This window comes from Paraniabella ginsengisoli (assembly GCF_022513635.1).
Lineage (GTDB): Bacteria > Bacteroidota > Bacteroidia > Chitinophagales > Chitinophagaceae > Niabella > Niabella ginsengisoli.
The window spans coordinates 112,667-1,035,412 of record NZ_JAKWBL010000004.1 but is presented as its reverse complement, the minus strand read 5'-3'; the positions used below and the strand labels follow the sequence as shown (position 1 = coordinate 1,035,412).

Annotated in this window: 1032 protein-coding genes, 3 tRNA genes, 69 pseudogenes, 1 CRISPR repeat array and 1 riboswitch (1 of these 1106 running past the window's edge); of the genes and pseudogenes, 635 read left to right on the top strand and 469 right to left on the bottom strand. The window is 38.8% G+C overall.

The window, feature by feature from the left end; translation table 11 throughout:
- The 3 genes from MKP09_RS22945 to MKP09_RS22925 all read right to left on the bottom strand — a co-directional run.
- Positions 1-646: the 5' portion of an HmuY family protein gene (locus MKP09_RS22945; RefSeq protein WP_240832845.1), read on the bottom strand. 428 nt of this gene lie to the left of the window's left edge; 646 of the gene's 1,074 nt are visible here — the first part of the coding sequence; it begins with the start codon at positions 644-646; its stop codon lies off the left edge, out of view.
- Between the two features lie 70 nt (positions 647-716).
- Positions 717-2,453: a TonB-dependent receptor plug domain-containing protein gene (locus tag MKP09_RS22940; protein WP_317235420.1), complete on the bottom strand. Its 1,737-nt coding sequence runs from the start codon at positions 2,451-2,453 to the stop codon at positions 717-719.
- Positions 2,425-2,766: a Plug domain-containing protein gene (locus MKP09_RS22925; RefSeq protein WP_240832843.1), complete on the bottom strand. Its 342-nt coding sequence runs from the start codon at positions 2,764-2,766 to the stop codon at positions 2,425-2,427. Before MKP09_RS22925 ends, MKP09_RS22940 begins: the two co-directional genes overlap by 29 nt.
- A gap of 236 nt (positions 2,767-3,002) precedes the next feature.
- Here MKP09_RS22925 and MKP09_RS22920 point away from each other — a divergent pair, with 236 nt between their 5' ends.
- Positions 3,003-3,449, top strand: a complete 447-nt coding sequence (locus MKP09_RS22920) for a hypothetical protein (protein ID WP_240832841.1) — start codon at positions 3,003-3,005, stop codon at positions 3,447-3,449.
- Between the two features lie 98 nt (positions 3,450-3,547).
- Here the strand turns inward: MKP09_RS22920 and flxY are convergent, their stop codons facing one another.
- Entirely contained in the window at positions 3,548-4,840 is a 1,293-nt protein-coding gene (gene flxY, locus MKP09_RS22915) for a flexirubin biosynthesis putative acyl-CoA ligase FlxY (protein WP_240832839.1), read from the bottom strand.
- A 239-nt stretch (positions 4,841-5,079) separates the two neighbouring features.
- Here flxY and MKP09_RS22910 point away from each other — a divergent pair.
- The 14 genes and pseudogenes from MKP09_RS22910 (at position 5,080) to MKP09_RS22845 (ending at position 16,342) form a co-directional block, all read left to right on the top strand.
- Positions 5,080-6,531, top strand: a pseudogene (locus tag MKP09_RS22910) (circularly permuted type 2 ATP-grasp protein).
- A gap of 203 nt (positions 6,532-6,734) precedes the next feature.
- Positions 6,735-7,729 (top strand): annotated as a pseudogene (locus tag MKP09_RS22905) (alpha-E domain-containing protein).
- A gap of 85 nt (positions 7,730-7,814) precedes the next feature.
- Positions 7,815-8,777, top strand: a complete 963-nt coding sequence (locus MKP09_RS22900; protein WP_240832835.1) for a transglutaminase family protein — start codon at positions 7,815-7,817, stop codon at positions 8,775-8,777.
- A gap of 844 nt (positions 8,778-9,621) precedes the next feature.
- Positions 9,622-10,977 (top strand): hypothetical protein, encoded by a 1,356-nt coding sequence (locus MKP09_RS22895; protein WP_240832833.1) that lies wholly within the window; start codon positions 9,622-9,624, stop codon positions 10,975-10,977.
- A 29-nt stretch (positions 10,978-11,006) separates the two neighbouring features.
- The gene (locus MKP09_RS22890; RefSeq protein WP_240832831.1) at positions 11,007-11,618 is read left to right on the top strand and encodes a hypothetical protein; all 612 of its coding nucleotides are present in this window, start codon (positions 11,007-11,009) and stop codon (positions 11,616-11,618) included.
- 343 nt (positions 11,619-11,961) lie between these two features.
- A complete protein-coding gene (locus tag MKP09_RS22885) occupies positions 11,962-12,150 on the top strand; it encodes a hypothetical protein (RefSeq protein WP_240832829.1) in 189 nt (62 codons plus the stop codon).
- A gap of 6 nt (positions 12,151-12,156) precedes the next feature.
- Positions 12,157-12,378 (top strand): OmpA family protein, encoded by a 222-nt coding sequence (locus tag MKP09_RS22880; protein WP_240832828.1) that lies wholly within the window; start codon positions 12,157-12,159, stop codon positions 12,376-12,378.
- A 137-nt stretch (positions 12,379-12,515) separates the two neighbouring features.
- Entirely contained in the window at positions 12,516-13,130 is a 615-nt protein-coding gene (locus MKP09_RS22875; protein WP_240832827.1) for a two-component regulator propeller domain-containing protein, read from the top strand.
- 11 nt (positions 13,131-13,141) lie between these two features.
- Entirely contained in the window at positions 13,142-13,531 is a 390-nt protein-coding gene (locus MKP09_RS22870; RefSeq protein WP_240832826.1) for a hypothetical protein, read from the top strand.
- A gap of 5 nt (positions 13,532-13,536) precedes the next feature.
- Positions 13,537-13,872, top strand: a complete 336-nt coding sequence (locus tag MKP09_RS22865) for a hypothetical protein (protein ID WP_240832825.1) — start codon at positions 13,537-13,539, stop codon at positions 13,870-13,872.
- Positions 13,873-13,939: 67 nt separating this feature from the next.
- Positions 13,940-14,569 carry a hypothetical protein gene (locus tag MKP09_RS22860; protein WP_240832824.1) on the top strand — a complete coding sequence of 210 codons (630 nt, stop codon included), beginning with the start codon at positions 13,940-13,942 and terminating at the stop codon, positions 14,567-14,569.
- Positions 14,557-15,408 (top strand): sensor histidine kinase, encoded by an 852-nt coding sequence (locus tag MKP09_RS22855; protein WP_240832823.1) that lies wholly within the window; start codon positions 14,557-14,559, stop codon positions 15,406-15,408. Before MKP09_RS22860 ends, MKP09_RS22855 begins: the two co-directional genes overlap by 13 nt.
- A 177-nt stretch (positions 15,409-15,585) precedes the next feature.
- On the top strand, positions 15,586-15,993 hold the full coding sequence (locus tag MKP09_RS22850) for a LytR/AlgR family response regulator transcription factor (protein ID WP_240832819.1): 408 nt from the start codon (positions 15,586-15,588) through the stop codon (positions 15,991-15,993).
- A gap of 37 nt (positions 15,994-16,030) precedes the next feature.
- The gene (locus MKP09_RS22845) at positions 16,031-16,342 is read left to right on the top strand and encodes a LytR/AlgR family response regulator transcription factor (protein WP_240832817.1); all 312 of its coding nucleotides are present in this window, start codon (positions 16,031-16,033) and stop codon (positions 16,340-16,342) included.
- Between the two features lie 131 nt (positions 16,343-16,473).
- On the opposite strand, the gene MKP09_RS22840 is transcribed toward MKP09_RS22845, so the two are convergent.
- Together MKP09_RS22840 and MKP09_RS22835 are read right to left on the bottom strand one after the other, a co-directional pair.
- Positions 16,474-17,025: a hypothetical protein gene (locus tag MKP09_RS22840; RefSeq protein WP_240832815.1), complete on the bottom strand. Its 552-nt coding sequence runs from the start codon at positions 17,023-17,025 to the stop codon at positions 16,474-16,476.
- A 2-nt stretch (positions 17,026-17,027) separates the two neighbouring features.
- The gene (locus tag MKP09_RS22835) at positions 17,028-18,608 is read right to left on the bottom strand and encodes a hypothetical protein (RefSeq protein ID WP_240832813.1); all 1,581 of its coding nucleotides are present in this window, start codon (positions 18,606-18,608) and stop codon (positions 17,028-17,030) included.
- Between the two features lie 349 nt (positions 18,609-18,957).
- On the opposite strand from MKP09_RS22835, the gene MKP09_RS22830 reads away from it, so the two are divergent.
- From MKP09_RS22830 to MKP09_RS22815, 4 genes and pseudogenes are all read left to right on the top strand, one after another.
- Positions 18,958-19,485 (top strand): response regulator transcription factor, encoded by a 528-nt coding sequence (locus MKP09_RS22830; protein WP_240832811.1) that lies wholly within the window; start codon positions 18,958-18,960, stop codon positions 19,483-19,485.
- Positions 19,482-19,631: a winged helix-turn-helix domain-containing protein gene (locus tag MKP09_RS22825; RefSeq protein ID WP_240832809.1), complete on the top strand. Its 150-nt coding sequence runs from the start codon at positions 19,482-19,484 to the stop codon at positions 19,629-19,631. The genes MKP09_RS22830 and MKP09_RS22825 overlap by 4 nt, the downstream gene beginning before the upstream one ends.
- Positions 19,632-19,850: 219 nt before the next feature.
- A complete protein-coding gene (locus MKP09_RS22820) occupies positions 19,851-20,129 on the top strand; it encodes a hypothetical protein (RefSeq protein ID WP_240832807.1) in 279 nt (92 codons plus the stop codon).
- 50 nt (positions 20,130-20,179) lie between these two features.
- Positions 20,180-20,894, top strand: a pseudogene (locus tag MKP09_RS22815) (sensor histidine kinase).
- Positions 20,895-20,934: 40 nt separating this feature from the next.
- Here the strand turns inward: MKP09_RS22815 and rlmN are convergent.
- Positions 20,935-21,903 carry a dual-specificity RNA methyltransferase RlmN gene (gene rlmN, locus MKP09_RS22805; RefSeq protein ID WP_240832796.1) on the bottom strand — a complete coding sequence of 323 codons (969 nt, stop codon included), beginning with the start codon at positions 21,901-21,903 and terminating at the stop codon, positions 20,935-20,937.
- Positions 21,904-22,231: 328 nt separating this feature from the next.
- On the opposite strand from rlmN, the pseudogene MKP09_RS28465 reads away from it, so the two are divergent.
- The 6 genes and pseudogenes from MKP09_RS28465 to MKP09_RS22775 all read left to right on the top strand — a co-directional run bounded on the left by MKP09_RS28465 (position 22,232) and on the right by MKP09_RS22775 (position 25,467).
- A pseudogene (locus tag MKP09_RS28465) lies at positions 22,232-22,686 on the top strand (low molecular weight protein-tyrosine-phosphatase).
- A 73-nt stretch (positions 22,687-22,759) separates the two neighbouring features.
- Positions 22,760-23,488 carry a histidine--tRNA ligase gene (locus MKP09_RS26945; protein WP_262915583.1) on the top strand — a complete coding sequence of 243 codons (729 nt, stop codon included), beginning with the start codon at positions 22,760-22,762 and terminating at the stop codon, positions 23,486-23,488.
- Positions 23,489-23,508: 20 nt separating this feature from the next.
- Positions 23,509-23,790, top strand: a complete 282-nt coding sequence (locus MKP09_RS26940; protein WP_262915582.1) for an ATP phosphoribosyltransferase regulatory subunit — start codon at positions 23,509-23,511, stop codon at positions 23,788-23,790.
- Positions 23,751-24,131 carry a His/Gly/Thr/Pro-type tRNA ligase C-terminal domain-containing protein gene (locus MKP09_RS22785; protein ID WP_240832790.1) on the top strand — a complete coding sequence of 127 codons (381 nt, stop codon included), beginning with the start codon at positions 23,751-23,753 and terminating at the stop codon, positions 24,129-24,131. The genes MKP09_RS26940 and MKP09_RS22785 overlap by 40 nt, the downstream gene beginning before the upstream one ends.
- Before the next feature lie 429 nt (positions 24,132-24,560).
- On the top strand, positions 24,561-25,133 hold the full coding sequence (locus MKP09_RS22780; protein WP_240832788.1) for an RNA polymerase sigma factor: 573 nt from the start codon (positions 24,561-24,563) through the stop codon (positions 25,131-25,133).
- Positions 25,134-25,143: 10 nt separating this feature from the next.
- Positions 25,144-25,467: a hypothetical protein gene (locus MKP09_RS22775; protein ID WP_240832786.1), complete on the top strand. Its 324-nt coding sequence runs from the start codon at positions 25,144-25,146 to the stop codon at positions 25,465-25,467.
- Positions 25,468-25,550: 83 nt separating this feature from the next.
- Here MKP09_RS22775 and rpiA read toward each other — a convergent pair whose 3' ends face one another.
- From rpiA to MKP09_RS28460, 4 genes are all read right to left on the bottom strand, one after another.
- Positions 25,551-26,045 carry a ribose-5-phosphate isomerase RpiA gene (rpiA, locus tag MKP09_RS22770; protein WP_240832784.1) on the bottom strand — a complete coding sequence of 165 codons (495 nt, stop codon included), beginning with the start codon at positions 26,043-26,045 and terminating at the stop codon, positions 25,551-25,553.
- Complete coding sequence (locus tag MKP09_RS22765) at positions 25,985-26,218, bottom strand: hypothetical protein (protein WP_240832782.1); 234 nt, start codon at positions 26,216-26,218, stop codon at positions 25,985-25,987. The genes rpiA and MKP09_RS22765 overlap by 61 nt, the downstream gene beginning before the upstream one ends.
- A gap of 109 nt (positions 26,219-26,327) precedes the next feature.
- On the bottom strand, positions 26,328-26,807 hold the full coding sequence (locus MKP09_RS22760) for an RNA methyltransferase (RefSeq protein WP_240832780.1): 480 nt from the start codon (positions 26,805-26,807) through the stop codon (positions 26,328-26,330).
- Positions 26,808-26,869: 62 nt separating this feature from the next.
- Positions 26,870-26,983 carry a hypothetical protein gene (locus MKP09_RS28460; protein ID WP_490355060.1) on the bottom strand — a complete coding sequence of 38 codons (114 nt, stop codon included), beginning with the start codon at positions 26,981-26,983 and terminating at the stop codon, positions 26,870-26,872.
- 95 nt (positions 26,984-27,078) lie between these two features.
- Between MKP09_RS28460 and MKP09_RS22755 the strand changes: the two genes are divergently transcribed.
- From MKP09_RS22755 to MKP09_RS22745, 3 genes are read left to right on the top strand one after another with little or no spacing between them, the layout of a single operon-like run.
- Positions 27,079-27,753 carry a POTRA domain-containing protein gene (locus MKP09_RS22755; protein ID WP_240832778.1) on the top strand — a complete coding sequence of 225 codons (675 nt, stop codon included), beginning with the start codon at positions 27,079-27,081 and terminating at the stop codon, positions 27,751-27,753.
- Positions 27,738-28,643, top strand: coding sequence for a BamA/TamA family outer membrane protein (locus MKP09_RS22750; RefSeq protein ID WP_240832776.1), 906 nt, complete (start codon positions 27,738-27,740; stop codon positions 28,641-28,643). Before MKP09_RS22755 ends, MKP09_RS22750 begins: the two co-directional genes overlap by 16 nt.
- Entirely contained in the window at positions 28,640-29,446 is an 807-nt protein-coding gene (locus tag MKP09_RS22745; RefSeq protein WP_240832773.1) for a BamA/TamA family outer membrane protein, read from the top strand. The genes MKP09_RS22750 and MKP09_RS22745 overlap by 4 nt, the downstream gene beginning before the upstream one ends.
- A 122-nt stretch (positions 29,447-29,568) precedes the next feature.
- Here the strand turns inward: MKP09_RS22745 and MKP09_RS22740 are convergent, their stop codons facing one another.
- Entirely contained in the window at positions 29,569-30,327 is a 759-nt protein-coding gene (locus tag MKP09_RS22740) for an LOG family protein (protein ID WP_240832771.1), read from the bottom strand.
- A gap of 354 nt (positions 30,328-30,681) precedes the next feature.
- Between MKP09_RS22740 and MKP09_RS22735 the strand changes: the two genes are divergently transcribed.
- The 4 genes from MKP09_RS22735 (at position 30,682) to MKP09_RS22720 (ending at position 32,396) form a co-directional block, all read left to right on the top strand.
- Positions 30,682-31,284, top strand: a complete 603-nt coding sequence (locus MKP09_RS22735) for an exodeoxyribonuclease III (RefSeq protein ID WP_240832769.1) — start codon at positions 30,682-30,684, stop codon at positions 31,282-31,284.
- On the top strand, positions 31,284-31,604 hold the full coding sequence (locus MKP09_RS22730; RefSeq protein WP_240832767.1) for a DUF4286 family protein: 321 nt from the start codon (positions 31,284-31,286) through the stop codon (positions 31,602-31,604). The genes MKP09_RS22735 and MKP09_RS22730 overlap by 1 nt, the downstream gene beginning before the upstream one ends.
- A gap of 257 nt (positions 31,605-31,861) precedes the next feature.
- Positions 31,862-32,167 (top strand): HU family DNA-binding protein, encoded by a 306-nt coding sequence (locus tag MKP09_RS22725; protein ID WP_449587080.1) that lies wholly within the window; start codon positions 31,862-31,864, stop codon positions 32,165-32,167.
- 100 nt (positions 32,168-32,267) lie between these two features.
- Positions 32,268-32,396: a 30S ribosomal protein THX gene (locus tag MKP09_RS22720; RefSeq protein WP_240832763.1), complete on the top strand. Its 129-nt coding sequence runs from the start codon at positions 32,268-32,270 to the stop codon at positions 32,394-32,396.
- Between the two features lie 54 nt (positions 32,397-32,450).
- Here the strand turns inward: MKP09_RS22720 and MKP09_RS22715 are convergent, their stop codons facing one another.
- The 3 genes and pseudogenes from MKP09_RS22715 to pyrH all read right to left on the bottom strand — a co-directional run bounded on the left by MKP09_RS22715 (position 32,451) and on the right by pyrH (position 34,366).
- Positions 32,451-32,783: a DUF6686 family protein gene (locus MKP09_RS22715; RefSeq protein ID WP_240832761.1), complete on the bottom strand. Its 333-nt coding sequence runs from the start codon at positions 32,781-32,783 to the stop codon at positions 32,451-32,453.
- 179 nt (positions 32,784-32,962) lie between these two features.
- Positions 32,963-33,468 (bottom strand): annotated as a pseudogene (gene pdxH, locus MKP09_RS22710) (pyridoxamine 5'-phosphate oxidase).
- A 187-nt stretch (positions 33,469-33,655) separates the two neighbouring features.
- Positions 33,656-34,366: a UMP kinase gene (pyrH, locus tag MKP09_RS22700; RefSeq protein ID WP_240832757.1), complete on the bottom strand. Its 711-nt coding sequence runs from the start codon at positions 34,364-34,366 to the stop codon at positions 33,656-33,658.
- A 363-nt stretch (positions 34,367-34,729) separates the two neighbouring features.
- On the opposite strand from pyrH, the pseudogene MKP09_RS22695 reads away from it, so the two are divergent.
- The 5 genes and pseudogenes from MKP09_RS22695 to MKP09_RS22675 all read left to right on the top strand — a co-directional run bounded on the left by MKP09_RS22695 (position 34,730) and on the right by MKP09_RS22675 (position 38,027).
- A pseudogene (locus MKP09_RS22695) lies at positions 34,730-35,715 on the top strand (aldo/keto reductase).
- Between the two features lie 128 nt (positions 35,716-35,843).
- Entirely contained in the window at positions 35,844-36,710 is an 867-nt protein-coding gene (locus MKP09_RS22690) for a carbohydrate kinase family protein (RefSeq protein ID WP_240832755.1), read from the top strand.
- 72 nt (positions 36,711-36,782) lie between these two features.
- Positions 36,783-37,067, top strand: a complete 285-nt coding sequence (locus MKP09_RS22685) for a hypothetical protein (RefSeq protein WP_240832753.1) — start codon at positions 36,783-36,785, stop codon at positions 37,065-37,067.
- A gap of 154 nt (positions 37,068-37,221) precedes the next feature.
- Positions 37,222-37,455 carry a hypothetical protein gene (locus tag MKP09_RS22680; RefSeq protein ID WP_240832751.1) on the top strand — a complete coding sequence of 78 codons (234 nt, stop codon included), beginning with the start codon at positions 37,222-37,224 and terminating at the stop codon, positions 37,453-37,455.
- Entirely contained in the window at positions 37,434-38,027 is a 594-nt protein-coding gene (locus MKP09_RS22675; RefSeq protein ID WP_240832749.1) for a sugar phosphate isomerase/epimerase family protein, read from the top strand. The genes MKP09_RS22680 and MKP09_RS22675 overlap by 22 nt, the downstream gene beginning before the upstream one ends.
- 63 nt (positions 38,028-38,090) lie before the next feature.
- Here MKP09_RS22675 and tsf read toward each other — a convergent pair.
- The 4 genes and pseudogenes from tsf to rplM form a co-directional block, all read right to left on the bottom strand.
- A pseudogene (tsf, locus tag MKP09_RS22670) lies at positions 38,091-38,859 on the bottom strand (translation elongation factor Ts).
- A gap of 428 nt (positions 38,860-39,287) precedes the next feature.
- Positions 39,288-40,102: pseudogene (gene rpsB, locus MKP09_RS22665) on the bottom strand (30S ribosomal protein S2).
- Between the two features lie 179 nt (positions 40,103-40,281).
- Positions 40,282-40,671, bottom strand: coding sequence for a 30S ribosomal protein S9 (gene rpsI / locus MKP09_RS22660; protein WP_240832747.1), 390 nt, complete (start codon positions 40,669-40,671; stop codon positions 40,282-40,284).
- Between the two features lie 88 nt (positions 40,672-40,759).
- Complete coding sequence (rplM, locus tag MKP09_RS22655; protein ID WP_240832745.1) at positions 40,760-41,203, bottom strand: 50S ribosomal protein L13; 444 nt, start codon at positions 41,201-41,203, stop codon at positions 40,760-40,762.
- Positions 41,204-41,487: 284 nt separating this feature from the next.
- On the opposite strand from rplM, the gene MKP09_RS26935 reads away from it, so the two are divergent.
- The gene (locus MKP09_RS26935; protein WP_262915581.1) at positions 41,488-41,697 is read left to right on the top strand and encodes a Uma2 family endonuclease; all 210 of its coding nucleotides are present in this window, start codon (positions 41,488-41,490) and stop codon (positions 41,695-41,697) included.
- 49 nt (positions 41,698-41,746) lie between these two features.
- Positions 41,747-42,025, top strand: coding sequence for a Uma2 family endonuclease (locus MKP09_RS22650; protein ID WP_262915580.1), 279 nt, complete (start codon positions 41,747-41,749; stop codon positions 42,023-42,025).
- 11 nt (positions 42,026-42,036) lie between these two features.
- On the opposite strand, the gene MKP09_RS22645 is transcribed toward MKP09_RS22650, so the two are convergent.
- On the bottom strand, positions 42,037-42,774 hold the full coding sequence (locus MKP09_RS22645) for an NUDIX hydrolase (RefSeq protein WP_240832743.1): 738 nt from the start codon (positions 42,772-42,774) through the stop codon (positions 42,037-42,039).
- Positions 42,775-43,258: 484 nt separating this feature from the next.
- Here MKP09_RS22645 and MKP09_RS22640 point away from each other — a divergent pair, with 484 nt between their 5' ends.
- The 8 genes from MKP09_RS22640 (at position 43,259) to MKP09_RS22605 (ending at position 49,293) form a co-directional block, all read left to right on the top strand.
- Positions 43,259-43,954, top strand: a complete 696-nt coding sequence (locus MKP09_RS22640; protein WP_240832741.1) for a hypothetical protein — start codon at positions 43,259-43,261, stop codon at positions 43,952-43,954.
- 249 nt (positions 43,955-44,203) lie between these two features.
- Complete coding sequence (locus MKP09_RS22635) at positions 44,204-44,548, top strand: hypothetical protein (RefSeq protein WP_240832739.1); 345 nt, start codon at positions 44,204-44,206, stop codon at positions 44,546-44,548.
- The gene (locus MKP09_RS22630; protein WP_240832737.1) at positions 44,548-44,874 is read left to right on the top strand and encodes a hypothetical protein; all 327 of its coding nucleotides are present in this window, start codon (positions 44,548-44,550) and stop codon (positions 44,872-44,874) included. The genes MKP09_RS22635 and MKP09_RS22630 overlap by 1 nt, the downstream gene beginning before the upstream one ends.
- Positions 44,775-46,529, top strand: a complete 1,755-nt coding sequence (locus tag MKP09_RS22625; protein ID WP_240832735.1) for a hypothetical protein — start codon at positions 44,775-44,777, stop codon at positions 46,527-46,529. Before MKP09_RS22630 ends, MKP09_RS22625 begins: the two co-directional genes overlap by 100 nt.
- Positions 46,490-47,059 carry an outer membrane beta-barrel family protein gene (locus MKP09_RS22620; RefSeq protein ID WP_262915679.1) on the top strand — a complete coding sequence of 190 codons (570 nt, stop codon included), beginning with the start codon at positions 46,490-46,492 and terminating at the stop codon, positions 47,057-47,059. Before MKP09_RS22625 ends, MKP09_RS22620 begins: the two co-directional genes overlap by 40 nt.
- Positions 47,060-47,196: 137 nt before the next feature.
- Entirely contained in the window at positions 47,197-47,511 is a 315-nt protein-coding gene (locus MKP09_RS22615) for a DNA ligase LigA-related protein (RefSeq protein WP_240832733.1), read from the top strand.
- Positions 47,498-48,991, top strand: coding sequence for an NAD-dependent DNA ligase LigA (gene ligA / locus MKP09_RS22610; RefSeq protein WP_240832731.1), 1,494 nt, complete (start codon positions 47,498-47,500; stop codon positions 48,989-48,991). Before MKP09_RS22615 ends, ligA begins: the two co-directional genes overlap by 14 nt.
- A gap of 2 nt (positions 48,992-48,993) precedes the next feature.
- Positions 48,994-49,293: a BRCT domain-containing protein gene (locus MKP09_RS22605; RefSeq protein WP_240832729.1), complete on the top strand. Its 300-nt coding sequence runs from the start codon at positions 48,994-48,996 to the stop codon at positions 49,291-49,293.
- Between the two features lie 22 nt (positions 49,294-49,315).
- Here MKP09_RS22605 and MKP09_RS22600 read toward each other — a convergent pair whose 3' ends face one another.
- Positions 49,316-49,783, bottom strand: a complete 468-nt coding sequence (locus MKP09_RS22600; RefSeq protein WP_240832727.1) for an Lrp/AsnC ligand binding domain-containing protein — start codon at positions 49,781-49,783, stop codon at positions 49,316-49,318.
- 1,016 nt (positions 49,784-50,799) lie between these two features.
- On the opposite strand from MKP09_RS22600, the gene MKP09_RS22595 reads away from it, so the two are divergent.
- A complete protein-coding gene (locus MKP09_RS22595; protein ID WP_317235476.1) occupies positions 50,800-51,063 on the top strand; it encodes a DUF3078 domain-containing protein in 264 nt (87 codons plus the stop codon).
- Positions 51,064-51,182: 119 nt separating this feature from the next.
- Positions 51,183-51,485: a hypothetical protein gene (locus MKP09_RS22590; protein ID WP_240832725.1), complete on the top strand. Its 303-nt coding sequence runs from the start codon at positions 51,183-51,185 to the stop codon at positions 51,483-51,485.
- 140 nt (positions 51,486-51,625) lie between these two features.
- Here the strand turns inward: MKP09_RS22590 and MKP09_RS22585 are convergent, their stop codons facing one another.
- Entirely contained in the window at positions 51,626-52,126 is a 501-nt protein-coding gene (locus tag MKP09_RS22585; RefSeq protein WP_240832723.1) for a glycosyltransferase, read from the bottom strand.
- 137 nt (positions 52,127-52,263) lie between these two features.
- Positions 52,264-52,725 carry a hypothetical protein gene (locus MKP09_RS22580; protein ID WP_240832722.1) on the bottom strand — a complete coding sequence of 154 codons (462 nt, stop codon included), beginning with the start codon at positions 52,723-52,725 and terminating at the stop codon, positions 52,264-52,266.
- A 104-nt stretch (positions 52,726-52,829) separates the two neighbouring features.
- Here MKP09_RS22580 and MKP09_RS22575 point away from each other — a divergent pair, with 104 nt between their 5' ends.
- Complete coding sequence (locus MKP09_RS22575) at positions 52,830-53,072, top strand: hypothetical protein (protein WP_240832720.1); 243 nt, start codon at positions 52,830-52,832, stop codon at positions 53,070-53,072.
- A gap of 35 nt (positions 53,073-53,107) precedes the next feature.
- Here the strand turns inward: MKP09_RS22575 and MKP09_RS22570 are convergent, their stop codons facing one another.
- The 5 genes and pseudogenes from MKP09_RS22570 to MKP09_RS22545 form a co-directional block, all read right to left on the bottom strand.
- Positions 53,108-54,124 carry a ribonuclease E/G gene (locus tag MKP09_RS22570; RefSeq protein ID WP_240833362.1) on the bottom strand — a complete coding sequence of 339 codons (1,017 nt, stop codon included), beginning with the start codon at positions 54,122-54,124 and terminating at the stop codon, positions 53,108-53,110.
- A complete protein-coding gene (locus MKP09_RS22565; protein ID WP_240832718.1) occupies positions 54,091-54,507 on the bottom strand; it encodes a hypothetical protein in 417 nt (138 codons plus the stop codon). The genes MKP09_RS22570 and MKP09_RS22565 overlap by 34 nt, the downstream gene beginning before the upstream one ends.
- An 8-nt stretch (positions 54,508-54,515) precedes the next feature.
- A complete protein-coding gene (locus MKP09_RS22560) occupies positions 54,516-54,653 on the bottom strand; it encodes a hypothetical protein (protein WP_240832716.1) in 138 nt (45 codons plus the stop codon).
- A gap of 340 nt (positions 54,654-54,993) precedes the next feature.
- The gene (locus tag MKP09_RS27640) at positions 54,994-55,863 is read right to left on the bottom strand and encodes a tetratricopeptide repeat protein (protein ID WP_240832714.1); all 870 of its coding nucleotides are present in this window, start codon (positions 55,861-55,863) and stop codon (positions 54,994-54,996) included.
- A gap of 104 nt (positions 55,864-55,967) precedes the next feature.
- A pseudogene (locus MKP09_RS22545) lies at positions 55,968-56,287 on the bottom strand (HU family DNA-binding protein).
- Between the two features lie 360 nt (positions 56,288-56,647).
- Between MKP09_RS22545 and MKP09_RS27635 the strand changes: the two are divergent.
- The 8 genes from MKP09_RS27635 (at position 56,648) to MKP09_RS22505 (ending at position 62,924) form a co-directional block, all read left to right on the top strand.
- Entirely contained in the window at positions 56,648-57,499 is an 852-nt protein-coding gene (locus MKP09_RS27635) for an A/G-specific adenine glycosylase (protein WP_240832712.1), read from the top strand.
- 161 nt (positions 57,500-57,660) lie between these two features.
- The gene (locus MKP09_RS22535; RefSeq protein ID WP_240832710.1) at positions 57,661-57,957 is read left to right on the top strand and encodes a single-stranded DNA-binding protein; all 297 of its coding nucleotides are present in this window, start codon (positions 57,661-57,663) and stop codon (positions 57,955-57,957) included.
- Positions 57,958-58,140: 183 nt separating this feature from the next.
- Complete coding sequence (locus MKP09_RS22530) at positions 58,141-59,061, top strand: CNNM domain-containing protein (RefSeq protein ID WP_240832708.1); 921 nt, start codon at positions 58,141-58,143, stop codon at positions 59,059-59,061.
- Position 59,062: 1 nt separating this feature from the next.
- Positions 59,063-59,485: a transporter associated domain-containing protein gene (locus MKP09_RS22525; RefSeq protein WP_394801118.1), complete on the top strand. Its 423-nt coding sequence runs from the start codon at positions 59,063-59,065 to the stop codon at positions 59,483-59,485.
- A 35-nt stretch (positions 59,486-59,520) separates the two neighbouring features.
- Positions 59,521-60,111 carry a DUF3109 family protein gene (locus MKP09_RS22520; protein WP_240832704.1) on the top strand — a complete coding sequence of 197 codons (591 nt, stop codon included), beginning with the start codon at positions 59,521-59,523 and terminating at the stop codon, positions 60,109-60,111.
- Between the two features lie 170 nt (positions 60,112-60,281).
- Positions 60,282-61,622: a LutB/LldF family L-lactate oxidation iron-sulfur protein gene (locus MKP09_RS22515; protein WP_240832702.1), complete on the top strand. Its 1,341-nt coding sequence runs from the start codon at positions 60,282-60,284 to the stop codon at positions 61,620-61,622.
- Positions 61,623-61,635: 13 nt separating this feature from the next.
- The gene (locus tag MKP09_RS22510; RefSeq protein WP_240832700.1) at positions 61,636-62,211 is read left to right on the top strand and encodes a DUF7033 domain-containing protein; all 576 of its coding nucleotides are present in this window, start codon (positions 61,636-61,638) and stop codon (positions 62,209-62,211) included.
- Positions 62,208-62,924: a polysaccharide deacetylase family protein gene (locus MKP09_RS22505; RefSeq protein ID WP_240832698.1), complete on the top strand. Its 717-nt coding sequence runs from the start codon at positions 62,208-62,210 to the stop codon at positions 62,922-62,924. The genes MKP09_RS22510 and MKP09_RS22505 overlap by 4 nt, the downstream gene beginning before the upstream one ends.
- A 34-nt stretch (positions 62,925-62,958) precedes the next feature.
- Here the strand turns inward: MKP09_RS22505 and MKP09_RS22500 are convergent, their stop codons facing one another.
- Positions 62,959-63,690 carry an alpha/beta hydrolase family protein gene (locus tag MKP09_RS22500; RefSeq protein WP_240833361.1) on the bottom strand — a complete coding sequence of 244 codons (732 nt, stop codon included), beginning with the start codon at positions 63,688-63,690 and terminating at the stop codon, positions 62,959-62,961.
- A gap of 219 nt (positions 63,691-63,909) precedes the next feature.
- Positions 63,910-65,087, bottom strand: a pseudogene (locus MKP09_RS22495) (DPP IV N-terminal domain-containing protein); the annotation flags it as partial.
- A 331-nt stretch (positions 65,088-65,418) separates the two neighbouring features.
- Here MKP09_RS22495 and MKP09_RS22490 point away from each other — a divergent pair.
- Both MKP09_RS22490 and MKP09_RS22485 read left to right on the top strand, forming a co-directional pair.
- Positions 65,419-65,907 carry a LacI family DNA-binding transcriptional regulator gene (locus MKP09_RS22490; protein WP_240832696.1) on the top strand — a complete coding sequence of 163 codons (489 nt, stop codon included), beginning with the start codon at positions 65,419-65,421 and terminating at the stop codon, positions 65,905-65,907.
- A gap of 63 nt (positions 65,908-65,970) precedes the next feature.
- Positions 65,971-66,477 (top strand): substrate-binding domain-containing protein, encoded by a 507-nt coding sequence (locus tag MKP09_RS22485; protein WP_317235475.1) that lies wholly within the window; start codon positions 65,971-65,973, stop codon positions 66,475-66,477.
- Positions 66,478-66,482: 5 nt separating this feature from the next.
- Here MKP09_RS22485 and MKP09_RS22480 read toward each other — a convergent pair whose 3' ends face one another.
- Positions 66,483-67,067, bottom strand: coding sequence for a 5' nucleotidase, NT5C type (locus MKP09_RS22480; protein ID WP_240832693.1), 585 nt, complete (start codon positions 67,065-67,067; stop codon positions 66,483-66,485).
- Positions 67,068-67,268: 201 nt separating this feature from the next.
- Between MKP09_RS22480 and MKP09_RS22475 the strand changes: the two genes are divergently transcribed.
- Together MKP09_RS22475 and MKP09_RS22470 are read left to right on the top strand one after the other, a co-directional pair.
- A complete protein-coding gene (locus MKP09_RS22475) occupies positions 67,269-68,138 on the top strand; it encodes an MFS transporter (RefSeq protein WP_240832691.1) in 870 nt (289 codons plus the stop codon).
- A gap of 68 nt (positions 68,139-68,206) precedes the next feature.
- The gene (locus tag MKP09_RS22470; RefSeq protein ID WP_240832689.1) at positions 68,207-68,446 is read left to right on the top strand and encodes a hypothetical protein; all 240 of its coding nucleotides are present in this window, start codon (positions 68,207-68,209) and stop codon (positions 68,444-68,446) included.
- Positions 68,447-68,504: 58 nt separating this feature from the next.
- Here MKP09_RS22470 and MKP09_RS22465 read toward each other — a convergent pair whose 3' ends face one another.
- The 6 genes from MKP09_RS22465 to MKP09_RS26915 form a co-directional block, all read right to left on the bottom strand.
- Positions 68,505-68,894, bottom strand: coding sequence for an HIT family protein (locus MKP09_RS22465; protein WP_240832687.1), 390 nt, complete (start codon positions 68,892-68,894; stop codon positions 68,505-68,507).
- A gap of 80 nt (positions 68,895-68,974) precedes the next feature.
- Positions 68,975-69,448, bottom strand: coding sequence for a transcription elongation factor GreA (greA, locus tag MKP09_RS22460; RefSeq protein WP_240832686.1), 474 nt, complete (start codon positions 69,446-69,448; stop codon positions 68,975-68,977).
- 132 nt (positions 69,449-69,580) lie between these two features.
- On the bottom strand, positions 69,581-70,078 hold the full coding sequence (locus MKP09_RS22455; RefSeq protein ID WP_240832684.1) for an NAD(P)-dependent oxidoreductase: 498 nt from the start codon (positions 70,076-70,078) through the stop codon (positions 69,581-69,583).
- Positions 70,012-70,461 (bottom strand): Rossmann-fold NAD(P)-binding domain-containing protein, encoded by a 450-nt coding sequence (locus MKP09_RS22450; RefSeq protein ID WP_240832682.1) that lies wholly within the window; start codon positions 70,459-70,461, stop codon positions 70,012-70,014. Before MKP09_RS22450 ends, MKP09_RS22455 begins: the two co-directional genes overlap by 67 nt.
- Positions 70,462-70,779: 318 nt before the next feature.
- Positions 70,780-71,082, bottom strand: coding sequence for an rRNA adenine N-6-methyltransferase family protein (locus MKP09_RS26920; protein ID WP_262915578.1), 303 nt, complete (start codon positions 71,080-71,082; stop codon positions 70,780-70,782).
- A 25-nt stretch (positions 71,083-71,107) separates the two neighbouring features.
- On the bottom strand, positions 71,108-71,530 hold the full coding sequence (locus MKP09_RS26915) for a ribosomal RNA small subunit methyltransferase A (RefSeq protein ID WP_262915577.1): 423 nt from the start codon (positions 71,528-71,530) through the stop codon (positions 71,108-71,110).
- A 246-nt stretch (positions 71,531-71,776) separates the two neighbouring features.
- On the opposite strand from MKP09_RS26915, the pseudogene pdxA reads away from it, so the two are divergent.
- Positions 71,777-72,798: pseudogene (pdxA, locus tag MKP09_RS22440) on the top strand (4-hydroxythreonine-4-phosphate dehydrogenase PdxA).
- A gap of 66 nt (positions 72,799-72,864) precedes the next feature.
- On the opposite strand, the gene MKP09_RS22430 reads toward pdxA, so the two are convergent.
- The 9 genes from MKP09_RS22430 to MKP09_RS22390 all read right to left on the bottom strand — a co-directional run bounded on the left by MKP09_RS22430 (position 72,865) and on the right by MKP09_RS22390 (position 80,203).
- On the bottom strand, positions 72,865-73,401 hold the full coding sequence (locus MKP09_RS22430) for a hypothetical protein (protein WP_240832676.1): 537 nt from the start codon (positions 73,399-73,401) through the stop codon (positions 72,865-72,867).
- Positions 73,402-73,596: 195 nt separating this feature from the next.
- A complete protein-coding gene (locus MKP09_RS22425; protein ID WP_240832674.1) occupies positions 73,597-74,190 on the bottom strand; it encodes a hypothetical protein in 594 nt (197 codons plus the stop codon).
- On the bottom strand, positions 74,166-74,510 hold the full coding sequence (locus MKP09_RS22420; RefSeq protein ID WP_240832673.1) for a hypothetical protein: 345 nt from the start codon (positions 74,508-74,510) through the stop codon (positions 74,166-74,168). The genes MKP09_RS22425 and MKP09_RS22420 overlap by 25 nt, the downstream gene beginning before the upstream one ends.
- Positions 74,511-74,524: 14 nt before the next feature.
- Positions 74,525-74,707, bottom strand: a complete 183-nt coding sequence (locus MKP09_RS22415; protein ID WP_240832672.1) for a hypothetical protein — start codon at positions 74,705-74,707, stop codon at positions 74,525-74,527.
- A 174-nt stretch (positions 74,708-74,881) separates the two neighbouring features.
- Positions 74,882-76,417 (bottom strand): ATP-binding protein, encoded by a 1,536-nt coding sequence (locus MKP09_RS22410; RefSeq protein WP_240832671.1) that lies wholly within the window; start codon positions 76,415-76,417, stop codon positions 74,882-74,884.
- A 53-nt stretch (positions 76,418-76,470) separates the two neighbouring features.
- Positions 76,471-77,001 (bottom strand): hypothetical protein, encoded by a 531-nt coding sequence (locus MKP09_RS22405; RefSeq protein ID WP_240832669.1) that lies wholly within the window; start codon positions 76,999-77,001, stop codon positions 76,471-76,473.
- A gap of 67 nt (positions 77,002-77,068) precedes the next feature.
- The gene (locus MKP09_RS22400) at positions 77,069-77,776 is read right to left on the bottom strand and encodes a LytR/AlgR family response regulator transcription factor (protein ID WP_240832667.1); all 708 of its coding nucleotides are present in this window, start codon (positions 77,774-77,776) and stop codon (positions 77,069-77,071) included.
- A 150-nt stretch (positions 77,777-77,926) separates the two neighbouring features.
- Positions 77,927-79,510, bottom strand: a complete 1,584-nt coding sequence (gene atpA / locus MKP09_RS22395; protein WP_240832665.1) for a F0F1 ATP synthase subunit alpha — start codon at positions 79,508-79,510, stop codon at positions 77,927-77,929.
- Between the two features lie 219 nt (positions 79,511-79,729).
- Positions 79,730-80,203: a DUF4920 domain-containing protein gene (locus MKP09_RS22390; protein ID WP_240832663.1), complete on the bottom strand. Its 474-nt coding sequence runs from the start codon at positions 80,201-80,203 to the stop codon at positions 79,730-79,732.
- A gap of 49 nt (positions 80,204-80,252) precedes the next feature.
- Between MKP09_RS22390 and MKP09_RS22385 the strand changes: the two genes are divergently transcribed.
- From MKP09_RS22385 to MKP09_RS22360, 6 genes are all read left to right on the top strand, one after another.
- Entirely contained in the window at positions 80,253-80,909 is a 657-nt protein-coding gene (locus MKP09_RS22385) for a DUF6580 family putative transport protein (RefSeq protein WP_240832661.1), read from the top strand.
- A 297-nt stretch (positions 80,910-81,206) separates the two neighbouring features.
- A complete protein-coding gene (locus tag MKP09_RS22380; protein ID WP_240832659.1) occupies positions 81,207-82,037 on the top strand; it encodes a hypothetical protein in 831 nt (276 codons plus the stop codon).
- Between the two features lie 14 nt (positions 82,038-82,051).
- Entirely contained in the window at positions 82,052-82,681 is a 630-nt protein-coding gene (locus MKP09_RS22375; protein ID WP_240832656.1) for a hypothetical protein, read from the top strand.
- The gene (locus MKP09_RS22370) at positions 82,678-83,259 is read left to right on the top strand and encodes an MBL fold metallo-hydrolase (RefSeq protein ID WP_240832655.1); all 582 of its coding nucleotides are present in this window, start codon (positions 82,678-82,680) and stop codon (positions 83,257-83,259) included. Before MKP09_RS22375 ends, MKP09_RS22370 begins: the two co-directional genes overlap by 4 nt.
- A 103-nt stretch (positions 83,260-83,362) precedes the next feature.
- The gene (locus tag MKP09_RS22365) at positions 83,363-85,144 is read left to right on the top strand and encodes an ABC transporter ATP-binding protein (protein ID WP_240832654.1); all 1,782 of its coding nucleotides are present in this window, start codon (positions 83,363-83,365) and stop codon (positions 85,142-85,144) included.
- Positions 85,145-85,431: 287 nt separating this feature from the next.
- On the top strand, positions 85,432-86,940 hold the full coding sequence (locus MKP09_RS22360) for a carbon-nitrogen hydrolase family protein (protein WP_240832652.1): 1,509 nt from the start codon (positions 85,432-85,434) through the stop codon (positions 86,938-86,940).
- A gap of 11 nt (positions 86,941-86,951) precedes the next feature.
- Here the strand turns inward: MKP09_RS22360 and MKP09_RS22355 are convergent, their stop codons facing one another.
- Positions 86,952-87,257: a DUF4199 domain-containing protein gene (locus tag MKP09_RS22355; protein ID WP_240832650.1), complete on the bottom strand. Its 306-nt coding sequence runs from the start codon at positions 87,255-87,257 to the stop codon at positions 86,952-86,954.
- Complete coding sequence (locus MKP09_RS22350) at positions 87,254-87,457, bottom strand: hypothetical protein (protein ID WP_240832648.1); 204 nt, start codon at positions 87,455-87,457, stop codon at positions 87,254-87,256. Before MKP09_RS22350 ends, MKP09_RS22355 begins: the two co-directional genes overlap by 4 nt.
- A gap of 265 nt (positions 87,458-87,722) precedes the next feature.
- Here MKP09_RS22350 and MKP09_RS22345 point away from each other — a divergent pair, with 265 nt between their 5' ends.
- Both MKP09_RS22345 and MKP09_RS22340 read left to right on the top strand, forming a co-directional pair.
- Positions 87,723-88,172 (top strand): hypothetical protein, encoded by a 450-nt coding sequence (locus MKP09_RS22345; RefSeq protein ID WP_240832646.1) that lies wholly within the window; start codon positions 87,723-87,725, stop codon positions 88,170-88,172.
- Entirely contained in the window at positions 88,160-88,540 is a 381-nt protein-coding gene (locus tag MKP09_RS22340) for a hypothetical protein (RefSeq protein ID WP_240832644.1), read from the top strand. Before MKP09_RS22345 ends, MKP09_RS22340 begins: the two co-directional genes overlap by 13 nt.
- Before the next feature lie 28 nt (positions 88,541-88,568).
- On the opposite strand, the gene MKP09_RS22335 is transcribed toward MKP09_RS22340, so the two are convergent.
- The 20 genes and pseudogenes from MKP09_RS22335 to MKP09_RS22255 form a co-directional block, all read right to left on the bottom strand.
- Positions 88,569-89,210, bottom strand: coding sequence for an alpha/beta hydrolase (locus tag MKP09_RS22335; RefSeq protein WP_240832643.1), 642 nt, complete (start codon positions 89,208-89,210; stop codon positions 88,569-88,571).
- A 56-nt stretch (positions 89,211-89,266) separates the two neighbouring features.
- Positions 89,267-89,545 carry a CFI-box-CTERM domain-containing protein gene (locus MKP09_RS22330; protein ID WP_240832641.1) on the bottom strand — a complete coding sequence of 93 codons (279 nt, stop codon included), beginning with the start codon at positions 89,543-89,545 and terminating at the stop codon, positions 89,267-89,269.
- Between the two features lie 44 nt (positions 89,546-89,589).
- Entirely contained in the window at positions 89,590-90,066 is a 477-nt protein-coding gene (locus MKP09_RS22325; protein WP_240832639.1) for a hypothetical protein, read from the bottom strand.
- Positions 90,067-90,179: 113 nt separating this feature from the next.
- The gene (gene dinD / locus MKP09_RS22320; protein ID WP_240832637.1) at positions 90,180-90,998 is read right to left on the bottom strand and encodes a DNA damage-inducible protein D; all 819 of its coding nucleotides are present in this window, start codon (positions 90,996-90,998) and stop codon (positions 90,180-90,182) included.
- Between the two features lie 210 nt (positions 90,999-91,208).
- Positions 91,209-92,845 (bottom strand): annotated as a pseudogene (locus MKP09_RS22315) (ribonucleoside-diphosphate reductase subunit alpha).
- Positions 92,846-93,222: 377 nt separating this feature from the next.
- Positions 93,223-94,197, bottom strand: a complete 975-nt coding sequence (locus MKP09_RS22310; protein ID WP_240832635.1) for a ribonucleotide-diphosphate reductase subunit beta — start codon at positions 94,195-94,197, stop codon at positions 93,223-93,225.
- A 485-nt stretch (positions 94,198-94,682) separates the two neighbouring features.
- Complete coding sequence (gene purH, locus MKP09_RS22305; protein WP_240832633.1) at positions 94,683-96,239, bottom strand: bifunctional phosphoribosylaminoimidazolecarboxamide formyltransferase/IMP cyclohydrolase; 1,557 nt, start codon at positions 96,237-96,239, stop codon at positions 94,683-94,685.
- Positions 96,240-96,263: 24 nt separating this feature from the next.
- Positions 96,264-96,569, bottom strand: coding sequence for an aspartate/glutamate racemase family protein (locus MKP09_RS22300; protein WP_262915576.1), 306 nt, complete (start codon positions 96,567-96,569; stop codon positions 96,264-96,266).
- 23 nt (positions 96,570-96,592) lie between these two features.
- Positions 96,593-96,697: a hypothetical protein gene (locus tag MKP09_RS28455; protein ID WP_394801117.1), complete on the bottom strand. Its 105-nt coding sequence runs from the start codon at positions 96,695-96,697 to the stop codon at positions 96,593-96,595.
- A complete protein-coding gene (locus MKP09_RS22295; protein ID WP_240832631.1) occupies positions 96,673-96,951 on the bottom strand; it encodes a hypothetical protein in 279 nt (92 codons plus the stop codon). The genes MKP09_RS28455 and MKP09_RS22295 overlap by 25 nt, the downstream gene beginning before the upstream one ends.
- Positions 96,952-97,000: 49 nt before the next feature.
- The gene (locus MKP09_RS28950; RefSeq protein ID WP_490355059.1) at positions 97,001-97,150 is read right to left on the bottom strand and encodes a hypothetical protein; all 150 of its coding nucleotides are present in this window, start codon (positions 97,148-97,150) and stop codon (positions 97,001-97,003) included.
- Positions 97,129-97,560: a hypothetical protein gene (locus tag MKP09_RS28945; protein WP_490355058.1), complete on the bottom strand. Its 432-nt coding sequence runs from the start codon at positions 97,558-97,560 to the stop codon at positions 97,129-97,131. Before MKP09_RS28945 ends, MKP09_RS28950 begins: the two co-directional genes overlap by 22 nt.
- A gap of 57 nt (positions 97,561-97,617) precedes the next feature.
- A pseudogene (locus MKP09_RS28940) lies at positions 97,618-98,365 on the bottom strand (ComEC/Rec2 family competence protein); the annotation flags it as partial.
- Positions 98,359-99,039: a DUF4131 domain-containing protein gene (locus tag MKP09_RS22285; RefSeq protein ID WP_240832629.1), complete on the bottom strand. Its 681-nt coding sequence runs from the start codon at positions 99,037-99,039 to the stop codon at positions 98,359-98,361. The pseudogene MKP09_RS28940 and the gene MKP09_RS22285, both read right to left, overlap by 7 nt.
- A gap of 73 nt (positions 99,040-99,112) precedes the next feature.
- On the bottom strand, positions 99,113-99,487 hold the full coding sequence (locus tag MKP09_RS22280) for an RNA polymerase alpha subunit C-terminal domain-containing protein (protein WP_240832623.1): 375 nt from the start codon (positions 99,485-99,487) through the stop codon (positions 99,113-99,115).
- A 2-nt stretch (positions 99,488-99,489) separates the two neighbouring features.
- A complete protein-coding gene (locus tag MKP09_RS22275) occupies positions 99,490-99,861 on the bottom strand; it encodes a DoxX family protein (RefSeq protein ID WP_240832621.1) in 372 nt (123 codons plus the stop codon).
- Between the two features lie 148 nt (positions 99,862-100,009).
- Complete coding sequence (locus tag MKP09_RS22270; protein ID WP_240832619.1) at positions 100,010-100,432, bottom strand: SRPBCC domain-containing protein; 423 nt, start codon at positions 100,430-100,432, stop codon at positions 100,010-100,012.
- Positions 100,433-100,533: 101 nt separating this feature from the next.
- Positions 100,534-101,178 carry an MBL fold metallo-hydrolase gene (locus MKP09_RS22265; protein ID WP_240832617.1) on the bottom strand — a complete coding sequence of 215 codons (645 nt, stop codon included), beginning with the start codon at positions 101,176-101,178 and terminating at the stop codon, positions 100,534-100,536.
- A gap of 37 nt (positions 101,179-101,215) precedes the next feature.
- The gene (locus tag MKP09_RS22260) at positions 101,216-101,611 is read right to left on the bottom strand and encodes a putative toxin-antitoxin system toxin component, PIN family (RefSeq protein WP_240832615.1); all 396 of its coding nucleotides are present in this window, start codon (positions 101,609-101,611) and stop codon (positions 101,216-101,218) included.
- Complete coding sequence (locus MKP09_RS22255) at positions 101,604-101,813, bottom strand: hypothetical protein (RefSeq protein WP_240832613.1); 210 nt, start codon at positions 101,811-101,813, stop codon at positions 101,604-101,606. The genes MKP09_RS22260 and MKP09_RS22255 overlap by 8 nt, the downstream gene beginning before the upstream one ends.
- A gap of 89 nt (positions 101,814-101,902) precedes the next feature.
- Here MKP09_RS22255 and MKP09_RS22250 point away from each other — a divergent pair, with 89 nt between their 5' ends.
- Together MKP09_RS22250 and MKP09_RS22245 are read left to right on the top strand one after the other, a co-directional pair.
- Complete coding sequence (locus MKP09_RS22250; protein WP_240832611.1) at positions 101,903-103,594, top strand: DUF5686 and carboxypeptidase-like regulatory domain-containing protein; 1,692 nt, start codon at positions 101,903-101,905, stop codon at positions 103,592-103,594.
- Positions 103,591-104,409 carry a DUF5686 family C-terminal domain-containing protein gene (locus MKP09_RS22245; RefSeq protein WP_240832609.1) on the top strand — a complete coding sequence of 273 codons (819 nt, stop codon included), beginning with the start codon at positions 103,591-103,593 and terminating at the stop codon, positions 104,407-104,409. Before MKP09_RS22250 ends, MKP09_RS22245 begins: the two co-directional genes overlap by 4 nt.
- Positions 104,410-104,417: 8 nt before the next feature.
- Here the strand turns inward: MKP09_RS22245 and MKP09_RS22240 are convergent, their stop codons facing one another.
- Positions 104,418-104,684: a SemiSWEET family sugar transporter gene (locus MKP09_RS22240; RefSeq protein WP_240832607.1), complete on the bottom strand. Its 267-nt coding sequence runs from the start codon at positions 104,682-104,684 to the stop codon at positions 104,418-104,420.
- Positions 104,685-104,865: 181 nt separating this feature from the next.
- On the opposite strand from MKP09_RS22240, the gene MKP09_RS22235 reads away from it, so the two are divergent.
- Together MKP09_RS22235 and MKP09_RS22230 are read left to right on the top strand one after the other, a co-directional pair.
- Positions 104,866-105,228 carry a septal ring lytic transglycosylase RlpA family protein gene (locus tag MKP09_RS22235; RefSeq protein ID WP_240832605.1) on the top strand — a complete coding sequence of 121 codons (363 nt, stop codon included), beginning with the start codon at positions 104,866-104,868 and terminating at the stop codon, positions 105,226-105,228.
- A 5-nt stretch (positions 105,229-105,233) separates the two neighbouring features.
- Positions 105,234-105,686: a YqgE/AlgH family protein gene (locus tag MKP09_RS22230; protein WP_240832603.1), complete on the top strand. Its 453-nt coding sequence runs from the start codon at positions 105,234-105,236 to the stop codon at positions 105,684-105,686.
- A gap of 335 nt (positions 105,687-106,021) precedes the next feature.
- On the opposite strand, the gene MKP09_RS22225 is transcribed toward MKP09_RS22230, so the two are convergent.
- From MKP09_RS22225 to MKP09_RS22045, 37 genes and pseudogenes are all read right to left on the bottom strand, one after another.
- Positions 106,022-106,825, bottom strand: a complete 804-nt coding sequence (locus MKP09_RS22225; protein ID WP_240832601.1) for a hypothetical protein — start codon at positions 106,823-106,825, stop codon at positions 106,022-106,024.
- Complete coding sequence (locus tag MKP09_RS22220) at positions 106,822-107,262, bottom strand: DUF4302 domain-containing protein (protein ID WP_240832599.1); 441 nt, start codon at positions 107,260-107,262, stop codon at positions 106,822-106,824. Before MKP09_RS22220 ends, MKP09_RS22225 begins: the two co-directional genes overlap by 4 nt.
- A gap of 191 nt (positions 107,263-107,453) precedes the next feature.
- A pseudogene (locus tag MKP09_RS22215) lies at positions 107,454-108,310 on the bottom strand (zinc-binding metallopeptidase).
- A gap of 69 nt (positions 108,311-108,379) precedes the next feature.
- Complete coding sequence (locus MKP09_RS22210) at positions 108,380-109,969, bottom strand: RagB/SusD family nutrient uptake outer membrane protein (RefSeq protein WP_240832597.1); 1,590 nt, start codon at positions 109,967-109,969, stop codon at positions 108,380-108,382.
- Positions 109,970-109,997: 28 nt separating this feature from the next.
- Entirely contained in the window at positions 109,998-110,378 is a 381-nt protein-coding gene (locus MKP09_RS22205) for a hypothetical protein (protein ID WP_240832595.1), read from the bottom strand.
- A gap of 155 nt (positions 110,379-110,533) precedes the next feature.
- Positions 110,534-111,340 carry a TonB-dependent receptor domain-containing protein gene (locus MKP09_RS22200; protein WP_240832593.1) on the bottom strand — a complete coding sequence of 269 codons (807 nt, stop codon included), beginning with the start codon at positions 111,338-111,340 and terminating at the stop codon, positions 110,534-110,536.
- Positions 111,334-113,298, bottom strand: a complete 1,965-nt coding sequence (locus MKP09_RS22195; protein WP_240832591.1) for a carboxypeptidase-like regulatory domain-containing protein — start codon at positions 113,296-113,298, stop codon at positions 111,334-111,336. Before MKP09_RS22195 ends, MKP09_RS22200 begins: the two co-directional genes overlap by 7 nt.
- Positions 113,299-113,742: 444 nt before the next feature.
- Positions 113,743-116,430 carry a methionine synthase gene (gene metH, locus MKP09_RS22190; protein WP_240832589.1) on the bottom strand — a complete coding sequence of 896 codons (2,688 nt, stop codon included), beginning with the start codon at positions 116,428-116,430 and terminating at the stop codon, positions 113,743-113,745.
- A gap of 91 nt (positions 116,431-116,521) precedes the next feature.
- Positions 116,522-117,547, bottom strand: a complete 1,026-nt coding sequence (locus tag MKP09_RS22185) for a homocysteine S-methyltransferase family protein (protein WP_240832587.1) — start codon at positions 117,545-117,547, stop codon at positions 116,522-116,524.
- Between the two features lie 301 nt (positions 117,548-117,848).
- Entirely contained in the window at positions 117,849-120,176 is a 2,328-nt protein-coding gene (locus MKP09_RS22180) for an outer membrane beta-barrel protein (RefSeq protein WP_240832585.1), read from the bottom strand.
- Positions 120,107-120,925 carry a peptidase associated/transthyretin-like domain-containing protein gene (locus tag MKP09_RS22175; RefSeq protein ID WP_240832583.1) on the bottom strand — a complete coding sequence of 273 codons (819 nt, stop codon included), beginning with the start codon at positions 120,923-120,925 and terminating at the stop codon, positions 120,107-120,109. Before MKP09_RS22175 ends, MKP09_RS22180 begins: the two co-directional genes overlap by 70 nt.
- Positions 120,926-121,005: 80 nt before the next feature.
- Positions 121,006-121,464, bottom strand: a complete 459-nt coding sequence (locus MKP09_RS22170) for a hypothetical protein (protein WP_240832581.1) — start codon at positions 121,462-121,464, stop codon at positions 121,006-121,008.
- An 89-nt stretch (positions 121,465-121,553) separates the two neighbouring features.
- A complete protein-coding gene (locus tag MKP09_RS22165) occupies positions 121,554-122,321 on the bottom strand; it encodes a 6-bladed beta-propeller (protein WP_240832579.1) in 768 nt (255 codons plus the stop codon).
- A gap of 198 nt (positions 122,322-122,519) precedes the next feature.
- Positions 122,520-125,090 (bottom strand): TonB-dependent receptor, encoded by a 2,571-nt coding sequence (locus MKP09_RS22160; protein WP_240832577.1) that lies wholly within the window; start codon positions 125,088-125,090, stop codon positions 122,520-122,522.
- A gap of 314 nt (positions 125,091-125,404) precedes the next feature.
- Complete coding sequence (locus tag MKP09_RS22155) at positions 125,405-126,931, bottom strand: TSUP family transporter (protein ID WP_262915673.1); 1,527 nt, start codon at positions 126,929-126,931, stop codon at positions 125,405-125,407.
- 381 nt (positions 126,932-127,312) lie between these two features.
- On the bottom strand, positions 127,313-127,510 hold the full coding sequence (locus tag MKP09_RS22150) for a hypothetical protein (RefSeq protein WP_240832575.1): 198 nt from the start codon (positions 127,508-127,510) through the stop codon (positions 127,313-127,315).
- A 140-nt stretch (positions 127,511-127,650) separates the two neighbouring features.
- Complete coding sequence (locus MKP09_RS22140; protein WP_240832573.1) at positions 127,651-128,157, bottom strand: serine O-acetyltransferase; 507 nt, start codon at positions 128,155-128,157, stop codon at positions 127,651-127,653.
- Positions 128,158-128,238: 81 nt separating this feature from the next.
- Positions 128,239-129,897: an assimilatory sulfite reductase (NADPH) hemoprotein subunit gene (gene cysI / locus MKP09_RS22135; RefSeq protein WP_240832571.1), complete on the bottom strand. Its 1,659-nt coding sequence runs from the start codon at positions 129,895-129,897 to the stop codon at positions 128,239-128,241.
- 106 nt (positions 129,898-130,003) lie between these two features.
- Entirely contained in the window at positions 130,004-130,915 is a 912-nt protein-coding gene (locus MKP09_RS27630; RefSeq protein ID WP_240832569.1) for a flavodoxin domain-containing protein, read from the bottom strand.
- Positions 130,916-131,027: 112 nt separating this feature from the next.
- Positions 131,028-131,171 (bottom strand): hypothetical protein, encoded by a 144-nt coding sequence (locus MKP09_RS22125; RefSeq protein WP_240832567.1) that lies wholly within the window; start codon positions 131,169-131,171, stop codon positions 131,028-131,030.
- Positions 131,172-131,188: 17 nt separating this feature from the next.
- Positions 131,189-131,407 carry a flavodoxin domain-containing protein gene (locus MKP09_RS28450; RefSeq protein ID WP_394801116.1) on the bottom strand — a complete coding sequence of 73 codons (219 nt, stop codon included), beginning with the start codon at positions 131,405-131,407 and terminating at the stop codon, positions 131,189-131,191.
- Complete coding sequence (locus tag MKP09_RS28445) at positions 131,407-131,712, bottom strand: hypothetical protein (RefSeq protein ID WP_394801115.1); 306 nt, start codon at positions 131,710-131,712, stop codon at positions 131,407-131,409. The genes MKP09_RS28450 and MKP09_RS28445 overlap by 1 nt, the downstream gene beginning before the upstream one ends.
- Positions 131,702-132,519: pseudogene (gene cobA, locus MKP09_RS22115) on the bottom strand (uroporphyrinogen-III C-methyltransferase). Before cobA ends, MKP09_RS28445 begins: the two are co-directional and overlap by 11 nt.
- A gap of 165 nt (positions 132,520-132,684) precedes the next feature.
- The gene (locus tag MKP09_RS22110) at positions 132,685-133,926 is read right to left on the bottom strand and encodes a sulfate adenylyltransferase subunit 1 (RefSeq protein ID WP_240832565.1); all 1,242 of its coding nucleotides are present in this window, start codon (positions 133,924-133,926) and stop codon (positions 132,685-132,687) included.
- A 216-nt stretch (positions 133,927-134,142) separates the two neighbouring features.
- Entirely contained in the window at positions 134,143-134,559 is a 417-nt protein-coding gene (locus MKP09_RS22105) for a type II toxin-antitoxin system VapC family toxin (protein ID WP_240832563.1), read from the bottom strand.
- Between the two features lies 1 nt (position 134,560).
- Positions 134,561-134,809 carry a DUF6364 family protein gene (locus MKP09_RS22100; protein WP_240832561.1) on the bottom strand — a complete coding sequence of 83 codons (249 nt, stop codon included), beginning with the start codon at positions 134,807-134,809 and terminating at the stop codon, positions 134,561-134,563.
- Between the two features lie 42 nt (positions 134,810-134,851).
- On the bottom strand, positions 134,852-135,526 hold the full coding sequence (gene cysD / locus MKP09_RS22095) for a sulfate adenylyltransferase subunit CysD (RefSeq protein WP_240832559.1): 675 nt from the start codon (positions 135,524-135,526) through the stop codon (positions 134,852-134,854).
- A gap of 52 nt (positions 135,527-135,578) precedes the next feature.
- Positions 135,579-135,758, bottom strand: a complete 180-nt coding sequence (locus MKP09_RS22090; protein ID WP_240832557.1) for a hypothetical protein — start codon at positions 135,756-135,758, stop codon at positions 135,579-135,581.
- Positions 135,759-135,945: 187 nt separating this feature from the next.
- Positions 135,946-136,518 carry a phosphoadenylyl-sulfate reductase gene (locus MKP09_RS22085; protein WP_240832555.1) on the bottom strand — a complete coding sequence of 191 codons (573 nt, stop codon included), beginning with the start codon at positions 136,516-136,518 and terminating at the stop codon, positions 135,946-135,948.
- Positions 136,442-136,639, bottom strand: a complete 198-nt coding sequence (locus MKP09_RS27625; protein WP_240833387.1) for a hypothetical protein — start codon at positions 136,637-136,639, stop codon at positions 136,442-136,444. The genes MKP09_RS22085 and MKP09_RS27625 overlap by 77 nt, the downstream gene beginning before the upstream one ends.
- A 99-nt stretch (positions 136,640-136,738) precedes the next feature.
- Entirely contained in the window at positions 136,739-137,374 is a 636-nt protein-coding gene (locus MKP09_RS22075; protein ID WP_240832553.1) for a peroxiredoxin, read from the bottom strand.
- A gap of 220 nt (positions 137,375-137,594) precedes the next feature.
- Positions 137,595-139,162: pseudogene (locus tag MKP09_RS22070) on the bottom strand (SusD/RagB family nutrient-binding outer membrane lipoprotein).
- A 110-nt stretch (positions 139,163-139,272) separates the two neighbouring features.
- A complete protein-coding gene (locus MKP09_RS22065; RefSeq protein ID WP_240832551.1) occupies positions 139,273-142,251 on the bottom strand; it encodes a SusC/RagA family TonB-linked outer membrane protein in 2,979 nt (992 codons plus the stop codon).
- Between the two features lie 415 nt (positions 142,252-142,666).
- Positions 142,667-142,918: an RrF2 family transcriptional regulator gene (locus MKP09_RS22060; protein ID WP_240833359.1), complete on the bottom strand. Its 252-nt coding sequence runs from the start codon at positions 142,916-142,918 to the stop codon at positions 142,667-142,669.
- 163 nt (positions 142,919-143,081) lie between these two features.
- The gene (locus tag MKP09_RS22055; RefSeq protein WP_240832549.1) at positions 143,082-144,098 is read right to left on the bottom strand and encodes a cation diffusion facilitator family transporter; all 1,017 of its coding nucleotides are present in this window, start codon (positions 144,096-144,098) and stop codon (positions 143,082-143,084) included.
- 249 nt (positions 144,099-144,347) lie between these two features.
- Entirely contained in the window at positions 144,348-144,755 is a 408-nt protein-coding gene (locus MKP09_RS22050; RefSeq protein WP_240832547.1) for an LptF/LptG family permease, read from the bottom strand.
- Positions 144,756-145,086: 331 nt separating this feature from the next.
- Positions 145,087-146,088 carry an LptF/LptG family permease gene (locus MKP09_RS22045; RefSeq protein ID WP_240832546.1) on the bottom strand — a complete coding sequence of 334 codons (1,002 nt, stop codon included), beginning with the start codon at positions 146,086-146,088 and terminating at the stop codon, positions 145,087-145,089.
- Between the two features lie 25 nt (positions 146,089-146,113).
- On the opposite strand from MKP09_RS22045, the gene MKP09_RS22040 reads away from it, so the two are divergent.
- Entirely contained in the window at positions 146,114-146,719 is a 606-nt protein-coding gene (locus MKP09_RS22040) for a hypothetical protein (RefSeq protein ID WP_240832544.1), read from the top strand.
- Between the two features lie 67 nt (positions 146,720-146,786).
- Here MKP09_RS22040 and MKP09_RS22035 read toward each other — a convergent pair.
- A pseudogene (locus MKP09_RS22035) lies at positions 146,787-147,163 on the bottom strand (START-like domain-containing protein).
- 288 nt (positions 147,164-147,451) lie between these two features.
- Here MKP09_RS22035 and ffh point away from each other — a divergent pair.
- The 5 genes from ffh to MKP09_RS22015 all read left to right on the top strand — a co-directional run bounded on the left by ffh (position 147,452) and on the right by MKP09_RS22015 (position 150,582).
- Positions 147,452-148,795, top strand: a complete 1,344-nt coding sequence (ffh, locus tag MKP09_RS22030; protein ID WP_240832541.1) for a signal recognition particle protein — start codon at positions 147,452-147,454, stop codon at positions 148,793-148,795.
- Between the two features lie 239 nt (positions 148,796-149,034).
- Positions 149,035-149,457, top strand: a complete 423-nt coding sequence (rpsP, locus tag MKP09_RS27620) for a 30S ribosomal protein S16 (RefSeq protein ID WP_317235474.1) — start codon at positions 149,035-149,037, stop codon at positions 149,455-149,457.
- An 81-nt stretch (positions 149,458-149,538) separates the two neighbouring features.
- Positions 149,539-149,673 (top strand): ribosome maturation factor RimM, encoded by a 135-nt coding sequence (locus MKP09_RS26905; RefSeq protein ID WP_262915574.1) that lies wholly within the window; start codon positions 149,539-149,541, stop codon positions 149,671-149,673.
- 20 nt (positions 149,674-149,693) lie between these two features.
- On the top strand, positions 149,694-150,071 hold the full coding sequence (locus MKP09_RS22020) for a ribosome maturation factor RimM (RefSeq protein ID WP_240832539.1): 378 nt from the start codon (positions 149,694-149,696) through the stop codon (positions 150,069-150,071).
- A gap of 40 nt (positions 150,072-150,111) precedes the next feature.
- Positions 150,112-150,582: a DinB family protein gene (locus MKP09_RS22015; protein WP_240832537.1), complete on the top strand. Its 471-nt coding sequence runs from the start codon at positions 150,112-150,114 to the stop codon at positions 150,580-150,582.
- Between the two features lie 17 nt (positions 150,583-150,599).
- Here MKP09_RS22015 and MKP09_RS22010 read toward each other — a convergent pair whose 3' ends face one another.
- A complete protein-coding gene (locus MKP09_RS22010) occupies positions 150,600-150,935 on the bottom strand; it encodes a hypothetical protein (RefSeq protein ID WP_240832535.1) in 336 nt (111 codons plus the stop codon).
- Between the two features lie 78 nt (positions 150,936-151,013).
- Here MKP09_RS22010 and MKP09_RS22005 point away from each other — a divergent pair, with 78 nt between their 5' ends.
- From MKP09_RS22005 to acpS, 20 genes are all read left to right on the top strand, one after another.
- The gene (locus MKP09_RS22005) at positions 151,014-151,664 is read left to right on the top strand and encodes a DNA polymerase Y family protein (protein ID WP_240832533.1); all 651 of its coding nucleotides are present in this window, start codon (positions 151,014-151,016) and stop codon (positions 151,662-151,664) included.
- 80 nt (positions 151,665-151,744) lie between these two features.
- Positions 151,745-152,281 (top strand): DinB/UmuC family translesion DNA polymerase, encoded by a 537-nt coding sequence (locus tag MKP09_RS22000; protein WP_240832531.1) that lies wholly within the window; start codon positions 151,745-151,747, stop codon positions 152,279-152,281.
- Between the two features lie 14 nt (positions 152,282-152,295).
- Positions 152,296-152,931 carry an ATP-binding protein gene (locus MKP09_RS21995; RefSeq protein WP_240832529.1) on the top strand — a complete coding sequence of 212 codons (636 nt, stop codon included), beginning with the start codon at positions 152,296-152,298 and terminating at the stop codon, positions 152,929-152,931.
- A complete protein-coding gene (locus tag MKP09_RS21990) occupies positions 152,904-153,212 on the top strand; it encodes a DUF4143 domain-containing protein (RefSeq protein WP_240832527.1) in 309 nt (102 codons plus the stop codon). The genes MKP09_RS21995 and MKP09_RS21990 overlap by 28 nt, the downstream gene beginning before the upstream one ends.
- Entirely contained in the window at positions 153,209-153,406 is a 198-nt protein-coding gene (locus MKP09_RS21985) for a DUF4143 domain-containing protein (RefSeq protein ID WP_240832525.1), read from the top strand. Before MKP09_RS21990 ends, MKP09_RS21985 begins: the two co-directional genes overlap by 4 nt.
- Positions 153,407-153,598: 192 nt before the next feature.
- The gene (kbl, locus tag MKP09_RS21980; RefSeq protein WP_240832523.1) at positions 153,599-154,786 is read left to right on the top strand and encodes a glycine C-acetyltransferase; all 1,188 of its coding nucleotides are present in this window, start codon (positions 153,599-153,601) and stop codon (positions 154,784-154,786) included.
- A gap of 269 nt (positions 154,787-155,055) precedes the next feature.
- Entirely contained in the window at positions 155,056-156,606 is a 1,551-nt protein-coding gene (locus tag MKP09_RS21975; protein WP_240832521.1) for a S10 family peptidase, read from the top strand.
- A 561-nt stretch (positions 156,607-157,167) separates the two neighbouring features.
- The gene (uppS, locus tag MKP09_RS26900; RefSeq protein WP_262915573.1) at positions 157,168-157,611 is read left to right on the top strand and encodes a polyprenyl diphosphate synthase; all 444 of its coding nucleotides are present in this window, start codon (positions 157,168-157,170) and stop codon (positions 157,609-157,611) included.
- 5 nt (positions 157,612-157,616) lie between these two features.
- A complete protein-coding gene (locus MKP09_RS26895) occupies positions 157,617-157,919 on the top strand; it encodes an undecaprenyl diphosphate synthase family protein (RefSeq protein ID WP_317235419.1) in 303 nt (100 codons plus the stop codon).
- A gap of 286 nt (positions 157,920-158,205) precedes the next feature.
- The gene (locus MKP09_RS21965; RefSeq protein ID WP_240832519.1) at positions 158,206-159,960 is read left to right on the top strand and encodes a BamA/OMP85 family outer membrane protein; all 1,755 of its coding nucleotides are present in this window, start codon (positions 158,206-158,208) and stop codon (positions 159,958-159,960) included.
- Positions 159,957-160,796 carry a BamA/TamA family outer membrane protein gene (locus MKP09_RS21960; protein ID WP_240832517.1) on the top strand — a complete coding sequence of 280 codons (840 nt, stop codon included), beginning with the start codon at positions 159,957-159,959 and terminating at the stop codon, positions 160,794-160,796. The genes MKP09_RS21965 and MKP09_RS21960 overlap by 4 nt, the downstream gene beginning before the upstream one ends.
- Before the next feature lie 248 nt (positions 160,797-161,044).
- The gene (locus tag MKP09_RS21950) at positions 161,045-161,557 is read left to right on the top strand and encodes an OmpH/Skp family outer membrane protein (RefSeq protein WP_240832515.1); all 513 of its coding nucleotides are present in this window, start codon (positions 161,045-161,047) and stop codon (positions 161,555-161,557) included.
- A 104-nt stretch (positions 161,558-161,661) separates the two neighbouring features.
- Positions 161,662-162,213 carry an OmpH/Skp family outer membrane protein gene (locus MKP09_RS21945; protein WP_240832513.1) on the top strand — a complete coding sequence of 184 codons (552 nt, stop codon included), beginning with the start codon at positions 161,662-161,664 and terminating at the stop codon, positions 162,211-162,213.
- 74 nt (positions 162,214-162,287) lie between these two features.
- Positions 162,288-162,881, top strand: coding sequence for a glutamate racemase (locus tag MKP09_RS21940; RefSeq protein ID WP_240832511.1), 594 nt, complete (start codon positions 162,288-162,290; stop codon positions 162,879-162,881).
- A complete protein-coding gene (locus MKP09_RS21935; protein WP_240832510.1) occupies positions 162,881-163,111 on the top strand; it encodes an aspartate/glutamate racemase family protein in 231 nt (76 codons plus the stop codon). Before MKP09_RS21940 ends, MKP09_RS21935 begins: the two co-directional genes overlap by 1 nt.
- Positions 163,112-163,473: 362 nt before the next feature.
- The gene (locus MKP09_RS21930; protein ID WP_240832508.1) at positions 163,474-163,719 is read left to right on the top strand and encodes a PIN domain-containing protein; all 246 of its coding nucleotides are present in this window, start codon (positions 163,474-163,476) and stop codon (positions 163,717-163,719) included.
- A gap of 170 nt (positions 163,720-163,889) precedes the next feature.
- A complete protein-coding gene (gene rpmH, locus MKP09_RS21925; protein ID WP_214448476.1) occupies positions 163,890-164,045 on the top strand; it encodes a 50S ribosomal protein L34 in 156 nt (51 codons plus the stop codon).
- A 58-nt stretch (positions 164,046-164,103) separates the two neighbouring features.
- The gene (rnpA, locus tag MKP09_RS21920) at positions 164,104-164,505 is read left to right on the top strand and encodes a ribonuclease P protein component (protein WP_240832505.1); all 402 of its coding nucleotides are present in this window, start codon (positions 164,104-164,106) and stop codon (positions 164,503-164,505) included.
- A complete protein-coding gene (yidD, locus tag MKP09_RS21915; protein ID WP_240832502.1) occupies positions 164,480-164,710 on the top strand; it encodes a membrane protein insertion efficiency factor YidD in 231 nt (76 codons plus the stop codon). Before rnpA ends, yidD begins: the two co-directional genes overlap by 26 nt.
- Before the next feature lie 37 nt (positions 164,711-164,747).
- The gene (acpS, locus tag MKP09_RS21910; RefSeq protein WP_240832500.1) at positions 164,748-165,122 is read left to right on the top strand and encodes a holo-ACP synthase; all 375 of its coding nucleotides are present in this window, start codon (positions 164,748-164,750) and stop codon (positions 165,120-165,122) included.
- Between the two features lie 13 nt (positions 165,123-165,135).
- Here the strand turns inward: acpS and MKP09_RS21905 are convergent, their stop codons facing one another.
- A complete protein-coding gene (locus tag MKP09_RS21905) occupies positions 165,136-165,741 on the bottom strand; it encodes an L-threonylcarbamoyladenylate synthase (protein ID WP_240832498.1) in 606 nt (201 codons plus the stop codon).
- Between the two features lie 111 nt (positions 165,742-165,852).
- Positions 165,853-166,878, bottom strand: coding sequence for a 2-oxoacid:ferredoxin oxidoreductase subunit beta (locus tag MKP09_RS21900; RefSeq protein WP_240832496.1), 1,026 nt, complete (start codon positions 166,876-166,878; stop codon positions 165,853-165,855).
- Positions 166,879-166,985: 107 nt separating this feature from the next.
- On the opposite strand from MKP09_RS21900, the gene MKP09_RS21895 reads away from it, so the two are divergent.
- Both MKP09_RS21895 and MKP09_RS21890 read left to right on the top strand, forming a co-directional pair.
- Entirely contained in the window at positions 166,986-167,363 is a 378-nt protein-coding gene (locus tag MKP09_RS21895) for a c-type cytochrome (protein WP_240832494.1), read from the top strand.
- Between the two features lie 84 nt (positions 167,364-167,447).
- Positions 167,448-167,867, top strand: coding sequence for a putative quinol monooxygenase (locus MKP09_RS21890; RefSeq protein ID WP_240832492.1), 420 nt, complete (start codon positions 167,448-167,450; stop codon positions 167,865-167,867).
- A gap of 16 nt (positions 167,868-167,883) precedes the next feature.
- On the opposite strand, the gene MKP09_RS21885 is transcribed toward MKP09_RS21890, so the two are convergent.
- The 7 genes from MKP09_RS21885 to MKP09_RS21855 all read right to left on the bottom strand — a co-directional run bounded on the left by MKP09_RS21885 (position 167,884) and on the right by MKP09_RS21855 (position 174,463).
- Entirely contained in the window at positions 167,884-168,792 is a 909-nt protein-coding gene (locus MKP09_RS21885) for a DUF3858 domain-containing protein (RefSeq protein ID WP_240832490.1), read from the bottom strand.
- Positions 168,789-169,784, bottom strand: a complete 996-nt coding sequence (locus MKP09_RS21880; RefSeq protein WP_240832488.1) for a DUF3857 domain-containing protein — start codon at positions 169,782-169,784, stop codon at positions 168,789-168,791. The genes MKP09_RS21885 and MKP09_RS21880 overlap by 4 nt, the downstream gene beginning before the upstream one ends.
- 193 nt (positions 169,785-169,977) lie before the next feature.
- Positions 169,978-170,478 carry a DUF3858 domain-containing protein gene (locus tag MKP09_RS21875; RefSeq protein WP_240832486.1) on the bottom strand — a complete coding sequence of 167 codons (501 nt, stop codon included), beginning with the start codon at positions 170,476-170,478 and terminating at the stop codon, positions 169,978-169,980.
- 11 nt (positions 170,479-170,489) lie between these two features.
- Positions 170,490-171,995, bottom strand: a complete 1,506-nt coding sequence (locus MKP09_RS21870; protein ID WP_240832484.1) for a DUF3857 domain-containing protein — start codon at positions 171,993-171,995, stop codon at positions 170,490-170,492.
- Between the two features lie 255 nt (positions 171,996-172,250).
- Positions 172,251-173,366 carry an acyl-CoA dehydrogenase family protein gene (locus MKP09_RS21865; protein ID WP_240832482.1) on the bottom strand — a complete coding sequence of 372 codons (1,116 nt, stop codon included), beginning with the start codon at positions 173,364-173,366 and terminating at the stop codon, positions 172,251-172,253.
- Positions 173,252-174,043 carry an acyl-CoA dehydrogenase family protein gene (locus MKP09_RS21860; protein ID WP_240832480.1) on the bottom strand — a complete coding sequence of 264 codons (792 nt, stop codon included), beginning with the start codon at positions 174,041-174,043 and terminating at the stop codon, positions 173,252-173,254. The genes MKP09_RS21865 and MKP09_RS21860 overlap by 115 nt, the downstream gene beginning before the upstream one ends.
- 57 nt (positions 174,044-174,100) lie before the next feature.
- Positions 174,101-174,463 (bottom strand): MarR family winged helix-turn-helix transcriptional regulator, encoded by a 363-nt coding sequence (locus tag MKP09_RS21855; RefSeq protein WP_240832471.1) that lies wholly within the window; start codon positions 174,461-174,463, stop codon positions 174,101-174,103.
- A 414-nt stretch (positions 174,464-174,877) separates the two neighbouring features.
- Between MKP09_RS21855 and MKP09_RS21850 the strand changes: the two genes are divergently transcribed.
- The 6 genes from MKP09_RS21850 to MKP09_RS21825 all read left to right on the top strand — a co-directional run bounded on the left by MKP09_RS21850 (position 174,878) and on the right by MKP09_RS21825 (position 178,893).
- A complete protein-coding gene (locus tag MKP09_RS21850; protein ID WP_240832469.1) occupies positions 174,878-175,903 on the top strand; it encodes a glycosyltransferase in 1,026 nt (341 codons plus the stop codon).
- Positions 175,904-176,056: 153 nt separating this feature from the next.
- The gene (locus tag MKP09_RS21845) at positions 176,057-176,248 is read left to right on the top strand and encodes a type II toxin-antitoxin system VapB family antitoxin (RefSeq protein ID WP_240832467.1); all 192 of its coding nucleotides are present in this window, start codon (positions 176,057-176,059) and stop codon (positions 176,246-176,248) included.
- On the top strand, positions 176,245-176,613 hold the full coding sequence (gene vapC, locus MKP09_RS21840) for a type II toxin-antitoxin system VapC family toxin (protein WP_240832465.1): 369 nt from the start codon (positions 176,245-176,247) through the stop codon (positions 176,611-176,613). Before MKP09_RS21845 ends, vapC begins: the two co-directional genes overlap by 4 nt.
- A gap of 97 nt (positions 176,614-176,710) precedes the next feature.
- Positions 176,711-177,703: a PDDEXK nuclease domain-containing protein gene (locus MKP09_RS21835; protein WP_240832463.1), complete on the top strand. Its 993-nt coding sequence runs from the start codon at positions 176,711-176,713 to the stop codon at positions 177,701-177,703.
- A 112-nt stretch (positions 177,704-177,815) separates the two neighbouring features.
- Positions 177,816-178,046 carry a hypothetical protein gene (locus tag MKP09_RS21830; protein ID WP_240832461.1) on the top strand — a complete coding sequence of 77 codons (231 nt, stop codon included), beginning with the start codon at positions 177,816-177,818 and terminating at the stop codon, positions 178,044-178,046.
- Between the two features lie 145 nt (positions 178,047-178,191).
- Positions 178,192-178,893, top strand: coding sequence for an ABC transporter permease (locus MKP09_RS21825; protein WP_240832460.1), 702 nt, complete (start codon positions 178,192-178,194; stop codon positions 178,891-178,893).
- Positions 178,894-179,036: 143 nt separating this feature from the next.
- Here the strand turns inward: MKP09_RS21825 and MKP09_RS26890 are convergent, their stop codons facing one another.
- From MKP09_RS26890 to epsC, 4 genes are all read right to left on the bottom strand, one after another.
- Entirely contained in the window at positions 179,037-179,945 is a 909-nt protein-coding gene (locus MKP09_RS26890) for a DUF2254 domain-containing protein (protein WP_262915571.1), read from the bottom strand.
- Positions 179,946-179,953: 8 nt separating this feature from the next.
- Positions 179,954-180,385: a DUF2254 domain-containing protein gene (locus MKP09_RS26885; protein ID WP_262915570.1), complete on the bottom strand. Its 432-nt coding sequence runs from the start codon at positions 180,383-180,385 to the stop codon at positions 179,954-179,956.
- Between the two features lie 86 nt (positions 180,386-180,471).
- Positions 180,472-181,383, bottom strand: coding sequence for a cysteine synthase A (gene cysK / locus MKP09_RS21815; RefSeq protein ID WP_240832458.1), 912 nt, complete (start codon positions 181,381-181,383; stop codon positions 180,472-180,474).
- 75 nt (positions 181,384-181,458) lie between these two features.
- Positions 181,459-182,292, bottom strand: coding sequence for a serine O-acetyltransferase EpsC (gene epsC / locus MKP09_RS21810; RefSeq protein ID WP_240832456.1), 834 nt, complete (start codon positions 182,290-182,292; stop codon positions 181,459-181,461).
- A 299-nt stretch (positions 182,293-182,591) separates the two neighbouring features.
- On the opposite strand from epsC, the gene MKP09_RS21805 reads away from it, so the two are divergent.
- The 11 genes from MKP09_RS21805 to MKP09_RS21755 all read left to right on the top strand — a co-directional run bounded on the left by MKP09_RS21805 (position 182,592) and on the right by MKP09_RS21755 (position 192,164).
- Complete coding sequence (locus MKP09_RS21805) at positions 182,592-183,029, top strand: ATP-binding cassette domain-containing protein (protein WP_317235473.1); 438 nt, start codon at positions 182,592-182,594, stop codon at positions 183,027-183,029.
- Entirely contained in the window at positions 183,023-183,460 is a 438-nt protein-coding gene (locus MKP09_RS21800) for an ATP-binding cassette domain-containing protein (RefSeq protein ID WP_240832454.1), read from the top strand. Before MKP09_RS21805 ends, MKP09_RS21800 begins: the two co-directional genes overlap by 7 nt.
- Before the next feature lie 12 nt (positions 183,461-183,472).
- Positions 183,473-183,835 (top strand): hypothetical protein, encoded by a 363-nt coding sequence (locus tag MKP09_RS21795; protein ID WP_240832452.1) that lies wholly within the window; start codon positions 183,473-183,475, stop codon positions 183,833-183,835.
- Positions 183,836-184,320: 485 nt separating this feature from the next.
- Positions 184,321-184,692, top strand: coding sequence for a GntR family transcriptional regulator (locus MKP09_RS21790; protein ID WP_240832450.1), 372 nt, complete (start codon positions 184,321-184,323; stop codon positions 184,690-184,692).
- A 21-nt stretch (positions 184,693-184,713) separates the two neighbouring features.
- The gene (locus tag MKP09_RS21785; protein ID WP_240832448.1) at positions 184,714-185,493 is read left to right on the top strand and encodes a hypothetical protein; all 780 of its coding nucleotides are present in this window, start codon (positions 184,714-184,716) and stop codon (positions 185,491-185,493) included.
- Positions 185,494-185,542: 49 nt separating this feature from the next.
- Positions 185,543-186,208 carry a DUF2461 domain-containing protein gene (locus MKP09_RS21780; protein ID WP_240832446.1) on the top strand — a complete coding sequence of 222 codons (666 nt, stop codon included), beginning with the start codon at positions 185,543-185,545 and terminating at the stop codon, positions 186,206-186,208.
- Between the two features lie 175 nt (positions 186,209-186,383).
- Positions 186,384-186,908: a YceI family protein gene (locus tag MKP09_RS21775; RefSeq protein WP_240832444.1), complete on the top strand. Its 525-nt coding sequence runs from the start codon at positions 186,384-186,386 to the stop codon at positions 186,906-186,908.
- 309 nt (positions 186,909-187,217) lie between these two features.
- Positions 187,218-190,301, top strand: coding sequence for a DUF5107 domain-containing protein (locus tag MKP09_RS21770; RefSeq protein ID WP_240832442.1), 3,084 nt, complete (start codon positions 187,218-187,220; stop codon positions 190,299-190,301).
- A 201-nt stretch (positions 190,302-190,502) separates the two neighbouring features.
- Complete coding sequence (locus MKP09_RS21765) at positions 190,503-190,826, top strand: DUF4157 domain-containing protein (RefSeq protein WP_240832440.1); 324 nt, start codon at positions 190,503-190,505, stop codon at positions 190,824-190,826.
- Between the two features lie 186 nt (positions 190,827-191,012).
- A complete protein-coding gene (locus MKP09_RS21760) occupies positions 191,013-191,720 on the top strand; it encodes a glycerophosphodiester phosphodiesterase (RefSeq protein WP_240832438.1) in 708 nt (235 codons plus the stop codon).
- Between the two features lie 99 nt (positions 191,721-191,819).
- Positions 191,820-192,164 (top strand): outer membrane protein assembly factor BamB family protein, encoded by a 345-nt coding sequence (locus tag MKP09_RS21755; protein ID WP_240832436.1) that lies wholly within the window; start codon positions 191,820-191,822, stop codon positions 192,162-192,164.
- 168 nt (positions 192,165-192,332) lie between these two features.
- Here the strand turns inward: MKP09_RS21755 and MKP09_RS21750 are convergent, their stop codons facing one another.
- The 5 genes and pseudogenes from MKP09_RS21750 to MKP09_RS21730 all read right to left on the bottom strand — a co-directional run bounded on the left by MKP09_RS21750 (position 192,333) and on the right by MKP09_RS21730 (position 198,360).
- Positions 192,333-193,991 carry a RagB/SusD family nutrient uptake outer membrane protein gene (locus MKP09_RS21750; RefSeq protein ID WP_240832433.1) on the bottom strand — a complete coding sequence of 553 codons (1,659 nt, stop codon included), beginning with the start codon at positions 193,989-193,991 and terminating at the stop codon, positions 192,333-192,335.
- 108 nt (positions 193,992-194,099) lie between these two features.
- Positions 194,100-195,542, bottom strand: a complete 1,443-nt coding sequence (locus MKP09_RS21745) for a SusC/RagA family TonB-linked outer membrane protein (protein WP_240833356.1) — start codon at positions 195,540-195,542, stop codon at positions 194,100-194,102.
- A gap of 950 nt (positions 195,543-196,492) precedes the next feature.
- Positions 196,493-196,738, bottom strand: a pseudogene (locus tag MKP09_RS21740) (TonB-dependent receptor plug domain-containing protein); the annotation flags it as partial.
- 110 nt (positions 196,739-196,848) lie between these two features.
- Positions 196,849-197,178, bottom strand: a complete 330-nt coding sequence (locus MKP09_RS21735; RefSeq protein ID WP_240832431.1) for a carboxypeptidase-like regulatory domain-containing protein — start codon at positions 197,176-197,178, stop codon at positions 196,849-196,851.
- 432 nt (positions 197,179-197,610) lie between these two features.
- Positions 197,611-198,360 (bottom strand): biotin--[acetyl-CoA-carboxylase] ligase, encoded by a 750-nt coding sequence (locus MKP09_RS21730; RefSeq protein ID WP_240832429.1) that lies wholly within the window; start codon positions 198,358-198,360, stop codon positions 197,611-197,613.
- A gap of 177 nt (positions 198,361-198,537) precedes the next feature.
- Between MKP09_RS21730 and rsfS the strand changes: the two genes are divergently transcribed.
- From rsfS to MKP09_RS21710, 4 genes are all read left to right on the top strand, one after another.
- Positions 198,538-198,939, top strand: coding sequence for a ribosome silencing factor (gene rsfS / locus MKP09_RS21725; RefSeq protein WP_240832427.1), 402 nt, complete (start codon positions 198,538-198,540; stop codon positions 198,937-198,939).
- A 61-nt stretch (positions 198,940-199,000) separates the two neighbouring features.
- The gene (gene ftsH, locus MKP09_RS21720) at positions 199,001-200,971 is read left to right on the top strand and encodes an ATP-dependent zinc metalloprotease FtsH (RefSeq protein ID WP_240832425.1); all 1,971 of its coding nucleotides are present in this window, start codon (positions 199,001-199,003) and stop codon (positions 200,969-200,971) included.
- A gap of 94 nt (positions 200,972-201,065) precedes the next feature.
- The gene (locus MKP09_RS21715) at positions 201,066-201,701 is read left to right on the top strand and encodes a LutC/YkgG family protein (RefSeq protein ID WP_240832423.1); all 636 of its coding nucleotides are present in this window, start codon (positions 201,066-201,068) and stop codon (positions 201,699-201,701) included.
- A 20-nt stretch (positions 201,702-201,721) separates the two neighbouring features.
- Complete coding sequence (locus MKP09_RS21710; protein WP_240832421.1) at positions 201,722-202,153, top strand: gamma-glutamylcyclotransferase family protein; 432 nt, start codon at positions 201,722-201,724, stop codon at positions 202,151-202,153.
- On the opposite strand, the gene MKP09_RS27615 is transcribed toward MKP09_RS21710, so the two are convergent.
- Positions 202,150-202,419: a rhodanese-like domain-containing protein gene (locus MKP09_RS27615; RefSeq protein ID WP_317235472.1), complete on the bottom strand. Its 270-nt coding sequence runs from the start codon at positions 202,417-202,419 to the stop codon at positions 202,150-202,152. The genes MKP09_RS21710 and MKP09_RS27615 overlap by 4 nt on opposite strands.
- Positions 202,410-203,555 carry an MBL fold metallo-hydrolase gene (locus tag MKP09_RS21705; RefSeq protein ID WP_317235418.1) on the bottom strand — a complete coding sequence of 382 codons (1,146 nt, stop codon included), beginning with the start codon at positions 203,553-203,555 and terminating at the stop codon, positions 202,410-202,412. Before MKP09_RS21705 ends, MKP09_RS27615 begins: the two co-directional genes overlap by 10 nt.
- Positions 203,556-203,703: 148 nt before the next feature.
- Between MKP09_RS21705 and MKP09_RS21700 the strand changes: the two genes are divergently transcribed.
- The 5 genes and pseudogenes from MKP09_RS21700 (at position 203,704) to MKP09_RS21680 (ending at position 207,459) form a co-directional block, all read left to right on the top strand.
- A complete protein-coding gene (locus MKP09_RS21700; RefSeq protein ID WP_240832420.1) occupies positions 203,704-203,988 on the top strand; it encodes a DNA polymerase III delta subunit-related protein in 285 nt (94 codons plus the stop codon).
- A 162-nt stretch (positions 203,989-204,150) separates the two neighbouring features.
- Entirely contained in the window at positions 204,151-204,948 is a 798-nt protein-coding gene (locus MKP09_RS21695) for a DNA polymerase III subunit (protein ID WP_240832419.1), read from the top strand.
- A 223-nt stretch (positions 204,949-205,171) separates the two neighbouring features.
- Positions 205,172-205,995 (top strand): annotated as a pseudogene (locus tag MKP09_RS21690) (PSP1 domain-containing protein); the annotation flags it as partial.
- 72 nt (positions 205,996-206,067) lie between these two features.
- Positions 206,068-206,487 carry a hypothetical protein gene (locus MKP09_RS28935; RefSeq protein WP_490355057.1) on the top strand — a complete coding sequence of 140 codons (420 nt, stop codon included), beginning with the start codon at positions 206,068-206,070 and terminating at the stop codon, positions 206,485-206,487.
- Between the two features lie 66 nt (positions 206,488-206,553).
- Positions 206,554-207,459, top strand: coding sequence for a hypothetical protein (locus MKP09_RS21680; RefSeq protein ID WP_240832413.1), 906 nt, complete (start codon positions 206,554-206,556; stop codon positions 207,457-207,459).
- Between the two features lie 77 nt (positions 207,460-207,536).
- Here the strand turns inward: MKP09_RS21680 and MKP09_RS21675 are convergent, their stop codons facing one another.
- The 5 genes from MKP09_RS21675 to MKP09_RS21655 all read right to left on the bottom strand — a co-directional run bounded on the left by MKP09_RS21675 (position 207,537) and on the right by MKP09_RS21655 (position 209,812).
- The gene (locus MKP09_RS21675; protein WP_240832411.1) at positions 207,537-208,004 is read right to left on the bottom strand and encodes a GH25 family lysozyme; all 468 of its coding nucleotides are present in this window, start codon (positions 208,002-208,004) and stop codon (positions 207,537-207,539) included.
- Positions 208,001-208,225, bottom strand: a complete 225-nt coding sequence (locus tag MKP09_RS21670) for a hypothetical protein (RefSeq protein ID WP_240832409.1) — start codon at positions 208,223-208,225, stop codon at positions 208,001-208,003. Before MKP09_RS21670 ends, MKP09_RS21675 begins: the two co-directional genes overlap by 4 nt.
- A gap of 90 nt (positions 208,226-208,315) precedes the next feature.
- Entirely contained in the window at positions 208,316-208,543 is a 228-nt protein-coding gene (locus tag MKP09_RS21665) for a hypothetical protein (protein WP_240832407.1), read from the bottom strand.
- A gap of 20 nt (positions 208,544-208,563) precedes the next feature.
- A complete protein-coding gene (locus MKP09_RS21660; RefSeq protein WP_240832405.1) occupies positions 208,564-208,926 on the bottom strand; it encodes a hypothetical protein in 363 nt (120 codons plus the stop codon).
- Between the two features lie 106 nt (positions 208,927-209,032).
- The gene (locus MKP09_RS21655; protein WP_240832403.1) at positions 209,033-209,812 is read right to left on the bottom strand and encodes an enoyl-CoA hydratase/isomerase family protein; all 780 of its coding nucleotides are present in this window, start codon (positions 209,810-209,812) and stop codon (positions 209,033-209,035) included.
- 62 nt (positions 209,813-209,874) lie between these two features.
- Here MKP09_RS21655 and MKP09_RS27610 point away from each other — a divergent pair, with 62 nt between their 5' ends.
- Complete coding sequence (locus MKP09_RS27610; RefSeq protein WP_240832401.1) at positions 209,875-210,405, top strand: trimeric intracellular cation channel family protein; 531 nt, start codon at positions 209,875-209,877, stop codon at positions 210,403-210,405.
- Between the two features lie 251 nt (positions 210,406-210,656).
- Here the strand turns inward: MKP09_RS27610 and MKP09_RS21645 are convergent, their stop codons facing one another.
- Positions 210,657-211,274, bottom strand: a complete 618-nt coding sequence (locus MKP09_RS21645; RefSeq protein ID WP_240832399.1) for an ABC transporter ATP-binding protein — start codon at positions 211,272-211,274, stop codon at positions 210,657-210,659.
- A complete protein-coding gene (gene lpxA, locus MKP09_RS21640) occupies positions 211,255-212,064 on the bottom strand; it encodes an acyl-ACP--UDP-N-acetylglucosamine O-acyltransferase (protein WP_240832397.1) in 810 nt (269 codons plus the stop codon). The genes MKP09_RS21645 and lpxA overlap by 20 nt, the downstream gene beginning before the upstream one ends.
- A gap of 193 nt (positions 212,065-212,257) precedes the next feature.
- On the opposite strand from lpxA, the gene MKP09_RS21635 reads away from it, so the two are divergent.
- A complete protein-coding gene (locus MKP09_RS21635) occupies positions 212,258-212,725 on the top strand; it encodes a hypothetical protein (RefSeq protein ID WP_240832395.1) in 468 nt (155 codons plus the stop codon).
- Entirely contained in the window at positions 212,718-213,182 is a 465-nt protein-coding gene (locus MKP09_RS27605; RefSeq protein ID WP_240832393.1) for a helix-turn-helix domain-containing protein, read from the top strand. The genes MKP09_RS21635 and MKP09_RS27605 overlap by 8 nt, the downstream gene beginning before the upstream one ends.
- A gap of 18 nt (positions 213,183-213,200) precedes the next feature.
- Here MKP09_RS27605 and MKP09_RS21625 read toward each other — a convergent pair whose 3' ends face one another.
- The 3 genes from MKP09_RS21625 to MKP09_RS21615 form a co-directional block, all read right to left on the bottom strand.
- Positions 213,201-214,556, bottom strand: a complete 1,356-nt coding sequence (locus MKP09_RS21625) for a sugar MFS transporter (protein WP_240832391.1) — start codon at positions 214,554-214,556, stop codon at positions 213,201-213,203.
- Positions 214,557-214,712: 156 nt separating this feature from the next.
- Complete coding sequence (locus MKP09_RS21620) at positions 214,713-217,334, bottom strand: MGH1-like glycoside hydrolase domain-containing protein (protein ID WP_240832389.1); 2,622 nt, start codon at positions 217,332-217,334, stop codon at positions 214,713-214,715.
- Positions 217,335-217,531: 197 nt separating this feature from the next.
- Complete coding sequence (locus tag MKP09_RS21615) at positions 217,532-218,323, bottom strand: N-acetylmuramoyl-L-alanine amidase (RefSeq protein ID WP_240832387.1); 792 nt, start codon at positions 218,321-218,323, stop codon at positions 217,532-217,534.
- Positions 218,324-218,774: 451 nt separating this feature from the next.
- Here MKP09_RS21615 and gndA point away from each other — a divergent pair, with 451 nt between their 5' ends.
- From gndA to pgl, 4 genes and pseudogenes are all read left to right on the top strand, one after another.
- The gene (gndA, locus tag MKP09_RS21610; RefSeq protein WP_262915569.1) at positions 218,775-219,758 is read left to right on the top strand and encodes an NADP-dependent phosphogluconate dehydrogenase; all 984 of its coding nucleotides are present in this window, start codon (positions 218,775-218,777) and stop codon (positions 219,756-219,758) included.
- A pseudogene (locus MKP09_RS28440) lies at positions 219,755-220,185 on the top strand (hypothetical protein). The gene gndA and the pseudogene MKP09_RS28440 overlap by 4 nt, the downstream one beginning before the upstream one ends.
- Before the next feature lie 66 nt (positions 220,186-220,251).
- On the top strand, positions 220,252-221,718 hold the full coding sequence (zwf, locus tag MKP09_RS21600; RefSeq protein WP_240832383.1) for a glucose-6-phosphate dehydrogenase: 1,467 nt from the start codon (positions 220,252-220,254) through the stop codon (positions 221,716-221,718).
- 50 nt (positions 221,719-221,768) lie between these two features.
- A complete protein-coding gene (pgl, locus tag MKP09_RS21595; protein ID WP_240832381.1) occupies positions 221,769-222,461 on the top strand; it encodes a 6-phosphogluconolactonase in 693 nt (230 codons plus the stop codon).
- An 86-nt stretch (positions 222,462-222,547) separates the two neighbouring features.
- Here pgl and MKP09_RS21590 read toward each other — a convergent pair whose 3' ends face one another.
- The 16 genes and pseudogenes from MKP09_RS21590 to tsaB all read right to left on the bottom strand — a co-directional run bounded on the left by MKP09_RS21590 (position 222,548) and on the right by tsaB (position 233,894).
- Positions 222,548-223,870 carry a family 43 glycosylhydrolase gene (locus tag MKP09_RS21590; RefSeq protein WP_240832379.1) on the bottom strand — a complete coding sequence of 441 codons (1,323 nt, stop codon included), beginning with the start codon at positions 223,868-223,870 and terminating at the stop codon, positions 222,548-222,550.
- A 173-nt stretch (positions 223,871-224,043) separates the two neighbouring features.
- The gene (locus tag MKP09_RS21585; protein ID WP_240832377.1) at positions 224,044-225,276 is read right to left on the bottom strand and encodes a hypothetical protein; all 1,233 of its coding nucleotides are present in this window, start codon (positions 225,274-225,276) and stop codon (positions 224,044-224,046) included.
- A complete protein-coding gene (locus MKP09_RS21580; protein WP_240832375.1) occupies positions 225,273-225,950 on the bottom strand; it encodes a hypothetical protein in 678 nt (225 codons plus the stop codon). The genes MKP09_RS21585 and MKP09_RS21580 overlap by 4 nt, the downstream gene beginning before the upstream one ends.
- Before the next feature lie 48 nt (positions 225,951-225,998).
- The gene (locus tag MKP09_RS21575) at positions 225,999-226,466 is read right to left on the bottom strand and encodes a hypothetical protein (protein WP_240832373.1); all 468 of its coding nucleotides are present in this window, start codon (positions 226,464-226,466) and stop codon (positions 225,999-226,001) included.
- Positions 226,463-226,995, bottom strand: a pseudogene (locus MKP09_RS21570) (lyase family protein). The gene MKP09_RS21575 and the pseudogene MKP09_RS21570 overlap by 4 nt, the downstream one beginning before the upstream one ends.
- Positions 226,986-227,333 (bottom strand): hypothetical protein, encoded by a 348-nt coding sequence (locus MKP09_RS21565; RefSeq protein ID WP_240832371.1) that lies wholly within the window; start codon positions 227,331-227,333, stop codon positions 226,986-226,988. The pseudogene MKP09_RS21570 and the gene MKP09_RS21565 overlap by 10 nt, the downstream one beginning before the upstream one ends.
- Positions 227,334-227,371: 38 nt before the next feature.
- Complete coding sequence (locus MKP09_RS26860) at positions 227,372-228,061, bottom strand: M20/M25/M40 family metallo-hydrolase (RefSeq protein ID WP_262915567.1); 690 nt, start codon at positions 228,059-228,061, stop codon at positions 227,372-227,374.
- Positions 228,062-228,072: 11 nt separating this feature from the next.
- The gene (locus MKP09_RS26855; RefSeq protein WP_262915566.1) at positions 228,073-228,444 is read right to left on the bottom strand and encodes a M20/M25/M40 family metallo-hydrolase; all 372 of its coding nucleotides are present in this window, start codon (positions 228,442-228,444) and stop codon (positions 228,073-228,075) included.
- Positions 228,444-229,249: pseudogene (gene argB / locus MKP09_RS21555) on the bottom strand (acetylglutamate kinase). Before argB ends, MKP09_RS26855 begins: the two are co-directional and overlap by 1 nt.
- 1 nt (position 229,250) lies before the next feature.
- Positions 229,251-230,216: a Rossmann-fold NAD(P)-binding domain-containing protein gene (locus MKP09_RS21550; RefSeq protein ID WP_240832368.1), complete on the bottom strand. Its 966-nt coding sequence runs from the start codon at positions 230,214-230,216 to the stop codon at positions 229,251-229,253.
- A gap of 219 nt (positions 230,217-230,435) precedes the next feature.
- Positions 230,436-230,747, bottom strand: a complete 312-nt coding sequence (locus MKP09_RS21545; protein WP_240832366.1) for a BRO family protein — start codon at positions 230,745-230,747, stop codon at positions 230,436-230,438.
- 138 nt (positions 230,748-230,885) lie between these two features.
- Positions 230,886-231,689, bottom strand: a complete 804-nt coding sequence (locus tag MKP09_RS21540; protein WP_317235417.1) for an aspartate aminotransferase family protein — start codon at positions 231,687-231,689, stop codon at positions 230,886-230,888.
- Positions 231,689-232,036, bottom strand: coding sequence for an aminotransferase class III-fold pyridoxal phosphate-dependent enzyme (locus MKP09_RS26850; RefSeq protein WP_262915564.1), 348 nt, complete (start codon positions 232,034-232,036; stop codon positions 231,689-231,691). Before MKP09_RS26850 ends, MKP09_RS21540 begins: the two co-directional genes overlap by 1 nt.
- A gap of 206 nt (positions 232,037-232,242) precedes the next feature.
- Positions 232,243-232,809, bottom strand: coding sequence for a rhodanese-like domain-containing protein (locus MKP09_RS21535; RefSeq protein ID WP_240832364.1), 567 nt, complete (start codon positions 232,807-232,809; stop codon positions 232,243-232,245).
- Positions 232,810-232,821: 12 nt separating this feature from the next.
- Entirely contained in the window at positions 232,822-233,160 is a 339-nt protein-coding gene (locus MKP09_RS21530; RefSeq protein WP_240832362.1) for an ArsR/SmtB family transcription factor, read from the bottom strand.
- A 293-nt stretch (positions 233,161-233,453) separates the two neighbouring features.
- Positions 233,454-233,894, bottom strand: coding sequence for a tRNA (adenosine(37)-N6)-threonylcarbamoyltransferase complex dimerization subunit type 1 TsaB (gene tsaB / locus MKP09_RS21525; RefSeq protein ID WP_240832352.1), 441 nt, complete (start codon positions 233,892-233,894; stop codon positions 233,454-233,456).
- A gap of 78 nt (positions 233,895-233,972) precedes the next feature.
- On the opposite strand from tsaB, the gene MKP09_RS21520 reads away from it, so the two are divergent.
- Together MKP09_RS21520 and MKP09_RS21515 are read left to right on the top strand one after the other, a co-directional pair.
- Positions 233,973-234,404 carry a RidA family protein gene (locus MKP09_RS21520; RefSeq protein WP_317235470.1) on the top strand — a complete coding sequence of 144 codons (432 nt, stop codon included), beginning with the start codon at positions 233,973-233,975 and terminating at the stop codon, positions 234,402-234,404.
- Between the two features lie 137 nt (positions 234,405-234,541).
- Positions 234,542-236,404: a 2-oxoacid:acceptor oxidoreductase subunit alpha gene (locus MKP09_RS21515; protein ID WP_240832342.1), complete on the top strand. Its 1,863-nt coding sequence runs from the start codon at positions 234,542-234,544 to the stop codon at positions 236,402-236,404.
- 312 nt (positions 236,405-236,716) lie between these two features.
- Here MKP09_RS21515 and MKP09_RS21510 read toward each other — a convergent pair whose 3' ends face one another.
- Positions 236,717-238,921, bottom strand: coding sequence for a S9 family peptidase (locus MKP09_RS21510; protein ID WP_240832340.1), 2,205 nt, complete (start codon positions 238,919-238,921; stop codon positions 236,717-236,719).
- Positions 238,922-239,117: 196 nt separating this feature from the next.
- Between MKP09_RS21510 and MKP09_RS21505 the strand changes: the two genes are divergently transcribed.
- Entirely contained in the window at positions 239,118-240,296 is a 1,179-nt protein-coding gene (locus MKP09_RS21505; protein WP_240832332.1) for a patatin-like phospholipase family protein, read from the top strand.
- Positions 240,293-240,565, top strand: coding sequence for a hypothetical protein (locus MKP09_RS21500; protein ID WP_240832330.1), 273 nt, complete (start codon positions 240,293-240,295; stop codon positions 240,563-240,565). The genes MKP09_RS21505 and MKP09_RS21500 overlap by 4 nt, the downstream gene beginning before the upstream one ends.
- Before the next feature lie 234 nt (positions 240,566-240,799).
- On the opposite strand, the gene MKP09_RS21495 is transcribed toward MKP09_RS21500, so the two are convergent.
- The 7 genes from MKP09_RS21495 to MKP09_RS21470 all read right to left on the bottom strand — a co-directional run bounded on the left by MKP09_RS21495 (position 240,800) and on the right by MKP09_RS21470 (position 244,624).
- Entirely contained in the window at positions 240,800-241,240 is a 441-nt protein-coding gene (locus tag MKP09_RS21495; RefSeq protein ID WP_240832328.1) for a carboxymuconolactone decarboxylase family protein, read from the bottom strand.
- A gap of 86 nt (positions 241,241-241,326) precedes the next feature.
- Positions 241,327-241,791 (bottom strand): Crp/Fnr family transcriptional regulator, encoded by a 465-nt coding sequence (locus MKP09_RS21490; RefSeq protein ID WP_240833354.1) that lies wholly within the window; start codon positions 241,789-241,791, stop codon positions 241,327-241,329.
- A 133-nt stretch (positions 241,792-241,924) separates the two neighbouring features.
- Positions 241,925-242,572: a tRNA pseudouridine(55) synthase TruB gene (gene truB, locus MKP09_RS21485; protein WP_240832326.1), complete on the bottom strand. Its 648-nt coding sequence runs from the start codon at positions 242,570-242,572 to the stop codon at positions 241,925-241,927.
- The gene (locus MKP09_RS26845) at positions 242,515-242,643 is read right to left on the bottom strand and encodes a hypothetical protein (protein WP_262915710.1); all 129 of its coding nucleotides are present in this window, start codon (positions 242,641-242,643) and stop codon (positions 242,515-242,517) included. The genes truB and MKP09_RS26845 overlap by 58 nt, the downstream gene beginning before the upstream one ends.
- An 80-nt stretch (positions 242,644-242,723) precedes the next feature.
- Positions 242,724-243,371, bottom strand: a complete 648-nt coding sequence (locus MKP09_RS21480) for a DsbA family protein (RefSeq protein ID WP_240832318.1) — start codon at positions 243,369-243,371, stop codon at positions 242,724-242,726.
- A 61-nt stretch (positions 243,372-243,432) separates the two neighbouring features.
- Entirely contained in the window at positions 243,433-244,101 is a 669-nt protein-coding gene (locus MKP09_RS21475; RefSeq protein ID WP_240832316.1) for a hypothetical protein, read from the bottom strand.
- 19 nt (positions 244,102-244,120) lie between these two features.
- Positions 244,121-244,624, bottom strand: coding sequence for a TlpA family protein disulfide reductase (locus MKP09_RS21470; RefSeq protein WP_240832314.1), 504 nt, complete (start codon positions 244,622-244,624; stop codon positions 244,121-244,123).
- Positions 244,625-244,857: 233 nt separating this feature from the next.
- On the opposite strand from MKP09_RS21470, the gene MKP09_RS26840 reads away from it, so the two are divergent.
- The 3 genes from MKP09_RS26840 to MKP09_RS21460 all read left to right on the top strand — a co-directional run bounded on the left by MKP09_RS26840 (position 244,858) and on the right by MKP09_RS21460 (position 248,816).
- The gene (locus tag MKP09_RS26840) at positions 244,858-245,079 is read left to right on the top strand and encodes a hypothetical protein (protein WP_262915563.1); all 222 of its coding nucleotides are present in this window, start codon (positions 244,858-244,860) and stop codon (positions 245,077-245,079) included.
- Positions 245,080-245,095: 16 nt separating this feature from the next.
- A complete protein-coding gene (gene mnmE / locus MKP09_RS21465; RefSeq protein WP_317235468.1) occupies positions 245,096-246,241 on the top strand; it encodes a tRNA uridine-5-carboxymethylaminomethyl(34) synthesis GTPase MnmE in 1,146 nt (381 codons plus the stop codon).
- 91 nt (positions 246,242-246,332) lie between these two features.
- Positions 246,333-248,816: a carboxylesterase family protein gene (locus MKP09_RS21460; RefSeq protein ID WP_240832312.1), complete on the top strand. Its 2,484-nt coding sequence runs from the start codon at positions 246,333-246,335 to the stop codon at positions 248,814-248,816.
- Between the two features lie 151 nt (positions 248,817-248,967).
- On the opposite strand, the gene MKP09_RS21455 is transcribed toward MKP09_RS21460, so the two are convergent.
- From MKP09_RS21455 to MKP09_RS26830, 6 genes are all read right to left on the bottom strand, one after another.
- Positions 248,968-249,288: a lipoprotein gene (locus MKP09_RS21455; RefSeq protein WP_240832303.1), complete on the bottom strand. Its 321-nt coding sequence runs from the start codon at positions 249,286-249,288 to the stop codon at positions 248,968-248,970.
- Positions 249,289-249,444: 156 nt separating this feature from the next.
- Complete coding sequence (locus tag MKP09_RS21450; protein WP_240832302.1) at positions 249,445-249,843, bottom strand: GNAT family N-acetyltransferase; 399 nt, start codon at positions 249,841-249,843, stop codon at positions 249,445-249,447.
- A 182-nt stretch (positions 249,844-250,025) separates the two neighbouring features.
- The gene (locus MKP09_RS21445) at positions 250,026-250,442 is read right to left on the bottom strand and encodes a DUF1801 domain-containing protein (protein ID WP_240832301.1); all 417 of its coding nucleotides are present in this window, start codon (positions 250,440-250,442) and stop codon (positions 250,026-250,028) included.
- A 215-nt stretch (positions 250,443-250,657) separates the two neighbouring features.
- Entirely contained in the window at positions 250,658-251,203 is a 546-nt protein-coding gene (locus MKP09_RS21440) for an AAA family ATPase (RefSeq protein WP_240832300.1), read from the bottom strand.
- A gap of 237 nt (positions 251,204-251,440) precedes the next feature.
- On the bottom strand, positions 251,441-251,656 hold the full coding sequence (locus tag MKP09_RS26835) for an ATP-binding protein (RefSeq protein WP_317235467.1): 216 nt from the start codon (positions 251,654-251,656) through the stop codon (positions 251,441-251,443).
- Entirely contained in the window at positions 251,653-252,768 is a 1,116-nt protein-coding gene (locus tag MKP09_RS26830) for a sensor histidine kinase (RefSeq protein ID WP_262915562.1), read from the bottom strand. The genes MKP09_RS26835 and MKP09_RS26830 overlap by 4 nt, the downstream gene beginning before the upstream one ends.
- A 367-nt stretch (positions 252,769-253,135) precedes the next feature.
- Between MKP09_RS26830 and MKP09_RS21430 the strand changes: the two genes are divergently transcribed.
- From MKP09_RS21430 to MKP09_RS21405, 6 genes are all read left to right on the top strand, one after another.
- Positions 253,136-253,492, top strand: coding sequence for a hypothetical protein (locus MKP09_RS21430; RefSeq protein WP_240832299.1), 357 nt, complete (start codon positions 253,136-253,138; stop codon positions 253,490-253,492).
- Between the two features lie 31 nt (positions 253,493-253,523).
- Positions 253,524-253,844, top strand: a complete 321-nt coding sequence (locus tag MKP09_RS21425) for a GNAT family N-acetyltransferase (protein WP_240832297.1) — start codon at positions 253,524-253,526, stop codon at positions 253,842-253,844.
- A 17-nt stretch (positions 253,845-253,861) separates the two neighbouring features.
- Positions 253,862-254,755, top strand: a complete 894-nt coding sequence (locus MKP09_RS21420) for a pirin family protein (RefSeq protein WP_240832296.1) — start codon at positions 253,862-253,864, stop codon at positions 254,753-254,755.
- A 38-nt stretch (positions 254,756-254,793) separates the two neighbouring features.
- A complete protein-coding gene (locus tag MKP09_RS21415; RefSeq protein WP_240832295.1) occupies positions 254,794-255,054 on the top strand; it encodes a YidH family protein in 261 nt (86 codons plus the stop codon).
- Between the two features lie 138 nt (positions 255,055-255,192).
- Complete coding sequence (locus MKP09_RS21410) at positions 255,193-255,609, top strand: rhodanese-like domain-containing protein (protein WP_240832294.1); 417 nt, start codon at positions 255,193-255,195, stop codon at positions 255,607-255,609.
- 20 nt (positions 255,610-255,629) lie between these two features.
- Positions 255,630-255,914 carry a thioredoxin family protein gene (locus MKP09_RS21405; protein WP_240832293.1) on the top strand — a complete coding sequence of 95 codons (285 nt, stop codon included), beginning with the start codon at positions 255,630-255,632 and terminating at the stop codon, positions 255,912-255,914.
- Positions 255,915-255,968: 54 nt separating this feature from the next.
- Here the strand turns inward: MKP09_RS21405 and MKP09_RS21400 are convergent, their stop codons facing one another.
- The 5 genes and pseudogenes from MKP09_RS21400 to MKP09_RS21380 all read right to left on the bottom strand — a co-directional run bounded on the left by MKP09_RS21400 (position 255,969) and on the right by MKP09_RS21380 (position 258,053).
- A complete protein-coding gene (locus MKP09_RS21400) occupies positions 255,969-256,580 on the bottom strand; it encodes an NAD(P)H-binding protein (protein WP_240832292.1) in 612 nt (203 codons plus the stop codon).
- 17 nt (positions 256,581-256,597) lie between these two features.
- Positions 256,598-256,780, bottom strand: coding sequence for a hypothetical protein (locus tag MKP09_RS21395; RefSeq protein ID WP_240832291.1), 183 nt, complete (start codon positions 256,778-256,780; stop codon positions 256,598-256,600).
- Between the two features lie 137 nt (positions 256,781-256,917).
- Positions 256,918-257,187, bottom strand: coding sequence for a Gfo/Idh/MocA family protein (locus MKP09_RS21390; protein WP_240833353.1), 270 nt, complete (start codon positions 257,185-257,187; stop codon positions 256,918-256,920).
- Between the two features lie 78 nt (positions 257,188-257,265).
- A pseudogene (locus MKP09_RS21385) lies at positions 257,266-257,576 on the bottom strand (Gfo/Idh/MocA family protein); the annotation flags it as partial.
- Between the two features lie 24 nt (positions 257,577-257,600).
- Positions 257,601-258,053: a DUF1801 domain-containing protein gene (locus tag MKP09_RS21380; protein WP_240832290.1), complete on the bottom strand. Its 453-nt coding sequence runs from the start codon at positions 258,051-258,053 to the stop codon at positions 257,601-257,603.
- Between the two features lie 166 nt (positions 258,054-258,219).
- Here MKP09_RS21380 and MKP09_RS21375 point away from each other — a divergent pair, with 166 nt between their 5' ends.
- Complete coding sequence (locus tag MKP09_RS21375) at positions 258,220-261,081, top strand: outer membrane beta-barrel protein (RefSeq protein WP_240832289.1); 2,862 nt, start codon at positions 258,220-258,222, stop codon at positions 261,079-261,081.
- Positions 261,082-261,417: 336 nt separating this feature from the next.
- The gene (locus tag MKP09_RS21370) at positions 261,418-262,446 is read left to right on the top strand and encodes a M23 family metallopeptidase (RefSeq protein WP_240832288.1); all 1,029 of its coding nucleotides are present in this window, start codon (positions 261,418-261,420) and stop codon (positions 262,444-262,446) included.
- 33 nt (positions 262,447-262,479) lie between these two features.
- Here the strand turns inward: MKP09_RS21370 and MKP09_RS21365 are convergent, their stop codons facing one another.
- The 3 genes from MKP09_RS21365 to MKP09_RS21355 form a co-directional block, all read right to left on the bottom strand.
- Entirely contained in the window at positions 262,480-262,884 is a 405-nt protein-coding gene (locus MKP09_RS21365) for a type II toxin-antitoxin system VapC family toxin (protein WP_240832287.1), read from the bottom strand.
- Positions 262,881-263,126 carry a hypothetical protein gene (locus MKP09_RS21360; protein WP_240832286.1) on the bottom strand — a complete coding sequence of 82 codons (246 nt, stop codon included), beginning with the start codon at positions 263,124-263,126 and terminating at the stop codon, positions 262,881-262,883. The genes MKP09_RS21365 and MKP09_RS21360 overlap by 4 nt, the downstream gene beginning before the upstream one ends.
- A gap of 172 nt (positions 263,127-263,298) precedes the next feature.
- On the bottom strand, positions 263,299-263,712 hold the full coding sequence (locus tag MKP09_RS21355) for a type 1 glutamine amidotransferase domain-containing protein (protein WP_240833352.1): 414 nt from the start codon (positions 263,710-263,712) through the stop codon (positions 263,299-263,301).
- A gap of 301 nt (positions 263,713-264,013) precedes the next feature.
- On the opposite strand from MKP09_RS21355, the gene rmuC reads away from it, so the two are divergent.
- The 3 genes from rmuC (at position 264,014) to MKP09_RS21345 (ending at position 265,920) form a co-directional block, all read left to right on the top strand.
- Complete coding sequence (rmuC, locus tag MKP09_RS26825; RefSeq protein WP_262915561.1) at positions 264,014-264,916, top strand: DNA recombination protein RmuC; 903 nt, start codon at positions 264,014-264,016, stop codon at positions 264,914-264,916.
- A complete protein-coding gene (locus MKP09_RS21350; RefSeq protein ID WP_262915560.1) occupies positions 264,913-265,557 on the top strand; it encodes a DNA recombination protein RmuC in 645 nt (214 codons plus the stop codon). Before rmuC ends, MKP09_RS21350 begins: the two co-directional genes overlap by 4 nt.
- A gap of 96 nt (positions 265,558-265,653) precedes the next feature.
- Entirely contained in the window at positions 265,654-265,920 is a 267-nt protein-coding gene (locus tag MKP09_RS21345) for a hypothetical protein (RefSeq protein ID WP_240832285.1), read from the top strand.
- An 89-nt stretch (positions 265,921-266,009) separates the two neighbouring features.
- Here MKP09_RS21345 and MKP09_RS21340 read toward each other — a convergent pair whose 3' ends face one another.
- Positions 266,010-267,557: a helicase HerA-like domain-containing protein gene (locus MKP09_RS21340; RefSeq protein ID WP_240832284.1), complete on the bottom strand. Its 1,548-nt coding sequence runs from the start codon at positions 267,555-267,557 to the stop codon at positions 266,010-266,012.
- A 376-nt stretch (positions 267,558-267,933) separates the two neighbouring features.
- On the opposite strand from MKP09_RS21340, the gene MKP09_RS21335 reads away from it, so the two are divergent.
- Positions 267,934-268,632, top strand: coding sequence for a response regulator transcription factor (locus MKP09_RS21335; RefSeq protein WP_240832283.1), 699 nt, complete (start codon positions 267,934-267,936; stop codon positions 268,630-268,632).
- A gap of 124 nt (positions 268,633-268,756) precedes the next feature.
- Here the strand turns inward: MKP09_RS21335 and ruvB are convergent, their stop codons facing one another.
- Positions 268,757-269,794, bottom strand: coding sequence for a Holliday junction branch migration DNA helicase RuvB (gene ruvB / locus MKP09_RS21330; RefSeq protein WP_240832282.1), 1,038 nt, complete (start codon positions 269,792-269,794; stop codon positions 268,757-268,759).
- Between the two features lie 191 nt (positions 269,795-269,985).
- Between ruvB and MKP09_RS21325 the strand changes: the two genes are divergently transcribed.
- Positions 269,986-270,564 carry a DUF4082 domain-containing protein gene (locus tag MKP09_RS21325; RefSeq protein WP_240832281.1) on the top strand — a complete coding sequence of 193 codons (579 nt, stop codon included), beginning with the start codon at positions 269,986-269,988 and terminating at the stop codon, positions 270,562-270,564.
- A 59-nt stretch (positions 270,565-270,623) separates the two neighbouring features.
- On the opposite strand, the gene MKP09_RS21320 is transcribed toward MKP09_RS21325, so the two are convergent.
- The gene (locus MKP09_RS21320) at positions 270,624-271,940 is read right to left on the bottom strand and encodes an OmpA family protein (protein ID WP_240832280.1); all 1,317 of its coding nucleotides are present in this window, start codon (positions 271,938-271,940) and stop codon (positions 270,624-270,626) included.
- 470 nt (positions 271,941-272,410) lie between these two features.
- Between MKP09_RS21320 and MKP09_RS28930 the strand changes: the two genes are divergently transcribed.
- Complete coding sequence (locus MKP09_RS28930) at positions 272,411-272,524, top strand: hypothetical protein (RefSeq protein WP_490355056.1); 114 nt, start codon at positions 272,411-272,413, stop codon at positions 272,522-272,524.
- 154 nt (positions 272,525-272,678) lie between these two features.
- Here MKP09_RS28930 and MKP09_RS28435 read toward each other — a convergent pair whose 3' ends face one another.
- Both MKP09_RS28435 and MKP09_RS28720 read right to left on the bottom strand, forming a co-directional pair.
- A complete protein-coding gene (locus MKP09_RS28435; RefSeq protein WP_394801133.1) occupies positions 272,679-274,337 on the bottom strand; it encodes a class I tRNA ligase family protein in 1,659 nt (552 codons plus the stop codon).
- A 26-nt stretch (positions 274,338-274,363) separates the two neighbouring features.
- Positions 274,364-275,875, bottom strand: coding sequence for an endonuclease domain-containing protein (locus tag MKP09_RS28720; RefSeq protein WP_449587074.1), 1,512 nt, complete (start codon positions 275,873-275,875; stop codon positions 274,364-274,366).
- Positions 275,876-276,178: 303 nt separating this feature from the next.
- Between MKP09_RS28720 and MKP09_RS21300 the strand changes: the two genes are divergently transcribed.
- The 5 genes from MKP09_RS21300 (at position 276,179) to MKP09_RS21280 (ending at position 278,976) form a co-directional block, all read left to right on the top strand.
- The gene (locus MKP09_RS21300; RefSeq protein ID WP_240832279.1) at positions 276,179-277,066 is read left to right on the top strand and encodes a cell division protein FtsX; all 888 of its coding nucleotides are present in this window, start codon (positions 276,179-276,181) and stop codon (positions 277,064-277,066) included.
- Positions 277,067-277,216: 150 nt separating this feature from the next.
- On the top strand, positions 277,217-277,462 hold the full coding sequence (locus tag MKP09_RS21295; protein WP_240832278.1) for a DUF3098 domain-containing protein: 246 nt from the start codon (positions 277,217-277,219) through the stop codon (positions 277,460-277,462).
- Positions 277,463-277,528: 66 nt separating this feature from the next.
- On the top strand, positions 277,529-278,179 hold the full coding sequence (locus tag MKP09_RS21290) for an undecaprenyl-diphosphate phosphatase (RefSeq protein ID WP_240832277.1): 651 nt from the start codon (positions 277,529-277,531) through the stop codon (positions 278,177-278,179).
- A gap of 226 nt (positions 278,180-278,405) precedes the next feature.
- A complete protein-coding gene (locus tag MKP09_RS21285; protein ID WP_240832276.1) occupies positions 278,406-278,663 on the top strand; it encodes a hypothetical protein in 258 nt (85 codons plus the stop codon).
- A complete protein-coding gene (locus tag MKP09_RS21280) occupies positions 278,641-278,976 on the top strand; it encodes a hypothetical protein (RefSeq protein WP_240832275.1) in 336 nt (111 codons plus the stop codon). Before MKP09_RS21285 ends, MKP09_RS21280 begins: the two co-directional genes overlap by 23 nt.
- Before the next feature lie 29 nt (positions 278,977-279,005).
- On the opposite strand, the gene MKP09_RS21275 is transcribed toward MKP09_RS21280, so the two are convergent.
- From MKP09_RS21275 to MKP09_RS28430, 4 genes and pseudogenes are all read right to left on the bottom strand, one after another.
- The gene (locus tag MKP09_RS21275) at positions 279,006-279,329 is read right to left on the bottom strand and encodes a hypothetical protein (protein WP_240832274.1); all 324 of its coding nucleotides are present in this window, start codon (positions 279,327-279,329) and stop codon (positions 279,006-279,008) included.
- Positions 279,330-279,657: 328 nt separating this feature from the next.
- Positions 279,658-279,879, bottom strand: a complete 222-nt coding sequence (locus tag MKP09_RS21270) for a hypothetical protein (RefSeq protein ID WP_240832273.1) — start codon at positions 279,877-279,879, stop codon at positions 279,658-279,660.
- A gap of 2 nt (positions 279,880-279,881) precedes the next feature.
- Positions 279,882-280,253 carry a tetratricopeptide repeat protein gene (locus MKP09_RS21265; protein WP_240832272.1) on the bottom strand — a complete coding sequence of 124 codons (372 nt, stop codon included), beginning with the start codon at positions 280,251-280,253 and terminating at the stop codon, positions 279,882-279,884.
- Between the two features lies 1 nt (position 280,254).
- Positions 280,255-281,555, bottom strand: a pseudogene (locus tag MKP09_RS28430) (AAA family ATPase).
- Between the two features lie 296 nt (positions 281,556-281,851).
- Between MKP09_RS28430 and MKP09_RS26815 the strand changes: the two are divergent.
- From MKP09_RS26815 to MKP09_RS21235, 5 genes and pseudogenes are all read left to right on the top strand, one after another.
- Positions 281,852-282,393, top strand: a pseudogene (locus MKP09_RS26815) (MFS transporter).
- Positions 282,394-282,463: 70 nt separating this feature from the next.
- Positions 282,464-283,006, top strand: a complete 543-nt coding sequence (locus tag MKP09_RS21250) for an MFS transporter (RefSeq protein ID WP_262915558.1) — start codon at positions 282,464-282,466, stop codon at positions 283,004-283,006.
- Positions 283,007-283,134: 128 nt separating this feature from the next.
- Positions 283,135-283,362: a hypothetical protein gene (locus MKP09_RS21245; protein WP_240832271.1), complete on the top strand. Its 228-nt coding sequence runs from the start codon at positions 283,135-283,137 to the stop codon at positions 283,360-283,362.
- A gap of 10 nt (positions 283,363-283,372) precedes the next feature.
- The gene (locus MKP09_RS21240; protein ID WP_240832270.1) at positions 283,373-283,708 is read left to right on the top strand and encodes a type II toxin-antitoxin system RelE/ParE family toxin; all 336 of its coding nucleotides are present in this window, start codon (positions 283,373-283,375) and stop codon (positions 283,706-283,708) included.
- Positions 283,705-284,562 carry an MBL fold metallo-hydrolase gene (locus MKP09_RS21235; RefSeq protein WP_240832269.1) on the top strand — a complete coding sequence of 286 codons (858 nt, stop codon included), beginning with the start codon at positions 283,705-283,707 and terminating at the stop codon, positions 284,560-284,562. Before MKP09_RS21240 ends, MKP09_RS21235 begins: the two co-directional genes overlap by 4 nt.
- Positions 284,563-284,607: 45 nt before the next feature.
- Here the strand turns inward: MKP09_RS21235 and MKP09_RS21230 are convergent, their stop codons facing one another.
- From MKP09_RS21230 to MKP09_RS21205, 6 genes are all read right to left on the bottom strand, one after another.
- Positions 284,608-285,120 carry a DUF2911 domain-containing protein gene (locus tag MKP09_RS21230; RefSeq protein ID WP_240832268.1) on the bottom strand — a complete coding sequence of 171 codons (513 nt, stop codon included), beginning with the start codon at positions 285,118-285,120 and terminating at the stop codon, positions 284,608-284,610.
- 110 nt (positions 285,121-285,230) lie between these two features.
- Complete coding sequence (locus MKP09_RS21225; protein ID WP_240833349.1) at positions 285,231-285,557, bottom strand: YceI family protein; 327 nt, start codon at positions 285,555-285,557, stop codon at positions 285,231-285,233.
- A complete protein-coding gene (locus MKP09_RS21220) occupies positions 285,464-285,889 on the bottom strand; it encodes a hypothetical protein (RefSeq protein ID WP_240832267.1) in 426 nt (141 codons plus the stop codon). Before MKP09_RS21220 ends, MKP09_RS21225 begins: the two co-directional genes overlap by 94 nt.
- Before the next feature lie 411 nt (positions 285,890-286,300).
- Positions 286,301-286,627: a CHY zinc finger protein gene (locus tag MKP09_RS21215; RefSeq protein ID WP_240832266.1), complete on the bottom strand. Its 327-nt coding sequence runs from the start codon at positions 286,625-286,627 to the stop codon at positions 286,301-286,303.
- 9 nt (positions 286,628-286,636) lie between these two features.
- The gene (locus MKP09_RS21210; protein WP_240832265.1) at positions 286,637-288,349 is read right to left on the bottom strand and encodes a M3 family oligoendopeptidase; all 1,713 of its coding nucleotides are present in this window, start codon (positions 288,347-288,349) and stop codon (positions 286,637-286,639) included.
- Between the two features lie 106 nt (positions 288,350-288,455).
- Entirely contained in the window at positions 288,456-289,067 is a 612-nt protein-coding gene (locus tag MKP09_RS21205) for a DUF5606 family protein (RefSeq protein ID WP_240832264.1), read from the bottom strand.
- Positions 289,068-289,340: 273 nt separating this feature from the next.
- Here MKP09_RS21205 and MKP09_RS21200 point away from each other — a divergent pair, with 273 nt between their 5' ends.
- The 8 genes from MKP09_RS21200 to MKP09_RS21170 all read left to right on the top strand — a co-directional run bounded on the left by MKP09_RS21200 (position 289,341) and on the right by MKP09_RS21170 (position 294,253).
- Positions 289,341-289,679, top strand: a complete 339-nt coding sequence (locus MKP09_RS21200; RefSeq protein ID WP_240832263.1) for a carboxypeptidase regulatory-like domain-containing protein — start codon at positions 289,341-289,343, stop codon at positions 289,677-289,679.
- A 35-nt stretch (positions 289,680-289,714) separates the two neighbouring features.
- Positions 289,715-291,154, top strand: coding sequence for an outer membrane beta-barrel protein (locus MKP09_RS21195; protein ID WP_240832262.1), 1,440 nt, complete (start codon positions 289,715-289,717; stop codon positions 291,152-291,154).
- A complete protein-coding gene (locus tag MKP09_RS21190) occupies positions 291,151-292,200 on the top strand; it encodes an outer membrane beta-barrel protein (protein WP_240832261.1) in 1,050 nt (349 codons plus the stop codon). Before MKP09_RS21195 ends, MKP09_RS21190 begins: the two co-directional genes overlap by 4 nt.
- 73 nt (positions 292,201-292,273) lie before the next feature.
- Positions 292,274-292,597 carry an RNA polymerase sigma factor gene (locus MKP09_RS26810; protein WP_262915557.1) on the top strand — a complete coding sequence of 108 codons (324 nt, stop codon included), beginning with the start codon at positions 292,274-292,276 and terminating at the stop codon, positions 292,595-292,597.
- Positions 292,598-292,629: 32 nt separating this feature from the next.
- Positions 292,630-292,830 carry an RNA polymerase sigma factor gene (locus MKP09_RS26805; protein ID WP_262915556.1) on the top strand — a complete coding sequence of 67 codons (201 nt, stop codon included), beginning with the start codon at positions 292,630-292,632 and terminating at the stop codon, positions 292,828-292,830.
- 151 nt (positions 292,831-292,981) lie between these two features.
- A complete protein-coding gene (locus tag MKP09_RS21180; protein ID WP_240832260.1) occupies positions 292,982-293,302 on the top strand; it encodes a hypothetical protein in 321 nt (106 codons plus the stop codon).
- Positions 293,303-293,539: 237 nt separating this feature from the next.
- The gene (locus tag MKP09_RS21175) at positions 293,540-293,800 is read left to right on the top strand and encodes a hypothetical protein (protein WP_240832259.1); all 261 of its coding nucleotides are present in this window, start codon (positions 293,540-293,542) and stop codon (positions 293,798-293,800) included.
- A 57-nt stretch (positions 293,801-293,857) separates the two neighbouring features.
- A complete protein-coding gene (locus MKP09_RS21170) occupies positions 293,858-294,253 on the top strand; it encodes a hypothetical protein (RefSeq protein ID WP_240832258.1) in 396 nt (131 codons plus the stop codon).
- Between the two features lie 42 nt (positions 294,254-294,295).
- Here the strand turns inward: MKP09_RS21170 and MKP09_RS21165 are convergent, their stop codons facing one another.
- Together MKP09_RS21165 and MKP09_RS21160 are read right to left on the bottom strand one after the other, a co-directional pair.
- Positions 294,296-294,811 (bottom strand): hypothetical protein, encoded by a 516-nt coding sequence (locus tag MKP09_RS21165; protein WP_240832257.1) that lies wholly within the window; start codon positions 294,809-294,811, stop codon positions 294,296-294,298.
- A gap of 38 nt (positions 294,812-294,849) precedes the next feature.
- Complete coding sequence (locus tag MKP09_RS21160) at positions 294,850-295,167, bottom strand: hypothetical protein (RefSeq protein ID WP_240832256.1); 318 nt, start codon at positions 295,165-295,167, stop codon at positions 294,850-294,852.
- A 467-nt stretch (positions 295,168-295,634) separates the two neighbouring features.
- On the opposite strand from MKP09_RS21160, the gene MKP09_RS21155 reads away from it, so the two are divergent.
- Positions 295,635-296,831: a hypothetical protein gene (locus MKP09_RS21155; protein WP_240832255.1), complete on the top strand. Its 1,197-nt coding sequence runs from the start codon at positions 295,635-295,637 to the stop codon at positions 296,829-296,831.
- Positions 296,832-296,947: 116 nt separating this feature from the next.
- On the opposite strand, the gene MKP09_RS21150 is transcribed toward MKP09_RS21155, so the two are convergent.
- The 4 genes from MKP09_RS21150 to MKP09_RS21135 form a co-directional block, all read right to left on the bottom strand.
- Positions 296,948-298,111 carry a beta-helix domain-containing protein gene (locus MKP09_RS21150; protein ID WP_240832254.1) on the bottom strand — a complete coding sequence of 388 codons (1,164 nt, stop codon included), beginning with the start codon at positions 298,109-298,111 and terminating at the stop codon, positions 296,948-296,950.
- Positions 298,112-298,261: 150 nt separating this feature from the next.
- A complete protein-coding gene (locus tag MKP09_RS21145; RefSeq protein WP_240832253.1) occupies positions 298,262-298,861 on the bottom strand; it encodes a TonB-dependent receptor in 600 nt (199 codons plus the stop codon).
- Positions 298,858-299,994 carry a TonB-dependent receptor domain-containing protein gene (locus tag MKP09_RS21140; protein ID WP_240832252.1) on the bottom strand — a complete coding sequence of 379 codons (1,137 nt, stop codon included), beginning with the start codon at positions 299,992-299,994 and terminating at the stop codon, positions 298,858-298,860. Before MKP09_RS21140 ends, MKP09_RS21145 begins: the two co-directional genes overlap by 4 nt.
- A gap of 56 nt (positions 299,995-300,050) precedes the next feature.
- Positions 300,051-300,926, bottom strand: coding sequence for a carboxypeptidase-like regulatory domain-containing protein (locus tag MKP09_RS21135; protein WP_240832251.1), 876 nt, complete (start codon positions 300,924-300,926; stop codon positions 300,051-300,053).
- A gap of 446 nt (positions 300,927-301,372) precedes the next feature.
- On the opposite strand from MKP09_RS21135, the gene MKP09_RS26800 reads away from it, so the two are divergent.
- The 11 genes from MKP09_RS26800 (at position 301,373) to MKP09_RS27600 (ending at position 311,526) form a co-directional block, all read left to right on the top strand.
- Positions 301,373-301,744, top strand: coding sequence for a DUF47 domain-containing protein (locus tag MKP09_RS26800; protein ID WP_262915555.1), 372 nt, complete (start codon positions 301,373-301,375; stop codon positions 301,742-301,744).
- The gene (locus MKP09_RS26795; protein ID WP_262915554.1) at positions 301,732-302,019 is read left to right on the top strand and encodes a DUF47 domain-containing protein; all 288 of its coding nucleotides are present in this window, start codon (positions 301,732-301,734) and stop codon (positions 302,017-302,019) included. Before MKP09_RS26800 ends, MKP09_RS26795 begins: the two co-directional genes overlap by 13 nt.
- Positions 302,020-302,127: 108 nt before the next feature.
- Positions 302,128-303,519, top strand: a complete 1,392-nt coding sequence (locus MKP09_RS21125; protein WP_240832250.1) for an inorganic phosphate transporter — start codon at positions 302,128-302,130, stop codon at positions 303,517-303,519.
- Between the two features lie 186 nt (positions 303,520-303,705).
- Positions 303,706-304,740 carry a UDP-glucose 4-epimerase GalE gene (galE, locus tag MKP09_RS21120; RefSeq protein ID WP_240832249.1) on the top strand — a complete coding sequence of 345 codons (1,035 nt, stop codon included), beginning with the start codon at positions 303,706-303,708 and terminating at the stop codon, positions 304,738-304,740.
- Between the two features lie 100 nt (positions 304,741-304,840).
- Entirely contained in the window at positions 304,841-305,521 is a 681-nt protein-coding gene (locus MKP09_RS21115; protein ID WP_240832248.1) for an ankyrin repeat domain-containing protein, read from the top strand.
- A 290-nt stretch (positions 305,522-305,811) separates the two neighbouring features.
- Positions 305,812-306,420, top strand: coding sequence for a response regulator transcription factor (locus MKP09_RS21110; RefSeq protein ID WP_240832247.1), 609 nt, complete (start codon positions 305,812-305,814; stop codon positions 306,418-306,420).
- 84 nt (positions 306,421-306,504) lie between these two features.
- Positions 306,505-307,875 carry a HAMP domain-containing sensor histidine kinase gene (locus MKP09_RS21105; protein ID WP_240832246.1) on the top strand — a complete coding sequence of 457 codons (1,371 nt, stop codon included), beginning with the start codon at positions 306,505-306,507 and terminating at the stop codon, positions 307,873-307,875.
- 141 nt (positions 307,876-308,016) lie between these two features.
- Positions 308,017-308,418 carry an adenine nucleotide alpha hydrolase family protein gene (locus MKP09_RS21100; RefSeq protein WP_240832245.1) on the top strand — a complete coding sequence of 134 codons (402 nt, stop codon included), beginning with the start codon at positions 308,017-308,019 and terminating at the stop codon, positions 308,416-308,418.
- Between the two features lie 1,068 nt (positions 308,419-309,486).
- Positions 309,487-310,005 (top strand): M13 family metallopeptidase, encoded by a 519-nt coding sequence (locus MKP09_RS21095; RefSeq protein WP_240832244.1) that lies wholly within the window; start codon positions 309,487-309,489, stop codon positions 310,003-310,005.
- A complete protein-coding gene (locus tag MKP09_RS26790; RefSeq protein ID WP_262915553.1) occupies positions 310,002-310,367 on the top strand; it encodes a M13 family metallopeptidase N-terminal domain-containing protein in 366 nt (121 codons plus the stop codon). Before MKP09_RS21095 ends, MKP09_RS26790 begins: the two co-directional genes overlap by 4 nt.
- Positions 310,351-311,526, top strand: a complete 1,176-nt coding sequence (locus MKP09_RS27600) for a M13 family metallopeptidase (RefSeq protein ID WP_317235466.1) — start codon at positions 310,351-310,353, stop codon at positions 311,524-311,526. The genes MKP09_RS26790 and MKP09_RS27600 overlap by 17 nt, the downstream gene beginning before the upstream one ends.
- A 66-nt stretch (positions 311,527-311,592) precedes the next feature.
- On the opposite strand, the gene MKP09_RS21080 is transcribed toward MKP09_RS27600, so the two are convergent.
- The 3 genes from MKP09_RS21080 to MKP09_RS21070 form a co-directional block, all read right to left on the bottom strand.
- Positions 311,593-312,780 (bottom strand): PQQ-dependent sugar dehydrogenase family protein, encoded by a 1,188-nt coding sequence (locus MKP09_RS21080; protein WP_240832243.1) that lies wholly within the window; start codon positions 312,778-312,780, stop codon positions 311,593-311,595.
- Positions 312,781-312,983: 203 nt separating this feature from the next.
- Positions 312,984-313,754, bottom strand: coding sequence for a DUF418 domain-containing protein (locus MKP09_RS27595; RefSeq protein WP_240832242.1), 771 nt, complete (start codon positions 313,752-313,754; stop codon positions 312,984-312,986).
- 28 nt (positions 313,755-313,782) lie between these two features.
- Positions 313,783-314,163: a heparan-alpha-glucosaminide N-acetyltransferase domain-containing protein gene (locus tag MKP09_RS21070; RefSeq protein ID WP_240832241.1), complete on the bottom strand. Its 381-nt coding sequence runs from the start codon at positions 314,161-314,163 to the stop codon at positions 313,783-313,785.
- Between the two features lie 142 nt (positions 314,164-314,305).
- On the opposite strand from MKP09_RS21070, the gene MKP09_RS21065 reads away from it, so the two are divergent.
- Positions 314,306-315,100: an HAD family hydrolase gene (locus MKP09_RS21065; protein WP_240832240.1), complete on the top strand. Its 795-nt coding sequence runs from the start codon at positions 314,306-314,308 to the stop codon at positions 315,098-315,100.
- 293 nt (positions 315,101-315,393) lie between these two features.
- On the opposite strand, the gene MKP09_RS21060 is transcribed toward MKP09_RS21065, so the two are convergent.
- From MKP09_RS21060 to MKP09_RS20970, 21 genes and pseudogenes are all read right to left on the bottom strand, one after another.
- Complete coding sequence (locus tag MKP09_RS21060) at positions 315,394-315,954, bottom strand: glycosyltransferase family protein (protein WP_240832239.1); 561 nt, start codon at positions 315,952-315,954, stop codon at positions 315,394-315,396.
- A gap of 76 nt (positions 315,955-316,030) precedes the next feature.
- Positions 316,031-316,372, bottom strand: a complete 342-nt coding sequence (locus MKP09_RS21055) for a glycosyltransferase family protein (RefSeq protein WP_240832238.1) — start codon at positions 316,370-316,372, stop codon at positions 316,031-316,033.
- A gap of 42 nt (positions 316,373-316,414) precedes the next feature.
- Positions 316,415-316,564 carry a hypothetical protein gene (locus tag MKP09_RS21050; protein WP_240832237.1) on the bottom strand — a complete coding sequence of 50 codons (150 nt, stop codon included), beginning with the start codon at positions 316,562-316,564 and terminating at the stop codon, positions 316,415-316,417.
- Positions 316,565-316,569: 5 nt separating this feature from the next.
- Positions 316,570-317,250 (bottom strand): UDP-2,3-diacylglucosamine diphosphatase, encoded by a 681-nt coding sequence (locus MKP09_RS21045; protein WP_240832236.1) that lies wholly within the window; start codon positions 317,248-317,250, stop codon positions 316,570-316,572.
- Positions 317,251-317,389: 139 nt separating this feature from the next.
- Entirely contained in the window at positions 317,390-317,563 is a 174-nt protein-coding gene (locus tag MKP09_RS21040) for a hypothetical protein (protein ID WP_240832235.1), read from the bottom strand.
- On the bottom strand, positions 317,560-318,531 hold the full coding sequence (locus tag MKP09_RS21035; RefSeq protein ID WP_317235465.1) for a sulfatase-like hydrolase/transferase: 972 nt from the start codon (positions 318,529-318,531) through the stop codon (positions 317,560-317,562). The genes MKP09_RS21040 and MKP09_RS21035 overlap by 4 nt, the downstream gene beginning before the upstream one ends.
- Positions 318,532-318,566: 35 nt before the next feature.
- Positions 318,567-318,920: a sulfatase-like hydrolase/transferase gene (locus MKP09_RS26775; RefSeq protein ID WP_262915552.1), complete on the bottom strand. Its 354-nt coding sequence runs from the start codon at positions 318,918-318,920 to the stop codon at positions 318,567-318,569.
- A gap of 86 nt (positions 318,921-319,006) precedes the next feature.
- Entirely contained in the window at positions 319,007-320,626 is a 1,620-nt protein-coding gene (locus tag MKP09_RS21030) for a glycoside hydrolase family 43 protein (RefSeq protein WP_240832234.1), read from the bottom strand.
- 56 nt (positions 320,627-320,682) lie between these two features.
- Positions 320,683-321,609 (bottom strand): pectinesterase family protein, encoded by a 927-nt coding sequence (locus MKP09_RS21025; protein ID WP_240832233.1) that lies wholly within the window; start codon positions 321,607-321,609, stop codon positions 320,683-320,685.
- 55 nt (positions 321,610-321,664) lie between these two features.
- Entirely contained in the window at positions 321,665-322,774 is a 1,110-nt protein-coding gene (locus tag MKP09_RS21020; RefSeq protein WP_240832232.1) for a pectinesterase family protein, read from the bottom strand.
- Positions 322,775-322,792: 18 nt separating this feature from the next.
- Entirely contained in the window at positions 322,793-323,263 is a 471-nt protein-coding gene (locus MKP09_RS21015) for a DUF5060 domain-containing protein (protein WP_240833347.1), read from the bottom strand.
- 66 nt (positions 323,264-323,329) lie between these two features.
- Positions 323,330-324,087, bottom strand: a pseudogene (locus MKP09_RS21010) (DUF1593 domain-containing protein); the annotation flags it as partial.
- 3 nt (positions 324,088-324,090) lie between these two features.
- On the bottom strand, positions 324,091-324,438 hold the full coding sequence (locus MKP09_RS21005) for an SGNH/GDSL hydrolase family protein (protein ID WP_240832231.1): 348 nt from the start codon (positions 324,436-324,438) through the stop codon (positions 324,091-324,093).
- A 44-nt stretch (positions 324,439-324,482) separates the two neighbouring features.
- A complete protein-coding gene (locus tag MKP09_RS21000) occupies positions 324,483-324,866 on the bottom strand; it encodes an SGNH/GDSL hydrolase family protein (RefSeq protein ID WP_240832230.1) in 384 nt (127 codons plus the stop codon).
- A complete protein-coding gene (gene pelA, locus MKP09_RS20995; RefSeq protein WP_240832229.1) occupies positions 324,842-326,002 on the bottom strand; it encodes a pectate lyase in 1,161 nt (386 codons plus the stop codon). Before pelA ends, MKP09_RS21000 begins: the two co-directional genes overlap by 25 nt.
- A 40-nt stretch (positions 326,003-326,042) precedes the next feature.
- Complete coding sequence (locus MKP09_RS20990; RefSeq protein ID WP_240832228.1) at positions 326,043-327,428, bottom strand: pectate lyase family protein; 1,386 nt, start codon at positions 327,426-327,428, stop codon at positions 326,043-326,045.
- 204 nt (positions 327,429-327,632) lie between these two features.
- Positions 327,633-329,342 (bottom strand): pectate lyase, encoded by a 1,710-nt coding sequence (locus MKP09_RS20985; RefSeq protein WP_240832227.1) that lies wholly within the window; start codon positions 329,340-329,342, stop codon positions 327,633-327,635.
- 128 nt (positions 329,343-329,470) lie between these two features.
- Positions 329,471-330,919, bottom strand: a complete 1,449-nt coding sequence (locus MKP09_RS27590) for a DUF4957 domain-containing protein (RefSeq protein ID WP_240832226.1) — start codon at positions 330,917-330,919, stop codon at positions 329,471-329,473.
- Between the two features lie 191 nt (positions 330,920-331,110).
- On the bottom strand, positions 331,111-331,548 hold the full coding sequence (locus tag MKP09_RS26765; protein ID WP_317235464.1) for a hypothetical protein: 438 nt from the start codon (positions 331,546-331,548) through the stop codon (positions 331,111-331,113).
- A 143-nt stretch (positions 331,549-331,691) separates the two neighbouring features.
- Positions 331,692-332,945, bottom strand: a pseudogene (locus MKP09_RS20975) (RagB/SusD family nutrient uptake outer membrane protein); the annotation flags it as partial.
- Positions 332,946-332,952: 7 nt separating this feature from the next.
- Positions 332,953-336,186: a SusC/RagA family TonB-linked outer membrane protein gene (locus tag MKP09_RS20970; protein ID WP_240832224.1), complete on the bottom strand. Its 3,234-nt coding sequence runs from the start codon at positions 336,184-336,186 to the stop codon at positions 332,953-332,955.
- Between the two features lie 202 nt (positions 336,187-336,388).
- On the opposite strand from MKP09_RS20970, the gene MKP09_RS20965 reads away from it, so the two are divergent.
- From MKP09_RS20965 to MKP09_RS28425, 11 genes and pseudogenes are all read left to right on the top strand, one after another.
- A complete protein-coding gene (locus MKP09_RS20965; RefSeq protein ID WP_240832223.1) occupies positions 336,389-337,426 on the top strand; it encodes a LacI family DNA-binding transcriptional regulator in 1,038 nt (345 codons plus the stop codon).
- A gap of 51 nt (positions 337,427-337,477) precedes the next feature.
- A tRNA-Arg gene (locus MKP09_RS20960) sits at positions 337,478-337,549 on the top strand.
- A gap of 260 nt (positions 337,550-337,809) precedes the next feature.
- On the top strand, positions 337,810-340,398 hold the full coding sequence (locus tag MKP09_RS20955) for a PAS domain-containing protein (RefSeq protein WP_240832222.1): 2,589 nt from the start codon (positions 337,810-337,812) through the stop codon (positions 340,396-340,398).
- A 100-nt stretch (positions 340,399-340,498) separates the two neighbouring features.
- Positions 340,499-340,918 carry a response regulator transcription factor gene (locus tag MKP09_RS20950; RefSeq protein ID WP_240832221.1) on the top strand — a complete coding sequence of 140 codons (420 nt, stop codon included), beginning with the start codon at positions 340,499-340,501 and terminating at the stop codon, positions 340,916-340,918.
- A 92-nt stretch (positions 340,919-341,010) separates the two neighbouring features.
- The gene (locus MKP09_RS20945; RefSeq protein ID WP_240832220.1) at positions 341,011-341,637 is read left to right on the top strand and encodes a hypothetical protein; all 627 of its coding nucleotides are present in this window, start codon (positions 341,011-341,013) and stop codon (positions 341,635-341,637) included.
- Between the two features lie 87 nt (positions 341,638-341,724).
- Positions 341,725-342,024, top strand: a complete 300-nt coding sequence (locus MKP09_RS20940; protein ID WP_240832219.1) for a winged helix-turn-helix domain-containing protein — start codon at positions 341,725-341,727, stop codon at positions 342,022-342,024.
- Between the two features lie 56 nt (positions 342,025-342,080).
- Positions 342,081-342,419: a hypothetical protein gene (locus tag MKP09_RS20935; RefSeq protein ID WP_240832218.1), complete on the top strand. Its 339-nt coding sequence runs from the start codon at positions 342,081-342,083 to the stop codon at positions 342,417-342,419.
- A 35-nt stretch (positions 342,420-342,454) separates the two neighbouring features.
- Positions 342,455-343,387, top strand: a complete 933-nt coding sequence (locus tag MKP09_RS20930; RefSeq protein ID WP_240832217.1) for a hypothetical protein — start codon at positions 342,455-342,457, stop codon at positions 343,385-343,387.
- 8 nt (positions 343,388-343,395) lie between these two features.
- Positions 343,396-343,698 carry a hypothetical protein gene (locus MKP09_RS20925; RefSeq protein ID WP_240832216.1) on the top strand — a complete coding sequence of 101 codons (303 nt, stop codon included), beginning with the start codon at positions 343,396-343,398 and terminating at the stop codon, positions 343,696-343,698.
- A gap of 187 nt (positions 343,699-343,885) precedes the next feature.
- Entirely contained in the window at positions 343,886-344,200 is a 315-nt protein-coding gene (locus tag MKP09_RS20920; RefSeq protein ID WP_240832215.1) for an HPF/RaiA family ribosome-associated protein, read from the top strand.
- A gap of 31 nt (positions 344,201-344,231) precedes the next feature.
- Positions 344,232-346,602, top strand: a pseudogene (locus MKP09_RS28425) (phosphoketolase family protein); the annotation flags it as partial.
- 6 nt (positions 346,603-346,608) lie between these two features.
- Here the strand turns inward: MKP09_RS28425 and MKP09_RS20900 are convergent.
- Positions 346,609-347,331, bottom strand: a complete 723-nt coding sequence (locus tag MKP09_RS20900) for a ThuA domain-containing protein (RefSeq protein ID WP_240832211.1) — start codon at positions 347,329-347,331, stop codon at positions 346,609-346,611.
- A 312-nt stretch (positions 347,332-347,643) separates the two neighbouring features.
- Here MKP09_RS20900 and MKP09_RS20895 point away from each other — a divergent pair, with 312 nt between their 5' ends.
- A complete protein-coding gene (locus MKP09_RS20895; protein ID WP_240832210.1) occupies positions 347,644-348,282 on the top strand; it encodes a helix-hairpin-helix domain-containing protein in 639 nt (212 codons plus the stop codon).
- Positions 348,283-348,390: 108 nt separating this feature from the next.
- Here MKP09_RS20895 and MKP09_RS20890 read toward each other — a convergent pair whose 3' ends face one another.
- A complete protein-coding gene (locus MKP09_RS20890) occupies positions 348,391-349,410 on the bottom strand; it encodes a COX15/CtaA family protein (RefSeq protein ID WP_240832209.1) in 1,020 nt (339 codons plus the stop codon).
- A 229-nt stretch (positions 349,411-349,639) separates the two neighbouring features.
- On the opposite strand from MKP09_RS20890, the gene MKP09_RS20885 reads away from it, so the two are divergent.
- From MKP09_RS20885 to MKP09_RS20875, 3 genes are all read left to right on the top strand, one after another.
- The gene (locus MKP09_RS20885) at positions 349,640-350,452 is read left to right on the top strand and encodes a M23 family metallopeptidase (protein WP_240832208.1); all 813 of its coding nucleotides are present in this window, start codon (positions 349,640-349,642) and stop codon (positions 350,450-350,452) included.
- A 15-nt stretch (positions 350,453-350,467) separates the two neighbouring features.
- Positions 350,468-350,887: a bactofilin family protein gene (locus MKP09_RS20880; RefSeq protein ID WP_240832207.1), complete on the top strand. Its 420-nt coding sequence runs from the start codon at positions 350,468-350,470 to the stop codon at positions 350,885-350,887.
- Positions 350,888-351,023: 136 nt separating this feature from the next.
- Positions 351,024-351,674: a tetratricopeptide repeat protein gene (locus MKP09_RS20875; RefSeq protein WP_240832206.1), complete on the top strand. Its 651-nt coding sequence runs from the start codon at positions 351,024-351,026 to the stop codon at positions 351,672-351,674.
- Positions 351,675-351,754: 80 nt separating this feature from the next.
- Here MKP09_RS20875 and MKP09_RS20870 read toward each other — a convergent pair whose 3' ends face one another.
- Positions 351,755-353,206 (bottom strand): Ig-like domain-containing domain, encoded by a 1,452-nt coding sequence (locus tag MKP09_RS20870; RefSeq protein ID WP_240832205.1) that lies wholly within the window; start codon positions 353,204-353,206, stop codon positions 351,755-351,757.
- 77 nt (positions 353,207-353,283) lie between these two features.
- Here MKP09_RS20870 and recR point away from each other — a divergent pair, with 77 nt between their 5' ends.
- From recR to MKP09_RS20835, 7 genes are all read left to right on the top strand, one after another.
- Positions 353,284-353,901 (top strand): recombination mediator RecR, encoded by a 618-nt coding sequence (recR, locus tag MKP09_RS20865; RefSeq protein ID WP_240832204.1) that lies wholly within the window; start codon positions 353,284-353,286, stop codon positions 353,899-353,901.
- A 53-nt stretch (positions 353,902-353,954) separates the two neighbouring features.
- Positions 353,955-354,839 (top strand): lipid A-modifier LpxR family protein, encoded by an 885-nt coding sequence (locus MKP09_RS20860; RefSeq protein WP_317235463.1) that lies wholly within the window; start codon positions 353,955-353,957, stop codon positions 354,837-354,839.
- 189 nt (positions 354,840-355,028) lie between these two features.
- Positions 355,029-355,319 (top strand): hypothetical protein, encoded by a 291-nt coding sequence (locus tag MKP09_RS20855; protein WP_240832203.1) that lies wholly within the window; start codon positions 355,029-355,031, stop codon positions 355,317-355,319.
- Between the two features lie 508 nt (positions 355,320-355,827).
- A complete protein-coding gene (locus MKP09_RS20850) occupies positions 355,828-356,268 on the top strand; it encodes a hypothetical protein (protein WP_240832202.1) in 441 nt (146 codons plus the stop codon).
- On the top strand, positions 356,265-356,498 hold the full coding sequence (locus MKP09_RS20845) for a carboxypeptidase-like regulatory domain-containing protein (RefSeq protein WP_240832201.1): 234 nt from the start codon (positions 356,265-356,267) through the stop codon (positions 356,496-356,498). The genes MKP09_RS20850 and MKP09_RS20845 overlap by 4 nt, the downstream gene beginning before the upstream one ends.
- A 59-nt stretch (positions 356,499-356,557) precedes the next feature.
- Positions 356,558-358,573 (top strand): TonB-dependent receptor, encoded by a 2,016-nt coding sequence (locus MKP09_RS20840; RefSeq protein WP_240832200.1) that lies wholly within the window; start codon positions 356,558-356,560, stop codon positions 358,571-358,573.
- On the top strand, positions 358,543-359,103 hold the full coding sequence (locus tag MKP09_RS20835) for a hypothetical protein (protein WP_240832199.1): 561 nt from the start codon (positions 358,543-358,545) through the stop codon (positions 359,101-359,103). Before MKP09_RS20840 ends, MKP09_RS20835 begins: the two co-directional genes overlap by 31 nt.
- On the opposite strand, the gene prfA is transcribed toward MKP09_RS20835, so the two are convergent.
- From prfA to MKP09_RS28420, 3 genes are all read right to left on the bottom strand, one after another.
- Positions 359,086-360,150, bottom strand: a complete 1,065-nt coding sequence (gene prfA / locus MKP09_RS20830; protein ID WP_240832198.1) for a peptide chain release factor 1 — start codon at positions 360,148-360,150, stop codon at positions 359,086-359,088. The two genes, MKP09_RS20835 and prfA, sit on opposite strands and share 18 nt — an antisense overlap.
- A 413-nt stretch (positions 360,151-360,563) precedes the next feature.
- A complete protein-coding gene (locus tag MKP09_RS26760; protein WP_262915551.1) occupies positions 360,564-360,767 on the bottom strand; it encodes a transposase in 204 nt (67 codons plus the stop codon).
- Between the two features lie 37 nt (positions 360,768-360,804).
- Positions 360,805-361,008 (bottom strand): transposase, encoded by a 204-nt coding sequence (locus MKP09_RS28420; RefSeq protein ID WP_394801111.1) that lies wholly within the window; start codon positions 361,006-361,008, stop codon positions 360,805-360,807.
- Positions 361,009-361,205: 197 nt separating this feature from the next.
- On the opposite strand from MKP09_RS28420, the gene MKP09_RS20820 reads away from it, so the two are divergent.
- The 4 genes from MKP09_RS20820 (at position 361,206) to MKP09_RS20805 (ending at position 363,090) form a co-directional block, all read left to right on the top strand.
- On the top strand, positions 361,206-361,526 hold the full coding sequence (locus MKP09_RS20820; protein ID WP_240832197.1) for a hypothetical protein: 321 nt from the start codon (positions 361,206-361,208) through the stop codon (positions 361,524-361,526).
- A gap of 148 nt (positions 361,527-361,674) precedes the next feature.
- The gene (locus MKP09_RS20815) at positions 361,675-362,355 is read left to right on the top strand and encodes an amidohydrolase family protein (protein WP_317235462.1); all 681 of its coding nucleotides are present in this window, start codon (positions 361,675-361,677) and stop codon (positions 362,353-362,355) included.
- A gap of 106 nt (positions 362,356-362,461) precedes the next feature.
- Complete coding sequence (locus MKP09_RS20810; protein WP_240832196.1) at positions 362,462-362,632, top strand: hypothetical protein; 171 nt, start codon at positions 362,462-362,464, stop codon at positions 362,630-362,632.
- On the top strand, positions 362,575-363,090 hold the full coding sequence (locus MKP09_RS20805) for an HPP family protein (protein ID WP_449587079.1): 516 nt from the start codon (positions 362,575-362,577) through the stop codon (positions 363,088-363,090). Before MKP09_RS20810 ends, MKP09_RS20805 begins: the two co-directional genes overlap by 58 nt.
- Positions 363,091-363,104: 14 nt before the next feature.
- Here the strand turns inward: MKP09_RS20805 and MKP09_RS20800 are convergent, their stop codons facing one another.
- Together MKP09_RS20800 and recO are read right to left on the bottom strand one after the other, a co-directional pair.
- On the bottom strand, positions 363,105-363,272 hold the full coding sequence (locus MKP09_RS20800) for a hypothetical protein (RefSeq protein WP_240832194.1): 168 nt from the start codon (positions 363,270-363,272) through the stop codon (positions 363,105-363,107).
- A complete protein-coding gene (gene recO / locus MKP09_RS20795) occupies positions 363,251-363,862 on the bottom strand; it encodes a DNA repair protein RecO (RefSeq protein WP_240832193.1) in 612 nt (203 codons plus the stop codon). The genes MKP09_RS20800 and recO overlap by 22 nt, the downstream gene beginning before the upstream one ends.
- Before the next feature lie 278 nt (positions 363,863-364,140).
- Here recO and MKP09_RS20790 point away from each other — a divergent pair, with 278 nt between their 5' ends.
- From MKP09_RS20790 to MKP09_RS20775, 4 genes are all read left to right on the top strand, one after another.
- The gene (locus MKP09_RS20790) at positions 364,141-364,467 is read left to right on the top strand and encodes a hypothetical protein (protein ID WP_240832192.1); all 327 of its coding nucleotides are present in this window, start codon (positions 364,141-364,143) and stop codon (positions 364,465-364,467) included.
- A gap of 398 nt (positions 364,468-364,865) precedes the next feature.
- Complete coding sequence (locus tag MKP09_RS20785; RefSeq protein WP_240832191.1) at positions 364,866-365,096, top strand: hypothetical protein; 231 nt, start codon at positions 364,866-364,868, stop codon at positions 365,094-365,096.
- Between the two features lie 2 nt (positions 365,097-365,098).
- Entirely contained in the window at positions 365,099-366,019 is a 921-nt protein-coding gene (locus MKP09_RS20780) for an efflux RND transporter permease subunit (RefSeq protein WP_240832190.1), read from the top strand.
- Positions 366,020-366,060: 41 nt separating this feature from the next.
- The gene (locus MKP09_RS20775) at positions 366,061-366,504 is read left to right on the top strand and encodes an MMPL family transporter (RefSeq protein ID WP_240832189.1); all 444 of its coding nucleotides are present in this window, start codon (positions 366,061-366,063) and stop codon (positions 366,502-366,504) included.
- Positions 366,505-366,559: 55 nt separating this feature from the next.
- On the opposite strand, the gene MKP09_RS20770 is transcribed toward MKP09_RS20775, so the two are convergent.
- The 7 genes from MKP09_RS20770 to rimP all read right to left on the bottom strand — a co-directional run bounded on the left by MKP09_RS20770 (position 366,560) and on the right by rimP (position 373,199).
- Positions 366,560-366,742 (bottom strand): hypothetical protein, encoded by a 183-nt coding sequence (locus MKP09_RS20770; RefSeq protein ID WP_240832188.1) that lies wholly within the window; start codon positions 366,740-366,742, stop codon positions 366,560-366,562.
- A gap of 23 nt (positions 366,743-366,765) precedes the next feature.
- Positions 366,766-368,040, bottom strand: a complete 1,275-nt coding sequence (locus MKP09_RS20765; RefSeq protein WP_240832187.1) for a peptidylprolyl isomerase — start codon at positions 368,038-368,040, stop codon at positions 366,766-366,768.
- A gap of 211 nt (positions 368,041-368,251) precedes the next feature.
- Entirely contained in the window at positions 368,252-370,519 is a 2,268-nt protein-coding gene (gene infB, locus MKP09_RS20760) for a translation initiation factor IF-2 (protein ID WP_240832186.1), read from the bottom strand.
- Positions 370,507-371,160, bottom strand: coding sequence for a hypothetical protein (locus MKP09_RS20755; protein WP_240832185.1), 654 nt, complete (start codon positions 371,158-371,160; stop codon positions 370,507-370,509). The genes infB and MKP09_RS20755 overlap by 13 nt, the downstream gene beginning before the upstream one ends.
- 184 nt (positions 371,161-371,344) lie before the next feature.
- A complete protein-coding gene (nusA, locus tag MKP09_RS20750) occupies positions 371,345-372,223 on the bottom strand; it encodes a transcription termination factor NusA (RefSeq protein ID WP_240832184.1) in 879 nt (292 codons plus the stop codon).
- 5 nt (positions 372,224-372,228) lie between these two features.
- A complete protein-coding gene (locus MKP09_RS20745; RefSeq protein ID WP_240832183.1) occupies positions 372,229-372,591 on the bottom strand; it encodes a NusA N-terminal domain-containing protein in 363 nt (120 codons plus the stop codon).
- A 143-nt stretch (positions 372,592-372,734) separates the two neighbouring features.
- A complete protein-coding gene (rimP, locus tag MKP09_RS20740) occupies positions 372,735-373,199 on the bottom strand; it encodes a ribosome assembly cofactor RimP (RefSeq protein ID WP_240832182.1) in 465 nt (154 codons plus the stop codon).
- Between the two features lie 241 nt (positions 373,200-373,440).
- Between rimP and MKP09_RS20735 the strand changes: the two genes are divergently transcribed.
- Positions 373,441-373,611 carry a DUF4834 family protein gene (locus MKP09_RS20735; protein WP_240832181.1) on the top strand — a complete coding sequence of 57 codons (171 nt, stop codon included), beginning with the start codon at positions 373,441-373,443 and terminating at the stop codon, positions 373,609-373,611.
- A 214-nt stretch (positions 373,612-373,825) separates the two neighbouring features.
- Here MKP09_RS20735 and MKP09_RS20730 read toward each other — a convergent pair whose 3' ends face one another.
- Positions 373,826-374,140, bottom strand: a complete 315-nt coding sequence (locus MKP09_RS20730) for a Cif family virulence factor (RefSeq protein ID WP_240832180.1) — start codon at positions 374,138-374,140, stop codon at positions 373,826-373,828.
- Positions 374,141-374,174: 34 nt separating this feature from the next.
- Between MKP09_RS20730 and MKP09_RS20725 the strand changes: the two genes are divergently transcribed.
- The gene (locus tag MKP09_RS20725) at positions 374,175-374,405 is read left to right on the top strand and encodes a hypothetical protein (protein ID WP_240832179.1); all 231 of its coding nucleotides are present in this window, start codon (positions 374,175-374,177) and stop codon (positions 374,403-374,405) included.
- Positions 374,406-374,477: 72 nt separating this feature from the next.
- Here MKP09_RS20725 and MKP09_RS20720 read toward each other — a convergent pair whose 3' ends face one another.
- The 10 genes and pseudogenes from MKP09_RS20720 to MKP09_RS20670 form a co-directional block, all read right to left on the bottom strand.
- Entirely contained in the window at positions 374,478-374,582 is a 105-nt protein-coding gene (locus MKP09_RS20720) for a MerC family mercury resistance protein (protein ID WP_240832178.1), read from the bottom strand.
- A gap of 39 nt (positions 374,583-374,621) precedes the next feature.
- Positions 374,622-375,841: pseudogene (locus MKP09_RS28415) on the bottom strand (DUF3472 domain-containing protein).
- A 68-nt stretch (positions 375,842-375,909) separates the two neighbouring features.
- Positions 375,910-376,374: a response regulator gene (locus MKP09_RS20705; RefSeq protein ID WP_240832175.1), complete on the bottom strand. Its 465-nt coding sequence runs from the start codon at positions 376,372-376,374 to the stop codon at positions 375,910-375,912.
- Between the two features lie 35 nt (positions 376,375-376,409).
- On the bottom strand, positions 376,410-376,832 hold the full coding sequence (locus tag MKP09_RS20700) for a response regulator (RefSeq protein WP_240832174.1): 423 nt from the start codon (positions 376,830-376,832) through the stop codon (positions 376,410-376,412).
- Positions 376,833-376,863: 31 nt separating this feature from the next.
- Positions 376,864-377,955 carry a hybrid sensor histidine kinase/response regulator gene (locus MKP09_RS20695; protein ID WP_240832173.1) on the bottom strand — a complete coding sequence of 364 codons (1,092 nt, stop codon included), beginning with the start codon at positions 377,953-377,955 and terminating at the stop codon, positions 376,864-376,866.
- Between the two features lie 19 nt (positions 377,956-377,974).
- On the bottom strand, positions 377,975-378,916 hold the full coding sequence (locus tag MKP09_RS20690; RefSeq protein ID WP_240832172.1) for a sensor histidine kinase: 942 nt from the start codon (positions 378,914-378,916) through the stop codon (positions 377,975-377,977).
- 8 nt (positions 378,917-378,924) lie between these two features.
- A complete protein-coding gene (locus MKP09_RS20685; RefSeq protein WP_240832171.1) occupies positions 378,925-379,662 on the bottom strand; it encodes a 7TM-DISM domain-containing protein in 738 nt (245 codons plus the stop codon).
- A complete protein-coding gene (locus MKP09_RS20680) occupies positions 379,659-380,120 on the bottom strand; it encodes a 7TMR-DISMED2 domain-containing protein (RefSeq protein ID WP_240832170.1) in 462 nt (153 codons plus the stop codon). The genes MKP09_RS20685 and MKP09_RS20680 overlap by 4 nt, the downstream gene beginning before the upstream one ends.
- Before the next feature lie 156 nt (positions 380,121-380,276).
- Positions 380,277-380,681, bottom strand: coding sequence for a hypothetical protein (locus MKP09_RS20675; RefSeq protein ID WP_240832169.1), 405 nt, complete (start codon positions 380,679-380,681; stop codon positions 380,277-380,279).
- 140 nt (positions 380,682-380,821) lie between these two features.
- Entirely contained in the window at positions 380,822-381,925 is a 1,104-nt protein-coding gene (locus MKP09_RS20670) for a ThiF family adenylyltransferase (protein ID WP_240832168.1), read from the bottom strand.
- A gap of 74 nt (positions 381,926-381,999) precedes the next feature.
- Between MKP09_RS20670 and MKP09_RS20665 the strand changes: the two genes are divergently transcribed.
- Positions 382,000-382,470 (top strand): response regulator, encoded by a 471-nt coding sequence (locus MKP09_RS20665; RefSeq protein WP_240832167.1) that lies wholly within the window; start codon positions 382,000-382,002, stop codon positions 382,468-382,470.
- Between the two features lie 196 nt (positions 382,471-382,666).
- On the opposite strand, the gene MKP09_RS20660 is transcribed toward MKP09_RS20665, so the two are convergent.
- From MKP09_RS20660 to MKP09_RS20630, 7 genes and pseudogenes are all read right to left on the bottom strand, one after another.
- Positions 382,667-383,329, bottom strand: a complete 663-nt coding sequence (locus MKP09_RS20660) for a DNA topoisomerase IB (RefSeq protein WP_240832166.1) — start codon at positions 383,327-383,329, stop codon at positions 382,667-382,669.
- A gap of 59 nt (positions 383,330-383,388) precedes the next feature.
- Positions 383,389-383,571, bottom strand: coding sequence for a hypothetical protein (locus tag MKP09_RS20655; RefSeq protein WP_240832165.1), 183 nt, complete (start codon positions 383,569-383,571; stop codon positions 383,389-383,391).
- Positions 383,572-383,622: 51 nt separating this feature from the next.
- Positions 383,623-383,817: pseudogene (locus MKP09_RS20650) on the bottom strand (helix-turn-helix domain-containing protein); the annotation flags it as partial.
- A gap of 79 nt (positions 383,818-383,896) precedes the next feature.
- Positions 383,897-384,448, bottom strand: a complete 552-nt coding sequence (locus tag MKP09_RS20645) for a GlxA family transcriptional regulator (RefSeq protein WP_240832164.1) — start codon at positions 384,446-384,448, stop codon at positions 383,897-383,899.
- On the bottom strand, positions 384,418-384,597 hold the full coding sequence (locus MKP09_RS20640; protein WP_240832163.1) for a hypothetical protein: 180 nt from the start codon (positions 384,595-384,597) through the stop codon (positions 384,418-384,420). Before MKP09_RS20640 ends, MKP09_RS20645 begins: the two co-directional genes overlap by 31 nt.
- A 163-nt stretch (positions 384,598-384,760) precedes the next feature.
- On the bottom strand, positions 384,761-385,606 hold the full coding sequence (locus tag MKP09_RS20635; RefSeq protein ID WP_240832162.1) for a polysaccharide biosynthesis C-terminal domain-containing protein: 846 nt from the start codon (positions 385,604-385,606) through the stop codon (positions 384,761-384,763).
- Positions 385,549-386,274 (bottom strand): lipopolysaccharide biosynthesis protein, encoded by a 726-nt coding sequence (locus MKP09_RS20630; RefSeq protein ID WP_240832161.1) that lies wholly within the window; start codon positions 386,272-386,274, stop codon positions 385,549-385,551. Before MKP09_RS20630 ends, MKP09_RS20635 begins: the two co-directional genes overlap by 58 nt.
- Before the next feature lie 99 nt (positions 386,275-386,373).
- Between MKP09_RS20630 and MKP09_RS20625 the strand changes: the two genes are divergently transcribed.
- Positions 386,374-386,976: a hypothetical protein gene (locus MKP09_RS20625; protein ID WP_240832160.1), complete on the top strand. Its 603-nt coding sequence runs from the start codon at positions 386,374-386,376 to the stop codon at positions 386,974-386,976.
- A gap of 1 nt (position 386,977) precedes the next feature.
- On the opposite strand, the gene MKP09_RS20620 is transcribed toward MKP09_RS20625, so the two are convergent.
- A complete protein-coding gene (locus MKP09_RS20620; protein WP_240832159.1) occupies positions 386,978-388,165 on the bottom strand; it encodes an ABC transporter substrate-binding protein in 1,188 nt (395 codons plus the stop codon).
- 77 nt (positions 388,166-388,242) lie between these two features.
- Positions 388,243-389,777 (bottom strand): annotated as a pseudogene (gene guaA / locus MKP09_RS20615) (glutamine-hydrolyzing GMP synthase).
- A gap of 254 nt (positions 389,778-390,031) precedes the next feature.
- On the opposite strand from guaA, the gene MKP09_RS20610 reads away from it, so the two are divergent.
- Entirely contained in the window at positions 390,032-390,754 is a 723-nt protein-coding gene (locus tag MKP09_RS20610; protein ID WP_240832158.1) for a head GIN domain-containing protein, read from the top strand.
- A gap of 25 nt (positions 390,755-390,779) precedes the next feature.
- On the opposite strand, the gene MKP09_RS20605 is transcribed toward MKP09_RS20610, so the two are convergent.
- Positions 390,780-391,061 (bottom strand): Rdx family protein, encoded by a 282-nt coding sequence (locus MKP09_RS20605; protein ID WP_240832157.1) that lies wholly within the window; start codon positions 391,059-391,061, stop codon positions 390,780-390,782.
- 152 nt (positions 391,062-391,213) lie between these two features.
- Between MKP09_RS20605 and MKP09_RS20600 the strand changes: the two genes are divergently transcribed.
- The 3 genes from MKP09_RS20600 to MKP09_RS20590 are packed head-to-tail and all read left to right on the top strand — an operon-like array spanning position 391,214 to position 393,838.
- Positions 391,214-392,095, top strand: a complete 882-nt coding sequence (locus MKP09_RS20600) for a hypothetical protein (RefSeq protein WP_240832156.1) — start codon at positions 391,214-391,216, stop codon at positions 392,093-392,095.
- Positions 391,981-393,051, top strand: a complete 1,071-nt coding sequence (locus MKP09_RS20595; RefSeq protein WP_240832155.1) for a sensor histidine kinase — start codon at positions 391,981-391,983, stop codon at positions 393,049-393,051. Before MKP09_RS20600 ends, MKP09_RS20595 begins: the two co-directional genes overlap by 115 nt.
- A 37-nt stretch (positions 393,052-393,088) precedes the next feature.
- Positions 393,089-393,838, top strand: a complete 750-nt coding sequence (locus MKP09_RS20590; RefSeq protein ID WP_240832154.1) for a LytR/AlgR family response regulator transcription factor — start codon at positions 393,089-393,091, stop codon at positions 393,836-393,838.
- 113 nt (positions 393,839-393,951) lie between these two features.
- On the opposite strand, the gene guaB is transcribed toward MKP09_RS20590, so the two are convergent.
- Positions 393,952-395,301, bottom strand: coding sequence for an IMP dehydrogenase (guaB, locus tag MKP09_RS20585; RefSeq protein WP_317235461.1), 1,350 nt, complete (start codon positions 395,299-395,301; stop codon positions 393,952-393,954).
- A gap of 339 nt (positions 395,302-395,640) precedes the next feature.
- On the opposite strand from guaB, the gene MKP09_RS20580 reads away from it, so the two are divergent.
- The 8 genes from MKP09_RS20580 to MKP09_RS28410 all read left to right on the top strand — a co-directional run bounded on the left by MKP09_RS20580 (position 395,641) and on the right by MKP09_RS28410 (position 405,150).
- Positions 395,641-396,789, top strand: coding sequence for a beta-ketoacyl-[acyl-carrier-protein] synthase family protein (locus MKP09_RS20580; protein ID WP_240832153.1), 1,149 nt, complete (start codon positions 395,641-395,643; stop codon positions 396,787-396,789).
- A gap of 147 nt (positions 396,790-396,936) precedes the next feature.
- Positions 396,937-397,188, top strand: a complete 252-nt coding sequence (locus MKP09_RS20575; RefSeq protein WP_240832152.1) for a phosphopantetheine-binding protein — start codon at positions 396,937-396,939, stop codon at positions 397,186-397,188.
- A gap of 83 nt (positions 397,189-397,271) precedes the next feature.
- Positions 397,272-399,290 carry a hypothetical protein gene (locus MKP09_RS20570; protein ID WP_240832151.1) on the top strand — a complete coding sequence of 673 codons (2,019 nt, stop codon included), beginning with the start codon at positions 397,272-397,274 and terminating at the stop codon, positions 399,288-399,290.
- An 820-nt stretch (positions 399,291-400,110) separates the two neighbouring features.
- Entirely contained in the window at positions 400,111-402,027 is a 1,917-nt protein-coding gene (locus MKP09_RS20565) for an autotransporter outer membrane beta-barrel domain-containing protein (protein ID WP_240832150.1), read from the top strand.
- 270 nt (positions 402,028-402,297) lie between these two features.
- Positions 402,298-402,528 (top strand): hypothetical protein, encoded by a 231-nt coding sequence (locus MKP09_RS27585; RefSeq protein ID WP_317235415.1) that lies wholly within the window; start codon positions 402,298-402,300, stop codon positions 402,526-402,528.
- Entirely contained in the window at positions 402,528-404,576 is a 2,049-nt protein-coding gene (gene katG, locus MKP09_RS20560) for a catalase/peroxidase HPI (RefSeq protein WP_317235414.1), read from the top strand. The genes MKP09_RS27585 and katG overlap by 1 nt, the downstream gene beginning before the upstream one ends.
- A 125-nt stretch (positions 404,577-404,701) precedes the next feature.
- Complete coding sequence (locus MKP09_RS20555; protein ID WP_240832149.1) at positions 404,702-404,881, top strand: hypothetical protein; 180 nt, start codon at positions 404,702-404,704, stop codon at positions 404,879-404,881.
- On the top strand, positions 404,854-405,150 hold the full coding sequence (locus MKP09_RS28410) for a type II toxin-antitoxin system RelE/ParE family toxin (RefSeq protein WP_394801110.1): 297 nt from the start codon (positions 404,854-404,856) through the stop codon (positions 405,148-405,150). Before MKP09_RS20555 ends, MKP09_RS28410 begins: the two co-directional genes overlap by 28 nt.
- On the opposite strand, the gene MKP09_RS20550 is transcribed toward MKP09_RS28410, so the two are convergent.
- Both MKP09_RS20550 and MKP09_RS20545 read right to left on the bottom strand, forming a co-directional pair.
- Positions 405,096-405,965 carry a hypothetical protein gene (locus MKP09_RS20550; RefSeq protein WP_240832148.1) on the bottom strand — a complete coding sequence of 290 codons (870 nt, stop codon included), beginning with the start codon at positions 405,963-405,965 and terminating at the stop codon, positions 405,096-405,098. The genes MKP09_RS28410 and MKP09_RS20550 overlap by 55 nt on opposite strands.
- Positions 405,962-406,741, bottom strand: a complete 780-nt coding sequence (locus MKP09_RS20545) for a UDP-2,3-diacylglucosamine diphosphatase (RefSeq protein WP_240832147.1) — start codon at positions 406,739-406,741, stop codon at positions 405,962-405,964. The genes MKP09_RS20550 and MKP09_RS20545 overlap by 4 nt, the downstream gene beginning before the upstream one ends.
- A gap of 637 nt (positions 406,742-407,378) precedes the next feature.
- On the opposite strand from MKP09_RS20545, the gene MKP09_RS20540 reads away from it, so the two are divergent.
- Complete coding sequence (locus tag MKP09_RS20540) at positions 407,379-408,431, top strand: IS110 family RNA-guided transposase (RefSeq protein WP_240831630.1); 1,053 nt, start codon at positions 407,379-407,381, stop codon at positions 408,429-408,431.
- 152 nt (positions 408,432-408,583) lie between these two features.
- Here MKP09_RS20540 and MKP09_RS20535 read toward each other — a convergent pair whose 3' ends face one another.
- The 4 genes from MKP09_RS20535 to MKP09_RS20520 form a co-directional block, all read right to left on the bottom strand.
- Positions 408,584-409,495, bottom strand: a complete 912-nt coding sequence (locus MKP09_RS20535) for a DMT family transporter (RefSeq protein ID WP_240832146.1) — start codon at positions 409,493-409,495, stop codon at positions 408,584-408,586.
- 188 nt (positions 409,496-409,683) lie between these two features.
- Positions 409,684-411,708 (bottom strand): DUF5689 domain-containing protein, encoded by a 2,025-nt coding sequence (locus tag MKP09_RS20530; RefSeq protein ID WP_240832145.1) that lies wholly within the window; start codon positions 411,706-411,708, stop codon positions 409,684-409,686.
- A gap of 273 nt (positions 411,709-411,981) precedes the next feature.
- Positions 411,982-412,350 carry a PX domain-containing protein gene (locus MKP09_RS20525; RefSeq protein ID WP_240832144.1) on the bottom strand — a complete coding sequence of 123 codons (369 nt, stop codon included), beginning with the start codon at positions 412,348-412,350 and terminating at the stop codon, positions 411,982-411,984.
- A 40-nt stretch (positions 412,351-412,390) separates the two neighbouring features.
- On the bottom strand, positions 412,391-414,571 hold the full coding sequence (locus MKP09_RS20520; protein ID WP_240832143.1) for a TonB-dependent receptor: 2,181 nt from the start codon (positions 414,569-414,571) through the stop codon (positions 412,391-412,393).
- 97 nt (positions 414,572-414,668) lie between these two features.
- Between MKP09_RS20520 and MKP09_RS20515 the strand changes: the two genes are divergently transcribed.
- Genes MKP09_RS20515 through MKP09_RS20505 form a run of 3 tightly spaced genes read left to right on the top strand, consistent with a single transcriptional unit; the run spans position 414,669 to position 417,859 of the window.
- Complete coding sequence (locus MKP09_RS20515) at positions 414,669-415,706, top strand: endonuclease/exonuclease/phosphatase family protein (RefSeq protein ID WP_240832142.1); 1,038 nt, start codon at positions 414,669-414,671, stop codon at positions 415,704-415,706.
- Between the two features lie 60 nt (positions 415,707-415,766).
- The gene (locus MKP09_RS20510) at positions 415,767-416,435 is read left to right on the top strand and encodes a hypothetical protein (protein ID WP_240832141.1); all 669 of its coding nucleotides are present in this window, start codon (positions 415,767-415,769) and stop codon (positions 416,433-416,435) included.
- Entirely contained in the window at positions 416,393-417,859 is a 1,467-nt protein-coding gene (locus tag MKP09_RS20505; protein ID WP_240832140.1) for a hypothetical protein, read from the top strand. The genes MKP09_RS20510 and MKP09_RS20505 overlap by 43 nt, the downstream gene beginning before the upstream one ends.
- Positions 417,860-418,044: 185 nt before the next feature.
- Here MKP09_RS20505 and MKP09_RS20500 read toward each other — a convergent pair whose 3' ends face one another.
- Positions 418,045-419,268 (bottom strand): carboxypeptidase-like regulatory domain-containing protein, encoded by a 1,224-nt coding sequence (locus MKP09_RS20500; protein WP_240832139.1) that lies wholly within the window; start codon positions 419,266-419,268, stop codon positions 418,045-418,047.
- 172 nt (positions 419,269-419,440) lie between these two features.
- On the opposite strand from MKP09_RS20500, the gene gnd reads away from it, so the two are divergent.
- Positions 419,441-420,895: a decarboxylating NADP(+)-dependent phosphogluconate dehydrogenase gene (gene gnd / locus MKP09_RS20495; RefSeq protein WP_240832138.1), complete on the top strand. Its 1,455-nt coding sequence runs from the start codon at positions 419,441-419,443 to the stop codon at positions 420,893-420,895.
- Positions 420,896-421,075: 180 nt separating this feature from the next.
- Here gnd and MKP09_RS20490 read toward each other — a convergent pair whose 3' ends face one another.
- The 3 genes from MKP09_RS20490 to radA all read right to left on the bottom strand — a co-directional run bounded on the left by MKP09_RS20490 (position 421,076) and on the right by radA (position 423,889).
- The gene (locus MKP09_RS20490; RefSeq protein ID WP_240832137.1) at positions 421,076-421,597 is read right to left on the bottom strand and encodes a glutathione peroxidase; all 522 of its coding nucleotides are present in this window, start codon (positions 421,595-421,597) and stop codon (positions 421,076-421,078) included.
- A 167-nt stretch (positions 421,598-421,764) separates the two neighbouring features.
- Positions 421,765-422,418, bottom strand: a complete 654-nt coding sequence (locus MKP09_RS20485; RefSeq protein WP_240832136.1) for a ComF family protein — start codon at positions 422,416-422,418, stop codon at positions 421,765-421,767.
- Between the two features lie 145 nt (positions 422,419-422,563).
- The gene (gene radA / locus MKP09_RS20480; RefSeq protein WP_240832135.1) at positions 422,564-423,889 is read right to left on the bottom strand and encodes a DNA repair protein RadA; all 1,326 of its coding nucleotides are present in this window, start codon (positions 423,887-423,889) and stop codon (positions 422,564-422,566) included.
- Positions 423,890-424,532: 643 nt separating this feature from the next.
- On the opposite strand from radA, the gene MKP09_RS20475 reads away from it, so the two are divergent.
- Positions 424,533-425,219, top strand: a complete 687-nt coding sequence (locus MKP09_RS20475) for a zinc metallopeptidase (RefSeq protein WP_240832134.1) — start codon at positions 424,533-424,535, stop codon at positions 425,217-425,219.
- A gap of 35 nt (positions 425,220-425,254) precedes the next feature.
- Here the strand turns inward: MKP09_RS20475 and MKP09_RS20470 are convergent, their stop codons facing one another.
- The 4 genes and pseudogenes from MKP09_RS20470 to MKP09_RS26755 all read right to left on the bottom strand — a co-directional run bounded on the left by MKP09_RS20470 (position 425,255) and on the right by MKP09_RS26755 (position 428,217).
- Positions 425,255-425,914: a DinB/UmuC family translesion DNA polymerase gene (locus MKP09_RS20470; protein WP_240832133.1), complete on the bottom strand. Its 660-nt coding sequence runs from the start codon at positions 425,912-425,914 to the stop codon at positions 425,255-425,257.
- 50 nt (positions 425,915-425,964) lie between these two features.
- The gene (locus tag MKP09_RS20465; protein WP_240832132.1) at positions 425,965-426,591 is read right to left on the bottom strand and encodes a DNA polymerase Y family protein; all 627 of its coding nucleotides are present in this window, start codon (positions 426,589-426,591) and stop codon (positions 425,965-425,967) included.
- 102 nt (positions 426,592-426,693) lie between these two features.
- Positions 426,694-427,936 (bottom strand): annotated as a pseudogene (zwf, locus tag MKP09_RS20460) (glucose-6-phosphate dehydrogenase).
- 2 nt (positions 427,937-427,938) lie between these two features.
- Positions 427,939-428,217, bottom strand: a complete 279-nt coding sequence (locus MKP09_RS26755; protein WP_262915549.1) for a hypothetical protein — start codon at positions 428,215-428,217, stop codon at positions 427,939-427,941.
- A 387-nt stretch (positions 428,218-428,604) separates the two neighbouring features.
- On the opposite strand from MKP09_RS26755, the gene MKP09_RS20455 reads away from it, so the two are divergent.
- Positions 428,605-429,291 (top strand): SIMPL domain-containing protein, encoded by a 687-nt coding sequence (locus MKP09_RS20455; RefSeq protein ID WP_240832131.1) that lies wholly within the window; start codon positions 428,605-428,607, stop codon positions 429,289-429,291.
- Positions 429,292-429,472: 181 nt separating this feature from the next.
- Here the strand turns inward: MKP09_RS20455 and MKP09_RS28715 are convergent, their stop codons facing one another.
- From MKP09_RS28715 to MKP09_RS20445, 3 genes are all read right to left on the bottom strand, one after another.
- Complete coding sequence (locus tag MKP09_RS28715) at positions 429,473-429,856, bottom strand: superoxide dismutase (RefSeq protein ID WP_449587073.1); 384 nt, start codon at positions 429,854-429,856, stop codon at positions 429,473-429,475.
- Complete coding sequence (locus tag MKP09_RS28710) at positions 429,826-430,077, bottom strand: superoxide dismutase (protein WP_449587072.1); 252 nt, start codon at positions 430,075-430,077, stop codon at positions 429,826-429,828. The genes MKP09_RS28715 and MKP09_RS28710 overlap by 31 nt, the downstream gene beginning before the upstream one ends.
- 130 nt (positions 430,078-430,207) lie before the next feature.
- A complete protein-coding gene (locus MKP09_RS20445) occupies positions 430,208-430,648 on the bottom strand; it encodes a nucleoside deaminase (RefSeq protein ID WP_240832130.1) in 441 nt (146 codons plus the stop codon).
- 139 nt (positions 430,649-430,787) lie between these two features.
- Here MKP09_RS20445 and MKP09_RS20440 point away from each other — a divergent pair, with 139 nt between their 5' ends.
- Positions 430,788-431,009 carry a hypothetical protein gene (locus MKP09_RS20440; RefSeq protein WP_240832129.1) on the top strand — a complete coding sequence of 74 codons (222 nt, stop codon included), beginning with the start codon at positions 430,788-430,790 and terminating at the stop codon, positions 431,007-431,009.
- Positions 430,979-432,076, top strand: a complete 1,098-nt coding sequence (locus MKP09_RS20435; protein ID WP_240832128.1) for an aldehyde dehydrogenase family protein — start codon at positions 430,979-430,981, stop codon at positions 432,074-432,076. The genes MKP09_RS20440 and MKP09_RS20435 overlap by 31 nt, the downstream gene beginning before the upstream one ends.
- Positions 432,077-432,257: 181 nt before the next feature.
- On the opposite strand, the gene MKP09_RS20430 is transcribed toward MKP09_RS20435, so the two are convergent.
- From MKP09_RS20430 to MKP09_RS27580, 10 genes and pseudogenes are all read right to left on the bottom strand, one after another.
- Positions 432,258-433,385: an MBL fold metallo-hydrolase gene (locus MKP09_RS20430; protein WP_240832127.1), complete on the bottom strand. Its 1,128-nt coding sequence runs from the start codon at positions 433,383-433,385 to the stop codon at positions 432,258-432,260.
- 229 nt (positions 433,386-433,614) lie between these two features.
- Positions 433,615-434,325: a DUF4198 domain-containing protein gene (locus MKP09_RS20425; protein WP_240832126.1), complete on the bottom strand. Its 711-nt coding sequence runs from the start codon at positions 434,323-434,325 to the stop codon at positions 433,615-433,617.
- A gap of 186 nt (positions 434,326-434,511) precedes the next feature.
- Positions 434,512-434,859, bottom strand: coding sequence for a pentapeptide repeat-containing protein (locus MKP09_RS20420; protein WP_240832125.1), 348 nt, complete (start codon positions 434,857-434,859; stop codon positions 434,512-434,514).
- A gap of 9 nt (positions 434,860-434,868) precedes the next feature.
- Positions 434,869-434,946 (bottom strand): annotated as a pseudogene (locus tag MKP09_RS26750) (hypothetical protein); the annotation flags it as partial.
- Positions 434,947-435,343: 397 nt separating this feature from the next.
- Positions 435,344-435,682, bottom strand: coding sequence for a hypothetical protein (locus MKP09_RS20415; RefSeq protein WP_240832124.1), 339 nt, complete (start codon positions 435,680-435,682; stop codon positions 435,344-435,346).
- A gap of 223 nt (positions 435,683-435,905) precedes the next feature.
- Positions 435,906-436,894: pseudogene (locus tag MKP09_RS20410) on the bottom strand (cation:proton antiporter).
- Positions 436,895-437,006: 112 nt separating this feature from the next.
- Entirely contained in the window at positions 437,007-437,921 is a 915-nt protein-coding gene (locus MKP09_RS20405; RefSeq protein ID WP_262915548.1) for an NAD(P)/FAD-dependent oxidoreductase, read from the bottom strand.
- Positions 437,845-438,294: an FAD-dependent oxidoreductase gene (locus MKP09_RS26745; protein ID WP_262915547.1), complete on the bottom strand. Its 450-nt coding sequence runs from the start codon at positions 438,292-438,294 to the stop codon at positions 437,845-437,847. Before MKP09_RS26745 ends, MKP09_RS20405 begins: the two co-directional genes overlap by 77 nt.
- Positions 438,295-438,577: 283 nt before the next feature.
- Entirely contained in the window at positions 438,578-439,411 is an 834-nt protein-coding gene (locus tag MKP09_RS20400) for a CofH family radical SAM protein (RefSeq protein ID WP_240833343.1), read from the bottom strand.
- Entirely contained in the window at positions 439,357-439,758 is a 402-nt protein-coding gene (locus MKP09_RS27580; protein ID WP_240832123.1) for a hypothetical protein, read from the bottom strand. The genes MKP09_RS20400 and MKP09_RS27580 overlap by 55 nt, the downstream gene beginning before the upstream one ends.
- Positions 439,759-440,056: 298 nt before the next feature.
- On the opposite strand from MKP09_RS27580, the gene MKP09_RS20390 reads away from it, so the two are divergent.
- The 5 genes and pseudogenes from MKP09_RS20390 (at position 440,057) to MKP09_RS20370 (ending at position 445,251) form a co-directional block, all read left to right on the top strand.
- Entirely contained in the window at positions 440,057-441,343 is a 1,287-nt protein-coding gene (locus MKP09_RS20390; protein WP_240832122.1) for an aspartyl protease family protein, read from the top strand.
- Between the two features lie 93 nt (positions 441,344-441,436).
- The gene (locus MKP09_RS20385; RefSeq protein WP_240832121.1) at positions 441,437-441,637 is read left to right on the top strand and encodes a hypothetical protein; all 201 of its coding nucleotides are present in this window, start codon (positions 441,437-441,439) and stop codon (positions 441,635-441,637) included.
- A 19-nt stretch (positions 441,638-441,656) separates the two neighbouring features.
- Positions 441,657-441,749, top strand: a pseudogene (locus MKP09_RS20380) (PEGA domain-containing protein); the annotation flags it as partial.
- 21 nt (positions 441,750-441,770) lie between these two features.
- The gene (locus MKP09_RS20375) at positions 441,771-443,756 is read left to right on the top strand and encodes a TonB-dependent siderophore receptor (RefSeq protein WP_240832120.1); all 1,986 of its coding nucleotides are present in this window, start codon (positions 441,771-441,773) and stop codon (positions 443,754-443,756) included.
- A 199-nt stretch (positions 443,757-443,955) separates the two neighbouring features.
- Positions 443,956-445,251 carry a M16 family metallopeptidase gene (locus MKP09_RS20370; protein WP_262915546.1) on the top strand — a complete coding sequence of 432 codons (1,296 nt, stop codon included), beginning with the start codon at positions 443,956-443,958 and terminating at the stop codon, positions 445,249-445,251.
- Positions 445,252-445,299: 48 nt separating this feature from the next.
- Here the strand turns inward: MKP09_RS20370 and MKP09_RS27575 are convergent, their stop codons facing one another.
- From MKP09_RS27575 to MKP09_RS20350, 4 genes are read right to left on the bottom strand one after another with little or no spacing between them, the layout of a single operon-like run.
- Positions 445,300-445,971 (bottom strand): LytR/AlgR family response regulator transcription factor, encoded by a 672-nt coding sequence (locus tag MKP09_RS27575; protein WP_240832119.1) that lies wholly within the window; start codon positions 445,969-445,971, stop codon positions 445,300-445,302.
- A 38-nt stretch (positions 445,972-446,009) separates the two neighbouring features.
- Positions 446,010-446,315, bottom strand: coding sequence for a hypothetical protein (locus tag MKP09_RS20360; RefSeq protein ID WP_240832118.1), 306 nt, complete (start codon positions 446,313-446,315; stop codon positions 446,010-446,012).
- A 4-nt stretch (positions 446,316-446,319) separates the two neighbouring features.
- Positions 446,320-447,471 carry a sensor histidine kinase gene (locus MKP09_RS20355; protein WP_240832117.1) on the bottom strand — a complete coding sequence of 384 codons (1,152 nt, stop codon included), beginning with the start codon at positions 447,469-447,471 and terminating at the stop codon, positions 446,320-446,322.
- 29 nt (positions 447,472-447,500) lie between these two features.
- A complete protein-coding gene (locus MKP09_RS20350) occupies positions 447,501-447,788 on the bottom strand; it encodes a hypothetical protein (RefSeq protein ID WP_240832116.1) in 288 nt (95 codons plus the stop codon).
- 169 nt (positions 447,789-447,957) lie between these two features.
- Between MKP09_RS20350 and MKP09_RS20345 the strand changes: the two genes are divergently transcribed.
- Positions 447,958-449,232, top strand: a complete 1,275-nt coding sequence (locus MKP09_RS20345; protein ID WP_240832115.1) for a M16 family metallopeptidase — start codon at positions 447,958-447,960, stop codon at positions 449,230-449,232.
- A gap of 183 nt (positions 449,233-449,415) precedes the next feature.
- Here MKP09_RS20345 and MKP09_RS20340 read toward each other — a convergent pair whose 3' ends face one another.
- The 4 genes from MKP09_RS20340 to MKP09_RS20325 all read right to left on the bottom strand — a co-directional run bounded on the left by MKP09_RS20340 (position 449,416) and on the right by MKP09_RS20325 (position 451,357).
- Positions 449,416-450,051, bottom strand: coding sequence for a helicase-related protein (locus MKP09_RS20340; RefSeq protein WP_240832114.1), 636 nt, complete (start codon positions 450,049-450,051; stop codon positions 449,416-449,418).
- Positions 450,021-450,638, bottom strand: a complete 618-nt coding sequence (locus tag MKP09_RS20335; protein WP_240832113.1) for a DEAD/DEAH box helicase — start codon at positions 450,636-450,638, stop codon at positions 450,021-450,023. Before MKP09_RS20335 ends, MKP09_RS20340 begins: the two co-directional genes overlap by 31 nt.
- Positions 450,639-450,722: 84 nt before the next feature.
- Positions 450,723-451,064 (bottom strand): HepT-like ribonuclease domain-containing protein, encoded by a 342-nt coding sequence (locus MKP09_RS20330; protein ID WP_240832112.1) that lies wholly within the window; start codon positions 451,062-451,064, stop codon positions 450,723-450,725.
- Positions 451,061-451,357: a nucleotidyltransferase family protein gene (locus MKP09_RS20325; RefSeq protein WP_240832111.1), complete on the bottom strand. Its 297-nt coding sequence runs from the start codon at positions 451,355-451,357 to the stop codon at positions 451,061-451,063. Before MKP09_RS20325 ends, MKP09_RS20330 begins: the two co-directional genes overlap by 4 nt.
- A gap of 30 nt (positions 451,358-451,387) precedes the next feature.
- Here MKP09_RS20325 and MKP09_RS20320 point away from each other — a divergent pair, with 30 nt between their 5' ends.
- From MKP09_RS20320 to MKP09_RS20295, 7 genes are all read left to right on the top strand, one after another.
- Positions 451,388-452,032: a serine--tRNA ligase gene (locus MKP09_RS20320; protein WP_240832110.1), complete on the top strand. Its 645-nt coding sequence runs from the start codon at positions 451,388-451,390 to the stop codon at positions 452,030-452,032.
- Complete coding sequence (locus MKP09_RS20315) at positions 452,026-452,700, top strand: aminoacyl--tRNA ligase-related protein (protein WP_240832109.1); 675 nt, start codon at positions 452,026-452,028, stop codon at positions 452,698-452,700. The genes MKP09_RS20320 and MKP09_RS20315 overlap by 7 nt, the downstream gene beginning before the upstream one ends.
- 8 nt (positions 452,701-452,708) lie before the next feature.
- On the top strand, positions 452,709-452,972 hold the full coding sequence (locus MKP09_RS20310) for a hypothetical protein (RefSeq protein WP_240832108.1): 264 nt from the start codon (positions 452,709-452,711) through the stop codon (positions 452,970-452,972).
- Positions 452,973-453,244: 272 nt separating this feature from the next.
- On the top strand, positions 453,245-454,327 hold the full coding sequence (locus MKP09_RS20305; protein WP_262915545.1) for a DUF1800 domain-containing protein: 1,083 nt from the start codon (positions 453,245-453,247) through the stop codon (positions 454,325-454,327).
- The gene (locus MKP09_RS26730) at positions 454,276-454,713 is read left to right on the top strand and encodes a DUF1800 family protein (protein WP_262915544.1); all 438 of its coding nucleotides are present in this window, start codon (positions 454,276-454,278) and stop codon (positions 454,711-454,713) included. Before MKP09_RS20305 ends, MKP09_RS26730 begins: the two co-directional genes overlap by 52 nt.
- A gap of 42 nt (positions 454,714-454,755) precedes the next feature.
- A complete protein-coding gene (locus MKP09_RS20300; protein WP_240832107.1) occupies positions 454,756-456,066 on the top strand; it encodes a DUF1501 domain-containing protein in 1,311 nt (436 codons plus the stop codon).
- Positions 456,067-456,156: 90 nt separating this feature from the next.
- On the top strand, positions 456,157-456,471 hold the full coding sequence (locus MKP09_RS20295; RefSeq protein WP_240832106.1) for a DUF3817 domain-containing protein: 315 nt from the start codon (positions 456,157-456,159) through the stop codon (positions 456,469-456,471).
- 177 nt (positions 456,472-456,648) lie between these two features.
- Here MKP09_RS20295 and MKP09_RS20290 read toward each other — a convergent pair whose 3' ends face one another.
- Entirely contained in the window at positions 456,649-457,908 is a 1,260-nt protein-coding gene (locus tag MKP09_RS20290; RefSeq protein WP_240832105.1) for a BatD family protein, read from the bottom strand.
- A gap of 303 nt (positions 457,909-458,211) precedes the next feature.
- A pseudogene (locus MKP09_RS20285) lies at positions 458,212-458,912 on the bottom strand (SDR family oxidoreductase).
- A gap of 223 nt (positions 458,913-459,135) precedes the next feature.
- Here MKP09_RS20285 and MKP09_RS20280 point away from each other — a divergent pair.
- Positions 459,136-459,831, top strand: a complete 696-nt coding sequence (locus MKP09_RS20280; RefSeq protein WP_240832104.1) for a YjjG family noncanonical pyrimidine nucleotidase — start codon at positions 459,136-459,138, stop codon at positions 459,829-459,831.
- Here MKP09_RS20280 and MKP09_RS20275 read toward each other — a convergent pair.
- From MKP09_RS20275 to MKP09_RS20265, 3 genes are read right to left on the bottom strand one after another with little or no spacing between them, the layout of a single operon-like run.
- Positions 459,828-460,736, bottom strand: a complete 909-nt coding sequence (locus MKP09_RS20275) for a DUF72 domain-containing protein (protein ID WP_240832103.1) — start codon at positions 460,734-460,736, stop codon at positions 459,828-459,830. The two genes, MKP09_RS20280 and MKP09_RS20275, sit on opposite strands and share 4 nt — an antisense overlap.
- Positions 460,737-460,742: 6 nt before the next feature.
- Positions 460,743-461,153 carry a hypothetical protein gene (locus tag MKP09_RS20270; protein ID WP_240832102.1) on the bottom strand — a complete coding sequence of 137 codons (411 nt, stop codon included), beginning with the start codon at positions 461,151-461,153 and terminating at the stop codon, positions 460,743-460,745.
- Positions 461,138-461,689, bottom strand: a complete 552-nt coding sequence (locus tag MKP09_RS20265; protein ID WP_240832101.1) for an LpxD N-terminal domain-containing protein — start codon at positions 461,687-461,689, stop codon at positions 461,138-461,140. The genes MKP09_RS20270 and MKP09_RS20265 overlap by 16 nt, the downstream gene beginning before the upstream one ends.
- Positions 461,690-462,361: 672 nt before the next feature.
- Between MKP09_RS20265 and MKP09_RS20260 the strand changes: the two genes are divergently transcribed.
- The 6 genes from MKP09_RS20260 to MKP09_RS20235 all read left to right on the top strand — a co-directional run bounded on the left by MKP09_RS20260 (position 462,362) and on the right by MKP09_RS20235 (position 466,376).
- Positions 462,362-463,237 carry a YicC/YloC family endoribonuclease gene (locus tag MKP09_RS20260; RefSeq protein WP_240832100.1) on the top strand — a complete coding sequence of 292 codons (876 nt, stop codon included), beginning with the start codon at positions 462,362-462,364 and terminating at the stop codon, positions 463,235-463,237.
- A gap of 45 nt (positions 463,238-463,282) precedes the next feature.
- The gene (locus MKP09_RS20255) at positions 463,283-463,732 is read left to right on the top strand and encodes a gliding motility lipoprotein GldH (RefSeq protein WP_240832099.1); all 450 of its coding nucleotides are present in this window, start codon (positions 463,283-463,285) and stop codon (positions 463,730-463,732) included.
- Positions 463,733-463,955: 223 nt separating this feature from the next.
- On the top strand, positions 463,956-464,951 hold the full coding sequence (locus tag MKP09_RS20250) for a sensor histidine kinase (protein ID WP_240832098.1): 996 nt from the start codon (positions 463,956-463,958) through the stop codon (positions 464,949-464,951).
- A 32-nt stretch (positions 464,952-464,983) separates the two neighbouring features.
- Entirely contained in the window at positions 464,984-465,325 is a 342-nt protein-coding gene (locus tag MKP09_RS20245; protein ID WP_240832097.1) for a response regulator, read from the top strand.
- A gap of 14 nt (positions 465,326-465,339) precedes the next feature.
- The gene (locus MKP09_RS20240; RefSeq protein WP_240832096.1) at positions 465,340-465,687 is read left to right on the top strand and encodes a winged helix-turn-helix domain-containing protein; all 348 of its coding nucleotides are present in this window, start codon (positions 465,340-465,342) and stop codon (positions 465,685-465,687) included.
- Positions 465,688-465,794: 107 nt separating this feature from the next.
- Positions 465,795-466,376: an NUMOD4 domain-containing protein gene (locus MKP09_RS20235; RefSeq protein ID WP_240832095.1), complete on the top strand. Its 582-nt coding sequence runs from the start codon at positions 465,795-465,797 to the stop codon at positions 466,374-466,376.
- 136 nt (positions 466,377-466,512) lie between these two features.
- Here MKP09_RS20235 and MKP09_RS20230 read toward each other — a convergent pair whose 3' ends face one another.
- The 4 genes from MKP09_RS20230 to MKP09_RS20215 all read right to left on the bottom strand — a co-directional run bounded on the left by MKP09_RS20230 (position 466,513) and on the right by MKP09_RS20215 (position 470,368).
- Positions 466,513-467,100 carry a nitroreductase family protein gene (locus MKP09_RS20230; protein WP_240832094.1) on the bottom strand — a complete coding sequence of 196 codons (588 nt, stop codon included), beginning with the start codon at positions 467,098-467,100 and terminating at the stop codon, positions 466,513-466,515.
- 2 nt (positions 467,101-467,102) lie between these two features.
- Complete coding sequence (locus tag MKP09_RS20225; RefSeq protein WP_240832093.1) at positions 467,103-468,758, bottom strand: C45 family autoproteolytic acyltransferase/hydrolase; 1,656 nt, start codon at positions 468,756-468,758, stop codon at positions 467,103-467,105.
- Between the two features lie 100 nt (positions 468,759-468,858).
- Positions 468,859-469,446, bottom strand: coding sequence for a phytoene desaturase family protein (locus MKP09_RS20220; RefSeq protein WP_240832092.1), 588 nt, complete (start codon positions 469,444-469,446; stop codon positions 468,859-468,861).
- Between the two features lie 70 nt (positions 469,447-469,516).
- Positions 469,517-470,368 carry a phytoene desaturase family protein gene (locus MKP09_RS20215; RefSeq protein ID WP_240832091.1) on the bottom strand — a complete coding sequence of 284 codons (852 nt, stop codon included), beginning with the start codon at positions 470,366-470,368 and terminating at the stop codon, positions 469,517-469,519.
- A gap of 111 nt (positions 470,369-470,479) precedes the next feature.
- Between MKP09_RS20215 and MKP09_RS28705 the strand changes: the two genes are divergently transcribed.
- Entirely contained in the window at positions 470,480-470,833 is a 354-nt protein-coding gene (locus MKP09_RS28705; RefSeq protein WP_449587071.1) for an HYC_CC_PP family protein, read from the top strand.
- A 149-nt stretch (positions 470,834-470,982) separates the two neighbouring features.
- On the top strand, positions 470,983-471,366 hold the full coding sequence (locus MKP09_RS20205) for a heavy-metal-associated domain-containing protein (RefSeq protein WP_240832089.1): 384 nt from the start codon (positions 470,983-470,985) through the stop codon (positions 471,364-471,366).
- A 135-nt stretch (positions 471,367-471,501) separates the two neighbouring features.
- Here MKP09_RS20205 and MKP09_RS20200 read toward each other — a convergent pair whose 3' ends face one another.
- The 5 genes from MKP09_RS20200 to MKP09_RS20180 all read right to left on the bottom strand — a co-directional run bounded on the left by MKP09_RS20200 (position 471,502) and on the right by MKP09_RS20180 (position 477,037).
- Positions 471,502-472,482, bottom strand: a complete 981-nt coding sequence (locus tag MKP09_RS20200) for a methyltransferase domain-containing protein (protein ID WP_240832088.1) — start codon at positions 472,480-472,482, stop codon at positions 471,502-471,504.
- Between the two features lie 142 nt (positions 472,483-472,624).
- On the bottom strand, positions 472,625-473,656 hold the full coding sequence (locus MKP09_RS20195) for an MMPL family transporter (protein WP_240832087.1): 1,032 nt from the start codon (positions 473,654-473,656) through the stop codon (positions 472,625-472,627).
- A gap of 8 nt (positions 473,657-473,664) precedes the next feature.
- The gene (locus tag MKP09_RS20190; RefSeq protein WP_240832086.1) at positions 473,665-474,909 is read right to left on the bottom strand and encodes an MMPL family transporter; all 1,245 of its coding nucleotides are present in this window, start codon (positions 474,907-474,909) and stop codon (positions 473,665-473,667) included.
- Positions 474,910-475,349: 440 nt separating this feature from the next.
- The gene (locus MKP09_RS20185) at positions 475,350-476,558 is read right to left on the bottom strand and encodes a DUF2062 domain-containing protein (protein WP_240832085.1); all 1,209 of its coding nucleotides are present in this window, start codon (positions 476,556-476,558) and stop codon (positions 475,350-475,352) included.
- 71 nt (positions 476,559-476,629) lie between these two features.
- Positions 476,630-477,037 (bottom strand): hypothetical protein, encoded by a 408-nt coding sequence (locus tag MKP09_RS20180; protein WP_240832084.1) that lies wholly within the window; start codon positions 477,035-477,037, stop codon positions 476,630-476,632.
- A 296-nt stretch (positions 477,038-477,333) separates the two neighbouring features.
- On the opposite strand from MKP09_RS20180, the gene MKP09_RS20175 reads away from it, so the two are divergent.
- The 9 genes from MKP09_RS20175 to MKP09_RS20135 all read left to right on the top strand — a co-directional run bounded on the left by MKP09_RS20175 (position 477,334) and on the right by MKP09_RS20135 (position 483,666).
- Positions 477,334-477,822 (top strand): hypothetical protein, encoded by a 489-nt coding sequence (locus tag MKP09_RS20175; protein WP_240832083.1) that lies wholly within the window; start codon positions 477,334-477,336, stop codon positions 477,820-477,822.
- A 112-nt stretch (positions 477,823-477,934) separates the two neighbouring features.
- Positions 477,935-478,852, top strand: a complete 918-nt coding sequence (locus MKP09_RS20170; protein WP_240832082.1) for a hypothetical protein — start codon at positions 477,935-477,937, stop codon at positions 478,850-478,852.
- Positions 478,853-479,026: 174 nt separating this feature from the next.
- On the top strand, positions 479,027-479,431 hold the full coding sequence (locus MKP09_RS20165) for a hypothetical protein (protein WP_240832081.1): 405 nt from the start codon (positions 479,027-479,029) through the stop codon (positions 479,429-479,431).
- 11 nt (positions 479,432-479,442) lie between these two features.
- Complete coding sequence (locus MKP09_RS20160; RefSeq protein ID WP_240832080.1) at positions 479,443-480,174, top strand: 3-oxoacyl-[acyl-carrier-protein] synthase III C-terminal domain-containing protein; 732 nt, start codon at positions 479,443-479,445, stop codon at positions 480,172-480,174.
- Between the two features lie 170 nt (positions 480,175-480,344).
- A complete protein-coding gene (locus tag MKP09_RS20155; RefSeq protein ID WP_240832079.1) occupies positions 480,345-480,512 on the top strand; it encodes a hypothetical protein in 168 nt (55 codons plus the stop codon).
- A gap of 298 nt (positions 480,513-480,810) precedes the next feature.
- Positions 480,811-481,857, top strand: a complete 1,047-nt coding sequence (gene darH / locus MKP09_RS20150) for a BtrH-related acyltransferase DarH (protein ID WP_240832078.1) — start codon at positions 480,811-480,813, stop codon at positions 481,855-481,857.
- Between the two features lie 114 nt (positions 481,858-481,971).
- On the top strand, positions 481,972-482,478 hold the full coding sequence (locus MKP09_RS20145) for a phytoene desaturase family protein (protein ID WP_240832077.1): 507 nt from the start codon (positions 481,972-481,974) through the stop codon (positions 482,476-482,478).
- Positions 482,479-482,539: 61 nt separating this feature from the next.
- The gene (locus MKP09_RS20140; protein WP_240832076.1) at positions 482,540-483,070 is read left to right on the top strand and encodes a phytoene desaturase family protein; all 531 of its coding nucleotides are present in this window, start codon (positions 482,540-482,542) and stop codon (positions 483,068-483,070) included.
- 59 nt (positions 483,071-483,129) lie between these two features.
- The gene (locus MKP09_RS20135; protein ID WP_240832075.1) at positions 483,130-483,666 is read left to right on the top strand and encodes a phytoene desaturase family protein; all 537 of its coding nucleotides are present in this window, start codon (positions 483,130-483,132) and stop codon (positions 483,664-483,666) included.
- A gap of 112 nt (positions 483,667-483,778) precedes the next feature.
- On the opposite strand, the gene MKP09_RS20130 is transcribed toward MKP09_RS20135, so the two are convergent.
- Positions 483,779-484,432, bottom strand: a complete 654-nt coding sequence (locus MKP09_RS20130) for a hypothetical protein (RefSeq protein WP_240832074.1) — start codon at positions 484,430-484,432, stop codon at positions 483,779-483,781.
- Between the two features lie 46 nt (positions 484,433-484,478).
- Positions 484,479-485,117 carry a TPM domain-containing protein gene (locus MKP09_RS20125; protein WP_240832073.1) on the bottom strand — a complete coding sequence of 213 codons (639 nt, stop codon included), beginning with the start codon at positions 485,115-485,117 and terminating at the stop codon, positions 484,479-484,481.
- Between the two features lie 43 nt (positions 485,118-485,160).
- Between MKP09_RS20125 and MKP09_RS20120 the strand changes: the two genes are divergently transcribed.
- The 4 genes from MKP09_RS20120 to MKP09_RS20105 all read left to right on the top strand — a co-directional run bounded on the left by MKP09_RS20120 (position 485,161) and on the right by MKP09_RS20105 (position 487,515).
- A complete protein-coding gene (locus MKP09_RS20120) occupies positions 485,161-486,225 on the top strand; it encodes a DUF2891 domain-containing protein (protein ID WP_240832072.1) in 1,065 nt (354 codons plus the stop codon).
- Positions 486,226-486,456: 231 nt separating this feature from the next.
- A complete protein-coding gene (locus MKP09_RS20115) occupies positions 486,457-486,876 on the top strand; it encodes an ATP-binding cassette domain-containing protein (protein ID WP_240832071.1) in 420 nt (139 codons plus the stop codon).
- A gap of 79 nt (positions 486,877-486,955) precedes the next feature.
- Entirely contained in the window at positions 486,956-487,162 is a 207-nt protein-coding gene (locus MKP09_RS20110) for an ATP-binding cassette domain-containing protein (RefSeq protein ID WP_240832070.1), read from the top strand.
- 125 nt (positions 487,163-487,287) lie between these two features.
- Positions 487,288-487,515, top strand: coding sequence for a YtxH domain-containing protein (locus MKP09_RS20105; RefSeq protein ID WP_240832069.1), 228 nt, complete (start codon positions 487,288-487,290; stop codon positions 487,513-487,515).
- A gap of 56 nt (positions 487,516-487,571) precedes the next feature.
- Here MKP09_RS20105 and dprA read toward each other — a convergent pair whose 3' ends face one another.
- The 6 genes and pseudogenes from dprA to MKP09_RS20075 all read right to left on the bottom strand — a co-directional run bounded on the left by dprA (position 487,572) and on the right by MKP09_RS20075 (position 493,032).
- The gene (gene dprA / locus MKP09_RS20100; protein WP_240832068.1) at positions 487,572-488,669 is read right to left on the bottom strand and encodes a DNA-processing protein DprA; all 1,098 of its coding nucleotides are present in this window, start codon (positions 488,667-488,669) and stop codon (positions 487,572-487,574) included.
- Positions 488,670-488,901: 232 nt separating this feature from the next.
- A complete protein-coding gene (locus MKP09_RS20095; RefSeq protein WP_240832067.1) occupies positions 488,902-489,795 on the bottom strand; it encodes a DNA adenine methylase in 894 nt (297 codons plus the stop codon).
- Positions 489,792-490,670 (bottom strand): NotI family restriction endonuclease, encoded by an 879-nt coding sequence (locus MKP09_RS20090; protein ID WP_240832066.1) that lies wholly within the window; start codon positions 490,668-490,670, stop codon positions 489,792-489,794. The genes MKP09_RS20095 and MKP09_RS20090 overlap by 4 nt, the downstream gene beginning before the upstream one ends.
- A gap of 50 nt (positions 490,671-490,720) precedes the next feature.
- Complete coding sequence (locus tag MKP09_RS20085) at positions 490,721-491,137, bottom strand: hypothetical protein (RefSeq protein WP_240832065.1); 417 nt, start codon at positions 491,135-491,137, stop codon at positions 490,721-490,723.
- 89 nt (positions 491,138-491,226) lie between these two features.
- Positions 491,227-492,050, bottom strand: a pseudogene (locus MKP09_RS20080) (phosphatidate cytidylyltransferase).
- 55 nt (positions 492,051-492,105) lie between these two features.
- Complete coding sequence (locus tag MKP09_RS20075; protein ID WP_240832064.1) at positions 492,106-493,032, bottom strand: CPBP family intramembrane glutamic endopeptidase; 927 nt, start codon at positions 493,030-493,032, stop codon at positions 492,106-492,108.
- A 238-nt stretch (positions 493,033-493,270) separates the two neighbouring features.
- Here MKP09_RS20075 and dusB point away from each other — a divergent pair, with 238 nt between their 5' ends.
- The 3 genes from dusB to MKP09_RS20060 all read left to right on the top strand — a co-directional run bounded on the left by dusB (position 493,271) and on the right by MKP09_RS20060 (position 494,974).
- Complete coding sequence (gene dusB, locus MKP09_RS20070) at positions 493,271-494,251, top strand: tRNA dihydrouridine synthase DusB (RefSeq protein WP_240833341.1); 981 nt, start codon at positions 493,271-493,273, stop codon at positions 494,249-494,251.
- Between the two features lie 68 nt (positions 494,252-494,319).
- Complete coding sequence (locus tag MKP09_RS20065) at positions 494,320-494,637, top strand: type II toxin-antitoxin system HigB family toxin (RefSeq protein WP_240832063.1); 318 nt, start codon at positions 494,320-494,322, stop codon at positions 494,635-494,637.
- Positions 494,615-494,974: a helix-turn-helix domain-containing protein gene (locus tag MKP09_RS20060; protein WP_240832062.1), complete on the top strand. Its 360-nt coding sequence runs from the start codon at positions 494,615-494,617 to the stop codon at positions 494,972-494,974. The genes MKP09_RS20065 and MKP09_RS20060 overlap by 23 nt, the downstream gene beginning before the upstream one ends.
- Positions 494,975-495,007: 33 nt before the next feature.
- On the opposite strand, the gene MKP09_RS20055 is transcribed toward MKP09_RS20060, so the two are convergent.
- A complete protein-coding gene (locus MKP09_RS20055; protein WP_240832061.1) occupies positions 495,008-495,736 on the bottom strand; it encodes an acyl-CoA desaturase in 729 nt (242 codons plus the stop codon).
- Positions 495,737-495,981: 245 nt separating this feature from the next.
- Between MKP09_RS20055 and MKP09_RS20050 the strand changes: the two genes are divergently transcribed.
- The 15 genes from MKP09_RS20050 (at position 495,982) to MKP09_RS19980 (ending at position 508,344) form a co-directional block, all read left to right on the top strand.
- A complete protein-coding gene (locus MKP09_RS20050; protein ID WP_240832060.1) occupies positions 495,982-497,760 on the top strand; it encodes a MutS-related protein in 1,779 nt (592 codons plus the stop codon).
- Between the two features lie 145 nt (positions 497,761-497,905).
- Positions 497,906-498,676: a DUF3575 domain-containing protein gene (locus tag MKP09_RS20045; RefSeq protein ID WP_240832059.1), complete on the top strand. Its 771-nt coding sequence runs from the start codon at positions 497,906-497,908 to the stop codon at positions 498,674-498,676.
- Between the two features lie 174 nt (positions 498,677-498,850).
- Entirely contained in the window at positions 498,851-499,909 is a 1,059-nt protein-coding gene (locus tag MKP09_RS20040) for an NAD(P)-dependent alcohol dehydrogenase (protein WP_240832058.1), read from the top strand.
- A 104-nt stretch (positions 499,910-500,013) separates the two neighbouring features.
- Positions 500,014-500,607, top strand: a complete 594-nt coding sequence (locus MKP09_RS20035) for a (2Fe-2S)-binding protein (RefSeq protein WP_240832057.1) — start codon at positions 500,014-500,016, stop codon at positions 500,605-500,607.
- On the top strand, positions 500,594-501,232 hold the full coding sequence (locus MKP09_RS20030; RefSeq protein ID WP_240832056.1) for an FAD binding domain-containing protein: 639 nt from the start codon (positions 500,594-500,596) through the stop codon (positions 501,230-501,232). The genes MKP09_RS20035 and MKP09_RS20030 overlap by 14 nt, the downstream gene beginning before the upstream one ends.
- The gene (locus MKP09_RS20025) at positions 501,193-501,573 is read left to right on the top strand and encodes an FAD binding domain-containing protein (RefSeq protein ID WP_240832055.1); all 381 of its coding nucleotides are present in this window, start codon (positions 501,193-501,195) and stop codon (positions 501,571-501,573) included. Before MKP09_RS20030 ends, MKP09_RS20025 begins: the two co-directional genes overlap by 40 nt.
- Positions 501,574-501,701: 128 nt before the next feature.
- Positions 501,702-503,918 carry a xanthine dehydrogenase family protein molybdopterin-binding subunit gene (locus MKP09_RS20020; protein WP_240832054.1) on the top strand — a complete coding sequence of 739 codons (2,217 nt, stop codon included), beginning with the start codon at positions 501,702-501,704 and terminating at the stop codon, positions 503,916-503,918.
- Positions 503,919-503,938: 20 nt separating this feature from the next.
- Entirely contained in the window at positions 503,939-504,295 is a 357-nt protein-coding gene (locus MKP09_RS20015) for a bleomycin resistance protein (RefSeq protein ID WP_240832053.1), read from the top strand.
- Between the two features lie 96 nt (positions 504,296-504,391).
- Positions 504,392-504,712: an ArsR/SmtB family transcription factor gene (locus MKP09_RS20010; protein ID WP_240832052.1), complete on the top strand. Its 321-nt coding sequence runs from the start codon at positions 504,392-504,394 to the stop codon at positions 504,710-504,712.
- Positions 504,678-505,208: an SRPBCC family protein gene (locus MKP09_RS20005; RefSeq protein ID WP_317235460.1), complete on the top strand. Its 531-nt coding sequence runs from the start codon at positions 504,678-504,680 to the stop codon at positions 505,206-505,208. The genes MKP09_RS20010 and MKP09_RS20005 overlap by 35 nt, the downstream gene beginning before the upstream one ends.
- A gap of 15 nt (positions 505,209-505,223) precedes the next feature.
- Positions 505,224-505,718, top strand: coding sequence for an SRPBCC family protein (locus MKP09_RS20000; protein ID WP_240832051.1), 495 nt, complete (start codon positions 505,224-505,226; stop codon positions 505,716-505,718).
- Between the two features lie 57 nt (positions 505,719-505,775).
- Complete coding sequence (locus MKP09_RS19995; RefSeq protein ID WP_240832050.1) at positions 505,776-506,147, top strand: MauE/DoxX family redox-associated membrane protein; 372 nt, start codon at positions 505,776-505,778, stop codon at positions 506,145-506,147.
- Between the two features lie 322 nt (positions 506,148-506,469).
- Positions 506,470-506,958 (top strand): asparaginase domain-containing protein, encoded by a 489-nt coding sequence (locus MKP09_RS19990; protein ID WP_240832049.1) that lies wholly within the window; start codon positions 506,470-506,472, stop codon positions 506,956-506,958.
- A gap of 160 nt (positions 506,959-507,118) precedes the next feature.
- Positions 507,119-507,877, top strand: a complete 759-nt coding sequence (locus MKP09_RS19985) for an MFS transporter (protein WP_240832048.1) — start codon at positions 507,119-507,121, stop codon at positions 507,875-507,877.
- Positions 507,802-508,344: an MFS transporter gene (locus tag MKP09_RS19980; protein ID WP_240832047.1), complete on the top strand. Its 543-nt coding sequence runs from the start codon at positions 507,802-507,804 to the stop codon at positions 508,342-508,344. The genes MKP09_RS19985 and MKP09_RS19980 overlap by 76 nt, the downstream gene beginning before the upstream one ends.
- 62 nt (positions 508,345-508,406) lie before the next feature.
- On the opposite strand, the gene MKP09_RS19975 is transcribed toward MKP09_RS19980, so the two are convergent.
- A complete protein-coding gene (locus tag MKP09_RS19975) occupies positions 508,407-508,766 on the bottom strand; it encodes an arsenate reductase family protein (RefSeq protein ID WP_240832046.1) in 360 nt (119 codons plus the stop codon).
- A gap of 110 nt (positions 508,767-508,876) precedes the next feature.
- On the opposite strand from MKP09_RS19975, the gene MKP09_RS19970 reads away from it, so the two are divergent.
- The 5 genes from MKP09_RS19970 to MKP09_RS19950 all read left to right on the top strand — a co-directional run bounded on the left by MKP09_RS19970 (position 508,877) and on the right by MKP09_RS19950 (position 511,327).
- Complete coding sequence (locus MKP09_RS19970; protein WP_240832045.1) at positions 508,877-509,473, top strand: NifU family protein; 597 nt, start codon at positions 508,877-508,879, stop codon at positions 509,471-509,473.
- Between the two features lie 113 nt (positions 509,474-509,586).
- Positions 509,587-509,727 (top strand): hypothetical protein, encoded by a 141-nt coding sequence (locus MKP09_RS19965; protein ID WP_240833386.1) that lies wholly within the window; start codon positions 509,587-509,589, stop codon positions 509,725-509,727.
- Positions 509,682-510,230 (top strand): nicotinamide riboside transporter PnuC, encoded by a 549-nt coding sequence (gene pnuC / locus MKP09_RS19960; protein WP_240832044.1) that lies wholly within the window; start codon positions 509,682-509,684, stop codon positions 510,228-510,230. The genes MKP09_RS19965 and pnuC overlap by 46 nt, the downstream gene beginning before the upstream one ends.
- Positions 510,223-510,858 carry an AAA family ATPase gene (locus MKP09_RS19955; RefSeq protein ID WP_240832043.1) on the top strand — a complete coding sequence of 212 codons (636 nt, stop codon included), beginning with the start codon at positions 510,223-510,225 and terminating at the stop codon, positions 510,856-510,858. The genes pnuC and MKP09_RS19955 overlap by 8 nt, the downstream gene beginning before the upstream one ends.
- Positions 510,848-511,327: an SRPBCC family protein gene (locus MKP09_RS19950; protein ID WP_240832042.1), complete on the top strand. Its 480-nt coding sequence runs from the start codon at positions 510,848-510,850 to the stop codon at positions 511,325-511,327. The genes MKP09_RS19955 and MKP09_RS19950 overlap by 11 nt, the downstream gene beginning before the upstream one ends.
- Before the next feature lie 99 nt (positions 511,328-511,426).
- On the opposite strand, the gene trxA is transcribed toward MKP09_RS19950, so the two are convergent.
- The 7 genes from trxA to MKP09_RS19915 form a co-directional block, all read right to left on the bottom strand.
- Entirely contained in the window at positions 511,427-511,723 is a 297-nt protein-coding gene (gene trxA, locus MKP09_RS19945; RefSeq protein WP_240832041.1) for a thioredoxin, read from the bottom strand.
- Positions 511,692-511,898 carry a DUF6132 family protein gene (locus MKP09_RS19940; protein ID WP_240832040.1) on the bottom strand — a complete coding sequence of 69 codons (207 nt, stop codon included), beginning with the start codon at positions 511,896-511,898 and terminating at the stop codon, positions 511,692-511,694. Before MKP09_RS19940 ends, trxA begins: the two co-directional genes overlap by 32 nt.
- Before the next feature lie 30 nt (positions 511,899-511,928).
- Entirely contained in the window at positions 511,929-512,447 is a 519-nt protein-coding gene (gene mtgA / locus MKP09_RS19935) for a monofunctional biosynthetic peptidoglycan transglycosylase (protein ID WP_240832039.1), read from the bottom strand.
- A 398-nt stretch (positions 512,448-512,845) separates the two neighbouring features.
- Positions 512,846-513,478: a LysE family translocator gene (locus tag MKP09_RS19930; RefSeq protein WP_240832038.1), complete on the bottom strand. Its 633-nt coding sequence runs from the start codon at positions 513,476-513,478 to the stop codon at positions 512,846-512,848.
- 40 nt (positions 513,479-513,518) lie between these two features.
- Positions 513,519-514,469, bottom strand: coding sequence for a GH3 domain-containing protein (locus tag MKP09_RS19925; RefSeq protein ID WP_240832037.1), 951 nt, complete (start codon positions 514,467-514,469; stop codon positions 513,519-513,521).
- On the bottom strand, positions 514,441-515,052 hold the full coding sequence (locus MKP09_RS19920) for a GH3 family acyl-acid amido synthetase (RefSeq protein ID WP_240832036.1): 612 nt from the start codon (positions 515,050-515,052) through the stop codon (positions 514,441-514,443). Before MKP09_RS19920 ends, MKP09_RS19925 begins: the two co-directional genes overlap by 29 nt.
- A 238-nt stretch (positions 515,053-515,290) precedes the next feature.
- The gene (locus MKP09_RS19915; RefSeq protein ID WP_317235459.1) at positions 515,291-515,980 is read right to left on the bottom strand and encodes a glycosyltransferase; all 690 of its coding nucleotides are present in this window, start codon (positions 515,978-515,980) and stop codon (positions 515,291-515,293) included.
- A 201-nt stretch (positions 515,981-516,181) separates the two neighbouring features.
- On the opposite strand from MKP09_RS19915, the gene MKP09_RS19910 reads away from it, so the two are divergent.
- The 5 genes from MKP09_RS19910 to MKP09_RS19890 all read left to right on the top strand — a co-directional run bounded on the left by MKP09_RS19910 (position 516,182) and on the right by MKP09_RS19890 (position 520,145).
- Positions 516,182-517,189 carry an inositol monophosphatase family protein gene (locus MKP09_RS19910; protein ID WP_240833339.1) on the top strand — a complete coding sequence of 336 codons (1,008 nt, stop codon included), beginning with the start codon at positions 516,182-516,184 and terminating at the stop codon, positions 517,187-517,189.
- 54 nt (positions 517,190-517,243) lie between these two features.
- On the top strand, positions 517,244-517,459 hold the full coding sequence (locus MKP09_RS19905) for a hypothetical protein (RefSeq protein WP_240832034.1): 216 nt from the start codon (positions 517,244-517,246) through the stop codon (positions 517,457-517,459).
- Positions 517,460-517,580: 121 nt separating this feature from the next.
- A complete protein-coding gene (gene thiL, locus MKP09_RS19900; RefSeq protein WP_240832033.1) occupies positions 517,581-518,174 on the top strand; it encodes a thiamine-phosphate kinase in 594 nt (197 codons plus the stop codon).
- Positions 518,144-518,608: a thiamine-phosphate kinase gene (locus MKP09_RS19895; protein WP_240832032.1), complete on the top strand. Its 465-nt coding sequence runs from the start codon at positions 518,144-518,146 to the stop codon at positions 518,606-518,608. Before thiL ends, MKP09_RS19895 begins: the two co-directional genes overlap by 31 nt.
- A gap of 166 nt (positions 518,609-518,774) precedes the next feature.
- A complete protein-coding gene (locus tag MKP09_RS19890) occupies positions 518,775-520,145 on the top strand; it encodes a S41 family peptidase (RefSeq protein WP_240832031.1) in 1,371 nt (456 codons plus the stop codon).
- Positions 520,146-520,192: 47 nt separating this feature from the next.
- Here the strand turns inward: MKP09_RS19890 and MKP09_RS19885 are convergent, their stop codons facing one another.
- Complete coding sequence (locus MKP09_RS19885) at positions 520,193-522,739, bottom strand: glycoside hydrolase family 2 protein (protein ID WP_240832030.1); 2,547 nt, start codon at positions 522,737-522,739, stop codon at positions 520,193-520,195.
- 228 nt (positions 522,740-522,967) lie between these two features.
- On the opposite strand from MKP09_RS19885, the gene MKP09_RS19880 reads away from it, so the two are divergent.
- Positions 522,968-523,108, top strand: coding sequence for a hypothetical protein (locus MKP09_RS19880; RefSeq protein ID WP_240832029.1), 141 nt, complete (start codon positions 522,968-522,970; stop codon positions 523,106-523,108).
- Positions 523,109-523,151: 43 nt separating this feature from the next.
- Here the strand turns inward: MKP09_RS19880 and MKP09_RS19875 are convergent, their stop codons facing one another.
- The 7 genes from MKP09_RS19875 to MKP09_RS19850 all read right to left on the bottom strand — a co-directional run bounded on the left by MKP09_RS19875 (position 523,152) and on the right by MKP09_RS19850 (position 528,663).
- Complete coding sequence (locus MKP09_RS19875; RefSeq protein ID WP_240832028.1) at positions 523,152-523,841, bottom strand: hypothetical protein; 690 nt, start codon at positions 523,839-523,841, stop codon at positions 523,152-523,154.
- Between the two features lies 1 nt (position 523,842).
- Positions 523,843-524,175 carry a PadR family transcriptional regulator gene (locus tag MKP09_RS19870; protein WP_240832027.1) on the bottom strand — a complete coding sequence of 111 codons (333 nt, stop codon included), beginning with the start codon at positions 524,173-524,175 and terminating at the stop codon, positions 523,843-523,845.
- A gap of 179 nt (positions 524,176-524,354) precedes the next feature.
- Positions 524,355-524,864: a nitrilase-related carbon-nitrogen hydrolase gene (locus tag MKP09_RS26725; protein WP_262915541.1), complete on the bottom strand. Its 510-nt coding sequence runs from the start codon at positions 524,862-524,864 to the stop codon at positions 524,355-524,357.
- Positions 524,865-524,976: 112 nt separating this feature from the next.
- Positions 524,977-525,216, bottom strand: a complete 240-nt coding sequence (locus MKP09_RS26720; RefSeq protein ID WP_262915540.1) for a nitrilase-related carbon-nitrogen hydrolase — start codon at positions 525,214-525,216, stop codon at positions 524,977-524,979.
- A gap of 1 nt (position 525,217) precedes the next feature.
- The gene (locus MKP09_RS19860) at positions 525,218-525,700 is read right to left on the bottom strand and encodes a regulatory protein RecX (RefSeq protein ID WP_240832026.1); all 483 of its coding nucleotides are present in this window, start codon (positions 525,698-525,700) and stop codon (positions 525,218-525,220) included.
- 456 nt (positions 525,701-526,156) lie between these two features.
- Positions 526,157-527,260, bottom strand: coding sequence for a trypsin-like peptidase domain-containing protein (locus MKP09_RS19855; RefSeq protein WP_240832025.1), 1,104 nt, complete (start codon positions 527,258-527,260; stop codon positions 526,157-526,159).
- Between the two features lie 77 nt (positions 527,261-527,337).
- Complete coding sequence (locus MKP09_RS19850; RefSeq protein WP_240832024.1) at positions 527,338-528,663, bottom strand: YbjN domain-containing protein; 1,326 nt, start codon at positions 528,661-528,663, stop codon at positions 527,338-527,340.
- Positions 528,664-529,533: 870 nt separating this feature from the next.
- Between MKP09_RS19850 and MKP09_RS19845 the strand changes: the two genes are divergently transcribed.
- The 6 genes from MKP09_RS19845 (at position 529,534) to MKP09_RS19820 (ending at position 534,050) form a co-directional block, all read left to right on the top strand.
- On the top strand, positions 529,534-530,703 hold the full coding sequence (locus tag MKP09_RS19845; RefSeq protein ID WP_240832023.1) for an ImmA/IrrE family metallo-endopeptidase: 1,170 nt from the start codon (positions 529,534-529,536) through the stop codon (positions 530,701-530,703).
- A 205-nt stretch (positions 530,704-530,908) separates the two neighbouring features.
- The gene (locus MKP09_RS19840; RefSeq protein WP_240832022.1) at positions 530,909-531,193 is read left to right on the top strand and encodes a hypothetical protein; all 285 of its coding nucleotides are present in this window, start codon (positions 530,909-530,911) and stop codon (positions 531,191-531,193) included.
- Positions 531,194-531,643: 450 nt separating this feature from the next.
- Positions 531,644-532,060: an NAD(+)--rifampin ADP-ribosyltransferase gene (gene arr / locus MKP09_RS19835; RefSeq protein WP_240832021.1), complete on the top strand. Its 417-nt coding sequence runs from the start codon at positions 531,644-531,646 to the stop codon at positions 532,058-532,060.
- 195 nt (positions 532,061-532,255) lie between these two features.
- Positions 532,256-533,371 (top strand): DNA polymerase III subunit beta, encoded by a 1,116-nt coding sequence (gene dnaN, locus MKP09_RS19830; RefSeq protein ID WP_240832020.1) that lies wholly within the window; start codon positions 532,256-532,258, stop codon positions 533,369-533,371.
- Positions 533,372-533,457: 86 nt separating this feature from the next.
- Positions 533,458-533,703 carry a hypothetical protein gene (locus tag MKP09_RS19825; protein ID WP_240832019.1) on the top strand — a complete coding sequence of 82 codons (246 nt, stop codon included), beginning with the start codon at positions 533,458-533,460 and terminating at the stop codon, positions 533,701-533,703.
- The gene (locus tag MKP09_RS19820) at positions 533,691-534,050 is read left to right on the top strand and encodes a TPM domain-containing protein (protein WP_240832018.1); all 360 of its coding nucleotides are present in this window, start codon (positions 533,691-533,693) and stop codon (positions 534,048-534,050) included. Before MKP09_RS19825 ends, MKP09_RS19820 begins: the two co-directional genes overlap by 13 nt.
- Positions 534,051-534,109: 59 nt before the next feature.
- Here the strand turns inward: MKP09_RS19820 and MKP09_RS19815 are convergent, their stop codons facing one another.
- The gene (locus MKP09_RS19815; RefSeq protein ID WP_240832017.1) at positions 534,110-534,556 is read right to left on the bottom strand and encodes a hypothetical protein; all 447 of its coding nucleotides are present in this window, start codon (positions 534,554-534,556) and stop codon (positions 534,110-534,112) included.
- 166 nt (positions 534,557-534,722) lie between these two features.
- Between MKP09_RS19815 and MKP09_RS19810 the strand changes: the two genes are divergently transcribed.
- The 14 genes and pseudogenes from MKP09_RS19810 to MKP09_RS19740 all read left to right on the top strand — a co-directional run bounded on the left by MKP09_RS19810 (position 534,723) and on the right by MKP09_RS19740 (position 548,689).
- Positions 534,723-536,348 (top strand): PQQ-dependent sugar dehydrogenase, encoded by a 1,626-nt coding sequence (locus MKP09_RS19810; RefSeq protein WP_240832016.1) that lies wholly within the window; start codon positions 534,723-534,725, stop codon positions 536,346-536,348.
- Positions 536,349-536,573: 225 nt separating this feature from the next.
- A riboswitch (cobalamin riboswitch) is annotated at positions 536,574-536,784 on the top strand.
- 250 nt (positions 536,785-537,034) lie between these two features.
- Positions 537,035-537,808, top strand: a complete 774-nt coding sequence (locus tag MKP09_RS19805; RefSeq protein WP_240832015.1) for a TonB-dependent receptor — start codon at positions 537,035-537,037, stop codon at positions 537,806-537,808.
- Entirely contained in the window at positions 537,742-538,899 is a 1,158-nt protein-coding gene (locus tag MKP09_RS19800) for a TonB-dependent receptor domain-containing protein (RefSeq protein ID WP_240832014.1), read from the top strand. The genes MKP09_RS19805 and MKP09_RS19800 overlap by 67 nt, the downstream gene beginning before the upstream one ends.
- Before the next feature lies 1 nt (position 538,900).
- Positions 538,901-540,040 carry a YncE family protein gene (locus MKP09_RS19795; protein WP_240832013.1) on the top strand — a complete coding sequence of 380 codons (1,140 nt, stop codon included), beginning with the start codon at positions 538,901-538,903 and terminating at the stop codon, positions 540,038-540,040.
- Between the two features lie 9 nt (positions 540,041-540,049).
- Positions 540,050-541,171 (top strand): PKD-like domain-containing protein, encoded by a 1,122-nt coding sequence (locus tag MKP09_RS19790; RefSeq protein WP_240832012.1) that lies wholly within the window; start codon positions 540,050-540,052, stop codon positions 541,169-541,171.
- Between the two features lie 26 nt (positions 541,172-541,197).
- Positions 541,198-542,306, top strand: a pseudogene (locus tag MKP09_RS19785) (DUF5074 domain-containing protein).
- Positions 542,307-542,396: 90 nt separating this feature from the next.
- The gene (locus tag MKP09_RS19775; RefSeq protein WP_240832009.1) at positions 542,397-542,618 is read left to right on the top strand and encodes a putative signal transducing protein; all 222 of its coding nucleotides are present in this window, start codon (positions 542,397-542,399) and stop codon (positions 542,616-542,618) included.
- A 98-nt stretch (positions 542,619-542,716) separates the two neighbouring features.
- Positions 542,717-543,547: a sterol desaturase family protein gene (locus MKP09_RS19770; protein ID WP_240832008.1), complete on the top strand. Its 831-nt coding sequence runs from the start codon at positions 542,717-542,719 to the stop codon at positions 543,545-543,547.
- A 39-nt stretch (positions 543,548-543,586) separates the two neighbouring features.
- Positions 543,587-544,315 carry a 3-deoxy-manno-octulosonate cytidylyltransferase gene (gene kdsB, locus MKP09_RS19765; RefSeq protein ID WP_240832007.1) on the top strand — a complete coding sequence of 243 codons (729 nt, stop codon included), beginning with the start codon at positions 543,587-543,589 and terminating at the stop codon, positions 544,313-544,315.
- Positions 544,316-544,405: 90 nt separating this feature from the next.
- Positions 544,406-545,518 carry a magnesium/cobalt transporter CorA gene (corA, locus tag MKP09_RS19760; RefSeq protein WP_240832006.1) on the top strand — a complete coding sequence of 371 codons (1,113 nt, stop codon included), beginning with the start codon at positions 544,406-544,408 and terminating at the stop codon, positions 545,516-545,518.
- 130 nt (positions 545,519-545,648) lie between these two features.
- On the top strand, positions 545,649-546,812 hold the full coding sequence (locus tag MKP09_RS19755) for a DPP IV N-terminal domain-containing protein (protein ID WP_240832005.1): 1,164 nt from the start codon (positions 545,649-545,651) through the stop codon (positions 546,810-546,812).
- A gap of 1 nt (position 546,813) precedes the next feature.
- Positions 546,814-547,758, top strand: coding sequence for an alpha/beta hydrolase family protein (locus tag MKP09_RS19750; RefSeq protein ID WP_240832004.1), 945 nt, complete (start codon positions 546,814-546,816; stop codon positions 547,756-547,758).
- A gap of 104 nt (positions 547,759-547,862) precedes the next feature.
- Positions 547,863-548,408, top strand: a complete 546-nt coding sequence (locus tag MKP09_RS19745) for an alpha/beta fold hydrolase (RefSeq protein ID WP_240832003.1) — start codon at positions 547,863-547,865, stop codon at positions 548,406-548,408.
- Positions 548,387-548,689 carry an alpha/beta hydrolase gene (locus MKP09_RS19740; protein WP_240832002.1) on the top strand — a complete coding sequence of 101 codons (303 nt, stop codon included), beginning with the start codon at positions 548,387-548,389 and terminating at the stop codon, positions 548,687-548,689. Before MKP09_RS19745 ends, MKP09_RS19740 begins: the two co-directional genes overlap by 22 nt.
- A 5-nt stretch (positions 548,690-548,694) precedes the next feature.
- On the opposite strand, the gene MKP09_RS19735 is transcribed toward MKP09_RS19740, so the two are convergent.
- The 3 genes from MKP09_RS19735 to MKP09_RS19725 form a co-directional block, all read right to left on the bottom strand.
- The gene (locus MKP09_RS19735; protein WP_240832001.1) at positions 548,695-549,297 is read right to left on the bottom strand and encodes a DUF2480 family protein; all 603 of its coding nucleotides are present in this window, start codon (positions 549,295-549,297) and stop codon (positions 548,695-548,697) included.
- A gap of 93 nt (positions 549,298-549,390) precedes the next feature.
- The gene (locus MKP09_RS19730) at positions 549,391-551,019 is read right to left on the bottom strand and encodes a peptidylprolyl isomerase (protein ID WP_240832000.1); all 1,629 of its coding nucleotides are present in this window, start codon (positions 551,017-551,019) and stop codon (positions 549,391-549,393) included.
- A gap of 164 nt (positions 551,020-551,183) precedes the next feature.
- Entirely contained in the window at positions 551,184-551,531 is a 348-nt protein-coding gene (locus MKP09_RS19725) for a SurA N-terminal domain-containing protein (protein WP_240831999.1), read from the bottom strand.
- A gap of 106 nt (positions 551,532-551,637) precedes the next feature.
- On the opposite strand from MKP09_RS19725, the gene MKP09_RS19720 reads away from it, so the two are divergent.
- Positions 551,638-552,519: a mechanosensitive ion channel family protein gene (locus tag MKP09_RS19720; RefSeq protein ID WP_240831998.1), complete on the top strand. Its 882-nt coding sequence runs from the start codon at positions 551,638-551,640 to the stop codon at positions 552,517-552,519.
- A 12-nt stretch (positions 552,520-552,531) separates the two neighbouring features.
- Here the strand turns inward: MKP09_RS19720 and MKP09_RS19715 are convergent, their stop codons facing one another.
- Positions 552,532-552,768 (bottom strand): 4a-hydroxytetrahydrobiopterin dehydratase, encoded by a 237-nt coding sequence (locus tag MKP09_RS19715; RefSeq protein WP_240831997.1) that lies wholly within the window; start codon positions 552,766-552,768, stop codon positions 552,532-552,534.
- 10 nt (positions 552,769-552,778) lie between these two features.
- Entirely contained in the window at positions 552,779-553,219 is a 441-nt protein-coding gene (locus MKP09_RS19710) for an IPExxxVDY family protein (protein WP_240831996.1), read from the bottom strand.
- Positions 553,220-553,561: 342 nt separating this feature from the next.
- Here MKP09_RS19710 and feoB point away from each other — a divergent pair, with 342 nt between their 5' ends.
- Entirely contained in the window at positions 553,562-555,667 is a 2,106-nt protein-coding gene (feoB, locus tag MKP09_RS19705) for a ferrous iron transport protein B (RefSeq protein WP_240831995.1), read from the top strand.
- Positions 555,668-555,720: 53 nt separating this feature from the next.
- Positions 555,721-556,158, top strand: coding sequence for a viral A-type inclusion protein (locus MKP09_RS19700; protein WP_240831994.1), 438 nt, complete (start codon positions 555,721-555,723; stop codon positions 556,156-556,158).
- A gap of 66 nt (positions 556,159-556,224) precedes the next feature.
- Here the strand turns inward: MKP09_RS19700 and MKP09_RS19695 are convergent.
- Positions 556,225-556,808: pseudogene (locus tag MKP09_RS19695) on the bottom strand (adenylate kinase).
- 312 nt (positions 556,809-557,120) lie between these two features.
- Here MKP09_RS19695 and msrB point away from each other — a divergent pair.
- From msrB to lysS, 8 genes are all read left to right on the top strand, one after another.
- Positions 557,121-557,519, top strand: a complete 399-nt coding sequence (gene msrB, locus MKP09_RS19690; RefSeq protein WP_240831993.1) for a peptide-methionine (R)-S-oxide reductase MsrB — start codon at positions 557,121-557,123, stop codon at positions 557,517-557,519.
- Positions 557,520-557,627: 108 nt separating this feature from the next.
- A complete protein-coding gene (locus tag MKP09_RS19685) occupies positions 557,628-557,996 on the top strand; it encodes a hypothetical protein (protein WP_240831992.1) in 369 nt (122 codons plus the stop codon).
- Positions 557,933-558,505: a Gfo/Idh/MocA family protein gene (locus MKP09_RS19680; RefSeq protein ID WP_240831991.1), complete on the top strand. Its 573-nt coding sequence runs from the start codon at positions 557,933-557,935 to the stop codon at positions 558,503-558,505. The genes MKP09_RS19685 and MKP09_RS19680 overlap by 64 nt, the downstream gene beginning before the upstream one ends.
- 5 nt (positions 558,506-558,510) lie before the next feature.
- Entirely contained in the window at positions 558,511-558,951 is a 441-nt protein-coding gene (locus MKP09_RS19675) for a hypothetical protein (RefSeq protein WP_240831990.1), read from the top strand.
- Positions 558,952-559,058: 107 nt separating this feature from the next.
- Positions 559,059-559,418 (top strand): hypothetical protein, encoded by a 360-nt coding sequence (locus MKP09_RS19670; protein WP_240831989.1) that lies wholly within the window; start codon positions 559,059-559,061, stop codon positions 559,416-559,418.
- Positions 559,402-559,641 carry a hypothetical protein gene (locus MKP09_RS19665; RefSeq protein WP_240831988.1) on the top strand — a complete coding sequence of 80 codons (240 nt, stop codon included), beginning with the start codon at positions 559,402-559,404 and terminating at the stop codon, positions 559,639-559,641. The genes MKP09_RS19670 and MKP09_RS19665 overlap by 17 nt, the downstream gene beginning before the upstream one ends.
- A gap of 246 nt (positions 559,642-559,887) precedes the next feature.
- Positions 559,888-560,625 (top strand): OB-fold nucleic acid binding domain-containing protein, encoded by a 738-nt coding sequence (locus tag MKP09_RS19660; protein ID WP_240831987.1) that lies wholly within the window; start codon positions 559,888-559,890, stop codon positions 560,623-560,625.
- The gene (lysS, locus tag MKP09_RS19655; protein WP_240831986.1) at positions 560,520-561,410 is read left to right on the top strand and encodes a lysine--tRNA ligase; all 891 of its coding nucleotides are present in this window, start codon (positions 560,520-560,522) and stop codon (positions 561,408-561,410) included. Before MKP09_RS19660 ends, lysS begins: the two co-directional genes overlap by 106 nt.
- A gap of 127 nt (positions 561,411-561,537) precedes the next feature.
- Here the strand turns inward: lysS and MKP09_RS19650 are convergent, their stop codons facing one another.
- The 3 genes from MKP09_RS19650 to MKP09_RS19640 all read right to left on the bottom strand — a co-directional run bounded on the left by MKP09_RS19650 (position 561,538) and on the right by MKP09_RS19640 (position 563,467).
- Entirely contained in the window at positions 561,538-562,014 is a 477-nt protein-coding gene (locus tag MKP09_RS19650) for a heparinase II/III family protein (RefSeq protein ID WP_394801108.1), read from the bottom strand.
- A 62-nt stretch (positions 562,015-562,076) separates the two neighbouring features.
- Entirely contained in the window at positions 562,077-563,183 is a 1,107-nt protein-coding gene (locus tag MKP09_RS19645; RefSeq protein ID WP_240831985.1) for a hypothetical protein, read from the bottom strand.
- A 35-nt stretch (positions 563,184-563,218) separates the two neighbouring features.
- Positions 563,219-563,467 (bottom strand): hypothetical protein, encoded by a 249-nt coding sequence (locus MKP09_RS19640; protein WP_240831984.1) that lies wholly within the window; start codon positions 563,465-563,467, stop codon positions 563,219-563,221.
- A 169-nt stretch (positions 563,468-563,636) separates the two neighbouring features.
- Here MKP09_RS19640 and MKP09_RS19635 point away from each other — a divergent pair, with 169 nt between their 5' ends.
- Genes MKP09_RS19635 through MKP09_RS19625 form a run of 3 tightly spaced genes read left to right on the top strand, consistent with a single transcriptional unit; the run spans position 563,637 to position 565,874 of the window.
- Entirely contained in the window at positions 563,637-564,743 is a 1,107-nt protein-coding gene (locus tag MKP09_RS19635) for an alpha-L-fucosidase (RefSeq protein ID WP_240831983.1), read from the top strand.
- Complete coding sequence (locus MKP09_RS19630; RefSeq protein WP_240833337.1) at positions 564,632-565,693, top strand: FN3 associated domain-containing protein; 1,062 nt, start codon at positions 564,632-564,634, stop codon at positions 565,691-565,693. Before MKP09_RS19635 ends, MKP09_RS19630 begins: the two co-directional genes overlap by 112 nt.
- Positions 565,617-565,874, top strand: a complete 258-nt coding sequence (locus tag MKP09_RS19625; protein ID WP_317235458.1) for a discoidin domain-containing protein — start codon at positions 565,617-565,619, stop codon at positions 565,872-565,874. Before MKP09_RS19630 ends, MKP09_RS19625 begins: the two co-directional genes overlap by 77 nt.
- Before the next feature lie 128 nt (positions 565,875-566,002).
- Here MKP09_RS19625 and MKP09_RS19620 read toward each other — a convergent pair whose 3' ends face one another.
- The gene (locus MKP09_RS19620) at positions 566,003-567,232 is read right to left on the bottom strand and encodes a glycoside hydrolase family 88 protein (RefSeq protein WP_240831981.1); all 1,230 of its coding nucleotides are present in this window, start codon (positions 567,230-567,232) and stop codon (positions 566,003-566,005) included.
- Between the two features lie 413 nt (positions 567,233-567,645).
- On the opposite strand from MKP09_RS19620, the pseudogene MKP09_RS19615 reads away from it, so the two are divergent.
- A pseudogene (locus tag MKP09_RS19615) lies at positions 567,646-568,529 on the top strand (dienelactone hydrolase family protein).
- Between the two features lie 61 nt (positions 568,530-568,590).
- Here the strand turns inward: MKP09_RS19615 and asnS are convergent.
- The 4 genes and pseudogenes from asnS to MKP09_RS19595 all read right to left on the bottom strand — a co-directional run.
- Positions 568,591-569,388, bottom strand: a pseudogene (gene asnS / locus MKP09_RS28700) (asparagine--tRNA ligase); the annotation flags it as partial.
- 32 nt (positions 569,389-569,420) lie between these two features.
- A complete protein-coding gene (locus tag MKP09_RS28695) occupies positions 569,421-570,029 on the bottom strand; it encodes an amino acid--tRNA ligase-related protein (RefSeq protein ID WP_449587070.1) in 609 nt (202 codons plus the stop codon).
- 135 nt (positions 570,030-570,164) lie between these two features.
- Positions 570,165-570,692 (bottom strand): VOC family protein, encoded by a 528-nt coding sequence (locus MKP09_RS19600; protein WP_240831979.1) that lies wholly within the window; start codon positions 570,690-570,692, stop codon positions 570,165-570,167.
- Positions 570,693-570,724: 32 nt separating this feature from the next.
- Positions 570,725-570,961, bottom strand: coding sequence for a hypothetical protein (locus MKP09_RS19595; RefSeq protein WP_240831978.1), 237 nt, complete (start codon positions 570,959-570,961; stop codon positions 570,725-570,727).
- Positions 570,962-571,216: 255 nt separating this feature from the next.
- Between MKP09_RS19595 and rho the strand changes: the two are divergent.
- Both rho and MKP09_RS19580 read left to right on the top strand, forming a co-directional pair.
- A pseudogene (gene rho, locus MKP09_RS19585) lies at positions 571,217-572,900 on the top strand (transcription termination factor Rho).
- 167 nt (positions 572,901-573,067) lie between these two features.
- A complete protein-coding gene (locus MKP09_RS19580; RefSeq protein ID WP_240831976.1) occupies positions 573,068-574,330 on the top strand; it encodes an MFS transporter in 1,263 nt (420 codons plus the stop codon).
- Between the two features lie 386 nt (positions 574,331-574,716).
- Here MKP09_RS19580 and MKP09_RS19575 read toward each other — a convergent pair whose 3' ends face one another.
- Together MKP09_RS19575 and MKP09_RS19570 are read right to left on the bottom strand one after the other, a co-directional pair.
- The gene (locus tag MKP09_RS19575) at positions 574,717-575,490 is read right to left on the bottom strand and encodes an alpha-L-arabinofuranosidase C-terminal domain-containing protein (protein ID WP_240831975.1); all 774 of its coding nucleotides are present in this window, start codon (positions 575,488-575,490) and stop codon (positions 574,717-574,719) included.
- Positions 575,436-576,689 carry a hypothetical protein gene (locus MKP09_RS19570; RefSeq protein ID WP_240831974.1) on the bottom strand — a complete coding sequence of 418 codons (1,254 nt, stop codon included), beginning with the start codon at positions 576,687-576,689 and terminating at the stop codon, positions 575,436-575,438. The genes MKP09_RS19575 and MKP09_RS19570 overlap by 55 nt, the downstream gene beginning before the upstream one ends.
- Before the next feature lie 207 nt (positions 576,690-576,896).
- On the opposite strand from MKP09_RS19570, the gene MKP09_RS19565 reads away from it, so the two are divergent.
- Positions 576,897-577,610 (top strand): NUDIX hydrolase, encoded by a 714-nt coding sequence (locus MKP09_RS19565; protein ID WP_240831973.1) that lies wholly within the window; start codon positions 576,897-576,899, stop codon positions 577,608-577,610.
- A 32-nt stretch (positions 577,611-577,642) separates the two neighbouring features.
- Here the strand turns inward: MKP09_RS19565 and MKP09_RS19560 are convergent, their stop codons facing one another.
- The 4 genes from MKP09_RS19560 to MKP09_RS26705 are packed head-to-tail and all read right to left on the bottom strand — an operon-like array spanning position 577,643 to position 580,144.
- The gene (locus MKP09_RS19560; protein WP_240831972.1) at positions 577,643-577,954 is read right to left on the bottom strand and encodes a hypothetical protein; all 312 of its coding nucleotides are present in this window, start codon (positions 577,952-577,954) and stop codon (positions 577,643-577,645) included.
- A gap of 45 nt (positions 577,955-577,999) precedes the next feature.
- The gene (locus MKP09_RS26715) at positions 578,000-578,989 is read right to left on the bottom strand and encodes a S46 family peptidase (RefSeq protein WP_262915538.1); all 990 of its coding nucleotides are present in this window, start codon (positions 578,987-578,989) and stop codon (positions 578,000-578,002) included.
- The gene (locus tag MKP09_RS26710) at positions 578,968-579,294 is read right to left on the bottom strand and encodes a S46 family peptidase (RefSeq protein ID WP_262915537.1); all 327 of its coding nucleotides are present in this window, start codon (positions 579,292-579,294) and stop codon (positions 578,968-578,970) included. Before MKP09_RS26710 ends, MKP09_RS26715 begins: the two co-directional genes overlap by 22 nt.
- A 31-nt stretch (positions 579,295-579,325) precedes the next feature.
- On the bottom strand, positions 579,326-580,144 hold the full coding sequence (locus MKP09_RS26705) for a S46 family peptidase (RefSeq protein ID WP_262915536.1): 819 nt from the start codon (positions 580,142-580,144) through the stop codon (positions 579,326-579,328).
- Between the two features lie 714 nt (positions 580,145-580,858).
- Here MKP09_RS26705 and nadA point away from each other — a divergent pair.
- Positions 580,859-581,740, top strand: coding sequence for a quinolinate synthase NadA (gene nadA, locus MKP09_RS19550; RefSeq protein ID WP_317235457.1), 882 nt, complete (start codon positions 580,859-580,861; stop codon positions 581,738-581,740).
- A gap of 9 nt (positions 581,741-581,749) precedes the next feature.
- Here the strand turns inward: nadA and MKP09_RS19545 are convergent, their stop codons facing one another.
- The 4 genes from MKP09_RS19545 to MKP09_RS19530 form a co-directional block, all read right to left on the bottom strand.
- Entirely contained in the window at positions 581,750-582,526 is a 777-nt protein-coding gene (locus MKP09_RS19545; protein ID WP_240831971.1) for a CehA/McbA family metallohydrolase domain-containing protein, read from the bottom strand.
- A complete protein-coding gene (locus MKP09_RS19540; protein WP_240831970.1) occupies positions 582,460-583,827 on the bottom strand; it encodes a hypothetical protein in 1,368 nt (455 codons plus the stop codon). The genes MKP09_RS19545 and MKP09_RS19540 overlap by 67 nt, the downstream gene beginning before the upstream one ends.
- Positions 583,828-583,936: 109 nt before the next feature.
- Positions 583,937-585,004 (bottom strand): Gfo/Idh/MocA family oxidoreductase, encoded by a 1,068-nt coding sequence (locus MKP09_RS19535; protein WP_240831969.1) that lies wholly within the window; start codon positions 585,002-585,004, stop codon positions 583,937-583,939.
- Positions 585,005-585,118: 114 nt separating this feature from the next.
- Complete coding sequence (locus MKP09_RS19530; protein WP_240831968.1) at positions 585,119-586,240, bottom strand: formimidoylglutamase; 1,122 nt, start codon at positions 586,238-586,240, stop codon at positions 585,119-585,121.
- A 236-nt stretch (positions 586,241-586,476) separates the two neighbouring features.
- Between MKP09_RS19530 and fabG the strand changes: the two genes are divergently transcribed.
- The 4 genes from fabG to MKP09_RS27570 all read left to right on the top strand — a co-directional run bounded on the left by fabG (position 586,477) and on the right by MKP09_RS27570 (position 589,112).
- Complete coding sequence (gene fabG, locus MKP09_RS19525) at positions 586,477-587,154, top strand: 3-oxoacyl-ACP reductase FabG (protein ID WP_240831967.1); 678 nt, start codon at positions 586,477-586,479, stop codon at positions 587,152-587,154.
- Between the two features lie 92 nt (positions 587,155-587,246).
- Positions 587,247-587,804: a DUF5715 family protein gene (locus MKP09_RS19520; protein ID WP_240831966.1), complete on the top strand. Its 558-nt coding sequence runs from the start codon at positions 587,247-587,249 to the stop codon at positions 587,802-587,804.
- Positions 587,805-588,012: 208 nt separating this feature from the next.
- Complete coding sequence (locus MKP09_RS19515) at positions 588,013-588,282, top strand: chromate transporter (protein ID WP_240831965.1); 270 nt, start codon at positions 588,013-588,015, stop codon at positions 588,280-588,282.
- Positions 588,228-589,112 (top strand): chromate transporter, encoded by an 885-nt coding sequence (locus MKP09_RS27570; RefSeq protein WP_317235411.1) that lies wholly within the window; start codon positions 588,228-588,230, stop codon positions 589,110-589,112. Before MKP09_RS19515 ends, MKP09_RS27570 begins: the two co-directional genes overlap by 55 nt.
- Here the strand turns inward: MKP09_RS27570 and nadD are convergent.
- Together nadD and MKP09_RS19500 are read right to left on the bottom strand one after the other, a co-directional pair.
- A complete protein-coding gene (nadD, locus tag MKP09_RS19505) occupies positions 589,100-589,672 on the bottom strand; it encodes a nicotinate (nicotinamide) nucleotide adenylyltransferase (RefSeq protein WP_240831964.1) in 573 nt (190 codons plus the stop codon). The genes MKP09_RS27570 and nadD overlap by 13 nt on opposite strands.
- Before the next feature lie 10 nt (positions 589,673-589,682).
- On the bottom strand, positions 589,683-589,913 hold the full coding sequence (locus MKP09_RS19500) for a FeoA family protein (RefSeq protein WP_240831963.1): 231 nt from the start codon (positions 589,911-589,913) through the stop codon (positions 589,683-589,685).
- A gap of 100 nt (positions 589,914-590,013) precedes the next feature.
- On the opposite strand from MKP09_RS19500, the gene ybeY reads away from it, so the two are divergent.
- The 4 genes from ybeY (at position 590,014) to MKP09_RS26690 (ending at position 592,383) form a co-directional block, all read left to right on the top strand.
- A complete protein-coding gene (gene ybeY, locus MKP09_RS19495; protein WP_240831962.1) occupies positions 590,014-590,361 on the top strand; it encodes an rRNA maturation RNase YbeY in 348 nt (115 codons plus the stop codon).
- A gap of 155 nt (positions 590,362-590,516) precedes the next feature.
- On the top strand, positions 590,517-591,245 hold the full coding sequence (locus MKP09_RS19490) for an FAD-dependent oxidoreductase (protein ID WP_240831961.1): 729 nt from the start codon (positions 590,517-590,519) through the stop codon (positions 591,243-591,245).
- Entirely contained in the window at positions 591,212-592,003 is a 792-nt protein-coding gene (locus MKP09_RS27565; protein WP_317235456.1) for an FAD-dependent oxidoreductase, read from the top strand. The genes MKP09_RS19490 and MKP09_RS27565 overlap by 34 nt, the downstream gene beginning before the upstream one ends.
- Complete coding sequence (locus tag MKP09_RS26690; protein WP_394801131.1) at positions 592,000-592,383, top strand: hypothetical protein; 384 nt, start codon at positions 592,000-592,002, stop codon at positions 592,381-592,383. Before MKP09_RS27565 ends, MKP09_RS26690 begins: the two co-directional genes overlap by 4 nt.
- Positions 592,384-592,538: 155 nt before the next feature.
- Here the strand turns inward: MKP09_RS26690 and MKP09_RS19480 are convergent.
- From MKP09_RS19480 to MKP09_RS28400, 4 genes and pseudogenes are all read right to left on the bottom strand, one after another.
- Positions 592,539-592,611 (bottom strand) — tRNA-Phe (locus tag MKP09_RS19480).
- Between the two features lie 75 nt (positions 592,612-592,686).
- Positions 592,687-592,911, bottom strand: coding sequence for a hypothetical protein (locus tag MKP09_RS19475; RefSeq protein WP_240831960.1), 225 nt, complete (start codon positions 592,909-592,911; stop codon positions 592,687-592,689).
- Positions 592,869-593,258 (bottom strand): HRDC domain-containing protein, encoded by a 390-nt coding sequence (locus tag MKP09_RS28405; RefSeq protein ID WP_394801130.1) that lies wholly within the window; start codon positions 593,256-593,258, stop codon positions 592,869-592,871. Before MKP09_RS28405 ends, MKP09_RS19475 begins: the two co-directional genes overlap by 43 nt.
- 141 nt (positions 593,259-593,399) lie before the next feature.
- Positions 593,400-594,765, bottom strand: a pseudogene (locus tag MKP09_RS28400) (RecQ family ATP-dependent DNA helicase); the annotation flags it as partial.
- Positions 594,766-595,235: 470 nt separating this feature from the next.
- Between MKP09_RS28400 and MKP09_RS19460 the strand changes: the two are divergent.
- The 7 genes from MKP09_RS19460 (at position 595,236) to MKP09_RS19430 (ending at position 600,017) form a co-directional block, all read left to right on the top strand.
- Positions 595,236-596,198 (top strand): KpsF/GutQ family sugar-phosphate isomerase, encoded by a 963-nt coding sequence (locus MKP09_RS19460; protein ID WP_240831957.1) that lies wholly within the window; start codon positions 595,236-595,238, stop codon positions 596,196-596,198.
- A 20-nt stretch (positions 596,199-596,218) separates the two neighbouring features.
- Positions 596,219-597,250, top strand: coding sequence for a mannose-1-phosphate guanylyltransferase (locus MKP09_RS19455; protein ID WP_240831956.1), 1,032 nt, complete (start codon positions 596,219-596,221; stop codon positions 597,248-597,250).
- Positions 597,251-597,347: 97 nt separating this feature from the next.
- On the top strand, positions 597,348-598,040 hold the full coding sequence (locus MKP09_RS19450) for a 3'-5' exonuclease (protein ID WP_240831955.1): 693 nt from the start codon (positions 597,348-597,350) through the stop codon (positions 598,038-598,040).
- Positions 598,041-598,171: 131 nt separating this feature from the next.
- Positions 598,172-598,588, top strand: coding sequence for a hypothetical protein (locus tag MKP09_RS19445; protein ID WP_240831954.1), 417 nt, complete (start codon positions 598,172-598,174; stop codon positions 598,586-598,588).
- A gap of 23 nt (positions 598,589-598,611) precedes the next feature.
- Entirely contained in the window at positions 598,612-598,923 is a 312-nt protein-coding gene (locus MKP09_RS19440) for a hypothetical protein (protein ID WP_240831953.1), read from the top strand.
- A 141-nt stretch (positions 598,924-599,064) separates the two neighbouring features.
- A complete protein-coding gene (locus MKP09_RS19435) occupies positions 599,065-599,628 on the top strand; it encodes a Crp/Fnr family transcriptional regulator (protein WP_240831952.1) in 564 nt (187 codons plus the stop codon).
- A gap of 62 nt (positions 599,629-599,690) precedes the next feature.
- Positions 599,691-600,017 (top strand): DMT family transporter, encoded by a 327-nt coding sequence (locus MKP09_RS19430; protein WP_240831951.1) that lies wholly within the window; start codon positions 599,691-599,693, stop codon positions 600,015-600,017.
- 157 nt (positions 600,018-600,174) lie between these two features.
- On the opposite strand, the gene MKP09_RS19425 is transcribed toward MKP09_RS19430, so the two are convergent.
- Together MKP09_RS19425 and MKP09_RS19420 are read right to left on the bottom strand one after the other, a co-directional pair.
- Positions 600,175-601,116, bottom strand: coding sequence for an NAD-dependent epimerase/dehydratase family protein (locus tag MKP09_RS19425; RefSeq protein WP_449587078.1), 942 nt, complete (start codon positions 601,114-601,116; stop codon positions 600,175-600,177).
- Positions 601,117-601,290: 174 nt separating this feature from the next.
- A complete protein-coding gene (locus MKP09_RS19420; protein ID WP_240831949.1) occupies positions 601,291-602,535 on the bottom strand; it encodes a PQQ-dependent sugar dehydrogenase in 1,245 nt (414 codons plus the stop codon).
- Between the two features lie 284 nt (positions 602,536-602,819).
- On the opposite strand from MKP09_RS19420, the gene MKP09_RS19415 reads away from it, so the two are divergent.
- From MKP09_RS19415 to MKP09_RS19335, 20 genes are all read left to right on the top strand, one after another.
- A complete protein-coding gene (locus MKP09_RS19415) occupies positions 602,820-603,542 on the top strand; it encodes an SCO family protein (RefSeq protein ID WP_240831948.1) in 723 nt (240 codons plus the stop codon).
- Between the two features lie 66 nt (positions 603,543-603,608).
- Complete coding sequence (locus MKP09_RS19410; RefSeq protein ID WP_240831947.1) at positions 603,609-603,848, top strand: hypothetical protein; 240 nt, start codon at positions 603,609-603,611, stop codon at positions 603,846-603,848.
- Positions 603,848-604,147 carry a DUF420 domain-containing protein gene (locus MKP09_RS19405; RefSeq protein ID WP_240831946.1) on the top strand — a complete coding sequence of 100 codons (300 nt, stop codon included), beginning with the start codon at positions 603,848-603,850 and terminating at the stop codon, positions 604,145-604,147. The genes MKP09_RS19410 and MKP09_RS19405 overlap by 1 nt, the downstream gene beginning before the upstream one ends.
- A 31-nt stretch (positions 604,148-604,178) precedes the next feature.
- Positions 604,179-604,379 (top strand): hypothetical protein, encoded by a 201-nt coding sequence (locus MKP09_RS19400; protein WP_240831945.1) that lies wholly within the window; start codon positions 604,179-604,181, stop codon positions 604,377-604,379.
- Positions 604,380-604,383: 4 nt separating this feature from the next.
- Positions 604,384-604,593 carry a type II toxin-antitoxin system RelE/ParE family toxin gene (locus MKP09_RS28395; protein ID WP_394801106.1) on the top strand — a complete coding sequence of 70 codons (210 nt, stop codon included), beginning with the start codon at positions 604,384-604,386 and terminating at the stop codon, positions 604,591-604,593.
- 252 nt (positions 604,594-604,845) lie between these two features.
- Positions 604,846-605,070: a hypothetical protein gene (locus MKP09_RS26685; RefSeq protein WP_262915531.1), complete on the top strand. Its 225-nt coding sequence runs from the start codon at positions 604,846-604,848 to the stop codon at positions 605,068-605,070.
- Between the two features lie 37 nt (positions 605,071-605,107).
- Complete coding sequence (locus MKP09_RS19395; protein ID WP_317235454.1) at positions 605,108-606,073, top strand: UDP-N-acetylglucosamine 1-carboxyvinyltransferase; 966 nt, start codon at positions 605,108-605,110, stop codon at positions 606,071-606,073.
- A 91-nt stretch (positions 606,074-606,164) separates the two neighbouring features.
- Complete coding sequence (locus tag MKP09_RS19390; RefSeq protein WP_240831944.1) at positions 606,165-606,551, top strand: bestrophin family protein; 387 nt, start codon at positions 606,165-606,167, stop codon at positions 606,549-606,551.
- A 186-nt stretch (positions 606,552-606,737) separates the two neighbouring features.
- Positions 606,738-607,049 carry a bestrophin family protein gene (locus tag MKP09_RS19385; protein ID WP_240831943.1) on the top strand — a complete coding sequence of 104 codons (312 nt, stop codon included), beginning with the start codon at positions 606,738-606,740 and terminating at the stop codon, positions 607,047-607,049.
- 65 nt (positions 607,050-607,114) lie between these two features.
- A complete protein-coding gene (locus tag MKP09_RS26680) occupies positions 607,115-607,372 on the top strand; it encodes a nucleoside/nucleotide kinase family protein (RefSeq protein WP_262915530.1) in 258 nt (85 codons plus the stop codon).
- A 19-nt stretch (positions 607,373-607,391) separates the two neighbouring features.
- Positions 607,392-607,688, top strand: a complete 297-nt coding sequence (locus MKP09_RS26675; RefSeq protein ID WP_262915528.1) for a guanylate kinase — start codon at positions 607,392-607,394, stop codon at positions 607,686-607,688.
- A gap of 142 nt (positions 607,689-607,830) precedes the next feature.
- Positions 607,831-608,265, top strand: a complete 435-nt coding sequence (locus MKP09_RS19375; RefSeq protein WP_240831942.1) for a CNNM domain-containing protein — start codon at positions 607,831-607,833, stop codon at positions 608,263-608,265.
- Positions 608,266-608,276: 11 nt separating this feature from the next.
- The gene (locus tag MKP09_RS19370) at positions 608,277-609,077 is read left to right on the top strand and encodes a hemolysin family protein (protein ID WP_240831941.1); all 801 of its coding nucleotides are present in this window, start codon (positions 608,277-608,279) and stop codon (positions 609,075-609,077) included.
- Positions 609,078-609,255: 178 nt separating this feature from the next.
- Positions 609,256-610,134: a twin-arginine translocase subunit TatC gene (gene tatC, locus MKP09_RS19365; protein WP_240831940.1), complete on the top strand. Its 879-nt coding sequence runs from the start codon at positions 609,256-609,258 to the stop codon at positions 610,132-610,134.
- A gap of 49 nt (positions 610,135-610,183) precedes the next feature.
- Entirely contained in the window at positions 610,184-610,636 is a 453-nt protein-coding gene (rpiB, locus tag MKP09_RS19360) for a ribose 5-phosphate isomerase B (RefSeq protein ID WP_240831939.1), read from the top strand.
- Between the two features lie 247 nt (positions 610,637-610,883).
- Positions 610,884-611,567, top strand: coding sequence for a PA domain-containing protein (locus tag MKP09_RS19355; RefSeq protein ID WP_240831938.1), 684 nt, complete (start codon positions 610,884-610,886; stop codon positions 611,565-611,567).
- Complete coding sequence (locus tag MKP09_RS19350; RefSeq protein WP_240831937.1) at positions 611,525-611,923, top strand: M28 family peptidase; 399 nt, start codon at positions 611,525-611,527, stop codon at positions 611,921-611,923. The genes MKP09_RS19355 and MKP09_RS19350 overlap by 43 nt, the downstream gene beginning before the upstream one ends.
- On the top strand, positions 611,920-612,078 hold the full coding sequence (locus MKP09_RS19345; protein ID WP_240831936.1) for a M28 family peptidase: 159 nt from the start codon (positions 611,920-611,922) through the stop codon (positions 612,076-612,078). The genes MKP09_RS19350 and MKP09_RS19345 overlap by 4 nt, the downstream gene beginning before the upstream one ends.
- The gene (locus tag MKP09_RS19340; RefSeq protein ID WP_240831935.1) at positions 612,045-612,266 is read left to right on the top strand and encodes a hypothetical protein; all 222 of its coding nucleotides are present in this window, start codon (positions 612,045-612,047) and stop codon (positions 612,264-612,266) included. The genes MKP09_RS19345 and MKP09_RS19340 overlap by 34 nt, the downstream gene beginning before the upstream one ends.
- The gene (locus MKP09_RS19335; RefSeq protein WP_240831934.1) at positions 612,260-612,412 is read left to right on the top strand and encodes a hypothetical protein; all 153 of its coding nucleotides are present in this window, start codon (positions 612,260-612,262) and stop codon (positions 612,410-612,412) included. The genes MKP09_RS19340 and MKP09_RS19335 overlap by 7 nt, the downstream gene beginning before the upstream one ends.
- 125 nt (positions 612,413-612,537) lie before the next feature.
- On the opposite strand, the pseudogene MKP09_RS19330 reads toward MKP09_RS19335, so the two are convergent.
- Positions 612,538-613,445: pseudogene (locus MKP09_RS19330) on the bottom strand (deoxyhypusine synthase family protein).
- Positions 613,446-613,612: 167 nt separating this feature from the next.
- Between MKP09_RS19330 and MKP09_RS19325 the strand changes: the two are divergent.
- The 7 genes and pseudogenes from MKP09_RS19325 to MKP09_RS19300 all read left to right on the top strand — a co-directional run bounded on the left by MKP09_RS19325 (position 613,613) and on the right by MKP09_RS19300 (position 617,201).
- Positions 613,613-614,548, top strand: coding sequence for an alpha/beta hydrolase (locus MKP09_RS19325; protein ID WP_240831933.1), 936 nt, complete (start codon positions 613,613-613,615; stop codon positions 614,546-614,548).
- Between the two features lie 34 nt (positions 614,549-614,582).
- Positions 614,583-614,999, top strand: a complete 417-nt coding sequence (locus MKP09_RS26670) for a Uma2 family endonuclease (RefSeq protein ID WP_262915527.1) — start codon at positions 614,583-614,585, stop codon at positions 614,997-614,999.
- A 37-nt stretch (positions 615,000-615,036) separates the two neighbouring features.
- Positions 615,037-615,174: a hypothetical protein gene (locus tag MKP09_RS26665; protein ID WP_317235410.1), complete on the top strand. Its 138-nt coding sequence runs from the start codon at positions 615,037-615,039 to the stop codon at positions 615,172-615,174.
- A gap of 165 nt (positions 615,175-615,339) precedes the next feature.
- Complete coding sequence (locus MKP09_RS19315) at positions 615,340-615,786, top strand: acyl carrier protein phosphodiesterase (protein WP_317235409.1); 447 nt, start codon at positions 615,340-615,342, stop codon at positions 615,784-615,786.
- Positions 615,759-615,827: pseudogene (locus tag MKP09_RS26660) on the top strand (hypothetical protein); the annotation flags it as partial. The gene MKP09_RS19315 and the pseudogene MKP09_RS26660, both read left to right, overlap by 28 nt.
- 356 nt (positions 615,828-616,183) lie before the next feature.
- A pseudogene (locus MKP09_RS19305) lies at positions 616,184-616,524 on the top strand (DUF2911 domain-containing protein).
- Positions 616,525-616,541: 17 nt separating this feature from the next.
- Entirely contained in the window at positions 616,542-617,201 is a 660-nt protein-coding gene (locus MKP09_RS19300) for a DUF2911 domain-containing protein (RefSeq protein WP_240831931.1), read from the top strand.
- A gap of 122 nt (positions 617,202-617,323) precedes the next feature.
- Here the strand turns inward: MKP09_RS19300 and MKP09_RS19295 are convergent, their stop codons facing one another.
- Positions 617,324-617,773 carry a hypothetical protein gene (locus MKP09_RS19295; protein WP_240831930.1) on the bottom strand — a complete coding sequence of 150 codons (450 nt, stop codon included), beginning with the start codon at positions 617,771-617,773 and terminating at the stop codon, positions 617,324-617,326.
- Between the two features lie 517 nt (positions 617,774-618,290).
- On the opposite strand from MKP09_RS19295, the pseudogene MKP09_RS19290 reads away from it, so the two are divergent.
- From MKP09_RS19290 to MKP09_RS19280, 3 genes and pseudogenes are all read left to right on the top strand, one after another.
- A pseudogene (locus MKP09_RS19290) lies at positions 618,291-619,498 on the top strand (cystathionine gamma-synthase).
- A 390-nt stretch (positions 619,499-619,888) separates the two neighbouring features.
- Positions 619,889-621,163 (top strand): Fic family protein, encoded by a 1,275-nt coding sequence (locus MKP09_RS19285; RefSeq protein WP_240831929.1) that lies wholly within the window; start codon positions 619,889-619,891, stop codon positions 621,161-621,163.
- Entirely contained in the window at positions 621,153-621,938 is a 786-nt protein-coding gene (locus tag MKP09_RS19280; RefSeq protein WP_240831928.1) for a TIGR02757 family protein, read from the top strand. Before MKP09_RS19285 ends, MKP09_RS19280 begins: the two co-directional genes overlap by 11 nt.
- Positions 621,939-622,071: 133 nt before the next feature.
- Here MKP09_RS19280 and MKP09_RS19275 read toward each other — a convergent pair whose 3' ends face one another.
- From MKP09_RS19275 to MKP09_RS19265, 3 genes are all read right to left on the bottom strand, one after another.
- Positions 622,072-622,734, bottom strand: coding sequence for a sterol desaturase family protein (locus MKP09_RS19275; protein ID WP_240831927.1), 663 nt, complete (start codon positions 622,732-622,734; stop codon positions 622,072-622,074).
- 116 nt (positions 622,735-622,850) lie between these two features.
- The gene (locus MKP09_RS19270) at positions 622,851-623,627 is read right to left on the bottom strand and encodes a hypothetical protein (protein ID WP_240831926.1); all 777 of its coding nucleotides are present in this window, start codon (positions 623,625-623,627) and stop codon (positions 622,851-622,853) included.
- 26 nt (positions 623,628-623,653) lie between these two features.
- Entirely contained in the window at positions 623,654-623,983 is a 330-nt protein-coding gene (locus MKP09_RS19265) for a hypothetical protein (RefSeq protein WP_240831925.1), read from the bottom strand.
- 327 nt (positions 623,984-624,310) lie between these two features.
- Between MKP09_RS19265 and MKP09_RS26655 the strand changes: the two genes are divergently transcribed.
- The 11 genes from MKP09_RS26655 (at position 624,311) to MKP09_RS19215 (ending at position 633,461) form a co-directional block, all read left to right on the top strand.
- Positions 624,311-624,823 (top strand): aminomethyltransferase family protein, encoded by a 513-nt coding sequence (locus tag MKP09_RS26655; protein WP_262915525.1) that lies wholly within the window; start codon positions 624,311-624,313, stop codon positions 624,821-624,823.
- Entirely contained in the window at positions 624,730-624,996 is a 267-nt protein-coding gene (locus tag MKP09_RS26650) for a hypothetical protein (protein WP_262915524.1), read from the top strand. Before MKP09_RS26655 ends, MKP09_RS26650 begins: the two co-directional genes overlap by 94 nt.
- Positions 624,918-625,394, top strand: a complete 477-nt coding sequence (locus tag MKP09_RS19255; protein WP_317235452.1) for a glycine cleavage T C-terminal barrel domain-containing protein — start codon at positions 624,918-624,920, stop codon at positions 625,392-625,394. The genes MKP09_RS26650 and MKP09_RS19255 overlap by 79 nt, the downstream gene beginning before the upstream one ends.
- 125 nt (positions 625,395-625,519) lie before the next feature.
- Complete coding sequence (locus tag MKP09_RS19250) at positions 625,520-626,245, top strand: 2-phosphosulfolactate phosphatase (protein ID WP_240831924.1); 726 nt, start codon at positions 625,520-625,522, stop codon at positions 626,243-626,245.
- A gap of 229 nt (positions 626,246-626,474) precedes the next feature.
- Complete coding sequence (locus tag MKP09_RS19245; RefSeq protein ID WP_240831923.1) at positions 626,475-627,362, top strand: hypothetical protein; 888 nt, start codon at positions 626,475-626,477, stop codon at positions 627,360-627,362.
- Complete coding sequence (locus MKP09_RS19240; protein WP_240831922.1) at positions 627,320-627,670, top strand: hypothetical protein; 351 nt, start codon at positions 627,320-627,322, stop codon at positions 627,668-627,670. Before MKP09_RS19245 ends, MKP09_RS19240 begins: the two co-directional genes overlap by 43 nt.
- Before the next feature lie 23 nt (positions 627,671-627,693).
- Positions 627,694-630,240 carry a DEAD/DEAH box helicase gene (locus MKP09_RS19235; RefSeq protein WP_240831921.1) on the top strand — a complete coding sequence of 849 codons (2,547 nt, stop codon included), beginning with the start codon at positions 627,694-627,696 and terminating at the stop codon, positions 630,238-630,240.
- A gap of 123 nt (positions 630,241-630,363) precedes the next feature.
- Positions 630,364-630,648 (top strand): hypothetical protein, encoded by a 285-nt coding sequence (locus MKP09_RS19230; protein WP_240831920.1) that lies wholly within the window; start codon positions 630,364-630,366, stop codon positions 630,646-630,648.
- Between the two features lie 1,501 nt (positions 630,649-632,149).
- Positions 632,150-632,464, top strand: a complete 315-nt coding sequence (locus MKP09_RS19225) for a hypothetical protein (protein WP_240831919.1) — start codon at positions 632,150-632,152, stop codon at positions 632,462-632,464.
- Between the two features lie 23 nt (positions 632,465-632,487).
- A complete protein-coding gene (locus MKP09_RS19220) occupies positions 632,488-632,829 on the top strand; it encodes a MerR family transcriptional regulator (RefSeq protein WP_240831918.1) in 342 nt (113 codons plus the stop codon).
- A 116-nt stretch (positions 632,830-632,945) separates the two neighbouring features.
- Complete coding sequence (locus MKP09_RS19215; protein ID WP_240831917.1) at positions 632,946-633,461, top strand: thioredoxin family protein; 516 nt, start codon at positions 632,946-632,948, stop codon at positions 633,459-633,461.
- On the opposite strand, the gene MKP09_RS19210 is transcribed toward MKP09_RS19215, so the two are convergent.
- Positions 633,458-634,549 carry a mechanosensitive ion channel family protein gene (locus MKP09_RS19210; protein ID WP_240831916.1) on the bottom strand — a complete coding sequence of 364 codons (1,092 nt, stop codon included), beginning with the start codon at positions 634,547-634,549 and terminating at the stop codon, positions 633,458-633,460. The genes MKP09_RS19215 and MKP09_RS19210 overlap by 4 nt on opposite strands.
- A gap of 101 nt (positions 634,550-634,650) precedes the next feature.
- Between MKP09_RS19210 and MKP09_RS19205 the strand changes: the two genes are divergently transcribed.
- The 14 genes from MKP09_RS19205 to MKP09_RS19140 all read left to right on the top strand — a co-directional run bounded on the left by MKP09_RS19205 (position 634,651) and on the right by MKP09_RS19140 (position 643,873).
- Positions 634,651-635,007, top strand: coding sequence for a hypothetical protein (locus MKP09_RS19205; protein WP_240831915.1), 357 nt, complete (start codon positions 634,651-634,653; stop codon positions 635,005-635,007).
- Positions 635,004-635,525: a lysophospholipid acyltransferase family protein gene (locus MKP09_RS19200; protein WP_240831914.1), complete on the top strand. Its 522-nt coding sequence runs from the start codon at positions 635,004-635,006 to the stop codon at positions 635,523-635,525. The genes MKP09_RS19205 and MKP09_RS19200 overlap by 4 nt, the downstream gene beginning before the upstream one ends.
- A 56-nt stretch (positions 635,526-635,581) precedes the next feature.
- Positions 635,582-635,995 (top strand): hotdog family protein, encoded by a 414-nt coding sequence (locus MKP09_RS19195; RefSeq protein WP_240831913.1) that lies wholly within the window; start codon positions 635,582-635,584, stop codon positions 635,993-635,995.
- Positions 635,996-636,040: 45 nt separating this feature from the next.
- Positions 636,041-636,538, top strand: coding sequence for a hypothetical protein (locus tag MKP09_RS19190; RefSeq protein ID WP_240831912.1), 498 nt, complete (start codon positions 636,041-636,043; stop codon positions 636,536-636,538).
- 166 nt (positions 636,539-636,704) lie between these two features.
- Entirely contained in the window at positions 636,705-637,265 is a 561-nt protein-coding gene (locus MKP09_RS19185; protein ID WP_240831911.1) for an acyl-CoA thioesterase, read from the top strand.
- A complete protein-coding gene (locus tag MKP09_RS19180) occupies positions 637,262-638,419 on the top strand; it encodes a beta-ketoacyl synthase N-terminal-like domain-containing protein (RefSeq protein ID WP_240831910.1) in 1,158 nt (385 codons plus the stop codon). Before MKP09_RS19185 ends, MKP09_RS19180 begins: the two co-directional genes overlap by 4 nt.
- A gap of 142 nt (positions 638,420-638,561) precedes the next feature.
- Positions 638,562-639,104: an ORF6N domain-containing protein gene (locus tag MKP09_RS19175; RefSeq protein ID WP_240831909.1), complete on the top strand. Its 543-nt coding sequence runs from the start codon at positions 638,562-638,564 to the stop codon at positions 639,102-639,104.
- A 33-nt stretch (positions 639,105-639,137) separates the two neighbouring features.
- A complete protein-coding gene (locus MKP09_RS19170) occupies positions 639,138-639,659 on the top strand; it encodes a hypothetical protein (protein WP_240831908.1) in 522 nt (173 codons plus the stop codon).
- On the top strand, positions 639,638-640,216 hold the full coding sequence (locus MKP09_RS19165) for a methyltransferase (protein ID WP_317235451.1): 579 nt from the start codon (positions 639,638-639,640) through the stop codon (positions 640,214-640,216). The genes MKP09_RS19170 and MKP09_RS19165 overlap by 22 nt, the downstream gene beginning before the upstream one ends.
- 129 nt (positions 640,217-640,345) lie before the next feature.
- Positions 640,346-641,623 (top strand): NAD(P)/FAD-dependent oxidoreductase, encoded by a 1,278-nt coding sequence (locus tag MKP09_RS19160; RefSeq protein ID WP_240831907.1) that lies wholly within the window; start codon positions 640,346-640,348, stop codon positions 641,621-641,623.
- Positions 641,623-642,165 carry a beta-ketoacyl-[acyl-carrier-protein] synthase family protein gene (locus tag MKP09_RS19155; protein ID WP_240831906.1) on the top strand — a complete coding sequence of 181 codons (543 nt, stop codon included), beginning with the start codon at positions 641,623-641,625 and terminating at the stop codon, positions 642,163-642,165. The genes MKP09_RS19160 and MKP09_RS19155 overlap by 1 nt, the downstream gene beginning before the upstream one ends.
- Positions 642,166-642,324: 159 nt before the next feature.
- On the top strand, positions 642,325-642,597 hold the full coding sequence (locus MKP09_RS19150; RefSeq protein ID WP_240831905.1) for a phosphopantetheine-binding protein: 273 nt from the start codon (positions 642,325-642,327) through the stop codon (positions 642,595-642,597).
- A gap of 101 nt (positions 642,598-642,698) precedes the next feature.
- Positions 642,699-643,184, top strand: a complete 486-nt coding sequence (locus MKP09_RS19145; protein WP_317235450.1) for a beta-ketoacyl synthase N-terminal-like domain-containing protein — start codon at positions 642,699-642,701, stop codon at positions 643,182-643,184.
- Positions 643,185-643,210: 26 nt separating this feature from the next.
- Complete coding sequence (locus MKP09_RS19140; RefSeq protein WP_262915522.1) at positions 643,211-643,873, top strand: beta-ketoacyl synthase N-terminal-like domain-containing protein; 663 nt, start codon at positions 643,211-643,213, stop codon at positions 643,871-643,873.
- 91 nt (positions 643,874-643,964) lie between these two features.
- Here the strand turns inward: MKP09_RS19140 and MKP09_RS26640 are convergent, their stop codons facing one another.
- The 3 genes from MKP09_RS26640 to MKP09_RS19130 are packed head-to-tail and all read right to left on the bottom strand — an operon-like array spanning position 643,965 to position 645,329.
- A complete protein-coding gene (locus tag MKP09_RS26640; protein WP_394801105.1) occupies positions 643,965-644,420 on the bottom strand; it encodes a hypothetical protein in 456 nt (151 codons plus the stop codon).
- An 8-nt stretch (positions 644,421-644,428) separates the two neighbouring features.
- Entirely contained in the window at positions 644,429-644,959 is a 531-nt protein-coding gene (locus MKP09_RS26635; protein ID WP_262915521.1) for a pyridoxal-phosphate dependent enzyme, read from the bottom strand.
- A complete protein-coding gene (locus tag MKP09_RS19130; protein ID WP_240831904.1) occupies positions 644,874-645,329 on the bottom strand; it encodes a hypothetical protein in 456 nt (151 codons plus the stop codon). The genes MKP09_RS26635 and MKP09_RS19130 overlap by 86 nt, the downstream gene beginning before the upstream one ends.
- A 249-nt stretch (positions 645,330-645,578) precedes the next feature.
- Between MKP09_RS19130 and MKP09_RS19125 the strand changes: the two genes are divergently transcribed.
- Genes MKP09_RS19125 through MKP09_RS19110 form a run of 4 tightly spaced genes read left to right on the top strand, consistent with a single transcriptional unit; the run spans position 645,579 to position 647,626 of the window.
- Complete coding sequence (locus MKP09_RS19125; protein WP_240831903.1) at positions 645,579-646,217, top strand: beta-ketoacyl synthase chain length factor; 639 nt, start codon at positions 645,579-645,581, stop codon at positions 646,215-646,217.
- A gap of 23 nt (positions 646,218-646,240) precedes the next feature.
- A complete protein-coding gene (locus MKP09_RS19120) occupies positions 646,241-646,609 on the top strand; it encodes a hypothetical protein (RefSeq protein WP_240831902.1) in 369 nt (122 codons plus the stop codon).
- Entirely contained in the window at positions 646,603-647,382 is a 780-nt protein-coding gene (locus tag MKP09_RS19115) for a polysaccharide deacetylase family protein (RefSeq protein ID WP_240831901.1), read from the top strand. Before MKP09_RS19120 ends, MKP09_RS19115 begins: the two co-directional genes overlap by 7 nt.
- Positions 647,369-647,626, top strand: coding sequence for an ApeI family dehydratase (locus tag MKP09_RS19110; protein WP_240831900.1), 258 nt, complete (start codon positions 647,369-647,371; stop codon positions 647,624-647,626). Before MKP09_RS19115 ends, MKP09_RS19110 begins: the two co-directional genes overlap by 14 nt.
- 249 nt (positions 647,627-647,875) lie before the next feature.
- Here MKP09_RS19110 and MKP09_RS19105 read toward each other — a convergent pair whose 3' ends face one another.
- The 4 genes from MKP09_RS19105 to MKP09_RS19090 are packed head-to-tail and all read right to left on the bottom strand — an operon-like array spanning position 647,876 to position 650,546.
- The gene (locus MKP09_RS19105; RefSeq protein ID WP_240831899.1) at positions 647,876-648,463 is read right to left on the bottom strand and encodes a TetR/AcrR family transcriptional regulator; all 588 of its coding nucleotides are present in this window, start codon (positions 648,461-648,463) and stop codon (positions 647,876-647,878) included.
- A gap of 44 nt (positions 648,464-648,507) precedes the next feature.
- A complete protein-coding gene (locus MKP09_RS19100; protein WP_240831898.1) occupies positions 648,508-649,176 on the bottom strand; it encodes a zinc-binding dehydrogenase in 669 nt (222 codons plus the stop codon).
- The gene (locus tag MKP09_RS19095) at positions 649,173-649,520 is read right to left on the bottom strand and encodes an alcohol dehydrogenase catalytic domain-containing protein (RefSeq protein ID WP_240831897.1); all 348 of its coding nucleotides are present in this window, start codon (positions 649,518-649,520) and stop codon (positions 649,173-649,175) included. Before MKP09_RS19095 ends, MKP09_RS19100 begins: the two co-directional genes overlap by 4 nt.
- A gap of 12 nt (positions 649,521-649,532) precedes the next feature.
- Positions 649,533-650,546 (bottom strand): aldo/keto reductase, encoded by a 1,014-nt coding sequence (locus MKP09_RS19090; protein ID WP_240831896.1) that lies wholly within the window; start codon positions 650,544-650,546, stop codon positions 649,533-649,535.
- Positions 650,547-650,907: 361 nt separating this feature from the next.
- Here MKP09_RS19090 and MKP09_RS19085 point away from each other — a divergent pair, with 361 nt between their 5' ends.
- From MKP09_RS19085 to MKP09_RS19075, 3 genes are all read left to right on the top strand, one after another.
- Positions 650,908-651,531, top strand: a complete 624-nt coding sequence (locus tag MKP09_RS19085; protein ID WP_240833326.1) for a carboxylesterase family protein — start codon at positions 650,908-650,910, stop codon at positions 651,529-651,531.
- 209 nt (positions 651,532-651,740) lie between these two features.
- On the top strand, positions 651,741-651,944 hold the full coding sequence (locus MKP09_RS19080) for a hypothetical protein (RefSeq protein WP_240831895.1): 204 nt from the start codon (positions 651,741-651,743) through the stop codon (positions 651,942-651,944).
- Between the two features lie 121 nt (positions 651,945-652,065).
- The gene (locus tag MKP09_RS19075) at positions 652,066-653,151 is read left to right on the top strand and encodes a metallophosphoesterase (RefSeq protein WP_240831894.1); all 1,086 of its coding nucleotides are present in this window, start codon (positions 652,066-652,068) and stop codon (positions 653,149-653,151) included.
- A gap of 4 nt (positions 653,152-653,155) precedes the next feature.
- Here the strand turns inward: MKP09_RS19075 and MKP09_RS19070 are convergent, their stop codons facing one another.
- From MKP09_RS19070 to MKP09_RS19055, 5 genes are all read right to left on the bottom strand, one after another.
- Positions 653,156-653,740: a hypothetical protein gene (locus tag MKP09_RS19070; RefSeq protein WP_240831893.1), complete on the bottom strand. Its 585-nt coding sequence runs from the start codon at positions 653,738-653,740 to the stop codon at positions 653,156-653,158.
- A gap of 22 nt (positions 653,741-653,762) precedes the next feature.
- Positions 653,763-654,791 carry a beta-ketoacyl synthase chain length factor gene (locus MKP09_RS19065; protein ID WP_240831892.1) on the bottom strand — a complete coding sequence of 343 codons (1,029 nt, stop codon included), beginning with the start codon at positions 654,789-654,791 and terminating at the stop codon, positions 653,763-653,765.
- Positions 654,792-654,932: 141 nt separating this feature from the next.
- Entirely contained in the window at positions 654,933-655,787 is an 855-nt protein-coding gene (locus MKP09_RS19060; RefSeq protein WP_240833324.1) for a beta-ketoacyl-[acyl-carrier-protein] synthase family protein, read from the bottom strand.
- Between the two features lie 143 nt (positions 655,788-655,930).
- Positions 655,931-656,062, bottom strand: a complete 132-nt coding sequence (locus MKP09_RS26630) for a hypothetical protein (RefSeq protein WP_262915520.1) — start codon at positions 656,060-656,062, stop codon at positions 655,931-655,933.
- A gap of 9 nt (positions 656,063-656,071) precedes the next feature.
- Positions 656,072-656,335, bottom strand: coding sequence for a phosphopantetheine-binding protein (locus MKP09_RS19055; protein WP_240831891.1), 264 nt, complete (start codon positions 656,333-656,335; stop codon positions 656,072-656,074).
- 219 nt (positions 656,336-656,554) lie between these two features.
- Here MKP09_RS19055 and MKP09_RS19050 point away from each other — a divergent pair, with 219 nt between their 5' ends.
- Together MKP09_RS19050 and MKP09_RS19045 are read left to right on the top strand one after the other, a co-directional pair.
- Positions 656,555-657,127: an SCO family protein gene (locus MKP09_RS19050; RefSeq protein ID WP_240831890.1), complete on the top strand. Its 573-nt coding sequence runs from the start codon at positions 656,555-656,557 to the stop codon at positions 657,125-657,127.
- Positions 657,128-657,129: 2 nt separating this feature from the next.
- Positions 657,130-657,609: a Fur family transcriptional regulator gene (locus tag MKP09_RS19045; protein ID WP_240831889.1), complete on the top strand. Its 480-nt coding sequence runs from the start codon at positions 657,130-657,132 to the stop codon at positions 657,607-657,609.
- Between the two features lie 59 nt (positions 657,610-657,668).
- Here the strand turns inward: MKP09_RS19045 and MKP09_RS19040 are convergent, their stop codons facing one another.
- Positions 657,669-658,016 carry a phage holin family protein gene (locus tag MKP09_RS19040; RefSeq protein WP_240831888.1) on the bottom strand — a complete coding sequence of 116 codons (348 nt, stop codon included), beginning with the start codon at positions 658,014-658,016 and terminating at the stop codon, positions 657,669-657,671.
- 129 nt (positions 658,017-658,145) lie between these two features.
- Between MKP09_RS19040 and MKP09_RS19035 the strand changes: the two genes are divergently transcribed.
- From MKP09_RS19035 to MKP09_RS19010, 6 genes are all read left to right on the top strand, one after another.
- Complete coding sequence (locus tag MKP09_RS19035) at positions 658,146-659,012, top strand: diacylglycerol/lipid kinase family protein (protein ID WP_240831887.1); 867 nt, start codon at positions 658,146-658,148, stop codon at positions 659,010-659,012.
- A 44-nt stretch (positions 659,013-659,056) separates the two neighbouring features.
- Positions 659,057-659,707, top strand: coding sequence for a ribonuclease HII (gene rnhB, locus MKP09_RS19030; protein ID WP_240831886.1), 651 nt, complete (start codon positions 659,057-659,059; stop codon positions 659,705-659,707).
- Positions 659,708-659,769: 62 nt separating this feature from the next.
- Positions 659,770-660,006 (top strand): hypothetical protein, encoded by a 237-nt coding sequence (locus MKP09_RS19025; RefSeq protein WP_240831885.1) that lies wholly within the window; start codon positions 659,770-659,772, stop codon positions 660,004-660,006.
- On the top strand, positions 659,975-660,202 hold the full coding sequence (locus tag MKP09_RS19020; RefSeq protein WP_240831884.1) for a hypothetical protein: 228 nt from the start codon (positions 659,975-659,977) through the stop codon (positions 660,200-660,202). The genes MKP09_RS19025 and MKP09_RS19020 overlap by 32 nt, the downstream gene beginning before the upstream one ends.
- 175 nt (positions 660,203-660,377) lie before the next feature.
- The gene (locus MKP09_RS19015; protein ID WP_240831883.1) at positions 660,378-660,638 is read left to right on the top strand and encodes a hypothetical protein; all 261 of its coding nucleotides are present in this window, start codon (positions 660,378-660,380) and stop codon (positions 660,636-660,638) included.
- A gap of 58 nt (positions 660,639-660,696) precedes the next feature.
- Complete coding sequence (locus tag MKP09_RS19010) at positions 660,697-662,310, top strand: sulfatase family protein (RefSeq protein WP_240831882.1); 1,614 nt, start codon at positions 660,697-660,699, stop codon at positions 662,308-662,310.
- 3 nt (positions 662,311-662,313) lie between these two features.
- Here the strand turns inward: MKP09_RS19010 and MKP09_RS19005 are convergent, their stop codons facing one another.
- The 7 genes from MKP09_RS19005 to MKP09_RS18975 form a co-directional block, all read right to left on the bottom strand.
- On the bottom strand, positions 662,314-663,195 hold the full coding sequence (locus MKP09_RS19005; protein ID WP_240831881.1) for an NAD kinase: 882 nt from the start codon (positions 663,193-663,195) through the stop codon (positions 662,314-662,316).
- A gap of 288 nt (positions 663,196-663,483) precedes the next feature.
- On the bottom strand, positions 663,484-664,011 hold the full coding sequence (locus MKP09_RS19000) for a hypothetical protein (protein ID WP_240831880.1): 528 nt from the start codon (positions 664,009-664,011) through the stop codon (positions 663,484-663,486).
- A gap of 65 nt (positions 664,012-664,076) precedes the next feature.
- A complete protein-coding gene (locus tag MKP09_RS18995) occupies positions 664,077-664,841 on the bottom strand; it encodes a POTRA domain-containing protein (RefSeq protein ID WP_240831879.1) in 765 nt (254 codons plus the stop codon).
- Between the two features lie 45 nt (positions 664,842-664,886).
- Positions 664,887-665,546 carry a CBS domain-containing protein gene (locus tag MKP09_RS18990; protein WP_240831878.1) on the bottom strand — a complete coding sequence of 220 codons (660 nt, stop codon included), beginning with the start codon at positions 665,544-665,546 and terminating at the stop codon, positions 664,887-664,889.
- Positions 665,540-666,355 (bottom strand): alpha/beta fold hydrolase, encoded by an 816-nt coding sequence (locus MKP09_RS18985; RefSeq protein ID WP_240831877.1) that lies wholly within the window; start codon positions 666,353-666,355, stop codon positions 665,540-665,542. The genes MKP09_RS18990 and MKP09_RS18985 overlap by 7 nt, the downstream gene beginning before the upstream one ends.
- A 194-nt stretch (positions 666,356-666,549) precedes the next feature.
- A complete protein-coding gene (gene mutL / locus MKP09_RS18980; RefSeq protein ID WP_240831876.1) occupies positions 666,550-668,115 on the bottom strand; it encodes a DNA mismatch repair endonuclease MutL in 1,566 nt (521 codons plus the stop codon).
- Positions 668,013-668,393, bottom strand: coding sequence for an ATP-binding protein (locus MKP09_RS18975; protein WP_240831875.1), 381 nt, complete (start codon positions 668,391-668,393; stop codon positions 668,013-668,015). The genes mutL and MKP09_RS18975 overlap by 103 nt, the downstream gene beginning before the upstream one ends.
- Positions 668,394-668,718: 325 nt before the next feature.
- On the opposite strand from MKP09_RS18975, the gene MKP09_RS18970 reads away from it, so the two are divergent.
- The 41 genes and pseudogenes from MKP09_RS18970 to MKP09_RS18785 all read left to right on the top strand — a co-directional run bounded on the left by MKP09_RS18970 (position 668,719) and on the right by MKP09_RS18785 (position 706,273).
- The gene (locus MKP09_RS18970; RefSeq protein WP_240831874.1) at positions 668,719-669,960 is read left to right on the top strand and encodes a glycoside hydrolase family 3 protein; all 1,242 of its coding nucleotides are present in this window, start codon (positions 668,719-668,721) and stop codon (positions 669,958-669,960) included.
- Positions 669,961-669,995: 35 nt separating this feature from the next.
- Complete coding sequence (locus tag MKP09_RS18965) at positions 669,996-670,367, top strand: hypothetical protein (protein WP_240831873.1); 372 nt, start codon at positions 669,996-669,998, stop codon at positions 670,365-670,367.
- Positions 670,325-670,519 (top strand): hypothetical protein, encoded by a 195-nt coding sequence (locus MKP09_RS18960; protein ID WP_240831872.1) that lies wholly within the window; start codon positions 670,325-670,327, stop codon positions 670,517-670,519. The genes MKP09_RS18965 and MKP09_RS18960 overlap by 43 nt, the downstream gene beginning before the upstream one ends.
- Positions 670,513-671,274: pseudogene (locus tag MKP09_RS26625) on the top strand (serine hydrolase domain-containing protein). The gene MKP09_RS18960 and the pseudogene MKP09_RS26625 overlap by 7 nt, the downstream one beginning before the upstream one ends.
- Entirely contained in the window at positions 671,265-671,618 is a 354-nt protein-coding gene (locus MKP09_RS26620) for a serine hydrolase (protein ID WP_262915519.1), read from the top strand. Before MKP09_RS26625 ends, MKP09_RS26620 begins: the two are co-directional and overlap by 10 nt.
- 14 nt (positions 671,619-671,632) lie before the next feature.
- Positions 671,633-671,842, top strand: coding sequence for a hypothetical protein (locus tag MKP09_RS18950; protein ID WP_240831871.1), 210 nt, complete (start codon positions 671,633-671,635; stop codon positions 671,840-671,842).
- A gap of 130 nt (positions 671,843-671,972) precedes the next feature.
- Entirely contained in the window at positions 671,973-672,518 is a 546-nt protein-coding gene (locus MKP09_RS18945) for a hypothetical protein (protein WP_240831870.1), read from the top strand.
- 89 nt (positions 672,519-672,607) lie between these two features.
- The gene (locus MKP09_RS18940) at positions 672,608-673,000 is read left to right on the top strand and encodes a hypothetical protein (RefSeq protein ID WP_240831869.1); all 393 of its coding nucleotides are present in this window, start codon (positions 672,608-672,610) and stop codon (positions 672,998-673,000) included.
- Complete coding sequence (locus tag MKP09_RS18935; RefSeq protein ID WP_240831868.1) at positions 672,982-673,425, top strand: tetratricopeptide repeat protein; 444 nt, start codon at positions 672,982-672,984, stop codon at positions 673,423-673,425. Before MKP09_RS18940 ends, MKP09_RS18935 begins: the two co-directional genes overlap by 19 nt.
- Before the next feature lie 59 nt (positions 673,426-673,484).
- Entirely contained in the window at positions 673,485-674,792 is a 1,308-nt protein-coding gene (locus MKP09_RS18930) for a hypothetical protein (protein ID WP_240831867.1), read from the top strand.
- Entirely contained in the window at positions 674,789-675,007 is a 219-nt protein-coding gene (locus MKP09_RS18925; RefSeq protein WP_240831866.1) for a hypothetical protein, read from the top strand. The genes MKP09_RS18930 and MKP09_RS18925 overlap by 4 nt, the downstream gene beginning before the upstream one ends.
- A 110-nt stretch (positions 675,008-675,117) precedes the next feature.
- Positions 675,118-675,191, top strand: a tRNA-Ile gene (locus MKP09_RS18920).
- A 316-nt stretch (positions 675,192-675,507) separates the two neighbouring features.
- Positions 675,508-676,338, top strand: coding sequence for an alpha/beta hydrolase (locus MKP09_RS18915; protein ID WP_240831865.1), 831 nt, complete (start codon positions 675,508-675,510; stop codon positions 676,336-676,338).
- A 114-nt stretch (positions 676,339-676,452) separates the two neighbouring features.
- Positions 676,453-677,532: a galactose oxidase gene (locus MKP09_RS18910; RefSeq protein ID WP_240831864.1), complete on the top strand. Its 1,080-nt coding sequence runs from the start codon at positions 676,453-676,455 to the stop codon at positions 677,530-677,532.
- Between the two features lie 67 nt (positions 677,533-677,599).
- On the top strand, positions 677,600-678,541 hold the full coding sequence (locus MKP09_RS18905) for a dihydrodipicolinate synthase family protein (protein WP_240831863.1): 942 nt from the start codon (positions 677,600-677,602) through the stop codon (positions 678,539-678,541).
- A gap of 285 nt (positions 678,542-678,826) precedes the next feature.
- Positions 678,827-679,903: a sialidase family protein gene (locus tag MKP09_RS18900; RefSeq protein ID WP_262915518.1), complete on the top strand. Its 1,077-nt coding sequence runs from the start codon at positions 678,827-678,829 to the stop codon at positions 679,901-679,903.
- Positions 679,867-680,277, top strand: a complete 411-nt coding sequence (locus MKP09_RS26615) for an exo-alpha-sialidase (RefSeq protein WP_262915517.1) — start codon at positions 679,867-679,869, stop codon at positions 680,275-680,277. The genes MKP09_RS18900 and MKP09_RS26615 overlap by 37 nt, the downstream gene beginning before the upstream one ends.
- Positions 680,268-680,498, top strand: a complete 231-nt coding sequence (locus tag MKP09_RS18895) for a glycoside hydrolase (RefSeq protein ID WP_240831862.1) — start codon at positions 680,268-680,270, stop codon at positions 680,496-680,498. Before MKP09_RS26615 ends, MKP09_RS18895 begins: the two co-directional genes overlap by 10 nt.
- A 1-nt stretch (position 680,499) precedes the next feature.
- On the top strand, positions 680,500-681,426 hold the full coding sequence (locus tag MKP09_RS18890) for a dihydrodipicolinate synthase family protein (RefSeq protein ID WP_240831861.1): 927 nt from the start codon (positions 680,500-680,502) through the stop codon (positions 681,424-681,426).
- 66 nt (positions 681,427-681,492) lie between these two features.
- Positions 681,493-682,092: an MFS transporter gene (locus tag MKP09_RS18885; protein WP_240831860.1), complete on the top strand. Its 600-nt coding sequence runs from the start codon at positions 681,493-681,495 to the stop codon at positions 682,090-682,092.
- A gap of 196 nt (positions 682,093-682,288) precedes the next feature.
- Positions 682,289-682,726 (top strand): MFS transporter, encoded by a 438-nt coding sequence (locus tag MKP09_RS18880; RefSeq protein WP_240831859.1) that lies wholly within the window; start codon positions 682,289-682,291, stop codon positions 682,724-682,726.
- Positions 682,727-682,920: 194 nt separating this feature from the next.
- Positions 682,921-683,526, top strand: coding sequence for a fasciclin domain-containing protein (locus MKP09_RS18875; protein ID WP_240831858.1), 606 nt, complete (start codon positions 682,921-682,923; stop codon positions 683,524-683,526).
- Between the two features lie 290 nt (positions 683,527-683,816).
- A complete protein-coding gene (locus MKP09_RS18870; protein ID WP_317235448.1) occupies positions 683,817-684,854 on the top strand; it encodes a fasciclin domain-containing protein in 1,038 nt (345 codons plus the stop codon).
- 20 nt (positions 684,855-684,874) lie between these two features.
- Positions 684,875-685,189 (top strand): carboxypeptidase-like regulatory domain-containing protein, encoded by a 315-nt coding sequence (locus MKP09_RS18865; RefSeq protein WP_240831857.1) that lies wholly within the window; start codon positions 684,875-684,877, stop codon positions 685,187-685,189.
- A 14-nt stretch (positions 685,190-685,203) separates the two neighbouring features.
- Positions 685,204-688,041: a SusC/RagA family TonB-linked outer membrane protein gene (locus tag MKP09_RS18860; protein ID WP_240831856.1), complete on the top strand. Its 2,838-nt coding sequence runs from the start codon at positions 685,204-685,206 to the stop codon at positions 688,039-688,041.
- 85 nt (positions 688,042-688,126) lie between these two features.
- Positions 688,127-689,671, top strand: coding sequence for a RagB/SusD family nutrient uptake outer membrane protein (locus MKP09_RS18855; RefSeq protein WP_240831855.1), 1,545 nt, complete (start codon positions 688,127-688,129; stop codon positions 689,669-689,671).
- A gap of 130 nt (positions 689,672-689,801) precedes the next feature.
- Complete coding sequence (locus MKP09_RS18850) at positions 689,802-691,238, top strand: fasciclin domain-containing protein (RefSeq protein ID WP_240831854.1); 1,437 nt, start codon at positions 689,802-689,804, stop codon at positions 691,236-691,238.
- 25 nt (positions 691,239-691,263) lie between these two features.
- Positions 691,264-691,515, top strand: coding sequence for a hypothetical protein (locus tag MKP09_RS18845; protein ID WP_240831853.1), 252 nt, complete (start codon positions 691,264-691,266; stop codon positions 691,513-691,515).
- On the top strand, positions 691,508-693,040 hold the full coding sequence (locus tag MKP09_RS18840; protein ID WP_240831852.1) for a SusC/RagA family TonB-linked outer membrane protein: 1,533 nt from the start codon (positions 691,508-691,510) through the stop codon (positions 693,038-693,040). Before MKP09_RS18845 ends, MKP09_RS18840 begins: the two co-directional genes overlap by 8 nt.
- Entirely contained in the window at positions 693,022-694,092 is a 1,071-nt protein-coding gene (locus tag MKP09_RS18835; RefSeq protein ID WP_240831851.1) for a TonB-dependent receptor domain-containing protein, read from the top strand. Before MKP09_RS18840 ends, MKP09_RS18835 begins: the two co-directional genes overlap by 19 nt.
- Positions 694,070-695,644: a RagB/SusD family nutrient uptake outer membrane protein gene (locus MKP09_RS18830; protein ID WP_240831850.1), complete on the top strand. Its 1,575-nt coding sequence runs from the start codon at positions 694,070-694,072 to the stop codon at positions 695,642-695,644. Before MKP09_RS18835 ends, MKP09_RS18830 begins: the two co-directional genes overlap by 23 nt.
- A 75-nt stretch (positions 695,645-695,719) precedes the next feature.
- Positions 695,720-697,282, top strand: coding sequence for an exo-alpha-sialidase (locus MKP09_RS18825; protein ID WP_240831849.1), 1,563 nt, complete (start codon positions 695,720-695,722; stop codon positions 697,280-697,282).
- 35 nt (positions 697,283-697,317) lie between these two features.
- The gene (locus tag MKP09_RS18820; RefSeq protein ID WP_240831848.1) at positions 697,318-697,626 is read left to right on the top strand and encodes a hypothetical protein; all 309 of its coding nucleotides are present in this window, start codon (positions 697,318-697,320) and stop codon (positions 697,624-697,626) included.
- Positions 697,627-697,639: 13 nt separating this feature from the next.
- Positions 697,640-698,917 (top strand): sialidase family protein, encoded by a 1,278-nt coding sequence (locus MKP09_RS18815; RefSeq protein WP_240831847.1) that lies wholly within the window; start codon positions 697,640-697,642, stop codon positions 698,915-698,917.
- A gap of 31 nt (positions 698,918-698,948) precedes the next feature.
- A complete protein-coding gene (locus tag MKP09_RS18810; protein ID WP_240831846.1) occupies positions 698,949-700,391 on the top strand; it encodes a sulfatase in 1,443 nt (480 codons plus the stop codon).
- A 51-nt stretch (positions 700,392-700,442) separates the two neighbouring features.
- Positions 700,443-701,279 (top strand): sialidase family protein, encoded by an 837-nt coding sequence (locus tag MKP09_RS18805; RefSeq protein WP_240831845.1) that lies wholly within the window; start codon positions 700,443-700,445, stop codon positions 701,277-701,279.
- A gap of 372 nt (positions 701,280-701,651) precedes the next feature.
- Positions 701,652-702,374, top strand: a pseudogene (locus MKP09_RS18800) (exo-alpha-sialidase); the annotation flags it as partial.
- Between the two features lie 38 nt (positions 702,375-702,412).
- Positions 702,413-702,757: an exo-alpha-sialidase gene (locus MKP09_RS28390; RefSeq protein ID WP_394801129.1), complete on the top strand. Its 345-nt coding sequence runs from the start codon at positions 702,413-702,415 to the stop codon at positions 702,755-702,757.
- Positions 702,758-702,869: 112 nt separating this feature from the next.
- On the top strand, positions 702,870-703,583 hold the full coding sequence (locus tag MKP09_RS18795; RefSeq protein WP_240831843.1) for a FadR/GntR family transcriptional regulator: 714 nt from the start codon (positions 702,870-702,872) through the stop codon (positions 703,581-703,583).
- Between the two features lie 335 nt (positions 703,584-703,918).
- Positions 703,919-705,274, top strand: coding sequence for a Gfo/Idh/MocA family protein (locus MKP09_RS18790; RefSeq protein WP_240831842.1), 1,356 nt, complete (start codon positions 703,919-703,921; stop codon positions 705,272-705,274).
- Between the two features lie 249 nt (positions 705,275-705,523).
- Positions 705,524-706,273 carry a 3-keto-disaccharide hydrolase gene (locus tag MKP09_RS18785; protein ID WP_240831841.1) on the top strand — a complete coding sequence of 250 codons (750 nt, stop codon included), beginning with the start codon at positions 705,524-705,526 and terminating at the stop codon, positions 706,271-706,273.
- A gap of 88 nt (positions 706,274-706,361) precedes the next feature.
- On the opposite strand, the gene MKP09_RS18780 is transcribed toward MKP09_RS18785, so the two are convergent.
- Both MKP09_RS18780 and MKP09_RS26610 read right to left on the bottom strand, forming a co-directional pair.
- Entirely contained in the window at positions 706,362-707,636 is a 1,275-nt protein-coding gene (locus MKP09_RS18780; RefSeq protein WP_490355055.1) for a gamma-glutamyltransferase family protein, read from the bottom strand.
- Positions 707,630-708,259, bottom strand: a complete 630-nt coding sequence (locus MKP09_RS26610) for a gamma-glutamyltransferase (protein ID WP_262915514.1) — start codon at positions 708,257-708,259, stop codon at positions 707,630-707,632. The genes MKP09_RS18780 and MKP09_RS26610 overlap by 7 nt, the downstream gene beginning before the upstream one ends.
- Before the next feature lie 433 nt (positions 708,260-708,692).
- On the opposite strand from MKP09_RS26610, the gene MKP09_RS18775 reads away from it, so the two are divergent.
- The 9 genes from MKP09_RS18775 to MKP09_RS18735 all read left to right on the top strand — a co-directional run bounded on the left by MKP09_RS18775 (position 708,693) and on the right by MKP09_RS18735 (position 714,996).
- Entirely contained in the window at positions 708,693-710,405 is a 1,713-nt protein-coding gene (locus tag MKP09_RS18775; RefSeq protein WP_240831840.1) for a TonB-dependent receptor, read from the top strand.
- Positions 710,402-710,869 carry a hypothetical protein gene (locus MKP09_RS18770; RefSeq protein WP_240831839.1) on the top strand — a complete coding sequence of 156 codons (468 nt, stop codon included), beginning with the start codon at positions 710,402-710,404 and terminating at the stop codon, positions 710,867-710,869. The genes MKP09_RS18775 and MKP09_RS18770 overlap by 4 nt, the downstream gene beginning before the upstream one ends.
- 23 nt (positions 710,870-710,892) lie before the next feature.
- Complete coding sequence (locus tag MKP09_RS18765; protein WP_240831838.1) at positions 710,893-711,420, top strand: porin family protein; 528 nt, start codon at positions 710,893-710,895, stop codon at positions 711,418-711,420.
- A 33-nt stretch (positions 711,421-711,453) separates the two neighbouring features.
- Entirely contained in the window at positions 711,454-711,591 is a 138-nt protein-coding gene (locus MKP09_RS18760; RefSeq protein WP_240831837.1) for a hypothetical protein, read from the top strand.
- Positions 711,592-711,632: 41 nt separating this feature from the next.
- Complete coding sequence (locus tag MKP09_RS18755; protein ID WP_240831836.1) at positions 711,633-711,869, top strand: hypothetical protein; 237 nt, start codon at positions 711,633-711,635, stop codon at positions 711,867-711,869.
- On the top strand, positions 711,866-712,231 hold the full coding sequence (locus MKP09_RS18750; protein ID WP_317235447.1) for a GLPGLI family protein: 366 nt from the start codon (positions 711,866-711,868) through the stop codon (positions 712,229-712,231). Before MKP09_RS18755 ends, MKP09_RS18750 begins: the two co-directional genes overlap by 4 nt.
- A 198-nt stretch (positions 712,232-712,429) precedes the next feature.
- Positions 712,430-712,732 carry a hypothetical protein gene (locus MKP09_RS18745; protein ID WP_240831835.1) on the top strand — a complete coding sequence of 101 codons (303 nt, stop codon included), beginning with the start codon at positions 712,430-712,432 and terminating at the stop codon, positions 712,730-712,732.
- Positions 712,733-713,106: 374 nt separating this feature from the next.
- The gene (locus MKP09_RS18740; RefSeq protein WP_240831834.1) at positions 713,107-713,451 is read left to right on the top strand and encodes a hypothetical protein; all 345 of its coding nucleotides are present in this window, start codon (positions 713,107-713,109) and stop codon (positions 713,449-713,451) included.
- A gap of 165 nt (positions 713,452-713,616) precedes the next feature.
- Positions 713,617-714,996, top strand: coding sequence for a deoxyguanosinetriphosphate triphosphohydrolase (locus MKP09_RS18735; RefSeq protein ID WP_240831833.1), 1,380 nt, complete (start codon positions 713,617-713,619; stop codon positions 714,994-714,996).
- 11 nt (positions 714,997-715,007) lie between these two features.
- On the opposite strand, the pseudogene MKP09_RS27555 reads toward MKP09_RS18735, so the two are convergent.
- From MKP09_RS27555 to MKP09_RS27545, 3 genes and pseudogenes are all read right to left on the bottom strand, one after another.
- Positions 715,008-715,396 (bottom strand): annotated as a pseudogene (locus MKP09_RS27555) (DeoR/GlpR family DNA-binding transcription regulator).
- Positions 715,363-715,626 carry a DeoR/GlpR family DNA-binding transcription regulator gene (locus MKP09_RS27550; protein ID WP_317235406.1) on the bottom strand — a complete coding sequence of 88 codons (264 nt, stop codon included), beginning with the start codon at positions 715,624-715,626 and terminating at the stop codon, positions 715,363-715,365. Before MKP09_RS27550 ends, MKP09_RS27555 begins: the two are co-directional and overlap by 34 nt.
- A complete protein-coding gene (locus MKP09_RS27545; protein WP_317235405.1) occupies positions 715,548-715,772 on the bottom strand; it encodes a DeoR family transcriptional regulator in 225 nt (74 codons plus the stop codon). Before MKP09_RS27545 ends, MKP09_RS27550 begins: the two co-directional genes overlap by 79 nt.
- 616 nt (positions 715,773-716,388) lie before the next feature.
- Between MKP09_RS27545 and MKP09_RS18725 the strand changes: the two genes are divergently transcribed.
- The 16 genes and pseudogenes from MKP09_RS18725 to MKP09_RS18645 all read left to right on the top strand — a co-directional run bounded on the left by MKP09_RS18725 (position 716,389) and on the right by MKP09_RS18645 (position 733,467).
- A complete protein-coding gene (locus MKP09_RS18725; protein ID WP_240833385.1) occupies positions 716,389-716,613 on the top strand; it encodes a hypothetical protein in 225 nt (74 codons plus the stop codon).
- Complete coding sequence (locus MKP09_RS18720) at positions 716,547-719,441, top strand: SusC/RagA family TonB-linked outer membrane protein (RefSeq protein ID WP_240831832.1); 2,895 nt, start codon at positions 716,547-716,549, stop codon at positions 719,439-719,441. Before MKP09_RS18725 ends, MKP09_RS18720 begins: the two co-directional genes overlap by 67 nt.
- Before the next feature lie 39 nt (positions 719,442-719,480).
- Complete coding sequence (locus tag MKP09_RS18715; protein WP_240831831.1) at positions 719,481-720,167, top strand: RagB/SusD family nutrient uptake outer membrane protein; 687 nt, start codon at positions 719,481-719,483, stop codon at positions 720,165-720,167.
- The gene (locus MKP09_RS18710; RefSeq protein WP_317235446.1) at positions 720,119-721,246 is read left to right on the top strand and encodes a RagB/SusD family nutrient uptake outer membrane protein; all 1,128 of its coding nucleotides are present in this window, start codon (positions 720,119-720,121) and stop codon (positions 721,244-721,246) included. Before MKP09_RS18715 ends, MKP09_RS18710 begins: the two co-directional genes overlap by 49 nt.
- Before the next feature lie 88 nt (positions 721,247-721,334).
- Positions 721,335-722,590, top strand: a pseudogene (locus MKP09_RS18700) (MFS transporter).
- A gap of 18 nt (positions 722,591-722,608) precedes the next feature.
- Positions 722,609-722,806, top strand: coding sequence for an FAD-dependent oxidoreductase (locus MKP09_RS26605; protein WP_317235404.1), 198 nt, complete (start codon positions 722,609-722,611; stop codon positions 722,804-722,806).
- Positions 722,794-724,005 carry an FAD-dependent oxidoreductase gene (locus MKP09_RS18695; protein ID WP_317235445.1) on the top strand — a complete coding sequence of 404 codons (1,212 nt, stop codon included), beginning with the start codon at positions 722,794-722,796 and terminating at the stop codon, positions 724,003-724,005. Before MKP09_RS26605 ends, MKP09_RS18695 begins: the two co-directional genes overlap by 13 nt.
- A gap of 12 nt (positions 724,006-724,017) precedes the next feature.
- Positions 724,018-724,455 (top strand): endonuclease/exonuclease/phosphatase family protein, encoded by a 438-nt coding sequence (locus MKP09_RS18690; RefSeq protein ID WP_240831828.1) that lies wholly within the window; start codon positions 724,018-724,020, stop codon positions 724,453-724,455.
- A complete protein-coding gene (locus tag MKP09_RS18685) occupies positions 724,410-724,925 on the top strand; it encodes an endonuclease/exonuclease/phosphatase family protein (RefSeq protein WP_240831827.1) in 516 nt (171 codons plus the stop codon). The genes MKP09_RS18690 and MKP09_RS18685 overlap by 46 nt, the downstream gene beginning before the upstream one ends.
- Before the next feature lie 18 nt (positions 724,926-724,943).
- Complete coding sequence (locus tag MKP09_RS18680; RefSeq protein ID WP_240831826.1) at positions 724,944-725,948, top strand: metallophosphoesterase; 1,005 nt, start codon at positions 724,944-724,946, stop codon at positions 725,946-725,948.
- Positions 725,949-726,231: 283 nt separating this feature from the next.
- Positions 726,232-727,476: an MFS transporter gene (locus MKP09_RS18675; RefSeq protein ID WP_240831825.1), complete on the top strand. Its 1,245-nt coding sequence runs from the start codon at positions 726,232-726,234 to the stop codon at positions 727,474-727,476.
- A 313-nt stretch (positions 727,477-727,789) separates the two neighbouring features.
- On the top strand, positions 727,790-728,800 hold the full coding sequence (locus MKP09_RS18670) for a 2-hydroxyacid dehydrogenase (RefSeq protein ID WP_240831824.1): 1,011 nt from the start codon (positions 727,790-727,792) through the stop codon (positions 728,798-728,800).
- Positions 728,801-729,027: 227 nt separating this feature from the next.
- On the top strand, positions 729,028-730,494 hold the full coding sequence (locus MKP09_RS18665; protein ID WP_240831823.1) for an FGGY-family carbohydrate kinase: 1,467 nt from the start codon (positions 729,028-729,030) through the stop codon (positions 730,492-730,494).
- Positions 730,491-731,939 (top strand): FGGY-family carbohydrate kinase, encoded by a 1,449-nt coding sequence (locus MKP09_RS18660; RefSeq protein WP_240831822.1) that lies wholly within the window; start codon positions 730,491-730,493, stop codon positions 731,937-731,939. The genes MKP09_RS18665 and MKP09_RS18660 overlap by 4 nt, the downstream gene beginning before the upstream one ends.
- Positions 731,932-732,542: pseudogene (locus MKP09_RS28385) on the top strand (histidine phosphatase family protein). Before MKP09_RS18660 ends, MKP09_RS28385 begins: the two are co-directional and overlap by 8 nt.
- A gap of 1 nt (position 732,543) precedes the next feature.
- Positions 732,544-733,467, top strand: coding sequence for a glycerophosphodiester phosphodiesterase family protein (locus MKP09_RS18645; protein ID WP_240831819.1), 924 nt, complete (start codon positions 732,544-732,546; stop codon positions 733,465-733,467).
- A 15-nt stretch (positions 733,468-733,482) separates the two neighbouring features.
- Here the strand turns inward: MKP09_RS18645 and MKP09_RS18640 are convergent, their stop codons facing one another.
- Both MKP09_RS18640 and MKP09_RS18635 read right to left on the bottom strand, forming a co-directional pair.
- Positions 733,483-735,090 carry a sulfatase family protein gene (locus MKP09_RS18640; RefSeq protein ID WP_240831818.1) on the bottom strand — a complete coding sequence of 536 codons (1,608 nt, stop codon included), beginning with the start codon at positions 735,088-735,090 and terminating at the stop codon, positions 733,483-733,485.
- A gap of 203 nt (positions 735,091-735,293) precedes the next feature.
- Positions 735,294-735,473: a hypothetical protein gene (locus tag MKP09_RS18635; RefSeq protein ID WP_240831817.1), complete on the bottom strand. Its 180-nt coding sequence runs from the start codon at positions 735,471-735,473 to the stop codon at positions 735,294-735,296.
- A 604-nt stretch (positions 735,474-736,077) separates the two neighbouring features.
- On the opposite strand from MKP09_RS18635, the gene MKP09_RS18630 reads away from it, so the two are divergent.
- Positions 736,078-736,701: an HD domain-containing protein gene (locus tag MKP09_RS18630; RefSeq protein WP_240831816.1), complete on the top strand. Its 624-nt coding sequence runs from the start codon at positions 736,078-736,080 to the stop codon at positions 736,699-736,701.
- A gap of 59 nt (positions 736,702-736,760) precedes the next feature.
- Here MKP09_RS18630 and MKP09_RS18625 read toward each other — a convergent pair whose 3' ends face one another.
- From MKP09_RS18625 to MKP09_RS18610, 4 genes are all read right to left on the bottom strand, one after another.
- Positions 736,761-737,222, bottom strand: coding sequence for a ferritin-like domain-containing protein (locus MKP09_RS18625; RefSeq protein ID WP_240831815.1), 462 nt, complete (start codon positions 737,220-737,222; stop codon positions 736,761-736,763).
- 455 nt (positions 737,223-737,677) lie between these two features.
- A complete protein-coding gene (locus MKP09_RS18620) occupies positions 737,678-737,995 on the bottom strand; it encodes a cold-shock protein (protein WP_240831814.1) in 318 nt (105 codons plus the stop codon).
- 233 nt (positions 737,996-738,228) lie between these two features.
- A complete protein-coding gene (locus MKP09_RS18615; RefSeq protein ID WP_240831813.1) occupies positions 738,229-738,426 on the bottom strand; it encodes a short-chain dehydrogenase in 198 nt (65 codons plus the stop codon).
- Between the two features lie 100 nt (positions 738,427-738,526).
- Positions 738,527-738,751, bottom strand: coding sequence for an RNA recognition motif domain-containing protein (locus MKP09_RS18610; protein ID WP_240831812.1), 225 nt, complete (start codon positions 738,749-738,751; stop codon positions 738,527-738,529).
- Positions 738,752-739,095: 344 nt separating this feature from the next.
- On the opposite strand from MKP09_RS18610, the gene MKP09_RS18605 reads away from it, so the two are divergent.
- Positions 739,096-740,064, top strand: a complete 969-nt coding sequence (locus MKP09_RS18605) for a fatty acid desaturase family protein (protein ID WP_240831811.1) — start codon at positions 739,096-739,098, stop codon at positions 740,062-740,064.
- Here the strand turns inward: MKP09_RS18605 and MKP09_RS18600 are convergent.
- The 5 genes from MKP09_RS18600 to MKP09_RS18580 form a co-directional block, all read right to left on the bottom strand.
- On the bottom strand, positions 740,061-740,459 hold the full coding sequence (locus MKP09_RS18600; protein WP_240831810.1) for a group III truncated hemoglobin: 399 nt from the start codon (positions 740,457-740,459) through the stop codon (positions 740,061-740,063). The two genes, MKP09_RS18605 and MKP09_RS18600, sit on opposite strands and share 4 nt — an antisense overlap.
- A gap of 50 nt (positions 740,460-740,509) precedes the next feature.
- A complete protein-coding gene (locus MKP09_RS18595) occupies positions 740,510-741,562 on the bottom strand; it encodes a hypothetical protein (protein ID WP_240831809.1) in 1,053 nt (350 codons plus the stop codon).
- 827 nt (positions 741,563-742,389) lie between these two features.
- Entirely contained in the window at positions 742,390-742,632 is a 243-nt protein-coding gene (locus MKP09_RS18590) for a DUF5053 domain-containing protein (protein WP_240831808.1), read from the bottom strand.
- 342 nt (positions 742,633-742,974) lie between these two features.
- Positions 742,975-744,276, bottom strand: a complete 1,302-nt coding sequence (locus MKP09_RS18585) for a zinc-dependent metalloprotease (RefSeq protein ID WP_240831807.1) — start codon at positions 744,274-744,276, stop codon at positions 742,975-742,977.
- 200 nt (positions 744,277-744,476) lie between these two features.
- Positions 744,477-745,307: a DUF5117 domain-containing protein gene (locus MKP09_RS18580; protein WP_240831806.1), complete on the bottom strand. Its 831-nt coding sequence runs from the start codon at positions 745,305-745,307 to the stop codon at positions 744,477-744,479.
- Between the two features lie 389 nt (positions 745,308-745,696).
- Here MKP09_RS18580 and alaS point away from each other — a divergent pair.
- The 7 genes and pseudogenes from alaS (at position 745,697) to MKP09_RS18545 (ending at position 750,196) form a co-directional block, all read left to right on the top strand.
- Positions 745,697-746,996: pseudogene (alaS, locus tag MKP09_RS28380) on the top strand (alanine--tRNA ligase).
- 64 nt (positions 746,997-747,060) lie between these two features.
- Positions 747,061-747,402, top strand: coding sequence for an alanine--tRNA ligase-related protein (locus MKP09_RS26595; RefSeq protein ID WP_262915634.1), 342 nt, complete (start codon positions 747,061-747,063; stop codon positions 747,400-747,402).
- 47 nt (positions 747,403-747,449) lie between these two features.
- On the top strand, positions 747,450-748,136 hold the full coding sequence (locus tag MKP09_RS18565) for an alanine--tRNA ligase (RefSeq protein WP_240831805.1): 687 nt from the start codon (positions 747,450-747,452) through the stop codon (positions 748,134-748,136).
- The gene (locus tag MKP09_RS18560; protein ID WP_240831804.1) at positions 748,130-748,456 is read left to right on the top strand and encodes a DHHA1 domain-containing protein; all 327 of its coding nucleotides are present in this window, start codon (positions 748,130-748,132) and stop codon (positions 748,454-748,456) included. The genes MKP09_RS18565 and MKP09_RS18560 overlap by 7 nt, the downstream gene beginning before the upstream one ends.
- A gap of 94 nt (positions 748,457-748,550) precedes the next feature.
- Positions 748,551-748,853 (top strand): DNA-formamidopyrimidine glycosylase family protein, encoded by a 303-nt coding sequence (locus tag MKP09_RS18555; protein WP_240831803.1) that lies wholly within the window; start codon positions 748,551-748,553, stop codon positions 748,851-748,853.
- Positions 748,805-749,206: an Fpg/Nei family DNA glycosylase gene (locus MKP09_RS18550; protein WP_317235443.1), complete on the top strand. Its 402-nt coding sequence runs from the start codon at positions 748,805-748,807 to the stop codon at positions 749,204-749,206. The genes MKP09_RS18555 and MKP09_RS18550 overlap by 49 nt, the downstream gene beginning before the upstream one ends.
- A gap of 132 nt (positions 749,207-749,338) precedes the next feature.
- Positions 749,339-750,196: an ion transporter gene (locus tag MKP09_RS18545; protein ID WP_240831801.1), complete on the top strand. Its 858-nt coding sequence runs from the start codon at positions 749,339-749,341 to the stop codon at positions 750,194-750,196.
- A 121-nt stretch (positions 750,197-750,317) separates the two neighbouring features.
- Here the strand turns inward: MKP09_RS18545 and MKP09_RS18540 are convergent, their stop codons facing one another.
- The 5 genes and pseudogenes from MKP09_RS18540 to MKP09_RS28375 all read right to left on the bottom strand — a co-directional run bounded on the left by MKP09_RS18540 (position 750,318) and on the right by MKP09_RS28375 (position 755,723).
- Positions 750,318-750,917: a peptide deformylase gene (locus tag MKP09_RS18540; protein ID WP_240831800.1), complete on the bottom strand. Its 600-nt coding sequence runs from the start codon at positions 750,915-750,917 to the stop codon at positions 750,318-750,320.
- Between the two features lie 40 nt (positions 750,918-750,957).
- Positions 750,958-751,854, bottom strand: coding sequence for a hypothetical protein (locus MKP09_RS18535; protein ID WP_240831799.1), 897 nt, complete (start codon positions 751,852-751,854; stop codon positions 750,958-750,960).
- 24 nt (positions 751,855-751,878) lie between these two features.
- Positions 751,879-754,727, bottom strand: a pseudogene (gene polA / locus MKP09_RS18530) (DNA polymerase I).
- A gap of 66 nt (positions 754,728-754,793) precedes the next feature.
- Positions 754,794-755,015 (bottom strand): hypothetical protein, encoded by a 222-nt coding sequence (locus MKP09_RS18525; protein WP_240831798.1) that lies wholly within the window; start codon positions 755,013-755,015, stop codon positions 754,794-754,796.
- Positions 754,963-755,723: pseudogene (locus MKP09_RS28375) on the bottom strand (DUF4421 family protein). The gene MKP09_RS18525 and the pseudogene MKP09_RS28375 overlap by 53 nt, the downstream one beginning before the upstream one ends.
- A gap of 452 nt (positions 755,724-756,175) precedes the next feature.
- Here MKP09_RS28375 and MKP09_RS18515 point away from each other — a divergent pair.
- The 6 genes and pseudogenes from MKP09_RS18515 to MKP09_RS18490 form a co-directional block, all read left to right on the top strand.
- Complete coding sequence (locus MKP09_RS18515) at positions 756,176-758,164, top strand: alpha-ketoacid dehydrogenase subunit alpha/beta (protein WP_240831796.1); 1,989 nt, start codon at positions 756,176-756,178, stop codon at positions 758,162-758,164.
- Positions 758,165-758,194: 30 nt separating this feature from the next.
- Positions 758,195-758,779 (top strand): Crp/Fnr family transcriptional regulator, encoded by a 585-nt coding sequence (locus MKP09_RS18510; RefSeq protein WP_240831795.1) that lies wholly within the window; start codon positions 758,195-758,197, stop codon positions 758,777-758,779.
- A 143-nt stretch (positions 758,780-758,922) separates the two neighbouring features.
- Positions 758,923-759,360, top strand: coding sequence for a pirin family protein (locus MKP09_RS18505; protein ID WP_240831794.1), 438 nt, complete (start codon positions 758,923-758,925; stop codon positions 759,358-759,360).
- A gap of 20 nt (positions 759,361-759,380) precedes the next feature.
- On the top strand, positions 759,381-759,791 hold the full coding sequence (locus tag MKP09_RS18500; protein ID WP_240831793.1) for a pirin family protein: 411 nt from the start codon (positions 759,381-759,383) through the stop codon (positions 759,789-759,791).
- Between the two features lie 266 nt (positions 759,792-760,057).
- A complete protein-coding gene (locus MKP09_RS18495; RefSeq protein ID WP_240831792.1) occupies positions 760,058-760,426 on the top strand; it encodes a hypothetical protein in 369 nt (122 codons plus the stop codon).
- Positions 760,321-761,199 (top strand): annotated as a pseudogene (locus MKP09_RS18490) (histidine decarboxylase); the annotation flags it as partial. The gene MKP09_RS18495 and the pseudogene MKP09_RS18490, both read left to right, overlap by 106 nt.
- Here MKP09_RS18490 and MKP09_RS18485 read toward each other — a convergent pair.
- From MKP09_RS18485 to MKP09_RS18460, 6 genes are all read right to left on the bottom strand, one after another.
- The gene (locus MKP09_RS18485) at positions 761,189-761,479 is read right to left on the bottom strand and encodes an amidohydrolase family protein (RefSeq protein ID WP_240831791.1); all 291 of its coding nucleotides are present in this window, start codon (positions 761,477-761,479) and stop codon (positions 761,189-761,191) included. The pseudogene MKP09_RS18490 and the gene MKP09_RS18485 sit on opposite strands and share 11 nt — an antisense overlap.
- Positions 761,451-761,804: a hypothetical protein gene (locus tag MKP09_RS18480; protein ID WP_240831790.1), complete on the bottom strand. Its 354-nt coding sequence runs from the start codon at positions 761,802-761,804 to the stop codon at positions 761,451-761,453. Before MKP09_RS18480 ends, MKP09_RS18485 begins: the two co-directional genes overlap by 29 nt.
- A 20-nt stretch (positions 761,805-761,824) precedes the next feature.
- Positions 761,825-762,742 carry an N-acyl-D-amino-acid deacylase family protein gene (locus MKP09_RS18475; RefSeq protein WP_240831789.1) on the bottom strand — a complete coding sequence of 306 codons (918 nt, stop codon included), beginning with the start codon at positions 762,740-762,742 and terminating at the stop codon, positions 761,825-761,827.
- A 58-nt stretch (positions 762,743-762,800) separates the two neighbouring features.
- Positions 762,801-763,586, bottom strand: coding sequence for a carboxypeptidase-like regulatory domain-containing protein (locus MKP09_RS18470; RefSeq protein WP_240831788.1), 786 nt, complete (start codon positions 763,584-763,586; stop codon positions 762,801-762,803).
- A gap of 125 nt (positions 763,587-763,711) precedes the next feature.
- Positions 763,712-764,287 carry a phosphoribosylglycinamide formyltransferase gene (purN, locus tag MKP09_RS18465; protein ID WP_240831787.1) on the bottom strand — a complete coding sequence of 192 codons (576 nt, stop codon included), beginning with the start codon at positions 764,285-764,287 and terminating at the stop codon, positions 763,712-763,714.
- A gap of 82 nt (positions 764,288-764,369) precedes the next feature.
- Positions 764,370-764,690: a DUF6787 family protein gene (locus tag MKP09_RS18460; protein WP_240831786.1), complete on the bottom strand. Its 321-nt coding sequence runs from the start codon at positions 764,688-764,690 to the stop codon at positions 764,370-764,372.
- A gap of 279 nt (positions 764,691-764,969) precedes the next feature.
- Here MKP09_RS18460 and MKP09_RS18455 point away from each other — a divergent pair, with 279 nt between their 5' ends.
- From MKP09_RS18455 to MKP09_RS18375, 17 genes and pseudogenes are all read left to right on the top strand, one after another.
- Positions 764,970-766,256 carry a c-type cytochrome gene (locus MKP09_RS18455; RefSeq protein ID WP_240831785.1) on the top strand — a complete coding sequence of 429 codons (1,287 nt, stop codon included), beginning with the start codon at positions 764,970-764,972 and terminating at the stop codon, positions 766,254-766,256.
- A gap of 110 nt (positions 766,257-766,366) precedes the next feature.
- Positions 766,367-767,767 (top strand): TAT-variant-translocated molybdopterin oxidoreductase, encoded by a 1,401-nt coding sequence (locus MKP09_RS18450; RefSeq protein WP_240831784.1) that lies wholly within the window; start codon positions 766,367-766,369, stop codon positions 767,765-767,767.
- Positions 767,674-769,524: a 4Fe-4S dicluster domain-containing protein gene (locus tag MKP09_RS18445; RefSeq protein WP_240831783.1), complete on the top strand. Its 1,851-nt coding sequence runs from the start codon at positions 767,674-767,676 to the stop codon at positions 769,522-769,524. Before MKP09_RS18450 ends, MKP09_RS18445 begins: the two co-directional genes overlap by 94 nt.
- A 189-nt stretch (positions 769,525-769,713) precedes the next feature.
- Positions 769,714-770,004 carry a hypothetical protein gene (locus MKP09_RS18440; protein ID WP_240831782.1) on the top strand — a complete coding sequence of 97 codons (291 nt, stop codon included), beginning with the start codon at positions 769,714-769,716 and terminating at the stop codon, positions 770,002-770,004.
- Positions 769,968-770,558 carry a hypothetical protein gene (locus MKP09_RS18435; protein ID WP_240831781.1) on the top strand — a complete coding sequence of 197 codons (591 nt, stop codon included), beginning with the start codon at positions 769,968-769,970 and terminating at the stop codon, positions 770,556-770,558. The genes MKP09_RS18440 and MKP09_RS18435 overlap by 37 nt, the downstream gene beginning before the upstream one ends.
- On the top strand, positions 770,537-771,163 hold the full coding sequence (locus MKP09_RS18430; RefSeq protein ID WP_240831780.1) for a hypothetical protein: 627 nt from the start codon (positions 770,537-770,539) through the stop codon (positions 771,161-771,163). Before MKP09_RS18435 ends, MKP09_RS18430 begins: the two co-directional genes overlap by 22 nt.
- A gap of 153 nt (positions 771,164-771,316) precedes the next feature.
- Positions 771,317-771,904, top strand: coding sequence for a DUF3341 domain-containing protein (locus tag MKP09_RS18425; protein WP_240831779.1), 588 nt, complete (start codon positions 771,317-771,319; stop codon positions 771,902-771,904).
- Positions 771,905-772,086: 182 nt separating this feature from the next.
- Entirely contained in the window at positions 772,087-772,659 is a 573-nt protein-coding gene (locus tag MKP09_RS18420) for a c-type cytochrome (protein WP_240833316.1), read from the top strand.
- A 56-nt stretch (positions 772,660-772,715) separates the two neighbouring features.
- The gene (locus tag MKP09_RS18415; RefSeq protein WP_240831778.1) at positions 772,716-773,252 is read left to right on the top strand and encodes a hypothetical protein; all 537 of its coding nucleotides are present in this window, start codon (positions 772,716-772,718) and stop codon (positions 773,250-773,252) included.
- Complete coding sequence (locus tag MKP09_RS18410; protein ID WP_240831777.1) at positions 773,249-773,974, top strand: hypothetical protein; 726 nt, start codon at positions 773,249-773,251, stop codon at positions 773,972-773,974. Before MKP09_RS18415 ends, MKP09_RS18410 begins: the two co-directional genes overlap by 4 nt.
- Positions 773,975-774,121: 147 nt before the next feature.
- Positions 774,122-775,201 carry a cytochrome c oxidase subunit II gene (locus tag MKP09_RS18405; RefSeq protein WP_240831776.1) on the top strand — a complete coding sequence of 360 codons (1,080 nt, stop codon included), beginning with the start codon at positions 774,122-774,124 and terminating at the stop codon, positions 775,199-775,201.
- A gap of 35 nt (positions 775,202-775,236) precedes the next feature.
- Positions 775,237-777,049 (top strand): annotated as a pseudogene (locus tag MKP09_RS18400) (cytochrome c oxidase subunit I).
- A gap of 168 nt (positions 777,050-777,217) precedes the next feature.
- A complete protein-coding gene (cyoE, locus tag MKP09_RS18395) occupies positions 777,218-778,093 on the top strand; it encodes a heme o synthase (RefSeq protein WP_240831775.1) in 876 nt (291 codons plus the stop codon).
- Between the two features lie 27 nt (positions 778,094-778,120).
- The gene (locus MKP09_RS18390) at positions 778,121-778,849 is read left to right on the top strand and encodes a cytochrome c oxidase subunit 3 (RefSeq protein WP_240831774.1); all 729 of its coding nucleotides are present in this window, start codon (positions 778,121-778,123) and stop codon (positions 778,847-778,849) included.
- Positions 778,850-778,864: 15 nt separating this feature from the next.
- A complete protein-coding gene (locus tag MKP09_RS18385; protein WP_240831773.1) occupies positions 778,865-779,746 on the top strand; it encodes a cytochrome c oxidase subunit 3 in 882 nt (293 codons plus the stop codon).
- A gap of 94 nt (positions 779,747-779,840) precedes the next feature.
- Positions 779,841-780,323, top strand: coding sequence for a cytochrome C oxidase subunit IV family protein (locus MKP09_RS18380; protein WP_240831772.1), 483 nt, complete (start codon positions 779,841-779,843; stop codon positions 780,321-780,323).
- A gap of 118 nt (positions 780,324-780,441) precedes the next feature.
- Positions 780,442-780,687 (top strand): hypothetical protein, encoded by a 246-nt coding sequence (locus MKP09_RS18375; RefSeq protein ID WP_240831771.1) that lies wholly within the window; start codon positions 780,442-780,444, stop codon positions 780,685-780,687.
- 112 nt (positions 780,688-780,799) lie between these two features.
- Here MKP09_RS18375 and MKP09_RS18370 read toward each other — a convergent pair whose 3' ends face one another.
- A complete protein-coding gene (locus MKP09_RS18370; RefSeq protein WP_240831770.1) occupies positions 780,800-781,498 on the bottom strand; it encodes a TerC family protein in 699 nt (232 codons plus the stop codon).
- A gap of 33 nt (positions 781,499-781,531) precedes the next feature.
- Complete coding sequence (locus MKP09_RS18365) at positions 781,532-782,152, bottom strand: HAD family hydrolase (RefSeq protein WP_240831769.1); 621 nt, start codon at positions 782,150-782,152, stop codon at positions 781,532-781,534.
- Positions 782,153-782,249: 97 nt separating this feature from the next.
- Between MKP09_RS18365 and MKP09_RS18360 the strand changes: the two genes are divergently transcribed.
- From MKP09_RS18360 to MKP09_RS18310, 12 genes and pseudogenes are all read left to right on the top strand, one after another.
- Positions 782,250-783,026, top strand: coding sequence for a glycoside hydrolase family 16 protein (locus MKP09_RS18360; protein ID WP_240831768.1), 777 nt, complete (start codon positions 782,250-782,252; stop codon positions 783,024-783,026).
- A gap of 344 nt (positions 783,027-783,370) precedes the next feature.
- Positions 783,371-783,811 (top strand): hypothetical protein, encoded by a 441-nt coding sequence (locus tag MKP09_RS18355; protein ID WP_240831767.1) that lies wholly within the window; start codon positions 783,371-783,373, stop codon positions 783,809-783,811.
- Between the two features lie 273 nt (positions 783,812-784,084).
- Entirely contained in the window at positions 784,085-784,372 is a 288-nt protein-coding gene (locus tag MKP09_RS18350; protein WP_240831766.1) for a PDZ domain-containing protein, read from the top strand.
- 258 nt (positions 784,373-784,630) lie between these two features.
- A pseudogene (gene gatB / locus MKP09_RS18345) lies at positions 784,631-785,682 on the top strand (Asp-tRNA(Asn)/Glu-tRNA(Gln) amidotransferase subunit GatB).
- A gap of 94 nt (positions 785,683-785,776) precedes the next feature.
- A complete protein-coding gene (locus MKP09_RS18340; RefSeq protein ID WP_240831765.1) occupies positions 785,777-785,959 on the top strand; it encodes a hypothetical protein in 183 nt (60 codons plus the stop codon).
- Positions 785,923-786,158: pseudogene (locus MKP09_RS18335) on the top strand (hypothetical protein). The gene MKP09_RS18340 and the pseudogene MKP09_RS18335 overlap by 37 nt, the downstream one beginning before the upstream one ends.
- A gap of 53 nt (positions 786,159-786,211) precedes the next feature.
- Positions 786,212-786,946: a DUF4369 domain-containing protein gene (locus MKP09_RS18330; RefSeq protein WP_240831764.1), complete on the top strand. Its 735-nt coding sequence runs from the start codon at positions 786,212-786,214 to the stop codon at positions 786,944-786,946.
- The gene (locus MKP09_RS18325; RefSeq protein WP_240831763.1) at positions 786,910-787,377 is read left to right on the top strand and encodes a peroxiredoxin family protein; all 468 of its coding nucleotides are present in this window, start codon (positions 786,910-786,912) and stop codon (positions 787,375-787,377) included. Before MKP09_RS18330 ends, MKP09_RS18325 begins: the two co-directional genes overlap by 37 nt.
- Before the next feature lie 21 nt (positions 787,378-787,398).
- Complete coding sequence (gene vap15, locus MKP09_RS28370; protein ID WP_394801104.1) at positions 787,399-787,674, top strand: type II toxin-antitoxin system VapB15 family antitoxin; 276 nt, start codon at positions 787,399-787,401, stop codon at positions 787,672-787,674.
- A pseudogene (locus MKP09_RS18320) lies at positions 787,655-788,068 on the top strand (putative toxin-antitoxin system toxin component, PIN family). Before vap15 ends, MKP09_RS18320 begins: the two are co-directional and overlap by 20 nt.
- 98 nt (positions 788,069-788,166) lie before the next feature.
- A complete protein-coding gene (locus tag MKP09_RS18315; RefSeq protein WP_240831762.1) occupies positions 788,167-789,573 on the top strand; it encodes an amidophosphoribosyltransferase in 1,407 nt (468 codons plus the stop codon).
- Positions 789,570-790,013, top strand: coding sequence for a hypothetical protein (locus tag MKP09_RS18310; RefSeq protein ID WP_240831761.1), 444 nt, complete (start codon positions 789,570-789,572; stop codon positions 790,011-790,013). The genes MKP09_RS18315 and MKP09_RS18310 overlap by 4 nt, the downstream gene beginning before the upstream one ends.
- A 71-nt stretch (positions 790,014-790,084) precedes the next feature.
- Here the strand turns inward: MKP09_RS18310 and MKP09_RS18305 are convergent, their stop codons facing one another.
- The 3 genes from MKP09_RS18305 to MKP09_RS18295 all read right to left on the bottom strand — a co-directional run bounded on the left by MKP09_RS18305 (position 790,085) and on the right by MKP09_RS18295 (position 795,175).
- The gene (locus MKP09_RS18305) at positions 790,085-791,806 is read right to left on the bottom strand and encodes a RagB/SusD family nutrient uptake outer membrane protein (protein WP_240831760.1); all 1,722 of its coding nucleotides are present in this window, start codon (positions 791,804-791,806) and stop codon (positions 790,085-790,087) included.
- Between the two features lie 136 nt (positions 791,807-791,942).
- Complete coding sequence (locus tag MKP09_RS18300) at positions 791,943-793,964, bottom strand: SusC/RagA family TonB-linked outer membrane protein (RefSeq protein ID WP_240831759.1); 2,022 nt, start codon at positions 793,962-793,964, stop codon at positions 791,943-791,945.
- Complete coding sequence (locus MKP09_RS18295) at positions 793,880-795,175, bottom strand: TonB-dependent receptor plug domain-containing protein (RefSeq protein ID WP_240831758.1); 1,296 nt, start codon at positions 795,173-795,175, stop codon at positions 793,880-793,882. The genes MKP09_RS18300 and MKP09_RS18295 overlap by 85 nt, the downstream gene beginning before the upstream one ends.
- A gap of 348 nt (positions 795,176-795,523) precedes the next feature.
- On the opposite strand from MKP09_RS18295, the gene MKP09_RS18290 reads away from it, so the two are divergent.
- From MKP09_RS18290 to MKP09_RS18240, 10 genes and pseudogenes are all read left to right on the top strand, one after another.
- On the top strand, positions 795,524-796,009 hold the full coding sequence (locus MKP09_RS18290; RefSeq protein ID WP_240831757.1) for a SixA phosphatase family protein: 486 nt from the start codon (positions 795,524-795,526) through the stop codon (positions 796,007-796,009).
- Between the two features lie 126 nt (positions 796,010-796,135).
- Complete coding sequence (locus MKP09_RS18285) at positions 796,136-796,324, top strand: class I SAM-dependent methyltransferase (protein ID WP_240831756.1); 189 nt, start codon at positions 796,136-796,138, stop codon at positions 796,322-796,324.
- Positions 796,325-796,341: 17 nt separating this feature from the next.
- Positions 796,342-796,829, top strand: a pseudogene (gene trmB, locus MKP09_RS28365) (tRNA (guanosine(46)-N7)-methyltransferase TrmB).
- Positions 796,810-797,010: a C1orf53 family protein gene (locus tag MKP09_RS18270; protein WP_240831753.1), complete on the top strand. Its 201-nt coding sequence runs from the start codon at positions 796,810-796,812 to the stop codon at positions 797,008-797,010. Before trmB ends, MKP09_RS18270 begins: the two are co-directional and overlap by 20 nt.
- Complete coding sequence (locus tag MKP09_RS18265; RefSeq protein WP_240831752.1) at positions 796,973-797,365, top strand: MGMT family protein; 393 nt, start codon at positions 796,973-796,975, stop codon at positions 797,363-797,365. Before MKP09_RS18270 ends, MKP09_RS18265 begins: the two co-directional genes overlap by 38 nt.
- Positions 797,366-797,381: 16 nt before the next feature.
- Entirely contained in the window at positions 797,382-797,750 is a 369-nt protein-coding gene (locus tag MKP09_RS18260) for a hypothetical protein (protein WP_240831751.1), read from the top strand.
- Positions 797,751-797,767: 17 nt separating this feature from the next.
- The gene (locus tag MKP09_RS18255; protein ID WP_240831750.1) at positions 797,768-798,034 is read left to right on the top strand and encodes a hypothetical protein; all 267 of its coding nucleotides are present in this window, start codon (positions 797,768-797,770) and stop codon (positions 798,032-798,034) included.
- Positions 797,995-798,612 (top strand): TonB-dependent receptor, encoded by a 618-nt coding sequence (locus tag MKP09_RS18250; RefSeq protein ID WP_240831749.1) that lies wholly within the window; start codon positions 797,995-797,997, stop codon positions 798,610-798,612. The genes MKP09_RS18255 and MKP09_RS18250 overlap by 40 nt, the downstream gene beginning before the upstream one ends.
- 2 nt (positions 798,613-798,614) lie before the next feature.
- Positions 798,615-799,172 (top strand): TonB-dependent receptor domain-containing protein, encoded by a 558-nt coding sequence (locus MKP09_RS18245; protein WP_240831748.1) that lies wholly within the window; start codon positions 798,615-798,617, stop codon positions 799,170-799,172.
- A gap of 29 nt (positions 799,173-799,201) precedes the next feature.
- On the top strand, positions 799,202-799,708 hold the full coding sequence (locus tag MKP09_RS18240; RefSeq protein WP_240831747.1) for a porin family protein: 507 nt from the start codon (positions 799,202-799,204) through the stop codon (positions 799,706-799,708).
- Positions 799,709-799,826: 118 nt separating this feature from the next.
- Here the strand turns inward: MKP09_RS18240 and MKP09_RS18235 are convergent, their stop codons facing one another.
- The gene (locus MKP09_RS18235; protein WP_240831746.1) at positions 799,827-800,516 is read right to left on the bottom strand and encodes a DUF4290 domain-containing protein; all 690 of its coding nucleotides are present in this window, start codon (positions 800,514-800,516) and stop codon (positions 799,827-799,829) included.
- A gap of 105 nt (positions 800,517-800,621) precedes the next feature.
- Here MKP09_RS18235 and MKP09_RS18230 point away from each other — a divergent pair, with 105 nt between their 5' ends.
- The 11 genes and pseudogenes from MKP09_RS18230 (at position 800,622) to MKP09_RS18175 (ending at position 807,012) form a co-directional block, all read left to right on the top strand.
- Positions 800,622-800,933, top strand: a complete 312-nt coding sequence (locus tag MKP09_RS18230; RefSeq protein WP_240831745.1) for a hypothetical protein — start codon at positions 800,622-800,624, stop codon at positions 800,931-800,933.
- Between the two features lie 123 nt (positions 800,934-801,056).
- On the top strand, positions 801,057-801,644 hold the full coding sequence (locus MKP09_RS18225; RefSeq protein ID WP_240831744.1) for a glycosyltransferase: 588 nt from the start codon (positions 801,057-801,059) through the stop codon (positions 801,642-801,644).
- Between the two features lie 52 nt (positions 801,645-801,696).
- A complete protein-coding gene (gene gldC, locus MKP09_RS18220) occupies positions 801,697-802,047 on the top strand; it encodes a gliding motility protein GldC (protein ID WP_240831743.1) in 351 nt (116 codons plus the stop codon).
- A gap of 71 nt (positions 802,048-802,118) precedes the next feature.
- Entirely contained in the window at positions 802,119-802,337 is a 219-nt protein-coding gene (locus MKP09_RS18215) for a hypothetical protein (protein ID WP_240831742.1), read from the top strand.
- Entirely contained in the window at positions 802,322-802,708 is a 387-nt protein-coding gene (locus MKP09_RS18210) for a type II toxin-antitoxin system VapC family toxin (RefSeq protein WP_240831741.1), read from the top strand. Before MKP09_RS18215 ends, MKP09_RS18210 begins: the two co-directional genes overlap by 16 nt.
- Before the next feature lie 31 nt (positions 802,709-802,739).
- Positions 802,740-803,465 carry an RluA family pseudouridine synthase gene (locus MKP09_RS18205; RefSeq protein ID WP_240831740.1) on the top strand — a complete coding sequence of 242 codons (726 nt, stop codon included), beginning with the start codon at positions 802,740-802,742 and terminating at the stop codon, positions 803,463-803,465.
- 54 nt (positions 803,466-803,519) lie between these two features.
- Positions 803,520-804,409, top strand: a pseudogene (locus tag MKP09_RS28925) (WaaS/CpsH family glycosyltransferase).
- 508 nt (positions 804,410-804,917) lie between these two features.
- The gene (locus MKP09_RS18190) at positions 804,918-805,535 is read left to right on the top strand and encodes a DUF5672 family protein (protein WP_240831737.1); all 618 of its coding nucleotides are present in this window, start codon (positions 804,918-804,920) and stop codon (positions 805,533-805,535) included.
- 23 nt (positions 805,536-805,558) lie between these two features.
- The gene (locus MKP09_RS18185) at positions 805,559-805,714 is read left to right on the top strand and encodes a DUF5672 family protein (RefSeq protein WP_240831736.1); all 156 of its coding nucleotides are present in this window, start codon (positions 805,559-805,561) and stop codon (positions 805,712-805,714) included.
- A gap of 26 nt (positions 805,715-805,740) precedes the next feature.
- Complete coding sequence (locus tag MKP09_RS18180) at positions 805,741-806,160, top strand: hypothetical protein (RefSeq protein WP_240831735.1); 420 nt, start codon at positions 805,741-805,743, stop codon at positions 806,158-806,160.
- A gap of 117 nt (positions 806,161-806,277) precedes the next feature.
- Complete coding sequence (locus tag MKP09_RS18175) at positions 806,278-807,012, top strand: glycosyltransferase family 4 protein (RefSeq protein ID WP_240831734.1); 735 nt, start codon at positions 806,278-806,280, stop codon at positions 807,010-807,012.
- Here MKP09_RS18175 and MKP09_RS18170 read toward each other — a convergent pair.
- From MKP09_RS18170 to MKP09_RS28360, 4 genes are all read right to left on the bottom strand, one after another.
- Positions 806,935-807,879 (bottom strand): glycosyltransferase family 17 protein, encoded by a 945-nt coding sequence (locus tag MKP09_RS18170; protein ID WP_240831733.1) that lies wholly within the window; start codon positions 807,877-807,879, stop codon positions 806,935-806,937. The genes MKP09_RS18175 and MKP09_RS18170 overlap by 78 nt on opposite strands.
- A gap of 71 nt (positions 807,880-807,950) precedes the next feature.
- A complete protein-coding gene (locus tag MKP09_RS18165) occupies positions 807,951-809,003 on the bottom strand; it encodes a glycosyltransferase family 4 protein (RefSeq protein ID WP_240831732.1) in 1,053 nt (350 codons plus the stop codon).
- 124 nt (positions 809,004-809,127) lie between these two features.
- Positions 809,128-809,775, bottom strand: a complete 648-nt coding sequence (locus MKP09_RS26585) for a galactosyltransferase-related protein (RefSeq protein ID WP_317235442.1) — start codon at positions 809,773-809,775, stop codon at positions 809,128-809,130.
- On the bottom strand, positions 809,712-809,951 hold the full coding sequence (locus MKP09_RS28360; protein WP_394801100.1) for a glycosyltransferase: 240 nt from the start codon (positions 809,949-809,951) through the stop codon (positions 809,712-809,714). The genes MKP09_RS26585 and MKP09_RS28360 overlap by 64 nt, the downstream gene beginning before the upstream one ends.
- A 247-nt stretch (positions 809,952-810,198) precedes the next feature.
- Here MKP09_RS28360 and MKP09_RS18150 point away from each other — a divergent pair, with 247 nt between their 5' ends.
- From MKP09_RS18150 to MKP09_RS18125, 6 genes are all read left to right on the top strand, one after another.
- On the top strand, positions 810,199-810,837 hold the full coding sequence (locus tag MKP09_RS18150) for an LON peptidase substrate-binding domain-containing protein (RefSeq protein WP_240831731.1): 639 nt from the start codon (positions 810,199-810,201) through the stop codon (positions 810,835-810,837).
- Positions 810,838-810,940: 103 nt separating this feature from the next.
- Positions 810,941-811,669: a type III pantothenate kinase gene (locus MKP09_RS18145; protein WP_240831730.1), complete on the top strand. Its 729-nt coding sequence runs from the start codon at positions 810,941-810,943 to the stop codon at positions 811,667-811,669.
- On the top strand, positions 811,662-813,143 hold the full coding sequence (locus tag MKP09_RS18140; protein ID WP_240831729.1) for a hypothetical protein: 1,482 nt from the start codon (positions 811,662-811,664) through the stop codon (positions 813,141-813,143). The genes MKP09_RS18145 and MKP09_RS18140 overlap by 8 nt, the downstream gene beginning before the upstream one ends.
- A 94-nt stretch (positions 813,144-813,237) precedes the next feature.
- Positions 813,238-813,831: an LPS export ABC transporter periplasmic protein LptC gene (gene lptC, locus MKP09_RS18135; RefSeq protein ID WP_240831728.1), complete on the top strand. Its 594-nt coding sequence runs from the start codon at positions 813,238-813,240 to the stop codon at positions 813,829-813,831.
- A gap of 270 nt (positions 813,832-814,101) precedes the next feature.
- The gene (locus MKP09_RS18130) at positions 814,102-814,923 is read left to right on the top strand and encodes an SDR family oxidoreductase (RefSeq protein ID WP_240831727.1); all 822 of its coding nucleotides are present in this window, start codon (positions 814,102-814,104) and stop codon (positions 814,921-814,923) included.
- 162 nt (positions 814,924-815,085) lie between these two features.
- Positions 815,086-815,367 (top strand): hypothetical protein, encoded by a 282-nt coding sequence (locus MKP09_RS18125; RefSeq protein WP_240831726.1) that lies wholly within the window; start codon positions 815,086-815,088, stop codon positions 815,365-815,367.
- 56 nt (positions 815,368-815,423) lie between these two features.
- On the opposite strand, the gene lptB is transcribed toward MKP09_RS18125, so the two are convergent.
- Positions 815,424-816,218, bottom strand: a complete 795-nt coding sequence (lptB, locus tag MKP09_RS18120) for an LPS export ABC transporter ATP-binding protein (protein ID WP_240831725.1) — start codon at positions 816,216-816,218, stop codon at positions 815,424-815,426.
- A 208-nt stretch (positions 816,219-816,426) separates the two neighbouring features.
- The gene (locus tag MKP09_RS18115) at positions 816,427-817,944 is read right to left on the bottom strand and encodes a GH3 auxin-responsive promoter family protein (protein WP_240831724.1); all 1,518 of its coding nucleotides are present in this window, start codon (positions 817,942-817,944) and stop codon (positions 816,427-816,429) included.
- A gap of 234 nt (positions 817,945-818,178) precedes the next feature.
- On the opposite strand from MKP09_RS18115, the gene MKP09_RS18110 reads away from it, so the two are divergent.
- The 14 genes and pseudogenes from MKP09_RS18110 to MKP09_RS18045 all read left to right on the top strand — a co-directional run bounded on the left by MKP09_RS18110 (position 818,179) and on the right by MKP09_RS18045 (position 829,511).
- Entirely contained in the window at positions 818,179-818,340 is a 162-nt protein-coding gene (locus tag MKP09_RS18110) for a hypothetical protein (protein ID WP_240831723.1), read from the top strand.
- Positions 818,265-819,488, top strand: a complete 1,224-nt coding sequence (locus MKP09_RS18105) for a glycerol-3-phosphate dehydrogenase/oxidase (RefSeq protein WP_240833312.1) — start codon at positions 818,265-818,267, stop codon at positions 819,486-819,488. Before MKP09_RS18110 ends, MKP09_RS18105 begins: the two co-directional genes overlap by 76 nt.
- On the top strand, positions 819,416-819,766 hold the full coding sequence (locus MKP09_RS18100; protein ID WP_317235441.1) for a glycerol-3-phosphate dehydrogenase C-terminal domain-containing protein: 351 nt from the start codon (positions 819,416-819,418) through the stop codon (positions 819,764-819,766). The genes MKP09_RS18105 and MKP09_RS18100 overlap by 73 nt, the downstream gene beginning before the upstream one ends.
- A gap of 148 nt (positions 819,767-819,914) precedes the next feature.
- Positions 819,915-820,688, top strand: a complete 774-nt coding sequence (locus MKP09_RS18095; RefSeq protein ID WP_240831722.1) for a TonB-dependent receptor plug domain-containing protein — start codon at positions 819,915-819,917, stop codon at positions 820,686-820,688.
- Between the two features lie 106 nt (positions 820,689-820,794).
- A complete protein-coding gene (locus tag MKP09_RS18090) occupies positions 820,795-821,628 on the top strand; it encodes a TonB-dependent receptor (protein ID WP_240831721.1) in 834 nt (277 codons plus the stop codon).
- Positions 821,607-823,145: a TonB-dependent receptor domain-containing protein gene (locus MKP09_RS18085; protein WP_317235440.1), complete on the top strand. Its 1,539-nt coding sequence runs from the start codon at positions 821,607-821,609 to the stop codon at positions 823,143-823,145. Before MKP09_RS18090 ends, MKP09_RS18085 begins: the two co-directional genes overlap by 22 nt.
- Positions 823,146-823,163: 18 nt before the next feature.
- Positions 823,164-824,276, top strand: a complete 1,113-nt coding sequence (locus MKP09_RS18080) for a SusD/RagB family nutrient-binding outer membrane lipoprotein (RefSeq protein ID WP_240831720.1) — start codon at positions 823,164-823,166, stop codon at positions 824,274-824,276.
- Positions 824,270-824,449 (top strand): SusD/RagB family nutrient-binding outer membrane lipoprotein, encoded by a 180-nt coding sequence (locus MKP09_RS26580; RefSeq protein ID WP_394801096.1) that lies wholly within the window; start codon positions 824,270-824,272, stop codon positions 824,447-824,449. The genes MKP09_RS18080 and MKP09_RS26580 overlap by 7 nt, the downstream gene beginning before the upstream one ends.
- A 47-nt stretch (positions 824,450-824,496) precedes the next feature.
- On the top strand, positions 824,497-824,745 hold the full coding sequence (locus MKP09_RS26575; protein WP_262915505.1) for a SusD/RagB family nutrient-binding outer membrane lipoprotein: 249 nt from the start codon (positions 824,497-824,499) through the stop codon (positions 824,743-824,745).
- A 148-nt stretch (positions 824,746-824,893) separates the two neighbouring features.
- Complete coding sequence (locus MKP09_RS18070) at positions 824,894-826,519, top strand: DUF5689 domain-containing protein (RefSeq protein ID WP_240831719.1); 1,626 nt, start codon at positions 824,894-824,896, stop codon at positions 826,517-826,519.
- Between the two features lie 192 nt (positions 826,520-826,711).
- Positions 826,712-827,035 carry a hypothetical protein gene (locus tag MKP09_RS18065; protein WP_240831718.1) on the top strand — a complete coding sequence of 108 codons (324 nt, stop codon included), beginning with the start codon at positions 826,712-826,714 and terminating at the stop codon, positions 827,033-827,035.
- A gap of 251 nt (positions 827,036-827,286) precedes the next feature.
- Positions 827,287-827,903 (top strand): annotated as a pseudogene (locus MKP09_RS18060) (FGGY family carbohydrate kinase).
- Positions 827,900-828,778 (top strand): FGGY family carbohydrate kinase, encoded by an 879-nt coding sequence (locus MKP09_RS18050; protein WP_240831716.1) that lies wholly within the window; start codon positions 827,900-827,902, stop codon positions 828,776-828,778. Before MKP09_RS18060 ends, MKP09_RS18050 begins: the two are co-directional and overlap by 4 nt.
- A 40-nt stretch (positions 828,779-828,818) precedes the next feature.
- Complete coding sequence (locus MKP09_RS18045; RefSeq protein WP_240831715.1) at positions 828,819-829,511, top strand: MIP/aquaporin family protein; 693 nt, start codon at positions 828,819-828,821, stop codon at positions 829,509-829,511.
- 23 nt (positions 829,512-829,534) lie between these two features.
- Here MKP09_RS18045 and idi read toward each other — a convergent pair whose 3' ends face one another.
- The 3 genes and pseudogenes from idi to carB all read right to left on the bottom strand — a co-directional run bounded on the left by idi (position 829,535) and on the right by carB (position 832,970).
- A complete protein-coding gene (gene idi / locus MKP09_RS18040; RefSeq protein WP_240831714.1) occupies positions 829,535-830,041 on the bottom strand; it encodes an isopentenyl-diphosphate Delta-isomerase in 507 nt (168 codons plus the stop codon).
- Between the two features lie 81 nt (positions 830,042-830,122).
- Positions 830,123-831,223, bottom strand: coding sequence for a carbamoyl phosphate synthase preATP-grasp domain-containing protein (locus tag MKP09_RS18035; RefSeq protein ID WP_449587077.1), 1,101 nt, complete (start codon positions 831,221-831,223; stop codon positions 830,123-830,125).
- Between the two features lie 38 nt (positions 831,224-831,261).
- Positions 831,262-832,970 (bottom strand): annotated as a pseudogene (carB, locus tag MKP09_RS18025) (carbamoyl-phosphate synthase large subunit).
- A 223-nt stretch (positions 832,971-833,193) separates the two neighbouring features.
- Between carB and MKP09_RS18020 the strand changes: the two are divergent.
- The 3 genes from MKP09_RS18020 to bcp all read left to right on the top strand — a co-directional run bounded on the left by MKP09_RS18020 (position 833,194) and on the right by bcp (position 835,639).
- The gene (locus MKP09_RS18020; RefSeq protein WP_240831710.1) at positions 833,194-833,619 is read left to right on the top strand and encodes a M23 family metallopeptidase; all 426 of its coding nucleotides are present in this window, start codon (positions 833,194-833,196) and stop codon (positions 833,617-833,619) included.
- 67 nt (positions 833,620-833,686) lie between these two features.
- Positions 833,687-835,087, top strand: coding sequence for an Ig-like domain-containing protein (locus MKP09_RS27535; protein WP_240831709.1), 1,401 nt, complete (start codon positions 833,687-833,689; stop codon positions 835,085-835,087).
- A gap of 90 nt (positions 835,088-835,177) precedes the next feature.
- Positions 835,178-835,639 (top strand): thioredoxin-dependent thiol peroxidase, encoded by a 462-nt coding sequence (gene bcp, locus MKP09_RS18010; protein WP_240831708.1) that lies wholly within the window; start codon positions 835,178-835,180, stop codon positions 835,637-835,639.
- Here the strand turns inward: bcp and MKP09_RS18005 are convergent.
- The 8 genes and pseudogenes from MKP09_RS18005 to rpoN all read right to left on the bottom strand — a co-directional run bounded on the left by MKP09_RS18005 (position 835,636) and on the right by rpoN (position 841,245).
- Complete coding sequence (locus MKP09_RS18005; protein WP_240831707.1) at positions 835,636-836,235, bottom strand: Uma2 family endonuclease; 600 nt, start codon at positions 836,233-836,235, stop codon at positions 835,636-835,638. The genes bcp and MKP09_RS18005 overlap by 4 nt on opposite strands.
- Positions 836,236-836,333: 98 nt before the next feature.
- Entirely contained in the window at positions 836,334-837,326 is a 993-nt protein-coding gene (locus tag MKP09_RS18000) for an aspartate-semialdehyde dehydrogenase (RefSeq protein ID WP_240831706.1), read from the bottom strand.
- Positions 837,327-837,617: 291 nt separating this feature from the next.
- A complete protein-coding gene (locus MKP09_RS17995) occupies positions 837,618-837,869 on the bottom strand; it encodes a hypothetical protein (RefSeq protein WP_240831705.1) in 252 nt (83 codons plus the stop codon).
- Entirely contained in the window at positions 837,860-838,150 is a 291-nt protein-coding gene (locus MKP09_RS17990) for a hypothetical protein (protein ID WP_240831704.1), read from the bottom strand. Before MKP09_RS17990 ends, MKP09_RS17995 begins: the two co-directional genes overlap by 10 nt.
- A gap of 63 nt (positions 838,151-838,213) precedes the next feature.
- A complete protein-coding gene (locus MKP09_RS17985) occupies positions 838,214-838,522 on the bottom strand; it encodes a hypothetical protein (RefSeq protein WP_240831703.1) in 309 nt (102 codons plus the stop codon).
- 148 nt (positions 838,523-838,670) lie between these two features.
- Positions 838,671-839,006 carry a PfkB family carbohydrate kinase gene (locus MKP09_RS17980; RefSeq protein ID WP_240831702.1) on the bottom strand — a complete coding sequence of 112 codons (336 nt, stop codon included), beginning with the start codon at positions 839,004-839,006 and terminating at the stop codon, positions 838,671-838,673.
- A 2-nt stretch (positions 839,007-839,008) separates the two neighbouring features.
- Positions 839,009-839,323 carry a carbohydrate kinase family protein gene (locus MKP09_RS17975; protein WP_240831701.1) on the bottom strand — a complete coding sequence of 105 codons (315 nt, stop codon included), beginning with the start codon at positions 839,321-839,323 and terminating at the stop codon, positions 839,009-839,011.
- A gap of 501 nt (positions 839,324-839,824) precedes the next feature.
- Positions 839,825-841,245, bottom strand: a pseudogene (rpoN, locus tag MKP09_RS17970) (RNA polymerase factor sigma-54).
- A 585-nt stretch (positions 841,246-841,830) separates the two neighbouring features.
- Between rpoN and MKP09_RS17965 the strand changes: the two are divergent.
- The 24 genes from MKP09_RS17965 (at position 841,831) to MKP09_RS17855 (ending at position 863,942) form a co-directional block, all read left to right on the top strand.
- Complete coding sequence (locus MKP09_RS17965) at positions 841,831-844,917, top strand: SusC/RagA family TonB-linked outer membrane protein (protein ID WP_262915504.1); 3,087 nt, start codon at positions 841,831-841,833, stop codon at positions 844,915-844,917.
- A gap of 18 nt (positions 844,918-844,935) precedes the next feature.
- Positions 844,936-846,492 (top strand): RagB/SusD family nutrient uptake outer membrane protein, encoded by a 1,557-nt coding sequence (locus MKP09_RS17960; RefSeq protein WP_240831699.1) that lies wholly within the window; start codon positions 844,936-844,938, stop codon positions 846,490-846,492.
- Positions 846,493-846,506: 14 nt separating this feature from the next.
- Positions 846,507-847,367 (top strand): LamG domain-containing protein, encoded by an 861-nt coding sequence (locus MKP09_RS17955; RefSeq protein ID WP_240831698.1) that lies wholly within the window; start codon positions 846,507-846,509, stop codon positions 847,365-847,367.
- A gap of 69 nt (positions 847,368-847,436) precedes the next feature.
- The gene (locus MKP09_RS17950; RefSeq protein ID WP_240831697.1) at positions 847,437-848,522 is read left to right on the top strand and encodes an Ig-like domain-containing protein; all 1,086 of its coding nucleotides are present in this window, start codon (positions 847,437-847,439) and stop codon (positions 848,520-848,522) included.
- Positions 848,489-849,115 carry a glucoamylase family protein gene (locus tag MKP09_RS17945; protein ID WP_317235438.1) on the top strand — a complete coding sequence of 209 codons (627 nt, stop codon included), beginning with the start codon at positions 848,489-848,491 and terminating at the stop codon, positions 849,113-849,115. The genes MKP09_RS17950 and MKP09_RS17945 overlap by 34 nt, the downstream gene beginning before the upstream one ends.
- 17 nt (positions 849,116-849,132) lie before the next feature.
- Entirely contained in the window at positions 849,133-850,479 is a 1,347-nt protein-coding gene (locus tag MKP09_RS17940) for a glucoamylase family protein (RefSeq protein ID WP_240831696.1), read from the top strand.
- A 27-nt stretch (positions 850,480-850,506) separates the two neighbouring features.
- On the top strand, positions 850,507-850,782 hold the full coding sequence (locus MKP09_RS17935) for a hypothetical protein (RefSeq protein ID WP_240831695.1): 276 nt from the start codon (positions 850,507-850,509) through the stop codon (positions 850,780-850,782).
- Positions 850,686-851,726, top strand: a complete 1,041-nt coding sequence (locus tag MKP09_RS17930; RefSeq protein ID WP_240831694.1) for a glucoamylase family protein — start codon at positions 850,686-850,688, stop codon at positions 851,724-851,726. The genes MKP09_RS17935 and MKP09_RS17930 overlap by 97 nt, the downstream gene beginning before the upstream one ends.
- Before the next feature lie 5 nt (positions 851,727-851,731).
- A complete protein-coding gene (locus MKP09_RS17925) occupies positions 851,732-853,564 on the top strand; it encodes a family 43 glycosylhydrolase (protein WP_240831693.1) in 1,833 nt (610 codons plus the stop codon).
- A gap of 158 nt (positions 853,565-853,722) precedes the next feature.
- Positions 853,723-854,001, top strand: a complete 279-nt coding sequence (locus tag MKP09_RS28355) for a GxxExxY protein (RefSeq protein ID WP_394801095.1) — start codon at positions 853,723-853,725, stop codon at positions 853,999-854,001.
- A 269-nt stretch (positions 854,002-854,270) separates the two neighbouring features.
- Positions 854,271-854,522, top strand: coding sequence for an SGNH/GDSL hydrolase family protein (locus MKP09_RS17920; RefSeq protein ID WP_240831692.1), 252 nt, complete (start codon positions 854,271-854,273; stop codon positions 854,520-854,522).
- The gene (locus MKP09_RS17915; protein ID WP_240831691.1) at positions 854,519-854,752 is read left to right on the top strand and encodes an SGNH/GDSL hydrolase family protein; all 234 of its coding nucleotides are present in this window, start codon (positions 854,519-854,521) and stop codon (positions 854,750-854,752) included. Before MKP09_RS17920 ends, MKP09_RS17915 begins: the two co-directional genes overlap by 4 nt.
- 114 nt (positions 854,753-854,866) lie before the next feature.
- A complete protein-coding gene (locus MKP09_RS17910; RefSeq protein ID WP_240831690.1) occupies positions 854,867-855,031 on the top strand; it encodes a hypothetical protein in 165 nt (54 codons plus the stop codon).
- The gene (locus MKP09_RS17905; RefSeq protein WP_240831689.1) at positions 855,009-855,866 is read left to right on the top strand and encodes a glycoside hydrolase family 3 N-terminal domain-containing protein; all 858 of its coding nucleotides are present in this window, start codon (positions 855,009-855,011) and stop codon (positions 855,864-855,866) included. The genes MKP09_RS17910 and MKP09_RS17905 overlap by 23 nt, the downstream gene beginning before the upstream one ends.
- Positions 855,867-855,898: 32 nt before the next feature.
- Positions 855,899-857,149, top strand: coding sequence for a glycoside hydrolase family 3 C-terminal domain-containing protein (locus tag MKP09_RS17900; RefSeq protein WP_240831688.1), 1,251 nt, complete (start codon positions 855,899-855,901; stop codon positions 857,147-857,149).
- Positions 857,150-857,490: 341 nt separating this feature from the next.
- Positions 857,491-857,949 (top strand): RNA polymerase sigma factor, encoded by a 459-nt coding sequence (locus tag MKP09_RS17895; RefSeq protein WP_240831687.1) that lies wholly within the window; start codon positions 857,491-857,493, stop codon positions 857,947-857,949.
- A gap of 55 nt (positions 857,950-858,004) precedes the next feature.
- The gene (locus tag MKP09_RS17890) at positions 858,005-858,547 is read left to right on the top strand and encodes a FecR family protein (protein WP_240831686.1); all 543 of its coding nucleotides are present in this window, start codon (positions 858,005-858,007) and stop codon (positions 858,545-858,547) included.
- 11 nt (positions 858,548-858,558) lie between these two features.
- Complete coding sequence (locus MKP09_RS17885) at positions 858,559-858,693, top strand: hypothetical protein (protein ID WP_240833302.1); 135 nt, start codon at positions 858,559-858,561, stop codon at positions 858,691-858,693.
- Complete coding sequence (locus MKP09_RS17880; protein WP_240831685.1) at positions 858,693-859,100, top strand: DUF4974 domain-containing protein; 408 nt, start codon at positions 858,693-858,695, stop codon at positions 859,098-859,100. The genes MKP09_RS17885 and MKP09_RS17880 overlap by 1 nt, the downstream gene beginning before the upstream one ends.
- Before the next feature lie 146 nt (positions 859,101-859,246).
- A complete protein-coding gene (locus MKP09_RS17875) occupies positions 859,247-860,512 on the top strand; it encodes a SusC/RagA family TonB-linked outer membrane protein (protein ID WP_240831684.1) in 1,266 nt (421 codons plus the stop codon).
- 1 nt (position 860,513) lies between these two features.
- The gene (locus tag MKP09_RS17870) at positions 860,514-861,077 is read left to right on the top strand and encodes a TonB-dependent receptor (protein WP_240831683.1); all 564 of its coding nucleotides are present in this window, start codon (positions 860,514-860,516) and stop codon (positions 861,075-861,077) included.
- Positions 861,002-862,258: a SusC/RagA family TonB-linked outer membrane protein gene (locus MKP09_RS17865; RefSeq protein WP_240831682.1), complete on the top strand. Its 1,257-nt coding sequence runs from the start codon at positions 861,002-861,004 to the stop codon at positions 862,256-862,258. Before MKP09_RS17870 ends, MKP09_RS17865 begins: the two co-directional genes overlap by 76 nt.
- 17 nt (positions 862,259-862,275) lie before the next feature.
- Positions 862,276-863,112: a RagB/SusD family nutrient uptake outer membrane protein gene (locus MKP09_RS17860; protein ID WP_240831681.1), complete on the top strand. Its 837-nt coding sequence runs from the start codon at positions 862,276-862,278 to the stop codon at positions 863,110-863,112.
- Positions 863,034-863,942, top strand: coding sequence for a RagB/SusD family nutrient uptake outer membrane protein (locus MKP09_RS17855; RefSeq protein WP_240831680.1), 909 nt, complete (start codon positions 863,034-863,036; stop codon positions 863,940-863,942). Before MKP09_RS17860 ends, MKP09_RS17855 begins: the two co-directional genes overlap by 79 nt.
- Before the next feature lie 74 nt (positions 863,943-864,016).
- On the opposite strand, the gene pheS is transcribed toward MKP09_RS17855, so the two are convergent.
- From pheS to MKP09_RS17840, 3 genes are read right to left on the bottom strand one after another with little or no spacing between them, the layout of a single operon-like run.
- The gene (gene pheS / locus MKP09_RS17850) at positions 864,017-865,057 is read right to left on the bottom strand and encodes a phenylalanine--tRNA ligase subunit alpha (protein WP_240831679.1); all 1,041 of its coding nucleotides are present in this window, start codon (positions 865,055-865,057) and stop codon (positions 864,017-864,019) included.
- Between the two features lie 15 nt (positions 865,058-865,072).
- Positions 865,073-865,363 carry a type II toxin-antitoxin system HicA family toxin gene (locus tag MKP09_RS17845; RefSeq protein ID WP_240831678.1) on the bottom strand — a complete coding sequence of 97 codons (291 nt, stop codon included), beginning with the start codon at positions 865,361-865,363 and terminating at the stop codon, positions 865,073-865,075.
- Positions 865,360-865,563, bottom strand: a complete 204-nt coding sequence (locus MKP09_RS17840) for a hypothetical protein (protein WP_240831677.1) — start codon at positions 865,561-865,563, stop codon at positions 865,360-865,362. The genes MKP09_RS17845 and MKP09_RS17840 overlap by 4 nt, the downstream gene beginning before the upstream one ends.
- Before the next feature lie 171 nt (positions 865,564-865,734).
- Here MKP09_RS17840 and MKP09_RS17835 point away from each other — a divergent pair, with 171 nt between their 5' ends.
- The 11 genes from MKP09_RS17835 (at position 865,735) to cysS (ending at position 874,995) form a co-directional block, all read left to right on the top strand.
- Positions 865,735-866,673, top strand: a complete 939-nt coding sequence (locus MKP09_RS17835; protein WP_240831676.1) for a methylenetetrahydrofolate reductase — start codon at positions 865,735-865,737, stop codon at positions 866,671-866,673.
- 285 nt (positions 866,674-866,958) lie between these two features.
- Positions 866,959-867,327 (top strand): class I SAM-dependent RNA methyltransferase, encoded by a 369-nt coding sequence (locus tag MKP09_RS17830; protein WP_240831675.1) that lies wholly within the window; start codon positions 866,959-866,961, stop codon positions 867,325-867,327.
- Positions 867,324-868,085 carry a methyltransferase domain-containing protein gene (locus tag MKP09_RS27530; protein WP_317235402.1) on the top strand — a complete coding sequence of 254 codons (762 nt, stop codon included), beginning with the start codon at positions 867,324-867,326 and terminating at the stop codon, positions 868,083-868,085. The genes MKP09_RS17830 and MKP09_RS27530 overlap by 4 nt, the downstream gene beginning before the upstream one ends.
- A gap of 41 nt (positions 868,086-868,126) precedes the next feature.
- The gene (locus tag MKP09_RS26565) at positions 868,127-868,306 is read left to right on the top strand and encodes a hypothetical protein (protein ID WP_317235401.1); all 180 of its coding nucleotides are present in this window, start codon (positions 868,127-868,129) and stop codon (positions 868,304-868,306) included.
- Between the two features lie 333 nt (positions 868,307-868,639).
- Complete coding sequence (locus MKP09_RS17820; protein WP_240831674.1) at positions 868,640-870,109, top strand: BspA family leucine-rich repeat surface protein; 1,470 nt, start codon at positions 868,640-868,642, stop codon at positions 870,107-870,109.
- A gap of 136 nt (positions 870,110-870,245) precedes the next feature.
- On the top strand, positions 870,246-870,881 hold the full coding sequence (locus MKP09_RS17815) for a rhomboid family intramembrane serine protease (protein WP_240831673.1): 636 nt from the start codon (positions 870,246-870,248) through the stop codon (positions 870,879-870,881).
- A gap of 62 nt (positions 870,882-870,943) precedes the next feature.
- Positions 870,944-871,075 (top strand): hypothetical protein, encoded by a 132-nt coding sequence (locus tag MKP09_RS26560; RefSeq protein ID WP_262915501.1) that lies wholly within the window; start codon positions 870,944-870,946, stop codon positions 871,073-871,075.
- The gene (locus tag MKP09_RS17810; protein WP_240831672.1) at positions 871,072-871,875 is read left to right on the top strand and encodes a rhomboid family intramembrane serine protease; all 804 of its coding nucleotides are present in this window, start codon (positions 871,072-871,074) and stop codon (positions 871,873-871,875) included. Before MKP09_RS26560 ends, MKP09_RS17810 begins: the two co-directional genes overlap by 4 nt.
- 142 nt (positions 871,876-872,017) lie before the next feature.
- Entirely contained in the window at positions 872,018-872,335 is a 318-nt protein-coding gene (locus tag MKP09_RS17805; protein ID WP_240831671.1) for a hypothetical protein, read from the top strand.
- 29 nt (positions 872,336-872,364) lie between these two features.
- A complete protein-coding gene (locus MKP09_RS17800; protein WP_240831670.1) occupies positions 872,365-873,129 on the top strand; it encodes an endonuclease/exonuclease/phosphatase family protein in 765 nt (254 codons plus the stop codon).
- A 363-nt stretch (positions 873,130-873,492) separates the two neighbouring features.
- Entirely contained in the window at positions 873,493-874,995 is a 1,503-nt protein-coding gene (gene cysS / locus MKP09_RS17795) for a cysteine--tRNA ligase (RefSeq protein WP_240831669.1), read from the top strand.
- A gap of 93 nt (positions 874,996-875,088) precedes the next feature.
- Here the strand turns inward: cysS and MKP09_RS17790 are convergent, their stop codons facing one another.
- The gene (locus MKP09_RS17790; protein ID WP_240831668.1) at positions 875,089-875,508 is read right to left on the bottom strand and encodes a clan AA aspartic protease; all 420 of its coding nucleotides are present in this window, start codon (positions 875,506-875,508) and stop codon (positions 875,089-875,091) included.
- Between the two features lie 76 nt (positions 875,509-875,584).
- On the opposite strand from MKP09_RS17790, the gene MKP09_RS17785 reads away from it, so the two are divergent.
- On the top strand, positions 875,585-876,871 hold the full coding sequence (locus MKP09_RS17785; protein ID WP_240831667.1) for an ABC transporter permease: 1,287 nt from the start codon (positions 875,585-875,587) through the stop codon (positions 876,869-876,871).
- Positions 876,872-877,043: 172 nt separating this feature from the next.
- Here MKP09_RS17785 and MKP09_RS17780 read toward each other — a convergent pair whose 3' ends face one another.
- The 9 genes from MKP09_RS17780 to MKP09_RS17740 all read right to left on the bottom strand — a co-directional run bounded on the left by MKP09_RS17780 (position 877,044) and on the right by MKP09_RS17740 (position 884,448).
- Positions 877,044-877,727: a hypothetical protein gene (locus MKP09_RS17780; RefSeq protein ID WP_240831666.1), complete on the bottom strand. Its 684-nt coding sequence runs from the start codon at positions 877,725-877,727 to the stop codon at positions 877,044-877,046.
- Positions 877,728-877,797: 70 nt separating this feature from the next.
- The gene (locus MKP09_RS17775) at positions 877,798-878,148 is read right to left on the bottom strand and encodes a DUF3127 domain-containing protein (protein ID WP_240831665.1); all 351 of its coding nucleotides are present in this window, start codon (positions 878,146-878,148) and stop codon (positions 877,798-877,800) included.
- A gap of 141 nt (positions 878,149-878,289) precedes the next feature.
- A complete protein-coding gene (locus tag MKP09_RS17770; protein ID WP_240831664.1) occupies positions 878,290-879,213 on the bottom strand; it encodes a DUF5123 domain-containing protein in 924 nt (307 codons plus the stop codon).
- Positions 879,201-880,190 carry a hypothetical protein gene (locus MKP09_RS17765; protein ID WP_240831663.1) on the bottom strand — a complete coding sequence of 330 codons (990 nt, stop codon included), beginning with the start codon at positions 880,188-880,190 and terminating at the stop codon, positions 879,201-879,203. The genes MKP09_RS17770 and MKP09_RS17765 overlap by 13 nt, the downstream gene beginning before the upstream one ends.
- Positions 880,191-880,698: 508 nt before the next feature.
- Positions 880,699-881,082, bottom strand: coding sequence for a hypothetical protein (locus MKP09_RS17760; RefSeq protein WP_240831662.1), 384 nt, complete (start codon positions 881,080-881,082; stop codon positions 880,699-880,701).
- Positions 881,083-881,150: 68 nt separating this feature from the next.
- Positions 881,151-881,597, bottom strand: coding sequence for a hypothetical protein (locus MKP09_RS17755; RefSeq protein ID WP_240831661.1), 447 nt, complete (start codon positions 881,595-881,597; stop codon positions 881,151-881,153).
- On the bottom strand, positions 881,573-881,977 hold the full coding sequence (locus MKP09_RS17750; protein WP_240831660.1) for a hypothetical protein: 405 nt from the start codon (positions 881,975-881,977) through the stop codon (positions 881,573-881,575). The genes MKP09_RS17755 and MKP09_RS17750 overlap by 25 nt, the downstream gene beginning before the upstream one ends.
- A gap of 489 nt (positions 881,978-882,466) precedes the next feature.
- Complete coding sequence (locus tag MKP09_RS17745) at positions 882,467-882,751, bottom strand: hypothetical protein (protein ID WP_240831659.1); 285 nt, start codon at positions 882,749-882,751, stop codon at positions 882,467-882,469.
- The gene (locus tag MKP09_RS17740) at positions 882,748-884,448 is read right to left on the bottom strand and encodes a peptidoglycan DD-metalloendopeptidase family protein (protein WP_240831658.1); all 1,701 of its coding nucleotides are present in this window, start codon (positions 884,446-884,448) and stop codon (positions 882,748-882,750) included. Before MKP09_RS17740 ends, MKP09_RS17745 begins: the two co-directional genes overlap by 4 nt.
- A 280-nt stretch (positions 884,449-884,728) precedes the next feature.
- On the opposite strand from MKP09_RS17740, the gene MKP09_RS17735 reads away from it, so the two are divergent.
- The 10 genes and pseudogenes from MKP09_RS17735 (at position 884,729) to MKP09_RS17690 (ending at position 899,407) form a co-directional block, all read left to right on the top strand.
- Complete coding sequence (locus MKP09_RS17735; RefSeq protein ID WP_240831657.1) at positions 884,729-885,421, top strand: hypothetical protein; 693 nt, start codon at positions 884,729-884,731, stop codon at positions 885,419-885,421.
- A 289-nt stretch (positions 885,422-885,710) separates the two neighbouring features.
- A pseudogene (locus MKP09_RS28350) lies at positions 885,711-886,339 on the top strand (M16 family metallopeptidase).
- Positions 886,330-886,971 carry a M16 family metallopeptidase gene (locus MKP09_RS17720; protein ID WP_240831654.1) on the top strand — a complete coding sequence of 214 codons (642 nt, stop codon included), beginning with the start codon at positions 886,330-886,332 and terminating at the stop codon, positions 886,969-886,971. The pseudogene MKP09_RS28350 and the gene MKP09_RS17720 overlap by 10 nt, the downstream one beginning before the upstream one ends.
- 184 nt (positions 886,972-887,155) lie before the next feature.
- Positions 887,156-888,754, top strand: coding sequence for a M16 family metallopeptidase (locus MKP09_RS17715; RefSeq protein ID WP_240831653.1), 1,599 nt, complete (start codon positions 887,156-887,158; stop codon positions 888,752-888,754).
- Positions 888,754-889,230, top strand: a complete 477-nt coding sequence (locus MKP09_RS17710; RefSeq protein WP_240831652.1) for a hypothetical protein — start codon at positions 888,754-888,756, stop codon at positions 889,228-889,230. The genes MKP09_RS17715 and MKP09_RS17710 overlap by 1 nt, the downstream gene beginning before the upstream one ends.
- A gap of 227 nt (positions 889,231-889,457) precedes the next feature.
- The gene (locus MKP09_RS28690; protein ID WP_317235400.1) at positions 889,458-889,811 is read left to right on the top strand and encodes an ATPase domain-containing protein; all 354 of its coding nucleotides are present in this window, start codon (positions 889,458-889,460) and stop codon (positions 889,809-889,811) included.
- Between the two features lie 20 nt (positions 889,812-889,831).
- Positions 889,832-890,491 carry a recombinase RecA gene (gene recA, locus MKP09_RS28685; protein ID WP_317235399.1) on the top strand — a complete coding sequence of 220 codons (660 nt, stop codon included), beginning with the start codon at positions 889,832-889,834 and terminating at the stop codon, positions 890,489-890,491.
- A 320-nt stretch (positions 890,492-890,811) separates the two neighbouring features.
- Positions 890,812-891,033 (top strand): hypothetical protein, encoded by a 222-nt coding sequence (locus MKP09_RS17700; RefSeq protein ID WP_240831651.1) that lies wholly within the window; start codon positions 890,812-890,814, stop codon positions 891,031-891,033.
- An 8-nt stretch (positions 891,034-891,041) separates the two neighbouring features.
- A complete protein-coding gene (locus MKP09_RS17695; RefSeq protein WP_240831650.1) occupies positions 891,042-893,408 on the top strand; it encodes a hypothetical protein in 2,367 nt (788 codons plus the stop codon).
- 200 nt (positions 893,409-893,608) lie between these two features.
- Positions 893,609-899,407 carry a glycoside hydrolase family 94 protein gene (locus tag MKP09_RS17690; protein ID WP_240831649.1) on the top strand — a complete coding sequence of 1,933 codons (5,799 nt, stop codon included), beginning with the start codon at positions 893,609-893,611 and terminating at the stop codon, positions 899,405-899,407.
- Positions 899,408-899,569: 162 nt separating this feature from the next.
- Here MKP09_RS17690 and MKP09_RS17685 read toward each other — a convergent pair whose 3' ends face one another.
- The 9 genes and pseudogenes from MKP09_RS17685 to MKP09_RS26550 form a co-directional block, all read right to left on the bottom strand.
- Complete coding sequence (locus MKP09_RS17685; RefSeq protein WP_240831648.1) at positions 899,570-901,981, bottom strand: TonB-dependent receptor; 2,412 nt, start codon at positions 901,979-901,981, stop codon at positions 899,570-899,572.
- Positions 901,982-902,155: 174 nt separating this feature from the next.
- On the bottom strand, positions 902,156-903,412 hold the full coding sequence (locus tag MKP09_RS17680; protein WP_240831647.1) for a PepSY-associated TM helix domain-containing protein: 1,257 nt from the start codon (positions 903,410-903,412) through the stop codon (positions 902,156-902,158).
- 168 nt (positions 903,413-903,580) lie between these two features.
- Complete coding sequence (locus MKP09_RS17675; RefSeq protein WP_240831646.1) at positions 903,581-903,823, bottom strand: hypothetical protein; 243 nt, start codon at positions 903,821-903,823, stop codon at positions 903,581-903,583.
- Complete coding sequence (locus MKP09_RS17670) at positions 903,781-904,089, bottom strand: hypothetical protein (protein WP_240831645.1); 309 nt, start codon at positions 904,087-904,089, stop codon at positions 903,781-903,783. The genes MKP09_RS17675 and MKP09_RS17670 overlap by 43 nt, the downstream gene beginning before the upstream one ends.
- A 336-nt stretch (positions 904,090-904,425) precedes the next feature.
- Positions 904,426-905,520: pseudogene (locus MKP09_RS17665) on the bottom strand (beta-N-acetylhexosaminidase); the annotation flags it as partial.
- A gap of 79 nt (positions 905,521-905,599) precedes the next feature.
- Positions 905,600-905,983 carry a glycoside hydrolase family 20 zincin-like fold domain-containing protein gene (locus MKP09_RS17660; RefSeq protein ID WP_240831644.1) on the bottom strand — a complete coding sequence of 128 codons (384 nt, stop codon included), beginning with the start codon at positions 905,981-905,983 and terminating at the stop codon, positions 905,600-905,602.
- A 156-nt stretch (positions 905,984-906,139) separates the two neighbouring features.
- A complete protein-coding gene (locus tag MKP09_RS17655; protein WP_240831643.1) occupies positions 906,140-907,546 on the bottom strand; it encodes an alpha-L-fucosidase in 1,407 nt (468 codons plus the stop codon).
- Between the two features lie 164 nt (positions 907,547-907,710).
- Positions 907,711-908,259 carry a helix-turn-helix domain-containing protein gene (locus MKP09_RS28340; protein ID WP_394801128.1) on the bottom strand — a complete coding sequence of 183 codons (549 nt, stop codon included), beginning with the start codon at positions 908,257-908,259 and terminating at the stop codon, positions 907,711-907,713.
- 84 nt (positions 908,260-908,343) lie between these two features.
- A pseudogene (locus MKP09_RS26550) lies at positions 908,344-908,493 on the bottom strand (cupin domain-containing protein); the annotation flags it as partial.
- Between the two features lie 206 nt (positions 908,494-908,699).
- Between MKP09_RS26550 and MKP09_RS17645 the strand changes: the two are divergent.
- From MKP09_RS17645 to MKP09_RS17630, 4 genes are all read left to right on the top strand, one after another.
- Positions 908,700-909,515: a phytanoyl-CoA dioxygenase family protein gene (locus MKP09_RS17645; protein ID WP_240831642.1), complete on the top strand. Its 816-nt coding sequence runs from the start codon at positions 908,700-908,702 to the stop codon at positions 909,513-909,515.
- A gap of 240 nt (positions 909,516-909,755) precedes the next feature.
- The gene (locus tag MKP09_RS17640) at positions 909,756-910,808 is read left to right on the top strand and encodes a cellulase family glycosylhydrolase (protein ID WP_240831641.1); all 1,053 of its coding nucleotides are present in this window, start codon (positions 909,756-909,758) and stop codon (positions 910,806-910,808) included.
- A 191-nt stretch (positions 910,809-910,999) separates the two neighbouring features.
- Positions 911,000-913,351, top strand: coding sequence for a glycoside hydrolase family 127 protein (locus MKP09_RS17635; RefSeq protein WP_240831640.1), 2,352 nt, complete (start codon positions 911,000-911,002; stop codon positions 913,349-913,351).
- Positions 913,352-913,602: 251 nt separating this feature from the next.
- On the top strand, positions 913,603-914,565 hold the full coding sequence (locus MKP09_RS17630) for a family 43 glycosylhydrolase (protein ID WP_240831639.1): 963 nt from the start codon (positions 913,603-913,605) through the stop codon (positions 914,563-914,565).
- A 159-nt stretch (positions 914,566-914,724) separates the two neighbouring features.
- Here MKP09_RS17630 and nhaA read toward each other — a convergent pair.
- The 6 genes and pseudogenes from nhaA to MKP09_RS17600 all read right to left on the bottom strand — a co-directional run bounded on the left by nhaA (position 914,725) and on the right by MKP09_RS17600 (position 922,720).
- Positions 914,725-916,067 (bottom strand): annotated as a pseudogene (nhaA, locus tag MKP09_RS17625) (Na+/H+ antiporter NhaA).
- A 56-nt stretch (positions 916,068-916,123) separates the two neighbouring features.
- Positions 916,124-916,783: a CRISPR direct-repeat array (repeat unit 47 nt; unit sequence GTTGTGAATTGCTTTCAACTTTCGAATTAACTTTGGTCTTTGACAAC).
- 112 nt (positions 916,784-916,895) lie between these two features.
- A complete protein-coding gene (gene cas2 / locus MKP09_RS17620) occupies positions 916,896-917,234 on the bottom strand; it encodes a CRISPR-associated endonuclease Cas2 (RefSeq protein ID WP_240831638.1) in 339 nt (112 codons plus the stop codon).
- Between the two features lie 99 nt (positions 917,235-917,333).
- On the bottom strand, positions 917,334-918,143 hold the full coding sequence (gene cas1, locus MKP09_RS17615) for a type II CRISPR-associated endonuclease Cas1 (RefSeq protein ID WP_240831637.1): 810 nt from the start codon (positions 918,141-918,143) through the stop codon (positions 917,334-917,336).
- A gap of 3 nt (positions 918,144-918,146) precedes the next feature.
- Complete coding sequence (locus MKP09_RS17610; RefSeq protein ID WP_240831636.1) at positions 918,147-919,127, bottom strand: hypothetical protein; 981 nt, start codon at positions 919,125-919,127, stop codon at positions 918,147-918,149.
- Positions 919,115-921,532, bottom strand: a complete 2,418-nt coding sequence (gene cas9 / locus MKP09_RS17605) for a type II CRISPR RNA-guided endonuclease Cas9 (RefSeq protein WP_240831635.1) — start codon at positions 921,530-921,532, stop codon at positions 919,115-919,117. Before cas9 ends, MKP09_RS17610 begins: the two co-directional genes overlap by 13 nt.
- 312 nt (positions 921,533-921,844) lie before the next feature.
- Positions 921,845-922,720: a hypothetical protein gene (locus MKP09_RS17600; protein WP_240831634.1), complete on the bottom strand. Its 876-nt coding sequence runs from the start codon at positions 922,718-922,720 to the stop codon at positions 921,845-921,847.
- Positions 922,721-922,746 lie beyond the last annotated feature (26 nt).

The following is a 922,746-nucleotide window of genomic DNA, read 5'->3' as shown; positions in this document are numbered from 1 at the left end:
TATTGCCATTGTCAAGCGATATGTACACGAAATCTCCGTCTCCATTTTTGGAAATTTGTGCAGTCTTAAAACTTGTTGCTGCTAAAGCCGCATATTGTAATGTATAAGTGTTTCCATTTCGCAACACTCTAATTTTCATATAATCGCGAGTGCCTATTCCGCCACGTGTGCCACGGTTTAGTATAAATACTTTATTTTCGCTTTCATTGGCAGATGCGGTAAGACGTATTCCAGAAATACTACCATTGAAATCATCCATTTTTGTAAGATCTTCAGAACTCGGTTCGTTTTGATTGAATTCAAGTTTCACCCCTACGGTGTCCGCACTCCCTACTATATTAATATCGGTCTTATTAGTAACAGAAGCATAGGCTCCAGTAGTATTATTAATTTTTATTTTAAATTCACTCCCAGTATAAAATCCCAAATCCCAGTTACTACGTAATATAGAAGTTTGTTTATCTGCACTAAAGTCAACGAATACGGAATTTCTTGCACTTGATCCTGTTTCTCCTGTTTCTCCCGACAATCCGTTCAACTGCATCGTACTTCCGCTTGATGGCGGTGGCAGCGGTATGTCAATGTCTTTGTCCCCGCAAGATGCGATGACAGCTATAATACTTAAAGCGATAAATGTTTGTTTCATATTTATTGTTTTAGACCTCACCCCTAGCCCCTCTCCCAAGGGAGAGGGTGGAGTTTCGGTATTTAAATAATTATTTTTTGAAATGGTTATAATTGAAGTTTAATGTTAAAAAATAAGAGCGGCCGTAGTTATATACATAATCGCCGCCGGTAGAGTGCGCGCCGCCGCTTTGCTGGGTACTTGCCACATCAGTAATGTTAAACACATTTCGTATGCCTGCAGTAAGCGTCAGAAATTTATTGATGTACTGGCCTGCACTAAAATCTCCATAATGAAAGGCGTCTCTATTACCAAGTGTAATGTTTTCGCCATCAACGGTCTGGTATATTTGACGCTTACCGTTGAATCTATAAAAGAAGTTAAGCGATGTGTGTGTTGGCTCAATGGTGTACATTATTTCAGCGTTCAGCTCGGGTGTCCAGTTAAATTGTGGAATTTCTTTGCCATTATAATCTTCACCCTTAAAACGATTATACCTGCCCAGCATTACACCGCCAATACCAGCCTGCCAGTTTTGGGTTTGCAGCCTTGCCTTTGCTGAAAACCCGGCGGTTTTATTTTCAGCGATGTTGATATAAATATTTTTTCCACTATTGTTAGGATCTACTCCAATTGAAATCAGATTATTGAAATAATTATGAAAACCTCCCGCTTCGGCGGTAAACCGTTGGTTGTTATGCAACAATTTGCTATACACCAACGATGCATTAAAGCTTCTTGATTTTTCGGCCTCAAGGTTCGGGTTTCCATAAATGGCGTGATTAGCATCTACAAAGTCAAAATACAATTCGCGCAGTGCCGGAGCCCGGAAGCCAAATGCATAAGCAGCTCGCAATGCCCATTCATTATTGATTGTAAAAAGTGTATTTAAAGAAGGTATGATAGGAGGCGCATTATAAATACTATTTTTAACGAATCTCAACCCCGGCCTGACATTCAGCCATGATGCAGGCTTGTATTCTGTAGAAGCAAAAAATGAAAAATCATTAATTTTAGGTTCGCCCGCAATGCGCCTGCCGGTTGAAGTTTCGTGATTCAACTCCAGCCCTGGTTGAATGCTTACTTTAGGCGAAATGGTGTATTGAAGGCTGCTGCGCCAAAAGAAATTACTAAATTGAGCAGTATCCTGCGTACCCGCGTCGGTGGTCAATTCTTCGGTTTTGTTTTGCAGGTCTTTTCTAATAGTTCTGGTAAAGCGTTTGTAATGAGTATAGCTTAACGAATTGGTAAACGACGCTTTTTCGTTGAAACGCCAGTTGCCTTGCAATTGGTGCATCATACGCCGGGTGTTATAAAATTGATCAACCGTTTTGTAAGTGTCCAGGTTTATCGGTCCGTTGGCTGTTATTCTTTCCCACAAATAATCATTGCGGTAATAAAGATTGACCCTGTCATTTTTGTAGCCCAACCGTAAAGACGGCAGCCATTGTTCTTTTGGCTTCCAGCTATGCGCGCGTCCGTAGTTGTCAGCGTCAAATCCTTTAAAATTGGTATGTCCCAACGATAGCAGGCCGTTCCACCCGTTTTTATCCCAAGCAGTATTTATGTTTTGTACATGAAGGCCTTTATTACCAAATGGCTTATACTCGCCTCCAACCGTTTCTTCCTGTATTTTTACATTTGCCCGAAACGAATTGTGCGAAGCGGTTTTTGTGATGATATTTATAACGCCAGCCAAAGCATCTGTTCCATAAACGGTACTCATTGGGCCTTCTACAATTTCAATTCTTTCAATTTGCGAAACATCAAACTGGTTAAGGCTTTCGCGGGTGTCACCCCTATCTAACATAGGTAATCCATCGAGCAAAATTTTTTACATTCCGGCCAGACACACCCATGAAAGAAATATCGGTTGTTCCCAAAGTGTTATCGTTGGACAATCCCATTCCCAGTTCTGTATTTAATAGTTGGGTAAGATTGGTTGCTCCTTTAAGCCTAATTTTTTCGGCAGTAATTACCTGTACTTTGTATACCGATTTATTTAAAGATTGTGGCTTGTACTGGCCTGTGGTTACTTGCACTTCTTCAAGCGTGCGCACTGTGTCTTTCTGTGCATAGGCTGTAACGATAGTGATTAACGCAATTATTGTTAGCAGTGATGTTTTTATAACTATTCTCATGAGCCTCTCTTAAACGAAATGCAAAATTCCGTTTAAGGCGGGGCAATCACTTCCGAAATCAGGAAAAACAATTTACGAGATCCGGAATTTTTTAGCCCATTCCCAATACGCTTCTATTTATTAAAACCCAACTAAAGCCCTTGCCGAAGAAATGAACAGAGCCTCATTCAACCTCTTTTTGTATGGGGCTGTTACGTTTTTGTGTTAACTTTCGTTTTAAGTAAAAAACGCTAATTATGAGAAATCTACTTTTTATTTTATTGCCAGTTTTTGTGTTAGGATGTAGCCGCAACGGCGATGATGTTTCAAAGACGCGAACAGGCGAGCCTTGTGGCGAGGCCGTGCAGGTAACTGCAAAATCTTTTTCAACGGCTGAAAGCGATCCGTTTAGCATTACAAGTGCATCCATAAAGGGCGATTGTTTAACTGTTACAGTTGGCGCTAGTGGTTGTAGCAGCGATTGGGAAAAAGTAGAAGTGCTGCATGGTATATCTCTTACTGCCGATGGGCTACCGCAGAATCGACTGAAAATTGTGTTAAGTAATAAAACTGGAGACTGTGCTACATCTTTCTCAAAAACGCTTCAATTTGATCTTTACCCTTTAAGACAGAAAGGGACTAACAAGCTTACTATTCTGTTATACGGATATGATAAAACGTTGGAGTATGCTTACGGTAATTAAACACGTGTTGACAGGCTTAAAGGTTAGTGAGGACAGAAACCACCCATTGCACATCTTCCTACAATTCCGCAAATCATATAAATTAAGGCCCAGACTCATTACCGCTTATCTACAAACTTTACCGGTTTTCTTACACCATCCGGAAACTGCTTTTGCTGCATTGTATCGGCATCAATATATTTAATATGCGGCGTTACGCGCAGCCGGGCCTGTAGATAGGCTTTTATTTTATTATGCGTTTCTTCCAAATTATTTTCAGCAACAATGTAAAGTAACACTTCATCGGTACCTATTTCGTTACTATATACTTCTACAACATATTCTTTAATCGCATCTATTTTATAAATAATTTCAAACAGCGCGGGCGCAAACAACGTAGTTCCCTTGTATTTGATCATTTGCTTTTTTCTGCCAATTACCGGCGACAAACGCAATGTTTGCCTGCCGCAGCTGCAAGGCTCGGTATAAGCTTTACATATATCTCCGGTTTTGTAACGCAGCAAGGGCATACCTTCCACGCCAAGTGTAGTTATCGTTACTTCTCCCGGCTGGCCATTTGTTACAACATTTCCGTCTTCATCGAGTAATTCCACAATAAGTAATTCTGGATTTAAGTGTCCTCCTTTACCTGCTTCACATTCTGTAAAAGCGGTTTGCATTTCAGTAGAAGCGTAAGTAGAGAACAATTGTATATTCCATTTATCAGTAATTCTTTTACCAAGTATATTTAGTTCCAGATCTTCGCTTCTGATATTTTCTCCAATACATATTGCTTTTCTCACCGACGATTGATTGATGTCAATGCCATTATCTTCTGCGTATTGAATCAGCTTAACAATAAAAGAAGGTACCGCAACAATTGCAGTTGGCTTAAGGCGTTCAATAGTTTCCCATTGCAAAGATGGAACACCGGGACCAACACGTACCACGCCGGCGCCCAATTTCCGTATGCCGCTGTAGTAAGCCATTCCCGCCATAAATTGCCTATCCAGCGTAAGCATCAATTGATAAATATCTTCAGAAGTACCGCTGGCGCAAACAAAAGAACTGTATTCGTTATATGAAAGTCTTTGCAGATCGTTTTCGGTTAAAGCAATAGTCACCGGGCTACCAACGGTGCCCGATGTGGCTGTATATTCTATTATTTTATTTTTTGCAACGCAAAGAAATTCATCATTTTTCTGTTGGAGATGTTCCTTTTCTGTTGGCGGTATTTTTTGCAGGTCGTCAATGCTACTTATTTCACTGATATTAATGTTATGATCAGCAAACAATTTTTTGTAATAAACAGAATGAGTTTGTAGATAGCCAAGCAAGTCGGATAATTTCTTTTCCTGGTATTCGCGAATGCTCGCTGCCTTTTGAAAGGAAATGGATGGTAATTCATTCATGCCTCAAACGTACATAAAAACCTGATTGTTGAAAGCAAGTTTTTTAAATAAAAAATGTTACGACATACTTACCAAACGCGTAATTATCGGATTGGTTAGGGATTATATTTTTTGTGCATCATAAATATATTTAATTAAATAATTTGTTTTAGCCGCCCATTTTGGGGCTAATAAACGGTTTGGCAATTATATCTATTTTATATATATTCCATTTTTAAAGCAAAAATTGATATGCGCTTATGATGTCACCAAAGATTTTAGAATCTTATAATATACAATCCGATGTTTGGGATGAATTGATGGGCGACAATGGAGTGCGTGAGAACTATCGCCATCTGGTAAACATCATTGATGGGTTGCCACCTGAAGAAATGGGAATAAAAGATGAGCTGGCAAAAAAGCTTTTCATGACCCAGGGAATAACATTTACGGTATACAGCGACAATGAAGGAGTAGAAAAGATTTTTCCGTTTGACATTATTCCGCGCATCATCGAAGCAAAAGAATGGAGTGTTATCGAAGCTGGCGTGAAGCAGCGCCTCAAAGCCCTTAATATATTTTTAAAAGATGTATATCACCAGCAGTTCATTATTAAAGATGGTATTGTTCCGGCAAAACTCATTTACTCATGTCCTCTTTTTTTGAGGGAGATGATGAACGTTGATGTCCCTTTCGATATTTACTCGCATATTGCCGGCATTGACCTGATCCGCGATGCAGATGGAAGTTTTTATGTTTTGGAAGATAATTTGCGAACACCTTCAGGTGTATCATATATGCTTGAAAACCGAAGCATTACTTTCCGAATATTTCCTGATCTTATTCCACGCAATAACGTAAGGCGTGTAATTGAATACCCATCTTTATTACTTAAAAACCTGCTGGGCCTTGCCAACAGACAAGTTAGTAATCCTACAGTTGTGTTGTTAACCCCGGGCGTTTATAATTCTGCTTATTTCGAGCATACAACACTTGCACGCCTAATGGGAATTGAATTGGTGGAAGGAAGAGATTTGGTTGTTGAAAACCATCATGTGTATATGAAAACAACCAGCGGCCTTCAAAAGGTGGATGTTATTTACCGAAGAGTAGATGATGAGTTTATTGATTGATCCTCTACTTTCCGTCCGGATAGTATTTTAGGTGTGCCTGGTATTTATTGGGCATACAGGAAAGGAAATGTGGCCATTGTGAATGCGATGGGAAATGGTGTGGCCGATGATAAAGCTGTATATTCTTATGTGCCGGAGATGATCAGATATTATTTGAATGAAGAACCGATTTTAAAAAACGTTCCCACTTACGAGCTGGATGTTCCGGAAAACCGATCGATTGTTTTTTCGAATATGGACCAAATGGTAATCAAAAAGACAAACGAATCGGGCGGTTATGGTATGCTAATGGGAAACAAAGCTACTGAAGAGGAAATGGAAGCATACAAAAAGGCAATTCTTGAAGATCCTAGAAATTTTATAGCCCAGCCGATCATTAACCTTTCATCGTCGCCGTGTTATATCGATGGTAAATTACAACCACGTCGCGTAGATCTTCGACCCTTCGCACTTTATGGCCCGGATGGTATTAATATTGTGCCTGGCGGATTAACAAGAGTGGCTTTGAGAGAAGGTTCGCTGGTGGTAAACTCATCGCAAGGCGGAGGAAGTAAGGATACATGGGTGCTGGGGGAGTAAGTTTAGTTTACGGTTGATAGATGACAGTTGATAGACTTGTTAGCAATGAGTAATATGCAAAAGGCAATGAGCAATAGTTTAAAAGTTGATAGGTTGATAAGTATAATTCTTGTTAACATTTAAACCTGTAAACTTGTCAACTTATCGCTGAGAATAGGTAGGCTGAGTTTTGTACAGCAGTACAAGCGAGCGTGGCAAGACAGATGATGGTTGTTTATTGCTGGCTCAAAAGAAATTTAAAATTTAGTATTCAATATTATTATATGTTAAGTCGTGTTGCAGAATCTGTGTTTTGGCTGGCCCGTTATATGGAGCGAACGAATGGGTTGCTTAGGTATTGCGGACTAATTATGTGGCGTCTCAGGATGAGATAAAAGAATATAACTGGAAACCCGTGTTGCAAACTTACGGCTACCTCGATGCAGGACAAATTGAAGCCATTCAATTTAATTCGCGTGCGGTGCTGGAATATGTAATGCTTGACAGGGATAATGACGCGTCGCTTATCAATAACATTACGCGCGCCCGGGAAAATGCAAAGGCTGTGCAGGATCATATTACTAAAGAAATGTGGCATAACCTGAATGCTTATTATTTGCTTATTCGTGAACCGGGTATTGGACAGAATATTAAGTACGGCGATCCTTTAACAGCTTTTGACGCCTTGATAAAACATGGATTGTTTTTGTATGGCACCATTAATATAACCATGTCGCGGGGTGAGGCTTACAATTTTTTAAATGCAGGTCGTTATATTGAGCGTGCTATTATTTCAACAGATGTTACTGATATTAAGCTAAAAGAAGTGGATTATGACCTAAAGCATGAAACGGCAATACCCTCTTTAAGATATTTGCTTTATTCACTTTCTGGTTACGAAGCTTATTTAAAATCTTCAAGAGGTATAGTGGAGCCCGATACGATTATGAAACAGATTTTGTATGATGAAGACTTTGTGCATTCAGTTTTATATTGCATGGCACACATCAGCCGTTATTTTAAAAGATTACAGCCGCAAAGCATTCCGGAAAGTTATGAGCATGTAGATTTTTTAATTGGTAAAGGATTGAATAACTTAAAGTATAGCACCTGCAATCTGAAAGACGGACAAAGTATCAAAGGCTTATTAAGCCAAATCCGTACAGATCTGCAACAGATTTCACGAGCATTTAATACGCATTATTTTGGTTATACCTGAGTGTCGAGTTGATAGATCACAGTTGACGGATGACAGAAAAGCGTACATCGTACATCATACATTAAACATTGTATAATACTACAAAATGCCATCATTTAAAATTAAACATATTACCCGTTATACATACAGCAGTGCAGCTGTAGAATGTACTAACCAGATCATGTTATATCCTATACAGGATGCGCATCAAAGTCTGGAAAGCCACAAGATAACGATCACAAAAAACCCGAACGTTGAAATATTTACTGATTATTTTGGCAATAAATTAGGCATGTTTTCTATTATAGAAAGGCACAGCGAATTGCTGATCTCTTCGGAGGCAGAAGTAATAACACATGAAGTAATAAGTCCGGTTAACGAAGCACCTGCGGAAGACCAATGGGCGCGCTTAGTCGCTGTATGCGGACAATTTCCCTATATTGATTTTATACAGCAGGAATCTTTTGAAAAAATTGATGAGCTAAAAGTTTTTATGGATGAGCTTTTCGACAAGAATAAAACGCCTTTTGAAAATGCACAACTTTTTTCAGAATACATTTTTAAAAACTTTGAATATAAGCAAGGCATTACAAGCGTGGAAACAAATGTCGATGAAATATGGAGATTGAAAGCGGGCGTTTGCCAGGATTTTGCCCATATTTTATTATTGATGTTAAGACGGATCGGCATTCCTGCACGTTATGTAAGCGGATACATTTGTCCAAAAAATAACGAGTTCAGAGGCGAAGGAGCCACTCATGCGTGGGTTGAAGCTTACCTGCCTGATTATGGCTGGATCGGCCTTGACCCTACCAATAACTGCATCGCCAGCGACCGGCATATAAGGCTTGCTGTTGGAAGAAATTTTTCTGATGTAACGCCAGTTAAGGGAACTTATAAAGGCTCATCCCATCATGTTTTAGAGGTATTAGTATCTATTGATAATAAAGCGGCAACGCCTATCGAAGAAAAACAAGGGCCACCTGCTTTTAGCTATAAGGCTGATAATCCTGCTAAATCAACCAGCGCTAATTCGTATAGATTTTATATGGAGCAAATGCAGCAGTAGTAGTTTTTATAATTATGATTGATAGCCTACGGAATAGGCTATCTTTTCTTTTTTTACCGATCATCAAACGAATTTGACCGATCGTCGATTATACATTGCATTTCCTCTCTTACCTATTAACTTTTTCTTGTATTTAGATACATTTGTATTGAAAATTATTAGAAATCAACTGCACTTTCTAAAATACGCAATTGGAACATTATGCTATTTTCTATTGCTTTTTCTCTCACTAATTAGGCTTTTTTGATAAGACATATTTACGGGGAGTAAGTCGTACGCATTTTTCATTTAGAAGAACTTAATGCATAGAAAGATTTGGAAATAATTATCACACCTAAACACTGAGATTAAAAATCAAAACACGATTGACATACCCTGCGAAATAATTTTATACACCTTATGCTTCTCAGGGCTATTTATTCAAAATAAAAGTTCGTCCAACGAATGTTTAATAAATGAACTAAAGTATTAAAACGAGTTAAGAACTCTTGTTGCTTGCATCATTTTGGCTTAGTTCGTATAAAAAAGATAAAGATGAAAAAATATCAAACCAAACTAATTATTATAAGCGCCTTATTAGTATTAATAGCCTCTTGTAAAAAAATAATCACAGCCCCCAGCCTCCAGTCGTGCCTGGCGTTGATTTGGGTTCGAAGATAACTTCCAACTTTGTAATAAGTGTAGTAGATAATAAAAAAGACCCTGTAAAAGATGTTGCTGTTAGTATTGGTAACAAAACCGTTACAAGCAATGCACTAGGTACCGCATTATTTTACGATGCTGAAGTAAGTGAAAAAAAGCTTACATCAAAGCCATTAAAAAAGGGTTTCATAAAAGTTTTCGGGTGTTTACCCCTCTCAAGGATGACGCTAATTATATGCAAATACAACTAATAGAACAAAAAATAGCGGGCACAGTCTCTAATGCTTCCGGAGGTTCAGTTACTTCCTCCGAAGGAGTAAAAATTACTCTTCCGGCAAATGCAGTAAACGGGTATTCTGGCAATATTAATTTGGCCGTAAAATATATAGATGCTACCGACGCTGCAAATTCAGGTCGGGTTCCGGGAGACTTGGTTGCGCAAAATAATAATACGCTGGGCATGTTAGAAAGCTATGGCATGGCAGGAATTGACCTGTTAGACGATGCGGGCAACTATCTACAATTGGCTGCAGGCAAAGAAGCCACCATTAACCTACCTGTACCAGCATCTAAAGTATCAACTGCTCCAAACACCATTCCTTTTTGGTATTTTGATGAAGAAGAAGGAGCATGGAAAGAAGAAGGGGTTGGCGTTTTAACAGGTAATAAATATGAGGGTAAAGTAAAACATTTTAGCTGGTGGAACGCTGATAAATTTATGTCTACACAAACATTTTGTTTAACAGCAACTGTTAATGGTATGCCGGCACCAAACATAAATATAGAAATTTTAGATAAACAAAGTGGCATGAGAGCCACTACTACGCTCTCTGCGTCAGCAAATAACTGCCTGATTTTTCCGGTTAATAGCGATGGGTCTGTAAGGAATGTTGAAGTATCGGCGAAGCTTGGCGATAACCCATGTTTATCACCCATTCAAACTACGCTCACCTCTTCCCGCAGCACCTTAACGCTCAATTTCTCTACAGCAGGTTCTATACTACTACCATTAAAAATAGCAGGTAGTGCCGTTAATTGCAACACTGGTCAACTAATTACAAATGGCATTGCAAGAGTAGAGAAAGAGAGCCAAGTATTTACAACAATAATTAAAAACGGGAAGTTTGATTTTGGAGGCCGTCTTATATGCCTGCCCAATAATGCTACTAACGATGCTGAGTTAATAATATACGACACAGAAACGTTTAAGCAATCTGCTCCCAAAACTATTACTATTTCTAATCAACAATATGATGCTGGTACAATCAGCACCTGCGAAACCATTACGGTAAAAAAAACATATGTAGGTAATCTTGATTTATCAACCCAACAGGAAGTCGATAACTTTTTAACTGAAAACTATACTGATATCGATGGTACGCTTACCATTTCCGGCAACAATATTACATCCCTATCCCCATTGATTTTCTTAAAAAACATTACGGGTGATTTTTTTATTGACAATATGGATCACATTACCAGTTCAGATGGCCTTCAAAATTTAAGAACTATAGGAAAGAGGCTTATAATTAAATTTGTTCCAATATTTCTGAAATAGTATTAGACAAACTAACCTCCTGCGCATCTGTGTACATTTTAACAAGAGTTGACAACCAACCAAGTAAATTAACAGACATAAGCTTTGCTAACCTTACAAGTATTTATGATAAAGTAGCAGGCCAATCTGGATCTATTGACATAATACAGCCTTTTCAACTTCCATCCAGCAGCATCAGTATTCCTAAACTAAAATTAATAGGCAATTTAAGTATTCGACATGGGCGACCAATGTCCAACTCTTCGCTTAGTCTTTACTTAAATGAATTAGAGAAGATAGAAGGCGATGCAGGAATTGATGCTTACCTCAACGCATCTGTTATTATAAATAAATTAAACCGTATAGAAGGCAACTTTTTGTATAAGCCAATTGGTGACCTTACCCCAGCGGACTTTCCAGCGCTTAACTACATAGGGGGTAATTTTGATATGCAAGTAGACGCAGTTACTAGTATTTCGGGAATAGGAAACTTAAACTATATTGGAGGCAACATGTATATTTCTGGCTCAAATAACCTTAGGGATTATTGTATTTTAAGACCATTATTAAGTAATGGTGGGCTAAAAGGAACTTTTACCGCAACTAACGCCGCATATAACCCTACAGCCCAGCAAATTATTGCAGGCAACTGTAGTCAGTAAACTGTTCAAGAAAGAGTCTTGTCAAATAAAATTTGGTGCATCCTTTTTATTTGATAAGACTGCTCTAGCAATTATTTTTTTGGCAAACCTCCTATGGGTTTCCTAACAGGCAAAACATTAGCTGCCGCCATGCTGTAAAGGTTGTGATATTGTGTTAAGTAAACACTGTCATGTCGATTGTCACGCCAAGCCTTCCTAAGGTTTTTGTTTCAGGCAAACTCGGTAGCTTTGTCAGCAAACTGGCGGCATACAAAAAGAAATTTTATACACCGATGAGAATTTTATACTGAAAGGAAGTGCGGTTATATGTAATACGCCTAATCCAATACCGAGTGTATCGGTAGTGATGAAGGACAACGCCAATGCCTCTGAAAAAACAACAGGTACCGATGATAAGGGCGAATTTATTTTTCATCTGACGCAAAGAGCTGCCGCAACCTTGTACGGTAAAAAAGATAAATATTTATCTCAGGTAGTGGAAGTATCCTCTGCCAATTATGATCGTCATAAAACGTTATTTATAAAACTATAAATGTGTATGGAGGAAACCGATTGCGGCAAAGCCATTCGCCTACAAAATATCCATTACAATTTAGATATATACTTTATCCGCGATGATGCCAAACCCGAGTTGAACAGATTAGTACAGTTTCTGAAAGATAATCCGGGTGTAAGCGTAGAGCTTTCATCACATACCGACTCCAGAGCTTCCGACAGTTATAACATGACGCTTTCGCAAAACCGAGCCATGCAGCGGTAGATTATATTGTTTCTCAAGGTAAGTTCTGTTTCAAACAATGTTGCTCACAAAAGGCAACCCATTAGCGGTAATTTTATAAGGAGACATGTTTCGGCGTTGCTAATCTTTTCCAAAAACAAAAAAATTATCTTTAACATGTGAGCTTCAAAACAACTGTCATAACCATACTAATCTATTTTTATGCTGCCTGTGGCGCAACGGCACAGGAACCCACCAACTATTCCGCAAAAAATGGGTTGCCTACCAATCATGTGTATGATGTGCAGGAAGATAAGGACGGCGTGATGTGGTTTGCTACCAATAGGGGTTTGGTGAAGTTTGATGGCAAAAATTTTAAAGCCTTTACCATAAAAGAAGGCTTGCCCAATAACGATGTTTGGGAATTGTATTTAGATGGTAAAAAGCGGTTATGGGTGTTTTCTAAAAGCAGATATCAAAGTTATGTTTTAAACGATAGTATTTACAACTTTGCTACAAGCGATGGCAAAACGATTAGCCCCGCACCCATTTACGAAGTTGACAATGCGCTGTGGTTGCGTGCAGGCTATTATAAATTTGATGGAGCGGAATTTAAAGTTCAAAATGATTATGCAACATTTTATCACGGAGGATCGCAACAGGTTTTTCAAAAGCATGGATTAAATGCAGAAGCGGCGGCCGTTTCGTACGATTTTATTTTCAACCAATATTTTCTAATCAAAGACGGCGAGCTTTGGTTTTTAAATGCCGATGGAACTGTTTTAAAAAAATAAAAAATGAGCAATTGTCTCGTCGGGATAGTCAAAGCGCATATCGTTTTGGTAATCTATTTATTTTAATAAACGATAAAGGCATTATTGTCATCAACACCATTGCGCACACTTTAAAACATATCGCCTTTAAAGATTTGAATATTTTTATACAACCATTTGACACTAACCAAAAATGTGTTTTTGTAAATAATACTTATCAAATAAGTGTGCCTAATTATTTGCTCATTTTCAATGCCGGTTTTGAGCTTATCGAAAAGCATCCCTTTCCAGAAGCGTTAGAAATTCATCATGCGTTTAAAGATAGCCGCGGCCATATTTGGGCTTGCAGTTTTAAGAAAGGCATCTTTTTGTATACTGCTGCGCAGCTTCGCACTTTGTATTATTTGAAAGGAAAAAAATAAGCGTTTTGGGGCAGGCCAAAGATTTATTTTTAACAGCTTCTGAAACCGATAATGAACATCGGTACATTGCCAATACCGGAACGTTTGTACCCATTACCATCGCTCCAAAAAATTCCACGCCCTATAAAATATTTACGCAGCAAAATAAAGGCTATGTTGTTTTTCAGAACGGTGTTTATCAATATGATGGCAATAGCTTTATAGCGATACCGAACATTAACCGGGGTGGTACTTATAGGAAGGTGAACGGAGGCAAGGACTTTTTGATGAAGCAGGACACTTCTTTTTTGTTAAGTGCGGGTGCTATTTATATTACTGCTTCTGGTTACAAAAAAGAATAGAGCGTCAGGGTTTGCTTGAAATAGAAGACTTCAACAACCATGTTTACACGGGGGTGCCGAAGGTTTATTGCTGCTGAAAAATGAAACATTAACAACGCCAGCTTTTAAAGACACATTGCTTGGTACATCGGTAACGGAATTAAAAGCTACACCAAAAAACCTGTGGGTGGGTACCGACGGGCGTGGCGTGTATAGCTACAGCAACAGCGGCGTACAGCACTTAAAAGCTACCGACGATTTAAGTGTGCAAACCATCATCGACGAAGGCAATGTACTTTGGCTGGCAACTAATAAAGGTGTTAAAAAAGTGGTATTGAAAACACCTCTTTCAGAATCGGTTATTACCAACTCGTTTTACGAAAGTGATGGTCTGCTTCAAAATAACATCAATGATATTTTTTTAAAAGATGGTTTTGTGTATGCAGCCACCGATGCAGGTCTTTCTAAAATTGATCCAAACGACGCTGTTTATAAAAAATCGCTACAAATCTATTTTGAAAATAGATCAGATACATTGACGATAAAACAAAATGAGAATAGAAATATTACCGTTTCTTTTTACGTGACGAATTACGGCAGCCAGCAACACCTTGTATATAAATACCGCCTTTTGCCACAACAGGAAGAATGGATTGAAACGCAAACACAGCTGCTTAATTTTTCAAGCCTGCCCCCGGAAATTATATGCTTGAAGTAGCTGTAACTGATCAGCACAGCAACTTTACTCAAAAAGCATTGACCATAAAAATACTTGCTAAATGGTGGGAAACAACTGCTGCAAAAATATTGTTTGGTATTGCTGCCGCTGGCTTGTTAGTACTATTGGTGCTATACGTGGTGCGGTATTATAAAAGCAAAGAACTGAAGCGGCAGGAAGCCGTTCAGAAAATTAAGAGATTAGAATTGCAAGCGCTGCGCTCGCAAATGAATCCGCATTTTGTGCATAATTCTTTAAACGCTATTCAATATTATATTCAACGTCACGAAGTAGAGTTATCAGAAAATTATCTTTCTAATTTTTCAAAATTGATTCGATTGTTTTTTGAGTATTCCCGAAGGCAATCCATTTCGATTAAAGAAGAAATTGGCTTGTTAGATCATTATCTTAAAATTGAAAAATTGCGTTTTGAAGATAAAATCTCTTATCAAATTAAAGTAGATGAAAAGCTGGACATTGAAGAGCAACTTATTCCCACCATGATTTTACAACCTATTGTTGAAAACGCCGTAAACCATGGAATATTTCATAAAAAAGAAAATGGAAGCATTGTGTTAGATTTCAGATTTCTTTCAAAAAACAGTTATCGAATTATTATTGAAGATGATGGAATCGGCATTAAAAAATCGAAAGAGATGTATAAAAAGTCTGCAAAAAATTATCAATCACGTTCCAGCGCCGTGCTTGAAGAACGGTTAAAGCTTTTGAAGGAAAGCGGAGCATGGGAAATAGATTTCAGCATAAAAGACAGAGCCGACATTGACGCGTTACAAACCGGCACCTTGATAAACTTGGTGATAACAAAACCTTGTTCGTGAAACAGCCACGAATACAGGAATAAGATATTTTATACTGTTTGTAATTTTCTTATCGTCCAATAATTTCTCACTAAGTCACAGCGGCGCGATGTTGTAGAAAAACGCTTCGTACAACTTATTAATACATTTGATATTATTATTCGTGCATCCCTGGCAATCGTCATAAAAAGTTTACACATGAAAACAACAGCCATTTTAATAGATGATGAACGAAAAGCGCTGGTAACGCTGCGAAATAAATTGCAACGGTTTTGGCCGGAAGTAACCATTATTGCTGAAACCCAATTGCCGGAAGAGGCCATTGATTTGCTGACAAATAAAAAAATAGAATTGGTTTTTTTAGATATTGCCATGCCACAACTGAGCGGCTTTGATGTGCTTTCAAAAATTGATACTCCTGATTTTGAAATTATTTTTGTAACCGCTTTTGATAATTATGCGCTTGAAGCCATTAATCATTGCGCAATAGGATATTTAGTAAAACCCGTGGATAATGCTGACCTGAAAGCCACTGTGGAAAAGGCTTTATACAACATCAGCCAAAAAATGCATTGCAAAAAAACAAAACCCTTGTTGAAAATTTAAAGACCGATCATTTTCAAAAAGAAAAATTGTAATTCCGGTGCAGGAAGGCTTAGAGTTTGTAGCCATAAACACCATTGTACGCTGCGAAGGCGTGAACGGTTATACCAAAATATATTTAACAGAAGGCAATACTATTTTAAGCTCTAACAGCATCGGGTATTTTAATAAGCTTTTAGATATCGACGGTTTTTATCTGGTACATAAATCGCATTTAATTAATCTGGATTATGTGCTTAAATATTTAAACGAAGGTAGCTTAATAATGGAGGATCAGGAACATGTGCCTGTTGCAAGAAACAAGCGTTCCGAGTTTTTAGAATTTATCAATAATCGTGGTAACAAGGTCTGACGGTCTCCGTCTGACCAATTATGGGAGACTATTTAGCAGCTACCGAATATGCCGATGAGTTTAAAGCAGCAATCAGTAACCTCACTCGCCTTCCTTTTCAGCCTGCCAAATCCCCTTCAGGAGTTGGGGCTTCACACATCCGTTTCGCCGGTTTCCTTTTTATACGCTTTTATAAAAATAGCACCGAGGTTTTTATAAGGAGGTATATAATCTTCAAAACCCGCTACGTTAGCACGGCCTTTAAATTCTTTCCAAAAAGGGATCCAGTCAATATCTGTTCCGGTACGTAGCTTTTCAGTCAATAAATAAAAGAATGGTTTATTGATAGATGTTCTTCCTATTTGTTTGGATGCAATGATATGTGCATCTTCCGACTTTCTAAGTATAGAATCTATGAGGTTAAACCCACCGCACGAACCCATAAAAACAATTTTTGATGTAGGCGCCATATAGCCGATCGTTGCCTCTGCATAATAACTGTGGCCACGATGTATGGTAACTGTTGGATGCAGATTGTTCTCGTCGAGATAACCATTCAGCGCTCGTTGAGCTTTATCATCCAATCCTTTGTTTTCATCAAGCGGTCGATTAGCATAAATGGAAACCGGTTTTCCTTTTACAGATTTGATCACTACCCATTCCTTATTACTACCATCAATTTTCCAATTGCCGCCCCCAAACATGTTTAGAAATCCGTTAAAGATATTACGGCCATCCTGATCTCCGTAAAAAATACTTGCGAAATAACTTCCCCCTTTTCGTTTGTAAGAGAAGAGAAAGGTACATTATAAACCGGCGGTATTTCCAGCTGGCTTGTTAAATCAATATGGTTAGATGAGTCGGCAGAAAGGAACAGATTATAAAGAATATCGTAAATGGCAATTCCTTTTTTGTTGTTTTCATTTTTGTTCCGCTCCAAGTTGTCTTTCACATTAGCCAACATATCTTTAGCCAAGTCAGGTAATGTTTCCGAAACGCTTGCGTATGAGTCTGCTACGTCAACCCCATCTTCAAGTCCGTTAGTTTTTTCAAGGCCGGTCACAAAAGATTTCATTAGGTCATGCGCATCAGACGCAGTGGAAAAACTACCTAAAAAATCCTTCAACGTATTATAAGCTGCCGCCTGACTGAGGAATTTTCTATAGTGATCAAAATTTAATTTCTTCAATAGCTCATCTCCTTTGCGATCTGCTTTACGCATCATCAAAGGATAAACACCGTTTGTATAACTGCTGGTATATATAAGCCCATTGGTTAAAACTGCCACATAATATAATTCTTCAGCAGTTAGCGGTTGAAGGCAACGAAAACGAATGGCATCGGGCCTTTCATGTAAACCATTGATCTTCGCCACAAAGTCGTCCTTTGCTTTTTGTTCTAATTTTTTAAGTAGGCTGGTATGTCCCATCGCCGTATCGCCATTCATGGCTCTTTGGGTGTAATCCATTTGGGTTTGCACCAACAAGCGGAAATATAATACCGGATCGTTTTTCGCTTTGTCAATATCTTCCATCGTTATTTTCCCTTTCACGATGTTATCCAAAAAAGGAAAATAGAACTGGCCGCTTTTGTTAGGATTACGAGCCATAGCCACTACGCTAACGATCAACGGATCATCCTGGATATTTTGAATACGATAACTAAATTTATTATTGGCTTGTGCGTAATCGTACACCAAATAAGGATATTTATGGCCTATCGACCTGATAAGGCTATCCGTTACTGTAGCTTCCGGATATGCTTTTAAAGCTGCAAAGGTTTTTTCAGGATACCTGTCTGCCAGTTTTAATAGCATTATATCACGCACTTCATTATTCCCTTTATTATCTTTAAAGAACTCCGGCTGCAAGGCCGCGTTTGCAATATCATAAGGAAGTGGCCGTACAATATTGGCAATTGATATTTTTTGGGTATTAGCTTCCATCAATCGCTTGTAGGTCGCAATGATCTGAGGTAAAAAATGTATAGACGACTGGCTGCTACGGCCATATGTTTTTACATAACGAAGTATTTGGGCAAGCCCATCCAGGTAATTGGCCTTTAAGCGTTGATCAATCGAATCGCTTGTTTCAATTTCATATTGAAGCCAATCCACTCGCTTTGTTGCAGCGTCCGTAACAGCATCATTCAACTGTTTATCATTTGAAATAGTCAGCATTTTATCAGCCTTACCGTCCATCGAAAGTAACGCCACCTGATCCTTATCAACCTTTTCCTGCAACATTTGCCTGTTTATAGCAACTGTGTAAGCAGGGACTGTGTCCACCACCACTACTTTCTCGGGTTCTTCTTTTTTCTTCCTTTTTTCCTGAATAATTGTGCATTAGCATCAGCAGTAAGGAAAAGCAGTATAGCTAAAAAGGGAGCGACTCTTTTTAGATGAATGTTCGATAAAATTTTCATAGCATGTCTGGGTAAAGCCAAAAAATGTCAGATTAATAAAAAGTATGATAAAGTAAGCAATAATTAAGCCGATTTTGCAATATTTCCCAAATGTAAAGTCAGCATAATATGGCCTCACAATATTAAATTTACATTAAGTATAGCTACCGGTAAAGCCACTCATGTCGATATAAAACAAATTACCGTTACGTTTGCTTTAAATTATTATTAAAATGGAAAAGGGCTATAAAGTTTTAATTGCTGACGATGAGCCGGACATATTAGAAATACTATCCTATAATCTTGAAAAAGAAGGATATATAGTAATCACGGCAAAAGACGGAGACGAAGCGATTGAAAAAGCTTATCAAAGTAAACCCAATTTGATAATATTGGACATGATGATGCCGAAGAAAACAGGCGTGCAGGTATGCCAGGTTTTAAGAGGGCAGACCGCATTTAAAGATACCCTAATCATGTTTCTGACGGCATTAAACGATGAAATCACCCAGGTTCGTGGTCTTGAGACAGGCGCTGATGATTATGTTAGCAAACCTGTAAGCCCGAAAGTACTATTAAGCAGGGTGGCCGCACTTTTAAGGCGTGTACAAAAAGACAATTCTAAAGCGGTTAAAGTGGGCAATATTAATATCGACCCCGAGAAGTTTTTGGTTCAGGTAGAAGATAAAGAAATTGTGCTGGCCAAAAAGGAATTTGAATTATTGTACCTGCTGGCACTTAAGCCAGGACGTGTTTTTTGAGGAATGAAATATTAAATGCTATTTGGGGCAACGATGTGATCGTGGGTGACCGAACGATTGATGTGCATATCAGAAAAATCAGACAAAAGCTGGATATGGATTGTATTACAACCGTGAAAGGTGTTGGCTATAAATTTGAAGTATAGCGGAGTCCGAAGGACTCAATTAAAATTGCCGCCAATCCAATTGGCGGTTCAAGAAATCCGTAGGATGCCAATCAAAATCGCCGCCAATCCAATTGGTAACTGAAAAGGTTTCAATTCCCATCACAATCAATCCAAATGATTATCCATGGATCTGAAATCCGGAGTCCGAGGACTCCAATCAAAATCGCCGCCAATCTAATTGACGGTTCATAAAATGAAATGAACTCTAAGAATCTTTCTCCTAAACAATTATCTTTTTATACCGCATTGGCACTGGCAATACCGGTGAGCCTGCTTTTGTACATTGTTGACCATAGATGGTTGTTTAGTCTCGTAGCATTTATCGTGCTTTTGGCAGGAGGTTATGTGCTGATCTCTTTTGTATTGGACAATTTTATCTATCGAAAAATAAAGCTGATCTATAAGTTTATCTACCAAACCAAAGCTACCAAAAGAGAAGAAACGTATTACAAATACATCTTACCTAAAAAAGTATAGGTGAGGTTACAGAAGATGTGGAAGCCTGGGCGCAGGAAAACCAAAAGCAGATGGATCAGCTAAGAGCTAACGAGCAATTTAGAAGAGAGTTTTTGCAGAACCTGTCGCATGAATTTAAAACACCCATTTTTACCATCCAAAGCTATGTGGACACTTTGCTGCAAGATGAGCCGGATGATCCGTTGCTCCGCAGAAAATTCCTTGAAAAAACATCCAGAAATGTAGAAAGGCTCACAGCATTATTAAGCGATCTTGATGAAATATCAAGCCTCGAACGCGGTGAACTGGTACTTGTAAAAACCAACTTTATTATTCAGGATTTGCTGAAAGATACTTTTGAAAGCATCTCTATAAAAGCCGAGCCTAAAAACATCAGCTTCAGTATCAAAAAAGGTTACGAAGCTTCCATTGGTGTAAATGCTGATAAAGAAAAAGTGCGGCAGGTAATATTGAATCTTTTTGAAAACGCGATCAAATATGGTAAAAGCAACGGCACTATAAAAGCCGGTATTTATCGTACAGATGACAAAAGAATTTTAATTGAGATAAGCGACGATGGCGTAGGCATTGCAGAAAAAATCTCCCCGCATTTTTGAGCGTTTTTACAGAACTGACGTTGGGCGTAGTATGGATGCAACCGGCAGCGGACTTGGCCTCGCCATTTCTAAGCACATTATAGAAGCTCACGGCCAAACCATACATATAAGAAGTACACAAGATGTGGGAACCACAGTTGGATTTACACTAAGAGCTAAGAAGGATTGACTATAAAATGAAAAATGTTGAATTTAAAATTTAAAATTCTTCATTTTATATTTAATATTCTACACCCTTTATTCGCCAATTGTCCGCAAGCGGCATCAATATCTTTACCGCGGCTGCGGCGCAGGCGCACATTCACTTTGTTCTTCTCAAGATGTTTCATAAACGCTTCTACTTTTTCTTCAGAAGGTTTAGTGAATTTGGCAAATTCGATGGGATTATATTCAATCAAATTGATCAGATCGGCAGGCACCTGGCGATACACTTTGATCAGATCATCAGCATCTTCTATGCTATCATTAAAATTATTAAACAAAATATACTCCAGCGTAATTTCGTTCTTGGTTTGTTTATAAAAGTAATTCAAGGCTTCCACCAGCGACTTAATGTTATTACTATCGTTGATGGGCATGATTTCGTGCCGTTTCCTATCCGTTGCCGCATGCAGCGATAAAGCCAATTTAAACCTTACTTTATCATCGCCCAATTGTTTAATTTGTTTAGCAACACCAGCCGTTGAAACCGTTATCCGGCGCGGGCTCATGCCCAATCCTTCAGGCGAAGTAATTCTTTCAATCGCTCTCAACACGTTCTTATAATTCAACAGCGGCTCACCCATGCCCATAAACACAATATTAGTCAGTTTCTTATCATACACTTCCAGCGACTGCTGATTGATCAGCGCCACTTCATCAAATATTTCATCAAAATTCAAGTTGCGCTTTCTTTCAATATAACCTGTAGCGCAAAACTTACAACTCAGGCTACAGCCAATTTGCGAACTTACACAAGCTGTTTTTCGTTCTTCAGTAGGTATCAAAACACCTTCGGTTAAATGTCCTTCCGTTGTTCTAAACCTTGTTTTTAATGTGCCGTCTTCAGAGTGTTGCGTAGTATCCACAGAAATCGAAGGAAATGAAAAATTGCTGCTCAGCTTTTCGCGCAAATCCTTGCTAATGTTTGTCATGTCATCAAAACGCTGCACCGGTTTCAGCCAAAGCCAGTCATACACTTGCTTTGTCCTGAATTTTTTTCACCAATAGACAAAAATTTTTCCAGCTGATCCAATGTCAGATCCCTGATGTTCTGTTTTCCTGAAGCCATTTTGCAAAGATACCTTCTCCATTTCGGATTTCAGATGTATGATTTCAGATTTTATGGTACCAGCTGTAGAATATATGGCATCGGGATTGCGACGCTCCATTCAACTGTAGCATATAAATGAGCAGACCATAGTCTATCGCCGTCGCTATGTGAAGCATCCTCGCTTCACATTTCCATGTTGTCGCCTCTTGGCGACTCATCAATCTTAAATCTCAAATGAACTTATCTTTGCGCCCATGAAAATTTTGATGGTATGTTTGGGAAATATCTGCCGCAGCCCGTTGGCTGAAGGTATTTTGCAGCATAAGGTAAAAGAGGCCGGTTTGAAATGGCAAATAGATAGTGCGGGAACTAATGGTTACCACATAGGCGAGGCGCCTCATCAACTTTCACAAAAAGTTGCAAAAGCGAAGGGTTGGATATCAGCAAGCAGTGCTCGCGCCGGTTTATTGCGGCAGATTTTGACAAGTATGATAAAATCTACGCCATGGCGGATGATGTAATCGACGAAATGAAATGGATCGCCAAAGACAGGTATGATGATGCTAAAGTGGATTTATTAATGAATGAATTATATCCCGGAAAAAATATGGACGTGCCAGACCCCTGGTATGGCCCTGAACCAGGCTACCATGATGTATATGAAATGATTGATAAAGCCTGCGAAGCGATAGTTAGTAAGTATAAATAAGATGACAGTTCACCGTTGACAGTTCACAATAAAATCTGTCAACTGTCATCTCTCAACCGTCAACTCCAAAAAAATGAAACCAACAATACCACAAGGAACCCGTGATTTTGGCGCAGATACCGTGCGTAAGCGCCAGTTTATTTTCGATACAATAAGATCTGTTTTTGAACTATATGGCTTTCACCCACTGGAAACGCCGGCAATGGAAAACCTGGAAACGCTGATGGGAAAGTATGGCGAAGAAGGTGATAAACTCATTTTCAAAATATTGAACAACGGCCTCGATAACGAAGCAAAACTGGAAAAAACAAAAGCAGGATTTGATAAAATTATTGAAGGCAAAAGCAGTAAAGATATTACCGAACGTGCGCTGCGTTACGACCTCACGATTCCTTTTGCGCGTTACGTAGCCATGAATCATCAGCAATTGCCGATGCCTTTTAAACGCTACCAAATGCAGCCCGTGTGGCGCGCCGATCGCCCGCAAAAAGGACGTTACCGCGAGTTTTATCAATGTGATGCAGATGTTGTTGGTAGTAAATCATTACTGAACGAGTTGGAGCTTATTAATATTTACGCCACCGTTTTTCAAAAGCTGAATATTGATATTGAGTTAAGAATTAACAACCGCAAAGTGCTGGCGGCTTTGGCTGATGTTTGCGGCGGTGCGGAAAAATTGATAGATATTACCATTGCCATTGATAAGCTGGATAAAATAGGTATTGAAAAAGTAAAGGAAGAATTATTAAGCCGCGGATTGAATGAGGAACAGAAAAAACCATCGAATCATTTCTTTCCATAACCGGAAGCAACGAAGAAAAATTGCAGCAACTCAAAAACATTTTTGCCAGCAACGAAACAGGCTTAAAAGGAATTGAAGAACTGCAATACCTTACAACAAACGGTCATCCGTCAACTGTCAACTCTCAACTATACATCGATCTCACACTCGCCCGCGGACTCAACTATTACACCGGAACTATTTTAGAAATAAAAGCAAAAAATGTACAAATAGGCAGCATTGGCGGTGGCGGCGCTATGATGATCTTACGGGTTTATTTGGTGTGCCTAATATTCCGGGCGTTGGTATTTCTTTTGGTGTAGATAGAATTTATGATGTGATGAGCGAGCTGGATCTTTTTCCAAAAGAAGTTGCGGCTGGTACTAAGCTTTTATTCTTCAATTTGGGCGAAGCAGAAGCCGCCAAAGCGTTGGAGTTGGCCGGGGAATTGCGCTCGAATAATATTGCCTGCGAAGTATATCACGAAAACAGCAAATTCGACAAACAATTCAAATACGCTGAAAAGAAAGCAATTCCTTATGTGGCTATTTTAGGTAGTAAAGAATTGGAACAGGGTGTTGTAAATATTAAAAACCTTGGAACCGGAGAGCAGGAACAGGTAAGTTTTCTGAACCTGGTTAAACCGGGATTTAAAGGATTATAAGAATTTGGAAGATTATTCAAACGCTTTGTCGTCGTTCCGACCGAGCGACTGAAAGTCGCGAGTGGAGGAATCTTCAATTATGCTTTTTTCGTTTAAGATTGCTCGGCTTTACTGCGTTACGCTCGCAACAACGAGTGTGTATGCTTTCGTCATTCCGACCGAAGTTTTGCATCAAGCAAAACGAGTGGAGGAATCTCCTGCACAACAAGAAGATTGCTCGGCTTCAGTGCGTTACGCTCGCAATGACGTGTAGGGTGTGTCGTCGTTCCGCCAGTTTTCGTTTATATAGGCTGCCACAAATTCCACAATTGAACAGTGCGACGCAACACCGATGCCACCTATTCTACTGCTGATTCCATAAAAAACACCTCAAAGTATCCCGTTAAAAATTTTTAAAGTAATTTCCTCCATCGTTCGTTTACTAATTCAATGGCGGACGGAATTGCAATAATGGCTGATGACAAGAAGCAAAATATTGTTGACACTGTAACAAGTTACAGTAAGCGGCTTTTTGGTTTCATTCGTGGCAAAGTGAATACTGATGCGGATGCAGAAGATATTTTGCAAGACGTTTGGTATCAATTTGCCAATACCTCTGCCACGCAAACTATTGAAGAAGTGAGCGGATGGCTTTTCGCAGTAGCCCGCAATAAAATAACCGACCGCTACCGGAAAAAGAAGCCCGACCTGATTGATGATTATCAATATGAAGGGGAAGATGGTGAGTTTCATTTTAAAGATATTCTGCTCGCTATAAATGATAATCCAGAACTGGAAGATTTTAAAGAATTATTTTGGGAATCGTTATTTGATGCGCTGGAAGAATTGCCGGTAGCACAACGTGAAGCTTTTATTTTAAACGAGCTGGAAGATATGACGCTGCAGGAAATTGCAGATAAAAGTGGCGAAAGCATTAAAACAGTCATCAGCCGCAAACGCTACGCAGTACAGCATTTGCGCAAGCGCCTCCAGTTTTTGTACAATGAATTAAGTAATTTTTAAAAATATTTTTATGAACAGAAGAAAGTGCGGACGTCCGCCAAAATTTGTGATTGCATTTTGTATAATCGCCGCAGTGTTTTTATTCAGCGCTATTGTGATGTTGCTTTGGAATGCAACGCTTCCGGACGTAATGCCGGTAGGCAAACTAAGCTATTGGCAGGCGATGGGTATTTTGATTTTAAGTAAGATTTTATTTAGTGGGCTTGGCGGGCCGAAAGGCCGCGGCAGGTTCAGATCGGCTCAAGACCTGCGCGATAAATTTCGCAGCATGAGCGATGAAGAAAGAGCTCGTTTAAAACAAGAGTGGAAGGAAAGATGTAGAGCGAGGTTTTAAAAGCCTCTCCCCAACCCTCTCCGGAGGAGAGGGAGTTAGACTTAAAACAGGTCGTATTCGTAGTGTTCTTTGTGTGAAAAAAGCTATTTTGTAAACGTAATTGTTTCTCCATTCTTCACCATAATCACTTTATGAGCCAGCCCGATAAATAATCCGTGTTCCACTACACCAACTATCTGATTAAGCTGTTCATCAAGCGCCGCCGGATTTTCGATCAGCCCAAAATCAGCATCAATAATAATATTTCCCTGATCGGTAATATATTCTTTACCATCTTTTATTCTTACAAGTCCGATGCCGCCAATTGCCTGTAACTTCCTCATTACATAAGCTCTTGCAAAAGGAATCACTTCAACAGGAACTTTAAACTTTCCCAGTTCATGCACCAGCTTTGAACTGTCGGTAACAATAATTTGTTTTTGAGTGAGCGATGCTACGATCTTTTCCCGCAGTAACGCACCGCCGCCGCCTTTGATCAATTCAAGGTTTTGTGTGAATTCATCAGCGCCATCAATCGTTATATCAATCGAGTCGATTGTATTAATATCAACCATTGGTATGCCCAATTCCACAGACATTTGCCGGGTTTGTTCAGACGTGGGTACAGTTTGAAGTTGCATGCCTTTTTTACCATTTCACCAACGGCATGTATAGCGTAATACGCTGTAGAACCAGTTCCCAGGCCAATGGTCATGCCATCCTTAATTTCTTTCACTGCTTCCAGCGCGGCTATTTTCTTTTCGTTATCCATAATTTATTTCCTAAAAACCTCAAAGATTATGATTTGATTATTGTTCATCCAAATTATTCACTATTCATCATTCACTATTCATCATTCACTATTGACTATTTCTTATTCACTATTTCAAATGTGAAAGAATAATACCTGCGGCAACAGCGGCATTTAAAGATTCAGCGGCACCAAATTTTTCAATTGTTATTTTTTGTGTGATGCGGCTCATTACATGCTCCCTGATACCTTTTGATTCATTACCAATCACAATAACACCTTTTTCTAATCCTGTTATTTTTTTCAGAGGAGTACCGTTTAAAGCGGCACCGTAGAACATGGTAGTTTTTTGTTCACCCATCCAGCTGTCAAGGTCAGTATAATATATTGAAACCCTGAAAATACTTCCCATTGAGGCCTGTACAACTTTAGCATTATACACATCAGCACAATCCCTGCTACAAATAATTTGATCGATACCAAACCAATCGGCAATGCGAATAATGGTTCCTAAATTTCCGGGGTCTTGTATGCCATCAAGCGCTAAGCTTAATGCATTTTCATTGTGTTGGAGCTTTTCAAACGATGGAATTTGAACAATAGCTAACACCTGATTAGGCGTTTTTTGCTGAGATATTTTGGCAAGTTCAAAATCTGAAACTGCTATTATGCTTACACTTTCATATTTTTTTCATGTTGCGCTACCCAATCGTCCAATCCATATATCTTCTTAATTTTCAAATATTGCGACGCCAGCGCTTCCTCAACTATTTTAGGGCCTTCTATTATATAAACGCCTTCTTCATCCCTAAATTTTTTTGGCTTAAACTTTGAATATATTTGACCTCAGATTTAGTAAGCATCCTATTAAGATAATTCAATTGCAGAAACAACTCCCATCATACAAAAATAAACATCTTCTGTTCTTACCGCTTATAATGGTGTTTGTTTTTTCATCGTGTACACTTTTTACCATTGTAAGAAATGAGCCTAAAGGCAGGCCTTATATTTTCGAAACTAAAATCAATGTAAAAGAAAAAGAGGTCAGGAAAGACGAAAAAGCAAGGCTTGAAGGCGGTTTATCTGAACAGCTTGATGATAGCATTGCTGCGAGAAAGTTAGATAAGGTTTTTTGGGAAGTATTAAAAAACCCTCAACCGCTTGATACAGCGCTTATAAATAAATCAGTGGAATATATGAATAATTACCTGGCAGCAGAAGGTTATTTTCATGATTCTATCGACTATACAACACAGGTCAAAAAAGTAGGCGATCAACAGCGGGCATTTATCAATTTCAATGTGTGGCCCGGAGAAGTTACGCGCATCGATTCACTTTCCTATACCTTTCAGAATGATAGCTTGCAACATTTGGCAGACAGTAATTTAAGCGATGCCGTACTTCATAAAGGAGACCCATTTGCGCAAGCCGCAATTTCCGCAGAACTCGACCGTCTGGTAGAAGTCTACCGCAACAACGGTTACCTGCTTTTTCCCGCAATAATTTATATGGGCTTTGGGACACGCTTGATTTTGATTTATTGGAACCAACCTTAGATCCGTTGGAGCAATTAGATCAACTACAAAAACTGCAACAAAGAAAAGAAAACCCCACCGCTGATTTAGATTTGCGCCAGAAGAATATCGATGATTCAATCAGCCTCCAAAAATTCTATGTTGGTAACGTTACCGTTTATCCCGACACCAGAATGGATACAACGAACCGGAAAGAATTATCTACCACTATTCGCAATATCACCGTAATTCAACATGCTAACAAATTCAAGCCTAAACTTTTCCCCCAATATATATACCTGAACCGCGGAGAATTATATAGGCAAAGCAGGTATATGCGAACTCTCAACCGATTTAATAATTTAGGAACCTGGCGCCTGGTTGATATATCACAAATACCCAGAGAAAAGTCTGACACGGTCGATTTTATAATGCGTTTAACGCCTGCTCCAAAATATAATTTTACTACAAATTTTGAGGGAAGTTTTAGCCAAAGCATTATTAGCGGAAACTTTGTGGGACTTGGCATGAATGTCGGTTTGCAAAACAGGAATTTTTTGCGAAACGCTAATCTACTCAATACTAATGTGCGATATGGTGTAGAGTTAGGCGGAATTAATTCAGGAGAGTTTATACAAACTCAACAACTCAGCCTCAGCAATTCGCTTATCTTTCCACGTTATGTATTTCCTGGCATGAAGAATTTCAAGGAGTCTTTCCGTGGAAACATACAATCCATTTTAAGCCTCAATGCTGCCAATACCGAGAGGAGATACCTTTTCAACCTTACAAGTTTCAATACTTCCTGGGGTTACGAATTTGTATGGCGTGCTAAAGAATATGCGCTTACTAACCGAACTTTTAATTTGGGAGTTAAAATCCCGAACATTGAATATTCTTATATCAAAAAAGAGATAGCCTGCTTACATTGATAGATAATAATCCATCCATTCAGAATCTTTTTTCCGACGGTTTGATTACTTCCGTGATCACCAATTTTTCTATGCCGTGGAATAGTCCAAACAAAAGAAGTGTCAATGTAATAAGGATGAACTTTGAATCTTCCGGACTTCTTACCGGTTTAGTACGTAACAGCTTTATTGACGAGCAGCTTTATCGTTTTATAAAATTAGATGCAGAATATGCCAAGCTGATCAAACTAAGCAGTAAAACAGGTTTGGTACTTAGGGGATTTGGTGGTGTTGGATATGAGTTTGATGCAACAGCCAATCCGTTAAAGCGGTCGCAATTACCCTTCTTTAAACAATATTATAGCGGAGGACCCAATAGTATGCGCGCCTGGCAATTACGCAGGCTGGGGCCGGGATCTGCTATCAAAGACTTTGAAGGCTCAGGTAGTGTACCTGATAGATTTGGTGATGTACAGCTTGAAGCTAATATTGAATATAGAATGCCACTTTTTAGTATCGGAAGCCTGCCTATTAATGGAGCAATATTTACAGATGTCGGAAATGTTTGGTTTCTTAAAAAGGATGCAGGCAATCCAGAAGAACGATTTAATTTATCACGGCTGGGCACCGATCTTGCTATTGGCTCGGGAGCCGGTGTCAGAGCCGACTTTGGCTTTTTTGTAATAAGGCTGGATTACGCCTACAAAGTGAAAGACCCAAGTCCTGACATTAATAACGCTGCTTATCAAAATAAATTCTTTGCATACCCATTTTTTAAAGGCAGCCAATTACAGGTAGGTATTGGTTATCCTTTTATATTCTAAATAGAGTTATGTTAAAGTAAAACCTGTCGTGTCGGTTGTCACCCTGAGCCTGCCGAAGGGTCGTCGAAGCGGGCTTCGGCAAGCTCAGCCTGACAGTCCTATTATGCTTAAGCCACAATAGTTTATTTCTTTTCAAAAAACCAGGGCATACGCCTGCGTCTTTTTATTTTATAATTTGTTGTGATGTATTTGCTGATATGATCCATTGCTTCATCAATATCGTCTGTAAGCAGCACCAGGTCTAAATCTTCCGGCGATATAGTGCCTTTTTCAGCCATGTCTTCAATGGCTACCATAAGGTCTGCATAAAACTCCTTTCCAAAAATTACAATAGGAAATTGAGTGATCGTTTTGGTTTGTATTAACGTTAGTGTTTCAAAAAACTCGTCCATTGTACCAAAACCACCCGGCATGATTATGAAAGCATAACTATATTTAATTAGAAGCGTTTTCCTGATAAAGAAATGATCAAACGTTACAGCTTTGGTAAGGTATTTATTATAATGTTGCTCAAATGGTAATCTGATATTACAACCCACCGATTTTCCACCTGCTTCAAAAGCGCCGCGGTTAGCGGCTTCCATAATACCCGGGCCGCCGCCCGTCATGGTTGTAAAACCCGTACCAGCAATGCGTTTGCCAAACTCCATTGCTTTTTGATAATAAATATGATCATCCTTAAACCTTGCAGATCCAAACACGGTTACGCAAGGGCCCACAAAATGCAGGTTTCTTAATCCTTTAAAAAACTCCCAAACCACTTTAAATAAAAACACGAACTCATACCCCCTGCTCTTAGGGCCTTCAAGGTACACATGTTCTTTAGCTGGTATGATAGGTTCAGCAATCTTTTTAGCTTTTTTCTTTTTTTCTTCTTGCATACTTTTTTATTTACCCAACAGCAGAATATAGGGCATCTTCGTTGCCACGCTCGTTTTATCATTCCGAATATATGGCATCAAAATTATAAGTCGCTCCAATAAATTCGATCGCTCAGCGAATATATAAATTTAAAAACGATAACAAATCAACATCCTATTTTTGTTGCTCATACTCAATTTAAACGACCATGCGAATAATCAGCTATAACGTAAACGGCATACGCGCCGCCATAAAAAAGGTTTTTTAGACTGGCTTAAAACCGACCCCGCCGATATCATTTGTGTACAGGAAACCAAAGCAGAAAAAGAGAATGTAGACTGCGCAGCTATCAATGATTTAGGTTATCATGACTATTGGTTTTCCGCCCAAAAAAAGGATATAGTGGCGTTGCTGTTTTTACCAAAACAAAACCCGATAATGTTGTTTATGGAACAGGTCATCAGGTAAGTGACGATGAGGGCCGCGTTATTCAGTTAGACTTTGGCGATCTACGATTGATCAATGCTTACTTTCCTTCGGGTACCAGTGGCGACTTGCGACAAGCCTTCAAATACATGTGGCTGGATGAATTCTTTATTTACCTGAATGAATTAAAAAAGAAACACCAAAAGCTGGTGATTTGCGGTGATTATAATATTGCGCATAAAGAAATAGACATTCATGATCCGAAAGGAAATAAAAAATCATCCGGTTTCTTACCAGAAGAAAGAGCCTGGATGGATAAGTTTGTTACAGACGGATACAATGATACCTTTCGTATCATTCATCCGGAAGCTGCTCACAGGTATAGCTGGTGGAGCCAGCGTTTCCCGACTGTGCGGCTCAATAATAAAGGTTGGCGTATTGACTATATTACTGTTACCGATCCATTGAAGAACAAGGTGGCTGATGCCGAAATATATCCCGATGTAAAACACAGCGACCACTGCCCTATTTATCTTAAACTTGAGTTATAATGGAACAACAAACATTTTTGATCTACAACGTCACCAATAAAGTTTCCAATAACATCCATGAAGACTGGTTAAAATGGATGCGCGACTACCATATTCCAGCCGTGTTGGCAACAGGTTGCTATTTTAAAGCAGTTATATTAAGGCTAAAAGGCGTAGATGATGAGGAAGGACCAACCTATGCGATCCAGTATCATGCGGCAAGTGAAGCTCAATATGAACGCTATTTGGCCAACTTTTCAACAAGCCTGCGTAAGGAAACAATTGATAAATGGGGCAACCAATTCATCGCTTTTAGAACCATTATGGAGGTTGTGAATTGAATGTGCAAAACATTTTTTTATAGCTTGTAGTTTCCAAAAAAATGCTATATTACTCTAAAAGCCTTTACTGTCCTGCATTTCAGAAAAAAACGCTGAAATCCTTTACAGTAAAGAATTTCAGCGAATTAACGTTCTAAAATTCGTAGTCCGCAAAATCTTGAAATTTTCGCAAACGCTTACCACATCAGCGTTTTAGAAGATTTGTAAAACATAGATTATAACAAAATATTTTGTTAGTATGAAGGAAAACCTTCTAAATTTGTTTTCGAAATAAACTCATTAAAAATTTAACTATGAACAAAGCAGAATTAATTGAAAAGCTTGCCAAAGATGCCGGTATTACTAAAACACAGGCTAACGCTACTTTAGACTCTTTTGTAGAAGCTGTAACTAAAACTTTGAAAAAAGGCGACAAAGTAACTTTGGTTGGCTTTGGTACTTTTTCTGTTACTAAAAGGGCTGCGCGCAATGGCCGTAACCCACAAACAGGTGCTGTTATTAAAATTAAAGCGAAAAAAGTTGCCAAATTTAAAGCGGGCAAAGAGCTTTCTTCTAAAATCTAACAGTAAGAAATCAGATTTAATAATGCCCTGCAGCACTTGTGGGGCATTTTTGTGTCCGATATCCCCATTTTTTCTGTACTTTTGCATAAATTTTTTAATTATGGGAAGAGGCGATAAAAAAACCGCAAAGGGAAAACGTTTTAAAGGGTCTTTTGGCAAAAGCCGCCCTGCAATTTCTCCTGAGGTAAAGAAAAAATTAGCAGCCAAGAAAGAAGAAGCAGCTAAATAATTTGATACTTTAGGGCAAAAATTATATAACAGGAGCTTTCAGGTTCCTGTTTTTTTATCCCTCTTTAAAAAGGCATAGCAATTCCTGAGCCTTTATTTCATTATCTGCGGCCTCTAATGTTTTCTGAAGACGGCTCAGTTCAGAAGGGGTAAGTATTAAATGTACATCCTGTGAAGGTGTAGCAATCATAATGATTTTAGAATCATGATTCACATTTGAATAAGATTGCGCTGCTTTGTAATTTACTTGTTTGCAAAAAACATAGAAATCGGCTTCGCTAAGCGTTAGCATTGTAGAGACGAAAGCCACCTGGTAATGGCCGCACTGTTTGCAGCGTACTACATAACCGTCTTCTCCATAATAAAGGGATTGAAAATCACAGGCCATAAAAAATAAATTTTACAGCAAAAATTGGATTTACTGAAAACTATTTTATGCCGGATCGGGAAAAAGTTTTTACGAAATCGGGAAAAAGTCGAGAAGACCGAAAGTTGGAAAGTCCACAAGTCTGTGAATTTCGTCCTGTCTTCCCGACTTGCGGACTTACTGACTCTCCGACTTCTCCCTCACGGCTCCAGCCTTTCAATCTTCCAATTTTCATCCGCCTGTAAAGTATAACGGAGTCTGTCGTGCAACCGGTTAGGACGTCCCTGCCAAAATTCAATTGTTATAGGCTTTACAAGATAACCACCCCAATAATCTGGTTTTTCTATTTTTAAGCCCTCACTTGTTTGGGTCTGTATTGTTTTTACTTTTGTTTCGAGGTTATCCCGACTTTGTATAACCCTGCTTTGATTGGATGCAATGGCGCCAATCTGGCTTCCTAAGGGACGCGAGAAAAAATAGGCCTCGCTTTCTTCCTTAGTTATTTTTGAAACAGCCCCATTTATCCGCACTTGTCTTTCTAACTCTTTCCAAAAAACACTAAGCACGCTTTGGGGTTTTGCGACAACTCCTGGCCTTTACGACTGTCGTAGTTTGTGAAAAAGGTAAAGCCTGATTTGGAAAAATCTTTTAGCAAAACAATTCTTGCATCAGGCGTTCCATCAGCAAAAGCCGTTGCCAGCGTCATGGCATTCACTTCAGTCAATTCGGCTTTTAATGCTTCACTCCACCAAAGTTCAAACTGATTAATAGCATTGGACAATGCTTCAGTTTCAAGTAAATTTTTCTGTGAATATTGAGTTCGTATATCGGATATTGAACTTTGCTTGCTCATTATTCATTATTCATTATTCATAGTAATTATCCATGAACTATTAACTAATCAGCGTTCCTACATCTTCACCCAATGCTACCCTTGCCAGATTTCCTTGTTTGTTCATATCAAAAACTATAATCGGTAAGTGATTTTCCATACAAAGTGTAAAGGCTGTCATGTCCATAATGCGCAGGTTGTTGGTAAGGCACTCTTGATAGGAAACCGTTTTATAGCGTGTTGCTGTTTTGTCCTTTTCGGGATCGGCAGTGTACACACCATCTACGCGGGTGCCTTTTAAAATCACATCGGCTTGTATTTCTATAGCACGTAAAGAACCAGCTGTATCTGTAGTGAAATAAGGGTTTCCGGTGCCTGCGCCAAAAATCACCACGCGTTCTTTTTCTAAATGCCTGATAGCGCGGCGGCGGATATATGGTTCTGCAATTTGCTCCATATTGATGGCGCTTTGCAAGCGTGTGAATATTCCAGCTTTTTCCAATCCGGCCTGTAAAGCCATTCCGTTGATTACGGTAGCCAACATGCCCATATAATCTCCATGAGCGCGTTCTATACCGGTTTGCGCTTCGTTCATGCCGCGATAAATATTCCCGCCTCCAATTACAATGGCCACTTGCACGCCTAAATCAACAACAGTCTTAATTTCGCTGGCATATTGGGTAATTACATCCGCGTCCATACCAAAATTCTTATTCCCCATCAATGACTCACCCGAAAGTTTTAACAAAATCCTTTTGTATTTAGGCTGCATTCTGTTTATTTTATGGTTAATTGTTACAATTGTGTGGCGAAGATAGGGAACAGTTGAAAAGTTTACAGGTTTATAAGTTGAAAAGTTTACCAGGTCTGACCGTCTCCGTCTGACTAAAAATGGTAAAGATAGAAGAGGACTCAAAAGTTGATATATAATGGTTTGAAGTTTGATGGTTTAAAGTTTAATCTTGTTGAAAGGCATGTGTTTCCTTATCTACCGTTCAACTTGTTAACTTATCAGCTTATTAATTGTAATAATCGTTTATGTAGGTTGAGTTATAATCGGGACGATAAAACGAGCGTGGCAATAGCGATCCTATTTGTTCAATTGCCAGGACAATAAAAAAATATAATACAAATTATGAAAAGAAAATTAGGTGATAGTAATGTAGCGATAACACCGATCACAATGGGCGCATGGGCTATTGGTGGCTTTATGTGGGGCGGAAATGAAGAGAAGGATTCCATTGAAGCGATTCAGGCGTACATCGACAATGGCGTAACATCGATTGATACCGCGCCGATTTATGGCTTTGGATACAGTGAAGAGCTGGTGGGCAAAGCCATAAAAAATACGATAGAAGCAGGGTTCAGATACTTACTAAGTTTGGAATGGTTTGGGATATGGAAAAAGGTGACTTTGCTTTTGATGGGAAAGACAATGCTGGAAACCCTAAAAAAGTTTACAGGTATGGCGGATACGAAACAGCGTTAAGAGATGTAGAAGCCAGTTTAAAAAGATTGCAAACAGATTATATCGACCTGATACAATTGCATTGGCCTGATACAACAACACCGATTGACGAAACAATGCGTGCCATGGAAAAAATGTTGCAAGACGGAAAAGTAAAAGCCATTGGCGTATGCAATTATAACGCGGCACAACTGAAAGAAGCGGAACAAACCGCGAAGCTGCAAAGCAACCAGGTGCCTTACAGTATGTTGAAGCGCGATATTGAAACCGAAACGGTGCCTTATGCGCTGGAAAATAATTTATCCATCATTGCTTACAGTCCAATGGAGCGTGGATTGCTGACGGGTAAGTATGAAAACATGTCGGCACTGGCGGCAGACGATCATCGCAATCAATATTTCAAAAAATTTGATTTTGAAAAAGTAAAAAAGCTGACCGATAACTTGTCCGACTTAGCTCAAAAATATGACGCAACAACCGCACAGTTAGTATTGGCCTGGACCTTTCATCAGCCTGCTGTGGCGGCGGCATTGGCCGGAGCGCGTAATGCACAGCAGGCTGATGAAAACTCGAAAGCGATGCATATAAAGATTAGTGAGGATGATTTAAAGTTAATTGATTTGGAAAGTCAGAAAGTCGGGAAGACGGTATAAGTCAGGAAGTCCGCATAAGTCCGGAAGACGGGAAGTCTGTGTAGGTCGGAAAGATTTAGCAAAGTATTTTTAATAACTTTCGGTCTTTCTGACCTCCCGACTTTCGGTCTTCTCTAAAAACAAAAACTATGAATACGATTTGCTTTGGTGAAATACTTTGGGATGTGTTGCCGAATGAAAAAGTTCCGGGTGGTGCGCCCATGAATGTCTGTTATCATTTAAACCGATTAGGACAAAGCGCAGCTATTATTTCTAAGATAGGGAATGATGAAAATGGAAGCGACCTGATGAAATTTTTAGACAGCAGCCAAGTAAACACAAAGCTTGTTCAGGTTGATGAAGAACATCAGACGGGCATTGTTATAGCCACGCAAAAAGGCAACGAAATGGAATATGATATTGTTCAGCCGGTTGCCTGGGACTTTATTGACAGCCCGAAAGCCTTACTGGACGAGGTTTCGCGAGCAGACTATTTTGTTTGCGGCAGTCTTGCAGCGCGCCATGGGCATTCCAGAAAAAGTCTGTATGCCCTGCTTGAAGCTGCTAAAACAAAAGTGGTGGATATTAATTTACGCCCACCGCATTATGAACGCTCCACCCTAGAATATTTATTACAACAAGCCGATATTTTAAAGTTGAACAATCATGAGTTGGCGATGATATCGGCATCGTACAGCACAGAAAATGATTTTGCAAAACAGGTGCAGTTACTAAGTGAGAAGTTTGCCATTTCAACTATCATCGTTACGAAAGGAGAAGCAGGTGCAGCATTATTATTCCAAAATAAATTTTATTATCACGATGGATTTAAGGTAAAGGTTGCAGATACCATTGGCAGCGGAGATGCTTTCCTGGCTGGCTTTTTATCAAAACATATTCATAATGAAAGTCCGGAAACCGCTTTGGAGTTTGCCTGCAAAATAGGTGCATTTGTTGCTTCGCAAAAAGGGGCATGCCCCAAATATGAGATAGAGCAGGTTGAAAAAGCCCCCTAACCCCCGCAGGGGGAATTGGCAAGCTCTTGAAAATTGATCATTTTCCTGATAATCCAAAAAATCCTACAAATCATGGTTCAGGCTTTTAAACAATCTTTACAAGAAAACAAACCGCCCGAAACATTATCAGAATTACAAACAGGCTTGTGGCATGCCGCAAAAGGCAATTGGGTCGCGGCTCACAACATAGCACAGGCGCATGAAGGCGAAAAAGAATTTGATCATTTGCATGCGTATCTTCATCGCGTGGAAGGCGACGAATGGAATGCCAATTATTGGTATCGGCGAGCCGGAGTGGCAATGCCCAATCATTCTTATGATGAAGAGATAGAATCCCTCCTAACTTCATACCTCTAAAAATAAAACTCAAAATGTCAAAAAATAGTAACGATTGTTCCCGCCGCTCTTTTTTAGCAAAAATGTCTTTCGCATCTGCAGGTTTCATTCTTGCAAATCCAAATGGCTGGACAAAAAACTTTATTCAAAAAAGCCAAATTCAAAATTTGCCGGCGTGCAGATCGGCGCGATCACTTATTCATTTCGTAGTATGCCTGGAGGCATTGAGCAAATCTTAAAATATATTGTAAACAGCGGTGTGAGTGCAGTTGAGCTGATGGGAGATGCGGTAGAAACATACGCAGGGAAACCTGCTAAAGCCGACAAAAATCAATTGGCTGAATGGCGCGCATCAGTTGGTATGGATAAATTCCGCGAAGTAAAAAAATGTTCGATAAAGCCGGAGTAAGTATTTATGCATTTAAACAACCGGATGCGCTTACCATGAAAAGCACGGATGCTGAAATCGATTATGTAATGAAAGCAGCAAAAACACTCGGCGCAAAATCTGTTACATTAGAGTTACCAAAAGACGCTGAACACACTAAACGCCTGGGCCAATTCGCTTCCAAACATAAAATATACGTAGGCTACCACACGCACACGCAAGCTACAGATACCAGTTGGGATGTGGCTTTGAGGCAATCTCCATACAACTCTATCAACCTTGATTGCGGACATTATATTGCTGCAGGCGGTGCTAATACAAAAGAATCTCTACTTGCGTTGATCGAAGCAAAACACAACAGGATCACTTCTTTTCATATGAAAGACCGCAAAACAAAAGAAAATGGCGGCGATAATATACCTTGGGGAGAAGGTGATACGCCTATTAAAGAAATCCTGCTTCTTTTAAAGAAAAAGAAATATGATATCCCTGTATCTGTCGAATTGGAATATAAGATCCCGGAAGGATCGGACGCAGTAAAAGAAGTAAGCAAATGTGTTGCTTATGCAAAACAAATACTAATTACAAAATAAGACTAAAATAAAAAGCGCTCCATTACTGAAGCGCTTTTTTAAACTTATCATCGAAAGGTTTAATTAACCTAACGCTACTCTTTTAAACTCAGTAACCTTCACGCCATTTTCTTTTAAGAAATCTCCAACTGATTTAGCACCATCTTTTACAAAAGCCTGTGCTGTTAAAGTTTGCTCTTTAAAGAATGCACCTAACTTACCTTCAGCAATTTTAGATAACATTTCTTCAGGTTTGCCAGCCATTTTAGGATCTTCTTTCATGATGTCCATAATCACCCCTTTTTCGCGAGCTACTACATCAGCAGGAACGCTGTCCGCATCTACCGCTACAGGGCTTAATGCTGCAATTTGCATCGCTACGTCTTTACCAGCTTCGGCAGCTTCTTTGTCTAAACCAACCAAAACACCGATGCGATAAGCACCGTGAATATAAGACGCAACATAAGGAGCGCTGATTTTTTCAAACTTGGTGATACCGATTTTTTCACCGATAGCAGCCAACTTATCATTGATCAATTCAGAGATCTTAACACCATTAACCGAAGCCTCATTCAATTCTTCAGCAGAGTTTACGTTATTTTCGATTGCTGCATCAGCAATGCTTTTTAAATGCAACAAAGTCTTCGTTTTTAGATACGAAATCAGTTTCGCAACTAACACATACCACAATACCTGTTTTGTTATCAGCTGTTGTTTGCGCTATTACAACGCCTTCTTTTGCTTCACGGTCGCTACGTTTAGCAGCTACTTTCTGGCCTTGTTTGCGTAACCAATCGATGGCCGCTTCAAAGTCACCATTCGTTTCCGTAAGTGCTTTGCGGCAATCTAACATACCTGCACCAGTAGCCTGGCGCAGCTTATTAATATCCTGTGCTGTAATTGTTACTGTAGACATAATTAAAAATTTATGATTTATGATTTATGGTTTGAGATTCGTCTCAATACATATATCATAATGTTTTATGCTAAATATTATTTTGAAGTGATCTGAGAATATAAATCAGCTTCGTTGTGTCACTCACTTCATCGTCCCGATTATTGACCATCCTACATATTCGATTGTTTTTATCAGACCTCCGAGGTTTTTAAAACCTCGGAGGTCTTCACCGTTTCCGTTTATATAGGTTCAGTTATATTGTGCAGTACAAGTGTGCGACGCAAGGAAGATGCTATATGTTCATCAGCCGGGACAATAAAAAAAGTTCACAGTTCATGGTTCATAGTAATGAACGATCAACCATGAACTATCAACTATATTAATTATCTTCTTGGTGCTCCGCTTCTTGCTCCGCCACCACCGCCAGTGCTTCTTCTACGCTGACCACCTTGGCCTTGGCCCTGTCCTTGACCTGCGCCACGTCCGCGTCCGCCACGTCCTGCTTCAGCTTCAGCTTCAGCCTGAATTTTGGCAGCCTGCTTTTCGTTTTCGTCAGCAAAGTTATCCTCTACATCTTCGTCTTTAGCCGCTTGTCTTTCAGCAAGGCCTTCTTCAATTGCAGCGGTAATGTAGTTTACAATAATAGCGATAGACTTTGTTGCATCGTCGTTTGCAGGAATTGCAAAGTCAACTTTGTTAGGATCGCCATTTGTATCTACAACACCAAAGGTGCTGATGCCAAGGCGTTTTGATTCTGCTAATGCAATATGCTCGTGTCCAATATCAACAATGAATAAAGCAGCAGGTACGCGGCCCAGTTGAGCGATACCACCTAATACTTTTTCCATTTTGTCTTTATCGCGAGTTAAAGTAAGACGCTCTTTTTTAGTGATGCTGTCGAAAGAACCGTCAGTCAGCATTTTTTCAATGCTCTGCATTTTCTTTACGCTTTTACGAACGGTATTGAAGTTGGTAAGCATACCACCTAACCAACGCTCGGTAACGTAAGGCATACCTACTTTTTGAGCACTTTCGGTTACGATATCTTTTGCTTGTTTTTTAGTACCAACAAACAATATTTTTTTACCGCTGCGCGCTATTTGTTTCATAGCTGCTGCAGTTTCCTGCAGGCATTCAACAGTTTTGTTAAGATCAATAATGTGGATACCTTTTTTTCAGCAAAAATGTAAGGCAACATTTTAGGGTTCCATTTCTTCTTCAGGTGACCGAAATGTACGCCTGCTTCCAGAAGCTGCTGTTGTAATGATGTATTGTTATTTTCCATTATGAGGATTTGAAATTTGATATTTATAATTTGATATTAAGATCTGGCAAAAGATAATTTCAAATATCAAATGCCAAATCCCAAATTTCTTTTTAACGTTTAGAGAACTGGTAGCTTTTTCTAGCTTTTTTGTGACCAAATTTCTTACGCTCTACCGAACGTGGATCACGCTTCAATAAACCAGCAGCTTTTAAAGCTGGGCGAAATTCAGGATTAATATCTATCAAAGCACGGGCAATACCCAGCATGGCAGCTTCTGCCTGGCCTTTAACACCGCCGCCAACAGCGTTGATCTTTACATCATATTTGTCTGCAACTTCTACAGTTTTTAAAGGCCGATCTACCTGATTTTGAAGATAAACCAATGAAAAGTAGTTTTTATAATCTTTATCGTTTACAGTAATGGCACCGGTACCCTTTGTGATGAAAATTCGGGTAACTGCTTCTTTACGGCGGCCAACTGCTTTTGTTTGTTTTTCCATTTATTGAAGATTTTAGTACTTAGAAATTAGTATGAAGACAGGAAAAAAAATGTCTGAATACTTAATACTGCATACTTTATACTAAATTTTAAAATTTTAATTCCTTTGCTTGTTGTGCAGTGTGTGGGTGATTACTACCTACATATACAAAAAGTTTTTTGTACATTTTACGGCCTAAACGGTTTTTAGGTAACATACCTTTTACCGCTCTTTCAATAATCACTTCCGGGCGGCGCTTTTGTAAATCGGTTGCCAGTTCTTCTTTACGTCCACCGGGATATCCGCTAAATGTGTCGTAAACTTTCTGATCCATTTTGTTACCGCTCAATTTTACTTTTTCGCAATTGATAACGATGATGTAATCTCCTGTGTCCACGTGTGGCGTATAATACGCTTTGTTTTTTCCGCGTAAAATAGCGGCAATACGGGAACACATACGACCAACGGTTTGATTAGTACCGTCCACAACGTACCAGTTACGCTGCACGGTAGCCTCGTTCGCATGTTTCGTGGTGAAATGTAGTTTGCTCATTTTTATAAATTCAATTTATTATTAAAAAACCGGGCTATCCCCCGGCCCCGAATTCTGATGCTGTATCAGAAGGGGGTGCAAAAGTAAGCAGGTAATTTCAAGAAAAGTATAAAAATGGCGGATATTTTTTACTACACCTTTGTAATAAATTGATTTTCAGTAAAAATTTTGACCAGAAAATTAATACAAAGGCAGCAAAACTGTTTTTTAGATTGATAAATAATTGAAGTATTGGTCGATAATTCAGGAAAGCGGAGTATAAAAATGTATCTTTAACTACAATTATGAGCAGCGTTAATAAACTATTACCGCATTACACTTACGAAGACTGGGTTCTTTGGGAAGGCAAATGGGAGCTGATTGATGGCATTCCTTATGCTATGAGCCCTTCACCCATGCCCAGACATCAAAGAATTGCGGCAGAGTTGAGATATGAATTTACTTCAGCTTTAAAGGAAAAAAATGCACCACATGTATCGCTTATGATCCGATAGATTATAAAACAAGCGAAGACACTATTTTGATACCCGATATATTAGTGGTATGTGGAGAGATCAAAAAAAGTTTCTGGATTTTGCGCCCTCAATAGTTGTAGAAATTTTGTCACCATCTACTGCCTTAAAAGATCGCAATACAAAATACCAAATTTATGAGCAGGAAAAAGTAAAGTATTATGTCATTGTTGACATAGATACAGAAAGCATAGAAATCTATCAGCTTACAGATGAAAAATATGGTTTACTAAATTTCAATTCTAACTTCACTTTTGAATTACCGGATGATTGCAGCATTAATGTACAATTAGCTAATATTTTTCGATAATATTTAAATGCTCATTTACTAATTCCTTTTAGAAGATTGAGCGGTTTTGTTTTAAACTTATGAAGTTTCCCAGGTCGATGCGTAACACCTTCCTCTAATTCGTCTAATTCTGATAGCCAGTTTTTCAATGCAATTTTCTTTCTGAAATTTCTCCTGTCTAACGAGGTCCCCAAAATAGCCTCGTATAATTCCTGCAAAGCACGTAAGGAAAATTTTTCGGGTAAAAGATTGTGAACAACCGGATGATCCATAATTTGCTCCTGCAACATTTGTACGCAAGTATCAAGGATCTTTTTATGATCAAAAGCCAGTTTCTTGATGCTTTTAATGGAATGCCAATGAAGATCGTTGGTATTGATATTTAATTTATGGCTGTTAATATTTACAAGCGAATAATATGCAGTACTTACTACCCGTCCCGATGGGTGCCGGTCAACAGCTCCAAATGTATGGACCTGTTGCAAAAAAACATCGTCAAGGCCGGTACGCTCTCTCAATACACGATAAGAAGCTGCATCAAGATCTTCATCGGGTTTAACCAGATCTCCTAATAAAGAATATAAATCTGAAAATTCTTCAAAATCAGATTTGATTAGCAACACCTTTAACTCTTTTCCTTCGTAACCAAAAATCACGCAATCTACCGACACCGCAATATTAAAATATTCCGGATGACTGCTTTTTTCGGCTGCTGCACTTTTTAAATTCAAATGATTCGTCATAGTCATTACACTGTGTTCGATATACACAAACGTAATGTAATTTTTTTAAAGCTACAACTCCAAAAAGGGCTTTAAATTAAGCCTTATTCCCAGTCGTGATTTTACAACAGTTTTTCTTATTTCCTAAATATAAGTTAAAGAAATACGAAACTTTCGTAGAAGTAAAAAGATAGTTTATTTTGTTTCCAAAATAGCTTATGAGATTATTGAACTGGTTCAGTTGTCTTTTACTACTGTCCCCTCTATTGATAAAGGCTCAGGATAATGCACTCTATCTCAATCCAGACAATGCCCCCGGTGCTAAAGCATCCGTTCTTTTTGCGGATGCAGAACTTATACCGTTAGAAACAACAAAAGCCAGTTATTTTAATAATATCCAGGATTTCGTTGTTACACCTTATCATTTTATTTTCTGGACAATGCATCAAATGCATTATTCATTTTTGATAAGCAGGGCAACTTTTTGCACAAGTACAAAAAGAAAAAGTACCGGATTAATAGTATACAATATGTGTCTTCCAAAAATGCGCTATTTGTAGTAGGTAGAAATAAAAACTACACTATTCCGCCAGCTAAGGCGCAGCAATTAATTCAGCAATCTTCAAAGCAAGATTTTTCAAAATATGTCAGTCTCGAATTAATTCATTTAGAAAAGAACTATTCGGTTGAACAACTTCCCGTGCCACGTTATGCTCTTAATGAAATTTATTATTTTAATGATAAATATATTACAGTTAACAACCGGTACAATAAATACATAACAGATACAATCGCTTACTATTTGAACGTAGTTGAGGATGATAAGATCGTCCGTTCCTATTTTCCTTTTATAAACCTTCCCAAACTCTGGCCATTTTATGAATCAGTTGATATTGCTATAGACAATACACAAAGCGACACAACTTTATATATCACCAGGCAATTTGACAATACAGTTTATGCTTTGAATCCCGACTCTTTGTACACCCGCTATCCATTTGTATTTCCAGCCGACAAAACAATGCCTGCCAGTTTTCAATCTACTTTATTTAAAAACAATATCGATTTTAACACTGCGAAAAATAAAAACAACAAAGTCATTTCCTCCTTTTATAATGTGCTTAAACATCAACATATACTTTTTTCTCCACCAATTCGCTTTCTTATGAAAGGAAAAATTTTCTTTTCAACACTATCAATAAAAAACTTTATGATCTTGGTAAGATAACATCGGACAGTACAATTCATTTTCTGCCTTCAAAGATTTTTACGACTGTAAGTGAACAGGATGCAGATTACGTTTATACAAGAATATCAAGTGCAGATTTATTGAAAGAAAAAGACAAATTGCTTTCCAAAAGTGAATCGATTCCAGAAAAAATAAAAGAGCTGTTAAGCAAGCTGGACAAATTTGACAACGCTATCATCATCAAACTAAAATTACAACCTTCAACTGCCGACCAATGAGAATACTTTTTTGCTAAGTCTTATTATGACGCTTTCCATTGCCGTATTCGCTCAAAAAAGTAATGGCAACGTTAAAGGCGTTATTTATGACTCGATAAATGACTACGCACTTCAGTCGGCTTCTATTTCTGTATTTAAGGAAAAAGACTCAAGTGTTGTGGAGTTCCAGCTAAGTAATACATCCGGAGAATTCGATATCAAAAACCTGCCGATCAGCGTGCCTCTTTATATGATAATAACACATACAGGATACAGATCACTTGTGAAAAACCTGATGTTAGATAGCTCCCAAATGGTGAAGGATTATAAAAAATATCGCTTTTTCAAAAAGCCGAAAATGAACTGGATGAAGTAGTGGTAAAAGCGGTGCAACCTATTCGTATGAATGGAGACACACTTGAAATAAATCCTGATGCATTTAAACTGGACTCCAACGCAGTTGTCGAAGATATGTTGCTTCGCGTGCCGGGTTTAACAGTGTGGGGTGATGGTACTATTACAATGAATGGCAGAAAATTAGAAAAAGTTTATGTAGATGGAAAACCTTTTTTGGTGGAGCGGCTCAAACAGCTACACAGAATTTGCCAAAGAATGCTATTGAAAAAATACAGGTTTACCAGGAAAAGGATTATTCTAAAGTGCAGCAAACAGATGAAAAGACGGATTCGCTTTATGCCATGAACATTAAACTTAAAGAAGATAAAAAGAAGGGAATGTTTGGCAAAGTAGGCGCAGGCTATGGCACGGAAGACCGTTATACAGGTGATGGGGTGTTGCAAGTGTACAATAAAAGAACACAAGCCGGTATTGCTGCCGGCATAAATAATATCAATAAAGAGGAAGGCACAGGCGAAAATGCATTTTTAGAAAATACATTCAAATCCAATTTCAGAATATTTTATGGCGGACGGGGCGGACCGGAAGGTGGCATTACCAGAAGAACTTACGTTAATGGAAAAATACAGCACAGTTTTTCTGAGTCTGACAACTCGCAGTTTTATAACCGCATGTCCAGCGATTTTGGCTATCTTAATACTGCTACTAACCTCTTATCAACCACAACCAATATTCAAAATATAGAAGGTTACAAACTTTCCAATCTGGGTCAGAGCAGAAGTTTAAATAATAATACTTCTAACAACCTGAAGTTTATGTATGAGAACCGAAAACAGTATGGCAACTTCGTCAATATGACGGCAGATTATAGCAATCGCTTTAGCACTAATAATAATTTTTCGGAAACAAGTGTTTTTAAAAATGACTCAACCGCAATAAGTAAATCAACCAATACCAGTCAATCAACAACCAGCAGCGACAACCTTAATATATTCGGCTTTATCCGCTCCAATGACGCCGGGCAGCTAAAGGACCCACGCAAAAATTATATGTTATTTTTTAACGGTGGAATTAATAATTCCAATACGAAAAGTAAAACGGTTAGCGATTTTCAATCCTATATCGACACTATACCATCCGATCTTATAGACAGGCGCTATAACACAACCAATAAGAATTATAATGCAAGCATCAACCTGAATTATGACGGATTCAAACCTCTCTTGTTTGGCATTTACAATTTTTTCAATATTGATGTATCTCTCACTAACGAGGTCAGCCTCAACAGAAGTGAAACAAATGCCATGGTTACCGACTTTGATACTGTTACTCGCCAATATCGGCAAAACGAATTACTCACCAACCAAAATATGGTGACTAATTTGCAATACAGGCCAGGATTAAGACTGGGAAAATCGATTAGTAAGTCGGTTTGGGAAAAATATAATTACTGGCTATATGTTGGGGCAGAAATAAAATACCAGTTTTTAAACCAGAAAAACGAATCCAGTTTTTTATTCAGAAACCTGGACAGAAACTTCACTGCCTTTACTCCGTCTCTCAATATGAATTTCAACTATAATAAAAACAACGCTTACAGAATACAGTCTTACCTATGGAGTAATGTGTACCAACGCGCTCCCTCTATCGACGAGCTTTATCCATTGGTAGATAGTACCAACAGATATAACATTATAGCCGGTAATCCTAATTTAAAAGCAGGTATTGTAAAATATGGAAACTGGAACTTTGAAATTAGCCGGGCCAAAATGAATACAAAAAGTAACTATAGTGCAGGCTTAGGCATTAATGTTAACAATACATCGAACGCAGTTAGCGATAATACGGTGTACGACAGCTCTGGACGCAGTATTCGCTACCTGGTTAATGTAGATAACCAGAATACCTTCAGCGGAAATGCAAATGCCCGCTTCTCTACCAATCTGGATAAAAAAATACACTGTCGTTTTCTTACCGGCTATCCTTATCGTCTAATGTAAGGCCAGGATTTATCAACTACATTAGTTCAACTTCAAAAAACAATACAGTTTCCAATAACCTATCCATAACATATAATCTTTTAGACAAATTCAATATTACACTTGGCGAAACAATAGCCAACAACCGAAGCGAGCAAAAAAGCAGAAATACTATTACTTCTCTGATACGCAATTATGCTACAAACGCCAATGCAAATTATTTTCTTACAAAAAGCCTCACACTCAACACGTCGTTAAATTACCAGGATAATATTGCAGCAAATGGCAATTCCGTAAAAGCAAGTATCTGGAACGCCAATGCGGTTTACAGGTTTATGCAGCAAAAAGCAGAAGTGAAGCTATCAGCATTCGACCTTTTGCGTCAAAATAAAAACATAACAAACTTTGTTAGGGAAAACTCGGCCACTACCACCATTAGCAATGGCCTTCAACAATATTTCATGATAACTTTCTCCTATTATCCAAGGAAGTTTGGAGGTAATAATGGCCCGTCCCGCGGAGCTTCGGGAGGTATAATGATCGTAAAATAAAGGAAAGTTTGCCGATTGTTATAATTTGTAAAAGGCCGCCTGGAGCGACTTTTTAATGTTTGCACTTTATCATTTATGAATAAATTTTTATGATGACGTTTGTGTATTTTTGATAGCAATTTTATCTGTTTAAAAATATGTATAGCAAAGAAAGTACAATAGCATTGCAGAATGATACCCAGACTTTTTTAAAGGAAAACTCCGACACACTTTCATCTAAGGAAGACACCGACGCATTAGGGCAGGCTTTGCGCTTTCATGAATACAGATATTATGTTTTAAGCGACCCATTTATAGCTGATGGGGAGTACGATCAGTTATTCAAGCTTCTGGAGCGCACCGAAAAAGCCCACCCAGATTGGATTACAAAAGATTCGCCCACCCAGCGCGTAGCTAAAGCTTACCGGCAATTTCGTTACCGTCTCGCATCTGGTGCCCATGCTATCTCTTGATAATTCATATAACGAAGTTGATTTAAAAGACTTTGACAGGAAGGCAAGACAACTTTCCAAACTCGAAAGCATCACTTACTGTGTTGAACCTAAGTTTGACGGCGGTAGTATATCCCTAATTTATGAAAATGATTTTTTAACACGTGGCGCAACACGTGGTAATGGTGTGGCAGGAGATGATGTAACAACCAATGTAAGGCAAATTCGTTCTTTACCACTTTCTGCCCGCTTTAGTGATTACGGACTACAGCAGGTGGAAATCAGGGGTGAAGTATTGATGAACAAAAACAGTTTTAAAAAGTACAACGATGCTTTAATTGAAAAAGGATTAGCGCCCTTGGCCAACCCTCGCAATGCAGCCGCAGGCACACTTCGCATTAAAGATCCGCAGGAAGTAAGAAGAAGAAATCTTGAAGCTTTTGTTTATCACATAAGCGATTACACGTTGCTTCCGGGTAAAGAAATTCCCGAAGCATTAAAAACTCATGCCGGGTCTCTAAAACTATTATGGGAACTGGGTTTTAAAAGCCCGGTAAATGAAATGCGGGTTTTTGATGGTATTGACTTGGTGATAAAATACTGCCTGGAATTTGAAGAGGAAAGAGATAATTTACCTTACGAGATAGACGGAATGGTAGTAAAAGTTAATGACTTCGATTTGCAGGATCAATTAGGTATGACATCTCATCATCCACGATGGGCGATGGCGTTTAAATTTAAAGCCAGACAAGGAACCAGCAAATTATTGAATGTGGAGTATCAGGTAGGGCGAACCGGATCTATCACTCCTGTTGCCAAAATTGAACCGGTTTTTATCGGTGGCGTTACGGTAAGTTCCATCTCTCTTTTTAACGAAGATGTGATACGGGAAAAAGACTTAATGGTTGGCGATACAGTATTGGTGGAACGTGCGGGCGATGTAATCCCATATATTGTAAAACCTTTAGCAGAACTGCGTTCAGGTGATGAAAAGAAAATTAAATTTCCTCATCATTGCCCTGTTTGCGAAAGCAAATTATTTAAAGAAGAAGGTGAAGCGGCCTGGCGTTGTGTAAACATCGAATGTCCCGCACAAGTTGCCGAAAGGATGATTCATTATGTTAGTAAAGATGCGTTGGATATTAAGGGATTTGGAGAAGCCAATATTAAAAAGTTTTTTGAACTGGGGCTTTTAAAAGACATTCCCGGAATTTACAAACTCGACTTTGATGCTATTGGCAAGCTTGAAGGTTTTGGTGCAAAATCAATTGAAAAACTTAAAGATGCTATTGAGCAAAGTAAAAATCAGCCTTTGCATCGGTTAATATTTGCTTTGGGAATACGCTTTGTAGGCGAAACAACCGCCAAGGTTTTGGCACAAAAAGTGAATCATTTACTCGATCTGAAACAGTTAACACAAGAAGAATTGCAAACGCTTGAAGACATCGGCCCCAAAGTAGCTGGCAGCATTGTTCATTTTTTAGCAATGCTGATAATATGAATATGCTGAAAGAACTTGAAAGCTTGGGTGTTGAAATGAATAATAGTAAGAAACAAATGCATGGTGGCGGCGAGCTTGCAGGTGTTACTTTCTTATTTACAGGCAGTTTGCCCACTTTAAAAAGAAGTGATGCCGAAGCCATGGCAGAAGCGAAGGGTGGTAAGATATTAAGTGGCGTTAGCGCCAAATTAAATTACCTGATAGTAGGAGAAGATGCGGGTAGTAAACTTGATAAAGCAAAAAAACTCAACACAGTAAAAATCATTACTGAAGCTGAATTCCTGAAGATGCTGGATGCGTAAACGCGAAAGAAAAATTAAAGTATCACTCTAAAATTCTCACACTTCTGGAAAAACTTTCTTCAAGTGATATTAGAGTTTCAGTACGTTCAATACCTTTTATTTTCTGTAGTTTTTCGTGCAGCACTACTCTCAACTCTGAAATGTCCTTGCAAACAATTTCAGCAAACATGCTGTAGTTACCTGTAGTATAATTTAATCGTACAATTTCTTTGATTTTATGCAATTCTTTTGCAACAGAATCATACAAAGAACTTTCCTTTAAGTAAATACCAATAAAAGCAATCACATCATACCCCAGCAGTTTGAGATCGGGGTTGAGACGTGTGCCCTTCACCACACCATCTTTCTGTAGCTTTTTGATGCGCACATGAATAGTACCGCCAGAAACAAAAAGCTTCTTGCCTAAGTCAGCATATGATATCTCAGCATCATCCATCATATGCTCGATAATTTGTAAGTCTAAGCGGTCAAGATTTAATTTAGAATTCATATATAAGCAGCTTAAATTTGATATAATCTAACAATAATTGCAATTTATTGAAAAAATACTATATTTTGAAAAAATTTATTAAAATATTTGGAACGAATAGGCATGAATATTTATTTTTGTCTTAACAAAGTTCCGTACTGCGGAATCAAAGTTCTTAAAAATTGTGGGGTGATGAAATTTTTGGCAGACATGCCCTCTTGTCTCGGGGGTGAGGATCACGGAATAAACACAGCATAGAGCCGACCGTCAGGCCGACCAGGATTGACCACTAACTTTGTGTTGCGGCTAACCGCCTCGTGGAGGTTCGACCCCTCCCCTACAGCATTTACTAAAACCTTTTCGTTTCCGCGGAAAGGTTTTTTTGTTGCCGTAAGATGGTACGCTACGCTTTGTGTTGCGGATAACCGTCCGCCGCGGCGGATTCGACCCCTCCCCTACAGCATTTATTAAAACCTTTTCGTTTCCGCGGAAAGGTTTTTTTGTTGCCCGAAAGTTCCTGATTATGCTCTTTTCCCCTTGTGTTACCCTTCCACTTTACTTTTTCCTCTGGTTATTATCCCCTGTCACCCCAGCCTATTTCATTTGTGATATAGAACTGAATATGAAACCCACATGTAGCCAAATATAATTTTTATTTTATAAAATATTCTTCTTTACATACCTATTTTTGCGCAAAACTCTAACATTATGAAATGAGCCATAGCATTCTGCATATCTGGCAGCAATGATTATGTGGCGAATTCCATCTGACCTAAAATCATAAAAAACAAAACAGATGAAAAGAATATTCTCTGCACTCCTCATTTTAGTGAGTCTACATGCAACTTCTCAAGATGAGACCGTAAAAAGTTTAAAAAAGATGCTGAAAGAACCATTAAAAAAGATCCTAACGATACCACAGACAAAGTTTGGAAAAAAGGAGGCTTTGTAGGATTAAATGTTGCGCAAGGATCTTTAAGCAACTGGGCTGCAGGTGGCGATAAGTTTTCGCTCGCGGTTAATGGCAACATTAGCGTATATGCGTTTTACAAAAAAATAAACATAGCTGGGATAATACACTTGATATAAACCTCGGATATATAAATACTACATCCTTAGGAAGCAGAAAGAATGATGACCGCATTGATCTGGTTTCTAAATACGGATACGCAATCGGTAAAAAATGGAATGTTGGAGCGTTGTTTAACTTCCGCTCTCAAATGTTTAAAGGTTATACCTACGACGACGATGGCAACCGCACACTTAGCTCCAATTTTCTTTCCCCGCTTATGTTTTATTAAGTCCCGGTTTTGAGTGGAAACCTAATAAAGAGTTTTCAGCGTTTCTGTCACCCGCTACTATTCGGTGGACCATTGTTACTAATGATTCCTTATCGGCTGCAGGATCTTATGGTGTAGATATGGGTAAACATGTAAAAACAGAGTTTGGCGCTTTTGCCTCGCTTAATTATTTAAAAGAGATCAATAAAATGTTCTCTTATAAAAGCAAGTTAGATCTTTATTCTAATTATTTGGAGCGCCCTAAGAACATCGACTTGTATTGGACGAACCTTATTAATATGAAACTCACAAAATACCTTACTGTTACCTACAGCCTGGATATGATATACGATGATGATGCTCGATTATTTGGTCCCAACAATACTTCACCAGCTACGCAAATTAAATCTATGTTAGGACTGGGTTTTTTGGTTAAATTTTAATACAGTACAATATTGAATTTATTTACCGGCAATGAACAAATGGCATCGGTATTGCCACGCTCGCTTGTACAGCAAAATATATATCAGCCTACATATTCTTCTGCAATTTATTGGTCAGACCGAGACGGTCAGGCCAGGTGCTAATTCAGTTTGCACAAAACTTGCAAAAAATCATCAATTGCAGTTGATAATAAGTGTTCGTCAGTTTTTATAAACCCATCGTAGTTAAATTGTAAAGCCTTGCTCAAGAGATCGCGTACACGAAATTCCTTTTGCTCGCCACTAACGGCAAAACCTTTTTCCATAAGATATTTGCCGAGATACTCCTGTTCAGTTTGTCCCGGTGTTGGTATCAAAATAGATTTTAGCATCATTGCATTAATATCCATAACCGAGCTGTAGCCGCTTCTGCAAAAAATAAATCTAGCGCGCTGCATCAGGTTCTCTAATTTCTCTTTTGACAAATGATTATTAATAATCGCGTTTTTAATAACAGGTGTTTCTGAATTTAGCGGTAGTCCACGCACTATCACGGCTGAGTATTCTTCTTTTTCAACCTGGGCAAAAATCATTTGTTCGAAAATGGTCCGCTGTGGCTCAGGGCCAGAAAGTACGAAAAGCAAGAATTCATCCTTTGTCACGCTTGGATAACTCTTCACCCTGGACAAAGGTCCAATATAATAGGTACTGATTTTAGGTTTGACGGAAGGATGAGATAACGTACCAGCAAGGTTAGGTGTTCCTTCAAAATCGGGAACCCAACATGTCGTAAATCGATTTATTTTTTATAGTTCAGGTTCCGTAAAATGATGTCGGCTAATCGTCCCATGCCCGTTTTTATTTGTAACTGATGTGTTATGAAAATACACGGAAGATCAGATTGATACAATCCAAACCGATTATCACTAATGATGCCGTTAATACCATGAATAGCTATTATTTCCCTTAACCATTTGTGCTCCGCTCTGATGGCTGAAAGAATATTGGGAAATTGACGCATCATTTTCGAGATAAACCCTCTACCTCTGTTACTATATTTTATATTATAACCCTTGAGCGGCAAAAAGAGACATTCCGGAAAAAACTCAGACAAAATTTTCTTTTGGGTATCATTTCCTGCCAGTATAACAGTAACGCCCCTTTTTAATAATTCAGTAATTATAGGGATGCACCTGGTGGTGTGACCGAGGCCCCAGTCTAGCGGAGCCACCAAAACCTTCATTTTCCTGGTAGGCGACATGTAGTGCTAATCAAAAAATTAATATAAAAATGAACTTTTAAGAACAATTAATTGTAAAATAAAGTAAATTTACTACTACACAAATTACGATTAGCCCATAAACAATGAGTAAGTATCGCAGAGATATCATTTTGGTTATAAAAGATGACGCTATTCATCCGGATGCTATAGACATCCGGGTTGAATGCCTCAATGATATAATTGCCTATGTTGATAATATTGATGGTTTCTGTAAAGCTCATGAATTAGTAACCAGGTATCGAATCACTTCAAATAAAAACAAAATATTGGATGCTGTTCGTTATGAGCAGCTCAAACCATTCAGATTTTTGATCAATAAAAATTAAATAAAAAAACCTTGCTAATACAAGGTTTTTTTATTTTAAAATTTTATCTCGTCATCATTTGCATCAAAGAAATGATACTCTGTAAGTTGGTAGGAAGTATCCTTTTCGAGTCTTGTTTTCTGGCCAAATTTCTTATTCCATTTAGCTAGCTTACTGCTAAACCATAATCCTTTCGTAAGATAGGCTTGCATAATAGGATGTACAACTAACTTCAGGTTTTTGTGTTTGTGTGTAATCAGGTAGCTCAAGTTCTTTTCTATCTCATCTTCGAGCACCAGTGTGGAAGATATTTTACCGCTTCCATTACAACTCGGACATACTTCCTGGGTATTAATGTTTACTTCAGGGCGCATGCGTTGGCGTGTGATTTGCATTAAACCAAATTTCGATATGGGTAATACAGAATGCTTTGCCCGGTCAGCCGTCATCACCTCTTCCATTTTGTCGAAAAGCTTCTTTTTGTTGTCAGCAAGCTTCATGTCAATAAAGTCAACAACAATGATTCCGCCAATATCTCTGAGCCTTAATTGTCTCGCAATTTCCGCAGCGGCTTCAAGGTTTGTTTCCAGTGCATTTTGCTCCTGATTATTACCTACGCTTTTATATCCGCTGTTTACATCAATAACATGCAAAGCCTCTGTATGCTCAATAATGAGATAAGCGCCACTGTTAAGTGTCACGGTTTTTCCAAACGAGCCTTTAACCTGTTTAGTGATGCCTAAAGTGTCAAATACATTTCCTTGCGCCTGGTTTACAATTTCAGCTTTTTCGGGCGCAATTCGTTGAATATAATTTTTGGTTTCGGTAAAAATATTCTTATCGTTTGTTACAATACGATTATAGTCTGCACTTAACAAATCGCGCAAAATACTGTTGGTTTTATTTTGCTCGCTGAAAATTTTTGAAGGAGCTACAGCGCCTCTTAAATTTTGTTGTACTGTCTTCCAAATATTTACCAGGTTGTCGAGGTCTTCGTAAAGTTCGGCTGTATTTTTTCCTTCAGCCGCCGTTCTTACAATTACTCCGAAGTTTTTGGGTTTAACCGCATCAATAATTTTCTGTAGCCTCTTCCTTTCTTCAGAAGAATGGATTTTTTTGAAACAGCTACAATATTATTGAATGGGGTTATTACTACAAACCTGCCGGGTAAAGACAGCTCGCAACTTAAACGTGGGCCTTTCGCAGCAATGGGTTCCTTTAAAATCTGGACCAACACATGTGGCTTTCCGCTTAAAACTTCACTTATTTTTCCCGTTTTGACGATTTCAGGTTCAACTTCAAATTTGGAAAAATCAACAGGATTCGCATCCGTGGCTGACATCGCTAAATTGGTAAATTTCAATAACGATTTAGCATAGGGGCTTAAATCGGTATAATGCAGGAATGCATCTTTTTCAAAACCTACATCAATAAAAGCTGCATTCAAACCAGGCATAAGCCTTTTTACTTTACCCAGGTATAAATCACCCACAGCAAAGCGGCCATCGCTTTTTCGCTATGCAACTCTACCAGCTTTTTGTCTTCTAACAAAGCAATTTCCACACCGGTAGGAGCGGCATTAATTACAATTTCTTTATTCATTACATACTGAACATAGGCTATGCCTTAAAAGTAAACCTCACCAACTTTATGCGTTATAAATGCAGGCAAAAAGGTATATGGCATTAAAGGCTGGAAAAATGCATATAACGATAAAGTATTTAGAAAACGAATAAATTACATAAAACCCCGCAAAAGAATCTACGGGGTTTTATGTAGAATATTTTTCTATAAAAAGAAATGCTTATTTCTTTTTATGACGGTTTTTTCTCAGTCTTTTTTTTTGCGTTTGTGAGTTGCAATTTTATGACGTTTTCTTTTTTTACCGCAAGGCATAGTTGATAATTTAAATCTTGTTAATATAATAGTTAATTCTGCTTTTTTAAAGCATTAATTCTTTTTCAAGCTCAGTCTTCATTTCCGCATGAGCGTTTACAAGCGGTAATGCTTTCTGATAATATTTTATTGCATCCTGTTTTTTGTCCTGCTTCTCGTAAATGTCTGCAAGAAGCAACATAGCCTGCAAATTTTTTGGATCAAGACGCGTAATTGTTTCAAGTCGCTCCCTGGCCTTTTCTGTTTGTCCGCTCATTAGCGAACCCATTGCTAAAGTCATTTGTGCATAAAGGTTAGTACTGTCTTTCGCAACAACCTCCCTTATTTTGCTAATGCCCTCCATTGGCGCGTTAGAAATACCACCAAACATGTAAGTAGCTCCTAAACCAACTTTCGCTGAATCGTTATCTGAATTCAACTTTAAAGACCTTTCAAACAAATCCTTCGCCTGTAGCCCCATCCACCTTACCAACTCTTCGTTTTCTACATTCTGAAGATTGTTCAAAAACAAATGGCCTGCAAAATTGAGGTTTTTTTCTGAATTTTCCAACCTTGCTCCTTCAGCCACATACCAGGCGTATGGAATAAAGGCCTTTCCCTGCTCCTTCCAAAATTGAGAAAGTTGATGATATGCATGTAATTTCTGTTCGCTGCCGTTTGATTTTTCAACAGAAGATTCGATTTGCCCTAATGTAGAAATATTTTGCGGAGCAAGTTTTCCTTTTTCAATTGAAAGCACGCTGTCTATTGAAAAAGAAGATGTTAGCGTGGTAGAATTTGAGTGAGAAGTATTCTGTTCGTGCTGATGACCATCATGAGAAGCTTGAGTAACATCAGGTTTTGTTTTACCAAAAGCCCACAAAATGCACAGAACTCCGAGAGATATAAAAATAGTTAAATATTGAGGTTTCTTCACAATCAAAAAAATTTTGAACTGCAAAGGTAACCCCAATATTATATAAATTGTTTAAAAACAAATGTAGAAAAACTCAAAAGCTGGTTAGCATAAGGGGAAAATGTTTAATCTTCCGCCTCACCCGGTCCATTATCTGGTTTGGGTTCTTTTAATTTTTTCACTTCAATACTAAACTCCTTCGCGGGTTTAAAAGCCGGAATATAATGTTCCGGAATATGAACCGCAACATTTTTCTTAATATTGCGACCAATCTTTGCAGCTCTTTTTTTGTTATGAAGCTGCCAAAACCTCGAATGTAGATGTTTTCTCCAGAAGCCAGTGTATCCTTAACTTCTTTGAACATTGTTTCAAGAGTAACCAGTACATCAACTTTGGGAATGCCGGTTTTGTCTGAAATCTTATTTACCAAGTCTGCCTTTCGCATAGATTTAATGTTATTTTAACTAATAGAGTGAACTGTAAAACAGCTTATTATGCATCTTTCAATCAAGATATACACAATTATTAATCCAAATTTTAATTGGCCGGCGAAATAACAAAAAACTTTTGAGCAATTTAACACATAAATATTTGGCTTTCAATAATTTTTCGAAATTGTTATTAAAATGGCATAATTCCGATAACGACCGGAAAATGCCCTGAAAGAGGAAAAAGATCCTTATAAGATCTGGTTAAGCGAAATTATTTTACAACAAACAAGAGTGGAACAGGGAATGGATTATTACAACAAATTTGTAACGCATTTTCCTACTGTACAGCAACTGGCCACCGCTGATGAAAAAAAGTGTTCAAGTTATGGGAGGGTCTGGGATATTATTCAAGATGCCGCAATCTGATCACGACTGCTAAATATATTCATGGCCATTTGCAAAATGCTTTTCCCAGTAACTACGAAGATATACTTCAACTGAAGGGTGTTGGTCCATACACAGCTGCTGCTATAGCCTCTTTTGCTTTTAATCTCCCACACGCCGTAATCGACGGCAATGTGTTTCGCATCCTTTCCAGAGTTTTTGGTGTGGCCGACGCTATTGACAGTACACAAGGGAAAAATAAGTTCAAAGAGCTGGCAGCACAGCTTCTGGATAAGAATAAGCCGGGAACATATAACCAGGCAATTATGGATTTTGGTGCTACGGTTTGTAAACCAGTTGCTCCTCTTTGCGAAGATTGTATTTTTAAAAGCCATTGCGTTGCATTTACAGAAAATAAGGTGCTTCTCTTGCCAGTAAAAGAAAAAAAGGTAAAGCAACGAACCAGGTTTTTCTACTTTTTTGTGATAAAATTCAATAATAAAATAGCCGTTCGAGAAAGAACGGAAAAAGATATATGGCGGCATTTACATGAGTTTCCTTTAGTTGAAATGGCTGCCACTGATTTACAGAAAAACGCCATAGCTTCAGCTTTTAAATTAGGTTGGATCCATAAAAATGAGGTAACTAATATTGTTAAGAAAACATATACTCAAAAACTAACGCATCAGCACATTACTGCCTTTTTTATTGAAAGTGAGATTAAATGTAAATCTTCAACTTTAACCGCTTTTGAATGGATAAAACCTGAAGATTTGAAACAAATATCTTTCCCTCGTATTCTAAATGATTATTTATCCGATGATTATATATTTCAGAGTTAAAAACTTCAGTCGCAACAAGAACACAAACAGAGTTTTAGCTTTTATTTGAAAAAACTTAAGGGTGATCTATTTGCATTAATTTTCTTTAAGTGATCAAAAAAATTAATTTTAGATTACCAATAGCTTAATACTTACTTACATAAGAAAAATATATATTTAATATGAGAGGAGTTAACCGCGTTATGTTGATCGGCAACCTGGGAAAAGACCCCGAAGTGCAACAACTTGAAGGAAACATAGCAGTTGCTAAATTTCCTTTGGCAACTACAGAAACTTTTAAAGACAGATCAGGCAAACTGGTTTCTCAAACCGAATGGCATACCGTTGTGTTATGGCGCGGCCTTGCCGATCTTGCTCAAAAATTTCTTCATAAATCTAGCCTGGTATATATAGAAGGCAGGTTACGTACGCGAAGTTGGGAAGATAGGGATGGCATAAAAAATATATCACAGAAGTAGTTGGCGAAAACCTTATTATGCTTGATAAAAAAGTAGAAGGCTTAACGCATGAGCATGACGATCAAACCCCGGGCGTACGCCCCTCGACTGGAGACGGAGAACCTGATGCAGTTAATTTTTAAACCAACACGAAATGCTGTTTGATCTTGAATGTAGCATAAAAAACCACTAATCATTTTTGTTTTGTACACTTCAGTAATTACGACTTTATTATTTAAGCCCCTTCTGCAAATAGAGGTGCAGGCGAATGCCCAAAGCAGCACGGTGCTGGTGGTTCTCTTATTATTGCTGGTATTCCTTTCTTTCTCGATCTCAGGTTCGCAGGCCGCAATATTTTCTCTTAATGAAAAAGACATCGATGTTTTAAAAACCAAGCAACAGCCTGCCGCCAGAAGAATTATCGACCTATTGGATGAACCAAAAGAGGTATACGCCTCCATGATCATTTCGAAAACAATTTTGAACATCTGTCTGATCATTCTGACAAATTATCTCATCAATCAATATACACCACCCGAATATTTACATAGCACGCTTTCGATAGCTTTAAAATGGTTGCTGATAGCCTTCCTCATCGTATTTCCATTAGAAATATTTCCGCGTGTTTGGGCCAGGCAAAATAGTTTGCGGTTCGCTTATGAATGGCCAGTATTATTGTTTACTGTCGAAATGATTCATTTTGTATTCAGAAGAATAAGTAACAGCATTGTAGCTGTGGCCGATAGTCTTGGCAAAACATTAGGAACAGATAATGCTGAGGCTAATAGTTTACAGGAATTTGATGAAGCAATTGATGTACAAACAGATGATGAAGTATCTCCTGAAGAGAAGAACATCATGAAAAGCATTGTTAAGTTTGGAAAAATATCTGTAAAGAAAGTGATGCGTAGCCGCCTTTATGTGAACGGCATAGAATATAATACATCCTTTTCTGAACTCATTGGAAAAATAAAAGATCTGCAATACTCGCGGCTTCCAGTTTATAAAGGAGATTTGGATGAGATTGAAGGCATACTGAATACTAAAGATCTTATTCCACATTTATACGAAGAAGATTTTGATTGGCATTCAGTAATACGCCCCCTATTTTGTTCCCGATTCTAAATTGATTGAAGACCTGCTGCTTGAGTTTCAAAAAAAACGCATGCATTTTGCAATCGTTGTTGACGAGTTTGGCGGCACGAGCGGTATTATTACTATGGAAGATATTCAGGAAGAAGTAATTGGAGATATTAAAGATGAGTTTGATGAAGATGAAATCAATAATAAAAAAGTAGACGATAATACTTATATTTTTGAAGGAAGCACCATGCTGCGCGACGTATGTAAAGCTATGCAACTTTCAGTAAACACTTTTGACGAAGTACGCGGCGAAAACGAATCTCTTGGTGGGCTGATCAATGAAATTTCCGGAGAACTTCCAAACGAAGGAAGTGTAGTAAGCAGTGGCGACTTTGAGTTTACCGTTCTTGAAGTAGAACGAAACAGGGTAAAAAAGGCCCAAATAGTAATTAAGACAAAGCAATAAGAAAAACCTTCGCGCCGCTGCATTACTTTTGCAAAATGATCATAATCGAAAACAAGATAATTAGTGATGATATAGCCGAAGCCCAATTTGTATGTGATCTTACCAAATGCAAAGGCGGGTGTTGTGAAGAAGGAGATGCTGGCGCACCGTTGACTGAAGAAGAGCTAGACGAAGTGAACAGGTACTATGAAATTATTAAACCTTACATGACCAAAGATGCCATTGAAGAAGTAGAAAAAAATGGCAAATATCATTATGACGAAGAATTTGGATGGGTAACACCAACCCTGGCCAGCGATAATGAGATTTGTGTTTATGCTTATCGTGAAAATAACGGTCTTATTAAATGTGCTTTTGAACAAGCCTATAACGATGGAAAAATAAAATGGAAGAAACCTATTAGTTGTCACCTTTATCCTATTATCGCCTACCAGGGCAAACATGGCGATTACGAACGCCTTAATTACGAACCCCGCAAAAAATTATGCGGTCCCGCATGTAAATTGGGAGAAAAATTAAAAGTTCCTGTTTATCAATTTTTGAAAGAACCTTTGGTCAGAAAATATGGAGAAGAGTTTTACGAAGTGTTGGAACAAGCTGTAGCAGCACATCAACACCAACCGTAATTTTAATTTTAAGTTTATCTGTCATTATCTATGTCAAATACAGCAACAGCATTTAATAAAAAAGTAAACAAAAAGCCGCGGACAGAGATCATCGCCAGGTAATTAACTTTAATATTGGCAGATACAACGCCACGGTTCCACTTGGGAAAAAACAATTTACAGATGTTTCTTTGGCACGGGAACGTGCTAAAAATCTGAAGTGGAAAGCCATTGAAACTTTAGATCAGCATCTTGAAAATTTTGAATCCTTAATAACTGCGCGAGGCGCGAAGGTAATTTGGTGCGAAGATGCTAAGCAAGCAACAGACGCCGTGATAGCTATTTGCAAGGAAAAAAATTGCACCACGCTTGTAAAAAGTAAAAGCATGGTTACTGAAGAAATTCATCTCAATAAACACCTCGAAGAACAGGGCATTGAAAGTATTGAAACAGATTTAGGAGAATACATTCAACAACTTGACGGAGAAACGCCTTATCATATTGTGACGCCGGCAATGCATAAAAGCAAAGATGATATTGCCCGGCTTTTTGCTGATAAGTTGGGAACTGATCCATCGCTTAGCGCAGAACAACTGACTTTGATTGCAAGAGATAAGTTACGCCAGAAATATGTCGAAGCAGAAGTAGGAGTTACGGGTGCTAATTTTATTATTTCCGATATAGGTGGCATTGCCATTACCGAAAACGAAGGCAATGCAAGGCTCAGTTGCTCTATGCCGAAAACACATATTGTGATTGCCGGAATAGAAAAAGTGATCCCTTCAATGACAGACCTGGCGCTGTTTTGGCCGCTTCTGGCAACGTTTGGTACTGGCCAGCGTATTACTTCTTACAGCACAATTGTTACAGGCCCGCGCCAACCAGGAGAAATTGATGGACCTGAAGAAATGTATGTGATCTTACTTGATAACGGGCGCACCAATATGCTTGCTAACGAAAAAGCGCGCGAAGCTTTATACTGCATCCGCTGCGGCGCCTGCTTAAATGCATGCCCTGTTTATAAAAATATCGGAGGCCATACATACAACACAACTTACAGCGGCCCGATCGGTTCTGTAATTACACCGCATTTAAAACCCATGAAGGAATGGAAGCATTTAAGCCATGCCTCTTCGCTTTGTGGTAATTGCACAGAGGTTTGTGCCGTAAAAATCAACCTGCATGAGTTGCTTTTAGAAAACCGCCACGAAGCGCAGGAAAAAGGCCATGCACCTTTCGCCGAAAAGATAGCCTGGAAAATGTGGAAGACCGCTATGTTAAAACGCAATTGGATGAATGCAAGCAATGGAGCCATGAAAACAAAAGTCATTAATGCTGTTGCAGGCTCATGGACCAACGGCGCAGCAGGCTTGAGTTTCCTAAAAAAACGTTTAACGAACTTTGGGCAGAGAGAAGAAAATAATACTGACAAAAATATTGAGTTTGTTAAATCATCTGTAAATACGTGGCATCCATATTGCGTCGCTCCGTTCAACTGTAGTTCACAACTCATCCTACATAAACGACGATAATAGTCCAATAATCTTGCTCATCTTTTCAACACATACAACTCCAAGGCTGCAATACATTGTAGATTTTATATCCAAACAAATAAGCAATGAAGAATGGTTCATAACAAATGATGAGGTTCAATTTGCAAGTGTTAAAGAAGCTAAAATCAATTATAGCAATAAGGCTTTTGATGATTGTCTTTTACAAATACAACCACATAATTTATTGTTTGAAGAAGATATAAAACCTCAATCGATAATTTGTATTGAAAAAGAAGGCGTAACGATATTTTTCCGAAATGAAAGTGAGACTGGCTTTGACATTTTTGCAGCAAGCTTCTACTTAATCAGTCGTTATGAAGAATACCTTCCTCATAAAAAAGATAAACATGGCAGGTACAGCCATGAAAACGCTTTAGCCTTTCAACAAAATTTTTTACAACAGCCGCTCGTCAATATTTGGTTGCAAAACTTCAGGCAAATCATACTCAAATATTATCCATCGCTTTCTGTATCTAAAAAAAAATTAGCTTTTTACCAACTTATGATATTGACATCGCCTGGAGCTATCGCTATAAAGGCATTTGGAGAAATACCGGAGGTTTTTTGAGAGATATTATAAAATTCGATTTTAAAGCCTGTAAAGAAAGAATAAGAGTTTTATTGGGTCAGCAACACGACCCATATCACAACTTTGGTTGGCTACATCAGCTTCATTTGCAATATAACCTGAAACCGAAATATTTCTTTTTGGTAGCTGAAAAAAAATCTAAAAAGGATAAAAATATTTCGCCGCGAAATATTGAAATGCAAAAGTTGATAACTACTATTTCTAAGCAATACTCAATTGGCCTGCATCCTTCCTGGCAAAGCGGCGACAACTTTTCAATGCTTAAAAAAGAAAAAAGTATGCTGTCATCAATAACCAAAACACAAATCACAGCATCTCGCCAACATTATTTGCGATTTACTTTACCTACTACATACCAACGATTAACAGAGGTAGGCATTGAAGAAGATTATTCAATGGGATACGCTGCTGTAAATGGTTTCAGGGCATCTGTTGCTGCTCCTTTTTATTGGTTTGATCTTTCAAAAAATAAATCAACAAACATGCGCATTTACCCTTTCTGTTTTATGGATGCCACATCTGTTCATTATAAAAAACATAACCATAATCAGGCATTTGCTGAAATGCTGCAATTGTATAAAACAGTGCAAAATGTTGGAGGGCTTTATTGCACTTTATGGCACAATGATACATTCTCAAACACTGACTGGGCAAGTATTTATGAAGAGCTAATAAGCATTGCTACAAAATAAAAAAGGTACCATGCTGTTTTTTTATTTTGAAAACTCATCTTGCTCCTGGCGGACAATGCAGTCTGAGATAATTAGTGTACAAAGTTTGTAAATGTTGAGAAGTGCCTTCCCCTTCTGATATGCTATGCGAGCGGTTGGGATAACTCATCAATTGAAATTGCTTGTTGTATTTTATCAATTCATTGATCAACATGTCAGCGTTGTTATAGTGAACATTATCATCACCAGTGCCGTGTATATACAAAAGATTGCCATTTAAATTTTTTGCGTGCGTAACTGGCGAACCATTAATATAAGGTGCTTCATCCTGTTGCGGAATGCCCGAATAACGTTCCTGGTAAATATTATCATAAGTACGCTGGTTGCCAACAGCGGCAACTGCAATACCCGTTTTATAAATTTCGGGAAACTGGAACATCAGGTTCAACGTAGTAGAGCCACCGCCACTCCATCCCCATACTGCAACACGCTCTGCATCTATATAAGAACGCTTTAAAAGTTCTTTAGCAGCCATCGCCTGATCGTGAATATTTAGAATACCAATGTTTTTATACAATGCCTTGCGCCAGGCTCTGCCTTTAGGCACAGGCGTTCCTCGGCTGTCAATTGATACATAGACATAGCCATCCTTTGCCATGTCACCGGTATATAAAAAGTTTCGGCCAGCACCATAAGTATCTTTTACCGTTTGGCCCCAGGGCTCTGTGTATACATAAAAAACAACAGGATATTTTTTTGTGCTGTCAAAATTATAAGGCTTAGCCATCCATGCATCCATCTCTACACCATCCTCTGTTGTTATTTTTATAAACTCCACATTTGATTTTGGTTTATCTGATGCGGCAATGGCTTCATCAATTTTATTAGTATTGCTTATTGATTTATGATCTGCAACCTGAATCCATTCAGTTTCGGGACGGGTGTAATAATTTGAGAAACTATGAACGGCGAATTTACCTCCAGGTGAAAGATTATAGCTATTGGTTCCGTCATATTTTTCTGGTGTCAAAGGCTCCAAATTACCGTCTCCATTGAGTTTGGTACGGTACAAATATTTTTGTGTTGCATTTTCCGGAGAGGCATGAAAGTAAACATAGCCGCCCTTTTCATCAATAGCAGCAATGTCCATCACGTCATATTTTCCTTTTGTAATGAGCACTTCCTTTTTCCATCCCGGCTTATTCTGTACAAATGCCGCCAGCCATCTTTTTCGGAAGGCCATAAAAATTCTTTTCCATTATTTAACCAATCCCAACCACCGTTTGCATAATCCTCATCCCATAAAGGTAGAATGTCAAGCCAGGCGCTATCTTTTTCATTGTATATCGGCTTTGAGCTTCCACTTTGTATATTGCATAGCAGGAGATTGCTTTCATTCTGTCTTCTGTTCAAATGTTGAACAATCAATTCCTCATTATTACTAGCCCACTCCATGCGCGGCGCATACGAACCCCATGTAGCATCATCAGGAATGTTCATCCATTTTGTTTTAACATCCTGCAGGTTAACAACACCAATTTTAAAAATAGATGGTTTTTCTCCGGCAACCGGATATTCGATTGGTATTAACGTTGGGTAAATAGAATCAGTATTATTTACCATATTATAAACTTTTGTGTCGCCGGTAATTATTTTCCAGTAAGCAATTTTTTTGCTGTCGGGCGACCATCTAAACCCATCGCGACAAAAAAACTCTTCTTCATAAGCCCAGTCAAAAGTGCCGTTTATATTTTTACGATCGCCATCTTTAGTTAGTGGCGTGATCTTTCCGGTGGCCAGGTCTTCTACGTATAAATTGTATTCACTTACATACGCTGCTTTTGAATTATCGGGCGATAGCTTGGCAAACATTAAAGATGAAACAGGTTTTCCTTTTCCAAGTTGTTGTAATTTACCTGATGTTGCATCATATACCCAATAATCGCCGCGTGTGTCCTGCCTCCATACCTTTTTTGTGTTATTGTATATAAGGAGTTTCGACTCATCAGAACTTACAATAAAACTTCTTATTTCAATTGGCTTAGTTGCGTTAGCAGGAGTCAATTTTTCTTTTGCTACCAAAATGGTTTTTTCGTTTTGTGGTAACGTGTATTTTACTATTGCGCCGTCTTCCGATTTGTAATAAGCGTTGCCATCGGCAGACCAGTTAACGGACTGTGCCATGATTGGCGTAAAAGCGATGAACAATAAGCAGAAGCAATAAAATTTTTTTAACATGTAAAAATGTTTTGATGATGGTGATAAGCGAATGTACATATTGATGAATAAATGGTAGTGCGTAAATTGATGAGCGGCAGTTTTAAAGAGGATAGTTGACGGTTGACAGTTTGTGCGAGTTAAGACTTCCGAGGTTTTAAAAACCTCGGAAGTCTGTGGTGCTGTTGACAATCGTTTATATAGGATGCCATATATACAACAGCACAAGCGAGCGTGGCAAGATCGACCAGTTATATTTACCGATGACACAATAAAAATCTGTGTTACATTTGTTTTCATGCAAAAGCCAGGAAAAGTTTCGATGAAAGATATTGCCCGTGAAGTGGGCGTGTCTGTGGCGCTGGTATCTTATGTGCTGAATAACCGTTTTGAAAACAGGATTAATAAAGACGTAGCGGAGAAAATAAGGAAGACCGCCAAGAAACTGCAATACCGGCCTAACCAAATTGCTAAAAGCCTGAAGACAAATAAAACTTTTACAATTGGCTTAATTGTGGCTGACATTTCAAACCCCTTTTCTTCAACATTGGCCAGAATTATTGAGGACGAGGGCGCTAAATACGGGTACACAGTGATTTTTGGAAGTTCTGACGAAGACCTTACCAAATTTGAAAATCTTACTAACGCTTTCTTAAATCGGCAGGTGGATGGGTTGATTATGTTGCCGCCAGAAGGTGCTGAAGATTTTATTATCGGACTAAAAAATCCAATTTCCCTTTTGTTATTGTGGATCGCTACTTTCCGAAAATTGATGCACATTGTGTGAACGTAGATAATTTCAAAGCATCGTATGACGCCGTAAAACTATTTATAAAATGGTAAAAAGAGAATCGGTTTGATCAGTTACAAAACCAAACTGAACCATTTAAATGACAGAACAAAAGGATATACTCAGGCACTTACGGATCACAAAATTGCTGCTGATAAAACCCTGATAAAAAAGGTAAGTCTGAACCATGACGCCACAGAAATTACAGCGGCAGTAAAGTCTTTGTTATCGACACCTTCTGTTGATGCTATTTTATTTGCTTCAAACAGAATTGCATTACATGCTTTAAAATATATTCAGCAAACCGGTATAAAAATTCCAGATCAGGTAGAATTGATCGGTTTTGATGAAAGCGAGGTTTTTGATTTTTTTCAGCCTCAGCTTTCGTATGTAAAGCAGCCCATGCATCAACTGGGACAAACGGCTACTGAATTATTGATGGACATTATTACACAAAATAAAAAGGAACAACTTGTGTTTGTTCCTTCGGAGCTTATTAAGCGCGGTTCTACCTCATCCGCCAGTGGGCGGACAAGCTCCCAACCCTCTCCAAAGGAGAGGGAGTAAAGCGGCTAGGCATATTTACTTATTGCCGGCGAAAAATCAGCTGGCGCATCATGATTAATATACAATTGAGGGTTCAATAAAAGATGTTCGATTTCAAGCCAGTTGTGTACTCTTTTATGTTTGCCAGCATTAGCCAGTTCATTATGTGGCTGTGTAAATAAAATGGTTCTGCCTTTAAATGAATCCAGGTTTTTAAAATGGTCATCTATCATTACATCAGCGTCAATAATGGCTTTTGAACCACAAAACATCATTTGCTGCCATTTGATAAAAGGAAAATGCTCATTTAACCAAGCCTGCTTTTCGGGCAATGACTGTGGAAATTCAGTTGCCGCCGAGACAATGAATATTTCAAATCGCTCGTTTAATTTATATAATACTTCCTGGCTGTTTGCTATTACAGGCATGCCCCTAAAAAAGCCTGGCTGATATAAATAGGTTCTTGCATTTTCAAAAGTTTCATCTTCAGTTTTACCTGATCCTTCTTCAACAGTTTTTCTAATACCTGTTTCGGCATATTCATAGTTTACAAATTGTTCAAAACAATCTGCTAATACGCCGTCCATATCTACTGCTATTCTTTTTTTCATAAAATTTCTATTTAATAAAAATATTCCATCGGAATGAAAAATTCAATTGCAAAAATAACACATTTGTTTAAACGATTAAACAATTTTACGTACTTTTGTGTCTCAATAACACAATCTTAACGTGTTAATTGATCACAGTCAATGGAATATAGGTGAAACCTTGCTATTCTATCTGACAATAAGAATAACAATGATATAAAGATGAATAAAAAATTATTTTCATTAGCATTAGGCGGACTGGCAATTGGAACCACAGAGTTCATTATTATGGGCTTAATGCAGGATGTAGCAACTTCTTTACAGATCAGCATTCCCAAAGCAGGTTATCTTATTTCTGCTTATGCAATTGGTGTTATTGTTGGCGCGCCTTTGCTCGTTGCTGCATCTGTAAAATACAACCCCAAAAAAGTATTAATAGCGCTGATGGGTTTGTTTACTTTGTTTAACGGTCTTTCAGCATTTGCGCCGGATTATAATACGCTTTTAATAGCAAGATTTTTTTCCGGGTTACCGCATGGTGCGTTTTTTGGTATCGGCGCTGTAGTAGCGTCTAAACTTGCCAAAGAAGGAAAGCAAGCACAAGCTATATCGATGATGTTTGCCGGATTAACCATTGCCAATTTACTGATGGTTCCTTTGGTAACTTATCTGGGACATGAGTTTGGGTGGCGCCTGGCATTTATCATTGTAGCTTTAATTGGGCTTGTAACCATTCTTTTTATCAAGATGTGGTTGCCACCGATAAATCTAAATACGCAAAGTAGCATTAAAGATGAATTGAAGTTTTTTAAAACGCCCAAAGCCTGGCTGATTATTTTTATTACAGCGATCGGATTTGGGGGCTTATTTGCATGGTTTAGTTATATTTCTCCTTTAATGACGCATGTATCAGGGTTCTCAACTAAATCAGTTTCTTACATTATGCTGGTTGCTGGGGCAGGTATGGTTGTTGGCAATTTTATTGGCGGTATCATGGCCGATAAAATGAAACCGGAGAAAGCAAGTGCCATTCTTTTTATTTCGTTAGTTGTTGCCTTAATTGGCGTTTTCTTTTTTCTGACAATCAGGTAATATCTATTTCCCTAACATTTATTTGCGGCCTTTTAGCAATGGCGGTTGGTTCCCCGATAAATATCCTGATGATAAGATCAGCTGAAAAATCAGCGATGATGGGCGCAGCATTTATGCAAGCTGCTTTTAACATGGCCAATTCTATCGGTGCCTACTTTGGCGGTCTTCCTATTTCATTCGGGTTGGGTTATAATTACCCGTCTTTTGTAGGAGCTATAATGGCATTTGCCGGTTTTTTACTCAGCATCACATTTATGATAAAATATGGCAGTGCAAAATCCAAACCTGGAAATTTAGCATTAAACTAATTTCTCAGCGAACCTCACCCCAGCACTCTCCAAAGGAGAGGGAGCAGGATAACACGTATTACAAATTGCTAATGATTAGCTCCTGCACTTCTTTCAGTTCTTCATTGCTGAGCTTTAATTTGGGCTGAACAAAATTCAGGTCATTCGCATCATTTATTGGAATAAGATGTACATGCGCATGCGGTACTTCAATACCCACAACACTTACGCCGCAGCGATTACAGTCAAATGATTTCTCGATGGCCTTAGCAATGGGTTTTGCGAAAACCAGTAATTCTGAAAGATAGTCGTCAGGAACATCAAACAGTTTATCAATCTCTGTTTTGGGTACTACAAGCACATGGCCTTTTCGCAGCGGCATAATATCCAAAAAAGCGATGAACTTATCATTTTCCGCAATTTTATAAGACGGTATTTCACCTGCGATTATTTTTGAAAAAATGGTCATAAATAGTAAGATTAGACAGCACTGAAATTACAATAAAAAACCGGCCGAAGCCGGTTTAACATTAGCTATTTAAAGATTTGCTACAAACTTATTTCTTCTACCCTGAACTGAATAAGGCCTGCAGGCGCCTGTACATCGGCAACCTCGCCTGGCTCTTTGCCAAGTATGCCCTGCCCTATAGGAGAGCTTATAGATATTTTACCAGCTTTAAGATCTGCTTCCTGTTCACTTACCAATTGGTAGGTTACTTCCTTTTTTGTTTTCAGGTTGGTGAGCTTTACTTTGGTTAATATAGAAACCTTACTGGTATCGATAGTGCTTTCGTCAAGCACACGGGCATTAGCCAATGCACCTTCTAATGCAGCAATTTTGGCCTCCAGGAGGCCTTGAGCCTCTTTAGCCGCATCATATTCTGCGTTTTCTTTTAAATCGCCTTTTTCACGGGCTTCGCCAATAGCCCTACTGGCGGCAGGACGCTCCACGCCTTTCATGTGCTGCAATTCTTCTTTCATTTGCTCCAGCGTCTCGCTCGTTACATACTGAATAGCACTCATAACTCTTCTTTTTATGTTTAAACAAAAAAAATAACAACGCCCTGAAACTACCCTGAGCGTTGCTATCAATTGTTACAAATATAATGAAAAGATTATTCTAACAAGAAAACGAATTGTTAAAGAAAACAGGCCTTAAAATCCAAGTTTTCCTAATAAAACAGTAGCCATTTTTAAGAACGCTTCATGGCTGTAACCAGCAATATGCGGGGTAACTATTACATTCGAAAAAGAAAGTAATTCATCCAGCTGCTGCCGCTCATCAATTGTATAAGAACCGAGCTTTTCGTTTTCAAGCACATCCAGGCAAACGCCCGAAATTTTTTCTTCTTTTAAGCCGATTATCAGATCGGCAGTATGGATCACCTTTCCACGGCAGGCGCTAAGGATAATTGGTTGCTGTCTCAACTTGTTTAAAAAATCGAGGTTAAGCATGTGGTGCGTTTCGGCGGTAAGCGGAACATTAAAACTGATCACTTCAGCTTCTTCCAACACTTGCTCTAAAGTCACTTCTTTAACGTAGCTATTTCCAAAATCCTTTTTAAATTTATCATGCGCCAATACCGTTACCTCAAATGGCTGCAACAACTTTGCAAAACTGCTGCCCGTGTTACCATATCCAATGATGCCCACTTTTTTCCATAAAGCTCGGTTCCGCGGTTTTCATCTCGAAGCCAGATTCCTTGTTTTACTTCAGGAATTGCAATATTCATTTTATTCAGCAACAACAAAAGCATGCCTAATGAATGTTCGGCCACCGCATTTCTATTCCCTTCCGGGCTGCTGGCACATAAAATATTTTTGCTTTTGGCATATTCCACATCCACAAGTTCCATTCCGCTTCCCAGCCTTCCAATCCACTCCAGTTGCGGCATTGCATCAATCAAAGCTTTGTCAACTTTTATTCGTGTTGTTAAAACTAAGCCCGCAATATCCTTTCCTCTTTCTTTTATTTCTTCATAAGATATCTGCGGTTCATAAGAAACATCAAACCCTTTTTCCGTAAGTGTTTGCATTAAAATGGGATGCGCATTTCCCGTGATAATTACTTTTTCATTTTTTCTAAATACGATTTTTTATTTTTTGTCCAGGCTGATGAACAGAACCCATCTGTCTTGCGTCGCACATTTCATTTGTGGTACTTATGGCATCATATATATTCTTCGCCAATTCAGTCCGGATGTTTCACATCCGGCTATAGTAGTTCAACTCCTTCGGAGTATATCCGTTTCAACTTCCTCATTTGTTAACAATTCTGGTCAGACCGGGACGGTCAGACCAAGTCGCTCCATGTCATTATCACATCATCACATTGGCTAATTGGCTCATTTCTCTCACCTCATCCTAAACGTAAGTGCAGCAAAATCTTTTACCGTAAGTTGCTCCGCTCTTTGATTAAAAATCGGATCTTCCAAAACTTCACTGTCAAATAAAGAGCGAACCGCATTACGCAACATTTTTCGCCTTTGGTTGAACGCTGTTTTTACCACCGTAACGAAATATCTCTGGCTCTTCATGGGTTCCACATTTGCTTTTCGATACATTTTTATTACACCGCTTTTAACTTTAGGTGGCGGATTAAAACAATTTTCATGTACATCAAACAAGTAATGTACATCGTAAAACGCCTGAATCAATACGCTAATTACCCCATAAGTTTTATTACCGGCGGGGCGGCAACCCGCTGCGCCACTTCCTTTGAAACATGCCCACCATAACCGGCACCAGCTCTTTCCAATCTACTATTTTAAAAAGAATTTGCGTTGATATATTATATGGGAAATTACCAACCACCGTAAAATCGCCTTCAAACGGCGGCTCTGTATCCAGGAAACTTTGGTGAACGATTTTGTCTTTAAGTTCGGGATAGGTAGCGGATAAATACGTCACCTTTTCTTCGTCTATTTCAATAGCTTTGAAATTGACATCTTTAATATCTTTTAAGTATTTAGTAAGTGCACCTCCGCCGGGACCCACTTCAAGCAGTTGATGCAAGGGATCTTCCTGAAGCGCTTCAACAATCTTTCGGCAAATATTTTCATCTTTCAAAAAGTGCTGGCCTAAAGATTTTTTTAGTACGTACATGGCGCAAAGTTAATTGTCTGAACCATGATTTATACGATTAATAGATTTTTTGGATTATGATAAAGACTTCCGAGGCGTTGAAAACCTCGGAAGTCTTTGTCTGTCGTCGTTTATGTAGGATGCCATAAGCACCACAATTGAAGTGTGCGACGCAACACAGATGAGTTATGTTCTTCTGCCTGGACAATAAACATCACGGTTCACTAAAAAATAAATTCTTTACTTTTACCAATTACGTTTATTGATATGAATACAAACAAACCTGTAATTGGCATTTCGTGTGGAGATATTAATGGCATTGGCATTGAGCTGATTGTTAAGGCTTTTTCTGATGCCAGAATTTCTGAAATATGTACGCCTGTTATTTTTGCAAATAACAAAGTGGTGAACTTTTACCGCAAACTGGCTACTGATACCAATTTCAACTTTAACCCAATAAAAGATTTTTCAAGGATCAATACCAAGCAGGTTAACATTTTTAATTGCTGGGAGGAAGATATAGCCATCACGCCAGGAGTACTAAACGAAACCGGAGGTAAGTATGCTGTTATTTCACTTCGCTCAGCTATTAAGGCTTTGCAGGACGGTTCTGTAGCGGGATTGGTTACCGCGCCTATTCATAAAAGTAATGTGCAAAGCGAAGACTTTACTTACACAGGCCACACGCCTTACCTGAAAGATGCATTTGAAGCTAAAGATGTAGTAATGATGATGTGTGCGGAAAATATGCGCGTGGCGCTGGCTACAGAGCATGTACCTGTTAAAGACGTTGCCAGCCATTTAAATGTAGAGTTGATACTAAGTAAACTAAACCTTATTCAACAATCACTCATAACCGACTTTGGAATAACTAAACCGCGTATTGCAGTGTTGGGTTTAAACCCGCATGCGGGCGACGATGGCTTGGTGGGAGACGAAGAAGAGATCATTAAGCCAGCAATTAAAGAGGCTAAGAATCGTAACCAGCTTGTGTTTGGACCATTTAGCGCCGATGCTTTTTTGCGCGTGGGCAACACGAAAAATTTGATGCTGTATTATCCATGTATCATGATCAGGGATTGATTCCTTTTAAATCTCTTGCAATTGGAGAAGGCATCAATTATACAGCCGGCTTAAACATTGTACGTACATCTCCGGATCACGGTGTGGCATTTGATATTGCGGGCAAAGGAGTTGCGGATCAATCTTCCTTTCTGGAAGCTGTTTACAAATGTGTAGATATTATAAATTACAGAGAAGAGTATAAAAATAACCGAGCCAACCAATAAAAAAGTGATGCCGGAAGTGACAGCTAAACTTGTGGATGAGAAAATAGATGAGTAATTAACACCAAATTATTTGGTTCTCTTTAATAACCCTTTTGTGTACCTGGTCAGGGTTTTTGCGTATTTTTTCGCTTTCTTTGTCGCCAGATCTTTCGCTTTTAGCTGATTAAAAAGATCAATCGGGTTAAATTTCTTTTCCTCGTTTAATTTGTGAAGCAGACTTAATATAGCCGGCGTTGTTGACGCCATCAGAAAATTAATGGTTTTGTTTCTTACGTTGGCCTCCTTTGCTATTTCGTCGATGGTGTGAACCAGTTTTACTCCAAATATTTCAGAATTAATGCCCCTTCCTTTTTGAACGATATATAGATCAGGACCAAAAAAATCTTTAAATCTCAAAACAGAACATTCTTTCCCGATCTTGAACATTTCATCCGTTTTTTCTAAATTCTCGAATTGTCCGGTTAGCGCATTGAGCGTTGCATCAGTGATCAGGTCAACAGCTTTTTCAATATAAGTAAGGGGTTCTTTAAAATAATTACTTGCCGACAGGCAAAGATCGCCTTCAAGTTGTAATTGTGATATAATTCGGCTTTTGAAATCCATAACTAATTTTAAAGTAGTGCGAGGACATGGGGCAAAAAAAGAAGAGGGGCGAACGTCCAGCCTGGAAAGGCACCGCAGCCCACTCTAAGCCCTCTAAACCACTGTAAAAGTAAACAGATGGTTTTAATGTTTTAAGCGATATTCGATGAATGGGCTAATTTATTAGATGAATGCCATTTTTTTAGATAAAAAAGATTACGGTTTGTCCAGCTCGGGTAAGATGGCCCAGTAAAACACAACAACTCTCCTACGTTCGTCATTATCAGTGTAATTTGTAACATTTTTAAAAGGCAATGCTTCTCCACGACCGTAGCTTGTTGATCCAACGGCAAGCTGGTTAAAACTCGTGAACTTTGATGCATTATCCCTCATAATCATTTTTAGATTTTTCAACAGCTCGGCTGCTCTAAGATCAGAAAGAGCCAGGTTTAGTTGTTCTTTAGAGGGATCATCAACGTTTAAATAATTTTTGAGTTCTTTATAAAGAGCTGTTTCTGTACTAAAAGGCAACGCATCTGCATAGCCAACTATAACCAGGTGAATACTTCTCTTAACATCGGTATAACGGTTAGAAAGCGCAGCCATCGAGTCTATTGCAGGTAGAAATGAACGGGACAGAAGGTTAAATCCGGAAGGAGCTATTTTGTAAACGCCAGGGTCAAAAAAAGCGCCTAAGCCATATTTTTCAAAAGCTTTTACTTTTACTGCTTCATTAAGTAATTCATAGATTCGGTCGCGCTTAATGCGGTTTTGATTAAAAGAATCTAATTGGCTAATATATAATCCCACTTGAGAATTATAATTAGAACGGCTGAAATTGGATTTTTTTCAAGAAAAAAATCGACTGCATGCACAGTTTTTTCCGTTTCCTCCAGGTCTTTTTTAAGCTTTCTGATTATTTCATTGAACCGGTTGTTAATTGAACTGTCAACGCCTTCTTTTTCAACCTTCTCAATAACAGCGGTAATAATTTTGTTCAATTCTGCAGTATCTGTATTAATTATTTGTTTTGTTTCAACGGCTTTTGCCCTGGCCGAAAAGAACCTTTGCTGAATTCCACATGAGCAAATGAAAACGCTTAATATCACCGTTGCAATTAAATTCTTCATAAGTGCGCCAATTTTTATTGGGGTAGCGGTTTAATGATAAAACCATCGTTATCCTTAGTTGGAGCTGTAGATATTTCTTTGATCTTCTTCTTCAATATTTTAGAATATAGCAATTTTCGCTCTGGAGAAGTATTTACTATTGAATCTTGATCAGGTGCCTTTACAGTAGCGTCTCTTTTAAGCGAGATATTAATCAAATTAACGCTCTCTCTAATTTAAGGTCCTGCGAAGATAATAAAAGCTGATCCACAAAAATCCCTTTGATCTTTGGGTTAGCGCTTTTCCAGTTATAGAACATCGCCAACAACAATAGCAGCGCCCCAACCCATAATATCCATAACGAGGAGTTGGTTAATCTGGTATATAAGGCTTTATTCCTTAACGGCATGTTCCAAAGTATTATTTATAAGCAAATCAATCTCTTTAATTAAAACGTTGCTGTTCCTGGAAATATTATCCATATCGTCAGTTAATTCGCTTCCTTTTTCTGATAAAATTTTGTAGATAAAATGGTTTGGGCCTAACGAAAGAAATGTGGACTTCATTCTGTGTAAAACACGATGTACGCCTTCCTTATTTTTTTCTTCAGACAATAAGAGCAGATCCTTTTTATCCTGATTCCATTGCAGGCCCATCTCCTTAATAATTTCCATCAGCATGTCACGGTTATCTCCAACTATGGTTCTTAAAAAGTCGAGTCCTTCATCCTTTTTGCTGCCGTTTACTATTGGCTGCTCTATCTCAACATTATGAAGATAGGAAGTCATTTTTTGAACCAACAACTCTTCATCAAGCGGTTTCGCCATGTAATCTGAGAAACCTGCTTCCATACATTTTTTCACTTCTCCTTCAGAGACATAAGCAGTCATAGCAATAACCGGTGTTTTAAGATAAAGTTCGTTTCTTAAAACTGATATTGCTGTATAACCATCCATAACCGGCATTTGAATATCCATAAAGATTAGATCGAAAGATTCACTCTGTAAAAGATCTACTGCAATTTGTCCGTTATCAATGATTTTGGGAGAAAGTTGATGTTTATTAAAAATATGCTTGATTAATACCTGGTTTGCCCTGTTATCTTCTACAACCAGTACTTTAAAACCTTTGAAAGAAAATTTCTCAGTAGTAGCTTCGTTAGGTATCTCTTCAATAACTGTCGATTTTTCAAGTATACATGTAAAATTAAATTCTGAACCTTCATTTACATGACTATAAACTGATATAGAGCCGCCCATCCTTTCAACAAGATTTTTTACAATGGTCAGGCCAAGTCCTGTACCCCCGTGCTGTCTTTGGGCCCCGTGTTCCAACTGTTCGAATCTTTCAAAAATAGTAGCCACTTTATCTTTGGGAATTCCGATCCCGCTGTCTCTAATTGTAAAACTTAATTTATAATATTTTTGCTCCTCATCAATCCAAACTATGCCAGCGCTAACATCTATCCCACCTTGAACCGTAAACTTAATAGCATTGCTTATCAGATTGATAAATACCTGTTGCAGACGATCAGGATCTCCAATTACATATTGAGGTATTTGTTCGTCGATGAAGTATTGATACCAAAGTCCTTTTTCTTTAATTGTAGCTGAAAACATTTTCTCAATCCTTGTGAAAAGATCATACAGATTAAAAGGCCGATGTGCAACAGTAAGTTTTCCTGCCTCTATTTTAGATAAATCCAACACATCATTCACGATATGCAATAAATTATATCCGCTTGATTTGATTATTTCAACATACTCCTTTTGCTGGTTATCCAATTCTGTTGTATCAAGCAATTTCCCAAAACCGATTAAAGCATTGAGAGGTGTTCTAAGTTCATGACTCATGTTTGCCAGAAACTCATCTTTGGCGTTTTTACTTTTTAAAGCAGCTAACTCTGCAGCTTTCAACTCTACGATCAACTTAAATTGCTGCGATTGTCTGCGTATAATTATTGTGGCCAGTACAAGAATGGCTATGATGGAAAAAATCGCCAGTACCCGGTTGAAAAAGACAGTTTGCCAGCCTGGTCTGAATTCTTGTCTAATGTTTGTTGAAGATTACTTTTAAGCTCTTCCTGAAGTTTCAGGCAATTCTCATATACTTTTTCTCCGGGTTTTAGCATTCTTAACGAATCAGTCATAAGCTGTAACTGACTGCTGTTAGAACTCTTTGCCGCTTTTATGATCCTTTCAGAAATATAAACCTGCGAATCGACAATATTATTGATTGTTTCAGCAATATCCTGTCCTTCCGGAAGACCATTATTTACTATCACATAGGCATGGTAGCCAAGCCTTGTTAACGAATCTGCAAGCGGCCTTAAGTTGTTTTTATCTGATATAATGCTGCTATTCTTGAACTTTCCTTCAAGATCGAAAGAGGTATTTACAAGATCCTGAATACTATTGTTAAGCAGGAAGGTCTTTACTGCCTGGCGGTTCCCAATAGTTAATGCCGTTGTTGATTTATTCGTAAAAAACTGTGTTACTACTATAAGCACCATTAGTGCCAGCGCTAAAATCACAACTGAAAAAAAGGGGTCCCTTTTTGGTTCATGGTAGTTTAACCTGTTAAAGTAATTGTAGGCTCTTCAAAAGGCCATCCTTGTTAGATTCGGAAATAGGAATAGGCTGACCATGTACGTAAACGATCCTGTCTTCTATATAGTCGATTTTATCTAACGCAATTGTATAACTTCTGTGTATGCGCATAAATTTTTGTGAGGGCAACTTATCTTCAATGGCTTTTAAGCTGCCGTGAATTACATAGCTTTTTTGCGGAACATACACTTTGATATAATCGCCCTTCGCTTCAATCCACAAAATGTCATTCATATTCAATTTGCGAATGACCCTATTATCTTTTACAAAAACAAAATCACTTGATTCGTCTTTTCCTATTTTTACGTTTTCGCTAACCAAAAGCTCTTTAGCGCGTTCTACAGATTGCATTACTCTGGCCAGGGAGAATGGCTTTACTATATAATCTACCACATTTAGTTCAAAAGCTTCCACCGCATAAGCCGGTTTGCCTGTTGTTAAAATGGTCAATGGCCTTTGAGGCAGCATTCTTAACAGCTCAAGCCCGGTTAAACCAGGCATTTCTATATCAAGAAATAAGATATCAATAGCATTGTTCTCAATGTAGGTTTTCGCTTTCAGCGGATCATCAAATTCTCCAAGTATATTAATACCTTCGATTTTAATGAGGATCTGTTGAAGCAACATCCTTGCTACTTTATTATCATCTACGATCAGGCAATTTATAGGGCGGTCCATATCAAATTTTATATAGCTAATATACGCATTCCAAACTAATTAAAAACACATAAGCCCTGCTCCGTAGAACAAGGCTTATTCTAAAAATATGAGAAAAATCTGATCTCATTTCACTAATTGCCACAGCCAAGCTGGATGGCAAAGATCAGTTTATGCTTTTTTGTACTGAGGAATAAGGCTGTTAGCCAATTCTACCATTTGCTTTAAACCTTCCTCGGGCAAATTGCCTTTTTTGAATTCGGCCATTACTTCAGGCAGCTGGTTGTCCATTTCCAACAGGAAATGATCTTCAAACTCTCTTACCCTGTTCACCGGTACTTCCCTAATTAGGCCGTTGGTACCTAAATATATAATAGCCACTTGCTTCTCAACAGCGAAAGGAGAATACTGAGGTTGTTTCAGTATTTCTACGTTGCGGGCTCCCTTATCAATTACGTTCTTAGTAGCCGCATCCAGATCGCCACCAAATTTGGAGAAAGCTTCAAGTTCACGATAAAGTGCCTGATCAAGTTTTAAAGTACCGGCTACTTTTTTCATGGATTTAATCTGCGCGTTACCGCCTACACGGCTAACCGAAATACCTACGTTAATGGCAGGACGAATACCTGAAAGGAATAAATTCGACTCAAGGAATATCTGCCCGTCGGTAATCGAAATTACGTTGGTAGGAATATATGCCGATACGTCACCAGCCTGGGTTTCAATAATGGGAAGCGCTGTTAAAGAGCCACCGCCTTTTACCAAATGCTTAATAGAATCTGGTAAATCGTTCATGTTTTTAACGATCTCATCATTATTGATCACCTTAGCAGCTCTTTCTAATAAACGGCTATGCAAATAGAATACATCACCTGGATAAGCTTCACGTCCTGGAGGACGACGTAATAACAATGATACCTCGCGATAAGCTACAGCCTGTTTAGAAAGGTCATCATAAATAATTAAAGCCGGGCGTCCGGTATCGCGGAAATATTCACCAATTGCAGCCCCCGCAAATGGAGCATAGAACTGCAAAGGAGCCGGATCAGAAGCAGAAGCTGCTACGATTGTAGTGTATTCCATCGCACCATTGTCCTGTAAAGTTTTCATTACACCGGCAATAGTTGATGCTTTCTGGCCAATTGCCACATAAATACAGTAAACTGGTTTACCTGCTGCAAAAAATTCTTTTTGATTGATAATGGTATCAACTGCGATAGCTGTTTTACCAGTCTGGCGGTCACCAATAATCAATTCTCTTTGTCCACGACCAATAGGAATCATCGCATCAATAGCTTTGATACCAGTTTGCAAAGGTTCTTTTACCGGTTCGCGGAAAATTACCCCCGGAGCTTTACGCTCTAAAGGCATTTCATATAATTCACCAGAAATAGGGCCTTTACCGTCAATTGGATTTCCTAATGTATTTACCACGCGGCCCGTCATGCCTTCGCCTACTTTAATAGATGCGATCTGACCGGTACGACGCACTTTTGATCCTTCCTTAATACTTTTACCTTCACCCATCAATACCACACCCACGTTATCTTCTTCGAGGTTAAGCGCAATGGCGCGAACACCATCTTCAAACTCAACCAGTTCTCCGTAACGAACATTTCCTAACCCGTAAACACGGGCAATACCATCACCCACTTGCAGCACAGTACCTATTTCCTCTAAATCAGCGTGAGCATTGAAGTTGCTTAATTGTTCCCGCAGTATGGCGCTTATTTCGTCGGGTTTAATGTCTGGCATATACTATATTTAAATATTGGTTTTTTTATGGCTGGATTTTACAGCTTTTATTTTTCAGGCTGCAAAAGTAAGTTATCGGCAATTTATAACAAAAAATAGAAGCGGATACTTGAGAAATGACTAAATTCTAATTTCTAATGACTAATAAGAGCCTGCCTCAAACAGTACGTCTGGCAATTTTAGATATTAGAAATTAAAATATTAGAAAATTGAGCCTTCCTATTTTACCACTAAAACACCATCAGCCAAAAAGCGAAGTTGCTTTTGAGGCTTTTTAATAGCTTCGATTTCTTCCTTACTTTTCTTAGCATCCTTTGCATAATGCTGCAATTCGGCAACCGATGTTGTTTTGGTAAATGCAAGGCCATCTAATACCACCGTTTTTCCCACAATATCTGTAGGAACGAAAAATGCGTAATCTTTAAATTTTACAAACATTTTACTTTTATCGGCCAGCTCCACATCCATCCAACAGCCCATTTTAGGGCAGGATGCCAATACTTTGCCTGTGATTTTGGTTTGAATGGTGTCAATTTTTGAAAGACTTTTGGTTACATCAGTCAAGGGAACAACATCTTCCGCAGTTGTCTTTTCGCCGTAGATGTTTCCAGGCGTAGCAGGACCTACAGGTGGTTGCGCATGGGTAAATGTTGCAACTGTTATAATCAATAAAGCGAAAAATATTTTTTTCATTTTTAGATGATTAAGAATGCAAATTTATAAAACTAACTACTTTTGCAGTATGAGTAAATTAAATGTAAGAGCAGGTTTAATAATTATCATGATTTTACTGGCAGCTTTAAGCCGTTTGTTGCCGCATCCTTATAATTTTTCTCCCTTGGTTGCAATGGCGCTTTTTGGCGGTGCGCAATTTAAAAATAAATGGCAGGCTTACCTGATACCGCTTCTTGCCTATTTTATCTCAGATGTGGTTCTTCAAATGACTGGCGCAATGGGTATTTATAGCTTTTCGCAACCCTTTGTTATTATCTCTCAGGCATTTGTATATGGCGGTATGATTTTGGTAACTTTGCTCGGTACAAATTTACATCAACCCAAAGCTGTAAAAATTTTAGGCTATTCCTTAACCGGATCTGCTATTTTTTGGATCCTCTCCAATTTCGGCGTTTGGGTGGGCAATTCCTTTGCCGCAGGTACGGTTACTTATGAGCCGGGACTAACATTGGGAATGACTTACTTGCGTGCATTACCTTTTTATAATAGTATGAGTACAGAAATGTTTATGAATGCATTTCTGGGTGATATTTTTATTGTGCCGTATTATTTGGAGTGTTTGCGCTGGCGCAAAAGCGCAATGCGGCTTTACGTTATTCAAACCTGTAAGCACTTGCTGTTGATTTATATTGTACAGCACAAGAGTGCGACGCAATTTCGCTGATAGTAGTACCAAAGCTGACATCATAAAAATATTATAAAGAAACAGCGCTATATAGTGCTGTTTCTTTAGTTGCAACCATTGTGATGATGAGAACATCTTTTAACTTTTTACGTTTATATATCAAATTAACTTTGCAGACAAGATCAATTTATAGTTTATGACAGGAAGGGCTTTACTTTCAGCGATTTTCTCTATTGTATTTACATCTACTTTATGGAGCCAGGGCGACGGGAATGGCGTTAATATTCCCATTAACCGGCAACTTTTTCATGACAATATCAATAAAGAAAAAAGTTATTGCTGGGTAGCGATGGCAAACAGGATGATGAGTTTTCGCTTGAAAGCAATCCTGATATAGGTAGAATGGCTACTTCTGCCATTAATAATCAGGTGGATGCTATAAGATACCTGATAGAAACTGACACGAAAATTGAGCAGCGGCTTAAAACCGGTTACCTGGTAGGTCTTGATGCTATATTAAGGCACATGCGCACAGGCTGGAAGAGAAAAGAAGTTGTTCCCAGCCATTTTCCGCAGATTTTTTCTTTGTATAAAAAACTTATTGAAGTAAATACTGCTAAAGAATCAATCATTCCCTATCTACAGCATTTTTCTTATGATATTGTGTACACCGCCACACTGCCACGTATTTTTGAGGAAAATCCGGATTATAAGGAGTTGAAAGATGTGTTGATTTTAAAATATGCTGCACAATATCCCAGTAAAACATTTTATGCATTAACCAAATACACAGACTCCAAGCATGCAGATAGCCTTATTAAAACCATTGGCCGCCAGTACCCGGAACAGCTATACTCGTATGCACAGGACAATAGCAAACTTTCTTATAAAATAAAAAATATTTCTGATGACAGCTTTGTGAAAACCGTTGTGGATCTTTCCAAGATGAAAAGCGGGCAGATCTATTTTCCGTTTTTAGATAATCTGGTAAAAGGAAAAACAACTATTGCGGAACTTGATGCTGCTAAAAACGATCGCCTTAAATATTACCGTTTATTGGTTCAAACACAAATGGATTACAGCCGCCGCGCATTGAGTGGCGACACGGCTATCGGTTTTGCTGAACTTACTGCCAGGCTCCAAAAAAGGCCAGCGACGAATTTGTAAATGAAATAAATGCGTTGCATGAATCGCCGAATGCAGTTAGATTTAGATGTTTACAAGACCTTACTGCACCTGAACTCTATTATTTGGCTGTGCTTACAGATGGGTTGATTTATACGAGTAGTTATACCAGCGGTGTTTTCCCTTTGATGATGAGTAAGATCAACAACCGCGGAGACTCGCTTCTGCAGGTTTTGGCATTTGACCATTATCGGAAATTTATACGCCAGGCTGCCGGTTATAATACTTTAAAAACTTTTCTGACGACGTTCTCAAACCAACAAGATGCTTTTAACTTGATGGCGGCATTTGTAAATGGCCTGGAAAAATCAAAAGGCTTAGAAGACGGCGTGGATGTAGCCGACTCTTACGCAAGCTTATATGAAACACTGCCTGACCTTGCGAAGCAAATGTTGGTTAACATTAAATCGAACTACCAGAGGAATGTGAGAACTAATAACAAGCGCGGCATTGCCATATACAATATTCTTGATAAATTATTTTTATCAGCCGATGCTACAAAGAATATTGATCTAACCAAAGAGCTTGGTATTCCTCCTGTGTACAATATTCCGTTTAATAGTTTTACCAATGAAAAAGGCGAGATCATCACCCAAATGTTTTTTATGGTGATGAGGATGGCATGATAGACTTTGACATTTTTGTACGCACATTTGCCAACGATCCTAAATGGCGAGTAGATCAAAGCAACAGTAAATATGTAGTTGCCAAATCCACTGTTGGTGTACCTGTTTATGTATATGCTAACAGACCGCTGCCGAATACAGAAGATGAAGATTTTGTTGCGCAAAATGCGATGCAGGAATATTTTGAAAAAAATAATCTTTCGCCAACCGTCACTTTTCACCGTGGGCATAGTTACCATGCGCCAACCAGTGTAAGCTACATTACACCAACATCACGGGTAGTATTTATGGGATCTTGTGGAGGGTTTTTCCTAATCGATTCTATTCTAAAGAAATCAAGCGATGCGCACATTATATCTTCCAAACAAACAGGATATCGCGATATTAATCTGCCCTTTATCCGCATATTTTTAGAAAATCTGCGCCAACATAAAGATGTTGACTGGCTGCCATTCTGGAAAGAATTCAGATCAGCTGCTAATGTTACCGGTATGGAAGATTATATTCCTCCCTATAAGAACCTGGGCGCATTGTTTATTAAAGCTTATAAAAGAGAAACGGGAGAAGAGGAGATTTAGAGGACAGTTGTTAGATGACTGTTGACAGTATCTGTCATTTACCAACCGTCAACTGTCAACTTGCTGATCATTCAACCAATTTTATTTTTATATCTTGCGATTAATGCAGCAGGAAAAGAAGAAGGTATTTTTCGATGTTTCTAAATTGCGGCGTATATTTCAATATGCCGCGCCTTACAAATCTAAATTTTACTGGTCGATTTTTTTGGCCTTGTTTCTTGCCGCACTGACGCCGGTACGCCCGCTGCTAATTCAGCTTACGGTGGATAAATACATTGCTCACTCCATTCCCAAAATGGTGGTGTATATCACTATTATTCAAATGGGTATTATTTTACTGGAAACCGCTATGAGGTTTGTATTTTCTTTTATCACGGCGTGGCTGGGCCAAGCGGTTGTGAAAGATATGCGCGTAGCTGTATATAAAAAAGTACTGGGACTTAATCTACGTCAGTTTGACCGAACGCCTATTGGAACTTTAACAACACGCACCATCAATGATATTGAATCGATCAACGAAATTTTTTCTGACGGATTGATTCCCATTCTTGCCGATCTTCTTTCTATTATTTGTGTACTGGCTTATATGTTTTGGGTAGATTGGCAGCTTACTTTTATTGCGCTTATTCCTTTTCCAATAATGATGGTTGCTACTTATTATTTTAAAGAAAGTATCAACAAATCTTTCTTTAAAGTAAGAAATGCAGTGGCCTCTTTAAATGCTTACGCACAGGAACATTTGTCGGGAATGAGCGTGGTGCAGGCATTTGCGGCAGAACGCAATGAATTCAACAAGTTTAAAGCCATCAACAAGCAACATCGCAATGCTAATATCAGCGCCATATTTGCTTATTCTATTTTCTTTCCGGTGATAGAAATTGTGCTGGCATTATCAATTGGCTTAGTAGTTTGGTTTACTGCCAAAGAAGCGCTTGATCTGCAACAAAGCCAGCAAGGTGTGATCGTCTCTTTTATTCTTTGCCTTAACCTGTTGTTCAGGCCGCTAAGAATGATTGCGGACAAATTCAACACCGTACAAATGGGCGTTATTGCCAGCGACAGAGTATTTACCGTTTTGGATAATGATGACGAAGAAAAAATTCCGGAAGGCGGATATTTTCAGCCTGATGAAAGAGTAAAAGGTAAAATTGATTTTAAAGAAGTTCACTTTGCTTATACTGATGAGCAGTGGGTGTTGAAAAATGTAAGCTTTGAAATTGAACCCGGACAAACCGTTGCTATTGTGGGCCATACGGGAAGTGGAAAAACGACTATTATCAGCTTGCTTAATCGTTTCTATAATATACAAAAAGGCGGAATTGAAATAGATGGTACTGATATCAGAAAATTATCGCCGGAATATCTGCGCGAAAATATTGGCGTAGTGTTGCAGGATGTTTTTCTTTTTTCAGGTTCTATCATGGACAACATTACATTACGCAATCCTCATATTACAAAAGACCAGGTTGTAGCAGCAGCTAAGATGATCGACATGCATGAATTTATTATGCGCCTGCCTGGTGGATACGATTATAATGTGAAGGAACGCGGTGCTACTTTGTCTTTGGGTCAGCGACAATTATTATCTTTTATACGAGCCCTGCTTTACGATCCCTCTATTTTGGTATTGGATGAAGCTACTTCTTCTATTGATACAGAAAGCGAATTACTGATTCAAAAAGCAACTGATAAATTGATACAAAACAGAACCTCCATAGTAATTGCACACCGATTGAGTACCATTCGCAAGGCCGACAAAATATTGGTGCTGGATAAAGGCCAATTAATGGAAGCTGGAACACATAATGAATTGCTTGCTAAAGGCGGTTTTTATGCTAAGCTTCATCAGATGCAGTTTGAGAAAGAGATGGCGGTTAATAGTTGACAAATTGAAAGGATGACAAGAATCGCGTATTGTAACGGTTCCCCTCTTCTTTGAAGAGGGGTTAGGGGTGAGGTCTGACAGCGCGAATAGGTAGGATGCCATAAGTACCATAAATAACGCTGTGCGACGCAATTTTGATGAGCTATATTCATTTGTTGGGTCGAAAAAATAACTGCGTAGAAAAAGAAAAAAACTGCATTCGTCATCACCTTTTTATTGATAAAATTTTTGTATATTGATTCATCCCGCAACTCAATAAAGTGTTGCAATTAACCTAAAATGAAATAATGGAAGTAGATGTAAGAAAATTGAAGATCGAAGATTATGAACAGTTAAAGGCCAGCATGATTGAAGCATATGATGGCATAGGGAGTATTTGGCGCGAAAGCACTATTGCTCGCCTATTGAAACTCTTTCCGGAAGGACAGGTTTGTGTGGCAGTAGATGGCAAGGTTGTAGCCTGCGCCTTATCGATTATTGTAAATTACGCGCTGTATGGTGATGAGCATACTTATGAAGAAATAACAGATAATTATAGCTTTGATACTCACGATGACAATGGTGATGTGCTGTATGGCATAGAAGTATTTGTACACCCTGACTTCAGGGAATTAAGATTAGGCAGAAGATTGTATGATGCGCGTAAAGAACTTTGCGAAACCATTAACCTTAAAGAAATAAAGGTAGGTGGAAGAATACCCAATTATCATAAACATAGCGAAGAGCTTAGTCCCAAGGAATACATCGTGAAGGTAAAAAACAAAGAAATTTACGATCCTGTATTAAGCTTCCAGCTGGCAAATGATTTTCATGTAGTAAGAGTTCTTACTAATTACCTTACCGGAGATAAAGAATCAAAAGAATATGCGGTTTTGCTTGAATGGAATAATATTTATTATTCTGCCAAGAAAAATTCCATGCGCGACAGCATCATCAGGCTGGGCCTTGTACAGTGGCAAATGAGACAGTTTTCGAGCCTTGATGCCTTTTACGGACAGGTTGAATTTTTTGTTGATACATTGAGCGCATATCAGGCTGATTTTGCGTTGTTTCCGGAATTTTTTAATTCTCCACTTCTGGCAGAGTTTAATCACTTAGATACCCGCGAAGCTATGCATGAGCTGGCCAAAAAAACAGAGGAAATACGGACCAAAATAGCCGAGCTGGCGATTGCATACAATGTAAATATAATAGCCGGTAGCATGCCCGTTGTAGAAGACGGCCAGCTATATAATATTGCTTACCTATGCCACCGCGACGGGAAATTAAGCGAATACCGAAAAATTCACATTACGCCCAATGAAAACAAGTATTACGGCATAACTGGTGGCGACAAAATAGCTGCTATTAACACGGATTGCGGAAAGATAGGCATTCTTGTTTGTTATGATGTTGAGTTTCCCGAATTGTCGCGGTTAATGGCGTTGGACGGCATGAAAATATTATTTGTACCATATCTAACCGATACACAAAACGCCTATACAAGAGTAAGGCATTGCGCCATGGCGCGCGCTATCGAAAACGAATGTTATGTGGCTATTGCCGGATGCGTTGGAAACCTGCCGGGCGTTAATAACATGGATATACAATTTGGACAGGCTGCGGTATTTACACCGTCCGACTTTGCTTTTCCAACCAATGCCGTAAAAGCAGAAGCAACGCCTAATACAGAAATGACGCTGATTGTAGATGTGGATTTGACACTACTAAAAGAGCTGCATAATTATGGGTCCGTTAAAACAATGAAGGACAGAAGAACTGATTTGTATGAAGTGAGGAAAGTGAATGGTGAGTAGTGAATTGTGAATCACTGACTAATGACTATTGACTTCTCCTGCTTCCTTGTTCTGATAAAAATCATGGCGATCACCACGGTTACAATTCCCATGATCAGCGACCACAGCATACCTTGAATAGCGTAGTTTTTATAATTAAAATCAGCCTGCGCTTCTACGGTTGTTTTATAATACCCTAACTCAACTGATCGCTTGATAACATTTGGAAAATATTCTGTAGTGATTACATAAGAAGTGATCCATTGTGTAAGCGGACTTATCAGCGCAATGATAACCGAAAGTATGACTCCCGATATAAGTCCTTGCTTATAAGTCATCTGCCCATTATAAAAGTTTTTTTCTTGTCTTTGAGTGCTAGTACCATTATCCAGATAGCTGGAATAGCAAAAAGATTAGTTAAGTACAAATGATAATCGATGTATTTATCATGCAGGCCGCTCCATTTTTCGAGTAACATCCAAACCAAAACCATTACAGAAAAAATAAGCGCCCATTTAGCTTCAATTTTGATATTCATATGCAAGTTTTTGATGGTTAGATAAGCAATTACCCTTACAATTTACTGTATATCTTATTTTTTTCAAAATAAACAAACGATGCGTTGGCTAATCTTTTCAATTGCTCCTTTTCCTTCAAAAAAACAAAAACAAAAAACTTTCATCGAATAAACAAAAGCAGTGACCGTTAAAAACAGCAGGCTCATCGATTAAATATAAACCGGGTTTCTTTATTTAATAATCTTGCTTTTTATTAATTCTGAACCACATCTAAAACCAATTATAATGAAATCAAGATTATTACTATTTGCTACCATCTTTTTAAGTATAGCAGTTTATGCTCAAGACGTCAAAGTAAAAAAGGGGTACATAACCGTAGACGGAAAATCCGTTGCGAAAATTGAACGAAAAGACAACGTTTGTACTATTAGCGACCTCAATGCCAAGCCGCTATTTACAGCAATGATCACCAATCAAACTCCTTTAAATAACCAATCTTCAAAAAAATGGTTACAACTCGTTGGCAATAACGGCAATGTTAAAGAGATCGCCTTGGATAAAGCTGGCGAATTTACGTTTAGTTATAAACAACATGTAGCCGAATGCCTGGTTCTTAATAATCCTTCTTTGTTTTTGGCCGCCATTAGCGAGCCTGCTGTAAACAGCTTTTTCAAAACGAAGACCGTAGTATTTCTACTGCCGAAGACCTTGCCAAAAACCAGGTGCTGCAAGTAAATGACAGGGAAGATTCGATTGCAAAATCCAATCAATTAGCTTTAGAAAGCAACGGCGTTATTACTGCAAACAATAAAAATGTAGGCTATATTGTCAGCACATCAAAATTGGGAGAAAACAATCAAACCTATAATGTACTCGACATCAATAAGAAGCAAATTGCAACATTAACCTTCAACAGGTTTGATGCAAGCGTAGATAAAACAGGAAGTAATTCTATGAAAACATTTGACAATAATAACTTTCAACTTCAAGAAAAATACACCTCCAAAAACATACAATCCGACAAACTGGCTAACAGAATGGTTAAAAAACTATTTGCAAACGGATATATGCAGAACGATGCGAAACATGTTGCAATAAAATAATAACTAAAGCATTGTACATTAGCGGTGCTTATGTACAATGCTTTTTAATGATCAGCTCTATTTCTTTGGCTTTATTTACCGTCATGAAATGGCCGCCATTATTAATAACGTAATCGGCTTTTACATTTTCAATAGGAATGATCCGGTCTTTATTTCCATGGATATGGATACAACTGGGCGGCGTAATTTCATTCGTCCAGTTTATGATTTCCTGCATGGCCCAATTAAAGAAACCGGGATCTGTATCTCTCAAAATCTCTTTTAGTAATTGCTTTTCAGGTGGTTGTTTAACGCCGAAATACCGGTAAGCAATAAAGTTAGGTTTTGTTAGAAATGCAGACGGAAGGAATCTCATCAGCTTCACCATCCAGCCGATAAAATAATTTTTAGGCAATTCATTTTTATTCTTTGCTGATGCGATCAGGATGATCTTTTTTGTATTGATGATCTTTGATATTTCAACAGCTAACATACCGCCGAAAGATAGTCCTATCAGGATCGGATCTTTAGTGTTGATATTTGAAGAAATACGTCTTGCATAGTTTTGAAGAGGCTCGTCCTTAATAGGTTTGATCCATTCTACATGTTCAATATCCAACTCACCGAAGTCAATGTTTTGAAACACACGCCGGTCAACACCCAACCCGCTGAATATATAAATTTTACTCACAGATTTTACAATTGCCTTAACTGAATTTGATTTGCCAAATATGGAACATATTTATTTTATCTTTGTAATTCCTTTACCAAAGGCCGCAAGATATAGTTCCTGATGTTGGTTTTTAAAAAAGCAGATCGTTCAATAACGCTTGCCAAAGCAGGGGAAACAGCATAATACAATCGTACAAAAGCCTTGCCCATAGCTGTCTTCAACATTACTTCATCCCGATACCTGCGCAGCGCCAACACCTCTGCAGCATTATAATCGCCGTAGCAGACAGTAGCAATAAAGCAGCCTTCCCGTTTTTTAAAAGCTTCGGGCGGCACCACTTTTTCTACATACATTACAGAATCTCTTAACCCCCAACCTTTTTGATCCTTACAAAATTTTACTGCTTGCAGCTTTCCTTCATTTTTTGCAACTTCGATAAGCTGCTGATCAAACCTATTGGTTGGTGTGCTGTTTCTTCCTGATCTCCTTTAACCTGTGGATTTGCGGGAGCTATAACCGTTCCGCCTGATACCAACAATTTCTCTATATAATCCTTTGTTTCCTTTAAGCTCCAGCCGGTATTGTCTTTCCAGTATTTAATAGCGTTGATCACGCCGTCGGTTTGAGCAATTTGCAATGCACGTTGCTTAAGCGCTTCTTCATTTGGTAAATAACGATCATTGCTATTCTGCGCTGTACTTATATTTCTTTCCGTTTGCTGAACAAAGGATTTTTCATTTTCTACATTGTCAGAAGCTTTAAAGCTACGGCCGCAAGCCACACAGGTAAGCGTAACCCTGCTCCCACTACTCTCACTAGTGATTAGCTGCTTTGAGTTGCAGGATGGACATTTGGTATTGAACAGGTTGCTCATTGAGGTTTTTTAAACGGGATTGTTTGAGGTTTTGCCGCATTAATCACATCTACAATGCGACTTCCAACTAATAGAAGGTTACTTCTTCTTGTTTTGAATTTTCTTTACATCCTTCAAAACTTTCTTTTCTTCGCTCTCAAGACGTCTTTGTACTTTTTTACATCTTCAGCAATGGGTAATCTTTCCGGACTTACACCTCTATCTTTCAGCATAGCTCTAACCGCTTTGTTATTTTCTATATGCTCTTTTGAAATTTGTGAATCACCATTCAGGTCTTTATCTATAACGTTGTGGCTTGTCAATTCTGTAGCGAAGTCTTTCGCTTTTATCGTAAGTGTGGGAAGAAAGTCCGCTAGTGGTCTGCTTTGCGGAATTTTCAACATCCGCTTCATATCGTTAGTGGATTTTCCGCCGAATAATGCCTGATCTCCTTTTGAACGAATAAGCGCAAAGCTTTTTTCATCTACGCCCCTTTCATATATTATCCCAGATAACTTCTTTTCCGACTTTGACAGCTTTTCCCTTGCTGTTATTCTGGCTAAATCAAGTAATCGTCGTTCTATTATTTCTTGTTTTCTGGTTTGAACTGCAAAATAAGTTTGAGCAAAAGCAATTTCAATCTTGGTTGTCGCGTCACCATTTTGTGCAATTAAATAACAGGCGTAACGAGTTAATGCAAAATCTTGGATTTCCTTTTCCACACCGCTTCCAATTTCGACCATTTTCCCGATATCGGCAAAATGGTTTTTGATCGCTTCGCCTGCTTGCTCGCATGATTTTCTGGCCTTATCAATTACATTTTTGAAATTATCCCATTTGCTATATCCTAATATAATTTGCAACTCTCGCGCACTCCAACACTCAACTCCTTCAAAGTTATAACAAGAAGATTCAAATTTTTCAAAAAGCTCTTTGATATATTCTTTCTTCATAGATTCAAAATTAAAAATCCTTCTTTTCTATGCTCCCGCTTTCCCCTTTTAAAGTTATATAAAGATTGTTGGATTGAACGCTTAGCCTTACAGCGTAAAATTAAAGAATAAACAGAGGATACAAAATCAAAAAACCCGGCCTCCTCTTTAAAAAGATAAAACCGGGCTTTAATATTCGTAAATCTAAATTCTTAATTCGTCATTTCTCACTTACGCTTCGCAACTACTACACGTAACCAAGCTTGTTACCAACTCCTTGCTTACGCTTTGGCTGCGTTGGTAGTACAAAGTTTTTACACCTAACTGCCAGGCTTCTATCATCAGTTTGTTTACATCCTTCACCGGCAGGTTGCTGGGTATGTTCAGGTTCAGGCTTTGGCTTTGGTCAACATATTGCTGGCGAATGGCCGCCTGTTGTATAATTTCAAGCTGGCTGATTTCTTTAAAAGTTTTAAACACATCTTTCTCTTCTTTGGTCAGCTGGCTTAGTTGCTGCACGCTACCATGGCTCAACATAATGCTGCGCCAGGTATCTTCGTTGTCAATACCTTTATGTTCTAATAATTGTTTCAGGTATTTGTTCTGGCGCATAAAGTTTCCTTTCGCCAAACCAGCTTTAAAATAGTTACTGCTAAGCGGCTCAATGCCCGGAGAGCTTTGTCCTAAAATTGCAGAAGAAGAAGTAGTAGGCGCAATGGCTAATAAAGTAGTATTTCTTTTGCCATAGCCTTTCAATACAGGTGCTTCGCCGTAAATGCGCGCCAGGTCTGCCGTTGCTTTTTCTGCACGGTCTTTAATATTGCTGAAAATAATATTGGTCAGTTGTTTGGCACGCAACCCTTCAAAAGGAATCATATTTCTTTGCAAATAAGAGTGCCACCCCAATACACCCAAACCTAAAGCGCGGTGCCTTTTTGCAAAGCGGTTGGCGCTGGCCAGGTAATGGTTGTCTTCGGTTTTCGCAATAAACTCCTGCAATACCGCATCAAGGAAGAAGATGGCCAAACGCACCGCGTCTGTATCTTTCCACTCATCATACAACTCAAGGTTCATCGATGATAAGCAGCAGATAAACGATTCATCAGGCGTGGACGGCAACATAATTTCCGAGCAAAGATTGCTGGCGTTAATGGCGTAGTTTAAATCTTTGTACACCTGCGGTTTGTTGCGGTTTACATTATCCGTAAAGAAAATATAAGGCAATCCTTTCTGCTGGCGGCTTTCCAAAAGCTTCGCCCATATTTCACGCTTTTCTTTATCGCCGTCAATCATGTCCTGCATCCAGTAATCGGGTACGCACACGCCGGTAAATAAGTTTTGAATAGGGTGTCCAATACTTTTTATCTGTAAAAACTCGCTGATATCCGGATGGTCAATATCTAAATAAGCTGCAAAAGCCCCCGACGCACGCCACCCTGAGAAATGGTATCCATTGCTGTATCAAACAAACGCATAAAACTTACCGCACCGCTACTTTTTCCGTTGTCGGTAACGGCGCTGCCGCGGCCACGCAAACCACCAAAGTAGCCGGAAGTACCGCCACCAATTTTAGTTTGCATAATCACTTCGCCCAGCTTATGTGTAATGCCTTCAATATGATCAGGAATATGTACATTAAAACATGAAATAGGCAAGCCGCGTTCTGTACCCATGTTGGCCCAAATCGGTGAGCTAAGGCTCATCCAGCCGCGCTCCACCATCTCCATAAATGCTTCTTTCAACTCCGGCTTATACAAACGCTGTGCAGCTGCACCGCACACACGCTCTATTGCGCCTTCTACCGATTCCCCTTTCAGCAAATAACCCCTGTTCAGGATTTGTTCGCTTTCAGAGTTTTTCCACCACATTTTTTCCGTTACCGGTTCTTTTTGTATCATTGGGTCCATTACTTCCATTTGTATAAGTTTTTAACAGGTTTGTAAGTATATTGTTTAACGGGCTTCTGTACTACTATCATCTTTGTTGCGTCGCACACTTTATTTGTGGTGCAGCCTTCTGCGGGTGTAACCCGCAGCTATTGTAGTTGGAGTCCTTCGGACTCCGTCGTTTACCGACTTTTAACATTCTATTTCCATCTCTCCCAAATTCCCGGCAGAGCTGCTGTGTTCTCTTTTGCGAAACATTTGCCGAAGGCAAACTTTGCGAACTTAATTAAAGAAGAACAGGCCACTCCCTTTGCGATCTTTGCGTTATAACTTTCGAAGAACAGGAGCTTCATTTTTCTTTAAAATAAATCATCCGCCGTGATGCTCTTGTCGTGCTTGGTATAATCAACCGGGCGTTTTGCAAAAAAGTCATCCATGCTATTGGCAAACACTTCTTCTTCAAACCAACGCATCGGGCGATATTGTTCGCTGCTGATAAAGTATTGAGAAGGCAGGCCAATTTTGTTCAGGCTTTCATCTACACGGAACTTGATAAAATTTACCAAATCGCTTTTCTTGATAATATCTATTTCGCCCTCTTCAAAAATCCAGTTTAAAATTTGTTCTTCAATCTCTATCGATTCTTTTACCATATCCGTAATGCGCGACAACACTTCTTCGCTCAATACTTCAGGATATTCTTCTTTTATTTTATTGATCAGATAAATACCGGCATTAGCATGAATTTGTTCATCCACCGAAGTCCAGGCAATAATATTACTTACATTTTTCATCCACCCTTTGAAACGGGTGAAAGAAAGAATGATAGCGAACTGGCTGAACAACGAAACGTTTTCGATTAAAATCGTAAATAAAATAAGCGCAATGCTATATTCCTGTTTGTCGTTGGATTTGATATTGCTTAAAACGCCCGACAAATATTTAATACGTTCTTTAATAATAGGCACTTCGATCAGTTTTCCAAACTCATCATTATATCCTAATACTTCCACCAATCTGGAGTAAGCTTCGCTGTGACGAAATTCGCACTCGGCAAATGTGGCGCCCAAGCCATTCAATTCGGGCTTTGGCAAATGGTTGTATAAATTCCCCCAGAAAGATTTTACCGACACTTCAATTTGAGCAATTGCCAGCAGCGCGCGCTTTACCGCATTGCGTTCTGAAGGGGTAAGATGCGAGTGAAAATCTTGTGTGTCGGCAGTAAAATCCACTTCAGAATGTACCCAGAAAGAATTGTTAATAGCCGAAGTAAATTTCAATACTTCCGGATATTCAAAAGGCTTATAATTAACACGTTTGTCGAATAATCCCATAATAAAAATACTTTTATAAAATTGAAGAGAGACAAAGGGCCTTTATCGCTACTCATCAAGTAACTGACTATCAGGCATTTGCCTTTTCTCCTATTAAAAAATTAATTGTTTAAAAAATTGAATTCAGGGCCTTTCCCATTGGCCGTCACTATCGCTGCCGCAGTTCACTTATCCCCTCGTCACGTTTAAGTAATTGTTAACGGCTGTCACAAAAACCTTTTACAAATTAAAAATATAAACGAGAGAATTTCTAAAGTTGTTATTCACACAATGTGCGAAACTTGGGTTGGTATTTTTGAGGTGCTGATTGTACGGGGCTTACGGATTAAACGTGAAAAAGTATGAGCGAAAATTCGGCTATTATTCACACAATGTGCGAAACTTAAGGTGCAGCATATGATGGTTTGATAATATGTTTTTTAATTATCAATCACCTATAAATGAAGTAAAAAAATGCGGCTTCTAAGCCGCATTTCTCTAATTAATTAATGTTTAAAATGCCGCATTCCCGTAAGAACCATTGCCAGGTTATTTTCCTTGCAATATTCAATAGAATCTTTATCTCTTATTGACCCTCCAGGTTGTATGAAAGCCGCTACACCAGCGCTATACGCAATTTGTACACTGTCGTTAAAAGGGAAAAAAGCATCGCTCGCTAATACCGCACCGGTCAAATCGAAACCAAATTGCTTGGCCTTTTCAATGGCGTGGCGTACGGCGTCTACGCGACTCGTTTGTCCTGCACCTTTACCTACCAATTGTTTATTTTTTACTAAAGCAATAGCATTGGATTTAAGATGTTTACAAATAATATTGGCAAATTCAAGGTCAGCCTTTTCTGCTGCGGTAGCCGGGCGGCCGCCTTCTTCTTTCCAATCAGTATAAGAACCTTCGTCAATAGCCTGTTGCAATACACCGTTCAAAACAGATTTGAATTGTGTTTTTACCTGCGGTAACTCTTTAAGTTGTAATAAAATCCTGTTCTTTTTAGACTTCAATATGCTTAAAGCCGCCTCATCAAAGGCAGGTGCAATCAACACTTCAAAGAAAATTTCATTAATGGCATTGGCCGTGGCTTCATCCACTTTTCCATTGGTTACCAACACTCCGCCAAATGCACTTTCAGGATCACCGGCTAAAGCAACTGTCCAAGCGTCTGCAATAGTTTTCCGTGAAGCAACGCCGCACACATTGGTATGTTTAATGATGGCAAAAACGGCCTCGTCGGACATTTCTCCCCTCTCCTTTGGAGAGGGGCTGGGGGTGAGGTCTGCAATGAGTTGTACCGCTGCATCTACATCAACCAGGTTGTTATATGAAAGTTCTTTGCCATTCAGCTTTTCGAATAATTTGTCATAGTCGCCATAGAAAACGCCCTGCTGATGCGGATTTTCGCCATAGCGCATAATTTTCGGATGCGTTTCAGAATGGAAAAAATATTCCACGTCTTCGTTAGTTGAATTGAAATAGCTGGCAATTGCAACGTCATAATGTGCCACTGTTTCAAAAGCCTTTGCAGCAAAGGATTTGCGTTGCTCAATGGTTGTCTCTCCATTTTGAGATTGCAACAATCCGGTAATGGCGGCATAATCTTTTTTAGCTGCCACCACTAACACATCTTTGAAATTTTTTGCTGCTGCGCGAATCATGGAAGGCCCGCCGATATCGATCTTTTCAATAATTGCTTTTTCTTCAGATGTTGACGCAACAGTTTCTTCAAACGGATACAGATCGACAATCACCAAATCAAGTTCCGGAATTTTATATTGCTGCATTTCCTGCACATCAGTTTCCAGATCTCTTCTACCTAAAATGCCTCCAAATACCGATGGATGCAGGGTTTTAACACGTCCTCCCAGGATGGAAGGATAAGTCGTCAGGTTTTCAACCGGCACTACTTGTACACCCAAATCTTCAATAAATTTTTGTGTACCACCTGTAGAATAAATGGTAATACCCAGCTGGGCTAATTCTTTTACAATGGGTTCCAGTCCGTCTTTATAAAAAACTGAAATGAGTGCTGATTGGATTTTTTTGTTCATGATAGATATGTGATAAATATTGATTTAACTTAAAGCAAATGCTACTGCAGCTTCTGAATGTATTTTGGTAGTATCAAAAGCTGGTATATTTAAATGTTCCTGCTTGATGAGCAGCGGTATTTCCGTACAACCCAGTATAACGCCTTCGGCTCCCTGCGCTACTAACTGGTTAATTATTTTAAGAAAGTCTGCCCTGGTTTCTTCATTAATAATGCCTTTGTAAAGTTCGGTTTCGAGCTTTTCTGCAATGTAAATCCGGCCTGCTTCGTCGGGCACAATGGCTTCAATTCCTTTGTCAGCCAATTTATTTTTGAAAAAATCCCGTTCCATCGTAAACTGGGTACCTAATAAAGCTACTTTTTTAACTCTTGTGCTTCAATTGCATTGGCAGTTGCAACCGCTACATGAATGAGTGGTATTTGAATATGCTCAGCTACTTTGTCTGCCAGCAAATGCATCGTATTGGCGCAAAGTAAAATGGCTTCCGCTCCTGCTTTTTCAAGCTATCGCAGGCATTGCGGAGAATCTCGAACGTAGCATCCCAGTCGTCAGCAAGGTTATTATTATGAATATTCTGGAAATTTACTGAGTAGATCAGGCACTCAGCGTAATTAAGGCCGCCAAGTTTTTTATTGACGCCTTCGTTAATATACCTGTAATAATCTGTTGTGGAAACCCAGCTAATGCCGCCCACTAATCCCAGTTTTTTCATTCTTGTTGATGCAAAAATTTATGGATTTGAACGAGTGCGCAAATGTACGCTAATGCAGGCTCATTACAAAAGCCCCGTCGGTGGCTATATTATGGCAGGGAATATTTAAAGAATCGCAGTCTTTTATCCAAAACCTTGCTTTCCAGGCTGGCACGGAACCATCAATTACTATTTGTTTTATTTCGATATGATTGTACAGGTCCGAAATATATAATTTAGGGTTGCCGGATAATATAACAAGGTCTGCTTTCTTTTTTCCTGTGATAAAGATTTCTGAAAGGGTTTATCGATCAGGATAATTTTTTTTGAATTAAAAAGAATAAAGTTTCCTTGTTTATAAAAATTGTTGAGTTGCGCTGTTTGACTTATTCTGTGTACAACTCGCGAAGGCGTTAGTACAAAATTAGAAAGAGAAGCATTTTGCAATAGTGCGGAGTCTCCGATAAATTTATATTGACGGCCAGCAATAAAATCTATTGCGGCAAAACGATTGGCATTGTACACAACAATTTTTTGCTGATTGTTTGCTTCATAAAACGAATAGCTTCTTATAGAAAAAAACAAGGTAAGACTACCAGTTGTCAGCCATAACCCAGTTTTATATTTCATCATTAGCCAAAAACTTATCGCCGCAATAAAAATAAACAGTAAAATTACTTGTGTAGCATTGATCGAAAGTCCCGTCCATAATGCAAACGGGAAAGATTCCATTCGCTCAATAAATGTATTCAGCCACCAGATTACGGATTCCATCATACGGCCAATGAAGGCAGCAACTCCACTTAAAGGAGCAATAACAACCAGCGCTAAAGTGCCGAATAGCACAGCTGTTGAAACCGGCACCACGACAAGGTTACTTAGTAAAAAGTAAACAGGAAACTGATGGAAATAATACATCGATAGCGGTGTGGTTAGAATTTGAGCGGCAACACTTACAGCGGCTAATCGCCATATCCAATTAAGGATTTTATTTTTTACATATAACAGATCATAAATCGGCTTAAAAAAATAACAATACTTAATACAGCAACATAAGATAGCTGAAAGCCTACATCCCACAGCCAATAAGGGTTGTAACAAAGCTGGCAAAATGCTGCGGCGCTAATATGTTATAAATAGAAGCGTTTCGATTGATCTGTTTACCTATAGTAATAAACGAAAACATAACGGCGGCTCTTACGATAGAAGCAGCGCCACCAGCGAGAAATGCAAAACCCCAAAGCAGTAACAATATTAAAAGTGCATGAAACCATTTGGTAGATTTCTGTCTAAGCAAGGGCTTGAAAAGCAAATTTAAGATCCAATAGAGCAGCGCCAAATGCATTCCGGATACAGCAATAACATGTACAACGCCTGTATTGGTGTATGATTGCAATAAATTTTTATCAAGATCGTCTTTATAACCTATCAACATAGCTTCGGCAAGGCCCTGTTCTTTTTCCCATGAATATTGGACTTTATAGCATTCAAAACATACACCCTTACATTCAGCAATAGCTTTTTAAATCCGGGTAAATAATTACCCGGCAAGGCTACATAATCATTAGCAGTAAGATATACCTGATGTGTAATGCCATTGAACAAAGCATAACGTTTGTAATCAAATCCGCCAGGGTTGTCGGTATTACGTATTTCCTGTAAATTTTTGTTGAAAATGATACGGCTTCCTGCTGCCAAATGTTTGGTAAGGCTGTCCTTCTTAAAATAAATAATAATGTTGCCGCTAACGCTTTTCCTTGTATGGCTACCAATAAACCAATTCAGTTCTGCTTCTGCTTTGTAAGATTTCTCTTTGCTAATGAGTGATTCTTTTATTGTAACAATTACTGCCTTATCAGAAAGATTATTCTTTGCAAACAAAAGCCTGTCATTCCTTACATCATTCAACCATGTAACAATCATTCCTATCGCTACTATTGAAATTGTAATGGCGCAGCCCAGCAATACAGCATATTTGAGCCTGAGAAAATCGCTAAGCAATTGTATGGAAATAACAACTACCGAAGTCAGTAAAAGTATAAGAACGCTTGTTAATAATGCTGCTTGCCAATACCATTGAATGATAATGCCTGCAGTTAGCGGTAGCAATAGTCTTATAATAGGGTTATGTTTTAAAAACATAGCTTACCTATACCTGAGTTTAAGTCTGGTTTTTCTTAGGTTATAGTATTACTAAATTAAAATAAAAAAGAAATTTCTGTACAGATATTTTTGCCCCAAATGCACGAATGAGAAGACGTATTATTTCAGGATTTAAAACTGAGATTTTCTTTTTCAATGCTTCTCTCAATACAGGCAATGAGCTTTTCCCGATGCCATGCAATGCAAGTATCTGTTTTTCGGAATATTGGGCGAGTTCATTCAATGTTGAGACTCCTTCGGTTTGCAATGCCCGGCGTGCAGGTGCGCTCAATACAGACAGGAAGCCCTTTTCCGGCTTTTGTTCTTTCTCACATTCAGGGCAAACAGGACAATCGCTGCTTTTATAGTAGCGATGTCCATTTGCGCAAGTTCTTAATGTTTTAGCGGCTGGCATAATTAAGGAGCAGTTTTATATATCTTTTTGTAACAATAATAGGATACAAATAATATCGCTAAAAATATAAATGGCATTATCGTTTGTGCATTAGTAGCTCCGTCAATAACGCCGTGAGAAACCGCTGCTGAAATAAAGACAAAAGCAAAACCGGCGTAGGCCCAATCCTTTATCCAGTGGCGAAAAGGAATGATCAGGATGAGTGAACCCACTATTTTGAAAGCAAGGAGCAACCCTCCAAAATAGGCAGGATATTGTAAATGGCTTAAACCTTGTTTAGCCAGATCGCTTTGCGAATACAAGGCCGGCATTACACCTTCCCAAAGAAATATGATGATCGTAGTGATCCAATAAGTAATTTTAGTAGCTTTCATGTGTTAATTTTTTATTTTTTGGCCACATGCAATTCCGCATAAAAATTATCTCGTTTTGAATAAAAATTTACTCGATAATTTTTATGTTTCATTTCATGATTTGAGTTTTTAAACGAATAAGTGTGATTACGTTTCTAAGATTTTCCGGCTATGCAGCTTCTGCATAATTTTTAAAATTATCCAGGATGGCTTGCCAACCTTGTTGTTGCAACTCCAGAGTGTTCTGATTTTCGGCTTCAAAATGTTCATCTATTTGTGTGCCGCCATCAACTTCTATAAAATGTATTTTCACTTTCCGGCCATCACCAAGTGTATACTCCAAATATTTAGCTTCGGTTACTTCATCAAATGTGCCTGCATAGTCAAAGCCAAAACTGCCATCTTTTGCTTCCATCCTGTAAGAAAATGATCCGCCGTTTTTTAAATCATGAGTAGCGGTAGGTGTGTGCCAATCAGGTGAAGGGCTGTTCCAGTTTTGAATGTCTGAAGGTGTTGTCCAAAGCTTCCACACTTTGTTGATGGGTGCATTAACAATTGTTGTTACTTTAAGTACTGTAGATTTTGTTTCCATAATAATTTGATTTTATAATGCAAACATACTTTCAGTCTCATTCATTTAAAATACACAATGACGACTATTTACAGGCGATTTGCGACAAGCACTTAAGTTGGCTAATCTTCTCTCACAAAAGGATTGCTCTTCTTCTCAAAACCAATACTGGTGCCGCCGCCATGCCCTGAATATACTTTAGTTTCATCCGGCAAAACATATAATTGTGTTTTGATCGATTGCTCCAGTTGATCATAATCTCCGCCCGGCAAATCAGTTCGGCCAATGCTGCCACTAAATAATACATCGCCACTAATTACATACCCATCTTTCTCATTATAAAAACTTACACTGCCCGGCGAATGTCCCGGTGTGAACAAAATGTTGAGCTCATCATCCCCTATTTGGATAACATTACCAGGAGCAAGCAGTTTCATTTCACCATTATAATTTTCAAAAGGCAAGCCATACATTTCGGCAGACTTCGGTGCAAAACTTAATACCATCTTTTCTGCTTCATGTAAATGTAATGGCAGGTTCCAGGTTTCGCTAACGAATTTGTTTCCGAAAACATGATCCAAATGACAATGGGTGTTCAACAACAAAACAGGATTGAGTTGTTTGGACATGATAAACCGAACTAATTCCTGGCGCTCTTCTTCAAAATAACATCCCGGATCAATAATGCAGCAATCTCCGTTATCATTATAAAGAACATAAGTGTTTTCCTGAATAGGATTAAAAGTAAATTTATGTACAGATAACATTTTGTTGTTAGTTTAATCAGCTAGGTATGTAAATTTTTTAAAGAGGAAATTTCTTTAAAAACCATGACGTCGAATGTATATAAAACTGTGGAAATTTTTGACAAAGTAATTTCGAATCGTCGGTTATTATGAAAAGACAATTGTTTTGAATAGCAAGGTCAAATAAGTAATTATCCTTGGGATCTAAACATAGCTGATACATAGCGGTTTCGGTTTTTGTTATTGATATTTTTGAAATGTATGCCAGTAGTTTATAAGCATCCGAAGCGTGCAGCCATTTGTTATTTACCAATGCTTCAAATATTTCTGATAACAGATAATTATTTACAATCGGAACAAGATGATAATCAATAAACCTTTTTAGTAGTGGCGCGATATTTTTAGCACGGGCATATTTAATCCATACGTTAGCGTCTATTATAATCTTATACATGATCTTTATATCGGTTCGAGAGAATTGTAGATATGATCAACTCTTCTGAAACATTATCCATGTTATTCTCGCTCGTAATGTCCGCCCACTCAGCTTCGAGCTCTTTCTGAAAAAACATCATGTATAAATACTTTAATTCCTCATCGCTTTTATACCGAAGCTTATCTACCATTTCTGCAAAGGCAGATGCTTGCTGTAACATTGCCATAAAAATCAATTTTAGATTAGTGTGTTGTCACCAAAATTACTTAAAATTAATTACTCGAAGCATAATTGTTGCGGCCAACATCGTTGAATATTGCAAACCAAAACAACCGTAAATTTGCGTTTGATGAACCTTACCCTAAAGATTTTAATACTGCTTGGTTTTTGCTAGGCTGCTTAACCGGCTTTTCGCAAAAAACTATCCGTGGCCTTGTTAAAGATGCGCATACCGATGAGGTTATTCCATTTGCTTCTATAACTTTTACGAATACAAGTATTGGCGCGATCACCGATTCGGCTGGCAGATTTTCATTTTCAATAAACGATTGGCCCTCCGATACATTACTTATAACTTATGTTGGCTACGAGGCATTCTATTTAACGATAGATCACAATAAAGACGAGTTTGACGTTACCATTCCCATGGAACGCGCTACAGGAGAGGTGGTTATCGTCAAATCAAAAATCGATAAAGGCCTGTGGCTTTGGAAAAAAGTGGTAGAGCACAAACCCGAAAACAACCGGTATAAGTTTAATAATTTTTCATACGAATTATATAATAAACTTGAAGTAGATCTTAAGAATTTTAATAGCCTGCAAAAAATAACAAGGTTTAAGCCGCTACGCCCCATCAACGAACTCATCAATCAAAACGTAGATAGCTCTGAGGGGATAAAGATATTACCCGCTTATCTTACCGAAGCCATAAGCAATTATTATTATCAGAAAAAACCGCTTAAACGACGCGAAGAGATTATTGCCGCTAACACCAATGGTATCAAAAATGAAAGCATGGTGAAATTTCTTGGAGGTATGGATCAGGTTATAAACGTTTACAATAATTTCATAAATGTTTTTAATAAAGAGTTTGTAAGTCCCGCAAGCGACAATGGTGACTTTTATTATAAATACACGGTTGCCGATACACAATACATTGCCGGTGAAAGATATTACCATCTTCTTTTTCGTGCGAGAAGGAAAGGCATGAACACTTTTGAAGGTGATTGCTGGATACATTTTGGAAGCTATGCGATACAGAAAATGAACCTTTCTCTGGATAAGAGCGCAGACATTAACTTTATGGAGAAGTTCAGCTATATACAGGAATTTAAACGCCTTGCTGATAGCAATTGGTTTGTAAGCCGGGAAAAACTTGTTGTTGATGTGGCTCCTGTCGGTAATAAAACACCCGGCGTGATAGGACGAAAAACAAGTACTTATAGAAATGTTGTAGTTAATGATAGCTCCGTAGTTAAAAAATTAGAACTCAACAAAGAGCTTGAAGAAATCATTACACTTCCGGATGCGCAGAAAAAAGACCCGGCATACTGGGAAATTGCCAGACATGAAGAGTTGAGCAAAACTGAAAAGAACATCATTAAAATGATGGATACTATCATAAACGCGCCTGTGTACCAAAAACTCACGAAGCAATTGGAATTCGTAGGCACGGGATATTTCAATGTGGGCAATGTACAGTTTGGCTCGGCCTATAACTGGTTTTCCGGCAATGCCTGGGAAGGATTCAGGATGAGATTTGATGTGGGGAGCAATAAACATTTCAATAAAAAATTCCTTTATCACACATACCTGGCATATGGTTTTAACGATAAGAAGCTAAAGGGTATGGGCGAACTTTTCTATCTGCCTAAAAAGATCCGCGTCAATACTGGTCTCTGGCTTATAAAAACGACCTGGATTTTGGGCAGCGTTATTATGGAGAAATTTCTTCTGATAATATTTTTTCGTTTGCCGTTCGCAAACCCAACATTCCAATGAAGTTTATAAACCTGGAAGAGGGTAGTTTTGAATTTTTTAATGAGCTTCGTAATGGCTTTTCCATTAAAGCTACCGCAACTAATAAAACGTATACTCCCTTAGCCAATTTGTTACCCGCGGACTCTTTTGGAACAGGGCTAAAAAGATTGACCACAACTGAATTTTCTGTTCGATTGAGATTTGCTTTCCTGGAGAAATTTTTGGAATCAACCTTTTACAGAGCAAGTCTTGGTAGTCCTTATCCAATTGTGGAAGCCACATATACAAAAGCAGTTCCAGGCATTTTAAATAGTAAGTATAATTATTCAAAGGTTTTGTTTGCTGTTTCTGATTATATCAAAACACCTCCATTTGGTATTATTAATTATCAGGTATATGCCGGCCAGACTTTTGGAGCAGCTCCTTACACTTTTTTAGACGTGGCACCGGGCAATGAACTATACTATTACAACAAATATGCATTTAATACTATGATCCGCTATCAGTATATACATGATCGTTTTGCGGGTCTTAATTATGAACATAATATTGGGAACGGCATATTTAAGATTTTACCTAAACTAAAGTTCAGGCAGTTTTATACCGTAAAAGCTTTATGGGGCTCGCTTTCCGATGCCAACAAATCACTAAATTACAAGCAGGGCAGCAATTTCTTATCGCTTGATGGGAAAACTTATCTTGAGTTAGGAACTGGCGTTGATAATATTTTACGCGTGTTTAGAGTTGATTTCATCTGGCGGGTGTTACCTGAAAAACAACCCGTTTCTTCCATCAAAAACTTTGGCATTTTTGGTAGTCTCCGGTTCAATTTTTAAATATCCAATCAGACTGAAGATCGACCGAACTTCAATTTCAAAAAGATCATTGTTAATGACAGGCCTAATATCAAAACATTAGTAAGTATAATAACCAGATCGTTTTTAAGCACGCCATAAATGATCCATAATATCTGATTGGCTGCCGCAATTAAAAACATATTTAAGGCAACATCTTTCGCCGACTTTTCTTTTACAGTTTTAATAACCTGAGGTAAAAAAGTCAGCGTGGTTAAAAGGCCGGCTGTATAACCTAAAGCATCTACAAATTCCATTATTGACAGATTTGATTTTTAGAGGGCTTCGTTATCCTCTGAGCAAAATTAGCTTACACAATGCAGTTAACAGCAGTTAATCCAAGTTGTTTCAATCTGCATGATTAGTAAATAAAACCGAATACGATACAGACTGTGATAACTATACTTTATTTTTGGTCGTTAACAAAATTAAAAAAAGATGACGAGAACAGCTCTGATAATATTAATCTTTTCTACTCTTTTGCTCTTTAGTTGTAGCAGAAAAATAACGGAAACAGGCAAAGCCTCTTTCTATGCAGATAAGTTTGTGGGTCGGAAAACAGCCAGCGGTGCCGTTTTTAAACAATCTAAAATGACGGCTGCTCATAAAACATTGCCATTTGGTACTAAAGTGAAAGTAACCAACCTCAATAATGGAAAAAAGATAAAAGTTCTTATTAACGACAGAGGGCCTTTTGTTGAAGGAAGAATTATTGATCTTACAAAAAAAGCAGCAAAACGTTTAGACATGGTAAATGCCGGCGTTGCAAATGTTGCCATAAAATATAAGAAGAGGAAATAGTAGCTATGGATATCGCGCCAGGAAAAATACTAATCAGTTCATCAAATATGGATGATCCCAATTTTGATGATTCCATTGTTTTGATTGCAGCATATAATGATCAAGGCGCTTTAGGCTTTGTTGTGAATAAAATTTTTGACCGTCCTATAAATGAATTGGTAGAATTCAGCAACAGTCCTGCTTTTCCTTTATACGACGGTGGTCCGGTGGATAAAGAACATCTTTATTTTATTCATCGTCGCAACGATCTTATAACCGGCGGTACGCAGGTTACAGACAATATCTATTTTGGTGGTGATTTTAAAGAAGCTATTCAACACATCAACAATAAAACACTAACAATATCAGATATTAAAATATTTGTTGGTTATTGCGGATGGGATACCGGCGAATTGGAATCAGAAATTGCGGAAGGTAGTTGGGTGGTAAAGGAACAGGATGAGGAAATAATATTTTAATATCTTGTATATACGAACTAACTATTGAAACTTGAATTACTCCATATGCATTATTTTACTATATTTTTTTCTTCAATAGCTGCCATTAGTTATTCGCTAAAACTTATTTATTTAGTTTTTAGACCTACATTTTTTGAAAAGAATAAACAATTTAAGTTCGTAACAGAACCTCCTTCTAAACAAGGGCTTATTCTTTTATACCTTTTAGTAGTTCTGGCCTGTATTTGGGCAATAACTGATAGATTGAAATAGATAGTATATTCATATAAAAAAACCTTCGTCCTAAAGATTATTAATCTCAAAGACGAGGGTTTTTCTTTTGAATGAATTAATTTTTACTTATTAAACGGATCTGATATTGTTCCTATCACAAGCTTAAATGTATTAGCCGCATTTGCTTTATCGGTTAATAAAATTTCATTAGGCTTATTTGTAGTACTTGCGGTTATTCTAAATGTTTTACCAGAAAGAGGAGCACTTAGCTGGTTTAAACCCGCCGACCAATGGGTGACACCGAAACCACCAGTTAGATTAAGTATTCCCCCTGCTAAGCTTAAAGAAACCTCATCTCTTGTACCAGCCACAGGTGTTATATTATATGTGACACCACCCTGTATGGCTCCGTTATTTAGTACAAAGGTTATAGCCTTGTAACTATAATAATTTCCGTTAATATTAAAGTTGTTTAGTGTATATCCGTTAGCTGTTAAATTTGCTTTAGAAGTATTCCAATAAGTTTTCCCAAACACTCCAACACCGCTATAAGCAAAAGCCCAATTATTGGCAACAAACCATGCATTTACAGGTGGTACAACCGGAACAATTTTAAAGGTTTTAGCAGCGTCTTCATAATATCCAAAAGGATATGAAGTAGCTGGAGCTACCAATGATAAAGCTTTAAATTTTACACCTGCCAGTTCATATTCTTTATAGAAATCAAGTCCTCCTGGTACTACACGAAAAGACATGATATCGCTATTCGCATCAGATGCATCTTGAAACGTATGATAGTAAAGTGTAAGATCACTGGTATCTGCTACAGTTTCTAATTTGAAATTAGTAAATTCTCCAAACGCGCCGGTAGCATCATAATAGCTGTCTGCAGTGGCTTCGTAACCTGTTGATGGCATTTTTGTCATGATGATGGTATTTCCCGTTTTTTACCTTTCAAAACAATACGCCCCTCTTCTACTACCAGCACTAAAAACTCAAAATCTCCCTTCAACCCGCTATCTACAGCACCTTCGCCATTGTCTCCACCAGGTTCAGAAAAATAATGAATCACTTTATTGTAGGTATCAAATGTAAGTATGGGGCCGCCTTCGCCAATAACGGCGTAAGAACTGGTAATACGTTCATCGTTTATATCCGATGTAAGCGTCACTTCGTTATCTGAAGTAAATTTGGCAAAAAGGGTGTATCCGCCAAATTCGAGATCTGAGCTTGGAAAATAACGAATCTCCCAACCCTCTTTGCTTGCCTGTAATACAGAGCGGGCATTTTTCACAAATTCATCAACTCTTGTTGCACTGTCTTTATCGAATAACGCATCAGGACTTTTAACACAGCCTGCCAAAAACAAGATGAGCAGGAAAGTGCAAAGTTTAAAAAATATTTTTTCATGTGTTTTTGTATTTTATGTTTTAGCCTCAAGGAAATTGACATACATATCTATCTTTTCTCAAAGATTATAGTATACCCCATTTCTTTTTTGAACTATTTAAATTAATTTTTTTATACTCAATAGTCGGTATGCAATAATTCGTATTACTCAATATCCAATTGGTCAAAATTTGCCAGATTGCTTTGTCTGCTAAGAATTTCTGCTCTTAAATCATCCAGATCTATATTCCAGGAATCCTCATAATATTTTTTAACGATGTCCAACTTTTGGTTGATGATAGCTTTTCCTTCATCCCCTCCGGCGCTGATGTGCGCTTCCCAATCTTCTGCCGATAGTGTAATATAATAAGACATCACCTCCACAAAATCTTCCCTGTCTTCTTTACTGGCGTAAGGAGAAACGAAGCCATCCGCTGCTGCTGCTTCGTCAGTATCATAAATATCACTCCAGGAATCTTGAATATAATCAGGCCCGGAAATTTCTTTAAAACCCGGAGAGTACGGCTTTATTTGGTTATGGATGTGGGCGAACTCATGGTGAATGGTATGAAAATAATAGAAATTTAAGTATTCAACATTAGACGCAGTTGATGCTGTAAGCTCATTGAGCAGGTACATTGTTATTTTACGCCCCCTTCAGCAGTACCCAAAACTATAGTTCCGTTGTTTCTATATGCGGGAGAACCAATATAATTTAGAATTTTTGGGAAATAGGTTTTAATATGCTCTTTACTACCTGTAACCACATCATAAGGCTCAATACAGAAATGTTGAATCAGCCTTGTCATGCGTATAGAGCTTTCAAAATTAGCCGGACTTAAGTTATAGTTTTGATCCGATTCGACATCAACAAATTTATAGATAATGTCAATATTATAAGGAAGCGTGTACTGATTTAAAATATACTTATCTAGTGCATTAGGGTTACCAACAGCCTGGTCTATCACTACACTATTGGGGTCTAACTTCTCCTCTTTTCTGCAAGAAGCTAAAAGCAGCATTGTGCAGCAAAATATAAAAGGAATTATTGTTTTCATTAGTCAATATTTTATTGGGTGTTACAATGTTTGTTATCTGGGGTTCGGTTCAAGCCCTGCGGCAATTACATCCTGAGGTAATTGTATCGCCATTCTATTATCTCTAATTTTAAGCGCATTTGCATCGTCAACAGAACCTACTGCAGCCGCAGAAGTAATTACCCGCCTTGGCACTTCGATATTGTAACGCTTTACATCGAACCAACGCAAACCTGTATGCATGGTTTCCAACCTTCTGATAAATAATACACAATGCAACAAATTTTCTTGAGTAGCATCAGCAATGGTAAACTCCGGGTTTAGCTTTTTCTTTGGCGTTGGTGCCTGTGGCGTATAATATTGCAAGCTATTGGCCCAAGTGTTGATAGAAGCTACTGTAAATGTTGTGGGTGGCGTCACTAAGTTATTATTTACCCAGTAACGCATATCCTGCACTGCTTTATCATATTGATTAGTCATGATATAAGCCTCAGCACGAGTAAGCAATGCCTCCTCGGTTGTTAAAGGTGCATATACTGCTCTTCTATACCCTATTTGTGCAACAGGATCTGTAAATTCAAATAAGTAGGCAACCCTGGCTACTAAGTGTTTATCAATGTTGGTTCCGCTATATCTAAAAACTTGAGGAATGTAGCCTGATGACGTTCTGGTACCCCATGGAGTATTAGAAAGAAAAGTTTCCTTTTCTGAAACAATTTTACCATGGCTGTATCTTGAACCCGTATAGTAATTACCAAAAATCAACCCGGCGTCAGAATAAGCAGTTTGTAAAAGCAGGTTGGCCTTTTCGCTACTGGAAGCATAAAAAGCCGCCAACGGTGTAACTTCACCCACACCTTTACCTGCTAAAGCTACATTGTCGCGCATATTTCCTGTGGGGTTTATACCAATTGCAGCATCGGCGTACGAAACCGCCTTGCCCCAATCCTGTGTGTACAATGCAACACGGGCGGCAAAGGCATTTGCAGCAGCTTTATTAAAATGAAACTTAGGGGTATTTCCATATACTCCATCTTGTATTAATGGTATTCCGGTTTCAAGGTCTTTCTTTATATTTTCGTAAACTTCGGCAACGGTATTACGTTTGTAAGATGGATTCAAAGTTTGCTCAGGGGCAGTCATGTATGTGATACCTAAATCGGCGGCACTGTGTTGCTTAGAGTAATGTTGCGCAAATATATTTACCAATATAAAGTGGTTATAGGCCCGGGCTACCAGAGCCTCTCCTCTTTGCGCATCCAAAGAAGTGGGATTGCCCAATTCCTGAATAGCATTTAAAGCCTCATTAGCACTTGCAATTGCCTTGTAGCAAGCCTCCCATAATAGTTTTGGAGAATCTGTATCTACCTCAGTTACATCTTTCCAGTAAAATAATTCATCTAACAACCTCTCTGTATTAGGATTACCAACCCCGTAATCATCTACGTTATCAGATGAAATTTCGGCTGATAAAATATAGGCCTGCTGGGGATATGCAGAAACCAATATTTTAGCAATCTTTTCTTCCGTATTTAGTTCCGCTCTGTTATCGGGCAATACATCAAGATACTTATTGCACGATACTGTTCCATAAGCTACAATAGCCGCAAGCACTATAGTTCTTATTGTTTTTATCTTGTTCATAAATTGAATAATAATAAAGTTGATTGAATTAAAAACCTACATTTAAGCTGAATGTGTACTGCCTTGGAATAGGAGCCGCAACACCACCCACATTCACAAATTCAGGATCCTGACCGTACAAGCCCTTGTCTGCATATATCAGGAACAGGTTTGTAGCATTAAACCTCAATCCCAGTGAATTCATATTCCATTTTGATATAATTGATTTTGGAAGGTTATAAGTAAGCGAAACATCTTTCATCCTTACAAAATCTCCTGCGACTGTACGGGCTGTAGAGTTGTTATACGCGTTGTAAGCATAGTCGAGATTGGGGTCTACCCTTGTTTGCCACAAGGCTGGTAGTGCCGGTATATTTGTTATATTTTCATCGCCAGGCACCACCCATCTGTTCTCTAATTCTTTAGGCAAAGCCGAAAGTTCGCTGTATTCACTTTTGAAAACAGGGGCTAATCTTATTACGTTGCCAGCAGAATAGGTTATATAAGCATTTAGCCTCCAGTTACCATAAGTAAAAATATTACCGAATCCGCCAAAATCTGTAGGGTCAATAGGACCTTCATATATTAAAAAATCCTTTTTTCACGTTCTTGAAAATAGATACCAGATGTAGTTTCTTCATTATCTTCATTAATAAATACAGGCAAACCTTCATTATTAAGTCTTACAAAAGGTATTGAAAAAAGCGATCTGGCAGGACTGCCTTCTTGCGCAAATCCTGTCCCAGTAATCAAATCTATCACTCTTGCCTGCGTTTCAAGCTTAGTTATCTTAGTAGTTAGATGTGTGTAATTAAAATTGGATGTCCATGAAAAATTATCCTTTTTAATAATGTCGGCACTAATGGCTAACTCAATACCGGATGATTTCATTTCCGCCACATTACCTTTTTTAGAAATTTCGCCACCAAGTCCCTGCGTATTTACAATACCAATTAAATCGAAATTGTTTCTTGTAAACCAGTCTGCACTAAAATTGATGCGGTTGTTTAGAAATCCTGCATCTAAACCCAGGTTCAGTTCATTTTTCTTTTCGTAGGTAAGATCTCTGTTTTGAAGCGTTTCAATTTCTAGTCCAGATTCATAGTCTCCGGCAGTTGGTCTCCAAGGGGTATAACTTTTGATAACAATTTCGGAATTGGTTACGTCAGAGGGGCCTCTGTCGGCAGTAAGGCTGTAAGAAGCCCGGAAAGCCAAATTGGAGAAAGCAGGCTCAAGCGATTGGAAAAATTTTTCTTCATGTACGTTCCACCGGCCCGAAATGTTCCAGGTGGGTAACCACCTTGCAGACCTGGTTTTACCAAGCCTGTTGGTGCCTTCGTATCTTAAAGTTCCGTTTATGGTATATCTTCTATCGAAAGTATAATTTAACATACCAAAAATGCAGCTTCGCGCGAGCGTGTATTTTTCATAGAATAATAGGGGCTATTCTCTTCTACCCCTCTTTTAAATACGCGGTAATCAATAAAGGGTATCTCACCCAGATCATATTGCAAACCCCAGCCTCTGAACCAAGTGTTAGATCTTTCAAGAGAATTTATAGCAGACCCTGCGAAAGCATTAACAGCGTGTATTCCATTAAATGTTTTATCATAATTTACAGTAAACCTAAAGTCCTTTGTAAAAAACCTATAGTCAAATCGGTTATAAATACCTCCCTGGGGCAGCACAGAAACCGGAACAGCGTAAGGATCAGTCGGGTCTTTATATAAGAAAGGGTTGGCGTCTCTTATAGCTGCTGTTGGCATCCACCTATAAGCCAATGCCTGGTTGGCTTGTTCTAAAACGTGGTGCTGCTGAGCAGTAGCCTGATAACGAACGGCAGCCAAAGCAGCAAACTCTAAACCCGGCATTGCCTTCCATTTTAGCTCTCCCTGAAACTTTGCATCACCAAAATTTAAATTCATGTAGTTATTATCCAATTCATTAAGGATATTAAAAGGCGCATAATTGCGGGTATAAAAAGTGTTTTTATCTAAGGCTCTCGAACTGTACATTGCGTATAGATAAGGGTTGATGTCAAAATCTCTTTTCTGTTCGCCTGATACAGGATCCAAAGCCTGGCCTAAAGTACCTGGCGCATGTTGATCACGGTACGAACCTGTTCCGAGGATATTCAGTTTTAAATTCTTTAAAATATTATAGTTGGCATTTACGTTAAGCGTGTATCTGGCAACTTTGCTTTGTGCTGTCCATCCCGGATCAAACATGGCACTCATAGAAGTATAGTATTGCGATTTATCGGTACCCGACGACATGCTAACCGAGTGGTTCTGCATAATATTATTATTAAACAATACGTCAAACCAATCAGTGTTTCTATATTCCGCTTCGCGGAGATAAGCATTTCTGGATTGCTCAGTATTCAGAAGTTGGCCCGTATTAATCAACTCGTACATCTTTCCATATACCCCGCTTGAAGCAGCAGTAGATGTTTCGGCCAGGCGCAGCCATCCTCTTCTATTCATCTCTCCGTAAAAAGCCATTTGCTCCTGCGAATTCATAATATTGAAATTATTGTAAGAGGGCTTGGCTCTGTAAGTATATTCACTGGTATAATTAAAAGAACTTCTGCCGCTCCTTCCTTTTTTAGTAGTTATTACTATCACGCCAGACATAGCCCTTGCTCCATAAATAGAAGTAGCAGAGCCATCTTTCAATATTTGAAAGCTCTCTATATCGTTAACGTTAAGTCCGGCAACAGCAGAGCTGATCAGTGTGAGGGCATCTCCAGAAGATAAGGCATCTGAAGAAACATCGGCCACATCTTCAACTATCACACCATCAATAACCCAAAGTGGTTTTGAACTACCATAAATAGAAGTAGCTCCGCGCACCTTTATTCTTGGTGCTGTACCAAAAGTACCTGTCACATTTTGAACAGTAACCCCGGCAACGCGTCCTTCCAAACCCCGGCTGGGATCTGCAAGCCCACCTATATGTGCGGCATCTCCCGAAATTTGAGCAGTAGCACCGGTGTACATCCGCTTGTCGAGCTTTATACCAATACCGGTTACCACTACTTCATCCAGGGCATTGTCGCCTAATAGCATTTTTACAAGCAAAGTATCCTTATTGCCTACTGCAACTTCTTTTGCTAAATATCCTGTGTAGGTAAAGATGAGCGTAGCATTTGGTGAAACATTAATTGCAAAGTGGCCCGCTTCGTTAGAAATAGCAGCAGTAGCCTGACCTTCTACTATTACTGAAACACCGGAAAGAGGGACGTCGTTTTCGGAAACTACAAGGCCCGTAACCTGACGGGTTTGCCCAAGAACAGAAAGGGTTGCACTCATAATTAATAGTGCCAAGCATAGAAACTTTCGCATCATAAAAGTTTGTTTTGTGTTAATTATTCTATAAGCCGCCGTCCATCTCACAGTAAACGGCGTGTTGGTATCAAAAAGATATTTTATTATATTTTCTAATTTAATTCAAGTGAATGATTATTTTAAAACATGGCAACATAGAAGCATAACCCCTTAGTTAACCATCCACCAAGATGTTTGAATCATCACTTTTATTTGCAGACTATAGAATAGATTTCCGTATAGGTTTTTTTAGGAAATCCAAATTAGGCTTAGCTTTTAGCATTCATAAAACAGTTTTCATAGCCACGTATTCTCAGTTCTGTTCAGCAATAGTAAATATTATTTTAACAAAACATTCGCCTTATAATAAAACTTGATTTAAATCAATATTAATAATATCAAAAAAATGGGCTTAAAAAAGCCCTTCCATAACGATTTTTCTATTCGAAGAATTTGCTAATACTATCAAGATTCCAACACCGGGCTTAACCATTTTTCCGCTTCCTCAATATTCATTCCTTTCCGCCTTGCATAATCTTCTAGTTGATCTCTTCCAATTTTTCCTAAACCAAAATAATGACTTTTAGGATGTGCAAAATACCATCCGCAAACTGACGCCGGTGGATCCATTGCAAGGCTTTCGGTAAGCGAAATGCCGATATTATTCGTAACATTAAGCATGTCAAAAAGCTTTATTTTTTCTGTATGATCTGGACATGCGGGATATCCTGGGGCTGGGCGAATACCATCATATTCTTCCCAAATCAAATCTTTGTTCGAAAGGGCCTCGTCCTTTGCATAGCCCCAATATTCCTTTCTCGATTTTTCATGTAAGCATTCTCCAAAGGCTTCTACAAATCTGTCGGCTAACACCTGAACCATTATTTTATTATAGTCATCCAACTCCGCCGCAAATTGATCAATATGTTGTCTTGCTCCGTGTATGGTAACTGCAAATGCACCCATATAGTCAGACCCGATCTGGCTTGGTTTTACAAAATCCGCAAGCGAAAAGCTCGGATGACCTGCGGCTTTTTTAGATTGTTGTCTTAATGATTCTAATTTCACTTCACCATCAGAAGTTGTAACAGTTATTGTATCCGCATTATTACTGCTGGCTGACCAAAAACCGATGACACCATCTGCTGTAAACCACTTTTCTGTAACAATACTTTCTACCATTTTTTCTGCTTCAGCTAAAAGCTTTTTAGCCTCTGCTCCGAACTTATCATCACTTAATACTTCAGGATAACGGCCCGGCATTTCCCATGCAATAAAGAATGGGCTCCAGTCAATATATTTCGCTATTTCGCCAAGGTCAAAATCTTTAAAAACTTTTACTCCATCAACAGCTGGTTTAACTGGTGTATAATTTTCCCAATCAAACTGCTCTTTTGCTGCAACTGCATCTTTATAAGATATTAATTCCTTCTTATTTTTATTGGCAAACTGCTTTCTAAGACCGTCATATTCATCTTTTGTTTTTTGTAATAACACGAGCTTTTCTTTACCCAACAACGTGCTTACTGCGGTTACACTTCTGGATGCATCCAAAATATGCATTACACCATTATCATACTGAGGAGCAATTTTAACAGCAGTATGCATTCTTGAAGTAGTAGCGCCGCCAATTAAAAGCGGCTGCTTCATATTGCGGCGTTTCATTTCATGCGCTACATGCACCATTTCATCAAGCGACGGTGTAATAAGACCGCTAAGACCTATAATATCTGCGCCTTCTCTTTCAGCAGTATCTAATATTTTATCTACAGGAACCATTACACCCATATCAATCACATCATACCCATTACAACCTAATACAACTCCTACAATATTTTTACCTATATCATGTACATCTCCTTTTACTGTTGCAAGCAAAACTTTTGCCGCTCCACCAGCAGATGCCGCAGGGTTTGACAGCTTTTCTTCTTCAATGAATGGCGTTAACCAGGCAACTGATTTTTTCATAACCCTTGCGCTTTTTACCACCTGTGGCAAAAACATTTTTCCTGCACCAAACAGATCACCTACTACATCCATTCCAGCCATTAACGGGCCTTCAATTACTTCAAGCGGGCGTGGATATTTTTGTCTTGCTTCTTCTGTATCTGTATCAATATATTCCGTAATACCGTTTACCAGCGCGTGTTTCAGCCGCTCTTCAACTGATGCTTCCCGCCATGCATCATTTTTCTTTTCTACTTTTCCTTCAGACTTTACTGTTTCAGCAAAAGCCAGTAATTTTTCCGTTGCTTCGTTGTTGTCATTGTTCCGATTAAGAATAACATCTTCACATAATTCTTTTAATTGCGGTTCAATTACGTCGTAAACCACCAACTGACCTGCATTTACGATGCCCATGTTCATACCTGCTTTAATAGCATAATATAAAAACACAGAATGCATCGCTTCACGTACAGGCTCATTTCCTCTAAATGAAAAAGATAAATTACTTACACCACCACTAACGCCAGTTAAAGGCATTAGTTCTTTAATACGTTTTGTAGCTTTAATAAAATCAACTCCGTAATTATTATGTTCTTCCAATCCGGTAGCGATGGCAAAAACGTTGGGATCGAAAATAATATCTTGGCCTTTGAATCCCAATTGCTCCGTTAATATTTTATAGGCACGATGACATATTTCTACTTTCCTGTCCTCAGTATCCGCTTGCCCTTTTTCATCGAAAGCCATTACAATAACGGCTGCGCCATAGTTTTGGCAGGTTATGGCTTGCTCAATAAACTTTTCTTCCCCTTCTTTTAAAGAGATGGAGTTTACGATACACTTACCTTGTACACATTTCAGGCCCGCCTCAATAATTTCAAACTTAGAGGAATCAATCATCAATGGCACTTTGCAAATATCTGGTTCGCTTTGCAGCAGGTTGACAAATGTTGTCATTGCCTGTACACCGTCGAGCAAGGCATCATCCATGTTGATATCAATAACCTGCGCGCCATTTTCAACCTGCTGGCGCGCTACACTTAACGCTTCTTCGTATTTATTTTCGCGAATTAATCGCGCAAACTTTTTAGAACCTGTTACATTCGTTCGCTCTCCAATGTTGATGAAATTGGTTTCGGGGCGAACGACTAATGGTTCTAAACCGGAAAGACGCAAATAAGGTTTTATATTAACTTGTTCGGACATTATTGATGATTAATAATCGGGACGATAAAATGATTGCGATCAGCCTGCGGCGGACACGCGCTACAAGGAAGATGCCATGAGCACTGGTATTCTAATTTAAAACTTCTTCTACAATAGGTAAGACACGCGGTTTTATACTTTTTACTGCTCTAGATATTTCTCGAATATGGTCGGGTGTTGTGCCGCAACAGCCTCCCACAATATTTACAAATCCTTGCTTCGCCCAGTCGTCAAGAAAAGCTGCGGTTTCTGTTGGTTCTTCATCATACTCGCCCATTGCATTAGGCAAACCTGCATTAGGATAAGCCGATACATAGCAGGAAGATATTTGAGAAAGTTCTTCAACATGCGCACGCATATCTTTTGCACCTAATGCGCAGTTTAAGCCAATGCTTAGCGGATTAGCATGTGCTACAGAAATGTAGAAAGCTTCTAAGGTTTGTCCGCTTAACGTACGACCCGAAGCATCGGTAATGGTACCGCTGATCATTATATCTTTTTCTGTTCCCGGATGATCGCGAAAATATTTTTTTGCAGCGAATATGGCTGCCTTTGCATTGAGTGTATCGAAGATGGTTTCGATTAAAAGAATATCTGTGCCGGCTTCTATTAAAGCATGTATTTGTTCGGTATAAGCAGCAACTACTTCATCGAATGTTACGGCGCGATAACCGGGATTGTTTACATCCGGCGAAAGGCTTAATGTTTTATTAAGCGGACCAATGGCGCCTGCAACAAAAGCCATTTCACGGCCTTCTCCGGCTGGCGATGCGAGAAATTCGTCGATTGCTTCCCGTGCGCATTTTACCGATGCAACATTTAACTCATGTGCGAGAGATTGCATATCATAATCTGCCTGAGCAATGGAGGTGCTGCTGAACGTGTTGGTTTCGATGATATCGGAACCGGCCTGCAAGTATTCTTTATGAATGGCTTTAATAATATCGGGCTGCGTGATACTCAACAAATCATTATTGCCTTTAACATCACTGTGCCAGTCTTTAAACCGATCGCCCCGATAATCTGCCTCGGTAAGTTTGTAGCGCTGTATCATGGTGCCCATTGCCCCATCGAGTACAAGTATGCGCTTGTTCAATAAGTCTCTTATTGCGCTCATTGTAATAAATTTCAGGTTCAATAATAATGAACTCAGTGTATAAACGTGGGAACTTGGGGGAGGTTCGTAACGTTTTATTAGTTCAAATTTTTTATGCAGGGTGAACAATAAACAAATCCGCCTGCGCATGCAAATGTACGGAAAATTGTAGAATAGATGGAAAGTTGGAAAGACCGGTAGTCGGAGAGATGGTATTGCGTCGTTAATGCAGGATGCCATTTGCACAACAGTACAAGCGAGCGTGGCAATACCGATGATTTATATTTATTGTTGATCAACAAAAAAATTCGCAATGCCATTTTTACCGTCCTCTCATACCGCCGCCACGAGAACCACTGCTTTGTGAGCGCCTTTCAGATCTTCGCTCTCCTCCGTTATCACTGCGGCGCTCGCTGCGCGACTCACTACGGGATTCGCTGCTACGTATTCTACTGCTACCACCAAACTTTCTGGGATAGTAAGATAACGTAACCATAAAGAATTGCTGCAATCCATTAGATACCGTTGTGCTTAAATTGTTAAGAGAAGCGTTGGTTACAATATTTTTATTCTGCTTTAAAATATCCATTGCCGACAGTTTAACCTCGGCCTGCTTGCTATCCAGAAATCTATAGCTTGCAAATGCATTCCATAAGGTTGATGCTTGTCCGGTTGTGTTGTTGGTAACGTAATTTACGGTATTGCTGATGGTAAGATTTTTAAGAGGATTGATATTTAAATTTCCCTGAGTTATGTAGTTCACCGCGCGAAACGATCCAAGATTTTCACTGGTCTGTTTAGTAACACCAGACTGAATGCCTTGTGAAACCTGCACTGTACCAATATCACCGAGCGTGTAAAACACATTCAGGTTATTATTAATGTTGTTGGCGCGCGCTACTGAGTATAAACCATCGATGAAGTTGGGGGAGGTTGTGTTAGAATAACTGAGTCCATAGTTGAACTGCAACACTTTATTATTCTTCATTTTAAAAGAAGTTCCCAGCCTGAAATTAGCGCTGTAAACGCGCCTGCCATCCATATTAATAAGGTAAATAGTCCTTCGGGCATTTTCTTTATCAAAAATACTACTATCTACAATCGCATCGTTAATGTCACTGACGCTACCCGAAAGGTTTACATTATAATCTGTTTTCTTTGACGATTCTTCACGTCTGTAATTAAAGTTGAAACTCAGCGCGTTTGTAACATAAGGCTGAAGGTTTGGGTTACCTAAACTAATATTATAAACGTTTGCGCTGGTATCTACAATAGGTCTTATTTGATCAATTGTTGGTATTGAGGGAGAAGAATTTCCTGACAAGCTCATCTCTATAGTGTACTTATTGTATCGCTGGTAGTTATAGCTGACAGAAGCAGATGGAGTAAAGAAAGTATATGACCGATCAAGGTTACGGTAAGAAAAGTTTGACTCATTCTTTTCATTTAAAAACTGTCCTTGTACATTGGCGTTAATATTGATATACCGGTTAAACCTGTCTGATAAGCGCCGGGAGAAATTTTTAGAAAGGCGAAGTGAAGGCCTGTCAACTATTCTTGTAACACGATGCGTATTTGTTAAAGAATCATTTATCATATACGCACCAGTCAAAGAATCATAATCGCTTACCCGATTATCTGCGTCAGAATTGGAAAAGCTCACGTTATTAGTTGCAACAAGATTAACATCCCAAAGGTTAAAGTTCCCAAACAACAAGCGCTTTAGTGCATTATAATTAACATTAAGGCTGTTATTAAAATTGTTTGAATTTGTATTGTTTTGCCTGTTGAAATATTTGTTCTGGCTGGCATCCCGGAGGGAAATAAAATCAGTTATACTTCTGCTCTCGCTTTCATTTTCGCCATAGGAAAGATTATAGCTAAGACTAAAACTCTTCAGGTTCCGGTCATCGTCATCTTTATTTCTAAAAGAAGTAGAAAAAACTAAACCGTTGCTATTCCCTTTAGATTCCGTGGATTTAGAACTTGTGCTTAACAAATTGCCGCCTTCATCCGCAGTATTGGTAACGTTGTTTGAAATTCTATTATTATCAGACGCATTAAAATTAGCGTTAATGGAAAAATCCTTGTCCTGATCTCTCTTATTATAATTTATCCCGGCGCTGTGCGCATTAGTGGTGGCCCTGCTCTCGCGATCCGCATTCTCTAAATATACCTCGCCATCACCGCTCCTCCTGGAATCTGTTGCCGAAGTCAGAAAATTATTTGTATTTCTAAACTCATAATTCGCTCTTATCTGGTTATTCAACCTGCTGTTATCGGTTTCTGAAAAATCATACTGCATAAAACCACCTCCAAATAAAATACGATTGATGCCTTCAGTTCCTAAATCAGCTACATACCGGTTATTAGGATTATAGTTTCGATAAGAACTTTGCCGAAGCATTTCCTGTAAACTGGCAGATTTATTTATATTATTTGTACTAAAGGCGACACCGGTTCTCATCTTTTTATTGTAAGTTAAGCCGGCGCCATCAACTTCATAACGATCGTCTGTTCCAATACCAGCCCCTACTTTACCAAAGTATCCAAACTTCTTATCCTCTTTCAATTTAATGTTCATCGTAAGCAGTGAATCAGCAGGATTATCATCCAAATTCTCTTTTGAATAATCTTCTTCACGATACACCTGGATCTTATCAATAGCGTTTTTAGGTAGGTTTTGCGTTGCCAGTGCAGGATCACTACCAAAAAAGGTTTGCCATCTACAAATACATTGTTAACAGTTTTACCATTCACGGTAATAGTTCCATCACCCCACATAGTCACCCCTGGCACGCGCCGCAACATATCTTCTACAACCGCATTCGAATCTAATTTAAATGCCCCCGGATTAATTTCTAAAGTGTCGCCATTCATCGTTATTGGAACCACGGCTTTTACCACAACTTCATCCAATAAGCCTTGGCTTTTGGGTAGCATTACATTCTTAAAATTATAAAAACGGTTAGCAGTATCAAGTGTTATGTTTTTAGAAAAAGGACTATAGCCAGTAAAAGAAAAATTAATATAAACGGGGGTAAAAAATGGGATATCCGTTAAGTTAAAAGATCCGTCTTCTCCTGTTATCTGGTAAGCAAGCAGAGATGAATCAGCCTTTTTATACAACGTAATAGTGACAGATTGCAGCGTATAATCATCAGCAGAATCTTTTACAATACCGGTAATGGAACCCGCGCGAGATGTATCCTGTTGAGCAAATAATAGAGAAGGTATGAGAGCTATAAAAACAATTAGTAAGATACGCATTATCCTAACTAAAGAAATATTTATTGACCCGGCAGATGAATATGTGGCATCGATATTGCGTCGCACAGCGTCATCTGTAGTACTACTATCAACTTCCATAAACGGAGCAGCGCGTAAGGTTAATGACATTGATTATCCGATTTTATTTTTAAGTTTTAGCTGAATGATAACCGGATTGTCTGTACGGGTACCTGTTTCGAAATATTGTTTTATAGCGGGTGCGTATTGAGGTTCTTTTTTTGATTATAATCTTTGCTTTGAAACATTGATGAAGAAGATGTGCTTGTATACAGGTATTCTTCATCGTTATACTGAATACCGCCTGGAAGCACGGGTAGAAAACCGTTGGTACTGTCAGCGCTTATTTTACTGGTATTGTAAAATCTTCCGGTACTTTCATCATACATAAAGTTCTTTTCACGCCAACTCTTATAATAATCAAGTGTAAAGAATAAGTACTGTTTCGTCTTCCAAACATCGTCTAACTCCCAAACTAAACTTCCATTTTGGGAACGATACTGATCGATATCATTTTGAGAACGGAAAGAAAATGAGAAAAACGCTTTGGGCAATGAAATGGACAAAGGCATGATCAATTTATAAAGCGCAGTAACACTATCGGGTGTTAGTTGATAAAAGGTATAATCGTAAGGGCGGGTAAATAACAATTTGTCTTTTTCGTCAGTTGGAAAAAAGGAAATTTGGTCTGGCTTATAATGAAATGAATCAGTCTTTTTATTGTAAGGAAAATATGTTTTTATATTTTTTTGCCGTCATATACCTTCAACTCATAATCTTTAGTGTCAGCAAATTTTCTGTTCGAATAAATATAACTATAGGCCCACCAATTATTGACATAAATGGTAGGTGAAACCAATGAAAGACTAAAATCTTTCACTCGCTGTACCTTTTCATTTTGAATATCTGCTAAATCATAATAGGCAGACCAAGTAAACCGCGCGAAAGACGCATTGGTAGGGTCTTCCATCATCTTTTCGATTTCTGCTGGTGAAAAATCAAAATTCTTATTGCTCCCCGAAATGAAAATGGCATTTCTGCGTTTATCGAGTTGTATTGTTTTGATCGTACAGTTAGGAGGTCTGTATTTCTTAATAAACTTCCCGGTCTTGTCAAAAAAATAGATAAAATTTGTGTCAGCATCCCAGATGATAAAGTATTGATCCGATACGATCAGTTTTCTAATCCTACCAAAAATGCTCTTCTTGGTGGTCTGCAATGGAATATAATTAACCTCCGCAAAAACTTTTGATACACCGGCACCAGCAGCAAAACCAGGTTCAAAATATAGCTCTTTAGCAACGCCCTGTGTGAACGCACTATGATATACTATAAAGCAAAAAATCGTCATCCATTTTTTCATCCGTATATTTTTTGTTTGTCCGCCGCGGCGGACGATTCTTTTGGTCGGATGCCCGCCCGGATGAATGCCGTTCGGACGAGGACTTCCACATAAAAAATGTTCATTAATTTCAAATATGAAAATGATTATTTTTTGATGCTCCATTTCATACATGCTTTGACGCTTTAAAAACTGTTTTCCTGCAAGAATTTTAATTAAAGTTTTTATTCCTTATTTATTTAAACTTTTCTCTTTTCCAACGGTCATAAAGGGTTCGGTCACTTTAATTCATTAAAAAAGCCCCCTGTAAAAACGCGCGGGCCATTATCGATTGCCAAAATAAAAATTCTATATTAAAAGGGATTAGTTGCGTCCGTTAAATGTATAGCTTAAAGTAAGTCCATAAGTTCGTGGATCGCCCAGCACACCTGCGTAATGACCGGCATTGCCACCAGCCGGAAGCAATTGTTCATAATAATCTTTATCAAAAATATTACGTGACCAAATAAATGCAGAGAAACCTTTAATAGCTCTGAACCCAAGCCTGGCGTTAAACAGGCCGTACCCGGCTACGTTTAAGTAAGCTGAAGGTGATGGACTTGAAGAAAAGGAAGACCTTGCAAAAGCATCAAGGCCGATAAAAAACCTGTTTGCCCTGCCAAACAAAGATGATGGCGTTGAGTATTCCCCACCGGCAGAACCTCCCCATTTTGAAATGCCTGGTAATGCACCGCCTGAAATATCTTTAAATGCAACCTGCACGCCCTCCGAATTTGTGGCACCGGTTTCTTCCAACGGTAATGGAGCGTTAGTAAATTTCACATATTTACCTTCTGTATAGCTTAGTGCACCATAAAAGTTGAAATGATGGTTTAACCGATATGTGGCATCAACTTCAACACCTCTTACTCTTACCTTGTCGGCATTAGCAATATATCCTCTGTTAACACCAAGTTCTGCAGACTGTACATTGGTCTGATAATCTTCAATGTCGGAATTATGTGCTGTTATATTGAAAGTAATATCGTCAGTTGGTGTTGTTTTGATACCAACTTCATAATGCTTGGTATATTCAGGCCTGATCACAGCAAGATCAATTGCAGGTTCATTATTCACTGTTGGTAATCCTGCTACATTAACACCAACAGGCTTATAGCTTGTAGAATAAGTTCCAAAAGTGTTAATCCTCCTTGAGGGGCGATATGCTAATGTTACCTGGTAAGTAGCATTTCTTTCATAAGCGTCTGCTTCATAAAACTGGTCGCTGTAAACACCGCGTTTCAAAGCCAGTAGTGCAGGATCAGTAGTTTCAAGGCCACCATAAATAGCACGATTGTAAGAAACTGTCTTTTCATCATAGTTCAATCTTACACCAGGTAATAAATGCAAATTTTTTACTACTTCCCAATCAACGTTTGCAAACACCGCAGCACTTAATGAATTAATAGACGAGTTTGTTTTGATGCCATATCCTTCAAACAATCCCGGGGTTTTCCATAACTCGCTGGTTGAGCTTTGAGAAAACCGCCATTGGTCACGGCCAGATTCTTCTGTACCTGTTGTCTTTACTTCCTGACCAATATAATACACTCCAATTACACCGCTTAAGCGTTCACTAATTTCACCTGCATATCTTATTTCCTGCGAAATGCTTTTGTGCTTTGAAGGGTTTTGCGATTTAGCCAATGCTTGCAAACCTGTAAAGTCTCTATCGTTTGAAGGTTCCCAAATCCAGTAACGGTAAGCGGTTGTAGCGGTTAAAGTTCCGGGGCCAATTTTAGAATCTATATTCAAAGAACCTCCACCGATCTCATTACCCGAATTCCATGGCGTATCGTGATCTATTACACGATCGAACGCATTGGTGCTTGGCAATGTATAATTTAAATCGGCAATAATTGCAGGAAATTGGCGATAAGCTGGTCTTTGTGTTTGAACCACTCCTGCCACTACCTGTGCGTAACCATCGGGATTTTGTTTATTATAATCACCAGCCAACGTTACTTGCGTGTTATCTGAAACATTGTAGAGGAACTGCGCTCTTAAACCAAGATTGTTAATATCATTGGTGTATTTATCTGTACGCACATTTTTAACAACGCCATCACGCTGCGTTCCGGAGAACGACACACGAGCTGCTAATCTTTTTGTAAGAGGACCGGTTACCGATGCTTTGGCTTGTATATAGCCAAAGTTTCCATAACTCACTTCAAGGTTTCCACCAGGAACAAAACTTGGTTTCTTCGTAGTAATATTGATAGCTCCTGAAGTAGTATTCTTTCCAAATAACGTTCCCTGAGGACCCCTTAAAACTTCGAACCGTTCGATATCAATAAAATCAAGTGTTGCAACAGCAGGCCTTGCATAATATACTCCATCTACATAATAACCAACACCCGGATCTAAACCATCATTAGTTAATCCAAATGGAGAACCTAAGCCTCGTATGTTAATACCCGTATTTCTTGGGTTTGACGTATATAATTGTAGTGAAGGTACCAGTTCCTTAACACGGTTTACATTAAACGCACCTGTCTGTGCAATTTGATTGGCACCTACAACGGATACCGCAATAGGAACATCTTGCGAAAGTTCCCTTCTTCTTCTGGATGTAATAACAACCGTATCGGTTTGATATATTACCTGAAGCCTGATCAGTAGCGTGTCTTCAACAGACCTTACCACAATATTTCGTGGAGAATAATTAACAGAAGAAACTGAAATAGTGAAAGGTGTTTTGGGTACAGGTGATAAAGTAAAAATACCCGAGGTATCCGTAGTTACTCCTTGTGATGTGCCTTTAATTAATACGCTCGCACCAGGCAATGCATCATTATTCTCATTTACGACACGACCGGCCAGTTGAGCTTTAAGTATAAAAGGGAAAGAGAAAAAAATCAGTGTGAGCCTTAGTTTGGTTGAAATAGTTTTCATGTATATGTGTTTTCTTATTTGAGACTTCATTGTTCTTTGCGTTATTATTTTTTTTGGAATGATTTAGATGATTATATAGAAAGGCCGAAGGACAATTCGATCGAGGGTAAATAGATAGTCTATAAAAACAATAGACTAATAAATCAAAAAAAGCACTATTTAATTCTCTAATTAAAATAATACCACGCCTTTCGACATGAACTACAACAACACGAAAAAATAACTTCCTTGTACATAAACATTGAATGAGGCAGCAAATATAATTGGGATTTATTAGTCTACAAAATAAGTAGAGTAATTTTTAAAAAAATATTTTACATAAATAGCGCTTTACTGATGGTTATCAGGCTCATCACAATTACAAGCACACCTACAACAAAGAACATTTTTTTAACAGGAAGCCTGGATGTAAGCATAGCCGAAAATGGCGCCGTTATAATACCGCCTATTAAAAGGCCAGCTACAATATTCCAATGAGAAATACCAATAGTAAATATAAAAGTAACTGCGCTTGTTACAGTAAGAATAAATTTCGCCACTGTGGAACTTCCAACAACATAACGGGGCGTTCTTCCGTTTTTAATAAAGGTTCCGGTAACCAATGGACCCCAACCACCACCCCCGAACGAATCAATAAAGCCACCAGCTAAGCCTAAAAGAGGAATATTGGTTTTCTTACGGTTTATTTTTAGCTGGGCAGTGTCTTTGCTTTTAAAAACATTCATTAATATCCTAACACCAAGATATAATGTGTAGGCCGCAATAAAAGGCTTTACTATGGCTGCATATTTTTCACCAACATAGCTAAGAAGCAAAGCTCCGATAACGGCTCCGATAATAGCCGGCAAAGCCAAGGCCTTTATGAGTTTCTTGTTTACATTGCCTAACTTGAAATGACTTATACTGCCTGCTGCTGTTGTAAAGGATTCTGCGGAATGAATGCTGGCGCTAACAACAGGAGGTGGCACGTTCAGCATCAATAAAATAGTGGTACAAATAACACCATAACCCATACCCATTGAACCTGCTACTATTTCAGCAACAAAACCCGCAAGCAACATCCAATAAAATAAATGATGATCTTTATTTAAAGTTTGCAGGATCGGATCAACCAGGTCAAAAGCATACAAAGCGTAAACACTTAACCCTACTAATAAAATAATACCTAAACCTATTAAATACCAATTGGTACTTTTCTGTGCCTTCGCTACCACATCAGCAGAATCAACTATTTCAGCCGCAGCTGCATCTGTTTCATATTCCTGCAATGCTTCATCGGGATTTTCGACTAAAGACCTCGTTACGTTATTTAACACTTTAAGCTTATGATCGAAATCACCGGAAAGCTTATTGCGTAAGGCCTGCATATTATCGAGTACTTCGTCAATTTCATCAGGTATAACTTCGTTCAAAGTTTCTTTTAGCCGTTTGGCAATGGTTGGAGATTTGCCATTTGTTGAAATAGCAATTTTTAAATTGCCTTTTTTAACAACCGAGCCTAAATAAAAATCGCACAGTTCGGGCTTATCGGCAACATTCACCAGCTTCTCACATTCGTCCGCATCGGCTTTAATTTGAGTAGCCACTTGTAAATCATTAACTGCTGCTATTACAAGGTCTGCATCTTTGATGTCGGATTTAGCATACCCTCTTTCTTCCAATACTATATTTGGATAAGGTGCAACAAAATTTCTAACCTCATTACTAATCTCAATTGCAACCAACTTTACAGCTGTGGCCGGAGCATTTTTAATTACGGCCTGTAGCTTTTCCAAACCAATATTACCTCCGCCGATCACCAATAATTTCAACTCCTCCAGCTTGATAAAAACCGGGAACAGATTATTGCCAGCCCCATCAGATCCGGAATGCGGCGAGGAAGAATTATCAGTATGTTGAGAATTATGAATGTTTGATAACTATTTGTGTGTAATTAAAAGCCGCTCAAGCAAACCAAATCAGAAATCTTCTATATTGAAAAAGATTGCTTGGCTTCACTACGTTATACAGCAACGGCGAGCCTGTGTTCATTAGTCGTTCCGACCGAGTGGCTGAAAGCCGTGAGTGGAGGAATCTCTTATACAACATGGAGATTGTTCAACTCCACTACATTTCGCTCACAATGACGACCTCTACTAAATTGTTCAGATATATTCCACAATTGAAGAGTGCGACGCAACACCGATGCCATAAGCACTGCAGCCGGGAACATAAAATTATTTTTATTTCTTAGAAGACTGCAATATTTTACTTACCGAATCCTTATGCGAAAAACTTTCTTTATCAGCTACTTCACTTTGGTTATACACCAATGAATTTGCGGGAACGCTAAATGTGATCCAGGCATTACCGCCAATCACGCTATCGTGGCCCACTACAGTGTCGCCGCCTAAAATAGTAGCGCCTGAATAAATGATCACATTGTCTTCGATAGTTGGATGACGCTTGGTTTTCTTTTTGCCCTTGGCAGAATTGAACGCACCAATCGTTACGCCCTGGTAAATTCTTACATTATTTCCAATAACAGATGTTTCTCCAATAACAACACCAGTGCCATGATCTATAAAAAGTTTTTACCAATGGTAGCATAAGGATGGATGTCAATTCCGGTTTTACTATGAGCGTATTCGGCAAAAATTCTTGGCAGGCCACGTATGTCTTGTTTGCGCAACTGGTTTGAAATGCGGTAAACAGCAATAGCATAGAAACCGGGATAGGCTTGCAATATCTGACTCACATTGTATGCTGCCGGATCGTTTGCCACAAATGCAGCAGCATCTTCCTGCAAAGTTGCATAAATATCCGGCAAAGCCTCAAAGAAAGACTCTGCCTGCGTTTGCGACTTTGCACCATCATTAACAACATCATATATTAATGTTGCCAAATGGCTTTTTAGCGCATACATACCTTTTTCAAGATCTGCTTCTTTTTGGTTTATGCCTGTTTTTGGTATAAACAAAAACTGAAAAATATCGTCGATAAACTGATGTGCTAAATCCTTATCAGGAAGGTTACCTATTTTGGCATTGTTTTGCAACAACAGTTTAATAAAGTTTTTATTGTTCATGTTTGTTGAGTTAATGGTTCATAGATCATGGTTAATGGTTTGTTCTTCGCTATGAACTATGAACCATCAACTATTTGCCAATTAAAGAATCCATTTACGATAAGAGAAATCACCAAAGGTTTCATTCTCCTTTTTCTCTTTTTGATAAACTCCGAATAACCCATCTAAAGTATCCAATATTTGTTCTTCGTTAAGGCTTTCTTTATATTTTGTGTTTAAACGCTGGCCCAGCCTGTCACCACCAATATGCAGATTGTATTTACCATAAGCTGTTCCTACAAAACCTATCTCAGCATTTGGAGAACGGCCACAACCATTGGGGCAACCAGTCATGCGCAATATAATATCATCATTAATCATGCTATGCTTTTCCAGTATGGGTTCTATCTTCGAAATAAGCGTAGGCAAATAACGCTGCGCTTCTGCTAACGCTAATGGACAAGTGTTAAATGCCACACAAGCGATAGCGTTTTTCCTTAATGCTCCCGCCTTGTCGGTATGTTCAATAAGACCATATTCATTCAACAGCGTTTCAATTGCCGCTTTATCTTTATCCTTAATATCAGTTAAGATAACATTTTGATTGGCGGTAAAACGGAAATTACACTTGCCAGCTTCCGCAATTTTATACAGGCAACTTTTCAGGTCAATCCCTTCGCCATCCAAAACACGACCGTTTTCGATAAACGCTGTGTAATGCCAATTGCCTTTATGATCTTCCACCCAGCCGTATCTGTCCTGCCTTTCAGTAAATTCAAATGGCTTTGCTGGCTCCAATTTAAAGCCACAACGCTTTTCAATTTCTTCCCGGTATTTATCAACGCCTAATTTATCAATGGTGTATTTTAAACGAGATAATTTTCTGTCGCTGCGGTTGCCATAATCGCGTTGCACCGTAATGGTTTCGTAAACCGCTTTCAATATTTTTTCCTCATCATTCTCTACAAAACCCAAAACGGTAGCCAGCCTTGCGTAAGTATTGGGATTGCCATGTGTGGCGCCCAAACCACCGCCAGCAGCGAGATTGAAACCAATCAATTTATTATTTTCGATGATGGCGATCAGTGCAATATCGTTAATAAAAATATCAACGTCATTATTAGGCGGTACAGCAATGCCAACTTTTAATTTGCGCGGCAGGTAGCGATCTTTATACAATGGATCTTCTTCTACCTTCTCACCAATTTTTTCTTCACCAATCCAAATCTCGTACCAGGCGCGGGTTTTAGGCTTCGCCATCTCGCTGATCTTTGAAGCAAACTGAAACACTTCATCATGCACCGGCGATTCGCCAGGATTGGAAGTGCAGCATACATTACGATTCACATCGCCACAAGTGGCAATAGAATCCAAGCCCGCTAAATTAAACGACTGCATGGTTGGCTTAATGTGCGACTTTAAAATACCATGCAATTGTACCGTTTGCCTTGTTGTAATTTTTATCGTTCCGGTAGAATGCTCGCCCGCTACATGGTGCATCGCTATCCATTGCTCCGGCGTTAAAAAACCACCCGGAAGCCGCAGCCTTAACATAAAGGAATACAACCATTCCAATTTTTTCATACTTCTTTCTTCGCGCCTGTCGCGGTCATCTTGTTGATACATGCCGTGAAACTTCATTAACTGTGTATCATCTTCACGCACAGCGCCTGTGTAATTATCCTGCAGGCTTTCTTTTAACGTGCCGCGCAGCCCCTTACTGGCTATTTTAATTTTCTCTACTGGTGATTGTTCGCTCATGAATCTATTTGTTTTCCGTGGATTTCATCCACAGCTATTATTGTTCCGCCGCTTCGCAGCGTTCCTGTTAATCTATTAATCCCACAAATCATGGTTCCAACGTCTCTCAATATACATCCTTCTCCCACCTTCCTTCTTCCACTAACTGATGTAAATATTTCTCCGCCTCTTCTTCGCTTTTATTGCCGTGTTCTTTAAAAATATCAACCAGCATTTTTTCTACATCTTTACTAGTTGGTTCACGCTTTCCGCTGATGTACATATATGCACCATTTTGCAACCATTCATATAATTCTGCACCTTTCTCTTTCATGCGATGTTGCACATATACTTTTTCTTTCTGATCTCGCGAGAAAGCTACATCCAAATTGGCTAATGCGCCAGTTTGTAAATAATCCTGCAATTCGGTTTGATACAAAAAGTCGGTTACGAAATGTTGTTCACCAAAGAATAACCAGTTGCGACCACTCGCCGCCTGCGCGTCTCTTTCCGCAATAAAGGAGCGGAACGGAGCAATGCCGGTTCCGGGGCCAATCATGATCACATCTTTATCTTCAGTTGGTAAGCGGAAATGTTTTTGCTTTTGAATGAAAAACTCAAACTCAGTACCAACGGGCTTTGTAGAAAAATATTCACTGCTTACGCCCGTGCGTTTTTCATCTTCAACATAAAACTCATCTTTACTTACTGTAATATGAATTTCATTCACACCATGGCTTCCTGGTGCGGAAGAAACGGAATAAAGTCTGGGTGCCTGTGCAGTTAATATCTTAATCACTTCTTCAAACATCTTAGCATCCTTTACAGGAAATTGTTTCAACAGATCGGGAAGGCTTAACCTTGTTTGCTCAGCTATTTCATGTCCTGTAATAATAGTAGCGTATTGTTTAATAGTTGACTTTAACGGATATAAAATGTTCAAATGCTTTTGTAGTAGTTCCCGTACTGATGAAGTTACTTTTGAGGTTTGTATTTCAAGCTCTGGATCGATGCCTGTAAGAGTAATAATCTCCTGCACCGCAGCATCACAATTGGGTGGAATAATACCAGCGCATCGCCTGGCAAATAATCTAAATCCTCATCGGTGCTGATTTCTACATGATAGGTTTCTTTATTACTTCCGCGATCATTCAAATTAACGTTTGTAACAATTGTTCCTTTATAATGCTTTTTTCCGGTAGGCTTTTTTCTTCAACAACAGATGTTGCTGCAACAGCCGGCACACTGCCAACGCTTGTTTGCAAAGCGGTTACTACATTATCTATCCAATGCAAAGAATCCTCTTCGTAATCTACATCACATTTTTTAAAGGCAACATGCGATGCGCGCCTAAGGCTTCCAACCTTGCATCAACATCTTCACCTGTTTTACAAAATTGCGCATATGAAGTATCCCCAAGCGCCAGCACACCGAAATTCATTTTCTTCAACTCCATTTGCGTTTCGTGAAGTTGGTCGTAAAATTTCTGCGCTAAAAGCGGCGGTTCGCCTTCGCCTTGCGTACTGATCACTACAAAAAATATTCTTCTTTTGTCAGGTCGGTAAACCGATATTGATCCAATCCTGCAAGTTTAACACCAATGCCTTTCTTCTTTGCAATGCCAGCTAATTGCGTAGCCAGCTTTTTGGAATTCCCCGTTTCGGTACCATACGCCAGCGTTATCTTTTTCGCAATACCAGCCGGGGCTGCGCTGCCTGATGTGGTCTGCAAGCCACCAGCCTTTCCGGCGATATAGCCATTCAGCCAAATCAGTTCTTCACGCGACAGCGTGGACGTAAAATCTTTAATCTTCTGCAGTTTATCTTCAGATAACATGCTTTATTGGTTTATTAAGTTCGTTTATATCTTGAATTCCTTCTCCTACCGACACAAAATATTGTTGATCGTGTTCACTGTTTTTTAACCACTTGAATTGCTGGTGCAAGGCAACTACCTTACCAATAATTACAAGCGAAGGAGATGCGAATTTTTTGCCTTCAAGTTTTGTTTTGTAATCATAAATATTACATTCATGAATACGCTGATAACAAGTGGTGGCCTGCTCTGCAACAGCAACGTGTACATCTTTATGAACACCAAATTGAATGAGTTTGTCAACTACATTTTTTAATGTTCCTGACGACATATAAAAAACCAGCGTATCATTGGTTTGCGCCAAATCCTGCCAATGCTTGTCTGTTACAATATCAGATTTATAATAAGTGAGAAACCTTACCGAAGTAGCATAGCCGCGTGCCGTGAGCGGAATGCCCGCATAAGCAGCCGCGCCGAGAGATGCGGTAACGCCCGGAATAATCTCGTAAGGAATTTTGTTGGCGACCAATACCTGCAATTCATCCAACACATTTGAGAAAATGGAAACGTCGCCACCTTTTAAGCGCACTACTTTTTTCCTTGTAATGCATATTTAACCAAAAGCTGATTGATAACTTCCTGGGGCGTTGAAATATTATTGCGGCATTCTTTTCCCACACGAACAATTTCTGCGTTGGCTGAAACATATCGATGCAAAATCACTTCGCTTACCAATCTGTCTATTAATACCACTTCTGCTTCTTTTAAAGCATTAGCGGCCTTTACTGTAATCAGATCGGGATCGCCAGGACCAGCAGCAGCCAACACCACAGAACCAGCCTCCCCCTGCCCCCTCCAGAGGAGGAGGAGAAGTCCAAGACAATTCTTTTATGTTTTTCTCTGTTCATTTTTAATCGGAACGATGACACGCCGCTATTGACCTCACCCCCAGCCCCTCTCCCAAGGGAGAGGGGAGTAAAACGCATCATCTTTTTAACTCAATAATACAGCAGCTACCGTGCTGTTACTGGTTTCATCAACTAATATCGCATTGCCATAATCGCTGATTTTATCAAACGGATCGTAAACAAGTGGCTGGGCTGTTTTAATTTTTGCTTTCACAACTTCGTTTAGTTTTACATTGTCGGTAACTTCTGTATGCTCTAATGTATTTACATCTAACTTGTATTCTATTTCCCTGATAATTGCTCTTACTAATTTCCCTTTATGTTGAAGAAAATATTTATTTCCTTGTACTAAAGGTTTATTATCTAACCAGCAAAGAATCACTTCAATTTCACTTTCAACTTTAGGTTGATTATCGGTATGCACAAATGTGTCGCCGCGACTGGTATCAATGTCATCAGCCAGATGCAATACAACCGCTTGCGGCGCAAATGCTTCTTCCACTTCTTCGCCTGCAATTTCAATTTTTGAAAGTGTGGTTTCTATACCGGCGGGTAATACTGTTATCTTATCGCCTTTTTTGTAAACTCCGCTTACGATTTCACCGGCATAGCCGCGATAATCGTGCAGTTCCTGCGTTTGCGGGCGAATAACATATTGCACCTGAAAACGAGGATCGGCATGATTAATATCTTCCGACACTTCTACTTCTTCCAAAAACTGTAATAAAGGCTGATCTTTATACCAGGGCATTTTTTCGGAAGGCGTTACGATGTTATCTCCATTTAAAGCCGAAATAGGAATGTAAGTAATATTGCTTAAACCTAGTTGCGTTGCTACTTTTTGATAATCCTTCTTAATTTCATTATAACGGGATTCTGAAAAATCTACCAAATCCATTTTATTAATTGCAACAACAACGTGCGGCATTTTTAATAAAGATGCGATGATTGAGTGACGACGAGTTTGTTCGATAACTCCGGCACGCGCATCAATCAAAATAATGATCAGGCTTGAGTTGGAAGCTCCGGTAATCATGTTGCGGGTGTACTGCACATGGCCGGGCGCATCAGCAATTATAAATTTTCTTTTGGGTGTATTGAAATAACGATAGGCCACATCAATAGTGATGCCCTGTTCGCGTTCAGCACGTAAACCGTCTGTAAGCAGCGCCAGATCAATGCCATCGGCATTTTTATTTTTAGATTGTTTTTCCAAAGCCTCTAATTGATCTACCAGAATGCTTTTGCTGTCATACAACAAACGGCCAATCAATGTGCTTTTTCCATCATCTACACTACCTGCTGTTATAAATCTTAGAATGTCCATTTTCCGTTGAAAAGTTTACAAGTTGATAAGTTTACAAGGTTATCGCTCTTTCGACTTTCTTTCAAGCCAGGCGATATAACCATTCAGTATTTTTTCAACTTCTGTTGTTTTATGTCTGAAATATTTTAATTGTTCTTCTGTTATAAAATTTTCGTCAAAAGCATCATCAAATGATTTAATGTTTCGCTTAAAGAACCTTTTAAAGTATAAATATTTCTATTTAATTAATTCTAACACTTCATCAGGCGTATAAACTGGAATACCGGCTTTCGTGAAATCAGCTACATTTCTTGTTGCAATTGCAAATACATTTTTTATTGTAACTGCACATAAAATCTGAACTGCATCTTCAAAATCTTTGTGCTGAGAACGTGCCGCTTTCCTCAATATGTCAACCGTAACCGGAATGATTTCGAGATAATCCATCACCTGATCAAGCAGCTTTCGCAGCTCACTCTCCCTATAAACCTTTTTTAAAATATAATGAGCCGTAGCAATTGCATGCGAAGAAGCGTAAAGTTTTATTTTCTTTTTATCCGCCAAATTAAAGAGCAATAAAGCTGCAAGTCCAAAAGGTTTTCTTTGTGAAACGAAGTCGATGATAATATTGGTATCAATAAAAATATGCTTCACTTTACAGCTTGTATTTCTTTGAATAATAGTCATCCAGCGCCTGCTTATCGTCAAATTCTTCAGGAAGAGGTAAGCTGCCTGCTATTTTTTTAAGCCTGGGCGAAATATCCTCATCCGGCAAACGCTGATCCGTAACACGTTCCAAATATTTTTCTACCATTTCAGAAAGGCTACGCTGTGTACCTTTCGCATAAACCTTAGCGCGCTCTATTATCGATTTTTCTATTGTTAAAGTAAGCTTTGTCGTCATAACACGTGCATTTTACACAAATATACGTATTTTAACTGCGCACTAAAAGTAGCCTCCCTTCTTCCTGTCTTCCATAGCCGCTTCGGTTACGCGATCATCGATGCGGGTTTCGCCGCGCTCTGAAATACGCGTTGCCATAATTTCGTTTACCACTTCATCTAAAGTTTCGGCGTTTGACTCCACTGCGGCAGTGCAGGTCATATCACCAACCGTGCGATAACGTACTCTTTTGTTTACGATTGTATCTGTTTCATCTATTGTAATAAAATCTGAAACAGCGATCAATTGTCCTTCATGCACCAACACTTCGCGATCGTGCGCAAAGTATATAGAAGGCAATTGTACTTTTTCGCTTTTGATATAACTCCAAACGTCTAATTCCGTCCAGTTGCTGATGGGAAATACGCGAACGTTCTCACCTTTATGAATGCGGCCATTGTAAATATTCCATAATTCAGGGCGTTGTAGTTTCGGATCCCATTGTCCAAACTCATCGCGTACTGAAAAGATTCTTTCTTTCGCGCGTGCTTTTTCTTCATCGCGCCGGGCACCGCCAATGCAGGCATCAAACTTAAATTCTTCAATCGTGTCTAAAAGTGTATGTGTTTGTAACCAGTTGCGGCTCGCAAATTTACCTTTTGGCTCGGTAAGATTTTTTGCTTTGATCGTATCTTCCACATTACGCACAATAAGTTCCGCACCTAATTCTTTTGCCAATGCATCGCGGTATCTAAGCGCTTCGGGAAGTTATGACCCGTATCAATATGTACTAACGGGAAAGGGATTTTGCCGGGAGCGAACGCCTTTTTGCAAGCTGCACCAAAGTGATAGAATCTTTACCCCCGCTAAAAAGCAAAGCTGGTCTTTCGAACTGTGCAGCTACTTCGCGCATAATAAAAATGCTTTCAGCTTCGAGCTGCTCTAAATAGTCTAATTCGTACTTGTTCATTTTTTATGACCTCACCCCAGCCCCTCTCCAAAAGGAGAGGGGAGTTGGTTCTTTTTATTTTGTTAGCCCCAATCTCCTTACAGAAATAGAGGACAATCGATATATTGTTGTTGGGCTTTATTCCGGAAGATGAAGAGTGCGACGCAATTACGCTGATAGTAGCACTGCAGCCGGGCCCAAAATTATTTTAGCTATTAACGTGAAGCCCGCATTCTTTATGCGAAACCTCCCACCACCAACGACCAGCACGTGCATCTTCACCAGGCTCGATAGCGCGGGTGCAGGGTGCACAACCAATGCTAACAAAACCTTTGTCGTGTAGCGGATTATAAGGAATATTATTTTCCTTAATAAAATCGATCATTTGATCGTAAGACCAATGAATTAAAGGATTGAACTTGTATAACTGGCGGCCTTCATCCCACTCCAGCATTTTCATGTCTTGCCTGTTTTCGGACTGCTCGGCGCGAAGGCCGGTGATCCAAACCTTTGCTCCTTCCAACGCGCGATTCAATGGTTTTACCTTGCGTATAAAGCAGCATTCCTTGCGGTTTTCAACCGATTCGTAAAAAGCATTTACGCCTTTTTCGTTGACAAATTTTTCGACATCGGGACCTTGAGGAAAATATACCTGAATATTGGTTTTGTATCGGGCATTTGTTTTTTCGAGCAGGTCGTAATGTTCATAAAACAACCGGCCTGTATCGAGTGTGAAAATTTTTACCGGTAAATTGTTTCGGGCAATTACGTGCGTAAGCACCTGATCTTCCTGACCTAAAGAAGTGGAAAACAGTTTCTGTAGGAAACTGATTTAATACCATTTCGATCGCTTCTGCAAGAGAAGCGTTTTCGATATCGCTTATTTGAGATTCTGTAAACATTTTCGAGATAGCTATTTTAATAATTAATAGTTCATAGCGATGGCTTTATCTAAAATATACAGTTCCATCAGCAATGAACTATCAATTATTAACAACCAATTAAATATTTGGTTGTGGAGTGTAGCGAAGGTAAGGTTTTACCTCTTTTACACCTTTAGGGAATTTTTTAATAGCGTCTTCTGTGCTGATAGCAGGTACCACAATTACATCTTCACCATGCTTCCAGTCTGCAGGAGTTGCTACGCTGTGATTTGCTGTAAGTTGCAGCGAATCTAACACACGAAGTACTTCTGTGAAATTTCTACCAGTAGAAGCAGGATAAGTGATAATTAGTTTAACTTTTTTATCTGGCCCGATGATGAATAAGGAACGCACTGTTGCTTTTTCAGAAGCATTTGGGTGGATCATATCATACAAAGTAGCAATATTTTTATCGGGATCAGCAAGAATAGGAAATTCAACTGATACGTTTTGCGTTTCGTTGATATCGTCTTTCCAGCCAATGTGGCTATCCAGCGGATCAACACTTACTGCCAAAACTTTGGTATTGCGTTTTGCAAATTCTTCTTTCAGCAACGCAGTTTTACCAAGCTCTGTAGTACAAACAGGTGTGTAATCTGCAGGGTGAGAAAACAATATACCCCAACCATCACCTAAAAACTCGTGAAATTTTATTTCACCCTCTGTTGATTGCGCCGTAAAATCTGGTGCGATATCGCCTAATCTTAATGACATAATAGTATAATTTTAAATGTGGAATGCAAATATAGGCCATTTTTCAAAACCTACAAAGTTGGTAGGGTAATATTAAAAAAATGCTGGTTTGAGGCAGGGATTATTCAGTTTTAGGGGGTTATGAGAAGGACGCATTTTACTTGAACAATATCTCTCTAAAAAAGGCCGGATCAAAAATTTAACCCGGCCTGCTTCTATTTTCTAACCTAAAAAATCCAACTTAAAAATTAGCGCCGCCCGTATCCCACCATAAACGGGTGGCAATATCGTCTTTAGCGCCAGCACCCAATTTAGTGGTTGCATCAGCTACGCCATTGGGGTTTCCTGTTCTTTCCGCATCGAGAAAAGGTAATCTTTTTATCCATTGATCGGCTGCAATTACACCCCAGTCGGGGCTGCTGTCGTTTCTGGCTACATGTGGAATTTTGGGATAGCCTGTTCTTCTGAAATCGACCCATGATTCGAGTGTGTTGGTAAAATTATTAATCCATTTCTGGGTCATAATTTTTTCCAGTTTTAGCTCGTTGTTATCAGCATTGTTCCAAGCCACGGTAACAGTAGATGCAGATGTAAAATTATTTCGCGCATCTATCGGGTCAACATAATCCCAAGGCTTACTTGTGTTATCTGCCAAGTAAGCATCAACACCGCCAGCACCCCAATCAGCAAAGGAAAGCCTAACCCCGTCTTCATAATTGGTTTTGGGATCGCCGGCACCCGCCCAGCCTCTAAGGCCTGCTTCAGCTTTAAGAAACTTTACTTCGGCGGCAGTAAAGGCCCTTCTTGTTTGTATGGTTTGAAAATCTTCAGACACTCTGGAAAAATCTACCCGTTGATCTTTAACATCAACATAAGCTCCATTGCGAATGCCTTTGTAAGGAAAAGAAGAGTGATCGGCGTAAAGATTGGCTTTAGAAGTTGTTGAAAAAAACTTTGAAACCCTTCCATCCTTTAGTCCGCCAAGATAAGATTCTATTACCGCGCCCATTCTTGTATCATTCCATTCGAATGAGATTACTGCTACCGGCATTTTATTTCCGATAAGCGATACGTTAAAATTATCCTGATTGTTTTCTATAAGACCGGATCGTCCATTGCCTTTTCGCCTTGTATTTTAGCAATTGCAGGCGCTACTTTTGATATGCGCATAGCCAATCTTAGCCTGAGAGAATTAACTACTTTCATCCAACTGTTGATATCTCCGCCATAAGAGGGGTCAAATTTCTTAAAGCTTCCGTAACTTGTATTAGCCGCAAAGTCGGATTGAATAGAGTCTAACTGTTTAAAAAACAAATTGTATAAATCAGATTCGCTGTCGTAAAGAATGAGATTCTCTCTAGATCCGTAATTAGAGTAAATAACGGGTCCGTGAAGAGCCGTCAATTTAGACATCGACAATATTCTGACAAGTTTGGCCCATGTGGCGAAGAGCGGTAAATTATCTGCCTGAGCCAATTCAATTACCTGCTTGGAAGGGGACATCACGTTATTGTAAACCCTGTTCCAATAAGAATTCCATCGTATGTAATACGTTGTATTATTTACATTACTTACGAAAGGCGTAGGCGTGCCCATATACCCCATCCAGTTATCATAACATAAATCTTCCTCAATCTGGTGTCCAAAAAGATTGAACATTAAACCGGAAAAAGGCGACCCCAGCAGGTTGAAATCCTGTCGAAGCGATTCGTCAGATATTTCGTGTGGATTTTGGTTAAATGATTCAAAGTTTTTTGTGCAGGAGCCCAATGCTACTAAAAGGGTTGCTGCTATAATTAGCTTTTTCATTCGTATATTTTTATTAACACATAAAATTTGCCGCAAAAGCCTAATCGCTTTTTGAAGGCTCATTTCATTTGTGTTCATTAATAATCTTTTAAAATTCATCACTCAATGATTTAAAATGTAAGTTTGAAGCTTACCCCGTAAGACTTGGTTGGAGGAACAGCAAATACATCATTTCCTTGTGTGAAGATATTGGTACTCATCGCCTGTTCTGGATCGTAAGGAGCTTTTTTGTAAAGGAAAAACAGGTTTCTACCTATAAGCGAAACTGAAGCGTCTTTAATGAAGCCTTCGGTATTTTTCATCACAAAACTATACCCCAAAACCAACTGGGCTAAACGCACATTGGTTCTGGAAAACACATAAGGCTCCATGATACCGTTCCTGTCGCCAATGGTAGAATAGTAAAGCGCTGGCTCTATCGAGGTAACAGGAGCTGTACCTTTTATTGCATTAATTGGGATGGTGCCTGCATCTCTTGCATCAGCTGTTCTTTCGCTTACGCCATAAGAGTCGAGGAATGCTTCTGTTTTAGAAAATGCTTTTCCACCAAACTTGCCATTTATCAGGGCGCTTAAAGAAAAGTTTTTATAGTTAACCGTATTATTCCACCCCAACAGAAAATCAGGGTTTAGATTGCCCACTTTTTCCTGTTTAGCCGCCTTTGTTGGCTTTCCATTAGCGTCCAAAATAATCTGCCCGGCATCGTTCCTCGCAAATTTGAAGATGTACAAATCATTGAAAGAACCACCTGCCTTGATAATGGAGGCAAACCCTTCGCTGTTTCCTCCTACTTGATAATCGGGATTAGATGGAATCAATTCAACTATTTTATTGATGTTGCGCGACATGTTTACCGTGGAACTCCATAATAAGCGGTCGTTTCTGATGATATCTCCATTTACCGAAATCTCAAATCCTTTGTTGGTAATTTTACCGGCGTTCACAAAATAAACGGTAAATCCTGAGCCGGAAGGAGCCGGTAAGCGTAGAAACTGATTAGTGCTTGCGCCCGAATAGTAAGTAACGTCCAGTCCCAGCCTGCTTTTGAATAACCTCATTTCAAGACCGTACTCATTACTGGTAATTTGCTCTGGCTGTAGGTTGGTAAAAGGCACTTGCGTGTTTCTGGTAATACCACCAATACCTGTTGGTCCACCCGCACCGCCTATAGTATTATAAGGATTTACCGAATTAAACGGAACTTCATTCGCTGTTTTTGTAGTGGATGCTCTTACTTTTAAAAAGGAAATGCTTTGGGGCATGTCAAACATCTCGCTTATAATAGCCGAAATACCAACTGCCGGATAAAAATAAGACTGATTGCCGGTAAGTGCCAGCGTAGAAGCCCAGTCGTTACGGCCTGCTAAATCCAGATATACCATATCCTTAAACCCAATGGTGGCGTTAGCAAAAAGCCCCTGCTTAATAACCCTATTGATGGTTTGATTAAAAACTATATTATATGGGATATTAGCAAAGGTAAAAACGTTGGGATATTGTAAGGCAACTGTGCCGGTTGATACATTCATTCCATCATTAAAAACCATTCGTTGATAACTGGCTCCAGCAAGCGCAGACAAGCTAAAATTTCCAAAAACTTTATTATAACTCAAAATTCCATCTGTGTAAATCGACTGATCATTATATTTTGCATAATTCCAACTTCCGTTAGGGCTTACACTTACTGCGTTTCCTGCCGCCGCATAACGGTTGTCAAAGAGTTTATTTGCATAGTCAATATTGCCACGTGTTTCAAATTTAAAATGATCGTCAATTTCGTACGCTACTTTTACGCTGGCAATTAAGCGGCTGGTTTTAAAAAGCTTGGAGTTCTTATTAATTTCCCAATATGGATTGTTCTGTTTTTCTTCGGAAGAATACCAATTCATTTTGTATAAATTCCTTGTACTGTCAAATACCTGATAATTGTTTTTGAAATAATCAAAATCTCTTTCCCGGGCAAATAAATATAATCCGGTAAGCGGATTATTATAATATCCGGCACCAGGGCGGTTTCGAGACAATTCCGAACTAAGCATTACATTAGAGCTGATAGTAATTTTGTCGTCGAATAATTTCGTAGATTGATTGAAAGTGAAGTTATTTCTGTTGTAAGTATTTGTTGGCATTACTCCCGTTGCATAAGTGTTGCCATACGAAAAGAAAGCAGTAGTTTTATCATTGCCACCAGCTACAGAAATACCATTGGTTGTGTTTATGCCGGTTTTGAAAAAATCCTCTATATAACCACTTTGATAATTTCCTGCATCTGTATCCCAGCTATAGTCTTTCCCACTTGCTCCGTATTTATATTGAAACTCCGGCAAACTGGTAACCTTGTCAAAAACGGTGTTCGAGTTAAAATTTACAACGGCTTTTCCATTCTTACCTTTTTTGGTAGTTATGATAACGACGCCGTTAGCGCCCTGGCTTCCGTACAAAATAGAAGCATTAGCCCCTCTTAAAACAGTCATGGTTTCAATATCGCCAGGATTAATAGCCGAAAGCCCGTCACCCTGATCGGTACCTCCGTATGAACCCGGTTGTCCGCCTTTATTGTTTACCATTGGAATACCGTCAATTACATACAAAGGCTCGCTAAGCCCGGTAAGGGATTTGCTACCACGTAAAACAGCTCTCGTAGAGCCTCCAGCACCCGAACTACTGGTAGCGATGTCTATACCAGCAGCTTTGCCGCTCAATGCGTCCATAAAGTTGATGTTTGCGGCTTTTCTCATTTCCTCACCGCCAACTGATTGCGAAGCATAAGTAAGCGCTTTTTTCTCACGCTTTATACCCAGCGCTGTAACCACTACTTCTTCCATACCACCATCTTTCCTGATCAATTCGACATTAATATAGGGTTGGCTATTAACGCCAACCTCTTTGGTTTCATATTCCACAGATGAAAACACTAAAGTGGCATTGCCAGAAGAAATTGTAATATTAAAATTACCCTCCTCTCCAGTTACCGTCGCTACACGGGTCCCCTTTTCAACAACGCTAACACCAATAGCCGGTTGTCCTGTGTTATTGACGACTTTACCTGATACAGAAAACTTGTTTTGAGCAAATGCACTGAGCGACATAAAAAAAGAAAAACTGTAAAAGCTGTTCGTTTTGCATGTGTTATTTTTATCCAAAACACAGATTGGAGTGATGTGAAATAATACTTCATATAGCTGTTGTTTAAGTTTCTCATGATGGCATAAGCATTCAATAATCCATAGGATTTTTTGGAATTACATACGAACTTTAATTACTTAGTTCTACGCAAAAACCAGTAAAGCAGTTAACAAAAAAGCAGACGGGCGACAGTCATGAATACAGTTCCGTTCAAGCATGCCACCTGTAATTAGAATACGGGGAGTTATCTCTTCATATAACTTTAGATTTGTAATTTACATAAGTTGCAATTCTTCAAGGTTATAACACAGCTAAGCAGTAATAGGTTTTTAAAGCAATAAGTTAGCACCTGTCCAAATCTTTCCGCAATATAAGAAATTAATCTCTCAAATCAGCCAGTGTTCGGTTTTCTAAAATACTTAATGTGGCATCGCGTACCTGCACCATTACATCATGCAAACCACAATGCTTTTCATTACAGTTTTTACATCGCTCGTAAAAATAAAGGCTTACACAGGGTAGCATGGCAATCGGCCCATCTATTAAACGAATTATTTTAGCCATTTTAATAGAAGAAGGATCTACTTTAAAAAAATAGCCGCCGCCTTTTCCTTTTTTACTGTCGAGTATCTCTGCTTTTTTAGTTCAAGCAAGATGTTCTCCAAAAACTTAAGTGGTATTTTTTTGTTGAGATATTTCTGATATCAACACAGGACCATCCTTTTGCTTATCAGCCAGATAAGTCAGTGCTTTAAAGGCGTATTGCGATTTTTTGGTAAGCATATATACAAGTCTACAAAATTAATGATGTAGTTTGAGTATTATGTCTTTTATTTTTTAAAACATTTTCGAGTGTCCACTCTATTTTCTTTGTAAAAACTTGTTTACGTACCGGGCAGTCTGCATTGATACAAATAGGGCATTGAGGCCCTTCGATGCAACCGTCAGAATGAATAAATAATTCCAAAGAAGCACCATAATTTTTTCGGATCAGGTCAGAAAAAATATCTACTTCATGATGCGCCTGCTTTACTGTAAAATACCAGGGCACAGTAAGATGTGCATCAATATGCAAAATGCTGCCATATTTAATCACGCGCAGGTTATGCATATCTACCCAGTTATTGCTTCGGTTGCGGTTAATTAAATCGACCATATCTGTAAGCAGGCTTGTATCTGCTTCATCCATTATTCCGGCTATCGATCTTCTGGTTATATGATAAGATGTATAGATAATAAAAAGCGACAGCAAAATAGCAACAACAGCATCAACCCATATTAATTGCGTAAAATGCATAATGATCAATCCAATAATTACAGCGATGGTTGAATAGGTATCTGTTTGTAAATGTTTTCCACTGGCTTCAAGCGCCAAAGAATTATTTTTCCTGCCAAGGCGAACACAAAAAACACCCAATGCATAATTGATCACAGCCGTTGCTCCTATCAAAATAATTCCTATATCTGTTTTTTTTATGGCTTCTGGAAAGACAAGTTTATATATGGCCTCATATAAAATAAAAATTCCTGCAATGCCGATTAAAATACCTTCGATTGCAGCAGACAAAAATTCAGCTTTGCCGTGTCCGTAAGGATGATTCTGATCTCTTGGTTGTGCTGCAACATATAAGCTATAAAGACCTATCAGACCAGCTATTACGTTTACAATACTTTCCATGGCGTCTGTCAAAACAGCCACAGATGATGTATAATAATAAGCAACAAATTTTACTGCCAATAAAACAACCGAAACCACTGCCACCCATCTTTGCATTCTGAAATTCTGCCGCTGTGGAGCCGTTTGCTTCATATAGTTGAGAGTTGAAAAGTTGAAAGATGTAATACCGATTGGACATTTGTAATAGACCAATCTCATCGGTCTAAACAACTGTCACATCGGCATTATACGAAGAAAATTTGGTCTAAAATAAACATCCGTTTCGTATAAGTTGACAGAAAGGGTGAATAGGGAATAGTAAGTAGCAAGTAGGATTCATCATTCACTATTCATTATTCACTATTCATTATTCATTATTCACTATTCATTATTCATTACTCCCTACTCCTTCCCCAATCGTTTTAATAGTTTACGCTTAAGCCTTGTATAGAATTCTTTATTGAATAAGTTAGAGTCGTGCATGGCTTTGTAAATAAGGAAAATACTTATGGGTGTTAATACAAATATAGCCAGCCACATGCCGGTAAAGGCGCTCATTTCCATTTCGCGGGCAAGCTTCTGCCCCCGCGTTCTTACAAAATAAAAAACCATGAAAAAGATAATAGCAAATATCATCGGCATTCCCAGCCCGCCTTTTCGTATAATAGACCCAAGCGGCGCACCTATCATAAATAACACTAAGCAAGCCAGCGCCAATGTTATTTTATCATGCCACTCAATTTTATACTTCTGTAATGTTTTTTCCTGTTCAACAATATTGCTTCCATTCATCTCAAGATTGCTTTTCAAACTCTCCAAATTGTTTATTGCCCTATCCCGTATTTGCTCACGAGCACTGTCTGGAATAAGTGCATCAAAGCTGTTTGGATCTTTTTTGATTTTTTTAGGGGTGCAATAATTTTAGCAGTGCTATCTTTTTTAGTGCTGTCTGCTTTGGCTTTCTTAGTTGTATCAATACCCGCTTTTTTTGCGGTATCTGTTTGCGGATTTTTAGTAAGGGCAGAATCAGTGGAAGGTTTACCTGTGGCTCTTGATTTCCGTTTCGCTTTTCTTAATCTTTCATTTTTTGCAGCAAGCTTTGTTGAATCTTTTCTGGCTTTAACTGTAGCTAAAGAATCTTTTACTTTTTTACAGAATCCTTTTTAGGGTTCATATAAATCTCAATATTTTTCTTAAAGTTCAATATTGAGTCGGGCAGTTTTACACCTTTAACTACGCTGTCTTTATAGTTTAAAATGATAAGGTTTGAAAACATATTGTTTTCAAAATTGCTGGAAATGTCTTCAGTAAATTTAGACAGGGAGTCTATCGCAACGTCCAGCTGCCGCATATTGTACATCTTCTCATTGTTAACATTGGCACTGTCGTCAGACTTCTTAAAGTTGAATGCGCTAATGTCCATTTGCATTTTATACTCCTTAAAACCAAGCCTTACATATTCGGTGGAGGAATCTCCCCGGTTACCACGTTCTTCGTACCGCCAACCATTTTTAAATACAATATCCAGATAGCGCTTATCTGCAGAAGGTTTCATCACGCCGTCTTTAGCCACAAGAAAATTATCCTGAAGGCCATTTCTACCTTCGCTTTGATAAACGATCACATCTCTTATAATACTGTCGTTCGCTTCTTTTTTACCAATCTTGATGGCGAACTTATCAATGCCATCAAAAAAAACGCCTTCCTTAATAGCAAAAGCCGGTTTTGCTAATACAATATCGGCTAGCAATGTGCGCGATTTTAAGTTTGCTATTGGGATTACATAATTTGAAAACAGGAATGCGCCAAAAGCAATACAGCTTGCCACAATAAAAAGCGGACGCATAAACCTCAATAAAGAAATCCCTGCTGATTTAATGGCCACCAATTCAAAACTTTCTCCCAGGTTTCCAAAGGTCATAAGTGACGACAGCAATACAGAAAGCGGAAGCGCTAACGGAATAAGCGCAGCACTTTGGTACCAAATAAATTTAAAAATGGTACCAGCATCCAATCCCTTACCCACAAAGTCGTCTATCCACAGCCAAAAAAACTGCATGATAAGCACAAAAAGGGTAATGAAAAAAGTGGCCACAAACGGACCAATAAAAGCTTTTATGATTAGTTTATCTAACTTCTTCACCTTCCTAATAGTATATCTTTACCGAATGCAATCAGCAAAATTACAGCTTTCGCCCCAGCATATTGCGCTTGTTACCAACGCCGAATGGATTTTAACAAAGAATGAAATACTTAAGCACATAAAAAATGTATTTGAAGAGCTTTGCGCCTGGCAACAAACTGTTGTAAAAACTTCCTCACTACCTGGCGAAGTATTAAAACCTGGTGGTAAAATTTCGCGCGGCGAAAATTATCTGGGGCTTCCATGGATCGTTCTGGACAACCCACGCTGTTTTACCAAAGAAAATATTTTTGCCATCCGAACCCTGTTTTGGTGGGGCCGCTCATTCAGCACTACGCTTCACGTATCAGGGAAATGGAAGCAACACTTCTCTCAAAAATTGATACAATCATTTCACCTGTTCCAAAGCAATCAATTTGCCATCAGTTACAACGGCGATGAATGGGTACACGATGTTTCCAGCGCATCATATATTTCATTAAAAAATATGGATAATAAAGAATTTGAAGAAATAATAAAGCAAGCACACTTTATTAAAATGGCTGTCAGCACAAGCATAGAAAATATTGAGACTTCGATAGAAATCCTGATGCAGCAATTTCAATTGCTGATCAATATCGTTAAAGAATAGTCAATAATGAGTAATGAGTGTTGAGGATTATCCCTCTTTCAGTCATCTGTCAGCTATCAACTAACAGCTAATTTCCCAAACGGTGAAATAAATCCTTTACCTGATAATCCCAAAGCTGGGTCTGGTCTTTAATTTCTCTTTTTTCAGCAAAATCAGTAATGATCAAAATAGTTTGATTAGTAATTTCTGATTTATCTATCCTGAATTCAAAAAACTCGTCTTTAGGCGCTCCCGTCCAATGAAATCGGATAAAACTTTCTGTTTCCTGCTCCTGAACATCAGCCTCTTCGTAGGTTCCGTTCCAGCCAAAATAAAATTTACCGTCACGATCTTCCACGTGCTCGGCAAACCATTCCCCAACCCGTTTGAAGTTGCTAAAAACTCGTACAATATAGTTGGGGAGCAGCGAACGGGATACTCCAATGTGAACTTCTGTTTACTCATCTTCACGTAATTATTAATGCTCAATAAGTCGCAATTATATAAAATTTATCAAACAAACAAAATTTATTTTTTAAAACCCTCATGAAACAGGGATAATATGATGCTCCAATCTGTCAATATATGGCATCGGTATTGCGTCGCAATTACTTCATCTGTGGAATAAATGGCATCCTGCATAAACGACGATTATCTTTCCAACTTTCTCACTTCCCACCTTCCTGACTTTCTCACTTCCCGCCTTCCCGACTATTATCTATCTTCGCACTCCGTTTTTAATAAAATAGACACATGTTTAACAACTTACAGGATAAATTAGACAGCGCCTTTAAAAACCTAAAAGGCCAGGGAAGAATTACAGAACTTAATATTGCAACCACTGTAAAAGAAATACGCCGCGCTTTGGTAGATGCCGACGTAAACTATAAAATAGCCAAAGAATTTACCGATAAAATAAAAGATAAAGCCGTTGGCGAAAAGGTAATTAACGCGGTTAGTCCCGGCCAGTTAATGGTAAAAATCGTAAAGGACGAACTGGCAGAATTAATGGGCGGAGAAGAAGCGCCTTTTAATGCTAAAGGCAACCCCGCAATTATTTTGATAGCAGGTTTGCAGGGTAGTGGTAAAACCACTTTCAGCGGGAAATTGGCCAATTATCTTAAATCCCAAAAAAGCCTTAACCCCTTGTTAGTAGCTGCAGATATTTACCGGCCTGCGGCGATGGAACAGCTCCGCGTACTTGGCGAGCAGATTGGTGTTGAAGTGCATTTGGAGCCGGAAAATAAAGACGCGGTTAGCATTGCAAAAGCAGCAGTTGCCAGCGCAAAAAGCAAAAACAAAAACGTTGTCATTATAGATACAGCCGGACGCCTTGCGGTAGATGAGGAAATGATGAACGAGGTAGCCAACATTAAAAATGCAGTAAACCCACAGGAAATTCTTTTTGTGGTAGATAGCATGACCGGCCAGGATGCAGTAAATACAGCGAAAACATTTAACGAAAGGCTCGACTTTAGCGGCGTAGTGCTTACCAAACTCGATGGCGATACACGTGGTGGTGCAGCTATTTCAATTAAATATACCGTTAACAAACCCATTAAATTCGTTAGCAACGGCGAAAAAATGGATGCGCTAGATGTTTTTTATCCGGAAAGAATGGCGCAACGTATTTTGGGCATGGGCGATATCACATCGCTTGTAGAACGCGCCCAGCAACAGTTTGACGAAGAACAAGCAAAGAAGATTGAAAGCAAGATCCGTAAAAATAAATTTGATTTTGCCGACTTTAAAGCCCAGCTTGAAATGATCAAAAAAATGGGTAATATGAAAGACCTGTTGGGTATGATCCCCGGTGTGGGTAAACAGATTAAAGATCTTGACATTAGTGACGACAGCTTTAAAGGCATCGAAGCCATCATCGACTCAATGACGCTTGAAGAGCGTTCTAATCCAGACCTTATCAATGGTAGCCGTCGTAAACGCATTGCACAAGGTTGCGGTAAAGACATTGCTGAAGTGAATGCTTTTATGAAACAATTTGAGCAAATGCGCGATATGATGAAAAATATGAATAAGATGGGCGCCTTTGGAAAAATGATGCCAGGTGGATTGGGTGGGATGAAAAAACCCTTCTGAGTATTTCATTAAAAAACATAAATCATAATGAATTGTAAAAACTGCAATTATTATTTTTTTGAGCATTTTATGTTTGCAGTTACATAAAAGTTTACATACCTTTGACCCCCAAATCAACTGGACAAAAACCTTGTTGGTCTGGATTTAATAATTATTTTTTAACGCCTTAAATTTCTATTTAAAATGGCAGCTAAAATTAGATTGCAAAGACACGGCTCTAAAAAAGACCTTTTTACTTCATTGTTATTGCTGATGCAAGAAGTCCTCGTGACGGAAAATTCATTCAAAAATTAGGTACTTACAACCCATTGACAATTCCTGCTACTATTGAGTTGGATCGTCAAAAAGCGTTGGAGTGGTTGAACAAAGGTGCTACACCTACTGATACTGTTCGCCGCATACTTAGCTTTAAAGGTGTATTATACCTGAAGCATTTACTACGTGGTGTGAAATTGGGTCTGTTTGATGAAACTGCAGCAATGCAGAAATTCACAACATGGAGCGCAGAGCATGAAGAGCACATTAAAAGACGCCAGCAGAAAGCTATGGACGAAAGAAAAGCTAGACGCAGAGTTGGAAGTGCTGCTCCCCGCAAAGTAGCTGAACCAAAGGCTGAAACTTCTGCACCTGAAGCTAATAACGCTGAAGGTAGTGAAGCATAATTAGCTTACGGAACAAAAAATTAAAGCGATCCTGATGAGAATCCGGGTCGCTTTTTTATTTTCCTTTATTTTGTATCCATTATGTCACAATCAACTATTTCAGAATACATAAGCATTGGCAAAATTGCAGGTACGCACGGCCTTAAAGGAGACGTGGTGCTAAAACATGCCCTGGGCAAAAAAACGGCGCTTAAAGATCTGAAAGCTTTTTTATAAAAGACAAAACAGGTAGCTATTTGCCATGGTTTCTAGAAACCGCAAAAATAAAAACAGATACTGAAACTTTTATTAAGCTAGAAGGTGTTGATAGCATAGAAGTGGCAAAGCCTTTAATTCAAAAAGAAGTGTGGTTAAAAGCCGCAGATTTTGAGAAACATGTTGCTAAAAATGCCGTTATTAGTTTTATTGGTTACACAATTAATGATAATGGAAAAGAACTTGGAACCATCGAAGAAATTATAGAACAACCGCACCAGATTTTGTGTCGCTTACATATTCAGGAAAAAGAAGTGTTGATCCCCCTGCATGAAGAAACACTAGTAAAAGCTGATACTAAAACTAAAACGCTGCATGTAACACTGCCTGACGGATTGCTGGATATTTATTTAGCTTAAAATTATAAATACTGCTTGAAGTTACATTGTACATTTGAGTATGCGCTTTAAACATCACATAGCACAACACCTTTTAGACGTACATCGCGGCGGCAATTGGACCGATGTAAATATCACAGATACTATAAAAGATATTAGTTGGCAACAAGCAATAGCTAAAACTTCTTTTTCACCAAATAGCATAGCTATGTTGTTACATCATATTAGCTATTGGAACAGGGTTGTAGCACAACGCGGACGAGGTATTGTTTCAACGATCAATAAAGAAAATGGAATGAACGTTCCACCCATAACTAATGAAAACGAATGGCTTCTTTTGAAGAAAGACAATCTTCATTCCGCAGGAGAATTGGAAACCGTTATTGAGGGTTATGACGAGGGTAACTTATTTAGCCCCATATTAACTGGCCACACAAGCGCTTATAAAAACTTTCAGGGACAGGTAGAGCATGTACACTACCATTTAGGGCAAATAGTAATGATTAAAAAATACCTTGAAATAAGGAAATAAAACTCAGGTTTTTATTGCTAAGGTTGGTACACAAAATACCCAAGTGGTTGAATGGTTTTAATTGCTGATGCATCAACATCTACTTGCGCTCCATCGCAATTAAAAAACCTGGGTACCACTTCGCAGGCTAAACCGCAATAACCATTTTGAACATATACTACCTGCTGTTTATAATACCCCTTAGAGAGATCAGAATAATTATTCGGCGAATCTTCCCTACCTTTTATTTTTACATAACCTTCCGATTCCATTTTTTGAATAGCATAGGCATCACAATTATCTAAATTAGAAGATTCCTTATTACAGGAAATAGATAGAACTGAAATGCAGAATATAAATGTAGTTAATTTCATCTTTGTAGCAGTTTATAAAAACTATAACGGAGTTATGATTTCAATAGCAACACCAAATTAAAAAATTAATTTTGACAAGTGAATGAGCAAAAATCATACATCGCCCATTTTGATTTAGATTCTTTTTTTGTTTCGGTAGAACTATTATTAAAACCCGAACTAAAAGGCAAACCTGTAATTGTTGGCGGAACCGCCAGCCGCGGCGTGGTATCCACCTGCAGTTACGAAGCCCGGAAGTTTGGCGTTCATTCTGCAATGCCAATGGCTACAGCAATGAAGCTTTGTCCGCAGGCGATTGTCTTAAAAGGAACTTATCAGCAGTATGGTTTCTATTCAAAAATGGTAACGGATATAATTGCGGCTAAAGTCCCTTTATTTCAAAAAGCCTCCATAGATGAATTCTATTGCGACCTTACCGGCATGGATAAGTTTTTTAATGTAAGTAAATACACACAAGGCCTAAGAGAATATATCATTAAAGAAACCGGATTACCTATAAGTTGCGGGCTCTCATCTGCCAAATTTATCAGCAAAATGGCTACTAACGAAGCCAAACCAAACGGCTTCCTGGAAATACCGCATGGTAAAGAGAAAGATTTTTTATGGCCCTTAGGCATTGAAAAAATAAATGGCATAGGTAAACAAACTGAACCTCGTCTAAGGGCAATTGGTTTGCATACCATCAAAGACATTGCCCACACTCCTGTTGAAATTTTAGAAAAAAATTAGGTAAATGGGGCCGTGATCTCTGGCGCAAGGCACATGGCATTGGCAGCGCTGAGCTTGAAACGGAATGGATCCAGAAAAGTATGAGCCATGAAACTACTTTTCATGAAAACCAAACTAGTGTTGACTTTTTACACAGCCAATTGGTGAGGCTTACTGAAAAGAATGCTTTCGACCTTAGACAAGATGAGAAGCTTACAGGATGTCTTACTGTAAAACTCAGATATGCCGATTTTGAAACCACCAATAAGCAGGAAACCATTCCTTATACATCATTAGATGATGAATTGATTGAGAAAGCCAAAGAAATATTTGACAGGGTTTATCAACATGGACGGCCGGTTCGGCTTATTGGCGTGCGTTTCAGCCAATTGGTAGATAGTGGTATGCAAATGAATCTTTTCAACGACCAGCACAATAAACTGAATCTATACAAAGCGGTTGATGATATCAAAACCCGGTTTGGAGACAAACTTGTGTCTAAAGCAGTCGTTCCCACAACGAAAAAAAGTAAATCCCAAATTCTCTATTCACCAAATATTAGTATTTTCAGGGATCGTATTCACCAAATATTGTGCTTTTTGGTGAATATATTCACCAAATATTCGTATTTTTGGTGAATAGAAGAAGAGTTATGATTATTCGTTTCATACAAAAAGAAATAGAAGCAAAATTTGGGAAGAAAAAAGCCATTGTACTTATCGGTCACCGGCAAGTGGGTAAAACCACGTTGATAGAAAATATGCTTTCGGAAAAGAAGCACTTGTTTTTGAATTGCGACGACCCTACTGTAAAAAATCAACTCACCAATGCCAATACAGAACAATTAAGAAATTTGATCGGCAATTATAAAATTGTATTTATTGACGAGGCGCAGCGCATAGAAAATGTGGGCATCACTTTAAAAATAATTACCGACACGTTTAAAGATGTACAATTAATTGTAAGCGGCTCATCAGCTTTGGAACTTTCTGATCATATAAAAGAACCGCTAACCGGGCGCAAATGGGAATATGAATTATGGCCGGTTTCGTGGAAAGAGTTTGAAGGCGATGCGGGGTTCTTAAAAGCACAGCAGCAGTTAGAATTGCGAGTAATTTATGGAATGTACCCTGATGTAATTAACCGAACCGGAGAAGAAGAAGACACGCTAAAGGAAATTACGAACAGCTATTTGTATAAAGACCTTTTGGCTTACGGGGAATACGTAAACCTGAAATACTTGAAAAGTTGCTTCAGGCATTGGCATTACAATTGGGTAATGAGGTAAGCTACAATGAGCTGGCAAAGCTAATTGGTGTGGATAAGAATACAATAGCCACATATATTGATTTATTGCAAAAAGCATACGTAATCTTTAGGCTGGGCAGCTTTAGCCGAAACCTTAGAAACGAAATCAAAACCAATCAAAAAATATATTTTTTAGATACTGGTATACGCAATACCGTATTGAACAATTTTACGCCGCTTGATCTGCGTCAGGATAAAGGTGCGCTTTGGGAAAATTTTTTAATCGCCGAAAGGCAGAAAAAATACGTTATGAAAAAATGAATGCCCGCGGCTATTTTTGGAGAACCGTACAACAACAGGAAGTAGATTATATTGAAGATGCAGACGGGATAATAAAAGGCTACGAAATAAAATGGAATCCTAAATTAAAGCTCAAGGCACCTAAAAGCTTTAAAGAAGCCTACAATACCGATGTTGCGTTAATCAATAAGGACAATTTTAGGGAGTTCTTGTAATACACCACAGATAGGCACAGATTTTAACCGCAAATCCATGCAGAAAAAATCAGCGAAAATCTGCGGGGACAAACGATTTGAATTTATAAGAGAAATCCCCTCTGCGCAATCGTTTGTTATAATGTCGTTATCAAAAAAGCGTTTTATTTGCATAAGTGTCAGCTTTGTATTCATTCCAATAATAAAAACATTATGAACGAAACATTTACCCAACGAATAGCAGGTGAAGTTGAAGAAATCAAGACCTCCGGTTTATATAAAAACGAACGGGTGATCAACAGTCCGCAAGGGGCAGAAATTGAAGTGAACGGCAAAATAGTATTGAACTTTTGTGCCAACAATTATCTCGGCCTTTCTTCTCATCCTGATGTGATCAAAGCAGCTCATGCTGCCATTGAAACACACGGATACGGTATGAGTAGTGTACGTTTTATTTGCGGCACACAGGATATTCATAAAGAACTTGAAAGAAAAATATCTGAATTTTTAGGAACAGAAGATACCATATTGTATGCAGCAGCTTTCGATGCAAACGGTGGAGTTTTTGAACCGTTGTTTAACGATCAGGATGCTATTATATCTGATGCATTAAACCATGCCAGCATTATTGATGGCGTAAGGCTTTGTAAGGCGCAGCGTTTTCGCTACGAACATAATAACATGCAGGATCTGGAAGTTAAATTGCAGGAAGCTGCCGGTTGTCGCAGCCGGATCATCGTAACCGATGGTTCTTTCAGCATGGACGGCACGATTGCGCAATTAGATAAAATTGTTGAACTGGCAGAAAAATATGATGCCGTTATAATGATTGACGAATGTCATTCATCTGGCTTTTTAGGAAAGACGGGACGCGGTACACACGAATATCGCGGCGTAATGGGCAAGATTGATATTATTACCGGAACACTGGGCAAAGCTTTAGGCGGTGCATCAGGTGGATTTACTTCCGGCAGAAAAGAAATTATTGATATGCTGCGCCAGAAGTCGCGCCCCTACTTATTTAGCAACACGGTAGCTCCTTCCATTGTAGGTGCTTCCATTGCAGTATTGGATATGCTTTCGGCTTCTACCCATTTGCGCGATAAGCTGGAATACAATACCAAATACTTCCGGGAAAAAATGACAGCGGCAGGTTTTGACATCAAGCCCGGCGATCATCCTATTGTTCCCATTATGCTATGCGATGCAGTGTTGGCGGCAGACTTCGCCGCTAAACTACTGGAAGAAGGCGTGTATGTTATCGGCTTTTTCTTCCCGGTTGTTCCAAAAGGACAGGCTCGAATTCGTGTGCAACTTAGTGCTGCGCATGAGCAGGAACATTTGGATAAGGCGATAGCTGCGTTTACTAAAATTGGTAAAGAATTGGGTGTGTTGAAATAGGAGAAATAATTAGCTAATTAGCCAATGTGATAATGTGAAAGAAGTTTGACTGGTTAATAAGTTTCGGGTTCAATGTTTCAGACAGCTCCGAAGGAGCTGAACTACAATAGCCAGATGCGTAGCTTCCGGTTGCGGAAAATAAATAGGATGACATATAATCGGAACGATAAAACGAGCGTGGCAAGATCGATGCCATCTATTCTGTAGCTGGTAACAAAATAAATATTATTGAAATTGCGTTTTGGTACAACAATTTTAATTGAACCCTCATGCTAAAAAATATTACTACGCTTCTGCTTTGTGCAGTAACAATGTGTGCTGCGGCGCAATCACAGGATGGCAAATCAAAATCTGTTGTAAAGACAGTAGATAATGTGCAGCCAAACACATCATCTGTTTCACCCGATTTAAAGTTTAATCCTGATGCAGTAGTAGTCACCAATCATACCGTTACTATCAACGGTAAATCCATTCCCTATAAAGCAACAACAGGAACGATGCCTGTTTGGGATGCAGATGGCAAAGCTATTGCGGGTGTGTTTTTTGTATATTATGAGAGAACGGATATAAAAGATAAAAGTACCAGGCCGCTCACTATTTCTTTTAATGGCGGACCGGGTTCCGCTTCGGTGTGGATGCATATTGGTTATACGGGTCCGGCATTTTTAAATATTGATGAAGAAGGTTATCCGGTACAGCCTTATGGTTATTCCGAAAACCCATATTCCATTTTAGATGCTACAGATATTGTATATGTAGATCCGGTTAATACGGGCTATTCCCGAATCGTTGGCAAGGATGTTAGTAAGGACAAATTTTTTGGAGTAAATGCTGATATCAAATATTTAGGTGATTGGGTTAACTCTTTTGTAAACCGATACGACAGATGGGCTTCTCCCAAATTTTTGATCGGCGAAAGTTATGGAACCACGCGGGTTTCGGGACTTGCATTAGAACTGCAACAATCGCATTGGATGTATTTAAACGGTGTTGTATTGGTATCGCCAACCGATCTGGGAATAGAAAGAGGAACCGCAACGGACGCTGCATTGTTATTACCTTATTATGCAGCCGCAGCCTGGTATCATAAAAAACAACCGGCTGATCTGCAACAAAAAGATTTGACAGCCATGTTGCCGGAAGTAGAAAACTTCACCATGAATGAGCTGCTTCCTGCGCTTAATAAAGGAAGCCTTTTAGACGATGCGGCCAAGCAAACCCTGGCCTCTAAAATGGCGCGCTATTCTGGTATTTCAGAAAAAGTCATCTTACAAAATAATCTTTCGATCAGCACCAATCTTTTTTGGAAAGAGTTGTTGCGCAATGAAGGGTTCACCATCGGCCGGCTCGATTCAAGGTATAAAGGCATCGACAAACAGAATGCTGGTGAAAGTCCTGATTTTAACGCCGAACTTACTTCTTGGCTACATTCATTTACACCGCCGATCAACATGTATTTGAAAAATGAGTTGAACTATAAAACCGACTTTCCGTATATGATGTTTGGCAATGTCCATCCGTGGGATAATAAAAACAATCAGACCGGAGAGAACCTGCGCCAGGCCATGGCGATCAATCCTTATCTGCATTTGCTGGTGCAATCGGGTTATTACGATGGCGCTTGCGACTATTTCAATGCAAAATATAATTTATGGCAAATGGATCCTGCCGGGAAATTAAAAGGAAGGATCAGTTGGGAAGGTTACAGAAGTGGCCACATGATGTACTTAAGAAAACAGGATTTAAAAACAAGCACCGATCATTTACGGGAGTTTATCAGAAAGGCAATTCCAAAAGCTGGTACCCCGGCTAAATATTAAATAACGCGAGTTTTGGGTCTTTGTATTTGATACTCCATGTTAAACGTCGCGTAGTCGAGGCGTCTTTACCATTTTAGAAGATTCCTCCACTTCGCTTCGCTACGGTCGGAATGACTGTTGTCGATGGTTCTATAGCATTTCATAAAGAAATAAAGACTCACATTAAATACTTCTTCAATCGCCTCATTCTTTTCCTAATAAATGGTAAATACCCGCCGCCCACTTTTTGGGCAGTACGCGGATTACGTTAGAAACAAATCTTGCTGTAGTTCCGTAAAGGCTTTCGGTAATTAAGCCGTTGAACTAATGAAGTAATAGCAGGGCTTTTTACAAAAATGGGTTTTAAAATAATGCGTTATTCCGACCGAAGTTTTGCCATAAGCAAAAAATAGTGGGCAGTCTCCTAAATAACAAGGAGTTCTCGGCTTCGTTTCACTCCGCACGAGATGACGACGCTAATAGGTTTTCCCATATGCAAATACTTACGGCTCACTTCGTCCGTATATATTTTTATGGGGCGTTTCGTGATATTAGTTACTTTTGTCGCCGCTTTCAAATGGTATGGATACATTAATAGATCATATTGATAAAGAAAAACTGCCACGGCACATTGCCATCATTATGGATGGAAATGGGCGCTGGGCACAGGAGCAGGGAGAGGATCGTCTTTTTGGTCATTATCACGGCGTTGAAAGCGTACGCGATATTGTGGAAGGCTGCGCAGAGATCGGCATTAAATATTTAACGCTCTACGCTTTTAGTACCGAAAACTGGGACAGGCCTGAATATGAAGTTGTTGGCCTGATGGAATTGCTGGTTTCTACCATTAGAAAAGAGGTGGAAACTTTGCATAAAAATAATATACGATTGCGTGTAATTGGCGATATGAGCATGTTGCCCGCTTATGCGCAACAGGAATTGAACGAAGCATTGGAAATTACTGCTGGCAATAGTGGATTGAATTTGGTTATGGCACTTAGTTACAGCGGTGGTGGGAGCTGTTGAATGCAGTGAAAAGTATTGCCAATGAAGTAAAAAATGATCGTCTACAGATCGAGGCCATTGATCAGGATATATTACAAAAATATCTTTGTACGAGTGATTTTCCAGATCCTGAACTTATGATACGTACCAGTGGGGAGTATCGCATCAGCAATTTTTTACTATACCAGCTGGCTTATGCAGAACTCTATTTTACTAATGTAAGGTGGCCTGAATTTAGAAAAAATAATTTGTATGAAGCCCTAATCGACTATCAGGGGCGGGAGCGTCGGTTCGGAAAGACTTCCAAACAAATAAATGAAGTAAGTTAAAATGTGAAATAAAGCCTAAAAATATACATTTCTTCTCCGTTTAAAATATATATTTTTTGCTTTGAAATGCTACCGGACTATGAAAAATTAAAAATATACCGATAAATTTTTACAATAAACCAAAGTGCTTTAAGGCTACCATCGTGTGGTTGTCTATTTTAACATGAGTTTTCCAATTTTTACCTTTAATTTGCCGCCGCAATAGGAATAGTGTAATAGTGTGGTGATAAATAATAACTTCCTGCTTTTGCAAAAACAAAATTGATTACCGATATTTAAATCCCTTATGCGTTTTCTTCTTAACAGGTTTTGTGCTACAATCATATCATTAACAACGGTAAACTGTGTTTTTGCTCAAACCGATACCCTTCCAAATCAGGCACTTTCGCCCGAAATGCAGGAATGGCAAAACCCCCGACAGCCCAAAGAATATACAATAGCCGACCTGAAAGTTACAGGAGCTAACTACCTGGACTCTACAATTATATTGTCTGTAGCCGGTTTACAAAAGGGGCAAAAGTTTGTTTATCCGGGCTCTGATGTTTTTTCTCGTGCGATACAAAATCTGTGGAGACAAAAATTAGTTGCCGATATTCAGATTTATGTTACAAATATTATTGCTGACAATATAAGTATTGAAGTTGCTGTAAAAGAAATGCCAAGGCTGGGCGACTTTAAATTTGAAGGCGTTAAAAAAACAGAACAGGAAGAATTGGTAAAAAAAACAGCTATTGCCAAACAAACAACAATTCTTTCAGAAAATACAAGACGTAATATTATAGATGTTGTCAGATCCTTTTATGAAGAAAAAGGTTTTCATGGCATAGAAGTAGATCTGATCGAAAAACCAGATCCTGTATTTAAAAACTCTAACTCTCTTCTTATCAAGGTAAATAAAGGTAAAAGAGTAAAGATTGATGCCATCAACTTCTTTGGGAACGAAAACGTAAGAAGCGTTAAGCTGAAGAAACAAATGAAAGGAACGAAGGAGATGACTAAAATGACCCTGTTCCCTTCTAACTATGTTAGCACTTATGGCCCTATTAACCATTACAACTTTGGAGAATATATGAGCGACTGGGGATTTCTTTCCGGTACTAAGTCGCTGGAAGCATTAGACCCCTACTTTAGGTTCAAATTCTTCTCTTCATCTAAATTCAATCAGAAAAAATATGTTGAGGATAAAGAGAAAGTGCTCGGCTATTTTAACGAAAAAGGCTACCGAGATGCACAAATATTAGCTGATACACAGTCGATAAAAGACGACAAAATGTACATCGACATCAAAGTGAAAGAAGGTCGCAGATATTATTTTGGAACTACTACCTGGAAAGGAAACTCTGTTGTTAGTGATACTTTATTAAATCAGATATTAAATATTAACAGAGGCGATATTTATAATGCCAGCACTTTGAACAAGGCTTTGGGTATTGAACAAAGCCAGGACGCTGCAGATATTCAAACTTTTTACAGAGATAAAGGCTATTTATTTATTCAGGTTACCCCTGTAGAAATGGGTATTCGTAACGACACCATTGATCATGAAATAAGGATCATTGAAGGGCCACAGGCGCGTATTAAAAATATAAATCTCCGCGGTAACGAACGCACCAAGGAACATGTTATAAGAAGAGAAATGCGTACCTATCCAGGGGCGCTGTATAGCCAAAGTGCGTTAATGCGTACTGTTCGTGAGTTGAACGCTTTAAACTATTTTGAGCAGGAATCGATCAGTCCTCAGCCAGTACCTAATCAAAATGATGGTACTGTAGACATTAACTGGAATCTTAAGGAAAAATCTTCTGACCAGTTAGAGCTTTCTGCGGGTTGGGGTGGTGGTATTGGACTTACCGGAACACTGGGTGTTACTTTCAACAATTTTTCCATCAAGAATATCTGGAAAAAACAAGCCTGGGATCCACTACCTGTTGGTGACGGACAAAAGTTAAGTTTACGTGTACAATCTAACGGACGCGCATTCCGCTCCTATAACTTCTCATTTACAGAGCCTTGGTTAGGTGGTAAAAAAGAAATTCTTTGATACTTTCTTATAATAACAGTAAGTATTATAACCCGAATTTTGGTAGCTTCTACAGCACCGGGCGATATCAGTATTCCCGGGATACATCTTTAACGGTGAATGGATTTTCTATCGGTTTAGGAAAACAGTTAAACTGGCCTGATGACTATTTTTACATGACTTATACGGCAGCTTTAACACGTTATAATGTAAAGAATATGGGTAGGTCCTATAATCTGCCTTTTAATACGGGTATTTCCAATAACCTAAGCTTAAAAATTGCAATCCAGCGTAACTCAGTGTCCGATCCTATCTTCCCACGTAGTGGTAGCGACCTGATGTTTAGCGTGCAGGCAACTCCTCCCTACTCTTTATTAGGTGGGGCAGGAGATCAGTATAAAAACGTAGAATATCACAAATGGCGTTTTAACTCCACCTGGTATGTGCCATTGGGCAGAGGCAAGGGTGAAAACAAAGACAGGCAGTTTGTATTGAAGCTTGCTGCTAAATATGGTTTCATGGGTAAATACAATCCGGAACTGAATTATTCTCCGTTTGAACGGTTTCAGCTAGGTGATGCGGGTTTGAACAATACCTTCTCACTTACAGGTTTCGACATCATAGCGCATAGAGGCTATCCTATTTATAATACCTCTGATCCTACTATTAACCCGGACAACACAAACTCACAGGATTTTAACAACTTCTTTATTATTTTCAATAAATACCAGGCAGAACTTCGTTACCCATTGGTAACCAACCAAGCAGTACTATTTTTGGTCTGGCCTTTTTTGAAGCAGCCAATGGTTGGAAGGATTACAAAGATTACAATCCTTTTAAATTACGCCGCAGTGTAGGTTTAGGTATGAGGTTTTATCTGCCTATGTTTGGCCTCTTAGGTTTTGACTACGGTATTGGTTTAGATAGATTAACACCGGGCGGTGGAATAAAAGGAGCTGGTAAATTCACGTTCATGTTAGGATTTGAACCGGAATAATGGCCTCGCTCTACCCATCTCTAAAGAAGAGGGAGTTAAAGCAACGGATTGTAGATTTAAAACGTCAACCACATAATCTCGAATTTAAAAATCCATCAAATTTTAGTTATGCGAAAAATATTTGTTCTTACGCTGATGTTATGCTTGGCCGCTACCTTTTCTTACGCACAGAAATATGCGGTTATAGACACCAGGTATATTTTTGATAAAATGCCAGAGTTTAAGCAGGTTCAAAAGCAAGTGGATGCACAGGCGGCTACATGGCAAAAAGACATTGATACCAAACAAGCAGTGTTAGATAAATTATATAGCGATTACGAGGCGGAAGAAACCATGATGAGTGAAGATTTAAAAAAACAAAAGGAAGACGAACTTTTTAACAAAGAGAAAGAATTACGCGATCTGCAAAAGAAACGCTTTGGTTTTGAAGGAGATCTGTTTAAGAAAAGACAGGAACTAATGGAGCCTTTACAGAAAAAAGTTGCTGATGCTGTTAACAAGTTGTCAAAGGCAAATGGGTACGATTTGGTTTTCGATAAAAGTGAGGGCAAATCTATTATCTTTGCCGACCCTAAGTTGGACAAGAGTGAAGATGTTCTCAGGGAATTACGACTTAAGTAAATTTTTAAAAAAATAAACACAAAACTCAAAAATGAAATAATGCTGTCGTTTTCAGTTTGAAAGTGAAGCGTAATTACATCTGAGCAAAAAGAAAAAACAAACAGATGAAACAGGTAAAATTTCTAGCAATTGCATTAGGCCTGGTTATGGTTAGCATGTTCTCAGCCAATGCACAGAAAATCGGATATGTGAATGTCGAAGCTTTAGTATATAATCTTCCTGAAGCTCAAAAAGTACAGCAAGACCTTGAAAAATGGCAACAGGATTCCATTGGTGGTACTTATACAAGATTATACCAGGAATACCAAGAAAAGGATAGTATTTTAAAGAAAACTACAGTGGCTTCTGTAAAGCAAGTATTACAAAAAGACTTAGCTCAACTTGGTGAAACGCTTGGCAACTGGCAGCAAATTGCTGGTCAGGCATCTCAAGGTAAACAAGCGCAATTATTCAACCCACTTTACAAAAAAGTAATGGATGCAGTAAACGCTTACGCAAAAGAAAAAGGATACACTTACGTGCTAACTCAAGAGGCCTTTGTTGTTGCTCCTGATAGCGATAATTTAAGCCTTCCTATTGCTACTAAATTAGGCATAAAGGTTAATCCAGAAGGTAGTGCACCATCAGGCGGCGCAGCCCCAGTTCCTAAAAATTAATACATAACATTATAATAAATAAAAAACCGTCCAAATCAGGACGGTTTTTTATTTTTGGTATATAACTACAATGCATGCAACAAGCAGCCCCAATTGGCGTATTTGATTCTGGTTACGGCGGGTTAACGGTTTTAAAAGAACTGGTAGCGCATCTGCCGGAATATGATTTCATGTATCTTGGTGATAATGCCCGCGCACCCTATGGTACAAGGTCTTACGATACTGTTTATCAATACACCTTAGACGCGGTTAAGTGGTTTTTTGCTCAAGGTTGCCATTTAGTGATCCTTGCCTGCAACACCGCTTCGGCTAAGGCGCTGCGTACTATTCAACAAAACGATTTACCAGTAATAGCTCCTGAAAAAAGAGTATTGGGTGTTATCAGGCCAACAACTGAGGTCATTGGCAAATACTCCGAAACCAAAGAGGTTGGAATATTAGCAACCAAAGGTACAGTCGGCTCCGAATCTTATCCTATCGAAATTGCTAAGTTTTTTCCTGAGGTTACCGTTTATCAGGAAGCCTGTCCCATGTGGGTTCCTATCATCGAAAACAATGAAATGGATAATTCAGGTACACATCATTTTATAAAAAAAATCTGCATAATCTTTTCCATAAAGGAGATAACATCGATGTGGTTTTGCTGGCGTGTACTCATTATCCAATAATGCGAAAGCAGATACAGGAATATCTGCCAGTACAGGTAAAGCTATTATCACAAGGCGAAATTGTTGCAAAAAGCCTCGCCGATTACCTGCTTCGCCACCCGAAAATCAATGAAAAGTGTAGTAAAAATAATAGTTTGCAATTTTTTACTACTGATTCGATTGAAGATTTTGACAGCCACGCTTCTCTATTTTTTGGAGCATCGGTACAAAGCGAGCATGTCGGTTTATAATGAATAATCAATTGGCCGAGGCTTCCTGAATTGACAAAGTCGGCAATTAATTAATTATAAATTCGATTTAAGTAAAACAAAGAACATGACAGTAGTCATTGATAAAAATAATTCCAAGGATATATCTAAAATTCTTACAAAGAAGCTGAAAAAAGCAACAAAAAAGGAAATTTAGCTGAACATTTTGGTAAGCTAAAGCGGAAAATTGACGGCCTAAAATATCAAATCGCTGTAAGAGAAAATGAAGATTGATTCTATTGCGGATACCAATTTTTTAATTTATTTACATGAGGGGAATAAGATAATTGAAGACTTCCTTCAGTATGATTTTGGCATTTCCTTTATTTCCGAAATTGAACTTTTTGGGTTTTAGTGGAATAACTACCTCCCAAGAGACTAAGTTGAGGTTGCTTCTTGATGACTGTTTTGAAATAGACTGGAACAAAAAAATTAAAGAACAGACAATTCAGCTGAAAAGAAAGTACAATATAAAACTACCTGACTCAATTATTGCTTCAACTTCTTTGGTTTACGGTATTCCTTTAGTTACCGCCGATAAGGGGTTTTCAAAAATATCAGAGCTGGATTTAATTCTAATTAAGGCCTAATATCGCCTCAGTTTCTAAATTTTCTGTAATTTACCTTTGAACTTTTCAACTTTTCCTTACCTTTGCCGTCCCTTTCACAAACAGGAGATGTGGTGATCTTCTGTGAAGAAAATTGAACCTGCATGTTCTCCCATGCTATTAATTCAAAAAAAGTGAAAAATTAAGATATTATGAAACGTACTTTTCAACCGCATCGCCGTCGCCGTAAAACTGTTCATGGTTTTCGCAAACGTATGCAAACTGCTAATGGCCGCAAAGTATTAGCGAGCCGCCGTGCAAAAGGCCGTAAAAAACTTACTGTATCTGACGAAAGCAGATTGAAGTAAGCTTTATACAGCACACAAAATTATTAGTAGCTCCGTTTTTCGGGGCTATTTTTGTAGTATGTCACAGTATTCTTTTCCAAAATCACAACGGCTAAAAAGCCGAAAGAAACTTCAGCAAATATTTGCTGAAGGGAAAAACGTACGCGCCGAAAATATAAGAATCGTATATCTCAACGAAGAAGCCGTTCTTTCTGAAGTAAAATGTGGCGTGGGATTAACAACTAAATATTTTAAAAAAGCAGTAGACCGCAACCGTATAAAGCGCCTGTTAAGAGAGGCTTACCGCTTGCAACAGCATCCGCTTAATGACTATATATTACAAATGCAAAACTCTTTATCGGTGTTTATTTTATATACCGGAAAAGAACTTCCCACTTATGCCACATTATATGAAAATGTGGGAGTAGCTTTACGGAAATTACTGAAAAGCTTACATGCAAAAAGTGTTGAGGATACTTAGCTGGCCCTTTATCGCCTTAATAAAAATCTACCAGTGGGTTATTTCTCCCTGGTTGGGGCCTAAGTGCCGGTACACACCCACTTGTTCACATTACGCATTGCAAGCTTTCAAAAAGCATGGTATTTTTAAAGGTTTCTGGCTTTCTGTCAAAAGAATATCCCGTTGTCATCCCTGGGGAGGAAGCGGATATGATCCGGTACCGTAAAAAATATAAAATATTCAATTTTAAATAAAATGTCAAAATGATTTCGGGTATTGGACTTGATGTAATTGAAGTAGAAAGAGTACAGCAAAAGATCGAGAAAGAACAAGGTTTTCGGGAACTTGTTTTTGCTGAAAAGGAAATTGAATACTGCGAACCTAAAACCCATAAATATGAACATTATGCTGCGAGGTTCGCCGCCAAAGAAGCATTCTTTAAAGCATTGGGAACCGGTTGGGCGCAAGGCACCGCTTATAAAGAAATCATAATTTTAGGAGACGATGCAGGAAAGCCAGAACTTCATTTAGCTGGCGAAACCGCTAAAACATTAAATCATCTTGATCTTACAAAAGTCAAAATCTCTGTAAGTCATTTGAAAAATATCGCCGCTGCTGTCGTAATTATTGAAGTGTGAGACCATAAATTCCCTACTCCCATTTTCCAGCGCCCTGTCTTATCACTTCATAATCATCGTTAACACAATTGATAATAGTTGAAGGAACACTTCCTCCCGGACCTCCGTCGATTACAATATCTACAAGATTCTTATATTTTTCGTAAATGATTTCAGGGTCGGTATAATCTTCAACAAAGTCGCCAGGTAATGTTGTACTTAAAATAGGGTGATCCAGCTCTTTTACCAAAGACAGCGCTATTTTATTATCGGGGATACGCAAACCAATCGTGTCTTTTTTACTTTGTAAAATCTTTGGTACTTGTTTACTGGCGGGTAAAATAAAAGTGTAGGGCCCAGGGAGATGATCTTTTAAAACCCTGTAAGTAGTGTTCGATATTTGCCGTGCAAAGTCGCTTAGATGGCTTAAATCGCAGCAAACGAAAGATAGCTGCGCCTTTTTCGGATCTATTTGTTTGATGCGGCAAATTTGCTCTACAGCTTTGGTTTGATAAATATCACAACCAAATCCATAAATAGTATCTGTTGGATAAACAATGATGCCTCCATTCCTTAATGTTTCAGCAACCTGTTTTATTAAACGATCTTGTGGATCTTTGGGATGGATTTGAAGAAGCATACAATGCAAAGTTAAAAACTTTGCAGGTTGACAAGTTGAAAAGTTTATAAGTTAAAAAGGATTAGTTAATCCATTGTCAACTTGTCAACCTCTTAACTTATCAACTATCCTTTACTGTACCGTCCAGGTTTCTTTACCTCTCAACAAAGCGTTCAGATCAGGAGCTTTACGTGCTATAGCATCTTCCAGTTGCAGCTTCATCATTTCCTCGTAACAAGGACGATCCGTTTCATAAAACACACCGAACGGCCTTGGTAAATGCCCTTCTATTGATGGGTCATCAAAAATGCGCGTAAGAATCTGCGCTTTGTATATATCACGTTCGTCGTGCACCCAAAGATCATCAACGCTATAACCTTCGCCAATAGTTACAACCTGTGGTTTAAACCCATCAAGCCTCAATCCTTTGTTATTTTCTGCTCCAAATATCAATGGCTTACCCTGTTCTAAAAACAAGGTTTCATTTGGCTTTGAAGATTTTTCCGTAAAAACTTCGAAAGCACCATCATTGAATATATTACAGTTCTGGTATATTTCAAGGAAAGAGGCTCCCTTATGCGCATTTGTTCTTAACAACATCGCCTGCATATGTTTAGGGTCGCGATCCATCGTTCTTGCTACAAAAGTAGCATCAGCGCCTAATGCCAAAGCTGCCGGGTTGAAAGGATGATCGATACTGCCAAATGGCGTAGACTTGGTTATTTTATTTTCTTCTGAAGTAGGAGAATATTGACCTTTGGTAAGCCCGTAGATTTGATTATTAAATACTAATAGATTAACATCCAAATTACGCCTCAACAAATGTATGGTATGATTGCCTCCTATACTCAAACTGTCGCCGTCACCGCTTACGATCCAAACACTTAGCTCTGGCCTTGCCGCTTTCAAACCGCTGGCAATGGCAGTAGCACGCCCATGAATGGAGTGCATGCCGTAAGTATTCATGTAATACGGGAAACGGCTACTACAACCAATACCGGAAATGAATACAATGTTTTCTTTTGGTATACCAAGGCCGGGCATAATTCTTTGCACCTGGGCCAATATAGAATAGTCACCGCAGCCGGGGCACCAACGTACTTCCTGGTCTGTAGCGAAATCTTTTGCTGTTAATGTGGGCGTTAAAACTTCTGACATCTTTAAATTAAAATCGAGTGCAAAGGTAAGATTTTAGCGGGGTATTGTAATTGCGAATGACAATTGCATGACTGTTTTTGTGTAAATTGCTATATGCTTCGAAAAAATTGCCCTTTGTTATGGTGTTGATCGCCTGTTTGCTACTGGTTGGATTTATAAATACAAATCCTGCTAAACAACGAAATTTAAAAGTACTGCCTGCCAATATAAGTGACGAAAAGCTGGACAGCCTGATGGAAACTTACAACAAAGGGTTGGGTGTAACCTGCGATTTTTGCCACACTCAGGAAATTAAAAACGGCGATACCACATTGAATTTTGCTTCGGATGATAACCCTGTTAAAGAAGAAGGCCGTAGGATGATGCGCCTGACAATTGATCTGAACAAAAATTATTTTAATTACGATACCAAAATTCATCCTGCATACTTAACTAGAATAAGTTGCAACACTTGTCATAAAGGGAATGCGTATCCCGAAGAATAGTAGCAATGACTTTATGATTGCATTCCCAATCGAAAACCAAGCTTATCAAAATAAAAATTACTTAAAAAGTATTAAAATATAAGAATGATAAGAATAGCTCTAATGGCATTTTTGACACCGCTCATTGTTTGTTCTTGCAATAATTCTCATGATGCAAAAGCTGACGAATTAAATAGCATGATGATTCGAATAGCCGAAATAGAAGTTGATTCTAACTATCTTGATGAGTATAAAAAAATACTGAAAGAGGAAGCTGAGGCATCAATAAGATTGGAACCAGGAGTTATTTCAATTTACCCAATGCAACAAAAGGAGAATCCAGCTCAAATTAGAATTTTAGAAATTTATGCTAACAAGAATGCATATGAATCTCATTTAAAAACACCCCATTTTCAGAAATACAAAACAACAACACTCGACATGGTGAAAGCATTACGGCTTATAGATATAGAAGCAATGGATACCAAAACGATGCCGTCAATTTTTCGTAAGCTTGAAGAATAAAACTATAAATTTTCTTTTATTCCTTCTTCACAAACACCATCTTCGCCTGATCTGCTTTATATATCTGGTTATAAAAATCTACAAAACCTTTATAATCACTTGCTGGAAATAAGCCGCTATTCCTTTCGTAAACTCTTTGTAGTAAAATGTTATTGCCATCTATTTTATAGTCCATTGAATAGTTGCCAAACTTGTTGGTGATCTTCATTGGCTTAGGTGCCGCTTCTACAGTATATCCTTCAGGAATAGCAATCATTACCGAATCCTTATCAATAAATGGGTAAGAATATAAGATGTCGTTCTCGCGGGTTTCGGATTCACTCAATTTAGAGGTATAGGTGGCCAGTATATTCGGACGTATAAAAAGCCGCTTTCCCGTAATGTTAGCATAATCATTGGATTCGATCTGCAATGTTTCATTTATGGCTGGCACAGTCTGATTTTTATCTTCAAAGTATGTGAAAGCTGGCACATCATAATTAGGTATAGAGAAAATTCGTTGCAGCCGTTTTTTTTGCTCTTCCCTTGACGTTTCATTAATCAAAGAATGAAGATCATCCTGCTGTAAACCGGTACTTTTAGTAACAACTTTCGCCGATAATTTTCCCTCTTCATCTATTGTAGCTGTGATATGACGCGTTTGAAGGTTTTGCTCTTTTGTATATTTCGGAGTGCGAACAACAGTGCTTGTAAGATCGTCTACAAGCAGCGCCTGACGATTGCCAGTAAAAGAACCCATATAACCAGGAGATACTGTCTGGCTGGTACATTCAAGCCATGTAGTATCCTTTCCGCCAGGCACACAAACAATGACATGATTAAATTGCTGGGATGGAAAATCGTTTAGAATTGCAGTTGCATCATCGCCAGCTTTGATAAGTACATTGTTCGCTTTTATACCAGCCTCTTTAAGTAGCGCAATCATGTAATTAGACAATGCCTTACAATCTCCATATTTTTTTCAGCAACATACGTAGCATCTAACGGTTGCCAGCCTCCTATTCCCAATTGAATACTGATGTAATGTGTATTGTCCTGCATAAATTTATACAACGCATTTATTTTTTCCTTATTGGTCTTAAGGTTATCTGTAATTTCATGCACTTTAGATTTGACATCTGCAGGTAAAACATCACGGCCATTGTATAAAGCTTGCATAAACTTCCCAAATCCCTGCCAGTTACTCATATCACCTTTATATCCGCCAAACTCAAATACAGATGGCGCAATTAATACACGCGTGGAAATATCATCCCAGTCTGGTGAAAATATTTCTGTAGGCGTTGCAGTTTGATGGGTTACCTGCCACTGGTAAGCCTTTATTGATTTTTCTTCTTTTATAAGTGGCGCTCCTTTATATCTCAGTTCTTTATAACGAAGGGCATAATCCTTCGGCGTATATACGGTTAGTGATGATTTTTCCACTGCAACTTCGGGAGCGGGAACAGGCTGCCATTCAGGCAAATAAAAAATGCCCTTCATCTCCACTTCCACTTCGTATTCTATTGTGTAGGGATAATTTTTGTGATAAAAGTTGTGTGTTTTATATCGCGCATCGTCAGCTAAAGTATTGCCACTGGTACCGCTTTCGTCTAAAATATCTTTCTTTTTTACATTTTTGATTTTATTGCCCGATGCATCGTACAAGGTACCGGATATACTTATAATGTCCTGAAACTTGTCGTAATGATCATAAAAGAAAGCATATTTGTCTGCCTCTTCGTTCAGGATAGTATATACATAGTGTCTGTAATAATAAGCCTTACCTGGGTTTTTAATATCGACTCTTAAATCGTCCAGCCTTTTTACAAGGTTTGCATTTTTAAGTAAAGTTTCCGGAATGTCTTTAACAGCATACTGCGCGTAACTGTTGTGCAGCAAGATCATCAGCATCATTAAAAGCGATATTTTTTTCATCGTATAATTTTTTTGTTTGCAGCCTCTCTTCGAAGTTTTTGGCCGGGCTTGCCTACTTAATAAAGAATATTAATGAAGACTTTTTATTGACCCGGCAGTAGAACATATCTCATCGAAATTGCCACGCTCGCTTGTACATCTGTGCATTTATCATCTTCCATAAACAACGCAAACACTTACGTTATGGCATGCCTTACTTTATCTTTTTTAATACAATTTGTTCGCTTTGCTTTTTGATAACATACCCAAAAAATTCACGTAGCGACTGATAATCCTCTGCCGGGAAAGTGGCTTTGTTGAGATTGATTTTACAATTAAGCATTATTTTCTTATCATCAGCAGATATCAGGTATTCAAACATACCATCGCTTTCGTTCAATCGTACCCTTGCTGATTTTGGCAATTCATCTACCTTGTATCCTTTTGGTATATCCATGTTAAGAACATAGTTCTCGCTTATTTTAAACGGCATCTCAACAGGATACCGCCTTTCAGCCGCACTAAAGGGATTCTTTGTTGTTGCTTCGGCGAACATTGGATTGAGGTAGACAATATCCTGATCATCAAAGTCAAAAGCAATATCATATCCTATTGACACAGGGTTTTCCAACTTATTTAAAGAGTCTAAAAATTCATTTTTAATATTGATCGGAAATGAATAGCGTTTCTTAGTTTCCTTTATCAGGTCTTCCAAACTTTCTTTTACTAATTTTTTCTCAACTCAGTAGACTCATAATAACCAGGCGTTGTTTTAAAGAATCCCTTCAGTCCATTTTTATCATCCTGTGTAAGAAATATCATCGTGAATTTGCTTTCACTAACTGAATCAGATTCTAATACGATGTTTGCTGGCTGCGGCTTCACAACAAACCCCGTACCGTTATAGCATAATGGAGAAAGCTTCCCAAATCCCATTTTTGGTTGTGATGCATCAAGATATACGAGCTTGCCATTCATTATTGTTTGACATAAAACATAATTGTATTTATTCATGAGCGGATAGAATGCATGCGCCCAACCATTGTCTTTAGTGCTGATGATAACAGGATCTGCAGTTAGACCAACTTGACGAAGCATGGCAATTAGCAATAAATTGATCTCAGCTACGTTTCCACTTCTTTTTCTGAAAATATCTTTTAGCGTTGTATTATCGTTGATATACATTCCCGCATGGTATGTTGCGGTAAAGTTGTCCCTTACAAAATCATAAATCTTCGATTTCTTTTCATCATCCGAAGAAGTGCCGTTCACAATCTTTTTAACATCATCAGTAAGCCAATTATTTGGACGGGTTATTTCATAGCCAAAATCTTCTCTTTTAAGCAGATTTTCTGCTGCCTTTGCCCAACTACCAATATGCTCTCGGGGAGATTGTTGCGGGAATTGTACCTGCTTCAATTGAAAATCTATTTTCGACAAATGGTTTTCGATTGTAGAAGTATACGTTTCTTCGCGAAGTGCGGGTATATCAGTTGCTATCCATCGGTTGGTGTTTTCATAACCGGTCAGTGCATAGCGGTCAGAAGCACCGGTACCATTGCTTTCTGTAACACTATATGATTGTATTTTGCTGTTCGCTTCGTTTTTTAACTGTACATAACCTTGAGAAAAAAAAACGAAATTAAAATACTCGGGTATTTTAACCGTATATTCCGAATAAACACGAGGTAATGAAGTTCCCTGAAATTCCCAGGAGCGTAGATAATCATAGAATGGAGAAACAATTGTATAAGTGTATTCTAATATTGAACCCTCCTTTACATTCGGAAAAGTAAATTTCCTTACCGTGGCATATTTGCTAGCTTTTTCCTTAAAAATATTACTATTTTCAAGCTTGGTTTGTTTTACTTCTCCGTTTTCAAGGTTATAAGTAATAGCCTTACAGTCCTCGAACTTTTCCTCTGTGCTACCTGATACATGTAACAAAATCGAAACATCTGCTGCGTCTATACCATTCTTATTAAGAATTTTTATACGGCGCAAATGTGTATACTTTATTGAAAAAAAACCATTATTGTTTCCGTCCATCGTGGAGCTCCCAATGTCAGCTAGTATAACGGCATTACTCGCCGAATCAACAGCCGGCGATGTTACTTTGAAATCGGAGCTTGTAATTTTCCCAAATTTAATGGCGCTTTTATTTTGGGCGAAAGACAGGTTGGCAATCAAACAGCATGCGGTTAGCACTGCCATGCAGATTTTATTCGTCATAAGTTTTCAGTTAGTTGCTATATCAAATACAATGCAATATAAAAAAACCTGTTAAATTTTTTACATTACAAAATATTTTAGCTCTGCATCTCGCACAAATCGCATAATACTTTAAGCTATAAATATATCATATTCATTATACTTATAAAGCATATTTGTTTGAAACATAGTTAGCTCTATAAAAAGACTAAAATAGTATATGATCAAAAACTAAATAATAATGAAAAAATATTTTTTGTTTTATAAGATAATAGCTCACAAATTATACTTTCCTGAATTCAATACATTATCTGCAATTCTTCGACGCGCTTCTTTTGAGTTAAAAGCATCCGCTTTGGTAAAGCGTTTCAAACCCATTAAAATCATTCGTTGTTCATCGCCTTCGGCAAATGCGTTAATGGCATCTTTACCACTTTTATTTATTTTATCTGCGGCATCATATAAGTAAGTCCGCATCAAATCAATGTGTAATGATGATTTTTCTGCTCCTTTTTCTTGGGCAATTTTCATAACACGAAGCAGCGTGCTTTCTGCGTGAAAAGCTTCGATGGCCATATCAGCAATATTCATTAGCACTTCCTGTTCGCTTTCTATCTGCATCATTAATTTCTGAACAGCGGCACCGGAAACCATTAAAATAGCTTTTTTAAAATTCCCGATCAATTTCTGTTCGCTTGCAAAAGGTGTTTCATCATCGCTTCCAAAATCGGGAATGCTCATTAACTCCTTTTGCACTTCCATGGCCGGGCCCATTAAATTAAGCCTCCCCTGCATGGCGCGTTTAAGTGTCATATCTAAAGTAAGCAGGCGATTGATTTCGTTAGTACCCTCGTATATTCTATTGATACGACTGTCGCGATAAGCGCGCGAAATATTATACTCTGCGCTAAACCCGTTACCACCGTGAATTTGAACGCCTTCATCAACTACAAAATCCAAAAGTTCACTTCCATATACTTTCAGGATGGCGCATTCAATAGCATATTCTTCTGCAGCACCCAACAATGCTTCATTAAAAGGTTTGTCTTCGGCGATAAGTTGTTTTTCCAAATCATCGATCCATTTTGCCGTACGATATAAAGCAGACTCGGTAGCAAAGATGCGGATCGCCATTTCTGCTATTTTATGTTTGATAGCGCCAAAGTTCGCAATAGGTTGTTTAAACTGTTCACGCGTCTTTGCATATTCAACACTAGTGTTAAAAGCCATTTTAGCGCCACCTAAAGCTGCTGCGCATAGTTTTAACCTTCCAATATTTAATATATTGAAAGCAATCTTATGTCCCTTGCCAATTTCGCCCAACACATTTTCAACCGGGATTTTCGCATCCTGAAAATATAGCTGAACAGTTGATGATCCTTTAATCCCCATTTTCTGTTCTTCAGGTCCGTTGGTAAACCCTTCCATTCCCCGCTCAACAATAAAGCCTGTAAACTTATCGCCGTCAACTTTTGCAAATACCGTGTACACCTGTGCAAATCCCCGTTGGTGATCCAGCATTTCTGGCCATTCAAAATGTAATGCTTTCCGTCTTCACTTAATTTGGCAGTTGTTTTAGCGCTTAGCGCATCGCTACCGGCATTAGGTTCGGTAAGGCCGTAAGCACCAGCCCATTCGCCGCTAACTAATTTGGGAATATATTTTTGCTTTTGCGCTTCCGTTCCAAAATATAAAATAGGTAAAGTTCCAATACCTGTATGCGCAGCCACGGCGACGGAAAACGAGTGTGCACCACCCAGGTATTCATTGATGATGGTTGATGTAATAAAATCTTTGCCCAGTCCGCCATATTCTTCCGGAAAAGCGGCGGCCAGCAAACCCTGCTCGCCTGCTTTTTGAACCAGCGATTTCATCAAACCTTCTTCAAGACTGTCGATACGATCGAGCTTTGGCCATACTTCGGCATTTACAAATTGCGTACACATATCACGAATCATCAATTCTTCTTCTCCAAACCCTTCACTGGTAAAGGTTTCGGATGATTGAGATTCTTTAATAAGCCATTCGGCTCCTTTTATTGTTTTATTTGTTTCGGCAGCGGTGTTCATTGTTTTAAAGTTTAGTTTTTATTAAAAATCCATGGACAATGGACCATAGACAATCGATTATTTTAAATTTTCGTAAACCTGCTTTAGCACTACTTTACATACTTCAATATCGGCATCTCTAACGCCAGCCAATGCTTCATCAACGGTTTCCGAAGCAAAACCATGGCAGGTATCCTGTATCGCTTTAGCTTTTTCTGTAAGCGTAATCAGGTTTTTACGCCGGTCTGTTTTTGATGCACTTCTTTTTACCAAGCCGGCTTTCTCAAGGTTGTCGACCAACCTCGTCATGCTGGGTTTATCTCTAAACGTAGCCTGACAAAGATCTTGTTGGCTAATGCCATCTTCCTTCCACAAATGGTACAATACGCTCCATTGCTCAATTGTAAGATTCAGATCGGCCGTATTGAACTTCTTTTGCAAACGTCTTGCTATGGCCGTACTTGCAATCCCGGTTATGAAACTATAGAGTTCGCTTTTTTAAATTGGTTGTTTGGCATATAGTTGTTTTGACAACCAATTAAAGTTATGAAGATTTTTCAATTACAAAAACTTAACGCTTATTTATTGATCTGGCTTAAGAATATCTGCACCCTGTTTTTTTGAAGAGGCGGATTATGAGGAAATATTTATGGGCCGGCTGAAGAATAGAGGGCGTCGGTTTTGCCACGCTCGCTTGTACTGTAGAATATAACTCATCCTATATAAACGACGAAAATGTATAACGCTGACTTTGTGAACCTGAAAGCAACAAGTAATGTTTCCAGTTAAGAGTGATCAACAAAATCTTAATTATAATAAATCAACGTTCAGGTTCAGACTCATTACTTTTGCCACATGGCATTTTTATTTATTGCGGTATTATTATTATTAGTGTTTTATGCAATAATAATTGCTTATTACCGTAATAGCTGGCGCGCGATTCCTGATTACCAGCCAAAGAATATGCTGATACCAGGGATTAAATTTTCTGTAATTATTCCTGCAAGAAATGAAGAACAAAATATTGGCCGGTTGCTAGACAGCTTGCAGGCGCAAAGCTATTCCCGGGAATTATTTGAAATAATAGTTGTAGATGACCACTCAACCGACGCGACTGCAAATATTGTAAGGCAATATAACGATGTTAAGCTATTGCAGTTGAAAGAAGATGGTATTAATTCCTATAAAAAGAAAGCTATTGAGAAAGCCATTGCCGAAGCACAACACGAATGGATTGTTTGCACCGATGCTGATTGCATTGCGCCACCAGACTGGCTTTTAGCTTTTTCGTCTTTTATTACAGACCATGAACCTGTGTTTGTTGCAGCGCCGGTATCTCTCATTCCTTTTAAAAAGAAAAATAGCATTCTTTATATTTTTCAGGCGCTCGATTTTTTAACATTACAAGGTATCACGGGCGCTTCTGTTTATAAACGAAGGCATAACATGTGTAATGGCGCCAACCTCGCCTACAAGCGCGAAGTCTTTTATGAAGTGGATGGATTTAAAGGTATTGACAAGATAGCATCGGGAGACGATATGTTGTTAATGCATAAAATTTGGAAGCGTTATCCAGACAGGATAGCGTATATCAAATCTAAAGAAGCGATTATTGAAACGGAGGCCGCACCTATCTGGAAAGCTTTTTTTAACCAACGTATAAGGTGGGCCAGCAAGGCCACAAGTTATGATGACAAAAGAATCTTTGTGGTGTTACTGTTAGTATATCTGTTTAATGTCTCCTTTTTGGTATTGGCTGTTGCTTCCTTTTTCGAAATAGTTTATTTCTTTGGATTAATAATATTTGTTGTACTTAAAACGATTATTGAAGTGCCTTTTGTTTTAGGCGTTAGTCGTTTTTTTCAAAGCAAAATCTTATAAAATATTTTTTCTTTTTCCAACCGTTACATATTGTTTATACAATTGTTTCCGGGTTTTTAGGCAGCTTTGGAAAATATGAATGGAAGGGAAGAAAAGTGAAGTAACTTATGTGTATAAATTTTGGTATTTTTACACCAAATAAAAATATCACATATGCGCACAAATATTGAGTTAGATGATATTTTGGTGAAGCAGGCACTTCAGATGAGTGCATTCAGAACTAAGAAAGATGTGGTGCATGAAGCTTTAAAACAATATGTGGCTTCGCTTAAGCGAAAGGAATTGTTACTGATTCGCGGTAAAAATACCTGGCAGGGCAATCTGAAGCAAATGCGAAGTTTATGATGGAACCATTGATTTTTGACACTTCTGTGTGGATAGCATTTCTCAATAATAAAAATACAAATGGCGCGGCATTGCTTGAGGAGTATATTCTTGATGACGGGGAAGTATTGCTAACTCCCACCATTCTTCAGGAAATTTTGCAGGGCATAAAAGAAGATGCGGTGTATAAAAAAATTAAGGAAACCCTTGCTTACTTTACGGTGCTTGAGTTACCGCAGGTTGAAGCGGCAACAGGTGCTGCAGACTTATATCGTATGTTAAGAAAAAGAGAATTACAATTCGCAAAAGCAATGACTGCCTTATTGCTTATTACGCTATCAAGCATTCCGTTGCTTTGGTTTATAATGATGCTGATTTTGATCTGATCAGCGAGCATTCTAAAATGAAAGTCCGGCGCATCTGATTGTCCGACGTTCTATATAATATGGCATTGATTTATCTTACAAAGTTTTCAGAATAATTATGAATATTGAAAACGTTCAATATAAAGAGTGGCTGTACGATCTGAAGCATAAAATCCGCTCTGCGCAAATTAAAGCGTCGATTGCTGTAAATACTGCATTGATAGAGTTTTACTGGGAGCTGGGTAAAATGATATCGGAAAAAGAACATATCTGGGGCAACAAGCTTATTGAGCAGGTTGCAAAGGATTTAAAGAAAGAGTTTCCGAGCATGAAAGGGTTATCCCGGAGTAATCTTTTTTATTGCAGGCAATTCTATTCCTTTTACAATGACAATGCTGTCCAACAAGTTGTTGGACAATTTGAGAAGGATTCTGAAAGCCTGAAAAAAGCCAAAAAGTCAACATCTGAAATAATCCAACAACCTGTTGGACAATTTTTGCAGCAGCTTGTTGCAAAAGTCCCCTGGGGGCATAATATCATTATTTTTTCCAAATCGAAAGATGTAACTGAAGCATCATTCTATATCCGGCAAACCATCAGCAATAATTGGAGCAGAGACACGCTTGCGCTTCAAATAAAAACAAATTTGTATGAACGAAGTGGGAAAGCAATAACAAACTTCGATAGAACATTGCCCCAGCCTCAATCCGACTTGGCGCAACAAACACTAAAGGATCCGTATGTATTCGACTTTATGACGTTTTCTCAAAGCGCTAAAGAGCGAGATATTGAAAACCAGCTAACAGATCATATCGTCAGATTTTTATTGGAATTAGGAAAAGGATTTGCATTTATCGGAAGGCAACAACATATCGAAGTTGCGGGAAATGATTATTATCTGGATTTATTATTTTATCATACGAAACTAAAATGCTATGTGGTAATAGAGCTAAAAAATAAAAAATTTATTCCGGAATATGCTGGTAAATTAAACTTTTACTTATCTGCTGTTGATGAATTGATCAAACAGAATGATGATAAGCCAACAATAGGCATTATGCTTTGCAGAGAAAAAATAATATTGAAGTTGAATTTGCTTTACGTAACATAAACAAGCCCGTGGGCGTGAGCGAGTTCATAATTACTGAAAACCTTCCCGAAACTTTAAAAAGCAATTTTCCTACTATTAAAGAAATAGAAGACGAGTTAAGCAGTTTATAAGAATGAGTAACATTTTCAATAACCCCGCATGGCTAAGACTAAAAAAGAATAAAGGCGCAATGGCCGGATTGCTGGTTATTATTATTGCTATTTTTGTCGCCATCTTTTGTTATTTTATTGCGCCTGATACATCTCCATATTCCAACAGGATTATATTGGAAACAGGCGGCGGAAAACCTGGCTTTCAAAAACAGTTTTTACTGGTAAAAAAGAACGAAAAGCCCAAGCGGTAACCTTTTTGCCCGGCTTATAAACGGGAATCCAGATGTCTACAATTATGTACCAATCAATAATTATAAAATAACTCAGGATAGTGTTATTGCTGATAAGTACATTGATGAAGAGGTAAGCGAGCGCATCAGCTTTGCTAAAGATCAGTTGGCAGATAAGCCAATTGTAACAAATAAGTATTTGCTTGGCACGGATAGTTATGGGCGTGATATTTTAAGCAGACTGATTGTTGGAACCCGTGTCAGTCTTAGTGTTGGGCTGATTACTGTTATTATCTCCATTAGCATTGGATTGATACTTGGATCGTTGGCAGGTTTTTACCGGGGTAAAACCGATGATATAATTATGTGGTTCATTAACGTGATATGGAGTATCCCCACTTTATTGTTGGTATTTGCGATTACACTTGCGTTGGGCAAGGGTTTTTGGCAGGTGTTCATTGCCGTGGGTTTAACCATGTGGGTTAATGTAGCGAGGCTGGTGCGCGGACAGGTTTTGGCCGTGCGTGAGTTGGAGTATATTGAGGCGGGGCGGGCTTTGGGCTATAAAAATATCCGTATAATCATTGTTCATATATGGCCCAATATTGTTGGTCCCGTATTGGTCATTGCTGCTGCTAACTTTGCATCGGCTATTGTAATTGAAGCCGGCTTAAGCTTTCTGGGTGTAGGCGTTCAACCACCAATGCCAAGCTGGGGATTAATGATAAAAGAGAATTATAATTTTATCATCACCCAGAATCCAATGCTGGCGCTGGCTCCGGGCTTTGCCATTATGATTTTGGTTTTAGCCTTTAATCTTTTAGGCAATGGCTTAAGGGATGCGCTGAACGTAAAAGGGAAGTTGTGATTTTAGTTCAGATTACAAGTTTGGGATTGTGGCATACAATCGAATATATAGGTTGATGCATATTCCTACTGTACAAGCGAGCGTGGCAAGAAAGATGATTTGTATCTAATGCTGACCTAATAAAAATCACTAATTTCTGTCAGCTACTTTTGTTGTTCCGACTGATTTACTAATGCATTAAAGCGTTTTTTCATATCGGCTACATCATTGGCTTCCTCAAAATTATTTTCAGCTGAACGCATCACCATTTCAGCATGTTTAACTACAAAGATGTTATTGTCGGTGCCTTTTGTGAACGTGCTTATAAGTTGGAAGGCATCCATCAGCCTGATTAAAACGGATGGGCTTCCTGCAGCAAACTGTCTGATCTGGTTAAACGCGGTATCTATAATTCCGCTAAAAGTAACGGGGTTGTTAATGATACGCAAGGTTTCCGTGTCGTCAAAAAGATACTTTGAAGGGAAATCTGCTTCAGCTAAATAACACAAAACAGCAGTTAAATTATCTATGCAAGCGATGGCTGTATAAGGGTCATTAACGCCTGGCGAAAGCGCCCGGGACGCAATTTCAACCATTTGATGAATAGCGTATTTAGAATCTTGAAACGGTGTTCTTACACCGCCAATAATAATGCTTTCAGAAATACGGGCTTTTATTTTTTCGGAACATGGCTCGAAAGAATAGATCTCAATCATATTCAAATGTTCAACCGCGAAGTCGCCTGGTTTATAGTGAATTTTTAAAAATAAGTTTTCCTCTTTTGCGTAGCGTAGTAAAGAGTCTATGTCAATGCTCTGCAAGTAGCCGCTTTTTTTACTTCTTACAGAATTTGTAAAATTATAAGTGCTTTCATAATCTTTAAAACTTAATGAAGCAGGCATCGTATTTACATTGTCTTCCTTTTTATTTTTCCTGAATTTGTCTTTTATATGTATGGTAAGTGTTGACGTTATATTATATACAATTTTGTCAGATTGTATGCTTATGGCAACATGATGTATAAACACAATTAATAAAAACATATTGATGATCACCAAAACAATAGCAACCAATACTGATATTATTGGTAAAAAATTTGGTGGTTATTATCTTCTACTGCGTTTAATACTAATAAACAATAAATGAATGTAGAAATGTACGAGCCAAGCACAACCTGGTTAAGCCGGTCGTACATAAAGTTTCTTAACAAGCGTGATCCAAATTGAGACGATGCTAAAGTAAGTACAACCAGCGTTATTGAGAAGATGGTTCCTGCCACACCGATCATGGCGCCGGCTATAGTAGATAAAACACTTCTGGCGGAATCTGCGCTGCCGGGAAAGACATAACTTATAAGTCCTTTAGGTGTATAGGATATTTTACTGTCTGCATAAACAACCAATATGCTACCAACAATGCCTGCAGTAATAATGCACACAGGAACAAACCAGAAGCTGGATTGCAGCTTATCCCATAAGTAAAGTAGTTTTGCTTTCAAAGGTTTTGAAAGCAAGATAGTTTTTTTTAGTAAGATGACAGTTGACGGTTGACAGATGATGTACATAAAATTTAAACCCTGTCAACTATCAGCTGTCATCTTTAATAAAGCCCATCAATACTTAAATATCTTTCGCCAGTATCGTAATTAAAAGTAAGCACCGTAGCACCTTCCGCAATTTCAGGTAATTTTTTTGCAACAGCGGCAAGGGCTGAACCAGTTGAAATGCCGGCAAAAATGCCTTCTTCTTTTGCTAACCTTTTTGCATATTCAAACGACTCATCTTTACCAACAGTGAGCGCTCCATCTAAAGTTGCTGTGTTGAGTATGCCGGGAATAAATCCGGCACCCAAACCTTGCAATGGATGTGGCCCAGGCGCGCCACCACTTATAACTGGCGACTGTTCAGGTTCTACAGCAAACACTTTCAGGTTAGGGAATTTTTCTTTTAATATTTCAGCAACACCGGTAATATGACCGCCTGTACCAACACCGGTAATTAAGTAATCAATGCCTTCCGGAAAATCATTTAGTATTTCCGCTGCAGTTGTTTTACGGTGTATCTCGGTATTGGCTTCGTTGTTAAACTGCTGAGGTATCCAGGCATTGGGAGTTTCCGCTGCCAGTTCTTTTGCTTTTTCGATAGCTCCTGTCATGCCTCTTTCACGCGGCGTTAAAACAAATTCAGCACCGTAAACACTCATTAGTTTCCTGCGCTCTACGCTCATGCTTTCGGGCATTACCAATATCAATTTGTATCCTTTTACTGCTGCTACTAAAGCCAGACCAATACCAGTATTACCGCTGGTAGGTTCTATAATAACTGAATCTTTATTCAGCAATCCTTTTTGTTCCGCATCTTCTATCATCGATAGTGCAATCCTGTCTTTAATACTACCGCCCGGATTAGCTTTCTCCAGTTTTATCCAAACATTGTGTGTAGACCCGAAGAGGCGATTGATTTTTACATGAGGTGTATTACCAATTGTTTGCAAAATGTTTTCAGCTTTCATTTTTTAAGTTGACAGATGATAGTTGACTGTTGACAGATTTCTTCATCTGCCATCTTTCAACTGTCATCTTATTTTTTATATAACAAAATTTAATATAGAATCGTCCGGCGGTAAAAGATCTTTTACACTTATTTCGCTTTTATGATATACAACTGAATTATGTGGAACGCTGTTGGTAAGCCACACATTACCGCCAATAATACTGTCCTTACCAATTACAGTATTTCCACCAAGAATGGTTGCACCAGAATATATAACAACATTATCTTCTATCGTTGGATGACGTTTGGTTGTGGCTAATTCTTTTACCACGCTTAATGCGCCCAGTGTTACACCCTGATAGATTTTTACATGGTTACCAATAAGTGAGGTTTCGCCGATTACCACACCCGTTCCATGATCGATACTGAAAGAATGTCCAATGGTTGCGCCCGGATGAATATCAATACCTGTTTTACTATGTGCATACTCGCTGAAGAGCCTCGCTAATACAGGAATATTATAACGGTGAATTAAATGAGACAACCGATATACCGCCGTTGCATAAAAGCCGGGATAAGCAGCCATTACTTCTTCCAGCGATTTTGCCGCCGGATCGGATTGTAATAATGCCTCCGCATCTTTAAGTAGCATGTGATAAATACCAGGCAGGGCTTCAAAGTAATGCTCGCTGATATTTTTGATACGCTCTTCCTCCTGTATAACGTCTCGCAAAAGTGTTGAGAACTTATCTTTTAATGATACAAATTGTTCTCTCAATTGCGCCTCACATTTATGATCAATATCGTTGGGTAAAAACAGAACCGTGTACAGCTCATCGATAAAACTTTCCACAGCACCTTTATCAGGAAAGCCGGAAAAGCACCTGGAATTTCTTTCAAACAGGGATTTTATAAAATCTTCGCTCATTATTTATCCTATTAACACAGTAGACAAAAATAACTGATAAATAGGAAAGTTTAAAATCGGGGCAATAGAATAATGCCAAGAATGCACAGATAATGATAATTGGTTTAGAAAATAGTTTAGAAATACACTATTTAGTGATACAAAATAATTTTCCATCGTCGTAGTCTACTCCCCTCTCCACTTGGAGAGGGGCTGGAGGTGAGGTTTGACAGGAAAACAAAATTATTCGTGCATTCGTGACATTTTCTTTTTCAAAAAAATATTTGGTGAATTAAAGAACAGCGTTATCTTTATAGTGTATTAATACAATAGTACACCAAATCACTAATTATGATAACGATTCAAAACCTGCATTTTTCTTACAAAAAAAGAAAGTATTTAACGGTCTCTCTCTTTCCTTCTCGCCGGGCCATATTTACGGTCTTTTAGGTAAAAACGGAACCGGTAAATCTACACTGCTAAAGAATATTGTAGGGTCGCTTTTTCCGACACAGGGAAATATAGAAGCGTTGGGTTACAATCCTGGTAAAAGGCAACCAGCTTTCCTACAGGATGCTTTTATTGTACCCGAAGAGTTTTATCTGCCCGATGTTTCTATTCAAAAATTCATTGCTAGCAACGCACTTTTTTACCCGAAGTTTAATGCGGAACAATTTAACCGCTATTTGCAGGAGTTTGATATTCCGGCAGACAATAGTTTGCAGCAAATGAGTTACGGACAAAAAAGAAAGTGTTGATAAGCTTTGCGCTTGCTTGCAATACGGCCATTTTGTTAATGGACGAACCCTCAAACGGGTTAGACATTATGAGCAAAAGCCAATTTAGGAAAGTGATTGCGGGCGCCATTGATGAAAACAAATGCATCATTATTAGTACACACCAGGTAAAGGATCTGGAAAGCCTGATAGATCGGATTACGATAATTGATGAAGGAAAGATTTTGTTTGATCAGACCATTGAAACCATCAGTTCAAAATTATCTTTTAAAGTATCCTTTGACGATGAAGAAACCAAAGCTGCTTTTTATAAAGAAGAGGCATTGAAGGGCAATGTAATTGTTGGTAAAAACGATACTGGTGAAGATTCAAAAATAGACCTTGAGCTATTATATAAAGCCATTGTAACTAATGGCGACGATGTGAATACTGTATTTAAAAACCAACCTTAAACCTTATTTTTTATGACTGCAAATTTCAGCTTTAGCAGGCTTGGAAAACTCATTGTGAAACAATGGGTAGAAAACAGGAGACTTTATTTGATGTCGACATTGGCCTTGCTGGGCTTGTTGGGTATTGTCTTTTTAATTTGGGTAGCTACGAACGGACGCCGTTACGATGAAGACAGCCTATTAATCACTGGCATGTTCGGTCTATTTATTACCGGAGCCGTTTTTGCCAGTACTACATTTAGCATGTTGGGTTCAAAGGATAAAGGGATTTATTGGATCAGTTTCCCTGCGAGCCATGCTGAAAAACTTTTGGCCAATTTGTTTTTTAATGTAATTGTTTTTACGCTGGTTTATGTCTGTTGCTTTTTTTATTGAAAACATTAGTAGAAGCGTATATCAATTTTTTGATACAAAGTGAGCCTAGTTCTTATTCTTATAAAAGGACAGACCGGCCAAATACTAACGAGGCATTAGCGTTTTGTGCGAGCGCGTTCTTTGCGGTGCAGGCGGCTTTTATGCTAGGGTCCGCTTCTTTTAAAAGATTTTCTTTCATTTTGACGTTGATTGTTATAGCGGCATTAATCTTCGTGTTTGCTTTTTATATAGGGAAGTTATACAGAAACAATCTTTCGGGCTATTCCTTCGATCTTTTTCTTTGCACACTTATACAAATGATGGCACTTCCTATAAAGAATATGTTATTTCACCTGTTCTAAAAAACAGTGTCCTCTTTTTCACGAAATATTTAATAGCTCCATTTCTATGGCTGATAACATGGTTCAAATTGAAAGAGAAACAAATTTAGACCTCACCCCAACCCTCTCCAAAAGAGAGGGAGTAAAATTTTAAAGAAAATATTTATGCAATTCAATAATAATGCACAGGCTATTTACATACAGATAGCAGATTATGTGTGCGAAAAAATACTGCTGAAAGAGTGGCCGCCAGACGAGAAGATACCGAGCGTGCGTGAGCTTGCTATGCAAATGGAGGTTAATCCCAACACTGTGGCGCGTGCCTACGAATTTTTAAAACAGCAAGAAATTATTTACGACAAAAGAGGCATTGGCTATTTTATAACAGCAGATGGAAATAAAAATGCAGCCGCTTATCGTAAACTAGAATTTTTGGAAAAGGAGATGCCTTTATTTTTTAGGAATATGTATTTACTAGGTATTGAGCCCGAAGACCTGAAAACTAAATACGAAAAATTCAAAAAACAATACTCCTAATCATTATTTAAAAAGACAAAAATGAAGAACAGTAATAAATTGCTTATTCTTTTAATAGTGTTGGTATTTTCCATTCCGCTTATAATGGTAATGGGTTTTAAAACCGCTATAAAGGAGAATAGATATGTAGTGAAGAATAGGTTTGGAGTAGAGGATATTGCATTTAAAAGTCTTAAGCCTTTTAAAGTGGTGAAGCTATACGGAGGTCCGGTAATCAACCAACTAAGATGCAATATTAAAAATGGAAAAGAATATGCATACAAATTTGTTAATTATAATTCAAATCAGTATGAAGATGGGCGTTCGGATAGTTGCAGCATACATTTTATTAAAGATACTTTAGTCATCATGTATAAAGTGAAAACCGATGAAGCGTACAAAGCCGAAAATTATTATAACGGAGTAGAACTGGATTTAATCATCCCCGAAGGTGTACCTGTTATTGCAGAAGGAGCAAAGGTTGTTATCAATACAATTAAGGATGACAGTCCCAAAAATATAATGATAGATATGTCGAAAAAAGCTGAGCTAGAGATAATGAGCAGTCTTGATAGGCGTCCGGAGTTGAGTGATTCTCTTTCGGAACAAAACAGAGTTTTATTATCAAATTATAATATCAAAAGCACTGAATCAAAAGTGATGATTACTGCGCATGCTCGAATAACCAATTTAAAAATCGATGCCAGTAATAACTCTCAGGTTACAATCAATCAAAACGTAATTATTGACTCTTTGTTTGGCAGCCTATCGCCCGAAACGATTATTAATGCGCCGTACAAGTTTGTTAAAAATCTACAATAAGAAGGGTGAATTTTTATTTCAGTATTACCTTAGCATGAAACAATTTTTCATGCTACAACTATCTACTATAAAGTTTCTCAAAGCCCTTAAACTAAATAACAATAAACCCTGGTTCGATGAAAACCGTAAAGCTTACGAAGCGGCTCGTCAGGATTTTGCTGATTTTATTGATCAGGTAATTCAAACTTTCGCGAAGAAAGACCCGTCCATTGCGCATTTGAAAGCAAAGGATTGTATGTTTCGCATTAACCGGGACATCCGTTTTTCAAAGGATAAAACACCTTATAAAACAAATTTCGGAGCTTCTATTAATAGCGAAGGAAAAAAATCGATGACGGCGGGTTATTATTTTCATTTGGAACCCGGCGCCAGCTTTACCGGCGGCGGTATGTGGCAACCTCCGGCCGATATGCTGGCTAAAGTGCGCCAGGAAATTGATTACGGCTTAAAAGATTTTGAAAAAATTATTAGTTCCAAAAAATTCAAAGCCACTTACGGCAGCCTTACTATTGAAGACGGGCAAGTACTGATGCGCGTACCCAAAGGTTATGAATCCGATAACCCGGCAGCCGAATATCTAAAACACAAAAGTTTTATTGCGACTATGAACATTGCAGATAGTGACCTGACTAATAAAACACTTGTAACCACGGTATATAATGCTTTTGAAACGTTGCAACCCTTAAATGGTTTTTTGAACAGGGCTTTGGAATAAGGAGTTCTCGCAAAAAACACAGAATATCGCAGATATTTTTTACAATCTATCTAAAAATATTTCCGTGTACTTCCGTCTTTCTGTGAGAAAATTTTTCAAACTTAACCTACATTAATTGGTGTTGCAACAATGATTATTAGTTTTGTGTTATCAATCACAAAAAAATAAAAAATTTATGGCAACTTGGAAAATAGATGCAATGCATTCCGAAGTCGGATTTAAAGTGAAACACCTGGTTATATCAACGGTTTCAGGCAAATTCAAAACATTTGAAGGCACAATAGAAGCAGAGAACGAAGATTTCTCTGACGCGAAAATTTCTTTCAGTGCAGATATCGATAGCATTGATACAGGTGTAACAGATAGGGACGGACACTTAAAAGGTGCTGACTTTTTTGAAGCAGAAAAATATCCTAAACTAACATTTCAATCAACCAATATTGTAAAGAACGGAGACGATTACAAGGTTACCGGAGATCTTACATTAAAAGGAGTTACGAAGCCCGTTACACTAAATGTAGAGCACGGTGGAATTGGACCAAATATGTATGGCCAAACAGTAGCAGGCTTTGAAGTAACAGGTAAAATTAATCGGAAAGAGTTTGGCCTTAATTGGAGCGCAGTTACTGAAGCTGGCGGCATTGTAGTGGGTGATGATGTGAAATTAGTAGCCAATGTAGAGTTGGTAAAAGAAGCATAAAAAATAAGAGTAAACTATAAGTAAAACGGTCTTCATTTTTGAAGGCCGTTTTTTAGTGTATGTAAGTTTCGGTCTGACCATACTTCTTTCTCATTAAGTGTTGCTGAAGATCCGATCTTTATCGGTTATATAGGATGCCATATATTCTACAGTTGAACTGTGCGACGCAAAACCGATGCCACCAATATATAGATGACATAATAAAAATCCTCTTTTTTCTAAGGTGTTTGCATATGCGGTTTTGACTTACCTTCGGACAAGAACTTCTGAACTTATTTTCAGCTAAACACTTAGAGCTTTGCATATATTATGAGGAAATTTATTTTGTCCACTTGCTTATTTGTTATAACGATATCGTTATCTGCACAGCAACCCGCTTCTGTAAAGGAATACCAGCAAGCTTTCCCAACTTATCCTTTTTCAGATCCTAATCCTATCGCACTCTTATCGCCTGTATATCCTTATTTCAGGTATGATGGTTTTACCGATAAACCTGTAAGCAAGCAGTGGAAAGTAGTTGAGCTGCAAAATGATTATATCAAAATGATAATACTTCCAGAAATTGGCGGTAAAATTTGGGCTGCTATTGAAAAGAAAACTGATAAGTCTTTTATTTATTATAACCACAGTGTAAAATTTCGAGATGTGGCCATGCGCGGCCCCTGGACGAGCGGCGGACTGGAAGCTAATTACGGGATTATCGGCCATACACCAAACTGCGCAACGCCGGTGGATTATACAACACGCAATAATCCGGATGGTAGCGTAAGTTGTTTTATTGGAGTGCTCGATTTACTTACCCGCAGCAACTGGCGTGTGGAAATTAATTTGCCTAAAGACAAAGCCTATTTTACAACCCGCTCTTTCTGGTACAACAGCACACCTGAAGCACAGCCTTATTATCACTGGATGAACCTTGGCGTAAAAGCAAAAGGTAATCTGGAATTTATATTTCCGGGTACAAAATATATTGGTCACGATGGCGAAGCTTCTGATTGGCCGGTAAACAAAGACAATGGCAAGAAAATAAATTTTTACGAAGAGAATAATTTTGGTGGATATAAATCGTATCATGTTTTCGGAAAGCCTGCCCATTTCTTTGGAACTTATTATCATGAAGATGATAATGGAATGGTGCGGTATGGAACATATGATGATAAAGCAGGAAGGAAAATATGGATATGGGGTTTATCCCGACAGGGAATGATTTGGGAAAAAATGCTTACGGACACAGATGGGCAATATGTGGAAATTCAATCGGGCAGAATGTTTAACCAAAACGCTGTTAAAAGCACCTTCACGCCATTTAAGCACATCAGCTTTGCGCCTTATGCTACAGATACCTGGACAGAATATTGGTATCCTGTTTCTCAAACAAAAGGAATGGTGGATGCAAATGCAAATGGTGCATTGAATGTTAAATATGAAAACGGTTGGCTGAAAATTTATTTTTCCGCGGCTCAACATATCAACGACTCTTTATTAGTTAAATGGAATGATAAAACTATTTATACTAAAAAATTACAGTTAGATCCGTTGCAGATTTTCAGCGACTCATTGAAAACAGATATTAAAGAAAATGAATTGAATGTTACGCTGGGCGCAAACAAACTGAAGTATCATTCCGCTCCTGATGAAGAAATACTGAACAGGCCAGTAACAACTCCTGTTGATTTTGATTGGAACAGCGCTTATGGTTTGTACCTGCAGGGTGAGGAATTCATGGATCAGAAAATGTATCCCGAAGCAGAACTCAAATTAACCGAATCGTTAAAAAAAGACCCTAACTTTTTACCGGCACTTGTAAAAATGGCAGCGTTGCAATATAGAAACATGTTGTATAGCGATGCATTAAAAACAATTATGCGCGCGTTGCAAATTGATACACACGCTGGCGATGCCAATTATTACTACGGACTTATTAACGCGCAACTTGGAAAGATTGCTGATGCAAAAGATGGCTTTAGTCTTGCTGCGCTTACGCAGGAATATAGAAGCGCCGCTTTTACCGGCCTGGCAAAATTATACATCAAAGAAAAAAATTATACTGCAACTATTGATTACTGCCAAAAAGCAATCGACTATAACCGATATAATATGGAAGCATTGATGCTACAGGCAGCGGCGCTTCGGCAAATGAATAATAATATTACATTTAATGAGACGCTAAATACAATTCTTTCTTATGATCCGCTAAATCATTTTGCACGGTTTGAAAAATATCTGGCGCAGCCAAATGAAACGACAAAGTCGGCATTTTCAGATCTTATCAAAAATGAATTGCCGCATGAAACTCATACCGAATTAGCAACCTGGTATTATAACAATGGCCTTACGACCGAAGCGGAAATGATTTTCAAAATGAGTCCTGCTTCGGCTGAAACCAGCTACTGGCTGGCTTTCTTGAATAATAAGAAAGTTGATTGCGAGAAGATCAATCCCGAACTGGCTTTCCCTTTCCGATCAGAAACAGCTGCTGTATTGGAACAATTACTGAAACAGCAATCTGATTGGTTATTGAAATATCAACTGGCTTTAATTTATAAAGACAGAAATCGCTTGCAGGAATGTAAACAACTGTTGAAAGACTGCGACAACGAACCCGCATTTGCACCGTTTTATGTAGAGCGTGCGGAGATTTTCAAAGATGAAACCACGGAGCTGCCTGACTTACAGAGGGCGTTAGCATTGGATAAAAAGCAATGGCGTTATCATAAGTTGCTGGCTGAATATTATATTCGTCATAAACAGCCTTCAAAAGCATTGACTATTGCAGAGCCTTTTTATAAAGCTCATCCGGAACGCTATATTATGGGCATGTTATATGCAAAGACATTGTTGCTTAACCAAAAATATGAACAGGCTGATAAAATATTATCAACACTTAATATTATTCCTTTTGAAGGAGCAACAGAAGGACGCGCTTTATATCGCGAAGCGAAGTTAATGCAGGCAGTCGCTTCCCTTAATAGTGGCAATGCTGATAAATCAAAAAAGCTAATTGCTGAAGCAAGATTATGGCCGGAAACGTTGGGTGTAGGCAAACCTTATGAAGCAGATATTGATGCCCGCCTGGAAGACTGGATGGAATATTTGGCTGGTAATAAAAAGCAGGAACAATTGTTGACAAGGATTAAGATTTTTACACCAAAGGTTGACAACACCGTTCGGAACTTTGTAACATCCAACGCTTTGATTAGCGCATGGGCCATTGAAAAAACAGAAGGAAAAGAAAAAGCAATAGAATGGCTTGATGCACAGATAAACCAACATAGTGATCAGAAAAAGATTTTAACGTGGTGTAAAGCGGTTTTCAATGGCGATAAACTGGAAAGCATCCCTGAAGATGAAAAGGACGCAAGCATGAGGATTATAGAAGCGCTGATAAAATAGGTTGACGCGATTTCAAAATATAACGTCATTCCGACCTAGCGGATGAAAGCCGTGAATCTGCTACACACAGGAAGATCCCTCGACTACGTTTCACTCCGCTCGGGATGACGATGCAGGTAACCCTGGTCATTTTAAAGAACTCACTATCCGGCTAGGAGACAACATTATATTAAAAAATATCATTGACATAACATCAGGTTAATGAAATATTTCTCAATCAAAGAAAACTCCTTCATCGCAAAAGTTGCCGCAAGAAAGTTGCGCAGCAGAAATGTTGCCATTGTTTTTGGAAATCGTATTCATCTTTATGGAGTTTCAAAAGAAAAATTCTTATCTAACCAGAAATGGCTTCGGCATGAACTAAAGCATGTTGAACAATATCATCGTTTAGGATTTTTAGGATTTATTTTTAGATATATTTGGCAAACGATGCGTGTCGGATATTACCGTTGTAGATTAGAGTGTGAAGCAAGAGAAGCTGAAAATGATAAGCAAATCATTGATCTATTTCAACTCAAAAAATGAATCAGCGTGTTATAAAATTATCAATTGTTCTATGGTGTATCATTTTCAAAGCCCTTGTACTCTAAATTCGCATTTGATACATTTCTAAATTTAAATATATATACAGTGAAAAAAATAATGATTCTCCTTGCCCTTCCTATCTTATTGGCCAGTTGCTCTGTTGCAAAAAAATCAACAAGCACATCTATGAGATTTGACAACAAAGTAATTGCTCATCGTGGCGCCTGGAAAAATACGGGAGCTCCCGAGAATTCGATTGCATCGCTGAAAGCGGCGATAGATATGGGTTGCGGTGGAACAGAGTTTGATATTCACATGACAAGCGATGAAGTATTGGTTGTTAATCATAATGCAGATTTCTTAGGAACACCTATCGAAACAAGCACTTATAAGCAGCTGCTGGATAAGAAGCTTGAAAATGGGGAAACGATACCAACGTTGGAAAATTATTTGAAAACCGGATTAAATCAGAAAAGGACAAAGCTGGTTGCAGAAATAAAAACTTCAAAGATCAGCAAAGAACGTTCTTTAAAATTGACACAAAAAGTGGTGGATATGGTTAAGAAGCTACACGGCCAGTCGCAGGTAGTTTATATTGCTTTTGATTATGATGTTTGTAAAAAAGTAAGATCGTTACAACCTAAAGCGCCCGTTCAATACTTAAATGGCGACGTTTCTGCAGAAAAATTAAAAGCTGATCTTTTGGATGCCGATTATCATTACAGCGTTTTTCAAAAAGATAATAACTGGATTAAAAATGCTAAGCAGCTTGGTGTTAAAACCAATGCCTGGACAGTAAATGATGAAAAAATAATGGATGAGTTTTTAGCTGAAGGCATTGATTTTATTACAACCAATGAGCCTGAATTGTTGCTGAAAAAGCTTTCTAAGTAAGTCTTGTTTCGGATATGTAGGATGCTATATATCCAATAGTTGAACTGAGCGTAGCAAGACCGATGACATATGTTTGTTGCTGATACAAAAATAAATCTTATGAGAATAGACAATAAATTTTTTATCTTAAGTAATGGCCGTGTTGCGGCGATCGATAAAAAGACCGGCGACATTGTTTGGGAAATAAAGCTGAAGGAATATGTAAAAACAACCACCAGCTATGCGGTGGGGCAAATCGTACTTGAAGATTCAAAATTGTATGTAAGCGTTTCTGGTGTTATCGTTTGCTTAAACGCCAAGGATGGATCATTGATATGGAAGAACGAACTGAAAGGTTGGGGCTATTCCTTTGTAAGCATGACAGGTAATGACCAGGCTGTTGCAGGCGCGGAAGCCGCATCAGTACAGGCGAGTAATGCGGCTACTACCGGGAGTTCTATGTGATGATATCTTAATTTTAAATTAATGGAATTTTCGCAAATTCACCGATTTCATAGTCCTTTTCTCATAAAAAAGAGTTTACAGAAATTAGTTTCTGTAAACTCTTTAAAACATGCGTCACTACTAATTCTTAGATAAATCTTTCGCTTTTTTCCTTAAATCGGAATCCTATTAATATCCATCATTTTGAGGAAAGGCTCCGGGATCAGATCTATCTATTTGAGTTTGGGGAATCGGCCTAAGTAAATGTCTGGTAGCAATATTACCAGCGGCTTGCGGATTATATTCTTTTACCCTTGCCAAAAGGTTTCCCCAACGTTTTAAATCCAGCCATCTGGTTTGCTCGCCCGCCAATTCTCGTGCACGTTCTTCCATCAGCATGTCGAAATTCATTTCGGCCGATGTAATCAACATGGCATCTTTTTTACCTGGCCAGCCAGCTCTGTAACGCACTTCATTAATAGCATCTGTGGCTTTTTGAATATTTCCAGGCTGTTGCAAATATGCTTCGGCAAGCATTAAATACACTTCGGCCAGGCGAAATACAAAATAATCCCTGCTTCCGGGTTCATAAGTTAAGTCAGGCCTTTTTGTGTCAAAAAACTTTTGATTGGTTGGAAAAAGTGCTTCAGAATATTTACTTGGCACTAATACCTGATAAGGCCTTTTTGCACGCTCTTCTTTGCTCATTTCGTAACCCGGAATAAAAATGCATGTATCCCCTGCAGCAAAAGTTACCTGACTTTTGGAATCGTCAAAAGCCGTGTTGTAAGTGCCTGGCTTATTGCTTAACCAAGTATCTTTAAAGGTTTTTTTGTAGCGCGAGTCATTAACACGTTCGCCAAATACGTCTGTTAAACAATAGTTTGTCGGCTTCAATCTTTTAAAGGGTCTTCCGTTAGCAATATCGCGTTTCATGCCTGCCTGTACGTCATATTGCATTCCAAAATAAAGATGCAAACGGTTGCCGGTACCATTATCCAGCGGATTTGAAGTGTATTGTACTGCAAAAACGATCTCATCATTTTCCTGGTTATTTTCATCAAATACACTTGCAAAATCATCTAATAATGTAAAACCATAATTGTTTATTACATTTTCGCACAGGGCGGATGCTTTACTAAAATCATCTGAAGCTTTATCAGCAGAATAAGCCTTTGTTAAATATACTTTGGCCAAAAGGGTTTCGGCTGCAGGGCGTGTAGCTCTACCATAATTTGCAGACCGGGCTTTGTTTTCAAGGACGGGGATAGCTTCGTCAAGGTCTTTAATGATAGAATTGTAAATCTCGCCTGTAGTCGCTTTTGATGTTGCTTTTGTAGGCAGGATGGTTTCCTGAAGTCTTAATTCTACGGGACCATATTGCTGCATTAAAATGAAATAATATAATCCTCTTAAAAATTTGGCTTCGCCGATTCGCTGCGCTTTTATTTCTTCTGAAACACCCTGTGCTTCAGGCCCGCGTTCTATAACAGCATTGCAGGTGTTGATGCCGCGATACAACTCATCCCAAACTGTGGCGAGAGCATCTACATTAGGATTTAATTGCGCGTCATAAAAATGAAATCCTTTATAACTACCGTCTGCTCCCACCGAGTAGATATCTGTACCGTATTCGGTAAATGTAAGTCCGGCTTCACTTCCATAAAAAATTCTCAGGCTGGAATATGCAGCGTTCACAGCGTCTTCAAATCCTTTAGGTGTATTGATGTAATCATTACCAATTTGCGAAACCAACTCTTCTTCGAGCAGGTTTTTGCATGATGGCCCGGCAAAAAGTAAGACCATCCCTAAAACGAGTAATGGCTTAAATATATTTTTTGTATTCATCTGAATATTTTTTATTTATGTTAGTGGACACATGTAACGCTATTAATTGCTCCCTCTATTTGTCAATATTTTACACACGCGTTCATTGTCTTAAATTTTTACTGTTGATCAGAATTTTGCATTGATACCAAAAGTGAACACTGTTGTGGCCGGAGTGATACCAGAATCTACCTCGGTTCCCGAAGTCTCAGGATCAACGCCATTATACTTGGTGCGGTATTCTGACCAGATTTTTGGTTGCTGCACGCTGGCATAAATGCGTAAAGATTCCATTCCTAATTTATCAGCCCATCCCGATTTCAGCGTATAGCCTAAATTGACATTTCTAAGTTTTATGAAAGTTCCGTCGTAATAGATAAGCGTCGTATTATACACCGGAAACTCCTGTGTGCTTTTTGGCTGTGGAAATTCATTGGTCGGATTTTGTGGTGTCCAATAATCTACTTTGATCTGCTGATAACGGCCAGCCAGCGCATTATTATCCTGATGAAAACCGGAAACAATGGTATGTCCAAAACGACCAAAGAAGAAGAAGGATAAGTCAATATTTTTAAAGCTGATCCTGTTTGTTAACCCTGCGCTGAAGTCCGGAACATCAGACCCGATCAATACTCTGTCATCTCCTGTTATCACTCCATCCCCATTCTTATCGTGTACTTTAATCTGCCCAACTCTGGAGTTATAAGATTGTGCAGCTTCTTCTTCTCCCAGCTGCCATATGCCATCCTTTTTATAATCGTAAAAACTATTCAATGGTTGCCCTATAAACCACCTGTTTCCTATATCATCTACAGCTCCGTTATATAAACTTACAATGGCTTCTTTATTCTTTGTAAACTGTACGTCAGTTGTCCATCTAAAACTTGAGGCTGCATTAATATTCACAGTAGTAAAGCCCAGTTCAATACCTCTGTTTCTGGTATGCCCAACATTTCGGGTAACAGCGCTAAACCCGATGGAGCCCGGCAACTGATCTGATAATAAAAGATTAGTTGTATTGGTTTCATACAACTCCAGAGAGCCTTGTAAACGGCCTTTCCAAAAGCTGAAGTCTAATCCAATGTTAGCTGTTGCAGAAGACTCCCATCGCAAATCAGGATTACCGATGGCAGTTGGCCTGTATCCAAAAGCAGATGCATCGCCAAAGGCATATGAAGTTCTGGCTAAAATTCCCTGTGTTTGATACGGTGCAACGCCCTGGTTTCCTACCTTTCCCCATCCTGCCCGTAGTTTTAATTGGTCTATCCACCGTATATTACTAAGAAATGGTTCATTGCTTAAATTCCAACCAGCAGCTACGCCAGGAAAATTACCATATTTAGAATTTACCCCGAACCGGCTTGAACCATCCCTTCTTAACGTAAGTGTAAGCAAATATTTATTATTGAAATCATAATTGATCCTTCCTAAATATGAATTAATAGTCCATTGTGAATAATTGCTGCCAATTGCCAAAATGGAATTAGCATCGCCCAGATTATAAAATTGCTGTGTTTCCGACGGAACTCCCTGCACCTGGTTATTATATAATTCAGTTTTATCTCTTTGAATAGAATGAACCAGTGTCGCATTAAAATTGTGCTTGTCTGCAAATGTTTTTTGTAATTCACCACGTTTTCCAACGTCCAGTTAAAACCAAAATAGGTATCTGTATAAGCCTGGGCTTCACCTCCCTTTCTTGCATTTGTCATAGAACCCACATACCTTCCACGCCGGCCAGCGTTAATGTCTGGGCCGAAATTGATCCGATAAGTAAGGCCTTCGGTAATGGTGGCCTGGGCATAAATGCTGTTAAATATTCTGTACCTTTTGATTTCGTCCACCTGGTTGCCGGGCATAATTTCAAATAATGGATTGGTCAAAAGCGCGTCGTTGGTTGGCGAAAAAATTAATTCGCCATTTTCATCATAAGGCGAGCCTAAAGGATTTTGAGAAATAGTAAAACTATAAGAATTAAGGCCTTCGCCGTTCCTCACACTACTCATCAGGTAAGAAGAAATGCCGGCTTTTAGCCATTTATTAATATTATGGTCGATATTAATACGAAGAGATGATCGGGTAAAATCTAGGCCTTTCACAACGCCAATATCTTTAAAAAATCCACCTGCGAAATAAAATTGTGTACGGTCATTTCCTCCTTGCACACCAATTGTATGATTTTGGATCAGCCCTTTTCTCAACAACAGAGATTGATAATCTGTACTTCTATTTTCAGCAATCCCTTTGGCTACTGCAGGATCTCCTCCCAACACAGCAATTTTTTTATCTGCTTCCGGATCGGATTGGCCGGTTGGGACAATATTTCCATTGGCATCAGTATAAATTCCTGTGGCACGATAAGCTTCACGTACATATTCTGCGAACTCTGGGCCGCTGAACAGTTGAATTTTATCCAACGCCTTACTATAGCCAACATACGAATCAAGCGTTACTACTGTTTTTCCGCTTTTAGAGCCTCTTTTCGTGCTGATCAAAACAACTCCGTTGGCTCCTCTCGCTCCGTAAATGGCTGTAGCAGTTGCATCTTTTAATACTTCCATCGATTGTACATCATTTGGGTTAAAATCTTCATATCCACCCTGTATCGGAATTCCATCAACAACATAAAGCGGGTCATTACCTGCATTAAACGACCGTCTTCCACGAATTAAAATCTTGGGTGATGTACCGGGTTTGCTACCTGATTGAGAAACATCCACGCCCGCAGCGCGGCCTTGTAAAGCCTGGCCTAAATTAGTAATAGGCATTTCCTGAATTTGTTTAGCGCTTACCTGCGAAATAGCTCCAGTTGTTTGGCTTTTCTTTTGAGTACCATAACCTACAACTACTACATCCTGCAGACTTGTAGCCTCTTGCGTTAATGAGACATTAATTTCAGATTGCGTACCAACTTTTTTTCAAAAGGAAGATAACCAATCATCGAAAATACAAGCACAGCGGAAGAGTCGCTTACCAAAATACGATAGGACCCATTTTCTCCGGATGTGGTTCCATTAGTTTTGCCCTTCTCGGTTATGTTAACACTGACAAGGCTCTTGCCCCCATCGTCAGTTACCACGCCGGTTACAGAAACATTTTGTGCCAAAACATGTTGGTGCGACAAAGCGCAAATCATAATAAAAAAATCATTAAAAAACGGTGGTTGGCAGCACCTGCCAATAAGGATAACACCATTTTCCGGTTGCATTGAATCGGATTTGTCATAACTAAGCTTGGTTTATGTTAGGAATTAAAAAATACACTATTTATCAGGGCTTAGAGTTATTTCGAACCAGCAATCTTTCATATGTATAGGGAATATCAACTGCTAGAATAACTACAGAACAAATTGTAAGGCGTAAATACAACCAACGCAATGGTTAATTATCAGGTTAGCATTTGATTTAGGCAAACAATTCGAGCAGCTAATATAGGATTACTTTTCAAACCATCCCAAAAAGAAAAATCCTTTTTCAAGGCAGCTCCATACTTCTGTTTACTATTTAAAAATAGATAACAGCGATATCATTATACTTAATGATGATTAAAATTATTAAAACTAAAAACGGGTAAACCTCCTGAAACTAGCAGTGGGTATGGCATAGCGCCCTTAGTAAATTTTTACAAGAATGATAACTTCTTAACGCTTCAACCATTTCACTTCACCAAAATCAAAATTCATTTCAACATCTGTTTGTACAATCAACTGCCCGGTTGGCAACACTTCTTTAACTAGAGCTTCAAATGTTTTTCCCTCTTTTTCAAAATAAACTTTTTCATTTTTCTTAAATAGATAGTGATTGTATTCTTCAATTATCGCATCAACACTTTGGCTCATCATCACATATTCATATCGGTTCATTATCTCATTTCTCAGTTCTTTAGCCAGTTCAAAACAATCAAAACTTTTACCCGTTATTTGTTTGAGTGATACAGGAATGCGTTCTTTTACTTTTTGAAAATCAATTTGATTTATATTAAGTCCTATACCAGCAACCGCCCATTTCCATTCTTTACCACTAATTACGTTTTCAATTAAAATACCACCGGCCTTTCTTTCTTTAAAATAAATATCGTTGGGCCATTTTATAGATATATCACTTTGTGCATAATGATCAAAAAAATCTCTTACAGCTAATGCAATGATTGCTATTAACAAGAATTGCCGTTGCAGCCCTATTTTTTCGGGGTTGATAATAACGCTTAAATGCACATTTTCACCGCTATGCGAAAGCCAGGTTTTACCGCGCTGCCCCTTACCGGCAAACTGTTCATGAGCAAAAACCGCTGATCCGTGTCCTACGTTTTCCTGCCGCTCCGTCAGGTTAGGCCCCTTTAACAGGCTTAGGGCATAATTATTGGTGCTATCGATTGACGAAAGTTCAATCATAGTCGGAAAAGGGCAATTATGTGAAGGTTGTTGAGCCAATATTCGTTATTTTTGAGCAAATTAAATAAGGAATAGGAAACTTTGAGAATAAAGTGAACATTACTACACCTGTCATCACGTCTTAAGTTTCTTATTTTATGTATAAATGTCTTCTTATAATTAAAATCACATCTTCTATTGGAACCATTGGCTTCGCTGGCAAAACGCAGAAACTCCGGATCTGTAAAACTTACTAAGAACTCCAAATTATTTAAAACTATCATTGCCGCTATACAGGAAAAGAAAGGCGAGAAGATAGTGTCGCTTGATCTGCGTAAAATACCTGAGGCAGTTGCAGACTTTTTTATCGTGTGCGAGGCGCCCAGCCAACCGCAGGTTAAAGCTATTGCAGATAATATTGAAGCAAGCGTAAAGGAAAATTGCGGAGAGAACGTCTTTCATAAAGAAGGTTTTCAAGGACTTCAGTGGGTATTGATCGATTATGTAAATGTTGTGATACATGTAATGCATCCTGAAAGCCGGAAATTTTATAATCTCGAAGAAATGTGGAGTGATGCGGCTGTTGCGGAGCACGGTTGAATTTTAAAATAACTTAATAAACAATTCACAAGGGTTTTACCTTATACAACAAACAGAAAAAATGGCGAAGCAGGAAAAGAGAAATAATCCGTTTTCTACAAATAATAAAAATACCACCCCGGGAGAACCTAAAAAAGGTCCGAAATTTGGCAGCTACTGGGCGTTTATAATCATTCTGGCCATTATGCTGGCCTTTCAGTTTTTGAATCCATTAGGATCGGCATCAAACAAGATATCCGAGAATGATTTCAAAACAATGATCCTCCAGGGAAAGCTGGAGAAATATATTATTGTAGACAATAGAAACAGAGTAGATGTTTGGGTTAAAAAAGATTCTTTAGCAAAAAATCCGAATACCGATAAATCTGTTCTAAAATCTGGCGATGAAGCTGCCCAATTTTATTTTAAGGTTACCGACCCTAAAACTTTTCCAGCACAAATGGAAGATTTTTACAAGGCTCATCCTGAATTGCAAAGGGTAAATTGGGATGTAGAACCCGAAAGTGATTTTTTCGGAAAAGCTATCGGTTATCTGTTGCCTTTTATTTTACTGCTTGGCGTGTGGATTTTATTAATGCGCAAAATGAGCGGCGGTGCAGGCGGCGCTGGTGGGCCTGGCGGTATTTTCAGCATTGGTAAATCGAAAGCTACCTTGTTCGACAAAGGAACTAAAGTAAACATCACTTTTGCAGACGTAGCAGGTTTGGATGAAGCTAAAGGCGAAGTGATGGAAATAGTTGACTTCTTAAAAAATCCTAAAAAATACACCAGTCTTGGTGGTAAAATACCTAAAGGTGCATTATTAGTTGGCCCTCCCGGAACTGGTAAAACTTTGTTAGCAAAAGCAATGGCAGGAGAAGCGCAGGTTCCTTTCTTTAGCCTTAGCGGATCTGACTTTGTGGAAATGTTTGTAGGTGTGGGAGCCAGCCGTGTTCGCGACTTATTTAAACAAGCTCGTGAAAAAGCGCCTTGCGTAATTTTTATAGATGAGATTGATGCAATAGGCCGCGCACGTGGAAAAAATGCGATGATGAGCAACGATGAGCGTGAAAGTACGCTGAATCAAATGCTGGTAGAAATGGATGGGTTTGGAACTGATTCGGGTATCATTATACTGGCGGCAACCAACAGGCCCGATGTGTTAGACACTGCGTTGTTAAGACCGGGAAGGTTTGACAGACAAATTTCTATTGATAAGCCAGACCTTGCAGGACGCGAAGCTATCTTCAAAGTACATTTAAAAGAAATTAAAACTTCTCAAAACTTAGATGTACATAAAATAGCGGCTCAAACTCCTGGCTTTGCAGGAGCTGATATTGCAAATGTTTGTAACGAAGCAGCTTTAATAGCTGCCCGGAAAGGCAAGGCTGATGTAGAAATGCAGGATTTTAATGATGCTATCGACCGTATCATTGGTGGACTGGAAAAGAAAAACAAGATCATTTTACCTGATGAAAAGCGCGTCATTGCTTATCACGAAGCGGGACATGCTGTTACAGGATGGTATTTAGAACATGCGCATCCTTTACTAAAAGTAACCATAGTACCAAGAGGTACGGCTGCATTAGGTTTTGCGCAATATTTACCAAAAGAAAAATACCTGACACTTACTGAAGAACTGGAAGATGATATGTGCATGACGCTTGGCGGACGAGCAAGTGAAGAAGTTTTCTTCGGAAAAATATCTACAGGCGCATTAAGCGATTTGCAACAAATAACGCGCACCGCTTATGCAATGGTAAGTGTATATGGAATGAACGAACGTATTGGTAATATATCTTTTTATGATCCTCAAAATGACAATGGTTTTCACAAACCTTATAGTGACGAAACCGGAAAAATGATTGATGAAGAGGTGAAAAAACTTTCGGATAAAGCCTATGCAAGAGCCAAAGCTTTGATAGAAGAAAAGAAAGAACAGGTAAAAATAATTGCAGAAGAATTATTACAAAAAGAAGTGTTGTTTAAAGATGATCTTGAACGCCTGATTGGTAAAAGACCTTTTGAAGAAAAAAGGCGCTTCCTGAAGTAGTGCTTCCCACAACAAGTGGTGATGTGGATCCAAATGCAATTCTTCCCATTAATAATACAGACGCGCCACAAGCAACAAACGAAGGATAAATAAAGTGCAATCGGGGAAAGGAAATATTTTGAAAAAGATACGGGAGGCATTAACGCAACCCACGCCTATTCCATTTCCAAAAAGCGAAGGGCAATCTTCAGTTTTCGAACCATTAAATCAGGAAATTGAAGTAGAATTCGCTGAAAGATTTACAGCTTTACAAGGCAGGTTTGCTTTTTGTTTTGATGAAAAACATCTCGTAAAACAATTTAATGAATTAGCCGTATCACAGGGCTGGAAAGCCATTTACTGTATCGATCATAATATCAGTGAACTCTTAAAAGGAGGCCTCGGATTTTTGAATGACTTTGAAAACCTGGCGGGTTGTGATGTAGCCATCACAGGTTGCGAATACCTGGTAGCCAGAACAGGCAGTATTGTAATGAGTGCCGCAGAAAAAAGCGGCCGGAACACTAGTGTTTACGCACCCGTACACGTTTGTATTGCGTACACCAACCAGCTTGTTTATGATATTAAAGATGCGTTGGAGGCCACGAAGGAAAAATATGGTTCACAACTGCCGTCGCTAATTACTTTTGCCACGGGACCCAGCCGCACTGCAGATATAGAAAAAACTTTAGTTGTTGGTGTGCATGGTCCAAAAGAGGTGTACGTATTTTTGGTAGATGATAAGGGTTAACTTCGTTTATTAGTTAGTTTATGCAAACACATAGCCATTTTCTTTTTGTTTACGGATCTCTGTTAAGCGGCTTTAAAAGTCCTGCTTACGAATATATTTCAAAATACTTTAAGCTAAAAGGCGAAGCCCTCGTAAAAGGTACTATTTACGATATGGGTACTTTTCCTGTAGGCACACCTGTTGATACAGGGCGTTTCATAAAAGGTGAATTGTACGAGATAAAAAATCCAAAAGAACTTTCTTTTATACTGGCGCAGCTTGACGATTATGAAGGCTTATATCCTGATGATGGAGAAGACATTTATTATAAAAGAGACTTAGTAGAAACAAACTTAGAAAGTGGAGAAAATATTATAGCATGGATATATTGGTATAATAAAGATGTAGAAGGGAAGCCGATTGTTGAGTCGGATAATATGATGGACTATTTAGCAGGTAAACAAGAAAACTAATCTTTTTTATCAATGCCTGTTATAATATCGAATTGATTACTTTCCTTAATTGATTTAAAGCCTCCTCTTATATTCACTACATTTTCAAAACCTCTTGCTTTTAAAATAGAAGCAAAGGCCATTGAACGGTAACCCGCAGCACAATGAACATATTGTGTAGCATTTTTATCTATTTCAGTAAGATGATCGTTTATATAATCTAACGGAAAATTTTGCGCTCCGGCAATATGCGCCTCTTCAAATTCTGTTTCCTTCCTTACATCGATAATAGATGCATTTTCTTTTTTGATAAGTTTTCTGCATCAATATTTTTGATCTCATCTAATTCTTTACCAACAGCCTTCCAGGCTGCAACACCGCCTTTGAGATAACCAATACAAAAATCATAACCAACTCGTGCAAGGCGCGTTACTACTTCTTCTTCCCGTCCTTCTTCAGCCACAATCAATATTTCTTGTTTTACATCTGGAATCAATGTGCCTACCCAAACAGCAAAACTGCCGTCAATACCAATATTAATAGAATTAGGTATAAATGATTGTGAAAAATCTTCCGCGGTTCGTGTATCTAAAATCACTGCTCCGGTATGGTTTGCTGCAACTTCGAAAGCCTCTGGGTCAAGCGCCTGTGTACCTCGTTGCAGCACTTTGTTGATATCATCATAACCTTCAATATTCATTTGCACATTTTGAGGAAAGTATTGCGGCGGGGGCATCAACCCGTCTGTCACCTGTTCAATAAAATCCTGCTGGCTTAAAGCCATATTTAAAGCATAATTTGTTTTCTTTTGATTGCCCAATGTGTCGCTGGTTTCCTTACTCATGTTTTTGCCACAAGCGCTGCCTGCACCATGTGCCGGGTAAACAATAATATCATCAGGCAATGGAAGGATTTTATTTCGAAGAGATTCAAATAAAATTCCCGCTAGTTTTTCCTTTGTTAAATCATCAGCAACTTTTTGGGCCAGATCTGGCCGCCCCACATCGCCGATAAATAAAGTATCTCCTGTAAAAAGTGCTTGCTCTTTTCCTTGCTCATCATATAAAAGATAGCAACTGCTTTCGAGCGTATGCCCCGGTGTATGGATCAGCTTTATTTTAATGTCGCCAATTTCAAAAACTTGTCCGTCTGTAGCTATTAAAGCATCATAACCAATATGCGCATTAGTGGGCCCAAATACAATACTAGCAGCTGTTTTAGCGGCAAGGTCGACATGGCCACTTACAAAATCAGCATGAAAATGCGTTTCAAAAATATATTTAATAGATACACCGTCCTTCTTTGCCCTGTTAATATATGGTTCAATCTCCCGCAGCGGATCGATAATCGCGGCTTCATTTCCAGAAGTAATATAATAGGCTCCCTGTGCCAGGCATCCGGTGTAAATCTGTTCGATTTTCATATTTCAAGATAAACATAAAAGTCAACAAAATTGTTGAGATCGCATCGTTTATGCAGGATCATATATGTACTGCTGTTGAACGGAGCGACGCAAGACCGATGCCATATATTAACTGATGACTTAAAAAATGTTATGCAACTGCTTTTAGGTGTTTACTTTTCTAACCTTATCTCTTGTTACATTTGCATCCATGCAGTTTACAGATGTTATTGGTCAATTACATTTAAAGCAAGAGCTTACAGAGTTGATGCAGGAAAACCGGCTTGCACATGCGTTACTATTTTTGGGTAAAGAGGGAAGCGGTGCTCTTCCACTTGCATTAGCTTTTGCGCAATATATTATCTGCGAAAAAGTAAATGGCCCTGCACAAAACGCAGGCCCATCATTATTTGGTGATGAACCTGTTTCTATTTCTCCGAGTGGCTATTGCTGAGCCTTGTGGCATTTGCTCCTCCTGTCAAAAAGCGGCAGCCTTTGCGCACCCTGATATACATTTTAGTTATCCTGTTGTTACAAAAAAGCAGGTACACCACCAATTAGTACCGATTATATTACCGAATGGCGCGAGTTTATTAAAAGCTATCCGTATGGAAATGTGTATGACTGGCTGCAATTTATTGGCGCTGAAAATAAACAAGGAAATATAACCGCCAACGAATGCAATGAGATTATCAAAAAATTGAATCTCAAAAGCTTTGAAGGCGGCTACAAGGTTTTAATAATGTGGCTGCCAGAATATTTGGGCAACGAAGGCAACAAGTTGTTGAAATTAATTGAAGAACCGCCGGAGCGCACCGTATTTTTACTGGTTGCGGAAAATGAAGGGCAAATATTACAGACCATTTTGAGCCGCTGTCAGCTTATTAAAGTGCCGCAGCCTCATGATAACGAAATCAAAGAAGCTTTAATCAGCCGCAATAAATCTGAAGAACAAACAGCAACACGAGTGGCAGCCATCAGCGAAGGCAACTATCGGGAAGCTTTGCAGATTATGCAACATTCTGACGAGGATTGGCAAAATCTGCTACGCGACTGGCTCAACAGCATTATGAAAACCGGGCCGGTGGCGCAATCCAAATGGGTAGATGAAATAGGACAGCTGGGCCGTGAAGGACAGAAGCAATTTTTGCGATACTTTAATCATTTATTGCAATTGGCACTACGCATACATGTAATGCCACAAATGGCAGAAAATTATCCTGATAAGGAGCGTGATTTTGCTTCAAAGTTGAATCGCATTACAAGCATAGAGAAGCAGCAGGCAATAATTGAAGAGCTTGACAAAGCAGCATATTATATTGAAAGGAACGCAAATGGCAAGATGCTCTTCATGGCACTTACCATTAAAATTTATCATATCATTCAGGACAATGTTGTATTTTTGAATGATTGAGGTGTTTGATTTTTAGTGGAGAAGATTAAATTTTAGCGGGAAAGCGAATAGTGTTGACAGGGAAATAGCGAATAATTCTGATCCTTCATTGTTAGAAGGATATTTCATAATAAACTGAATTTCAGTTTTTTATATTTATTGATACAGCAGCGCTTTTACTGCTGCTATTTTTATACGCCATATTTCCACCTGCGCTTTTCTGCATTAAAGAATATTACAAACAATGGGTTGTACAAGTTGTGGTACTGCTAATGGTAGCAAACCAGGCGGTTGCAAAAGCAACGGCGGCTGTAGTACGGGTGGCTGCAATCGTATGAACACATATGACTGGTTGCGCAATTTACCAATTGCGGATATGGACAGTTATTGCAATGTGGTAGAAGTTAGCTTTAATAAAGGGACGCGTAAAGATTTTTTCAGAAATACAACCGTTCACTTTTTTGAAAAGGGCGATTTGGTTACAGTAGAAGGAATAAGCGGATTTGATGTTGGTGAAATTTCATTAACAGGCGAGATCGTTAGGTTACAAATGAAAAAGTATGGCGTTAAGGAAGCAAATCCTGACATGAAAAAAGTGTTGAGGATTGCTACGGATCGTGATCTCGACCAAAGAAATACCAACAAACAACGTGAACCCGAAGCTGTAATAAGAAGCCGTGCTATTGCACGTCAGCTTAAACTGGATATGAAAATAAGCCAGGTGGAAATGCAGGCAGATGGCAGAAAAGCTACCTTTTTTATATTGCTGATGGCCGCGTAGACTTTAGGGAGCTTATTAAAATATATGCTACCGAGTTTAAGGTGAAAGTAGAAATGCGGCAAATTGGCGCTCGCCAGGAAGCTGGGAAGGTAGGCGGTATTGGAAGTTGTGGAAGGGAACTTTGTTGTGCTACATGGCTAACAGAATTTAAATCAGTTAATACATCTATAGCCAGATATCAGAATTTATCGATCAATCAAACCAAGTTAAGCGGTCAGTGTGGCCGTTTGAAATGTTGTTTGAATTATGAACTTGATACTTATCTGGATGCGTTGCAAGGCTTTCCAAACGATTGCGACCAGCTTGAAGTAGCTAAAGGCCGGGCCTATTTGATTAAGAAAGATATCTTTAAAAATCTGATGTGGTATTCCTTACCCGACAGCAATAAACAATATCCACTTACAATAGAACGTGTTAGAAAAATAAGATCGCTTAACAGACAAAATATTACTCCTGAAGAACTGGAAGCAGTGGAAGTTGTTTCTACAAAACCAAAAGAGGTAGAACCTGAATTTGTGGATGTAGTTGGACAAACATCGCTTAGGGCTTTAGAAAGAGCAGATAAAAAGCGCAAACAGCAGAGACGGAGTGGACCACCGCAGCAGCAAACAAAAGCGGACACTAATCAAGGTGTATCTCAACAAGGCCAGTCTGGGCGACAGGGAGGAAACCACGGACAACATAAAAGCGGAAACAGGCCGCAGGCGCAGCGTAATGGCGGCAACAGGCCACAACAGCAAAATGCACAAAGAAAAAATGAGAATGGTAATAATAAGTAAATTATGACTTGAAGTCACTAATTTTATTTACGTAAGAATTACCATTTGCCATCAAAAACCTGTTGTATGAAAAGTCATGCCCTTAACCTAACAAAACCTTGTAACTACCTTATTGGGGTCGTTATATTTTTGGTTGCTTGCGCTAACCCGCGTTATATCAATTCTCCTTCTGTACATAACGCAGCTTTTTTAAGAGAACAAGGCGATTTTAAATTTTCTGTTGCCGGAGCAGGTAACCCAGCTAAGATTTTTTCAAGCATTTCGGATGACGATGAATCTCTCGATCATTCAGCCGGATTTGACGGACAGGCCGCTATTGCTATCACCAATCATTTTATGTTAACCGCAAGTGGCATGTATCGCAGTGAAAAGGATAGATATAAAGATGATGACCTTTCGGGTGTAGATAGAAGAACAGATGTGGGATACAATCGCCACATGTTTGACATAGGAGCTGGCTTTTATACACGCATGGGACAAAGTAAAGGATATTTTAACGGCGTTGCAGGCGTAGGTTTTGGTAAGATGTCGTCTACCGACAATGTCGATCCAGCTGATGCAGCGAGAAGCCGCAGGTATGAGGCTAATACTTTGAAATATTTTTTGCATCCTTCTTTTAATTTTTTCTTTAACGATTATCTCAGAATGTCGGTTGCGCCCCGGTTTTCATTATTAAAACTCAATAACATCAGAACTAGCTATACTGCTGAAGAAGAAGCAATTTTAGGTTATAATGAAGCGCGCAATAACACATTCGGGTTATTTGAGCCTTCCATACTTTTACAGACTGGATTCAAAAATAATGATTGGTTGAAGCTGGACCTTGGCTTCAATTTCGCCGCAGATCCTTTTACTACAAAGTCAAACGGGAACGATGATAACCCAACGCCAGATGTCGATACTTATAATGTACAATCAAGGAATTTTTTGTTGTCGGTAGGAGTGTCAGTTTATCCTATGCGTAAAAAATAATTATTTGACCAGCAGTTCGTTAAATGCAATAATATCGCCATTGAAAACATTAAAGTCAACTTTGGCGTCTATTCCGTTTACATTGCCTCTGTCATTGTGTTGCCAAAAGGTCCATTCCCGGTTGATGCGGGGTTTTCTTTTTCGTAGTAATGAGCAACCCATAGCGGATATGTATTAAACTCTGGTCCCAAATATTTTTTATAAAAGTCGGCATTGGTATAAATAATGGGTTTTACCTTATAATGAGTTTCGACAATGGTCAGCCATGTTCTTATTTTTTGGCGAAATGCATTTACTGGCAAAATGCTGGCCTGCTCTGCATCCAGCACCGGTGGCAGATCTCCCGGCGATAACTTGACCTTAGAAATAAAATGTTGCGCCTGCTTAGCAGGATCCTGACTGGCAATAAAAAAATGATAGGCACCGCGTGCTATGCCTTGCTTTTTAGCATTGCGCCAATTGTATTTAAAATTTTTGTCTGTAAGACCTAATCCTTCCGTAGCCTTCATAAATGCAAAATTCAATTGAATGTTTTCTACATTCATTTCTTTAACTCCTTGCCAGGCAATCTTTTTTGATAACGGGAAACATCAATGCCATGAATTGAATACGCTATAGGCATATCTATTCCAAATGCATCGTAATGAACAAATTTTACCTTTCGTGAATTTACCCATTGCAATAACAAGAGTATCAGAACGCCAATCAAAAGCGCAGAAGCAATAAGTTTCAGATTATTATAATTATATCTCTTTTTACGAGGCATTCAGACGATACAGATATTTTACTTTTTGCAAAGATATCACTTGCTAAAAAGTATGTCCTGTCTCTGGTCAAATTTAACAGGTTATAAAAGTCAGGATTGCTGATTATAATTAGTTCGGAATCCGTTTTTACGACTTTCTATTTCGTATAATTCATGCTCAACCCTTGCTGGTTTGCTTATTTTCACCAGTCCTGGCATTCCGGCATAATCCCGGGCGGAGCTATATATATAATCAGAGGAATATTGAACTACTCTTTCTTTTACAGGCAAACTGTGTATAAATTCAAGTTGTTCTGCCATGCTTTGCGAAAGACGCATATCTATCTGTGCTGTGGTTTTTACATCTCCCCAACAAGATTGCCCGGCAATACCTTCGATTGAGGGTTGGATTTTTGAAAATGGGTTAAAAGCCAGTCTCTCCTTTCGGCGGGTTCATCCTTCATGGCTTCAATAATTTTTTCACAGGTAAATACCAAAAAACTATCTCTCAAATTTGTAAGCAGCCCCTCATGTGACTGACAAATAATATATAGTTTATTAGACATGAGACTCCAACCGTACACAATTAAACTCTTACTGTCTATAAAATGATTGAGACTATGCACGATGATCTGCTTATACATAGGTTTATTGAATATATCTACAGTATCAATAGTCTCCAATGTAAAGCAATAACATCCATTTTCGCGTATAGTCATCATCTTGCTGTCACGGTTTTTATTAACTACACAAATCCTGTTCCAGTTTTTAGGAAACTTATATCTTTCTGAAATTCAGTACTGGCAATGAGGTTGCCAGATAAGCTTTTTAGTTATTTCTGAAGATGGGCTTGCGTTTTTCTAAGAATGCCTCGATTCCTTCTTTCGAATCGTTCGTTTCTAAAAGTTTTCCAAATGAAGCAGCTTCCATTGCAAACCCGGTACCATCATTAGTATAAGCATATTGAGAAGCATTGATGCATGCGGCCACAGCAAGAGGCGCTTTTGTATTAATAACAGCTAATATGGACTTAGCCTTAGGTAATAATTCATTTCTTGTTACCACATGATTTACCAGTCCGTAATTAAATGCAGTAATGGCATCTATCATATCACCTGTTGCTAAAAGTTCAATTGATCTTCCTTTGCCAACCAATTGTGTAAGACGTTGCGTGCCACCGTAGCCTGGTAACAAACCAAGGTTTACTTCAGGTTGGCCAAATTTGGCATTATCGCTCGCTACTCTAAAATGGCAAGCCATTGCAAGCTCGCATCCACCACCTAATGCAAACCCGTTGATAGCCGCAATTATTATCTTAGGGCTGCTTTCAATATTATCAAAAACCTTTTGCCCGCGTTGCGCTAATATTTCACCGTTTTTCGCATCTAGGTTCCTAAGCTCAGAAATATCTGCGCCTGCAACAAAAGCCTTATCGCCACTACCGGTGATAATTGCAGACTTTATTTCTGGTCGGCTAATGATCTCATCAATAGCCTGATCCAACTCATCAAATACTGCGTTGTTTAAGGCATTTAATTTGTCCGGACGGTTTATTGTTATTACCGCGATGTTGTCGTTTACATCAAAAAGTATCGTATTGAAATCCATTGGGATATTTTTAGTTTAAATATAAAAGAATTTCATAAGGCTTGTAGCTATAATTTTGCATCGTGACATTTCTAAAAATTATTACCTATCTCGGTATTTTCGTTTTTGCACTTGCCGGCGCTTTTAAAGCCCGCGGAGCAAAGCTCGATGTATTTGGAGGCCTGGTGGTAGCTTTTGTTTCAGCTTATGGCGGCGGCACGTTGAGGGATTTATTATTAGGCGTAAAACCTGTAAACTGGATCAACGACAACCTTGCTTTTGCATTGGTCTTTGCCGGAACAGCGGTGACTTTTTTGGTAAAAGATAAAGTAAACAATTTCAGACGAACTATTTTCTTTACCGATGCGATTGGGTTAGGATTATTTACAGCCGCGGGAATCGAGATAGCTTTACGCAACGGCACTAACGAAATCTATGGATTGGTAATGGGCGTAATTACAGCTACTTTCGGCGGATTGATTGCTGATATTTTTTGTGGCTACCCTCCTTTACTTTTACGCAAGGGAGAGTTGTATGCAACTGCTTGTGCTGCGGGTGGAATTTTTTCATTCTCATCAATAAATACCTTGGCACTACCAAAAATATTGACCTGACTATTTGCGTACTGCTTGTTGTTGCTATAAGAATTTATTCTAAAAGGAAAAGGCTGATGTTGCCGGAGATATAAGAGAAGAGACGGGAAGACGGGAAAGTTAGGAAGTCCGGAAGAGACCATAAACATGTGATAGGAAATCGGGTAGGGATTGCTCGTAGTCGTTTATGTAGGGTCAGCTATATTTTGCTGTACAAGCGAGCGTGGCAACGAAGATGCTATCTGTTTACTGCTGATCAAATAAAAAAGTTGTTATTTATACGCCGTTATATCCATCACTTCGTTACAAAATCCGTATTCCTGTTTATCATTGCTGCTAACAATAACCAAACGGTTTGCACAATATTTGTGAACTAAATAATTATATAAATCAATGCCCGCTGCATCAAGATTGGTGCAGGGTTCGTCTAACAAAACCAACGGCGTATCAGAAAAAATGCATTGCGCAAGCTTCGCGCGTTGCTTCATGCCGCTGCTATATTCGCTTATCTTTTTATTTTGAGCATGTTCCAGCTGCACTTCATTGGCAATAAAATCAGTACTTAGCTTGTTAAGAAAAGGTTTAAAAGATTGGTGGAAATTTAGAAGCTCAGTTAGTGTGAATTCTTCTACCAGTTCTAAATATGGGGCGCAGTAAGAAATGTTATTGTAAATTTTTTCGGGTGCAATTATTTGGTTGTTTAGCGCAAAAGTGCAAGTTCCTTCATTTATTGTGACGGCGCCACTCAATATTTGAAGCAATGTGCTTTTGCCACTACCATTGGGGCCAGTAATAGCATAATGGCTACCTGTATGAAAGTCATAAGTAAGACCGCGAAAAATCCAATCCCTGTTATAGCGTTTTCCGGCGTTATGCAATTGAATCGTCATCGCCGTTTCCTCCTTTGCTGTAGCGCTTAATAATGCCGCGTGTACTTTCTTGTATAAAAGTGAGTATTTCGTCGCGCTCTTCAGTAACGGCAAACTCTTCTTCCAATATTTGTACCGCCTGCGTCACATTAAGGCCTTTGTTATAAAGTACCCGATAAATATCAAGGATGTGATTTATTTTTTCAATGCTGTATCCCCTTCTTTTTAAACCAACAGAATTTACACCAGCATAACTTAATGGCTGCCTGGCTGCTTTAATAAAAGGAGGCACATCTTTGCTTACCAGCGAGCCACCGCTTATAAAGGAGTGAGATCCGATTCTTACAAACTGATGAACAGCTACAACACCTCCAAACCCCACATAATCTCCCAGCACCACATGCCCTGCGATTTGCGTGCTGTTGCTTAAAGTACAGTTATTGCCAATGATACAATCATGCCCTATATGGCTGTAAGCCAGCACCCAGCAACCGCTACCAACCACAGTTTTCCACCTGTCGGCAGTACCTCTGTGAATGGTAACAAACTCACGGATAACACAATTGTCACCTATTTCTACTGTTGTTTTTTCTCCGGCATATTTTTTATCCTGCGGCTCAGAACCGATTACTGTACCCGGAAAAATTTTACAGTTCTTACCAATTTTTGTGCCTTCTTGTATAGTTACATTCGATCCAATCCAGGTACCCTCCCCAATTTCCACATTAGGATGAATAACAGTAAAAGGGTCTATTTTCACATTGGTAGCAACCTTGGCATCTGGATGGATGTATGAATTGAAATGTATCATTAATAGCTTTATAGATTTTCGAAAGCCCGCTAAACCATCAATTTACGAAGATATATAAGTAAGGCGGCGTGCAAATTTAAATATTTGATAATATTCGGGGCATCTTTTTTAAACTGGATATAGCCTTCAAATTTATAACTAATAACTGTTAGTTGATTAATTGCATAATAATATTATTTTTGCACATATTTTAATGAACAAGCAACAAGAGATAGAAGCGGTTACGGAGAAATGGATGCATGCACTAAAAGGGTTACAACCTATTAGTTGTAAGGAACAGCTTATTCCTGGTGCGGTAAATTATTCCATCAAGCGTTTTATGCGTGACGAAGAGAGTGCTGCTGAAGATGTGGGCATGGTGAATTACGATTATAAAGGGCGAAGCAACGATCAAAACAGCGTAAAATTAAGATTTTGCGTGGCCGGAAATATGTATTGCCCGGCTGAAAGCTGCCAGAAATGTACAATTGGTAATGCAAGAAGTTGCGCGCAAAGTGTACCTAGTTATGATGTAGTATCTGTTGATTATTCGGCTCCGCAACTTTCTCATTTCATCAATGGGAAAACTTCTACTTCAGGTACAGACCTTTTGCTGCGTTTCAACAAAAAGATTCTTTTCAAAAAATATACCGCTCTGCTGCAAAACACGCGGAGTGATTGAATCCCTGGTTAATCATAAATATACAGGAAGCCTGGAAAATATTTATGTAAATGCCCAATTACAAATGCTATTACTATATAGCATGGATTGGATTTCGGATAAAGAAGAAATTTTATCCTGCCGTTTTTTAAACAGCGATATTGATCGGGAAAAAATAGCCTTGGCCAGGGATATTCTTATCCAAAGCATCGGGCAGCCCATCACTATCAAAGAACTGAGCCGCAAAGTAGCAATGAATGAATGTTACCTTAAAAAAGGATTTAAGGAAATGTTTGGTACTACTATTTTTGATTTTTACCAGAACCAGCGTATGGAACACGCTAAGTACCTTTTATATGAGAAAGGCCTTAATGTTACTGATGTTTCCATGATGTTGGGTTACTCTTCCATTTCTCATTTCAGCACTGCCTTTAAAAAACAAACAGGGCTAAAGCCCTGTGAGTTACTGTTGAGGTAATAGTTATGTTATCATTTTCTACTTGCCCTTCAGGCCAACTTTATGGCCCGAAATAGCAAAGTATAAAATATACACATAGCAAGGCAACACCGCAACAAAGTATGCCAATTGAAAATCCAGACCTACTGTATCTTTTAGAAAAGCATAAATAAGCGGCCATATTGCACCGCCAGCAATGCCCATGATCATAATAGCTGAACCTATTTTTATAAATTTTCCTAAATGGCTAATGCCCAGCGGAAAGATAGCTGGCCACATTAGTGAATTAGCCAAGCCTAATAGCGCTATAAAAATTACAGAATAATAAATGTCGCCGTGCGCATTTACTATGTTAGCGCCAAAAAGGTTCCAGTCAAGATCAACATAAAATTTTCCTTTAATTGTGTATGCCAATACGGTAAATATAATACCTAATATGGCGCAAATTTTTAGCGCAGCTTGCTGAGACATTATTTTCGGGATTGTGAAAATACCAACGATATATCCGATTAGCATTCCCGTTAATGTTAATGAAGTAAAGTATTTACTGATGTCAGGATTTATACCCAATGCCTTTCCATAAACGCCAATGATATCGCCCGCCATCACTTCAGCAGCAACATATACAAAGATGCAAAGGGCACCCAGAAATAAATGTGGAAACTGAAAAATGCTTTTACGATGAATCACTTCTCCCTTCGACTCATCCACTAAATCTTCTTCGGGCTGAATTTCGGGCAGATTGAGAAACCTGATAAAAACAGCAAATATGATAAAGATGATTGCTAATACTATATAAGGCATGTTCACCTGCCCCAACACTTCATTCAATAATTGTATTTTTTCATCGCCACCGGCTGCATTGATCTTAGCTTCTACTTCACCAGCATTTTTCAGAAATAATGCGCCCATAATGAACGGAACGATCATACCTGCAAATTTATTACATATCCCTGCCATGCTTATACGCTTGGCCGCGCTTTCCATAGGGCCGATAATAGACAAGTAAGGGTTAACGGCGGTTTGTAATAATGCTAATGCCGCACCTTGTATAAAAATTCCGGTTAGAAAAAGACCAAAAGAATGCGACTTTGCAGCGGGAATAAATATTAACCCACCAAGTGCCAGTATTACAAGGCCAATTATAATTCCATTTTTGAAACCCGTTTGTTTTAATATCCATGATGAAGGAATAGCCAGAAAGAAATAAGCCATGTATGAAGCAGTTGCTACCAAAAATGCCTGCGCATCACTTAAACTAAAAGACATTTTAAAGAACGGGATAAGTGTTCCATTAGCCCAGGTAATAAATCCAAAAATAAAAAACAATGCGCAGATAGTAATGAGTGGTACCAGATAACTTCTTCGCGCAGCGGGTTGCATAGTTGCATCCATAATAGACTATTGATTATTTATAATTAAGCAATAAATATAGGGCAACTTATTAATGCTGCCATCAATTAAGCAAACGGTTGCGCACTTTATTTTAGCAAAAAAAATAATTAATAGCACGTGCATATGTGTTCTTGCTACCAACAATTATTAAAGATATTATTCTTTATCAGCCAGCTCACTTATAAGTTCCGCCACCAGCGCACTCCAGCCTGTCTGATGATTGGCACCTAAACCTCGACCCGTATCGCCATGAAAATACTCAAAAAATAAAATCAATTCTTCATTTTCGGGTTGCTTATAAAACCAGTTGTAAGGCCCGTAAATTGGGCGGTTGCCATCTTTATCGCGATCAAACAAGCTTATTACTCTCTTCGCCAATTCAGCAGAAGCATTGAATAAATTCATTTGGTTGCCCGAACCAGTTGGATATTCAACCATCAAACTGTCATGATAAAATTTTCCAAGCCTTCTTATAGATTGAATTATAATAAAATTAATTGGTATCCAAACGGGACCGCGCCAGTTAGAATTTCCACCAAACATATCTGAAGTCGAATCTCCTGGATCGTATTGGATCGTATGCACCTCTCCGTTGATGGTTACGGAGTAAGGATGCTTTTCATGGTATTTCGATAATGCACGTATGCCTCCATCAGATAAAAATTCATTTTCATCCAATAGCCTTTTCAACATAGCTTTTAGCTTATCTGTTTGTACCAACGAGAATAAAAGTTCTTCGCCATCGCTATGTTCTTCCTTAGGCCAGAAGCGGTTATTCTTAAGCCTGTAGTTTTTATACCATTCAAAACGTTTTGCAAAATCCGGTAGTTTTTCAAAAACTTCTTTGCGGATTGTTGCTACAGCATATAAAGACGTTAGCCCAACTATTGACTGTATACGTAAAGGTTGCGGTGGCGCATCACGCATACAAAGTACATCATAAAAGAACTGATCTTCTTCATTCCAAAGCACATGTTCGTTCAGCGCTTCCGCAATTAAAATAAAATGTTCGAAAAATTTTGTAGCGGTATCCTCAAAACTGTTATCAACCAAAGCTATTTCCAGCGCCATATCCATCATGCTCAATGCATATACACCCATCCAACTCGTGCCATCAGCCTGCTCTAATTGAATTTCGCCTTTGTCGTGAAAGCTTCGATTAAACACACCAATATTATCTAATCCTAAAAAGCCTCCTTCAAAAATATTATCTCCTTTAAGATCTTTTCTGTTGATCCACCAGGTAAAGTTAATAAGCAGTTTATGGAAGATCTTCTTTAGAAAATCAATATCTCCCTTGCCAGATGTTTTTCTTTCAATTTCAAAAATTTCCATTGCGGCCCATGCCTGTACGGGTGGGTTCACATCGCTGAAATTCCATTCGTAGGATGGTAACTGACCATCGGGCTTCATATACCATTCGCGCATCAATAGTAACAATTGATTTTTAGCAAACACCGGATCTACAACAGCCATAGAAATACACTGAAAACTTTGGTCCCATGCGGCATACCACGGATACTCCCATTTGTCGGGCATCGAAATAATATCCTGGTTTTTAAGATGCTTCCATTCGCTGTTTCTTCCGTGAGTTCGGCGCTCAGTAATAGGCGTTATCCCGTCAGATTTGGAAAGCCATTTTTCTATATCGTAATGATAATATTGTTTGCTCCATAATAAACCTGCAAGCGCCTGCCTTTGAACTTTAGCCAGGTTATGGGCAACGCCTTTCGGAAAAATTTCTGAATAGAAAGCATCGGCTTCTTTTTTCCTTTTATCAAATATTTTTTCGAAATCACTGTCAAACGGTTCTTTCAACTGTTCTTCCACAAGACGGCAATAAATGTTGATCGTTTCGCCTGGCTTTACGGTATAGTTATAAACTGGTGAAAACTTAGTGCCTGACTTCCTTTCACGTAATTCATTTATGTGTTCCTTATGTATAATGGCTTGATGAAAAGCGTCTTTGGTAAAAATACTTTCATTAGGTTGGCCAGTTACTATTTCAGTATTTGTCTCATTATCTGTGTATAATGCGTCGTCTGCAGCCTGATAATAAAAATAATAGTTGCCAAGCCTCGGGTGTTCGGCAAATACTGCGTTTTCGGAAGCGGGTGAGAGATTAGGTTTTGTTTTTAAACTACCATGTTTGGTCCAACGGTTATAAAACCAAAGTGTTGGTAATACAGTAATGGGCGCTGCTTTTTTATACCTGTTGGTGATGCTTATCTTAATACCAATATCAGTGCTATTCGTTTTTGCATAAGTAATATGCACGTCAAAATATCTGTTGTCTTTAAATGCATCAGTATCTAGTATTTCATATTCCGGGTCATGCTTAGACCGGTTCCTGTTCTCAACCTTTAATTGTTCATAAGGAAACGCTTCCTGCGGATACTTATACAAATATTCCATGTAGTAATGCGTAGGTACATTATCAAGATAGTAATAAAGTTCCTTCACATCTTCGCCATGATTACCTTCATAATTCCCTAACCCAAAAAGACGTTCTTTTAATATTGGATCTTTACCATTCCATAATGCGATGGCAAAGCATAAGTTTTGAAAATAGTCTGAAATACCTGCCAAACCATCTTCTCCCCAGAAATAGGAGCGGCAATGTGCCTGGTCAAAAGGAAAATATCCCCAGCTATCTCCGTATTCGCTGTAATCTTCACGCACTGTACCCCATTGACGCTCACTTACATAAGGTCCCCATTTTTCAAGTGGAATTGGCTTTTTCGAATTTTCTTTAAGTCGTTTATGTTCTTCTGTCATTTATTTTTATTTAGCGAATAAGCGCAGCAGTTATTGCGCCAGGCTTGGTTCTGGTAATAATAAATTGCAACCAAAGCCTGTTTGAGTAGTTACAAATATATCGATTGCTTCAGTTTTGTGTAGAAAAAACACGAAAATAAACATCCGCTATCGCACGATATTAGCAGTGAATTTGCAATCGTAATGATTATCTATAATTAGAATTTGCGATAAAGACTGTATAAAACTTTTTTATCGTAATCGGTAAGCGTGCCCGAAACTTCATTTTGAATATAATGCAACTTAAACGCTTTGATAGCCGAAGACTGGCTGCTAATATCATAACCAATTACACGCAAAGCGAGTAGCGCATTAAAATCTGATGGAGGCGTTTGCAAATTGTAGGTATCATACCAATATCCAAAACCCGCATCAGCCAGGCGTTTCCAGGGGAAATATTTACTTGGGTCGCTTTTTCTTGAAGGTGCAACGTCTGAGTGTGCTATGAAATTAGCTTGTGGAATACCGTACTCGTCTTTAAGATAATCAAGCAACTTAATAAGTGCCTTTATCTGCGCATCAGAAAATGGTTCTGATCCATTATTATCAATTTCAATACCCAGGCTACAAGAATTCATATCCGTCACATTACCCCATTTGCTGTTGCCTGCATGCCATGCTCTCACAAAATCGTTCAACATTTGATGAACAACTCCGTCTCTGCCAACCACATAATGAGCGCTGGTTTGCGTTCTGGAAATGGAAAATGTGAATAAGGTTTGCTCAGCAGAATTCTGTGCCGTATGATGCAATACCACGAAGTTGGGCTTTCTTATATTAAAGTTAACTGAAGCATTCCATTGTGCATTTACTGCGGGGTTCTTCTTTTGAGAAGGATTTTTCGATATCTGGTTAATTATTTCATCAACGGTTTTTTCGTAAGTAGGTTTTGCATAATACTGAATACTATCTGTAATATGCTTGTAATATTCAGCAGAACGATATGTCAACTGACCTGAATTAGACGCATTGTTTACCGGTGGTTTATATACTTCTTTAGGTCGTTCAGGCCTCGTATTAGCAGGTTCAGGATTCTCGTCTTCCCTTCGGGTAATTTGTTCCGGCCTTTTAAAAACGGTCTGATTTTGCTGTGAATTTGCCTGAGTTTGATTTGTCGCGGGAGCTTTCGGAGGAGGATTCCTGTTTAATACATTTGTTTTTTTGGTAAATTATCACCGCAAGCGCATAGCGCAAACAAAGCCAAAGCGGGGAATGCTTTTTTATAAACATTGCAAATACAGGGTCTTTTTTCTTTACTAAAAATGATCTTTATATATATCCGTTCGTAATGTGAAAGTAACGAAATTCATCGTAAAACACCCACAACTGTTTAAAATTGTGTGAAGGATTGAGAATATTTTAAGATTTTATTAATGCTACCCTATCTTTAAAAAAATTTATATGGATGCACATTTTGGAATGATCGGACTAGGAACAATGGGAAGAAATCTTGTTTTAAACATTGCAGACCATGGTTTTAAAGTATGCGGATATGACCGCAGCGAAGATCAGCGCAAACGTATGCAGGAAGAATCGGCAGGCAAATCCGTAACAACTGTTTCTTCATCTTTAGATCTGATCAAGAGCCTTAGAACACCGCGCATTATTATGTTTTTAGTTCCGGCAGGAAAAATTGTAGATACGGTTATTGAAGAGCTGTTACCTAATCTGGAAAAAGGAGATATTTTGATAGACGGCGGCAATTCTCATTTTGTTGATACTGACAGGCGCTACGTTTCACTGCAGAACTCCGGCGTTCATTTCATAGGTATGGGTGTATCGGGCGGTGAAGATGGAGCGCGTTTTGGCCCCAGTATGATGCCCGGCGGCAACGAAGAAAGTTATAAGCTGGTACAGGATATTTTTGAGGCCATTGCAGCAAAAGCAGATGACGAGCCATGCGTTGCATATATGGGCAACAGTGCCGCTGGCCATTATGTAAAAATGGTACATAATGGTATTGAATATGCCGTTATGCAGATGATAAGTGAAGTGTACGGCTTGCTTAAGAATGAAGGACTTACAAATGCTGAACTTCATGAATTATTCAAAACATGGAATGAAAATGAACTTCAATCATTTTTAGTAGAGATTACGGCTGATATTTTTAAGACCAAAGATCAGGAAACAGGAAAAGACTTAATTGATTTGATTCTTGACAAGGCCAAACAAAAGGGAACTGGCCTGTGGACATCGCAAAGCGCGCTTGAACTAAATGTTCCCATTCCCACTATTGATAGTTCTGTCAGCATGCGTTATTTATCATCTTTAAAAGAAGAGCGTGTTCGTTTATCAGAATTTTACACGCATCAAAATAAAAAATCGGGTGCCGATGTTGAAGCGCTCAAAAAGATTGCCGCGATGCACTTCATTTTGGTTTTATGATGGCTTATGCGCAAGGACTTGAGTTATTGGAAAAAGCTTCAGAAGTTTATAAATATAATATCCCCATTCCAACCGTTATAAAAGTTTGGCGTGCAGGCTGCATCATTCGTTCGCTTCTTTTGAATGATTTATATGATGCCTTTAGCAACGAACCAGGTTTGAAGAACATCATTGGTTCTGCTGTTTTTATTCCTGTATTGAAAGAAAAAGAAATGGATTGGTAAACGTTCTGAAAGCCGCTATGGATGCGGGTGTACCGGCGTTAACCTTTTCCACTACACTAAGTTATTTTGATGCATATACACAAGCCCGGCTGCCGGCCAATCTTATTCAGGCACAACGCGATTTCTTTGGTGCTCACACTTATGAGCGGATTGATAAAGAAGGAAATTTTCATACAGATTGGAACGGGGAAAGCGGTGAATAGGCAACAGTGATCGCTTAACATCTATTCACCATTCATTATTCACCATTACTACTCATCATTCACATTATGAACTTTAAACAAACTCCTGCAAACATTGTAATTTTCGGCGGTGGTGGAGATTTATCGTGGCGCAAGCTAATTCCTGCGTTTTATAATCTTTTTATAAGCGGATATTTGCCCGATCAGTTTACTATTTTTAGCATCGACTTTCAAAGCCTGTCGGAAGCGGCTTACAAAAAACATATACTGGAAGGAATCAATAAATTTTCTAGAAGCGGAAAAGCTAAAGCTGATGAATGGAAAAAATTTGCAAATCATTTAAGATTCTTACAAGGCGATTTTACGGCTGATGATTTATATCTGCTCCTGAAAGAAACTTTGGACGAGAGTGATAAAAACCTGAAAACCCACGGTACAAGGCTGTTTTATTATTCCGTAGCTCCGCGTTTTATAGAAGTCATTTCTCAAAAAATTTCGAGCCATTCTATTGCAGATAACAGAAAAAAAGACAGGATCATTGTAGAAAAACCATTTGGAATTGATCTTGAGTCTGCACAAAAACTGAACACTTTATTAGATAATCATTTTTATGAAGATCAGATCTATCGTATCGATCATTATCTGGGTAAAGAAGTAGTTCAAAATATTCTCGCGTTTAGGTTTGCTAATCACATTTTCGAACCGCTGTGGAGTCGTAAGTTTATCGATCATGTACAAATAACAGTTGCAGAATCGGTAAGTGTGGGCACACGCGGCGGCTATTACGACAAAAGCGGCGCGTTGAGAGATATGGTACAAAACCATTTGCTTCAACTTTTATCATTAATAGCAATGGACTGCCCGATGGATTATGATGCTGAAGATATAAGAAAAGCGAAAGTAAAAGTTCTTAAAAAAGTGCGCCCGTTTAATACCGTATCTGTGGCGCAAAATGTAGTACGGGCGCAGTACATAGCCGGAAACATTGACGACAAGCCACAAGTCGCTTATACTGACGAAAAAGACGTTGTTAAAAATTCGCACACCGAAACTTATGTGGCGTTAAAACTTTTTATAGACAATGGCCGCTGGAAAGATGTTCCGTTTTATTTGCGTACCGGTAAGTGCATGGCAAAACAATCATCTGAAATTATGATACAATTCAAAGATGGACCGCATAAAATTTTTAAAGATGATAAAGAACCCAATCGTTTAATTATAAGCATTCAGCCCGAACGGGAAATTAGTTTGTTGTTTGAAGGTAAAGTGCCGGGCTTAAAAATGGAGCTGAAACCATTGGAAATGGATTTTACCTATCAAGATTCTTTCGAAGAAGATGCACCCGAAGCTTACGAAGCGCTATTGCTGGATGCACTTGAAGGAGACGCGACTTTGTTTATACGCGCCGATCAGGTAGAAACTGCATGGAAAATTGTAATGCCGATTTTGACAGATTGGGCAAAGAACCCGAAAGGTTTGAAAAATATAAAGCAGGCAGCTGGGGTCCGAAGGAAGCTGAAACGCTTATTACAGAAGGAGCAGCGGAGTGGTTAATGCTTTCGGAATATCAAAATTCAAAAACAGTAAAAGCAAAAAAGAGATAAATGCAACAGATAAAATTGATTTGGGAAAATGCAGAAGCTTTAAGCATTGCAGCGGCACATTATTTTGTGGAAAGATGTAATAACAGCATTGCTGATAAAGGAAATTTTACAGTATCATTATCTGGCGGCAGCACACCGAAGCGATTGTACCAATTGCTTGCTACGCCCGCCTTTTCGAGAAATATCGATTGGAAAAAAGTGCAATTATTTTGGGGCGATGAACGCTTTGTTCCTCACACACACGAAGACAGCAATTACAGAATGGTGAAAGAAGCATTGTTGGATCATGTAAAAATTCCACGTAAAAATGTATTTGCCATGCCCACAAAAGGCGATGCAAGTGCCTGTGCTAATCAATATGAAAATATGATGGAAGAAGTGCTGGGCAAAAAAATGCAAATTGATTTAACATTTTTAGGATTGGGTGATGACGGGCATACTTCTTCTTTATTTCCGGGAACAGATGTTTTGCAGGAACAGAAAAAATTTATAAAAGAAGTTTGGGTAGAAAGTAAACAAACTTTCAGGTTAAGTTCTACTTACAGGTTAATCAATAATAGCAAGGAAGTAATGTTTTTAGTTGCAGGAGCAGCGAAAGCTCCTGTTATAAAACATATTTTTTCTAAAAATGCAAAAGCTATTTATCCGGTTCAGGATGTGAATCTGAAAAAGGAAATGTTATTTGGATGTTAGATGAAGCGGCGGTGGGGAGTTAGATGACAGTTGTCTGTTGACAGATGACAGAAAATGCTGACAACTATCATCCGTCATCTGTCAACTTATTTACCAAACGAAAACCAGTCCACATCAGGTATTGCGCCTGTTGCTTTAAAACGCAGATAAACGGCACTCACGCCTTTAATCGGTTTTACTTTTGTTTCCGACATATTAAAAGCGGCTTGCGTTTCTGTTGAACTGATTTTGCAGGTGCCGATTACCGTTCCTTTCGGATTATCAATTACAATTTCAATAATGCCTGCGCCTGCGCCTATCGTTTTTACCTGAAAAGTGCTGGCGCCGTTTTTAAAATCGATGTATTTAAAAGCAGCCCAATCGTTATTTTTAATTTGGGTAAGGCCTTCATTCGGAATGTCGGTTGTTGCTAATTTGCTGATGCGTACCTTACCATTCATCAGGCAGGCGCGAGCTGCATCAATTGGCTCAAAAGCGCTTAACGGCGCGCCTGCGCCTTGCGATGTCATTTCAACTTCTTTAATTGTTCCATCCTTTGCAATCGTAATCGGCTCTACACAAGCCTTCCGAAATTTTTGGGAGTTATTGGTTGACCGATGATAAAAAATATACCATTGCCCTTTGTATTGTTGAATCGATCCATGATTGTTCCAAACAGCCGGGTCGCAACCCATGTTATCAATAATAACCCCTTTATAAATAAACGGTCCCATTGGCGACTTGCTCATTGCATAACCCAAACAAGTGGGCCTTTTGTTGCGGCTTTCATCAGCAAATACTAAATAATACCAATCGCCAATACGACGGATGGAGGACCCTTCGTGAAAAACTCTTTTGCCTTCTTGTTTTAATGGCTCCACAATTGTGGCGGTATCTATTGATAAAAGATCTTTAGAAAGTTTGGCAACCTTTGGTTTGACTTGCCCCCAATACAAATAGCCTTGCCCGTCTTTATCAACAAATGCGGCGGGATCTATTTCGTAAGCCCCTTTAATTTGTGTTCCGTTTATAAAAGGCCCAACCGGACTGTTGCTAACCGCTACGCCTTCGGAATGCGTACTTTGTGGCGTGCAATAATAAAGATAATATTTGCCGTTATGCTCTATACAATCTGGTGCAAAAAGCAAAGCATCTGAAGCTTTTACTGCATCATGTTCGCCTTTTGAACTGAATATATTTTCATCCATTTTCCAACGAAGCATATCGTTGGTTGAAAGAACGTGGTGCGTGTAAGAACACCAGTAATCATCGCTTTCATCGCGTGAGCCATAAATGTACAAACGCCCGTCGCTAAAGACTTTCGCTTCGGGATCGGCAATATAAACACCAGGCGGAACAATGGGGTTTTGCGCCGAAGCTTTTAAAGAAATAGACAACACTAAAATCGAAAAAAATAAAATACGGTTCATAAAAAATTAATTATTTATCACACAAAGTTTGCAAAGAGGAATTCATATTCTTCGCAAACAAAGAACACAAAGTATGCCTTCGGCAACGCCTTTGAGCTACTTATTTTCTTTGTGAATCTTTGTGAAACATTGCTACAAAATCCCAATAATCCCACAAATCATAGTTCAGACAATTACTTCCTCGCTTCCACCACCCGCAAGCGCTTGTTAAACTGTAATTTTCCGTCAACAAACACCTTTATATAATAGCGTTGTGCAGATCGGTACGACATATCGTAAGAGAAAACACCTTCTTTTAAATTTTTGTAATGATGTTCTTCTACTAATATGGCTCCCTCATCTGTAATGATCTGAACAGTTACATCTTTGGCTTTGCTACTAAAATAATCTAAAGTAGTTTCGCCCGAAGTACTGGTAGGATAAAGGTTTACAGCAACCTCCTTATTAAGTTCCGCCCATTGCGCGCTATCTTCAACGGTATTAAAATTGTAATTGATGTAACTGCCAAAATCTGCCGTAAATTGTTTCACCAAATTGCCCTTTGCATCTTCTATTCTCATATATCCGCTACCCCCTCTTCGGTTGGCCCAAAATTCAAGTCCGTCGTTGGCGCTGTCTTTTACTAAAAGGTTGTAAGCGCCGCCCGGCAACAGAACTGTATCTTTAAAAATCTTATTTTTCATGGTGCTGTCAAACACACGTTGAAATATTATTTGGTCATTGATGTCGGTAATCGTATAACTATTATACTCAGGCTGGTTGTTGGTTTTAAGGACAAATACTAAATCTTGGGAATGCAGAGGCGCCGCTGTAAATCTGGATGACATAGTGTTGTCCATTTCATAAGCATCTTTTTTATTGTTGGGTTGCGTTAACGAAACCGTAAAATAATTTTCTCCGCTTACTGCATCAATAATGCCCGGTAATTCAATCTCAGCCTGCATTCCATAAGATAAATCTCCTTTCCACTGATAGGTTTTTTGCTTAAAACCAGCTGTGCCGTATTTAATTTTTACTGATGTTAATTTTTTGAAACCACTGTTTTCTATAACCACGGATGGCTTGAAAACCGCTGGATTTTCACGACCATGTGTTAGTTTATCTGTTGGGCGTTTAATGTCGGTAATAGTTACATCATGGGCCGCGGCTACTTTTTTATATTGAATAATATAGGCCGTTATATTTTCTGCCGCTTGTGTTTTACTGACCCGATAAGATTCCATATTTACATCAATGCTATTACTTTGTTGTAATGGAAAATAATATTCATCAGGTATTTGCAAATAACCTGGACACCAATTGGCTCTGTCATAAATCCATGTGCCGGCTTGCGGATACAGCGGATTGTCGCCACATTCTCTCCACATCGGCCTTGTATCAATAAGTTCATTATTAAAAAAGATCATCCTTTTTTGCTGCAAAATTCGCCGCAGGCATCGCCTTCATTGGCACCATGTCCGGTTTGATATATTCTGAACTTGGCAAAGTCGGCGCCCTGTTCTTTTTCAAAATGAACAGCCTTTAATTTTTCTTCGATGGAAACGGCGCTGTCGCCATATACAAACGATTGGCTGTATATTTTTTGAATGCTAACCGGAATAACAGCGGGCGTTCCTTTTATAATTTCAAAATCGAGCGTAACCTTCCAACCCCTATCTTTATTGGGTTCGTAGCCGGTGTGGTTATATTCTATTTCAACACTATCGCGCAGCAACATACTAAAATCGGTAACATCCAACTCCCAATTAAACTTCCAGTCTTTATTAAAAGCACCGCCGTAAGGCGTAAGTATTCTTGCAAATTCAAAGTCTTTGTCAACGGCATTAACGCCGCCAATTCTTTTTATTTTGATAAAATCGAGATAATCCCAATCGGCGCAACGCATGCTATCGGGACATTCAAATTTCACATGCAAAACAATTTTTCTTACAGGAACGTTGGCGGATGGAAACATGCCCCATTTTTTATAGAAGTTAAATCCTTTCGACGGATCGGTAACAATCGTTTCGCCTTTATAAGGAGTTACATGCAATGTGTCTGACGCAACGGATTGAACTGTTGATAACGTTAAAAGAAACATTACAGCGAAACGCAGTTTTTTTGGTAGTAACATGGCTTGGAAAATCGTTTAGCTAATTAATTTATTGATGGCCGTATGTATTTTTTCAAATTGAAAATCGCTAACAGCCTTATCCATTAAGGCTTTTATTTCTTCTGTACAAAGATTTTGAATAGACCCTTCGTGCCCCATCCCAGCCTCGCCTGGCGGCGGAGGAGTATAGGTGCCGTCTTCAACTGAGCGTCCCACTTGTATATAAGCATCTCTGAAAGGGACACCTTCCATGACCAATTGATTCACCAAATCAACCGTAAAAAGATATTTGTATTTTTCATCTGTCAAAATATTTTTCTTCACCTCAATATTCGAAAGCATCAAGCCGGCCATTTCAATACAATCTTTTAATGTTTTCAATGCCGGAAACAAATGCTCTTTCAGCAATTGCAAATCCCTGTGATAGCCAGACGGAAGATTAGTTGTCATCATCGAAATTTCATTGGGCAAAGCCTTGATGCGATTGCAATGAGAACGAATCAATTCAAATACATCAGGATTTTTTTATGCGGCATAATGCTGCTGCCCGTTGTTAACTCGGCAGGGAAACTGATAAAACCAAAATTCTGATTCAGGTATAAACATGCGTCCATACTCATTTTGGCAAGTGTGTCGGCAATATTGGCCAAAGCCTGCGCTACAATTCTTTCAGCTTTTCCGCGACCCATTTGTGCATACACCACATTGTAATTAAGACTTGCAAACCCTAACAAGTCAGTAGTCATTTGTCGGTTGATGGGAAACGAAGAGCCATAACCAGCAGCAGAACCCAAAGGATTTTTGTTGACCACATCGAAAGCAGCTTTTAATGTAATGACATCATCGACCAGGCTTTCGGCATAAGCGCCAAACCACAAACCAAAAGAGGAAGGCATGGCTAATTGCAGATGCGTATAACCCGGCAACAAATCATTTTTATATTTTTCGCTTTGCGTTTGCAGCAATTCGAAAAAGGAAGTATAATGTTTACTAGATCTTCAATTTCGCTGCGCAGAAAAAGTTTCAAATCCACCAACACCTGGTCGTTACGGCTGCGCGCACTGTGGATTTTTTTCCTGCATCGCCAAGCTTTTCAGTAAGCAATAGCTCTACCTGCGAATGAATATCTTCTACATTATCCTGAAGTGTAAAATCTCCTTTTTCTATTTGTTGATAGATTTCTTTTAAAGCGGCTTGCAATTCGGTAAGTTCTGCTTTCTCCAACAACCCAACAGATTCAAGCATTTGTGTATGCGCCAAAGAACCCAACACATCAAATGGCGCGAGATGTAAATCCATTTCTCTGTCCTTACCTACTGTAAATGCTTCTACTTCTTTTAATGCAGTTGTATCTTTTTGCCAGAGTTTCATTTGAATTATGAATTGTGAATTGTGAGTTACGAAAAATGTTAATTACGAGTTACGATATTTAATATTTCAATATAATCTTTTATTCCCTGCTCTATTTCCTTTAAATAAATAAATTCATCAGCCGTGTGGCTGCGTGCGCTATCGCCGGGACCCATTTTAAGTGCAGGAAAAGGCATCAACGCTTTATCCGAAGTAGTGGGCGAACCGTACATCGTTTTATTCATTGAAAGGCCGGCCTGTATTACAGGATGGTCTGTTGAAATAGAAGTGGAGCGTAAACGAGTCGAACGCGGCGTTATTTCACTTTGAATATTTCTTTGTATTTCATCAATCACTTCCTCAAAACTATACAGCTCATTTACTCGAACATCAATAACATATTTACAAACAGCCGGCACAACATTATGCGCTTTATTTTCCGTTTCGATAACCGTTACCGTCATTTTATTAGCACCTAATAATGGCGATACTTTCTCAAACTGATGCTGATGAATCCATTCAATATCGTTAAATGCTTTGATGATAGCATTTTCTCCTTCGTTACGTGCGGCGTGTCCGGCCTTGCCATGTGCCGTAGCGTCCAGTACCATTAATCCACGTTCGGCAACCGCCATTTGCATTAGCGTTGGTTCGCCAACAATTGCAAAATCTATTGCTGGCAACTCTTTAACTACCGCCTCAATACCATTGTAGCCAGAAATCTCTTCTTCAGCGCTGGCAACCAACATTACATTGTATTTCAGATTTTGTTGATTAAAAAATAAATAAACGAGGCAATCAGAGCAACCAAACATCCGCCAGCATCGTTGCTTCCAAGCCCGTAAAGCTTACCATCTTTTTCTATTGCTTCAAAAGGGTTTAAGGTATAATTAGGATTGGGCTTTACTGTATCATGATGCGAATTGAGTAAGACAGTCGGTTTGGTAACATCAAAGTATTTATTTTTAGCAATCACGTTATTGCCAATCAGCTCAACTGGAATGCCCTGTTTTTGCAGATGTTCTTTAATAATAGCAGCCGTTTTATCTTCCGCTTTGCTGAAGCTTGAAGTTTCAATCAACTGCCTTAACAATTGAACTGCGTTATTATATAATTCTTGCTCACTCATCATTAACCAGTTATTAAAGTTCCTTCGGTTTTGTTTGTAGTGTTTTTAAGAAGATCTTTTGCATCGCCTATCAACACTTCATTAACGCCAGCATCTATTGCAGCAAACGCATTATCTATTTTTGGTAAAATGCCTTCAAACAAACGGTTCTCATCAAGCAGTTGTTTATATTTTTCTTTATTGATATTTAGGATTACGGAGTCGTTATTATTTACATCTTCCAACACACCTTTTTTCTCAAAACAATAAATCAATCTTACTTTATAAAATGAAGACAATCCTACTGCAAGCGTAGACGCAATTGTATCCGCGTTGGTGTTTAAAATATGGCCTCGCCCATCATGTGTAAGTGGAGCAAACACAGGTGTGAAAGCCGCATCAAGCAATAATTTTAAATTCCCCGAGTTCAATTTACCGTTGTCTATATCGCCTACCCAGCCGAAGTCTATTCTTTCGCCATCTATTTCTTTTAGTGGCCTTTTGGTAGCAGGAATAATATTCGCATCTGCGCCGGAAAGTCCAATGGCATTACATTGCAGCGCTTGTAGCTGAGCTACAATTTTTTTATTGACCAATCCACCATAAACCATCGTTACAATATCGATGGTATCATCATCCGTAATTCTTCGGCCATTTATATATTTGGATTGAACACCCAACTGATCCCCGATTTTAGTAGCAATTTTCCCCCACCATGTATCAGTATTTTATACCCGTTGATAGCGGCAAAATCTTTAAGAAAAGATTGTAAGGCTTCTGCGTTGTCAATTACATTGCCACCAATTTTTATTACGAATACATTATCCATATTAGCCTTTCAATAATTCTGACAATACAGCCTGTGCCGCCCAAACTCGATTACCAGCTTCTTGCGTAACAATACTATTTTCGCTGTCTAAAATCTCATCGCTTAATTCTACATTGCGGCGAACGGGCAAACAATGCATTACTTTGGCATTGTTGGTAAGCTTTAGCTTTTCTGCTGTAAGCATCCACTCCGGCTCATTGCTATAAATTTTACCATAATCATTATAAGTGCTCCAGTTTTTTACATACACATAATCGGCATCTTTCAATGCTTCATCCTGATCGTAAATAATAGGAGCGTTACCCGTAAACTTTTTATCCAACTCATAATCTTCGGGATGCGTAACTACAAAATCCACTTCGCCCCAGGCATTCATCCATTGCGCAAAACTGTTGGCTACGCATTGCGGCAATGGTTTTACATGTGGTGCCCAACTAAGTACAACCTTGGGTTTGCGCGGTTCTTTAAAAGTTTCTTTTATCGTAATTACATCTGTAAGGCTTTGCAAAGGGTGCAATGTTGCGCTTTCCAAACTCACAACCGGCAGGCCCGAATATTTTATAAATTGCTTGATGTATAATTCGCTGTAATCATCTTCTTTGTTAACCAACGAAGGGAAAGTGCGAATAGCTAATATGTCGAAGTATTTACCAAAAATAGGCGCGGCATCTTTAACATGCTCAACGGTTTTACCACTCATGATGGCTTCTTCTTCAAACTCCAATTGCCAACCTTCGCTGCCTACATTAAAAATGATAGCTTCCATGCCTAAGTTTTGCGCAGCAATTTGTGTACTCAAACGTGTACGCATACTGGGGTTCAGAAATAAGCAACCAATACGTTTGCCTTCGCCAAGGGCTTTATCCAAAAGCGGATTGGCTTTATATTGTAATGCTTTGTCTGCAAGCGCGTTGATGTCAGTAACATCTGCTGCGCTAATAAATGTATTGCTTTTTAGAAGTGACATGTTTATCTTCTTTATATTTTTATCTCTTTTTACTTTGCAAAAGCTTTTTAGCCGAAATATCTGTAACTATTTTTTTCCGGTTTTGGCTTCAATTTGTTTGCGTGTATTGCCTGCAATAGTTCCACCTTCTTTTGCTACTTTTTTATTTTCGTTGAAATTCCCCGGCTTTCCCATTCATCCGTAAGTTCTTTGCGAACTTCGATGCTTTTTAATCGCTGATTAATCTATTCTTGCTTTTTTGGAAGGAATATATTGTATCAAACGAAACAACTGTTCTGTGTCTGCAACATCGGTATTGTAATATTTACCATCTGAAGACTGTAATTTCAGTTGACTACAATTTGTAGCCAACTCACTTCCTTCCTTTTTCAAGCGTAGTTTTAAAACGCTCCAATATTTTCGGGCGTTGGTACTTTCGGTTAAAATTTCTATCACGTCAATAATCGAAAAATACCACTTCTCTTCCTCTTCGTTCCACAGGGAACGAACTTGCTTTTGTTCAAAAAGCTGAATGGATGTTTCTTTTTTCATTGGTAACAATTCTTTCATTCTAAACAAATGGTTCGTGCTTCCACGAACCAAAAAAACTGTTGATAGAAGCACTAAAGTACAAGAGTGCGACGCAACGAAGATCCGCCAGTTGGCGGACTAAAGCCGGGTCAATAAAACCTATTCTGCGACCACCGAATACGCTGCAATTTCTTCTTTCACCGCTTCGATAAAATGCTCTGCATCTTTTTTCTTTAATGCAAGAGACGGAAGCAATCTGATAACATTGGGTTTCGCCTCGCCGGTAAAAATTTTCTGGTTCGCCAGTAAATTCTTTTTTAAAGATGCTAATGCAGAAGGCACATCAAAACCGATCATCAATCCGCGGCCACGTACATTTTCCAATTCGGAAATGGTGTTCAATTCATCGCGCAAGTATTTTCCAATCATCACGGTATTGCCCATCAGTTTTTCATCTTTCATTACTTCAAGCACCGCCAACGCTGCGGCACATGCCAGATGATTACCGCCAAACGTAGTTCCTAACTGAAAATGTTTGGGCTTTATATGTGGCGCAATGATAATACCACCGATTGGGAAACCGTTGCCCATGCCTTTTGCCATCGAATAAATATCGGCGTTTACGCCAGCAAAATCATGACTGAAAAATTTTCCGCTTCTTCCGTAGCCGCATTGTACAGCGTCGGCAATATAAACAGCGCCGTATTTATCGCACAACGCTCTAATAAGTTTTAAGAAAGAATCGCTGGCCACATTAATGCCGCCAACACCTTGTATACCTTCTATAATAACTGCTGCAATTTCTTTTCCATGTTTTACAAAATGTGCTTCCAGCGCTTCTTCATCATTAAAAGGAAGAAAATCTACATTGTCGGTTTCGTTTACCGGAGCCAGATAATTTTTATTATCCGTTGCCGCTACTGCCAGTGATGTACGCCCGTGAAAAGCCTTGCTAAACGCCACTACTTTTTTCGACCAGTATGAAAAGATGCCATTTTCAGCGCATTCTCGTTTGCTTCGGCACCAGAGTTGCATAGAAAAAGACTATAATCTTCCTTACCCGAAACCTCGCCGAGCTTTTTTGCCAATTCTGTCTGCAATGGATTTTGGATCGAGTTAGAATAGAAAGCAATTTTTTCCAGCTGCTCCTCAATGCGTCGTACCCAATGCGGGTGCGTATGGCCAATGCTGATAACAGCGTGCCCGCCATAAAGGTCTAAGTACTGGTTGCCTTCACTATCCCAAACATAAGACCCCTTGGCCTTGGTGATAGTTACATTGTTAAGGGGATAAACATCAAATAAATCCATTAATGAATTTTTACGGCATAATAGCCTCTTGTAAATAAAAATTGCCCGCTTGCAAGCGGGCAACGAAATTACTTAAAATATTAATGGCTGTGGAAGTTTTTTCGTCCATAGTCAATAGACTATAGACTAATTCAACATTCCAGGTTCTTTTACTATTTCTGCCTTGGGCTCATCCTTTATCTTATCCCAGCCTCCGGTCACATTTCTTAAATTATGAATGCCGTGTTTTTTAAAACAGAAGCAGCAATAACACTTCTTACTCCTACATAGCAATGCAAGTACAAATTATCCGTCTCCTCTATCTGAGCTATATTTTCAATGGTTGAAATTTCTTCGAGTGGAATATTAGTAGCGTCTTTTAAATGTCCCTGAGCAAAATCTATTGGCCTACGCACATCAATTACGACTAAGTTTTCATCGAAAGGTATATCCATCATTAATTCATCTGGGTCAACATCAATCACCATATCGATTGGATAATCCGCCTTTTTCCAAGTTGGAAAACCGCCTTTGAGATAACCCTTTAATTTGTTGAAGCCCGACTTTTTAAGTTCTTCGGCAACAGCCAATTCTTCTCCATCATTAGCCACCAATAGTAAGTCTTCATCAGTTTTAAAGAAAAGTGAGCTGTATTCCGGTAATTGGCTTGTAGCTGGTATATTAATACTTTGCGGAATGAATCCCTGTGCAAAATCATCTGCCGCTCTGGTATCTATAACAGAAATTTCCTGATCTACCCAATTTTTAAATTCCTCAGCAGAAATTGCTTCCATATTCAATATAAGTTATGATAAAAGTTGTCCAACGAATTGATTAAGATCCTTCATTCGGTCTGTGTTCACTGTGTAGTAAATAAATTTACCATCGCGCTCAGTTTTTACAAAGTCAGCTTTACGCAAAATGGCAAGATGTTGCGACGCAACAGATTGCTCAATTCTTAATTTTACATAGATTTCTGTTACTGTTACTTTCTCTTGAGTATCAATAAGTTTTAATATCTGTTGCCTTAACTTATGGTTAAAGGCACGTAATATCAAAGCCGATTTTTTGATAGCCAGCGTGTCCAAGGTTAGTTCCTCGCCCGGGTTTTCTTTCTGGGCAAAAGAAATGTGATAATTACTCATTATGAATGAAAGGTTTAGAGGGTTTAAAAATACGAACTTAAAAAATATTTATTGTAAATATTAATTATATGTTTTTACTTTTCGCTATATATACATCCTTAACGTAATATGGTTCACAATATGCAACATCTGAAAAGTTTTTTTCTAGAAAAAGGTTGAAAGATAATGGAATCATATCACGAGAGTCGGAGTTATGATCTACAATATCAAAATTTTGTTTTCCATCAATTAATGGAGCAAATTTTTTGCTGCCATTACCCGTAAATAATACATGTCGATTATTTAATATATCATTAAAACTCTGTTGGGTCAACTCTGGCAAACGGTTCTTGATATAATTCGAGCTCTTTATTAAAGACGGCTGTAAATACTTCCATACGTCTTGCGTCTATCATTGGACAGATCAGGTCCTTTGCCTTATTCTTAACAGCACTGGCCATAATCTGCAAAGTATTAATACAGATCAGCGGTTTTTTTAGGGCATAACAAAAACCTTTTGCACTGGCTAATCCTATTCTTAAGCCGGTATATGAGCCGGGGCCGTTGCTTACAGCAACAGCATCCAGATTTTTCATATCCATTCCTGTTTTCTGAAAGGCATTCTGAATAGCTTCATGCAACCATCCTGCCTGCTCGTTACGTTTTTCGTTCTGATCAAAAGTGATCACATTTAAACCATCGCTAATACAGATAGATCCCTTATCAATCGCGGTATCAATATTTAATATGAGCATCGTGCAAAAAAATGAATATTATTTAGAATGAATGCTAATTGATATCAAAGTTTTCAAAAGTTTACGCGAAACTCAGATATTGTTTTTTCAATCGATCTTTGTACTCTTGCAAGTACATATAACACCTTTTATGCAGAAAAAATCATCACAACATCAAATGCACCAGTTCCAATTGGCCCTTATAACCAAGCTGTTTTTGCCGGAGATACACTCTATATTTCAGGGCAAATACCCATTGATCCTGCAACCGGCGAATTAAACAATGCTACTTTGCAGGATGAAACGCATCAGTGTATGAAAAACCTGCAGGCTATTTTGGAAGAAGCAGGTTTGAGTTTCGCAAATGTTATCAAATCCACGATATTTATTACAGATATGAAACGCTTTGCCGAAATCAACGAGGTTTATGGCCAATACTTTACTGAAAATTATCCCGCACGCGAAACTGTTCAAGTGGCGGCTTTGCCAAAGTTTGTTAATGTAGAGATTAGTGTGATTGCGGTGAAGTAGCTTGCCGGTTACCAGTTACAAGTTGCAGAGCCCGAAACCTTGTAACTTGCAACCTGAAACCGGTTTGTCAGCCCAGCGTAAAATATACCCCGTCAAGCAGGGAACTTCCGTACCTTTGTGCCCCAATTTTTGATGGAATGAACAGAACACAGGAAGTTTTAAAAGATGTAGTAATAAAATTTGCGGGCGACAGTGGCGATGGAATGCAGCTTACTGGCACGCAGTTTACCAATAATACCGCCCTACTTGGCGCAGACCTCTCTACTTTTCCCGATTTTCCGGCGGAGATACGTGCTCCACAGGGAACGCTTCCGGGCGTGAGTGGTTTTCAGCTGCGTTTTTCATCTGACCATATTTATACCCCTGGCGACGAATGTGATGTGTTGGTAGCTATGAACGCGGCAGCGCTTAAAGCTAATTTAAAAGGCCTGAAAAAAGGCGGCCGTATTATTGTTAATACTGATGGTTTTGACTCAAAAAACTTACGCCTCGCTAATTACCCAGACGGCGTAAACCCAATTGAAAATGACAGCCTGGATGGTTATGAGCTGATCAAAATCGATGTAACTAAACTTACGCGTGAAGCACTAAAAGAATTTACGCTGGGAACGAAAGAAAAAGATCGTGCTAAAAACATGTTCATCCTTGGTGTATTATATTGGATGTACAACCGCGATATGGATAACACGATCAACTTTCTAACCGAGAAGTTTTCCAAAAAGCAGGATATTTTAGATAGTAATATTAAAGCGCTGAAAGCAGGTTATAATTATGGCGATACTACTGAAGCTTTTACAACTACCTATTCTGTAGAAAAGGCAAAGATTGAACCCGGAACCTACCGTTCTATTATGGGCAACCAATCTCTTGCTATGGGACTAATCGCTGCTTCGGTAAAAAGTGGGTTGCCGATGTTTCTCGGTACTTATCCTATAACACCTGCCAGCGATATTTTACATGAACTAAGCAGGCATAAAAATTTTGGCATTCGCACATTCCAGGCAGAAGATGAAATTGCAGCTATCACTGCTGCTATTGGCGCTTCGTATGGCGGTGCATTAGGCGTTACTACCACTTCTGGACCTGGGATGGCTTTAAAAACCGAAGCAATGGGGCTGGCTGTAATGCTTGAAATCCCCTTGATAATTATAAACGTGCAACGCGGTGGCCCTTCTACCGGCTTGCCAACAAAAACAGAACAATCTGATCTGTTGCAGGCTTATTACGGCAGAAACGGAGAATGCCCGATGCCGGTTATTGCCTCCAGCTCACCGGCAGATTGTTTTGATGCGGTGTACGAAGCGGTAAAAATCAGTGTGCAGCATATGACGCCAGTTATCTTTTTAAGCGATGGATATATTGCCAATGGCGCTGAGCCCTGGCGTTTTCCTGAAGAAGAAAACTTGGCTCCAATTCATGTTAATTTTAAAACAGAATTGGGCCATCATGAAGATAAATTTCAACCTTACCTAAGAGATGAAAACCTGGTACGCCCCTGGGCGGTGCCGGGAACAGCGGGTTTAGAGCATCGTATTGGCGGTATTGAAAAGCAAAATGTAACAGGAAATATTAGCTACGACCCGGAAAACCACCAATTGATGGTGAAGATCCGCCAGGAGAAAGTTGATAAAATTGCAGAACATATTCCTGATCAAAAAATTGATAGCGGAGATGAGAAAGGTAAAGTGCTGGTGATAGGATGGGGCTCAACTTATGGTTCCATTAAATCGGCTGTAAGCGACCTGCAGGCGCAGGGCAAAAGTATCAGCCATGTACACTTGCGCCACTTAAGGCCATTCCCTAAAAATCTTGGCGATATTATCCGAAATTTTGAAACAATTGTAATTCCGGAAATTAATAATGGCCAACTTATAAAGATCATTCGTGATCAATATCTTGTCGACGCCAAAGGCTATCATAAAATAATGGGTATTCCTATTACCAAACACGAGTTGGTAGAAGAACTAAATAAGTTTTTTGTGGTGGACCAGGTGGTGTGATGGGGAGTTGATAGATGACAGTTTTGAGTTGATAGATTAATAGGAAGTAGAGATAGCGAGTGGCGAGTAGTGTTATGTTAAATAAAAACTGTCGTGTCGGTGTCACCCTGAGCTTGTCGAAGGGCGTATTGAACGGGCTTCGGCAAGCTCAGCCTGACAGTCATATTATGCTTAACTTAACAGTAGGAGTTATAGCGTAGAATATATAGGATGCCATATATTCTACTGCACAAGTGAGTGACACAACGAAGATGCCATATATTCTACTGCTGGGACAATAATAATCAATCTACTTCTTTATCCCTTCCAGTTTCAATAAAAACGCATAGCGCAGCGCATCTTCTTTAAATAATCAAACCTGCCGGAAGCGCCGCCATGCCCGAACTCCATATTAGTTTGCAGCATTACTACATTAGTATTTGTTTTGTACTCACGCAATTTAGCCACCCATTTTTCGGGTTCAAAATATTGCACCTGACTATCATGCAATCCGGTTGTTGCTAAAATATTTGGATAAGCTTTCTTTTCAATGTTCTCGTATGGAGAATATGACTTCATGTATAAATAGGCCTCCTTGCTGGTTTCGGGATTTCCCCATTGATCGTATTCATTAGTTGTTAGCGGAATGGTAGGATCAAGCATTGTATTTACCACATCTACAAAAGGAACATCGGCAATGATACCGTTAAACAAAGTATTGCCCATGTTAGCAGCGGTGCCCATTAGTAAACCACCGGCGCTGCCGCCGTTCGCGTAAAGGTGTTTGGGAGATGTGTATTTTTCTTTAATCAAATATCCTGCACAGGTAATAAAATCGGTAAACGTGTTTTTCTTCTTCATCATCTTTCCGTCTTCATACCATTGGCGCCCCATTTCCTGTCCGCCGCGGATATGCGCAATGCCGTAAGCAAAACCACGATCCATTAAACTGATCAGGTTAGAATTAAAATAAGTTGGATAAGAGAAACCATAACTACCATAACCTATTAATAAAAATGGCTGATTGCCGTCTTTCTTAAAACCTTTTTTGTAAGCAATTGAAATGGGAATTTTAGTTCCATCACTTGCAGTGGCGAATACCCTTTCTACATCATAATCGTTTTTATTGTAGCCGCTGGGAATTTCGCGTTGTTTTAATAAAGTGGTTTTACCCGTGGTTAAATCGTAATCAAAAACACTGCTGGGTGTGATAGGCGAGCTATAACTGTATCGCAATTTAGTGGCATTATAATCCGCATTAGTGCTAAAAGAGGCCATATAAACCGCATCTTCAAAAGGAACAAGGCGATTGTTTTTTCCATCTTTGTTTACATATTCAAGCTGGTCGAGTCCATTCTTTCTTCCTTTAATAATCGCCACATCTTTCAACAGCAATAAATTCTCTACCAACACCTCCTTTCTGTGGGGCATAAAATCTTTCCAATGCTCCACCTTTGTTTCATTAAAAGGTGTTACCGATATTTTAAAATTAAGCGCCTCTTTATTATGAGTAATATAAAAGCGTTCTGTATCTGCATCTACGCTGTACAATACTTTTTCCATTCTTGGTTGAAAAACAGCAAACTCTTTAGTAGGCTGATCCGCGGGCAAGTATCTGACTTCCGCATTTGTAAAATTCGCCGACTCAATTAGTATATAATTTTCAGCCTTGGTTTTAGAAATGCCTATATAATTACTTTGATCTTTTTCATGGTAAACCATCACATCATTTTCAACAGAGCTTTCAACAACATGTCGCCAGACTTTTTCAGATAAAAGTGTAGTCGGATTGTTAGACGTATAAAAAAATGTTTTGCTGTCGGCCGCCCAAACATAACCGGCGCTTGTGTTAGAAATGCCTTGCGAAGTAATATTGCCTGTTCGTAAATCTTTGATCATAACATTATATTGCCTGCGGCTTACGGTGTCTTCACCAAAGACAAGCAAGTTATTATCTGGACTAACCGTTGCACCCGACACATTATAGTAAGGGTGTCCTTCTGCCATCGCATCGATATCAAGCATTATTTCTTCAGGCGCATTTAATGATCCTTTTTTACGACACAGTTTATAATATTGTTGGCCTTCTTCGCTACGGGTGTAGTAAAAATATCCGTTGCGGAAATACGGTACATTTTCGTCTTTTTCTTTAATGCGTCCGCGCATTTCTTTATACAAATCTTCCTGAAGTGTTTTAGTATCCGCCATCATTTCTTTCAGGTAATTATTTTCTGCTTCCAGATGCTTCACTACTTCATTGCTATCGGGACCTTTTTTGAAAAAGTCGATCATCCAGTAATAATCATCACTTACTTTATCGCCGTGGATATCTCTTACATGCGTTTTCTTAACTATAGTTGGCGGTTGTAAATCCGGCCATTTCACTTGTTCCATTTGTGCGTTCAGTTTTTGTAAACAGGATATGGCGATAAAAATAATCAATATAAAACAGGCCTGTTTCTTTGTGTTTATAATTTGCGGAAGTTTAGCAATAAAAGAAACAGCGCTGATGTGTATATTAGTTAAGCCTGGTTTCATTAGAAGATGTTTATTTTTTATTGTTGCATAGAGTCTTTTACTAATATACAATGAGAAATAGAACTTTAAACATTTCTCTTTTTTCTACCTAATATAAGCGATACCCGGTCAGGTCATTTTTTTGAGGGATATATTAACTTCACATTGGAACACAAACTAAACAGCGACATTTACCAAAATTAAAAGCCGAGTTAAAATGCCAGCCTCTAAAATAACTGTCACTGATTTTACTAACAGCCCTAAAGTTCAGGCTAATTTAAAAAAGCTGCGAGAAACCTTTGGGCCAAATGGAAAACCCTTTGAAGTATCAGATGTGTTGGACGCGGAAGGCCATCAATATGTAAACCTGGTACAAAAAGGTGGTGGCGTTTTAGGCGTTGCACTTGTTGGTTACACTTACATTCTCGAAAAAATGGGTATTCGTTTTTTACGAATGGCCGGTACGAGCGCCGGAGCTATTAATACCGCGATGCTGACTGTAATTGGAAAGAAGCAGGAAGAAAAATCGACCCGCGTATTGGAAGCAATTACCAACCTCAATTTTTTTGATCTGGTAGATGGGCATCGCATGGCACGCTGGATCATCAAACGGTTCATTACACATAAAAATTATTTCCGCCGCATACGAATTATAGCGATAGCTATCATTGCTTTGTTCACGCTGTTGCTAGCTGGCAGCATGATATTTTTGATACTTGGTCAAAATAACGAAAATCTGCAAATGGTAAGCCGTCCCTTGATATTTGCACTTGTGATTGTTATGATCGTGATCGCCGAATTAGTACGTTATATTTTAAAGCTCCTTAAAAAATTTAAAACATCTGGTTATGGCATTAATCCCGGAAACTTTTTCTATAACTGGATAGAAAAGCAAATGCGCGACAACGGCGTGCTGGACACTACCGACATTATTAATAAAGCGACGCAAGCCATACCAGGTTTGCATTTGCGACATGATCATCCACAAGGTATTACCGACTTAACGGGGGATGTAACTTTTATCGCATCAGAACTGGTTACACAAAATAAAATTGAATTCCCGGCGATGGCAGGCTTATTCCGTAAAGATAAAGACAGCCTGCATCCTGCAGGTTTTGTTCGCGCATCCATGTCAATCCCAATGTTTTTTGAATCCTATTTCATAAATGATATTCCATGCAATCAACCCAGCATCAGACAAAAATGGAAAGAGATATTTGATGAAGATGATCCTCCGAGCAGCACCCGATTTGTTGATGGCGGCATCCTGTCAAATTTTCCAATCAATATATTCTATAACTCAAAAATTAATGTGCCTCGCCTTCCGTCATTTGGTATCGACCTGGATGATTCTGCTCCGGAAGATAAAAAAAGCAGTCAACAAACTGGACTATGATGGGGTATTTCGGGCGCATATTCAATACGATCAGAAATTATTATGACAAAGATTTTCAGTTAAAAAACAAAGTGTATTCTCGTGGCGTGGGAACCATCCCGCTTGCTGAATATAACTGGCTTAATTTTTTTGTTACTGACGCAGATAAGCTGGCGATGTTTGAAAAAGGCGCTGAAGCCGCCACACAATTTCTGCTAAACTTTAATTGGCAGGATTATAAAAATGATCGGGCATTTATGCAGACAACCATTGAAGGAAATAAAGGATAAGATTCAGCTAAGCTATCCCATAAAAACAACTTATTCATTTTTTAAGAAAATATAACCGCATAGATACATAGTATTATGATAAAGTAAGGCAACATAAAAACACATAATCGTTTAATTGCCCGGACGCTATGCTCCGCCTTTGGCGGAATCTATAGAACCTTAAAAAAATTAACGACTATGTATCTATGTGGTTTAACATAAAGAAGTCATTTTGTCGATCTTACTAACTAACAACTATACACCTACTTCGAGCTGTGTGCTAATTGCAATTCTATTCCAGGCATTGATCGTAACTATCATCATAATGATTTGTGCAATATAATTTTTATCAAACAACTCCTTAGCTTGTTGATAAGTCGCTTCTGAAAGTCCATGCTGATGGATCAGGGTTATTTCTTCTGTGATAGCCAAAATCACTTTCTCTTCTTTAGAAAACAAATCGGTTTCTCGCCATGCGTTCAACAGAAAAATGCGCTGATTGGTTTCGCCATTTTTTAAAGCATCTTTTGTATGCATATCGATGCAATATGCGCAGCCATTAATTTGTGAAGCACGTATTTTAATAAGCTCTTTATGCGTTTTCGACAATTGTGAAGCGGCCAGATATCCTTCTAAACCAAGCATTGCTTTATATCCTGCAGGTTCGGTTTCATAAATGTTAGGTCTTTTTTCCATGATTCAATTTTTATTGATTAATCGCGTTTATTATTTTTTGACAAAGCAAAGTTGAAGAATCACTGCACCGAAAAACTTAAACTGGTTTAAGAAATTTTCCTTGCTCTTATTTCACTTAAATATTCAGGAGTAAACCCCAGAAAAGAGGCAATCAGATATTGTGGAATGCGTTGTACAAATTCAGGATATTTATCATTCAGATGATGATAAAAAGCTTCTTTGGAAAGACCAAAAATATATTTCATTCGCATCTGCGCTGCGGCATAGGCGCGCTGGTAAATAAAGCGGAAATAACGTTCCATTTTAGGGTGTGTATAAAGAAGTTGATCCTGCGCGTCTCTCGATATTGTAAGTAGCGTAGTTTTTTCTACGGCTTGTATAAAAAATTCACTTGGCACGCGATGTTCGTAAGAAAGATTGTCCGTTAGCCACCAGTTTTCAATGGCGAATTCTGTGGTTTGCTCTACGCCTTTTTCATTAATGAAGAACTTGCGCAAGCAGCCTTTTAAAACAAAATAATTAGATCGGCTAACCTGGCCTTCAGATAACAGGTTTTGCTTTTTCTTTACCTGTTCTATATTAAAAAAGAATTTATGGCATTAAATTCTTCCTCATTGATGTCTATAAATTTTTTCAAATGGGCTTTCAATAAATCCGACATAGCTAGATGTTTGACTTAGAAAATCATTGCTTAGGTGGAATTTCAGCAGCGGCTTTTCGTTCTCTGATGGCTGCTTCAAAATCATGTATAGAAAAAGCATCGACTACATTAAATGCGCCGATTCGGATTCTTCTCAAACTACTTAAATAAGCGCCGCAGCCCAAGGCTTCTCCAAAATCGTTAGCGAGGCTTCGTATATAAGTACCCGTTGAACAAACAACTTTGAAAGATACAACCGGCAATGCAGAAGTATCTATTTCAAAAGACTTTATGGTTATAGTGCGCGGTTCTAACTTTACATCAATTCCCTTTCGAGCCAGTTCATACACGCGCTTTCCATCTTTCTTAATAGCGGAGTGAATCGGTGGCACCTGCTGTATTGCTCCAATAAATTTTGATGTCGCCTGTTGAATATCTTCTATTGCTAAATGATCAGTTGGTTTAAAGTTTTCAGGCTCGCTTTCGAGGTCGTAAGTAGGTGTTACAGCGCCAAGCGTAAAAGTACCGGTGTACTCTTTTTCCTGAGCCATATATTCGTTAATTCTTTTTGTGAACTTACCTGTACAAACAATAAGCAGACCCGTCGCTAACGGATCAAGCGTACCCGCGTGCCCTACTTTTTTATCTTGATCAGATTGCGGACTTTTCGAACGGCATCGAAAGAAGTCCATTCAAGTGGTTTGTCAATAAGCAGCATCGCGCCATCTGCAAAGTCTATAGTTTGTAACTCCTCTGTTGTCATAGTTAAAATAACATGATTAAAATTTCAGGCCTCCCAATTTCAGACCTTCGAGGTTTTAAAAACCTCGGAGGTGTATTGAATCAGGCAGCTTCCAGCTCTTTTAAAATATTTTCCAATCTGGCATTTAATGTATTCAAAGGTGTATATCCTTCTGCCAATAAGTAAAATTTTGTATCGTTTACCTGCAATAACAATTTGGGGAAACCCGTTACCTGCAATTGCTGACAAAGTGCAAATTCATGCTTTGCTTTATCAATATAACTTGCATCAGAAAACTTTTGATAAAACTCATCAGCCGGAATATCATACTTTTCTAACAAATGACGATAAGCTTCTCCGTCGCTCAGATCACGGCCTTCTTCAAATAATGCCTTTTGGAAATCGGCAGCAATATATACCTGTTGTTCGGGCCAATATTCCTTAAAAACACAAAGTGCTATTGCTGGTGTTAATGATTCGGGAAACCAATCGCTTTCATCAGGGTTTTGAATATGCCACAGATAATCGGCACCAAACCGAACGCCTGCAAGCTCTTCCACTTTTTTATAGGCATCGCCAATGTAGCCAGCCATTGCTTTAACAGGCTTTGCACCTTCTTTCGGAATCATTCCGCCGCTTAATACTTCAAATTGAAATTTGTCCTTATAAAGATCGGCAAACTGAGTAATCACTTTGCTAAAGCCAAAGCACCAGCCGCATTGCGCGTCATAACAATAATAAAAAGTCATCCGGCAAAAATAAATGCAAAAAGTTATTCGCCACTTTATGATTAAAAAATAACAACAGATATCATTCTACTTTTAGTGTTTTCCAACTCGCAATTAGATTACCTTTTATGTCCACATCGATTATTTCGAAATATTCGAGATTATTTTTGGAGGTTTTTCTAAAAAGTTTTTTAAAGTCCTTAAGAATATCATACTGAGCGTTAAGTACGAAAGAAAAGTTGGTCAGCGTCTCCCATTTGAATTCTTCATTCAAATGGTAAATTACAATAGCCTTATAACGACTTGCACAAGATGAATAATATTCTGCGACCTCCAAAAATCCATCTTCATCAATATCTCCGATATTAATTAAGCTACTCAAATGACAGCAATTAGACTCAGTATAAATTCTTTCGATCTTTGGATTTGAAAAATAATAAGATTGTCCTTCTTCGCATTTATTTAATGATTCCAGAATAAAAACAAATTCATCATTTCCGTCAGTGTCAAGGTCTCCAATATTTTTGAGCCCCTTGAAAATCTTTCTATAAGTTGACTTATTTATAGTATCCGAAGGACAGGCCGTTTTTTGATAAGGTTTGAGGTTAAGGTCAATACCAGACTTTCTATTTAACAACAGTTCAGCAATCTGTCTTTCATCGTTTAAAGCAATTTGGGAATTAACGTTTTTACTTCCTGATCTACAAGAAGTAATTAGAAAAAATAACCCAACGATCACTATACATCTCATACCGCTTTACTGTTTACCATTATTTTTCCAGCCTTTTGTCAATCAGTTCAATCAGCTTTTTAAATTCCTTTTCTTCATATCCAATAGATTGATAAATGATCTTTCCTGTTTCATCTATTAAAATATTACGGGGAATAGATTGGGTGGCAAACTTGCCGAAGACGTCTCTTTTCTCGTCTGGCAAAATAGGAAATGTATAATTGAACTTCTTTTTAAATGGAACAAGAACGTCCCATCCTTCTTCGCGCCCGAACACAAAAAGCGCAAATTTTGGATTGTTTTTATGTTTATCCCAAATCTGCTTTTGCATTTCAGGAAGTTCTTTGCGGCAAGGCGGACACCAGGTGGCGAAAAGATTGATCAACACGAGTTTGCCTTTGTAATCAGCAATACTTGCCATTTTGCCTTTTTCAATTTCAAAACTAAAAGATGGAACTGAATCACCAATTTTTATCAAATTACTTTCTTGGGAAAACGCCATTTTTCCATAAACAATAAAAACTAAAACAAGTAACTTCTTCATATTGTTGCTTTGATTTTTTTGTACTGATAATAAGAATTTGTTTAGCGAATTTAAGATTTTTATGTTGCTATATTTTTGGTTCTGGTCAGACCGGGACGGTTTGACCGGGTGTGGTGTCCGACATTTATATAGGATCAGCAATGCACTGCCGTTGAAGAGTGCGACGCAATTTTGATGATCTATATTAATTGCTGATTAAAAAAATGTTAATCGTAAAAGTATAATTTTGACAAATGAATAATTTGGGAGATTTGCGGGATACTGTTGTGGCACTGGCGACCGCGCCTGGTGTAAGCGCTATTGGCGTGATCAGGCTTAGCGGTACAGATGCGGTTGTGATAGCCGATAAAATATTTAAAGGAAAAAATTTATTACATCAGCCTTCGCACACCATACATTTCGGGCATATAACCTCACCCCCAACCCTCTCCAAAAGAGAGAGGAGCAAGAGATAATAGATGAAGTGGTTGTATCGCTTTTTTAGGCACTAAAAGTTATACCGGAGAAAATACAGTAGAAATAAGTGGGCATGGGTCTCCTTATATTTTAGGGAAAATAATAGAAGCTGCAGTTGCTGCTGGCGCAAGATTAGCCAGGCCGGGCGAGTTTACGCAACGCGCTTTTTTGAATGGCAAATTAGATTTAGCGCAAGCCGAAGCGGTGGCCGATCTGATTGCTGCCAATAGTAAAGCCGCTCAGCAAACAGCGCTAAACCAGCTGCGTGGCGGGTTTTCGAGCGATTTAAAATTATTGCGTGATGAGCTCATCAACTTTGCCGCACTGATAGAATTGGAACTTGATTTTAGTGATGAAGATGTGGAGTTTGCTGATCGGTCTAAATTCACCGAACTTATCTCAAAGCTTAAATCTAAGGTTACTGATCTTATCAATTCTTTTCAATTAGGCAATGCTATTAAGAATGGCATCAGCGTAGCCATTATAGGCAAACCTAATGCTGGCAAAAGCACGCTGCTGAATGCGCTGCTAAATGAAGAACGCGCCATTGTTAGCGATATTGCAGGAACCACCCGCGACACGATTGAAGAAGTGCTGAACATAAACGGTGTCTTATTTAGACTGATTGATACCGCCGGTATTAGGGAACACAGTACAGACCGTATTGAAAACCTGGGTATTGAAAGAAGCAGACAAAATGCAGAAAAGGCGGATATTATTATTCATTTGATAGATGCTACCGACCAGGAAGAACAAAACTTTGATTGGTTGAATAAATTTGATGCAAAAACAATTACCGTTGTAAACAAAGTAGACGTTGCACCAAATTTTAAATTACAAACGTCAACGTATTTGCCGCTTTCTGCAAAAGAAAAATCGAATATTGATTTGCTTAAATCTAAAATGTATGATAAAGCAATTGGCTCAGAAATCAATACCGAAGCGACCATAGTTACCAATGCCCGCCACCATGAATCTCTGCAAAAAATAAATGAAAGTATTGAAGCTATTGAACAAGGCATGGAAAGTCATCTAAGCGGCGATCTGTTAACGATCGATATCAGGCGGGCGTTACATTACCTGGGTGAGATCACCGGACAAGTTGAAGTAGACCGTGATATTCTGGGGACGATATTTGGGAAGTTTTGTATTGGAAAGTAATCAGGCCATTTCTTATATCCTTTCAAGTCGTACATTTAAGAAAGATTATATCATAGAATAAATGTTTTTCTTCAAGCCCAAACCAACAAACATGAAAAAACTGCTATCTTTTTTGTTGCTTTCAATTGCAATGAATTGCGTTGCGCAAGACACTATTCGTTTTACAAAAGCATTGGCCGTTCAATCTGGAAGCCGCTATGGGCGCGAAGCCATTTACACAGATCTGTTAAGTTACCAGCTTTTCAATGGTAAGCTTAGGCCACAAGAAGATGCCTTATTTCATATTAGCGAAAACGGAGATTCGATACATTGGAAAAAAGTAGATGCCGACAGCAACGGGCGGTTTCGCATATTTGGCCGAAGAAATTTTCAACGTACCAATAACCCCTTCTTAAATCCTGGTGGCGTAGACAGAGGCGCTGATTACCTTTATCTGACTTATCAATCTCCAAAAGAACAACCTGCTTTGATTCGGGTGCAAGGCAGCGCAGCCATGTACTTCAATGGCGCGCCACACATGGGTGATCCCTATGCAGCAGGCTATATGCATATTCCGGTTCTGCTTAAAAAGGGGATTAATGAATTATATATTCGCGGCGGCAATATCTTACCTGAAATTATTCCGGTAAAAAATATAGTTAATCTGCATGTCGATGATGTTACCGCGCCTTATATTGTATTGAATCAGCAAAATGGCCTTTTAAAAATCGCTCTCGTCGTTAGCAACGCTTCTTCAAAAAATTTATCAACCCTTTCTTTAACAACTACCTTAGAAGGGAAAAAGAAAACAAGTACAATTGCAACAATACCTGCCTTCAGTACACGTAAGATCATTTTCGAAGCAGATGCTTCTTCAGTTTCTAAAACAGGTAAATACCAATGTAACGTGCTCCTTTCTGAAAGGGGAAAAACCATTGATCAAAAAAACATTACACTCGAAGCCGTTTCGCCTGAGGCACATTATGCCAGCACTTTTATCAGTCAGATAGATGGCAGTTTACAATACTTTGCAGTCGCTCCGCAGATAGGAGGCAATAAGCCCGGAAGCGCTTTATTTCTTTCTGTACATGGCGCCGGTGTAGAAGCGATTGGGCAAGCACGCGCTTATAAACCTAAAGATTGGGGAACCGTAGTGGCTGCTACTAACCGCAGGCCGAGAGGTTTTAACTGGGAAGATTGGGGGCGACAGGACGCGCTGGAAGTATTAAATATTGCACGACAAAATTTCAAACCAGATCCGCAAAGAATTTATCTCACCGGTCATTCGATGGGTGGACATGGTACCTGGTTTTTAGGTGCTACTTATCCCGATAAATGGGCGGCGATCGGACCTGCAGCAGGTTATGCATCTTTAAAAGATTACGGATCTGCAGATGGTAAAATACCCGATAGCGCACGAAGTGCAGCTGAGCAACTATTGTTAAGATCGGGCAACCAAAGTGATGTGCCTAAACTTGCTGCCAATTATAAACCTTTGGGCGTTTACATTTTGCATGGAGACAGCGACAGGGTTGTGCCGGTAACCTATGCACGACAAATGAGAGAAGTACTTGCTGGCTTTCATAAAGATTTTAGCTATTATGAATATCCCGGAGGAGAACATTGGTTTGGTGATCAAAGTGTAGATTGGCCGCCCATGTTCGAATACTTTAAATGGCATCAACTACAACCTGACAGCGTATCGAACCACATTGACTTTACAACTTCATGCCCCGGCATTTCTGCCTCTTACAAATGGGCAACAGTTTATCAGCAAATACATCCTTTGCAATACAGCAATATTAAACTCAATAGAAATCTCAGCACCAGCAATATTGAGGGTAGTACAGAAAATGTTTTATTGCTAAAACTATCTTTGAAAGATTTCGGTGGCAATAAAAATATTCAGATCATTTTAGATGATAATAAACCGCTTTCTTATATCACTAAAACATTCGCTGATAGCCTGTACCTTAAAAAGGAGGAAACCGGTTGGATTATTGCCTCTGCTCCGTCAATAAACGCAAAAAAACCTGTGCGATATGGAACTTTCAAAGAAGCATTTAATCATAACATGCTGTTTGTGGTTGGCACAACAGGCAATACGGAAGAAACAATCGTGAACAAGAATAAAGCAACCTACGATGCTGAAAGCTGGTACTATCGCGGGAACGGCGCCATAGATATTATTACTGACAAGGAATTTATATCTTCTAAATACACTGGGAGAAATATTATTCTTTACGGCAATGCCGATAACAACAGCGCCTGGAAAACCCTGCTAAGTAATAGCCCGATACAAGTAAAAAGAAACCAGGCCAGCGCCGGTGAACTAAAATGGAATGGTGACAATCTTGCCGGATACTTTGTATGGCCTCAAAAAGACCCTGAATTGCTGGTAGGCGTTGTGGCAGCAACCGGAATCAAAGGAATGAAAGCCACTTACGCCAATCAATACTTTGCAGGCGGTAGCGGCTTTCCGGATTTTATTATTTTTTCTGATTTGATGTTAAAAGACGGCGCTAATAGAATTAAACTAACCGGCTTTTTTGATAACGACTGGAAACTCAGCGAATCAGAAATGGTACACCAATAGCTCTTATTTTTTATTCAAAACAACAGCACCTTCATGTTTTTTATCTACAATCAACATCAAAAAGGATGTTGCGTAAAGCTTTGCTCTTCGCCTTCCATTACCGAATAATCAAGAATAATATTACCATCTTGCTGGCTTAATGCTAATGGTTTTATTTCTGTTTTTTATTGGTCGCGTTGTGATCAACAATAATCACATACTCTTTCGAAAAATCAATCTTAGTAGGTGTACCATTTTCGCCCATCACAGAAGCGGCACCGAAATATGTATCAAATTCCGCCTGGTCTTTTACAGATGAGGGAACTGCGGTTACATCATTCTTGATGAAATACTTTTCTGCAATTTTATATCTAACAGCAGTTCCGGTACTATCTGATTTTTCGGTGGTATCTGTAGCAGTTGTTTTGCTTTGGTTTCCTGAGCATGAAGCAATAACAGCCATAATCAAAAAATAAAAAAATGTCTTTTTCATAGTTTATAATTTTAATAAATAATAGAAAATGTAATTGCTAGCTTAATAGTTTTTCAAAAGCCTTTCTGGGTGCGCCTCGCAGCATTACTTCTCCGCAATATATATAATTTAATTTATTTAAGATATGCAGCATAGCCATGTTATCAAAATTGGTATCTACCTTAATACTGAATACCTGATGCGCTTTTGCAAAATGTTCCATCTCCCTAAAAAGAGCGTAGCTATACCCTGGCCTAACACTTTATTTGAAACAGCTACGCGATGTACCACAAGGAAATCTTCATTGGTAAGCCAGGCGCCGTCAATATTGTCATAAGCCGGTTCATCATTAAATATTAGAGCAGCGTATGCGATTACTTTATTCTCATTAGCAAGTACATAACCACAGTTGCTTTTTATGTCTTCCCGGATCGTCTCAGGATTAGGATATCCATCCTGCCATTGCTTACTTCCATCCAACCTTCGGCGCTCTATAGCTTCCTGCAAAATCTCCCAAATGGCTGCTGCATCTGCTTCTACGGCAGGTCTTAATTTTATCTGTTCCACTTTCGTCATGCTTTTTTATTAAATCAGCAGTAAATATAAAGCATCGATCTTCCGCCAATTGGCGGACCGTTCAACAGCAGTACATATCTGATCCCACATAAACGATACTGGTCAAACGGAGACCGTCAGACCGGTTAACAACACAGCGCACCCGACACTGTCAACTCAGAACCGTCATCTCTCAACTAAACTCAACCCCACATTGCTTTTGTTTCCTTCAGCGAAATCTTTATAAGCTTTTCCAATACTTTCAAATCAAGATCTTCCAGCTTTTTAAAATAAATGCAAGCCACGCTTGTTTTTATTTTACCAAGTTTTTTCAGCAACTCGTTTTGCGCAGCGCTATCACAACTTAAAATATATAATGAGAATTTATCTTTTCTTGGCGAAAATCCTATCCGGCAGGCATCACCTTCGCGGCCAGTTGCATATTTGTAATGATAGCTTCCAAAACCAACAATGGAAGGGCCCCACATGGTGGCTTTTTCACCCGACAATCGTTCCATAATTTCTATCAGCTTAAAACTGTCGTCTATCTTTTTAGGATCAGCTTTTCTGATAAACGCTTCTACCTTTTCTTCTGTAGGTTTTGTTTTGTTTTCGCTCATAATAAAAAATTTAAGCAGGAAGTAACAATAACTTTTAAGTAAAATTGAAATTACACAAAACAACGCATGTGTAATCTGTTTAATCAGACGAAGCATAGATTTGTCGTAGCTTAAATAGGATCAGATATGTACTGCTGTTGAACCGAGCGTGGCAATTTCGATGCCATCTATTTACTGATGACCTTAAAAAAATATACTTAATCAGGTAAACGCATTTATTTCTTGATGTGTTCTAAAACAAAAGCCATTCTCTTTTCAACCGTCTCTTTTGGCACTTCAATGGTTTTATAGCCGAAGTCATGATACGTTTGTTTCATTTTATCGAAAGTATAAACGGCTTCTTCCCATTGTTGTTTTCTCTCGCTATCGGTTTTATAAATTTCTTTCCACGGAGGAAGAATAAATACCTGCTTATTATATCTACATGCTGCCAATTCTACATCTATATTTTGCGGCAGTAAAATATTTTCCATGATCATATAACAAACAGCATCCAATATACTCCGATCAAAAAACACAACGTCCTGGCTTTGCACATTTTGGTAAGATCGTTTAGCCGCTTCGTACATATAAATGGCATATTTACTTTTATCAAGCCATGGCAACGCATCTCCGCTTGATGCAAGTTGCTCCTTTATGATTCGCCTTGCATCTTCGGGTACCGTTGTAAACCCGTAAATGTTAAGGTGTCGCAACAATGTTGTTTTACCTACTCCGGGACCACCTGTGATAATATAATATTTACTGAATTGTTCGCGCATAAATTTACAACGAGAAGGAAAGCCTGCCACGGTTTTAGAATAGGAGTTGTTTAAACTTATTTTTTACCACATAGAAACATAGGTTTTTATGATAAACAGGAAACATAAATACACATAATCGTTCATTTTCCAGAGGCTATGTTCCGCCTACGGCGGATATATATATATCCTCAAATGAAGAAAATGCTATGTTTCTATGTGTTTTATAAAAAAGTCTAAACATGTTCATAGATAATACTAAAATTGCAGTTTTCCCACTTCTAAATAATTCTCCTGAGGAATGGCGCGGACAAGGCTTGTTGCAGGAAGCACTAAAGAAAAGGTAGTGCCATTATTTCTTGCACTTAAAAAAGTTAAACGGCCTTCCATAATACCTGTAAATTCTTTGCAAAGCATTAGTCCAAGTCCGGTGCCTTTTTCGGAAGCCGTACCACGTCGCGATCCAGACTCTATGGAAAAAGATTTGCCTGCAAGGTTTCTGGGATGCCTATGCCGTCATCTTTTACTACGATTGTACAATCATCACCCTCAACAACTGCCGACAACCATACATTACCTCCATTGGGTGTGAATTTTATAGCATTCATTAGCAGGTTACGAATAACAAGCGCAAGCATCTGAGCATCTGCTTTTACAGCTATTTCTTTTGGAAGATCAACCCATAATGAGACCTGCTTTCTGTAACTCACGCTTCGCGCCACTTCAACTATATGATGTAAGGCATCTTCCACAAACAACTCCTGCAGATCTGCACGAAAATTGTGTCCCTGACTTTTTGTCCATGCAAGAATGTTCGACAACATTAGCGATGTGTTTTTTGTCATGGTAAGTAGCTGGTTATTCATCTCTTTTTGCTCGGCTTCATCCAGATCAAAATCAGCCAGCAATTCAAGGTAACCTTGTAAAGAAGCCAGTGGCTCTTTTAAATCGTGCCCTAAAATAGACAACAATTTATTTTTAGTATGGTTGGCTTGTTGCAACGCGGCAGATTGCGCGATCAGTTCTTCACGCTGTTTGTTGTATGCTTTTCTTACATATCCGGCAATTAATAAAGCAAAGGCGGCAATGGCGCAATAAGAAAATACCAGGTCAACGAATTGACTCGTTTTATCCTGATAACTCATTCCGATTGTTCCAGGTTTAAAAAATTCTACAGCCATCAATGCCGTAATTAACAGAATATTGAGCGGCAACCAGATATAATATTGGCGCGGAGGTATTATAACAACTGAAACCAAAAATGCAAGAAGGAACATGGTATATGTTGGCCCTTCTATACCCGAATTGTAATAATAATTACCTATCAAGGCAACGCATACAAATATTTGAAATATCAGAACGCTAACTTTCTGCAACCCCTTGAACCGCGACATATAATAAAGCAACGTAGTTACAGCCACAACTATTGTCAGCAGGACAGATAATTCAGGCATTTGCAAAAAATAATTAATAGGTACACTTATGGAAAGGCAAAATATAACAGCTAAGCATATTGCATGGAAAATGCGGGCTTCAAGTGTAAAGGAATCTTTCTTACCAATCAACCAATTCCAATAGCGATTCATAAAAGTTATTTATAAGGACTTAAAAAGCAGTCTTCACGTAAGAAAACCGATGGTGTTTCTGGTGTTTTTATCTTAATTACTACCCGACTGTCGGGACGGGCAGAAATCCGATGGCTATCGATTCACCATAAACATGATCCGAGTTCTTTGTTCAATTTTGAGGGCTTAAAGATACTTCATTTAAACTGATAACGTTGGCCTTGTTCGAACGATTTTCCCCTGGACATCTTTCAGTATTTACGCTTAATCTATGTTAATTCAATAGTTTGGTGTATTTGGTACATTCGTTTTGAAAACAGGAGGATGAAATCATGAAATGGAGCATAAGAAAATATTCATTTCATAATGAAAATCAAAAAACAAACACATGAAAACTTTAAAAGCATATGCTATAGTTAATGCTACAACCAACCTGGATAGTTTTAAAAAGATCATCGAAAGCTTTGACGCGCTTTCTTTAATTTATGAAACCCAGGCAGAGTCCGCTATTTCAGCGTTTAATCATAATAGTTTTGATTTGCTTATTATTGACAAAGCATTACCGCATGAAGATTATAATAAGTTACATAAAATAGCAGATGTTTTGCATCCTGATGCAGCATTGGTTGCTTTCGTAATGACCGACGAAGAGTACATTCGATATAAACTCGCCGGATTAATGGCCAAATGGATGGAAGCTAATACCGAGCGTAAGACAAACTTCATAGATGATCCAAAAATGTGATTACAACTTTCTTAACTATTTAAATAAAAACATGAAGCCTGAATTTGAAAATATTTCACTTAAAAAGGATGACGATAAAAAGCATTTTGAACTAGAAGTAAATGGACATACTGCTTTTATTGAATACGATGTTGATGAAGATAGTATCGTTTCATTAATTCATACCGAAGCTCCGACAGAGCTGGCTGGTACAGGGGCGGCCGCAGCTTTGGTTGAAAAAACCTTTTTATTACTTGAAGTGGAGAATAAAGAAATACAACCTTTTTGTCCATACATTTTTGCATATATTAAAAAACATCCCGAATGGAAACGCCTTGTATATAAAGGCTTTCCGGGATACCATCGTTTATAACTTCTTAAATAAATGCTATGTCTAATATAGGAATGATACTTGAAGAAAAAGCGGCCAATATCGGAAACTTCCTTGTTGGTCGCCTGCTTCCCTTTCGCGAAAAGCGATCGGTTGGGCCATTTGTATTTATCGATCACATGGGGCCGGTTTATATGAAAGATTATCAAAACCTTGATGTACCGCCTCATCCGCATATTGGCCTTTCAACACTTACTTATTTGTTTGAAGGATCTATCTTTCATCGCGACAGCATAGGCAGTGCTGTAGAAATTAAGCCGGGCGCAGTAAACTGGATGACCGCTGGTAAAGGCGTTGTTCATTCTGAAAGAACTCCGGAACACCTGCGCCATGCCGATAAAAGTTTGCATGGTTTTCAAATATGGGTGGGCCTTCCAAAACACCTTGAACAAGAAGAACCTTCTTTCCATCATACAGAAGCAGAAAATATTCCAACATGGAAAGATGGAGACATTGCATACAAACTAATAGCCGGTGAAGTATTTGGAAGAAAGTCTCCGGTGCCGGTGCATAGCAAATTATTTTTTATTGAAATAAAAAGCAGCAGCGAACAAACTATTAGCATTGGTAACGACCTGTTTGGCGAAGCTGCAATGTATGTACTTGATGGCACCGTTACCATCGAAGGCAATAATTACGGATCTAAACAATTATTAATTGCAAAAAACGCCAAGCTTTGTGAATTCACAATTGCGGCAAATAGCACCGTATATTTATTCGGAGGAGCTCCTTTTGATGAACCGAGGTATATTTACTGGAACTTTGTAAGCTCTGATAAAGAAACGATAGAGAACGCAAAAAGAAATTGGACAGATCAAAATTTAGAAGCCTTTCCTAAAGTACCGGGCGACGAACAGGATTTTGTTCCGCTACCGCAGCCCAATAGAGGATAAAACTTTTCGATGGTGTAGATACACTCTAAACTTTTTATATGGCAACAACTCCTGCTAAAAAAACTAATGACCACCTGGCTAATGAAAGAACTTTTCTTGCATGGATACGCACAGCCATTGGTATAATGGGTTTTGGATTTGTAGTTGTAAAATTTTCAATGTTTGTAAAACAAGTTTCCATAATGTTAGGGCATGAAACAGTTGTTCAACAAAAAGGGCATTCGGCCGTTATAGGTGTTGTATTGGTTGCAATTGGTGCACTTACATCGTTGCTTGCGTTTATCAATTATAAAAAATAAAACGCCAGATAGATACAGAGGTTTACAGCGGATCAGCACCTTTAATACCAGTACTCACCTGTTGTATTATATTTATAAGCGCATTGCTGATATGGTATCTGATCGAAAGTGTGCAATAGATATTAAATTTTGATACGAATGAAAAACATTACTTCTATTATATATATACTTTTTTCTTTTTTGTTGATTGGTTGCGCAGATGCACAACAGCAGAATAACACATTAGAAGCAACCGCATTTAGTGAAAAAATAAAAGCTACGCCCGATGCAGTTGTGCTGGATGTGCGCACGCCACAGGAGTTTGCAAAAGGCCATTTACCGAGTGCGATCAATTACGATTGGAATGATAAAAACTTCCAGTCGCAAGTTGCTGCCCTGGATAAATCGAAGCCTTTATTCGTCTATTGTTTAAGTGGTGGAAGAAGTTCAAAAGCGGCTGAAACCCTCCGCAGCAAAGGGTTTAAACATGTTTATGAGCTAAATGGCGGCATCATGAAATGGCGTTCGGCTCAATTACCTGAAGAAAAAATAATCCATCAAATGTTGATGAACTGACAAAAGCACAGTTTGATGCATTGACAACATCAGATAGTTTAGTGCTGATTGATTTTTATGCAGAATGGTGTGGGCCATGTAAAAAAATGGAACCTTATCTTAAGGAGATAGCTGTCGATATGAAAGACAGAGTGAAAGTGATCCGTTTAGACGTGGACGCCAATCAGCAGTTGGCCAAAGAATTAAACATTGAAGAGTTACCAATTTTGCATCTTTATAAAAACAAAGAACTGGTTTGGTCAAACAAAGGCTATATTGGCAAAGAAGAGGTTTTAAAAAAATTAAACAAAGAACTTTCTATCTAACTTTCAGGTTTATCAGATTTTATACTTTCACTTCCTTTAATATCCGGCCAGACTCTATGATCTCTGCTGCTGCATGATTTTTTTAGCATACTCCAGCATTAACATCGCTAATTTTTTAACCGGCAATGGCGCCATTTTATTGAACAAGCCAAAACGGTTAAAAACTTTCAATACAGATTCGCTTATCTTTTCTCCCATCCTGTCAGTTGCTGGCCTCGATAATAAGCCAGGCCTGAAAATAATCAGCGAGTGAAACTTTAATTGTTGAATCGCATGTTCTAATGCGCCTTTCATTCTTGAATAAAACACAAGGGATTTTTCATTTGCCATACCAGCAGAAATCAATATAAATTTTGCAATATTATTTTCTTTCGCCGCTTTTGCGAAAGCATACTGATATTCATAATCTACTTTATATTGTGCTTCTTTACTGCCTGCAGCTTTTAAAGTAGTGCCTAAGCAGGAAAATGCAACATCTCCCATAACAAGATGCTGCCATGTTTCTGTTCGGTCAAAATCGACAATATGGGCAATGAGTTTTTTATGCCTTACCGGCAAATTTTTTCGTACCAGCGCTACTACTTCGGTCACTATTTCATCCTGTAAAAGCAGTTGCAATAATTCATTTCCTGTAGCGCCTGTGGCACCTATTAGTACAGTTTTCATTATGTTTGATTAAATCGTTACCAATTCCGACTTGTAAATTCATCCATCAACATTAGCGTTTCTACACCAATGTCTCCGCTACAAGGGTTTTCTCCATCGCCCAAAAAATAGTTGACCACTTTTTGTATCATCGGTTGTTGCACATGTTCAACAGTTTCAAATTCCATTACCTGATTGGTTCCACGTTTAGTAACGGTCAAGATATTTCCGAAGAAACCGAAATTTATGCTTCCTTCAGATCCAAAAATAGTACAGCTATCTACAGCGTCCTGTTCAGCTACATTAAAACACCAGGTACCATTAAAAAGAATATCATTATCGAAAGTGATAATGCCACTTACCAGATCATCCGAAGCATTTGTTTTACGTTGATTGGCTGCAAACCCTTTCCACGCTTCGCAGTTCCAAATAAATATAACATCATATCTAATTGATGAGGAGCCAGGTCATGAAATAAACCTCCGCCCGACAGCGCCGGGTCGATGCGCCAATTATCTTCACTGTTTGCGATCAGGTTAGCGGATGCACTTTGCAGCAAATGTAATTGTACAAAAGATATATCGCCAATCGCTCTTTCAGACAACAGGCTTTTTATCTTTAAAAACATTGGAAGCCGCCTCCGATAATGTGCTACAGAAAGTTTTACACCCTTTTGTTTTGCATACTCATTCATTTGTTTGGCTTCAACCAAATTCATCGCCATAGGCTTTTCTACATACACTGGTTTTCCGGCATCGATAGCGGCCAGCGCATAAGCCAGGTGTGTGGAAGGGGTGTTGCTACATAAATAGCATTTACATCAGGGTCGCTTATTAGTTGTTGCGCATCGCTGTACCACTTTTCAACATTATGCCTTTTAGCATAATCTGCTGCTTTATCAGGGCTGCGCCTCATTACGGCTACTAAGTTTGAATACGGCACTTTATTGAAAGCGGGACCACTCTTTACTTCAGTAACATCTCCACAACCAATAATACCCCATTTTACCTCATTCATACTTTCTTTTTTTCGTCAATTTGATTATTTAAGTCGTTCTAATACACCTTTACGTTTTACTATATTTTTATAATCCCATTGAATATCGGTTGCTTTTTTCAACCATCTTTTTAAATCCTTTTTATTAATCTGTTTCTTTAATGTATAAGTAATAGATGCATCTTTAAACTTTCCGGTTCCCGGCTTCAGGTCGGCCTCTTCAAAATCGACACCGCTCCAAAACATTAAACGTATTCCATTTTTTAGTTTGCTATATCCTGCAATTGGATTTCCATCTAAAAACCACACAGGATGTGAATGCCATATCTTGCTTTCCGATTGAGGCAACACATTATTTATCTGAATAGCCAATTCCTCGCAAATCAATTTTTCTTCGCCAGATTGAGATTCATTATACGCCTGTATTTCGTGATTCATATCGCCATTTATGTGGTAAAATACACCATTTATAAAAAGATAACGCAATAAGTGTAACATTCTGATGATTTTTACGATTACCAGTTGTGACTGTTATATGTACTTCACTTGCTGTTGGCTGTTTACAATATGCTTTTCGCCGTGCTTTTTTAACCGTTCATCGGCAATTGGTTGTTTCGCGTGCGATGTACAAATAGCTTTATCAATTTATAATTTATAATCCTCTATGACACTTTCAGGTTGGCTTTTAATTAATAATACAGGGGCTTTATCAAGATATTTTCTACCTTTTGCCATTGCCTTGGCGCTTGCTTTTTCTGCATCCAACACTTATGCACAAGGTTCGGTAAAGGGGAAGTTGGTAGATGTCAATACGCAAAAACCGCTGTATATGGCTACCGTAACGGTTTTCAAAGCAACCGATACCTCAATGGTTACTTACCGGCTTAGCGCAGAAGACGGGAGTTTCAGGCTGCCTGGCATTTCTTCCGACATACCTTACCGTTTAATCGTATCTTTTTCGGGCTATGCAGTACATAGAAAAGAATTTCAACTTTCAGCAGACAGTCTTGATCAGGACCTGGGAACCGTTTCTATGGAGCCTTCAGCTACTCAACTGGACGAAGTGCTGGTAATTGCAGAACGGCCTCCCATGTCTATCAGAAAAGATACCGTTGAATTTAATGCCAACGCTTTCAAAACCTTGCCAAACGCGCTTGTAGAAGACCTGCTTAAAAAACTGCCTGGTGTGCAGGTTGATAAGCAGGGAAATATTATGGTAAATGGTAAACGCGTCAATCGGATTTTGGTAGATGGAAAAAATTTCTTTGGCAGCGATCCCAAAATGGCTTCGCGAAATTTGCCATCAAACGTTATTGATAAGATACAGGTAACTGACGATAAAGACGAATTATTGGAAAGAGGCGATGATAATCTGAATAATGTAGGGAAGGTCATCAATCTTACTTTTAAAAAAGGCGTTAAAAAGGGATTATTTGGAAAGGCTTATGCAGGTGGAGGAAGTGGCATCAACGGAGATCGTTTTGAAGGAGGTGCCATAGCAAATATATTCAGAGATACATTGCAGGTAAGTCTTTTAGGATATACCAACAACTTAAACCGCCCTGGCTTTGGCTGGGCCGACCTAATGCAAACTGGTGGATTGCAGCGCAACCGAGATGTTAGCGGTGGCGGTAACAATAGCAGTAATAATTCTAATTTCGGATCGAACATTTCTATCAATGGCATCAACTTTGGGGGGATGTCGCGTATGGGTGGCGTTACAACAAGCAGTGGACTTGGATTCAATCTTAATCACTCTCCTAATAATAAAAAGTCATTTTTTGCACAGTATTATTTGGGACATGTAAAAACCGATCTTGAAACTAACAATTCTACAAAAATTTTCAAAGGCGATACGGTAGTTACAAATGCTTCCTTATACAACGCAGCAGTAAAAGGGATTACGCATACTTTGGGTGTAGGCCTGAACCTTAAGCCAGATACCTTAACAACGATAACGGCAACGGCTAATTACATACTGGCAGATGAACGTACCAATAGCACCAATAATCAAAGTGGCATCAATAACTTCAGAGGTAACCTGAACGAAGGCGCTGTAAATATTAATGGAGAAACGGGCAACGATATATTTAGGGAGAACTTTTCATTGACACGCTTGTCCAAAAAGAAAACCGGAAGGCGTATATCTTTTGCACAAGGCCTTACGTGGAATAACCGATCGGTGGATAATTATACAGATGCACGGATCAATTATATATACCCTAATCCATTTGACAGCCTTACCAATCAACTAAGACAGGAGCGGGTGCCGACATGGTTTGCTTTTGCAGGTATTAACTACCGCGAACCTTTGAGCAAAAAATTATTCCTACGTGCAGGCGCCAGGTATGAGTATGAGAATCTGAAGAATGACATTTTAACTTTTGATAAAGGCAACACAGCATACGATCAAAGAAATGACGACCTGAGTAGCGGCTTCTCCCGCAGCGGCAATCGCTATGCTTTAAGTACCGGGTTAGAGTTTAAACATAAAGATCTTGCCATAACTCCGGGCGTACGTTATCAATATCAACAATTTGACAACCAGCTTTCTGTTTTATCAACACCGGTTATACAGAAACTCAATAATATATTACCTCAACTGGAAATAACTTATAAAAAACTAACGGTTAACTATACAAGAGAAATCGTGCTGCCCGACTATTACTACATGATCCCTGTGAGAAACAACACCAATCCCTATTTGGTTAATTTAGGAAATACAAATCTTTTACCTGCTGTTATGGATAGAGTTTATGTCAATCTAAATACATTCAATCCAAAAAATAATCTTAACGTGTGGAGTTGGGCAGAAGCCTGGGTGGCCGATGATGACGTGGTACAAAGTATTACTTTGGATGAAAGCGGCATTCAAACGATCATGCCGGTTAACGCGGATGGAAGCAAACGTATCGCGGCCAACTTTGGGTTAAACCAGGATATCAAATATAAGAACAGCTTTACTTTTTCATGGAATGTAGGCACCTGGACTGAATATAGACAAAACCTGTTCTTTTACAATAATGAACCCAGTACGCAAAAAAGGTTGATCAGTAATATATGGAGTAATTTAGGTTTTAACTGGAACGATAAACTGGAATTGAGCCCGGCTTATTCATTTTCCTATTTGAATGTCCGAAACAGCAACCCTTTATTTACGCCACAAAGCAGCTTTGATCAAACAATAGGAATTGAAGCTGTTATGCGTTATATCAAGCATGTAATCTTTGATACAGAATTACGCTATCTCAATAATAATGCTTTCGCAAATCCTGAATATCGCAAAATGTTTATGTGGAATGCTGGTGTAAATTTCACTTTTTTCAAAGACGAAAGAGCGGTGTTAAGAATATTTGCGAACGACTTACTGAACCAAACCAGAAATACGGATATTATTCCCAATCAAAATACGATCAGAACAACTTACAGTAATATCATTGGGCAATATTTTATGGCCACTTTTACATACAACCTGCGCCCGTCGGGAGCTAAAGGAAAAGTTGGTGGCGGTTGGTCGTTGTGGTAGCTTAGGATGTTTGTCAAAATAGCTTACGTATTTTTAAATAAGAATAAACCACATAGTTGCATAGGATGTCGTGATACTAAAAGGAAACATAAAACACATAATAGCCTAATTGCCGGTTGCTGTGATCCGCCTTCGGCGGTATCTATATATCCTTATAAGAATTAAATACTATGTGCCTATGTGGTTAAATTGTTTGGGCGGAGTTCTTAAATAAATATTCAACCGTTTTTCAAAAAGTCATCTCGGCACAGTTTTGTATTGTCTCTTCTTATGAAGTATTGGCCATACGTATTCATATGTTTTCTTATCATCTCTTGCAAACAGCTTCGCCCGCTGTTGCAAAAAACAGTACGTGGCAAATACGAAAGTGGTTTCAGTAAAAAAGATAGCGCCTTTAATACATGGAAGAGGGCATACGAAACAGCTATGGCTCAGCCATTATCAATAGAACTTCCTTTTGTATTCAGCATGCAGATAAGGCAAACAAGCGCATCCGCACTGATTTATAAAACCGCATTGAAAGGAGGAGAAATGCTGATAGCTGAACTGCAAAAGCCAAGTGATAGTAGCACAATTTTTCTCGAACTTTTTTCTTTGCTAGCTACTAGCTCCGGAACCGATGCCCCGCTAGCCGAACTTAAGGAAAAAGAGCATCGCGTGAGTTGGGTGGCAGCTACTAATGATAGCGTGCTAATCAGCTTACAGCCTCCAATTGGAGATTCTGGTATTTATCATATCAGAATTTATACACAACCTGCATACCTGTTCCCTGTAGCGGGCAAAGGCAACAGTGCTATTCAAAGTTATTGGGGCGCTGCCCGCGACGGAGGCGGAAGGTCGCATGAAGGGATAGATATTTTCGCTTCCCGCGGCACTCCTGTTGTTGCGGTAGCAGATGGAAGTATTGGCTTTACAGGTGAGAAAGGACTTGGAGGCAAACAGGTTTGGCTACGCGAAAATGTGGCTGATTATAGCGTTTACTATGCGCATTTAGACAGCATCAAAACATCGAATGGCAGCAGCGTTAAAAAAGGCGACACTTTAGGCTTTGTAGGAAATACAGGAAATGCCGCCGGTGGTGCTCCCCATCTTCATTTTGGTGTGTATGGTAGAGGTGGCGCTGTTAATCCTTTACATTTTGTAAGACAACAGGATATTCCTGATTATAAAAAATTCTCCATCAATGATTCTGTTATCCAAAGATCCGGCAATACTGTATTACGAAGTGGCCCCGGCTCTAAATACTCCACCATTATCCAGCTTCAAAAAAATGAAAGTTTAAAAGTACAGGCGAGATCAGGAAACTGGTTACATGTATTAGCTAATGATAGCCTGGCAGGTTTCGTTCAAAAATCAGGTATTTGAGATAAGGAAGCAATACAGTATTGTGTGTTCGTGCTATTCTACTGTCGTCCAATCTTCCAATTTAATTTCGCTAATACGTTTAAAATGATTTGTATTGTTAGTAACCATGATCAACTTATGTGTTACAGAAGTCACACCAATCAAAAGATCAAAATCGTCAATTGGAGTTCCAGCTTTTTGTAGTCGAGCCTTTTCTTTTGCGTACAAGTCTAAGCAATGAAAAATAGGGAGTATTTGTACGCCGGTTAAGAAGTTGTCTAAGGTTTTTTTATTTTTTTCAGGTTTCTCACTTTTCTCAACACCAAATTTAAGTTCAGCCAAAGTCATCTCGGAAATAAAGCAATTATCTGCGGCTGCATTGTCAAATTTTGCCTCCAGGTCAAACTTGCCTTTCATGTAAAATATGGCAATATTGGTATCAATGAGATACTTTTTCAAAACGATTCGATTTGCCTGGTGGAAACTCTGCTGTTACGGATTTCTTCTATAATTTCTTCTGCAGTCTTTTTTGAATCAAATGCACCAAAGGCTTTTTTAAAGGACGATTTTTTATTGCTCAGGTCAGTCTTAATTGAAGCGGTCAACTTAGTGATAAGATCAAGTTTGTTGTTTGTGCTTAAATTGTCTAAAAGACCAATGTAACCGTCAACAATTGTGGTATTTATTTCTGCTGCTCTCATAGTGTCAAATTTATGAATAATAGCTGAAAGTTTTATAGATCACCGATTTGTAAATTGTCTCGAAGCGTGACGCACAATAATAGCTTTTACAAAAGCTGTGGATCTAAATAATGGTGTTTGCATAAAAAAAGACCGCTCGTTAAGGGCGGTCTTTCTTTGATTGATTTAATAATTACACGTGAATACCTTCTTTGATCTCTTCCACCAATTTCTTATTAAAAGCGGGAAGGTCTTCAGGCGTACGGCTGGTTACCAATCCTTCGTCCACCACAACTTCCTCATCCACCCAATTTGCGCCAGCATTAATAAGATCCTGGCTTATTGCTTTTACAGAAGTAAGTTTTCTGCCATTTACAACATCCGCATTTATCAATGTTTGCGGGCCATGACAAATAGCTGCTACTGGTTTTCCCTGGTCAAAAAAATCTTTCACAAAACGCACTGCTTCGTCATTCGTACGCAACTTATCCGGATTAATAACGCCTCCAGGCAATACCAATGCATCGTATTCATCTGCAGTCACATCATTTAAAGTTTTATCAACTGTATATTCAGGCCCCCAGTTTTTATTAGTCCATGCTTTTATAGAACCCGCTTCAGGGCTTACGATATGCGCTTCCCAACCTTGCTGCTCAATATGTTCTTTAGAGATTTTAATTCGCTTTCTTCAAACCCGTTTGTAGCGAGTATAGCTATTTTCTTGCTCATGATTTAGTGTTTAGAGGTTCATTACTTTTTTATCAGGTAATAAGGTCCAAAAACCAGACCCGAAAAAACAAAACAACTTTTTACTTTGTTAAATAAATATAAAAGAACAGGCACGACGAGCTGTGAAACATTACCTGCAGTTTGCAATTCCTATATTCGTAACATATCAGTTATTTAGCATGGAAATTATATTATACCTATCGATCGGAATTATTATCGGACTGTTAATTGGATGGCTTATTGCCAAAAGCCGCGCATCATCTGAATTGCAGCGTGTTAAAGAAGCAGCCCAGGAAAAATATGGCACGTTGGAACGGGAGCTGGTTACTTTAAAAGCCACATCGGCATCGCAGTTAGAAGCAGCAAATGATGCATTGATCGTTCGTCAGCAGGATTTAGTATCCTTAAAACAAGACCTTATTGCTGCCAATGCGGAACTTGATAACACACGTCAGCAATATGCCTCGGTAAAAGCAGCATACGATACATCAAGACAAAACTTTATTGAAAAAAACAATGAATTGTTAAGAACACGTTCTCAATCGGAACAGCTTTTAAAAGAACACGCTGCTCTTCAGCAACAGCTTGCTACTGCAATAGCAACCAACAATGCTTTGAATGAAAAACTTCAAACCCAAAAAATAGAAATGGAAGCGATGGGCAAGAAGTTCAACACCGAGTTTGAGAATATTGCCAATAAAATACTGGAAACAAAAACAGGCACATTTACTGAATTGAATAAAGCGAATATGAAAACACTCCTGGAGCCATTGGGAGAAAATATCCGCGAGTTTAAAAAGCAAGTTCAGGACTCTTACGGTAAAGAAAGCAATGAACGTTTTTCTTTACAGAATGAAGTGAAAAACCTGGTACTGCTGAATCAACAACTAAGCAAAGAAGCGCAAAACCTGACACGAGCTTTAAAAAGCGAATCTAAAACCCAGGGACGTTGGGGAGAATTAATATTGGAAAGAATACTGGACAAATCCGGGTTGCGAAAAAACGAAGAATTTTTTATGGAACACCAGCTATATGGTGTTGACGGCAAAGCACTGCTTAGCGCAGTAAGCGGTAAAAAATGAGGCCAGATGCGTTGATCGTTTATCCAGATAATCGGCATGTGATCATTGATGCAAAAGTATCTTTGACTGCTTTTGTACGATACGCAGAAGCCGAAGACGAAACATTGCAAGAGGCTGAATTGCTGGCACATGTTCGATCAGTAAAAGCCCATATTGATGAATTGCATGTAAAGGCTTATGATGATTACGATAAGGCAATGGATTTTGTAATGATGTTTGTGCCTAATGAGGCTGCTTATTTCGCAGCCTTAAAAGGCGATGCCAATATTTGGGAATATGCTTACGATAGGCGTATCCTGCTTATAAGTCCCACTAATTTAATTGCTGCGTTGAAATTATTAGCCGATCTGTGGAAGCGGGAAAGAAATGAAAGGAACAGCGAAGAAATTGCCAACCGCGCCATGAAAATGTATGAGAAGCTGATCAGTTTTGTAGAAAATCTGGATGGCGTAGGAAAACAACTTGATACTGCCCGTATTAAATATGATGATGCCGTAAAACAACTTCATACAGGAAAGGATAATTTCTTTTCGCAAGCCGGTAAAATGAAGCAATTGCTGAATTATAGCCGGCCAAAAGATTTTCAACAGGCAAAGTTGGACTTGGGAGCAGATAACGATTTCGGAGAAATGGAAAAGTAAAAAATAAGACCTTAACAAATCAATAAAAAACTATTCGCTTTTTTTAACGTCAATCATTTAATTATCTAAATTTGATTTTAATAGAATTTATTTTTTATGTCAGAACATATAATTGAAAAAGAGGAGTTAGCAAATTACACGATCATTCCGGCAGAGGAAGACAAAACCGCCTTTTGGAAAGAAAAATTACAATATGCGGTAAGGCTGGGAAACGAGTTTAAAAGCAAAACAAGCATTACATTCAATACAAGCGAAGGCGAACGAACGGTTTTTACTACAGTATGGTCGCTTACAGATAATTACTTAACACTTAAAGCAGGAAGGCTTATTCCGCTGAACAGCGTGATTAATGTGCATTATTAAAGTAGCGAGTAGGGAATAGAATGTGGCGAGTACGATTTGCCCACGCTTATCATAGCCCACGGTTTAAACCGTGGGCTATGATAAGCAAATTAAAACCAGCTTTTTGTTTTTCTTCTCCGGCTTCCGCCGCTGAGACCAATAGCGCCCAATAGCGAGCGCACAATTTGGTTACCGGCTGTACGCATCATGCCTTTCACAATAGTGTTATCCAAAATCCCCTTTTCCTGCTTTTGCGTTTTTGCTTCTTCTTTTTGTTTTACGGCTTCGGCGTTTCTATTAGCAGCTTCTGTTAATTTCTGGTTCAATATTTCATAAGCGCTATTACTGTCAATGGTTTCATTGTAATGCCTGGCAATTTTCGAACTGTTTGCAATGCTGCTCAGCTCTGCTTCTGTCAGCACATCCATCCGGCTTTGAGGTGCACGCAACATACAATGCACCAGCGGCGTTGGTATTCCTTTTTCGTTGAGCAGTGTTATCAGCGCTTCACCAATACCCACCTGCGTAAGCAATTCGTCGGTTTTATAAAATTCACTTTCAGGATAATTCTCCGCAGTTTGTTTAATCACTTTTCTGTCGGCAGCGGTAAACGCACGTAAAGCATGTTGCACCTTAAGCCCCAATTGCGACAATACCGAAGCGGGTACATCCATCGGGTTTTGCGTGCAGAAATAAATGCCAATACCTTTTGAGCGGATCAGTTTTATAATGGTTTCAATCTGATCTAACAATGCATCACTTGCTTCATTAAAAATCAGATGAGCTTCATCGATAAACAGTACCAGCTTGGGTTTATCCGAATCACCTTCTTCGGGGCTGGATGCATACAACTCTGCCAGCAATTGCAACATAAATGTAGAGAACAGCTTAGGCCTGTCCTGCAAATCAGTAACACGCACAACAGATATCATGCCGCGCCCGTCGCCACTAATACGCATCAGATCCTCCACATCAAAACTTCTTTCTCCAAAAAACAGATCGGCGCCTTGTTGTTGCAATTCGATTACTTTTCTAAGAATAGTTCCGGTAGAAGTTGTCGAAACTTTTCCATAGTCTTTTTCTAATTCAGCTTTCCCTTCATCGCTTACAAATTGCAGCACTTTAATAAAATCCTTTAAATCTAATAAAGGCAGTTTATTGTCGTCGCAATATTTAAAGATCATCGAAACCAGGCCACCTTGCGTATCATTTAAATCAAGAATTTTGGATAGCAGAATTGGCCCAAACTCGCTTACCGTCGCGCGCATACGCGTACCCTTTTCATTGCTAAGCGTTAAAAATTCTATCGGGTATGCAGCAGGTTTAAATTCAATACCCAATTGCTGGCTACGAGAATTGATTTTTTCATTCGTCTCACCCGCTGCACCAATGCCACTTAAATCGCCCTTAATATCCATCAGCACAACCGGAATACTGGCATCGCTCAATCCTTCCGCCAGTACCTGAAGTGTTTTGGTTTTACCGGTGCCTGTAGCGCCTGCAATAAGTCCGTGCCGGTTCAATGTTTTAAACGGAATCAAAACATCCGCCCCTTCTACAACCTGGCCATCAAGCATGGCGCGGCCTATTTTATAACTTTCACCTTTAAACGTATATCCAGCCTGCACAGCTTCCTGAAACTTTAATGCATCAGCCATAGTAATTTTTTTGAATATACTATGGATAATTCAAAAGGAAAAATTCATCGCGGCTAAATCAGTATGATATTTTTATGTTACCAGCAATAAATATATGGCATCAGCCTTGCCACGCTCGCTTCATCGTCCCGACTATATAGGCATCCTACATAAACGATTTTTATGAGACCTCCCGTGGTTTTAAAAACCACGAAGGTCTTTTAAATCGCCAGCAAAAGCCTTTTCAACCCTGCCCGTTCGGTCAGGCTGACCTTCAACTTGTTAACTTTTTCAACTTCCCGTCTCCCCATCTTTAACAAAAAATTCGGCTGCCGATTATGTATGTATTAAAACCATTAACTTTATTTGTTGTTAGAAAACATTAAATATTAATACAATGGAAGCAAATAAACCGCACCTATTATTGTGTGAAGATGATCCTAACCTGGGAAATGTGTTGAAGAATTATTTAGAGTTGAACGATTATGAAGTAACTCTTGAAAGAGATGGACGACTGGGCCTTGCAGCTTTCCAAAGAGAAAAATTTGATCTTTGCCTGCTGGATGTAATGATGCCTCACATGGACGGCTTTACACTTGCAGAAGAAATACGCGATATTGATGCAGATGTACCCCTTTTCTTTTTAAGCGCCAAAACCATGAAAGAAGATATTATTCAGGGTTACAAACTAGGCGCTGATGATTATATCACCAAACCTTTCGACAGTGAAGTTTTATTGCTTAAAATAAAAGCTATTTTAAAGCGCAACGAGGAACTGAACAAAGAAACGGAAAACAAAGAGTACACGCTGTCGAGTTATCATTTCAATCCTAAACTTCGCCAGTTAATACATGCCGACAATACGCAAACACTTTCTCCTAAAGAAAACGAGTTGTTGAAAATGTTGGCAGAGCATTTAAATGATCTGTTACCACGTGAACAAGCATTAAAAAAAATCTGGGGAAGCGATACTTACTTTAATGGCCGCAGCATGGATGTGTACATCGCCAAATTAAGAAAGTACCTGAAAGATGATGATAAAATTGAGATCGTGAATATTCACGGTAACGGTTTCAGGCTGGTGGTGCAAGCGTAAAGGATGAGGATTTAATTTTAAATGGATAAATCCATTTATTAAAATAATTTCAACAACTCATAGCCCAAGAATTAATTCTTGGGCTATGTTGAATAAATAATACAGAACCGTTTTAATGTTTAATTTAGAACCCCAGGTCCATCATCGGGGAACCACCACGGTTGGGCTTTTTGCCCAAATGTTCATACGCCTTATGCGTTACTTCACGGCCGCGCGGTGTTCGTTGTAAAAAGCCTTCTTGAATTAAAAAAGGTTCGTAAACCTCTTCGATCGTTCCGGCTTCTTCGCCTACCGCAGTTGCAATAGTTGTAATACCAACGGGGCCTCCTTTAAATTTTTCAATGATCGCAAGCAATATCCGATTGTCCATTTCATCAAGACCATACTCATCTACATTCAACGCTTTTAAGGCATGTTGTGTAATGCCCAAATCAATTTCACCATCATTTAAAACCTGGGCAAAATCACGCACACGGCGTAACAGTCCATTAGCAATACGAGGCGTGGCACGGCTTCTTGCTGCTATTTCTTTTGCCGCCTTTTCTTCAATACTTACTTTCAAAATATTTGCTGAACGCAAAACAATTTTTGTTAGAACTTCTGCGGTATAATATTCAAGCCTTGACTTTATTGCAAACCTTGAAAGCAACGGAGCTGTAAGCAATCCGCTGCGTGTTGTAGCGCCAATCAGTGTGAACGGATTTAGAGAAAGCTGTATACTTCGTGCATTGGGACCAGTATCGATCAAAATATCTAACCGGTAATCCTCCATCGCTGCATACAGATATTCTTCAACAACATTACTTAAACGATGTATTTCATCAATAAACAAAACATCATTCGGCTCCAAAGATGTAAGTAACCCTGCTAAATCTCCGGGTTTTTCAATAACCGGGCCGCTTGTTTCTTTAATATTTACGCCCAACTCATTGGCTACAATGCGCGACAGTGTTGTTTTTCCAAGGCCGGGAGGACCGTGAAACAGCACATGATCTAACGCTTCACCTCTAATTTTAGCGGCTTTTATAAATATGGTCAGGTTTTCAATAAGCTGAGGTTGGCCGGCAAATTCTTTTATCTGACCGGGGCGAATCGTATTTTCAAATTCACGATCTGCGGTATTAAGCCCTTGTTTCTCTTTATTCAAATTAGGATTGTTCATCAGACTTCAAAGATAGTTATCAATAGCTGCAGTTAATACAGGCAACATTGAAACAAGCCGGCTTTAATAATTATATTATTTTTAAATTAAATCCGTTATGCTCGTATTTTCGTATTTAAATCTGCTCTACAATAATTTACTCTTGAAAATTCGGGTGAATAGGAGAGCAAATGAAAGAAAACAATAAACTGATGAAAAGTGCAATTTTTGCTGTATTGGTAGCTTGCCTGGTAATGAGCAGTTGCACAAAAGATCAGATAAAATCCTATCCTGAAGAAGACCCGCTGTTAGAATTTCTCGCTGTTAGTGGTTTTAGCGAAACAACAGCGCGCATTGTCAATTCAGGTAACTATGAGTTTGGCATAACATTTACCTCTAAAGTAAATGGAATGATCAAAGCTATCAGGATTAAAATACCTGATAATGCAACTAATATTAGAGTTACATTTTGGGATGCCAGCAATCAGGAAGTGATCAGGACAGAAACTGTGAATAATGTGTCAAATGGAATAGACCTCGTTCATGATATACAATCGCTACCTATAGAAATGAACAAGCGGTATACGATCACTTTCAACTCTGACGATTGGTATATCAGAAAAAGGGTTGATGATACGCCAGCAATGTATCCCATAACAGTAGGTAATATCACTATTGAGAGTTATGGATCTGGAACAGGTAGACAACAAGTCTTCCCCACTTTAACCAGCACAAGTTATTACGCCGGCGATCTTTTTTCATTTTCCAACAAACTAATTAAACAGCATTGAGCTAACTATGGAAAAGCTGCTTCCCGTAAGAAGCCGCTTTTTAAGATTCTATATGATTGTTACTTGGTTGCTACTTTCAGGTCAACCCTTCTGTTTTGAGCTTTACACTCAGGCGTATCGTTAGCCGGGCAAACCGGAAAATCTGACCCGTAGCCTTGGGCTTCTACAACTCGTTTTTCTGAAACACCAGCACCAACGAGTTTTTTAGCAACAATCTTTGCCCTTTCCCTCGAAATCTCTTTATTGATTGCAGCGTCGCCTGTATTATCAGTATATCCTCCCAGTTTAATAGATGCAGTCGGGAAATTTTTAAGTATGGCCGCAATATTTTTGACTTGTGTAGCCGATTCGGAAGTCAAATCAGACACTCCTGTTTCAAAGTACACACGATCTAATACGATCCAGTTGGCAGACTTATTAGCTGTATCAACAACAAAAGATGCGTCGTTCAGCATATTATACAATTTCACTTCTGTACTTTTTTCACCTACTGTTAATGTTGTTCCATCGGCTAATTTTATTTCTTTGTTGGCACCAACATCGTAAATATAATTGCCCGAAACCGTATCCAATGTGCCCGAAACAAGAGCCGAGGTAGTGTTTGCCATACTATCCACTGGAGCTGTAGCCACAGTATCAGAACCTGTCATTCCGTCTCCTTTATTGCAGCCTTTTCCCATTAACCACCACAATAGGAATGCAAGCGCAGCCAAAAGCAACAATGGTAATAACGATTTCAGTCCGCTGCCAGTTTTTTCAGTCTGCTCGGTTGAATAGTTGTAGGTAGCAGATGTTGTATCGCTTACATCTGTCATCGCTTCCCTTGAAGAACTACCAATAGCGCCAAGCCCCAGCATAGCGCTTAATCCACCAAGATCAGATGGCATAGCATTGACAATGCTACTTTTCTGATCACTCAGAAGTTTGGAAAAGCCACTTGCGTTGAGATTATTATCTTCCGCCTGTTTTCCAAGTAAGGCCATTATCAATGGTGTTATAATACTGATAAGCGTACCTGAAGAGGAATTCTTTATCTCGGCGAAGTTTGAAATCGAATCAATAATAGTACTCGATTGGCCACCAAACACCTTATTAAACCAACCTGTGCCTTTCGAAAGCAGATCTGCGTTGCCAAACAAAGAGTCCAGATTACCCAGCAATCCGGTGTTATTCGCATCCCTGGCAGTATCCAGCAACTGCTGAGAGTCTGCTTCAGATTCGGTTCCTTTAGCAACAACTCCACCTAATATCGACGGCACCAGTCCTGCTATTGCTTTAGAAATACCACCCTCACTTTCGCCTAAAAATGAACTGGCTTTGGAGATCAGATCTTGTGAAACATAGTTCTTAACAAGATCCACAATGTTGATTGACATGGTCTGAATTTTTAATTATTAAATTTTGATTTAAGAAACTTTATATATGAAAAGTAGGAAGTTTTCATTGGCATTTGAATATAGGTGTATTATCGTTTTTACTTGGTCGAATCAGGATGATGCTTGTTCAATTTATTTAACCAAAGCATACGGAATGAATCAGCTTCTGACACCATTGCAAAAAACGTTCCCAAATTTTCAAAGTGTTGATCATTAAATTTTCTATAAACAAATTACAACTTATTAGAATACGAATCGTGTTTGTATTTCTCTGGAAATAAAAAAACTAACAAAATGAAACAACTACAGTCAAAGCAAATTGTCGCAGCTTTGCTATTGTTATTATTTGCACTGCTTTTATCAACAACACAAAAAATTATGACGCTAAAGCTCTTACCGGAATGTGGGAACCCGAAACCCCGCAGGGAACCCGAGCAGATTTATTAAGGCATTAGGACGGACGGAAATATATCCAATATATTACCAACCAAAACGGCCACGCCATTTCTATGAAAGGAACTTGTGAAGTTACTTCAGACAATGCTTTCACCGAGAAGATCGAAAAAGCTTTTATCCTGCGCTGAATGGCTCAACAAATAACATAACCTACAAAAAGATTGATGATAAAACTTTAGAATTAAGCTTTTTAGTTGGCGGCAAAGAATATAAAGAAAAATATCGCAAGCTTTCTTTTGTTCAATAAGATTCTTTATAAAAAACATAGTTGTGTAGCGCTTGCTACACAACTATGTTTACCATTTTATTTTTTACGTAAATAATTTTCTTAGGCATTTTGCCTTCTACCCATTTTTGTACTGTTTCATTTTTCAAAACCATTTCTTCTATTTCCTTTTGCTCAGCGCTTAAGGAAATGTTCATGGTAGTACGCATTTTACCATTGATAGAAATAGGGTATTCTTTGCTGGTTTCAACTAAATATTTTTCTTCCAGTTTTGGATAGGCTGCATCAATAACCGATGTATTGTTGCCTACAGCTCTCCAAAGTTCTTCAGCAATATGCGGTGCATACGGCGCCAGCATAATTAGCATTGCCTGCAAAATATCTTGCTTATGGCATTTCAGATCAGTAAGTTCGTTTACCAAAATCATAAAGCCACTTACGCCAGTATTAAAACTAAATCGCTCCGTGTCTTCTTCTATTTTTTTGATAGCGCGATGCAATACTTTCAATTCAGCATCAGTAGGCGCATCAGTAGTAACCTGCCAAACCGATTCGCCGCTGTTCATTTCTTTATAAAACAAACGCCAAAGTTTTTTAAGAAAACGGTGTACGCCTTCAATGCCTTTTGTGTCCCAGGGTTTACTCATCTCTACCGGGCCTAAAAACATTTCGTACATACGGAAAGTGTCGGCGCCGTATTTTTCAACCAAATCATCAGGATTTACCGTATTATATTTGGTTTTAGACATTTTCTCTGTCTCTGTGCCACAAATGTACTTTCCTCCTTCAAGTATAAATTCAGCATCAGCAAATTCCGCATTCTTCCACTTTTTGAAGGCTTGAGTATTCAACTCAACACCATCAACAAAGTTTACATCAACATGTATTTTATCCAATAATTTTCCTTCGTACTCAGTATCGTTAGAAATCAGACTATAAGATACAAATTGATTTGTTCCATTAATTCTATACACAAACCTTGAACTTCCCTGAATCATTCCCTGATTTACCAATCTTTTAAAAGGTTCATCAAAACCGATGTGGCCCAGATCGCACAAGGCTTTCGTCCACATACGGCTGTACAGTAAATGCCCAACCGCATGTTCTGTACCACCGATATATAAATCTACCTGGTTCCAATAATCCGTTGCTTTACGATTGGCAAATTCATTATCATTTTGCGGATCCATGTATCGTAAAAAATACCAGGAAGATCCCGCATAACCGGGCATCGTATTTGTTTCCAGGTTTTTCGATGTCCATTCAGGAATATTTGCCAAAGGCCCTTCTCCTTCCGGGCCGGGACTATAAGAATCAACTTCAGGAAGCGTTAAAGCCAGCTCTTCTTCATCAAGCGCATAGGCAACACCATTGACCCATTTAACAGGAAACGGCTCACCCCAATAGCGCTGGCGACTAAATGCCGCATCACGCATTTTATAATTTATTTTTCTGGTGCCGATGCCTTTTTCTTCAATGGCTTTTATGGCCACTTCCATTGCATCGCGCATTACTATTCCATTTAAAAAGCCGGAGTTTTGTAACACCGCATCTTTTGTAGGATTGGCTTCTTCACCATTGAAATGGTCACCAATGATATTGGTGATAGGAATATCAAAATGTTTCGCAAATTTAAAATCTCTTTCATCGCCGCAAGGCACAGCCATAATAGCACCCGTGCCGTATCCTGCTAAAACATATTCCGAAATCCAGATAGGAATTTCTTTTCCATCAAAAGGATTTAGGGCGTAAGCGCCGGTAAATACACCGGTGATTTTTTCTCAGCCATGCGCTCACGTTCGCTGCGGCTTTTTACGTAAGCAATGTATTCATCCACCGCTGCTGTTTGTTCCGCCGATTTAATTTTATCAACTAATTCATGCTCGGGCGCTATAACCATAAAGTCGACACCAAAAATAGTGTCGGGGCGAGTTGTGTAAGCTCGCAACCTCACCCCCGGCCCCTCTCCTAAAGGAGAGGGGAGCGCATCCGCAATAATTTTAAGCCTCTCTTTTATAATCGACACAACATTACCAATATTGTTTTCAACTTCTGCGTTTGTAAATCGTAATACATCAAAACCTAGTTCATTGAAGTAAGCGGTTCTTGCTATGTCAAAATCCTGCTGTTCCTTTTCGTTATGATATTCGCCATCGACTTCAATGGCAAGTTTGGAGTTTATAAAAATAAAATCTACAATATATTCGCCTACTGCATGTTGCCTTCTTACTTTTTGACCTAATTGGTTGTTTCGCAAATGCTGCCATAAAATATCTTCGGCATCAGTTGCATTTTTTCTATTTTCTCTTGCAAATTCCTTTAAAGTTTTCCAGGTTTTGCTGTCTGTCGTATACAGTTTTCTTTCAGTCGGGGTCTTGTCCCCCTCTCCTTTAGGAGAGGGGTTAGGGGTGAGGTTTATTTCAAACTCAATTTCCGCTCCTGAAGATTTGCCAATCCAGTTGGATTGCATTTCTTTCATTGCATCGCTGAAATCCACTGTTTGCAAGCCCTGCAGCAAACGATCGGCATATTCGGTAATGCGTAAATACCATTGACGTAGTTTCTTTTTTACAACCGGGTGACCGCCACGTTCACTTACGCCATTAACTACTTCATCATTGGCCAAAACAGTTCCCAATGCCTCGCACCAATTTACTTCGCCGTAGCCGCAATAAGCCAGGCGGTATTCCATTAAGATGGATTGTTGAGTGGCTTCGTCGAAGCTGACCCACTCAGTTGAGGTAAATTGTGAATTGTGAATTGTGAATTGTGAATTACTTAATACAAATTTCTCATTCGGCACAGGATGATTTACATTTCCTTCCTGTTCAAAAAGCTTTATTAAACCAGCAATTGGTTCGGCTTTTTGTGTTTGACGGTTGAAAAATGAATTGAACAGTTGCAGAAAAATCCATTGCGTCCACTTGTAATATTTGGGATCGCTGGTGCGCACTTCCCGGCTCCAGTCGTAACAAAAGCCAATATTGTCTAATTGTGTACGAAAGGTTTCAATATTTTTTTCGGTGGAAACTGAAGGGTGAACGCCGTTTTCGATGGCATATTGTTCGGCTGGTAAACCAAATGCATCATAGCCCATGGGATGCAACACATTGAATCCTTTTAAGCGTTTGTATCGCGCATAAATGTCGCTGGCAATATAGCCTAAGGGATGACCCACATGCAAACCTGCGCCACTTGGATAAGGAAACATGTCGAGCACATAAAACTTAGGTTTTGTGCTTTCATTGCTCACTTTATAAGCCTGCTCATCTTTCCATTGCTGCTGCCACTTTTTTCTATCGAATTAAAATTGTAGTCCATAAGCCCCTCTTGACCTCCCCAAAGGGGAGAGAATTGAAGTCGATTTAATGCTTCGGGCGTTTTGCGAAGAATATGTGGTTGATTGCTGCACTACAGTTAACGCTGTGCGACGCAATACCGATGCCCTATATTCATCTGCCCGGTACATAAAAATCAACGGTTTATTGTAATTTTTTTATGTGGCGGCAAATTTAAGCATTGTAGACCGGATACACTAAATTTGCGAGGCTTGGTTGTGAGCAAATTGTATAATTATGGCGGAAAAAACAAAGGCAGTAAAACGTGGCAAAGCGTCTTACTTTATGAGCATCCTGGGTGTAACGCTGGTGCTTTTTTGCTTGGCGTTATTGGCTGGCTGGTGATTAATACGCGGACACTGGGGCAACATTTTAAAGAAGAAGTGGAAGTGAATGTGTACCTGCGCGATCCTTTGGCTGCTGCCGACAGCGCGGCTTTGGTGCAATATATTGCAGGCAAACCGTACATTAAAGAATATGTTTTTACTACTAAAGAAATGGCAAAAGCCAGATACCTGGGCGATGGAAATGAAAGCTGGGAAGGTATTTTAACGGAAAACCCATTGCCGCAAAGCATCGATTTTAAATTAAATTCGGAATACCTGAATGTAGATAAGCTTGCAGAAATCAAAGCCGATCTGGAAAAGCAAACATATGTTACGGAAGTGAAGTACCCGGAACTGCTGGTTGGCGGCCTTGATAGTAAAATTAAAATAGTGAACTGGGTATTGTTGGGCGTGTCTTTATTATTGTTATTGGCAGCAATTGTATTGATTGATAACACCATTAGACTGGCCATGTTTAGTAACAGATTTACGATAAAAACGATGCAAATGGTGGGCGCTACGCGATGGTTTATTGCAAAACCGCTGGATTTGCGCGCTATTTTAAATGGAGCTATAAGCGGCGTTATTGCGATTGTTGCTGTGCTGTTAATTATTAGAAGCGCTAAAAAAATGTTGCCGGAGCTGGCGGCGATACAAGACAATTCTCAGCTGGCTTTGCTATTTACCGGCATGCTGTTATTAGGTATTCTAATCACACTGGTAAGCACACATACAAGTGTTTTAAAATATTTGAAAAAGAAACTAGACGATTTGTATTGATTTTTCTGAGTTTAAACAGGGCTCACTAATAACATGTAAATTGGATAAAAAAATCTGTGCACATCTGTGATTTCTGTGAGATACTCCATTTTATTAACGGTTATTTTGAAAAAACAATATTAATATTGCACCATTAAAACATTCTCAATTATGTCAGAAAATAATGTAAACGTTAATAGCCCGGTTCTTTTTGGCAAAAGCAATTATATGTGGATGCTGATTGGAGTAATCGTAATTGCAATCGGCATGTTTTTAATGGCAGGCGGAAAGAGTGATAACCCCGCTGAATTTAAACCGGAAGAAGTGTATAGCACAACACGTATTACTATCGCTCCTATACTTATTATTATTGGTTTGGCCATTGAGTGTTTTGCTATTTTCAAAAAATCAGAATAGATTTTTCTTTTTTAAAATATGTACAGGCGATGCAGAGCAGTATCGCCTTTTTTATAAACTTTTTCTATGAGCATTATTGAAGCGATTATCATCGCTATTGTTGAAGGAATTACTGAATATTTGCCCGTTTCATCTACCGGCCACATGATCATCGCCAGCTCATTTATGGGTATTGAAAAGGAAGAGTTTACTAAGCTTTTTGAAGTTGCGATTCAATTAGGAGCAATACTGGCGGTTGTGGTGCTTTACTGGAAAAAGTTTTTTGATTTTAGTCGCTGGCAATTTTATGTAAAGCTGATTATTGGTGTCATTCCGGCTTTATTATTAGGGTTTTTATTTTCTGACAAGATTGATGAAATGCTGGAAAGTCCAACAACGGTAGCCGTTTCATTGCTACTGGGCGGTATTGTTTTATTGTTTATTGATAAAGCATTTAATCACCCAACAATTCATTCTGAAAAAGAAATCACTTACGGCAAATCTTTTATAACCGGCCTTTGGCAATGTATTGCAATGATTCCCGGAGTAAGCCGCAGCGCCGCCTCAATAATTGGCGGCATGCAACAAGGGCTTACCAGGAGCGCAGCAGCGGAGTTTTCTTTTTTCTTGCCGTTCCTACAATGGCCGCAGCCACTTTGTATTCTCTTTTTTAAAGAAATGGAATGTAGCGGGTGCGGAGCAAAAAGGTTACGAATTGATTACTCAATCTTCGGATAATATGATTGCTTTTGCGGTAGGAAATATTGTTGCTTTTATTGTGGCCATTATTGCCATTAAGTTTTTCATTAATTATTTGAAAAATATGGCTTTAAAATTTTTGGCTGGTACAGAATTATAGTAGGTATTGTTTTACTGCTTCTGATTTACAGAGGTGTGATTGGATAAAGCGTTCCTCCGTCCGATAAAAATAATCGCAGCAAAGCTGCAACAAAAAAATATACGGATGAAAATATTGTTACCCTTTTTGCTTTTAATGGTGATGATTGGCTGCAAGCCGAAGCAACAAAATGCAGAGCAGACAGATAAAGACAGCCTTCCTGTTTTGCAGCAAACACCTTCAGACAGCGCACATATCATTCAAAATATAAAGAACAGTTATACAAAAATCAATAATGACAGTTTGCCTCAAAAGTCCTTTCACTGGGAAAATGATACAACCTGTGCCGCACCACCCATGGTTGGTACCGTTACTTTTTTATAGTAACGATGCAATAGTAAAAGTTCTTAACGTAGGCGCAGAAGATCACGGATCGTGGAAAGAGGAATATTATTTTGATAACGGCGATTTGATATTCATTTATCAAAATAATACTTACGGCGGAGCAGTAAATCCTGATGAATTCTCCTATCAGAATCGGTACTATTTACATAAAGGAAGATTGCTCAAATCGATAGAAAGTAATAAGGACATGCATCTAAACGAGTCTGATATTAAGGAACTGGCAAAGACAGCATTCAAATTGTTGAAAGCTAAAAATAGCAGCGAAATGGCACGGATTTTTTCCTGTGGATAAGGATATTAGAATGTGCCTTTAGACATACTCTAATTGTCTGCATTTATTAGCTGATAATTAGCAACCCATTGAAATGCAAAAAAGCCAACACCAAACAAGATTAAGAATCCGTTCAAAAATGTGCCTTCGGTGAGGGATGTTATCACCCCAATTATTCCTACCATTGCAAGGCCAATAGTATAATAGAACAGCAATTTGGGAGTTTTTGTTTCTTCGAACATTACACCTAACGGCGCCATCATGATAAACCCAAATGCAGCAGGGGCTAAAAATCTGGGGTCTCTCATAAGAAAATAAGATGCCACTCCGATTAGCATGATGAAGCAGCTTATGGCTACAAAATTTGAACTCATTTTTTCTTTTGGGTTCAACAAATAGCGGCCATACCTGTTAAGTCGTAAAAAAGGTTACTAATGGGGGTTATAACCCATGTTGAAAACGCAAATATTGATAATACAATAATAACGGGGATCAGAAAAGGTCTGAATGACTCATTGTTTTTGGCCAATGTGCTTAATCCCCTGGTTGCTATATACAGGCCTATAATTACGCCCCACTGATAGTTGGACGTAAGTTTGCTCATGAAGAAAGCATATTTCAAAAATAGTCTGTAAAATAAATTTTTAGCCTTTATTGCCTCCAACATCCCTGCCTGCGCATATTCATAATTGGGATTTATTTTTAAAGATTCTTCAAAATGTTGTAAGGATTTTTTGCGTTTCCATTTTCCAGCAAGCCCCAGCCATAATTTGCATGTGTATAGGCGTTATTAGGATCGTTTCGCAAAGCGCCTTCAATTGTTTCAAAAGACTCCTCTTTCCTGTTCAATTTTACAAGCGCAGAACTTCTCATGTTTAGGCCAAGCAAATTCTCTGCATCAATCTCCAGCGCTTTATCTGCCATGCTTAGCGCCAGAGTATATTTTTTCTGATAAGTTTTATCTGTGCAAAAAAAGCAAAGTAGTCCGCATCGTTTGGGTTTAAACTTATAGCTTGCTCTATATTTTTCTCGGCTTCATCATATAATTTTTCCTCAGCTGCAATCCTGGATTTTAGAAAAAATACCTCAGGTTCATCAGGAGCCAGACTTGTAAGATGAAATGCAATACTTCTTGCTTCATCAAACTTATCCTGCTGGTAATTCGTTTCACCCAGTAGCAGCAGGTAGGTAATATTGTTTGTATCTGTAGTGAGCAGATTACGCAGCACTTGCTCCGCCTCCGGATATCGGTTTTGCTGCATTAATATTTCTACTCTGGTCAATGCATTGTCTGCCATACTATTTCTTGATTTTTAAATAGGCTAATATATCATCGTACAATCCCGCGTCATTTGCAAACAGTGCAAAGTTTTTAGCAGTTGCAAACCACTCTTGTGTGCTTGGTTTATGTTTTTTAATTGCAGTAATTAAATCTTTTGTTTGAAGAGGTTTAGGAACACCATCCATAAAAGCTGATTCTAGCTTGTCCTCAATAGCAAGATCAATAATGGCATCTATGTCAGCACCTGAATAATTATTTGTTTTAACAGCCAGTTGTCTGTAATCAATATTTTCAACTGGTTTATTACGCAATTTTAATCTTAAAATGGCTTCTCTGCTGTTCTCATCGGGTGGCGGTACAAATATGATTCTGTCAAATCTGCCCGGTCGCCTAAATGCAGGGTCTAAATTCCATGGAGTATTGGTCGCTCCAAGTATTAATACGCCATCATTTTCATTTCCTACTCCATCTAACTCTTGAAGAAACTGATTAATAAGGTGCCTGCCGCTAGATTGCTTCATATCGCTACGGCTAGCGCCCAACGCATCTATTTCGTCGATGAACATTACGCAAGGCTTATTTGAACGGCTAATCTCAAAAACTTCATGCAGGTTTTTTCACTACTACCAATCCACATATCAAGGATGTCGTTCAATCCAACATTAATAAACTTTGCATTTATCTGTCCCGCTGTGGCTTTTGCCAAAAAAGTTTTGCCACAACCTGGAGGTCCGTACAACAAAATACCTCCGCCGGCTTTTTTGCCATAAGCTTTGTACAAATCAGGATGAAGCGCAGGTTTAATAATCTTTAAGTCGATCTCCTTTTTTATCTGTTCCATTCCTCCTACATCTTCAAACTTTACTGTAGGCTTTTCCAAAAAGCGATCATCTTGCATTTCATCATCATCATCGATCTCCACTGTTGTATTTACTCTAAGCCTTCCATCTAGCTCTTCATCATAATAACCGGGATCTATAGCCAACACCAAAGCATAAATGTCTATTGCTTTAGAAGTTTCATTTTCTTTGAGCAATCCTTTGGCATAAAGTATTAATAGCTCAATATTGTTACTATTGGTTGTCAATAATTCTTCCAATATCACATTACATGCGGAGTATTTGTCTTTCTTGTAAAAAACAGTAGCCAATCCTATTTTGGCCTTTACTGTGGAAGTCGTTCTAACTAAAATATGGTAGTGCTCTTCAGCTTCGTCAAGTTTGTCTAATGCCAAAAGGTTTTCAGCCAATAGCGTGCGTAAGAGAGCATTTTCAGGGGATAGTTGAAGTGCCTCTTTTAATCCTTCTATCGTATTCATTTAATAGGAAGCAGTTGCCAGTTTTGTAAAGAAAAAATTAATTATTATCAAATATAATAACATTCCATTTGTTAGTATAATATTGCTCATTAAAAAGATAATTCACCTTATTTTTCCTCCTGAATAACTCTATCTTTGAAGTAACATCTTATCATGACGCAACAAACTGCCCCAAAAAAGATTACTAACGGATGGGCCATGTACGATTGGGCCAATAGTGTTTACAACCTGGTAATTACCACCACTTTTTTCCGATCTATTTTTTGGCGGTAACCGACAACGGCGTTGATCATCATGTGCAATTTTTGGGCCGCCAGTTTGTTAATTCATCTCTGTACGATTATATCTTAGCTGCATCCTATCTACTGATCGCCATTTCATATCCTGTTCTTACATCTATCGCGGACACGCGTGGGAATAAGAAAAACTTCATGCGATTTTTTTGTTACATGGGTGCCATTGGTTGCAGTGCTTTATTTTTTTCAAATCAGATACATTAGGCCTGGGCGTTATTGCATTTATGCTGGCAGCTATGGGATACGTTGGCAGTCTTGTGTTTTACAATGCTTATTTGCCAGAAATAGCGGCTCCTAAAGATCAGGACAGAATAAGCGCCAGAGGTTATTCGTTTGGATATATTGGTAGCGTCATCATGCAGATCGTAGGCTTTGTTTTGGTAATGTTTATGGACGATCAGGGATTGGCCACACGCATCACTTTCTTAGTTGTAGGCATCTGGTGGTTTTCCTTTGCGCAGATAACATTTGCGAGGCTTCCGCAATCGAATTCCAAAGAAAAAAAGGCGGCAATGTTTTTCAGGATGGCTTTGTGGAGATAAAGAAAGTGTATAATCAGGTAAAAAACATGCCGGTGCTAAAGCGCTTTTTAAGAGGTTTCTTTTTTACAGCATGGGCGTACAAACCGTAATGTTGGCAGCAACAATTTTCGGCAGTAAATTATTAAAACTGCCTGATACAAACCTGATCATAACGGTTGTTATAATTCAATTGGTGGCCATTTTAGGAGCATGGGGCATGTCAAGGCTTTCTACCAGATTCGGTAATATAAAAGTGCTGATGGGTGTTATTTTATTTTGGATCATCATCTGCGTGCTGGCTTACTATACTGCTGAGATTGCTGAAAGTGGTGCCAGCGCTGAATATTATTTTTATGGCCTGGCCGTTTTAGTGGGCCTGGTTATGGGTGGCATTCAGGCGCTTAGCCGTTCCACTTATTCAAAGCTGATGCCGCCAACAAAAGATACTGCTTCTTTTTTCAGCTATTATGATTTTACCGAAAAAATTGCAATCGTCATCGGTATTTTTACTTTCGGATATATTGAAGAATTAACGGGAAGTATGAAAAATTCGGTATTATCGCTGATTGTATTTTTCGCCATAGGTTTTGGCTGGTTGTATTCAGCTTTGCATAAAGCACGTCAGGTACAATAATTTTTATGAGCCCAACTGTAGAACAAATGGCATCTTCGTTGCGTCGCACTCTTCATCGTCCCAATTATATAGCATCATCTTTTAACGCCGCCAAATAGAGAACAAAAATAATTTTGTATTTTTAAGTTATGGAAACGATTCTTATAAAACCTAAAAACAAAGAAGAGTTTGATCTGGTAAGTGCGCTGATGAAGCGGATGAACATTCGCAGCATTGTTCAGAAAAAACCAGCAAAGCTCACCAAAAAAGAACAGGAATTTTTAGACAGCTTTCCTCAAAGATTTAAAGAAATGCAGGATGATATTGACGGGAAAGTTAAGTTGAGGTCTTGGGACGAAGTTTATAAAGAATTATAAATCAAAATCCATGTCGCTTACTATTATTCCTGCCGCATCTTTTTTACGTGATTTAAAACAGCTTTCTAAAAAATGTCCTTCATTAAAGGAGGATGTGAATAAACTTGCAAAGCAACTAAAAACCGACCCTGAAACAGGAGTTGCGCTTGGCAAAGATTGCTACAAAATAAGGCTTGCCATAAAATCAAAAGGAAAAGGAAAAAGCGGCGGCGCCAGGGTAATTACCTGCGTAAAGATTATACAATCGACAGTTTATCTTTTAAGTATTTACGACAAAGCCGGTTTTGAAAATATTTCCGACACAGCATTGCAACAACGTTTAAACGAAATTTCTGAAAACCTGTGAACCTATATTCCATCAACCACGGACATTTTAAATTAGATGGCGGCGCTATGTTTGGCGTGGTTCCTAAAAGCATTTGGAACGGACTAAACCCCGCTGATGAAAACAATATGTGTAGTTGGGCGTTACGATCTTTATTAATTGAAGATGACGGCCGACTGATTCTTGTAGATACTGGCATGGGCGACAAGCAAAGCGATAAATTTTTCGGATACTACTATTTGCATGGTGATGATACTTTGGATAAAAGTCTTGCTGCACACGGATTTCACAGAGATGATATTACAGATATTTTTCTTACCCATTTACATTTCGATCATTGCGGTGGAGCTATTAAAAAAGAGCGCGACAAACTGGTTCCAGCATTCAAAAATGCAGTTTACTGGAGCAATGAAGATCACTGGAAATGGGCTACAGAACCGAATCCCAGAGAAAAGGCATCTTTTTTAAAAGAGAATATTTTGCCGATACAAGAAAGCGGCAGATTGAATTTTATAGGTGACAGAAAGAAAGAAACTAACTTTCTTGATGCTGCAGATTTTACCACTTTTATGCAAATTCGCTTTGCAGATGGACATACGGATGCGATGATGTTGCCACAGTTGAAGTACAAGGAAAGAACAATTATTTATATGGCCGACTTGCTACCTTCTGTTGGTCATATTCCGTTGCCTTATGTAATGGCTTACGACACAAGGCCACTGATCACAATGACAGAAAAGGAGACTTTCTTAAAAGAAGCAATAGAAAAAGAGTATATATTTTTTGAACACGATCCTGTAAACGAATGCTGCACCTTACAACAAACGGAAAAAGGCATTCGTGTAAAAGACATCTTCAAATTGACAGACATATAAAAAGCCGTTTCTCGCGAAACGGCTTTTTCCTGATAAGTTGTGTTTTTATTTAACTGTAAAACTCACTTTGTTATCGCCCCAAAGAAGCGTTACAACGCCATCTTCACCAGCAGTAATATTCAATTTTTCTGAAGCTGCTGCTGCTTTTTCAGAAGTTACATTAATGCGTAATGCATCTTCTGCTTCTTTGTATTTAAAAGCACCCCAGGTATCCCATGTTTTGTTGAAAATAACCGTCCATGTTTTACCATCAACAAGAGTGAAAAGAGCGTATTTGCCAGCTGGCAATCCCTTACCTTCTACTGTTACATCTTTGCTTACTTCAAATACGGTTGCTTTATTAGCACCGGTACGCCACACCTGGCCGGGCAATGGTTCAAGGTCTTTGCCAATAGTCCTTCCTTTTACAGAAGGCTGGCTATAAGTTATCGTCACCACAGCTCCGCTCGCCAGTTCGGCTTTTGTAGTTGCTGGCGGACTTTTAGGTGCCGGTTTATCTTGTGCATTCACAAAAAGAATGGTAATCAAACTTAGTGATAACAGTAAAAATTTCTTCATTATATGCTTTTTTAATTTGTATAACGTTTGTGATCAGGTTATAGGATTTGCAAATAGCCTGCCAATTAGAAACGAAAATACAAGGCTTTTATTATACTGCTCGTTTAGAATTATTTAGATGCAGTAATAGTAAAGCTGATATTCACTTCAGGCCTGATGAATTTATCTCCCAAAGACTGGTCACTGTTGTAAATTAAACCCCAATCTGTACGATTGATGTTAAAATTAGCCCTGGCAGTAACAATTGAAGGTGTTACTGTAATGGCTGCAGGAAAAGAAACATTTTTCGTAACTCCTTTTAATGTAAGGTTTCCTTTTATGGTGTTAGTAGCGCCATCCAAAATTATTTTATTGGTGCTATCCGCAACATATTCTTCAACTGCAGTAACCTCGAAAGTGGCAGTTGGATGATTGGCTGCGTCAAAAAGTCGGGAGATAACAAATGCCCTTTCAATTTGTATGCTCCGGCTGTGTCCTTGTCAGTTATTTTCAGGCTATTGATGTCAAATGTCAATTTGCCGCCGGTCAAAACCGCATCATTTTTTACAAAAAACTGGCCCTCAGATACATTAAAAGTTCCTTGGTGCTGGCCTACTGGTTTAGTACCGATAAACTGAGCAACCTGCGTAGAATCTACTTTATAAGCTTCCCCTTCCGTAGCAGCAGCCTCTTTTTGTTCTTCAGTTTTCGCCTCGTCGGCCTTTGGGGCTGAGTTACAAGATGCAAAAGCGATTGCAGCAGCTAATGATAGTGATAGTATTTTTTTCATGTGTTTTATTTTTTTATTGATTTTTAATTGTCACATGGAATGCCTTTAGCAAATATCTGAAAAGAGATATATACAAACCTGGCATTTCATAAATAACTAGATTTTAAGTAGTTTGAAGATTTAGTTTACAACAAAGTGGTTTTAAAAAGGTTTAAGAAATGCATCAAATTTTAAGCCGAAGTTTTTAATTTAACTATCAACCGCATTTGTCACATTTTTAGAGTTATTTTTTAGAACAGGGCAGAAAGTGAGGCAACCAACCGCGGATTAGATTTCTATAAATTCCGACACATTATTTGCTTGTGGCTGCTTTCATCTCAAAATAAAGATGATAATGATTGCTACAACCAGGATTGAATGCTGCTTTGCAGTTAGGGCATTGGCTGTTGCTATGTAAGTATTCGTTTATCGTCATTTCGTGGTAACACATTCCACAAAGTACTGCTTTAGTATCAAATTCTTTTTTGGCCAAACGGCTGCTGCATGATCAGCCGTTTCATTATGACATTTAATACAAGGATAATATTCGTTGCAGCACTTCATTTTAATAGCAATCACATCTTCTTCAGAATGATAATGAATGCATCGTGTATGCTCATCAACAACTGGCCCTTTTACTTCTATCGAACTCAACCCTTGTAATTTATTATCTTGTTCAGTCGAATTTTTATCTCGATGGAATGTATCGCATCCTAACATTAGTATGATCAACAGAATGAAAAAGATCAGATTCTTCATTTTCACTTTTTACACTTTTCCCATTTCGTCCTTTACAAATTCCATCAACCCTTTTATATGTGCGGGTGAAAGATCAAACCTCAAACCTGCAGCCTCAAATAATTCCGGCAAAGTGCGTGTTCCGCCCAGGCTCAAAGCTTTGGTATAATTATTCAACGCTTGTTCTCTGTTCTTTTGAAACTGCTGCCAAAGTCCAATCGCGCCCAGTTGAGCGATGCCATATTCAATATAATAAAAAGGAACTTCAAACAAATGTAACTGGCGTTGCCAGCTAAAATCGCGATAGGCTTCCAATCCGGTTACATCCAGCGTGGGCGGCGTAAATTCAGTTAAAATACGTTGCCAGTTTTGCAGGCGCTCTTCGTGTGTATGATTTGGATTTTCATACACCCAGTGTTGGAATTTATCTATTGTAGCAATCCATGGGAATATTGTTAGCACCCGTTCTAATTGTAGCTCTTTCGCACGTTTTAATTCTTCTTCTTTTTCAAAAAAAACATTCCATTCGTTCATGCTAAAAAGTTCCATGCTCATACTGGCCACTTCAGCAAATTCTGTCGGATATTCTTTAAACCCTGTTAACGCAAGTGGATGAGACAGGAAAGAATGAATGGCATGGCCACCTTCGTGCACCATGGTAATCACATCATTTAGCGTGCCTGCAGCATTCATAAAAATAAACGGAGCGCCTGTTTCTGCCAGTGGGCAATTATAGCCACCGGGCGCCTTACCTTTTCTGCTTTCAAGATCCAGGCGTTTAAGCTGGTTCATTTTTTCAAGGCAATCTGCGAAAAAAGGATTCAAGGTTTTAAAACAATTAATTGTTTTTTGCAATAGCTCGCCACCAGTTTTAAACGGTTTCAGTGGCTCTATGCCTGCAGGTTCTGCATCTACATCCCAGGGACGAAAATCATCAACGCCCAGCTTGGCTTTCTTCTTCTTATAAATTTCATCAACAATGGGTAAAACATATTGCTTTACAGCTTCCTGAAATTGAAATGAATCTTCTTTTGTATAGTCGAACCTGCCCAATTCTACAAAACGATAATCCCGGTAATTGTCAAATCCGGCATTTAGCGCAACCTGATTTCTTTTGTACAGCAGTTGATCATAAAGATTATTCAATGCTTCTTTATCCTGCGATCTTCTTTCCGCAATTTTTCGATATACTTCTTCCCGGACAGCTCTGTTAGGATCCTCCAAAAATTTTGCAGCTTGTTGCAATGTATATTCTTTACCACCTACCTCTACGCTCATCTTGCCGCTAATTACGCCAAACTGCTGGGCTTCAACTGCCAGTTCAGATTGTAGCGGGATATTAGCTTCCCGGAAAAGATCAATATTCTTCCTTACATTTCTTAGATACGTAAAATAAGCAGGGTCTTTCAACTCATGTGCAAAGGGGTTTTCAACGAGTTTCCGGTTGAGCAAGTCCGAATAGGGTTGAACTTTAGGTTGAATCTCCATCATAAAATAATTGAAGGACTCAACCAGCTCGGCATTTTCGGTATCGCAGGTCATTTTGATCTGCCGCCAGCATGCGTCTTCACTTACTACCGCCTCCAACTCGCTAATGTCTTTGAGCCATTGCTCTAGCTTTTGAAAAGAATTAATATCACGTTTCAAAAGTTCTTTAAAATAAGGCTCTAGCGTGGGCCAATCAGTAACCTCAAAATTAGCTGGCAAAAATTGTCGTGGGGCGGGTTTTATATCTGCGGTCATAATTAAGTAGGAAAGTCGGAAGACCGAAAAGTCCGAAAGACAGGAAGATAACACACGGTATTACTTTCCGACTTACGGACTTCCAGACTTGCGAACTATTAAAAAATTATTCTGCTTTTTTCTTAGCTGCTGCTTTCTTTTTAGCTGGTGCCTTTTTCGGAGCGGCTTTCGGCTTTTCTTCTGTAGCAGCTGCTTCATCTGTTGCCGCCTCTGCTGTTTTATCGGAAGAAGCCTTTGCAGACTTTTTGGCGGCAGCCTTCTTTGGCTTTTCTGTTGCCGCTTCTTCAGTTGGCGCTTCAGCTACAACCTCTTCTTCATTTTCTTCTTCCGTTGGCTCCGATAATTTCAATTCTACATCGTTCTTCTTCAATATTTCGAACCATTTTACAATTTTCTTCATGTCGCTATTGTAAACACGGTCAAAGTCCATTTCCGGGTACACTTTCTGGAAATAAGCCTTTACAGCCTTGTCATCTTTAGCATCTGGCAATGCAGTGCTATCTTTCTCCATGGCGTTAAATACTTCTACCAGGTTCACATTATCTTCTGTAGTGTAAATTTCAATACTTTCAAGATGTGAAAACTGATGTATTCGCGTTGATGCAAACCTTGTTGATTTGTCCTGTAAAGAGCGCACAATGGCACCGTCTTTTTTACTGCTTACCAACTCATACAGGCCAGGCAAACCTGTAACCGCAACTAATTTATAGTACTCCATAACAAAAATGTTGAGTGGCGCAAGATAAATATTCTAGTTCACTTAAGTGATAAATTTTGAATATTTACGTTTAAAATGCTCATTAATTAAAAAAATAGCTATTTCTGGTAGATATAAGTTGCATTTGAATTGTAATTGTTGAACGAGCGAAGGAATACTATCTTTTGGGCGTCCAACAATGCTAATGGGAAATTTTATGAAGTTAGTCGGAGTTTTTTTTTTTTTCTTTTTTTAAGTATTGCAAGCCAGGCACAAACTATTAAAGGCACGTTGATGGACCCTATTGAGGGTATTGCGGTAAAAGGCGCAACAGTTCAGCTACTGAATCCTTCGGATAGCAGCACTTTAAAATCAACCGTCTCCGACTCTTCCGGTACATTTCTGTTTTCCAACATTTCTTTGGGTAATTACGTATTGAAAAGTACATCTATCGGTTTTGAGACATTGTTAAGATCGGTTGCATTGACCGACTCGATGCCATCAATAGATCTTGATGATGTGTATATACCAAAAAAAACAACCACGCTGGAAGGCGTTGTAGTTGTTGCATCGGCGCCGGCGTATCCCAAAAAGGAGATACAACTCAGTTCAGCGCCGGTCAATACAAAGTAAATCCGGATGCTACGGTAGAAGATCTTATCAAAAAAATGCCGGGAATTACTGTTGACAGAAGCGGATCAGTTACAGCCCAGGGAGAGCAGGTAAGAAAAGTGACCGTTGATGGGAAAGATTTTTTTGGGGATGATGCTACAATGGCGCTCAAAAATCTTCCTTCTGAGGTTGTAGATAAAATACAGGTTTTTGACCGTTTGAGCGACCAGGCACAGCTTACGGGGTTTGATGATGGCAATTCAGTTAAAGCGATCAATATCGTAACTAAAAGCCAGGTTACTAACGGACAATTCGGTCGAATTTATGCCGGGTATGGTACAGAAGATCGATACGCAGCAGGCGGAAATATTAGTTTTTTTAGTGGTGACAGGCGCGTGTCTTTTGTCGGAAATTTTAATAATATCAATCAGCAAAACTTTGCTTCGCAAGATCTGCTTGGACTTACCAGCAGTGGCGGCGGTCGCGGAGGTGGAGGTGGTAGCTACAGAGGCGGCGGCGGATCAGATAACTTTAGCGTAGGCATGGAGCCTGGTATTAGCAAAACCAATGCATTCGGGGTTAACTTCAGTGATAAATGGGGTAAAAAGAAAAATTTTGATGTAGCTGCAAGCTATTTTTTCAATAATTCAAATAATACTAACGAAACAAACAGGCTTAGCCAAACTCCTTTCACCACTGATAGCATAAGGTTTACAGGAAGCAATTCGTTTTCTAATTCTAATAATAATAATCATCGTTTTAACTTGAGGGCAGAATATAAAATAGATTCTAACAATACGATTTATATAATTCCCTCGATCAGTTTCCAGGATAATAATGCTGCATCATCCGGCTCTAATTATACATACAACCTTATAGGGAATGAAATAGACTCAATAAATAGTTCTATCAATCGATCCAATAGTAATCGCAACGGCTACAACATCAATAATAATATTATGTACCGCCACTCTTTTGCTAAAAGAGGCCGTACATTATCTTTAGGTTTTCAAACTGCTTTCAATAAAAATGCAGGTGAATCGTATAATTACAACGCATTAAAATATTACAAGGATGGAATAGTTACTGACTCGCTATTGGATCAATATAGAGATAATAATACCAATGGAAATCGTTATTCTGCCAGAGCAAATTATTCGGAACCCATTGGTAAAGAGGGGCAACTTGAGTTCGAATACGAATATGAGGTGCAGCATAATAAAGCAGACCAGCAAACCTATGCTAATGACGGTGGCGGGAACTATGATATTTTTCAGCCGTTGCAATCGAACAAATTCGACAATACAATTACTACAAACACGGCAGAAGTTGATTATCGCCTGGGCCGGTCCAGAGATAACCAATTTTCTATAGGGGTTGATTTTCAAAATTCGAAGCTGGAAGGTAATCGTATTTACCCTCCCGGAGCAACGCCAATTCGACAGCACTTCAACACGCTGCTTCCAAATATGCGATGGTCGAAAAAATTGGTTTGAATAGCAATTTTCGATTGTATTACCGGGCACGAACAGACTTTCCGTCGATCGATCAGTTACAGGATGTTTTAGATATCAGCAACCCTCTTAACGTAAGTGGCGGCAACCCACTTTTAAAGCAAGAATATACCCACTTTGGTTCGGCCAGATATTCATTTGTTAATAGAAAAACGGGGCATAGTTTTTTTGCTAACTTTTTCGGTCAAATGACCAATGATTACATAACGAATGCGGTATATTATTTAAATGCAGATTCAGTTATACAAAATATTGAGCTAAAAGAAGGATCGCAATTTTCAAAACCTATTAATCTTAACGGTTATAAGCAATTAAATGCGTTTCTTACCTATAGCTTTCCTTTCAATGCGATTAAGTCCAACTTAAACCTTAGCGGTGGATTTACATATGTAGACAGGCCCGGATCAATAAATAATCTCATTACTAAAACAACCAATAACGCGCTAAGTGGAGGTATTGTGTGGGCAAGTAACATAAGTGAATATGTAGATTTCAATCTTAATTATAACGCCAATTTTAATAATGCAAAAAGCGAATATCCAGATGAACTCGTGCTACAAAACTTAGTTCGAAATAGTAATACCAGGTACATCAATCAATCTGCAGGCGTATTTCTAAATCTTCTTTCTAAAAACGGCTGGTTCATGCAAAACGATGTAAGCAACCAGACTTATAGCGGCCTTTCAGAAGGTTTTAATACTTCTTATTGGTTGTGGAATGCCGCAATTGGTAAAAAATTCCTGAAAAATAAAGCGGGCGAATTGAAGCTGTCTGTGTTCGATCTTCTAAAACAAAATCAAAGTGTAAGCAGAAGCATTGGCGCTAATAATACAATTACCGATGAACAGAGCCGCGTATTGCAGCAATATTTTATGCTTACGTTCACCTACAGCCTAAGAAATTTTGGAAAAGGAAAAGCATCATCTTCCAATAATGAAGGTGGGGAAAAGAGAGAGTGGCGTGGCGGCCCTCCGGGCGGTGGAATGCCAGGTGGCAGTGGCCGTCCAGGCGGCGGACCAATGTTTTAATATGTTGTTGGCAAAAAATTCTAAAAAATGTAGTAATATCGCTGCCTGAATTTTTTGCAACAAACTAAAACTTTTGGTTAGCGAGGAAATACTTGTAGAACAGTTAAAGCAGGGAGACGAAGCCGCCTTTAAACACATTGTAGACACGTATCAAAACATGGTTTACAATACGTGTCTGGGTATTGTAAAGAGTGAAGAAGACGCAGAAGATTTAGCACAGGAAGTATTTGTTCAGGTTTACCAGTCGATCAATTCTTTTAAAGGTGAATCTAAATTTTCGACGTGGTTGTATCGCATCGCTACCACAAAATCGCTTGATCACGAGCGAAAAAGAAGCGAAAAAAGCGTTTTGGCTTTGTTAAAAGCATTTTTGGAGAGGATGCGCAGGTTGAAGTAAACCCTCCGGACTTTAATCATCCGGGAGTAGTTTTGGATAAAAAAGAAAATGCAGCCATATTATTTCGGGCAGTTGATAAACTTCCTGAAAATCAAAAAATTGCATTTATTTTAAGTAAAGTTGAAGGGCTTAGTTACCAGGAAATAAGCGAGATCATGCAGACGAGTATTTCAGCCATCGAATCGCTGTTACACCGGGCAAAAAATAACCTGAAAAAAATATTAGAAGGTTAAAAAAACTTATTTTACAAGAAAAATAAAAAAACAACGTCTAAAATAGTGTGAATAGTGCATGAGAAACCCATATTTTTAAATGGGTGTTTATTGCAGAGTTGCTAGGAAACCATTTAAAACGCGCCTGCCAAGGCAGGCATAAAACAAGCGGATGAAAAGATCCAACACAGAAATTGAAGACATTTTAAACAGCCTTGATGGTATTTCGCCTGCTAATGCACGACCATTTATGCACACACGTGTTATGGCGAAAATTAAGGAGGAAAATAATTTCTGGTCACGCAGTGTACAGTTTCTGGCAAAACCTGTAATTGCTTTTACATGCTTATCAACAATAGTAATTGCAAATATTTATACGGTCATCAATTCTGATTACGAAGAACAGGAAGCGTCTACTGTTGCATCAAACAGCATATCTGATGTATTACAAAATGATAATTATATTTTGGCAGTTGCCGACGTTAATCAATAATTAAAATGACCCAAAGCCGATCAACAAATAAAGTTCTGGTTTTCATTATCTTTCTACTTTTACTTACCAATATTTTGGTATTAGGTTATTTCTTATACTTCTGTAAACAAAAGCCAAAAAAGATAAGAATAAAGATAGTTTTGCGGCAATTTTACAAAAAGAGGTTGGCTTTACTGACGACCAGGCGGCAAGGTTTACTGAGCTTAAAAAAGCCATTGGGACTCGGCTAAGAATAAAATGGACAAGATCATTAGTATCAAGAATACCATTTTTGACCTGAGCAAACAGAAAAACACACCCGATTCAATAGTTGAAAAACTGGCTGATTCCATAGGAAGTTTACAAAAACAGGTAGAGATCAATGCTTTTCGCCACGTGGTGGAAACCCGAAAAATTTGTACTCCTGAACAAATGCCTGCTTATGACTCTCTTATGATAAAAATCATTAACAAAGGTAAAAGCCGGAAACCAGCTGCCAATTCACCAGCTGACAAATAAAGTCCCATTTGCAACTTTTGCGAGATTTTATCCTCTTTATATTAAAGTCTTTCAAAAATGAAAACCAAAGCATTCATTTTATTACTAAGTTTTACTCTTTTAAGTATTACCGAAACCTGGGCACAAAAGAGTTCCAAAGATGATATAAAAGCTAAAGTAGCTCATGTAGTTGAGCGATTAGACGAAGCTTTTAAACTTGAAAAAGACAAGAAAAGCACGATCGAGGGAATTTTCACCGATTTCTATTCGGAACAACAGAAGCTAAAAAATAATATTCAGCGACCTGCTTCTGGACTGGCACAAGGATTAGCCAGCCAGGATTTTCAAAGTGTACGGAAGAAGAATGAAGCCCTTATTGCAGAAAGAGAAAAACAACTCAAAAAAGAATTAACCGAAGATCAATATAAAAAATGGAAGGGAGAGATTGAACCTTCATTACATAAACGTAAATAGCTTCTGCTATTTTAGCGAAATCTTCGACTATCTAACATCCTGCTATTTAATGCTGTAAATCAGGATTTCATCAGTTCCTATATATGTTTCATGATCCTGCACCAGGGCAAGGTTATTACCATCAGCGCTCCACACAATTGCATGCAGTTCCTTTTGTGGTTTTTCTATTTTCGTCTTATCAAAATTTTTCAGATTTACAACAAAAGCTTCCATCGCTTGCGTAAAATAAACCATATATTTTCCATTTGGACTTAAGTATGCTTTATTATGCGTAAAGTTAAATGGCTTTTTTCCTATTAATTGGTTGCCTTTATATATGGCCAGATAATTAGTGTCTTCGGGCAAGAAATGCTGATCATCTAAAAAAAGCAATTCCTTTTTATCATTAAATGCAAATTTATACGTGAGATTGGTGAACCTTCGAACCCCGAAGTTCTGAATAGTATCATTTCCACTAACAAGTAAATGCAGGTATTCGCTCGCCATACCCGTTCCTGAATCAGCGGGGCTGTAGACAACATAGGCCAATTTATTATTGATGAGATATGTTTCCCCCACTAATTCATACAAACGGTACTTAATAGCGGCCTGCTGAACTAGCTTATTTTTTTGTTTGTAAGATTTACCTCACTAAGTGAAATGGCCGCTCCGTAGGGGCCATTTACTTTATCTCCAGCTTTGTAAACGAGGTTGAGAGAGTCAATAAAAAAAGGATCCAACAAATAATTGCCCAACGGTTTTGCAACTTCCTCAATTTTTTGAGTCGACTTATTGAAGATCTTAATGCTATTGCCTTTATACGATTCTGCATAAAGCTTGTCTTGCTTTTGCAACGGGTTAAGTTGAAAAGCATAAGCGATCCTGTTGTCGTTGGTGGAAAATGCAGGCGACCAGCCATAATCAAGCAATGACAATTTCTTTTTTGAAAGTTAAAAAGGCTGATTACCGGATCATATTGCCGCGCTTCAATGCCCGACTGAGGCAGGAAGTTGTTATCTACATCTTTTAAAAAATTTACAGACCCAAGTGTGCTATCTCTACCACTTAGCTGTCTTACAAAAGCCATTTCATCACCATTACGGGCCAAAACAGGGTTAAGTATATAATATCCGCGTTGGGACCAGGATGCTATTTTTTTAACCTTCGGCACCTGGCCGTATAATAAATTACCCGTAAAAATCAGAAGAATAATAAAGGAAACACACTTGCACTTAATCATAATCCAATGTCTGTCAATTTGTAGTTAAACGATTTTTTCACCGAAATATTATACTTAAGACGAAGCTTGCCAGGAAAAGTTTGACGCTAGGAAACATTTTACAATATCCAAAATTTAATATTAAATAATTGTTATGTTTTGTAACTTTATTAGCTAAACAAAATGAAAAAGATTGTATTTATATGGACCCTAATTTGCTGTGCAGTTTTAGCTAAATCACAGAGTAAACCAGATTTGGTTACTCTCAACTTTTATGGTGATACGGTGAAGTATGAACCTAATATTGATTCTTATATTCATTTTGATGACAATGACCGAAGTTCGGCTAATGTAACCAGGGTTCTTACCAAAATGGAAGAAGCTGATTTTACACCTGTTTTGCAAGTTTTGAACGATTACAAAACTAAGGAGCATCCCGACGATTGGATGTTTTACCAACTTGTACGCAAAATTGCTGAAAGCATGAGCCCTAAATCCTTGAATTACTGGCAATACACTTTATATAAGTTTTTCCTGATGTACAAGTCGGGTTACGAACCCACATTGGCGATAAATGATAGTAAAATTGTATTTTTTATACAGTCGAATGACAATGTGTATAATATGCTGTTTAGGCAAAGGAAAGGGAAAACCTATATATGTATCAACTACCATGATTATGCAGGAAAATTCGATTTTGAGAAGGAAAAGTTTGAAGAGCTTTATTTTTTAAATGACGATCAGGAACGAAAAGCATTCTCTTACCGCATTTCCAAATTGCCCCATTTTAATAAAAATGACTACGTTGTTAAAAAATTGAATTTCAGCCTGTACGAAAACGAATACTTTTTCAGGGTAAAGATAAATCCGGATGTAAAAACCATTTTTAAAAATTACCCGGTAGTAGATTATGAAATGCAATTAAATGCTCCGGTAAGCGAAGAAACAAAAGAATCGCTGCTTCCTTTGCTTTTCAAAGAAGTAAGAAAGTTATCACCAACTGAAGGGATTGATTATTTGATGCATTTTGTGCGATATGCCTTTCCCTACGAGCCTGATACTAAAATATACGGTGTTGACAAAAGACTAACTCCAGAACAAACTATTCTATCAGACAACAGCGATTGCGAAGACAGGGTTGCCTTGTTTTATTTTTTAATTAAGGAATTATACAATTTGCCGATGTTGATAGTGGCTTACCCCAATCATGTAACGGTTGCCGTAAAATTTGATAAACCTATTGGCGAAACCATATCCTACAATGGAGAACAGTACACTTTTTGCGAACCTACGCCACAAGAAGAAGAATTAAAACTTGGTGAAATACCCGTAAAGTACGCAAAGCAAAAGTCGGAAATAGTATATGCGTATGTTCCATGACAACTCTTAATATCTGCATATACGTTTACGATGCACAAAAAAGAGAGTGCCATTTAGAAACACTCTCTTTAAATATGATACCATTTTTATGGCTACATCAACCCGTGCAACTTCAATTAGAAATCACTAAATCCTGTCCAACCAAATGATGAAGAGCTGGCGCCTGTATTAGCAGCATTAGCAGTAACAGTAGCACCAATAGCAGTACCCAAATTAATTTCTGTACCAGAAACAGTAATATCTTTTTTGAACGATATGTTGGTCGCTATATTACCAGTCCCTTTTCCGTCTGTAAGGTCAATAAGATCTGTGCACGTAGTACCTTTAACAAGAAGGTTGGTAATTGCAGCAGTTGCGCCTCTCCGCACTTTAACAGCATCCTGCATTGGAAATGCTGATTTGTTCACAATTGTAATATTTTGAAATTTGAAGTTAGACTGATTAATATCAGCAGGTGTATTACCATCCAGGTTTCCGTCGAGCTCTGCTCCTCTGGGATCTGCTTCATTACTTGTAAATGGAACTGATTTTCCGGTAGGATCAATAGTGTTAACCTGCCAAACACCATAAGCGTTGTCTAATGTACCTCTCCAGCCCTGTGTGGCGTCAAACATATCATCGTCAGAATTTACCACTAAAATGTTTTTTACATTTACCGCACCTCCAAAAAACTCCACGCCATCATCAGCAGAGTAAGGGATATAAACGTTTTCAATTTTTGTACCGCTACCCACGCCATTCAAGGTTAAACCATTATGTTCAATATCGGCAGAAGATTTTGATCCGGTAAATTCTAATGTTAAATACTCAATAACACCTGAATTATCGGCATCATCACCACCACCATAAGGCACTGTAGGATCTATTTCTGTAGTACCAGTAGGTGTTTGACCTGCAGCACCAGATATTTTTGCTTTCCCATTGATTACCAAACCGCCCCAATCGCCAGGCGCTGGTGTTGCAGCAGCAGAAGTCATTTTTACGGGTTTTTCAGCAGTACCGTTTACAAAGATCTGTCCGCCCTGTTCTACAAGAATGTATTTGTCGAAACCTTTCTCAGCTTTAATAACAGTACCGGCAGGAATTCTTAGTTTTCCGCCATTTTTAACTTTCAAAGAACCAGTTAGCGTATAGGTAGTATTTGCATTTAGGGTTCTTTCAGTAGAAAGATCTCCACTAAGGTTTTCTTCGGTAGGTGTTTCTGTTATAGGATCGTCGTCCTTACCACAGGATGTTAAAAATAAGGCCGCAACAGCCACACTTAAGAAAATTTGTTTCATGATTTACGTTTTATGGGGCAAAATTATCACAGCTGTAACAATTGAATGTTACCTTACCATGAACAAATTGTTAACCCTTGTTTTAAAATATATCAATTTAAAAATTGAAAATGAAGATTGCTTATTTATAAGAAATATAGATGAAACGCACTAAAACCTGTATGATATTCCTAAATCGAACGTCATACCTTTTTTATAACTGCGTATGATTACTGCCGGAGTATTTGTTTCAGTTGCACCTTCTCTGGTAAGTTTGTAATCGGGATTTAGTAAATTTTTTGCTTTCAAACTAAATCCAAAATGCTTATTAAGGTCTATCAAGCTTACAAAATCAAGAGTAGATACATTTTCTTCAATAAGATTGTTATATCCGCGTGTTCCTATGGTATGTACTTTATCGCTTAAATAATTAAATACCACCGTATTCGTCACTTTTAAATTATTCGCTGTAAGGTTATGCGTTACATCGGCATTTAAAATATAAGGCGCCGCGCCTTCGAGCTGAGACGATGTGTTTTGCACAAAAAACTGGGGATCGAGTTTTACATTCGTATAAATATAAGATCCGTTCATACCTAAACTAAACTTGTGTTTATTAGATGCAAGCGTCAGTATCTGTTTACGAAATTCAAGTTCTACTCCTGCAGCAACGGCGTTATCAGACACGTTGTTATAAGTTCTTAATCCCGCCGAATTCCCCTGATCTACTCTGGCTATCGGATCTAAAATATACTTGTAGAAACCATTCATGGTAAGGATTTCACTACCTGAAATGTACCAATCCCATTTAAGGTCGAAGTTGTAGTTGGTAGATACTTCAAGATTGGGGTTACCATTGTCATTACCATCAATGCCCAGATATATGAAGGCGATATTTCTTTATCCTGTGGCAAAGTAAAAGTTCGGCTGGCTCCGAATCTTAAATGATTTTTCCTGTTAAGTTCGAATTTTGCATTTATGCTGGGCGAAATAAAAAATCCTTCAATATCGTTAGAGCCAATGCTCACACCACGGTTTACCCGGTAATTAATTTTGGTAAACACGTTGTCGGCACGAACCCCTGCATTTAAGGTGAGTTTGCTGTTTAGCTGATGTACCACATCAACGTAGGCTCCATGATTGTTTCTCTTAACGTCATAAGTATCATTAAAATGTTCTAGACTGAAATCGCCATCGGATAAATTCTCCTGGTTAAAATAGGGGTCTAATGCAATATTGTCGCGATCAAATGTGGGTGAGTTGGTTTGCCCACCAGCCCATATAAGGTTATAAATAGGAGCAGAAAAATCTTTAGTGCTAATTCTGCCATCGTATCCAACTTCTACATAAGACAACCTGTCGCTTTCAGGTAAAAGGTTATACTGAAGATTAACTTTAGGCAATATGGCTGTTTCTGTTATCTGGCTGTTGAAACGTTGGTTTCGGCCTTCACCCCCTAACAACTGTACCTGATTATTGCCGACAGACTGGAACATCAGTATTCTGCGATCCGGCTCTTCGCCGTTTATATAATTTATACCTGCCCCTAACATATACTTTAACCTATCAGATAATTTCCCATCCCATTTTAACTGGTTAACGAACACGGTATTGTCGTTAATTTGCAAACGCCTGATCAACCCTTCATAGTTATAGTCCTGCGCTCCCTGGAAAATTTCAGATTCTTTACCATAAAAATCAGCCGCATACGCGGATCCGGTATGCACATACATAGAATTATAAAAAAGCTTCCCTTTTTCAAAATTGAGCTCCAGATTACCCATTAAAAGATGAGAAGTATATCTTTTAGATTGCTGATAAGTAAAATCCCTATACGGATCCTGCGGATTAGTTGCAGTAATAAAGCGTGTTACCCCCTCCTGGTATTGATAGGAATTGTTCATGGCTCCCACCAAATAAAAACGATGGCGGTTAGAAAATTTCTTTCCACCCGAAACGGCTAAACTGCTGTTAATAGGATTGCTTTTTTGATAGGGTCAAGAGAAGTATTGAACGAATAATCTGTCAAGAATTGTTGGTTTGTACCTTTAGGCCCGTCAGATGCAAAAGAGTACCCCAACTTGTTCAAACCTTCGGGAAGATAAAAATTGCTACCCGGCACCTGGCTGTTTATAGACGAAGAAAGGCTTACCTGTAATTCTGAATTACCGATTAGCTCTTTAGATCTTATATCAATAAGGGCACCACCCACATCACCATTCATAGAGGCGTTGAATACTTTATTTACACCTATTGATTGAATCATATCATTGGTGAAAAAGTCTAATGCAATATTCTTAAACTCCGGATCTTCGGAAGGAACGGCAAACCCGTTAAGTGTAGTGGAATTATAACGATCTCCCAATCCACGCACAAATACATTCTTTAACCCGTCCTGCTTTGATATACCGGAAATTCTGGCAACTCCTGCTTCAGCATTGCTGATACCTTTGCGAGAAAGCTCTTGCGCACCAATAGCCTGTACCGCTATAATGGTCTTTTTTTGTTCCGAAAGCAATCTGCTTTCAGACTCTCTGTTACCTCCAGTGGCAGAAACAACTACTCCTTGCATGGTAGTTTTTGACTCTGTTAAAACAAAATCTAATATAGCTTCCTTGTCGGCTGTTACTGTAGCAGTAAGCACTGTAGAGTCGTAAGAGATAAAAGAACATTTTAATGTTATCTCTCCTGAAGCAATATTTCCCATCTTATATTCCCCGTTAACGTCAGACGTTACACCTCGTGAAGTACCATTAATTATAATAGAAGCACCAGCTATCACTACTCCTTTATCATTAGTAACCCTGCCCTTTATGCTCCCAGTTTGTGCAAACAAAACTGTATTACAACATATTAACAAAACAAAAAAATATACTTCATTTGTACTAAATTCCCTGGATAAATAGTTTTGCTTATTAGCTGAATTACGAATTTGTAAATAGCTTTACAATTATTGAATAAAGCCACAATTGGGTTTTTTTAAGACAGTCATTGTATCTCTGAAGAAACATCATATATATTATGTAATAATGAATTTCCTGCAAAGGTGAATCCGTTATGTTACCAGATTATTACCGTCATGTTACCAAATCGTAACGCTAATGTTATGGCAATATTAATTCTGCTTACATTTGTCAATAACAGTAAATATTAAGAGATAAGATGGGAGCAAATGATCAGTAATCTGATCATTCCAATATTAAGGAATTATTAAATCCTTTAATTTTAGGCAATACAAGCATCGAACAAAATACTTTTGCCACCACTTTAAAACAATTCGTTATGGGTCTTAACTCAATACTTAAAATTTTTACTCCTTCAAATACGGTTTTCTTTGAGCTTTTTGAAAAAATTTCGGAGAACGTTGCCAAGTCTGGAGACCTTTTAAAACAATTAGTAAATGAACCCGATTACGATAAGCGCAGTACTTTAGTGCAGGCTTTAATTGATGTGGAGCACGCCAGCGATGAGCTTACACATAGCGTGTTCACTGAATTAAGCCGCAACTTTATTACACCATTTGATAGGGAAGATATCCATTCCCTGGCGGCGGCATTAGATGATATTGTAGATTATACTTATTCTGCGGGAAAAAGATCAATTTTTACCGCGTCAATCCTAACGAGATCGGTTTCCAAAAAATGGCCGAACTGATTGAGCAGGGATCTCAACACGTAAAGACAGCCGTAGCAGAGCTTCGTAATATGAAGAAGATTAGAAATATTACAGAAGCGCTGGTTAAAATAAATAGTATAGAAAACCAGGCAGACGATGTATTTGATATGAGCATCGAAAAATTATTTAATAGTGATATTGACGCTAAAGAGTTAATAAAAAGAAGAGATATTTATCAGGTAATGGAACTGGTTACCGATAAATGTGAAGATGCAGGCAATGTCATTGAGTCTATTATTATTAAATACGCTTAACAGGCAGATGACAGCTGATAGTTGACGGATGACAGCCTGTTGAGTCACGTATCATTCATTATTGACTATTCATCATCGCCATTCACTATTAACTATTGACCATTCACTATGTTTACCTACCTCGTTATCATAATAGCTCTCGCTCTTATTTTTGATTACATCAACGGATTTCATGATGCAGCAAACTCAATAGCAACGGTTGTTTCAACAAAAGTACTTACACCGTTACAAGCGGTGGCCTGGGCAGCTTTTTTTAATTTTGTGGCTTATTTTATTTTTGATCACGGCGTTGCCGAAACCATCAGTAAAATAGTTTATCAGGATTTTGTAACCCTTAATGTAATTTTCGCGGGTATTGTAGCCGCTATTATGTGGAACTTACTTACCTGGTGGTTTGGCATTCCTTCTTCCTCTTCACATACTTTAATTGGCGGATTTGCCGGCGCAGCAATTGCACATGCTTATTTATCGCATACAGGAGATGGGTTGCCCATTTCAGAAATTGTAAATATGAGTAAAATCATCCCTACTGTTGCTTTTATCATTTTAGCACCACTACTTGGGATGATTGTAGCTTTTTTAATCTCCGTTTGGTTTTTGCATTCGTTTAAAAAGGGTATGGTATTTAAAATACTTTCCATTGGTATTATTTTGGGAGCTATTTTTCTTTTTATCAATGTTGCCAATGATCCTGAAGAAGGCATTGCTACACTAAATACAGAAGCAGTTACAGCGCAAAAAGATTATGCAGCAATTGCCGCCATCTATAACCCTGCCGAAGCCAACAAAGCAACAAAGAAAGAGTTTGATAACGCCAAGGCTTCGATGATGGTAAAAAATAAAACATTGAAAAATGCTGAAAAATTAATGGCAAGCAAAAAGCCGTATTTTCTGAAATTTTTACTTTATGGCCATAATATGAAATGGTTTCTGCTCACGTTTATACTGGTAAGTATTGCTGCTTTTTCAATATTTTTAAGTTCGCTCAATTACGCTAAGGCAGAGCGCTGGTTTAAACGCATGCAGCTTTTATCTTCTGCCGCATTTAGCGTGGGTCATGGTGGAAATGATAGCCAAAAAGTAATGGGTATTATAATGGCAGCATTTGTTGCTTACGATCCTTCAAAATACAGCCTCGATGGTATGGTAAGCTGGGTGCCGCTGGCCTGTTATACAATGATTGCATTAGGAACTTTAAGCGGCGGTTGGAAAATTATAAAAACAATGGGAACCCGCATTACCAAAGTAACCCCATTTGAAGGGGTAGCGGCCGAAACCGCCGGAGCTATTACCCTTTTCGTAACCGAAATGCTAAAAATTCCGGTTAGTACAACACATACCATTACGGGTTCTATTATAGGTGTAGGTGCCACCAAACGCCTTTCAGCTGTGCGTTGGGGAGTAACGGTTAGCCTGCTTTGGGCCTGGGTGTTAACCATTCCTGTTAGTGCTGTTTTAGCAAGTATTGTATATTTTATTGTATCTAAAATTACCGGTTAAAATTACTTTGCCTTTTAGATAAAAAACGCTCACCTTTGCGCCGGTATCGAACGCAAAGGTGTTTTTTTATGTGCCCAGCCAGGTGCATAACCCATCTAAATTGCGTCGCACACTTGTGCAGTCCAACATTGCTCAGCTGTGCTACCGCAGGATCGATCACTCATCAGAAAAAACATAATATCTTCTATGGCAAAAATTTTAGTTACCGGTGGCTGCGGCTATATTGGCTCTCACACAGTTGTTGATCTTATTCAAAATGGTTACGACGTTATTTCAATTGATAATAACAGCCGTTCTAACCCCGAAGTATTAAAAGGTATTGAAGCTATTACAGGAACTGCCGTTAAAAACTATAAAGTTGATCTTTGCAACTTCGACGACACGTACGCTGTGTTTCAGGAAAACACGGACATTGTAGGCATTATTCATTTTGCAGCTTATAAAGCCGTTGGCGAATCAGTAGAGCAACCACTGGTGTATTATGAAAACAATCTGAACTCTCTTATAAATATTCTAAGGTGTGTAGGCGATTTTAAAATACCTTATTTGGTATTCTCTTCTTCATGTACTGTTTATGGCAATCCGGATGTAATACCTGTGACAGAAGAGACTCCGGGAAAACCTGCAGAAAGTCCTTATGGAGCAACCAAGCAAATGGGTGAACAGATATTAGTGGATTTTGCCAAAGTTGCTAAAGACACCAATATTATTTCGTTAAGATACTTCAATCCGGTAGGCGCACATCCTTCTATTGAAATTGGAGAATTACCAATTGGGCGTCCCCAAAATCTATTCCCGGCCATCACACAAACAGCTATTGGTAAATTACCTAAAATGACCGTTTACGGGTCTGATTATGATACACGTGATGGAAGTTGCCTGCGCGATTTTATTCATGTTAGTGATATTTCACATGCACACACGCTGGCCATCCAGTTCTTACAAAATGCCAAAAATAATTCCAACTACGAAATATTTAATTTAGGCACCGGAAATGGCGTTACTGTACTCGAAGCGATTAATGCTTTTGAACGAGTTAGCGGCGAAAAATTAAATTATGAAATAGGCCCGCGCCGCGCGGGAGATGTAATAGCCATTTATGCCAACAATGACTATGCTGTAAAAAGCCTGGGTTGGGACATTAAATATGGTATTGATGAGATGATGGATACTGCATGGCAATGGGAACAAAAATTAAAGAAGCAGGCTACTATTATATAGGTAGATATTACTCACCTATTAATATTTTAACCAAACTAAAACTAATACATTTATGAGATGTCTTTTTGTTGCATTTTCAATTCTCCTTTCAAGTATGCTAATGGGGCAAAAGCTTTTTAAGGCAGTTGAAAATTCAGATGTTGAGAAAGTTATTGAATTGTTAGAAAAAGGAGAAGACCCTAACGCATATTCAAAAGATGGTCTCTTTCCTTTGTGGCGTGCTGCGGCAGATAACAATATTGAAATAGCAAAAATTTTGCTTAAGAGAGGAGCTAATGTTAAGCAAAGAGATAAAATAAAACCAGCTTTTTCTACAGCAATTTCCTATCCCTGTCAAGAAGGCTATTTAGATATGGTTAAACTGTTAGTAGAAAATGGAGCGGATGTTAATATTAAGGAATTTCGAGATTTTACACCCATTAGAATAGCAGCTCGAAACGGACATTTAGATATTGTAAAATACTTAGCAGATAAAGGAGCAGTAATTGATATTAAGGCAATGGATGGCGCCACACCATTAGAACATGCTGCATCAAAAGGACATTATGATATAGTGAAATTTTTAATTGATAAAGGAGCAGATATAAATAATCAAGATAATGACGGTGATTTCCCTTTAGGAGAAGCAGCAAAACTTGGATATTTAGAAATAATTAAACTGCTCTTAGAAAAAGAAGCAAATACTAATCTTAAAAACAAAGAAAATAAAACCGCATTAGAGCTGGCTAGATTTCATGGCCAAAACAAGGCGGCTAAGTTAATTGAAGAGTTCAGCAAATGACATCAGTCTAAATTGCATTTAGACAAAGCTGGCTGCCTAAAATTAAAGAAGCAGGCCGAAGCTGCTCAATAAAATAATTCAATGGAGAATTTAACAAAGCCCGCGTAGTTTGCGGGCTTTGTTGCTAAAGTGTAATTTTAGAAAAACTTTTGTCAAAGTTTCTTAAGTTTTACCGATTTTGTGATATTGCTGTTTTACACAAGCCAGCTTTCTCTGAATTAAAAAAGTATGCGATAAGTAAAATTTCCTTCGCACAAAAAAACGCAGCCAAGCTGCACTAAAATATACGAATGAAAATATTGTTGATAGAAGATGAACCAAGTGTGGCGAGTATTATAAATAAAGGGCTTACTGAGAGTGGCTACAGCATTTCCATAGCGCCAGATGGAACAATAGGACTTGACCTTGCGCTGACCAATGATTTTGATGTGATTATACTTGACATAATGCTGCCCGGCATTAATGGCATGCAGCTTTGCAAAACTATTCGGGATAATAAAATAGATACGCCTATTTTATTTTTGACAGCGCTGGGTACAACAGAAAATATAGTAGCCGGACTTAACGCAGGTGCCGATGATTACCTGGTAAAACCTTTCAAATTTGTGGAACTTGAAGCAAGGATTCGATCGCTAAGCAGAAGAAGAGGGACACCAATTGAGCAGGAAGATACCTTTAGCGCGGCTGATCTTCACGTTAACAGATCTTCAAAAATTGTTACCCTGAAAGGCCAGTCTGTTAACCTTACCGCTACCGAATTCAGGCTGCTGGAGTTTTTAATAAGAAATAGAAATAAAGTAGTATCCAGAATAGAAATACTTGAACATGTATGGGGTATCAATTTTAATATGGGAACGAATGTAGTTGATGTTTATATCAATTATCTGCGAAAAAAATAGATACAAATCCCGATAATAAATTTATCCAAACAGTAATCGGCATGGGATACATGTTTAAAGTTCAGTAAAACTTCAGTCCCGCTAATGACCATACAATCAAAAACCACAATATTATTTACACTGTTAACCGCAGCAGTTTTCACTATCCTGGCAATTGTTGTATATTACTTTTCCAATCAGTTCGCCTACACTGATTTTTATAAACGACTTGAATTAAGAGTTCACATTGCCTCAAAATACAAATTCGAAGAAGATCATAATACAACCGAATCTTTCAAAATAATTCAAAGACAATATCTGGAACGGCTTCCTGACGAACGATCACATATTGTAGCGCTTGATGCGAGAAGCCAGCCTGAACCGCCGTTTCCGCCAGACTTACCTAAGTCTTATCTCAATAGGATAAAAGATGCGAAAGGAGAAACTGTTTTTTACCAAAAAGGCTTAGAGCATTTTGCTGGTATTTTTTATAAAGACGAGACAGGTGATTTTTTAGTGATTGAGTCGGCAGTGAATGCTTATGGTGGCGAGATCATTAGGCAACTGGGCTATATACTTATTATCACACTTGTGGCTTCTATCATTATCATTTACAGTGTTGGCTTATATTTTTCCAAAAAGGCCTTTCAGCCATTCAGGTATATAACAGAGCGGGTAAACGCTATCAGCGAAGGGAGCCTGCATTTAAGATTAAAGCAACAGGCAGGTACTGATGAGTTGGCTATACTGGTTGATACGTTCAACAATATGCTGGACAAGTTATCTACCGCATTCGAAGCTCAAAATAATTTTGTCAGTCACGCCTCTCACGAGTTTCGCACGCCCCTCACCTCAATTATTGCAGAAGCAGATTTTGCACTATCTCGCGATAGAACGGCAGAAGATTATAAACACAGTCTTAATAATATTGTACAACAATCAGAAAAATTGCAACGGCTTACTAAAGGTTTGTTGGCCTTGGCTCAGTCTGGCTTTGATGGTAAAACCCAACGATGGGAGAAAATAAGATTAGATGAACTTTTATTCAGAATAAAAGAAACCGTAACAGATGTAGAGCCGGAAAATCAGGTATCCATTTTTTTACCTGACCTGCCCGAGCATGAAGATGGCATCAGCGTTTATGGAAATGAAGAATTGCTAAAGATTGCATTGGATAATATTGTGCTGAATGGCTGCAAATATTCGGGTAATGCCCCCGTAAAAATAGATCTGATGCTGGAAGATAAAAAGGCCACTATAACGGTTATAGATAAAGGTATCGGCATACCCGAAAACGAGGTTAAATATATTTATGATCCTTTTTTCCGGGCATCTAATACATCCAGATTTGAAGGATATGGAATTGGTATGCCTTTAACCAGAAATATAATTCGCATACACAGGGGAAGTATTGATGTTATTTCCGCTGAAAATGAAGGGACTACAATAAAAATATCTTTACCTCTGGTCTCGTAATAAACAGCACATTAAAATAATATTAAAGACTAACCTCTTTTTTAATCTCTTTCTAATTTAATTCTAACTACAATCTAACTTCCTTCTTAATACCTTTTAATGATGCGCCCCAGTTTTGCTATATAAATAAAACAGCAAACTATGGTTAATATTTTAATTCCAACCGACTTTTCGCAAGCCTCTTTCCGCCTGGCAGAACAAACCGTTAAAACATTAGACAAAGAAGTTAACATCATATTATTTCATATCTATGATATGCCCAATGGAATTAGTGACCTTATTCGTAAAGATCCGCCCTATGCTCAAATGATGAATGATTCTTTCAGGCAAAACTGCAAGTATCTTAAATATAAATATCCTGATCTGATTAAAAAGATATGCTTTAAATACCTCACAGGTAATACACAAGCTGTGTTCAACAACTTTACAGAAGCCAATGAAATAGATATGATTGTTTGTCCGGACAATTATGTTTTTACAAAGAATCATAAAACAAGTATCAACCCTGTTCCTTTCTTCAAAAAAGTAAAATATCGTTGTTAACAAGCTTTATATCAAAAGCTGAAAACAAAGCTGTCAAGGTTGAGCAGCATGCGGAAGAGATGAATGTAGACGTAGTTAAAGCTGTATTAGCAAGTGCGTGATTAAATCAAAATGTTTTGAACGGCTACGAAAGGCCTTAGTGAAACTTCTATACTTACCCGCTCAACCATTTGTAGTAAGCCTGAACACAATTATACTAAGAAATTACTTTAAACCGTTAATAGCCTATTACCCGAAATTAAAAATGTAGAAGAGCACGAATTGGTTGAGGTTTCGTCAATTTACGTGTCAGGTAAAAAGTATTTTATATTATAAGCCGAATAGCGTTTCCGAACATGCGCAAAGCGGAGCAAATGGGGCTCCGCTTTTTTATTACTACAATTTTAAGAATATAAAAAAGCATCGTGTTTATTGCATATTAACTCAGTTACCTAAATTAATTTACTTAAAACCCGATGCTTTAAATAGCTTTTGCATTGTCATGTAGAGTAGATATCAGTCTTGTTAAGTAAGCATATTGCTATGCAAAGTTAAAAAGCTATCAAGCTACAGAACAATTGGCAAGGCATCCGCCAAATTGTTGCCTCACTTCGCTCAGCCGGTAAATATGAATTTATAACTCATTGATGTGTATTTCAACATCCTGATTATTATAAATATTTCTTATTTCCGCTTCACGTCGCTTTGGCAATTACAGCCTATTACATTTACTTTTAGTATGCCGGCTTAATACCGAATCCCAATACTTACGCATTGAAAGTCATGTATTAAAACTTTAGCGATACATTTGTCAAAGAATTTGCTGTAATTACAGGTTTCGAATTTCAACCAGATCGTTAAGAATTTAATTTACTATTCTTCAACCGTGCATTATGAAAATACAACTTCACAGTACCTGTTTCCAAATTTTTATGCTACTTTATACGCACCTGTTGTAAACATAGATATGCACATAACTCAAGCATAAAACTCACAAATTATAGGGAAATACACAGTGTTACACACAAGTGAGAGCTTATTTCTTTAATAACGTCTAAATCATTCTTAGATCCATAAAATATAAAGTATATGCAGAAAACTATTTTTAAGAATCTTTTTCTTTTATCTGTTTTAAGTATTGTAGCCGTTGGCGTTGAAGCCCAACATGGCCAGAATGGCTTTATTGATAAAGCTAATATGATTTCATCTATTAAGCCTGGCGATGATTTTTATAATTATGCAAGTGGCAATTGGATAAAAAATAATCCGGTTCCGGCAAAAGAAACGCGCTGGGGCAGTTTTAATGTATTGAGAGATTTCAATATCAATGCTGTTAAAAATATACTTGAAAAGGCTGCTACTGACAAAAACGCCCCCGCAGGTTCTATTACGCGCCGCGTAGGTGACTTCTATGCAGCTGGTATGGACAGCATCGCTATCGAAAAAGCAGGTTACACCCCTATTAAATCCGACCTATCCCGAATTGCAGCCATTAAAGACCTGACGGGTGTAATAAAGGAAATGAATTATTTAAGAAGCCACGGCATTGCCTCTCCTTTGTACGGCTTTTATATAGGGGGCAGGATAGAAAGAATGTCGAAAAAATGATACCGCAATTATCGCAAGGAGGTATTGGATTGTCTGATCGTGATTATTATTTAAAAGACGATAAACGGTCTGTGCAAATTCGGGAAGCCTACACAAAATATATAAATACTTTGTTTACGCTTACAGGTGTTCCTCAGGCAAAGGCTCAGGAAAATGCCGAAGCAATCTTTAAAATAGAAAAAACGCTGGCTGCGGCGCAGTTGAGCCGCGTGGAAATGCGCGATGCTTATCGCACATACAATAAATTCTCTGTTGACGCGCTTCATAAAACAACACCACTTCTTAACTGGAAACAAATACTTGTATCCTTAAAAGCATCCGGGCAGGATACCGTGTTGGTAAACAATCCATCTTTTTTGTAATCGCCGATTCGCTTTTAAAAACGATTCCTGTCGACGACTGGAAAACATATTTACAATGGTATGTATTAAGGGGGCAGCACCTTATTTAAGTACACCCTTTGTTGATGCCTCCTTTGCTTTTAACCAGGTGAATACGGGACAAAAAGTTCAGACACCTAGGTGGCAACGCATTTCATCATTAACCGATGGGAATATTGGCGAACTGCTTGGCCAACTGTATGTGAAAGAATATTTTAAGCCTGCTGCCAAAGAAAGAATGACTGAACTTGTTAGCAATCTGCGCAAGGCATATGCTAACAGAATACAGCAATTAGACTGGATGAGTGCCGACACCAAGAAAAAGGCATTGATCAAGCTGGCTGCTTTTAGACCCAAAATAGCGTATCCCGACAAGTGGCAGAATTATGATGGATTAACAATTAACCGAAACAGCTTCTTTACAAATTTAAGGAATGCAGATGCCTGGGGATATGACTATATGGTGTCGATGCTTGGCAAACCCGTAGACCGTGAACGTTGGGGAATGACGCCTCCTACTGTTAATGCCTATTACAATGCTACGCTTAATGAAATCGTATTCCCGGCAGGCATATTGCAATTCCCGTTTTTTGATCCTAATGCCGATGATGCTGTTAACTATGGTGGAATAGGCGCTGTTATCGGACATGAAATGTCGCACGGTTTTGATGATAATGGAAGTAAATATGATGCAGATGGTACGTTAAGAAACTGGTGGACAGACGAAGACCGCAAAAAATTTGACACAAAAGCAAATGCGTTAGCCGAACAATTTGACGGATATACCGTACTTGATACATTGCACGTAAATGGAAAATTGACGCTTGGCGAAAATATAGGCGACCTGGGCGGACTTAACGTAGCTTATGAAGCCTTTAAAATGACAAGCCAGGGACAAGGTGATGAAAAGATAGACAGCTTTACTCCTGATCAGCGATTCTTCCTTTCGTGGGCGCAGGTTTGGCGTACCAACATTTTGCCTCAGGCTGCAGCTCAGCAGATCATTACAGATCCGCATGCCCCAGGCCAATACAGAACCATTGGCCCGATTGTAAATATGGATGCCTGGTATAAAGCTTTCGATGTTAAAGAAGGAGACAAGCTTTACAAAAAGCCTGAAGAGCGCATCAGGATATGGTAAAAAATTTTACATACAAAAGGCCCGGCAAAATTACCGGGCCTTTTGTTGTTTTCCTTTTGCAATGAGTTAATCAGCCTTATAAGCTGTAATTACTTCTGAAGTAGATCTTTCGCCATCTTTATCTATCTGAACAATTCTTACAAATATTTTACCCTCACCGCCAACATCTACCTGGTTATCATTTTTACTGCAAGAGGCCGCTGTAACGCCTAAGCCAATTACCAGCATAAAAGAAAGCAGCGAACTGTTTTTTCGTGTTAATAATAAAACAAAGGCGAGTGATAAGATAGAAATACCCATTATCGCCATTTTGCTGTCTACCGATTTAGTAAAGCTGTAATATAGCGGTTTATCAGAATTTCCATTGGAGGCCTTTGTGTCAACTGTTCCTATTTTCACGAAGTCTTTTCCATTAACCGATGCTTCAATATCAAATGCAGTATTATTAGTTTCGGTAAGGGTGCTCCAGTTTATAACTAACGATCCGCCTTGAATTTTCGCTTTTATGTCTCCGTAAGTTACAGGCAGAACAGTTTGTAATGGGAAATAACTGGTAGCCAAATCCGCGATATTTGCCGCATCTGTATTGCTTATCAGCTCGGTAATAATAGCATTTGCCCCGTCCCGATGTGTAAGATAAACACCACCATCAGCGCCTTGAACAGCAATATAAAAATTACCATTGGAAGCCATAGAAAAGCCCACCACTAATCCGGTAAAAGGATCGCCAACTTCATTCACAACACTAAATACTTCATCCATTTCGGTGTTTCCAGTTTCTGTTGTTGATATTGAAGCTGCCGCTGCATAACAAATTACAGCCTGACCATTTACCTGGTCTTGATTTACTAACGCGTATAAATTGCCCTCACCATCGAAAGCAATATCTCCATTATTGAAGTTGCCCAATGTAGATACTCCGTTTAAAGTAACAGTTCCAAGAGACTGAAAAGCTCCTGTTATTCCACCGTTAGGACCAGGCAGAAATCTTCCCAAATAAACGATGCCCGTCGTCTCTTCTGTTGCTGCCAGGTATATATAACCATCCGGGGCTGCAGCCATACGTCTGAAGAATACATTATCGTTGTTGGTGCCGTTAATATCAGCATTAGTTATGACAGCATTGGTTGTTGTTGGCGGCGTAGGCCCCGAAGCAGGAGTTTCATAGGCCTCAATTGAACTGATGCTAAACAGGCCACCATTATCAGGCACCTCAATAAGATAATATAAATAACCATTGTTTCCAAGAGCCATGCCCGCGCTCGACATTCCGCCATATGGCGTAGAAATTACAGAACCTGTGCCTGTAGCAGGATTTACCCCGTGACCTGACTAATTCCAGCTACCCCAAAATTGTTGATTGTGTAAATTGTGTCTGTCTGTGCTTGCGCGCCAAAAGAAAGTGACAGCAAACATATCAACCCGAAAAATTGTCTCATGAATAAAAGTTTATACTATTAATAATTGCGATTTGATTTTAAACCAGATATTATCAGCGAGGAGCGGCGCCAAAATGATTCAAACGGCCCATAACGATACCGGCCCAGCCATAGCCTTGAAAATAAAATTTGACAAAAAACGAATATCAGAAAAACGATAACCAGATAACTGGAAGATAATTTTGAAGCCAGGTAGAATCCAAAAGGCGCAAATAAAAGACCGCCTATAATAGATTGTATCATGTAATTTGTAAGGCTCATTCTTCCATAGGTTTTAAGGGCGAGCATGTGTTTCCTAATGAACTTATCATAAATGGAAATAAATACCAGTATATACAAAGTGGCAACACAAAAGTTTATCCAATTTGATAATATCACCTCAATTTTCTTCTCTTCAAAACTATCACCGATCATCAAATGATCAACACCAAAACATAAAATTGAAATAAAAAGAGGAACATACGCGTAAGCCAAAGCATTTCGTCCTTCTGAAACTAATCTTACCATAAACCCCGTTCTTCCCAGGTAAAATCCTAACAACATCAGACCTATTGTTTGAGTAAAACGCCCCGACTCCAAAGACCATATCAGACCAGACAACTGCCCCTTTGTAATGTTAGCCCAGGCAATCTGAGATAGTGAACCGGTACTTATTATATTACTTAATTGTTGATGAAGGGGTGCCGACGAAACCTGAATAACACCATGGCTCCCGTTGAAACAAGCCAGTACGATATCGATCCACTCCAATGGTTGTAATAAAAAAAGATTGAAAATAAGATTAGCCACTTAGAAGATATCTTTATAACCGGTAAGATCAAAAAACCAATGATTGCATATAAGCCCAAAATATCGCCGCCAGGAAAAAGATAGAATTAATGCAGGCTAATAACAAAAGAACGAGTAGCCGGGCAATCATATACCGCTTAAAATGACCCGCCTTAGATTTTTGCTGAAGAAAAAGAGAGAAGCCAAACAATAAAGCAAAAATAGCATAGGCTTTGCCATAAAAAAGATGAAAGTCTATAAACTCTACCAGCTTATCTGCTTTCGCGACCGTATTATTTGATGAATAAATAAAAATGTCGTAGTTATATCTTGTCAGGAAATGCCGAAAAGTGATGGCAAGTAAAGCAAAGCCACGTAAAGCGTCAATAGCTTCAATCCGGTTGATTATATTTGCTTTAGAGTGCTGCATGAATGGTTCAGAGAGAGCGGGCTAATGATCTCTTTGGATAGAGGATCGAAGTAAGATATTAAACTTAAAAAGTTTTTAAATTTTCGATGAGTGGGCTATTTTTTTCGATGAATGCGCCAATATTTTCGTTAAACAAGATAAAATGATGATTAAACTTATTGCAATTGACCTTGACGGCTCTTTATTAGATGACAACAAAAACCTGCCAAAAGACTTTTGGGAGGCAGCAGACAAACTTTTTCAAAAGAAAATAAACATTGTAATTGCCAGCGGAAGGCCTTTCCACAATATTTCCTCGGTATTTGACCCTATAAAAGACAAAATCTATTTCGCCTGTGATAATGGAAGCTACGTTGTGCATGCCAATGAAGAGTTATTGGTAAACCAACTTGATCCGGCGTCGATCAAAGGGTTTGTCGAGATTTCCAGGCCGATAGAAAATGTGTACCCTGTTTTGTGTAGCAAACATGTGGCCTATATCGAAAATACAGAAGAAGTTTTTACCAGCCAGGCTTTGAAATATTACCAGGAATATAAAGTTGTTGAAGACCTTACCAAAGTAGATGATATCATTCTGAAAATTTCTCTTTGTGACCTGGCCGGATCAGAAACGAATAGTTATCCGTTTTATAAACAATTTGAAAATGATTTTAAGGTAGCAGTAGCCGGGGCAATCTGGCTTGATATCACCAATATTGATGGGAGCAAGGGAACTGCTATTAAAACGATTCAGGAACGCCTGAAAGTTTCGTCGGAAGAAACGCTTGTGTTTGGCGATTATTTAAATGATATGGATATGATTCAAAACGCGGGCTACAGCTACGCGATGAAAAATGCGCATCCTGAAATATTGAAAGCTGCAAAATATATTACTGAACTGGATAATAACAATGGCGGCGTTACACATACGATTAAGCAACTGATTGATCTTTCGTAGACTTCACTTTAGTATTTCACACAACGAACACGAAGAAGACTAAGCAACGAAGTTTTATCTTATAATTAAACCGTTATATTCTTTGTATTCGTTGCGCCTTTTGTGACCATCCTGGTTTGCTCATGTACTTTTTGCATAAAGCAAGGATTAACTCAGCAGTTTAATTTTCTGTGCACTTCTATGTTTTTCTGTGAGAACTTTCCTTGTCGTTTATGTAGGCTGAGATATATTCTACAGTTGAAGGGAGTGACACAAGACCGATGAGTTGTGTTTATTGCTGATCAACAAAAAAATCAATTCATAAATAATTTTTCCATTGCCTGCGGAATGCTTTTACTATAATCAATTTGTATGGGCTGGTAATGGTTGATCCAGTTCTCAAAATCGTTAGTAAAGTTGCCGTTGATTTTGTCCAACGTCATTACGCCCATTTTATTTAAAGCGGCAGCATTGCAGCATTGCTCATATTGGCCCCTGATGGGAATTGCCATAATTTTTTTACCTAAATGAATGGCTTCCGAAGGCGTTTCAAAACCGCCTCCCGTAATGATGGCGTGGCAATGGATCATGCTCTGATTGAAAGAACTTTTGTCAACCGGCTTAAAAACAATATTGCCAATAGTATGCTCCTGTTTGCTTTGGCGGCTGAATATTTCAAACTGATGTTCTTTAAAACGAGAAAATATCTCAATCAACTGCGGCTCGCAATAAGAAGGCAGATACACAGTGATGTGGCCATTATCTTTTGGCGTGGCTTCCAGAATTTCTTTTTTAATAACAGGTGTAATGATAAAGTCATCGTAGTTTTCAAAATGCAACCCGATGTAACGATCTGCTTTTGCATATCTCTTCAAAAGCCATTCACCCGTTTTACTTTTTTGTGCCGGCGCGGAACATTCATGGATTGGAAGCTGGCCTGATGACCGAAATTTACAGAAGCGATTTTTTTGATGCGCACGCAGCTGCCGTAATATAATCGTAATCGTTTATGACCAAGTCATATTTTTCTACAGGCAATTGTCTTATTTCTTGTTTTAAAGAAACGGGGTTGATGGCTTTTGCAATTTTCCAATAATCAAGCGATCCGTTGCAGGTATAATATAAGCTCAAACCCTTGCTGCGATAGGCTATTGGCGCATCAAGCGTTAGGTTGCTGTTGTCGCCGCTTAAAAATATATCAACTTCGCCGTACTGTTTTAGATGGGGCAATAGCTCCATGCTTCTACTTATATGTCCATTTCCTGTTGCCTGTACTGCGTAAAAAATTTTCATCTGTATAGATTGTATATTTTTATTTGTCGGATGGGATTCTATTTATTTAGCTAATGAGTGTAGGTAAAAAGCGATTTCGCTTGTCAATACTTCTGTTTGAACTCTTTCCCTTGCAGGCTTTTCTGCGATGATCTCTTTTTCATCGTAGGTGTACAAATGCCAATCGTCATCATAATATTCTAAGGCAGTCATATGTTCTACCCAATCGCCTGAATTAAGATAACATACGGTTCCATTTTCGTTGGAGATAACTCTTTTTTGCGGCTGATGAATATGGCCACATATAACATTATCGAATTTTTTTCAATGGCTATTTCGGCAATCTTCTGTTCGTATTCATCAATTTTAATAAACCGTTTATTAAACTGCTGCATGATGGCCTTAGAAAGAGAAAGCTTTTCTTTTCCAAAAACCTGCAACACAAAATTGACGGCTTTATTGAAACCCATCAACACCGCATATCCATTGCTTCCCAGCTTTCCCAGAAACTTAGCCTGTTTAGATGTTGTATGATCAAATACATCTCCATGAAAAATCCAGGTTCTTTTTCCATTCACTTCTATTGCTATTTTGTCGGCTAACAAAAAATTGCCTAGTTCGAGATCGGAGTATTTGCGAAACGCATCATCATGGTTGCCAGTGATGTAAACCACGCGCGTACCTTTACTTAATTTGCTGAAAATTTCTTTGATAGCAGCAATGTGCGCCGGAGGGAAATATCGCTTACTGAACTGCCATCCGTCAATAATATCGCCGTTGAGTACGAGCAAGCGTGGTTCGATGCTTTTTAAATAGGCCGCAAATTCTTTCGCCCTGGATGCATAGGTACCAAGGTGCAGGTCAGATATCACAACCACTTCAACCAGTCTTTTATTCATGGTTTTAGAGTTTATCAAAACTCCGCCATTTGTTTAAACTAATTGTTACGATAGGGTTATGTGATTGTTATGTTCAGCAAGTAGGAAATAGGGATTAGCAAGTGGGATGCACACTAACCTATTCGCTACTTTCTATTTACTACTTGCTTCTTCCAACACAGGAATCATAAATCTTTCCACCTCCGGCGTTTGATGCTCCTGCTTCATAATGTCTTCCATTTTTTACGATTTCAGGATGTTGAGCGGCAACATCATTTTCTTCGGTTATATCATTTGACAAATCGTATAACTCTGTTTTGATCTTCCCTTTCATAAGTTGCATGCGTACCGCCTTCCAATTGCCCATGCGCACCGCTTGCTGGCCACCGCTTTCGGGAAACTCAAAATATAGATAATCGTGCTTTTTTGTCGGGCATTGTTTCCTAATATTTCAGGCAACATGCTGATACCGTCTACGTTTGCCGGAGTTTTAGTATTAAGCATCTCGCAGAAAGTTGGCATCATATCAATTGTAGCAGAAACATGTTCGGAAGTGGAGCCTCCTTTTACTTTCCGAGGCCATTGCACAATAAATGGTATGCGAATGCCACCTTCTTTTAAAAAACCTTTGCCCCAGCCAAAGGTTTCATTAAAAGGCCCGGCACTATTAAAGTAAACAGGATCAACACCGCCATTATACGTAGGGCCATTATCGCTGCAAAACATAATGATCGTATTTTCATAGAGTCCGTTCTTTTTTAGCTGCTGAACGATTTGCCCCACTTGTTCATCCAGCAAAGTAATCATAGCTGCATACGTTGCACGCGGATAACGACAGGGAAAATAAGATCCGCCACGGAAAGGTTTTTCATCTCCAAATTTCTTGTGATAATAATCTACCAGCCTTTGTGGCGCTTGCAATGATACATGCGGCAATGGTGTTGGATAATATAAGAAGAAAGGCTTGTCCTTGTTTTTGTCAATAAAATTCAACGCAGCTTTTACCAAAAAATCAGGACCATAATCTTTCTGTTGAAAAGGTTCATAAGTTTTAGGATTCAGTAAGTCTGCTGTTTTAGGTAATACAGTATCCGGCGCTACGATTTTATTACTTAAAGCAACCCGATCTTCATTTTCCCAAAGATGACCGTTGTAATAAGTATGATCCTGTCGTTGGCAAATATACCCGTAGAAATAATCGAAGCCCTGTCGATTAGGTAAACCTGATGTGAAAGGCGCACCCAATCCCCATTTGCCTACCAAAGCTGTTGCATAACCCGCTTGTTTAAAAACTTCTGCGATGGTTACTGTTGAATCAGGAATAGGAAACTGTCCTTCTAAAAAGGGTTTTCTTCCATCGCATTAAAATCCCAAACCGGCCCGCGCTCACCCCATTCATGATTTCCGCGAATATAAGCATGGCCTGAATTGATGCCTGTCATCAACAAATAGCGCGACGGCGCACAAACAGGAAACGCGTAATGTTGCGTAAATTTTTTACCATTCTTGGCTAAAGCATCAATATTGGGTGTTTCAATTTTTGTTTGTCCATAAGAGCCTAGTTCTCCATAACCCAGATCATCAGCAAGAATGTAGACAATATTGGGCTTAGTTGTAGTTTTTTTCTGTGCCTGGCTAAAGCTCGGTATTAATACTATTATCAACAGGGAAAGAATCGTTAACCTTTGCATACTTAATTTTTATAAGAATTAGCCATATTGCAGCTATTTATAAAAGTATCAAAGTTAAAAGAGATTTCTTTGCGCAAACGTTTGTGTTATTTCTCAATCCGAAACCAATCCACATCTACAAACCCTGCATCATTAATTTTTATATCGCTGGTAATAAACAAACCGACCTTAGAACCGATCCATTTTCCGGGTGTAGCTTTAACGGTACCGGCTTCAACAAACTTTTTCCCATCAAGACTATAACTGAATACACAGGTTGTATCGGGCCTGAACTGCATCCTGAAATAAACTTCCTTTTGATTCATCTTGATCAATTCCTTTTCTACTTCTTTGCCTCCCTTGTCAGCTTTCTCGCAAGTAGTAAATACAATATAGTTCCCGTCCTGCTTTCTTTTGATGGCAATATTTCCATAGCTCATGGCCATCGTAGTAAGACCTGTTTTTTCGCCAATAAATTTTTCACTAAATGTAACCGACATTTTTGTAGTTGCCGTAAAAGCGTCGTTAGGAAATTTTTGTAGTAACACATGTGGCGTGTTCCAAAGTGTTTGATCTTTTTCCACAGGATGCGCAAACAATCGCAAGGCTCCTTTTTGTGTATTCATAAAAGCCCACGTAGCTTGAGGGTTGGCCTGCCATTGCCATTGCAAACCTAATTTTATATCGTCAAACTCATCCGACTCAACAGGATTTTCAATAGGATAAGTTTTACCAACATTTGGTTTTTTGTAACGCAGCACCGGATTACCTGTTCCATCATTGTCTTTATCTTCTCCTATCACCGGCCAATCGTTTATCCACTTCATTGGTTGCAGATGCACAACACGGCCAATCGCTTCTTTGTCCTGAAAATGCAGAAACCAGTCTTCACCGGTTTTAGTGTCAACCCAGGCACCTTGGTGCGGACCATTAACAATCGTGTTTCCCTGATCCATTACAACCTTGCGTTGATAAGGCCCGTAAATATTTTTACTACGCAGCACCAATTGCCAGCCAGTTGCAACACCCCCGGCCGGTGCAAACAGATAATAATAACCATTCCGCTTATATACTTTCGGCCCTTCAATAGTCGGATCCAGTTCATGTCCATCATAAACCATCACACCACTGTTGATCGTTTTCGTGCCTTCCAAATTCATTTCTTTAATTACCAAAACACTTTTAATACCAGCACGGCTACCTGCATAAGCGTGCGATAAATATACCTTTCCATCTTCATCCCAAAACGGACAAGGATCGATTAATCCTGCGCCGCCTTCTACTAAAATCGGATCGCTCCATGGGCCCAAAATATTTTTTGTTTTGATAACATAAATACCAAAATCAGGATCAGGATAATAGATATAAAATTCATTGTTGTGATAACGGATAGCAGGCGCCCAAACACCGTTACCATGTTGATTCTTATTAAACACTTCTAAAGGAATCTGACGTTGCAACGCATGACCGATCAGTTTCCAGTTCACCAAATCTCTAGAATGTAAAATAGGTAGGCCCGGTACAGCGTCAAAACTTGAAGCGATCATATAAAAATCTTCCCCAACGCGAATAGCATCCGGATCAGAATAATCGGCATTGATTACCGGGTTTGTGTAAGTTCCGTCTCCGTTATCAGGGCTCCAAACCTTCGACACATAAGGCTTTTGTTGAGCATACAATAAGTTACTTACAAGCAGCATTAAAACAATAACAGTATTTCTAATCATCAGTATAACTTTCTTTAATCAAAAAAATATTCAGGAATCACAGGCGGCAACCCTCACTACCTAACGTTCCAATCTATAAATATATTTCGAACAGTATATTGCTTCGCCTGCACTTTAGTAAGCTTGTGTGACCAACTTACTCTTTGTAGCATGCCACTTCCTTTACCGCGATTGTTGTGTTCCGCATACAATGTAGTTTTCTCAGCTTCGGGCCGCCCCCAGTTATGCCAGCCTTCAGCACGTATAAAATCAGGAAGTTCACAGTTTAGAAATGCAGTCCTGGCAAAGTCTCCCCAAGGGCGACCCAGATAATAAAGCGCACCATCATCACCGGTTATTTTGCATTTTATAAATACAAATCCATAACTGGCTTCTTTTGGAGTATTCGCTGCGGTTATATACATGCCGCCCTTTTTGCAGTGTATTATACAGTCCTCAAAAACAGCAGTTGCTGCTCCAAAAATAAAATCAGTCGTTCCTTCTATATAACAGTTTTTATAATACTGACGACTTTTACTTCCTGCGCCTTGCGCATATAAGGTATCCTGAAATCCTAAAAATTTACAGTTAATAAAATTCGCCTTATCTCCTGAAACCCTTATTGCCACTGCTTGTCCTACTGGGCCAGAACTATTTTGAAACGTGATGTTTCTTGCAGTAAAATTATCCGCATATACAAAAAACGAAGAGCTACCGCTGGTGCCTATATTTTGTCCGGATGCATTTTTCTTGCTTGCATAATCATCATAGGTGAGAATAACTTTGTCAACAGCTTCGCCAATAAACGTGACATTCATCTTGGATGCCGCTAAGGTTAGCTTCTCTTTGTACACTCCGGATTTTATAAAAATAATGGTTTCCTTTTCACTCGAATCGGTCACCGCATTAATGGCATCCTGCACCGTTTTAAAATCGCCGCTGCCATCTTTGGCCACAACAAAATCGGGTTTGCCCGCCTGTACATTTAATATGGCAAAAAACAAAATTGTCGTTATAAAAAATCTTCGGATCATTGTTAAATGGAAAACGCTTAATTGATTACTTTTTCTCAGACCACACAATCGGTATTATAGCTGTTTGCTTAAACCAATCTTTCTCGCCTGGCAAGTTGGGATTACATGAGGCAAAAATATTTTCAAGAGTATATAACTCGGCTTCTTTATCGCTAAGTTGTTTAGACCAAGCCACGCGCCCTTTCGGGTTAGCGCCTTCACCTTTGCTCTTATATTCTGCATAAAAAACGGTCTTCTCATTTTCTGGATTATTCCAATTGCTCCAGCCTTCAGCCACAATTTGCGCAGGCATATCACATCTTATAAATACTGTTTTAGCATGCGCGCGCCAAGGCCTGCCGAGATAAATTTTTGTCGCCTCTTCTCCAGCTATTATCTTACAATCTAAAAACACATAGCCGTATTTTTTACCGGGCGTTGTGCTGGCCGCGGTGATGTACGAATTACTTTTTTCTTTGATAGTACAGTTTTGAAACACTGCGGTGGAAGGGCCAAAAATAAAGTCCGTTGTGCCTTCGATATAACAATCGACAAACAGTTGCCTTTCAGTTTCCCCTGCACTAAAGATCGTATCCTGATCGCCTAAAAATTTACAATTTTTGAAAACTGCTTTATCTGCATCAACATATAAAGCCACGGCCTGTCCCACGCGACCGGCATTATTAACAAACGTAATATTTTGCGCAGTAAATCTGTTGCCCGAAATCTTTGCTGTAAATGAAGTAAAGGTTGTAAGTTTTCCCCTGCCCGAATAATCATTAAATGTAATAATAGTGCTGTCTACATTTTCACCAATAAATCTAACATCAGTATTGTTAGCCGGCAATTCTATTTTTTCGTTGTACACCCCATTCTTTATAAACAATGTAATAGGCGCCAAAGGATAAACACGCATGGCATCAATAGCTTCCTGAATATATTTATAATCGCCGCTTCCGTCCTTCGCTACTGTAAACGTATATTTATATTGTGAAGGATTTGAAGTTTGCGCGTTGAGTATATTTAACGATAATAACATAGATAGTATTGAGATAATTATGTAACGAACTTCAGTATCTTTTCTCATCGATCTTGCGTCGCACTCTTGTACTGCACTATATATAGCATCTTTCGCTTCAACCATATCCGCTTTCATTATATTATATGTTTTAATTTATTGTAACCAGCTCCATCGCTTCGCCCAGTCCAGCAAAGCATCATTTCGCCATTTTTTAATAGTGTTAGCACCCTGCCATATTCCGTCAAACGCATTCGGGTTTTTTACATCAGTGTACCAGTTATCACCTAATTTATAATTTGTTGATCGTTTACTTCCCGGCCATATATTATCTACAACAAACTGACCGCTTTGCTCAACAAAACCAGGAATTAGCGAATTGATTTTATAGCTTAATGTCTCTGTTCTTTTGGGGCAATAGCGAATGGCATAATTACCATCTCCCAAATAAAACCCGTCCCATTTTTGTTCTCCAATTTCTGCCTGAACTGTCATTGTAAAACAGGCGGAATCCGCGGGAATATTAACTTTCGGCCCTTTAAAGTGAAACTCAACAATAGAGTAAACAGTTACCGTGTCATTGATATTTGTATTTCGATTAAAAATAATTCTAGGGCTATGATCCATTTTTTCATAACGTCCGCCCCAGCTTTCTTTTAGCGGATCATTCGGGTCGCCATCCATCAAATAAAGCAAAGAAGGTGTATCACCCATTTTTACTTCACCTTTATAATAGCTTTTAAAATCTTTACCTAAATAACCAGCTTCGTTTATATAGCTATCATAATATTTTTCCTTGTTCGGTGTATCTGGTTTACCATCATGCGAGAAAAAACCGTTGTATGAACTATTAGATTCAATAAACCACAGATCAGGAAAGTTTTTAACGATATATGCATAACTATTAGCGCTCCACTTTTTATTTGGTCCGCCAATCCAATACACTTTAATATTTTTCTGAATTTCAGGCGCATCGTGCAATGCTTGTGCAAGATCTTCTAAACCTCCCCAAACCAGTACCCAGAGCGGCTGTTTACTTTTTTTCTCGCACATTTGGCAATCCATTCTGATCCTTCTGTTGCAGTTGTATATCCTATAAAAGGCGCTGCGCCTTTCCGTCCTTGTGTACAAACCCCTCTTAATTCATCGGGCGAAGGATAACCGGTATGATGTTTTTGTAGTTTAGGAAGATCCTTTTCGTAAAGGTCAATCATTCGTAACAACTCCTCCTTATTACCTTCACCATAAGAAGGCGATGAGATCAACCCTTCAATGTTGAACAAATCTGCATACATCAGCAAATGAGTAATGGATTGATTGTCGTCTGGATCTGTTCCCCCAATATCGGTACTGATGATTACGCGTGGCTTTACGGGAACAGGCTTTTGTGCAGCTGCAAAAATACTACTGAATGCGAGCAATGACAATACTATATACTTCTGTAATTTCATCTGCTATTTTACTTCAGGTTTTTTAATTCTTTTGGAGAGTTCTGGTAACAATGCACGAATATCTTTCAGAACAATTTGAGCAATTTTCCGCGCACCCAATTCACTGAAATGGGTATCATCAACTTTGCCAGATGGATAGTTTGGATGCTCGCCCGGCGCAAGATGAACAAATAAAAGTTTGGAGGCCTCAACACTCATTTGTTGATATAATGCTTGTGCTTGCTTATCAAGATCGATCAATGGCACTTTCTCTAATGCAGCAACACTTCGTACAATAGCTGCATATACATCATGCGTGCCTACTACTTTTCCGGTGCTATCAAATCTTCTTCTGGCAACAGGTGTAATCAAAACCGGATGTGCATTTTTTAATCTTGTATCCTTAACATATTGTATCAGATTATTTCTGAATTCAGTTTCTGTAGTATAGTTTTTTTCGTTGGCACTTCGTCATTATGACCAAACTGTATAAACACATAATCGCCCTTCTTGCAATCATTCATGATCTGATCCCACAAACCTTCTTTTCTGAAAGAGGAAGTACTGCGCCCATTTTTGGCAAGATTCACCACTTCAATAGTACTATCCCAAAAATAAATAAAGGGCATGCCCCAACCCGTTTCAGGATAAGCTTTCACATCTTTTATTGATATGGTTGAATCGCCAGCTAGAAAAATTGTAGTTTTCTTTTGTGGCAACATGAACGCCAGAAAGGGTATAATTAATAAGATCAATCCTACGCTTTTATTCATCTTTATTCCTTTATCATCTTTAACCATTTAGAATAATTTTTCAACACTTTTTGCGGTGCATAAGTGTACCATGCGTAACCATCGCGTCGTTCTCTTTCCACTTCGGCTAACGAATACACAATTTTACTATCCCTGTTACAAAACATGGGACGATGTGTCCCCAGTTCATAATATCGTGTCCAGATGGGTGGCGCCGCAGTATCTTTTACCACAACGCGATCCGTAGTGGACATGCGATACGGTGTATCCATCGAATCTGCGCGCACCACGTCAACGCGTGTATTATAAATCTTCGAATCTTCGAACCATTGAGCAGCCGCCTTTATTGCATTGACAACTTTTTGATCGGGATTTTTGATACTCATTAGAAATAATACAACACCGGCACTTTCTCCATTACAAATGCTTGGCGGTTCAAATTTTCTGGCCCACACAGGCTGTAATGTTTTATCATCATGTTGCTGGCACCAAGCGGTTAATTTACCGCCGTCATTTATCTGAGTCTTCAATATACAGTCAATGGACTTTTGATAAGCCTTTTGCAAACGGCTGCGCATCCTTGTATCTACGAATTGGTATAAAGAGGCACCCTCTGCAATATCTTTCAGCAGATTCACAATTCCAATCATACCACCGTCATTGTAAGTAATGTATTTACTATAATTATTTTCAATAGGATAATATTGCGGCCAGCCTCCGTTTTCGTATTGTGCTGCAAGAATGTATTCAAGCCCTTTTAAAGCCCCCGTTTTGTAACGATCATCTTTAGTTGTTGCGTAAGCTATGGCCAGTGCCGTTATTTGTGTGTAGCAGGTGCCGTTATCAAATGTAGTGTTAAGAATATCTTTTTTATCGGCAACTTTTTGTTTTTGTTCCGGCGTTAATATGGCGAACATGTCATAGTTCTTGGGCCAGCCACCATTTGATTTTTGAAATAGCAAAATATTATCCGCAACTTCTTTAACATCTGAAGGTTTATACCGCGGCTTATCTGGCAGCGCATTAATCATATTTTTCTTATCCGCTATTCCATACCAATGATTAGAATTGTCTGCAAATGGTTTCGGATCTATTGTAGATGGAATGTCACTTTGCGCATTCGATACATATTGAAAGAGAAGCAAGCAAATAATAAATGAAAAATAAATAGAGGCCTTTGCCATTTTGTATATTTAGGTAATGATAATTTTTTACAATAAAAAATTATTTTGTAGTTAAACTATTTAAATACACTTCCAGATTCGTGTATTGTTTATCTAATCCATACTTCGCGCCATCCGCTGTGTTTTTCGGATCTAGCTTATGCGTTTTTTCCCATTCATCGGGCATACCATCCTTATCGCTGTCTATCGGCGCTGTTGTGAAGTTATATACCGGCCAACCGCCTACTTCTGATGCATCGTTTATAATACCATTGGCACCGTTCTTTGCTATATGTGTCTTCGCTTCATTGATAAGACGCAGATCAACCTTGTCATATTTCGGTAATGCAGCTCCCACTTTTTTTAAAACAAGCTGATAGGCTTCCTGCGCAGTTTGCATGGCAACTTCTTCACTAACAGCAAAAGATTTTTTCACAATTGCTTTGTCTTTATACGCATCAGGAAATTCAGACAGATCAACACCTTTCTTATTATTGTTAGTCAGCTCTTTATTACCTGCCATTACATTTCCTTGTACAAACCATTGTCCAAAGCCTTTCGCTTTTTCAGCATTATAATTTGCTTTAACAAACTTCAAATCCTTTGGTGTGGCGGGTCCTGGAATATAATAGTTATTAACCATGTTGATATTTGATCGGCCTCCTTCAATATCCACTTCTCCACCATAACAAGCATTAGCGCTTTTCCAATTAAAAATGACGTTGTTACGGTAATCAACCAACGCCAAAGTATCATGCGCACGGGAACCATTGAATCTTACAGTTCTGCTGTTTTGATTGGATATCAAATTGTGATGATAAGATGCATGCTGACCGCCCCAAACACCTCCATAAGCTCTCAATCCTTTATGGTGGTTGGCATTATACAAACCCTCGCTTATGATGCTCCATTGCACAGTTACATTTTTAGTATCGTACATAGCTGCGCATTCTTCATTAGCCCATGTAAATGAACAATGATCGACAATGATGTTCTGACTGTTTTCCATACCAAATCCATAAACACCTTTTGCAATTTTTGCCCCGGGGCGCGAACGTAAATAGCGGATAATAATATTTCCGCGAACGCCAGACTTATCTCCAGCGCAATTAATGATAAAGGAATTTCCTTTTAAACAAATACCATCTCCGGGAGCTGTTTGCCCGGCTATTGTAATATTGGGACGGCTTATTTTGACAGGAGATTTGAGATCTATTATTCCTGCCACCGAAAAAACAATGGTGATGGGTTCACCAGGAAATTCTTTAAAAGCCTGCCTAAAGCTTCCTGGACCATCGTCATCCAGATTAGAAACGATAACCACTTTACCACCGCGACCACCGGTAGCGTATTTGCCAAATCCTTCTGCACCAGGAAAAGCAGGAACCTGCGCTAATGCACAAACCCCGATCACTACTAAAATTATTATACTAAAAATATACTTCACGCTGCAATCGATTTAATTGTTTGGATATTCATTTAGCCGCCAATTAAGTTGGCGGCCATGTAAGTTGAAGCATTTCAGGCTTCTGATTCATTGGCCTGAGAAAAATAAAGCTCCGTTCCGGGCGAATATCCTGCTTGAAAACTAATAAACCATCCTGCTCTGTTGCCTGAAGGCTTGTTGTTAAATAATCTAAATGAATGTTACTTAGTTTTTCTGCTCTTCAATAATATTTTTTACAAGACTATTTATGTATACTTCAATATTATCATATCCGGTACTTATATCACGTCCGCTGGCATTAGCCTTAGTGGGGTCCAGTTTATTCGCAGTTTCCCAATCATCAGGCATGCCATCATTATCTGTATCTTTTAGCGCTACACCCGATTTCAGATCGGGCCATCCGCCTACGTCTGAATGGGTATCAATAATACCATTTGTACTGCCGTTAGATCCATTCGCCGTAAAGGTTTTATTCTTTACATCATTAATAATTCTTTTATCAACCGCATCTCGTACTAAAGAGGCTCCTACAAATTCCACGACCTGTTGATATGCTTTATCCGCGGCGTAAGTAATAATATTATCATCAATAGGATGAGGAGCAGTTAAACGCATGGCAAGTTTATCAGTTTCCGAAACGGTGCCATAACTCCCGTGAAACTGGTTATAGACGCCATACTTCCAATTATCATTTGTTGCATCAGCATTTCCTTCAACAACATTTCCATTTACAAAAAACTTTCCCCATATATCGTACACTTCTGTGCCGGTAATTTTATTTTTATCTATTGATATAATCCTGCCTTGTTTTGACGAACTATTTTTAGCTATCGTTGCTGGTCCGGGTTTAAAATAATTATTCACCATATTTACATTCATGGCTTCGCCGCCGTAAAAACTATTGCTGGCCCAATTGTAAATTACATTGTTGCGAATGTCAGTAAGATCTGTTAAAGCAAAAGCTTTACCTGCTTCTTCGCCCAAACGTGCGTTGCGGCTATCGTGGTGCGCTAACAGATTGTGATGAAAGGTTGCCTTCTTTCCTCCCCAGATGCCGCCATAACCATGCGCTCCTTTTCCGTGTACTGAGTTGCGCAGGCTTTCCGCAATCAGGCACCATTGTATAGTTGTATTTTCATTAGCATAAAAGGATACGCATTCATCCGTACTCCAGCTCATACTGCAATGATCAATGATAATATTTTTCCTAAACCTTGCGCCTAATGCATCGCCTTCCTGTTGCGCCGCATCGCCCATTCTGAATCGCAGAAAGCGAACAATCACATTGTCTGCATCTACATACACAGGATAGTCTCGCAATGTAATGCCATCGCCGGGCGCTGTTTGTCCGGCAATGGTTACATCATTGTTCTTTAAACTCAGATTCGACTTCAATGTTATTGTTCCTGATATTTCAAAAACAATAATCCTTTTTCCTGTTTCATTGATCGCCGCACGCAAACTACCACTTCCGGCATCATTCAAATTGACAACTTTTATCACCTTGCCTCCACGGCCTCCCGTAATGTTTTTTGCAAACCCTTCAGCGCCGGGAAAGGCGATAGCGTCATCCGTAGTCTCTGATGCAATAGTCCTAAAACTTTTATACAAGCTTTTTGAAGTAGCTGAAGGATTGTCTATTTGAACTGCATTCAATCTAACAACATAGTCCATTTGTGGTTCCAGTCCAACGACTTCAATTTCGGGAACAGACAGTTTATCGCTTTTAAAAAAGGGAGCATTAAAACTGGTTCCTTTAGCAATTTCTACCAAATAACCATGCGCACCTTTCACAGAAGACCAACTCATTTTTACGGAAGTAGGCTTGGTAATGATTTGCATGCTCTGGGGAGCAGGAAGCTCAGATGTAACCACATTTTCTAAAGAATCATTCTTAATACAGGAAGTAAGCAAAAAAATATTCTTAATAAGATATAACAGCAACTTATATTAAACACATATATAATTTTAAAAGACAATTGGCGTCTTAATTAAGTATTATAATGAATCGTGCATAACAGTTGTTATGCACGATTATAAATTTAAAGTCTCCAGCGTGGATCACCAGCGGTTGTCTTTCCCGGGAATCCATTATCCTTAATAGTAAAATTGGCATTTGCAGGATCCGCGAATATATCCGTGCTGGTTTTGTTGTACCCGGTATAATCAGGTAACATAGCAGAAACGTCTATTCTCCATGCGAAATCGGAAGTTGTAAAATTATTAGAGGATGTTAAAATAGTAGCCGCATTAACGCGTATGCCGCGTATGTCATATGTTGGAGGGTTTGCATTCGTACCTTTTGCTCTTCCAAGTATAATATTAGAAAACTCTACGCCTCCCTGCGGATATAGCGTTGTGCCATTGTAATCGATAATAAAGTTTGGTGATAACACTGTGTTATAGAATGTGCTATTACTTAAAATAATTTTTCCGGAAGAGTTATTTTTACTAGTTATTAGTTTATCAATATTATACATAGTTGAATTATTGAAAGAAATATTGTTCACTGTAGCGGTGGCGTCATCAACCGTTATTACTCCATATCCACCAATATTGTAAACAATTGAATTTTCAATAGTGTATTGCCCTATAATAATAGCTCCTCTAAAACGAGTTACTCCTCTTACGTCGTGAATAATACAATTGTCGAATATCAGTTCATCAATATTGGCAGTAATTCCACTTGGATTGAAAATATATTTACCTCCGCCATCATTGGAATAAAGTTCCAGATCAACAAAGGACAACTTCGAAATATTTGAGCCGCCAGTAATGTTAAAATTACTTATTCCAATAATTCCTATTGTTGCTTTAGCCGCCACCAATGGATCTGAACCACTCATTATTGTCAACGTTTTAGAAATATTCAATGCCGAAGAAATTTCATATTTTCCTCCGCGTTTTAAAATAATCGTAGTTCCAGCTACCGCATTCTCTACAACGTTTGACAAGTTAACGCTGGAAGGATCCTCATTTTGCAAGTCTACCACTTCACCAGATATCTCCTCTTTTGTAGTGTAATCGTTGCCTCCTCTAAAAATGAGGCCGCTATACAACTCTATGCGGTAAGAAGTTCCGGCTTCTAAATCACTGATTAAAAGATATCCGTTTGAAATATCTGTTGGAGTTAATGTAATAGTAGATAGAACTGTTGCATCTGATTTCAACAATTTCAAGGTAGTTACAGGGTCTCCTTCATTTCTCCATTTGAAGAGGATTTTCGTCCAACCCACATCAGATGAAACCGGTGTTTCGACAATCGTTGGAAAACGAGGCGTTTTTACTTCTCCAAAAAGCGCTGGTTTAGAATTTTTAGAGGGATCAGAGGGGTGTATTGCTGTAACCCTAACTTGATAAAGCTGTTCCCATAATAGATCTTCTATCGTTGCACCTGTAGTATCAGCCACTTCTAAAGTGTTAGAGATCGTTTTAAATGAATCGATGCTTAACTCTACTTTGTACTTATTAGTCTCAATATTTTTTGCCACGATACATCAATATAGTTTCCGATAGCTTCCAGCTGACCTTTGATAACCGGCCCGAAACAAGCGGGGAGCATCACCAGCAAGTTCCGGCTCCCATTCCTTTTTACAAGAGCCTACTAATATTATCGTAAACCCCATGAGGACAAACAAATATTTAATGTGTATTATATTTTTCATCTTACTTAGATTAAGAATTAAAAGTTATATCCCTCATTTTTCAAAGCCCCCATACTACTGCTTACAACAGATGCGTGTATTGGTAAAATGTAGGGCACAGGACTATTACCCGAATTATCTTTATAGCCTCTCCATGACCATAAGATATAGTTTGTTGGCCCCAAAGTCGTTGAGTTATAAAGGCCTCGCATCCAGGTGAGCCTTGTATATCCATTAGGATTATCTCCTTTACTTGGGCTATCTTTTAATGGTGGTTCAGTTGTGGCTTTTCGGAATATACTGCCGTACCACTCAATAGTATTGTTGTCTTTATTACGGTAATAAATGTAGTCGGGTAGATAATCATACGGGCCAGCTCCATTAAATGTATTCTCACCCATTTCAGTAAGTGTTTGTTTGGTTTCGGCGATTTTTTTCCCAAATAAATTCCATCGAATAAGGTCGTAATGACGGATACATTCTCCTCCAAGCTCCCAAGCTCTTTCGTTAACGATGGCATTAAAAAAGCTTCTTTCCCTGTTGATACGCCAGCAACATAATTATCTACTTTAGCTGTCCAATCTTCACTATTAAAGGCTCTTTTCCGAACTGTTTTCAACATTTCAATTGCTTCACCAGAAGGACCGTTGTTTAACTCATTTTCTGCTTCGGCAAGCATTAACATCACATCGGATAATCGCATTATAGGCCAATTGATGCCCGTTCCTTTTGCAGATGTGGGGCCAAAGGGCGCAGGTACTAAAAGCCTACTCCAGTTTCCAATACCTATGCTGGTTACATTACCTGTTGGCACAGGTGTTAATGTAGAGTTGTATTTTATAATTGCTACAATTTTCGTAAACCGGGTGTCCAATGTGTCAAAACTATAGGCGTAAGTAGGAGTTAGTGGTTTGTATGTTGATCCTGATCCATAATTATGTGTACCCGCATCTACTGCTACGCCTATATTCCAACCTACATCTCCAAACCCGGGTTGAAATGCAACTTCATATAATATATCAGACTTACTATCCACGATCCACTTGCTTTGATTATCAAACACCGCAGCAAATGACGGATTTAATGTGCGCCCATGATCATAGACTACTTTTTTAGCATATGTTCTGGCGATTTCGTAGTAATTCCTATAATCATCTTTGCGGCGCATTGTCATATCGGGGTATAACCAATAACCGCCTCTGCACAATGCCAAACGTGCTATTAACCCTTGCGTAAACTCCCTATTAACTCTTTCTACTCCATATTCTACTTCAGCCGCTGTTTTCATTCCTGTTTCCACACTAATTAGGTCGTCAATTAACATACTTAATATTGTATCCCGCCCAACACGTGGACTGTAAAAATTTTCCCCTCCACGCGTTGGTGTCAGTTTAAAAGGAACATCACCCCAATAGTTAACCAACCAATAATACCACATAGCACGTAAAGTCTTAGCCTCTCCCAGTAATTGCTTCATATCCGGATTGCTGGCTTGTGGCGACTGCTCAATACCTTCAACTGCAATATTTGCTCTGTTGATGGCACTATAAGCATTATTCCAAACTGTTCTAACATCTCCATTAGCATCAGTAGTTTCAAGTGACCAGATATCCCGTCTCGAATTGTCGGGAGCACTACTTACACCACCTACTTCAACATCTGTGTTAGGAATAAAGGAATTGGATAATCGGGATGTAAACGCGTCCTGATTAAATAAAGCGTAAATACTATATACGCCCTTAATTGCTTCATTTGGATTTGCGTATATATATTCTTGTGTAAAATTGGAAGGAGAATCTGTATCTAAAAACTTCTTACAAGAAGTTGATATAGCAATACAAATACATAATATATAGATTGATACTTTTTTCATAATGCTACTATTTAAAATTTACATTTAAACCAAATGTGAATGTTCTGCTTTTTGGGTATGCTGAATAATCTACACCGGGTGTTAATGCAGCATATGCACTGCTTCTGGTAGTGGATACTTCAGGGTCATATCCGGTATATTTAGTCCAAACAAATGCGTTATAAACCGTTCCGAATAAGCGAAGTGAAGCAATGCCAACATGCGATGTTAACTTTTTTGGCAATGTATAGCCTATCGTAAAAAATGTCATTCGCAAAAAAGAACCGTCTTCAATTGCATCAGTTGTGATAACCGGCGAGGCACCTCCCATCGAGAATGGAGACCATATAGTCGCATTTTTATTCAATTCAGCTAAATCCTCCAAAGACGTTACCAATTGACCTTGCTCATTCACATATTTAAACCGGTTTGAAGAATTCATTCGATCTGAAATATTTCCGAAAGTTGTGCGATACAACATATTGTATTGTATCCGGCCCGTATTATATATATCATTACCGTAGACCCAATTAAAAAAAGTGCTCATATCAAAACTTTTTACACGGGCGTTTAGTCCAAAACCTCCGGAATGTTTTGCAATCGCATTCCCGATAATTCGCCGATCATTATCTGCTGTTATTTGTCCATCACCATCTAAATCTTTTAACTTCATCGTACCTGGTCGCACACCAATAGTACCTCCCAAAATAGTGGCGGGAGCAATGCCTTCTTTCAATACATATTGCCTTGTTGTGGAATTGTAAGACTCAAAATCATCAACCGTATAAAACCCATCAGCCACATAACCATAAATTAATCCAATAGTTTTCCCGGTTTGCAACAAGTAGTCGTCTTGTGTTTTTAGGTCTGTACCAGCCCAGTTCGATTGAAACATTCTTGTATCATTACCATCAAGCCTGTCGATCTTGGGAATATTACGTCCAATATTAAATGACACACTTAAACCGTAATCACCTTTTTCGATGATTGGCGCATTCAAGCCGATTTCAAATCCGCGATTGGAGGTTTGGCCCAGGTTGATCAATTGACTTGTAAAACCTGTATTGCTTGGAATTGCGTTATCGATAATAAGGCCCTTTACTGTATTTTTATAAACATCTATAACACCGGACAGCTTGTTTTTAAATAAAGAAAAGTCTAATCCCAGGTTCCGGGATACAGTGGTTTCCCATTGCAGATTTGGATTAGGTAATGAACTGTTGACAATTGTATAATACGTATTGGGCAGGTCTCCCGCTCCATAAGGCCTGTTTTGACTTGGACCGAATAAAAATCTCCAGCTATCATTAGCTATACGATTATTACCAGACTGTCCGTAGCTTAATCTGAGCTTTAAGTCATTTACAAAGTTCACATTTTGCATAAACTCTTCTTCAGCTATTTTCCATGCGAAAGAAGCAGATGGGAAATATCCCCAACGATTGCCCGGCGCAAATTTGCTTGAACCATCCGCACGTAATGTGGCATATAACACATATTTATTCAGAAACGTATAATTAACCCTAGTAAAAGCAGATACCATATCCTCGCCCCTAAGCTCTCGTGTTTCCATTAAATATGGGGTCCCCAAAGCCATGTTGGCGAATAAAACTTCCGGAGTTATACCCTCATCAAAATAGCGTGCTTTATTAAGGGTGGTTCTCCCTTTTGCAAAGTTTAATTCATGGCCCAACAGAAAAACTATATCATGCTTTTTATTTGAGAGTATATTAAAGTTTGCTGTATTGATAAAGCGATACACATCAGCGGTTGATATACTTATCTCTCCCAATGGTTGCGCATTACCAATGTTACGAGATTCGCCAGTTAATGGCCCCCAATACCTTAAATTTCTGCCATTTCGTAAAGTTGTCGCCAACTCTGAACGTAAAGTCACATGTTTCCATGGATTATAAGTTAATGCTGCACCTAAACTTAAATCCCTGTTTGTTCGTTGCCTGTAATCCTGTACGGCAAGGTCAACGGGATTTACGAGACTTCTTATGAAATTATCATATTCATCTTCTCCATCCTGAATATCAATTGGATTAATTTCCAGATAGTCGGCCAACCCATTTATCGGTCTGGTTTGAATACCATCCGAAATACGCACACTAGATGAACCCGAAGTTCCAGCACCGTCAATGATATTGTTTGTAAACCGTGCTGATAAATCGAGCTTCAGATTTTTAAATAGTTCGTGGTTCAGTTTAAAATTAAAATAAAAACGCTTTTGGCCGGAGTTAAGCATCAGCCCTTCATCATTATTATAAGTACTACTAAAGCTAACTTTAGTCTTATCTGTGCCTCCAGTAATAGAAATATTATGCTGCGATGATCTTATCGCTCCTCCAAATAATTCATGTTGCCAGTTAGTACCAGTCTGATACTTATATAACTCCAGATCGTCATACTCACCAAAGAACTTTTTGAAGTTTGTATATTCACTTGAAGAAGTACCCCTGACCAAGCCGTATTCGTAATGTAATAACGCAAACTCATATGGTGACAATACCGCCAGTTCCTTCGGCATGTATTTACTTTGAAAAAAGTTATTATAGGAAATCTTTGTTTTTCCTGCTTTGGGGTTTTTAGTTGTTATGATAACAACTCCATTTGCACCTCTGGAGCCGTATATGGCCGTAGATGAGGCATCTTTCAAAACATCGATTGCTTCTACATCGGAGGGCGCTATATCATTAATATTATCAACAATAAACCCATCGACAATATAAAGTGGTGAATTATCCTGAGTAATAGATCCTCCACCTCTTACACGGATAACAATTTCAGCACCCGGGGCGCCATCTACTGTAGTTACCTGCACACCCGGAAGCCGACCTGTTAAAGCCTCTGCGATATTAACAACTGGGGCTTTTTCCAGTTCCTTTCCCTTTATTGAACTGACCGCACCAGCCAAAGATTTTCTGGTAACTGTACCATAACCAATCACTACCACCTCATCTGCTGTTACAACATTTTTTAATAGAGAAACAATCATTTCTTCATAAGGAGAAATAGTTTGAGTTACATATCCAGAATAAGAAAATGTCAATTCAACATTTTCTTTATCAGGAATGTTAATAGAAAATTTACCCTTACTATCCGTTTGGGTAGCAACATTTTCATCCTTCAACGCAACGTTAACCCCTTCTAACGGAATTTGGCCATCATCCAGTACTGTTCCGGAAATGGCCTTTGTTTGGGCACTTACATTGAGGCAGAGAACGGCAATTAGAATTGTCAACAATAATCTAATCATACGGCTTGTTTTAGTTTTTATAAATCAGGCGGGTTTAAAGCATTGCAATCGGTTGCATTAAAGGGCCGCGCTTGTTCAATCGTTAAGCAATGCTAATCCATTTTAAGTATAAACAAGATGAGACCAGATGGATTTATTTACGCAATCGTTGCCGGTATCGTGTGCATTATCGCTATCTTCGCACGAAAGGTGCAACGCCTATATGAAGTTTGAAGCTGCTACTATAAAAGATATTGCCAAAGCGCTGGGACTATCAACCTCTACCGTATCGCGGGCTTTGAGAGATAGTTACGAAATAAGCGAGGCTACTAAAAAGAAAATAAAGGATTATGCTGCCCAAATTAATTATCGCCCTAACCCGGTAGCTTTAAGCCTGAAAGAGAAAAGAACTCTATCGATCGGCGTATTGGTTTCAGAGATTGCCAATACTTTTTTCAGCCAGGTAATTAACGGCATAGAATCCATCGCTTATAAAAACGGTTACAATGTAATTATTACTCAAAGTAAAGAATCCGTCGAACGGGAAGAAATGATATTGGATTATCTTACTTCCAGATCTATTGACGGACTTATCATTTCAGTTTCAGCAGAAACAAATGACTTTACCAACCTTAAACAACTTCATGAAAAAGGTCTTCCAATAGTATTTTTTGACCGGGTGGTAGAAGAGATCAATACTCATAAGGTTGTTACAGATAACCTGGATGGTGTTTATCGTGCTACGCAACATTTGCTTCAAAATCAATGCAAGCGAATCTCCGTTATTGCAAACAACGCCAATCTTTCCATTACAAAAGAACGTTTAGCAGGATATAAAAAAGCACTTAATGAGTATAAAATGAACATTGACGAATCGCTTATTAAATACTGCGATCACGGCGGACTTATTGTGGAAGAAGTAGAAAAGGTAGTGGACGAACTTCTTACATTGAAGAAGAAACCGGATGCAATGGTGTTGCTTGCAGATAAGATCACAACAGAAACCTTTAGCATTCTGAAAAAGAAAAATATCAATATGCCACAGGATATTGCGGTTATTGGTTTTAATAATTCGAAATACACTTCTCTTTTTAGCCCGGCCTTATCAGTAATCAGCCAGCCAGCATTTGAAATGGGAGAACAAGCCGCGCAACTTCTTTTAAACCTTATAGAAAGCAAGCGGGCTGTTACTGATTTTAAGTTGGAAGCCCTGGCCCCAGAAATTATCATCAGGGAAAGCAGTCAAATTAGCTCCCGTTAAAAAATAAATCTTCATTATATTTGCAGCCCTTCCGGCATGTGTGCCGGAACCGGCCCGGTAGTTCAATGGATAGAATAGGAGTTTCCTAAACTCTAGATACAAGTTCGATTCTTGTCCGGGCTACATTATCGGAAAGGCGAAAATTTCACCTTTCCGATCTTTTCTAGCTTGTGGATTTGCCAGTTACAAATTAAAAATTGAACCATAGGGCAGAAGAATAATACATTTATTTATTAGCATCTCAATTATTTCTCCGTTGTATACAATCTTTTAATGGCAACATATTCTTATATTTAGAAAGACCCTGCAATAACGTTGCGAAATATTTCTACATTTGCTACAAGAAATCGCTCACCCGATACTACAAGTAAGCTTATAGAAAAATGAATGATCTTGCAAATGCGCTCAGTAACCAGGCACTATTAAATATTCTTTTGTTATCGAACGATGCCACTGCAATTTATACTGGTGAGCAATTAACCATACAATGGGTCAATGAAGGAATGCTTACTATTTGGGGGAAGGAGAAAAGCATTCGAGGAACCTGTTTTGAGGATGCTTTGCCGGAAATGAAAGGCCAGCCTTTCACTGAACTGCTTAAAGAGGTTTGGCGAAACGGCGAGGATTACGAAGCAAAAAACAGCCGTGCTGATCTTGTTGTTAATGGAAAATTGCAGCCGTTTTATTTTGATTTCAAGTATAGGGCTATCAAAGATGAAAAGGGTGAGATGTGTTGTATTCTTCACACCGCAACAGAAGTTGGTGATAGGATGAGAGCTTGGGAACTAGTTCAGATGAGGGAAGAAAGCGAACAGCAAATACAGGAAGAACTCATTGCCGTAAATGAAGAATACCAGGTTACCAACGAGCAATTGGAACAAACCTTACTTGCAGTAAAAAACCTGCAAAACCAGTTAAGCCAGCTAGTAACAACAAGTCCGGTGGGAATGACGATTTTGAAAGGACCGGACTTGGTAATTGAGATGGCGAACTCACATATGTTACAGATTTGGAGAAGGACTTATGACCAGGTTATCAATAAAAAACTTTTAACTGTATTTCCAGAACTCGTAGGCCAACCATTTCCTGAAATGCTTCAAAAGGTACTTATCACAGGTACACCCATTATGCTGAAAGAAATAGCCGTATCTATCAAAGATGTGGAAGGCAACACTAAAAACATTTTTGTTGATTTTGCTTATGAACCCCTTCAAGATACAGCAGGCAAAATCATATCGGTAATGGCCACTGTATCAGACATCACTAACATTGTAGATATTAGAACTGAACTGGAAGCAAATGAAAAAGAACTTCATCGTTTAAATGAAGAGCTCGAAGCGTCTAACGAAGAGTATCGGGCCACCAATGAAGAGATATATGCGTTAAATGAAGAATACACGGCCATAAACGAAGCCTTGAATAGATCGAACGAAGAGTTGACTACGGTTAAAACGCAACTCGAAGTTGCTAATAAACTGTTGACCGAATCAAACACGATACTTAATTCTGAAAATGTTGCTTTAACCGAAGCAGAAAGCAAAACGCTCGCTTTATTTGAAGATGCTCCGGTAGCTATTGGTATATTAAGTGGCGAAGAACTCATTATCAGCATTGCTAATAATGAATTACTGAAACTTTGGGGAAAAAGTCCAAAAATTCTTGGTAAGCCACTTGCTACAGCTTTGCCAGAACTTGAAGGCCAGCACTTCCTGAACCTACTTGTCGAAGTTATGCAAACTGGTAAGGCTTATAATGGAAATGATGAAAAGGTCTTTTTGGAGCGTGGCGGCAAATTAGGAACCTATTATTTTAGCTATGTGTACAAGCCGTTAATGAGGGACGGAGGAAAACCTCACTCTGTTATGGTTGTTGCTTACGAAGTTACAACACAGGTTGAAACACGCAAGGCAATTGAGGAAGCCAACGAGCGGTTTGAACTGGCCTTAAATGCAGGACAACTGGGCTCATATGACTTAGACCTAAGAACCGGAAAGATGTTGTGCAGCGAACAATGCAAAATAAATTTTGGCCTATCGCCCGAAGACCGCTTTGATTTTGAAGATTTGATCAACATCATACTTCCTGAATTTAGGGAATATGTTCAGCAAAAAGTAGATGCAGCCGTTGCTCAAAACCATGTTTATGCTGCGGAGTATGAAATACAATGCTCAGATAAATCAAGAAGATGGATACAAGCTACGGGATTACCACGTTATGATCAGGAAGGAAAGGCTGTAAGAATTATTGGTGTAACACAAGACATAAGTAAACGCAAGGCTTACGAACAACGTAAAGATGATTTTTTGGGCATCGCCAGCCATGAGCTTAAAACGCCCATCACAGTGTTAAAGGCTAATCTACAAATGCTAAACAGGCTTCAACATAAGATCACTGACACCATGGCTTTAACGCTCATTAGCAATGCTACCGCAAGCATGGACAAAATTTCAAAACTGATAGAGGATCTGCTTAATATCAATAAACATACTCATGGAAAATTAGAATTGAATAAATCCTTTTTTGACCTGGCGAAACTTCTCAAGAACTGTTGTAATCATATTGTGTTGGAGGGCAAATATGAGTTACACGTTGATGTACCAAATAGCCTACCCGTATTTGCTGATGAGCAGCGTATAGATCAGGTATTAATAAATTTCGTTAATAATGCAGTTAAATATGCTTCTGAGTCAAGAATCATACACCTTACAGCAGAATTGCAGGAATATGAAATCAAGGTTTGTGTAAAAGACTCCGGCAAAGGAATTCCAGAAAATCAGATGCCTCACTTGTTCGATCGTTACTGGCAGGCTAATAGCAGCGATGAAAAATATACCGGCCTCGGTTTAGGCTTATTCATTTGCTCCGAAATTATTACCAGGCATGGGGGCAGGATTGGCGCAAATAGTGAACTTGGAGTGGGCAGTACATTTTGGTTCACTTTACCAATAGTGAAGTCAGAAAGCACATCATAATACGGCAACATTTATTAAATTATTTGCAATTAATGGTGGCTACTTTGCTGATCATTGCAAACTGGCTTGACATTTGTGAAGTGATAAAGTATATTTTCTTATGCGCCTTGAAAGTAAAGTGACTATCCGGCTATTCTATTACTACTCCTTCCAAAAGAATGAAAAAATCTGTATCGTTGAAGATAATCCTGACATCAGTTTTATACTTGATTATTTCTTAAGAGAAGAAGGCTTTGATGTTATAGTATTTGCAACAATTAGAGAATTCAAAAAAGGTATTTTAGTTGAACTTCCCGATCTATTTCTTTTAGACGTAATGCTGCCTGATGGCGATGGGATCACGCTTTGCGAGCAATTAAAGAATGATAAAGCCACATCTACAATACCTGTACTGATCATGTCGGCTCATGCCAGCTTTGATAAAGTGCGCCAAACAACCTGCGCAAATGGATTCATCAACAAACCATTCGATCTCAATGATATGCTGAATATGATCACGGAACAGTTGAGATCTGCCTAAATATTTCTCTATACCTAACAATTTCTAAAAAATTTCTAAAAATGATTATTTAATATATTTTCTCATTAACTTTGCACTTCAAAGTACTTTTAATGAAAGAAGAGCAGGATTATCTAAAGCATATAACTGAGATGCGCTCCATGATGGAACGGTCTTCTAAATTTTTATCATTGTCTGGCCTGGCGGGAATTATGGCCGGTATATACGCTTTGCTTGGTACTTATATTGCGCATCAGTTATTCCGCTTTAATCCTGCACCAATAAGTTATACAAATACCGCAACTACAGAGAGATCAACGGAACTATTTAATGTAATATTGCTGGGCACTGCGGTTTTGGTATTGTCAATAACTACCGCTGTTCTGCTTTCTTTAAAGAATGCGAAAAAGAGAAAAGAGACATTCTGGAACGTTTCAACAAAGCAACTCGTAAGCTACATGTCTGTCCCTCTATTGGCTGGCGGCTTACTTATTTTGATTTGTATTGCCAAAGGTTTAATTGGATTTATCATTCCATTTACGTTGTTGTTTTATGGTTTAGCCTTATACATGGCGGGTAAGTTTACTTATAAAGAAGTGAAAAGCCTGGGGTTAATTCAAATAGGACTAGGACTAATTAGCGCCTGCTTTGAAGAATATGCACTGTTATTATGGGCATTGGGTTTTGGGTTGTTACATATTATTTATGGCATTTATATGCATTACAGGTACGAAAGATAATACTGAGTATGCTCATAAATAGTCCATTTTTTCAGAGTTATTACAGATGTACAGACGGTATAAAGGTGGCTAAATAAAGATTGACGAATGAAAATATCGATAGACGGTTTACATAAGGCATTTGAAAGCAGGGTACGGCTGGGCATTATGTCTGTGTTATCGGTTAATGACAGGGTTGATTTTAATTCGTTGAAAGATTATCTTGATGTTACAGATGGCAATCTGGCAAGTCATTTAAAGGCATTGGAAAATGAAGAATTTATCAACCTGACAAAAACATTTGTTGGAAGGAAACCGAATACACAATATTTTATAACTCCACTCGGGAAAAAAGCATTTAACGATCATCTGAAAACATTGGAACAGCTTATTAAATCGCAAAAATAATTTTTTTATACTTAAACTTTGAAATACAAAGTACTTTTTAAATAAACAAATAGATCATGACACAAAATCAATCACTATCAACAACCTCTTTTATTTCAGCAGCATTAGGCAGAAGAATGTTAATAGGAGCCGTAATTGCCTTCATCCTTATTGCCCTTTTTGTTTCTTCGGTGGATAATCCCAATCCCGCCTGGCCAAGATTATGGGTATTGAAACCCTTGATCATTGTTCCGATTGCCGGTGCCATGGGCGGTGCTTTTTATCATATTATGGATCACCTGCGTCGTCAAATGGGTTTCAATAAATTTATAACTCTCATTATCAGCATTATCGGATCCATCATTGCTTTATGGCTGGGTTCGGTTTTAGGACTGAATGGTACGCTATGGAATTGATCTGGTAAAATATTTAACGCTTCAAACAAAAAATCATGAACAACGAAATACTTACACAGCTTAACAACCCTCATGAACTTGAAAAAATGTACCGCTCTAATAAATCTTCTTTTAAAAAAGAATTCAACGCAACTTATGCTTCCATTTCAGGAAATTCCGTAGCCGACTTCTGGGATGCACGATTGAATTATGAAGGTGACGAAATTGCATGTGGCAGCAAAAAGGAATTAGTTATTATAATTATTGCATCCGTTATTGCGGGGTTCATTGCCAAGCTACCCGCCATTTTTAATATAGATGAAGAGCTTTTTTATACCAGGAATATTGGCTTTATCATCTTCCCGATCTTATCGGCCTATTTCGCATGGAGAAATAAACTGTCAATTGGTAAAATTGTTTTTGTACTTGGTACAACGCTCGCTGGTATTCTTTTTATTAATTTCTTACCAAATGATAAAAATAGCGATACGCTTATTTTATCATGCATTCACCTGCTTATTTTCTTATGGGGGATTCTTGGATTTGCTTTTATTGGCGAAAAGAGAAATGATGCAGAAAAGCGGCTTGGGTTTTTAAAATACAATGGCGACCTGGTCGTTATCACAACGCTTGTGTTAATTGCTGGTGGTATATTAACCGGCATAACAATTGGTCTGTTTTCATTAATTGGCCTTAACATTGAAGAGTTTTATTTTAAGAACATTGCCATTTTTGGGCTTCCTGCCGCACCCATCATTGGCACTTATCTTACGCAGGTTAACCCATCTTTGGTAGGAAAAGTGTCGCCCGTAATTGCTAAAATTTTCAGCCCCTTGGTATTGGTGATGCTGGTCATCTATCTTGTAGCAATTGTCTATTCCGGCAAAGACCCGTATAACGATCGCGAATTTCTGCTCATCTTTAACCTGCTGTTAATAGGTGTAATGGCTATTATCTTTTTTCCATTGCAGGTGCTTCACAGGTTCTGAAAAACACGTTGGAAACCTGGGTACTTTTTCTCTTATCAATTGTTACGATCCTCGTTAATGGCATTGCACTTTCAGCAATTTTATTTCGCATTTCAGAATGGGGCATTACGCCTAACAGAGCAGCAGTACTTGGCAGCAATGTTTTAGTGCTCATCAACCTTTTATTGGTAACGGCTCAATTGTTTAAAATCTTATTCAGAAAAGAAAGCCTGCTGCATGTGGGGAAATCGATCTCCTGGTATTTGCCCGTTTATTTCATTTGGGCCATCGTAGTAACTTTTGTATTCCCGTTTTTATTCGGATTTAAATAACACACTTCACCATTATTCCTACCATCAACCCCTTTTCACGAAGGGGTTTTTCTATAAACCGCTTTAAGCTTTATCAATAATTTATATAAAGTATCAATATAACTATGAAAATTTATAGGTATATTGATTGAACCACAGATTGGTACAATCTTTTATATTAATTCACTAATAAATAAACAGATAACTTATGATTTTTCAAATCAACACAGATCACAACTTAACCGTTAGTCCGGAATATAAAGAAAAAATAGAAGGAATGGTAGAAGGGGAGATTGATCGTTTTATGGAACACATCACTCGTATAGAAATTCATCTTTCAGATCAAAATGCGGATAAAGAAACCGGCGCAGATAAGAGATGCAATATTGAAGCAAGATTTAAAGGTAAACCTCCTATTGCCGTTTCTGAAGATAGCGAGACTTATGACCTGGCTATTAGTGGTGCGGCTTCTAAACTAAAAACCATACTCGAAACGCTTATTGGTAAGGCGAAGACTTATTGATAACGAGAAAAACATCCTCTAATTTTAAACCATGGCAAGTACACCCGAAACCACCAAGCAGGATGAACTTGAAAAAATAGATGCCTATTGGCGGGCGGCCAATTACCTGTCAGTTGGCCAAATTTACCTCCGGGATAACCCGTTATTGCGCGAACCTTTAAAACTGGAACATGTAAAAGAGGTATTACTAGGACATTGGGGTACAACACCGGGACAGAATTTTGTTTATGCCCATCTAAACCGGGCCATAAATAAATATAATCTGGATATGATTTACATATCTGGGCCGGGGCATGGAGGTCCCGCATTGGTCGGTAATACGTATCTTGAAGGGACTTACAGCGAAGTTTATCCTGAAATAACGCAGGACGAAGAAGGCCTGAAAAAATTATTCAAACAATTTTCATTTCCCGGAGGAATACCTAGCCATGTATCGCCCGAATGTCCTGGCTCCATGCATGAAGGTGGTGAACTGGGTTATTCTTTAAGTCATGCTTTTGGTGCAGCTTTTGACAATCCTGATTTGTTTGTAGCTTGTGTGATCGGAGATGGAGAAGCTGAAACCGGACCTCTTGCCACGGCATGGCATTCCAATAAATTTCTTCATCCCGTAAATGATGGTGTGGTGTTGCCAATCTTGCATCTAAACGGGTACAAAATTGCCAATCCAACAATATTCGCGCGCATTGATAAAAAGGAACTTGACAACCTGATGAAAGGATATGGCTGGAAACCTTATTGGGTAGACGGTGATGACCCGGCTTATATGCATAAGCGAATGGATGAGGTGATGGATGAGGTGATCACGGAAATAAAAGCTATTAAAGAAAACGCAGCTGGCAATGAAGCATTTGCACGACCAGTATGGCCGATGATTATTCTTAAATCTCCAAAAGGCTGGACCGGGCCGAAAACAGTAGATAGCTTGCCTATTGAAGGAACATTCAGGTCGCACCAGGTACCGCTCTCCGACCCTGCACATAATAAAGATCATTTGGAGGCTTTAGAGAAATGGCTTAAAAGCTACAGGCCCGAAGAACTATTTGATGAAGAAGGAAAACTTTTGCCATATATAAAAGAAATGGCGCCTAAAGCTAATAAACGGATGGGGGCCAATCCACATACAAACGGCGGACTGGCGCTACGCGACTTACACCTACCTGATTTCCGCAACTATGCGCTTGATGTTCCTGCAAGAAGTAGCACTGGTCCGGGCGACACAAAAATATTAGGTGCTTATATCAGAGATGTTATTAAACTAAACCTTGAGTCAAGAAACTTCAGGGTTTTTGGTCCTGATGAAACATTATCAAACCGCTTGAACAAGGTTTTTGAAATAACGGAGCGGCAGTGGATGGCTGATATAATTGAAGAAGATGAGTTCCTGAAAAAGAAGGCCGCGTATTGGAAGTATTGAGCGAACATCAATGTGAAGGCTGGCTGGAAGGATATGTGCTAACCGGCAGACATGGATTGTTCAATTGTTATGAAGCATTCATACATATAATCGACAGCATGTTCAACCAACATGCAAAGTGGCTGAAGATGACTTCTGAAATCAGTTGGCGTAAAAAATTGCCTTCATTAAACATACTGCTTGCTTCACATGTCTGGCGCCAGGATCATAATGGGTTTACACATCAGGATCCTGGATTTATTGATCATGTAATAAATAAAAAAGCTTCGGTTGTGCGTGTTTATCTGCCGCCTGATGCCAATTGCTTGCTTTCTGTAACGGATCATTGCTTAAAAAGCAGGCACTATGTAAATGTTATTATCGCTGGTAAGCATCCTTCGCCTCAGTGGTTAACAATGGATGAAGCCGTTACACATTGCACAAAAGGTATTGGCATTTGGAAATGGGCCAGTAATGACGAAGGCGCTGAGCCGGATGTAGTAATGGCATGTGCCGGAGATGTACCAAGCCTGGAGACAATTGCAGCAGTATCTATTTTAAGAGAAAAATGCCCGGATATTAAGATACGTGTTGTAAATGTGGTTGACCTGATGCGGTTGCAACCCGCTTCTGAACATCCGCACGGATTGAGTGATACTGATTTTGATGCGTTATTTACAAAAAATAAACCTGTAATATTCGCCTTCCACGGTTACCCCTGGCTGATCCATCGACTTACATATCGCCGAACTAATCATAATAATATACATGTGCGGGGTTATAAGGAAGAGGGAACCATTACAACACCTTTTGATATGACTGTTTTGAACCAGATGGATCGATTCAACCTGGTGCAGGATGTTTTAAACCGCTTGCCGCAACTGGGCGACACGTATCTTATATAAAAGAAGAAATGAAGAACAAGCATATCGAACATAAAAATTACATCAGGAAACATGGTGTTGATATGCCCGAAATCAAAAATTGGAAATGGCAACTTAGTTAAAAACGATTATTTGCCTATTGCATATTTTATGCCGCCCAAAAGATGTTGCAGCAGCAGCGGCTCGTCGTAAGATTCATCTGTGTGTCCCACCCCTGTATAAAATACACGGCCGCCTTCGAAATTATGGTACCAGGCCATAGGATGGAAATCACCATTTTTCCCTCCTTCATAACTTTTTTCATCTAATGTTATCAGCACTTTTATATTTGGATTGATATTTTTAAAATTATACCACTCATCTTTTCTTTCCCATATCTCAGGCAAATGTTTTGTAGCTAAATGCTTTTTGTCCTTTACAATAAGCTTAGCAACTTGCTGCTTAGGATGGCTTTCAAACCAGGCGCCGATCATTTTATTATACCAGGGCCAATCATACTCTGTATCAGTTGCAGCATGTACGCCAACAAACCCACCACCCGACCGGATATATTTTTGAATAGCTGCTTTTTGTGCGTCATTAAAGATCGTCCCCGTAGTACTTAAAAAAATGATAGCTGAATATTGCTTTAAATTATCATCGTTAAACAAAGTAGAATCTTTAGTTGCAACTACCTCAAATCCGTTTTCTTTCCCCAGTTTTTGAACGGCTGCTATTCCTTTCGGAATACTCGAATGATAAAAGCCGTTCGTTTTTGTCATCAAAAGAACTTTGGGAAGAGATGGCTTTATGAAGGCAAGAGATACACAGGCCACAAACAATACAACTAAAACGCTGATCCGGGTAATCATACTATGAATTATTTAGAATGGGTATATAATTCACTAATTTACTGTAAATTATTATTACTAATCCACATTTTTTAAACCATCGATCGCCTGAAACTGAATACTAGTAACACTTTGGCTATATTTGCACCGCAAACTGCAAGTTTTCACATTATTAACGATGAAGCGCAGCATAATTCCAATCCAAAACTTTTGGGTTGGAGGCGATGTATTTATTTACATAAGCTTCGTTAAATCGATCTAAAACAAACAAATTATTGAGAAACGCGGCACAGATACTTTTGCAGCGTTTGTCAAACTACTAAAAACACACGAATGAAAAAGATCACTTTTACGCTACCTGCTGAAGCATTAGGCACTGCTAGTGAAGCCCTGTTACTTGGAGATTTTAACGAATGGAACTTAGATAATGCCATCGGACTTAGCGTACAACCGGATGGCTCTTTAGCCGCTTCTGTTGAACTGGAACCAGGCAAAACTTATGAATACCGTTTTTTATTGAACAATGGTACCTGGATCAATGACTGGAACGCCCAGCAATATATTCACAACCAAAGTTTTGGAGTTGAAAATTCTGCTATTACCGTTCCTGCCGAAATCATCAAAGAAAAAGCTACCCCTAAAGCAAAAGCTATAGCTACAAAAACTGTAACTAAAAAAGCAACTGCCCCCAAAGCCAAAAAAGAAAAAATTGAACCATCAGTAAAAGATGATCTTACTAAAATTGAAGGAATTGGTAACAAAATAACCAAACTTCTGGAAGCGGAAGGCATTACCACTTTTGCTGCATTGGGCAAAGCAACTGGTAAAAAACTGAAAGCTATTTTAGAAACAGCAGGCCCTAAATTTCAATTGCACGACCCTGCTTCATGGCCTAAACAAGCGAAACTGGCAGCAGCTGAAAAATGGGATGAATTGAAAGCTTTGCAGGACAAACTTGTGGCGGGAAAATAAGAGGCAAGCGTACAGTTGACAGATGAAAGTTGGCAGACCTTATTTACTAAGCTTTCCTGTCATACGGTCAACTGTCATCTGTGTTATTTTTTGACTCGCTACACCATTTTATCTTATCCTTTTAGCGCTGTAGAAGTAGGTTACCTCCAGGCAGATCAATAATAAGATGCCTACAAACTGGTGTGTAATAGCCAACCAGATTTTTGATGGCGCCAGATAATTTACCAATGTCAGTACGCCAAGCAAAACCTGTGTCAGCGTAATAATTAGCGGCCAGTTGCGCAATTTATATATGGTCAGACTTTTAATTTGTCTGTATAGCATTGCTGTGTACAAAATAATCAGCGCTGTAATGATATAGGCTAGACCCCGGTGGATGAATTGGATGGCCAGCAAATTGTGAAAGAGGCCGCCATCACTCATATCGGGAGCAAACTGCCCATTAATGCTGGGCCAGGTGATGGCTGATTTTGCCGCATGCGTACCCGCCATAAAAGCACCATAAATTAACTGCACCGTTAAAATAGCTAATAAGAGTAACGTAAAATTTTTAACCACAGGAATGCGCGCCTTTTTAAAATCAGGCACAGATATTTTCATGGCAAACCAAATAACATAAACAAGTAATATCAATGCTGCAATAAAGTGTGTGGCCAGCCTGATATGACTTACATAAACCAGATCGGTTCCCACGCCGCTGGCAACCATGATCCAACCAATTGCACCTTGTAAAGCCCCTAATATAAATAATACGACCATTGGCCACAACATGCTGCGGTCAATCTTTCTTTTATAAATAAAATAAACGAATGGTACAATAAATACAACGCCCATAAACCGGGCCCAGTTGCGGTGCAGCCACTCCCAAAAGTAGATCGATTTAAAATCCTGTAAATCGAAATAATTGTGGATGTATTTATATTGAGCGATCTGTTTATATTTTTCAAAAGCAATCATCCAATCATGCTGGTTCATTGGAGGTAGCGCTCCTAAAATAGGCTTCCATTCTGTTATCGACAAACCGCTTCCGGTAAGCCTTGTAATACCGCCCAGCAACACTTGTATAATGATCATTCCGGCACCGATAAAAAGCCAGATGGCTACGGGCCTGTTCTTTTTCAAATCCATAATGAATGCGAAATTATAACTTACTTGCTAAGCAATAATGCTTTGTCCCTATCAAATTCGTCGTCTGCGTAATTTAATAGATCTAAAACTATTTAAGTTGAATGAATATTATGATTCGGTTAAACCTGAAGCAACAACTTTGTAAAAGATTCACAATTAATATCTTTAACGTAAATTTGAAACACCGAAGTCTTTTTGTTTCAAAACGAACTACTGCAGATTTGACACCATGAAAAAGCAAAGAACATCTATTCTTTTCATAGATACACATAGCACTTCAAGAACGCCATTGCAAGTGCCATCTCATTTGATAAAACACTGGCGTAAATACGTCTTATACGCTTCTATTGTATTTATAGTATTTGGATTGGTCATCGGCTTTTTGATATACCAACAAACAAGTTCTTATTATTCAAAAAAACTAACTTTTGTGCAGCAGCTAAAAATGAAAGCTGATGTTTCTAAAGTTCAGCGATCTTTTAGTGAGATCGATCAATATCTAAATAAAGTAAACAAACTGCTTAAAGCAAAAGGCCTTAAAGAAATTCCTACACAAAATATGGGCGGTGAGGCGCTTGATATAACTGATGTAGACAATGTTACCAGTTATTATGTGAATCAACTGGAAGACCTCGAAAAATCAATATGCGAAATTCCTATTGGTGCGCCACATTCCGGCCCCATAACTTCAAGGTTTGGTTATCGCAGTAATCCTTTTTCAGGTCAGGGTCACGAATTGCATGGAGGTATCGACTTTAAGGGAAATACAGGCGAGCAGGTAAAGTCCACCGCAAAAGGAAAAGTAATTCACGCCGGACGGAAAGGAGGTTACGGTAATTGCGTAATAGTAGCTCATTCACAAAATATAAAAACCCTGTATGGCCATCTTTCGGGTATAAATGTCTCTGTAAACGATAAAATAGAATCAGGCACTGTAATTGGCAAACTGGGAAGCACCGGCAGATCGACAGGGCCACACTTGCATTACGAAATTCACCGGCAAAATAAACGGATTGACCCTTTTGAATATTTAACTTTTTAAAAAACAATATCGAAAATGTTAGGTAAGAAAAGACAGCTGCAAATTGAAGATGCTACAGTATTAAACCAGGAGCCGATCAACAGTATTATTGGCAAAGACCTGATTATAAAAGGTGAACTGCAAGGAGACGGAACCGTTCGCGTTGATGGGCGGGTGGAAGGCAATATTACTTTACAAAGAGGATTAATTGTTGGTGATGGCGCTTTTGTAATTGGCGATGTTAAAACAGAAAACCTGATCGTTTACGGAAAACTGACCGGCAATATTTTTTGTAAAAGCATTCAGATCAAAAGTTCCGGAAATATAAAAGGAGACATACACACTGAAATTATACTGATTGAAACCGGAGGAAAATATAACGGCCAGCTTTATATGCAGGATGAGGTTAATAGCCTGGAAAATTCAATACCGAAAACTTTGCATATAGCAGGTTGATAAATTCCTTGCTTCAGAAATTATCTTACTAATTCTCATAAGGTCATACTCTATTTTGAGTTTTGTTTTACCCGGTCAGTCGTCCTGCGTAAAAGCATAACCTATCTTTGCCTCCCTAAATTTTACATTACATTAAATGAAAGCATATACTTTTATAATAAGATACAGGTTAATTATTGCTATTGTGGTTTTATTGGCTGGCATTTTTACTAATTATGCAGCCAGTTTCTGGCCGGCATTCCCTCTTTACCTGATAGCGGCCATCCTTATTTTCAGTCATTTCTTTTTTGGGCCCTTAAGGCTTATTCAGGAATATATGGAAACCGGCGATATGGATGGTGCTGAAAAAATACTTAACTCTATAAAATACCCTAACCTGTTATATAAACCCATTCGTTCGGTTTATTACACATTGAAAGGGAACATTGCCATGAGCAAGCAGGATTTTGATGGCGCTGAAACAATGATGAAAAAAGGGCTGGACTTAGGCATGCCGATGAAAGAAGCAGAAGGTGCAAGTATGCTGCAAATGGGTATGCTGGCCATGCAAAAAGGGAATAATAAGCAAGGAGAAAGCTATATTCGCCAGGCTATTAGAAAAGGCCTTCCAGATAAAGAAAACGAAGCAGCTGCGTTTTTGCAAATGTGCAGCATCATGATGAATAAGCGTGAATTTCGCGCAGCTAAAGATTTTTATAGAAAAGCTAAAGCCTGCAATCCAACTACACCTCAGATTGTTGATCAGTTAAAAGAAATTGGAAAGTATATTTCCAGAATGCCGGGATAGAGCGTGAGTTGGCAGTTGACAATTGACGATGATTTCATTCACTATTCACTATTCATCATTCACTGCTCATCACTCACTACTCATTTAAGCGGATTTACCGGGAGTCCTCTGCCTTTTTTAAGTTCAAAATCTTCCATTCTATCTGGCCGGACAATCAATTTACGATCAATATCATTAATTAATTCAGGCTGCCGGTGCTCAACGAAAAACTCGCCCGGATCCCATTTGCCGTTTTTATTCTTGTCGTATAATATCTTCATGTCGTACTCGCCGGGGTTATAAAGTTGCAATTCAATAACCCGGTTAGCAGGAATGGGAAAAGCATTTTTGATGGTCTCGCCCTGTGTTATTAGTAATACTGGATTCCTATCCATCTCAATATCGACAAAATTGATCCTAACCTGGCCATAATCCGTTCGTGCTTTCGTTTTAAAAGTTATAGTATCCTTCCTGAATATCTGCCGGTTAAGGCTGTCTGATGCAAACTCTTTTTCGAGCACAAGATTATAGGTTGTGTCTTCCAACCAGGGCAAATTCATGGTTACAATTTTCGCCGTGCTGTCCAAGGTGAACCGATGACCCGTTATCGGCCTGAAAGTACTATCCATGCTAAGGCTCATTTTGGTCGTATCAAAGGTTTTTAGCGGATTATCAAAAGTCATTATAAAAGCCGACAACAAATCTTGTTGACTCGCCTCAAGATTGGTATTAAATTTCAGCCGCTTCTCTTTTTCATCAATTTCCGTTTCCTCATCCATGTCCTCCTCTTTCCTTTTTTCGGGTTCGTAAGCCCACATTCTAACGGGCGCAGGTGGTTCGGGAGCAATGGTTACAACAGAATCGGCAAAGGCAAAAATCTGTTCCCCATTATACATATACATCCCGCTTTCATCTTTCATTGCGTAGAGACGATATTTTCCCGGGGCTAAAAATCTAAAAAAGAAAGTACCTGTGGTATCGACTCTGGCAATGTACCTTGGCCGCTCCTTAACAATAGCGCTATCATCAAGATTATTATATAACATTACCGACAGCGTTGAGTCTGCTTTGCCGGTTTTTGCCATACGCACATTTCCACTCAATTCCATTGAATCAACATAAGTTCCGGTAGAAACCACATACAATAGGTCCTTGCCCTGGTTGCCTTCGTTCAAATCTTTTATCGTGTTAGCAAAATTGTAAACATAGGTTGTATTAGGCTGCAAAGTGTCTTTAATCTTAACGGTTACCGTTCTAAGTTTTCGGGTTACTTCCGGGTTTATTTTGGGGAAAGGAGATATAAGCAGGTTCTTATACGGATCGTTAAGCTCGACATATTCATCAAATTCGATCTTTATTTCTTTTGCATTGAAGTTCAATGTTTGATTTTCAGGAATCACAGAAACAATCACAGGTGGCAAAGAATCTCTCGGACCGCCGGAAGGAGGTACGATACTGGCACAACCCGTTTCTGAAAACAGAAGGGCGATAGCCGAAGCCAATATCAACCCCACAAACAGAATATTTTTAGCACGCATATGAAAAGCAAACATAAAACGTTTTTAGGCAAGATGGAACGCTATTTTGAATTTTTAATTTTCCATTAGCAACCTCATTTTATCTTTGCAGGATGCAATTTTCGTCCGCACTGTTAGAAGCCGCTGTAAATGAATTTTCGCGCCTGCCCGGTATTGGTAAAAAAACCGCCCTGCGGTTAGTATTGCATTTGCTAAAACAGGATGAGAGCCAGGCCACGCAATTCAGCGAGACCATCGCCCGTATGCGAAGTGAAATACGATTTTGCAAAAGATGCTTTAACGTATCCGATGGGGATCTTTGCACTATTTGCAGCAACGCTTACCGGCAACAGCATATCATTTGCGTGGTTGAAAATATACGTGATGTAATTGCAATTGAAAGCACACAACAGTTTAACGGCACTTATCATGTATTGGGTGGCGTAATTTCTCCTTTAGATGGAATTGGTCCCGATCAATTAAATATTGATGCGTTAATAGAGCGAATCGAAAAAGAGAATACAGAAGAATTGGTATTTGCACTTAGCCCTAATATACAAGGCGACACCACAATTTATTATATCCAGAAAAAACTAAATGGCCGCAACATAAACATCACAACCATTGCCCGCGGTATTGCTTTTGGTGGAGAGCTGGAGTATGCTGATGAACTTACATTGGGCCGCAGCTTACAAAACCGGCTGCCAGTAGAAAAATATATGAATAGATAATGGGTTTGTTTGTCCGTTGTCTCATTTGTGTTTCAAAAAGGATTTAGTCTCTTATTTTTGCTAAATCCATTTGTAAACCAGCAGCCATATCTAACAATGCGATACCAGTTTTTGATTTTATTTTCAATACTTACAAGCACTGTCACTGCTGTATCCGGCCAAAAAAACATCAGTTTACAATTGTTTCAGAAAACGATAGTTACATCTCAATAAACAAAGATGGTTACTATAGCAATGGTATAAGGCTTGCTTATCAATGGAGAAAAAACATAGCCGATAGGAAAAGAACCGAAAGGGTCAATAGTATTTATGCCGGTCATAATATTTATAACTCCCGCTTTTCTGCCGAGTCTAAAACCGAAAAACTTGACAGGCCCATAACTGGCTATTTATATGGTGGATTTCAAAAAAGCCTTTATAATAAAAAACAGGATTTGCTTAGATGGGGTGTAAGCGCTGGCGTTATTGGCCCGCCAGCGAGAGGAGCAGAAGTACAAAAACTGGCTCATAAAATAGCAAGAATATATGAGCCTACCTATTGGGATCGGCAGTTAAAAGCAGCGTGGGGATTGAATGCAGATATAGCATGGTCACCACAAATTATAAACAAAACAAAAACATCGAAGTGGGATTTTAAACCATTATTAACTGCAACCGCCGGCACATTGTTTACTAACGCAGCCGCAGGAGGCGCGCTTGTGTATGGCAAGTTCAACAAAAACAGCGCTTCCGCATTTTGGAATAATCACCAGCAAACGTCCAAGGCAGAACGTGAGCTTTTTATATATCTTTTACCAATGGTCTATTTAAAGGCTTACGATGCTACTGTTCAAGGTGGAATGTTTCGTAGAGAAAATGAAAATATTCCGGGTAAACTAAATCCTGTTTTTTTCAAAGTAAGATGGGTGCTACTTATGCATGTAATAAACTTACGGTAGGTATCTCTACCATTTATGAAAACCGACAATCATTAACTCAATTTTCGTCACAGTATTATGGTAGCCTACAAGTAGGATGGATGTGGTAAGCATTAAAACTATTAACCAAAATTTTAACCTTTTTGTAAAGCACTCTATAATCAGTTAACAATTAGAGTATTTATCTTCACAAAACTAAAACCCCAATATTTGAAATTCAAATTATTGCTGCTCGTTTGCCATCTAACCTGGGCCATTGCGTATGGGCAGCCAACCAAGATCTATTTAAGCCCCAAAGCGGCGGGAGGCGCTAACCAATCGCTCTTTATTGATTCCTTAAAACTTTTTCCGCTTGAGGCAAATAAGGACGTTTCTTTTGGAAGCTATACATATCTGATAATAACAAAAGATTATTTCCTTGCTCAAAATTATATCAATAAAGAAATTTTCATCTATGCTAAGGATGGTCGCTTCATAAAAAAATTTCGTACAAAAAAGTAGGAGATCAGGTAAGTACTAAATATGATAAGGCCAAACAACAATTGATCATTTTCTTCCCCAACAAAAACTATTCATTAACAAAAAAGGATCAAATAGCCATAAAAGCCAATTTTTCTGACAAGCGAAACAAAAAATATTATAAAAAATATATCATTGATTTAAAAGACCCACCTTTTCCATTCAAAAATCAGAACCTACTTCTTTCGATGTTTTAGAGGCATACAATTTAAAAGACGATTATTATTGCACTTATGAAATCGCTGTAGATAAGAACTATAAGGATACTACAGATTATGAGGTAAAGATTTACAAAGGCACAAAATTTATTAAGGGTTATTTCCCTTATAACAAACAAAATGAAATTAGATATTTATACGCCCGCTATGTTGGGGCTTCTACCCAGGAAAGCCCTAAGCCCAATGTATTTTATATCAGCAGGCCATATGTAGATACCATATATGCTCTTTTCGACAGCATTGTTACACCGCTTTATCAAATTATACTACCGATGGAAAACAGCCTGCCCAAATCGTTTTTTGAAACAGCTTTCAAAAACAAAACCGAAAGAGAAAATTTTGAAAGAAATAATGGATGGCTGCTGAGGCAAATCCATTTAAGCTACGAAACAGACAGGTATATGCTTTTCAATATATCGTTTTTTTCTAATTATGGACAGTACATCTACGATAAAAAAACAATGGCTTCTTACAACCTCGAAAAAATAAAGCCTGATAGCGCCAGCTATTTTCTGCCCTTATATGAACGATATAATGCAGGTAGAGAACATGAAGGTAAATTCTACAAAATCATAACCGCTGAGCATCTCAAAAAAGTATATGAGCAAAACAAAGGCAAGACAGACCACATGCCCAAAGAGTTACGCGAAAGTTTAAAAGACAGCACCAATCCTAAACCCCTCATTGCTGAGTATACCATTAAAACTAAATGATGAAGCGTATTTTCCTTTCGGTTGCCATTACCTTTTTATTTTATACTTTCTCGATTGCCCAAAGCGGTACCATTACAGGCGTTGTTAAAGACTCACTAACCGGCGTTTTTCTGGAATCGGCGACAGTAAGCATTTTTGGCAAAGACTCTTCTCTGATCAACTATCAACTTACCGATAGCTATGGTTCCTTTCAATTAAGCAAAGTTCCCCTAAAAAAGACATCTTATTAAATGTAACTTATGTTGGGTTTAAAAGCTTTAACAAATCAGTACAGGTAGATTCGAACACATTGAATGTTACTGTTCTTTTAGCACCTTCATTTAATGATTCAAATGTAACTGTTACGGCTCATGTACCTATACGTATGAATGGCGATACATTAGAGATCAATCCTGCGGCTTTTAAGATGGACCCTAATGCTGTAGTTGAAGACCTTTTAACGCAGGTGCCTGGTGTTACCGTTTGGGCTGATGGTTCTATAACGATGAATGGCAGAAAAATTCCAAGTGTATTGGTTGATGGCAAGCCTTTCATGGGTTCGGGTGATGCAAGGCTCGCTACCCAAAACCTGCCTAAAAATGCCATTGATAAAATACAGGTTTATCAGGAAGTGGATCGATCGTTAAAACCTGAAGAGCGAAAGCAGAAGGACTCCTTGCTTACCATGAACATTAAACTAAAAGAAGATAAAAAAACCGGGTACTTTGGAAAAGCAGGCATAGGTTATGGAACAGATCGTTTTGAAAGCGACCTTTCCTTTCAGATGTATAACAAGAAAACTTCCTTTGGGTTTGGCGGTGGTTTTAATAATATTAACAAAAGCGTGAAGAACCTACAGGAAATGTTTCAAAACAATACATATCGGAATTATAATCCGAACCTATATAATGTAGGCAGTTTCGACAAAGACGGGATCAATAAATATCATTCCATAGGTGGTGTGTTTACACATAATTTTATTGAAACCACCAATAGCCGACAGAATGACCGCATTACCGTCAACTATACAAAATCAGGTAGCGAACAATTTCTTACGGATCTTTCTTTACAGAACAGGACAACGGAAGATAACCCACAGTTTATAGAAAATAATTCAGTCTCTAACAATACTAATAACAGCAATGATATTGGTGTTAATTACATTAAAACTAATAGTTATAATGACCAGTTCACAGTAAATGGTACAGCAACTTTCTCAAACAACTCCGGCAATACAAAAAGTACCACAGATATTGAAGATCCATCGGGCAATCCGATAAGTAATAACGACGTAAATAATCGGGAAGACAGCCGCTCGAACGACCAATCATTGTCGGTTGATTATAGAAGTTATAGTCAGGAAGATCCGCTAAAGCAATTTAGTGTTAACCTCAATGTAAATAATAATAACAGCAGTTCTAACCGCTATGTTAATAGCGTGTTTAAATCGTATATCAATAGTGACGACGATACCGCATATAACAGAAATTACAATAACAATAATGCTAACTTAAATCTAAGTGCAAATGCATCTTACGAAGGGCTTAAAAGACTTTTACTGGGACGCTATAATTTGTTTGGCATCTCTTTAAGTTTCGATCAATGGTTTAACTATAATAAGTCTAACAATAAACAAAATGTATTTGATTTCGACACTCTTTCGGGCAACTATATAATCAACAGCAAGCTAACTAATACTAACCTCAATGAAAAAATTGAGTACACGCCATCCTTGCGACTGGGCAAATCTATTTTTAAATGGAAGGATTCCTATTATTATAATTTTTATAGTAACGTAAACATCGTAGAAGATATTAAGCAAGACCGTAACACATCCTCAATCGACATAAGAAATCTTTCCCGTTCATTTGCATTTTTCAGGTACGAAGGAAACCTTGGCTATTACTATCAAAAAAGAGAAAAGCTTTCATATAATGTTAGTGCCAATTATCGCAAAAATTATGGATATCCGGATATTGACCAGCTTTATACTATTACTGACGGTTTGGATGTTTTTAATGTAAGAATAGGGAATCCTAACCTGAAGAATCAGGTAAATCATACCTATTCCATTTACGGGAACTTTAATACCCAAAAGCCTAAATCAAAATATGCCCTAAACGGAAATCTAAACGGATCTTTTCTAAAATCCCTTAACCCGGTTACAGATAGCCTTATAAACGATTCGTCCGGAAAGAGATTTTATTATTATATAAACGCTCCCGAAAGCCGCTCATTTAACATGAGCTATAACTTAAACCTCACCCGCAACCTCAAAAAAGTAATATTCAGCTTATGTACAATGGCTCTTACAATAATGGAATGAGGCCTATTTATATTGATAATATATATTCTCAAACCAATACCATTGGCATCAATAACAGCATCAATCTTCAATTAGCATTAAGGTCATTGGTGATTTTTAAAATTGGGAAAACATACAATAATTATAAATCAGATCAGTCAGCCGCCGGGCTTACGTCTTTTAAAAACTATACAGACATTTCCAGGTTCGGGCTTACAGTAAACCTTCCTAAAAGCTACACCATTAGCACTACATTCGATCATACGAAAAACAACAACCTCGACAAACCTATCATACTATGGAATGCATTTGCCACTTGTCGATTCTTAAAAAATCAACAGGCAGAAGTTAAGTTTTCGGCAATGGATATATTAAAGCAGTTTCAAAATATTTCCAATTCAGCTGATCAATTTGGCACCACAACCCGTATCACTAACGGGTTACAGCAATATTTTATGCTTACGCTTTCCTACTATCCCAGAAAATTTGGGAAGGCAGAAGTTAAAAAAGAGTGGTTGAGCAAGTGTGGTAAATTACTCCTGCTTGGTTAATTTTTCTGAATTTTCAGCAAACTGTAATGCATCAATGAACTCCTTCAACTCTCCGTTCATTACTGCATCAAGGTTATATGCTGTAAAATTAATACGGTGGTCCGTAACACGTCCCTGCGGATAATTATAAGTTCTAATCTTCGCACTTCTATCGCCACTGCTTACAAGGCTTTTACGATGACGCGAAATCTCTTCCTCCTGTTTACGCACCTGCTCTTCATACAGTTTGGTACGCAAAGTTTGCATCGCCTTTTCGCGGTTGCCCAACTGCGTACGTTCTGTCTGACAAATAACTACCGTACCCGTTGGAATATGGGTTAACATCACCTTCGTTTCCACCTTGTTTACATTCTGCCCACCAGCACCACCGCTTCGCGAGGTTTCCATTTTCACATCGGCCTCACGCAGTTCAAAATCAATTTCTTCCGCTTCCGGCATTACAGCAACTGTAGCTGCAGAAGTATGTACACGGCCCTGAGTTTCCGTATCGGGCACCCTTTGCACACGATGCACGCCACTTTCAAATTTTAATGTTCCGTATACATCATCGCCCGTTACTTCTAATTGCACCTCTTTATAACCACCTGCCGTTCCTTCGCTCTCACTTAATAGCGCTATCTTAAATCCATGTTTTTCGCAATACTTCATGTACATGCGTAATAAATCACCAGCAAAAATACTCGCCTCGTCACCTCCGGTTCCTGCACGAATTTCCATGATCGCATTTTTCTCATCCTGCGGATCTTTTGGAATTAATAATTGACGAATAGCCGCCTCCATACTTTCTTTACGCTCCTGCTGATCAGCCGTTTCCAGCTTTGCCAACTCACGCAACTCCTCATCGTCGCCATTCAGCGCCTCTCTGTTAAAATCTATATCGTCTAATAATCGCTTGTAATCATTATAAGCAACCACAATTTTCTCAAGGCCACGGTACTCCTTACTTGTAGCGGCAAATTTTTTATTGTCGCTCACAATCTCAGGATTGCTTAATGCCACACCCAACTGATCGTATTTTGCTTTTATAGCTTCGAGTTTATCTAACATGTTAATCGCTTATTTTTATTAGCCGGGCTGGAGCATATGTGGCAACGAAATTGCGTCGCACTCTTCATCGTTCCGATTATCGATCATCACCATCCGGCGAAAGCGGCTGCAAATCTACCTTTTTCCACCAATTTTATTGGTGGCCATTTTTATTGAAGTCCTTCGGACTTCGTCATCTCCATAAAAAAATGACTATCTGGAATTTGGTTCAAATAATAATAAAAGAAGGATATGCTTGGCTCTCTTGAAACCGCTTCAATCCTTTGCGGTAAATTTTGCCGCAAAGGATTGAAGGACAAAAAAATAAAACCCAAAGACGGATATGCATTAAAAAACTCATTCTTGAATTACGAAGTCCGAAGGACTTCAATTATAATAGCCGGGAGTTCAACTCCCGGATCATGAATTCAGAATCAAAGAAGAAATTTCTCATCAAAATCAATTTTATGTTCACTAAGCAAGCGCTTATATTCTTCATCAAATCCTTCATGCTTGTGGTGTTCTTTTTGGTTTTTAATATAATTGCTGATTCTTTCTTTGTCTTTTATGGAATAGGTGAATGCGCCGTAGCTTTCTTGCCAGGCTTCAAACAAGGGAAACAGACCGGTTTGTTTCATCCATAGATTACTTGATATCTTAATATCTTTTATCAAATTAGCTAAAGAAAATGCTTGGATGGATATCTGTAAGAATATGAATGTGATTTTCTACGCCATTAATCCTATAAAGCACACTTCTTTTGTTTTTAATAACGTTCCAAATGTATTTGTACAATGCGTCGCAATGTTCTTCAGGAATAGTTGCATGCCTATATTTAGTTGCAAATACAATATGATATAATATCTGGCGATAGCTCATATAGTTAGCAGGTTGGTTGTTTAAAAGTACAAAAAATTAATATTGAAATGATTGTTAAAGTCCTTCGGTCTTTGTTAAAAAATATGTGCCTGGAATTGCGAAGTCCGAAGGACTTCAACTATAATGGCCGGGAGTCAAACTCCCGGATCATTAGATCATTTTTCGTTCATCCAAATAAAAAATATAATATTGTCCTGATGGCATATATCAAGTTACAGGCAGATCAAATTTTTGACGGCTATCTTTTCCACGAAAACAAAGTTTTAGTGCTACAGTCAGATGGAACTGTGGAAGAAATCATTGCTATCGAAGATGCCGGGGGTGATGCGCAAAAAATTCCAGGTATTTTATCGCCGGGGTTTATTAATTGCCATTGCCATCTTGAGTTAAGTCATCTAAAAGATCAAATAGCTGAAAACACAGGCCTGGCGGGCTTTGTTAGGCAGGTTGTACAAAAAGAAATTTTTCAGAAGAGATCATCTTCAATGCTATCAACGCGGCTGAAACAGAAATGTTAGAAAACGGCATTATAGCTGTCGGCGACATTTGTAACACTACGCACACGCTTACTCAGAAACGGCAAAACAAATTATATTATCACAATTTTATCGAGGCCATGGGTTTTAACCCTGCCGTTGCCGATCAAAATTTTTCTTTGTACAAAAAATATACAATCAATTTATACAAGAACGTTTACCACAACAGGTTTCTATTACGCCACATGCGCCTTATTCTGTTTCTGATCCATTATGGAAAAAAATAGTAGCACATAATAGCAACGGCCTGCTTTCGATCCATAATCAGGAAACGGAAGATGAAACCCTTTGGTTTACGCAAAAAACCGGAGGTTTTGTTGATATGTTCAAAGGGATGGGACTAAATACAGACAGTTTCATTGCCTCAGGTAAAAGTAGTTTGCAAACTTATCTATCAAAATTCCCGATCGATATTCAATTGTTATTGGTTCATAATGTTTTTACAATGGAAGAAGATATTGTATTTAGCAAACAATCAAAACAGCCTTTATTTTGGTGTTTTTGCCCAAATGCCAATTATTTTATTAGCCGGTTATTGCCAGATCTTCCTATGTTTTTGAAAGCTGGTGCTGATATAGTTTTGGGAACAGACAGCCTCGCATCAAACCGTCAGTTAAGCATTTGGGAAGAAATCCAAACACTTCAAAAAGCGTTTCCCGAAATTCAGTTACAACAATTTTTGCAATGGGCTACCATTAACGGCGCCAAAGCCCTAAAGATTGATACACAATATGGCTCTTTTGAAAAAGGAAAGAGGCCCGGAGTTGTTAATATTAAAGACGGGAACGCCAATCATTTTGCCCTCATTTAATAATACATTACCCAAAAACGTCATTTTTTGATTTGGTAAAGCTATAGCCAAAGCAGAACTTTGCAGCCCCAACTTTGTACCCAATTGTACAGAAATCAGATAATAGATGGTAAAAGCAAAAATCAAAAGAGGATATCGTATCGCAAAATATGTAGCATATAAGGAAACGCTTATTGACAGAAGAGAGCATTTCTGGTCTTTTTTAGGTGCTTTTTTGGGATTGGTATTATTGCGCTTTGCCAGACAAAACTACCCGATACAGATAATTTGTTTTTAATAGGATCTTTCGGCGCTTCTTCTGTGTTGATCTACGGAAATATACAAAGTCCGCTTGCACAACCCCGCAACCTGATAGGCGGCCATGTATTATGTGCAATTATTGGGGTTACTGTTTGCAAATTATCACCTCCTGTAATTTGGCTTTCCGCCCCGCTTGCCGTGGCGTTATCTATTATTGCGATGCAAATAACCAAAACGCTTCATCCACCTGGCGGGGCAACAGCGCTTATCGGCGTTATTGGTTCAGAAAAAATAAAAGCGTTGGGTTATTGGTTCGTTCTATCTCCCGTTTTTTCCGGAGCATTAATCCTATTGCTTATTGCGCTTATATTTAACAATATGACTGTTAACAGAAAATATCCAACGGATGGCCGCTTTTCGCGAACTTTTAAATGGATGACCGATCCGACCAAAAAAGTGGTGAAGAGTCTCCGAAAAAAACAAATCAACCATTAGCCCGAACTTAATACTCATCGCATAATTTCTTTTAATATTGGTAAGGTTTTCATTTTACCAAAATCTGGAATATGCAATCCATAATAAATTTCCATTGTTTCCAGAATTTTACGCCTTGCATCTGCATTGGTGCTAATCTCTTCCAGCTCTTGCGGGTGTCTCACCTGTAACAATTCGGCCAATACAAGCGCATACTTTTTTCAAGACTCAAATGGTGAAAAACAGGCCCGTGTGTAAATACACCTTCCTCAATATCAAATAAAACCTCGCTGCTTTTCCATACATCCGATGAAATGCCCTGCGGCTGAAATCCGAAAAAATGACTGAGCTGCACTGCAAAAAAAACAGGGAAATTGGCCATTACCTTATCGTTGCAACCATCAAGAAACATAAAACAATCTTCTGCAAAAGCGAATAGGCCATAATTATTTTCAGGTTGCTTCAAACACTTTGTCAACAATTCAATCATATATGCCGCCACTCCATTCTTTAGCACATCTGTAAAAATCTGTTGGTATAAAAACGAAAATTTATATTCCTTTACACGATTCAGTTGCTTAAATTCATTATGATATACTTCCATATCTAAAAGTGCCGCAGGCTGAAAAAAACCTATTCTTGAACCACCTTTTTTGCCAGATGCCCGTATCCCATTTAATAAATAAGATTGCAAACCAAACAGTTCGGTATAAACAGACACAACAATACTGGTTTCGCTATACTTAATATAGCGCAACACAATACCTTTTGTTTTATGAATTTTATCGCTCAATTAAAATGTAATAATATGCAAGGTAATTTTTAATTTTTGTCCCGGCTATGTATATATGGTCCGCCCGAATGATTGGTCGGACGGGCATCTTCGTTTCCTCCAACTGGCAGATCGCTTCAACACCTGTGCATCTCTCATCCTGCATAACCATTCTATCGGTATAAAAATATTCTGCGTTGGCAATGTTTTTTGCTTTTCTTTGCTACGTACTGTTAACTATGCACCATCTTACAAAAAGTTAATAAACTAAACATCGTCTAAAAGATAAATAGCGTTTTATGTGGGAGAAGCTTGGCAAAGCCATCATTAAATACAGGTTTGTTCTTTTATTAATATTAACTGCTTCAACCGCATTATTTGGCTATTGGGGTAGTAAAGCAGAGCTTGGATATGAGTTCACAAAAGCCGTCCCGTCAGACCATCCGGTTAACATTTCCTATCAAAAATTTAAAGAAAAATATGGCCAGGATGGAAACCTACTTGTGGTAGGCGTACAAACAGATCAATTTTTCAGTGAAAAAATATTTAACCAATATATCAATCTTCAACAAAACCTGAAAAAATTCCGGGAGTTCTGGACATTATCAGTGTACCAGGATCTGTAAATCTTGTAAAAGATTCATCGTCACAAAAGCTTCAGGCAAAAAAATATTTCCTGCTACAAGTCTTACACAGGCTCAAATTGACCAAAGTGCTGCAACATTTCTTAACCTTCCTTTTTATCAGGGGTTATTATATAATCCATCTACACATGCCTATTTAATGGGGTTAAGCATGGATGCGGAGATTATAAATTCAGAAAAAGAGATGCCGCGATTAATGCGATTAAAAATCAAATTTCTGTTTTTGAAAAAGCAACTAATGTAGAAGTAAAACTAAGCGGTCTGCCTTATATCAGAACCGTTTTGTCTGCACGAATTGCTAATGAAATGCGCTATTTTCTTACCGCCTCAATTATTCTTTCGGCAATTATATTATTGCTTTTTTCAGATCGATCAGTTCTATGTTGTTATCGCTCGGCGTAGTAATTATCGGCGTTCTGTTCAGCCTGGGAACCATTTACATTTTTGGTTACAACATAACAATATTGACAGCGTTAATTCCGCCACTGCTTGTTGTAATTGGTATTCCTAATTGCATTTACTTCCTAAATAAATATCATACAAGTTGGCAAAAGCAGGCAACATTAGGTTCTGAAATACCAGTTCATACAAAAAGAAAAATGCTATTGTAGATATGGTAAGCCGCATGGGTATTGTAACCTTGTTTTGTAACGTAGCGGCAGGTATTGGTTTTGCTGTGTTTGCACTTACAAAAAGCGCTATTTTAAAAGAATTTGGCGTGGTTGCTGGTATCAACATCATGCTTTTGTTTTTTATATCACTGATATTAATTCCTATTGCTTTATTCTTCTTACCACCACCCAAAGAAAAGCATACAAAATATTTACACAATGCCAGGCTAAACCGTTGGCTTGACAGGCTTGAAAGATGGTCTTTATCGCATCGTAAACAAATATATATTGTTACAACGTTGCTGGTTGTTGTAGCTGCTATAGGTGCCTTTAGATTGCAAAGCAATGCTTACATGGTAGACGATGTGCCTAAAACTGATAAGATCTATACAGATCTTAAGTTTTTCGAAAAAAACTTCAAAGGTGTAATGCCGCTAGAAATTGTGATAGATACTAAAAAGAAATACGGCGTTACAAGAAATTTCAAAAACCTGGTTAAGATCGATTCATTCTCCCAATATTTAGCATCCAGGCCCGAAATTGCACGCCCATTAAGCATTGTAGAAGGTTTGAAATTTGCTAAACAAGCTTTCTACGAAGGTGATAGCAGTAATTATTCGATGCCCTCAGAATTTGATTTACCTGGCCTTGCACAATATTTGAATATGAATACAGGCAGTACGGAAAACTCAGGCAACGATGATTCTTTCACCAAACTTGTTTCGCGTTTTATGGACAGCACAAAACAGGAAGCACGGTTGAGTGTTAATATGGCCGATATTGGAACGCATGCATTACCAGAATTATTAAGCGGTATACAGAAGCGTGCAGATGAGATTTTCCCTAAAGATGATTATACTGTTTCATTAACAGGAAGTAGCATCGCATTTTTGGAAGGGGGCGTTTTATTATCAACGGCTTGAAAGAAAGTATATTTTGGGCATTTTTACTAATTGCGCTATGTATGCTTTATCTGTTTAAATCCTTTCGCATACTGCTATGTTCTTTGATTCCTAATATTATTCCGCTTATTATAACAGCCGGAATTATGGGTTGGGTAGGCGTTCCTTTGAAACCCAGTACCGTATTGATCTTTAGTGTGGCGTTGGGAATTGCGATTGACATTACCATACGTTTTTTAGTGAATTACAAGCAGGAGCTTGCCTATCATGATAACGATGTGAAAAGTACTGTAATACAAACTATACATAGCACAGGCATTAGTATTATTTATACATCGATGGTACTGATAGCAGGGTTTGTCATTTTCTGTTTTAGCGGATTTGGTGGTACCAAAGCTTTGGGATGGCTTACATCTGTTACGCTAATAACGGCAACCATCACGAACCTGATATTACTACCCGCATTGTTGATCAGCTTTTCTAAGAAAAAAAGAAATAGAAACTAAAAAGCCGCGTCGTTGTTAAACTACGCGACTTTTATTCTTAAATAAGTTTTCTTTATTAAAATCCTCTGCTGCTGGTGGCCTGGTATTTTTGCAAATTAGGGCACTGGTCAGAAGCGTCTTTATCTACCAATACATAAAATGTGGGAACTTTTTTTGCGAGCCATTCGTCTAACGCCTGGTTCTTTTTAGTGGCGAGCGCCATCTCGGCTATTTTGCTGTAATCGTCCTGAAGATTCATTTTATGCGGCTCTGTTCTTGATTTCAGATAAACCAACCTAACCCCTTTTTTCCTTGCTCATTTGTAAATTCCACTGGTTGAGAAATATCGCCAACCTTCATGCTTCCAATAGTTCCTACAGTTTCTTTATCAAGCCTGTCTATAGGAATAAAAGTAGAGCCATCATTACCTAAAATAAAAGGTCCATTGTTTTTAACACTTTCATCATCGCTGTATTTATAAGCAGCATCTTTAAATGTAATTTTGTTTGCCGCAATTTCTTTTCTTACAGAATCAAGCTTTACTTTAGCTGCATCTAATTCGGTTTGCGTTACAGGAGGTATTCTTAAAATCATTCTGATCTTTGCATTATCGCCGCGCCTGCTTTCGCTTTGTATTAAAAAATACCCAAATTTATTTGATTTTACAGGCATAGATAACTCACCCGCTTTAAGCCTGAATGAAGTTGATAAAAAAACCGGATCCCACTGATCTTTATCATTTCTGTTGACTTCGTAAGCACCTCCACGATCACGGCTGCCAGGATCTTCTGAATATTTTTTAGCGGCATCAGCAAAAGTTATTCTTCCTGATTCTATCTGTTTGCGATAGTTCATCATTTCATTATAAATATAATCTTCCACCTCTTTTGCTGCTTTGGGATATATATTTATCTGCCCGATCTCCAGTTCTGATTCTAAAAAAGGTACGCTATCTGTTGGCACACGGTCAAAAAATGCTTTTACTTCCGTGGGTGTAATGTGTACATTTTCCACAATTTTTTGCTGCATGCGCTGAGCCAGCATTTGCTCTCTAATAGCATGCCGTGAATCATCTTTTAACTGGTATATGGTTTTACCTGCTACATCTTCTACTGCCTGTTCGCTGCCAAACTGCATTACCCAGCCGCGAACACGCATGTCAAGGTTTGCTTCTACTTCTTCATCGCTAACCGGTAAAGAATCTCTCTCAGCTTGCAATGCCAATATTTTTGAAATAAGAGATTGTTCAAGGATATTACAAGCTGCTCCTTCAGGCAGTTTATCACCTGAACGGGCCGCATCAGCTATGGCGTTTTCTATATCAGATTTTAAAATAATCCTGTCACCAACTGCTCCTACAATTTTATCAACCACTACTTTTTGTGTTTGCCCTTGAGCTATTGCAGTTGTATAAGCGGCAATAATAAATAAACCGGCCAGAAAATATTTCATGCGTATGTTTTTTTGTTTGCAGCTTCGCTGTGATTTTTCCAGGTTGGATGGAATTACGCTTACACACTCCTTCGTATGAGAAAAATTTGTATTGCTTCGTTTCATGTATAACTCCTTTATACCCGCACAGCGCAGGCTGATTTTATAGTTAGTTGGGATGTTGCAAATACTCATACTTCAAAATTAGTCACGAGCCGTCCAATAAATGGAGCGAGTATCGTATTTAACAAAAGTTTTATGAGAAAAGGGAATAGTTAGTAGGAAGTAGAAATATTCACAATCTCCCCCTCGCTACTCACCATTCCCTAATTACTAATTAAAGTGTTCTTTTTACTTCTTCAAGTTCATACGCTTCCACTACATCACCTACTTTAAGATCGCTATAATTTTTGATGGTAAGACCACATTCCATTCCTGTAAGTACTTCTTTTGCATCATCTTTAAAGCGTTTTAAAGAGCCTAGTTCTGCTACTGCATTTTCACCTATCGGATAAATTACAATACCATCGCGAATAAGCCTTACTTTATTATCACGTTTTATTTTTCCATCCAGCACAACGCAACCTGCTACTGTGGCTTTATCAAATTTAAATACCTCTCTAATTTCAACATTAGCTGTGATTTTTTCCTTAACGGCAGGTTCCATCATACCTTCCATGGCACTCTTCACTTCTCCGATCGCATTGTAAATGATTGAGTACATCTTAATTTCAATACCTGCATTGTCTGCAAGTCTGGCTGCCTGAGATGATGGTCTTACATTGAACGCAATTACGATTGCATCCGAAGCCTCCGCCAATACAATGTCGCTCTCATTAATCTGTCCAACACCTTTATGAATTACATTAACTACTATTTCTTCGGTAGAAAGTTTTTGCAGCGAATCACTTAGTGCTTCAACCGAACCATCCACATCACCTTTAATAATAACGTTTAGTTCTTTAAAGTTTCCTAAAGCAAGGCGGCGTCCAATTTCATCAAGTGTAATGTGTTTTTTGGTACGCATACCTTGTTCGCGTAAAATTTGTGCGCGACGGTTTGCAATGCTTTTAGCTTCTGCCTCATCTTCATAAACTTTAAATTTCTCACCAGCTTGCGGAGCACCGTTCAAGCCCAATATTACAGCAGGTGCAGAAGGACCTGCAGCGTCCTGTTTTTTATTACGCTCGTTAAACATGGCTTTTACACGGCCATAGTACTGACCACTCACAACAAGATCTCCCTGCTTTAATGTACCATTTTCTACCAGTAATGTAGCAACGTAGCCTCTTCCTTTATCGAGCGATGCTTCAATGATAGTTCCGGTTGCTTCTCTTTCAGGATTTGCTTTCAGTTCCAGTAATTCCGCTTCAAGCAAAATTTTCTCCAGCAACTTATCAATATTCAGTCCTTGCTTAGCAGAAAGCTCCTGGCTTTGGAATTTTCCACCCCATTCTTCAACCAAAATATTCATTTGCGAAAGCTGCTCATATATCTTAGTCGGATTAGCTCCGTCCTTATCAATTTTATTTACAGCAAAGATCATTGGAACACCCGCCGCTTGTGCGTGACTGATGGCTTCTTTGGTTTGAGGCATCACCGCATCATCGGCAGCTACAACTATGATTGCGATGTCAGTAACTTTAGCACCGCGCGCACGCATGGCAGTAAAGGCTTCGTGACCTGGAGTGTCAAGGAATGTAATTTCCCGCTCTTCTCCAACTTGTACACGATAAGCACCAATATGCTGTGTAATACCGCCGGCTTCACCAGCAACAACGTTCGCGCTGCGTATATGATCAAGTAGCGATGTTTTACCATGATCGACGTGACCCATAATGGTTACAATAGGACTGCGAGGCTGCAGGCTGTCTACATCATCTTCCTCCTCTTCATCATCCTCCATTTCCATTTGCTTTTCCATATCGATGAATTCCACATCGTAACCGAACTCGCTAGCCACCAATTCAATTACTTCAGCATCCAATCGCTGATTGATAGAAACCATGATACCAAGCCCCATACATTTGCTGATAACATCAGCAAAGCTTACATCCATAAGGCTTGCTAATTCACTTACACTAATGAATTCCGTTAACTGCAATTTGTTGTCTCCAGCCTCCTCATTCATTTCTTCCGCCTCATTTCTCTTGTCGCGGCGCGCTTTAGCTCTCATAGCTTTTTGCTTGTTACCGCCGCCGCCGCTTAACTTAGCCTGTGTTTCGCGAATCTTATCCTGTATTGCTTTTTCATCAATCTGCTTGTCTTCTCTTTGCTGATGATGTGGCCTTCTGTCATTTCTAAAACCAGGTCCGTCTCTTCTATCACGGCCAGCACCGCCGCCACCGGCACCTTGCTGAAATGGCTTTTTAGCTGCAGGATCAGGCTTTACCTCTTTTCTTTCGATAGGAATGCGTTTGCGTTTACGCTTTTCGTCGCGTTTAGGCCTTGTATCGCTATCAACAGGTAAATTAATTTTACCCAGAATTTTAGGGCCTTCAATTTTTGCCGCCTTAATCTTAGTTATTTCTGGTTTTTCGGCAACCAGCGGCGCTGGTTTTATTACCGGCGCCGGTATTGGCGTTTCTGTTTTTATCTCCTGCACAGGTGCCTGAACGGGGGTTCTTTTTCTTTTACTACCACTGGTTTTTGTTCAGTTACTTGGGGAGAAGGCTTTTTAGGCCTTGTTGATTTTTCTAAAGCAGAAAGATCAATTTTGTCCAATATTTTAGGGCCCTCAATTCCTGGAGCACTAGCTTTAATAATGTTGTCTTCTTTTTTAGGTTCTTCCTGCGCAGGCACAACGGGTTCAACCGGTTGTGGCTCTTCAACCTTTACTTCCGGCTCGGGTTGAGGCTCGGGCTGGGGTTCTGGCTCAGGTTGAGATTGAGGTTCAGGCTGAGAAGGTTCTTTAATTTCTTCAACCGGCTCCGCTACCGGAGGTTGTTCTACAACAGGTTCAATAACCGGTTCTTTCTTTTGTAGCGGCTCTTCATCCTCTTTGCGTTTTTTAGATTCGCCGCCAACACCTTTAGGCAGATCTACCTTATCGCTTTTTAGTTTGGCAGCCTTATCACTTTGAAATCCTTGCTGCAAAGCCACGTACATGGCTTCGCTAAGCTTTGTAGATGGTTTTAAATCATCTTTCGAAAAGCCTTTTCCAACAAGAAATTCAACGAGCGTATCCTGCCCAATGTTAAACTCTTTTGCTGCTTGTAATAATCTTGGAAGTTTGATTTCTGACATATATAAATTTCCCTTGTATTTCTTATTTTAATCTTATTGGCCAAGGGTAGCCTTTGATGAAACTCTTTAGATCTGTTTATTTATTTAAGATCTAAGATTTCGCGTCGGGTTCTCTCCAATTGCCTTTTGTGAAGACAATTTTTAATTTACCATTCCACACAATATTTTTCCCCTTCAACACGGCTTATTCCCTTTCCAATTCTTCCTTTAATATTCTTCTTATATCTTCTACAGTTTCTTTTTCTAAATCGGCTCTTTTCTCTAACTCAGACGGTGTCATTCTCATTACGCTACGTGCTGTATCGCAACCGATCTTTTTCAATGCGTCAATAACCCATTCGTCAATTTCATCACTAAATTCTTCAAGATCCACATCAAACTCTTCTTCTTCCTCTTCGTTATCTCTATAAACATCCAGTTCAAAACCGGTAAGTTCGGAAGCAAGTTTAATATTAGCGCCTCGTTTGCCAATAGCCAGCGACACCTGGTCGGGTTTCAAAAAGATACTTGCATGCTTTCCTTCCGAATCCACGCTCATGCTGGTTATTTTAGCTGGCGTAAGTGACCTTTGAATTAAGAGCTGAAGGTTGCTTGTCCAGTTAATAACATCAATATTTTCGTTCTTCAATTCTCTCACAATACCGTGAATACGGCTACCTTTCATACCCACACAAGCCCCAACCGGATCAATCCTGTCATCATAAGATTCAACGGCTACTTTTGCTCTTTCTCCTGGTTCACGTACTATTTTTTTGATGATGATTAAACCATCAAAAATTTCCGGTACTTCAATTTCCAATAATTTGGCCAGAAAATCAGGAGAAGTTCTTGATAAAATAATTACGGGGTTATTATTTTTCAGATCAACACGTGTTACAACGGCACGAATGTTTTCACCTTTTTTAAAATAATCCTGTGGTATTTGCTCACTTTTAGGAAGGATAAGTTCGTTGCCTTCTTCATCAAGCAATAAAATTTCTTTTTTCCAAACCTGATAAACCTCTGCGCTTATGATCTCTCCGATTCTATCTTCATATTTTTTGGCAAGTACATTTTTCTTCAAATCGCTTATACGGCGGCAAGCGTCTGCTTAGCGGCTAAAATAGCCCGGCGCCCAAAATCTACCAGATCAATTTCTTCGTAAAGATCTTCTCCTACTTCATAGTCGGGCTCCAGCTTGATCGCTTCAGAGTAAGCAACTTGTGCTAAAGGGTCTTCCACTTCTCCATCTTCAACAATAGTACGGTGGCGCACTATTTCAAGATCACCTTTTTCGGCATTTACAATAACGTCAAAATTATCATCGGTGCCATACTTTTTACGGAGTAATGTTTTAAAAACATCCTCTACCACCTTCATCATTGTGGGCCTGTCAATATTTTCAGCGTCTTTAAAATCCTGGAACGCTTCTATAAGATTAATACTTGCCATAGCAATTCATGTGTTTATTTTTTGTTGTTTTTGTTGTCACATGTAATTCACCAAAATATCATTGCATTTGTAAAAATGAAAGATATAATGGCTCATTTCATAATTAATTATTGCGCTTTCCCAGCCTGGGCAGGGAAGCATGTTTAAAATTTAATTTGAATTTGAGTTGATTTTATATCCTGAAAAGAAACGGTATGTGTTATTGTTTCCGCCTTTTTTCCTTTTCCTTTTGTTTCTTCTACTATGATTTCCGAATCATTTACCTGTAATAGTTTCCCTTCTATTTTGCTGCCATCTTCTTTTATGATCTCCACAAATCTATCAATGTTCTTTTGATACTGGCGGCGCATTTTGAGCGGCTCGCCTAAACCCGGCGACGAAACCTCAAGTGAAAAATCACCTTCGGGAAAGAAACCAGCTTCTTCTAACACTTTATGCAGGTTGCGATTATATTTAACAAGATCGCCAATACCTACACCTTTATCCCCATCAATAAAAACCCTGATATTATTGGTAGGCTTAATTTTAATTTCAACTAAAAAATGATCCGGGTTTTCCGCCAGGATCTCCAGAATTTCCTTTTCTACTTTTTGAATAACAGCTTCCATGTTATATATTCCGACAAATAAATAAGGGAACGTCACTCGTTCCCTTTTCTCAAAATCTTGCGCAAAGTTATGATTTTTTATATAAAAGTGTAGCTTTAACTTTAAATTTATTATTGAGGCGGTTTTGGTTAAAACATTTTTGCTGTCAGTCCGTTTACAAGTATAGAAAAAGGTTTTTATTATGAGTACAATTGGCTTTATTCTGTTAATGATTTTTGCCTGGTTTTTTTACAACTTGCTAGTGAAGATAATTCTCCCTGTTTATAAAACAACCCGTCAGGTAAGGCGACAATTTAAAAATATGTCTGAACAGCGGGAAGCGCAAAACTCCAAGTCTGCTTTTAACGAGCCCACAAAAGAAGCACCTAAACAAAAAGAAGGAGAATATATTGATTTTGAAGAAGTAAAGTAGTCAATGGTGAACAGTGAGTAGTGAATTACGATTGACGTATTACGAATGCACGCTGCTGTTTATTTATTGATTAATTATTGACTATTCACCCATTCACCATTGACGTCAGCTTGAGTGGTCCTGAACAATTAGCCACTGTTTCCCGATTTTTTTATCAGTAAAGTGTAATGCCCCTGCAAATCACCAATTGTACGGGTAAGATGCCATTTGCCAATTACATTGTAAATATTTGACGAAAGTGGTTGTATTTTAATAATATCAAATCGCAATTGCCCCATTGTGGCCTTGTCAGGATAATTTTTTTGTAGTTGTCCAATGTATTTTGCCAGCCATAGGTTACTCCATTTTTACCTACAAATACCAGTGAATCGTTTTTCCAATATGTCTGCATAAATGTATTGATATCGCCTTTGTTCCACGCATCGGTTTGTTTTTGAAGTATGGAATGGATGGCCGCCTCTGTTTTCGATTGCCCAAAACCAATTACAGATATTGTAATAAGAAATGAGAAAATTATTAGCTGTTTCATCTGTATGTTTTTCATTTCCTTTTTAGAAAAATAAGTGCTAAAGATTAATAATGATCGTGATTACAGTCTGTATCATGTGCATGATTATGCACCCGGCAGTAGCGATAGTTTATCAAATGCGCTGCTACAATCAGTATCACAGCGGGAACCAATAAAACAATGTGATATTGTAAAAAAACCTGCTTTAATATCAGAAAAAAATACCAGCGATAAAGAGGAACAAAGGAGTTTTGCTATGATGATGCCCTTTGTACCCATGCCATAATGCGTAACATCCTATTACAAAAGCCAGCGCAATCATACCTACTTCAAAAGCATGGTTGTCTATTATATTAATTCAAAGCGGAAGTGCAACCAAAAACAAAGGCAATACGGCACAATGAATGGCGCACAGAATGGACGTGGTAATTCCCAATGCATCCCAATTAAATCTGTTTTTCATGCGGCTGCAAAATACAAAAAAGCAACAATGTTGCAAATTCTATTTTAAAGAAGCGAAATCAATAGCTGGTGGCGTATTAATTGACTCACGTTCAAGCGATTTACCCATAGGTGTTTGCTGTTTAAAAAACCCAAACGCATGCAGGTAAAAGTTTTTCTTATCTGCACCGCCTTCAAAATCTTTTCTGTAGCCGATTCTTGCAGTATTATCTGCACTAAATTTTGCTTTGGTAAGTTCGTGCCATTCTCCCTTTGTATCTTTTACCCACTGATTGGAAAACAGCACTTTTCTATCAATATTTCCCTGTTCTGGATTAAAGTTTTCAAGAAAAGAATGCAGGCGTGTGAGATAGGTCGATTTCTTTGGGCGCCTGAAGCTGGCAATCAATCTCCATGTTTTTTGCTCGTTGTCAAAAAAATAGGCCGTGTAAATGGTATGATCTGCCCCATCTGGAATTCCGTGCAATAAAAATTTCTGTGTTGTACCCGCTTTCCAGTTATATCGCAGAAAGCTCTGCCCGCCAGAACCTTCGCCGCCAAATTCTCCTGTGTTTACATCATTTCCCTTTTTTAATAATTTAATTTTTTGCTCGTCTGGAATTTCTTTTGGATTGTCGGTAGTAAAGGGCTCCATACTGAAAACAGTATGCGTCTTTCTGTATCGGAATTTACCTGCATTCCAAAATATCCTTCTCCAAATCCATTTGCCATAAAATAAGAACCAATAATGTCATTGCCTTCGGGTACAGTTACTTCATTATAAAACCACTCAACATCCACATGCTGCGGTAACTGATAATTTAAATGAGTAGAAGGGCCTCGGCGTCCCCAATAAAAAAAATTGCCTTCATTATTTTTAACAAATGATGTCTGCTCATTTATTGCAGAGCCTGATAACTTTAAACTATTTATGTCGGGAAAACAACAGCCTTCCTTGGCAATCCCTGAAAATGTAAAAGCAATGTAACCAGAATCTTTTATCATCCACTCCCCAACTTCATACTCTTTTTGAGCATTGATCTCTACTTTATGGGTTTTTGACAAGGCAGTAATACCAAGCGTTGCATTACCAGACGGAGATGCAGCATCTATAGAAAGCTTTAGCGTGCCTGGTGTTGCTACACGTATATATGTTGTAAATGTTTGCTCTTTATTTTGCCATTCTCTTATTCCTGTTTTTGCAAGGCTTCTGCTTTCTTTAGCAGAGCTCCATGTGTTACCTGCAATTGGTACGCTAACACTTTGTCCGGCAACGTGCATAAAAGATATTAGAAAACTGCACAAAAAGACTTTTATTTTTATCATTAGTTTCGAAATTTATAACTGGTTTAAAAGGTATGCAGCTCTTTGATCAAAGCTGAAAATTGTTCGAACTGCAAAGGTTTCTTTAATAAGGTAATAACATTTTTATTTGACTCGGCACGTGTTATATCCCGTAAATCATCGGTTGAAGAAAGCATGATGATATGGCTCTGTTCCTTGAAGTAATCTGGAAATCTTTCATACTCAACTATAAATTCAAATCCATCTAATCCGGGCATTTGAATGTCCAGCAAAAGCACTTGTGGAAATACTTCTGCATTACTTCTATTCTCTGTTAAAAAATCGAGCGCATCCTCGGCTGAGGAAAATGTTACTATTTGTTTAAATAGTTTCGTTCGGTCTGCGACGATTGAATTTATTTTTCGATCGAAAGCACTATCATCAATAATTATTAAAAAATAACGGGGATAATTTTTGGAATGCATTATTTCGCTTTCGACAGAAATTCGACAAATTTTTTCAACGTACAAAATACACTTTGCTGCTTATTTTACCAAATCCCAAATTAATCGAGAAGATATAATTCTTCTGCAATGGCCTTAAGTTGCTCTATTTGTAATGGCTTTTTTAAAAGCCTGAATACATTCTTGTTGGAATCGACCCGCGTAATGTCCTGCAAGTCGTCGGTTGAGGAAAGCATAACAACATTACTACCTTTTTTAAAATTATCAGGAAATTTATCATATCGTTTCATGAATTCAAAACCGTCCATTTCAGGCATTTGAATGTCTAATAAAATAAGATGCGGATATATTTGCGGGTTATCAAGATTTTCTACTAAAAAATCGAGCCCTTCTTCAGCTGAGGAGAAACATAATATTTGTGTGAAGACCTTTATATGAGTTGCTATTCCCGAATTAATTCTTAAATCGAATGAACTATCATCAATGATAACTAATAAGTTGGGCTTTGGGGCTTTAGGTGGCATTGCGGAGTTTAGAGTTATTTGTTGGTGCGTACTAGCGTTGATTAGGTATACGTAAAGTAAATTGAGTTCCTGAATTCACGACTGATTCTACCGAAATTTTACCGTCCAACTTTGCCAATGCCTCTCTTACAATAAATAAGCCCAATCCTGTTCCTTTCTGATTATGAACTCTGAAAAATTGATTAAATATTTGGTTCAAATGATCGTTTAAAATACCTAACCCATTGTCTACAATAGTAATTACTGCATCTAACAGGTTTACTTTTACATCTATTTTTATTAGCTTATTTTCTTCATCTGGCTTTTGATACTTGATCGCGTTTGAAATAAGATTGCCCAAAATAATTTCTATTCTGAATATGTCTCCAAGAAATACTTCTGTCTGATCAATACTCACTTCAAATTTAATTTTGTCGTCGATATTATTTGCCAGCTTATGTATAATTATTAAATCCTGAATTAATTTCTCAAAGTGTACTTCTTCCTTAATATTGGTATATCGGCTATTCTTGTAATACTGTAGTGTACTGGTTATATTATAGTCAAGTCGGTTACAACATTCTTCCATAAGGTTCCAGTATTCGTGGCCCTTTTCTGAATCGCTGTAAACATTATCCAGTTTTGCTAAATTAATAACGCCGAGCGCTGACGCAAGAGGCGCTCTTAACTCATGTGAAATGCTATAAATGAATCGATTAAGCTCATCATTTGTTTTTTGCAGCTCTGCAAGCTTTTCTTTTAATTCTCTTCTGGTTTTAAAAACGTCATATGCGTTTTGTATACCGTTGTTCAACTCTATATCATTCCAGGGTTTAGTAATATATCTGTATATATCGCCGTCATTTATCGCATCTACCAATGCCTCTATATCTGTATATCCTGTAAGTAAAATGCGTATAGGTTCAGGATTAAATTTTTTTATCTTCTTAAAAAGCTCAACGCCTGTCATGCCGGGCATCCGCTGATCAGATATAACCACATGCACGTCGGTTTGGGATAAAATATCCAAAGCGGCAGCACCTGAAGTAGCGGTATATATTTCGTACAGCCTCCTAAAATTTGCTTTAAAAGAGCTTAAATTATTTTCTTCATCATCGACGTATAGAACTTTTATTATTGTCATAAAGCAAAGTTGAAAGCTCTCAGTTTAAATAGTTTATGGGTAAAGTTATGATAAATTCTGCACCATCCCCAAAATTTGAAATGACTTCTATGGTCCCATTATGGCTGTCTATAATCCCTTTTACGATCGACATTCCAAGTCCCGTTCCCTGCCCCACCGGTTTTGTAGTATAAAAGGGCTCAAATATCTTTTCCCTTATATTTTCTTCAATCCCTGTTCCGTTGTCTTTTATAGAAACTTTTACTTTACCATCCTCTTCAAAAGTTTTAATGGATAAAATACCAACACCGGGGTTAGTGGCTTGTCGTTCCTCAATTGATTGCAAACCATTTGTAATTATATTCATGAAAACCTGGTTGATCTTACCGGCGGTACATTCTACATCAGGAATGTCGCCAAACTCTTTGTTGAGTATAAAATCCCTTGGGAATGAATTTTTTACCAACAGTAAGGTTGATTGTAAGCCGCGATTCAAATTAACGAATTTTACATTGGCCTCATCAATCCTGGCAAAATTTTTCAAGTTGCTGACTATTTCTGCAGTGCGATGAGCGCCATCTTTAATGCCACTTAGTAAAGTCCTTATTTCTTCATTAATGTAGTTTATATCTATTTGCTTTTTATACTCCTCAATTGATGATAGCTGATCATCTACATTTTTAGATGTATCGATTTCTTCGTACTTTTTAATAACTGTAAGTAAGTCGGTAATGTCCAACTCCAAAGGCTTAACGTTTGAGGTAACAAAATTTATTGGATTATTGATCTCATGCGCGATACCTGCCGTAAGCTGGCCCAGCGATACCATTTTTTCAGATTCTACAAGCTTGCTTTGAGCGCTCTTTAATTGAGAAAGCGTATTATTTAAATTATCATTAGATTTTTCCAATTCCTGTGTACGCTCATGAACCTGTCTTTCCAGCGTTATGTTTTGGTCCCTAACTAAACGCTCGTTTTCCAAAGAAGCCTCTAAAGCCTCTTTCCTTGCAAGCTCCTGTTCTCGCCGGTAGGTGTTGATCTGTCTGCCAGCGCCAGGGAAAGTAGCACGGCTTCAATCGCTGATCCAATTTGTAATGCATAAAAAGTGAGATTGTTATAGGGAAGTATGCCCACATTTCTTAGCACAAAAATGATAACACTGCATAAAAAAACAGACCATGCAATCAACAAGGTTTTTGCTCCTTGGATTTTTTTATACGCAAGTAAAGAGCAAATTCCCAGTACATAAAATGCAGTGAAAAAAGCTGCTGATTGCACAGCAATTTGCGCACTCCTAAACATACCCATTATACCCAAAACCAACGAAATAGAATAAAACGCTTCAAACCAGAAAATGCCTTTGTTAAACCGTTTTGATACGCTTTTAAGGTTTAAAAAATTTCGTATAAATTCTAACGCAGCAATTCCATTAAAAAAAGGAACCAAGATAGCGGCATAGTTATTTAGAATAGGAAGGTTAGGCCAGAGGAACCGAAAGGTATACCCTTGCAACATAGCTTGTGTTATTCCTACAAAAACCATGTAGAGTACATAATAAAAATAACTTTTGTCTTTTGTAGAAAAATAGAGAAACAAATTATATAACACCATTACAAGTATCAGCCCAATGTATAGCCCAAATATCAGGTCGTTGGTTGCAAGTTTTTCGAAAGTTTTTTCTACATGGCCTACCGTAATTGGAATGAGCAGTTGTTCTGAAGCGCTCACTTTAAGAAAAAAGTTTTTTGCTCCCCTTTATTTATCTCCGCATCAAACATGTATGTTTGATAGTTGTATTTACGATTCCTGAACGGTTGTGCTTCAGTTAAAACTGTTGAATCAAATTCGCCTGATGCTCCAACCTTGTAATATAAGACAGCCCTGTCGATGGTTGCATGTTCCAGATTAATGATTAGATGCGGATCTTCTGTTTCATTCTGAATAATAAACTTTACCCAAAAAGAAGAAGAGGAAATAAAAAACCCCGGCACATCTGACGAAGTATTTAAAAATGGAACTTGCGCTACTTCATTGATTGAGAAGCTGCTGTTTTTATCTTCCAGATATTGGATGTGGCTTTTAACTACGTTATAAAGTGCGGCCTCTTTGGTAACCTGTACAGGCACCTGCCCATATAACATTCCACATGCATACAAAATGCAAATAAGAAAGAAATAAATACGCATTAGGACCATCACATCATTATATCTTTAATAAATAATCCACCAAAAGCTCGCCCTTTGGTCCGGCCTCCATTACGCGTTGTATAGGATTATTGAACAAATCAAAAATCCTTGTTCGCTCTTTTTCATCTGCATGGACAAGTGTTTTGCAGTCATTAATTACCATTGCGGTGGCCACAAAATCGTCTTTGGGATAAAAAAGTCTCCTTTATTTCCAAGGGAGGTTTCAATAACACCTCCTATTCTTTTACCAATCCTCACGGTAACCGGGGCACAAAGAAAAAATGCTTTCTCAACGTTCAGCTGCATGGCGAGCACTACACCAACGCGAGCCATGAAGATGCTGCCAATACCCATACCCGCCACTTCCATCGAATTCCAGAGGCCGCAAATCTCGGAAGAACCGGGCGTGGCCTGCTGATGAATGGCAGGATCGTACCTGCCAATAGCGGTTTCTATGGGCAATGGGAGTTGACCGTCGGCCACCTGAACACGTACGCCGCCGTACACTTTTGTCCTATCCAGACTTTCAGCTACCACTACAAATGTATTTTCGTGATGCATCCAGCTGGTGTGACTCGATGTAATCTTTGCAACACCAAAATGAAATTCCAGAAGACGCCTGTGCCCATCAATGAACTTGAGGCATGTTTCTTCATCCATAATGGCTTTGAAGGCTCTGATAGCTATTTCCACCCCACCGCTTATTTAATTAATTCGCTAAAATCGATATAATACCTTCCAGAGCTGGTCGTTTCCGATAATAAGATTCGCCTGCATGTGTCCGTAACCATTGCGCCTCCAAGCATTACCGAGGAAGCTAACTGTGGCCAGGTATTAATACTTTTCCCCATCTCACTTAAAGAATATTTCATCCTTTCAGAAAGAGCTGAAAGATTTACCATCGCGTCTAGCATCGGTAATTTCTCTTTGTTTGTAAGATCTTTTAATCTTGTCAAATCAATATCTTCTTTTAAATTACCATGAAATATGGGCCGTTCCGGCTCCAGATCAAAACGTTCAACATCTAACATTCCTCTATCGTTAGTATCCATCACAACCGGAATTTTCTTTTCACGCGCTTTTATTCTGCTTAATATTTTAACGTCTATACTATCACATTCCTCTACCAATATATCAAGCTGAGTACTGCCTTCTCCTAAAAATGCATCAATATTACTTTCAGTAATCCCTTCTGAAAAACAGGTTACAATAAGATATGGATCCAACTCAGCTATTTTTTGGGCTGTGATAATTGCTTTTGATGCGCCCAGATTATACACATTGCAGTTGCTCAACCTGTTCATATTTGCCAACTCGACTGTATCAAAATCAGCTAAATGTAACTCATTACAAACTCTCTCTGTCGCAATTGTTAATGCAATCGATTGCCCAACTGATAAACCTATAATGCCTATCTTTTTTTTTCTTAATATCTGAAGTTCTTCCGGCTTTATTTTATAATTGTTTCTGCTGGTCCGTACTTGTATAAAATCTTCTTCATCTAACAAGTGAACCAATTTTTGTGACCATGGGTAATAAACCCAAACGCCGCATTCGTCTAAAGGAGCTCCATTTCTATATTCGTTTATAAAATCCGTTACCTCATTAGAAGTAAGCTGTTTTTGCGGATTATTTATTTTCGCCAGTTCTGATAATTGACTTTCAATTGTATCGTATATTTGTATAGCTGGAGTTTGTGATAAAAGCTCTTTAAGTTTTCCCGATTCACCTTTGTCTTGTAACCGGTAAAATGATGGTTTATATCCTTTATAATATTCTGTGCCTACATTATAGCCTAGGAGCATAATTAGTTTTTGTTCTTTTTATAATTTTGTAGGACATAAATATAGAACAGAAATTTAACAATATTTGCTTTTTTATGGGTGAAGAAAATATTTATAAAAATATTCTTTACGTTGATGATGAAGTCCATAATCTAAACTCCTTCAGGGCGGTTTTCAGACGATCCTATACAATTTTTACGGCATCATCTGCTGAAGAGGGAAGGCAGATATTAAAGGCTAATAATATTCATCTTATTATAACAGATCAGCGTATGCCGGAAACTACGGGCATTGAATTTCTCGAATCAATTATAAAAGATTACCCTGCTGTTCCTCGTATTTTGTTAACGGGCTATACAGATATTAATGCCGTTATTGATGCTATTAATAAAGGTTCTGTTTATAAATACGTTCAAAAACCATGGTCTGAAGATGAGCTTCGAACTACTATTGAAAATGCTTTAAAATTGTATAACAATAGCAAAAATCAGGAAGAGCTAACCGAGAAGCTTATGACTACTAACGAGCAACTCGAATTTTTATTACGCCAGAACTTACTTTCTTAGTACTCTCATTTAGATTGAATGGTTTCTTTTTTTAGGATCTTTAACAGGAGTGGTTCTGTTTTCGATATTGCATCTGCGCTTGTAGCATCAAGTTTTTTAAGATAGTTATTTAAACGAGTATCTTCATACATACTCAGTATTAGCGGATGAACATAATGGCTTTTACAAACCGCCCTTGTATTACCAAGTGTTTTAGCTACGCAATCCAAAGCGTCAACCATATTTTTTTCATTTGGGTTTTGGTTTCGAAACCTCCAATTCTGGCAAAATTTACAATGCAATCAACAGTACCCGTCCAGGTTCTAAAATCTTTACTAGTGAACTCGCCGCCAGAAATTTCTTTTATATAATCATTTACATCGCCGCTTGTTATTGAATGCCTTTGTCCATCTTCATCTAGGTACTGAAATAACTCTCTTCCAGGAATTTCCTTGCATTGCTTAATGATTTTTGCCAAACGGGCGCTTTGCATTGAAATATTTTGATATACGCCTTTTTTACCCCTGAAGCTAAACGCTACGTTACTGCCATTAATTTTAATATGCTGATCTTTAAAAGTGGATAGCCCGTAAGATCCATACAGTTTTTCGTACATGCTGTTTCCTACCCGAATGCCTGTTTTATCCATTGTGCTTACAACAGCTGCCAAAACTTTTTGCTTGCTTAAACTACGTTCAGCTAAATGCGCTGACAATTTTTTGCGAAGGTTTCCCAAAGCTTCTCCAAATTGTAACAACCTGTAAAACTTAGTTTCTTTTCGTAAAGCATTCCATAAAGAGTGGTAGCGATATTGTTTGCGACCCAACGCATCTATTCCGGTACATTGCAAATGGCCATTCTCCAGGTTACAGATCCACACATCCCGCCATGCCGGCGGAATTACCAGGCCTTTGATGCGGGCCAGGGTCTTTTCGTCTTTTATTTTTTGGAAGATTTTTTATAAGAAAAAGACTTACCCGACTTTACGCGAACGATTCCTTCATCGCTATCGTTCACATAAGTAAGTTTTACGATCCTCGCACTTTTTTCAGGATCGTTCAAAGCACTGACAAGCTTTTGAGGAGAAATATTAACTACTTTATCTGCGACTTCTATTTGCATCAAAAGTAGCTAAGAAAAAAGGATGCCAATAAATACACCGCTTTGTTTTTATCAGGCTACTGCAAGTTTATTGTATTTGTTTTTGTACTCAATAGGTGTAAGGCCCGTTATCTTTTTAAAGGTGCTTCTGAATGCTTTAGTATCGGTGTATCCAACGTCGTACATTACCTCATTTATATTTTTCCTACTGCTTTCAAAACTCTTTTTGGCCGCTTCTATCTTTACTCTTTGTATATATTCCAGTACAGAATTGTTGGTTGCATGTTAAACCTGCGTTCCAGGCTGCGCCTTCCTAATGCAACATATGCAGCAATGTCGTCGATGGTTAAGCGGTCTTCAATATTTTCTCGATGTATTCTTGTGCCTTTTTTACTGCATCATCGTTATGGCTTTTTTGTGCCGTAAACACTGCAAATGCAGACTGGCTACTTCGATCAATATCAATTGCGAAATATTTAGATACCAGAATAGCAATTTGGCGGTCGGTATACTTTTCAACTAAATGAAGCAATAAGTTCCAATAGGAAGTGGCTCCTCCGCTGGTATAAATACGGTTCTGTTCTGTAACAATGCTGCCATCCTGGATCATAACATTGGGAAACATTTCACGAAAAGTATTAATGTATCCCCAATGGGTGCTGCATTTTCTTCCATTTAGCAAACCGGTAGAAGCCAGTAAAAAAGCACCCACACAAAGCGAGGCTATTTCTGCGCCTTCTTTATATTGCCATATCAACCATTCCGCAATTTTTGCATTAGCAGTCACGGCGTTTCCCATATCTCCAAATAACGCAGGAACAATTACCAGGTCTGCGACACCGGTGTCACTCAATAATTTGTCTACTGTTACAGTAAACTGATTCCCGCTGAATCGCACTTCTCTTTTTGCACCCACCACTTGTACATGGAAAGAGCATCCCTTCCACTTACCTGCAGAAATTCATTAACGGTGTTAAAACAATATTGAGGATCAGCCACTGCCTGCATTACTGCATGTTCAGGCGCTAGAATGTAAATAGTTTTCACTCGTATGTTTGTTAAGTTGCAGCTTCGCTGCGATTATTCAGTACCATTTTACTTTACCCTTCAACAATATGTAGCTTGAATGCAATGATGCTTAAAGGGCGCTCTTTCATTCGACAAACGATGTTGAAATAGCATACGGAAAATTAATACTTATTAGCGGATTTTATGGCAACGGCTTTTTTAAATATTTGCCAATAACAGGGAACTGTGCAAATTCTTTTCTTTCTATTCTGATAATAAGTAAAAAATAAAGGGCGAACAGTACTGTCGCAAGGCTATAACTAAGCCAGGCTAAAGGAAAGGCGCTTATGATATAAAAATGTATAAAGTAACATACAACCGCTACAATTATGTAAGCCAACAATTTATTGGTGGCATAAGGTATCCGATAATTTTTTTGGCCCCAGATATAGGAAACAACCATCATAATGCCATAGCACGCAAACGTTGCCCAGGCGCAAGCCACATATCCATAATGCGGAATAAAAATATAGTTTATCAGAACCGTAACCAAGGCCCCAATAATGGTGATGTATGCGCCGGAAATAGTTTTATTTCCAAGCTTGTACCAGATGCTTAAATTGTAATAAATGCCTAAAAACATGTTCGCCAGCAAGAGTATAGGAACTACTTTTAAGCCTACCCACATTTCCGGATTACGAATAAATTGCTTCCATATATCTAAATATAACACCACGAATAAAAACATCAGGCAAACTGTAATTACAAAGAATTTCATAACGCGTGCATATATCCGAGGCGCATTATCACTGGCAGCCTGATTAAAAAAGAATGGCTCAGCACCCATTTTAAATGCCTGAACTCCTAAAGTAATAAGAATTGATAATTTATAACATGCTGAGTAAATTCCTACAGCGGATTCTGCATCGCTACCACCAGCTGCGGGCGTCCACCATTTTAACAGCATAATACGATCAGCCGTTTCATTTATCATGCCCCCAGTCCTGCAATGATTAATGGAAGGCTGTATAACATCATTTCTTTCCAAAGTGCTTTATTAAACTTAAACCTAAAGCCCCAGAATTCTTTCGATAAAATAAGAAATACAATAATATTTTGAATGAGATTAGCTAGTAACACATAACCTACCACCCAATCTTTGTCATAAAAATGACTGAGCACATGGTCTGGCTCTTGATCAATAAGTTGTGGGCAAATGCTTAGGAAAAAATAGATAGCCGCAATATTTACAAGAATACCGGTAAGTTTTGTAAAGGCAAACTTTCGGGGACGTCCATCCTGTCTTAGCTTTGCAAAAGGAATAGTGGTAAGTGCGTCCAGGGCAATAATGGCCGCTGCAAGCATTAAGTATTCAGGCTTATCTGCAACAGACAGCAAACCTGAAAGGGGTTTATTAAAAGCAATTAATAACAGTGCAAGTATCAGCGTGGAGTAAATCAAAGACAAGCTTGTAGTACTATACACTTTGTCTTTATCGCTATTTTGGGAGAACCGGAAAAAACCGGTTTCCATTCCATAAGTGAAAATAACATTCATAAATGGGATAAAAGCATATAGAATGCTCATCTCACCATATTCACCTGTCGTAAATTTATACGTTAGGTAAGGTGTAAGCAAATAGTTAATAAACCTTGCCGCAATCGAACTTACGCCATACCAAATAGTTTGTCCTGCCAGTTTCTTAATCCCACTCAATGTAAAAAATTATTGGTGCAAATTTAAAGTACTTAAAATAAAACAGAGAGTTAATATACCTTTGCGCAAGATCAATTCATTAAACTCTAATATGTTTTTATGGTTAAGCAATGGGCAATTTTTTCGGGGTTGGCAATATTGACAGCAAATGCATCAGCACAGGCATTTGAAGGAAAGGTAAAATACGGCAAAGCAGAAGAGCCTGCCATTGTAATGGTGTACGACTATCCAGAGGAAATTGTTGAAAACGCTTTTGTAGCAAAATTTGCCGACAAGCAATACTCCAGCTCTAAAAGCAAAGGTTTTATAACGTATGAAAATGCTACAATGACTGAGGTAACCAAAAGCAAACTTGATTATTATTTTAAGTTTGAAGAAGACGGAAGGCGTGGCAGCAAAAAAACAACGGTTTACATGATTATGCAGGGCGCTGGCATTTCAGACAATCCGGCTTCTCTTTTGAATAAAAGCAAATCTTTTTTAGAAAAGATGACCGCAAACGTAAAACGTAGCGGTGATATCGTAGAAATAAAAAGGCAGGAAGGAATTCTTGTCGGAGAAGAAAATTCTTTGGCAGATCTGGAAGAGATACAAAAAGAACTGGAAGAGAAATTAGCGGCAAATAAATCCAAACAGGAGGCACAACAAAAAATAATTGCATCTCAAAAGATGATATTGGACGACCTGAAAGCTAAGCTATAAATTAGTTCACCGCCTTTAGAGCACCATTAAAGTACTTTAAGTAATAAAGCTTCTTGTTTTCGTAATGGCTTATCTTACCATTTAGATAATCCGGTTGGATTTCCATGTCGAAAAAAGCTCGATATTCAGTGCCGGCAAGTTTGTTGTTGATATCTTTTCCGTAGCGGTTCAATAAATGCCCAAACCTGTACGTAAGGCCATAAGCTCTAAATACCAAATCGCTTGGGCGCGCATACATTTTTTTACTATAATAACTGGTTATATATCTGCTTGCCGCATCTGTTCTGGCATTATAAAACGGTGTGCTGTAAATAACTTCAACACCTTTATAATCAGTTTTTGTGAGATCGATATTTTCCCATGTTGGCATCCCGATTAACGTAAGTGAGGCATAGTTTTTACTGCTCTGCGCAAACTGTGCTAAAATCTTTTTACCAAACTCAGTATCTAAAGAGCCGATAACATATAAACCCGCTTCTGTTGGTTGTGTTGTAGTGCCCAAAGCCTTTAACGCAATATCGTCATTCACTTCTCTGAAATTAAAGTTGATTGCGTTTTTATAATGGGTGTTTAGCGTTTCAAACACAGAACGTATATACTTTTCAGAAGGCGCCTTTTTTGTAATAACTGTAATCTGCTTACCTGGATACTTTGTTTTGATATAATTATACAATCTTTCCAACTGGGTTTGTATAGTAGGATTCATCACTACGAAATATGGATTGTTGGTTGTATTAGCATCGTTTGGAACAGTAGCGTTCAGCACCGTGATCTTTTTATCTAAACCTAATCTTGCAAGGGTTGTCAGTTCTGATAAAGAACAATTAGCAATAATAAGCTCTACACCGTCGGCAGCGCATTTGCTAAATTGCTGCTCAAGCGTTTCCTTCTTTGACTTTGTGTCATAAATGTAAACATCTAAAGGAATACTTAATTTATTGAGAGAGTCGATAGCAAGCGACGCACCATGATAAAACTCCAAGCCATTTATCGATTGCTTAGGAAAGGTCTTGCCAGAATACTTATAACTTCCCGCATTATCAAACGCTTCATCAATATAAAGCGGAGTAAATATGGCCATTTTATGCCGAGCGCCGCCAAACCCCTGGGCTTGCGTCAATGAGGAATAACAAATGAAGAAGGCCAACAATAAAAAAATTGCTTCATTATACGGTATTTTTAAGTCCATCGTTCATTGAAAATGGATGATGGACTATTTAAGCAAATTTTATTCCTAAAACGAAATTTATACATCGCGTAAGTGTGTTATTCCCACTCTATAGTAGCCGGAGGCTTACTGCTTATATCATAAACTACACGGTTAATGCCTCTTACGTTGTTTATAATTTCGTTACTTACATCTGCTAAAAAGTCGTAAGGAAGATGTGCCCAATCAGCCGTCATTCCATCTACGCTGGTTACGGCACGAAGCGCCACCGTAAATTCATACGTGCGTTCATCGCCCATTACACCAACACTTTTTACTGGTAACAAGATTGTTCCAGCCTGCCAAACCGTTGCATAGAGCCCCGTTTCTTTTAATGCATTGGTATAAATATGATCAGCTTCCTGCAATAATTTCACTTTTTCTTCGGTTACTTCTCCTAATATTCTGATGGCTAAACCTGGCCCGGGAAATGGATGCCTATCAATAAGATTAGCAGGAATGCCTAATTCCCGGCCTACTTTTCTTACTTCATCTTTAAATAAATAACGCAGCGGTTCTACCAGTTCCATTTTCATAGAAGCAGGCAATCCACCAACATTGTGATGTGATTTTATAGTTACAGACGGACCGTGCACGGATACGCTTTCAATCACATCCGGATAAATAGTGCCCTGGCCCAATAGTTCAATATTTTCAAGTTTACCAGCTTCCTGCTGAAACACTTCAATAAATAAACGGCCAATAACCTTTCTTTTCGCTTCCGGATCAGGATTATCTTTCAATTCGTCATAAAACATCTGGCTGGCGTTAACACCAGTAACATTCAATCCCAATTGATTATAAGTTTCCAGTACTTCTTCAAATTCATTTTTACGCAATACGCCGTTGTCTACAAATATGCCGTGCAGCTTATCGCCAATTGCTCGGTGTATCAGTGTTGCCGCCACAGTGCTATCAACTCCGCCACTCAGCGCCATAATTACATGCCTGTCACCGATTTGTTTTTTCAGCGCATTAACTGTATCTGTAATGAAATGAGCCGGAGTCCAATCCTGTGCGCATCCACAAATATTTACCAGGAAGTTTTTCAATATTTGTTTGCCTTCGGTGCTATGATACACTTCAGGATGAAACTGCAAACCATATAAAGGGTTTACATCCGTTTTGTTTTTGAACGCTGCAACCGGAATACTATCGGTTGTAGCTAATACTTCAAACCCTTCAGGCAGTTCTAAAATACTATCGCCGTGGCTCATCCACACCTGACTTTTGGCGCTTACGCCCTGCATCAAAACATCTGTTTCGTCGTTTACCGACATAGAAGCGCGACCATATTCCCTCTTGCTACTTTTTTCCACGCGCCGCCATAACTTTTGGCTGTAAGCTGCGCGCCGTAGCAAATACCTAAAACCGGCAGGCTTTTTACAATATCTTTTATGCCAATAACAGGCGCATTTTGATCATTTACCGAAAACGGTGAGCCAGAAAGAATAATTCCTTTTAAATTGCCATCGATTTCGAATGGTTTTGAATAAGGTATAATTTCGCAGTAAACATTGGCTTCTCTTACCGCACGGGCAATTAACTGTGTATATTGAGAGCCAAAATCGAGAATAAGTATCCGTTCCGTCATAATGCGGCGAAGGTAACATTATTTGAGATTTGAGATTTGAGATTTTTGATTTGACAAATGTTCTCACAGAAAAATGTGGCTCACAGAAAACACGGAATGACACAGATTGTTTTTTTCTGTGTTCATCTGTGACTTCTGTGAGAAATATGAATGCGTTCGTTTATGTAGGATGATTTATATGCTGTAGTACAAGCGAGCGTGGCAACAAAGATGACCTATATTTATTGATGATAAAATAATAAAAAAATAAACTGATGAAATACTTAAGCTTCATTTTAATAGCCGCCATTGCTTTTAGCTCCTGCAACATTATTGACCAACAACGGGTAAAGGGAAATGGAAAGGTGGTTTCCAAAACCTATGATCTTAAAGACTTTTCGCAAATAGATGCTGGAGAAAGTATGGAAATATATATAAGCCAGGCGAATGAATACAGCGTAAAAATAGAGACGGATGAAAACCTGTTCAACTATATTGACGTGGCTGTTCATGATCATCAAACGCTTGAGGTGGATACTAAAAATGATACAAACCTGGATCCAACGGGAGATGTAAAGGTTTATATTTCAGCACCGTCGCTGGATAAAGTTTCGATTTCGGGCGCGGCCCAAATAAAAACGCAGGGGAAATTTAGTCAGGATAAGCAAATAAGAATTGAAGTATCGGGCGCTTCAAGCGGCAATGTTTCACTTCGTGCGCCTGTTATTGAACTGGAGTCTACGGGTGCAAGTACGCTTACCGCTGATGGGGAGTGCCGGGATCTGAAAGCTGACGCTTCGGGCGCGGCAACGATCAATGCATTTGATTTAAAAACTGAAAATGCAGATGTAGATGCGAGTGGCGCCAGCACTATTCGCTTGTTCAGCAGCGTTACTTTAAACGCCGAGGCAAGTGGTGCAAGCGGTATTAAATACAAGGGAAGTCCACAGATTACATCAAATGTTAGTGGTGCCAGCAGCGTGGATAAGAGCCAATAGTCGATGGACCATCGACCATGGACTATCAACTACGTCTGTCAGAATGCCCCAAGCTCATTTCAGGATCTATTTCATCGCGAATGAGTTGTTTTAATTCTTTTATTTCTTTAAAGCCACCGTTTTCTTTTCTGTCAAAAACAATTTTTTCATTTACCGAAATGGTAAATATTCCGCTTACGTCGCCAGGCTTTAGCGATACCGCTTGTACATAATCTGAAAAAGTAGTCAGGAATTCCTGCGCCATATAAGCTGCGCGCAGCATCCAGCCGCATTTTGGACAATATTCGATGGTGATGGTTGGTTTCATTTTGTACAAATTTAACTACAATACTGTTTGAAACAGAAAGACGTATGTTCAAATTCTGTTTGAAACCATGCCATTTCTAAAGCAATTAATTAGTGCTACTAAATGAAGCTTGTAATAAAGTTTTCAGCATTTTAGGTTTGTGAAAAAACATTATGAAAGTAAAATTTATATTGGTTAATTATTGCCTAACGATACTGCTTTTAGCCAATTGGTTGTCCTTATTTGCACAACAACAGATAAAAGTCGGACCCCTTTTCGTGACGGTTGAAGATTCAACACAAATTCCTTATCTGAAGTATGACGGGAATACGGTGGTAGATATTCGAACTGCCTCAACGGAACAAAAAATAAATATCTACCGATACGAAAAGCTAACAACTATAAATAAAGAAGGCCAGTGGTATGATGCATTTTGGAGCTTTAGAAACCCGAAGTATTCAATTGTAGCATCCTTCGAACCTAATAAAGATGAGATATATGTTTCAGAAATAAATGGCCACGGTTATCTTGTAAATGGAACAGCTTACGTAGAGTTTGCAAATGTTTTGATCGATAAATCGAATGCAAATGATTACCGATATCATGTTGTTAAAAATGATAAAGAAGAAATAGTATCATGGAAAAAGCCCGATCAATTTATTAAAACAAAAGATGGCAAATTTTCTTATGCTTATCTGGGCAAGTTTGAATACAGCCCAAAGCAACAAATCAAAATTGAAATTTACAACGTAAAAAATTATGCCGATCGGTCGACAATGTATGTGGAATGGGTTGAAGTAGAAAAGCCGGTTATTTCGGGAGATGTTATGTACACAACACGGAATCTTCATGGAATTTTCGCGGCTTCCGTAATTGGAATAAATCCAATTTTTCAAAAAGCAAAAAATTTCAGTTTTGACGATTTTAAAAAAGCTTCAATTTGGTTGATTCGTTCAGCCTCCGCCATACAACACTTCAATCCGCTGATTCGCTGCTTGAAATTTCGCTTACCACACACAATAGTAAATCTCTTTCAACACTTGTTTACCTTGTAAAAAACAGGAATAAAAAAGAAGAAAGAATCCTGATTGGAGGCCGATATAATAAAAAGATTCCCATCAATAAAGAACTATGGAAAGAACCGGGCGATTATAAAATCGAATTCATTCCTTACGCCATAGTTAAACGAAGTGATCGTGCTAACAAAACAGGAATGTATGAGCAGGAATTTAATGATAAAAAATTTACTTATCATTTAACCGTATTACCGGAAGAAAAATCGAAGATTGAGTTGAGTAACAGATTGGCTATGCTTATTGGAGTGCTAATTACTTTACTTATAACAGCCATTATTCTTTTTATTAAATATCGTAACAAACGAAAATTTCTTGAGGCTAAAAGAAATGAAGAATTAGCAAAAAACAGGCTGGAATCCATTCGTTCACAACTTAACCCACACTTTATTTTCAATGCGCTGTCGAGTATTCAAAATTTATTGAATACCCATGAAAATGATAAGGCCAACGCTTATTTAACCAAATTTTCAAGACTAACAAGAAGCATACTTGACGATTCAAGTAAGGAGATGATAACGATTGACGATGAGGTTAAACTTTTAGAAGATTATCTGCAAATGGAGCAGATGCGCTTTGGGTTTCAATACAACATATCATTTGATGAAAATATTGACAGGCATAATGCTCAAATTCCACCAATGTTATTACAACCGTTGATAGAGAACGCCGTAAAGCACGGAAGTATAACTAAAAAACAAAAGGGAGAGATTGAAGTTTCCTTATCAAAAATAAATAATGATTTGGTATTATCAGTAACGGACAATGGCGATGGGTTTGATAGCGGTCTGAACTATTCTGGCCATGGTTTGTCTCTTACAAAAAACCGGATATCTTTATTAAATACCATTTATAACGCAACACCATTACTCTTTAATATTGAAAGCGGCAAAAATGGATCAGTGGCAAAGATCACTTTAAAAAACTGGCTATTGTAACCAAGTTTATTTTTTGCATATCACAATTAAAAAATTTATGAATGCGATTATTGTAGACGATGAGCAACATAATATTGAAAACCTGAAGCATTTATTGCAAAGGCATTGCTCTGATATAAAAATAGTAGCTACCGCAGATAATATTCAAGATGCTTTACCACGGATAAACAGCGCCAAACCGGATATTATTTTCCTTGACATTCAATTAGGTAATGAAACCGGATTTGAGCTGCTAAAACAATTACCCCAAAGAGATTTTGAAGTCATTTTTGTTACAGCTTATGACCATTATGGTATACAGGCAGTAAAATTTGCAGCACTGGATTATATTCTAAAGCCCATTGACACCCATGAATTAATAGCAGCGGTTGAAAAAGCTTCCCAAAAAATCAATAATAAAAAAGCAAATACACGGCTTGATTTCTTGATAGAATACGTGAGGCAAGGAGCGAGATCGCCTTCCAAAATTGCTTTGCCACAGCAAAATGAGATTCGTTATATCGAAATAAATTCAATAGTTCGTTGTGAAGCCAATAACACTTATACCTGGTTTTATCTAGATAATAAAGAAAAAATCCTGGTTTCAAAACCACTTAAAGAGTTTGAAGAATTACTAACACCGCATGGTTTTTTACGCACGCATCAAACCCATTTAATCAATCCAGCATTTGTGAAAAGCCTACAAAAAAGCGATGGTGGATTTTTATTAATGCAGGACGGAGAAAAAATACCCATCTCGAAAACTAAGAAAGAGACCGTAAAAATAGCACTGGGGAAGAATATTTAGGACAGCCATTTTGTGACAAAAGCTATTCTTTTATTATCTAAGTTTTTTAATTAAAAAAGTTGACAGATGACAGCCTTAAAACCGTCATCTATCATCTGTCAACTTCTTAAAACTTACTTCCTGCTATAATTAGGCGCTTCTCTTGTTACCACCACATCATGCGGATGGCTTTCGTTCATGCCCGCATTAGTAATACGTACAAATTGTGCTTTCTTTAAATCAGCAATGCTATTAGCACCGCAATATCCCATTCCTGCACGAAGTCCGCCAACGTATTGATAGATAACTTCTTTTAAAGAACCTTTATAAGCTACGCGCCCTTCAATGCCTTCCGGTACAAATTTCTTTACATCATCTTCGGGATCCTGGAAATAACGGTCGCTGCTTCCGGTAGCCATTGCACCTAAAGAACCCATTCCACGATAAGCCTTAAACTTACGGCCTTCAAAAATGATCGTTTCTCCGGGGCTTTCTTCTGTTCCGGCAAATACGCTTCCCATCATCACACAATCAGCGCCAGCGGCCAACGCTTTTACCATATCGCCAGTGTAGCGAATACCGCCATCAGCGATCAACGGAATACCTTTTTTAGAAAGGCTTTTGGCTGCTTCCATAATGGCCGACAATTGTGGCATTCCTGCAGCAGCAACAATACGTGTGGTACAAATAGAACCCGGACCAATACCAACTTTTACTGCATCTGCACCAGCTTCTGCCAGCGCTAACGCACCAGCGGCAGTACCCACATTGCCAGCTATAACGTTTAATTTTTTGAAATTCTTTTTTACTTTTTTAAGCGCATCAATTACGCCTTTTGTATGTCCGTGAGCGCTGTCCAACACTACTAAGTCTACACCCACATATTGCAAAGCACTAATACGATCCAGCACATCGGCGGTAATACCAATACCTGCTCCTACCAATAAACGACCAAAAGAATCTTTAATGGCATTGGGAAAGCTGGTTACCTGTAAAATATCGCGATAAGTGATCAGCCCAACCAAGGTTCCCTTTTTATCAACTACAGGAAGTTTTTCAATTTTATGCTGGCGCAAGATGGTTTCCGCTTTTTTAAGATCAGTACCTGCCGGTGCAGTAACCAGGTTTTCGCTGGTCATCACTTCTTGTACCTTTCTGGCTGGATCATGCTCAAAGCGCAAGTCGCGATTAGTAAGAATGCCTTTTAGTTTTTTATTAGCATCAACAATAGGAATACCACCAATTTTATTTTCTTTCATCAACTTTAAGGCATCGCCAATAGTTGCATCTTCCAATAACGTAACCGGATCTAATATTAACCCACTTTCACTTCTTTTCACTTTGCGTACATGAGCAGCCTGTTGCTCAATGCTCATGTTTTTATGTAGAATGCCTAAGCCTCCTTCACGCGCAATAGCTGTAGCCAAAGCGGCTTCTGTCACCGTGTCCATCGCTGCCGATAAAATGGGCGTATTTAACGTAATATCTTTTGTGAGTTTAGTACGTATATCAACGTCTCTTGGTAAAATCTCGCTGTAAGCGGAATCAATAATACGTCATCAAACGTTAAACCTTCTAATGAAATTTTAGGGGGATTTGCAGTTGCTGCAGGAATATTTCTTGTTGCCATGTGCAAAATTAAGGGAATGGGAATAAACAGGAAAATTGAAAATAATATTGATATCAGCAGAAGAACAAATAGCATCAATCTTGCGACGCTCCGTTCATTTGTGGTGCACTTGGCATCGTGCAACCAAAGTTGAAAAATTTATTTTATATGTCATACTTCCGCTCAAATAGTAATTCATATTACTTTTGTAACTATGAACAGAGTAGTCATAACAGGCATGGGCATTTATTCCTGCATCGGCAAAAATCTACAGGAGGTGACAGCATCATTAAAAGCTGGCAAATCGGGGATTATTTTCGATCCGGTACGTAAAGAGTTTGGCTATCGTTCAGCTTTAACCGGCTGGGTAGAGCGCCCTTCTTTAAAAGGTTTGCTAGACAGGCGTTCTCGAATTATGCTTCCTGAAGAAGGAGAATATGCATACGTAGCAACTGTTGAAGCAATGAAAAATGCTGGCATTGATGAAGCATTTATCGCAGAAACGCAACCGGGCATTTTATATGGAAACGATAGTTCGGCAAAGGCTGTTATCGAATCTACTGACCTGATAAGGGAAAAGAAAGATACCATGCTTGTTGGTTCTGCTGCCGTTTTTCAAACCCTGAACTCAACCGTTACCATGAACCTGGCTACCATTTTTAAACTAAAGGGAATTAATCTTACGGTAAGTGCTGCCTGTGCCAGTGGTTCGCACGCCATTGGCCTGGCTTATGTTTTGATAAAAATGGGGTTACAGCATTGCATTATTGCTGGAGGCGCCCAAGAGATCAATCATTTATCAATGGGGACATTTGACGCGCTCGGCGCGTTCTCTGTAAACGAAAGCGAGCCGGAAAAAGCCAGTCGCCCTTTCGACAAAGACAGGGATGGATTAATTCCCAGTGGCGGTGCAGCAACGGTTATTATTGAAAGTTTAGAAAGCGCGCAAAAGCGAGGTGCTAATATTATAGGTGAAATAATTGGCTATGGCTTTTCTTCTAACGGAGAACATATCAGCAATCCAACTATTGCCGGTCCCGCAAAATCTTTAAAAATGGCGTTAAACGATGCCGGTTTACAACCAGAAGAAATAGATTACATAAATGCGCATGCCACAAGCACTTTAGCAGGCGATGCCAGCGAAGCGAAAGCCATTGACGAAGTATTTAAAAATTGTCACACACCTGTAAGTTCCACAAAATCAATGACCGGTCACGAGTGCTGGATGGCTGGAGCCAGTGAGATCGTTTATTCCTCATTAATGATGCAAAATAATTTTATAGCGCCAAACATTAATTATCAGAATCCTGACGAGGATACGCAACATCTCAACATCATAAAAAGTACCACAGAAAAAATATAAACGTATTTTTGTCCAATTCTTTCGGATTCGGGGGAACCAATTCTACCCTAATTGTAAAACGATTCTCATAAAATTTTAAATTTTATAAGGGGAATGCTGCCGGGTTGAGATAAGATACAATCAGGCAAAAAAGTGGCAACTATGACAATGCAGGAAATTATAGAGAAAACTAACTCATTTTTAATCGAAGAATTTGAGGCTGATGCTTCATTAATAACACCGGAAGCCAGCTTAAAAGAAGTGCTGGATCTTGACAGCCTGGATTATATTGACCTTGTTGTAGCCCTGGAAAGCAATTTTCATTTTAAAGTACAACCCGGCGATTTCTTGCCGTTAGTAACCTTTCAGGATTTTTACAATTATATACAAGCACAGATCGAAAAGAAAGCCGTAGCTTAATTATCCTTATATATATCTACCTAAATTTTCCAGCTTGCTTTAACATATTTTAAGGCACTTGTCTTATTTTCGTTAAAGTTATTATGAAAACAGGCACACCGTTAGCCCGCGTGCTTAATAAAAAGCCTTTTAAACCCTCAAATTTTTTAATCATGAGTCCTCATTGCTATTCCTTTATGCGAAAAGTAAAATTTTTAACGTTTAGTATTCTACTTTTAAGTATTTGCTTGCTGGTGTTTAGTCTAAATACAGTTGCTCAATGTGAATCTATTAACGGTAGCACCGACTGGATACAACACAATACAGGTGGTACAGCTGCTAATTCCTATGTTTATGACGACGGCACATATATTCGCCTGGCGAACACTACCACCAATGCCAGAATAGCCAATGCAACACAGGTTCAGTTTAATACTATCGTAAAAGCTACTGCAGGCGCTGATTTAAATACAGAACAATCAACCATATCAATAACCTACAGAACAGGTAACGCCGCAGGCGACCCTACAACTATAGGGTGGAGCGCCAATAGTGCGTTTAGTGGCGGAGGTGTTAATGCCAGGGTTACATCAACTAACCCCACACCAGCTGAGCTGGAAGCTAATTGGGTTTCTGTAATAAACATTAATGGCAATAATAACATTGATGTCAGAACTGCGTCGGGATTAATGGGTGCGTTGCAAGGTAATCTAGAGGCATCATCTGTGGTTGTAGCAGACGGAGATATAATAACAGGCACATTGATTCCTCAACTAGACGGAAGTGCCGCTTTAAACGTGAAAGTGTATCGCCCTTCATCAAATAGTTATATAGGTAACGAAACCTTTTATAATGCGGTCAACATTAATACCGTTGATGCTGGTGAGTTCTATCCTGTGCTTCAACCTGAATACGGTGCCGTAAATTTAAGTTGTCTTTCAGCCACTACCGCTACAAATATTCCCAGCGCCACACCAGCAACTTGTGAGTCTATTAACGGTAGCACCGACTGGACACAACACAATACAGGGGGCACAACTGCTAATTCCTATATCTATGATGACGGCACATATATTCGCCTGGCAAATGCTACCACTAATGCCAGGATAGCGAATGCAACACAGGTTCAGTTTAATACTATCGTAAAAGCAACAGCAGGAGCTGATTTAAATACAGAACAATCAACAATATCAATTACTTACCGAACAGGTACTGCTTTAGGAGATCCTACAACTATGGGATGGAGCGCTAATAGTGCGTTTAGTGGCGGAGGTGTTAACGCCAGGGTTACATCAGCTAATCCCACACCCGCAGAACTGGAAGCTAATTGGGTTACCGTAATAAACATTAATGGCAACAATAATCTTGATATCAGAACCGCGTCGGGATTAATGGGTTCTATGGGAGCTAATGCACGTGTTGTAGTAAGCGACGGAGATATAATAACAGGAACTTTGATTCCTCAACCAGATGGAAGTGCCGCTTTAAACGTGAAAGTGTATCGCCCCTCGTCTAATGGCTACATTGCTGAGAAAACTTTCTATAGCGCGGTAAATGCGAATACCGTTGATGCTGGTGATTTTTACCCCGCACTTCAGCCCGAATATGGTGCCGTAAACCTAAGCTGTCTCTCTGCAAGCGCAGCTGTAGCTTTGCCTGTTGGTTTTGGCACAATCACCGGCAAGCTTTCCAATAATCAGTTACTTATCAACTGGCAAACCCTTACAGAAAGTAATAATGACCATTTTGAAATTGAGGCTTCTACCGACGGTAAAAACTTTACCAAAATTGGAACCCTTGCTTCGCAGGCAACCGATGGAAATTCGTCGCAGCCACTTAACTATGAATTTAGTATTGAGGCGGCTGGTGCCAGCGCATTAATGGGCATTGGATCATTGATATTATTAGCAGGTTCATTAATGGCAAAACGCCGGAACAGAAAGGTAATAGGATTGTCTGCATTATCCTTTATGGTTTTCGCTGCTACATTTGTTTCTTGTAATAAGAAAGGAGACGCTTTAGATGTAAGCGGCAATAAACCGCTCTATATCCGAATAGCACAAGTAGATAAAGATGGCAAAAAAGCATATTCTGAAGTAGTAAAAGTATTCAACCAGAAATAAATAGTATTCAACCAGAATAAATTTTGTTTCTTCATAACAGAAGCCCCGGCAATTTTATGCCGGGGCTTTTTTGGGGTTGCTTTAAAGGTTAATTATATTTTCTTAAGGTTGTCAAAACAAAAGCGAAAGAAGGGCATGAAATTGCACACGAATTAAAAGATACGCTTATGGGTTCACATAGAGCTTAATTCGAAATCTTGATTTTGGACAATTGAAAGATGTAACAGGCGGCAATGTTCCATATTATGCATTGTCTTGTTAATTTCCTGTCATTAAACAATCCCTTTTCAATAAAAGTATAATTTAATTTTTTCTTTTACTCCACACAGTATTTAGCACTATAGACACAATCTAAAATTTGTTTCACTCCTTGCCATGGATGCTGTTTTTGCCAGTAGAAATGTAGCTTCCCTTTGTTTTGAATCTAATTAAACTTCCTAATTCGGCGTTTCGTCGAAAAAAATAGCCAACTTATCAAATAAAATAAATCCGACTCCTTTGTTCAAGTACTTTGCAGTAAATATGTACGTAACCCTTTTGCAGGAAATGCTTAAACCGATTAGATATACTTCTCACAGATGTCACCGAAAAAATAATAAAAAATTAAAAAACAGATATTTTACTTCCTGTGCATTTATTGAGAAAAATGTTTAAGCACCCGTTTTTAAATATTCTTGGAGAAGTGTCTTATTTTTTAGTCAAGCATACATCATTATAGACGCAGGTGATGTGCTTTTTAAGACTATCCCTATACTTACTTAAAATTCTTAACATGGTTTCAAAGTACTACTCTTATTTCTTCCCAAAAACAAAACTTTTAGTGCTTAATGTTTTTTTATTAAGTGTTTGTCTGCTAATGTTTAACCAAGATGCCACAGCACAATGTGACCCTATAAACGGAAGCACAGATTGGATACAACACAACGGTGCCTCAGGTGCTAATTATTATATTTACGACGATGGAACTAATATCAGGCATGCGCTGAAAGCTGACAATAACAGACTTGCCAACGGAAGTAACGCTGCCAATACAGTGGTAAAGGAGACAGCCGGTGCTGATTTAAATACCGAATACTCTCAAATAACAATAACTTATAAGGCTGCTAACACAACCGGAGCTAACAACTGGATGATTGGGTGGAGCGCAAATCCTGAATTTATTGGAGCTGGCAGTACCAGCAGAATTCAGGCAGCCAATCCTACTGCTACCCAGTATCAAACACAGTGGCTTGCTAACATCTTACTTGGCGGTAGCGCAGGAACAACTATGGCCATCAATACGGCACAAGGTGCAACAAAAACAATAAGCACAGCAGATTATGGATATACAGCAGCAGACGGCGATGTAATTACTGCAACCCTAATACCTCAACCTGACGGGACTGCCGCTTTGACTGTCAAAGTGTATCGCCCATCTGTGGGGTACGATGTATTTAATACCACTTATTACGCAGCCGTTAACGCTGCATCAGTTGCAAATGGAGACATATATCCTGTATTGTATATGACTACCGGCGCATCAAATGTTGCCTGCTTATCTGCTGTAGCAGATACTTATACACCTAGTACATTTGCAGCCCCTTCCTGTCAAACTATTAACAGCAGCACGGATTGGTTACAGCGTAATGGTGCTTCTGGCGCTAATTACTATATATATGATGACGGCACCAATATTCGTCATGCATTAAAAACCAATAATAACCGACTCGCTAATGGCAGCACGGCAGCTAACGCTATTGTAAAAACAAGCGGAGGAGCCAACCTTGCAACTGACTATTCTCAAATAAGCATAACTTACAAAACAGCCAATTCGGGCGGCGCTAATAATTGGGTACTGGGCTGGACGGCAAACCCCGATTTTACTGGAAATAATGGAGGCAGCAGAATACAAGCTGCCAACCCTACTGCTACTCAGTATGAAACAATGTGGCTTGCTAACATTTTATTTGCAGGTGGTACAGGGCAAAATATGGCTGTTAATACCTCAGAAGGAGTTACAAAAAATATCAATACCTCACAATTAGATTATAACGGCCAGGATGGTGATATTATCACCGCAACTTTAATTCCTGAACCTGATGGTACTGCATCTCTAAATGTTAAGGTTTACCGCCCTTCGCTTGGCAGATATGTACTCAATACAACATATCGCAATGCTGTAAATGCTGCTTCGGTTGCTCATGGGCCGATTTACCCTGCACTTTATCTTATAAATGGCGAAACAAATGTTAGCTGTCTTTCTTCCACCACGGGTCCGCTAAGTGCTTTACCTGTTGGTTTTGGCCGCATCTCCGGCAAAATATCTAATGATCAATTGGTCATCAACTGGCAAACACTTACCGAAAGTAATAACGATCATTTTGAAATTGAGGCTTCTGCCGATGGTAAAAACTTTACCAAAATTGGAACCGTCGCTTCGCAAGCAACTGATGGTAATTCTTCGCAACCGCTTAACTATGAATTTAGTATTGAGGCGGCTGGTGCCAGCGCATTAATGGGCATTGGATCATTGATATTATTAGCAGGTTCTTTAATGGCAAAACGCCGGAATAGAAAGATAATAGGATTGTCTGCATTATCCTTTATGGTTTTCGCTGCTACATTTGTTTCTTGTAATAAGAAAGGAGACGCTTTAGATGTAAGCGGCAATAAACCGCTCTATATCCGAATAGCACAAGTAGATAAAGATGGCAAAAAAGCATATTCCGAAGTAGTGAAAGTATTCAATCAGAAATAAATTTTATTTTTTATAACAGGGCCCTGGCAATTTTATGCCAGGGCTTTTTTGTTTACATAAAAAGAAGGCTGATGTGTTTGTATGTTTCCTTTTTTATCATAAAACCTATGTTTCTAATGTGGTAAAAAAGTAAGTTTAAACAGGTCATAGTTTTAAACTATGGAAATATAGATTTAATCAATTTTAATTATATTGAAGAAATCATAAGTTTGTCAAAGCGGTTCAACTAATCGCATGTTAAGCATTCATATCATCTCAAAAACTATAAAAATGGAAAAAGATTCTAACGACATTAGTAAATGCCCTTTTCATAACGGAAGCCTGAAACAAAATACAGGTGGCGGCGGCACTAAAAACCGCGACTGGTGGCCTAATCAGCTTAAAGTAAATGTGCTTCGCCAACATTCATCTTTATCCGATCCGATGGATAAAGGTTTTAATTATGCAGAAGCATTCAATAGCCTGGACCTTGAAGCAGTAAAAAAGATCTTCATGCTTTGATGACAGATTCTCAAGATTGGTGGCCGGCAGACTTTGGTCATTACGGTGGTTTATTTATACGCATGGCATGGCATAGCGCAGGAACCTACCGTGTACATGATGGCCGCGGTGGCGCCGGACAAGGACAGCAACGATTTGCACCGCTCAATAGCTGGCCCGACAATGTAAGTCTTGATAAAGCACGCAGATTATTGTGGCCCATTAAACAGAAATATGGTAACAAAATTTCATGGGCAGATCTTCTGATTCTTACCGGCAATGTCGCGTTGGAGTCAATGGGTTTTAAAACATTTGGTTTTGCTGGTGGGCGCGAAGATGTTTGGGAACCAAGTGAAGATGTATATTGGGGTGCTGAAAAAACATGGCTGGGTAATGAAGATCGATATGCCAATGGTGTGAAAGGTACCGAAAAAGATCACGGTGTTGTTTCTTCAGATGAAGATGCACGCGGTAAAACTCATTCCCGTCATTTGGAAGAGCCGCTTGCTGCTGCACACATGGGTTTGATATATGTGAACCCTGAGGGGCCGGATGGCAATCCTGATCCTATTGCAGCTGCAAAAGATATTCGCGAAACATTTAGCCGCATGGCAATGGACGATGAAGAAACTGTGGCATTGATTGCAGGAGGCCATACGTTTGGCAAAACACATGGCGCTGCGCCAGCAGATGTGCATGTTGGCAAAGAACCCGAAGCAGCTGGAATTGAGCAACAAGGCTTTGGCTGGAGCAATAGTTTTGGCCAGGGTAGCGGTGCTGATACAATTACCAGCGGACTTGAAGTAACCTGGACAACAACACCTACGCAGTGGAGCAATAACTTTTTTGAAAATCTTTTCGCTTTCGAATGGGAATTAACTAAAAGCCCGGCGGGCGCTCATCAATGGGTAGCAAAAAATGCAGAACCGATTATTCCTGATGCTTATGACGCTTCTAAAAAGCATTTGCCAACTATGTTGACGACCGATCTTTCTTTAAGATTTGATCCGGCGTATGAAAAAATATCAAGAAAGTTTTTAGAAAATCCTGATGCATTCGCTGACGCATTTTCACGAGCCTGGTTCAAATTAACACATCGTGATATGGGACCGCGTGCGCGTTATCTGGGCCCGGATGTTCCTGAAGAAATATTAATATGGCAGGATCCTATCCCCGAGGTAAATCATGAATTGATTAACGATAGCGATGTAGCAGCTTTAAAAGAAAAAGTTTTAGCATCTGGGTTAACTACTGCACAATTAGTTACTACTGCATGGGCTTCTGCATCAACTTTTAGAGGTGGTGATAAGCGCGGCGGCGCTAATGGCGCACGTATTCGCCTGGCGCCTCAAAAAGACTGGGAAGTAAATAACCCTGCGGCTTTACAGAAAGTATTGAGTGTATTAGAAAGCATACAAAAGAACTTTAACGATGCGCAGGCAAACGGTAAAAAAGTTTCGCTGGCAGATCTGATTGTACTTGCAGGCTGTGTGGCTGTAGAAAAAGCTGCCAAGGATGCGGAGCATAACATTAATGTTCCTTTTACAGCCGGCAGAACTGACGCATCACAGGAACAGACCGATGTGGAATCATTCAGTTATATGGAGCCGCTTGCAGACGGTTTTCGTAATTACCGTAAAGTCACATTTAACGCTTTAACTGAAGCATTATTAATTGACAAGGCACAATTGCTAACGCTTACCGCTCCCGAACTAACGGTTCTTGTAGGCGGCATGCGTGTATTAGGCGCCAATTTCGACGGATCGGCACACGGTGTATTTACGCAGCAACCCGGAAAACTTACGAATGACTTTTTTGTAAATCTGCTGGATATGAATACTGCCTGGAAGGCAATGGGCGAAGACAGAGAAATCTATTTGGGCAACGACCGCTCTACCGGTCAACCTAAATGGACTGCGACTCGCGCTGATTTAGTATTCGGTTCTAATGCTGAATTAAGAGCCATTGCTGAAGTATATGCCAGTGCAGATGCAAAAGAAAAATTTGTAAAAGATTTTGTAGCAGCCTGGAATAAAGTGATGAATTTAGACAGGTTTGATTTGAAATAGAGTTTATAAGTTACAAAGAGGCAGTTCAAAGTCGTTACTTTTGGGCTGTCTCTTTATTATGTAACCGTTTGATAAATAATCGAGGATTTTACTTTTGGCCTATAAAGCGTAACTTTATGAAAAAAATGGAGACAATAGTTTTAGATAAAAAGACCTTTGTTGTGATTGAAAAGGAAGCGTATGAAAAGATTGAATTGATTGCTGCACAAAAAGTTCCGAAGTCAAAAAAGCTATCGTTAGCAGAGGGAAAGAAAAGAGCGCACAAACTTATTGACAAATGGGCAAAAGAAAAGTCTCAATATTAGATGCAGCGGTAGACACGATAGCGGAAATTGCGTTATTTATCGAATCTGAAGGAATGCCTGCAACTGCAAAAAAATTTGTTGACGAAGTGTTCTCTTTCTTTAAAACCCTGTCCGACGATCGTATTCTTTACAAACCTTGTAGATTTAAAAAATGGCAACACCTGAATTATAGATGTGTAACATACAAAAGAAAGTATATTATCGCCTATTTAAGTCACAAAAATGAAATCGTAATTTGCGATTTTGTTTCTTCCAAATTATTAAAATAGTTGCTTGCTAAGCACCTCATATATCTCCAACCCTCATCCCCCAACGCATACAACTTATTATTTTTAAAAAATAATTGCCTGTAACTTTTAAACTGAGCAGGAACTGGCCACATATCGTATTTGAAGGAAGCCGTATTGTACTGATATAATTTATCATTAGCTGCGCCAGAAACATATTTATCGGCAATGCGCAAATGATTCCAGCGGGTAATGTCTATTTTATTTTTATAGGTTCCATAATAATCAAAAACAAAAATGCCTTGTAAACTATCGTAAAGATAAACGTATTGGTTTTGGTCAAAAATCTTCGATGGTGCTAAAGCCTTATCAAACAACTGACGAAAATCAGCAGTTTTAAAAATCACATTTCCTTCATCATCCAGCTTTTTCAATACATTATCCATGTCATCATACATCCAGATTTTTCCATCGTATGACAAACCTACGGCGGTAACATTGAACATGCCCTTTCTTCGCAAGTCAATGGTGTTTTTAAGGTTCAGCAAGCCATCCAACACTGCAATTGTAGAAAATCCTTTATAGTATAATAAAATCTTAACAGGGTTAGAAACGTCTACCAGTGTGGCTTCTCCATATTTTTTAATATCATTAAACACCGAAATCGAATCGCCGTTGCCGTTTAATTTTTTAAGCTGATTGGTTGCGCTTAATAAATAAATATTATCCAGGTTGTCAACCGAAAAAGAAACATATTTACCCGGTACTGTTCTAAGTTTTTGGTTTAATATTAACTCTTGTGCGTCAAGTAAACTGCCACAAAAAAGAAAAAAGAATATGCTAAGTAAAGTTTTCAATAGTTGCGAATAATTTTATGTTCATTATTGTTGTAAGATAACAATTGTATATCGTTGCCGTCAAAAACGGCATAAGTATAAAAACTGATCCAGTCTCCCAGGTTAATATACCGGCTGTTTGTTGTTAGACGAAAATCAATAGGTAAATGTCTATGCCCAAACACAAAAAAATCAAAATTCTTTTCCTGAAGTTTTTGTTTGCAATATTGTATCAGCCACTCTTTGTCTGCTCCCAAAAAAACCTCTTCCGTGTTGCCTGTTTTCGCTCGGCTTCTGCGACTCATGTAATTGGCAACACCCACACCAATTTGCGGAGGTAAAATACCAAATGCCCATTGACACACCGGATTTCTAAATATCTTTTTTAATCGTTTGTAACCTTTGTCTCCTGGTCCAAGCCCATCACCATGTCCGATTAAAAATTTTTTACCGTTCCACTCAAACTCCTGCGGTTCAAAATAAACTTTCATATTCAGCTCTTGCTGCATGTAATCATTCATCCACATATCATGATTGCCAACAAAAAAATGCAGTTGAATGCCTTTGTCTGAAAGCTCTGCCAGTTTACCTAACAATCGTACATAACCTTTTGGAACTACATATTTGTATTCGTACCAAAAATCAAACATATCGCCAACGATAAAAATTTCGCTGGCTGTTGGTTCAATTTCATTTAAAAACCGAATGATCAATTTTTCCCTGACAAGGCTCTCTTCATGAGAAGGAACACCCAAGTGAAAGTCTGATAAAAAATATATGCTTTTCCCGTTTTCCAAATAATAGAATTGTAAACCGTAAAATTAAGGCTCTTCCACAAAACGGTGATTTCAAATTTTATTAAACAGGCAATAAATAGATGGCATCGATCTTGCCACGCTCGTTTTAAATGTATAACATGTGGCATCCTGCATAAACGACAATAATGTCTGAACCTTGATTTTTAGGATTATTTGGATTAACAGGAATGTTATTCTACTTTTTACTACTGAACTTGTTTAGACTTTTTATAAAACACATAGAAACATAGCGCTTTCTTCATTTGAGGATATAGAGTATCCGCCGTAGGCGGAATATAGCCTCTGGAAAATGAACGATTATGTTGTATTTATGTTTCCTGCTTATCATAAAAACCTATGTTTCTCCTATGTTTGTTTTTATAAAAATAGTTCTTTGAGATTTTGATTAAAGATACCAATAGATTTGAGTTTATAAAGTGAAAAAGGATGAGAGCGAATATGTACCTAAGCAACGTTAAGTATGCTCTCACATAGATATAGCCTCATCCTTTTTTATCTCTTCGAGTTTGAACAGAATGTAAGGAACAGGGCAAAGCTTTGTATCCAGAATATCCAAGCAGGAGACAAAACGAAGGGGGATTTTTCACTTTACTTTTTTATTTTCAAAAGTATTGGTATGAAACAAATTGTAAAACAGGTTTGCGGTATTGATGTAGCGCAGAAAGAATTGGTAGTGGCATTTGGCCGTATGTACGATGATTTTAGCTCGCAAGTGTATGCCCACAAAACATTTGTGAACAATGTAAAAGGATTCGATTCTTTATTAAGCTGGGTAAAAAAGTTGTCAGAGGAAGTTATTGAAGTTCTATTTTTTATGGAAGCAACGGGTGTTTATCATGAAAAGCTTGCGTATCATCTTTATCTGAATAATCAGCAAGTGAACATTGTGTTACCCAATAAAATCAGCAACTATGCCCGCTCATTAGAAGTCAAAACGGTTACGGACAAAACAGCCAGCGAAGCTATTACACAGTTCGGATTAGAGCGAAAATCAGAGCCCTGGAGTCCTCCCGATCCTGTATTTAAGCAAATGCGGCAGTTGGTAAGGGAACGAGATCAGATAGTGCAGGCACGCACTGTAGCCAAGAATCAGCTTCATGCAGAACAGGCAGAAGCGATACCACTTAAAAATACCGTAAGCAGGCTAAAAAAGCAGATCACGTTTTTCGATAAACAAATAACAGAAGTGGTTCAAGAGATCAATGTATTGATAAAGTCAAATGAAAAAATAAAAGTTGCGGTTGATTTATTATGTTCCATTCCCGGAGTGGGGTTATTAACCGCTTCAACTGTGCTGGCAGAAACGAATGGTTTTGATTTGATAAAGAATAAAAAACAACTGACTAGTTATGCGGGCTTAGATGTAAAGGAAAAGCAATCGGGTACTTCGGTAAAAGGAAAACCCAAAATATCAAAAAGAGGCAACAAGTATTTGCGAAAATCTTTGCACATGCCGGCGTTGGGCGCAATAAGCCATGATGAAAGATTTAAAGCCATATTTGCAAGATTAGTAGCCAGGCACGGCATTAAAATGAAAGCTGTAGTAGCTATACAAAGAAAGCTGCTAGAACTAATGTACACGCTCTATAAAAAGCAAGAAAAATATGATAAAAACTATTTTAACAACAATACTGGAGAACATGATACAGAAGATGGAAAAAAGGAGTAGGAAGCAAATAAATATTGCTCCCTACACAGGCTGGCGCATAGCCGCCTAAAATTCGAAATTAATTAAAAAATCTTTGGTTTTTAACACAGAATCTATGTGGTAAAAAAATAAGTTTAAACAACTCCACTATCTACTACCATCTACCATCTTTACTAATCACGAAAAATATAACGGCTAAAAGGCATCCTGAATTTCCTTTTACCATAATGGCTTATGCCCAAGCCTGTCAAAACCAGCGTCACGCCTACAACTGTGTAGGCGCTTACCTTATCTTTCAGAAGTATTGCAGCGATAAGGATTCCGAATATGGGACACAGAAATAGCCAAAGGCCAGCTTTTACGGCATCCTGTTTAATAAGTTTTAACCAAAGCAAAACGGCAACGATCGAAACAGGTATGGCAAGCCAGGTGGTACCAATCCAAAAATCATGATCAAAATGATTTGCCTCTTTTTTGTACGTAATAAACATAAAAGGAAGCAGGAACAAGCCGCCTAACAATGTTTGCCAGCCATTAATGGTAAGAAGATGTAAACCTTCCCATTTTTTTGACGAAAAATAAATGGTGCCAACCGAATAGGAAAACATACTTAAAATTAGTAAGGTAAGCCCCCTTACGGTTACAGCCGCTTCGCCAATCAATGGCCAGGCTACAACAACAAACCCGGAAATACAAACAAGCAGCGCCAGTAATATGGGAAAGCTGATCGGTTTCTTTAACAGGAAAAATGATAAAAAGCTAATAAAAACAGGACTTGCAGCCACCGTTAGCGCGCCGACGCTGGCGGTTACTTCTTTCATGGCGATGACATACATGCCTAAATAAACACTAATATTTAGCAACCCGTAAATCGCTAATTGTTTCCACTCGCTACGTTGAGGCAACCTTTTCCTTAATATAACATGTGAAATAAAAAGCATAATTGCCGCTGCTATACCAAACCTGCAAACCGCAACAACTAAAGGTTGCGCTTCGGTTAACGCCAGTTTAGTTGCTGTAGATGCCGAAGGCCAGAGGATGGCAAATATAAGGCCGGTGATAAGCCAGGATTGTTTACTGTTCATTTCTAAAAAGGCTACGAATGTACATTTTTAGAATGAATTCAATATAGATGACGGATGTTAGTGGACGGATGACAGACTTATGAGACGAGGACATAGTCTGGATGATAAAAGTGCTTAGAATCATTTAAACCTGTCAATGTATTTTAGACACGCTGTCAACTGTCATCTGTGAACTGCCAACCTTCTCCCTATTTTACCACGCCTTCAAACTTTACATTATCAATACTAAATGAACCGCCGGTGCTTTCGGCATTAAAGCCATAAAATCTAAAAGTAACCGAGCCGCTAATATTTACATAAGCCGCTCCTAACATAATGGCACAGCCGTTTTGCGCGTTGGTAACCTCATCCGTAACCTGAAAAATATTAGCATTAACTACAGACAGGTTTTCATTTTCTGGATCAATAGATGCAGGAAGGTTGGACGAATAAGCGTCAATGCTTGAACGCAAGCTGGCCTGTCTTACTCCTGTACTTGAACGCTGAAGCGTGAATGTTATTTTTGTTAAATCCATCTGCTTTCCTGATGCGGGCGTAATCGTTACTTCATAATATTTGGAAAGATTGATTGCGCCAGTAAAATCATTGCTACTGTTTTCAGCTCCGGTTGGCCACGAACTAAACGAAAATCTGGCAGATGCTGATGAGTTGGCACTTACGCCCACTGCTGTAAAATTGCTAAAAGTCAAACCTTCTGTTGTTGGAGGCGCAGTAGGGTCGGTAGTTCCGGTTGAATTCTTTACATCAGCAAAGTCGTAAGTTGCAGAAAAAGCACCTCCTGAACCGCCAATAATATCATCCTGGCTTCTCAATGTTATTTGTGTTTCAAGTTGAGATCCGGAGTTGGAAGATTGATATAATGATACATAACCCGCAATGCTTGTAGCGTTGGTCGGCATTGTAATGCCTGAAGTATTTCTTATAAAACTGCTAAGTTGTCCCGTCGCATCTCTAATAATATAACTAGCGCCACTATTTGTTTCATATTCTTTGGTAATTGTAACATTATTAATCATCACAACTGTCGATTCCCATGTGCGGTTATTTTCAATGATCGCAGCAACTGTTGCTGTGCGCGGCGTAATAACTCCTGTACCTGACTTTGTAACCGTTTCAACATTGTTTATCTGCAACCCACCGTTAAACTGGCTCAGACTTAATCCGCCCACAGTAACCGTTAATGAATCGCCAACAACTGCATCCGGATTGGAGGCTGTTTTAAATCTTAACTGAATACCCGCTGTTGCATCTTGCAAGCGATAATTTCCTGTCGATTCATTTTTAACATCGCTAACTACAACACCTTTAATAAATACGCCTGCCGGAATGGATGAATCGCCGGTGGCGTAGATTTTTAATTCAGCAATAGTTTTTAAAGTTGGTATTGGAACTTGTCCGCTGCAACGAGTATTATTAAACTGCACGTCTGCTGTATCGCGGATAAAAAGCTGCATCGTCTCATTAAAAATACTTGGAATGGCCGTCAATACTCCATTTCCGTCAGGAACATTTAACGCAGCAAACTTTGCGTAACTGCTATTTCGCAATACAACACTTTCTTTATTGCAGGTTTTAATAGTGAGATTTACAGCGCTTACATTTTTAGATGCATCAGCATAGGTTTTGTCAATGTCTGCATCTCTAAATTCCGCATTATTTATTTGTACCAAAGTGCTTAATAGCGGGTCTTTCATGTTGTTGATAAAATCATCGGGCGATATCAATTTAGGCGTAACCGTATTATTAAAAGAACCTTTTATAATATACTCGTCAAACATTACCTGCGGAATACCATCTAAATTTAAAAATCGTCCGTCGCTGGAGCGTGAAGAGTCAAGCCCAACCTGAATCGTTCCACCATAATCGCCGAGCATCATTCCTTTTAGCTTGATAAAAACCCTGCGCCCTACGGGATATTGCGTATAAACATTATTGCCATCCAGCAACACCGGAATACCGCCTGTTTCATCCTGAATAATAATCTGTTTATAAAAATTCCCAGAGCGATCATCAGCAATTACAATACCTGATATGATTTGTTCGTCCTCAATTCTCTTAAAATTGCCAGTGGCCTTATATCGCGCTTTCAAATCCATAATCGACATCGTTACATCAATTTCTGGATCGACATTTTCTGGTGGCGCATCAAACTGCCTGTTGCAAGACGCGGCAATTGCAACCATTGCTATTAAAAAGAAACCAAAATTTTTCATTAGTATATTTTTATTTAACCACCAGTAAATATGTGGCAGCGGTATTGCCACGCTCGTTTTATCGTCCCGATTATAAATCAACCTACATATTCTTTGCTCCGGAAGCTGCGCATCCGGTTATTGCAATTGAACTTCTTCGGAGTTGTGTCCATTGCTCATTAATATTCAATAATCGATTTTCAATAGCCAACAATCACTGCTCATATTCCGTTAACCCGGAATGCTTAGTCATTTCATTATCACATTATCATATTGGCTAATTGGCTCATTAGCTCAAAACCTCAGCCCAATACTTCCGAAGAAATTCAACCCAAAAGCATAATAATACTTCGGCGGAAACTTGTTTACATTCTTCCCTTCAAAATCAAAACGTAGTTGTTCAAAGCCGCCGGAACGAATATTCGTGCTATTTAAAATATTATTCACACCAAGATTGAATAAGATATAAGTACGTCTGCTATTGATATAATGCTTGCGCGGCAACAGTTTGCTCCAACCGCCAAAAAAATCAAGTGTAAACTGCTCTTTAAACTTTTCTTGTGCAAGAATGGCGCTTTTAATTTCGGCAGAAGACGGATTTTCCGGATCGGCATCTGCAATCGCATCTGCCGTTCTTCTTAACGGATTAGGACTAAGCCACATATTGCTAAAATAATTTCCGGCAAAACTGATGTACCAATATTTAGGTGAACGATAGAACAGGCCTGCGCTGTAAGCATTTTGCGGCGTTGACGGAATGCGATAATTTTTTAAATAAATGGTTTGCCTTGCAAGTCTCTGCGCTATTATCAACCGTAACAATAGCTCGTTGCCTGCTGTCATAATAAAATCGTCCAACGGATGCCGCTCCGTTGAAACTCAATGTAGACGTGAGTTTTACTTCAGTTCCTAATTCTACGCCAAAGAAAACTTTATCAATATCACTCAATGCATAATTCACAAAATTTTGAAATTGGTCATGATAAAAAGTAAGCACATCAACAGCATCTGTTGTTTTGGTGTAATAGCCGGTAATGCTCAGTTTTGCACGCGGCGCAATGAATTTATATCCAGCTTCGCCAGAAATAATAGTTTCGTTTTTTAATCCATCCTGAACCGTGTTGCGCGTGCGTTGCGATATATAAGCATTCTCAAAAAATGGTGGCATAGTGCGATAAGTTCCATTCACAAAAAAATAATTCCGCCCATTCAATTTATACGTAATACCAGTTTTTGCCGAATGGTTATTAAAACTTTGTGTAACAGATTTTCCATAAGCTAAATCTTTAAATAGTCCATTGCGGTTCAACCCTGTTCTGAAAAAACTCGTGTTAGACATTTCGCCCGCAACAAATAAATCAAACCGTTTTAAATTAAACAAAAGCTGTGCCCATGCTGCAACCTGGCTGGTAGTTATTTTATAATTATAACCATATTGTTCACCTTTTGTAATAATGCGATTAGGTTGGTTTAAATCGTGTTGAACAGCGTCAATATCATTCGGGAAATCACGCTCTGCAAACTGATTAATATTTACCCAAAAATCACCGCCCAGCAAATCTTTTACTTCCTGATAATAATGATTGATTTGTTGCTGATAATTGGCGCCAATGGTTAGTGTAATGGCTTTATTTAGTTTAGCATTATAAACGGAGTTTGCTAAAAATCTTTTTGTGTCATTAACACGGTTCGATAAAATGTACACCGAGCGTTTGCCCGAAACATCATTATTCATTATGTCATCCGCATTGTTAATAGTTTGCATATTGCCGATGTTGGCCCCATACAGTTTATCCCATTGCACTTGTAATGCATTAGGATTCGATTGATAAAAATTTTGAAGAGATTGATAAATTTCAGGATTATCATTAGCATAATAACTTGGCAGATAACGGTAATAATCCGGTCTTGGGTCAGGTGCATTATACCAATCAAGTGTTGACGTTTTTCTTTTACCAAATACATAAGCGACTGTTGTTACAAGGCTGGTTTTATCATTTGGCTTATAATCATAAGCCGCCATAAATACGGGCTGGAAGGTTTGCAATACATTGGCATTTCTCTTTTTCCCATTTTGATAACCCCACGATGAATTGTAATAATTATTGCCAACAATATCTCTCGTTTCCTGCACGGAAGCGCCTTGCCTGCCCGTTTCTGTTGGCGCGCCAAAAGTGATGAACGATAAAATATTTTTGTCTTTTATTTTTTTATCAACCGCTGCATAATAACTTGCTCCTTCATAATAAGTACCTGGTACAAAACCTTCCTTAGCATATCGTCCGGTAAGCGCAAAGCTATATGCCCATCCTTTTTTATTAAATCCTGATCCATGGTTTAATGTAATGCGATGTCGATAATTTCTATTAGAAAGAGCATAGCTGAATTGAGTTTGCGCACGTTGTGCTCCGGCGCGTATATCTACATTTGTGTTTAACGCAATGGTTCCAAAGCTAAAGTCGTTGGCTTGTAAACCGTAGCTATTTTGTTGCGAGCGCATGGAGTTGTTCAACCCACCCCAAAGACCAAAAGGTGTAAAACCATTGTCTAATCCGTTAAAATCAATACCATTTATATAAACGGCATTGCCTCCTGTTTCGTAGCCTCTAAGCCTGAAGCGAAGCGCACTGAAACTGAATGCAGCAGCGGAAAGAAAAGGATCGCGGCTGGCAGTCAAAATAGAAGATACTATGTTAGAGCCACCGTCTTCAAGCTCATCGTCGTTTATCACAATAGTTGGTAGATTGCTTCTTACTTCAGTCCTTATTTTTTCAACAATAGTGTCCCGTTCAGGAATGGTGTCTGGCATTGGCGTTAGCTTCTGTGCATTGGCATACGCATAAAATCCCAGTAAAAGGGACAATAGGTTAGCTGTCTTTCTCATACAACAGGTTAGTGATATAAATATAAAAAAATTATCAATCGAAAACAAATTTTTGATACCAGCTAATAATTTACTTTTACTATCATAACCTATGCACATGAAAACACTAATGGCGATGTTGCTGCTGTTTTGTATTGCCGTATTTGCCAAAGCTCAAACATTTTATAAAAGCGCAGTAATAGGATTTTATAATCTGGAAAATTTATACGACACCATTTTTCATGGAAGTAACGATGATGTAAACTTTACACCGAGTGGGTCAAAAGCGTATACCAGTGCAGTTTTTAACGACAAGCTGGCTAAGCTTGCAAAAGTAATATCTGAAATAGGAATCAACGTAAGCCCCGACGGACCTGCGATGTTGGGGATTGCCGAAATAGAAAACAGGTATGTGCTGGATACTTTGTTACGACATCCTTTAATTGCTGATCGTAATTATAAATACGTGCATTATAATTCAAAAGATTTTAGAGGCGTGGATGTGGCGCTTGTTTATAATCCTAAATATTTTAAGGTAGAGAGAAGCAGACCGATTTTTGTAAGGATCCCGGCAGGTGCAAAAGAAACTGTTTATACGCGAGACATATTATGGGTAAAAGGATTGCTCGATGGAGAAAGAATAAATGTATTTGTAAACCACTGGCCCAGCCGTGCCGGAGGCGAAAAACGTTCAGAGCCTGCGCGTATAGCGGCTGCTACAACGATAAGAACATTTATGGATTCATTATTAATAATCGATCCGTCTGCAAAGATGATTGTAATGGGTGACTTGAACGATGACCCTATAAATAATAGTATTACAAAAGGGTTGAAAGCAACTGGAAATAGCAGATCAATAAGTCCTGATGACTTGTACAACCCCTGGTTTGAAATGTATAAAAACGGGTTTGGAACACTGGCATACCAAGATGCGTGGAGCTTGTTTGATCAAATCATTATTTCATCTTCTTTTTTAGATAAAAAACAAACTGGTTTTTTCTATTATCGCCATCATATTTTTAAAGCCGATTACATGATAGAAAATAACGGAAGATATAAAGGTTATCCAATGCGCTCTTACAATGGCGATGTGTATCGTGGCGGTTACAGCGACCACTTTCCGACGTATGTTGTGTTGTTGAAGAAGGTGGAATGAATAAAGTTTATTATCTTTTGTGGTTAAAGATTAGAGATGGGCACATCGTTTTTAAATAAAGTGATGCAAGTTTCAATTGTATTCAGTTTTTTGTTGACGGCTCACTTATTATCTGCTCAGATTAATAATAAAACAAACGGTTACCTGCTTACAGACAGGGAATCTTACCTTTCGGGCGACACTGTTTGGGCAAAAGTATTCTTCGTAGATAAAAATGAACCAGTAGCTATAGCCGCCTATCTCACAGATTGTGCATCTAATTTAATTGCCGGGCCATATTACTTTAAAGTGGCCAATAATAGTTCGGTAATAATGCTTCCCCTGCCCCAACTTCAGGCAAAGGGCCTATACAATTTACTTATCAGCTCATCTGGTGTAATTAATAGTCCTAACATCGCGAAGCAAATAAAAATATATGGAACAGGTGAAGTTCCTTTAGATTGTAAAGATCCCGATAGGATAGGGTTTTTTCCGGAGGGAAGCCATTTGATTGCAGGAAAGGTTAATAGAGTTGTGATTAAAATGGAGGATGATTTTTCGGACACGAATAATTATTCGGGACAGATATTTGATAAAGCCGGTAAAACTGTTTGCAGCTTTTCCTTGGGTTATAATGGAATAGGGGAGGTTTCTATAACTCCTGAAGATGACAATGGTTATTACGCCATGATCAACGGTAAAAACACTTGCTTCCTGCTGCAAAAACTGACGAGGTATTACTTAAGGTGAACAAGGATATTGATTTCGTAAAATATGACATTTCATGGTCTGAAAATATAAAAAACACTCCTTCATTTTTGGTTGCCCATCAGGGCAATAACGATCCTGGTGATATTCGATCAATACCAAAAGGAAGTTTGCAGATAGCAGGAGAAATATCTGTTGATAGTTTTTGTTCCGGCGTGTTGAGGTTAGCTTTATTTGACAAGGACACCCAATTGGTGGCAGAAAGACTTTGTTTTATAGACAAGCAGGATTATCTGGTAAAAACTAGCTTTGCCACGTCTATCGTTAATACAAATAGTTATGCTGAAAACCTGTTTGCCTTAAATTTTGAAGAGGCATTTAAGGGATCGTATGCAGTTTCCGTTACAGATGCCGGTTTTGAAAATGAAACTCCGTTTAATCAAAACATTTATTCGGATATGCTAATAAACTCGTATCTGAATAGAAAATTGAATTTTCCACCTTCGTTTTTTGAAAACCCCACGGATTCAACAGATAAAATAATAGATCAGGAAATAATCGCTGCCAAATGGGTTGCTAAAAAATGGGAGGACAAAATTTTCTACTTCTCAGCAGATCTGAATGGGATGAATATTGGAAATATTGAAGGCCAGATATTTCATAAAGGAAAGCGAAATAAGGCACTCATAAATGAAGGAGTGCAATTAGTTACACTATCCGAAGATTCAACCTCGCAGATATATAGCTTTAAAACTGATAGCATTGGTCGGTTCAAAATTGAAAATCCTAATTTGTACGGACGCAATAAACTTATATTTAGCCCGGTCAACAAGTCTTATTCTATCAACGTAATTCTTGATGTGGCTAAACAACCAGTTGAGTCCATTAAAACAAACGAAGTTAAAAGATCTTTGAAGGGCGAGGTGAGCGGATTGACAAATGCCTATGACAGCCTATTGGCTCAAAAGGGATACCTGGAAAACGTTATTGTGCAGACCAGCCTTAGAAACCAAGAGCGTGCGCTCGATGAACGCTATACGATGGGTCAGTTTCGAAGATGGGGTGAAATATATGATGTGAGAGATCAGGTAAATAACACTAAGATTATTGTCGATCATTTATCGCCAAGTTATAGAAACGTCAGAGTGGAATATCTTTCTGATGGTAGTCGTAAAATGCGGGCTCGTAATATTTCAGGAAAATTGATGAACGCTATATTATTTTTGGATGAAGTGCCTACTGATGAATATAAGTTAGATCGCATACAGACAAATGATATTGCAATGGTCAAAATCATACCCGATTATGAAAGGTCGGGTCAAGAGGTAATGCCAGCCGTGTTATTTTATACAAGAAAGGGAGCGGATTATATTGCTTCCGATGCAAATTATGACATTGAATATTTTGACGGATTTAGTGCTGTACAGGCTTTTGATAATCCAAAAAACCTTACGATATTAAGGTAGAAAATTATAGCAGAAGGGTGACTTTGTATTGGAATCCTAAGGCTGCAACTTCTAAACGCGTTCCCATCATTCCTATACATTTTTATAATAATGACCAAACCCGGAAATTTAAAATAATATTTGAAGGAATAACCGACGAAAACAAACTGGTCCATTTTGAAAAAGTAATTGGCCCAGGCCAATAGCTATTCGCCCCTACAGGCGCAAGTAAAATCAAGCGGAAGCATATTAGCAATGGCATTCGAATTGGCCCATGCGCCAGCTATTATAAGCGATTTTGGCGGATCAAAGCGTCCATTTGGATAAAGTAAAACACTATTGTCATCTTTTAATTTCAGCATAGCACTTTGATATTTATTGTCAAAGGCAAGCGAAGCCATGCTATTGTTTATTGATTGCTCATAGTTACCGTGTTTATAGTTCACTAAAAGATAATCTTTAAAATAAAGTTCCTTAAAAATCTCAAGGTCGGTTATAAATAGATTATCTGGCGCAAGTAAAGCATGTTGGGTAACTACCGAATATTTTTTATTCGCAATGTAAACTTTATAATAATATTTTGAGGAATCAAGAGGTGTTCGCTTGTTACCAAGTGTTTCAAAGGTAAAGTTTAGCTGGTAACCGTTTTGTTTTGCTAACGTTCGAACGCGCTCATTTTCGCTATTGATTTCAATAGTTGCTCTTTTTATTTCAAACCCATTCTGAGCGTGGTTATTAACATACAAGGAGCGAAGAAAATGAGAGAGAGACCCACAATATTTATTTTCCCGGCGATGTAGGAATTTTTCATCTCCGTTGCTAATATCCTCAAACTTTGAATAACCGTAATTCACCACAGTATTTTCAGTGAGATTAATTTCAAATTCTATTATTTCATAATAAATTTTGTACCCAAGCCATTTGTTAACAATCAAGATGATCTCATTTGAATGGGCTCTTAACCTATTTTCGTCATCTGAAAGGAAAAAGGAAATCTTATTGAGGTTGGTAATGTCGCAATCTGCGGCTGGCTGATTGTTGCCTAAAAAATAGGTTAAAAATATATTTTGCCACTTTTTTCCCAAAACAGGCTTACTTCTTTTCCCAACAATTGTTACTCCATCAAGTTCTTCAATTATTTTTTCAAGAGGAATAAGCAAAGAAGAGTCTGACTGCGGCATTTCAATTGAGATAGTTTTATATCCTACACATGAAATAACAATTACGGAATTAATATTTTGCGAAACCGGAAGAGAGAATTTTCCGGTACGATTGGTCGTAGTACCTAATTGTGTATTATCTATAAAAACAGTTGCATTTCGTATTCCTTCTTGTGTTTGCTTATCAATTACCTGGCCCTTAATCACTTTTTGTCCAAACGAACAAAAGATATGCAATAACAAAGCGGCGAGTAGAAGCAGTTTTTTCAAATAATACTTTTTAGAGGATACATTTCTATCATTAGCATTCTGATATTTAAAAATACAAAATTGAATCAGAATGAATAATTACCCTCCAGATTTAATTGGTTTTATAGGTTGAGGGGATTAAATTTGGCCTCTTAATTTAAACCGAAAAATTATTCACTTTTAATTTCAAATTATGGCAGCTTTATCAGATATAGGTGTAATCGGACTTGCGGTGATGGGTGAAAACCTTATCCTAAATATGGAAAGCAAAGGCTTTCAGGTAACCGCGTATAACCGTACGGTTGACAAGGTGGACAACTTTGTAAATGGAAGGGCTAAAGGAAAAAATATTACCGGAGCTCATTCCATCGAAGAGTTGATTGGTTCTTTAAAATCGCCGCGCAAGGTAATGTTGATGGTAAAAGCGGGCAAGCCAGTAGATGATTTTATTGAATTATTAATTCCTCATTTAGACAAAGGCGATATTATTATTGATGGGGGTAATTCTCATTTCCCGGATACGGAAAGGCGCGTTAATTATGTTGAAAGCAAAGGCCTGCGTTATATTGGAACCGGAGTTTCGGGCGGCGAAGAAGGTGCTTTGTTAGGACCTTCTATTATGCCTGGTGGTTCAAAAGAAGCTTGGGAAGAAGTGAAACCAATTTTTCAAGGCATTGCCGCGAAAGTGGATGATGGCGCTCCTTGTTGCGATTGGGTGGGCGATGGCGGCGCTGGGCATTTCGTGAAAATGGTGCATAACGGTATTGAGTATGGCGATATGCAATTGATTTGCGAAATATATCAGTTAATGAAAGATGTGCTGGGCATGAACGCCGATGAAATGCATGAAATATTTAAAGAATGGAACGAAGGTGAATTGGATAGTTACCTTATAGAAATTACTCGAGATATTTTAGCGTATAAAGAAGACGGCACTCCAATTATTGATAAAATCTTGGATACTGCCGGACAAAAAGGAACTGGCAAATGGACTGGAACGGTTGCGTTAGAGTTGGGCATTCCGCTTACATTAATTACTGAATCTGTTTTTGCAAGATGTTTATCTGCGTTGAAAGATGAGCGTGTAGCGGCATCTAAAGTGTTGACCGCCGGGCCGAAGCCTTCTTTTGATGGTGATAAAAAACAATTTATTGATCAGCTTCGCGATGCATTGTATGCAGCCAAAGTTATTTCTTATGCGCAGGGTTATCAAATGATGCGGTCTGCTGCTAAAGAATACGGATGGGAATTGAATTATGGAAACATAGCGTTGATGTGGAGAGGCGGTTGTATCATTCGTTCGCGCTTTTTAGGAAATATTAAAGAGGCATTTGATAATAATCCGGATTTGACCAATTTGCTGCTTGATCCCTATTTTGCTGAAAAAATTCAGGCATGCCAGGATGGGCTTAGAAAAGTTACGGCAACTGCTATGTTGAATGGAATTCCGGTTCCTTGCTTGAGCGCTGGGATTAATTATTATGATGGATATCGCACAGAAAGATTACCCGCCAACTTGTTACAAGCACAGCGCGATTATTTTGGTGCACATACTTACGAAAGGCTTGACCAGCCGCGCGGCAAATACTTTCATACCAACTGGACGGGACGTGGTGGGGAAACTTCCTCAACTTCATATGGGGTATAAAGCCTCTCCCCAGCCCTCTCCGGAGGAGAGGGAGCCGCACCTGATTTTTTAGAATTCATTTTTTCTATCTCGATGACAGGTGAAATAAAAAAGAAATGCCGCTCAGTTTCGAATTCAGCGGCATCTTTAGCTTTAGCAAGACCTTCCAGGTTTTTAAAACCTGGAAGGTCTTAATACGAACTAATTCAGATACTTCAATATATCATCACTCATCGGTTTTACTTTTGATGGAAATACAGTAATGAGCTGGCCTTTTTCATCAATCAAAAACTTGGTAAAGTTCCATTTTACCGGGTCTTCAATTCCTTTTTTCTTAGCTTCTGCAACCAGATATTTATAAATGGGAGCAATGTCATCTCCTTTCACCGATATTTTCTTAGACATCGGGAACGTAACGCCATAATTCTTTTTACAAAAAGATGCAATCTCTTCATTAGTACCAGATTCCTGCTCTTTAAAATTATTTGCAGGAAAACCAACCACCACTATTTTGTCGCCATACTTTTTATAAAGCGCTTCCAGTTCTTCATATTGAGGCGTGTAACCGCATTTACTGGCGGTGTTTACAATCAATATTTTCTTTCCTTTAAAATCAGCAAAGTTGATGGTGCCGCCGCTCAATCCATCTGCTTTAAATTTATAAATAGGACTGGCAACAAATAAGGTGGGTGATAATAAAAGTGTAAGTAATAAAGTTTTCATTCGTATATTTTTTAGTTTGCAGCTGCGCTGCGATTTTTTTATGGTCGAATGGAACGCCATATATACATCTCCCCATGGGGGAAAAATTTATCATGGGCGTTTCATCTGTTTATTGTTTTAAATTTTTGATGCATAACAAAGTGTTGCAATATTAACGCCAACACCGTTTATTTCAGATAAAACGACGGCGCATGTTCAAGCGTTGCTCCTGTAGTTATAACATCGTCTACTAAAAGTACCTGTTTATTTTCAATTGACGTTTTATTGCTCATTACAAATTTGCCTTCCATATTTTGCCAGCGTTCTATTCGGGTTTTGTTTGTTTGAGTATCGGTGGCAGTAATTCTTATTACTGCATCTGTAATAACAGGAATTTGTAGTATTTCTGCAATTCCGTTACACAAAATTTCTGCCTGGTTGTAACCACGCTTCCTTTGCTTACTCTCATGTAACGGCAACGGTATTAATGCATCAACGTGATTAAACCTCTTGCTTTCCAAAAACTGATTACCCATTATCAAACCTAATTGATGTCCCACATCTTTATTGCCTTTATATTTAAACTGATGCATGATATGTTGCAGCGAAGATTGTTTGGTAAAATAAAGTTGCGCTGTGGCGCGGTCAAATTTTATCCGCCCTGTTAATAGCTTTTCAATCGGATTATTAGTTTGCTTTTCAAAACCACTAACCGGTAAATCGTAAATACATTGTATGCATAACGAGCTGCTTTTTGAAAGCATATCTGTACCGCACCCAGCGCATATATGCGGATAAAAAAGATGCAACAAAGAATCTTTAATAAGTGTGATGGTGTTCATGATTAACGGTTCATAGTGAATGGTTGATGACAAGGTTCATTTGCCATGAATCAAAATTAAAAATAAGCAACGTAAAGAAATAATCAATGCTCCATGTTCAACAATCAATGTTCAATAGAAAAAACTCCCCTTTAGGGGTTGGGGGCTAAAATAAATGTTGATACACTTCTTCAACCCTTCCCATCGCAACTACTTCAATGCTAAACTTCTGTTGGCTTTGGCGCAACGATTGATTGTATTTAGAAACAAGAATCTTTTCAAATCCTAATTTTTCTGCTTCCGCAATACGTTGATCTATTTTATTTACTGCACGAATTTCTCCGCTCAAACCCACTTCTCCGGCAAAACAAATATTTTGAGGCAGCGGCACATCTTCGTAAGATGATAATAATGCGCAAAGTACGGCCAGGTCGATGGACGGGTCTTCTACCTTAATGCCGCCTGCGATATTTAAGAAAACATCTTTAACACCAAAATGAAAACCACCGCGCTTTTCCAATACGGCCAATAACAATTGCAATCTTCTCAAATCAAAACCGGTAACCGTCCTTTGCGGCGTGCCGTAAACCGATTGGGTTACTAAAGACTGCACCTCAATCAATAACGGCCTTATTCCTTCTAATGTAGCAGCAATTGCAATGCCGCTTAGCTGTTCTTCTTTTTGTGTAATTAAAATTTCGCTGGGATTGGCCACTCCACGCATTCCTTTATCAGTCATTTCGTAAATGCCCAGCTCGCTGGTGCTGCCAAAGCGGTTTTTTAGCGTACGCAAAATGCGATAGGCATAATGCCGGTCGCCTTCAAATTGCAACACCACGTCAACCATGTGTTCCAGAATTTTTGGGCCTGCAATGCCCCCTTCTTTTGTAATATGACCAATCAAAAAGACAGGTGTATTCGTTTCTTTAGCATAACGCTGAAACTCGCCGGCACATTCTTTTATTTGCGATATGCTACCTTGCGATGCATCAATCAAGTTCGATTGTAAGGTTTGTACAGAATCAACAATGACAACATCCGGCTTCAATTTTTTTATCTCCTGAAAAATAGTTTGCGTTGATGTTTCGGTAAGCAGAAAAAAATTATCATTTTGCAACGAACCTTCGCCTTGTAAACGATCAGCGCGCATTTTAATTTGTTGCTCGCTTTCTTCGCCGCTTACATATAACACTTTATGATTGGTAAGTTGTAAACCATCTTGTAAAAACAAAGTACTTTTTCCTATTCCCGGTTCTCCTGCAACCAATATAATGCTGCCCGATACGATTCCGCCGCCTAATACTCGGTTTAGTTCTCCATCCGTTGTAATAATTCTTCTTTCTTCGTTGCTTTTAACCTCCGATAATGTTACTGCTTTCGATGCACGCTTTCCACCTTCCGCATAATCGTTCCAGTTTTGTTTTCCGGTGGGCTTCTCAATCACCTCTTCCACAAAACTATTCCATTGCGCACAAGAAGGACATTGCCCCAACCATTTTACACTTTCATAGCCACAGTTTTGACAGAAAAAGATTTCTTCACTTTACTCATGCCATAAAAATAGTGAATGGAGAATAGTGAGTAACGAATTTTTTTGATACCAGCTTTTGAATATATGGCATCTTCGTTGCCACGCTCGGTTTACCGTCCCTATAGAAATCATCAGAATCGTGGCAGTTTATCCTGAGCCTGTCGAAGGGTCGCAATCACTTTATCAGTAGAACATATTTCAACTCGTACGAATTGCGATGTACATCAAAAGTTAAAACATTAAGCTTTGCCTTTACATATATTCCCCTTCAGGGGATAGGGGTTGTATAAAAAAGCAAAAAGGCCTCGCTTACGCTTGGCCCTTTTACTTACTAACCCATTAAATTCTGGAACTAAGGTACAAATACAGTTTAATATTAAAAAATGAAATTATGCAGAGCCTGGGTTAATAAATTATAAATCAGATCAGCATATTTAAATTTTTTTTACACAAATAATTGATTTTAAGCATTTTACTTTTACTGGTTCATCAGTTAAAAAATTGGCAAATATTTTTCTACATGACAAAAAGTCGTATTTTTTGACGTAAATTGCATGTGGTTCTTAATTTGTATTGGTTAGCCTAAATATAATTTTTTAATAAAATGACCCCATCAATTTTTTTAGTTTCCATCATTTTCGTCGGCATTAGCATGTTGGTGTCGATGATATTAAAGAGTAAGTTTAAAAAATATGCTCAGGTACCTCTTTCAAATGGCATGAGTGGCAAGGAAGTAGCAGAAAAAATGCTAAGAGAAAATGGCATTTATGATGTTCAGGTAATTTCCACACCTGGTTTCTTAAGCGATCATTATGATCCTACCAAAAAAACGGTAAACCTTAGCCCTGATGTTTATGAAGGACGAAGCATTTCAGCTGCGGCAGTTGCGGCGCACGAATGCGGCCATGCTGTGCAACATGCAACGGCTTATGGTCCGCTCGAAATGCGTAGTAAATTAGTACCGGCAGTTCAATTTAGTTCTACCATTGTAAATTGGGTATTGTTAATCGGTGTAGTAATGGCGGCATCTGGAAATACAACATTGTTGTTGATTGGGATTATACTAATGGCTGTAACGGTAATCTTCAGCCTTATAACTTTACCTGTTGAGTTTGATGCGAGTAAAAGGGCGTTAGCATGGTTACAACATACCAATGTAACTACTAGTAATGAATATCCGCAAGCAAAAGACGCTTTAAAATGGGCGGCTACTACGTATGTAGTTGCAGCATTGGCAGCGGTGGTTACTTTAGTTCAATACATTATGATTTATTTGGGAAGAAGAGATTAAGCTTAAAAAGATCGTTTTTAAAATGGGCTCTTATTTTAGGAGCCCATTTCTTTATCTTCTTCTAACAAAAATTTATTATAACCGGCATTTTTTTCGTTTTGATAAAGATCTTTCACCGAACCAAAACCAATAGCATCTTTCATTTGTCCGGCTTCAATGGTTTCCGAAGCTTTGCGTATTGTGTTTTTCCCATACTGATCTTTTATATGATACATTACTTTGCGTAGCTTGTCCATCTGTATTTTATTATCAAAAAGGCTATACTGCACATCTTTTGCTAATATAAAATCGCCAATAACAACGCCCATCGAAGAAATATCTTTTCTCAAAATTTTTAGTGTGTGATATTTCTCATGTTCGTTAAACCGATGTTTTATGTGGTTCAACATTTCTATTCCATCTTGCACCGGATGCAGTAGTTTGATGCTTGTTTTCCATTCAGGAGCGTCGTAATAGGATGCATAAAAACTAATTTCTCTGCAAAAGGCATCTTGTTTTACTAATCGTTGTTCTAATCTGGTACATAAAGAAATAAGCATAGAGTGGAGCGTGTCGTAGCTGGAGCGCGTTTTTGCAGAAAGGCTCCGCATGGCGCTCATTCTTTTATAACCAGAGGTGTAAAGATCAACTTCTTTAAAGTGAAGCCGGTAATACCAGTAATTGCCAACCACGCCGCCAAATACTTTTCGTAGCAAAGATTCTGAAGCATTCTTAAAGTCAACAGGCGTATATATTCCGGAGCGGTTCAGCCTTTTTCTGCGGCACGTGCAATACCAGGAATATCGGTGAGGTTCATTTGGCTTAAATAGTTATCTACATTATCAGCCGTAATAAAAATTAATCCATCCGGCTTTTGTAATTCTGTAGCCAGCTTTGCAAAAAACGCGTTGGCTGCAATACCAATTGAACAAGTTACGTATTCGCCTACTGCATGATAAATATCCTGCTTAATTTGTTTAGCAAGATGTAGTACATCTTTATATATATATTTATGATTAGTAAGATTAATGACAGCTTCGTCGATACTTTTTGGGAAAACATCTTCACCACAATAGTTTCTAAGGATGGTCATTATTTGCACATGAATGCGGCGATAATGATAAGGGCGCGTGGGAACCATTTGAAAATCGGGGCAAAGTATTTTGCACTCACTGGCACTCATTCCTGTTTTTATTCCAAACTTTTTAGCTTCTTTTGAAGCCGCTATTACCACAGCATTTGGACCGTCATAAGGACAAACACCAATAGCCTTATTACGTAAATGCGGCTGCAATTGCTGTTCGCAGCTGGCAAAATAGCTGTTCATGTCTACATACATAATTAGCGATTGCTCTTTGCCGATTACAGAATTATAGTTGAGAATCTTCTTCACACAATAAAATTACTAAATATTTTAGTAATTAAAGAGTAAAAGTATTTCGCGCGGTTGTAAGTATGAAAAATTAATTCCTGATAAGGATCTACGGATTATCCTTTAATGCCCCTTCCCATTCGGCGGCAGTGTAATCCAGGTTCTGCCGTCTTTTGCAATTAATGCTTCCGCATCTTCGGGTCCCCAGCTACCGGGCGCATAATTAGGGAAATTATCGGGCGGGCGTTTTTCCCATGCATCTAAAATCGGTTCAATCACTTTCCAGGCAATTTCAACCTGATCGCTGCGCATATATTGCGTGGGGTTGCCCATCATCGCATCCAGCAATAAGGTCTCGTAAGCTTCTGGTTGTGGTTCATGAAAAGTATCATGATAGCTAAACACCATGTTTACTGGATTCAATGACATGGTTTGCCCCGGACGTTTAGCCTGAAACCTAAGCCTGATGTCCATTTCAGGCTGGATGCTTATGGTGAGCCTGTTGGATCGCCATGTTTCTGAAGCTTCTGGCGGAAATGCATATTTGGGACCTTCTTTAAACTGAATAGTGATCAGCGTAGTTTTTTCTTTTAAAAATTTTCCGGTGCGCACATAAAATGGAACGCCCTGCCAGCGCCAGTTATCAACATAAAATTTAACGGCGGCGAACGTTTCTACGGATGAATTCGTATCTACTCCTTTTTCTTCACGATAGGCTTTCTCCTCTTTTCCTTGCATCCAGCCTTGTGAATACTGGCCGCGCACGGCGTATTTCTGTACGTCTTCTTTTTTATTTTTCGAAGGGCATTCAACACATCCGATTTTTTATTGCGGATTTCATCTGCATCAAAAGAAACGGGAGCTTCCATAGCTACCATACACAACAATTGTAAAATGTGGTTCTGCACATATCGCGCAATGCGCCCGACCGCTCGTAGTACCCACCTCGGTCTTCTACGCCTACAGTTTCTGATGCTGTAATTTGTACATGATCGATATAGTTGCTGTTCCAAAGTGGCTCAAACAAAGCGTTGGCAAAACGCAATGCTAATATATTTTGAACAGTGTCTTTACCCAGATAATGATCGATCCGATATATCTGGCATTCGTCAAACATATTGGTCAGTAATTTATTCAACTCCTGCGAGCTTTTTAGATCATGCCCAAAAGGTTTTTCAACAATGATGCGTAATTTTTCTTTGGGTTTATGCAATTTGAGATCGTGCAGATTGGTTGTTATTTCAGGCACCAATTGTGGTGCTACGGCCAGATAAAAAATAATTTCGGCTTTTACACCCCATTCGGCTTCGCGCTCGGTGATGATATTTTTAATAGGATCGTAAGATTGTGGTTTATCAACATCCATTCTTAAGTAAGAAATATACTGCGAAAAATCTTCCCAACTGCCGGGAGGATTTTTTTGCGGCGCGAAAACTCCTTGATACCATCAAAGAGATGAGCCCTGAATTTGTCGGCACTATAATCTGTACGGCCGGTACCAATAATGGCAAATTTTTCGGGCATCAGGCCATCTATCGATAAATTAAATAAGGCAGGAGTAAGTTTGCGTTGGTTTAAATCGCCACTACCGCCAAAAATAAAAAGGATAGTAGCATTTGGCTTTCTGGTATCTAATTCTTTTTGCATGTGTATGTTTGCTCTTTTAAAAAAGAGGGTAATTATTGATTGTTGCCTCGCAAATGTAGGTTAGATGTTTGAAAATATAAAGCGGAGATATTTGTATAGTATATATAGGATGCCAACTGCACCACAAATGCAGTGTGCGATCCTTCGACAAGCTCAGGATAAACTGCCACGATTTTGATGATGCATAATCGGGACAATACCGAGCGTGGCAAGACAGCTGATATGTATTTACTGTTGACTAAACAAAAATGGTTGCATATACTTTGAAGTTTTGTAAATAATTAAGAAGAAAGCCCTAAAAGCCTAAAGTTTTGCAAACTGCTATGTAATCAGTTCTTTTACCTCATCCTGTAGAAAATTATTTGAACATTTTAAAATCCTATTTCAATGAAAAATCTTTTAACAGCATTCGCCATTTTATTTTCAGTTAGCGCTTTTGCGCAGATGGGCGAAAAAAATTTTATCGACAAGAATTATATTGAGGTTACCGGAAAGTCTGAAATGGAATTTACTCCAGACAAAATTTATATTCAGGTTTTGCTAAATGAAAAAGATAGCAAAAATAAAAATGCCATTTCGGAGCAGGAAAAACAAATGCTACAGAAATTGCAATCTTTAGGCATTGATACTAAAAAAGATGTAATGATAAAAGACTTAGCAAGCAATCTTAAAAACGGATTTTTGTCGAAAGATGTGCTGCTGAGCAAACAGTACCAAATTATTGTGCATGATGGTAAAACTGCTGGACGCGTGTTTTTAGCTTTGGAAGAAATTGGCATTTCCAATGCGAGCATTGAAAAACTTGAAAGCAGTAAAATAGAAGAGTATCGTCAGGAAGTAAAAATAAAAGCCATTAAAGCGGCGAAAGAAAAAGCGGCTTTATTAACTGAAAGCATTGGCCAGAAAGCGGGAAAAGCGTTGTTTATTCAGGAGCAAAATGTATTTGAAAGACCTGTATATGCTAATACCGTAATGTATAAAGCTAAGGCGGAAGGAGCGACCGATGCTGCTGACCTGAATTTCGAAAATCTGAAAGTAGAGGCAACGGTTATGGTGAGGTTTGAGATTTTGTAAAGAGATTTTCACGCAAAGATTGCTAAGAAGGTATTCTTATTCTTCGTAAACAAAGGTCGCAAAGTTTGCCTAAGGCAAAAGGGTAAAAAAGTTTCGATTTTGTAATTGAGAATAACCATTAAAAAAACCTCACAGGTTTTAAAGCCTGTGAGGTTTTTTTAATATTCTGTTCGTAACTTTTTTATTTAGCAGCTTCAAACTTTTCGGCCACTTTATCCCAATTTATTACGCTCCAGATTGCAGCAAGATATGCCGGGCGCTTGTTCTGATATTTTAAGTAATAAGCATGTTCCCAAACATCTATTCCTAAAATTGGTGAACCTTTTACTTCTGCCACATCCATTACAGGGTTGTCCTGATTGGGTGTTGAAGTTACTTCCAGCTTTCCGTCTTTCACAATTAACCAGGCCCATCCGCTACCGAAACGTGTTGCGCCTGCTGCATTTACTTTTTCTTTCAATGCGTCTAAAGAGCCAAATGCTTCATTGATCGCATCAGCCAAAGCTCCGGAAGGTTCTGTAGCTCCGCCAGGGGTCAGGATTTCCCAGAAAAAGTATGGTTCCAATGACCACCGCCATTGTTACGAACTGCCGGAGAAATGGCTCCAGCACTTTTAACTAAATCTTCCAGAGATTTTTCAGCATGTTCTGTTCCATCAATTGCTTTATTTAGATTATCAACATAAGCCTGGTGGTGCTTATCGTGATGTATTTCCATTGTCTGTGCGTCGATATGTGGTTCCAGAGCTTCTTTAGCATAAGGAAGGGCAGGTAAACTAAATGCCATGATCTTAAAGTTTTTTATAGTGATTAAATAAATGAATGATTGCTTGGCAATATAACAAATTTAAAACGAGATAGTTGAATTCATTGGTTGAAGGTTCAAATACTATTCCAAAAAGTAGATTTCAAGACTTTTACTTCCGTTTCAATATAAAAAACTCCTTCATTAATGCGGCACATTCTGTTTCCAACACGCCCGTGGTAATTGCTGTTTTAGGATGAAAAGGTGATATCGAAGATTGTAATCGGCTAAATCCATTTTTAGGATCGGATGCACCCCAAACCACGCGGCTTATTTTGCTCCAGTATAAAGCGCCAGAGCACATTACACAAGGCTCAACGGTTACATACAATGTGGCGTCTGGCAAATACTTCGCTCCAATGTTATTAAATGCAGAAGTAAGTGCAATGATTTCGGCATGGGCTGTAGTATCATTCAGCTTTTCTGTCATGTTATAACCTCTTGCCAGCACTTTATTATTTTGAACAACAACGGCTCCAATTGGTATCTCGTCTTCTTCAAATGCCCGCATCGCTTCCTTCAATGCCAGTTGCATAAAGTATTCGTCAGTCATTAAATGTTTTTATCTTCAAACAAAAATAGGCGAAAGAAGTTGACAGAAACGTATTGATCTATCTGATTCAAATTTCTTCGCGGAAGTTTTCGAGGGTTTAAATGCTGTCATCTAACAACTGTCAACATAACAACTTATTATGAATCATATTCCTTCTCTTGATACCATGCGCCAATACTTTTTAAGCGGCGCTACAAAAAGCATCGACTTCCGAAAAGGACAATTAAAAAAGCTGAAAGAAATAATTCTGAAATATGGAGAACCGTTGAATGATGCGCTTTATCAGGATTTGAGAAAAAGCAAAGAAGAAATATGGATAACCGAAACCGGTTGGTACTGTCTGAAATCAACTTCTTTTTAAAAAATATTGAGGAGCTGGCAACCCCACAAAAAGTTAGTACCAATCTTTTAAACCTGCCTGGAAAAAGTTATATAATGAATGAGCCACTGGGCGTGGTTTTAATTATTGCTCCATGGAATTATCCTTTTCAGCTTTTATTTGTTCCGCTGGTTGGTGCAATTGCCGCGGGCAACTGTGTAGTTCTTAAACCAAGCGAAGTTGCCACGGCCACAGAGTTGGTGATTCAAAAAATTATTACAGAAACTTTCGAACAACAATACATTGCTTATGCCGCAGGAGATGGTGCAACAGTTGTTCCGGAAATGACACAACAATTTCGATTTGATCATATATTCTATACCGGAAGTACGGCAGTTGGTAAAATCGTTTACAAAATGGCGGCAGAACAATTGACTCCGGTAACATTGGAACTCGGTGGAAAAAGTCCATGTATTGTTTCAGATCATGCTAATTTAAAATTGGCAGCGAAAAGAATTGCGATGGCTAAGTTCTCAAACGCTGGCCAGATGTGCATTACACCAGATTATCTTTTGGTCCATCAATCTGTAAAAGACGAATTTGTCAATATCTTACAACAAACTATTAAAAACTTCTATGGAGAACACCCTGTTGAAAGTTATGACTATGGCCGCATCATCAATAAAAAACAATTCGAGCGATTAATAGGGTATTTAAAAACAAGTAAGGTGATTGCAGGCGGAACGCACAACGAAGATATATTATACATTTCGCCAACGCTTATTGATGAACCTGAACTTGACGAACCTATTATGCAGGAAGAAATCTTTGGGCCGCTACTTCCAATATTGACTTATTCCAACAACGCTTATGCTTTAGAAATCATCAGCAAAAACCGGAACCCGTTGGCTTTTTACATATTTACCGACGATAAAAAGGAAGCCGATGAATGGCTTGAAAAAGTACCAAGTGGCGGCGCCTGTATTAATGCGGTAGCTATGCATTATCTCAATAAAATCTTCCTTTCGGAGGCCGCGGCAATAGCGGTGCGGGCCGGTATCATGGTAAATTTTCGATGGAAACTTTTAGTCATCAAAAGGCAGTACTAAAAGCAGCAACCTGGCCTGATCTTCAGATGGCATATCCTTCTTTTAAAGGAAGATTATCGATACTTAAAAAGTTGATTAAATAATAAATAGCGCTTACAATAAGTTGCTAAGAACAAACACTTTCCATCAAAACCCTAACACCGTCAACGCACCTATTCTGGTCCATATATCTATTAGAAAATCACATATAATCCTTCCACCATTTAGTAAAAATTTGCGTGCTGTCTTTTAAATGAACCACTTCACCAATCATGGGCGTTAAAAGATCAATGCTGTCTTTAGCTGCAGCTGTAGATATATTTTCAAGAGGTTCGTACCAGGCATGCATAGCCAAAGCATATTTTGAATTATGAACCGTAAACAGGCGCTTGGGTTCAAGATCTTTAACAGCCTTGATAAGATCTTCCGGGATTAAGTGGATATATTTCCAGTCGTTATTGTATTGACCGTTTTCTATAATGGCCAGGTCGATGTTGCCGAAACGCTTCTTTATTGCAGTGAAATGTGTGTCATATCCTGAATCTCCGCCAATATAAATATTACCAAATGAAGACTGCAGCATAAAAGAAGCCCAAAGTGATTTGTTACGTACAAATCCGCGACCAGAAAAGTGCCTTGCAGGCAAAGCAGTTAACATAAATCCGCTGCCAAGGTCTGTTTGCTCATGCCAATCAAGCTCTGTGATTTTATTGGGATCAAATCCCCAATATTCTAAATGTGCGCCAACGCCTAACGGACAAATAATTTTACCTACACGATCTTTTAGATAGAGCATAGTGTTGTAATCTAAATGATCCCAATGGTCGTGTGTGAGAATCAGAACATCTGCATCTGGAAGGTCTTCCGGCTGGTATTTAGAAGCACCGTTAAAGGCTTTATTAAAAGCTGATAAAGGAGAGGCTGAAACTAAAACAGGATCAACTAAAAATTTCTTACCTGAAAGTTGCATATATAAAGCGGAATGCCCCATCCAAACAAGAGCATCATCGGAACCAAGGTTTTTTAAATCTGTTTTGACAGAAGGAATATCTTTTGCAGGGCGCAAGTCTTTTACTTTTTTGAATAGAAAGTCGTACATCAATCCAAAAATGTTTCTATCAGGAGAAAAGTTTGGCGTGATGCTGATATTTTGAAACGAGCCGTCTCTGTAATTAGGAGATTTTTTGATGCGCTCCAATCTTGCACCTGACGGAGCTTTCCCAAAATTTGGTTGATTAACAAATATCGCAACCGCGGCTACAAGAACAACTATGATCCAAAGCATTACCCACATGGCTTTCCTGAGTTTTGTTTTTAAAGGTTTTTTCATCTGTATATTTTCTTATGCTCATTTCATAATGAAAGACATTGTTCAGGGAAAACGAATAAGAGCAAGCAATACTTTAAAATAGCAAATATTTTATATACCGAGTAAGGAATAGCAAGTGTGCGATGTCTATTATTGTTGGTAAAAAATAAATCCCGACGATGCCGGGATTTTATAAATGAAGTTAATTGGTTGCCGTTATATGGTGTATAGTTAGCAACGGCTTCCGACACTATTTTACAAATAGCATATAGGTCGCTCCGTTAAATGTTTTTTCAATTTTTTTGCCGTTCTCTTCTTTGGCAGTACTGTCAGTATGCGAAAACTCTACCTGGTAAAGCCCGGACCACAAAGGAGTGAAAGTTATTTCTCCAGCTTCATTAGCCCATAAAGTTTTGCTCCAGCCATTGGGTGCAAATACTTGTATTTCCTTGCTCTTTGCAGGTTTGCCTTCTAACATGGCTATCACTTTTATTTCTTTATCTTTTTGCGCTGTTGCCGCATCTTTAGCCAACAGGCTTAAAAGGTTTTTGTTAACGATCGCGTCATTTCCATTATCCGCTGATCCTACTTTTACTGTCGCGCTGCTGAAATAATGTAACTGCGTTCCATGATACAAATCCTTTACCGGGTGTTGCAGACTGATAGTGTAAACACCATCCTGCTTGGGTGTAAAGCTGGCTTTATAATGATCTGTTGATATAGATGTAGATAGTGTTTCTACGGAACCATCCGGTGCAATAGCAATGATCTTAAAATCTTTCAGATCCGAAAACCATTTATCTGCAGCGGTTATGTCTTTATCAGCATACTCGCCAAAGAATACTTTTATTTCCTGTGCTTTGTTTTTAATGCCGGTTGGTTGTGTTTCAATCCATACAGCGTGGGCCCAACTAAGGTTGCAGGCCAACAACATCAACAATGCAAAAACTATTTTTTTCATTTTTAAAATTTAATGTGCAAAAATAGAAGAAGGCATTGCCACCTTGTTTACTAAAAGCGGAAAAAATAGTTTACGCAGAAGGGAATTTTTGAGCTATCCATAAATAGATAGCATCTTCGTTGCTACGCTAAGTTCAATTGTAGAATATATGGCATCCTACATATTCTTCGCATAAGCATACGGCTTTTATTTGATCTGTATATCGTATTTAGTTAAAAGTCCCGCCAGTCCATCTCTGGAAAATTTTGCCTTCCTTATCTTATTATTATCAGGATCAATTCTGTAATGATACGATGTTGTAAAATCAGCTTTTTCCAGAATTGTATTGTCAAAATTTGCATCTTTTAAATCACAGCGGTCAAATACAGCTTCGCTTAAATCTGTTTCTGAAAAATCAACTTCCTGGATGATGCATTCCTGAAATTTGGTCTTCTTTATTTTCAATTTATAAAAAGAAGAAAAATTTAATGTGCAATGGGTAAAAGATGCTGAGAACAAAAACTCGCTACACTTATCAAAACGGAGCCCAAGCATTTTACAATGACTAAATTGTACATCCCGGATAACGGTTTCGTCCAAAAAAGTATTGCTAACATTGCAATGATTAAAATTGCAGTCAATAAAAGAAGCCTTTTTAAAGAGATGCCAGAAAAATTACAGTTGTTGAAAACACATTTTTCATATTCTGCAATTTGGAATGGATTGTTGGTGTAATCAATATTATCATAAACCTGATCAACGAAATAATTTTCCATGTGTTTGATGTCTGAGTATCTGGCAAAAATCGGAAGGAAAGTTGTCAAAATATCCCCCATATCTAAATAAAAAACCACATAGTGACATAGAATATCTTAATAGAAAAGGAGACATAACCACACATAGTCGTTTGAAGAGTTGGCTACTATAATCCTCCTTTGACAGAATTTATGTATACTTATCAAAGTTAAAGGCTACATCGCTATATGGTTAAGTTACTTCGTCGATATTCTTAAATAATCAATCTTTGTAATGGATACAATTAACCTTCCCTGCTTCTTAACCTGGCTTCTTCCAAATCCAACTCCCTTTCTTTTTCCCGTATCAACTCTTCATCAAAGCTGCCGTTTTGCAGGTATTTGGAAAGTTCTGTTCTTTTCATATCAATCAGCTCCAACAACATCTTTTTAAGTATTGGTGTGGTTTTAGGTAGGGGTTTTATAGAGTCGGATTTAATCGTATCCAGCTTTTGCTTACTAATTTGAATAGCTCTTTCGTACCGGTTTCTTACAGCTCTAAAATGTTCATCATTGTTCAGATCTTCAACAAAATGTGTGTCAATATAATTAAGCGATGCCTGCGCAAGGCTCAGCTTTATCATCTGTTCGTTTTGCCTTTTTAAAGCAACCGTCCGATCTTCGATTTTTAGCCATCTAAGAAGTGGCCCAACCGTAAGACCAGGAATGACAAGAGTTATCAGTATCACAACAAAGGTGATGAACAATATGAAATATCTGAAAGGGAATATTTTATCATCCTGTATAAAAAAGGTATTGACAGCGCTGCGGCTAACGAAACAACGCCTCTCATGCCGCACCATGATATCAGAAAAGCTTCCTTATTAGTAAGTATTTCCCCTTTGAGCGGTTTTTTCTTATTGATGAAAATTCGGAAATAGTTAATGCTATATACCCAAACGATACGAATAATGATAACAGCCAACCAATAACGACACCATAAAACAACGCATCCTTTATTGTGTTTTGGGTAAAATATCTGGACAGATAAGGCAATTGCAAACCAATCAGTATAAAAATAAAACCATTCAATAAAAACGTCAGCGTGTCCCAAACACCATTTATATTGAGACGCGAGCTGTAAGAAAGTATTTTATGGGAATGATAACTAATAAAAAGTCCGCCGGAAACCACAGCCAATACGCCAGAAAAATTCAGATGTTCTGCAATTAAATACATCACAAAAGGCGATATAAGTGTGAGCGCCGTATCAATAGCCGTTGTTGTAGGAAAAAAGCGATGTATTACATATAAAATGCCGCCAATGGCAAGGCCGATCCCAATGCCGCCAATCGCCATAATAAAGAAGCTCTGTGTCGCATCCAGTATGCTGAACTGCCCCGTCATTACCGCCAGTAAAGCAAAGCGAAACACGATAAGACTCGAAGCATCGTTTACCAAACTTTCTCCTTCTAAAAGCGTAACAACATTGCGCGGCACATTTAGTTTTCGCAAAACGGATGTTGCCGCAACAGCGTCAGGCGGCGAAATAATTCCCCCAAAACAAATCCTAAAGCAAGTGTAAATCCGGGAATTAATGCTTGCGATAGAAACGCAATAATGGTAGATGTAAAAAATACAAGACCAAAACCAAAACGTGCAATGGGTTGCCTGAGTCTCCAAAAATCAGCCCAAGGAATTTGCCACGAAGCCGCGAAAAGAACCGGCGGTAGAAAAATATAAAAAACAATATCCGGGCTAATTCGTAAATCAGGAACACCTGGCACAAAACTGATCAGTAAACCGCCGATCACCAAAAAAATGGGATAAGCTATCTTAAGTTTATTACCCAGCATCGTAAGCAAGGTGATAATAAACAAAAGGGAAATGACTAACAGCAGGTTTTTCTCAAGCATGTTCTAATTTAATAAAAAACTGCCTGAAAGATTTATTTAAATCGGAGTTTTTTTATGCTGTGATATTCTTGTCTTTGTCCTGTGGCCTTATAATCATTCTGAAAGACTGGTCTTTACTAAAATAGGCAATCACCCAATTACCAAAGGTGCGAAGCCGGTTTTTTACAGTAAGTAAAGACATAACATGAATGAACAGCCATACAGCCCACGCCATAAAACCGTTAAAGTGAAACTTAGGTTTTGGTATATCCGCAACGGCTTTATTACGGCCAATTATAGCCATTGAGCCTTTGTCGTTATAAATAAACGGCTTTCTCAGCGGCTCATCTGTAGCCAGGTTTTTAGCCAGCAACTTTCCTTGTTGTATCGCAACCTGAGCTACCTGCGGATGTCCTTTTGGAAAATGTTCATCTGTTGTTTGTAAACAAGTGTCGCCAATCGCATATATATTTTCAGTGCCGTGAACTTTATTAAAAGCGTCAACGATCATGCGCTTGCCTGGTCCAAAACTTTCGGCAGGGATTCCTTCAAAAGGAATAGCTGATACACCTGCAGCCCAGATCAGATTTTTAGTTTTAATTTCTATCGTGCTATGATCGGTTAATGTTACAGTTTCTCCATCAAAATCTTTCACTTTTGTTTGCAACATTATTTTTACACCCAGCTTTTCCAGCGATTCTTTAGAATAATTTTGAGAATCAACCGACATAGGCCCTAACACAGCATCACCACCATCCACTAATATAATATCACTAAACCCTTTGCCCAATTCAGGATAATCTTTCCTGATAATGCTTTGCCGCATTTCTGCAAACATTCCCGAAACCTCTACGCCCGTGGGCCCTGCGCCGGCAACAACAATAGTTAAAAGTTTCTTTTTTTCTTCAATATCAGAAACTCTTGTCGCCTCCTCCAGCCGGTTTAATAAAAGATTGCGCATTGCCAGCGCATCGCTCAACGTTTTCATCGGAATGGCATGTTGCTTCACATTTTCCATTCCAAAATAGTTGGTAGCGGCGCCGAGCCATTACAAGTAAATCGTATGTAAGTTCGCCGTTAGACAGGATCACTTTGTTTTCGGCAGGCAAAACCTGCTTAAGCTCGGCCATGCGAAACCGCACATTTTCCCTGTGTCTTAAAAATTTTCTGAAAGGATAACTAATGCTCGAAGGCTCTAAAAACCCGGTAGCAACCTGGTATAAAAGGGGTGGGAAAAAGTTGTAATTATTAAGATCGACCAATGTAATTTCAAACGTATCGTGCTTTGCCAGTTGTTTCACAAAATTAACTCCGGCAAATCCACCGCCAATAACGACTACTTTTTTCTTAGTTGTTTGCATAGCTCCACTCATTTAAATTAAATGGCGACTCAATCGTAATTTTATTATTGAATCATCGACACTACTACTATCAACATCCTTGCCACGCTCGCTTGTACAGTTGAATATAAATCAGCTACTTATTCTTCGCTCCGGAAGCTTCGCATCCGGCCATTTATATTCAGCTCCTTCGGGGCTTGCCTAACTCAACTTTTATCTTCATCACAACACCTGAACCGAGTGAGTTCGAGAAACCCATATTCAATAAACCTGAAACTTGAAATCAGCAACTTGAAACCCTACATCAATAATTCACCACCTGCTCTTCTATCGTTTCAGGAATTTCACGCCATTGATAAAGCTGATTGCGTAATTGCGGTTCAAATCCTGCTTCCTTAATAGCATCCTGAATAGACTTATACGTAAACCGATGTGGCGCACCCGCCGCACTTACCACATTTTCTTCAATCATAATACTTCCAAAATCATTCGCTCCGGCGTGTAAACAAAGCTGGGCGGTTGGTTTGCCAACCGTAAGCCAGCTGGCTTGTATGTTTTTTACATTGGGCAACATAATGCGGCTCAACGCCACCATGCGTAGATATTCTTCTGATGTTGTAAGATTATGCACGCCACGTATGCGCGTAAGCAATGTGTCCACGTCCTGAAAAGTCCAGGCTATAAAAGCAAGGAACCCATTAGTGCCTTCCGGTTTACGGCTTTGAACCTCACGAATTTTTACAAGATGTTCAAAACGTTCTTCAATAGTTTCTACATGTCCAAACATCATAGTGGCCGAAGTGGTAATGTCTAATTTATGCGCTTCATGCATAATGTCCAGCCATTCCTGTGCACCACATTTCCCTTTACTAATAAGCCTCCGCACACGGTCTATCAAAATTTCTGCACCAGCGCCGGGCAAAGAGTCCATTCCGGCTTCTTTCAAAGCTTTCAAAACTTCATGATGCGTGCTCTTTTCTAATTTAGTGATATGCGCCACTTCGGGTGGCCCTAATGCGTGTAAACGAATATCCGGAAACTCAGCCTTTATCGCACTGAACGTATCAACGTAAAACCGTAATCCTAATTCCGGATGATGACCGCCTTGTAATAAAAGCTGGTCTCCACCATACTTAATAGTTTCTTCGATTTTTTTCGGTAAGTGTCCATGTCCGTTATATATGCTTCGGCATGGCCTGGAATGCGAAAGAAGTTGCAGAACTTACAATTAGCAATGCAAACATTGGTTGTATTCACATTGCGGTCGATTTGCCAGGTAACTTTACCATGCGGCACTTGTTGTTTTCTTAATTCATCTGCAACAAACATTAACTCGCTAAGCGGTGCATTATGATACAGAAAAACACCTTCTTCTACACTTAAAAATTCAAAAGCGGCTGCTTTTTTATAAAGATCACTTAAATCCATAGTTGGAATGAAATTAGATGCAAAGGTACGAAATGAAGTGGTGCAAATTTTATGCATCCAATCTATCTTTTATGAATCGCCAGGAGGCGATAGCATAGTGGTTCGAGGCGACGACGCCTCGAACAGCGAGGATGAAATTAGATGCAAAGGTACGAAAAGCACGCGTTTTTGATAAGTAAAAAGCGAGTAGTTGTATACATTGTTGTCCGTTCGATATAGATGTTGCCACATACACATGTAGTTTGATAAGTAAATAATTCGATTCGATTGCTACTACACAAAGGGTTTTACCGCTCATATAAAAAAATACTTTCCTTACTTTATAAGTTAACTTTAGACAACGATTTTTTTGCCGATGAAAAAAATAGCCCTATTGATACTGGTTGTGTTTTTTGCGCATATCGCAATGTCTCAGGAGGAGTTTATTGATCCGCCGAGCCGCGAGCTAACCAAAATACGTTTTATGCAGTTCACTGGCGGCGTCATTGTGTTCAAGGCGCTATTAGACAATTTTGAAGACTCTTTAACATTCGTCCTGGATACGGGAAGTGGTGGGATCTCGCTTGACTCTACAACTGTATCCAAGCTTGGTTTACAACCATCTTCTCCCGAAAGAATGATCCGGGGAATTGGCGGAACAGCAAAGGTCGGGTTCCTGAAAAACAGAAAATTGACCCTTAATGATTTGATCATCGACAGCCTTAATTTCCATATTATTGATTACGAAATATTATCCGCCTTATACGGCGAGAAAATTGATGGTATCGTTGGATATGCCGTACTAAGCCGATACATCGTAAAAATTGATTACGAAAATAATCAACTTACCTTTTGTAGTAACGGCACCATAAAATATCCAAAAGGTGGGTATATTATGAAACCCCGCATGCGAACCATTCCCTTTTTATCAGCTGAAGTGGGAGACGCGACAAAGCATGATTTCAGTTATTTATTCGATATTGGAGCTGGCCTCACCGTTTTATTTTCACAAGATTATATGGACGATAAATCTTTTCAGAAAAAGAAAAGAAAGAGATATTTAAAACAGGGTGAAGGGCTTGGCGGCAAGGTGGCTTTTCAGCTGAGTGTTATGAAGGAGTTGAAAATAGGGCCGTATAAATTCAGAAATGTGCCAATCAATATTTTTGATGATGAACATAATATCACTTCCTATCCTACCAATGGCGGATTGATCGGTAATGACATTTTCAGGCGCTTTAACTGCATATTGAATTATAAAAGCGGTCAAATATATCTGTCACCCAATAAGTCTTTCAGAGAACCATTTGACTACGCCTACTCCGGGCTTGAGCTCTATTTTTTTGAAGGCCGGGCTATTGTTGGAGACATTCCCAAAGGCTCGCCAGCTGATAAAGCAGGCTTAATGGCCGGTGATGAAGTATTGGCAGTAAACAAAAAATTTGGAATGACGCTTACAGAGCTCAAACACGCCTTAATGTCAACTTATGGCGTTGTACAAGTGATTGTTCAGCGAAACGACGAGTTGCTGGAAAAGAAAATGAACGTGATCAATATTCTAAGTGGCAAAGCGATACCTAATCAAACACTGTCAAGCGAATTCCGGGATGGATATAGAATACACATTCGTCATGCAGGAGATGCGCCTAACATTAAATTTTAATCTAATTGTCATTTTTTAAAATCTTTTTCCGCAATTCGTAAACCCTTTTCAAACTACTCTCTTCAATTTTGCACTTCGAAAAAAGAGTAGACAATGATAAGGACAAACCTCTCAGCCCCAATTTTCAATTTTTTGATTTTCATCGCCCTATGCTTATTTAGCCAATCTGCATACGCCAAAGGTTTTAATGATGAAGTTGCAGGATCAATAAAAGGAACAGTAACTACCAGCGACGGACAACCGGCATTTGGAGTAAATGTAACAGTAAAAATACTAAAAAAGCGCCTTTACTGACGAAGACGGAACCTTTGTCATAAGCGGACTTCCGGAAGGGGAACACGAGTTAGAGATAAGCCTTGTTGGTTACGAAACTAAACTGGAAACGGTTACTGTTGAAAATGGTAAAACCGCAAGGGTTCAAATCCAATTGGAAGTATCGTATGATGAACTTGCAGAAATTGTAGTGAAAGGATCTAAAAACGGTTATGCCAATAGAACCAGTGCTCATGTTGCTAAAATGCCGCTGTTAAACTTAGAGAATCCACAGGTGTATAATGTAATTGGCAAAGAACTCATGAAAGAGCAAGTAATCACTTCTCTTGATGAGGCGCTAAAAAATGCGCCGGGCGTAAGCCGGTTATGGAGTTCTACTGGCCGTCCTGGTGACGGAGCTGGTTATTTTGCTATGCGTGGTTTTAGCGTGCAGCCAACCATGATTAATGGAGTGCCTGGCCTTACCAATGGCGGCGTAGATCCGGCTAATATTGAGCGCATTGAAACCATTAAAGGCCCTTCGGGTACTTTATTTGGAAGCAGCCTTATTTCTTTTGGCGGGCTGAATGAAGGAAGTTTTCAGGACGCAGGCTTTAAAAAATCTTTCTTCATCGCTCCATCTTTTTCTTATCGGGTAAATGACAGGCTTTCTTTCCTGATTAATGCAGAAATATATAATGTAGAAGCGACCAACGCAACAATGATATTTTTGAACAGGGCAAGGCCGCTCATTGCTAAAACTGTTGAGGAGCTAAACATGGACTTTAACAGATCTTACACCAGCAATGATATTACTTATAAAACGCCAACGTTTAATTTGTTCGGACAAATAAATTATAAGCTGTCTGATAACTGGACCTCTCAAACAAATCTTTCCAGAAGCGTGCGCAAAAGCGATGGGTATTATTCTTATATCATGTTTTTGGATGGAAGTGCTTCGGGGCCGATCGCACCAAATGATACATTGATTTCAAGATTTGTATATAATCAGAATTCAATTTCGTATACTACAGATCTACAACAAAACTTTATTGGAGATTTTCAGATTGGTAAGTTTAGAAATAGGATCATTGCAGGTATTGATATGATGAATATTCAAAGCGTCAACGATAATTCTCCTTACCTGTTGTTTGACTATGTAAATGTTACCAGGAGCAATGATTCACGTTATGGCCAGTTAACTCGCCAGGCTGTAGATGCAAAGCTGGCAACAACACCCGGCGCTACTAAAAACGGAGCAAACAACTACACATATAGTGCTTATATATCAGATGTTTTCAATATTACGGATAAACTGATGGCTATGTTAAGCCTTCGTTTTGACCATTTTGATAATAAGCCATCAATCAATTATAACACAGGTGTAAAATCGGGAAAATATAATCAAATCGCCTTGTCTCCTAAATTCGGATTAGTTTATCAGGTAATAGAAAACAAAGTGAGCTTATTTGCTAATTATATGAATGGATTCAGGAATACGCCACCTGTAATAACTAATGAACAAGCAGGATATCCTGTTAACATGAAACCACAGCAGGCGGATCAAAAAGAGGGTGGTGTAAAACTTGATCTTTTCAATCATAAACTACTATTTACTGCCAGTTACTACAACATTCTGGTAAAAAATATTCTAACCAGCATTACTGTTGATAATGGAAGCGGAACGCCTGTGAATGTTACTATCCAGGAAGGTGAACAAAAATCGAAAGGATTGGAATTTGATTTGAATGCTAATCCCGCCCCGGGCTTAAACATTATTGCAGGGTATGGATATAACGACAGTAAATTACTAAAAACCGGTCCTGCAACTATTAATACAAGGCCAACAAGTGCTGGCCCGGCAAACCTTGCTAATCTTTGGGTAAGCTATACTGCTGTGGACGGAAAATTACAAGGATTGGGTGCGGGCTTTGGCGGTAACTATGCCAGCAAAAATTTAATAACAACATCACATGTTACCGGCAATTTTTCTTTGCCCGAGTACACTGTTGTAAACGCCTCTCTTTTTTATGATGCCAAAAGGTATCGCCTCGCGATTAAAGGAGATAATCTTGCTAATAAAGAATATTTTGGCGGATGGACAACTATTGAAAAACAAATACCTCGCAGGTTTGCAGCAAGTATGATATTTAAGTTTTAAATAGAAAGAATAAGTGATTATGCCTGGTAGTCGTGCATTTAAAGTGCGATGCCAGGCATTTCTGATAAATAGGGGCATCTAAAATTGTCGCAGAGATATTCTCGCTGTCAAAACCTCACCCCCAACCCTCTCCAAAGGAGAGGGAGGAGGACCTCGAAAATCATGCTTTATCGTACTGCTGCAAGTGCAACAATTTTAAATGCACCCGATAAATAATGGTATCCCAACAATTGTAAAATCATCTTACTTTCGCGCAATGGTTCAGTTTGAAAAATTTGTATTAGACAATGGCTTAAGAGTGATTGTGCATCAGGATAAATCAACGCCATTGGCGGTAATGAATATATTGTATGATGTGGGTGCACGCGACGAAGATCCTTCACAAACCGGATTTGCGCACTTGTTTGAGCATTTGATGTTTGGCGGTTCGGTAAATATTCCAGATTATGACGAGCCGCTTCAAATGGCCGGTGGTGAAAACAATGCTTATACGACCAACGATTTAACGAATTACTATATTTCCCTTCCATCAGAAAATCTAGAAACGGCGTTCTGGTTGGAAAGTGACCGGATGCTTTCTTTGGCGTTTGATGATAAAAGCCTGGAAGTACAGCGTAAGGTAGTTTGTGAGGAATTTAAAGAACATTATATTGATAAGCCTTACGGCGATGCGTGGTTTAAGATGAGAGAACTTGCCTATAAAAACCATCCGTATAAATGGATGACTATTGGTAAAGAACTTTCACATATAGAAAACGCACAGTTGATTGATGTAAAGAACTTCTTTTTCAAACACTACAGGCCTAATAAGGCGGTTATGGTTGTGGCAGGGAATGTGGAAACAGATGAGGTGAAAGCACTTGCCGAAAAATGGTTTGGTAATATTGAAGCGGGCGAAGCCAAAGGACGAAACCTTCCTTTGGAAGAAGTGCAAAAAGAAGCAAGGCAGGAAGAGGCGCGCTCGGATGTGCCGTTGGACGCTTTTTATAAATCATGGCATATAGAAGGGCGCCTAAGCGATCAATATCATCCCATGGATCTCCTGACCGATATTCTGGGTGGTGGCGAGTCGTCGAGGCTGTATGACCGGTTGGTGAAAAAATTACAATTATTTGTAAATATTCAATGTTATCATTTTGGGAGTATAGATCCCGGACTTGTATGTATTGAAGGAAAACTTGTAAAGGGCGTGGATATGAAAGCAGCGGAAGCGGCTATTGAAGAAATTTTGAATGATATAAAAACTACGCCAATAGCGACAACCGAATTGGAAAAAGTAAAGAACAAAACAGAAAGCATGTTGGCTTTTGAAGACATGAGCGTGCTAAACCGCGCCACCAGCCTGGCTTTTTATGAATTATTAGGCGATGCTAATATGATGAATACAGAACTTCAAAAGTATGCTGATGTAACTGTTGAAGATCTTCATAAAACAGCTAATGAAATTTTTACAAACGAAAATAGCAGCACATTATACTATTTTTCAAAAAGCTGATTAAAGCTCCGAGGTTTTTAAAACTCGGAGCTTTCTGTTACCCATTTATTACTTCGCTACAAAATGATACGTATTACCAATCGGGATTTCTACAAGATCAATAAAAACAGATTGTTTATTGTAGCGGCTTACTTTGCTGTTGGCTACAATATAACTGCGGTGCACGCGGGTGAATATACTTTCGGGTAATTGTAACAATATATCATTGATGGTAGAGCGCGTCATCAATTTTTGATTTCGGGTAAGAAAAATATTCAGGTAATTTCCAGATGCTTCTATGTAAAGAATGTCATTATACAAAACCTTAACCTGTTCGTAACCGTCTTTAACAAAAAGATAGTCCTCGTTTTTAGCATTTCCATTTTTCAGAGACAGCAGTTCATTCGCTTTGGTACAGGCTTTCAAAAAGCGTGACAAAGAAAACGGTTTTAAGAGATAATCAACAGCATCTACCTCAAAACCTTCAACAGCATGCTCGCTGTAAGCGGTAGTAAAAACAACCATTGGCGGCGAAGAAAGAGATTTGAAAAACTCTATACCGCTAATGTCTGGCATCTTAATATCTAAAAATAGTAAGTCGATCTTATATTTTTGTAGATAAGCTACGGCTTCGAAAGCATTGGTAAACGTGGCTTTCAGCTCAACAAAAGGTACTTTGGACGCATGGCTTTTTATTACTTCCAGCGCTATGGGTTCATCGTCTATGGCTATGGCGGTCACGAGAGATATAAATTATTATTAAAGATAGCTATTGACATTTATAAAGGCCGATAAGACTTTATAAGCTCCCAAGCCCCGTCCTTATATTTATAAGATTTAACCAGCATAGCTTTCCCATTTGCGTTATAATAGATGCTGTCTAGCGATTTGGATGAAGTTTGCTGCGTTGTTGATTCTGTTAGAACAGAAACAGGAAGCTTGTCTTGCATGCGCAGTTTTCTTGTGATGCTTAACCGTGATATTTTCCCATTATTATCTACAGATCTGGTTTCCGTTTGGGTAATGTATTCATTGTTGCAGGAAGATATCCAACCAGCAAGCAACAATAGTATTAACTGTTTCATTGGATTATAACTGAATAGTAAGGTGAACAAAAAACTCTTTAGCACTTTCTCTGATTATTAACTCATGCTTTTTCGGATAAAGTAACGCCAGCCTTTGCTTTACATTTTTCAGCCCAATTCCGCTTTTCATTTTTTCAGGGTCGTATTCATTTTTTACATGAACGCTATTGTTCACATCAAAATATAAAACATTCTCTTTTGTATGTAACGATATATTGATAAACGAAGCCTGCTGTAAACTAATGCCATGTTTAAAAGCATTTTCAACAAATGGTATTAACAACATTGGTGAAATATCAAGTCGGTTTAACTGTTCTTCAATATTAGTTTGTATAACAATATTAGTCGAAGCGGCGGTACGTAGTTTTTGCAGATCAATATAATTATTCAAATAATCCACTTCCCTCGCTATAGAGATTTTATCCTGAACGTTTTCATGCAACATGAAGCGCATCATATCGCCCAGCTTTTGAATGCCTTCGCTTGTGCGTTCTGCATTTTCCTGCAAAGCTGTTCCATACAAAGTGTTAAGCGCATTAAACAAAAAATGAGGATTGATTTGAGAACGTAAAAAACTAAGATTGGCTTGAGAAGAGCCCAGCGCTGTTTGCAGTACTTCCTTTTCATTTCTGTTGCGGGATATATATAAAATCAATGGAAGCACAACAAAAAGCGTAATGAAAAAGAACATGCAAAACGGAGGTGCAAAATTATTAATACCAAGAAGACCCATGCATATAACCGCCGCCAGCACACTTAATAGAAATGTAATTAGGATGACCCGTATTAAATAGGCTTTGTTTTTGTAAGGCTTGCTACCTGCAAGAGGCAGCAAATATCGCAGATGAATCCATACCAGGATAGCAACATAAGGAACTCCTACTCCAAAAACAGCCACGCCTCCTGGTGCATTATTAGCTCCGAAAATAATCAATACAGCAACCCAGCATGCTGCAAACAGAAGAATACTCCACAGTTTTTTATTGTTAAGCGTTGCTTTTGATCTGCGTTCAATAGCTGCAAATAATAATTCTTTTAAAATATAATAAACGATATACAGAATAAAAATGATGGCAACTGTAGTGAAGCTGTCAATAAAAATATCATTATACACATCATCCTTAGAGGCAAACTTCCCAAACTTCCAGCCATACATATAAGTATTGCTGATGGCAACCAAAGTAGCTACAATAAGATACGTACCAAAAAAACTACCAGCTTTAGCCCAGTCGTCTTTTTTTCGTCAACGAATTTGGTTAAAAAAATGAACGCTGAATAATAGATGAATATCAGCGCCATTGCAGGCAAGAAAAGATGCTTAAAGAAATTATATTCTAGTTGATATTGTTCAAACCAGTAAGAACCGTTATTTTCTGCGCCTTTGCTTTCTATCAATAGCGCCAATAAAAAAGACGCCGCAATAATCGTCACAATCCAAAACTCTATTTTACCATATACTTCTTTTGCCTTCATATCTTAAATTTTATACTGCAAGATTAAAATCTAAATTGGCTATTGTTATTGATAATGTGATGAAATGCTTCTAAAATGTGATGAATCCGCTGCCTTGAGGCAAAAGCCATGATCCATACGCGATAAGCTATAAACTATCCGTTATATTTGCCCACTTAATTTTAGTTAGATGCTCAATAGAACAATAGCCCCGGCAATAGTAGATGCGGTAAATTTTAATCTTCAACTGCAACCGTATCAAAAGTACATTTTGAAAAACGGAGTAGAAGTTTATGCCATTGATGCCGGAGCTGAAGAAGTATTGCAGATTGAATGGGTTTTTGATGCCGGTAACTGGTACGACGATAAAAACCTGGAAGCGGCACTAACCAATTTTTTGCTGAAGAATGGAACATCATCGAAAACAGCTTTTGATATTAATGAACATTTTGAATATTACGGCGCTTATCTGAATAGAAATTGCGGGGCAGAATTCGCAAATGTAACCTTGCATTGCCTTTCCAAGCATATTGAAAAACTCTTGCCTGTTGTGCGAGAAATTTTTTCAGAAGCAGCGCTGCTACAAACTGAGATGGACATTGCGATTCAAAACATGAAACAAAAACTTGAGGTAAATCTTAAAAAAAGCAGTTTTGTTGCTGGCCGCCTCATCGATACGTATTTGTTTGGAGAACAACATCCTTACGGACAATTTAGCAGATATGAAGATTTCGACGCATTGACAAGAGAAGATCTTTTAGAATTTTATGAGCAATATTACAAAAAGGGCGCATTTAAAATATTTGTAGCGGGTAAGTTACCTGCCGATATTTATAATTTGCTGGAGCAGCATTTCGGCGATTTTGAAAATGCTAAAGGGCTTGAAAAAACTCATATTGTTCATCCGCATCTACATAAAAAACATCGGTATATAAATGATGAGAAAAGCTCGCAGGGCTCAATAAGAATGGTTAGGCCATTTGTTAACAGGCATCATCCCGACTTTTTTAAGGGGCAGGTCCTAAACATTTTATTCGGAGGTTTTTTTGGCAGCAGGCTTATGGCTAATATACGCGAAGAAAAAGGTTACACGTATGGCATTCACAGCTATTTGATGGGAAACAAGCATGAGAACGGATGGATGATCACAACCGAGGCAGGGCGCGATGTAAGCGAAGCAACCATTAGCGAAGTATATAAAGAAATGGAGTTGTTATGTAAAGAATCTGTTGACGATGAAGAACTGATGCTGGTAAAGAATTTTATGATGGGTTCTATTTTGGGTGATTTGGATGGCCCTTTCCAAATAATAGCCAGGTGGAAAAATATTATACTAAACGACCTGGATGAAAACTTCTTCGACCGTTATATTTCAAACATTAAGAACATTACTGCTGAAGAATTGCAGGAAACGGCGAATAAGTATTTAGTACCTGATGATTTTTATGAGCTGGTGGTGGTATAATTTCTGTTTAATGTGATTTTTAGATCTTTTGCAAATGAATCAAGAAGTCAAGTGCGTCATGTCGACGAAGGAGACATCTTACTGTTCTTTTGAGATTTCTCACTCCGCTTCGCTGCGTTCGAAATGACGATTGCGACCCGTTTTGCAGTATTTTGGAAAAGGGATAAAGACCTAAAGCTTACGTTAGTTACTGATGCCGGCTTCCTTTGTTTTTAAAATATTTTTTTTGCTGCTGCCGCCGCCATTACGCTGGCCAGACATATAAGAAGGCTGTTCGCCCAAATGTTCGGGAATATTGATTTTGGTTACATCTTTTCCAATTAATCTTTCAATAGATTGAAACTTGCGTTGATCCTTGGGATTGACCAATGTAAAAGCGCTTCCATCGGCAGCGGCACGAGCCGTGCGGCCAATGCGATGCACATAATCCTCACCATCGTGCGGCACATCAAAATTAATAACCAGGTCAATCGTATCTATATCAATGCCACGACTTAAAATATCGGTTGCTACTAAAACAGGAAGCCTTCCGCTTTTATATTGAACCAGCGTTTCTTCGCGTTCGCCCTGGTCAAGGTCACTATGAATTTCTCCGGCTTTGATACCTTTTCTACGCAGGTCGCGCGTTAGGTTTTTTACATTTAGCTTATTACTGCAAAAAATAAGTACCGATCGGTATTGTTTTTCTTTAAGCAAATGCTGTATCAGCGGTATTTTTTGCTCATCGTAAACCAAAAATGCCTGCTGCACAATTTTTTCCGGTGGCTTGCTCATGGCAATGCTTATTTCTACCGGGTTGTGAAGGATGCTTCCCGCCAATGTTTTAATTTTCGGCGGCATGGTAGCGCTAAACAACAGGTTCTGTCTTTTTTAGGAAGATGGTTTATAATGAACATGATATCTTCATAAAAGCCCATATCCAGCATACGGTCGGCTTCGTCCAACACCAGGTATTGTAGCGTTTCTAATTTTACATACCCCATTTTGATATGCGCCATCATTTTCCCCGGCGTGCAAACTACAAATTCTGCGCCCATGGTAAGGGCTTTCTTTTCCTGTATAAAATTGTGGCCATCACCACCGCCATAAATGGGGATGGAGCTAACGGAAGTAAAATAAGAGAGCCCTTCCAGATGCTGTGCAATTTGTATGGCCAGTTCGCGCGTAGGCACGATCACCATACATTTAATACCGTTGGTATCTGCATTTTTGGTAAGCACATTATGAATTAAAGGCAGCAAAAAAGCGGCTGTTTTACCAGTACCCGTTTGGGCAAAGGCAATAGCGTCCCTTCCAGCTAAAATGTGCGGAATAACCTGCTCCTGAATAGGTGTGGCGTTTTGGTAGTTAGATGCTTCAATTCCTTCTAAAAGGCGTGCATCGAAATTAAAATCTGTGAACTTCAAGTGAACTGTTTAAAAAATTAGATGTTAAAGGTAGTTATAATTTGGGGAATACTTTTTAAGCAAACTAAACGCAAATATCGCTTCTTATTCTTCCATCAATAATTCCACCATTTTCTTTTGCAAATCAGGCAGATCGCTCTGAATAATATCCCATACAATTGAATCATCCAATCCAAAATATTCGTGAATTACATAATTGCGAAATCCCTTAATTTCTCTCCATGATATTTCGGAATGAGCGTTCTTAAAAGAGTCCGGCACTTTGGAAGACGCCTCGCCAATAATGGCAAAATTATGAAGCACCGCATGTTTTACCTGAAGGTTGGATGAAAATTGGTCAAAGTTCAACTGGCTCGTAAAACTTAAAATATGATTGATAGCTTCCTGCATATCCAAAAGCCAAAGCTCCAAATTTCTTTCGCTCATATAAAGATTATATTTTTTTCAATATATGGCAGATAGTGTGGCTTAATACCATTTCGGGAAACAAGGTCCACTTTAGAAGAAAGCGCATCTTCCAACTCATTAGCCAGGCGAAAAAATCCCATTCCAATCGAACCATTAAACTCTACAAGTATATCAATATCGCTATTTTCATGAAAATCTCCACGTGCGTAAGAGCCAAATAAACCAAGCGAACTTATCGGATATTTCTTCTGTAGCGCGGGCTTCAGCACCTTTAAGCGGTTGATAATATCATTAGTACTTGTAAATTTCATAATAGGTAAAATTACAAAAAACAGAAAAGAATGGCAATTGATTCTATTTTTGCGCAAAACAGATTCGAAATGTTACAAGTAAATGTGATAAGGCAAAACGTGCAGGAAGTGAAAGACCGCCTGGCAGTAAAAAACTTTAAAACCCCCGAGTTGGTGGATTCGGTGATCGCGTTAGACGATCAACGTAAAAAATTACAATTAGAGTTTGATAACACACAGGCTTCGGTAAACACAGCGTCAAAAGAAATTGGTGGCCTGATGGCAAAGGGCGATAAAGAAGCTGCTGAGTTAAAAAAGAAAGAAGTAGCGGAGTTAAAAAATAAATTACAACCCATAACCGAGCAGTTGTCTGCAACAGAAGGCGAACTGCAACAAACATTGATACAGTTACCCAATTTGCCAGCGCACGGGGTGCCTAAAGGAAATAGCGCAGAAGACAATGAAGTGGTGCGCGAAGGCGGCACAAAGCCTTCTTTACACGCAGGTGCAAAACCGCATTGGGATCTGATTAAAGAATATGATATTGTAGATTTTGAAACCGGTGCTAAAATTACAGGAAGTGGTTTCCCATTATACAAAGGTGCGGGCGCTAAGCTGCAACGCGCGCTGGTACAGTATTTCTCGATTATAATACCGATGCAGGATACACCGAATACCTGCCGCCGTTTATGGTAAACGAAGCCTCGGCTTACGGAACTGGTCAATTGCCGGATAAAGAAGGGCAGATGTATCACATGCCCGCCGATAGTTTTTATATGATCCCAACATCGGAAGTGCCGGTTACCAATATTTATCGCGATGAAATTGTGAAGGCAGAACAATTGCCCATTAAGATGACCGCCTATTCTCCCTGCTTTAGAAGAGAAGCCGGAAGTTTTGGTAAAGATGTGCGCGGACTGAACCGTGTGCATCAGTTTGAAAAAGTAGAAATTGTACAATTGGTGCATCCTGCCAAAAGCTATGAAGTATTAGCCGAAATGTTGATTCACGTAGAAAAGTTATTACAATCTCTTGAATTGCCTTATCGAATTTTAAGACTTTGCGGTGGCGATATGTCTTTCACATCTGCGCTTACTTACGATTTTGAAGTGTATAGCGCCGCGCAGGAACGTTGGCTGGAAGTCAGCTCTGTATCTAACTTTGAGGGATATCAAACCAACCGAATGAAGATCCGTTTTAAAGATGAAAACGGCAAAACACAGTTGGTACATTCTCTCAACGGCAGCTCGCTCGCATTGCCGCGTATTGTGGCTTGTCTGCTCGAAAATAATCAACAGGAAAATAAAATCGCATTGCCAAAAGCGTTACATTCATATTTCGGAAAGGAAGCTATAACTAAATAATTATCGGTATGAAGAAAATTATCATCGCATTAATTTCGTTAACAACATTTGTCATTGCCTGTTCTCCCAAGGCTTCAAAATCAAATGCACTTGCAGCATCCATCGACGCGGGAGGTGCCATAATCAGCTCTGCAAAATGTACTAAATGCCATCATGATGAGACAGCACATATTCCCAAGCATACATTTGCAGAACAGGAAAAGTTAATGCTGGCTATGTCAAAAAAGCGAAATTGTCTGAACAGGAGACAAGTGATCTTATGGCTTACGTAAAAGCCAAAGCCAAGCAATAAGATGATTGTTTAATGTATTTGTAAAGGTTTGCCAATGTGCAAGCCTTTTTTATGATCTTTTTATGGAACCAGCAATTAACATGTGGCATCGAAATTGCGTCGCACAATTCAGCAATAAAATACATGGCAGCTTATATAAACGAACACTTGAATGATCGACAAATCTATTAACTTGTTAACATATCAACATGTTAACTTCTTCCTTCTCTTAAACCTTTCAATAAACCCATTGTCCTATTAAAAAGCTGTTGCATGGAAATTTCAAACCAGTTAAGAAACCAGCATCTATTATGGCGTGCGGGATTTGGTCCAGCTGTGGAGCAATTGGATGACTTGCCAAAATATAGTCCAGAAAAATATTATAATGCATTGGCAAAGGCTTCTGAAAAAGAACCCCAATATATTAATGTTGCTGATGATACTCTTATTGATCTGTACGAACAACTTCAGGATGCAGGCAAAAGAAAAAATCTGGATGATGATACAAAGCGCCGGGAAATCAATCGCATGCAACAGGCGGCGGTAAGAAGTTTAAATCTTTACTGGTTAAAAGAAATGGTAACGACATCTGCACAACTGCGGGAAAAAATGGCTTTTTTCTGGCATGGACATTTCGCCAGCAGAAACAACAATATTTTTTATAACCAATTATTATTACATGTTTTCAGAAAGCACGGCCTCAGTGATTTTGATACGTTGTTACGGGAGGTGTCACGATCTGCTTCTATGTTATATTTTTTGAATAATCAGCAAAATCGTAAAGGTCGTCCGAATGAAAACTTCGCCCGCGAAGTAATGGAACTGTTTACTTTAGGTCGTGGAAATTATACCGAAAAAGATATTAAAGAAGCAGCTCGCGCCTTTACCGGCTGGACTGCAACAGGTAAAGGGGAGTTTGTGTTTCGGGAAAATTATCATGATGATGGAGAAAAAACCCTCTTAGGCAAAACAGGAAATTTTAATGGCGATGATGTGTTGAATATAATTCTGGAGAACAAGCAAACAGCAAAATTTATCACCGGAAAAATTTATACCTTTTTCGTAAATGAAAAGCCAGACGAGGCGATCATTACGCAATTGGCTGACCAATTTTATAGCAGTAAATATAATATTTCTGCTTTGATGGAAACCATTTTTACCAGCAAATGGTTTTATGATGCCAAGAATATTGGCGCTCGTATCAAATCGCCAGTGGAGCTGATTGTTGGCATTCAACGTATGATCCCCATGAAACTTGATAATGATTATGCTTTATTCAATCTTCAAAAATATTGGGACAGCAATTGCTCTACCCGCCGAATGTGGCTGGCTGGGCTGGCGGCCGGGCTTGGATAGATAGCAGCACTTTGATGATGCGGTTGCGCATTCCACAAATGTTCAATGATAAAGACGAACTGAATGTAGCGCCAAAGCAGGATGACGATATGATGATGGGCCGAAAAACTGATGGAACTGCTGCTGTACCAGAGAAACCGGTTAGTCCACAGAAAAAACGTTATGGTGCGATTGATGCCAAAATAGATTGGCAACAATATGTTGGAAAATATCAAAAAATTAAAAAGGAAGAATTGTTTACAGGAATTAAGAAAAATCTTTTTCAAATAGACAAATCAAAAGTTCAGGAAGCTGTTGCTAAAAGCATTGATCAATCATCACGCGAAGCGTATATCAAATCAGCTACTGTTCAGTTAATGAGTACGCCGGAATATCAAATGTGTTGATTCTTTTTGTCCATGGACAATGGACACTCTAAAATTATTGTCATGCTAATAAAAAGGAAAGAGTTTTTACAAATTGGTTCGCTGGCTACCGCATCTATGATGATGCCGAAATTTTTAAAGGCATTTGAATCGCAAGCTTTGGTGCCTCCTGGTAATAAAGTTGTTGTGGTATTACAGTTAAGCGGTGGTAATGACGGATTAAATACAGTGATACCGGTTAGAAATGATATCTATTATAAGCTGCGTCCCAGCCTTGGAATAAAAATGGATAAAACGGCCAAACTTACCGATGAAGTAAGCCTTCATCCTTCGTTAACAGCGCTTAAAGGATTGTATGATGAAGGCAACTTGGCCATTTTAAATAATGTAGGCTATCCAAATCCCGATCGTTCCCATTTTAGGAGTATGGATATCTGGCATTCTGGAAGTAAAAGCGATGAATACTGGAATACGGGCTGGATTGGCCGCTATTTAGATGCACAATGCAGCGGCTGCGACAAACCAACACAGGCGCTGGAAGTAGATGATGTATTAAGTCTGGCATTGAAGGGAGAGCAGGCCAACGCCATTGCAGTAAAAGATCCCAAAAGATTATATGGCACTTCTAATGAGAAGTTTTTTAAAGAGGTGATGAAGAATCATAGTGCAGATCATCACGATGAAGAGCCGGTAGAATATCTTTATAAAACAATGGCGCAAACACTTTCGTCTGCAGATTATATTTTTAAACAAAGCCGCCTGCATCCGACTGGTGCAGCGTATCCCAATACAGAATTAGGGAATGGCTTTAAGACCATCGCATCATTGATCTACTCTGAAATAAATACTAAAGTGTACTATATTTCTTTAGGAAGTTTTGATACGCATGTAGGCCAGGATGCACAACAGACAAGGCTTTTCACACAAATGAACGACGCCATAAAAGCCTTTACTGACGATTTAAAAAAGAATGGAAGTATGAACGATGTATTACTTTTCACTTTTTCTGAATTTGGAAGACGTGTTGCGCAAAATGCCAGTAATGGAACAGATCATGGCACGGCCAATAATATGTTTTTGATCAGCGGTGGTTTAAAGCAAAAAGGTATGCTAAATGCATTGCCTAAGCTTACAGATTTAAAAGATGGTGATCTTACCTATAATGTAGATTTTAAAGATGTGTATGCAACTGTCTTAAAGAACTGGTTAAACGCTGATGCTGATAAAGTTTTAGGGGAAGTTATAACATGCTGGCCTTTGTGTAACATTATTTATTTTTTGGAAAAGTACCCCGCAGATAGACGCAAATTTTTAGCGCAGATTTTCGCAGAAAATATATCAGCGAATATTTGCGGTGTTTTACATTGGCGCTAATTAGCGGGAAGATGATGCTTAATCTATTTTAAAATCAAAAGTTTAAACAATTTTAGCATTAAACTGTTTTCCTGAGAAAATACTTTAAGCATGAAGCGCCCGTTCAAGGATCTCAAAATATTTATGCAAATTGCCTTTTTAGAAGGGATTTCTTACCTCTTGCTGTTGTTAATTGCCATGCCTCTTAAATATCTTGCCAACATTCCCGAAGGAGTGAAATATGTAGGCTGGGCGCATGGGGTTTTATTTGTTTTATTCTGTATATACCTGTTAAAAGTATGGATCGGTTTTAAATGGAGCTTTTGGAAAGCTTTGGGTGCTTTTATTGCTTCATTATTACCTTTCGGAACTTTTGTGTTAGATGCAAGGCTGAAGAAAGAGTATCCGGAAGTAAAAACAGTATAAAACTCCGACGAAAAAACTTAACCACATAGGGAATATAGTATTTAATACTTGAGTTGATATAGTTACCGCCAAAGGCGGATTATAGACCATCAGCTATTAAACGATTATGTGTTTTTACGTCTCCTTTTTATCCTGATGTCCTACGTAACTATGTGGTTTATATTATTGGAAACGGTGTTATAACCGCATCAGCAAACTTCTTGTTTTATTAAGAAGTGTTTGCCTGTCGGCCTCAGCTATTCCGCCACTATATATAGCCATATCCAATTCATTAAACAGCGATAATATAGCATCGTGTTTTTGAACCGGGATATTACTTTCTGAAAGATAGCTGCTAATCATGGTTTGATTGAATGAACCAGGAGGCAACACCAATCGTTGTTCAAAAAACCGAATAACAGCCTGTTTGAGTTGCGTGCTAAAACTATTGCCCGAATGATGAAGGGCATCTGCCGCAGGTTTTAGAATATCCTCTACCGTCATAGCTGCTAAAGGTTCTATCTTCTGAATACCTAAATTCTTTTGTGCTTTTTGTGTGCTATGCGGTTGTTTCTTTTTCCGGTTGCGGAATGTTAGCCAAATCGCAATAATCAGAACTACCAAAACCAATATGGATAATACAATGAAGTTCTTGTTTTCCTCGTTTCCATTTGTAGCAGTCACAGAAGCGTTGGTGCCTCCCTCCTGAACAACGCTGAACTCAATCGGAATATTGGTGATCGTTTTATATTTATAATTTACAGCATCAAAGAAGGCAAACTTGATAGAAGGTATGGTGTACTTGCCCGGATCATTTACTGTGAAAGGAATTTCAAAAGATTTATAGCCGCTTCCGTCAGCGCTCTGCGTTTTGTCTTCATCTACTTTGGCTGGCAACACGTCTACTTCGTCAGGCCATTGAACTTCCGGTTGTTTGATCTTGCTAAAATCTCCTTTTCCGGTAATGGTAATAGTAAGAGCAGCCGCTTTTCCTGGTGCTAATACTTTTTCTGCCAGTTGTACATCCATCTTAAAATCGCCGACCAGACCATCAAATTTTGTTGACGGTGTTGTGTTGCCCGGCAATGCAGTTACAATTATCGGTATAGGAACAGAAGTTACAGACAAATTAAAATATCCATTGTCTAATGAGTATCCTTCATTCACACCATTAAGTATCGGATCTTTTTTGCCGTTTGCATTAACAAGTCTTACACGATTGCGCATTGTAAGTGTTCCCAGCGACAACCTTCCATCTTTGTAAGGAGTGAGTTGCAATTTTAAAACTGTATGAACATCAAAACCAACACCATCTATTGTTTCTCTTGACGCTAAACCATCAGATCCAGCTTTCAAATCTTTTACTTCAAACCCATCAAAAGAGGGCCTGCGTACAATACTCGACTCCGACGCCATGGCGCTGTACAATTTGTAAGTAACAATGATCGGTTCTCCCACAAAACAATCTGTATTGCTAGCTTCAACCTTTAAAAAATATTGCTCTTTAACCTATCTTCAAGAGACACATACTCATCATCTTGCGCATGCAGTGTAGCGGTGAGAAAAAGAAGCAGTATGCAAAAAAATGTTTCATTAGTAAAGTGTGGTGTTTAACTGGTCTGACCGTTTCGGTGTGACCAATATGTGAGTTCGTCGTCGTTTATGTAGGATGATTTATATTCCACAGCAGAAGGGAGTGACACAAAACCGATGCCATATATTTATTGATGATTAAAAAATATTATGTGCTCTTTTGTTAGATTACAAATCGCCCAGTTGAGGCCTTAAAACAATCTCTTCTACACAAGCCGCAGGAGAAAGCTGTGATGCCGAAAAAATCATTTTGGCAATGTCTTCAACTTCCATAATTCTATTCGTGCTATTATCAAATCCTTCCCAGGAATCTGTTAATACCGCTCCCGGAAACACTGATGTTACTTTGATGCCGTGCGGTTTTAATTCGTTGCGTAGGTTGGCGCTAAAACCATGTAACGCATATTTGCTAATGCTGTAGGCGCCACCATTTGGATATGCTTGCAAAGAGGCTATCGAACAAATATTAAAAATGTGTCCTTGCTTTTTTCTTTCATTGCAGGAAGTAATGCCCGTGTAACATGGTAGGCGCTATACAAATTGGTAGTTATCTGACGCTCCAACGCTCCATCTGGTTCATCGCTAATGTTGCCTGGCTCAAATACGCCTGTGTTGTTTACTAAAATATCCGGCGACGTATAAGTTAAACACCATTCGCTAAAAGCTAATGCCTCCTCTTTAACAGAAAGGTCAAACGCTTTAGCTTTTATATTTATGTTACTGTATTTGGTTTGCAGCGCCTCCATTGCCTGATACAGGTTAAAGTCACTTCGGGAAGTAATAAATAAATTATACCCGTTTTTAGCAAAAATGTCGGCAATAGCAAATCCTATTCCTCTTGATGCACCTGTAATTATTACATTATTCATATTATACATTTCTTTTATCAGCAATAAACATACCGCACAAAGTTCGGATATATGTTTTTTTGTCAGCTAAGAATATAAGTCAACCATTTTGCCACGCTCGCTTGTACAGTTGTACAAATGGCATCTTATATAAGCGATAATTATTTTGTAGCCTTAATCGAAAATTAATACGCCCAGCCGGTTTTATGTTCATATTTAAGAATTAGTATTTTATTTTTACCGGATGAAGTATAAACACTTATTCTTCGATCTTGATCATACACTTTGGGATTTTGATTCCAATGCTAAAATTACTTTGCTCGATCTATATACAACATTAGAACTGGAAGCGCGCGGCGTACATGATTTTGATCTTTTTTATAGAAATTACCTGGCACATAATTTAAAACTTTGGGCGCGATACAGAAACGGATTTATTAAACAGGCAGAGTTGCGTGTGAAAAGGATGAGGCTGGCATTGCTCGATTTTAAAATTGCAGATGATGTTTTAGCTGAAACAATGAGCGTCCGATTTTTAGAAATGCTTCCAACCAGGAACGTTTTATTTCCGCACACCATTGAAATACTGGAATACCTGCATAAAAAGAACTATAAACTTCATTTGATCACGAATGGATTTGAGGAAGTTCAACATCATAAGATAACCAACAGTAAAATCAAGCATTATTTTGATAAAGTAATTACTTCAGAAGGAAGTAATAGTCTTAAACCTAAAAAGGAGATTTTTGATTATGCTTTACATGCTACTAAAGCAAGCATTCATGAAAGCATTATGTTAGGAGACGATCTGGAAGCTGATATTATAGGAGCATACAAGGCAGGAATGGACCAGGTTTTTATTAATCATATAGATGCGGAACATGATTTTAAACCTACTTATATGGTGAGGCATTTGAAGGAATTGGAAGATATTTTTTAGAATAACTTTTTCTGTCCATTATCTTTTTTATCAACGGGCTTTTCTGGTATTTTCAAATCCAGGTTTAAATTTTTATTTAGTTTTTCAATAAAATAAGCCGACAACAGTGGTGACGAAAGCTCAACATTCTGATGAACGAAAAAGTATAATTTTTTCAATCCTTCCTGGTGCCATTTTTCAATTCTTTTGAGCCAATCGTCTAACCTTTTCTTGTCAATCTTATCATCGTTACATCCTACAAATCGAATAAAAGCCTCTGGCGTTGTAAGCCGCATGTGCACCATATCTCTTCTGCCGGCCGTATCAACAATAATATTCGACATCTTCTTTTTCTCAAGCAGATTACAAAAACTTCCCCATTGTAAAGGATCTGAAAACCAGGCCTCATTTCTTACTTCTACAGCTAACGGAATTCCTTTAGGAAAGTTGTTTATAAAATTTTGTAGCTTATCAAATTCCTTTGGCGAAAATTTATCGTGTAATTGCAAAAAAGCCATTCCCAATTTTTTTTCAAAGTTGGATATTGCATTGCAAAAAGTTTCTGCAAGGGGCAAACTATCTGGCGTAAGCCTTTTAAAGTGGCTAATCGAGTTGGTTAGCTTCGGAAAAAATTTAAACTCTTTTGGTGTTTTCTCTGTCCATTTAACCACTTGATCGGCAGTTGGCATTCCATAAAAGGTAGCGTTCAGTTCAATTGAATTAAACTGTCCGGAGTAATATGCCAGTTCATCTTTAATCCCTTTAGGATAAAACCCTTTAAGGTCGGTTTTATTCCATTTGGCGCATCCGACATAGGCTTCAAAATGCTTTACTTTGCTCTTACCTAAAATTTCGGTAGTTGCCGCAGCATCTTTTGGAAGCTTAAAATCAATACCAGAGGGGTCTGACACTTGTCCGAATTTCATAAAAAGCTATTTTATATTTTTTACCTTCTCCCAAATTTCGGGAATGCGTTTTGTCCACACCAACTCTTTTAATTTTTCTTTAGCATCTGTAACTGGTGATCCAAAATATATTTTATCCCCCACTATAGAAGAAGGAACTCCACTTTGCGCATTTACTACAGCGCCTTTACCGATCGTAAGTGTTTTACTAACCCCTACCTGTCCCCAAAGGGTTACTTCATCTTCAATTAAAGCGGCACCGGCAATACCAACTTGTGCAGCAAAAAGGCAATTCTTACCAATAATCGTATCGTGGCCAATGTGCACCTGGTTATCCATTTTTGTTCCTTCGCCAATAATTGTGTCTCCAGTTACTCCTCTGTCAATTGTGCATCCGGCGCCAATTTCTACAAAGTCTTTGATCACAACACGCCGCAACTCGTCATTTTTTTATAGTGTATGTCGCGATTATTTTTCTTATTGTAGTAAAAAGCATCACTGCCAATTACAGTGCCGCTTTGTATCACCACATTGTCGCCAAGAATACAGTGATCAAGTATCGTTACATTGGGAAATATTATACAGTTTTTACCCACCGTAACCTGATTACCCAGGTAAGCGTTAGGCATCACTACAGAGCCTTCTCCAATGGTAGCAGTTTCAGCAACAATATCCATCGAAGGTTGAAATGGACGGTAGTAATCTACTATTTTTAAATAGGCTTCAAAAGGTTCTTCAACAAGAAGCAATGCTTTGCCTTCCGGAAAATCCGTTTCCTTATTAATGATAATAAAACTTGCTGAAGAGTTAATGCATTTGTCATAATATTTAGGATGATCCACAAATACCAGATCACCTTCTTCAACAACGTGTATCTCATTGATACCTGTTGCATATGCTTCTTTATTACCCAACAATGTTGCATTTATCAGAGCTGCAATTTGTGTAAGAGGAACTGGCTGATCGAACTTCATAAAAACATTTTATCAAAGTTATCATTATGGAAAGAGTAAAACATTTTTTCCTGTAAAAAGTATGCACAAAAAAATATGTTTTTTTGATTGTTATTATCAATAAATTTTATGAATAAGAATGACCGACATAAACTATACATCGTTTAATTGTTTGTGAAATGAGTATAGTTGATAATTCAATACAACCCAGTATCCATACCTGTTTACGCTTATCAACTCTTACCGGTTTATAAAAAGTGTAATTGCGAATTCATTGTTATTGTTCAAAAAATAACCAATCAAAAATCATCGATATCCACAAGCCATTTTCTTATTTGTTAATAAAAAATTTTATAAATAATTTTTATATCGTTAAAATAATAATTAATATTGTGGTAGGAAATTTATTTCCTGTACTTACTAACCCATCTATATAAAATATCCCTTCATCATTTGAAGGGATTTTTTGTTTTTAACCAATGCTGCTTTTAAACATACAGTTACAGATTATCCTACTAAAAGAAGCCCTGCTATTGCTTATGCGTGTTAATCCGGGTTGAGACTTTGTAATATTATTTGAGTAGTAAAGACACGGTATAAAATGTTTATCAGCATTAAAAAATAAAAAACATCAACATATAAAAATATCCTTTACGGCGATTTTCAAACATTATCTTTACATAAAACACGAATATGCTTAAATCAATGACCGGCTTTGGCCGAGCAGAGAAAGTTATCGGCCAGAAAACTTTTTTAATTGATATAAAATCTTTGAACGGTAAACAGTTTGATTTATCATTAAGATTACCGGTGATTGTAAAACCATTTGAATTTGACATAAGAAAGGTTTTAGCTGAAGGCTTAAGCCGCGGAAGTGTAGATTGTACGATCAGCTTAAAGGATACGGGCGATGCAAAACCTGTTGTTATTAATACCGATTTGGCTAAAGCCTATTATCAATCGCTTGCGGCAATGGCTAAAGAGCTTAACATAGATACATCCAATATTCTGAACGCTTTAATTAAGCTTCCTGAAGTTATAACACCAAGTAGCGAATCTTTATCTGAAACTGATTGGGAGGCGCTAAAATTAGCAATAAGAGAAGCGATGAGTGATTTGAATAAACATAGAGCTAATGAAGGCAATATACTGGGAGGGGAATTAGAAAAGCGCATTGATAACATTGTTACCCTTCAAAAAGAAATAAACCCGCTTGATAAACTTCGACAAACTACCATGCGCGAAGGATTAGTAAAGTTGCTGGAAGAAAAAGTGGGCAAAGAAAACTATGATGTAAACCGCCTTGAACAAGAACTGATTTACTACATTGAAAAGATCGACATAACTGAAGAAATGGTAAGGCTTGACAATCATTGTACTTATTTTAAAGAAATACTGCATGAAGATGGTGATTCAAAAGGCAAAAAACTTTCCTTCATTCTTCAGGAAGTGGGCCGCGAGATCAACACAACAGGTTCAAAAGCGTACGACTCTGCCATTCAAAAACTGGTAGTAATGATGAAGGACGAACTTGAAAAGGCAAAAGAACAAGTGTTGAATGTACTGTAAGCAAGTCATTATAACTTCACTTACTTTTGCAGCAAAGAAGTAAGTGTGCGTTATATTTTATTTTTATGTTTTCTAATAATATTTATATCCTGTAAACATATTGATGTTTACGAAAAACAGGTTGACCTGCCACAGCATGAATGGAGAAAGAATCAAAATGCTGTTATCCCATTTAACATATCAGACAGCACATATCACCAATTATTTTTTGTGGTGCGACATACCCAAAGGTTTCCCTTTAACAGACTTTTAGTGAAACTATTGGTTCAGGACACAGCTAAAAAAACGATTAAGGCTATGCATGTAAACCTGCCCCTAACGGATACTGCAGGCGACTGGAATGGTATAATGATGGACGATATTTATTATAGCAGGATAAAAATAAACCCGCCGGTTTTTCTTAAGCCAGGAGCATACCGCTTTGTATTGCAGCACACAATGAAGGAAGAAATACTTTCTAATATTTTGAACGTTGGTATTGCATTGGATAAGTAGGGAGGAAGATGACAGATGATAGATAAAAGTTGACAGATTAAAGATTAGACCTTGATAAGGATTGCTTCCTTGTGAACTTATCAACCTGTAAACTTGTCAACGATTTACGTCGTTTATGTAGGTTGAGTTATAATCTATAGTTGAAATGTGCGACGCAAGACCGATGCCACCTGTTTACTGATGACCCAATAAAAATTGTTATTGCCAGCATAATATATAAGGCATGGAACAAAAGCTACAAGCTCGTTTAAAAAGAACTACAGTTAAATTTTGGCTGCTGCTTATTTATATTATTGCAGCGCTTGTATGGTGGTTTATTTCGCTGCAAAGGCAAAGCACCGAAATGTATAACTACCAACTTAATCATTTAAACACTACCATCAATAAGGATAAGAACCCGGTAGTGTACCAGGAAGAGTTGAGAAAAGTAAAGGAGGCATACCACAGCAATACCTTAAAATACGGTGGCGAAGGAATTGTTTTTCTGGGACTTATTATTTTGGGTGCCGCATTTGTTTACAGTTCTATGCGGCAACAAAAACAGGTTCAGGATCAGCAACAGAATTTTATGATGGCAGTTACGCACGAACTTAAAACGCCGATTGCTATTTCCAAATTGAATCTTGAAACGTTGATAAAGCATCAGAAGCTGGATGAACAAAAACAGAGGAAACTAATTCAAGCTTCACTTGAAGAAACCAAGCGGCTCGATTTTCTAACTAATAATATATTGGTGTCATCGCAACTTGAAGGGAAATGGTATAAGATGAATAAGGAAGATATAGACTTTTCGAACCTGCTGCAATACAGGGTTAATGAATTTTCACAACGATTTCCCGATCGCTCTATTACAAGCAATATTGAAAGCGGAATAGATATAGAAGGAGATCCGCTGTTGCTTGAAATCCTTATCAATAACCTAATTGAAAACGCATTAAAGTACTCTGAAAAGGACGAGGCGGTAGCCATTACTTTGAATAGAAGTGAAGAAGAAGTGAGCATGAAAGTAATTGATGAAGGCCCGGGTATTCCGGAAGATGAAAGGAAAAAGATATATTCTAAATTTTACCGCATAGGTAACGAAGCTACAAGAAAGAAGAAAGGAACCGGTTTGGGATTATACCTTTGCCGCAAGATTGCTAAAGATCACAATGCAGACATTTTAATGACAAATAACAATGTAAAGGGGAGTATTTTTGCCGTCAGGTTTTATCTCTGACCTTGTCATAACTTGATAAACCCTGTATTAGAATGGAAGAAAGAGCAGTAAATATTTTATTAGTAGAAGATGAGGATAACCTTCATGAAGCCTTGAAGTTAAACCTTGAGTTGGAAAATTACCAAGTCACTTCGGCTTATGATGGAAATGAAGCTATCAAAGCTGTTAAAAACGAATACTTCGATCTTATTATTCTGGATGTGATGCTTCCTGAAGTAGATGGAATTGCTGTTGCCGAAACCATTCGTATTAGCAATAACGAAGTTCCAATTTTAATGTTGAGTGCTAAAAACACCAGTGCTGATAAGGTTTTGGGACTAAAAAAGGTGCGGACGATTATATTACCAAGCCTTTCAATCTGGAAGAATTGCTGATCCGCGTTCGCAAAATGATTGAAAAAAATTTAAGGCTGCAGGATAAAAGCACACTGGGCAACTCTTATACGTTTGGAGGAAATATTATTGACTTTAAAGCACAGGAGGCAAGCACTAAATATGCAGGCAAAGTACAGTTAAGCAAGAAAGAAGCAATGCTGTTAAAGCTGTTGATAGAAAACAAAAATGAAGTGGTAACCCGCGAAAAAATATTGCAATACGTGTGGGGCTACAATGTATATCCAACTACCAGAACAATTGACAACTTCATTTTAAACTTTAGAAAGTACTTCGAAAAGGATAGCCGAAATCCAAAATACTTCCATTCAGTAAGAGGCGTTGGTTACAAATATTCTGAGTAATTTGAAAGATTAATCTTTGGTAGTATTTTTGCGCTACGATGTTGATATCAAACTTGCAGTAGGCAATGACAGAAGATTTGTTGACTTTGAAAAATAATTTCCCCCTCATGCTACGTTTTTTTACTACAGAAAAATTTAAAGAAATTTCATTTGAAGGTAATCTTCAACTTCGATACGCTATTTCAAATTACGGACGGCTTATAAGCTACACTAACATACCGGAAGAAGGAAGATTACTGAAAGGCTCAACAATAAAAGGGTACAGAATATTTCGTTATAAAATTCGTGACAAAGACAATAAACTTAAGCACAAACATTTTTTCTTTTACAAGCTTGTTGCAGAATACTTTTTAACAAAAACATCAGAGGATCAGGTTTATGTTCTGCATTTAGATTACAACAAAATGAACGACTTTGCAGGAAATCTAAAATGGGCAAAACGGGAAGAAATGCTGCAGCATCAGCAAGCAAGCCCTTATGTTCTGGAGGCACGGAAAAAACTCGTAGAGTACAATAAAAAGCGTGACGGGCACAAACTCACATCTACAAAAGTAATGCTTATAAAAAAGCGGCTTGCAGATCATAACAGAAAAACGAGAATGAAAATGATTGCAAAGCATTTTGGCATAAGTGAAATGCAACTCTACCGCATTAAAACCGGAGAAAATTGGGGACACGTAAAAATATGACGAATGATGTTGACAAGTTAAGACTGCATCCGTTAAATAAAAGAACCCTTAAGCAACAAACTCAGGGTTGATAGGGTTTCAATGGATTCTTAGTGGTTGTACCGGATTGCCGAAACCTTAATAATTTTTGTCATAATCAAAAAGACTCCTTATATTTTTCCGAAAATTCAGTATGATGTTTTCTACTCCTGGCTTGGGTTTCGGTTACTTTATTTTTTTCATCAAGCATTTCCGGATTGCCCAAATATCCCCAACCGATCATACAAACAGGCTTCTCATCATCAGTTAGCGATAATACTCCCTTTACCTTATCAGGAAAGAAACCACCCATTGGGTGTGGATATATATCCATTGAAACAGCTTGCAAAAACATGTGAGCGTTGCTCATGCCCAAATCATGCTCCGCAGACTTATTGTCCTTTCCGTTTCTAACAAATGTTTTCCTGGTAATAGCCACCATCAAAACTGCTGCATGTTTGTTCCAGCTTTGGTTTCCTTCTGTCAAACAATTCCATAATTTTTCAAATCCAGGTGTGCCTTTCATAGCATACACATATTTCCAGGGTTGTTCATTATTGGCACTTGCCGCCCAAGAGCCAGCTTCCAAAATAGTATGTATATCCTGTTCCGTTATTGCTTTGTCTGCAAAAGCACGCGGGCTCCAACGTTCTTTAATAATATCTAATACGGGAAATTCTGTTTGTGCAATTTTTACATGAGCCATAGTTATTGGTGTTTACATTTTTCAATTTGTTCTAAAATAGAAGATTTTTCAGATATGGTAGCAATTTCCATTGTCAAAGATTTTTGATAATAGGATAAAGCTTTTTTATACTCTTTCTTTTTAAACAGATAATCACCTGCCAACACATAGCTGTTATAGTAATTAGGATTTTGGGCTACAATACTGTCTGGAACTACGTTTCCGCCATCTGCAATACGCTGTTTATCTTTTCTAAATTGTTTAAATTGTTTAAAGTCTTTCGTATCAATAAAAGGGTCTGCGGCTACGTTCAAATCCGCTTCATAAATTTCCCTGTTTTCTTTCATCCCTTTCAACGCAAACACTTTTGTTAGATCATAACAAACAAACTGTCCCATTTGCCAGGGTGCTGTAGAAACCCACACACGCAACTTTTGTGGCTCGAACACAATAGCATGATGCGCAATAAACTGATTAACGGCTTTCTCATTTCCCAATCCGATATTGGCGTTATTTAAGCCCTTGTAATCTCTTAAAATATCAATCGTTTTTTCAACCGTGTTTTTCCCGTTTTGCTGCAACAGTTGTGTTAGCCTCTTGTAACGATATACTGAGGCGCTGTTTTCACGCTGCTCAACATTGGGTTCACTATTCCAAAATGTTGAGCTCTGAAAATGATTGGTACACAATATTTCATTTTTGTCAGGATCATATATTGCTAAAGAATCCGGTGTTTTCTCAATGATCACCGCTTTATTATCTGCCGCAGAACCAACCAAAAAAGATTCACTTACAAACATTTTTCTTTTTTTAGCAATGGCAATGGCTTCGGCAATGTTTTTAGCATATTGAACAATTTCTCTTGCAACCAAAGAAACCGGCGTAGCAGAACCGCTTGGAATGCTGCTTTTAGCCGCATTAATCGTAACCGTTACACCTTTCTCATTCATTCCAGAAACAACTCCAATAAAGCCGCCCCAGGTTACGCTCATAAACTTGTAGCCTTCAGTAGGATTTACAAACTCAATGATTTTGTTCTTCGCAAAATTATCTCCCACCCAAAAATCAAAATTGCGGCCAATGATCATTGTACTATCTGCCGATGCATTTCCCCAGGTTCCGAAAGACGTACAACCCACCAACATCATATTTTGCAATGCGTGGCCAATATCGTGCGCCGAATGATAATTTAAAATGCGTGAATATTTTGTACCGATATATTTATACCCATCCGATGCAGATTGAGACACACCATAAATTTCCTGCTTGTATTCATCCGTTACATGATTAGGCAAATCACGATTGAACCAGCCAATAAAATATTTTAAAAAATGCAGGTAAAATTTGGAAGGAATCATTTTATTGATCTGCTCGCTAAAATAATCTTCCTGCTTTTTTACCAACTCTTCGCTCAACTTGCCATTAATAGTTCCCCGCTCAAATGGCGCGCCTTCTACATACATTTCATAAAGACCCGAATTGCTTTTTCTAAACCAGTTATTACTAATGGTATAAAGTCCTGTATCTGCTTCTGTTCGTCTCAAATCAAGAGCTGATAAGTCTTTCACCGCAGGCGCATCAATTTTTGAAACCCACGCCAGGTAAGCAAATAATAATCCGAAGAGCAAAATTATTACTCCCAGCACTCTTAAAAATCTTCTCCAAAATCGTTTGCTCATTTTTTGCCCCCAACCCTGAAGGGGAAGTTTTTATGTACAATGTTATGTGTACGATGTACGCCGAAAATGCACGTACATCGTAATTCGTATATCTCACATTTCACCCATTTCTTATCCGCTCCACCAAACTTTCATCGCCAGTCAACATTACACATGTTAATACAGCGCTAAGCGACGTGCCTAAAATTCCATGCAAATTTAAATTTTGCCCCGTTAAAAACAGGTTAGGAATTTTAGTGCGTGGACTTATCATTGTTTTTAATGGGTCGTGATAATCTTTTTGTATACCGTACATACTTCCTTCTCTATCTCCAATATAATCTCTGTTTGTGAGCGGAGTTGATGTGTAATAATTTTTGATATTGCTTACTATATGGGGAAAGCGATGATTAACCAGCTTTAATAAAGTCTTTGCCCTTTTTTGTTTAAAATTATGGTATGCTTCGCCTCGTTCACTTTCTTTTCCCACACGGTTATATGTGTTTTCCCATGCTGCAACATCTTCAAACTTCATAGGCGTGAGAATGGATACGGTAGATGAAAACCCCTTGTTATTCTTGTCTTCTGTAAAATATAGTCCATACCCAAGCGGCCAATTTTTATCGTCATAATTATTTAATTGCCACAATTGTCCTTCCTTATGATAATAATAGTTACAACTTTCATAAGGTACTGTTTTTTCTTCCAAAACCAGATGCAAAGAAAATGAAGATACGCTCTGCTTTAGGTTAGATATTCTTTTTTATACAGGCTTTTCATTAATGCAGAAGCAGTAATCGCAATAGTTGCGGCGGATGCATATTCGAAATAAAATACTTTGATCTTAATATTTCCCCATCTGCAATTGTTACATCTGTTATCATTCCATCTCGTTCTGAAATAGCAATAACTTCTCGGTTTCTAAAAATTTCGCCGCCATGTTTTCTAATGTTCGCAACCAATATTTTCGCGATCTGTGATCCTCCGCCCACACATTTCCAACTACTTTCTATATAACTGTTCGTAATTAGCGCATGAACATGAAAAGGTGTTGTATCGGCTTCGCCTGCGTACAACAAATTATTCCCCGCTAATATTGCCTGCAGTTTTTTGTTATTAGTAATAGATGCTATCGTCGCTTCAGCGCTTTCATTATTGCCTTTGTAGGATGCATCTGCATTTAACATTAGATTATAAAGTGGAAAGGATGCGCATATCTCTTTTACTTTATCACAATAAGAGATGATATTATCTTCCTCTTCAGGAAAACTTTTTGTGAGATGTTTTATGAAGGATTCATAACCTTGCGCCTGGCAATAAATATTTGCATCCTCTCCAATCAAAATTTTGTCAAAGCACTCCTCCATTTTTTCAAGCTTCAACCGCTCCATTAAACCTACATACTTAAATATCTGATAAAGCGTTTGCCCTTTCTCAAGTCCGCCTATATAATGCACGCCTGTATCGAATATCTGTTTATCGCGTGCAAAAGTTTGCAAGTTTCCGCCAAACTGTTTGTTCTTTTCAAGCACACACACCTTTAATCCTTTTAATGCCAGTATGTTGGCACATAAAAGTCCACCAAGGCCACTGCCTATTATGATGACGTCGTATTTTTTAGCGGGAAGCACTATTGATTAGCAAAATTCGAGGAATGACTTTACATTTTAACAAATACGGGTTGATATTGTTAGTATTTTTGCAATGCAGATGGGAAAGATGATCGCTTACATATCGCTTTTTTGTTATTGCTGGTAACCACCGGGGTTGTTGCTGTGTCGCATTATTGCATGGATCGTTTAGATTCCGTGTCGTTTTTTGTTTCTACCGATGACACATGTGGTAAATGCGGAATGAATAAGGGTGAGCATGACTGCTGCAAAGACAAAAAAACTTTGTTGAAAGTTGATACAGATCATAATAAGGTGTCTTATTTGGTTTATGATTTGAAAAACGCAGCAACCCAACCTGTATTCACAACCGAATTCTTACTAACGATGCTTCAAAATGGTGTGTACCATTTTACTCACGAAGATCACCTTCCACCTTTACCGGGGAATGATATTTACCTGCAGAATAATGTTTTTAGAATATAGAATCTCTTAAATCAAACGATAAAAGTTTGATTAGAATCTTTGTGTGCCTTCCTGGCGCATCATTCATACGTCAATAGTTTTTTGACGACTATAAAATCCATTATAATCATAAGCCTGGAGTTTATCCATGGCATTTAAAAAATATACACATGAAAACAATAAAAAATAAACACATGAAAACAATACAATTATTCTTATTCGCCTCTTTATTCACGTTAGTGTCAAATACTTCTTTTGCTCAAACTCAAAAAACAGAAAAGTTTAAAGTTTCCGGCAACTGCGGTATGTGTAAAAAAACTATTGAGAAAGCAGCAAAAGATGCCGGCGCTTCTTACGCTTCATGGAATAAAGATTTAAAAGAACTTACTGTTAAATATCAATCTAAAAGTACCGACGTTTCAAAAATTCAGCAAAAAGTAGCAGATGCCGGTTATGATAATGCAGGTGCAAAAGCAAGCGACAAAGCTTATGAAAACCTACCGGGTTGTTGTCAATACGATAGAGAAGCTAAAAAGTCTACAGCAAAGAAATAGCAATGTGATATTGGTATTTTAATTAGCCCGTATAAATTAAAAACAGTTTTCAAAGGTAATTTGAAAGCTGTTTTTATTTGCGATAAATATTGGTATAAAACACACACCAAGCTATAACACCCAAATTTGATACTGTCAAATTTTTCTCATTACCCATACTACATTTGATGTATATTTTGTATCATCAATTCGTTGTAAATGCAGATCTTTTCTACTGGCAATGTCTTCGATCATTTTTCCTGAAAGAAAATGTAGTTCATTTTCTGTTTTATTAAACGATAAAATTTTAGTTGAAAAAAGTTCGGTAAGTTTTGTGCCTTTGTGTTTTTCTTTTAAATCTGCATCTCCATCCCGAATGATCAAAATACCTTGGGGTAATAGGCTCTCGATTGCATTCTCTATTACATTTTTTTGTGCAGATGGCTCAAGATAGTGCAATACATCACTAATAATAATACCATCATATCTATTTATGGGAAACTTCGAAATATCGCCGTGAATAAAATTTAATTGATCTGTTTTGCTAAAGCAATGCTGGGCTGTAGCTATTTTTTCTTCATCATAATCTACACCGGTAAATGTGCGCCTGCCCTGGCTAGCCCAGTGTAATGTATAACTCATAAATCCGTAGCCGCAGCCAAGGTCTAAAAAGTTTCCTTCTTTTGGTAATAATTCATGGAATTGCTGGTAATATTTTTCCAGTTTTAGTTTGATCTTTAAATACCATTCCAGCACCGGGCCTTTATAAATATAATTAAACAAAAGATGCTCTTTAAAATATTGGGGTTGTTCCAGTTCTTCCCTTAATGCTTCATGTTGCTCTTTAAAATATTTTGAAATAGATTTTGTTCTTTCCTGATAAGTAGTACCCCAGCTAATGTCCTTAGCCTTTATCCGTGGTAAATACTTTGCAGTAATGGGGCCATTCTTCAATAAAAAATCTCCTTTGGTCATGGTATAACCTAACCCATGAAACAATACCGGAACAATGTCCAAATGTAATTGGTCTGCTAAATAAAAAGCACCTTTGTGAAAGCGTTTCATTGGCGGTTGCGAGCTACGTGTACCTTCAGGAAATACAGAAATTGAATATCCTTTTTGAACTTGTGTATCCAAAAGTTCATACTATTTTCCACACCATTAGCAACCGGATAAAAATCAGCCATCTTAATCGCCCAGCCAAATACCGGCGAGTTCCAAACCCAGCGATTGGTAAGTAATATCAGGCGCGGATTTAACATTGCCATTTGAAGTATATCTAAAAAGATTGATGATTGGCTATAACCACGGCTGGCTTTTCAAACTTTTCATTATTGGGATTGATTTGTTGCTTTTTGAAATTGCCCATAACATAAAGCACCGACATGCAAAATTTTGATAGCAAATAATGATACACATACTTACCTCGCTTCTTACCGATAATATTCAACCTAATTAAAAACAAACCAATAATAGTAAGCAGCACACTTACAAATCCAAAATAAAAAAAGGAAAAAACTGAACGGCTCCAACTCCATAGGGTCCAGGGATGAAACCCTTTATTAACACGGTTTTTGATCACTAATGAGAATAAAAACGGGATCAATATTTGCGACATAATGACTACGCAAAGAATACCAGTAACGGATATAAATGCAATGGATTTTAATGCCGGGTGCTTAGCAAAGATGAGTACCCCTAAGCCTGCTATTGTTGTTATGGCGGATAACAAAATAGATGATTTGTAAGATGCCAGGTTTTTCTTTCCGGTTTTGTATTCGTTCAGCAATCCATCCATTACAAATAGACTATAATCGTCGCCCAATCCAAATATCAACGCTGAAATAATAATATTCACAATGTTGAATTGAATATTAAATAAAGCCATAATACCTAAAATCCATATCCAACTCAACAGCATAGGCACAAAAGAAATGAGCATTAATTCAATTCGTCCGTAGGTTAGTAACAATACAGTTGCAACTATTATAGAAATGGTCCAGGCTATGCGATTAAAGTCATCGTTCACCATTTGCGTAAGCCGTGTTGTTAAGTACTGACGGTCTAAAACCGTTGCCTGTGGCTGCTTTTCCAACGCTTCTATAACCTTCGTTCTATATTGTTCCGGAACTTTAATCAAAGTAACAACAGAAGCCGATCCCTGTTTTTCAGAAATATAATCATCTAAAAAGCTTTGTCGCAGCGACTGCAGCTTAGTTAAGGCAACCGGTTTATAAATACGATTAATTAGTTCAGTAAAATTATTTAGTCCTTCGCCTGTAAAGCCCGCTGCCGGAGCTTGTGTCGCCACTTGCTTAATTATTTGTTGTTTTTTTCGGGCGTCCAATAAGCATTCCATCGCTCAATTCTTTTCTGTTGCAAACTATCCGAAATAAAAAGATTGCTCACTCCAGAGCTGGTGCTTATGAAACCTTTCGTTTTTAAATTGTCGATTGTAGTCTGTAACGTCTCGCTTTTCTTTAGCGCATCGTCCAGCTCATTTCCTTCCGTAACTGCATAGATTGATTTTAAAGCGGCTCCGCTAATGCTATTCATTTTTGTTTCCGCAAGTTTCACTTTGGGCGACATATAATTCAGTCCCATCATATCGGGCTCAAAGCCTACTTTCTTTGCTTGTGGATACAGAAAAATAGTTATTAGCACAATAACTACAACCAGCCATTTGTTGGTTTCTAATCTTACTGAAGAAATTTTATCAAGCCATGAGGGTTGAACATTTGTATGGTGGCCGGAACTAATAAAATGTGGAAGAAACACCAATGAACAAAACGCAGCACCAATAAGGCTAAATCCCGCAAACAGCCCCAAATCTTTTAACATATCAGAAGCTGCATACTGCAAACTAAAAAAGCCAAGGATCGTTGTAATGCTTCCAATAGTGAGTGGAAAAGAAAGGTCTTTAATAACATTTTTTATATGGCTTACATGCCTGTGATGATTGAAAACATGTAAAGAATAATTAACTGCAATTCCTAAAACTATCGAACCTGTACCTAATGCAATTACCGAAATACTTCCTTTAATAAAATAAATCGCAGCCAGCGAAAACGCAGCGCCATATATTACCGGAACAAGAATAAGTAACGGCGCACGCTTCTTTCTAAAATAAAATCCAAAAAATAAAATAAGAAAAAGAATGGTGATGCCTTGTGTAAACAGCGTGTCTTTTCTTAGCTGGGCAGCATTGTTTTGAGAAACAACCGCAGCGCCAAAGTACTGCGTGTTAGTATTGCTATGTGATGTATTTAATGAATCAGCAATGTTCTCGATCGCATTAAAAAGATTCTGATTCTTTCCTGTGTTTCCAGCAGCAAAGGTTGGTGTTACAAACAGCAACAAGGTTTTTTTATCCTTAGTAACAAAATGATTCTGGAATAATGTGAAGTTGTCTTCGTATTGAAGCTGTTGTAGTTTTTTCAGTGCTAAAAAAGAAATTCCGGAAGGATCATTAAGCACAATATTTTTAATGGGCGTTGCAGAAGGAATACCCAAAATAGAACTGCTGCGACTTAGTGACTTAGCCAGTTCTGCCGGTTGTAACAAGGTATCTATTTTAGCATAATCGTTTTCTGTTAAAAAAACGGGGAGATGCTGCTGAATGGTTTCAAAAAGCGAATAGGTAAATGTTTCATCAATTTTATAACGCAGGTTTTTAATATATGGTGTCGCTTTTTTTGAAGTTGTTCCGCAAACGCATCTGCATAAGAAACAAGTTTCTCGGGCTTTACAGCGTTGGTATCATTTAATGAAACCATTATAACCAACTTGTCTGCGAATTTTGAATTTTCGAAAATCTGGGTAAGTTTTTCTGTTTTTTATCTTTTGGAATGATCGCATAAACATCTTCAACGAATTTTACACGAAAAGCAAAAAAGGCAAACAGCGCCAGTGTGCCAACAAAACTGGCATACAATGCTATTTTATTTCGATTGAAAAAATTAAATATGTTGATGAAAATGTTTTGCATTCCGGAAAGGTGAAAATTATCTTTTGCTTCGCTTACGCAATTTTAAAAATAAGAAAGTGATCAGCCAGAATGAAATAGAAACAATAATAGCAAGTAACATGCTTCCATAAATGTACTGCTCCAAATTTTGTCCTATTTTGGAAAGTGTCAATTCTTTATCCAATGAAATGTCTACTGCTCTACTTCCCATAAATGGTTTGCCCAATTTATAGCTGAAGAAAATGATCAGCGGAAGCATGGGCGCAAAGCTTATATGCGCAGCCAATACAACCAACGCTTTATTGAGTTTGAATACATGCGACAACGCAATAGCTACAATTAGCTGAAAACCCCAAATAGGAACGACGCCCATAAAGCCACCAAATGCAATAGCATTAGCTTTTGCCAGGTTGGTTTCTCCGGGTTTGAGTAACATTTGCTTTACTTCCAGTTTCCAGTTTTTATTTTTATAAAATCTTCTAAAAAAATTACGGGGCCATATATAAAAAAAGCAAATAATAACCAGTACTGTATTTACAATACTGATGCGGGTAAAATCTTTAAACGGACGAAAATGGCTAATTCTTTCTTCTTTGGGCGGATAATATACAGTTATTGGAACGGAAGACACTTTTGTTCCAGCCCACGCAAGGCGTACAATGATTTCTATTTCAAACTCGTATTTACGGGTAAAAAAATTCATTTTACAGATAGGCTTTAAAGGATAAAGCCTATAGCCAGTTTGTGTATCAGGCAGCTCAATGCCTGTTTCCACCTTATACCAAAAATTGCTGAACTTGTTACCGAAACTGCTTTTACCCGGAACATTGTCTGCTGAATCCATGTTGCGGGCACCCATTATTAGCCCTGGCCCATCCGTTTTAAGCTTTTCTATAAATATAGGAAGGTCTTTAGCAAAATGTTGTCCATCCGAATCTATGGTTACTGCATATTCATGGCCCAGCTCAATCGCTTTTTTAAACCCTTTGCGCAATGCCATTCCTTTGCCTGCATTAGGTTTATAAGAAACTACAGTGATGCTTTCAAAATGCTTGAGGATGCTTTCAGTATCATCAGTAGAGCCATCGTTTACAACAATGATGTTATTGGTATATTGCAACACATCAGCTATTACATTTTCCAAGGTTAATGCATTATTATATGTAGGAATAATAACGCAAACCTTCAAGTCGTTAAAAGCCTGGCTAATGTTTAAAAGAGATATAGACGAACATAAATGCTTCAAGCCCCAAAAATAAGCACGAAATGAGCATATTTTAGCATTATACTTAAAGATATACAGATGAAATCAGAAAACTAAAAAGTATATCTCGCTGCTAAGCCAAGGGTTCCAATTTGCAAAGGAAGAAAATCGTTCGGAGATTTGATGTATATCGTAGGGCGCCAGTCAACAGATAGATTTACAGGGGCCGCTTTAAATTTATAATCTATTCCCGCTGTTCCGAAAATGGTAGCTCCAAAACCTTCATAGGCTTTGCGCTCTGAAAATGTTTTAAAAAGATTCACACCGCCCCCGGCAAACCAACGAAGATGTTCGTCAGTAGAAGTGTATATATCGTCATGATATTGGTAAGAACCCGAAACACTAACTCCCGGTGAAAAATCGGTTTTCCCTCCTGTCTTAGTATTTCGGCCCCCATAACCTGCATTAATTTCAATCGCGTTGTGATCAGATAAAAAAGTTTTATATGAGAGCGCAACCATATCGAACGTAATATGTGATGTAACCCGAAACCAAAAGCACTTTTATAGTCAGCTTGCGCGTTAACTAAAAATTGGCAAAACAGGAAAGCAACGAATAGGTTAAGTTTTTTCATCTAAATAGTTTTAGAGTCTTTTAATGGGTTTTAAGTGGCTAAAGACTTCGTTATGAAATAATAAGATTTAAAAGGGCTTTAGTATTATTTTAACAAATATAATACCGAAATAACGGAAATGGGTTCGTGTTTCCATTTTTCGCCCCTGCAAAAAGATTATATTGTATAAATTTGCAAACTTTAATGAGAAGTATTATAAAATCAATATTGGGGCTTTTTATTGCAATATTTGCAATGCTTTTTACTACGAAAGCGCAAGATGGAGCAGGAAAACAAGCATTTTATAATGCTATGGCATCTAACAGTACTTCAGTTTGGAATAAACAACTGGAAGCGTTAAAAGCCATGAAGGGCAACGATAAGGCCGCTTATGAGGGAGCGCTATTAATGCGAAAATCCGGTTCTCAAAAAACACCCGGCCAGAAATTATCAATGTTTAAGAAGGGACATGGTTTGTTGGAAACGGCTATTAGCAAGGAGCCGGCTAATATTGAGTATAAATTTTTACGCCTGATGATACAGGAGAATGCCCCCAAAATAGTTGGATATAATAAGAATGTAGCCGAAGATGCCAAACTTTTGAAGAATGGATATAAATCATTACCGGCTGTGGTGCAGAATGCCATAGTGGCTTATAGCAAATCATCCAAAGTTCTTAGTGGGCTACAATAGAAATATGCTGAATGAATTATAGTAATACTTTACACACAAAATGCTGATTGTTTTATAGCGAATCTGATAGCTTTCGAATCCTCTGACCGCTAAAAAATATAAAAAGATACAGATGAAAAAGAGAATTTTAGCGGTTTATTTCTCACAATCCGGGCAAACTAAAACAATCGTAGATAATTTCATAAAGCCAATAGCTGCAGATGGAAATGATGTTGAATACTTGCAAATTAAGCCTGTACACCAGTTTCCTTTTCCATGGACTATTCCGGTTTTTTTCGATACCGTTCCTGAATCTGTTGAAGTAATTCCTACGCCGCTCCAGCCGTGGAAAACAGATTTCGAAAAGTATGATCTTGTCGTTTTGGGATGGCAGCCCTGGAACCTGTCTCCTAGTATTCCTTTTAGCTCTATTTTACAGGACGAGAAATTCAAATCACTCATAAAAGATACACCTGTCATTACAATCAGCGGTTGTAGAAATATGTGGATCAATGCCCAGGAAAAAAACAAAAAGCTGTTAAAGGCAGCCGGAGCAATGTTGGTGGGCAACATTGCTTTGGTAGACAGGCATCCAAATCACCTAAGCTATTTTACTATTTTTCATTGGTTGGGAACTGGTCGAAAAGACAGGAAATGGGGTGTTTTTCCAAGGCCGGGTGTATCTGAAAAAGATATTTCGGGTGCTTCTAAATTCGGAGATGTTACTAAAGAATATCTGAGAGAAGGAAAATGGGATGGATTGCAGCAAGACCTTGTAAAAATGGGCGCCGCTCCCGTAAAATATTCTTTAATGTTTATAGAGAAAAAAGCAGGTAAAATATTTCAAAAATGGGTAGATATTATTAACAAATTTCCTCAAAAAAGGAAAAATATTCTTGTTGCTTATAAATATTATCTTGCTGTTGCGCTATTGGTAGCATCTCCCGTTATATTAGCGGTAGATTTTGTACTTTTCCGGCCCTTTTCACAAAGAAAAATCAAGAGGCAAATGGAATATTACAGAAGCGTTGATTTTAGAGAAATTATTTGAAGCAGATAAATAAAAAATCAAAGCAAATTCAATAGTGAAGATTCGATAACTGTTGAATAAGTAGCCCGCCCGGATGACCGGTCAAACAGGGATGAAAAATATCCGAACGATGAACCGGGCGTGGCAAAATCGATGATAATTGTTCTTTGCTGAAATAAAAATGATCAAACAAATATGTCATTAAACGAAGTTTATATTAATCGTACTTCACATTATTTTCCTAATGATGCGGTGGGTAATGAGGAGATGGAAGAATATCTTGGCTACATTAATGGGAAACCATCTAAGTCGCGCAGGATTGTTTTAAGAAATAATGGTATTACCAATCGTTATTACGCTTTGGAGAAAGGCGGAAAAGCTACTCATACTAATGCCCAATTAACTGCAGAAGCCATCAAGGAATTATTTAAAAGCGACGCGGAAGCCATTAAAAATGTTGATGTACTTTCTTGCGGAACCTCCTCTCCCGACCAGATAATGCCATCGCACGCAGTAATGGTACATGGGTGGTTGCCAGAACTTGGAAAACTTGAAGTGGTGTCGCCAAGTGGTGTTTGCTGTGCAGGTATGCATGCCTAAAATATGCATACATGGCCGTAAAAACAGGCGATGCAGATACGGCTGTAGCCGCAGGTTCTGAGCGTTTTTCAGCTTCTTTGGTAGCTAACCAATTTGAAGACGAAGTGCATAAACTGGAAGCTTTGGAAGAAAATCCATATATCAGTTTTGATAAAGAATTTTTACGTTGGATGCTTTCTGACGGCGCATCGGCTTTTTTGCTAAGCAACAAGCCTAATAATGATGGCCCTAGTTTAAAGATTGAATGGATGGAAGGCATTTCCTATGCGGACGATATGGAAAGTTGCATGTATTGTGGTGCAGAAAAGCAAGAGGATGGAACATTGAAGAGTTACCTGGAGTTTACCCATGAAGAGTTGAACGAAAAATCGGTTATGAGTATTAAGCAGGATGTAAAACTGCTTAGCCCAAATATTGTTCCGCTGGGTGGTCGCCCGCTCCCCGAACTTTTTGAAAGAAGAGGATTAAACCCGGATGATATTACCTGGTACTGCCCGCACATGAGCAGTAATTTTTTCAAGGATAAAATTTATGAGGAACATTTAAAATTAGGCCATCATATTCCTTATGAAAAATGGTTTGTAAATCTCAGTTATGTAGGTAATGTTGGGGCCGCATCAGTTTACTTTATGGTAGATGAACTGTTGAATAGTGGGAAACTTAAAAAAGGAGACAAGATATTTTTGCTTGTACCTGAAAGCTCTAGATTTAGTTATATGTATGCTTTGCTGACGGCGGTGTAATTTATAGTTGGAAGGTTGTCGGGTTAAAAATTTTAAAAGTGAGGTGTGAAGACTCTTCACTTTTTTTATGTAATAGCATGTCGGTATTTTCTTTAGTTGTGGTCACTTATTTCAGGTATTAGCAATTCATTAAATTTTATTAGCTTGCTCGTATAAATATTTTCAGTAAAATGAAGAAAGAAGAAATTCCACAAGATGATGGCGCGCTTGGCCGTATTGCAAAGGAAGTAACCTATGTAGTGGGTGAAGACGGCAAATACGAAACGGCACAAAGCAGCGGATGGAACGTAAAAACCGAAGCACTGAACGTACGTGGAACGAGGTCGAAAGAAAAATAGAATCGGCTAAACAAAAAGTTTCGAACGGTGAAGCCAGTCCTATTTTGTATTTCATGGAAAAGCGGATTATGGATCTTTCTATTTTATCGGCCTATACAGGTTTTTGGAAATGGACCATAAAAAACACATGAAACCTTCTGTATTTAAAAGCCTTTCAGATCAAAAATTAAAAAAATACGCCGAGCTTTTTGAAGTAAGTGTAGAAGAATTAAAGCAACCTTTTGGTTCATAGTTGATAGTTAATTGTTCATAGAAAATATAATCAAAGTACTCAAATCCTAAATCGGAAATAAAAATTTTGGATCAGATAAATCAATCAACAATAGAAAATGGCTTTCACCATTTGCAAGCCGCTCATTGCGAAAACGGCGTAACAACAGCCCTCTTAAAACATTACGGCGTACATAAACTAACGGAACCAATGGCTTTTGGAATTGGCTCTGGTCTGTTTTACATACAGTTGCCCTTTATGAAAGTAAATGGCGGACCAGCCATTTCTTTTCGCACCATGCCCGGCCTTATATTTAAGCGCACTTGCAAAGCATTAGATATTCCGGTTACACGGAAAAAATTTGCATCACCACAAAAAGCCATGCAAGAGTTAGACGAAAGGCTTGCCGCTGGTAAGCCTACAGCCTGCCAGGTTGGTGTTTTCTATCTAACTTATTTTCCTAAAGAATATCGTTTTCATTTTAATGCGCATAATTTAATTGTAGTAGATAAGAAAGGCGATGATTATATTATCAGTGATCCTATTATGGAAACGCTGGTAACCATGAACAGCTATGAGCTACAGCGTGTTCGCTTTGCGAAAGGTGCGTTTGCTCCGCGTGGACAAATGTATTACCCCGGCGATAACTTAAGCGAAGCAACAGATGAGCAAATCCGGAACGGAATTATTACAGGTATCAAAAGAAATTGCCGCGACATGCTGATGATTCCGGGTTCTTTCGGCGGCGCTAAAGGCATTGCTTACACCGGCCGTCAAATTAAAAATTGGAAAAATAAACTCGGCGATGAAAAAGCACGTGGCTATCTTGCGCAACTGGTGCGTATGCAGGAAGAAATTGGAACAGGTGGAGGTGGATTTCGTTTTATTTACGGTGCGTTTTTGCAACAGGCCCACGCCTATTTACCCATTGATGAATTATTGGATGTATCGAAACAAATAACCTCCACAGGCGACAAATGGCGCGATGCAGCCATACAAGCCAGCGGCATTTATAAAGGCCGGCTTGGAACGCAGGCTGATTATGATAATATGGGCGATAGGCTGATTGAAATTTCTGAACTGGAGAAAAAGGCTTTTCAGGAGTTAAGAGCGGCCGTGAAAAAGGCAAAATAGTTCTCACAGAATCCGCAGAATAGCACAGATTATTAATACAACTACAGAAAAATACTTCTGTGAACTTTTGTGTTTTCCGTGAGAAAAAATCTTTCAATACAATAATGCCTTACTTTGCAATATGCACATTTCCCCCAATCAAATTATGATGTGGTAATAATTGGTGCTGGCGTTGGCGGCCTTACAGCAGCTTCGTTATTAAGTAAAGCAGGGCATTCGGTTTGTGTATTAGAGAAAGAACCTCATGCAGGCGGCTATCTTGCAGGTTTCAGAAGACATAATTTTAGATTTGATACGGCAATACACTGGTTGAATCAATGCGCTCAAAACGGCGTAGTCGAAAAAATATTTTCCATTCTTGGAAGTGACCATCCGAAAGCCATTCCTCAAAAAAGGATAAGAAGATATATAGGCACCAATCATAATTATTTATTGACTCACAATCCAGACGAACTTAAAAACGAATGGATTCAGGAATTTCCTAAAGAAAAAGCCGGCATAGAAAGGTTTTTTAAAGCGGCAAAAAAATTGGCGCTGCTTTTAATAATTATAGCAGTGTATTCAGAACCGAGGAAAGTATGGGCTATTGGGAAAAGGTCAAAAATAAATTGCCGCTTATAAAATTTGGCATGGCCTTTATTCCATACATCGGTTTTTCAGGAAAGGAAGGTTTGAAAAAGGTTTGAGCAAATTTTTTACAGAACAAAAACTATTGGATGTTTTCGCTTGCGATGATGAGCTTATCGGTTGTCTCGTACCTATCGGGTGGGCTTATTATAAAGATTTTCAAAGTCCCCCTGAAGGTGGCGGACAGGTAATACCCGAATGGCTTCAGCATGTTGTAAATTATTATAAAAACGATATCTTTTTTAAATGCAATGTAAAGAAGATACTACTTGAACAAGATACAGCAACGGGAGTTCAGCTTTCCCGCAATGGGAAAGATTATAGCATTAATGCTAAATATATAATTGCTGCGGTAGATGTGGAAACGCTTTATAATAAAATGCTTCCTGAAAATATCATCTCGAATAAGCTTAAAGAAAAGCTTGATAATGCTGAAATATATGACAGCTCCATTACTATATCGATCGCGTTAAATTGTCCCACAGAGTCTTTGGGTTTTAATGAAGAATTAATTCATATCTCCTCAGGAAAAAGAAGCATGAAAGTGATTTTTTATCTGAGATATCAATTATTGCACCTTCTCTAAGAGACAAATCGCTGGCTGGTAAAGGCAATGGCACGCTTACCATTTATGCGCCGGCCTGCATGAATTATAAAAATAATTGGCAAACAACTACCGACGTTAATGGAAACTATGTTCGCACCGATGCTTACAAGCAACTTAAAAAAGAAATTGCAGAAACTATTTTACAACATGTTGAAGAATTAGTCGCGCCGGGATTGCGGTCACATATTTTGTTTTATGAAGTAGCCACACCGGTTACGCATTGGAGGTACACCGGAAATAAAAATGGCACTATGATGGGAGCCAAGCCCAGCAGAAAAAATATGAAAAGCAGAATAGCACATTACCATACACCTGTGAAAAATTTATTAATCGGTGGACAGTGGGCTGAACTGGGTGGTGGTGTACCTATTGCTGTTAAAGCTGGCGCTAATGCAGCTTTGTTAATTTTACAAAAGGAAAATAAACCGGCCTTTAAAATATTTGCTAATTATATGGATGGAAAAACTTCCGTAGCCGATGTTTTAAAATCAGAAACATTTAAGGAATATGACAACTCCTGGATAAGAAAACCAACTCCGGCTGAAAAATCAAAGCAAAGTAATCCTGTTCCTTAATGTTTTTACCAACTTCCACCAGCCCCGCCACCACCACTTCTGCCGCCGCCCCAACTACCGCTGCTTGACGAACTGCGGGAAGAACTACCCGAGCCACCTGACGAAGAACTTCTTACTTTTTTGGCAATACAACCGTACCAAAAGATTGTTTATAATCACAATTATTGCAATCCTGTATTTTTTCACCGGTTCCAGAAGAAGAATAGGTTGCAGCTTTTAAAGTTTTCACATATACTTTGTTAAGTGTATGATATTTGCATTTAGGGCAGTCTTCATATTTGTTAAACTTGTTACCGTTCCATTTTATCAGTTTGATATCCGCATTGTCGTCGTGTTGCCAGATTTCATAACTTACCGACTTTATTTTTTCTTCTTTTTGCTGACCTTCATCCAGGTATGCAGATATGCCTCGAATCTTATCTCTGTTTAATCTTGTCCATTTTCCTGAGTCATCCGGTGGCTGTAATCGTTGCTTTAACTGGGCTTTTCTTTTAAAAAATCCGATTAAGAAAAGTAAGCTCAATGGCGTGAGCAACATGGGCAAAGCCATTTGTTTGTTATAGTCAGCTAATTTATTTACAATGTTTTCTTCATCTTTATAAGAATGTATTACCGCCGATCTTCCCTGTATATATTTTGCAAACAAAACAATATTGGCAATAAAAGCCACGATCCATGGAAGTGTTTGCATGTTATAAACATCACTTCCTTTAATGCCGATAAACATAATCACAAAAATGCTGGCAAATCCGATAAAAAAAGACATCCAAAAGCAGCGATGATCGGGGCTGCAGGATTTTTCTTTTGCAGCTTCATTTTTTTGAAACAGAAGCCATCCAGATATAGACAATAATAAGTACGATAAGTAACAACAAAGCTGTAAGTAAAGAGGCCTGATGCTTATACCAGAACGACGTTTTCCGGGCCTCTGCTTTCAACGTCTTGACAGCATCCGGATCCTGCAAAATTTTCTTGATCGCGTTCATGGCATCAATTGCCCCGCCGCCATAATCACCTTCTTTAAACTTGGGTACAAGATACCTTTCCCCGATTGTTCCGAGCGTTACATCGGGCAAACTTCCTTCCATACCATAGCCAGTTATGAATTGATATCTTCTTCTATCCTTTGCTATAAAAAGCAGAAGCCCGTTATTATTAGCCGCCTTTCCAATGCCCCAATGATTAAACAAGTTGTAAGCAAAGTCAAAGTCGCTGCTGCCTTCAAAATCATCAATTACCACAATAGCTACCTCTGCGGAACTTTGTTCGCCAATAGCTGCACAAATGTTGTTAAGACTGTCAATGGCACTGCCAATAATTCCGTCAGGGTCGCTTACATAATAGTTTTGCCCCTGACTTTTTGGGTCGGGAATAGTTTCAACTTTATATTGACTGAAGCCGGTAAGAAAAGTTAGCTGCAGAAGAAAAATAAGAGTGGTTTGCTTTATCATATATAGCGCTGCTAATGAACACGCAATTTATTATTTTTAACGGATGAAAAAGCTAACATTACCGCTATTGATGTTTCTGTGCGCGCAGAGTATTGCTCAAACCAAATTAACTTTAGATGTGGCGCAAAGCCTCAGTCAATTACCATTGCATTGCATCAATACAGAATTTCCCAACAAAACATCTCATTTAAGTGATGGACCTGAAGATGCGCGTTTGTTGCCGCACCAGCTACACCCGGTTTTTTATGGTTGCCTCGACTGGCACAGCAGCGTACACGGACATTGGATGCTGATAAAACTATTAAAACAATTTCCTGATTTACCAAAAAGAGATAGCATCGTTGCGGTTTTGGACAACTCTTTTCAGTTAGATAAAATGCGAAAGGAAGCGGAATACTTTGGCAAATACACCGCATCTCAAAATTACGAACGAACTTATGGCTGGGCATGGCTTTTAAAACTGGATGAAGAATTGTTATCCTGGAACGATTCGTTAGGCCACAAATGGCATCAAGCCATGCAGCCGCTAACACAAAAAATAGAAACGTTGTGGAAAGCATTTCTTCCCAAACAAACTTACCCCAACCGAAGCGGCGTACATGGCAATACCGCTTTTGGACTATGCTTTGCGTTGGATTGGGCGCGGGCTAAAAAAGATGTGGAATTTGAAAAACTGATTATTAAAAGAGCGAAAGATTTTTATTTGAACAATAAAAATATTCCCGCCCATTTAGAACCCGATGGTGCCGATTTTTTCTCTCCCAGCCTGATGGCTGCCGATTTAATGACCAGAATATTGCCGCAGGCCGATTTTGTAAAATGGCTCAATGCCTATTACACGGAAGCTGGCGTAAAGCGCATTGGAGAACTGCCTGTTGTTAGCGATAGAAACGATTATCATATTGTGCATTTAGATGGATTGAGCTTTAGCCGCGCCTGGTGTATGCGCAATATTAGCGACAAATTGCCTTCGTCTCATAAATACAAAACCTTGTTTAATAAAAATGCCGATAAGTTTTTGAACGAATCTTTGCCAAAAATATTTAATGGCGGTTATGGCGGAGAGCATTGGCTGGCTTCGTTTGCCGTTTACGCTTTGTTGAGGTAGCGGTACTTGGTCTGACGGTCTCCGTCTGACCAATTGGTGAAAAGGAACAGCGTCTTTTATCAGCCGTTGACAGATGTGTGTAGGATAGGATTGTGTACAATAGTTATTGAATATGTAGGTTGAGCTATGTACAAAAGTACAAGAGTGCGACGCAAGATCGATGCCATTTGTTGACAGTTGATCAAAATAAAACTTACGAAGAACTCATCATTTTCAATACTTTCGCTTTAGATGCAAGCAGTTAACGTAACACAACTTTCGTTTAAATACAAGGATCAAACTTCTTTGATAAGCAATCTGGCGCTTAGCATAGAAGCAGGTGAACGCTTTGGCATTTTTGGGCCTAATGGCGCTGGCAAAACGACGCTGATGAGCCTGATTACCGGACTGCTTCCTTACAAGCAAGGCAGCATAAAGATTTTTGATAAAGAAGTAGAAGCGAATAAGAAAGAGATCAATAAGATTATAGGTTTAGTACCGCAGGACTTTTCTTTTTATGAAGATTTAAGTCCTGAAGAAAATATGGAATTTTTTGGAGCCTGGTATGGGCTGAGAAAAGAAACTACAAAGCAACGAGCCAGGGAATTGCTTGATATTATGGGTTTGGGGCAGGTTGCTGACAAGCCCGTTAAAACATTTTCCGGGGGATGAAAAGAAGGGTTAATCTTGCAATTGGTGTAATGCATCAGCCTAAAATACTTTTTTAGATGAGCCTACTGTAGGTGTTGATGTGCAATCAAGAAATGCTATCATTTCTTTTTTAAAAGATATTAATAAAGCCGGGACAACTTTAGTGTACACATCGCATCAGTTAAATGAGGCCGAGGACCTTTGCAATAGCGTGGCTCTTTTCGATCAGGGTTCTATTATTGTGCGCGACTCTTTGGCCAACTTGCTGGAAGCGCATAAACAGGATGGATTGGAAGGCCTTTTTTAGAATTAACAGGCCGTGCGTACAGGGATTAACTTGTGATTTTAAATAATTTTTAATATTTATCCTTTTTGGCAAAAAATTTGTGTAACTATATTTGAACTTTAATAAAACAGAATAAATAAAACTTTATGAATAAACTACTTACAGGCTTCGCGTTAGGATTATTGGTGGGTGTTTTATATGCACCGGAAAAAGGGACCTATACGCGTAAAAGAATTAGCGACAAGGGCAATGATTTAAAAGATCAGTTTGCTGATTTCATCGACAATATCGCTGGAAAATTTGAGCATACAGCTGATGAAGTTGAAGATTATGCAAATATGAAAACTGAAAATATTCGCTCAGAAGCTATTTAAGCAAGAACTTAACTATTAAACCTATATGATTAAAGCTGTCCGGTTGGGCAGCTTTTTTATATGATCTGGTATAATTTACCAGGAAGTCGCTGTAAAACATTTTTCATTTCCAGACTTAAGATGCTGGCCGCAATAGCGCTACTGCTCAGGCTAGTTCGCAAATTAATCTCATCAATACTTAAAGTGGGATTTTCTGTAAGTAAATCAATAATAACTTTTTCGTCTGCAGTAAAGTTTAAAAACAATTCTCGTGTAGCCGCCCTTTTCGCTTTTTTATTGTCTGTCCAACCCATTGCTTCAAGCAGTTGTTGAGCATCTGTAAGCAACAATGCCTTATTGCTTTTTATAAGATAGTTACAACCAGTACTTTTCTTATCCATAATTTTTCCAGGAAAGGCAAACACATCCTTATTGTATCCATTGGCTAGTTCTGCGGTGATCATGCTTCCTCCTTTAATGTCGGTTTCAACAACAATAGTAGCGTCGCTCATCCCGGCCACTATTCGGTTGCGGCTTGGAAAATTGTGGCGGTCTGGTATGGTTTCATTTCTAAACTCGGTAAGCAGGCCTCCATGCTTTATCATATCTTTTGCCATATCTGTATGATGAGAAGGGTATATTTTGTCGAGTCCGTGAGCCAGCACACCAACCGTTTGAATATTGTTTTTTAAACAGGCCCTGTGCGCTACCGAATCAATGCCGTAAGCTAATCCGCTGACAACAAGAATATCTTCTTGTGCCAATTCGGAAATCATATTTTCAGTTATGCTTTTTCCATATTCGGTATGAGCCCGGCTGCCAACTATTGCAATTACTTTAGATTGATTCAAATGGGCGCTACCCCGATAGTATAACATAATCGGGGCATCATAACAATTCAACAGCCTTTGCGGATACGCTGAATCGTTTATAAAAAGAGGACTTATTTTATACTTTTCAATAAATGCAATTTCTTTTTCTGCTGTTGTAAAATCTTTGAAATCCCTGATCTTCTTGATTCTTACTTCACCCAATCCGTCAATTTTTTCAAGAAGTTTTTTTGGCGCTTTAAATATTTCTTCGGGCTCCATGTGTTCCAGCAGGTTTCTGGCTTGTACACATCCAATGCCGGGAATAAGCGTTAGCGCAATTTGGTATAAAAGTGTTGTACTCATTGAAAGTTAGCAACACTAATTTAAATATTATTTTTCATGGAAGACAAGGATGGGCAAAGAATTTTAGCTTTTCGTGAAGTTGGGTGACGTAGGTAAAGTTGTGGCTAACGATTTGGGTATTGCTGAAGGCGGGGATTTTTAGTACAAAAGTTCAATCAAGAGCTAATGTTGAACTTTGCATAAGTGTTTCATAGATGCACTTCAGCCGCATATGGCTATAACCAAACCGGTGTTAGCGGCTGTTGCTGTCTGCCCACCATGAGAAGTTGTCAGAAATAATGATCTCGTTCTTCTCAAAGTGAAGAGTTGTCTTCATTGGAATTGTCCTGTATTGTAAATTATGTTTTTCTGTAAGTTGCCGTATTTCTGGCGTGTCGTCATATGTCAACATGAATTTTCCTTTGAGTTGTGCGGTCAATTGAAAAAGATTTTCATGGTCAATGTCAAAATGTGTGTAAAGTCGCTTGCCTGCAATTGTGTAGGGTGGGTCTATAAAAAAGTAAGCATTTTTATTATCTAAGTTTTCTTCTAAAACTTGAAATGCATCTCCTGATATAAAACTGATTTTGTCCTTTACGTAGTTAATAGCAAGAATTCTGTCACGCAAAGTTTTAGGATACCAACGCGAAGCAATTCCTTTTCCATTTTCACCATTTTTAATCATGCCCGAACCTTTTGCAAGAATTCCGCCATGAAAAACCCTGTTTTTTAAAATGGTACAGAATGCAATGTCTTGAAGTTCTTTATTTGGATTTTCTAACTCTGCTTTTACGTTTGCATGTGTTAAGTCGTACGAATAAATCTTTTCAGCAAGCCACTTATTTTTTCCGTTAAGAATAACTTCCCAAACTGCTGCGATTTCTTCATCCTTTTCAACCATTATAATTTGTTCGGCCATTTTTTCAAAAGCAGCCGTCAAACTTACAATGCCACCACCAGCAAAAGGCTCAATTAATTCCTTTGCAATTTTGTTTTCCTGTTTCAGCCATTGCCTTACGGTAGGAATTAACCAAGTCTTGCCCCCAGGATAACGGAATGGGCTTCGCTGGGGAACAGATGCGACATTGATTATTGCCTGTCCAATAGATTGTTCGCCTAAGTCAAACATAGTCATTTGATTTTTCATTCTACAACTATGTTTTCAAGGTTATCAATGTCAGAAGCACCTGCTCTTTTGGCATCAAGTTTCTTCTGTAATATTTCTGTGAACTGACTTATAGAACCTGCTTCAAATTTTGCAATCTGCTCTAAAGCATTTGCGAACTTTGTATAAATTATTCGGGTAAGTTTAAGAGAAAGAACTTTTGTTCTCATGTCAGGAACAAGATTGTAAAGAAAAAATGCAAAGTCAGATTCTGTTTTTTCAAATTCAGGAAGTGCAGGCAATGTATTGTAGAAGCTCGTCTGTAATGCAACGACTTGTTTTTTGTTCCATTGCTTCAAGATTGAGCCTTTGGCAATTATCTGAGGAATAAGTCTTTTTCGTGACGAAGAGAGATAGTCAGGCTCGGGATATTTAAAGGCTTGTGTCCAACTAAAATCAGGTGTCGGGTTTTCCAAATAAGCGGTGAAGGGTCCTGTCAAATTTCCTGAAATGTAAACTGCCTGAACTTCAAGTGAACCAAAATCTAAAACTCGGCCTTTGTCGTCATAAGAAACTAAAACATAGTCAATATTACCTGCTGATTTACCATGCTTGTCTTTAAGTCTTACCTCCCCAACGTGTGTCCATGTCGCTTTTCCGTCAAAAATGAAGTTTGCCGCATCGCTAATAATTGTCCAATCTTCACGAAATCTTATCGGGCAAATGATTACTTGCTTGCCTTTATGGTTTAGGCTGCAAATGCCCAATGGAAACTCAATGCTGTTTTTAGTACAATTTGAAACAATGTTGTTGTATGGACATAGCTTGTTATCCCTATAACGCTTTGCTCTATCACTTTCATTGTCAATAGGAAAGCCGAAAACTTCGCCTAAAGGTTGTAAATCTTTTTTGTCCACACTCATTCGTCAAAAATAGTAAATATTGTCCGTCTTTGCTGTGTGCTGTGTCACGGAACGAATGTTACAAGTCCGCAAGCTGATCGGATACAATAGTCGCCAACTCCGAAATAGTACCACATACGAAAAATTTTCTTCTGAAAATCAGAAGCCACTTTTAAATAACTTTGAAAATATCTAAAATACGATGCCTGTAAATACTCAACATCGCATATTGTTGTATGCATAGCTAGGCCGCTAATGAATAGCCCGTTAACCTTAAAATCGGGGCTCACCACGTCTTTCACTGCATTATTGGGGTATTTCACGTGGTTCACCACGTCTTTTACTACGTTTACCACGTTGTATAACCCCATTAACGGGCTGCTAAACCTGGTCAACCACGTTATACGACGTGGTAAATGGAATACCGAACGTGGTTTACCCCGTTGTACAACGGGGTCAGCGGATTGCGGAACGTGGTTCACCCCGTTGTGCAACGTGGTAAACGGATTGCAGAACGTGCTCAGCCACGTTTTACATATCTATACCGCCAATCTTCGTATGCTTAAAGTAATTATCCTCCAAAAATTTTGATAAAAGCCCACACAACAGGCGCTGCAAATAATATGGAATCAAATCTGTCTAAAAAACCGCCATGCCCCGGCATAATACGGCCGCTGTCTTTTACACCTGCCTGGCGTTTTAACTTGGATTCAAACAGATCGCCAAAAGTTGCAGAAACTGCAGTTAAAAAGCTGATCATAGCCCCGGGAATAGCAAGCTGCCATTCAACCTTCTTTAAGAAGATAAGCGAAAACAGCAACCAGGTTAATGCTGCACTTAATATAATGCCGCTAACCGTTCCTTCCCATGTTTTTTAGGTGATATTTTAGTTAATGGCGTTTTACCATAAATCGATCCGCACAAATAAGCCATCGTGTCGTTGATCCATACGCTGCCGAAAATAAACAGGATAATATGCTTGCCTCCTATTACATAAAAGGTGTCGTGCAAATGAATATCGTATGTGGGAATTAGAAGTTGTTCAAGCAACCCAAGCGAAACAGGTATATATGCTAAACCACCTAAAAGGCGCAGCAGCAGCGACTTTGATACAGCATTTGTTTTAAAAATGCCCCATATAAATAAAATCAGTCCCGCTAATAAAAAAGGAAGGCTGAAGCTTTTTTGAATATTATAACTCCCTAATTGTAAATCATCCGCCGCCAATAGCAGAAAAATGTGATACCCCACAAGTCCGCTGCCCAGCTTTGCATAAATATGCAACGAGGCGTTTGTTATTTTTTCGGTTAGTTTCACATACTCCCACCAGCATCCAAAATAAATAACGCTAACAAGCACAAAAAGGCTCCATGCATTAAATAGCAGGCCAAACATCATTACAGCAACAAATATCAGTGCTGTAAAAGCGCGTGTCCAAAAGGTTGACCAGTTAAACGCCATCAGCTAAACTTGTTGAAGGACTGGAGCTTCTTTTATACTGTATAAAAAGAAAGATCACGATTGGAATGGCAATAAAACCCAGGTAACTACCATCTTTATCATTCAAAATATCCTGCATCGATTTGCCGTTTGTTTTGGCAACGTACATCATAATCACAGCTGTGGCATTATTAATAAAGTGAGCCAGGATGCTTAACCACAATTTTCCGCTGTATTGATATAGTAACCCCAGGATGATTCCCAGCGCCACTCTCGATAAAAATCCATATACAGAAAAATGCACTGCGCTGAAAATAACACTTACAATAATAACGCTCAGCCACATTTTGCCCGTGCCGCGGTACAAATAATTTTGCAAGCCGCCCCTGAAAAAGGCTTCCTCACAAATAGCAGGCATTAACGCCAGCACACCAATCGACAAAAGTAATTCTGGCATTGAATCCAGGTTAATCAAGCCTGCGGCTGCTTCGGCATAGGTATTTTCAAGTTGGTCAAAGGTGATTCGCCAGTTTATCGGAAACGGAAGTTTATAGGTAAAGTATCCAAAGGCACCGCTTAATGCGAGTCCTGCTGCTATTATAAATAGGGTCAACACGGCCTGTTTTCCGCTAATAATACCCTTAAAACCTGTTAGTTGTAGTGGTTCCCGGCTTAACCGAGATGCCGTAAATAAGGTTGGAAGCAAAAATCCAAACACAGCTGTAAAAGATTGTATCACCTGCATTTCTCTCAAAAAAGCCGCATCTCCCATCATTTTCTGCAAATGGGTCATAATAAACATAACGCTTTGGCCACTCATAGCCGCGGCAACAGAAACGCCAATAAAGCTGCCAATAATATTTCCCGCAACGCTAAAAGCCACCAGCATAAAAAAGCCTGCCATGTACGAAACGCCCTTCTCGCTTAACCTTGTCATAATTTATATTAAAATAAGTGTGTATTTTTGCAGGCTCAAAAATAAGATTAAATGTTTTCTTGTTTTTGATTTATTAATTATTGAGTGAGCTGTGTACTACTATCATCGATATTGCGTCGCACTCTTCATCGTACCGATTATATGGCATCAGACATAAATACAAACCGTGTTATTATTAGTCCCCCTTCGGGGATTCAGGGGCTTATCATTACCCGAGTTCCCTTTGCTACTCGCTCCTATGGAAGATGTAAGCGATCCGCCGTTTCGGGCGGTTTGCAAAGACAACGGTGCTGATCTGATGTACACCGAGTTCATCAGTAGCGAAGGGCTGATTCGCGACGCTATTAAAAGCCGCCGCAAATTGGATATTTTTGATTACGAACGCCCCGTCGGCATACAAATATTTGGCGGCGATGAAGAAAGCCTTTCTCTTGCTGCAAAAATTGTAGATGTTACACAGCCCGATTTATTAGATATCAACTTCGGCTGCCCTGTTAAAAAAGTAGCGTTAAAAGGTGCCGGAGCCGGTGTATTAAAAGATATAGATTTAATGGTACGCCTTACCGAAGCTGTTGTAAAAAGCACATCGCTTCCGGTTACGGTAAAAACCCGGCTTGGTTGGGACGACAGCATGCTGAATATTGAAGAAGTAGCCGAGCGCTTGCAAGATGTGGGCATCAAGGCATTAGCCATTCACGGCCGCACCCGCTGCCAGATGTACAAAGGCGATGCTGACTGGACACTGATTGGAAAAGTGAAAAACAACCCGCGCATGCATATTCCCATTTTTGGGAATGGCGATATCGACAGTCCGCAAAAAGCAGTCGAATATAAAAATCGTTATGGTGTAGATGGTGTGATGATTGGCCGCGCAGCAATTGGTTATCCTTGGATTTTTAGAGAAATAAAACACTTTGTGCAAACCGGCGAATTACTGGAGCCGCCTACGGTTGAAGAACGGGTAAATGTAGTTCGCAAACACTTACATAAAAGCCTTGATTGGAAAGGCCCGATTGTGGGCATCAATGAAATGCGCCGCCATTACGCTAATTACTTAAAGGGCCTTCCCAATATCAAAGAATACCGAAGCAAACTGGTTACACTTAACGATCCCGCAGCAATAGAAGCAATTTTAGATGAGATAATTATCCGCTATTCTAATTACGAAATAGAAGCTACGCCGATTGAGTTAATCAATTATCATGAAAAATGTGGGTGAGTATACTATTTTCCCTTATAAATATAATTTCGTTACCAAAACGGTAACATTATTTTGTACCTTTGCTAATGCGGGTTATCGCCGTAAATACACTTAAGGGCTACTTAAAGACATTTCCTCAAGCAGAGCAGGCGCTTCTGTCTTGGTTTGAGGAAGCTGAAGCGGCAATTTGGAATAATCCAAATGAATTAAAAGATCAATATCGGAATGCATCTATAATAACAGATAAGAGAGTTGTTTTCAACATTCACGGAAATAGTTATCGATTAATAGCAGATATTGAATACCGATTAAAAATAGTATTTGTAGTGTGGTTTGGATCTCACAAACAATATGATAAAATTGATGCGAAAAAAGTAAGTTATGTTAAAGCCAATAAAAAATAGCCAGCAGTATGAAGATGCTTTGGCCAAAGTTTATATATTGATGCAAAAAGATATTAAGCAAGACTCCCAAGAATCTGACGAATTGGAAATTCTTTCTATTCTGATTAAAGAATACGAAAACATACACTTTCAGGTTCCTAAACCAAATCCAATAGAAGCAATTAGATTTAGATTGGATCAAATGAACATGTCTGAATCCGAATTATCCGATATCTTGGGATATCGCTCCAGGAAATCAGAGATATTATCCGGCAGTCGAAAGTTAAATTTATCGATGATTCGGAAACTTACAGAAAAGCTCCGCATTCCTGCAGAAGTATTAATACAGGCATATTAATTTTTTCTTCTTGAAAAGGTAATTCCAACTTCACTATTCCCTCCTCAACCGGATAACCCTTAACTTATTCAACACCAAAACAACCGGGTAAGTAGGATCAAACTCAAACCATTTTTTGGCAAAGTTTACGCTATTGGGGCTTTTGTGATGATTGTTTTGCATCAATTCACCCATCAACAGAAAATCCAATGGAAGTGAATTTTTACTATGGTCGTGGTTTTCATAATTAGAATAACCATATTTGTGTCCACACCAGTTTACAATAGCGCCGTGCACCGGACCCATAAAAAAGTGTATAGGCAGCAGCAAAAACATCCACCATTCAGTTGCAAAAAACCAATAAAATAAAAAGTAACCGATGCCGAATAAAATGCGCACGCTCCACATATCACTGATCTTATCCATCAACGGCCATTCGGGATAATTTCCCTGAAAAGCCTTTTCGGGCTGGGTTTTATACTTTGCGTAGTTTAGATAAATATCTTTGGTATGCATAGTCATGTGCCAAACATCTTTGAAAAAATGAGGCGAATGTGGATCTTTTTCTGTATCGCTATACGCATGGTGCATGCGGTGCATGATGGCGTAAGCCCTGGGATTTAAAAACGATGAACCCTGAACAATGATGGTGAAACCATAAAAAAATCGTTCCCAAAATTTGCTCATGGTGAACATTTTATGAGAAGCATAACGATGTAGAAAAAATGTCTGACAAAAAAGCGACAAGAACCAGTGAGCCAAAAAGAATATTAAAATAGCCATTGAATTTGTTTAAACCGCCAGTAATGATACGTTGATTTTTTACCGTCGGTTTTTGGGCCTGAATCATTCAAAAGCCTGTTATGGAAACCTTTCATCGGATTTTAAGAAAAAACAAACGCGCTACTTTAAGCGAATAAAAAAGTAATTAAAAACATGAGGCTGGTTTAAAACCCTTCCTCTTACCAGCGTCGAAAATACAAACATTCTTGCCTATATTCCTTTATTTTTAAGCGAAATTTTAATAAGTGCTTTTTGATACCTATAAAACCAGAGGCGAAACCTTTCGCTCGAAAGCTGAAGTGTTGAAACACAGGCTATCCTGGTTAAGCTTTGTGCGACTTTTATCTTTTTTACTTTTTGTGTATTTTCTTTACACATCTACCCAAACCGGTGCTGTTTTTACAATAACCGGTGCTATTCTGTTTTTTGCAGCATTTTTAGTTTTGGTTAATCAATATGATAAACTGCAACAGAAAAAGCAATATTACATTGCTTTAGCCGAATGGAATGAAAGGGAAATGGAGTTTTTAAAAACGAATAAATCCGTTTATGAAACCGGACAAGAGTATGAAGATCCGCACCACCCGTTTTCTTATGATCTGGATTTATTCAGCGAAGGAGGTTTGTACGGATACCTAAATCGGTGCGGCACATCATTTGGTAAAGAGCAATTAGCAAAGGATTTGCTGCAACCTGATATTTCCATTATTCCTGAAAAACAAGAAGCGGTGAAAGAACTCGCCGATAAAATCGATTTCAGACAACAGCTATATGCGCATGGAAGCCTTCATCAAACAAAGAAGAAAGACCTTGAAAGATTAATGCAATGGGTTGATGGCGAAACGAAACTGATCGACAAGCGATGGTATTATTTTCTGATGATTTTTCCTTTAGCAACAATTGGAAGTCTTATATATTATTTTACTTCAGAAAGCGAAGCCGCTCTTTCTACCTTCTTTAAATTATTTGTATTGAACCTAATCATTGCCGGTGCATTTACAAAAAAGATAACAGCTCAATTATCGGTATCTACATCGGTTACCAAAATATTACAAAACTTTAGCAACCAGTTGAGTTTGATTGAAAAGGAAAATGTACAATCTGGATTATTGATGCAATACCAGCAGCAATTAAATAAAGAAGGCAACACGGCTTCTCATTTAATAGGGCAATTGGCCTCTTTGTTCAATTACCTGGAGACGGTTGTTAACCTTGTTGTGAGCATATTTTTAAACGGGCTTTTTCTTTTTCACGTACATATTTTATTCAGATTAGGTAACTGGAAAAAACAACATGCCCACAAAATAAAAGAGTGGTTACAGCTTATTGGAAGGTTTGAGGCACTGAGCAGTTTCGGTAATTTATCTTATAATAATGCTGCGTTTTGTTTTCCTGAAATAACGGCACAACCTGCATTTCAGGCAACTGGCCTCGGTCATGTGCTGGTGAGATCAGAAAAGAGGATATGCAATGATGTTTCATTCAATCAACAAAAATTTGTGATTCTCACCGGTTCTAACATGAGTGGCAAAAGCACCTTTTTAAGAACATTGGGTACCAATCTTATGCTGGCTAAAGCTGGCTCGGTAGTTTGCGCCACACACTTTGAATGTTATCCTTTCGACATATTTGTAAGTATGCGCATAACCGATTCTTTACAGGACGATGAATCGTTGTTTTATGCTGAACTAAAACGCTTGCAGTCCATTATCAAAAGCCTGGAAGGCGGAGGCCATTCGTTTATTATTCTTGATGAAATTTTAAGAGGAACAAATAGTAACGACAAGCGCAATGGTACAATTGGTCTTATTAAAAAAATGGCAACATTCGACACATTTGGAATTATTGCGACACATGATGTAGTGGTAGCAGATCTTATAAAAGAATATCCCAACTTCATCGGAAATAAAGCATTTGAATCGGAAATTATTAATGATGAATTATTATTTGATTATAAGCTAACCGATGGCGTATGTAACTCTTTAAGCGCTTCTTATTTAATGAAAAAAATGGAAATAATATAACATAAATAGAAGATTGAATAACTTAGTGCTACGTTAATTAACAATGTCTGTCAGACTAAGCTTGCCGAAGCCCTTCAGCGACCATTCGGCAAGCTCAGGGTGACAATTTATAGTTGACAAGACATTAATAACTAATACAATATTCATGAAGCCCTTTATCCTCATTCCTGTTTTTCTAGGCATTACTATTTCTGCAATTGCGCAAACCGCACTTCCCGTTAATACATTGCGGCCCGGATCGAAAAACATTGTAAAGCTAAATATAACTTCACCCATTTTGAAAAACTATGCTGTTCAGTATGAAAGGGTCATTAACAAACGACTATCAATAGCTGTTTCAGGAAGGATAATGCCTGCCACAACAATTCCTTTAAAGGGTTTTATTAAAAGGCAAATAATACAAGAGGACAATCAACTTGTATCCGACATTATCAACAAAGTTGATTTCAGCAATTTCGCAATTACTCCGGAAGTCCGCTTTTACCTTAGCAAAAAGGGTTATGGAGAGGGGTTCTATGTTGGTCCATATTACAGGTTTGCAAAATACAAAATGCATGCAACAACTTTATCTTATGAAGTAGAGGCAGATCAAAGTTATGACCTGTCGCTGTCTGGTGATCTTTCTACAAATACCGTAGGAATATTGATCGGCTCACAATGGCATTTAAGCAAACATTTTAGCCTTGATCTGTGGATCGCAGGCCCTTCCTTTGGTGGTGCTTCAGGCAATATTATTGGAATTTCAAACCAAACACTCCCCGCTGAGGCGCAGGATGAATTACGCACTTATTTGGATAATATTGACATACCATTTGTAAGAGAATCGATAACTGTAAATGCAAATGGCGGCAGAATTGATGCGAAAGGCTCGTGGGCCGGAGTTAGAACCGGTATATTAGTGGCTTTTAGGTTTTAATGATTGCATTCAATTTATACGCAGGCTAACTTTTCTCAGTTACTTTTACGCTGCATATTATTTCAATATTATAAAAACAATAAGTAGCTTAACTTGTTATCATTCCATAACAGAAGTTATACGTCTAAAATCTTCTAAATAGAAGAGCATATCATTAACTATCAACAAAATTTTATGAACACGAATACAGTAAAAGCTTTTGGAACCGAAGCCGCTGACGCGGATCTTGAACCAATGCAAATTGATCGCAGAGAAATTACCACCAAAGATGTGGAAATTGAAATTTTATATTGTGGTGTGTGCCACTCAGACCTGCACACGGCCCGCAATGACTGGGGCGGCAGTAAATACCCTTCCGTTCCGGGACACGAAATTGTAGGTAAAGTTACAAGGGTCGGTAGCGATGTTACAAAATTCAAAACTGGCGATCTGGCTGCAGTGGGTTGCATGGTGGATAGTTGTCAAACTTGTGATAACTGCAAGCAGGATCTGGAGCAATTTTGTTTAAATGGCTTTACAGGAACTTACAATGGAAAAGATAAACATTCTGGAAAACACACTTTTGGTGGCTATTCAGAAAAAATAGTAGTTGATGAACATTTTGTTTTGAAAGTACCCGAAAACCTGGATCTTGCGGCGGTGGCACCCGTGCTTTGTGCCGGTATCACAACATGGTCGCCGTTAAGACATTGGAACGTAAAAGAAGGAAGCAAAGTAGCGGTTATAGGATTGGGCGGACTTGGACACATGGCTTTGAAACTCGCGCATGCATTAGGCGCTGAAGTAACCTTATTTTCCAGGAGCGCTGGCAAAACAGAAGAAGCTAAGTCTTTAGGAGCAGATTCAGTAATTATTTCAACCGATGCTGATCAAATGAAAACGGTGCAAGGTAAGTTCGATCTCATCATTGATACCGTACCTTATGTACACGATCTGAATCCTTATATACAAACATTGCATGCAAGCGGCACATTGGTATTAGTAGGTTTTCTTGGAAACCTGGAACCCATGTTAAACACGGCGCCATTGGTGCTGGGCAGAAAATCTATTGCAGGTTCTCTTATCGGCGGCATCGCCGAAACGCAGGAATTACTTGATTTTTGTGGCAAGCACAATATCGTTTCAGAAATAGAAATTATAAAAATGCAGGATATTAATAATGCTTACGAGCGCATGCTAAAAAGCGATGTGCGTTATCGATTTGTGATCGATATGGCAAGTCTTAAAAATTAATTTTCCAACATTAAAATATTCAGGGCCGCTCATTTATGGAGCGGCCTTTTTGTTTATCTTTAGTAACTCGAAAACTATTCTCTCATTAACACCTCTGCTTCACAATGAAACAGGCACATAAACATTCCCGGCGCTCATTCATTAAAATATCAGCAGTATTAACTTCACTGGCAGCAATTCCTTCTTCTGTAAAAGCTTTTTATCAAGATGTAAAAAAGTTCTTTGTAGTACCCAAACAAACAATGCCACTCGCCATCATCATCAACAAAAAAACATATAAAACAACAGCCGATACACGAACAACATTGCTAGACCTGTTGCGGGAAAACCTCCAACTTACCGGCACCAAAAAAGGTTGCGATCATGGACAGTGTGGTGCGTGTACTGTTCACCTTAATGGCGAAAGAGTTTTAAGTTGTCTTACGCTGGCGGCAACAGTTCCCGGCAAAGAAGTTACAACTATTGAGGGTTTAGCCCATAACGAGCAACTGCACCCCATGCAACAAGCATTTATTGAATGTGATGGTTTTCAATGTGGCTATTGTACACCAGGGCAAATCATGTCGGCGGTAGCTTGTGTAAACGAAGGACGTACTAAGTCGGTTAGTGAAATAAAAGAGTTTATGAGCGGCAATCTTTGCCGCTGCGGAGCGTACAACGGTATTGTTGAATCTATTCAAAAAGTTGCAGCATCATGAAACCATTCAGTTTTACAAAATCAAAAAACGCTGTACAAATCGTAAGCGAAAAAAAGAAAATGCGCAATTCATTGCCGGTGGCACCAACCTGGTTGACCTGATGAAAAAGAATATTGCTACACCCGATGCGCTCATTGATATCACTTCTGCCTTATCTGATAAAATAGAAATAAAAAACAACAGTACACACATTGGCGCAATGGTTCGCAATAGCGCCATTGCTACTAATGAAATCATACTCGCAAAAAATCCCTTACTCGTAAAAGCAGTGCTGGCAGGCGCTTCACCACAAATACGCAACATGGCGAGCACCGGAGGAAACCTGCTGCAGCGTACACGTTGTCCCTATTTTTACGATATTACTACACCCTGCAAACGAAAGCCAGGTAGTGGTTGTAGTGCTCTGAATGGCCATAACCGCATGAATGCCATTATTGGTTACAGCGAACAATGTGTTGCGGTACACCCGTCAGATCTTTGTGTGGCGCTTGCAGCATTAAATGCGCGGGTTTACATCTCAGATAAAAAAATAAATCTGTTATCCTCTTTAAAGACTTTCACCGTCTGCCAGGTAATACACCACAATTGGATAATAATTTACCTATTAATGCTATCATTACATTAATCGAAATTCCCGATAATCCTTTTCAAAAAAATTATCATTACCTGAAGGTACGAGACAGGGATAGTTACGCGTTTGCGCTGGTGTCTGTAGCAGCTGCATTGCATTTGAACGGAGACACTATAGTAGCAGCAAGGCTTGCATCAGGTGGTGTGGCGCACAAGCCATGGCGCTGGTACGAAGCGGAAGATTTTTTAAAAGGGAAGCAAGCAACAAAAGCCACTTTTTCCGAGGCAGCAGCCATCGCCGTTAAAGGTGTAAAACCTTTGTCTGACAATGGTTTCAAGGCCATTATGTTACGAGGCGCTATTGAAACTGCTTTGCATAATTGTTTAACAGGTTAATTTTTAGTTTGTGAGCAACAGTACTACTATCAGCTTCGTTGCCCGCCCGGATGAATTCCGTTCGGACGGGTGTCACTCCCTTCAACATTCGGTAATACTATTGAACTATCATCCCTAAATATTGTACTATGGCATTTTTTGATGAATCATTCTCTTTACTCACACCGCCTGAAGGTCGCGTAGAAGCACTGGCCAAAGTAACTGGCAAAGGAAAGTATGCCGCAGAATATGTTGCAGAGCATATGTGTTATGCAGTACTGGTTGATAGTGCGGTGGCCGCAGGCGCCATCCAAAACATCAACATTAATAAAGCTGCCCAGGTGGCGGGGGTTATTCAAATCATCACCCATCAGCAAAAGCAGTTGGTGCCGGGCTTTTCAGACGAAAGTAAAATAAAAGATTCCCGTTTTGGATTACCACTTTTTCACACAGATAAAATCTATTTTAAAGGACAGCCAATAGCAGCGGTTGTTGCCGAAACATTGGAAGATGCTATATATGCGGCTTCACTTATAGAGGCAACCTATACACCAGACAACTTTGTAGTAGATTTTGAAGAAGCACATACTAAACAATCTTTGGCTGAAGCCGGCAAGGAAAGGGGTTCTATAAATGCCTTGAACAAGGCACCATATATAGTTGAATCAGAATACACTATTGCGGCGGAAATACATAATCCAATGGAAATGCATGCCACCATTGCAGAATGGACAGCAACTGATCAATTAAAACTTTATGATAAAACCCAAGGCGTTAATAATGTGCAACGCACGGTATCAAAACTTTTCGAAATTCCCGAAAAAAATATAGAAGTTATTAGTGAGTTTATGGGTGGCGGATTTGGTTCAGGGCTTCGCGTTTGGCCACATGTATTAGCAGCAATCATGGCGGCAAAGCAGGTAAAACGTCCTGTGAAGCTTATGCTTTCTCGTCCGCAAATGTTTTATTCTGTTGGCTACAGGCCGGCTTCATGGCAAAAAATAAAACTTGGTGCCGATAAAGATGGTAAATTCATCGGCATTTTACATCAGGCAAAAAATGGAAGTTCAGTATATGAAAGCTTTAGTGAAGGCATAACACGCGTTACCCGGTTAATCTATCATTTCCCAAACCTTAAAACTGAATCGGCGGTTGTTCCGCTTAATCTTAGCACCCCAACATGGATGCGCGGCCCCGGCGACTGTACCGGCGATTTCGCCATTGAAAGCGCCATTGACGATTTGAGTTATCAACTCAACATCGACCCCGTACAGTTGCGATTGAAAAATCTTGCATTGGATAAACATCCCGATTCGGGCCTGCCCTGGTCTACTAACTTTATTAATGAATGTATTGAAAAGGGCGCGGCCATTATTAATTGGCAGGACCGGAAGCCAAAACCCCTTCAGCTTACCGATGGCGACTGGCATAAAGGTTACGGCATGGCCGTTGGCATGTGGAACGCAGGGCGAAACAATGCCAGCGCAGGCATTGAAATGCAAAAAGATGGTACCATTACTTTACAAACCGCCATGACTGACATTGGAACTGGAACAGGAACGGGCATGCAAAATATTGCTCACGAAGTAACCGGCATTTCTAAAAGCAAAATTAAAATTGAGTTGGGCAACTCTAATCTGCCACCAGCTCCCAGTCAGGGCGGTAGTACTGGCTTATCTTCCGTTAGTGGTGCTGTAGTTGCTGTCTGCAATGCTTTAAAATTGAAGCTGGCAGCATATGCCGTTACTATTAATAATGTCTATAAAAACAGTACACCCAACGATATATTGTTTTCTGACAAAGGAATTTCTTATAAAACACCTGGCAATCAACCAATCTCTTATTCGCAACTTTGGGATAAGCATCAACTTACAACGATAGCTGTAGAAGCCAGTTCGGGCCCGGGTGAAGAAAGAAAACAGTATGCATTTTGTTCTTCCGCCGCGCACTTTTGCAGGGTACGGGTGCACTCCAAAACAGGCAAAGTGAAAATAGAAAAGTTGGTATGCGTAGCAGATGGCGGAAAGATCGTAAATGAAAAAGCCGCAGCCAATCAAATGTCAGGGGCAGCGGTTGGCGGTATAGGCATGGCCTTGATGGAAGAACAATTGGCAGATGCAAAACTTGGGAGCCTTGTAGGTAATGATCTAGCCGGCTATCATTTTGCAGTTAATGCAGATGCACCGATCATTGATGTTGCTTTTATTAATAAACCAGATCCTCATATCAACCCAACTGGCGCAAAGGGGTTAGGCGAAGTGGGCATTATAGGTACGGCAGCGGCTATAGCAAATGCCATTTATAACGCAACTGGTAAGCGGTTGAAAGATCTTCCTATAACACCAGACAAGGTGCTGGGTTTATAAAAAAATAAATAAATCATTACATGCTCAATTCTGTTCACCCTAAACTACCCATGCGCAACAAATCTGTTACGTTGGATTATTACATCGGTCAATTAAGCTTCACTCAATGCGGAGGCGATTATGAAGATTATCTAATGCTAAAAAAGGACGATATTGAAATTCATTTTTTCAAATTTGAAGATCTTGATCCAAAAGAAAATTATGGCCAGATTTATATACGTACATCCCAAATTGAATCTTATTATCAATCGCTTTTAGATAAAAAAGTTGCCATACATCCTAATGCTCCTCTTCAAATAAAACCGTGGGGACAAAAAGAGTTTGCTTTACTTGATCCGGATAGCAACCTTTTAACCTTCGGAGAAACAAGCACTTAAATCTTTTTTATAAAAATTTATCAGAAAAATTTTGAGAAACCAAATAGTTGCGCATATATTTGCAACTGAACGGTTTCTTAATTGAATTTTTAAAAGATGAGAAGAGATGTTTTTCAGGCAATAGCCGACCCAACAAGAAGAGCCATTATTGCATTGATCGCTTTACAAGCAATGACCCCAAATGCCTTGGCAGAACATTTTGACACCACCAGGCAAGCCGTATCAAAACATCTTCGCATATTAACAGAATGCGAATTAATTAAGCCTGAGCAACAAGGACGAGAAATTTATTATACACTCGAAATTGAAAAAATGAAAGAAATAGACAAATGGCTGGAACAGTTTCGCAAAATCTGGGAAAGCCGGTTCAATCAGCTAGACAATTTATTATCTAAACTTAAAAATAAAAAATCATGAACACACCCTCTTATTTGATTTCTCTGTAAACAAAGAAAACAAAACCATTCATGTTAAACGTGAATTTGCAGGCGACTTAAACTTAGTTTGGAAAGCATGGACCGATGCTGAAATATTAGATCAGTGGTGGGCTCCGAAACCATGGAAAGCCGAAACAAAATCGATGAACTTTACCGAAGGCGGCCGGTGGTTATATGCCATGGTAGGCCCCGAAGGTGAAAAACATTGGAGCGTGGCCGATTATAAAAAAATAAATCCATCAAAAAGCTTCACAGCATTAGATGGTTTTTCCGACGAAAACGGTGTTGTGTCTTCTGAAATGCCACGTTCTGAATGGGAAAATAATTTTAATGAAACCGGGTCTAACACAACAGTTGATATTACTATTTCTTTTGAGAAATTGGAAGACCTGGAAAAGCTGATAGAAATGGGCTTTAAAGAAGGGTTTACCATGGGCATGGAAAACCTGGATGAGCTTTTACCAACATTAAAATAAAATAAAACAAATACAATGAACCTGCAATTTGACTTCCTGGTAGATAAGGCAAAAAATACGATCACCATTAAGCGTGAATTTGCTGCCAGCCGGCAGTTGGTTTGGGATTGCTATACTAAAAGCGAGCTATTGAATCAGTGGTTTGCGCCTGACCCTTTTACAACCAAAACAAAGTCGATGGACTTTAGGCCTGGCGGGCATTGGCATTATGCAATGATAGATCCTGAAGGACCAGAATATTGGGGCTATACAACATATAAAACCATTAATCCGATCGATCATTACACATCCGTTGATGCTTTTTGTGATGCAGAAGGTAATATAAATCCTGAATTACCCAGCGCCGACTGGGATGTAACTTTTACTGATAAAGAAGATAACGCAGTTGTGCAAACTGTTGTTACTTACAAATCACTGGAAGATCTGGAGGTAGTTGTACAAATGGGTATGAAAGAAGGACTAATATCAACTTTGGAAAAATTAGACAAGTTCTTATTAACTTTAAAGTAAAGATTCTGCTTTATCGGCTTTTTTATAAACCCCATTTTATTACTAAAATCATCTCGAATGAAAATTGTAAAAACCATTCTTTGCGTTGTGTTTGGCCTCATGTTTATCAATGCCGGCCTCGACAAATTTTTAAACTATATGCCTAAGCCACCATTGGAAGGAGATCAGCTTAAACTTGCTGAAGCCATGATGTTAATCAAATGGCTAATGCCTTTGGTAGGCTTTATTGAAATTCTCGGAGGCCTGTTGTTCCTGTTTCCTAAAACCAGAGCGTTAGGCGCTATTGTTATATTGCCCGTAATGGTGGGAATCATAATTCACAACGCTATTTATATGCCATCGGGGCTTGCAATTGCTGGTGTTATGCTATTGATCAACATTTGGATCATCATTGATAGCAAAGAAAAATACAAACCAATGGTTTCCTAAATAAACTCAATCTGTAATTGTAAACTGCCGGATCCTTTCGGCAGTTTTTTTATTTACCCGGCAGCATAATATATGGCATCGGTATTGTGTCACTCACTTCAACAGCAGAATACATATCAGCCAGCATATTCTTCGCCAATGTCTAATTATTCGGATTAACAAGAATGGAAATATTCAATAATCCATCTTCATTGTAAAGTTTGAAGACCTGTCATCTGCCTACTGGCTACTTGCTACTTCTCTATTTGCTTCCCCTTGTCAACTTATCAACTTTTCTACACATTCGCTAATTGCCTACTTTTGCCGCATCAAACCCTATCAAATGACTATCAGGATTTTTATTACAGGAGGCACTTTCGACAAAGAATATAACATGCTCAATGGTAAGTTATATTTTAAGGATACACACTTGCACGAACTTTTGGAAAAAGGCCGCAACCTTACACCTGTTGAAATTCGCACTTTAATGATGATCGACAGCCTGGAAATGACAGATGAAGACAGGGAATTGATCGCTTATCAATGCGAGCAGTGTGAAGAAGAACGAATCGTTATAACACATGGCACTGATACAATGGATCAAACAGCCAAAGTACTTGCCCAAACTGTGAAGAACAAAACAGTGGTTATTACAGGAGCAATGATCCCAATCAAATTTGGCAGCTCAGATGGTTTATTTAATTTAGGCAGCGCACTTGCTTTTGCACAAACACTTCCGCATGGTGTGTATGTTGCCATGAATGGGCGTTATTTCAATTGGGACAATGTTCGCAAAAACAAACAAACCGGTGTTTTTGAAGAATTAAAATAAAAGCAATCCAACCAGCTCTACACTGTCTGCACTTTTTTGCATCTTTGCAGCCCAATAAACCGTTCTAATGAAACCTTCATTATAAGATTTTCTTTTAAACATATAATGAAAATTTTATACCGATAAGTTCCATTCGGCTAAAATCAATAATCATTTACGAATGAAAACTTCTAAAAGCGCTGCCATCGGGTTCATCTTTGTAACACTTTTAATCGATGTTATGGGCTGGGGACTTATCATTCCCGTAATGCCCGATTTGATTTCGCAGCTTAAAGGCATTCCAATAAATGAAGCCAGCGCTTATGGCTCCTGGTTATTATCTGCATTTGCCATTACCCAATTTGTATTTGCGCCGATGGTCGGCAACTTAAGCGACCGTTTTGGAAGAAGGCCGATACTTTTATTTTCTTTACTGGGCTTTGGTATTGATTATATTGTTCTTGCATTAGCACCTACATATGCATGGCTTTTTGCCGGTCGTATCATTGCCGGCATAACTGGCGCAAGCTTCACAACCGCCTCGGCTTATATTGCAGATGTGAGTACCCCCGAAACCCGAGCCAAAAACTTTGGGTTAATTGGCGCTGCTTTTGGATTAGGGTTTGTCATCGGTCCAGCTCTGGGTGGGCTTCTGGCCGGGTGGGGCATTCGCGCACCGTTTTATGCAGCAGCAGTGTTGTGTTTAGTCAACTGTCTTTACGGATACTTTATATTGCCTGAATCTTTAAGCAAAGAAAATCGCAGGCCCTTTAGCTGGGCCAGAGCCAATCCTTTTGGAGCCTTGATGTTTCTGAAAAAATATCCGGCTATTTCTGGTTTAGCTTTTTGCTTTTTCTTATTTATATGGCAGCGCAGGCGGTACAAAGCAACTGGAACTATTTTACCATGTATCGTTTTAATTGGGACGAAAAAATGGTAGGTATTTCTTTAGCAGTTGTGGGTTTACTTGTTGGTTCGGTACAAGCAGGATTAACAAGAGTTGTAAATCCCAAACTGGGAAACGAAAAAAGTATTTACATAGGTTTGGCATTATACACTTTAGGCCTTGTGTTATTTGCTTTTGCTACTGAAACATGGATGATGTTTGCTTTCCTCATTCCCTATTGTCTCGGCGGTATCTGTAGCCCATCCCTGCAAGCGATTCTCGCAGGCCATGTTCCTTCTAATGAACAGGGCGAGTTGCAAGGCGCACTTACCAGCCTGATGAGTATTACAACAATTATTGGCCCGCTGATAATGAATTATCTTTTTTATTACTTCACTTCGCCACAGGCGCCGGTACATTTTCCGGGCGTTGCGTTTTTAGTAGCGGCGGCGTTTATGCTGGTCAGCATTTTAATTGCATGGAAAGTTTTACAGAAAGAGAAAAAACGGATCCGGCGTTAGCCGCAATCATCGAGGGCAAGGCAACAGAAGAGTCGGTACAGGTGCATTAAGCTTAACGATCCTTATTCTGTTGCAGCAGCTTTCAAGGCTGCTACGTTTTTCTTTTCACTGCCTATAAATATCTTATCGCCAATAAGTACCACAGGCCTTTTTAAAAAAGTGTCATGTTCGAGAATATAATTTTTGTAGTCTTTTTCTGTGAGTTTTTTGTCTTTCAGGCCCAGTTCTTTATATTTTAAAGCGCGGCGGCTGAACAAAACTTCGTAGCTCCCCGCCATTTTCTTCATCTCATCAATTTGCGCGGAAGTTATTTTTTGTGTTCTTATATCCTGCAATTCAAAGCCCGTGGATTCGCTTATACCGGCATCCTTCATAATGTCGGCACATGTGCTGCAAGTGCTGAGGTAATAAATTTTCTTCATGCTGTCAAAGATAATGCGGACATGACAAACGAATCTTCCATAAAGCCTTTTAAATCTGCCCAACCTTTACTCAAAAGATTTGTTATCTTTGCGTACTAATTTTCACAATTATGATCAAAACAGGAAGTCCCGTTATTAGCATATATACCGAAATGACACCCAACCCGGAAACGATGAAGTTTGTGGCTAACAAGCTTTTATACCCGGGAAAAAGTGTTGATTTTCCCGATGCGCAAAGCGCAAAACCCTCGCCGCTGGCAACAGAACTATTTGGTTTTCCGTTTATTAAGGCGGTCTTCATTGCAAGTAACTTTGTGACACTTACAAAAACCCCAGATGCAGAATGGATGGATGTAACACCTTCTATTCGCCAGTTTTTGAAAGATTACTTGGAAGAAGGAAAATCCGTAATTAACGAAGACGAGATTGTTGAGGTAAAGAAAGAAAGTTCTAATGAAGTGTTGGCTGATGATGATGATGTGGTAAAACGCATCAAAGAACTATTAGAAAACTATGTAAAACCTGCAGTTGAAATGGATGGCGGGGCTATACAGTTCAAGAGTTATAACGATGGTGTTGTAAACCTGATGATGCAGGGAAGTTGTAGCGGATGCCCGTCGTCAATGATCACTTTAAAAGCCGGTATTGAAGGTATGATGAAACGTATGATTCCGGAAGTGAAGGAAGTAGTTGCTGAAGCAGAATAAAGCCTCTCCCCAACCCTCTCCAAAGGAGAAGGAGTGCATAAAATAATTGTAAAGCCGTGTAATATTATTGCACGGCTTTTTGGTTGAATGTATATTTTTGGAAAAACATCCTGTTGCCTCTACAAGAAATTTTTGATCAGTTTATTAATGGTATTAAGGCCACAACGCTACCCGAATACATTGCGGTATTGGCCGGTATTGCCAGTGTTTGGTACAGCAAAAAGAGCATATCTGGGTATATCCAACAGGTTTAATCAATACCGCTATCTACATTTGGCTTAGCTTTAAATATCATCTGTTTGGCGAGGCAACCGTAAATTTCTATTATACTATCATGAATATTTATGGATGGTATTTATGGACGAGGAAAGACAATCAACAACAGGTTTTGCTAAGTATAAAATTTTCTACTCGCCGTGAATGGATACAGGAATTACTCTTTTTCGGATTTTTTTATGTCAGCATCTTTTTTGCTTTAAGCTATTTAAAACAGGCTTTTGCGCCGGGTGCCATTCCGTGGGCTGATGCATTAGCTTCTGCAAGTGCATTCACGGGCATGTGGCTTATGGCCAAAAAGAAAGTAGAAAGCTGGTACTGGTGGATCATTACCAATATATGCGGTATGCCATTGTATTTTGTAAAAGGACTGGTGTTTACAAGTGTTTATTATTTTATCTTGCTCATCCTGGCCGTTGGTGGCTTAATTGAATGGCAACAAAGAGCCAGGAAACAACAAGAACTTTTGAAGAATGATTAAGAAGATTGTAATAATAGGGCCTGAAAGTACCGGAAAGAGTACGCTTTGCGAGCAACTGGCGCAGCATTACGGTACGGTTTGGTGCCCCGAATATGCGCGGGAATACCTGTTAAAAAATGGAACGAACTATACGTTTGAAGATTTAGCCGAAATAGCAAAAGGGCAGTTGAATTTGGAGGAGACATTTATTGAAAGAGTCAGGAAGACCGGAAGACGGAAAGACGGAAAGAAAGACTCAGGTAGTGTGAATACTTCCTCCAAACTTCCAGACTTCCAGACTTCCGGACTATCCGATTATCCAACTTCCCAACTTCCCGTCTTCCTCGACACCGACATGTATGTAATGAAAGTATGGTGTGAATTTGTTTTTGGTCGATGCCACCAATTTATACTTGATGAAATAGTAACCCGTAAATATGATCTGTATTTGCTTTGTAATACCGACCTTCCATGGACGAAAGATGAACTGCGCGAATATCCCGACTTTGAGACAAGGGAAACTTTATTTAAAATGTATAAAGATCTTTTAATAAATCAATCGACCCCCTGGGTAGAAATAAAAGGTAATAACGAGCAAAGGCTGCAAATGGCAATAGCTGCTACAGAACAATTTCTAAATGAACATTAAAATAACATATCATTCCGGAATTTACACACTGGAGGCAAAGCAGCAACTAAATTGTGATTTACAGACAGCCTGGGATTTTTTTGGAACACCCGAAAATTTACAAGCCATTACTCCCAACAATATGGGATTTGAAATTACTTCAGGAGCAGATGGAAAAATCTATCCCGGGAAAATAATCACTTATACCATCAGTATCTTCCCTGTAATAAAAAGTAAATGGGTTACTGAAATAACACAGATTGCAATGCTCCAATATTTTATTGATGAGCAACGTAATGGCCCTTATACTTTATGGCATCATGAGCATCATTTCGAGAACAAGAATAACGGCGTGTTGATGACGGATATAGTGAGTTATAAGCTACCAGCAGGATTTTTAGGAAGATCGTTTGCCGGAAAAATGGTAGCTAAAAAGTTAAAGGAAATATTTTCCTTTCGTTATGAAGTATTACATAACCGTTTTGCTTAGTGTTTTGTTTCATGTAGATTTTCACCCTGAGTTTGTCAAAGGGAAGTTGGCTGAGGTTCGACAAACTCAGCCTGACAGCCACGTTATGGTTAAACGACCCTAGTTACTATTGGCCTTTAGTATATTTTCCAGTTCGGAAAGTGGCCTTACTCCGGATTGCCTCCAAACCTGTTTGCCATTTTTGAAAACAATAAAGGTTGGTACACCCTGCACCTGGTAAGCATTAGCCGCTTGCGGGCTTTTATCTATATCTATTTTAATAATGGTTGCGTTGTCCCCAACGCGTTGTTTTAGCTGCTCAAGCACCGGCGCCATTGTTTTACATGGACCGCACCATTCTGCAAAAAAATCTACTAAAACCGGTTTATCCTGATTGATGATTTCCTGAAAAGTCATTCTGTTCTTTTTTACGTTTTGTGAATAGAGAAAACAAGAGGCCGCCCATTAATGCTCCATACAGCGAACTGTTTAAAGGCTTTGATGTAATAGCACAAGTGCCGGAGTTACAACCTACAAATTTCCAGTACAAAAAACCAACCAAAGCACCGATTCCTAAGCCAACAATAATCAATATATTTTTTTTATAAAAATCATGGTAAAATTACTTGTCGCCGATAATAGCCTGTATATCTCTATCGGGTCTTAAAAAATTCATTTGCTGCATAATTTTTCTGCTTCTTGCAGATACATAAGGACTCATTGGTTTTACTGTATACTTCTTTGGGTTGGGTAAAGATGCAGCTATTGCGGCAGCCTGAAGTTGAGATAATTTTTGAGCTGATCTGCCAAAATATTTTTGAGCAGCTTTTTCGATACCAAATATGCCTTTACCCGTTTCTGCAACATTCAGGTACACTTCAAGAATTCTTTTCTTGCCCCATATCTTTTCGATCATAAAAGTAAAATAGGTTTCCAGTCCTTTTCTTACCCAACTACGCCCCTGCCACAAAAAAACATTTTTTGCTGTTTGCTGGCTAATGGTACTTCCTCCGCGGATACGGCCCGGCTTGCGCTGGTTATAATCCAATGCCTTTTGAATGCTTTTCCAGTCAAAGCCATTGTGATCGGGGAAAAGTTGATCTTCAGATGCAATCACTGCTAGCTTTGCATTGGAAGACATTTGCTGCATCTTACATATTCCTTTTCCATGCCATGTCCTTCAACAAAACTCATAAGCTGTGTTACGGTTATTGGTGGGTTTACCCATTTTAAAGCTACGATATATAGGAGGTGTGCAATAAAAAGAACGATGATCGTTCGTTTTATGAATCTCCATATTCTTCTAAGTCGCTTCATTGGTTGCAATATATGGAAAAGTTGAACGAGAGAGAAATTAGCCAATTAGCTAATGTGATGATGTGCATATGGTTTGAAAGAGAAGTCGGGAAGACGGAAAGTCTGAAAGTCCGTTTATGTAGCCCGCCCGGATGACCGGTCGGACGGGATGAGCTATATTCTGCAGATCAAGTGTGCGACGCAATTTCGATGATTTGTGTTTATTGCTGATTCAATAATAAATTAGTGTCCTTTATAAAACAATAAACCTATAATTAATGCGATGGAAAAGCCGATAAGTATAATGCCGTTAATGCGATTGATGAGCTGGATGTTATGCGGCGTAAGGCGGTTGCGGATTTTGCCAGCCAACATTACTTTGGCTATATCGGCAGCCAACACAATCAACAGGCAAGTTGTGAAGATAACAATACGTTCTTCTATATTGTGATTGATAAACGACGTAGATGCTGTAAGCCAAAAAAGAAAAACGGATGGATTTAAGGTGTTCATCAGATAGCCAGAAAAAAACATGGTGGCGTAATCGCGTTTTCGAAATGTTATCTGAATAGCTTTTCCTTCCTGGTTGATCTTTACTTTTTTAAAGAATAAAAAATAAACACCAATGACCATCAGAAAGAGGCTACCTGTTATGCCAATAGCTTGTTTATATTCACTGATAACTTCGAATAAAGCAGAAAAGGCGTTGCTTACAAACGCAATGGTAATGTCGCTTGCTGATACCCCGGCTACAAAAGCAAACCCTCCCTTATGACCAACATTTATACTATGTTTTATGATAGAAAAGAGTACCGGCCCTACAGCTATGCTTAACAATAATCCTAAGGTTATCCCTTTAATTAAGCCTTCAATCATAGTGCCTACAAGATTAGGGAAGTTTTTTTAAGGTATGAAGTTAAATTTTCCCCGTAGCGAGAAATTTGTCCCAGTTTTCAAGCATGTTGCCTTTCATAACTCTGGGAAATTTATTCTGACTGCCCAGCTTGCCGCGAAGTTCCATAAACTTTAAAAATTTTTCTTCTGGCAGTATTTCTATAAAAATATCAGTTAACGCACTTGTTCTTTCAGTAGCATAATCATCATTAATTTGTTTCAGTTTACTGTCAATAAACATGATCAATTCATCTGAACCTACCGTATCATCTGTTGCGATATACCATTTATGGGCAAAATAATTGTTATAGGGAAACCCTGTTACGGTATATTCAGGAATACTGATGTTGAAGTGGTTATTGGCTTCTTCAATAGCACAGTTCATATTTTCAACGCTTAGATGTTCTCCTACTAAACTCAGGAAATGTTTGGTGCGACCTGTAATCAACACTTCACATTTGTCTACATTCAGAAAACGAATCGTATCGCCAATGAGATACCGCCATGATCCCGCATTGGTGTTTAACAATATAGCATAATCCTTTCCGTATTCTACTTCATTAACCAGCAATGCCTGGGCGTCAGGCTTAATATTACCTTCTGCATCAAAATTTTTGTCATCGAAGGGAACAAATTCGAAAAAAATATTATTGTTGGTTATGAGCTGCATGCCTAATGCATGTTCTTTCATTTTATAGCCGATAAACCCTTCGCTGGAAAGGTAGTTTTCTACATACACAATAGGCTTGCCCAACAATTTTTCGAAAGATTTTTTGTACGGTTGAAATGATACGCCACCATGAACGAAAATGCCGAAGTTGGGCCATATTTCGTGTATATTATTTACTTTATACTTTTCTATGACCATTTCCATGCACATCTGGCACCAGGCGGGAACGCCAACGATATAACCAATATCCCATTCACGCGCATGCTCTACAATTTCATTCAGCTTTTCGTTCCAGTCTTTCATGGCAGCGATGCGCGCCGCCGGGTTTGTAAAAGGTTTGAAACCAAAAAGGACGTTTTTTGGCCAAAATGCCGCTAAGATCGCCGGCATACCAACCTGCATCTCCTTTTTGTAAATCGGTTGTGCCGCCAATTATTAAAAAACTTTTCCGCAGCGCTTTTTTGTTAGCTTCCTGGTAAGCAAATACGCTGATAAGTTGCTTAATATAATTAATGGTATTGCTGCGCAGAAGATCTTTAGTTACCGGTATATACTTACTTGCCGCTTCCGAAGTTCCTGAGCTTAACGCATAATATTCAATTTTTCCCGGCCAGGTTACATCAGGAACCCCGTCAAGGGTTTTCTTCCACCAGTCATTATAAATCTTGTTATAATCATGAATAGGAACTGATTCTTGGAATGCCTTTTCTACATTTTTATTAAGCAGGACTTTATCAAAATGGAATTTTTGACCAAATTCTGTAAATCTTGCCCTCTTCAGCAGCTTTTTAAGCACTTTTCGCTGTTGCTTTTGAGCATCAGATGTTGGAAGGCCCAGCGCCTTCGCAATCGCTTTCGGTATTTTAAAATCGATGATTGATGCCATAAACTACTACCTTGTGGGTGCAGCAAAGCCGCAAGATACGATTTTGTGAAAAATGGTTTTTTCCATTCTTTAAATATAAGCAATCAGAAGGCTTTTTTAAGTTTAAGTTTAATTGTCTCAAGCCTTGCTTTAAATCCAATTCCTGCAATAAGCAGGCTCTTAAAAACCCCTTTTTTAACCCCTTTGTAATGTTTGTCAACAAATATAACCATTGCCCCATAGAAAGCCCGGATATACTTTAAGCTGGTTTTGTCTGTGCTTTCTCCTTTAAAATGAATAATAGTTGGCGTTGCCATGTAGTAGTTTTTATATCCCGCCTTCTGAATGCGATAGCTAAGGTCAATATCTTCTCCATACATAAAAAAGCTTCATCAAAGCCGCCAACCTCATTAAGTACTTTTTTGGGGATCATCATAAACGCGCCACAAAGTACATCTACTTCATGATCTTCATTTTCGTTTAAATACCCCAGATTGTATTTAGAAAAGATTTTTGACTTAGGAAATAATGCAGAAATGCCAAACAGCTTGTACAATGAAGAAAGCGCATCAGGTAAAGCTCGCTTGCTTTCTTTTAAAAAAACACCTTCTCCATTTACCATTTTTACGCCTAACGCACCGATATTAGGATCTTCCTCCAGCTTGTTAATACATTTTACGATGCAATCCGCAGGGATAATTGTATCAGGATTCAGAAATAACACATATTTGCCAATTGCTTCTGCCAGGCCTTGATTGCAGGCTTTGCCAAAGCCCGGGTTATTGGTGTTAGCAATAAAATGCACAAAAGGGAAAATTGGTTGCAGATAAGCCAGGCTGCCATCTGTTGAGTTATTGTCAATAACAAAAACTTCTGCATCAATTCCTCCAACCGCCTGTTGCACGGATAGTAGGGATTTTTCTAAGAAATATTTTACATTATAATTTATATATGATGATAGATAATGTCATTAACCTGCATTTCAGCAGTAAATGTAACAACAATCATAGTGTTATATCGCATCGGCAATTAAAAGAAATACACCAGCAAAGCAATAAGGCAGGCCAGCGTACTCAAAAAAAGTGTTCCAAAAACTATAAGCTGGCCGTCTCTTTTAGCATGTCGTTCGTGTTTTTGTCTTTGTTCTTTGATGGAAGTCCGCAGTCTTTCGGGTAGTTTTTCGTTAGTTAAGAAGCTGATCATCGTGTTATTCATTGCTGTTAATTTAAGCGAGTATGAAAATGAGGCTTCAAAGAAAACAAATACCTTGCCTGCAAAAACCCGGGATTTTCCCCGTTTTTTTATCATTCAGCATTGGGCTTCAGAGATAATAATACAGTCGCAGTCGGGCGACAAACAAACCGGCTTCGCTATCTTTGCTCCTATGTTAAAAACCGTTTTACACGAAGCCATCATGGCCGGAGGCGAGCAGGTGTCTAAATATTTCAATAAGACCTTTGAAATAAAATATAAAGAAGGACGCAATAACCTGGTTACGGAAGCCGACCACGCGTCAGAAAAAGCAATTCTCGAAGTAATACAGAAGGCTTATCCTAATCATTATATTCTTACCGAAGAAACAGGCGAACTTCCACAGGATTCTGAATATAAATGGATCATCGACCCTATTGATGGAACCATCAACTTTGCACATGGCATTCCACTAAACTGTATTTCCATCGGTGTGGAATTTAAAGGGGAAATGATTCTGGGCATGGTTTATAACCCACACATGAATGAATTGTTCTTCGCAGAAAAAGGCGAAGGAGCAACGTTTAACGGCCAACCCCTAAAAGTTAGCGCGGAGATAGACGTGATGAAAAGTTGCTTAGTTACTGGCTTCCCTTATACTTACATTCAACAAAATAACGGACCGCTAGAAGTTTTTGAAAGGTTTATTAGAGAAGGGGTTCCGGTTCGGCGCTTAGGCGCTGCAGCAATAGACCTTTGTTGGGTTGCTGCTGGTAGGTTAGATGGTTTTTATGAACATAAATTGCAGCCCTGGGATAGCGCTGCCGGATTTTTAATTGTTGAAGAAGCGGGCGGCAAAGTAACCGATTTTGAAGGAAATCGCTATAACCCTTATGAACCGCGGATTGTATCAACCAATGGATTGATACATGACCAATTATTGGAGATGATAAATGGTAAGGCGTAATAATAACAGGTGAATAGTTTAATGTAAATTTGTGTAAGACATAAACAAATACGGATGAAACAAGTTACCATCTATACAACCGACGAAGAATATGATCACTTTATTGAGTTAGCCAAAAGCTTAACTTATGTAAAAGGAATTGAAGAAGAAGGCACAAAACAAAAAGCACATACGTTAAAACATATACGCAAAGGCTTTGAAGAAATGCAAAAGATCAAAAGCGGCAAAGCAAAAACAGTTCCTTTGAAAAAGTTTTTGGATGAACTATAATGTCGAACTTTCTGCAAACTTCAATAGATATCCTTATTTTATATATATCGCAAAGGGGAACAAAACAGTATTTCCGATAAAGAAATAAAAACCCTGCTTAAAGATTATTTGTAATAACAGCATGAGTGACCGCACAGAAATATCCGACCTTGGTGAATTTGGTTTGATCGAACATCTTACCAAAAATATTGAACTTCAAAATGCCTCTTCGCTTTTAGGCGTAGGCGATGACGCCGCCGTTATAGACCATTTCGGCAAACAAACCGTTGTTACAACCGACCTACTTTTAGAAGGTGTCCATTTCGATTTAATGTACACGCCGCTAAAACATCTGGGTTATAAAAGTATTGTTGTCAACATCAGCGATATATATGCGATGAACGCAGTGCCCACGCAGGTTACGTTAAGTCTTGGCCTTAGCAACCGCGTAAGTCTTGAAGCGTTGAACGAATTTTACGAAGGCGTTTATGCTGCATGTAATCATTACGGCGTTGATTTAATTGGCGGCGACACCACCACTTCGCAAAAAGGATTTGTCATCTCTGTTACTGCTATTGGCGAAGTAGCGCCCGACAGGTTTGTAAAAAGAAGCACGGCTCAAAAAGGTGATCTGCTCTGCGTTAGCGGCGATTTAGGCGCAGCTTATATTGGTCTTTTGTTTCTTGAAAGAGAGAAAAAGATTTTTTGGAAAGCCCGGGAGTGCAGCCCGATTTAGAGCAGGAAACTTATGTAATCGGGCGTTTGCTAAAACCCGAAGCAAGAAAAGACATTATCGACTTTTTTGCAGAAACCGAAATACAACCTACTTCAATGATGGATATTAGCGATGGGCTAAGTTCCGAAATATTGCACATCTGCAAACAAAGCAACCTGGGTTGCGTTTTGCATGAGGATAAAATTCCTGTTACAGAAGAAAGCCGCATGGCCGCTTTCAAATTTGAGATCGATCCCACAGCATGCGCACTTAGCGGCGGCGAAGATTATGAGTTGCTATTCACCGTATCACAAAGCGATTATGAAAAAGTTTCTGCCAATGCCAACATCAGCGTTATAGGTTATATGACTGAAGCCTCGGAAGGAACCACGATCGTTACCAAAGGCGGAACGAAGCACACTATTACGGCGCAAGGCTGGAATCCGTTGAAGTAATTTTATGTTATCATCGACAGAATATTACTCATCGATCTTGCGTCGCACTCTTGTACAGTGGAACATATCTCATCTTTTTATCTCGCTCGTTGCAACAGTCGTTTTGTCTTCCTGCAGTTCGTCGCAAAAAACATTCAACCCGAACCAAAAATTCAGCTCGCAACAATTGCAACAGGATTATGAATTGTTTCAAAATATTTTAGAAGAACGCCATCCTTCCTTATATTGGTACACGCCAAAATCCGCTATGGACAGCGCTTTCAGCGCAGCAAAGCTGCAGCTTACAGATAGCCTGACAGAATATAGTTTCAGAAAAATATTGCAGCCGGTGGTGGCGCTTATCAATTGCGGACATACATCGGTAAGGGTTTCAAAATCTTATCAAAAATATATTGATAAAGCTGAGTCAAAAACAACATTTCCCTTCCAGGTAAAAACATGGAACGACACCGTTGTCTTTGTTGCAACAAATAAAAAGAATGTTGATATGAAGCGCGGTGATATTATCAGCTCGATCAACGGCAAACCTGTAAAAGTGCTTCTGGATACCATTCGCCGCTATATTCCTGCTGACGGTGGCAACGGGGTTGCTAAAGATCAGTTGCTAAGTTTCGGAACCAATTTCGGATCTTTCTACAGTTCACTTTTGGGATGGCAAAAAGAATATAATCTTTCATTGACAGATTCTTTAGGCAAGCAGCATAACGCTCTTTTTTCAATGACTTCCGCTGTTGCCGACACATCGCGAAAAGCACCGCCTCAAAAGAAAATTAAAAAAGAAAAAATACCAAAGCAGCAGCGCCTGAAACAACAACGGCACTTTGAAATAAAAGAGGGCTATGCATTGATGGAAGTGAATAGCTTTTCTGAAAAGCTTCAGTTAAAGAAATTCTTTCGCCAATCATTCAGAACATTGGAAAAGCAACAAGTTCAAAATCTGGTTATTGATTTGCGTCTTAACGGCGGTGGTCGCTTAAATAATTTTATTTTTCTCGCCCGCTATTTGATCGATCATCCCTATAAAATATGCGACTCACTTTACACCATTTCACGTTCGTCAAACTACGGCCGCTATATTGAAAATAACTTTTTGAACAGTTGGCAGATCTTGTTCAGCACTAAAAACAGAAATGGAAAATACCATTATAGATACTTTGAAAAACATCGCTATCAACCCAAAAAACAAAAACATTTTGACGGGAACATTTATTTGTTGAGCAGCGGCTACACCGCATCGGCAAGTACTTTGGCATTGAGCGCTTTAAAAGGCCAGTCCAACGTAACTATTGTTGGGGAACCTTCCGGCGGCGCAGCTTATGGCGCTACTGCATGGATCATCCCGGATGTAACCATGCCTAATACAAAAGTTCGTTTCAGACTACCTTTGTTTAGAATGGTCATTGATAAAACGTTACCCCAAAACGGACGAGGCGTTCAGCCTGATATTTTCGCCGGGCCTTCTGTTGAAGCAATCAGAAAAGGTGAAGATTTTAAGATGAAAAAAGTGATCGGGTTGATAAACAGGCCGGTTAAATAATTCTGCTTTGATGCGTTTAGAAAAAATCAGCAACCTTTCCAAAACCGCTATTTCTTTCTTTTCTCACCAAAGTCTTCCTGTTGCTTTTCTACTTCTTTCAATTTATACTGATTCAGCTCTTTTTTCAATTGGTCTATTTCTGCTTGTAGCCCTTTTTCATTACTCGATTTTGTTGTTTTTACTTTTGTATGATTTTCAAAATAGGCATCAAGCTCTTTTGAGGAAAATAACAACTCATTGTTTGACGGAGAACTGCGAATTTCCAACTCGCCCATTGATGGCCGGTTGCTACCTTCCATATCAAGGTGGGCTTTTATTTTAACAGTTCCGGCCTGGGTTGTAGAACGGACGAGTACGGGTGCTGTTCCCCAGTTTAATTTTTTCAATGAGGATCGGTGCGGATCGTCTCCAATCAGTTCTCCATTTCCTTCCACTTCAAAATAAATCTGACTGTTATTAAGCCTTTTAATCGTTCCGTTTTTATCCACAACAGCAGCTACAACCGTTATAAAATCCGATCCGTCTGCGATTAAACTCGTGCCTTCATCATCTGTCCATAATATTATTTTTTCGGGCCGATAAGCCGGGTAAACAGTGTCCGCTATTACTTTTTTGCCATCAATAAAACCTTCTGCCGCCAGATAAACTTCGTTTTGTTTACCGCCTCTTGTTCTCGCTTTTATTTGCATAAAGTTGTACACCTCTTTAAAAACAATGGGAGGCGATGGCATTCCCTTTGTATGTGGATTTTTATACGTAAGCGTTTCACCTCCTTTAAATGCCGTTAACCTTACTTCATCGCAATTAGAGTAAACCACCACATCTTCACTAGAAAAAGGTGTCATTTCATTGGCAATAAAAAGCACGGGGCCGGTTTCGTATAAACGATTTTCTACAGTTGCCTGGCGTTGCGCCTTAAACATGTAATAAGAATATTTTGGCTGGCGATATACATCCATCAACCCTCCATAAAACGGATCGGGATGATACCCGCGCTGATGATCGAAAGAGTGCCATAAAGCACCGCCCACATGCTGTTTGCTGGTTTTATATAATACATCGTAGCTGGTAAAAGGATAAGAAGGATTTGCATAATGCTTCGCCTGTATTAGCATGGGACCCTCGCCCCAATTGCGATACACCCGACTGGAAGAATTGTGTGCATTCCAAGTGTCTACATTATCGCCCCATTCGCGGGTAAAATACGTTTTTGATGGATCTGCTTTTGGGGTGTCGCCATTATTAGCAGCCGCGGAAGGATGTGAAAATTGAACAGAATAATATTCGGCTCCTTTTGCCATGTCATCACAAGCTGTGTAAGAGTTTGGATAAGGAAACTCCTGCTCCACCGTTTCTTTTGCTTTTTTGGCAAAATAATCTGGATAATGTGTTTCGTTCAAAATAGGCTCCCAAAGCCACACACTTGGCCTGTTTCTGTCGCGCCGCACCATATTGCGAATATCTTTATAAATCAATTGTTCAAACTGGGGGTCTTTGTTCCAAAATTGCCAGCCCGGTGTATTTATAATAACAAACAAACCCAACTCATCGCAGGCATCCATAAATGCGGGATCTTGCGGATAGTGTGCATTGCGAATCACTTTAAGTCCGGCATCTCTTAGCTTTTTAGCATCGCGCCAATGAATATTATTGCTAAGCGCATTGCCTACAATAGCAAAATCTTGATGGCGGTTGGCGCCAATAAGTGGCTCGGGGTAAGGTTTTCCGTTTAGCCAAAAACCATCTTTCCCTTTAAATTCAATACTTCTAACGCCGATCTTTTTTCTATAGCCATCTATTGTGCTGTTTTTATTCCCCTGTACCAATATTTTTAAATGGTACAGATGCGGATCATCCGGCGACCAAAGGTGTGGGTTATTAATTTTGATAGAAGTGCTGAAAGCCTTTGCTGATGAAGCATTAAGCCGGACGCTGCTTTTTTGCTTTGCAACAATATTTTCTTTCTCATCTAACAATTGATAAACAATAGCACCTTTGAAATTTTTGGGTGTTTCATTACGCAAATGCAATTGTAAAAAAATATCGGCTTCTTTTTCAGTTACTTTTTTGAATGCAATTAATGTGCCGCCGCCTGCTACTTCGTTTTCATAATTAGGATCTGTAATGTGTATGGGGTTGTGTGCTATTAACCAGCAATCGCGGTAAATGCCCCCAAAATAAGCAAAGTCCAATACTTCCTGATCTTTCCCCGGAGGGTAAGATGGATCATTACTATTATTGGCCCACACAGCAATTACGTTGTCTTTGTTCCATTTTATATGATCCGTTATGTCAACAATTACGGGCAGATAGCCACCTAAATGTTCGGTCAATAATGTTCCGTTGATCCAGATTTTTGATTTGCCCATAATTGCTTCAAAATGCAAAAACAGTTTTTTACCTTTTAAAGCATTGTCGGGTGTAAAATGTTTTCTATACCAAACCTCTCCCTGATAATTATTTCCGCCGCTGGCTTCTTCCGAAAGATATTCAATGCCATTCGGAAGATTTACCACCGACCAGGCTGTATCTGTGTAAGTAGCCGCCGAGGCTCCCTCGGCCTTTCCTTTATAAAAACGCCAGGCGGGATTCATTGAAAAAACTTCGCGCCCGGTATTTGGCAACTTATAAAAGCCAGCAGTAGAAAATTCAGGAATGTTGAGTACAGCTCGATCCAGATCTGGTTTTTGGTCTTTCTCTTGTCCAAATATTGGTAGGCAGATTGTTACCGTTACGAAAAAAATATTGCTTTTGTAATCTTGTTATGCAGGTTTGTCATCTCTGTTTTGGATATAGCGTTTGCAATTAAAAAATATCGCCGTATGGCGAAGGGGCGTAAAGATATAAGATTTCGTAATGCAAGATCAGGTGTTGTCATCATACAAGCGCCTTCTGTTGAAACTATCAGAAATGAAGATTTTAAAATGAAGAAAGTGACTGAGTTGATTGAAGCAAATAATTAGCCCTTTTTAAATGCATAGACATATTGCTCTTTTACCACGTTGGTCAATATTTTGTAAATACTGTTGGGTAATTCCTTCTTGAACTTTTATAAATAGCTCGATGCACCATTATTTCCGCTAAAGACAATAATATAATTGATGCTGTTATTACGGAAACAAGCACAGCAAACCACCCAGCATTCGTCCAGCCCTCTTCCGTATTGTTAGTAAAAAGAGATCCGAGTCCGAATACTCCCAATAACCATTGTGCAGATAATACTCCCTCATTGATTACCTTGACGGTTAACAGCTTTTTTGCTGCCTTTTTAAATGGCATTCTAAGGAATAACCAAAATAGCAATATGATACACATTGTAAGCCGACTAATGTTTACATAAGTTTTTGCCGACAGCTCAAAATAATAATATGGTATTATAACCAGAACAAATAACAATAAGCATCCTGCTATTTTTGGCCATGTAAAAAATGTCCTGAAAAGTTTAAATTGCCGCTGCCGAACTGCTTGCCGAATTTCCTTCTCTTTTTCTTCTACAATATATTTGAAGCCATAAACACCTACCTCTTGCGAAGCGGTTTTTAAGGCCTCTTCGAAAGACATTTTCGCTTGCTGCTTCAAAATATCTTCAATTGCCTGGCTGATATGATCCACCATTTCCATGCGCACATCGTAAAAGTATACGCCTTCAGAAAAGCAAAGATTTTCTATTTCTTGTATTTGTTCTTGCGTTAGCATATTATGCAAGTTTTGGGTTCAACAATAGTTGCAAAGTGTTTTTAAACTGCTCTAACTCGGCTAAAGCCTTCGACTTTTGCTTTTTGCCTGCTTTGGTAAGCGAATAGTATTTTCTTACCCGGTTGCCAATGCTTTCCATTTCTATTTCTAAAATACCTTCGGATTCTAACCGATGCAACAATGGATACAATGCGCCTTCCGTAATTTTTAATTCGTCAACCGTTAGCTCTTTTACCCGCTGGGTTATTTCATAACCATACATTCGACCATTATCGCCAAGTAGTTTGAGAATAATCGGCTCAAGGCAACCTTTATATAAGTTTGTTTTATTCACAAACCAAAGATACATAATTTACCAATACATCAGAAACTTATGCATAGGCAATAATAATATTTTTTGCGTCAGCGCTTTCACAGATAGCACAGAAATATTGTTCTGTGTTCATCCGTGTTTTCTGTGAGAAAATCATTCGTGCATTCGTGGCATTTTTTCATGCGTTTGCATGTCCTGCATCAAAATATCTTAAACTCATCCCCATCTTTCCAAAAAGGAAACTTTTCCCTTACAGCGCTTAGGTATTTTTTATCCAATGTAATGGTAAAAATGTCTTCTTCATCTTTTTTATGATACAGTACTTCTCCTAACGGATCGATTACCATACTATCGCCACTGTAGTAAATTCCATTACCATCATTTCCCACACGATTTACCCCAATAACATAACATTGATTTTCTATAGCACGCGCCTGTAACAATGTTTTCCAGGCATGGCTGCGGCGCTCGGGCCAATTGGCTACATAGATCAATACGTCATATAAGCCGTGCCAGTTTTCTCCCGGTATTTGAGGCCCCTGCCTTGCCCATACCGGAAATCGAAGGTCATAACACACCTGCAGGTTTATCTTCCAGTCTTTTACCGAAGCGATCAGTCGTTTTTCACCGGCAGCATAAAACTCGTTTTCTCCGGCATAAGCAAACAAATGCCTTTTATTGTACACGCCATACTGGCCATTAGGTAACATCCACACCAGGCGATTGTAGACGGCCTCTCCCCCAGCCCTCCGCCAGCAGGCGGACAAGCTCTCTCCGGATGGAGAGGGGCAGTAACGGACTCTTTTATAATCAGGCTTCCGGTTAATACAATTCGTTTCTCAGCTGATATTTTTTCATCCATTCCACGGCCTCGCCATCCATGGTTTCCGCCATTTGCGCCGCATTCATCGTAAAGCCGGTGGAGAACATTTCAGGCAGTATCACTATTTCTGTTTTTTCTGAAATGGATTTTATTTTTTGCTCCAACATTTTCAGATTGGCTTCTTTATGCTCCCAAGCCAGCTCTGTTTGAACAAGTGTAACCGTTAATGTATCCTTCATTTTAAATTTTATTGAATAGTTGGTTGATGAGTTGTGCTTCATACCCTTTTTGCAATAAATAATCTGAAACCTTTTTCATTTTTGCAAACCGGTTTTGAGTTCCTTTTACACTTTCCCATTTTTGCTGAAATAGTTTTTGGAGTGTGGCCTCATAATCGGCTTCATCTATTTCTTTTAATCCGGCTTTTATACAATACGCGCTAATTCCCTTTTGCTTAAGCCCCTGAATGATCTTATTCTTTCCCCATTGTTTGGTTCTGAAATGCCCGCCGGCAAAGAGTTTGGCAAACCGTTCCTCGTTCAGATAATTTTCTTCGATCAGTGTGGCAACGATTTCATCATGGTCTTTTTTCCAAACATTCAAATCATACAATTTGCTGATCACATCATTATGACAACGTTCCGCATACGCACAATAATGCCGCAGCTTTTGCAACGCCTGTTCTTTTGTCAATGATTGTTTGGATTTGAAATTTTGTTCCATTTTTTGCAAACCGTAAAACTTAATATTTATTTCTCCTTTATCAATCGCCCGGAGGCGATAGCATACAAGTTTGAGGCGAGGACGCCTCGAACAGCATTGGACACCTCGTACAGCGTTAGGGTTAAAATTATTTATAAAGCTGAACCCGCTTGACTCGCTCCTAACGCTCGCGATGACGGGATACGTGCTCGTCATTCCGACCGAAGTTTTGCCTCAAGCAAAACGAGCGGAGGAATCTCTTATACTACATCGAGATTGCTCAACTCCACTTTGTTCCATTCGCAATGACGATTGCCGCTTTGTTTGAAGCGTTTCGCAAAGGAAAAAGACCCAAAACTTGTGTTATGTAGGATGCCATAAGTACTACTGTTGAAGAGTGCGACGCAAGGAAGATGATATTTATTCATCTGCTGGTCAAATAAAAAATCATTCTCATCATTTCAATTAAATGATGCTTCAGACTTCCTCCAACCTCGCAATACACCCAAACTCTTCTTTTAAATAATCGTCGTAATGATCGGCTTGTTCAAATAGATTTTTAAACTCGGCTACGCCGCTTTCTTTGGTCATATCCAGATCGTAAATAAGGCGGCTTAATACGATATTGTTTTTAACGCAGCTCAATACCAATCCGTGTGGCTTGTCATTTTCCTGAAGCAGGTATTGATAAAGTGGTTTTATCTTCTGCGCATCCAGCGGCATCTGACACAAATAAGCATCGCCTGCTACAAAATAATTCTCGGGGTTGTAACTGATCTTCACTTTTGCCGAACCCGCTTTTACGCTCCACATATTGGCTCCATCGCGCGCCAGGCGCACATCTTTGCCCAGTTCGCGCAAAATATCTTCAACCAGTTTGGCAACGCCCATTGGCTCTATTTCTTTTTCGGGCAATTGGGGCAGCTTCACTTCCGAGCCGCAACTGGGACAATATTTATTGTTATCGATGGTTTCGGCAGTAACCAGATAATCGCAATTGGAACACCTGGTGGCGGCGCTTCCTTTGTAAGTAAGATACAGATCGAGCGCCTCTTTCAAGGTGCTTACCGGCAGCGCAAAACCAAGATTGTCGCCACCTTTTATAACAAACGAGTTTACGCCGATCACTTCTCCGGCATAGTTTACCAATGGGCCGCCACTGTTGCCGGGATTGATCGCCGCATCGATCTGTATATATTTTTCACCTTCGCGTATGCGATCCACTTTTGAAATAACACCTTGTGTGGCAGAGTAATTCAACCCATACGGATGCCCGATGGCGATTACATTATCGCCATCTTTCATAGCTTCATAATCGCCTAATTTTAATTCCGGCAGATCCACGTCAGTTGGCGGTTCTAAAAAAGCAAGGTCGTGCTGCACATCGGTGTACCAAACTCTCGACAAGGTTTTGTCAAAAGTTTTACCAGCGATCGTTACTTCCGGGTTGTTGGCAATAACATGATTATTGGTAACGATCAGTCCATAATTTTTCAAATAAAACCCGGTACCGGTGCCGGTTTGCGTGGCAATTTGAATGATCGCGTTCTGATAAATGTTTATAATATCTTGTGAATTCATTGCTGTTAAATTTATGTACGAATTACGATGTACGAATTACGATTTCTGTACATCTCACTATTCACCATGACCATTCACTATTCATTATTCATATTCAACAACTCAACCTGGTTGCTAAAGCTATGATTGAACCTTAAAAGATTAGTGAAAGACAACTGGTTGGTGTCGAAATTCATGAGCGGATATTTTTGCCGCCATTGGTTTTGAATCTGCCTGATGCGCGCGGTGATCGCATCCTGCTCAAACTTATTGGTCACAGGCATATACAACGGTTGGGTATAACCCAGCGCTTTAAAATATTCAGGATAATTTACCTGCATAAAAATTTCTATCAGCTGGGTAAGTGGCTTGGGCAAGCTATAAGAATACTGGCAATAGGTAAGCCCGTATTCTATTATTTTATTAGCAAAATACTCGTGGCTGTTATCCCTGTACCACTGCATATTATTGTTCGCTTCATGAACAGCGTCTGCAATAGTTTTATGCGGCTGCGGCGTAACGATGGAGAACGTGTACCTGGACCGGAACAGGTTTTTGAAAACTTCCTCTTTGGGTTTGTCCAGCAGTTTCTTAAACTCCTCGATCATGTCCCGGTTCTTTTCCACCATCTGCCGGTCATCTTTTTTAAAATAGATACCTGATATTTTCTCCAATTCGTTCAATAACTGTCCTTCGGGAGCAATCAAAAAATCTATTCGATATACCAACGCCAGCAAGAGGTAGCAAATGCCGCCCGAAAACTTATCTGCATCAACGGAAGCAATTTTTTCGAGGGTTTCTTTGATCCAGCTTTGCATGCCTTCATATTTTACCTGCTTCTCATTTTCCGGAATATCATCCACATGGTCTTCATCCAGCCGCTCCAGGAAAGAAAAATCCTGCACCAGCAGGTCATCCTGTTTATCGCTTTTAATGGCCAGCTCCTTCAGGCCATAATAAAGCTTGCTTGGATTAGCTGTTTCGATATTGGTATCAAAACGCATGCAGAGCTCATCATTATTCAGCGTGTAGCGGCTATAATATAGTCCAAAGTTCATTTCCAGCAGGCGGCGCATTACAGGCACTGAAGGCTGCGGCATCCGTGCCAGCTTTACCTGGGCGGAAAGTGTACCATTTTCCAGCCGGCCCCTTACTACTTTCGATCCCTGGAAAAACTCGAAATCAAACCTATCGGCGCTACCGTTAAAGTTCACATTCTTCTGATCATCATCTTTGAGGTAATCAAAAAAAGCATTGATTGAATCCATATACTTCTGATCCTTAAAGAGGTTATCGGCTTCGGTCCAGCGGCTTCCTTTGGTAACGGATTTATTATTATCGGAGTACCTGCCGAAAGGAATGCGTACGGTTTCAGTTGCAGGATCGCTTTTGCCCTTTATCAGGTTAATGAGCTTGTTTAGCATGCTTTTCTGTTTTTGATAGAGTGGGAGGAAAGATACAAAAGGTTTTGAAAAACGGTTCAACATGTCGATGAAATCAATGCCACGAATGCACGAATGATTCTCACACCCGTCCGACTGGTCATCCGGGCTGGGAAAACACGGATCGGCACAGAAAAATAATTAGCTGTTTATTTCTGTGCGGTCTCGTGCATTTGAATCCGGAGGAAGACCTCACCCCAGCCCCTCTCCAGGTGGAGAGGGAGCAGGCTCTGACTATAAAAAAATGATTTTTTTGCTACAGAATATAAACGAGAATAGTTAATAGGGTTTTTTATGCTTTCGGATTTCTCCACCCACCCCAAAGGTTCGGCTGCACGGCTTTAAGGTAGGTCGGCGAAGGTTTAGGGTGGGGGACCTACCTCAAAGCCGGAACGGCGGAGCTTCCAAGCTCGGACGACGCAGGTTTAAGGTGGGGGAACCTACCTATGCAGGTGGGTGCTTGAAGCTTTTGGGGTGGGGGTACCCACCTCTTATGCTTCGTCAGCGTAGGTTTTAGCTTCCCTGACCTACCTAAATGGTACCCCTACTCACCTTGGAGGTAGGGGTGCGTGCCTTTGGGTGGGTAAAGAGGGTTTTAGCTGTATTGGGGAAGCTATTTAGAGGCGGTGTTTGATTTTTGTACGGTCGTGTTTTGTATATCCAGGGAGCTTCGCATTTTGTATATATGGTGAGACATTTAAAAGAAAAAGGCTGAAAACCAGTTGATTAAAATTTGTGCGGTTGAAAAACTTGCGTATATTTATTTGATGGGGGCGCAATTTTTGCTAATGTTGTAGCCTTGACTGATGACAAAAATCTGACTAACTTTGCAATCTAAAAAAATAACTTTTATTGAAAGTTGAACAAAATATAAATAGGTTAAAATATTTGCTGATTTTACTAAAAATGTCAGTTGAGGAGCTACTGCATATTATTAGCGAAGGACTTTCAAAACCAATTACTAAAGAACAAGTTTTAAATCCTAACATTGAGCTTTCTCATCTTAAACGCATTGACAAAGTTTTCAACAAAGGAATACACTACTACCTAGACCCAAAGTCGCCAGATATTTCAAAAGACGCCAGCATTTTTTTCAGAAAATCAAAATTTGATGTTGATTTGAGTTTGGGTGCTAGAAAAATAGTTAACCACTTTGAAGAATTCAAAATCTCGCTATCAGCTATTGCCGAACTTTCAGACATTAAGTTTGAACGAGTTTTGCCAGTTTTTAAAATTAATACTTCCCCCAAAAATGTGGCGACTGAAATAAGGAAAATAATAAATCCTGAATTTAGGGAGAAACCAAAGGAGTATTTGACAGAGCTAATTAAAAAACTTGCTGAAAAAAATATTTTGGTTTTTGAATTTGTAGAAACCTGGAATAAGAAAGAAAAAGCAAATATTGACGGCTTCTTTCTTAAACCCAATGTTATTGTTTTAAAAAGACAGCAAATTTCTTTCAAAAGAGAAATTTTCACACTTGCACACGAATTAGGACATTATCTTTTAGATGAAGAAGAAATAGACCAAATTGATTATCACGATTTGGCAAATCAAAATGTATCCAAAATTGAAATTTGGTGCAATGAATTTGCGTACTACTTTTTAAGTGGTGAATTTGAAAAAGTCATTGAAAGCCTGGAACAATCTACCTCCCAAAATGACTACAATATAGATGTAATCAAAACTATTTCTGAAAGAACACAATTGAGCAGGCTTGCAATTTTTACAAAACTGCTGCTGTTGGGCAAAATTAGCCCCGTCAACTATAGAAAAGTTAAGAACGAATTTGAGGAAGAGTTTAGAATAAAAAATGAAGAACTGAAGAAGCAAAGAGAGCTAGACAAGCAAAACGGTATCAATACAGGCGGCTCAACGCCAATACCAATAAAATCACCTTTATTAGTTTCTACAATTCAAACGGCGTTTTACGAGGGCGTAATTAATGAATATGAATTCTGTAAAAAGTTAAACATTAAACCCGAAAAAATAGACAACTTCCTTTATGAAAATAGTAATTGACACCAGCTCATTATTGTCGTTGGTTCGTTACTACTTGCCATTTGACAAACAGAACATTTTATTTGACATCATCAAAACGAAAATCGCCATTGGCGAGATTTTGGTTATTGACAAAATAATTGAAGAATGTGAGTATACATCAAAGGGAATTGTTCTGTAAGTTCTTGAGTTCTTGAAAGACAAGTCATTTAACAAGACAAACAAATTGCCACTTAATTCGGAATTTATTTTACCACCAGCACCTGCAAGATTTTATAGAATGGTGGACAACAATTTTGTGGTAACGGTTCAGAGAGCAAGACTTACTGATATGCAGTATGACTCATTAAAGAATGACTTTATGAACTCTGCCGACATGAAAATGATTTTAACCAGCTTAAATCTCAAAAAAGACTATCCAACAAAAGAAATATTCCTTGTTACGGAAGAAACAGAATTAAGCAACGATCATAAAGTGTTCAAAAAATACCAGCAATATGTTCTCAGTTAGACATAAAAACAATCAACATTCAACAACTAATTGAGAAATTTGAAGACATGAAAATTGAAATAAAATAACTGCACCTAATAACTAAGCTTTCGTTACGTCCAGCGGGCGAACAATGAAAAATTAGTTAAACGGAACCCACGGTAGCCGCTGCTGCCTTGGGAGATTTTGAATTCAGCCTATTTTGTAAATCGCATATTAACACCCAATCCCAAACAAAATAAACTCCCTGATCAAAATAAGTTTTTGTGTAAGTACCTGACCTAAGCAAATATCCAAACGTCGATATGCCAAGCACACCGATGATAGTAATTCAGCCGGAAATAGCAAGCAAAAAAGTGGAAAAGAAAATAGATCAGGCCGTTAGAACGGGGAACTTATTTTAACATTATTCCATAGGTCATTTCTACATATGTTTTATTTTTAATCCCCTAAAAAATTCATAGCACAAGTATGGAAAGCAAAACCCTCACAGACATTTTAGACAACGGCCCTTTTTATCACGGAACGAAAGCAGATCTGCAGGTTGGCGATCTGCTAACAGCGGGTTTCAACTCTAATTACAAACCCGAAGTCATTATGAATCATATTTACTTCACAGCCTTGCCTAACGGAGCTGGCCTTGCAGCCGAGCTGGCCAACGGTAATGGTCGCGCACGTGTTTATATTGTGGAAGCAACGGGAACCTTTGAAAACGACCCCAATGTTACTGACAAAAAATTTCCGGGCAACCCAACACGCTCTTATCGCAGCCAGGCACCATTGAAAATAGTTGGTGAAGTAACAGACTGGGTAAGGCTAACACCCGAAGAACTTCAAACATGGCGCGAAAGGTTGGCAAAACTTGAAAAAGCAGAGATCATTAACTAATTGCCGCAGATTCATTTTAAGAATTCGCCAAAAAAATCTGCGAAGCTGCGGCCAAAAAAGTTTATACCTCCAAGCCTCCATTTCAAGCCCAAATCACCCCCTGATTACTATAAATAAATTATATTGCACCAATTCTTTTTTATAGTAGCTTCGCTGCGTCCTGTAAATCAGGGGCAGCACAAAAAATATACTCGGATGAAATTTATCGCATCATCAAACGCTTTGCTTAAACAACTGCAAAACCTTTCGGGCGTAATTAACGCTAATACCGTATTGCCCATATTGGAAGACTTTCTATTTGAAATTGAAGCCAATAAGCTCACAATTGTAGCCACCGATCTGGAAACAGTAATGAGAACCGAAATGGAAATTGAAGCAAAGGATAATGGCCGCGTTTGTATTCCCGGTAAAATCCTCATCGACTCGCTTAAAAATATTCCCGATCAACCGCTTACATTTAATATCGATAAAAACTTCGGTGTTGAAATTACCAGCGACAGCGGTAAGTATAAGGTGATGGGCGAAAACCCCGATAACTTTCCTAAAGAGCCTGCTGCAGATGATACCACTTCTTTCACAATGACTTCTTCTGCCCTGGTAACAGCCATCAATAAAACATTATTCGCTACCAGCACAGACGATCTTCGTCCGGCCATGACCGGCGTTTTCTTTGAGCTGGATACGAACGGAATACAGTTTGTAGCTACCGATGCACATCGCCTGGTACGTTACAAACGTAAAGATGCAAAAGCAACCGGAGGCGACAATTTTATCGTTCCCCGCAAGCCGCTTAACTTATTAAAATCGGCATTGCCCGACAATGACGATGAAATAGTATTGAACTACAACAGCAACCACTTTTTTGTTACACATGGCACCACACGCCTTAGCTGTCGCTTGATCGATGCCCGTTTCCCTGATTATAAAGTGGTGATCCCTACGGAAAACCCTTACAGGCTTACGGTTAACAGGCTGGAGTTTTTAGGAGCACTTCGCCGCGTTAGTGTATTCAGTAACAAAAGCACTTATCAGGTGGCGCTCGACATTAGCGGCAGCGATCTTCAATTAGCCGCACAAGATGTTGATTTCAGTTTTGAAGGTAACGAGCGCATGAAATGCCAGTACAATGGCGAAGACCTGCAAATTGCTTTCAACGCGAAGTTCCTTATAGAAATGCTGAATGGCACGCATAGCGAAGAAGTTTATCTGGAATTAAGCACGCCAACAAAGGCGGGCCTTATTAAACCTGTTGAGCAGGATGAAAGCGAAGAGTTGCTGATGCTGGTAATGCCGCTGATGTTAAATCAGTAATTTTTTTGACCCAGCTTTAGAACATTTGGCATCGAAATTGCCACAGTTTATCCCGCTCACGGGACTCGGTTTATCGTTCTGAATATATGGCATCAATTTTAAAACAATCCCCGGTTCGTTTAGCATGGTTACTGTTGAGTTTCTCAACGCTATTCATGCTTTCATGCGGTTCGTCTGGCAAAACATCTTCGTTGCCGTCAGCAATACGTTCTAAACCAGAAGCAAATGTTGTTTTTCCAACACAGCAAATAGCCACTCCGGCTGATATCAATTATGTGTACGATTATGAAGATATTTTTACAGCAGAAGAAGAAAAAAGTTGGATTCCTTAGTTCGCAATTTTGAAAAAAGCAACCTGATCCCCATAAAGATCGTTACCATAAAAGACCCATCCATTACCGCCGAAAATTTTGACCAGGCCAACAAGGCTTTATTAGATGAATGGTCAGCTGTTCATGGCAAAAGCGATAAGTGCATGACGATAAGCATCAGTAAAAACCTGCGCCGCATAAGAATCGATTATGGTCCGTTCGTGACTAAATTGCTAAGCGATACAGAATCCTCTGAAATAATCGAAAGCCAGTTCAAACCCTCCTTTAAAGAAGCGCAATATTATACCGGAACTTTCAACGGTGTTACAACCCTAATGAATAAGATCAGGAAGAACATTAAGTTTTAAAAAGATTTAGGTTTGATATTACGATGCATCCGTTTTTATGCGAAACAGCAACATAATAATTACCAAAATTTCCACCATGGTTTTTGTGTATTTATTTTGTAGCTTTCGTTTTCGGCTTGCTGTTTAATGTGAATTTTCTGATCTGCGTTTTTTTCGTATAATTCTCCTTCATCACCCTGAACTTTTGCGTTTAGTCGCTCTGCGATATCCAGCATTTTATTGATAATTTCATTATCTGGATTTTTGCAAACAATGTTTCCATTATTATAGTCAAACCAGGCAAAGTTACCATCAAGTCCATTGCCAGAATATTTTGTCCATACAGAAAGTCCATCACGTTCCACCCTTATTAACTCACCTGTAGCTATTGTTGTCTCCGTGAAATTGTCAAGCCTCATCTCAGTGTCATTCGTTAAGAATTCTTTCCATTCATCCAATGAAATTCTTTTATTGTCATTTCCATCAAACCAGGATTCTTGTCTCGTTATATGTATGTCGTAACTCATAGTTCGAAAATAGCATGTATATATAAACTTTTGTACAAATTCGTGAAAACCGCGGACAAAATGCTGTCATAAGTTTATGCAGACGAAAGTTTTACAGATTATCGGCGCAATATTTGCCTGTAAGAAATTGCCCTAACCCCATGTTTGACCCATCTAAACTATTTTTATGGCCGCAAAACGCACCCTCTGCTTTCTTTTACCTGTTTTGGTAAGCCTCTTTTGTATTTCCTCTGTCTTCGCTCAACCCGAAATTGGTTACGAATCAGGAATATCCACGGGTTTAACTGGTCCGATAGATATTGTAAATGCAGGCGATGGCACAAATAGAATTTTTGTGGTGGAACGTACCGGCACTATTAAAGTCTACGATCAGTCATTAACCTATCTTTCAGACTTTCTTACAGTTAGCGGCATTGGCACCGAAGGTGAGGGCGGACTCTTAAGCCTGGCCTTTCATCCTAGTTATGAAAGCAACGGTTTCTTTTACGTGTATTATACGCTGCCCAACTTCAGCCTCGAAATTGCTCGTTACAGCGTTAGTGCAGATGCAAACAGCGGCGATCCGGCTTCAAAGGAAATAGTACTCAATATTCCTCATCCCACGTTCAGCAATCACAACGGAGGCAAGATCTTATTTGGTCCGGACGGCTATCTATATCTCGCTACAGGTGATGGCGGCAGTGGGGGCGATCCTAATAACAATGCTCAAAACGGAAACAGCTTATTAGGCAAAATGCTTCGCATAAATGTGACGACAACAGCTACCGCTCCTTTTTACACAATACCTCCCGATAACCCATATGTGGCAAATGCTGATGTGTTGGATGAGATCTGGGCGATAGGCTTGAGAAATCCTTTCAGATGGAGCTTTGACCGCACTACCGGCGATATGTGGATTGCCGATGTAGGACAATCAGCACAGGAAGAAATAAATTATCGGCCATCAAATGCCACCGCTGGTATTAATTATGGCTGGCGATGTTACGAAGGCACTGCTGCATACAATACTACCGATTGCCTTCCTCAATCAAGTTATATAAGCCCCATTTTTACCTACGGCCGGGATGATGCTACCGGCGGACAATCTGTAACCGGAGGATTCGTGTATAGAGGTGCTGAGTTTCCATCCATGCAGGGATATTATATTTTCTCTGATTATGTTTCCGATAATCAATGGATCGCGAGTTCTGACGGAGTTGGTGGGTGGAACGTACAACAACAGAATAGTGCGGGACTTCCGGCAGATATAGTAGCATTTGGAGAGGCAGAAAACGGAACTTTATATGCTGCGTCATTGTCAGGCAACACAATTTATAAAGTGGTTGATAATGCCGCCCTGCCTGTAACCTTCGGCAGCATTAAAGCTACCCGAAAAAGCAACCTGTTACAGGTAAACTGGGTTACCGAATCAGAAACAAATAATAGCCATTTCGACATCGAAATCTCTACAGACGGAGAAAAATTTTCGGTTGTAAAAACAATAGAAAGTAAAGCGACAGACGGCAACAGTAGCACGCCAATAAACTATGAAATAAGGTTAGGAAAAGAATCTTTGGGCACGGTGTTGGGATTTTCGCTTTTCGCTGTGGCGATATTATTCGGCTTTAGTTTCAGAAAAAAATGGAAACTGATTCCGCTGACAGCTTTGGTATTTTTTATTGTAACAAACTCATGTAATAAAAAAGATCCAATCACCGACCCTGAAAATAAGAACCTTTTTGTGCGCATTGCACAAGTTGACAAAGACGGAACTAAACGATACTCAAAAATTATCCAGGTGGTAAACGAATAAAGTGGGAGTCTCTTTAAATCTTAAAAATTGCAACACCACTAATGTGTTCCGAATTGTTGTGGTGGTCGTCATGCCGACCGTAGCAAAGCGAAGTGGAGGCATCTTAATAAGATATCAGACCTCATTATTTCGCTTCGCCTGGGGTGATGAAAGCTTTGGCTTTTGAAATCCAACAACGAGGATGTACGCATGCCTGCTTACTTTTCTATCTTAATAAAATTACTCCTACCTTCGCGCCGCATTGGTTTAACTCGCTCTTTTCCGGGCGCAGTTAATTAAAAGGGAATCAGGTGTAAATCCTGAACAGACCCGCTACTGTAAGTTCTAACCAAACATTTTGACAGATCTTTTAGCCACTGTCCCGAAAACGTTCGGGGTGGGAAGGCCGATCAAAATGAGAACAAGTCAGGAGACCTGCCAAAGCAGATAGGTTTTAAGCTTTCGTGGACTGAAGCTTGAATGCAAATGCTTTTTGTATAGCAACCCATTTGTTTTCAATCGTTCGCAAAGCTGTTTGATTTCTTTTTAATCAAATAGTTAATGCAGTATTGTTTAATGCACCCATTAAGGTGCTGTTTTTTGATGGCGCAGTTGTTTTGTGTAAATATTGTTTTTGCGCAAACCCCCGACTCTTTGCATGTAAAACAGCTGGAGCTTGTTGAAATAAACAGCAGTAAAAAAGATTTTTGGCCGCATCGGTAACGCCTGTACAGTCTTTATATGGTGCGGCTTTGCAGCGGTTGAATAGCTTTTCTGTAGCCGATGCCATTCGCTATTTTTCCGGAGTTCAGCTAAAAGATTATGGCGGTATTGGCGGTTTAAAAACCATCAATGTTCGCAGTATGGGCACGCAACATGTAGGCGTTTTTTTAGACGGCGTAAGTGTTGGCAATGCGCAAAACGGAACAGTTGATCTGGGCAAGTTTTCATTAGACAATATTGAAGCAATAGAATTATACAATGGCCACAATCCTGAATTATTGCAACCTGCTAAAGCCTTTTTTGCTTCAAGCGGTTTATATCTGCAAACAACAAGGCCGCGGTTCGATTCTTCACAAAAGAAAAAATTACGTGCAGCTTTTAAAACAGGTTCTTTCGGGTTGGCAAACCCATCCTTCCTTTGGCAGCAAAAATTAACCGATAATCTTTCTTTATCTGCAAATGCCGAGCTGGTAACGGCTCACGGCAGGTATCGTTTCTATAAACAAGAGGGATTATTCGACACAACTGCTATTCGCCAAAATGCTGATATTACAGCATGGAGAGCAGAAGCGGCTTTATTTAAAAAAATAAACTCCTCGGGCGAAGCATTTATTAAAAGTTATTTCTATCAATCCAACAGAGGTTTGCCAGGTGCCATTGTAGAAAACAGGTTTTATAACCCACAGCGTTTATGGGATCGAAACTTTTTGTACACGGATCTTTTAAAAACGCATTTTCTGCTAAACACATACAGCTGATCAATCTAAAATATACAAGTGATTATACAAGATATTTAGATCCTGATTATATCACAACCAGCGGGCTATTAAACAATACCTATCAACAAAACGAATGGTATGCTTCAGTTGCTCAAAAATATATACCCATAAAATGGTGGGAAGTGGGGTTATCAACAGATTTTTCTTACAACAAGCTTGATGCAAATCTTTATCGCTTTGCTTATCCTCGACGCTATTCTTATATCGGTAGCTTCAACAACAATTTTAAATGGGAGCGCCTTACCGTTCAGGCATCTTTATTATACTGCTATTTCGACGAGCATGTAAAATATTTTGAAGGATCGGCAGATCGAAAAGCGATATCGCCAACAATAGCTATTTCGTATCAACCCTTTACCAGTAAGGCTTTCAGGCTAAGAAGTTTTTATAAAGAAAGCTTGCGTATGCCTACTTTTAATGATCTGTATTACACACTTATTGGCAACACTTTACTAAAGCCAGAATACACAAAGCAATACAACCTTGGTTTTACCTTAACACACGAGAGTAAATATCTTTTCGATAATATTTCTATTCAGACTGATGCTTATTACAACCAGGTGAGAGATAAAATTGTAGCGGTTCCTTCTGCTAATCTTTTCCGCTGGATGATGTTAAACCTGGGAAGCGTACAAATAAAAGGGATTGAAGCTAATATTGGAGTTACAAAACTTATTGGTAAAGAAATCGCCTGGAATAGCGGGTTTAACTACACCTATCAAAAAGCCATCAATAAAACAACGGGGCAGTCATCCTACAATCATCAAATACCATATATGCCATTGCATAGCGGTACTGCGCATGGTTCAATTTTATGGAAAGCTTTATCATTCAACTACAGTTTTATGTACACCGGTGAGCGTTATGCGCTGCCAGAAAATATAGCACTTAATTATATACAACCTTTTTACACCACCGACCTTGGTTTTGTTTATCAAAATAACAACCATCGTCCGCAATGGAAAGCTGGCCTCGATATCAATAACCTATTTAATCAATATTACGATGTGGTACACAACTTTCCCATGCCCGGAAGGAGCTATCGTTTCTCCTTCACTGTAAATCTCTAATATGAACAAAACAATTCTACTTATAGCAATAACATGTTTGCTTTTTTCCTGTAGGAAAGAGCGCGATTTAAATGGAGAAGAATCGACTCCGCTACCGCCACAAGCAGATACAACTATCGCTGGTTTTTATGTATTGAACGAAGGTAACTGGAACACCAATATGGCATCGCTGGATTATTATGATTATGCAAGCGGTACTTACCGGAAAAATATCTATACGCAGGCAAACCCTGACGCAACGTTGGGTTTAGGTGATGTTGGCAATGATATTTGTGCGTATGGTTCTAAATTGTATGCTGTAATTAATGCATCCAACAAGATAGAAGTAATGGATGTTGTAACTGCAAAGCGAATCAAAACAATTGCGCTTAAAAATTGCCGCTACATCACATTTGCAAATGGAAAAGTTTATGCCAGCGCTTATAATGGTGAGATCGCTCTAGGACCAAACGCGCCCAATGGAATTGTTGTGGAAATTGATACGGCCACTTTGAATATTAAACGAACGGCCGAAGTGGGAAGACAGCCCGAGGAAATGGCCATTGTCGGAAACAAGCTGTACATCGCTAATTCAGGCGGTTATAGCCCTCCGGATTATGAAAAAACGGTTTCCGTTATTGATCTGTCTTCCTTCAAAAACATAAAAAATATTGATGTGGCTATTAATCTGCATCGCTTAAAAGCTGATGCTGACGGAGATTTGTATGTATCATCCCGCGGTGATTATTATGAGACCCCTTCACGGCTTTTTGTGATCGATACTAAAACAGATGCTGTTAAAAAAAGATTTGACATTGCAGCCGCTAACCTAAGCCTGGCAGGAGATTCAGCTTATATTATTGGTTCTGAATTTAGCTACAAGACGGGAAATTGGGAAAACACCTATCATGTAATCAATACCAAAACGGAAACGCTTTTAAACGGAAGCTTCATTAAAGATGGCTCAGAAGCCGCTCTGGACAAGCCTTACGGAATTATTGCAGATCCAATAAGCAGAAATATTTATATCACAGACGCTAAAGATTATGTATCGTCCGGCGTTTTGCATGGATATAACAAAGACGGAAAAAAGATCTTCACGGTTACCTCAGGCAATATTCCTGCACACTTTGCATTTGTTTATAAACCGATCACTCAATAAAACATAATAATGAACAGAAAAATCTACTATCTATCCATCCTCCTTGCCGGCTCTATGCTCTTTCTTCATTCTTGCAAAAAGGATGACGTTGCAGCACCGGTCATTACATTCTCCATTAGCGAAGAAACGATCAATGTACGTGCTGAAGAAACAATAAAAATTGAAGCTACAGTGTCTTCGGGAGGCAACGTATCTCAAGCGTGGTACATAAATGAACGCGTCGTGTCTAACAATAACGTATTTGAGTATTCATTCGATACAACGGGAACATATGCCATTTCTTATAAAGCAACTAATAATGTTGGCGAAGTTAAAAAACAATACACCGTTAAAGTTGCTGCTCCAATAAGAGTCGGTGGTTCATCAGCCTTTGTTGATACCCTGTTCGAATTTCTTCCTGCGCCCGGACAGTTTATAAACAAAGCTCCTGGCAACCTCGAAAGTGCTAAAGGAATTGTAGGAAAGACAGGAATGGTAAGTCTTGGCGCCTGGGGCGGTTATGTTATTTATGGCTTTGACCATAGTGTGGCTAATAAGGATGGAAACGATATTGACATAATGGGTAATGCTTTACCAGAATGGAGCGAGCCAGGCATTGTCTATGTAATGGCTGACGATAATGGCAATGGCAAACCCGACGACAGCTGGTATGAACTTGCAGGAAGCGAATTTGGAAAAGCCGGAGAATATATGCGCAATTATGAAGTTACTTATTTCCGTACGGCATCAGCTAATGATGATGTTGCCTGGCAGGATAATAAAGGAGGTTCTGGTTTTGTAAAGAAAAATAATTTTCATAAACAGGCATACTATCCAGACTGGATCACTGCCGACCAATACACACTTAAAGGTTCTTGGCTTAAAAGTAAGTTGAACTTAAGCAACCCCGGCTACGTTACGAACCTGCCTCACGAATGGGGATATGCTGACAATCTCACCAATGCTAACGGAGGTAACAAAGTTGACATCAGCAATACAGTTAATGCACAAGGCAGCAAAGTAAATCTGAGTGCCATCGATTTTATAAAAATACAAAACGCCGCGCTCGGCGACGGGGTTGGCTGGGTGAGGTGTCTACAGAAATTACCGGCATTAAAGACCTGCATTTTTCAGAATAATAAAATGATTTAACTAAAAGTAAAAACAGAACGACTATCATGTATAACAAACAATTATCAAAGCTGATTGCAATTATAACGATTGCAACATTTCTACTCTCTTGTTCCAAAGATGATGTAACAGAAATCGGAGGACCAGACCCTGTTGACCCGGCGGCTCCTTATGCCAATGGCTTTTTCATTATCACCGAAGGTTCTTATGGACAAACATCCGGCACCATACAATTTTATGCCTATGGTGCAGATACAGTAGTTACGAAAGTTTACGAAAAAGAAAATCCCGAAAAAACAATTGCAAATGCCGCAAAAACAAGCACGCTTCAATTTGCCAGCGTCTATGATAACAAGCTCTATTTGACGAGCAAGCTGAACGGGCCTGTTATAAAACTTGATGCTGAAACTTTGAAGGAAGAAGGCCGTTACAACCAGGAAACGAGCAATTGGAGAAGCCTGATTGGCACTAAAACAAATGAAGGCCTGCTTAGCGCCAGTGATGGAGTTTATGCTATTAACCTGGGAACGTTAACACCTCAATATAAACTCACTTCAGTTTCTGCAGTTAACACCGGAGACATGTTGCACGCTGGTGATTATATATATATACTTCAATCGAATGGTGCTAAAATTATTTCAGCTAATAATTACTCTTTCGTAAAAAGCTTCAGCAATATTAACCGTGGCTTCGCGGCAACACCTAATGGAAAAGTGTGGGCCTCAACGGGCAGCCGTTTGATCGCAATTGATAAAAACCTGGATACAAGCGGAGTGGCGTTACCTGCTTCGATAGGCTCTTTCGGTCTCGATGCTCCAACAAGGCTTACAGCTTCTAAAAAGAGGATGCTGTGTTTTATCATTCGGGCGCTAACATTTATAAATATGTTGATGGCAATACGTTCTCATTAAGCAAGCCCTTTATATCAATAGATGTTAATCCATTTATGGTTTATGGAGCAATCCGTTACGACCGCAATAAAGATTATATTGTGTTAAACGGTATTGCTGGTTATGGAGCCGTTTCCGGTGTTAATTATTTACTGATTTACAATGCAACATCAGGGGCGTTAGTTAAAAAAATTCAATACGGCAACGATGGTACAACGGTTGATTTTAACCATATTTATTTTCCCACACTATCTGTTTTTCATTAGCCGCTGACAACAAAAGTTTTAACTAAAGTGTCGCATTTCCTGCGGCACTTTTTGTTTTTTGATACTGATCTTTTTAAGTTAATTTTAAATATGAAGTTTTTTATTGCTGCCGTGTATGATGATTATATAAGCGCTCATTTAGCAATGGGCCGCTTGCAAGATGAGCATATTAATTGCTGGTTGAAAGATGAAAATACAGTAACGATGATAACTGCTAATACTGTTGGCGGCATTAAGCTAATGGTTGCTGAACCGCAGATAGAACGGGCGTTAGCGCTTATTGCCAATAATGAAGAGTCAGGAAGACAGTAAGTCTGTAAGTGCGATGAGTGCGCTTTTGTGTAGTGTTTACTTTCTCAGGCATTTGATTGACTGACTTTCGGGCTTGCAGACTTACCGACTATTTCATCATGGACAAAGTCATTACATATTTTTCTACTTTGGAGCAGCGTCCATTCGAAAGAATGGCCTTGCTGGTGGGAGGCTTATTATTCTTCTGGATAATTGAAGGCGCCATTCCTTTAGTAAAACTTCAATACCGTAAAAACAAATTTCGACATGCTTTGGTGAATTTTGGTTTTACCGTAATGCACCTGATCATACATACAGCGCTAGCTGTTCTTATTGTAATGCTGAGCGATTGGTGCAAAGAAGCTGGTTTTGGAATGGTTTATTGGTTTAATGCCAATGTTTGGGGAGCCATTATTATTGGTGTGCTTGCGCTCGACTTTAGCAGCTGGCTGGTGCATTGGGTAATGCATAAAAATCCTTATCTCTGGCGTTATCATCTAATTCATCACAGTGACAATAAAGTTGATGTAACCACGGGCCTTCGACATCATCCAGGCGATAGTTTGTTGAGAGGTATCTTCTTTTTATTGCTGATTTTCATGAGTGGCGCGCCTATGTATAGCGTAATGATCTACCAAACATTGGTTGTTATTACAACTGCATTTACGCACGCTAATATTAATCTGCCTCCTTTGTTGGATAAAGGTTTGAGCTATATTTTCGTATCGCCCAATATGCATAAGGTTCACCACCACTGGATGCAGCCATATACCGACAGTAATTATGGCGCAGTCTTTTCTGTATGGGACCGCATGTTTCGCACCTTTACAACACTGCACCCTTCCAAAATAAAATATGGGCTAGATAAATATTATCCCAACGAAAAAGACGAAGATTTTTTAAACTTATTGAAAGATCCTTTCTTGAAGAAGAAACATGACGGACAATAGACTATCATCTCTCTTAAAAGATTCATTTATTTTTGAAGCATGACTAAAGTAATAGCAATGATTCCGGCGCGCTATGCTGCCACACGGTTTCCTGCGAAATTAATGAAGATGCTAGGCGATAAACCGGTTATTACTCGTACTTATGAAGCAGCATTAAACAGCGATCTGTTTAATGAAGTGTACGTTATTACAGACAGTGACATTATTTATAAAGAAATTACTGATCGCGGTGGCAAAGCTATTATGAGCCTAACCGAACACGAAAGTGGTACAGATCGCATTGCAGAAGCAGCGCGAGATTTAGATGCAGATGTGATCGTAAATGTGCAGGGTGATGAACCATTTATACAAAAAGAGCCGCTGGAAAAATTGGTGCGCTTGTTTGATAATACTAAAGTTCAGGTTGCTTCATTAATGAGAAAGATGGATGATGTTAATGACGCCAATAATCCTAACATGGTTAAAGTGGTAACTAATAAAAACCAAAAGGCACTTTATTTTAGCCGCAGTATCATTCCATATCGAAGAGATGCTGACATTGCGGTTGATTATTTTTTGCATATTGGTGTGTATGCATTTCGTAATGAAGCACTACAGGCTTTTACCGCATTGCCACAAGCTCCACTTGAGCAAATTGAGAAACTAGAACAACTCCGGTTTTTATATAATGGCATTGATATTTATATTGCGGAAACTAATTATAAAAATATAGCCATTGATACGCCGGAAGACCTGGAAAAAGCAATGAAGTTGATTGGCAAAATTTGATGCCATTTAATCGGAACGATAAAAGGAGCGTCGCAATCCTGATGCCATATATTCTTCTGTTGATCAACAAAAAAATTTTATCTTCCAAAAATGAAAATGCGCCCGGAAAAATATTTAAGATACCTTTTCCTTCCTAATTTGTTGGAACTGTTCGGAACCGAGCGAACTAAAGAAATACTTACTGTTAACCCAACTATAATCCCGGTTAGGGAAGAGGCTGCAATGGTTGTTATAACGGCTTATGTTTATAGCAAGACGGATATAAAGGAATATAAAAATATTTCCATTGAAGAGGCGTTATCATTAAAATGTAATGATCATATTATCTGGATCAATATTGATGGCCTGCGAACAAAAGATGTTGACCTTATTGGCGATCAGTATGGCATTAACCTTTTATTGAGGGAAGATATATTGAGTGTGAACCAGCGCCCGAAAGTGGATGAAATAGACGAGATACTTTTTTGCCTGATGAATATTCTTTATTACAATGAAGAAAAAAATTCGATCGGGCAGGAGCAGATAAGCCTGGTGCTTGGTAAAAATTTTGTGATCACATTTCAGGACGACCCCTCGCGCGATCTTTTTAATCCGCTTAGAGAGCGATTGAAATTAGCAACTAGCAAGACGAGGGCTAAAGAAGCAGATTATCTGTATTATACTTTAATAGATACAATAGTTGATAATTATTTTGTGGCGATGGAAAAGCTTGGCGATCGCATTGAAGATATTGAAGAAGAAATTATACGCGGCACCAACAAGCGCGCATTGGCAATGGTGAACGTGTTACGCAAAGAGCTGATCGTTTTAAAAAGAAGTATTTATCCGGTTCGGGAAGTTATTGGCGGACTTATTAAAAGCGATAGCGAACTGCTTACCGAGTTTAATGAACGATTTTATAAGGATGTTTATGATCACATCGTTCAGGCAATCGATCTTGTAGATAACTATCGCGATATGATCATGGGCATGCAAGACCTTTACATCAGCAATGTAAACCTGAAGATGAATGAAGTGATGAAAGTGATGGCCATTGTAACATGTGTGCTGGCGCCAGCTACAGTTATAGGTGGCATTTTTGGAATGAACTTCCAGGTGATACCGTTAAGCGGCCAGCATTGGGGTTTCTGGATGGCTGTTGGTGCCATGCTTTTAATTCCTGCATGGATGCTGATCTTATTTAAAAGAAGAGGCTGGTTTTAAAATTCTTACGATAACTGCAGCTAAAATATGTTTGGATTCTGATAATAAAGTGCCGGTTCTACTATTGCTCATTTGCTATTTTACATCTTGTTTCTATTATATTTTTAATATACAGATGTTATAAAAAATCATGAAGAAATTTGCCCTTTCCTTTTCCTGCATACTTATTCTTACTTTTTCTTTTGCACAACAGATTAGCCTTGCCGACTATAACAGAGCGGTTAGTTTTTTGGGTAGCAATATTTCTAAAAATATAGTGTGGAATACTGCTATAAGACCAACCTGGTTAAGGGATGGCAGCGGCTTTACCTTTTCTATGCAGGATAGCGCAGGATCGCACAAGAAAAATTATGATTTCGAAACCGGCTTAATAACAGATTCAAAAAATGAAAATGGAACTCAAAACGGTTGGGGTGAAAGACGATCAACAAAACGAAACATGGAATCAGAATCGCCGGATAAAGCATGGACCGCATTTGTAAAGGATTATAATCTATTTATAAAAAAAACCGGAAGCGGAGCAGAAAAGCAATTAAGCTTCGATGGCGCTAAAAATTATGAATATGCCAGCTATTATGGATGGGGAGAAATTATTGAAGGAGAAAATGGTGATCGTCCTGAACATTTTGATGTGAGCTGGTCGCCTGACGGGAAGTTTATCCAGGCTTTCATTTGCGATCTGCGGAACGCAAAAAAGATGTACCTGCTTGACTGGAGTATTGATACACTTTACAAACCCAAGTTGTTGTCTTACTATCGTGGATCGCCAGGCGATACAGATATGGTTTATATGACGCCGGTTGTTTTTAATACGCAAACAGGCGAGGCGAATCGTCTCAACGAATTCAGAAATGTAAATTCAATACGTTTTGAATGGTTGCCCGATTTTGGAAAAGCTCTGATTCTTGAAAGGGTAAGGGGTTATCAGAAAGTTAATCTTTTCTTGTACGATGTGGTTACTAAAAGTAAGGAGCTACTTTATACTGAAAACAGCGAAACGAACATTGACAATTTTAACTATCGCTTAGAAGAAGAATGGAACCAGATCATATTTACATCTGAAAAAGATGGCTGGAAGCAACTATATGCATTGGATTTAAAAAGCAAAAAGATAACAAGGCTGACAAATGGCAATTATTACGTAAACGACATTTCTTTCATCAATAAAAAATCCGGAGATATTTTTTTACTGCAAAAGGAAAAGAAGAGGCCAACCCGTATTTTGATTTTGCTTACAAGGTTAATATCAAAACAAAAAAACAAGTCTGCTAACACCGGAAAAGGAAAATCATGATGTGAGTTTTTCAACTGACGGTAAATACCTGGTTGATAATATGTCGACCATGACAAAGCCGACAAGAACCGTTCTGCGCGATGGGATGACAGGAATGATTTTAAAGGAGTTGGCTAAAGCAACAATTAATCTACCCGAAACTAAATCCTTTCCTTTCCCGCAAGAATTCACGACGCTTGGCAGAGACGGTAAGACCACCATTTATGCTGCCATTTGGAAGCCCTCGAATTTTGATCCATCAAAGAAATATCCGGTAATTGACCAAACGTACACTGGCCCGCACACTTATATGTTTCCAAATAGTTTTTCAAAAGCGGCGAGCAGAGGCAACCAGGCATTAGCTGAGCTTGGCTTTGTTGTGGTTGCCGTTGATGGACTTGGAACAGCGGGACGATCCAAAGCGTTTCATAATGTATCTTATAAAAATATGGGGCAAAACCTATTGGACCATGTAATTGCGATAAAGGCAATGGGTAAACAATTTTCATGGATTGATACGACCAAAGTTGGCATTTTTGGCCATTCGGCAGGCGGTTATGATGCAGGACATGCCGTGTTAGAGTTTCCGGACTTTTATAAAGTTGCGGTAGCCAGTTCTGCAGATCATGATTTTAGAATGGAAAAGGACTGGTGGCCCGAAATGTATATGGGTTGGCCTGTAGACAGCAGTTATCACAAGGTTTCCAATATTACAATGGCCGGAAATTTAACGGGGAAACTGTTGCTTGTTCATGGAGGAATTGATGAAAATGTAAATCCCTCTGCAACTTTTAAGCTGGCAGAAGCTTTAGTAAATGCCGACAAAGAATTTGATATGTTGATCCTTCCCAGCCAGCATCACGGATACACCGGAAAATCGGCTGACTATTTTCAGAAAAAACTCTGGAACTATTTTGTAGAACATCTTAAAGGCGATAAACCAATTTGGAAATTTAAATTACGATAGACGCTTTCGGCTCATTGCCAGTAACTTTATCTTTTGGTTCATCGGTTTCCATTTGCGACCCATGAGAAAGAACAACAATGAAGCGATTTTTTAAACGGTGGAAGATGATCTGTCTTGCAATTTTAGCAGGATGGTTGATCATGTCTCAGTCCTGCATGAAATTCAGGATAAGTGATAGCGAAGCTAAACAGCTGTTTGCCGATTCCGGCGTAACAATTACAATCGCTGATTTTAAAGTAAATAATTTTACACTTCATTATGCTAAAACAGGAAGCGACACACTTCCAACATTGCTTTTTCTTCATGGCTCTCCCGGAGCATGGAATGCTTTTGAAAGATATATGCGCGATAAAGAATTACTCAGCAAGTATCGAATGATTTCCATTGACCGGCCGGGTTTTGGTTATAGCCAGTTTGGTGAAGCGGTGAATCTTGAAGCCCAGGCGGCTATGCTTACACCACTTATTCAATCTTTCCAAAACGAACAACCCATGTATGGCATAGGCCATTCTCTTGGCGGCCCATTGGTGGCAAAGCTTGAAATGAATACCCCTGGCTTATTTTCAGGAATTGTGTTGCTTGCTGCATCCGTTGATCCGGCTGAAGAAAAAAAGAATACTGGAGATATGTGCTGGATAAATTTCCGCTAAAATACTTGCTTCCCGGCGCTTTCAGGCCGAGTAATAAAGAATTGATCTATTTAAAAAAGGATCTTAAGTTGATAGAAAAAGATTGGGATAAAGTAAAATGTCCTGTATGGATTGTGCATGGAAATAAAGATAGTTTTGTGCCGGTTGGCAATGCTTATTATATTGAAAAGAAATTAGTTGCCAACCATAATAAAAAATTATTGATACTGGACGGTGCACGGCATTTTATTCCATGGGAACAATATGATGATATAAAGAAGGTTTTGATGGGTTTGAAATAAAAAGATTAATTGCAGCGTTGGTTTATATTTCTCACAGAAAATACAGAAGTATACGGAAAATGAAACTTCTGTGTTAATCTGTGAGAACCCGTGGACTCCTGTTTATCTTTTTTATAAACCGGCACTGTGCTGCAAGGCTCTCCATACATCAGGCTTTTGACAACGGGCAATAACACACGCGTAATTTCTGCGTAAGCAAATTCGCCAATAGAGATATCGCCACAACCTTTTATAACTACGCGTTTGTCAATATACTCGTTGATGTTTATGGCGTTGATATTTTTTAGCAATATTCTTTTCTTAAGTTCATCCACATCGCCTGCAGCTACATAATTGGCTATCGGTTGCAGGTAAGTTGTTATCAGCATATAAGCCCAAAGAGGTACAATAGCATCAGCGGTACAAGTAATTCCTACGTTTTTACCAGTATATTGTTGCCAATCGTGTTGCTTTAGCGCTTCGCGGAAATCTTTTTCTTTCAGTATCATTTCCATAAACAAATAATCCTTGATATCGAAAATGACAATCTCTTCTTTTGGATAAAAATCCTCCAGGTTTAATGTGATAATGCCACTTTCGGCTACTTTATTTCTGATAACTTCTTCCATACTTAAAAATAACATAATAGCTGGCGAACTGTTCAGATGTATAAAAAAATCCCGGCACTGGGCCGGGATTAATATATTTATCAATTACTGATATTAATAAAACTTGCTGCGATTGTCTTTTATAGTAGCGGCCTCTCTCAATGCCTGTAAAGACTGGAACTGAGCTTGTTGCCTGGCTTGCATGGAACGCATTTTTCTTAACTCTTCTACGTTTGCTGCCTGAACCGGTGTGCTCGATAAATTATCAATCCTAACTACATAAACACCTTGTGTACCAGGAATCGCCTCATTGATCACCTTGTTTACATTAGCCTTATTAAATGCAGCACCAATCACTTTGGGTTCAAAACCTAAAGACATGGATGGTTGCCCGCCGAAGCGAAGGCTATCTGCTGTTTCAACCTGCTTATTTAATGTTTTGGCGGCTGCTTCAAGTGATGTGATCTTACCTATTTTTTGAGTAATGATCTCTGCTTTCTTTTGATTAACAAGCAAAGGCTCAACCATTGCTCTTGCTTTTGCGGGGCTCATTGTTCCTTCCTTATTCACTTCCGTAACCACTGCAACTACATAGAAATCTCCTACACGCTCAGGCTGAATAACGTCTCCAAGATCTGCATTATAAACGCTCTTTACAAACGAGCGCGATGCACCAACGCCTTGTATCATAGAGCCTGTTGGCTGGAGGTCCTGCGCAACAGATTTATAAATTCCTTTTTCCTTTTGAAGTTTATCTGCAGCCGCGTCGAAAGATTTTTGATCTGTTGCTTCACCTGCAAATTTTGTAGCTGCGCTATTCGCTGCCATATCTGTTTCCGTACTCGCTTCAATTGGTTTATTCAGGTAAGCAATTTTATAACCAGTTGCACTTCCTTTTTGAGAAAGAATTTCTACATAATGATATCCATATTCCGTTTTAACCACTCCTTTAGTTCCTACCGGATTTGTAAAAGTAAAATCATTAAACTCCGGAACGTTTTGACCAGAGGGGATATTTTCAATTTTTCCGCCATTTTGCACGCTTCCCTGATCATCTGAAAACTTAGCTGCTAAAGAATCAAAGTTGCCTCCGTTTCTTATAACTAAAGAAATACTATCCGCCAGTTTTTTAGCAGTGGCAGTGTCTCTTATTTGAACCCTTTGACCCGATTGCGGATCTTGTTGAAAAAGACCTATTAAAATATGCCTTACACTTACCGTATCAGGAATTTGCCTTGCTGCAACAATTTTAGCCAGAGCATAACTTCCACCGTCAACATAGGGTCCGTACACATTGCCTGTTCCTACTTTAAAAATAGAATCCTTCACCGGAACCTGTATGCGGTTGCCGCTGATATAGCCATCATAGTAATTATTGATGCTTTGAGTCATCAAATAATCCTTCATATTTTTTGCGCTGTCAAAAGCGGGCTTTAACGCCAGAAGATTTTCTTTAGCTTGTGCACTGTCTGCAGCATTGGGCTGAGCATTGAATGCGACGTAAGAAACGCTGCGGCTTTCTGTTTGTTTAAAATCATTTTCGTGTGCGTCTACATACGCCTTGATATCGGCGTCTGTTATTTTAACCGCTGAATCAGAAATGCTCGCGTAAGGCTCTCTTACAAAAGATACTTTTGATATTAAGCTGTTTTGTGCATTTTCTTTTTCAACCATCCATTTAGGAAAGTTGATGCTGTTCGTTAACAAAGCATCATATTTTTGAGCCAGGTGCTGAAAAAGCATCTGGTCTATAAAAGCATTTAACTGCGCTTTTTGTTCAGGTGTACCTTTGCTTTTTATCTGATTGATTTGTTGCTGTGCTACAGACGGATCATAAACACCAGTTTGTGGATCAGTGAAAGCTTGTTTTAAATCTGGTGGAGGGTTTCGGCCGAACAGTAAATCATTCAGTTCTTTTTTCCGATCTCCATACCTAATTTATCTGCTTCCTGTGTCAGAAGTATTCTTGCTATCTCTGTATTCCATGCGCCTTCATTCGCTTGCTGGGCCAGCATTTCGCTGTTGGTTCCCATGCCGCGTTGCTGCATCATCTGGGTTTGCTGATCAACCATGGCACGGAAATTATCGTATTTGACCGATTCGCCATTTACTTTACCCACGGTTGTGGTGTCGCCTCTAAATAAACTACCACCGTTCTCAAAAGCAAGCATTATCACAAACACTACGAGCGCCAAAGCAATAATGATGGCCATTACTTTGCCGTATTTGTCCTGGATTTTTTGTATTATTGACATAATTATATTAAAGCTAAATAAAAGGACGGCAAAAATAGGGGTATTTGGAAATATCCACAAATTGCGAACAACTTATTAGTGTACGCTAACCAAACTAACATCAATCATGAACATCAGTTTCAAAAAAGCCTATGATATTATTTCGAAAAAGCTAGACACATGGGTTACTGATGCCATTGCTATTTTACCAAACCTGTTGTTGGCGTGTATCATTTTAGTATTAGGTATTTTCATTGTAAATCGTTTAAAAAGGATTCTAGAAAAAATAATCTCGCGGTTTGTTAAGCACAAAAACCTGACAAACCTGATTTCGTCCATCATTCATCTGTTACTTATTGGAATCGTTGTTTTCTCGGCCCTAAAGGTGTTGCAACTGGACGCTACAGTAAAAACGCTCTTAGCTGGTGCCGGGGTGATTACTTTGGCGCTGGCATTTGCATTTCAGGATACGGCGGCCAACTTTGTTTCGGGTGTTTTTCTCGCGCTACAGCGGCCCTTCAAATCGGGCGAGACGATTCAGAGCAAAGATCATTACGGCGTGGTACAGATAGTACATTTACGGCATACAGTTATCAGAAATTTCCAGGGTCAGATCGTTTCTATTCCTAATAAAGATATTTTTCAAAATCCACTTATTAATTTTTCGACTTTAGGCCAAAGAAGACTTGACCTCAAAGTAGGCGTTTCCTATGGAGACGATCTTGAAAAAGTGGAAAGGGTCGCGTTAGAAGCGGTCAAACAAATAAGTGTTTTATCTGAGTTTACTGAGCCGCAATTATTCTATGATAAGTTTGGCGACTCTTCAATAGAATTTTCGATTCTTATTTGGTTTAATTCTGGCGATCAACCCACTTTCTGGCAGGGCCGCAGCGAAGCTATAAAACTGATTAAGAAGGCATTTGACGAAAATGATATTTCTATTCCTTTTCCAATACGCACTTTGGATTTCGGTATTAAAGGAGGTGAAAAACTTTCTTCCATGCTTTAAGTAAAGCAGATGTTAATGTGGTAAAAGGGCGTCGATCTTCTGCGAAAGTTTCCTGTCTTTTTCTGTCACCACATCGCCAGCATCGTGTGTGCTAAGCCATATTTCAACTGAATTGTACACATTTTTCCATTCAGGATGGTGATTCATTTTTTCAGCCTCAATGGCAACCCTTGTCATAAAAGCGAAAGCCTCGCTAAAATCTTTGAATTCCACTTTTTTGTACAACTTGTTATTTGCTTCCTGCCACATAGTAACGTTTTTAAAAAATGAGGTATTCTTTGTTTTTGATCTTTTCATTGGTAAGCTCCGTCACTAACTGCACACCTGGAATATTTCGCAACATCGCTTTTATCTGGTTAAGATATTCCTCCGTTACCGTGTCGTTTTTCATCAACCACAAAAAATCGAGGTTTTTAAATTCAGGTAAAAGAAACTCTCCGTCATGAAGATTGTTGTATAAATAATGAAAGTGCGCTGTTGGGTTCATGATATTCATAAACTGAAAAGAAATATTGTCTTTTTTTCGCTTTAACCCTATTTCGATATCGTGGTTTATCCGGAAATTGATCTCTAACATATTATTGAGATTCCAGCAAAAACGATAGTCTTTTACCGTTGTAACAATGCCCAAAAGTCGCGTATCGTCAAAAAAATTGTCGATAATTTCCTGGGTATCCAGTTCCAATTTAAGAAGTGCCATTGATCTTCTTTTATTCGTTTTATAATACGCTAATTGGAGTAAAGGTAAACAAAGATCGTGCGGTACTATTTTAAAGTTGACATAAAACTCCGTATTTCGTAAACATATTTATAAATAAGGCGGTTAAATTTGCGGTTTTACGTAGAACCTGTTTAGCTTTTAAAATAAACCACATAGATACATAGCATTTGCTTCGTTTGAGGATATATAGCATCCGCCGAAGGCGGGTCATAGCCTCAGGCAATTGAATACTAATATGTGTTTATGTTTTCTATTTATCATAAAGTTTATGTTTCTATGTGGTAAAAAATAAGTTTAAACAACTTCGTATTGAAAAATTCAATGTTACATATAGCATTAACGGGAAATCCCAATAGCGGCAAAACCTCGTTGTTTAATACCCTTACTGGGATGAACCAAAAAGTGGGTAATTTTCCGGGCGTTACGGTTGATAAAAAAACCGGTATTACAAAATTGGGAGATTCAACTGCGGAAGTGATTGATTTGCCAGGTTCGTACAGCCTGTATCCGCGCCGACTAGATGAAGAAGTTGCTTATAAAGTAATTTTAGACCAGGATACCAGTATTAAAGCCGATGTTATTGTTGCCGTAGCCGATGCCAGCAGCCTGAAACGAAATCTTTTGTTTTGCACGCAAATAATAGATCTTAAACGCCCTATCGTTGTTGCGCTTACCATGATGGATATTGCCCGGAAAAAAGGCATACAGATCGACATCAACGAAATGGAGCGGGAGCTTGGTGTGCCGGTTGTTGTAGTAAATCCACGTAAGAACAAAGGTATCGACGCCCTTAAAAAAGCTATTGAACTGGTAGCAGGAAATTTATATAAACCGCCGGCCAGAAGTTTTATTGATGTAGCCGCACTTGCGCCAGACGCTATTAAACAAGTACAACAGGCGGTTCCTCATATCGGCGATTATGAAGCCGTTCACTACCTGATCAATCACGAAACGTTTCCGCTTGAAGAAGATGTACAGGAAAAAATTGAACAGGCCGAAATTGATCACGGCTTTAACCCTGCGCGTACGCAGGCAGAAGAAATTGTGCAACGTTATAAAGGAATCAATCATATTCTCAGCCAGACGGTTACCTTCCCTGATCCGCAAAAGCAATCAAGACTTACAGAAAGGCTTGATAATATTTTTCTGCATCGGTATTGGGGATATGTAATTTTATTATCGGTACTTTTTCTTTTGTTTCAGTGTGTTTTCCTGCTCGCGTCGTATCCGATGGATTGGATAGATGGCGGAACTGCCGCTTTTAGTGGGTGGCTGGCAAGCATCTTACCAGAAAATAATTTTTCTGACTTGCTGATTAACGGAGTTGTGGCTGGCCTCGGAGGAATCATCATCTTCATTCCACAGATAATGATCTTGTTTGGACTTATCACGTTACTGGAAGATACAGGTTATATGGCACGCATCAGTTTTCTTACTGACCGGATCATGCGAACCGTAGGCCTGAACGGAAAAAGTGTAATGCCCATGATCAGCGGATTTGCATGCGCCGTTCCGGCCATTATGAGCGCACGTAATATCGAAAACCGAAAAGAACGGTTGCTTACCATTTTGGTAACGCCGCTAATGAGCTGCTCCGCCCGATTGCCGGTGTATATTATTTTGACCGCCGTTGTAATCCCGGAAAATTATATCGCTGGTTTTATTAGTGTGCAGGGTTTGGTAATGATGGGGCTTTATCTTATCGGCGTTGTGTTTGCCATGGCTGTTTCTTACGTAGCCAAATGGTTTATCAAGATCAAAGAAAAGAGTTTTTTCATCCTTGAGTTGCCAGTTTACAGGTCTCCGCGCTGGAAGAATGCCGGACAAACAATGATTGAGAAAGCTAAAATTTTTACCCTTCAGGCAGGTAAAATTATTTTGATTATTAGCATTGCGCTTTGGTTTTTAAGTTCCTTCGGGCCTAAGGAAAGAATGGAGCGAGCGCATGTTCATTATGAACAATTGTTGGCGCAACCCAATGCAGATACAACGGCAATTGAAGAAGAATATGGCACTGCAAAGCTTGAAAACTCTTATGCAGGCATTATGGGTAAAGCCATTGAACCGGCTATCCTTCCTTTAGGATATGATTGGAAAATCGGCATTGCATTGATCACTTCATTTGCGGCCAGAGAGGTTTTTGTAGGCACGATGGCTACTTTATATAGCGTTGAAGACGACGGGGAAGAAAACCTGGCGTTGCAGGATAGAATGCACCGGGCCACCTTTAGCGACGGCACAAAAGTGTTTACATTGGCTACCGGCGTATCGCTAATGCTGTTTTATGTTTTTGCTATGCAATGTATGAGTACGCTTGCTATTGTGAAAAGAGAAACAGGAGGGTGGAAATGGCCAATGATACAATTAGTTTACATGACCTTTCTGGCTTATGTGGTTAGCCTGGTGGCTTATCAGATATTAAAATAAAAGAGTGAAGAAATCTAAATAATCATTGACCTAAACTTTATAAAAACTTAATTATGCGTTTTATTACTTTCATCTTTTTATCCTGTGTTCTTCTGGCTTGTAAAAACGGTACATCAGAGAATGCCGAACCCACAAAATCTTTATCTGATAGTTTGCTACAACAGGTTTTGGATGGCCACGATGTAGCAATGCCAAAAATGATGAAACTTCAACGTCTTCAAAAAGAGGCTCAATCGGAGTTAGATTCTTTAAAAAACAAATCTGCAACTACAAATGCAGAACGTATTGCCTTATTAGATAGCACAATTAAAAGCCTTAGCTATGCTGATGTTACTATGCACGAATGGATGGAAGGTTTCAAATATGATTCTTTAAAAGATAACGAACCCGCCAGAATCGATTATCTTAAAATACAGTTACAATCTGTAAACAAGATGAAGGATGTTGTTCTTTCCAGCATTGAACAGGCAGATTCTGTATTATCCAAATAGTGTATTTAAAAGTGTATAAAAAGAGCCGGCAATGCCAGCTCTTTTTTATTCTTCTTAACCCAATAATTATTTATTGCTATTATATTCATCAATCGCCTGAGTGAGGCCGTTAAAGATATCGTCAATAGAGCCTTCGCCGGGAATGGCCTTAAACTTATCGTCTTCTTTATAATGTTGTGCAACAGGTTCCGTATCGTTAGAATAAACCTGAAATCTTTTCCTGATCACTTCTTCGCTTGTGTCATCTGATCGGCCGGAAGTTTTTCCTCGCTCCAATAACCTTCTAACCAATTCTTCCTCGTTTACCTGTAAAGCCAATACAAGATTTATCTGCGTTTTTTTCAATTCGAGCAATTTATCAAGCGCCTTAGCCTGATTTATGGTGCGTGGAAAACCATCAAATAAAAACCCATTTGCATCAGCATTTTTTCCAGGCAGTTATCAATAATGCCAATAACCACTTCGTCGGGCACCAGTTGTCCGGCATCCATAATTTTTTTTGCTTCTAAACCAAGCGGCGTTTTGTTGGCAATTTCATTTCTTAATAAATCGCCTGTCGAAAGATGTACTAATTTATATTTTTCAATAAGATTAGTTGCCTGTGTGCCCTTGCCGCTACCTGGAGGGCCAAATAAAACTAAATTAAACATTACGTAAATTGGTTTGATGTATATGAACAAATATAATATAGCAAAGCTAAACTTTGGGTTTTTACGTATATTTTGTTATAAAACGTGAAAACCTGCAATACCCGATTTGCAGCAGTCAACTTTTTGTATTCTTCAATTGTTTTATATATATGAAATACTCCTTATTAATATTATTTAGCATTTGTTGCCTGTTTCAACAATGCCAGTCGCAAACCTCATCTTCCTCAAAAAAGATTCTGCCAAAATGAAGCTAGAAAACAACCCGGTTTATTCCAGGACCGACACGTCGGATGTAAAACTTAGTAACGAAGAGTGGAAAAAATATTACCGGACAAGATGTATTATATAGCCCGGGAAAAAGGAACCGAAATGGCATGGAGCAGTAAGTACGAAAAATTTAAAGAGATCGGAACTTACTATTGTGCAGTTTGCGGAAACGCCTTATTTAAAAGCGATACAAAATTCGATAGCGGCTGTGGCTGGCCCAGCTTTTACGAGCCGCTTAGCAAAACCAGCATCATTTATCTGGAAGATAAAAGCCACGGGATGGTTCGTACAGAAGTGCAATGCGGCCGTTGCAACTCCCATCTCGGACACGTATTTAACGATGGCCCGCCGCCAACCGGCCTTCGCTATTGCATTAACGGTGTTGTGCTCGATTTTGAAAAAGCTAAGAAAGCCGAAAAGAAATATAAGGAAGATAAAAAATAGATCTTTTGAAACAAACATTAAAGGGCTTCAAGTTAGAGGCCCTTTAATGTTTGTAATCGATTGCATACTAGTTTGTTTTAGTATATTTGGAAAAACAAACTACTTCTCATGCAATCCAGAAAACGATTTCTTGCAAACGCATCAGCATTGGCTGTGGGCGGCTTTGCCCTTCAATCTTTTAATACAAAGAACTTTTCGCGTTTTGCTACTTCGGCAGCAGAAGAGATCAACGTTGGGGCTATTGGCATAAATGGAATGGGCTGGTCCAATACCATGTCCATACTTAAAATTCCCGGCGTACGGTTGGCAGCCCTTTGCGATGTTGATAAAAACGTGTTGGATAAGCGGCTGGCAGAACTAAAGAAAAAAATATTGATACATCAAAAATCAAAACATATAGCGATTATCGTGGTTTGTTGGATAATAAAGATGTGGATGCTGTCATCATTGGTACGCCCGATCATTGGCACGCGCTGATAATGATTCACGCCGTACAAGCCGGGAAAGATGTTTATGTAGAAAAGCCGGTTGGAAATTCTATCATGGAATGTCGCGCCATGGTAGCCGCGCAAGAAAAATATAACAAAGTGGTGCAGGCCGGGCAATGGCAACGCAGCCAGCAACACTTTAGAGATGCTATTGATTTTGTGCATAGCGGTCAACTAGGAAACATCAGAACGGTAAAAGTGTGGTGTTACCAGGGCTGGATGAAGCCCGGGCCCGTTGTTCCAAATAGTGCGCCTCCCGTCGGTGTAGATTATAAAATGTGGCTGGGGCCTGCTAAAACAAGGGAGTTTAACAGCAGCCGCTTTCATTTCACCTTTCGCTGGTTTTGGGATTATGCAGGCGGCTTAATGACCGATTGGGGAGTTCATTTGATGGATTACGCCATTTTTGGAATGAAAGCGCCTGTGCCAAAAACCGTTTCGGCTTTGGGTGGCAAATTTGCTTATCCCGATCTTTACAGGAAACTCCTGATACATTAGCTGCTTTGTATGAATTTGATAATTTCAACCTGATTTGGGATCATGCAATGGGCATTGACAATGGAAATTTTGGAAAAGACCATGGCATTGCTTTTATAGGAAATAATGCTACACTGGAATTGGACCGCGGAGGATGGGAGGTAATTGAAGAGAAAAATAGTGACAAAAAAATAAGCGTTGCGCGAAAAGCTCCGTCGGAAAACGGGTTGGACGCACATACTAAAAACTTTGTTGACGTTATAAAGTCCAGAAAAATGAGCGACCTTAACTGCCCGATACAAACAGGAGCACATATAGCCACCGTTTGTCAGATGGGTAATATTGCTTATCGAAGTGGAGAAAAAGTGGTTTGGGATAAAGCTGCGGAAAAGTTTACAGATAACAAATTAAATAAGGAATATATGATGGCGCCTTATCATAACGGGTATAGTTTGCCGAAAGTGTAAGCCAAAAGTGTCTCACAGAAAACACAGATTGACACAGAAGTTTAACAATCTGTGAACTTCTGCGTATTCTGTGAGAAATATCAACCTTTTCAACCAAAACACCTAATATGTTACGCATTTATGCACTGTTATCAATATGTATTCTCTTCTGTATAGGCGCTTTTGCCCAGGCTCCACATCAGGAGCGAGCCAATGATAAGGAAGTGAACGCCTTCGTTGAAAAGACTTACCCCAAATTGTGGAAGGAGTTGAAAAAAATAGAAAAGGAAGGCACGGCCGTAGAGTTCTTCACATCAATGAAAGGGCCGGGGCGGGCGGGCAAAGAAAAAATACAGCTTAACCAGTCTTATTTTAATCAACCACGGCCGGCATTTCCCGAAGACAGGTTAATCGTTGTGGTGTTGCATGAATATGGACATATATTGCATGCAAAAAAATGCAGGGAAAAAGGTGGAACGCAGTTTTGAAAATGCTGTTAATAACGAATACGAAGCGTTTAAATATTCGGTTGAGCAAGCCATTCTCCGTGCAAAAGCTGGTGACAAAGGTCCTTTGCAACAAGTATTAAAAAACCTTAAACAACGTAGCGAGGCTGGAAAAGATAAAACCAAGGACCCGCATATTCCGGCGATTAATAAGTTGATGAAAGAGGATGTGTGGAAAGAAGCGGAAGCGCTGTTAGAAAAATAAAAAAGTAACGAACAAACCGTTCGTTAAAAAAATCTTCATATCAGTATTTTTTGATTGATAATAATGCCTGCATCACGTTTTCTATTCTAAAAGTAGATAAAGTGTTTAACGCAATTTTCCATCTTTTGAATGCCGTACTTACTGTTTTGAATCCCGCCTATTACAGGCTGTTTATGTGTACTTGTTTCAAACTATCTTTGCACCTTCCCGAAGGGGTTCTTTGAACATTTTTGAAAACATGAATTAATGAGCGTACAACATTTATCAGAACAGGAGCAAATAAGAAGAGAAAAATTACAGAAAATAAAAGATACGGGTGTTGATCCGTATCCGGCGGCGGCGTATCCCGTTTCGCATTATTCGGCAGCTATTAAAAATAGTTTTTCCGAAGAAAATAAAGACGATTTCGCCAGCGTAAGTGTGGCCGGACGTATTATGAGCATTAACGATAAAGGAAAAGTTTTCTTTATAAAAATTCAAGACAAACAAGGCATTTTTCAATTGTATGTAAAGCGAGATGAGCTTTGCCCGGATGAGGATAAAAGCTTTTGGGATAACGTGGTTAAAAACGGGTTGGACCTTGGCGATTTTATTGGTGCAACAGGTTATGTATTTATCACCAAAACCGGCGAAACTTCTTTACATGCCCAAACGCTTACTTTATTATCAAAGTCGCTGAAACCCTTACCGGTTGTGAAAAGAGATGAAGAAGGAAATGTGTTTGATGAAGTTACCGATCCCGAATTCAAGTATCGCCAGCGTTATGTAGACTTAGTTATCAATCCATCGGTAAAAGAAACATTTGTTAAAAGAACAAAATTGATCAATTCCATTCGTGAGTTTTTGAACGAACGCGGTGCATTGAAGTTGATACGCCCGTGTTACAATCTATTCCGGGCGGTGCTGCGGCAAGGCCTTTTGTTACGCATCATAACGCATTGGATGTTCCTTTTTATTTACGCATCGCCAACGAACTTTACCTGAAACGCTTAATTGTAGGCGGTTTTGACTGGGTGTATGAGTTTAGCCGCAATTTCAGAAATGAAGGAATGGACCGTACACACAACCCGGAGTTTACCGTGCTTGAGTTTTATGTGGCCTACAAAGATTATTTCTGGATGATGGAAGCAACCGAGCAACTGCTGGAAAAAGCTGCTTTAGATGTGAACGGTACAACTAATGTGGCTATGGGCGAAAAAGAAATATCTTTCAAAGCGCCATTTGCAAGAGTTTCTATTTATGATGCTATTAAAGAACATACCGGATTTGATGTAAGTGAAATGGATGAAGAGGGCTTGAAAAATGTATGTAAAGAATTAGGCATTCATGTAGATAAAACAATGGGCAAAGGCAAATTGGTTGATGAAATTTTTGGAGAGAAATGTGAGCATCATTATATACAACCTACTTTTATTATTGATTACCCGGTAGAGATGAGTCCGCTTACGAAGAAGCATCGCAGCAAACCCGGACTGGTAGAGCGTTTCGAGCTAATGATTAATGGTAAAGAAATTGCAAATGCTTATAGCGAACTGAACGACCCCGTTGAGCAGCGCGAACGTTTTGAAGAACAGGCAAAGCTTTTAGAACGAGGCGATGAAGAAGCCATGTTTATTGATTATGATTTTCTGCGTGCTTTGGAATATGGTATGCCACCTACATCGGGCATTGGCTTTGGAATAGACAGGCTTTGCATGTTGCTCACCAATCAGCCTTCCATTCAGGATGTGTTGTTGTTTCCGCAAATGCGGCCAGAGAAACTGGATTAATATGAACAAGTTGTTTTATGTTTATAGAAACCGCCATGTCTTTTGACACGGCGGTTTCTTTTAAAAGGACATCTATGCGTTTCCCTTTCTTTCCAAAAAAGTCCTGCCTTTGACGGAATTTGTTTTTCTATTTGATAATAAACTGGTATTTATCCTTTAGTGCCTGCTTTTTTGCAACAAGAGAAAGCCTGTAAATTTCATTACCCCAAACGTTGGAAAGCCTTTTGTCTTCTAACGGAATAGTTTCTATCCTGGCTTCAAATACATTTTTATTATAAGCAAGCGTTACTTTTCGACCGTCTCTAATCAACTCAACTATTCCCGGTTTAGAAATATCGGGGTTGGCCCATGTTAAAAAATTAATGACAGACGGAGATATGATCTTACTTAATTCAAACTCATCTTCTATAACTAATCCTTTTGCCGATAAGGTATAAGTTCGCTGCCATATTTTTATAGCTGCGTCTTTTTTATATGCAGCGCTAATGCCTGCACTAAATCGGCTTTTAGACGCATTAAAACTTACATGTTGCGCTTTATACATTGAGCCGTCAGATTGAGCAACGCCGTTTATCAAAGGAAGATTATGATAATTGCTTTGCATCGTCCATATTGAATAGCGTTCGCTGCTAAACGTTTGTCTTGTGTAAGTTCCTACTCCGGCATCTATAAAAAAGGAATCGTATCTATATATAATGAGAAAGTACCCACATCATTATGGTTATGGCTTTCATTATTAAATCCTCCTTTACCAGCAAAAAAGTATTTACCGTTTTTGATATAACAAAACTCCGTTTGCGGATACCATGTATAATCAGCCGAAGGCAGAGATGGTTTTATACCCATCACTTCTTTATTGAATTTAAGACCTTGTAAGGTTCTAAACATATCTCCGCCACCGTATGATAATCCGTGGCCTCCCTGTTTTACCAGATAAGCACTAAAAGCCATCATTTCATTGCTGTTTACGGCTTTTCCATAGCGATAAATAAGTCCGGCATCGCCGCCGCCTTTTGCTGATGCATCCGCAAAATTTACGACCCAGCCATTTCCAACATAGCTGCGCGAAATATATTCGCCCATTTTTTTAATTAACGGCTTATCAAATATGGAAACTTTTCCACCTGTGATATCATATAATATTTGCAGGTAGTCGTATAGCTTACCGGCGGCATGTCCCCAATATGATGGTCCTTCTTCACAAGCGCCGTCTTCTTTTGTATAATTAATAAATTTATCCGTCGACCTCATGGTGCGATAAACAGCATTTGCCAACTTTTCTTTGTCTGTTTCCATAAGAGCAAATGCCTGAAGTACATTACTATTGCACCAGGGGTTCCAGTTGTTGATCATACGATTTTCATCTCCGCTAAAACCCATCCACCATAAATGATCAATGTTCATATAGGGTGTTAAAATACGGCGATCAATTTCATATTTTAAACGAGCTGCAATCAATGTATTTTCTTTGTCAAATTCATGATGCAAAAAATAATATATCCATGAAAATAAAGAACCGGCATTACCCGAAAGCAAATCAATGATTTGCTGGTTGTGATCCGGAAACGTTTTATTATTTAATTGCAGAGGTAGATGTGCCGAGGCAGACCAGGTCGTCATTTCACATGCAGCGTATATGCCATTTATTAACTGGTCTAAAAATCGGCCTTTTCCTTCAGCCATTTCTGCCAGGAACAGGTTGGTAATGGCTGTCATATTTTGACCATACGGCGCTTCCATTATTACTCTTGAGCCGCTTCGCGAATACTCCAAATAATCTGTTGCCTTAATAACCTGCCATTGGTAATCTAACTTTTTTCTCCTTCGCTGATAAGTGCATTCTTATACGTTCCCAAAAAATTTTCCCATCCTGCTCTGTCTTTATACTTTGGATAAGGCACCCATTCTTCAGGCGTTAATAGCAACGACTTAAGGTTTTGTTCATTTGTTATCTTATGTAAAATATTGCGTTGAACCGCTGTTTGCGCTATACAATCGTTGTTAAAAATGAATATCGCTAAAACGAAATATTGAGCAATTAGTTTTAAAGAAACCATCTTAAAATTTTTAGTTGCAATTAAGCCCTTAAAGATAATGCGTTATTACATTAACGCTTTCGAGAGGTTTACTTTTTATAACATTGAATACTCTATTTAAATCATTGAATATTCCATTTAAGGGGAACAATAAATACTTATTTTTATCTACTGAAAAATAGACTTTGCTATGTTTAGAAAATTTACGGTTCTGCTATGTGGTATGGTTATTACATGTGCAACAAACGCTCAAACAAAGGGGATTTTAACTCCCAAAAGCACTTATCCGGTTCTGCCCACGGATTCGAAAGAACAGATAATTATTAAGGCCGCACATGTAGTTCCAACCGCCAATCAATACGATGCGCTAAAGAACGAATACATTGCCTTTATACATTTTGGACCCAACACTTTTACAACAAAAGAATGGGGCAGCGGTATGGAAGATCCAAAGGTTTTTGATTTGAAAACTTTAGATACCGACCAATGGTGCCGTGTAATGAAAGATGCTGGTATGAAGATGGTAGTTTTTACCGCCAAGCATCACGACGGTTTTGTTTTATGGCAAAGCCGATACACAAAGCATGGCGTAATGAGTACAGGCTTTCAAGATGGCAAAGGAGATGTTGTAAAAGAGCTGGCCGCATCTTGTAAAAAATATGGATTGAAGTTGGGCATTTATTTATCGCCGGCTGATTTGTATCAAATAGAAAGCCCAGAAGGCTTATACGGAAACCTGAGCAAATACACGGAAAGAACCATTCCGCGTAAAGTTGCCGGAAGGCCCTTTGCTAATAAAACAACTTTTAAATTTAAGGTGGATGATTATAACGAGTATTTTTTAAACCAGTTGTTTGAACTGCTTACAGAATATGGCGAAATAAGTGAAGTATGGTTTGATGGCGCACATCCAAAAACAAAAGGCGGACAGAAATACAATTACATTGCATGGAAAAAACTGATTAGAACGCTAGCGCCAAAAGCGGTTATTTTTGGTAAGAACGATATTCGCTGGGCCGGAAACGAAGCCGGTGCCACGCGCAATACAGAATGGAATACGATTGCTTATCCTTTTAACCCGGATACGGCTAATTATTTCCCCGACTTGACCGGCAAATCGTTAGGAAGCCGCGAAGAACTTATGGACGCAAAGTTTATTCATTACCAACCGAAACCAATACTTCTATTCGAGCAGGTTGGTTTTACCGAAATGATACAGAACAAAACGTGCGCAGTGCCGATGATATTTTTGATATTTATGAAAGAAGCGTTGGCGGCAATTCTATCTTTCTTTTAAATATTCCACCCAACAGAAAAGGCCAGTTTTCTGACAGAGATATTAACGCTCTTTTAGAGGCAGGTAAACGCATCAAAGAAACTTATGGTAACAATCTTTTTAAAAACGCCAATGGAGAACAAAAGGTATTAGACAATAATATTGCAAGCTATAAACTTTTGGGGAAAGACGGCGGAGAGCTTATTATATCAACACCATCTGCCGTAACCATTAATCGTATTGTGTTGCAGGAAGCAATTAGCACACATTCTGAAAGAGTGGAAAAGCATGCCGTTGATGCCTGGATTGAGGGAAGTTGGAAAGAAATAGCGCAGGCCACAAACATAGGCTACAAAAGAATTTTACGTTTTCCTGAAGTAACGTCTGACAAGTTCAGAATTCGCGTTACCCAGGTTCGATACGCACCAGCTATTAGTAATGTAGCTGCATTTTATTACACCGCAAGGCCGCCACAACTACAGGTAACAACAGATGTAAACGGCTTGGTTTCTATTGGCATTAAAGAAGATGGTTTTAGCTGGCATTACTGGAAGTCGGGCGACAAGAGTATTGAAGCATATCTTAATTCCGGGGTGAAAATTTATTATACAACAGACGGAAGCAAACCGACTGAAAGTTCTTCGCTTTATACAAAACCCTTTGAAATGCATAAAGGCGAAGTGAAAGCCGTTGCCTTTACTAAAACGGATAAAGGAAGTATGGTTTCGGAAAAAATTGGCATTCCTAAATTAACCTGGAAGTTGATAGCAACAAGTACTGAATCGGAAAAAATAAAGCGGCGCTTGCTTTTGATGCTGACAACAATACTTTTTGGGCCAGTGATACAACAGGCAGCAACCAGTTTATTTCAATTGATTTGGGGAAAACTATACGCTGAAACAATTTGCTTACACGCCGCAAACATCCAACGCCAAAGGCATGATGGAAAAAGGAACGCTATACATGAGTGATGATGGACAAAGCTGGAAGCCTGTTTCGGATTTTGAATTTGGAAATCTTATAAATGACCCCACAAAGAGACAACACAACTTTGCAACGCCTGTTACGGCTCGTTATATAAAAATAGAATCGAAGGTGATTGCTGGCAATGGCAATTCTTTATCTATTGCCGAACTTGATTTTTTTGAATAAGAAGTTTCACACAAAGATCGCAACGAATACGAAGTAAACAACGTTGACTATTTGAAGTCCGACTTTGTTTCTTTATCTTCTTTTGTTTCCTTTGTGTGAAAAATTATTTTACAAGTTAGCACTCCATATTAAAAAAGCTTCTTACCATCAAGCAGCTTTTCATATCTTAACAACGCTTCTATAAAATAGTAATCAGCATAAACAAGCGGAACGTCAATTTCATTATTGTGAGGAATGGAACCAACGCTATGCATCAATATAAAATTTCCATTGTTTCCTGCCTTCGCCCGATAAGCAACACTTCCCAAACTGTGCAGCATTTTAACAGCAGCGTTTTTAAACTGTTTAGCTTCGTCGCCCGTTGTACAGGTGCTTAGCTCAAGTAACGCTGATGCAGTAATAGCCGCAGCAGATGCGTCCCGATACAAAACCGGTATGTTTGGAGCATTCGAATTTCCGCCAGGTATATATCCTTTTTGCCATGCATTAAAATCCCAAATAGGAATATAATCTGAAGGCAGATTTTTATTATTGATAAAATATTTCGCCAGTCCTTTAGCTGTTTTTAAAAAACGTGGATCTTTAGTCTCCCGATAAGTCATCGTAAACCCATAAATAGCCCACGCCTGACCGCGCGCCCAGGTTGAGTTATCTGCATAGCCCTGAGCAGCTTCGCGCGTTTCTACTTTACCCGAAACAGAGTCGTAACAAACGACGTGATAAGAACTATAATCCGGCCTGAAATGATTCTTCATTGTTGTTAAAGCGTGCGTAACGGCAACGTTGCGGTAGGTTGGATCTCCCGAAACTTTGGATGCAAAAAACAACATTTCCAGGTTCATCATATTATCTATGATCACAGGAAAATTATACGTTTTATCTCCGTGAAAAGATTTAAAACTATTCCATGATTTAATGCATCCTATTTTTGAATTAAAGCGGGTGCTTAACGCTTTAGCAGATCTTATAAGAATATTTTTGTAAGATTCATTATTTGTTAGTCTGTAAGCATTGCCATAACTGCAATACATCATAAAGCCAAGATCGTGATGGCCGGTAAATGTTTGAAGCGGTTCAAGCTTTTCCGTCCATTTTATAGCAGCATCTTTTAAGCTTTCGTATTTACTGAATTCATATCCATACCAAAGACTACCGGGAAAAAACCCTGGCGTCCAATCGTACATGCTTGTAGAAGTTAATTCACCTTTTGCGTTGGTGGTTCGGGGAAATTTGTTTGTCTGCAAACTTTTATCTGCAAGCATTCCATAAAGCTGGGTATTACAAAAAGCCAGGTTTTCTTTTACAAAATCTTTTTCCGATTGTGCCTGCACAATAATAAATGAACAAAGCACCAACATCAGAATTGATAAGATCTTTTTCGAGTAAGCATAATTAATTTTTAATTAGATAATAGCAAGCTTTATACAAGTTCCGAAGTTATTTTATTTTTTGTCCCGATCCCAACCCTTAGAAAAGTTTTCAAAATAACCTCTTTGTTTTTAATAATAAACCACATAGATACATAGTATTAAAATAAAGAAAGGAAACATAAAAGCACATACGTTCTCTTTGATTCAAAACGATGCTCCGCCTTTGGCGGAATCTATGCATTCTTAAAAGCGGATTAAGTGCTATATATCTATGTGGTTAAAATAGAGAAGCTATTTTGTCAATCTTATTTGCGATAACTCTTTTTATTTCTTTGATTAAACACGCTAAACAAAATTTCTTATTTTTTAAGTAAATTCATCATTCATTAAACCACACAATCATGTCAATAAAGAAAGAAGATATAAAACAAGAAGTGTTTGATCTGTATGATGATTATGCACATAACCGAATCGATCGTCGCAATTTTGTGCAGAAGCTTTCCCTGTACGCCGTTGGCGGATTAACGGTTTCTTCGTTAATGAGTTTTTTGATGCCCGATTATAAAGGCGGTGTTCAAATTCAGGCTAATGACCCCCGTATCAAATCAGAATATATCGAATACAAATCGCCAAAGGGCGGGGGCGTAATAAAAGCGCTGCGTTGCGAACCGGCAGATAATAAAGCAAAGCTGGGCGGCATTGTGGTGGTACACGAAAACCGTGGCTTAAATCCACATATTGAAGATGTGGCAAGGCGTGCGGCGCTTGCGGGTTTTGTTTCGTTGGCGCCAGATGCATTGTCTCCGTTAGGCGGCTATCCCGGAACTGATGATGCTGGTCGGGAATTGCAGGCCAAGCGCGATCGCAATGAAATGCTTGAAGATTTTATTGCTGCTTATAATTATTTAAAAGATGATAAAAGTTGTAATGGGAAAGTGGGTGTTGTTGGTTTTTGTTTTGGCGGCTGGATCGCAAATATGATGGCAGTTCGTATTCCTACTTTAAATGCTTCCGTTCCTTTTTATGGCGGACAACCGGCTTTGGAAGATGTTGTTAAGATAAATGCGCCTTTGCAAATTCATTATGCCGAGCTTGACACACGCGTAAATGAAGGCTGGCCGGCTTATGAAGCGGCACTAAAAGAACATCAAAAAAATATACGATGTACATGTATCCCAAAGCCAATCACGGTTTTCATAATGATACAACACCGCGTTATGACAAAGCAGCTGCAGAACTGGCGTGGAAGAGAACGATTGATTTTTTTAAAGAGAATTTGAAGTAAGAAACGCCACGAATGCACGAATAGTAATCAATTATTTATTCGTGCATTCGTGGCATCTCTTCTAAAACTCCGCGCTTTTCGGAGTTCTTGGAAAAGCAATTACGTCGCGGATATTTGTCATGCCTGTTACAAACTGAATCATTCTTTCAAAGCCCAAACCAAAGCCCGCATGCGGCACGGTTCCAAAGCGGCGCGTATCCACATACCACCACATTTCTTCCTGCGGAATATTCATGGCTTTCATTTTTTCCAGCAACACGTCTAATCTTTCTTCTCTTTGCGAGCCACCCACAATTTCGCCAATGCCCGGCGCTAAAATATCCATTGCCGCAACGGTTTTTCCGTCTTCGTTGAGGCGCATGTAAAAAGATTTTATTCCGGCCGGATAATCAGTAAGAATGACTGGTTTTTTAAAATGCTTTTCTACCAAATATCTTTCGTGTTCGCTTTGCAAATCCATTCCCCAACCTGTAATCGGGTATTGGAATTTCTTTTTCTTATTGTGATTGCTGTTCGCTAAAATGTCAATTGCTTCTGTATAAGTAAGTCGTTGAAATTCGTTATTTACCACAAATTCCAGCTTTTCGATCAATCCCATTTTGCTGCGCTTATCCTGTGGTAATTGTTTTTCTTCATCAGCTAAACGGGTTGCCAGAAAGTCCAGATCTTCCCGGTTATTTTCCAATACATATTTGATGATGTATTTGATAAATTCTTCCGCAAGATTGGCATTGTCTTCCAAATCATAAAAAGCCATTTCCGGCTCGATCATCCAAAACTCCGCCAGGTGGCGAGCGGTATTGCTATTTTCTGCCCTAAATGTGGGACCAAAAGTATAAATTTCGCCAAAAGCCGTTGCGCCTAATTCGCCTTCTAACTGGCCACTAACTGTTAAGTTGGTCGATCTTCCAAAAAATCTTCTTTAAAATTGATAGAACCGTCTTCATTCTTTGGTGCCTTTTCAAAAGGCAACGTGGTTACCCGAAACATTTCGCCGGCGCCTTCAGCATCGCTTGCTGTGATGATGGGCGTGTGCAAATACACAAACCCTTTATCATTAAAAAATTTGTGAACCGCAAATGCCAAAGCATGTCGCACACGGAACACTGATCCAAAAGTATTGGTACGAAAACGCAAATGCGCTTTTTCTCTTAAAAATTCCAGCGAATGTTTTTTAGGTTGAAGCGGATAAGCTTCCGCATCGCTATCGCCCAAAATTTCGATCAAATTGGCTTTTATTTCCATTTTTTGCCCTTTTCCTAAGGAAGGAACGGCAATTCCGGTAACTTTTAAAGAAGCAGAAGTGGTAATTCTTTTTAAAAGCGCTTCGTCAAATTTGCCCAGTTCGGCAACAATTTGCAGGTTGGTATTGGTGCTGCCATCGTTTAATGCAATAAACTGGTTGTTGCGAAAAGTACGCACCCAACCCATTACCGTTACCTCCTGCTCCTGCGCATCTTGCGCCAGCAATTCTTTTATTTTGATCCGCTTGTTAAACATTGCTCTTTATTTTGGGCGGCAAAGATAACTTTTATTGTAGCATGTTGGGGGTTCTCACAGAAATCACAGATTAGCACAGAGGTTTAATCTTCCGTGAACTTCTGTGTTTTCTGTGAGAAAGAAACTTTAGTTTTTTTACTTGGTTGTTTTAGCACCTATTTGTTCGCCTAGTTTTTCGTATGCAATATCGTTCGGCTCCCACAATTCTATTTTGTTTCCTTCCACATCAATAATATGAACAAATTTTCCGTAATCATAGGTTTCAATTTTGTCGGCAATGGTTACCCCTTCTTTCTTTAATTCCTCAACCAGCGCTTCAATATTTTCAACACGATAGTTGATCATAAATTCCTGTTCGGAAGGTTCAAAATATTTCGTTGTTTCGGGAAACGGGCTCCATTGTGTAAATCCTTTTTTTGATGAGTCTGCTCCCTGGCGCCATTCAAATACTGCCCCATATTCATTGGTGTTTAATCCAAGATGTTTTTGATACCATGCTCTCATTTTGCCGGGGTCTTTAGTTTTGAAGAAGATGCCGCCAATGCCTGTTACTTTTTTCATTTGTATTTGTTTGGTTGGTTGCGTTGTTATGATCGATTTAAATGCGAAGCCGGAAAGAAAGGAAGCCGCAATAGTTAAAGCGATTAATAAAGGTTTTTTCATTTTTGCTTTGTTGCTTTCACCGCAAAGGAACGTTAGGAAAATACAATTTCTCCGTCATTTCTGTTGTGTCGTTTTTGCGGTGTACGACGATCTCTCAAATATACACGGTTTCTATTTTTCTTTTTCATATCCATTAATGTCAAAGACTTATACATCTCACTTCCTGCTGAATCATATTCCCCTCCGCCCAAAGGCTGGCGGACAGGCAGCTGTAGCTGGCCATTGCGCGGGTTCAGCGCCGAGCTGGCCACTACTGCAGATGGCCGCATCTTAGTTGATAGTAGCACTGCCGATGAGAGCCCCCGTTAATTCTTTCTAAAAAACTTATCCACAATAAAATGATTTTTTTGATTTTGAGGAAAACATACTATTTTCGCAGTAAGAAATGACCCAAGGCTTGTGATCATCTCTGCTAATTATTGATTTTCATTTCAATAAAGATTCATCCAAAAACAATTTTCAATTTATTTTTTGTTAATCAGCATACTAAAGCCAGTATATGATTAATATAAGTTTACACCCTTATGTATGATATTTTACAATTGAACGACATGCTCGTTCCGGAACTGTTAGACATTGCCGAACAGTTGAGCATCCCTGATGCGAAGAAATTAGATAAAAAAACGCTCGTTTACCAGATCTTAGATAACCAAGCCATCGCAGGATCGAAAAACGTTGCTACCGATGCTAAGCCAAAAAGAAAACGTATTGTGAAAACCACAACCTCTAACGGAACCGAAGAAGCCTTTGTTGAAGACGACGGAGAAGAAGAAGAGATCGACGAAAAGAAGGCAAAAGCTCCGGCCAAAAAGGAAAGGCTCCGGCCAAGAAGAAAAAAGCGCCTGCTAAAAAAGAAACTGAAGAGGCAGAAGATAAAGCACCTACATTGAAAGAAGATAAAGGCGCTAAAGAAAAAGCGGCAGAACCCGCTGCAGATGGCGAGTTTGGACTGGACCCGGCTACAGCTTCTTTTATTGAACAGGCATTTAAAGCCACCGAAAAATTTGCTAATCCCGCTCCAATTATTGTGGAAGAGCCTGTAGTAAAATCTTTTACTCCCAAAAAGGAAAAAGAAGCAGCATTTAATGTTGAGTTTGACGGCGTGATATTGAGCGAAGGTGTTTTGGAAATGATGCCGGACGGTTACGGATTTTTAAGGTCTTCTGATTATAATTATTTATCAAGTCCTGATGATGTATATGTTTCTCCTTCTCAAATAAAACTATTTGGTTTAAAAACCGGAGATACGGTTCATGGAGCCGTGCGTCCTCCGCGCGAAGGCGAAAAATATTTTGCGCTTTTAAAGGTGGATACCATTAATGGCAAAAGCCCCGAAGAAGTGCGCGACCGCGTACCTTTCGATTATCTTACGCCGTTATTCCCTTACGAGAAACTAAACCTGTTCACAAAGCCATCTGACTTGTCAACGCGTATTATGGATTTGTTTACGCCGATAGGTAAGGGACAGCGTGGTTTGATAGTAGCGCAACCAAAAACCGGTAAAACGATGTTGTTGAAAGCTGTGGCTAATGCCATAGCCGAAAATCATCCTGAATGTTACCTGATGATTGTGTTGGTTGACGAGCGCCCGGAAGAGGTTACCGATATGGAAAGAAGCGTAAAAGCAGAAGTGATCGCTTCTACCTTTGACGAGCCTGCTGAAAAGCATGTAAAAGTTTCTACCGTTGCTTTGCAAAAAGCTAAAAGACTTGTTGAGTGTGGACATGATGTTGTTATTTTATTAGATTCTATTACTCGTCTGGCTCGTGCACATAATACGGTGTCGCCCGCATCTGGTAAGGTTTTGAGCGGTGGTGTGGAGGCAAACGCTATGCAAAAACCTAAACAGTTTTTGGCGCTGCGCGTAAAATTGAGAACGGCGGATCGCTTACCATTTTAGCAACTGCATTAATTGATACCGGAAGCAAAATGGATGAGGTGATTTTTGAAGAGTTTAAAGGAACCGGTAACATGGAATTGCAGCTTGACAGAAGACTTTCCAACAAGCGTATTTATCCGGCTATCGACCTTACCGCATCTTCAACGCGCCGTGATGATTTATTATTAGATAGAGATGTGTTGCAAAGAATGAATTTATTACGTGTATATCTTGCAGACATGAAGACAGAAGAAGCGATGAATGATCTGCTGAGACGCATGAAGGGAACGAAGAGCAACGAAGAATTTTTGGCGAGTATGAACTCTTAATTATAAAAAATTTATAGTTAAAGCCCGGTACCGTCAGTGTGCCGGGCTTTTTTAATTTTTTCCATCCCCTTCACGCAACGTTGACAAAGAATACAAAGTACACAACGATAAATATTTAATTTATCCTTTTGTTTCTTGTTAATAATGTGAAACATCCCTCTACCTCAATGAAAAAGTTTTTAGCCCTTTATATTAACTCGTACCGAGGTTTATCAACACCCGCATGGATGCTGGCGTTGGTCATGCTGATCAACAGAACAGGAGCGATGGTACTTCCTTTTCTTGCTATTTATATGCGCGAGCATTTGCATTTTTCTTTACAGGATGCGGGCATTGTTTTAAGCTTTTTCGGCCTGGGTTCTTTGTTAGGAAATATTGCCGGAGGCTGGTTGACCGATCGTTTTGGAAATTTTAAAGTACAGTGCCTGAGCTTGTTTTTAGTGGCGCCTTTATATCTTTTAGTGGGCGCGCTGGATACTGTTCCTGCTTTATCGGCGGGCATCTTTTCTATTTCTTTTGTAGCCGATCTGTTCAGGCCGGCAAACTCTGCTGCTATTACCAGTTATGCAAAACCCGAAAATATAACACGAGCTTTTTCGCTTAACAGAATGGCTATTAATCTTGGTTTTTCCTTTGGTCCATTTTTGGGAGGATTGCTGGCGTCGATATCGTATAACTTTTTGTTTTGGGGCAATGCGTTAGGTAGTTTTATTGCTGGCATTATCTTTTTTGTTTATTTCAATAAAGTAAAGAAACGTACTGTTGTAAAAAGTAACGAAGTCGTTTTTAATAATAACACACGTCGTTCTGCATACAGCGATTGGCCATATATTTTTTTCGCATTTGCGTGTATGCTATATTTCATTCCTTTTTGCCAGATACTGAATGCCATTCCTTTATTCTTTAATGAAAAAGCAGCATTGAACACAGCGCAAATTGGTACTATAATGGGCTACAGTGGTTTTATTATTGTCCTTACAGAAATGATGATTGTTAGTTTGGCTCAAAAGCGTTTCTCTGTTTATAATAGCATTTTGTTAGGTACGGTATTTATAATTCCCGGGTACCTTATTTATCTTTTTACGACCGAGTTATTGATGTTATATATTTCTATTTCCCTGATCAGCTTATCTGAAATGCTTGTAATGCCTTTTACGGCCACTGTTGGGGCTTTGCGTGCAGGAACACATAATAAAGGATCTTATATGGCGCTTAATGCTCTTGGGTTTTCAATGGCTTTTATCATAACGCCGTTTCTTTCTACAAAAATAATTTCCGCTTATGGATATAATGGCCTTTGGCTAACGGATGTATTGTTTATCATTACAGCGCTGGTATGCTTTGTTGTTATCAAAAAGATCATGCCTTTGCAGGAACCGGCGGTTACATTGGAGAAAAGTAAAAAAGCGACTTTAGAGGATGCCCTTTAGTTTTATTTAAGTTGTTTAAACTTGTTTTCACCACATATATACATAAGGTTTTATGATAAATAGGAAACATAAATACATATAATCGTTCATTTACCGGGAGGCTATGTCCGCCTACGGCGGATACTATATAACCTCAAACGAAGCAAATGCTATATATCTATATGCCCGCCCGGATGACCGATCGGACGGTGTTTATTAAAAAACTAAGCAAGTTCAACGTGAGTGCAAAACAGGTACTATCCGTCATTGCTCACCCCACTTCGCTACATTTGAAATATCCTTCGTCGACATGATGCCCTTAACTTGTTGATCCCTATTTCAGAATAAGCAAAACTCAAGTTATTTAAGTTAATAATGTCAAACCCACGTCGGACACGGGTTTGCTGTTACGAATATTTAATTCGTATCACATTAAAAGAATATGCTTTCAAAAGTAATGTTGATTTTTTCCCCTGCAATTTTATATCTGTCACTTTAGGGCTTATCATTTTTGGTTTATCCAAATTATTCACTACATCTAATGCTTCACTATGCAAAGTGGTTTGCTTTGCTGATGTTGTTAATTTTTTAACACCTTTAATATCTAATGTAATACTTTGCTGTTTCGGTAAAGCATTTACAATTTTTAAAATAATTTCATTGGAGGCCGCATCAATAGCGGCGGTAGCGTAAAGGCTATCCTGTCCGGCGATCGCTTTTCCGTCAAGCGAAATGGGTATTACGTCTGTGCCCTTATTCGTAGAATATAATTTTTGAACATAATAACTTGGCGAACCCACTACATTCAAATTATTTACCCAGATAAGATCAGGCGCCCATTGCCAGCCATGGTAATGTGCAAATAGTGGCGCATAAGATGCCATCTGCACCACTTCCGCATTTCTTTCCAAACCGGTTAGAAACGCGGCTTCCGAAAGTGCATCAAGCCAATTATTTTTTACGGGGCCTGTCGTTCCTTGTGTATGCGAAGCGTATTCCCCGGCAAAAACTTTTGAGCCGTTTCTTGGATAATTATCGTAACGATTTACATTACTGAAAAAGAATTGCGGTGGCCGATAATAATGTTCGTCAATAAAATCAGTTTTAATTTCTCGAAGCGCTGTATTTAAATAATTAAACCTATCGCCTTGCGGATCAGTGCCAGAACTGGCAATAAGCATTTAATATCGGGATATTTCTCTTTTATTGCTTTTTGAAAAATTTTAAATCGATCCAGGTATTGCGGGCCCCAGTTTTCATTCCCTACTCCAAGCATTTTTAAATGGAATGGTTCAGGATGTCCCATGTTTGCGCGAACTTTTCCCCATTTAGTTGTAGCGTCTCCGTTGGCAAATTCAATAAGGTCCAGCGCGTCATTTATATATGGATTCAATTGATTTAAAGGAATAACTTCTGCTGAATTAAACTGGCAAGCCATTCCACAATTCAAAATAGGTAAGGGCTCTGCTCCAATATCATCGCAAAGCTGAAAATATTCAAAGAATCCAAGTCCAAAAGTTTGAAAATAATCGGGTGTTGAACGATGAGGAAACTCATAATTCCAGCGGTTGATAATTAACTGTCTTTCTTCAACTGGGCCCACCGTTTTTTTCCACTGGTATCTTTGCGAAAGATCGAACCCTTCTACTATACAACCTCCGGGAAATCGAATAAATCCTGGTTTCATATCTGCCAACATTTGCACCATATCAGCTCTCATTCCACCTGGGCGCTGCTTCCAAGTATCTTCAGGAAAAAGCGAAATCATGTCCAGGTCTATCGCTCCATTTCCTTCAAACGAAATACGAAAAGAACCTTTTTCTTCCGTTTGATTTGCTTTAAATGATATGGCTAACTTTTTCCACTCTTTATTCTCTTCTTGTGGAAACAGCTCAGTTGACCCAATGATTTCTTTCTTTTCGTTAAGCAATTCAAGATGCATCTTTACTTTGCCAGATGCCATTCTATATAAAACTGAAAAGTCATACCTGAGATCTTTTTTAATTCCCATTCCTCTGAACCCTTCATTTGTCAATGTCAATGATCCTTTAGATCGGTTATGCACATTGATCCTGGCGAAACGAGGATTTGCGGTGTTTATTCCTCGATTTTGAATTAATACGGCTCCTTCTTCAACGGGGTTTTGTTCAATCTTCCAGCCCATTAATGGTCTAAAAAATTCAAAAGATCTGTTCTTTATAAGTTCCGCATAAATACCACCATCTGCACCCATATTAATGTCTTCGAAAAAAACACCCCACATAGTAGATTGTATAGGCGCTATTGGTTTATCTGCTTCAATAACAAAATTCTTATTTTGCGCATGTACATAAAAGCTGAAAAAAATGAGAACAGCAGGCAGAAACTTTTTAATATACATATTGATACTAAAATTATATAAGTAATAGTAGGATATTTGCTGGCAGAATGCAATCGACCTCTATTTTCAAATTTAATTGTTTTTATGACAAATAAAAATATTTATTTTTGTTCCTTTAGATTAGATTCATGTATAATTTTCTGTTTTCTTATTTTGCCACCTGAATCCTTCGTTTGGAAATTTTTCATACTATTTAGATAAACCATTTTGACCAAAGAAAAAAGATATCAAAAGATCACGAAGTTTACAGTTGCTGTGGACTGCATCGTTTTTGGATTTGACGGCACCCGTCTTAAAATTTTACTGATTAAAAGAGGTTTAGAACCTGAAAAAGGCAAGTGGAGTTTAATGGGTGGTTTTGTAAATGAAGATGAGAGCGCTGACATTGCTGCAAACAGGATACTTAAAACACTTACCGGGTTGGAAGGAATTTACCTGGAACAATTCCACACGTTCTCTTCTCCGGAAAGAGATCCTGTTCAACGGACCGTTTCAATTGCCTATTTCGCATTAATAGATATTAATAAATACAAGGAATCGATCAATACAGATTTTGAGGCAGAATGGTTTCCTATCAAAGAGTTTCCGCACCTTATTTTCGATCATAATGAAATGGTATTGCTAGCTCAAAAGAAACTTCAATACAAAGCAGCTTCGCATACTATTCTTTTTGAACTACTCCCTGATAAATTTACTTTGCCTTTATTGCAAAGCCTTTTCGAAGATGTATTCAATACCAGTTTTGATAAAGGAAACTTTAGCCGCAAAATGCTTTCAACAAAACTTTTAATAAAGCAAAAGGAAAAAGATAAAAGCAATTCGAAAAAGGGCGCTTATTATTATAAATTGGATAAAAAACATTATGAAGATAACCTTCATAAAATTTTGAAACTTATTCCAAATCCCAACAACTTACTATAAACAAAAAGGGCGCTAAGCGCCCTTTTTTATTTTTATGCCTTTTCGGTATCGGGCCCTGGTTCTGTTTTTTCAGACTCTTTATTTCCAAACAAATCATGCATCCATTTCTCTGCACCAGGAAAATGTTCTTTAATAGCGTCCGTTCCTTTGGTGGTTAATTCACTGAAATAATCTTTTGCATTATCGGCCGCTTTTACAGCGTCATCTTTTAGTCCATTTGCTTTCTCTTTTAAATTCTTGATCATCTGTTCTTTTTCTTCATCGCTCATGCTTGAGTACTTGCCAGCAGCCAGGCCAGCTAAGGCGCCGAGAATAAAAGTTGCGATATGCTTATTGTTTACCATGGTTTTTATTTTTTGTTTGCTTAAAGTTAACGAATATATTACTCTCTATTTTTTTGGATATACCAGGTTCATTTCTTCTACCAGATGTTTTGCTCCGGCATACTTGTCAACTATAAACAGCACATATCTTATATCTACCATAATATTTCTGCATATAGACGGATCGTAATTAACATCACTCATGGTACCTTCCCAAACCCGGTCAAAATTTAAGCCAATCAAATTACCATAAGCGTCTAATGCAGGGCTGCCGCTGTTTCCGCCGGTTGTGTGATTGGATGCTATAAAACAAACCGGCACTTTTCCATTAACCGCATATTTTCCAAAATCTTTTTTCTTATATAATTCGAGCAGTTTTTCCGGAACATCAAATTCATAATCGCCTGGTTTGTATTTTTCCATTACTCCATCTAAGTAAGTATAGAATTCGTATTTTTTTCCAAGAGGAGATGTATATCCATTTACATTTCCAAAAGCTACGCGCAAAGTGCTATTTGCATCAGGATAAAATGTTTTATTATTGAATACATCTATCTGGGCTTTCATATAGTTTCTTTGCAGTTGGTTGATGGTTGTTTGCAGCGCGTTCAATTTAGGCACTACGTCATTATCATATAAGTTGGAAATAGATAGAACCAGTTTGGCCGCTTCATCAGTATTTAATGCAGTAAATAATTTAGTAGGATCACTCTTTACAAGATCTATAACTTTTTCTTTATCTGCAAAAATACTTTTACTATATATGTCATCAGCCCAGGTTTTATAGTTTGTAAATTTTTTCAATTGTTCTTTTGCATAGGGTGAAACATACTCTGGTGGCTGGTTTTCGATGTAAAGCTGCATCATGGCTGCGAAAATATCTTTATCTACATTTGTATTATTTTCTTTTAGAAAATCATTCATCCATTCTATTTCTCTTATCAATGCTTCTGAATAATTATTATTTTCTTTCTTACTACTTAACGCACGAATTCTTTGTACAATAGTAAAGAGTTCTATTTTACTTGTTGTTTCTAAATAATAATCACGCGCCAACGCAACGGCTTTATTTGCCTGTATGTTTGATTCAGTTCATTTAGTACGTTTCCATATTCGCTTTTCAAAGCGGCATCGTTATTTAATTTATCAAGATAATCTGCTTCGTACTTCAATTTTTTATCGAGCGCTTTTGTATTAGTTAAACCCAGCACTTCGCCCTGCCATTTTTTCCAGGCGTTGCTAATGCCGGCATATTTAGAAGCATATTGAATTTTGATTGATTCATCTTCACGCATATATTTATCTATAACCTTTAATGCTTTGTCTCTTATTAAGATTTTAGCAGGATCGTTAACTGTCATAATCTGATCAACAGCCTCACTTGGCAGATATTCAGTTGTTCGGGGGAAAACCGAATACCATCGTAAAATCTCCTTCTTTCACACCACTCATAGAAATGGACAAAGATTTTTTAGGCTTGTACGGTACATTTTCTGGAGAGTAGTCTGCAGGTTTATTATCTTTCCCCGCATATATTCTGAACATACTAAAATCTCCTGTGTGCCTGGGCCACATCCAATTATCAGTATCTTTTCCAAAGTTGCCAATAGCCGAAGGCGGCGCGCCAACAAGCCTTATATCATTGTAGGTTTCTGTTATAAATAGATAATATTTATTTTCTTCAAAAAAAGGGCGGATAAAGGCGCTTTGATATGCCTCCTTCCTTGCAGCATTTAATTGTTGCCTTGCATTTTTGTCTATTTGCGACTGTCGCAGGTTTTCGGCCATAGACTTATTTACACCTTTCAAAACCTGATCAGTAACATCATCTATCCTAACAATAAAAGTAACAAACAAGCCAGGGTTCGGTAATTCTTCTGCGTTTGATTTAGCCCAAAACCCGTCTCTTATAAAATTTTTATCAAGAGTAGAATGATTTTGTATAGCATCAAAACCGCAATGATGATTGGTAAGTACAAGTCCTTTATCAGAAATAATCTCACCTGTACAGAAGCCTCCAAAACTTACGATAGCATCTTTAAGGCTGCCTTTGTTCACATTATATATATCGGATGCGCTCATCTTCATGCCAAGCGACTTCATCCTTTTTTCATTAAGTGTTTCCAACAGTTGCGGCAACCACATTCCTTCATCAGCTCTGGCAATACATGATAATAATAAGACGCAGAAAACAAATAGTAATTTCTTCATAAAGCATTTTTAGTAACTAATAAAACTTCCAAATCTGGGATATATATATAATAATAGAAAAAGCTAGTGCAGGAAGCATCGTTTTCTAATTTCTAAGGCCGGATCAGGAATTATTTCTCCCCAAAGATATGTGAATAGACGTTCAAAAATGTGGATATCACCGTGTGAAACGTTTGTATGAAATGTGGTTATTGGGATATAATATGCTCTGGAAGTTACCACTTCCCAAAAAGAGTTAGTACCTGTAAAATTATACCTAGAATATTAACACAATGTAAAGTCGGAAATGAAAATATTTTATCCAGCATCAGAAATCCACAATTTTGTTAATAACAGTTATAGAATCAGTGTTGCTGCATCTATGCTATGTTAATTTGTATGTGTTTTGTGTGGAAAACAATTAACTTCTAATTTTGTAGTAATTGTGAATTACGAGTTATCCACTAATTCACACCCCTAATAATAATAGGTTTTATTTTAAAAATATATATATACTTATTATTAGAACTAAAAGAGGGATAATAAAAAATTCTTTCAAAAAATTTCGGTTAGCAGTGTATCATTGCACCGGATTTAAAATATTCAATCATGGAAGCAGCAGTTTTAGAAAATGCAAAGCAGGAGTTAGACGAAAAAGGTTTTTGGATGTTGATGTGGACCCGACGTTGGATCTTTTTGAAGAAATCAACAAGCTGAAAAAGAAAAAATGCAGTAATTCTTGCGCATTACTACCAGGAGCCCGACATACAGGATATTGCAGATTACATTGGCGATAGCCTGGGACTGGCGCAGGAAGCAGAGAAGACAGATGCGGACATGATCGTTTTTGCAGGTGTGCATTTCATGGCAGAAACAGCGAAAATTTTAAATCCTACTAAAAAAGTTGTTATTCCCGATTTTAAAGCAGGTTGCTCATTAAGCGATAGTTGCCCACCGCCTTTGTTTCAAAAATTCAAAGAGCAACATCCAGATCATGTTGTTGTGAGCTACATCAATTGTAGTGCAGGTATAAAAGCGTTAAGTGATGTTATTGTTACCAGCAGCAATGCCCGCATTATTGTGGATAGTTTTCCGGAAGATCAGAAAATAATTTTTGCACCTGATAAAAACCTGGGTGCTTACATCAACAAAGTAACGGGTAGAGATATGTTGCTTTGGAATGGGGCCTGCATGGTTCACGAAATTTTTAGTTTGGAAAAGATCACCAAGTTACAACAACAACATCCTAATGCTAAATTTATTGCACATCCTGAATGTGAAGAGCCCGTATTAAAAATGGCTGACTTTGTTGGATCTACAACAGGGTTGCTGAAGTATACGATGGAGAATGATGCTACGGAGTTTATAGTGGCTACAGAGACGGGTATTTTACATCAGATGGAGAAGGCTAGTCCAACGAAAAAATTTATTCCTGCTCCTCCTGATAATGGCTGTGCTTGCAATGACTGTCCACACATGAAAAGGAATACACTGGAAAAAATTTACCTATGCATGAAGTATGAGTTGCCCGACATTATCATGGATGAAGAGCTGAGATTAGCCGCTAAAAAACCAATCGACAAAATGCTGGAAATTAGTAAAGCTGCTGGATTGTAGTTTTTACTCTTACTCCAACCATATCATGGGTGTAAATGCACCATTAGCAGCAATGTCCCAGGCTTCTATGCGCACCCATTTTTTATTGGTAAGATTTACAGGCCATTTGAATTTTTGTTTACCAAAAGCTGTAGTATTATTCAAGTTTATTTTTTCTCTGTAAACTTTTTTTCCATCACCGGAAACTATTTCTGCAAAATTGAGTGGGTAGGTCCAGTTTAGTTCAGCATCTATTACAGCTTTACCATTTTGAGAAACTTTTAAAACATCTCCTGATTCTTTTCCATTAATGGTGAAAGATGGTATTAATACCTCACCAGTAGAAACAAAGAATTTTCCTTTTCGCATGGCATCTAAAACAGTTTGCCAGCCCTGTTTGTAATCAGGTATATTTTTTAGTTTAAGATAAGTAACATTAAGATGGGCGTACATTTCATTTTGTTCGGTAATGGTAAATATATCCGATTCAGCAATAGCATATTTTTTATAACCCCAATTGGCCATATCGTCCATCAGGTCAAGTACGCGATGACTAAGGCTTGGCCATGAAAGGTCGGCTGGTATTGATTTCCAGGCTGCGCCTAAATAAGTATCCGATTTAAAAAAGTCTTCATCCTTATATTTATCCGGATACCCTGTAGATGCTTTCGTACGTGCATGCGCTACCCATGCTAATCCATTTTCTTTTTCAAGCAATTTCAACATTTCATCTTTATTACCTACTCTGTACACTTTTCCATATATAGGATGCTGACTTTCAAACGGAGCTTCAGGTTTTCTTGACATGATCCAATAAACAGGTTTTGGAAAAAGGCTAGCCAATGGCCACCATAAAAGTTATTTGCTTCTTCTCCGGGAAGGAGAAGGAAACTATCATTTGACAAACGTTTGGTTTGATCAAACAATGCTTTTAGCTCTATTAACCTGATAGAGTCTGGCCCTTTAGGATGACCCGGACCATGAAACTCTGCGAGCTTTACAATATCCAATCCTGCTTTTTTAAGAACCTGTACAAACTCAGGATTTTCCGGAACCGGTTTACCTGAAAGTACTACATCTGATATAAACTCATTATGAAAATGAGTAGCCATTCTTTTATAACCCGGCAATGAAACATACGCATCATTATTGGTGAATTTTTTTACCTCGTTTAATGCTACTTCAGGTTTTTTATCACTTAATAAGCAGAAAAAATTTAAACGCTGATCCGTTTTAGGAGGAGCATTAAACCATGGGATAAACCTATGATCTCCGGCTGGTTCCTGGCGTATACCAATTCCAAAGTCGGGCACCATGTCCAGATAATTTTTTCCATACCAAGTAAAGCGTAGATTAAATGCTTCGTCAAGCGGATAAAAATATTGGTGCGGTGCAGGAAAAACAGCCAGGCTACCAGACTCGCTTTCTCCAATAATGGTTCTGTATTTAACTTCTTTATTAATACTTTGTGTATTTGAAGTAGGTACAGTTGTTTCTATTTGATTGCGTACATTAGACCATGCAATATTTTTCCATGCTTCTTTTTTAGAAACTAATCCAGCATCATATAAAATTGCAGTAGAATCCTTGTCAGTCGAAATAACAGCAGCTATATTAAAAAGAGGGCTTCCATTATAAAAGGTTATTTCTAAATGACCGGCAAATCCTGCTGTTTGAAGGCTGTTGATTTTAACGACGGTTGATGAACCCTGCGTATGAACGCTGGCATTTTTTTTAGTGAAAGAAATGACATTGGTGGTATAAGGACTATTATGTACTTTATCAAAGAATATATCCCAACCACCACTGGATGGATCTAATTTTCTTTTACCGACACGAAGAATAAAAACCGGATCGAGGTTTTTAGCAATTTCTTTATAAGATGATTTGCTGCCTGTGTTTAAACTGTTGATCAAAGGTTGCGCTTCTTCAAGATTGATAAGCATTTTGGAAAATGTTGATGAACCGCTGGGCCATTCAACTGAAAGTAATTTGTTGTTCACTTTAACAGACGCACCATTATCACTATAAGATTTTAGATCTACATTTTGTTGGGCATTTATAACAAAAGAGAAAAGAAGTAAAATGGATGCAAGGCAATGTTTCATTCGTAGTTTTTTGTCGTTAGAAAGCTAAATAGTAAAGGTTGTAAGATAAAGAAAAATCGTTTTTGTTACCACGAAATGGCAAAAAAATAACGCTTCTGAAAAGAAGCGTTTATATCTGTTTTACTAAATTATAATGTAACCACTCTTTTTCCTGATTACTTTTTAAAGCTGCGTCTATAACACGCATTGTTAATACTGCGTCAGAAGCGGGTACAGGGTTGGGTTTGTCGTTTACAAGTGTGTCGTAAACATCACTATAAAAATCCATATAATTGCCCATCTCAGAGCGCGTTTCTTTACGAACACTTTCTCCGTTAATTGTTGTGTGTAAAATTCCATCAAAACCTTGCGGCGTGGGAATCCAGGTTTCTATCGATGGTATTTCATCAGCAAGCAGTCGCGACTCCTGCAAATCTGAACGCTGCTGCATAAAAGTTCCGTTTTCACCGTTTATAACAAAAGGATAAATTGATTCCCTTGCAAATACCGTCCCTTTTATTCTAACTCTGAATGGGCGTGGATAGTAAAGCAAAACTTCAAAATAGTCATTTGCGATCATGTCTTTGCGCATAGCGAATACATCGGCGAACACAGCTTCAGGAAAGCCAAATAACTGTATCGCCTGGTCAATAAGGTGAGCACCTAAATCGTGCAGATTGCCTGCTCCAGGTTTATCTCCTTCCTTGTGATCTTTGCCACTATGCCCAGTGCGATAACGATCGTATCTTAATTCTGCTTCTTTTAGTTCACCTAAAATATTTTCCTGAACAATATCTTTGATAGCTTTATAATCCCCGTCGTACCTACGGTTTTGATAAACTGTTAATAAAAGATTTTTTGATTTGGCCAACTCATCTAACTCTTTTGCTTCTTCAGCGTTTACAGTAAAAGGTTTTTCAACTACAATATTTTTTCCGGCATTTAATGCTGCTTTTGCATATTCGAAATGTGTTTGAACAGGAGTATTAATCACTATCAATTCTAATGTATCATCACTAATCATTTCTTCAAAAGATCGATACAGTTTTGAATCGGGATATTTTATTCTTGATTCTTCTTTATGTCTCTCCACTATTGCGCTGAGTTCGTAATTGGGATGCGCCTGTATAAAAGGTGCATGAAAAAGTTTGCCACTCATGCCGTATGAAGCAATACCTGTTTTAATGATGTGAGCCATGATTTGTCTGAACTTGGATTTTTAGGATTATAAGATTAAGAGTATTACAATATAGTTAATTATCTAATCTTAAATATTTTTCTGTATCTGTCAACAATCATCTGTCAACTTTATTTATCGCTGCTGTGCCCTAAACCATCGTTCAGGAATTTCATTGTGGCTTGCGGTCAAATAATCTTTATAACTACAAGGGATGAAAGTTTTATCTGGCAACAGCATCCACCAGCGGCTTGTTTTTTTACTTTGAAGAAATGTTGTTTCTATTTCGGCAAATGCCATCTGGTATTCATTAAAATGTTCGAGTTGGTCGAATGAAGCTTCTTTAAGTCTTCTATGTCTCCCGTCTATTGTGTACCACAACATGTGACTGATTTGTTTTGCCGTGAGTTCATCCTTGTCATGTTGCGGGTTGTATCCAAATATACCTATTGATTGCATGTTACTGCTCATCCCCGCATATTGCATAAGAATACAGGCCTCTTCGCCGTTAAAACCATTTGGTGTTAACTGATTGGCAGGCGCATACGCATTAGCAATAGCGCTTATGTCGAAAGAAAAAATATGACTATTGCGGATAGCAGGTTCTATTTCTTCCATGTCTTCTTTCACATGCCCCACACGGAAGAAATCAAACTTTAATTTATCAAGGGTTTGTAGCATACCTGGATGGACCAGGTAACTTTGAAAACCCAAATGGTTATAATGTTTGATATAATTAGGTTCGCTGGTAAAAAGCTCCATTAAAAAGTTATCATTTCTGAATGGCGATTCCATATCCATATCAATGATAGCATCAACACCCGTCATCTCTACTTGCTGTTTAGCATTTTTACAGGCATTATATTGAGATAAGGTAAGATCCTGCGATCCTCCAATTACAATAGTTGTTTTACCTAACGCAGTCAATTCTTCTATAACAGTTTGTAATGCGGCGACTGTATCATTATAAGTTGCACCTTGTTTTATATTACCTATATCTGCAATTTTTATTTTATCGTGCCAGTAAAATAACGAATAGAAATGTTTTCGAACTAGCTCGGGAGCTACACTGGCGGGTCCTAAAAAGCCACGTCCACGTTGTTCTCCGCATCCTACTAAAATAATATCAGCATTATCAACGTCTGGAAAGGATTCATTATAAATATCAATAGCATTGCCTAATTGCCCGGGCTTGTATGTTTCATCGCCTGTAATTTCTACAACATTTACTTCAGATAAAAAATCGATAATAGACATGGGCGCAATATAGGTTTATTTTGAAAATGGGTTATGGATTATGTAAAAGCTTCAACAACTATTTTTTGATGAGATAGGCTGATTGCATTTGCCGCTATTTTAATTGCAATTGATAAGTAAAGCAAAAAATAATTACTTTACTTTGCAAGCATACTAAATAGTAGAAAAATGAAACTTCTTGAGAACAAAGTAGCGATTGTTACCGGAGCAGCCAGAGGAATAGGGAGGCAATTGCAGTGAAATTTGCTGAACACGGTGCCAATGTTGCATTCACTTATGTTAGCGATAGCAGCGCAGAACGTGCAACCGTGCTGGAAGAAAAACTGAAGGGATTTGGAGTAAAAGCAAAAGCTTATAAAAGTAACGCAGGAGATGTACAGCAATGCGAAACTTTTGTAAACGATGTCTTGAAAGAATTTGGTTCTGTTGATATATGCGTTAATAATGCTGGAATATCGAAAGATAATTTGCTGTTGCGTATGACGCCCGAGCAATGGAATGATGTGATTAACGTAAACCTGAACAGCGTTTTTTATATGACGAAGCAGGTGATAAGGCCTATGATGAAAGCAAAAAGTGGAACCATTATTAACATGAGCTCAGTAATAGGAATGATGGGGAATGCCGGACAAGCAAGTTATGCAGCAAGCAAAGCAGGAATTATTGGTTTTACAAAAAGCATAGCAAAAGAGCTGGGCAGCCGTAATATTCGCTGTAACGCAATTGCCCCCGGATTTGTAGAAACCGATATGACCAGTTATTTAAATGATAATGCTGGCGCTGAAAAATATCTGGCAGACATACCCTTAAACAGATTTGCCAAAGCTGAAGATATAGCCAACGTAACTTTATTTTTAGCGTCTGATATGAGTAGCTATATCACTGGCCAGACAATAAGCGCATGCGGGGATTAAATATATAGAAGAAGAATTCAATTGACTAATAATCAATTATTTAGTATGTTTTTATAAACTTTTATGATTCTCGCTTCAAAAGCCGTTCTATTTTGATTAAATATTTACTTGTACTTACATATTTGTTTTTTGGTGGGTTTTGCTCATTTGGGCAAACCAAATACGATGTACATCTTGAAGCAGCAAAGAGAACGGGCATTCCTCCTATAAAAAACCAGGCGCATGTAACTTCTTTAGTAAGCAAAAAGAAACTTGTGGTTGTATTTGCTAAAACCGGCTATACGATTGCCAAACTTACCCATAGCAGACCTTATGTTACTCCTAAATCATACCGTATTTTAAAAGAAATAGGAGTTAATTTTTACAAACAAAGTAAGAAGAAAACATTTACTGTAACGTCGATTACTCGCACACTTTATGATCAAAAAAGATTAGCAAGAGTCAATAGCAACGCTGTTACCAGCAAATTAAGCTCCCATAATTTTGGATGTTCGTTCGATATTTCGTATATTAGGTTTAATAGGCGAAAAGCACCAAATGCACGGCTCGAAAAAACTTTGCAAAGTGTATTAACACAAATGCAACGCCAGGGTAAATTATATTTTATTAAAGAATACAGGGAGAAATGCTTTCATGTGACAATTAGATAGGAGGTGAATTCGAACTGATTTTGCTTTTAATATTTTATCTTTAAAGACATTTAATAAACTTTTTCAGCTTCATGCTGCTCCGCCATTTACAATTTTTAAAATTGGTTTTGTTACACGGAATTACTGCGTTTGGCGGTCCTCAGGCGCATTTGGCAATGATGATGAAAACGTTCGTAAAGAAAACTCCTATGTAACAGAGCAGGAGTTAATGGAGTATAATGCCTTTTGTCAGTTACTACCCGGCGCATCTTCTACACAAACACTGACATTAATCGGATTTAAAAGAGGCGGACCCATTTTAGCAATTCTTACATTGTTGATATGGATACTCCCTGCCTGCACTATTATGTGTGCCCTTTCTTTTTTGTGGAATATATTGAAGGGACAACTAAACATTTCGACATTTTTAAGTTTATCGTTCCAATGGCAACGGGTTTCCTCATTTTTGCCTGTATTGCTGCTTTGCCCTATTCTGTAAAAAACCTGGTCACGGCGGTTATAGCAATTGCCGCGGCTATAGCAACATATGTTTTCTTTGGAAAGCCATTTTTTGTTCCTCTCTTAATTGTTGCAGGAGGCTGTATTACCAACCTTAGTCGCAAAAGGATTCCTCAACTAGACGTTAAACCGGGGAAAATCCGATGGTGGAATATTTGGCTTTTTGCCATTATTTTCATTGCTGCCGGTATATTAAGTGAAGTAGCGCGCAAAAACGATTGGCAAAATAGAAAGCCCGCCAATCTGTTCGAAAATTCTTATCGTATGGGAAGCCTCGTTTTCGGCGGTGGGAATGTATTAATGCCAATTATGTATGAGCAATTTAGTGTTAGGCCGGAAGCCGTAAAAAACAGAAATCCTAACGCAATTCATATAGATAAGAAAGATATGTTAACAGGGATTGGTATTGTAAGAGCAGTACCCGGACCGGTTTTTTCAATAGGATCTTATACAGGAGGGTTGGCACTAAAAGATGGTGGCGCTGGAATGCAGATCATAGGCAGTATAATTGGTATGGTTGGCATTTTTCTTCCAAGCGCATTGTTAGTTCTTTTCTTTTTTCCTATTTGGAACAGGTTAAAGAAGTATTCTGCGATTTATCGATCACTCGAAGGTATTAATGCTGCTGTGCTCGGAATTATGGTGGGCTCAACCTTCTACATTTTAAAAGATATAACTCTTTTTGACGGTACTGGTGTAGGGTTTATCAATATTGGAATTGTATTGGGAACAGCTGTTACATTGATCTTTACAAGAGTTCCTGCTCCAGTAATAGTCGTATTATGTGTGGTGCTGGGTTATTTTCTGTAATGGCCTGCTTTTTCAATTTCTGTGATCACCGCCTCGGGAAGCAGATATTTCAAAGATTTTTTCTCTTTAATCAATTTTCTGATTGCTGTTGCAGATAATTCAAGCAACGGGGCCTTTAGTATATTAATTTTGGCGTTGATGTTATCCGCTATCTCAAATCCTGGCCGTTCATAAATTAAAATTTGATAGTTCTTTAAGATAAACTCAAAGTTTTTCCAACGGCGAATATTCTGGAAACTATCACTACCCATTATAATACAGAACTCATGCTGAGGGTATTTCTCGGAAAGGTGTGCTAAAGTTATAGATGTGTAAGAAGGTCTCGGCAGAGAAAACTCAATATTTGAAGCCTTTAGTCTGTCGTCGGCTTCTATAGCTACATTTACTAAATGAAACCGATGATTTTCATCTAAAAGAGAGCTGGTTTCTTTCAAAGGGTTATGGGGAGAAACGACAAACCAAACCTTATCTACAAGGGTTTCATTAAGTATATGGTTTGCAATTATAAGGTGTGCATGGTGGATAGGGTTAAATGAACCAAAATATAATCCAATCCTCATTTGTTTGCGCTTAAATGTTTACGACTATTTGTCTGGCTTCTTCGGTACGTAGGCTAAGCAAATATCCGGCAACGGAAATGGACATCGGATCATTAAAAAGGGCTTTTTGTACAACTTCTATTTGTTCACCTGGAAGACATCCCATCTCCATTAATTTTAGAAATATTTCTTCTGTTGTAAACTTAACAATCGTAGCTATTTGCCCTGGCTGAAGGTCGGATAACAATAGTTCATTTACCATATTGCAAAACTAAGCATTGTTGTTTGTCTTTTGTTTGCGAATTTTGAGGAATGCATCCTAAAGAATTCATAATAAACACTTACATTTTCAAAAGAGCGTAGTGCTAAAAAAGAGGCGATCATTAAAAGGATTTATAGCGATTCAGCTATTAAAGGCAGGTAAATCAGGGTCAGAGGTGAATATTGTTTTTTGCTCTGATGATGAGGTGCTTGAAATAAATAAGGAACACTTAAGGCATGACTACTTTACTGATATAATAACCTTTGATCTTTCCGAAAAGAGCTCCGGTTTTCTGGTTTCAGATATATATATAAGCGTAGATAGGGTAAGGGATAACGCCCAAGCTATAAAAGGAAGCCTGAACGATGAACTTCACCGGGTCATATTTCATGGAATATTGCATCTGATAGGGTATAAAGACAAAACCTCAAAAGAAGCAAAAAAATGAGAAATATGGAGAACCTGTGGTTAACAGAATACGAAAAGGTTGTTGTTCCACGTGAAAATCAGGATCAACAATAGTTCCACGTGAAAACAATCTTATAGTAGATAAAAAGAGAGGCGGATAACAGCCCCTATAATAATTTATTACCTTTGCGAACTATGTTTCCAGAATATGATGTTATAGTTGTAGGCGCTGGCCACGCCGGATGTGAAGCTGCTGCCGCCGCAGCTAATATGGGATCAAAAACCCTGTTGGTTACAATGAATATGCAGACGATAGCTCAAATGAGCTGTAACCCTGCAATGGGCGGAATAGCCAAGGGGCAAATTGTAAGAGAAATAGACGCAATGGGCGGATATTCAGGTATAATTACCGATTTGTCTATGATTCAATTCAGAATGTTGAACAGATCTAAAGGCCCGGCAATGTGGAGCCCGAGGGCTCAAAGCGATAGGATGGTGTTTGCCACAAAGTGGCGCGAAATGCTGGAACAAACGCCAAATCTTGACTTTTACCAGGACATGGTAAAAGGGTTGCTTATAAAAGATAATCGCGCATGCGGAATTATTACAGGTTTAGGACATGAAATAAAAGCAAAGGCTGTAGTATTAACAAATGGAACATTTTTAAACGGTATAATACATATCGGTGAAAAGCAGTTTGGAGGCGGACGTGTCGCAGAAAAAGCCGCAACAGGGATAACAGAGCAGCTTGTTGCATTAGGATTTGATAGTGACCGCCTCAAAACAGGGACTCCGCCACGCGTTGATGGCCGAAGCCTGGATTATTCAAAAATGGAAGTTCAGGAAGGGGATGATGACATTGTTGGCTTTTCTTTTTCCGATACAAAAAAATTGAGGCAAAAGAGCAACGTTGCTGCTGGATAACATACACAAGCCCAGAGGTTCATGAAATTCTGAAAACAGGATTTGATCGCAGCCCGATGTTTGCAGGAAGAATTGACGGCGTTGGACCCAGATATTGCCCCAGTATTGAAGATAAAATAAATCGCTTTGCAGACCGGGATCGTCATCAACTGTTTGTAGAACCCGAAGGATGGAATACCGTAGAAATATATGTAAACGGATTTTCGACTTCGTTACCGGAAGATGTTCAATACAAAGCCTTGCGAACCGTTCCTGGTTTTGAAAATGTTAGATTTTTCAGGCCGGGTTATGCCATTGAATACGATTATTTCCCACCAACGCAATTGAGCAATACATTGGAAACAAAATTGATTAGCAATTTATTTTTTGCTGGCCAGATTAACGGAACGACTGGATATGAAGAAGCTGCCTGTCAGGGGCTGATGGCTGGAATTAACGCACATCAAAAAGTGATAGAATCAGAAGCGTTGGTATTGAAGCGTAGCGAGGCTTATATTGGTGTTTTGATCGATGATTTGATCAATAAAGGAACCGAAGAGCCATATAGAATGTTTACTTCACGTGCAGAATATAGAACCCTGCTACGGCAGGATAATGCAGATGCGCGCCTCACTCCGTTAAGTTATAAATTAGGTTTGGCGAAAGAAGAAAGAATGATTGCGATAGAAAAGAAGAATAAAAATGTGGCAGAGATCAAAACCATTCTTCAAAAGACCATGATCGAGCCAGAAGAAATAAATAGCTTTCTGAATCTATAGGTTCTTCAAAAATCAATGAGAAACATAGGGCAGAGAAAATATTACTTCGACCAAACATAGAATTGGCAGACCTTACAGCAACCCTTTCCAAATTAAACGAGCCGTTGAAAAATTTTTCTAAAGAAGAGATAGAACAGGCTGCTATCCAAATTAAGTATGATACATACATTGAAAAGGAAAAGGAAATTGTCACACGGATGAGTGAAATGGAAAACCTTTCCATACCTGATAGCTTTGATTACAGTAAATTGTCTTCATTAGGCAACGAGGCGAAAGAAAAATTAAACAGGATAAGACCAAGAACATTAGGGCAGGCCAGCAGGATTTCTGGGATAAATCCAAGCGATGTGCAGATATTGATGGTTTACATGGGAAGATAAATACTTCAAAAGTATGTATCGACTTTTAATTTCAATAATAATTGGCAATAAATTCAAAAATTAGCCGAAAGGAGGCTTTTTAGCCAATTATAATTCTAATCAAATCGGAAATTCATTTAAAGCAAAAGCCTCTCAAAATTTTTGAGAGGCTTTTGTGGTGTGGGCCGGGATCGAACCGGCGACACAAGGATTTTCAGTCCTTTGCTCTACCGACTGAGCTACCGCACCATCTATTAACGGGTTGCAAAAATAGTGGTTTTTTATAAAAGTTGTGAATAATTGGCAAAAAAATGTTGATAGACATTACATGCCATATTCTGCTAAAAATCTGATACGCATAATTTTTAGCTGTTCCCAATTAAAATCGAACTCAGCCAACTCCTGCTGTGCAATGTCCAGCGATGAAGTTTCGCAACTCTTAAAATATTCAATAATTTCTTCCTGGTCTGCTTCATCCAGCATTTCATCAATAGCATAACCAAGATTTAGTTTTGTTCCGCTTGCTGCAATAGTTTCCATCTCTTCCAAGAGCTCCTCAATTTTCCAGCCCTTATTTTTAGCGATTGTTTCCAGCGGTATTTTTTATCCGTTTGCTGAATGATATATACTTTATTGCCACTCTTGTTTACAACGCTCTTCATCACAAAGTCGTCGGGCTTTTCAATATTATTTTCTTCAACATATTGTGCAATCAATTCGATGAACGGCTTTCCATAGCGCCTTGCTTTAGGGCCACTTACTCCCTGGCATTTTTCCAGTTCCTCCAGCGTTGTCGGGTATAGTGTGGCCATGTCCTGCAATGATGTCTCAAGAAAAATAACCCAGGGAACCAGCCCTACTTTCTTTGCTTGTTTTTGCCGAAGGTCTCTCAGCATTTCAAAAAGCTTATCATCCGCGGCAATTTCCTCGCCGCCACGATCAGCCCCTTCTTCATCGTCTCCTAATGCATCTTCAAACTTATTATTCAATACAATCGTAAAGCTCTTGGGTTTTTTAGCAAAATCTTTCCCCTTGTCCGTAAGTCGTAACAAGCCGTATTCTTCAATATCTTTTCTTATCAACCCATCAAGAATCATTTGTCGTACCAACGAGTTCCAAAAATGTGGATCCTGATCTTTTCCTGCACCAAAACTGGCCGAACCTTCATGCCGGAACATCTTTATCTGTGGCGTTAATTTACCACTGATCAGATTTACCACATACTCTGTCGCAAATTTTTCATCAAGCTCTTTGAGGGCTTTTAATACGATCTGTACCTGTGCCTTGGCTTCAATTTTTTCCTTGGGATGTTTACAATTATCACAATTACCGCAATTTTCTTCTAAATAATGTTCGCCAAAATAACTAAGGATCACTTTTCTTCGGCAAACGCCACTTTCGGCGTATGCAACTGTTTCATTTATCAGTTGTGCACCCACCTCGCGTTCGCTCAAAGGCTTATCACGCATCAGGTGTTCCAGTTTGCTCACGTCCTTATGAGAATAATATAAAACACATTTTCCTTCAAGCCCGTCCCTGCCTGCACGACCGGTTTCCTGGTAATAATTTTCTATTGATTTCGGAATATTGTAATGGATGACAAAGCGAATGTCTGGTTTATCAATACCCATTCCAAACGCAATGGTAGCAACAATTACCTGAACGTCTTCATTTAAAAAACCATCCTGACGCCGTGCTCTTAATTTAGCATCCAACCCGGCATGATAGGCAACCGCCTTAATTCCATTTGCCTCCAAAATACTGGCCAGCTCTTCCGTGGTTTTTCTGTTAAGTGTATAAATGATGCCGCTTTTGTTTTTCATTCCCTTTACAAAACGTACAATACTTTCATCCGTCTGGCTCTTTTTTACTTTTGGAAGAATTTCGTAATAAAGATTGTCTCTGTTGAAAGAGGAAATAAAAATATTCGGATTACGCAAATCAAGGTTCTTCACAATGTCACTTTGAACCTTCGGTGTAGCTGTAGCTGTAAGCGCAATAACAGGAATTTTTGAATTGATCTGATCCATCATCTCGCGAAGCCTTCTGTACTCAGGCCTAAAATCGTGGCCCCACTCACTTATACAATGGGCTTCATCTACCGCAAAAAAGAAATCTCCAGATCGCTGAAAAAGAAAGGTTTTCCTGCTTGGTAAGCGTTTCGGGAGCAACATAAAGAAGTTTAGTTTTTCCGGCAAGCAGATCGTCATGTACTTCTTTAATTTCCTTTTTATTTAAAGTTGAATTTAAGAAGTGGGCAATTTCATCGTTACTGTTATAACCACGTACAAGATCTACCTGGTTTTTCATTAAAGCGATAAGCGGCGACACAATAATAGCTACGCCTTTCGATATAACCGCAGGCAATTGATAACACAAGCTTTTGCCGCCGCCTGTTGGCATAATAACAAAAGTGTCATTGCCATCAAGTAATGACTCGATGATTGCCTCCTGCTTACCTTTAAACTGTTTAAACCCGAAATTTTTCTTTAATTCCTGTAATAGGTCAATTTTTGACTTTGGTTTTTGTTCAGGTTCCTTTTTAGCTTTTTTCGGAGCTGCTTTTGCTGATTTAGCTGCCATTATACTTCTGTAATATTTTGAAAAACAAGTGTAAAAAGATACACCGATAATGTTTAATAAAAAAATAATATTTAAAGGGGGTGTGCGAAGTTAGTGCAACTATTTTAACGACAAACGGGAAAAAGGTTAAAGTTTAAAGATTTACTAAATTGTAAGAAACAGGCTTTTTTACGAAGAACCGCTAAAAAGGGGCTAAATAGATTTGAACAGTGGTCAATATTTTAAGAATCTCCTTATTAAAACAAGGATATACATAAAAAGCTTTTGTTTTTATATCAGAACCAATATTTTTGTCTTTTACCAGTAGCATGCAGCAAACCCCTAAAGATATTGCCCAAAGAGTTATAGCGATGGAAGCAGCTGCCATTACTAATCTGATCACGTTAATAGACGAGCGCTTTGATAGGGCTATTAATTTACTGCAAGAATGTAAAGGCCGGGTGGTTTTGACTGGTATCGGTAAAAGTTCCATTATTGCGCAGAAAATTGTAGCGACTTTTAATTCTACCGGAACACCCTCTATTTTTATGCACGCGGCTGACGCGCTTCATGGTGATTTAGGCATTGTGCAAGACACAGATTTAGTAATTATTTTAAGCAAAAGCGGCAGCAGTCCTGAAATTAAGGCACTGATTCCCCTTATTAAAAATTTTGGTAATAAGATTATCGCTATTTCAGGCAATGACCAATCGGTGCTTGCTTTACAGGCGGATGTTTTTCTCGACACAACGGTAGAGCAGGAGGCTTGTCCCAACAATCTTGCACCAACTACCAGCACAACGGCTCAATTGGTTATGGGCGATGCATTAGCTGTGTGCTTAATGGAACTAAAAGGGTTTAAGGATGGCGACTTTGCAAAATTCCATCCGGGCGGAACGTTGGGAAAAAAGCTATACTTAAGAGTTGCAGATGTTTTTGTGCATAATGAAAAGCCCGCTGTTTTGGAGATCCAGTCTTTAAAAGAAGTAATTGTTGAAATAACTAAAAAAAGGCTGGGCGTTACAGCCGTTGTTGATAATGAAAATAATTTGGTTGGGATTATAACGGATGGGGACCTGAGACGAATGCTGGAAAAGAAATCGGATATTGATAGCGTAGCTGCAGCAGATATTATGACGGGTAACCCAAAAACTATTTCAGATGATGAATTGGCGATAACGGCTCTAGATATGATGCGTAAAAACGCAATTACCCAATTAGTTGTTACCAGTGAAAAAAGTACAAAGGAATTATTCACATTCATGACTTATTAAAAGAAGGGCTAATTTAATATATGAACAAGAATCAATATGTAGCCATAATGGCGGGAGGAATAGGAAGCAGGTTTTGGCCGAAAAGTCGTACCAACTTTCCTAAGCAGTTTTTGGATATTCTGGGCACAGGCAAAACGCTGATACAATCAACATTCAGCAGATATAGTAAAGTTGTTCCTGTAGAAAATATTTTTGTTGTAACTTCTGAAGACTATACTGATATAGTAAAGGAACAATTGCCCGATATCCCAGTCGAAAATATTGTTGCAGAACCATTTAGAAAAAATACAGCGCCATGTATCGCCTATATCGCTTTCAAAATATATGAAAAAGACCCGGATGCAGTTATGATTGCGGCACCTGCAGATAATCATATTCCTGATGAAGAAAAATTTGCTGAAGTAATGATAAAAGCGCTTGATTTTGTAGCGCATATTAACGCCATAACAACGGTTGGCATTATGCCTACACATCCCAACACAGGTTATGGTTATATCCAACATGCAGAAACGGAAGTTGCGCCTGGCATATATAAAGTAAAAACATTTACAGAAAAGCCAAATATGGAGTTGGCAAAAACGTTTATTGAAAGCGGGGACTTTTTATGGAATAGTGGAATTTTTACCTGGAAATGCAAAACAATAATCAACGCTTTTGAACAACATCTTCCGGAAGTGTATGAACTTTTTTATAGTGAAAAGGAAAAATTCAATACACCCGAAGAGAAAAAAATGATCGAATCCGTGTACTCGCAATGTCCAAGTATATCAATAGACTTTGGGATAATGGAAAAGGCCAATAATGTATATATTATTCCTGCTTCTTTTTCCTGGAGCGACCTGGGTACCTGGAACAGCGCCCATGCCAATATGGAAAAAGACTATTTTGACAATGCCGTAGCGGGAAAGGATGTGATGGTTTTTGATACGCACGATTGCGTGATCCATACTTCAAATAAAAAACTGGTGCTAGTTCAGGGCCTCGAAGACTATATTATAGTTGATACAGAAGATGTGCTGATGATTTGCAAAAAGAAAAAGAACAGGAGATAAAAGACTATGTATCTGAAATTAAAAGAACAAAAGGCGACAAATTTTTGTAAAGCCGCTTAAAAGAAAAATGTTCATTAACCATCCTATACAAAACATCTTGTTTCTTGATATAGAAACAGTACCACAACAACCAGGTTATGAACAACTAGGCGATGACTGGAAGGCTTTGTGGCAAACAAAAGCAATGATATTGCTTAGAAACAGGGAAGGAGAAACACCAGAATCTATTTATGAAAGAGCGGGTATTTACGCAGAGTTTGGAAAAATAATTTGTATTAGCTGTGGCGTAATGCACGGATCCGAAAACAGCCGCAAGCTGGTTTTAAAGTCATTTGCAGATACAGATGAAAAGCAATTATTAAGTAATTTCTGTGAGATGCTTGTGAAGTGGGGCAGCAATGAACCTAAATACTTATGCGCCCACAATGGTAAAGAATTCGACTTTCCTTATATCTGCCGAAGGCTTATTATAAATGGCATGCCAATACCTACAATTTTGAATATCGCTGGTAAAAAACCATGGGAAGTCAGTCATTTAGATACAATGGAATTGTGGAAGTTTGGAGATTACAAAAGCTATACTTCTTTAAATCTTTTAGCATTTAGCCTGGGAGTGCCAACACCTAAAGATGATATTGACGGAAGCATGGTGGCCCAGGTATATTATGAAGAAAAAAACCTGGATCGCATTGTCACCTATTGTCAAAAAGATGTAATCACCCTGGCGCAGATATTTTTGAGATTTAATGGAGAACAATTGTTGCCCAGCGAGGCTATCGAAATAAAATAAGAAACCCACTCACAAATAGTTTAATATTTCCTGCATTTAAGGCGAACGCTTTCGCCTAATTTCAAGTTAGTCGGTTCATTAACCTATTTTTAACCGAAATAAAAATATATTTGCGCCAATCTAAATTTATTATGAAGAAATTTCTATTCGCCGCCTGCGCTTTATTTTTTGCAGGAAGTTTATTTGCACAGGTTGACACCACCGTGAGCCCAGTGCTTGTAGTAAGCGAACCGGCAAAAAAACCAAAGAAAAAATACAACCTTACTAACAGAGCTAACGACCATTTTTTACTGCAGCTTGGTTATACTAATTGGCTTGATACGCCAGATAGTATCAATACAAAAGGATTATCAAGAAGTATTAACGCATACTTTATGTTCGACTTTCCATTCAAAAGCTCTCCGCAGTTAAGTGCCGCGATTGGTTTGGGTGTGGGTTCCGATCATGTTTTCTTAGATAATAATTTTGCAGATGTAAAAGGAAGAACATCTACAATGAGATTTTACGGAGTAGATACAGCCACCGTTGATGTTAAAAAACAAAGGTAACAACAGCTTATGCCGAAGTTCCGGTGGAATTAAGATTTACATCAAATCCTGAGCAAAGCGATAAAAGCTTCAAGGTTGCGGTGGGTGTGAAAGTGGGTACCATGCTAAAGGGTGGCACGCGCGCGCAGCAGATCACCGAACCCAATACAACAAGTTACTTATTGAAAGAATCAAGCAAAAACTATTTTAATACAACGCGTATTGTTGGTACAGCCAGAATTGGTGTTGGACACTTTACATTGTTTGGTACTTATCAATTTACGAGTTTGCTAAAGGCGGGTGCGGGTCCGCAGCTAAAACCATTTACAATAGGATTAACTTTTGGCGGACTTTAAAAAAACCTGAATGAAATTTTTACAAGCGGCAGTAATGCCGCTTTTTTATTGTTAGGATATTTTTAAAATGGAAGTAATTCGACTTTGCTTATTTCGTTTTATCCTACATTCGATTGCATATTCTATTAAAGAAATATTTTTATGAGCATTGATCAGATACTTAAAAACATCTATCCCCTTCCTGACACCTCACAAATATTGCTTGAAAATTGCTTCAACGAAGTTGCTTATACAAAAGGCCAGATTTTGTTACGTCCACAGAAAATTGAAACAAGTGTTTACTTTATAAAAAAAGGAATGGTAAGGGCGTATGAACAATCGGTTGATCAGGAAATTACATTTTGGTTTGGAAAAGAAGGCGATCCTGTTATATCAATGAAGAGCTATATACAAAACGAAAGAGGCTATGAATATGTGTCGCTGCTTGAAAATACAGCGTTTTACAAAATTGATGCAAAATCGCTGCAAGACCTTTATCTGCAAGACCTGCATATTTCCAATTGGGGTAGAAAATTAGCAGAGCAGGAACTTCTCAAAACCGAAGAAAGACTTATATCAAGGCAAGTGCGAAGTGCATCGGATAGATATAAGGATTTAATGCGCGATCAACCAGATCTTATAAGGCGAGTTCCATTGGGATTTATTGCTTCTTATCTTGGTATAACACAAGTAAGTCTCAGCCGCATCAGGGCTGAAATAAAGTAAGATGTTTTTTTATCATTTGTAAAAAGATAACTATTTATAATAAATGACCTTTGCAAAAAAATATGAACTGGATCATACTCATTATTGCAGGATTATTTGAAGTAGCATTTGCTTCTTGCCTGGGAAAGGCTAAAGAAACAACAGGATCGGAAATGTATGCCTGGTATGCAGGCTTCTTTGTTTCTTTAACAATAAGTATGTTGTTGTTGGTAAAAGCCACACAAACACTTCCAATTGGAACAGCTTACGCTGTATGGACCGGAATAGGCGCTGTCGGTACGGCATTAATGGGCATTTTTATTTTTAAAGATCCGGTAAATTTCTGGAGAATATTTTTCATATTTACCTTAATCGCGTCCATCATCGGGCTTAAGGTTGTGTCGCATTAAAAACTTATTCAATTGAAAGGTTTCAAAAAACAGAGAACATCATTTCGAACGAAGCATCAGCGGAGTGAGGAATCACTCTAAAAATATGGAGATGTCTGGTTCGCCGACAATGACGGATCCGTTTGGTCGCGCTAGTTTAACACATTCAAAACTACGTTTAGTTAAGGGTTGCCAAATATTTCTTACAAGCTTTTTGTATGGTTTCTTCCAGTGGTGTATAATGGAACGAAGGCAACGTTTTTAGAAGCTTGGAGTTGTCAAATTCTGTAAAGCTGTTCGCTACTTTAGCACTTTCTTTAGTAAGCAGTGGTTTTTTACCAGTGAACAATGCTTTTAGTTTTTCCAAACGCCAGGCAATACCTGAGAGAAAAGGTGTGGCCTCTTTTGAGGGCTTTTTCTTCCCAAAATTTTCGGCCATTGTATCAAATACTTTTCTGAAAGGCCAGTTACTATTACATACTATATATCGCTCTTCAGTAATATCGCTTTGCATTAACATAACCGAAGCTTTAGCAACATCTTCTACATCGGCAAAACCATTAATGCCATTCGTGTACCATTTAAATTCTTTGTAAGCATTTTTAAACAGAGCGCTACTGCTTTGATCCCAATTGCCAAAACCCAGCACCGTTGCGGGGTTCAGAACAACTCCTTCCAAACCTTCAGCAAACCCGCGCCATACTTCAAGTTCTGCATTAAACTTGCTGATAGCATAATGTGTGTTTGCTTTACTATCTTCCCATTGGGCTTTTTCATTAACAGTTCCGCCGGTTAGCTTTCTGCCTATGGCCGCAACAGAACTGATATATACTAATCTTTTTATTTTACTTTCAAGAGCAATGTTGACAACATTTTTAGTGCCTTCTACATTTACCTTGTACATTTTCGGCCTGTCTTTTTTACTGAAAGAAACGATTGCTGCACTGTGAATGACGGTGTCAACATCTTGCATGGCGTCAGCAAGAGAAACAACATCTAAAATGTCTCCTTCCACCCATTCCACTTTTTGCAGAATGGCAGGGTCAATGAATTGTGGCATTTGAGCGGTCTCGCGCCTGATTGCCTTTACACGAAAGCCTTGTTGCACCAGCTCTTTAATAATATATGCGCCAACAAAGCCGGTTCCGCCTGTAACAAGAATATTTGATGTTTGAGATTTGATGTTTGAAGTTTTGGCGAAAATAATGTAATTACAACAGTCTTCTGAAATACTGAGAGCGAAGACGATGTTGTAAAAACAAATGGCGCCTTTAAAGCGCCACTTATTTAAAAATTATTTCTTTCCTATTCGATACAGCCGCCCATGTGCGCCATCGCAAATAGCATATAGCGCACCGTCCTTACCTTGCACAATATCTCTGAATCGTTGTTGCTGATCGGCTAAAAGCCTTTCCTCGCCAACAACCTTATTATTATTATCAATTTTCAGGCGTGCAATATGCGATCCGCTAAGACAACCAATGAACAAATTATTTTTCCATTCAGGAATTAGATCACCGCTGTAAAAAGTCATGCCGCTTGGCGATACTACAGGATCCCAGTAATAAACGGGTTGTTCCAGGCCTTCTTTTTGGGTAAGCCCGTTATTAATAGAGTCTTTGCTGTATTCTAACCCGTATGTAATTGTTGGCCATCCATAATTTTTGCTTGCTTCAATTCGATTTACTTCATCGCCGCCAAAAGGTCCAAATTCATTTTCCCATAAATCTCCAGTTTCGGGATGAAGTGCGAGACCCTGAACATTACGATGGCCGTAACTATAATTTTCAGGCATCGCCCCAGCTGTTCCCTCAAAGGGGTTGCCAGCAACAGGCCGTCCTTCTTTGGTAATATGAACGATCTTTCCAAGGCCCGTACCTAAATCCTGTGCTTTGGGCCTTGTTTCCGTGTTTGATCTTTCTCCTGTGCTCACAAAAAGATTTCCGTCTTTACCAAATAATATTCTACCACCATAATGTAAGGTTCCGTTGAATGCTGGTGTGGCGCGGTAAATAACGGTCGGGTTTTCAATTTTAGTTTCATCATCCGATAATCGCCCTTTTGCTACAGCGGTCAGTGTTCCTCCGTCAATATTTTCAGAAAAAACCCAATATGCCATTCTCGTATTAGCAAAGCCAGGATCAAGTGTTACGCCTAATAATCCACCTTGTCCGTTTGAGTTAACAGCAGGCAATCCGATAATGGGAGAAGATAATTCACCACTTGTTTTGGCAATGCGCATGGTGCCACCCTTTTCAGTAATAAGAAACCTTCCGTCTGGCATTGCTGCAATTCCCCATGGATTTACAAGACCTTCGGATAGAACTTTTATATCCAACGCTGTTGTTGTTTTCATACCTGGCCCTCTTGTTTGGCCCTCAAATGCCGGATTATACTTAGTGTTAGGCTTGGTAGTATCCACGGGAGGAAGGCCGGGTGTCTCTGGGTCTGGTTCAGGAGCTGCGTTGTCACCAGGGTTGCAGCTATTAAAGCTAATAAGTGCGACGGTAGAGAGTGCAAAAAATAATTTAGAGAGCATAAACTTAATTTTTATATTGATTGATAAGTTAAAACTAATGATACATTTGTTATGGCTACAAAGAAAAAGAATAAATCGTGCCAGCCTATGAGTTTATTTTACGAATTTTGCCGAAATTTTTCAAGATCATTATTGGGGTTTTTGAAAAATTTCAGACAGGGTTGACAGCATCGTTTATGTGGGATGAGATATGTTTTGCTGTTGAAGAGTGCGACGCAAGATCGATGACACATGTTTATCTGCCGGGCCAATAAAATATCCGTTCATTAAATTAAATTGTTGCATTGAGTAAAAAAGGTTTATATGCTGTTTTGATGGCATTATTGCTTCCATTAACCTGCTATCTTTTTATTCGGCACTATAGCGACGAAGCGCTTTCCATGCCTGGTCATTATATGCCCGACAGCATCAGTACCCGCCTGGAAAATGGAAAGCAGGTTTCTGATACCAACTGGCATAAGGTTCCCGACTTTAAGCTTGTTAACCAGGTTGGTGACACTGTTAAGTTAAGCGATTACGATGGGAAAATAGTTATTGCTGATTTCTTTTTTACGCATTGCCCCACCATTTGCCCCGCCTTGACCAGCAACATGAAGGCGGTGGAAGAATCTATTACAAACGCTCAGCGCGTTGGAGATAAAACAAACCATAACATCCATTTCTTTTCTTTTTCGGTTGATCCTGAAAGAGATTCTGTAGCGCAATTGAAAAAATGGGCAGACCGGTTTCAGATCAATCCCGAACAATGGGATTTACTTACTGGCGATAAGAAGACCATTTATGATTTGGCTATCAACGATCTGAGGTTAGGATTGGTTGATGGTAAAGGAATCGATACCTCTTTTATTCATACGGATCATTTTGTGTTGATAGATGGCAAGCGCAATATACGCGGCTATTATCATGGACTCGATTCTGCTGATATTAAAAAACTTTCGAGAGACGCCGTTTTATTAACGCTTGAGAAAGACAGAAGCAAAAAAGCAGCTTGCCTGTTAAGTTATTAGCGATTGTGTTTTTAATTGCGGCTGTTGCTGTTGGTTTATTTATGATACTATTCAAAAAGAAAAAAAATGTTGACATCCACCTGGAAGAAAAATGATAAAAAAGCAAACTGGCTGATCCTGTCATTTTCTATAATTGTTTTTTTAATTGTTGCTGCGCTTGGGCGCGTGCAGGTAAATGTAGACCTGGGGTTTGACGTACACCTTTTTGCTTTAATAAATGCCGTTATTAACTCCGCTGTTTCTATATTATTAATAGCAGCCTTGGTTGCTGTAAAAAAGGAAAATACGAACTTCATAAAAAATTAATGCTGTTTGCAATGGTGCTGTCCATACTTTTTCTTGTAAGCTATATTTGTCATCATTTATTTGCAGGAGATACAAAATTTAGAGGAACGGGCGCGTTAAAAACCTTTTATTATATCATTCTGTTTACACATATTCCACTTGCCAGCATCATCCTTCCATTCATTTTATTTACTGCTTATCGCGGATTGGTTGGTGAGTTTGCTCGTCATAGAAAAATCGCTAAAATTACATGGCCGCTTTGGTTATATGTTGCTATTACAGGTGTTTTGGTGTATGTCATGATCAGTCCGTATTATTAAAAAAGCTTAATTTGAGTTTAATTTTTTGTGTATGCAAAGTCTTGAAATTAAAGTTCCGGATGATAAGGCTAATCTCATTAAAGCTCTTTTGAAAGAATTGGGCATTGGTGTTACGGACAAGAAAAAGCAGAACGCAATTCCTAATGCTGATACCATAGCTGCTATGAAAGAATTAAAAAGCGGAAAAGGCAAAAGGTTTGACAGTGTTGAAGCACTTTTCAACAATATTTGAGTAAATGTTTCAAATTGTTACATCCACAAAGTTTTTGAAAGACCAGAAATTGTTAAAGAAACGGTCTTTAAAAGATTTTATGCTCCTTCAACAACTTATTACCAAGCTTGCAAAAAATGGCCATAAAGGAATAGAGAAAAAGTACAGACCTCATAAACTAAGTGGAACGTGGAAGAATTATTGGGAGTGTCACGTAAGCCCGACTTATTACTAATATGGGCAGAGCATGAGGAAATACATCTTTTAGAATTAGTTCGTACAGGATCGCATGCAGATTTATTTTAAAAAATATGTGGCTTACAAGCATCCACACTCATTGCTTAAACCCAACCGTCCGATTCCCTTTATCTTCGCATTATTAATTTAATTATTTCTTTTAATATTCAATTTTAATGAGCGTATTTGAAGTACACGGGGTAAAAAATTAAAGGGTGAAATCATTCCGCAAGGCGCAAAAAACGAAGCGTTGCAAATTATAAGCGCAGTATTGCTAACACCCGAAGAAATTACCATTAATAATATTCCGGATATAGTTGATGTAAACCTTTTGATAGAGCTGCTGTCTGAAATGAATGTAAAAGTTAATCGCATCAGTCGAAGCGCTTGCATTTTTAAAGCAGACGATGTGAATATCGATTACTTACACAGCGCCGAGTTTAAAAAGAAAAGCGCCGTCTTCGCGGAAGTGTAATGCTTGCAGGCGCGATGCTGGCACGCTTTAAAAAAGCATTTATACCAAAACCGGGGGCGATAAAATAGGACGCAGAAGATTAGATACACACGTTATCGGCTTTCAAAAACTGGGGACCAATTTAGATTATAATCAGGAAGATGGATTTTTTCATCTTACCAGCAATGAATTAAAAGGAACATTCATGTTGTTGGATGAGCCTTCTGTTACCGGAACAGCTAATATAGTGATGGCCGCTACAATGGCAACTGGAACAACAACTATTTATAATGCCGCGTGCGAACCTTATTTACAGCAGCTTTGTAAAATGCTGAACCGCATGGGTGCTAAAATCAACGGGATTGGAAGTAATTTATTAGTAATTGAGGGTGTCGATTATTTGGGCGGAACAACTCACTCCATGTTGCCCGATATGATTGAGGTGGGTTCTTTCATTGGCCTTGCCGCAATGACTAAAAGTGAGGTAACCATAAAAAATGCCGGACTGAATGACCTTGGTATTATTCCTGAAAAGTTCAGGCAATTGGGTATAGAAATGAACTTCAATGGCGATGATATACATATACCGTCACAGGAAAGTTATACCATACAAAAGTATTTAGACGGAGGCGTTTTAACCATATATGATCATCCCTGGCCGGGCTTTACACCAGATTTATTAAGTATTGTTTTGGTAACTGCAATTCAGGCAAAAGGGAGCGTATTGATACATCAGAAAATGTTTGAAAGTCGCTTGTTCTTTGTAGATAAATTGATAGAAATGGGCGCGCAAATTATTCTTTGCGATCCGCACCGCGCCGTTGTTATTGGTCTGGAAAGAGAACATCAGCTTCGCGGCATTACGATGAGCAGCCCGGATATCAGAGCCGGCGTTGCCTTGCTGATTGCCGCTTTAAGCGCCGAAGGAAAAAGCACGATTCAGAATATCGAACAAATAGACAGAGGGTATCAGAATATTGATACAAGATTACAAGCGTTGGGCGCGGATATTAAGCGGGTGTAATCAGTTGATAGGTATAAAAGTTGACAAGGACTTTTTGCAAAAATAGAAAAGGAATTTAACTCCCTTCAGGGGTTGGGGCAACTAAACAAACATGCGTTACTATAATACAAAAGACTGGCTTACCATTTTATTTAAGATCACTAAAGCGGATGTATTAAGAAAGCTTTGGTGGATTTTGATTGTAATTGCGATATATGCAACTGTTATTGCTTATCTGGAACTGAGCTACTGGAAATTGTCTGATAAAAGCGTTATCAAAAACCTTCCTATACTGCATTCTTTATTAGGCTTTGCCATTTCATTGGTATTGGTTTTTAGAACTAATACCGCTTACGACAGATGGTGGGAAGGCCGTAAGCTTTGGGGCGCGCTAGTCAACAATTCGCGAAACCTTGCTTTAAAATTGTCGGTTGTTTTAAAAGAAGATCAAAAAGAAGAAAGAGCTTTTTTAAAGAGATTATTCCGGCGTATGCATTAGCACTGCATCAACATTTGCTAAAAGAGCGTACGCGCGTAATGCTTTTTGATGAAAATGAGCAAACAAAAAAATAGTTTCTGCTATTGATGCAGACAAACATGTACCCAACCAAGTAGCCGGGTTAATTTATCAACACGTAAAGAAGTTATATCGTACCGGATCCATAAGTGGAGAAGTGTTACTTTTTTGAATAATGAATTGCAATCATTTACCGATATATGTGGTGCCTGCGAACGAATTAAAAATACACCAATCCCTTCATCTTACGGCGTTTTCATTAAGCGATTCGTTTTAATTTATCTGCTTACATTGCCTTGGGGCTATGTGTTTCAGTTAGGATATTGGGTCGTTCCGGTTGTTGTTTTTATTGCCTATGTTTTGGCCGGCCTTGAATTAATTGCCGAAGAAATTGAGGACCCATTTGGCGGAGACGAAAATGACTTACCCACTCAAAAGATATCAGAGAACATCAAAAAAAGCGTTGAGGAAATTCTGTAAACCGACGCAACACAAACGTAACGTATTCAGATTTTTTCTCCCATCACAATTTCCGTAATTTGTGTATGGCTTCTTACAACAAAAAGATAATCATTATTACCGCACCTTCTGGTGCCGGCAAAACATCCATTACCCATTATTTACTGCAAAAATTTCCAGAACTGGCCTTTTCTATTTCTGCGGCAACCCGCGCCCCACGCGAAAATGAAGTAAACGGAAAGGATTATTATTTTATGAAGACTGAGGAGTTTCAGAAAAAATTCAAAACAATGAATTTGCTGAATGGGAAATGGTATATGAAGGAAAATATTATGGAACTTTAAAGTCTGAGCTGGAGCGGCTTTGGAAAGAAAAAAATGCCCCCTGCTTGATATAGATGTTAAAGGGGCAATACATGTACAACAACAATTTCCCCAAACGTCTTTATCAATATTTATTGAGCCTCCTTCAGTAAGAGAGTTGGCGCGCAGGCTGGCCAGCAGGGGCACCGAAACGGAAGAGTCATTGCAAACCCGCATAAATAAAGCAGAATATGAAATGTCTTTCAGTCACCATTTTAATCATTTGATTGTAAATGATGATTTGCAGGAAGCCTGCGAAGAAACGGAAAGGCTGATCGAAAGTTTTTTGAAACAATAGGCAAGCGTCGTTTAAGCAGGAATAAGTATGCAGCGCTGTATAAGAGTGTGACACCATGTCGATGAAAGCGGTTCATGTGCTGGCATTATAAATAATCAATAACAAATAGCTATTATAAGTAGTCGCTTTGTATCTTTAGGATATGGACGCAACACTTATTGCCTGGTCTGCATCGCTGTTATTCATGATGTTTTTTGCAGGGATCGAAATGGCTTTTTACAGTGCCAGCAGGCTTAATATCGAACTTAAAAGAAAGCAGGATACTGCCACCGGCAACCGCCTGGGTAAATTTATTGATGCTCCAGCTGTTTTCCTAGGCGTAGCTATTACCGGCTACATAATTGCACTTACTATTTTTGTGTTGCTTACAACTGAAGTTGCAGTTCCCGTATGGAAAAACGTTGGTATTAGCTCACGTGGCGTTCAAATATTTTTAGAAATTCTTTTTAATGTATTGGTTGCATTGATTTTTGCTGAGTTTTTGCCACGGGCCATTTTTAGGGCAAAAAGCAATTCTTTGCTAAGCGGCTTTTCTTTTCTATTTAACTTTTTTTCTGGCTATTTTCTCCTTTTGTAAAAGGATTGTTTTTGCTTTCTAACTGGATACTGAAATATGTTTTCAATGTAAGGCTCGATAAAAACAAATCGCCATTGAGTAAAAATGAACTTCGGTTTGTTTTTTCAGATGGCATAAAAGATAACCTGAAAGCCGACACCAGCACACAGTTGCTGGAAAACGCACAAGAGTTGCCCAATATAAAGATCAGGCAATCAATGGTGCCGCGAAAAGAAGTTATCGGTGTTGATGTAAAGACCCCGATCAATGAATTGCTGCAAAAATTTATTGAAACCAAAAGAACCAGGATCATTGTGTACGAGGATTCTATTGACAATATCCTAGGCTATGTGCATCAATTAGATCTGTTTAAAAAGCCAACAGATATAAAGAGCATACTTATTAAGATCCTTGCCGTACCGCAAAGTATGAACGCTGTTGACCTTATTTATAAATTCAGCAGCGAAGCGAAAAGCATTGCTTGGGTGGTTGATGAGTTTGGAGGAACAGCAGGTATTATAACAATGGAAGATGTTCTTGAAGAACTTTTTGGCGAAATATGGGATGAGTATGATACAGAAAAGTTTGTTGAAAAACAGATTGCCGAAGGCGAATATATTTTTTCGGGCCGTTTGGAACTTGATTATCTGGAAAAGAAATATAATCTGAATTTTGAAGGTCACGACACAGAAACGCTATCAGGATACATCATAAACCATCATGAAACAATTCCGGCACAAAAGGAACGTATTATTATTGATGACTATGAATTTGATGTGCTGGGCGTTACGCACACTCGCATAGAAATGGTAAAACTAAGAAAGCTTAAATAGCAAGAGGGAAAACGGCAAGTGGCGAGTAAGGGAGCTGGCAATGGCGCAAGCGTAGAGCGCTAATTGTTGGTAGCGAATAAAGCCTACTTGCAAATTTCCACTCGCTACCCACTATTTCCTCTTATCCATACAAAAAATCTCAAATCTTAAATCCTAAATCAGCAATTAAAACGCATCTTTGCGTACTTATTTTACGTACATGGCTATAATGGATTTTTTTAAGAAACGAAATCAGGGTAATGAAGACGAAATGTCATTTATTGACCATTTGGAAGAATTACGCTGGCATTTAATACGTTCAGTGATTGCGGTTGTTGTATGTGCGATTGTGGTTTTTATTTTTACCGATTTTTTTGTAGATGATATAGTTTTTGGTCCAACAAAAAGCAATTTTATTTCAGCACAATGGATGTGCAAAATGGGACAAGCTGTTGGTGTAGGAAATTCTCTCTGCTTCAAAGAAGTACAAACGAAGTTTATTGAAACAACAATGACCGGCCAATTTATAGCCAACTTTACTGTAGCTTTTATTGGCGGATTTATGCTGGCATTTCCTTATATCTTCTGGGAAATATGGCGTTTTGTGAAGCCCGCTTTATCGGACAAAGAAGGACGGCAAACGAGTGGTATAATTTTTTGGGTGTCGCTATTGTTCTTTATTGGTGTTGCGTTCGGATATTTTATTTTGATGCCGCTGATGGTGCAATTCTATTTTAGTTATACACTTAGTTCCAAAATTGAAATAATGCCTACGTTTTCCGATTACCTGGAAAACTTAACTTACACAACAGTTGGGGTGGGTCTTCTCTTCCAGCTTCCGCTTTTAATTCTTTTATTGGCGAGAGCCGGAATTGTAACCGCCTCCATGTTACGCAAATTCCGAAAACATGCTTTTGTAGTAATTTTGATAGCCGCGGCTATTATAACGCCTACTACAGATCCCTTCAGCCTGGCAGTTGTTGCCGCACCTTTATACCTGCTTTTTGAAGTAAGCATAGCGCTTGCGGCGAAGGGCGAAAGAAAGGATGCTGAAAAGGAAACGGAAGAGTGGAGTTAAAAATCCCGTCCGGCTGGAACTTATCCGGCCAGGCAATAAATAAAAACAGATGAAAACAACTTTTGATCTTAAAAAACCAATCGCCATCGGCAGCGATCATGCGGGTTTTGAAATGAAAGAATTTGTTATCTCTTTTATTGAAGGAAAAGAAATTGCTTTTAAAGACTTTGGCCCAAGCTCGGCGGATTCGGTCGATTATCCTGATTTTGCGCACCCTGTTGCAAAAGCTGTTGAATCGGGCGAGTATGCTTTCGGTATTTTGCTTTGCGGAAGTGGCAATGGCGTTGCCATAACTGCTAATAAGCACCAGGATATTAGGGCTGCACTTTGTTGGGATGATGAAATTGCTGCCTTGGCTCGTAAGCACAATAACGCCAATATACTGTGTATTCCCGCCCGATTTATTTCTGAAGACATAGCTGAAGAAATGGTTGATGTTTTTATAAATACCGAATTTGAAGGTGGCCGACATGCTAACAGGGTTGACAAAATAAATGCTTAGAGGGCACAAGCTAGCGGAATGTTGCCGGCTTTAGCTATATGCTTAATTGATGCCATATATTTTACAGTTAAACTGAGCGTAGCAATACCGATGCTACATGTTCAACAGCTGGTTCAATAAAAATGCTATCTTTTATTCGCGTCCAGTTCTTCCTGCAAATCTGGCAAATTACGTTCAGATAATTTGATAAACGGTAAGAGAATATTATCGTTGTTGGGTACATTTACAACTTAATAAGTATTAAAATATGGGAAAGAATTTACTATTACTTGCCTGCGCTTTTGCATGCACCGGGTTACATGCCCAAAAGGCAACCAATCCGGAGCCTTATGCTAAAACAATAACAACGGCAGATCTTAAAAAGCACCTGACTATTGTTGCCAGTGCAGAAATGGAAGGTAGGGACACACCGTCGCCAGGGCTTGAAAAGGCGGCAAAATATATCGAAACTCAGTTCAAAGCCTTTGGCGTTAAGCCTGGTAATAATGATAGTTACCGCCAGGAGTTTGTTCTGGAAAAAGATAGTGCATCCGATCTTTCCTTAAATATGGGAGGGGCTGCATTTATTCCGTGGAAAGATTTTGCCCCATGGATGTCGATGCCACAAAAAGCCGAGCTTAATTTTTCAGAGTATGTATTTGTGGGTTATGGTATTGTAGATGAAAACAGGGATGATTATAAAGCAGCAGACGTAAAAGGAAAACTGGTTATTATGCTGAGCGGTGCGCCAGACGATTTTAAAACAAACAAACCGCGCAGGCAATCTCCAGCATTTACGGCAAATAAAATAGATAATGCCAAGAAGAAAGGTGCGGCGGCAGTACTGGTTATGGTTGATGTTCTTCCAACGCAACAAATGTTAACAATACATACAGGCCAAAGCCAGATATGGCTTCACAGGAAGAGTCTGACGCAATACCTGCGTTTTTGATCAACGATAACATTGTTTCAAAATCAGGCCATAACATTAAAGATATCAAAACATCTTTGGGCTCTGGCGTTGCAGAGCCTGCAATTAAAGCGGTAGACTGCACCATCAAATATATGTCTGGTAAAAAAACAGCGACAGTTAGTAATGTAGTTGGTATCATTGAAGGATCAGATAAAAAAGAGGAATACCTTTTTGTTACGGCACATTATGACCACATAGGAATTGAACCCGATGGTCGAATCAATTATGGTGCAGATGATGATGGCTCGGGAACGGTTGCTGTTATTGAAATGGCGGAAGCTTTTGCAAAAGCAAAAAAGAAGGAAAAGGGCCGCGTCGAACAGTTGTTTTCATGACCGTTGCAGGAGAAGAAAAGGGCTTGTGGGGATCGGAATATTATTCAGAGCACCCCATCTTTCCGTTGGATAAAACAACAGCGGATTTAAATATTGATATGATCGTATTGACACAGAAAGAATGGCTGCGGATACTCAAAACTATGTTTATGTAATTGGTCATAATAAGTTAAGCACCGATTTACCGAAGATAAACGAAGGGATGAATAATAAATACACGAAACTGGTACTTGATTATAAATATGATGACCCTGCTGATCCCAATAGAATTTATTACAGAAGCGATCATTACAATTTTGCAAGAAAGGGGTTCCGATTTTATTCTTCTACGATGGAATGCTAAAGGCTGATTATCACCAGCCGACGGATACTGTTGACAAGATCAACTTCCCACTGTTGGGTAAAAGGGCGCAGATGATCTTCTACACCGCTTGGGAAATGGCTAACAGGAACGATATGCTGAAAAGAGATTTAGAGTTGACACAATAAAAATAAACCTGTAACTTACGGTTGGTCATTTTCGTTCGGAAAACGATCAGAAGAAACCGAAACCCATCATAGAAAAGGGGCGCGATAAAGCGTCCCTTTTTTGATTAATTAAACGGGTATAAAAACTACCAACCCAAAATCCATGCGAACATCAAAGGCGCTACAATAGTTGCATCACTTTCTACAATGAATTTGGGTGTATTAATGTCAAGCTTGCCCCAGGTAATTTTTTCGTTAGGAACCGCGCCACTGTACGATCCATAAGATGTAGTGCTATCGCTGATTTGGCAGAAATAACTCCAGAAGGGAACATCATGCCATTCTAAATCCTGATACATCATCGGCACCACACAAATAGGAAAATCTCCGGCAATACCGCCTCCAATTTGAAAGAAACCAACACCTTTGCCCGATGAATTATTCCGATACCATTCAGTCAACCAAACCATATATTCAATACCGCTTTTTACGGTAGATGCCTGCAATTCTCCTTTCACTACATAACTGGCAAAAATATTTCCCGTCGTGCTATCTTCCCAGCCCGGACAAACAATGGGAAGATTTTTTCAGCAGCCGCTACGATCCAGCTGTCTTTAGGATCAATTTCATAATACTGCTCCAGCTCACCACTCAATACAGTTTTGTATAAAAACTCATGAGGAAAATATCTTTCACCTTTTGCTTCGGCATCGTTCCATTGCTTTACCAAATGCTTTTGTAAACGTCGAAAAGCTTCTTCTTCCGGAATGCAGGTATCCGTAACACGATTGTAATGATTTTCCAACAGATCCCACTCTTCCTGTGGTGTAAGGTCGCGATAGTTAGGAACTCTTTTATAATGAGAGTGCGCAACAAGGTTCATCACATCTTCTTCTAAATTGGCGCCGGTGCAGCTTATAATATGCACTTTATCTTGGCGAATCATTTCTGCCAATGAAATGCCCAACTCCGCGGTACTCATTGCGCCGGCAAGTGTAACCATCATTTTACCACCTTCCAGCAAATGGGTTTCATAACCTTTGGATGCGTCCATTAAAGCCGCAGCATTAAAATGCCGGTAGTGATGTTGTATAAAATTAGAAACAGGCCCTTTGTTCATGTCTTTGTTTTTATAATTGTAGATAGGACGGCAAAAATATCTATTTTTAATATTGAAGAAGGGTTAATATTTATTTATCTTATTACTTATTGAGCAATACCATGATCAAAACTTTTTCTCTTTTTACTGCGCTATTTTTTTATTCATTTCTTTTTGCTCAAAAAGAAGAGCCTCAAATATTGCAAACCGCAACCGGCAAGCTTTATGGAACGCTTGTTGTTCCAGACGGCCAACGTAGTTTTGACCTGATGATCTTGCAGCCCGGCTCTGGGCCAACCGACAGAAAAGGCAATAATCCTTTGGGTGTAAATGCTGACAGCTACTTGATGCTTGCTAATGCATTGGCAAGAAATAATATTGCAACTTTATTGATTGATAAACGTGGCATTGCAGCAAGTAAGGAGGCGGGAAAGGACGAATCAAAATTGGTGTTTGATGATTATATAAAAGATTTAGAAGACTGGGCTGTATTGCTGAAGAAAGAAAAACGAATTAAAAAACTGATTCTCGCCGGGCATAGCGAGGGCTCATTGATAGCTATGCGTGCGGCACAAAAAGTAAGCGCAGATAAGTATATTTCTATTTCCGGTCCCGCAAAGTCGATTGATGAAATTATTACCTGGCAGTTAAAGCAACAAGCTCCGGCCTTGGCTCCCGCTGCCGACTCTCTTTTTAAAAGAATGAAAAACGGAGAAAAAATAGATTCCATACCTCCATTGTTATACTCTCTTTTTAGGCCAAGTATACAACCGTATATGACTTCGTGGATGAAATACGATCCTTGTAAAGAAATTAAAAAAAAAAAAATACCCGCTTTAATAGTTCAGGGAACCAATGATTACCAGGTGCAGCAAAGTGAGGCCGAACATCTACATGGATGCAATCCCAAAACATCGCTGGCAATCATTAACGAAATGAACCATGTTTTAAAACGATCGCCAAAAGATATTGACGGCAACCGCGCTACATACACCAATCCTTCACTACCAATTGTGGAACAATTAGTAACAGAAATAACAGCATTTATAAAAGAATAAGATATTCTCACAACAAAAAGGATGTAGGTTTCGCATGCCGATCCGTACCAAACCTTTAAAGGAATATTTTGTAACTTGCTTGAATGGGACTTACATTATCGAAAAAAAATATCAGCCGCCGCCAAGAACAGCAATGGAAGTATTTGAAATGCTCCCCCAAGGTACGCTTGCTGAAGTAATCAATAATATACTGTATATGTCGCCTGCGCCAACTTTTGAACACCAGCGCCTGCTTAGCAGGTTACATACAATGATGAATGTATATGTTATGGAAAATAATTTGGGAGAATGTGTTTTTTCTCCGGTCGATGTTTACCTTGGAGACAACAATGCTGTGCAGCCCGATATTGTTTTTATTGCAAAAGAAAACCTCGGCATTATTATAGACGGAAAAGTAAAAGGCGCACCCGATCTGATCGTTGAGGTTTTATCGGGCAATAAAAAAGCATGATTTACAGGCGAAAAAATCTTTATACGAAACCTTTGGCGTGAAGGAATATTTTATTATCGATCCGGCTAATAAAGAAGTCATCAGCTATTATTTAAACGATAAAAAATTTTCTTTGCAGGAAAGCAAAGGCGGGAAATTAAAATCGAAGATTTTACGCAAAACAATTTCCTTTTAAGTTGGATATTCATTCGCAGTGTATGAACATCTTTGCCAAAGGCAATTTTGCTTTGCAAGAATATTAATATTTCTTAAAGGCACTTGCCCGTCCGCACCCCTGAGTCGCGGGTGCGTGATAATCATCAAAATACAATAACGAATAGTCATAAAAATTCTTTCAAAAATGAATTACCTGGCCCATGCATATTTATCTTTCGAAAATGATGAAATATTGCTGGGCAATATGATCAGTGATTTTGTAAAAGGAAAGAAACAATTTGACTATCCTGCTGTTGTACACAAAGGAATTTTACTTCATAGAGCAATTGATGAATTTACAGACACGCATCCTGTTACAAAAAAGGCCAAGGTTGTGTTTCAGGCTGATTATAGGCTATACAGCGGAGCTTTCATAGACGTAGCCTATGATCACTTTTTAGCAACAGATAAAACTGTTTTTGAAACAGGAGAACTTTATAATTTCTCGCTGCGAACATATGAAGCTTTAAATGGACAACTTGCTATTATGCCAGATGCTTTTAGGAAGATGTTTTTTATATGGAACAGTACAATTGGCTTTATGGATACCATACTAAAGAGGGCATACATCAAAGTTTTGGAGGATTGGTAAAAAGAGCCGCATATTTGCATGACAGCACCCGTGCTATTGAAATATTTGACAAGCAGTATTCTTTTCTAAAGAGCTGTTTTTCGGAATTCTGGAACGAACTTCAATCTTTTGCATATAAAAAATATGAAGAATTGATAACTCATCCTGATAAAAAGTACTTAAATAACAAAAATATACGAATGAAACAATTGCTATTTTTAATTGCGATCACATTTTTTTCTTTACAGTTTTTAAACGCACAGCAATGGGCACCGGTAGACAAATCTCCGCTTGATCAGATCTATTTTCCGGCAGATTATCCTTCCTTAAAAGTTAAAGGAACTAAAGAGCCATTGAGAATGCGCATCATTTATAGCAGCCTAATAAAAGTAACAGACAAATATTCGGTTCACAAATCGTGCCTTACGGAAAAGTTTGGAGGTTGGGTGCTAATGAGGCAACAGAGTTGGATCTGTTCACAGATGCAAAAATCGGAGGCAAAAAAGTGCCCCCGGCCGATATACATTATATGCATTGGTAACAGAAAAAACATGGACCTTCATTCTTAATAAAGAAACAGATGTATGGGGCGCATTCAAGTATGATCCTGCAAAGGACGTATGCAGGGTTACGGCTAATATTGAAAACTTAGACAAGCCTATAGAAACCTTAACGATCGATCTGGAAAGGGGCTCTAAAGGGGTCAATCTTGTTGCAGGTTGGGATAATGTTTCTGCTACAATGCCAATTTTATTTTAATTATTTATTCAATTTAAATGCATTTATTTTATAAGGGTTTTTTAGCAGCATCACTTGTTGTATCAATATTGCTTGGCTGTAAGGAAAATAAAAAAGGTAGAGATAACAATGTAAATGCCAACCGGGATAGCATTGTTACAGAAATGACGAACCAAAACCAGTCGGTGGTAGAAGATAATAACCTATATGCAGATGTTGATATTTCGCCAATGGATATGAGCTACTTCCCGGCTAAATACCCCCAGCATAAAATTGCCGATCCTGGTGCCGCTCCTCCTGTTATGCGTGTAATTTATAGCCGGCCACATTTACAGGGGCGTAAGCTGTTTGAAGATGTTTTGAAGTATGGGCACACCTGGCGCTTGGGAGCGAATGAAGCTACGGAATTGAATATTTTTCAAAATGTGACTATTGGTGGTAAAAGCATACCTGTTGGCCGCTACTCTTTGTATGCTATTCCCAAAGCAGGATATTGGACAATAGCCATTAATAATGACCTTGATCTATGGGGACTGAAACAGGATTCAACAAAGGATGTGGTAAGGGTCGAAGTTCCTGTTACCTATTATAATCCTGTAATGGAGTATTTTACAATTGTATTTGAAAAAACGGATAGTGGCGCTAACCTTGTAATGGCTTGGGATGATGCATTAGCAAAATTGCCGATAAAAATATAGCGGGAGTGCAATTTTTTTGCATTCGAGTATAAAAATAAGGGGAGAAGATAAGAATACCCCCTCCGTTGTTTTACATGAGAAAAAGTTTTAGCAATCAGCTTGTCAGGCCGAATTGCAGAGGCTTATTTATCGCCTCTTTTATATTTTTTTACTACTTCGCTATCTCCGGTGCTATTGGCATTAATATGTGTGTAGCTTTTGTCATCTTTTAGAACGATTCTATAATTCACCCCATTGTGATTAGATACTTCTGTAACACCCCAGATATCTTTACCCTGATGTGCCTTCTTTATACTGTAAAGAATATTTGAAGGCAAACCATCTTCTTTATAGTAACGGATAGTTTGAATAAGATTTCCATTAACGTCTAATAGTGCACGTGTTTTAATATCATTCGCCACAAAATAGGCTTCAAAATGCTTACCGGTATTGGACCAGCTTACATTATTTACGTCTTTAAAAATCAGGCTAAATGTTTTCAACACTTTTTCATTAACTGGTTCGGCAGCAGCAGCAGCGGCATTAAAAGTAAGTGCGAAAATAACAGCGGCGGAGAGGATTAAGCTTTTCATTGTATTAATTTTTAATTATTTATAATTTTTTTATTTGTTTCACAAACATACAACTGCACCCTACTGTGGGTCAACGGCAAACTGGCAAACTGCTACTAAACAACCGGCGAATGGCAGGTTTTGTGCCGCGAAAAAATCATTTTTTGCAGCATTATTCATCAAGAATCAATGAACTACACCAGCCTTTCCACAGTAAAGATATCTGTCCGGCAATACCTTCGTAAGTAGAAAATGACTAACGGCAACCTGATTTTTGTTAAATAATTTTAAAGGATTGCAGAAATGATTGAAAATTATCAATGAATGGTTTAAAAATCATTTAAGCGGTAAACATATACAACTATTCGAACCCCCTTATTATCATGCTTTTAGGACAAGCGGTAAGAAGTACGAAGGCATTCTTATTTTTTGCACATCTAAATATTTTAGGTTTCAGCTGTTATATAAATGAGCCTCCTGCATACGCGTGCAATGATTATCTTGACTAATTCCGTTTGACAATTAAAAAAATAAACAGATGAAAAGGAAGTACTTTTCTTTTTACCTTGCAAGTGCCGTAAAAGGGGAAACGATAAAAAATAAACAGATGAAATTAAATACTAAAATAATACATGCCGGTGCAGAACCAGATCCGTCAACTGGTGCAATCATGACACCTATATTTCAGACATCCACATACATACAAAGTGGTCCTAACGAACATAAAGGATATGACTATTCAGGGGCCGGCAATCCAACCCGTACAGCTTTGGAAAGTGCTTTTGCGGTTTTGGAGAATGCAAAACATGGATTGGCGTTTAGTAGCGGTGTGGCGGCAACGGATGCAGTAATGCGTTTATTGAAACCTGGCGATGAGGTAATCGCATCAAGTGATATGTATGGGGGAACATATCGGCTATTTTCAAAATTATGGGCCGATTTTGGGATAAAATTTATTTATGTCGACACCACAAAGACGGTCAACGTAAATAATGCAATCAGTAACCATACAAAAATGCTTTGGATAGAAACGCCTACTAATCCTTTAATGAATATTACCGATATAAAGGAAATGGCGGACATAGCAAGAAGTGCGAATGCCTTGCTGGTGGTAGACAATACATTTGCATCTCCCTATTTGCAAAACCCTTTGGATCTTGGTGCTGATATTGTAATGCATTCTGCAACAAAGTATTTAGGTGGGCATAGCGATGTTATTATGGGCGCATTGATGATGAATGATGATGAACTTCGGGAAAAATTATTCTTCATACAAAAAACCAGCGGAGCCGTTCCCGGACCTTTTGATTGCTTTTTGGTGTTGCGGGGTATCAAAACTTTGCATGTGCGTATGCAGCGCCATTGCGAAAACGGCGAAAAAATAGCGAGGTTTTTAGCATCGCATCCTAAGGTAAAAAAGTGTATTGGCCGGGTTTTGAAGATAGCGAAGGTTACGAAACTGCGAAACAGCAAATGCATGACTTTGGCGGAATGATGAGTTTTGAATTAAAAGATGAATCAACAGAGGCCGCGATCAAAGTATTAAAAGGAACCAAAATTATTGCACTTGCAGAAAGCTTAGGAGGTGTAGAATCTTTAATCAACCATCCGGCAACAATGACACACGCTTCCGTTCCCCGCGAAGAAAGAATAAAAAATGGGTTAAGCGATTCTTTAATGAGATTGAGTATAGGAATTGAAGATGCCGAAGATTTGATTGAAGATTTGAGGCAGGCGATTGGGTAATTTTAAATCGAAGAGATTTGTATCGAAGTTGTTTAAGCTTTTAATTTGAATTATAACATAATCATTTCTCGCTGATCGCCGCAAACGAATCGTCTGCAAAAATCAGCGTAAAAAATCAGCGGGCATCTGCGGGAAAAATCATTGTTGGCAAAACATAATGACGGTCATCATAATCTTTAATAAGTAAAATAAACAATTTCTAACTCATCATTTTCAGGAGTGTTTTGCGGCGAGTCAAAAAGCTCCATCATTCGCTCGTTGGCGCAGTTATAATCCTTTCTGTTTTCAATATTGTCCAGTTCCTTTTCCTAATTTTCTTAAAATAATCAAAGCATAAAGTTCGTATTAAATTACCTAAATTCGCTGTTATTTGCCAATTTTTATTATAAAATGGAAGAAAAGGTTACCAAAACAATTAATGAAGATCCGTTAAGAAAGTTAATAAATAATCTCAATAACAATTACGTTCATCGGGAAAAGTTTAAGGATATGCAGTTGCACGTTGATGGCAGTCGCGATGATATTTGGAAGCTGGCCGTTACCGAAAGAGAACAGGGTTTTAGCCGAAGATTAAGCCACAAAGGTATCGATCTAAAATGGTGGATTAGCAATACACTTGAAGCTCAATTGCACCAATTAGATCTTGGGCTAGCTGGCGGGCGAAACCTGAATGCATTGCTCGAAAGTAAGCATACGCACAGGCATAAAACCAATGCTTTGCTCGATGAAAGCATCACATCCGCACAGTTGGCCGGAGCCACTGTTACTAAAAAAGCAGCAAAGGAAATGTTGCTGAAGAAACGTACGCCGCAAAATGTAAACGAACAGATCTGCATTAATATTTACAAAACATTGCAGCTCGGTTATTCCAAAACAGCGGAACCGCTGACGGAGCAATTGCTGTTGCAGCTGCATCAAACATTTACAAAAGATACCATCAAGCTAAAGGGTGTTGGTAATTACCGTACTAATAACAAAGTTGATACTTCTTCGATTGATAACACTTCCGGATATAAACTGACGGATGCGAAAGATGTGGCGCAGTTGATAAACCTGGTTTTCGATTTATATAATAATGATTCGGAACCTTTTTTTATTCATCCATTAGTAAAAGCCGCGATCATCCATTATCTGGTCGTTACCATTCGTCCATTTAAAGATGCAAATGGGCGTATCGCAAGGTTGCTGGCGCAGATGTATCTTTTGAAAAAGGATTATTGGGTGGCTGAGTTTGTTTCCATTTCAAATGTCATTTCTAAATTCAAACCGCAATATCATAAAGCGATTGTACAATCTCAAACTGATGAAAATAACATGGGCTATTTTATTCAGTTCTATGTTCAATCGGTAAGCATGGCGTATAAATCTTTGAGAGATTTTGTGTTGCGGATATCCAAAGAAAAGGTTGAAAAAACAGCTAATAGAATACCAGGTTATAACGAACGACAAACGGCTGTGTTGCAATGGTTGAAAGAGGACGGTTCAAAAGTGGTGACGATTCGCGAACTGCGTTCTGTTTATGGTGTATCGAAAGAAACCGCAAGAACCGACCTTACTGCGCTGGTAACAAACGGCTGGATTAAATATTATCACATCAACAAAAAAACTTATGCCTTTGTAAAGGCCGAAGAGTTTGACGCATTGGCACAGCAGCATGGAGCATAATTTAAAGGAGTTTTTAGACAAAAAAGCGGCTCAATACGAACAACCGAACTTTATAAAAGACGACCCGATTTGCATTCCGCACCGGTTTACAAAAAAGCAGGATATAGAAATTGCAGGATTCTTTGCTGCTATTTTAGCCTGGGGAAACCGAAAAAGCATCATCAACTCCTGCAACCGATTGTTGATGTTGATGGATAATGCGCCGCATGATTTTATTTTGAATTTTGAAGAAGCTGACCTGAAACCTTTCATGAGTTTTGTGCATCGGACATTCAACGCTACCGATCTGTATCACTTCTTCAATTTTTTGCAATATCATTATAAACAGCCAAGCGGAAACTCGCTGGAGACGGCATTTTCAAAGCACCTGAATGCCAAAAGTGAAAATATTGAACAGGCGCTTATTGGCTTTTATAATTTATTTTTTGATGAAACTGTTTTCCCTGATTATCCGCGCCGAACAAGAAAGCATATTGCAACACCGTATAAAAAATCGGCTTGTAAAAGGCTGAATATGTTTTTGCGCTGGATGGTGCGCAGCAATGAAAAAGGCGTGGATTTTGGATTATGGAAAAAAATAAAACCAGCACAACTGGTTTGTCCTTTAGATGTGCATGTGGCACGGGTCGCAAAACATTTTGGTTTATTGCAAAGACCCAATAGCGATTGGACGGCAGCAGTTGAACTTACACAGCATTTAAAACAGTTGGACGCCAATGATCCGGTTAAATATGATTTTGCATTGTTTGGGTTGGGTGTGGTGGAGAAGTTTTAAATACCTGGTCTGACCGTCTCGGTCTGACCAGGTATTTACGAAGAATATGTAGGTTGATATATATTCTGCTGTACAAGCGAGCGTGGCAATACCGATGCCACATATTTATTGATGACCTAATAAATATTTCTGTTTATTTCTTTCCAAACATCAGCTCCTGCACTTTCTCTTTATCCTCTTTTTCTCTTTTCAAATCGAACATGGTTCCGAAGACATGATCCCAAATAGTGCTGCTTACGCCAAAGCCTTTATGTTCATCTTTATAATGATGTAAATGGTGGTTGCGCCATAAACCCTTCATCCATTTAAACGGAGGATTCCAGGCGTGTATGGCATAGTGCATTGTTCCGTACATTAAGTAACCCAGCATAAATCCCGGGAAAAACATGAATGCATGGCGACCCAGTAAAAGATAGAATAAGCTAAATAAAACCGAAGCGATAATAATGCTTGGTACGGGTGGCATAAAAAGCCGCTGCCTGTCGCGCGGGAAATGATGGTGATTTCCATGCATTACATACGATATTTTTTTGCCGTTGGGTTTTCGCTTACCCAATGAAAAACAAACCGGTGGGCGATATACTCGAAGAAAGACCAAAAAATATCCCGCAAAAAATATCAGGAATACATAGGCCACCGAAAAGTTCAATGTAGTAGCGCTGTAATACAATAAATAGGATATGATAGGAATGTAAATGCCCCAAATAACCAACGGATGGGTTTTTGTAAGCATTTCCAGGTAATCATTCTTAAAAAGCCTTGCTTGTCCCTTATTATGAATTTTTTCAAATTTCATGTGGCAAAAATAAGTCAAAAACTAAGAAGTTGAAAACAATCAAAAATGATGCAGATCAATTTACAAATAAATCAAAAGAAAGTTTAAAATCCTTCCGTTTAGGAAACGATTTAGAATCAATCATACTTTAACTTCCATTGACTTAAATCCGGCTTATTAACTCGCTTTCTCTCTAATTCGTAATCATAAATTTTTTCGCCCACTTCTCTAAAGAAAGGGTAACCTATTTCCTCATATTCATATTTATTATCATTTAGTATACCATCGCTATTTACATAAATACTTCCGCTAAGCATAAATTCAATATTGTTTTTGAAATCCACGATATAACAAACATCTGTCAAAAAGCCATGGCTCCAACCTGTTTTATTAAAGCTTCGTATATATTCCGGAATTTTTTGTTTTCCATCTTTGAAAAAGAAAAATTTTGTATAACTATCAAAAAATTCTGACGTATCATATTTCGGAAAAAAACTTTCAGACGGCTTTTCTGACATATATTGATAAAGGTTTTGATAATCGTCTTTGGTAAGATTAAACCTTCTTTCAGCCGCTATTGATTGTGGAAACAAGACTGATTGCATCATTAATTGCAGATCTTCCAAAGTTGCTTTATTATGTGCCGTAAAATCGTAAGGTTCATTTACAAGTGTGTCATCACTATTTAAATGAGCATGACCCATTAAAATTTTTTTACTGAAATCGAAAGGCGTTTTATTAACGGCAGGAGGTTGCTTATAGGTGAGATGGCCTTCGTCAAAAAATCGAATGGCGTTAGTATAACGGTTCTCTTCAGCATTCATTTTTACAAAACGGCGCGTGATGCGCATATTCTTATAGCCCTTTTTCCAAAGCGTTTCATTAAGATATTGCTGGCCACAAAATTCATACAACCTGTTATAAGCGTCATTATCGCTTACTACGAATATTTTTTTAAATAATGATTGATTGACGGTGAACCATTTTGCGATGTAGAATCCTCATTAACGGATGTTTGGCTACGATGACTACTATCGGTAAGCATGACAGAATATTTATCAATACCCTTATCGCTTAACGAATTAATTTTTTCAAGCGCTGCGAGCGCTGTTGGCAATTTCACCATCGAAGCGGGATAGAAATACTTTTCTTTATCAACATTAAGGAAGTAATTCGTAAACTTTGGTTTGTTGTTTTTATCCCGGTCAATTTTAGTGTAAATGATTTGATACCTGAAAGAATCGGGCTGCGACAATACTTTGGTTAGCAACGGTGATGTCCGTCTTTTAAAAAATCTTCCAGCCAGGTATTATTTTTTATTTGAGCGTTAAGGTCCAATGTAAAGGAAATTAGAATAAGGGAATAGATCAATACAGGTTTCATCCGCATATCTTTTTATTTGCAGCTTCGCTGCGATTCTTTTTGGTCTTATGAAACTTCGCCTGTACATTTCCTGTTAAGAGAAGTTCACCATGCTTCGTTTCATTGAGAAAAGATAAATCAGAAACCACAAAATTCAAGACATAATTTTTCATTCTGTACTTTAAAAATCCGGATGCAAAATTTTGCGTACGTTTGGCGCGCAAAAAAATGATATATGAAGCAAACTCCTTTTACAGAAAAACATATCGCCCTTGGTGCAAAGATAGCCGAATTTGCAGGGTATAATATGCCGATTAGCTACAGCAGTATTAACGAAGAACATAATACTGTTCGCAAAAGTGCTGGTGTTTTTGACGTAAGCCACATGGGTGAATTTATTTTAAAAGGAGGAAACGCTTTAGCATTAATACAAAAAGTAACAACCAACGATGCGTCAAAATTAAAGAATGGACAGGCGCAATACAGTGTATTGACGAATGAGCAGGGCGGTATTATAGATGATTTACTTGTATATTGTATCGAAGAGCAGAAAACCTATATGCTGGTTGTGAATGCGGCGAATATTGATAAAGACTGGAATTGGATTTATCAACACAACACCCTTCCTTTGGAGGGGACGGGGAGGCTGTGGAAATGCACAATATATCTGATAAAACGGCGCTGCTGGCGATTCAGGGCCCCCAGGCTACAGCTATTTTGCAAACGCTTACTGATATTGATCTATTGAATCTTAAATATTACACATTTGCAAAAGGAACATTTGCTGGTGTTGATAATGTGCTGATAAGTGCCACAGGTTACACCGGAGCGGGGGAGTTGAAATTTATTTTGAAGACAAAGATGGCGCGGCGGATAAAATATGGACCGCTATTTTTAAAGAAGGTACACCGAAAGGATTAAAGCCAATAGGCCTTGCGGCTCGCGATACGCTTAGGTTAGAAATGGGGTACTGTCTTTATGGGAACGATTTGGACGATACAACCACACCTTTAGAAGCGGGTTTGGGCTGGGTTACAAAATTCACTAAAGATTTTACGGCGAAAGAAATATTGCAGCAACAAAAGACGGAAGGTGTGCCACGAAGGCTTGTGGGATTTGAATTGGCGGATAAAGGCATTCCAAGACACGGCTACGAAATTGTAGATGCTGAGGGTAATAATATTGGGATAGTAACATCTGGTACACAATCACCCACATTGGGTAAGGCAATTGGCCTGGGTTATGTGAAAAAGAGAATGCCGCAATCGGATCTAATATTTTCATCAAAGTGCGCGATAAACAATTGGCTGCAACAATAGTAAAAATGCCGTTTGTGTAAAATCGTAATTACAAATTGCGAATTAGGAATTACGTGTTGTAGCGACCGTACTTTGTTCGCACAGTTCTGTCAACTGTCATCTTTCATCTGCCAGCTATTTAAACAATGTCTCAAAAACCTATACTCTACACATCTTTGTCTCCTGCGCTTTTGCATTTGTATGATGTAAAAGATACCGTTGTTGTTGTTATTGATGTTTTTCGCGCTACATCTACAATTGCATCAGCACTTTACAATGGCGCAAAATATATTATACCCGTTGATGCTGTTCCGAAAGCTGTTGAAATTAGTGCTGAGGTTGGCGGTATAGCCGCTGGTGAGCGCGATGGTAAACTGGCCGATGGTTTAAGCCACGGCAATTCGCCGCTGGAATACACCAAAGATTTTATTGAAGATAAGATACTGGTATTAACTACAACAAACGGAACCAGGCTACTACACATGGCGTTGGTCAACGGCGCGGATGATATTGTTACCGGTTCTTTTCCTAATCTTACTTCTGTATGTAACTATCTCACCAAACAAAATAAAAATGTGATCCTGGCATGCGCCGGATGGAAAGATCGGTTTAATATAGAAGACACTTTATTTGCGGGCGCTGTTATACACAGGGTTAAAGAGCATTTTACAATTCACTGCGATAGTTCTTTTATGGCTGAAAATATATACACACAACATAAAGAAAACCTGCCGCAGTTTGCAGAAAATCTTACGCACTACCATCGGCTGGTAAACAGGTTTGGATATATCGATGATATCGAATTTTGCCTTACCGAAGATGTAGCCGATGTGCTGCCCTTGTATAAAGACGAAAAACTGGTAAAAGGATAACGATCCTTTTGAAAAAAAACCGACAAAGGTACCATTTTCTTTTTACGTTTTTGCGGAAATAAAATATTCATCAAAACATTCGGAAAAGCGGAAATCTTTCTTTTATTTTTGCCGATTGTCCTTTTCGAAAACTTAGTTTCTGATCGCTCATATATATTCTATTGTTGAAGGGTGCGACGCAATATTGATGATAGTAGTAAAGGCGATGGTTAAATAAAAAAATTTTCTTTTGGCATTACCACACATTTTAAAACACGTTTATACAAACGGAACAGACGAAGTTATCAGACGCGGAAAAAAAACGCATGCACTTGGCTTTGTGGAATTGATAGAATTTGACAAGCTCACCGGAAATATTGTGTTTCGGGTAAAAGATGATACGTACAGTAGCTTTTATAAAGTTTATATTCAAAAATACAGCGATCCTAAGCACATAGCGTTACGCTGTACCTGTCCCTACAACCTGGGCGAAATTTGTAAACATGAAGTAGCTTCTTTATTTCAGTTGCAGGAGTTATTGGATAAAGGCCAATTGGGGGATGAGGAAGTGTATTACGATCAGCGTCATACGGTAGTAAAGCCACGTAACCTTGATCTGCGGTCGTTGCGCTCACTTTGCAGCACCGAAAGCTTTAATGACGCAGAAAAGTTTTTGCAGAAGAAAAAAGCCAAGATCGTTTCTGCAAAAGATGAAACAGTTAAGGCTACACTGACTGTAAACGAAAAAGATTACACCGTTGTAATTAGAAAAAATGCTGAAAGAAGCTTTGATACAAGTTGCGATTATGAAGATACAGAATACCCTTTGTGTTTGCCAAAGGTGATCGTGTTTATGCAACTTATCAGGCAACATGGAGCGGAGTATTTTGATACCATACGAAATAGAGATGTTGAAAAAAATAAACTGCTTGAGGCATATGGCTATTCACTTGCAGATAATTTAAAAGGAAAGTTTGAATTTGTATTTAAAGATGGGAAACCATTTCTACGCGTTTTAGATTCGAGTATCAAACGGGTAAACACGCCTGGTGCGATGATGCCCAGGCCTGCAGATGTTCAGCAAAAAGAGAAGCTGTGGCAACAGAAGAAGATGACGAAACCGTTGAAACAGTACTGAAACCTTCAACCAGACTGGGTTTTGTTTTCAACTTCAATAAAAAATCATTCCCACATTTTTCAATAGACACCATTATTGGAGAGGCTAACGAAGAGCATAATGCTTTTACAGGCAAGGTAGAAATGCTCGATATCACAAAATATATTGACACAAGTAATTATGATCCGAGTGATGTATCCTTACTTAATAATGTAAGGAAGTTGCAGGATTCGAGCTTAAAAAGTACATCATACGGAATACGCCGTTTGCTGAAATGCTTGAAGAGCCTACCTTTTCAGCCGAATTTAATACGGACGAGAAAAAGTTAGCAACAGAATATTTATTGCCGCGTTTGAAAAAACTTTTGGCTGATGCGGGAGAGAATCCATTAGCCTTTATACTTCCCGCTGGTAAAAAATTTATTACGCAAAATCTGCAAAGTGTTGATGCCATTGATACACCAGTTTCAATTGAATTTTATATTGATAAAGAAAAGGAAAATTTTATATGTGAATGCCTTGTGCGTACACGAGGAATGGTACATGGTATTGAGGAAAATGAGGCATCAACATCATTGATATACCTCTACAATCATCAATTGTTTGCCATGCCGGATGCAGATACGGTTGCTTTGGTGCAGCAGTTTGCGGATACTGGTAAAATAACCATTTCTCCCGAAGAGTGGCCATTACAGTTGCATGACTTTATTCTTCCTTTATCAAAAGATTATAAAACCGATTTCGATCCGTCGCTTTTGCAAACTATAAAAGGTGCAGAGCCTGAAGTAAAGCTATTCCTTTCTGAGCGTGGAGACTATCTGGTATTCCGCCCCGTCTTTTCTTATAAAGGCTACGAAACAAGTGCTACAGGGAAACATATAATGCTCATTCCCGAAGGCGGAAAAGTATTAGCTATTCATCGCAATAAAGAAAAAGAAGACATATTTATACAAAGGCTTCGCAATCTTCATTCGAACTTTATCACAAATGAAGAAGAAGGAACCTTGGCATTAAAAGGTGCCGAAATTTTGAAAGAAAATTGGTTCTTTTTATTTGTGGATGCGATGAAGGATATGCAGGTTCCTGTTTTCGGGCATGAAGCGCTGCGCAATTTCCGTTTTAATACAGCCAAGCCTCAAACAAAAATCTTCATTAGCAGTAATACTGATTGGTTTGATGCCAAAGTGGATATTATGTTTGGCGAGCAAAAAGTATCCATAAGCGAAGTGAAGCGCGCGCTTGCAGCTAAGCAACAATATGTACAATTGAACGACGGTACGTTGGGTATTTTGCCCGATGAATGGCTGAAGAAATATGCATTGCTTTTCAGAGTAGGAGAAGGAAGCAACAATAAACTGAAACTTTCGCAATACCATAAAAGCGTTATCGACGAATTGTTCGAATTAAAGAATGAAGAAGAATTGCAATTTGAGCTGGAAGAAAAATACAGCAGGTTAAAAGACTTTGAAGAAATTTATGAAGTTCCCGCTCCCGAACATTTACAACCTATTCTTCGCCCTTACCAGGTGGCTGGTTTTCAATGGCTGAACTATCTGCAAAATATCAACTGGGGTGGAATACTGGCCGATGATATGGGTTTAGGTAAAACAATCCAGGCCTTATCATTCTTACAGCATTATAAAAACACCAATTCCGAAATGAAGGCATTGGTGGTTTGTCCAACCACGCTTATTTATAACTGGGAAAATGAGATCAAAAAATTTACTCCGGATATAACATACAGCATACATCATGGCAGCACAAGAACGAGGAGTTATGAAGAAATTCTCAAGCATGATATTACTATTACCACTTATGGAACTTTAAGAAGCGACATCAAGCTTTTCCTTAATGTGAAGTTTGACTACCTTGTACTTGATGAAAGCCAGGCCATAAAAAATCCATCAAGCAAGGTTACACGGGCGGCATCATTGCTCAATGCCAAGCACCGCTTGTGTATGAGCGGTACACCATTACAAAACAACACATTTGATATTTATGCGCAAATGAATTTTCTTAACCCCGGCATGCTGGGCAGCATTGAGTTTTTCCGGCAGGAGTTTGCCATACCTATTGATAAACTGGGCGAACAGGAACGAAAAGCGCATTTAAGAAAAATATTATATCCGTTCATTTTACGTCGTACTAAAGAACAAGTTGCGAAAGATTTACCTGAAAAGCAGGAAATGATCTTGTGGTGCGAAATGGGCGATGAACAACGTCGTATTTATGACGCGTATAGAAATGATTACCGGGATAAAATCTTGGGAACAATTGACAACCAGGGCATCGGCAAATCTCAGTTAACCATTCTTCAGGGTTTGATGAAGTTGCGCCAGATATGCGATTCTCCAGCCATTTTAAACGAGGAAGATGTTTTTGAAAACCATTCCATCAAAATTGAAGAGTTGGCAAGAGAAATCACCGAAGACATGAGCGACCATAAAGCCTTAGTGTTTTCACAGTTCCTGGGCATGTTAGGATTGATTCGTCAAAAGCTTGAAGAACTCGGCGTTAAATACGAATATTTTGATGGCAGCACTTCTGCTCCCGACAGAGAAAAAGCTATTCAGAATTTTCAGAATAATGATGAAGTGCGGGTCTTTCTGATTTCATTAAAAGCCGGTGGTGTGGGTTTAAATCTTACTGCGGCAGATTATGTGTACATCGTTGATCCTTGGTGGAATCCGGCCGTAGAGCAGCAGGCAATAGACCGTACGCACCGTATCGGGCAAACAAAGAACATATTTGCATACCGCATGATTTGCAAAGACACGATCGAAGACAAAATTCTTAAACTACAGGAAAAGAAAAAAGCATTGGCCAAGGATCTTATTTCTGATGAATCGGGCTTTGTGAAGTCGCTTAGCAAAGAAGATGTAGAGTATTTGTTTAGTTAATTCGTTCTCTTTATTATTGAACCGGCAGCAGAATATGTAGCATCGATTTTGCCACGCTCGTTTTATCGTCCCGATTATAGATCATCCTATATAAACGGAACAGTTTTAAATTGAAAAATATTTATGAAATTTCGTCGGCTCATATCATTGCTAATAATTGCAGTCATTCTTATTGCATTTTTCACCAATCCTAAAGAAGCGGACTTTCACCAATTTGTAAAACCCGACATGGGTAAAGTGCAATCTGCTCCACTAATTGAATACGAAAGCAGGCTCATTTACTCCAACGCAACTGTAACGTATTTCAATCCTGCTTCTGTTGAAGGCAAAATAATAGCTGCAGCTAATAAAGAAAAATATATTGGTGTTTTCGGCGTTTTTGGCGTGTCAATAATTAATGCGGGTTAATGGCCAAGCTCGTTTCGGTTACTTAAAGGAATTCAATAGTAAGTTGCGTTCATCGCAACTTTTTTGTAAACCGGCCTAAAATAAAAAAGGTCCTTCCGTAGAAACGGACTGACCTCTAACGATTGCTTGCCATATGAAAAAAACTTAAAAACCTGTTTTGTATCTTACGCCTCTTTTTCTCTCTCTTCACATTTAAAATAACCCCTTTGTGTTATTGTTACACAAAATTAATTGCTATTTTTACAATTATAAAACCAATTTATGATCATTAATGTCCTTCTCAACCTATAAATAGAGATGCAAATTGCTGATTTTGTTCACTTTAATTTAATTTTTAACCGTATGCCCAACGATGAAAAAGCGCTACAAGTATAGCTAGTCTATATTTCTACCATTTACAAATGGGCGCAAAAATAAAAAGGTCCTTCCGTAGAAACGGATTGACCTCTAACGATTGCTTGCCATATGAAAAAACTTATAATCTAATTTCTTTTGAAACTTTCGTTTCTGAGTGCAAAGATAAATGCTCCACAAATAATTGAGTAATAACTTAATGTTAATTTTTTCACCTCAAACATGCATTAATTTTTGCCAAATGCTTGTCTGTGCTGTGTTTCACGAAAATTGTTGTAGCACGCCCAATGGATATACTCCACTTCTTATTATTGATTTAAAACAAGTATTTTTTGCACTTTTTTCAAGTAAAATTAAAAAAGTTTAAAAAAAGTTAATCGTTAATAAAAATAATTATACCTTAGCGAACCTTTATACGAAGCCATAATAAAGTATAAAGTTAAACATCTCCTAAAACGTAGTTGGTGTTAAAAAAGTGACCTCTAATTGATTGCCTCTAACGATTGCTACGCCGTGTGTTAACGTAAAATTTTGATCCGGGTTTCTTCCCGGATTTTTTATGCACTTTATTTTTTCATAGAACTAAAATAAAAAGGTCCTTCCGTAGAAACGGACTGACCTCTAACGATTGCTTGCCATATGAAAAAACTTAAAAATCTATTTTGTGTCATGTTCCTCAGTATCTTTCTTCACTTTAATAACCTCTTTGTGTTATTGTTACACAAATGTACACCATAAATCTGCCGATCTGAAACCAAGTTAAGCATGTTTCTCTGTCCTTCAAGGCAAGGAAATTTCTTGTAATGCTTGTCTGTATTGACTTTCAAAACATTTGGACAATTATATCCAAACAAAAAAAATGATCTTTAGATATCATGTAACCACTGAAGTGTAATATTTCTGGCCTGATTAACGTTATTATAAAGTTTAGAAATAACAACGTGTAGGCCAAGTTGAATAGAAGGATCTGCTGGTATTTTCCCAGAATCGGAAAAATACCTCATTAACATTTTCTTGTAAATAGAAATTATTTTAATATTGGTAGATTTGTATCTATGGCGAAAACAAATCCACAGTCGCAAGCTGCGTTTTCTTTTTCGATGACGTTGAAAAGGTTGAGCCGCAACCTAAACCAAGAAAACATGTATTGCGCCCGCCGGCGCAAATAGAAGCAGAAGATGAAACGGATATAACAGATATCCAGAGCGTTGATACGCCTGTATCTAAACCGGCTGTTGATGAAGTTTCTGACAATATAAATGAATCTGAAGAAGTGCTCGCCACCGATATGCAAGCAGTTGTAGCGTCTGATGATGAATACATTTCTGCAAATACATCTGATCAAGCGGAAAATTCAGTTGAATTAATCGCAGCGCAAAAAGATGAAATTTCTTCAGGATCGGAACAGGTTGCTGACGAGAAGATACCGGAAAGAAGAAACCCCGAGGCCGTAAATCTGTAAAAGAGCACACTATCGCAGCAGGCATGATCGAAATGCCTGATGATGAAGTATTATTTTCCCGTCAATATTACAGCATGGGCGAAGTAACAACTATGTTCAGGGAAAATCATTCACTGATCCGTTATTGGGAAAGTGAGTTTGATATTTTGAAACCGAAGAAAAATGGAAAAGGAGATCGTTTTTTCAGGCCGGTAGACGTAAAAAATCTTTACCTTATTTACGACTTGTTGAGAAGGCGTAAATTTACAATAGAAGGTGCGCGAGAATATTTAAAGAATAATAAAAAGGCCGAAGAAAAATTTGCAGCGGTACAGTCATTAGAAAAAATAAAATCGTTCTTTTTAGAACTGAAAGCCACTCTTTAATAAATGATTAAGCCACGGCCCTTTCATAAATAATACGCATACTGCATCATTTGTATTGCAATGGCAAACAATACCAGCACCCTTTACGTTTAATAAAATAAATGATCAAATTACGAATGAAGTACTTGTTCCCGATCCTGATTTTTATGCTGCTTTACAATGGCGCAAATGCACAGAATTTCGAAACTACCAAAGACAGGACCGGCAGAAAAATGCTTAAAGGTTTTGTAACAGATAGTTTGTTAAAGGCCGACACTTCATCGTTCAAGTGGTTTATTGAAAACGAGCAGGTGTATAAGCCATCTGATGCAGTTGTTAGAAGTTTTAATAGCAAAAAAGATAGCGTATCGTATATGGTTTTTTTCGGCACATGGTGCCCCGATTCACATTACGTAATTCCCCGATTTTATAAGATAGCTAACCAGGCGGGCACAGAGAAATCCCGGATAACTTTATTCGCACTTGACAGAACAAAAAATGATGCGGCGCATTTTGCAGCCAACTTTAACGTAAAACATGTTCCCACCATTATCATTCTTAAGAATGGCAAAGAAATCGGGCGCGTTGTAGAATATGGGACTTCAGGACGGTTTGATGAAGAGCTGACTTCTATTCTTGATAAAAGTAATTAATCAGCCGGTTTAACGATCGTGACACTTGTAGATTTTCCCGATGCCGCAATTTCTAGGTTTTCCATTAATAGTAATATTTCCAGGTTGATGCTTTGTTTAATAAGATTGAACTTAGTAATATCTTTTGGCTCGGTGTAATAATCTCCTGCAACGATCAGTGCATTCGCAGTTATTTCAGTAAGATAAAGATTGTAGTTCTGAATTTCAGGGTTGGTAAGAATGGTTTTAATACCCGCTAATAATTCATCCACTTTTGCTGGCGCAGTATCTACACCTATTTCTAATCTAATATCACCTCTACGTTGCGTTCTGTTACTTAAGTTATCAAGCACGCTATCCACCATTTGTTTGTTAGGAACAGTGATATATGTTTTAGCATCTGTCCTGATACGCGTGCTGCGTAATCCGATTCTTTCTACCACGCCGCTGAAATTATTTACTTTAACAGCATCTCCGGTTTCAAATGGCTTATCAAAAAAGATAATAAAAGAAGCGATCAGGTTTTCAAGACTTTCTTTTAAAGCCAATGCTATGGCGGCACCAACAATGCTAAGGCCTGTTACAAGCCCTTTAATATCATAGTTGAAGGTGTATTTTAAAACAAGCAGTGCGCCAATTACACCAATGATTACTTTAATAAAATCCTTAAAGAAAAAAACCAACTGATGATTACCAGGATCTCCGCTTCGCATATAGCGCTCTTTTATTAATAGCACCACAAAGTCCATCGACTTTATAAGAAACCTGAAAAAAGTTATAATAATTAATGCAGAAGCGGCCATCCGCAGCAACTCTTTTAAGCTTATTTTATAAATTTTTATATCCAGCAAGTTGGGGAAATTGAGCCGGTCAAGTGTTATAACCGTTATCAATACTGCAATAAAAAGTCCTAAAGGTTTTGCGATAAGATATTTAAATGTGTGTGGGTCAAGTGTTTTATACCGCTTTTTTAGTAAGAAGGCAAAGAACGAAGCAACATAATGAGCAATGAATCTTTTAAATAAAAAACCGAAAAAGATAATAACCCCAACGATCAAATAGCTTTGAACCGTATTATCTAAAATAACCTGATGTAAAACCTCTTCCATTATAAAAGTTAAATATTACTTCAAAAATAATGAGCTATTTGCATAGGTAATCTTAAATATCTAAAGCTCGACATAACTTTACAGGTTCAAATCAATTATTAATGGCAGACTGGGAAGGTAAATCCAAGGGAAATAAAAGCGGCTATGGAATTTTTATCACCATACTGAAAACATTTGGTGTAATGCCTGCATATATTCTGCTTGTTTTTGTGGCCGCCTGGTATTATTTGTTCAGCTGGAAGTCGTCGCAGACGGTATGGTATTATTTCAGAAAAAGATTGCGGCTTTCTTTTCCCAATTCTTTAATAAAACTCTATAGCAATTATTATTGGTTTGGCCAGGCTATAATCGACAGAATTGTTATGATGTCTGGCATTAAAAACAAATTCACCTTTAATTTCGATGGGGAACAACACCTTCATGAAATGGTGAAAAAGGGAAAGGCGGACTTTTATTGAGTGCACATATCGGTAACTGGGAGATTGCCGGACATTTATTGAAGCGGCTCAATACCAAAATAAATATTGTAATGTTTGATGGAGAACATCAACAACTAAAACAATATCTGGAAAATACCACGGGCCAGCGAAATGCGAATATTATAGTAATAAGGGATAATCTATCTCATATTTATGAAATAATGGAAGCGTTGAATAATAATGAGCTGGTATGTATGCACGCAGACAGGTTCTTACCGGGAAATAAAACAATTGATATTGACTTTTTAGGCAAGGAGGCAAAATTTCCTCAAGGGCCCTTTGCTCTTGCTACAAAGCTGTCTGTACCTGTTTCATTTGTTTTTGCTATGAAAGAATCTCTTTTTCATTATCATTTCTTTGCTACACATGGAGTTACATATAAAGAAACAGGCAACGCAACACCCGAATATGTATTACAAAACTTTGCAGAAGCAATGACGGATAAAATAAAAACCTATCCTTCGCAGTGGTATAATTATTACGACTTCTGGAAATAATCTGAACTCAATAAAATCCTTAAGTTTCCTTACTTTTAACGCCATAATAAACCTCTTTGAGTATTTCAAAAAACATACTGTCATACATTCCGCAGCGTGATCCCTTTGTCATGATTGATACGCTGGAAACTTGTAGCGACAATGCGGCCACCACCACTTTTACTGTAAGAGCCGATAATATTTTTTTGAAAGATGGCAAATTGTGCGAACCGGCTTTGGTGGAGAATATTGCTCAAACAGCAGCAGCAAGAATGGGTTATATTTGCCAGCAGGAGCAAAAACCGGTACCGGTTGGGTTTATTGGAGCTGTTCAAAATTTAAAGATCACCAACCTTCCCAAAACTGGCGATTTACTTACAACAGCCGTTACTATTAAAAACCAAATATTCAATGCAACCATTATTGAAGGCGCAATTTCTATAAATGAGGAATACATTGTATCCTGCGAAATGAAAATCTTTATTTCTTAATAATTATAAAAGTTAAAAATGCGATCCAGACTAACACTCCTATTAATGGGGCTAGCTTTAAGTGTCGCCCTAAAAGCTCAAACCCTGTCGGAAGTTTTAAACGATACAAAAGCTTCTATTTTTTATTATGGTATTGATTTTACTAAAGCAAAATTGATAGGGGATCCTAACGCAAATCCTCAGGATATTGTAGACCGGCAGTTTGCAGGCATCAATGCTTTAATGCTAAATGAGCCCAAAAAGTATGATATAGCAGGCGCTTTTAGAAGATCTGAATTACAAAGTGATTTAAGTTTTGTTGATAAACGCAATGCAAAAATTGACCCTGACGAGCTTATATCATCCAGCACAGAAGATTTTAATCGTCTTTCAGAAAAAGATGTAACGGCATTGGTCAAGGCATTTGATGGTGGTAATAGATCCGGAACCGGCCTTTTGTTTGTGGTAGATGGCATGAGTAAGTACAAAAAAGCAGTATCTCTTTGGGTAACCTTATTTGATATAAAAAAAAAAAATTTTATTAACAGAGCGTTTAGAAGGTGAAGTAGGAATGGGCTTTAGCTTTAGGAATTATTGGGCTACCGGATTTAAAAAGATAATAGATAAAGTAGCTAATTCGAAATACAAAGAGTGGAAATCAAATCAATAGGATATGATTTCCCAGGAAAAAAGGAAGGCCAATAATCGCCACAACAACTAAGAAAAAAGAATGAAAACTCTAAGCCATACAATTGAGGTTTTGATCCGCTTTAACGAAGCGGACCCGTTGGGCATTGTCTGGCATGGGCATTATATCCGTTATTTTGAGGATGGAAGGGAAGCCTTTGGAAAACAGTACGGCATAGGCTACCTCGATTTTTTTAAAGAGAACGTTGTTGTTCCTATTGTGCACGCAGAGTGTAATTATAAAAAATCCTTGAAGTTTGGAGACACCGTGGTGGTTGAATCGACATATCATCCCTGCGAAGCAGCAAAAATTATTTTTCATTTCAAGTTATATAACAAATCCGATGGAAACCTCGTAGCTACCGGAACTACTACCCAGGTTTTTTTAGATAAAGACTCGCAAACCTTATTGTTAAACAACCCTGCTTTTTTCTCGATTGGAAAAAGCAGCAAGGGTTATCATAAAATTTTTATGAACCCGGCAGCAGTACTACTATCATCTTCCTTGCCACGCTCGCTTGTGCACCTGTGCATATGTCAGCAGAAAATCAACGCAGTCGTTGGCGCATCTGCTTTTATAAAAATTAAGGAGGGAATTGTATGAGCCATCCCGTTTTTGTAGTGGCGGATAATATTGTATCTGCATTAGGTTTTACTTCTGCCGAAAACTTTTCTCAGCTGTTAAAAGGCGCAAGCAATGTGCAGCAACATGCTCCGGGCAACCGAAGTCCCCAAGCGTTTTATGGGTCTCTTTTCCCGGAAACTTTTTGGGAGCAACACACTATTCCATCCTTCACAAAGTTTGAAAGCTTACTGGCGATTTCTATAAAAGATGCGCTGAATCAGGCAAATATTAACCCTGCAAATTCTAAAACCGGACTGATCATTTCTTCAACCAAAGGAAACATCAGTTTGCTTGAGGATAATGAGGTTTCAGATACACTAAAACAAGAAATCGGCCTTTCTTCATCTGCAAAAAAAATAGCGGCACATTTTGGGTTTCAATCACAACCCGTTATCATCTCACACGCCTGTATTTCTGGGTTAGTAGCTTTAATAACAGCAAAAAGAATGTTACAGGCCGGATTATTTGATCACATTGTTGTTGCAGGCGCAGATATTATAACAAGATTTATACTTTCCGGATTTCAATCTTTTCAAGCCGTTGCCGATGAACTCTGCAAACCATTTGATGTAAACAGAAAAGGAATTAATTTGGGTGAAGCGGCTTCAACCATAATACTTTCTGTGAATAAGCCGGTTGGAAATGATGTTATACAATTGACCGGCGGCGCGGTTAGTAACGATGCCAATCATATTTCTGGTCCTTCGAGAACAGGGCATGAATTATTTATTGCCGTAAAACAAGCAATAGAGGAAGCTGGTATTTCTAAAGAACAAATAGACTTTATATCGCTTCACGGAACAGCCACACTTTATAATGATGATATGGAAAGCAAGGCAATCCGTCTCGCAGGCCTGCAATCAGTTCCTGTTAATAGTTTGAAGGGCTATTATGGGCACACTCTTGGCGCTGCAGGGTTAGTAGAAAGCGTTATCAGCATGCATTCTTTACAACAAAATATCATCATCCCTACAAAGGGTTTTGAAACACCTGGAACTGCGGAAATAATGAACGTTTGCAGTACCTTGCAGCACACTCACCTTAATTGTTGTCTTAAAACGGCATCAGGTTTTGGTGGTTGTAATGCAGCAGTAGTTTTTGAAAAAGTTCATAAACTTGAGGTGCAATTTTAGCACCTCAAAAATTCATTTTCTTTAAGGTGCTAAAACTGCACCTTAAAGAAATGAATCTGATATTGAGCATCAACTTTTCTTGAGGACGCAATTTGCGTCCTCAAGAGCGATAATTATGAAAAACCACTAATTTCTGTTTAAGATGAATGTAACGGTGATACAAAACAAGATTTATGAACTTCGCGGATTCCGCGTAATGTTGGATTTTGATTTGGCAGCATTGTATGAAACGGAAACCAAATATTTAAAACGTGCAGTAAAAGCAAATATTGGACGTTTTCCGGAAGATTTTATGTTTGAGCTTACAAAGGCAGAATATGATTCTTTAAGGACGCAAATTGCGACCATAAACAAATCGGGAAGAGGCCAACATGTTAAATATATGCCGTTTGCTTTTACAGAACACGGCGTAGCCATGCTGGCAGCGGTGCTTAAATCGGACAAGGCAATTGATATGAATATTAGTATTGTTCGGGCTTTTATCGCATTAAAACAAATGGTTATAGACCAAAAAGGCGTGATGCAAAAATTGGAAGAAGTGAGATCGGAACTGCACCAGCGCATAGATATACACGATGCGCAGCTTGGACAAATTTATGAGGCAATCGAAAATATGTTAGATGAGCAGGCGGATAAAAGACAAAAAGAAGAAGGCTGGAAAAACAGGACCCCCAATCGGATTTAAAAAAAGAAAAAATTAAAAATATATATACTTCCCATGATCGACTTTTACAAACAGGAACAAAAAACCGCTATTGAGGCCAAGCACATGGCTCAGATTATAGCCCATGGCCCTATTCTTTTTCAGGTGGCAAAAGTGCTGAGAGACAAAGGTATACTTGAAGTTATTGAAGAGGCAAAGTCGGCAGGTATTGAGCTGCAGGAAATTTGTGAAAAAGTAAAACTAAGTGAATACGGTGTACGTGTTTTGTTAGAAGCGGGATTAGGTTTGCATCTGGTAAAATATACAGATGATGAAAAATTTGCTATTACTAAAACCGGATATTTCATTTTGCACGATCCGCTTACGAAAGTAAACATGAATTTTGTTCACGATGTTTGTTATAAAGGTATTTTTCATTTGGATGAAGCCATCGAAACAGGCAAGCCTGCGGGCTTACGTGAGTTAGGAAACTGGAATACGGTTTATGAAGGCCTTTCTCAATTGCCTTCAAATATTCAAAAAAGCTGGTTTGAGTACGATCACTTTTTTCTGATATTGCTTTTCCAGAAGTTATAAAGCAGGTTTATGCCGAGAATATTAAAAGTTTACTTGATATTGGGGGTAATACCGGTAAATGGGCTTCTGCCTCTGCTACGCACGGTGAAAATATCCATGTAACAATTATGGACCTACCCGGCCAGGCGGAAATGGCCAAACAACGTATTGCCGAATTGGGCCTTAGCGATAAAGTATCATTTTATCCATGTAATATTCTGGATGAAACTGTACCTTTCCCTAAGGGATTTGACGCGATTTGGATGAGCCAGTTTTTAGATTGTTTTTCTGAAGATGAGATTGTATCTATACTTAAAAGATGTGCGGGCTCTATCGATGATGACGGAATTGTGTTGATATTGGAAGCCTTTTGGGACACCCAACGTTTTGAAACGTCGGCTTTCTGTATTCAACAATTGTCGATTTATTTTACTGCAATTGCAAACGGAAACAGCCAAATGTATGACAGTCGTGTATTCAAAAAATGCATCGACAAAGCCGGCTTTGATATTGCGGAGCAAATTGACGGAATTGGTTTGAGCCATACTTTATTAAAGTGTAGGAAAAGAAAGTTATGAATGGTGAATAACGAATAGTGAACAGGCAAATGCAACAAGTTAAAAAGCAAAAAAATCTAGAACTTGTTAATCTCATTATGCAAAAGTTCCGCAAAATCATATTAATCAAATAAATCAAGGTTTAGAGAAATGCAACCCGAAAAAACAGACGTACTTGTAATTGGAGCAGGACCTGCTGGAACGGTAGCCGCGTCCATTGTAAACCAAGCTGGTTATAAAGTGAAAATTGTAGAAAAGCAACTGTTCCCTCGCTTTTCAATTGGAGAAAGCTTGCTGCCGCGTTGCATGGAGGCGTTGGAGGAGGCGAAGTTTTTAGATGCAGTAAAAGCACGCAACTACCAGCAAAAAAACGGAGCTAAGTTTGAAAAGAATGGAAAAATATGTAACTATTTTTTCAATGATCAGTTTACTGATGGCTGGGGCTGGACCTGGCAGGTTCCTCGTGCTGATTTCGATCATACATTAGCAAAAACTGTAGAAAGTCAGGGCGTGCCAGTAGAATACGAAACGGGTGTAACAGGAATTGTTTTTCATCCCGACGGAACATCTACCACGACGGTAGAAGATAAAGACGGAAATAAGAGAGAGATTTTTGCCCGCTTTATTATCGATGGTAGTGGCTATGGTCGTGTTATTCCTAAGCTATTTGGAATGGATCGTCCATCAAACCTTCCACCGCGCAAAGCTGTGTTTACACATATTGTAGATACTAAGCGCTCGATGGATGACGAACCTGATCGCATTACCATAATTGTACATGATAAAGCTGTTTGGATTTGGGTAATCCCTTTTTCAACGGGAGTTACTTCTGTAGGGTTTGTTGCAGATCCTGGTTTTTTTGATCAGTTTACAGGCTCGCAGGAAGAAATTATGCGTGCGCTTATTGCTTCTCAACCATATATCGCGGAACGCATGAGAGATGCCGAATATGTTTTTGAGCCTCGTGTGCTCCAATCCTGGTCGGCTACAACCGACAAGTTTTATGGAGATGGCTTTGTATTAACAGGAAATGTTACGGAATTTTTAGACCCTGTATTCTCTTCCGGCGTTACATTGGCTACCGTGTCGAGCCAGATGGCCGGTAAGCTGGTAGTGAAAAAATTGAAAGGAGCCGATGTGGATTGGGATAATGATTATATGAAAATAATGCAGCAAGGCGTAGACACATTCCGCAGTTACGTAATGGCCTGGTATGAAGGAACGCTGGACACCATTTTCTTTGCCGATGATCAGGACCTGGAAATCAAAAGAAAAATATGCTCTGTTCTGGCCGGATATGTGTGGGATACCGATAATGATTATGTAAAAAATCATGATACGGCATTAAAAAAACTGGCAAAAACTATTCACCTAAGAGATAGTATACAATACATTAATAACGGCTTTAAAGATCCGGAAAAGGCGTAGTGCAGCATACCGAATTATATATAACAGAAAGCGTCAGCGTTCTTAATAGAACAGTAGTTCACAATGATAAAGTTCTATTGGAAGCCGAAGAGCATACCGAAGATTTTTTTCAGTTTCTTTACGACCGCCTGAACATCGACTATCCTAAGTTTTTTAAAATGGATGCATTGTGCAAGCTGGGCACTGCCGCTGCTCATGTATTGTTGAGGCATTTTAAAAAGGAGGAATATCTCCCCGAAGAAGTGGGTATTGTTTTATCAAATAACAGTGGAAGTATTGAAGCTGATATCAACTATTATGAATCTTCGAAAACCTTCCCCAGCCCATCACTATTTGTATACACGCTTCCCAATATTGTAATTGGTGAAATCAGCATCCGGTATGGATTTAAAGGAGAGAACGCATTTTTTATCAGCGAGAAATTTGATGCGCAATGGATTTACTTTTATGTAAATAATCTAATGCAAAATCAAAACATAAAATGCTGCATTTGTGGCTGGGTTGATGTGAAAGATGAGCAATACAACGCACGGCTTTTTTAATAGAAAAAGGAAAAGAGAATGGCGTTAACTTTACCGCGGCGAGTTTAGACGGCGTAGCAAAATGATGAAATATAATCGGAACGATGAAGAGTGCGACGCAAAACCGTCCGAATATATTTATTGCCTGGTAAATAAATAATAATTAAAAGATTTTTTTGAATGGATAAGAAAGAATTAATATATCAGTTAAAACAGCAAATTATTAAACAATTGAATCTGGCGGGGAAGACGCCGGAAGACATTAGGGACGATGACCCCCTTTTTGTGGAAGGCTTGGGACTGGACTCGATTGATGCTTTAGAGTTGATTGTATTGCTGCAACAGGAATATAACATTAAGCTAAAGAACGCTGAAGAAGGACAAACGATATTTCGCTCTGTAGCAACAATGGCTGATTATATTTTGGAACAACAAACTGGAGCTGCTAATTAATTTTAGAAAGTATTTGTTATTAATATGGATAACGACCCGTTAAAGTTAGAGCGTTCTTCTCCCCTCTCCCTCCGGAGAGGGGTCGGGGTGAGGCCGTTTACATAGCTGGTGCTGGCATTATCTCATCCATTGGAAATAATCTGGAAGAGAATCTTGCTGCACTTATGTCTGGAAAAGCCGGAATGGAAGCGATGAAGCGACTGGATTCTCTACACAAAGAGGAGCTTCCGGTTGCCGAAGTAAAGCTTACTAATAAGCAGCTTGCGGAAAGAACCAACCTAAAATCAACTATTAGTCGTACCGCATTATTAAGTACCGTTGCAGCAAAAGAAGCGATACAAAACTCGGATTTAGATATAACAAAATGGCGCACCGGGTTTATCTCTGCTAACTCAGTTGGCGGCATGGATAAAACAGAAAATTTTTTTGAAGACTTCCTGAAAGATAATACCAGCGGGCATTTGCATGAAGTGGTGCATCACGAATGCGGAGCTGTAACAGAGGTTACGGCTGATGCTTTGGGTATAAAAGATTTTGTAACCACGGTCAGTACGGCTTGTTCTTCTTCTGCCAATAGTATTTTTTAGGAGCGCGATTGATCCGTCAAAACAAATTGGATGTTGTAATAGCTGGCGGCACTGATGCGCTGGCAAAATTTACATTAAATGGCTTTAATACTTTAATGATTTTGGATAGCCAGTATTGTCAACCGTTTGATGAAAACCGACGTGGTTTGAATTTAGGCGAAGGAGCTGGTTATATTGTATTGGTTTCGGAAAAAGTAGCGGCCACATTGAATAAACAACCAGCGGTCATTATTAATGGTTGGAGCAATGCTAATGATGCGTATCACCAAACAGCATCTTCACCCGATGGAACGGGTTCGTTGTTGGCAATGAAAGGCGCGTTGGCTAAAAGTGGCTTGCAGCCTGCAGATATTGATTATATTAACTTACATGGTACTGGTACCAGCAATAATGACATCGCGGAAGGAACGGCTATTAAAACTTTATTTGAGAACAATTATCCGGCGATGAGCTCTACCAAATCCTTTACCGGCCATACTTTGGGCGCCAGCGGTGGAATAGAAGCGGTGTTCTCATATCTTGCCATTCAAAAGGGACTGATATTTCCTAATCTTCGTTTTGAAACACCAATGAAAGAATTGCCCTTCACACCGGTTACTGAATTGCAACAGTGGGAAATAAAACATGTTATGTCCAATTCTTTTGGGTTTGGCGGTAATTGTAGTTCGCTGGTATTTAGTAAGGGTTGATCCTTAAGTTTTCCAAATGTTTTCGTAGTGGTACAAAAAAATAGCGGATCTATTCAATCCGCCATATCAATAAAAAATCTGACCCTAAATATTATGCAATAATCGGCGTATCTAACTCTTTTAGCGAGTTTTGAATTTCTGCATCAGTTAGCTCATGTCTTACAATTTTGCCTTCAAAATAATCCTGATAGGCTTTCATATCAAAATTGCCGTGACCGCAAAGGTTGAATAAGATCGTTTCGCTTTTACCCTCTCGCTTACAACGTTCAGCCTCTTTAATTGCTGTTGCAATACCGTGTGTAGCTTCGGGTGCAGGTATAATGCCTTCTGCTTTTGCAAACTTAACTCCCGCTTCAAAAACTTCTATATTATCGTGTGCGCTGGCTTCAATCAATCCATCTTTTAATAACTGGCTAACGATAGCGCCAGCCCCATGATATCGCAAACCACCTGCATGAATAGGTGCCGGCACAAAATTGTGGCCTAAAGTGTACATAGGCAATAAGGGCGTCATGCCAACAGTATCTCCAAAATCATATCTGAACACACCACGTGTTAATTTAGGACAAGAAGTTGGCTCGCTGGCAATACAGCGAATTTTTTTCCTTCTTCCAGATTCAGACGTAGAAACGGAAACGTGATTCCTGCAAAATTTGATCCGCCACCAAATGGAGCAATGATCACATCTGGCATATCTCCGGCCTTTTCCATTTGCTTCATCGCTTCCAGTCCGATGATGGTTTGATGTAGCAAAACGTGATTCAACACACTACCCAATGCATATTTGGTGTCTTCGCGTTGCGCTGCCATTTCAACCGCTTCCGAAATGGCAATACCCAATGAACCGGGACTATTCGGGTCCTGGGCCAAAATTTTTCTACCAGCCTCAGTTTGATTGCTGGGAGAAGGGATCACTTTTGCTCCCCAGGTATTCATCATAATTTTTCTATACGGCTTATGCTCAAACGAAAGTTTAACCATATACACTTCGCACTCAATATCAAAAAGGTTGCAGGCAAAGCTCAATGCGCTTCCCCATTGCCCGGCTCCGGTTTCCGTAGTAATGCGCTTTACGCCTTCTTTCATATTGTAGTAAGCCTGCGGCACAGCCGTGTTTGGCTTGTGATCCGGCCGGACTTACCCCTTCGTATTTATAATAAATCTTTGCCGGAGTGTCCAGCACTTTTTCTAATTCGTATGCGCGATACACCGGCGTTGGCCTCCACAAACTATAAATATTGCGCACTTCATCCGGAATGGTGATCCATTTTTCCGTTGACACTTCTTGCTTGATAAGTTCTTGCGGAAATAGCGGCGCCAGTGCTTCCGGCCCAATGGGCTCCTTTGTGCCAGGATGTAACGGCGGTAACGGTTTGTTGGGCATGTCGGCAACAATATTGTACCATTGTTCAGGAATTTCCTGTTCGGAAAGGGTAATTTTTCTTGTTTTAATCATAAGAAATCGTTTTGTATGTCTTTCAAACTTACGTGAATATTTTTATTGTTCAGGCAGTAAACATGTGGCATCTTTGTTGCGTCGCACTTTTTTTTGTGGTGCTTATGGCATCCTTTATAAACGATGTAACCAGCGTATCTGGTCCGAACGTCCCAGTCTGGCGAGATCCGCCGATGTCATTCAATTGTACTGAAATATTTAGACATATATTGAAGTACTGTTTTAAATTCGCCACATATTTTTTCAATTATGCCGGAAGAAAAATCAGTGTATATATTGTCGACCAGCGTTGTTTCGCCGCAGGCATCATTTGAAGAGATGATGAAAGAGCCTGCAAATTATAATGGTGATAAACTTACTTGCATAGAGCCCGACTACACTAAATATGTAGATGCAAAACTCATTAGAAGGATGAGCCGCATCATAAAAATGGGCGTGGCTGCGGCTTCCGAAGCATTAGCGCAAGCCGATGTACAAATGCCTGATGCTATTATTACAGGTACGGCGTATGGTTGCTTAACCGATACCGACCAATTTTTAACAAGAATGGTTGAGTTTAAGGAAACGCTATTATCGCCTACGGCGTTCATTCAATCAACACACAATACTGTTGCCGCGCAAATAGCCTTGATGCTTAAATGCCACAATTATAATAATACTTATGTACATCGCGGATCTTCTTTTGAAGCTGCGTTGACAGATGCCGTTTCTTTGCTTGAAGAAGGCGAAGCTAAAAATGTTTTAATAGGAGCTGCTGATGAAATTACTGATAAGAGCCATGCTATCCTAAAACGCTTTGGTTTATATAAAACGGAAGGAGAAAGCCTTTCGCTTATTGATAGCAATACAAAAGGAACCATGGCCGGAGATGGATCTGCTTTTTTGTAATAAGCGCTCAACAAAATGATGCGTTGGCTCAGCTAACTGCTTTTAGTACTTATTATAAACCAGCGCAGGACACTGCGGTATTAGTGAAAGAGTTTTTAGCAGAGAATAATATTTCTGTTTCCGGTATTGATCTTGTTATTACGGGAAGTAACGGTGACAGCAGAGAAGACGGGCATTACAGCCAATTAACTGACAATTTGTTTAGTAAAAATCTGGTTACAACATACAAACAATATTGCGGGGAATATCCTACTTCCATTGGGTTTGCTTTATGGGTGGCGAGTAATATTTTAAAGGAGGGTTCGTTTAAAAACAAACCGGTGAAGAAGCTCCTGATCTATAACAATTACATGCTTCAATATCCTTCAGTTTATCTACTGTCGGCATGTTAAACTTTAAAAACACGAATATTGTTTTTGCAATGGCGCTTGCAGGGCTTATTGTATTTGATGTATTGTATAATTTGCCAACATATTCCTACATTCTACTCGCTATTGCCTACTCGCTTCTTCTTTTCTACGGCAGCTATTTTGTGCAGTCTCAGTTTTATATGAAAACAGTATGTGATGTTGATATGAAAGAAAAGAAAATTGCTATTACTTTTGATGACGGTCCTCAGCAAAATTTCACACCACATATTTTAGATATACTTAAGGAGGCTGATGTAAAAGCTACTTTCTTCTGTATTGGAAAAAATGCCGAAGCAAATAAAAACTTGCTAAAGCAGATCTATAACGAAGGCCACACAATCGGTTCTCACAGCTACACTCATGGGTTTTGGTTCGATCTGCTTTCTGCAAAGGCTATGCATAAAGATTTGCAACAATTGCATGAATTTGTGAAAGATGAGTTAGGCATAGAGATAAAATGGTTTAGGCCTCCCTATGGTGTAACTACCCCTAACCTTAAAATTGCAGTTGACAAAATGAATTATACAGCCATTGGTTGGAATGTCAGATCCATGGACACTGTTAGTAAGAATGAAGTAGAGCTATTGAAAAAGTTAAAACGTTCGTTAAAGCCAGGAGGTATCTTTTTATTTCACGATACGGCAGCAATTACAGTGCGTGTTTTACCGGAATTTATAAATTATGCTGGGCAACAAGGTTATGAAATTGAGCCATTAAATAAACTATTAAACGTATCACCGTATGCTGATAGATAATTTATACACAATTGAGCAATTTGACAATGCTAATGAAAAATTGACTGCCACCATTATTATTGATGAAGGGCATAAAATATTTGAAGGCCATTTTCCCGGGCAGCCTGTATTGCCGGGGGTTTGCCAGCTACAGATAGTTAAAGAACTTTTAGAAAAGGGGCTGAACAAAACCCTTTTTTTATCTGAAGCCAGTCAATGTAAGTTTTTGCAGATGGTAGACCCAACTGTTACAAAAAAATATTGATTGCTATTGATCACACTTTACAAGATGGCTTGATAGACTGCAACGCAGTATTAAAATCAGAAGAAATAATTTTCTTAAAAATGAAGGGAAGATTTTCTGTTGTTGAATAGAGGCCAGAAACGATGAAGAATGCAATTCTTACATGAAGTCAGGATCAACTGCAATAAAATTGATGATGTATAATCGGAACGATAAACCGAGCGTGGCAACGAAGATGATAGTAGTACTGTTGCTGGGTCAATAATAAACCTATCTTTTTATACCGCCAATTAAATGCACCACCATATTATCTTCCATTTCCTGCGCAGTATGTGTTTTGGCGCTACGTTGCCAAAATTCCAGTCCACGAACGGAAGATAAAATATTTAATACCACCACATAGGGCATTAAAGACTTTAGCTCACCTTTTTGAATACCTGATTCTACTATAGCTTCCATCCTCCTTACATAATCGCGGCGATTAGTAGCAAAGCGTAACAATTTGTCGCCATCCAAATGCATCCACTGGCTTACCATTACAGAGTATTCTTCAAATCGGTTCATCATCATTTTGGTATGGAAACGAATCAGCGATTCTATTTTTTCCAAAGCGGTACTTTTTGACTTTTCGAGATTGTCTAAATGAAGTTGACACTCATCGGAAACACCATCAATGATTTCTTCCAGTATCTGAGCTTTTGATTGTATATGATTGTATAGGCTGGCTGCTTCAATACCAATTTTTTCGGCCAGATCGCGCATTGAACTTGCGGCAAACCCTTTCTCACGGAACATTGCCGCAGCAGTTTTGAGGATGAGTTCCTTTTTAGCAGATTTTTTGCGAGCCATCGTACCCATGCGCCAAAGCTATGTTTTTTATATTAATTCTTATAATAAAGTGACTACAGATGTACCATCGCTTTTATCACGCCGGTTTTAGGGTCCAGCCACGATTCAAAATTGTCTTTTATTTCTTCAAAATCAACCGTATGGGTAATATAAGTTTTTGGATTTACCTGTCCGGCCTTCATGCTTTTAATAACATGTTCAAAATCTTCGCGCGTAGCATTTCTGCTGCTCATCAAAGTGGTTTCTCGTTTGTGAAATTCTGGATGACTGAATGAAAAAGGTTCTTTTTGTAAGCCTATCAGCACATAATTTCCACCGTGAGCAAGGTAATTTATAGCATTATTAATGGCTCTTAAATTTCCAGTTGCATCTATCACAGCCGTAGGCATATCTCCATCCGTTATAGATTTTAGCTGTTCTGCTACGTTACTATCCATTGCATTTACAGTAGCGTGAATGTTTAGATGGTCTTTACAAAACTGCAGGCGCTGTTCATTTACATCTAGCGTAATTACTTTGGCTCCTGCAATGCGGGCAAACTCCATGGTGCCCAGGCCAATCGGCCCAGCGCCGATCACTAAAACGAACTCGCCGTGTTTTACATCGGCTCGACTTACGCCATGCGCACCAATGGCTAAAGGCTCTACAAGTGCCAGTTCGTCAAAACTCAATCCTTCACCATGCAATAAATATTTTGAAGGAACTGAAATATACTCTTTCATCCCCCATCGATATGTACGCCAAATACTTTAATATCTGTGCAGCAGTTAGGTTTACCTCTTCTACAGGCAATACAAGTGCCGCAACTGAAATAGGGAATAACAGATACCGATTCGCCTTTGCTAAAGCCGGGAGCATTATCAAAGTCCACTAATTCGCCAGAAAGCTCGTGTCCCAATATTCTCGGGTAGTTAAAAAAGGGTTGAGTTCCTTCATATGCATGAAGGTCGGTACCACAAATTCCAATTCGTTTTATTTTTATAAGGGCATGATCTTTCTCAACAGTAGGAGCCGGGATCTCTTTATATTCAAACTGGCCAGGTAGTGTACATACTAATGTTTTCATCTTTTAAATGTTCTATAAGTGCGGATAATTTTTGTCGATCAATCCTTCTTCTTTCATGCGTTGCCAAAATGCGGGAGGGATATTTGCATTGGCCATTTCTATATTATGCCGCACCCGTTTAGGATTGCTGCTATTTAAGGCAATGCTTTTAATGCCAGGTACATGTAATCCAAAATAGATCGCGGCTGCAGGCGGTTCAATATTATACTCAATACAGATTTGGTTGAATTTATCCCGCCATTCGTAATACTTTTTGTGTTCCGGATTTTCCCTGCTCAATTCTGTGTAATTAAAAAAGTCGCTGCCCATTAGGAAGCCGCCATGAAATACCGCAGAATTGATAATAGTAATATTTTGTTTATGAAGAGATGCTACAAAATCAACCAACTCTTTTGGATGGTTATAGATGGTATAGCTGTTTGCAATCATTACCCAATCAAGCTTTACATCTTTCGATATTTTTTCGATAGACTTCCAATCTTTAGCTCCGATACCAACGCCAGCAACTACACCTTTGCTTTTTAGATCAGCAAGCGCTCTGTATGCTTCTAATATATCATCGTATCTTTTTTGGTAGTCATTATCGTCTTTTGCGGCAGCCAGATACTCATCCGGGTCGTGTACGGATGCAAATTGAGAATCATATTCGCCCAACAATTCATTGCCATTCTCAAAGCAATTTAATATTCCTTCATAACTGATCTTTTGCTCTGCATCGTATTTTAAGTTGTGCCATACACCGGGTTCAAAAGTTGGTTCCGGCGTAGTTAACGGTTTTCTTACCCAGGCCAGTTTGTTACTGATCAATACCTCATCTTTTTTAATACCCAACTCTTTAAGGCATTGTCCTAAAACTTCAAGAGCCAGTCCTGCACCGTATTTGCCAGCGCTGTCAAACATCGGCGTGCCGGGGCTAGCGTCAATATATTCTTTTACTATCGCCATTTTTTCGGGAAAGGGCATTTCTTTATAAATATTCCCTAATGAAGTTGTTCCCGATATGACCTTTGGTCGTTCTAATTGCATATTTCTATTTAACTAAATTATAAAATCAGGTAAATTGCCGATGTTAATAAGGGGCATAAAGATAATCTCAATATTGAATTGACAGCAACAAAAAATTAAAAGAGTTTTATAACAAATCCGTTTGTAAATTGCTTTAAGGATTGATTGCGTCAATAAGCCACCTGCATTTATTTTAACCTCAGTAAAAAATAACCATGCCGCGAAAATTTTTCTTTCTTTTTTTAATGTGCTTTAGTCTGTCTGCATTATATGCACAGTCGTTAAGTCAGTATGAAAAGCATTCTTATATAAAAGATAACGATACCTTGCCTTACAGGCTATTGTTGCCTGAAGGATATGACGCTTCAAAAAGTATCCATTAATTGTTTTTCTTCATGGCGCAGGCGAGCGCGGTAACGATAATGAAAAGCAATTAACCCATGGTGGTAAATTATTTCTTGAGGAAAAAAACCGGGACCAACATCCCGCCATTGTTGTTTTTCCGCAATGTAGCCAATCGTCATTTTGGAGCAACGTGAAAGTAAAAGGAACAGGAGCCGAGAGGCTTTTTGATTTTGCAGATGGTGGCACACCAACAGTTCCTATGCAGTTAGTGATAGACCTTACAAAAGAAATACTTGCAAAATATAGTGTTCGAAAAAATCAAGTGTATGTGATGGGGTTAAGCATGGGAGGAATGGGCACATTCGAACTTGTTAACAGAATGCCTGAAACGTTTGCCGCAGCAGTGCCTATTTGCGGAGGCGCTAACATCAGCACTGCTAAAAACCTGAAGAGTGTTAAATGGTGGGTTTTTCACGGAGCAAAAGATGATGTAGTATTACCCAGGTATTCAGAAGAAATGGTTGCTGCGATGAAAAAGAATAATGTGGATGTTAAGTTTACATTATTTCCAGACGCGAACCATAACAGCTGGGATCCTGCATTTGCACAGCCCGAATTGTTGAATTGGATGTTTGCACAAAAGCGAAAAACTAAGAGTTGATAGCGTTTTATTAAGAGCATATTAAATTATACAAATAGCCTTTTCAATAACCTAAAAAGATGTTATTTTAGTTACATCTTAAAAACTTTTTTAAGTAAATTTGTTATAACTCTAAACCGGTATATATTTTGCTCTACATCAATACCTGTTTCAAAAAACGTATTGCATTGTTGTCGTAATTAATTAGTTAAGGATAAATTTTAATGGAAATGAAGAAGTGTACTTTTGGCTTAATTGGATTGATGATACTTGGTGTGGCTGCTACAACAGTAGCATGTAAGGTGCGCGATAAAAAGTCGCAACGCAGGCTTTTCCAGGCTTCTGAAGAAGGATATGAAATTGCGCATGATATTATTTATCCGGATAATCATTCATCGAAGCGTAGAAAATTACGTTATGGACCTGTCTACTAAATACCGGTAATGTGTTAATCCATTTTTACTGTTCAATAAATTAATCAATAGAAAATAAGTCCTGCGTCATTTTATTTGGCATAGCCTTCTCTTAACATAATCGATCTTACTTTTGTGATTAATGCGTAAACTTTTGCAATACTTACTTCGACGGCCTATTTTATGGCTGTCAGAAAAGTTTGCATCGCGGCCCGACAAAGAAAAAATTTACGATGCGCTAACCAAGCTTTATAATAGCATTATTAAAGAACCCGGAAAGAAAGGGGAGGTATTCTCTTTTGAAGATTTTGACGGAAAATTCATAATTTTTTCGGATCAGCATAAAGGAAACCGTAATGGTGCTGATGATTTTGCCGTTGCAGAAGCCAGTTATCTTGCAGCGTTGGAGTATTATTCACAAAATAATTTTTGCCTTGTAGGCCTGGGCGACAGTGAAGAGCTTTGGGAAAATATGTTCTGGCAGGTTAAAAAAGCTTATCGTGACACTTTCGACATAGAGCGCAAATTTTTGTCAAGAGGCGCGTTTATAAAAATTTTTGGTAATCACGATCTGTATTGGGCCAATGATCCGCTGGCATCTTTAGAGCTTGAAAATATTTATAAGCAAAAAATAAAAGTGCATGAAGGCGCTATTTTGACTACCACCATAAATGGAAAACCGCTACAGATACTTTGCACCCATGGCCATCAGGGAGATGCAAACAGCGATGGTAATTGGTTTACAAAATTTTTGATTGCAAGAATATGGGCACCGCTACAAGCCTACTTGCTTATAAATCCAAACGAGCCGTCAAATAATATTTATAAGAAGACCGTGCATAATGAAATTATGTACGAATGGAGCGCTACTCAAAAAAACCTGTTGCTAATTACCGGGCATACACATCAACCTGTTTTCGAATCCCTCACGCATATAGAACGCTTACACAGGCAAAGAAAATTGGCCGAAACAAATAAGGATGAAAAACTGCTGGCGAAAATCAATGATGAAGTTAAAACCTATCAAAAGCGATTTGATACATTAAACGAAGATTATTCGCAAATTAAACCCACCTACTTTAATACGGGTTGTTGTTGTTTTTCCGACGGCGATATAACAGGGATAGAAATAGAAAACGGTTTTATACGCCTTATAAAATGGCAGCATAAAACCGATAAACCTTCCAGAATCGTATTGGAAGAAAAATTACTGACAGAGCTAATGTAGCAATTTATTTACCAAGAAATTTTGCCAATGATTTTCCTGCTTTTGCGTAGGCTTCTGAAATTCTCCAACTTGTATCAAAATCATACCCCATTGCATCACGTCCAGGCGATTTCTCCACATCAATTGTTGCAACAATATTATTTCTGTTAGCGGTTTCTGCTATTGTAACAGTGGCATTGATGTACGCGTTTTTTCTTACTACACCTACATTAAATCCCGGCTCAATAAAGGTAGTAGCAAATACCAGCGTGTATTTCGCATCCTTACTATTTTTCAGATCTGATTTTTCCAAAAACTGTTCAATAAACTGTGGCTCAAAAGCCCGATTTCGGTCGCTTTTCCAGTCTTCAGCCCATTTGTCGCCTTTTCCAGCTTCCTTTTTATTATACTCTTCTTTCTTTTTGGCAATATATTCTTCTTCATTTTTGAATTTGCCAACACTTACATTATCATAAGAAAACTCAATATTGACAGATGTTTCATTACTTAAAACTTTCTTGTCTCCGTCGTTAAGTTTTATTTTTTGAGCATTAACTACTGTTGTTGCGATCATCAAAATCACAAAAATAAAAAGGCTGTTAGTTCTCATAATCAGTATTTGGTGTTTAAAATTATTTAGCAATATACATAAAACTATGTTGTTTTCCCTGATACTGATTATACATAATCACATGATCTATTTGAGTAAGGTTGTGCTCGTATTTATACAAATGATCGGGAAGTGATTGCTGCTGGATAGCCTGGCAAGCAAGCCACAATGCAAACGCAGAAGCAGTTGGGTATTCTCCTGTAAGGTGTTTAAAACGAACAACTGGAATGGATGATCCAATTGCATATTCGCAGGTAGCATATAAAGGCAAAAAGCGTTGGTCTCCGTTCTCACCACTAATCAACAATGTGTTATTCATCTCAGGAACAGCATCTGCGATAAATTTTTTGAAACGGGATTCTACTTCAGATTTATCTGTGCTTTGAAATATTTCTATTGCTGCAATTTTCGCTATTGCTTCTTCAGCGTTATTATTTACCAAAAACATCGCAGCGCCTTCACCAGCGATCGTTGCGTTGGACGCCACTGTGTATAATTCGGTATTTGACTTTGTTTTATCATACCAGCCAGCTAAAAGATCAATATTGTAATTATAAGACGATATTTCATCCACACCGCCAAGTAAGTAAGACGATCCAGGGTTTTCGCCGATCAGCATTTGTGCATCAATCACTGCATTTTCAAAAGCCAAACCATTATGTACATGCGTGGCATTGTAACTTCTGTTCTTTGTTATAAGGCTTAGCTGTCCGGCAATGGCATTAGGCGTGCTTTGCACAAAATTAGCAGGCGTTAATAAGCCTTCATCATAATCTATGATCTGGTTTAGAAATTTAATACAATCCTCCATGCCTCCGTTGGCTGTTCCAATAACGATGCCGTCCACTTCATTATTTTTGATTAATGGTAAACCCGCTCCAATACCCATTCTCACTGCTTTGCTCATGCGGCGCAACATGCCGGGCGGAACTCCTTCAAGCATGGGCTCTATGGCGAGTAATTTTCCATCAACAGATGGAGTTATATTATCTAAGCCTATATCATCATTTGTTTGCTGTGGAGAAATACAGATATGTTGATGGAGATGCATTTTTAGTTGTTAGATGACGGGATTAAGTTGACAGGAGTAACAATAAATCCTCTTTTCTAAGTTTAGGAAAAAACCTTAATCACTCATGCTTTGAAAATATCAAAGATGTGCAATTGCCTCCGAAGCCAAATGAATTGGACATTATATGGCGAAGCTCGCTTTTTTATATTGCCGTACCGGTTTAAGTTTGGTGGCTTCTATTTCATACTCAAAGTTTAACGAACCATATACTTCCTGATGCTGAAGGCTGAGAATACTGTATACTGCTTCTACTGCGCCTGCTGCACCTAATGTATGGCCCGTATATGATTTTGTACTGGCAAAAGCCGGAGGGTTTTCAAATAATTTTAGCATGGCAACGCTTTCTGTTTCGTCATTATTTTCAGTAGCAGTACCATGTGCATTTATAAAGTTTATATCAGCAGGTGCTAAACCAGCGCTTTGAAGCGCGCGTTTCATACTAAGAAAAGGTCCATCGCCTTCTGCGGAAGTAGATGAAGGATGAAAAGCATCATTGCTGTTACCATAGCCGGTTACTTCTGCATATATTTTTTTGCCTAAAGCATCTTCTTCTTTTTCCAACACAAGAAATGCGGCACCCTCACCCAGGTTCAAGCCCTTTCTTTTTGCATCAAAAGGCCTGCATGGTTCATCAGACAAGATCATTAATGCATTAAATCCGTTGACCGTATATTTCGATAAGCTATCAACTCCACCAACTATAGCTTTTTTGGCAAGGCCATTTTTTATAAGTCTTGCGCCATACATAATCGAATTTGCTGATGAAGAGCAGGCCGTATTAAATGTATTGATAGCTCCTCCAATTTTGAAATGTTCTTGTACAAAATTGGTATTAGCGCTATTGGAGTAAGATTGCAAGTATGGAGAACCATTGTAGTCTGATGCATTAGCATCAGCATACATTTCATCCGTAAGACACATACCGCCTACTGTGCTTGCGCCAATCAGCGCAGTTTGGCTATCTTGCAAGTCTATTTCAGAAAGTTGTGCATCAGTAATTGCTTGTTGTGCGCTATAAAGTGCTAAGAGGTCGGTTCTTGTAGCAATACTACTTTGAATATTCAGCTTTTTAGCTAAATCGTTAGTAGCTGTTTTAATTTCTGCAAACGGAAGCTTATCTATGTATTTACTATTGAAAAACGCAGCCTTGTCAATGCCGCTTTTGGCCTGTACCAGGGAGTTGCGGTTTCATCAGCATTATTTCCAATGGCAGTAATAATACCAATACCGGTTACTACTATTCGGCTCACGAAATAAATTTATTTTGTGCGATGTTCCTCAATGTAATCTACCATTGTGTTTACGTTTGTCAATATTTTTCTGCCCTCTTTCGGGTCTTGTATATTGATACCGTACTCACGGGAAAGCATTACAATAAGTTCAATAGAATCGATAGAATCCAAACCAAGGCCTTCTCCAAATAAAGGCTCATCATCTTTAATATCAGCAGGGCTTACGGTATTGAGGTTTAAAAACTTTACAATTTGCTCCTTAACCTGCTGCTTCAGCGCTTCTTTTTCCATGTTACCTTTTTAAAAGCATTAAGGTTCAAAAATAACAACTTCGCCACAAATTTGTCAATTTATTATCTCCCGTATGTACTGAATTTGTTTGATTAGAATGTTGTAAAAAAGAGGCCATTTAACTTTATTAGTATCTCATAAACAACTATCAAGTAATTTTGTTTTTCTAAAAAGGATCAACGTGCGTAAAAAACAATTTATTATATCATTTTTTTCGGGGTGCTCTCTCTTATTTTTTATGGGATAGCTTCCTGGTTCATACCAAGTTTTAACGACAGAAAGCTGGAGCCTATAAGTAAAGTTGCTCCATTCAAATTTACTGATCAGAACGGAAATGCATTTACCAACCATGATGTGGACGGTAAAGTATATGTTGCTGAATTCTTTTTTACAACCTGCCCGGGTATTTGTCCTATGATGAATGATAACATGAGGCAGGTGTACGCAAAATTTAAGAACGAGCCGGACTTTCGAATATTATCTTATACCTGCGATCCCAAAACAGATTCAGCGGCCAGATTGAAAGTTTACGCCGACTCTATGCAGGTAAATACGCAAAAATGGGTTTTTCTTACTGGTAGAAAAGATAGTCTTTACAATATGGCGAGGCTAAGTTATTCTATTGATGACCCGGCAAATAACCTTACTAATAAAGAGGATGATTTTTTGCATACGCAATACTGGGCGCTTGTAAACAGAAAAGGGGAAGTGATAAAAATTTGTGATGGGCTAAAACAAAAAGAAATAAAAAAACTTATTGAAGACATAGAAAAGGAACTAAAAAGCTCTTAACGATGAAAAATGTTACTTCAATACTGAAGGAAAATAATTTAAGTGTTACTGCTGGCAGACAGAAGATCTTGCAACTTTTCTTAAACAGCGGCGGAGCATTAGCGCATGCTGATATTGAAAAGAATGCAGGAGCGCATTTTGATCGGGTTACCATTTATCGCACTTTGCAGGCTTTTGTAGAAAAAGGGCTGGTTCATACTATACCTTCCTCCGACAATTCAATCAAGTATGCTTTGTGCAAAAACGATTGCAAGGAAGGCCATCATCATGATCATCATGTTCATTTTGTATGTAATATTTGTGACAAAACTTATTGCCTCGATAATGTGGTAACTCCCAGCGTTAATTTACCAGAAGGATATCAATCCGTTGAACTTGATGTGGTTGCGAAAGGGGTGTGTAAAAACTGTCGAAACACGCATAAAAAAAGCCCTGATGTAGAAACATCAGGACTTTTGATTAATGTTTTGATTAGATACTAAGGTAGAATCTTTCTACACAAAATCCAAAAAATATCTTTTTGCAAGCCTCAAAAAAACTGTTATTCTTTTTTACCACCAACCAATGAGTAAAGAATAGAAGACCCTATTGATAATAAAATACTGAAAGCCAATGCCCACCAAAATCCGTCTACATAAACGCCTTTAAATAAATTGGCTGCTAATAACACCATAAATGCGTTGATCACTAACAAAAAAATTCCTAAAGTTAATACCGTAACCGGAATGGTCAGAATTACAAGTATGGGTTTCACAACAGCGTTCAATAATGCCAATACCAAGGCAAAAAGTGCGGCGGTTTTTATATCTACAATCCTAACTCCGCTTAAAATATTTTGAAGTAAATACGCAATGAGGCCGGTTATGAGGACTTTGAGGATAAAATTCATTTGGCGTTCAATTTAATAAGTTCAAATTGGTAATGGTCAGCTAAATTAGTACATTATTACATTATCTTCATTTTTTCGATCGTATAAACTTACTACGTTTAAATATTGTGATTACAAATACATTTGCATATGCGGCGAAAGATCATATATATTGTTAACCCGGTATCGGGCACAAGCGCGAAAGATAGCGTGCAAAATACGATCGCTGCAGAAACATTAAAATCAGGCATTCCTTTCCAGTTTTTTCCTTCTGTTGCGGATGGTAATTATTCTTTTTTGGAAGAAATTATATTGACTGACAAAATAACCGATATTATAATTGTAGGTGGAGATGGTACCGTAAGCCAGGTAGTAGATAGTCTTGCAAAAATGCCTGTACAGTTTGGAATTATACCTGGCGGATCTGGCAATGGACTTGCATTTGGAGCTGGTATATCCAAAACTCCAAAGAAGGCGCTCGAAATTATTTTTAAAAACCATACGCAGCGTATTGATGGTTTCAGGGTCAATAAAAGATTTGCATGTATGCTTTGTGGTATTGGTTTTGATGCGCAGGTGGCGCATGATTTTGCTAAGGCGGACCAGCGCGGATTGTCGACTTATGTAAAAAAAGTTTTCAGCAATTTTTTTACTGCTAAATCTTACTCCTTTAAAATAAAACTGAATAATAAAACGTTTACTACCGAAGCGTACTTTATAAGTATTGCCAACAGCAATCAATTTGGAAACAATTTTACGATTGCCCCTAAGGCCAGCCTAAGTGATGGTAACATTGATGTGGTGATTGTTACTGATCAATCAAAACTCACCATGTTGTACAATACCATGATGCAGGTGGGCGGTCTGAACAGCTTGCAGAAGAAGGAAAACATAAATGAAAATAAAAGCGTTATATATTTTCAAACAAGCGAAATAAGTATCAGCAACTACAATGAGGCTCCACTACATATTGATGGAGAACCTGTTGAAACAGAAAAAAATTACATATTGTTGTAGAGCCAAGTTGTTTTAAATTGCTTACACCAGAAAAGTGATCGTTAATGCCTGAAGTATTCAAACTACATAACTTTTATAAACCAGATATTGTTGATGCCGGCTGCGACGAGGCGGGCCGTGGCTGTTATGCAGGGCCTGTATTTGCAGCGGCAGTCGTGTTGCCTGCCAATTTTCATCATCCTTTGTTGAATGATAGCAAGCAAGTGGCTGCACAGGTAAGGGAAGAATTAAGAAATTACATTCAGCAAACTGCCTTATCTTATTGCGTTGCAATGGTTGATGTTGAAGAAATAGATTCAATCAATATATTAAAAGCGTCTCAAAAAGCCATGCACCTGGCACTTGACGGATTGCCATTAAGGCCCGAATTTATTTCGGTGGATGGTAATTACTTTTTATCCTACAAAAATGTTCCGCATCAATGTATTATCAAAGGCGATGGACAGTATGCTCACATTGCCGCAGCAAGTATATTGGCAAAAACTTATCGGGATGATTACATGCGCCGTCTGCATCGTGAGTTTCCTCAATATAACTGGCATTCAAATAAAGGTTATGGAACGCTGGAGCATCGGTTAGCCATTGAAAGCCATGGAATATGTATGCATCATCGTAAAAGCTTCAAAATAACCTCTCCTCAACTTACTTTTTTAATTAATTACCTACTGGTTTTCCGGTATTTTATACCTATTTAAGGGTATGCATTGCGTTACGGCAAAATATTTGTTTATTTTTATATACAACAAAAAATAAACTGATGAAAAAGCTTTTACTGATTGCAGCTTTTGGTTTAGCAATTAATGCGGGTAACATTCAGGCCCAAACTTCAAATAAAAAAGAAACTAAAGAAGAAAAAGAAAAGCCTGCAAAGAAAAAGGAAACATCCGAAGAGCGGGTTGAACGAAAGAAAGAAGATATGCGCAGATTTGGACGATCGCAACGAGACTTTTGGAAAGGTGAACATGAAAAGAGAGTTGCAGAAAAGAGGAGCTGAAGATAAGGGTGAAAAAGTAGAGCGAAGCGGACCTCCAAAACCACCCAATCCGTTTAAAAAGAAGAAAAAAGAAGACGGCGACGAGGATTCCAAGTCTGATAAAGCAGCAAATGTAAAAGAAGAGAAACAACATGACGGTCCACCAAAACCGCCAAACCCGTTTAAAAAGAAGAAAAAAGAAGTTGAAGAAGAATAATAAATTCCATTTATCCGATCCCGCCATTGGCGGGATTTTTTTAACCTTTAACCATATCATGCATCGGTAAAATGTTAAATTAATAGTGTGGTTTGCTTAATGGCACATCATTTGAAAAGTATGCAAGAATTAGTCTTTAGTTTGAGACTTAATTTTTGAATAAAAATATAAGCACATGAAAAAGTTAGTTCTGATCTTGTCGATCATATTATTTTCGTTGAGTAGTGGCGATGCTTTCTCTCAGCCTACTCCTCCCCGGCCACCGAAGCCGCCACACCTTACAAAACATCTTCCTAAAAAGAAATATGTAAAACATCCCAAGCATACAAAGCATTACGCAAAAAGCCGTTATAGGAAAGCGCCTACATTTCCGCGTCCCCCAGCGCCCAGGCATCCTCCTTTACCGCCGCACCCACCTTTGCCCCCACGCCCATAATTTTCATATAAATAACTTAACATCGGTATATATGCCGGTGTTTTTTTATTTTTATTGAATGAGATATCTTCTGTTGTGTCTACTCGCTCTTTCAATAACTGGTGCATTTACTAATGCACAACCTAATATTGTGCTGATCATTTCCGATGATCATGCTTATCAAGCCATAAGTGCTTATGGCAATTCTATTGTACATACGCCTTCCATAGATAGAATTGCCAGCGAAGGCGCTCTATTCCAAAAAGCATATGTAGCTAACTCTATTTGCGGCCCCAGTCGCGCAAGTATTTTAACAGGAAAATACAGCCACGCAAATGGCTTTAAGGATAATCGCTCCACATTTGATTTCAACCAAAATAATTTTGCCAAAGTATTGCAACAAGCCGGATATCAAACAGCCTGGATCGGAAAAATGCACTTGGGAGAAAACACACCACAAGGGTTTGATTATTATAGCATCTTACCAGGTCAAGGTCAATATTACAATCCCGATTTTTTGCAGACAGGAAATGTTCGCAAAAGGTATGAGGGATATGTAACAAATATTATTGAAGATGTTGCCGAAGACTGGATGGATAAGAGAAACAAACAAAAGCCATTTTGCCTGGTAATTGGCCATAAAGCAACACACAGAACCTGGATGCCTGACACAGAAGATCTCGGGCGATTTGACAGTATAAACGTCCCGTTGCCATCCACTTTTTATGATGACTATGCAACACGTAAAGCTGCTGCAGTTCAGGATATGACGATTGAAAAAACCATGCGCATGGCGTATGACCTGAAAGTACAGGACGAAAAGGAAGAAGCTGCATTTACCAAAAGGATGACCCAGGAGCAAAGGAGCCGCTGGAATGCCTATTATGAAAAGATCAACAAAGAGTTTAAAGAAAAAAAGTTAACGGGAAAAGCATTAACAGAATGGAAGTTTCAGCGCTATATGAGAGATTATTTGTCAACAGCCGCTTCGCTGGACAGGAATATTGGAAGAACATTGGATTACCTTGATAAAAATAATTTAACTGAAAATACGATTGTTATTTATATGTCGGATCAGGGATTTTATATGGGCGAGCATGGGTGGTTTGATAAAAGATTTATGTACGAACCCTCCTTCAGAACACCAATGGCGGCAAGATATCCGAGTGTTATTAAGCCGGGATCGGTCTTTAACCAATCCGTTATGAATATAGATATTGCACCCACCTTATTAGAGTTGGCTAATGCAAAAGTTCCGGAAGATGTACAGGGGCAATCGTTTTTTTCGGTATTAAAAGGCAAGCCATCACATCAGCGGGAAGCTATGTACTATCATTATTATGAAAAAGGAGAGCATTCCGTTTCACCACATTTTGGAATTAAAACCGCACGCTATAAATTGATCAGGTTTTACGATAAAGTAAATGCCTGGGAACTTTTTGATCTCGAAAAAGACCCCGATGAATTGCACAATATTTACAATGAAAAGACATCAACACCCATTATAAAAAACTCAAAGCAGACTTGCACGCTCTTATTCAAAAATATAAGGATACAGAAGCAGAAGTTATATTCAACAAACAAATGTAAACGCTTATATATTGAGAACCTTTGCCGAAGGCAAACTTTGCGATCCTTTGTTTGCGAAGAGCATGAATTATCCCTTTGCGCTCTTTGCGTGAAAGCATTTTGATTATTAATGATTGCGCCTGTCAAGGCCCCAAATAAGTTTGGTCTGAATCGTATGCAGGAAATTATTTTCGCTAAGGCGCAGCAGGTTAATAGTGAATTTTTCCTTTCTTACAGCAAGAGAAACATTTTTAGAAACAATTTCCTTTCTTGAGTCTAGCGCGCAGATAATTTCATCTGACCTGCTTTCAATTTCAAAAGAAATAATGCTATTGTCGTTTACAACGAGTGATCTCACATTTAAGTGATGCGGTGCAACGGGAGTGATAATAAAATTTTCCGAATCGGGAAAAACAATGGGGCCGCCACAGCTTAATGAATAACCAGTTGAGCCGGTTGGAGTAGAAACGATCAAACCATCGGCCCAATAAGTATTTAACAATTCGCCATTGATAAAAGTGTGGATCTTAAGCATTGACGCGGTGTCTCGCTTGTGAATAGCAAATTCATTAAGCCCAAAAGGCATATCTCCAAAAAGAGGTATATCTGCATCTACGTGCACCAGCGAGCGTTTTTCGCTTACGTAGGTTCTCAATGCCAGCGCTTTAATGGCAAGCGTGAGGTTATCGCGACCAATGCTGGATAGAAAACCTAAACGCCCGAAGTTGATACCCATTATGGAAATGGGTTTATCTTTTATCAGCGTAATAGTATCCAGCAAAGTTCCATCGCCTCCAAGTCCTATAATAAACTCTACATCGCGGTCAAGTTCTTCAGCTGTTGTAAAGGTTTGTGTATGTTCTGAAAGATTTAAGTGAGGTCTTAAACTTTCAAACAGGGGGCCATAAAGAACATACTTGAGGCGGTAATTTTTTAATTCCTCAAAAAATCTTTTTACATCGGCGTACGACTCTGCGTCAATTCCCCGGCTATATACAGCTACTTTCATTCGTAATATTTGTCTGAACCTGAATTATTGGATTATAGAGATTGGCAGGAATGTTAGATGTAGGATGTACGGAATACGCCGCAAACCAGCCCTCTCCCCATTTCCCTCCTCTCCACATCATCCCATTATCACATCGACTAATTAGCTAATTCTTTTAATACAAGGTCTTCTTGTGTAAATATAGTCCGTTTTGGCCTAACTGATTAAATGAGAACTCGAGCTTAAGTGTAAAATCATAATCAGTAAAAATATCAAGTCCAAAGCCACCTCCGTATAGCATGCGATTGCTTAACATGCCCGCCAGGGTTGTGGATTGTGTGCATAGCCCATATTGCCATACACTTTACCATAAATTTTTAAAGGGATAAGAGAGGAGGTATATTTTTTTAATACCGGCAGGTTAATGCTAAAGTTGGCTAACTGCTTAAAAATAGTAGCATTTACAAGGCCCCCGGCTACGCCATCGATAACATACGATTCGTATCCCCGAAGGTTCATGTCGCTATATCCTAACAACTGTGAATTATAATAAGGCTGTTTAAAAGGAACTTTAATAGAGCCAATAGCGGAGATATTATAGAAAGTTTTAGGTCCCAAATGCCAGTTACCCTGCCCCTTTACAGCTAATTGCCAAACATTCATTTTGCTATTAAAGCCTTGCTTAAACAGAGCAATTTCTCCAGCATACCCTTTTGTAGGATATGGATTATAATCTAAGTTTTGATAAATGAGTTTGTAATAGATCTCAGGATATTTAAGGTTTGTGGCGCCATTCTGTAAATAGTAAGGATTTTTTATCAGCACTGAATCTGACACACGCAGCGTGTTATAACCCAGTCCAAATACATGGCGGGTAAAAAACTCGGGGCGATAAAAGAGTTCTACTGTTCCATCAAAAAATTTCTTGGATAGCCATTTTTATCCTCATAAAAAAGCTGTTCACCATTGTCGGTACCATAATTGATCTCGTGTGTTTTACCCAATGCCAGGCTGAGGTTCATCCCCCATTTCAGATTTTTATCAATATAAGGTCGGTTATAACTTAGTAATAATTGCTTGGTGTAACCTGTTACAAAATAAAACCGGAGCTTATCATTATTGCCGGTGGCGTTATCGTAAAGAAGTTTAACGCCATAGTCAAGCCGCGAAGTGCTTGCGCCCCGCTCAAACAACCATTCATTTAAATTTCTATCGATAGGCTTCAGGTGTGGCAGCGGCAATAAATACCATCGCTCTTTTACCATTATTGTTACATCTACAAACGGCTCATGATTGCTGGTAACGGCAACATCGAAATCCTTGATCAGAAAAAGCGAAAGGTTGAGAAGTTGTCTTTTGCTTTGAGCAAGCAAAGCTGGTATGTCTTTTATTTTTACCGAGTCCCCTTCTTTAAAGGGTAATTCGCGAAGCATGATAACACGCCTCGTTCTTTTATTTCCTTCGAAATAAATATGATTGATAACAACCGTACTATCAGGATATAATTGAATGATGCTGTCGGCCAAAAAGTTATTGGGGCCTGTTGGTGAGGGTGTCTTGGAAGAATCTGGAACAGGCGGGTTGGTGCTATCTATCTGCGCAACGGCAGATGAACAGCTACCTGACAGAAACAGCAGCCACAGCAAGTATTTTTTTATCCAAGGCATTCTTAGTCACAACGGGGTTCTAATAGTGAGTGATAATGTAACGGGCTAAACATTCAGATAGCTCATCAGATTTTCGTAATTATTTTTCAACTCGTTTGTATAGAGCTCTTCACCGAAGTAATACTTCACGTGGTATTCGTAGCGCTGGAAAGTTGCTACAATATCTGAGACTTCAAGCTTATTTACTTTTATTGTTACCTGCATTTTGCCGGATTCTATATCTCTGGATGTGTTTAATTGCGTAACCTGGGCATCATTGCTTTCAACAATCCTGCTTATCTCAGAAAAAGAATACTGTAATGAATCTGTTTCCAGCACAATCAAAGCTCCCGGTTCATTTAGCTCAAGAAAATCAGAAACATCCTTTAGTAAATGCTTTGTCTCAATAATTCCGGCCAGTTTATTATCTGTATCTATTACGGGTAAAATGGATAAATGCGAAGCTACTGCCAGCGAAACGGCTTTTAAAAGATGGTCTCCAGAATTTACGGAAACATTCAAAAAATAATGCTGAAGTTCTTTTATAGCCAGGTTTTCATCCGCATTTAGCAGGGTTTCTTCTTTCACAATGCCTTTAAACTCACCCATTTCAACAACGGCAAGTTCTTGAACCTGATAGTCGTACATCAGCCGCAAAACAGAATGAACCTTGTCAGATAATTTTATCTGAGGAAGATTTTCAAAGGGTAAATTAATGACTAACATAGTGCCTTATTTATACTAAGACTCCCATCTTCAGGCTTCTGTTGCAATAGCGGAATGTTTTTTAAGAACTTAAACAAAATATTGTTGAATTCTTCCGGAACTTCCATCATAGGTGCGTGCCCACATTTATCAATAAAGTGCAATTCACTGTTGGGAATGAGTTTGTGAAACTCTTCCGCAACAAACGGCGGTGTAATATTATCGTTCTTGCCCCAAATCAAAAGCACAGGAATCTTTATTTCTTGTAATTCTTTTTCAAGATTGTTTCTGATAGCGCTTTTAGCCAAAGCGATGATCTTGATAACTTTCAGACGATTATTAGTGATTGAAAAAACCTCTTCTACTAATTCATCTGTCGCCATGGCCGGATCGTAAAAAGTATATTCAGTTTTTTTACGGATATATTCTCTGTCGCCGCGTTTTGGGTAACTGTCGCCCATTGCGCTTTCAAATAAACCTGAGCTGCCCGTTAAAGTTGCCGTTTTTACACGACTGTTTTCATTTTTGAGCAAATACACCAAGCCCACATGGCCGCCCAGCGAGTTGCCAAGCAAATGAATATTTTTATAATCTCTTATTTCTATGAACCGATGAACATATTTTGCCAAACCGCTAACGCTGGTATGTAATATGTCCATATCCAACAAAGGCAGCATTGGTACAATTACCTTATTGTATTGCTTAAAATAATCAATCAGCGGCCTGAAGTTGCTTAAGGCTCCAAACAACCCATGCAACAACACGAGCGGCTCTCCTTCGCCCTCTTCTATATAGCTAAATTTATCGTGTTGCTTTATCTCGTACTGCATTATTAAACTTGTATTATCGCCGCTAATATATTGATTTTACCAAATAGACACCATTATTAGCAGTTATATTTTAATTTTTTAATAACCCGACATGCAGTTTTTGTATTTAAACCACATTAAGGAAGGTGTGAAAAATTACATCAAAGATTCCTCTTAACCAAAAATCAATAAAATATGTAAGAGAAATATACAAATCACTTTCCAAACATCCGTTCTATCTGATCCTGTTTAAACTCCAGGTAGGTGGGATTTCCATCCGGAGCGATATTGAATGGGTCGCACGCAAACAGATCAGAAAGTAACTGCTTCATTTCTCTTTCAGTAAGGCGTGTTCCCGTTTTGATAGCCCTTTGCCTTGCCAATGACCGTACCAGTTTTTCCCGGCTTGATATCTTAATATCTGTACTAAAATGTTTATATTGTTCTATCGTAAAATCAACGATTTGCTTCTCATTTCCACTTTCCAGGTCTGCGGGTGTTCCCTGAATTACAAAAGTATTATTGCCAAAAGGCTCAATCAAAAACCCTAAAATTTTAAAATAAGGCAACAACTCTGCTAATAAAACTGAATCGGCCGGAGAAAGCTCCAAAGTTGATGGGAACATACTGCTTTGTGTGGCAATAGGTGTTCCGTTTACAGCTGCTGACATTTGGTCGTATAACACCCTTTCATGCGCCGCTTGCTGGTTGATCAACAAAAAACTGTTTTCAGTGGGGTAAAGTATATAAGTATTCAAAACCTGAGCCAGATCAGTATGCTCATCAACTATAAAAGCAAGCTTGTTTTTGTGTGATGAAAATATTTGTTGCGGCGCTTGTTCGTATTCAAATTGCGTTTCTTCTTTTTTAACCGGCTCATAAAAATCTTTCCAATGTTTTAATTCAGAAGAAGAAGGCCGCTCAATAAAGTGAGCCTGGTGTTTTTGTGTAAACCCTTTATAAAGCGGAGAGGCGGATGTCATTTCTTTTTGCTCAGATGTAAATGGCCTGGAAACAGCAGAAAGTTGTTGAATAGACGAATCAAGCTCAAAGTCGAGCGTTGGGGTAACGCTGAATTGAGCCAGCGCGTGTTTCACTGCCGCCTGAACAAAGGCGTATATAATTTTTTCGTCTTCAAATTTGATCTCCTGCTTGGTTGGGTGCACGTTTACATCCACCTGTTCCGGATCTATTTCAATAAAAAGCACATACATAGGAAAGCTATCCGAAGGAGTCATTCCCTGGTAGGCGCTCATCAATGCATGATTTAAGTAAGCACTTTTTATATATCGATTGTTTACGAAAAAATACTGATCGCCACGCGTTTTTTTGGCTGTTTCCGGCTTTCCGGTAAAGCCATAGATATTCATGTAATCAGTTTCTTCTTTAACTGCAACCATTTTTGCATTGTAGTTGTTGCCTAGTAATTGCACCACACGCTGCTTCAATGTGCCTTTTTCTAAATGAAAAACCTGTTGGCCGTTTGCGCTGAGCGTGAACAAAATATGTGGAAAGGACATTGCTACACGCGTGAACTCATCCACAATATGCCGCATTTCTGCTGCATTACTTTTTAAAAAATTGCGCCTGGCCGGAACATTAAAAAATAAGTTCTTCATGGCAATGCTGGTACCGTTGGGAACGGCAACAGGTTCCTGCTTTGTAACCGTGCTGTTCTCTATTTCCAATAATGAGCCGGCTTCATCTTCCGGGCGTTTGGTTTTAAGCTCAACCTGTGCCACGGCTGCAATAGAAGCCAGCGCTTCGCCACGAAACCCCATTGTTCTAATGTGAAAAAGATCGTCGATGTTTTTATTTTGGAAGTGGCGTGGCGCTCAAAACTCATTCGGGCATCGGTTTCGCTCATGCCGCTGCCATTGTCAATAACCTGTAAAAGCATTTTACCTGCGTCAGCAACAATCAATTTTATTTCTGTTGCACCAGCGTCTACCGCATTCTCCAACAGCTCTTTCACTGCACTGGCGGGGCGTTGTATTACCTCGCCCGCTGCAATTTGGTTAGCAATATTATCTGGCAGTAAAACTATTTTGTCGGGCAATGTTTTTATAATTTTTTTGAACAGGCAAAGGTACGATGAAAAAATTGAGAATCGAAAATGAACGGACATGTTGATCAGCAATGCAGTACAAATCAAGAGTCCGCCAACTGGCGGAAGATCGATGCCAGATGTACGAAAGCTGATTTTATAAAAACATGTATATAATTGCGAATGTCCGGATTTTTTTATCACATATTCGGCGGCATTTCTCCTGATTCTTTTTATTTTTATTAGTTTGGAGCAACCTTTGCCTTGATATTGCCTTTCTCCTCTATGTAATTTTAGAAAGGAATATGTTGTTCGATATATACTTAATAATCTTAAAATGATAAAATACAGCTTCTTATTATTTTCTATTGCATGTTGCTTTTTTGCAAAAGCGCAAACTTCCGGAGCCCAGCAATGGGTAGATAAAACGTATAAAAAATTGAGTCCTGACGAGCGCATTGCACAATTGATCATTATTCGCGCTTACTCGAATAAAGGGGTAGAAACAAAAGTTTTAAATGACGTTAAGAAGTATAATGTAGGTTCCATCTGCTTTTTTCAGGGAGGGCCGGTACGACAGGCACAACTAACCAACTATTATCAAAGCGTTGCCAAAACACCCATACTTATCACCATTGATGGAGAATATGGGTTGGGCATGCGGCTGGACAGTGTAACCAAGTATCCTTACGCCATGACGCTGGGCGCAGTTGCTGATGCTACGCTGGTTTATAAAACCGGAAAGGCCATTGGCGAGCAACACAAACGCCTGGGTGTACATGTAGATTATGCGCCGGTTGTGGATGTTAATAATAATCCGAACAACCCGGTTATTGGGTTTCGTTCATTTGGAGAAGATAAATACCGCGTTGCGAAACATGGTATCGCATTTATGAAAGGGATACAGGATGCCGGCGTAATGGCAAGCGCCAAACATTTTCCGGGGCATGGTGATGTAGCAGTAGACTCTCATTTAGATTTACCTGTAATTAATAAAACCCGCACCCAGCTTGAGGATCTTGAATTATATCCTTTTCGGGAAATGATAAAAGCCGGAGTACAAAGTGTAATGGTGGGGCACTTATCTGTTCCAACTATTGATAATGGAAAAAACCGGGCTACTTCAATTTCTAAGAATGCCGTAAATGGGTTATTAAGAAAGGATCTGGGATTTGAAGGATTGACTTTTACTGATGCGTTGGAAATGAAAGGGGTTGCTAAATACTTTCCTGGTGGCGCTATTGCAGCGGAAGCATTGATAGCAGGAAATGATATGCTTTGCCTGCCCGAAAGTGTGCCTGGAACGATAAAAGCTGTAAGAGATGCGATCAAAAAAGGAAGACTTAGCTGGGAGGACATCGAACAAAAAACAAAAAAAGTATTACTGGCAAAATACAATTTAGGGCTTAGCAGTTTGCAGCCGGTTGATCTGGATAATTTGTTAAACGACTTAAATGCCAATACAGATGAGGTACGTGCGCAGGTGGCTCAAAAATCTTTAACCTTGCTTAAGCTTGCAAACCCTTCTACTTTTAGAAATGAGTTTTTTTCCTGGCCGCTGAAAAAAATCGGAAAGTAGCTTATGTTGCTTTCGTAAATAGCGGTTCTACTACTTTGGGTAAAAGATTGGAAGCTGATTTTAATGCGGATGTTTTTTATATTAAATATTCAGATCCGGCGAGTAAAGGTGGTATAGTTGCTAAGTCAATTGAACAAGGAAAATACGATGATGTAATTATCGGGCTCCATGATATTGCCATAAGAAAAGGAAGTCGTAATTATGGTATTTCTCAAAGTGCTGTGCAAACATGGTATGGGCTTAATAAAGCCAATGCCATTACATTGGTGTTTGGAAATCCATTAACAGCGAGTAATTTTTGTCAGGCTAAATCGCTGGCCGTTTGTTATGAAGATGATGCGATCTTTCAGAATGCAGCAGCCGATTGGCTTCGGGGGATTTTTCAGCAGCGGGTACTTTACCTGTAAGCGTTTGCGACTTTAAAGCCGGAGATGGAAAGATCGTTTCTCCATCAACCTTTACTTCTTTAGAACCAATCGGCGACGAGCGATTTGCGGCAGTTGACTCTATTGCTTTGGACGGAATTAAAAAAAAGCCTACCCCGGTTGCGTTATATTAGCGGCAAAAGATGGTAAGATCGTATATCACAAGGCATTTGGCAATTACGAATATGATAGTTCAAAATCCATGTCACTCAACAGTATTTTTGATTTGGCTTCGGTAACCAAAACGTCCGCAGTTACTGTTTCCATAATGAAAATGGTGGAGCAGGGAAAAGTCAATCTAAAAAAAAATTAGTTGACTATCTTCCTTTTACGCGGCACAAATAAGGCAAACCTTACGCTCGAAAACATAATCCTGCACCAGGCGGGAATGGTGCCGTTTATAGCTTTTTACAGAGAAACATTAGACTCGGGAGGTACACCTAAACCTGAATTATATCGTGCTTATTCTGAACCCGGTTATACGACGCAGGTTGCCAATGGCCTTTATTTAAGAAACGACTGGAAGGATACAATCTGGAAAAGAATATTGGAAAGCCCTATCGTTCCTCAAGGTAGAAAATATGTGTACAGCGACAATGATTTTTGGTTTTTAGGGAAGATCGTAGAAACGATTTCTGGCAAACCATTAGAAGAATATGTTCGTGACAGCTTTTACATTCCGCTGCACATGCAAACAACGGGATATGAACCGTTGGAGCGATTCAAGTTGGAAGACATTGTTCCAACAGAAAGAGAATATAGCTTTAGAAATCAACTAATACAAGGCACTGTACATGATGAGGGGGCTGCTTTGGGTGGCGGAGTAGCCGGCCATGCCGGGCTTTTTCTACAGCGTATGATCTTGGTAAATTATACCAAATGCTTTTAAATGGCGGTGAAATAAATGGCAAACGAGTTTTCAAATGGGAAACCATCCAGGATTTTACAGCTTACCATAGTTCAATCAGTCGCCGTGCTTACGGATTTGACAAGCCTGAAAAAGACAATGCCACCAGACAAAATCCTTATCCCAGCGCATTAGCATCTCCGCAAACCTACGGCCACACCGGCTTTACAGGAACATGTGTTTGGGTTGATCCAAAATATAATATTGTTTATATTTTTCTTTCCAGTCGTGTCACCCCCACTCGTAATAACCCGCGGCTGGGTTCTTATCATATCAGGGAGAACATTCAAGATGCTATTTACAGGGCCGTGGGTGTTGCTAACTGATAAGGCTGTTGCTTATGAAATATTTACCAATTGTATTGCTGCTGCTTTTATTTTCCTGCAAGCAGAAGAACCGCGAAGTGACACCGGCATTTTATTACTGGAAAAGTAATTTTAATCCTACTTCTTATGAAAAGAAAAAGCTTGATAGTCTTGATATACAGACGTTATTTGTAAAGTTTTTCGACGTAGCATGGGACGTTAATCAAAAAAGGCGTTACCAGTAGCTAAGATATTTATACGCGATACAAATTATCTGCGTAGCAAAAAATTATTCCCACCGTTTTTATTACAAATGAAGTTTTTTATAAACTTGATAGTGTTGGTGTAAAGCAGCTTGCTTTAAATACTGTATCGTTGATCAAAAAATATTTAAAACTGTATTATGTTGACAGCGTACCTGAAGTGCAGATGGATTGTGATTGGACGGCTACAACGAAAAAGAAATACTTCTATTTTTTGCAGGAAATAAAAAGACAAAAGATCGCTCCGGAATTATCGGCTACGATACGCTTACACCAGATTAAATACACTACGTCCTCTGGCATACCACCAGTTGATAAAGGTTTATTAATGTGCTATAATATGGGAACGCTTCAAAATATTGAATCGAAAAATTCCATTATTGATCCCGAAGAATTTGAAAAATATCAATCCTATATTAAGATGTACTCATTACCGCTGGATGCGGGCCTTCCTGTTTTTGAATGGTATGTTCTGTTTAGAAATAATAAGTACGCCGGTCTTTTTCAATATATGCCAACATCGTTTTTAGAGGGATGTAAAAAACAAGGAAATCATTTTTTTAAAATTGTAAAAGATACAGTTATTTCAGACCGGTTGTTAAAAGCCGGAGACTTATTGCGCTACGAGAACAGTAATATTGCTTCCGTAAAAAAGTAGCAGAACTGCTAAGCAGCAAACTACTTTTAAAAAACCTCCGTGTGGTTTTGTATCATTGCGATTCGGTAACTTTAAAAAATATACTGCAAATGAACTTGAAGACCTTTACGCCAGCCTGCGCCATTATTAGCGTTGCGTTGGTTTCAGTTCCTCAAAACATAATCGGCTGTGGTGGTAGTATCGACCCCTATGATTATTACCTGAGCTTCTTTAACCAGTATGCTGCGTCTCAAATACAATACAAACCATTTTTTTATACTAATGAACAATTTTTGTTTGACGACGAAGAACCGGTAACCAGTGAAGATGAATTAATAAAAGAGTGGGCAGGTTTTTCGGGCGTTACAGAACAGGAAGCAAACGCGTTTGTTATGAAATTTACCGCCAGGGATGTGAACGCCCTGTATTATCATATCGAAAAAAGACACCTGCTGTACTACCCGATTCTATCGGTAAGAACAACATGTCTAAATTCTTTTTAAAAGAAAAAAATTTGGAAGCGCTGGGTTATATCCTTTACGCAAAGAAAGTAGAGCCGCATGTTACGACTACAGATTATTGGAGTCCTGAAACACGCGACAGTATTGTGATGGACGGCCTCTTGAAAAATGGATTGCAGTTGTACCATGCAGCAAAAACGGATCTTTTTAAACTTAAATATGCTTATCAAATTGTAAGATTGGCACATTATAATGGACACTACAACGATGCTATAAAATATTACGATGAATTGGTTGGACCAAACCCAACACAAAGCATTTTACAACCAATGAGCCTTGCTTTAAAAGCAGGGGCATTTTTCAGGCTAGGTAGAAATGAAGATGCCGCATATCTTTTTTCAAAAGCCTTTCATCAAAGTCATGTAAAAAAGTTTCTAATTATTACGGTTTTGACTGGGCTGTTATAAAATCTGACAGCAGGCAAAAATATCTTTCATTATGTAAAAATGATATTGAAAAAGCTGACATGCTTTCTCTGTTTGCATTAAAAAATCCGGAATTAGATTTGGCTTCCTTAAAAGAAGTTTACGAACTCAATCCATCTTCCGATTTATTGTCAACATTGGTGATAAGAGAAATCAATAAATATGAAGAACATTATTTAACACCGCTTATTGGCAAAGAATATAATACAGGACTTTTAGGCATCAATTATTATTATCGGTTTACAAACAAAGAAACCGACAGTTTGCTTTCGAAGGAGAAGCCGACGCTTGCTGATTTTATAAATTTTGCAGACGAGCTGGCAAGCGAGCAAAAAGTAAAGCACCCCGCCTTGATGAAGTTATCCGCGGCTTATGGTGCATACATGCTTAGAGATTTTGACAAGGCTAAACGATTTCTTGGAAAAACCAAAGAAATGAAAATGGATCAACGCCTGCAGGATCAATGGATGCTGACCAATCTTTTAGTTGAGATAAGCGCACAGGAAAAAATAGATAAGGCTTTTGAAGAGCGCATATTACCGTCAATAAAATGGCTGTATGCTAAAGCGGCAGCATCACAACAAAAAGAAAGTGAATATTATTATGGCAGGGATGAAAGGGATCAGTGGTATAGGTTTTACAGGAATTTACTAGTAGATGTTCTTTCCAAGCGTTATAAAGCTCAAGGCGATTTAACGAAAGCTGTTTTGACAATTGGCTCGCCAGAATATTTACAGCCTGATTATTATGATCAATCAACGCAATTTTTAAGAGAACAGCTTAATGGTAAACAGGCAGAGACTTTATATAACTTTTTGGCAGCTAAGAAATTTACTTCTTATGAGAAGTTTTTAGTGGAACACAATCGGCTTAAAATAAATGATGTTGCTGACTTTGCAGGAACGGCTTATTTGAGGGATTACAATTATGATAAAGCCATTGAGTGGTTACAAAAAGTTCCCGGTCAAAACAAGATCATTGAAAAAGATCCGTTTAAAGAATTAATGTTTGACAGAGAAGAACGACTGCCCGGCGATAAGGTGACAACAACAACAAAACTGGCATACGCCAGACAAATGAAAAAACTGCAAGGATTGGTAATTACTGACAAGGCAAATGCTGCCAAACATTTGTACAAGTTGGCTTTAGGTTGTTATAATGTAACTTATTACGGCTACGCCTGGAATCTGGTGGAATATTGGCGCAGCGGCGCGGATGGTTATCGGATACCCAACAATGCAACTGATTTTCATAAGGAATATTATGGGGTATTTACCGCATTGGAGTATTTTAAAAAGGCAATGGAAGCGAGCCCGGACAAAGAATTTAAAGCAAAATGTTTTTTATGATGGCAAAATGCAGCCAAAAGCAAATACCAAAACCACAATACAATGATTTTGGTTACGGTAATTATGATCTTTATGAGAAGAAAACTGAAGAATATTATGTTGAGTTTGCATCAAACAAATATTACCCCGAATTAAAAAATAATTATAGCAACACAAAATTTTATCAGGAAGCATTATCCCGATGTTCTTATTTAAGCGATTTTGTGCGGAAATAAGGAGTCGGAGAAATTCAGGGAAATTGTAACGGTAATTTTATTTTTTTCTATACTTTTGCTCTCCCTTAATCGGAAAGCTCTTTTTTAAATATTTGTCGTTTTACGACACTGGTCCTATAGCTCAGTTGGTTAGAGCACCTGACTCATAATCAGGTGGTCCCTGGTTCGAGCCCAGGTGGGACCACTTAAAGAAAGCAGTTACAATTTTGTTGTAGCTGCTTTTTTATTTTACCCCATAAAATATTATTGAACAATACTTTACTGAACTAAATTTCTAAAATATTTTTTTCAAGAAAGAAAAAATTTCTATTTTTAATATGTAGAACATAAATACTTGTTTTAAGAAATTGTCATTTGAATTAATTATGCAACGATTGTTTATTAAAAAACTGTCTGGCAGTACAGGACGGAAGTCATTGACTTTAGCCGCTTACATCTTCCTATTGTCTCTAATGTGTTTACCATGCCACTCTCAACAAGTAATACCCCTATATGACGTTGTGCCGAATGCGCTTGCAACTGAAAGTATTGTCGAAAAATGGGATACTACTGCCACTGGCCGCATACAGGCCCGGAATGTTACATATCCAACCATGACGATGTATCTTCCTGCAAAGGGAAACTCAAAAGGCTCAGCAGTTGTGATCTGTCCCGGAGGAGGTTACTCTTACCTGGTAATGAATCAGGAGGGAAGCGATGTTGCGGAAGCTTTCGCAAGAAATGGTGTAGCAGCGTTTGTGCTGAAATACCGCCTTCCTAATCAGAAAATAATGAAGAATAAAACCATTGGCCCATTGCAGGATGCACAGCAGGCTATTAAAATCATTCGCGAGCGGGCCGCTGAGTGGCAAATTGACCCGGTTAAAATTGGCATTATAGGATTTTCAGCTGGTGGCCATTTGGCGTCCACTGCATCTACACATTTTAATGAGAGCCACATCGAAAATGATAAACAGACAAGCCTTCGACCCGACTTCTCAATATTGGTCTACCCGGTTATAAGTTTTGAGGATAGTCTCTCACACAAAGGATCGCGCCGCGCTTTACTTGGAAAGGATACCTCAAGCATTCTGATGATTAATAAGTATTCAAATGAAAGACAAATTACAAACAATACCCCACCAACCTTTTTGCTGCATAGTTCAGATGATAGAGTAGTACCAGTAGGAAATAGTATAGCTTATTATCAGTCATTAATCAAAGCCGGCGTAAAAGCTGAAATACATATTTATAGCGCAGGAGGACATGGATATGGAATGCACAACAAGACTAATAACGACAACTGGTTTGAACGATGCTTGAGCTGGATGCGTGCTAACAATTGGCTATAAAAGTTATAGATCCAATACGCATCTCTGGATTTCACGAGGGTAGGTTCAAAGCAAACATTAAAAGATATAAATGATATATATATGTTTCGCGCTGCTTTAATAATAATGAGTGTTATGATATTTTCATCATGTAAAGAAGATAAAAAAGAAACTGTTTTTGAATGGTCGCAGCTGCCGCAAGTACCCGATAAGGTGGGCTTTGCAGGTTGTTTCGCTGGTGTAAGCGGTGATCATATTATTGTTGCCGGAGGATCGCAATTTCCAGAGGGTTCAAGACCCTGGACTGGAGGAGTGAAGCAATGGAATAATAAAGTACTCGCGTTAAAAAATGTTACTGAAGGCTGGAAAGAAATTGGTGAGTTGCCACATCAAATGGGCTACGGCATTTCTCTAAATTGGGAAAATGGAATTTTATTGATTGGCGGGGCCGATCAACATCAGCATTATAGAAATGTCTATTTTATCTCTTATTCAAATGGCAAATTGAGCGTTGACTCCATGCCCGATTTACCAGAACCCTTAGCCAATTCGTGTGGTGCAATAATAGAAGGTGTTGTATACGTGGCTGGTGGGCTTTTATCACCCACAGCAAAGTCAACTCAAAAGAATTTCTGGTCATTAGATCTTAACAGGCCGAAAGCTGAGCAAGTTTGGAAAGTGCTACCATCATGGCCAGGCGAAGGACGAATGTTGAGTGTGGCAGGTGTTTTAAATAATGAATTTTATCTACTAAGCGGAGCCAGCGTGCATGTTGAATCCGGAGACACCGCTACAAGCAGAAGTTATTTAAACGATGCTTTTGCTTATAACCCTCAAACCGGATGGCGTAAAATAAAAGATCTGCCTCATTCGGTAACAGCAGCGCCTACTCCTGCCTATAGCGATTCTAAAGAGCACTTACTGGTTTTTGGTGGCGATGATGGCAGCCGTGCGGATCAAAACGCTGTTTTAAAAGATCAACATCCCGGATTCAGAACAGAGATAATATCGTACAATTCCAAAAAGGATAAATGGGATGTTGTAGGAAATGTGCTTACAGACAGACATGCCGATGCTGACATTCGGCCTGATTTAAGTACCTGGGCGCCCGTTACAACACCACTGGTGTTATGGAACAATAATATAATTCTGCCGCAAGGCGAAGCAAGACCTGGAGTTCGAACTAATAGGGTTCTGGTAGCAAGCCCAAAATAGGATAACTGATTTTTTACCATTCAAATACAATACATATATATCCGGCAACTTAATAAGGAATCCAAAAATGACACCACTAAACAACAACACATGCCGAGGAAACTGGGGGACCTTGTTGCTTCCCATCAATGCAGACGAAAGTATAGATTTTAGCCGCCTTTCAACTCAAATAGATTTACTAATAGCAGCAGGTGTAGATGGTATTTATTCTAACGGTACTGCAGGTGAATTTCATACGCAAACCGAAATTGAATTTGATCAGATAAATCAAATACTTGCTGAAAAATGTAATGCGGCCAACATGCCTTTTCAAATTGGGGTTTCGCATTTAGTGCCAGCCATTACACTTGATCGAATCACACGCACTAAATTTTTGGAGCCTTCTGCTTACCAGGTCATACTTCCAGACTGGGTAGCGCTTACAGATGTTGAGGCGGAACAGTTTTTTATCAAATTGGCAGAAGTGGCTGATACCGTACCGTTGGTATTATATAACCCACCACATGCTAAAAGGGTTTTGTCTGCTGCATCGTATGCCAATCTATTTAAAAAGATTCCGTCGCTGATAAGTGTCAAACTATTGGATGGAGACGACAAATGGTATAATGAGATGAAGCCCCTTGCAACGCGTGCTGCCATATTCGTGCCTGGCCATCACCTTGCAACGGGTGTGCATCAAGGAGTTGCCCAAGGCGCCTATTCCAATGTTGCGTGCATTAATCCCAAAGCTGCGCAGCAATGGTGGCAACTAATTAATGATGATATCGATGAAGCGCTTAAAGTGGAAGCTGCTATACAATCCTTTTTCACTGCTTATATTGTTCCATATGCTAAAGCAGGATATAGCAATCCGGCACTTGATAAACTATTAGCCACAACTGGCAACTGGGCGCCCATTGGCACACGCTTGAGATGGCCATATCAATGGATTTCGGAAGATGATGTAAGTGCGGTACGCAAGGGAGCAGAACACTATTTACCAGCATGGTTTTTTCAGCCCATCCAATAAATTACCAAAAAAATTTTCGCAAAAAAGGCGGGGCAAAAATTTTTATAAAAAATATTTGGATACTATTAAGAAATATTTCTACATTTGTTATGTAGAACATAAGGACTAATAATTGAAACCGAACAAATAGAATTGAATCAGTCTGATTAGCGATTGCACGATTGTATAAGAGTTTGATGATTGCTGTTTTACGAAGGTTGAAAAGTTTCAGATTGCTCGCTAATAACCAGATATTTTTCTTGTCTTCAAAGAATTAAATCTTCAATCTCACACTATACTACAGTTATGAGAGGGGCACATATAAAAAAATTTCTTGTCATCCTGGTTGCTATTTGCAATACAATTCTCTGTTATGGACAGGGTGTTGCGCTGCGCGAGCGAAATTTTACCATACCCATTGTAAAAGAACGGGGAGCGATTGCTTTGTCCAGAATTGAAATAATTTTAGAAGATACTACCGCTACCCAATATCTAAAACAATTGACCCTAAACTTGAACGGGACAACACATTTCAATGAATTGCATGAGATAAAAGTATTTATTACTACAGATAGTAACTATTTATCTGAAGAAGCATCTCTAAAAGCGCCTGTTTTTTGTCTTCAAGATGGCGCTTCAGTAACAAATAATACGGTCGTCCTCAAAGGAAATTTCAGGTTGAATAAAAAACGAAATTATGCCTGGATCGCAATAGACATAAAGGCTTCAGCTCGTGTTGGAAATATTGTTGACGTGCGCTTGTCAAACATGCAAATCAACGGAAAGACTACATATGCGGATTCTTCTAAGACATTTAAATACCGCATAGCAAGCGCAGTTCGGCAGGCGATGCAGGATAATGTAAATACATCCAGGATACCTGGTTTAGCCACGGCTCTTAATGGTGATTTGTTAGCTATTTATGACGCCAGGTATGATTCAAGAAGAGATTTGCAGGGAGATATAGATATTGCATTAAGTCGCAGTACAGATAAAGGCAATACCTGGCAACCACTGAACAAGATCATTGATATGGGTACATTTAATGGCCTTCCACAAAAATTTAATGGTGTCTCAGATCCCTGCATACTCGTAGATAGAAAGAGCGGAAATATATTTATTGCCGGTTTGTGGATGCATGGAGTGCTTGATGAAAAAGGAAAATGGATCAATGGCCTTACAGATACCAGCCAGAACTGGAATCATCAATGGAAAAACAAAGGGTCGCAACCAGGTTTTGCAATAACTGAAACGGCTCAGTTTTTAATTATAAAAAGCACAGACAATGGCAAGACCTGGTCGGAACCTATCAATTTAACCAGGATGTGTAAAAAGAAGAGTGGTGGTTGTGGGCGCCAGCTCCGGGAAGCGGATTTACCATGAATGACGGAACATTGGTGTTGCCTACACAAGGCAGAGACAAGACAGGTAAGGCTTTTTCAAACATTACTTATAGCAAAGACGGTGGTAAAACCTGGACTACAAGCAATGCTGCTATTGATCTTTCGACAACAGAATGTATGGGAGCAGAGTTGTCTGATGGTTCAATTATGCTCAATATGAGAACTAATGCTAACAAAGGATTAACCTCTGTAAAGAATGGCCGAGCTATAGCAGTTACGCAAGATCTTGGCAAAACGTGGAAAGAGCACAAAACTTCCCGTAATGCGCTTCCTGAACCAGTCTGTATGGCTAGTCTTTATAAGCACGAATACCAGACAAAAAACGGCAGCAAAAAAGTGTTTTATTGTTTTTAAATCCCAACTCCAAAACTAAGCGAGATCATCTGACATTGAAAATTAGTTATGATGATGGCAACACCTGGCCAGCTGAAAAATTTATTTTATTGGATGAATTCAACGGGAGTGGTTACTCCTGTATTACTTCTGTTGATGATCAAACAGTAGGTGTTATTTATGAAGGTAGCCAGGCACAATTAACCTTTGAAAAAATTAACTTAAAAGACATAATTAATTAAAATGAAAATAAATAAGATTGAGGGGTTGCTAGCCGCAACGTTCAGTACATTTGATGATAACAAAGCTTTGAAATTGAGTTTAGTGCCCAAGATTGTAGAAAAACTAATTGCTGACGGTATAAAAGGCATTTTTGTGGGAGGCACAAATGGAGAAGGGCTAAGCCTTTCAACCGAAGAGCGTATGGCTGTTACAGAGGCTTATGTTGCTGCTTCTAACAAAAGAGTTTTAATATTTACGCATGTCGGACATAGTTCCATAACAGAAGCCAGAAAACTTGCGGCTCATGCTCAAAAAGTTGGCGCTGATGCGATTTCTGCTGTTTCTGCATTCTACTTTAAACCTCAGTCCGCAGAAAATCTTGCCGATTGTATGGCACAAATAGCATCAGCAGCACCGCATCTACCTTTTTACTATTATCATATACCCTCCGTTACAGGGTTATCAGTTAGTGTAATAGATTTTCTAAAACATGCTGAAGCAAAAATCCCCAATCTGGCTGGCGTTAAATACACTGCGAATACATTACATGAATACCAGGATTGCCTGAATTATAAAAATGGAAAGTTTGATATTTTATTTGGCTACGATGAACTATTGCTACCTGTGTTAACGATAGGAGCAAAAGCTGCAATAGGCAGTACGTATTGTTTTGCTGCGCCAATGTATCTGCAGGTGATGGAGTTGTTTAATCAAAGAAAAATAGAAGAAGCGGCGGCAGCTCATTTTGAATGTGTAAAGATGATCCGTGCGCTGGCGAAGTATCCGCCCATTCCTACACAAAAAGAGATATTAAGGATGACTGGTCTTGATCTGGGTGGTTGCAGGCTTCCGCTTGTCGATCTTAATGAAACGCAGTGTAGTGAGCTCGAAGCTTATCTTAACGAAATTTCTTTTTTGATAATCTTGACAATGCCAGAAAGCTTTTGAAAAGTGCAGCTTTGGTCGCTTAAAAGTATAATCAAAGTTAACGGACAGTAAAAAATTGAATAGTTTATGAAAGTTGAAAATCCAGGATACAAATGGACGGTGGTGGGCCTTCTTTGGTTCGTAGGCTTACTGAATTATCTGGATCGGCAAATGCTTTCGACGATGCGTCCGTCAATGCAAATAGATATCCATGAACTCCAGAGCGCAGAAAGCTTCGGCATTTTAATGTCTGTGTTTTTATGGATATATGGATTTATGAGCCCGGTTTCCGGCGTGATAGCTGATAGGGTTAACCGAAAATGGTTGATTGTCTTTAGCTTGTTTGTCTGGTCTTTAGTTACTGTATTGATGGGCTTTGCTAATACCTTTTCTGAACTTAAATTACTACGAGGCATTATGGGATTAAGCGAAGCTGTTTACATTCCAGCTGCATTATCACTTATCGCTGACTACCATAGCTCTAAAACAAGATCGCTGGCTATCGGCATACACATGACGGGCCTATATTTTGGGCAGGCTTTGGGTGGGTTTGGAGCTACTTTCGCTGAGCAGTATTCCTGGCATCAGACTTTTTATTTATTTGGATTGGTAGGTGTTATATACGCTATAGTACTTGCTGTTTTTCTCAGGGAAAAAGAATTACACAAACGCCTGCCATTGAGTTAGGTCATAAGCCAAAGGCGAATGTGTTACAGGGAATTGGTTGGCTTTTTAGTAATATATCGTTCTGGGTAATACTGTTTTACTTTGCCATGCCAAGCTTACCCGGTTGGGCAACTAAAAACTGGTTGCCGACCTTATTCTCAGAAAGTCTGGGTATTGAAATGACCGTTGCTGGTCCAATAGCAACTATAACTATTGCATGCTCTTCATTTGTAGGTGTCATTATGGGGGTATTATTTCTGATAAATGGGTGCAGCGTAATATTAAAGCCCGTATATATACCAGTGCGATAGGTGTCTTTCTAACCATTCCCGCGATATTGATACTGGGTTTTGGCTCTACTACAACTGTACTGGTGTTGGCTGCAGTACTTTTCGGAATAGGTTTTGGAATGTTCGACGCCAATAATATGCCCATACTTTGCCAATTTGTGCCGCCAAGATATCGTGCAACTGGTTATGGATTGATGAATATGACGGGAGTATTTTTCGGCGCCTTTATCACTAGTTTTTTAGGACGGTCTACAGATGCGGGGAATCTAGGTAGAGATTTCGCACTAATGTCGGGAGTTGTACTGGTTATGCTCATTGTTCAATTAGTTGTTTTAAAACCACAAACTCAGGATTTAGAACAATAGAATTACGAAAAGATTAAGATAGAATCTGATAAGACTGGTGTGAGGGTTTTATTTGTAGAACATCACTACAAAAGTTTTTATTCTTTTTGTAAAAATGTTTGGTGATTGCTTGTATTGTTGATTGGTACTGATCTCTGTTGAGATGGATACAGCGTTTAGGTTGAAAATTATAAAGCAAATATTTACATATGAAAATGTTTAGAAAGCTACACATTGCCCTGTTTGTGTGCCTGTCTTGCACTCTTTTGTTTTTGTCATGTGCCAAAGAGGTCAATCAATATTACGAACCCAAAAGTTCGCTTGACAAAAATATTGTCGACGTACTTGAAGCTGACGGGCGCTTTGCATCATTTGTTAGGATTATTGATAAAGTCGGTCTCAGGAAAACGCTGGGTGGATCAGCCATGTACACCTGCCTTGCACCTGATGACGCGCAGGTTAATTTGTATTTATCCAAAAATGGATATAATTCCATTGAAGCCACCCCGGACAATTTTTTAAGACGTTATGTAAATTATCATTTCATTAATGGAATGTATTACGAGTATGATGTAAACAAACTATACAACACAGCAACTTCATTGATCAATAGATCAAGGGCTGCAAACTTTACAACCAGAACGGAGGGCAACACGCCTGGCAAGAGAATAAGATTATTCTCAAATTCTTTTTGCAAAACCAACCGGAAGATTATACTACACTCTATGGAACGCTGGAGGGGAATAAAAGCTTTCTTATTGAAGGGGTTAATATTTCAGAGCCTGATATTGACGCGAGTAACGGTGTTATACATGTCTTAGGTGAACCGTTGGAGATTGCCCTACGCACAGACGAGGCATTAGCGGCGGATCCGGAAACTTCCCTATTTAGCTCCTGGATAGAAAAACATGTGCAATATGAACTTGGTGAGAAAGACGAATTTGGATGGGTTGATACGACGTTGTATAAGTCCTTTTCGTTTGGCAGAAACCTGGCAAATGAATCGGTTTTATCTACTGTATTGGCTCCTACTAATGAAGCAATTCTAAAATATTTTCAACCATACCTTCAGTACATTGATAATACTATAGACTCTGTACCAGCAAGAGTAATGTACACTTTGATCAGATCAAACATCATCGAAAATCTTTGGTACAAAAGCGACCTTGCCCGCCTGAATCCTGATTGGAAATCAATTACCGGCTATTCGCGTATGGTAGCGGATGTGCCGTCTATTATATCAGGATCGGTTCGCGCAAGCAACAGCATCATTTACAAGGTAAATAAGCTTATTGAATCTCCTGAAATGAATAGCGTCGTAGGTGGCGTCTATCTTAAATACAAAAAATTCAGTCAATGGTATTGGATGTTTTTAAACGCTGGTTTAAGTGAAGGTTTATATGATGGGCAGTATTATCAACATAGTCCTAAAACAGTTCTTATTCAATCTGATGATGTTTGGGGATTTCCCCTGGCGGAGGATTTGTTGGACCTTGATCGTCAATATCGCCTACAACAATGCAGGGCTGGAATATTTAACATTGATGTAAGGGCTGATAATGGATTTAGAAAAAGATTTTATCCCACAAATTTTGGGTATATACTTTACGATAACGGTAAATTTTATGATTATACAGGAAATTCGATCAATCTGATATCGACCGTGCCGGAATGGGAAGCTACCAATGGGGCCATATATAGTGTGGATGGATTTTTGAAACCACTTGACAAATTAAATGATACACTTACCGTATATAATCTTATCAAAAAAGATCCTGAACTCTCTCTTTATCTTTCTGCTTTGGATCGTTCAGGCATCGCTTCACAATTACAGTTGACAGGGTTTTTCACTTATTCTATTCTGGCCCCACAAAACGCAGCAATTACAGCTGCCGGCATAAGCGTTGCAACGATGGATGCCACTCAACTGAGAAGTTTTGTTCAGGCTTACATCATCCCCAACAGATATATATTCACTGATGGTGACTTTAACGGACAAATTGCGAATAAAAATGGTGAACGGCTTAGCGTGGGAGGGCAATGGGAATCTTTTACTGTAACCAATTCTTCCGGAAAAACAATACAACCTGTCACTGCTAATATCCAAGGTAGTAACGGGGTTATTCATAAAGTCAACCGTGTATTTTAAACCAATTGATTGCTTAAGTCATGAGCGGAAATTTTTTATATAAAGGAATCCAGATCTTTATTACCATGTTACTATGCCATGCTTGTCTGGCGCAGGATAGCACAGTTTTAAGTGGTATAGTATATGATAAAAACGGAGGCAAACCCCTGGCAGACGTTTCTGTGATGATTGTAAACGCCAACAACCTTGCCTTAGCGGGAAACAAAACTAATGTAGAAGGAAAATTTAGTGTTGCCAATGTGCCTGGTAGCAATAAGATCGTGTTTTCCAATATGGGATACCAGACACAGGAACTACAGATAAGCAGCAAGACTTTTTCACGATCTATCTTATAGAAGACAGTAATTCCATGGAAACAGTTACAGTGATTTCTGCAGTCCAGAAAAAAGCCGACCTGGGTTTCCTGACTATCGACAGGCGCGAGCTTTCAAGCGCAGTAGCATCAGTAGATTTGGAGAATACCGAAAAAATGCCGGTCGTTAATGTTGAACAACTTTTGCAAGGGATGGCTCCCGGTTTACAGGTTGTTTCTGCAAGTGGAGATCCGGGCGCCGCAGCAAGTATCAGGATCAGAGGCATTTCAAGTATTTCGGGCCTGAACGATCCTCTTTGGATTGTTGATGGCGCAGAGATCATCGGTAATAACTACCAGGTGGCCAGTATCACCGACTTTGGTTTTAGTCCTATCGGTGATTTGGATCCGTCGGATATAGCATCAATTGATATCTTAAAAGATGCATCCGCAACTGCGCTATACGGATCAAGAGGGGCGAATGGCGTAATTGTAATTCAAACTAAAAGAGGGAAAAAAGGTAAAGCGCAATTACAAGTTAATTCGAAGTTTACTTTAACTGAGGCGCCTCGAACAATTCCAATGTTATCAGGCGATGAACAGCGTATATATTATATTGAAAAAACCACAGGAGGATTAGATAATGGCACATCATTGCTTGAGCTTCGTGGAGATTTGACAAGGTCTGATGCATGGATATTTAATAATAATACGGACTGGACAAAGGAGATTTCCAGAAAGGGTTTATTTCAGCAATATAATACCGCTTTAAGTGGCGGCGGAGACAGGATTAATTATTACTGGGGATTAGGTTATGCAAATCAATATGGAACAACTAAAGGGACCGGCTACGACAGGTTTAATACACGATTTAATCTTAACTATAAAGTATCTGATCGCCTTAAGGTAACCGCGGATTTAAATTATACAAACTCTCTTACGGATAAAAGAGGCCAGACCCACCCAATTACAAGTGGTTCGCAGGAGCTTAACCCGCTACTTTTAGCCAGGCAGATTCCGGCTTACTTCCCAGTATACTCCAGAAACGGCCTCAATTATTTTTTGGACAGAAATGTACCGATCTCTTCGCATTCCAGGTATAATCCTTTAGCGCTTATTGATTATTCTACTTATTTCACAAGGGCTAACCGGTTTATGGCGTCCACTTCCGTCGATTTCAAAATCCGTAATAATCTGGATTTCCGCACTCAGGTCTCTACCGATTTCAGAGAGTCTTCGGATGAATACTTTCTTCCGGGCTATGCAACAGATGCGCTACCTGGAGAGGTTTTGTATAACGCCGGGCTTCAAACCGAAGGGTACCAGTTGTTGATCAACAGTAACAGCCGCCTAACATGGTCGGCACTACAGGAACGTAACAACAGGCTCACTTTTACAGGAGTACTAACATTTAATGTTGACCGAAATAATTCAACCGAAGTTGAGTATTACAACAGCGCATCGCCCGAACTTAAATCTGCAGACGCAGCTGCAATAATCTCCAGCGCAACGGGTACCTACGGAACTTCAAAATACCTGGGAATGTTTGTGCAGGGGCATTATGCATTTAAAGACAGATATTTTTTAACTGTTACAGGTAAAACAGAAGGCGACTCAAGGTATGGATCAGACAACCCATATTCTCTTTTTCCAGCGATAGGCGCCGCCTGGGAAATAAATAAAGAATCATTTTTACAATCTGCTGAATGGATCAATTACATTAAGCCAAGATTTGCTTTTGGTGTTACCGGAAACTTGCCTAACCTGAACAACCTTTATGATATTGCTTATGGAACAGGAACCGGATATTTAGGCCAGACCTATACTTATCCATCGAAATTCGCCAATGACAATATTCGTGAAGAGCGTACAACAGAATATAATCTGGGAATGGACTGGAGTTTCTTTAAGGACAGACTTACCGGGCAGTTGGATTTTTATTCAAGAACGACCAACAATCTTTTGTTACAGGAACGGCTCTCTTCTACATTGGGTTACGCTTCTCAATATATAAACTTCGGTACCGTAAGCAACTCCGGATGGGAACTGGGTATAACTGGAGTTATCTTAAAAGGCAGCGATACCAAACTGCGCTGGAAATCATTTTTCAATATCGCTACCAATCGAAACAAGCTTGTAAAGCTGCCGGAAATGTTTGACGCAAACGCGTTTACGGTAAGCCAGTCTGGCTTTACATCCAAACTACAAGAAGGTGATGTGATTGGCGGCTTTTATGGATACAGAGCCTTGGGTGTGTATGCAAGGGATGAAGATGCTGTCTTAAAAGATGATGCAGGTGCTATTATTTATGAGGCCGATGGTATAACCCCGAAATACATGAGATATGGTTCTGCGTCGGGACATCAATTTAACGGCGGCGATATGATTTATGATGATGTTAATGGCGATGGTATTATTAATGAGCTTGATCGTGTTCAAATTGGAGATGCAAACCCATTGTTTTTTGGAGGATGGAATAATACAATAAACTTCAAAAACTGGATCGTTACATTAAATCTGCAGTATCAAACCGGAAACGATGTAATTAATGCCACACGCCTTTCAATGGAAAGAATGACTGTATCTCATAATCAGTCAAAGTCTGTTCTGGCACGTTGGCGGCGGCAGGGTGACGTAACAGATATGCCCAGGGCTCAGCCAGATAATTCATGGAATGCTGCCGCGTCAACCAGATGGGTTGAAGACGGCTCTTACCTGCGTTTAAAAACCGTTTCTCTTACCTATAGTGCCAGTAATACTTTGGTTAAAAGATTGGGGCTGGGTATTCGCCAACTCAGTTTTTTTGTTACAGGGTACAACCTATACACATGGACTAAATACCTGGGCCTCGATCCGAAGTGCCAATTACAGGAAGTGTTTATTTGTTTGGGATAGATAATGCGACTACCGCACCACCAAGACAATATACAGTAGGATTAAACATTGGCTTTTAAATTTTTTAGGTCTTAAACATTATGATATGAAGACAAAGATTAAATATTTCATTTTGGTTGTGCTAATGAGCTCTTCCATATCCTGCAGCAAGATCTTAGATGTGGATATGCCAGACAACCTGGTACAAGACGAGTTTTGGCAGAATCGCGATCAGGTTTTCGCTTCCCTGATAGGGCTATACACTTCACTTCAAAGCAACTTAAACTCCTTTCAGGTTTGGGGCGACATCAGGTCAAGCTTATATGAACCAGGCCCTGGTGATGCCTTCACTACGAACCACGGCGAGTTTCTTTCGCAGGATATCTATCCTGATAATAGCCTTTTGTCGTGGAGTGGTATATATAAATCTATTGGGTGGACGAATTCTTTTATAAAAAATGCGCCTCTGGCATTGCAGAATGATCCAACATTTAAAGAAGCTGAATTAACAAGCATGTTGGGTGAAGCTTACGGATTGCGGGCGCTGCACTATTTTTATTTAGTTCGTACATTCAAAGAGGTTCCGCTCATTACAGAACCTTACGAGTCCGATAATCAGGAAGTAAACACGGCTGCTTCAACTGAAGCGCAGGTGTTGGATTTTATTGAAGCAGATCTTAAGCAAGCATTAGAAAAGACCCCGGAAACTTTTGAAGATGTTAGCTACAAATATGGCCGCATTACTAAAAACGCCGTAAGAGCTTTATGGGCCGATGTAAAACTTTGGAGAAATGACTATCAGGGCGTTTTGGATATGTGCGTTCCTTTAGATCAACAATATCAATCGCAGCTGGCAGAGCCATTGGAGTGGTATAGTATTTTTAATCCTGGTAATTCTCCCGAATCAATATTTGAAGTTCAACATGTTCAAACAGGCCCTGCCTCTCCTGTCTACAACTGGTTTGCTCATTTCTCTACGTCCTCGTCCACAGGGGTTCTGTATTTGGCTAATTCAACTAATGTGCAGTTAGCCAATGAAGAAATTTTATATCCTACAACGCTTCCCGGATATACCAGTTCAGATACTATACGGTTTAAAGACTATGCCACGTTTAGAAAAAATTCAAGTATTTCCAGCCCGCACGGATCGGGATGGGAAGTTTATAAGTTTTTAGGCCAACAGCCGTATCAAATGTCTTACAGAGCTACCAATGATCGCCGGTTAGTTAATTATATACTTTATCGATATCGTGAAATTCTTTTAATGAAGGCCGAAGCGTTGGCCATGCTAAGTCGTTATGCTGAAGCAGAAGAGATGATTAATATAATCAGGTCTCATTGCAACATTCCGGTTTTACTACAAGGAGAAGGCGGAGAAGGTGAAGAATTCTTTACCAGGCTACTTATGGAAAGAGAAGCAGAGTTGGGATTTGAAGGAAAGGAATGGTTTGCAGCAGTAAGGATCGCGAGAAGAGATGGCTACCAAAATGTTCTCGTTACAAAATCTGCTACAAATAATTCGATGGGATATTCCTATCAGGTTATCAGGGCCAGATTACTAAATCCTGAGAGTTGGTTTTTGCCATACCACAGAACTGAAATTGAGAATAATCCTCAGCTTCAACAAAAGGACTATTATAAGAATAAATAAAAATGATAACTATTAAAAATAATAGTATGAAATGAGCATAAAAATTAGCAAGCTAAATTATACCCAAAGCGATGATAATTTTTATGCGAATTCCATCTGACCGAAGAAATAAAAATAAAAAAATAAACAGATGAAACGCTTTTCCATAATAATAGCTGTATTAATTTTTCTTGTTGGCAATTATGGCTGCAAAAGGGAACTGTCTGGCGCTCGGTATGATTCAACTGATGAGATGCAAATCATGGATTATATCGATAGTCGCGAAGACCTGACCATTTTCAAAGAACTTATTGATTATGTAAAGCAAAGGAGTTTGCTCAAGACCGCTGGTTCATATACGGTTTTTGCACCCAATAATAACGCCTTTGCAGAATTGTTTAAAACACTATCCGCGCAAGGACAGCAAGTCTCTTCAGTAAAAGATTTAAGTGCTGAGTTCTGGATCAATTACTTTAGATACCACCTGCTCAATGAGAAAATTAATTCTAATGAGTTTGAGCTTGGCCCTTTACCTGCCCCAACCGCATATAATAATAAATATCTTATAGCAGATATCAGTGATTCCTATAGTGCCATCAACCTCAATAATATCGCTACCATTACCGAAAGCAACATTGAGTTTACAAATGGTTTTATTAACGTGATCAATAATGTTCTAAACCCGCCAGTGAGTTCTGTTTATGAAACTTTAACCAAGAGTGGCAAGTACAATACAATGCTTTCGATTTTTGAAGAAACGGGTTATAGTAAATATCTTAAAGACAGCATTATTACATTGTTTATAGAAAGTGATGAAGCACTTGCCAGATCAAATTTCGATAAACAAAACATTCCCAATTTAGAAGACTGGGTTAAATATCATATCATTCCTGATACCAGCTATTTTTTAAATATCTTAAGCGGAAAAAGATTCTATTCTTTATACACGAAAGAAGCACAAAGCTTTAAAGTAGATACTTATGGTAACTATTTTATAAATGAAACTTTTCCTTTCAATCAAACCAAAGCATTAGGAATAGACAGGGTTTGCCGCAATGGAATTTACCATACATTAGATACAGTATTAAAGATTGTTGAAGCGCTGCCAGCTACTATACGATTTAATTTATATCCTCCGGGAAGCCCGTATGGAGAACAGAATGTATTCACTGAAGCTCCTGCGTCTATTGTACTAAATACAGGCACTCAAAGCTATCATCAAAATAAAGAAAATAAAATTGTTGCATTTAATGCTCAGCAGATAGGGGACTATTTCTGGTTAACAATTCCCGATGTTCCAGTTGGTAAATATAGAATAAGAATGATCCATAGAGGCGCAGCGACACGCGGTAAATTCCTGGTGATCTATAAGGATGTTTTGGTTTCCGAAAATGTGAACATGGGTTCTAATAACGGACCCTTTGAGGAGTGGAACTATCTCGTGTACAATAATTGCGGTGATATTACAGTTACGGACCGATCGGATGTTACACTCAATTTTGCATTTGCTGGTTTTGGAAGTAATAACAGTCCTTCTTATTGCTGTGATATGTTAATGGACATGGTTGAGTTGATACCGATAAACTAAAAATATAATACGGATGAAATATTGTTTGACATATATCAAGATTCTATCATTAGCTGTTCTCCTGCTTAATAGCTGCTGGATAGAGCTAAAAGCCCAACAGGTAGATGATTCCCTTAAAGTAGCAAAGCTCGAAAAAATTGGAATTATTACGCCTTCTCCAGTATTAAAATTTCAAAAACAAAGTGATGCTGTTTCGTTTGCTGAATTGCTACCCGGAGCTGCCGGTGTTCACGTTACAGAAACGGGCGTTATAGGCGCTGCCTGTTTTAATGATTAAAGGTATAAACACAATTAATCTTAAAGCAAGTCCGGTCATTTATGTTGATGGCATACCTATCAAATACTCCAGGGAATTACCGGCCTTTCTATCGGTGTACGAACCAACAAAATTTGGTTTCCTGAACACCAACGATATTAAATCTATCAACATAATTAAAGACGCTAATGATCTGTCGGCCCTGGGTGGTCGGGGTTCAAACGGAGCTATTTTTTTAACAACGGACAGAGGGGAATTTGGTGGCACCAAAATAGAATTCACTGCCAGCACTGGGTTTATGCGCGCCAACTATAATGTGAATCATATGGGAGCGTCGGAATTCAAAAATTACCTGGGTGAATACTTAAGAGAAAATGGTGCGTCGAATGATGAAGTTGCCAATAATCCCATTTTTAATACATCTTTAGCTCAATACAACAATAATACGGATTGGGTGGGTATGGTTTCAAAGCCAGCTCGGTACAACGACTATCATATAAAACTAAAAGGCGGTTCTGGCGATGCTAATTATATGTTTAGCGTCGGTCATATAGGAAGAACGGGTACTATCGAGCAATCGCATTTCAACAGAACTTCAATGAGGTTTAATCTGGATTATAAGCTATCGTCAAAATTTGAGATATCAAATAATCTTAGTTATTCAAATACAGGCTCAAGATATTCTGAAGAGGGATACAATTGGGGCGTTCATCCCTTGTTTGTGGCAGCAACGAAAGCGCCTTTTATGAGCAGCTATTCATACAACGCGGAAGACCAGCAAACTCAGCTTTTAGCTGATGTTGATATCCTTGGTAAAAGCAATCCACGGGCATTAGTGGAGAATATGAAAAACACAAATGAAGAAAACCGGGTAGATGGAATTATTTCCGCAAAATGGAATATAAAAAGCGATTTAGCCCTGAACACTTCTCTTTCCGTAAGTTATTATAATATGCGTGAAAGCCAGTACCGGCCTGCGTTAGGAATTGTTATGGATAAACATAGGTTGCGCCAGAATGCTAATCGAAACTCAAGTGAATTTACTTTTATATGGAACAGTTTTTTAAATAAAACAGGCAGTTGGGGAAAACTGATAAAATATGAAGGGCAACTTGGAGCGTGGGTAGAAACATATGAAGACAAAGCGCTTTTTGCCCGTAAGATTAATGCAGGCACCGACGATTATGAGACGCTTAAGCAAGGCATTGTAGATAGTGCTTCAAACATAAGATTCCGATCTAACCTTAGTCGATTCTATTTCACTGGCAACCTGGATTTTTTTGATCGTCTGTTGTTGTCAGCAAATGTAAATACAGAAGGCTCTTCAAACTTTGGACCTAAGGGTCGTTGGGGACTTTATGGAGGAGCAAGTGCGTTGCTCGACCTGATTGACAGGTCGCGCCCTAATCAAGTGGCCTTACGCGCTGCGGTGGGAAGAAGTGGCAACTTTGATGTTAGAGGCTACTATCAGGACAACCTGTATTTTGCTGTAAGTTATTTTGATATGGCGGCGTTTATCTGGGTAACGTGGCCAATGAAAATATAAAGCCGGAACTGACCAATGCATTTGATGCCGGCATCAGATTTAGTCTTTTTAATAAAAGACTTGATATCGATGCTGGTTATTATCATCGAAACACAAGCAATTTGATTACTTACCGCAATTATCCGATCGAACTGGGTATTGATCCTCAATTTGAAAATAGTGGTTCTATGTCTTCTCAGGGCATAGAGGTTTCTCTGAACGCAAGGCTTATTGAAAAAGAGCAACTTTCCTGGAGTGTGTATGCTAACATGTCAACCCTTACAAATAAGGTGAATACATTAGCTAATGGAGACATTATTAGAAGTATGGATAATGTCAGCGGGATCGGCCGCCAGTCTGAAACTGTAGGTTCTTTTTATGGATACCGTATAAAAGGTGTATTTAGATCTGAAGACGAAGTTGATCTGCAAAAAGCGGATGGTACGCCATATAAATCGGGAGATTATATTATCGATGATGTTAATAATGATGGAAAGATCAATGAACTTGATAAGCAGATAATAGGCAATCCGCTACCAGACTTGTATGGTGGAATTGGAACAGGTTTCCGATATAAAAGAATCTCTTTAGATGCAAATTTTTCGTTTGCGTATGGCCAGGATATTTATAACAGGTTCAATCAGCAAATGCATTTAATGAGTGATTATTCCAACCAATCTCCAGATGTCTCAACAAGATGGAGATCTGAATCGCAGTCGGGCACTGGCTTGAGCCGAGCTGCCTATGGAGATCCGTCGTCGAATGGAGTTGCATCCGATCTATGGGTGGAAAACGGAGGCTATTCACGTTTAAAATTTTTGACAATAAGTTATGACCTGCCATTAAAGAATAAAGTGGCATTTATAAAAGGCATAAGAGTTAATGTTACCGGAGAGAACCTGCTTACGTTTACTTCCTATAGTGGCTGGGATCCGGAGGTCGTATCTTCTTCAGACGTTTTATTAAGGGGAATAGTTTTGGCGCCTCTCCTTTGCCGAGGTCGATTATTTTGGGTATTAAAGTTTCACTTTAAAGATAAAAATATTGCATATGCAAAAGATCCAATTCAATAGCAATAGTTACGGTTTAAATATCCGGTCTTCACTCGGATTAAAAGCGATACAAGTCCTGACTTTGATGTTTAGTTTGATGCTTGCAGGATGCTCCGGATTTTATGATGTGAATCCTTACTCTGTTGTTAAAGACGCAGACTTTAATAAGAACAGGGATGACTTAAATGCAAGCGCGATGGGAATGTATCAACCTTTAACACAGGAAGTACACAAGTTTTTGTTATGGGGCGATGCCAGAGCCGACATGGTTACTACCGGCCAATCAGAGCCAGATCCTTATATAAACGAATTTGTGCTTAACTCTATAAGCAAGCAAAATCCTTACACCAACTATGGCGGTCTCTATAAAACTATAACACGCTGTAATCAACAACTTGAGAAAGTATATAAGGTAGCCGAACTTGATGATAAAATTTTGCCACGAGATGCGGCCGCTTTTTATGCTGAAGCATTATTACTACGAGCTTATTCATATTTTATTTTGGCAAAAAGCTTTGAAGAGTTTCCGATAATATTATCTGATTATGCGGAGAAGGTTACCTATGTTAGTGAGTCGGGTGACACCGTTTATAGAAAAGCACAGTCTTTATCAAATGCAGAGATAAGGGGTTCATTCTATTACATGAGAAACCGGGAAGATGTGTTACGCATGATATATAGCGATGTGCTAACCGGCTTAGGGATTCTACCAATCAACTTTGAATGGAATAGAAACTCACTTCCCGCTCAGGAAAGATATGGACGTATATCACAACCAATGGCGGCCACGTTTGCTGCAGAACTGGCGTTGTGGCTTGGTAATTATCAGGCAGCATCAGCGTTTGCTAATTCACCAGTTAGAAATAGCAACCACACGCTTGGTTCTTCCGGAACATGGATAAATCAATTTACAGGTTCTTATGCTTCATTGCATTCACTCTTCTTGTTGGGATATAATTATAATAACAGCTTTGAAGGAAACCGTTTGCAAGAGTTTACTTCACCGATTGCAAAGGATGGAGGTAAATATTATTTGAAACCTGCGTCTCATGTTATTCAAAATATTTTCTCATATGAAGGTGGCGATATACGCACTGTTTTTAGTTATAAAATAATTAATGGAGATACAGCGATATGGAAATACATCGGTGCAGATAATGTAGCCTCAATGCGGCCGGCCTATCAAAGTGATGCAAGCTGGCAGTTTTACAGAAGTGCCGATGCATTTATCATTAAGGCTTTAGCAGATTTGATGCTTGACGATTATTCCACCGCATTCAACTTTGTCAATATGCTGCGGGTTGCGAGAGGATTGACAGCGCTTGACCCCACACAGACAGATTACCGGAATAAAGAGTTTATGCTCGATTTGATTTTTAAAGAAAAGGCCAGGGAGAATGCTTTTGAAGGCAAGCGCTGGTATGATCTGATGTTATGGTCAAGGCTTTCCAGACAAAATCAACTTGCAGAAGCGGTTGCAGCGAAGTATGGTTATCCTAAAAGCGAAGAAGTAAAAGCCAGATTGCAAAACGAGGAAAACTGGTACATCCCTATTGATCCGGTTTTGTGGTAACTGAGTCCCATATTTTTTCAGAGCATTCTTAAAACTAAAAAAATCGCAGCGAAGCTGCAACTTAAAAATATACGGATGAAAAAAGTTGTTATACTAATAATACCGATCTATGCGTTTCTTACAATCGTTTTTACAAGCGGGTGCTATAAAGAACAGCATTTTGATTTTCCGGGACCTTTCGAAGACACAACTTCACGAAACACGATCGATTCTTTACCTTTTCCTTTTGATAAGGAGCGGCAAGCCGGAGTTTGGCTAATGAAAGATGGTGTAGCAGATCCGGCGAAAATACTTTTTAAAGGATTTACCGATTATAAAGCCATGAATGATACGCTATCCTGGGTTCGTGAAAACTATGGTATGAGATTAATACCGCATCGAAATTATTATCCCCTCACAAATGCAGACCACCTCGGAGGCGACCCCAATAGTTACACATACAACTGGACTCAATCCAAGTATTTTGTTCCTGTTGGCGAAGGAAAGAGTTTCTACATGTATGCCAAAGTTACCGTAGGAACATTCAGCGGTACCGCTGCCGGTTTGGAACTTGGCAGAAGCTGGGAGACAGGCGGCAGCTTTGTATTTGGTTTCGATGGTAATAGTAACATTGCGCCCACATTTTTCATAGATCTTTATGGTAAACTCGGCGCATCAGTAAATCCTGACCTGGGATGGCCGACTGCCAACGAAGTAATTGTACCTGGCGTACCAGCCGAAATGGAAGTGGTCATCCATAACAATACATTTTATATGAAAATAAATGGAACATTATGTTTTCTGTTTAAGATGTCCAGGGAAGACTTGTACTACTTTACACCGATGATCAGGCCACATAGAAACTTTATTACCGTTCATGATTTTTATTTAGAAAGCGCTGACATGTACACCGTGGATTATGTTATGCACGAAAATGAAAAAGGATATGCCCGTATTCAATCACCCGCATTGGCAAAGGCAAGCAATGGGAACCTGCTGCTTTTTGCGGAAGGCAGAACCAGCCCGCAGAATGCTTTTGAACGAGTGGCACAAAACACCATGCCTGTTGGAAATACTGACATTGTTATGCGTAGGTCAACAGACAATGGTCAGAGTTGGGAAGATGATATTTCAGTGATCGCAGGAGAAGGATCATCAGACACTTATGGTTTTCCGCAAATTGTAACAACCTCTAATGGAAAAATAATTCTTCATTATAGTAAGCTTACAGCAGATCTTGCAAATGGCCGGTTTACCTACCCGGTTATGCAAACAATGTATCAGATTGTGTCTAACGACAATGGCATTACCTGGTCGCAACCAGTCGATATCTCGCAGCCTTTATCAGACGAGGGTCGGGGATATTTGAAAAGTAGCCCGGGCCACGGTATTGAACTTGAGTCGGCAAGTAATAAAGGCAGGCTCGTGATGCCGCTTATATATGGTGGAACTTCTGTTAAGGTAGCACTCTCCGATGATAATGGTGTGACCTGGAGAAAAAGTCAAAACATTGGTGGAACAAATATCGTTTCAGGATCAGTTGTGGAATTATCGGATTCCAGATTGATGCTGGTTTTATCACATAGTAATACGGCTCCGCAAAGTAAGTTGGCGTCTTATAGCAGCGATGGGGAGAAACCTGGACAACACCTTCGGTGATTTCACCGGGCGTTTCTACTTTAATCTATGGCCACATGTATAGTGGAATAGCGCTAAAGGATGCGGATGGGAAATTATATTTAATTAACCCCATTGGCCGTGAGAAAGATCCGCAAGTTTACAACGGCCCCAATTATGGAGTTACGCCTACAATTTTTGAGAGCAGTAATAACGGGTTGTCTTTTACACAAACAGGTACTTTATTTACCCGCACCGCATATCGTGGATATGCTTCTCCAATCGGAAATATGGATGCTGTTTTTGGATCAGATGGAAAGCTGATTGTGGTTGGAGAAGGGGGCGTCGAAAGCCCGCAAGAGGGGATAGTAATTTATAGAAAATAAACATGATTGAATCATGACATTTTATAAAGAGTTCAGTTTCCCGCTATTATTTGTTGTAATATTCTTTGGCTTCAATAAGCGCCAAGTTAACAGAACCAATGCAGATATTAAAGATGATGTTGCAAGACCAGGAAGCATAACAAATTGTTTGCCTTCTGTTGCAACAATTAAAATCATACGGCTATTTTCAGCTGATACAGATGGTTATAATTCTTACCGGATTCCTTGTCTGGCCAAAGCCAAAAACGGAAACCTTATTGCTTTTGCAGAAGGCAGAAAACATTCCGTTTTAGATTATGGAGACATTGACCTGGTGTATAAAATTTCTCTAGATAATGGCGAGTCATGGTCGGGCATAAAAATAGTAGTTTCCGAAAGTGAAGGTACATGGGGAAACCCCACCGCCGTTACCGACGAAGAAACAGGCCGTATCTGGCTTTTTATGTCTTACAATGATGAGGCGCACAGCCAGCATGGTGGATCGTTTGGTTCACGCAGTTATGATATTATAAATACCTGGGGTCAAAGAAGGGTTTTTATTACTTATAGCGATGATAACGGGCTTTCCTGGCAAAAACCGAAAGACAATACAAGCAGCCTGCTACCTCCCAATTTCACTTGGGACGCTGTTGGTCCAGGTATAGGCATCCAAACAAAAACAGGCGCTAAGAAGGGCCGGCTGATTATACCTGCTGGCCGCAGAAATATTTATAGTGATGACCATGGATTAACATGGAAATATCAATCCATACCAGGAGGAACTTTTGAAGGATCAGTTGTTGAATTATCCAATGGGTCACTTTTGAGAAATGATAGAGGTGTTGGCTCTAAGTGGGCAAACAATCATAATCGATTTATATCTCAAGGTACTATTGAAGCAGGGTTTTCTGCATTTAGACCAGATCCGGGATTACCCGATCCGCGTTGCCAGGCATCAATCTTAAGATATTCTTTCTCTCCCAACATTTTACTGTTTTTGAATCCGGCCCGCAATGATAAAGACGGCGCCGCTAACAGATGTTTAATGACTGTTCGTCTGAGCGAGGATGACGGCTCTTCCTGGAAATACTCAAAGCTTTTATATGATGATTTAGATTCTTCTATCATGTGTAAAACAGGGCTGGGCGGATATTCCAGCCTTATGAAAACGGCAGATAAGTATATTGTGGCAATGACAGAAGTGAACCACAGCGTAGAAAAAATGCCCGCAGCACAACGAAGGTTCTCTATAGATTTTCATAAGTTTAATTTGGAGTGGATAAAAAATGATTTGAGGGAAATAACGTATTAACATTGATCGGGAGTTTAATAATAGGTATAAAATGAAGTTGAATTTATTTACAAGGATTAACATAGGTTTTGTTTTGACCATAAGTTTTTTATTTTCTTATGGTCAGAAAGGAGCTAAACCCAATGTTCTTTTTATTGTAGCCGACGATCTCCGACCAAGTATTGGCTGCTATGGCGACCTTAAAGCCATTACACCACATATAGATAAACTGGCAGCCTCTAGTATTGTATTCAACAATGCATATTGCCAGCAAGCAGTTTGTAATCCATCCAGGGCTTCTGTATTAACCGGGCTACGTCCTAACCAAAATGGAGTAACTGATTTAGTAACACACTTCAGAGAAAAAGTGCCGGACGCTGTTACGCTTCCACAAGCGTTTAAAAATGCCGGGTACACAACAATCGGAATAGGTAAAATATTTCATGGCACTAAACAAACTTTAGATAAAGTATCCTGGTCCATTTCTGAAATTGAAAATGTATCTGTTAAAAATCAGGAATATTTTTTAGAAAGAAATAAAAAAGGTGGTAAAGCTGATGCCTTTGAGTTTACAGAAGGTCCGGATAATAAATATCCGGATGGAAAAATTGCTGAATCTACTATTGAGTTGTTGAGGGACTTTAAAAAATCAGGTAAGCCTTTCTTTTTAGCCACAGGCTTTAAAAAGCCCCATCTTCCCTTTTGCGCTCCCCAAAAATATTGGGACATGTATAAGCATACAGATTTCTCGGGTATTGCAAATAGCAATAAACCACTTGGCGCACCTGAAATTGCTTTTCACCAATGGCAAGAATTACGGGGATATACCGACATTGCTGATCAGGGGCCGCTTACACCTCAAAAACAAAGAGATTTGATACATGCCTATTATGCATGTATCAGCTATGTTGATGTACAATTAGGAAAAATTATTGACGAGCTTGACAAGTTGGGTTTAAGTGATAATACGATAATTGTTTTATGGGGAGATCATGGGTATCATCTTGGTGAACAAGATCTGTGGTGTAAATCAACCAATTTTGAATTAGACACTCGCATACCCTTAATCATATCTGCACCTTCGGTTATAAAAAAAGCGTCTAATACGAATGCAGTTGTCGAAGCAATAGATATATATCCCACCTTAATTGATTTGTGCGGATTAACTAAAAATACGGCATTAACCGGCAAAAGCCTTAAACCTTTGCTGCAACAACCTCAAATGAAATGGGATCAGGTAGCGTATAGTCAATTTTGCAGGCCATACAAAGCTATTACCTCTAAATACCCCACGCACATGGGCTATACAGTAAGAGATCAGAATTATAGATATACTCTTTGGTATAATCTGCACAATGACTCAATAGAACATAGGGAACTTTATGATTTAAGAAAAAGCCGTTTGGAAAATGAAAATCTGGCGGGAACGAAAAAATATCAACAAGAAGAAAATAGGCTCGCAGCAATGCTTGAGGCATACAGACATATCAATTAGAATGGAATTACCATTTATATTTCAGTAGTTATAAATAAATATTTTAAAAAAATGAGATCAAATATCTTAACGATTGTCGCAGTGATTTTGCTAAGTCCGCTTTTTGCTTACAGGGGCGCAAAAGAGCCCAAACCGGATATACAAAAAACCGTGCTCTGGCAACAAGGAAAAGGAAAATACAAAAACTATCGAATACCATCCCTTGTTGTTACTAAAAAAGGTACAGTACTTGCTTTTTGTGAGGCCCGTGAAGCGGGTGATACCGGTGACATTGATTTATTAGTAAAGCGATCTAAGGACAATGGTAAAACCTGGAGCGAGGAACTTGTTATTTGGGATGACGAACAAAATACCTGTGGAAACCCTTGCCCTGTTGTGGATGAAGAGACCGGTCGTATCTGGTTAATACTTTCCTGGAATAATGGTAAGGACGGAGAAACTGCTATCATTCACAAAACATCTTTAATGCCTCGAATTCCATTTGCCTGCTATTCTGATGACGATGGCTTAACCTGGTCAAAGCCTGTGCGTATTGATCAATCTACCAGAGACACATCATGGGGTTGGTATGCAACCGGGCCTGGAATTGGCATTCAATTAAAATATGGCACTCATAAAGGGAGGCTCGTAATTCCTGCCAATCATAGTTATGATGACCCCAATGGAAAGGTTAGAAGCGGACCTTACGGTTATGGTGCCCATGTTTTGTATTCAGATGATCACGGTAAGTCCTGGAAAAAGAGTGAATCAATTAAGCCAGGATGTAACGAAAGCCAGGTAACTGAACTTTCTGACGGGACACTTGTAATGAACATGCGGTCATATAATGGAAAATATTCCAGAGCGATAAGTACTAGTAAAGACGGGGTGAAACCTGGAGCGAGATAGAACATGATTATCAGCTGATAGAATCTATATGCCAGGCAAGCATATTAAACTTCGGCCAGTTACAAGGTCGGCAGGCGCATCTGTTTTTAAATCCGGCAGTGCCTGTAGGGAGAACTCATATGACAATTAGGACAAGCTTTGATAATTGTCAGAGTTGGTCGAACAGCAAACTCATTTATGAAGGGCCATCCGGCTATTCCAGCTTAACAAGGCTGCCCAATGGAAGAGTGGGAATATTTTTTGAAGCAGGTGAGAAAAAACCGTATGAGAAAATGATCTTTATTTCATTGTCAACGCAGGAGCTTTTTGCATCAGGTTCTGCAATTAATTACAAGGATATTTGATTAACGTCTGAAGTAAAATAAAGTATAAATGTTTGGAATGCGGTATCTATTTCTGTTGATGCTATTGTTAGGTTGCAGTTTTATCAGAGCGCAAGATATTTCCCAAACGCTTGTTTGGCCTCAGCCCTTACCAGACGATTCGATAAAAGAGCATTTTGTTTATGGGCTTGCAGTAACTAAACAGGGAACAATACTAAGTTTTGCTGAAGCCAGGCTAATCTTAGGCGACGCAAGTCCTCATCATATTGTAATGAAAAGAAGCCTGGATAATGGGGCTAATTGGGAAGCTTCGCAAATAATTATTAAAAGCGAAAATGGAAGTTGTTACGCCAATCCCACTCCAATAGTTGATTCTCTAACCGGTGCTATTTATCTTTTCTTTGCCAGAAACTATGATAATGACTCATCTGATGTTTTTTATATTACAAGTAAAGACGACGGACTCCATTGGTCTGATCCGATAGAAGTGACCCCATTGTTTAAAAATGATCCATACCAAAGAAATTTTCATTTACCCGGTCCCGGTCATGGAATCGCGCTTAGTAATGGCCGCTTACTTCTGCAGGTCTGGCATCGCCATAGCATTAAAATTTCAGGTAGCTCACGCGCTTATGGAGTTTCAACAATCTATAGCGATGATCATGGGAAAACCTGGCTAGCTGGTAATTATGCTCGCCAAACAGACAGTCTGCAAGGTAATGAAAGCCGGCTGCTTGAAATTTCAAATGGAGATGTTATTATGAACGCCAGGCCAGGCAACAGTTCTAAACCGCAAAAAGACTTTTATCAATTAGTAAAGACAATGGCGAAACCTGGGGAACATTTCATGAAAGCACTATGGAAGCTTTTTCACCAGTGGATATGGGCTTTAATAAGATTTCTATTAACTCGAAAATATATTTTCTTGCAAGTTTCCCATCTGGCCCCGGCAGGCGTAATCTTGTACTTTCTATCAGTAATAATGAGGGTAAAACCTGGCAAAAGTCCAGGCTTATTTGTGAAGGAATTGTAAGTTATTCCGACATAGCTATTTTAAAAGACGGTTCTTTATTGATATTATATGGAAAAGGCAATCCAAAACAGGTTATCGCCTGCAGGCTGGATAATGATTGGTTAAAAAACGAGCTTTTATGATGCATAAAATTAGTTAATAGGAATGTTTTTAAAGTATTGGGAGAAATTTTTTTGTCCTACATATTGATCAAATAAATTTAATTTCGCTTTATTAAAATTTTCAATATTTCGTATGCGTAATGAAAACCTAAGTAAAGACATTCAGAGAATAGAAACAGCCACCATGGCTGATAAAGTAGAGTTGCGATTACGAGAATTTTTAAAGAAAAAAGCTTTCAAACCTGGTGATGCATTACCTAAGGAATTAGAACTTGCGGAGGCTTTAAATGTTAGCCGAAATGTTGTACGCGAAGCCCTAAGCCGATTGCGAATGCTGGGTATGATTGAGTCGAAGAAAAAACGTGGGACTATTTTAGCTGAACCAGATGTAATGGGCGGATTTGAGCGGGTAATGGATCCGTTAATACTAGATCAAAAGACGCTGCAAGATCTGTTTGAATTAAGACTGGTGCTTGAGATGGGCCTGGCCGATATTTTATTTGCCCGAATAACCAATAAAGATATTGAAGGCCTTGAGCGCATTGTAGATAAAGAAGTGAATAAAATCCAGCAACCTTTTCGCGTAAAATTTGAAATTGATTTTCATAGTAAATTGTATCAAATGACAGGGAATGATACATTCCTGCGCTTTCAAAATATTTTGCTACCGGTATTTGAATATGTTGTTAAGGAAGAGCAACTGTTAACCGGCAAAGCCAAGGTAGGTAAGGTTACACACCGCGATCTTCTTGAGCTCATCAAGAAAGGAAAGCCCGAAGACTTTAGAAGAGGAATGAAAGAACACCTGTCTCCTCATTTTGCCAGAGTAAATAAAAGGCTTATGTGACGGGGGTATAGTTTCTTTAACGTAGCATCAATACTATTTGAAAAGGATGCAATGAATATGTGGATTTTTTATGAAAAAATCACTGCCCGAAGCGAATTGGGAATATTTTCCTTTATTACATTTGTTCAATTATTTATCGATTTGTTTCAAACTTATACAAAGGCTATGTGTAAGCGAATGGTTTTTAATTCATTAAAAAATTTTAATAGAAAGATGTTCATCGTATTATAGCTCTTTTGATGTGTTTTGCTTAACTTGATCAAAATTTGGCTATATGCTTTGATGCATAAACGAACGTCAAACGATTGCATTAATATTTACAATTATTAATTAAGATGAAAAAATCTCGTCGCACTTTTATCAGGCAGGCTTCTGTAGCCGGTGCCGGTATTTTACTGTCGCAAAACGCTTTTAGTGCTAAAAGCTACAAACGGATAATAGGTTCAAATGATCGGGTTCGGGTTGGGATTGTTGGCTTTTCAGATCGCCACCGCTCTTCACACATGCCCTGCTTTATGAATCATTATAAGGAATTGAATTTTGAAGTTGTAGGCGTTTCTGACATCTGGAAACTGCGCCGCGAACAGGGCGCTGCACAATGGAAAGAAAAAATGCAAAACGATGTAAAGGCGTATCGCAACAACGAAGAATTGTATAATAGTAAAACGGTAGACGCAGTATTTATAAGCACTGCCGATTTTCAGCATGCAGGGCATACAATCGAGGCTGTAAAGGCGGGTTGCGATGCGTATGTAGAAAAGCCATTTGCAGAATCTATGGAAGATAACCGGGCTGCCCTTAAAGCAGTAAAAGAATCTGGCAAAATAATACAGATCGGTTCTCAACGCCGTAGTGGTGCTAACTATCATGCAGCAAATGATTTTATAAAATCAGGAAAGTTTGGCCCCATCACTATGGTGGAACTTACCTGGGATGTAAATCAACCCGGCCGTTGGCGCCGTCCCGAACTGTTAAATGTATTAAAGGAAGAAGATACAGACTGGAAGCGCTTTCTGATGAACAGACCATTCGAAAAATTCGATCCACGTATATATTTAGAGTATCGCTTGTTTTGGCCTTATTCGTCGGGTCTGCCTGGCCAGTGGATGAGCCACCAAATAGATACGGTACATTGGTTTACCGGCTTAAAGCATCCGCGTAGTGTTGTGGCAAACGGAGGTATTTATAAATGGAAAGACGGTCGTCGCAATTGGGATACTATTATGGCCGCCTTTGATTATGGTCCACTTGATGATATGTCAAAAGGATTCCAGGTGACTTTTGGATCACGCATGCATAATGGCGAAGAGCGCCCTACAGAGATTTACTATTCAAATGGTGGAGAACTAAATCTTAACACCAATAAAATATCGCCGGAAGGTGGTCTTACAGAAAAAATGGCGAAAGCTATGAACATGAAAGCCAACCTGCTGCCCGAAATAAGCCTGCCCAATACTGAGCGCGCTGTAGCATCAGCTAATACAGGCGGCGACACACTTACTTCTAATCACGTGCGCAACTGGATGGAATGCGTGCGTAGCAGGAAGCAACCTAATGCCCCGGTTGACGCGGGTTACAGCCACAGCATTGCAAATATTATGACTACAGCAGCAGCACACACCGGCGCAAAAGCAACCTTCGACGAAAAGACGCAGGAAGTAATGGCCGATGGTAAGGTATTTAAATATTAGCCATCACGGTTCTTCATTAAAAAGAGCGGAAGTAAAAACGAGAAATTTTATTGAACCAACAATAAATAAATGGCATCGGTATTGCTACGCTCAGTTCAACTGAAGAATATATGGAATCCTGCATAAACTACGCAAACTCAATTTCTACAAAAACGTGCGAAGAAGTAATCTCTAAATCAATACGAGTTATTTCTATAAAAAAACAAACTACACAACATCGTTAATCAACGAATAAAGAATTAAACTCAGATGATAAATATTAAAACATTTTACAAAATATCAGCCTTTGCAATATTATTACTGGCTGGTTGTGCAACATCAAAAACAAATACACTAATTGGAAAGGAAAAAAATGAAGGATGGAAATTATTGTTTGATGGAAAGACCAGTAACGGCTGGCGTGGCGCCAACATGGCCACTTTCCCAACTGCTGCCAATGGTTGGGTTATAAAAGATGGCCTTATAACCATTCAGGCTTCAGATGGTTCTGAATCGCAAAACGTGGGTGATATTGTTACTGTTGATGAGTATAGCGCATTCGAACTGGTATTTGATTTCAAGCTTACCAAAGGTGCCAATAGCGGCGTGAAATACTTTGTAACACTCAAAGAAAATTCTGGTAAATCCGCCATTGGCCTGGAGTATCAGATACTCGACGATGCTGTTCACCCCGACGCTAAACTGGGCCGCGACGGCAACCGCACAATAGCATCACTTTATGATTTAAAAACATCAAACAAAGCCAATGCTACACGGCCTATAGGCGAATGGAACACCGGGCGTGTAATAGTTTATCCCAACAATCATGTTGAACATTGGCTGAATGGAGTGAAAGTATTAGAGTATGAGCGCAAGTCTCCTGAGTTTCGCGAACTCGTAAAAATCAGTAAATACAAAGTGTGGAAGAATTTTGGCGAGGCAGACAAAGGTCATATTTTATTACAGGATCATGGTAACGAGGTTAGTTATCGTAATATTAAGATCAAGGTATTGAAATAAACATAATTATCAAATGATATAAAGCTCCCCGATCTTTTAAAAATCGGGGAGCTTTGTTTTTTAAGTCCATTAAGATTATCAAAACAGGCTACCAGCCAATTCCGTAGTCTTCGCCATGATTGCTTGATCCACCCCAAAGGCTGCCATGTTTCCAGTCAAAATAAATCGCATTGATGGGTCCGCTGGTCCGGTCGTCAAAACTAAGCGTATAACCCATTTTGCTTAAATCGGCTCGAACCTCTTTTGAAGTGCTGTTGTGAAGTAAGATGTTACCTGGTCTGGGTTTGCGGTCATCAATTTTAGTTCCGCCAAGCGATAACCAGAGCTGATTACTATTGAAGTTAGCAGCTTCTGTTGCTTGCTGTACAGTCATACCAAATTCCACCATGTTCAAAAAGAACTGCAACAGATTTTGCTCTTGTGTATCTCCGCCTTGTACAGCAAATGAAAGAAAAGGTTTTCCATCTTTCATTGCCAAAGATGGGGTTAGTGTAACCCTGGGTCTTTTACCCGGTGCTACAACGTTAAAGGGATTCAGTTCTTCATCCAGTACAAAACTTTGCATGCGTTGGCTCATGCCTATACCTGTATTGCCTGCTACGCATGCAGGCACCCATCCGCCGCTTGGTGTTATTGAAACAACCCATCCTTCTTTATCTGCCGCTTCCACACTTGTTGTCCCTCGCCATAACCGGTCCAAATAAGCATCATCAGTTTTTTGAACATTAGAAGATGTCGTTTGACGAATATCATGCGATGGCATGAAGTTACGCGTAGAACTGTCTTTAGAATATTGTCTCTTCTTTATCAAGTTTAGATAAGGATTTTTTTCCCCTTGAAAAGGATATGGATCGCCGGGTTGTATATTAGGATCATTACGATCAGAATTGATGCGGGAAGCTTGCTGCCGGGCGTATGCTTTACTTAGCAATCCTTCTATCGGCTCAATTGGCGCCATATATGGATCTCCATAATAAAAATCCCGGTCGGCAAAACTAAGGCTCATCGCCTCATAAACAGTATGAATATATTGACTGCTGTTGTAGCCCATTTTTTTAAGATCAAATTGCTCCAATATATTTAGTGCCTGCAATAAAGAAGGGCCTTGCGTCCACGGTTGTAACTTATAAACATCAATGCCCTTATAATTTACGTGTAATGGTTCTTCTTCGATGGGTTTCCATTTTGCAAGATCTTCCATAGTAATAAGACCACCTTGTTCCTGGCATCCACGCACAAATTCTTTTGCAATATCACCCTTGTAAAAGCGATCATAAGCTGCCATAATCGCTTCGCTGCGGGTTTTGTTTTGCTTTAAAGCTGCTTGTTCAGCCTCCACCATTTTAGTAAGAGTGGTTAGCAGCTCTTTTTGAATAAATATTTCACCAGCCTCAGGCGCTTCTCTTTTTCACCTTCATGCGTTAGAAATATTTTTTTACTATAAGGCCATTCCTTAATTTTTTCCTTACCTCGTTCAATGCTATTAGCTGTTTGTGCTTCCATAGGATAACCTGCCGCAAGCTGCATTGCTGGTTCCAATACGTCTTTCAGGCTCATGGTTCCATATGTGGCCAGCATGTAGCAAATGCCGCCCGGTGTACCCGGTGTGGTTGCTGCAAGGGGGCCATATTCCGGAGGAAAGTTATATCCTTTGTTTTTAAAATATGCCGCAGTTGCTCCTGTGGGAGCTACGCCCATAGCATTAATGGCAATTACCTTTTTGGTTTTAGGATTATAGATCAAAGCTTGTGTTTCGCCACCCCAACTTAATACGTCCCACATAGTGCATGTTGCAGCCAGCATGGCACAAGCGGCGTCTACAGCGTTACCGCCTTTTTGAAAAATGCTAGCGCCAGCCGTTGCTGCCAAAGGCTTTCCTGTTATAGCCATCCAGTTTTTGCCATGCAAAGCAGGCTTCTGAGTTTGCTGAGCCGAGACTTTAAGTATTATGAATGTGAGGAAGAGGGTAAGAAGTATGCGGTTCATACAAGAACATTTTATTAAAGATAAAGAATCAGATTAGACACACCCCATTTTGGGTTATTTGATGGTAGAGCCTTAACTCCGAAGAAAATATTGACACCCCTGTAACTTTTTGATTTCTGAAACGTATTTGTTTTTATCAAAGAAGCTGTTTAAACTATTTTTTACCACATTAGAAACATAGATTTTATGATAAACATGAAGCATAAAACACATAAGCTATCGTTTGTTAAAGCTCTGTTCGCCTTCGGCGGATGCTATGCATCCTTAAACGAAGCAAACGCTATGTATCTATGTGTTAAAAAAAATCTAAATAACTTCAAACATTAATGACCCTAAAAGCGAAAGTCGAAATTTTATTTTTGAAGGTACAACCCGAAGAAATAATAATAAATTTGACCTTTGTAGCGTTTTAACTACCAAACTATACGTTTATATGAGGAAATATATACAGCTAACCGTTTTTCTTTTATTGGCTTTTCTATTCCAGTCTTACGGACAAAATGCTTCGATTACAGGATATGTTATTGACAGTAGTATCAATCAGCCGCTTACAAATGCATCTGTAGTACTATTGCAGGCGAAAGATTCATTTATTGTAAAAGACACACGGGCAGCGAAAGATGGAAGGTTTTCTTTCTCTAATCTTTCAGACAGCAGCAATTATATTTTGTTTTTCAGCTATCCAAAATATGTCGATTATTCCCATAAAACAGAAATCAAAGATTGGGCAAAAGGTACAGTAGATATGGGGAACATCAGCCTTATTCAACGAGAAAAATTTCTGGAAGAAGTTATTGTAAAATCCCGCGTAGCGGCTATTAAAATAAAAGGAGATACCACAGAATATCTGGCAGATAGTTTCCGCGTACAACCCAATGCCTCAGTAGAAGATCTGTTAAAACAATTGCCAGGCTTGCAAGTGGATCAGTTTGGAAATATTACAGCGCAGGGACAGAAGGTAAAGAAAGTATTAGTAGATGGTGAAGAATTTTTTAGTGATGATCCTACGTTGGTAACACGCAACCTTCGGGCTGATATGATTGATAAAGTTCAGGTGTATGATAAGAAATCCGATGCGGCTGCTTTCACAGGAATCGAAGATGGAGTAAGGGATAAAACCATCAACCTGAAAATTAAGGAGGATAAGAATAATGGAATCTTCGGTAAGGCCGAAGCTGGCGCGGGAACGGATGAGCGTTATAATGCGCAGGGAATTGTAAATTTCTTTAAAGGAAAAAGGCGAATGTCGGCCTATGCTACAACCAGCAATATCGGACGCATCGGGCTTGGTTCGGCAGATAAAGAAAAGATTGGTGATACCGATGATGGCAGAGAAAACTATAATGGAAAAGGTTTGCCTACAGCAACTTCAGCGGGCGTGCATTATGATAAGAAATGGAACGCAGACAAACAATCTATAAATGGCAATTATAAGTTTAATACAATGGATGTGGAAGGAAATGAGACTACCATTTCTCAAAATAATTTGCCAACCGGGCTTATTCTTAGCAACTCGGTTAGCAACTTTAATAATACCAACACTAGCCATCGTGCCAATGCTAAATACATGCATAAGTTTGACACAACATCCACCGTTACTGTTTATACCGATGGATCTTTTAATAGTAATAAAAATGCTAATATTAGCAATGCTGTAAACCTTAGGGGAGACAGCAGTTTATTGTATGATAATAATAACAACAGCTTTAGCAATTATGATCTGAACAGTTATAATGTGAATGTGAACTGGGAGAAAAAGTTTAAGAAGTATGGAAGAACGATTTCTTTTTATCTGAATAATAATTTCTCTAACGATGCTTCATCGGGCGAAAGCCGCTATGAGAGCAGGTTTTACGACACGGAAAATAATCTGGATAGCACAGCGTCGCTTAATTTAAGAAAGACGATGAATGATGATTGGCGCACTACCAACTTGAATGTCAATTATACAGAACCGCTTTCAACAAAACTTTCTTTGATCATTAATTATACTTTGCATAACGAATCAGCTAATGATGATAAACGTTCTTTTAACCTGACATCGGCTTCGCCAAATATTGTTGATACAGCATTTAGCACCAAAATGAGCACCTCAATTTTAAGCAACCAGGCAGGCGCTTCGTTAAATTATACGGCAAAAAAATGATTATTAAAATTGGAAATAATGTAAAGTTTGTTGATATGGATCTGGAAAGCATTTACAATAATCTCAATGCTCGCAAGCATTTTACTAATCTGAATCCAAATGCTAATTTCAATTATAAATTTAATAATTATAAAGCAATTAACATTAGTTATAACGGCTCGGCCAATAACCCGGAGCGCTCGCAAATGTTGCCGTTTAATTACAATAACACACAAGTAACTACGTTTCTGCCTAACCTTGATCTTCGTAATAGTTTCACCAATAATATCAACGGATATTTTTACGAAAGTAAAATACTCACAAGCGTTTACTATGGAGCAAATGGAGGCTACACGCGCATTTCAAATCCTATTGTTCAATCCATACTTGTAAGCCCGTCGGGTACATACAATTATCAGTATGTAAATATGGAAGGTTATACAAATGGCAATTATTACTTCAATACCTATTATTCCAAAAAATAAAAGGAATAGACTTGCAAACGGGCATGTCTGCAAATTTTAATGGAGGAACTACTTTTAGCCCGATTAATAATGAAGTGAACAAACTAAATTATAATACTTATTCTTTAGCAATTGAAACATTCAAAAGTAAAATGAAAAAGTATAGCATTTACATGGTGGCGCAGGGCGGTTACACAGTAAACAAATCTTCTTTGCAGCCAGATGCTCAGAATAACTATTTCTTTTATACACTCAATCCATCTGTGGATATATATTTTCTTAAAAAATTCCAGCTCCATACTGATGCTAATTATTTATGGCAACAAAAGACACAGGCGTTTAGTGACAATTTTAATCGGACGATATGGAATGGATGGATTGCAAGAACATTTTTAAAGAATGATCAGTTAACAATAAAGTTATCGTGTAATGATATCTTAAATGAAAACAATGGTTATGCCAGAACAGCTACCAATACTTTCTTTTCAGAGAACCGTTTCACAACCATCAAAAGATTTTTTATGATTGGCGCTACGTGGAGTTTTACCAAGTTCAATAATTTGAAGCAATGATGTTGAGTTGACAGAAAAAATAAAAATAAAGAAATGAAGAAATTAGTTTTGACATATATCATCATGTTACTTTTAGCAACAGCCAATGCACAGCATGCCGCATTTGTAAACAGTGGCAAAATAAGGTTTGAACGAAACGTGAACACGTTTGCGGCAATGGGGATTTTTTAAAAGAAACAAAGCAGGTTCCTGAAGATCAGATACCAGCCTTCATGCAAAAATATAGAAGCACTGCTCCTCAATTTTGGAAGGATAGTTTTGATCTTGAATTTGATGCTCAACATAGTCTTTATCAACCGGTAAATCCTGATATTGATTTTTCAAAAACCTTTGCAATACCTGTTGCCTATAAAAATAAAGTGTATAGCAATTTTGAAACAGGAGAAGTGCAAACACTGAAACAGGCCTTTGAAAAATCATTTCTTGTAAAAGATTCCATTAAAAAATAAAATGGAAACTAACGGATGAGACAAGAGAAATTGCAGGCTACCAATGCCATCGTGCTAATGCGTTGTTTTTTGATTCGATTTATGTAGTGGCCTTTTATACCGATGAAATACTTACCAAGGGCGGTCCCGAATCCTTCAATGGCTTGCCGGGTATGATTTTGGGCATTGCAATACCACATCAGCACATTACCATTTTTGCTACAAAGGTTACCGGCTTTGATACCAGCCCTGATAAATGGTCACTTCCCCAACAGGGAAAAAGTACTGCTACAAACAACAAAGAGTTTAATACGATCACTTCTAAAATGCTGAAGGATTTTGGGCTTACGTCTGAGTGGGTTCAGTTCTTTATGGATTTGTAAAATAGGATTAATCTTTCAGTTAACGAGTAAAGAACCACGATTTTAAACCACTTCACTAATAATTTTTTCCTGCTATTATTAGGCTGGTATAATCTTTGGATATAAAAGGTTAATGAGTTTGAAGATAACGTAAGTTATAGCGCTATAAAAAATTGCCCAAGTTCAAACTATTAAGAAATTTATCTAAACCCTAATAGCATGGCATACGAATACGGAATTGAAATATGTAACGATGTGCTAACCTACATATCGCAAAACAGATTTGATCATGCAGTTTCAGAGATAGAAGTTATGGAACCAGAAGATGTGTCTGAAAGCCATTTTTCCGAAATAAGGGAATTACTTATTAAGTATTACTCTCACTCAGACCTTATGGTGGCAGACACGGGAGTTTTGAATGAAGCCACATCTCCTGTCCGATTACAGGATCGGCTGGAAGATTTGTGTTATAGGATTATAACATACAACAAGGAAGGGCTCGTAACCCAACAAACAGCATAACTGCGTTACGCATAGTATTTCTTCACATCAATATGCCTGATCGTTTTTACAACTAGGTTTGAAAAGCATTTGTGCTCAAATAGATAAAGAATATTTTATTTTAGATCATCATTTTTTGTGATGTTATGCAAATGTAATATTGCCATCATCATTTTCATCCAACTTTAAAATGGCTTAATCTATTAGAAAAAGCCATACAACTTAAAAAACAGGGCGTTCATCGAATAGTGCTTAATTCAGTGAAATAGCCGCTTTATTTTTACAACGGTTTAGAGGGCTTAGAGTGGGCTACGGGACCTTTCCAGGCCATCGTTCGCCCCTCTTTTTTATTACTTAAATAGTTGCCGGGTGGTAGAGATATCGCCCCGATAAAAATGAAAATTTCCGAAATTATATCGCAAGCTTCAATTTGTTTTCATTATAACGAAGACAAAAAGTTTAATGTTGAAAATGATAAGCCAAATAGTATGATGCATTACAGTATAGAGCCGTTAGAATGGCAGGAAAATGAATTCATCGCAATCACAAGGACGGCATTGGGCATTTTTAAAATAGATAAATATTCCCTTCAAATAGAATTGATATTTGGTAATTATGATCAAGATTCAGTATTTGGAACCTTTGAATCGGTGGAAGCGGCCAAAGCAAATGTTCAATCAATTTGGGAAGATTTTTTGAAGCTATATTTGAAACCTGGCAATCAAGTTACATCCGGTTAATTTTTAGCAACCTATCTATTTAGAAAAAAGCACTTCGCGATACTTCAGAAAAAGCCTGCTGTTTTTCCTACACTACGCTATTTAAAGGGTTTCGTATAACCATTACCAAAAGCGGCTCACAATAAAACTGCTTTCCACTAATTTTGACCCAACAAATTTTTCAACATGGGTATTACCTGGAATAATTGTTTCTCCTCTAAGCGATATGGAATTGAAAATACTACGCAGGATAGAAGAAGTGATTTTGAGCGGGATTGGGACCGGATCATTTTTTCCAGCCCTTTCAGAAGATTACAAAATAAAACTCAGGTGTTTCCGCTTCCTGAAGAAATTTTTGTACATAACCGACTTACACATTCTTTGGAAGTAGCCAGTGTTGGCCGTTCGTTAGGAGGATTGATTGGAGAAAAAATCGCTGCCTTGCCTGAGGTGAAAGAAAATGTAGATGCAGCAACGTTTTACAACAATGAGCTGAAATATGTTGTTGCGGCGGCCTGCCTGGCCCATGATTTAGGCAACCCTGCATTTGGGCATTCTGGCGAAGATGCGATTTCAAAATATTTCAGACGAAGAGATACAGAGAAGCCAGAGGATGTAGCGTTTAAACAACTCTTTAGTGAAGCGCAATGGAAAGATCTGACAACGTTTGAAGGTAACGCCAACGCTTTGCGAATCCTGACGATGCATCTGAATGGCCGAGCTAGGGGCGGGTTTCGGCTTACCTACAGTACGTTAGGGTCTATCATAAAATATCCATGTGAATCGCTGGCTTCGGGAAGTAAAAGCGAAGTGCATCGAAAAAAGTATGGCTATTTTAATGTAGACGAACAAGTTTTTTTAGATATCACAAAAGAACTAAATATGGTGGCCGAGCAAACTGATCATGCTTTAGTTTACAAACGCCATCCATTTGTATATATAGTTGAAGCGGCGGATGATATTTGTTACAATATTATTGACCTGGAAGACGCGCACCGGCTGGGACTTTTAACTTATGAAGAAGTTCGAGACCATTTTCTTGAAATTATACAATATCAAACCAGCGACCTGGAGCGTGTGAAGAAGATTGCTGAAGATCTTTCTGATGACCCCAATGAAGCGATAGCGTATTTAAGAGCCAAAGCCATCGGTGTATTAATTAGCAAATGTAGCGAAGTGTTCTGGCAGCATCGCGACACTATTCTTTTGGGAACTTTCAATAAAAGCCTGACAGACGCCATTCCCGACATGCAGGAAGCTTTGGAAAAAATCAAACAGGTATCTGTAGAAAAGATTTACAACGCCAAGAAAGTTATTGAGCTGGAAATTGCAGGGTTTCGCATTATGTCCGGCTTGGTGGAAGATTTTGTTACAGCTGCACTAACACCCAAACCCGAACGCGATAAGGAACATAAAAAGCTGTTGGCCTTACTGCCCCAGCAATTTGTATTTGATGAAGCAGGAACACCGTATGAAAAAGTGATGCGCATCCTGGATTTTATTTCCGGAATGACAGACGTATATGCACTGAAACTATACAGAAAACTTCGTGGCATCGACGTTTGACCTGTCATCATTTAATCTGCAACGATTACCTTAACCCCGGTCTTTTCTATTTTAGAAACAGTAGATGGATTGACAGCTTTGTCTGTAATGATATAATCGATCTGATCAAGATTGCATATTTTTCCCAAACCTCTGCGGTCAAATTTGCTACTGTCCGCTAAAACAACGACGGTCTGAGCTAATGCAATCATCTTTTGATTAAGGCTTGATTCCATAATATTTGTAATAGTTAGTCCATGTTCCAGGTCAATTCCATCAACTCCTAAAAAAGAACTCCACAGGAAAGTTCTTCCAAAACCTTTTCGGCAAAGGACCCGGCGGTGGATGAAGAACTCTGATGCACAATGCCTCCCAGTTGTAACACTTCTACATTAGGCCGGTTGCAAAGTTCAAGTGCCACTTTAAGCGCCGGCGTAATAACAATGACTTTTTTTCAGGATATAAAGCGCGCGCTACTTCATACACGGTTGTTCCCGAGCCGATCATGATGGAGTCATTCTGACCAATCATTCCCAATGCTACTTTGGCTATCTTTTTCTTTTCATCAGACTTTATAAATTCTTTTTCATTGATTGGCCTTTCAACAGCATAAGGATTATGCATAGAAGCTCCGCCACGCGTGCGAAACAAAAGCTTTTTTCTTCAAGCAGTTTAAGGTCCTTTCTTACTGTAACACCGCTTACGTTCATTTCCTCTATCAGCTGAGGAATATTCAACTTTCCGTCTTCTTGTAGTTTTTGAAGTATGAGTTGATGTCTTTCGGTAATTGATTTCATCCGCATATTTTTTGGTTTGTCCGCCGCGGCAGACGATTATCTTTTATCAGATGGAACTCCATATACATATTCTAATTGAAAAAATTTAAATGACCGGTTCATCTGTTTATTTGGTTTAAGCAAAAATGGTAACAAATAATCAGAATTTCGAAATCTTCAAAAAACTTTCAGAAAAATTAATATTTAAAACTTACTAAAGACCAGACTTGGCTTTCAAAAGCTTTTTTTAATTAAAAAATGTTTTATTTAGTTAAATAATATTACATTTGGTTTCAATTTGTGATTTAATATATTAAGAAAATCCATTTTGAATTGCCATTTTGAACGATTGCGATTGTGTATTATAGCCATTTATCTAATAATTTGTTTACAGATAGGTAACAATTTGTTTAAATGTGTTTCATTTTTTTGTTTTTAATTCTTCAATAATGAGAATTGAAATAAAATTTAAGAAAAAATTTAATAATTAAGCGAATGAGTAAGCCCCTCACCAGAAACCATCAATCCGATGTTAATTTCTGTTACAAAAAAATGCAGGCCCATTCCCCAAAGAATCCTCACAAAAAACTATGCTTTTATGAGAATTTTCAATCAGAAAAAATCATCGCATTTACAGATGCGTTGTAAAATCCTGTTGTCATTTGCCATTATGATGTTTGCCATAAGCAGCGGCGTATTAGCACAAAATGCAGCAAGAACAATTACCGGCAAAGTAACTGATGAAAAGAGAGCCAGCCCATTGCGGATATTAGCGTTACACTGGATAGCTCTGCTTTGGGAACGACGACCAACTCCGAAGGTTTTTACACCATTACATTTACTCAAAAAGCCGAACGCTTGAATTTTACAGGTGTTGGCTATGCATCACAGAACGCCAGCATTGGAAGCGGATCAGTAATTGATGTTACATTGGACCGTGATGTTGCCAACCTTGGTGAAGTTGTGGTGGTTGGTTATGGTACGCAGAAAAAGATCAACTTAACCGGATCTGTTTCGCAAATAAGCAGCGAACAATTGGAAAGGCGGCCTAATCTTTCTACATCTGCAGCCTTGCAAGGGTTAGCAGCCGGTGTAACGGTAACGCAGCAGACCGGATCGCCCGGCGGAGATGCAGGCCAGATCCGCATTCGCGGTATTAATTCTTTTGGTGGTTCCAATAGCGACCCGTTAGTAATTATTGATGGTGTTGCAGGCTCGATTGATGATATTGATGCAAACCTCATTGAATCAATATCCGTATTAAAAGATGCTGCATCAGCCGCAATTTATGGATCAAGAGCTGCTAACGGTGTGATCCTGATCACAACAAAAAGAGCGAAGGATAAAATGTTGGTATTGTACCGGGGTTATATTGGTCAGCAAAAGCCAACGTCTTTACCAAAAGTTACGGATGGGTTAACGTATATGCGTGTTTTCAATGATGCAAGTATGAATGATAATGGCATCAAAATTTACAGCGATGAAGATATAGAAGCATTTAAAGCCAAGTATGAAGAAGATCCATCCAACTACGACTGGCAGGATGCCATTTTACAGGGAAATGGATTGATGCAAAACCATTTTGTTTCTTTAACAGCAAACAGTGGCATTGTACGCGTTAACCCCTCATTAAGTTATGCCGATCAAAACGGGATCATTAAAAATACCAATTTCAAAAGGTATGCGTTCCGCAACAATATGGACATTACGCCAAACGAAAAGTTCAACATAAAATTTGATATCGCTGTTACGAATAAAAACCGTCAGCAAGTAGCCAGCGAAGGCACTATCTGGAATTACCTGGGAAGGATGCCTACCAATATTCCTATCCGCTATGGTGATCTTTGGTCAGATGGCTGGGTAAAGATCAATCCGGTTGGCTACATTGAAGATGGAGGAAACAGGAAATCAAATAACATAGATTTTTACGGTAACCTTAGCCTGAATTATAAACCCACTAACTGGCTTTCTTTAACCGGAATGGTAGCGCCAAGGTATGTTACAACTAATGTACATTCTTTCACCAAAAGCGTAACGACTTACCTGGAAGATGGCTCTGAGGCAGGCGCCGCCAATACTTTCACAGATTTGACAGAAACCTCGTACAGATATCTTTATGGCACGTATCAATTTTTTGCAACAGCTCAAAAAAGTATTAAAGAACATAACTTAAGCCTGATGGCCGGAACCTCGCGCGAAACATACGATGAGAAATACCTGATGGCCTATCGTCGCGATTTTGTGTATGATGATTATGAAGTAATCGGCGCTGGTGCAGACAATGAAACCAAGGACAACAATGGTTCCCGCGACCAATGGTTGCTGGTGTCAGGCTTTGGCCGTTTAAACTACGATTTTAAAAGCAAGTATTTATTTGAAGCAAACATGCGCTACGACGGTACTTCACGCTTTATTAAAGCCAATCGTTGGGCGGCGTTTCCTTCCTTCTCTGCAGGATGGGTAATTTCCAAAGAATCTTTTATGGAAAGTGTGAGCCCTGTTTTAAGCTTTCTAAAGATCAGAGGCTCGTGGGGTAAACTTGGAAACCAAAACATCGGAAGCTCTTATTATCCTTTTTCTGAAACACTCAATTTGAGTAGCGTTTCTATGGGTGGCATCATTTATCAAATGATAGCACAGTCCAATCTTTCTAACCCTGATCTGCGTTGGGAAGAAACTACCATGAAAGGAATTGGAATTGAAGGTAGTTTATTTAAAAAGTTGTCTTTTACTTACGAATGGTACGATAAAAAAACAGACGGTATTTTGCTGAAATTAAATACATCGCAGCTTACTGGTCTGGGTTCTCCATATCAAAATGCAGCATTGGTGTCTAACAAAGGATGGGAGTTCTCTACAAGATATGATGATCAATGGGGCGACTTTAAGTTGGGCGTTGGTTTTAATTTATCTGACGTGAAAAATAGGATTGTTGATATGAAAGGCCAGACTTCTGGCGCTTTATTACGCCAGCAGGAAGGATATGCCATCAATTCTATTTATGGATATATAGCAGAAGGGTTTTATCAATCGCAAGAAGAGATAGACAACGGCCCGGTGCAGTTTGGTACACTGAAACCCGGAGATGTAAAATATAAAGACATTGCCGGTGAATTCGACGAAAATGGCAATGCAATCCCCGACGGAAATATAACAGATCTTGATAAAGTAATTATAGGAAGCACTATTCCACGTTATACCTATGGCGGCAACCTGGATCTGGGCTGGAAAGGAATTAGTTTAAGCGCTTTTGTACAAGGTGTAGGAAAAGCAGACGGCTATTTAAATGCGCATTATGTTATACCAGCAGCTAACTCAAGTGCTATCAAGCCATGGCAGCTTGATTATTGGAGCGAAGACAACAGGGATGCCGCCCTGCCGCGCGTATCTATTACATCTACCAACAATACGCAAAACTCTACTTTATGGATGAGAAGTACATCATACCTGCGTTTGAAGAACATTCAGTTGGGTTATCAGATTCCGCAACAAATAGTAACTAAAATGGGACTTAAAAATGTTTTTGTTTATGTAAACGGTCAGAACCTTTTAACCAAAACGGATTTTTACGAAGGCTACGATCCTGAGATCAACTACAATGCAGCCGTGTCAGATGGCGTATCGCTTGGAGAAGGTAATTATTATCCACAGGTTAAGACGTTCACATTTGGCATTGACGTAAAATTCTAAAAGGACAAATTTTATCTGACTGTATTAAAAAATAAACTGATGCAACAAGTTAATATAATAAAGAAATTAATAGCAGCTTTACTCATCATAAGTATAGCGCTTCCTTCCTGCGATTTAGATCGCTTACCGCTGAATGGCCCATCTACAGAGACTTTCCCTGCTTCAGAAAAAGAAGCAACAATGGGTTTGTTTGCCGCCTATCAATCCATAAGCCAGCTTGATGCAGCAAGTACGCCCATGTGGCATGTAATGGATAATATCACTGATATCGGATATGCAAGACCGGGTAACAACTATACATCACCTATAACAAGTGCTTTAACAACTGACAATGCCCTGGCTGTAAAACCATGGCAGGTACACTATAAAACTATTGCGCGATGTCATGCTGTATTGGATAAGTTACCTGGCCTGAAAAATGAAATCAGCGAGACTGTATATAATCAATTAGATGCTGAACTGCGTTTTATAAGAGCCTATTGTTACTCGCAGCTTATTGAATTATATGGCGCAGTTCCGCTTATTACGCAAGCTGTTGGTTTAGGTAATTCAAATGTAGAACGTACGCCCAAAGCAGCAATCGAGCAATTTATTTTGGATGAATTAACAGAGATAGCAGAACGCCTTCCTGTTTCCCAGGGGACTTATGGTAATGTAAGAGCATCTAAAGTTGCGGCATACATGTTAAAAGCAAGAGTAGCATTATATTCAAAAAATACCCGTTAGCGGCAGAAGCTGCAAAGACCGCAATTGATTTATCGGCTGGTGTATTTGACCTGACTGAATTTAATCAAAGCATCAACTTTACCGGAAAAAATCATACGGTTGGAGAACCTAATCCAGCCAATATTTTTGGGCATGAAGGATATACAGGAAGTAAAGAGTGGATTTGGGTTGCTGAATATAACAAAGCGATAAGCGGTAATACGCATAATCAACAATATTACGGCGCATCGCGATTGGGCAAAGGTGTTTGTTATTGGGGCCCAACACAGGATCTTATCAATACATTTCAATGTACAGATGGTTTACCTATTACAGAGTCTCCACTTTATGATGCAGCAAAGCCTTTTGACAACCGGGATCCACGATTAGACATGTATTGTGTGCGTCAGAATTCAAGATACCTTGGTTATCAGTTTGAACCCAATACTTCTGTAAAAACGGTAAGTAATTATTGGCCTGTTATAAATGGCCAGTCAGGCACGCCAGGTTCGGTTAGCAACTCGGATGCCTCAAATGCTTACCGATCTTTTAGCGGTTACTTATGGCGCAAACATATTGATATTGCTGATTTTAATTCAACATCAGTAAGTGGCGTGTCAGATATGAATGTTGGGATTTTTCGCTTAGCAGAACTATTACTGATTTATGCTGAAGCAAAGATCGAAGCAAATCAACTTGACAATACAGTTTATGATGCTATCAACCGTGTGCGCCTACGTGCTAAAATGCCAGCACTACCCAACGGCTTAACGCAGGCTCAATTGAGAAAGGCGTTAAGATATGAGCGTAAGATTGAACTGGCCAATGATGGTTTGCGATGGTATGACCTGCGTCGTTGGGATATAGCAAAAACAGTAATGAATGGGGTTATATATTTAAACCGCGATGCAAAATCCTGGACAAAATCAATAATAACAGGATTTGATGAGAGCTATACCCCGATCTACAATCCAACAGAAGCAGCGAAATATTTCACAACGCAGGAGGTTGTTTTTCGTGAGAATAAAGATGAGCTGTGGCCGGTTCCAAAATCCGAGATCGATGCAAGTGATAAACTGACACAGAACCCGGGATACTAAGAAGAATAATATTCAAAAAAGATCATTGAAAAAATATAGAAGTTAAATTATTGGATGAATAAAATGGAGTAGGATTTAATTTTAAAGAATGACAAGATTGTTTCGCCCTGAAAATAGAAGATGGTTTATCATAGCCGTGATCTTCATAGCTATCGTTTTTAACTATGTAGATCGACAGGTGGTATCTATCCTGAAACCTGTTTTAAAAGCAGAGTTTGATCTGGATGATAATGGTTATGCTGTCATCATTAATGTGTTTACCATTTGTTACGCCGTAATGTATCCGGTAACCGGCTGGATGGTTGACAAATTCGGGGCAAAATTAGTTATGTTCTATGGAGTATTGACCTGGTCTGTAGCCTGCATTGGTGGCGGGTTTGCGCGTAGTGTTGGCCAGCTTGCTTTTTTAGGGGACTTTTGGGCGCTGCAGAACCAACCAATTTTCCTTCACAATTAAAAGTAGTAGCAGTTTGGTTTCCGGGAAAATTAAGAGCTACTGCTAATAGTCTCTGCGTTGCAGGAAGTTCGATTGGTGCTATTATAGCGCCACCGACAGTAGCATGGTTGGCGCTTAAATATAATTGGCAAACCGCTTTTATTGTTTTGGGTGCTGTGGGATTAGTTATCGCTGTGCTTTGGAAGCTGGTATATAAAGATCCTCCTCCACATATAATGAATGAAGCTTTGGAAAACGCGCCTGCGTCTGGCACAGGTGAAGGCTTTTCGTGGAAAGATCTTTGGAAAACTAAAAGTCTGTGGGGCATACTGTTGATCCGGTTTGTAAGTGATCCGGTTTGGTATTTCTGTTTATTCTGGTTGCCAGGTTATTTGCAGGAAGAATCGGGGCTTTCGCTGGCGCAGGTAGGTATGTATGGCTGGATTCCGTTTTTAGTGGCAGATATTGGCGCTATTGGAACTTCAGCATGGTCTGATCGTTTAGTGCGAAAAGGTTATGCGCCGCTGCGTGCAAGAAAAGTAATGCTTACTGTTGTTGCCTGCTTCGCGCCATTATGTGTGTTAGCACCGTATTTGCCCAGCGCTGTCAGCACCCTCGCTGTATTTAGTATTGTTGCGGTAGCGTGCTTAAGCTGGTTGTTTACGATTAGCGTGGTAGTTGCAGAAGCTTTTCCTGTAAAAAATGTTGCAAGTGTATTAGGCATTGCCGGAGGATGTGGCGCGTTGGGTGCCGTGCTGTTCAATTATTTTGTTGGCTCTTTTATAGGAACGGTTGGTGCAGATAAAATATTTCTGGCAATGGCAGTATTGCATCCTATAGCCGTACTGATATTGTGGACAATGGTTAAAAGAGAACAGCCTAAAATAAAATCAGATTCAATTCATTAATAAATAGAAAAATATCTCATGATGAATAAAATAATAGAAGCCGCAAAAGAGTTGCCAGTAAGAGCCGATGTGGATGTACTGGTAATTGGCGGAGGTCCTTCAGGTATTATGGCTGCACTGGCTGCAGCAGAAGATGGTGCAAAAGTGATGCTTATTGAAAGCCGCAGTTTTGTTGGTGGCAACATGACTATCGGGTTGCCCATATTAGGTTCTTAGGCCAAAAGGGTAACCAGATCATCAAGGGTCTTCCACAAAAATTCATTGATCGCCTGAAAGCTGTTCAAGCCTCAAGCGAACACAGGCCTTGTCCCCTTCACATGAGCCTCACATTAGTAGAGCCGGAAGCTGTTAAAACAGTGGCATTGCAAATGTTGGTGGAAGCAAAGGTTGAAATATTATTCTATGCTTTTTGTGCGGAAGTTGTAAAAGATGGAGATGAATTGAAGGGAGTGATTGTTGAAAGTAAAGCAGGACGCGAGGCAATTCTTTCTAAAGTGATCATTGACTGTAGCGGTGATGCTGATGTTGCATTTAAAGCTGGGGTGCCTTGCGAGTTTGGTAATGAAAACGGAGGCGTGCAACCGCCAACACTTATGTTTTGCCTGGGCGGTGTTGATACGGAAAAATTGCGGCTGAGTATTGCGGAAGAACCCAGAACTTATCTGACCGACTTTATACCTGCAGAATATTTTGGGCAAAATAACCAGTTTGTTCTGGTAGGCATGCGCAACCTGATCAACAAGGCTAAGGAAGAGGGTTTAAATCTTCCAACAGAAAGAACCATATTAATTACTGGCTTGCGAAAGGGCGAAGTGTGGGTAAACATGACCCGGGTGAACGGTGTAAACGGAACAGATCCCGGCAGCCTTACCATGGGGGAAATAGAAGGACGCAATCAAATAGAAGATATACAACGTTATCTTATTGAATATGTACCGGGCTTTGAAAATGCCTATTTCCTTAAAACCGCGCCGTTCCTCGGTATCCGGGAGACGAGAAGAATTAAAGGTTTATATACAATGGACCGGGATGACATCATGGGTTGCCGCCATTTTGATGACGCCATTGCAGTAGCCAGTTATCCATTAGATATACATCATCCGGTTGGCGGAGGCTGTACACTAGAATGGTGCGGAGACTGTTATGATATTCCTTACAGATCATTGGTTCCTCAAAAAATAAAAAACCTGCTGGTAGCTGGCAGGGCTATTTCTACTACACATGAAGCTATGTCTGCGATAAGAGTGATGGCTCCTTGCATGGCTATGGGTGAAGCAGCAGGCCGGGCTGCAAAAATGGCTATAAAAGAAGTGCAGCAACCAGCTGACATTGACGTAAAAAAATTGCAAAAAGAATTATTGGAAAAAGGAGCTTTTCTGCGCGAGCCGCAAGTTGAGCCAGTAGCGTCTAACTAAACAGTTGATATCATGACAACGTCAAGAAGAAAATTTTTACAAAGTGTAGGGTTAACGGCAACAGCAGCATCCATGCTGCCAACCTTAGGGTGGTTAAAACCTTCAGCGGCTCCACGAACATTCCACCGGGTTTTATCCAGCAATATACGAGTGGCTTTACCAGAAGATGAAGCGAAAGGGCGTGGATGGAGCCATCGAAAAGAAGTATGCCTTCAAGTTATTAAAAAGCAACAACCTGATATCGTTTGTTTCCAGGAAGTGCTAAAGGTGCAGGCGGAAGATATTAGAAAAGCATTTCCTTCTTTTCAATTATTGGGCTTTGATGGCCCGGAAATGGATGCATATAAAGAAGGGTATCATGGCATTGCAAAGAACCCGATCCTTTTTCAAAGGAGCGATACGAGTTGCTGGCAGCGGGCGTTTACTGGCTTTCAGAAACACCGCTGGTAGCTGGGAGTAAATCCTGGGAAACAGCTCGCGCCCGCCATGCTAACTGGGTAAGGCTTAGAGAACATAAAACTGGTAAAGAGATAAGAGTTGTTGCGCTTCATCTCGATCATATATCTGCTGAAGCGAAATTGCAACAGGCAAAAATGGTAGTAGCTGAAAGTGCGCAATACCAGCCAGATTTTCCGCAGATTATTGCTGGTGATTTTAATAGCAGATTTGATAGTCCCGTATTTGATTCACTAAGAGACGGTGGCTGGAAAGAGAGTTATGAAACCTTGCATGGACAAAAAGAAGCTGGTTTTACAGGCCATGAATTTCAGGGAACTCGTTATGAAAAAGGCCCCTCAAAAGGCAGGATCGATTACATCTGGTATAAAGGAAACGTAAAACCTATAGAAAGCCATATCATCAAAGATGAGATTAGAGGTAAGTTTCAAGTGATCATTTTTTTATCAGCTCAGATTTTATGATTCAATAAAAAATTACGAATGAAACGTTTTTTACTATCAACTCTTATATGTTTCTGTTTATCACATGCGGTTGTAGCGCAGAGCAATTATAAGAAGCCAAGATTAGAACAAAAAGATTCCTGGTCTGTGATTATGGTGCCCGATATTCAAAATTATGTGAAGTGGTCAAAAAACAAACCATTGCTTGATCTGATGATGGCATGGATTGAGGATAATATCGATTCGCTCAATATTAAAATGGTTGTTGGTGTTGGCGACCTGGTAGAAAATAATGAGAAGATCACAACAGATTATGACGGCAACCAATCTACACAGCAACAATGGGAATCGGCATCGAAAGCTTTTTCAATGCTGGATGGAAAAGTACCTTACATTGCCGCAACAGGCAATCATGATTATAGTATTGACAGGCAGGGCCACCGTACATCACATTATGCGGATTTTTTTAATGCAGATAAAAATCATCTTAATAAAAAAATGTTGGTGCAGAATAGTCGTAATGAGGCGGGGCAACCTACTATTGAAAATGCTGCTTATGAGATGAAAGACATGAATGGCAAAGATTACCTTTTTGTTACAGTAGAATATGGGCCTCGCGATTCTGTGCTTACATGGGCGAAGAATGTAGCTGCGATGAAACGATATAAGGATCACAGGGTGGTACTTATCACACACAATTATTTAAATACGAAAGACGAACATACAGGAGGAAAGATAAACTGGTTGTATTGGGAACCTTATAATGTTGACAACATGATCCAGAAATCTCCTAAGATAGAAATGCCAGCGGCTAATAACGGTCAGCAGATTTGGGAAAAACTGGTTCAACCTTCTTCCAATATAGAGATGGTGTTATGCGGACATATCTCTGGCGAAGGATATCGTAAGGATAAAAATTCCAGTAACAAATCTGTTCATCAGATTCTTTTTGATGCGCAATCCATGGGGGTGGCCACCGGGATGGCAATGGTGGCGATGGCTGGCTACGTATTCTTGAATTTTTTCCTGATGGAAAGACTGTAAAAATCAAAACATTTTCAATACTTTTTGGTATTTCTCCTACTACTCAACCACATGCATGGAAGAAGGATGAAAGGAATGAATACCGTATAACATTTGACTAAACTCAAAGCCCTCTAAACCCTCTAAATCTTTTAAGGCACTTCTTTACAAGTGAAGTGCAACAACGACAATTGCCAATGAAACGAAGCATGATAGATTTTTCTCACACAGGTAGATGTACATGCGGAGTTCCATTCGACCAAAAAAATCGTCCGCCGCGGTGGACAAACAAAAAAATATACGAATGAAACCGAATGCAACAATCACCGAAAAATTAGGCATACCCCGTTCTCTATTGAGCGGCTACCTGGGAATTATGTTATTTATGATGGGCGATGGAATGGAACAGGGATGGTTGAGCCCCTATCTTATAGAAAGAGGCATGAACATCCAGCAGACAGCTTCATTGTTCACTGCGTATGGCGTTACCATTGCCGTAGCTTCCTGGTTTTCGGGTGTTTTAACAGAATTGCTGACACCCAAAAAAACAATGCTGCTCGGACTGATCATATACCTTGCAGGCACTGCCGGGTTTATAGGCATAGGGCTGAAGGAATTAAATTTTCCAACCATGCTTATAACTTATGCTTTACGGGGCTTCGGCTACCCTTTATTTGCTTATTCTTTTCTGGTATGGATATCCTATCTCACTCCGAAAGACATGTTAGGTCGGGCAGTAGGCTGGTTCTGGTTTGTTTTTACCGGAGGATTGAATGTTCTTGGCGCATTTTATTCGAGCTGGGCAATTCAAAAACTGGGTCATATTCCTGCGTTATGGAGTGCTGTTTTTTGGGTATTGCTCGGTGCACTTTTTGCATTGGTTTTCAATAAAGCAAAATTTCCAATAACAAGAAATAAGCAAACCGATAAACTCGCGGAACTTGGAAAGGGCTTAACCATAATGAGAGATGAGCCAAAAGTGTTATTGGCAGGTATTGTCAGAGTAATCAATACAACAGCTCAATTTGCCTTTCCGGTCTTCCTGCCCATGTATATGGCCAGCCATGGTTTTGATACAACTGAATGGTTATATATCTGGGGCACCATTTTTACCAGCAACATTGTCTTTAATTTAATATTTGGTTTTGTTGGAGATAAACTTGGCTGGCGTCAAACCATTATTTGGTTTGGCGGCGTTGGCTGCGGCATTACTACTTTATTACTTTATTATATACCACAACAAGCCCCCGGAACTTATTGGATCGTAATGACGGCGGGCATTTTATGGGGCGCATGCCTGGCAGGTTATGTGCCACTATCAGCATTAACGCCTTCACTTGTTTCTAAAGATAAAGGAGCTGCGATGGCCATCTTAAATCTGGGTGCCGGGCTTGCCGTTTTTGTAGGGCCGGCTATTGTAGGGCTTTTTATAGCACCGCTGGGAAACGAAGGTGTGATCTGGATCCTGGCCGGACTGTATTTTCTCAGTGCTGTATTAACAGTATTTATTAAACCAGATGTTGGAGTGTTGAAGGATGAACATGTTTAAACTTATTTTTTACCACATTAGAAACATCGGTCTTATGATAAGATAGAGAACATAAAAACACATAAGTCACTATTCGGGTGAGGCTATGTTCCGTCTTCGGCGGATGCTATATATCCTTTAACGAAGCAGATGCTATGTATCCATGTGTTTTAATAAAAAAGATACACAAAAAAATAGAATTAGGAACTGAAGCATAAAAAGTATAAACGAATGAAACCGACATGATTATAATTTTCATTTTTCTCACACAGTGTAATGAAAATTATAATCATCAAAGATTCCATTCGACCAATAAAAACATAAACATTTACGAATGAAAATATTAGTAACCGCACCTTATCATGAACAAGGATTGTTAGAACTGAAATTAAATTTTGGAGAAGTTATTTACAAACCATGGAAAGAGAATGACCGTGCTTATACCGAACAGGAATTATTAAACCTCCTATATGAAACAGAAGCGGAGGCGTTGATAACAGAACACGATCATGTAACCGAAAAAGTAATTAATAAAAATGCACACTTACAATTTATTGGCGTGTGTCGTGGTACTCCGTCTAACGTAGCATTAGATATAGCAACACTTCATAAAATACCGGTTTTCTATACGCCAGCGAGGAATGCACAGGCGGTAGTTGAAATGTTTATTGCAAATACCATTACGTTTCTACGGCATATAATACCAGGTATGAATTGGTTAAAAAGCCGGAAATGGGAAGCGGGTGCGCATACTTCCTATTTACAATTTAAAGGTGGCGAACTGGCTGGCAAAACCATTGGCCTGGTAGGTTTTGGTGCAATAGGGCAATTGATAGCGAAGCTGGTTGAAAATTATCCTTGTAATATTCAGTATTACGATCCTTATGTAGATGCCAGCAGGTTTCCCGATTATAAAAAATTGTCACTTGAAGAATTATTTGCGTCCAGTGATATTGTATCAGTGCATTTGCCAGTTACAGAAGAAACAAAAAAACTCATTGACAAATCTTTGTTTAAATTAATGAAGCCCGAAGCTTTGTTTGTTAACACGGCAAGAGCGGTAGTAGTAAATAGAGAAGATCTATATGAAGTATTATCTGAAGAAAAAATAAAAGGTGCGATCCTTGACGTATTTGATAATGAACCTCCCGACGAGCTTGATTATAAAATTATTGATCTGCCTAATGTAATGGCAACGCCTCATATTGCAGGCGCTACCTTTGAAGTGGAAGATCATCATGTCAGAATATTGAATCAGGCTTTGATAGATTGGTATATTCATGATCGTAAAACGTCAGACAAAATTTATAATAAAGAAGTACTTGCTTCTACAACCGACATGTAATTTTTGAACTTATTTTTTAGCATATAGAAATATAGGCATGATAAACAGAAAAGATAAGAAGCATATAAGCTTTCATTAGATAGAGGCTCTGTTCCGTCTAATAGGACTGTCCGGCTGAGCTTGCCGAAGCCTTATTCCGACGATCCTTCGACAAGCTCAGGATGACAACCGAGACATCACAGTTTTTACTTAATAAAGCAATAGAGAAATTTAAATAAACATAAAGGATGAATATAACAGATGCGTACATCGTTATTGATATTGGTACCGGAAATGTAAGAGTGGCGGTAGTGAACCCAAACGGTAATGTTTTAGGTGTTGGCCGGGGCGATATTAATTATATAAGGGACGAACTTTATCCGGAGTCCATTTATTTTGAACCCGATCAGCTGTGGCAACAAATAGCTGAACTTGCTAAATCAGCATTGCAGGAGGCCGGTACAGTAAAGGTAACTGCGTTGACCACTACAAGCCAGCGCGAAGGAATTGTATTAATTGGGCGAGATGGGATGTCTTTAATAGGATTGCCCAATATTGATCATCGGGGCAGGGAATGGGAAGATAACATCAGTGATAAAAGCCGTGTTTACAATTTGACAGGACGTTATCCAACTTCTTTATTTTCTGCATATAAACTGGGAGGCATACGGCAAAGACGCCCTGATATGTGGAAAGAAACCAGGTTCTTTCTAAGTATAAGTGACTGGGCCGAATATAAATTGTCTGGTGTTGCTAAATATGAACATTCGCAGGCATCAGAAACTTTATTGTATGATGTTGCTGCCGGTAAATGGAGCGATGAGCTGACTAAGATGTTCAATATCGATGCGGATTATTGTACGCCCGTAACTGAATCTGCAAAAGTAAGCGGAGCTATATTGCCGGAACTGGCAGAATCATGGGCTATTAATAGTTCAGCCTCTGTAATAACAGGAGGAGGGGATACGCAACTGGCTATAAGGAGCACACAACCTGCTGTTGACGACGTTATAATTGTTTCAGGAACTACTACACCAATTGTCAAAATTGTAGATCATTATATTACAGATCCCGAGGAAAGAACCTGGACAAGCAGAGATATACATCCCGAGCATTTTATTTTTGAAGCTAATGCCGGAGTAACAGGACTTAACTATCAGAGATTGAAGGAAGTTTTTTATCCAAATGAAGGATATGATGTGATAGAGAAGGAACTGGCCGAAAATCCGCATCGGCATTGTGTTGCATCGCTCGGTTCACTTATTGCAACGGAAGATCTTCCGGTTATTAGCGGTGGATTTGTATTTCCGGTACCAGTATCTCATGAGTTATCGCGTAGTTCTTTTGTATGGGCAACATTGCTTGACATCGCTTTTTCTATTTCGGAAAATTATAAGGTATTAAAAGAGGTTTCAGGGCATAGCAGCGATTATGTTTGGGCTTGCGGAGGTGGCTTACAAAGCCGCGCTTTACGACAACTGATCGCCAACATCATAAACAAGAAAGTACAGGTTCGCACTGGTTTTGAACAAGCTTCAGCAGTGGGCGGTGCAATGGTGTGTAATGAGGCTTTGGGTATTGATATAAACGAAGCCGACACTTATATTGATGTAGTCGCACCAGAGGATAATTTGCAAAGTGAATATGAAAAGCTATTTGACAAATGGAAAAATACAAGGGCCTATTTTAAAAAATTAAGCGCCGGAGAAAAATGAGTTTATCCTATTTCATTGGTATCGATATTGGCACACAAGGTGCGCGCGTAATCATGATGGACGAGTCGGGCCATCAGCTGGCGGCGAAAGAAAACATCTTTGAATTAACTATATCATCAAGGCAAGAGCAAGACCCCGAGATGTGGTGGCGTTGTTGTTATCAGCTGCTCGGTAATTTGTGCAAAGAAGTAACTTCCTTAATAAACCTGTCGCACGTAAAAGCAATTGGCGTTACTTCAACTTCAGGAACGATCATACCTGTTAATAAAAATTATAAACCCGTACATCCTGCGATCATGTACAGCGATAACAGATCTTCTGATGAAGCTGACTATTGCCGGCAAGCTGCCATCCGTTCCGGTACGCAGGGCTACACGGCTTTCAACGCTTCCAGCGGTTTACCAAAAATGCTTTGGTTTATAAAAAACTATCCTCAAAAAATTGATCGCATAGGACGGTTTATTCATGCTGCAGATTTTATAACCGGTACTTTGAGTGGTAATTTTGATACAACTGATTATACCAACACATTAAAATCCGGTTACGATTTACACCAAATGAAGTGGCCGGATTATATTACTTCGGAGCTAAATATTCGAAAGGAATGGTTGCAGGAAGTAATGCCTTCGGGAGCGCCAATTGGACATTTGAGGTCAGAATGGGCAAAGCCACTGGGCTTACATGAGAATGTTATTGTTACAGCAGGCATTACTGATGGATGTGCTTCGCAGGTGGCGTCTGGTGCGGTAAATGTTGGTGATTGGAATACGACCATCGGCACAACGCTGGTGGTAAAAGGAGTTTCCAGGAATGAAATAAAAGATCCGGCTGGTGCGATTTATTGTCACCGACATCCGGAAGGGTATTGGATGCCTGGCGGAGCGAGTAATACCGGAGCAGATTGGGTAAGTACCATGTTTGCAGATTCTGATTTGACGGAACTGGCAAATGCCGCTCGAACAATTATTCCTGGTAAAAACTTCGCCTGGCCTTTACTGCAGCATGGAGAAAGATTTCCTTTTGTTGCACCTTCCGCTAAAGGCTTTTTTCCTGAAGGTATTAACAAAGACGAAAAGTTTGTCGCATGCATGGAAGGCGTTGCATATATAGAAAGATATGCATTTGAAAGAATCAGAAAAATTTCAGGAGAAAACATTTCACAAATATTTTCTGCCGGAGGTGGAAGTAATAGTGATATTTGGATGAAGATCAGGAGCGCTGTATTGAATTTACCAGTTTGCAAAATGCAAAATGTTTCCGGCGCTGCAGGCGCTGCCATCACAGCTGCTTCGAAAACATATTTTGAAGATATTATAGAAGCTGGCACAAACATGATTCATGCTGAAAAAATTATAGACCCAGACTTTTCTTTGTTAGCTCCATACGAAGAACGGTATCGGCAATTCATTCAATTACTTAAAGACAAAGATTATATTAATGAGTAACGAAATTTTAAAAGTGTATTTGTTGCGACATGGCCAAACAGCATGGAATGCAGATAATAACCGCTATTGCGGAAGGACAGATATACCGCTTACTTCATTGGGTGTACAGCAAGCAGAAGCCGTAAAAGCACAGCTTGATGGCATTTCTATAGACGCAGCATATGCTTCCCCTTTAATAAGAGCGCGCACAACAGCCGAGATTGCTTGTGGCAAAAAAGTTATAACAGATGAAAGATTAATTGAAGCCGATTTTGGTTTATGGGAAAAAAGACGCGTGAAGAATTTGTAAAAGAAAACCCTCAAAGCTGGGAGGCATGGAATAATAATCCGGAACTGGCAAAGGCTGGTTTAACAGGTGAAAGCGGTAAAGAAATTGTAGCGAGAATGGATAGTTTCTTTAACGAAATGTTTGAGCAGCATAAAGGACAAACCATTCTTGTAACCGCGCACAACGGTGTGAACAGGCTTTATATGGCCTATAAATTGGGAATGCCATTGCGCAATTATCGGCAGCTAGTACAACACAATTCTGCGATTACTTTTTTTACTTTGGATAAAGACGGTGTTTTAACCCTGGAATATTTAAATACAAAAATTAAATAAAATGATTAGGCGTTATTGTTTATTGACTCTGATTTTGTGCTTCGGCATTGTTAATTGCTATGCGCAAAAAAAACTGCACACGCTCAATATAAAAACTGAAAAAGAGTTACAAACCTATTTCAAATATACGGGTAAGGATATACTACTAATTAGCGGGCATCGTGGTTGTCATATACCCGACTATCCCGAAAATTCAATCGAGGCATTTGAATATGTATTGCAACATACGCCCGCATTTTTTGAAGTAGACCCGAGATTGACGAAGGACAGCGTTGTAGTGTTGTTGCATGATGCTACACTTGACAGGACGACAAATGGAACTGGCAAGCTATCTGATTATACCTGGGAAGAAGTAAAGAAGTTAAAGTTGAAAGATAAGAATGGTAAGATAACCGATTACCGTATACCGACCTTAGAAGAAGCCATTCAATGGGTGCGTGGAAAAACAATTCTGAACTTAGATAAAAAAGATCTTCCGCTTGCAATGACAGAAAGCATTATTGAAAACAACAATGCAGGAGCTTTTGTAATGGTTACTGTACATGATGCTGAACAAGCTCGGTTTTACTACAACAAAGACAAGAACAGAATGATGTCGGCCTTTGTAAAAACAGAGAAAGCGCTTAAAGAATATGAAGATGCAGGAATACCCTGGACCAATATGATAGCTTATATCGGCCCGGAAAATAAAAAGGAAAATGATGTGTTGCTACATTTATTACACAAGCGAGGTGTAATGTGTATGATATCGGCAGCTCCCACATACGACAAGCTGGAATCTGCAGTTGAGCGCGGTGCTGCTTATCGCCAAACATTTACAATGGGTGCAGATATTCTCGAATCTGATCTCCCTGTTGAAGCAGCTGCAGCTATTAAATCTATATTACCACGCCGAAGTCCTAAATCACCTTTCTTTAAGTATTAGTATCTTTAGAAGTTCTTAGATTTTTTGTTTCTTCTTTGGAAGAAATCGTTGGTCCTTTTCATCCGAATCTTTATACTGTTTTCTAAGCTGATTCAGTTTCTTATGCATTGTGGTTCGAACTGTTTTATACTTAGGATCATTATAAACATTATTCATTTCTTCCGGATCCTTTTCCAGATCGTAAAGTTCCCATTCATCCACATCGTAATAAAAATGGATGAGTTTATAGCGATCGGTGCGCACGCCGTAGTGGCGCTTTACTGCATGAATAGAAGGATATTCGTAATAAGTATAATAGATCGCGTCTCGCCATTTTTTTTTACCGCTGGCCAGTTTTCTAAAAGATTTTCCCTGCATATCTTTTGGAATAGATACACCGGCATAGTCGAGTAAGGTTGGTGCAAAGTCGAGATTTTGTACAAGCGCTGCAGACTTTTGCCCGGCAGCAATTTCGGCTGGATAGCGCACCAGCAAAGGCGTTCTTAAAGATTCTTCATACATAAATCGCTTATCAAACCATCCATGCTCGCCTAAATAAAATCCCTGATCAGAGGTGTAAACAACAATCGTGTTTTCATCAAGTCCATTCTCTTTTAAAAAGTCAAGCATACGTCCAACGCCGTCATCAACGGCAGCAACCGTTCCCAGGTAATCCTGCAAATAACGTTGATAGCGCCAGCGCATCAGATCCTGTTCGTTCATAGATGGGTATTTCTTTTTAAAATCTTCCATGATCGGATCATATACTTTATCCCACGCTTCGCGCTCTGCCGCGCTCATCCTTCCCAGGTTATTATTAAATGCAGCTTTATCCCAGCTTATGCCTTCTTTCAATCCCAACTCGTCCATCATAGCAGGAGGCACTTTATTATCACCGGCCCAATTCATATGTTTCAAAATATTCATTTCAGCAGTTTTCGCCGCAGTACCTCTGTTAGTAAAGTCATCAAAGAGGCTTTTGGGTTCTGGAAATTTCATTTTTGTATATTCAGCAATATGTCTCAGCGCCGGCAGCCATTCGCGATGCGGAGCCTTTTGGTGAAAGAGCAAACAAAATGGTTTGCTTGTATCCCGATCTTTTATCCAGTCAATTGCCATGTCTGTAGTAAGGTCTGTTACATATCCGTCAAGCTGTTGCTTGGTACCATTAACGATGAAGTTGGGATTATAATATTCTCCCTGATCGATCAAAACAGCGGAGTGGTCAAAACCTTGCGGAAGTCCATCCATGTGTATTTTACCAATTAACGCAGTTTGATATCCATGTTGCTGAAGCTCTTTGGCAAAATTATCCTGGCTCCAGTCAAAGCGTGCTTCATTATCTATTTTGCCATTGATGAAACTGTGTTTTCCTGTTAAAAGAACAGCACGACTTGGTGCACAAAGCGAATTGGTAACAGACGCTCTTGTAAATAGAATACCTTCCTTTGCTAAGCGATCAATATTGGGGGTGCGGTTCAATCCATATCCATAAGCGCTGACGGCCTGGTATCCATGATCGTCACTCATAATATAAACAATGTTAGGCCTTTGTTTTGCAGGTTTTGATGATTGCGCAAAGCAGGGTTGCAACAAAAGAAATGTTATAATCGAAAAGAAGCCATTGTTAATAATCACCTTCATATATACTTTTTTGAGTAAACAAAAAGTTTGCCGGCACCATACAATATTGCCGATGGATAAAGGTAAATATTATGAAGAATAATAAGCGTCTTTAGATGAAGCGAAGTGTATTAAAAATAAAAAGGAGAAGATAAGAATATCCCCTCCGTTGTTTTACATGAGAAAAAGTTGAGCAACAGCTTGTCAGGCTGGCTTGCCGAAGCCTATTTATCGCCTCTTTTATATTTTGCTACTATCTCAGTTTCACCTTTGTTATTAGCATTGATGTGAGTATAGTTTTTATCATCTTTCAATACGATCCTGTAGTTAACACCCAGCTGATTGGTTACTTCTGTTACACCAAATATTTCTTTAGACTTATGTTCTTTTTTAACACTGTACAATACGTTTGCAGGCAAATTTGCTTCACCATAGTAACGTATGGTTTGAATAAGGTTTCCTTTTGCATCAAGCGTGGCGCGGGTTTTAATGCCATCGGTCGTAAAAAAGCTTCGAAACGGTTGTCGGTATTGATCCAGCTAACATTATCAGCTTCTTTAAAAATCTGATTAAATGTTTGTTGTACTTTTTCGTTAACCGGCTCTTTAGGGGCTGCTACCGCGCTAACACTTAGGACTAAAAGTAAAGCTGCGGAAAGAATTAAGTTTTTCATGTGAATTGATTTAGATATTTTGTTTTATTGTTTTTATTTGTTTCACAAACATACATCCGGTGTATGCTACAAGTCAAAGGCATATGGGCAAACGGTACTAAAATAACCGGCGAACAAACATTTTCTTACGGCGAAAATCAAAGGGGATGCAACCTTATTGATATGTATTTCTGTTCACCGCAAAACCTCATGTTATTCATTACCGTTACATTGCCTTCATGTATAATTCGCAAAAGCTTCTAAAATGTTACACATCAGCCAAGTGATTTTTTAAAAAATTTTTTGTTGAATGTTGCAGGCAAGCGCATTTAACTATGATTGCATAGTTTTATTGTATGAATTTTTTGTTAAGAGATAGTTTAATAAAACTCGTTTCAAAATATAAAGATGATACTGACCTCGCAGAGAAACTATGGAAGGAAATCGAAGGCTGTTATTCAAATTTTCAACGGCATTATCATAATTTAGATCATCTTAACGAATTGTTATTACAATTAAAAGAAATTATACAAAGTATAAAAGATCCTGACAGCGTTTTATTTGCCCTATATTATCATGACATTGTATATAATGTTAGCAGATCGGATAATGAAGAAAAGAGTGCAGTATTAGCAGAGGAGAGAATGCAACAACTGCAAGTGCCGGCTTCAGTAATTGAAAATTGTAAAGCACACATTATTGCAACGAAATTGCATGAGCAAACACTAAAAAGTGATACAAATTATTTTATTGACGCAGACCTTTCTATATTGGGCAGCTCGCCTGATCGGTATGAACAATATTGCGATGCCGTTCGAAAAGAATATTCCATATACCCTGACTTTATTTATAAACAGGGGCGTAAAACAATTTTGCAACGATTATTGAAAATGAAAAGCATTTTTAATACAAATTATTTCTCTCAAAAATTTGAACAACAGGCAAGGAAGAATTTGGTATCCGAATTGAACGTTCTGTAAAACAAAAAAATAGCTGGCGTTATAACCAGCTATTCTGTAAAAACATAATTTAAACATTATTAATTTGCCACAGCATCTCGAAGCGCTTTTATTTCATCATGCGATTCTTTTAATGAACTTTTTTGCTTAGCTATTAATTGTTTTGTTTCTGGCATCACATCTTCATCATCTAACGCCATTTGATATGCCTTTTGTGCGGCATCCTCTCCTCCTTCACAACTATTGAGAATTGTTTCCCTGTCACTTCCTGTAAAGAGCGCCTTTACATCCATCCATGCACGGTACAATTTGCCTGTAACCATCGAGCCATCTGTAGCTTCACCGCCATAGGAAAGAACCATATCTGCAAGCTCTACCCGATGTTGCTCGCTTTCCATTCCCATTCTTACAAACAATGCTTTTAGATCGAAGTCCTCGCTATCTTTCAATTCATCTACTGCTTTTTGGTAGCCTTCAATACGATCGTTGTTTATTTTAATAAGATCATTTAATGCACTGATACATGCTTCATGTGTTTTCATAACAAAGTGTTTTTGAGGGTGTATAAAATATTTAAAGTCAGTAATTGAGCTAGCTTTATGTGTATGCACAATTACTTTCAATGAAAGTGTCCAACAACTGTACCAGTAAAAATATAAAATGATAAAAATGAAAAATCAAGGCGATAGTTCGCTTACATTTCTTAGGTGAGGCAAGGGATCTGTATATCTGATTGGATTGTAGATTGCTGAAGAACAGTATGTGTGCAAAGTAGGAGATACCTTAGCCACAATTATGAATAGGTGCAGATTAGATGGAATAAAATAATTTCACTCGCTAACTTCAGTTGGCAAAAGTGGAGTTCTAAATATGATGATATTATTTGATCACATAGAATCTTAAATTTTCTTACGATACGCGATCGCTAAAGGGCGATAGATTTTGCGTAAGAAAATTTTAAGAATGCTATAAATGCCTGGCGGCGGTAATCAACTGTTTAATCGCTTAATTGTACGTTTGCAGCAGCAAAACCTCTGGGGCCTTTTTGCATTTCGAAAGCAACTTTTAAGTTTTCCTTTAATTGTACAGAAGATGAATTGATGTGTACAAAAATGCTTTCTTGTGTTTGGCTGTCTTTTATAAATCCGTAACCTTTATTAGGGTCGAAAAAAGTAACAATTCCCTTACGCGTGTTATCTACAGCGTTCAACGCATTGCTGTTGGCTACTACAGGAGGTATGATTTGCGATGGTCTCGCATTTTTATCTGGCGGCGTTTCGGTAAGATTACCGTTTTCATCTACGTAGGCCAGCATTTCATCAAGGCTTTTACCCTTGTCTGTATTTTCTTTACGTTCTAATTTTTTTCTGCTTTTTGTTTTTTTGCATTTCTTTTCTTTTGTTCCCTTTCTCTTTTGTTCCAGGTTTCTCCCATTTAAAAAATTTAGATGTTTAAAAAATAATTATTAATTCTTAATGCTATTATATTGCTATTTAGCGGTAGCGCTTAATCTTGTAAAAGAAGCGCCGTTAAATAAACGTGATAATTCTATATCCTTTTTTGCTCCCATTGTTTAATATTCTTCACATTAACAACACGCCAAAAATTCTTTGCTTTTAACTCATCGAAATCGCGCAAGGCAACAAAAATGCCGGTTATTGTAGATCTATCTTTGAAGTGCACATTAACAACTTTCTGCTTTGTTGCGCTTAAATCGAGGAACTTTTCTATTGATGTTGTATCCATACAAAATATTTTTTTAATCTTTTAAAATCTGATAACCGGCTAATTTTTTACCAGCGATTCGAATAGCCTGACCCTGACTTTTCTTCTTTTGGTCTGGCTTCTACCACTTTAATAGAGCGGCGTCATGCATAGTGCCATTTAATTCTTTAATAGCTTTTGTTGCTGAATCTTCGTCAGACATTTCAACGAAACCAAAACCGCGGCTTTGTTTTGTGAATTTGTCTAAGATAATTCTGGCTGAGTCTACAGATCCGTAAGATGAAAATAATTCAGTAAGGTCTTCTGTGCTAAAACTGTACCCAAGGTTGGACACGTAAATGTTCATTTGTAATAATTTAATTTGAAAAAAGATTCGAGGAAATGACAAGTTTGTAAAACAAAAGACGAGATGTGAAAGGTGTTTACAACTGAGCAGTAACTCAAACTAACAGCGCAAAGGTACGTTTTAATTTATAAATGGCGTGAAACAAATGATTTATTTAACATATAATGCGAGGTGGTACGGGTAATTAGCTGTACATTACGCTGTTTCGGCGTGGGCTTTTTTGACCGTGCTTTGTTCTTTTTTAAAAATCCATCTCAATAATGAAGCCATTAAAACAGCTTACAGATCCAATTTATAATTCAAGTTATCGACCGAATAGCTATGACAATTTTTGGCTAAAGTTTATGAACGATAAACGTGATCTTCCATTTGTTCATCTTTTAACAATTATACATTTACTAATATTTCCTTTGGCGATATTACTTTTTACAAATGTTTTGCAAGGTTGGATCTGGTGGGTTGTTGCTGCTTTATATTTTTATATGGCGCAGTTTTATTTTAAAGGAAGGTTTGGATTAATGTTTCACTGCTTGTGTCATCGTAAAACATTTAAACCTGCTCTTCAAAAGAAAGTTCATTTTTACATTACCTGGATTGTATGTCCGCTTTTTGGCCACGCACCGGAAGGATATTTTAGCCACCATTTGGGTATGCATCATGTAGAAAACAATACTGAAGAGGATTCAAGCAGCACCATGTTTTATCAACGTGATAGTTTTAAAAGTTTCCTGACGTATTTCATGAACTTTATTGTGTTGGGTTTTAAAGAAACATTTGAGTATCTCTATCGCAGAAAAAGGAAAAAATTATATACCAATTTTACATTAGGCGAATGGCTTTATATTTTATTTTGTATAGGCATGTGCTTTGTAAACCTTAAGGCAACATTGGTGGTATTTGTAATACCATTGGTTTTTGCAAGGTTTGTGATGATGCTTGGTAACTGGACGCAGCACTCTTTTATTGATAGATCCAATCCGGATAATCTTTATACTAATTCTATTAACTGCATTAATACAAAATACAATCATGTATGCTGGAATGATGGCTATCACATCATTCATCATTTGCGCCCCGGAATGCATTATACTGAAATGCCCGGCGAATTCTGGAAAAGGAAAGATGAGTTTGCACAAAAGAAAGCAATCGTATTTGATGGCATACATTACCTGCACATCTTTATTTATCTAATGACAAAAAAATACAATAAGCTGGCAGATAATCTTGTAAATATTAACGGGATGTTTGATAGCCGTGAGCAAGCGATTGCTGTTATGAGGGAACGTACTAAACGGTGCGTAATATCTGGCTAAATAAGCGGTGTAGCATTTTTGTTATTTTGATAGTATTCTATTTTAGATAGAAACATTATGGCCATTTTTTCGCTTCGCCATTTCGCTTCTTCCACTTTCGTTCCAACAAAATTTTCGTTGAGTGTTTCGTGCCAAAGTTGTAGCCACGCATCAAAATGCTTTTTGTTGACCGGTAGTTTTGCGTGTGGTGGGAACGGGCTTCCGAAATAACTATGCACCTCTAAAAGTACAGTTTGCCAGAAGCGATACATTTTTTCTAAATGTTTAGGCCACTGATCCTGAATAACGGTATTAAAAATTGGTCCAAGTGTTTCATGTCGGCGAATCTTTTCATAAAAGCTATTTACCAGCAGCTTTATGTCATTTATGTTTTCAATATCATTACTGGGCTTCATAACAATGAGATGCAAAGGTATTGCGAATGGTGCGATAAAGGTACTTCAAATTATAAGTCAGCTTTTCCATCTCCCTCAAGCCTGCGTTTACTTTTCAGGTATTTGTTATAAACGATTTCTTGCATGGGCCTGCCAGCTACTTTACTTTCCAGCCAGGAAATAATATCGAGATAAGCCAAAGAACGTGTTTCAAAACGGTTGCCTTCAAGGTGTTTTACTTTTTCAAGGAAGTGTTCAAATTCAGGTTTCAACTGTCTTGTGGTAAACTTAAATGAATTGCGTAAAAACCGGAACATTTCCTGCTCAATAATTGTGAGGTTTTTCATACGCGACATATATCGAAATACAGAACGCGTCAAAGAATCCATCAACTCCAGGTTACCTAATTCATAATGCGCCAACAGGTGCATCAGTCTTGAGTAACACTGAAGATCGGTTCTCAATTCAGATGAATCATTAACGATCTTTTGCAGGTAGTCGATACAGGTGCTGTAATCGCCCGACAGATAATACAACAAGGCAATTTTGTAAGTGAGCACCATCACACGGTGCTTATCTAAAAAGAGATCATATTCCGCCATCTTTTCTTCGATCTGCGGAATCTCTTTAAGGCCTTCGTTGCACAAACCTGTTATATTGTAAAAGTTGATCTTTGCCCCGGCTATGTACACGAAAGACTGAACTGTGAAATTTTCGTTATCCTGTATACGCTTGGTTTGAGAAAAGGCTTCAAATTCTTTCAGCTCTTTTTTCAGTTCGGCATAGTTTCTAAGATCGAAGTGCGCGTTTAACAAACTGTGGTACCCTTTAATAAGGTGCCCAGTTTCTACACGCATCATGTTCGGTTTTTCTATAAAAAGATCAACCCACTTGCGTGCATACCGATAATACATTAAAAAATCCTGCCGTATAAATGCATACCAGGTGTAGGATTGATAATAATATAAACGCTCATAAAACCCATCCTGCTGTGCCGATCCGGATGGTAACGACTGCCGGAAAAACTTCTTAACCTTATCTTCTTCATCTTCATTTCGAGCGTGGCCATTAGCAATGAAGAAACCATACATCTGCAAGGAAAGGTTCGAAAGCCGCGTGATCATGTCAAGTTTTAGGTTGGCTTCATTGGCTTCTTCCGATAACTCGTCGATACGTGTTTTAAAAGTATCTGTTACGTTTAACGCTTCAATTCTTTTTCAAGGGAAAGAAGCAAGGGCAAAAAGAAAACTTTTGGTTGAGCTTTGCCACCTCTTTTGCTTTTTCAATAGCCCTGAGGCTTTGGAAAAACAACCCCTTTTATATAAAATGTGTGCTGAATCGAAAAGCTCATTCAACTGTAGGTCAAGACTGTCATTACTTTTCAGTAATCTTAAACTGGCCAGCAATTCCTTGTATAAATGTGATTTTAAATTAGATAACTGAGGTTTGGTAACCCCTTTCATCTTTTTTAAAAGAACCCTTTCGTCGTAACTGTCCATCTTATCTAAAACATCGAATAGTTTAATGATCTTAAGGTCCTCGTTACCCGAACTGGGTTATATATAGTTTGAAATGCCTTTTCTCAGCTTTTTCCAGGGATAGAATTAGTTGGAACAATATGTCGCTTGGTTTTTTCGGCATTCAAACAAAAATAAATCTAATAACAAAAAAAACAATAAATAATGTTAGAGATAACTAAAAAATAACGATTAAATCCCTGTAAAATAAGGATTTTTATGATTTTGGCACGCATTTGGCATGCCATATATAACATTAACTAGTATATACAATTGAAATAGTATATATTATTTTTGGTTTGTGAAGTAGGAAATGAGGAAAAGTGATTCAAGTTAGATTTTTATTAAGATTTTCATATGGCAAGCAATCGTTAGAGGTCAGTCCGTTTCTACGGAAGGACCTTTTTATGCAGCGACTTTTTTAAGAAATCTGCTTAATGAATTTTATCAGCTGTATTACGGATTCTTTCGGCGAAATCGTAAAGTGCATTTTTGAGTGTTGTTTTTTCTTCATCGGTAAATCCACCTTTACCTCCGTTTCCATCAACTTCATTTAGTTTATTGTAAATCCATGACGCCGATTTTCCAAAATACCGTTGAGATACTTTTGCCCAGGATACATCCAAGGCAATATCGCTAAGTTGTTTTTTTGTAGAAATCTGTTTAATTGTTGGCATAATAAGTTTATTTAAAAATGAACCGTGTTAAACGGTTTCCTAATTTAATCTTCATCATAAAGTAATCTTTTAAAAAGCTCCCTGATATACCATTCAAGTTCTAAAGACGAGTTATGTTTTGAATTTTTGAAGTTTCTAATGGCTTCAATTAATTCCTCTTCTTTTCCAGAATTTCATAAGTAGCGCCAGGTTGGTTAGTTTACAAAAATACTATGCAAATCCACAGTAAAAAATATTTCAAGTTCTGTTTTATTAGATAAAGAAAATCGAAAATAAAACAGCCTCCGAAATTTGAACTCAAATTTCGGAGGCTGTGCAGTAAGGTTTGAATAATCCTTGCTCCTATTTCGGATCCAAAGCTTGTTTAATCCTGTCTTGAAGATCCAGCAGATGGTTTTTCGATGCTGTATCTCTGTAACTATTTGCAGCTGTCCGTATTTCAGAAGACAGTATACGCAGCTGGCCTTTAATGGTTGACATTATATCACTATTAGTAAGGTTAATTTCCAAACCTCTCGACATCGAAGCCTGCTCCTGTTTAGAAGGATTCGCCAACGCAATCAATTTCTCAACCAAAGATTTTTGCAATTGTCGGCGGTAAACATCAATGGCTTTTCTGCCCAAAAGTTCTGAAAATATTGACTTTCTAACTGAAGAAAGCATTTCTAAAGAGGAATAAGCTTTAGCACCTGCTTCAGCTTCAAACCTGATCAGCTTACTAATGGTTGATGCGCTAACCAATTCGTTTAAAGCTCGATCCTGAACTTTGGCCATTACTGATAATGGCTCCTGTCCTGTCAATGCCGCGTAATCTTTCTGAATGATCCAGGTAGGCGTTGCAAAAACATTGGCCTTTAACCAGTTCATTGCATCAAGCTGGGTTTGTTTTGATGTAAACTCGTAAACGGCGCCGCTCTGTTCCACTCGTTTGGGTGTACGCTCAATGCCGCCGATATTTCTGGCAACGTGGCCTACATAACGCCCAAACTGTCCAACAACTTCGTTATAAATAGTTCCAAGGTTTGTATAATCTTTGTTGGCCTGGTAAGTATATTGCTGCAGGTTAATAATAATACGTTGTAGGTTTTTGATACCATACGAACTTGCCTTCATCGTATTATCTGTCAGGTCTTCGGTCTGGCTTCTTGGGTCATCCCGATTGCCTTCACCATCTCCCCACCAAAGGCGTTGATCCTTTAGTTTATCCATCGTTATTTTATTCAACATCGCTACTTCTCCATCGGCTGATTTTGCTTCCGGATACCAGCGATAGCCCCATTCTATAGCCCAAATATCATAGTCGCCAATTCTTGGGAAAAGCCCCTTTTCTGAAATATTGTCTTCTGGCTGTGCTACATAGTTGAAGCGCGCATAATCCATGATAGAAGGAGTGTGGCCGTTGGCTTCCACCCATGCTTTATCTCTTAACTTTTCGGTTGGAACAGTTGATGAGGAGCCAAAGTTGTGCCTTAATCCTAAAGTATGCCCCACTTCATGGCTGCTTACAAATCGGATCAATTGCCCCATCAACTCATCATCAAACTCCATTTTCCTTGCTTTCGGATCTACTGCTGCTGTCTGTATCATATACCAGTTACGCACCAGGCTCATTACATTATGGTACCAGTTGATATGGCTTTCCATAATTTCCCCGCTACGCGGATCATGAACATTCGGTCCGCTCGCATTTGGTATATCTGAAGGCTTGTAGATGATGGCGCTGTGCCGGGCATCTTCAAGGCTGAATGTACTGTCCTCGGTATCAGTAGGAGCAATTTTTGCGATGATGGCATTTTTAAATCCAGCTTTTTCAAATGCTACCTGCCAATCGTTTACTCCGTCTATTAAGTATGGGATCCATTTTTTAGAGTGGTTGGATCAATATAATAAACTATTTGTTTTTTAGGTTCAACCAGTTCTCCTCTTTTATATTTTTCGACATCTTCATCTTTAGGTTCTAACCTGTACCGCGCAATGTAGCGATAGCGGTCAATACCTTGGGGATTAACATCAAAATCTGTTATGTTCTGCGTTGTAAAATAACCCACTCTATCATCGAAAAACCGAGGCTGCATAGGTACTTTTGGAAGCAATACCAAAGACGTATTCAGCTCAAATGTTAATGGCGTGCTTACTGCATAGGGGTTTGGTGGAGTTCCGGGCTGCGTTACCGGTGTATAGGTATAGGTTTTAACTGTTTTTATTTCAAGATTAGTAGGATAAGTTCTGGCAGTTTGTATATAAGACTTATCTGACTGAAGAGCTCCAATTCCTAGAATTTTTTTAACAACGGGAGAAAAGAAAAAATAATCATTATCACCATTAATATAATCAGTAACCTCAATTACAGCACCGCTATTATTAGGCGCCCAGGCTTTTACTTCAAACGATGCGCCGATAGGCTGTATATTACTGTTCATCACATTTCGATACATTCCTTCCGTGCTGTCGCGACCCACTTCCTGGAAAGACATACGTTTAAAATACACCCGGTTATTGGGGCCTTTTTCAAAGCGGATCGTATTAGAATTGATTTGGTCTCCGGCATAGCTTGCACCGGTTCTAAAACCTGCGGCGGCCTTTGAAAGACGCGCGACTACTAATATATCACGCTCAAACATTTCATTAGGAATTTCAAAATAATATTTGTTGTCGACATTATGTACAGCAAACATTCCCTTGGTAGTAATAGCTTTACTGGTGATGATTTCGTTGTAAGGCTTAGGCTGTCCCGGAGGTCCTATCGCCGCCTTCTTAGCAGTATCCGCCTTGGCTGTAGTTGGTGGCGACTGGTTTTTTTATTCTTTTTAAGCGCAGCACACCCCACAATTTGCAGGCTCAATAGTGCTGCAAAAGAAATAGTCAGAATTCTTTGCATAAGTTAAATTGGTAAGATTGTAAGTTGAAAAGAAACGAATTTACTGATCAGCGGCCGTTATTGTAAATATTTTTGGATGAACGGTGTTGCTCGACTGTACGATGTACGAATTGTGAAGTGCGATCGTATATCGTACATCGTATATCTCACATCATACATTATCTTTGCCACCCTTAAAACAGTAAGATGACCAGTAGCGAAATACGACAAACATTTCTTGATTTTTTTAAAAGCAAAAAGCACCAAATCGTACCATCTGCGCCTATCGTAGTGAAAAATGATCCGACCCTGATGTTTACCAATGCAGGCATGAATCAGTTTAAAGACTTTTTTCTTGGTAATAAAAAAGTGAAAACCCGCGTGTTACAGATACGCAAAAATGTCTTCGTGTTAGCGGTAAACACAACGATTTGGAAGAAGTGGGCGTAGACACTTATCATCATACCATGTTCGAAATGCTGGGCAACTGGAGTTTTGGAGATTATTTTAAACCTGAAGCAATAGCGTGGAGTTGGGAACTGCTGACTGCTGTTTACAAAATTGATAAAGACAAAATTTATGTAACCGTTTTTGAAGGTGATGAAAAAGAAGGCTTGCCTTTTGATCAGGAAGCTTATGATGAATGGTCAAAATGGATCACACCGGAACGCATCTTAAAAGGTAATAAAAAAGATAATTTTTGGGAAATGGGCGACACAGGGCCGTGCGGGCCTTGCAGCGAGATACATGTGGATTGTCGCGCCGATGAAGAAAGGAAGAATGTTGATGGTAAAACATTGGTAAATGCGGATCATCCGCAGGTGATTGAAATATGGAATAATGTATTTATTCAGTTCAATAGAAAAAAGATGGCAGCCTGGAACCCTTGCCTGCAAAGCATGTGGATACAGGAATGGGTTTTGAAAGACTGGTTCGGGTATTACAAAACAAGACCAGCAACTATGATACAGATGTTTTTACCGGAACCATTGCGGAAATAGAAAAGATTGCTGGAAGGAAATACGATTTTAGTGACAGCAAGCAGGCTGTGGCTTTTAGAGTGTTGTCAGATCATATTCGCGCTATCAGCTTTACCATCGCCGATGGGCAGCTACCGTCTAATACTGGCGCAGGTTACGTCATTCGCCGAATTCTGCGCCGCGCTGTTCGTTATTATTATTCTTATTTAGATTATAAGCAACCATTATTGCATCAATTGGTAGCAGTTATTGCAACGCAATTTGAAAAAGTTTTTCCCGAACTGAAACAACAGGAAGCCTTTGTTACTAAAGTCATCAAAGAAGAAGAGGATTCTTTTTTAAGAACATTAGGAAAGGGCATAGATCGCTTTAGCGAGTATATAAACGTTTCTCAAAAGCAAAGAGATAAAAATGTGGAAAAGGTTTGGGTTGCAGGAGGTGAATCTGATATTCCAATTGAGCCAGCCGAAAATGGCAAGTTGCAATTTGCCGAAAAAGATTTTTACGAACCAATTCAAAAAATGTAATACCCGGAAGTTTCGTTTTTCTTTTATATGATACTTACGGGTTCCCCCAGATCTTACTGAATTGATGGCTAGAGAAATCGACTTGAGGATAGACGAAGCCGGTTTTGAAGCAGAAATGCAGCAACAAAAAAATCGTTCTCGAGCAGCAACTGCTGTTGATACGGAAGACTGGATACTTGTTACAGAAGAAGCGCCGACAACTTTTATTGGGTATGAACAATTGCAATCTATTACCCATGTAGTAAAATACCGCAAAGTAAAAGCTAAAGGAAAGGAACAATACCAGCTGGTGTTACAAACCACACCTTTTTATGCGGAAAGCGGCGGTCAGGTTGGTGATAAAGGAACGCTTCAGTTTGGAGAAGAAAAGATCATAGTTACTGATACAAAAAAGAGAATGACCTGATCATTCATTTTACAGACAAACTACCAAAAAATCCAGATGTAGAAGTATTGGCTTCAGTAAATACGGCGGATCGAAAAAATATCACTTACAACCACACCGCTACGCATTTGTTACATGCTGCTTTAAAACAGGTGTTGGGCGAACATGTCAATCAAAAAGGTTCGCTTGTTTCTCCGGATGTATTAAGGTTTGACGTATCACATTTTGCAAAAATTACTGATGAGGAAATGAAGCAGGTAGAAAGAATTGTGAACGAAAAAATTCGAGAGAATATTCCTGTACATATCAAAGAAATGCCAAAAGAGGAAGCGTTAAAGTTAGGCGCGATGGCGTTGTTCGGCGAAAAATACGGTGACTCTGTTCGTGTGGTTACTGCCGACCCTGAATTTTCTGTAGAACTGTGTGGTGGTACGCATGTTGAGCAAACAGGCAATATTGGTTTATTTATTATAACTTCTGAAAGTGCGGTTGCTGCAGGTGTTCGTCGTATAGAAGCGTTGACAGGCCCTTCTGCATTTGATTTTGTTACCGGAAAATTAAATGAGTACAAACAGGTAAATGAATTATTAAAAACTAAAGAGCCACTTAAAGCCATAGAAAAGCTTTCGACTGAAAAAGCTACTTTGGAAAAACGTGTAGAAAGGCTGGAGGCTAAAGAACTGGCGGGTATCCGCAATGAATTATTGAAAAAGATGAGATCATTAATCAAGTCAATTTCATTGGAGATGTGGTAGAAGTCAGCAATGCTGATGCGTTAAAAAAACTTTGTGCGGATCTAAAGAATCACTTCTCCTCACCCGCCGGGGGAGGCCGGGAGGGGGCCGATTTCGTTGTTGTGCTTTGTGCTAATATTGGAGGCAAGCCTTTCGTGGCTGTTAGCCTGGCAGAAAATGTTGTGGCCGCAAAAAACCTGGATGCAGCCCAGATCATCAAACAACATATAGCTCCGTTGATCAAAGGCGGCGGCGGCGGGCAAAAAACCCTTGCAACTGCTGGCGGACAGGATGCCAGCAATTTACAAAAAGTGATCGATGCAGTAAGAGCGATGCTGTAAGAATTCAATACTTAAATATTTAAAATCCTTGCGGTAATTATACTGTAAGGATTTTTTAGGCTTAAAAATTGTAAATAAGATAAAAAGCAATATTATGCCCGAAGGTCCTTCCATACTATTACTTAAAAAAGAACTCCAACCTTTTATAGGCAAAGTTGTGAAAAAGGCGGGTGGCTATGGCAAGATGCCTGCAAAATGGATGGAAGGCAAAAAGCTCAAGGATATTCAGACACATGGAAAGCATTTGTATTTGATCTTTTTAAATGGCTTTGTGCAATTGCACCTCGGCCTTTTTGGAGATGTACTGGTAAATGAACGTAAGAAGGTAAATCGAAAGTTTTTCCTGGAATTTGCAAAAGGCGAGATCAACGGTTATGTTGTCAGCGTAAAAAAATAGACAAAACCGATGAACCGCTTTTCGATCCACGTACGGATATTTTAAGTCCTGACTTTAGCGCCGCGTATGTAAAAAAGCTTTTGAAAAATAAGCCAGATAAGGACATCGGAGATTTGCTCATGGATCAGCAAATATTCGCTGGTGTTGGTAATAAAATTCGGGTGGAAGCTTTATACAGGGCAGGCGTACATCCATTCAGTAAGGTAGCAAAAATTCCTCCGACAGCTTTAGCCAAATTGATTACCGCTGTTCGTAGATATGCAAAAAGTTTTATAAAAATCTTGAAAAAACCGGACACAATAATGATTTTAAAGCTTATCAAAAAGATCACGATGATGACGGCAATGAAATAACTACAAAATATCTTTCTAAAACAAAACGTAAGATATATTTTAGCGAACGTAAGCAAAAGCGTTATTATTAAATACTAATAGTTTAGTATCTTAACCTATGTCTTTTTTCGAATAATACCAGATAAACACGATGTGCTGCAGGATCATAATATTCCTGAAGAACAATACACATTGCGAAGAAAGATCTATATTATTATTTTTCAAAGCAATACCGGCGCAGGAAGAGCATTTGATATAAGCCTTATCATCATTATTCTGCTTAATATCATATTGTTGATCCTTGAAAGCGTTGAACCCATTGCCATCGCTTTTGATAAAATATTCAACATACTTGATTATTTCTTCATGGTGGTGTTCACTATCGAATACTTGTTGCGACTTTACTGTGTGCGCGAAGCAAAGCGGTATGCTAAAAGTTTTTACGGAGTAATCGATCTGTTGGCTATTATACCTTCTTACGCAGAATTTTTCCTGCCCAACTGGCACATGCTCATGGTTATACGCTCTTTCCGCTTGCTACGTGTGTTCAGAATATTCCGAATGGTGCGCTTCTTAGACGAAAGCCGCTATATGTTATTGTCGTTGTTGCGCAGCTTTAACAAAATATTGGTGTTTCTGTTTTTTATTATATTGCTTACCGTTTTTTTAGGCTCGGTAATGTATGTGTTAGAGTATGAGCATAATCCGGGTTTTCATAGCATACCGCAAAGTATTTACTGGGCCATTGTAACCATTACTACAGTTGGTTACGGCGATGTGGCTCCAATGACAGCACTGGGCAAAATCATCGCATCGTTTATTATGATTCTTGGTTACGCCATCATTGCAGTACCAACCGGTATTATGTCTGCATCGCTGGTAAGGCAATATAAGGATATGGATAATGATGACAGAGTTTGTGAAAACTGCGATAATAAAAACCATGCAGAAGATGCGTTGTTTTGTAAAAATTGTGGCGAAGCGCTTGATACAAAACCTGCAAAAAAGTAAATTTATTTTTTTGCCAGCAGTTGAATACTATTCATCTTCCTTGCCACGCTCGCTTGTGCTATACTGCAAATGGCATCCTATATATTCTACGCAATTGCACATCCGTTATAGATAGGCAATATCAGTTTTCAATCAACAAAGCTTTTGCTCTTACCGGCCTGAAAGGCGTGTACTTCTTGTTTTTTTGCTCTTCTAATCTGTCGGTAAATAAAGTGCCAAACAAATGATCGGTTTCATGCTGAAAGATAATAGCTGAAAAATCTTCCAGCATTTCCAAATGTTGTGTTCCCTGTATATCAGTATAGGAAATCATTATTGAAAAATTTCGGATCACATCTCCGCTGCCTTCAAACGAAAGATCTCCTTCTGGTCCCTGGCATAAAATGGAAGACCTCCAAACAATTTTAGGATTAATATAAAATTCAAATGGCTGACCAGGTTTATCGAAGCGTTGCACCCAAATAAGATTACGGTTAATGCCCACCTGCGGCGCCGCAATACCCACGCCTCTGCGGCTACTATCCAGTACCGATTTCAACATTCGCCTTTTTAAAATTGGAAGTAAGGCATCATTAAACGAAATGTCTTTTGACACGGCTTTAAGCGCTTTCGCTCCCGCCGGTTCCGTAAGTGGTATCACACGTAACATAGTATTTGTGTCGCCACCAAGAATGATTTTCTTTTCTGCGTCAGTAAAACTTTGAGCGTTTATATTTATCATTACTAGCATTAGTATCAGACAAAAAATTATTCGCATATATTTATTTTTCGTTCTCATTTTTCAATTTTGCTAAGTATAGAGCAAGCATCCAAATGCTGCACAGCATAAAAAATGTTACTAAAGACCACAACAACTTATTACCATTTCTATTACTAAATGAGGTTGTTTTCATTGAAAAAAATACTGGTCGATATGGTACTTCTATACTTGATGCGTATATCGCTCTTTCATAAACATCGAATAAATCTACATTTCCTATGCGTTCCAAATAGTTAATATTATTTAGTTGAAGTGTATCAAAATTTGAAATACTTCCCTTTTTAAAATCCTCAAATATTTGCTGCTTTTCTTCAAAGCTTTTTCTGTTACTAATATTCTTTTGATATTTATGTACTAACCAATAACTACAACTACGTTGAACCATTGTGTCACCGACTGCTTCAAATATAGGTACGGCTATTACTGCATACATTGTGTATGTTCGATTTCGTTTCCCTGAAACTTTGGTATAATAGTTTACACCTTTAAATTCTCTGCCTATAAAATAATTCTTCGTGCTATAATATTTTGTAACAGGTTTATTAGGATATTCTTTAATGGAGGTCAGCTCTGTTAGTACTCCAGTAGCAGTTTCAATATAATATTGCACTACTATTGTTGATATTGCAATCATGAAGGCCGCTAAACCCATCAGCCTAAATACGGTATCCTTCTTTTTGAAAGAAAGTTTTTTAAGTTTCGGCTTTAACCATATATATATTGGTATCCATACAAGCAAAAAAGGAATCCAATAACCGAAAATAATTTCTTTTACAGGAATCAAGTAATATTTAAGATAAAGCAGCCAGTGTAAAAAGCTATATCCCAAAATATAGGATATGGCAATAAATAAAAAAGGCTTACCTGCAATTTCAAACTTCTCTTTAAAGACATTCATTTATGAGGCGGTTTTGAATATGCACTAATGCGCTTCCAGCCAATTCTCCCCCTCGCCGCACTCAGCAATAACGGGCACGCCAAAAGGAAGCGGCAGCGCGGCTTCCATGTTTTCTAATATCAAGGGCTTTAATTCTTTTACTTCTTCACGCACCGTGTCAAATATCAATTCATCATGCACCTGCAATATCATTTTACTTTTCATGCCAGCTTTCTTCATAGCACTATGTACTTTTTGCATTGCCAGTTTGATCATATCTGCGGCAGTGCCCTGTATAGGGAGTTGATAGCATTTCGCTCGGCAAAACCGCGCACCGTAAAGTTGCCGGAATTGATATCTTTCAACCAGCGCTTACGGCCCATCAGCGTTTGCACATAACCATTTTCGCGTGCAAAATTGATCGTGTCATCCATATAACGCTGAATGCCGCTAAATTCTTTTTTATAACTATCAATGATAGCTTTGGCTTCAGTTCTTGAAATACCTAAATTATCGGCAAGGCCGAAAGCTCCTTGTCCGTAAATAATACCGAAGTTGACACTCTTGGCTTTATAACGCATCTCTTTAGTTACTTCCTCAGGTGATACATTGAACACCTGTGCGGCCGTTGCCGTATGAATATCGATGCCGCTCTTAAAAGCTTTTACCATATTTTCATCTCCGCTTATGCCGGCAACAATGCGTAGTTCTATTTGCGAGTAATCGGCTGAAAGTAGCACGTGGCCTGCGTCACGCGGAATAAATGCTTTACGGATTTCTTTGCCACGATCGGTTCTAACTGGAATATTTTGCAGGTTGGGATTATTGCTCGCCAATCTTCCCGTTACAGCAACCGCTTGTCCATAAGTAGTATGCACACGCCCGGTTTTTGGATTGATCAGCTGCGGCAGTGAATCAACATAAGTAGATTTTAGTTTAGTCAATTCTCTAAAGGTGAGTATTTCCTCAGCAATACCATGTCCTTTGGTAGCCAGCTTTTGTAATACATCTTCACCCGTTTGATATTGGCCGGTTTTAGTTTTTTTAGCTGATGGATCTAACTTCAGTTTATCAAACAATACTTCTCCCAACTGTTTCGGTGATGCAAGGTTGAAACGCACACCGGCAATTTCAAATACCTTTTTCTCTGCTTCAATTGCATCTTTTTCTAAATCTTTAGAATAAGCGTTTAAAAAACCTTCATCCACACGTACTCCTTCAAATTCCATGTCGGTAAGTACGCGCAGCAGCGGATTTTCCACTTCATCAAATACACGCTGCACTTCTTTTTTAGCAAGCATGGGCGTAAATACTTCTTTCAACTGTAAGGTTATATCAGCATCTTCCGCGGCGTAATCGGTTATCTTTTCCAACTCCACATCGCGCATCGTTCCCTGGGTTTTCCCTTTCTTTCCAATCAGTTCATCAATAGGTATCGGCTCGTAACCTAAATATTTTGCGCTAAGCTGATCCATGCTGCGTTTTCCGTCAGGTTCAATTACGTAATGCGCCAGCATAGTATCGAATAACTTTCCTTTAAATTCCACCTCATACCATTTCATCACCAGCAAATCATATTTCAGGTTTTGCCCGATCCATGTTTTAGTATCATCTTCAAAAAGAGGCTTAAATGCAGCAAGAACATTGTCCGTTTCGGCTCTGTCTGCCGAACAAGGCACCCAGTAAGCTTCGCCTGGTTTTACCGAAAAGCTCATGCCCACTAACTCTGCAAGGTTTGCATCAATATTTGTTGTTTCTGTGTCAAAACAAATTTCATCAAAAGTAGAAAGTTGTTGCACCAGGTTTGCCACAGCTTCGGCGTCAGTAACAGCTATATATTCGTGTGGCACATCGCTCAATTTTTTTAATGTTGAAAATGTTGGCGTGTCATCATTTTCAATTACAGGAGCAGCTGTGCTGTCTTCTTCTCCGCCAATTACGTTGCCAAACAAATCAATTTGAAGGCTTTTGCCTGTTGCTTTCTTATCTGTGGCAGAAGCAGCGCCAGCAGCGGCTTCCACTTCTTCACCCAGTAACCTTTTACCAAGCGTTCTGAATTCCAACTCGCCAAAAATTTCTTTCAAGGCGTCTTTATTCCATTCCTTCACTTTAAATTCTTCTTCATGAAACTCAACAGGAACATCAGTAATAATTGTAGCCAGCTTTTTAGACAGTATGGCCAGGTCTTTTCCCTCCACTACTTTTTTACCCAAGGCTCCTTTTATGTTTTCGGCATTAGCAACAACATTTTCCAATGTTTCATATTCGGCCAATAATTTGGCCGCCGTCTTTTCGCCAACACCTGCAATGCCCGGAATATTATCCACTGCGTCACCCATCAATCCAAGCACATCAATTACCTGCGACACATTTTTGATGTTCCATTTAGCGCACACTTCTTCCGGCCCCATTATTTCCACATCGCCTCCCTGATAACCGGGTTTATATATTTTTATTTTTTCAGAGACTAACTGCCCATAATCCTTATCTGGCGTTACCATAAAAACATCATATCCTTCCGCTGCTGCTTTTTTAGCTAAAGTTCCTATCACATCATCGGCTTCAAAACCATCGGTTTCCACACATGGAATATTAAAACCTTTAATAATTCGTTTAATATCAGGAACAGCAATTAGAATATCTTCGGGCGTTTCCTGACGATTGGCTTTATATGCTGCATAATCTGTATGACGCTCAGTAGGCGCATGCGTATCAAAACAAACCGCCATGTGAGTGGGCTTTTGCTTATTCAGCAACTCCACTAATGTATTGGTAAACCCAAACTGGGCATTGGTGTTTTTATTTTTACTGGTAATACGCGGACTTCGTATCAAGGCGTAATAAGCGCGAAACACCAGCGCATAAGCATCTAACAGAAACAACTTCTTTTCCATAAACGCTAAGGTAAGCGTTAATAAAAAATGAAAAATAAAAAATGCTGAATATTGAAGAAGCGGTGATTAATTCACCAAAAATCCCAACCCTACTTTATTAATGATTTTCTTAGCGAAGCCGGTAATTTTTGGAATGGTTTTACCTGCATTAATGCGCCGTACGTACATCAACTTATAATTATCATTATAATTGAGGTAGCGGCCATCCGTTTCAGTTGCTTTAAAAAACAGACGGTTAGAGATATATGAAGCAGCTATTCCATTTGTCAGCATTATAGCCAATGGCACCCTTCGCTTTTATGTTAGGATTGAATCTCCAGTTTATATCCAGGTCATTACTGGTGTTCCATTCTTTAATGTAGCTTACATCAGCATTAAAGGATGCCATCGCAGTTATAAAAAAATGTTCTTTAGCAACGAAAGTGTAGCCATAGCCTATGCCGGGCCCGAAAGTTATAAAGTTTATTTTCGAAACATCAGAATGAGGATAGCTGTCTGCTAGCAATGATGGTATAAAAGCGCTGTCTGCTTTTGCCGATCCGTAAAAAACTCACCGCCATATAGTATTGACCCTGCGGACTTCTTCTGCCTCGCATCAAGTAGAAACGGGGCCTGTGCTGTAAACTTTCGGCTCTTATCAATAAGCGTTACGGTTGTTCCGTACAGCCTTGTTTCAATATCAGGCCGTATATAAAAATTGCCATTATTAAAAACAGAAAAATTATCCGCATCCGCGTACAAGCCTTTATACTTTTGAAAATAAATATCCGCCAAAATTTTTCGACCCGTAATAGCCAATTGCAAATTCAGCTGTTTGGTTTTACCTTTTTCTTTTGAATAAAGGGGGTCAATAGTGCCAACGCCAAAGGTTCCGGCCAGCGTTAAAAAATCGTGGCCGCCCGAAAAGCCAAATCTTCCGGGGCTGTTGCTTTGGTATCTGAACGAATGTGCAGCATCGGGCGCATTCATTTTAAAGGCAGTATTCTTTTTTACCAACTGCGTTCCGAGGGTTAGCTTATCCCGGTAAGAAATATAATAGCTGGTATCATACCGCTCTGCCTGGTATTGGGCATTAAGCTCATGAACCCATAAAAAAAGGATAAAGCCGCGATTAATTTTTTCATACGAATATTACTCACAAAATACAATAAATAAACATGTGTATACCAATTTTTATAACAGCAGCAGAATATGTGGCATCGGTGTTGTGTCACTCCCTTGTACTGATGAATATATCTCAACAATGTACGATGTACGAGCCAATGTTGCTTTAGTTAAAATTGCCCATCTGTGCTACTACAGTTGAAGAGTGCGACGCAACGAAGCTGCCACATATTCTTCAGCCGGGCCAATAAAAATCGGTGATTAACTAAAGCAACATTGATGTACGTACATTCGACATACACTGTACATCACACATCGTACATCAAAAAATCCTACATTGCAATATGCTTTTCGATAGAAAAAATCTTTCCAATACGCAATTGCTTCAAATGTACCGAAGCCTTATTTACCCCAGGCTTATCGAAGAAAAAATGCTGGTACTTTTAAGGCAGGGCAAAATAAGCAAATGGTTCAGTGGTATTGGACAGGAAGCGATTGCCGTTGGAGCAACTTTAGCGCTTCAGCAAGATGAATGGATCATGCCTTTGCATAGAAATTTAGGCGTGTTTACTGCGCGCAACATGCCTTTACATCAATTGTTTAATCAGTGGCAGGGTAATAAAAATGGATACAGCAAAGGGCGCGAACGTAGTTTTCATTTTGGAAGCCAAGAGCATCATATATGCGGAATGATATCTCATTTAGGTCCTCAATTGGCCATTGCAGATGGGGTGGCTCTTGCATACAAACTTCAACAAAAAAATAAAGTGTCGCTTGCTTTTACCGGCGAAGGCGGCACCAGTGAAGGAGATTTTCATGAGGCATTAAACATCGCTGCCGTTTGGGATTTGCCGGTTATTTTTTTGATAGAAAATAATGGCTACGCGCTTAGTACACCTGTAAAGCAACAGTATCGTTGCATTAATCTTGCCGATAAAGCAAAAGGTTATGGCATGGACGCCGTTACTATAGACGGGAATAATATTTTGTCGGTATATGAAACTGTTAAAGGTGTGAGGGAGCACTGTATAAAAAATCAAAAACCATACTTGATTGAATGTACAACATTTAGGATGCGCGGACATGAGGAAGCAAGCGGAACAAAGTATGTACCTCAGGAATTGTTTGCTCTTTGGGAAAGGAAAGACCCGATAAAAAACTTTGAAGTATATCTGCAAGATCAAAATGTTATTGACGAGGAAGGTATTGGGGCTATTCGCGATAGCATAAAAAAGAATATAGAAGAAGAACTTGCTTTGGCCGACATAAAAGCGGCTCCCATATCGATTAGCTCTTCAATGGAAATAGCTGATGTTTATGCAGCGCACGAACAAAGTGAGTTACTCCTGAATGTTGATGAAAACAATGTATCTGAAAAGCGGTTCATCGAAGCGATAAAAGAAGGCCTGCATCAATCTTTAAAGGAAGATGAAAATGTAATATTGATGGGCCAGGATATTGCAGCATATGGCGGCGCTTTTAAAGTTACGGAAGGTTTTGTTGAGGCGTTTGGAAAAGAAAGAATCAGAAACACGCCTATATGCGAAAGCGCTGTAATAGGCGCTGCGCTTGGCCTTTCACTAGAAGGTTACAAAGCAGTTGTTGAAATGCAGTTTGCCGATTTTGCAACGATGGCATTCAACCAAATTGTAAACAACCTGGCTAAAATTCATTATCGCTGGGGACAAAGCGCCCAGGTTGTAATAAGAATGCCAACCGGCGGTGGCGTTGGCGCAGGCCCGTTTCATAGCCAGAGCAACGAAGCCTGGTTTGCACATGTGCCGGGTTTGAAAATTGTGTACCCATCTACACCGCGCGATGCAAAAGGCTTATTGATTGCGGCGATCAATGATCCCAACCCAGTTTTATTTTTTGAACATAAGGCGCTATACAGAAGTATATCGGGCCCTGTTCCGAACGATATGTATGAAGTAGAGATCGGCAAGGCAAGCATTGTTCAGACTGGAGAAGACCTATTAATTATTACTTACGGGATGGGTGTAATTTGGGCAGCCGATTACGCATCTGAACATCCGGAAATTTCTATAGCCATTCTTGATCTTAGAACTTTGTTGCCGTTAGATTATGAGACAATTGAAAAAATGGTTGAAAAAACGGGCCGCGTTTTAGTGTTGCATGAAGATACTTTAACCGGTGGTGTTGGTGCTGAAATAGCAGCGTGGGTCAACGAGCATTGCTTTAACATGCTGGATGCGCCGGTTATGCGCTGTGCGTCGCTCGATACACCGATCCCTTTTAATAAAGAACTAGAGGCTAACTTTATGGCAAGAGGTAGATTGCATGAGACGATTCAGCAGCTTTTAAACTTTTAAAAATAAAAACCGTCATTCACATTTTTTACTATGGACTACGAACTTTTAATACAAAGCATTTCAAATCGCGTTCCTATTAACGATAATGAAAAGAAACTCATTACTGCGTTGCTTAAAACCAGGAAGCTTAAAAAGAAGAATTTTTTGCATCAGGAAGGAGATATACAACAACATGTGGCATTTGTAAAAAGTGGTTGTTTACGTAGTTATTCTATTGATAAAAATGGAACTGAACATATACTTCAGTTTGCACCGGCGGGTTGGTGGATTGCAGACATGCAAAGTTTTTTAAATGTTACACCTTCGGGAATTAGCATAGATGCTATTGAAGACAGCGAGGCGTTTTTATTAAATCACACAGATGTGGAACAAATGTATATTGCAGTTCCGAAGATGGAGCGCTACTTTAGAATATTAGCGGAAAGATCGCTTGCCACATTTCAACAACGCCTGATAGATGCACTTAGCCTGACAGCTGCTGAGCGCTATACTAATTTTTGTAAAAGATATCCCACCCTGATACAAACACTTCCCCAAAAATACATAGCCTCGTATATTGGTATTACTCCGGAGTTTATGAGTAAAATGCTGAGCCAGCCGATGAAGAAGGGATGAGTATTTTTTTGACTAAAAATCAATAGAACTTAATAGGATCTTTGGAGTAATATCAATTAACCTATCTTAACTTTTTCACTTAACCTTGTTTATTTTATCCGGCAACACTTTGTTATAGCTTTGCTTTTAAAGGAGATCATAAAATGAAAAAGATAATTGAAACAGTAGTAAAAAGACCAGTACAACCAGGAATGGTTGGTGATGGTTTCAGGGTGTATAATTACATACCACGAGGTGGAATAACGCAACACCGTATCAGCCCATTTTTGATGTTAGATTTTGCGGCAGCGTTTAATTTTTCACCTACTGATAAGCCCCGCGGCGTAGATGTTCATCCGCATAAAGGATTTGAAACGGTAACTATTGCTTATAAAGGAAGTGTAGCACACAACGATAGCGCAGGGAATAGTGGCATTATCAATTCTGGCGATGTACAATGGATGACCGCAGGAGCCGGAGTTTTGCATAAAGAATATCACGAAGAAAAGTTTGCCGCAAAAGGTGGCTTTTTTGAAATGGTGCAACTTTGGGTCAATCTTCCTAAAAAGATAAATCTGTCGCACCTCATTATCAGGCGTTAACAAAAGATGATATAACTAAAGTGTTGTTACCTGATGAGGGAGGAGTGGTAAATGTGATAGCGGGAGATTTTAATGATAATAAAGGAGCCGCGGAAACTTATACCCCCGTTAACCTTTTCGATATAAAATTGAAAAGCGGAGCTAATGTTTCCACAAAAGTTCCTGCTACACACAACACTGCTTTACTTGTGATAGAAGGTAGTGTAAATGTAAATGGTACCAGCATTGATGAGCACAGCTTTGTGTTGTTTAAAAATGAAGGAGAAGAAATCTCAATTGAAGCAACAGCTGATAGCGTAGTATTATTATTAAGCGGAGAGCCTATCAACGAGCCCATTGCAAGCTACGGTCCCTTTGTAATGAATACCCAGGCAGAAATTTATGAAGCAATTGAAGAATTTCAAAATGGAAAGTATGGGGTTTTGAATTAGCATCCATTTTATGTTATAATTATAGCCCGTGGTTTAACCATGGGCTATTGCCATTTTAATCATGTACCTTCGTATCTCAAATGAGGCCTGATTATCCCTATAAAGTTTTTAATGACAAACGCATCAACTACGTGATGCTAATGGAAAGCCTTGCCATGATCCACCGCTAAGCCGGATCATTTCTCCACTTTTTATTTCTAATATTATTTTCTGACCTTGATGCAAGAGAAATGTTTCTTGTTACAGGCATTAAAAACTTTATAAACGTGATCAATAATAAAAAGCTCAACGACTTTTATAAAAAGCTTAGCGAAAAATCAAAAACCTTCATTGGTTATCCCTGTTCGGTCGATTATGACTACAGCGAACTCTACCCTTTTTTGCAATTTGCAATAAACAATATCGGGGATCCAACACTTCCTTCCAGTGCTGATATGAATTCACATGATTTTGAGCGGGAAGTGCTTTCTTTTTTGCGGATCTTTTTAAAGCTCCCGAAAATAACTGGTGGGGCTATGTCACCAATGGCGGATCAGAAGGTAATTTATATGCGCTTTATCTTGCCCGTGAATTATATCCTGACGGAATGGTTTATTATTCTGAAGCTACACATTATAGTGTTCAGAAAAACATAAGCCTGCTTAATATGCAAAGCATTGTTATTCGCACTAACGATAAAGGTGAAATGGATTATGAAGACTTGAAAGAAACGCTGCAGCTTCATCGCCACCAGCCAGCCATTATCTTAGCTAATATTGGTACCACGATGACAGAGGCCAAGGATGATATTGCCCAAATACAGGCAATACTAAAACGCTATGCTATAAAAAATGCTTACCTGCATTGTGATGCAGCACTTGCCGGAACCTATCTTTCCCTACTTGGCGAATCGCAGTTTGATTTTAGTCATGGTTGTGACAGTATTGCAATAAGCGGACATAAATTTATTGGAAGCCCCATTCCATGCGGAGTTATTCTGGTGAAGAAACACTATCGGGACAGGGTAGGGCGATCTATTCCTTATATCGGAACTTTCGACACCACCATCAGCGGCTCACGTAATGCTATAACGCCACTTTTTATCTGGTATGCTATCCAGAAATATGGGAAAAATGGACTATTGAAACGCGCGCAGCAAAGCCTGGAGAATGCTGACTATCTTACAAAAGAATTGAATAAAATGAGCATTGGCGCCTGGCGAAATGAGCATGCGATAACTGTTGTATTACCACGACCTTCTCAAAAAATTTGCAACAAATGGAGCCTGGCTACAGACGGCGACATAGCCCATGTGATATGTATGCCCGGTGTTACCCGCATGATGCTGGAAAACTTTGTTGCAGATATGAAAAAGAAGTGTGCGCTATTGAAACACATGAGGTCCAAACATCCTGATTTTACAGGTTAACTCCAGGGCCGTATAATGCTATTCCGGCGCGGGTTCCATTATGTTTGCTTTGATCTACAGTTAACTTTCCGTTTACTATTATGTAGTGGAAGCCTTTTGAATAAGCATGTGGCTGTTTATATGTGGCCTGGTCCTGCACTTCCTTTTCATCAAATATTACAATATCGGCAGCCATGTTTTCTTTTAATAGACCTCTGTCTTTAAATTGAAATTTTTGTGCAGGAAGTGATGTCATTCTGCGAATAGCCTCTTCAAGTGACAGTACCTTTTCTTCTCTCACATATTTGCAAAACCCTTGCATTAGTGCCGTAACCACGCGGATGTGGCACGCCCTGGTTAAAAATGCGAATCGAAGCATCACTGGCAAACATATTAAAAGGATAGCGCATGATGTATTTCACATCTTCATCTCCCATGCCATGAAATACCGCGCTCGCTCCACCTTTCATCATAATATCAATAATGGTTTGAGCTTCTTCTTTTGCCTTGTGCCTGCGGCCCATCATCAGGTTAATTTCTTCAATACTTTTTCCGTTGAAAGAACTGTCTGGCCGAAAGCTCGCCACAACTGCATAACTAAAATGTTTTAACTTTCTCTTTTTCAATCGAGCAAGCATCTCCTTTATTACTCTTTTTTTATGTCGGAATTTGTTAGTCGGGCGATGATACTATCTTGCCCGTCAGCCAATATTTCATCAGGTAGCAAAGTGCTTATAGATGTGCTGCTGGCAGTATAGGGATATTGATCGATCGTTATGTCAAGTCCTTGTTGGCGCGCATTATCAACCATGGCAACAGTCTCTCTGCTGCGTCCCCAATTTTGCTGACCGCTTAATTTAAAATGTGATATTTCAACGGGTATGCTGGCTTCGCGCGCAATGGTTATAGCTTCATTAATAGCGTCAGTAACCTTATCTCCTTCATCCCGCATGTGCGATGCATAAACGCCATTATATTTAGACGCAGTTTTTGCCAAGGCGACAATTTCCGTTGTGTTGCTATAAGTACCGGGAATATATATCAATCCTGTAGAAAGCCCTACTGCGCCTCCTTTCATGGCATTTTCTACCAGTGTCTGCATTTGTAAAAGTTCGGCAGATGTAGCATCTCTGTTGGCCCGGCCCATCACTGATCTGCGCACATCATTATGCCCGATGAGCGAAGCAACATTTACTGATAATTTTAAGGAATCGATCCATTTTAAATAATTACTTATGTTCACATTCGATGAACCACAATTACCTGCCACGACAGTTGTAACGCCGTCATAAATAAAATTATCTGCAGTAGGATTTTTTGCTTCATCTCCTTCAATATGCGTATGCACATCGATAAAGCCAGGCGCTACTATTAATCCGCTGGCGTTTATAGTATTTGTAGAAGTATAACGAAGAAACTTTCCTAAGGCTGCTATTTTCCCATCTTTTATGGCCACATCACCATAATACCAGTTATTGCCACTGCCATCGATGATTTTTCCATTTTGAATTAATATATCGCAGGTTTTTTGGGCACTGCAGAAGGAAGATATAAGGAGCAGCAAAAATGCAGTTGATTTTAAATTGCGCATACCGCAATTTACACATTATCTTATTTAATTTTTATTGGTCGAACCTTCTGTAGATCACAGAGTCGTCGCTGGTAGCGCCTTGCAGCCAAATCGGGCTTGGCATTAATCCGCTTTTAAAGCGGTCGTAAGAATCCTTTACATATTTATGAAAAGTATAATCATTTGCTGTAGAAGCAAATAAAAAGGAAGGTTGATAAAGAATTATAAACTGGCTGATTGTACTATCGTTATCTACCTGCGTTATACGACGTATAAGCGCTTTATTAAAACGATGCCTGATAAAAGCATCCTGCTCCTCTGTTATCAATCGGTTTTGAAAAGCAGCCATTCGTTTATTTTTTCTAAACTGAAAAGATTCGATAATAGAAGTAAGGTCAAAACCAACAGTACCATCGTTTAACGAACTCACCTTTAAGCCTGGTTTTTCATAATTAAAAACCTTGGCATAATCGCGCCTGTTTTGAATAGAATCCTGCTTGTAATCTCTAACCCTGGCTTTTACTCCGGGCAAAAGTTCAACAAAAGTTTGCAGAGAAATATTGAAAGCATAAGGAGTTTTAATACTACTAACCAGAAATTTCCGCGTGGGTTTGTTAAGGTAACTGAACCAAATCGAATCAGTTTCTGCCACGCGTATGCTGTAATCCCCACGGGCATCGGTTAAAGTTCCGCTACCATTGGATGCCAGAACGGAAACGGCTTGCACCGGATATGTGCCCGAACTGTCAAAAACGGTTCCCTTCACTGTTATTTGAGCATGAGACTCCTGCAGCAAAATGCCGGCAACAAAAAATAATATTAAAACAATTCTTTTCAAATTAGTTATCAGGACGGCAAAACAACCAAAGAAATTGCAAATGCTTTGATAAAGTTGGGAGAAAGTGAGTAGGAAATAGGTAGTGGCAAGTAGGTATTACCCCACTCGCTAATTTTTCCTACTAATTACTTGCTATTTCCTACTAGCCATTCTTCAATCACTCTTGGAAAATGTTCATGCTCCAGTTGGTGTATCTTTTGAGCAAGACTATCTGGTGTGTCGCCGGTTACAATATCGCAGGTAGCCTGAAAAATAATATCTCCATGGTCGTAATGTTCATCTACATAATGTATGCTAATGCCACTCTGTTTTTCCTTGTTAGTAATAACCGCTTCATGCACAAACGAGCCGTACATGCCTTTTCCCCCATAATTGGGTAAAAGCGCCGGATGTATATTGATGATTTTGCGTGGGTAAGCGTCAATTAAAGGTTGCGGTATTTTCCATAAAAAACCGGCAAGAATAATAAAATCTATCCTTTTTTCATGTAAAAAATCAGTATATCCATCTTTTTTATATTGTTCTCTTTCAATTATAAAAGAATCTATATTTTCCTTTGTTGCTATGTTTAACACACCCGCATTAGGTTTGTTACAACCAATAAGTGCCACTTCAGCTAAAGGGCTATTTTTAAAATGATCGATAATTTTTTGTGCATTACTGCCCGCACCGCTGGCAAAAATGGCTAATCTGGTTTTCATCCCTATATATTAATTTTAACTTTTTGGAAAGATTCTGCAAATATGCCCCTTTGATAAACAAATGCTTCGTTTAATAATTAGCTTAACTTAAGACAGACAAAAATGTAAGTAAAATCAAACTACCGTTTCTACCTGTTATTTTTTTAAGCAGTTGCCCCAAATATTTTTTAAAGAAACGAAATTGACCAAATACGATACTTACTCCAAGAACCATAAACGGCCAAATAAGTGTTACTACCAATATATATACTATAATATATAATGCTCTGTTTGCAATCGCCGCCTGTGATAAAAGAAATCTGCCTGCATAACCGCTCAGGCTACCTCCAATAGCAAATGTGCAGAGGATCAAAAACAATTGGAAAGGGCCAACGCCCCATTTTTGCTTTAAGCGGTTTAACATGATTGATTGCTGCAAAATAAAACACATTTTCTGAATAAGCTAAAATGGGCTAATTTGATCGTGTTAAGCATAGATATTCACATCAATTCAGGGGTATTTTAGATGACTTTTTAATGACAAACAAAATTTGAAGTTCAAAAAAAGATCAAAAAATCGGCTGAAATGCAGTCTGGCAGCGGCTTTAAAAAATTTATAAATTGTTGCTGTAATGTTAACGGCGCACCTTATTTTTGCAGTCGTTCAGAGGTTTTTATCCACATTTTAGATTTTATGCGTTTTATGAACAATCATAAGTATTTATTGAACCAACTAACCTTACTTATAATAGCGCTGCTTTTTTCCTTTGCCCCCGTTTTTGCGCAAGATGCCAACGTTAATGAAGGGAAGACTTTATTCGTTGGAAAGTGTCAAAGTTGTCACGCTCCTGATATGAAGTCTAACAGCACAGGACCCGCTTTGGGAGGTGTACAAGGCCGTTGGGAAGATCCGGCAAAATTGCATGAGTGGATAAAAAACAACGCTAAACTAATTGCTTCAGGTTACCCTAAGGCAGTAGAAGTATCGAAAATAAGCGGTACAGTAATGCAAACATTTCCTGACCTTACCGAAGAGCAGATCAATTCAATCCTGGCATATGTAGATGCAAAATTTTCAGGAAAGCTTGACGCTCCGAAAGGTGGTGGAGAAGGCGCTGCTGCTGGTGCTGAAGCTTCTAGCCAGAATAATATTATGTATGGCGTTGTGTCGCTGATCCTGGCTCTGATTGCTTTAGTGCTTATATATGTAAACTTCAATCTTTCCAAAGCTTCACGTGATGCGGAAAATGTAAAATCTGCGCCTGCGCTGCCTATTTATCGTAATAAAACTTATCTGGCAATTTTCGCCATAGTATTATTTATGGTAGCAGGATATTTTAGTACCAAAGGAATGATTAATGTGAACAGGCAAGTTAATTACGAACCAGTACAACCTATATTCTATTCGCACAAAGTGCACGCAGGTATTAATCAGATCAACTGTTTATACTGCCATGGTAATGCCTGGGAAAGCAAAACAGCAACCATTCCTTCAGTGAATGTGTGTATGAACTGCCACAAAACCATTCAAAAATATGGCGGTGCTGAATTGAAAGACAAACATGGTAATGTTGTAGACGGAACAAAAGAAATTCAGAAATTATATGAATACGCAGGTTTTGATCCTGCAAATCCTGATGCATGGGATGCTTCGAAAGCGAAACCAATTGAATGGGTTAAGATCCACAACCTACCTGATCACGTTTACTTTAATCATAGTCAGCATATTAGAGTAGGTAATGTTCAGTGTCAAACATGTCACGGAGAAATTACCGGCATGGACGAAGTTCACCAGTTTGCAGAACTGAGCATGGGTTGGTGCGTTAACTGTCACAGAAATACTAAAGTGAACTTTAATACAGATTCTACAGGAGGAAATCAGTTCTACAGCATTTATGAGAAGTTTCATAGCGACATTAAGTCGGGCAAAATGGATAGCGTAACAGTGAAAGATATCGGTGGGCTGGAGTGTCAGAAATGTCATTATTAACCCCCATCCCCTGAAGGGGAGTGGTTTCGGCAGGTATGAAATTGAATTTTATTTTTTAACCAAAAATGCATAAAAGCATTTTATAAAGTCCCTTTAGGGATTTAGGGTATATGAGTAAGAAGTACTGGCAAGGTTTCGGAGAAATAAATGATCCTGAAAATTTTCAGAAGAACGTACGCGATGAGTTTCGCGATGAACTTCCTTTTGAAGATTTTGACAGTAAAGGTTTATTAGACGCAAAAGCCCCGCGCAGGGACTTTTTAAAATATCTTGGTTTTAGCACTGCCGCTGCAACGTTAGCTGCAAGCTGTAAAACAAAGGTGCGCGAAGCTATTCCTTATGCTTTTCGCCCGGAAAGTATTGTTCCAGGAGAAGCGAAATATTACGCAACTACATATGTGCAGGGTGGAGACGTGGTGCCTGTTTTAGCAAAAGTGAGAGATGGCCGTCCTATCAAAATTGAAGGTAACGATAAAGCAAGCTTCACAAACGGAGGTACTTCTGCAGCGGTTCAGGCTTCGGTTTTAGATTTATACGATACGCACCGCCTTCGTTTTCCTCAAAGAAAGGCTGGAGATAAATTTGAAGAAAGCACTTACGAACATTTAGATAAAACGATTGGTGCTGAATTAGCTGTAGCAGGTCAAATTGTTTTGCTTTCAAATACTATTACTTCGCCTTCTACTTTAGATATTATTTCAAAATTTCCAAAAATCCGCCTTGTTCAGTATGATACTGTTAGTTATAGCGGTATGTTACTGGCTAACGAAGCATCAGGATTTGGAAGAAGTTTACCAACTTATAAGTTTGAAAATGCTGATGTAATCATCAGTCTGGGTGCCGATTTTCTGGGAACCTGGTTAAACCCGATCGAGCAGGCTTCTGGTTATGCCAAAGGCCGTAAAATAGATGAGAAGAACCCCAAAATGAACAAGCATTATCATTTTGAAGGTCATTTAAGTATGACGGGTTCTAATGCAGATGAGCGTTTTTCGCATAGACCTTCTCAAACCGGTGCTGTTGCTTTAGCTTTATTAGCAGCAATTGGCGGAGGCGCTACAGCTCCTGCATTGGATGCAAAATTGAGCGCCGGTATTTCAAAAGCGGCTGCAGATCTTAAAGCAGCGGGCGCTCGCGGGCTGGTTGTTTGTGGCAGCAACGATGCAAATGTGCAAACTGTTGTAAACGCAATTAACGGAGCTATCGGAGCTTATGGGTCAACCATCGATTTTTCAAGAACTTCCAATACTTCAAAAGCAATTGATAAAGATTTTGCTGATTTGCTTGCGCAAATGGAAAGTGGCCAGGTTTCAGCGATCCTGATTCACGGAGCAAACCCTGCTTATGATTATTTTGACGGAGCAAGGTTTGCAAATGCACTTAAAAAGTTAAAACATCTGTATCGTTCACCGACAGAATGGACGAAACTACACAGTTGTGTAAATATATTTTACCTACACACCATTACCTGGAAAGCTGGGGAGATGCTGAACCAAAAAGCGGTATCGTAAGTTTTATTCAGCCGACTATTAATCCGTTGTTTAAAACAAGAGCTTACCAGGATACATTGTTAAAATGGAGTGGCAATGCAACAGAATACCATGATTATCATAAAGAATTCTGGACTGCAAAATTGGGTGGCGAAACTGAATTTCTTAAAGCGCTGCAGGCGGGCATTATAGAAAATGCAGGTGCTGCTGGTGGATCTTATTCGGGTGCTGCAACAGGTACTGCAGCAGTTGCGTTAGCGGCTACAACTGCAGGAGGTAAAGATGAATTAGTTATTTATAGAAATGTAGGAGTTGGAACTGGTATTGGCGCTACAAATCCCTGGTTACAGGAATTACCCGATCCGGTAACAAGAGCAACATGGGGCAACTACGCACTTATTTCTATGGCAAAAGCCAAAGAATTAGGAATAGAATTGGATGTTGATTATGAATACTATCCTGAAAAACCGGTAATTAAAATACAAAGTGGCAAAGCCAGCATTGAATTACCTATTTTGGTTATGCCAGGCATGAATGCGAACACTATTGCGGTGGCAATGGGTTATGGTCGTGCAGACTTTACGGGCCGCACAGCCGGTGGAGTAGGTGCCAATGCTTTTCCTTTCGCTTCATTTAATGGTAACACTGTAAACTTTGTAAATGCAAATGTTACAGTTACTGATGCTGGAAGAAAAGAAAAGATCGCTCAAACACAAATACATAATTCTTACGAAGGACGTGTTGAAGTATTGAGAGAAACAACATTGGGTACTTTTAAGAAAAGGCCTAATGAAATTAAAGAATGGAGAGAGCATCTTGTAGAAACTTTTGCTGCAACAAGCGGAGATTTTAGAAAAGAAGCTACTTTATATGGCGTGCATGAAGCGCCGGGACTTAAGTGGGGAATGAACGTGGACATGAACGCATGCTTTGGTTGCGGTGCATGTGTAGTGGCTTGTCACATTGAAAATAACGTGCCTGTTGTTGGTAAGAGCGAAGTACTTCGTTACCACGATATGCATTGGTTGCGCATCGATCGTTATTTCATCAGCGACGAAGAAAATCCTGATGATTTGAAAGGCGTAGTGTTTCAGCCAATGATGTGTCAGCATTGTGATAATGCTCCTTGCGAGAATGTTTGTCCGGTAGCAGCAACCAACCACAGTGAAGAAGGTATTAACCAAATGGCCTATAACCGTTGTATCGGTACAAGATATTGTGCTAATAACTGTCCGTTTAAAGTGCGTCGCTTTAACTGGCTGGATTATACTGGTGCAGATAGCTTCCCTGATAACCAGGATCAGACAGTTGTTGGTAAACTGGATCCTGTTGTATTCCAAATGAACGATCCATTATCAAGAATGGTGTTGAACCCTGATGTTACAGTACGTTCAAGAGGTGTGATGGAAAAATGTTCTTTCTGTATTCAGCGTACACAGCATGCTAAGTTGGAAGCGAAGAAAGAAAACAGGCCATTGCGCGATGGTGAAGCAAAAACTGCTTGTATGCAGGCTTGTAACGCAGATGCTATCGTGTTTGGTAATGTGAATGATAAAACCACACGTGTAAGCCAGGACAGGTTGAATAATCCTCAACGTTTGTTTTACTCGCTTGAGCAATTGCATGTATTACCTAGCGTAAGCTACCTGGCTAAAGTTAGAAACACAGATGAAATTATTGAGGGAGATGAGCATCATGAAGCAGAAGGTGGACACGGGGCAGCAGGTCACGGTGCTGAAAAACACGAGGAAAAAGCGGCAGCAGGTGCGCATCATTAACCCATCTAAATCTTCCCAAAGGGAAGGCTTTTGGGGAATCTGATGATAGAAGTACAAAAGCTGAAGAGTGCGACGCAAGATTGCTGATAGTAGCACCAACGCTGGGACAATAAATGAACAAACAAAGATTAGAACTTAGATATTAGAATTTAGATATTAGAGTTTAATTATTAGATTTTATAAATAATTATGTCATTACTCAGATACGAATCGCAGGCCAGGGCGCCATTGGTTGAAGGAAATAAAACCTACCACGATGTAACGGAAGACATTTGTCGTCCGGTGGAAGCCAAACCGGGCAAATTATGGTGGGTTGGTTTTATCATCTCGCTGGGCTTATTGGGCTTTGGTGTTGTGTCCATTTATATGGATGTGGTTTATGGTACCGGCCAGTGGAACCTGAATAAAACCATAGGCTGGGGTTGGGACATTACCAACTTCGTATGGTGGGTGGGTATTGGTCGCACGCGGGAACGCTGATCTCTGCTATCTTATTATTATTTCGCCAGGGCTGGCGTACTGGTGTAAACCGTGCGGCAGAGGCGATGACGATTTTTGCGGTAATGTGTGCGGGCCAGTTTCCGATATGGCACATGGGTCGTGTGTGGAACGCATTCTTTGTAATGCCTTACCCCAATACACGTGGACCATTGTGGGTGAACTTTAACTCACCCTTGCTTTGGGATGTATTTGCGATCTCTACCTATTTTACTGTTTCGCTGTTGTTCTGGTATTCGGGTTTATTACCGGATCTGGCTACACTTCGTGACCGCGCAAAATTGAAATGGAGCAAATTTTTCTACGGTCTGGCTTCTTTCGGATGGACAGGTAGTACAAAGCATTGGCAAAGGCATGAGGCTTTGTCGCTGGTGTTGGCGGGTCTTTCTACACCGTTGGTACTTTCGGTACACACGATCGTATCTTTTGACTTTGCTACATCGGTAATTCCGGTTGGCACACTACGATCTTTCCTCCTTACTTCGTTGCGGGTGCGGTATTCAGTGGTTTTGCAATGGTGCAGACGCTATTATTGATCACGCGTAAAGTGTTAGGACTGAAAGAATATATTACCATGGAGCATATTGATGTGATGAATAAGGTAATTGTACTGACTGGTTCTATTGTGGGTATTGCTTATCTGACAGAGTTGTTCATTGCATGGTATAGTGCATCTCCTTACGAGTGGTTCGCATTTAAAGAAAACCGTGTAAACCTGAACAGCCCTTACGGATGGAGCTATTGGTTGATGATGGGTTGTAACGTACTTTCTCCTCAGATATTCTGGTTCCGCAAAATGAGGCGTAATATTCTGGTTACCTTCTTTATGAGTATTCTGGTAAATATCGGTATGTGGTTTGAAAGGTTTGTGATCATCGTTACTTCTATTTATCGCGATTACCTGCCAAGTTCGTGGAGTACTTATTACACGCCAACAATTTGGGAGATCGGTTTCTACATGGGTACGTTTGGTTTGTTTTTTACATGTTATTTCCTGTTCTCTAAATTCTTCCCTGTTATTGCTATCGCGGAAATTAAACATATCCTTAAAAAGAATGGCGATATATACAAAGAGAATATGACGAAAGTAGAAACGCAGTCTTACGATGCCTTTGAGCATGAACAAAGCCATCATCATTAATAAGGTTGCAAGTTACCGGTTGCAAGTTGCTGTTAATGAGTTGTAACCGAAAGATAGTTGAGAAGTTGAAAATAGTTAAAAGGTTGAAAAGTTGAAGATTACAGTTTTACATAAACCTGTAACTGGCAACCTGAAACCAGTAACAAAAAATATATGAACGTTAAAAAATTTGTTGTAGGTAATTTTTACGAAGAAGAGGTGTTGTTTCCGGCGGTAACAAAGGTTCGCCGTGCGGGATACAAAATACACGATGTGTATACGCCCTTTCCTATTCATGGTTTGGATAAGGTGATGGGCTTAAAGGATACTGATCTTCATATTGCCGGTTTTATTTATGGTATAACGGGTACTTCTACCGCGATCGGGTTTATTACCTGGATGCTGGCATTTGACTGGCAGATCAACTTTGGTGGTAAGCCATTCTTTTCGCTACCTGCCTGGATACCTATTATGTTTGAGCTTACAGTATTATTTTCTGCCGTAGGCATGGTACTTACTTTTTGCTGGTTATGCCAGTTGGCTCCTTTCGTAAAGAAAGACCACTTTAACCTGCGCAGTACCGATGATACTTTTACAATGGCAATTGAGTGCACTGATAAAACAAACGAAGCAGAAGCTATTGCATTTTTGGAAAGTGTAGGTGCACAAGGTGTAGAAATACAGCATCGTGAGGCAGACTGGTGGATTGGCCGCTACGATAGAGAAACGGTAAGATTTGGTAAAAAAGTACCACAGGTTTAAAAAGTTGACAGTTGATAGATGACGGTTGACAGTATGCTCGACCAAGAATGAAGAAGAACAAACATGAACAGACATTATTTTATGAATAAATGTAAAAAATTTTTGAAGAAAGCAAATTTGGGAGGCTTGAAATCTCCCTCTCCTTCAGGAGAGGGGTTGGGGGTGAGGCTTTAGCAGTTGTGATGCTAAGCTTGATGGCCGCGGGTTGTGGCGCTGGTAAAGACCCTGGTATAGCATATATGCCTGATATGTATTATAGTAAAGCATATGAAACCTACGCACCTACACAGGAGCTGAAAGATTCAGATATATATTATAACAGATTACCGGTTGAAGGCACAGTTTCCAGGGAAGAAGACCTTGATTTTCATTTCGACCTGAAGCATGATTCGTTAGGTTATGCTCAGTCTGCAAGCCTTAAAAATCCTTTGGATAGCGGTGCTACTATCAATATGAAAGAAGCCGAGAGACTTTATTTGATCAATTGCGGTGTTTGCCACGGTGCTGCTTTAGATGGTAACGGTCCACTGTTTAAAGGCGGCGACGGTCCATTTACCGCTGCTCCTAAAAACTTTATGGATGCCGAAATGATAGCAATGGCGTCGGGAACAATGTTTTATTCTGTTACTTATGGTAAAGGGCAAATGGGAAGCTATGCATCTCAGCTTACACCAAAGCAACGTTGGGAAGTGGTGGCTTACATCAAGTCAAAACAACAAAGAAAGCGGCGCCGGCTGAAGCGGCTCCGGCAGTAGATAGCACAGCAACGGCTAAGAATTAATTATTTGAACTTATTTAATAAAGATCAGGAATGTCAACAGTAGAAAAATTTATACCTACCAAAAAATACAACACGATTGCGTATGTGTTAATGGGTGTTGGGTTGATAGCAGCTATAGCATTATATATTTCAACGCATGGTGCTGCAGGCAGTGAAGAAGAACTACACAAAAGCGATGCGCGTTTTTGGGCAAGCCTGTTACAAAATAGCGTTTACTTTCTGTTAGTGGTAAATGCCGCTATGTTCTTCATGTGTGCGACTACTTTAGCATGGGGTGGATTTCAAATTGGTTTCTCCCGGGTTACTGAAGCTGTTTCAGCAGCAGTGCCTGTAGTTGGTACCATTACCGCTGTTATCCTTTTGTCAATCGTATTTGGAGACAATCATACCATTTATCACTGGACAGACACTGAACATGTTGCTCATGATAAAATCTTAAACTTTAAAAAAGGATTTTTAAATAAAGGGTTTTATACAGCAGTTACTTTAGGTACTGTAATACTTTGGTCTTTCTTAGGCTGGAAAATGCGCCAGCGTTCGCGCAGTCTGGATACCAACCTCCGGTGACTGTAGAAGAGAAAAAGAAATTTTCCTGGGATAATACTGTAATGGCAGCATTATATATTGTAGTATTCGCTTTAACTATTATGTCTTCGCTACCATGGTTATGGTTGATGAGCATAGATGCGCACTGGTTTAGCACTATGTATAGCTGGTACACATTTGCCAGTACGTTTGTTGCCGGAATTGCTTTAATAACGCTTTATGTTGTATTCCTGAAAAACAACGGATTATTACCCGCTGTAAATAAAGAACACTTGCATGATCTTGGTAAGTTCATGTTTGCATTTTCTATTTTTTGGACGTACTTGTGGTTCTCTCAATTTATGTTGATATGGTATAGTAACCAACCAGAGGAAACGATCTATTTTGTGAACAGAATTGGCAACTCGGCCAGGCAAAGCCCGTATTCAGGAATATTCTGGTTCATGTTGGTCATCAACTTTGTAGGGCCGATCCTGATTTTTATGAGCCGTGATTCTAAACGTAATTATACTATTGTAACATTTGTATCAATACTGATTTTATTTGGTCATTGGTTGGATTTTTACCAAATGGTTTTCCCCGCAATTTCGCCTGATAAAGTGCCGTCTATTGCTTTTGACATGGGAATCGCCTTATTCTTTGTGGGATTGATTATGTTATTGGTGGCTCGCACTTTAAGCAAATATCCGTTAACAGTAGAAAATCACCCATTTGCAAAAGAAAGTGTGATACATCATACTTAATGGTTGACAAGTTGAAAAGTGTTTGAAAGAGTAATAATAGATGATAGATATTCTTCAGTACAAGAGTGCGACGCAAGAAAGAAGATAGTAGCACCTAAGCTGGTAACAAAAAGATTTAGATAAAACAATAACAGAACAATACATCGTATGCATACTTTTTTATTAATAGCGATTTTATTATTGGGGTTCATTATCACCTTTCAGATTGCAAGGGCTACTGAATTTGTATCAATAATACAAGGGGAGGAAAGAACAAGAAAGCAGTCTAACAGGATCAATGCATTTCTGTTATTAGCATTCCTAATTGTAGGCCTTTTTGGTGTGTATTGGGCGCATCATACACTTGCGGACAAAACCTTGGGTTTGAGTGGTTCTGCATCTGATCATGGTATCAAGATCGACAGGATGATCAAATACACATTGATCGCTACCGGTGTTGTTTTTGTTGTTACGCAGGTATTGTTGTTCTGGTATTCATTTAAGTATCAGGAAAAAGAAGATAGAAAAGCGTATTATTTTCCACACAACAATAAGCTGGAGATGATCTGGACCGTTGTTCCGGCAATTGTGTTGACCGTTCTTATTTCTTTCGGATTGGTATATTGGTATCAGATTACTGGTGCGGCTCCGGAAAATGCAGCAACAGTTGAAATTACAGGAAGCCAATTTAAATGGGAGTTTCGCTACCCGGGCAAAGACGGAGTTTTAGGAAAGAAGAATTATAAATTTATTGATGAAAGCAATGACAACACATTGGGTTTAATATGGGATGATGTTGCTACGCATGATGATATTGTTTCGGGCGGTCCGTTACATTTAGTTGTAAACAAACCGGTGAAATTGGTTATTGGCGCAAAAGATGTGATTCATAGTGTAGGTCTTCCTCACTTCCGTTTAAAAATGGATGCTGTGCCGGGAACGCCTACGACCTTGTGGTTTACACCAATTAAGACAACAAAAGAAATGATTAAGGAAACAGGCAAAGAAAATTTCGTTTTTGAAATTGCCTGCGACCAGATGTGTGGCGCCGGCCATACCGGCATGCGTGGAGAAATTATTGTTGAAACGCAGGAAGAGTATGATCAATGGTTCTACAGTCAAAAAGCACAGTACCAGACAGCGGTTGTTGAAAAGCAAAATGCACCGGCCGCAGCCGATTCTTCTGTAGCAAAGCCTGTAGACAGCACAGCGCCGCAACACCCGATTCAACAGCAAAATAATAATTAGTATACCTTTAGTTATATATTAAGAGGAAATTTTTTATGAGCGATACTTTACATACCCACCAGGAAACAGCAAGCCATGGCCATCATGCAGATGATCACCATCATGTGCATGCTCATCACAAAGAAACTTTTATTTCGAAGTATATTTTCAGCATGGATCACAAAATGATCGCGAAGCAATTCCTTATTACAGGTATTGTTTGGGCGATCATCGGAGGGTTGTTCTCGGTTCTTTTCAGATTACAACTGGGTTTTCCTGATGAAAGCTTTCCGATCCTGGAAACGTTTTTCGGAAGATGGGCGGAAGGTGGACGAATCAGGCCTGACTTTTATTACGCATTAACAACTATGCACGGAACCGTGTTAGTATTCTTCGTTTTAACTGCAGGTTTGAGCGGTACGTTCGCTAACTTACTTATTCCATTGCAAATTGGTGCAAGAGATATGGCCTCGCCAATGATGAACATGCTTTCTTACTGGTTCTTCTTTGCAGCAAGTATAGTAATGGTTTCTTCTTTATTTATTCAGACCGGCCCTGCTTCAGGCGGTTGGACAATTTATCCGCCGTTGAGTGCTTTAGGCCAGGCTTCAGAAGGTTCTAAAGCGGGTATGGATTACTGGATCATTGCAATGGCATTATTCGTTGTATCTTCTTTATTGGGTGGTTTGAACTATATCGCTACCATTCTTAATATGCGCACAAAAGGTATGTCGATGACTCGTGTACCGCTTACTATCTGGGCGTTATTATTTACAGCGATCTTGGGTGTATTATCTTTCCCTGTTTTACTTTCAGGATTGATATTATTATTATTCGATCGCCATTTGGGAACAAGCTTCTATCTGAGCGATATCTATGTTGCCGGACAAGCATTATCGAATGAAGGCGGTAGCGCCATCTTATTCCAGCATTTATTCTGGTTCCTTGGCCACCCTGAGGTATATATTATTATCCTGCCAACAATGGGTATCGTTTCCGAAGTAATGTCAATAAACTCAAGAAAGCCAATATTTGGTTATATGGCGATGGTATTCTCTCTGTTTGCCATTTGCGTGCTGGCTTTCCTGGTTTGGGCGCACCACATGTTTGTAACAGGGCTTAACCCATTCCTCGGATCCGTTTTCGTATTATTGACGTTACTGATCGCGGTACCTTCAGCCATTAAAGTTTTTAACTGGATAACTACTTTGTGGCGCGGTAATATCAGGTTTACGCCAGCTATGCTTTTTGCCATTGGCTTTGTAAGTTTATTTATTTCTGGCGGTTTAACAGGTATTTTCCTGGGTAACTACTATTGATATTCACTTGCACGATACCATGTTTGTGATCGCTCACTTCCATATTGTAATGGGTGTTTCTGCGTTCTTTGGTATGTTCTGTGGCATTTATCATTGGTTCCCTAAAATGTATGGAAGATATATGAACAACACTTTAGGCTATATCCACTTTTGGGTGACGCTTATTGGTGCCTATCTTATATTCTGGCCTATGCACTACCAGGGATTTGCCGGTATGCCAAGAAGGTATTTAGATAAAAGCAGTTGGGTAAGTTTTGGCCAGTTTCACGGGTTAGATGCAATGATCACTGTAGTTACTGTGATGGTATTTGCTGTGCAGCTGATGTTTGTGTTCAACTATTTTTATTCAATGTATAAAGGAAGAAAGGTAAGAACACTAAATCCATGGGGTGCAACAACACTGGAATGGACTACACCTATTCATCCGGGACATGGCAACTGGGATGGTGAAATTCCTGAAGTTCATCGCTGGGCTTACGACTATGGTAAAGATGGAAGGGATTTCATTCCTCAAACTGAACCGATAGGCGAAAAAGAAAGTTCGCATTAGGCCTCCCCAACCCTCCAGAGGAGGGGCTTTAGGATGGTCGTTTAAAGGTGTGGAAAATTATTATGGCACAGAAGTGATGTTGAGAAATAGAAATAAATTTTACTTAAGTGAGGCCTGTGCGTCGGCTGCTCTCCCCCTCCGGGGGAGCCAGAGGGGGCTGGATCGGGTATGAAAGATTATATTCAACTTACAAAGCCCTCTTTAAGTATAATGGTGGTTTTCAGTAGCGTAATTAGTTACCTGCTGGTACCCAATGTGTCGATGGACTGGTGGCGGATCGTTTTGCTCTTTGCAGGTGGGATGTTGGTAACAGGAAGCGCCAATACCATCAATATGGTTGTGGAGAAGGATACAGATGCGTTGATGAAACGTACCGCAAAAAGGCCTATTGCCAGCGGGCGTATTACGCCGGAGCAGGGATGGGGATTTGCGATATTGACCGGAGCAATTGGTGTATTTATTTTAGGCTATTATTTTAACTGGACGGCGGCCTTGCTTGCTGCATTTAGTTTGTTTTTATACGCCTTCGTTTATACGCCGTTGAAAAAGGTCAATTCAATAGCGGTGTTGGTTGGTGCAGTTCCCGGAGCTTTACCTTGTTTGATCGGCTGGGTGGCCGGGTTTGTTCCGGGGCAGGATATTGATTGGTTGGGCGGTGCAGTGATGTTTGGTATTCAGTTTTTATGGCAGTTTCCTCATTTTTGGGCGATAGCCTGGGTGGCGCATAAAGATTACAGCGAAGCGGGTTTTAAATTATTACCGAGTGATAAGGGGCCGACAAAATTTACGGCATTGCAAACTTTGGTTTATTCGCTTTTGCTGGTGCCGATTACTGTAGCGCCGTTCTTTACAGGAATAAGCACTACGAACGGAACAAAAGGAATTGTTGCACTTGGATTAGTAATAGTGGCCAATATTTTTATGATTTTGCGTTGTGCAACTTTGTATAATAAAATGGATGTAAAAAGCGCAAGGAATGTGATGTTTGGAAGTTATATGTATTTGCCGGTGGTATTGCTGGCGTTGTTGCTGGCGAAGGTGTAGTTGGAGTTGATAGATGAAAGATGACGGTTGACAGATGGTTTTGGAGGAAGGGGCGCTCCGAAGGAGCTAAACATGAATAACCGGATGCGAAGCTTCCGGATGATGATAGAAGTACAAAAGTTGAAGTGTCCGCCAACTGGCGGAAGACCGCTGATAGTAGCACACAGATGGCTAAATAAAATTAAGATGGACATAGTGAGTAACGAGCAACATAAAAGATTGCACCCGCACAAATTTACTTTGTGGGTGGCGATGGCCAGCATGATCATGATGTTTGCCGGGCTTACAAGTGCGTTTATTGTAAAAAGCAATTTAACCGGTTGGAGAACGATTGTGTTACCTCAGATTTTCTGGGTTTCTACAGTAGTTATATTAGCGAGCAGCCTGACGATGCAAATGGCGATTAAAGCTTTTAAAAGCCGCGAAATGCAACGCTACAGAACATTGATGGGTGTTACGTTTGTATTAGGTATTGCATTTGTAATATGCCAGGTTTTTGGATTTGGTGAACTATGGGAGCAGAATGTTAGGTTTAAAGGATCATCTGGAGCGGGTCAGTTTTTTTACGCGATAGCTGGTTTACATGCGTTGCACGTAATTGGTGGCGTGGTGGCGCTTACGGTAATGGTGATACGATCATTGACCGGGAAAATAAAATTATACAGCGCCATTCCTGTTGAAGTAATGGGAATGTACTGGCATTTTGTAGACCTTTTGTGGTTGTATTTATTAATATTTTTTATAATTGTTGGATAAAATTTTTTGAAAGGAATGGCACACGAAGCAACAGTAAACACACATCGTACCAAATGGTGGAGCGGGGGCAAAAGTCCGTTTAATATTGAGTACGGAAAAGTGATGATGTGGTATTTTTTAATGAGCGATGCTTTCACTTTTGGCGCGTTCCTTATTTCTTACGGTACTACAAGGTTTAGTCAAAATTTTTGGCCTGATCCAAACGTAGTATTTAATGCTTTGCCAGGAGCGGGACATGCGAACCTGCCATTGGTGTTTGTAAGTATCATGACATTCATTCTGATCATCAGTTCTGTAACAATGGTGCTGGCTGTACACGCGGGACATAACAGAAATAAAGCGGATGTACAGAAATGGTTGATCTGGACTATTGTAGGAGGTTTGGCTTTCCTGGGTTGCCAGGCTTTAGAGTGGCATCATCTTCTTACAGCAGAACATGCAACTTTAATTGATGGAAAAATTGAACTGATCAGTCAGACGACCAGACATAACCCATGGGGACAGTTGATTCATGGGCCGGAACTGACAACGGCATTGCAGCATTCTTCAAGCCAGACTTTAGCAACTTTGGTTGCAGAGAATCATTTGTCTGCGGCATCTCATGGAGAATTATTACAAATGCCGAAAGATCAGTTGGTACAGTTAGTAAGTAATTCTGAAATACATGTGCGCGAAACAGGTCCTGTTGCCTTTGGTGGATTTTTCTACGGAATTACTGGCTTCCACGGTTTCCACGTATTCAGCGGTGTTATTATTAATATTGTGATGTTATTGATGACAAATAATAACGTGTTTGAAAATAAAGGCCATTATCTGATGATCGAAAAAGCAGGTTTATACTGGCACTTTGTGGATTTGGTTTGGGTATTTGTATTCTTGTGTTTTTATCTTATATAGACCTCACCAACCCTCTCCGAAGGAGAGGGGAGTAAGTTGCCTAAAGTGCAACATTTAGAATTTAATATTTAGAATTTAGAATTTTATAAAGGTTATGAGTAGTCATTACGATCCTACAAAAGATATTTCTCCTTCTGCGGCTTACCCGGAAGTAACGGTTCACCATCATCATTCTGACGATGCCACTTTCAAAAAGCGCGTGAAAAAGACAACTATATTATTGTCAGTTATTACAATAATTGAGTTGGCTATTGGCTTTGGCATTTACTTTCTTCACAAAGGAGAACCTCCTTACTTTTTAGTGCTGTTTTTGAAAGGTATTGTTTGTATACTTACATTGGCCAAGGCTTACTATATTGTTTCTGTATTTATGCACTTGGGTGATGAAATACGCAACTTTATGATGACGATTGTTGTACCATTAGCTTTATTCATCTGGTTCATTATAGCGTTCTTAGCTGACGGACAATCTTACAAAGATTTACGTAATAAATACGACAAGCATTTCGAGGAAACAACAATGCCCGCTCCACATGCCACACCTTCAGCAGAACCTGCGAAGGGAGAAGGACATTAATTTTTATTACAAACTATTTTAAACAGCCCCTAAAATTTTTCGGGGCTGTTTTGTTTTTTTGACATTTGTCAAAAGTGCCTGTTTATGCTCTGTATATCTTTGAGGTATGAAAAAGCCAATGAATACAAAACTACCTATTAGCGAAAAATTAATATTAATTGCTGCAGTATTTTGCACGGTGTGGATTGCATTTATGCTACTGAGCGCTCATTACTACATTGATATTGGCATAGTTGGCGGAGCTATTTGGGAGTTGATAACGATTCCGGTATTGTTAACAACGCCGCTCATTTTTTTATACACACTTTATGCAATTTTTTTAAAAAGTCGAGGGACAGTAAAATTATTATTGCCTGTAGTTTAACGGGAGTTATAACAATATCGGTGTTTATATGATATGTGCCGTAGCGTTTTGAGAATAATAATCAAGCCATTTAGCGACAAGAATATCAATACTCACTTATCACGTATATTAATTATGTTTTTGTCTTTCCAACTGTTTTCATTTGTATAAAATCCACAAGGAAAGAAAAGCCCATCGCAAAGTAAATATAGCCTTTAGGTATCTTCACTTCAAAACCTTCGGCCAATAAGGCAAAACCTATTAACATTAAAAAGCATAAAGCAAGTACTTTAAATGAGGGGTGGCGGCTTATAAAACTACTGATTGGTTTAGATGCAATCAGCATAATAATTACAGTTACGACTACAGCGGTGTACATGATCCACAGTTCATTTACCATGCCAACAGCAGTAATGATGGAGTCGATGGAAAACACAAGGTCAAGTACAATTATTTCCGACAATAACTTACGAAAACTGCTGGCTTTTACATTCTTTGGCGAATTAGGATCAGGCTCTTCTGTTTTATGATAAATCTCTTTGGTGCTTTTGTATAGCAGGAACAAACCACCTGCAATAAGAATCAGCTCCTTGCCTGTAAACGACATGCCAAATAGCGTAAATAATTCCTGGTCTAATTTCAATATCCATGAAATAATCGCTAAAAGAACAAGACGCATCACCATTGCTAATCCAATTCCCCATATTCTGAGTTTGTTGCGTTGGTTTTCAGGCAATTTATCAGCTAAAATGGAAATAAAAATAATATTGTCAATACCTAAAACAACTTCAAGTGCAATAAGAGTTAACAAGGGTATTATAGCATCAGCCATGGCTAGTCGGGTTTAATATTTTTTAAAAGAGCGTTAATTAAAACTTTTGTAATCTATATTTTCAATTAGTTCATCAGGTTTAAGTAAATGAATTTTCATGCCAAGTTTTTCAGCATTAGGAAAATTGGTGTATGAATCATCAACAAACAAAGTTTCTTCAGGTTTAATGCCTGCATCTTTCAGTATAAACTCAAAAACTTCAATATCCGGCTTTCTTAATCCTACGTTTTGTGAATAATAAGCTTTAATGAAAAATGACTCCAGCAATTTATGTTTTGTTTGCTCCGATAATTGATTGGCAAAATATTCGTAATGTATCTGGTTTGTATTACTCAATAAATAAAGGTTGTATTCTTTTTTAAGCTCCAAAAGATAATCGAGGCTCGATTCCCGGAAGCCCAGTAATAAAGCATTCCAAGCATCTCTTATTTGTTCATCTGTAACATCCTTTGGTGCTATTTCTTTTATACGCGTATAAAATGCAGCGGGAGTAATTTTACCTGTTTCCAGATCCTGAAACAAGGAATCAGCATTATACTGTGAAAACATATTTTCAAAATCAGAAAATCCCATCTTTTCAAATGCTTCAAAGGTTTTTTTGAAGTCAAGATTATAAAACACACCGCCAAAGTCAAAAAGTATATTTTTTATCATGGCAGCGAAGATAAAATAATTAGCAATGTGGTACTATGCACAAAAAACAAGTGTTGTAACTTTATTATTTAAAAACTTGTTATAAATTGAATGTTATATGCAACGATTCTTATCATTAACAGCCGCTGTTTTACTCACCTTTTCAGCCACATCGCAAAGTCAAAATCGAAAGTTGGTTTGGAGCGATGAGTTTAACTATTCCGGGCAGCCGGATAGCTCTAAATGGGCTTATGACATAGGCAATAACAACGGATGGGGCAATAATGAATTGCAGTATTACACCAGCAATGAAAAAAATGTACTGGTAAAAAATGGAAAATTATTTATCCACGCCAGGCAAGAAGAGAAGTCTGGATATCGTTACACATCAACAAAGCTTATAACAAAAGGCAAAGCAACCTGGCAGTATGGTAAAATTGAAGTTCGGGCAAAACTTCCCTCGGGAACCGGCTCCTGGCCTGCCATTTGGATGCTTGCTGAAAATATGAAGCAATGGCCTGATGATGGTGAAATTGACATTATGGAATATGTTGGGTATGATCCTGGTTGGGTGCATGGCTCCATTCATTGCAAACAGTATAACCATGTAATTGGAACTCAAAAAACAGCCAAAACGCTGCTCGCAGATGCCGCATCAGCTTTTCATGTATATGGGTTGGATTGGACAAAAGATTCTATTAAAATTTCGGTTGACAATAAGATCTACTTCTCATTTGCTAACGAACACGCTGATTATAATAGCTGGCCGTTTGATAACAAAATGTATCTTATTTTAAATATTGCCGTGGGCGGTAACTGGGGCGGACAAAAAGGTGTTGATGACAAAATTTTTCCTGCAACAATGGAAGTCGATTATGTGCGGGTGTATCAATAATAAACTTTTCGCCTTTGAAATATTTATGAGCCCGGCAATCAACAGATGGCATCGAAATTGCGTCGCACTCTTCAACAGCAGAACATAGATCAACCTATATATTCGCAAAAAATTTGTAAGCATATTCCCCACCTTTACATTTTTCAAATATTTTTCAAACTCAGCAGATTTCCTCATAATCTGTAATCCCATAAAGCATGGTTCAGACAAAGATTAACACTTCCGAAACATTTCGTATTTCTGGATTTGTCCTATCTTTGAAATACGAAAATCAACGTAGTTTGATTATTTAAAAATGAGATGGATGCTCATTTGAATTTATCCGTTAACAGAAAAAATACAAAATGAAGAAGGTTTTATTATTAACTGCTGTTGTGTTGCCTGGCTTATTATGGGCACAACAAGATGAAAACAAAAATAAACAAGAAGCAGAGCGTATCATCATAACTAAAAAAGGTGCAGACACAGAAAAGCTGAATATAATAGTTGATGGCGATGACATTACTGTAAATGGCAAACCAGTTCAGGAAGGCGAAGCCGGTGATGTTACCGTAAAGCGTTTAAAAATTAAAGACCTGAATACTTTCAATTGGTCTCCCGATGCAGGATTTGGGGATAACGAAAATGTTTTGAACCGTAACTTTCGAATCATGCAGGCTCCCAATAAAGCAATGTTGGGTGTAGTTACTGAAAAAAATGAGCAGGGAGCAAAAGTGGTGAATGTAAATGAGGAAACTGCCGCAAAAAAGCAGGTTTGCAGGAAGGAGATATTATTACTGAAGTAGATTCAAAAAGATAGAAAATCCAGACGAGCTGTCTCAGGCATTAAAAGACAAAAAACCTGGCGATAAAATTACAATTGTTTATTTACGGGATGGGAAAAGTCAAACAACAACTGCGGAGCTTACTAAATGGAGTGCGCCGCATACCTTCACTTTCAGAGGCAATGGAAATGAGAATTTTGCTGCACCCAATATTGATTTTGAAGATTTAATGTCACGCATCCCCAGAAATTTTGAAAATAGGGGAATAATTTCAACTTCCGTTACGGAAATCCAATGGAAAATGGTCCAAAACTCGGCATCAAAATTCAGGATGTTGAAAGCGGAACTGGTGTAAAAGTGATCGAGCTTGAAAAAGGCTCGGATGCAGACAAGGCCGGTTTGAAAGAAGGCGATATTATTAAAGAAGCAAATGGAAATGCAGTAAAGAACGCGGATGATCTTTTGGAAGAAAAAGGAACTGTAGAAGCAGGCTCAACTTTAAAGCTGAAAGTAGATCGCAATGGTAAATCTCACGATATCAACGTTCTTTTCAGCAAAAAAATAAAAACGGCAGATTTGTAAGCGTGAACAAAATTAGTTTTCTGATTGTTTAATTATAGTTTTTGTAGGTTGTAAAGCGCCTGTTTGTTCAGGTGTTCTTTAAAAAGTTTGTGATTAGGATTTCGAAAGCCGGTGGCATATTTGCTGCCGGCTTTTAATTTTTGCTCACAGAAAACACAGAAAGGCACAGACATTTATAAACTTATTCAGAAAAATTCTGTGTAAATCTGTGCTTTCTGTGAGAAACCATAATTTGATGCTTATTTTTACAACCTTTAAATGAGTACAGTTAACGACCAATACGAAATAGTGATCGGGCTTGAAGTACATGCCCAATTACTTACACAAAGCAAATTGTTTTGTGGAGACAGCATTGCTTTTGGTGCTGATGCGAACACGCATGTTAGTCCAATTACCTTGGCCCACCCAGGCAGTTTACCCAAAATGAACAGGCAAGCTATTGGGCATGCCATCAAAATGGGATTGGCTTGCAACTGCGAAATCGAAAAGAAAAACTATTTCGCTCGCAAAAACTATTTTTATCCCGATCTTCCAAAAGGATATCAGATCTCTCAACATACAACACCGATTTGCAAAAACGGATATGTTGCTATAAAAACAGAAGCAGGTGAAAAAAATGTAAGGCTGAATCGTATTCACATGGAAGAAGATGCCGGCAAAAGCCTGCATGATGTAAATGATAGTAACACCGCTGTAGATTATAACCGCGCTGGTACGCCGCTTATCGAAATTGTTACTGAGCCCGATCTGCGCAGCAGCGATGAAGCATTTGCTTATGTAAGCGAGCTGCGAAAATTAGTTAGGTATATAGGCGTTTGCGATGGTAATATGGAAGAAGGTAGCATGCGTTGCGACGCCAATATTTCTGTAAGAAAAAAGGCGATGAAAAACTGGGAACAAGAGTAGAAGTTAAAAACCTCAACTCTATCCGCAATGTAAAACGAGCCATAGATTTTGAAGCAAACCGCCTCATCAATATACTTGAAAGCGGCGAAACCATCCGCCAGCAAACGCGCAGTTTCGACGCGAACAACGGAACTACTTTTGCAATAAGGGATAAGGAAGATGCAGAAGACTATCGTTACTTTCCTGATCCTGATCTGACACCTTTTGATTTGAAAGACGAATTTATCAACGAAATTCGATCATCCATACCAGCGTTACCAGAGGAGCGCATCAAAATATATAAGGAGCAATACCAGTTACCCGAATACGATGCGCAGGTTTTGACAGAAGAAAAAGAAACTGCTGATTACTTTGAAGCGGTAATAAAAGAGATGTTTCCGTCTCCCCTCTTCCAAATAAAATAGATTTCCAATCACCTTCTCCTTCAGGAGAAGGTGTCCGCCTTAAGCGGACGGATGAGGCCAAGGTCGGGGGCGGCCTAAAGCCGTCGCCAACTGGATGTTAGGACCAGTAAAAAACTGGCTGAACGACCAGGCTAAGCCTATTTCAGATTTTGCTTTGCAGCCATCGCAAATAGCGGCGCTGGTAAAATGTGTGGACGATGGTAAGCTTAGTTTTTCCGCAGCATCGACTAAACTTTTTCATTGCTTCTTCAAAATCCCGATGCAGACCCGATCGTAATTGCGGAGCAAAATAACCTAATCCAACAGTCAGATTCCTCAGCGCTGGAGCCGGTGATAGATGCGGTTTTGGAACAATTAGCAGATAAAGTTGTTGCGTATAAAAAAGGTAAAAAGGGTTATTGGCTTTATTCGTAGGCGAGGTAATGAAACGTACAAAGGGTAAAGCCGATCCGAAAAAACAAATGAAATTATTTTAGAAAAACTAAAATAGACAATGGTCCATCGACCATGGATAATGAACTACAACAATATGAAACAAATATTCATCATAGCCGCAACAACCTTGTTTCTTCTTTCCTGTAAAACCAGTGAAGAAAACGCTTTTAAAGTTTCGGGAAAAATAGCCAATGCCACAGGTAAAATGGTTTACCTGGAAGAAGTACCAATTGGCACAATGCGTCCTGTAATTGTTGATTCTGCTGCATTGAATAGCGACGGTACTTTTTCTATCGAAACAGAAACCGGAGAATCAGCTATTTATAGTATTCGCATAGATCAAGAAATGTCTCCGGTAGCTTCTGTCATCAACGATAAGTCTTCTGTAGAAATAGATGTGGTGTTGAATAAAGAAAACAACCAGTTTCCTGAAAAATATGAAGTGAAAGGGTCGCCCGCCAGCCAAAAAATGAAGGACTTTTTGTTTGCTTTCAATGAAAAACTTCAACAAATTTTTGTCGATGCCTCAAAAATTGACAGCCTACATAAACTGAATAAGCCTGATTCGGTAATTGCTCCATTGATACAGGCAAACACAGCAAGCTCTGGTTCCTTAAAGAAATATACTTTAGACGAGATTAAAAAATCAGACAACCCGGCGTTAACAATGTTCGTTTTAGGTTATTATCAGTCTTCAGCTAGCAATCCTGGATTGGGTTTGGAGCCTTTAAGCAATGAGCAGGTGAGCGCAACTATTTCTGATGTGATCAAAAAAATCCGGGACATGCGGGAATGGTCGCTTTACAGAAAGATATTCAGTCACAAATAGATGATGTTGGTAAAGGCGGATTAGTTGGTAAGCCAGCTCCTGAATTTACACTTCCAGATGTAAACGGACACCCTGTTGCCTTAAGTTCTTTTAAAGGCAAATATGTACTGCTCGATTTTTGGGCAAGCTGGTGTAAACCCTGCCGCATAGAAAATCCGAATGTTGTTGAAGCATATAATAAATTTAAAAATAAAAACTTCACTGTTGTAGGCGTTTCTTTAGATCAGGCGAAAGAGCCGTGGCTGAAAGCCATTAAAGACGACCAGTTGAACTGGCCGCAATTAAGCGATCTTCAATTCTGGGAATCACCGGTTGTAAGTTTGTATGGTTTTGAAGGCATTCCTTTTAATGTACTTATTGATCCACAAGGAAAGATAATCGCAGAAGGGCTGCGCGGCGGTTCCTGGAAAGCAAGTTGGAAGAAGTGTTGAAATGAAAATGATGCTCAGTCTATGAGACGTTGTTTTTTTCGTAAATTTAAAATAAAGAAACTCATAATGAAGACTGCATTGCAAATCGATGTATCATTTGAACAGATCTTGTCTATGGTAAGGCAATTGCCAACAAAGCAAAAGTTAAAGTTGACCAAAGAATTAGAAAAGGAAGTCACAGACTCTAAGCTCACGAGATTATTAAAATCGTTCAAGACAAATGATATTGATATCAAGACGATAACCGAGGAGGCTGAAACGGTAAGACGGGAAATCTATGACAAACAAAAGCATTAAAGTTATTTTCGATACGAATGTTTGGATTAGTTTTCTTATTGGCAAAAAACTATCAAAGCTAAAGCAGTATATTTCAAACGGTAGCATTGTAATTATAACGACAGAGCAGCTTTTGATTGAAATTGAAGTAGTAACAGGGAGAGAAAAGTTAAAAAATATTTCCCCGGTGATAGTGTTAAAGAACTAATCCAGCTTTTGGAAACTATTGCTGAAAAAATCGAGATTACACCAACACATCAATAGAGACGCAAAAGACAATTTTCTTTTGGACCTGATCGATTTTTCAAAAGCGGATTACTTGGTAACCGGCGACAAAGACCTTTTAGAACACAACCCTTTCAAAACTGCACAAATCATAACGCCAGCAGTATTTAATAAATTACTTGAAAAGTGATTTTTCTTGGTTGGGGAATGGATGATTTCCTATTTCTTGAACTATATTAAGTTCTGGTTAAGAACTATTCTCGTAAATTTGCGTTTCTTTTCCAATATATGAGTGATCCAATTAAACACGAGTGTGGGTTAGCCTTTGTCAGGCTCCGCAAAAGTTTCTCCCATTATTTAAAAGAGTATGGAACCGTAATGTGGGGGCTTAATAAGCTGTACCTGCTTATGGAAAAGCAACATAACAGGGGGCAGGATGGCGCGGGAGTAGCAGCTATAAAGCTGAATGTAGAGCCTGGACATCCTTTTATGCACCGAATCAGAAACGCGCAACCTGGAGCCATCGCTTCTTTATTTCAGAATATTGCTGAAGAAGTTAATGAACTTACCAAATACAATCCGGATATAGTAAACCATCCGGGCCTGATGAAAGGCCATGTGAAGTTTTTGGGTGAGCTGCTTTTAGGCCATTTAAGATATGGCACTCAGGGCAAGAACAATGCAGAATTTTGCCATCCGTTTTTAAAAAGACATACAATGACTACCCGTAACCTTGCGTTGGCGGGTAATTTTAATTTGGTCAATACTGAAGAGCTATTCAATAAATTAGGCATTGAGCCGGGTCCTTTTCAAAAGCAAAGTGATCTGGCAGCGATGATGGAAATAGTGCACAAACATTTGGTAGATGCTGACGAAGCATCGCCGGCCAAACCCGATATTAAGCAGGTGTTGAAAGATGTGATTCCGCAGTTTGACGGAGGGTTTTCCGTAGGAGGCGTAACGGGTGATGGCGTTGGCTTTGTGTTTCGCGATCCGCATGGCATCCGGCCTTGCTATTATTATGTTGATGAGGATGTAATTGTAGCTGCTTCCGAGCGCGCAGCTATAAGAACGGCATTTAATGTTGGCGAGAATGAGGTGAAAGAATTGATGCCCGGTAATGCGCTCATCGTTCATGAAGACGGTAGCTTCGAAGTAGAAGAAGTGGTAACGCCGAAAGAACGCAAAGCTTGTAGTTTTGAACGCATATATTTTTCACGCGGCAGCGATGAAAAAATTTATAAAGAAAGAAAAGCACTAGGCTATAATTTAAGTGAGCAGGTGTTGAACGCTATTGACTTTGATCTGAAAAATACGATCTTCTCTTACATACCAAATACCGCTGAAGTGGCGTTTTTAGGCTTGCAGAAGGGTATGCAGATGTATTTGAATCAAATTAAGATAGACCGCATACTAAGCTGGGGTAAAGATTATGATGAAGAGAAGCTAAGCGAAATGATCAACCGTCGTATTCGCATTGGTAAGATCGCGATCAAAGACGTGAAAATGCGCACTTTCATTACAGAAGACGCCAGCCGAAACGAAATGGTGCAACACGTTTACGATGTAACTTATGGTACGGTGAGGCCTGGTATTGATACCATTGTCGTGATTGATGATTCTATTGTGAGAGGCACCACGTTGAAACAAAGCATTATTAAAATGCTGGCACGACTTAAGCCTAAAAAATATTGATATTATCATCTGCTCCTCAAATTCGTTATCCGGATTGTTATGGAATTGATATGAGTAAGATGGGCGATTTTATTGCATTCAATGCGGCAGTTGAAATTTTAAAAGATCGGGGCAAAGAAGATTTGTTGCAGGAACTTTGGCAAAAATGTAAAGATCTTAAAGCTGATGGGTTGCTGCACACTGAAAATGTGGTACAACAAGTTTATAAAAGCAGTACCAGTACAGAAATTTCTTATAAAATTGCAGAAATGATCACACCAAAAGGATTGGAAATTCCGGTGCAGGTTATTTTTCAAAGTATTGAAGATCTTCATAAAGCATGTCCTAACAATCTTGGGGATTGGTATTTTACCGGAAATTATCCGACATCCGGAGGCAACCGTGTAGTAAACCAGGCGTTTATGAATTATATGGAAGGAAAGAACGAAAGAGGATATTAAGAACATATATTAATAAAAAAAACCGTAAGCGTAAGCGTTACGGTTTTTTTTATGTTTAGAAAGAACCAATTTTAGTATCCATCATTTTGTGTTAATGCGCCACCACTTCGGTCCATCTGCTCTTGCGGAATTGGATAATAAGTATCCTTATCTTCAAAAGTGATGGTTTGCGAAGACGAAACAAAATCTTTTTCAAAATCCTGGTAATCTTCTATCACCGTTTTAGCAATGCCCCATCTTACCAGATCATAAAAACGATGGCCTTCCATTGCCAGCTCTAAGCGCCTTTCAAATCTTACTGCATTACGGGCATACTCCTGGTTAGGAAATGATGCATAAGGATTAACGTCATAAGCTGCAGCCGGAGTACCGCCTGCTGTAACAGCAGGTAAGCTTGATGCTCTATTTCTTACATCATTTACCCTGTTTCTGGCATAAGTAAGGTCATTTGTCTCAACGGCGCATTCAGCAGCCATCAGGTACACATCTGCAAGTCGGATAATATTTACATTCAGTCCGGTAATATTAGTAGTACCCGGGGATGTATTTCCACTGAAATCTGATTTATCTATCATTTGTTTTACAGCTACAAATGGTCCACCATATGCCGGGTCGCGTATCCAATCATCTCCGGGCATGGTACCCCAATCTCTATAGGATACGCCTCTTCTGCCAATAGTGTAATCTAGTCTCGGATCAAAAGCTAATGTTTTATTTACTTGATAGTTGGTTTTAGCAGCGCCGGATAATCCTAGATCAGACTTGTAAGGGTTAGTTCGATAAGAATTATCCAAGAGAGGTAACCCGCTTGCATTTACTTTATAAGCATTGGCCAAATCAACGGATGGTTGATAGAAGCCGCAGCAACTAATGGGCGCCGAATTATAAAGGCCGGCTAACATATCACCTACGTTCCCGTTATCGCCACTTCCGTCATCGTTAATAATATTTTGGGCAACTAAAATACCTTCGGGTCCATTTTCTGTGTTAATATCAAAATTATTCTGAAAGGGCATATCTGTTAAAGGTGCCTTATTGGTTATTACATTTTTAAATAAAACCAAAGCCTCCGGATATTTCTTTTGGTATAAATATAATTTTCCAAGATAAGCTTCAGCCGCATATTTATCAACCCGGCCTACCTCGCCTAAGGGTTTAGTATACTCAAGGTTATCAACAGCAAATTTAAAATCAGCTTCGATCATAGGATCTACGTCTATAGTATTAGGAACTTTTACGGCATCTGCTGTACTGGTAATGGTTTCATCCAGGTATGGAATATTTACAAATACGCGCTTTAAAAAGAAATAATAATGGCCTCTGAGTAGCTTGGCTTCGGCTTCAATCTGTGTTGCTCTTTCATCACTAAAGCGGTCGTTTGCATCGCTTTCCTGTACGGTTTTTAATAACTGTAGGGTTTTGTTGCATCGTATGATGCCTTCATAATAAACACGCCACATAGTAGGCAGGTTATCATTAGTAGGACCAACCCTGTGCAGTTCAATATCATTCATAGGCGATTGGTCTCCGCTATTACTTCCCTTATGTGCATTATCTGCCGCTACTTCCCCGTATAGCCATTGGCTGGGTCCGCTTGAATAATTGCCCCAGGTGCCATTTATATTCCCGTTTAAAATACCGTAGGCCCCAATAAGTGAAGCTTCTACAGCCTTTGTTGTTTTTAGCTGCTCATCTATAATAACACCTTGTGGATCGGTGTCTAAAAACCCTTTCCCACAGGAAAGTATTAGCAGCGTTAAAATAACAGGTAAAATTATATATGCTTTTTTCATCTGTATATTTTTTATTATTTTTTAAGGTCAGATGGAATGGATGAGTTTTTTATGGAAGCTCGTTAAACTTTGTTTCGGAAATAGTCATCGTTTCAAAGCTCATTTTCATCTGAATGTTGATATTGAAATAAGCGGTTTAAAAAGTAGCATTCAATCCAATTATAAACTGTCTTGATGAAGGATATACACCAAGGTCAACTCCCGGAGCTGTAAAATCGCTTGAAAACTGAGTTACTTCAGGGTCCAGACCCGAATATTTTGTAACCGTAAATAAATTAGAGCCGCTTGCGTATATTCTCAGGTTTTTAATTCTGTCTTTAAAAATGTTAGCTACAGGCAGCGAATAACCTATTTGTAACAGCTTCATCCTGAAATAGCTTCCATCTTGTACATAATAACTATTAGCTTGTAATTCTAATGCCGGGCGGTTTCTGTAAGGAGAGGGAGTCATACTTTCTGTATTTGTTGGACTCCATGCATCTAACATACGGGTACTTACAGCACCATCAAAAGCGCTGAAGTCAGTATAATACCTCGTTACATCAAATATATCATTGCCTTGAGAACCGTTGAAGAACATAGAAAGGTCGAAATTGCGATAAGATGTATTGAAGCTTAACGAATAAATAAATTCTGGATGTGGACTTCCGATAACAGTTCGGTCGTTTGCATCAATAACCCCATCTGGTGTGCCATCAGGTCCTGAAATATCGGCATAAACGGGGCCGCCAATTCTCGCATCAGCGTAGGACGGCCTGTTGTCAATGTCTTCTGCATTTTGATAGATGCCGGTTATTTTATATCCATAGAAAGCACCAAAAGGTTGATTAGGTACTATGATAGAGGTTTGTAAACTTCTGATGCCGCCATACAGTTGCTGTTTTACTGTGGGTGCCAGTTCAGTTACAAGGTTTACATTTCTTGAAATATTACCACCTATATCAAACTTAAAAGCCTCTTTTCCCGCAGTACTATTGTGATGATAATTAAGTGTAAGTTCTAAGCCTTTATTGCTCATCGACCCGATATTTACATAAGGAGATGCTCCACCTCCTACACCTTGTGCTGGCAGCGGAACGGGATAAAGCATATCTGTCGTTTTGCGGCTATACCAGTCAAAAGATCCATCTATTTTGTTGGAAGCAACTGCAAAATCTAACCCCAGGTTCCAGGATTTCAACTGCTCCCATTTTACATCAGGATTATCATAGTTGCTCGTCCAGATACCGCTGGCTGCACTGGTTCCGTCAATAGGATACGAAGATGAGTTAATAGCGGATTGATATCTTTTAAGGAATTGAAAGGAGGGTATGGTCTGGTTTCCGGTTGAGCCATAGCCTGCTCTCAGTTTTAAATCATTGATCCAGCTTACACCTTTCAGGAAATTTTCATTAGAAACTCTCCAGGCTGCACTGGCTGCCGGAAAATTACCATAGCGATTATTAGGGCCGAAGTTGGATGAGCCATCACGACGAATGGTGGCTGACAAAAGATATTTATCATAAAAGTTATAATCGGCTCTGGCAAAAACAGAAAATAAAGAAGATACATACCCGTTGCTCGAACTGGAAAGCCCTTTGCTTGCGGCACTTAGATAGTAGTAATTGATGTCTCCAAAAATAAAAAAGTTATTTCCTGTTCCAGAAACGACTCTGCCTTGTGATTCTACAGCTTCTGTACCTGCTAACAGTGTAAGATCATGTTTGTCATTAAATTTATTTTTATAAGTTAAAGTGTTCGTCCATGTCCATTCAGTTGCATATCCCTGTGCTTCATTCAACGGGTTGTTATCGTAACTTCCTTCTGAGCGTTCAGGATTTGGATATCCAATATTTATACTTGTATAATTATCGTAGCGTACTCCGTACACTGTTTTAAGATTCAGGCCTTTTACAACATTTAAGTCTGCAAAGGCGCTCCCGAAAAATTGATTGTCTGTGTTCACATTATCTTTTGCACGGTAAAGTACAGCCAGTGGGTTGTCCGCATTTCCTAATCCGCTACCACGGCTACCGCCAAAATTTCCCATTATATCGTAAACAGGTATTATTGTTTGTATTCGGTAAGCCCATCCTATTGGGGAGCCTTCTCCCTGGTAGCTTCCGGCAACATTTGGGTTAGTTGCAAATCCATATCCACGTATATGCGAGTATTGCATATTTTCCCCAATTTCAGGCGGTCGCCTAAAGTTTTAAAGCTTGTATTTGCTCTTATTGTGTAACGTTTAAATCCGGTATATTTAATAGTTCCTTCCTGGTTAAAATAACCGCCACTTAAGGAGTAGGTTGAGTTTTCTCCTCCTCCTAAAACCGTTAACTGATAACTTTGCATGGGAGCGGGGTTGGTTATTTCGTTAAACCAATTCGTTCCTGCCTGGTTGGCTTTTGTTATCTGATAAAAAGTACTGCTGTTTTGCGTGTAGCGGTATTTGGATGGATCAGCATCTGCAGCAGTTATGTTTTGCCCGTTTTTCGAACCAGCGATTAAATACTCGGGTAATGTAGGGTTGTTGGGATCGGTACCATAGTTAGGACCTGTAGTACCTTCCTGTCCGGGCGTTTGTCCTGAGTTTCGAAAAGCAGCATATAGATTTTGTGCATACTGCATCGGCGTCATATATTCGGGAAAAGTATTCTTGTTAGGTCTTTGAGTACCATAATAAATATCAAGATTTATTTTAGGAGGCCCTTTTCTTCCCTTTTTTGTTGTAATAATTACAACGCCATTATTTGCTCTTGATCCATAAATAGAAGAGGCTGATGCATCTTTTAATACCTGCATGTTTTCAATGTCTTCAGCGTTCAACCAGCTTAATTTGCCGGTATACGGCATTCCATCAATTACAAATAAAGGATCGTTATTATTGATGGTACTAAAACCTCTGATTCTTATTTGCGGCGTTGAACCCGGAGATCCATCATTAATAATCTGAACTCCGGTTGCCTTACCTTGCAATGCTTCAACCGGGCTTGAAGAAGGCTGTGATTTCAATTCATTCATGTCTACCACGGCTACCGATCCGGTCAAATCCTTTTTACGTTGAGTGCCATACCCAATAACAACCACGTCTGTAAGGCCTGATACATCTGGGTTAAGCACAATGTTGCCCGCACCAGACGCATCAATAGTTAAAGAGGCCGACTGGTAGCCGATGCTGGAGAATTCAAGTACATCTCCTGTTTTGGCATTGATCGTATATTTACCATCATCGTTGGTTGTTGTACCAGATGATGCACCTTTAACGACGACAGAGACATTAGGTATCGGTGCATTTTTCTCATCCGTAACGGTTCCGGAAATGGGTTTGGTTTGTGCGTGTGCATAGTAGATGGAAAATAGAGTACATAGGCACACAGCTATGCTTCTCATGCATTTTTTATTCATATGACTGCAATTTGGTTTAGAAAATAGTTTACAGGGACAAGCGTATTGGAAGATATAAAATATAATTTGGAATAGAAAAATCATTTTTGCAGAAATTGATTTCAATCAAACATTAGTGATTGCACATACATTAAAGAGTTCAATCTTTTAGGTTGCTTTTTGTTTTATAAAATCTTTCAGTATGATTCCAATCACGTTCTGTATTTTTCTTGTAGACTAAATGGCATTACACGTTTCGCCTGCAAAACGTCATTTAAAATTTTTAGAATAAAAAGTATTGAAATAGATAATTTTGCGCATTATTGAAAAAGCTATTTACGACTTTAAATTATTATGAAGACATTGATAATCATTCGCCATGCAAAAGCTGAACAAAGCCATGGCCTGGATAGTAAACGAAGACTAACTGAAAGAGGCCATCAAAACGCGGAGTCGATGGCCAGGCACTTATTAGATAAAGGCTACAAGATTGATAAAATTTTTGCCAGCCCTTCTGAAAGGACCAAAGAAACTGCTGAGTATTTTGCAAAAGCTAATGAAGTTGCGCAAACGCGTATAAAGTATTTTGATAATTTATATCTTGGAGACACGCTACAATTTATTGAGACTATAAATAAAATCTGGGAAAATGTTGATACCCTTGCTATTGTTGGCCATAACCCTGGTGTTACCAATTTTACCAACGATATTACGGGTGCTGATATTGAATCTTTACCCACAACAGGTGTAGCGGTTATTAATATTGATTGCGATGATTGGCAACAATTTAATGATGCTCCCAAAACTTTGGTTGAAGTAGATTCGCCTAAAAATAGTTGACGGTACGCAGATGACAGTTGACAGTTTTCGCGATCAACATACACTTATATATTATACTTACTTAATTCTTCGACTGTTATCTGTCAACTATCAACGGTCAACTCAAAAAATCATGGGACAAAAAAATTGATCCGCTTTGCGGAATTAAATACTTTCAATAATGTGCTTCAGTTTCCTGAACATATTGCTGGCAGCTGGCATGAACATTTCAATAATAATAATCCTATTGTTTTAGAACTTGCTTGTGGCAAGGGTGAATATGCATTGGGCCTTGGAAAATTGTATCCTCAAAAAATGCTATTGGTGTTGATATAAAAGGCAACCGTTTGTGGGTGGGCGCTAAAAAGGCTTTACAACAGGGGTTGAATAATGTGGCTTATCTGCGCGCTCAAATAGAGCAACTTAATCAGTATTTTTCTAAAGACGAAGTTGATGAAATATGGATCACGTTTCCCGATCCGCAACTGCGTTATTCAAAAGCAAAAAAAGATTAACGCATCCACGCTTTTTAAGAGTGTATAAACAAGTTATAAAAGCTGGTGGCAAAATACATTTGAAAACGGATAGTCCGGATTTATATCGCTTTACAAAAGAAGTGATTGATATGTATGATTGTAATTTGATAGAAGACATCGACGATTTGTACAAGATTGAAGACCGGGCTGAAGAGCTTAAAATAAAAACACATTACGAAGCGCTTGACATTGCGCAGAGTAGCCGTATTCACTATTTATGTTTTACCTTACCACAACAATTAGCAAGTCCTGAAAAAGATGAGCAATTAAAAGAAGCGATAAAGTATGAACTGGATAGAGGGTGAGCATTATTATGTAAATAAAGAAGGGAAAGTAGTGCTTACAGAAAAGTATCATTTATTGCGTGGATATTGCTGTAGCAATGGTTGCCTGCATTGTGCCTATGAATATGAAAATGTACCCGAACCCAAAAGAACCGAATTGCTAAATGAACGACAACAAAAAGCGTCTAAAGAACCCCGATAAATTAAAAGCCATTAACCCATCGGGAGCTACTGATCAAAATTTTTTTGATCAGGTTTTCGAAATTACGCGTCAGATTCCTAAAGGACGTGTTACATCTTACGGCGCTATAGCAAAATGTATCGGAACAGGTAAATCAGCCCGCCTTGTTGGTTGGGCAATGAACGGTAGTGGCAAAGCAAAGCCCAAAGTACCCGCCCATCGTGTTGTTAATAGCATTGGTGTATTATCAGGAAAGCTTGCTTTCAAAACTCCAACCTTAATGGAAGAGCTGTTGGCAAAGGAAGGTGTCAAAGTCAAAAATGATAAAGTAGTCGACTTCAAAAAGGTTTTCTGGAATCCGATGGAAGAACTGTAAATTAGCGCCCTGTTAAATGTTTACTCAGGCACATACGATATCAGCTTTGCGGTTCCGGCGTTGGAGCCGCAAGTCTTATGCTGCGTTTCAAAGCATTGGCAGGCATGTAACAATAGGTAATTTAAAGAACATTGTTGCCGATACATTTTTAGGAAAACAAAAGAATACATCAGCAACAATTGTTGTTGATATAGCACAGAAAGAAATTGAGGAAGAAATGTCGGATCCTCCGGATGACATAATAAATCTCTTTCCGGAAAATTTACCTTTAATACCAAAAAGTATTTGCGTCAAAACTGCGCACTTTAACTTTTATATACATATTTATTCATGGCTGATAGCGTTATTGCTGTCAGCCATTTTTATTTTAAATCTTAAAAATTAAATCAAAACAAAGTAGACATGAAGAAAGGCTTTATTTCGGTGATTGGCTTAGTACAAATTTTTCTTACCACTCAAACTGTAAGCGCACAACAAACGACGCTTGATCCTGTAACTGTAACATCGTCGCTTTCGGAAAAAAGAACCTCGGAAACCGGTAGGAATATCACCATTGTAAAAGGAGAAGATATTTTGAAATTACCTGTTCATTCATTAGATGAGTTGTTAAAATATATTCCAGGGGTTGAGTGCAAAGCCGCGGCCCGCAAGGATCGCAGAGCGATATAAGCATGCGCGGCGGCACCTACCAACAGGTGCTGGTTATCTTGGATGGGTTAAGAGTGAACGACCCGAATAGCGGCCATTTTTCTACATATATTCCTATTACACCTGCGCAGATTGATCGCATTGAAGTGCTGAAAGGTGCATCAGCTGCTATTTATGGATCAGATGCCGTTGGAGGTGTGATCAATATTATTACTAAATCGGCCAATGCTTCCAATCAAAAGAATAAAAAAGTAATAAACGCACAAGTTGGGGCGGGTGAGTATAATCTGATAAATACAAACATTGGCGGCTTTTTACAAACTGATAAATTAAGCGTTGACGCGGGGTTGTTATCCAATCATTCAACAGGAATACAACAACGGGGTATCAAAGGATATTTTCATAACACTTCAGCTTCAGCTGGGGTAAATTATAAGCTTAGCGATAATTGGAATATAGCTGCCCGAACCGCTTATGACAACAGGGATTTTGCTGCGCAGAATTTTTATACCAGTTATGTATCAGATACGGCAACAGAGCAGGTTAAAAGCTGGTGGCATCAAATTAAAATTGATTATGAAAAAATAAATCAAAGTTAACATTGAATGCAGGCTACAAACAACTGAAAGATGAGTATGCGTTTGATAACTCTGGTTCAGCTAATCAAAGTACATCAAAGCTTTTTCAGTCGTTAATACTGTTTCAACAACAGCTTAGCGAACAAACGACTATAATTACCGGGTTTAACTATCAAAACCGGGCGATCGTTTCTAACGACAGAGGGATTCATTCGCTAAATATTGCAGCTCCATTTGTAAGTCTCTCTCAAAATATTGGTTCGCGCTTTTATGTGCAGCCATCTTTAAGAGCGGAGTTCATTGAAAACAATAAGGCAGAATTATTACCGCAATTGAATGCTTCTTATCATATCCGGGATTTTCAGTTTAGGGCAAGCGGAGGTAGAACCATTCGTGCGGCAGAGTTTACCGAACTTTATAACAACTACGGCAGAGAAAAAGGAAAGCTTGTTGGTCCCAGTATTGGCAATCCCGGTTTGACACCCGAAATTGCCTGGGCTTATGAAGCGGGATTTGATTGGTTTTATCGTTCCCAATTCAAATTATCTTCCACTTTTTTCAACGTTTTCATAGCAACCTGATTGATTGGATCGGAACGCCTTATGATGAAATGCCAAGGAAAGATAACCTCACCCCATCAACGAATTATGCGCTTGCTACCAACATAGCAACGGTGGATATTACCGGTTTTGAAACAGATGTCCAGGTCATTGCTCCGATTGGTACTAAACAGAGACTCGCGCTTAATGGTGGCGTGGTGTGGCTTTATAGCAAAAGCAGCCAGGCCAATCCATCATTTTATATTTCTTCAAGCGCAAGGTTTTTGGGCAACTTCAGTGCTGTGTATAATGTAGGGAATGCTATGATAACTTTAACCGGTATTTACAAAAACCGAAAAGCGCGGGAAACAAATGGTAGCAGCGTTTTTGCTGAGGCGTCTTTGAGTAAAGATTATTTTTTACTGAATGGAAGAGCATCATACAACTTTATTAAAAACCGCTTAGGCGCGTTTGTGCAGGTTGATAATATTTTTGACAGAACATATAGTGATCTGTTAGGAACAGTAATGCCAGGCAGATGGTTGCAGGGAGGGTTGAGCTTTAATTTGGTAAAGTAAAGTTTGCAAAAGAATTATTCACGCAACGATCACAAAAAAGCAAAGAGACAAAGTTTAATTATAAATAAAAAAACGTTGCTTCTTTGCTTTCTTCGTTGCGTTCTTTGTGTGAAATTTTTTAGAATCTTTTCTTTTTAAAATTACTATTGCCGTTTCCATTTCCATTACGGCGGTTATTGTTGTTGTTATTGGAATTGTTATTGCTTCGTTGCTGCTGAAACTTATTATTGCGTTTACCGTAATTGCTTTTGGTATTTTCCTGTTGCATACGGTAGGCTTTAACGTAGGGCGTATTGGTAAACTCTAACTGACCATCGGTTATATTGGTCAATTCACTTTGTATGGCATCATCATGAACTACTTCTTTATGCCAGTTATTGTAAGCCAGTTTCATATAATAAGCAATAGCATTTGCAAAACCCTGACGCTTTTCAGGATCTTGTTCAGCCAAAGCTTTATTAATGATGTCTTCTAAGTTTTTACCAAGATGTGAAAATTTAGAAGATCGTTTTGGATAAGGCAGGGGTTGAGGTTTTGCCTTTAGTGCCTCACGCGTTGGCGTGGGGTAAGGCGATTCTACATCAATCTTAAAATCGGCAATTAAAAATAAATGATCCCAAAGCTTATGTCTGAAATCTTCCACATTTTTTAAATGCGGGTTCAAAAAGCCCATCAATTCAATAACGGCCTCAGTATTATTTTGTCTGCGATTCGGATCTTCGATCGTCAATATGTGTTCCACCATTTTCTGTACATGTCGCCCATACTCGCGCATCGCCAGGTGGTTTCTAGTAGTATTATATTCCATAAAAACTTTTGGTAAATAAATGTATCTGCAATCTAACTTCTTGTGTGGTGTTATACCTTTGCAGCTATTTGGCAAAGATATAGAAAAAACGCTTATTACATAATCATGGCGATAATATTAGATGCAGACGAAATTTCGATTAAAACCTACCGCGGTTATTTAGAGAAAGTCTTATTTACGGCGCTTGCTAAAACAATGCCTCTGGAGCAATTCATTTATCCCGCGCAAAACAAAGCCACAATCGCCTTGCCGGATAATATAATCGCCACCCCATTTCCAGCTGCAAAAGGCTTATTCCGTCAAAAAAAATGGATAAATGGCTGCGTGAAAAAATGCATCGGCTTTTATCAGTTTTACAAAAACGCTGAAAACGACTGTACCCTTGAAACAGATTTTGTTGATTTGTACAGAAACTGATCTTAATAATGAAAAATATATAATATTGGCAAACGTAATAGGCATTACATCTGCCGGACTGTATAATAAATTTGAAAAAAATACCCGGATCATGTTGAGAAGTGCTTTTTGCTACAGGGAATTTTGGACAAATTTGATTCTTTATCAGATACTGAAAGCGTTAAAAGCCAACTAACTAGCGACAGGGAATATTTTATAATTGCAGATTTTAACCTCGATAAAGACCGCTTGGTTACACTGTTAAAAGGATTTTCTGCTTTTAAAAGAATGCTGCATAGCAGCTGGAAATTTGTTGTGGTGTTGCGCGCTGCAGACGGCATAAAAAAGGAAGAAGCTGAGCATCTTTTATCAAACTATAAATACAGAGAAGATATTGTTTTAACAAATGATGATAAGTTGAACGAAAAAATCGCGGAGGCATATGCGTTAATAAGTGTGAGCGTCGAAGAAATATTTCCGATACCCGTTGCCGAAGCCGTAAGGCTAAAGACGCCTGTTATAGCTTTAAAAACGGAAACTCTTGATCAGTTATATGGCGACGCTATTGTTTATACAGAAAATGCTGGTAGTGAAGCTATTGGAGAAATGCTGATGATGATTTATAAAGGCGAAACATTTAGAAAAAACCTGATTAAGAAGATAGAGGCAAGGCAATTGTCCTACAATATGGACGATGTAGTTAAAATTCTTAAGCAAAACCTGCTGCAATAAATGGCCAAAACATAATTACGTACTTTCGCGGCTTAAATTTTGAAGCATAAGAATGAAAAAATCGACAATTACAATTGATGTACAAATGGATGAGAACCGGGTTCCGGACTCCATACATTGGAAGGCTACAGAAAGTACGGCAGACAATGCACAAAAAGCGAAAGCTATGATGGTGTCTTTTTGGGATAGTGCGGACAAAGCAGCTTTGCGTATAGACCTGTGGACCAAGGATATGATGATTGATGAAATGGCAGACTTCTTTTATCAAACATTAATGACCATGGCCGATACTTATGGACGCGCTACGAAATATGCGGACCAGGTTACAGAAATGAAAACTTTTGCAAAGGAGTTTTATAAAAAGTTCCAGGCAAAGCAATTAGAAGAAAATAAAGCCGGGTAAATTCTGGTCAACGGACCACAGACCATGGACAATGGGCTATCGACAATTTCATGTAAGTTTGAAGTATGCAAGTGCAAATAGACATAGGGTTCGACCAACTCTTAAAAATCGTAAAAAAACTACCTTCGGAACAATTAAAGAAGTTGAAAGCCGAAATGGAAAAGCCGAAAACTGTAAAACACAATACCGATCTTGAATCGCTTTTGCTAAAAGGTCCGGTAGCAACAAAAAAGCAATTGGAGACTATCAATAAAAACCGAAAAGCGATCAACCAATGGCGGGAGAAATGATTTTGGTTGACACCTCCATTCTTATTGATTATTATCGAAAAACCGATAAGAGCAACGCTGCGTGGATCCGGCTAATAAGAGATGGATATGAGTTTAGCGTTTCTGCTATTACAAAGTATGAAATTTATGCTGGCGCCAGCGCGGGTCAACTTTCATTTTGGGATACTGTTTTCAAATCAATTACTATAATTCCTTTTGATGGTATTTGTGTGGATGTAGCTGTGAAGATTAATGCCAATCTGAAGCGCAAAAGAAAGAAGATCGATTTGGCCGACTTATTTATAGCGGCTACTGCCGTTGCGCACCAACTTACCTTTTCAACTTTAAACCGAAAGCATTTTGACAGGATAGAGGAGCTTAGGGTTTTGTAATATCCCTGGCCGAAAGGATAAACCGTACACTTTGAACACAAAACTGAAAGAAATTATAGTTTTTGAGAACGACAGCATTGTAGCGCTGAATAAGCCTCCTGGAATGCTTTCTATTCCTGACCGGGAAGGCAAAGAGCCAAGCCTTAAAGACTTTTTAAAACAAGAATACCCGGATATTTTTACTGTTCACCGGTTGGATAAAGAAACCAGCGGGCTAATCATCTTTGCAAAAAATGCCGAGGCTCACAAGCACTTTAGCCGGCAATTTGAAGAAAGAAAAACAGTTAAAATATATCTGGGGCTCGTAACAGGTGCTCTCCAAAATGACGAAGGAAGTATTGACGCGCCTATTGCCGAAAATATGGCTAAGCGCGGCTCCATGCTGATACACAAACGTGGAAAAACAGCGCTTACGGATTATAAAGTGCTAAAAAAACTCAAAATGTACAGTTGGGTGCAGTTTCAAATTCATACCGGGCGCACCCATCAAATACGCATACATGCGAAAGAATTAGGAGCTGCTTTAGTGGGCGACACGCTATATGGAGATGGAAAGCCAATCCTGCTTTCTTCATTTAAAAACAAATTTAAGTTGAGCAAAGATGTGCTCGAAGAAAAGCCTTTGCTAAACAGGCTGGCTTTACATGCCTTTCAGTTAAAAATAACCGATGAGCAGGGAAACACCATTGACCTTGAAGCCCCGTTGCATAAAGACCTGAAGGTAACAGTATTGCAGTTGGAGAAGTATTTGAAATAATATATGCGTTGATGGCATTAATTTAGACCTTTGTGTTGTGCGTAAAATAAAATAATGAAAGGACACTTTATAATAGTTCTACCGTACCATTTTGAATTTTTCAAATGTTTTGAAGAAAATTTGCGACATGCCGGTTATGAGGTTTCTTTAGTATTTCTTACTGACAGGCCGTTTAAATACAAAAGAGTTTCTCAAAAGATATATAACCTGTTTCAGAAAACGCTATTTAAAAATACAACATATAAACAAACGCTTCGTGTTGATCAAAATAGCGAAGAATTGATCAAGGAATTGTCAGGAATAAACACTCCGGTAGATTATACTTTGGTTATAAGAGCCGACTTTATTAATCAAACAGCTCTCACTTGTTTAAAAGAAAAGAGTAAAAAACTTTTTGCTTACCAATGGGACGGATATAAACGATCTGCAGCCGCTGAAAAATTAATTCACCTTTTTGATGACTTTTTTGTTTTTGACAGTGATGATTATAAGAGATATAGCAAAAGCTTTTCGAATATACGGTTTATAACAAATTTTTATTTAGATAACGAACCTAAAAGCGGTATCAGCGACGGTTCTGTATTTTTTGTTGGCAGATATTTAAAAGAGAGAGAATCTTCGATTTCCAGGATAGCGGAATTTTTTAGAAAAAAGGAATCAAGTCTAATATTAACGTTATTGTTAGTTCAAAAAGTATAAGGGAAAAAATAAAAAATGATAATATTACAATTCTGAAAGATGTGCTCCCATATGATGAGATGCTTTCAATCCTAAAATCAGCGTCGTATATTCTTGACTTTGAAAATGCAGAGCAAAATGGATTGACCTTCCGTGTATTTGAATCTTTGTATTTTGAAAAGAAACTAATCACTAATAGCAAGCTGATTTATGAATATGATTTTTATCATCCCAATAATATTTTTGTTTGGGACGAAAAAATATAAACGATTTGGAAGCATTTTTGCATAAACCTTATCAAAAAATGGATGATAAGATTGTCAAAAAGTACTCTTTTACAAATTGGCTAAAAAACATAATAGACGAGCAACCTTATATCAAAATAAATGATCCAAGGTTAGGCTAAAATACTTTAAAGCGATAATCAGGCAGACTCATCTGCAAAAAATCAATACTGTGTGAAAAAACAAGGATTTTACATCATTTAAACAAGTTTGGTATAAAAAACACGCATCTCCCATTTATGTTAATATTTGTTTCAAATATTTAAAGAAAAATGTTGCGAAAACGAAAATGTTTACGTTAATGAAGTAGCAATCATAACGACCTGAAGAGATTGAACATCAGTAGAAACAAATGAATAAGAAAGATTTTGAACAAAATATTTAGTATCGATTTTTAAGAATCATTCGTTAAATAACTTGAAGTGTTCCTCGAAAAGGGAGCCTTCTTTTTTACGAAATGGTTTTTAAGCGTTGATGATTTTTTGATTTTATGGAATTTAGTGCAATAATAGTAATACCTATATACAAGCCTCTTATAAATGCAAATGAGCAAGAATCGTTAAAACAATGTTTCAAAGTTTTAGGGAAGCACCCAATTGTTTTTATCAAACCTGAAACATTAGACATCTCTTCCTATTTACCTTTTATAGGGGATAATAAGTTTAAAATCGAATCATTTGATTCGGGATTTTTTGCTGATATAAGAGGGTATAACAGGCTTATGCTCTCCCAGGAGTTTTATGGTCGCTTTTTGAATTATAAGTATATGCTTATCTATCAACTGGATGCTTTTGTATTCAGGGATGATCTTTTGTACTGGTGCGAGCAAGGGTACGACTATATTGGAGCCCCATGGGTTAACCCGTATAAGTTTAAGAAACAGGTAAAGGCTTATTTTCATCATAGATGGAATGTGAAGCAAAAAAACACCATATCTCCTACATGGCTACAATTCCACAATCGTGTCGGTAATGGAGGCTTTTCACTTAGAAATGTCAAAAAATTTTTTGAGATATGCGGCTCTCATAAGGAAATGATTGATTTTTACAATCAACACAATGATAATCACTTTTTTTTAATGAAGACGTTTTTTGGTCGGCTGAAGTAAATAGGAAAAGAAAAATATTAAAGATGCCGCATTACAAGAAAGCGTTAGAATTCTCAATAGAACAAAAACCAGACCTTGCTTTATCAATTCTTAAAGGGTCGTTACCTTTTGGTATGCATGCGTGGCATCAGTACCCCGAAATCTGGCAACCGATCATGAAGAAAAGTAATCAGGGATAAACTAGTTTTATTTTCAATTTGTATATATGTATCAACAGAAGAAGCACAGTATCGCAATAGTAACTTTTTTATGTCCGTATCCTGTGTCAGATGGAGGTCGTTTCGGCGTGTTCAGCTTTGTTAATGACATCCGTAATTTTTTTGATGTAACGTTGGTGTTTAAAGTTCCGCGAAGTGAGGAACAGAATGTAACTGAGTTAAAAAAACTATGGCCAGATGTAGATGTGCAACCTGTATACACTAACAATTCCATTAAAAGCAATGCTGTAGAACAAAAGGTACCGTTATATAAAAAACTTGTCCTTCCTATTAGAATACTTAAGTATAAAAGGAGAGCAAAAAAAGAAACCTTTCAAAAAAGATTGTCCATGGATTATACCCGTTTATTCCAGCAGAGCGAGAGTTTCTGGATTTTCTGGATCAATTATTCCGTAGAAAAAGTTTGATATAGTTCAGGTTGAGTATAGCGATTTATTAAACCTGGTTCACATTATACCAAAAGGAACAAAGAAGGTTTTTTTCAGCATGAAAACAGGTACTCTATTCTTGAAGATTATTTTGCTTTGAACGACGACAATGGATTATATGCATCTTATGTAGTAAATACAGCCAGGTTTACTGAAATTAGTTTAATGAACCAATACGATCGTATATTGATTTTAAATCGTAATGACCAGGCGCGTTTGAGTGAATACATTCCGATAAAAAAATTGCAGGTCATGCCAACTTCGGTTCCGGAATCTCTTATTCCTAACTGCAAGCCAACAGCAAGCGCTGAAAAACTGGTGTTTATGGGTTCGCAAGAACATCATCCTAATATGGACGGAGTTCAGTGGTTTTCTGAGGAAATGCTGGATCAGGCAGTGAGGCAAAGTGGGCTTGAATTATATGTTACCGGAAAGTGGAAAGATATTTTCAGGCATCAACACCCCCGTATTAATTTTACTGGTTTTGTAGATAATATAGGAGATGTATTGCAAGGGGGAATTCTGATAGCTCCAATACGGCTTGGGGGAGGTGGTATAAGAATAAAAATTTTGCAGGCCATGGCTTGCGGAGTTCCGGTTATTGCAACTTCACTAATTACAAATGGCATGGAGGGTATTGTGCATGGCGAGAATATATTTATTGCAGATACGGTTGAAGAATTTATTGCAGCTATTACAACGTTGGCAACTAATAACAATATCTATACAACAGTTAGCAAAAATGGCATGGTACTAATCGAAAAATATTATGGTGACAAAGCAGCAATTAAAATAAAAGAAAAGATTTTTGAAGAATTGCTTAGCGAATAATGTTTGATCTGGCTTTAGCTTTTTTTCCTTAAGCTCTGCCAATAACCATTTAAGTGTCGATGCCTTTTTTATAAATTTTGGATATTGCTTCATAAGCTTTCTTAAATGCCGGGGATAAAGAAAAACAGGAAAAAGCTTATAGCTGGTGTCTGGCCTTTTCAAAATGTCAAGACCCTTTTCCAAAGCGAATAAGATATGTTCGTCATTTAGAAACTCTTCTTTGTTATATTCTGTATGTGCAAAAGCCTGTAGCTTTTGTTTAATTTTCTCCAACCCACCTAAATATGAGAAATGCCACCCTCCATTTTCTATTCGTGCATAATCATTCCTGTTATCTCTAATATGCTGACAAGTATGGTTATTGAAATATCTACCTGATACGGCAACTGTTCCATTCCAGGTTTTTTCAACGCCAACATTTCGGCAATTCATAAAGTAATAGTGAAAAAGCATTGAAAATGCTTTCGGTTGAGAAGTACCTTGTATGTCTTTAATAACCATCGGATCTAGTATTTCATCTAAGTCGCCAATAAAAATCAGGTCATCCTCGTTTGGTTGTATTACATCTTTTATGGCATTTCTTTGCTGATTTTCCAACACCCAGGATCCATCTTCGAGGTCATGTGTATTTCTGGATTTAAAAACAAGGCCTTCGGTGCTTTGAACTAAAGGGTGATAAATTATTTTATGCTGCCATTTGGCAAAGCGGTGTTTGCTTTCTTTAAAATAATAGGATTTGTTTTTTCCGGCATGAGATAGGTTGGATTCTACGATAACAAAGTAGTCTACCTGCTCATCTAAAAGCCGTAATCGAAACTCTAAAAGATCGAGTTCGTTAAAAAATGTAAAGCAGTCAAATTTTTTCATATACACAATATTGGAATAAATTAATAACTATTCCAATTAGCAGGTAAAAATAAAAAACTTCAAACGTAACCTCAATTCAGGCCTTCATACAACTCCCAATACTTCCTCGCGGCAACATCCCAGTCAAATTGCCGTGCCCAATCTATAAGTCCTTGCCGTACAGAACCGTCTATATTTCTGTTTAGAAACTCGGTTGCAGCTTTCGAGATCAACTCGGTTTCCATGCCTTCAAAATAAATAGCATGCGGCCCTCCAACTTCTGGTAAAGAGGTTGCCGTTGATAAGATAACTGGTGTGCCAAGCTGCATAGCTTCAATTACTGGTAGCCCAAAACCTTCTGCCAATGATGGGAAACAAAAGGCAGCGCAATTTTTAAAAAGCCAGTATTTTTCGTTTTCGGAAACAGCGCCGATAAGTTTAACACGGTGCTCAACACCAAGGTTTCTTGCCTCTTCAATAATCTTATTATGGTAAGCCTGGCTTTGGGTAATGCCTGCAATCACTAGGTCATAATCATTGTCGATCAACATAGCGGCCAGCACATGAAAATTCTTTTTATCGGTTATTGTGCCGATACTAAAAAAAAAAGGCTTGTCCTCTATTGTTTCCGGCTTTACATAAGCAAGCGATTCAGGTACATTTCTGCCATTGTAAATCACCTTCACTTCTTTTGATCCGACGTTGAGGTTTTCCAGCACTTGCTCTTTAACAAAGTTTGAGATAGTGACAATTGTATCAGATCTGTCAACAAGGCGTTGCAGCTTTTGCATATACTTATCCTGCTTGCCTTTCGTCTTTCCCTGATGCAGGAAGTTAAGGTCGTGAATAGTAGAGATAGTTTTTACACTGCTTCGTGCAGGCGGTAAATAGTTGCTGCCCTGATAAGTGCAATGCCACACATCATAGTTTATTACGTTTTTTGGGAAAAACTTATGAAGATGATTCTGTATCAAATACTCCTGGTCTTCGCCAAATACACCACGTTCTTTCTCTGGAACATAAAATGCTATTTTATCATCCTTATTCTGCCTGATCAAAGCAGCTCCCAACTCTTTACAGAAATAGTAAAGACCCGTATAAGCATACTTCATCCTTTCACAATCAAAAATAATTTGTTTACTCACGTATTGGTTTAATGGTTATAAACAAACGCCTAAAACGCCCACTAACTTTTGTAAGTAGTGAACTATTTAGATGTCAACTTTATAGATGACGCCATATTTCTATAGGACGCAACTACTTCAATGTTTAACTTTCCTGCGGTTTCGGGTCAATATACTGATTCATGCCGTTTTCCGCTTTAATGATCTTATCATTTATTACCCTGTCTAGCCTGTTTCTGTTTTCTTCTTCACCTGTTCTGCTTGCCAAAAAATGATTCAGATGGTAACAAATGCCACCAAATTTCAGGAATCGTTTTTTAATACCAGCATTTAACAGCCTGATCGCAATATCATTATCTTCTAAGCCCCAACCCACAAAACTTTCATCATAGCCGTTTACTTTCAAGAGGTCTTTTCGCCAAAAGGCCATATTGCAACCTTTTACATAATATTTATTCCTTCCTCCGTTTTTATAATAATGTGCAAACAGGTGCTGTAATAATGGCATCCGTATCCCATTTAGTTTATTGCTGTTTTCAATAGCAATCCGCAAATGATGGGTACTATTCTGTTGTTGTAGAAGGTTATCCGTAGTTTTTTGCGAAAGCAACACCCGGCTCCCTGTAGCAAAATGATTTGTCCTTGCAAAACGAACATGATCTTTTATGAAGTCTTTATGCAGAATAATATCTCCATCTATCTGAATAATATAATCTTTATCGGTGCTTGCTATTCCTTTGTTCCTGATTTTCGCAAGGCGAAACCCATCATCAGGCTGCCAAACGTGCCTGATTGGAATGCTTGTTTTTTTGATAATTCTTCAAGAAGTCTTTTTGTAGCAGCGTTTGATCCATCATCACATACTACTACCTCGTTGGGTAAAACGCTCTGGTTGTTTGCACTTTGTATACATAATTGCAAAGCTTCAGGCCAGTTATAGGTCGATATCAAAAGCGCCGTTGTGAACATTAATGGTTGCTATTCAAATAATTTTTTTAAAAGTAATCAGAAATAAACAATTAATAGCTTCTTCGTTAAACTTGGGTAGACAATTTTTATTCAATCATCAGTTAACATATGGCAACGGTGTTCCGCCAGCTGGCGGACGCTTCAACAGCAGTGCAGAATTCATCCTGCATAAATGATTCTTTACTGTATACAATGAAATAAGGATTTTCAATTTACTATTTCACCGGCTTACAATAAATTTGTACACATGACCAACTTCATCCCGATATTCCCCTTACACATTGTTGTGTTTCCCAGAGAGGAACTGAACCTTCATATTTTTGAACCTCGCTATAAACAGCTCATCAATGAATGCTTTCAGCAAAAGAAACCTTTTGGTATTCCTGCTGTAATAAACAACGAACTCAAGGATTATGGATCCTTACTGCGTGTTGAAGAAATTGCACAAACCTACGCAAACGGTGAAATGGATATTAAAACAAAAGGCGGTAAGGTTTTTAGAATGCTTGAAGTAATAAAAGAGGTTCCTGAAAAACTATATTCAGGAGCCATCGTTAATTATCCTCACAATGTTATGAATGGAGACGAGCAGGTAATGAAAATATTGATTGGAAAAATGAAAGACCTGCATGCAAGCCTACAAGTCAATAAAGACTTTCATAAGGCAGAAAGCAAACTTACTTCTTATGATATCGCGCATCATTCAGGACTTACTTTGGAGCAGGAATATGAGTTTTTGCAACTAACTCAGGAACGCCAAAGGCAGGAATATTTAAAACGACATTTTGAGGCAACTCTGCCAGCCTTAGAAGAAATGAAACAACTTAGGGAAAAGATTCAGATGAACGGACATTTTAAAAATTTAGAAGGATTTGATGTGAAGTAGCGAGTGGGAATAGGGAGTGGCGAGTAGCAAATAGGAATAAGTTGGCGCTTCCTACTCACTATTTCCTACTCGCCATTTCCCCACTTTTTCCTACTTTCACACCATGTCCACAACACTATGTTTTGATTTTGGAAACACACGCAAAAAAGCTGCTGTTTTTACCAATGAGAAAATTTCTAAAGTACTCACATTAGAGGATGATGCACCAGCAACGATAGAGTCGCTCATTAATACATACAAACCTAAAAGATCCATTTTATCTTCTGTTATTAATCATAATGCGGAAGTTGAAGATCTTTTAAAAAGAAACACCCGCTTCCACTTGCTTAATCATGCGTCAAAAATTCCAATAACAACGCCGGTAGGAAAACCAGAAACTATTGGGGCAGACAGGCTGGCAATTGCCGCAGGCGGTGTGCATTTTTTCCCGGGAAAAAACTTGTTACTCATTGGGCTTGGCACTTGTATAACATTGAATTTTGTCAACAAATACAAAGAGTTTTTGGGAGGATCCATATCTCCCGGTCTTGAAATGAGGCTGAAATCGCTGCAATATTACACAGCAAAGCTTCCTTACACAAATGCCAAAGCTGATGTTCCGCTGATTGGATATGATACAGATACCAATATTTTATCAGGAGTTATTTTAGGAATGGCATATGAGATTGATGGCTTTATAGATGCGTACCAGGCTAAATTCGACAACTTTAACGTGGTATTAACCGGCGGCGATACACAACATTTGGCATCACACATTAAAAACAGGATATTTGCCGACCCTGATTTAATATTTAAAGGTCTTTATGCGATTAGTGAAATTAACAATGCTTAGGAAAACAGAACTATCGGCTCCGTTAGCATTAACTATACCTTCAATTTTTTTATTTTTTGCAGCATCGGCGCAGGATAATTCTCCTTACTCCCGATATGGATTAGGAAATCAGGCACCCACAACCAATGTAACTAACAGAGGCATGGGAGGCGTTGCCGCTGCTTATAGTGATCCTTACACTGTAAACTATGCAAACCCTGCATCATATTCTCTTTTTCTGTCAACTCAGGAGCCAGGTTCCAAAAAACTTAATTCCGGGCGTGTTGTTTTCAATATCGGTGCAGATGGCCAGGGACGAACGCTGACAGATCAGTCTGCGCAATCCAAGTTTACTTCTCCCAATTTACTTTTCAGTCACGTAATGGTAGGTTTGCCCCTCAGAAAGAACTGGGGTTTAGCTTTTGGTGTAAGGCCGCTTACCAATATCAACTATAAAATTCAAAAAAATGGGCCGCTTTATGACCCCACAAGCGGAAACCTTATCGATTCTGCATCAACACTCTATGAGGGTCAGGGTGGCGCATTCCTCGGTTCTTTGGGAACAGCAGTTAAATTTAAAACAGGTAAAACTCAGTTCTTAAGTCTCGGCTTTAACGCAGGTTATATGTTCGGAAGCCGTGATTATAATACCAGGTTATCTTTATATGACAGCGTAACGAGATATGCCAGCGCCCATTATCAGGATAAAACAAATCTGGCTGATTTCTATTTTGATGCAGGATTACAATATCATTTCAAAGCCAGCGAGAAAATAAATGTGAGCCTGGGTGCTTACGGTAACTGGCAGCAGGAAATTAAAACAACCAGAAATACAGTTGCAGAAACGTTTACTTATAGCGCAGAAACCGGTTATATACCTATTGATACAGCCACATCAACAAGTAATATAAAGGGAAGCCTTTTGTACCCTGCAAGTATTACGGGTGGGTTTATCATTCAAAAAATAGGAAGCGGTATAACAAATGAAGCCGGCTGGTTAGTTGGTGCTGACTTTACCAGAAATAACTGGGACCAGTTTCGTTTTGAAGGAACTCCTGATACAGCAGTTAGGAGCAACTGGCAGGCGAAGGTTGGTGCAGAGTTTCACCCGGCACCAAAAAATAATTATTTCAGCAGAACTTCATACAGGATCGGTTTCTTTACAGGCCCCGATTATATTTACACACGTCAAACAAAGATTCCAATACTGGGCATAACTGCCGGGCTAGGTTTGCCTATTGCAAATTTTAACCCGCAAGCTCGTAATCAGGCCAGTATGGTCAATCTTAGTTTTGAATATATCAAGCGAGGTAATAACAGTAATATTATACAGGAAAATTTATCAGGCTGTCTGTTGGTTTCTCGCTTACTGATCTTTGGTTTGGTGGTAAAACCAAGTACTACGAGGATTAACACCAGGCTTTCTCTGTTATTTTTATTGACCCGGCAGATGAATATATGGCATCGGTATTGCGTCGCACAGCGTTATCTGTAGTGCTGCTATCAACTTCTGTAAAAGTAGCAACACTAATAATTAATCACATTGCCTGGCTATCGCTATCTTAGCTATCGGATTCAATCTTAATATTTTGAAACAGTTTTTTGTTTTTATAACAGCACTTATGCTACTCGCTTGCGAAAACAGCGAGAGTGAGATCAATGCATTTGGAAAGAAGGCGGTGCAGAAAGATGAAGCCATCAAAGTGGAAAGTTATTTATCCCAGGGAGGGAAGTTAAAAGCAAAGCTAACCACACCATTAATGCTACGTGTTGCGGCTGACACACCTTATGTCGAATTTCCTAAAACATTGCATGTAGATTTTTTTAATGAGCAGAAAATAATCGAAAGTAAGCTGGATGCTAAGTATGGAAAATACTTCGAATCGCTTAATAAAGTGTACTTGAGGGATAGTGTGAAAGTTGTAAGCATCAAGGGCGATACATTGACCTGTGAAGACTTGTGGTGGGATCAGGAAAAAGAATTATTTTATACCGACAGGCCAGCTACTTTAAAATCTCCAACAGCTTATCCAATTTATGGCAAGGACGGCTTAAAAGCTACACAAGATTTTAAAAGTATTACGTTCAATCAGGTACAGCAAAGCCAAATCATTAGCGAAGGAGACGCCATCCCTGGTAACTCAAATCAAACTGCTCCGAAGGACAGTGTGGCGGCTAATTAGCCGAGTTGACAAGTTGAAAGTTGATAAGTTGATGGTGGTGTTTCAAGTTTGATATTATATAATCCATCGCGTCGGTTCGTGTCTTCACGAACCGTTGGAAGGCGAAGAACATGTTGGATGCCATTTAATCGGGACGATAAAACGAGCGTGGCAAGATCGATGAGTCATATTTATCTGTTGGAGCAATAAAAATTATCGGCAAGATTTACTTGTTTGTTAATCTTTACTTTTGTTGAGAGTTTGTCATCTATCACTTGTTAACTAACTAGCATGTCATTAAAAAACAGAACCGTTTTTATTACCGGCGCCAGCCGTGGTATAGGAAAAGCCATTGCATTGCGCCTGGCAAAAGAAGGTGCTAATATTGTAATAGCTGCAAAATCTATAAAAGAAAATGAAAAGCTTGGAGGTACCATTTTTTCTGCAGCAGCAGAAATCGAAGCGGCAGGTGGTAAGGCTTTACCTGTTCAGTGTGATATACGAGACGAGGAAATGATTCAGGCAGCTGTTGCCAAAACGGTAGAAACGTTTGGAGGCATTGATATTGTCATCAACAACGCATCTGCAATTGCACTTACAAAAACAGAAGAAACAAAAACCAATCGTTTTGATTTGATGCACGACATTAATGTTCGGGGTACTTTTTTAGTTACAAAAAACTGCTTGCCTTTTTTGTCGAAGTCAGACCATGCTCATATACTTACACTTTCGCCACCGGTAAATTTAAAGCCTAAATGGCTGGGTGGTCATATAGCCTATACTATGAGCAAGTACAACATGACAATGATGGCTTTGGGCTGGGCAGAAGAATTTAAATCTCTTCCTATTGCATCAAATGCGCTGTGGCCCAGAACTACAATTGACACAGCGGCTGTAAGAAACCTTTTGGGTGGAGAAACATTAGCTAACATGAGCCGAAAACCGGATATAATGGCTGATGCTGCATTTTACATTTTGAGTAAAAAGCCCAAAGAATATACAGGTCATTCTTTTATTGATGAGGATGTGCTTAACCAAAATGGGATTTCAGACTTAACACAATATTCAGTAATTGAAGGCGCCAGGCTTTATACCGATTTGTTTCTTGATTAATGCTTTCGTGTCAATTTTATTGGCATTTCATTAAGAAAAACAGGCTGATTTCTAAATAATTAGCTAAAGCTGGGTTAGGCAACCAGTTTTGTATGGTATTTGCACTACTATTAAGTATTGCAGCTATGCTGTTTTAATTTTTAATATCAAAACATATAATTTATGGAAAAACTGGAAAAGCTTGAGGCGATGGATAAAATTTTGAGGGAACTCGAAGACCTTAAAAACAGCGAAACCTCCGTATTAAAGAAAGTGGCTCAAATTGAAGCAGAAAATATCAATTTAGGCATTGGTCTTTTAGATAAAACCCTGCCGGATATTCATGAGCATTCAGATAAATCTATCGAAGCAATAGATAGTCTGTTAATTAGTTTTACAGAACACAGAGATAAGTTTGTAAAAGATAACAACCTGGGTCCAAAAGAGGACGAGGTGGCTTCATAATTGTTTTACTAGGGATTTAAGTGAACTGCCCGCAACAAAAGTTGCGGGCAGTTCTTTTATTCAGCGGACAGTTTATCTGATTCCTCTTGCTTACCGCTTCTTACAGCTTCTTCGTATAAATAATCTTTACGTTTCAATTCAAAATTTCGCCCCAGGTAAAGTTTCCGCACTTGTTCGTTCGCAGCCAGTTCTTCAGCTGTTCCTTTTTCAAAAATTTTGCCATCGATCAGCAAATAAGCTCTGTCGCAAATAGACAAAGTTTCATTTACGTTGTGGTCGGTAATAAGTATTCCGATATTCTTGTATTTCAATTTTGCCACGATACTTTGTATGTCTTCCACAGCAATGGGGTCAATACCTGCAAACGGCTCATCCAATAAAATAAATTTGGGGTTTACAGCCAATGCTCTTGCGATTTCTGTGCGCCTGCGTTCACCGCCACTTAATACATCACCGTTACTTTTACGCACATGACCTAACCTGAATTCGCCAAGCAGGGATTCGAGTTTTTCCTTTTGTTCTGTTTTATTAAGCTTCGTCATTTCAAGTACAGCGGAAATGTTATCTTCCACACTTAGTTTTCTAAACACAGAAGCTTCCTGAGGCAGGTAACCAATGCCCATCTGCGCTCGTTTATACATGGGCAGTTTGGTGATATTTTCATCATTCAAAAAAACATTGCCTTCGTCGGGCTTTATTAACCCAACAACCTGGTAGAACGATGTGGTTTTTCCAGCTCCATTTGGTCCAAGCAACCCTACTATTTCCCCTTGATGTACTTCAAAAGAAACGTGATTTACTACGGTGCGCTGCCCGTATCGCTTCACCAGATTTTGTGTTGTGATCTTCATTTGCATGATGGGAGCAAAAGTAACATGCTATTTTGATAATAGCACAATGTTGAAGTGTTAAAGCTGTCAAGGATAAAAATAAAACTGCTTTTTAGAAAATCATATGACATAGATGCAGAGGCTGTACGATTAATTTTGCTAACAAAATGGACACCTGCAATGTTAGGGTCAAGAAGTCTTAATTCTTATCTGAAAGTGCCAATAACCTTTAGGTTGCTTTAAGCCTCATTTCCAATATTTCTTCCAGGTATTTTCTTTCGTTACAAAGTCTGGGAACTTTATGTTGCCCGCCTAATTTGCCTTTTTGCTCTAACCATCTGTTAAAGCTGCCTTTCGGCATATTATGTACCTGCGGCAACCTTAGCGCGATATCTTTATAGCGCTTGGCTTCGTAATCGCTATTAATGCTTTGCAGCGCAGCATCTAATTCTTTAATAAAAATTTCAAAACTGTCTGGTTGTTTTTCAAATTCGATCAACCATTCGTGCGCACCGTTATCGGTTTCAGAAAAATAAATGGGCGCAGCTGTATAATCGTTAACAATAGCTCCGGTTTTTTGACAAGCCATACTAATTGCTTTATCACTGTTGTCTACTATTACTTCTTCACCAAATGCATTGATATAATGTTTTACCCGCCCGCTAACAATGATTTTATAAGGATCTTTTGAAACAAAACGAATGGTATCACCAACCAGATAGCGCCACAAACCGCCATTGGTACTTATTACAAGCGCATAATTTGTGTTCAGCTCAATATCTTTTAGTCCAATGGTTTGCGGAGCAGGTTTACCATATTCCCCCATGGGCATAAACTCCAGGAAAATGCCATGATCTGTAAACAAAAGCATGCCTTCTTCTCCCGGTATTTCGCTTGTAGCAAAAAAACCTTCGCTGGCGTTATATGTTTCCAGGTAATTGATAGGCTTACCTATAATATTTTTAAACTGTTCGCGATAAGGAGTGAATGAAACGCCTCCATGCATGTATAATTCCAGGTCAGGCCATATTTCGGCAATTGTATTTTTGCCCGTAATTTCTAAAAGGCGTTTAAATAAAATCAATGTCCAGGTAGGAACACCGCTAATAGATGTTACATTTTCACGCGCAGTTTGCAGCGCCATTTTCTCCAGCTTATCTTCCCACTTATCCATCAAGGCAATTTCAAGATCAGGCGTGCGCAACCAATGCCCCCAAAAAGGACTGTTTTGCAATAGCACCGCACTAAGGTCACCATATTGTACTTCGTTATTGACGGGGTTAATGGTATGGCTTCCCCCTAATACCAACCCTTTGCCAGTAAGCATAGCGCTGTCCGGATTAGAAGCATAATACATGGTAAGCACATCCTTGGCGGCCTTGTAATGACAGTCTTCAAGGCTTTCTTCACTTATAGGAATAAACTTGCTTTTGTCGCTGGTAGTGCCGCTGCTTTTTGCAAACCAATGTATCGGGCTATTCCATAAAAGATTTTGTTCACCACTCATCATTCTTTCAATGTATGGCTTAAGGTCGTCATATTCGCAAATAGGAACAGCCTTTTTGAAATCTTTTATATTGTAGATATTGGTAAATCCATGCTTACGGCCAAACTCTGTGTATTGTGCAGAAGTGACCAGGTTTTGAATAACTTCTCTTTGAGAATCTAACGGATGGCTACGCCAGGCTTCAATTCGCCACTGACGCATACGCGCTAAAGATGATATGGCAGGACTTAACAGAGCCATTTTGACTAACGCAATATTAACACAAAACTATAACAATGCTCGTACAGCTTTTCATTGTTTACTATTAAATGACTTAATAATCAGCCTGTTTTAAATTCTTAAAAAAAGAACAATGACTTGTCAAAATAAAATAACTTAATAAAAAGGAAACGTAAAGAATCGAAATTTATAAAAAACTTTATTTTATTTTGTTTTTGATAATATTTATTATATTTGATTTCATAATATTTCGTTTTGGATAAAACGAAACTAAGCAATGCAAAAATGTTTGATCGTGATATAACGTTAAAGCAACTTTCTGAACAGGAAGTTTGGGATATATTGGTTATTGGCGGCGGCGCTACCGGACTGGGTGTGGCATTAGATGCTGTTTCCCGGGGTATAAAACCATATTAATTGAACAGGCAGATTTTGCGAAAGGAACATCCAGCCGCAGCACCAAACTTGTTCATGGTGGTGTTAGATACTTGGCACAAGGCGATGTAAAATTGGTGCGTGAGGCTTGCGTAGAAAGAGGCCTGCTCCAAAAAAATGCACCACATCTTGTAAAGAATCAAACTTTTATTATTCCTGTTTATAATTTTTGGGATAAAATAAAATACACGATTGGCTTAAAAATATACGATTGGATTGCTGGCAGCTTGTCGCTTGGAAGATCTGTTTTTGTTTCAAAAGAAGAAGCAGCAAAACAATTACCAGGCATTAAGAGAGATGGGCTGCTGGGAGGTGTTTTATATCATGATGGGCAATTTGATGATTCGAGGCTGGCCATTAACCTCGCGCAAACTATTGTTGAAAGCGGAGGCGTTGTACTTAATTATACAGAGATAACTGGTTTGCTTAAAAATGATAAAGGCAAACTTAATGGTGCCGTTGTAATAGACAAAGAAAAGTCTGTTACGTACAATATAAAAGCGAAAGCTATTGTAAATGCAACAGGTGTTTTTGTAGACAGTATTTTGAAAATGGATAATGCCAATGCGGGTCAGACGGTGGTAGCCAGTCAGGGAATACATGTGGTTGTTGACAGGAAATTTTACACATCGCAACATGCATTAATGATACCTGAAACAAGCGATGGTCGCGTATTATTTGCTGTTCCCTGGCACAATGAAGTGGTGATTGGAACTACAGATACGCCGGTTGGTGAACCCAGCATGGAACCCAAAGCGCTTGAAAAGGAAATAGATTTTGTGTTGAAAACTGCATCTGGTTATTTGGACAGAGCTCCAACAAGAAAAGATGTATTAAGTGTATTTGCCGGGCTTCGGCCACTTGCGGCACCCGATAAAGGTTCTCAAAAAACAAAGGAAATATCACGTAGCCATAAGATCATAATATCACCAACAAACCTGTTTACGATTATTGGTGGCAAATGGACAACCTTTCGTAAGATGGGAGAAGACATGGTTGATGCCATTGAAAGGCATTTGCACTGGCCTCCTAAAAAACACAAACCGGAACGAAAAAGATCCATGGATTTAGCGAAGGAGTTAATTGGAAAGATCCTTTTTATTTCTACGGAAGCGATGCTGAACTTTTAAGAGAAAAAATAAACGGTACGCTGAACAATTGGATTAGCGAAAGCTTGAGAATCCATGAAATGCAGATAAGGTGGGCTGTTCAAAATGAAATGGCCAGAACGGTTGAAGATTTTTTAGCGCGCAGAACCCGGGCATTACTGCTTGATGCGAAAGAGAGCGTGAGAATAAGCCCCGAAGTAGCTCGTATTATGGCGGGTGAATTAAACAAAAACAACGATTGGATAGAGGAGCAGATTAACGATTATAAAAAACTTGCAGAACAATATCAGATTGCCTGAAAACTGCGACAGTGCTGAGTTTAAAACGATTGATAACAAGTTGATATTATTTTATCATTACCAATTTTTAAACAAATTATTACTATTTGTCTTAGCGTGTGTTTGAACGATTATTAACACTTTTTTGCAAACCAAAAAATAAGCTTCAATGGCCTTCTTAAACAAACCCTCTAGTCTTTTGCCAAAGAAATGGCTGTTTACAGCATTCTTGATGTTACTCGGCTTTATAACATTCGCACAACAGCGAACAGTAACCGGAACTGTAAAAGATGCTAAAACCAAACAACCACTCGCTTTAATCAGCGTTCAGGTGGAAGCCAGTTCGCGGGGTACTGCAACAAACGACAACGGGGTATTTTCTATTCAAGTTAATACTGGTGAAACTATCACATTTTCAGGAGTGGGGTATGCGACGACGCAATTAATCATGGATGACAAAACCTCATTTGACATTGAGTTGGCACCTGGCGAAGGCGAATTGGAAAATGTGCAGGTAAGCACAGCCTTGGGTATTAAGAGGAAGCCCAGAGAGCTGGGTTATGCTATCACTACTTTAGAGAATGAAGATTTAACCAATGCATTGTCCAACAACTGGACAGATGCACTTTCCGGCAAAGTAGCAGGTTTGAATCTGATTCGTTCTAACAGTGGGCCTGATGGTTCAAGTAAAATTATACTTAGAGGCGAAAACAACCTTACCGGCGAAAATGAAGCATTGATAGTTGTAGATGGTGTTGTAATTAACAATGGTAGTGCCCGTCGTTCTGCAAACAGCAGCGACGTTGCTTATGGTGTGGGTAGCGATAATATGCCTGCCGATTACGGCAGCGCAATGAACGACATAAACCCCGAAGATATTGAATCTGTAACCGTGCTGAAAGGGCCTGGCGCTGCGGCTTTTATATGGCGCTCGTGGCGCTAATGGTGCAGTTATAATTACCACAAAATCTGGTGCTAACAAAAATAAGAAATGGAAAATATCCGTAAACTCAAACTATGCTTTAGAGCAGGTAAATCGCTGGCCCGATTTGCAGTATGAATATGGCATAGGCTTAGATGGTCAGGCAGATTTATTAACGAACACTGGTTCTTCATCTGCGTATGGCCCAAAGTTCGAAGGGCAATATTTGACAAATCAATATAGTTCGGGATCACAAACAAGAGATGCTGTAAATGCTACGCTTTGGCGCCCTTATTCCGGAAAAAATGGCGTTAATGGTTATTTTCAAGATGGACAAACTTATACAAACTCTGTAACATTGGCGCGAAGTTGGGAAAAAACAAACTTTAGAATGTCTTACACCAATGTAAAAAATACCTGGATTACGCCAAACACAGGTTATAAACGCAATAGTTTTGCACTTTCTAGCGATACAAAAATTACTGACAAACTTAGAGTTTCGGTAAAAGGCGGCTATACCAATAAATCCAGCGACAACATTCCCGGCGCCGGTTATGGTAACCAGTCTATTATGTATTGGTATATTTTCTGGCAGCCCAATGGCGATATTGATTGGCTAAGAGATTATTGGATAAAGGGACAAGAAGGACAGAAAATATTTTATCCCTATTCTACCTATCCAGAAAATCCTTATGCTGTTGCTTACGAGTTTTTGAACGCTTATGATAGGGATAACTTCACTGGAAACGTACAGATAACGTATGATTTTACAAAAGATTTAAGCCTGATGGCAAGGCAATCGGCTGATTATACCAAGGACGACCGTTCGCAAAAACGCCCTTGGGACGCGGGAGCTAAAATGGTACACGGTAGCTACCGCATACAGGACATTGCCTCTCAGGAATATACTTCAGACTTCTTGCTAGGCTATAAAAAAGCATTAACGACAACTGGAGTTTAAAAGGAACACTTGGTGGAAGTATCACACAAAACAGGTATAATAGAGAAGATTTAAGGGCAGATGGGCTTAAATCTCCCGGAGCTTATTCCCTTGATAGTGCAGAAACAGCAGTGCAATCATTCCCATACAAAAGCAGGTTTGAGTACAGTAGTTTGTACGGAATAATTAATGCAGCGTATAAAAATTATTTCTTTATCGAACTTTCGGCTCGTAGAGACTGGACAAGTACGCTTGCCAATCCTTACAGAAACAACTCGGTTGGTTTCACCTATCCGTCTTTAAACATTAGCTATATCTTATCAGATGCTGTCAAACTTCCTTCAAGTATCAACTATGCAAAATTAAGAGCCTCTTATTCTAATGTGGGTAGCGGAGGTACTGTACCTTATCGTACTTCTTATGGATATGGACCTCTTCCTGTCTATGATGCGTATGGCAATGGTAATTACTATGCTGCCCCATCGGTTTTGGTAAAGCCAGATTTAAAACCGCTGCGAACCACAAGTTACGAAGTAGGCGCCGAAATGCAAATGTTTAAACGTCGTTTTGGCTTCGATATTGCAGCATATATGGGCAACACTAAAGACCAAATATTGCAGTCCATCATAGACCGTTCTTCGGGTTATAGCGGCGAAATTATTAATGCAGGAACAGTTCGCAACGTGGGTTTGGAAGTAGCCATGAACGGTACACCTGTAAAGGCAAAAAAGGCAGGCGGGTTTAAGTGGGATATAAATGTTACCTATTCTACTAACAAAAACAAAATTATTGATATACCTGATTCATCTGTTGTGTTAAGAACCGGAGCTGTAGGTAGTGGCCAAATTGTAGCAAAAGTTGGTGGTAGCATGGGCGATATGTACGGTCGTGGTTTTGTACGGTCGCCGGACGGCCAGGTGGTGTTTGATCCGGCCACTGGTAATGCAAAAATTACTGAAGAGGTTGTGTTCATAGGCAACACTATGCCCATTGGAAAATTGAGCATACAAAATGCGTTTACATTCAAAAATTTTAGACTCTCTACACTGTTTGATGGGCAATGGGGAGCCGTAGGGCATTCTTTAATGCACTATAAAATGGTAGAGCAGGGTAAACTTCAGGTAACTGTGCCTGGTCGTTACAACGGCATTATTGGTAATGGTGTATTAGAAGTTTTAGATGCCAGCGGCCAGGTAACCGGATATAGAAAAAATGATGTTGTAGCCACCGATATAGATGAATACTATCGCTCTATGATGGGGGTAGATAATGCGGAAGGAAGCTCATTCAGTACAGACTTTATCAAATTTAGAGAGGCGCGTATAGATTACACTATTCCTGCTGCGTATCTAAAAAAATACAGGATTGATAAAATAACGTTGGGTATATATGGTAGAAATTTATTCATCTGGTCTCCATGGCCCATGTTCGACCCTGAATTTGGTACTTTGAGCGGAACCGATATTAACCAGGGTTTTGAAATAGCTCAGTTCCCTTCTACACGTACTATGGGCGCCAATCTAATTATTACGTTCTAAAACATTAAAATACCTAGCATGATAAAGAATATATTATTGGGAACATTATTGCTGGCATTTATGCTGCAATCCTGTACCAAAAGATATGACGAGATTAATACAAACCCCAATCTTGTACCGGAGGTAAGCCCCGAGCAATTATTTGCACCAGCGCTTGCCAGTATTTTAGACATCAATATGTCGCGCAACCGCACTTTTAACAACGAACTAATGCAGGTTACAGTAAATATTGGTGATGGCGATGGTAAAGTTTTTCGTTACGATATTCGCACTACCTGGGGTACTCAACCTTGGAACAACCTATACCTGGAACTTACCAATCTTAAAAATATATATAGTATTGCCGACACAAGCAGCAGGTATAAAAATGATAGCTACAAGGGTGTTTCTTTAATTCTGCAATCCTGGGTGTACTCTATACTTACAGATACTTATGGCGATATACCTTATTCGGAATCCAACCTGGGCCGGCTCGAAGATGGTGCAAATCGCCGCCCTAAGTTCGACAAACAAAAGGATATTTATATGGCTATTTACGATAGCCTTGAGATTGCAAATAGTATTTTGGCGCAAAGTACCGATGCCATTACAAGTAATTCCGACCCAGTGTTTAAAGGCGATGTAGCCAAATGGCGTAAATTTGGTAACTCCTTATATTTACGTTTGTTGTTGCGCTTATCGGGTAAAAGCGAAGTTTCAGCAACTGTTATTTCCAAATTTCAAAATATTGTAAATAATCCTGTACAATATCCTATTATTTCTGATAATAACGAATCTGCAATTTTACGCTGGTCGGGCAGTGCAGTAGCAGCAGAGCCCATGTCTTCTCCGTTTAATAACGTTCGTGTGCAAGATTTCCGTTCACCGGGTTTAGGCGAGTTTTTTATAGGCAATTTGCGCAATTGGAACTCCCCTCTTATTCAAACTAATGCCCCACACGGAACCAATAGCATCAACCGCTGGGGTATTGCCCAAGGTTCTAATGCCTGGTCTGGTGTACCCAGCGGTTACGCACCTGGCCAGGATGTTACAAAATCATCTTATTTTTTAGCAGCGATCAGAATACATCAAACCAGGTTACCACTCCCAGAACCAATATGCAAACGGAACCGCTTACCGGCCAAATGTTAAACTATTCCGAAGTGCAGTTTATGCTTGCCGAAGCAGCGCTAAAAGACTGGATTGACGGAGCCGATTCGGTATATTACAATAATGGCGTGTTGGCTTATATGCAAATGTGGTTGCCTACTTCATTTACTGCGGCGCTGCTTACTAGCGGCGGAATTAACGGGGCGGTTTTTTAGGAGATGCAGATATATCATACCTGCCTCATCTTTCTTTCGACGAAAAAATGGATCTCATTTTGCTGCAAAAATATTATGCTTTGTTATGGTGCGATATGCAACAGTGGATTGAATATCGCCGTACCGGACATCCAATTCTGCCTAAAGGCCCTGGTTTAAGAAACAATGGTGTGATGCCTGCAAGATTGAACTATCCGGTAGAAGTACAATCTACCAATCCCACTTACTACAAAGAGGCAGTTGCATCGCAAGGGCCCGACAATATTGCTACACAGGTTTGGTGGCAAAAGCCATAATCCATTTCATTAAAAGCCTTATTAGATAAACGATAAAAACAGATAGATGAAACGCCCATGGTAATTTTTTCCACGTAAGGGAATGTATATGCGGCGTTCCATTCGGCCATAAAAAATCGCGGCGCAGCCGCAAACAAAAAATATACGAATGAAAAACAATATTTTAAACAGCCTTCTTATAGCCCTACTGCTTTTGGCTTTAGGCAGTTGTAAAAAAGATGGCTTTGGCAACTATCCCGGAGGTGTACCCTACGATTACATTGCAATATTTGATGTTAGAAACATATATAAAGGGCAAGATGTACAGCTAACTAAAGAAACGTTAGCCGGGGCTACTTCCTTATATGCAGTGGTAACTTCAGACCACGATGGAGGCAACCTGCCTGAAGGCTTATTGGTTGTGCAAGACAATCGCCGTAATAATTGGCTTAGGGGCATTTGCGTAAATATTGGAGCTGATGCTGCTAAATACCATCCTGGCGATTCTGTAAAAATAAAAATAGAAGGTGCCACCATTACCCGCAAAGACGGCATTTTACAAATTACCGGAGTAGCGGCTGCTAACGATGTAGTTAAAACCTCTTCGGGTAACGATGTAACAGTTACAAAAATAGATGCAGGCATCATTACAGCCAACCCTGATATTTACGAAAGCATTTTTGTAATGATTACAAAAGCAGGATTTACGCCTGTGCCACAAACTGGCACTGTAATGAAAGACGGAGAATATGTGAATGATGGGTTCGCTACGATACGCCTGGTTACAGACCCTGATGCCGATTTTGCTAATGATCCAATTCCTGGTTTGGCCGTTTACAAAGGCATTACTTTTAATGCCGTAGATGCAGTAGGTAAGTTAACCGCACAAATAAGACCCAGAATTAAAAGTGATTTAATTTCTATGGGAAACATTTCTTTGGCTCAACCGCTTATTATTACAGGTTTGCAGCGTGACCCGCAAGGCGGTGATGGCAACTACGAGTACGTGCAATTGATGGCAACTGGCGACGACATAGATTTTTCCGTAACCCCTTATTGTATTGTATTTACCAATAATGCAGGCGCTGCTACACCTTTGGGCGCTCCGGCAAACGGATGGGCTACCGGAGGCCAGCGTACTATTAAGTGGAATATAACTTCCGGTGTTGCTAAAAAAGGACAATTCTTTTATTTTGGCGGAACTGCTAAAATGATCAACGGGTCAGGATCTACGCCTTATACGGGAGACAACTGGTATGGAAAACAGTTTATTACAACAAAAGGGTATTTTAACACAGGAGATGGAGGACTGGTAATTCCGTCTGCTTTTGGGTCTGCTACAAGCACGCCGTCCGGACCCTTTGCAAATTCAGGTAATCCATGCGGCGTAGCCATATTTAAAAGCACAAGCATAACCAAAGAATCCATTCCGGCAGATGTGGTTTTTGTGAATACAAAAGGAACAGGAGGATCTCTATATCAGGCCGCTACCGATAAAACAGCGGCATTAGGGTACAGAATTACTACAAATGATTGGTACGATGCGGTTAATCCTGATAATCTTGAGGCGCAACCATTTATCAGAATGACGACAGGAGTTCTTGGTATTAACACTAAATGTGTCCCATATTATACAGCAGACTTAGGATATTTTGATATGTTGGGTGGTGTATATAATGTAACATTAGGCAGATGGACTAAAGCACGTTCTGAGACAAAGTATATAGACTTGGAAAAGACATCTACATGGAGTGAAATAGAAACCGGAGAAGATGTTACCAGACTGGAGGAATAGTATTAACCTGATTTTTAACTTAAAAAATTTTTTTAAATGAAATCGAAAAATATTTGCTTCTCACTTTTTGTGTTTATTCTTATTGGAGTCAACGCCTTACCGCTAAAGGCTAATGAACCTACTTACAATTATTGTAGTTTATCTACAAAAGGGTTTAAATACTTCACAATACCATACCTAAAGCTAAATATTTTGAATAGCCATAACGTTGTTGTAGAAGAGGATACTGAACAGAAGATTGTAGAAACAAGAGGGGACATTGTTTTACACTTTTATACTGATGCGACAATGCAACAATTTGGAAATCCCGCATATGTCTCTGCAAGTATAAGTATAACCGGAGAATCGGAACCGCTAATAACCACTATTGAAGAAACAGAGAACTTCATTCTCTATGATGCCACATTAAGTAGAAGCCATTACTACAAAGATGGCAGCGGTAATTGGGTTTTAGTTGCCCCTCCTGTAGTTACTTCATACACTCTTAATCCCAGTGATGAATATCACGTATTATAAAGATTAGCAACACGAGGCATAACAATTATATGAAAATAACTCTCGTGTCACTCAGCGAATTGCTGGAGATAAAAAAATAAGAGAATGAAATTGATGGCGTAATTACAGATTGTCCGGATTTGTTTTTTCGGTTGTAAGTTTTATCTTAGGCTGTTAATTGCTCATCAATGAACGGAACCCTGAACTGAGCGTAGCAATTGCGATGCCATAAGCAGTGCCGCTGGTTCAATAAATATTATAAACGATTCGCTATGTCAAAATACATATTGTCCTTTGATGCCGGTACTACAAGCTCCCGCGCAATTGTTTTCGATAAGAAAGGAAGCATTATTGCAGTGGCTCAAAAAGAGTTTAAACAAATATTTCCTAAGCCTGGTTGGGTAGAGCATGATGCTAGTGAAATATGGAGCACACAAATTGGTGTGGCTGCGGAGGCTGTTATAAAGGCTGATATTACGGCGGCTGATATTGCGGCTATCGGAATAACCAATCAAAGGGAAACCACAGTAGTATGGGATAGAAAAACTTCTCAGCCCATTTATAATGCTATTGTATGGCAAGATCGGCGTACCAGCGATTATTGTGATGAATTGAAAAAGACGGAACAGCGGCTATCATTAAAGAAAAAACCGGACTGGTTACAGATGCCTATTTTTCGGGTACTAAATTGAAGTGGATACTTGACAATGTAGATGGAGCGCGGCAGAAGGCCGAGGCTGGCGAGTTGTGTTTTGGCACTGTTGATTCCTGGTTAGTATGGAAGCTAACTAATGGCAAAGTCCACGTAACCGATGTAAGCAATGCATCGCGCACCATGATCTTTAATATTCATACATTGGAATGGGACAATGACTTATTGAAAAAATGAATATTCCTAAAAGTGTATTGCCTGAAGTGCGCTCCAGTAGCGAAGTTTACGGACATACGCAACATTTGCTTACCAACGCAGAAATTCCGGTTGCGGGTATTGCCGGCGATCAGCAGGCTGCTTTGTTTGGTCAAATGTGTACGCAGGAAGGAATGGTGAAAAACACTTATGGAACCGGTTGTTTTATGTTGATGAATACGGGAACAAAGCCGGTAACCTCTAATAATAATCTGCTTACAACGATTGCCTGGAAAGTGAATAATGAAGTGCATTACGCTTTGGAAGGAAGCGTTTTTATTGCAGGCGCTGTAGTTCAATGGTTGCGAGATGGTTTAAAAGTAATTCAAAAATCGGGCGATGTGGAAGCGCTAACTGCAACAGAAAAAGATAATGGTGGTGTTTATATGGTGCCTGCTTTTACAGGCTTAGGTGCACCCTATTGGAACCAACACGCACGAGGTATTATTGTTGGACTTACAAGAGGATCAAGCGATGGACACATTGCCAGAGCTGCAGTAGAAAGTATTGCTTATCAAACAATGGATGTATTAAAAGCGATGGAAGCAGATGCTGGTATTACCATTAAAGAAGTGCGTGTTGATGGCGGTGCGACTATCAACGATTATCTCATGCAGTTTCAAGCCAATCTTTTGAATACAGAAGTGGTAAGGCCAACGGTTACCGAAACTACTGCGTTGGGCGCGGCCTATCTTGCGGGCATTGCAGTGGGATTTTGGAAAAATGTGGACGAAGTGCATGCATATTGGGCCAAAGAAAAATCTTTTGAACCTTATATGAAAGAAGATGTGCGAGCTGAACTGCAAAAGGAATGGAAAAAAGCTGTACGTGCAGCGCAGGTTTGGGCGGAAGAGTAGAGCTCCTTGTCAACTTATTAACTTTTAAAAGTACTTTCAAATGAACATCTTTACAAGCGAACTGGTAGGTACCGCTATTCTTATTTTATTAGGAAATGGCGTGGTGGCCAATGTTGTTTTAAACAAAACAAAGGGAAATAATAGTGGCTGGATCGTTATTACATTTGGATGGGCAATGGCTGTTTTTGTTGGCGTATTTATTTCTTCAAAAGCAAGTGGTGCACATTTAAACCCCGCTGTGACACTGGCTTTGGCCTATTTAGGAAAAATTGAAGCAAGTATAATCCCATCTTACATTGGCGGACAACTGCTGGGAGCTATGCTGGGTTCTTTGCTGGTTTGGCTTAGTTATAAACAACATTATGCGCAAACAGAAGATACTGCAGCAAAGTTGGCAACATTTAGCACCGGCCCGGCCATCAGAAGTACCGTACATAATTTAATAACCGAAGCTATTGGCGCATTCGTTTTAATTTTCGCGGTGCTGTTTATCATAGCGCCAGCAAATAGCCTGGGTGCATTAGATGCATTGCCGGTAGCATTTATTGTTTTGGCTATTGGTTTAAGTCTTGGTGGGCCAACGGGGTATGCCATCAATCCGGTCAGAGATTTAGGCCCAAGAATTATGCACGCCATTTTACCTATTGGGAAAAAAGGTAGCAGCGACTGGGCTTACAGCTGGATACCAGTGGTAGGGCCAATCATTGGCGGCTTATTGGCAAATGGTTTTTAAACATTTTATGATGTAGTATCAACCTACATCTTGTCTATTATAATTTTAAACCAGGGTGTGTATTTTTCGGGGTGTAGTTGCAGGTCTTCTTTAAGATCTGATAAAGAAATATATTTCCAATCTGCTACTTCTTGTGTGTTGATATTTGGAGTATCAGAAAATTGACCAATAAAAACATGGTCAAACTCATGTTCTGTAAGGCCGTTTTTAAAAGATGCTTTGTAAATAAAGTCAAAGGCTTTATCAAGTTCGCCTTCGATGCCCATTTCTTCTTTTAATCGTCTTTTAGCAGCATGTAAAATATCTTCGTCCGGGAAAGGGTGGCTGCAACAAGTATTCGTCCACAATCCGCCGCAATGATATTTGTCCAGAGCACGTTGTTGTAACAACCATTCTTTTTTATCATTAAACAGCAACACAGAAAAGGCGCGATGCAATAAACCTTTTTGATGGGCCTCCATTTTTTCCATGGTACCTTTAGCATTGTCATTCTCATCTACCAGTATCACAAAATCGTTGTGTAAAGCCATAAGGCGAAGATAGGATTTGGAAGGGTATACTAAATACAAAAAAGCCGACTTACGCCGGCTTCAATATCTAAGTACTAAAATCTATTTACTCAAAAACATGCTTCTATCTTTATACAACTGTCTGAAATAAGGATCTTTTAAATCTTTAATAAAACGGATCGCTTCGCCGGTGCTTTTCATTTCCGGCCCAAGCTCTTTATTTACATTCGGAAACTTATCAAAACTAAATACAGGTTCTTTTATAGCAAATCCTTTTAGATTTTTCTCAAATTTGAAATCAGTAAGTTTATTAGCACCCAACATTACTTTAGTAGCAATGTTCAGATAAGGAATTTGATATGCTTTTGCAATAAACGGCGTAGTACGCGATGCGCGCGGATTAGCTTCTATTACGAATACATTTCCATCTTTAATAGCAAATTGAATATTGATTAAGCCTTTAATGTTTAAAGCTCTTGCAATTTTTTCCGCGTAATGCTCCATTGTTGTCACTTCCATCGGCGTAAGGTTAAAAGCCGGAAGCATGGCATGGCTATCGCCGCTATGAATACCTGCCGGTTCAATATGTTCCATCACGCCCATTACATGAAAGTTTTCGCCGTCAAAAATCGCATCTACTTCAGCTTCCTGGCAACGATCCAGAAAATGATCGATCAATATTTTATTTCCTGGAATATGTTTCAATAAACTTACAACTGCTTTTTCTACTTCTTCATCGTTAATTACAATACGCATTCTTTGTCCGCCTAAAACGTATGAAGGACGAACCAATACGGGATAGCCAACACGATTGGCAACTTCAATAGCTTCATCCACGGTCCACGCGGTTCCATACTCGGGGTAAGGAATTCCCAGGTCTTTCAGCATGTCGCTAAAACGGCCACGATCTTCTGCAATATCCATGCTATCGAAAGAAGTGCCAATGATTTCAACGCCCATGTCTTTGATCTTTTCAGCCAGCTTCAACGCTGTTTGCCCACCCAACTGAACGATAACTCCTGCTGGTTTTTCGTACTCTATTAATTCGCGAACATGCTCCCAATAAACCGGCTCAAAATATAACTTGTCTGCCATGTCGAAATCTGTACTTACCGTTTCGGGGTTACAGTTCAGCATGATGGCCTCATACCCTGCTTCTTTTATCGCCAGCAATCCGTGTACACAGCAGTAGTCAAACTCAATGCCTTGCCCAATACGGTTAGGGCCACTTCCTAAAACAATTATTTTTTCTTGTCGGTTAATTTCGATTCGTTGTGGGTTAAACCATCGCCACCTAATTTTAAACTCGGACTGTCAAAAGTACTATAGAAATAAGGTGTTTTAGCTTCAAACTCTGCACTGCATGTATCCACCATTTTGTAAACACGGTTAATGCCGAGTGATTTACGTTTTGCATACACTTCGTCTTCTTCTGCACCAATAAGTGTTGCAATCTGTGCATCACTAAAGCCGTTCACCTTTGCTTCGCGAATCATTTCAGTAGTCAGATCATCCAAATTCAGTTCGCTCAGTTTTTTTCAATCACGCATATTTTCTGAATTTCAGATAAGAACCATCTGTCGATACCATTGGTAGCTTTAGAAATGGTGCTTACAGAAATGCCTGCCATCAACGCATCTTTAATTCTGAATATCCTGTCCCATTTCGGTGTTTTGATATATTCCTGCAATTCTTCTGCGTGCATCAGGCTTTTGCCGTAATAACCCAAACCGATCGCATTGTTTTCAAGACTCTGACAAGCCTTTTGTACCGCCTCGTTAAAGCTGCGGCCAATGGCCATTACCTCGCCCACACTTTTCATTTGCAGGCCAAGCGTGTCGTTGGCGCCTTTAAACTTGTCGAAATTCCAACGTGGTATTTTTACAATTACATAATCCAGCGCCGGTTCAAAATATGCCGATGTTGTTTTTGTAATTTGATTTTCTAATTCATCCAGATTATAACCGATGGCCAGTTTGGCGGCGATTTTTGCAATGGGATAACCAGTTGCTTTGGAAGCCAATGCAGAAGAACGACTTACGCGTGGATTAATTTCAATCGCGATGATTTCTTCAGTTGCAGGATTCATCGAAAATTGCACGTTACACCCTCCGGCGAAATTGCCCAGGTCGCGCATCATCATAATCGCGGTATTACGCATCAACTGCATGCCTGTATCGCTTAAAGTCATTGCCGGCGCCACAGTAATACTGTCTCCGGTATGCACGCCCATCGGGTCAAAGTTTTCTACTGTACAAATAATACAAACATTATCGGCATTATCGCGCAGCAGTTCCAACTCAAATTCTTTCCAACCTAAAACCGCCTGTTCTACCAAAACTTCGTGTATTGGAGATGCCTTTAAGCCACGGTTTAGCGCTTCATCCAGTTCATCTTTATCATGTACAAAACCGCCGCCTGTTCCGCCTAGTGTAAACGAAGGACGGATCACCAATGGAAAACCGATTTCCTGAGCGAATTCTTTTCCTTCTAAAAAGGAGTTCGCTGTTTTGGCTGTTGCCACAGGTACTCCTAATTGTATCATCCATTGACGGAATTTTTCGCGGTCTTCGGCTTTGTCAATTGCCTTTATATCCACACCAATCAGACGCACATTGTATTGTTTCCAAATACCAAGCTCTTCTGCTTCTTTGGCAAGGTTCAACGCAGTTTGTCCGCCCATCGTTGGCAGCACTGCATCTATCTGATTTTCCTGCAAAATTTGTTCAATACTTTCTACTGTAAGCGGAAGCAGGTAAACCCGGTCTGCCATCATGGGGTCGGTCATAATGGTGGCGGGGTTGCTGTTGATCAGTATTACTTTAATACCTTCTTCGCGTAAACTGCGGGCAGCTTGTGTACCAGAGTAGTCAAATTCACAAGCTTGTCCGATAATAATAGGGCCGGAGCCGATAATCAAAACTGATTTTATGGAAGTATCCTTGGGCATTTTTACCTTTTCTTTCTATTAAAAAAACAAATTGCGCAAAAGTAAGGCTTTGATGGGAAAAGGGGCGGGTGTTTTTTTATTATTTTATCATCGGCAATACTACTATCATCGAAATTGCCACGCTCGGTTTATCGTTCCGATTATGGAGCAGCATTTGATAAAGTCACCAAAGAAAATAACTTCCTTAGCTATTCATCTATTTTCATTTCTTTATTTTTGACGGATGTCGAAAAGAATAGTTGCAGCTTTAGTTTTATTATTGACAGGTATTTCATCTTTTAGCCAATTATATAAAAAACCGGTTTATCCAAAAGGATATTTCAGATGGGTTACTAATCTGAAACCCGACATCGTTGCCAATATGGGCGAGCTGCGTCCCAATCACTGGCATATGGGTATGGATGTGCGCACTAACCAGGTCGTAAATCAAAACGTGGTTGCAGCTGCTGATGGTTATATTGCTTTTGTAGGCATTGAGCCTTTAAGTTGGGGAAGATGGATCATCATCAATCATTCGAACGGTCTGTCAACCTTATACGGGCATCTTAATGATTTTAGAGATGATTTGGAACGGTATGTTACCGAGCATCAGTACAAAACGCAATCCTGGGAAACCCATTTAAATATTCCCCCGGAAGGTTTCCGGTAAAAAGGGAGAATTTATTTCTTTTAGCGGAACTACAGGCGGTTCCGGTGGGCCGCATGTGCATTGGGAAGTGATTGATACAAAATCCGGACGCAGGCTTAATCCTACTTTATTTGGAACTCCTATTGTTGATAATGTGCCGCCAACTATACTAAAAATTGCCATGTACGACAGGAATAATTCTGTGTATGATCAGTCGCCATCCATCTATAAATTATCCAAGACCGGAGGCGCTTATTCAGTATCGGGTGGAATAATCAATACCAGTTTCAACACATTAAGTTTTTCTATTCAGGCTTATGACACCAGAAATGGCACTGGTAACCAGGATGGTGTTTACAGCGCCAGGTTATTTGTAGACGGATCAGAAAAAAGTAGCTTTTATATTGATAGTATTGATTATGCTGACAGCCGGTACATGAATTGCCAGGTAGATTATAAAATGACCAGTGGCGGAGGAGGTTGGATGCAGCATGTATCAAAATTGCCTGGAGATCTTAGCGGCATTTATTATGATCTTGGCCAGCAGTCGCAGCTTCAACTCGCTGACAATAACGTTCATAATATCAGAATAGAAGTTGCGGATGCAAATGGAAATGTTTCCAATATTAACTTTGACATTAAACAAAACGGCGGCTCATCACCTGCGATACGTGCCTACGAATGGCATGCGGGAAGATCTAACCATCTTGCAAAGAGTTCTTTTGAGGCCCATCTTCCTTTAAATGCGTTGTATGATAAAATGAACACTAATTATTCAAGCACGCCATCAGCATCTTTAAATAGTGTTTCCACCCGACATAAATTGGGTGAAACTTATATTCCCGTTCATAGCAATTTCGAGGTTAAAATTAAACCATCCAAATACATCAGTCCCGAAAACCGTGATAGAGTAATAATAAAGCGTGTGGGCAAAAACACAACTATTAGAAGAGCTACCTGGAGTGGAGAATGGTTAACAGCACAGTTCCGGGATTTTGGCGTTTTTGAAGCATTTATTGATAATGCGGCACCTTCTATCAATTCTTTAGGCAGCGGTGAAGTGGTGGATCTTAACAAAGCCAGGCGCATTACTTTTACGCCAAAGGATAATTACGGCATAGCCGATTTTCGTGCGGAAGTTGACGGGAAGTGGCTTCGTTTCACCAATGATAAAGGCCGCTCGTGGATTTACGATTTTGATGATAGAATAACCTCGGGCCAGCATACCTTAACGGTAACGGTTATTGATATTGCTGGTAATGTAACCAAAAGAAGCTGGCAGTTTGTCCGTGGTGTAAATACGCCTGGGGCTTCGAAAAGCACAGCTTCTAAAACGACAGTAAAAAAGCCAACGACGGCATCAAAAACAACATCAACGAAAAAGAGCAGTGCAGTAAAGAAAAAGACCACACCGTCCAAAACGGCTGCTAAAAAAGTACAACAACCAAAAAGACATCTGCCAAAACATCAACATCTAAAGCAAGTGTAAAAAAAACGTCAGCTAAAGCTTCCTCTTCTAAAAAATCATCAACAAAAAAGAAATAAAAGCGTTAACGGTTAGCACAAATCAGAATTCAAGATGCCTACACATTTAAAAGAAGGACAAAAAGCTCCGGCTTTTTCAGGAAAAGATCAGGACGGCAATAAAATTTCACTATCACAATTTAAGGGCAGGAAGATAGCGTTGTATTTTTATCCTCAAGATCTAACACCCACCTGTACTGTACAGGCCTGTAATCTGCGGGATAATTTTTCATTACTTCAAAAAAATGGAATTCAGATTATCGGTATTAGCCCGGATGATATGGCGAAGCATAAAAGATTTATAGAAAGAAATGCATTGCCTTTTCCATTAATTGCGGATACGAACCATAAAATATTAGAGAAGTATGGTGTTTGGGGCGAAAAGCAAATGTTTGGCCATAAGTACATGGGTGTGTACCGTACTACTTTTTTAATTGATGAAAAAGGAGCCATCAAAAAGATCTTTTTAAAACCCAAAAGCAAGCAACATGCCGAAGAGATAATAGAAGGTTTTTAAGCTGATAACCCGGTACCGTTATATATTTCGGTTAGGCCGATAGATATGTCAAGCGCTTTTATGTTTAAAGAGCTGTTCAATGTTTTATATTCTTCCAGTTCCCAATGCTCGCTGGCATTTAATCTGAAAGCCTCAATATTTACCGATTCCGAATCAACAAGCAGGTATTCTTTCAGCGAAGGAATATCTCTGTACAGTTTAAACTTTCCTCCGCGGTCATAGTTTTTTGTGGAAGGCGATAGAATTTCTATCAATACAACTGGAAGTATAGCGGTGTCTTCATCTTCGTTTGAAGGCGTTATATCACCGCAAATAATTGAAATATCAGGATAAGTGAATAAAGTATTTTCGGGAATATGGAGGCGTAAATCGCTGCCAAAAGGCAGGCAGTCCGAATCCTTTAATCGGATGTATAACTCTCCCATTAATTTGGAGGAAATAACATTATGCCTTCGTCCCGCGCCAGCCATAGCAAAAACTTCTCCATTAAAAAACTCATGCTTTTCGTCTGAAGCTTTTTCCATTTCGAGATATTCTGCAACCGTATAATGAGATTTTTGATAGACTGGTGCAGGCTCGTTTAAAATGTTATCCATATTTGCAATTTACGAATTTAGACAGGTACTCACGGAAATAAAATGCCACGAATTCACGAATAAAGAACCTGATATTCGTGCATTCGTGGCAAAAAAAGTTATACCAAATTATTCGCAACCAAATATTCGGCAATCTGCACAGCATTAGTTGCAGCGCCTTTGCGAAGATTGTCGCTAACAATCCACATATTTAAGGTTTTGTCCTGTGTTTCATCCCTGCGGATACGACCCACAAACACTTCGTCTTTTTCGTGCGCATCCATTGGCATCGGATATTGTGCATTTGCCAAATCGTCGACTACCAAAATGCCAGGCGCGTTTTCTAAAAGAGTTCTCACTTCAGCCAATTCAAATTCATTTTCAAATTCAATATTTACGCTTTCGCTATGGCCGCCCATTACCGGAATACGAACCGTGGTTGCAGTCACTTTAATATTATCATCGCGCATTATTTTTTTGGTTTCATTCACCATTTTCATTTCTTCTTTGGTGTAACCATTGTCTGTAAACACATCAATTTGCGGAATCACATTCAGGTCGATTGGGTATTTATACGCCATCGGATATTCAGCTGATTTATTCCTTTCGCCCATCAATTGGTCAACTGCTTTAACGCCGGTACCGGTTACACTTTGATAAGTAGAAACCACCACTCTTTTTATTTTATAGGCTTTGTGCAATGGAGCTAAAGCCACCACCATTTGAATAGTAGAGCAATTCGGATTAGCTATAATTTTATCGTTCGTCGTTAAAACATCTGCATTTATTTCAGGAACAACCAAAGGTTTTGCCGGGTCCATTCTCCAGGCCGATGAATTATCAACAACCGTAATGCCGGCTGCTGCAAATTGTGGCGCCCATTCGGTAGAAGTACCGCCCCCGGCAGAAAATAAAGCTACAGCAGGCTTAGCAGCAATAGCATCGGCCATGCTCACCACTTTATATTTTTTTCCTTTGAATTCCACTTCTTTACCAACGCTTCTTTCAGACGCAACAGGCAAAAGTTCTGTAACCGGAAAATTTCTTTCGGCCAGTATCTGCAACATTTTAGTGCCTACAAGACCAGTGGCGCCTACTACTGCAACTTTCATTCTTTTTTATTTTTCTTTTAGTTCCCTTCTCTGCCTCAGGTGCGAGTTGGGGTGAGGTTATAAAAAAGCCTTCCGTTTTTACGGAAGGCCTGTTAAAAAATTTATGTTTCACACACAAAAACTACAACCTTCCGTTACGGATGTTTCTTAATCTTTGTATGTTTCTTTATTGTCATTGGGACGCAAAGGTAGAGCGAGATTTTATTTCGACAAAATATTTTTTGTACCAGCTTCAGAATATGTGGCATCGGTGTTGTGTCACTCACTTAATTTGTGGAATATAGCTCAACATCACTCAACGCCATAAAATTCGTTATATAAAAACTGCCCGATGATGGATTTTCCTGATTCAATTTTTAAAGCAATGCGACTGTTGTAAATATGTATTTTGTAATATCCTTTCGATACAAATTCAATATTCTTTACTTCAAGCGGATGATCAACAATTTTCAGCTGTTGATATGTTTTGCGGAATTGAGCTTGAAAATGTTCGGGACAAAATACAAAGCTGTCAAAAAATAATTGTTTTATTTCTATTTCCACCCCATTTTCTTTTCAAACATTTCGCTGCTTATTGTATCGCCAATAAAACAATCTTTAATAAAGGTTTTATCAAGATAGTCTTGCACATCTTTGTTAGAAATAGTGCTTAATATTTTTTCCACTTCTTCTATTGTCCAATTCCCTTTTTGCTTTTTGGCAGAAAAATATGCGGGTCGCATTTGGAGCTTTTGGGCTATATAATCATTTTTATATCCTGATATATTAATAAGTTCAGGCACGGAATTCAAAAGGAACTTATATTGAGTAATTACATTTGTCATTATTTTAGAATTATAATATCACAAATATAGTAATTATTATTCCATTTTTTTAGCGAAATAGCCTTACCTGCTATTTACAATTATTGTGTTATTATTTGTTTTCCCAAAAGCGCCAACCTTGTTAGTTAACAACCACATTACAGTAAATGATGGAATTACATCTAACCCCGGCATCGCTTCTTCAATAAAATTAAAAATACCACCGAACACACCTTTAGCACCTCCAAAAGTTTTCGCAAAAATGATGGCTGATATGGGTGCCCAAATTACATCGGAAAATTCACCAATCCCAGGAATAGCAAAAGACAGATAACCGATGGCATCCATTATAATGCAAAATAATAGCGATGGTGATTTTTGAGTATTTGTCATTTCTTAAAATTTGTTTTCTTTAAGATAACAAATTTTATGCAAGCGTTGTATGTTAAAGAGCCTTTTTACCGATATATAAAGGAAGCTTACCGAAATGAAAAAGGTCCGCCATAACAGCGAACCTTTTAAACTTTTATTGCAGAAGCATTTATAATTCTGTCTGATAATTAGTTAACTCTCTAAACTGCTGAACACGCTTGTTAATATCTTCTTTGGTTATTTCTTTTAAACGTGTGGTGCCAAATTTTTCTACACAAAAACTTGCTAACGCGCTACCAACAATGATGGCGGTTTTCATGTTTTCGAAAGTTATATCACCGGTTTTGGCAAGATAACCAATAAAGCCTCCGGCAAAGGTATCGCCGGCGCCGGTGGGATCAAACACTTCCTCCAGCGGGAGCGCAGGCGCTACGAATACTTTGTCTTCGTGAAATAAAAGTGCACCATGTTCTCCCTTTTTTATGATCAGATATTTGGGCCCCATGGTCAATATTTTTTAGCCGCTTTTACTAAAGAGAATTCGGCAGTAAGCTGGCGCGCTTCGCTGTCGTTAACCAGCAATACATCAATCTTGCTGATCACTTCTTCCAATTCAGGTAAGGCCACATCCATCCAAAAATTCATAGTGTCTAATACAATCAGCTTCGGTCTTTTGGTAAGTTGGCTAATCACGCTTAATTGCACTGTAGGAGCCAAATTTCCTAACATTAGAAATTCTGCGCCCTGGTAGCTTTCCGGAACTACAGGTTTAAAATCGCCTAATACATTGAGTTCTGTCACCAGCGTATCGCGGGTATTCATATCTAAATGATATTTTCCTGCCCAAAAAAAGACTTTCTGTCCGGAACTATTTCTACTGCTTCTGTTTCTACACCGCGTTTGCGCAGTTCTTCTAATTCTTCGTCAGGGAAATCATAACCAACAACAGATACCTGTTTTATAGGCTTCGTAAAGTTGGCAGCAGCATAAGCAATATGGCGGCGGCACCGCCAATAATTTTATCTGACTTCCCAAAGGGAGTTTCAATATCATCAAAGGCCATGGAGCCGACTACAATAACAGACATAATTTATTTGAAGTTTAATTTGAGATTTGTAGTTACGGCCGCAAATGTAGTTAATGCTGGTTGAATAATAGTTGAACGATGGATCAATGTTGATTTGGTTGGATTACGATGTTTATATAGGATGCCATATAATCAGGACGATAAACTGAGCGTAGCAATGCTGATGCCAGATATTTACTGCTTGTTCAATAATAGCATTATCGAATATCTATCAACTGTCATCTGTCAACTTCTCCTCACACCAACTCTTTACGCAATCTTGCTACTGGAATATTTAGTTGTTCGCGATATTTAGCTACTGTTCTGCGTGCAATGTTGTAGCCTTTTTCTTGTAATAGTTCTGTAAGCTTTTCATCGCTCAGCGGATGTCTTTTGCTTTCTGATTCAATCATGTCGCTCAATATCTTTTTTACTTCACGTGTAGAAACTTCTTCACCGCTATCGGTGCTTAACGACTCGCTGAAAAAGAATTTAAGCCTGTATGTGCCAAACTCGGTTTGTACAAATTTGCTATTGGCTACACGGCTTACAGTGGAAATATCGAGATGGGTTTTTTCTGCAATGTCTTTTAAGATCATTGGTTTTAGCGAGGTTTCGTCACCGGTCATGAAAAATTCTTCCTGGTGATCCATGATGGCGCTCATCGTATCAAGCAGCGTGTGTTGCCGTTGCTTGATGGCATCGATAAACCATTTAGCGGCATCTATTTTTTGCTTGATAAATAGTACCGCTTCTTTTTGTTGTTTATCTTTTTTAGTGCCGCGGCTGTATTCCTTCATCATGTCTTTATAACCTTCGCTGATGCGTAATTCTGGGGCATTGCGGCTATTAAGAGTAAGCTCAAGCTTGCTGTTATTGTTAAGTATAAAAAAATCGGGTACTACATAGCTTTCTGCTTTATTTACGGAGCCGATATTACCGCCTGGCTTTGGATTAAGCCGTATGATCTGCTGCATTACTTCTTTCAACTCTTCATCGCCAAGTCCAAGCCCGCGTTGAATTTTTTCGTAATGTTTTTTGTAAACTCGTCAAAATATTTTTCAATAGCAAGAATAGCAATATCTACATCTTTCCCTTCCTGCTGCTGTCTTCTTAACTGAAGCAGGAGGCACTCTGTTAAGTCTCTTGCGCCTATACCTGGTGGGTCAAACTGCTGGATCTTTGAGATGATGCTGTCTACTTCTTCTACAGATGTATCAATGTTTTGTCTGAACGCCAGATCATCTACCAGCGCTGGTGTGTCTCTGCGCAAATAACCGTCTTCATCAATACTGCCAATAATGTGCTCTGCAATTTTTCTCTCTTTGTCGCTTATAGATAGCAAGCCCAACTGGGTTACCATTAGGTCATAAAAAGAGACTTCTGTTTTTATCGGGAGTTGTCGGTTTTCATCATCATCGGCGTAATTATCATCTCTTGTTTTGTATTCTGCAATTTCGCCGTCATCGTCATGCAGATATTCTGTAACATCAATATTATCATAGTCATCCGCACTGCCGTCCTGCTCTTCGTAAGTATCTGCTTCGTCTGTATTGCTAAACTCATCAGCATAAGGATCTTCTTCATTGCCGGCTTCTTCTTCGAGTGCCGGATTTGCTTCCAACTCTTCTTTAATTCTTTCCTCTAAATTTGCAGTAGGAACCTGAAGCAATTTCATTAATTGAATTTGCTGTGGGGAAAGTTTTTGTAAAAGTTTGTGTTGTAATGATTGACCTAGAGCCACCGTATAAAAATTTTGTTCTCAAAAATCGAGCCTAACTTTACAAAGGTATAAATATTGAAGTGCATGAAATATTTTTTATTATTGATTTATTGCTGTATATTTTTGGGTGTGTGCAGTTTATTAGCACAAACCGTATCTAAAAAAGATTCTGCCTGTAGTTTTCAGGAATCTTTCCGGAAAACTTCTCTTCACTATTTGCGCCGAGCATTGTTCAAAATTTCAACTACGCCCCTTTTAAAATCCAGTTAGTAACATCTTCTTTAAAATTAGGTGTTATGTGTATTGGAGAACAAAAACTAGAGAAAGCAACTAAAGTTCCATTACGTTTAAGATTGGGAAGCCTGGCATATACGAATTGGCTTGAACAAAAGCCGAATAGCTTTCAATAAAATATTTTTTCAAAATTTTCACTATGTGTTAAAAACACATTAACTTTACCTTAACTAACGAATGTTTGTGAAAATTTTTGTTACCCTATTATTTGAAAACAGTATTCATTATTAATTAAACTTGTCTTAAATGAGATGCTTGCAATTCAAGAGGAGCCGTCCTCTCAAAAATGGCACAAAGTATCTGTGCGTATTTGTCACCCTCATTTCCTCATTACTATTTTGTAACGCGGGGTTTGCTCAAACAGAAGTAAAGGGAAGTGTAATGAGTGATGCTGGCTCAGCCATTCCCAATGTAACCGTTCAGGTAAAAGGCACTTCAATAGGTACGGCCACCGACTCTTCGGGAAACTTTACCCTTCGCGTTCCAGACGTTAATTCGGTGCTGGTTTTTTCTTCAGTTGGATATACTGAAAAAGAAGAAGCGCTAAATGGCCAAACAGAACTGGCTATTGTAATGGTCACTTCGTCACAAAGCCTGGAGCAAGTGGTTGTGATTGGGTATGGAACGGCGAGAAAGAGGGACTTGACAGGATCTGTAGCTTCTGTAAAAGGTGACGAGCTTGCAAAGCAGCCGGTGCAAACAGCAACACAGGCATTACAAGGAAAAGTTGCCGGTGTGCAAGTGATTGGTTCGGGCGAGCCGAATGCTAATCCCAGTGTGCGTCTTCGTGGTACAGGATCCGTTTTGGCTGGAGTTAACCCTTTATATGTTGTGGATGGGGTTCTTACCGATGATATAAGAAATATTAACAATGCGGATATCCTAACAATGGATATCTTAAAAGATGCCAGTACCAGCGCCATTTATGGTGTAAGAGGAGCAAATGGTGTAATCATTATTACGACGAAAAAAGGAAGATCGGGAAAAACGACCTTTAATTATTCTGGAAGTGTTGCAGTAAAAGAGGCCACAAACCTGGTGGACATGGCAGGAGAGCAACAGTATGCTGGGTATTTAAATGAAGCAAGTAATTATTATGGTAGCGGTGCTAATCTGATTGATCCTGCAAAGCTAGTTGGAAATAATACAGATTGGTATGATGCAATTTTACAAAAAGCATATCAGCAATCTCATAATCTTTCCATGTCTGGCGGTAACGAAAGATTTCTATTTTTTATGAGCGGTGGTTACCTGGCTGATGAAGGTATTCAAAAGGGAAATAAATTTGAAAGATTTACCCTCAGGTCTAATAATGAATACACGCTGAATAAATGGATTAAATTCAATTCACAAATTTCGTACACAAGAGGCGACGCTAACGAACCTGTTTTTGATGCTTTCAGCAATGCGTACCGAGCCTCCCCTTATGTAGCTTCAAAAATCGGGGATAAATATGGCAACACTTCTTTAGCAGGAAATGTTTCCAATCCTTTGTTGTCAATAGATAAAAACTACAGTAATGTTATTACGAACAGGATCCAGGGAAATTTTGGGATAGATCTGAAACCTATTAAAGATCTTACTATAAGGTCTGCATTAAACTTCGATCTAAACTACTTCAAAAAAACAGGGTATAGCTATCCCTATTTAAGTGACACTTCTACTTTCCTTGAAAATGGGGGTAACCAATCGCGCACTGCAAGCACACTTACTGTAGAAAAGAATGATTTTTCTACGCTGATATGGGATAATACGGCAACCTATGCTAAAACTTTCGATAAGCATAACCTAACGGTACTTGCAGGGTTTGTTGCAGAAAAGTTTAAAGCCAATAATTTTAATGGCACAGCACTGAATGTTCCTCAAAATATGGATCAGTGGTATTTAGATGCCGGTACGGCGGGCAGCCAAACCGTAGTAAATACAGGCGATCTGAGAACGCGGCTTTCTTATCTCGGAAGAATTAATTATGGTTTTGACTCAAGATATTTGGTTACAGCAACTTTCAGAGCAGACGGTTCTTCAAAATTCGGAAGCGGTCAGCGTTATGGCTATTTCCCTTCAGCAGCAATTGGGTGGACGATAACGGAAGAAGCCTTTATGGAAAATCAGCAGGCTTTTGATCTTCTGAAACTTCGATTGGGGTATGGCGCCAAGGGTAATGACAATATATCATCCAATGAATTCCTTTCTGTCGCCACGCAAAATTTACCGTATTATTTTCCTTCCGGAAGCCCATCGGCTATTCAAGGAATTACTTTTGACAAAGCATTTGATCCTAATATAAGATGGGAAATTACTAAAGAGATTAATATAGGGTTGGACTTTGCGATACTCAAAAATAAATTAAGTGGAACTATTGATCTTTATGATAAGAAAACGGACAATGCACTTATTGATATAGGTCTTTCAGGCGTGGTGTTTGATGCTGATAGCAGATACATTACTAATGCCACAACCATATCTAATAAAGGGATTGAATTAAGCCTTAACTGGAATGACAAAATTGGAGCGGACTGGACTTATTCATTAAATGGTAATGTAGCGTACAATAAAAACAATATTGAAGAGCTTAACGGTGGCCAGCCCCTTGCAGGAGGAGCCGTTCACAACTATTTTTCTACCCGAACAGACAATGATCGTCCTATTGCAAGCTACTATGTATTACAGGCTGCAGGAATTTTTCAAAACCAGGCAGAAATTGATGCATCTGCACAACCAAATGCAAGAGCAGGGGATTTGATTTATCTGGATTTAAGTGGGCCGGAGGGTACTCCGGATGGAGTTATTAATGATTTTGACAGGGCATTTTCCGGTTCTTATCAACCCAAAGTGACTTATGGTCTTAATGGAAATGTATCGTATAAAAATATTGACTTAAGTTTTGGTTCTTTTGGCCTCGCCGGAGCTAAGATCTACAATGGTAAAAAGGCTGCTCGTGGAGCCAATCAGCTAACAGATAATGTTGAGGCTTCCGTTGCAAAAAACAGATGGACCCCCAATAATCCAAATACTAATGTGCCACGAGCCAATGCTTCTGCTCTTCCTGCATCCACTTATTTTGTTGAGAGCGGAGATTTTTTCCGTCTGAACAATCTAACGGTGGGCTATACGGTGAAATCGTCGTGGCTGGAAAGGGCAAAAGTATCTAATTGCCGTTTTTACTTATCAGCCCAGAATTTATTTACAATTACACCTTATAGCGGGTTCACACCGGAAATTTTAACGGTTGATCCAGGTAATCCAAGAAATGCGTCACTGGCACAAGGCGTCGATTTGAATACTTATCCTTCGGTACGGACTTATGTACTTGGATTAAACTTAAGTTTCTAACATTCAAAAAAACCGACAATGAAGACGAAAAGTTATAAAAATATAATAATACTGCTTTCTGCAATAGTAATTCTTACGGGCTGCAAAAGAGGGTTTTTAGATGTACCGCCCCAGGGAAGTCTTACCAGAATCCAAGCATTAATCGATCCTGCCGCAGCCGACAAGCTTGTTGCCGGCGCTTATAATACGCTTTATTTGCAGGGCACGGTTGGCTTAAAGCTGGTGATACTTGGCGATGTTACTTCTGATGATAGTGATAAGGGTTCTGTGGAATCTGATCCGGGATTTGATGGGGTTTTTGTAGATAACTTCACACACAATTCTAATACTGGAATATTCAATGATGTCTGGAGGGAATATTACAGCTCTATTGGCCGCATTAACGAAGCATTGGGTGTATTGGAAGCTGGAACCTATGACGAGACAGTTAAAAAGAGGCTAATTGCAGAGGTAAGATTTTTGAGAGGATATTATTACTTTAATTTGGTAAGAATTTTTGGTGGCGTTCCTAAAATAATAAAAGTTATTCCTCCTGCCGAACAAAACAATCCAGAAAACCAGACAAGAGCCACTGCAGAGGAAATATATGCTCAGATCGTTGAGGACCTCACTTATGGTGTTGACAATCTTCCTGAAAAAGAGAGCCCCGTAATATCAACAGGAAGAGCAACGAAAGGAGCTGCCCAAGGATTACTATCAAAAGTGTATTTGTATCAGCAAAACTGGCAGGGCGCTTACGATATGTCCTTGGCTGTCATCAGTTCAAATAAATATGACCTTGCTACCGATTATGCTAAAGTATTCAGGGAAAATGCTGCTTCGAAAGAGGAAGGGGGTGTAAATAATGTTGAATCCATTTTTGAAGTACAAACAGGCCCCAACAGAGCTACAGATGGAAGCTGCAATGCTATTAGTAAAAATTATAGCAATTTTCAGGCACCAAGAGGTTCCTTTCCTAATCAAACAGTCAATGGCCAATTATGGAATGGAGGCGATTTGGGATTTGGCTTAAATACTCCTTCCGCAAACCTGGCGGCTGCGTATGAGCCTGATGATGCGCGAAGAGCAGCAACGATTATATTCACGAGCAATTCACCTACTGTCCTCTGGGATGGATTTACCATTCCTGCTAAACCCGACGTTGTTAGCGACAGGTACAATTACAAAGCTTACCACAGCCCCTTTGCTGAAAGTTTATCTTGCAATGGTTTACTAACTGATAAAGATAACAGACCGAAAAATATAAGATTGATAAGATATGCAGAGGTTTTATTGATCAACGCAGAAGCGGCTACTCATGTAGGTGGTGATGCGTTGACTCCATTGACAGAAGTAAGGGCTCGCGCCGGTCTTGGAACCACGCCTGCTACAGTGGCAAATATATGGAAAGAAAGAAGGGTAGAGCTGGCAATGGAAGCCGATCGTTTCTTTGATCTTGTGCGTACTGGCCAGGCAGCAACGGTAATGCAGGCTGCTGGAAAACCCTTTGTCGCTGGTAAGCATGAGTTGTTTCCTATACCACAGATTCAAATTGATTTTAGCAATGGCTTGTTAAAACAAAATCCTAATTATTAAGAAACTTAATAAATATGAAAGCGAATCATTTAAAAATATTTTCAGGACTGGTAAGCATACTATTCATATCAGCTTCCTGTACAAAAGTAAACAGGAGCGATGATTTTCCTCCTGGAGACGTGCCGCCAGTTGCTGGCGGCTATACAGCAGCCAGCCAGGTTGCTGCTTCAAACCTGGTAGCATACTGGAGTTTTAATGGAAATATGAACGATAGTGTAAGCGGCGCTGTAGGCACGAATAGCGGCATGTCCTTTTCTGAAGGAATAAAAGGCCAGGCTCTTACTGGTGCGGCTCCGGCTAATAAAGCGTATGCTACGGCTGTTGCTTCTGATGCGATCAAAAATTTAAAAGCGTACTCCATTAGTTTATGGGTTAATACAGCCCCAAATGTTGGGGCCACAGGTTTAGTAAGTATAGGGCATACAGCAGAATTTTGGGCAAATGTTAATATTTTTTTAGACAATGGCCCGGCTGGCGTTGCACGTTTTAAAACCATATTTAGAAATAATAATAATACCCCCGCTAATTATCAGGCCGATAATGGAATCCAGGATGTATCAGGGGCATTTGACAACTGGACGAATTATATTATTACTTATGATGAGGCAGGTGTAGTGCGTTCTTACGTGAACGGTTCATTAGCAGCAACAAAAACTGGTACACCCGTTCCAACTCAGCCACAGTTTTCGAATGTTGGGCCTATCGTTTTTGGCGCGCTTCATTTTATGACGGTGCCGAGTAGTACTACTGGTTCATCAGGTGAAGGTTGGGCTGGTTATCTTTCAGGAAAATTGGATGAGGTAAGAATATTTAATAAATCCTTGAGTCCGATAGAAGTGTCCGCAATTGCTATTCTTGAGCGCAGAGGGCAGTAATATTAAATTCTTTAGCTTTAAGTAAATAAGACTTTCAGAAATTGAAAGTTTATAAGGAGTATAAATCGCGTGAATTATCTTGAAAGACTTACGATCCTATTACTTTTAGTTGCGTGCAACAAAAAATCGGATGTAACGCCTGCACCTGTAGATGAAAAGCCGGGAACTCTTACTTATGTCTCAGCCACATTAAATGGAAAATCGATTCAGCCGTTTATAGACATCCATGTTCAGCCAGAAATAAAGATTCGTTTTTCGATGCCTGTAAATCGATCTTCAGCGTCTGAAAAAATTTTAATCAGCGATCTTTCGGGCGGCAAAGTAAATGCAAGCTACAATTTCGAAAGAAATGATAGTGTGGTATCAATAAAGCCAGCATCTTCATTACAACACCTATCGCAATATAAAATACAGATGCTACCTGGGTTGTTGGCTAGTAGTAACGCCTCTCTACAGGCTGGTCAGGATATTGCTTTTGCAACATCAATCGATTCTTCGAGAAAATTTCCCGCGCTTAGCGATGCGGCATTATTGGATACCATTCAGAAACGAACCTTTAAATACTTTTGGGATTACGGACATCCCGTTTCGGGATTAGCGAGAGAAAGAAGTAATGCCACTCCCGAAACAGTTACTTCAGGAGGTTCCGGCTTTGGAATCATGGCTATAGTTGTTGGCATTGATCGCGGATTTATAACAAAAGCACAAGGTTTAAATCGTATGCAAACTATTGTAAGCTTTCTTAAAAATAAAGCGCAGAAATTTCATGGGGCTTTTCCACATTGGCTTAATGGAAGCACAGGAGAAGTAATACCGTTTAGCCAGAATGACAATGGCGCTGATCTTGTGGAAACATCTTTTCTCATGATGGGGTTGTTGACCGCACGGCAATATTTTAATAGTACTGATGCGGCAGAAGTTTCGTTGATAAAGGATATTAATAGTTTATGGAATGCAGTTGAATGGAATTGGTTCAGGCAAAACAACCAGGATGTATTGTACTGGCATTGGAGTCCAACCGCAAGCTGGGCTATAAACCTTAAAATACAGGGGTGGAATGAATGTTTGGTTACCTATGTTTTAGGGGCATCGTCAACGACACATTCTATTCCTAAAACAGCATACGATATTGGCTTTGCAAGAAACGGGGAATAAAAAATGAAGATTCTTATTATAAATATCCGCTGCCTCTGGGAGAAACCTTAGGAGGGCCATTATTTTTTGAGCATTATTCATTTATGGGGATTAATCCCAATGGATTGAGCGATACTTATGCCAATTATCAAACGCAAACAAAAAATCACACGCTTATTAATTATGAGTATTCCAAAGACAATCCAAAAAACTATTTTGGCTACAGCGATTCTGTATGGGGATTAACAGCAAGTGATATAAAAGGAGGTTATACGGCAAGTTCTCCAACGAATGACCAGGGATTTATTGCGCCAACGGCTGCTATATCTTCCATTCCCTATACTCCAAACGAGTCAATGGCGGCCTTGCATTTTTATTACTATGTTTTGGGAGATAAATTGTTTAAGGAATATGGCTTTGTTGATGCTTTCTCATTAGATGTCATGAAAAACAACGGAGCATGGTTCGCCAATTCTCATCTGGCTATTGATCAGGGACCAATTATTGTGATGATAGAAAACTATAGAACAAAGTTAATTTGGGATCTATTTATGAGCGCACCAGAAGTGAAAACCGGGTTAAAGAAATTGGGATTTAGTGGACCAGGATTGTAAATTTAAATTTCGAACAAATGTTTAAAACTGTTGTAATCGCCATATTCATAACAATTAGTTATAGTGGGTTTTCGCAAAAGACGGCTACTAAGTCACATGCCATTCCCTATTCCCTCAAAATCGACAAAAATATTTCTGATTCTGCCTTGGTCGATTTAGTGCAAAAACAAACAATCCGTTATTTCTGGGATTTTGCGCACCCCGTTAGCGGACTGGCGCGCGAGCGTAGCAATCAATCTTTCAATTACGGAAATGAAGTAGTAACAACTGGTGGCACTGGCTTTGGCATTATGGCCATTATCGCAGGTGTTAACCGCGGTTGGATAGAAAGAGATACTGCTGCCAGATTTTTATTGAAGATGGTAAAGTTTTTATACAAGGCCGATGCTTATCATGGCGTATTCCCGCATTGGCTCAATGGAGAAACCGGAAAAACCATTCCTTTTAGTAGAAAAGATGATGGCGCAGATTTGGTTGAATCAGCATTTCTTTTTCAGGGATTACTTTGTGCCCGTCAATATTTTAATGGAGATAACGATTTAGAAAGACAATTACGTGGCCGCATCAACGGTTTATGGAATGATATAGAATGGGATTGGTTTACACGAGAAGGGCGCGAAGTGTTGTATTGGCATTGGAGCCCCAATAATGGCTGGGCGATGAACTTCCCGCTACGTGGATTTAACGAATGTTTGATCACTTATGTGTTAGCCGCTTCATCAGATAATTACCCCGTAGATACTAAAGTTTATCATCGCGGTTGGGCACAAAGTAATTTTTTTAAAAATGGAAAAACATTTTATAACTACGAGTTGCCTTTAGGTTTTGATTATGGTGGGCCGTTATTCTTCTCGCATTATTCTTTTCTGGGCCTAAGCCCAAAAGGTTTAAAAGATCAATATGCAGATTATTGGAAGCAGAATCAAAATCACACTTTAATTAATTATGCTTATTGTGTTGACAATCCCAAGGCATTTAAAGGATATGGCGAAAACTGCTGGGGACTTACAGCCAGCGATACTTACAATGGTTATGATGCACATTCTCCAACCAACGATCATGGAACTATTACGCCAACAGCAGCGTTGTCAGCCTTTCCTTACACACCAGATAAATCAATGAAAACATTAAGACATTTTTATATTGATTTAGGCGATAAAATTTGGAGTGAATATGGATTTGTCGATGCATTTAACGAAACAAAAAACTGGTACGCCCAATCGCATTTGGCAATAGATCAGGGCCCGATTGTTGTAATGATAGAGAATTATCGAACCGGCTTGCTCTGGAAACTTTTCATGAGCTGTCCGGAAATTCAAAGTGGTTTAAAAAAGCTCGGATTTACAAGTGAGTATTATCAATAAAAAAATTTAAAGCGTAAAAAGAAATCATTGTCAGATGACGCGTTGCTGGAGTTAGTACAGCGACAAACCTTTAATTATTTTTGGGACTATGCCGAACCGATTTCAGGTATGGCTCGCGAACGTAACAGAGAAAACTTCAGTGATGTAGTAACAACAGGAGGCTCTGGGTTTGGAATCATGGCCACCATTGTGGCTGTAGAACGTACGTGGATCAGGCGCAAAGATGCGGTTGGCCGCATATCGCAAATACTTTCTTTTTTAAAAAAGCAGAAAAGCATCACGGTGCTTTTTCTCATTGGGTAGATGGTAGTTCCGGCAAATGTATTTCGTTCAGTAAAAAAGACGATGGCGCAGATATTGTAGAAACATCCTTCCTTTTTCAGGGACTGCTTACGGCACGACAATATTTTAATAAAAGAAATAAAGTAGAAGAAGAAATCAGGAATATTATAACTGAACTTTGGGAAAACATCGACTGGAATTGGTTTACACGCGGCCGGAATACACTTTATTGGCACTGGAGTCCAAACCATAATTGGGCGATGAATTTAAAAATAGAAGGGTATAACGAAGCGCTGATCACTTATGTGTTAGCTGCAGCTTCGCCAAAATATAGCATTACGAAAGAAGTGTATGATAACGGCTGGGCGCGAAACGGAGCGTTGAAAAATGGTAAAAAATTTTACAACACGTTGTTACCTGCCGGACCAGATTACGCAGGCCCCTTGTTTTTCGCGCATTTCGGTTTTGCCGGTTTAGATCCGAGAGGTTTAAAAGATAGTTATGTAGATTATGGAAGGCAAAATATAGCGCATGCAACAATCAACTATAAATATTGTGTTGATAATCCTCAAAAATTTGAAGGATACAACGAGCATTCCTGGGGTTTGTCAGCCTGCGATTATAAAAAAAGGTACCATGAGCAATCACCGTTAAAAGACAATGGTACTATATGTTGCTCCGCGGCCCTTGCAAGTATGCCCTATACGCCCAGGCAATCAATGCGGGCATTGCGGTATTTTTATGAAGAACTCGGTGACAAGCTTTTTGGCGAATATGGTTTCAATGACAGTTATAATATAACAATGAAATGGTATGCCGATTCCTATTTAGCCATTAATCAGGGGATCACTATTTTGATGATAGAAAATTTTAGAACAGGATTACTGTGGAATCTTTTTATGAAGGACAAAGACGTGAAAACAGGGTTACAAAAATTGGGTTTTAAAAGCCCTTGGTTAAAATAATTATTATGATGCCAGCTTCAGGAATATATCTCAACCAAATTGCGACGCTCCGTTCAACAGCGGTGCTACTATTGAGCTTTTTATTTTTGTGCCATATTATGAACGCTCAGCCTTTAGGAGACGAGCAAGGGGCGAGGTTAACTTATTGCAATCCCATCAATATAGATTACGGTTACACACCTATTCCTAATTTCAGTACCTGGGGCAGGCATCGCGCTACCGCCGATCCGGTAATTGTTAATTATAAAGGCGATTATTATTTATTCAGCACCAATCAATGGGGTTACTGGTGGAGCCATGATATGTTGAACTGGAAGTTTATCTCGAAAAAATTTCTCCGTCCCTGGAACGCCGGAATATATGATGAACTCTGCGCGCCAGGTGTTGGCATTATTGGAGACACAATGTTGGTTTTTGGCTCAACCTATAGCCGCGACTTTACAATTTGGATGAGTACCAATCCAAAAGAAAATGAATGGAAATCGCTGGTCGATAGTTTTGATATCGGTGGTTGGGATCCTTCTTTCTTTACAGATGATGACGGGCGTTTGTATATGTATAATGGAAGCAGTAACAAATTTCCTATGTATGGCGTAGAACTAGACAGAAAAACAATGCAACCGCAGGGTACAAGAAAAGAAATGTATCTTTTAGAGCCGTGGCGTTTCGGCTGGCAGCGATTTGGCGAGCACATGGACAATACCTTTTTAGATCCGTTTATAGAAGGCAGCCACATGACTAAATACAAGGATAAATATTACTTACAATATGGTGCGCCGGGAACAGAATTCAGTGGCTATGCAGATGGTTTGCTTGTAGGCTCAGGCCCACTGGGTCCATTCGAATCGCAGTCAGATCCGCTAAGCATAAAGCTCGGCGGCTTTGTACGCGGAGCCGGGCATGGCGCCACTTTCATGGATAATTATAGCAGATACTGGCATGTATCAACAACGGTAATATCTGTAAAGAATACATTTGAACGGCGATTAGGTATTTGGCCTACTGGTTTTGATGAAAATGACGCCATGTGGTGTAATACAACATTAGGGGATTATCCGCATTACATCCCATCTCCAAACGTAAAAGCGGGGTACGGTGATGATGGATTGTCGCCCTATTTTACAGGTTGGATGTTGGTTAATTATAACAAACCGATACAGGTGTCTTCAACCTTGGGCGGGCATGTTCCAAATAATGCGGTCGATGAATTAATGAAAACATATTGGAGCGCAAAAACAGGAGATAAAGGCGAGTGGATTCAGACAGACCTTGGAAATGTCTCAACAGTAAATGCCGTTCAGATTAATTATGCAGATCAGGATGTGGATAGTAGCAAATTAGGGAAATTCACCAATCAGTTTCATCAATATAAAATGTATTATTCTGTTGATGGTAAAAGATGGAACATGCTGATTGATAAAAGCTCAAACAAAACAGACATACCTCATGAATATATTCAACTTAAAAAACCTGTAAAAGCCAGGTTTATAAAATTGGAAAATATACACATGCCAACGGGAAAGTTTGCATTAAGTGGCTTTCGTGTTTTTGGTAACGGTGGTGGACAAAAGCCCGAAGCTGTTAAAGATTTTATAGTATTACGTACTGAAAAAGATAAACGAAGTGCTTTTATAAAATGGAGGCCTTCGGATGATGCCTTTGCCTATAATATTTACTATGGTACACATCCTGATAAAATGTACACAAGTATCATGGTGCATAGCAATAATGAATATTGGATGAAAGCAATGGATTCTCAAAAGCCTTATTATTATTGTATTCAGGCACTAAATGAAAACGGTGTGAGTGAAAGGACGAAGGTGATAAAAGTGGATTAAATGGCCGCAGATGCGCAGATTTTATTTTTAATTTTTTTACATAGCTGAATGGATCGTTTATTTAATAAAGAAGATTACCCGCTTCAAAAAGAAACCTATGAAATTATAGGTGTTGGCATGGAAGTTCATCGCATACTTGGAAAAGGGTTTTAGAGATTGTGTATAAAGATGCTTTTGAATTTGAATTACGGAAAAAACAAATTCCATTTGAGCGGGAGAAAGAATATACAATTAATTACAAAGGGCATGATTTGCTTCATAAATTTTTTGCAGATTTTGTAATCAATAACTGCATTATTTTAGAAATAAAATGTAAATCGTGCATCATTGAAGAGCATTACGCACAGGTAATAAACTACCTTGCAATTTCAAAGTTGCAGGTTGGGCTTATTCTTAACTTTCATGAAAAGTCACTGGAGTATAAAAGAGTTGTTTAACAAAATAAAAAGATAGCCGCAGATGCGCAGATTAGATTTTCATGTTTTCTTAAAAAATAATCAGCGTATCTGCGGCTTTAAAAATAAAATTTAATGAAAAAATCCTTTCTTCTTTTTTTGTATTAATCTGCGCATCTGCGGCTTATGCCCAGCAACCCTTCCCTTTTTGGAACGATATACAAAAGTTTAAAACCCTTGACAGCGCTTCATTTCCGGCTGATAAACAAATCTTATTTATCGGAAGTTCGTCCTTTACCAAATGGACAGATGTGAACGAGTATTTTCCCGGCTATAAAATTTTAAATCGCGGCTTTGGCGGATCTTCATTACCTGATCTGATTCGCTATCGTTATGATGTGATATACCCATACGCGCCTCGGCAGATCGTAATGTATTGTGGCGAGAATGATTTTGCTTCCTCTGATGCGCCATCTGTTGAAACAGTAATGGCTCGATTTAAAACTTTGTATAAATATATTCGGGATAAATATCCGCTATTCCTTTTGCCTATGTATCCATGAAACCCAGCCCCAGCCGTAAGCATCTGTTATCAAAATATAAAGAAGCAAATGGTTTGATAAAAGAATTTTTGAAGAAAGATAAAAATGCAAAGTTCATTGATGTGTATTCTTTAATGCTTAACAAAGATGGAAGTGTTATGAGCGAGATATTTGTTGACGATAATTTACACATGAATGCCAAAGGCTATGCCATCTGGAAAAAAGCAATGCAGCCATATTTAAAGAAATAAGTATTCATTAATGTCATTTGCTACATAAAACGTATAAAGTGGTGACTTTTTCACAATCAGGTTCTACTCCCTCTCCTACGGAGAGGGGCTGGGGAGAGGCCAAAATCAATCAGTATGATAAAATATTTATGCTTTTCTTTTTCGTTGATACTTCTGTTAACAACAGCTTCCATTGCCCAACGCAGCGATGCGACGATGAACAGTTTCATTACTTCTTTAATGGGAAAAATGACGCTGGAAGAAAAAAATCGGCCAGTTGAATTTACCGAGCGCGGGTGAGTTTACAACGGGAACGGCCACTAATTCTGACATTGGTAAAAATGTGAAAGAAGGGCGTGTTGGCGGTCTTTTCAATATCAAAGGAGTTGAAAAAATTAAAGCCATTCAGAAAGTAGCAATGGAGCAAAGCCGCATGAAAATTCCGATGTTATTTGGGATGGATGTCATTCATGGCTACGAAACTACTTTCCCTATTCCGTTGGGTTTGTCCTGCACATGGGATATGAAAGCTGTAGAACAATCGGCACGCATTGCAGCAATCGAAGCCAGTGCCGATGGTATTGGCTGGACTTTTAGTCCAATGGTGGACATTAGCAAAGACCCGCGCTGGGGAAGGGTTTCAGAAGGTAATGGAGAAGATCCTTATCTGGGTTCACAAATTGCTAAAGCCATGGTAAAAGGGTATCAGGGAGACCTAAAATCAAATAATAATATACTGGCCTGTGTAAAACATTATGCTTTGTACGGCGCAGCCGAAGCCGGGCGCGATTACAACACGGTTGATATGAGCCATATCAGAATGTACAATGAATATTTTCCGCCATATAAAGCCGCCATTGATGCGGGCGTGGGAAGTGTGATGGCTTCTTTCAACGAAGTAGATGGTATTCCTGCAACGGGCAATAAGTGGTTGCTAACCGATGTGTTGCGCAAACAATGGGGATTTAATGGCTTTGTAGTTACAGATTATACCGGTATCAATGAAATGATCGATCATGGAATGGGCGACTTGCAAGCAGTGTCGGCACTAGCTTTGAAAGCGGGTGTTGATATGGATATGGTAGGCGAAGGATTTTTAAAAACGCTTAAAAAATCTTTGCAGGAAAAAAGATAACCGTTGCCGAAATTGATGCTGCTTGTCGCCGAATGTTGGAAGCAAAGTATAAATTAGGTCTGTTTAAAAATCCTTATAAATATTGTGATGAAAGCCGGGCAAAGAATGAAATTTTTACCGACGCAAACAGAAAGGTTGCCAAGGAAATTGCTGCGCAAAGTTTTGTGTTGTTAAAAAACGAATCAGGGCTTTTGCCATTAAAAAAATCAGGAAAGATAGCATTGATCGGGCCTTTGGCTGATGCCGCCAATAATATGGCCGGCACTTGGAGTGTGGCTACAAAGCAAAATAAATCTATTTCGGTATTAACCGGATTAAAACAGGTTTTAGGAAGCGATGCAGAAGTATTGTATGCAAAAGGTTCAAACCTTACGGCTGATGCAGCTTTGGAAGAACGTGCTACCATGTTTGGTAAAACATTAAACAGAGATCAACGCAGTGAAGAAGAGCTGGCAAAAGAGGCGTTAGATATTGCAGCCAAAGCGGATGTAATTATCGCTGCAATGGGCGAATCCGCTGAGTTTAGCGGCGAAAGCAGCAGTCGCACAGACTTAAATATTCCTGAAACGCAACAAAAATTATTAAAACAATTATTAGCAACAGGCAAGCCGGTTGTGTTAGTATTGTTTACCGGGCGTCCGCTTACGCTTGCATGGGAAAATGAAAATGTTCCGGCTATTTTAAATGTTTGGTTTGGCGGAAGCGAGGCTGGTGCTGCCATTGCGGATGTGTTGTTTGGAGATGTAAATCCTTCGGGAAAATTGACAATGAGCTTTCCTCAAAATGTTGGACAAATACCGATTTATTATGCACATAAAAATACAGGCCGCCCATTGGCAGAAGGAAAATGGTTTCAAAAATTTAGAAGCAATTATATCGATGTAAGCAATGAGCCGCTTTATCCGTTTGGATATGGATTGAGCTATACTTCTTTTGCCTACGGCGATTTAAAACTGAGTGATACAACACTGAAAGGAAATCAAACCCTGAAAGCCAGCATCGCCATTACCAATACCGGAAAATATGACGGAGCAGAGGTTGTGCAATTATATATTCGGGATGTTGTGGGTTCTGTGACTCGTCCTATGAAAGAATTGAAAGGCTTTCAAAAAGTGATGATTAAATCGGGAGAAAGCAAAACGGTTACTTTTAATGTTACTGCGGAAGATTTAAAGTTTTATAACAGCAATTTAAAATACGATTGGGAGCCCGGGGAGTTTGAAATTATGATTGGTACTAACGCGAAAGACGTGAAAAATGGAAAAGTGAATTGGGTAAAATAAGTGCTCATGGCAATCAAACAGATGTACATGGAATTAAAGCTTTGCAGGAAAACGCCTTGCGCCGCATCTTCCAGCGGGAGTGATTTAAGTACTTTGTCGTTCATTCTTTTTCTGAGATTTTTACGAGTCCCCATTTGGGCAACCTGAACAAACGATTGCACAATAGTTAATATTTATTTAGTTTATTTTTAAGATTCAATGCTGTCAGAAATTATTTGTTAACGGTTAACATAATGTGCCATAAACAAATTTATTGATCGTTTAAATGAAATCTACGAACTGGAGCTAAAACAATACATACGAGCAGGAGATCAAACGGCCTTTAAAGAATTCTATAATCTTTGGGCGGCGCGTGTTTTTTCTTTTTTAGAAAGAGAATAGACAATGAAACCGACGCGGAAGACCTTACTCAACAAACATTTATCAGACTTTGGCAATATCGTGGTTCTCTTTCAGACAACCATTTAATGGAGACAATGCTTTTCCAAAATGCACGTATGGTATTTATCGACTGGCTTCGCAAAGAAGCTACTGAAAGAAAACGCCGGCTTGCTGCTGAGAATAATTGTGAAAGAATATGTTTTAACCCCCAGCCTGATTACACCGAACTTCAAATCGCTCTTAAAAGCTTGCCACCCGCGCGTCAAAATGCCATTCGTCTTAGGCATCTTGAAGGATACAGCTATAAAGAGATCGCCACGCAAATGAACATCTCTGTAAAAACTGTGGAAAACCATGTTCGTTTAGCCTTAATACAACTTCGTAAATTATTAATCCCCATAATTCTATTGTTTTTTTAATTTTTTTGGAACGTTTGGGGGTTTTTTTAATTACACGCGTAATTCCAAATGATTTATGGACAAGCAAGTCACAATAGTGATGATTCAACGCTTCTTTAATAACGAATGCAGTGAGGATGAAGCCAAATTAGTGGCTTCTTATTTAAAGGAAAATAATGATGTGTTGAAAGCATACCTGCCAGACGAAACATTGCAGCAAGCGGAAATAACAAACGAATTATCAGATGTTAAAAAGAACGAATTGTTGCAGAACGTTACCCGCAACATTGATGTGCAAAGGCGAAAGGTTTATTTTAAAAGAGCGGGATTAGCTGCTGCCATATTACTCGGAGTTTTCTTTGCGGGCAAATTCGCATTAGGTGATTTTAACAGTGATAACAAAATTTTTGCTGTATCACAGTCATCGCGCCCGATTAAACGGTTTGAGAATAAAACAGGTAGATCTCATTTGGTTCGCTTGCCCGACGGGTCAAAAGTCTCGCTAATGTCCGGAGCCGCTATCGAATTCAGCAAAGAGTTTAACGAAGACAGGAATATCATTTTAACAGGGAAAGCCTTTTTGAAGTCGCCCATGACGAGAAGCATCCTTTTAAGGTAGAAGCTAATGGGATAAGCACAAGTGCTTTGGGTACTCAATTTTGGGTTGATGCAGATAAGACGCGGGGAACAATAAATGTGAACCTTGTGGAAGGCAGGGTGGTTGTGGAGACAATAGAAAAAGTGAGCATGAAAAAGTTTATTTAGTGCCAGGACAGCAATTACACATTGACTTAAAAAGTGCAACAGCGGTACTTTCCGGCCCCGACCATACAGATAAGAAGGCGTTGGGTTCGGTTGATTCAGTATGCAACAAGGGAATTGTCGTTAAAGAGAATGGAGTAAGGCATGGAAAAGTCAACTGGGGGAATACAGAATATTCTTTCTCAGATCAATCGTTGTCACAGGTATTCAAACGTATTGAAAAAAGATACGGGATAACTATTGCATTCAAGGATGCAGAAATTGAGAACTATAGATTTACCGGAAAGGTTATGTACAAAGATTCGCTTGATATGGTTATGAGGCATCTCTGCCAGTTATACGATTTGAAGTACACCCGAGCAGAGAACAATATCACGATAGAAAAAGTTTCTGAGAATTTAAGAAAATAAGTTTTTCCAAAGCTAGTGCTAAGGCTCTCTTACATTATTAATTATTCAATTATTTAAACCTCGATTAAATGCAATCAAAGCCTAATTTTTTACTTTTAGTAGTGCTTCTTTGTTGTGGGCTCCAAGGGCTATCACAAACGGTACAGGTGCCTGGGCTTGTACTTTCAAAATCTGGCGAACCGCTCCAGGGTGCTTCGATAAAGATTGTTGATGTGCAGAGTAACGAAACAACAAATCTTCTTACGGATGCAAATGGGGCATTTTCACCCGCGATGAAAGAAGGCCGTGCTTACAATTTATACTTCACTTTTGTGGGCTACAATCCGGATTCGTTAATAAACTTTTCTGTTGGCGCAAATGAGCGAAGCAGTATCATGATGCGCATGGCAGCGGTAGATGGACAGATGGACGAAGTTGTGGTGGTAGGTTATGGCACACAAAAGAAATCTCAATTGATAGGATCTGTGGCGCAGGTCGGTGCTGACCAGATCAATAACAGGCCCGTTCCGCAGCTTTCGCAGGCGCTAACCGGCCAAATGCCGGGTGTGACTATTATACAACGATCCGGGCAACCAGGTAATAGCGGAGGTAATATTCGGGTTAGAGGTGTCGGATCTTTTGGAAGTGATCCTTCAGCTTTAATATTAGTCGATGGTATTCCAGCAAACTCGTTAGATGAAATTAATCCGAATGATGTAGAAGCCGTTTCTGTTTTGAAAGATGCCTCTTCCGCCGCTATTTATGGCGCCCGTGCAGCCAACGGAGTTATTCTCGTCACCACCAAAAGTGGCAGTGGCAATGGTAAGCTGAATATCAATTACAGCGGACATGTAGGTGTTCAGCAAGCAACCGAATATCCCGAACAAGTACCATCCTGGGAATATGCTACACTTATAAATGAAGCGGAAGCCAATACATATACAGACGAGGAAATACAAAAATTCAGAGACGGGAGTGATCCAGACAATTATGCCGATATAAACTATGTAGACAGGTTATTTAAAAAATCTTTCTCTCAAACAGCACACAATCTTTCTATTTCAAACAAGACCGCTAATACACAATACCAACTTTCACTCGGCTATTTATACCAGAACGGACTTGTTGAAAAGAACAATTATAACCGGTATAATGTACGCATGAACATGGTGAATACAATAGCCAAAAATATAAAGCTTACTACAAGGTTGGCAGGCATGCAGTTCATAGATAATCAGCCCGCGCCACCTGCCACTTTAGATTTTAATGATATGGTCACCCTGATCGGACAGATTATTCGTTATCCTTCCTACTTCCCTGCTGAGCTAAGTAATGGAGATTGGGGCCAGGGTAATAATAATGCCGGAACGCCAGTATCCTTTTTACAAAGCGAGTCATTTTTTAAAAACAAAGGACAGGAAATTACTGCTTAATATGCGCGTAGACTGGGATATTATAAAAGACTTGAAGATTTCCGTTATTGGCGGCTATACCTACGGCGGCTATACATCTCAACGTTTTTTAGCCAATCAAAGACTAAATGAAACGGTTACAGTTGGTCCAGGAAATCTCACGCAAATTAACGGAGCGAATTATTATAAAACCCTGCAACAGCTATTAGAATACACAAAGAAATTGGGCGACCACGAAATCAGTATTCTGGTCGGCCACTCTTTTGAGGAAAATCGAAGTGATACTTCGGAAGCCTATCGCGGCGGATTTGTAAATAATCAATTGACACAGTTAGATGCGGGTGATGCAGCCACCCAGACGAACAAAGGAACAGCTACTGAGTGGGCGCTTGATTCTTATTTTGGACGACTGCGATATAGCTACAAAAATAAATATCTGGTAGAAGGTGTGCTTCGTCATGATGGATCTTCAAAGTTTAATCCTGACAATAAATATGCAACCTTTCCGCCGTGGCGGTTGGTTGGCGGCTTTCTAATGAGAAATTTTTTAAAGACGCCGTGCCATGGATTAACGATCTTAAAATAAAAGCCTCTTATGGAACGCTCGGTAACCAGAATATAGGAAACTATCCCTACCAAAGTGTATTTCAGCCCAACTTTAATTATCCGATCGGTGGAGGTCTATTGTCGGGATCGGCCGTTACAACGCTTGTAAATAATAGCATTCGTTGGGAATCTACAACGACAAAAGATGTTGGTATCGAATTGACAACATTAAATCGCAAGCTGTCTTTTGGGGCTACTTATTTCGACCGGTACACTTATGATATTTTGGTAAGTCCAGGAGGTAGCGTTTCCAATGTTTTAGGCTTCACAGTTGGCGTACAAAACTCCGGATCGCTGAGCAATAAGGGATGGGAATTTACTGCCTCATATAATAATACCATTGGGGAATTCCGTTATCACGCAGATGGAAATCTTTCCATTATCAATAATGAAGTACTTAATCTTGGCGTAGGAAATGTAAATCAGCCAAACGGATTGGTGGGGAATGGTAATGATTTGTTCATCGGGTATCCGCTTGGCGCTTTCTATGGCCTCGTGGCCGAAGGGTTGTTTACTGATCAGGCAGATATAGATGCTTATCCTACACAAACCACCAGCATCAACCCTGCTGTAAAGCCCGGTGATATCCGTTATAAAGATATATCGGGCCCCGATGGCGTGCCTGACGGTCAGGTAGACCTTACTTACGATAGAACCATCATTGGTAGCACCATTCCCAAATACACATATGGTCTTAACCTGGGTGGCGGCTATAAAGGATTTGATTTTTCTGTATTACTGCAGGGAGTTGCAGAAGTGCAGGGAAGATTGTCGAATTACGCGGGATATGCGTTTTATGTAAGCGGTACCATACAACGCTACCAGGCGGATGGCCGATGGAGCCCTGAAAACCCCGACAGGAACGCAACTTATCCACGTCTTGAAATTATTAGTAATTCCGGTACAGCCAATACTAGGTTGTCTTCTTTCTGGATGCTCAATGCCAGTTACATGCGGGTTAAAGCAGTTCAATTGGGATATAACTTACCAAAAACGATAATAAAGAAAATCGGATTAGAAGGTATAAGAGTATATGCTAGCGGGGAAAATTTATTTACAATAAATAGATACCCTCAAGGTTGGGATCCGGAGATTAACTCAGGCGGAGCGTATTATCCGATACTTAAGAACTACACTTTTGGGTTGAACATTAATTTTTAATTCTTAAACGCTTTGAAATGAAATATCAGTTTAATACTTTTTATAAATACCTGTCATGTGTTTCTATACTTCTTATTATAGGAGGATCAGGTTGCCGCAAATATTTAGATAAAACACCATTAAGTGCACTTTCAAGTGAAACATTTTGGACGAGCGAAACCAATGCGATGATTGCACTTACTGGCGTGTACCGTGGAAATATTCAAATGGCTAATTCAGCTGAATTTAATGCAACAGACTGGTGGTCTTATTATGGATTGTTATTTACTGAGTTTGCCACGGACAATGCGTATGACCGCAGGGGCGATAACTCTGTATTTAACTTGCTTACAAATGGAACGTTAACCTCGTCGAATGTGTTGCTGAGAGAATATTGGCAAAGAAGCTATCAAAGAATTGCAAGGTGTAATTACTTTTTAGAAAATATAGCTAAAACGCCCATGGACGCGGCTAAAATTGAGAGAATGGGCGCCGAAGCCCGCTTCATTCGGGCCTGCCAGTATTTTTATATGTCACAGTATTGGGGCTCAGTGCCGCTTGTAACCAAAGTTCTAACGCTTGATGAGGCTAACACCGTATCTAAAGCAGCAAAGGACGATATTGTAAAATTTGTAAGGGAGGAATTAACGGAAGTGTCTGCAATATTGCCAAGATGGAAAGATTTACCTGCCGATGAAGCTGGGCGTGCGAGCAAACAAGTAGCATTAGCATTTTTAGGCAGGTTAGAGCTGGCTGAAAAAAATATTCCGAGGCTGCTACGGCATTTAAATCCATTATGGATTACGGCGATAATAACATTGATCCAAATTTCGAAAGTCTTTTTGATGGAACTAACGAAGGGAGTAATGAACTAATTTTCTCATCCAGGTTTCTCAAAAACTTGGCGCCAAATGGATTCACTCAACACTGCCTGCCACGTGTATTAGGCGGATATCATTTACATAATCCATTAGGCAGCCTGGTGGAATCTTTTGAGTTTGCAGATGGAACACCTTTTTCTTATGTTGATACCCGCTATAATGCTCAGGATGTGGGAGCGAACAGAGATCCGCGTCTTAAATACACAGTATTATATAATGGCAACACTTTTAAAGGAGTGGTGTATAATAACAATCCTGATGATAATACCGCGCAAGACAGACTTACTGCAGGAGCTTTGCAAGCTACACGCTCAGGATACTGCATCAAAAAGTTCAATACAGGATATACAGGTGATGTTGCAAATACAGATACGGATATCCCCGTCATTCGTTATGCCGAAGTTTTATTAAGCTATTTAGAAGCAAAGCTCGAAAACGGAGAGGCTATAAACCAAGCCTTATTAGATGCTACTATTAATAAAGTAAGGTCCAGGGCATCCGTAAATATGCCGCCGGTTACAGCCATCGACCCTGCAACGCTGCGGCTGATATTAAGGCGGGAAAGAAGGAATGAACTCGCTTTGGAAGGGATCAGATATTGGGATATCCTTCGTTGGGGCATTGGAGGGCAGGTATTAAACGGTAAATTTTATGGCGCATCTTATCCCGGGTCTCAGGCAGTTGCTACCAGAAATGGTGCCGCTAATGCCGATCCGCTTAACCGAAGCAGATGGTATGTAACCTCGAAAGCTTTCAGAGTAGGCACCGACGAAAAGTGGCCAATACCGCAAACTGAACAAGATATTAATCCGAACCTGAGATAAAGTATTTGTATTGTAAAAAGGTGTATGCAGACGTCTTACATACACCTTTTTATAATCTTCTAATGATTTTCCCTTTACCCTGCGCTTGTAAACTGTTTCAAAAACCGTACATCGTTTTCGCTAAATAAACGAATATCATTAATGCCGTATTTCAGCATGGCTGGGCGTTCTACGCCCATTCCAAATGCAAAGCCGGTATATTTTTCCGGGTTGATGCCGCTGTTTTGTAATACGTTTGGATGGATCATACCGCAACCTAAAATTTCCACCCAACCAGTCTTTTTACAAATATTACAGCCTTTACCGCCGCAGATAAAACAGCTCACATCCATTTCAGCGCTGGGTTCGGTAAATGGAAAATAAGAAGGTCGGAAACGTACACGAACATCCTGGCCATACATTTCTTTTACAAAGAAGTATAGTGTTTGTTTCAGGTCGGCAAAAGATACATTCTCGTCAATATACAAACCTTCCACCTGGTGAAAAAAGCAATGGCTGCGTGCGCTAATGGTTTCGTTGCGATACACACGCCCCGGACAAATAACCCTGATGGGCAATTTACCTTTTTTCATTTCTCGGATCTGCGTATTACTGGTGTGTGTGCGTAGTAACCAGTCAACAGCAGCGTTTTCGCCGGCATCTACATAAAAAGTGTCTTGCATATCCCGCGCCGGATGGTGTTCGGGCATGTTCAACGCAGTAAAGTTGTGCCAGTCATCTTCAATTTCCGGTCCTTCGGCAACGGCAAAACCAAGTCGCTGAAAAATAGAAATGATTTGATTGCGCATTAAAGAAATGGGATGGCGGCTGCCTAACGGCGTTTCATCGCCGGGTAGGGTTAAATCGATATCCGATGTTTGTTGTACGGTATTTGATGTAGCGTCCTTTAATTCGTCAAATTTCGCTTCTGCAAATTGTTTAAATTCATTTAAAATCTGGCCAGCCTCACGCTTTTGTTCGTTCGGCACATTCTTCATTTCACCCATAATGCCTTTTACCAGGCCTTTGGTTCCCAGCCATTTAATTCTGAAATCTTCTACCTGTTTATCATCAGTAGCGCTAAAAGAACTGATTTCGTTTTTATACGCCTCTATTTTCTGTAACAAATCCTGCATAGGCCGCAAAGATAACTATGATATAGGATTTATAGTGAGTGGATTTGTTGGGATGAAATAATCTTTGCCAAACAATTCGTTGATTAATTCTTCTTTTTGTTTGCTAAAATGCTCCGCAATATTTGAAAGAATGGCAGAAGGTGTACCTAACTTTAAGGGATTGTGATGTGGGATCGTAATGTGATGTTGTCCTTCTTTTTCAGTGGTTAATCTTATATGGCTCCCAGCTTGTCTGGTAATAATATAACCGTAAGGTTTTAGCAATTTTATCAAATCTTTACCGCTAATATCTCTTGGTATTTTCATGCGGCAATCACTTCTTCTTTCACAATATGAAGCCGGATAAGTCGTTTTTGGTCATCATCAAAATGGCAGTGAACAGCATCGACTACTGCTGTTTTAAGCTCGTTCCACGATTCGGCCTGCGTAAAAATAGCCACGCCAAGCCCTTTTGCTATAAAACCGCCCTCATCGCTCTCTTCAACTATAAAAATGAGTTCTTCCATAATATCAAACTTACATAAAATTCTTCATCCCAACATGCGTCCAACTTGCCCAAGCCATGGCGCATGTCCTCACGCGCCGCATAAGAGGAAAATAAACAAACGAAGTTTGCGTTAAATTATACCGCATTTTATAACAGCTAACCGTAATTTTGCACCCTACAAAAAATGGGAATGAAAGTAATTGAGCATATAAACAAAGCCGCGGAAAAGAACGAAACCCTGATTTCTTTTGAAATTCTTCCACCGTTAAAAGGGAAAGGAATTGATGGATTGTACGATCATTTGGATCCGTTGATGGAATTTAAACCTGCTTATATCAATGTTACTTATCATCGTAGCGAGCACGAATTCCGAAAGAACCCTGACGGCAGTTTTAAAAAAGTAACCATTCGCAAACGTCCGGGTACAGAAAGTATTTGTGCGGCGATCATGAACAAATATAATGTTGACACGGTTCCGCATTTGATCTGCGGCGGCTTTAGCATTATGGAAACCGAAGATGCGCTTATCAATCTTAATTATTTAGGAATAGACAATGTGTTGGTGCTTCGTGGCGATGCGGCTAAAAACGAAACGGCTTTTATTCCACAGCCAGATGGCCATTTATACGCATCTGATCTGTTAAAACAGGTAATGAACCTTAACAACGGAATGTACCTGGAAGAAGAATTGATTAACAGCCGCAAAACCGATTTCTGCATTGGCGTAGCGGGTTATCCCGAAAAACATTTTGAAGCGCCTAATATGCAAACCGATCTTACCTACTTAAAAGCAAAGGTTGATGCTGGTGCTGATTATATTGTAACGCAAATGTTTTTTGATAATGCAAAATATTACGCATTTGTAGAAGCTTGCCGGGCAAACGGCATCAATGTGCCCATTGTTCCGGGCCTCAAACCTATTTACAATAAAAGGCAGTTAACCGTTCTTCTTCCTAAAATATTTTCGATCGATTTGCCGCAGGATCTTTCCAACGAAATATCCAAATGCAAAAACAATGCAGACGTAGAAAAAGTAGGCGAAGATTGGTTATTAGAGCAAAGTCGCGATCTGAAAAAAATGGCGTACCAGGCCTTCATTATTACACGCTTGGCAAACCGGGCATTGTAGCCAATGTAATTAACCGGATGTAATTTTATGTAGCCAGCTGTAGTGCTACTATCAACTTTGTTGCGTCGCACTCTTGTACTGCAGAATATATCTCATCAATTATGTACGACGTAAGTTATACGATGTACGTACATGTAACAAAAACTGGTCTGACCGTCTCGGTCTGACCAAATAAAATAAACAATCACTTAACTTGGCACGCAGAAAAAAGATATTACCCTCGAAAAAATATTAATAGAAGACTATGCCGCCGAAGGCCGTTCGCTGGCTCGTGTAGATGGTAAAGTGATCTTTGTGGAGCAGGTTGTTCCCGGCGATGTGGTGGATGTGCGGCTTACTAAAAATAAAAAAGACTGGGGCGAAGGCACGCCTTTTCATTTTCATAGCTATTCTGATAAACGTGTTGATCCTTTTTGCAAACATTTTGGAACCTGCGGCGGTTGTCAGTGGCAAATGCTGCCTTACAATTTGCAATTGCAATACAAGCAAAAGCAAGTTCACGACAACCTGAAAAGAATTGGAAAAATAGAGCTACCCGAAATACAGCCGATCTTAGGCGCAAAACAAACAACCCGATACAGAAATAAAGTAGAATATACTTTTGGTACAGATGAGTTTTTACCAAAAAGAACTCATCAAAAGAAGGGAGGGTGACGGACGCGATATCTCCTCCCCGCTGGGGGAGGTCGGGAGGGCGCCGGGGCTGCAGGCTTCCACGGCGCGGCTTTTGGAGCAAAGTTGTAGATATAGAAACCTGTCATTTACAAAGCGAACCCACAAACGATATTCGTTTGGCCATCAAAAAATATGCTTTTCAAAATGGCTTAAGCTTTTATAACCTGCGCGAACAGCATGGTTTTTTGCGTACCATGCAGGTGCGCCTTTGCGAAACCGGCGAATGGATGGCCAATATTATGGTGGGCGAGAATGACATGGAAAAGATTGAAAAGCTGATGCAATTTGTATTGCAACAATTTCCAAACATCACATCGCTGCTTTATACAATCAATACCAAACATAATGACAGCCTGCATGGCCTGGAGCCGGTAACATATTATGGCAAAGGTTATGTAATTGAGAAGTTGGAAAATTATCAGTTTAAAATCGGACCTAAATCTTTCTTTCAAACCAATACCAAGCAAGGCGAAGAACTTTATAAAATCACCCGCGATTTTGCTGAACTAACCGGTAAAGAGATTTTGTACGATTTGTATTGCGGAACGGGAAGCATCGGTATTTTTTGCAGCGAAAACGCCGGTAAAATCATTGGCGTAGAAATGATTGATGCCGCTATTGAAGATGCTAAAGAAAATGCAGCACTCAATCATCTTGATAAAACACTTTTTTATGCTGGCGATGTAATTAAGGTTTGCGACGATGATTTTTTTGAAAAACACGGCGCCCTGATGTAATCATCACCGATCCGCCACGCGCCGGTATGCACGAAAAATTAGTGCAAAAAATTAATGAAATGGCGGCGCCAACCGTTGTTTATGTAAGCTGCAATCCGGCTACACAGGCGCGCGATCTGGCATTGCTCGATGAAAAATACAGGGTTACAAAAATTCAACCAGTTGATATGTTTCCTCACACGCTGCATATAGAAAACGTGGTGCAGCTGAAGTTGAAGTAGGCAAGTAAGCTGTGCCTAATGGCCGTCCAACGCTGTAAAACAGTTGTTTATCTATTTGATTTGTATATAGAAGATATATTAGGTATCTTTATTAGGAACACTTCATTCGCTATCCTATCCGAATTATTATTTATCACCATTAACTTTTAATGGATTATTAGTTGCTTACCCGGATGGTAGCCGGAAGTTTTCAATACCCCCTCAAACCTTATTGTTGTAATTATTAGTAGATGGCTTTATGCCTCATCCGCTATGGATAGGATGTCGTGTATGGGCTATAAGCAGCTTGTTAAAGGTTTAAATATAGCCTATGTAAAGGCTAAACTAACAACTATGAAGAGAACAAAGTATATTATATTATTTCTGATGTTGCTGTGTGAAACTGCAGCCTTCGCACAATCTGACCCCTTTATTACCACATGGATATTACCTCCCGGGTCTTCAGCAACAAGCTCCATAAGCTTTAATGCATTGACAGATGGATCCGTTAACTATTCCTGGACTAAAATGGGCGGAAGCGGAGGTAGTGGAAGCGGTAGTTTTACCAGGACAACTCCGGATAATGTAGAAATTGTTATATCATTAAATCCCGGAGAATTACTAACCCTATCTATGCAACCTGCCAATCTCAGAAGATTTTTTATGGACGGGCTGCCTTCCGTTACCACCAGCAATTTATTGTTATTGGATGTGTTCCAATGGGGAGATGTTCCCTGGACCAGCATGCGTGACGCCTTTTCAAATTGTCAAAATTTATTACTGACAATTGTGGCGGGTGATGTGCCGGATCTTACTAATGTTACAGATATGGCATCAATGTTCTTTCAATGCGATAAACTCATAGGGCCGTCTAATATAAATTCGTGGAATGTCTCCAATGTAACTAATATGGCATCTATGTTTTTGGGCACTGATGTTTTTAACCGGCCAATAGGGAATTGGGATGTAAGCAACGTAACAAATATGAGTGAAATGTTTACTTCGAGTAAGGCATTTAACCAGCCTTTAGGAGAATGGAATACGGCTAACGTAACAACCATGTACTATATGTTCGGTTTAGCGTCAGCCTTCAATCAGGATTTATCTGACTTTGAGTTGAACAACGCTACCAACGTGCAATTTATGCTGGCTTCGTCGGGATTGGATTGCGTTAATTATGGTAAAACACTGTACGGCTGGGCATCAGCACCAACCACGCCGTCCAATCTCGTACTTGGCGCACAGGATCTGAAATATGGTCCGCCGGCTGCTGCTTCTAGAGGCGAACTTACAATGGCTGTTGCTTCCGGCGGCAAAGGCTGGACGATTCTTGATGACGGAGAAGATGCTACTTGCGATACTCCGCTTCCGGTTGATTTTGGAAGCATTTCAGGAAGTTTTAACAACGGACATTTACAAATAGATTGGAGCACGCTTACCGAAACAAACAGCAGTCATTTTGAAATAGAAGCTTCCACAGATGGTGTTACTTTTACCAAAATAGGTGAAGCAAAAAGCCAGGCACCAGATGGTAATTCGGATGTTGCGCTAAGTTATAGTTTCACCACATCCTCTACTTCGCTCTTTTTCGTCTTCTCCCTGCTGTCATTGGCATTGGGGCTGGGCTATAAAATAGATAACCGCAAAAGATTTTCGAAACTGCTTGCTATATCGGGAGTTTTTGTACTTGGTTTCCTGGCTTGCAACAAAGCAGATATGCCGCTGGATCTGGAGAAAGATGCAAAAATTTATGTACGCGTGAAGCAGGTAGACAAAGACGGGCTATCTAAATACAGTAAAATAATAAAACTTGTAAGCCGGTAACATTATTTTTAATAGTTAAGGCTGCGGTTTCTGTACAGCCTTAAAATTTTAAGTTTTAGCAAAAGCAATTCTGCTCGTCTCAACATTTCAATTTGTAAACTTATCAATCAAACCACCCAATAGCTATCTTTGCCGCATGAGTTTTTATAGTAGACCGGCAGAAAAATTTCCACCTGCCATAAAGAATTTGATTATTATTAATGTGTTGGTTTGGCTAGCGCAAATGCTGTTTGATGCTAAAATCGATTTAACCGGCAAAATAGGATTGTGGCCCTTTCTTTCAAACAATTTTCGACCCTGGCAAATCGTAACCCACATGTTTGCTCATGCCGCATCTGGTCAGTATATGTTTTTTCATATACTATTCAATATGTTTGCTTTGTGGATGTTTGGCCGTGTTTTGGAAAATCTGTGGGGATCTAAAAGGTTTTTAATCTTTTATATGATTTGCGGTTTGGGTTCCGCAGTTGTACATCTCACTATGCAATATATAATGGGCGGTCATGAAATGGCCGTTGGCGCATCTGGTGCTGTATTTGGCGTGTTGGTAGCTTTTGCAATGACTTTTCCCAATACAGAACTATATTTAATGTTCGTTCCAATTCCTATAAAAGCAAAATGGGCAATTTTGGGTTTAATTGCAATTGATCTTTTTGGAGGTGTTACTCGTTCAGGTAGTGATATCGCGCATTTCGCGCATTTGGGTGGCGCATTAACAGGGTTTATTTTACTGAAAATATGGAACAAAAACAATAGGAGAACGTTATACTAGGAAGTGCTTCGGTAAAATGTTGACAACCGTGGGCATGTAAGCTGTAAAACAGAAATATATTTATGGGAATTTCAGATAGAAATTATGATTCGAGGCTATCTTTCGGAGGCAAGATAAATCCGCTTGTGGTGCTGCTTGCTATAGCCATGATTATTTTCGTGGTGCTTACTTTTTTAAAGGAATTACCTATTTGAGATTGCCGGAAGGTGGCGATGTAACAGGTGTTTTTAATAAGAATGTTCTTTCTTGGTTCGCACTTTCTGATGATGCTGTCAAAACGCTTTCCAAACCTTGGACTGTTTTAACGTATTCCTTTGTACATACCAGCATCTGGCAGTTATTTGCAAGCCTTCTTTGGCTTTGGAGCTTTGGTTATATATTGATTGACTTAACAGGATTTAAAAAAATTGTACCGGTTTTCATTTATGGTACACTTGCTGGCGCAGCGGCTTATTTAATAGCTAAAGAATTTATGCCTGTTGTGGCCGGTGCTGAATCTCAATATTTTTTAGGCAGTGGAGCTGCAATTTTAGCTGTTTGTACTGCAGCAACAACTATTTGCCCCAATTACAAAATTTTCCCGATGTTGGGCGGGGGTATATCATTATGGATCTTATCCATTGTGTACCTGGCAATTGATATGGCCACATTACCAGCAAATGGTCCGGCTTTGTATGTCGCGAATATTGCAGGTGCCGTCGCTGGCTTTTTATTTATTTTTCTTCTAAGAAGAGGAATGGATGGAAGCGATTGGATGAATAATTTATACGATTGGTTCTCAAATCTTTTTAATCCTGAAAAACCTCAGCAAAAACGAAATCAAATTAAATCGACTTTGTTTTACAATGCGGCTAAGGCTCCTTTTTCCAAAACACCTAAACTAACACAACAAAAGCTTGATGAAATTCTGGATAAAATAAACCAAAGCGGTTATGATAATTTATCTGTTGATGAAAAAGATTTCCTGAAACGTGTGAGCAATGACGGAGGGTGAGGGATGTTTCGGGTTTCAAGTTTCAGGTTCCAGGTACGTAGAATCGTGTCATGTCCTGAAACCTGCAACCAGCAACCTGAAACAAATTTCTATTATGTAATCTTACTTTAGTTCTCTATCTTCCGGTTGCAAACTTTGTGACATGGGTTTTTTTACAAGAATAAGCAAGCGGGTACTGTTTGTAATAAACATAATAGTAGTGTCGGCCTTTTTATTGGCTTGCCTGAATCCTTATATCAATCCTGAAAACTGGCCACTCATATCGCTAATTAGCCTCACGTTTCCCTTTTTACTACTTTTTGTTTTTCTGTTTCTGATCTGGTGGCTTTTTGTGCGCAGAAAATGGGCTTTGTTATCTGCTATTGCATTAATTCTGGGCGGTGGCGAGATCACTAATTTTTTCGCCGTTAAGTTTTATACGTCTTTTAAAGAGCCGAAAAAGAAGGCTCCATCAGGATAGCAACCTGGAATGTTGCCAGGTTTATAGAAATGATCAAGAACAATAACATGGGCAGCCAGACCCGCTATAAAATGCTAAAGCAAATAGGCCGCGTTAATGCAGATATACTCTGTTTTCAGGAATTTTCATCATCCGTAAATCCTGACTGGTACAACAATATTGTTGCGGTGGGAAAGGGGTTAAAATATCCCTATCACTATTTTTCGCACGATGTGGATGGTGACCGCTTATTTAACGGAAGCGTTATTTTCAGCCGCTTCCCAATTATTGACACTGGTATGGTTCGCTTTCCAAGGCCTACCTTGCCCGATGCATTGGTATTTGTCGATATTAAAATGGGCAAAAAACTGGTGCGTGTGTATACCACTCATTTACAATCCAATCAGTTTAGAAAAGAAGATATTTCGAAAATTGAGGAGCTAAAAGGTGCAAAAGGAAATGTTGTTAGTAATGCGCGTCAAATCTTATCAAAACTATCCATTGCTATAAGACACAGAAGCATACAGGCAGACATGGTGAACAGCGTTATTAGCAATAGCCCGCATCCGGTTATTTTTAGCGGGGATTTGAATGACGTACCCAATTCTTACACTTACAGAACCGTTAAAGGTGATATGCAGGATGCGTTTTTGCAAAAAGGATTTGGAATAGGCCGTACATATACATCATTGTCACCCACTTTGCGAATCGATTATATTTTTACAGATAAGAATTTCGATGTGCTTCAATGCAAGCGCATAACTACCAAATACTCCGATCATTACATGGTTGTGGCCGATATGAAGTTAAACTAATCTTTAAAAAGACAGCCTTCACAGAATTATAAAAGCAGTTCGGCGAAAAGAATACAATGTCTTTTAATTTATGATAAACTTTAATCATAATTAAAGGCTCACTCCGGCATGCGCACTGTTTTATTACTTATTTTATTTTTTTGATTGCTCAGATATTAAGGGCTTTACCAGTATTTACATCACTTAATACTTAGAATATGCGTTTTGCTCATTCTTAAAGGGGTAGCTATTCCATGCATTGAGCCAGGCGCCGGCAAATATTATGTAGAAAGGATAAAAAATCAATAAATACTACCGGGCAACTCCCGTTTTTTTATTGCCTCCGATATCCGTTATTTTTGTAGATAATTATTTTTTAAAGTGATGAGTGAGCTAAAAGTATATAATTCTTTATCAAGGCAGAAAGAAGTTTTTGAACCGGTAACACCGGGACATGTTGGTATGTATGTATGTGGGCCAACGGTTAGTGGAGAAAGCCATCTGGGCCATGCCAGGCCATATGTGACATTTGATGTGTTGTACAGATATTTAACTCACCTGGGGTATAAAGTGCGTTATGTGCGAAACATTACAGATGCCGGCCATTTTGAAGAAGAAGGCCGTCAGGCGGAAGATAAAATATCTAATAAAGCAGTATTGGAAAAACTGGAGCCAATGGAACTGGTGCAGAAATACACCAATCTGTTTCATTGGGCTATGTTGCAGTTCAATAGCATACCACCATCCATTGAACCTACAGCTACCGGGCATATTATAGAGCAAATAGAAATGATCAAAAAACTGATCGCCGATGGTTATGCTTACGAAAGAAACGGGTCGGTTTACTTTGATGTAAAAAAATATGCTACTAATTACGATTATGGAAAACTAAGTGGCAGAAAAATAGAAGACCTTTTAGAAAATACCCGAGAGCTGGAAGGACAGGGTGAGAAAAATAATCCTGCAGATTTTGCGTTGTGGAAAGCTGCACCACCTCAGCATATTATGCGCTGGCAAAGCCCGTGGGGCGAGGGTTTTCCGGGATGGCATATTGAGTGCTCTGCTATGGCTACTAAATATTTAGGGAAGCAATTCGATATTCATGGTGGTGGTATGGATTTAATGTTCCCACATCATGAAAGTGAAATTGCTCAAAGTACCATATGTAACCATGGAGCGCCTGTGAAGTATTGGATGCACAACAACATGATCACCATTAATGGCCGTAAAATGGGCAAGAGTTATAATAATGTGATCAAGCTTACAGAACTGTTTAGCGGCGATCATCCTTTATTAAGCCAGGCTTTTCATCCAATGGTTATCCGGTTTTTTATTTTACAAAGCCAGTATCGCAGTACGCTCGATTTTAGCAGCGAAGCCTTGCAAGCATCTGAAAAAGGACTAAAAAGATTATGGGAAGCGTATGAAAACTTGATCAAGCTGCAATTGCGCAGTAATGAATTGGGCGACATGGCGGGAGATAAGGAGCTTGATAATAAAGTGAACAAGTTGGTTGATGAGTTTGACGAGTTTATGAATGATGATATCAACACGGCTAAAGTGCTTGCTAATATGTTTGAATTGGCTCCGGTCATTAATGGATTGAAAGATAAAACTGTTAATATCAAATCCTTGGCAGCTACAACTTTCAGCAAACTGCAATCTCAATTTAAAGTTTACCTGGAAGATATTTTTGGGCTAAAGAGTGTAACTGAAGCGGATAATGAAAAACTTACCGATGTGATGAAGTTGATCATCGACATAAGAAAAGAAGCCAGAAATAAAAAAGATTTTGTTACATCTGATAAGATCCGCAATCAACTTGCAAGAATTGGTATCTCACTTAAAGATGAAAAAGACGGTGCTATAAGCTGGAATGTAGAATAGAGGAGTTGGCAGATGACGATTGACAGTGTGTGCAAGAATGTTCTGATGTTTCGTTTCGGCGAAAAGCAGAGTGAGCTTAATCGATGCGTTTTGTTATTTCAATTTCATCTGAGCAAAGTACGGATGTTCAGGATTCACGATCAGTTCCCGGCGATAAGGATGTATTACCACATCCATATCTTCAAGCGGGATCGCGCCTAGAAGCATTTCGCTATCGCCCGGCAAAACCATTGCATCTACAACGCATCTTCTGTTTTTAAACCTTACTTCAATAGGACCTGCAACGTCATATTCAACAATACTTCCGTCAGCCAATTGGCCTTTGCGCTTTTCAACTATGCTAAGTTGCAGTTGCTCCTGAACATTTTCGTTAATGCACATATAAACGCTGCCTGTATCAACCAGCATGTTTACAGTGATGCTCTTTATTTCTTCTTCACCTATTACATGCCGTCTTGCTAATGCTAGGTCATCTCCATTTATCAATTCTATTTCAGCGTAAATAATCCCCATAGATTGTTGTTTTATCAATCCAAATTTAGTCCATTTATTGTACAATACAACGCTGATAAAAACTACATTTGCTCTGATGTACAAACTCTGGGCAACTATAAAAAAAGACTGGCGTATTTTAACCCGCGATAAAGTGGGGCTTACGCTCATGTTTGTAATGCCTATTGTGTTAGCCATTGTTATAACCACGGTTCAGAACAGTACTTTTGAATTGGTTAACGATAAAAAGGTGCCGCTGTTATTGTTGAATAAGGATAAAGGTGTGGTTGGTAAAGAGTTGGAGGCCACACTACAGAAGGGCGGCATGTTTACAATTAAAAAATTGTCGGCCGGGCAAGGCGAAAATATTTTGAAACAACGACTACAAAACAAAGAAGCGTTGTTAGCCCTTATAATTCCGGAGCAATATACTTCCGATGTTTTAGCAAAATCAGAAAAGGTAGCGGGGCAGGCGTTACAATCCATCGCTGTGGCTTCAGATACAACTTCCATTGAGGGCAAAAGACCCGTGGCTTCGGTGGTATTGTATTATCATCCTGTTCTGCAAAGTTCTTTCAGGCAGGGCATCGACGGCGCACTTAGCAGCGTTTTACAAATTGTTCAAAGCAAATACATCGTAAGACAATTATATAGCGCCATCAACGATTCGGCAGCCATACCCAACAATCTTGAACAGGAAATACTCACTAATCAAACACCTGTTCAGCAATTTTCCGTTTCGAAAGATGGTGATCATGTAATTGTAAACGCTACACAACATAATATTCCCGCGTGGACCGTTTTTGCCATGTTCTTTATCGTCATATCACTTGGCGCAAGCATAGTAAGGGAGAAGAACAGCGGCAGTTTTATGCGTTTAAAAACAATGCCCACTTCCCTTACGCTGGCGATAATATCCAAGCAAATAACTTATATCATAATAACTGTGATCCAGGCATTGATCATCTTTTCAATTGGGAAATGGATTTTTCCGCACATAGGTTTGCCAGGTTTGGATTTTCCAAATGATAAAGCGAGCCTAATGCTGGTGATTATATTATGTGGATGGTGTGCCGCAAGCTTTGCCATAATGATTGGCGTATTTGCTAAAACACAAGAGCAAAGTAATGGTATAGGAGCTGTTGTTATTGTGCTTTTTGCTGCAGTAGGCGGTTTGCTTGTGCCTGCTTTTGCTATGCCACAATCCATGCAAGGGGTTATGCGCATTTCACCTTTACATTGGTGCCTGGAAGCTTTTTATGGATTGTTCTTAGAGCAAGGAGATCTAAAAGATATCTTCCTGATATTGGTGCCCATCATTATAATGATCTTCATCTTCCAGCTTATTGCTTTTATTGGTATGAAGCGTCAACGTTTGATATAGCTACCAGTAATTATTTTTTATGCAACCGGCTTAAGTACTACTATCATCTGTCTTCCGCCAGCTGGCGGACTCTTATACTGTAGACTATATATCAGCATAAAAAGACAAATGACAGAAGGTCGCTGTTTTCAACTACCTCCTGTCATCTGCTAACTGTCATCTGTCAACTATTCTAAATTGTCCATTGATCGTGTACAATACCCACCAGGTAATATTTGCCGTTAATTTCCTTGAAAATAAGTCTTACAGATTTCCAATCCATACCACCATATTTCTTTGATCCTGAAAAATAGCTTTCTGTAAAATCGCCCCCTTCGTAAACACTTTTAAGGTTGTTCACCGAATTTCCTGTTTTAATGATATTGTTGATATCATATTTTTCGGGATTTACAAAGTTCGCATCATAAACAAATTTTTTAAAATATTCAGCTGGGGTGAGAGTTATTGCGTCTCCGCTTCCGTCATAACTACCCCAGTTAACCCGCTTGTTTTTATTGGCTGTAACAAGTTTTATAAAAGCATCACGTGAAAATTTTTTGTCATCTGGTAATACCGTAGCATACGGGGAAAACCGAACGCCTTCTTCCGGATGAATCAAAGAATCAAGTTTTGTGTAATTCTTTTCTTTGAAGATCGTCAATACTTCTTTTGTAAGTCCTGTAAGTACAGAGTCCTTGCTGGGATTATTGTTCAAAGAATCTTGTTGAGCAGCAATTCTTACAGAATCGGCCAGCTCGCCCAGATTGACATTTGTGGAGTCTTCACTGGTTTGATCAGTTCCTTTGTTATTGCAGCCGTTTTTACAACCAACAATAAGTACACTGCTCAACATCAATAGGGCAAATATTTTCTTCATTACAATAAGGTTTTTCTTGGAGTAAAGTTAAAACGCAATAAGCTATTATAATTATAACAAAGGCTTAAAACTAAAACGGAAGGTCATCTTTTGAGTCGTTATAATTGTCTGGAGGCATTTCATCAGTATAACTATTGCCTGCTGCGCCTGCATTTCCGGCAGCCTCTACTTTCCAAGCTTTTACATCAGTGTACCATCTTCCGTTATACTCGCGGCTTTCTACATCAAAAGATATATTCAGCGTATTGCCTACTTGTAATACCTGTTCGTTTATTTTGTCGCCCCATACAGAAATACATACCTTTTTGGGGTATTGTCCACTTGTTTCAACAATAATGTCCTGCTTACGCCATTCGTTACCTGTTTTTCCTGTTCCCCTTTGTATGGGGAGTACCTGTACTAATTTTGCTGATAATTCCATAAAAATATTAATTGACCACAAAGATAACGGCAATACACATAGGCTAAAATTAATCATAGCACTTTTCATTATGTACCTACCATTTTTTGTAAAGCATACATATGCGATTCTGTTTTCAGAAATTATTATTGTCCCCGTTATCTATTCAAACGCAACCCGTACGGTCTTGCTGAAATCTTTACTTCCATCTTTATCAACCTGTGCTATACGTAGATAAATATATTGGTTAGCGTTAATGGGTGATGAATCATTTTTAGAACAACTGATGAATAAGGCACCAGCAATTACAAACGTAATAGCGAACAACCTTCTTCTTTTGCCTGTAGGAATTAGAAAACCCAATAACGCAAGGCTGCTGATACCTAAAGATGGTAATGCACCGCTTAGGCCAGTCTGATGATGATATTCGAGCAATGTCGATGAGTTTCCATTAAGGCTTTTAGATTGAACGATTGCTAATTTTGAAAAATGCTTGCCATCAGCAGATATTTCGATCTCGAAGTGATCATTATTGCTTTCTGTTAGCGTACTCCAGTTAAGGAGTAATATATTGTTGCTAAATGTAGCGTTAATAGCTCCAAAATGAACGGGCAAGGCGCCGGTGTATTCATAGGCTCCAATATCAATGTTTGCGTTCAAGGTACGGTTACCGCCGAGCTGATCTGTATTGCCCATATTGCTTTCATCATAAAAGCTATCATCTCCGTTGTTTATAGCCGGGCTTCCCTGCTGTAGGGAAAAATCACCTGCGCCGGGATTGGTAAATAGAGGATCGCTGTTTAATACATTGCTCAATGTAGCTGTTCCCTGATAAGTGGCATTTAAAATAGAGTTAGCAATATTTATGGTTGCCGTTCCATTGCTTAGTGACATAACATTTCCAGTATTGTCATCGGTCCATAATATCGAATTTTGAATGGTATTGTTAACAGGGGTATTCATGTCTAAAACAGAACCGGCAGGATTATAAAAGGTTGAGTTGACCATGTTGAAGGTTGACTGCATATTATAAAGCGGAATGTAGTTATTGTTGGCATATCCAACAGTATTAACTATAGTAACCACTCCTCCATTCCTGGCCGAAATGGCTGTGCCTTTATAGCTCCCGGCAAATGTGGTAGAGGACCAATGGCATTATTGATAAAAGCAGAGCGGCTTACCAACAAAGTTCCTTGCCCAAATGTATTTATACCTGCCCCAATACCGCCATTGGCGCCTCCTTGCGAATAGTTATCAACTGAATTGCCAGTGAAACTGCTGCGTTCAACTACTACAGAAAAAACACCTGCAACACCATAGCCAGCTGCGTCTAACTGCATTACATCTATTGCTGCACCAGTATAGCCTGAGTAATTATTCTGAAAATTGCAATCTTCAACACGAAAAGAATTACCAGTTGTGGATATGCCGTAATATGTAACTGCGCCACTCGAAAAAGCTCTGTTATTAATAAATGAGCAATTCCTTATTAAAGGAGTGATGTTTATTGAATTGAAATTACATGAAATGAATATTGAGCCTCCGGTATAACGTGGATATAGACTGTTGAAAACTGAACCAGCATTTGCATTGCCATCAGAAAAAGTAAAACCATCAATTACCAATGAGTTGTCAATTGCAACCGGTGCTTCAGGATCAAGTTCAATTACCATAATATGATAACTATTGTCGGTGTTAGATTCAGTTAATCCTATATTGCCGCTAAGTGTGGTGAGATGAGTGTTTACATTTCGCTGCTCCAACGCCGTTTCATTGCCAGCAAAACCGCCATAAAGCTGAAGATTATTTCTTCTTAAATTAAAGAAATCGTCTCTGTTATTAGTGGAAGATGGAAAATAAGTTCCTTCGGCTACCCAAACCTGTGTAATGCCGGAGTTACTGTTTGCCGCATTTAATGCATTGGTTAGATTTTGATAAGCATTTTCCCAACTGGAACCGTCGTTAGCTCCTGTGGCAGCGCTATTTACAAATATGGTTTGTGAAAAAACACATATTGAGAAAGAGAAAAATGTGAACGCTGCGATTAGTAATTTCCTGATCATGTTTTTTTATTTTGGTTGATTGAGGGGTATTCGGTTTAGCTAAAAACAAGCTGTTTTAAGCACCTGATAAAGGTGCATTAAACCAATAGGTGATCCAAAAAGCATGGAGGACTAAATGCGGACAAAGGGCGGACAAAAGCCGGACATCTTATTTTGAATAATTATTGCGACAGAGACTGTAATCGATGTTCAAAATAAAGCCACACCGCTAATAGCAGCATTATTGCCAACACAATTATTAGAAGGATGACATAAAAGTGTTTGGGAGGTTTCATAATTGCAAATATGTCTGCCAGAAAAGGCCTTTGCAAAATTTTATGCGGACCATTACAGGACAAGGCGCGGACAAAATGCGGACTACCTGAATGTTTTTACTTACGGTTTTTATCTGTGTTATCTAAGCCAGTAATATGATCTTCTAAAGAAAGTTCTGCATTTAAATTCAGTATAGATCTTAGGCGCCGCTTGCTTCTGGATACACTCTCTTTGCTAATGCCAAGGCTATTGGCTATCTGGTAATTATTAAGCTGAAGGAAAATGAGTGCCGCAAGCCGCTCCATTGCAGGAGTAAGATTATCTGATTGCTGACGAAGTTGATGAAAAAAGAAGGGTAAGCTTTTGAAAAATCAAGTCTGAATGTTTCCCAACCCTCTTCAGTAAGCAATGGTTTTGTTAGTAATTGTTCCGTAGCTTCGGATGAAGGGCTTTGCATTCTTTCAAGCTGTTCCTGCAGTGTTTTAATTAGATTATTCTGTTCAATTAAGTTGTTCGTGAAAAGAATTATTTTTTCGCGTGCATCTATTACTTTTTGTTCGGCTGCTGCCTGTTTAAGTTTTATGTCTCGTAGTTTATTTTTGTCTCTTACTCGTTTTCGATTGTACAATAGCAGCACAATAATTGTTATTAATACGATTCCAATTAAAATAGCATTTCGTAGATTCTTTTCACGTTGGGCTGTAGTTAATGCCTGGTCAAAAAATATTGTAAGTTGTCAAATGCAATCTGGGCTTTAATGACAGACAGCTCACTTTTTCTTGCACTATCCTTTAGCAAATTCTGATATTCGTTCGATAACTTATGATAATAAACTGCGCTATCGGCGTGATTATATTTCTGATGATATTGAGCGAGTATATTAGTTGCATGTATTATTTCAGCATAAATGCTTTGCCTTTTAGCTATGCTTAAAGCGTATCCCGCTGCCGCATAAGCCGGTGCATATTCTTTTTGCTGTATGTAAAAAGAAGCAAAAGCATTTTGAGACATCGCAATGTTCAAAGAATCTCCAACGGAAATACTTTGCTGCAGATACTGGCTTAACAAAGGTTGTGCTTTGCTGAAATTGCTTTCATTGGTGTAAGTTTTGCCAATATTGCCAATAGCTATACCGTTCCATAGTGTTGCCACATGAGGATCTTTTTCTTTTTTAACTCTTCGATTATTTTTGAATAGTACCAACGAGAGCTGTCATAATTATGAAGCTTTAAATATGCTGCTCCTAAAAGATCACATTGAAAAATATAAACTCTGGGATCGCGATGCACACTATCTAAATGCCACACGTCAAAAAATTCCCGTCCATAAGAAATAGACTGTTTATAATTTGCCTGACTATAAAGCGATGAGCTTATGCCAAAAAAGCGGTTTTGTATATAAGGAAAATATTCAAACCCTATTCTTCGTTGTATTTCGAGCGCTTTTAAATTATACAATAAATGTGTTTCTGCCGACGGCGGAATATCGGCCCTTATGCTATATAATTCCGCCGTGAGTTGCGGATCTTGCAACGGGTGTGCTTTTTTATAGCTTCATCAATCGTCTTATAATATTGTTTAGCCTTGCCATGCTCCCTCGCCGCCATTATTTCAAACATCAATAAACGTACTTCCAGCCTTCTGTCCGGATGTTTTAACAAATAGCTATGCAGTTTTTTGATATCTGACCAGTATTTATTTTTTTAGATACATCGTCTTTATTGATACGTAGTGAATCAAAAAATACTTGAGAAGCATAGCTTTGATCTTTACCAGATTTTTTCCAGGCCTTTATATATGGTTGTATATCTTCATCCTGACCAAAAGAGCAGAAGCTGACAAATATCAGTATAAAACAGAGGGTCGATTTTATCTTCATAACCAGAGGTTATAAAAATAAATGATTATCAGCATTAGTTTTAAGGATTATGTTGCTAACCGAAAAATCAAAGTAGGGTGAAAATATAAAAATAATAAACCCGGCTACAGGTTAATGAGCCGGGTTTATAGAAAGATCATTTTTTATTTAGACCAAATCCCTTCGAACCGCGCCGAGCCGCCCTGGCTGTAGCCGGCAATGCAGCGGGTTAGGAAACCATTTTTCAGCATAGCATTATATTCTGCCTGGAACTGCGCTGCGGTTTTGTTGTATTTTTCATACCATGAATTAAAGTTTGGCGCTGTTTTATACCAGATGCCGCTCAACACAGGCTTGCCCCCTCTGATATATGCATCAAGATAAACGAGTTTGAATTTTTCCTTATTGGTGTATTGATCAAACGCAGCTACAAATTCAGACAATGTCATAACAGGCCGTAAATAAAATCCCCCGGTATTCTTTTTTCCCACAGTGCGGTCACATAAACTTTTCCGTTAAGATCCACGCAAGAAACATTTGCTGGTACCCATCCACTCCTTGCATAACCCTGAAATTTACTTTCGTGATCTGCTAAAGACCAGCCATGATAAGCAAAAGTAGAAACACTGCTGTCTTTGATCCAAACCGCCGCATACAAAATTTTACCTGAAGCAATGTATGAGTTTACATTGATAAGCCTGTAACCCGCTTTTCCCCAGGTGTCAAACTCTTGCTGATATTTTGTGCCATTCAATCCGTGGCGGGCAACCCATTGTATTCCTTTGGATGGACGGAATATAACATTGTAGTAAAGCTTACCTGAAACTTCATAAGCATCGATCCATATAGGATAGTATCCACAAGTCCAGGCTTTGTCAAATTCTAATTGATAAGTGCTATCACTTACACCAAAGCGGCATACTTCGCCCCAGTTTGTGGGATAGGCACAATATGGATGCGTTTCAGAAGGATGAACAAAACAGGCTTTGTCTTTCAGGCCCGGTATACCCTGTGTTTGCAGCGGCGACCAGTTTATGTTACTTAGTGGTTTTGGATAATTAGCTTTGCCAATTACAAAACCGTTATTAAATAACAACGGCCTAAAAGCGCCACCTTCTGGCTCTGTATCGTTTTTATAAGTTTTAATATGTAAATGCAAATGCGGCCCGGTAGAATTACCTGAATTGCCAGCTTTGCCAAGTAAGTCTCCTTTCTTAACAACCGCTCCGTTTTTCTTGAATTTTGAAGTGAGCGATCCTTTTTGAAGATGTGCGTACAAAGCAACTACATCTCCATGCCGTATGTAAAAATGATTACCCGAACCTCCATAATCAAAAGAGCCCCAGTAATCATCTTTTTGTTTTTGCATGTTTTCTTTTGATCCATCAAGCTTTGTGTTGTTAGGAATATTACTTTCAAAATGGAGTACAGTCCCGTCTGCCATAGCATATACCGGTTTTCCCCAGATCCGGTGATGTTCATTTTTGTCTCCTGCCTTTCCTGGATGCACACCCGTCCATCCATTATTCACGTAAGCCTGCACTCCAAGATCGTAGGCAAAAACCTGATCGCCTCCACCGTGCATGGAATAACCGCTGACATGCTCATCTTTCCCAAAGTCAGCAGATTTGAAAGGTAAAGCGAGCGAGCGATTATAGGCTTTCAAATTTTTAGTAAAGGAAAGCGGACTTGTATAACCTTTAAAGTATAATTTGAGCGTTGCTGAAGTGGGAAAAGGCGCTGTAAGAAATACAACATCACCGGTTTGGTGGTAATCGCGGCTATTTTGCCACCACCATGCATATCCTGGATCAATGATCAGCTTGTCAGAGGGTAAATAGATTTCTTTTTTTAAGGTGGAAGAACCACTTTTATATTCAATGATCACTTTATCAAGATCGACAGATTTTGATCCCTTGTTATAAATAAGCATTGCAACTGAAAATTGCGCAAGCTTCGCGTCCTGACTCGTAAAGCCGGGCGTTGGATGATAAAATAAAACTCCACCCTCTTGTGGCTCCATTGAAGTTACCGCGATATCCGGCGGTAGGTTGCGTGCAGGTTCGGGTTGTTCAAATTTTTTCTTTGTAGACTTGAATTTAAAAGGCTGCGATACTTTGAAGTCGTAATGCTTGATATGAGCCAAAGGATTTTTTGCGTTTTTAAGCGTTGCTTTTGTTGCAGTGGTGGTTTTTTTGCTGCTGCTTTGCGTTTAGCCGGAGCTTTTTGGCAGGCGCTTTCGTTGCTGTTTTTTTTGCCATGTTTGGGCTTTTAGTAGGTTTAAAGAAACTGGGAATTTCAACCTAAAGGTATTGTAAGCAAATTCTGATGACAATAGCTAATAGTAGTGATGGGGCATTTGACAATAGCGATCACTAAGCATTGGCGGTCTCTTGAAAATAATTCCATTACTTTGCCGCGATAATATGTCTACAAAACTTTTTATAACATCGGAAGGATTGCAACAGGCTGAGGAGAATCCGGAAAATCGGGTAAACCCGGTTCTTAAAGCGCTGGCAAATTTTTTGTCCTATCTTTTTCACCCTGTATTTGTACCGTTGTATGTAATTGCTTTTATTTTATTTGTAGAACCGTTTTTGTTTGTTGGCGCATCGGCTCAGGAAAAAATACTCACATTGGGTCGCGCCTTTATTAATTACACATTTTTTCCATTAATAAGTGTACTGCTATTAAAGGGCCTGAATCTGATCAGCTCGATCAAATTAAAGGAACGCAAAGATCGTATTGTCCCTTTCATAGTTTGTAATATCTGGTATTTCTGGATCTGGTATGTATGGCGCGGGCTTCCGGGTGTGCCGCATCATCTCGTTGTTTTTTCCTTAGGCGTGTTCCTTGCTTCTTCCATGGGGCTTTTGGCTAATATCTATTTAAAAATAAGTATGCACGCAATAGCTTTGGGCACAGCTACGGCTTTCTTATGTTTGCTTACTTTCGATCCATCTTCTTCCAATATTACTATTTATCTGGCGTTGGCCATTTTCATTACAGGCATTGTTGGTTCCTCGCGATTAATTCTTTCAGAACATACGCCGCGCGAGTATTACATGGGATTGGGTGTTGGTGTTCTGGCCGTGCTGGTTGCTAATTTGGTAGCCTGATCTGGTTCATCGAATTTCCGTTAAATCAATTACTTTTTTCCTTATTTTTATTCAAATAGAGTCCTTTAAGGGATTAAAATATTACATGAGCGGTAAATTAAGCGCTCGTTTTTTTATTAGCTTCGTATCAACTAACGCGCAACCTATTCGATGATATTATCCGGAATGAAGTAACATCAAATACAAATAGACTGTATACACGAAATGGAAAACGTTTTATAGAAGAAAAGCTTTTAACGTTCGATAGCTATGAGAAAATGCCACTAATAAAAACAATAAAAAGTTAGGAATGAAAAAAATCAACATTGGTTTTTTGCTGCTGATGGGGGTGCTACCTGCTACAGCACAAAAGGTAAAGTTTACAGAATTCAACCTGGACAACGGTTTGCACGTGGTGCTTCATGAAGATCATTCAGCACCGGTTGTAGTAACTTCTGTTATGTATCATGTAGGAAGTAAAGATGAAGTATCTGGCCATACTGGTATGGCTCACTTTTTTGAGCACCTGCTATTTGAAGGTTCAAAAAATATAAAAAAGGTGAGTTTATGAAAATCGTTTCCCAAAACGGTGGACAAAACAACGCCAACACCAGCCAGGATCGCACTTATTATTATGAAGTATTTCCAAGCAATCAACTAGAAACAGGCCTTTGGTTGGAAAGCGAAAGATTAATGCATCCGGTAATCAATGAAGACGGTGTAAAAACGCAAAACGAAGTGGTAAAAGAAGAAAAAAGGTTGCGCATGGATAATCAGCCTTACGGAAACCTGATATCTTCCGTTTTTTCTAAACTGTTTACCAAGCATCCTTACACATGGCCGATAATTGGTAGCATGGAAGATTTGGACAATACAAAACTTCCGGATTTTTTAGCATTTAATAAAAATATTATGCACCCAATAATGCAGTGTTGGTAGTTGCGGGAGATATTGATCCGGCTAAAACCAAAAAGCTGGTGGAGGCTTACTTCGGCCCCATTCCAAAAGGACCGGCTATCCAAAGGGTTGATGCAAAAGAAGAACCTATTACCAAAGAAATAATTGATACCGCTTATGATGCGAATATTCAAATTCCTGCAATTATTGCCGCCTACCGTACCCCCGGCATGAAATCGCGCGAAGCGGTTGCGCTTGATATGGCTTCTCAGATTTTAAGTGGTGGCGCCAGCAGCCGCATGTATAAAAAAATGGTTGATCAGAAAAAGAATGCGTTGCAGGTTGCTGCGTTTAATTACACGCTTGAAGATTACGGCGCTTATCTGACTTTTGCATTGCCAAATGGTAATCAGAATTTGGATAGTCTTTTAATGGATATGGATGAAGAAGTCGCCAAATTACAATCCTCACTTATTTCAGAAACAGAATTTACTAAGTTGCAAAACCAGGCTGAAAATGATTTTGTAAGCGGCAATAACACCATGCAGGGCATTGCGGAAAGCCTGGCAAGCGGCTACACTTTTCATGGTAATACTAATTATTTAAACACCGAGCTGGAACTTATAAAATCAATTACCCGCCAGGATATTCAGGACGTGGCAAAAAATATTTGAATAAGAACCAGCGTGTCGTAGTTTATTATTTACCTAAACCAGAGGCCAGTAAATAATAATGGTTGACCGGGCTGAAGTGCAGATGGCATCGGTATTGCGTCGCACTCTTGTACTGTAGAATATATCCCGGCAAAACATTCTCAACAAAATTCATGCGTAAGCAAAAACAATAAAAAATTAACGGATGAAAAAAATATTTATCGCATCTACCGCACTTTTCCTTTCCCTTGCGGCATTTGCGCAAACAATAGATAGAAGCAAAAAACCTAAAGAAGGCCCGGCTCCAGTCATTAAAATTGCTGATCCTGCAAAATTTGTACTGCCAAACGGTATGACTGTGCTTGTTGTAGAAAATCATAAATTACCAAAGATCACGGCCAGCCTTATCACCAACCGAGGACAAATAGTGGAAGGAGATAAAGCGGGTGTGATAGGTATAATGGGCGATATGCTGAACGAAGGCACTAAAAATTTAACCAAAGAGCAGTTTGACGAAAAAGTAGATATGATGGGCGCGTTAGTGTCGTTAAACTCTGGCGGCGGTTATGTATCAGCGTTGAACAGGTATTTTGAACCCAGCCTGATGTTAATGGCCGATGCTTTAAGAAACCCTGCCTTTAAAGAAGAAAATTTCGATAAGCTGAAATCGCAGGCAATAACCAATCTTAAATCAACTGAAAAAAGCGCAAAAGCTATTTCTTCACGCGTAGTAAATGCCGTTTCTTTTGGTAAAAATACTGCCAGTGGTGAGTTTCAAACCATTGAATCTACGGAAGGGCTTACAATTGCCGATGTTAAAGATGCTTATCAAAAATACTTAAGTCCGGCAAATGCCATTCTTACTTTCGTAGGCGATATTACACCTCAACAGGCTAAGGAGTATGCTACCAAAGCATTTGGTACATGGAAAGGTGAAAAAATTCCTATCGCTAAAGATATTCCGGTTTCAAATCCATCTAAAACAGAAATTGATTTGATCGATGTGCCTTCTGCGGTACAAAGCGAAATCAAAGTAGCCAACCTCATCAGCAACCCATATAGCAATCCTGATTATCATGCTTTGGTTTTAGCCAATCATATATTAGGCGGTGGCGCAGAAAGCAAACTTTTTATGAACCTTCGTGAAAAGCATGGCTTCACTTACGGCAGTTATAGCAATGTAGGTTCCGGGCGTTATCAAACAATATTTAGCGCTGGCGCTTCTGTACGTAACGATAAAGTAGATAGTGCCGTGGCTGAAATCATGAATGAAGTAAATAATATGCGTGCGGGAAAAATTTCAGCAGAAGAGTTGGCAACAGCAAAAGCTGTTTACAACGGTTTATTTGCGCTGCGCATGGAAGACCCGCAAACAACAGCTAGCTATGCAACTACAATTTTAATTAACAATCTGCCTAAAGATTATTATCGCACTTTTTTACAAAAATTGAACGCAGTAACTACGGAAGACATTAAGCGTGCATCAGAGAAATATTTTAACAGCAACGATACGCGCATTGTGGTGGTGGGAAAAGCATCTGCCGTTAAAGAAGGGCTGGAGAAATTAGGCCATCCGGTTAAGATGTATGATATATATGCATCGCCCGTTACTGAATCAGCTACACCAACAGTTTCTGTTGATAAAAACATGACAGGCCAGACCGTTATTGATAAATATATTACTGCTATCGGAGGTAAAGATGCTTTAGATAAAGTTAATTCTATGAGTGCCGATGTAACAATGAATGTAAGCGGACAATCGATCACCGGAACTATGAAAAAGCAGCACCCAATAAATTTTTAATGGAAATGGGTATGCAGGGAATGACAGTAATGAAGATGGTCTATGATGGAAAAACAGGTTATCAGACTCAAATGGGACAAAAGAAAGAAATGGATGCAGAAATGGCTGCCAACTATTCTGATAATAAAGGAATTTTTGAACAGCAATTTTACAATACAGACGGATATAAACTATCAACACCAACCGTAGAAAAGGTTAACGGAGAAGATGCTTATAAGATAACTGTAACAAAACCAAGCGGCAAAACGAGTACAGAATATTATTCCGTAAATACTGGTTTACTAGTTAGAATGGAATCTAAAATGGAAGCTGCTGGCCAGGAAATGGAACAGACAATGGATTTTGGTAACTATACAACTGTGGCGGGTGTAAAAGTACCAGGTACTATGTCACAAAGTGTAATGGGCCAGAGTTTTGAAATGACAATGAGCAACTATAAAGTAAACGAAGGCGTTACAGACGAAGATTTTAAGTAGGAGAAATATGGGTAACAGGTTTACAAGTCGTGTTGGTTGTCACCCTGAGCTTGCCGAAGGGTCGTTTGAGTAGGCTTCGGCAAGCTCAGCCTGACAATCGTATTATGCTTAACTTAACACAAGTAACCTACCATGTCAAAAAAATTAGTTTTATAATACTAAATATATTAGTTTTGCTTGTTAATAAATATTTCAGATAGGATATAGCTAAATTGTATTTTTGATTTATGGCAAAGACAGAGAAATTACCCGAAGTAGATGTAAGCAGCGAGAAGTTTAAGGCGCTTAAGCTTACCATGGAAAAAATAGATAAAGATTATGGGAAGGGCAGTGTAATGATGATGGGTGACAAGACGGTAGAGGCTCATCCGGTTGTATCAACCGGTTCTATCGGCCTTGATACCGCCTTGGGTATTGGTGGCCTTCCACGAGGCCGCGTAATAGAAATTTATGGTCCCGAATCTTCTGGTAAAACAACCATTGCTACGCATGTAATTGCACAGGCACAAAAGAAAGGTGGCATGTGTGCTATTATTGATGCAGAGCATAAGCTTTCGATAGCGCCTATGCAAGAAAATTAGGTGTAAACGTTGATAATCTTTTGATCAGTCAGCCAGATTATGGAGAACAGGCGCTGGAAATTGCAGACAGGCTGATACTGTCAGGCGCGTTGGATGTTGTAGTAATTGACTCAGTTGCTGCGCTGGTTCCTAAAAGCGAGCTGGAAGGAGAAATGGGCGACAGTAAAATGGGTTTACATGCCCGTTTAATGAGCCAGGCTTTACGTAAGCTTACCGCTACCATTTCCAAAACAAATACCATTTGTATATTTATCAATCAGTTACGTGAAAAGATCGGCGTAATGTTTGGAAATCCTGAAACAACAACCGGTGGTAATGCGCTGAAGTTTTATGCGTCTGTAAGATTGGATATTCGTCGCCAGGCTCAAATAAAAGACGGTGATGAAGCAATAGGAAACCGTGTAAAAGTAAAAGTGGTAAAAAATAAAGTAGCTCCTCCGTTTCGTGCCGCAGAATTTGATATCATCTTTGGTGAAGGTATTTCCAAAACCGGTGAGATCATTGATATGGGTGTAGATTTAAACATCATCCAAAAAAGCGGTTCCTGGTATAGCTATAATAGTGACAAGTTGGGACAAGGCAGAGACTCGGTAAGAAATCTGTTGATAGACAATCCCGAACTTGCAGGTGAAATAGAAATAAAGATCAGAGAAAAGATTGCCGAATTAAAAGGCGCTTAACAGGTATATTTTATTATGGGTTAGTTTAGCCGCTTCATTTTTGGAGCGGCTATTTTATTGATTGATAGATAAGTTATTGAAGGTCGGCTTGAAAATTGTTATAATGTAATCCGTAAAACGCCTACAATAAATTTTGCTTATCGAAGGAGTTTTTTGGACATTAAAAATATAAAACGGCGTTTCATCAGACCAAAAACATCGCAGCGAAGCTGCAAACAAAAATATACAGATGAAACTAAAATTGTAGTATATCTTTTTTATGCTTAAATTCTGCATCAAAAAAGTTCTCATAAAACACTAAAAATATTTAAACAATACGGATGAAGATAGCAATGCCTGTTGATGACCTTGTGACCAAGATGAGAGAGTATTTTACTTCCGAATCGAGTTACCCTTTTAAAAATGAAAATCCATTTCGCCTGGATCTGTTCAGTAGTTCTCAAATGAAATCACATGGAGAAAATGTGGCAGCTCAGCATGAGTTACTGAAGACAAAACAACTGGACAGGGTATTAAACGGCTTAATGATAATGAAGAAGTGATTGTTAGGGTGCAGCAAATGTTAGCGGATGCCACAAAGGAAAAGCTTGCTATAGCTCCTGCAAGTGAATGGTTGCTAGACAACCTTTACCTGATAAAAGAACAAATTGATATTGCTCGAAAACACCTTCCGAAAGGATATAGCCAAACGCTTCCGATACTGGCGAAGGGTAAGTCGGCCGGCCTGCCCAGGGTTTACGACATTGCTTTGGAGATCATTTCACATAGTGATGGCAGGGTTGACGTAGCAAATTTAACCGCGTTTATTAAGGGCTATCAAACTAAAAATATTCTTAAGCTGGGAGAATTGTGGGCCATTCCCATTATGCTTCGTTTCGCTATCATTGAAAATATCAGACGCATTGCTTCCAGAATTGCCATTGACAGATTGGATAAGAACGATGCAATTTACTGGGCAGATGAATTTATTAAAACAGCTCAAAAAAATTCTAAGGATATTATTATTGCTACAGCCGAAATGGCCAAAAGCAATATACCGCTAAACAGCGCATTTGTTGCTGAATTTACAAGGCGAATGCAGGGCAAAGGGCAAGGATTGACCATACCTTTATCCTGGATTGAACAACAACTTTCCGATTCAGGTCATTCCGTAGCCGAATTGATCAATGTTCATAATCAAAGTCAGGCCGCAGATCAGGTATCAATGCGCAATAGTATTGAAAGCATCCGACTGTTAAAAACTACAGAGTGGAAGGATTTTGTGGAAAGCGTTAGTGTGGTTGAGAAAATATTGCAGGAAGACATTACCGGAACTTACCCTTTGGTGGACTTTGACACCCGTGACTGTTACCGTCACATCATAGAATGGGTAGGAAAGAAATCTAAAAAACCTGAACACGAAATAACTGCGCTTGCTATTGAACTCACAAAGGAACGAAAGGCGCAAGGAAGGCCTGAACGTCAGCATCACATAGGATATTTTTTAGTTGATAAAGGAAAGAATGATTTGCTTAAAGCAACCGAAGCGTCGTTGAATTTCAGAGATTATTCAAAAATTTTCTTTAAAAAAAACAGGTTAAAAATATATGCAGGCTCCATATTTTTATTTGCTTTTGCAGCAAGCATATTATTGGGATTAAAAATCTTTGTGCAAAGTGATACGTTGTGGTTAGCCATCGCTACTGCTTTGCTTTGTTTTATCATACTCGGTCATTTTGCTACCGTTGTTATTAACTGGATCTCTACTTTGTTAGTAGATCCAAAACCTTTACCCAAGTACGACTTCTCGGAAAAGATACCGTCAATATATAGCGCAATTGTTGCGGTACCATGTCTTTTAACCAGTAAGGATGGCGTTGAAGAATTGGTAAGCGATCTGGAAGTTCGGTATCTTTCTAATCCACAGAATAATTTGTTTTATTGCTTGCTCACAGATTTTGCTGATGCTCCTCATGAACATATGCCGCAGGATGACGAACTGCTTTCAATGGTAAAAGAAGAGATAGAACAACTGAACATAAAGTATAAAAAAGAAAATGATCCTGACAAATTTTTCCTGATGCACCGTTCCCGTAAATGGAACAGGAAGGAGAAAGTATGGATGAGTTACGAACGTAAAAGAGGAAAGTTAGGAGAGCTGAATAGTCTGTTAAGAAATGCGGGGCATGATGATTTTTCGTTGATCGTGGGAGATACTACGGCGTTGTCCAAAGTAAAATATGTAATAACACTCGATGCTGACACTATACTACCTCGCGAGTCTGCATGGAAGATGATTGCTACAATGGCGCATCCTTTAAATCAGCCCGTTATCAATGCTAAAAAGAACCGGGTGGTTGAAGGTTATGGAATTTTGCAGCCTCGAACAGCTATTAATTTGCCGGTAAAAACAAGTTCTGCCTATGCTCGCATGCATAGTAACGATTCCGGGCTTGACCCATACACGCAATTGGTTTCAGATGTATACCAGGATTTATTTGATGAGGGATCTTTCATAGGAAAAGGAATCTATGATATTGATGTTTTTGAAAAAGTGTTAGGTGAAGCGTTTCCTGAAAACCGTATATTGAGTCATGATCTTTTGGAAGGATCTTATGTACGTTCAGGATTGCTTACGGATGTACAATTATTTGAAGACTATCCACAAACGTACTGGACCGATGTGAGCCGCCGTCATCGTTGGATTCGGGGCGATTGGCAAATCGCATCATGGGGGTTGCCATTTGCGCCTGATGCAAAAAATAAGCTAAGAAGGAATTATATATCATCGTTATCAAAATGGAAAATTTGGGATAATATCAGGCGCAGCCTTTTAGCACCGGCTATATTTATTTTATTAGCGTTAGTATGGGTGGTAATTCCTGACCCTGGTGTTTGGATCGCCGGATTTTTGATCTTTTGGTTTTTATGCCTGTAGTTACAGGCGTTGTACAACTGATTCGTAAACCTAAAGATCTTGATACCACATCGCATCTTTCGGAAGTATTGGATTCTTTCAAAAAAGTATCACACAAATTTTATATAATATTGTTGTGCTGCCCTTTGAAGCTATTAAAAATGTAGACGCTATTTTCCTGGCTAACTGGAGAATGATTTTTTCAAAAAGAAATTACTTCAATGGACGCCCTATGCCGCTCAAAAAGTGAGTGGAAAAAAACGATTGCAGAAGCCTACTTATACATGTGGCAGGCTATTGTTTTCATAGGTATCGTTACTGCGCTCATCATTATCTTTAATCCGTCATCATTATTTATCGCCACGCCTTTTTTAATATTGTGGCTTTTATCGCCAATTGTTGCGTGGCGGGTAAGCAGGCGTCGCAGTAGAAAGGATTTTGCGCTATCACAATCCGACTCGGAATTTGTACATGTTATAAGCCGTAAAACCTGGAGGTTTTTTGAAGATTTTGTAGGTGCTGAAGACAATTATTTGCCACCGGATAATTATCAGGAAAAACCTGTTGAGGTTACAGCACATCGCACATCTCCAACTAACATTGGATTATCCTGCTTGGTAAATCTTTCGGCTTTTGATTTTGGATATATTTCTCTTTGTAAGTTGGTTGAGCGTACACAAAATACCTTCAACTCATTGAATGACATGGAGCGCTATAAAGGCCATTTTTATAACTGGTATGACACAACAACGCTTCAACCCTTGTATCCAAAATATGTGTCTGCCGTAGACAGTGGAAATTTTGTGGCGAATATGATCGTGCTAAGACAGGGTTTATTGGAGTTGCCGCATCAAAAAATATTGACTAACAGTTTTTACGAAGGGTTAAAACATACCTGGTTAACAATCAAGTCAATTGATAATCTACATAAAGATCGGTTTAAGGCAATTGAAAAGCAATTACGACAACTTTCGCAAGATTCTATAGAGAAACTTTACGAGCAAAAGCAACATATGATTGCTTTACAGCAGGAAGTGCAATTATTAAAAGCAGACAAAGAATTGAATTCAAATACAGAGACGGCATTATGGTTAGGAAAGTTTGAGGATCAGATTATTGATGCACTGAATTCATTTTCTATCTTAACACCCTGGATTGACCTACTGCCTGGTGTTGAAGACTATAGCGATTTAAAGCCATTAGCGTTTATTCCCAATCTTAACGAGATCAAAACTTTGGCAACTTCATTACTACCAGTAACTGAACAATTATTGACACAAGTTGATGATCCAGAAAAAAAGTCATGGTTGGAAAATTTACATGCAGCGTTGAAGGTAGCAGAAAGCCATGTGTTAAAGAAGTTTAGTGATATTGAAAAACTGGCTAATGAATGTAATGGTTTCGCAAATGTCGAATATGGGTTTTTATATGATGCGTCCAAGCATCTTTTCCATATTGGTTATAACGTAAGTGAAGATGTAAAGGACAAAAGCTATTACGATATTCTTGCTTCAGAAGCGCGGTTGGGTATTTACACTGCTATCGCACAAGGTAAGGTGTCGCAAGATAGTTGGTTTGCATTGGGCCGTTTGATCACTAATGACGGTACTGCCCCGGTATTGCTGTCGTGGAGCGGCTCTATGTTCGAGTACCTGATGCCCGACCTGGTAATGCCTTCGTACGAAAATACATTACTTGAGAAAACCGCAAGGGGTGTTATTCAAAATCAAATTGACTATGGAAAGCGAAAAGCTGTTCCATGGGGCGTTTCAGAGTCTGGCTACAATTTGGTAGACGCACATCTTAATTATCAATACCAGGCTTTTGGTGTACCAGGATTGGGCTTGAAAAGAGGGCTTGGACAGGATTTGGTTATTGCACCATACGCAACTATGCTTGCGTTAATGGTAGAGCCGGAAGCAGCTTTAAAAAATCTCATTGAATTATCTAAAGCCGGTTTTGAAGGTCGTTATGGTTTTTATGAAGCGATTGATTATACGCCATCACGAATGCCGCGAGGAAAATCAAATGTTATTATTAGATCGTTCATGGCACACCATCAGGGAATGGGCTTTTTGTCTTTTGCACGTTTATTATTGGGCGAAAAAATGCAACAACGATTTGAGCGCGATCCACAATTACAATCTGCTTTGTTGCTATTGAAAGAGCGTGCTCCCAAAGCTACCAACTATTATACACAAGATGATAGCGCAACAAGCAAAGTTGTTACAACCCACGAATCGCATATCAGAATCATCAGAACGCCAAATACGCCAATACCTGAAGTGCAGCTACTTTCAAACGGCCGCTATCACATGGCCATAAGTAATGCAGGCGGCAGTTATCATCGCTGGAAGAATTTGGCTTTGACCCGCTGGCGCGAAGATGTGACGGAAGATAATTGGGGTACATTCTGTTATATCAAAGATCTTGCAAATGGAGAACTATGGTCCAATACTTATCAGCCTACTAAAAAGAAATTTACTATAGATGAAACTATTTTTTCGCAAGGTCATGTAGAATTCAGGCGCGTAAATAATGAGTTTGAAACTAAGACAGATATTGTTGTTTCTCCAGAAGATGATATTTCAATAAGAAGAATAAAGATTACTAATAAAAGCAATACTACAAAAACACTGGAAGTAACAGGTTACACAGAAGTGGTAATAACGCCGCAAGCTGCAGATGAAGCGCATCCGGCCTTTAGCAATCTGTTTGTTCAAACTAAGATCAGTGAAGAAGATAAGGCCATACTTTGTACCAGACGAGCGCGGTCAAAAAATGAACAACCACCATGGATGTTCTTTATGATGGACCTTTCAGGTACAGAAAAGGAAGAAATATCTTATGAAAGTGACCGGATGAGATTTATTGGAAGAACAAGATCTTTAGCAGCGCCTTTAGCAGCTACAACCGACGGACAATTGTCAGGTACAAGTGGTTCAGTGCTTGATCCTGTTGCCGCAATAAAGTATAAAATAGCATTGAAGCCGCGACAAACCGCCACTTTCGAAATTATTACAGGCATTACAGATACCGAAGAGAAATGTACACACCTGATAGATAAGTATCGGGATACGCACCTTAAAAACCGCGCGTTCGAATTGTCGTGGACTCACAGCCAGGTATTACTCAGGCAGATAAATGCCAGCGAATCGGAAGCTCAGTTATTTAATTCAATGGCGGGGCATATATTATATGCTAACGCCACACATAGAGCGGATGCTAATATTATTGCCAGCAATAGAAAAGGACAATCGGGTTTATGGGGTTATTCTATTTCAGGCGACTTGCCAATTGTTTTGGTAAGAGTGCAGGACAGTGAGAATACAACTTTAGTTCGTCAGGTTATAAAAGCACATTCTTATTGGCGAATGAAAGGCCTGGCAGTGGATCTTATAATTTGGAATGATGATTTCGGTACTTACAGGCAATTGCTGCATGATCAGATAATGGGTTTTGTAACAGCCATAAGTGGTGCTATTGTAGATCAGCCTGGCGGTATTTTTGTACGCCAGGGCGATCAGCTTACAACAGAAGACAGGGTGTTGTTTCAAACGGTAGCACGATTAATATTTTTCGATAACGCCGGTACGATACAGGAGCAAATGGATCGTAAAAAAACAGCTAAAGCTTTGCCACCTCAGCTAAAAGTAACCGGGCGCAATACATTTGATTCCGATACGCAAATGGAACTGCCAGACAACCTGATCTTTAATAATGAAACAGGTGGTTTTACATCGGATGGTAAAGAGTATTTTATCTTAACTACACCCGATAAAACTTCACCCGCACCATGGGTTAATATTATTGCCAATGCTGAATTTGGCACAATGATCTCAGAAAGCGGATCAGGTTATAGTTGGGCTGAAAATGCCCATTCTTACAGGCTTTCACCCTGGAAAAACGATCCTGTGTCTGACAAAACCGGAGAAGCTTTTTATATAAGAGATGATATTAGCGGACGATACTGGTCTCCGTCACCATTACCGAGAAATAGTGGTAAACCTTATATAACCAGAAATGGGTTTGGCTACACTGTTTATGAGCATATCGCGTTTGGTATAAAATCCGAAATGTGGGTGTTTGTAGATGCAGAAGATGCAATCAAATTCACAGTAGTCAGAATTAAGAATTTGACAGCAAAGCAAAGAAAACTTTCTGTGACCGGGTATACGGAATGGGTATTGGGTGATACAATGACCAGCACAAGAATGCATGTGGTGACAGAGAAAAACCTGGAGACAGGTGTAATATTTGCCAGAAACTATTATAATAGCACATTTGCAGAAAGAGTATCTTTCTTTGATGCAGATGGTGCTACCAAATCGTACACTTGCGATCGTACTGAATTTTTGGGACGAAATGGTTCATTGGCTTCGCCTGAAGGATTGAGCAGAGAAAAATTATCGAACAGATATGGTGCGGCGCTTGATCCATGCACAGCAATACAAATAGGAGTTGATCTAATGCCGGATGAAGAGCAGGAAGTTATATTCAGATTGGGTAGCGCCAAATCTGAACAGGATGCAAGAACGCTGGCCATGAAATATAAAAGTGCACAAACCGTACATGATGCGCAATCAAAAGTGCACGACCAATGGAATCATATTTTAGGCAGTGTATATATTAACACACCTGATAATTCCTTCAATGTTCTGACGAACGGATGGTTGGTATATCAGGCATTAGCTTGCAGGGTATGGGGTAGAAGTGGCTTCTATCAATCTGGTGGTGCATTCGGTTTCCGGGATCAGCTACAGGATGTATTAGCATTAATGCATACGAGGCCTGATGTAACCAGGGCGCAGATCCTGCTTGCGGCTTCCCGTCAGTTTAAAGAAGGTGATGTTCAGCACTGGTGGCACCCGCCAACCGGACGTGGCGTACGCACTACATGTTCTGATGATTATTTATGGCTGCCTTATGTTGCGGCTCGCTATATTGAAGCAACGGGTGATACAGAAGTTTTGGACGAGTATGTTTCATACATTCAGGGAAGGCCATTGCACCCTGATGAAGAAAGTTATTATGATTTACCGGTGTTCCTGAATGATTGGGAGTCCGTGTATAACCACTGTAAACGCGCTATTGATTTTGGGTTGAAGTTTGGCGAACATGGGTTGCCATTAATAGGATCAGGCGACTGGAACGATGGTATGGATAAAGTGGGCGAACATGGAAAAGGGGAAAGTGTATGGCTGGGCTTCTTTTTATATGATGTATTGATGAAGTTCGCGTCAATAGCAGATCAACAAGAGGATAAAGAATTTCATATCAAATGTATCAGCGAAGCTGAAAAATTAAAAGAGAATATCAATAAAAATGCATGGGACGGTGAGTGGTATCGACGTGCTTATTTCGATGATGGAACTCCGTTAGGATCAGCTCAAAATGAAGAGTGCCGTATAGATTCCATTTCGCAAAGCTGGTCGGTTATTTCGGGCGCGGGACAGCCGGAACGTATTGAGAAAGCAATGGCTTCATTAAACGAGCATCTGATAGATCGTGAGAACGGGATCATTAAACTGTTAACGCCAGCATTTGATAAGTCTGATCTATATCCCGGTTATATTAAAGGCTATGTTCCGGGAGTAAGAGAAAATGGTGGACAATATACGCATGCCGCAATCTGGACGATGATGGCTTTTGCTATGATTAAAGATAAGGAGCGCGTATGGGAACTTTTCTCCATGGTAAACCCTGTAAATCATGCTACATCAAATGCTGACACACAAAAGTATAAAGTAGAGCCTTATGTAATGGCAGCAGATGTTTATGGTGTGGCTCCGCATGAAGGCCGCGGCGGCTGGACATGGTACACGGGTTCTGCAGGGTGGACGTACCAACTTGCGTTGGAACATATTTTAGGATTGAAACGTAAAGGCAGCGAATTACATATTGATCCATGTGTACCAGATAGCTGGCCCGGATTTGAGGTGAATTACAAATTCGGCAATACACTTTATCAGTTAAAAATAAGTAATACAAAAAAGATGGCAGCGTACAGTTTACTGTGAATGGTGATGAAGTTGCGGAACCATTTATCACTTTAATTGATGATGGGAATGTACACGATGTAGAAGTGTTATTATAATCAACTTATTTCAGGACGAGGCAGATCATAACTAAAAAAAGGAGCGATAACCGCTCCTTTTTTTAGTTATGACTGGTAGTGTTTTTTAAAATCTGTAAGTAATACCAATTCTCATATTTCTTCTAGCTTCTACAATGTAGGAATAATAAGTTACAGCTCCTTTTGCCGCTAATGCTGCAGAAGGATTGCTTACAGAACCTGCGGTAAGTAAACGTTGATGGTTCAACAGATTATTTACAAGCATTGAAATTGAATAACGTCCTTTCTGATAACTTATCCCACCATCTGCTCTAAAGTAATTGGGGAAATTTGATTCTTTAGTATTTCCAATGTAGCGATCTATCTGTGCCGATACGCCTCCCATCAACCCAAAACCTTCCAATGCTCCTGTTTGAAAACGATAGTTCAACCATCCGTTAGCAGTATGCTTAGCTGTGTTAGGTGTTACATTGCCAATGTTTTCTTCTTTAGAATCTTCTGAAATTTTTGAATCAGTTAATGCATAGTTAGCATTCAGATTCAACCCTCGAACAACTTCACCGGTAATGTCCACTTCAATACCTTTGGTTTTTGTTTCACCTAATTGTGCCTGAAATGTTTGTCCACCTACAATGTGGTCGGGATCCGGATCGGCAACCAACGCATTTTTACGTGTAATGATATATGCACTTAACGTTGAACTCCAGTGCCCGTTAAACCAGTCTTTTTTAATACCTGCTTCTATATCATTGCCGCGGATAGGTTTAAAAGCTTCTCCCTGCCAATTGGTTCCAGCTACCGGAACAAATGATTGATCATATAAAGCATATGCACTCATATTATCTGTAATGGAATAGCTTAATCCTACCCGTGGAGAGAAAACATTACTATTAATTTGTGCTGCTTTTGTTTTTCCTACTGTTTCAGCAGATGTAAATCGTAAGCCAAGCGATAAACGCAACTGATCGTCAAAGAATGCCAGTTCATCCTGCGCATAAGCAGAAGCATAGGAAACGGAAGTTACATAGTTACTTCCGCCTGCAAGTACTCTTACATCCTGAGAGCGATCTAATACAGGGAATATACTTCCAGGCAAGCCATATATCGGGTTGTACACATTAAGTGGTTGTGCCGGAATAGAATCGAGTAAAGTTCTGAAGTCACCCCAGAATTTTTTATTACCGAAATCAGCACCAGCTAAAATACGGTGGCGAATATTACCTGTTCTTTCTTCTCCGGTAAATGAAAACTGGCCAAATCTGTTTTCACCAGCTTCACCGGAAATGCTCCAATATCTTGGCATATCTCCGTTAGCCCGCATGTAGCTTAACCATGTACTATTAGCTTCCATATTGAAGTTAAAGTAAGCTGCTTGTGCGTGAGCAGTCCATCTTTCATTTAGTTTATGATCTAAATAGATATAAACACTATGATCTCTCAATTTACTTGGTTCAAAAGTTGGATCTCCATAAAAGAAATCATTTCCAATACCAGGATCTGCAAATTGTTTGGGCGAAAAAGAATAGTTACCATTAGACAAATATTTAGACCCCTGATATGTATATTCCAGTGTAAGTGTTGTGGCATCATCAATTAAATAACTTAGCACGGGTGCTACAACATAGCGATTGCTATAATTGTATTTGGTATGAAAATCTTTTTGCTGGCCTGCCATGTTAAGCCTGTATAATAATCTTCCATCTTTGCTTAGCTTACCATCAAAGTCAAGCGCACCGCGGTAAGTACTAAAGCTACCCATACTTAATGTTGCTGACCCTTTTGTATAACCTGTGGGTTTTTTAGTCACCACATTATAAAAGCCGCCGGGTTCACCATTAGCCAGCATAAAGCCAGCCGGCCCTTTTACAAACTCGATCCTTTCGATCATTGATGCGTCTTCAGCTGTGGGACCCCATGAAGCTTCAATGTTCATACCATTTCTGAAGGCAGGAATCTTTGACCCGCGCATGCGGATATTAGCATATTGGTTGTCCCAATGTCCCTGACGTGTTGCGCCACTGATGTTGCGGGTAATTCCATCAACAATATCAAAAACCTGCTGATCAGCCATTATCTGAGATGATATGACCTGGATGTTTTGAGGTAATTCCAGAATTGGTGTTTGTAGTCTCAACGTACTACTTACTTCATCATTTTTATACTTATTTCTTGAACCCTTAATAATAACTTCTTCCAGGTCTTTTAAACTGGAATTGATAGTAATAGAAATATCAGCCGTTTCATTATTTCCTACTTCCACTTCCTGCTCAACAGATTCGCTTCCAACAAAAGATACTTCTATCGTGTAGGTCCCTGCATCAAGTTTACGAAAATAGAAAACACCATTTTTATCTGTTATAGTGGTACGGTTAGTGTTTTTAACGTGAACCGTAGCATTTGCTACTGGTTGATTGTCTGAGCTGTAAACAGTTCCTTTAATTACAGACAGTGGTTCGTTTGTAGCAAACGCTGCGCTGTAAAATATTGTGAAAACAAATAGAGCTAAATATCTCATCATGATTTTAAAAATTTGGCGCGAAAATAATCTTGCCTTTAACAAATCATTTACGAAATGCGGAAATAGATCAGCGAGATCGGGAAATTATTCTAAAATCGATAATGAATGATAAATATGAGTGATGAGTGGTTTAGCACAAAGGCACGAAACCTTTAATCTGCAACTATCAACCTTTCATTGTGCTACTGGTTCGGGTACCAGAGTTTTTATCTGCTTTACATGCGGCTTCGCAATTTTAGATTTAGCCGGTTTCTTTTTGCGTTTACCCCACCATAATAAAAATCCCGTTACAGGCAAACTCGCTCCGATGAGTGCTCCAAAGAAAGCTAGTATTTTTCCTGGTAAGCCCAGAATAGATCCTACATGTATATCATAATTCATGCGGCGTAATTTGCCAGCACCGGAATTTTCTTCAAAACTTTTGTCATAAACAGGATGACTGTTTTTTAATCTTTCCCCGGTATGCTGATCAAAAGCAAAACTTCGCGAATTATAATACTTGCCTGCAGTGGGATAAATGGTTATGTTAAGGCCGGTTGCTGGTTTCGAAGTGTCGGCGAAACTGTAGTAGAATCCTTCTGCTTCAGGATGAGCCGATGCCACTTCCTTCCAACATTTGTCCATAATTGCAGCGGGTGTATAAAACTTACCAAGTTGGGTAGAATCAGAAGTTCCACCTCTTTTCAACTCCGGCAGTGTTTCGCCTCCGGAAGTAACCCAATACAGGCCATTGCTGTACCATTTTATACCGTACACCATTCCGGTAAGCGCCATAATAGCGAGTACAATTAAGGAATAAAAGCCAAGTACATTATGAAGATCATAATTCACCCTTTTAAAAGACGCTTTAGTTTTAATGGTAAGCGCTTGTTTCTTAGCAGCTTTGGTCCATTTTTTAGGCCACCATAAAACGATGCCGCTAATAAGTATGATAACGAAAATAAGTGTACTATAATTTACAATGGGACGGCCTATTTCGTAAGGCAACCAAAGAAAACGGTGCCCGTTCAAAATGAATCTGAAAAAATCTGTTTCTCCTTCTTTATGGTCTTTTGCGTTTATTACCTCTCCCGTATAAGGATTTACTCGAAGTAATGTATTCCCACTCCGGCCCTGGCCTAATGAAAGTGTTACTGCGCTACCTTGTTTATAAATGGCATAGCCTGCTTTTTTATTTGGGTATAGGGAATCGGCAATATGTAAAAGTTGGGATGGAAGAATTACAGGTTGATTGCGTTTAGCAACTTTCGTCTCTGGCTCCAGAATTCCTGTGATCTCCTCGTTAAATACCCATATGCATGCACACAAGCACACGACAACCATTATAATACCTGTAACTAACCCCAACCATAAATGCAGCCATGCTGATATGCGATAGAACAAGCTTCGCTGCCCTTTCTTTTTAGGTGGAGTTTTTCCGTTTCTGATCATCGCCAAATATTGAGATTATAATTTGACGGCAAAATTAGACCAGTTGCTAGTGAGAGTATTTACGAAAAACGGAAAATTTTAGACAAAAGAAAGTTGCACCAAAATCAGTCTGATCGTTTAAAACAAACTAACCCGGATACAACTCGTAGTTTTAATATTGTAAATACTTTATTGAGAACTGATCGTGAAATGATTATCAGCAGCAAACTTTGTTTGCGCCGCTTGTAAATTGGCCATAACAGCTTCCTGACCACCGATTGTATTCATCATCTCATCCGCAGCCTTCGTTCTTTCCTGCTCATTTTTAGCCTCACCTATTTTTTTATAAGTAGTATAAATACTTTTTATATATTCAAAATATCGCGTAGCTACAAGTTTAAAATCTTCACCTCCTTTTCCAACTGGATCCATTTTTTTAAGGCATTAATGCGCAAATCGATAGTGTCTTCCATTGCTTTTGATGCACTTGCAATTCCCGCGAAATCATTTTTATCACTTCTGGCTTTTATCGCCGCCTCTGTTATAAGCAATGGCTCAGACATGGTCTCTTCCAGCGCGATAACTTTTTCATAATACTCAGCTGGCGATGTTGGCTTATCTCCTGTGTCTGTTGATTTTGATTTACATGCTGTGAACGCAAACGCGGCAATAAGCGTTATTATTAATATCTGTTTCACTATATATATTTTATAATACAATGCTTTAATCTTTCAAAAAACGTGCCTGCAATAAAAAAACTAAGGATTGAGCATCTTATTATCGCTTGTGCGTTGATGCTTTTGATCGAACTCAATCATATCTATTTTCAGAGAAATGTTTTTTAAAATGAAGTTGTTTAAACTTTCAATTTGTTTCTCGAAAAGTATTCCCCGCTGATTTTTAGCAAATTTAAAACATCGCAGATACTCGCAGATGTTTTTTCTGCGCCAATCTGCGTAAAAAATCAGTGAGTATCTGCGGGGAGAAATCCCTTAGGCTCAAAAAGTTTAAACAACTTCAATATAAAAACGTCGTTACTTTTTAAAAGAGTTATAAAAATTAATGCCTTCCTTATCGTATAAAATAAAATGTTTTTTTAAAATACCTGTAAACTCCTGATAATTATTTTTTTCAGAAGATTTCCATGACGCTTCAGATAGTGCGGCCATACGTGGAAAAAGCATAAAATCAAGCTGGTCGCTGCGTCGCATCGTTTCTGTCCAAAGATTAGCCTGAATACCCAATATCTGATCTTGATTTTTCGATGTAACGCCAGGTAAGTTTTCTGCGTTAAAATTATAAACATCTTGCAATGGGCTGAAACCTCCGCCCCACTTGCGTCCTACGGTATGGGTACTGTCCTGAACAAAATCAAAATACAAAGGCAGGCGCGGACAAAGTACTGTTGAGTAGCCTTTGTTTAAAACAGTTGTCAATTGTTCCGGTTTGTCATGCCGCCACCAGAAAACAATGGTTTTGTTTTTAGGAAAATCCATATTTGCAACTTCATCCCATGCCAGCAATTTTGCGTTCATCTTAAAAACCGAATCGGCCATGCGCTGCATAAAGTAACGTTCTACATCCGTCACCGTTTTTAAACCTTTAGTAGCCATTAATTTTTTTACAGCTGCATCGGCCATCCATTTAGCATTGCCAAAGCTTACTTCATCGCCACCTAAATGTAACATCTTAGAAGGAAACATAGCCTGCACTTCACGAAGTATATTAGTTAGGTATTGATAGGTTTCTTCTTTGGCAGGATGAAACGTAAACTCCGGATGTTTTTCGCTTCCGCCGCCACTAAATTGAGGATATGCTCGATTGGCTGCAGTAGCATGCCCGGGCATATCAATTTCGGGTATAACAACAATATTTCTGTTAGCAGCATAACTTACGATTTCTGCAATTTGTTCTTGGGTGTAAAACTGTGCCGGTTCATCAGGATTGCTATGACTTCCAATTCCGCCAATTAAAGCCAACTTGGGATATTGTTTGATTTCAATGCGCCAGGCAGGCGCATCAGTAAGGTGCCAGTGAAAGCGATTGAGCTTATAATATGCCATCCAGTCTAAAATTGATTTTACTTTTTCTGCACCAAAAAAATGCCTTGATTCATCTAACATCAAGCCACGCCATTCATATCGGGGGCGTCTTCAATATTCCAGCAATCTAAGAAGATATTTTCTGCAGATTTTTTGCTCTGTTCTGCTAATTGTAAAAAGAAACAATACCGTAAAAAACTCCTTTGGTTGTTTCTCCGGAAATATGAACTTCTTTATTATTCATTGAAAGCGTGTATGCGTCTGCTTTTCTTCCTTTTTTAGATATTGATAGTTTGATGGAAGGAAGGGTTGATCTCTTTTGTATGATTAAGGGAATCTTGGTTTGAATCAACAACTGCTGTTGTAAATACAAAGCAACTGAGGCTAACGAATCATGACTGATGGCAACAGCAGTATTTTTATTCAGCACAAAAGTTTGTGATACTAATGCTGCTTTAAGCGGCTGCGGTATAATCGGACAAACCTGCTGGGCGTTTGTATTTAGTTGAGAGATTATAATTCCAAGAAAAAATGCGAGTCTGCAATTCATTAATATATTTTTTTAGATAATATTCGCAATTGAAAACTTAGAAAGAAAATGCCATGAATGCACGAATTTTTGAGTGAATGATTTGTATTGACAACCACCGATTCGTGCATTCGTAGCATCCTTTCCAATTATGGAAAGCTATTAGATTTTACAATCTTATTCCAAAATCAATTCAATAACCGGAATTGTTGAACCAGGTTTTCGTACAGGCAAATGCAGCATCACATCGTTCTCGCCAGATGTTTCAGTTGTGTGTCCGCCAGACCTTGTGTTAGTTGAAAATTTGATTTCAGATCCGTCTTCTAATATTTGTGCATATTTAAACTTGCCCTTGTATCCTTCCAAAGTAAGTGTTTTAAAAGGCCATTGCATGGCATGAATATATAAACGTTTTGTTGTTGGGTTGTAAGTAAGCAGACAATTGGCTGGCTTTTTAAAACTTTCAGGCGCTTCGGTGCAACCGTAAATAGAGCGGCTATTGAACTTCATCCATTTCCCCATTGCAGTTAATCTGTCAGAAGCGCGCTCGTCAAAATGCCCTCTTGCAGTTGGCCCTACATTTAATAAAAGATTTCCTCCTTTACTTACTGTTTCAATCAACATTACAATCAATTGCTCAGGACTCTTCCAGGAATATTCATCCCGATAATAACCCCATGATCCCGAAAATGTCTGACAGGTTTCCCAGGGAACATTCTGTCCGTTTACCTTAACCCATTCCTTCGGCATAAATTGTTCGGGCGTTTTATAATCCCATCCCCAGCTTGTTTCTACAGGAAAGCCTAATCTGTCATTAACAATAATATCGGGCTGTAGCTTTCTTACAAGTTTTAATAAGTTTTCCGAATCCCATTCTTTATACTCTTTACCATTGTATGAAAAATCAAAAAACAACTGGTCTATCTTTCCAAATTTTGTAAGCAATTCGGTTACCTGGTTTTTCATATACTCCTGATATTTTTTCATATCACGACCTTCATTTGCTTTGGCTCTTTCTTCTTTATCTACCGGCGTTGGCGGATGTCCGCCATCCATAACAAAATCAGGATGATGCCAGTCGATAAGAGAGTAGTAGAATCCTACCTTTAAACCTTCTGCTCTGAAAGCATCGACAAAATCTTTTAGCAGATCCTTTCCGTAAGGAGTGTTGGTTACTTTATAATCTGTGTATTTGCTATCCCAAAGACAAAATCCTTCATGATGTTTTGATGTTAATACAACATATTTCATTCCTGCCGCCTTTGCTTCTTTTGCCCATTGTTTGGGATCATATAAATCGGGATTAAAATTGTCGAAGTATTTTTTATAATCTTCAGGTTTGATGCGTTCATTCATTTGCACCCACTCATGCCTTGCTGGTAATGAGTACAGCCCCCAGTGTATAAACATTCCAAAACGATCATTGGTCCACCATTGCATACGTTTCTCTTTCGCTGCTGCAGTTTCTTTCGCCCAGCTTGGTGTGGCAGGTGTTTGCGCCGTTGCAGAAAGTTGCAGGAAAATAAAAGTAATAAGAATGGCAATGTTGGTAATTAGCCAGCTGAATCGTTTTGTTGATTTCATGTTTTTGATTTGTTTATTATTATGTCAAAGTCTTTTTCCTGAGTTGTAGCGTTAGCTTTCTTTATATCAATCTTACTAATAAAGGCTCTTAAAAGTAAGAACTTTCAGTAAATGAAGATGCCAATTGCAGTAGTCAATCGATTGCGCAACGACGATATAACAAGCTACTTAAGTTTTTTATCAAATGAAACTCTGTATTGTAGCGGGCTTATTTTCATTTTCGATCGAAAGGTTTTATAAAAATTGGAAAGATCATTAAAGCCGCTGTCGTAGCAGATTTGCGCCATTGAGTTATCAGTATTGATTAATTCGCGAACAGCAAAATCAATTCTGTAATCATTCACTGTTTCAATAAATGTTTTCCGGGTTACGCGTTTGAAGTATTTACAAAATGCAGTGGTTGACATATTTGCAACTGCTGCTGCTTCATTCAATGAAATGCCTTCTTTAAAATTATCAACAATGTAACCAAGTGCCTTTTGTATGCGCATCATATCAGAGGAAGACAGAGCTTCTAATTGATTTTGTTTTTGCAATGCCACATATTTTGTTTGCGTGGCAAGCTGTTGCAGGAGATGAAGCAGCAACATTAATTTTTTGTGATTGTCGTGTTCTTTTAATAACTGCTCCATATTCTTTCTAACGGAATCTGTGTACTTTTTAAAGTGAAGCCCTTTGGAGCTTTCGTTTAATAACTGTGCTGTTTTCCGCATTTCAGGAAGTTGAAAAAAATCATTTCCTAAAAAATCGTTTCTAAAATGAACAACTATGGAAACTGACTGACTATTTGTATCTTCTGAAGATTTCCAGCAATGAGGCACATTTGAACCCAGTAGTATAAGATCGCCAGCCACATAATCCTGCATGTGCGTGCCTACATAACGTTTGCCAGATCCCTTTACTATAAACGTAAGTTCATATTCAGGATGATAATGGTATGGTGCAGAGAATTTTTTCTCAAAATTTTCTTACTACAAAAGAACTATGTACCGAGGCTTTTACCGCTTCAAAGGCTGGTTTCATATTATTGCTAATATTGACTAATAAAATGAATTAAAACTATAATTATGACAAAATAGTCCACAAATTAGCCAAAATTGCCTTTTTAAACATGCTTTATATATCGTTGGTTTGTAAAACAAAAAAATGCTGTATGAATACGATTAACTTACCATCACTGAAAGAAACAGTAATACTGGAGCCTGAACAAATTGAAGCTTTTAGAAAGGAGGGGCATACGATTACTCGAAATATTATGAGCGCAGCCGAAGTTGCAGCATATCGGGAAGTGATTAATGAGGCGGCCTATAAGTATAACACGGAAACAAGAAAGCTTGAAGAGCGGGATACTTACGGAAAAGCCTTTCTGCAGATTATGAATTTATGGGAATCTGACGAGCAAGTAAAAAAGTTTACGCTGGCAAACCGTTTTGCAAAAATCGCAGCTGATTTGTTGGGCGTTGATAATGTGCGTATTTATCATGATCAGGCTTTATATAAAGAGGCGGGCGGTGGGTTTACACCCTGGCATCAGGATCAGTATTATTGGCCATTAAGTACTAACAACACCGTAACGATGTGGATGCCATTAGTTGATATTAAAGAAGATATGGGTATGCTGACGTTTGCGTCTGGGTCGCACAAAGAAGGCTCTGTAAAAAACATTGCTATTTCTGATGAATCTGAAGCTGCTCTTAATGATTACATCAGCAAGCAGGGTTACAATGTAACGCGCGCAACAGCAATGCAGGCTGGTGACGCGACATGGCATTACGGATGGACGTTACATGCAGCACCTGGCAATCAGTCTGACATTACAAGAGAAGTGATGACCATCATTTATTTTGCTGATGAAGCAACGGTTATTGAACCCGTTAATCAGCATCAGGAAAATGACCGGAATCGCTGGTTACAAGGGCTGGCACCCGGAGAAAAAGCAGCGAGTGACTTAAACCCGCTGTTGTTATAACATTATTTTTTCTATTACCCTTTTCTGGACTTTTATAAACAACATAGAAACATAGCATTTGCTTCGTTTTAGGATGTATAGCATCCGTCGGAGGCGGAACATAGCCTCTGGCAATGAAACTTATATGTTCTTCTGTTCCCTGTTTATGATAACCTATGTTTCTATGTGGTAAAATAACTTTAACCAATTCCATTTAAGAATAATTAAAACTATTGAAATGAAAAATATAGCATTGATAATATGCACCTTTCTTTTTGCGTGAAGAGTAGCGTTGCGCAACACAGTTCACTGAAATGGTCTACGCAAAAAGCATGGGATTGGTACAACAAAAACCCCTGGTATTGTGGCTTTAATTATATTCCTGCATACGCCATTAATTATACAGCCATGTGGGATAAAACAACTTTCGATCCGACAGCGATAGACAAAGAGCTGGCTTTGGCGCAGCAATCTGGGATGAACGTTTTACGCGCTGTTTTGCAATTTGCCGTTTATGAGGATGACCCGGAATATTTTTTAAAAACGCTTGATACTTTTACAAAGATTTGCGATAAACACAACATCAAATTTGTGCCTTCGCTTTTTGATGATTGTGCATTTGGCATACAACACGACCCTAAAGTCGGAAAGCAACCGGAGCCTTTGCCTGGTTGGTACGCCTGGGCTTGGTCGCCAAGTCCGGGTCATAGCATGGTGATCGACTCCACAACACATCCACGTTTAGAAAAATATGTGAAAGCTGTTATCAATCATTTTAAAAATGATGATCGTATTTTATTTTGGGATTTATACAATGAACCAACGAATGGTGGTTTGGGAACTACGACATTGCCATTGTTGAAAAAAGTGATAAAATGGGCGCGCGACATTAACCCTGAACAACCGTTAACGATTGATGTATTCGATAAGAACCCGCGATTGAATGAGATTATTTTTGAACATTCTGATATTATCACGTTTCACAATTATGAAAATAAAGAAGCGTTGCTTAAACATATCAAAGAGCTAAAGAAACATAACAGGCCTGTGATTTGTACCGAGTGGATGAACCGTCCCTGGCAAAGTACAATTGCCAATAGCCTGGAAGTATTTTATAATGAAGGCGTGGGTTGTATGTTGTGGGGGCTTGTAAATGGCAAGACACAAACAGATCTCCCGTGGGGACACAGGCCCGGCGATCCGCCTGCTCCAATTTGGCAACACGATTTATACCGAAGTGATTTTACCCCGTATGATGCTAAAGAAATTGATATCTTAAAGAAATATATTGGCCTGTCAAAAGATCAGCATTAACTTTAGAATTTGCCTGCTGATAATCGCTGATTTTTTTGCGCAGATTAGCCGCTGAGAACGTATCAGCGAGTATCTGCGATGTTTTAAATTTGCGGAAACCTTGTCTCGCCGTGGCAGATCAGCGGAAATGTTTCTGTGTTATCGAGGCGAATTAAAAGTTTAAACAAGTTCGATCTTAAAACGATTGTAAAATGAAGATTGCCCTATTTTTCATCCTTGGTGTAATGGCCGTGTCTTTTGTTAGCGCTCAGTCATACGTGCCGGAGTTCGACAATGATAAAATAAAAGTCAAGCCGGTAGTGGCGCTGGAATCTTATGCGTTTAATCTTAAAGATGTGCGCTTGCTTGATGGTCCTTTTAAAAAAGCTGCGGATGCAGAAGCAGCGTACTTGTTATCGCTCGAACCCGATCGTTTGTTATATCGGTTTTATGAAAACGCAGGCCTGCCGACTAAAGGAAAGATCTACGGCGGTTGGGAAAGCAGAGGTGTTTCGGGGCATTCTTTAGGGCATTACTTATCTGCCTGTGCATTGCACTTTGCCGCAACTGCTGACGATGTTTTTAAAGAAAGAGCAGACTATATTATCAAACAATTGGCGCTGTGCCAGGATAAAAGAAAAACAGGTTATGTTGGCGGCATACCGGATGAAGACAGGATTTGGAAGCAAGTGGCGGCGGGTGATATAAGAAGTCAGGGCTTTGATTTGAACGGAGGCTGGGTTCCGTGGTACACGGTGCACAAAGTATTGTCAGGTATTTTGGACGCCTATCTTTATACAGATAATCAACAGGCAAAACATGTTGCCATAAAATTGTGTGATTGGGTAATTGATGTTACCAATAAGTTGTCGGACGAACAAATGCAAAAAATGTTAGCCTGCGAACATGGTGGAATGAATGATGCACTTGCTAACATGTATGCTATTACCGGAGATCAAAAATACCTGGACATTGCCAATCGTTTTTATCACCGTCATGTGCTTGATCCTTTATCAATGCAAAAAGATGAGTTAGCGGGAAAACATGCCAACACGCAAATTCCAAAAGTAATTGGTTGTGCAAGGATCTATGAAACTTCAGCCAATCAAAAAGATAAAAACATAGCAGATTTTTTCTGGCAAACGGTTACTACCGATCATTCATATGTTATTGGCGGCAATAGTTTGAACGAACATTTTGGTGAGCCGAATAAATTGAACGATCGGCTGGATGGAAATACCACAGAAACCTGCAACACCTACAATATGCTCAAGCTAAGCAGACATCTGTTTGCCTGGAATAGTCTTGCCAAGTATAACGATTATTATGAGCGGGCTTTGTATAATCATATTCTGGCTTCTCAAAATCCTGACAATGGAATGGTTTGTTATTATGTGCCTTTAAGGATGGGTGGTGAAAAAGAATTTAGTACACCTTTTGAATCCTTTTGGTGCTGTACCGGGACGGGCATGGAAAACCATGTAAAATATGGCGAAAATATTTATGCAAGAAGTAAAGATGGCGGGCTATATGTAAACCTTTTTATCCCGTCTGTACTTAACTGGAAAGAAAAAGGTGTAACCATTACTCAACAAACAAAATTTCCAGAAAGCGATGTAGTCAATATTCAAATTCAAACTCAAAACCCGCAAACTTTTCCCGTTTTAATTCGTCACCCAAAGTGGGCTAGTGCCGGAGTTGATATTTATGTAAATGAACAAAAGCAATCTGTAAAGAAAGGTAGTGACGGATATATTTCAATCAGCAGAAAATGGAAAGACAATGACCAGATAAAAGTAGTTGCGAAAATGAACCTATACACAGAATCGATGCCTGATAACAAAAACCGCATTGCAATGCTTTACGGGCCGGTTGTATTAAGCGGCTTGTTAGGAAAAGAACTCAAAGATCCTTTAATGGTATCCCCGGTTTGGGTTAGTAATAAAGAGCAGTTGCTTGCACATACAAAACCAGTTGCCGATAAGCCACTCCTATTTCGTACAGCTGGTGTTGGCCAGCCTTTCGACGTAACATTGCAGCCGTTCTATAAAACATACGATCAGCATTATAGCGTGTACTGGGATCTTTTTACGCAAAGCGAATGGCAACAGAAAAAACTGGCGTATGAGGCAGAAAAGAAAAGATTAAAAGAGCTGGAAGACCGGACAACTGATTTCCTGGGCATCGGAGAAATGCAGCCAGAACGCGATCATAACCTGGAAGGAGAAAATACAACAGCCGGAGAATTTGGAAGCCGTAAATGGAGACATGCCGAAAACGGTGGCTGGTTTGCATTTGATATGAAAGTCGATCCGAGATCAGCGAATGAACTTATTGTAACTTATTGGGGCAGCGATGCCGGTAAAAGGGAGTTCGATATTTATGTAAATGATGTAAAGATTGCAACGCAGACTTTAAATAAAAATGTTCCCGAACAATTTTTTGATGTCAGTTATAAAATTCCGAAAGAGGCTGTTCAAAAAGAGATGGTTAAAGTTCGTTTTCAAGCACACCCGAACAAAACCGCTGGAGGCGTGTATGGATGCCGGATGGTGAGAAAGTAGATAGAGCTGATTAGATCGTCATTGCGAACGGAACAAAGTGGAGCTGAGCAATCTCTGAAAGTGGCAGGAGATCCCTCAGCTACGTTTTACTTCGCTCTGGATGACGATAAATATGAGTTGATTTTCTATGTATTAGTTAGGTTCGTTTATATAGGATGAGATATAGTCGGGACGATAAAACGAGCGTGGCAAGGAAGATGCCATTTGTTTATAGCCGACTAAATAAATTTGTTTAACTATTAAAAAACAATATGCGATTATTAGTTATATTTTTTCTTTTTTGCAGTACAGTGGCATTAGCACAGCAAAAACCAGCTATGTATTATAGCGATTCGGGGGTAATTGCAAGGCCTATCGCGAAAGATCCCAAGATTGTTTATTTCAGAGGACTATATCTGATGTACTATTCTGTGCCGGGGCATAATAATCAAAGCTGGAGCATTGGTATAGCCTCCAGCAAAGATCTGACTAACTGGAAAAAGATCGGCACTATTACACCTGCTGCGGATTATGAAAAGAACGGGCTTTGCGCACCTGGTGCATTGGTGAAAAATAATAAAGTGCATTTGTTTTATCAGACTTATGGCAATGGAAAGAATGATGCGATATGCCACGCCATTTCTGATGATGGTATTCATTTTTCCAGAAACGCAACCAACCCGATCTTTCGTCCAACTGGTGAATGGACCTGTGGCCGAGCGATTGATGCGGAAGTAGTCGAATTCAGAAACCGGTACTTTCTTTATTTTGCTACCAGGGATAGCTCTTACAAAATTCAAATGCAAGGCGTTGCTGCCACTACTTCTTTAAATACTTCTTTTAACAGGAATGAATGGACGCAACTTGTTGACAGTTCTATTTTAAAACCTTCTTTAGATTGGGAAAAACAATGTGTGGAAGGCGCCAGTTGTGTTCAGATCGGAAAGACGCTTTATGTGTTTTATGCCGGCGCTTATAATAACGAGCCGCAGCAAATTGGTGTAGCAAAAAGCAAAGACGGCGTTCGGTGGGAGCGTATGTCTGATGTTCCTTTTCTGCCTAATGGCAAACCCGGATCATGGAATGAAAGCGAGTCGGGCCACCCAGATATATTTAAAGCCCAAGACGGGCGTTATTATTTATTCTTTCAGGGAAATAATAACAAAGGCGGATCGTGGTATTTGTCTAAAGTGGAAGTGAAGTTTGATGGAAAAAAATGGAATATTGTTGATTAGAAAAGATTTCAAAAAAACCAGATAGATAAATAGTTACCCGTTTAAAGAGATATAGATTCCGCCAAAGGCGGATCATAGTAGCCAAGGTGCTAAAGGATTATGTATTTTTATGTAGGTTGTATTTATTGAAAAGCCAGTAAGTTGTGTTTTTACGAATACTTAGTTTGTTAGAAACTGATTTTTCGATTGTTTATTGAGCACGATATAGCCAGCTATTCCCGCAATAATGGAAGCTACAAAAATGCCAATCTTTGCCTGCACAATATAAACCTCGTTGGTAAAAGCCAGCGATGTAACAAAGAGTGACATGGTAAATCCGATACCTGCTAACAAGCCCGCTCCAATTAAATTTGTAGTGTTCATGCCTTCTGGAAACTTAGCAATTTTCAATTTGATAAGCAGCATGGTAAAGCCAACAACACCAAGCAGTTTGCCGAGCAGTAGCCCGGAAGCTACTCCCACAGCCACATTCGTGCTGAATAAATTATCGGGATCAATATCTAAAGAAACACCTGCATTAGCCAAGGCAAAAATGGGTATAATGATAAAGGTAACCAGCGGATGCATTGCATGTTCGAGGCGTTGCAGCGGAGGTGTTGCCGCAACTGAGGCGTCCTGAATACGCTCTATTACATGAAGTTGTTCGTAAGTAAGTGTTGGCTTATGCTCCATTGGATCAATACTTTTAAATCGATCGAGGTATTTTTTTATCTTATCAATAAAAAGCTGTTCTTTAATTTTTACATCGGCCGGAATGGTGAAAGCCGCAAGTACAGAAGCGATTGTTGCATGAACACCTGATAATAAAAAAGTACTCCACACACCACCGATACCTAAGATAGCGTAAAAGAAAATACTTCTTACGCCCAGTTTATTGCCAATATACATTGTCAACAAAACAGCACTTCCTATAATTAAATGCCATGTAGAAATATCAGATGTGTAGAAAAATGCAATAACCAACACGGCACCCAAATCATCAACAATGGCTAATGCCGTTAAAAATACTTTTAATGATAATGGTATTTTTTGCCAAGCAAATGCAGTACACCCAGCGCAAAGGCAATATCTGTCGCCATTGGTATGCCCCAGCCACTATGGGTTCCGCCTGATGAATTAAAAAGAAGATAAATGGCTGCTGGAACGACCATGCCGCCCAAGGCAGCACCAATAGGCAATAGCGCATTACGGGGATTGGAGAGTTCGCCAGCAATAATTTCTCGTTTTAGCTCAAGCCCGACAACAAAAAAGAATACCGCCATCAGTCCATCATTGATCCAATGGTGAAGGTTAAATTCAAAATAAGTTGTTCCGTTCCATTGAAATCCTAATGTATATTCCAGAAAGTGATGATAAATATCTGACCAGCCTGAGTTTGCTAAAATCAGTGCAATAACAACACTAATGCCTAAAACGATTCCTCCTGACTTTTCAAGCTGAATAAAGCTTTGGATAGGGCTTACCAGTTTTTCAATTGGAGATTTTTTATTTGATGGATTCATTCTGCTCAAACATACATGAATTTTTTTATAGATAATTGGATTTCATCGTTTTGATTTATTGGAATTGCTTTCAACTTTCGAATTAACTTTGGTCTTTGACAACATGTGGAATATTTTTAATCTTAAGCGACATGTTGTGAATTGCTTTCAACTTTCGAATTAACTTTGGTCTTTGACAACACATTAGATCAAGAAGCACAGTCAATTGGTTGTGAATTGCTTTCAACTTTCGAATTAACTTTGGTCTTTGACAACAAAGGTGCATTAGGAAACGTGCGCAACTCCGTTGTGAATTGCTTTCAACTTTCGAATTAACTTTGGTCTTTGACAACAGCATCTTGCCGGGGTTGTGCATACGTCGTGTTGTGAATTGCTTTCAACTTTCGAATTAACTTTGGTCTTTGACAACTTTTAACAACAGTGGCCGATGGCCTATTGGTTGTGAATTGCTTTCAACTTTCGAATTAACTTTGGTCTTTGACAACATTGCATTATGCTATACCGCAAGGTTCAGAGTTGTGAATTGCTTTCAACTTTCGAATTAACTTTGGTCTTTGACAACACAAAAGAAAAAATACGAGCAGCGTATTAGGTTGTGAATTGCTTTCAACTTTCGAATTAACTTTGGTCTTTGACAACGCAGCTACAGGCACACCCGATGCCGATGGCGTTGTGAATTGCTTTCAACTTTCGAATTAACTTTGGTCTTTGACAACAGGTTTTGTCAAAACCCTCAACAGTAAAGGCTTTCAGGTTGTCAACAGAATAAAAAAACGGGATAAATTCCCGTTTTTTTATTTCTATCATCTCCGTTTTTTCTTTCATTTTTTAAAATAGTTCTAATTGTTGCGTACCTACGGGAGCATCTATCGGCTCTTTCCCCCTAAAAATTTCCATCAATCCAAATTGTTTATCGGTAATATTTAAAATGCCTACATGTCCTTTGGCAGGCAAAATATTTTTAACCCGTTGTACATGTACGGTTGCGTTTTCCCGGCTGCTGCAATGGCGTATATACATGCTAAACTGAAACATAGTAAAACCATCATCCAGTATTTGCTTTCTGAACCTGGCATATATCTTCCGTTGCGCCTTTGTTTCGGTTGGTAGATCGAACATGACAAGTACCCACATAATACGGTATGCATTTAGTCGTTCAAAATTCATGTCACGCAATTGTATTTTGCATTAATGGATAAAGTAGCTTTCGTGTGCCGCCTTCAAAACATTTAGCCAGGCTGGCGGTGGTACGTTGTACTGCATTCATCAACGGGCTTTTTCGTCGTTCATCATTACGTCCATTGCAGGAATGGATAACAGTTGCTGTTTCATGGAGGGCGTCATTTCTAAAAAATTTCCATTATTACGTACAATATCACAAACTACTTTATCTACATAAGGCCGATAAGGCTCCATCACATCATCGGCCAGACAATAAGCATTATACTGGTTGCGGTGATGAATACCCAAAGTGGGCAGCAAGCCACTACCAACAAGGCTTCTGGCTACAACGGCTCTTAAAATAGCATAGCCATAATTGAGTAAATTATTGGGAGGTTCACCTTCTCTAAATCTTTTAAAATTTAAAAATTCCGGAAAAATATGTTTCCAGTAATAAGCGGCGGCCTGCGCTTCGCAATTATCGCTATCGCCACTTTTTACTTTTGAAACAAGATTGATAAGCGCTTTATTGGCTATTCGTTTTTGCGCCAACAAATTAGCCTGATTAGTAATTTTGGCCATTACGGTTTGTTGCCAAAGTTGCTTTTGTAAAGGCACGGAAGCTGCAAGCTGGTGCTTAAAACGCTGGCTTTGTAGCGTGTGTCCGTCTAAATTTAAAAACAATCCAACCGGATGATGCGTGTGGTTGCAGGTAATAACGGCGGTATTATTTTCCAGCAGTTTGCCCAACACAGGTTGTGTTATGGTTATTTGTGCATGATCTAAAATCAATAAGCCAATATCTTCAATGGCCGCCGTTTTCACCTCGCTTGTTTCGGGTAGCTCAACAATCAATTGCTCGTTTTTAGTTTTAAGATAGGCCGGGTTGCCAAAGTATAGAGTGCGTTTGATCATGGCTTATGCTTTTGAAATGTTGCCTAATCTGTCCACTTTTAGTTTGATGCATGTTTCCTTGGCCATCATTCCATCAATAGTTCTTTCGGTTTTGTTTAAGGATGAAAATTCCGCTTTATTAACTATGGTAGTAGCCACATTGTGGCGGATGAAAAATATTTGATTTCCCGTAAAGCTAACCACTTTATAAATATTATTTATTTGCTGGTTGTTCAAATTGCTAAAATCTATCGCTGTGATATTCCCCTTTTCTTCTTCCGTTGGCACATACACCAAATCATTCGGCGATAAGCTGAAAAGAAAGCTTCCATTTTCTGTTTTTACAGGAATCATTGCTGTACTCTTTTGTTCCTCCTTTGGCAATGTAGCTCTCCATTTTTGGTGTTCTATTACTTCATTTAAAGGAGTAGTCTCATAGTTTCTCTTTTTCTTTTCTTCATCCCAATAAACAGCAAAGAAAAGGTTGGTGCCCTTGGCGGCTTCTACATATTTTTCTTTTTTATTTCCGGTCTGACCTATTGTAAATTTATTTCCTTTAGGCTCGTAAGTACGCACTTTTAAAATAGGCTGATGAGGTTTGCCATTATTCAAGGCTGCAATAGTTTTATTCATCTCTTCAATTCCTTCAGGCGAGAATGCCAATAAAGAAGCCGGAATTTCTTTTCCCTTTTCGTCCAACCGCCCTTTGTAATTATTGAGATGGTTCAATAAAATTTTCTGAATGCCGGTATCAGTAATGCTTTCAATCCGTTTTTCATCAAAAGTATCATTTAGCGAAACTCTTGAAGCTACGTTGTCATTTTCCCAATAATAAACTTCTACTTTGTTTATATCCCGTTCATTCCATTGATTATTTACTTCTTTAAAGTGTTTGCTCAATTTCTTTTTGTCAAAGCCTGTTGCTGTTAAAGCCTGCACTTCTTTTCGGAAAGCTTTATCTGCAATATTGGCAATATCATCTAACGCAATGTTTAAAGAAACCATTTTCTTTTTCTCAACTGAATAGAACCCGAAACAGTATCTTTGTGCATCGGCTTTCTTATGGCCCAATTTTTATTATTAGATATTTCTTTACTTTCCTTGTATGTTAGGCCCGCAAATTTTGTTTTATTTATTACTCTAAGATTTTGCTTAACGCTCACTATTATATTTTCTAAAGCAGTTCGGGCATCTTGTGTAAAAGCTTCCCAAGGTTTTATAAATTCTTTGAATGCATCTTTTTGCCTTTGCATTTTTTCATTAAAATAGGGTTCTTTACGTCTTAGTTTATTTTGCAAATCATATCGCTTCAAATCTGATTTTGCAGATTGATTGTTTAATAAATTTACATGGTCTTTCGTGGCGCATATTACCAAAGCATCCATAGCATGGTGGCGGTGGTCAATCCTTTTCTTTGAAAACCCTTTGGATAATTCTAAAGGAACGGTTGGTAAAAGTTTTTGATAGTTTTCATTCCAAGTGGTAAAATGGTTAGTATTGGAAATATGGTTCATCCGCTCAAAACGGGGTAAAATTAATTCATTCCATACGTCATTCAATCCCCAATCGTGTTTGAGTTCATTGGTTATCTTTCCGTTTCCGGGAATAAGGTTTTTTGAATTGACACCATCATCATTAGCATCCTCACGTACAATATTTGACAATAAATTGGAAATATATTTGCTGATATATCTTGTATCATTGATTTGCCGTTCAATCATCTTTTCAGGAATTTCTTCCATCAACAGCTTATTGCGTTTGCTTCGGTTTTTAGTATAGTGTTGTTTTACAAAATCTTCATAAGCGGCTACTTCAAATACCTTTGCTGTTTTTACAGCATTTTTTGTTGGGTTGAATATGCCGTTATAATAGCTCCCTAATTGCACCGTTTCCCCATGATGGTTTTTAATAAAGGCTAAACCAATTTGATTATCCTTCAATTTATTTACTGCTGCTTCGCAAATAATTTTGTTGCTAAAACTATCATCAAAATATTGACTTTGCGGAATAATATGTTCTATCTCATATTCGGGTGTAAACAATTTATTTAAAGGAATGACAGCCCCTGTATAAGGCGAACGGTATTTTTGTTCCAACCAAAGCTTGTAGCGTTTTAAATCGGAAGAAGAAGGCTGAGACGTTTTGCTGATTTTCAAAATATCATCTTCAATCTCAATATCAGAATTGAGTACGCCTTCTTCATACAGTTTTAAAATTTCCTGTTGCATGACCGAATAAGGGCGCACATTTTCTACATTGCCATCCTGCATCATTTCTGCCAGCAAGGCTTTGATACGAAGATTGGTTTTTTCGTTTTCTGTAATTTGGTTGGTTAATATTTTTCTGTCAGCAGCTGTGTTTTTCATTTCCCTACCCAGCTCCACATGAATTTCACTAAAGAAATCTTTTGCTCCGTTACCATATTTTGCCCAAATATCTTTTACTACACGAAGCGTTTCGGTTACAACCTGCTCTACAATTGGATTGCGAAGCGAATGTTGCCTGAATTCTTCTAAAAAATCTTCCAAGTCCTTAACCGAATTCCACTTGCCTGCAATGTCTGCCTCTGAATGGCGGCCATAAACGATGTATTGCGCCAGCCACAATTGCAATCCTTGAAAATGATTTTCTTGTGTGAGATGAACAGACTTTTCTCTTACTCTGTCCTTGATGTTTTCACCGTACTCTCCGGTCAAAATTTTATAAATACTTGCTTTTGATTTTTCATCAATAGTTTCCCAACTCCAATATTTACCTATTCGCATCAAAGGCAATAATTTTTTTACAGCCTTTTCTGAATAACTGCCATACTCGCTAGTAAAGGGCGGGAATTTCTTAAACGCATCAACGAAGGAAGTCTCGTCTATTTCATGTTTTATAGCAAAGGATTTTAGTGCTTTTTCATAATCCTTTTTATCGGTTACTGAATAGATAAGATGCCATAAATTCTGCTCCATTTCACGGGTCAAAAAATCATCCGAAATGTTTTCAACCTTCTGCAATCTTGTGCTGATAAGGATTTTGGTTTCGTTGCAGGGGTATTTTTTGTCTTCAACATAGTTCCATCGATACTTTTCAATTTCCGCGTTCAGCAGTTTTCCTTTAAATCCCTTGAGTTCCAAAAAGTTTTTTAAAACCGGCTTCTGTTCTACTTCCTTTCTGTTGTTTAAAAAGTCAAACAGGTTTTCCCAATCTCCTGTACAGTTTAAAAATTCTCCCGTAACATTCGCATCATCATCTCTTTTGTAGATAGATAAATTATACATCCATTGCCATAGCCTGAATTCCTGATAATAGGGGTTCGACTTTGGAACTGCTTTTATGTATTGCTTTTGCTGTACCCCGTTTTCATCTTTATAAATACGATATTCGAGCGTACAATTTCCGATAGAAGATTTTTGGCTGCGCAACGCCGTTGGTAAAAAATAATATCATCCAAAAACAAATGCACAAAATCTTTTTGTCCAATTGTAGCTGATGTGCCTCATTGTTTCTATACAACTCTCTTATACAATCGTTATAAACATCATTACTTTGTAGTTCGATATGAAACTCATTTTGTTTTTCCAGAATTTGCTTCAATTCATCTTTATAAAATTTACGCTCGATGGTTCGAACCAGCTTGCCTTTTATTTTCTGTTTAGGATTTTGAAGTAAAGTATCATAGATATATGCGCCGACAGTTTTGTTGGATTGATCGATCTCCTGTTCCGTTTTCTTTTTTAGTAAAGTCCAGTCGTCTTCGCCCGGTGCACGAAAACTTCTTTTTCGTTGCCTTCTTTATCTGTTTTTACAGAACCGTCGTCGTTTAAATCGGTAGTCACAATAAAATCGCGAATCTTGTCCTTCCAATCAAACAAAGGTGTTTGGCTCGAACGTCTGTAAACCCATCCATTTTCTAAAACCAACGAATACCAAATATCCGCCTTCCCTTTTTGGGCTTCATTTGCTATTACATCCACTATTTTCAGCGAGTGAAATTCCACAAGCTTATTTGGGGTTTCCTCTTCCTCTTCGCCGCGCAACTGATAATAACCCCGCTTCTGATTAAAGTTTAAAAGTATCCAGGCAAGTTCTTCCTTCTCAATTTTTTGTGTTAAGGCTTTTTTACGCAGATAATAAATAGCCCAGTCGTAAGGAACCAATTTTGGCTCGCCCCTTTCATTTATCAGTAACTGCGGTTGATGTTGCCGAAAATCGGCCAGCATTTCTTCAAAGGAGTTTTTGAAAATAAAATCCCCGTTATTATAAACCAGTTTGGGTTCTGTTTCGGCTTTAAATTTGCCCAAACGTTTTTCAAAATCAATTTGAGCAGCATAATGCTTCGGCAAAAAACCCAAAACGTTTAGCACGCGGTGCAGCCTTTCCCTTCTCAACAAATAACGCTCTCGTAATCGCCGAACACCTCTGTATCCGGTACGTTCGGCCGTTTGCGAAACAGAATTCCCTTTTCCGAATTCGCCTAAAATATCCTGAGACATCGGAATAATACGGCTACCTATCCCAAGGATTTCACCTTGTTTGTCTTCAAAGTTTTGTTGGATAAGTGCCCAGCCAATTGAATTGGTGCCTAAATCAAGACCAAGAATCGTCCTCATAAAAAATTGTTTTTCAAGTCCTAAAA

Excerpts from the sequence above, each read along its gene's own strand:
- MKP09_RS22185 (WP_240832587.1), bottom strand. The coding sequence starts at position 117,547 with ATGAGCGCAATAAGAGACTTATTGAACAAGCGCATACTTGTACTCGAT.
- MKP09_RS22685 (WP_240832753.1), top strand. The coding sequence starts at position 36,783 with ATGGTTCAGGCTTTTAAACAATCTTTACAAGAAAACAAACCGCCCGAA.
- MKP09_RS18425 (WP_240831779.1), top strand. The coding sequence starts at position 771,317 with ATGAACGTTAAAAAATTTGTTGTAGGTAATTTTTACGAAGAAGAGGTG.
- vap15 (WP_394801104.1), top strand. The coding sequence starts at position 787,399 with ATGAGACGTTGTTTTTTTCGTAAATTTAAAATAAAGAAACTCATAATG.
- MKP09_RS21535 (WP_240832364.1), bottom strand. The coding sequence starts at position 232,809 with ATGGAAGCAATTTCTGCTGAGGAATTTAAAAATTGGGTAGATCAGGAA.
- MKP09_RS20105 (WP_240832069.1), top strand. The coding sequence starts at position 487,288 with ATGAATAAACTACTTACAGGCTTCGCGTTAGGATTATTGGTGGGTGTT.
- MKP09_RS17965 (WP_262915504.1), top strand. The coding sequence starts at position 841,831 with ATGAGATGCTTGCAATTCAAGAGGAGCCGTCCTCTCAAAAATGGCACA.
- MKP09_RS22880 (WP_240832828.1), top strand. The coding sequence starts at position 12,157 with ATGGAGGAAACCGATTGCGGCAAAGCCATTCGCCTACAAAATATCCAT.
- MKP09_RS19180 (WP_240831910.1), top strand. The coding sequence starts at position 637,262 with ATGAGCCATCCCGTTTTTGTAGTGGCGGATAATATTGTATCTGCATTA.
- MKP09_RS17645 (WP_240831642.1), top strand. The coding sequence starts at position 908,700 with ATGAATACGATTAACTTACCATCACTGAAAGAAACAGTAATACTGGAG.
- MKP09_RS20880 (WP_240832207.1), top strand. The coding sequence starts at position 350,468 with ATGTTAGGTAAGAAAAGACAGCTGCAAATTGAAGATGCTACAGTATTA.
- MKP09_RS22920 (WP_240832841.1), top strand. The coding sequence starts at position 3,003 with ATGAGAAATCTACTTTTTATTTTATTGCCAGTTTTTGTGTTAGGATGT.
- MKP09_RS19400 (WP_240831945.1), top strand. The coding sequence starts at position 604,179 with ATGCAAAGTCTTGAAATTAAAGTTCCGGATGATAAGGCTAATCTCATT.
- MKP09_RS18810 (WP_240831846.1), top strand. The coding sequence starts at position 698,949 with ATGAAGTTGAATTTATTTACAAGGATTAACATAGGTTTTGTTTTGACC.
- MKP09_RS20700 (WP_240832174.1), bottom strand. The coding sequence starts at position 376,832 with ATGCCACCTAAAGCCCCAAAGCCCAACTTATTAGTTATCATTGATGAT.
- MKP09_RS22465 (WP_240832687.1), bottom strand. The coding sequence starts at position 68,894 with ATGACCATTTTTTCAAAAATAATCGCAGGTGAAATACCGTCTTATAAA.
- MKP09_RS22900 (WP_240832835.1), top strand. The coding sequence starts at position 7,815 with ATGCCATCATTTAAAATTAAACATATTACCCGTTATACATACAGCAGT.
- MKP09_RS21020 (WP_240832232.1), bottom strand. The coding sequence starts at position 322,774 with ATGAAAGCGGATATGGTTGAAGCGAAAGATGCTATATATAGTGCAGTA.
- galE (WP_240832249.1), top strand. The coding sequence starts at position 303,706 with ATGGCAAAAATTTTAGTTACCGGTGGCTGCGGCTATATTGGCTCTCAC.
- MKP09_RS19885 (WP_240832030.1), bottom strand. The coding sequence starts at position 522,739 with ATGAATCCCGCCTGGCGTTTTTATAAAGGAAAGGCCGAGGGAGCCTCG.
- MKP09_RS21320 (WP_240832280.1), bottom strand. The coding sequence starts at position 271,940 with ATGTCAATCAACATTGTGGATCTTGTTAAGAACTATGTTTCACAAGAT.
- MKP09_RS19570 (WP_240831974.1), bottom strand. The coding sequence starts at position 576,689 with ATGTATATTAAAAAGTTTCTGCCTGCTGTTCTCATTTTTTTCAGCTTT.
- MKP09_RS20165 (WP_240832081.1), top strand. The coding sequence starts at position 479,027 with ATGTCATTAAACGAAGTTTATATTAATCGTACTTCACATTATTTTCCT.
- MKP09_RS21655 (WP_240832403.1), bottom strand. The coding sequence starts at position 209,812 with ATGGATTTCAATACGATACTTTTTGATGTAAACGACAACATCGCGGTA.
- MKP09_RS27545 (WP_317235405.1), bottom strand. The coding sequence starts at position 715,772 with ATGAAATCAATTACCGAAAGACATCAACTCATACTTCAAAAACTACAA.
- MKP09_RS18080 (WP_240831720.1), top strand. The coding sequence starts at position 823,164 with ATGATAAAGAATATATTATTGGGAACATTATTGCTGGCATTTATGCTG.
- MKP09_RS18585 (WP_240831807.1), bottom strand. The coding sequence starts at position 744,276 with ATGGAAAGCCATATCAACTGGTACCATAATGTAATGAGCCTGGTGCGT.
- MKP09_RS18615 (WP_240831813.1), bottom strand. The coding sequence starts at position 738,426 with ATGGATACAACATCAATAGAAAAGTTCCTCGATTTAAGCGCAACAAAG.
- ftsH (WP_240832425.1), top strand. The coding sequence starts at position 199,001 with ATGGCGAAGCAGGAAAAGAGAAATAATCCGTTTTCTACAAATAATAAA.
- MKP09_RS21625 (WP_240832391.1), bottom strand. The coding sequence starts at position 214,556 with ATGGATGCAACTATGCAACCCGCTGCGCGAAGAAGTTATCTGGTACCA.
- rpsI (WP_240832747.1), bottom strand. The coding sequence starts at position 40,671 with ATGGAAAAACAAACAAAAGCAGTTGGCCGCCGTAAAGAAGCAGTTACC.
- MKP09_RS20955 (WP_240832222.1), top strand. The coding sequence starts at position 337,810 with ATGAATGATCTTGCAAATGCGCTCAGTAACCAGGCACTATTAAATATT.
- MKP09_RS21380 (WP_240832290.1), bottom strand. The coding sequence starts at position 258,053 with ATGTTACACTTATTGCGTTATCTTTTTATAAATGGTGTATTTTACCAC.
- MKP09_RS20950 (WP_240832221.1), top strand. The coding sequence starts at position 340,499 with ATGCGCCTTGAAAGTAAAGTGACTATCCGGCTATTCTATTACTACTCC.
- MKP09_RS22350 (WP_240832648.1), bottom strand. The coding sequence starts at position 87,457 with ATGAATATCAAAATTGAAGCTAAATGGGCGCTTATTTTTTCTGTAATG.
- MKP09_RS19905 (WP_240832034.1), top strand. The coding sequence starts at position 517,244 with ATGAAACAAGTTACCATCTATACAACCGACGAAGAATATGATCACTTT.
- lpxA (WP_240832397.1), bottom strand. The coding sequence starts at position 212,064 with ATGATACATTTCAATTCATACATCCATCCAGATGCCAAGGTTGCTACC.
- MKP09_RS17900 (WP_240831688.1), top strand. The coding sequence starts at position 855,899 with ATGTTGGAAGCAAAGTATAAATTAGGTCTGTTTAAAAATCCTTATAAA.
- MKP09_RS21270 (WP_240832273.1), bottom strand. The coding sequence starts at position 279,879 with ATGGCAGATAAAGCGCTGGAGATTGATGCAGAGAATTTGCTTGGCCTA.
- MKP09_RS17940 (WP_240831696.1), top strand. The coding sequence starts at position 849,133 with ATGTTTAAAACTGTTGTAATCGCCATATTCATAACAATTAGTTATAGT.
- MKP09_RS18885 (WP_240831860.1), top strand. The coding sequence starts at position 681,493 with ATGAAAGTTGAAAATCCAGGATACAAATGGACGGTGGTGGGCCTTCTT.
- atpA (WP_240832665.1), bottom strand. The coding sequence starts at position 79,510 with ATGCCAGACATTAAACCCGACGAAATAAGCGCCATACTGCGGGAACAA.
- MKP09_RS19955 (WP_240832043.1), top strand. The coding sequence starts at position 510,223 with ATGATTAAGAAGATTGTAATAATAGGGCCTGAAAGTACCGGAAAGAGT.
- MKP09_RS20345 (WP_240832115.1), top strand. The coding sequence starts at position 447,958 with ATGCTCAATAGAACAATAGCCCCGGCAATAGTAGATGCGGTAAATTTT.
- MKP09_RS21045 (WP_240832236.1), bottom strand. The coding sequence starts at position 317,250 with ATGAATAAAAGACTGGTTGAAGTGGTTGTGATATCTGACCTGCACCTT.
- MKP09_RS21565 (WP_240832371.1), bottom strand. The coding sequence starts at position 227,333 with ATGAAACTCTGGCAAAAAGATACAACTGCATTAAAAGAAGTAGAAGCA.
- MKP09_RS20785 (WP_240832191.1), top strand. The coding sequence starts at position 364,866 with ATGTTGTTATCGCTCGGCGTAGTAATTATCGGCGTTCTGTTCAGCCTG.
- MKP09_RS20875 (WP_240832206.1), top strand. The coding sequence starts at position 351,024 with ATGAAAGCATATACTTTTATAATAAGATACAGGTTAATTATTGCTATT.
- MKP09_RS19880 (WP_240832029.1), top strand. The coding sequence starts at position 522,968 with ATGGCGAAGGGGCGTAAAGATATAAGATTTCGTAATGCAAGATCAGGT.
- MKP09_RS21080 (WP_240832243.1), bottom strand. The coding sequence starts at position 312,780 with ATGGCTCTTGGAAACAATGGTTATTTATATTATCTTATTGAGGTGCCT.
- MKP09_RS17710 (WP_240831652.1), top strand. The coding sequence starts at position 888,754 with ATGGAAATGGGTATGCAGGGAATGACAGTAATGAAGATGGTCTATGAT.
- MKP09_RS19405 (WP_240831946.1), top strand. The coding sequence starts at position 603,848 with ATGCTGTTTGCAATGGTGCTGTCCATACTTTTTCTTGTAAGCTATATT.
- MKP09_RS18330 (WP_240831764.1), top strand. The coding sequence starts at position 786,212 with ATGAAACAAATATTCATCATAGCCGCAACAACCTTGTTTCTTCTTTCC.
- MKP09_RS17975 (WP_240831701.1), bottom strand. The coding sequence starts at position 839,323 with ATGAATACCCGCGATACGCTGGTGACAGAACTCAATGTATTAGGCGAT.
- MKP09_RS21175 (WP_240832259.1), top strand. The coding sequence starts at position 293,540 with ATGGACAAGATCATTAGTATCAAGAATACCATTTTTGACCTGAGCAAA.
- MKP09_RS20580 (WP_240832153.1), top strand. The coding sequence starts at position 395,641 with ATGAACAGAGTAGTCATAACAGGCATGGGCATTTATTCCTGCATCGGC.
- MKP09_RS22775 (WP_240832786.1), top strand. The coding sequence starts at position 25,144 with ATGAACAGAAGAAAGTGCGGACGTCCGCCAAAATTTGTGATTGCATTT.
- MKP09_RS20625 (WP_240832160.1), top strand. The coding sequence starts at position 386,374 with ATGGTTAAGCAATGGGCAATTTTTTCGGGGTTGGCAATATTGACAGCA.
- MKP09_RS19210 (WP_240831916.1), bottom strand. The coding sequence starts at position 634,549 with ATGGAAGAGGTTTTACATCAGGTTATTTTAGATAATACGGTTCAAAGC.
- MKP09_RS20095 (WP_240832067.1), bottom strand. The coding sequence starts at position 489,795 with ATGAAAAATCAAATGACTATGTTTGACTTAGGCGAACAATCTATTGGA.
- MKP09_RS26800 (WP_262915555.1), top strand. The coding sequence starts at position 301,373 with ATGGGTCTTAACTCAATACTTAAAATTTTTACTCCTTCAAATACGGTT.
- MKP09_RS22230 (WP_240832603.1), top strand. The coding sequence starts at position 105,234 with ATGGATATCGCGCCAGGAAAAATACTAATCAGTTCATCAAATATGGAT.
- MKP09_RS18450 (WP_240831784.1), top strand. The coding sequence starts at position 766,367 with ATGAGTAAGAAGTACTGGCAAGGTTTCGGAGAAATAAATGATCCTGAA.
- MKP09_RS18240 (WP_240831747.1), top strand. The coding sequence starts at position 799,202 with ATGCCAAGGAAAGATAACCTCACCCCATCAACGAATTATGCGCTTGCT.
- rpiA (WP_240832784.1), bottom strand. The coding sequence starts at position 26,045 with ATGTCTGTGGAATTGGGCATACCAATGGTTGATATTAATACAATCGAC.
- vapC (WP_240832465.1), top strand. The coding sequence starts at position 176,245 with ATGATGGAACCATTGATTTTTGACACTTCTGTGTGGATAGCATTTCTC.
- MKP09_RS17660 (WP_240831644.1), bottom strand. The coding sequence starts at position 905,983 with ATGAATTGCAGACTCGCATTTTTTCTTGGAATTATAATCTCTCAACTA.
- MKP09_RS19015 (WP_240831883.1), top strand. The coding sequence starts at position 660,378 with ATGAAAAAGTTAGTTCTGATCTTGTCGATCATATTATTTTCGTTGAGT.
- MKP09_RS26705 (WP_262915536.1), bottom strand. The coding sequence starts at position 580,144 with ATGAAGAAATTACTATTTGTTTTCTGCGTCTTATTATTATCATGTATT.
- MKP09_RS18840 (WP_240831852.1), top strand. The coding sequence starts at position 691,508 with ATGATTAAAGGTATAAACACAATTAATCTTAAAGCAAGTCCGGTCATT.
- MKP09_RS26755 (WP_262915549.1), bottom strand. The coding sequence starts at position 428,217 with ATGCAAAAAGAATTAGATACCAGAAAGCCAAATGCTACTATCCTTTTT.
- MKP09_RS19045 (WP_240831889.1), top strand. The coding sequence starts at position 657,130 with ATGAAAAATGTTACTTCAATACTGAAGGAAAATAATTTAAGTGTTACT.
- cas2 (WP_240831638.1), bottom strand. The coding sequence starts at position 917,234 with ATGAATTTTGAACGACTAAATGCATACCGTATTATGTGGGTACTTGTC.
- MKP09_RS27625 (WP_240833387.1), bottom strand. The coding sequence starts at position 136,639 with ATGTTTACAGAATCTCAAATAAGCGATATCGAAAACGCTTCTCTTGCA.
- dinD (WP_240832637.1), bottom strand. The coding sequence starts at position 90,998 with ATGAAGAAAGAATATATCAAAGAGCTTTTTGAAAAATTTGAATCTTCT.
- MKP09_RS22400 (WP_240832667.1), bottom strand. The coding sequence starts at position 77,776 with ATGGACCGCCCTATAAATTGCCTGATCGTAGATGATAATAAAGTAGCA.
- MKP09_RS19430 (WP_240831951.1), top strand. The coding sequence starts at position 599,691 with ATGAACTGGATCATACTCATTATTGCAGGATTATTTGAAGTAGCATTT.
- MKP09_RS17820 (WP_240831674.1), top strand. The coding sequence starts at position 868,640 with ATGAAGAGAACAAAGTATATTATATTATTTCTGATGTTGCTGTGTGAA.
- MKP09_RS21585 (WP_240832377.1), bottom strand. The coding sequence starts at position 225,276 with ATGATCTTTTTTAATAATGAACTTATTGATACAAGGCCGATGTGGAGA.
- nadD (WP_240831964.1), bottom strand. The coding sequence starts at position 589,672 with ATGAGGATTGGATTATATTTTGGTTCATTTAACCCTATCCACCATGCA.
- MKP09_RS20455 (WP_240832131.1), top strand. The coding sequence starts at position 428,605 with ATGAAAAATCTTTTAACAGCATTCGCCATTTTATTTTCAGTTAGCGCT.
- MKP09_RS20415 (WP_240832124.1), bottom strand. The coding sequence starts at position 435,682 with ATGATAAAGCTGAGCCTTGCGCAGGCATCGCTTAATTATATTGACACA.
- MKP09_RS28395 (WP_394801106.1), top strand. The coding sequence starts at position 604,384 with ATGTTTCAAATTGTTACATCCACAAAGTTTTTGAAAGACCAGAAATTG.
- MKP09_RS17785 (WP_240831667.1), top strand. The coding sequence starts at position 875,585 with ATGTACAAACTCTGGGCAACTATAAAAAAAGACTGGCGTATTTTAACC.
- MKP09_RS20870 (WP_240832205.1), bottom strand. The coding sequence starts at position 353,206 with ATGTTTGCTTTTCATATGCGTGCTAAAAATATTCTGTTTGTGGGGTTG.
- MKP09_RS19075 (WP_240831894.1), top strand. The coding sequence starts at position 652,066 with ATGCGTAAACTTTTGCAATACTTACTTCGACGGCCTATTTTATGGCTG.
- MKP09_RS19670 (WP_240831989.1), top strand. The coding sequence starts at position 559,059 with ATGTTACGCATTTATGCACTGTTATCAATATGTATTCTCTTCTGTATA.
- MKP09_RS19390 (WP_240831944.1), top strand. The coding sequence starts at position 606,165 with ATGCGTTACTATAATACAAAAGACTGGCTTACCATTTTATTTAAGATC.
- MKP09_RS22065 (WP_240832551.1), bottom strand. The coding sequence starts at position 142,251 with ATGTCGCTCAGTGCATTTGCTCAAAACAAGTTTTCTGTATCAGGTAAA.
- MKP09_RS18255 (WP_240831750.1), top strand. The coding sequence starts at position 797,768 with ATGAAGAAAGGCTTTATTTCGGTGATTGGCTTAGTACAAATTTTTCTT.
- MKP09_RS18170 (WP_240831733.1), bottom strand. The coding sequence starts at position 807,879 with ATGAAAAAATTTGACTGCTTTACATTTTTTAACGAACTCGATCTTTTA.
- MKP09_RS18355 (WP_240831767.1), top strand. The coding sequence starts at position 783,371 with ATGAAGAAGGTTTTATTATTAACTGCTGTTGTGTTGCCTGGCTTATTA.
- MKP09_RS18735 (WP_240831833.1), top strand. The coding sequence starts at position 713,617 with ATGGGTATTACCTGGAATAATTGTTTCTCCTCTAAGCGATATGGAATT.
- MKP09_RS22560 (WP_240832716.1), bottom strand. The coding sequence starts at position 54,653 with ATGAATAAAGAAATTGTAATTAATGCCGCTCCTACCGGTGTGGAAATT.
- MKP09_RS18785 (WP_240831841.1), top strand. The coding sequence starts at position 705,524 with ATGATAAATATTAAAACATTTTACAAAATATCAGCCTTTGCAATATTA.
- MKP09_RS20590 (WP_240832154.1), top strand. The coding sequence starts at position 393,089 with ATGAATGCGATTATTGTAGACGATGAGCAACATAATATTGAAAACCTG.
- MKP09_RS19355 (WP_240831938.1), top strand. The coding sequence starts at position 610,884 with ATGGGAAAGAATTTACTATTACTTGCCTGCGCTTTTGCATGCACCGGG.
- MKP09_RS21620 (WP_240832389.1), bottom strand. The coding sequence starts at position 217,334 with ATGACAGAAGAACATAAACGACTTAAAGAAAATTCGAAAAAGCCAATT.
- MKP09_RS20170 (WP_240832082.1), top strand. The coding sequence starts at position 477,935 with ATGAAAAAGAGAATTTTAGCGGTTTATTTCTCACAATCCGGGCAAACT.
- MKP09_RS20120 (WP_240832072.1), top strand. The coding sequence starts at position 485,161 with ATGAAAAAGCTAACATTACCGCTATTGATGTTTCTGTGCGCGCAGAGT.
- MKP09_RS22310 (WP_240832635.1), bottom strand. The coding sequence starts at position 94,197 with ATGGGATTATTCGACAAACGTGTTAATTATAAGCCTTTTGAATATCCG.
- MKP09_RS20250 (WP_240832098.1), top strand. The coding sequence starts at position 463,956 with ATGGAACAAAAGCTACAAGCTCGTTTAAAAAGAACTACAGTTAAATTT.
- MKP09_RS17890 (WP_240831686.1), top strand. The coding sequence starts at position 858,005 with ATGGACAAGCAAGTCACAATAGTGATGATTCAACGCTTCTTTAATAAC.
- MKP09_RS19860 (WP_240832026.1), bottom strand. The coding sequence starts at position 525,700 with ATGGAACAAAATTTCAAATCCAAACAATCATTGACAAAAGAACAGGCG.
- MKP09_RS21340 (WP_240832284.1), bottom strand. The coding sequence starts at position 267,557 with ATGGCTGATGCATTAAAGTTTCAGGAAGCTGTGCAGGCTGGATATACG.
- MKP09_RS19975 (WP_240832046.1), bottom strand. The coding sequence starts at position 508,766 with ATGAAGAAAATTTATTACCTCAGCACTTGCAGCACATGTGCCGACATT.
- MKP09_RS20275 (WP_240832103.1), bottom strand. The coding sequence starts at position 460,736 with ATGAAATTCGGACAAGTGTCAGACCCCTCTGGTATTGATTTTAAGCTT.
- zwf (WP_240832383.1), top strand. The coding sequence starts at position 220,252 with ATGAACTTTAAACAAACTCCTGCAAACATTGTAATTTTCGGCGGTGGT.
- MKP09_RS21765 (WP_240832440.1), top strand. The coding sequence starts at position 190,503 with ATGAAATATTTCTCAATCAAAGAAAACTCCTTCATCGCAAAAGTTGCC.
- MKP09_RS18435 (WP_240831781.1), top strand. The coding sequence starts at position 769,968 with ATGGTGGGTGGGTATTGGTCGCACGCGGGAACGCTGATCTCTGCTATC.
- MKP09_RS18045 (WP_240831715.1), top strand. The coding sequence starts at position 828,819 with ATGAACATCTTTACAAGCGAACTGGTAGGTACCGCTATTCTTATTTTA.
- gnd (WP_240832138.1), top strand. The coding sequence starts at position 419,441 with ATGGCAGCTTTATCAGATATAGGTGTAATCGGACTTGCGGTGATGGGT.
- MKP09_RS21050 (WP_240832237.1), bottom strand. The coding sequence starts at position 316,564 with ATGACTGCCTTAGAATATTATGATGACGATTGGCATTTGTACACCTAC.
- MKP09_RS19175 (WP_240831909.1), top strand. The coding sequence starts at position 638,562 with ATGAATGTAACGGTGATACAAAACAAGATTTATGAACTTCGCGGATTC.
- MKP09_RS20310 (WP_240832108.1), top strand. The coding sequence starts at position 452,709 with ATGAAGAAAATTATCATCGCATTAATTTCGTTAACAACATTTGTCATT.
- MKP09_RS19105 (WP_240831899.1), bottom strand. The coding sequence starts at position 648,463 with ATGGGTACGATGGCTCGCAAAAAATCTGCTAAAAAGGAACTCATCCTC.
- prfA (WP_240832198.1), bottom strand. The coding sequence starts at position 360,150 with ATGTTAGATAAACTCGAAGCTATAAAAGCAAAATACGATCAGTTGGGT.
- MKP09_RS18790 (WP_240831842.1), top strand. The coding sequence starts at position 703,919 with ATGAAAAAATCTCGTCGCACTTTTATCAGGCAGGCTTCTGTAGCCGGT.
- MKP09_RS18440 (WP_240831782.1), top strand. The coding sequence starts at position 769,714 with ATGTCATTACTCAGATACGAATCGCAGGCCAGGGCGCCATTGGTTGAA.
- MKP09_RS20230 (WP_240832094.1), bottom strand. The coding sequence starts at position 467,100 with ATGGCTCATGTAAAAATTGCACAAACAGAATTTCCCGTATTAGATATT.
- MKP09_RS22430 (WP_240832676.1), bottom strand. The coding sequence starts at position 73,401 with ATGGATTTCAAAAGCCGAATTATATCACAATTACAACTTGAAGGCGAT.
- MKP09_RS21445 (WP_240832301.1), bottom strand. The coding sequence starts at position 250,442 with ATGAGCGAAAACAAAACAAAACCTACAGAAGAAAAGGTAGAAGCGTTT.
- MKP09_RS20490 (WP_240832137.1), bottom strand. The coding sequence starts at position 421,597 with ATGAAAACTTTATTACTTACACTTTTATTATCACCCACCTTATTTGTT.
- MKP09_RS19170 (WP_240831908.1), top strand. The coding sequence starts at position 639,138 with ATGATCGACTTTTACAAACAGGAACAAAAAACCGCTATTGAGGCCAAG.
- MKP09_RS19650 (WP_394801108.1), bottom strand. The coding sequence starts at position 562,014 with ATGCAAAGCAATTATCATAATCTTCCTTTGATAAACGGCGTTGCTCAA.
- MKP09_RS28445 (WP_394801115.1), bottom strand. The coding sequence starts at position 131,712 with ATGTTATCTGAAGATAAACTGCAGAAGATTAAAGATTTTACGTCCACG.
- MKP09_RS21510 (WP_240832340.1), bottom strand. The coding sequence starts at position 238,921 with ATGAAACCAGGCTTAACTAATATACACATCAGCGCTGTTTCTTTTATT.
- MKP09_RS18670 (WP_240831824.1), top strand. The coding sequence starts at position 727,790 with ATGAAAATATTAGTAACCGCACCTTATCATGAACAAGGATTGTTAGAA.
- MKP09_RS22140 (WP_240832573.1), bottom strand. The coding sequence starts at position 128,157 with ATGAACAATAAAAACTTTATTAAACTGTTGTTGCAAAACAATGCCAAA.
- cysI (WP_240832571.1), bottom strand. The coding sequence starts at position 129,897 with ATGAGCGAACAATCACCAGTAGAGAAAATTAAAATAGCCAGTAAGGGG.
- MKP09_RS18875 (WP_240831858.1), top strand. The coding sequence starts at position 682,921 with ATGTTTAGAAAGCTACACATTGCCCTGTTTGTGTGCCTGTCTTGCACT.
- MKP09_RS19150 (WP_240831905.1), top strand. The coding sequence starts at position 642,325 with ATGGATAAGAAAGAATTAATATATCAGTTAAAACAGCAAATTATTAAA.
- MKP09_RS19685 (WP_240831992.1), top strand. The coding sequence starts at position 557,628 with ATGCAATCCAGAAAACGATTTCTTGCAAACGCATCAGCATTGGCTGTG.
- MKP09_RS21030 (WP_240832234.1), bottom strand. The coding sequence starts at position 320,626 with ATGATTAGAAATACTGTTATTGTTTTAATGCTGCTTGTAAGTAACTTA.
- MKP09_RS26670 (WP_262915527.1), top strand. The coding sequence starts at position 614,583 with ATGCCGATCCGTACCAAACCTTTAAAGGAATATTTTGTAACTTGCTTG.
- corA (WP_240832006.1), top strand. The coding sequence starts at position 544,406 with ATGAAAATGCGCCCGGAAAAATATTTAAGATACCTTTTCCTTCCTAAT.
- pheS (WP_240831679.1), bottom strand. The coding sequence starts at position 865,057 with ATGCAGGATTTGTTACAGAAAATAGAGGCGTATAAAAACGAAATCAGT.
- MKP09_RS28690 (WP_317235400.1), top strand. The coding sequence starts at position 889,458 with ATGGCAAAGACAGAGAAATTACCCGAAGTAGATGTAAGCAGCGAGAAG.
- MKP09_RS21065 (WP_240832240.1), top strand. The coding sequence starts at position 314,306 with ATGATGATTAAACTTATTGCAATTGACCTTGACGGCTCTTTATTAGAT.
- MKP09_RS22365 (WP_240832654.1), top strand. The coding sequence starts at position 83,363 with ATGCAGCAGGAAAAGAAGAAGGTATTTTTCGATGTTTCTAAATTGCGG.
- MKP09_RS26720 (WP_262915540.1), bottom strand. The coding sequence starts at position 525,216 with ATGAAGGATACATTAACGGTTACACTTGTTCAAACAGAGCTGGCTTGG.
- MKP09_RS19990 (WP_240832049.1), top strand. The coding sequence starts at position 506,470 with ATGACTATCAGGATTTTTATTACAGGAGGCACTTTCGACAAAGAATAT.
- MKP09_RS20665 (WP_240832167.1), top strand. The coding sequence starts at position 382,000 with ATGGGTGAAGAAAATATTTATAAAAATATTCTTTACGTTGATGATGAA.
- MKP09_RS17600 (WP_240831634.1), bottom strand. The coding sequence starts at position 922,720 with ATGAGGACGATTCTTGGTCTTGATTTAGGCACCAATTCAATTGGCTGG.
- MKP09_RS21515 (WP_240832342.1), top strand. The coding sequence starts at position 234,542 with ATGAACAGAACACAGGAAGTTTTAAAAGATGTAGTAATAAAATTTGCG.
- MKP09_RS20350 (WP_240832116.1), bottom strand. The coding sequence starts at position 447,788 with ATGAAGGCAAAAGAAGTATATGGTAAAATAGAGTTTTGGATTGTGACG.
- MKP09_RS19325 (WP_240831933.1), top strand. The coding sequence starts at position 613,613 with ATGATCAAAACTTTTTCTCTTTTTACTGCGCTATTTTTTTATTCATTT.
- MKP09_RS19545 (WP_240831971.1), bottom strand. The coding sequence starts at position 582,526 with ATGTCAAGAAAACCTGAAGCTCCGTTTGAAAGTCAGCATCCTATATAT.
- MKP09_RS20965 (WP_240832223.1), top strand. The coding sequence starts at position 336,389 with ATGAAGTTTGAAGCTGCTACTATAAAAGATATTGCCAAAGCGCTGGGA.
- MKP09_RS17700 (WP_240831651.1), top strand. The coding sequence starts at position 890,812 with ATGAAGATAGCAATGCCTGTTGATGACCTTGTGACCAAGATGAGAGAG.
- MKP09_RS19130 (WP_240831904.1), bottom strand. The coding sequence starts at position 645,329 with ATGATTAAAACAAGAAAAATTACCCTTTCCGAACAGGAAATTCCTGAA.
- MKP09_RS19100 (WP_240831898.1), bottom strand. The coding sequence starts at position 649,176 with ATGAAAGAGTATATTTCAGTTCCTTCAAAATATTTATTGCATGGTGAA.
- MKP09_RS22780 (WP_240832788.1), top strand. The coding sequence starts at position 24,561 with ATGGCGGACGGAATTGCAATAATGGCTGATGACAAGAAGCAAAATATT.
- MKP09_RS26595 (WP_262915634.1), top strand. The coding sequence starts at position 747,061 with ATGGCTAGAGAAATCGACTTGAGGATAGACGAAGCCGGTTTTGAAGCA.
- MKP09_RS21755 (WP_240832436.1), top strand. The coding sequence starts at position 191,820 with ATGAGAATAGACAATAAATTTTTTATCTTAAGTAATGGCCGTGTTGCG.
- MKP09_RS18675 (WP_240831825.1), top strand. The coding sequence starts at position 726,232 with ATGAAACCGAATGCAACAATCACCGAAAAATTAGGCATACCCCGTTCT.
- MKP09_RS26655 (WP_262915525.1), top strand. The coding sequence starts at position 624,311 with ATGAAGCAAACTCCTTTTACAGAAAAACATATCGCCCTTGGTGCAAAG.
- MKP09_RS20055 (WP_240832061.1), bottom strand. The coding sequence starts at position 495,736 with ATGGCTATTTTAATATTCTTTTTGGCTCACTGGTTCTTGTCGCTTTTT.
- MKP09_RS20900 (WP_240832211.1), bottom strand. The coding sequence starts at position 347,331 with ATGATTACCCGGATCAGCGTTTTAGTTGTATTGTTTGTGGCCTGTGTA.
- MKP09_RS22330 (WP_240832641.1), bottom strand. The coding sequence starts at position 89,545 with ATGTATGTAGAAAAAGTGGTGCCGCCCGAAGCTTTTAAAAAACGGGAA.
- MKP09_RS21205 (WP_240832264.1), bottom strand. The coding sequence starts at position 289,067 with ATGGAGTACTATAAATTAGTTGCGGTTACAGGTTTGCCTGGCCTGTAT.
- cysK (WP_240832458.1), bottom strand. The coding sequence starts at position 181,383 with ATGAAAGCTGAAAACATTTTGCAAACAATTGGTAATACACCTCATGTA.
- MKP09_RS20390 (WP_240832122.1), top strand. The coding sequence starts at position 440,057 with ATGAAAAAAATAGCCCTATTGATACTGGTTGTGTTTTTTGCGCATATC.
- MKP09_RS21945 (WP_240832513.1), top strand. The coding sequence starts at position 161,662 with ATGAAACAGGTAAAATTTCTAGCAATTGCATTAGGCCTGGTTATGGTT.
- MKP09_RS20315 (WP_240832109.1), top strand. The coding sequence starts at position 452,026 with ATGGTAAACGAAGCCTCGGCTTACGGAACTGGTCAATTGCCGGATAAA.
- MKP09_RS20845 (WP_240832201.1), top strand. The coding sequence starts at position 356,265 with ATGATGAAGCGTATTTTCCTTTCGGTTGCCATTACCTTTTTATTTTAT.
- MKP09_RS21195 (WP_240832262.1), top strand. The coding sequence starts at position 289,715 with ATGCCGGGAATTACTGTTGACAGAAGCGGATCAGTTACAGCCCAGGGA.
- epsC (WP_240832456.1), bottom strand. The coding sequence starts at position 182,292 with ATGAGCGAAGATTTTATAAAATCCCTGTTTGAAAGAAATTCCAGGTGC.
- MKP09_RS20610 (WP_240832158.1), top strand. The coding sequence starts at position 390,032 with ATGAAATACTTAAGCTTCATTTTAATAGCCGCCATTGCTTTTAGCTCC.
- MKP09_RS21055 (WP_240832238.1), bottom strand. The coding sequence starts at position 316,372 with ATGAAAATTTTTTACGCAGTACAGGCAACAGGAAATGGACATATAAGT.
- MKP09_RS19110 (WP_240831900.1), top strand. The coding sequence starts at position 647,369 with ATGCTGATAGATAATTTATACACAATTGAGCAATTTGACAATGCTAAT.
- MKP09_RS21095 (WP_240832244.1), top strand. The coding sequence starts at position 309,487 with ATGCAGAAAACTATTTTTAAGAATCTTTTTCTTTTATCTGTTTTAAGT.
- MKP09_RS20945 (WP_240832220.1), top strand. The coding sequence starts at position 341,011 with ATGAAAGAAGAGCAGGATTATCTAAAGCATATAACTGAGATGCGCTCC.
- MKP09_RS22650 (WP_262915580.1), top strand. The coding sequence starts at position 41,747 with ATGTGGAGAGATCAAAAAAAGTTTCTGGATTTTGCGCCCTCAATAGTT.
- MKP09_RS18925 (WP_240831866.1), top strand. The coding sequence starts at position 674,789 with ATGATGGCAAAATGCAGCCAAAAGCAAATACCAAAACCACAATACAAT.
- MKP09_RS19300 (WP_240831931.1), top strand. The coding sequence starts at position 616,542 with ATGCATTTATTTTATAAGGGTTTTTTAGCAGCATCACTTGTTGTATCA.
- MKP09_RS19995 (WP_240832050.1), top strand. The coding sequence starts at position 505,776 with ATGAAAATTGTAAAAACCATTCTTTGCGTTGTGTTTGGCCTCATGTTT.
- MKP09_RS18150 (WP_240831731.1), top strand. The coding sequence starts at position 810,199 with ATGACCAACTTCATCCCGATATTCCCCTTACACATTGTTGTGTTTCCC.
- rmuC (WP_262915561.1), top strand. The coding sequence starts at position 264,014 with ATGGAAATTATATTATACCTATCGATCGGAATTATTATCGGACTGTTA.
- MKP09_RS20935 (WP_240832218.1), top strand. The coding sequence starts at position 342,081 with ATGACACAAAATCAATCACTATCAACAACCTCTTTTATTTCAGCAGCA.
- MKP09_RS20445 (WP_240832130.1), bottom strand. The coding sequence starts at position 430,648 with ATGACTGACGAATACTTTATGCAACTGGCATTGAAGGAAGCGATGCGG.
- MKP09_RS19875 (WP_240832028.1), bottom strand. The coding sequence starts at position 523,841 with ATGCTAACGCAAGAACAAATACAAGAAATAGAAAATCTTTGCTTTTCT.
- MKP09_RS26905 (WP_262915574.1), top strand. The coding sequence starts at position 149,539 with ATGTCACAATCAACTATTTCAGAATACATAAGCATTGGCAAAATTGCA.
- MKP09_RS18930 (WP_240831867.1), top strand. The coding sequence starts at position 673,485 with ATGCTTTCTCTGTTTGCATTAAAAAATCCGGAATTAGATTTGGCTTCC.
- flxY (WP_240832839.1), bottom strand. The coding sequence starts at position 4,840 with ATGAATGAATTACCATCCATTTCCTTTCAAAAGGCAGCGAGCATTCGC.
- MKP09_RS21495 (WP_240832328.1), bottom strand. The coding sequence starts at position 241,240 with ATGGAAAAAAGACCTAACATTTATGAAACCGAACCTGCAGGATATAAA.
- acpS (WP_240832500.1), top strand. The coding sequence starts at position 164,748 with ATGATTTCGGGTATTGGACTTGATGTAATTGAAGTAGAAAGAGTACAG.
- MKP09_RS20325 (WP_240832111.1), bottom strand. The coding sequence starts at position 451,357 with ATGAAATTTACAAGTACTAATGATATTATCAACCGCTTAAAGGTGCTG.
- MKP09_RS18795 (WP_240831843.1), top strand. The coding sequence starts at position 702,870 with ATGCGTAATGAAAACCTAAGTAAAGACATTCAGAGAATAGAAACAGCC.
- MKP09_RS19710 (WP_240831996.1), bottom strand. The coding sequence starts at position 553,219 with ATGGCACTTCTTAAATTGGAACTGGATACCCAGGAAATTATCGACAAT.
- MKP09_RS17790 (WP_240831668.1), bottom strand. The coding sequence starts at position 875,508 with ATGGGGATTATTTACGCTGAAATAGAATTGATAAATGGAGATGACCTA.
- MKP09_RS20780 (WP_240832190.1), top strand. The coding sequence starts at position 365,099 with ATGGTAAGCCGCATGGGTATTGTAACCTTGTTTTGTAACGTAGCGGCA.
- MKP09_RS20920 (WP_240832215.1), top strand. The coding sequence starts at position 343,886 with ATGATTTTTCAAATCAACACAGATCACAACTTAACCGTTAGTCCGGAA.
- MKP09_RS26635 (WP_262915521.1), bottom strand. The coding sequence starts at position 644,959 with ATGAAAGAAGGCGTAAAGCGCATTACTACGGAAACCGGAGCCGGGCAA.
- dnaN (WP_240832020.1), top strand. The coding sequence starts at position 532,256 with ATGAAATTTATCGCATCATCAAACGCTTTGCTTAAACAACTGCAAAAC.
- rnpA (WP_240832505.1), top strand. The coding sequence starts at position 164,104 with ATGTCACAGTATTCTTTTCCAAAATCACAACGGCTAAAAAGCCGAAAG.
- MKP09_RS22855 (WP_240832823.1), top strand. The coding sequence starts at position 14,557 with ATGCTTGAAGTAGCTGTAACTGATCAGCACAGCAACTTTACTCAAAAA.
- MKP09_RS17990 (WP_240831704.1), bottom strand. The coding sequence starts at position 838,150 with ATGACAAATGTAATTACTCAATATAAGTTCCTTTTGAATTCCGTGCCT.
- MKP09_RS21170 (WP_240832258.1), top strand. The coding sequence starts at position 293,858 with ATGAAAACCAAAGCATTCATTTTATTACTAAGTTTTACTCTTTTAAGT.
- MKP09_RS20755 (WP_240832185.1), bottom strand. The coding sequence starts at position 371,160 with ATGTCAGAAATCAAACTTCCAAGATTATTACAAGCAGCAAAAGAGTTT.
- MKP09_RS22010 (WP_240832535.1), bottom strand. The coding sequence starts at position 150,935 with ATGAAATTAACTACATTTATATTCTGCATTTCAGTTCTATCTATTTCC.
- MKP09_RS21000 (WP_240832230.1), bottom strand. The coding sequence starts at position 324,866 with ATGGTTAAAGATGATAAAGGAATAAAGATGAATAAAAGCGTAGGATTG.
- MKP09_RS19715 (WP_240831997.1), bottom strand. The coding sequence starts at position 552,768 with ATGTGGCAGGAAGCAAATAACAAGTTGTACAAAAAAGTGGAATTCAAA.
- MKP09_RS18645 (WP_240831819.1), top strand. The coding sequence starts at position 732,544 with ATGATTAGGCGTTATTGTTTATTGACTCTGATTTTGTGCTTCGGCATT.
- MKP09_RS20430 (WP_240832127.1), bottom strand. The coding sequence starts at position 433,385 with ATGAAAAAACCTTTAAAAACAAAACTCAGGAAAGCCATGTGGGTAATG.
- MKP09_RS21460 (WP_240832312.1), top strand. The coding sequence starts at position 246,333 with ATGAAAAAACTGCTATCTTTTTTGTTGCTTTCAATTGCAATGAATTGC.
- MKP09_RS20425 (WP_240832126.1), bottom strand. The coding sequence starts at position 434,325 with ATGAAAAAAATAGTTTTTGCATTGTTGATGTTGTTGGCCTGCAACCTT.
- MKP09_RS22255 (WP_240832613.1), bottom strand. The coding sequence starts at position 101,813 with ATGTTACAGCAAGCATCTGCCTTTGCAGAAATGGTAGATAAGCTTCGG.
- dusB (WP_240833341.1), top strand. The coding sequence starts at position 493,271 with ATGGAAGATGTAAGCGATCCGCCGTTTCGGGCGGTTTGCAAAGACAAC.
- MKP09_RS26580 (WP_394801096.1), top strand. The coding sequence starts at position 824,270 with ATGTTAAACTATTCCGAAGTGCAGTTTATGCTTGCCGAAGCAGCGCTA.
- MKP09_RS22360 (WP_240832652.1), top strand. The coding sequence starts at position 85,432 with ATGGAAGTAGATGTAAGAAAATTGAAGATCGAAGATTATGAACAGTTA.
- MKP09_RS21785 (WP_240832448.1), top strand. The coding sequence starts at position 184,714 with ATGAAGAACAGTAATAAATTGCTTATTCTTTTAATAGTGTTGGTATTT.
- MKP09_RS26725 (WP_262915541.1), bottom strand. The coding sequence starts at position 524,864 with ATGTTACCTAATGGCCAGTATGGCGTGTACAATAAAAGGCATTTGTTT.
- MKP09_RS17630 (WP_240831639.1), top strand. The coding sequence starts at position 913,603 with ATGCGATTATTAGTTATATTTTTTCTTTTTTGCAGTACAGTGGCATTA.
- MKP09_RS19065 (WP_240831892.1), bottom strand. The coding sequence starts at position 654,791 with ATGCATCTCCATCAACATATCTGTATTTCTCCACAGCAAACAAATGAT.
- MKP09_RS17835 (WP_240831676.1), top strand. The coding sequence starts at position 865,735 with ATGAAAGTAATTGAGCATATAAACAAAGCCGCGGAAAAGAACGAAACC.
- MKP09_RS18505 (WP_240831794.1), top strand. The coding sequence starts at position 758,923 with ATGAAAAAGATAATTGAAACAGTAGTAAAAAGACCAGTACAACCAGGA.
- MKP09_RS18590 (WP_240831808.1), bottom strand. The coding sequence starts at position 742,632 with ATGCCAACAATTAAACAGATTTCTACAAAAAAACAACTTAGCGATATT.
- MKP09_RS18325 (WP_240831763.1), top strand. The coding sequence starts at position 786,910 with ATGGTCGCTTTACAGAAAGATATTCAGTCACAAATAGATGATGTTGGT.
- MKP09_RS20300 (WP_240832107.1), top strand. The coding sequence starts at position 454,756 with ATGCTAATAAAAAGGAAAGAGTTTTTACAAATTGGTTCGCTGGCTACC.
- MKP09_RS28695 (WP_449587070.1), bottom strand. The coding sequence starts at position 570,029 with ATGTTTAACAAGCGGATCAAAATAAAAGAATTGCTGGCGCAAGATGCG.
- MKP09_RS21325 (WP_240832281.1), top strand. The coding sequence starts at position 269,986 with ATGAAAAGTGCAATTTTTGCTGTATTGGTAGCTTGCCTGGTAATGAGC.
- gndA (WP_262915569.1), top strand. The coding sequence starts at position 218,775 with ATGGATGCACATTTTGGAATGATCGGACTAGGAACAATGGGAAGAAAT.
- MKP09_RS17805 (WP_240831671.1), top strand. The coding sequence starts at position 872,018 with ATGGGTTTTTTTACAAGAATAAGCAAGCGGGTACTGTTTGTAATAAAC.
- MKP09_RS20515 (WP_240832142.1), top strand. The coding sequence starts at position 414,669 with ATGAAAACACTAATGGCGATGTTGCTGCTGTTTTGTATTGCCGTATTT.
- MKP09_RS20260 (WP_240832100.1), top strand. The coding sequence starts at position 462,362 with ATGCTTAAATCAATGACCGGCTTTGGCCGAGCAGAGAAAGTTATCGGC.
- MKP09_RS19910 (WP_240833339.1), top strand. The coding sequence starts at position 516,182 with ATGGAAGTCCGCAGTCTTTCGGGTAGTTTTTCGTTAGTTAAGAAGCTG.
- MKP09_RS17955 (WP_240831698.1), top strand. The coding sequence starts at position 846,507 with ATGAAAGCGAATCATTTAAAAATATTTTCAGGACTGGTAAGCATACTA.
- MKP09_RS19640 (WP_240831984.1), bottom strand. The coding sequence starts at position 563,467 with ATGGTTTCTTTAAAACTAATTGCTCAATATTTCGTTTTAGCGATATTC.
- MKP09_RS20015 (WP_240832053.1), top strand. The coding sequence starts at position 503,939 with ATGCTCAATTCTGTTCACCCTAAACTACCCATGCGCAACAAATCTGTT.
- MKP09_RS21475 (WP_240832316.1), bottom strand. The coding sequence starts at position 244,101 with ATGAGATGTATAGTGATCGTTGGGTTATTTTTTCTAATTACTTCTTGT.
- MKP09_RS19540 (WP_240831970.1), bottom strand. The coding sequence starts at position 583,827 with ATGAAACATTGCCTTGCATCCATTTTACTTCTTTTCTCTTTTGTTATA.
- MKP09_RS28405 (WP_394801130.1), bottom strand. The coding sequence starts at position 593,258 with ATGCTGAGAGACCTTCGGCAAAAACAAGCAAAGAAAGTAGGGCTGGTT.
- MKP09_RS18000 (WP_240831706.1), bottom strand. The coding sequence starts at position 837,326 with ATGAAAGTTGCAGTAGTAGGCGCCACTGGTCTTGTAGGCACTAAAATG.
- MKP09_RS19020 (WP_240831884.1), top strand. The coding sequence starts at position 659,975 with ATGAAAAGAGAGTTGCAGAAAAGAGGAGCTGAAGATAAGGGTGAAAAA.
- greA (WP_240832686.1), bottom strand. The coding sequence starts at position 69,448 with ATGAGTGCTATTCAGTATGTAACGAGCGAGACGCTGGAGCAAATGAAA.
- MKP09_RS21105 (WP_240832246.1), top strand. The coding sequence starts at position 306,505 with ATGACCATACAATCAAAAACCACAATATTATTTACACTGTTAACCGCA.
- MKP09_RS19950 (WP_240832042.1), top strand. The coding sequence starts at position 510,848 with ATGAACATTAAAATAACATATCATTCCGGAATTTACACACTGGAGGCA.
- MKP09_RS26795 (WP_262915554.1), top strand. The coding sequence starts at position 301,732 with ATGGCCGAACTGATTGAGCAGGGATCTCAACACGTAAAGACAGCCGTA.
- MKP09_RS21180 (WP_240832260.1), top strand. The coding sequence starts at position 292,982 with ATGAAAAGATCCAACACAGAAATTGAAGACATTTTAAACAGCCTTGAT.
- MKP09_RS17845 (WP_240831678.1), bottom strand. The coding sequence starts at position 865,363 with ATGAAAATACCAAGAGATATTAGCGGTAAAGATTTGATAAAATTGCTA.
- MKP09_RS20820 (WP_240832197.1), top strand. The coding sequence starts at position 361,206 with ATGGCATATATCAAGTTACAGGCAGATCAAATTTTTGACGGCTATCTT.
- MKP09_RS20010 (WP_240832052.1), top strand. The coding sequence starts at position 504,392 with ATGAGAAGAGATGTTTTTCAGGCAATAGCCGACCCAACAAGAAGAGCC.
- MKP09_RS18935 (WP_240831868.1), top strand. The coding sequence starts at position 672,982 with ATGTCTAAATTCTTTTTAAAAGAAAAAAATTTGGAAGCGCTGGGTTAT.
- MKP09_RS22730 (WP_240832767.1), top strand. The coding sequence starts at position 31,284 with ATGGAACAACAAACATTTTTGATCTACAACGTCACCAATAAAGTTTCC.
- MKP09_RS21425 (WP_240832297.1), top strand. The coding sequence starts at position 253,524 with ATGAAGCCTGAATTTGAAAATATTTCACTTAAAAAGGATGACGATAAA.
- MKP09_RS18360 (WP_240831768.1), top strand. The coding sequence starts at position 782,250 with ATGCAACGATTCTTATCATTAACAGCCGCTGTTTTACTCACCTTTTCA.
- MKP09_RS19250 (WP_240831924.1), top strand. The coding sequence starts at position 625,520 with ATGTCTCAAAAACCTATACTCTACACATCTTTGTCTCCTGCGCTTTTG.
- MKP09_RS21275 (WP_240832274.1), bottom strand. The coding sequence starts at position 279,329 with ATGAGTTCAAATTTTGTAGCCATAAGCTGCTTCATCATGCTAATCGGA.
- MKP09_RS19600 (WP_240831979.1), bottom strand. The coding sequence starts at position 570,692 with ATGAAAAAACCTTTATTAATCGCTTTAACTATTGCGGCTTCCTTTCTT.
- MKP09_RS19535 (WP_240831969.1), bottom strand. The coding sequence starts at position 585,004 with ATGGCTCACATCATTAAAACAGGTATTGCTTCATACGGCATGAGTGGC.
- MKP09_RS18095 (WP_240831722.1), top strand. The coding sequence starts at position 819,915 with ATGGCCTTCTTAAACAAACCCTCTAGTCTTTTGCCAAAGAAATGGCTG.
- MKP09_RS20280 (WP_240832104.1), top strand. The coding sequence starts at position 459,136 with ATGAAGTATAAACACTTATTCTTCGATCTTGATCATACACTTTGGGAT.
- MKP09_RS27585 (WP_317235415.1), top strand. The coding sequence starts at position 402,298 with ATGGAAAAAGATTCTAACGACATTAGTAAATGCCCTTTTCATAACGGA.
- MKP09_RS19215 (WP_240831917.1), top strand. The coding sequence starts at position 632,946 with ATGAAGTACTTGTTCCCGATCCTGATTTTTATGCTGCTTTACAATGGC.
- MKP09_RS21215 (WP_240832266.1), bottom strand. The coding sequence starts at position 286,627 with ATGAAGAATCTGATCTTTTTCATTCTGTTGATCATACTAATGTTAGGA.
- MKP09_RS20405 (WP_262915548.1), bottom strand. The coding sequence starts at position 437,921 with ATGAAAACGTTGAGCGATGCGCTGGCAATGCGCAATCTTTTATTAAAC.
- MKP09_RS19420 (WP_240831949.1), bottom strand. The coding sequence starts at position 602,535 with ATGCTCTCTAAATTATTTTTTGCACTCTCTACCGTCGCACTTATTAGC.
- MKP09_RS18640 (WP_240831818.1), bottom strand. The coding sequence starts at position 735,090 with ATGAAGGTGATTATTAACAATGGCTTCTTTTCGATTATAACATTTCTT.
- MKP09_RS18605 (WP_240831811.1), top strand. The coding sequence starts at position 739,096 with ATGAACGATAAACGTGATCTTCCATTTGTTCATCTTTTAACAATTATA.
- MKP09_RS18510 (WP_240831795.1), top strand. The coding sequence starts at position 758,195 with ATGGACTACGAACTTTTAATACAAAGCATTTCAAATCGCGTTCCTATT.
- MKP09_RS22100 (WP_240832561.1), bottom strand. The coding sequence starts at position 134,809 with ATGACGACAAAGCTTACTTTAACAATAGAAAAATCGATAATAGAGCGC.
- MKP09_RS18555 (WP_240831803.1), top strand. The coding sequence starts at position 748,551 with ATGCCCGAAGGTCCTTCCATACTATTACTTAAAAAAGAACTCCAACCT.
- MKP09_RS17765 (WP_240831663.1), bottom strand. The coding sequence starts at position 880,190 with ATGATCAGGAAATTACTAATCGCAGCGTTCACATTTTTCTCTTTCTCA.
- MKP09_RS20075 (WP_240832064.1), bottom strand. The coding sequence starts at position 493,032 with ATGACAAGGTTAAGCGAGAAGGGCGTTTCGTACATGGCAGGCTTTTTT.
- rpmH (WP_214448476.1), top strand. The coding sequence starts at position 163,890 with ATGAAACGTACTTTTCAACCGCATCGCCGTCGCCGTAAAACTGTTCAT.
- MKP09_RS20130 (WP_240832074.1), bottom strand. The coding sequence starts at position 484,432 with ATGTCTTTTTTTATCGGATTTGCCAGCATTTTTGTGATTATGTTTATC.
- MKP09_RS21295 (WP_240832278.1), top strand. The coding sequence starts at position 277,217 with ATGTCAGAAAATAATGTAAACGTTAATAGCCCGGTTCTTTTTGGCAAA.
- rimP (WP_240832182.1), bottom strand. The coding sequence starts at position 373,199 with ATGGAAGCTGTTATTCAAAAAGTAGAAAAGGAAATTCTGGAGATCCTG.
- MKP09_RS21125 (WP_240832250.1), top strand. The coding sequence starts at position 302,128 with ATGTTTACCTACCTCGTTATCATAATAGCTCTCGCTCTTATTTTTGAT.
- MKP09_RS26860 (WP_262915567.1), bottom strand. The coding sequence starts at position 228,061 with ATGTTGGTTGCCAGCGCTGAAGAAGAGATTTCTGGCTACAATGGTATT.
- MKP09_RS19295 (WP_240831930.1), bottom strand. The coding sequence starts at position 617,773 with ATGAAAAGCTTAATCCTCTCCGCCGCTGTTATTTTCGCACTTACTTTT.
- MKP09_RS21635 (WP_240832395.1), top strand. The coding sequence starts at position 212,258 with ATGAACAAGCAACAAGAGATAGAAGCGGTTACGGAGAAATGGATGCAT.
- MKP09_RS19850 (WP_240832024.1), bottom strand. The coding sequence starts at position 528,663 with ATGCTAAACAAGCTCATTAACCTGATAAAGGGCAAAAGCGATCCTGCA.
- MKP09_RS21250 (WP_262915558.1), top strand. The coding sequence starts at position 282,464 with ATGGGCGTACAAACCGTAATGTTGGCAGCAACAATTTTCGGCAGTAAA.
- MKP09_RS18805 (WP_240831845.1), top strand. The coding sequence starts at position 700,443 with ATGAGATCAAATATCTTAACGATTGTCGCAGTGATTTTGCTAAGTCCG.
- MKP09_RS18070 (WP_240831719.1), top strand. The coding sequence starts at position 824,894 with ATGAAAAACAATATTTTAAACAGCCTTCTTATAGCCCTACTGCTTTTG.
- MKP09_RS17870 (WP_240831683.1), top strand. The coding sequence starts at position 860,514 with ATGCGCGTAGACTGGGATATTATAAAAGACTTGAAGATTTCCGTTATT.
- MKP09_RS21220 (WP_240832267.1), bottom strand. The coding sequence starts at position 285,889 with ATGAAAAAAATACTATCACTATCATTAGCTGCTGCAATCGCTTTTGCA.
- MKP09_RS19920 (WP_240832036.1), bottom strand. The coding sequence starts at position 515,052 with ATGGCATCAATCATCGATTTTAAAATACCGAAAGCGATTGCGAAGGCG.
- MKP09_RS22480 (WP_240832693.1), bottom strand. The coding sequence starts at position 67,067 with ATGAAAAAAAGAATAGCAGTAGATATGGACGGCGTATTAGCAGATTGT.
- MKP09_RS21935 (WP_240832510.1), top strand. The coding sequence starts at position 162,881 with ATGCGAAAGCAGATACAGGAATATCTGCCAGTACAGGTAAAGCTATTA.
- MKP09_RS20940 (WP_240832219.1), top strand. The coding sequence starts at position 341,725 with ATGAAAATATCGATAGACGGTTTACATAAGGCATTTGAAAGCAGGGTA.
- MKP09_RS19635 (WP_240831983.1), top strand. The coding sequence starts at position 563,637 with ATGTTTAGAAAATTTACGGTTCTGCTATGTGGTATGGTTATTACATGT.
- MKP09_RS18445 (WP_240831783.1), top strand. The coding sequence starts at position 767,674 with ATGGACGAAACTACACAGTTGTGTAAATATATTTTACCTACACACCAT.
- MKP09_RS18370 (WP_240831770.1), bottom strand. The coding sequence starts at position 781,498 with ATGGCTGATGCTATAATACCCTTGTTAACTCTTATTGCACTTGAAGTT.
- MKP09_RS21290 (WP_240832277.1), top strand. The coding sequence starts at position 277,529 with ATGAGCATTATTGAAGCGATTATCATCGCTATTGTTGAAGGAATTACT.
- purH (WP_240832633.1), bottom strand. The coding sequence starts at position 96,239 with ATGAACAAAAAAATCCAATCAGCACTCATTTCAGTTTTTTATAAAGAC.
- MKP09_RS22260 (WP_240832615.1), bottom strand. The coding sequence starts at position 101,611 with ATGTATAAGATTATAATAGACGCTAACGTATGGATTAAATATGCCCGT.
- MKP09_RS17775 (WP_240831665.1), bottom strand. The coding sequence starts at position 878,148 with ATGGAATTATCAGCAAAATTAGTACAGGTACTCCCCATACAAAGGGGA.
- mutL (WP_240831876.1), bottom strand. The coding sequence starts at position 668,115 with ATGGGGTTTCGTGGCGAAGCGCTGGCTTCTATTGCAGCCGTGGCACAG.
- MKP09_RS18610 (WP_240831812.1), bottom strand. The coding sequence starts at position 738,751 with ATGAACATTTACGTGTCCAACCTTGGGTACAGTTTTAGCACAGAAGAC.
- MKP09_RS20600 (WP_240832156.1), top strand. The coding sequence starts at position 391,214 with ATGAAAGTAAAATTTATATTGGTTAATTATTGCCTAACGATACTGCTT.
- MKP09_RS20885 (WP_240832208.1), top strand. The coding sequence starts at position 349,640 with ATGAAAAAGCAAAGAACATCTATTCTTTTCATAGATACACATAGCACT.
- MKP09_RS19815 (WP_240832017.1), bottom strand. The coding sequence starts at position 534,556 with ATGAGTTACGACATACATATAACGAGACAAGAATCCTGGTTTGATGGA.
- MKP09_RS22175 (WP_240832583.1), bottom strand. The coding sequence starts at position 120,925 with ATGTCATTAACCTTACGCGCTGCTCCGTTTATGGAAGTTGATAGTAGT.
- MKP09_RS21795 (WP_240832452.1), top strand. The coding sequence starts at position 183,473 with ATGACTGCAAATTTCAGCTTTAGCAGGCTTGGAAAACTCATTGTGAAA.
- MKP09_RS18580 (WP_240831806.1), bottom strand. The coding sequence starts at position 745,307 with ATGTTTGCTGTACATAATGTCGACAACAAATATTATTTTGAAATTCCT.
- MKP09_RS18515 (WP_240831796.1), top strand. The coding sequence starts at position 756,176 with ATGCTTTTCGATAGAAAAAATCTTTCCAATACGCAATTGCTTCAAATG.
- MKP09_RS21760 (WP_240832438.1), top strand. The coding sequence starts at position 191,013 with ATGAGATTTGACAACAAAGTAATTGCTCATCGTGGCGCCTGGAAAAAT.
- MKP09_RS20035 (WP_240832057.1), top strand. The coding sequence starts at position 500,014 with ATGAAACAGGCACATAAACATTCCCGGCGCTCATTCATTAAAATATCA.
- MKP09_RS17715 (WP_240831653.1), top strand. The coding sequence starts at position 887,156 with ATGAAAAAAATATTTATCGCATCTACCGCACTTTTCCTTTCCCTTGCG.
- MKP09_RS18775 (WP_240831840.1), top strand. The coding sequence starts at position 708,693 with ATGAGGAAATATATACAGCTAACCGTTTTTCTTTTATTGGCTTTTCTA.
- truB (WP_240832326.1), bottom strand. The coding sequence starts at position 242,572 with ATGGACTTCTTTCGATGCCGTTCGAAAAGTCCGCAATCTGATCAAGAT.
- MKP09_RS18460 (WP_240831786.1), bottom strand. The coding sequence starts at position 764,690 with ATGTTAAACCGCTTAAAGCAAAAATGGGGCGTTGGCCCTTTCCAATTG.
- MKP09_RS18950 (WP_240831871.1), top strand. The coding sequence starts at position 671,633 with ATGAAATATTTACCAATTGTATTGCTGCTGCTTTTATTTTCCTGCAAG.
- MKP09_RS21865 (WP_240832482.1), bottom strand. The coding sequence starts at position 173,366 with ATGGGGATTAAAGGATCATCAACTGTTCAGCTATATTTTCAGGATGCG.
- MKP09_RS26790 (WP_262915553.1), top strand. The coding sequence starts at position 310,002 with ATGATACCGCAATTATCGCAAGGAGGTATTGGATTGTCTGATCGTGAT.
- MKP09_RS20620 (WP_240832159.1), bottom strand. The coding sequence starts at position 388,165 with ATGGACTTAAAAATACCGTATAATGAAGCAATTTTTTTATTGTTGGCC.
- MKP09_RS18910 (WP_240831864.1), top strand. The coding sequence starts at position 676,453 with ATGATATTTTCATCATGTAAAGAAGATAAAAAAGAAACTGTTTTTGAA.
- MKP09_RS21870 (WP_240832484.1), bottom strand. The coding sequence starts at position 171,995 with ATGACGAATAAAATCTGCATGGCAGTGCTAACCGCATGCTGTTTGATT.
- MKP09_RS18415 (WP_240831778.1), top strand. The coding sequence starts at position 772,716 with ATGTCAACAGTAGAAAAATTTATACCTACCAAAAAATACAACACGATT.
- MKP09_RS19315 (WP_317235409.1), top strand. The coding sequence starts at position 615,340 with ATGAATTACCTGGCCCATGCATATTTATCTTTCGAAAATGATGAAATA.
- dprA (WP_240832068.1), bottom strand. The coding sequence starts at position 488,669 with ATGAGTACAACACTTTTATACCAAATTGCGCTAACGCTTATTCCCGGC.
- MKP09_RS20355 (WP_240832117.1), bottom strand. The coding sequence starts at position 447,471 with ATGTATGGCTGGAAGTTTGGGAAGTTTGCCTCTAAGGATGATGTGTAT.
- trxA (WP_240832041.1), bottom strand. The coding sequence starts at position 511,723 with ATGACTTTTCAGGAAATCATCAATCAGGATAAACCGGTTTTAGTAGAT.
- ffh (WP_240832541.1), top strand. The coding sequence starts at position 147,452 with ATGTTTAACAACTTACAGGATAAATTAGACAGCGCCTTTAAAAACCTA.
- MKP09_RS21850 (WP_240832469.1), top strand. The coding sequence starts at position 174,878 with ATGGCATTTTTATTTATTGCGGTATTATTATTATTAGTGTTTTATGCA.
- MKP09_RS21400 (WP_240832292.1), bottom strand. The coding sequence starts at position 256,580 with ATGAAAACTGTACTAATAGGTGCCACAGGCGCTACAGGAAATGAATTA.
- MKP09_RS18235 (WP_240831746.1), bottom strand. The coding sequence starts at position 800,516 with ATGGAATATAATACTACTAGAAACCACCTGGCGATGCGCGAGTATGGG.
- MKP09_RS21100 (WP_240832245.1), top strand. The coding sequence starts at position 308,017 with ATGGTTAATATTTTAATTCCAACCGACTTTTCGCAAGCCTCTTTCCGC.
- MKP09_RS20670 (WP_240832168.1), bottom strand. The coding sequence starts at position 381,925 with ATGCTCCTAGGCTATAATGTAGGCACAGAATATTATAAAGGATATAAA.
- MKP09_RS19775 (WP_240832009.1), top strand. The coding sequence starts at position 542,397 with ATGAAGTTTTTTATTGCTGCCGTGTATGATGATTATATAAGCGCTCAT.
- MKP09_RS21335 (WP_240832283.1), top strand. The coding sequence starts at position 267,934 with ATGGAAGCAAATAAACCGCACCTATTATTGTGTGAAGATGATCCTAAC.
- MKP09_RS21150 (WP_240832254.1), bottom strand. The coding sequence starts at position 298,111 with ATGAAACAAATTTTCTTAAGTGTGGCTGTTGCGGCCTTATTTTTAACA.
- MKP09_RS21345 (WP_240832285.1), top strand. The coding sequence starts at position 265,654 with ATGTCAGAACATATAATTGAAAAAGAGGAGTTAGCAAATTACACGATC.
- MKP09_RS18855 (WP_240831855.1), top strand. The coding sequence starts at position 688,127 with ATGAAGACAAAGATTAAATATTTCATTTTGGTTGTGCTAATGAGCTCT.
- MKP09_RS28455 (WP_394801117.1), bottom strand. The coding sequence starts at position 96,697 with ATGCATTTGCTGGCAGACAAAGTAGCTGAGCATATTCAAATACCACTC.
- bcp (WP_240831708.1), top strand. The coding sequence starts at position 835,178 with ATGCCTACACATTTAAAAGAAGGACAAAAAGCTCCGGCTTTTTCAGGA.
- MKP09_RS21155 (WP_240832255.1), top strand. The coding sequence starts at position 295,635 with ATGAAAAAGATTGTATTTATATGGACCCTAATTTGCTGTGCAGTTTTA.
- MKP09_RS26650 (WP_262915524.1), top strand. The coding sequence starts at position 624,730 with ATGCACAATATATCTGATAAAACGGCGCTGCTGGCGATTCAGGGCCCC.
- MKP09_RS19055 (WP_240831891.1), bottom strand. The coding sequence starts at position 656,335 with ATGGAAAAAGAAGCGCTGAAGCAGCAGGTTAAGGAGCAAATTGTAAAG.
- MKP09_RS21775 (WP_240832444.1), top strand. The coding sequence starts at position 186,384 with ATGGCAACTTGGAAAATAGATGCAATGCATTCCGAAGTCGGATTTAAA.
- MKP09_RS18985 (WP_240831877.1), bottom strand. The coding sequence starts at position 666,355 with ATGCAGTACGAGATAAAGCAACACGATAAATTTAGCTATATAGAAGAG.
- MKP09_RS21350 (WP_262915560.1), top strand. The coding sequence starts at position 264,913 with ATGAGGCCAGATGCGTTGATCGTTTATCCAGATAATCGGCATGTGATC.
- MKP09_RS21950 (WP_240832515.1), top strand. The coding sequence starts at position 161,045 with ATGCGAAAAATATTTGTTCTTACGCTGATGTTATGCTTGGCCGCTACC.
- MKP09_RS22110 (WP_240832565.1), bottom strand. The coding sequence starts at position 133,926 with ATGGACATTCTAAGATTTATAACAGCAGGTAGTGTAGATGATGGAAAA.
- MKP09_RS19080 (WP_240831895.1), top strand. The coding sequence starts at position 651,741 with ATGAAGAAGTGTACTTTTGGCTTAATTGGATTGATGATACTTGGTGTG.
- MKP09_RS22040 (WP_240832544.1), top strand. The coding sequence starts at position 146,114 with ATGCAATCAGCAAAATTACAGCTTTCGCCCCAGCATATTGCGCTTGTT.
- MKP09_RS22925 (WP_240832843.1), bottom strand. The coding sequence starts at position 2,766 with ATGAGAATAGTTATAAAAACATCACTGCTAACAATAATTGCGTTAATC.
- MKP09_RS20895 (WP_240832210.1), top strand. The coding sequence starts at position 347,644 with ATGAAAAAGATCACTTTTACGCTACCTGCTGAAGCATTAGGCACTGCT.
- MKP09_RS22275 (WP_240832621.1), bottom strand. The coding sequence starts at position 99,861 with ATGAAAGCTACTAAAATTACTTATTGGATCACTACGATCATCATATTT.
- MKP09_RS20020 (WP_240832054.1), top strand. The coding sequence starts at position 501,702 with ATGGCATTTTTTGATGAATCATTCTCTTTACTCACACCGCCTGAAGGT.
- MKP09_RS21040 (WP_240832235.1), bottom strand. The coding sequence starts at position 317,563 with ATGAAAGGGAAGATCAAAACAGAGTTATACGATTTGTCAAATGATATA.
- MKP09_RS26935 (WP_262915581.1), top strand. The coding sequence starts at position 41,488 with ATGAGCAGCGTTAATAAACTATTACCGCATTACACTTACGAAGACTGG.
- MKP09_RS20475 (WP_240832134.1), top strand. The coding sequence starts at position 424,533 with ATGACCCCATCAATTTTTTTAGTTTCCATCATTTTCGTCGGCATTAGC.
- MKP09_RS22245 (WP_240832609.1), top strand. The coding sequence starts at position 103,591 with ATGAAGTTTATAAACCTGGAAGAGGGTAGTTTTGAATTTTTTAATGAG.
- MKP09_RS22015 (WP_240832537.1), top strand. The coding sequence starts at position 150,112 with ATGCGCTTTAAACATCACATAGCACAACACCTTTTAGACGTACATCGC.
- MKP09_RS18860 (WP_240831856.1), top strand. The coding sequence starts at position 685,204 with ATGGAAACAGTTACAGTGATTTCTGCAGTCCAGAAAAAAGCCGACCTG.
- MKP09_RS22370 (WP_240832655.1), top strand. The coding sequence starts at position 82,678 with ATGATAGACTTTGACATTTTTGTACGCACATTTGCCAACGATCCTAAA.
- MKP09_RS18820 (WP_240831848.1), top strand. The coding sequence starts at position 697,318 with ATGTATAGTGGAATAGCGCTAAAGGATGCGGATGGGAAATTATATTTA.
- MKP09_RS20810 (WP_240832196.1), top strand. The coding sequence starts at position 362,462 with ATGGTAAAAGCAAAAATCAAAAGAGGATATCGTATCGCAAAATATGTA.
- MKP09_RS26745 (WP_262915547.1), bottom strand. The coding sequence starts at position 438,294 with ATGCAAACAACTAAGAAAAAAGTAGTCGTTATTGGCGGTGGATTTGCC.
- MKP09_RS22475 (WP_240832691.1), top strand. The coding sequence starts at position 67,269 with ATGAATAAAAAATTATTTTCATTAGCATTAGGCGGACTGGCAATTGGA.
- uppS (WP_262915573.1), top strand. The coding sequence starts at position 157,168 with ATGGATACATTAATAGATCATATTGATAAAGAAAAACTGCCACGGCAC.
- MKP09_RS20155 (WP_240832079.1), top strand. The coding sequence starts at position 480,345 with ATGAAGAAAGAAGAAATTCCACAAGATGATGGCGCGCTTGGCCGTATT.
- MKP09_RS19455 (WP_240831956.1), top strand. The coding sequence starts at position 596,219 with ATGAACAAGAATCAATATGTAGCCATAATGGCGGGAGGAATAGGAAGC.
- MKP09_RS19725 (WP_240831999.1), bottom strand. The coding sequence starts at position 551,531 with ATGTCAATAATACAAAAAATCCAGGACAAATACGGCAAAGTAATGGCC.
- MKP09_RS17675 (WP_240831646.1), bottom strand. The coding sequence starts at position 903,823 with ATGGATCCAGTTGGAAAAGGAGGTGAAGATTTTAAACTTGTAGCTACG.
- MKP09_RS19010 (WP_240831882.1), top strand. The coding sequence starts at position 660,697 with ATGAGATATCTTCTGTTGTGTCTACTCGCTCTTTCAATAACTGGTGCA.
- MKP09_RS21705 (WP_317235418.1), bottom strand. The coding sequence starts at position 203,555 with ATGAAAATCGAACAGATTTACACCGGATGCCTGGCACAGGGAGCCTAT.
- MKP09_RS18770 (WP_240831839.1), top strand. The coding sequence starts at position 710,402 with ATGATTATTAAAATTGGAAATAATGTAAAGTTTGTTGATATGGATCTG.
- MKP09_RS18375 (WP_240831771.1), top strand. The coding sequence starts at position 780,442 with ATGAATACAAAACTACCTATTAGCGAAAAATTAATATTAATTGCTGCA.
- MKP09_RS18890 (WP_240831861.1), top strand. The coding sequence starts at position 680,500 with ATGAAAATAAATAAGATTGAGGGGTTGCTAGCCGCAACGTTCAGTACA.
- MKP09_RS21455 (WP_240832303.1), bottom strand. The coding sequence starts at position 249,288 with ATGAAAAAGACATTTTTTTATTTTTTGATTATGGCTGTTATTGCTTCA.
- MKP09_RS21500 (WP_240832330.1), top strand. The coding sequence starts at position 240,293 with ATGATGGGGTATTTCGGGCGCATATTCAATACGATCAGAAATTATTAT.
- MKP09_RS18625 (WP_240831815.1), bottom strand. The coding sequence starts at position 737,222 with ATGAAAACACATGAAGCATGTATCAGTGCATTAAATGATCTTATTAAA.
- MKP09_RS22210 (WP_240832597.1), bottom strand. The coding sequence starts at position 109,969 with ATGAACAAGATAAAAACAATAAGAACTATAGTGCTTGCGGCTATTGTA.
- rplM (WP_240832745.1), bottom strand. The coding sequence starts at position 41,203 with ATGAGCAAACTACATTTCACCACGAAACATGCGAACGAGGCTACCGTG.
- MKP09_RS19855 (WP_240832025.1), bottom strand. The coding sequence starts at position 527,260 with ATGAATTCACAAGATATTATAAACATTTATCAGAACGCGATCATTCAA.
- MKP09_RS17745 (WP_240831659.1), bottom strand. The coding sequence starts at position 882,751 with ATGACATTGTCTGAATTTGTAGCTGCGTTTGATCAATACACCAATAAG.
- MKP09_RS19205 (WP_240831915.1), top strand. The coding sequence starts at position 634,651 with ATGGCAGACTGGGAAGGTAAATCCAAGGGAAATAAAAGCGGCTATGGA.
- MKP09_RS18020 (WP_240831710.1), top strand. The coding sequence starts at position 833,194 with ATGTCGAAAAGAATAGTTGCAGCTTTAGTTTTATTATTGACAGGTATT.
- MKP09_RS19005 (WP_240831881.1), bottom strand. The coding sequence starts at position 663,195 with ATGAAAGTAGCTGTATATAGCCGGGGAATTGACGCAGAGTCGTACGCC.
- MKP09_RS21835 (WP_240832463.1), top strand. The coding sequence starts at position 176,711 with ATGAATATTGAAAACGTTCAATATAAAGAGTGGCTGTACGATCTGAAG.
- MKP09_RS19595 (WP_240831978.1), bottom strand. The coding sequence starts at position 570,961 with ATGCGGCCATCTGCAGTAGTGGCCAGCTCGGCGCTGAACCCGCGCAAT.
- MKP09_RS18270 (WP_240831753.1), top strand. The coding sequence starts at position 796,810 with ATGAACTGGATAGAGGGTGAGCATTATTATGTAAATAAAGAAGGGAAA.
- MKP09_RS19580 (WP_240831976.1), top strand. The coding sequence starts at position 573,068 with ATGAAAAAGTTTTTAGCCCTTTATATTAACTCGTACCGAGGTTTATCA.
- MKP09_RS19160 (WP_240831907.1), top strand. The coding sequence starts at position 640,346 with ATGCAACCCGAAAAAACAGACGTACTTGTAATTGGAGCAGGACCTGCT.
- MKP09_RS21665 (WP_240832407.1), bottom strand. The coding sequence starts at position 208,543 with ATGCGTCTTTCGCAAAGCATGGCAGAACAACTTGAATTTATACACAGT.
- cysS (WP_240831669.1), top strand. The coding sequence starts at position 873,493 with ATGAGTGAGCTAAAAGTATATAATTCTTTATCAAGGCAGAAAGAAGTT.
- MKP09_RS18765 (WP_240831838.1), top strand. The coding sequence starts at position 710,893 with ATGTCTGCAAATTTTAATGGAGGAACTACTTTTAGCCCGATTAATAAT.
- MKP09_RS22235 (WP_240832605.1), top strand. The coding sequence starts at position 104,866 with ATGACGAGAACAGCTCTGATAATATTAATCTTTTCTACTCTTTTGCTC.
- MKP09_RS22075 (WP_240832553.1), bottom strand. The coding sequence starts at position 137,374 with ATGTCATTAAGATTAGGCGATATCGCACCAGATTTTACGGCGCAATCA.
- MKP09_RS17985 (WP_240831703.1), bottom strand. The coding sequence starts at position 838,522 with ATGACAAATACTCAAAAATCACCATCGCTATTATTTTGCATTATAATG.
- MKP09_RS20775 (WP_240832189.1), top strand. The coding sequence starts at position 366,061 with ATGCTTTATCTGTTTAAATCCTTTCGCATACTGCTATGTTCTTTGATT.
- MKP09_RS20695 (WP_240832173.1), bottom strand. The coding sequence starts at position 377,955 with ATGACAATAATAAAAGTTCTATACGTCGATGATGAAGAAAATAATTTA.
- MKP09_RS22470 (WP_240832689.1), top strand. The coding sequence starts at position 68,207 with ATGATAAGATCAGCTGAAAAATCAGCGATGATGGGCGCAGCATTTATG.
- MKP09_RS22270 (WP_240832619.1), bottom strand. The coding sequence starts at position 100,432 with ATGGAAACAAAATCTACAGTACTTAAAGTAACAACAATTGTTAATGCA.
- MKP09_RS18365 (WP_240831769.1), bottom strand. The coding sequence starts at position 782,152 with ATGATAAAAAATATACTTTTTGACTTTGGCGGTGTGTTTTATAATCTT.
- MKP09_RS17640 (WP_240831641.1), top strand. The coding sequence starts at position 909,756 with ATGCACCTTTCTTTTTGCGTGAAGAGTAGCGTTGCGCAACACAGTTCA.
- MKP09_RS22850 (WP_240832819.1), top strand. The coding sequence starts at position 15,586 with ATGAAAACAACAGCCATTTTAATAGATGATGAACGAAAAGCGCTGGTA.
- MKP09_RS18905 (WP_240831863.1), top strand. The coding sequence starts at position 677,600 with ATGACACCACTAAACAACAACACATGCCGAGGAAACTGGGGGACCTTG.
- MKP09_RS22520 (WP_240832704.1), top strand. The coding sequence starts at position 59,521 with ATGATCATAATCGAAAACAAGATAATTAGTGATGATATAGCCGAAGCC.
- MKP09_RS18865 (WP_240831857.1), top strand. The coding sequence starts at position 684,875 with ATGAGCGGAAATTTTTTATATAAAGGAATCCAGATCTTTATTACCATG.
- MKP09_RS17690 (WP_240831649.1), top strand. The coding sequence starts at position 893,609 with ATGGACGCCCTATGCCGCTCAAAAAGTGAGTGGAAAAAAACGATTGCA.
- MKP09_RS21440 (WP_240832300.1), bottom strand. The coding sequence starts at position 251,203 with ATGCGCGAACAATTCAGTAAATATTATATTATCACAGGTGGTCCCGGA.
- MKP09_RS18760 (WP_240831837.1), top strand. The coding sequence starts at position 711,454 with ATGAAGAAATTAGTTTTGACATATATCATCATGTTACTTTTAGCAACA.
- MKP09_RS20135 (WP_240832075.1), top strand. The coding sequence starts at position 483,130 with ATGAATTATAAAAATAATTGGCAAACAACTACCGACGTTAATGGAAAC.
- MKP09_RS28935 (WP_490355057.1), top strand. The coding sequence starts at position 206,068 with ATGTGGTATTCCTTACCCGACAGCAATAAACAATATCCACTTACAATA.
- MKP09_RS18305 (WP_240831760.1), bottom strand. The coding sequence starts at position 791,806 with ATGAAAAAAGCATATATAATTTTACCTGTTATTTTAACGCTGCTAATA.
- MKP09_RS20930 (WP_240832217.1), top strand. The coding sequence starts at position 342,455 with ATGAACAACGAAATACTTACACAGCTTAACAACCCTCATGAACTTGAA.
- rpiB (WP_240831939.1), top strand. The coding sequence starts at position 610,184 with ATGAAAACAACTTTTGATCTTAAAAAACCAATCGCCATCGGCAGCGAT.
- MKP09_RS21670 (WP_240832409.1), bottom strand. The coding sequence starts at position 208,225 with ATGCCTCGTAAAAAGAGATATAATTATAATAATCTGAAACTTATTGCT.
- MKP09_RS21770 (WP_240832442.1), top strand. The coding sequence starts at position 187,218 with ATGAGGAAATTTATTTTGTCCACTTGCTTATTTGTTATAACGATATCG.
- MKP09_RS20225 (WP_240832093.1), bottom strand. The coding sequence starts at position 468,758 with ATGAGCAAACGATTTTGGAGAAGATTTTTAAGAGTGCTGGGAGTAATA.
- MKP09_RS19025 (WP_240831885.1), top strand. The coding sequence starts at position 659,770 with ATGAAAAAGCTTTTACTGATTGCAGCTTTTGGTTTAGCAATTAATGCG.
- MKP09_RS20530 (WP_240832145.1), bottom strand. The coding sequence starts at position 411,708 with ATGAAAAATTTTGGTTTCTTTTTAATAGCAATGGTTGCAATTGCCGCG.
- MKP09_RS18940 (WP_240831869.1), top strand. The coding sequence starts at position 672,608 with ATGAACTTGAAGACCTTTACGCCAGCCTGCGCCATTATTAGCGTTGCG.
- MKP09_RS21360 (WP_240832286.1), bottom strand. The coding sequence starts at position 263,126 with ATGAGAGCAGCAGAAATAAATACCACAATTGTTGACGGTTACATTGGT.
- MKP09_RS21995 (WP_240832529.1), top strand. The coding sequence starts at position 152,296 with ATGATTATTCGTTTCATACAAAAAGAAATAGAAGCAAAATTTGGGAAG.
- MKP09_RS19980 (WP_240832047.1), top strand. The coding sequence starts at position 507,802 with ATGGCAGCGCAGGCGGTACAAAGCAACTGGAACTATTTTACCATGTAT.
- MKP09_RS28410 (WP_394801110.1), top strand. The coding sequence starts at position 404,854 with ATGGGCAAAAGAAAAGTCTCAATATTAGATGCAGCGGTAGACACGATA.
- MKP09_RS19340 (WP_240831935.1), top strand. The coding sequence starts at position 612,045 with ATGGCTGCGGATACTCAAAACTATGTTTATGTAATTGGTCATAATAAG.
- MKP09_RS19930 (WP_240832038.1), bottom strand. The coding sequence starts at position 513,478 with ATGATTGAAGGCTTAATTAAAGGGATAACCTTAGGATTATTGTTAAGC.
- MKP09_RS26680 (WP_262915530.1), top strand. The coding sequence starts at position 607,115 with ATGGCTTCTTACAACAAAAAGATAATCATTATTACCGCACCTTCTGGT.
- MKP09_RS21710 (WP_240832421.1), top strand. The coding sequence starts at position 201,722 with ATGCAAACACATAGCCATTTTCTTTTTGTTTACGGATCTCTGTTAAGC.
- MKP09_RS22765 (WP_240832782.1), bottom strand. The coding sequence starts at position 26,218 with ATGGATAACGAAAAGAAAATAGCCGCGCTGGAAGCAGTGAAAGAAATT.
- MKP09_RS22325 (WP_240832639.1), bottom strand. The coding sequence starts at position 90,066 with ATGAGCAACCTGTTCAATACCAAATGTCCATCCTGCAACTCAAAGCAG.
- MKP09_RS19500 (WP_240831963.1), bottom strand. The coding sequence starts at position 589,913 with ATGGTAAATGAACTATTGTTATCCGACCTTCAGCCAGGGCAAATAGCT.
- MKP09_RS18455 (WP_240831785.1), top strand. The coding sequence starts at position 764,970 with ATGAACAATCATAAGTATTTATTGAACCAACTAACCTTACTTATAATA.
- MKP09_RS19190 (WP_240831912.1), top strand. The coding sequence starts at position 636,041 with ATGGGGCTAGCTTTAAGTGTCGCCCTAAAAGCTCAAACCCTGTCGGAA.
- MKP09_RS20420 (WP_240832125.1), bottom strand. The coding sequence starts at position 434,859 with ATGCTTGGGCTCCGTTTTGATAAGTGTAGCGAGTTTTTGTTCTCAGCA.
- MKP09_RS26560 (WP_262915501.1), top strand. The coding sequence starts at position 870,944 with ATGGGAATTTCAGATAGAAATTATGATTCGAGGCTATCTTTCGGAGGC.
- MKP09_RS18630 (WP_240831816.1), top strand. The coding sequence starts at position 736,078 with ATGAATTTTTTGTTAAGAGATAGTTTAATAAAACTCGTTTCAAAATAT.
- MKP09_RS18990 (WP_240831878.1), bottom strand. The coding sequence starts at position 665,546 with ATGTTAGTCATTAATTTACCCTTTGAAAATCTTCCTCAGATAAAATTA.
- MKP09_RS18210 (WP_240831741.1), top strand. The coding sequence starts at position 802,322 with ATGGCGGGAGAAATGATTTTGGTTGACACCTCCATTCTTATTGATTAT.
- MKP09_RS18830 (WP_240831850.1), top strand. The coding sequence starts at position 694,070 with ATGCAAAAGATCCAATTCAATAGCAATAGTTACGGTTTAAATATCCGG.
- MKP09_RS21550 (WP_240832368.1), bottom strand. The coding sequence starts at position 230,216 with ATGTCACTTCTAAAAAGCAATACATTTATTAGCGCAGCAGATGTTACT.
- MKP09_RS20675 (WP_240832169.1), bottom strand. The coding sequence starts at position 380,681 with ATGCATCACGAAAATACATTTGTAGTGGTAGCTGAAAGTCTGGATAGG.
- cyoE (WP_240831775.1), top strand. The coding sequence starts at position 777,218 with ATGAAAGATTATATTCAACTTACAAAGCCCTCTTTAAGTATAATGGTG.
- MKP09_RS21730 (WP_240832429.1), bottom strand. The coding sequence starts at position 198,360 with ATGATTGAACTTTCGTCAATCGATAGCACCAATAATTATGCCCTAAGC.
- MKP09_RS18755 (WP_240831836.1), top strand. The coding sequence starts at position 711,633 with ATGCAAAAATATAGAAGCACTGCTCCTCAATTTTGGAAGGATAGTTTT.
- MKP09_RS20305 (WP_262915545.1), top strand. The coding sequence starts at position 453,245 with ATGGAAATTTCAAACCAGTTAAGAAACCAGCATCTATTATGGCGTGCG.
- MKP09_RS18295 (WP_240831758.1), bottom strand. The coding sequence starts at position 795,175 with ATGAGAAGCATAGCTGTGTGCCTATGTACTCTATTTTCCATCTACTAT.
- MKP09_RS18880 (WP_240831859.1), top strand. The coding sequence starts at position 682,289 with ATGCTCTTCATTTGTAGGTGTCATTATGGGGGTATTATTTCTGATAAA.
- MKP09_RS20360 (WP_240832118.1), bottom strand. The coding sequence starts at position 446,315 with ATGAAACAGTTAATACTATTGTTGCTTGCTGGTTGGATATCTTCCTGC.
- MKP09_RS18870 (WP_317235448.1), top strand. The coding sequence starts at position 683,817 with ATGTACACTTTGATCAGATCAAACATCATCGAAAATCTTTGGTACAAA.
- MKP09_RS21885 (WP_240832490.1), bottom strand. The coding sequence starts at position 168,792 with ATGATTGCGCTACTTAAAGAGGCTGGTATAAAAGCGAACAATGTACTT.
- MKP09_RS17815 (WP_240831673.1), top strand. The coding sequence starts at position 870,246 with ATGAGTTTTTATAGTAGACCGGCAGAAAAATTTCCACCTGCCATAAAG.
- MKP09_RS22535 (WP_240832710.1), top strand. The coding sequence starts at position 57,661 with ATGAGAGGAGTTAACCGCGTTATGTTGATCGGCAACCTGGGAAAAGAC.
- MKP09_RS22405 (WP_240832669.1), bottom strand. The coding sequence starts at position 77,001 with ATGGTGCTTATAGTAGTAACACAGTTTTTTACGAATAAATCAACAACG.
- MKP09_RS21530 (WP_240832362.1), bottom strand. The coding sequence starts at position 233,160 with ATGAGTAATTATCACATTTCTTTTGCCCAGAAAGAAAACCCGGGCGAG.
- MKP09_RS22240 (WP_240832607.1), bottom strand. The coding sequence starts at position 104,684 with ATGGAATTTGTAGATGCTTTAGGTTATACAGCCGGCCTTTTAACCACG.
- MKP09_RS19490 (WP_240831961.1), top strand. The coding sequence starts at position 590,517 with ATGTTTCCAGAATATGATGTTATAGTTGTAGGCGCTGGCCACGCCGGA.
- MKP09_RS22690 (WP_240832755.1), top strand. The coding sequence starts at position 35,844 with ATGAATACGATTTGCTTTGGTGAAATACTTTGGGATGTGTTGCCGAAT.
- ruvB (WP_240832282.1), bottom strand. The coding sequence starts at position 269,794 with ATGAACAATCCTAATTTGAATAAAGAGAAACAAGGGCTTAATACCGCA.
- MKP09_RS19445 (WP_240831954.1), top strand. The coding sequence starts at position 598,172 with ATGAAGAAATTTCTATTCGCCGCCTGCGCTTTATTTTTTGCAGGAAGT.
- MKP09_RS20240 (WP_240832096.1), top strand. The coding sequence starts at position 465,340 with ATGATTGAAAAAAATTTAAGGCTGCAGGATAAAAGCACACTGGGCAAC.
- MKP09_RS19795 (WP_240832013.1), top strand. The coding sequence starts at position 538,901 with ATGAACAAAACAATTCTACTTATAGCAATAACATGTTTGCTTTTTTCC.
- MKP09_RS18725 (WP_240833385.1), top strand. The coding sequence starts at position 716,389 with ATGCGTTGTAAAATCCTGTTGTCATTTGCCATTATGATGTTTGCCATA.
- MKP09_RS20680 (WP_240832170.1), bottom strand. The coding sequence starts at position 380,120 with ATGCGTATTTATTTCTTTCTTATTTGCATTTTGTATGCATGTGGAATG.
- MKP09_RS18315 (WP_240831762.1), top strand. The coding sequence starts at position 788,167 with ATGAGTGATCCAATTAAACACGAGTGTGGGTTAGCCTTTGTCAGGCTC.
- MKP09_RS19280 (WP_240831928.1), top strand. The coding sequence starts at position 621,153 with ATGGAGCATAATTTAAAGGAGTTTTTAGACAAAAAAGCGGCTCAATAC.
- MKP09_RS21905 (WP_240832498.1), bottom strand. The coding sequence starts at position 165,741 with ATGCTTCTTCAAATCCATCCCAAAGATCCACAAGATCGTTTAATAAAA.
- idi (WP_240831714.1), bottom strand. The coding sequence starts at position 830,041 with ATGGCTTTACACAACGATTTTGTGATACTGGTAGATGAGAATGACAAT.
- MKP09_RS20730 (WP_240832180.1), bottom strand. The coding sequence starts at position 374,140 with ATGAAACAGCTAATAATTTTCTCATTTCTTATTACAATATCTGTAATT.
- MKP09_RS22000 (WP_240832531.1), top strand. The coding sequence starts at position 151,745 with ATGAGCCATGAAACTACTTTTCATGAAAACCAAACTAGTGTTGACTTT.
- MKP09_RS18050 (WP_240831716.1), top strand. The coding sequence starts at position 827,900 with ATGAATATTCCTAAAAGTGTATTGCCTGAAGTGCGCTCCAGTAGCGAA.
- MKP09_RS22055 (WP_240832549.1), bottom strand. The coding sequence starts at position 144,098 with ATGAAGCAAACGGCTCCACAGCGGCAGAATTTCAGAATGCAAAGATGG.
- MKP09_RS19185 (WP_240831911.1), top strand. The coding sequence starts at position 636,705 with ATGAAAACTCTAAGCCATACAATTGAGGTTTTGATCCGCTTTAACGAA.
- MKP09_RS20770 (WP_240832188.1), bottom strand. The coding sequence starts at position 366,742 with ATGAATCTTCAGGACGATTACAGCAAAATAGCCGAGATGGCGCTCGCC.
- MKP09_RS18385 (WP_240831773.1), top strand. The coding sequence starts at position 778,865 with ATGGCACACGAAGCAACAGTAAACACACATCGTACCAAATGGTGGAGC.
- MKP09_RS28340 (WP_394801128.1), bottom strand. The coding sequence starts at position 908,259 with ATGCGGAAAACAGCACAGTTATTAAACGAAAGCTCCAAAGGGCTTCAC.
- MKP09_RS20245 (WP_240832097.1), top strand. The coding sequence starts at position 464,984 with ATGGAAGAAAGAGCAGTAAATATTTTATTAGTAGAAGATGAGGATAAC.
- MKP09_RS21430 (WP_240832299.1), top strand. The coding sequence starts at position 253,136 with ATGAAAACTTTAAAAGCATATGCTATAGTTAATGCTACAACCAACCTG.
- MKP09_RS18260 (WP_240831751.1), top strand. The coding sequence starts at position 797,382 with ATGTTTACTCAGGCACATACGATATCAGCTTTGCGGTTCCGGCGTTGG.
- MKP09_RS18125 (WP_240831726.1), top strand. The coding sequence starts at position 815,086 with ATGGAAAAACTGGAAAAGCTTGAGGCGATGGATAAAATTTTGAGGGAA.
- MKP09_RS18265 (WP_240831752.1), top strand. The coding sequence starts at position 796,973 with ATGAACGACAACAAAAAGCGTCTAAAGAACCCCGATAAATTAAAAGCC.
- MKP09_RS17780 (WP_240831666.1), bottom strand. The coding sequence starts at position 877,727 with ATGAAGAAAATATTTGCCCTATTGATGTTGAGCAGTGTACTTATTGTT.
- MKP09_RS20385 (WP_240832121.1), top strand. The coding sequence starts at position 441,437 with ATGATAAGGACAAACCTCTCAGCCCCAATTTTCAATTTTTTGATTTTC.
- MKP09_RS19825 (WP_240832019.1), top strand. The coding sequence starts at position 533,458 with ATGGCATCAATTTTAAAACAATCCCCGGTTCGTTTAGCATGGTTACTG.
- MKP09_RS19070 (WP_240831893.1), bottom strand. The coding sequence starts at position 653,740 with ATGAGAACTAACAGCCTTTTTATTTTTGTGATTTTGATGATCGCAACA.
- MKP09_RS22740 (WP_240832771.1), bottom strand. The coding sequence starts at position 30,327 with ATGCAAGAAGAAAAAAAGAAAAAAGCTAAAAAGATTGCTGAACCTATC.
- MKP09_RS19285 (WP_240831929.1), top strand. The coding sequence starts at position 619,889 with ATGGAAGAAAAGGTTACCAAAACAATTAATGAAGATCCGTTAAGAAAG.
- tsaB (WP_240832352.1), bottom strand. The coding sequence starts at position 233,894 with ATGCTCATATTAAATATTGATACCGCGATTGATAAGGGATCTATCTGT.
- MKP09_RS27580 (WP_240832123.1), bottom strand. The coding sequence starts at position 439,758 with ATGCATAAAATTTGCACCACTTCATTTCGTACCTTTGCATCTAATTTC.
- MKP09_RS19275 (WP_240831927.1), bottom strand. The coding sequence starts at position 622,734 with ATGAAATTTGAAAAAATTCATAATAAGGGACAAGCAAGGCTTTTTAAG.
- MKP09_RS22590 (WP_240832725.1), top strand. The coding sequence starts at position 51,183 with ATGGGTAAACATGTAAAAACAGAGTTTGGCGCTTTTGCCTCGCTTAAT.
- kdsB (WP_240832007.1), top strand. The coding sequence starts at position 543,587 with ATGACTAAAGTAATAGCAATGATTCCGGCGCGCTATGCTGCCACACGG.
- MKP09_RS18595 (WP_240831809.1), bottom strand. The coding sequence starts at position 741,562 with ATGATCACGCGGCTTTCGAACCTTTCCTTGCAGATGTATGGTTTCTTC.
- MKP09_RS19660 (WP_240831987.1), top strand. The coding sequence starts at position 559,888 with ATGAGCGTACAACATTTATCAGAACAGGAGCAAATAAGAAGAGAAAAA.
- MKP09_RS19125 (WP_240831903.1), top strand. The coding sequence starts at position 645,579 with ATGCCGGAAGAAAAATCAGTGTATATATTGTCGACCAGCGTTGTTTCG.
- MKP09_RS22605 (WP_240832729.1), top strand. The coding sequence starts at position 48,994 with ATGCTGAAAGAACTTGAAAGCTTGGGTGTTGAAATGAATAATAGTAAG.
- cas1 (WP_240831637.1), bottom strand. The coding sequence starts at position 918,143 with ATGATCAAACGCACTCTATACTTTGGCAACCCGGCCTATCTTAAAACT.
- MKP09_RS18665 (WP_240831823.1), top strand. The coding sequence starts at position 729,028 with ATGAATATAACAGATGCGTACATCGTTATTGATATTGGTACCGGAAAT.
- MKP09_RS26610 (WP_262915514.1), bottom strand. The coding sequence starts at position 708,259 with ATGAACCGCATACTTCTTACCCTCTTCCTCACATTCATAATACTTAAA.
- MKP09_RS21480 (WP_240832318.1), bottom strand. The coding sequence starts at position 243,371 with ATGACTTTTTATTATTGTTATGACGCGCAATGCGGCTGGTGCTTTGGC.
- MKP09_RS26830 (WP_262915562.1), bottom strand. The coding sequence starts at position 252,768 with ATGAATCGCTATTGGAATTGGTTGATTGGTAAGAAAGATTCCTTTACA.
- MKP09_RS22165 (WP_240832579.1), bottom strand. The coding sequence starts at position 122,321 with ATGGAGCATCAAAAAATAATCATTTTCATATTTGAAATTAATGAACAT.
- MKP09_RS20540 (WP_240831630.1), top strand. The coding sequence starts at position 407,379 with ATGAAACAAATTGTAAAACAGGTTTGCGGTATTGATGTAGCGCAGAAA.
- purN (WP_240831787.1), bottom strand. The coding sequence starts at position 764,287 with ATGAAAACCAGATTAGCCATTTTTGCCAGCGGTGCGGGCAGTAATGCA.
- MKP09_RS20115 (WP_240832071.1), top strand. The coding sequence starts at position 486,457 with ATGCAAGCAGTTAACGTAACACAACTTTCGTTTAAATACAAGGATCAA.
- MKP09_RS21645 (WP_240832399.1), bottom strand. The coding sequence starts at position 211,274 with ATGACGATTCAATTGCATAACGCCGGAAAACGCTATAACAGGGATTGG.
- MKP09_RS18600 (WP_240831810.1), bottom strand. The coding sequence starts at position 740,459 with ATGAAGCCCAGTAATGATATTGAAAACATAAATGACATAAAGCTGCTG.
- MKP09_RS22200 (WP_240832593.1), bottom strand. The coding sequence starts at position 111,340 with ATGTTAAATTATACTTTCGATAGAAGATATACCATAAACGGAACTTTA.
- MKP09_RS21750 (WP_240832433.1), bottom strand. The coding sequence starts at position 193,991 with ATGAATACAAAAAATATATTTAAGCCATTACTCGTTTTAGGGATGGTC.
- MKP09_RS21285 (WP_240832276.1), top strand. The coding sequence starts at position 278,406 with ATGAAAATATTGTTACCCTTTTTGCTTTTAATGGTGATGATTGGCTGC.
- MKP09_RS20265 (WP_240832101.1), bottom strand. The coding sequence starts at position 461,689 with ATGAAGTTCGATCAGCCAGTTCCTCTTACACAAATTGCAGCTCTGATA.
- MKP09_RS20205 (WP_240832089.1), top strand. The coding sequence starts at position 470,983 with ATGAAAACAATAAAAAATAAACACATGAAAACAATACAATTATTCTTA.
- MKP09_RS19790 (WP_240832012.1), top strand. The coding sequence starts at position 540,050 with ATGAACAGAAAAATCTACTATCTATCCATCCTCCTTGCCGGCTCTATG.
- MKP09_RS18130 (WP_240831727.1), top strand. The coding sequence starts at position 814,102 with ATGTCATTAAAAAACAGAACCGTTTTTATTACCGGCGCCAGCCGTGGT.
- MKP09_RS18005 (WP_240831707.1), bottom strand. The coding sequence starts at position 836,235 with ATGGATAACATTTTAAACGAGCCTGCACCAGTCTATCAAAAATCTCAT.
- MKP09_RS19735 (WP_240832001.1), bottom strand. The coding sequence starts at position 549,297 with ATGGAAGAAGTTATCAGAAATAAAGTAGCCGAAAGTGGCATTATCACA.
- MKP09_RS20570 (WP_240832151.1), top strand. The coding sequence starts at position 397,272 with ATGAAAACAGGCACACCGTTAGCCCGCGTGCTTAATAAAAAGCCTTTT.
- MKP09_RS20485 (WP_240832136.1), bottom strand. The coding sequence starts at position 422,418 with ATGAACACCATCACACTTATTAAAGATTCTTTGTTGCATCTTTTTTAT.
- MKP09_RS19035 (WP_240831887.1), top strand. The coding sequence starts at position 658,146 with ATGCGGCGAAAGATCATATATATTGTTAACCCGGTATCGGGCACAAGC.
- MKP09_RS18420 (WP_240833316.1), top strand. The coding sequence starts at position 772,087 with ATGCTAAGCTTGATGGCCGCGGGTTGTGGCGCTGGTAAAGACCCTGGT.
- MKP09_RS21470 (WP_240832314.1), bottom strand. The coding sequence starts at position 244,624 with ATGAAGAAGTTACTTGTTTTAGTTTTTATTGTTTATGGAAAAATGGCG.
- MKP09_RS18145 (WP_240831730.1), top strand. The coding sequence starts at position 810,941 with ATGTCCACAACACTATGTTTTGATTTTGGAAACACACGCAAAAAAGCT.
- MKP09_RS18185 (WP_240831736.1), top strand. The coding sequence starts at position 805,559 with ATGCCGCATTACAAGAAAGCGTTAGAATTCTCAATAGAACAAAAACCA.
- MKP09_RS28360 (WP_394801100.1), bottom strand. The coding sequence starts at position 809,951 with ATGTTCACAACGGCGCTTTTGATATCGACCTATAACTGGCCTGAAGCT.
- MKP09_RS19970 (WP_240832045.1), top strand. The coding sequence starts at position 508,877 with ATGATCAAAACAGGAAGTCCCGTTATTAGCATATATACCGAAATGACA.
- MKP09_RS18230 (WP_240831745.1), top strand. The coding sequence starts at position 800,622 with ATGGCGATAATATTAGATGCAGACGAAATTTCGATTAAAACCTACCGC.
- kbl (WP_240832523.1), top strand. The coding sequence starts at position 153,599 with ATGAACGAAACATTTACCCAACGAATAGCAGGTGAAGTTGAAGAAATC.
- MKP09_RS21845 (WP_240832467.1), top strand. The coding sequence starts at position 176,057 with ATGCGCACAAATATTGAGTTAGATGATATTTTGGTGAAGCAGGCACTT.
- MKP09_RS17960 (WP_240831699.1), top strand. The coding sequence starts at position 844,936 with ATGAAGACGAAAAGTTATAAAAATATAATAATACTGCTTTCTGCAATA.
- MKP09_RS18300 (WP_240831759.1), bottom strand. The coding sequence starts at position 793,964 with ATGCAATACTCGCATATACGTGGATATGGATTTGCAACTAACCCAAAT.
- MKP09_RS21410 (WP_240832294.1), top strand. The coding sequence starts at position 255,193 with ATGAAAAACATTACTTCTATTATATATATACTTTTTTCTTTTTTGTTG.
- MKP09_RS26575 (WP_262915505.1), top strand. The coding sequence starts at position 824,497 with ATGGATCTCATTTTGCTGCAAAAATATTATGCTTTGTTATGGTGCGAT.
- MKP09_RS22720 (WP_240832763.1), top strand. The coding sequence starts at position 32,268 with ATGGGAAGAGGCGATAAAAAAACCGCAAAGGGAAAACGTTTTAAAGGG.
- MKP09_RS19515 (WP_240831965.1), top strand. The coding sequence starts at position 588,013 with ATGGAGTATAATGCCTTTTGTCAGTTACTACCCGGCGCATCTTCTACA.
- MKP09_RS20295 (WP_240832106.1), top strand. The coding sequence starts at position 456,157 with ATGAAGCGCCCGTTCAAGGATCTCAAAATATTTATGCAAATTGCCTTT.
- MKP09_RS20890 (WP_240832209.1), bottom strand. The coding sequence starts at position 349,410 with ATGGATTTGAAAAAGAACAGGCCCGTAGCCATCTGGCTTTTTATCGGT.
- MKP09_RS22830 (WP_240832811.1), top strand. The coding sequence starts at position 18,958 with ATGGAAAAGGGCTATAAAGTTTTAATTGCTGACGATGAGCCGGACATA.
- MKP09_RS22820 (WP_240832807.1), top strand. The coding sequence starts at position 19,851 with ATGAACTCTAAGAATCTTTCTCCTAAACAATTATCTTTTTATACCGCA.
- MKP09_RS19810 (WP_240832016.1), top strand. The coding sequence starts at position 534,723 with ATGGCCGCAAAACGCACCCTCTGCTTTCTTTTACCTGTTTTGGTAAGC.
- MKP09_RS21265 (WP_240832272.1), bottom strand. The coding sequence starts at position 280,253 with ATGGCAGACAATGCATTGACCAGAGTAGAAATATTAATGCAGCAAAAC.
- MKP09_RS17610 (WP_240831636.1), bottom strand. The coding sequence starts at position 919,127 with ATGGTTTCTTTAAACATTGCGTTAGATGATATTGCCAATATTGCAGAT.
- MKP09_RS20765 (WP_240832187.1), bottom strand. The coding sequence starts at position 368,040 with ATGAAACGAAGCAATACAAATTTTTCTCATACGAAGGAGTGTGTAAGC.
- MKP09_RS21200 (WP_240832263.1), top strand. The coding sequence starts at position 289,341 with ATGGACCCTATTGAGGGTATTGCGGTAAAAGGCGCAACAGTTCAGCTA.
- MKP09_RS27570 (WP_317235411.1), top strand. The coding sequence starts at position 588,228 with ATGGCAACGGGTTTCCTCATTTTTGCCTGTATTGCTGCTTTGCCCTAT.
- MKP09_RS19770 (WP_240832008.1), top strand. The coding sequence starts at position 542,717 with ATGGACAAAGTCATTACATATTTTTCTACTTTGGAGCAGCGTCCATTC.
- MKP09_RS17680 (WP_240831647.1), bottom strand. The coding sequence starts at position 903,412 with ATGATCAGAAACGGAAAAACTCCACCTAAAAAGAAAGGGCAGCGAAGC.
- MKP09_RS22575 (WP_240832720.1), top strand. The coding sequence starts at position 52,830 with ATGAGTAAGTATCGCAGAGATATCATTTTGGTTATAAAAGATGACGCT.
- ligA (WP_240832731.1), top strand. The coding sequence starts at position 47,498 with ATGCTATCTCTTGATAATTCATATAACGAAGTTGATTTAAAAGACTTT.
- pgl (WP_240832381.1), top strand. The coding sequence starts at position 221,769 with ATGCAACAGATAAAATTGATTTGGGAAAATGCAGAAGCTTTAAGCATT.
- MKP09_RS17910 (WP_240831690.1), top strand. The coding sequence starts at position 854,867 with ATGATAAAATATTTATGCTTTTCTTTTTCGTTGATACTTCTGTTAACA.
- MKP09_RS20440 (WP_240832129.1), top strand. The coding sequence starts at position 430,788 with ATGAATCATATTCCTTCTCTTGATACCATGCGCCAATACTTTTTAAGC.
- MKP09_RS20125 (WP_240832073.1), bottom strand. The coding sequence starts at position 485,117 with ATGATAAAGCAAACCACTCTTATTTTTCTTCTGCAGCTAACTTTTCTT.
- MKP09_RS19620 (WP_240831981.1), bottom strand. The coding sequence starts at position 567,232 with ATGTTGGTGCTTTGTTCATTTATTATTGTGCAGGCACAATCGGAAAAA.
- MKP09_RS19700 (WP_240831994.1), top strand. The coding sequence starts at position 555,721 with ATGCGTTTTATTACTTTCATCTTTTTATCCTGTGTTCTTCTGGCTTGT.
- MKP09_RS18825 (WP_240831849.1), top strand. The coding sequence starts at position 695,720 with ATGAAAAAAGTTGTTATACTAATAATACCGATCTATGCGTTTCTTACA.
- MKP09_RS19095 (WP_240831897.1), bottom strand. The coding sequence starts at position 649,520 with ATGAAAACATTAGTATGTACACTACCTGGCCAGTTTGAATATAAAGAG.
- MKP09_RS18430 (WP_240831780.1), top strand. The coding sequence starts at position 770,537 with ATGGTGCAGACGCTATTATTGATCACGCGTAAAGTGTTAGGACTGAAA.
- MKP09_RS18690 (WP_240831828.1), top strand. The coding sequence starts at position 724,018 with ATGACAACGTCAAGAAGAAAATTTTTACAAAGTGTAGGGTTAACGGCA.
- MKP09_RS20575 (WP_240832152.1), top strand. The coding sequence starts at position 396,937 with ATGCAGGAAATTATAGAGAAAACTAACTCATTTTTAATCGAAGAATTT.
- MKP09_RS19090 (WP_240831896.1), bottom strand. The coding sequence starts at position 650,546 with ATGCAATTAGAACGACCAAAGGTCATATCGGGAACAACTTCATTAGGG.
- MKP09_RS21940 (WP_240832511.1), top strand. The coding sequence starts at position 162,288 with ATGCAACAAGCAGCCCCAATTGGCGTATTTGATTCTGGTTACGGCGGG.
- MKP09_RS21965 (WP_240832519.1), top strand. The coding sequence starts at position 158,206 with ATGCGTTTTCTTCTTAACAGGTTTTGTGCTACAATCATATCATTAACA.
- MKP09_RS19220 (WP_240831918.1), top strand. The coding sequence starts at position 632,488 with ATGATCGAAATGCCTGATGATGAAGTATTATTTTCCCGTCAATATTAC.
- MKP09_RS18350 (WP_240831766.1), top strand. The coding sequence starts at position 784,085 with ATGGAAAATGGTCCAAAACTCGGCATCAAAATTCAGGATGTTGAAAGC.
- MKP09_RS26710 (WP_262915537.1), bottom strand. The coding sequence starts at position 579,294 with ATGACAGTTAACGATCCTGCTAAAATCTTAATAAGAGACAAAGCATTA.
- MKP09_RS20320 (WP_240832110.1), top strand. The coding sequence starts at position 451,388 with ATGGCAATTGATTCTATTTTTGCGCAAAACAGATTCGAAATGTTACAA.
- MKP09_RS18535 (WP_240831799.1), bottom strand. The coding sequence starts at position 751,854 with ATGAATGTCTTTAAAGAGAAGTTTGAAATTGCAGGTAAGCCTTTTTTA.
- MKP09_RS26775 (WP_262915552.1), bottom strand. The coding sequence starts at position 318,920 with ATGCAAAGGTTAACGATTCTTTCCCTGTTGATAATAGTATTAATACCG.
- MKP09_RS21545 (WP_240832366.1), bottom strand. The coding sequence starts at position 230,747 with ATGAAAAAAGAAACATCCATTCAGCTTTTTGAACAAAAGCAAGTTCGT.
- MKP09_RS21985 (WP_240832525.1), top strand. The coding sequence starts at position 153,209 with ATGAATGCCCGCGGCTATTTTTGGAGAACCGTACAACAACAGGAAGTA.
- MKP09_RS18190 (WP_240831737.1), top strand. The coding sequence starts at position 804,918 with ATGGAATTTAGTGCAATAATAGTAATACCTATATACAAGCCTCTTATA.
- MKP09_RS20065 (WP_240832063.1), top strand. The coding sequence starts at position 494,320 with ATGCGGGTTATCGCCGTAAATACACTTAAGGGCTACTTAAAGACATTT.
- MKP09_RS21115 (WP_240832248.1), top strand. The coding sequence starts at position 304,841 with ATGGGGCAAAAGCTTTTTAAGGCAGTTGAAAATTCAGATGTTGAGAAA.
- MKP09_RS22580 (WP_240832722.1), bottom strand. The coding sequence starts at position 52,725 with ATGTCGCCTACCAGGAAAATGAAGGTTTTGGTGGCTCCGCTAGACTGG.
- MKP09_RS21580 (WP_240832375.1), bottom strand. The coding sequence starts at position 225,950 with ATGTTTCTTTTAACGTTATCAACAGTTCAATCCGTTGCGTCAGACACA.
- MKP09_RS22600 (WP_240832727.1), bottom strand. The coding sequence starts at position 49,783 with ATGAATTCTAAATTAAATCTTGACCGCTTAGACTTACAAATTATCGAG.
- MKP09_RS18850 (WP_240831854.1), top strand. The coding sequence starts at position 689,802 with ATGAAACGCTTTTCCATAATAATAGCTGTATTAATTTTTCTTGTTGGC.
- MKP09_RS17635 (WP_240831640.1), top strand. The coding sequence starts at position 911,000 with ATGAAGATTGCCCTATTTTTCATCCTTGGTGTAATGGCCGTGTCTTTT.
- MKP09_RS18290 (WP_240831757.1), top strand. The coding sequence starts at position 795,524 with ATGAAGACATTGATAATCATTCGCCATGCAAAAGCTGAACAAAGCCAT.
- MKP09_RS19335 (WP_240831934.1), top strand. The coding sequence starts at position 612,260 with ATGCTAAAGGCTGATTATCACCAGCCGACGGATACTGTTGACAAGATC.
- MKP09_RS19350 (WP_240831937.1), top strand. The coding sequence starts at position 611,525 with ATGGCTTCACAGGAAGAGTCTGACGCAATACCTGCGTTTTTGATCAAC.
- MKP09_RS20045 (WP_240832059.1), top strand. The coding sequence starts at position 497,906 with ATGAAGCCCTTTATCCTCATTCCTGTTTTTCTAGGCATTACTATTTCT.
- MKP09_RS22615 (WP_240832733.1), top strand. The coding sequence starts at position 47,197 with ATGTATAGCAAAGAAAGTACAATAGCATTGCAGAATGATACCCAGACT.
- MKP09_RS19730 (WP_240832000.1), bottom strand. The coding sequence starts at position 551,019 with ATGCTTTTTCAGCACCTGGCTCAAAAATATGATGCTTTGTTAACGAAC.
- MKP09_RS19575 (WP_240831975.1), bottom strand. The coding sequence starts at position 575,490 with ATGCTTATTGCCAGTTCTGGCACTGATCCGCAAGGCGATAGGTTTAAT.
- MKP09_RS20370 (WP_262915546.1), top strand. The coding sequence starts at position 443,956 with ATGCACCCGATAAATAATGGTATCCCAACAATTGTAAAATCATCTTAC.
- MKP09_RS18745 (WP_240831835.1), top strand. The coding sequence starts at position 712,430 with ATGGCATACGAATACGGAATTGAAATATGTAACGATGTGCTAACCTAC.
- MKP09_RS26850 (WP_262915564.1), bottom strand. The coding sequence starts at position 232,036 with ATGGATTTATTTGATGTTTATCCCCTTAACAATGTAACTATCACCAAG.
- MKP09_RS19345 (WP_240831936.1), top strand. The coding sequence starts at position 611,920 with ATGACCGTTGCAGGAGAAGAAAAGGGCTTGTGGGGATCGGAATATTAT.
- MKP09_RS19410 (WP_240831947.1), top strand. The coding sequence starts at position 603,609 with ATGTTGACATCCACCTGGAAGAAAAATGATAAAAAAGCAAACTGGCTG.
- MKP09_RS20330 (WP_240832112.1), bottom strand. The coding sequence starts at position 451,064 with ATGAGCGAAAGAAATTTGGAGCTTTGGCTTTTGGATATGCAGGAAGCT.
- MKP09_RS26605 (WP_317235404.1), top strand. The coding sequence starts at position 722,609 with ATGATGAATAAAATAATAGAAGCCGCAAAAGAGTTGCCAGTAAGAGCC.
- MKP09_RS22280 (WP_240832623.1), bottom strand. The coding sequence starts at position 99,487 with ATGCCAGCCGCTAAAACATTAAGAACTTGCGCAAATGGACATCGCTAC.
- MKP09_RS21110 (WP_240832247.1), top strand. The coding sequence starts at position 305,812 with ATGAAAATATTGTTGATAGAAGATGAACCAAGTGTGGCGAGTATTATA.
- MKP09_RS17735 (WP_240831657.1), top strand. The coding sequence starts at position 884,729 with ATGTCTACAAAACTTTTTATAACATCGGAAGGATTGCAACAGGCTGAG.
- MKP09_RS18660 (WP_240831822.1), top strand. The coding sequence starts at position 730,491 with ATGAGTTTATCCTATTTCATTGGTATCGATATTGGCACACAAGGTGCG.
- metH (WP_240832589.1), bottom strand. The coding sequence starts at position 116,430 with ATGTCCGAACAAGTTAATATAAAACCTTATTTGCGTCTTTCCGGTTTA.
- MKP09_RS22265 (WP_240832617.1), bottom strand. The coding sequence starts at position 101,178 with ATGTTATCTGTACATAAATTTACTTTTAATCCTATTCAGGAAAACACT.
- MKP09_RS18995 (WP_240831879.1), bottom strand. The coding sequence starts at position 664,841 with ATGCCTTGGATAAAAAAATACTTGCTGTGGCTGCTGTTTCTGTCAGGT.
- MKP09_RS19530 (WP_240831968.1), bottom strand. The coding sequence starts at position 586,240 with ATGTCTATTATCGATTTTTTATCTGAAGTAAATGTTGTAGAAATTACA.
- MKP09_RS20000 (WP_240832051.1), top strand. The coding sequence starts at position 505,224 with ATGAACCTGCAATTTGACTTCCTGGTAGATAAGGCAAAAAATACGATC.
- MKP09_RS21375 (WP_240832289.1), top strand. The coding sequence starts at position 258,220 with ATGACACTTTCAGGTTGGCTTTTAATTAATAATACAGGGGCTTTATCA.
- arr (WP_240832021.1), top strand. The coding sequence starts at position 531,644 with ATGGAAAGCAAAACCCTCACAGACATTTTAGACAACGGCCCTTTTTAT.
- MKP09_RS20180 (WP_240832084.1), bottom strand. The coding sequence starts at position 477,037 with ATGGTTGCGCTCTCATATAAAACTTTTTTATCTGATCACAACGCGATT.
- MKP09_RS22195 (WP_240832591.1), bottom strand. The coding sequence starts at position 113,298 with ATGATGCGAAAGTTTCTATGCTTGGCACTATTAATTATGAGTGCAACC.
- mtgA (WP_240832039.1), bottom strand. The coding sequence starts at position 512,447 with ATGTCTTCCAATGCAAAGCTAGCAGTGATTGCATCTGAAGATCAACTT.
- MKP09_RS19985 (WP_240832048.1), top strand. The coding sequence starts at position 507,119 with ATGAAAACTTCTAAAAGCGCTGCCATCGGGTTCATCTTTGTAACACTT.
- MKP09_RS18900 (WP_262915518.1), top strand. The coding sequence starts at position 678,827 with ATGAGAGGGGCACATATAAAAAAATTTCTTGTCATCCTGGTTGCTATT.
- katG (WP_317235414.1), top strand. The coding sequence starts at position 402,528 with ATGACAGATTCTCAAGATTGGTGGCCGGCAGACTTTGGTCATTACGGT.
- MKP09_RS22345 (WP_240832646.1), top strand. The coding sequence starts at position 87,723 with ATGAAATCAAGATTATTACTATTTGCTACCATCTTTTTAAGTATAGCA.
- MKP09_RS20970 (WP_240832224.1), bottom strand. The coding sequence starts at position 336,186 with ATGATTAGATTATTGTTGACAATTCTAATTGCCGTTCTCTGCCTCAAT.
- MKP09_RS20060 (WP_240832062.1), top strand. The coding sequence starts at position 494,615 with ATGTTAAAGCCAATAAAAAATAGCCAGCAGTATGAAGATGCTTTGGCC.
- MKP09_RS21240 (WP_240832270.1), top strand. The coding sequence starts at position 283,373 with ATGTCGCTTACTATTATTCCTGCCGCATCTTTTTTACGTGATTTAAAA.
- MKP09_RS21415 (WP_240832295.1), top strand. The coding sequence starts at position 254,794 with ATGGCAACAACTCCTGCTAAAAAAACTAATGACCACCTGGCTAATGAA.
- MKP09_RS19560 (WP_240831972.1), bottom strand. The coding sequence starts at position 577,954 with ATGGTAAACAATAAGCATATCGCAACTTTTATTCTCGGCGCCTTAGCT.
- MKP09_RS20520 (WP_240832143.1), bottom strand. The coding sequence starts at position 414,571 with ATGAGAAAGACAGCTAACCTATTGTCCCTTTTACTGGGATTTTATGCG.
- MKP09_RS22385 (WP_240832661.1), top strand. The coding sequence starts at position 80,253 with ATGAGTAAATTAAATGTAAGAGCAGGTTTAATAATTATCATGATTTTA.
- MKP09_RS22225 (WP_240832601.1), bottom strand. The coding sequence starts at position 106,825 with ATGACAAAAATGCCATCAACAGGTTACGAAGCCACTGCAGACAGCTAT.
- MKP09_RS21245 (WP_240832271.1), top strand. The coding sequence starts at position 283,135 with ATGGAAACGATTCTTATAAAACCTAAAAACAAAGAAGAGTTTGATCTG.
- MKP09_RS18970 (WP_240831874.1), top strand. The coding sequence starts at position 668,719 with ATGATAAAATACAGCTTCTTATTATTTTCTATTGCATGTTGCTTTTTT.
- MKP09_RS18380 (WP_240831772.1), top strand. The coding sequence starts at position 779,841 with ATGAGTAGTCATTACGATCCTACAAAAGATATTTCTCCTTCTGCGGCT.
- MKP09_RS20525 (WP_240832144.1), bottom strand. The coding sequence starts at position 412,350 with ATGTGGCTTAGTCCTAATCCGTTAAGAAGAACGGCAGATGCGATTGCA.
- MKP09_RS19925 (WP_240832037.1), bottom strand. The coding sequence starts at position 514,469 with ATGAAAGACTGGAACGAAAAGCTGAATGAAATTGTAGAGCATGCGCGT.
- MKP09_RS22500 (WP_240833361.1), bottom strand. The coding sequence starts at position 63,690 with ATGGCTAAGCCTTATAATTTTGACAGCACAAAAAAATATCCTGTTGTT.
- MKP09_RS22355 (WP_240832650.1), bottom strand. The coding sequence starts at position 87,257 with ATGACTTATAAGCAAGGACTTATATCGGGAGTCATACTTTCGGTTATC.
- MKP09_RS18140 (WP_240831729.1), top strand. The coding sequence starts at position 811,662 with ATGCTTAGGAAAACAGAACTATCGGCTCCGTTAGCATTAACTATACCT.
- MKP09_RS17855 (WP_240831680.1), top strand. The coding sequence starts at position 863,034 with ATGGATTACGGCGATAATAACATTGATCCAAATTTCGAAAGTCTTTTT.
- MKP09_RS20555 (WP_240832149.1), top strand. The coding sequence starts at position 404,702 with ATGGAGACAATAGTTTTAGATAAAAAGACCTTTGTTGTGATTGAAAAG.
- MKP09_RS17685 (WP_240831648.1), bottom strand. The coding sequence starts at position 901,981 with ATGATGAGATATTTAGCTCTATTTGTTTTCACAATATTTTACAGCGCA.
- thiL (WP_240832033.1), top strand. The coding sequence starts at position 517,581 with ATGAGTGACCGCACAGAAATATCCGACCTTGGTGAATTTGGTTTGATC.
- MKP09_RS21890 (WP_240832492.1), top strand. The coding sequence starts at position 167,448 with ATGATAAGAATAGCTCTAATGGCATTTTTGACACCGCTCATTGTTTGT.
- MKP09_RS18540 (WP_240831800.1), bottom strand. The coding sequence starts at position 750,917 with ATGATAAATATAAACGCTCAAAGTTTTACTGACGCAGAAAAGAAAATC.
- MKP09_RS21145 (WP_240832253.1), bottom strand. The coding sequence starts at position 298,861 with ATGAATGGTTTCTACAAGTATATTTTAGATCCGATAGCCAGAGTAGAT.
- MKP09_RS22160 (WP_240832577.1), bottom strand. The coding sequence starts at position 125,090 with ATGAAAACTATTTCAACCAAACTAAGGCTCACACTGATTTTTTTCTCT.
- MKP09_RS21830 (WP_240832461.1), top strand. The coding sequence starts at position 177,816 with ATGAGTAACATTTTCAATAACCCCGCATGGCTAAGACTAAAAAAGAAT.
- MKP09_RS20720 (WP_240832178.1), bottom strand. The coding sequence starts at position 374,582 with ATGAAAAACAGATTTAATTGGGATGCATTGGGAATTACCACGTCCATT.
- MKP09_RS20835 (WP_240832199.1), top strand. The coding sequence starts at position 358,543 with ATGTACAATGGCTCTTACAATAATGGAATGAGGCCTATTTATATTGAT.
- MKP09_RS20850 (WP_240832202.1), top strand. The coding sequence starts at position 355,828 with ATGGAAAACAGCCTGCCCAAATCGTTTTTTGAAACAGCTTTCAAAAAC.
- MKP09_RS18715 (WP_240831831.1), top strand. The coding sequence starts at position 719,481 with ATGCAACAAGTTAATATAATAAAGAAATTAATAGCAGCTTTACTCATC.
- MKP09_RS21975 (WP_240832521.1), top strand. The coding sequence starts at position 155,056 with ATGCTAAAAAATATTACTACGCTTCTGCTTTGTGCAGTAACAATGTGT.
- MKP09_RS18340 (WP_240831765.1), top strand. The coding sequence starts at position 785,777 with ATGTTAGGACCAGTAAAAAACTGGCTGAACGACCAGGCTAAGCCTATT.
- MKP09_RS21780 (WP_240832446.1), top strand. The coding sequence starts at position 185,543 with ATGCTACAACTATCTACTATAAAGTTTCTCAAAGCCCTTAAACTAAAT.
- MKP09_RS26620 (WP_262915519.1), top strand. The coding sequence starts at position 671,265 with ATGCTTTTAAATGGCGGTGAAATAAATGGCAAACGAGTTTTCAAATGG.
- MKP09_RS19375 (WP_240831942.1), top strand. The coding sequence starts at position 607,831 with ATGGACGCAACACTTATTGCCTGGTCTGCATCGCTGTTATTCATGATG.
- gldC (WP_240831743.1), top strand. The coding sequence starts at position 801,697 with ATGAAAAAATCGACAATTACAATTGATGTACAAATGGATGAGAACCGG.
- MKP09_RS26840 (WP_262915563.1), top strand. The coding sequence starts at position 244,858 with ATGAATAATTTGGGAGATTTGCGGGATACTGTTGTGGCACTGGCGACC.
- rnhB (WP_240831886.1), top strand. The coding sequence starts at position 659,057 with ATGCCTGAAGTATTCAAACTACATAACTTTTATAAACCAGATATTGTT.
- MKP09_RS21420 (WP_240832296.1), top strand. The coding sequence starts at position 253,862 with ATGTCTAATATAGGAATGATACTTGAAGAAAAAGCGGCCAATATCGGA.
- MKP09_RS20160 (WP_240832080.1), top strand. The coding sequence starts at position 479,443 with ATGGCCGTAAAAACAGGCGATGCAGATACGGCTGTAGCCGCAGGTTCT.
- MKP09_RS22300 (WP_262915576.1), bottom strand. The coding sequence starts at position 96,569 with ATGGAACGGGATTTTTTCAAAAATAAATTGGCTGACAAAGGAATTGAA.
- MKP09_RS21590 (WP_240832379.1), bottom strand. The coding sequence starts at position 223,870 with ATGAACCGTATTTTATTTTTTTCGATTTTAGTGTTGTCTATTTCTTTA.
- MKP09_RS22390 (WP_240832663.1), bottom strand. The coding sequence starts at position 80,203 with ATGAAAAAAATATTTTTCGCTTTATTGATTATAACAGTTGCAACATTT.
- MKP09_RS17655 (WP_240831643.1), bottom strand. The coding sequence starts at position 907,546 with ATGAAATCAACAAAACGATTCAGCTGGCTAATTACCAACATTGCCATT.
- MKP09_RS20745 (WP_240832183.1), bottom strand. The coding sequence starts at position 372,591 with ATGGCAAGTATTAATCTTATAGAAGCGTTCCAGGATTTTAAAGACGCT.
- MKP09_RS19435 (WP_240831952.1), top strand. The coding sequence starts at position 599,065 with ATGAGCATTGATCAGATACTTAAAAACATCTATCCCCTTCCTGACACC.
- MKP09_RS21230 (WP_240832268.1), bottom strand. The coding sequence starts at position 285,120 with ATGAAGAAATTTTTACTGTTATCACTAAGTTTGATTACCATTCTTTTT.
- MKP09_RS19230 (WP_240831920.1), top strand. The coding sequence starts at position 630,364 with ATGAAATTTCGTCGGCTCATATCATTGCTAATAATTGCAGTCATTCTT.
- lptB (WP_240831725.1), bottom strand. The coding sequence starts at position 816,218 with ATGAAGATCACAACACAAAATCTGGTGAAGCGATACGGGCAGCGCACC.
- MKP09_RS22715 (WP_240832761.1), bottom strand. The coding sequence starts at position 32,783 with ATGGCCTGTGATTTTCAATCCCTTTATTATGGAGAAGACGGTTATGTA.
- MKP09_RS18180 (WP_240831735.1), top strand. The coding sequence starts at position 805,741 with ATGTATCAACAGAAGAAGCACAGTATCGCAATAGTAACTTTTTTATGT.
- yidD (WP_240832502.1), top strand. The coding sequence starts at position 164,480 with ATGCAAAAAGTGTTGAGGATACTTAGCTGGCCCTTTATCGCCTTAATA.
- MKP09_RS17915 (WP_240831691.1), top strand. The coding sequence starts at position 854,519 with ATGAAACCCAGCCCCAGCCGTAAGCATCTGTTATCAAAATATAAAGAA.
- MKP09_RS17980 (WP_240831702.1), bottom strand. The coding sequence starts at position 839,006 with ATGGGGCCCAAATATCTGATCATAAAAAAGGGAGAACATGGTGCACTT.
- MKP09_RS21660 (WP_240832405.1), bottom strand. The coding sequence starts at position 208,926 with ATGATGACTATACGCGAAAATGGATGTTATTGCTTTACATTGGAGACT.
- MKP09_RS21880 (WP_240832488.1), bottom strand. The coding sequence starts at position 169,784 with ATGAAAAAAATATCGCTTTTAATGATGCTGATGATCTTGCTGCACAAC.
- MKP09_RS26760 (WP_262915551.1), bottom strand. The coding sequence starts at position 360,767 with ATGAAACAAACCGGTCTGTTTCCCTTGTTTGAAGCCTGGCAAGAAAGC.
- MKP09_RS26855 (WP_262915566.1), bottom strand. The coding sequence starts at position 228,444 with ATGATGAGTGAGCAAGAATTATATAATAACGCAGTTCAATTGTTAAGG.
- MKP09_RS18620 (WP_240831814.1), bottom strand. The coding sequence starts at position 737,995 with ATGCTGGCCTACGTAGATGAAAACGGTAATCTTACCGAAACGCCGCCA.
- MKP09_RS18740 (WP_240831834.1), top strand. The coding sequence starts at position 713,107 with ATGAAAATTTCCGAAATTATATCGCAAGCTTCAATTTGTTTTCATTAT.
- MKP09_RS28710 (WP_449587072.1), bottom strand. The coding sequence starts at position 430,077 with ATGGCATTTAGTTTACCTGCCCTTCCTTATGCTAAAGAAGCTCTGGAA.
- MKP09_RS19800 (WP_240832014.1), top strand. The coding sequence starts at position 537,742 with ATGGGATCGAAACTTTTTGTACACGGATCTTTTAAAAACGCATTTTCT.
- MKP09_RS20235 (WP_240832095.1), top strand. The coding sequence starts at position 465,795 with ATGCTACGTTTTTTTACTACAGAAAAATTTAAAGAAATTTCATTTGAA.
- MKP09_RS22090 (WP_240832557.1), bottom strand. The coding sequence starts at position 135,758 with ATGAACAAGTACGAATTAGACTATTTAGAGCAGCTCGAAGCTGAAAGC.
- MKP09_RS19720 (WP_240831998.1), top strand. The coding sequence starts at position 551,638 with ATGAACATCAGTTTCAAAAAAGCCTATGATATTATTTCGAAAAAGCTA.
- MKP09_RS21210 (WP_240832265.1), bottom strand. The coding sequence starts at position 288,349 with ATGACCGCAGATATAAAACCCGCCCCACGACAATTTTTGCCAGCTAAT.
- MKP09_RS18115 (WP_240831724.1), bottom strand. The coding sequence starts at position 817,944 with ATGGCTCTGTTAAGTCCTGCCATATCATCTTTAGCGCGTATGCGTCAG.
- MKP09_RS17925 (WP_240831693.1), top strand. The coding sequence starts at position 851,732 with ATGATGCCAGCTTCAGGAATATATCTCAACCAAATTGCGACGCTCCGT.
- MKP09_RS20040 (WP_240832058.1), top strand. The coding sequence starts at position 498,851 with ATGAACACGAATACAGTAAAAGCTTTTGGAACCGAAGCCGCTGACGCG.
- MKP09_RS26845 (WP_262915710.1), bottom strand. The coding sequence starts at position 242,643 with ATGACAACAGAGGAGTTACAAACTATAGACTTTGCAGATGGCGCGATG.
- pyrH (WP_240832757.1), bottom strand. The coding sequence starts at position 34,366 with ATGCAGCCTAAATACAAAAGGATTTTGTTAAAACTTTCGGGTGAGTCA.
- MKP09_RS18815 (WP_240831847.1), top strand. The coding sequence starts at position 697,640 with ATGACATTTTATAAAGAGTTCAGTTTCCCGCTATTATTTGTTGTAATA.
- feoB (WP_240831995.1), top strand. The coding sequence starts at position 553,562 with ATGTTACATATAGCATTAACGGGAAATCCCAATAGCGGCAAAACCTCG.
- MKP09_RS21140 (WP_240832252.1), bottom strand. The coding sequence starts at position 299,994 with ATGAACAATTCCTATCAATACCAGGAGGGGGTAACACGCTTTATTACT.
- MKP09_RS22565 (WP_240832718.1), bottom strand. The coding sequence starts at position 54,507 with ATGCCTGGTTTGAATGCAGCTTTTATTGATGTAGGTTTTGAAAAAGAT.
- MKP09_RS19040 (WP_240831888.1), bottom strand. The coding sequence starts at position 658,016 with ATGAATTTTATCCTCAAAGTCCTCATAACCGGCCTCATTGCGTATTTA.
- MKP09_RS20175 (WP_240832083.1), top strand. The coding sequence starts at position 477,334 with ATGAGAAGTATTATAAAATCAATATTGGGGCTTTTTATTGCAATATTT.
- MKP09_RS22840 (WP_240832815.1), bottom strand. The coding sequence starts at position 17,025 with ATGTTTGGGGGCGGCAATTGGAAAATTGATGGTAGTAATAAGGAATGG.
- MKP09_RS22450 (WP_240832682.1), bottom strand. The coding sequence starts at position 70,461 with ATGCAAACACTTACGGAAAAAGGGTTTGATGTTTCTTATGAACCGCAG.
- MKP09_RS19755 (WP_240832005.1), top strand. The coding sequence starts at position 545,649 with ATGAAGAAATTTGCCCTTTCCTTTTCCTGCATACTTATTCTTACTTTT.
- MKP09_RS28420 (WP_394801111.1), bottom strand. The coding sequence starts at position 361,008 with ATGAGCTATCGCCAGATATTATATCATATTGTATTTGCAACTAAATAT.
- MKP09_RS18405 (WP_240831776.1), top strand. The coding sequence starts at position 774,122 with ATGCATACTTTTTTATTAATAGCGATTTTATTATTGGGGTTCATTATC.
- MKP09_RS20605 (WP_240832157.1), bottom strand. The coding sequence starts at position 391,061 with ATGAAACCAACCATCACCATCGAATATTGTCCAAAATGCGGCTGGATG.
- MKP09_RS17840 (WP_240831677.1), bottom strand. The coding sequence starts at position 865,563 with ATGGAAGAACTCATTTTTATAGTTGAAGAGAGCGATGAGGGCGGTTTT.
- MKP09_RS22675 (WP_240832749.1), top strand. The coding sequence starts at position 37,434 with ATGTTCGATAAAGCCGGAGTAAGTATTTATGCATTTAAACAACCGGAT.
- MKP09_RS22420 (WP_240832673.1), bottom strand. The coding sequence starts at position 74,510 with ATGAAGAATTTAATTGCAACGGTGATATTAAGCGTTTTCATTTGCTCA.
- MKP09_RS28945 (WP_490355058.1), bottom strand. The coding sequence starts at position 97,560 with ATGAAATATAAAACTGGGTTATGGCTGACAACTGGTAGTCTTACCTTG.
- recR (WP_240832204.1), top strand. The coding sequence starts at position 353,284 with ATGCAATTTTCGTCCGCACTGTTAGAAGCCGCTGTAAATGAATTTTCG.
- MKP09_RS26945 (WP_262915583.1), top strand. The coding sequence starts at position 22,760 with ATGAAACCAACAATACCACAAGGAACCCGTGATTTTGGCGCAGATACC.
- MKP09_RS19745 (WP_240832003.1), top strand. The coding sequence starts at position 547,863 with ATGATCTGTCTTGCAATTTTAGCAGGATGGTTGATCATGTCTCAGTCC.
- MKP09_RS21505 (WP_240832332.1), top strand. The coding sequence starts at position 239,118 with ATGCCAGCCTCTAAAATAACTGTCACTGATTTTACTAACAGCCCTAAA.
- MKP09_RS22295 (WP_240832631.1), bottom strand. The coding sequence starts at position 96,951 with ATGAAAAAACTGGGATTAGTGGGCGGCATTAGCTGGGTTTCCACAACA.
- MKP09_RS17800 (WP_240831670.1), top strand. The coding sequence starts at position 872,365 with ATGATCAAGAACAATAACATGGGCAGCCAGACCCGCTATAAAATGCTA.
- MKP09_RS21015 (WP_240833347.1), bottom strand. The coding sequence starts at position 323,263 with ATGGATCATAGCCCTAGAATTATTTTTAATCGAAATACAAATATCAAT.
- MKP09_RS21675 (WP_240832411.1), bottom strand. The coding sequence starts at position 208,004 with ATGAATGTAGAAAACATTCAATTGAATTTTGCATTTATGAAGGCTACG.
- MKP09_RS21900 (WP_240832496.1), bottom strand. The coding sequence starts at position 166,878 with ATGTCAGAAGTTTTAACGCCCACATTAACAGCAAAAGATTTCGCTACA.
- MKP09_RS20655 (WP_240832165.1), bottom strand. The coding sequence starts at position 383,571 with ATGCAAATAGAAGTCGCAGATAAAGTAGTTAATATTTCTCCTCAAAAG.
- MKP09_RS17860 (WP_240831681.1), top strand. The coding sequence starts at position 862,276 with ATGAAATATCAGTTTAATACTTTTTATAAATACCTGTCATGTGTTTCT.
- MKP09_RS21450 (WP_240832302.1), bottom strand. The coding sequence starts at position 249,843 with ATGACGAAAGTGGAACAGATAAAATTAAGACCTGCCGTAGAAGCAGAT.
- MKP09_RS26915 (WP_262915577.1), bottom strand. The coding sequence starts at position 71,530 with ATGTACGTACTAAAAAAATCTTTAGGCCAGCACTTTTTGAAAGATGAA.
- MKP09_RS21860 (WP_240832480.1), bottom strand. The coding sequence starts at position 174,043 with ATGAACACCGCTGCCGAAACAAATAAAACAATAAAAGGAGCCGAATGG.
- MKP09_RS21070 (WP_240832241.1), bottom strand. The coding sequence starts at position 314,163 with ATGCAGCACTCTAAAGCAAATATAATCAACCGGATTGAAGCTATTGAC.
- MKP09_RS21735 (WP_240832431.1), bottom strand. The coding sequence starts at position 197,178 with ATGCAACCGGAAAATGGTGTTATCCTTATTGGCAGGTGCTGCCAACCA.
- MKP09_RS21680 (WP_240832413.1), top strand. The coding sequence starts at position 206,554 with ATGAAAAGTCATGCCCTTAACCTAACAAAACCTTGTAACTACCTTATT.
- MKP09_RS18680 (WP_240831826.1), top strand. The coding sequence starts at position 724,944 with ATGAAACGTTTTTTACTATCAACTCTTATATGTTTCTGTTTATCACAT.
- MKP09_RS21790 (WP_240832450.1), top strand. The coding sequence starts at position 184,321 with ATGCAATTCAATAATAATGCACAGGCTATTTACATACAGATAGCAGAT.
- MKP09_RS22490 (WP_240832696.1), top strand. The coding sequence starts at position 65,419 with ATGCAAAAGCCAGGAAAAGTTTCGATGAAAGATATTGCCCGTGAAGTG.
- MKP09_RS21390 (WP_240833353.1), bottom strand. The coding sequence starts at position 257,187 with ATGTTTTTAAAGATAAAAAGCCTGTTGTCTGAAAGAGCGATTGGCGAT.
- MKP09_RS19115 (WP_240831901.1), top strand. The coding sequence starts at position 646,603 with ATGTTAAACTTTAAAAACACGAATATTGTTTTTGCAATGGCGCTTGCA.
- MKP09_RS20790 (WP_240832192.1), top strand. The coding sequence starts at position 364,141 with ATGTGGGAGAAGCTTGGCAAAGCCATCATTAAATACAGGTTTGTTCTT.
- pelA (WP_240832229.1), bottom strand. The coding sequence starts at position 326,002 with ATGGCAAAGGCCTCTATTTATTTTTCATTTATTATTTGCTTGCTTCTC.
- MKP09_RS20535 (WP_240832146.1), bottom strand. The coding sequence starts at position 409,495 with ATGAACAGTAAACAATCCTGGCTTATCACCGGCCTTATATTTGCCATC.